This is a genomic window from Streptomyces melanosporofaciens (assembly GCF_900105695.1).
In the GTDB taxonomy this organism is placed as follows: Bacteria; Actinomycetota; Actinomycetes; order Streptomycetales; family Streptomycetaceae; genus Streptomyces; species Streptomyces antimycoticus.
In genome coordinates this window covers 172,104-1,094,849 of the sequence record NZ_FNST01000002.1, presented here as the reverse complement: position 1 = coordinate 1,094,849, position 922,746 = coordinate 172,104, and the positions used below count along the sequence as shown (strand labels likewise).

The window sequence follows — 922,746 nt, the reverse complement described above, 5'->3', positions numbered from 1 at the left end:
GGGCATGGGCTGGACGGTCCTCTACATCGCTTTCGGCGTCGTCGCGCTGTGGCTGCTGGGGGAGGTCCTCCTGCAGTACAAGGCGCGGCTGCGCTGGCGGCTGCTGGCCTTCGTCGGCTTTCTGGGCGTGGTCGTCGGCGTGCTGATCCCCTCGGTTCCGGTGATCGGGGTGGGGGCGATCGCCTTCGCCATAGGCCAGACGTATGTGACGCTCTCCTTCCGGCGCGGCTTCGCCGCGGGCTGGGCGCTGAGCGGCGGGCTGCCCGGGCTGCTCGGCCGCGAGGAGCGCGCCCCCCGGCCGGACGACGCGGACAAGGAGCCGATCCTCGAGGTGTCCGACCTGGAGGCGGTCCCGGCGGCGCAGCCGGAGCCGCCCACATACCAGCCGCAGCCGCTGCCCGACGACACCGGTGAGTACGGCGTCTACGAGGAGCCGTCCGCCTTCACCCCGGCCGCTGGCGCGTACAGCGACGAGGCGGCCGGTGGCTACAGCGCGTACGAGACGTACGGCGGCTACGGCTCGCAGCAGGACCACAGCCAGGGGCAGGGCCAGAACTACGGCCAGGACGTCTACGCGGACCAGATGGCCCAGGGCGGGCAGTACGGCTACGGGAACGAGGCGTACGCGGCCTACGGCCAGGACCCGTACGGCGGCGCCCAGCCCCAGGCCCAGCCCTATGAGCAGCAGGCTTACGACCAGCAGGGTTACGGCCAGCAGCAGTACGCCGACCAGTACGCGGCCTACGGCCAGCAGGATCCGTACGGCGGCGGGGCCTACGGCGGCGACCACTGGGCGGCCGACGCCTCCTACCCCTCGCCGGACCCGGCGTACGACGTGACGCAGTCCGGCGGGCCCTGGGTGCCGCAGCAGCGCGAAGGCGACGCCGCGCCCGCGCCGGACCAGCAGGCGTATCCGTACCAGCAGCAGCAACAGGGCCAGGCCCAGGGGCAGGGCTACCCCCAGGGCTTCGACGAGCAGTACCGCTACTGAAATCGACAGCGCTTCTGCGTCGGCAGCGCTGCTGAGCACCGCTGCCGGATGAGCCCGCTCCCCGGGAGCGGGCTCGCGTGTTTCCTGGGAGCGGGCTCGCGTGTTTCCTGGGACCGCTCTACTGGGAGCCGCGCCAGTCCTCGCCCTCGACGATCAGCCCGGCCACCAGCGCGCCCGACATCCCGGCGTGGGCGAGCCCGCCGCCCGGATGGGCCCAGCCGCCCGCCAGATACAGGCCCGGGAGCCGGGTGACATTGGCGGGCCGCAGAAACGCGCCGTCCGCCCCGGCGAGCACCGGGCCCGGCACGGCACCGCCCCTGGCACCCGTCTCCGCCCCGGTGTCGGCGGGTGTGCGGACCTCATGCCACAGCATCCGGTCCCGCAGCCCCGGTATCGCGGCCTCGGCGGCCGTGATCAGCCGCTGGGCGTCCCGCTCCGCCGCCGCGCCGTCCGTCCAGTCCACCGGGCCGTGCGGGGCGACGACGGCGGTAAGGGTGACGGCCTCGTGCTCCTCGTCCGGGCGCACCGTGGGGTCGTCCGGGCGCAGCACGGTGACCGTGGGGTGGGGGCAGGGCTCGCGGAGCCCGCTTCCGTCACCGAAGACGGCGACCAACTCCGCCTCCCGGTCCGGGGCGTGGACCACGGTGCGGTGTGCGGTGTCCTCGGGTCGGGCGCCGCGCAGCGCCAGAAAGACGGTCAGCCGCCCCGGCGTGCCGCCGCCCGCGGCGGGCTCCGGCCGCACGTCCCCCTTCCGCCAGGGCGCCTGCCCGCCGAGCAGCGGGGGCAGCAGGGCGGGGTCGATGCCCGAGACCACCGCGTCGGCCTCCGCGACGGTGCCGTCGGCCAGCTCCACACCCGCCGCGCGGCCGTCCTTCTCCACGATGCCGGTGACCTCGGCGTCGAAGTGGAACTCGACCTTCCGCTGACGGCAGCGCTCATGGAGGGCATCGGCCAGCGCCCGCATGCCCCCGCGCACATACCAAGTGCCGAACGTCTGCTCGATGTAGGGCAGCACGGTGGCCGCGGCGGGGGCGGAGCGCGGGTCGAGGCCGTGCGCCGGCGCATGGCTCTCCAGGAGGGCCACGGCTCGCGGATCCTTCAGCTCACGGCGCGCCACCCCGGCGAGCGTGGGCGGGCCGTCGGCACCGCCCCGGCCGAACAGGCCACCGAGCCGCCCGCGCCGCACGGGGGCGGCCGGATAGGGATCGCGGCCCAGGACCCGCCAGTCGGCGCGCAGCGGCTCCTCCAGAAGCGGCCTGCGGGTGGCGTCCCACACCTCGCGCGCCCGGTTGACCAGATCGCTCCAGCGCTCGCCCGCGCCCGCGCCGAAGGCGCCGTCCAGCGCCTGGAGCACCCCGGCCCGTGAGGCATTGGGCAGCCGGACATCCGTGCCGTCGGCGAAGAGATGGCGGCTCGCCGGGTCGACCTGGATGAGCTCGACGCTCTGCTCCAGGGTCTGCTTGCCGGTCTTCACGAACAGATCCCGGTAGACGGCGGGCAGGTGCAGCAGCCCCGGGCCGGTGTCGAAGCGGAATCCGTCCCGCGCGAAGCGGCCGACCCCGCCGCCATGGGTCCGTCCGCGCTCGTACACCACCACCCGGTGGCCCGCCACGGCCAGCCGGGCGGCCGCCGCCATGGCGCCCATCCCGGAGCCGATCACCACAATCCGTGCCATGACCGCGACTTTATCCGCCCCCACCGACAGCCGGGCCACCGCGCCTGGGGACGAGTGCGCAGACCTGAGTACGCGTACTCAGCCGGGGAGATGAGTAGTCGCGCGGATGGGCCACCACCTGCTCGGACGAGAGAGTGGTGCATACGGAAGGGCCGCGCGCCGGACCGCCGGCACGGGGCGGCGGAACGGCGCGGCGGCCCGGACGAAAGGTGGGAGTCACCGGGAGTCTCCGGACCAGGAGCCTCCAACGGGGGAAGTACGGGGGAGTTACGGGGGGAGGCGCTGTTCCGGTCAGCTCGACGAAAGTCGATCTGCCGGAACAGCGCCTTCTACGTGTGCCCGGGGGGCCGATCCGCCCGCCACACCGGGCCATCCGCAGGCGCGGCCGGCTATCCGGAGGCCACGGTCCTGCCGACGCGGCCCTGCAGCAGCCGCGACAGCGCCGCGTGCACATCCTCCAGCGACCGCTCCGGCTGATAGGACTGCCAGTCCAGGGCGGCCACCAGCACCATCCCGAACAGCGCCGACGCCGTCAGCGGGATGTCGATCTCCCCGCTGAACTCGTGTGCGGCCACCCCGGCCCGCAGCTCGGCCTCGATCACCGCTATGGCCCGCTGCCGGACCATCATCAAGGTGGACTGCCAGGCGCGGTTGGTGCGCCACAGCTCGGCCACGTACAGCTGGGTCAGCGACGGATAGCGGGAGATGAAGTCCAGCCCGGCCCGGACCATGGCGTCCAGCGCGTCCACATGGCTGCCGCCGCGCTCGGCGTTCTCGTCGGCGGCGCTCTGGAGGGACGCGGTCAGCAGCTCGATGCCGTGCTGCAGCAGCTCCTCGAAGAGCACGGTCTTACTGGCGAAGTTGTAGTAGACCGTGCCCTTGGCCACCCCGGCCCGCTCGGCGATCTCGTCCACGGTGGTGGAGGAAAAGCCCTGTTCCGCGATGAGGGTCACCGCTGCCTCGAAGAGTTTCTGGCGTGTGGCCTGGCGGCGCGTGCTGCTGCTGTCCATGGCGCCGATTCTGCCCGTTGTTGATGTTATGCCGCTCACAGGCTCAGCTCCGGATGCAGCCGGTCCACCGACCACACCTGTCGGCGCCGCGCCGACCACGCGGTGAGCGCCAGGGCCGCCACGCCGAATCCCAGGAGCACCCCACAGGCCAGCCAGACCGGGCCGAGCCCACCGCCGGTGATGAGCCGGCGCAGCCCGTCCACCACGTACGTCATGGGCAGGAAGGGGTGGATGGCGTTGAAGAAGCGCGGACTGGTCTGCACCGGATAGGTGCCGCCCGCCGAGGTCAGCTGGAGCATCAGCAGGGCCAGCACCAGGATCCGGCCGGCCGGTCCGAAGCGGGCGTTCAGCCACTGCACGATCGCCGCGAAACAGGCCGTCACCAGCATCAGGAAGCCGAGGGTGCCCGCGGCCCGCGCCATCTGCAGGCCGATCGCCCAGTGCAACACCGCCATCAGGGCCAGTGTCTGGAACACACCGATCGCGGCGACCGGCAGCCAGCCCGCGAACGCGATCCGCCAGGAGGAGGCACCCACCGCGAGCGCGCGCTTGTTCAGCGGCTGGATCAGCATGTAGGCCACCATCGCGCCGACCCACAGGGAGAGCGGGATGAAGTACGGGGCGAAACCGGTGCCGTAGTTGGGCGCCTTGTGCAGCGCCTGGTTGACCAGCCGCACCGGGTCCGCCATCACCTCGGTCCGGGCGTCCCGGTCCTGCTTGCCGTAGTCGGGGATCTTGTCGGCGCCGTCGTGCAGTCCGCCGGAGAGCTTGCCCGAGCCGTCGACGAGCCGGAACATCCCGCCGCCCAGGGTGTCCGCGCCGCCGCGCGCCTTACCGACGCCGCTGTCGAGGTCGGAGGCGCCGGTCTTGGCGGTGCTCAGCCCGGTGTGCAGGGTTCCGGCGCCCTTGGCGACCTTCTGCGCCCCGGAGTTGAGGGCGTTGACCTTCCGTACGGCGGTGTCGAGGTCGGTGCCCAGGTGCGGGGCGTTCCGCGCGAGCCAGAGTGCCTGGTCGTGCAGATCGTCCAGATGACCGCCGAGGGCGTCGAGTTGGGTGGTGTGGTCCTGCACCAGCTTGTTGACGTCCTCGGCCACATCGGCGGCAATGTCGGCCGCCGCCACCGACTTCTTGAGCGCGGGACAGTCCGGGTCCGCGGGCACCGCCCCCTCGCACCGGGTCCGGTAGTCGGCGGCGAGGTCGTCGGACGCCTTACGGGCCTTGGTGGCCGCCGTGGCGGTCGTCTCGGGCAGGGTGTCGAGGCTGTCGGACGCCTTCCGGGAGGCGTCGGCGACCAGTTGGGAGACGTCCCCGATCTCCTTGCCGTGTTCCCTGAGGAACGGACGCACCTTGGCCGCCACGTCGTTGACCTTGTCGGACAGCGACTGGGTGCCGTCGGCGACGCCGCCCGCGCCGGCCTTGAGCGTCCCGGAGCCCTTGTAGAGCGTGCCGAGCCCGGACTTCAGATCGCGGCTGCCCTTCTTGGCCTTGGCCAGGCCCTCGGCGAGGTCGTCCGCGCCCTTCTTGGCCTTGCCGATGCCCTTACCGAGCTTGTCGGCGCTCTTGGCGGCCTTCTCCGTCTCGCCGTGGATATCGGCGAAGGAGATGAAGATGTTGTCGTAGAAGCCGCGGGACGCCTTGGTGGAGGCCGCGGCGCGCACTTCGGAGAAGACCGAGCGGGAGATCTGGCCGACGATGTAGTTGTTGGCGTCGTTGGTGCGCACTTTGAGGGCGCCGGTCTCCGGGGAATTGCCGGAGCTGGTGGCGATCTGCCGGCTGAAGTCCGAGGGCACGGTCAGCGACAGGTAGTACGTGCCGTTCGCGACGCCCTTACGGGCCTCGGCGGCGCTGGTGCGGTGCCAGTCGAAGGTCTTGCTGTCGAGCAGCTTGCCGCTGATGTCGTCGCCCGCCGTGAGGCGGTCGCCCTTCACGGTGGCGCCGGTGTCCGAGTTGACGAGGGCGACCGGGATCTTGTCCAGCTTGCCGTACGGGTCCCAGAAGGACCACAGGTACAGCGCGCCGTAGAGCAGCGGCAGCAGGAGCAGGGCGGCCAGCGCTGCCCGCGGCAGCTTCCCCCTCCCGAACCGCTTCAGCTCAAGCGCGGCGAGTTTCGGCGAGCGCATCCGCCGCCCCCTTCTCGTTCTCGTCGTGTCCGGCCTCGTGTCCGGCCTCGTGGGCGGTGGGAGTGGCGGAGGCGTCCGCGTCGGCCTTCTGGCCCTTCTGGCTCTTTTCGGCCGGTCTCTTCCGCGCGGTCCGGACCACGACCGCGTCGGCCGGGGCCTGGCTGCACACCGCGAGGACCGTGGTGCCGCCCTCCGCGATCTCCCGCAGCAGCGCCCAGGCGCACTCGCGTTCGGCGTCCGAGAGCTTCATGTCGGCGTCGTCGACGGCCAGCAGCCGCGGCCGGGCGATGAGCGCGAGCGCGATCGACAGCCGCAGCGCCTCCAGCCGTTCCAGGTCCCGTACGGCCGTACGCGGCCCCTTGGGCAGCGTGTCGAGGTCCAGCCCGGCGGCCGAGAGGGCCGCCTCGACCCCGGCCCGGGACGCGGCGGCCCGCTCACGGCGCGGGCGCAGCAGCCCGCGCGGGGAGTCGGTGAACCGGCGCCGCAGCAGGGACCGCTCCCGCAGATGCTCGGCGACCGTGAGCACCGGATCGAGCTCGGTGACGCCCGGTACGTGCGCGAGTGCGCCGATCCGGCGTATGCGCGCCATCTGTTGGGGAATCCGGAAGCCCCCGACCGCGCCGTGTCCCTCGGTGGGGCGCATCCGGCCGGTGAGCGTCAGCAGCAGGGAGGTGCGGCCCGAGCCGGACGGGCCCTCGATCGCGATCAGCGCACCGGAGTCGGCGGCGATGTCGGCACCGCGGAACGCCCAGCCGTGCGACCCCCTGACGCCGAGCCCCTCGGCCGTCACCGCCGCCCCGGTCTCCGCTTCTGGGGTTCCCCCCACGCACATCACTTCCTTGATTTTTGAACTGACTGGTCAGTGCAAAAACAGTATGGAGTATGGCGGGCGCAGGCGGGGCGTCGGGGTCGTTCGCGCTGGTCAGGGCCGATTGTCAGTGGTGTGCCCCACGATGGCCCCATACGGCGGTCGCTTTACCACACGACCGGCCGCCACGCGACGACAGGAGGTTCGTCATGGCCAGTACCGCCGCAGCGCGCCGGCACCGTGCCGCCGCCCCTGCCCCCTCGTTGACCGGTCCCGCTACCGATGTCCACCCCGTGCTGCGCCGCGCGTCCGCCCCGCCCGCCGCCGCCGGTCTGCTCACCCAGGCCCATCAGGGTCTGGAGGAGGCCGCCGCGCTCGAGACCGCCAACGAGCGCTTTGCGACCGCACATCTGGCCGCCCTGCGCACGGCCGCCGCCGTGCTCGCCGTGCGCGGCCGCCCCGAGTCCACCGCGCGCCGCCGCGCCCGGATCCGCAGCGCCTGGGAGGTCCTGCCGGAGGTCGCTCCCGAACTGGCCGAGTGGAGCGCGCTGTTCGCCTCCGGCGCCGAGCGCCGGGCCCGCGCCGAGGCGGGGATACAGGGCGCCGCGAGCCGGCGGGACGCGGACGATCTGCTGCGTGCCACCGCGATGTTCCTGCGGCTGGTGGAGCGCATGCTGATGCTGCAGCCCACCCTGCCCCACCAGGCCCCACCGGGCGACGAGCCGGGCCTGCCGGGAGCGTGAGAGTCGGGAGCGTGAGAGGTGGCCCGGTGACCGGCCCGGCGCGGGCCGGTGTCCGCTGGGGCGCCGTGCGGCATCGGCCTGGGCGCAGGCCGCTCTCCGCTCGGGCCCCGGCCGCTGTCCGCCGGGCACCGCTCGGGCGCCGGCCGCTGTCCGTCCGGTATCCACCGGGGGCCGGTGGGGGCGGCCGCCTCGGCGCACCCCGCCCCACGGAGGCAATAGGCTGGGACCGCCGACGTCAGTAAGCCGTCGTCACCGCCTCGGGGCGGTGGCGGCACCGCGCCGAGGAGCCACCCGCCGTGTCAGACCCGCAGCGCCCCCGTGCGTCCCTCCGTACCGCCGTGGTCTGGGAGGTCCTGAAAGACGCCCTGGAACGGCGGGCCAAGGCCACGGGCCGGGAGGCCGCCGAGGGCGGGGCCGTGCACGGTGCGCTGGACGTCCTGGACACCGGCGGCGGCAGCGGCAATTTCGCCGTCCCCGTGGCCGGCCTCGGCCACCGCGTCACCGTGGTCGACCCGAGCCCGAACGCCCTGTTCGCGCTGGAGCGGCGGGCCGCCGAGGCCGGGGTGGCCGACCGGGTGCGCGGAGTCCAGGGGGATGCCCACGGGCTCTTCGACGTGGTCGAGCGGGGCGGTTACGACGTGGTGCTCTGCCATGGCGTGCTGGAGTACGTGGACGACCCCGCCGAGGGCCTGCGGAACGCGGCGGCGGCCCTGCGCCCGGCCGGGACCCTCAGCGTGCTCGCGGCGGGCCTGGGCGGTGCCGTGCTGGCCCGTGCTCTGGCCGGTCACTTCACCGAGGCCCGGCAAGCGCTTACTGACCCCGAGGGCCGCTGGGGCTCCGGAGACCCGATGCCGCGCCGCTTCACCGCCGACCAGCTCTCCGAGCTGGTGGAGGCGGCCGGTCTGGAGATCGCCGCGGTGCACGGGGTGCGGGTTTTCGCCGATCTGGTCCCCGGAGTGCTCGTGGACACCGAGCCCGGGGCGCTGGACGCCCTGTTGCAGCTGGAGGAGGCCGCCGCCGGGCTGCCCGCCTTCCGCTCCGTCGCCACTCAGCTGCACGTTCTCGCCGAGCGCGACTGAGCGGCTCCTCCTGCCCCACCGGACGACGGGCGGCGCAGGTGGAGTCGGCCACAGGAGACCCGATTGGACGCCAGGCCCCGTATGATCGGGGTACACCGTCCGGCATGGCCAATCGGCGGGAGGGGAATGGACGTCTCAGCGTCAACTTTCGCCACGCCCGTCGGGGTGGGCGAATTGGCGTTGAGGGGCGGGTTTCACGGGGGCGATTCCCTGCCTATCCTGAAAGGGTCGCACCCGGTCGCCCCCCGCGACCGACGAGTAGGAGGACTCCGTGCCGCTCTCGGAGCACGAGCAGCGCATGCTCGAGCAAATGGAGCGAGCGTTGTACGCCGAAGATCCCAAGTTCGCGACAGCGCTTGAGGGAAGCGGCCTGCGCACGTACACCCGGCGACGGGTCTACCAGGCGGTCGCGGGTTTTCTGGTGGGCATCGCACTCCTCATGGTCGGAGTGATCGTTCCCCAGATCTGGATCAGCGTGGTGGGCTTCCTGATCATGCTGGGATGTGCGGTGCTCGCGGTGACCGGCTGGCGCAAGGCTCCCAAACCCGGTGAGGCGCAGGGCGGCGGCGGGGCGGCTCCCCGCCGTCAGGGCCGTCAGCGCCGTTCGATGATGGCGCGTATCGAGGAGCGGTGGCAGCGTCGCCGCGATGAGCAGGGCCACTGAGAATAATTCTTGGATGAGCGGTTGAGGGGCGGTCGCCGACTGGCGACCGCCCCTCAACCGTGCGATAGCCCTTCCGGGCCGTAGCCCTTAAGCCGTGTCCCAGCCCAGCAACCGTGTCCTGGGCCCGCAACCGTGTCCTGGGCCTGCAACCCGCTCCCAGCCCCGCAATAGGGTCCCGGACCCTGGCGCCTGGCCCCGGCCGCCCCGCAGGGCCCTGGAGCGAGCCTGGGCGGCCCTGAGCCCCGTGGCGTGCCCGAGCGGCCTGAGCCCCCCGCACACGCCGCAGGGGCTCAGCCGCAAGGGCTCAGGGCCGCCCGGAGGTCGGGCCGCCTGGAGGTCAGCTCCCCTGGCCGCGCGGGGGCCGGAGCTGGGAGGCCCAGCGGGCCCAGCGGGGGGCTCCCCACCGCTGGACCAGCGCGGACCAGCGCTGTCCCCACGCCCACACCAGCTGAGCCGCGGACCGCGGGGCCAGCAGCGCCCGCAGCCGCTCCCGCCGCCCCACCTTGGCCTGGAACCCGGCCAGCACCTGCCGGACGTCGTCCGCGACGCCCGCGAACGGGCGCGGCCGCGGTGCGTACAGCACCTGCTCGACCGCCTCGGCCACCCGCTGTGCCGCCCGGGCCGAATCGTCGTCGAGGTCGGCGATCCGCACCATGCGGGCCACCGCTCTGCGCGAGGTCAGCGAGTCGTCCGGCAGCACGCCGAAGTCCCAGGCCGAATCGGTGAGTTCACGCCATGCGGCGAGGACCCGGTCGGCGGCGTCCTGCTCGGTGCGCCCGCCCGAGCCGTCCAGTCTGCGGGTCCGTATCCGCCGCCGCCACAGCATGGGCAGCAGCGGCACCACGGCCAGCAGCACCGCCAGCGAACTCCAGCTGGTGACCTTGGTCGCCGACCAGCCCCCGCCCGAGGCGCCGTTGTCCGGCTGCTGGGCCGCGGCACCTCCACAGGTGCCCAGCTTCTTCATCTCCAGGGAGCAGCTGTCGGAGGCGGTCGGGGCGGCCGTCGGCTCGGAGGTCGTGCTGGGCTCGGTCGTCGGCTCGTCGGACGGGCTGCCCGAGGGCGTCTGCTCCATCGTGTAGTCGGGCTGGGTGCCACGGCTCGGGGTGGGCTCGAAACGGGTCCAGCCCACGCCCTCGAAGTACAGCTCGGGCCAGGCGTGCGCGTCCTTCAGGCCCACCGACACCGAGCCGTCCGCCTGGGCGGTGCCGGGGGTGAACCCGACCGCCACCCGCGCCGGAATGCCCAGCGTCCGGGCCATCGCCGCCATCGAGAAGGAGAAGTGGACGCAGAAGCCCTCCTTCTGCTTCAGGAACCGGACGATGGCGGCCGAGCCGCTGCCGGACTGCACCTCGGTGTCGTAACGGAAGCCTCCGTTCACCGCGAACCAGTCCTGGAGCTTGACCGCCTTCTCGTACGCGTTGGACGCGCCGGCGGTCACCTCCCGCGCCGTACTGGCCACCACGGACGGCAGCGAGTCCGGCACCTCGGTGTACTCCTTGCGCAGCCGCGAGGGCGGTGCGGGCGCGGCCGCCAGCTGCTCGGCCGTCGGCTCCACCAGCAGGCTGGTGACCCGGTAGCGCGCGCCCCGGGTGGTCTGGCCGCGGTCGCCGACCAGCGTGCGGCCCTCCGGCTCATAGCGCCAGCGCCCGTCGATCTCGACCCTGGACGCGGGGTAGGGGAGGGGCAGCCAGTTCTGTGCGTACCAGTCGGCGGCCGAGATCGAGGTGTCGATCGAGGAGACCCGGACCGAGGGGCCGAGCCCGGCGGGCGACGGAAGCTGCCCGGGCACATCGGTGACATGCCGCTCGGACGACTTCCACGAGGTGCCGTCGAACCGGTCCAGCGCCACGATCCGCAGATACAGATCCTGCGTGGTCTGCGAGGAGGTGCGGTAGCGCAGCACCTCCTTGTTCTCCGGCTGGTTCAGGCTGTCCTGCAGCGACACCAGCGGATTGACCGCCGAGATCGTGCCGCCGCCGCTGCCCGACCCGCCGCCGCTGCCCTGCCGGTCCAGCAGTCCGCCGTCCAGGGACGGCAGCGCCGCGGGCACCACCAGCGCGATGCCGAGCGCCAGCACACCGATCCTGCGGCCGGTGCGGACCGGGGCGAGCGCCGGGGCGCCTCCGGCCCCGGCCAGGCCCGAGGGCGGCATACCCCCCGGACGCGGGGCGCCGCCGCTGAACACCCGGCCCCACTGGGAGAGCCGGTCCCGGCCCTCGGCCAGGAGCAGCAGCAGATAGCCGGCCGCCGCCAGCAGGAACCACAGCCAGTCGCTCCCGGCGTCGGACAGGCCGGCCGCGACCGAGTACAGCGCGAGCAGCGGCAGCCCGGCGGGGGCCGCGCTGCGGTAGGTCACCGCGAGCGCGTCGACCACCAGGCCGATCACCAGCACCCCGGCCACCAGCATCAGCCGGATGCCATCGGTGAGCGGCGCGGGGATCGCGTACTGCCCCACGTCGTCGGCGCCGTCGCGCAGCAGCACCGCGAACTCGTGAAAGGCCTGCGGGCTCGGCAGCACCCCGCCCAGCGCCTGCTCGTGCGCGAAGACCAGGGTGAGCAGCAGCAGCGTCACCACGGCCTGCGTGGCCACCGTCAGCGGGCGGGCCAGCGGCACCCGGCGGGCCGCCACGCCCGTCCCGCTCTGGACCGCCAGCAACAGGGTGGCCTGCAACAGCCAGCTCGCCGGGTCCACCAGCGGCAGCAGCGCACAGGCCGCCGCCACCGTGGCCAGCGCAGCGCATATCGCGAGCCGAACGCTCCCACTCATGCCCAGCTCCCTGTCATGCCGCCGATCGTGGGACCTCCGGCGTCCGCCCGGGTGGCGCCCTGGGTGTCGGCCTGCCGCCACAGCTGTGCCAGCGAGGCCCCCGGGCCGACCGGCAGCGCCGTCCACCCCGCCTCGCGGAGCTGCCGCAGCCGCTCCTCCAGCTCCCGTGTGCCCCCGAACTCCGCCCCGCGCGACCAGGCCGCGCCGTCCAGCACGAACGCCACCGCGGCCGTGGTGCGGTGCCGCATCCGGGCGGCCGTCGCCGCCTGCTCCTCATCCAGATCGCCCAGGAAGGCCACCAGCAGCCCCTCACCGCCGCCCCGCAGCACCTCGAAGGCGGGCGAGAGCCCTCCGCCGTCGGAGTGGTCCACCACGGCGAGGGTGTCCAGCATCAGCCCGGCCGTCTCCGCCGAGTCATGGGTGGAGCCGGTGAAGCCGCCTCCGCCGTCCGGGCCCGGCACCGAGCTTCCGGAGTCGGTCAGCAGCCGGACCGCATAGCCCCGCTCCAGCAGATGGACCGCGGCCGAGGCCGCCCCGGAGACCGCCCATTCGAAGGCCGAGTCGGGCCCGGAGCCGTAGTGCGCCGTACGCCGGGTGTCCAGCAGCACCGTGCAGTGGGCCCGCTGCGGCTGCTCCTCCCGGCGGACCATGAGCTCCCCGTAGCGCGCGGTGGATCGCCAGTGCACCCGGCGCAGATCGTCACCTATGCGATAGCCGCGCGGGATGACATCGTCCTCACCGGCCAGAGCCAGCGAGCGGTGCCGCCCGTCCCCGTACCCCGCGGCCTCGCCGCTCAGGCGCACCGGGGGCAGCGGCTCGACCCGGGGCACCACCGTGAGCGTGTCGTAGGCGCTGAAGGCGCGGGTCAGCTCGCACATCCCGAACGGATCGCTCAGCCGCAGCTGCAGCGGGCCCAGCGGATAGCGGCCGCGCAGATCCGAGCGGACCCGGTAGGACACCTCGCGGCGGCCGCCCGGCTCCACCCGGTCCAGCACGAACCGGGGGCGCGGCCCCAGCACATAGGGCACCCGGTCCTGGAGCATCAGCAGCCCGGTGGGCAGCCGCGAGACATTGTCCATCCGCAGATGCACCCGGGCCTCGGAGCCCGCCGGCACCCGCGCGGGCGCGAGCCGTCTGCTGCCCGCCACCCGGTACCGGGTGCGGTAGACCACGGCCACGCAGACCAGCGGCAGCGCGGCCAGCAGCAGCCCGACCCGCAGCAGATCCGCCTGGCCCAGGACATAGCTGCACACCGCGGCGGCCACCCCGGCGGCCAGGAAGGAACGGCCGCGGGTGGTCAGCCCGGCGAGGGCGGCCCGCAGCCCGCCCGAGTCCTCGCCGGTGCCGGGGCCCTCGGGGCCCATGTCCGTCCCCCCTGCGGCCATCACAGCCTCCGCGCGCCCGGCTGCTGCCGGCCGAAGTCGGCCGGGGGCATGGGCGGCATCGGGGGCATTCCGCCACCCGCGCCGCGCGAGCCGGAGGTGGGCACCGGGGTGCGCTGCACGATGTCCGTGACGACCTGCTCCGCGGTGCGCCGGTTCAGCTGGGCCTGCGCGGTGGGCAGCAGCCGGTGCGCCAGCACCGCCACGGCGAGGGACTGCACATCGTCCGGCAGCGCGAACTCCCGCCCGGCCAGCGCGGCCGATGCCTTGGCGGCCCGCAGTAGATGCAGCGTGGCCCGGGGCGAGGCGCCCAGCCGCAGATCGGGGTGGCTGCGGGTGGCGGCCACCAGGTCCACCGCGTAACGCCGGACGGCCTCGGCGACATGCACCGAGCGCACCGCCTCGACCAGCTTGACGATCTCATGGGCGTGCGCGACGGGCTGCAGGTCGTCCAGCGGGGAGACGCCGCCGTGCACGTCCAGCATCTGCAGCTCGGCCTGCGGGCTGGGGTATCCGATGGAGACACGGGCCATGAAGCGGTCGCGCTGCGCCTCGGGCAGCGGATAGGTGCCCTCCATCTCGACCGGGTTCTGCGTGGCCACCACCATGAAGGGGTTGGGCAGCTCGTAGCTCTCCCCGTCGATGGTGACCTGGCGCTCCTCCATCGACTCCAGCAGCGCGGACTGGGTCTTGGGCGAGGCGCGGTTGATCTCGTCGCCGATCACGATCTGGGCGAAGATGGCGCCCGGCTTGAACTCGAACTCCTTGCGCTGCTGGTCGAAGATGCTCACGCCGGTGATGTCGGACGGCAGCAGGTCCGGGGTGAACTGGATCCGCCGCACGGAGCAGTCGATGGACCGCGCGAGCGCCTTGGCCAGCATGGTCTTGCCCACGCCCGGGACGTCCTCGATCAGCAGATGCCCCTCGGCGAGCAGCACGGTCAGCGAAAGCCGTACGACCTCGGGCTTGCCCTCGATCACACCCTCCACCGACCGGCGGATCCGCTCCGCTGTGGTGGTCAGATCGCTGAGGCTCGCTCGCTCGTCATAGGTCGTCACCCGGCCCTCCTCGGCCCGTTCTCAGGGCCGTTGCCCTCGGAACGGACCGGCCCACCGCAAACGCTGACATCGGTCCCCCGCGTGGTTGCGGGGGACGATGTCACCTATGCATTCTTGCGGTCTCCGCGGCCTCGCGTCACTCGGCTGTGGATAACCCGGGGTTATTTGTCACGCTTGTACGAATTCGGGTACTGAATCCCTTCAGCAACCTCAGCATCCCTCAGGTACGCGGCGTGACCTCCCGCAGCAGACCCGTCGTCACATCGAAGACGAAGCCGCGGACGTCGTCGGTGTGCACCAGGAACGGCGAGGTGCGCACCCGCTGCATCGACTGGCGGACGTCGGCGTCGAGGTCCTTGAACGCCTCGACCGCCCACGACGGACGCTGGCCCACCTCCTCCTCCAGCTCATGCCGGAAGTCCTCGGTGAGGTTCAGCAGCCCGCAGCCGGTGTGGTGGATGAGCACGACGCTGCGGGTCCCGAGCGCGCGCTGGCTGATGGTCAGGGACCGGATGATGTCGTCGGTGACCACACCGCCGGCGTTGCGGATGGTGTGGCAGTCGCCCAGCTCGAGGCCGAGCGCCTCATGCAGGTCCAGTCGGGCGTCCATGCACGCGACGACGGCGACGCGCTGCACGGGCCGCGCGTCCATTCCGGGGTCGGTGAACTTCTCGGCGTACTTGCGGTTGGCCTCCACAAGGCGGTCGGTGACCGTGTCTCCCCTACGGGCGTCGCGGTCGGTGGACGGATTCGGCTGCGGCGCTGATATCGACATGATGACGACGCTACCTCTCACCAGGGATTTTTGTCTTCTCTTTAGGTAGGGCAAACGAGGGCAACGGGGTGGGCCGAGCGGGTGATGTGAGGCAACCCACAGCCCCCTGTACCCCTCGGTGTGGTGCTTGGGGGAGGTGATGCCACCCCCGGGGCGGGACGCGCTGGCCGGTTGGTTGACCGAAGGGACGAGTGGACTAAAGTGGCGCGAAGTGGGAGGCGTGACGCTCCCCTCGGATCCCGGAATTTCGCGTGAGCGCGGTGCGTACGTACCCCTCGGCCTCCTCCCGCTCCGGTCGCCTGACGTCACTTCCCCGGCGCCAGTAGGCCACTTCCCCTTCAGAGCGGGCGGGGACCCGGAGGTGCGTACCATCCTCGCCCGATCCTCAGAAGGGCGCACCAGCAGCGCAATGAGCAGCAACGCTCTCCATGTTCCCGTCATGCTCCAGCGCTGCCTGGACATGCTGGCCCCCGCTCTCGCCCAGCCCGGCGCGGTCGTGGTCGACTGCACCCTGGGCCTCGGCGGCCACAGCGAGGCGCTGTTGCGCGACTTCCCCCAGGCCCGGCTCATCGCGCTGGACCGCGACCCGTCCGCGCTGCGACTCGCCGGTGAGCGGCTCGCCCCGTACGGCGACCGGGCCACGCTGGTCCACGCGGTCTACGACGAGCTGCCCGAGGTCCTCGACCGGCTCGGCGTCCCGCGCGTCCAGGGGATCCTCTTCGACCTCGGCGTGTCCTCCATGCAGCTGGACGAGGCCGAGCGCGGTTTCGCCTACGCCCAGGACGCCCCGCTGGACATGCGGATGGACCAGACCACCGGCGTCAGCGCGGCGGAGGTGCTCAACACCTATCCGCCGGGCGAGCTGGTGCGCATCCTGCGGGCGTACGGCGAGGAGAAGTTCGCCAAGAAGATCGTGGACGCGGTGGTGCGCGAGCGCGCCAAGGAGCCGTTCACCAACAGCGCCCGGCTCGTCGAGCTGATCCGCGCGGCGCTGCCGCAGGCCGCCAAGCGCACCGGCGGCAATCCGGCCAAGCGCACCTTCCAGGCGCTGCGGATCGAGGTCAACGGCGAGCTCGCGGTCCTGGAGCAGGCCATTCCGGCGGCCGTGGGGACGCTCGCGGTCGGCGGGCGGATCGCCGTGCTCTCGTATCACTCGCTGGAAGACCGCCTGGTCAAGCAGGTGTTCGCGGCCGGTGCCCGCAATACGGCGCCCCCCGGGCTGCCGGTCGTCCCCGAGCAGTACCAGCCCCGGCTGAAGCTGCTCACCCGCGGCGCGGAGCTGCCCACCGAGGAGGAGATCGCCGAGAACCGGCGGGCCGCCCCGGCCCGGTTCCGGGGGGCGGAGCGCATCCGGGAAGAGGTCGGTCCATGAGCGTGCGGGGGACGGGGCCGAAAGGCCGGCCGGTGCCGGGGGCCACCACGGCCAGGCGCACGCCCTTCGTGCTGCTCGTCGTGGTCCTGCTCGGCTCCGGCCTGATCGCCCTGCTGCTGTTGAACTCCTCCCTCAACCAGGGGTCGTTCGAGCTCAGCAGGCTCGAGAAGCAGACCGAGGAGCTCACCGACGAGCGCCAGGCGCTCCAGCAGGACGTCGACCAGCTCTCCGCCCCCGCCGAACTGGAGCGGCGCGCCCGGGAGCTGGGGATGGTGCCCGGTGGCAGCCCCGCCTTCCTCAACCCGGACGGCTCGGTCAGCGGAGTGCCCGCCCCCGCCTCGGGGCAGCCCTCGGTGCTCGGCGCCCCCGGCCCGGTGCTGCCGTCCGCGCTCGACCCCACGCCGTCCGAGGCGTCGCCCACCCCGTCCGCCCTCGCGCCGCCGACCGCCACCCCGTCCGGGGCGGGCACGGGCACGGCCTCCGTGACCCCGTGGGGGCTGCCCACCGCCCTCTCCGCGACCTCCTCCGCCTCCGCGCAGTCCACCCCGGCCCCTCAGTAGGTGACACGGTGACGCGATCCCCAGCCCGCGCCCAGCCCGGCCCGCCCGCGCGGAGCACCGCCCGCGCGCGGTGGGCGGCCGCCGAGCCGAGGGCGGCCGTCGCGTGAGCGCGCCCCAGGATCCCCGCCGCCGCGGCGTGCCCGGCCCGCCCGGTCCGCGCGGCGACCGCCGCCCGCGCCAGGACGCGGCGCGGCGCCCCGGCGAGCGCCAGGGAGGATCGTCCGGCCGTCCGGCCCAGCGCCCGCGCCCGGGCGCTGCCCAGCCGCTGCGGCTGGGCAGCCCGCGCCCCCGGCTGCGGCTGATCAGCCTCGGCCTCACCCTCGTCATGCTGGTCTTCGTCGTACGGCTGCTGCAGGTGCAGGCCGTCGACGCCGACGCCTACGCGGCCAAGGCCAACGTCAACCGCTACATCCCGGTGAAGCTGTCCGCAGAGCGCGGCTCCATCACCGACCGCAACGGCGTCGACCTGGCGACCACGGTGGACGCGTACGACATCACCGCCGCCCCCGACCTGCTGACGCCCAAGACGGCCAAGACCCGTGACGCGCCGCGCCAGGCCGCGGCCCTCCTCGCGCCGATCCTCGGCAAGGAGGAGGCGGACCTGGAGAAGAAGCTCACCGACAACCCCAAGTCGCAGTACGTGGTGCTCGCCCGGCAGCAGTCCCCGCAGGTCTGGAACCAGATCAAGGACCTGAAGAGCGCCCTGGACGACGCGGCGACCAAGGGCAAGGGCACCAACGTCCTGGCCGGGGTCAACCGTGAGGCGCACAGCAAGCGGGTCTATCCGAACGGGGACCTCGCCGCCGGGATACTGGGATTCGTGGGCGCCGACGGCCGCGGCGCCGCCGGGCTCGAGCAGCAGCTCGACAAGAAGCTCGCGGGCAAGGACGGCAAGCGCGTCTACGCCCAGTCCGGTGGCCACCAAGTGCCCACCGGGGACCTCAAGGAGCAGCCCGCGGTCCCCGGCAGCGACTACGAGCTGACCATCGACCGGGACATCCAGTGGGCCGCCCAGAGCGCCATCGCCGACCAGGTCCGCAAGTCCGGGGCCGACCGCGGCTATGTCATCGTCCAGGACACCCGCACCGGACAGCTCCTGGCGATGGCCAACGCGCCCGGCTTCGACCCCGGCGACATCACCACGACGGACGCCGACGACCTGGGCAACGCCGCGGTCTCCGACGCCTACGAGCCCGGCAGCGTCAGCAAGCTCATGTCCATGGCCGCCGTCCTCCAGGAGGGCGTGGCCCGCTGGGACACCCATGTGGTGGTCCCCAACCGGCTGCCGCGCGCCGACCGGGCCTTCGCCGACGACATCGACCACCCCACCTGGTACCTCACGCTCAACGGCGTGCTCGCCAAGTCCAGCAACATCGGCACGATCCTCGCCACCGAGCAGCTGGGGAAGACCAAGAAGCAGAAGAACCAGATCCTCTACTCCTACCTGCGGAAGTTCGGGATCGGCCGGCCCAGCGGGCTCGGCTTCCCCGGCGAGACCCCGGGCATCCTGGCCCGGCCGCAGGACTGGAGCGCCTCGCAGCAGTACACCATCCCCTTCGGCCAGGGACTGTCGCTCAACGCCGTCCAGGCGGCCTCCGTGTACTCCACCATCGCCAACGGCGGCGAGCGCATCGCGCCCACCCTCGTCCGCGGCACCAAGGGGCCCGGCGGCGACTACACGGCCGCGCCCGCCCCGAGAAGACCCGTGTCGTCAGTAAGGAGACCGCGAAGACGCTCGCCGAGATGCTCGAGTCGGTCGTCGACGACCAGCAGGGCACCGGCGCAAAGGCGAAGATCCCCGGCTATCTTGTCGCGGGCAAGACCGGCACCTCCAACCGGGTGGACCCCAAGACCGGCCGCTACCGCGGCTACACCGCGTCCTTCGCCGGCTTCGCCCCGGCCGACAAACCGCGGCTGACCGTCTACTGTGCCGTTCAGAACCCGACGAAGGGCAGCTACTTCGGCGGTCAGGTCTGCGGGCCGGTCTACAAGAAGGTCATGGAGTTCGGCCTCAAGGCCCTGCAGGTCCCGCCGTCCGGGAAGCAGCCCAAACGGCTCCCCGTGAGCTACAACCCGGGCCAGTGAGCGAGCCCAGCAGTGACGACGATCACGCCGGACCCCGGGAACCACGGTCCGGTACGGCCCCGCTTCGCCGCCTCATTTCGCGGGGGAGCGGGTGTCCCGGGTACGCTCACCGCCGTGCCCCACGCTGATCAGTCCCAAACCCCTCAGAAGGACGTTTCTGTGGAATACCCGGGAGCGCCCCGCCCTCTCCAGGTCCGCCCGATCCCGCTGGCGGAGCTGGCGGATCAGCTGGGCATCGATGCCCCCGAAGCCTCGGAGGGGGCCGCGGTCACCGGGATCACCCATGACTCGCGAGCCGTACGCCCCGGCGATGTGTACGCCGCGCTGGCCGGCGCCCGTCTCCACGGCGCGGACTTCGCCGCCCAGGCCGCCGACCTCGGCGCGGTCGCGGTGCTGACCGACCCGGCCGGCGCCGAGCGCGCCGCCGCCGCCGGGCTGCCGGTCCTGGCGGTGGACAACCCGCGCGGCCGGATGGGCGCGCTGGCCGCCACGATCTACGGCGAGCCGGGTGCGGAGCTGCTGCAGATCGGCATCACCGGCACCTCCGGCAAGACCACGACCGCGTATCTCATCGAGGGCGGCCTCAAGGCCGCCGCGAAGCACGACGGCGGCCTTACGGGTCTCATCGGCACCGTGGAGACGCGGATCGGCGACGAGCGCATCAAGTCCGAGCGCACCACCCCCGAGGCCACCGATCTGCAGGCCCTGTTCGCGGTGATGCGGGAGCGCGACGTCCACTCGGTCGTCATGGAGGTCTCCAGCCACGCCCTGGTCCTCGGCCGCGTCGACGGCTGCGTCTTCGACGTCGCGGTCTTCAACAACCTCAGCCCGGAGCACATGGAGTTCCACTCCGGCATGGAGGACTACTTCCAGGCCAAGGCCCAGCTGTTCACCAAGGCCCGCAGCCGCGCCGGAGTGATCAACTACGACGACGAGTACGGCCGGCGGCTGATCGAGCAGTCCGAGGTACCCGTCACCACCTTCTCCGCCGAGGGCCACCCCGACGCCCACTGGCGCGCCGCGGATGTCGAGGTCGGCCCGCTCGGCTCGACCTTCACCGCCGTCGGCCCGAACGGTGAGTCCGTACGGGCCGCCGCGCCCCTCCCGGGCCCCTTCAACGTGGCCAACGCGCTCGCCGCCGTCGTCGCCCTCGCGGTCGCCGGGATCGACCCGCAGACGGCCGCCGACGGCATCGCCGCCGTCCCCGGCGTACCGGGCCGGCTGGAGCGGGTCGACGTGGGCCAGCCCTACCTCGCGGTCGTCGACTACGCCCACAAGACCGACGCCGTGGAGTCGGTGCTGCGTGCCCTCCGCAAGGTGACCGACGGCAAGCTGCACGCCGTCCTCGGCTGCGGCGGGGACCGCGACCGGCTCAAGCGCGGCCCCATGGGCGCCGCGGTGGCCCGGTACTCCGACACGGCCGTCCTCACCTCCGACAACCCGCGCTCCGAGGACCCGCTCGCGATCCTCGCCGCCATGCTCGCGGGCGCCGCCGAGGTGCCCGCTCACGAGCGCGGTGATGTGCTGGTCGAGGAGGACCGGGCCAACGCCATCGCGGCCGCCGTCGCCCGCGCCGAGCCGGGTGACACCGTCATCGTGGCCGGCAAGGGCCATGAACTGGGCCAGGACATCGCCGGCGTGATCCGTGCCTTCGACGACCGCCAGGTACTCCGCGAAGCCATCGAGCTCAGTGAGCGAGCCCACAGGCGCGATGCCACGCGCCCCGAGGCGAACTCACAACACCGGGACAATCACCAAGACGACCAGGGATGACAGACCGCCATGCGCGCACCAGCCCCTCAAGGCAGCTCTCCCGCACGGCCGGAGGTGATCAGTGATCGCACTGTCCCTCACCGAGATCGCCGGCCTAGTCGGTGGACAGCCGCACGACATACCGGACCCGGACCTGAAGGTCACGGGCCCTGTGGTGATCGACTCCCGTGAGGTGCGGCCCGGCAGCCTCTTCGCCGCGCTTCCCGGGGAGCGCGTGGACGGCCACGACTTCGCCCGAAAAGCGATCGAGGCCGGCGCCACGGCGGTCCTGGCCGCGCGCCCCGTCGGCACCGCGGACGCCCCCGTACCGGCGATCGTCGTGCCCGATGTCATCGCCGCCATGGGAGCGCTCGCGCGTGCCGTCGTGGAGCGCCTGGACACCACCGTGGTCGCGCTCACCGGCTCCGCGGGCAAGACCAGCACCAAGGACCTCATCGCCCAGCTCCTCCAGCGCCGCGGCCCCACCGTATGGACGCCGGGCTCGCTCAACAACGAGATCGGCCTGCCGCTCACCGCGATGAGCGCCGACGAGGCCACCCTGCACCTGGTGCTGGAGATGGGTGCCCGCGGCAAGGGCCACATCCGGTATCTGGCCACCCTCACCCCGCCCCGTATCGGACTCGTGCTCAACGTCGGCACCGCCCATATCGGAGAGTTCGGCGGCCGGGAGCAGATCGCCGAGGCCAAGGGCGAGCTCGTGGAGGCCCTGCCCCCCGCCGAGGAGGGCGGGGTGGCGCTGCTCAACGCCGACGACCCCCTGGTGCGCGCCATGGCATCGCGCACCAAGGCCCGTACCGTTCTGTTCGGCGAGGCCGAGAACGCCGATGTGCGTGCCGGGAATGTCCGGCTCGCCGACGGCGGCCGCCCCGCCTTCACGCTTCACACCCCTACCGGGTGCAGCGAAGTGACCATGCGCCTGTACGGTGAGCACCACGTGTCGAACGCGCTCGCCGCGGCCGCCGTCGCCCATGAGTTGGGCATGTCCGTCGACGAGATCGCCGTGGCGCTCTCCGAGGCGGGGCAGCTCTCCCGCTGGCGGATGGAGGTCACCGAGCGCTCGGACGGCGTGACGGTCGTCAACGACGCCTACAACGCGAACCCCGAGTCCATGCGAGCAGCGCTGCGCGCGCTGGTCGCCATGGGCGCTGCCACACCGGGGCGTCGTACGTGGGCGGTGCTCGGCCCGATGGCCGAGCTGGGCGAGGAGTCACTGGCCGAGCACGACGCGGTCGGGCGGCTGGCCGTCCGGCTCAACGTCAGCAAGCTCGTGGCGGTCGGCGGCCAGGAGGCCGCCTGGCTGGACATGGGCGCCAAGAACGAGGGTTCGTGGGGTGAGGAGTCGGTGCACGTGTCCGACGTGCGGGCAGCGGTCGATCTGCTGCGCAGCGAGCTGCGACCGGGGGACGTCGTGTTGGTGAAGGCATCCAGGTCGGTCGGCCTGGAGCGGCTTGCGCAGGCATTGCTCGACGGTGAGGGTGAGGTCTCCGGCCGATGGGCATGAGGCAGATCCTCTTCTCGGGAGCCATCGGGCTCTTTCTGACCCTGATCGGCACACCGCTGCTGATCAAGCTGCTGGCCCGCAAGGGCTATGGCCAGTACATCCGGGACGATGGTCCGCGGACGCACGGCAGCAAGAAGGGCACGCCCACGATGGGCGGTATCTCCTTCATCCTGGCCACACTGATCGCCTACGCCCTGACGAAGGTGATCACGGGCAGCCAGCCGACCTTCTCGGGCGTGCTGGTGCTCTTCCTGTTCGCCGGCATGGGCCTGGTCGGCTTCCTCGACGACTACATCAAGATCGTCAAGCAGCGCAGCCTGGGCCTGCGGGCCAAGGCCAAGATGGCCGGTCAGCTGATCGTCGGTATCGCCTTCGCGATCCTCGCGCTGAACTTCGCCGACGCGCGCCAGCAGACCCCCGCCTCCGACCGGCTCTCCTTCGTCCAGGACTTCGGCTGGTCCTTCGGCCCGGTGATCTTCGCGATCTGGGCGCTGTTCATGATCCTCGCGATGTCGAACGGCGTGAACCTCACCGACGGTCTCGACGGTCTGGCCACCGGCGCCTCCGTGATGGTCTTCGGCGCCTACACCTTCATCGGCGTCTGGCAGTACCAGGAGTCCTGCGCCAACGCGGAGACGCTCACCAACCCGGCGTCCTGTTTCGAGGTCCGCGATCCGCTCGATCTGGCCGTCGTCGCCTCCGCCCTCATGGGCGCGTGCTTCGGCTTCCTGTGGTGGAACACCTCACCCGCCAAGATCTTCATGGGCGACACCGGTTCGCTCGCGCTCGGCGGCGCGCTCGCGGGCCTCGCCATCTGCTCCCGTACGGAGCTGCTGCTGGCCCTCCTCGGCGGCCTGTTCGTTCTGATCACCATGTCCGTGGTCATCCAGGTCGGCTCCTTCCGGACGACCGGGCGACGGGTCTTCCGGATGGCGCCACTCCAGCACCACTTCGAACTCAAGGGGTGGAGCGAAGTCCTTGTGGTGGTCCGGTTCTGGATCATCCAGGGCATGTGCGTGATCGTCGGCCTCGGCCTCTTCTACGCGGGGTGGCGAGCCTCGTGACATCCGACGCCGGCGCCCTCGACGTGTCCGACCTCGCCGGACGGCAGGTCACCGTCGCCGGACTCGGCGTCTCCGGGGTCCCCGCGGCGCGTGCGCTGCGGGGCCTCGGGGCCTCGGTGACCGTGGTCAACGGCAGCGACGGCGAAGCGCAGCGCGCCCAGGCGGCCGAACTGGAGCCGCTGGGCATCACGGTCCGCCTCGGCGACGGGGAGACGCTCCCCGAGTCCACCGAGCTGATCGTGACCACCCCCGGGTGGAAGCCCACCAGCCCGCTCTTCCTGGCCGCCGCCGAGGCGAACGTGCCCATCTGGGGCGATGTGGAGCTGGCGTGGCGGCTGCGCGGGGAGGACGCCCCGCCGTGGCTCGCGGTGACCGGCACCAACGGCAAGACGACCACCGTAAGGATGCTGGCCGCCATCCTGGAGGCGGCCGGGCTGCGCACCGCCGCGGTCGGCAACATCGGGGTCTCGCTCCTGGACATCGTGCTGGGCGACGAGCCGTACGACGTGCTCGCCGTCGAGCTCTCCAGCTACCAGCTGCACTGGGCGCCCTCGCTGCGCGCCCACTCGGGGGCGGTGCTCAACCTCGCCCCGGACCACCTCGACTGGCACGGCTCCATGGCGGCGTACGCGGCCGACAAGGGCCGGATCTACGAGGGCAACCAGGTGGCCTGCGTCTACAACGTGGCCGACCCCGCCACCGAGGACCTGGTGCGCGCGGCCGATGTCGAGGAGGGCTGCCGGGCGATCGGCTTCACCCTCAACACCCCCGGCCCCTCCCAGCTCGGCGTCGTGGAGAACATCCTCGTCGACCGGGCCTTCGTGGCGGACCGGCAGAAGCAGGCGCAGGAGCTCGCCGAGGTCTCCGATGTGAACCCGCCGGCCCCGCACAACATCGCCAACGCCCTCGCGGCGGCGGCCCTGGCCCGCTCCTTCGGCGTCCCGCCGAAGGCCGTACGGGACGGCCTGCGCGCCTTCCGGCCGGATCCGCACCGGGTGGAGCATGTGGCCGACGTCGACGGTGTGGCCTATATCGACGACTCCAAGGCGACCAACACCCATGCCGCGGAGGCGTCGTTGGGCGCCTACGAGCACATCGTGTGGATCGCGGGCGGCCTCGCCAAGGGGGCCACCTTCGACGAGCTCGTCCTTACGGCGGCCAAGCGGCTGCGCGGCGTCGTGCTGATCGGCGCCGACCGCGCCCTGATCCGCGAAGCGCTCGCGCGACACGCAGCAGATGTCCCGGTCGTGGACCTCGACCGGACCGACACTGGGGCGATGGCGGCGGCTGTGCGCGAAGCGGCGCGGCTCGCCCGGCCGGGCGATACCGTCCTGATGGCCCCGGCCTGTGCCTCGATGGACATGTTCATCAACTACAACAAGCGGGGCGACGCCTTCGCCGCGGCGGTTCAGGACCTGGCCTCCGGCCGGGTGCCGGACGATCAGTAGCCCGCCGGTCCCCCGGCGAGGACCGCCCGCGCGGGGAAACCGGAGGGGATAAGACCATGACGCCTGACCAGCCCGCCGCCCCGCGCTCCCGGCCGGCCCGCCCCGGCACCGGCCGCCCCGCGCCGCGCTCGGGCGGCGCCCCCCGGCTACGGGAGGCCGTACGGGCGAAGGGCAGGGCGCCGTCTCCGGCCCGCCCGCGCGCCACAGCGGGCGCCTCCCGCCCTCCGCGCCGCCCGTCGAGGGGAAACGCCTTGGACGCGCTGCGCGGGCTGCAGCAGCGCCTCCGGAGGGCCTGGGACCGGCCGCTGACCGCGTACTACCTGCTGCTCGGCGGCTCGCTGCTGATCCTGGTGCTCGGTCTGGTGATGGTCTACTCCGCCTCCCAGATCAAGGCGCTGCAGTCCGGGCTCTCACCGTCGTACTTCTTCCGCAAACAGCTTTTCGCCGCGGTGCTCGGCGGCGCGCTGATGCTGCTCGCCGTGCGGATGCCCATCAAACTGCACCGCGCCTTCGCCTATCCGCTGCTCGCGGTCTCGGTCTTCCTGATGTGTCTGGTGCAGGTCCCGGGCATGGGCATCGCGGTCAACGGCAATCAGAACTGGATCTCCTTCGGCGGCCCGTTCCTGCTCCAGCCCAGTGAGTTCGGCAAGCTGGCGCTCGTCCTGTGGGGCGCCGATCTTCTCGCCCGCAAACAGGACAAGCGGCTGCTGGCCCAGTGGAAGCACCTGCTGGTCCCGCTGGTGCCCGCGACCGGGATGCTGCTCGGCCTGATCATGCTGGGCGGGGACATGGGCACCGCGATCATTCTCACGGCGATCCTTTTCGGCCTGCTTTGGCTGGCCGGCGCCCCCACCCGGCTCTTCGTGGGCGTCCTCGCCTTCGCCGGGGCCATCGGCATGCTGCTGATCAAGACCAGCGCCAACCGGATGTCCCGGCTCGCCTGTATCGGCGCCACCGAGCCCGGTGCCCACGATCAGTGCTGGCAGGCCGTCCACGGGATCTACGCGCTCGCCAACGGCGGCTGGTTCGGATCCGGACTCGGGGCGAGTATGGAGAAATGGGGCGAACTACCCGAACCGCATACCGACTTCATCTTCGCCATTACCGGGGAGGAACTCGGCCTGGCGGGGACGCTGTCGGTTCTCGTTCTCTTCGCGGCTCTAGGCTATGCGGGTATCCGCGTGGCCGGACGCACGGAGGACCCCTTCGTGAGGTACGCCGCGGGAGGCGTGACCACCTGGATCACGGCTCAGGCCGTGGTCAATATCGGTGCGGTGCTCGGTCTGCTGCCGATCGCCGGTGTTCCGCTCCCGCTGTTCTCCTACGGAGGGTCCGCCCTGCTGCCGACCATGTTCGCCGTCGGCCTGCTGATCGCCTTCGCACGGGCTGAGCCCGGTGCGCGAGCGGCGCTGGCCATGCGGCAGCCTGCTTTGCGGAAGAAGCTGGCTCGGGTGAGACGGAAGACGATGCGACGGCCCGTCAAGAGGCGGCCGTCCGGAGAGCGGTGAATTTCGGTGCATGTCGTACTCGCCGGTGGGGGGACCGCCGGCCACATCGAGCCAGCGCTCGCCCTCGCGGACGCCCTGCGCAGGCAGGACCCGACCGTGGGGATCACGGCGCTCGGAACGGAGCGTGGGCTCGAGACCCGGCTCGTACCGGAGCGTGGTTATGAACTCGGGCTCATCCCGGCCGTACCGCTGCCGCGTAAGCCCACCCCTGAGCTGATCACCGTCCCCGGGCGGCTGCGCGGCACCATCAAGGCCGCCGAGCAGATCCTGGAGCGCACCAAGGCCGACTGCGTCGTCGGCTTCGGCGGCTATGTGGCCCTGCCCGGCTATCTGGCGGCCAAGCGGCTCGGAGTGCCGATCGTCGTCCACGAGGCCAACGCCCGCCCCGGGCTCGCCAACAAGATCGGCTCGCGCTACGCCAAGTACGTGGCGGTCTCCACCCCCGACAGCAAGCTCCGCAACGCCCGCTATGTGGGCATCCCGCTGCGCCGCTCCATCGCCACCCTCGACCGGGCGGCGGTCCGCCCCGAGGCCCGCGCGGCCTTCGGGCTCGACCAGAATCTGCCGACGCTACTGGTCTCCGGCGGTTCGCAGGGCGCGCGCCGGCTCAACGAGGTGGTCCAGGCGGTGGCGCCGTTCCTGCAGCGCGCCGGGATCCAGGTGCTGCACGCGGTCGGTCCGAAAAACGAATTGCCGCATGTGGACAACATGCCCGGAATGCCGCCGTACATCCCGGTATCGTACCTGGACCGGATGGACCTCGCGTATGCCGCGGCCGACATGATGCTCTGCCGCGCGGGCGCGATGACCGTCGCCGAACTGTCCGCCGTCGGGCTCCCGGCCGCCTACGTCCCCCTGCCGATCGGCAACGGCGAACAGCGGCTCAACGCCCAGCCGCTGGTCAAGGAGGGCGGCGGACTGCTGGTCGACGACGCCGAGCTGAGCCCCGAGTGGGTGCAGGGCAATGTGCTCCCGGTGCTCGGCGACCCGCACCGGCTGTACGAGATGTCCCGGCGGGCCGCCGAGTTCGGCCGCAGGGACGCCGACGAGCTGCTGGTCGGCATGGTGTACGAGGCGATCAGCGCACGCCGCCAGGCGTGAGAAGGCAGGGAGCGTGGCCGGACCGTCGACCGCCGAGCGCGGCGCACGAGGGACGACTCCGTCCGGCCCGCCCCCACGCTTCCTCCGGGCGCGCCGCAGGTTCCGGCTGCCCGGCCGCCGCCCCCTGGTGGTGATGGCGGTGGCGGTGACCCTGCTCGGCGCCGGAGCGGTCTGGCTGCTGTACGGCTCGAGCTGGCTGCGGGCCGAGCGGGTGCGGGTCGCCGGCGCCGGCGTCCTCACCGCCGAGGAGGTGCGCTCCGCCGCCGACGTTCCGCTGAACACCCCGATGGTCGCGGTGGACACGGCCGCGATCGAACACCGGTTGCGCGAGCGGCTGCCGCGGATTGCAAAAGTGGACGTATCCCGGTCATGGCCGCACACCATCAGTCTGGTAGTGACGGAACGCAGGCCCGAAGCCATTGTCGAAGAGGGCGGGAAGTTCCATGAAGTGGACGCCGCGGGAGTCCGGTTCTCCACCGTGAGCAAGCGTCCGAAGGGGGTTCCGGTGCTGGAAATGGAGCCGGACCGGTCGCCGAGTTCGCGCCATTTCGGCCCCGCCGGACTGCGCCGCGAGGCGGTCCGGGTGGTCACCCAACTCCCCGAGAAGGTCCGCCAGGACACCCGTTCCCTCCGGGTCCGCTCGTACGATTCGATCACCCTGGAGCTGACCGGAGGCCGTACCATCACCTGGGGGAGCGGAGAGCGAGGCGAGGTGAAGGCGAAGACGCTCACCGCACTGATGAAAGCGCAGCCGGATGCGGACCACTTCGACGTCAGTGCGCCGAGCGCCCCCGCGGTGTCTCGCAGTTGACCTGATAGCGGCAGGCCAGCACCCTGGTTGGCTAGCCCACTGGGTGATCACATAGGGTGAAAAGAAAAGCGGGAGGTTCGGCGTGTTCATTGAACGCGCGCCACTTGTCGACTTAGTGTCCTGTTCCGAAGAGTCCGGGAAACAGAGGCACTGGTAACCCTAAACTTCAGCGTTAGGGTTGGGGTCGGCAATCGGAACCGTCCCATTCGGCATCAGTCGGCGCACCGCGGCAACGGCGGGGTGGCGACACGTAACTCGAGGCGAGAGGCCTTCGACGTGGCAGCACCGCAGAACTACCTCGCAGTCATCAAGGTCGTCGGCATCGGCGGCGGTGGCGTGAATGCCATCAACCGGATGATCGAGGTCGGGCTCAAGGGCGTCGAGTTCATCGCGATCAACACCGATGCGCAGGCCCTGCTGATGAGTGACGCGGACGTCAAACTCGACGTCGGCCGTGAGCTCACCCGGGGCCTTGGAGCCGGCGCCAACCCGGATGTCGGCCGTAAGGCCGCCGAGGACCACCGTGAGGAGATCGAGGAGGTCCTCAAGGGGGCCGACATGGTCTTCGTGACCGCGGGCGAGGGCGGTGGCACGGGCACCGGCGGTGCGCCGGTGGTCGCCAATATCGCGCGTTCGCTGGGCGCCCTGACGATCGGTGTGGTCACCCGCCCGTTCACCTTCGAGGGCCGCCGCCGCGCCAATCAGGCCGAGGACGGCATCGCGGGTCTGCGGGACGAGGTCGATACCCTCATCGTGATCCCGAACGACCGGCTGCTGTCCATTTCGGACCGCCAGGTGAGCGTGCTCGACGCGTTCAAGTCGGCCGACCAGGTGCTGCTGTCGGGTGTTCAGGGCATCACCGATCTGATCACCACCCCGGGTCTGATCAACCTCGACTTCGCGGACGTCAAGTCCGTGATGTCCGAGGCCGGATCGGCGCTCATGGGCATCGGCTCGGCCCGCGGTGACGACCGCGCGGTGGCCGCGGCCGAGATGGCGATCTCCTCGCCGCTGCTGGAGGCGTCCATCGACGGCGCCCGGGGCGTGCTGCTCTCCATCTCCGGCGGTTCCGACCTCGGTCTGTTCGAGATCAACGAGGCCGCCCAGCTGGTGAGCGAGGCCGCCCACCCCGAGGCCAACATCATCTTCGGCGCGGTGATCGACGACGCGCTCGGCGACGAGGTCCGGGTCACCGTGATCGCGGCCGGCTTCGACGGCGGTCAGCCGCCCGCCAAGAACCGCGACAAGGTGCTGGGTTCCTACAGCGGCAGCCGCGAGGAGGGATCGGGCAGCTCCTCGAGCCGCCCGTCCGGCCAGGACAACAGCCGCCCGTCCTTCGGCGGGCTCGGCAGCGTCACCCCGCGCGAGGAGGAGTCCGCCCCGGCGGACCCGGCTCCGGTCGCCGAGGTGCCGCCGCCCCCGGTGCCCAGCCCGCACCCCCAGGTCCCGCCGGCCCGTCCGTACCCGGAGAGCCAGGCCGAGGAGCTGGACGTCCCGGACTTCCTGAAGTGAGCCGTCCGGCATGGCTCGACGGCGACTTTGAAGTGAATCAGACGTGATAGCGCAACAGCACGACGCGAGCGGCGCGCACTTCGCCTTCACCGATCGGTGGGGCGGGGTGAGCGCCGCTCCGTATGACGAGCTCAATCTCGGCGGGGCGGTCGGCGACGACCCCCAGGCCGTACGGACCAACCGCGAACTGGCCGCCAAGGCGGTGGGCCTGGACCCGGCGGCCGTCGTATGGATGAACCAGGTGCACGGCCGGGACGTCGCGGTGGTCGACGGACCGTGGTCGGACGATGAGATTCCGGCGGTGGACGCGGTGGTGACGCGGCGTCCGGGGCTCGCCCTGGCCGTCCTCACCGCCGACTGCACCCCGGTACTGCTGGCCGATCCGGTGGCCGGGGTCGTCGGCGCCGCCCACGCGGGCCGGCCGGGACTGGTCGCCGGAGTGGTCCCGGCGGTGGTCAGGGCGATGACCGAACAGGGCGCCGAGACCGCCCGGATCGTCGCCCGCACCGGCCCCGCGGTCTGCGGCCGCTGCTACGAGGTTCCCGCGGAGATGCGCGCCGATGTCGCGCAGACGGTGCCGGAGGCGTGGGCAGAGACCAGGTGGGGTACCCCGGCGGTGGATGTGGCGGCCGGTGTGCGGGCCCAACTGGCCCGTGCCGGTGTGCGGTTGGACGAGAAGGATGGACAATCTCACATCTGCACCCTGGAGTCGGCGGACCACTTCTCGTACCGGCGCGAGCACACCACGGGGCGGCTCGCGAGCTACGTCTGGTTGGGCGGCTGAGCTGTGACGGATCGCAAGACGGAACTGGCCGCGAATCTGGCCCGGGTGACGGAACGTATCTCTGCCGCCTGTGCCGAGGCCGGTCGCAAGCGCGAAGAGGTGACCCTGATCGTGGTCACCAAGACCTATCCGGCGAGCGATGTCCGTTTGCTCGCGGAACTCGGCGTACGGCATGTCGCCGAGAACCGCGATCAGGAAGCCGCCCCCAAAGCCGCGGAATGCGCGGATCTGCCGTTGATCTGGCACTTTGTCGGGCAATTGCAGACCAATAAGGTGCGTTCCGTATCCAGTTATGCCGATGTGGTGCAATCTGTCGATCGTAAGCGATTGGTCGACGCGCTCTCCCGTGCGGCTGTGGGGGCCGCGCGGGAGATGGGCGTCCTGATTCAGGTCGCGCTCGACGCGGACTCCGATGAACGGGGAGCGCGCGGGGGCGTGGGACCGGGCGGAGTGGAACTGCTCGCGGAGTCCGTCGCCGAGGCCGAAGGACTCCGACTCGACGGACTGATGACCGTCGCCCCGCTGACGGGCCCCTACGAGGGGCGGCCGCGGGCGGCGTTCGACCGGCTGATGGAAATCTCATCCCGCCTGCGCGTGGCTCATCCTGCTGCGAACATGGTCTCGGCGGGGATGAGCTCGGACCTCGAGGAAGCCGTGGCGGCGGGAGCGACACATGTGCGCGTCGGCACTGCGGTACTCGGAGTCCGACCCAGCCTCCGGTAACGTCGCGAAGAAGTCGGACCACAGCAGAAAATATGGTCATTCCCGTCAAAAGACGGGCTGGCCACGTGGATCCATGGCATCCGGTGGCGGAGCCGATCCACCACAGAGCGGAGGACGCAGAGAATGGCCGGCGCGATGCGCAAGATGGCGGTCTACCTCGGCCTCGTGGAGGACGATGGGTACGACGGCCGGGGATTCGACCCCGACGACGACTTCGAGCCCGAGCCGGAGCCCGAACGGGAGCGGGACCGTCGGCGGCATCAGGTAGTGGAGACCGAACCGCGGCCGGAAAGGGGCGAATCTGTGCGAGTCGTCCACCCTCCCGCACAACGTGAACCGGCTCCTCTTGCGGTGGAAACCGGGCGACCCGCGCGAATTGCCCCCGTGGCGTCCATCACACCTGAACGTCAGAACTTGGAGAAGAACGCGCCAGTGATCATGCCCAAGGTTGTGTCCGAGCGGGAGCCGTACCGCATCACCACACTGCACCCCCGGACCTACAACGAGGCCCGTACTATCGGGGAACACTTCCGTGAGGGCACTCCCGTGATCATGAATCTGACGGAGATGGACGACACGGATGCGAAGCGACTTGTCGACTTTGCCGCCGGTCTGGTGTTCGGTCTCCATGGGAGCATTGAGCGGGTGACGCAGAAGGTGTTCCTGTTGTCTCCTGCTAACGTCGATGTCACGGCGGAGGACAAGGCCCGTATCGCAGAGGGCGGGTTCTTCAACCAGAGCTGAGACGCAAAAACGGCAAACCGGCAACACCGAGTCATCCGAGGCCGAAAGGCCGAGTACGAACCAGGGGAGAGGGACGCGCGGGATGGGCATCGCACTACAGGTGATCTACATCGCGCTCTACTGCTACCTGATCGTGCTGATCTTCAGGCTCGTGATGGACTATGTCTTCCAGTTCGCGCGCTCGTGGCAACCCGGTAGGGCGATGGTGGTCATCCTCGAGGCCACCTACACTGTCACCGATCCGCCACTCAAGCTGCTGCGGCGGTTCATTCCGCCGCTGCGTCTCGGGGGTGTGGCGCTCGACCTGTCCTTCTTCGTGCTGATGATCATCGTCTGGATCCTGATCACCGTCGTGAGCAATTTTGCGAGCAGGGTGTGAACGATACGGTCTTGCCGATTGCCGACGACTACGTTGAGGTGAAGTAGAGATGCCGTTGACCCCCGAGGACGTGCGGAACAAGCAGTTCACGACCGTCCGCCTCCGAGAAGGCTATGACGAGGACGAGGTCGATGCCTTCCTCGACGAGGTCGAAGCCGAACTGACCCGGCTGCTACGGGAGAACGAGGACCTGCGTGCCAAGCTGGCCGCGGCGACCCGTGCCGCCGCCCAGAGTCAGCAACAAGGTATGCGCAAGCCTCCCGAACAGCAGGAGAGGCCCGGCGCACCTGTGCCCGCCGCCATATCCGGACCGCAGCCGGTGCCGCCCGGCCAGCAGCAGATGGGTGGTCCGCCCCAACTCCCGGGCGGAGCCCCGCAGCTGCCGGCGGGTCCGATGGGCCAGAACGGCCCCGGACCGATGCAGCAGGGCGGACCCGGTCCGATGCAGCAGGGCGGGCCTGGCCCGATGCAGCAGGGCGGACCCGGCCCCATGGGCCAGAACGGTCCGATGGGCCAGAACGGTCCGATGGGGCAGAACGGCCCCATGGGTCCCGGCGGTCCCATGGGTGGCCCGATGGGCGGTCCCGGTGGTCCTGGCGGCCCCGGTGGCCCGCAGCTGCCCCAGCCGGGCCAGGGCCCGGGCGGCGACAGCGCCGCGCGCGTGCTCTCGCTCGCGCAGCAGACCGCCGACCAGGCGATCGCGGAGGCCCGTTCCGAGGCCAACAAGATCGTCGGCGAGGCCCGTAGCCGCGCCGAGGGCCTGGAGCGGGATGCCCGCGCCAAGGCCGACGCGCTGGAGCGGGACGCGCAGGAGAAGCACCGTGTCGCGATGGGCTCCTTGGAGTCCGCTCGTGCCACGCTCGAGCGCAAGGTCGAGGACCTGCGCGGCTTCGAGCGCGAGTACCGCACGCGGCTGAAGTCGTACCTGGAGAGCCAGCTGCGCCAGCTGGAGAACCAGGCCGACGACTCGCTCGCCCCGCCGCGTACCCCGGCGACCGCCTCGCTGCCGCCGTCCCCGTCGATGAGCGGCTCCATGGCCTCGGCCGGCGCCGGCTCGATGGGCGGCCACACCATGGGTGGCAACCAGACCATGGGCGGCCACAACCAGAACGGCGGAGCGCCGTCCTACGGTGGGCAGCAGCAGATGTCTCCCGCGATGACCCAGCCGATGGCACCGGTGCGGCCGCAGAGTCCGCAGCCGATGCAGCAGGCGCCCAGCCCGATGCGGGGCTTCCTCATCGACGAGGACGACAACTGACGCGGGCCGTCTAGCGCGGAGCGTTCGGCAATCACAAGGGCCGGGCCCCAGGAGCAGACTCCTGGGGCCCGGCCCTTTGCTGTGCGGATGAGGTGCTGGGGGGCTTTCCCCTACCCGCCCCTTCCCGAACCAGGGGCTTCGCCCCTGACCCCGGACGCCCTTCGGGCGTGTCCTCAATCGCCGGACGGGCTGATCTTCAGCCCGTCCGGCGATTGAGGACCGGGGTCCGGGGCGGAGCCCCGGTTACGGGAAGGGGCGGGTAGGGGAACACAACCCCCGCCCGAGCCTTACGCCTTGCGGAGGCGGAAGGTCAGGCCCAGGGGGGCGTCCTCGAAGGGGGTGCCGTACGCGGCGTCGGCCTCGCCCGTGGCGAAGTCGGTCGCGAGGACCTCATCCGCGATCAGCCCCGCGTGATCCGTGAGCGCCTGCCGCAGTTCCTCGTCCGCCGTCTCCCACCGCAGCGCGATCCGGTCGGCCACGTCCAGCCCGCTGTTCTTACGGGCCTCCTGGATCAGCCGGATCGCGTCACGCGCGAGACCCGCGCGGCGCAGCTCCGGGGTGATCTCCAGGTCGAGGGCGACCGTGGCGCCCGCGTCGGAGGCGACCGACCAGCCCTCGCGCGGGGTCTCGGTGATGATGACCTCGTCGGGGGAGAGGGCCACCGTCTCGCCGTCCACCACGACCGACGCGTTCCCCTCGCGCAGCGCGACCGACAGCGCGGCCGCCTCCGCCTCCGCGATCGCCTTGGCGACCGGCTGGGTGCCCTTGCCGAATCGCTTGCCCAGGGCCCGGAAGTTGGCCTTCGCGGTCGTGTCGACCAGCGAGCCGCCGACCTCGCTCAGCGACGCGAGCGAGGAGACGTTCAGCTCCTCCTCGATCTGGGCGCGCAGTTCGGCGCCGAGGGTTTCGAAGCCGGCCGCGGCGACCAGCGCGCGCGAGAGCGGCTGGCGCGTCTTCACACCGGACTCCGCGCGGGTCGCGCGCCCCAGCTCCACCAGGCGCCGCACCAGCGCCATCTGGGCCGAGAGGGCCGGGTCGATCATCGACCGGTCCGGCTCCGGCCAGGTGGTCAGGTGCACGGAGGCGGGGGCCTCCGGGACCACCGGGACGACCAGGTCCTGCCAGACCCGCTCGGTGATGAAGGGCACCAGGGGCGCCATCAGCCGGGTGACCGTCTCGATGACATCGTGCAGGGTGCGCAGCGCGGCGGCGTCGCCCTGCCAGAAGCGGCGGCGGGAGCGGCGCACGTACCAGTTGGACAGATCGTCGACGAAGGCCGACAGCAGCTTTCCGGCGCGCTGGGTGTCGTACGCCTCCAGGGACTCGGTGACCTGCTCGGTGAGCGTGCCCAGTTCGCCCAGCAGCCAGCGGTCCAGCAGCGGCCGCTCGGCCGGGGCCGGGTCGGCCGCGGACGGCGCCCAGCCCGAGGTGCGGGCGTACAGCGCCTGGAAGGCGACCGTGTTCCAGTAGGTGAGCAGCGTCTTGCGCACGACCTCCTGGATGGTGCCGTGGCCCACCCGCCGGGCCGCCCACGGCGAGCCGCCCGCGGCCATGAACCAGCGCACCGCGTCCGCGCCGTGCTGATCCATCAGCGGGATCGGCTGAAGGATGTTGCCCAGGTGCTTGGACATCTTGCGGCCGTCCTCGGCCAGGATGTGACCGAGGCAGACCACGTTCTCGTACGAGGACTTGTCGAAGACGAGCGTGCCGACCGCCATCAGCGTGTAGAACCAGCCGCGGGTCTGGTCGATGGCCTCGGAGATGAACTGCGCGGGGTAGCGGCTCTCGAAGAGCTCCTTGTTCCGGTACGGGTAGCCGTACTGCGCGAACGGCATCGAGCCCGAGTCGTACCAGGCGTCGATGACCTCGGGCACCCGCTCGGCCGTCAGCGAGCAGCCGTCGGCGGTGCAGGTGAAGGTGATGTCGTCGATGTACGGCCGGTGCGGGTCCAGACCGCTCTGGTCGGTGCCGGTCAGCTCGGAGAGCTCGGCGAGGGAGCCGACGCAGGTGAGATGGGACTCGGCGCAGCGCCAGATGGGCAGCGGGGTGCCCCAGTAGCGGTTGCGCGACAGCGCCCAGTCGATGTTGTTATTGAGCCAGTCGCCATAGCGACCGGTCTTGACCGACTCGGGATACCAGTTGGTCTTCTCGTTCTCCCGCAGCAGCGCGTCCTTGATCGCGGTGGTGCGGATGTACCAGGACGGCTGGGCGTAGTAGAGCAGCGCGGTGTGGCAGCGCCAGCAGTGCGGGTAGCTGTGCTCGTACGGCACATGCCGGAACAGCAGCCCGCGCTCCTTGAGGTCCGCCGTGAGCGCCTCGTCGGCCTTCTTGAAGAACTGGCCGCCGATCAGGTCCAGACCCTCTTCGAAGGTGCCGTCGGGCCGGACCGGGTTGACCACCGGCAGACCGTAGGCACGGCAGGTCAGCAGGTCGTCCTCGCCGAAGGCGGGGGACTGGTGGACCAGACCGGTGCCGTCCTCGGTCGTCACATACTCGGCGTTGACGACGTAGTGCGCGTCGGGGATCTCCACCAGCTCGAAGGGGCGCCGATAGGTCCAGCGCTCCATCTCGGCCCCGGTGAAGGACTCCCCGATGACGGCCCAGCCCTCGCCCAGCGCCTGCCCGACCAGCGGCTCGGCGACGACCAGCTTCTCCTCGCCGTCGGTGGCGACCACATAGCGCACCTCCGGATGCGCGGCCACGGCGGTGTTGGAGACCAGGGTCCACGGCGTGGTCGTCCACACCAGCAGCGCCGCCTCGCCCGCCAGCGGGCCCGAGGTCAGCGGGAAGCGGACGAAGACCGAGGGGTCGACGACCGTCTCATAGCCCTGGGCCAGCTCGTGGTCGGAGAGCCCGGTGCCGCAGCGCGGGCACCAGGGGGCGACCCGGTGGTCCTGGACCAGCAGCCCCTTGTTGAAGATCTCCTTCAGGGACCACCACACCGATTCGATATAGCCGGGGTTCATGGTCCAGTACGCGCCGTCGAGGTCGGTCCAGAAGCCCATCCGCGTGGTGAGCTCGGCGAAGGCGTCGGTGTGCCGGGTGACGGACTCCCGGCACTTGGCGTTGAACTCGGCGATGCCGTACGCCTCGATGTCCTTCTTGCCGTTGAAGCCCAGCTCCTTCTCGACCGCCAGCTCGACCGGCAGGCCGTGGCAGTCCCAGCCCGCCTTACGGTCGACGTGGTAGCCGCGCATGGTGCGGAAGCGCGGGAAGACGTCCTTGAAGACGCGGGCCTCGATGTGGTGGGCGCCCGGCATGCCGTTCGCGGTCGGGGGGCCCTCGTAGAAGACCCACTCGGGCCGTCCCTCGGACTGCTCGAGGCTACGGGAGAAGATCTTGTTCTCCCGCCAGAAGTCGAGCACGGCGTGCTCGAGGGCGGGCAGGTCGACCTGGGCGGGCACCTGGCGGTACTGCGGCGTCATCGGGGCTCTTCTTCCTCCGGCGGACACGTGCTCTTCCGTTTCCGTCGGAGGGACGAGAGCCGTGCGCTCCCGCGGTACCACCCTCCTTGACCGGTAGCTGGTCGGCTCCCGGCCCCCTCATTGGGATCGCGATGCCGGTTCTACTGACCCAGTGCGGGCGTTCTTCCGGCGGCTCCGGGGTGATCCTTCACATCGCGCTCGCCCCCGGGCTCACACCGTCCCCGGGTCGCTCTGGGCCGCCTACGACGCTACTCGTCCCCATCCACGCCTCTCGCTGCGCCCCAGTGTACGGGGCCGGGGGGACCGGGGCCGACCGAATACCGCACTGCGCCGAGTGGGGGACGGCCGGCTCCGGGGATTGACCCGAATGGCGATACGCCGGGTGTCGTGGCCGCGGTCGTCACGCTGGGTCACCGGTGGGTGCCGGATTCCGGACGGATTACCGGACGCGGAGTGGGGCACAAAGGTGGGGACCGGGTTGTCGTACGGGCAAGCCGGGCGAATCGGGCGGCGTGCCCCGTTGCCGCCCGCCCGGAGTCGATTTATCGTTCCGGAACGATTCGCGCGCAAGATCACAATATGTGAAGGGGCCGCGGCCATGGTGGCGAGAAAGACCGCCGTGCAGAAGAGCACGGCGAAGGCGACGAAGGCCGCGCCCGGCAAGAAGAGCGCCTCGGGCAAGAAGGCCGTCAACAACAAGACCGCGGCCCCCGCCGGAGCCGCCGCGCAAGGCGCCGCCAAGGCGGCCAAGAAGAGCGCCCCGGGGAAGAACTCGGAGACGCCCACCAGGAAGCACGCATCCGCCAAGACGGTCGCGCCCACCGAGGAGGGCGTGGCCGGGGAGACCGTGGCCGGGGCCACGGCCGGTAAGACCACGGCCAGGAAGGCCGCGCCCGCCGACAAGGCGGTGCCCGCGAAGAAGACGGGAGCCAGGAAAGTGGTTGCGAAGAAGACTCCGGGTGGTGCGCCGACCGACAAGAAGGCCACGACGACGGCACCCCCCTTGCCCAAGGCCCGTGCGGCGGGCGCGCCGGTCGACCCCAGCGAGCTCGCGGTCCGCCCGGGCGAGGACCCCTGGTCCGCCGAGGAGGTGGACGAGGCGCGCGCCGGGCTGCTGACCGAGGCCGGCCGGCTGCGCACCGAGATCCTCGCCTCCGAGCAGGCGATCACCGGGCTGATGCGCGACTCCGGCGACGGTGCCGGTGACGACCAGGCCGACACCGGCACCAAGAACATCACCCGCGAGCACGAGATGGCCCTGGCCGGAAACGCCCGCGAGATGCTGCTGCAGACCGAGCGGGCCCTGGATCGGCTGGATACCGGCACCTACGGGCTGTGCGAGAACTGCGGCAATGCGATCGGCAAGGCCCGGATGCAGGCGTTCCCCAGGGCCACGCTGTGCGTCGAGTGCAAGCAGCGCCAGGAGCGGCGCTGACGCCCGTACGCATGTGCCGTACCCTCGTCCCTCACAGGGGGAGACTGGCCCGGACGAGTTGAGGGACTCACGTGACAGAGGCGGAGCAGGCCATCGGTACGCCGGATGCGGGGAAGGCAGAGGAGGGTGCCGGGACCAGCGCTGCCGGAGCCGATGAGGCCGCGGCGGGCAGGGGGAAGCGGCGCGTCGGCGTGCTCCTTACGGTCGCGGCGCTGGCCTATGTGATCGATCTGGTCAGCAAGCTGGCCGTGGTCGCGAAGCTGGAGCACCACGCTCCGGTCGAGGTGATCGGCACCTGGCTGCAGTTCGAGGTGATCCGCAACCGGGGGGCGGCCTTCGGCTTCGGCGAGGCCATGACCATCGTGTTCACGGTGATCGCGGTCGGCGTCATCGTGGTGATCGCGCGGCTGGCCCGCAAGCTCCACAGTCTGCCCTGGGCCATCGCGCTCGGTCTGCTGCTCGGCGGGGCGTTCGGCAATCTCACCGACCGGATCTTCCGGGCGCCCGGGGACTTCCAGGGGGCGGTCGTGGACTTCATCGCCCCCTCCCACTTCGCGGTCTTCAACCTCGCCGACTCGGCCATCGTCTGCGGCGGCTTCCTGATCGTGATCCTCTCCTTCCGCGGGCTGGACCCGGACGGCACGGTCCACAAGGACTGACCGGCTCCCGGCGGTCGGTATCCGACGGGCGTACGAACCGGTGCTTGCGGTCCGGCATACTCGTCGGGTGAGTACGATTCCCGAGATCCGCACCCTGCCCGTACCGGACGGTCTGGAGGGCGAGCGCGTCGACGCCGCTATCGCCCGCATGTTCGGCTTCTCCCGGACCAAGGCGGCCGAGCTGGCCGCCGCCGGAAAGGTGCAGCTCGACGGCAGCGTCGCCGGGAAGTCCGACCGGGTCTCCGGGGGTGCCTGGCTCGAGGTCGAGATGCCGCAGGCCGCGCCGCCGGTGCGGGTCGTCGCCGAGCCCGTCGAGGGCATGGAGATCGTGCACGACGACGAGGACATCGTGGTCGTCTCCAAGCCGGTCGGCGTCGCCGCCCACCCCAGCCCCGGCTGGACCGGCCCCACCGTGATCGGCGGGCTCGCGGCCGCCGGCTTCCGCGTCTCCACCTCGGGCGCCGCCGAGCGCCAGGGGATCGTGCACCGGCTGGACGTCGGCACCTCCGGGCTCATGGTCGTCGCCAAGTCCGAGCTCGCGTACTCCGTCCTCAAGCAGGCCTTCCGCGAGCGCACCGTGGACAAGCGCTACCACGCGCTGGTCCAGGGCCATCCGGACCCGCTGAGCGGCACCATCGACGCCCCGATCGGGCGCCATCCGCAGCACGACTACAAGTGGGCGGTGACGGCGGACGGCAAGCCGAGCGTCACCCACTACGACCTCATCGAGGCGTTCCGGGCCGCGAGCCTGCTGGACATCAAGCTGGAGACCGGCCGCACCCACCAGATCCGGGTGCATATGGCGGCCCACCGCCACCCCTGCGTCGGCGACCTCACCTACGGCGCGGACCCGACGCTCGCCAAGCGGCTGAAGCTGACCCGGCAGTGGCTGCACGCCATGCGGCTCGGCTTCGAGCACCCCGCGCACGGCCAGTGGGTCGAGTTCGAGAGCGCCTACCCGGACGATCTGCGCGGGGCGCTGGACATCGTGAGGGCCGAGAGCGCGTGATCGAGGTCATGACCGACGGGGACCTGTCCGGCTGCTTCGCGGTCCGCCGGGAGGTCTTCGTGGTGGAGCAGCGGATCCCCGAGGAGGAGGAGATGGACGCGTACGACGCGCACGCCGTCCACCTCCTGGCCACCGACGGTCAGGGCCGCCCGGTGGGCACCGTGCGCTTTCTGCACGGCGCCGCCGCGGACAAGAAGTACGGCCACGCCGGTGTCGACGGCGCCACCACCGCCGTGCTCGGCCGCCTCGCGGTGGCCAAGGCGGCGCGGGGCACGGGGCTGGGGGCCGACCTGGTCCGGGCTGTCGAGGCGGAGGCCCACCGGCGCGGTCTGGCCGAGGTCTATCTGGAGGCCCAGACCCATGCGCTCGGCTTCTACCAGCGGCTGGGCTACGAGGCGTTCGGCCCCGAGTTCGACGAGGGCAGCGGCATCCCGCACCGCGCGATGCGACGGCCGTTGTAGCGGCTTGCCGACGCCCCGCCGCCCTCACCGGGTGCGCGGGGTGTCCTTACGGAGCCCGTCCTCGAAGCGGGCGAGTCGGTCGTGACCGCTGTGGCGGTCGTGGAACTCATGGCCCCGCTCGCGTTCCGGCCGGGCCGGCGGGGGCTGGGCCGCCGGGGCGGTGGCGATGCGCGGCAGAGCGTGGGGATGGGCGTCCCGCAGCCACGTGATGATCTTCTCGCGGACCTCGCAGCGCACGGTCCAGGCGTCGTCCGGGTCCCGCGCCGTGATGAGCGCCCGCACCACGATGGTGCTCGGGGTGGTGTCCGTCACCACCAGGTTCCAGTCCCGGCCGTCCCAGGCCGGGGACTTCTGCACGATCTCGCGCAGCCGCTCCCGCATCTCCTCGATCGGCGCCGTGTGGTCGAGGTGGAAGAGGACGGTGGCCACCTTCTGGGTGCCGCCCCGCGACCAGTTCTCGAACGGCTTGTTGGTGAAGTACGACACCGGCATGGTGATCCGGCGCTCGTCCCAGGTCCGTACGGACAGGAAGGTCAGCGTGATCTCCTCGACCGTGCCCCACTCGCCGTCGACGACCACCGTGTCGCCGATCCGCACCATGTCGCCGAAGGCGATCTGCAGCCCCGCGAAGAGGTTCCCCAGCGTGGACTGGGCGGCGACACCGGCGACCACACCGAGGATCCCGGCGGAGGCCAGCATGGAGGTGCCGACCGTGCGCATCGCCGGGAAGGTCAGCAGCATGGCGGAGACCGCCACCACGCCGACGATCGCGGCCACCACCCGCTGGATCAGCGTCACCTGGGTGCGCACCCGGCGCACCCGCGCGGCGTCGTGCGCGCTGGAGGCGTAGCGGAAGTAGGAGGACTCCACGACGGCCGACGAGACCCGTACCACGAGCCACGCCGTCGCCGCGATCAGCACCAGCGCGAGCAGCCTGCCGATCGCCGACTCATGCTCCTGGACAACCCTCGCCCGCGTCTTGTCGTACGAACCGCTCAGCAGCGCCGTGCACACGGTCACCTGCAGCGGAAGCCGGCAGCGCCGCAGATGGCCCCACAAGGGGGTCTCGGGGTGCCGGGCATCGACCCTCCGCAGCAGCCAGTCGACGGCCCAGCCGATGAACAGCGTGATGGCCAGTGAGCCGCCGATGACGACGAGCGGACGCAGCACGTCCTCCATGGACACCTACCTCATCCTTCCCTCAGGGAGACTCCGGGTGTCCTGTCCCGCCTTCCCCGGATCCGGTGTCCTCAGACCGGGACTGGCACGATGGGAGGGGGCGATCCACGGAAAGGAAAGTGACAGCGGTGGCCGATACCTCGACGATTGTTCTGTTCCACTCCGCGTACGGGCTGCGGCCCGCCGTACAGGAGGTGGCCGATCGACTGCGCGCGGCCGGGCATGAGGTGGTCGTGCCGGACCTGTACGAGGGGCAGACCGCCGAAACCGTCGAGGACGGCATGGTGATCAAGGAGCGGATCGGCCGCGACGAGCTACTGAAACGGGCCATCACCGCCGCCGCGCCGTACTCGGACCGCGGGCTGGTCTACGCCGGTTTCTCGCTCGGCGGCGCCCTGGCGCAGAACCTTGCGCTGGCCGACGACAAGGCGCGCGGACTGCTTCTGCTGCACGGCACTTCGGACATCGCCGACGACACCACGGTCGATGAGCTGCCGGTGCAGCTCCATGTGGCCGACCCCGACCCGTTCGAGCCACACGACTGGCTCAATGCCTGGTATCTGCGGATGCGGCGGGCCGGCGCCGATGTGGAGGTCTTCCGCTACGCCGGGGCCGGCCACATCTTCACCGACCCCGAGCTCCCGGACTACGACAAGGAGGCCGCCGAGGCCACCTGGCGGGTGGCGCTCGGCTTCCTGGCCGACCTCTGAGCCCGTGCACCGTCCGAGCCCGTGAACCGTCGGTGAACCGGTGCGTCAGCGCACGGGTGCGTCGGCGCGCTCGACCCGCTGGCTGCCCGCCTGGGTGCGGTACGACCGCGCCCATGCGGTCGTGGCGTTGCGATCGGTCTTGTCGGAGATGGTGTAGTAGTCCATCTGGGCCCGCTGGGGTGTGACATCGAGCACGCCGTAGCCGTGCGAGTCCATGTCCACCCACTTCACATGGCGGTTGGCGGCCCGGATCGCGGCGGCCGCGGCCAAGGACACCGTCTGCGGTGCCACATGGAGCAGATCGTCGAGGTTGTCCGAGGTCACCGAGGTGACCACGAACTCGGTCGCGGCCGACCGGGAGAGCGGATAGGTGGCGGCCTTCACCGGTACGTCGTTGGCCCACGCCATATGGATGTCACCGGTGAGGAAGACCGTGTTGCCGATCGCGTGGTCGGTGAGGTGGGCGAGCAGCTCGCGCCGGTCGTCCGTATAGCCGTCCCATTGGTCGGTGTTGATGGCCAGGCCGCCCTTGGGCAGCCCCAGCAGCTCGGCGAGGGGGCCCAGCAGCTCGGCGGGGAGGGCCCCGAAGGCGACCGGTGAGATCATCACCGAGTTGCCCACCAGCCGCCAGGTGGTGTCCGAGGCGGTCAGGCCCGACTTCAGCCAGTCGAGCTGGGCGCGGCCGGTCAGGGTGCGCTCCGGGTCGTCCACGTCGCCGCTGCCGGTGGCCGCCTGCTGGGAGCGGAACGAGCGCAGATCGAGCAGATGGAGATCGGCGAGGGTGCCGTAGCGCAGCCGCCGGTAGGAGGTGCCCTGAGTGGAGGGGCGCACCGGCATCCACTCGAAGTACGCCTGCTCGGCGGCGGCCACCCGCTGGGCCCACGCCCCCTCGGTGCCGGGGGTGTGGTTCTCCGCCCCGCCGGACCAGGCGTCGTTGGCGAACTCGTGGTCGTCCCATATCGCGATCACGGGGAGCGCGGCGTGCAGTGCCTGGGCGTCGGGGTCGGTCTTGTAGTTCCCGTGCCGGACGCGGTAGTCGGCGAGCGTGACGATCTCATGGGTGGGGGCGTGCGGGCGGACGACGTCCTTCGCCTCCGGGTATTCGCCGCTCTTGTACTCGTAGATGTAGTCGCCGAGATGGAGCACCGCGTCCAGGTCGGTACGGGCGGCCAGATGGCGGTACGGGGAGAACCAGCCCGCCTCCCAGTTGGCGCAGGAGACCACGCCGAAGCGGACCCCGTCGGCCGCGGCGTCGTGCGCGGGGGTGGTGCGGGTGCGCCCGACGGGGGAGCGGACGCCGCCGTCCACACCGAAGCGGTAGAAGTAGTCGGTGGCGGGGCGCAGCCCACGCACATCGGCCTTGACGGTGTGGTCGGTGCCGGCGGCGGCCTTGACGGTGCCGCGGGCGACGACCGAGCGGAAGTCCCGGTCCTCGGCGACCTCCCAGGTCACCTCGATGGCCGGGCCGAGCCCCGAACCGGGAACGGCGTCGGGGGCGGGCGTGATACGGGTCCACAGCAGGATCCCGTCGGGCAGCGGGTCACCCGAGGCGATGCCGTGCAGAAAGGCGGGCCCGGAGCCGGCGTGGGCGGCGGGTCCGGGGACGAGGGGCAGCAGGGCGGCGGCAGCCGCCGCGGCCGTGACGGCGCTGCGGCGCGAGATGTGGAGGTCGGTCACGGCCGAGGACATTACTGACAAGTAGTGTGCGGGGACAGGGGCTTGGGGGATGTTCGCCCACCCGTCGCCGCCAGGTCACCGGCGCGCTCGTCGCCCGGTCACCGCCACCGCCGCCGGGCCACAACGCCGTCGGCGGGCGCGCCCCAGGGGCACGCCCGCCGACTCGGCCGGGAGGGGCCGGACGCTACTTCTCGAGGTTCTGCTCGACGAGCGGGGTGAACTGGTCCGGGGTCATCGGCGGGTTCTCGCCCACCTGCAGCTTCTTCCCATTCATCTTGAAGGCCGGGGTGGCGTCGACGTCCTTGGTGTCGTTGAACGACTTGGACATGGCCAGCGCCCACCGGTCGTAGGTGCCGTTCTTCACGGCCTTCTCGAAGGCCGTGTTGCCCTTCAGCTCCTTGACCTGCTGGGCGACGTCGATCAGCTTCTGGTCGTTCGCGAAGGCGTCATCGGTCTCCTGCGGGTGGTTCTTCGGCGCGTACAGCGCCTCCTTGTAGTCCAGGAACGCCTGCGGGCTGACGTTGAGGGCCGCGCCGAGCGCGCTCAGCGCGTTCTTCGAGCCGGCGCCGGGCATCTGCTTGTTGTCGTCGAGGAAGGTGCCCATGGTGAACTGCGCCTTGTAGGTGCCGTCCTTGATGTCCTTGAGCACGGTCGGGCCGGTGAACTTCTCGAACTGGGCGCAGACCGGGCAGCGCATGTCCTCGTAGACGTGCAGGGTGTTCTTGGCCTTCTTGTCGCCGATGACGACCGTCGTGCCCTGGGAGCCGGTGGTGTTGGCGGGCTTCGCGAACGACTTCTTCTCGGCCGCCGCCCGCCACTTCTGGTTGGCGTCGTCCGACGAGTCCATGTTGGTGACGGCGTAGCCGATGCCGCCGGCTATCGCGAGGACCGCGACGACCGCGCCGCCGACGAACAGCTGGCGCCGCGTCCGGTCCCTCTTGGCCTGGCGCTCACGCTCGGCGCGCAGCCGCTCGCGCGCGGCCTGCTTGTTCTGCTGGTTGTTGCGGTTGCTCATGATGGATCGATCTCCGTGGGTGTGCGTCGTCAGTGATGCGTACGGGGGTGTGGATCGCTGTGCTCAGGCAGTGGCCGAGCAGGGCGGTCCGCGACGCACCACGGAGTGCACGAGGAGAGGGAGCGCCGGCGCCGGGCGCACCGGCCGTACGGATCGCGGGGCCGGGCGACGACGGGGCCGCAGGGTCGCGGCGTGGGCCGCGACGGCCAGCAGCAGCGGCCGGAAGGCGAAGGCGGCCAGGGAGGCCAGCAGACGGCTCAGGGCGGCCTCGCCGCGCCGCAGCCAGGCCGAGGCGAGCAGACCCACCGCGACGTGCGCGGCGAGCAGCAGCCAGGGGGTGGCGGAGCTCACCGCGGCCGCCAGTGGGGTGCCGACGCCGTGCTGCGAGACCCCGGGCAGCGGACTGCCGAGATCGCTGCCGCACAGCACGGTGACCCCCATGGAGCGCAGGGATCCCGCCACGGGGCCGCCGGACTGGCCGTAACACGCCTGCTGGCCGGTGGTGAAGATCGTGTCGGCGGCCAGCTCCAGCGGGATCAGCAGGGCCGCTATGGACCAAAAGCCCCGCTCCCGCCTCGCGAGGGCATAGGCGACGGCGAAGACGGCCACCGAGAGCGCGGCGACGGTGCCCAGCGGCAGCGGGGCCGCCGACAGCAGGACATGCGAAGCCGAGGACAGCATGACGCACAGCGCGGTGAAGAGCGCCGCGCGCACTGCCCTCAGCTGCGGTCCGGTGCCGTCCATGACTTCGAATTCTGCCATGAACGGCTGTAGGGACCATGTGAAGAATCGGCCCCGGCGGCCGGCTAACCGCCCTTGAGCTGCTTGTTCACCGCTTCCGTGAACTCTGCCGCGGTCAGCGGGGTGGAGCCGCTGCTTCCGGTCAGCTGGGAGCCGTCGAGCTTGACGGCCGGGGTGCTGTTCACCCCGGAGGCGTCGAAGTCGGCGATCATCTTCTTCGCCCAGGGGTCGTAGGTGCCCTCGCGCAGAGCCTCCCGGAAGGAGGCGTTCGTCTTGAGCGCGTACACCTCCTGGGAGACGGTCAGCAGCTGGTTGTCGTCGGCGTAGGAGTCCTTGCTCTCCTCGGGGTGGTTCTTCGGCGACATCAGGGCGGCCTTGTAGTCGAGGAAGGCGTCGGTGCTCACGTCCAGCGCCGCCCCGAGGGCGCTCAGGGCGTTCGCGGAGCCGTTGCCGCCCATGCTCTTGTCGAGGATGGCGGCGAAGTGGAACGAAACCTTGTACTTGCCGGCTTTGATGTCCTTGGCGATGGTCGGCCCGACCGCCTGGTCGAAGGAGGCGCACGGCGGGCAGCGCAGGTCCTCGTAGACGTCGAGGGTGTGCCCGGCATCGGCCTCGCCGATCACCACGGTGGTGCCGCCGGGACCGGAGCTGTGGGCGGGCGTGACGAGGTTTCCCGGGCCCTGTGAGCCACCGGAGCCGTCCGGGCCCGGCGCTCCCGGCGGGCCCTGGACGACATCGTCCGACGAGCCGCCCCGGGAGCCCTTGCCGTCATCCGTGATCAGGAGAACGCCCGCGACCACCGCGGCGGCCACCGTCACCGCCACCACGGCCGTGAGCCCGGCCTTGCGCTGCGGGTCCGCCGGGGCGGGAGCGCCACCCCATCCCCCGCCGCCCGGGCCGGGCGGCGGGGGAGCGGGCGGGAAGCCCGGGGGCTGGGGTGGAGGCGGCGGATGACCCGGCTGCGGGTGCTCCGGCTGCTGGTACGGATTCTGCTGCGGGTTTTGCTCGCCCCCCGGCGGCTGCTGTCCAGGCCACATGACCGGTAACCATAAGGGGGCGAGCAGACGGCGGCCATGGCCGGGGGACGATCAGGGGCCGGGGTGGCGATCAGAGCCCGGCGTGACGATCAGAGCCCGGGGATGCGGCCGTTGCGGAAGAGGTCCACGAAGATCTGGTGGTCGGCCCGGGCGCGGGCACCGTACGAGTGCGCGAAGTCCACCAGGAGGCCGGCGAAGCCGTCCTCGTCGGCGGCGATCACCGCGTCGATGGCGCGCTCGGTGGAGAACGGCACCAGCGAGTGGCCGCTCTGGTCGTCGGCGGCCGCGTGCATGGTGGCCGTGGCCCGTCCCAGGTCGGCCACGACCGCCGCGATCTCGGCCGGGTCGTCGATGTCGGACCAGTCGAGGTCCACCGCGTACGGCGACACCTCGGCGACCAGCTGCCCCGACCCGTCCAGCTCGGTCCAGCCCAGCCACGGGTCGGCGTGGGCCTGCAGCGCGCGCTGGGAGATCACCGTGCGGTGGCCCTCGTGGTGGAAGTACGCCCGCACCTGCTCGTCGGTGATGTGCCGGGAGACCGCCGGGGTCTGCCCCTGCTTCATGTAGATCACCACATCGTTCTCCAGGGCGTCGCTGTTGCCCTCCAGAAGGATGTTGTACGAGGGGAGCCCGGCGCTGCCGATGCCGATGCCCCGGCGGCCCACGACGTCCTTGACGCGGTAGGAGTCCGGGCGCGAGAGACTGGACTCGGGGAGGGTCTCCAGATAGCCGTCGAAGGCGGCCAGGACCTTGTAGCGGGTGGCCGCGTCCAGCTCGATGGACCCGCCGCCGGCCGTGAAGCGGCGCTCGAAGTCGCGGATCTCGGTCATCGAGTCCAGCAGCCCGAAGCGGGTCAGCGAGCGGGCGTCACGCAGCGCGTCCAGCAGCGGACCCTCGGCGGTCTCCAGGGTGAAGGGCGGCACCTCGTCGTTCTTGGCGCCGGTGGCCAGGGCGTGGATGCGCTCGCGGTAGGCGCCCGCGTAGGTCCGCACCAGCTCGGTGATCTTCTCGTCGCTGAGCGCCTTGGTGTAGCCGATGAGCGCCACGGAGGCGGCGAAGCGCTTCAGGTCCCAGGTGAAGGGGCCGACGTACGCCTCGTCGAAGTCGTTCACATTGAAGATCAGCCGGCCGTTGGCGTCCATGTAGGTGCCGAAGTTCTCGGCGTGGAGGTCACCGTGGATCCACACCCGGCTGGTGCGGTCGTCCACGTACGGCCCGCCGGCGCGCTCCCGCTCCACATCGGAATAGAACAGGCAGGCGGTGCCGCGGTAGAACGCGAACGCCGAGGCGGCCATCTTCCGGAACTTGACGCGGAAGGCGGCCGGGTCGGCGGCGAGCAGCTCGCCGAAGGCGGTGTCGAATACGGCGAGGATGTGCTCGCCGCGCTGTTCCGCCTGGGTCTGCTGGTTCGACATCGCGGAACGCCTCCTGGGGCATGAGGGATGTGATCGGTGTGGCAGATACGACAGGGTATGTTCCGTCGCGCCGGGTGCGCGGGAAGACCGGATGACCCGTCGGGATCAACGCCTGAGGCTACTCGCGAGTGCCCGGCTCGTGTCAGTGCGGAGGGGTAACCTTCGGAGCTGTCTCGCCCTGCCGTCATCGATTGTTCGCCGGAGGTCTTCCACCGTGACCAAGCCGCCCTTCACGCACCTGCATGTCCATACCCAGTACTCGCTGCTGGACGGTGCGGCGCGGCTCAAGGACATGTTCAACGCGTGCAACGAGATGGGCATGACCCACATCGCCATGACCGACCATGGCAACCTCCACGGTGCGTACGACTTCTACCAGCAGGCGACGGGCGCCGGGATCACGCCGATCATCGGGATCGAGGCGTATGTGGCGCCCGAGTCGCGGCGCTACAAGCGGCGTGTCCAGTGGGGCCAGCCGCATCAGAAGCGCGATGACGTCTCCGGTTCCGGTGGTTACACCCACAAGACCATCTGGGCGTCGAACAAGACCGGTCTGCACAACCTCTTCCGGCTCTCCTCCGACGCCTATATGGAGGGCTATTTCGTCAAGTGGCCGCGGATGGACAAGGAGACCATCGCCCAGTGGTCCGAGGGCCTGATCGCCTCCACCGGCTGCCCCTCGGGCGAGCTGCAGACCCGGCTGCGGCTCGGCCAGTTCGACGAGGCCCTCAAGGCCGCCTCCGAGTACCAGGACATCTTCGGCAAGGACCGGTATTTCCTGGAGCTGATGGACCACGGCATCGAGATCGAGCGCCGGGTCCGGGACGGGCTGCTGGAGATCGGCAAGAAGCTGGACATCCCGCCGCTGGTCACCAATGACTCGCACTACACGTACTCCCGCGAGGCGACGGCCCATGACGCGCTGCTGTGCGTCCAGACCGGCAAGAACCTCTCCGACCCGGACCGCTTCCGCTTCGACGGCACCGGCTATTACCTGAAGTCCACGGAGGAGATGTACGCCATCGACTCCTCCGACGCCTGGCAGCAGGGGTGCGCCAACACCCTGCTGGTCGCCGAGCAGATCGACGCCACCGGCTGGTTCGAGAAGCGCGACCTGATGCCGCGGTTCGACGTCCCCGAGGGGTACACCGAGGTCACCTGGTTCCAGGAGGAGGTCAAGAAGGGGATGGCCCGCCGCTTCCCCGGCGGCGTCCCCGAGGACCGTCAGAAGCTCGCCGAGTACGAGATGGACGTCATCATCCAGATGGGGTTCCCGGGCTACTTCCTCGTGGTCGCCGACTTCATCATGTGGGCCAAGAACAACGGCATCGCGGTCGGCCCCGGCCGAGGCTCCGCGGCCGGTTCGATCGTCTCGTACGCCATGGGCATCACCGACCTCGACCCGGTCGAGCACGGGCTGATCTTCGAGCGGTTCCTCAACCCCGAGCGGGTGTCCATGCCCGATGTCGACATCGACTTCGACGAGCGTCGGCGCGGTGAGGTCATCCGGTACGTCACCGAGAAATACGGCCACGACAAGGTCGCCCAGATCGGCACCTACGGCACCATCAAGGCCAAGAACGCCATCAAGGACTCGGCCCGGGTGCTCGGCTATCCGTACGCGATGGGCGACCGCATCACCAAGGCCATGCCCGCCGACGTCCTCGGCAAGGGCATCCCGCTCTCCGGCATCACCGATGAGAAGCACCCCCGCTACAGCGAGGCGGGCGAGGTGCGCGGGATGTATGAGAACGAGCCGGATGTGAAGAAGGTCATCGACACCGCGCGCGGTATCGAGGGCCTGGTGCGCCAGATGGGTGTGCACGCCGCCGGCGTGATCATGTCGAGCGAGACGGTGACCGACCATGTCCCGGTCTTCTCGCCGAAGAACGACGGCCAGGTCGTGACCCAGTGGGACTACCCCACCTGTGAGTCGCTCGGCCTGCTGAAGATGGACTTCCTGGGCCTGCGCAACCTCACCATCATGGACGACGCCGTCAAGATGGTGCGCGCCAACAAGGGCATCGACCTGAAGCTGCTCGATCTGTCCCTGGACGACCCCAAGACCTTCGAACTGCTCTGCCGCGGTGACACCCTCGGCGTCTTCCAGTTCGACGGCGGCCCCATGCGCTCCCTGCTGCGCATGATGAAGCCCGACAACTTCGAGGACATTTCCGCCGTCTCGGCTCTCTACCGGCCGGGCCCGATGGGCATGAACTCGCATATCAACTACGCGCTGCGGAAGAACGGGCAGCAGGAGATCACCCCGATCCACCCCGAGCTGGAGGAGCCGCTCAAGGAGGTCCTGGGCATCACCTACGGCCTCATCGTGTACCAGGAGCAGGTGCAGAAGGCCGCCCAGGTGCTCGCCGGCTATTCGCTCGGCCAGGCCGACCTGCTCCGCCGTGCGATGGGCAAGAAGAAGCAGGAGGTCCTGGACAAGGAGTTCGTGCCCTTCCAGAAGGGCGCCCGGGACAAGGGGTATTCCGACGAGGCCATCCAGGCGGTGTGGGACGTCCTGGTCCCGTTCGCCGGATACGCGTTCAACAAGGCGCACTCCTCCGCGTACGGCCTGGTCACCTACTGGACCGCGTACCTCAAGGCCAACTACCCCGCCGAGTACATGGCGGCGCTGCTCACCTCGGTGCGGGACGACAAGGACAAGTCGGCGGTCTATCTGAACGAGTGCCGTCGCATGGGCATCAAGGTGCTGCCGCCGAACGTCAATGAGTCCGAGGCCAACTTCACCGCTCAGGGTGATGATGTGATCCTCTTCGGTCTCACGGCGGTCCGGAACGTCGGTCAGAACGTGGTGGAAGCGATCATCCGCGGCCGTAAGGCCAAGGGGAAGTACGCCTCGTTCCCGGACTACCTGGACAAGGTCGAGGCGGTGGTGTGCAACAAGCGCACCACGGAATCGCTGATCAAGGCGGGCGCCTTCGACGAGATGGGCCACACCCGTAAGGGGCTCACGGCGCACTACGAGGCGCTGATCGACAATGTGGTCGCGGTCAAGCGCAAGGAGGCCGAGGGGCAGTTCGACCTCTTCGGCGGCATGGCCGGTGACGGCGGGGACGGCGAGGGGCCGGGCTTCGGCCTCGACGTCGAGTTCTCGGACGTCGAATGGGAGAAGACCTATCTGCTGGCCCAGGAGCGGGAGATGCTGGGCCTGTATGTCTCCGACCATCCGCTGTTCGGCATCGAGCATGTGCTGAACGAGAAGGCGGATGCCGCGATCTCCGCGCTCACCGGAGGTGAGCACGCGGACGGCGCGATCGTCACCATCGGCGGCATCATCTCCGGTCTGCAGCGCAAGATGACCAAACAGGGCAACGCCTGGGCCATCGCCACCGTGGAGGACCTGGCCGGCTCCATCGAGTGCATGTTCTTCCCGGCCACCTATCAGCTGGTCTCCACCCAGCTCGTCGAGGACGCGGTCGTCTTCGTCAAGGGCCGCCTCGACAAGCGCGAGGACGTGCCCCGGCTGGTCGCCATGGAGCTGATGGTCCCCGATCTGTCCGAGGCATCGGCCAACGCGCCCGTGACGATCACCATTCCCACGGTCAAGGTCACCCCGCCGCTGGTCGAGAAGCTGGGCGAGGTGCTCACCCACCACCGCGGCGCCACCGAGGTGCGGATCAAGCTCCAGGGGGCGCGGAAGACCACCGTGCTGCGGCTCGACCGGCACCGCGTCACCGCCGACCCGGCGCTCTTCGGCGACCTCAAGGTGCTGTTGGGGGCGTCCTGCCTGGCCGGCTGACCGCCCGGCGTCCTTGACGTCGGCGAGAGCGCCCCAGGGGCGCGCCCGCATCGGGCGCGCCCCTGGGGCCCACGGTCACGCGGCCTGCCACCGCGGTGGCCCAGCGCCGGTGCGCGGTGCGTCAGTTGTGGCCGAAGCTCTTCTGCCGGCCCTTACGAGCCGTCGAGGGGCTGCCCTCCGGCCGCATCGCCTGCGACTGCCCCTCCATCGACGGCTGCTGCTCGGCGCTGCGGTCGGCCGTGCCGCGCTCCTGACGCTGTTCCTGCTGCTGCTTGCGATCGCGGTTCTTGTTCTTGCCCATGGTGGTGTTCCTCCGGTTGGGATCAGCCCCCTGGCGAAGGGCCCTGCCGGGAGAAGCCCTTCGGGAAGAAACAGTGACATGCCGCGGTGACCCGTGCATTTCGGGCAATTACGGTGAGTGAGAAGGAGGGTATTGGCGGGTAAGCCGTATCCGCCACGCCGGTGATCCAGTTCGGACTGATAACCCCCGCACGGTCGGGCAGACTCGAAGGAAAGCCGAAAACCACATCCGGGGCACGGCTGTGCGCGGGGGGCGACCGAGGACTGGACCGTCAGGAAAGAGGGTGGAACGTGGACCGCTGCGTCGTCCTGGTGGACGCCGGATATCTGCTGGGCGCCGCCGCGAGCCTGCTGGCCGGGGAGCCCGCCCGATCGCGTATCTCCGTCGACCACGCGACCCTCATCCAGGGCTTGCGGGAGCGGGCCGAGGCCGAGACCGAGTGCCCGCTGCTGCGCATCTACTGGTTCGACGGCGCCCCCGACCGTGTGCCCCAGCCCGAGCACCGGCGGCTGCGCGTGATGCCCCGGGTGACCGTACGGCTGGGCGCGCTCACCCGCAGTGACGGCCGCTGGGCCCAGAAGGGCGTGGACGCCGCCATGCACGCCGAGCTCACCGAGCTCGCCCGCAACCGGGCCTGCGCCGACATCGTCCTCGTCACCGGCGACGGGGACCTGCTGCCCGGGCTGATGTCGGCCAAGGAGCACGGCGTCGCCGTCCACCTCTGGGCGGTCCAGGCCGCCGACGGCGACTACAACCAGTCCGAGGACCTCGTCGCCGAGGCCGATGAGCGGCGCGTCCTCGACCGCGCCTGGATCACCAGGGCGGTGCACGCCAAGGAGCTTCCCGGGCCCTGTGCGCCCGTCTCCGAGCCGCGCCCGGAGATCGCGGCCATTCTCTCCGCCCCGCTGCCGGAGACGGCCGCCGCTGCCGCCGCGGCCGCGACCGGGTCGCCCGGCACGGCGGAGGCGCCCGGTGGCCGTAACGGCGCCGCCCGGCCCGGCGCCGACGTGACCGACCCGGCCGCCGCCCCCGGCCGTCCCGCGGCCCCGGCCCCCGAAGCGGGCGCGGACGGCGCGGCGGCGGGCGCCGGCAAGGGGGTGCCCACCCCCAAGGACCTCGCCGACCTGGGTCGCGGCCCGGCCGCTTCCGGCGGCCAGACGGAGCGGCAGCAGGCCGCCGGCGCCACCCTGCGCTGGTCCTCCGACAAGGGCTGGATCGACCGGGGCCCCGGCGCCGTGGGGGAGCCGCCGGAGACCGCCAACCTCCCCATGCTGGCCCAGCTCACCAGCGCCGAGCAGCGCTGGGCCGACCGCGAGGAGGACATCACGGCCGTCAGCGGCGACCCGTTCGAGGTCGGCCAGGTCTTCGCCCGCCGCTGGACCGACCGGCTCGGGGATCCGGGGCCGTTGCGCCAGATCTCCACGGAGTACCCCCGCATCCCGCACCGCATCGACGGTGAACTGCTGCGCTACGCGGCCCGCTTCGGGCTGCTGGCCCACAAGGACGACCAGATCGACGAGCACGACCGCTATGCGATCCGGGCGGGCTTCTGGCGCGAAATCGACCTCCGCTCGGCCGCGGAGCACGCCCAGACGGGCGGCTAGGGGATATCCGGCGGATCTTGACGCCGGCGGCGGGCTGCGCACCTGGTCACGGGACGGGAGCAGCCCGCCGGACACGCCCTGGCCCCGTGGTCAAGGGGGCTCGGCGGGCGTGGTGACGGTGAGCCGGCTGTCGGTCGACGGCGGGGACGTTCCGATGGCCGCGCCGGGCCCTCGGCAAGCCGTACCTGAAAGCCGATTGCCACCCGGTTGCGGTCGATTGAGGCAACACACCACCCCCATCGCGGGCTGCACCGACACGGTGGACGTCACCGTCACCTCCCTCGGCGGAACCAGCGTCCCCATGGGGAGCGGCTGGGCGTACACCTTCTACGACGCCCCCAACGCCGACTCCGTCACCCCGGCGGCGCAGCTTTCCGGCCAGAACGTCACGATCGGCGGCACCTGTCTGCTCGACGCCACCGCGGTGGTCCTCGGCGACGGGCTCACCCAGACCCCGCCACCTTGTGAACCTCTCCCGACCCAAATCCTCGCCGTCGTGCCCGTGGTGCTCCCCGGGGCGTACTCCGTCCTCGTCACGACCCCCGGTGGCACCGACACGACCGCGTCGCCGAGCCTGCTCGTCCTGTGATCCTCCGATCCGTCCCCGAGGGCCCCGAGGACGGGAGCGGGTGTTTGGGCGCGTACCCTCATAGCTCGTGAGGACGGGCGCGAAACAGGCGACGAGCGGCGATGTGGTGTGCACCGTGCGCGGCCTGGTCAAGACCTATCCCGCGGCGCGCGGCCGCCGCGGCGCCCCCGCCACGCCCGCCGTCCGGGCCAGCGACGGCATCGACCTCGGTGTGGTGCGCGGCGAGGTCTTCGGGCTGCTCGGGCCCAACGGCGCCGGCAAATCCACCCTCGTTCGGCAGCTCACCGGCCTGCTGCGGCCCGACGAGGGCAGCGTGCGGGTGCTCGGCCACGATCTCGTACGCCACCCCGAGCGCGCCGCCCGGCTGCTGTGCTACCTCGGCCAGGACTCGACCGCGCTGGACGAGCTGACCGTCGCCCTCGCCGCCGAGACCACCGCGCGGCTGCGCGGGCTGGAGGCCCGCGCGGCCCGTGCCGAGCGGGACGCGGTGATCGAGGAACTGGGCCTCGGGGAGATCGCCGGGCGGCCGCTGAAGAAGCTCTCCGGTGGCCAGCGGCGGCTGGCCTGCGTCGCCGCCGCGCTGGTGGGGGAGCGGCCGCTGCTCGTGCTGGACGAGCCCACCAGCGGAATGGACCCCGTCGCCCGGCGCGCCGTATGGGCGGCCGTGGACCGACGGCGGGCCGAGCGGGGCGTGACTGTGGTGCTGGTCACCCACAATGTGATCGAGGCGGAAACGGTTCTGGACCGGGTCGCCGTGCTGGACCGCGGCAAGGTCATCGCCTGCGACACGCCCGCCGGGCTGAAGGCGCTGGTCGCCGACGAGGTGCGGCTGGAGCTGGTGTGGCGCACCGAGCCGCCGCTGGACGTGCCCGAGGTCGCCGCCCTGCGGAAGGCCGCCGAGGCGGCCCGGGCCGCCGACGGCGTCTCCGGGCGGCGCTGGACGCTCCGGCTCCCGCCGGACGAGGCGCGCGCCGCCATCGCCACCGTGACCGGTGGCCCCGCCTTCGCGGCGCTGGACGATTTCACCCTTGCCACGCCGAGCCTGGAGGATGTGTACATCGCCCTGGGTGGCCGTGCGGAAGGCGCGGAGGGGCTGGTGAAGGCGTGACCGCCGGGGCGAGCCGGTGAACACGTCGGTGACCGTGACCGTAAGAGCCGTAGAGGCGAAGAGGAGCCGCACAACGTGAGTGTCATGCCCGCCGTGTCCGGTGTGTCCGGGACCACTGGTGTGCCTGGTGTGCCCGGTGCTTCCGCTGGGCTGCCCAGTGCGCCCGGTGTCTCGCCCGGTGCCTCCGGTACGTCGGGGGCGTCCGGTGAGGCCGGGGACATCCCCGCGCCGCTGGCGGCGGGGGCGCGGCTCTTCCCCGCGCTCGCCGCGGTCTACCGCGCCCAGCTCTCCCGGGCCCGGGTGGCCCGGATACCGCTGCTCTTCGTGGCGACCTTCCAGTCCATCGGGATCATGATCCTGATGCGCGGGGTGGTGGACGGCGGGAGCGAGGCGCGGTCGGTGGTGGCCGGGTCGAGCGTGCTGGTCGTCGCCTTCGTGGCGCTCAACCTGCTCGCCCAGTACTTCGGCCAGCTGCGGGCCAGCGGCGGGCTCGACCACTACGCGACCCTGCCGGTGCCACCCTCGGCCGTGGTGCTCGGGGCGGCCGCCGCCTACGCCTCCTTCACCGTGCCCGGAACCATCGTCACCGCGGTCATGGGCAGTGTGCTCTTCCAGCTGCCCATGACGCATCTGTGGATCCTCCTCGCCGTGATCCCCCTCTCCGGCGCCGCCCTCGCCGGACTCGGCGCCGTACTGGGACTGCTCGCCCCGCGTCAGGAACTCGCCACTCTGTGCGGGCAGTTGGGGATGTCCGCGGCGCTGCTGCTGGGGGTGCTGCCCGCGGACCGGATGCCGCAGGTGGTGTCGTACGCGCGCGATCTGCTGCCGTCGACGTACGGTGTGGAGGCCCTGGCCCGGACCTTCGACGGGCAGCCCGACTGGTGGGTGGTCTGCGCCGACCTCGGGGTGTGCGCCGGGGTGGCCGTGGTGTCCCTCGCCGCCGCGACCTGGGCCTATCGGCGGGCGGCCGTGCGGTGACGCGCCGCAGCGAACGTCCCGCCGACCGAAGTACGCCGTCCGCCTGGCACGATGACGGGGTGACCGCACCGTTGACGCCACATGATCCGCCTCCGCCGCACGAGGATCCCGCCGAGGGCCGCCCCCCGGCCCACGGGCAGCCTGCCGGGGACTCCTCCGTGCCGAATCCCTCCGGCTACCCGCAGCACCCCGAGCCCCCTTCCGGGCATCCGGAGGACGCGGGGCACTCGGAGTACTCCGAGCCGGGGCCCGAGTTGCGCGCCGAACTGGTGCAGGCGTCGGTGGTCGCCATCACGGTGGCGGTCTCCGGGGTGCTTCTGGGCCTGCTGTGGCTGTGGTTGGCGCCGAAGGTTCCCCTGGTCTCGGACGGCACCGCCGTCTATCTGAAGAACTCGGAAGGGGAGGACGCGATCGGCGCGGACGGTGTGTTCACGCTGCTCGGGCTCGCCTTCGGGGCCGTCTCGGCCCTCATCGTCTTTCTGCTCTTCCGCCACGGCGGTATCGCGCTGGTCATCGGCCTGGCGATCGGCGGGGTGCTCGCCTCGGTGATCGCCTGGCGGCTGGGGCTCTGGCTGGGGCCCACCTCGGACGTCGTGGCGCACGCCAAGGAGGCCGGTAAGGGCGTCACCTTCGACGGCCCGCTCAAGTTGGGCGCGAAGGGGGCGCTGCTGGCGTGGTCGGTGGCGGCGATGGTGATCCACCTGGCGCTGACGGGGCTGTTCGGCCCCCGCGACCCGGAGCCGGCCCTGCCGCCGGTGGCGAGCCCGGAAGCGCGCTAGGGCGTTCGGCCCGCCTCGAAGCGGCTAGGGGTGTCCGGCGGTTCGTGACGCCTGTGGAGGGCTGTTCCCCTCCCCGCCCTTGCCCCTGGACGCCCTTGGGCGGGTCCTCAAGCGCCGGACGGGCTGAATATCAGCCCGTCCGGCGCTTGAGGACCGGGGGTCCGGGGCGGTGCCCCCGGCGGCATGAGCCGGGCGCCAGGGGCCCCGCAAGAGCACTGTGAGCGCTATACGCGGGCGATCGGCGCCAGTACCGCGTCCGTCAGCGACGCCAGGTCCCCCGGCGACAGCTCGACCTCCAGCCCCCGGCGGCCGGCCGAGACACAGATCGTCTCGTAGCCGGTGGCCGACTCGTCCAGGGCCGTGGGAAGGCGCTTGCGCTGACCGAGCGGGGAGATCCCGCCCCGCACATAGCCCGTGGTGCGCTCGGCCGCCGCGGGATCGGCCATCGTGGCGCGCTTGCCGCCCACCGCAGAGGCGAGCGCCTTGAGGTCGAGCGTGGCCGAGACGGGCACGATGGCGACCGTAAGGCGGTCATCGACGCTCGCGACAAGGGTCTTGAAGACCCGGCCCGGTTCGACGCCGAGCGCCTGGGCGGCCTCCTCGCCGTAGGAGGGGGCCGCCGGGTCGTGCTCGTAGGAGTGCAGGGTGAAATCCGTGCCCGCCGCGGTGAGGGCGGTCGTGGCGGGGGTGCCCGCCGAGGTCTTCTTGGTCTTCTTGGGCATATTCGTCCGCGTCAGTTGGGGCTGGTGGGACCGCGGGTCAGATCGACGGCCGGGAGCGACGGGAGCTTACCGATCACGGCGCTCTCGGCGCGAAGGAGTTTCAGCTCGTCGGCCAGCCGGCTCGCGGTGTCCGGCGCCTGCAGCAGCCGCTGCTTCGCGGGCGTGTCGAGCACGGCCGCGGCAGCCACCAGGTAGGAGAGCACGGACGGTTCGCCCGGCAGGTCCTGCTCGTTCGCCAGGGTCCGCTCACGGGCGCCCGCGAGCCGCTTCTGGTACATGCGGAAGGCCCGTACCACCCCCGAGGCCAGCGCCCCGGCCCCCTCTCCCTGCTCCTCCTCCAGCTCCTTGACCTCGGCCGTCAGATAGGGGCCGGAGGAGTCCACGGAGACCAGTTCGAAGCGGGTGGTACCGGTGGCCAGCACCTCGAAGGTGCCGTCCTCCTGCTCCCGGATGGTGGCCGCGTCCGCCACGCACCCCACGGCGTAGAAGGACTTGGCGGGATCCGGTCCGAACCCGGCCGTGGGGCCGGGGTCCGGCCGCGTGACGGAGTCCGGGAGGCCGACCGCGCTCGGGGCGACCTCATGGCCGTCCCGGATCGCGATCACCCCGAACCGGCGCGGCGCGTCCTCGGGAAGCGCCGACAAATCGCGCATCAGGGAGCGGTACCGCTGCTCGAAGACGTTCAGGGGCATGACGAGCCCCGGGAACAGCACCGTGTTCAGCGGGAAGAGCGGAAGGCGCGCGGAGGTCACGGGGCGTAAGCCTAATGGCCCCGCGCGTTTCCTTTCACTGGCCCGCGGCAGCCGGTCACTGGCGCCGCAGCAGCCGGGACGCGCCGGCGGCTACCGCGGTGGCCAACACCCAGCCCAGAAGGATCATCACGATGGACGCCCATTGGACGGCGCCGTCCGGTCTCCAGTAGCCGTCCATGCCCAGATCGATGACCGGGATCAGCAGATCGAGCGTGTACAGCGAGGCGTTCCAGTTCGGGGATTCATCCGGCTTCAGCGCCTCCGGCCGGTTGTGGGCGAAGAACACCGAGCCGACCGCCCACAGCACCGCCATCCACACCGCGGCCCGGCCCGGGCGGTAGCCGTAGGCCACCGTCCAGTCCTGGAGATAGCCCCACACCTTCCCGGCGACGGGCAGCGTCTCCCGGCGGCGGCGCTGCTTGGCGAGCTGCACCTCGCGCGCGTCGGCGTCCTCGCCGCTGGCTCGCATGGTGTTGGCCAGCATCTCGTACGGCTCGGGCGCGTACTCGGGGGTCGCCGCGGCCACCCACTCCAGCCGCCGGGCCAGCGGGAAGTGGCCGCGCGGAATCAGGCACTCATAGCTGAACCCGGCCATGGTCAGCCCGCCCGGCCCCGGCCAGCTCACCGACTTGTCGACAAGATTGACCACCCGGGCGCCGGAGAGGATCACCCGTCCGCGCTGCGGCCGCTCCCCGAGGAAGCGCAGCTCGGGCGTCTGGACCCGGCGCAGCGACAGCTCCTGGTCGTTCTCCATGATGAAGCGGGCCTGGTCGAAGTCGATGGCGTCGCCGATCCGCCCGTCGTCCAGCCGGATTCCGCCCTCGCATTCGAAGCGCTGGATCCGGGTGCCCCGGGTGGGGGTGGAGGCGGTGCCGTACGGCGGGGTGGAGCCGCTGGAGTACGTGCTCACCCCGCCCGCGGTGAGATAGAGGCTGCGCTCCACGGTGAGCTGCGGCGCGTTGAGCGCGCGGCGGCCGTAAGGGTTGCGCAGCCGGCTGCCGCGCAGGCTGAGCGACACCCCGATCTGCGCCCCGCGCAGGCTCAGCTCGCCATAGGACTCGATCATGTCGGCCTGGAAGTCCTGGGCGACGGTGAGCCCGTCGGCGCTGATCGACATGCCCCGGCGGTCGCGGCGCACGATGAGCTGGTTGAGCAGTAAATCCGTGCCGATATGGGCGTCGGTGAGCCGGATCCCGTGTTCGACCACACACCGCGGCAGATGCAGATCGCCCTCGGTGCGCAGCCGGGCCGCCTCCAGCCGGGGAAGGGCGCACCCCACCAGGCGCAGAGTGGTGAACTGCGCCTCGGGAAGCAGCACCTCCCGCTCGAAGCGGCAGTTCTTCAGCTCCACATAGGGCTCGATGTTTCCGCCGGCCAGGTCGAGCGTGCCGGTGATGTGCACCCCGTTGAGCTTGAGCGCGGCGACCCGGCCCGGCTGCGCGGGCGGTCCGTCCAGCAGCAGGAGGGCCACGACACGCGCGCGGACACTGCGCTCCGGACCCCAGGCGTACGGGCCGGAGGGGTCGTTCCGCTGGGGGTGCGAGGTGCGCAGATCATGGGTACTGCCATTGCGGAACGCCTGCCACATGCCCCATTCGGCGGTGGTCAGATCGAGGCCCGGGGGTGGGTCGCCATCGTGCGGCTCGGTCACAGCCGTGTCCCCTCCTGATTCTCCGTGTCCCCGTACGGAGCACATTCCCGCTGAGTAACCGGTTGAACGCCAACGGTCAGGGTCAACTTAGGGCGTCCGTATCACTGACTGATACGGGGGGAGGGGCGTCGTGGCGGGTCTGAGACAATTGATCGCGTGATCTCCCGTATCGATCTGCGCGGTGCCGCCTTCCCGGAAGGCGGGATCGACCGCGACCTGCTGCCCCGTGCCGAGCTCGACGTCGAGGCCGCCCTGGAGAAGGTGCGGCCCATCTGCGAGGACGTGCGCCATCGTGGTACCGCTGCACTGATCGACTACGCCCATCGGTTCGACGGCGTCGCCATAGAGCGGGTGCGGGTCCCCGCGGAGGCGCTGGAGCGCGCCCTCGCGGAGCTGGACCCGGCCGTGCGCGCCGCCCTGGAGGAGTCCATCCGGCGGGCCCGGCTGGTCCACCGCGACCAGCGGCGCACCGACCACACCACCCAGGTGGTGCCGGGCGGCACGGTGACCGAGCGCTGGGTGCCGGTCGAGCGCGTCGGGCTGTACGTACCGGGCGGGCGCTCGGTCTACCCCTCCTCCGTGGTGATGAACGTGGTGCCCGCGCAGGAGGCCGGGGTCGGCTCGATGGCCGTCGCCTCCCCGCCGCAGGCGGAGTTCGGCGGGCTGCCGCACCCCACGATCCTCGCGGCGTGCGCGCTGCTGGGCGTGGACGAGGTCTACGCGGCGGGCGGCGCCCAGGCCGTCGCCATGTTCGCCTACGGCACCGAGGACTGCCGCCCGGTCGCGATGGTGACCGGGCCGGGCAATATCTTCGTGGCCGCTGCCAAGCGGCTGCTCAAGGGCCGGATCGGCATCGACGCCGAGGCCGGGCCGACCGAGATCGCCATCCTCGCCGACGCCACCGCCGACCCGGTGCATGTCGCCGCGGACCTGATCAGCCAGGCCGAGCACGACCCGCTGGCCGCCTCCGTGCTGGTCACCGACTCCGAGGAGCTGGCCGCCGCGGTCGAGAAGGAGCTGGACGTCCAGCTGGAGGCCACCAAGCACGTCGAGGACCGGATCCGTCCGGCGCTGTCCGGGCGGCAGTCCGGCATCGTGCTGGTCGACGGTCTGGAGCAGGGCCTGGCCGTCGTGGACGCGTACGCGGCCGAGCACCTGGAGATCCAGACCGAGGACGCGGCGGCCGTCGCGGCACGGGTGCGCAACGCCGGAGCGATCTTCGTCGGGGCGTACGCGCCGGTGTCGCTCGGCGACTACGCGGCGGGCTCCAACCATGTGCTGCCCACCGGCGGCTGCGCCTGCCACTCCTCGGGGCTGTCCGTGCAGTCGTTCCTGCGCGGCATCCATGTGGTGGACTACAGCCGACAGGCGCTGGCCGAGATCGCCGGCCATGTGGTGACGCTGGCCGAGGCGGAGGATCTGCCCGCCCACGGCGCCGCGGTGAAGGCAAGGTTCGACTGGAAGGTGCCACCGAGCAAGTGACCGGCATTGACGATCTCCCGATCCGGGACGAGCTCCGTGGCAAATCCCCGTACGGCGCCCCGCAGCTCGAGGTGCCCGTACGGCTGAACACCAACGAGAACCCCTATCCGCTGCCCGAGCCGCTGGTCGCCCGCATCGCCGAGCGGGTCACCGAGGCGGCCCGTAACCTCAACCGCTACCCGGACCGGGACGCGGTCGAGCTCCGTACCGAGCTGGCCCGCTATCTCAGCCGTACGGCCGGTCTCGAGGTCGGCGTCGCGCAGGTCTGGGCGGCCAACGGGTCCAATGAGGTGCTGCAGCAGCTGCTGCAGACCTTCGGCGGGCCGGGGCGCACCGCGATCGGCTTCGAGCCCTCGTATTCAATGCACGCGCTGATCTCGCGCGGCACCGGCACCGGCTGGATTTCCGGTCCGCGGAACGCCGATTTCACCATCGATGTCGATGCCGCCCGTAAGGCCATCGCCGAGCACCGCCCCGATGTCGTCTTCATCACCTCGCCGAACAATCCGACGGGCACCGCCGTCGCGGCCGAGACGGTGCTGGCGCTCTACGAGGCGGCGCAGGCCGCCAGGGCGGAGGCCGCCGGGGCGCTGGTCGTCGTGGACGAGGCGTACGGGGAGTTCAGCCACCGCCCCTCGCTGCTGCCGCTGATCGAGGGGCGGCCGCGGCTGGTGCTCTCGCGCACCATGTCCAAGGCGTTCGGCGCGGCCGGGCTGCGGCTCGGCTATCTCGCCGCCGATCCGGCGGTCGTCGACGCCGTCCAGCTCGTCCGCCTGCCGTACCACCTGTCCGCCGTCACCCAGGCCACCGCGCTGGCCGCCCTGGAGCACACCGATACGCTGCTGGGGTACGTCGAGGCGCTGAAGGCCGAGCGCGACCGGCTGGTGCGCGAGCTGCGCACCCTCGGCTGCGAGGTGACCGACTCCGACGCCAACTTCGTCCAGTTCGGCCGCTTCGAGGACGCCCACACGGCGTGGCAGGGCCTGCTGGACCGGGGCGTCCTGGTCCGTGACAACGGCGTACCGGGCCGGCTGCGGGTCACCGCGGGCACACCGGCCGAGAACGACGCGTTCCTGGACGCGGTACGCGAGCTGATGAAGGAGAAGAACGCATGACCCGCGTGGGACGTGTGGAGCGCACGACCAAGGAGACCTCGGTCGTCGTCGAGATCGATCTCGACGGTAAGGGCGATGTGGCAGTATCAACAGGTGTCGGCTTCTACGACCACATGCTCGACCAGCTCGGCCGCCACGGCCTCTTCGACCTCACGGTCAAGACCGAGGGCGACCTGCACATCGACACCCACCACACCATCGAGGACACCGCCCTCGCGCTCGGCGCCGCCTTCAAGCAGGCGCTCGGCGACAAGGTGGGCATCTACCGGTTCGGCAACTGCACGGTGCCGCTGGACGAGTCGCTGGCCCAGGTGACGGTCGACCTCTCCGGCCGCCCGTACCTGGTGCACACCGAGCCGGAGAACATCGCGCCGATGATCGGCACCTATGACACCACGATGACCCGGCACATCCTGGAGTCCTTCGTGGCCCAGGCGCAGATCGCCCTGCATGTCCACGTCCCCTACGGGCGCAACGCGCACCACATCGTGGAGTGCCAGTTCAAGGCCCTGGCGCGGGCCCTGCGCTACGCCAGCGAGCGCGACCCCCGCGCCGCCGGGATCCTCCCCTCGACGAAGGGGGCCCTGTGAGCGTCGCGCGCGCGGCCGCCGGGGCGCAGATGACCCGCGACCCGCGCTTTCGCCGCGCGGGCGGAGAAGCGAACGAGGTAGCGGTGAGCGTCGCGCGCGCGGCCGCCGGGGCGCAGATGGCCCGCGACCCGCGCTTTCGCCGCGCGGGCGGAGAAGCGAACGAGGTAGCGTCTTGAACGGCTTGTCGACCGTGTTCATCCTCGTCGGGCTGTTTCTGCTCGGCGGGGTCATCTCCTTCGTCAAGCAGGGCATCTCCAAGAGCATCGTCACGCTGCTCGGGATCGGTGCCACGATGGCGCTGCTCGCCGGGATCCTGCGGCTTGAGGTATGGAATTGAGCGACCTGACGAACAGCACGACCGCGAAGAACGTCGTCGTCTTCGACTACGGATTCGGCAACGTACGCTCCGCCGAGCGGGCCCTCGCCCATGTCGGCGCGCGGGTGGAGATCACCCGCGACTACGACAAGGCCATGGCCGCCGACGGCCTCCTCGTCCCCGGTGTCGGCGCCTTCGCCGCCTGCATGAAGGGGCTGCGCGAGGCGCGCGGCGACTGGATCGTGGGGCGCCGGCTGTCCGGCGGCCGCCCGGTCATGGGCATCTGTGTCGGCATGCAGATCCTCTTCGGGCGCGGTATCGAGCACGGTGTCGAGGCCGAGGGCCTGGACGAATGGCCCGGCACGGTCGAGCCGCTGCGCGCCCCCGTCGTCCCCCACATGGGCTGGAACACGGTCAAGGCGCCCGAGGGCTCACAGCTCTTCGCGGGCCTGGACGAGGACGAGCGGTACTACTTCGTCCACTCCTACGCGGTCCGCACCTGGGAGCTCGAGGTCACCAACCCCCATATGCCCTCCCCCAAGGTCGGCTGGGCCACCCATGGCGAGCCGTTCGTCGCCGCCGTGGAGAACGGCCCGCTGTGGGCCACCCAGTTCCACCCCGAGAAGTCGGGTGACGCCGGAGCGCGGCTGCTCCGCAACTGGCTCGACACGCTCTGACCGGCCCGCGCCGGCCCCGGTCCGCATCCACTCGCACCGCCCGCACCGCCCTCACGCTCTCACCGAAGGTTGTCCGCAATGCGCTCGAACCGCCTCGAACTCCTCCCCGCCGTCGATGTCCGCGACGGCCAGGCCGTCCGCCTCGTCCATGGCGAGTCCGGCTCCGAGACGTCGTACGGCGACCCGATGGAGGCCGCCCTGGCCTGGCAGCGGGCGGGCGCCGAATGGCTGCACCTGGTGGACCTCGACGCCGCCTTCGGCACCGGGGACAACCGCGAGCAGATCGCCGAGGTGGCCCGCGCCATGAACCTCAGGGTCGAGCTGTCCGGCGGCATCCGTGATGACGCCTCGCTGTCCGCCGCCCTGGCCACCGGCTGCGCCCGGGTGAACCTCGGCACGGCCGCCCTGGAGTCCCCGGAGTGGGTCGCCAAGGTCATCGCCGAGCATGGCGACCTCATCGCGGTGGGCCTCGATGTGCGCGGCACCACGCTGCGCGGCCGCGGCTGGACCCGGGACGGCGGCGATCTGTACGAGACGCTGGCCCGCCTCGACTCCGAGGGCTGCGCCCGCTACGTCGTCACCGACATCGCCAAGGACGGCACCCTCCAGGGCCCCAACCTGGAACTGCTGCGCAATGTCTGCGCCGCGACCGAAAAGCCCGTCGTCGCCTCCGGCGGCGTTTCCTCGCTTGACGACCTGCGTGCCCTTGCGACTCTGGTACCGGAAGGTGTCGAGGGCGCCATCGTGGGCAAGGCACTCTACGCCAAGGCGTTCACCTTGGAAGAGGCGTTGGAGGCGGTATCCGTATGACCTCACCCGAGTCCGCGCGGCGGGTCCAGACCGAAAGCCCCTGGGAGGAGACCATCGGGTTCGCCCGGGCTGTCGAGGTCGGTGACCTGGTGCTCGTCGCCGGGACGATGCCGCTGGCGGAGCGCGGCGTACTGGAGGGCGAGGGTGATCCGTACGAGCAGACGCTCGCCGCCTTCCGCCATGCGCTGGACGCGCTGAAGAAGTTCGACCTGGGCGTCGAATCGGTGGTCCGCACCCGTATGTATCTCACCCACGCCCGTGACGTGGACGAAGTGGGCCGCGCCCATAAGGAGCTCTTCGACGCCGTGCGCCCGGCCGCGACGCTGGTCGTGGTGTCCGGTTTCGTCGACTCGCGCGTCCTGGTGGAAGTCGAACTGGAAGCATTCCGAGGAGCACGACAGTCATGACCCTGGCGGTCCGAGTCATCCCCTGCCTGGACGTGGACAACGGCCGGGTCGTCAAGGGCGTCAACTTCCAGAATCTGCGCGACGCGGGCGACCCGGTCGAGATGGCCAAGGTCTACGGCGAGGAGGGCGCGGACGAGCTGACCTTCCTCGACATCACCGCCTCCTCCGGCGACCGCGAGACCACCTATGACGTGGTCCGCCGCACCGCTGAGCAGGTCTTCATCCCGCTGACGGTCGGCGGGGGCGTCCGCACCCCGGAGGACGTCGACAAGCTGCTGCGCGCCGGGGCGGACAAGGTCGGCGTCAACACCGCCGCCATCGCCCGCCCCGAGCTCATCCGCGAGATCTCCCAGCGCTTCGGCAGCCAGGTGCTCGTCCTCTCGGTCGACGCCCGGCGCTGTCCCGAAGGGACGGTGACCTCCTCCGGCTACGAGGTCACCACGCATGGCGGCCGCCGCGGCACCGGCATCGACGCCGTCGAATGGGCCCACCGCGCGGCCGAGCTGGGCGCCGGGGAGATCCTGCTGAACTCCATGGACGCGGACGGCACCAAGGACGGCTATGACACGGCCATGATCGAGGCCGTCCGCAAGCATGTGACCATCCCGGTCATCGCCAGCGGCGGCGCCGGGAAGCTCGCCGACTTCCCGCCGGCGGTCGCCGCGGGCGCGGACGCGGTGCTGGCGGCGTCCGTCTTCCACTTCGGCGATCTGCGGATCGGCCAGGTCAAGGGCGCGCTGCGGGACGCGGGGCACCCGGTCCGCTGAGGGATCCACGCCCGCGGCGGGGGCCACCGTACGGTGACCCCCGCCGCGTCGGCTTTCAGGACGTCACGGGCGTCACTTCGTGGTGCCGTCGCCCTGCGGCCGCTCGCGGTAGTGGTCGACGATCCCGTGTTCCAGCAGGGCGTACTCCGACAGGACGTCGCCCTTCTTGCCCGCCGCGAAGTCCTTCGTCCGGTATTCGCGCTCACCGAGGTAGGCGAGGCTGTCCCGGTCGAAGATCCACACGTTCGCGACCCACGTCCGCTTGTCGACGCGGGCGATGCCGAACCCGTGGCGGCCCGCCGCGTCCACCGCGTCCTCCTGCCGCGTCACCCCGGGGATCTTCGCGACGGCCTTGTACAGCGCGGCGGCGTTCTCCGGCGGCATCACATCGCCCAGCAACCGACCGATCTGCTCGAAGACGGCCTGCGCCTTCTCCTGGCCGTCCTCCGCCTCGGTCATCCGGTACAGCTCCTCGAGCAGGACGTCCGGGTCGGTCGGCAGGGACGCCAGCCACTGGTACGTGGGGCGGTCGATGCCCGCCGGAGACCCTCCCAGTTCGTACATAGGGGAGTAGCCCTCGTCATCGTGAATCTCGCCGGTCTTGTTGATCCGCTTCACCTGCTGCGACTTCCAGACCTCGCGCCTGCTCCGCGGGTCCAGCTCGGAGGCGCCGTTCTCCTTCATCTCGGCCCCGGCCCCGACGCTCTTGACGTAGGCGAACTGATCCTGGCGCACCGGCCGGACGTCCGACTTCGCCGCGGTCCCCGCGATCCGGTCGAGCAGGACGGTGGCGGTCTCGCGGGGCTGGGCGGCGCTGTCGCCGGACCCTCCGCCCCCGGTGAAGGTGACGGCCAGCGCCCCGGCCAGCGCCAGGGCCGCGGCGGGCATCACCAGCGCGGGGCGCAGCAGCCGCGGCCTGGCCTTCCGGGCGGGGGCGGGGGTGCGGTTCTGGTCGTCATCGATGTGCTGCATCAAACGGTCCTTGTGGTGGAGGTAGGGCTCGGAAGGAACGTCCCGCTCGGCCGGGGCGGGAAGCAGCCGGGCCAGTTCCTCGCGCTCCGCTTCCTCGTGCTCGGCCCGGTCGGGCCCGGAGCCAGCGGCGTTCATCGGGGTTCCTCCTGAAACTCCTGATAGGGCAGGGCCGCGAACGCGGCCTCACGCTGTACCTCTCCGCGACGGCGTGGCGGTTCCGTCTTTTCTTCCGCGAGCCGCTGATCGGCGAGCTTGCGCAGCCGGGCGCGGGCCCGGGACAGCCGCGAACGCACGGTGCCCACCGGGATCCCCAGCGCCTGGGCGGCCTGCGCGTAATCCAGCCCGGACCACACGCACAGCGCCAGCACCTCCTGCTCGCCGCGCCGCAGCCGGCCGTACACCGTGCGCACGGCGGCGAGCCGGCGGGCGTCGTCGATCCGCCCGGCGGTCTCGTCGGCGAAGTCCGCCACCGGGGCGGGCGCGGGGCGACGGGCCAGGAAGGCCAGGCGCCGGCCGATACCGCGGTTGGCGTTGCGGGCCTTGTTCGTCGCCACGCCCAGCAGCCACGGTTTCAGCGTGCCGTCGCCCGGCTCCAGTTGCGCTCGGGTACGCCAGGCGTCGAGGAACGTGTCCCCCATCACCTCTTCGGCCACCGACCAGTCGCCGGTCAGCCGGTAGGCATGGTTGTAGACCGCACGCGCGTACGCTGCGTAGAGCTCTGCGAACGCCTCGCGGTCACCCGCTCGTACCCGCGCTCGCAGGTCATCGCTCATGTTGTTTACACCTCACACCCGTGCCTCTCCGCACGGCGGAGGTAGTTCCCGTGACCTGCGCCACACCCCCTACGGAGCGGGCGGCTCGCCGGTCTCCGATGCCGTCGCGATCACCTCGTCCAGGACATCGCGGGATACCGCCCGGCGTACGCTCGGCCGTCATCAGCCCCTGTTTCTCGTCATAGCGCAGCGAGCGCTCGCTCACGCCGGTGCGCCGAGCCAGTTGGCCGATCCGCATGCTCACCTCGTCTGCCGGGCCGGGACGTCAGTCCAGGGGCGTCGCCGAGGCCGCCACGCCCAACGCGGTGGGGCAGACCTACCCCGACATCGCCGCGATCCACGGCGCGGCGCAGGCGGCCGGATGGCGGCGGGTGACCGATGCGGTGCACGCGGCGGGCGGCCGGATGATCCTCCAACTGCAGCACGGCGGCCGGGTCGGCCACCCGGACAGCTTCGCCGGAGTGGAGGTGCACGCTCGCCAACGGCTACCTCCTCCACCAGTTCCTGGCCCGGAACACCAACCGCCGCACCGACGCCTACGGCGGCTCGATGGCGGGGCGCGTCCGGTTCGTGGCCGAGGTGGTCCACGCCGTCGCCGACGCGATCGGCCCCGAGCGGGTGGGCCTGCGGATCTCCCCCGGATCCACCGTCAACGGCATCGAGGAGGGCGACACCGAGACCCCCTACCCCGCCCTCATCAAGGAACTGGCGGACACCGGCCTCACCTACCTCCACCTCGTCCGCGCCGAAGCGGACCACCCCCTCTTCCGGGAACTGCGCACCGCCTGGCCCGCCACGCTGATCGCCAACCCGTCACTGCCCGGCGACGGCGCCCCCGCCGACGGCGGCATGCGCCAGGCCGAGCGGCTGCTGACCGCCGGAGCCGACCTGATCGCCCTCGGCCGCACCTTCCTGGCCGATCCCGACCTGGTGACCCGCCTGCGAACCGGCGGCCCGCTCAACCCCCTCCGGGACGCCTGTCTGATGTACGTGGGCGGCGAGACCGGCTACACGGACTACCCCACGCCGACGGCGGCCTGAGCTCGGCCGAACCCGGCTCAGCCGACCCGGACGGTCGGCTCGTGACGGACGGGAAAGTTGACCGAATTGGCGATGAAGCACGCCTGATGGGCGTCATGGTGCGCCGAACGCGCCCGCTCCACCATCGCCGCGTCCGCGACGGTGACCACCGGATTGAGCACCACCTCGGTAAAGCGCCCACTGTGCCCGGCCGCCTCCTCCATGACCCCGGTGGCCACGTCCTCGTACGCCGTGATCCTCACCCCGTCCCGGGCGCATACGGACAGGTACGTCAGCATGTGGCACTGCGAGAGCGAGACCAGCAGGAACTCCTCCGGATTCCAGCACCCCGGATCCCCCAGAAACGCCGGATCGGCGCTGCCCCGCAGGGTCGGCTTGCCGTCCCCGAGAATGTCGTGCGACCGCTCGTAGCCCCGGTAACCAGTCGTCCCCGAACCGGTATTGCCGGTCCACCGGACGGTGGCGCGGTAGGAGTGCTGTCGACCCATCGGCTGTGTGCTCCCTGTCGTGTCTACGGGCGGCGGATCTTTTTCTTGCGTCTCCCGAAGACCTTCTTGTATCCGGCGAGTTGCTCGGCGACGGCTTTGGTCTTGGGATGCTCTTCGCCGAGTGTTCTGCGAAATCCCTCGAGGCTGTTCTGCAGAAGCACGCGCGCTTCTTTGCGCCGCCCGAGATGGCTCAGTACGGAGGCCAGATTGGCAGCGGTGGTGAGTGTGTTCGGGTGCTCCGGGCCCAGGGTCGCGCGGTGTTTGTCGAGCGTGCTCTGGAGCAGCGCGCGAGCTTGGACGTGCTGGTTGACGCGCATCAGGACCGTTGCAAGGTTATGAGCGACAGTAAGAGTGTCGGGATGCGTGTCGCCGAGCATGGCGCGGCTTCGGTTGAGCGTGTCATCGAGAATTGAGCGAGCGCGTGCATGGTGACCGAGGTAGGTCAGACTGGATGCGAGGTCCCGGTAGGAGTCCAGAGTGTGGGGGTGATCCTCGCCCAGGACCTTGCGTCGCCGGGTGAGGACGTCCTCTCTGAGCGTCTGCGCTTTGTGGTGGTGACCCAGATCCTTCAACGAAGCGGCCAGGCCGCTGGCCGCGTTGAGGGTATTGGGGTGGTTGTCGCCGAGGGTTTTGCGACTGCGGTCGACGGTGCCCTCGAGCAGCGCACGCGCCTGCACGAACTCGCCGAGATCCATCAGAGTGACGGCGAGGTTGGTGGCGCTGATCAGCGTGTCGGGGTGGTTTTCTCCCAAGACTCTGCGTTGACGCTTGAGCACGTCGTCCTTGAGTGCTCGTGAGGCGTGGTGATCGCCGAGCGTATCGAGGGTGACGGCGAGGTTGTTGCCTGAGGTGAGTGTGTCGCGATGATCTTCGCCCAGAGTGCTTCGACGTCGCCGCAGGACGTCTTCCTCGATCACTTGGGCCTCGTGGTACTGACCCAGGTTGGTGAATGCGGTGGCGAGTGCTGTGTTGGCGGCGAGCGTTGTCTCGTGGTCGTCACCCAGCGCGTTGCGGCTGAGTTCCACCACGTTCTCGATCACCGCGAGTGCCTGACGGTACCGACCCAGGATGTTCAGACTGTCGGTGAGAAGAGTTTCGGCGGTCAGCAAATGCGGGTGATCCGGGGGAAATTCGGCTGACCACCGCTGGTGCAGTGCGCGCGCAGCATCGTGTGCCGCGGAGGTCGTCCCTCGCATCAGCAGATACTGCGTGGCATCGAGCGACAGCTCACGCATGTTGTCATCTTGCGTCCAGGTCTCGCTCAGCGTCATCACATGCGGCAAAAGGCCGGCCCACTCCTGCCAGGTGGCTGGGTCTCTCCCCTCGTCATCGGGCCTCACGCTGATCACTAGGTCCTTGGCGTGTTCATGTGCGCCTTCATGGGCGGCGCCGGTCGCGTTCGCATCCGTACGGTCCCTGAGGACCGCGGCGGTGAGGCGGTGGATCGTCAGCCCGTCGTGTTGGGGCCGCACCAGCCCAAGCCTGGCCATCGCGGCAATGGAGTCGGCGACCGCTACCGGGTCTCCGACCAGGCCGTTCAACGACGGCGGCAGTTCGACCCCCGCTTTGGTGAGCCATGTGTCAAGAGGGATGGGCTCGGGGGCGAGAAAGGCACAGATCCGGAGGAGCTCCGATGCCACGGGATCGGTGCGGGCGAGGTGGGCCGAGGAGAGCCGTACCGCCGCGCCGAGTGTCTTGTGCCGGTAGGTGATCGGGGCACTGCGGTCGAGGAGGCGGCTGGTGGCAGTGAGGTCCTTGAGGTAGGTATCCACGGAGAAGCCGGAGGTGGCGATGAGGCCACCGGCCTGGGCGAGGGCGAGTGGGAGATCCCCAAGAGCCTCGGCGAGCCGATCGGCCTCGGTCTGCGGGAGCTTGGGCACATACGCGGCCAGCAGGGACCGGGACTCGGCGCGCGCGAAGAGGCCGATGTCCATGGGAGTGGCGGCACTGTGCCAGCCCGGGTCGCGCGAGGTGATCAGCACATGACCGCCGCCCTCGGGGAGGAGGCTCCTGAAGGTGTCGGGGTCCTCCGCGTTGTCGAAGACCAGCAGCCATCGACCGCTTGTGCGCAGATACTGGCGGGCGCTCTGGGCGGCGTCCGCGACCGGCATGGTGGCGGGCACCGTCTTGAGTGCATGAGCCAGGTCCGCGAGCTGGCTGTCGAGCGTGACGGTCTGCTCGGCATCCAGCCACCACACCGTGTCGTACTGCGAGGCGAAGCGATGGCAGTACTCGGCCGCGGTCTGTGTCTTGCCCACGCCGCCCATGCCGTGCAACGCCTGGACGGGGGACCGGGACTGAAAGGTCGTACGGATGCGGTCGAGTACCTTGTCCCGGCCGGTGAACAGGGGAAGCCGTGGCGGGACGTTCGATGCCTTGGGCGTGGACGCGGGTAACCGGGGGCCGCTTCGTCCCGGTCTCCGAGCGTGGCCGCCGAACCGGGGAAGCCGGGCTTACCCTGCGGCCCGGCGGGCTGACCGACGGCGCTCAGCAGCTCCGTGAGCGCCTCCTGCTCACTCTTCCCGTACAAGATGCCGGCCTTGATCGGGCGGAGCAGATCGGGGATCTCGCTCTTCGCCAGCTCGGCCACATGCAAGGGGATGAAACCGCCCGTCCCCCGCTCACGGTCGTCGAACGCGGCGGTCCACTCGTCCCGGGTGTACCGGGGGCGCTCGAAGTACGACCGTGACAGCAACGCGAGGAAACGGTCGGCGCGGGCCAGTGCGTCACTCATGCGCAGCGTGGTGTTGTCCCCCGCCTGCCAGTGCCAGTGATCGAACTCCACGCTGAAGCCGTGCTGCTGGAGGTGCCAGGCGACCCATTCGGCCCAGGCCCGCTCCACTCCGGCGTAGCTGATGAAGAAATCGACCTTCTCCGGAGCGCCCGACACCGTCTCCATGTACCCCCCTGCACCAGGCCAACGGTCCTCCAGTATGCCTATCGGCGAGGAATTACACTCTCGTCGGATGACAAGCGAAGCGGAACCGACAGGGATACTCGGCAGCCGGCCGACGCTCAGCCAGGACCAGGTCAAGCACCTGGAGTTCATCCAGGCCGTCATCACCCGGCTCGGCAACAATGCCTTCCTGGTCAAGGGCTGGTGCCTGACGCTGGCCGCCGGGCTGCTGGCATTCGCCGCCGAAGGATCGCGCTTGTCGGTGGCCGCGACGGCCTTCGTTCCCCTGGCGGCGTTCTGGTTTCTCGACGGCTACTTCCTGTGGCAGGAGCGGCTGTTCCGCAAGCTCTACGATCAGGCGCGGAAGCCAGGTGCCGAGGTGGAGCTCTTCTCCATGAATCCGCACCCCTACGCGGGGCAGGTGCGGTGGTGGCAGGCCACCTTCTCAGTCACTCTCTCGCTCTTCTACGGCGGGATCGGGGTCGCGCACCTCGCCGTGCTGCTCGCCGTCGTTCTCGGCTGAACTCCGCAGAACAACGCGCAGGCGCTCGGCCAGTTGGTCCAGGCGTTCGGGTGCCGAACTCTGCGGCGGCGGCCAGATGCGGCCCATGCGATCGTTCTCGTTGCGTGGAACGATGTGCACGTGTACGTGCATGACGCTCTGCGTCGCCACGGAGCCGACCGAGGTGATGATGTTCATCCCTTCGGGCTCGAACGCGGTCCGCACCGCGTGCATGACCTGCCGTACGGCACGCGTGAGCGCGAAACTCGTCGGCTCGTCCAGCTCCCAGGCATCCCGCACATGCTGCCGTGGGACGACCAGGACATGGCCTGCAACGGCCGGGGTGAGCGGGAGGAAGGCGACCGTTTCCCGATCGGAATGGACGATGCGCGCGGGCTCGACCCCTTCCACGATGTGGCAGAAAACGCAGTCGTCCATGGGCTCTCCCACGCGCTCAGGCGTCGAACTCGTATTCGAGGATGTACTTCCGATCCCGAGAACGTCGGACCCTCCGATCTTCTCTGGAGCCACCCTAGGTGTCCGGTTTCCGTGGGGAGGGTGCGATGGCGCACAGGACGGATCTTCCAGGTGCCGAATCCGAGCGGGAGCCGACCCTCTCCGTCCGTAGGCCGCACGGCAGCGTCTGCGCTGGCAGGGTGTGCCGCACCCAGGAGGAGCGCGTCCTGGTACAGGGCCGCTGACCTGCCCAGACTCGGTGGGGCAGGGCAGAACGGGATCAGGAGCGAAAGGGATATCGCCATGAACGCCATCACCGAGACGGGCAAGGTCGTGCTCATCACCGGGGCCAGCAGTGGGATCGGTGAGGCGACCGCGCGTCGGCTCGCCGCCGAGGGGCACCGGGTGTATCTGGGGGCGCGGCGGACCGAGCGGCTGGGGGAGCTGGCCGGGCAGATCACCGCCGAGGGCGGCAGCGCGGCGTACCAGCGGCTGGATGTCACCGTGGCCGGGGACATGCGGGCCTTTGTGGCGGCCGCCCGGGAGCGGTTCGGGCGGGTGGATGTGATGGTCAACAACGCCGGGGTGATGCCCCTGTCGCCGATCGAGGCGCTGAAGGTCGACGAATGGGACCGGATGCTCGATGTGAATGTGCGCGGTGTGCTGTACGGCATCGCCGCGGCGCTGCCGGTGATGAAGGAGCAGGGCGGTGGGCATGTCGTGAACATCGCCTCGGTCGGCGCGTACGAGGTGTCGCCCACGGCCGCGGTGTACTGCGCCACCAAGTTCGCCGTACGCGCCATCTCGGAGGGGCTGCGCCAGGAATCGGCCGGTGACATCCGGGTCAGCCTGGTCTCCCCGGGCGTGACCGAGTCCGAACTCGCCGACTCCATCTCCGATCCGGCGGCCCGTGAGGCCATGAAGACCTACCGCTCGGTGGCCCTCCCCGCCTCCGCGATCGCCGATGCCATCGCGTACGCCATCAGCCAGCCGGCCGAGATCGACGTCAACGAGATCGTGGTGCGCCCGGTCGCGAGCGCCCAGTAGGGGCCCGCGCGGGGGCGCGGACTGCCGTGGGAGGTGGGCGTCGTGGTGGTCGGATGACGGCCGCGGCAGCGGTCCGGTCCCGGGGACTGTCGACTTGACGCCGCTGCCGGGGGCCGCTTTGATCACAACAGCCGCACGGGTGTACCGCCCCCGTGCCGCCCAAGAGGTACGCCCAGCCGGTAGGGGGTCCGGTTCCGGTCCCGAGCCCGGACTCAGTCGCCAGGACGGCGGATGCCATCCGAGGCGGGGCCGATACCCGCGAGTGTTGGAGCTTTCATGCCGGCCAGCCATGCCGCCCGCCTTCGTCGCCGCTGGGTCCTCGCGTCGGTGGCGACGGCCGCGTCCGCCGCGGCCGCCGTCGTGGCCGTGTCCATGTCCTCGGGGGCCAACGCGTCCGAGGTGGCGCTGCCGCCCGCCCACGGCGGCTTCGACTACCAGATCGGCGGGGAGTACACCCCGCCGAAGGGCGTCGACATCGTCAGCCGCGACCGCGCGGACTCCCCGGCGGCCGGGCTGTACAACATCTGCTACGTCAACGCCTTCCAGGTCCAGCCGGGCGAGCGCGACCAGTGGCCCGACGACCTGCTGCTACGGGACAGCGACGGCGATCTCGTCATCGACACCCACTGGAAGGAACCGCTGCTCGACATCAGCACCGCCAAGAAGCGCGAGCGCGTGGCGGAGAAGGTCAACGGCTGGATCGACGGCTGCGCCGAGGACGGCTTCGACGCCGTCGAGCCCGACAACTACGACAGCTACGAGCGCTCCCAGAAGCTGCTGACCACCACTCACGCCAAGGAGTTCATGGCCCTGCTGTCGGAGCACGCGCACGCCCAGGGGCTGGCCATCGCGCAGAAGAACACCGCGGAGCTCCTCGCCGACCGTAAGGCGGCCGGGCTGGACTTCGCGGTGGTCGAGGAGTGCGGCCAGTACGACGAGTGCGGTGAGTTCGCCAAGGCCTACGACGACCATGTGGTGGTCGTCGAGTACGGCGAGGAGGGCTTCGCCGAGGCGTGCGAGGGCTGGGGCGACCGGCTCAGCATCGTCCTGCGGGACGAGGACGTCTCGACCGACGACGGTGAGGATTACGTCCGCGAGACCTGTTAGGGATCCCGGCGCGTCCCCGCATGCCCGCATGGCGGCGGGGATGCGCCACGGGCTCAGATGCCCAGCTTGGCCTCACGCGCCGCGGCCATGGCCTCCTTGTCGCCCTCCAGCTCGACCCGGGCGGCCTCCTGGCGGCCGCTGAGGAAGAGCGCCAGCTCGCCCGGTTCGCCGGTGACCGTGACGACCGGGACGCCGCGGTGGGCCACCGCCGTACGGCCGTCCGGACGCCGCAGCACCAGGCCGACGGGGGAGCGGCGGCCGAAGATCCGGGCGCCGCGCTCGATACGGGACCACAGCGTGTCGGCGAAGACCGGGTCCAGCTCGCGCGGTGTCCACTCGGGGCGGGCGCGGCGCACATCCTCGGCGTGGACGTAGAACTCGAAGCTGTTGGCCGCCTCGTCCACCTGCTTCAGCGCGAACGGCGACATCCGCGGCGGACCGGTGCGGAAGAGCTGGAGCAGTTCTTCGTACGGCTTCGCCGCGAACTCCTCCTGGACCCGGGCCAGCCGCGCGGCCAGCGGCTTGACCAGCACCCCGGCGGCCGCGTCGGGGCGGCGCTCGCGGACCACCAGATGGGCCGCCAGATCGCGGGTGTTCCAGCCCTCGCACAGCGTCGGGGCCCCGGGGCCCGCGCCGTCCAAGAGGTCGGCGAGGAGCAGGCGTTCGCGCTTCGCGTGAGTGGACATGCGTCCACCCTACGACCGGGGCCCGCCCGCTGCCATGAGAAGCGCCGCCGCGCGCCCCGCCCGGGGCCTATCCCGGCAGGGGCTTGCTCAGCTTCTTGCCGTCGCGTGCGGCGCTCAGCGTGAGCGCGCAGGAGACCTGGTCCTCGCCCTGGATGGAGTAGGTGCCCAGCGCGGGATACAGCGCGTAGTAGTAATACATCCGGCCGTCGTTGGGGATGGTCTTGAGCCGCTTCTTGGCGTCCGTACCGCACAGCGACAGCGCCTTGGTCTGAATCGCCTTCTCGGAGGAGAAGTCGCCGCTCAGCTTCTCGTTGGCGATCACCTCGCCGTCGTGCGGGCCGTGGCAGGAGCGCTTCTCGACCTTGGTGACGCTGCTGTCCATCGCCGGGTGGTCGAAGCACTGGCCGGGGTCGAGCACCACATACGGCACCTTGTCACCGGGCTCGCCGGACTCCGACGCGTCCGGGGCCGCCGAATCCGAGGCGTCCGGATCCGCGTCGGGGGCATCGCTTCCGCCGCCCAGCGGCGCTCCCTGGCCGGGGTCCTCCGAGCCCGGCGGGGCGGCGGACGCCCCGCCGCCCGAGGGCGAGGAGAGGGGGCGGTCCGAGGCGGAGGCGGACGGGCCGGCGTCGGCCGAGGTCTTCTTGTCCCCGTCGTCCTTCGTCCCGATGACGATCGCGCCGACGACCACCGCCACGGCCACCACCGCCGCGATGACGATCGCCGCGACCTTGGAACCGCCGGGGCCGGTCGGCGGGGGAGGCGGCAGGAGCGCGCCCGGGGGTATGGCCCCCGGCGGCAGCGCGCCCGGGGGCGGCCCGCCGGGCAGCAGGGCCGGTGGGGCGGGCGGGCCGAAGCCGCCGCTCGGCTGCCCGGGCGGCCCCGGCTGGGCGTACGGACCGGGCTGGGCCTGCGGCCCGGGCCCGCCCGGCTGCGCGGGCTGGTCCGCCGCGGGCGGCGGCCCGAAGCCCTGCTGCGGAGCCTGCGGCTGCTGCGGAGCCTGCGGAGGCTGCGGGGGCTGAGACGGTGGTTGCTGCTGCGGCTGCGGCGGTGGACCGAACCCCCCGCCGTTTCCAGGCCGGTTGGGGTCATTCGACGGCGGCGGAAACGTCATGCCCGAAGCATGCCCCATTCCACCGACAACCCGACCATCGGGCCCGGGACACCGGCCCGGCTCAGATCATTCGCAAAGACCCCCCTCCGGGCGTGCAGAATGGTCGCATGACCGGCTCCGACCGCCCCTCCGCCCTCGACCCGGCCCTCGCCGCCCGCCTCAAGCGCGGCGCCGACGGGCTGCTGCCCGCCATCGCCCAGCAGTACGACACCGGTGAGGTGCTGATGCTCGGCTGGATGGACGACGAGGCGCTGCACCGCACCCTGACCACCGGCCGCTGCACCTACTGGAGCCGCAGCCGCCAGGAGTACTGGGTCAAGGGCGACACCTCCGGCCATGTCCAGCGGGTCAAGTCCGTCGCCCTCGACTGCGACGCCGACACCATCCTCGTCAAGGTCGACCAGGTCGGCGCCGCCTGCCACACCGGCGACCGCACCTGCTTCGACGCCGACGACCTCCCGCTCGGTCCGTAGACCGGCCGGCAGACCGGCCGCCGGACCGGCCGCCGGACCGGCCGCCGGACCGGCCGGCACCGCACCCGCCCCATCACCGCACCCGCCCGCCGGGCTCCCCAGCCCTTGACCCAGGACGTTGTCATGATGGATCTCGAGACCTTCCGCAAGCTGGCGGCCGATCGCCGCGTCATCCCCGTCAGCCGCAAGCTGCTCGCGGACGGCGACACCCCCGTGGGCCTCTACCGCAAGCTGGCCGCCGAGCGCCCCGGCACCTTCCTCCTCGAATCCGCCGAGAACGGCCGCTCCTGGTCCCGCTACTCCTTCATCGGCGTCCGCAGCTCCGCCACCCTCACCGAACGCGACGGCCGCACCCACTGGCTGGGCACCCCGCCGGTCGGCGTCCCCACCGAGGGCGACCCCCTGCAGGCGCTGCGCGCCACCGTCGAGACCCTGCACACCCCCGCGACCTCGGGGGTCTGATCCAGCTGCCGCCGTTCACCGGCGGCATGGTCGGCTACCTCGGCTACGACATCGTCCGCCGCCTGGAGAAGGTCGGCGAGCACGGGCGGGACGATCTGCGCCTGCCCGAGCTGACCATGCTGCTCACCTCGGACCTGGCGGTGCTGGACCACTGGGACGGCACCGTGCTGCTGATCGCCAACGCGATCAACCACAACGACCTCGACACGGGCGTGGACGAGGCGTACGCGGACGCCGTGGCCCGGCTCGACGCGATGGCCGCCGACCTGGTGCGCCCCGTGCCGACCGACCCCACCGCGCTGCCCGAGTCCGAGCTGCCCGAGTACACCGCGCTGTGGGGCGGCGAGGACTTCATGGCGGCCGTGGACGACATCAAGGAGCGCATCCGCGCGGGCGAGGCGTTCCAGGTCGTCCCCTCGCAGCGGTTCGAGACGCCGTGCTCGGCCAGCGCCCTGGACGTCTACCGGGTGCTGCGCGCCACCAACCCGAGCCCCTATATGTACCTCTTCCGGTTCGAGGGCTTCGATGTGGTGGGCTCCAGCCCGGAGGCCCTGGTCAAGGTCGAGGACGGCCGGGCGATGCTGCACCCCATCGCCGGCACCCGTCACCGGGGGGCCACCCCGCAGGAGGACGCGGCCCTCGCCGAGGAGCTGCTGGCCGACCCCAAGGAGCGGGCCGAGCATCTGATGCTCGTCGACCTCGGGCGCAATGACCTCGGGCGGGTCTGCGAGCCCGGCAGCGTGGAGGTCGTCGACTTCATGTCGGTCGAGCGCTACAGCCATGTCATGCACATCGTCTCGACGGTCACCGGCAGCCTCGCCGAGGGCCGTACGGCCTTCGACGTGCTCACCGCCTGCTTCCCCGCGGGCACCCTTTCCGGCGCCCCCAAGCCGCGGGCGCTGCAGATCATCGAGGAGCTGGAGCCGAGCCGCCGCGGGCTCTACGGCGGCTGTGTCGGCTATCTCGACTTCGCGGGCGACTCCGACACCGCGATCGCCATCCGCACCGCGCTGCTGCGCGAGGGCACGGCCTACGTCCAGGCGGGCGCGGGGATCGTCGCCGACTCCGAGCCGGCCGCCGAGGACGCGGAGTGCCGCAACAAGGCGGCGGCGGTGCTGCGGGCGGTGCATGCGGCGGGCCGGCTGGGGCGGTAGTTCCCGGTAGTTCCCATATCCCCCACCCGAGGACGGTCCCGTACCCGGGTGGGGGATAGTGGTAGGCGTGACTGCAGCAGCCGTACCCCAGCCAAGGGCCGAGAACGAGCCCTCCGCCCCCGCCGCGCGCGGCCGCCGAAGCAGCCTTGCCATCGCCCTGCTCGCCGGTGCGCTCGGTGCCGCCCTCGTCCTGCTGGCCACCAGCCGCAAGTGGGCCGAGGGCACCGCCTCCGTCGCCCAGGGCTCTCTCCCGCAGAGTGCCAACGGCGATGACATCACCGGGCTGCCCGGTGCGCTGGCGATCGTCGGCCTCGCCGCGCTGGTCGCGATCTTCGCCGTGCGCCGCCTCGGCCGTGGCGCCGTCTCGGCGCTGCTCGCCCTCAGCGGCGCGGGCATCGTGGTCAGCTCGGCCCTCGGCGCGACCGACAAGGCGGCGCTGGAGGAGAAGGCGTCCAAGGTGAGCGGTCTGACCCACAGCCCCATCCACGACGTGGCGTACACCCCCTGGCCGTGGGTCGCCGCGGCCGGCGGCGTGCTGCTGCTGCTCGCGGGCGTGCTCGCCCTGGGCTACGGCCGCCACTGGCCGGCCATGTCCGGTCGGTACGAGCGCGCGGGCACCGCGGGCACCGCGGGCCGGGCGCGCACCCGGCGCGGCGGCTCCGCCCCCGACCCGGACCGCCCCGAGGAGCTGTGGAAGGCCCTGGACCGGGGCGAGGACCCGACCCAGGCCCCGGCCCGGCAGGACGCCGAGCGGGGCGCCTAGGGTCTGATCCGGACGACCGGCCCTAGCAGCTTCTTCGCGCCCCCGTCCGGTCTCGGACCGCAATGTCCACCCCCGCTCAAGGGCATTTCGCGCGTCGGGGACAATGGCCTGGGAGCGTTCGCCCCCGAGCGCCCGGACCAGGCGCAGTACAGCTACGAGGAGAATTCATGGCGGGTCACAACCACGGACACACCCCGGCCGCCTGGACCGGTGTCACCATCGCCTTCATCGGCTTCTGCGTCGCCGGCGCGTTCACCGTGGCGGCCAACCCGCTCGGCTTCTGGGTCGGCATGGTGATCATCGTCCTCGGCGGTGTCGTCGGCGCGGCGATGCGCGCGGCCGGGCTGGGCCTGCCCAAGGCGCAGCACTCGCTCCCGCAGCCGCAGCCCACGGCGCAGGCGCAGGCACAGACCCAGCAGTGAGCCCGGGCGCGGCCCGGGGCCGCGCCCGCCTCCACCGCGCTCGGCACTGAGCCGTACGGAGGCCGGCGCACCGGCCCTGAGCTGCGCCTTCGTTGATCCCGGGGGAGACTTGGCGGTGTGAGTGAACCACCGCCGGCCGCCCCGGCCCCCGTGGCGCGGCGTCTCGTGGGACCTTTCGGGGTTCTCGCGGGCGTTCTCGCCGCCTTCGGCTACGTCGGCGCCGTCGACCCCCGGGACCCCGGTCACTACCCCGTCTGCCCGCTGCTGCGGTTCACCGGGCTGTACTGCCCCGGCTGCGGCGGGCTGCGCGGCGCCCACGCCCTGGCCCACGGCGATCTGGAGGCCGCGCTGCGTGACAACGCCCTCGCCGTCGGCTGTTACGCGCTCTTCGCCGTCTGCTGGGCGGTGTGGTGTGTGCGCGGACGCTTCCCGGCGGCGCGGCCGTGGCAGGCGGGGGCGCTCGGCGCGGTGGCCCTGGTTTTCACCATCATCCGGAATTTCCCGTTCGGGGGACTACTGACGCCGTGACCGCTGTTGTCCATGTGCATGTGGGGGCCGTCCGCGTCAACCGGATGCGAGACCTCGGTCTCCTGGCGGCTACCATCGCAGTGCCAGGTGAGGCGGCATGCCGCCACACCCGGCGGATTCAAAGCCAGCTTCATCCCCGTCACGGAAGGGGGCCCGCTCGATGAGTGTGCTCGACGAGATCATCGACGGAGTCCGTGCCGACCTCACGGAGCGGCAGGCGCGCGTCACCCTCGACGAGCTCAAGGAGCGGGCGGCCAAGGCCCGGCCGGCGAAGGACGGTGTCGCGGCGCTCAAGGGTGACAGCGTCAAGGTGATCTGCGAGGTCAAGCGGTCCAGCCCGTCCAAGGGCGCGCTCGCCGCGATCGCCGACCCCGCGGGGCTCGCCGCCGACTACGAGGCGGGCGGCGCGTCCGTCATCAGCGTGCTGACCGAGCAGCGGCGCTTCGGCGGTTCGCTCGCCGACCTGGAAGCCGTAAGGGCCAAGGTCGACATTCCGGTGCTCCGTAAGGACTTCATCGTCACCTCCTACCAGCTGTGGGAGGCCCGGGCGTACGGCGCCGACGTCATCCTGCTGATCGTCTCCGCGCTGGAGCAGGAGGCGCTGGTCTCGCTCATCGAGCGGGCCGTGTCGATCGGGCTGACGCCGCTGGTCGAGGTGCACGACGAGGACGAGGTCGTCCGGGCGGTCGACGCCGGGGCCCGGGTCATCGGCGTCAACGCGCGCGACCTCAAGACCCTCCAGGTGGACCGCTCGACCTTCGCACGCGTCGCCCCGGAGATCCCGGACCACATCGTCAAGATCGCGGAGTCGGGGGTGCGCGGTCCGCACGACCTGATCGCCTACGCGAACGACGGCGCGGACGCGGTGCTGGTCGGCGAGTCCCTGGTGACCGGGCGCGACCCCAAGGCCGCGGTGGCCGATCTGGTGGCGGCGGGCGCCCACCCGGCGCTGCGCCACGGCCGGGACTGACGGGACGGGACCGGCGGACCATGGAGACGTACGCGCGCCTGGCCCGGGGCTGTCGGCCCCGGGGCTGCCGCGCGCCCGCGAGGCGGGTGCGGGGGCGGCGCGTGCGCTACCACATCGGATGTGAGCCGGGGCAGATCAACGGGCGGCGATGGCGTCGGACGGCAACGCGCTGAGAGTGCGCTGCAGGCCGTAGCCGTGGGCCGTATCCGGGGCGTTCCGCCCGGCGGGCCCTGGCTCTTCCACCCATCACATCCGTCGCGGGGCGCTGCCCCGATCGAGGAGTACCACCCATGTCCTCTGATTTCTTCATCCCCGACCCGGAGGGTCGAGTGCCCAGCGCCGAGGGCTATTTCGGCGCCTTCGGCGGCAAGTTCATCCCCGAGGCGCTCGTCGCCGCCGTCGACGAGGTCGCGGCCGAGTACGAGAAGGCCAAGACGGACCCCGCCTTCGCGGCCGAGCTCGAGGATCTGCTGGTCAACTACACCGGCCGGCCCAGTGCGCTGACCGAGGTGCAGCGGTTCGCCGAGCACGCCGGGGGCGCCCGGGTCTTCCTCAAGCGGGAGGACCTCAACCACACCGGCTCCCACAAGATCAACAATGTGCTGGGGCAGGCCCTGCTCACCAAGCGCATGGGCAAGTCCCGCGTCATCGCCGAGACCGGTGCCGGTCAGCACGGCGTGGCCACCGCCACCGCGTGTGCGCTGTTCGGGCTCGAATGCACGATCTACATGGGCGAGATCGACACCCAGCGGCAGGCGCTCAATGTGGCGCGGATGCGGATGCTGGGCGCCGAGGTCATCTCCGTGACCTCCGGCAGCCGCACCCTGAAGGACGCCATCAACGAGGCGTTCCGGGACTGGGTCGCCAATGTGGACCGCACCCACTACCTCTTCGGCACGGTGGCCGGCCCGCATCCCTTCCCGGCGCTGGTGCGCGACTTCCACCGGGTGATCGGCGTGGAGGCGCGACGGCAGATCCTGGAGCGGACCGGACGGCTGCCGGACGCGGTCGCGGCCTGCGTGGGCGGCGGATCCAACGCGATCGGGCTCTTCCACGCCTTCCTGCCGGACGAGAGCGTGCGCATCGTCGGCTTCGAGCCCGCCGGACACGGTGTGGAGACCGGGGAGCACGCGGCCACGCTGAGCCAGGGCGAGCCCGGGATCCTGCACGGCTCCCGGTCGTTCGTGCTCCAGGACGAGGACGGCCAGATCACCGAGCCGTACTCGATCTCGGCCGGTCTCGACTACCCCGGCGTCGGGCCGGAGCACGCGTATCTGAAGGACATCGGCCGCGCCGAGTACCGGGCGGTCACCGACGACGGGGCGATGCGGGCGCTGCGGCTGCTCTCGGAGACCGAGGGCATCATCCCGGCGATCGAGAGCGCCCACGCGCTGGCGGGCGCCCTGGACCTCGGCCGTGAGCTGGGGAGCGACGGCCTGGTGCTGGTCAACCTCTCCGGGCGCGGCGACAAGGACATGGACACGGCGGCTCGGTACTTCGGGCTCTACGACCAGCAGAGCGACCAGGGAGCGAAGTGATGGCCGGGAATCTGGAGCTGCTGGGATCCGTCCTGACGGCCGCCAAGGACGAGGGGCGCGCCGCGCTCGTCGGCTATCTGCCCGCCGGTTTCCCCTCCGTCGACGGCGGGGTGGACGCGATGACCGCCATGATCGAGGGCGGCTGCGACATTGTCGAGGTCGGGCTGCCGCACAGCGATCCGGTCCTCGACGGGCCCGTGATCCAGACCGCCGACGACATCGCGCTGCGCGGCGGGGTCAAGATCCGCGATGTGATCCGCACGGTGGGGGAGGTGCACGCCCGGACAGGCGCCCCGATCCTGTGCATGACGTACTGGAACCCGGTGGACCGGTACGGGGTCGAGCGGTTCGCCGCCGATCTCGCCGAGGTGGGCGGCGCGGGCTGCATCCTGCCCGATCTGCCGGTCCAGGAGTCGGAGATCTGGCGCAAGGCCGCCGAGCAGCACGGTCTGGCGACCGTGTTCGTGGTCGCGCCCAGCAGCCGTGATGAGCGGCTGGCGAAGATCACGGCGGCGGGCAGCGGTTTCGTCTACGCGGCGTCCCTGATGGGCGTCACCGGAACGAGGGAATCGGTGGGCCAGGAGGCGCGCGAGCTGGTGGAGCGCACCCGCGGCACCACCACGCTCCCGGTCTGCGTGGGGCTCGGCGTCTCCAACGCCACCCAGGCCACCGAGGTCGCGGCGTTCGCCGACGGGGTCATCGTCGGCTCGGCCTTCGTCAAGCGGCTGCTGGACGCCGAGGGCGACACCGAGGCCGGTTTGGCGGGGCTGCGCGAGCTCGCGGGTGAGCTGGCGGAAGGCGTGCGCGCCGCCCGCTAGCGACTCGCCCGTTGGAGGGTCGCTCGTTAGAGGGAAGAACGGGGCGGAGGAGCTCAGCGGTGCTCCTCCGCCTCGTTGGCGAGGGCGTGAGTCAGAGAAACCGTGAGGGAAAGCGCGGCGCCCGAGAGCGCCTGAGGGAACAGCGCGAGCGGGAGCGGTCGCGCGCGAAGCGGAAGCGGACGCTGGGCGTCCTGGGGGCGGTGGTGGCCGTCCTCGCCGGGGCCGTGGGGGTCGGCATGGTCGCCTCCAGGACCGAAGACGACTCGGGCAAGTCGGGCAGCTCCGTGGTGCCACCGCGCGGAGCGGTCGGCAAGGGGCGCCTGGTGATCCCCTCGGGGACGGTGGGCAAGGCGGGGAAGGCCGGGCAGGCGGACAAGGCCGGGAAGCCGGCCCCGGTGACCCTGACGGTGTACGAGGACTTCCGCTGTCCCGGGTGCAAGCAGTTCGAGGACGTCTTCCGCAAGACCGTCCATGAGCTGCAGGACCAGGGCCGGATGAAGGTCGAGTACCACCTGGTGACGATCATCGACGGAAACCTCGGCGGCACCGGTTCGGTCCGCGCCGCGAACGCGGCGGCCTGCGCCCAGGACCAGGACGCCGGGAAGTTCCGGGCGTACCACGATGTGCTCTACCGCCATCAGCCCGCGGAGACCCGGGACAGCTACGCGAAGAACGCCCGGCTGATCAAGCTCGCGGACCAGGTCCCCGGGCTGGTCACCCCCGCCTTCCGGAAGTGTGTCGAGGAGGGCCGGCACGACGCCTGGGTGCGCAAGTCCAACGATGTCTTCGCCCACTCCGGCTATGCCTCCACGCCGACGGTGCTGCTGGGCGGGAAGTCCGTGTACGGCGACCCCGACAAGCCGCTGAGCCCCAACAAGCTCAAGCGCATGGTCCTCGCGGCGGCCCGGGACTGATCCTTGTTACGCAGCCGTTGCCGGGTGGGTTGCCGCATCTCCCGCCCGGCACGGTAGCGTCGGTCCTGTCATGGACCTCCTCGCTTACATCCCCAGCCCGTCGTCCGGCGTGATCTATCTCGGTCCGGTCCCGCTGCGCGGCTATGCCTTCTGCATCATCATCGGCGTCTTCGTCGCGGTCTGGCTCGGCGGGCGGCGCTGGGTCGCCCGGGGCGGCCGCGTCGGCACCGTTGCCGACATCGCCGTCTGGGCGGTGCCCTTCGGCCTGGTCGGAGGCCGCCTCTACCACGTCATCACCGATTACGAGCTGTACTTCACCGACGGCCGTGACTGGGTGGACGCGTTCAAGATCTGGCAGGGCGGCCTGGGGATCTGGGGGCCATCGCGCTGGGCGCGCTGGGCGCCTGGATCGGCTGCCGCCGCCGGGGCATCCCGCTCCCGGCCTACGCGGACGCCATCGCGCCCGGCATCGCCTTCGCCCAGGCGATCGGCCGCTGGGGCAACTGGTTCAACCAGGAGCTGTACGGCAAGGAGACCACCCTGCCGTGGGCGCTGAAGATCGACGGCGACGCCGACGCGGGCCGGGTGGCCGGCACCTACCACCCGACCTTCCTGTACGAGTCGCTGTGGTGCATCGGCGTGGCCCTCCTGGTGATCTGGGCGGACCGCCGCTTCAAGCTGGGGCATGGCCGTGCGTTTGCCCTCTACGTCGCGTCGTACACCGTGGGCCGCTTCTGGATCGAGTACCTCCGGGTGGACGACGCCCACCATGTGCTCGGGCTGCGGCTCAACAACTGGACGTCCGTCGTGGTCTTCCTGGCCGCGGTGGCCTATCTGGTGATCTCCGCGAAGAAGTCCCCCGGCCGCGAGGAGGTCGTCGAGCCCGCCGCGGTCGAGGACGGCGCGGACGCGAGCGGCGCCGGACCGGCCCCGGCCACCACCACCGAGGCGGGCGACGGCGCTCCGGCCGGGAGCGGTGGCGCGGACGAAGCCGGTGCGGTGGCCGCCGAGGCGGAGTCCTCCAAGAAACTCTGACGCGCGCCGCGTCGCGTCCCACAGGCCGCCGGACCCCTCGGGGTACGGCGGCCTCTTTACGTTTCCGCAGGTCAGCGAGGTAAGTTCGGCCTTCCTTGCTGGCGGAGCGGGGTAACTCGTGCGTACCTTCGAACCGTTGGGGTGAGGCCGCATCGCCACACCCTTCTCGAAGGGAGCACATCTTCATATGTCCGTCACCGATACCGCCGAGCCCCCGCACATCGCCCACCGCGACAACCACACCCACCGTGATGTGACCGGCGGCTGGCTGCGCCCCGCCGTCTTCGGAGCCATGGACGGACTGGTCTCCAACCTCGCGCTGATGACCGGTGTGGCCGGTGGCGCCGTGGACCGGCAGACCATCGTGATCACCGGTCTGGCGGGCCTCGCGGCCGGTGCCTTCTCCATGGCCGCCGGTGAGTACACCTCCGTCGCCTCCCAGCGCGAGCTGGTCCAGGCCGAGCTGGAGGTGGAGCGGCGCGAGCTGCGCAAGCACCCCGTGGACGAGCTGGAGGAGCTGGCGGCACTCTATGTGTCGCGCGGTGTGGAGCCGGCGCTGGCCCGTGAGGTGGCCGAGCAGCTCTCCCGCGACCCCGAGCAGGCGCTGGAGATACACGCCCGCGAGGAGCTGGGCGTGGACCCGGACGATCTGCCCTCACCGCTGGTCGCGGCGGTGTCCTCGTTCGGCTCCTTCGCGCTGGGCGCGCTGCTGCCGGTGCTGCCGTATCTGCTGGGCGCCACGGCGCTGTGGCCGGCCGTGGTGCTGGCGCTGATCGGGCTGTTCGGCTGCGGTGCGGCGGTGGCGCGGGTGACCGCCCGTTCCTGGTGGTACAGCGGGCTGCGGCAGCTGGCGCTGGGCGGTGCGGCGGCGGGTGTGACCTATGCCCTGGGCACTTTGTTCGGAACGGCCGTAGGATGACAGGCATACGGTGAGCCGCATAACTACGCCGTTACTCCTCGGTTTCGATCCTTTTGCGGGCGGGCATAAGCCGAAAGCGCTTGGGCAGAGTCGCCCGGTCCGCGCTATGGCGACGTCGGTCGCCCCATCCACTAATGCCCGTATTGCCTGATATCACCCCACCCCTGGGGTGTCCGCATGATGGAACGGAATTTCCGCTTCCCGAGATTCGACCCATCATGTAACCTGCACGAAATTCTCGCGGAGGGCCAACGTCGTCCCTCGGCACACGCAAAATGCCATGACGACGACGGGAGAGCCGATGCGTTCCGCATCCCACCCCGCCCGCCAGGGGATGTACGACCCGCGCAATGAGCACGACGCCTGTGGCGTCGGCTTCGTGGCGACCCTCACCGGCGAGGCCAGCCATGAGCTCGTGGAACAGGCTCTCACCGTGCTGAGGAACCTCGAGCACCGCGGCGCCACTGGTTCCGAGCCCGATTCGGGCGATGGCGCGGGCATCCTCGTCCAGGTTCCGGACGCCTTCCTGCGGGCCAGTGTGACCGGCTTCGAGCTGCCCGAGGCCGGTGCCTACGCGGTGGGTACTGCGTTCCTCCCGGAGGGCGAGACCGAGAGCGCCGCCGCCGCGGAGCACATCGAGCGGCTCGCCGCCGAGGAGGGCCTGACCGTCCTCGGCTGGCGCGAGGTGCCCGTCGCCCCCGAGCTGCTGGGCAACGGGGCCCGTGCCACCATGCCCTCCTTCCGCCAGCTCTTCGTCGCCGACGGCACCAGCACCGGCGTGGTCCTGGACCGCACGGCGTTCGTGCTGCGCAAGCGCGCCGAGCGCGAGGCGGGGGTCTACTTCCCCTCGCTGTCCGCCCGCACCCTGGTCTACAAGGGCATGCTGACCACCGGCCAGCTGGAGCCGTTCTTCCCGGACCTCTCCGACCGCCGCTTCGCCACCGCCGTCGCGCTGGTCCACTCCCGGTTCTCCACCAACACCTTCCCGAGCTGGCCGCTGGCCCACCCGTACCGCTTCGTCGCCCACAACGGTGAGATCAACACCGTCCAGGGCAACCGCAACTGGATGCGCGCCCGGGAGTCCCAGCTGGTCAGCGACCTGTTCGGGGAGAAGGGGCTGGAGCGGATCTTCCCCCTCTGCACCCCCGACGCCTCCGACTCGGCGACCTTCGACGAGGTCCTGGAGCTGCTCCACCTCGGCGGCCGCTCGCTGCCGCACTCGGTGCTGATGATGGTCCCCGAGGCGTGGGAGAACCACCCCTCCATGGACCCGGCCCGGCGCGCCTTCTACCAGTACCACTCCACGATGATGGAGCCCTGGGACGGTCCGGCCTGTGTCACCTTCACCGACGGCACCCAGGTCGGCGCCGTGCTGGACCGCAACGGTCTGCGGCCCGGGCGCTACTGGGTCACCGACGAGGGCCTGGTCGTGCTCTCCTCCGAGGTCGGCGTCCTGGACATCGACCCGGCCAGGGTGGTCCGCAAGGGCCGGCTGCAGCCGGGCCGGATGTTCCTGGTCGACACCGCCGAGCACCGCATCATCGAGGACGACGAGATCAAGGCCGAGCTGGCCGCCGAGCAGCCGTACGGCGAGTGGCTCGAGGCCGGTCTGATCGACCTGGCCGACCTTCCCGAGCGTGAGCACATCGTGCACACCCACGCCTCGGTCGCCCGCCGCCAGCAGACCTTCGGCTACACCGAGGAGGAGCTGCGCGTCCTGCTCGCGCCGATGGCCAAGGCCGGCGCCGAGCCGATCGGCTCGATGGGCACCGACTCGCCGATCGCCGCCCTCTCCGAGCGGCCGCGGCTGCTGTTCGACTACTTCACCCAGCTCTTCGCGCAGGTCACCAACCCGCCGCTGGACGCGATCCGCGAGGAGCTGGTCACCTCGCTGATCTCCTCGCTGGGCCCGCAGGGCAATCTGCTGGAGCCGACCGCGGCCTCCTGCCGCAGCGTCACCCTGCCCTTCCCGGTGATCGACAACGATGAGCTGGCCAAGCTCATCCACATCAACGCCGACGGGGACATGCCGGGCCTCAAGGCGGCGAACCTCTCGGGCCTGTACCGGGTCGGTGGCGGCGGTCAGGCGCTCGCCGCCCGGCTGGACGAGATCTGCGCCGAGGCCGACCGCGCCATCGAGGACGGCGCCCGGCTGATCGTGCTCTCCGACCGCCATTCGGACGCCGAGCACGCCCCGATCCCCTCCCTGCTGCTCACCTCCGCGGTCCACCACCACCTCATCGGCACCAAGCAGCGCACCCAGGTGGGGCTGCTGGTCGAGGCGGGTGACGTCCGCGAGGTGCACCATGTCGCCCTGCTGATCGGCTACGGCGCCGCGGCCGTCAACCCGTATCTGGCCATGGAGTCGGTCGAGGACCTGGTCCGGGCCGGGACGTTCCTGCCCGGTGTCGAGGCCGAGACCGCGATCAAGAACCTCATCAAGGCGCTCGGCAAGGGCGTCCTGAAGGTCATGTCCAAGATGGGCATCTCGACCGTGGCCTCCTACCGGGGGGCGCAGGTCTTCGAGGCCGTCGGCCTGGACGAGTCCTTCGTGGACACCTACTTCCACGGCACCGCCACCAAGATCGGTGGCGCCGGCCTGGACGTCGTCGCCAAGGAGGTCGCCGCCCGCCACGCCAAGGCGTACCCCGCCTCCGGAGTCCCCTCCGCCCACCGCACGCTGGAGATCGGCGGCGAGTACCAGTGGCGCCGCGAGGGCGAGCCGCACCTCTTCGACCCCGAGACGATCTTCCGGCTGCAGCACTCCACCCGGTCGCGCCGCTACGACATCTTCAAGAAGTACACCGAGCGGGTGAACGAGCAGTCCGAGCGGCTGATGACGCTGCGCGGTCTGTTCTCCTTCAAGGGCGAGCGCCCCTCGATCCCGATCGACGAGGTCGAGTCGGTCAGCGAGATCGTCAAGCGGTTCTCCACCGGCGCCATGTCGTACGGCTCCATCTCCCAGGAGGCGCACGAGACCCTCGCCATCGCCATGAACCAGCTGGGCGGCAAGTCCAACACCGGTGAGGGTGGCGAGGACTCCGACCGGCTGCACGACCCCGCCCGGCGCTCGTCGATCAAGCAGGTGGCCTCCGGCCGCTTCGGCGTGACCAGCGAATACCTGGTCAACTCCGATGACATCCAGATCAAGATGGCGCAGGGCGCCAAGCCCGGCGAGGGCGGCCAGCTGCCCGGCCACAAGGTCTACCCCTGGGTCGCCAAGACCCGGCACTCCACCCCGGGCGTCGGCCTGATCTCCCCGCCGCCGCACCACGACATCTACTCGATCGAGGATCTCGCCCAGCTGATCCACGACCTGAAGAACGCCAACCCGCAGGCCCGGATCCACGTCAAGCTGGTCTCCGAGGTCGGCGTCGGCACGGTGGCCGCGGGCGTCTCCAAGGCCCACGCCGATGTGGTGCTGATCTCCGGCCACGACGGCGGCACCGGCGCCTCGCCGCTCACCTCGCTCAAGCACGCGGGCGGCCCCTGGGAGCTCGGCCTCGCCGAGACCCAGCAGACGCTGCTGCTCAACGGGTTGCGCGACCGCATCGTGGTGCAGACCGACGGCCAGCTGAAGACCGGCCGTGACGTGGTCATCGCCGCGCTGCTCGGTGCCGAGGAGTTCGGCTTCGCCACCGCGCCGCTGGTGGTCTCCGGCTGCGTCATGATGCGCGTCTGCCACCTGGACACCTGCCCGGTCGGCATCGCCACCCAGAACCCGGTGCTGCGCGAGCGCTACAGCGGCAAGGCCGAGTTCGTGGTGAACTTCTTCGAGTTCATCGCCGAGGAGGTCCGCGAGCTCCTCGCCGAGCTGGGCTTCCGCACCCTGGACGAGGCCATCGGCCACGCCGAGCTGCTGGACACCGCCCGCGCCGTCCAGCACTGGAAGGCGCAGGGCCTGGACCTCGCCCCGCTGCTGTACGTGCCCGAGCTGCCCGAGGGCGCCGTCCGTCACCAGGCGATCGCGCAGGACCACGGCCTGGCCAAGGCGCTCGACAACCAGCTGATCAAGCTGGCCGCCGACGCGCTGAACGCCGAGAGCGCCGAAGCCGCCCAGCCGGTCCGCGCCCAGGTCGCGATCCGCAACATCAACCGGACCGTCGGCACCATGCTCGGCCATGAGGTGACCCGGACGTTCGGTGGCGCGGGCCTGCCCGACGACACCATCGACATCACCTTCACCGGCTCGGCCGGCCAGTCCTTCGGCGCGTTCGTGCCCAGGGGCGTCACCCTGCGGCTCGAAGGCGATGCCAACGACTACGTGGGCAAGGGCCTCTCCGGCGGCCGGATCGTCGTCCGCCCGGACCGGGGCGCGGACCACCTCGCCGAGTACTCCACCATCGCGGGCAACACCCTCGCGTACGGCGCGACCGGCGGTGAGATGTTCCTGCGCGGCCGGGTCGGCGAGCGGTTCTGCGTCCGTAACTCCGGCGCCACCGTCGTCTCCGAGGGCGTGGGCGACCACGGCTGTGAGTACATGACCGGCGGCCACGCGCTCGTCCTCGGGCCCACCGGCCGTAACTTCGCGGCCGGTATGTCCGGCGGCATCGCGTATGTGATCGACCTCGACCCGGACAACGTCAACGTCGATCTGCGGGGCGCCCTCGGCGCGCTGGACGACACCGACAAGCAGTGGCTGCACGACGCGGTGCGCCGCCACCACGAGGAGACCGGCTCCACCGTCGCGAGTGCGCTGCTCGACGACTGGGAGACCGCCCTCACCCGCTTCAGCAAGATCATCCCCGCTACGTACCAGGCCGTGCTCGCCGCCAAGGACGCCGCCGAGCGTGCCGGACTCTCCGAGTCCGAGACCACCGAGAAGATGATGGAGGCGGCGATCAATGGCTGACCCCAAGGGCTTCCTGACCACTGGCCGCGAGGTCGCCAAGACCCGTCCGGTGGACGAGCGCGTCAAGGACTGGAACGAGGTCTACGTCCCCGGTTCGCTGCTGCCGATCATCAGCAAGCAGGCCGGACGGTGCATGGACTGCGGCATCCCGTTCTGTCACAACGGCTGTCCGCTGGGAAACCTCATCCCCGAGTGGAACGACTACGCCTACCGGCAGGACTGGCGCGAGGCCAGCGAGCGGCTGCACGCGACCAACAACTTCCCGGAGTTCACCGGGCGGCTGTGCCCGGCCCCGTGCGAGTCGGCCTGTGTGCTCGGCATCAACCAGCCCGCGGTGACCATCAAGAACGTCGAGGTCACCATCATCGACAAGGCGTGGGACGCGGGCGATGTCACCCCGCAGCCGCCCGAGCGGCTCAGCGGCAAGACCGTCGCCGTCATCGGCTCGGGCCCCGCGGGTCTGGCCGCCGCCCAGCAGCTCACCCGGGCCGGCCACACGGTCGCCGTCTATGAGCGGGCCGACCGCATCGGCGGGCTGCTGCGCTACGGCATCCCCGAGTTCAAGATGGAGAAGCGGCACATCAACCGCCGTATCGAGCAGATGCGCGCGGAGGGCACCAAGTTCCGCACCGAGACCGAGATCGGCCGCGACATCGACGCCGCCAAGCTGCGCAAGCGGTACGACGCCGTGGTCATCGCGGCCGGTGCCACCACCTCGCGCGACCTGCCGGCCCCCGGCCGGGAGCTGAACGGCATCCACTTCGCGATGGAGTACCTGCCGCTCGCCAACAAGGTGCAGGAGGGCGACCTCACCACCGCCCCCATCACCGCCGAGGGCAAGCACGTCGTGGTCATCGGCGGCGGCGACACCGGCGCGGACTGCGTCGGCACCGCCCACCGCCAGGGCGCCGCCTCCGTCACCCAGCTGGAGATCATGCCCAAGCCCGGCGACGACCGGAACGCCAACCAGCCCTGGCCGACCTTCCCGATGCTCTACAAGGTCACCTCGGCGCACGAGGAGGGCGGTGAGCGGATCTACTCCGTCTCCACCACCCACTTCGAGGGCGACGAGGACGGCAACGTCCAGTGGCTGCACCTGATCGAGGTGGAGTTCAAGGACGGCAAGCTGGAGCAGAAGCCGGGCACCGAGCGGAAGATCCCGGCCCAGCTGGTCACCCTCGCCATGGGCTTCACCGGCACCGACCAGAAGAACGGCCTGGTCGAGCAGTTCGGCCTGGAGCTGGACGAGCGCGGCAACATCGCCCGCGACGCCGACTTCGCCACCAATGTGCCGGGCGTCTTCGTGGCCGGTGACGCGGGCCGCGGCCAGTCGCTGATCGTCTGGGCCATCGCCGAGGGCCGCTCCGCGGCGCGCGGGGTGGACCGCTATCTGGCCGGGGCCAGCGAACTGCCCGCCCCGATCCGCCCCACCGACCGGGCCCTCATGGTCTGACCCGGGCTCCGGTCTTCCCGGATCTCCGCCCGTACAACGGCGTACGGACCGGCCGCGCGGCGCCTTCCCCCTACCCGACCAGGGGGCAGGCGCCGCGTGGCGTTTGCGGTCGACCTTCGCTCAGTGGTCGACCTTCGCTCACGGGTCGACGTGGGCTCAGGAGTTGACATTGCCTCGGGCGCGCTCCACCATCATTCCACTAACTGATTAGTGAAAGGGTGGTGGACGGATGGTCGAGTACCGCATCGACCGGCGCAGCGGCATCGCCACCTATCTGCAGATCGTCCAGCAGACCAAACAGGCGCTCCGCCTCGGACTGCTGCAGCCCGGGGACCGGCTGCCCACGGCCAAGGAGGTCGTCGCGGCCACCGCCATCAACCCCAACACCGTCCTGAAGGCATACCGCGAGCTGGAGCGCGAGGGCCTGGTCGAACCCCGGCCGGGCCTGGGCACCTTCGTCCGCCGGTCGCTGGCCCGGCCCGGCGCCGCCGCGGACTCGCCGCTGCGCGCGGAACTCGCCGACTGGACCGACCGGGCCCGCGCCGCCGGGCTCGACCGCGAGGACGTGACGGCGCTGGTCGCCTCGGTCCTCGAAGAGCGCTTTGGCGAGACCGCCACCCTCAGCGAGCGTGGCCACGAGGAAGACGGTGAGAACCGGTGACCGACGAGATCGACGCGGCCGGCGCGCTGCAGGCGTCCGGGCTGGGCAAGACGTACCGGCGCGGCTGGGCCCTGAGAGACGTCGCCTTCCACCTGCCCGCCGGGCGGATCTGCGCACTGGTGGGCCCCAACGGCTCCGGCAAGAGCACCCTGCTGTCCCTCGCCGCCGGACTGCTGACCCCGACCACCGGCACGCTGCGGGTCTTCGGCCAGGAGCCCTCCGCGCCCGCCGCCCGCGAGCGCGTCGCCTTCGTCGCCCAGGACAAGCCGCTCTACCCGCGCTTCTCCGTCGCCGACACCCTGCGCCTGGGCCGGGAGCTCAACCCCCGCTGGGACCAGAAGGCCGCCGAACGGGTGGTGGAGGAGGCCGAGGTGCCGCTGTCCGCCCGCGTCGGCTCGCTCTCCGGCGGCCAGCGCACCTGTGTGGCCCTCGCCCTCGCCCTCGGCAAGCGCGCCGATCTGCTCCTGCTGGACGAGCCGATGTCCGATCAGGACCCGCTGCGCCGCCACCGGATGATGGGCGTGCTGATGGCCGAGGCCGCCGAGCGCGGCACCGGTGTGGTCATCTCCACCCATGTGCTCGCCGAACTCGACGGAGTCTGCGACTACCTGCTGCTGATGGGCGGCGGCCGGATCCGCCTGGCGGGCGAGGCGGACGAGATCCAGGCCGCCCACCGCCTCGTCACCGGCCCGAGCGAGACCGGCGGCGGAACACCGGCCGCGCTCGCCCGCCACATCGTGGTCGAGACCCGCACGACGGGCCGTCAGCTCACCGCGCTGATACGGCCCAAGGACACCCCGAGCGGGGACGGCTGGATCATCACCGAACCCTCCCTCGAAGAGGTCCTGCTCGGCTATCTGCGCGCTCCCGACGCCCCGCCGCTGCTCGCGGACGGCACGCGGACACCCGATACGGAGGTGGGGACGTGAGCTCGATCGGCATACGGCTCGGCGCCTCCGGCGCCCGGCCCCGCGCCCGAGGGCTGGTGTGGCTGGTGGCGCGGCAGCACCGGGCCGCCCTCTGGGCGGGCCTCGCCGCCGTCGCGGCGATCGCCGCGTACATCGTCTGGCAGCGCGCCGGGATGGTCGGCTATCTACGGGCGCACGACATCCAGGACTGCGCGGACTGGAAGCGGTTCTGCCACGGCAGGCGCACCCATCTGGAGCGGGGATCCGACCCCACGATCGACGCGCTCCGCCACCTCACCGACACCTACCGCACGCCGCTGCTCCATACCGGACGGCTGCTCATCGCGCTGCCCGCGCTGATCGGCGTCTTCATCGGCGCGCCCCTGTTCGCCCGGGAACTGGAGATGGGCACCCACCAGTTGGTGTGGACCCAGTCCGTCGGCCGCACCCGCTGGCTCATCGCCAAGCTCGCCCTGCCCCTGCTCGCCGTCACGGCCGGCACCGCGGTCCTCGCGGCCCTCTACACCTGGTGGTGGCGGGCGGCCCGGACCCAGTTCCAGGACATCGCCTGGGGCACCGACGTGCCGTTCGACGCGACCGGCCCGGCGGCCGTCGCCCTCGCCCCGCTGGCCTTCTTCCTCGGCGCGGCGGCCGGGCTGCTGCTGCGGCGCACCGTCCCCGCCATGGCCGTCACCTTGGGGGCCACCGCCGGTGTCCAGTACGGGCTCGCCGCCCTGCGCCCCCATCTGATGACCCCGCGGACGATCGTCTCCGACGCCAGTGGCGACTTCGCGCACACCCCCATAGAGGTCTTCTTCACCTCCTGGCGCGGTATCGGCGACGGCTATCTGGCCCGCTCCGGGGCGAAGATCCCCTCGGACCGCTGCTCGTCCGCCATCGGCCAGGACGGCTGGAACCGCTGCCTCGCGCGGTTCGGCGCCACCGAGAGGCAGTACGAGGAGCTGCACCCGGCCGGCCACTACTGGCCGATGCAGTGGATGCAGGCCGGGATCTGCCTGGCCGCGGCCGTCGCGCTCGCCGCGTTCTGCGTGTGGTGGATCCGGCGGCGGCCCGCGGTGAAGGAGGCGGCATGAAGACCGGAACCGCCCAGCGCCCGGGCCCGCCGCGCACCGGCTCCCCGCCGAGGCCGCGGCACACCGGCTCCCCGCTGAGCCCGCGCGGTCCGCTCTGGCCGGCCTGGCGCCGCCAGCGGACCGTCCTGGCGACGAGCGGCGTGCTGATCCTCGCCCTCGCCGGATATCTCGTGTACCAGCGCACCGGCATGGCCGCCCTGATCCACGACCGGGACGTCGCCGACTGCCGGCTGTGGCGCGACTGCAACGGGGCGCCCCTGGAGTCCTCGGACAGGCTGTCCGAGGCGTTCGTCCGGCTGGAGACCTACCGTGTGGCGCTGCTCGACACCGCACGGCTGATGCTCGCGATCCCGGCCGTCATCGGGGCCTTCGTCGGCGCACCGCTGATCGCGCGCGAATTCGAGAGCGGCACCGCCGCGCTCGTCTGGACCCAGTCGGTCGGCAGGGTGCGCTGGCTCATCGCCACGCTCGCCCTCCCCGTCGTCGCCACCCTGGCCGCCACCACCCTGCTGGCCGGGCTGTTCACCTGGTGGTGGTGGCCGGTGCGCGGCACCTTCCCGGACGTCCACTGGGGCGACACCCTGCCCTTCGACGTGATGGGTCCGGCCTTCGTGGCGCTGTCCCTGCTGTCCCTCTTGCTCGGCACGGCCTTCGGCCTGGTGCTCCGGCGGACGCTGCCCGCCATGGCCTGCACCCTCGCCGTCACCGCCGGCGTCGTGTACGGCCTCCAGCAGCTGCGCCCGCATCTGCTGCCCCGGCTCACCGTGACGGCGGGCGTCCATGTCCACGCGGAGGCGCCGTTCGGAGGGTGGTACGTCGGCTCGGGATATCTCGACGGGACCGGTGCCAGGGTCGACGGGTCGGTCTGCAAGGGGCTCGGCGGGTGGCCGGCCATCTTCCGCTGCCTCGACCGCCGCCACCTGGCCGAGGAGTACGAGGACTACCACCCCATCGGCCACTTCTGGCCCATGCAGTGGATGCAGGCCGGGATCTGCCTGGCCGTGGCCGTCGCGCTCGCCGCGTTCTGCGTGTGGTGGATCGGGCGCAGAGGGGCCTGACCGGCGCCCCCTTCCACGGCTCCGCACCTTCCACGGCTCCGCACCTTCCACGGCTCCGCACAGTCCGCGACACATCACCCTTCCGCGGCTCCTCACCCTGCCGCTCCGATCGGAGTCCCCTTTCCCATGGCCATCTCGCCCGCCCTCGACACCGCCCGGGGCGCCCCACGCGTCCACCCGGCGCCCCGGGTGCGCCGCCGTCCCGGCCCGGCCGTCGTCGCGCTCGCCCCGGCCGGGCTGGCGCTGGCGCTCGGGCTGTGGGGGATCCGCCGGGAGAACAGCATGTGGCGGGACGAGTCGACGACGTACCAGATCGCGCACCGTAGCGTCGGCGAGATCGGCCATCTCCTCGGCAACGCGGACGTGGCGCACGGCCTCTACTACCTGCTGATGCACGCCGTCTTCGCCCTCTGGGACGGCGGACTGCTCGCCCTGCGGCTCCCCTCCGTGCTGGCCATGGCCGCCACCGCGGCCGGGGTCGGGCTGCTCGGCCACCGGCTCGCCGGACCCCGCGCCGGACTCGTCGCCGGGCTGGTCTTCCCACTGGCCCCGGCGGTGCAGCGGTACGCACAGGAAGGGCGATCGTACGCCCTGGTCAGCGCGGCCGTCGTGGCGGCCACGCATCTGCTGCTGAGCGCCGTGGCCAGGCCCCGCAAGCGCACCTGGGCCGGATACGCCGCCGTCGCCTCGCTGGCCTGTCTGCTGCACGAGTTCGCGATCCTGGCCGTCGCCGCGCACGGCGTCGCGCTGTACCGGGCCCGGGTGGGGGCGCGGTCCGGCTGGGCGTGGGGGCAGGCGGCGTCCGCGGTGGCCGTGGTGCTGGCACCGCTGGTGATCGTCAGTCAGCAACAGGCGGCGCTGGTCGGCTGGATCTCCGCGCCGGGCCCGCCCGAGCTGCTCGGCTTCGGCGCGCTCGCCCTGACCGGCCTCGGCTGCGCCCGGGGACCACTGCCCGCCCGGGGCCCCGTCCCGCTGCGCGACCTCGCCCTGGCGCTGCTGATCCTGCCACCGGCCGCGCTGATGGCGGTGTCGTATCTCCATCCGCTCTACGTCGACCGCTATGTGCTCTATGCCTACGTCGGTCTCGCGCTGCTGATCGGCGCCCGGCTGGACGCGCTGTCGCGCACTGTCGCCGTCCCCCGGGCGCTGGCCGGGGGACTGGCGGTGGCCGCCGTGGCGGCCCTGCTGCCGTACTCGCTCCCACTGCGGACCCCGCAGAGCCGGCTCGACGACACCCTCGCGGCCGCGCGCGCCGTACGGGAGCTGGGACGGCCCGGCGACGGGGTGCTCTTCCTGCCCGCGCGGCGCCGGGAGCCGATCATGTCCGGCCCGGAGGACTTCCGGGGCCTGCGGGAGCTGGCGCTGGCCCGGCACGCGATCCCCTCGGGCACGCTGCACGGCATCGAGCTGCCCGCGCCGGGGATCCGGGCCCGGATGCTGACGGCCGGGCGGATCGTCACCGTGAACGACCCGCCCGGCCGGCCGCTGGACGACACCCCTCAGGAACGGGTGAAACGGGAGGTGCTCGCGGAGCACTTCCACCGATGCGCCGTCAGAGACGTCACCGGGATGCGGATCGTGCTCTACGGGCGCGCGGGGCGATGCTGAGCGCTCGGGGCTCGTAGGGCGGGTGAGCGCTCGCGCCGCGCGGGACGTGCTTTACGTCTCGCGGGGTGTGCTCACGCCCCGCGGGGCGTGCTCACGCCTCGTTCTCGACCAGCCGGGCCGGGAAGCCGCCCGTGGCGATCGGGCCCCAGCGCTCGGGGGTGACCCGGATCAGCGACTTGCCCTGCTTGCGCATGGCCTCGCGGTACTCGTCCCAGTCCGGGTGCTCGCCCGCGATATTGCGGTAGTACTCGACCAGCGGCTCGACGGACTCCGGGGTGTCGACCACCTCGGCGGTGCCGTCGATCTGCACCCAGGGGCCGTTCCATTCGTCGGACAGCACGACGAGGCTCACGGCCGCTTCGCGCTTGACGTTGCGCACCTTGGCGCGCTCGGGGTAGGTGGACATGACGATACGGCCGGAGTCGTCGACTCCGCAGGTCAGCGGGGACGCCTGAGGGGAGCCGTCCGCCCGGCGGGTCATCAGCAGCGCACGGTGGCGCGGGCGTACGAACTCCAGCAGTTCGTCGAGGCCGACACGGGTGTTGGTGGCGATGGAGGGGCTCATGCAGGCGAGCGTACGACGTCGAGCGCACTCCAAGCCCGCACGGCCACGGACCGGACCGGCGCCGCGTCGGATGTGGCGTGAGGTGCCGCGTCACATGTCCCGTCACCTGTCGCGTCAAGCGTCCCATCAAGCGTCCCGTCAGGTGTCGCACTCCAGCACCGTGCGGCACAGCCCGCAGCGGGCCCGCACCCGGCCGCGCACCGGGACCCGGATGCGCTGACGGCAGGTCGGGCAGGGGAAGGAGACGCTCAGCGGGGGGCCGCTGTCGAAGGCGTAGTCGCCTCCGGTGGGGGAGGGGTCGCCGGACTGGGCCGACCGGCGGTCCTTGGCGTAGCGGCGGCGGCCGGTCCAGCCGGCGGCGGCGAGCGGCGGCCGGGCCTGGTCGTGGCGCGCCAGCTCCAGCCCCTTCGCGTATGCCTCGTAGCCTTGCGGAGAGGTGAACCAGGGGGAGGGGTCCTCATCGAAGAGCAGCGCCCGCTTGGCCAGTACGTAGCCGAACTCCTCCGGCGTCAGATAGCCCAGTTTCTGGCTGGAAAGCGAGTCCTGGCGGTAGGCGTCGAGCAGCAACCAGCCCGTGCCGAGATAGGCGGCGGTGGTGTCGGTGAGGATTTCGTTGTCGCGTGTGCCGGGGAACGACAGGTCGAGGCGGTGCAGATACACATGAGTGACCTCATGGGCGAGGGCCGCGCCGATGTCCCGACGGTGGGTCTTGAAGCGGGAGTTGAGCTCGATGAAGTACTCCGGGCCCGCGGCGAGCTCCACGTTCCCCGCATGCCGCATCTCCCGGAAGCTCACGATCATCCGGGCGTCGGGCAGCCGCAGATGCTGCACCATCACCCCGGCCACCCGCTGAACGCCCAGGTAGAGGTCGTCCTGGTCGGAGAAGGCCACATCGCCGGGGAGCACGCTGAGCCCGAAGGTGTCCACCGTGTCGCGGGACAGCCGGTGGTAGAGCGCGGTGATCGAGGCCCGGACGGTGTCCAGGTGGGGATAGCCGTGCTCGATGTCGCTGCCCGGTGCCGCCACGCCGTCACCCCGTGCCCGTCGCCAGCCGTGCGCCCTGTCTCATCTCAACCTTACGGTCGTTCGGCGGGGCGGCGGGTAGGCCGCGCTGGCTGAAAACCGACCCTTGTCACCCCGTTCACCCGCTCCACATAATCACAGGGCGTTTTACCGGCTCATCCACGGGCTTTCGGAGAGGTTTCCGGATTTTTTGCTTGGCATGAGCCTGACATGCGCACCGAACCCCCCACGAAAGGACAGTCCGTTGCGGAAGACCCTGAAGCACCTCAAGAGAGCCTCGGCCGCCGGCGCGGTCGCCCTCGCCGCCTTCAGCCTCACCCCCGGCAGTGCCACCGCCGCGCCCACCGGTCCCGAGCCGAGCCCCTCCGTCGTCGGCGGCACCCGCGCCGCCCAGGGCGAATTCCCCTTCATGGTCCGGCTGTCCATGGGCTGTGGCGGCGCTCTCTACACCCAGGACATCGTGCTCACCGCCGCCCACTGTGTGGACGGCAGCGGCGCCAACACCTCCATCACCGCCACCGGGGGCGTCGTCGACCTCCAGAGCTCGAGCGCCATCAAGGTCAAGTCCACCGAGGTGCTCCAGGCCCCCGGCTACAACGGCACCGGCAAGGACTGGGCGCTCATCAAGCTCGCCAAGCCGATCAACCAGCCCACCTTGAAGATCGCCGACACCACGGCGTACAACAAGGGCGACTTCACCGTCGCCGGCTGGGGCGCGGCCGTCGAGGGCGGCGGCCAGCAGCGCTACCTGCTCAAGGCCACCGTGCCGTTCGTCGACGACGCCACCTGCAACTCCGCGTACGACGAGCTCGTGCCCGGCGAGGAGATCTGCGCCGGCCGGATGGCCCAGGGCGGTGTGGACACCTGCCAGGGCGACTCCGGTGGCCCGATGTTCCGCAAGGACGACAGCGGCCAGTGGATCCAGGTCGGCATCGTCAGCTGGGGCGAGGGCTGCGCGCGGCCCGGCAAGCCCGGCGTCTACACCGAGGTGAGCACCTTCGCCAAGGACATCAAGGCGGCCGCGAGCGAGCTCGGCGGCTGACGCCTCCTCAGCCTCGCCTCCGCCAAGAGCTGACCGGGGTCCGGCCATCGGGCCGGCCCCGGTCGGCTCTGTGGTTCTGCCGGTTCTCTGAGCCGTGTCTGTGCCCTCAGCTCTGTCCGCTCTGCCCGTAGCAGATGCAGAACGGGTGCCCGGCCGGATCGTTGAAGACCCGGAACCCCGACCGCTCCCCGCCGCTGTCGTGCAGGAACGTCGCCCCGAGCTCGATCAGCTCCTGCTGTGCCCGCTCCGCGTCCTCGATCGTGTCCACGTCGAAGTCCAGATGGATCTGCTGCGGATAGGCCGGGTCCGGCCAGCGCGGCGGCTGATGGTCCGGCGCGAGCTGGAAGGCCAGCCGTCGGCCGTCCTCGGCGGTCAGGTTCGCCCACTCGGGATCGCTGTCGTCCACCCGCCAGCCCAGGATCCGTCCGTAGAAGGCGGCGAGCGCGGCGGGGTCGGGACAGTCGATGACGGTGCACTGAAGCGTCGCGATCATGCTGCGGACCCTAGCCCGGAACGGCCCTGCCCGGAACTGCTCGGACCGGAGCGGCTCCGCCCGGTACAAGCCGCGGGAAAGTCGGCCCGGAAGTGGAACCTCCCCCCGCCCAGGCGACTCCTCCACGGTGGAGACACCGCCTCGGGAGCGGCCCTCCACCATGACCGCCCCGCCCCCTTCCGGCCCCTCGAGGGCCGGTTCCCAAACCCCCCACAGGGGTCGGGGCGGTCCGGGGGCCGGGGCCGCGACCGGCCCGGGCACAGGGCGCCGCGGGGGCTCGGGCCGCCTCCCGGCGGCGGCAGGCGCAGGCCGAAGCGGCTCGGAGCGCAGGCCGTAGCGCCCGGGAGCGTAGGCCGCGACCGCCCCGGAGAGGAACCGAGCCCCGAGAAAAAGTAGTCTCGGGAGGCATGACGCACAGCATGAGCGACCACACCGCCGGGCAGCCGGCGACGCCGGGAGACCCCGAGGGGATCGACCCGTCCGTCCTCGACGAGCTGACCAGGTTGCGTGACAGCATCGACAACATCGACGCGGCCGTGGTCCATATGCTCGCCGAGCGCTTCAAATGCACCCAGCAGGTCGGCCACCTCAAGGCCGCCCACCGGCTCCCCCCGGCCGACCCGGCTCGTGAGGCGCGCCAGATCACCCGGCTGCGGCAGCTCGCCGAGAGCGCCAAGCTCGACCCCGGCTTCGCCGAGAAGCTGCTCAACTTCATCATTGCCGAGGTCATCCGGCACCACGAGACCATCGCCCGCTCCTGACCCCGGGCCCGAGGGCGCACTCCGGTGGTGCGCCCGTACGGCCGTTCGCCCCGGGCAACCACTTCCCACCCGTGTGCGGCCCGCCGCACGTAGGGCAGCATGTCCCCATGTCCGTACTGACGCGCGAGGAAGCGCAGATCCGAGCCCGCCTGATCGAGGTCCACCGCTACACCATCGACCTCGACCTCACTCGCGGGGAGGAGCTCTTCGGCTCCACCACGACCATCCGCTTCAGCGCGCGCCAGGCGGGCGCGGACACCTTCGCCGAGCTCGCGCCGGCCGCGGTCCACCGTGCCGTACTCGACGGCCGCGAGCTCGACCTCACCGGCGACACCGCCGAGGCGCTCGCGGACGGCCGGCTTCCGCTCACCGGCCTCACCGAGGGCGAGCACGAGCTGCGCGTCGAGACGGACATGCGCTACTCCCACACCGGCGAGGGCATGCACCGCTTCACCGACCCCGCCGACGGCGAGACGTACCTCTACACGATGTGCTGCATGGCGGACGCGAACGACGTCTTCGCCGCCTTCGACCAGCCCGACCTCAAGGCCGTCTTCGACGTGCGCGTCACCGCCCCGCCCCAGTGGACCGTGCTCGGCAACGGCATCGCCACCCGCGTCGGTGCCCCCGAGGAGGGTCGCTGGCAGCTCGCGCCCACCCCGCCCATCAGCACCTATCTGATGGCCCTGGCCGCCGGCCCGTACCACTCGGTGCGCACCGAGCACGCCGGGCTGCCCTTCGGGCTGCACGTCCGACGCTCCCTCGCGCCCTACCTCGAGGCCGACGCCGACGAGCTCTTCGACATCACCCGGCGCTGCTTCGACCGCTACCACGAGATCTTCGAGGAGCCGTACCCCTTCGACTCCTACGACCAGGCGTTCGTCCCCGAATTCAACAGCGGCGCCATGGAGAACCCGGGCCTGGTCACCTTCCGCGACGAATTCGTCTTCCGCTCCGCCGTCACCGACGCCGAGCGTCAGACCCGCGCCATGGTCATCGCCCATGAGATGGCCCATATGTGGTTCGGCGACCTCGTCACCATGAAGTGGTGGGACGACATCTGGCTGAACGAGTCCTTCGCGGAGTACATGGGCTACCAGATCCTCACCGAGACCACCCGCTACACCGACACCTGGGCCGACTTCGGCGTCCGCCGCAAGAACTGGGGCTACGACGCCGACCAGCGCCCCTCCACCCACCCGGTCGCCCCCGCGCCCGAGCTGGTCCCCGACACCGCCGCCGCCCGGCTCAACTTCGACGGCATCTCCTACGCCAAGGGCGCCTCCGCGCTGCGCCAGCTCGTCACCTGGCTCGGCGAGAAAACGTTCCTCGACGGCATCAACGACCACTTCACCCGGCACCGCTTCGGCAACGCCACCCTCGCCGACTTCATCGACTCCCTCGCCCGCTCCTCCGGCCGCGACGTCCACGCCTGGGCCGACCGCTGGCTGCGCACCACCGGTGTCGACACCCTCGCCCCCGTCGTCACCGCCAACGGCGACCGGTGGAGCGCCGAGGTCCGCCACCAGGGCGGCGGCCCGGACGGCGACGCCCCCACCAGGCGCCCGCACCGCATCGCCATCGGCCTGTACGACCACGCGCCCGCCGCCCCGCACCAGCTGGTCCTGCGCGAACGCGTCGAGGCCGAGCTCGACGGCGCCGAGCCCGGCCTCAGCCTCTCCTTCACCGGGCCCCGCCCCGATCTGCTGCTGCTCAACGACGGCGACCTCACCTACACCAAGATCCGGCTCGACCCCGGCTCCTGGAAGGCCGTCCACCGCGCCCTGTCCGGCCTCCCCGACGCCGTCAGCCGCGCCGTGGTCTGGAACGCCGCCCGCGACATGGTGCGCGACGGCGACCTCCCGCCCGCCGACTTCCTCGAGGCCGCCCGCGCCCATCTGCCGCACGAGACCGACATAGCGATCGTCCAGGGCGTCCTCGCCTTCGCCCGCACCCAGATCGCCGACCGTTACCTCCCCGCCGACGGGCGCCCCGCCGCCCTGGCCGCCATCCGCGCCACCTGCCGCGATCTGCTGCGCCGCACCGAGGACGGCACCGGCGCCGGGCTGCGGCTCGCCGCCGTGCGCACGTTCATCGGCAGCGCCACCGACCCAGCCGAGCTCACCGACTGGCTCGACGGCGACAGCGTCCCCGGCGGCCCCGCCCTCGACCCCGAGCTGCGCTGGCAGACCCTCGGCCGGCTCGCCGTCCTCGGCGCCGTCGGCCCCGCCCACATCGACGCCGAACTCGCCCGCGACTCCAGCGCCACCGGCCAGGAGGGCGCCGCCCGCTGCCGGGCCGCCCTGCCCGACGCCGCCGCCAAGGAGGCCGCGTGGCAGACCCTCTTCGGCCCTGAAAGGGATGAGGGAACCGAACTCTCCAACTACCTGGTCACCGCGACCCTCGCCGGCTTCTGGCAGCCCGAGCACCACGACGTCCTGGCCGACTACGTGCCGCGCTACTTCCCGGCCGCCGTCACCCTGGGCACCCGCCGCGGCCCCGCCATCGCCGACACCGTCGCCCGCTTCGGCTTCCCGAGCACCGTGGACGCCGAAACCCTGCGACAGGGCGAGGAATGCCTCGCCAACCCCGACGCCCTCCCCGCCCTGCGCCGCCGCCTCGCCGACCAACTCGACGATCTGCGCCGCGCCCTGCGTGTACGAGAGAAGCAGAGCGAATAACCGCCCCCGCCCCGCGCCCGGAGGGACACCACCGTTCCGGCTCCCGTTCGCCATCGCCGCCTGAACGGGAGCCGGACGGCGCGCTGTTCGCCCAGAGCGCGCCCCGGCCGTTCCCCCCCCGATCGAGGCCACCCCCTTCGGCCTCATGCACGCCGTTCGGCCGAACAGCTTTCCGGTCCCCTTGAGGTGCTCCTCGACTACGCCTTGTAGCTCGCCCGTGCGTCCGGTCTCGGCGTCCTCGACGAGCGTGCCTTGCGGGTACGGCAACTCGCCGTGAACGAGCACCGCTACCGGACCGAGCTGTCGGCGGTGTTGCGGAGGCTCCCGGGCGTGCTGGCCGGCATGACCAACCACGCGCACGCCACCCAGTCACCCGACGCCTGGACCCGCGTCGCCGACACCTGCGCGGTGGTCTACTGGCTTGCGGCCCGGCACCGCTGGCCCTCGACACGGCGGCTGACCTGATCCGAGCCGGCCTCACGCTTCCGGCCACCCGCGTCGGGCCCTGCAGAGGAACATCAGCCGATCACAGCTCGCGCTGGGCGACCGGGACGGCGCCCTCGCATCGCTCGAAGCGGCCTGGAGCGTCGCGCCAAAGATGGCCGGAGTCCTCCCGACGAGCCAAGAACTGATGCGCGTGCTCACCTCGGACACACCAGCCCTCGCGGCGTGATCAAGACCCCTTCAAACCCTCCTGGCCAGGCCGTGTTTCAGGTAGCGGGTGAGTCTTGGGCGGATAGCTCTTCGGCCAGTTCCATACAGCGCAGGCGGGCTGGGGAGAAGTCATAGGGCATCTTGCCGATGGCTTCGAACACGCTCATGGAGTCAGCCTCCCGCCTGCCAGAGCTGAGGTCGGCCTCGTCCTCGCCGTCATCGGCGGTAGCAGGGTGCAAAGTGTCCCAGGCGTCGAAGAGGGCATCGTCGTCCTTGCCCAGGCCGGACTCCTCGATGACGGCCTGCAGGGCGCATTCGAAGGCGTGCCGCTCGACGGCCACTTGAGCCACCCGTGGATCATCGACGGCGACGCTGTCATCGAGTGCCTCCTCGGCGTCATCGATGCGGTCGGAATCCGCCCGCAAAGTGGGATGCGTGGCCAGGACGACGAAGCGGGTGGCCTGGACGGCCGCGCCGAGCGGGCCGAAGATCCGCTCAGTGACCAGCAGACTGTCCAGGTCCGCCTGACGCAGGGAGCCCTCGGGCAGGCTCTTGAGGCGTTCGGTGACGAAGTCGGAGAGCAGGCCCATCCGGCTGCCTTCGGTGCGCATCCGCTGCACGGCGGTCCGTTGCCGCCGCGCTTCCGCCTCCTGCTCGGCGAGGGTTTCCTCCAACCGCTCCAGGATGCCCGCGATACCGTCTCCGCTGTCCGCACCGGAGGAAGCCATGCCGGCGGTAAAGGCGTCACGGATGTCCTCCAGGGCGATCCCGGCGTCGGCCATCTTGCGAATCCACAGCAGGCGGATCATGTCCTCGTACCCGTAGCGGCGGCGGTCATCGCCGCCCCGCTCAGGCTCGGGGAGCAGGCCGATCGCGTGGTAATGGCGAATCGCCCGTGGCGTGCTGCCGGCGAAGGCCGCCGCGTCACCGATCTTGACCTGGCGGGGTGGCATGAAGGACGAATGCATGAGCAGGGACCTTTCCTCAGGGGACCGGGACGTAAGTCCACCGGACCACATGCCGCTACGGAAGGTGCAACCCCATACGTCACGTACCTGTTCGCGACACCGGGAGACAGCGGCCTCGGGGAACATCGGTACGGCGGCTGTCGGTGAGAACGATCAGGGTCCAGTTGTCGGCGCCGGGAGGGCGGTGGCGGGCTCCGTTCGGCGGTGCGGAGTAGGTCGGCGACCTTGCCAGGCACTCGGCCGTACGGATGGTGAACGCTTACGACCGCCGGTTCCGGGCTCCTCGATGACCCTCACGCGGCGGGTTCTTCCGTTGGCAGGTGTTGCGGGCCGGCACCCCGCTCCGGCTGATGGCGCAGAACCCGGCGGCCGGGCCGATCCCTCTGGCTGCCGCGCACGCGGTGACCGGGCTGCACACGCTGCTCGGAGGCCGGCAGCCCAGGAGTGCGCTTGCGCCGACGTAGCAACAGAGCTCCCGATCGGCCACGCTGATGAATGAGATCACCATCGAGACGACCAGGAGCCCTGCCGGCATCCCAGCGAATCCGCCGTTTTCTTGTGTCGCGGCGGCAGCGGTATGGCGTTCGGGTAGAACATCAGGAATCGACCCCGTACGACGTCCGAATTCCGGCCGCGGAAACCGACTACTCAGCCTCGATCCACCGTGTGGATTCTGATCACAGGCGTCGGGCGGGTCCGGGTCGGGCGGGTCCGGGTGTTCCTTCGGGCGGTGGGCCCTGGCTGAGCCGATCGTGAAAGCACGGGAGCCGCTGAACCACAGCCCCTCCGTTCGGACACGGGGCAGACTGACGGGCATGGACCGAGAAACTCTTGAGCGGACGTTGACCGTCGACGGGGAGAGGTTCGACGTCGCCGAGCGTCCCGACGAGCCCGGGACCTACGACTTCACCTGGCTGACCGGGCCGAACCCCGGATACGGCTTCACCACCCGTGTCCATGGAGCCGACTCCCTCAGCACACAGCAACTGGAGGACTCCGCGCGGGAGTTCCTCGGCCAGGTGGACCCCGGCACCGGGCATATCGAGTAACCGGGCGGGCGAATCAATCCGTGTGACCGGGCCGTACCACGTACGGGTGCACTTCCCGCCGACCCCGGACCGGACCGCGGGCGGCGAAGTAGTTTGGGCAACCCTGACCGCCGCCCGACCGCTTCCACCTGCCCGACTCCCAGACACCCCCTAGGGGCACACCCATGCCCGTGCCCGCATCCGGAACCGCCCACCTCCTCGCCGGGGGCCATGGCGGACCGGGCGTGCTCCGCCCGATGGTCGACACCGTCCTCGACGCCCTCGCCCACGGGGCCGCCGACCGCGGCGGGCCACTCCCGGCCGGGGGACCGGCCGCGGTGGACCGGCGGATACGCGGTGCGGCCCGGCCCCTCATCCCCGACGAGGGGGAGGGGCCCCACCACGCGCTGCGCACCCTCGTCCGCGCCCTCACCCATGGCGCGGCCGACCCCGCGGACCCGCGCTGCACCGCCCATCTGCACTGCCCGCCGCTCGCCGTGGCCACCGCCGCGGACCTCGCGGTGTCCGCGCTCAACCCCTCCCTCGACTCCTGGGACCAGGCCCCCGCCGCCTGCGCACTGGAGGCGCTGACCTGCCGCGCCCTGGCCGAGCTCGTCCACCCCGACGGCCCCGCCCCCGACGCGCTCGTCACCACCGGCGGCACCGAGTCCAACCAGCTCGCGCTGCTCCTCGCCCGCGAAGCCGCGGGCGGCATCGGCAGCCCCCTGCGGATCATCTGCGGCGGCAACGCCCACCACAGCATCCACCGCGCCGCCTGGTTCCTCGGGCTTCCCGCGCCCCACCCCCTCCCCACCCCCACCGGCGTCCTCGACCCGGCCGCCCTCCACACCGCCCTGGACCGGCTGCCCGATGCCGACGCCCCCACCCTCGTCGTCGCCACCGCCGGCACCACCGACACCGGGGCCATCGACCCGCTCCCCGAGATCGCCGACGTCTGCGACCACCACGCCGCCACCCTCCACATCGACGCCGCCTACGGCGCACCCCTCCTCTTCAGCGACACCCTCCACAAACGGCTCCACGGGCTCGACCGCGCCCCCACCGTCGCCCTCGACCTGCACAAACTCGGCTGGCAGCCGGTCGCCGCGGGCCTCCTCGCCGTCCCCGACAGCGCCGCCCTCGCCCCCCTGGCCCACCACGCCGAGTACCTCAACGCCGACGACGACACCGAAGCGGGGCTGCCCGACCTGCTCGGCCGCTCCTTCCGCACCACCCGCCGTCCCGACATCTTCAAGATCGCCGTCACCCTGCGGGCGCTCGGCCGACGCGGCCTCGGCGACCTCGTCGACCACGTCTGCACGGCCGCCCAGCAGCTCGCCGACCTCATCGAGGCCCGCCCCGGCCTCGAGCTCTACGCCCGCCCCATCATCAGCACCGTCCTCTTCCGCCCCACCGGGGCACCGCCCGCCGCCGTCGCCGCGCTGCGCCGCCGCCTCCTCCACCACGGCACGGCCGTCCTCGGCCGCGCCGCCACCCCCGAGGGGCTGTGGCTCAAGGCCACCGTTCTCAACCCGCACACCCAGCCCGACGATCTGCGCGGGCTGCTCGAACTCGTGGAAGGCCACACCACCCCATGAGCACCGAACAACCCCCCACCCCCGCCGCCGATCCCGCCACCGCCGCCGACCGGCCCCTGGACCTGGCCGGTATCGGCATCGGCCCGTTCAACCTCTCCCTCGCCGCCCTCGCCCACGGCGTCCCCGCCCTGCGCACCGCCTTCTACGAACAGCGGCCCGCCTTCCACTGGCACCCCGGCCTGCTCATCGACGGCGCCACCATCCAAGTCCCCTTCCTCGCCGACCTGGTCACCCTCGCCGACCCCGGCAGCCCCTGGACCTTCCTCCAGTACCTCAAGGCCCATGAGCGGCTCTTCCCCTTCTACGTCGCCGAGCGCTTCCACATCGAGCGCGCCGAATACGACGCCTACTGCCGCTGGGTCAGCGAACAGCTCCCCGGACTCCACTTCGACCACCGCGTCGACGCCGTCCGCTGGGACCACGAATACGAGCTGTTCGAAATCGACTTCACCCGGCTCGGCGGCCCGGGCGACGACGCCCACGCGCCCCGCCCCACCGGGGCCGACGAGGACGGCAGGGCCCTCGGCCGCGCCTACGCCCGCAACATCGTCCTCGGCGTCGGCACCGAACCGTACGTCCCCGAACCCCTGCGCCCCCTCGCCGACGCCCCCAACGTCCCCGTCCTCCACTCCTGCGACTACCTCGAACACCGCGAGCGGCTCCTGGCCACCGGCCACGTCACCGTCGTCGGCTCCGGCCAATCCGGCGCCGAGGTCTTCCTCGACCTGCTGCGCAACCGGCCGCTGGGCGCAGAAGGGCTCCACTGGATGGCCCGCACCCCCGCCTTCGCGCCGATGGAATACAGCAAACTCGGCCTGGAGCAGTTCAGCCCCGACTACACCCGCTACTTCCACACCCTCCCCGAGCCCGTCCGCGACCAGCTACTGCCCCGCCAGTGGCAGCTCTACAAGGGCATCGCCCACGAGACCCTCGACGCCATCCACCACGAGCTCTACCGCCGCGCCCTCCACGCCGACAGCTGGCCCGGCGTCGTCCTCACCCCCGGCGTCACCGTCCGCACCGCCGGCCGTATCGCCGCCGCCCGCCTCGAACTCCACCTGGAACACACCGAGCAGGGCACCCGCGCCCGCCACACCACCGAGGCCGTCGTCCTCGCCACCGGCTACCGCGAGCGCCGCGTCGACACCCTGCTCGCCGCCCTCGACCCCTACGTCCGCCGGGACGCCTCCGAGCGCCCCCGCGTCGACGCCGACCATCGCCTCGTCCTCGACCCCCTGATCAAGGGCTCGGTGTACGTCCAGAACGCCGAGCGCCACACCCATGGCGTCGGCACCCCCGACCTCGGCCTCGCCGCCTGGCGCTCCGCCGTCATCCTCAACTCGCTGCTCGCGGAACCCGCCTATCGGCTGCCGTCCCGCACCGCGTTCACCGCCTTCGGCCTCCAGCCGTCGGGGCGGTGCGGCACCGTCATCGGCGGCCCGCACCTCCCCGACCAGCGCACCCCCCTCGCCCCTACGCGCACCTGACCACGCAGGGGCCCGCATCCCGTGCCCCGAAACCTGTGCCCGGCCCGGAACTCCGGACCGGACTAGAACACCGGAACGCCGTCCCGGGTCAGCTTCCAGTCCACCGACGCGAACCGCGACACCTCGATCGACTTCTCCGCCTGCACCCAGGCGATGATCGTGTTCCGGATCTCCTCCGAATTGGCCCACACCTGCTTCGCGGAGGCCACATGCGGGAAGTTGCCGCCCCCGCTCGCCCGGTAGTTGTTGACCGCCAGCACGAACTGCGCCTTCTCGTCGATCGGCTTGCCGTCGAAGCCGAGCCCCGCGATCCGCGAGCCCGGCGCCTTCGCGATGTCGATCTCGTACGTCAGGCCGCCGACCGCGTCGTAGTTGTAGTCGGGCGTGTTGTCGGCGTTCGTCAGCTTCGCCGGATCCACATCGCCGCCCGCCGGAGTCTGTACGTAGTACCGCGCCGAGAACTCCAGATACTCCTTGAGCTGGGCGCCCGTCAGCACCCGCGCCTCCAGGGTGTTCTCGAACGGATACAACCCCGCCACCTGCCGGATCGTGACCTCCCCGGCCGGAATCGCCGCCGTACGGGAGAAGCAGGACGCCTGCGAGAGCACCGGCAGCGCCGCGTACTCCGTCCCCGCCAGCGCCGCCTTCACCGTCTCCGACTGCACATGGTTGATGAAGTCGAGGATCGGCACATCCTTGTACGGCGCCTCGGTAGCCGTCATCGCCGCCGAGCAGGTGCCGATGGTCTGGTTCACATAGCCGACGACCTTCTTGTGCTCATCACCGAGCAGCCCCACGATCCGCGGGTCCTCCTCGGCCGTATGGGAATTCAGCACCTTCGCCGACACCGACGCCACCTGCCAGCGGCCCCGCTCCCACTCCAGCTCGAAGTCGAAGAGGGTGAGCCGCTGACCCCACTTGAGCGGCTCCGACAACACGACCTCGCGCCCGGTCTCCTTGTTGACCACCCGTGACTCCGGGATCTCCACATGCGCGTGGCCCACCAGAATCGCGTCGATCCCCGCGACCTTCTCGGCCACCAGCGCCGCCGCGTTCTCCACATACGGCACCTGGTCGCCGTAACTGGAGGTGCCGCTGGTCCCCGAATGCGCCGAGACGATCACCACGTCCGCGCCCATCGAGCGCAGCCGCGGCACCCACTTCGCGGCCTGCTCCTCCAGACCCGGGAAGGTCATCTTCCCCTGCACATTGACCTTGTCCCAGATCGCGATGCCCGGATTGGTCAGCCCCAGCACCGCCACCTTCACATCCCGCCCGCACGGGGTGCGCAGCCGCGTCATCCAGTACGGCGCGAAGGCGGGCCGCAGCGTCTTCGCGTCCAGCGCGTTCGCCCCCAGCAGCGGAAACTCACACTGCTCCTCGAACTTCCGCAGCACCGGGATGCCGTAGTTGAACTCATGGTTGCCCAGCGCCGCCGCGTCATAGCCGATCGCGTTCATCGCCTGCGCCATGGGATGCACCGGGCCGCCTTCCCCGGTGATCGGGTCGACCCTGGCGTAGTAGTACGACAGCTGGGTGCCCTGGATGGTGTCGCCCGCGTCGATCAGCAGCGTATTGCGGCGCCCCTTCTCCTTACGGACCTGATCGACCAGCGTGGAGATCTTCGCCAGGCCCACATCGTTGTGCGCCGTGTCGTCGAACTCGGCATCGGTGAAGTAGTCCCAGTTGAAGACGTTGCCGTGCAGATCGGTGGTGCCCATCACGGTGAAGGCGTACCGCCGCCGGGGGCGCCCGTGACCCCGTGCCTCGGCCGGGACGGCGGCCGCGGCCGAGGCGAGGGCGGCCCCCGCACTGGTCGCCGCGGTGCGGCCCAGGAACTTCCGACGGTTGAGCGGCATGGCTGATCTCCTCTGAGATACCTGCGAAATGAGCACAACGCGCGTAGATTCTGGCCCAGCCGCACCACCCCGCACCACCCCCGGCAGATTGCGATCAGGTTGCCCCCGGCGCCCCTTGAGAGGTGGTCAGGCCGGAAATCCACGGCCGGGTCGTCCCACCCCGCCGCGGGCCCGGGCGTCGTACGCTCCGGACACCACCCCTCGTGCACCCGACCAGGAGCCGCCATGGACCAGCCGGCCCACCCCACCCAGCCGCCGCAGCCCGCCGCCCCCGTACCCGCCGCCCCCGTGCCCTACGGCACCCCCGACACCCCGCATGTCGCCGTCCGCGGCGAGGCGACGCTGGAGGTCGACCCCGAGATCGCCCGGCTCACCATCGCCGTCAGCGCCCGCGGCGCCGACCGGCGCACCGCGCTCGACGACCTCACCCGGCGCAACAACCAGGTCCTCGCGCTGGTGAAGCCCTACGGCGAAGCCGTCGAGAAGCTGGAGACCGGAGCCTTCTCGGTCACCCCCGAGATCAACCCCAAGAGCCGCCATGAGCGCGTACGGGCCTACCACGGCCGGGTGCACCTCACCGCGACCCTCACCGACTTCACCGCCCTCGGCGAGCTCACCACCCGCCTCGCCGACCTCGAGCTCACCCGCGTCGACGGCCCCTGGTGGGGGCTGCGCCCCGACTCACCCGCCCACGGCCGGGCCCGGCAGCAGGCGGTGCGGGAGGCCGTGCAGCGGGCCCGCGAATACGCCGGAGCGCTCGGCTCCCGGCTGGTCGCGCTCACCGAGCTCGCCGACCTCGAGGCGGAGCAGGGCCCCTTCCAGCCCGTGGCCGCCGCCACGCGCGGCCGGTCCGCCTTCGGCGGCCCCGCCGACCGGGACGCCGTCGCCGCGCTCGACCTCGAACCGCAGCGCCAGACGGTGTATGCGCATGTCAACGCGCGCTTCACGATCACCCCTCCCGAGCTCTGAGGGCCCCTCTTCCGAGTCGTGAAACCATCCTCCGGAACGCTCATCGGAGCACCCCGCTGCACGTTTCATTAGTTGTCAATAGCCCGCCATCCAAAGGCCATGGAGGAGTGTGAAGTTCTCGGCTCTTTACTCGCCGGTAAGTCATAGGCTCGGCACCATGCGCCGAGCAAAAATCGTCTGTACTTTGGGACCCGCCACCGACTCGTACGAGCAGATCAAGGCACTCATCGAAGCCGGAATGGATGTGGCCCGCTTCAACCTCAGCCACGGCACCTATGCCGAGCACGAGGAGCGTTATCGGCGAGTGCGCAAAGCCTCGCTGGAAACCGGCCGCAGCGTCGGCATCCTCGCCGACCTTCAAGGTCCGAAGATTCGGCTCGGCCGCTTCCGTGAAGGACCCGTACTCCTTGAACGCGGAGACGAGTTCACGATCACCGTCGAGCCCATCGAGGGCGACCGGTTCCGCTGTGGCACCACCTACGAGGGGCTGGCCGGCGACGTCAGCAAGGGTGAGCGCATCCTCGTCGACGACGGCCGGGTCACCCTCGAGGTCGTCGACATCGACGGACCCCGGGTGCACACCATCTGCATCGAGGGCGGCATGATCTCCGACCACAAGGGGCTCAACCTCCCCGGCGTGGCCGTCTCCGTCCCCGCGCTGTCCAAGAAGGACATCGAGGACCTGCGCTGGGCACTGCGCACCGGCGCCGACGTCATCGCCCTCTCCTTCGTCCGCAACGGCAACGACGTCGTGGACGTCCACCGGGTGATGGACGAGGAGGACCGCCGGCTCCCCGTCATCGCCAAGATCGAGAAGCCGCAGGCGGTCGAGAACCTCGAGAGCATCGTCGACGCCTTCGACGGCATCATGGTCGCCCGCGGCGACCTCGGCGTGGAGATGCCGCTGGAGCAGGTGCCGATGGTCCAGAAGCGCGCGATCAAGCTGGCCAAGCGGAACGCCAAGCCGGTGATCGTCGCGACCCAGATGCTCGACTCGATGATCGAGAACTCCCGCCCCACCCGCGCGGAGGCATCCGACGTCGCCAACGCGATCATCGACGGCACCGACGCGGTGATGCTCTCCGGCGAGACCAGCGTCGGCAAATACCCGATCGTCACGGTCAAGACGATGGGACGCATCGTCGAGGCCGCCGAGGAGGACATCCTCGCCAAGGGCCTCCCCCCGCTCACCGAGCGCAACAAGCCCCGCACCCAGGGCGGCGCTGTGGCCCGCGCGGCGGCCGAGATGGGCGACTTCCTCGGCGCGAAGTTCCTCGTCGCCTTCACCCAGTCCGGCGACACCGTCCGCCGCCTCTCCCGCTACCGCTCCCCGATCCCCCTCCTGGCCTTCACCCCCGAACCGGGCACCCGCTCCCAGCTCAATCTGACCTGGGGCGTCGAAACCTTCCTCGGCCCGATGGTCAACTCCACGGACGAGATGGTGGCCCAGGTCGACGAGGAACTGCTGCGCCTCGGCCGCTGCCGCAAGGGCGACCTCGTCATCATCACCGCCGGCTCCCCGCCCGGCGTCTCCGGCTCCACCAACCTCGTGCGCGTCCACCACATCGGCGCGGACGACCTGAGGTAGCCGACCCTCGCTCCCCGGGGCCGAAGTGCTGGGCTCAGTACTTCGGCCCGACGTGCCTGTCCATGAGGGCGACGGAGGCACGGCGGGCGACGGAGATGTTGAACGGATCGCTCCCGCGCGCGAGTGTGGTCCACTCGACGCCGACCTTGGTGAGGGTGTCGGAGCAGAGCTTGCGGATGTCGTCGGACTTGTTGGTGAAGAGGTACCGAGGGTATTCGTAGCGCTTCGGCTTCCCGGCGACGATGCGCGTGGTCCAGTTGGTGACGCGGCAGCCGTCGGAGTGGAATAACCCGCGGATGAATTCCCATGGGTGTGCGTCCACGATCGACTGTTGCCAGGGCTCCAGGGCTATGACGCGGTCATGCTTCTTTCCCGGCCCATGTTGCGGGAACATGCACGTCCAGTGCTTCGTGTACGACTTCACTTCGGCGCATCCGTTCTTCTGCCGCCGCTGCACGCTGGGCTTGGGCATCACCTTGCGCATGGCGGTCTCCGCCTCGTCGATCAGACCGGGCCAGGCGTCGGCGCAGAAGATGGACAGATGGTGCTGTTTGGGCTTGGAGACGATATGGCCGTCGCCGAGATAGAGGCCCAGAAGGTACGCATACGACCGGTGGTCGAATGCCCGGTCAGTGCATTGGGGGCAGTCTGTGGGCTGCACGAAGAGCTCGCCCCGCTGCTTTCGGTCCTGATACCGCCACCAGCCAACGGTGCCCCGTGGGATTCCGAGAAGCTCGGCCACGTCACGATTGGCGACGCCCTGTCGCATCAGCATCACAGCGTCGTGTCGAATCGACGGACTGTAATCGTTCATGTGTCGAGCGTCGCACCTGTGGGGATGAGGATGCGGCGAATTCGGGCTCTACCACGCGAATGTGAGCGTCCGCTTGAGTACCGGGTGCGGGATTCGAACCCGCAAGCCCTCTCGGGCAGAGGTGTTTGAGACCTCCGTGTATACCATTCCACCAACCCGGCGAGGAGTTGCAGCGCGCACAGCTTACCGTGTGCGAGTCGATCTCGTCTCGCAGGTAGGCTCGAGGTGCAGTACCTGCCAGGAACGAGGAGCCCCGTGAGCGCCACCGAGCCCGTCGACGAGCAGTCGCACGTCCCACCGCTGACAACCCGCGTCGTCATCGCCGAGGACGAGGCGCTCATCCGCCTCGACCTGAAGGAGATGCTCGAGGAGGAGGGGTACTCCGTCGTCGGCGAGGCGGGCGATGGTGAGACGGCTGTCGCGCTTGCCCAGGAGCACCGCCCCGACCTCGTCATCCTCGATGTGAAGATGCCGGTTCTCGACGGCATCTCCGCCGCCGAGCGGATCGCGGCCGACCGTATCGCCCCCGTCCTGATGCTGACCGCCTTCTCCCAGCGTGAGCTGGTCGAGCGGGCCCGGGACGCCGGGGCGATGGCGTATCTCGTGAAGCCGTTCAGCAAGAGCGATGTGGTCCCGGCCATCGAGATGGCCGTCTCCCGCTTCACCGAGCTGAAGACCCTGGAGCAGGAGGTCGCCGACCTCTCCCAGCGGCTGGAGACCCGCAAGCTGGTCGACCGGGCCAAGAGCATTCTGCAGACGCAGTACGGGCTGACCGAGCCCGCCGCCTTCCGCTGGATCCAGAAGACCTCGATGGACCGCCGGCTGTCGATGCAGCAGGTGGCCGAGGCCGTTATCGAGGACGCGGCGGAGAAGAAGGCCAAGGAGCAGTAGGGGATGAGCGTAAGGGGCCCGTATCGCCGCGTCGGCGTACGGGCCCCTTACCGTTTCAGCCAGCCGTCAGTCCTCGCCGAGGTACGCCTTCCGCACCGACTCGTCGTGCAGCAGCGCATCCCCCGTCCCCGACAGCACGATCTTGCCGATCTCCATCACATGGCCCTGATCGGCCAGCGACAGGGCCGCCTGGGCGTTCTGTTCGACCAGCAGGATCGTCGTGCCCTGGGACTTGAGCTCGGCGATGGTGTGCATGATCTTCTGCATCATGATCGGCGAGAGGCCCATCGAGGGCTCGTCGAGCATCAGCAGCTTGGGGCGGGACATCAGCGCCCGCCCCATCGCGAGCATCTGCTGCTCACCGCCGGAGAGGGTGCCGGCCGCCTGGGCGCGGCGTTCGCCGAGGATGGGGAAGAGCTCGTACGCGTGGCGGATGTCGGCGGCTATGCCGTCCGCGTCCTTCCGGAGAAACGCTCCGAGCTGGAGGTTCTCGGCGATCGACAGCCGCGGGAAGATATGGCGGCCCTCGGGCGAGTGGGCCAGCCCCAGGGCGACGATCTTGTGCGCGGGGACGCCCTTCAGCGGCTGGCCGTCGAAGCGGATCTCCCCGCCGAGGGGTTCGAGCAGGCCGGACAGGGTGCGCAGCGTGGTGGTCTTGCCCGCGCCGTTGGTACCGATGAGGGTGACGACCTGGCCGGCCTCGACGCTGAACGAGATGCCCTTGACGGCCTCGATCTTGCCGTAGGCGACCCGCAGGTCCTCGACCTCGAGCAGTGCGGTCACTGTCCGTCCTCCGTACGTGCTGTGGTGCCCCGCTGGGTCTCGTCCTGCGGGGCGCCGGTCGTGGCGCCGGTGGTGGCTCCGGCCTCCGCGGCCTCGACCTCGGCGGCCTCCTCCGCGCCGGGTGCGCCTTCGAAGGGGGTGCCGAGGTAGGCGGCGATGACGCGCTCATCGCTCTGGACGACCTCGGAGGTGCCCTCGACGAGCTTCTGGCCCTGGACGAGCACGGCGACCCGGTCGCAGAGGTTGAAGATGAAGCGCATGTCGTGCTCGATGACGAGTACGGCGGTGCCCAGGTCGCGGATGGCGAAGACCAGTTCCTCGGTGGCGCGGGTCTCCTGGGGGTTCATTCCGGCGGTGGGCTCGTCGAGGAGCAGCAGTCCGGGGTCGCTGGCGAGGGCGCGTGCGATCTCCAGCTTGCGCTGTTCGCCGTAGGGGAGGTTGCGGGAGAGGTGGTCGGCCTTGTCGGCGAGGCCGGTGAACTCCAGGAGTTCCATGGCGCGGGCCTTGGAGGCGGCCTCGGCGCGTTTGAAGCCGGGGCCGCGCAGGAGGGCCGACCACAGGCCCTCCTTGGTGCGGGTGTGGCGGCCGACGAGGACGTTTTCGAGGACCGTCATGTTGGCGAAGAGCCGGATGTTCTGGAAGGTGCGGGCGATGCCGGCCTGGGTGACGAGGTGGGGCTTGGGCGGCAGGACGGTGCCCTGGTAGGCGACGCTGCCCTGGGTGGGGACGTAGAGGCCGGTGAGGCAGTTGAAGAAGGTGGTCTTGCCCGCGCCGTTGGGGCCGATGAGGCCGACGATCTCGCCGGGGTGGACGTTGAGGTCGACGGACTGTACGGCCGTGAGTCCGCCGAAGCGCATGGTGACGCCGGTGGCGGTGAGCACGGGGGAGGTCGTGGTGGTGGTCATCTGTGTCATGCCTCCGCCTTGGTGACGCCGACGGCACCGTCCTTGAGTCCGGTCGCGCCGGGGACGTCGAGCTGGCCGGTCTCGTGGTATTCGAGCTGCTGCCGCCGGTTGGGGACGATCCCTTCGGGGCGGAAGCGCATCAGCAGGATGAGCGCGATACCGAAGGCGAGGAGCTGGTAGTCCTGGAGGAATTCCAGCTTCTTGGGGATCAGGTAGAGCAGGGTGGCGCCGAGCAGGGGGCCGCCGATGGTGCCCATGCCGCCGAGGATGACGGCGGCGACCAGGAAGGTGGAGTTGGGCGGGACGGGGCCGGCGAAGACGTACTGCTCGGGCACGACGGTGGACTGGAAGTGGGCCCAGACGGCGCCGGCGACTCCGGCGAGGGTGGCGCCGAGCGCGAAGGCGACGAGCTTGACCCGGAATCCGTTGATGCCCATGGCGGTGGCGGCGGTCTCGTCCTCGCGGATGGCGACCCAGGCGCGGCCGATGCGGGAGTTGCCCGCGCGGCTGAAGATCAGCACGACGACGATGGTGACCAGCAGCATCAGCAGGTAGTAGTTGCCGTTGGAGTCGAGGCTGAGGCCGGCGATGTTGTGGTCGTCGTTGAAGTTGAACCCGAAGATCTCCAACGGCGGGATGTTGGGGATGCCGTCGGGGCCGTTGGTGACGGAGGGGCCTGAGGTGCCGTCGAGGTTCAGCATGGCGAGACGGAAGATCTCTCCGAAGCCGAGGGTGACGATGGCGAGGTAGTCGCCGCGCAGCCGCAGGGTGGGGGCGCCGATGACCACGCCGAAGATCAGGGAGACCACACCGCCGGTGATCACGGCGGCCCAGAAGGGGAACCTGACGTCGATGGTCGAGGCGGTGGATCCGGAGACCAGGGCGGCGGTGTAGGCGCCGACGCCGAGGAAGGCGACGTATCCGAGGTCGAGGAGGCCGGCGAGGCCGACGACGATGTTCAGGCCGAGGGCGACGGTCGCGAAGATCGCGATGTTGACGCCGAGTTCGGTGAAGCTGGACTTGTCCTGGAAGAAGGGGAAGACGATCGCGGTGATCAGCGCCGCGACCAGGGTGGTGGAGCGGTAGGCGCTGGTGAGCTCGCTGATCCGGCTGACGAGCCCGGCCTTGACCAGGGCGACGGCGGCGAACGCGACGGCGATGAGGTAGCCGATGAACGGCTCGGGGTGGTCGGCGTCGGTCTGGATGCCGTAGTTGACCACGTAGAGGCCGAGGGCGAAGACGCCCGCGATGATCAGGATGTCGGCCCAGGAGGGCAGCTCCTTGGGGCGGCACAGGGGGCGGGTGTCGTCCGGGAGCAGGAAGGTGGTGGCCACGGGGGCGGCGGTCACCACCGCGGCGATCCAGCCGCCGGGTTCGAGGTTGACCAGGCCGTCCAGGTCCACGGCGATGGAGATGACGGTGAACCAGGTGACGGCGAAGGTGCCGAGGGCCAGCATCCGCAGCGCTTGGGTGGAGCCGCTGGGGGTGAGCCAGCGCAGGCCCTTCAGGTCGAGGGCGGCCAGCGCGAAGACGGCGGTGGCGATGCCGAGGACGAGGGTGAGGAGCTGGAGTCCGCCCGGGTAGCCGTAGACGGTCAGGTCGCCGGGGAATTCGGCGGTCCAGGTCCAGGCGAGGAAGGTGGAGACGACGGCGGCGGCGCCGCCGGCCGCGGTGAGGGCGCGGAGCAGGGTGGTGCGCGGCGCGGTGGCGCCGGCCTCGGCCTCGTTCACGGGGGTGGGCTGGGTCTTGTCGGTGGTCATCGGTTCACTCCCTCACGCCCGGTCCGCGACGCGTTCGCCGAGCAGGCCCTGTGGCCTGACCAGCAGGACGACGATGAGCAGGGTGAAGGCCCATACGTCCTTCCAGGCGCCGCCGCCGAGTTGGTCCATCCCGGGGATGTCCTGGATGTACTTGATGGCCAGGGCCTCGACGATGCCGAGGACGACGCCGCCGAGCATGGCGCCGTAGATGTTGCCGATGCCGCCGAGCACGGCGGCGGTGAACGCCTTGAGGCCGGCGATGAAGCCCATCTCGAAGTTGATCTGGCCGTACTTGAGCCCGTGGGAGAGGGCGGCGACGGCGGCGAACGCACCGCCGATGGCGAAGGCCATCACGATGATGCGGTCGGTGTTGATGCCCATGAGCTTGGCGGTGTCGGGGTCCTGTGCGGTGGCCTGCATGGCGCGGCCGGCGCGGCTCTTGGAGACGAACAGCCCGAGGGCGAGCATGCACACCGGGGCGGCTATGAGGAGGAAGGCGTCGCCGCGCTGGATGTGGAGATCGCTGAAGATCTCGAACGAGGAGCCTTCGAACTGCGGGAAGCTGCGGGGCTTCTTGGCGTCGGGGTAGAAGGCCCAGACGGCCTGCTGCAGCGCGATGGACAGACCGATCGCGGTGATCAGGGGGGCGAGCCGGGGTCCGCCGCGCAGGGGCCGGTAGGCGAAGCGTTCCGCCGCGGTGGCGATGGCGACCGAGGCGATGACGCCGCCGATCAGCATGAGGGGCAGGGCGAGGGAGAGCGCGGTGCCGCTGGGCAGCCAGATGTAGATGGTGAGGGCCCCGAAGCCCCCGATCATGAAGATCTCGCCGTGGGCGAAGTTGATGAGCTGGACGATGCCGTAGACCATGGTGTACCCGATGGCGATCAAGCCGTAGAGGGCGCCAAGGGTCAGGCCGTTGACCAGCGTTTGCGGCAGTTCGTGCACCGCAGGGCCTCCGATGAGCGTGTCGGATATGACGCCGCGCGAGGGCGATGGTGTACGCCCTCGCGCGGATTCGTTTCGTGGGTGTGCGGATCGCCGCCGGGGTCAGTCCTTGAAGGTCTCGCTCTTCACGGACTTCCAGGCGCCCTTGGTGACCTTGTAGACGGTGAGCTGCTTGTTGGTGGTGTCGCCGTACTGGTCGAAGGAGACCTTGCCGGTGACGCCGTCGAAGGAGACCTTGCCGAGCGCCTCGGTGATCTTGGCGCGGGCGTCGTCCGGGAGCTTGCCGTCGTTGTCCTCGACGACGGCCTTGACGGCCTGGATGATGGCCCAGCCGGCGTCGTAGGAGTAGCCGCCGTAGGCCGCGTACGGGTCCTTGTAGTGCTGGTCCCCGTAGTTCTTCACGAAGGTCTTGGCGGAGTCGAGCTGCTCGACCGGGTAGCCGACGGAGGTGGCGAGGTCGCCGTCGTTGCTGGTGCCCGACGCCTTGATGAAGGCGGGGTCGTAGATGCCGTCGCCGCCCATGATCGGGACCTGCGCGCCGGCCTGCTTGACCTGGTCGGACAGCAGTCCGCCCTCGGGGTACTGGCCGCCGAAGTAGACGGAGTCGGCGCCGGTGGACTTGACCTTGCTGGAGATGCCGGAGAAGTCGGTCTCCTTGACGGTCAGGTGGTCCCGGCCGACGACCTTGCCGCCGAGGCGCTTGAACTCCTCGGCGAAGATGGTGGCGAGGCCGTTGCCGTACGCCTGCTTGTCGTCGATGACGAAGACCTTCCGCTTCTTCGCGTCCTTGTAGTAGTACTGCGCGGCGAAGCGGCCCTGGATGATGTCGGTGGTCGCGGTGCGGAAGTAGGTCTTGAACGGGCGCGATTTCTTGCCCGAGGCCCAGTCGTCACCCTGGCTGAGGGCCGGGTTGGTGTTGGCGGGGGAGACCTGGGCGAGGTCGGCCCGGTCGAAGACGCCCTGCATGGACTGGGCGACGCCCGAGTTGAGCGGCCCGACCGCGCCGAGGATGTCCTCGTCGTCGACCATCGAGGTCGCGTTCGCCTTGCCGGAGGAGGGCACGGCCTGGTCGTCGAAGGACTTGACCTTGAAGGTGACCCCGTCGACCTCGTTGTTCTTGTTGGCCACCTTGGCCGCGAGGTCGACGGAGTTCTTGATGCCCTGGCCGAGGGCGGACAGCGAGCCCGTGAGCGGGGCGTCGACACCGATGACCACGGTCGTCTTGCTGTCCTTGCCGCCACTGTCGTCTTTGTCGTCGCGCGACCCGCAGGCGCTGAGCGTGAGGGCGCCCGCGGTGATCGCGGTCGTGATGATGAGCAAGGAACGGTGTCGCACGAGGAATCCTTTCGCTGGCCCGGCACCCCGGGTTCATGGGGTGCCGTGTCCTCGCCGGATGAACCTGGAATGGCCGTGCGGGTGCGGCGTACACCCCACGGGGCCGTGACTGGCTGTGACTCTAAGCGCGGGGCGCGACCGGTGGCAGAGGTCCAGACGATGATGTGACTGTCTTGTTATGACGCGCGTCACCCCGGGATGTCCGTGTAGCGGAACGTAAGGGACGAATGGGGCGAATCTGATCCAACCATTAGGTCCGGATCCTGAGAAGCTGCAGTTCCGCTAAGGAGTGCGGGGGACTGGTGAACGATGCGCGAACGGCCGTGTGCGGACGAGCGGGGAAAGATCGAGTTCAGGGGCGTCGCGGGTGGCGAAAATGCGATCTTATATTGCGTTAGTGTTACGGAGTGTTACGACTGTCGACGTCGGTCCGGTGCGGTGGCGGGGTGCCGGACGGGCGCGGCTCAGATCGGCGGGCGCCAGTTCCCGGAGCTGTGGGTGGCGCCGTCCGCGGCCGCGCAGCGGCGCTCGGCCAGGCGTTTGATCAGCGCTTTGGCGGCCGGGGTGCCATGCCGCCGCCGCTCGGCGCGCGCGGCGTGGACGATGTCGTCGTAGATCTCGTACTGCTGGTTGGAGAGCCCCTTCTGCTCCCAGTCGAGCCCGGCCCAGCGGCTGCCCGCAAGGTCCTGTTCGGCCCAGTAGGAGATGAGATCGGTGCACAGCCGTACGGGCGAAGGCGCCTGTGGCGCGGGGCTGTTGGGGCCGGGGCCGGATGCGGACGGGGAGCTGTCGCCCGAGCCGCGAGAGCCGTCGGAGCCGCCGGAACCGGATCCGCCGCATCCGGTCAGTGTCACGGCGAGTGCGAGAGCGCAGCCACAGGCGGTGGCGGGCCAGGGACCCGTCCGGGTCGTTGCCCCCATGGGGAGTCACGCTAGACCCGGCCTCCCGGGGGGACAACGGCGATGACGCAGGCTGTTACCGCTGGGGCCGGACCGGCTGTTACCGCGAGGGCCGGACTGGCCGGGGTTGGACGCCCCGGGGCACTGGATGCTGCCCGGGGCCGGAAGTGGGGCACCGGATGGCGCCCGAGGGCGTCCGGCCCCCCGGGCGTCACGCTTCGCCGCGCTCCTTGGCCTCGGTGACCTCGGCGACCGTCTTGGCCTGGCCGGCCTCGTCGACCTCGCGCAGCAGGCAGGTGAGGCGTGCGGTGCACACCCGCCGGCCCTGCTCATCGCTGATGACGATCTCGTAGGTGGCGGTGGAGCGGCCCCGGTGGACGGGGGTGGCGACACCGGTGACCAGGCCGGAGCGCACTCCGCGGTGGTGGGTGCAGTTGAGGTCGACGCCGACCGCGATCCGCCCGCTGCCGCCGTGGAGCATCGAGCCGACCGAGCCGAGAGTTTCGGCCAGCACGGCGGAGGCCCCGCCGTGCAGCAGTCCGTACGGCTGGGTGTTGCCCTCGACGGGCATGGTGGCCACGACGCGGTCCGCGGAGGCTTCCAGGATCTGCACGCCCATGCGGGTGCCCAGGTGCCCGGCGGAGAACAGCGCGGGAAGGTCCACGCCGAGCGCCGCGTACTCGTCGATGACCTCCTGCGGGAACTTCACGCTGGTCTGCTCGCCCATCGGACCGGCTCCGTTCGTTTGCTTGTGGTGGCCACCTTCTTACCAGGTGACTGAGCAAACGCTTAGGCCGGGGGTGTCTGTTCCAGGCGGACCACCACGGACTTGCTCGCCGGGGTGTTGCTGGTGTCGGCGGTGGCGTCCAGCGGGACCAGGACGTTGGTCTCCGGGTAGTACGAGGCGGCGCAGCCGCGCGCGGTCGGGTAGTGGATCACGCGGAAGCCGGTGGCGCGCCGCTCGGTGCCGTCCGTCCACTCGCTGACCAGGTCGGCGTAGCTCCCGTCGGCAAACCCGAGCTCCTGGGCGTCCTCGGGGTGCACCAGCACCACCCGGCGGCCGTTCTTGATGCCGCGGTAGCGGTCGTCCAGGCCGTAGATGGTGGTGTTGTACTGGTCGTGGGAGCGGAGGGTCTGCAGCAGCAGCCGGCCCTCGGGCGCCGTGGGGTACTCGACGGGGGCCGCGGTGAAGTTGGCCTTACCGGTGGTGGTGGGGAAGCTGCGGCTGTCGCGCGGGGCGTGCGGCAGGGCGAAACCGGAGGGGTCGCTCACCCGGGCGTTGAAGTCCTCGAAGCCGGGGATGACGGCGGCGATGCGGTCGCGGATCCGCGCGTAGTCCTTCTCGAACTCCTCCCAGGGGGTGCGGCTTTCGGGGCCGAGCACCCGGCGGGCCAGCCGGCAGACGATGGCCGGTTCGGAGAGCAGATGGGAGCTCGCGGGCTCCAGGCGCCCACGGGAGGCGTGCACCATGCCCATGGAGTCCTCGACGGTGACGAACTGCGGGCCGCCGCCCTGCAGATCGGCCTCGGTACGGCCGAGGGTGGGCAGGATCAGCGCCCGCGCCCCGGTGACCACATGGGAGCGGTTGAGCTTGGTGGAGACATGGACGGTCAGCCGCGCGGCGCGCATCGCGCCCTCGGTGACCTCGGTGTCGGGGGAGGCCGCCACGAAGTTGCCGCCCATGGCGAAGAAGACCTTCGCCTGGCCGTCGCGCAGGGCGCGGATGGCCCGCACGACGTCGAAGCCGTGCTCACGGGGTGGGGCGAAGCCGAACTCGCGCTCCAGGGCGTCGAGGAAGGCCGGGGCGGGGCGCTCGAAGATGCCCATGGTGCGGTCGCCCTGCACATTGCTGTGGCCGCGCACCGGGCAGACCCCGGCGCCGGGGCGGCCGACATTGCCGCGCAGCAGCAGGAAGTTGACGACCTCCCGGATGGTGGGCACCGAGTGCTTGTGCTGGGTCAGGCCCATCGCCCAGCACACGATGGTGCGCTGGGAGTCGAGGACCATGCGCAGCGCGCGGTCGACGTCGGCGCGGTCGAGGCCGGTGGCGCGCAGCGTCTCGTCCCAGTCGGCGTCCCGGGCGGCCTTGGCGAACTCCTCGAAGCCATGGGTGTGCTCGCCGATGAACTCCTCGTCGATGGCTCCCTCCCCCGCGCCGGAGGCGCTGTCGGACGCTTCCAGGATGAGCTTGTTGAGGAGACGGAAGAGGGCCTGGTCGCCGCCGAGCCGGATCTGCAGGAAGAGGTCGGTGAGCGCGGTGCCGCCGCCGGCGATGCCGCGTGCGTTCTGCGGGTTCTTGAACCGCTCCAGCCCGGCCTCGGGCAGCGGGTTGATGGAGATGATCTTCGCGCCGCCGGCCTTCGCCTTCTCCAGGGCGGAGAGCATGCGCGGGTGGTTGGTGCCGGGGTTCTGCCCGGCCACGATGATCAGGTCGGCCTGGTAGAGGTCCTCGAGCAGCACGCTGCCCTTACCGACGCCGAGAGTCTCGGTGAGTGCCGAGCCGGAGGACTCATGGCACATGTTGGAGCAGTCGGGCAGGTTGTTGGTGCCGAATTCGCGGGCGAAGAGCTGGTAGAGGAAGGCCGCCTCGTTGCTGGTGCGGCCCGAGGTGTAGAAGACCGCCTCGTCGGGGGAGTCGAGCGCGGTCAGCTCGTCGCCGATGATGTCGAAGGCCCGGTCCCAGGAGACCGGCTCGTACCGCTCGGCGCCCTCGTCCAGATACATGGGCTGGGTGAGCCGGCCCTGCTGGCCGAGCCAGTAGCCGCTGCGGGTGGCGAGGTCGGCCACCGGGTGGGCGGCGAAGAAGTCGGGGGTGACCCGGCGAAGGGTGGCCTCCTCGGCGACGGCCTTCGCCCCGTTCTCACAGAACTCGGCCGCATGGCGCTTGTCCGGCTCGGGCCAGGCGCAGCCGGGGCAGTCGAAGCCGTTCTTCTGGTTGACGCGCAGGAGGGTGAGCGCGGTGCGGCGCACCCCCATCTGCTGCTGGGCGATGCGCAGCGAATGCCCCACGGCCGGGAGCCCGGCGGCGGCATGTTGCGGGGGTGTGACCTCGGGCGCGTCCTGGATCGGATCGCCTGCGGGCGGCTTGGCTGCCATCGTCGCTCCCCTTGGGCTCGAACGTTGCGGGACCTGTGCGTGGACCTGTGCCTCAAATCCTGTCACGGGCCTACGACAGCCGAGGCGGCGGCCCGGTCCGGCGGTGCGGGGGCACGATCTGTGTGCCGTCTGCTCCGATCTTGTACGCGGCCCGGTCCGATCTCGCGCCCGGTCCGATCTCGCGCCCGGTCCGATCTCGCGCCCGGTCCGATCTCGCGCCCGGTCCGATCTCGCGCCCGGTCCGATCTCGCGCCCGGTCCGGTCCGGTGGCCGGGGGCGGGCCGGTCCGGTGGCCGGGGCGGGAGGCATTGTCGGTGGGCCGTGGCAGGATCGGGGGCGTGGCAGAGAAAGCATCGAAGAAGACCGCAGCGCCCGCGCCCGACCGCACGGGGGAGGACCGTCCCCGCCTGCTCCTGCTGGACGGGCATTCCCTGGCATACCGGGCGTTCTTCGCGCTGCCGGCGGAGAACTTCAGCACGACCACCGGCCAGACCACCAACGCGATCTACGGCTTCACCTCGATGCTGGCGAACACGCTCCGTGATGAGCAGCCCACGCACCTCGCCGTGGCGTTCGACGTCTCGCGCAAGACCTGGCGCTCCGAGCAGTTCACGGAGTACAAGGCGAACCGCTCCAAGTCCCCCGACGAGTTCAAGGGCCAGGTCGAGCTGATCGGCGAGCTGCTCGACGCCATGAACATCACGCGCTTCGCGGTGGACGGCTTCGAGGCCGACGACGTGATCGCCACCCTCGCCACCCAGGCCGAGGAGCAGGGCTTCGACGTGCTGATCGTCACCGGCGACCGGGATTCGTTCCAGCTGGTCACCGACCATGTCACGGTGCTCTACCCCACCAAGGGCGTCTCCGAGCTGACCCGGTTCACCCCCGGGAAGGTGCATGAGAAGTACGGCCTCACCCCGGCCCAGTACCCCGACTTCGCGGCCCTGCGCGGCGACCCGTCGGACAACCTCCCCGGCATCCCGGGCGTCGGCGAGAAGACCGCGGCGAAGTGGATCAATCAGTTCGGCTCGTTCAAGGAGCTGGTGGAGCGGGTCGACGAGGTCAAGGGGAAGGTCGGCGAGAAGCTCCGCGACCACCTGGAGTCCGTCAAGCTCAACCGCCAGCTGACCGAGCTGGTGCGGGATGTGGAGCTGACCGCAGGACCCGAGGGGCTGGGGCGCGCTCCGTACGACCGGGAGGCGCTCTCGGTGATCCTGGACGCGCTGGAGTTCCGCCACCAGAACTTCCGCGACCGGATCATGGCCGTCGACCCGGGCGCGGCGGCGGACGAGCCCGCGGCCGCGGAGCCGGGAATCGCGGTCGACGGCGTGGTGCTGGGCGCGGGCGAGCTCGCCCCCTGGCTGGAGAGCCACCGTGACGCCCCGCTGGGCCTGGCCACGGTCGACACCTGGGCGCTGGGCAGCGGCAGCGTCAGTGAGATCGCGCTGGCCACCGGCTCCGGCCCCGCCGCGTTCTTCGACCCCTCGCAGCTGGACGAGGCCGATGAGCGGGCGTTCGCCGAGTGGATCGCGGACCCCGACCGCCCCAAGGTGCTGCACAACGCCAAGGGGATCATGCGGGTCTTCGCCGAGCACGGCTGGTCCGTCGCGGGCGTCACCATGGACACCGCGCTGGCGGCCTATCTGGTCAAGCCCGGCCGCCGCTCCTTCGAGCTGGACGCCCTGTCGGTGGAGTACCTGGGCCGTGAGCTGTCCCCGGCGGTGGCCGCGGACAGCGGACAGCTGGCCTTCGGCGCCGATGACGAGGCCGAGCGGGACGCCCTGATGATCAAGGCGCGGACGATCCTGGACCTGGGCGAGGCGTTCGCCGGCCGGCTGAAGGACGTGGGCGCCGCCGGGCTGCTGCACGACATGGAGCTGCCCGTCTCCGAGCTGCTGGCCCGGATGGAGCGGTCGGGCATCGCCGCCGACCGCGGCTGGCTGGAGCGCATGGAGCAGCAGTTCGCGGCCGCCGTGCAGCACGCCGTGCAGGAGGCGCACGCCGCGGTGGGCCATGAGTTCAACCTCGGCTCGCCCAAGCAGCTCCAGGAGGTGCTCTTCGGCGAGCTGGGCCTGCCCAAGACCAAGAAGACCAAGACCGGATACACCACGGACGCCGACGCGCTGGCGTGGCTGGCCGCGCAGACCGACCACGAGCTCCCGGTGATCATGCTGCGCCACCGGGAGCAGGCGCGGCTGCGCTCCACTGTCGAGGGCCTGATCAAGACCATCGCCCCCGGCGGCCGCATCCACACCACCTTCAACCAGACCGTGGCGGCCACCGGCCGGCTCTCCTCCACCGACCCCAATCTGCAGAACATCCCGGTGCGCACGGACGAGGGCCGGGCGATCCGGCGCGGCTTCGTCGTCGGTGACGGCTTCGAATCGCTGATGACCGCCGACTACAGCCAGATCGAGCTGCGCGTGATGGCCCATCTCTCCGAGGACGAGGGCCTGATCGAGGCGTTCACCTCCGGTGAGGACCTCCACACCACGGTCGCCTCCCAGGTCTTCTCCGTCGACAAGTCGGCGGTCGACCCGGAGATGCGCCGCAAGATCAAGGCCATGTCCTACGGGCTGGCGTATGGCCTTTCGGCGTTCGGCCTCTCCCAGCAGCTGGGCATCACCCCCGATGAGGCCCGCAAGCTGATGGAGAACTTCTTCGAGCGGTTCGGCGGGGTGCGCGACTATCTGCAGCGGGTCGTCGAGGAGGCGCGCGCCACCGGCTATACGGAGACCATGCTCGGCCGCCGCCGCTATCTCCCGGACCTCACCAGCGACAACCGCCAGCGCCGTGAGATGGCCGAGCGGATGGCGCTCAACGCCCCGATCCAGGGCACCGCCGCCGATATCGTGAAGATCGCGATGCTCAAGGTGGACGCGGCGTTGACGGGGGAGAAACTCTCGTCGCGGATGCTGTTGCAGGTCCACGACGAAATCGTGCTGGAGATCGCGTCCGGTGAGCGGGAGCGGGTCGAGGAGCTGGTCCGCCGGGAGATGACGGGCGCCTTCAGCCTGAGCGCTCCGCTGGACGTATCGGTAGGATCCGGGTCGGACTGGGAATCGGCGGCTCACTGAGGGTTCCACTGATGCGGTGTTTGCACCGGTAGCTGCGGGCCATAAGTTGTCGTAGTGTCACCAGAGTTGACGCGCCGGGGGAGCGCACTGTGTTCGACGGGAGGGACACACGGATGGCACCGCTAATCGGCCGACGACTGCGCAAGGGGGCCGCCACGACGGCGGTGGCGGCGGCCGCGATGGCCGCCCTCACCGCCTCCCAGGCACCCGGGTTCGCCGACTCCGACCAGGGCGACCGGCACCGGGAGCAGCGGGCGGGGGAGGCACCGGCGCCCGACGACACCCCCATTGACGGTGGTTCGTCGTACCACACCGATCTGCCACCGCTGGTCACCCCGGACAAGCCGGGCTCCTCGATCGATCTGCCCGGGCTCCCCGGGAGGGGCAACACCAAGCCCGAGGCGGGCATACCGGCGAGCGTGCTGGACGCCTACAAGAAGGCGGAAGCGGCCCTGAGGGAGTCCAACCCCGGCTGCAACCTGCCCTGGCAGCTGCTCGCCGCGATCGGCAAGGTCGAGTCCGGCCAAGCCCGCGGCGGCAATGTGGAGGCCGACGGCACCACCGTCTCGCCCATCCTCGGCCCGGTCCTCAACGGCGACGGCTTCGCCCTGATCAAGGACACCGACGGCGGTGCCTACGACGGTGACAGTACGCATGACCGCGCGGTCGGCCCCATGCAGTTCATCCCGTCCACCTGGGCCAACTGGGGGCGGGACGGCAATGGTGACGGCGAGAAGGACCCCAACAACGTCTATGACGCCGCCCTCGCCGCGGGCAACTACCTCTGCGCGGACGGCCGCGATCTGTCCGTCAAGGCCGATCTGGACCGCGCGATCCTCGGCTACAACCACTCGCAGGAGTATCTGAACACCGTCCTGTCGTGGTTCGAGTACTACAAGCGCGGCACCCACGAGGTCCCCGACGGCACCGGCGTGCTGCCCTCCGGGGACGGCTCCGGCGGCTCGGGCTCGGGCGACAAGGGCAAGGACTCGGGCAAGGGCGGCGGAAACGGCAAGGACAACGGGAAGGGCCCGGAGAACGCCCACACCCTCCCCAAGCCCGACGACGAGCCCGACACCTCCACCCCGACCCCTCCGGCCGGCGAGCACGGCGGGACCCCCGGCACCGGGACCCCGACCCCCAAGCCCCCGACCACTCCGCCGTCCACCCCGAGCGGCACCAGCAAGCTCACCACGGTCGGCGCGAAGGAGCTGTCCGCCATCGCGGGCACCGGGTTCGCCCAGTCGCCGCGCGTCAAGGCCGTGGACGCCGCGGGCAAGCCGGTGGCCGGTGCGCGGGTGAGGTACGAGATCCTCGGCGAGACCGACGCGCGCTTCCTCGGCCTCGTCAAGTCCGCCACCATGCTGACCGGCATCGACGGCACCGCCACCGCGCCGAAGCTGCTCGCGGGCGAGAAGACCGGCACCTTCACCGTGCGCGCCACCGCCGTGGGGCGGGAGGCCGCCCCGGTCGAGTTCGCCGCGACCGTCAAGGCCCGTCCCGTACCGCAGGCCGATGCGCTGGCCCGCCTCGGCGACAAGGAGCTCACTGCCCGGACCGGCGCCTCCTTCGCCGACGCGCTCACCGTCGCGGCCACCAGCAAGGGCAAGGCCACGGCGGATGTGCCGGTGACCGCCACCATGATCACCTCGGCGAAGGACCCCGAGCCGGGCGACGAGGGGCCCTACTTCCTGGACGACAAGGGCAAGCCGGTGCGCACCCTGACCGCCCTGAAGACCAACGCCCAAGGGCAGCTCACCCTGCCGAAGATCCTCACCGATGACCACGCGGGCACCTTCCTGCTCCGCCTCACCGCCGAAGGCGGCGCCGTCCTGGACATCGAGCTGACGGTCACCCAGGCCGAGGCCCCCGCCTCGTAAGCCGCCCGGCAGCCGAACACCGCCGCGGATCACGCGGTTCCTCGCGCCGCCCCTGAGCCCCCACCGGGCCAGGGGCGGCGCGAACGCTTTCGCGCCTTCGTGTTCTCATCTGCGGCCCCCGTTGCTACGGTGCCCCATCCCTGACGAACCGTCAGGCAGCGCCTCGTACCGGACCACGAGGAGGCCCGTATGCGCGCCCTCGCCGCCGCCGCGATCGGACTCGCCGCCGCCCTCGCCATCGTCCTCACGATGACGGCCATCGGCGCCCCCAGCGGTGAGACCTCCCCGGAACCCCTGCTCACCACCGTCCCCAAGCACCCCTGAGGGAGGGACATCCGCCATGCGCCGCAGAGCAAGCCTGGTGCTGCTGGCCTTCGCCGTCTTCTTCGCCGCCCTCGCGCCGCTGCTGCGCTGGTACGCCTATCCCCGGCTGGCCAAGATCCCGCCCAGCGAGTACCAGACGGCGGTCCTGGAGGCCAGTCCGGCCACCCTGCTCGACTACGGCACCATGCAGCCCCGCAAGGTCTCCAAGGTCAGCATCGTGCAGACCCTGCGCGGCAATGTGCCCGCCGCCGAGAAGGCCGGGAAGGCGGCCGGGCGCGATGTCGTCGTCTGGGACGCCCTGTCCTATGTGGCCGGGCCCGACGGCAAGATGGTCTCCAAGATCCCCGAACGCTATGTCTTCGACGCCCACTCCCAGGACCCGGTGCACGCGGGCGGGGAACATGTCGACGGGGACGCGGTGCGCCGCGACGGCATCGAGTTCAAATGGCCGTTCCTCACCGAGAAGCGCGACTACCGTTACTTCGACGCCCAGACCCGCACCTCCGCCCCCATCCACTACAAGGGCACCCAGACCTTCCGCGGCCTGAAGGTCTACTACTTCGAACAGACCATCCCCTGGACCAAGGTGGTGCTGCCCAAGACCATGCCGGTCGAGGGCGTCACCCCCGAGACCGTCCGCAAGGCCGGCACCTCCCGCTGGTACAGCACCAAGCGGATGTTCTGGGTCGAGCCCACCACCGGCGCCCCGGTCAACGGGCAGGAGATCCACAAGGAGGAGCTGCGCGGCGGCACACTGCTGGGCGACCGCGACCGCGTGACCGTCTTCTCCGGCCATGTGAAGATGCGCGAGGACTACATCCGGCACACGGTCGACATGGTGAAGTCCCAGCGTCAGCTGGTCCTGCTGCTCACGGCCTATCTGCCGCGGGGCTTTCTGATCCTCGGCCTGGCCCTGCTCGCGCTCGCCCTGTTGTTGGAGGCCCGCGGGCGCGCGGCGCGCCCGCCCTCGGCCCCGGCGGCGCCGACCCCGATGTCAGTGGCGGGCCATAGCGTATGACCATGCCAGTGAACAGCTGCGTCCCCGGGCCCGAACTCGTCGGCCACATCGTCGAATTGGCGCGCCTGGAATGGACGCCGGGCGCCACGGCGGCCGCCGCCGAGCGCTTCGGCTGGGTGCCCGACCGCTCCCACACGTCCTCCCACGCCACCAATACCGGGCACCATGTCCGCCCGGAGTGGTTCGGCGGGCCCGATGACGCGGACACCGAATGCCTGATCCCGTTCTGCTACTACTACGAGCCGGACGACTTCGACGCGGAGTTGCAGGCCGACGGGCTCAGCGGCAATGTCGACTGGCTCGCCGAGTACCACTCCGAGGACCCCGCATGGGTCTTCCACCGCGACGCCGACCGCTCCGTCTTCGACGACCGGTGGCGCGCCGCCGTGGACGCCTTCGGCGAGCGGCTGGGCGAGCCGGAGACCGTCGTGCGGGACGAGAAGGGCGACCACCCGTGGAACTACGCCGCGTGGCGCTGCGGCGGCAATGCGGTGGTGGTCGGCCAGTGCGTCGACAACGGCTCGTATATGACCTTCGAGCAGGCGCTCATATGGGTCGGGCCGCATCCCGTGGACGAACCGTTCCCGACGGGGGAGCAGTTCGCCCTGAGGCTGGAGTGCTGAGCGGCGCGGCCGTCCCGTCAATCGCCGTGTCAATCGCCGCGTCAACCCGCGTCCCCGCGATTCGCTCGTGGTGGCCAAGCCGGTAGTGATCAGGGCGGGAGCGTGGCTAGCATGCCGCCCATGCCTGGCATCACGATTGAGTTCACCGAGCAGGAGCTGGCCGAGCTGCGTGCCGAGGCGAGGGAGAAGGGCGTCGCGATCAAGCGCCTGGCGCACGACATACTGACCGAGGACGTGGTCCGGCGGCGTCAGAAGCAGCGTTTCGTCGAGGGCGCCGTGAAGTTCGCCCTGGAGTACAAGCCCGAGTTCGAGCGGGAGTTCCCGCACGGCATGCGGTGATCTTGTATGTCGACGCCGGTTGGGTACTGAACGTCCAGGTCGAGGTCTCCCCGGTGAACACCCCGGTCCGGGACTGGGGCGCGCTGCACTGCATGACCGAACGCCACCGCTATGAGCGGTTCTCGGGCGAGCCCTATTACGAGGAGGCCGCCGCCCGCGCCGCGACCTTTCTGCACACCTCACTGATCCTCGAGCCGTTCTCCGACTACAACGCCACGATCGGCGCGGCTTGCGCGCGGATGTACATGGAGGAGTCGGGAGAGCCGATCACGCCGCCGCCGGGCGGCATGGTCAAACTCGTCCGCGAGATACGGGAGATCAGCGGATTCCGGCTCGGCGAGACCGCGCGTCGGCTGCGCGACTGGGCCGACTGATGTCCGACGCGGCCTGCTGATGCCCGATGCGGCCCGCTGATGCCCGACGCGGCCCGCTGAGCGGCCCCGTCGGCCGTGGGCTGAGCGGGCGGGCGGTTGGCGGGCTCAGCGGCCGCGGGGTTCAGTGACGGGCGCTGGGCGGGCTCAGCGGCGGCGGGGCTTATCGGCCGGGCGGCTCAGCGGCGGGTGTTGGTCCGCCGGGTCGGCTCGGCCGTCGACGGATCCTCCGGCCACGGATGCTTGGGGTACCGGCCGCGCAACTCGGCCCGCACCGAGCGGTAGCCGTCCTTCCAGAACGACGCCAGATCGGCGGTGACCGCGGCCGGACGCCCCGCCGGGGACAGCAGATGCACCAGCAGCGGCACCCGCCCGCCCGCGATCCGGGGCGCCTCCTGCCAGCCGAACAGCTCCTGCAGCTTCACCGCCAGCACGGGCCGGTCGGCGCCGTAGTCCACCCGCACCCGCGAGCCGCTCGGCACCTCGATCCGCTCCGGCGCCAGCTCCTCGAACCGCGCGGCCTCGCCCGTGGCCCACGGCATCAGCCGGGCCAGCGCGGCTCCCGCGTCCACCCGCCCCAGATCGGCCCGCCCGCGAGCCCGCGCCAGCTCCACCCCGAGCCAGTCGTCCGCGCGGTCCAGCAGCGCCGCGTCGCAGACATCCGGCCAGGCCCCGCCCAGCTCCCGGTGGAGAAAGGCCATCCGCTGCCGGACCGCCGTGGCCTGCGGCGACCAGCGCAGCAGCCCCGTCCCCTCGCGGCGCAGCCCCTCCAGCAGCGCCTGCCGCACCAACTCCGGATCGGGCTTGGCCAGCGGCCGGGACACCAGCTCGATCGCGCCGAGCCGGGCCACCCGGCGCGCCACGACGTCCCCGTCGGCCCAGCGGACCTCCGCACCCTCCGAGGCCAGGGCCGCGGCCGCCGCCCGGGCGGTCTCCTCGTCGGTCACGGCCGCGAGCCGCACCCGCGCCGACGCGGCGGTCACCGGCCGGTCCGCGACGGCCACCGCGAGCCACGGCGACCCGCCCAGCCGCGAGCCCTCGCCCAGTTCCGCGCCCGTCCCGGCGGCCATGAGGTACGCCCGCTCGCCGCGCCGCCGGGCCACCCGCTCCGGGAACGCCAGCGCGGCCAGCAGTCCGGCCACGGCGTCATCGCCGCGCGCCGCCCGCTGTGTGCCACGTGCGCCGTCGGGCCGCGCGTCGCCCGTGCCGGTGAGGGCCTGTTCGAGTCGCCGGGCCTCCTGGCGCCAGCGGGCGGCGTAGGGGTCCCCGCCGTGGCGGGCGGTGCGCCAGGCGGCGGCGAGGTCGTCGCCGTATTCCCTCGGGGGCTCCTCGCTCAGCAGGGCCACCACCTCGGCGGCCCGGCGTGCGCCGACCTCCTTCGCGCCGTCGATGAGCGCCCGCGCGAGGCGGGGGTGGAGGCCGAGGCGGGCCATCCGGGTGCCGCGCTCGGTGGCCCGTCCGGCGGCGTCCACGGCGCCGATCGCGGTCAGCGTCTCGCGGGCGGCCGTCATCGCCCCGGTGGGCGGCGGATCGAGCAGGGCCAGCCCCGAGGCGTCCGGATCGCCCCAGCACGCCGTCTGCAGCGCGAAGGCCGTAAGGTCCGCGCCGGCGATCTCCGGGGACGGGAAACGCGGCAGCCGGGCGTCCTCCGCCTCCGGCCAGCAGCGGTAGACCGCCCCGGGCGCCTCGCGCCCCGCACGGCCCGCGCGCTGCCGCGCGGCCGCCCGTGACGCCCTTACGGTCGTCAGCGCGCTCAGCCCGCGTGCGTGGTCCATCCGGGGCTCACGCGCCAGCCCGCAGTCCACGACGATCCGCACGCCCGGCACGGTCAGGCTCGATTCGGCGACCGAGGTGGCCAGCACCACCCGCCGCCGTCCGCCGTCCGCACCGGCCAGCACCGCCTCCTGTACGGCGGCCGGCGCCCGCCCGTGCACCTGCAGGACCTCCGCCTCGGCGAGCCCGCCCAGCTTCCCGGCCACCCGGGTGATCTCGCCCACGCCCGGCAGGAAGCACAGCACATCGCCCTCCCGTTCGCGCAGCGCCCGCCGCACCACGGCCGCGACATGGTCCAGTAGGGCGGGGTCCACCCGCATCCCGTGCGGCGGCCGTACGGGGCGCTCGGGCGGCGCCCACACCACTTCCACCGGATGGGACACACCCGGTGCCGAGACGACCGGCGCGGGTCCCTCAGGGCCGCCCCCGCCGTCCGTCGCCCCTTCCCCGCCGTCCGTCCCGCCGTCGCCGAGCAGCCGCGCCCAGCCCTCCGCGTCCGTGGTCGCCGAGGCGGCGATCAGCCGGAGGCCGGGGCGCAGGGCGGCCCGGACGTCCAGCAGGAAGGCGGCGGCCGTGTCCGCGTCCAGATGGCGCTCATGGCATTCGTCGAGCACGACCACATCGACGCCGGCCAGTTCTTGGTCGCGTTGCAGCCGTTGCAGCAGCACGCCGGTGGTGACCACCTCGACCACGGTCCCGCGGCCGGCCTGCCGCTCCCCGCGCACGGTGAAGCCGACCTTCCCGCCCGGCTGCTCGCCCAGCAGCCACGCCATCCGCCGCGCGGCGGCCCGTGCCGCGATCCGCCGCGGCTCGGCGACCAGCACCCGCCGCACCGGTCCGCCGCCCACCAGCCCGGCGAGCACCAGTGGCACCAGCGTCGTCTTACCGGTCCCCGGGGGCGCGCACAGCACGGCGACCCCGCGGTCGTCGAGCGCGCGCAGCAGCGCGGGCACGGCCTCGCGTACGGGAAGGCGGTCGAGGGCCTCGGCGCGCGGGTCCCCAGGAGTGGTCAACGCCTCTGCCCCGATCCCGCTCAGTCCCGCTCGCATACGAAGATCGCCGTGCCCGGGATGAGGTTCCCCCGCAGGGGGGACCAGCCGCCCCACTCCTGGTGGTTCCACGCGGGCCACTCCGGCTCGATCAGGTCGACCAGCCGGAAGCCCCCGGCCACCACGTCCCGCACCCGGTCGCCCAGCGTCCGGTGGTGCTCCACGTAGACGGCCCGGCCCGACTCGTCCTGCTCCACATAGGGCGTGCGGTCGAAGTAGGAGCCGGCGACCGACAGCCCCTCGGGCCCCGGTTCGTCGGGGAACGCCCAGCGGATCGGATGCGTCACCGAGAAGACCCACCGCCCGCCCGGCCGCAGCACCCGGCGCACCTCGCGCATCACCCGCACCGGCTCGGCCACGAACGGCACCGCCCCGTACGCCGAGCACGCCAGGTCGAACGAGCCGTCCCGGAAGGGCAGGGCCGTGGCATCGGCCTGCACCAGCGCGACCCCGGCCCGCTCGCCCGCCCCGTCGCCGCCCCCGGCGGCGGCCTCCGTGTCGATCCGCCGCGCGTGCCGCAGCTGCCGGTGGGAGAGGTCCAGCGCCACCGGCCGCGCCCCCTGGGCGGCCAGCCAGCGGGCGCACTGTGCGGCGCCCGCGCCCACCTCCAGCACATCGCGCCCCTTGAGCGCCGCCACCGGGCCCAGCAGCCCGGCCTCCGCCTCGTCCAGCCCCTCCGGGCCCCATAGGAACCGGTCGTCGCCCAGGAAGGCGCCGTGCTCCTCCTGGTACTCGTCCGCGTTGCGGTCCCACCATCCCCGGCTGGCCCGGCTGCTCTCCGCCTCGTCGGCGATCCGGCGGGTGGCCGTCGGCTCGGCCGCCTCCGCAGGGGTGCTGGGCTCGTGTTCTTGGAGCATCGCGCGTGTCGTCGTACTCTCTGTATCGACCTGTGGCTGCGGGGCACGGTGAAGACCGCGTCGCAGTACGGACCATGCAATTTGCCGGGTTCGGGGAGTTAATCCCCACGTGTGCTCTTCGTGCATTGACCATGCCCGGCTGCCCCCGTATGCTACAAGTTGCGCTGCGGGCCTGTGCGCCTCGGACCGAGCAGGCCGCACTCGCATCTGTTGTATGTCCCCTCGGTTGTCGAGGTACATGGGCTTTTCGATCATTCGAAATCGGAAAGATTCGGTGCCTCCTAGGCTGTCCGGCTTCGGCAGTGCGATAAGGGCCCCCGGCGTAGCAGTACCTACGACTTCATGTCCGTACCGGAGCCCTTTTCCACATGACGAGCAGCACCGAGGCAACCCGCACCACCCCGCAGGTGGCGGTAAACGACATCGGTTCCGAGGAAGCCTTCCTCGCCGCGATCGACGAGACGATCAAGTACTTCAACGACGGCGACATCGTCGACGGCGTCATCGTGAAGGTCGACCGGGACGAGGTCCTGCTCGACATTGGTTACAAGACCGAAGGCGTCATCCCCTCCCGCGAACTGTCGATCAAGCACGACGTCGACCCCAATGAGGTCGTCGCCGTCGGCGATGAGATCGAGGCCCTGGTCCTCCAGAAGGAGGACAAGGAAGGCCGACTGATCCTCTCGAAGAAGCGTGCGCAGTACGAGCGCGCTTGGGGCACGATCGAGAAGATCAAGGAAGAGGACGGGATCGTCACCGGTACCGTCATCGAGGTCGTCAAGGGTGGTCTCATCCTCGACATCGGCCTCCGTGGCTTCCTTCCCGCCTCCCTGGTGGAGATGCGCCGCGTTCGCGACCTCCAGCCCTACGTGGGCAAGGAGCTCGAGGCGAAGATCATCGAGCTCGACAAGAACCGCAACAACGTGGTCCTGTCCCGCCGCGCCTGGCTGGAGCAGACCCAGAGCGAGGTCCGCCAGACCTTCCTCACCACCCTCCAGAAGGGTCAGGTGCGCTCCGGAGTCGTTTCCTCCATCGTCAACTTCGGTGCGTTCGTGGACCTCGGCGGCGTCGACGGTCTCGTCCACGTCTCGGAGCTGTCCTGGAAGCACATCGACCACCCCTCCGAGGTTGTCGAGGTCGGCCAGGAGGTCACGGTCGAGGTCCTGGACGTCGACATGGACCGCGAGCGCGTCTCCCTGTCGCTCAAGGCGACCCAGGAAGACCCGTGGCAGCAGTTCGCCCGGACCCACCAGATTGGCCAGGTCGTCCCGGGTAAGGTCACCAAGCTCGTTCCGTTCGGTGCGTTCGTCCGCGTGGACGAGGGCATCGAGGGTCTGGTCCACATCTCCGAGCTGGCCGAGCGCCACGTGGAGATCCCGGAGCAGGTCGTCCAGGTCAACGACGAGATCTTCGTCAAGGTCATCGACATCGACCTCGAGCGCCGCCGCATCAGCCTCTCGCTGAAGCAGGCCAACGAGGCGTTCGGTGCCGACCCGTCCGTGGTCGAGTTCGACCCGACCCTGTACGGCATGGCCGCGTCCTACGACGACCAGGGCAACTACATCTACCCCGAGGGCTTCGACCCCGAGACCAACGACTGGCTCGAGGGCTTCGAGACCCAGCGGGAGGCGTGGGAGACCCAGTACGCCGAGGCGCAGCAGCGGTTCGAGCAGCACCAGGCGCAGGTCATCAAGTCCCGCGAGGCCGACGAGCAGGCCGCTGCCGAGGCGGGCAGCGGTGCCGCTCCGGCGCCCGGCGGGCAGGCGTCCGGTGGCGGCGGTTCGTACTCCTCGGAGTCGGCCGACAACTCCGGCGCCCTGGCCTCGGACGAGGCGCTGGCCGCGCTTCGCGAGAAGCTGGCCGGCGGCCAGAGCTGATCACCGGCCGCTAGTCGGCACCAGCTGAATGGGTAAGGCCCGCTCCCCCTGGGGAGCGGGCCTTACGCATGCCCGGGTCGCCGCACACTGACCGAAACGGAGTCCACGGTCACGCTCCGGGCGGCGTCGATCCTGATGCCCTCCCGGCCGCCGCGGACCGTGATCCCCCTGACGGTCCAGTACGAGGCGCCGTTCAGCCGCAGCCCATAGCCGCCGCTCGCGGTGAGGACCGCCTTCGGCGAGCCGGTGAGGGTGATCCGCGAGCCGGCGGTGCCGGAGGCGGTGATCTCGAAGCTGCCGCGATACCGGCCGTCGGCGAGCCGGATCGTATCGCCCGGCCGGGCCCCGGCGAGGGCCTCCCTGAGCCCGTCCGCGTCGCTCACGGAGATGGGCACGGCGGTGGCGGCGGGAGCCTCCCGCGCGGTCGTGCCGGCCGCGATCAGCCCACCGGCGGCGACCAGCCCGGCGGCGGAGGCGGTGACAATGGTGCGTAGCCGGGTGGGAGTGCGGCCGGGGGAGTGCATAGGAGGCTGCCTTCCTGTGCCGTGGCCAGAGGTGAACACGCTGGGTTCTGGTCAGTGAACGCCGGATGACATGATGAACCGCTGACGGCTGGCGAAGATAGGCGTGCCGCATATGCGCGTCAATCCCGCGACATGCGCCGACGTCGAGTTCGGGCCGCTTCCGTTAGCCCAAGTGGGTTCCTTCGCACCGCGGTTCACGGCCGTCGGGCCAGCGCGGATACCGCCCGGGGAATTCCCCCGCCCTTGTTCGGTGTTCTTCGGAACGGACACAAGGAGGAGCGGTCACAGTGCAAGATCCGCAGGAGTTGTACGCATGGGAACCGAGCGGGCTGGCGGAGGTCGACGCGATAGCCTCGCGGGACTCGGCCGGGCTGGTGCTGCTGTACCACTTCGACGGCTATATCGACGCCGGCGAGACGGGGGACCAGATCGTCGAGCGGCTGCTCGACGGCCTGCCACGCAAGGTCGTCGCGCGCTTCGACCATGACCGGCTGGTCGACTACCGCGCCCGGCGCCCCCTGCTCACCTTCCAGCGCGACCGCTGGACCGCGTACGAGACCCCGAAGCTCGAGCTGTATCTGGTGCGCGACGCGACCGCGGCCCCGTTCCTGCTGCTCGCCGGGCCGGAGCCGGACGTGGAGTGGGAGCGGTTCGCGGCCGCCGTGCGGCAGATGGTCGAGCGCCTGAACGTACGGCTCGCGGTGAACTTCCACGGCATCCCGATGGGCGTTCCGCACACCCGGCCGGTCGGCATCACCCCGCATGGAAACCGCACCGACCTGACACCGGGTCATCGCGGCTTCTTCGACGAGGCCCAAGTGCCCGGCAGCGCCGAATCCCTGATCGAGTACCGGCTCGCCGAGGCGGGCCGCGATGTGCTCGGCGTCGCCGCGCATGTGCCGCACTATCTGGCCCGGTCGGCCTATCCGGACGCGGCCCTCACCGCGCTGGAGGCCATCACCGCGGCCACCGGCCTGGTCCTGCCGGGGCCCACGCACGCCCTGCGCAACGACGCCCTCAAGACGCAGGAGGAGATCGAGCGGCAGATCTCGGAGGGGGACGAGGAGCTGGTCGCGCTCGTACGGGGCCTTGAGCACCAGTACGACGCGGTGGCCGGGGCCGAGAGCCGCGGCAATCTGGTCGCGGAGCCGGCCGAGCTGCCCTCGGCGGACGAACTGGCCGCGGAGTTCGAGCGGTTCCTGGCCGAGCGGGAGGGCGAGGGTGGAGCCTGAGCGAGGACCCCGCCGGTGCGCCGTATAGCGTGGGCCCCATGCTGAAGCTGGGGCTCACGGGCGGAATCGGCGCGGGCAAGAGCGAGGTCTCACGGATCCTGACCTCACTGGGAGCGGTGCTGATCGACTCGGATCGGATCGCTCGCGAGGTGGTTGAGCCGGGAACGCCGGGACTGACCGCCGTCGTCACCGAATTCGGCCCCGAGGTGCTGACCGCCGACGGCCATCTCGACCGGCCCAGGCTCGGCGCGATCGTCTTCAACGATCCGGAGCGGCTGAGCGCGCTGAACGCGATCATCCATCCGCTGGTCCGGGACCGCTCCGCGGAGCTTCAGGCGGCGGCCGCCCCCGACGCCGTCGTGGTGCACGACGTCCCGCTCCTGGCCGAGAACAAGCTGGCCCCGCTCTACGACCTGGTCATGGTCGTGGACGCCACGCCCGAGACCCAGCTCGACCGGCTGGTACGGCTGCGCGGCATGGCCGAGGACGAGGCGCGGGCCCGGATGGCGGCGCAGGCCACCCGCGCCGACCGGCTGGCGATCGCCGATGTCGTGATCGACAACAATGGCCCGATCGAGGCGCTGGAGCCGCAGGTCACCAAGGTCTGGGCGGATCTGGTGGCGCGGGCGGCCCGCGCGGAGGGTTGAGCGGGGGCGTGGCGCGGAGCGTGCGGGGCTGAGCCGGGGCGCGGCGCGGAGCGTGCGCGCACCCGTGGCGGGGAATGCGGCGTGCGGGGTGATTGTTGTGCTGCTCGTAGCGAACGATCATCCGTGACGGTTCATCCCATCCCCTCACCCGATCCACCGCCTCATCACCGAGCACGTACCCGGGGAAGGAAACGGCTGTGCCCGAGCCCACGCCCGAGACCCATGTCATCGACTACCGCGCCGCGGAGCAACTGCTCGCCGCCCGAGATCCACGGGGCGCCGTAAAGCTGCTCGACTCCGTCATCAGTGCCCACCCCGAGAACACGGCGGCCCGGCTGCTGCGGGCGCGCGCGTTCTTCCTCGCGGCGCAGCTGCGCTCGGCGGAGCTGGAGTTCCAGCTCGTCATCGAGCGCGAGCCGGACAACGCGTTCGCCCACTTCGCGCTGGCCCGCACCCTGGAGCGGGCCAACCGCTCGGCCGAGGCCACTCGCCACTTCCGGCTGGCCGCGGCGCTCGATCCGCGCCCGGATTTCGTCGAAGCGGCCCGGTTCGGCGAGCGGGGGGACTGAAGGACCGGACAGGCGGGGCGTGGGCCGGGCCGCGGCGATTGCCGGGCCCGGACTCCGCCCCCTCCGCCGGTTTCGGCCCGCGGCAGGCCCGGGCGAACTGTCGCCCGCGTACCCGGCGGCCCATGCCGGGCCGCTGTGGGCGGCCCGCCCCCGGCCCGCGCCAGGCGGTCCGCCCCAGGTCATCGCCAAGCGGCCCCCGGTCAGCGCCAGAGGGCGAACCCGCCGAGGACCACCGCGCCCAGCAGCACCACCCCGCCGAGCCCCAGCGCCACGCCGCGCTGCCGGACGAGGTCGTACGGGTCGGCCTCCCGGCCCGGGCGCGGCTCCCGCCGCTCGTACGGCTCTCCGGTTCCGGAGAGCATCAGCCCGAGCGCACAGAGCGCGATGCCGATCGCCAGCACCCCCATGACGGCCCCCTGTCGCGGCAGGTACCCAGCAGGTACTCGCCAGTATCTCCCGGAATGCGGGGCTCCCGGCCGTCGATATCCCGTCACCCCCCCGGAGCGCCGTGCATGCCTTACGGCGGCCATGCCTTACGGCGGCCATGCCGTGCACGCCTTACGGGGCCCGGCGCCTCCCGCGGCCGCGCCTGCGCTCGCCGAGCGGTGCGTACGGCGGCACATCCGGGCCGGGCTGATAGTGCGGCCCCTGCCGGATGTGCCGGATCACCAGGACCAGATCGACCAGAGTGACGACGGCGAGCGCCCCACACGCGGCCGCCCATCCCGGCCGGCCCACGACCGCGAAGGCCACCGCGCCGCCGAGCGTCCAGAGCAGCCCCCACGTGGCCAGCCCCAGCCGCATCCGCAGCGGGCTGCGCGCATGTACCGGTTCGTCACCCGTTCGGATCAGCCGCGTCGGCATGGGCATCTTCTCTCCCGTTTTCGGCAGCTTTCTTCCGCTTTCACCCGCTTTGCTCCCCTCGAATCTACCGCCGGGGGCGCCCCCCGATACCTGAGACCATGTCGTGAGCATCCACAGGGGACGGCATGGGACCAGGACGATGAGGAGCTGCCAGTGATCCGCCAGTCATGGGACGAATCGGCCGCCAAGCGGGCCCGTATCCGCGGCTGCCTGCTGGGCGGGGCGATCGGGGACGCCCTCGGCAATCCGATCGAGTTCCTCTCCCTGCGGTCGATCCGCGAGACCTATGGCGGCACGGGCATCACCACCCTCGTCCCGGACGGCAGCGGAGTCGTGGGCCGGGTCACCGATGACACCCAGATGACGCTCTTCACGGCGGAGGGCCTGATACGGGCCCACGCCAGATCCTCGTCCAAGGGCATCGAAGGGTCCGAGACCGCCGTCGTCCGCCATGCCTATCTGCGCTGGCTGGACACCCAGAACCACCCCGGGCCGCCGCCCGCCGAGGGCACCGGCGACCTGGTCCGCTCCGGCTGGCTGCGCACCCAGCCCTGGCTGTACGCCCGCCGCGCCCCCGGCAACGCCTGCCTCTCCGGCCTCACCGCGCAGCATGTCCCCGCCCCGCGGGCGCCCCTGGACGGCACCCCCGGCCCGGTGAACCCCGGCTCCAAGGGCTGCGGCACCGTGATGCGCTCGGCGCCGTTCGGCCTCACCGGGCTCGACCCCCGCGACTGCTTCGAACTCGCCGCCCGCTGCGCCACGATCACCCATGGCCATCCGACGGGCTCCTACGCGGCCGGCGCCCTGGCCGCCATGATCGCGTGCCTGCTGGACGGCGAGTCCCTCGAAGGCGCGACCCTGCGCGCCCTGGAACTCCTCGCCCGCTACCCCCGCCACGAGGAGACCACCGCCGCCCTCCGTAAGGCGGTCGACCTGGCGGCCGAGGGCGATCCGACCGCCGAGAAGGCCGAATCCCTCGGCGGCGGCTGGGTCGCCGAGGAGGCGCTGGCCATCGCGGTCTACAGCGCCCTGGCCCGTACCCCCGCCCAGCAGATCCTCTACGGCCCCGGCGGCAAGATCAGCTACGATCCGGCGCCCCCGCGCACCCCCGTCCAGGCGGCCCTTCTGCTCTCCGTCAACCACTCGGGGGACAGCGACTCGACCGGCTCGATCTGCGGCAACCTCCTCGGCGCCCACCACGGCGACCTCCGCCTTCCCCCGTCCTGGCTGGCCCTGACCGAGGGCCGCGGCACGATCGCCGAACTCGCCGACGACTTCGCCTCCGAGTTCCACCGTTCCGTGGAGCTGTACGAGCCCTACGACGACGTGGTCTTCCCGCGCGACCGCTACCCGCTCAGCTGACCGCGCCCGGGAGCCGGGGTGCGAGGCCCCCGGACCCCGCTCAGCCGGCCGTGGAGCCGTCCTTACGGTCGCGCCGGATCCAGCGCCGGATCCGGCGCTGGATCTTGTGGAGGAAGAGAAAGCGCTCGCGCTTCTCGCGGGTGCTGCGGTCGAGCTCTTCCATGAGGCGCTTGGAGCGCTGCTCCATGTCGAGTTCGTCGAGGATGCGGTCGATCTCCGCGAGCAGGGCACCGTGGAGCTGCCACTGGCGAGGGTGCTCCTGGACGCGGCGCAGCAGGAGATCGGCGCCGCGGTCGCGGCTGGCGTGGGCCTTCACGAGCTCGCTGGAGAGGCGGGATTCGGCCTCTTCGGCATTGGCGCTGACCTGCGTGGTGACCAGGACGGCGAAGCTCTCGACGGCGGCGGCGAGATGGACGAAGAGGTCCTTGAGGGCCTCCGCCACCTCCGGGGGGAAGAGCGGCTCCTCCGTCCGCGCCTTGGCGAGGTCGGTCAGGGTCCGGGTCATCACGCGCAGGATGACGGTGCAGATCTCCAGCGTGTCCAGACCGGTGCGGAGCACCACCCGGTAGAGGAGGCCCTCCTTGACGCGGGGGTTGAGCCGCACGCTGTCCTCCGCCTGGCGGAGTGCGGCGTCGACCTGGGTGATGTCGTGGTCGAGCCGCCGGGCCTCGTAGAGACGGGCGGCGGCGCGGTCGACGGCCATCTGGCTGCCCAGTTCCTGACCGATGTGCAGCATGAGCTGGCGCATCCGGCGGGCCAGGTCCTCGATCGACTTGCCGGCCGTCTCGACCCACACCGGAGGGGCGAGGAAGAAGTTGAAGGCCATCCCGACACCGGCCCCGATGAGGGTCTCCAGCACCCGGTCCCAGGCGTAGGTGGTCACCTGCGTCACGCCGAGGACCAGCATGGCGCTGATCGCCACCTCCTGGACCCAGTCGCCCACCCGCGTGAGATAGCCGGCGGTCTGGGCGGCGAGGATGATCAGGCACAGACTCCACCAGGTCAGCCCGACCAGCACGCTGAAGGCGACGGCGATCAGGACGCCCACGATCACGGCCTCGACCCTGCGCAGGCTCCGGGTGAGGGTCGCGTAGAGGGTGACCTGGACGACGAGGAGGGCGGTCAGCGGGGCGGTGAGCGGGGCGGGCTCCTTGCTGAGCTCGAGGGCGACGACGTACGCGATGGTCGCGGCCGCCGTGGAACGCACTGTCTGGACGACGACCGGATCGTGGCGCCGTTTGACGAGCTCTGCCACCGGGTCGGGAACATCAGGCACGTACATGCCCCTTCCACGCGGAGGGGGCCGCCATGTCATCGGCCGCCGCGTACGGGTTAACGTGTCGCGCGTGATCAGGCCATTCAACGGAACGCAGGGGACGCAGGACGGCGCGGCGCTTCCCGGAAGCACCGGTCCCGCCGCCACCGTCGAGGCTCATCCGCGCCAGGTCGGGCGGGTACGGACGGAGTACGCACCCGATCCGGACGGGGACCCGGACCCCGGGGAGATCGTCTGGACATGGGTGCCGTACGAGGAGAACGACGGCCGCGGCAAGGACCGGCCGGTGCTGGTGGTCGCGCGGGAGCGGGGCGGGACACTGCTCGCCGTGCAGCTGTCGAGCAAGCGGCATGACGCCGACCGCGAGTGGGTGCCGATCGGCTCCGGGCCCTGGGACCGGGCCGGGCGGGACTCCTGGGTCGATCTGGACCGGGTGCTGCGGGTGCACCCGGACGGGATGCGGCGCGAGGCGTGCGCACTCGACCGGCCGCGCTTCGACCTGGTCGTGATGCGGCTGCGGCAGCGGTACGGCTGGAGCTGAGAAAGCCTCACACCGGGGACGCGTCTCGGGATCGAGGGGCGTGCCTCTCGGGGGGCTCGACCGTCGAGGAGACGTCTCAGGCGTCGGCCAGCGCCAGCAGCTTGGTGACCGTGTTCCAGTTGCGGGCGGTGGCCGGCACGCCGAGCCGGGCGTTGGTGACCTTCGCCGCCAGCTTGGAGCGGCCGATCCCGTCCGGGCAGCGCAGGAAGATCTCGCGGCCGATGAGGCGGAATTCGTCCGGGGCGTAGGCGGCCGGATCCAGCGCGTCCAGCGCGGCCGTGTCCGTGGGCATGTCCGTCAGGAAGACCACATGCAGGGTCTTGGGCTCGGCCGCGGCCTCCGGATAGGGGTTGGCCTCGATCGCCGCGGCCAGCTCATCGCGCGTACGGACCATGACGGGCACGGGAAAGCCGAGGTCGGCGGCGAAGCCGTCCTCGAGGGTGCGGGCCGTTCGCTCGGGCGGGGTGCCGGGGTCGGCGAAGACGATATTGCCGGTCTGGAGATGCACGGTGACGCCCCTGAAGCCCAGCTCGGCCATCAGCTCACGCTGCCGGGCCATGGGGAACTTCCTGTTCCCGCCCACATTGATGCCACGCAGCAGCGCTATCTGAAATGCCATGGCCGGAGAGTACCGCTCCCCGGGCCGCGGAGCCGGGCCCCCGCGGCCCGGGCCGGGGAGCCCACGGCATGATGGGGGGCGTGCGGCTCGAAGCGATCACCTGGGAACGGCTGACCGACGCGACCGCCGACCGCATCGCCGGGCTGACGGCGGCGGACGGCGGCCCCTGGCTGAGAGTGGCCGTCGACGGGGCTCCGGCGGCGCCCACCGCCGAGCTGGCGCGGGATCTGTCGGAGGCGCTGCGGATCCGGGGGCGTCCGGTGCTGGTGGTCGGGTCGGCGGGGTTCTGGCGGCCCGCCTCGCTGCGCTACGAGTACGGGAAGCGGGACCCCGATGCGTACTACGACCGCTGGCTGGACACCGGTGCCCTGTGGCGCGAGGTCTTCGATCCGCTGGACCCGGGGGCGGGCGGCACCGGGCGGGTGCTGCCCGACCTGTGGGATCCGGTGACCGACCGGGCCACGCGCAGCCCGTACGCCGAACTTCCGCGGGGCGGGGTGCTGCTGCTGCACGGCGCGCTGCTGCTGGGGCACTGGTTCCCGTTCGATCTGTCGGTGCATCTTCGGCTGTCCCCGGCCGCCCTCGCCCGCCGCACGCAGGAGGACGACCACTGGACCCTGCCGGCCTTCGCGCGCTACGAGGACGAGGTGGGGCCCGGCGAGGCGGCGGATGTGGTGGTGCGGATGGACGACCCCCGGCATCCGGCCTGGCACCGCCCCGAGCCGTAACCGGGTACGTCTCGGGGCGGTGCGCAGGACATCATGTCCGGAGTGGTGCGCGGAAGGTCACTTCTTGTCCGGCGGACATTCCTTCCAGGCGAAGTGATAGGTGGTGCTCACATCGCCGTCGGTCGAGTCCATCGCGATGAAGCTGGTCGTTTCCTTGGTGTCGGACGTTCCGGCGTTGGCCCGCAACTCGGTGTTGATGTTGAAGTTGCGGAGTTCACCGCAGGGCGACCACACCACGGTCGCGATATCGGCCGTGTCGGTGACCTGCCAGTTGTCGTCGTAGGAACCGGCGAACTCATGCGTGTTGGACGAGGTCTGCGACTGCCCCTGGAAGTAGTACGAGGCTTTCTGCGTGGCGGACGCGCCCTTTTCCAGATGGGCGAAGCCACGGTAGTCGACACTGGCGATGGCGTAGGAGAAGCCCTGTGGTACATGCGTGACCAGACTGAGCTGACAGTTCTTCCTGAAGTCCGTCGGCTTGGCTCCCTTGCCCACCTGGGCGAGATACTCGCTGTAGGTCACGGTGAAGGCGGTGTTGTCGGGGGAGACGGCGATCGCCGCGGTGCCCGCCGGGCAGCCCGATCCATTCACGGTGGCGACCGTGATCACGATCTTGTCGGGTGGCACGGTGTCGAACGGGGGTTGCGCATATGCCTGGGAAGTGAGCGTCGAGGCGAATAACGCCGCGACCACGCCGCCTGCGTACAGAACACCGGGCATGATTCTCCATTCGATGGTGGATTTACCGTGCTACTGGACGGCGGAGGGGCATTCCTTCCAGGCGAGGTGGTAAATGGTGCTGACGCCGCCGTCGGTCGAGTCCATGGCCATGAAGCTGGTGCTGCCCGAGGAGGAGGTGCCGGCGCTGACCCGCAGCTCGGTGTTGACGTTGAAGTTGCGGTCCTGGCCGCAGGGGGCCCACACCAGGGCGCTGTAGTCGGTGCTGTCGGTGGTCTGCCAGTTGTCGTTGTACGGACCGCTGAAATCATGGGTCCGTGACGCGGTGTCCGCCGAGCCCTGGAAGTAGTAGCTCGCCTTCTCGGTGCCCTTGGCGCCCTTTTCGAGGTAGCCATAACCCCGGTAGTCGACCTGGGCGATGGCGTACGTGAATCCCTGTGGCACATGCACGCCCAGGCTGAGCTGGCAGTTCTTACGGATGTCGGTCGGATCCGCGTCGGGGCCCACCTGGGCGAGGTAGTCGCTGTAGGTCACGGTGAAGGCCGAGTTGTCGGCGGCGGTGGCCACGGCGGTGGTGCCCTTGGGGCAGCCCGAGCCGTTCACCGTCTTGACGCTTATCTGGATCTTTTCCGGCGGCGCGTCAGGAGCCGAGGAAACACCTTGGGTGGAAAGGGCCGAGGCGAATAGCGCCGCGGCCGCGCCGCCCGCGAGCAGAACACCGGACATGGCTCTCCAATTCGATCACTTGTGGGGACGTAGTTGAGCGGTGAATTTCCGAGGAGCGGGAAGAACAGGGCGTGCGGGTAGGGCAGGGGGAACCGCAGGAGCGGGTGGAGCGGAAGATCGATGGCACGAGGAAGAGCGCAAGAGCTGAAGAGCTGAAGAGCAGAAGAGCAGAAGAGCGGGGAAGAGCGTTATCGCGCGGTACGGTTCGTACGGCCGAACGCAATGAGAGCCCCATGTCCGGCAGGTGACGGAATGCCAGGGCGATGGGCGCTCCTAAGATAGGGGTGATAGGCAAGCGCCACAAGACAGCCGAGGAATTCCGGAACAAGATATTTCCGTCCCGGCCGGGAAGAACGATTCAGAAGAGCGGTTGCGGAAGAACGCCTTCCAGTGCGAGCAGGGAGCGCTTGGTCTCCAGCCCGCCGCCGAAGCCGCCGATGCCCCCGCCGCTCTCGACCACTCGGTGGCAGGGCACCACGACCGGCAGCGGATTGCTCCCCATGGCCACGCCGACGGCGCGGGCCGCGCCCGGCTCGCCCACCCGGTCGGCGAGGTCCTGATAGCCGACGACCGTGCCGTAGGGAACATGGGCGGCCAGCTCGCGCAGCACCCGGCGGTTGAAGCCGGTGGTCAGGGACCAGTCCAGGGAGAGGGTGAAGGCCTTGGTGTCCTCGGCGAAATAGCTCTCCACCTGCCGGATCGCCTCGGCGAGATGCTCGGCGCAGCGAGGCGCCGCCGGGGCGGCCGCGGTGCCGGAGGCCGGGGAGGGCACGGGCGTGGGCTCGGTGCCCAGGCGGCGGGTGAGCCTGGCGACGGCCTCGGCCGCCGTCTTCTCCGCCGCGTGGAAGACCACCTGGACCAGCCCCTCGTCCGTGGCCGCGAGCAGCAGCGGGCCGATGGGCGTGGCCGGGACCGCCCAGGCCCAGGCGCGCGCGTCCCGCCGCTCGGGCCCCTCGTGCGGGTCCCGCTGTGTCTGCCGCTCCGCGATCGTCACGCCCTCAGCGTAGAACCCACCACCGACAGCGCCCCGCCGGTCGGCCGGCGGGGCGCCTCGTTCAGGAGCCGTGGGTCACGAGGCGTCGTCGAGGGCGTCCCGGACCACATCGGGCTTGTTGGTGATGATGCCGTTCACACCCATGCCCGCGACCGAGACCGCCGACGGGCCGTCGTTCACGGTCCAGGTGTAGACCTCCAGCGGCTTGCCGTGCGCCCCGTCCACCGACCGCACCGCGGCCACATAGCCGGCGTCGATGGTGGTGTAGCTGGGGTTGATCTGGTCGGAGAACTCGGCGTACTCCGGCAGGTCGGCGACGGCCGGGGTGCCGAGGAAGCCGGTCTTGACGTCCGGCCGCAGCTCGTGGACCGTCCGCACGGAGTCGGCGCTGAAGCTCTGGATGATCAGCCGGCGCTTGTGCCGATGGTCCAGCCAGCCCTCTCTGCGCAGCTCCCGCAGCGTCTGGCGTTCGATCCCGGGATAGCGCTCAGGAGCCTTGAGCTCCATCAGGAGCTTTTGGTGATTGTCCGAAACCCGGTCCATGTACTCCTCCAGGGTCGGCACCGTCTCGCCTTGGAACTCGGTGCCGAACCAGCTTCCGGCGTCCAGCTTCTCGATCTCGTCGAGGGTGAAGTCGGAGATGTTCCAGGGCGCCCGGTCCGGGAACACCTGCTCGACGTCGGTGGTCCGGCTCAGCGTGGTGTCGTGCATCACGATCAGCTCGCCGTCCCTGGTGCGCTGGACGTCGTTCTCGACCCAGTCGATGCCCAGGTCGTCGGCGGCGTCGACGGCGGCCAGGGTGTTCTCGGGGGCGTAGGCGGAGGCACCGCGATGGGCCACGGTGACCGTGTGGTGGTGCGTCTGGCCGACGGGCTGGGCGGTCGCCGTGGCCGTGGGGAGGAAGAGCGCTGACATCCCGATGAGCGCGCCGGTTAACGCGGCGGCCGGGCGGATCTGCATACGGACTCCTCGCGTCGTCTGACTCTTGTCCGACTCATGGACGGGCAGAGGGTCCCAGATGCGCGGTAGCTGAGGATAGGTATCGGATGGACGGAAAATTCGTGCCACGGGCGACATCATGCGCATGATCGTCTGAATCCGGCCGGAGGGCCGGGGGCGGGCCGCACACGGGAACGCCCCGCCGTTGTCAGTGGCGAGTCGTACGGTTGGTCTCATGCGGCCCGTAACTCAGCTCGAACGCAAGGTGGCGCCCTTCGAGGTCGTCAGCTCCTATCAGCCCAGCGGTGACCAGCCCACCGCCATCGCCGACCTCGATCGGCGCGTCCGCGCTGGTGAGAAGGATGTCGTGCTGCTCGGCGCGACCGGCACCGGTAAGTCGGCGACCACCGCCTGGATGATCGAGAAGCTCCAGCGGCCCACGCTGGTCATGGCTCCGAACAAGACGCTGGCCGCCCAGCTCGCCAATGAGTTCCGCGAGCTGCTGCCGAACAACGCGGTCGAGTACTTCGTCTCGTACTACGACTACTACCAGCCCGAGGCGTACGTCCCGCAGTCGGACACCTATATCGAGAAGGACTCCTCGATCAACGAGGAGGTGGAGCGGCTGCGCCACTCGGCTACGAATTCGCTGCTCACCCGGCGTGACGTGGTCGTGGTGGCATCCGTCTCCTGCATCTACGGCCTCGGTACGCCGCAGGAGTACGTGGACCGCATGGTGCCGCTGAAGGTCGGCGAGGAGATCGACCGCGATCAGCTGCTGCGTCGCTTTGTCGACATTCAGTACGCCCGCAATGACATGGCGTTCACCCGGGGCACCTTCCGGGTCCGTGGCGACACCATCGAGATCTTCCCGGTCTACGAGGAGCTCGCGGTCCGCATCGAGATGTTCGGCGACGAGATCGAGGCGCTCTCCACGCTCCACCCGCTCACCGGTGAGGTGATCAGCGAGGACCGGGAGCTGTATGTCTTCCCGGCCAGCCACTATGTGGCCGGGCCCGAGCGCATGGAGAAGGCCATCGCCGGGATCGAGGCCGAGCTCACGGAGACCCTGACCCGGCTGGAGAAGCAGGGCAAGCTGCTGGAGGCCCAGCGGCTGCGGATGCGCACCACCTACGACATCGAGATGATGCGCCAGATCGGCACCTGCTCGGGCATCGAGAACTACTCGCTGCACATCGACGGCCGTGAGACCGGCTCCCCGCCGCACACCCTGCTGGACTACTTCCCGGAGGACTTCCTCCTGGTCATCGACGAGTCGCATGTCACGGTGCCGCAGATCGGCGCGATGTACGAGGGCGACGCCTCCCGTAAGCGGACCCTGATCGAGCACGGCTTCCGGCTGCCCTCCGCGCTCGACAACCGCCCGCTGAAGTGGGAGGAGTTCCTGAAGCGCGTCGGCCAGACGGTCTATCTCTCCGCGACCCCGGGCCCGTTCGAGCTCTCCCGGGGCGATGGCTTCGTGGAGCAGATCATCCGCCCGACCGGCCTGATCGACCCCGAGGTCGTCGTCAAGCCGACCGAGGGCCAGATCGACGATCTCATCCATGAGATCCGCACCCGCACCGAAAAGGACGAGCGCGTCCTGGTCACCACCCTCACCAAGAAGATGGCCGAGGACCTGACCGACTACATGCTCGAGCTCGGCATCCAGGTGCGCTATCTGCACAGCGATGTGGACACCCTGCGCCGGGTCGAGCTGCTGCGCGAGCTGCGCGCCGGTGAGTTCGACGTGCTGGTCGGCATCAACCTGCTGCGGGAGGGTCTCGACCTTCCGGAGGTCTCCCTGGTCGCCATCCTCGACGCCGACAAGGAGGGCTTCCTGCGCTCGGGCACCTCGCTGATCCAGACCATCGGCCGTGCCGCTCGTAACGTGTCGGGCCAGGTGCATATGTACGCCGACAAGGTCACCCCGGCGATGGAGAAGGCCATCGACGAGACCAACCGCCGCCGCGAGAAGCAGATCGCATACAACAAGGCGAACAAGATCGATCCGCAGCCGCTGCGCAAGAAGATCAACGACATCGTGGCCCAGATCGCCCGCGAGGACGTCGACACCGAGCAGCTGCTCGGCACCGGCTACCGCAAGCTGAAGGACGGCAAGGACGCGAAGACCCCCGTGCCGGCGGCCGGCGGTAAGGCGGCCAAGGGCGGCAAGGCCGCCAAGGGCAAGGCCAAGGAAGAGGTGCTGACCGACCGGCCCGCGGCCGAGCTCGCCGAGCAGATCGAGGAGATGACCGACCGCATGCGGGCCGCGGCGGCGGAGCTCCAGTTCGAGGTGGCGGCGCGACTGCGCGACGAGGTGTCGGAGTTGAAGAAGGAGCTGCGGCAGATGAGGGAGGCGGGAGTCTCCTGACGGCCGGGCGCCCCGGGGTCTCGCCGGGGCGCCCGCACCTTCGCTGTGTTGCAAGACCGACACAAAAGCCCGCTCGTCCGGCCGGAGCCCTGGCGGCAGTGCATAGGGTTTCGGAGGGCCGTGCATACGGCGCGGCCACGGCCGCACACCCGCGGCGGCCACGGGGAATCGAGAGACGAGAGTAGGGACAGCGCGTGACGGTCAACATGTCCAAGGGACAGGCCATCAGCCTGCAGAAGGCCGACGGGGGCGCCCTGACCGCGGTGCGGATGGGGCTGGGCTGGCAGGCGGCGCCCCGCCGCGGACTGTTCGGCTCCCGTACGAGGGAGATCGACCTCGATGCGTCGGCCGTCCTCTTCGCCGACAAGCAGCCGACCGATGTCGTCTTCTTCCGCCACCTGGTCAGCGACGACGGTTCGGTCCGCCACACCGGTGACAATCTCGTGGGCGGTGCCGGGCAGGGCGGCGACGACGAGGCGATCCTGGTCGATCTGCAGCGGGTGCCCGTCCACATCGACCAGATCGTCTTCACGGTGAACTCCTTCACCGGCCAGACCTTCGCCGAGGTACAGAATGCGTTCTGCCGGCTGGTGGACGAGACCAACGGGCAGGAGCTCGCCCGCTACACCCTCACCGGCGGCGGGCAGTACACCGCCCAGATCATGGCCACGGTCCAGCGCGCGGGCGGCGCCTGGCAGATGAAGGCGGTCGGCGAGCCGGCCAACGGCCGCACCTTCCAGGACCTGATGCCGCACATCGTGCCGCATCTGTAAAACGGCTGTCACCGCCGCTCGGACGAGTGGCGGACACGTCGATCAGCGGATCCGCCCGGAGGCGAACCGCCCGGATGAGCGCGTCGGCCCGGTGGAGCACAGCTCGCCGGGCCGACGCGCTCACCCGCACCCATACGGCATCAGCGGAATACAACGAGGGGACGCAGCCATGACGGCCGAGCTGGTCCGAGGGCAGAACCACCCCCTGCCCCAGACCCGTTTGGAGATCCGGATCTCTGCGGGCAATCCGATCGTGGCCGGGGCGACCCTCGGCGATGAGCGGGGCACGGTGCACGGCGCCGAATGGGTCGCGCACCCCGCCTCGCCCCAGCTGGCCGGGATAGAGGTGCCCAAACAGGCGGCGGCCGACCACCGGCTCGCTGTCGACCTCGACGCGATGCCCGACCACATCCACCGGGTCACCGTGCTGCTCGCGCTGCCGGTCGGCGTCGGCGGCCCGGCCCGGTTCGGCGTCATGGCCGCGCCGTTCGTCGCCGTCACCGGCCTCGACGGCACCGAGATCGCCGGCTACACCATCACCGATCTGGACTCGGAGTCCGCGGTGACCGCCCTGGAGCTCTACCGCAGGCAGGGCGCCTGGAAGGTGCGCGCCGTCGGCCAGGGGTACGCGGGCGGGCTGGCCGCCATGCTCCACGACCAGGGACTGGCCGAGGCCACCGACCTCGCGGCCCGGATCAACGAGGCGGTGGCGCGGGGCATGGCACGCTCCGTCGCCCAGCCCCCGCCACGCTCCGAGGGCGACGGCCGGGTGCGCACGTCCGCCGCGGGCGGCGGCGCCGACCCGGCTCCGGTAGGCGCCGACCCGGCCCCCGCCCAGCCGCAGACCCCGCCGCAGCAGCCGCAGGGCGCGCCCGCCACCGGAGGGCCGGTCAACTACGAGCACCCGGCCCGCCGTACGGCCGCGCCGCCCACCCCCGCGCCGCCCGCCGCACCCGGACAGCCCGCCCGGCCGGTCGCGGGAGACGCCTCCGGCTGGACCATGGACGAGCGCCTCTACAACCAGGTCTGGGGGATGTTCGAGGACCTGGCCCGGACGACCGCGGCCTACCGCAGCGCCGTGGACTTCGCCGAGTCCCGGATGGAGCAGGAGCTGGACCGGGTGCTCTCCGACCCGCGCACCCGGGTGGGCCCGGCCGCCGACTCCGCCCGCGCCGACGCGCGCGCCAAGCACGCCGACCTCGTCGAGCAGGCCCGCGCCGCCCTCGACCGCGATCTGGCGCAGCTCACCGCCGAGGCCGAGGTGGTGGAGCCCGCGCTGCCGCCCGCCTACGCCCGCTGGGACAGCCCGGTGTGGCAGGCGTACCAGGTGCCGATGGAGATCCCGATGGCCCTGCGCGTGGGCGATCTGCACCTCCCGGAGCGCACCGACCTGCGCATCCCCATGCTGGTGCGGCTGCCGCTGGAGCGGGGGCTGTGGATCGACGCGGGGCGTTCGGGCGGGTTCGACGAGGGGCCGGCCGACTCCGGTGAGCTGCGCAGGCTGGCCGCGGACGCGGCGGTCGCCATCGCCGCGCGGCTGCTGGCCGTCTATCCGGCGGGGGAGATCGCGGTGCAGGTGATCGACCCGGCGGGTTCGGCCGCGGGCTCGTTCGCCCCGCTGGTGGGGTCGGGCGCGCTGGCCGAGCCGCCGGCGGCCGGAGCCCAGGGGGTCTCCTCGGTGCTGGCCGCCCTGACCCGGCGGGTGGACCTGGTGCAGATGGCGGTCCGCAGCGGTGCCACGGACGCGCTGCCGCCCGATCTGGACACCGCCGAGCAGCTGCTGATCGTCCATGACTTCCCGCACGGTTTCGACGACCGGGCTGTCACCCAGCTGCGCTATCTGGCGGACGAGGGGCCCGCCGTGGGCGTGCATCTGATGATGGTCGCTGACCGTGAGGACGCGCGGGCCTACGGCCCGGTGCTGGACCCGCTGTGGCGGTCGCTGCTGCGGCTCACCCCGGTCGCCGACGACCACCTCGCCGACCCCTGGGTGGGCCATGCGTGGACGTACGAGCCGTCGATGGTGCCGCGGAGCAGCCGGGTGCTGGATCAGGTGCTGGGGGAGGCAGGGCGGGCCGCGAAGGCTCTGAAGGCTGCTAGGGCCCGCCCGTCATATGGCAACTGACCTGCACTTTTATCCATCTCTTTACTCTTCCATGGGAATTCCTGTACCCTCGTGTACGCGGAGGGGAGTACTCCTGTAGCGGTGTTCCCGTCACCACGGATTCGTCCGGCCCCAGGAGGCCGGACGGAATCCCGGGGCGCCGGTCCGTGGCGCGGTCCACGGGCGGAAGAGACCTCCGGCAGCGACGACGCTGAGATTGCCGTACGAATGCCGGAGGAACTGTGGACGTTTCCGTGACCATGTGGGGGCTGACCATCGTCGGTCTCTGCGCCCTCATCGCCGCCGACTTCTTCATAGGCGGCCGCAAACCGCATGAGGTCTCCATCAAGGAGGCCGGGATCTGGACCGCCGTCTGGGTCGCGCTCGCCGCGCTCTTCGGGCTCGGGCTGCTGGTCTTCGCGGGCGGCCAGCCCTCCGGCGAGTTCTTCGCGGGCTTCATCACCGAGAAGTCGCTGAGTGTCGACAACCTCTTCGTCTTCGTCCTGATCATGGCGAAGTTCGCCGTGCCGACGATCTACCAGCAGCGTGTGCTCATGGTGGGCGTGCTCATCGCCCTCGTGCTGCGTGCGGTCTTCATCGCCGCCGGCGCCGCGATCGTCTCGACCTTCTCCTGGGTCTTCTTCATCTTCGGCGCCTTCCTCATCTGGACGGCGTGGAAGCTCGTCCAGGAGGCGCGGGCCGGTGAGGAGGAAGAGGAGTTCGAGGAGAACCGGCTGCTCAAGGCGGTCGAGAAGCGGTTCCCGTCCACCGACCAGTACCACGGCACCAAGCTGTTCATCATGGAGAACGGCAAGCGGCTGATGACCCCGATGCTGATCGTCATGCTGGCGATCGGCACCACGGACGTCCTCTTCGCGCTGGACTCGATACCCGCGATCTTCGGCCTCACCCAGGACCCGTACATCGTCTTCACCGCCAACGCCTTCGCGCTGATGGGCCTGCGCCAGCTGTACTTCCTCATCGGTGGCCTGCTCAAGAAGCTGGTCCACCTCTCGTACGGACTGTCGATCATCCTCGGCTTCATCGGCGTCAAGCTGGTGCTGCACGCGCTGCACGAGGCCGGGGTGCATGTCCCGGAGATCAGCATCCCCGTCTCGCTCGGCGTCATCTGCGCGGTGCTCGCCGTCACGACGGTCACCAGTCTCTACGCCTCGAGGAAACAGGCCCTGGCGGAGGCGGGGAGCGGGGAGGACCGGGCCCGGGACAAGGACAGCGTCGACGTCTGACGGTGTCTTCCGCGGCGTCACCGCCCTGACACGCCCGACAGCGTCAGAAGGCGCGCGGCGACTGTCCGCGTCCCGGATCCGGGAGACGGCTCACACAGCCGCCTCCCCGGCCTCCAGAGGCCGTACGGCCGATCGTCCACCATCCGGACGGTCGGCCGTCGGCCGTGTCTCCGGCAGCAGGACGAAGCAGCCCAGACTCAGCAGTGCGGCGGCGGCCAGGTACGCGGCGACGCCCCAGGGCGGGCCGTCCCCGTGGGACATCGCCGTCGCGACGATCGGCGTGAGCGCCCCGCCCAGGACGCCCGCCAGGTTGTAGCCGAGCGCCGCTCCCGTGCAGCGCACCCGCGCCTCGAACAGCTCGGGCAGATAGGCCGAGGTCACGGCGAACATGGTGATGAAGGCGAGCAGCGCGCCCAGGAAGCCGAGGAACATCAGCGGCGGCTCACCGGTGCACAACAGCGCGACCAGCGGAAACATCCACACCACGGTGGCCACGCAGCCCACCAGGCACAGCGGCCGCCGCCCGAAGCGGTCGCCGAGATGGGCCGCCAGCGGTGTCAGGGCGCCCATGACCGCCACGGCCGCCATGATGCAGCCCAGCAGGGTGGTGCGGGCGACGCCGAGCCGCTCCGTGCCGTACGCCAGGGACCAGGTGGTGACCGCGTAGAAGACGGCATAGCCCACCGCGAGCCCGCCCGCGGTCAGCAGGACCAGCCGCCAGTGGCCGCGCACCACCTCGGCCAGCGGCGCGGTGGCCCGTTCGCCGTGCTCGGCCAGCTCCTGGAACCGCGGGGACTCGGTGAGCTGGGCCCGCAGCAGCAGCCCGGCGCCCGCCAGCAGCCCCGCGCCCCAGAACGGCACCCGCCACCCCCAGGACCGGAACTCGGCATCGCTCAGCGTGGCCGACAGGGCCAGCATCGTGCCGTTGGCCAGCAGAAAGCCGATGGCCGGGCCGACTTGCGGAAAGCCCGACCACAGCCCGCGCCGCTCCGCGGGCGCGTGCTCGGCGGTCAGCAGCACCGCACCGCCCCATTCACCGCCGAGCCCCAGCCCCTGCGCAAACCGCAGCACGAGCAGCAGGACGGGGGCGGCGATGCCGATCGAGTCGTAGGTCGGGACGAAGCCCACGGCCACGGTCGCGACGCCGGTGAGCAGCAGGGAGGCGATGAGCACCGGCCGGCGCCCGTGGCGGTCGCCGATGGGCCCGAAGAGCATCGAGCCCAGGGGCCGGGAGACGAAGCCGACGGCGAAGGTGCCGAAGGCCGCGAGGGTGCCGGCCAGCGGCGAGAAGGTGGGGAAGAACAGCGGGCCGAGGACCAGCGCGGCGGCCGTGCCGTAGACGAAGAAGTCGTAGAACTCGATCGCGGTGCCGGCCAGGGACGCGGCGGCGAGGCGGGCCATGGACGGGGAGCGGTCATGGTGCATGACGCGACAACCGCCATGGCCCGCCGGGGGTCACGGGGCGTACGGAGGTGCGCGGCGCTCTGGGGCGGTGTGCGCGCCGCTACGAGCCGCGCGTACCGCCGGCGCCGCTACCAGCCGCGCTCGCGCCACTCCCCGAGGTGCGGGCGCTCGGCGCCGAGCGTGGTGTCGTCGCCGTGGCCGGGGTAGACCCAGGTCTCGTCCGAAAGCTGATCGAAGAGCTTGGTCTCGACGTCGTTGATCAGACTCTCGAACGCCTTGGAGTCCTTCCATGTGTTGCCCACGCCGCCCGGGAAGAGGCAGTCGCCGGTGAACACATGCGCATGGCCGTGCGGGTCGTTGTACACCAGGGCGATGCTGCCGGGCGTGTGGCCGACCAGATGGCGCGCGGTCAGCTCGACCCGGCCGACCCGCACCGTGTCGCCGTCCGCGACCGGCACATCGGTCGGCACCGGGATGCCCTCGGCGTCGTACTGGCCCGCGTAGGTGCGGGCGCCGGTGGCGTCCACCACCTCGCGCAGCGCGCTCCAGTGGTCCTGGTGGCGGTGGGTGGTGACGACGGAGGCGATGCCGCTCTCGCCGATCAGGGAGAGCAGGGTGTGCGGCTCGGCGGCGGCGTCGATCAGGAGCTGCTCGTCGGTGGCCCGGCAGCGCAGCAGGTACGCGTTGTTGTTCATGGGGCCGACCGCGACCTTCGAGATCATCAGATCGGGCAGTTCGTGCACGTCCGCCGGTCCACCGACCGTCACTACTCCGCTGTAGGTCATGGCCTCAGCCTAGTGCGGGGAGGACGGGCAAGGGGCCGTTCGGGCAGGAGAGGCCGGTGCCGTCCGTACGGCCGGTGAGCCAGCCCAGCAGGGCGGCGGGGGAGCCGGTGACGGTGACCGGGGACTCCCCGGGGGCGGCGGGGCGGCCGGTGTGCCGGACGTCCCCTTCACCGGGCCCGGTGGCCAGCCGCAGCGGGGGAATATCCGGGCGCCCGGCGAACCTTGTACGGATGAGCACGGAGAGCTGGCTCTCGACGAAGGGGGCGGGCAGATCCGCCACGGCGTAGCCGATACCGAGATCGACATGATGCAGCTCGACCTCGGCGAGGCGGCGCAGTGGCAGCCCGGCCGCCGACTCCCGGACCCCGCCGCGCAGGGCCACCTCGTACGGCAGGCGCTCCGGGGGCAGTGCGGTGACCGCCGCGTCGAAGCGGGTCGCGCTGGCACGCAGGTCGTCCAGGTGGACGGCGAGCGGCCGGGCGGCGTCGCGCAGGATCTCGGCGTCGCGCGTCTGCGCGTCGGCGTACATCGGGGTCTCCTGGCCGGTCCGGGCCCAGGTGAGCAGGTTCACCAGGGCGTCCGCGTTGCGGGCCAGGTGGGCCAGGACATGGCCGCGGGTCCAGCCGGGGAGCTCCGAGGGGCTCACGAGGGACGCGTCGTCGAGAGCGGCGACGGCGGTCAGCAGCCGGTCCGTCGCCTCCTGTACGGCGAGGGCGTCCCTGACGTAGTCGGTCATGACCCGACCGTAGTCCGCACCACACGATCGGGTGAAGTCGGCTCCCGTCGCCCGCAAATCGAATGTGCGTGCTATAGGCTCGGTGTGCTGCATCCTTAAGACATCGTCGTCGTGCCCCCATACCCTGGGTTGGGGGTTTCGCTCCGCTCCGCCTCTGCTCCGTCCGGCAGGGCCGCCCCGGCGAGCGGGCTCGGCGCACCCCGTCTCTCTCAAGAAAGGTGCCGACCGGCGTGGCCGACCGTCTCATCGTTCGTGGCGCTCGCGAGCACAACCTCAAGAACGTCTCACTCGACCTTCCTCGCGACTCGCTCATCGTCTTCACCGGGCTGTCCGGGTCGGGCAAGTCGTCCCTCGCGTTCGACACGATCTTCGCCGAGGGGCAGCGCCGCTACGTCGAGTCGCTCTCCTCCTACGCCCGCCAGTTCCTGGGGCAGATGGACAAGCCCGATGTGGACTTCATCGAGGGTCTGTCCCCCGCGGTGTCGATCGACCAGAAGTCGACCTCGCGGAATCCGCGCTCGACGGTCGGCACCATCACCGAGGTCTATGACTACCTCCGGCTGCTGTTCGCCCGCATCGGCAAGCCGCACTGCCCCGAGTGCGGCCGTCCGATCGCCCGCCAGTCTCCGCAGGCGATCGTGGACCGGGTGCTGGAGCTTCCCGAGGGCAGCCGCTTCCAGGTGCTCTCCCCGCTGGTGCGCGAGCGCAAGGGGGAGTTCGTCGACCTCTTCTCCGATCTCCAGACCAAGGGCTACAGCCGCGCCCGGGTGGACGGCGCCACGATCCAGCTGTCCGACCCGCCGAAGCTGAAGAAGCAGGAGAAGCACACCATCGAGGTGGTCATCGACCGCCTCACCGTCAAGGACAGCGCCAAGCGCCGGCTGACCGACTCGGTGGAGACCGCGCTCGGCCTCTCCGGCGGCATGGTGATCCTCGACTTCGTCGACCTCGACGAGGACGACCCGCAGCGGGAGCGGATGTTCTCCGAGCATCTGTACTGCCCGTACGACGACCTGTCCTTCGAGGAGCTGGAGCCGCGCACCTTCTCCTTCAACTCGCCCTTCGGCGCCTGCCCGGACTGCACCGGCATCGGCACCCGGATGGAGGTCGACCCCGAGCTGATCATCCCGGACGAGGAGAAGTCGCTCGACGAGGGCGCCATCCACCCCTGGTCCCACGGCCACACCAAGGACTACTTCGGGCGGCTGGTCGGCGCGCTCGCCGATGCGCTCGGCTTCCGTACGGACATCCCCTGGGCCGGGCTGCCGCAGCGTGCCAAGAAGGCGCTGCTCAACGGCCACCGGACCCAGATCGAGGTCCGCTACCGCAATCGCTACGGCCGCCAGCGGGCGTACACCACGGCCTTCGAGGGCGCGGTGCCCTATGTGAAGCGGCGCCACTCGGAGGCGGAGAGCGACGCCAGCCGGGAGCGGTTCGAGGGCTATATGCGCGAGGTGCCCTGCCCCACCTGTGAGGGCACCCGCCTCAAGCCGATCGTTCTCGCGGTCACCGTGCAGGACAAGTCCATCGCGGATGTCTCGGCGATGTCGATCAGCGAATGCGCCGAGTTCCTGCGCGCCATGGAGCTGAGCCCGCGCGAGAAGACCATCGCCGAGCGCGTCCTCAAGGAGGTCAACGAGCGGCTGAGGTTCCTGGTCGACGTCGGCCTGGACTATCTCTCGCTCAACCGCGCCGCGGGCACCCTCTCCGGCGGCGAGGCCCAGCGCATCCGGCTGGCCACCCAGATCGGCTCCGGTCTGGTCGGTGTGCTCTACGTGCTGGACGAGCCGTCCATCGGCCTGCACCAGCGCGACAACCACCGGCTGATCGAGACGCTGGTGCGGCTGCGCGACCTCGGCAACACCCTGATCGTCGTGGAGCACGACGAGGACACCATCAAGACCTCGGACTGGGTGGTGGACATCGGCCCGGGCGCGGGCGAGCACGGCGGCAAGGTGGTGCACAGCGGACCGCTGAGCGAGCTGCTGGTCAACGAGGACTCGGTGACCGGCCACTATCTGTCCGGTAAGAGGGCCATCCCGCTGCCGTCGGCGCGCCGGGCCGTGGACCCCAAGCGGCATCTGACGGTCCACGGCGCCCGGGAGAACAACCTCCAGGACATCGACGTGTCCTTCCCGCTGGGGGTGCTCACCGCCGTCACCGGTGTCTCCGGATCGGGTAAGTCCACGCTGGTCAACGACATCCTCTACACCCATCTGGCCCGCGAGCTGAACGGCGCGCGGGCGGTTCCGGGGCGGCACACCCGGGTCGCCGGCGACGATCTCGTCGACAAGGTGGTCCATGTCGACCAGTCGCCCATCGGCCGCACCCCGCGGTCCAACCCGGCGACGTACACCGGCGTCTTCGACCATGTGCGCAAGCTGTTCGCGGAGACGATGGAGGCCAAGGTCCGCGGGTACCAGCCCGGGCGGTTCTCCTTCAACGTCAAGGGCGGCCGCTGCGAGAACTGCTCCGGTGACGGCACCATCAAGATCGAGATGAACTTCCTGCCGGATGTGTATGTGCCGTGCGAGGTCTGCCACGGCGCGCGCTACAACCGGGAAACCCTGGAGGTGCACTACAAGGGCAAGTCCATCGCCGAGGTGCTGGACATGCCCATCGAGGAGGCCCTGGACTTCTTCGAGGCGGTGCCCACCATCGCCCGCCATCTGCGCACGCTCAACGAGGTCGGGCTGGGCTATGTCCGGCTCGGGCAGCCCGCGCCGACCCTGTCCGGCGGTGAGGCCCAGCGCGTCAAGCTGGCGAGCGAGCTGCAGAAGCGCTCCACCGGCCGCACGGTGTACGTCCTGGACGAGCCGACCACCGGTCTGCACTTCGAGGACATCAGCAAGCTGATCAGCGTGCTCTCCGGTCTGGTCGACAAGGGCAACACCGTGATCGTCATCGAGCACAACCTCGATGTGATCAAGACGGCCGACTGGGTCGTGGACATGGGCCCCGAGGGCGGCAGCGGCGGCGGTCTGGTGATCGCCGAGGGCACCCCGGAGGAAGTGGCCTCGGTCCCGGCCAGCCACACCGGGAAGTTCCTGCGCGACATGCTGGGCGACTGGGTGAGCGACGCGACGGTGCCCGCCGCGCGCAATGGCGGCACGGCCGCCAAGAAGGCGCCCGTCAAGAAGGCCGCCGCCAAGAGCACGGCGGCCAAGAAGACCGCGGCGAAGAAGACCGTGGCCAAGAAGGCGGCGGCCAAGACCACGGCCGCCTCCAAGCGGACGGCCGCGAAGTAGCCCCGGCCCCGCGCCCGCGCTTGCCATACGCCACGCCGCGCCCGGATCGACCGGGCGCGGCGTGGCGTACGCATGCCCCGGAGGGGGTCAGGCCAGCTCGGAGGCGTAGGGCGGCTCCGCGCCCGCGCGGGAGCAGGTGATCGCGGCGGCGCGGGCGGCGAACCCCAGCACATCCCGCCAGGCCGCCTCGTCCAGCTTGGCCAGCGCGGGAGCCGACAGCGCCTGGTGGCCCGCCAGCCGGTGCAGCAGCGCGGCGTTCACGGTGTCGCCCGCCCCGATGGTGTCCACGATGTCCACCCGCTCGCCCGGCACCGAGAGCACCGAGCCGTCCTGGCGCCGTACGCTCAGCCCCTGGCCGCCATGGGTGAGCACCACGGCCGCCGGGCCCGCCGCCAGCCACTCGCCCACGGCCGTCTCGACATCCTCCGCGTCCTCCGAGTCGGCCAGCCACCGCGCGTCCTCTATGGACAGCTTCAGCAGGCCGACATGGGGCAGCCAGCCCTGGAAGCGGGCCCGGTAGGCGTCGGCGTCGGGGATCAGACCGGTGCGGATATTGGGGTCCAGCGTGGTGAAGACACCGCGCGCGGCCTCGCGCCGCAGCAGCTCCTCATACGCGCTCGCGCCCGGCTCCAGCACCAGCGAGCAGGTGCCCAGCGACAGCGCGCTCACCCCCTCGGGAAGGGACGGCGGCAGGGTGAAGAGCCGATCCGCGGTGCCCTGCACATAGAAGCCGTATCCGGCCGAGCCATCGGCCCCGATGGAGGCGACGGCGAGGGTCGTGGGCTCCTGGCCGCGCTGCACCAGCGCGGTGTCCACGCCGTCCTTCCGCAACCCCTCCAGCAGCGCCTCCCCGAAGCCGTCCGTGGAGACCCGCGAGCAGAACGCGGTGGGCGAGCCGAGCCGCCCCAGTGCCAGCGCGGTGTTGTAGGGGCCGCCGCCGCGCGCCGGACGCAGCGCGGGCAGCCGATCGCCCGCCGCGGCGCTCGACGTGCGCTCGGGCACGAGGTCGATCAGGGCTTCTCCGGCGACGACGATCACGAGACGGGGTCCTTTCCGGCGAGTCCGGGGGTTCCGGGGAGCGGGCGGTCGAGCGGTCGGTCGGGGGCTTCGGCCACACAGCCGCAGGAGGTGCGGTGGACGAAGGCGCAGGGCAGCCGGACGGTGCGCGGCGGCCGCCCCGGGTTCTCCAGCCGGTCGAGCAGCAGCCGGACGGCGGTGGCGCCGACCTCCCGGCTGGGCTGGGAGATCGCGGTGAGCCCGGGGGAGAAGACATCCGCCCAGGAGAAGTCGTCGAAGCAGACCAGCGCGAGATCGTCCGGCACGCTCCGGCCCGCCGTCCGCAGGGCGCGCAGCGCACCGATGGTCATCGCGTTGTTCGCGGTGACGATCGCGGTGGGCGGCTCGGGGGAGGTCAGCAGCCGGTGCACGGCGTCCTCCGCGCCCCGTGCCTCGGAGTGGCCCTCGGCCAGCAACCCGGGGCGGAACGGCAGCCCGTGCCGCTCCAGCCCGGCCCGGTAGCCCGCGATCCGCTCGGTGGTGGTGCTCAGCCCCGGCAGCCCCGCGACCAGTCCGATACGGGTGTGGCCGAGGCCGGCGAGGTGCTGGACCAGCTGTTCGACGGGGCGGGTGTTCTCGGCGCACACCTGATCATGGGCGTCGCCCGCCAGCCGGTCGAGGAAGACGGCGGGGACCTTACGGCGGGCCAGATACTCCAGCAGTCCGGCGGGCTCGGCCGACGGGGCGACGATCACGCCGTCCACCCGCCGCTCATGGAGCAGCCGGACGGCCTTGCGCTCATGCTCGGGATCGTCATGCGGATCGGCGATCAGCAGCCCGTACCCGTGCTCCAGGGCGCTGGACTCGACGCCCTGGAGGATCTCGGTGAAGTACGGATTGCTGATCGCCGAGACGGCCAGACCGATCGAGCGGGTGCGCGCGGTCACCAGGGAGCGCGCCAGCGTATTGGGGATGTACCCGAGGTCGTCGATGGCGTCCAGCACGGCCTTACGGGTGTCCGGACGGACCGGCCGGGTCTCGTTGAGCACATGCGAGACGGTGGCCACGGACACCCCGGCACGCCGGGCGACGTCGACCATGGTTGCCATCCGCTGCGGTCCTCCGCGTCGAGGGTCGTCGGGTTGTCGGGGCACCGGATTCCTGGGGCCACCGGATTCATCGGGGCCACCGGCCCCTGGGGGCACGTAACGTATCGCATCCGCAGTCCGACGTAAACGTTTGCGCAAGCGCTTACGTCCTTCCCGGGAGGCGGCGGCGAGCGGAGGGATCTGTGCCGGTATGGTCGGAGGGCCTTCACACCTCCAGGAGCCGTATATGTCCAGCCAGCCCGCCTCCCGCCGAACCGTGCTGTGCTGCGCCGCGCTGGCCGGAGCCGCCGGGTTCGGGGCGGCGGCCTGCTCCCCGGACGGTTCGGGCCAGAAGGCGTCCTCGACGCCCACCGCCCCCGTCGAGCTCGGCTCGGCCGGTGCCGTCCCGGTCGGCGGCGCCAAGATCTACCGCGAGCAGCGGGTGGTGGTCGCCCAGCCCGCCAAGGGCGAGTTCACGGCGTTCAGCGCGGTGTGCACCCACGCCGGATGCGTTGTCGACAGCGTCGAGGACGGCAAGATCAACTGCCCCTGCCACGGCAGCCAGTTCGACGCCCGGACCGGCAAGGTCCTCCAGGGGCCCGCGGAGAAGCCGCTGCCGTCGGTCCCGGTCACCGCCAAGAGCGGACGGCTCGTGGCGGGCCCCGACGCCTGAGCGGAGCGGGACGCCTGGACGGGTCCCGACGCCAGAGCGAAGCCGGACGCCCGGGCGGGCCCCGACGCCTGAACGGGCGCCCGGCGCGCGCCCGAGCGGCCGCGGAATCCCCAAATCCACTGGACCTCGGCCGACCACCTCCCAAGGGCCCGGATGTGTCACTCCCCGCAAGTAGGGTGGTGACCATGGCCGACCCGAGCAGCTACCGCCCCAAGCCGGGACAGATCCCCGAGTCGCCGGGGGTCTACAAGTTCCGTGATGAGCACGGCCGGGTGATCTACGTAGGAAAGGCGAAGAGCCTGCGCCCGCGGCTCTCGTCGTACTTCCAGGACCTGGCGAACCTCCACCCGCGCACCCGGACCATGGTCACCACGGCCGCCGCCGTGGAGTGGACCGTGGTCTCCACCGAGGTCGAGGCCCTGCAGCTCGAGTACTCCTGGATCAAGGAGTTCGACCCCCGGTTCAACGTCAAATACCGCGACGACAAGAGCTACCCCTCCCTCGCCGTGACCCTGAACGAGGAGTTCCCCCGGGTCCAGGTGATGCGCGGCGCCAAGAAGAAGGGCGTGCGTTACTTCGGCCCTTACGGCCACGCCTGGGCCATCCGCGAGACCGTCGACCTGATGCTGCGCGTGTTCCCCGTCCGGACCTGCTCCGCCGGGGTGTTCAAGCGCTCCGCCCAGATCGGCCGCCCCTGTCTGCTCGGCTATATCGGCAAATGCTCGGCCCCCTGTGTCGGCCGTGTCACCGCCGAGGAGCACCGCGAACTCGCCGAGGAGTTCTGCGACTTCATGGCCGGCCGCACCGGCACCTATCTGCGCCGCCTGGAGCAGCGGATGCACGAGGCCGCCGAGGACATGGAGTACGAGAAGGCGGCCCGGCTCCGCGACGACATAGGGGCGCTCAAGCGCGCCATGGAGAAGAACGCGGTGGTTCTCGCCGACGCCACCGACGCCGATCTGATAGCGGTCGCCGAGGACGAGCTGGAGGCCGCCGTCCAGATCTTCCATGTGCGCGGCGGCCGGGTGCGCGGGCAGCGCGGCTGGGTGACCGACAAGGTCGAGGCCGTCGACACCGCCGGGCTGGTCGAGCACGCCCTGCAGCAGCTCTACGGGGAGGAGCGCGGCGACGCCGTCCCCAAGGAGGTCCTGGTGCCCGCCGTGCCGGACCCGGCCGAGCCGGTCACCCAGTGGCTCACCGAGCGCCGGGGCTCCCTGGTCGATCTGCGCATCCCGCAGCGCGGCGACAAGAAGGACCTGATGCAGACCGTCCAGCGCAACGCCCAGCAGGCGCTCGCGCTGCACAAGACCAAGCGCGCCTCCGACCTCACCACGCGCTCCCGGGCGCTGGAGGAGATCGCCGAGGCCCTGGGGCTGGACACCGCCCCGCTGCGGGTCGAGTGCTTCGACATCTCCCATCTGCAGGGAGATGACGTGGTGGCCTCCATGGTCGTTTTCGAGGACGGGCTCCCCCGTAAGAGTGAGTACCGCCGCTTCCAGATCAAGAGCTTCGCCGGGCAGGACGATGTCCGCTCCATGCATGAGGTCGTCAGCCGCCGCTTCCGGCGCTATCTGCTGGAGAAGCAGAAGACGGGGGAGTGGGAGGAGCAGGGCACCGGGGCCGGTGGGGGTCCGGAGGCCACCGTGACTCCGGGAGTCGCCGGGGCCCAGGAGCCCGCCGGGGCCACCGAGGACACAGGGACCACCGGCATCACCGCACCCGCCGGGCACGGGCTCGGCGGTCCCGCCGGGCAGGCCCTCGACAGCCCCTCCGACAGCCCCTCCGAGGGGCCCTCCGGCCCGATCGACGAGGAGGGCAGGCCGAAGCGGTTCGCCTACCCGCCCCAGCTCGTCGTGGTCGACGGTGGAAAGCCCCAGGTGGCCGCCGCTCAGCGGGCCCTGGACGAGCTCGGCGTCGACGATGTCGCCGTCTGCGGCCTCGCCAAGCGGCTCGAGGAGGTGTGGCTGCCGGACGAGGAGGACCCGGTGGTGCTGCCCCGCAGCAGCGAGGGGCTCTACCTCCTCCAGCGGGTCCGCGACGAGGCCCACCGCTTCGCCATCACCTACCAGCGCAGCAAGCGCGCCAAGTCGATGAAGGCCGGGCCGCTGGACACCGTTCCGGGTCTCGGTGACAGCCGTAAGCAGGCCCTGCTGAAGCACTTCGGCTCGGTCAAGCGGCTGCGCGCCGCCACGGTCGAGCAGATCTGCGAGGTGCCGGGCGTCGGCCGTAAGACGGCCGAGACGGTCGCCGCGGCGCTCGCCGGGTCCGCCCCGGCCGCGCCCGCCGTGAACACCGCCACAGGAGAGATCATTGAGGACGAGGCAGCCGGTGCGGCGTCCTCGTCGAACGGGGGGACCAGACCATGACCGAGCACGAGAACCATGGAGACGGAGCGCAGGTGAATACGGGCACGTCGGGCGAGCCCGCCGAGGCGGCGGCCATCCCCGAGCTGGTGATCATCTCTGGAATGTCGGGCGCGGGCCGCAGCACCGCCGCCAAATGTCTGGAGGACCTCGGCTGGTTCGTCGTGGACAACCTGCCGCCCGCGCTGATCCCCACCATGGTCGACCTGGGCGCCCGCTCCCAGGGCAATGTGGCCCGGATCGCCGTGGTGGTGGACGTCCGCGGCCGCCGCTTCTTCGACAACCTCCGCGAGTCCCTCGCCGACCTCGCCGCCAAGAGCGTCAAGCGGCGCGTGCTGTTCCTGGAGGCGTCCGACGAGGCCCTGGTGCGCCGCTTCGAGTCCGTGCGCCGCCCGCACCCGCTCCAGGGCGACGGCCGGATCGTGGACGGCATCGCCGCCGAGCGCGATCTGCTGCGCGAGCTGCGCGGCGACGCCGACCTGGTGATCGACACCTCCAGCCTCAACGTGCATGAGCTGCGTGCCAAGATGGACGCCCAGTTCGCGGGCGAGGAGGAGCCCGAGCTGCGGGCCACCGTGATGTCGTTCGGCTACAAGTACGGGTTGCCGGTCGACGCCGATCTGGTGGTGGACTGCCGCTTCCTGCCCAATCCGCACTGGGTCCCCGAGCTGCGCCCCTTCACCGGGCTCAACGAGGAGGTCTCCAGCTATGTCTTCAACCAGCCCGGCGCCAAGGAGTTCCTCGACCGCTACGCGGAGCTGCTCCAGCTCATCGCCGCGGGCTACCGCCGCGAGGGCAAGCGCTATGTGACCATCGCCATCGGCTGCACCGGCGGCAAGCACCGCAGTGTGGCGATGTCCGAGCGGCTCGCCCCGCGGCTGGCCGCCGAGGGAGTGGAGACCGTCATCGTCCACCGGGACATGGGGCGCGAGTGACCATTCGTACCAAGCGGCTGCGACGGCTGGTCGGAACACGGACCAGCCGGAGCGCGCAGCCCAAGGTCGTCGCACTCGGCGGCGGCATGGGCCTGTCCGCGTCGCTCGCCGCACTGCGCCGGATCACCGGCGACCTCACCGCCGTCGTCACCGTGGCCGACGACGGAGGCTCCAGCGGACGGCTCCGCGACGAGCTGGGCGTGCTGCCGCCAGGCGATCTGCGCAAGGCCCTGGCCGCGCTGTGCGGCGACGACGACTGGGGCCAGACCTGGGCGCGGGTCATCCAGCACCGCTTCATCAGCGAGGGCGAGCTGCACGGCCACGCGGTCGGCAATGTGCTGATCGTCGCCCTGTGGGAGCAGCTGGGCGACCATGTGAAGGCGCTCGACCTGGTCGGCAAGCTGCTGGGCGCCCATGGCCGGGTGCTGCCCATGTCGGCCGTCCCCCTGGAGCTCCAGGCGTATGTCCGGGGCCATGACCCGGCGCGCCCGGACGAGGTCTCCACCGTCGCCGGGCAGGCCACCGTGGCGCTGACCCGCGGCGAGGTGCAGTCGGTCCATCTGGTGCCGCACGATCCGCCGGCCGTCCCCGAGGCGGTCGAGGCGGTCATGGACGCCGACTGGGTGGTGCTGGGGCCCGGCTCCTGGTTCTCCTCCGTGATCCCGCATCTGCTGGTCCCCGATCTGCTCCAGGCCCTCACCGAGACCAAGGCCCGGCGGGTGCTCTCACTGAACCTCGCCCCTCAGCCGGGAGAAACCGATGGCTTCTCCCCGCAGCGTCATTTGGAGGTTTTGGCCCGACACGCCCCTAAACTCGCCTTCGACGTGGTGCTGGCCGATGAGGCCGCCGTCCCCGACCAGAGCAGTCTGTGCGACGCGGCCAAGCGGCTGGGCGGCACGGTCGAGCTGGCGCCGGTGGCCGCGACCGACGGTGCCCCGAAGCACGACCCGGAGCTTCTGGCGGCCGCGTACGACCGTATTTTTCGGATGCATGGAAGGATCGGCCCATGGCGATGACGGCAGCGGTGAAGGACGAAATCTCCCGGCTCCCCGTCACCCGGACCTGCTGCCGGAAAGCGGAGGTCTCGGCGATCCTGCGGTTCGCGGGCGGGCTGCACCTGGTGAGCGGGCGCATCGTGATCGAGGCGGAGCTGGACACCGGGATCGCGGCCCGCAGGGTGCGCAAGGACATCCTGGAGATCTTCGGCCACTCCTCGGACCTGGTGGTGATGGCCCCCGGCGGGCTGCGCCGCGGCAGCAGGTACGTGGTGCGGGTGGTGGCGGGCGGTGACCAGCTGGCACGGCAGACCGGCCTGGTCGACGGCCGCGGCCGGCCGATCCGCGGACTGCCGCCGCAGGTCGTCTCCGGCGCCACCTGCGACGCCGAGGCCGCCTGGCGCGGGGCCTTCCTCGCCCATGGCTCGCTCACCGAGCCCGGCCGCTCGTCCTCCTTGGAGGTGACCTGCCCCGGCCCGGAGGCCGCGCTCGCGCTGGTCGGCGCCGCCCGCCGGCTGCAGATCGCCGCCAAGGCGCGCGAGGTGCGCGGGGTGGACCGGGTGGTCGTCCGGGACGGTGACGCCATCGGCGCGCTGTTGACGCGGCTGGGGGCACATGAGTCGGTCCTCGCCTGGGAGGAGCGGCGGATGCGGCGCGAGGTGCGGGCGACCGCCAACCGCCTCGCCAACTTCGACGACGCCAATCTGCGCCGCTCTGCCCGCGCCGCCGTCGCCGCCGGGGCCCGGGTGCAGCGCGCCCTGGAGATCCTGGCCGACGAGGTGCCCGAGCACCTCGCCGCGGCCGGCCGGCTGCGCATGGAGCACAAGCAGGCGTCCCTGGAGGAGCTGGGCGCCCTCGCCGACCCGCCGCTGACCAAGGACGCCGTCGCGGGCCGTATCCGCCGGCTGCTGGCCATGGCCGACAAGCGCGCCCAGGACCTGGGCATCCCCGGCACCGAGTCCAGCCTCACCGAGGAGATGGCCGAGGGCATGGTCGGCTGACCGCCCCGAGAGCGACCTCCGCGAGAGCGGCTGCCCCCAAGAGCGACCGCCCGCAGAACGAGCGCCCCAAGAGCGGCCTCCCCCTGAGCGGCACCGAAGCCGCACCCCGCGCCCCCGGATCACAACGAGCGATCCGGGGGCGTCTGCGTCCCCAGGGTGGTGTTCGCACCGGTTCCGCGCGCCGCTGTTGACATGACCATGTGTCCTGACAAGTCTGGTGCGCCTGCGCACCCGCGGGTCTTCACACGACAGCCAGGGGGGCTGATGAAGCTCAGACGCACGGTGAGATCGAGCGGCGCGGTGGTGGCACTGGCCGCGTTGCTCCTGGGGGGACTGGCCGCGACACCCGCGGCCCCCGCACAACGGCCGGCGAACCCCGCCGGCGACGGGCTGTCCGTATGGACCGCCCAGGTCACCAAGGGTCAGATTCCGCTGCTGCTGCGCGCCGGAGCGGACGGCACCGAACTGGGGCGGCAGGTGCCCGAGAAGGGCACCGGCCCGGTCGAGCTCTACCTCACCGGGAAGCAGGCCGCCGCACTGCGCGGCAAGGGCGTGCGGCTCACCGAGAAGAAGATCTCCGCCTGGACCGGCAACCGCCTGAAGGCCGCGGGCGACGGCGTCTTCCGCCCCTACAGCGGCGAGGGCGGGCTCCAGCAGGAGATCGTCGAGACCGGCCGGGCCCACCCCGGCCTCACCAAGGTCGTCAGCATCGGCAAGACCGGCCGCGGCAAGGACATCCTCGCCCTCAAGCTGAGCAAGGGCGCCGGGAAGACCCGCGACGGCAGCAAGCCGTCGGTGCTGTACATGTCCAATCAGCACGCCCGTGAGTGGATCACGCCGGAGATGACCCGCCGGCTGATGCACTACTACCTCGACAACTACGGCAAGGACGACCGCGTCACCCGGATCGTGGACCGTACCGAACTGTGGTTCGTCCTGTCCGCCAACCCGGACGGCTACGACTACACGCATCAGAGCCCGGACAACCGCCAGTGGCGCAAGAACCTGCGCGACAACAACGGCGACGGCAAGATCACCGCGGGCGACGGCGTCGACCTCAACCGCAACTTCGCCTACAAGTGGGGCTACGACAACGAGGGTTCGTCCGCCGATCCGGCCGACGAGACCTACCGCGGCCCCGCCCCGGGCTCCGAGCCGGAGACCAAGGCGCTGGACGCCTTCGAGAAGCGCGTCGGCTTCACCTACGGCATCAACTACCACTCGGCCGCCGAACTGCTGCTCTACGGCGTCGGCTGGCAGGTCGCCACCCCGACCCCCGACGACGTCCTCTACAAGTCCCTGGCCGGCACCCCGGAGCACTCCGCGATCCCCGGCTACCACCCGCAGGTCTCCTCCGAGCTGTACACCACCAACGGCGAGGCCGACGGCCATGCGGCGAACGTCAACGGGATGATGATGTTCACCCCGGAGATGTCGACATGTCAGACCGCCTCCGGCGTCGACCCGAACGACGCCTGGCAGCCGCGTGACTGCGCGTCCGTCTTCACCTTCCCCGACGACGAGAAACTGATCGCGCAGGAGTTCACCAAGAACATCCCCTTCGCGCTCTCCGTCGCCGAGACCGCCGAACACCCCGACCGGCCGGCCTCGTCCGTCGGCCTGACCGCGCCCGACTTCACCCCGGACACCTTCACCACGTCCTACGCCCGCGGCGGCGACCAGGCCGTCGCCGTCACCGTCCGCAAGAGTGTTCGCGACAAGAAGCTCAACTACCGCGTGGACGGCGGCCGCACCCGCACCGCCTCGCTGAAGGCGTGGAAGGGCGGCGAGACCTACGGCGGCGAGGACAACGTCCTCTTCGACCAGTACCGCGCCGCCGTCAAGGGCGCGGACCCCGGGCAGCAGGTCAAGGTCTGGTTCACCGGCCGTACGAAGAGCGGCAAGCGGACCGTCGGCGAGCCGTTCACCTACACCGTGGCCAAGCGGCCCCGCGCCGACACGCTGGTGATCGCCGAGGAGGGCGGCAGCTCCCCGGCCCGGCACACCGCCGCGTACACCGGGGCGCTGGCCGACAACGGCCGTAAGGCCGCCGTCTGGGACGTGGCCGCCCAGGGGGCGCCGTCCGCGCTCGGAGTGCTGAGCCACTTCAAGACCGTGCTCTGGTACACCGGCGCCGAACGGCCCGGCGGTCCGACCCTGCTCGCGGTGCGCGACTTCCTCAACGAGGGCGGCAAGCTGATCACCACCGGTGAACGGGCGGGCGGCAGCTCCGAGGTGGGACCGGCGGACACCGACGACTTCAGCCAGTACTACCTGGGCGCCGACAGCCGGCTCACCCTGAAGTCGCCCACCGCCTTCCAGGGCGCCGGCGCGCTCGCGGGCACCGGCGCGAACCTCGGCGACGCCCCCGGCAACCCCCTGGACGCCGCGGGCGCCTACACGGTCACCTCCGATGTGCTGCCGCCGAAGGACTTCCCCCAGTTCCACAGCGCGGGCGCGGGGGAGTACCCGGGCACGCGCACCCCGTACCAGCCCTATGAGGGTGACTGGATGGCGGCCGCGGGCCACCGTGACAACTCCTGGATGCGGCTGTCCCGTACGGTCGACCTGACCGGTGTGGCCGCCGCCGACAAACCGGCCCTGGGCTTCCAACTCAGCTATGACACCGAGCCCGGCTACGACCATGTGGTCATCGAGGCGCACACCGCGGGCCAGGACGACTGGACCACCCTCCCCGACGCGAACGGCGGTTCCTCCACCGAGGTGCCCACCGAGTGCGAGGCGGGCTTCCTGCTCAATCTGCACCCGTTCCTGAAGCACTACCTGACCCCCGGCGACGACGGCTGCAGCGCGCAGGGCAGCACCGGAGCCTGGAACAGCCTGACCGGCTCCTCCGAGGGGTGGCGGCCGGTCTCCGTGGACCTGAGCGGCTACGCGGGCAAGAAGGTCGAGCTGGCCCTCTCGTACGTCACCGACCCGGGCACCGGCGGCCGGGGCGCCTTCGTGGACGGCACCGAGTTCACCGTCGGCGGCACCGCCAAGGACTCCGAGGGCTTCGAGACCGCGCTCGGCCCCTGGACGGTCTCGGGGGCGCCGGAGGGCAGCCCGGCGAACTCGGGGGACTGGTCCCGCTCCCGGGAGCTCTTCCACACCGTCGCGGGCGTCACCACCCGGGACACCGTGCTGCTGGGCTTCGGCCTGGAGCATGTCCCGGACGCCGCCCAGAGGGCCCGGCTGGTGGCCGACGCGCTACGTGCGCTGCGTCGTTGACAGCGCGTGACAAATCGTGACTGAATCGGCGGTCCGTACCACTTTCCGGTGGTCATGGGCCGCCGATGCCAATGTCACGTACGTCCCGTGATAGCGGTAGGGTCGGAGGCGGTCGGGGACATCCCATATACGTTCGCCGGCGTCCAGACCGGCACACCAACGAGGAGATCGGTTCGTGACGATCCGCGTAGGCATCAACGGCTTTGGCCGCATCGGTCGCAACTACTTCCGCGCGCTCCTTGAGCAGGGCGCGGACATCGAGATCGTCGGTGTCAACGACCTGACCGATAACGCCACCCTGGTGCACCTGCTGAAGTACGACACCATCCTCGGCCGGCTGAAGCACGAGGTCAGCCACACTGAGGACACCATCACGGTGGGCAACCAGACCTTCAAGACGATGGCCGAGCGCGACCCGGCGGCCCTTCCGTGGGGCGAGCTCGGCGCCGACATCGTGGTGGAGTCCACCGGCATCTTCACCAAGCGCGAGGACGCCGCCAAGCACCTCGCAGCCGGCGCCAAGAAGGTCCTGATCTCCGCGCCCGCCAAGGACGAGGACATCACGATCGTGATGGGCGTCAACAACGACAAGTACGACCCGGCGAACCAGCACGTCATCTCCAACGCCTCCTGCACCACCAACTGTGTGGCGCCGATGGCCAAGGTCCTCGACGAGAACTTCGGCATCGTCAAGGGCATGATGACGACGGTCCACGCGTACACCAACGACCAGCGCATCCTGGACTTCCCGCACAAGGACCTGCGTCGCGCCCGCGCGGCGGCGGAGAACATCATTCCGACCTCCACCGGTGCCGCCAAGGCCACCGCGCTGGTCCTGCCGCAGCTCAAGGGCAAGCTGGACGGCATCGCGATGCGCGTCCCGGTCCCGACCGGCTCGGTCACCGACCTCGTCCTGGAGCTCGACCGCGAGGTCACCAAGGACGAGATCAACACCGCCTTCCAGAAGGCCGCCGAGGGTCAGCTCAAGGGCATCCTGGAGTACACCGAGGACCCGATCGTCTCCTCGGACATCGTCAACTGGCCCGCGTCCTGCACCTTCGACTCCTCCCTGACCATGGTCCAGGGCAAGCAGGTCAAGGTCGTCGGCTGGTACGACAACGAGTGGGGCTACTCCAACCGCCTCGTCGACCTGACCGTCTTCGTCGGCGAGCGGCTCTGACCGCCGTCCCGATGAGCTAGGAATGGGGCCCGCTACGACGGCGTCGTAGCGGGCCCCGATCCATGATCAAGGAGTCATCCCTGTGAAGACGATTGACGATCTTCAGGTCGCCGGGCAGCGGGTCTTCGTCCGCGTCGATCTGAATGTCCCGCTCGACGGCGAGACGATCACCGACGACGGCCGGATCCGCGCCGCCGTCCCGACGATCAACAAGCTCCTGGACCGGGGCGCCAAGGTGATCGTCGCCTCGCACCTGGGCCGCCCCAAGGGCGCCCCGGACCCCCAGTACTCGCTCGCCCCGGTCGCCCGGCGGCTCGGCGAACTCCTCGGCAAGCAGGTCGCCTTCGCGACCGACACCGTGGACGAGAGCGCTCAGGCGACCGTGGCGGCGCTCGGCGACGGCGAGGTCGCGCTGCTGGAGAACCTGCGCTTCAACGCCGGTGAGACCAGTAAGGACGACGCCGAGCGCGGCGCCTTCGCCGACCGGCTCGCCGCCCTCGCCGACCTCTATGTGGGCGACGGCTTCGGCGCGGTCCACCGTAAGCACGCCTCCGTGTACGACCTCCCGGCCCGGCTGCCGCACGCCGCGGGCGAGCTGATCGCCGCCGAGCTCTCGGTGCTGAAGAAGCTCACCGAGGACGTCAAGCGGCCCTATGCGGTCGTCCTCGGCGGTGCCAAGGTCTCCGACAAGCTCGGCGTCATCGACCACCTGCTGGAGAAGGCCGACCGCATCCTGATCGGCGGCGGCATGGCCTACACCTTCCTCAAGGCCCAGGGCCATGAGGTCGGCGGCTCGCTGCTGCAGGAGGACCAGGTCCCGGCGGTCCAGGACTATCTGCGCCGGGCCAAGGAGCGCGGTGTGGAGTTCGTGCTCCCCGTCGATGTCACGGCCGCGTCCCAATTCCCGGACCTGAAGACCAAGGCCCCCGCGAACCCGCAGGTCATCGCCGCGGACGCGATTCCGGCCGATCTTCAGGGGCTGGACATCGGCCCGGAGACCCGCAAGCTGTACGCCTCGAAGCTGGCCGACGCGGCCACCGTCTTCTGGAACGGCCCGATGGGCGTCTTCGAGCACCCCGACTTCGCCGAGGGCACCCGGGCCGTGGCCCAGGCGCTCCTGGACAGCCCGGCCTTCACCATGGTCGGCGGCGGCGACTCCGCCGCGGCCGTGCGCATCCTGGGCTTCGACGAGAACGCTTTCGGCCACATCTCGACCGGCGGTGGAGCAAGCCTCGAATACCTCGAGGGCAAGACGCTCCCCGGCCTCGCCGCACTGGAGGACTGAACACTGTGAGTGACCGTACGCCGCTGATGGCGGGCAACTGGAAGATGAACCTCAACCACCTCGAGGCCATCGCCCACGTCCAGAAGCTCGCCTTCGCACTCGCCGACAAGGACTACGAGGCCGTGGAGGTCGCGGTGCTGCCGCCCTTCACCGATCTGCGGTCGGTGCAGACCCTGGTCGATGGCGACAAGTTGAAGATCAAGTACGGCGCCCAGGACATCTCCGCGCAGGACTCCGGTGCCTACACCGGCGAGATCTCCGGCCCGATGCTGTCCAAGCTCAAGTGCGCCTTCGCCGTCGTCGGGCACTCGGAGCGGCGCCAGTACCACGGCGAGTCCGACGAGCTGTGCAACGCCAAGGTCAAGGCGGCCTTCCGTCATGACCTCACGCCGATCCTGTGCGTCGGCGAGGGCCTCGAGGTCCGCAAGGCGGGCAACCAGGTCGCCCACACCCTCGCGCAGGTGGACGGCGGTCTCAAGGACATCCCCGCCGAGCAGGCCGAGACCATCGTGATCGCCTATGAGCCGGTCTGGGCGATCGGCACCGGTGAGGTCGCGACCCCCGAGGACGCCCAGGAGGTCTGCGGGGCCATCCGCGGCCGGCTGGCCGAGCTCTACGGCCAGGAGGTCGCCGACAAGGTCCGGATCCAGTACGGCGGCTCGGTGAAGTCCGGGAACGTCGCCGCGATCATGGCCCAGCCGGATGTGGACGGTGCCCTGATCGGCGGTGCGGCGCTGGACGCGGACGAATTCGTCAAGATCGTTCGTTTCCGCGACCAGTGAGTAGGCCCTAGCGCGCGCGTCGTCGTACCCTGTCGGGGGTCGAGGCGGTGGGAATCGCACCGTCCGGCCCCCGACGTCCGTACAAGCCCGAGAAGGTTGGTCCAGCTGTGATCATGGGGTTTTCGATCGCCCTCATCATCTTCAGCCTGCTGCTGATGATGTTGGTGCTCATGCACAAGGGGAAGGGCGGCGGCCTGTCCGACATGTTCGGTGGCGGCATGCAGTCCTCGGTGGGCGGCTCCTCGGTCGCCGAGCGCAACCTGGACCGCATCACCGTGGTGGTCGGGCTGTTGTGGTTCGTCTGCATCGTCGTGCTCGGGCTGCTGATGAAGCTCGACTGAGGCTCCGGCGGGGCCCGCTCAGGGCCCGGCCGACGCCCGATAACTGACGTACCGTCGTCAGCGGGGCCCATATGCGGCCTATGATGGCATGGCGTCCTCGGGGACGGGTGTAACTCCTCTCACTGGACGCGCGTTGGGCCTTACGTAGACTGGGGCGCCGGGCGGCGAAGCTGCCAATCGAGGCTTCGCGGCACCATCACGCAGGGAGTTACGACCGTGGCAAGTGGCAACGCGATCCGTGGAAGCCGGGTCGGAGCGGGGCCGATGGGAGAGGCCGAGCGAGGCGAATCGGCACCGCGCCTGCGCATCTCCTTCTGGTGCTCGAACGGACATGAGACCGTGCCGAGCTTCGCCAGCGATGCGCAGATCCCTGACACGTGGGACTGCCCCCGCTGCGGCTTCCCGGCCGGCAAGGACCGGGACAACCCGCCGGACCCGCCGCGCACCGAGCCGTACAAGACGCATCTGGCGTACGTACGGGAGCGGCGCAGCGACGCCGACGGCGAGGCGATCCTCGCCGAGGCACTCGCCAAGCTCCGGGGCGAGATCTAGACACAGCACGCGGTACGACGGCCCGGCCGGGCACCTCCTGTGAGGGGTGCGCGGCCGGGCCGTTGTCAGTGGTGCGGGCTACGGTCATGGGGTGCTCAATCGCCGGGGGGAGCCGTCGGAGCCGTCCCGCCGGGCGGGGCGGATGCGAAGGGGGATGCCATGGCCGCGGTGGACGCCGGTGAGCTGGGCGCCGGAAAGCCGGCGGTGCCCGCCTGGCGCGGGGGGTTCGGGCGACTGTGGGCGGCCGCGGTCGTCTCCCGGTTCGGGGACGCCCTGCGGGGTGCGGCGCTGCCGCTGCTGGCCGTCTCGCTGACCGATTCGCCGGTGCTGGTCTCGCTCGTGACCGCCTGCGGCTTTCTGCCCTGGCTGCTGTTCGGGCTGATCGGCGGGGCGATCGCGGACCGGGTGGAACAGCGGCGGGCGATGTGGGCGGTGGACGGCGCCCGGGCCGTCCTGATGGCGGGGTTCGCCGTCGCGGTCTGGCTGGACCAGGCCACCATCGGGTTGCTGCTCGCCCTCGCCTTCGCCCTGACCACGCTGCAGACCCTGTTCGACAACGCCGCCACGGCGCTGCTGCCCTCGGTGGTCGGGCAGGAGGCGCTGAGCAGGGCCAACGCCCGGCTGATGACCGGGCAGGAGGTCATGGGCCGGTTCGTGGGCGCCCCGCTGGTGCCGGTGCTGCTGGGTCTCGGCGCCGCGATGCCGTTCGCGGCGGACGCGGTCACCTATCTCGCCGCCGCCGTGCTGGTCGCCTCGCTGGGGGTGACGCCCCCTCAGCGGGCCCCGCGCCTGCCGGGCGGATCGCTGCGGCGCGATATCGCCGAGGGCCTTTCCGTCCTGTGGCGGGACCGGACGCTGCGGGCGCTGTGCGCCTCCACCACACTGTGCAATATCGGCATCGGCGCGCTCATCGCCACCCTGGTGCTGCACATCACCGGCTGGCTGGGCGCGGGGAACACCGGCTATGCGGCCGTCATCACCGTGTACGGGATCGGGAGTGTGATCGGGGGGCTGGTGGCCGCCCGGCTCACCGAGAAGCTGGGGCGTGCCCGGGCCCTGGTGGTGTGCGGCACCGCGCAGATCGGCGCCCTGGTCGTCCTCGGGGCGATACGGAGCCTGCCGGTCGCGGTCGCCGCCATGGGCCTCTTCGGCTTCGCGGGGATCGTCTGGAACGTGACCGAGGTGACGATGATGCAGCAGAGCAGCCCCGACGGGGCGCTGGGGCGGGTGAGTTCAGCCTTCCGCACCCTGTCGATCGCGGGCGCCCCGCTCGGCGCGCTGCTGGGCGGGGTGATGGCCGAGGCGTGGGGGCTCAACACCCCCGCGCTGGGGGCCGCGGCGCTCTTCGTCTGCGGGGTGGCGGCCCTCGTTCCGGGAATGCGGCCCGTCATCAATTAGGTTGGTGGCCACGGGGGCCAGGCACCGACGAGAAGTGGGCTGATGTCCGAGATGACCATGGAAGGCCGCACCAGGCTGGACCAGCTGCCGGAGTGGCATGCGCTGGCCGCACACCGCAAGGATCTGGGCGATGCGCATCTGCGCGACCTGTTCGAGGGCGACCCGGAGCGCGGGCGCCGCCTCACCCTTCAGGTCGGCGATCTCCACGTCGACTACTCCAAGCACCTGGTGACCGACGAGACTCTGCGGCTGCTGCGCGAGCTGGCGCGGGCCACCAAGGTGGCCGAGCTGCGGGACGCCATGTTCCGCGGCCAGCGGATCAATACCACCGAGGATCGCGCGGTACTGCATATCGCGCTGCGCGCACCGCGCTCCGCGGAGATCAAGCTGGGCGGCGAGGACGTCGTCGGCGAAGTGCACGCCGTGCTCGCCAAGATGGCCGTCTTCGCCGACCGCGTCAGGTCCGGCGACTGGACCGGCCACACCGGCAAGCGGATCAAGAACGTCGTCAACGTCGGCATCGGCGGCTCCGATCTGGGCCCGAAGATGGCGTACGAGGCGCTGCGCGCCTATTCCGACCGCTCGATGACATTCCGGTTCGTCTCCAACGTGGACGGCGCGGATATGCATGAGGCGGTGCGCGACCTGGACCCGGCCGAGACGCTGTTCATCGTCGCCTCCAAGACCTTCACCACCATCGAGACCATCACCAATGCCCTCTCCGCCCGCGACTGGCTGCTGACCGGGCTGCGGGCCGGTGAGGAGGCCGTCGCCAAGCACTTCGTGGCGGTGTCGACCAATGCCGAGAAGGTCGCCGAGTTCGGCATCGACACCGACAACATGTTCGGCTTCTGGGACTGGGTCGGCGGGCGCTATTCCTATGACTCGGCCATCGGCCTTTCCCTGATGGTCGCCATCGGCCCGGACTGCTTCCGCGAGATGCTGGCCGGCTTCCATCTGGTCGACGAGCACTTCGCCACCGCCCCGCCGGAGGAGAACGTCCCCCTGCTGATGGGCCTATTGGGCATCTGGTACGACAATTTCCATGACGCCCAGGCGCATGCCGTCCTGCCGTACAGCCACTATCTGTCGAAGTTCACCGATTATCTGCAGCAGCTGGACATGGAGTCCAACGGCAAGTCCGTGGACCGGGACGGCAACCGCGTCGGCTGGCAGACCGGCCCCATCGTCTGGGGCACCCCCGGCACCAATGGCCAGCACGCCTACTACCAGCTGCTCCACCAGGGCACCAAGCTGGTCCCGGCCGATCTGATCGGCTTCGCCCGGCCGATGAAGGGCATGCCGCCCGGGCTGGAGTCCCACCACGACCTGCTGATGGCCAACCTCTTCGCCCAGGGCCAGGCGCTGGCCTTCGGCAAGACCTCCGAGGAGGTCGCCGCCGAGGGAGTGGCCGAGGAGCTGGTGCCGCACAAGACCTTCGCGGGCAACCGCCCCACCACCACCATCCTCGCCTCCGAGCTGACCCCGTCGGTGCTGGGCCAGCTGGTCGCCCTCTATGAGCACAAGGTCTTCGTCCAGGGCGCCGTCTGGAACATCGACTCCTTCGACCAGTGGGGAGTGGAGCTGGGCAAGGTGCTCGCCAAGCGCGTCGAGCCCGCCCTGACCGAGGGCGCCGAGGTGCCGGGTCTGGACACCTCCACCGAGCATCTGGTCGCCACCTACCGCTCGCTGCGCGGCCGCTGAGGCCCCGAGGCACGGAAGAGCACGGACAGCAGGGAAAACGCGACGATCCCCCGGGCACCAGAGGCGCGCGGGGGATCGTGTGCGATACGAGCAGGGATTACGGTGACGCCGGGGGATACAGCTCGCGCGGCAGCCCCGCCGCCGCGGCCCGGTCCAGCAGCCACAGCGTACGGCCGCGGCCGTACGCACCCGCCGCCGGAGCCTGCAGCTCCCCGGCACCCGACAGGGCTATCGTGACCGCCCTCGCCTTGTCCTCACCGGCCGCCAGCAGCCACACCTCCCGTGCCGCGCGAATCGCGGGCAGGGTCAGCGAGGTCCGTACGGGCGGCGGTTTGGGCGCGCCACGCACCCCGACCACCATCCGCTCGGTCTCCCGGACGGCGGGCAGCTCGGGGAAGAGCGAGGCCACATGGGTGTCCGGGCCGACGCCCAGCAGCAGCACGTCGAACGACGGCACCGCGCCGTGGTTCTCCGGCCGCGCGGCCCGGGCCAGCTCGGCGGCGTACGCCTCGGCAGCCGCATCCACGTCGCCGCCGTTCGCCCCGTCGGACGCGGGCATCGGGTGCACCCGCGCCGGGTCCAGGTCCACCGTGTCCAGCAGCGCCTCGCGGGCCTGGGTGACATTGCGGTCGGAGTGGCCCTCCGGCAGGAATCGCTCATCGCCCCACCACAGGTCCAGCCGCGACCAGTCGATCGCGTCGCGCGCCGGGGAGGCGGCGAGCGCGGCCAGCAGGCCGTTGCCGTTGCGCCCGCCGGTCAGGACGACCGAGGCGGAGCCACGGGCGGCCTGGGCGTCCACGATCTTCGTGATCAGCCGGGCCGCCGCGGCCTGGGCCATCAGCTCCTTGTCGCGGTGGACGACCACCTGGGGTGCCGTCACTTGTCCGCCTTCCCGTCCGCCTTCCGCTCCTGGGCCTTCGCCGGGGGGTGAGGCTTGGGAGCCGGCGGCTGTGCCGGTGCCTGCGGCGGGTTCTTCGGCGAGCCGGGGGCGTGCTCCGGCGGCCCCTCCGGGTCCCGGGTCGGCAGCGGCGGCCGGTCCGGCCCCGGCGCCACCTGAGTCGCCGGGGCGGTCTTGGCGTCCCGCTCCAGCGTGCCCACGCCGCCCTTGCCCAGCTTGTTCACGCCGAACTTCACCGACGACGCGTAGATCTCGTCGGGGTCCAGCCGGCGCAGCTCCTCGGCGATCAGCTCCGAGACCTCACGCCGCTGCAGCGCCACATGCCGGTCGGGCTGGCCCGGCATCGCCAGCTCGGCCAGCGAGCCGTTCGCCCGGTCCAGGCAGATCACGCCGTCGGCCGTCTCCAGCCGCACCGCGGTGAGCCCGGGGCCCTCCGAGACCTGCCGGTTCACCGGCACCCCCAGCCGCTCGGCGAGCCACAGCGCGAGCAGCTCGCTGCTCGGGTTGTACGCCTCGCCCTCGACGATCGCGGAGGTGATCGGGGAGTGCCGCTGGTCCAGCGCGGCGGCCAGGACGCTGCGCCACGGGGTGATCCGGGTCCAGGCCAGATCGGTGTCGCCCGGAGTGTAGGTCGCGGCCCGCAGCCCGAGGGCCGCGACCGGGTCCTCGGTGGCCTGGGCGTCGGTGATCCGGCGCTGGGCCAGCTGTCCGAGCAGGTCCTCGCTGGGGTGCTCCGGGGCGTCCTCCGGCCACCACACCACCACCGGGGCGTCCGGCAGCAGCAGGGGCAGGACCACCGAGTAGGCGTGGTTGGCGAGTTCGCCGTGCAGCCGCAGCAGCACCGTCTCGCCGGTACCGGTCTCGCCGCCGACCCGCACCTCGGCGTCCATCCGGGCCATCTTGCGGTCGCGCGGCGACCGGCCCGGACGCTTGATGACGACCAGGATGCGCGAGGGGTGTTCCTTGGACGCCTCGCTCGCCGCCCGCAGCGCGTCGTAGTGATTGCCCTCGTCGGTGACGATGACGAGGGTCAGCACCATGCCCACGGCCGGCGTGCCGGTGGACCGGCGCGCCTGGATCAGAGCGGAGTTGATCCGGCTGGACGTGGTGTCCGTGAGATCGATGTTCATGGCCGCCGCCAGCTCCGTCCGTCTCGTGCGAGCATCTCGTCCGCGGCTTTCGGCCCCCAGGTCCCGGACGTGTACTGCTCGGGCTTGCCGTGCTTCTCCCAGTACTCCTCGATCGGGTCGAGGATCCGCCAGGACTGCTCGACCTCCTCATGGCGGGGGAAGAGGTTCGCCTCGCCCAGCAGGACATCGAGCAGCAGCCGCTCGTACGCCTCGGGGCTGGACTCGGTGAAGGACTCGCCGTACTGGAAGTCCATCGTCACGTCCCGGATCTCCATGGAGGTGCCGGGCACCTTGGAGCCGAACCGGATGGTGACGCCCTCGTCCGGCTGCACCCGGATGACCAGGGCGTTCTGCCCGAGCTCCTGGGTGTCGGTGGCGTCGAAGGGGGAGTGCGGGGCGCGCTGGAAGACCACCGCGATCTCGGTGACCCGCCGCCCCAGCCGCTTGCCGGCGCGCAAGTAGAAGGGGACACCCGCCCAGCGGCGGTTGTCGATCTCCAGCTTGATCGCGGCGTAGGTGTCGGTCTTCGAGTGGGGGTCGATGCCCTCCTCCTCGAGATAGCCGTGCACCTCCTGGCCGCCCTGCCAGCCGGGGGCGTACTGCCCGCGGACCGTGTGCTTGCCCAGCTCCTTGGGCAGCTTGACCGCCCGCAGCGCCTTGAGCTTCTCGGTGACCAGGGAGGAGGCCTCGAAGGAGGCGGGCTCCTCCATGGCGGTCAGCGCGAGGAGCTGCAGCAGGTGGTTCTGGATGACGTCACGGGCCGCGCCGATGCCGTCGTAGTAGCCCGCGCGCCCGCCGATGCCGATGTCCTCGGCCATGGTGATCTGCACATGGTCGACGTACGACCGGTTCCAGATCGGCTCGAACATCGTGTTGGCGAAGCGCAGCGCCATGATGTTCTGGACCGTTTCCTTGCCCAGGTAGTGGTCGATCCGGAAGACATCACCGGGCCGGAAGACCTCGTGGACGACCTGGTTGAGCTCCTGGGCGCTCTTCAGGTCGTGGCCGAAGGGCTTCTCGATGACCGCGCGCCGCCAGGAGTCGCCCTGGCCCTGCGACAGCCCGTGCTTCTTGAGCTGCTGGACGACGGTGGGGAAGAACTTCGGCGGGACCGACAGATAGAAGGCGAAGTTTCCGCCCGTGCCGCGCGCCTTGTCGAGCTCCTCTATGGTCGCCCGCAGGGTCGTGAACGCCTCGTCGTCGGAGAACGCGCCGGGTACGAAGCGGAACCCCTCGGCCAGCTGCTGCCAGACCTCCTCGCGGAACGGGGTCCGCGCGTACTCCTTGACCGCGTCGTGCACGACCTGGGAGAAGTCCTCGTCCTCCCAGTCGCGGCGGGCGAAGCCGACCAGCGAGAAGCCCGGCGGCAGCAGCCCGCGGTTGGCCAGGTCGTAGATGGCGGGCATCAGCTTCTTACGGGACAGATCGCCCGTGACGCCGAAGATCACGAGGCCGGACGGCCCCGCGATGCGCGGGAGCCGTCGGTCTCGTGGGTCACGCAGCGGATTGCTGCTGGTCACGGTTTCACGCCTCCGAGGGTGCGAGGCGCTTGAGCTCCGCCTCGGTGGACTTCAGCAGGTCGTTCCAGGAGGACTCGAACTTCTCGACGCCCTCGTCCTCCAGGACCTGGACGACGTCGTCGTAGGAGATCCCGATGCCGGCCAGCGCGTCGATGTCGGCCTTGGCCTGCTCGTAGGTGCCGCGCACGGTGTCGCCGCTGATCTCGCCGTGGTCGGCGACCGCCTCCAAGGTGGCCTCCGGCATGGTGTTGACGGTGCCGGGGGCGACCAGGTCCACGACGTACATGGTGTCCTTGTACGCCGGGTCCTTGACGCCGGTCGAGGCCCACAGCGGACGCTGCTTGTTGGCGTTCGCCCGGTCCAGGGCGGCCCAGCGGTCGGAGCTGAAGACCTCCTCGTACGCCTGGTACGCGAGGCGGGCGTTGGCGACGGCGGCCTTGCCGCGCAGCGCCTTGGCCTCATCGGTGCCGAGCTTGTCGATGCGCTTGTCGATCTCGGTGTCCACGCGGGAGACGAAGAAGGACGCCACCGAGTGGATCTTCTGCAGGTCCAGGCCCGCGGCCTTGGCCTTCTCCAGACCGGCCAGGAAGGCGTCCATGACCGCGCGGTACCGCTCCAGGGAGAAGATCAGCGTGACATTGACGCTGATGCCCAGGCCGATCACCTCGGTGATCGCGGGCAGCCCCGCCTCGGTCGCCGGGATCTTGATGAAGGTGTTGGGCCGGTCCACCAGCCAGGCCAGCTGCTTGGCCTCGGCGATGGTGGCGGCCGTGTTGTGGGCCAGGCGCGGGTCGACCTCGATGGAGACCCGGCCGTCCTGGCCGCCCGTCGCGTCGTAGACCGGCCGGAGGATGTCGGCCGCGTCGCGGACGTCCGCCGTGGTGATCATGCGGACGGCTTCCTCGACGGTGAGCTTGCGGACCGCGAGGTCGGCCACCTGCTGCTGGTAGCCCTCACCGCCGGAGATCGCCTTCTGGAAGATCGACGGGTTGGTGGTGACGCCTACGACATGCTGCTGGTCGATCAGCTCGGCCAGGTTGCCGGAGGTGATCCTCTTGCGGGAGAGGTCGTCGAGCCAGATCGCGACGCCTTCGTCGGCCAGCCGCTTGAGTGCGTCTGTCATGGGGTGTGTTCTCCTACTCGTCGCTACTAAGTCGTCTGCGGGGTGTCAGCGCCCTGCGGCGTCGAGGGATTCGCGGGCGGCGGTGACCACGGCCTCGGCGGTGAGGCCGAACTCCCGGAAGAGCACCTTGTAATCGGCGGAGGCGCCGAAGTGCTCCAGCGAGACGATGCGGCCGGCATCGCCGACGTAGCGGTGCCAGGTCAGGCCGATACCCGCCTCGACGGCCACGCGGGCCGTGACGGACGGCGGCAGCACTGTCTCCCGGTACCCCCTGTCCTGCTCCTCGAACCACTCGACCGAGGGCATTGACACGACGCGGGTCGGAATCCCGGCGGCCTGGAGCTGCTCACGCGCCTCCACGGCGAGCTGCACCTCCGAGCCGGTGCCGATGAGGATGACCTGCGGCTCGCCGCCCTCGGCCTCGAAGAGGACGTAACCGCCCTTGGCGGCGTCCTCACTGGGCTCGTAGGTCGGCACGTTCTGCCGGGTCAGCGCGAGGCCGTGCGGAGCCGGGTTTTCGCTGTGGCGGCGGGTGATCTCGCGCCAGGCGATGGCCGTCTCGTTGGCGTCGGCCGGGCGGACCACGTTCAGGCCCGGGATGGCGCGCAGCACCGAGAGGTGCTCCACCGGCTGGTGGGTCGGGCCGTCCTCGCCGAGCCCGATGGAGTCGTGCGTCCACACGTAGGTGACCGGCAGCTTCATCAGCGCGGCGAGCCGGACGGCCGGGCGCATGTAGTCGGAGAAGACCAGGAAGGTGCCGCCGTAGACACGGGTGTTGCCGTGCAGCGCGATGCCGTTCATGGTCGAGCCCATGGCGTGCTCGCGGATGCCGAAGTGCACGGTGCGGCCGTACGGGTCGGCCTCCGGCAGCGGGTTGCCCTTCGGGAGGAAGGACGAGGACGCGTCGATCGTGGTGTTGTTCGAGCCCGCGAGGTCGGCGGAGCCGCCCCACAGCTCGGGCAGCACCCCGCCGAGCGCCTTGAGCACCTGGCCGGACGCCTTACGGGTGGCGACGTCCTTGCCCGGCTCGAAGACCGGCAGCACGGACTCCCAGCCCTCGGGCAGCTCGCCCGCGGTGATCCGGTCGAACAGGGCGGCCCGCTCGGGGTTGGCGTTCCGCCACTCCTGGACCTTCTTGTCCCAGGCGGCGTGCGCCTCGCGGCCGCGGTCGACCAGGGCGCGGGTGTGGTTGATGACGTCCGTGGCGACCGCGAAGTGCTGCTCGGGGTCGAAGCCCAGGACGCGCTTGGTGGCGGCGACCTCGTCGGCGCCCAGCGCCGAGCCGTGCGACGCCTCGGTGTTCTGCGCGTTCGGGGCGGGCCAGGCGATGATCGTGCGGGCCGCGATGATCGAGGGGCGCTCGGTCTCGGCCTGCGCCGCCTTGAGCGCCGCGTACAGCGCGTGGATGTCGAAGTCGCCGCTCTCGGCCTGCTCGATGCGCTGGACGTGCCAGCCGTACGCCTCGTAGCGCTTCAGCACGTCCTCGGAGAGCGCGGTCGCGGTGTCGCCCTCGATCGAGATGTGGTTGTCGTCGTAGAGGGCGACGATGTTGCCCAGCTTCTGGTGACCGGCCAGCGAGGACGCCTCGGCGGAGATGCCCTCCTCCAGGTCGCCGTCGGAGACGATCGCCCAGATGGTGTGGTCGAACGGAGAGGCGCCCTCGGGCGCCTCCGGGTCGAACAGGCCACGCTCGTAGCGGGCGGCCATCGCCATGCCCACCGCGTTGGCGATGCCCTGGCCCAGGGGGCCGGTGGTGGTCTCGACACCGGTGGTGTGGCCGTGCTCCGGGTGGCCCGGGGTCTTGCTGCCCCAGGTGCGGAACGACCGCAGATCATCGAGCTCCAGCCCGAAGCCCGCCAGGTACAGCTGGACGTAGAGGGTCAGGCTGGTGTGCCCCGGAGACAGCACGAAGCGGTCGCGGCCCGTCCAGTTCGCGTCGGAGGGGTCGTGCCGCATCAGCTTCTGGAAGAGCAGGTACGCGGCGGGTGCGAGGCTCATGGCCGTGCCAGGGTGGCCGTTACCGACCTTCTGTACGGAGTCCATGGCCAGGACCCGGGCCGTGTCGACGGCCTGCCGGTCCAGATCGGTCCACTCGAGGTCTGTGGTAGTCGGCTTGGTGCTCACCCTGAGTCAGGGCTCCTCTCCACAATGTCGAAATCCGGTGACCGTATGTGCACCGGCGATGTCGAGCCTACCCCTGGAACAACGGTCATCTTTTCGAGTTCCACTCAACGGGATAAGGAACGAATTCCGAGGTGGCCGCATTCCCTCCGGGGTCCGTCGGGATGGCGTCCCGGGCCCTACGGAAGGGGCCGTTCCGAGCCGTGCCCGGCCCGTCGCCCGCCGGGCGTGGCCGCCTTGCGGGCGCCTTGCGGTGCCCCTTCAACACGAGGGACCCCGGCGGCGGGCGGCGTATCCGCTACGTCTAGAGTGGCGTGGTACGCGCAAGTCTTTACCGGCTCTTCATGTCCGGTGCTTGCTGGTTCTTGCTTCCACCAGGGGTGTGCGTGACGGCCGTCGAATCCCGTCCTGCGGGGGTGCTCGAGACGAGCGAAACGAGCTCCGGTCACCGGCCGTTCGGGGCCCGTGTCATGGCGTTCGTGGCGCTGACCAAGCCGCGCGTCATCGAACTGCTGCTGATGACGACCGTGCCGGTCATGTTCCTGGCCGCCCAGGGCGTCCCGGATCTGTGGCTGGTGGTCGCGACCTGTGTCGGCGGCTATCTGTCGGCCGGTGGCGCGGCCGCCTTCAACATGTATTACGACCGGGACATCGACGCGCTGATGGAGCGCACCGCGCAGCGCCCGCTCGTGACCGGCATGGTCTCGCCGCGCGAATGCCTCGTCTTCGCCTTCGCGCTCGCCGCGGGGTCGACGGCCTGGTTCTGGGCGCTGGTCAACCCGCTGTCCGCGATGCTGTCGCTCGGTGCGCTGGTCTTCTACGTCGTCGTCTACACGATGTGGCTCAAGCGGCGCACCTCGCAGAACATCGTGTGGGGCGGCATCGCCGGCTGTATGCCCGTCTTCATCGGCTGGTCCTCGGTGACCAACGAGGTCTCCTGGGCCGCCGTCATCCTCTTCCTCGTGATGTTCTTCTGGACGCCGCCGCACTACTGGCCGCTGTCGATGAAGGTCAAGGACGACTACGAGCGGGTGGGCGTGCCGATGCTGCCCGTCGTCGCGGGCAACAAGGTGGTCGCCAAGCAGATCGTCCTCTACAGCTGGGCCATGGTCGGCGTCTCCCTGCTGCTGTGGCCGCTGGGCTACACCGGCTGGTTCTACCCGGTGGTCGCGACGGTGCTCGGCGGGTTCTGGCTCATGGAGGCGCATGCGCTCCAGGGGCGGGCCAAGGCCGAGATCACGGGCGCGAAGCTCAAGGAGATGCGGCTGTTCCACTGGTCGATCACCTATGTGTCGCTGCTGTTCGTCGCCGTGGCCGTGGACCCTTTCCTGCGGTGATTACCGGCGGGTAGCATCGGCTGTATGGCAGACACCACCCAGCCGGAACCGACGGAGAGCGGCGAGTCGGCCGCCCAGCCCTCCGCGCCGACCGCAGCGTCCGAGCCGTCCACGCCGCCCAAGCCTTCCGAGGGCGGCGAGCCGGCCGCGCAGGCCTCCGCGCCGGAAGCGGCGTCCGAGCCGCCCAAGCCTTCGAAGCCCTCCAAGCCGCCCAAGCCCTCGAAGGACGAGAAGCGGGCCGAGCGGCTCGCCCGCCAGATCACGGCCTTCGCCACCGGCCACGGCGGCAGCGCCGAGGGGCAGATCGCCCACATCGGGCGCGGCTCCGTCCGGATCGCCCTCGTCGGCGCGGATGGCGAATGGGGCGTTCTCGTCGCCCCCTCCCAGGAGAGCGCGCGGCGCGCGGCCGAGATCGCCGGGCTGACCCTCCAGGACGCCTTCGACGGCGAGCTCGCCGCGAAGGTCCGCACCGGTCCGTACGAGTGGGCGCGCATGGCGGGCATCCAGCTCGGCGGACCCGGCAACCCTCCGGCACCCGCCTCGTAGAACGCCTGAGAACGGGTCCGGCGACACCTCGCGCCCCTTCCGTCCGTTAAGCCCGTCGATGCCGGAGGGCGAGAGGCGGCGGCGATGCACGAGGCGACGGACTCCCCGAACACCCTGGGCCCGCCGACCGGCCCGGTCCCCCGGGACGGGCCGGGCCCGGTGGCGGGACCGATCACGCTGCCCCCGCTGGTCGACCAGCACAGCCACGGCACGGTCGACGGCGAGCTCGGCGTCGGCTCGTTCGAAACCCATCTGGCGGCCGCCGCCGGGTCGGGCGCGGCCCCGGCAGGCACCACCTTCTTCGACAGCTGGACCGGTCTGGCCGTGCGCCGCTGGTGCCCCCCGCTGCTGGGCATGGAGCCCCACTGCGCACCCGTCAGCTATCTCGCCCGCCGCCGTGAGCTGGGCGCCTACCGCGCCGCGCGGCTGCTGCTGCGCGGCGCCGGTATCGGCACCTTCCTGCTGGAGTCCGGCGCCCGGGACGACCTCAGCACCGCCGAGGAACTGGCCGCGACGGCCGACGGCGCGGTCCATGAGGTGGTCCGCCTGGAGCCGCTGGCCGAGCAGGTCGCCGACACCTCCGGCACGGTCGACGCCTTCATCGGCAACACCGCCGAGGCGCTGTACGCGGCGGCCCAGCACGCGACCGCCTTCGCCATGGGGATCGCCTTCTGCGACGAGCTGCCGCCCGATCCGCGCGAGGTCCGGCGCGCCGCCGCCCGCTGGCTCGCGCTCACCGTACGCCCGGCGCGGGACCGCGCTCCCGACCCCGCGCTCGCCCAGCATCTGCTGTGGAGCGCCGTCGCGACCGGCCTACCGGTGCAGCTGCACTGCGCCGATCCGCAGTCGCTCGTCGGCTTCCTGCGCGCCACGGCGGGCTTCGGCACCGATCTGGTGTTGCTGCCCGACCGGCCGCACCACCGGCGGGCGGCCCAGCTCGCCGCGGCCTTCCCGCATGTCTACGCGGACGCCGGGCCGCGGCCCGGGGAGACCCTGGGCGAGGCGCCGTTCGGCAAGCTGCTCTTCTCGACGGGCGCACGGGGGCTGCCCGAGCTGTATGTGACCGCGGCCCGGCTCTTTGGCCAGGCCATGGCCCGGCTGGCGGACGAGTGGGTCGGCGAGGAGATCTGCACCCGGGCCGAGGCCCAGCGGATCGCCGGGCTGGTCGCGGCCGGGACCGCGCGCCGCGTCTACCGGCTGGACGCGGCCGGCTCGGGCTGAACGGTCTCGTGGTCGCCGGTGGGGGCGGGGACGGCCGCCGGAAGCGCGGCGCGCTCGCGCTGGGCGAGCAGCACCCGCAGCACCGCGATCCACACCAGGCAGGAGCCGAGCATATGGATGCCGACGACGACCTCGGGCAGATGGGTGAAGTACTGCACGTACCCGACCACGCCCTGCAGGAGCAGGATGACGAGGAGCTCCAGGACCGTACGGCGCTGGGCGGCCGGGGCCTTCACGGCCCGCAGCGTGAACCACAGGGCGACGGTGAGGCCCAGCACGATGTAGACGAAGTCCACGTGGAGCTGGGTGATCTCCTGCCAGTTCAGCGGGATGCGGTGCACCTTACGGGCGTCACCGGCGTGCGGACCGGCGCCGGTGACCACGGTGCCGATCACGATGAGCGCGCCGGTGGCGGCGATCAGCAACCGGGTGAGCTGGCGCACCGGCACGGCCACGAGATCGCGCGGCTCGGCGTCGCCCTCGCGCGCCCGCCACCAGGTCGCCACGGCGACCGTGAGCAGTGTGGAGGAGAGCAGGAAGTGCGAGCTGACGATGTACGGGTTGAGCCCGGTGAGCACCGTGATGCCGCCGACCACGGCGTTGCCCATGACGATCCAGAACTGGGCCCAGCCGAGCCGGGTCAGCGAGGTGCGCACGGGCGTACGCGCGCGGGCGGCGATGATCAGGAGTCCGATGACGGCGCACAGGACGTACGTCAGCATGCGGTTGCCGAACTCGATGGCGCCGTGGATGCCCATGTCGGAGGTCGGCGTCAGGCTGCCGGAGGTGCACTTGGGCCAGGTGTCACAGCCCAGCCCGGACTGGGTGAGCCGGACCGCGCCACCGGTCACGACGATGACCACGGCCATCACCACGGTGGCCAGCGCGGCCCGCTCCACGAAGCGCGCGGAGGGCTGCCAGCGTCGGGCGATCAGCTCGAACGGATTCAGCGAATTCGGCACGGGAACATCGTAGGCCGCCGCTTGTGCAGCTTTTCACGAGGGGTAGTGCTTCGGTAAAGCCGCAGCTCGCAGAGGTGTTCGGACTGCTCCCAGCGGGAGCTGCTCCCGGCGAAAGCTACTCCCAGCGGAAGAAGCGCGCCGCCGCGCCCAGCCCCAGCACCGCCCAGACCGCCAGGATCCCCAGATCCCGCCACGGCATCCCGCCCCCGTCCTGGAGGACGTCCCGCAGCCCGCCCGAGAGCGCCGAGATCGGCAGCAGCTCCAGCGCGCCGCGCACCGCGCCCGGGAACTTGTCCAGCGACACGATCACCCCGCCGGCCACGAGCAGCAGCAGGAAGACCAGGTTGGCGGCGGCCAGGGTCGCCTCGGCCTTGAGGGTGCCCGCCATCAGCAGCCCGAGGCCGGAGAACGCCGCGGTGCCGAGGATCAGCAGCAGTGCCACCGAGAGCGGGTCACCGTGCGGTGACCAGCCCAGCGCCAGCGCGATCGCGGTCAGCAGCACGATCTGCAGGACCTCGGTGACCAGCACCGCGAGGGTCTTGGCGGTCATCAGCCCCCACCGCGGCAGCGGTGAGACGGCGAGCCGCTTGAGCACACCGTAGCGCCGCTCGAAGCCGGTGGCGATGGCCTGTCCGGTGAAGGCCGTGGACAGCACGGCAAGCGCCAGCACACCGGGCGTCAGGAAGTCCACCGTGCTGCCGTCGGCGCCCGTGTCGACGATGTCGACGGTGCTGAAGAGCACCAGCAGCAGGGACGGGATGACGACGGTCAGCAGCAGCTGCTCGCCGTTGCGCAGCAGCATCCGGGTCTCCAGCGCGGCCTGCGCCCGGATCATCCTCATCAGCGGGGCCGCCCCCGGCTTGGGGAGAAAAGTGCCCGTGGCGGTCACGCTCGCAGCTCCTTACCGGTGAGCTCCAGGAAGACGTCCTCGAGGGTGTGCCGCTCGACCGAGATCCGGTCCGGCAGCACACCGTTCTGCGCGCACCAGGAGGTGACGGTGGCCAGCATCTGGGGGTTGACCTTGCCGGTGACGCGGTACGAGCCGGGGGTCAGCTCGGCGGCCGTGGAGTCGGCGGGCAGCGCCTTGAGGAGCGAGGCCAGGTCGAGTGCGGGGCGGCCGCCGAAGCGCAGGGTGTTCTCGGCGCCGCCCCGGCACAGCTCCTCGGGGCTGCCCCGGGCGATCACCTTGCCGCCGTCGATGATCGCCACATCGTCGGCGAGCTGCTCGGCCTCGTCCATGTAGTGGGTGGTCAGCATGACGGTGACCCCGTCGTCCCGCAGATCGCGGATGAGGTCCCAGGTGGCGCGGCGGGCCTGTGGGTCGAGTCCGGCGGTCGGCTCGTCGAGGAAGACCAGCTCGGGGCGGCCGACGACGGCCATGGCGAGCGCGAGCCGCTGCTGCTGGCCGCCGGAGAGCCGCCGGTAGGTGGTCCGGCCGCAGGAGGCGAGGCCGAGCCGGTCGATCAGCAGGTCGACGTCGACCGGATGCGCGTGCAGGGAGGCGGTATGGCGGAGCATCTCTTCTGCGCGCGCGCCGGAATAAACGCCCCCGGATTGCAGCATCACCCCGACCCGGGGGCGCAGTGCGGGGGCGTCCGCGACCGGGTCGAGCCCGAATATCCGGACCGTGCCGGCGTCGGGACGGCGGTATCCCTCGCAGGTCTCGACGGTGGTGGTCTTACCGGCTCCGTTGGGGCCGAGAACGGCGGTCACGGCGCCCCGGTCCACGGACAGGTCGAGCCCGTCGACCGCGGTCTTCGGGCCGTACCGCTTGACCAGGCCGACGATGTCGACCGCGGGCTCTTCACGCATGTCCGGCAGTCTACGAATCGCCGGGGCCTCCGTGGGCGGCAGGGCCGGAAGCCGCGGTGCCCGCCGCCCGGCCGCGAAGGCGTCGCCGCAGGTGAAACCGGGGCGCGGACCCTCTCGGACTTAGGTACACCTAAGTGACGTACCCCACCGGACCTGCGGATCTCCCCGCTTGTGCCGCGCCGGGGAATTACGCAACAATGGCGTTGTGAAATACGCGAGCGAGGCTCCGAACGAACGCGCGGCCGAACTGGCCGCGCGGTCCGGCGCGCCCGCATCCGCGCCGGAAGAGCAGCACGGCACCCGCAACCGGGTCGCGCGCTCCATCCTCGACCATGGCCCCTCCACCGCGGCGGAGCTCGCCCTGCGGCTGGAGCTGACCCAGGCGGCCGTCCGTCGCCACCTGGACACCCTCGTCGCCGACGGCGTCGTCGAGCCCCGAGAGAAGAGGGTGTACGGGGCGCGGGGGCGCGGCCGCCCGGCCAAGGTCTTCGCGCTCACCGACTGCGGCCGCGACGCCTTCGACCAGGCTTACGACAAGCTCGCCGTCGACGCCCTGCACTGGATCGAGCAGAGCGCCGGAGGCGGCGAGGCGGGCCGCGCCGCGGTCGCCGCGTTCGCCCGCGCCAGGCTCGCCGCCCAGGCGGAGGGATACCGCGGCACCGTCGAGGCCGCCGCCCCCGGCCGCCGCACCGAAGCCCTCGCCGACGCGCTCTCCGCGGACGGGTACGCTGCTACGGCGCGCAGCGCGCCGGTCGGCGAACAGCTCTGCCAGCACCACTGCCCGGTCGCCCACGCAGCCGAGCGATATCCGCAGCTGTGTGAGGCGGAGACCGAGGTCTTCTCCCAGCTGCTCGGAACTCATGTGCAGCGTCTGGCCACCATCGCCCATGGCGACGGAGTGTGCACGACGTTCATTCCGAAGACCGGCAAGGTCGAGAAGACCGACACCAGCACCACCAAGACCACCACCGCATCTGCCAGCACGGCCGGGAGGAACCCCGAATGACTCTCCCCACGGAGACCGCTCACCCCGAGCTTGAAGGCCTGGGCAACTACGAGTACGGCTGGGCCGACTCCGACGTGGCCGGCGCCTCGGCCAAGCGCGGCCTCTCCGAGGAGGTCGTACGCGACATCTCGGGGAAGAAGTCCGAGCCGGAGTGGATGCTCAAGCTCCGCCTCAAGGGCCTGAAGCTCTTCGGCAAGAAGCCCATGCCCACCTGGGGCTCGGACCTGTCGGGCATCGACTTCGACAACATCAAGTACTTCGTCCGCTCCACCGAGCAGCAGGCCGCCTCGTGGGACGACCTGCCCGAGGACATCAAGAACACGTACGACAAGCTGGGCATCCCGGAGGCCGAGAAGCAGCGCCTCGTCGCGGGTGTCGCGGCCCAGTACGAGTCCGAGGTCGTCTACCACCAGATCCGTGAGGACCTGGAGGAGCAGGGCGTCATCTTCCTGGACACCGACACGGCGCTCAAGGAGCACCCCGAGCTGTTCCAGGAGTACTTCGGCACCGTGATCCCGGCGGGCGACAACAAGTTCGCCTCGCTGAACACGGCGGTCTGGTCCGGCGGCTCGTTCATCTACGTGCCGAAGGGCGTGCACGTGGAGATCCCGCTGCAGGCGTACTTCCGGATCAACACCGAGAACATGGGCCAGTTCGAGCGGACGCTGATCATCGTCGACGAGGACGCCTACGTCCACTACGTCGAGGGCTGCACCGCGCCGATCTACAAGTCGGACTCGCTGCACTCCGCGGTCGTCGAGATCATCGTCAAGAAGGGCGCCCGCTGCCGCTACACGACCATCCAGAACTGGTCGAACAACGTCTACAACCTGGTCACCAAGCGCGCCGTGGCCTACGAGGGCGCGACCATGGAGTGGGTCGACGGCAACATCGGCTCCAAGGTGACCATGAAGTACCCCGCCGTCTACCTGATGGGTGAGCACGCCAAGGGCGAGACCCTGTCCATCGCCTTCGCGGGCGAGGGCCAGCACCAGGACGCGGGCGCCAAGATGGTCCACATGGCCCCCCGCACCTCGTCGAACATCGTCTCCAAGTCGGTGGCGCGCGGCGGCGGCCGCACCTCCTACCGCGGTCTGATCGAGATCGGCGAGGGCGCCGAGGGCTCCAAGTCCAATGTGCTCTGTGACGCCCTGCTCGTCGACACGATCTCCCGCTCGGACACCTACCCGTATGTGGACGTCCGCGAGGACGACGTGTCCATGGGCCATGAGGCGACCGTCTCCAAGGTCAGCGACGACCAGCTCTTCTACCTGATGAGCCGCGGTCTGTCCGAGGACGAGGCCATGGCGATGATCGTGCGCGGCTTCGTCGAGCCGATCGCGCGCGAGCTGCCCATGGAGTACGCGCTGGAGCTCAACCGGCTGATCGAGCTGCAGATGGAGGGCGCGGTCGGCTGACGCCACCCCCTTCCGGCCCCGGCGGGGGCACCGTCCTCCGCCCGGGCATCCCGTTCAGGCCCATCAGGCAGAAAGAGAGCAGTACGACAGCCATGGCTGAAACCATCCCGGCCGGATCCACCACGGACGGCGTCATCCAGGTGGGCCAGCCCACCGATGCCCGGGTGAGCGCGCCCGCGTCGTACGACGTGGCCGACTTCCCGGTGCCCCATGGCCGCGAGGAGGACTGGCGGTTCACCCCCCTGGAGCGGCTGCGCGGTCTCCATGACGGCACGGCTGTCGCCGACGGCGGCGTCAAGGTCGAGGTGACCGCCCCCGAGGGCGTCACGGTCGAGACCGTGGGCCGTGACGACGCACGCCTGGGGAAGGCCGGCAAGCCGGTGGACCGGGTGGCGGCCCAGGCGTACAGCTCCTTCGAGAAGGCGTCGGTCGTCTCGGTGCCCAAGGAGACGGTGCTCACCGAGCCGGTGCGGATCGCCGTGCACGGCGAGGGCGGCACCGCCTTCGGCCACCAGGTGGTCGAGGTCGGCGCCTTCGCCGAGGCGGTCGTGGTCATCGACCACACCGGTGACGCCACCCTCGCCGCCAATGTGGAGTACCTGATCGGCGACGGCGCCAAGCTCACCGTGGTCTCGATCCAGGACTGGGACGACACCGCGGTTCACGCCGGTCAGCACACCGCGCTGGTCGGCCGGGACGCCACCTTCAAGTCCGTGGTCGTCACCTTCGGCGGCGATCTGGTGCGGCTCCACCCGCGCGTCGTCTACGGCGCCCCGGGCGGTGAGGCCGAGCTGTACGGCGTGTACTTCACCGACAACGGCCAGCACCAGGAGCACCGGCTCTTCATCGACCACGACACCCCGCACTGCCGGAGCAACGTGGCCTACAAGGGCGCGCTGCAGGGCGCCGAGGCGCACGCGGTGTGGATCGGCGATGTGCTGATCCGGGCCGCCGCGGAGGGCACCGACACCTACGAGCTCAACCGGAACCTGGTCCTCACCGACGGCGCCCGGGTCGACTCGGTGCCGAACCTGGAGATCGAGACCGGTGAGATCGTCGGCGCCGGTCACGCGAGCGCGACCGGCCGCTTCGAGGACGAGCAGCTCTTCTACCTGATGGCGCGCGGCATCCCGGCCGACGAGGCCCGCCGTCTGGTCGTCCGCGGCTTCTTCGCCGAGCTCGTCCAGCAGATCGGGATCCCCGACCTGGAGGAGCGGCTCATCGCCAAGATCGAGGCCGAGCTGGAGGCGTCCGTAGGATGACCAACACCTTCGTACGCGCCTGTGCGCTGGACGAACTCGAGGACGACACCCCCAAGCGGGTCGAGCTCGAGGGCGTGCCCGTGGCACTGGTGCGCACCGAGGGCGAAGTGTTCGCGGTCAACGACATCTGCTCGCATGCGAACGTCTCGCTGTCCGAGGGCGAGGTGGAGGACTGCCAGATCGAGTGCTGGCTGCACGGCTCCAGCTTCGACCTGCGCACCGGCAAGCCGTCCGGCCTCCCCGCGACGCGCCCGGTCCCCGTATACCCCGTAAAGATCGAAGGGGACGATGTGCTCGTCTCCGTCACCCAGGAGTCCTGAGGCACCCATGGCCACGCTTGAGATCCACGACCTGCACGTTTCCGTCGACGCCGAGGGCGGCCCCCGCGAGATCCTGCGCGGTGTCGACCTGACCGTGAAGCAGGGCGAGACGCACGCCATCATGGGCCCCAACGGCTCCGGCAAGTCCACCCTCGCCTACTCGCTCGCCGGGCACCCGAAGTACACGATCACCGGCGGCACCGTGACGCTGGACGGCGAGGACGTGCTCGCGATGTCCGTCGACGAGCGCGCCCGCGCCGGTGTCTTCCTCGCCATGCAGTACCCGGTCGAGGTGCCCGGCGTCTCCGTCTCCAACTTCCTGCGCACCTCCGCGACCGCGATCCGCGGCGAGGCGCCCAAGCTGCGCACCTGGGTGAAGGAGGTCAAGGAGGCCATGGAGCGCCTCAACATCGACCCGTCCTTCGCCGAGCGGAATGTGAACGAGGGCTTCTCCGGCGGTGAGAAGAAGCGCCACGAGATCCTCCAGCTGGAGCTGCTGAAGCCGGCCATCGCGATCCTCGACGAGACCGACTCCGGCCTCGACGTCGACGCACTGCGGGTGGTCTCCGAGGGCGTCAACCGGGTCCGTGAGGCGGGCCAGGTCGGCACCCTGCTGATCACCCACTACACCCGCATCCTGCGGTACATCAAGCCCGATCACGTCCACGTCTTCGCGGCGGGCCGGATCGCCGAGTCCGGCGGCCCGGAGCTCGCCGACAAGCTGGAAGAAGAGGGCTACGAGGCGTACGTGAAGGGAGGCGCATCCGAGTGACACAGCTGCCGGGCCTCCTCGACACCGAGGCGATCCGCAAGGACTTCCCGATCCTGGACCGTGTCGTCCACGACGGCAAGAAGCTCGTCTACCTGGACAACGCGGCGACGTCGCAGAAGCCGCGCCAGGTGCTGGACGTGCTCAACGACTACTACGAGCGCTCCAACGCCAATGTGCACCGCGGCGTCCATATGCTCGCCGAGGAGGCCACGGAGCTGTACGAGGGCGCCCGCGACAAGGTCGCCGCCTTCATCAACGCTCCCAGCCGCGACGAGGTGATCTTCACCAAGAACGCCTCGGAGTCGCTGAACCTGGTCGCCAACATGCTCGGCTGGGCCGACGAGCCCTACCGGGTGGACCAGGAAACCGAGATCGTCATCACCGAGATGGAGCACCACTCCAACATCGTTCCGTGGCAGCTGCTCTCGCAGCGCACCGGCGCGAAGCTGAAGTGGTTCGGCCTCACCGAGGACGGCCGGCTCGACCTGTCGGAGATAGAGCAGGTCATCACCGAGAAGACCAAGGTCGTCTCGTTCGTGCTGGTCTCCAACATCCTCGGCACGGTCAACCCGGTCGAGGCGATCGTCCGCCGCGCCCAGGACGTCGGCGCCCTCGTGGTGATCGACGCCTCCCAGGCCGCCCCGCACATGCTGCTGGACGTGCAGGCGCTCCAGGCCGACTTCGTGGCCTTCACCGGCCACAAGATGTGCGGCCCGACCGGTATCGGTGTGCTGTGGGGCCGCCAGGAGCTGCTGGAGGACCTGCCTCCGTTCCTCGGCGGCGGCGAGATGATCGAGACCGTCTCGATGCATTCGTCCACCTACGCCCCGGCGCCGCACAAGTTCGAGGCCGGTACGCCCCCGATCGCCCAGGCCGTCGGCCTCGGCGCGGCCGTGGACTACCTCACCTCGATCGGCATGGACAACATCACCCGCCATGAGCACGCCCTCACGCACTATGCGGTCGGCAGGCTCCTGGAGGTGCCGGACCTGCGCATCATCGGCCCCACCACGGCCGAGGAGCGCGGCGCCACGATCTCCTTCACGCTCGGCGACATCCACCCCCACGACGTGGGCCAGGTGCTCGACGAGCAGGGAATCGCGGTCCGGGTCGGCCACCACTGCGCCCGCCCCGTATGCCTGCGCTATGGAATTCCGGCGACCACCCGAGCGTCGTTCTATCTGTACTCCACTCCGGCCGAGGTCGACGCCTTGGTGGAGGGCCTGGAGCACGTACGGAACTTCTTCGGGTAGGGGCGTGCCGCGTGAAGCTGGATTCGATGTACCAGGACGTGATCCTGGACCACTACAAGAACCCCCATGGAAGGGGCCTGAGGGACGGCGACGCAGAGGTACACCATGTCAATCCCACCTGCGGTGACGAGATCACGCTCCGGGTGCGGCTTGACGGCGAGACCATCGAGGACGTGAGCTACGAGGGCCAGGGCTGTTCCATCAGCCAGGCCAGCGCCTCCGTGCTCAATGAGCTGCTGGTGGGCAAGGAGCTGGCCGAGGCCCGCAGGATCCAGGAGACCTTCCTGCACCTGATGCAGTCCAAGGGCAAGGCCGAGCCGGACGACGCCATGGAGGAGGTGCTGGAGGACGCGATCGCGTTCGCCGGTGTCTCCAAGTACCCGGCCCGTGTGAAATGCGCCCTGCTGAGCTGGATGGCATGGAAGGACGCCACGGCACAGGCACTGGGTGAGACCGCCGGAGGGAAGACCGCATGAGTGACAACGTGACCACCACCAAGCCCGCCAGCGAGGAAGAGGTCCGCGAGGCCCTGTACGACGTCGTGGACCCCGAGCTGGGCATCGACGTGGTCAACCTCGGGCTGATCTACGGCATTCACATCGACGACGCGAACATCGCGACGATCGACATGACGCTGACCTCGGCGGCGTGTCCGCTGACCGACGTCATCGAGGACCAGGCCAAGTCCGCGACCGACGGTATCGTCAACGAGCTCCGGATCAACTGGGTCTGGATGCCGCCGTGGGGCCCGGACAAGATCACCGACGATGGACGTGAGCAGCTGCGCGCCCTCGGCTTCAACGTCTGACCTCTCGCCTCCTGGGCTTGTGTGAGCGGCCCCCGTGCTTCGGCGCGGGGGCCGTTTCGTATGGCGTGGATCGTTGCGTACGCCCGTACGCATCGTTGTGTACACTTGTACGCATGGGATATGTGACGCTCTCCGGGGCCATCCTGGCCGAGATCCTGGCGACCACCTCCATGAAGTACAGCGAAGGCTTCAGCAGGCTCTGGCCCTCGCTGGCCACCGGCGCGGGCTATCTGCTGTCCTTCGTGCTGCTCGCGCACACGCTCAAGACCATCTCCGTCAGCACCGCCTACGCCATATGGGCCGGGGCCGGGACCGCCGTCATCGCCGCGATCGGCATGCTCTTCCTGGGGAGGCGATGACCGCCGCCAAGGTGCTCGGCGTGCTGCTGGTCATCGCCGGAGTGGTGGTGCTCAATCTGAACGGCGCCCACTGATGGGCCGCCGCTACGACCCCGAGCGGCGGCAGCGGATCATCGACGCCGCGGCCGCCGTGGTCCGCGAGAGCGGCATCGGGGGGCTCGGCCACCGGGCCGTGGCCGCCGCGGCCGATGTGCCGCTGGGCTCGACGACCTACCATTTCGCGACCCTCGACGACCTGCTGATCGCGGCGCTCCGCCAGATCAACGCGGAGTGGCTGGCGGAGGTGGAGAGCTGGGTGGAGGGCGTCGATCCGGCCGCACCGCCGGCGGACGAGCTGGCCCGGTGGCTGGAGGATCAGCTCACGGGCGACCGGGCGCGGATGGAGCTGGAGTACGAGCTGTACTTCGCCGCGTTGCGCCATGAGAGGCTGCGTCCGCTCGCCGCCGAGTGCCTGGACGAGATGGCCCGGATGCTGACGCGACTGGTGCCCGACGCGACCACGGCGCGCGCCGTGGTGGCTCTGATCGACGGGCTGACCCTGCAGGTGCTGCTGGCGGACCGCCCGTACGACCGGGAGGGCACGAGCGCGGCGCTGGCGCGGATCATGGGCGTGGACGGCGACAACGGGCCGCCCGCCGGTTGAGTCCGCGGACGACCGGCCGCCCGGGCTCGCCCGCTGAGACCGGTTCGCCTCCCGGCCCCGCCTCCGGTTAGCGTTCTGACCATGACCGATGCATCCACCACCGCCCCCACCGGCGCCGTCGCCGCCGGTCTCGCCACCCTCACCGAGGACGGCACCGTTCTGGACACCTGGTTCCCGGCCCCCGAGCTGGCCGCCGAGCCCGGCCCGGCCGGGACCGAGCGGCTCGACGCCGAGCGGACCGCGCAGCTGCTGGGCGAGACCGCCCTCAAGGCGGTCGGGCCGGATCCCCGGCGCGGCGTCGAGGTCGTCGCCGTCCGCACGGTCATCGCCTCGCTGGACGAGAAGCCGCTGGACGCGCACGACGTCTATCTGCGGCTGCATCTGCTCAGCCACCGGCTGGTCAAGCCGCACGGCCTGAGCCTGGACGGCCAGTTCGGCCTGCTCGCCAACGTCGCCTGGACCTCGCTCGGCCCCGTCGCCGCCGACCGGGTGGAGCGGGCCCGACTTGCCGCCCGCGCCGAGGGGCTGTACCTCTCGGTGACCAGTGTCGACAAGTTCCCCCGGATGACCGACTACGTCGTCCCCGCCGGCGTCCGCATCGGCGACGCCGACCGGGTCCGCCTCGGCGCCCACCTCGCCCCCGGGACCACGGTCATGCACGAGGGCTTCGTCAACTTCAACGCCGGCACGCTGGGCACCTCCATGGTCGAGGGCCGGATCAGCGCGGGCGTCGTGGTCGGCGACGGCTCCGACATCGGCGGCGGCGCCTCGATCATGGGCACCCTCTCCGGCGGCGGCAAGCAGACGATCACCATCGGCGAGCGCTGCCTGCTCGGCGCCGAGGCGGGCCTGGGCATTCCGCTCGGCGACGACTGCATCGTCGAGGCGGGGCTGTATGTGACGGCGGGCACCCGCGTCACCCTTCCGGACGGCAAGATCGCCAAGGCCCTGGAGCTCTCCGGCGCCGACAACCTCCTCTTCCGCCGCAACTCCATCACCGGCGCGGTCGAGGCGCTGCCCCGCACCGGTTCCTGGGGTGGGCTGAACGAGGCGCTGCACAGCCACAACTGAGTTGGCCGGGGTTCGCCCCCCTGTGTTTCGTTGTCGAGTGCGGGCCGGTGGGTGGTGTTGTGCCCACCCGTTCCGCCAGGGGGCACCTCCAGCGGTAGCTGGGGGAGGAACGATTACCCACAACAGCGGCGCCACCTGCCGGTAGTACCCGGGGGTGCGGGAGGCAAGAGCCCCCCGCGCCCCCGGAAGGGTTTTCTCAGGGGCGCACCCGCACCACCTGCGGGTCGTGGTCGCTGGACTGGTCCGCGAACTCGGCGTTGATGTGCACGATGTCGTAGTCGGCACGGCGCAGCGCGCGGCTGGTCAGGATGTGGTCCAGCACCTGCGAATTGCCGTTGTAGACATAGCCGTAGCGCTCGTCCCTCGGCAGCCGGGTCACCAGGTCGGTGAGCACACCGCCGTTGGTGAGGTCGGCCAGCGCGGGCGAGAACTGGTAGTCGTTGAGGTCGCCCGCGACCACCACCGCCGCCTTCGGGTCGGCGTTCAGCAGCGCCTTGACGAAGGTGTTGACCGCCGTGGCCTGTCCGGTGCGCTGGGTCTCCGAGGAGCGGGCCGGGGGCTGGAAGCGGCTGTCCAGACCCTGGTCGCCGCCCTTGGAGTTGAAGTGGTTCGCGACCACGAACACCGGGCGGCCGCGGAAGGAGAACTGCCCGACCAGCGGCTTGCGGCTGGCCTTCCAGACGCCGTTCGCCGGGTCGATACGGCCGGGGGAGGCCGACAGCGTGGCCTTGCCGCCCTTCTTCTCGACCGTCACCGGGGTGGTGGAGTCGCCGCCGGGGATGTCGGTGAAGGAGACCCGCTCCGGGTTGTAGAGGAACGCCACGCGGATGTTGCCGCCCGGCTCGCCGCCGTCCTGGTCGTCAACCGGGTCGATCTGGCGCCACTCGTACGAGGGGCCGCCCGCCGCCTTGATCGCGTCGGTGAGCTTGGTCAGCGTGGCGTCGGCCCCCACCACCGAGTCGTTCGTGGCGCCGTTGTCGTCCTGGACCTCCTCCAGCGCGACGATGTCCGGCGAGGCGAGGTGCTCCACCAGCCCGGTGGCCAGCCGGTCGAACTTCGACTGGGCGGTCTTGGGGGAGAGGTTCTCCACGTTGTAGGTGGCGATGGAGAGTTCGTCCGCCTTCTGCTCGCGGGTGCTTTCCCGCTTCGGGCCGTGGTCGGCCGGCTCGCCCATCGTGGTGGCCGCGAGCGTGTAGCCGCCGAAGTTGTCGTAGTCCAGCGGCCCGGCCGTGGTGCCGGTCAGCGCGTCGCCGACATCCGCGACGGGGAAGGGGTGCTCGGCGTAAGGGAGGAGGGAGACCACCTTCACCCGGCCCGCGTTGGGGTCGCGGTACGAGCCGTAGAGGGCGCCGCCGCGCGCGGTCCGCCGGTGGCGGGGCTCGGCGGTGACCCACAGCTCCTTGTAGGTGTTGGTCGCGCCGACCACGGGGGCGTTCTCGACCGAGACCCGCATGCCTTCAAGCGACTCGTAGCGGTCCAGGGCGTACGAGCGCGGCCGCAGCGTCAGCCCCTCGATGGAGTCGCCGCCCGCGTCCGGGGTGTAGCGGTCGGGGATGGTGGAGGGGTTGAGCCGGTACGCGGCGGGCAGCGCATTGCCGGAGGACCGGACCGTCCAGGTGGCCTTGGAGATCTCGGTGAGCGACTGCAGACCGGCGTCCTTGCCGCCCGGGTAGTACTCGGACACCGTCCCGGAGACCAGCACCGAGTGGCCCACGGCGACCGAGGGCGTGGTCGATCCGGTGAAGACGAAGATCGCCTCGCTGGTGGCCGCGTCCCGGTCGGGCTCGGCGTCCTGGATCCAGAAGCCGCGCGACGAGCCGAAGGCACGTATCGCCGTGACCGTGCCGGGGACCTGGGTCACCTGCTGTCCGGCGAGCGGGGATATCCGGGTGCTGCCCTGGATGTCATGGATGCGGATCTCGGCGGCGGAGGCCGACGAGGGCACGACGAGCAGCCCGGCCGCGAGGGCGGAGGCGGCGACGGCGGTGACGGCGACGGGTCCGCGCGGTGCGCGAAGGGACATGGTGGTGGCCTCCGGAAAGGAGTGAACGGCGAGGAAATCGCCTCTACGCGCGTCAATCTCTTTCCTGGGCGCGGAAGTTGTCAAGACAGGACGGGTGGCGTGCGGATGGCGGGAGCGGGGCGGGAGCATGAACGAGGGGGCGCCGCCCGCCCCCTCGCCCCGGCCGGTTCCCGCAGCCCGCCGGCCGAATTCACCGCCTGCCGCGGTGCGGGATCGGGGGCGGGATCGGGCGCGGGACCACATCGGGACGAAAGTGCCGTCCCGTTCCGTCTACGCTGGGGTCCGGGCCGTGCCGTGGCGCCCGTGCCCGTACACCCGCATACCCGTACCCCCATGGCTCCACAGCGGGGTCCTGAGACCCATAGCCTCATAGCTCCACAGCCCCCACAGCCCCATAGCCCCACAGCCCCGCGACTTCCGCGCCCCGAGGAGTGACGTCCGCCCATGCCAGAAGAGCGCCCCACCATGCCGCCCGTGCGGCTTCGCACCGACGCGGAACTCGCGCGGGACGCACTCGCCGCGCCGCTCCTCGCCCGCGCGGTCCGGCTCGCCCGCTGGGCCGAGCCGGGGAAGCCGGTGGCGTCGGGCGGGGTGCTGCCGGAGAGCGAGCTGCGGGCGGCGATCGAGCTGCTGGGGCTGTCGGGGGACGAGGACGGGCCCGAGCACACGGCGCAGGCGTGGCAGCTCGCCGTCGACACCGGGCTGGTCGAGATCGACGAGTCCGAGGAGGCGTCGGCCGCCGCGGCGGCCGCGGGCTCTGATGGCGACGGCGACGGTAAGGGTGACGGCGACGGCGCGGACGGCGCGGCGCCGCTCGGGGACGAGTTCTCCGCCCTCGCGATCAGCGGCGAGGAGCTGCGCCTGATCACCGAGGGCGGCCCCCGCGACATCCTGGACATCTGGCTCGACGGCTTCGAGACGGTGCTGGCCGACGCCGCCGCCCCCGACCTGGGCGACATCGCCGCCCAGATCAGCGAGGGCGGTGAGCTCGACCTCGACGCGATCGACTGGAACCCGGAGGAGGAGGCCGAGTTCCTCGACGGGGTGCTGGGCAACCTCTATCTGCTGACCGCCCTGGACGAGGAGGCCGCCGCGGCCTCCGTACCGCTGCCCGCGCTGGCCGCCTCCATGATCGTCCCCGAGGACATGGACGAGCCCACCGACGACATCCTCGAAGAGGTCTCCGAGGCGATGGTGCGGCTGGACGACCAGTTCCGGCTGCTCGCCCCGACCGGTCTCATCGACTACCAGCCGGTGGACGAGGCGCTGATCCAGGAGGTCGACGGCGAGGGCCGGATCCAGGAGCCCGAGACCGCCGAGGAGCTGGAGGACGAGGACGTCTCCCGCTACGGCATGGTGCGACTCACCCCGCTCGGCATCTACGCCGTACGGGCCCGGATGATCGAGGCGGGCATCGACGCCCCGGCCGTCGGCGACCTGGCCGACAAGGGCGCCGACATCCTGCTCGACGCGCTCCCCGGCCATCCCGAGCCCGCCGCGCAGGCCGAGGCCGAGCAGTGGCTGGCCCGCCATACGCCCGAGGAGGCCGCCCGCGAGCTGCTCGCCGCCGCCCGCGGCGACGACGAGGGCGCACCGCTGCGCCGCCTCACCTGCCAGCAGACGCTCTCGCTGGTCGGTACCGAGGCCGAGCCCGCCCTGCGCGAGGTGCTCGACGACCGCCACCTGGGCGGGCTGGCCCGGGTCTGGCTGGCCGAGCACGGGGTGGCGGGCGTCCCGGAGCCGTCGGAGGCGATGGTCTTCTGGCTGACCGTGGACACCCTCGCGGCCCAGCTCGCCACCGAGGGCGACTCGGCGGAGCTGCGGGACCTGGTGCGCGGCCTGGTCGACCAGTCCGGGAGCTTCTTCGACTCGGCGTGGCGGGTGGACCACCCGGCGACCGCGGAAGTCCTGGAGGCGATGGGCCGGCTGCACCCGGACAAGCAGGCCGCCAAGGAGGCCCGCAAGGCGGCCTTCAAGGCCCGCTCAAGGGCATAGCCACGCGGGGGCTTCACCGTGGCCGCAGGCGCCGGATCTTGCCGCCTGCGGCGGGCTGTTCCCCTCCCCGCCCCTTCCCGAAACCGGGGCTCCGCCCCAGACCCCGAGGTCCCGGGGCGAAGCCCTGGTGAGGGGCGCGGTCGGGCAGGCTGTGCCCGTGCCCGCGCCTTCTCGTGGCACCGATGTGCGGCTCCGTCGCGTGGTGGCGCTCTGTGCCGGACCCCGGACCCCGAACCCCGGGGTTCGGGGGTGGAGCCCTGGTGACGGGTGCGGTCGGGGGCGGCTGGCGTCTCTGCGCTTTCCCGCGGCATCGCTATGCGGTTCCGCCGCGGCCCCCGGGGTCCAGGGGCGGAGCCCCCTGGTATCGGGAAGGGGCGGGGAGGGGAAAGATCCGCCGGGTACCCCCTGGCGTGGGCGTGGGCGCAGGGGGGGCTGGCCCCGTCCCGGGGCCGGGCGGCGCTTGTGTGTCGCGGCCCGGTGCGGGCCTCCGCCCGCTGGGCGGGCGTGCCGCCGGGCGGCACGCCCCCTCCGCCGCGCCGGAGGCCACGCGCGCGGCGCCGGGCCCGCGAGGGGCCCGCCCCCGCCGCGCGGCCGGAAGGTTGCGCGCTGACCAGAGCCGTATCGGCCTACGCTCCGTATAGGGGGTCGGCGGTCATTCGTCCCTTGATGTCGCGCTCCGTTCAACTGATGTTCGGCCTGGGGCGGGAACGTATGGCCGCAGTCGGAGGCCACCATCCTGCGTTCAGGAGAAGACATGTCGCTCAGCCGAAGAGACTTCGCGAAGCGTTCCGCGTACACCGGGGCCGGGGTTGCCCTGGTCGGAAGCGCGGGGGTGCTCGCCACCGCCCCCGGCGCGCTCGCCGCTGAGGCGACCGACGCGGGCGCCGCGGGCGTTGCGGGCCACCATGGGCACGGCGGCGCGTCGCTCGGCTACGGTCCGCTCGTCGAGGATCCCAAGGGCATCCTGGCGCTGCCCAAGGGGTTCCGCTACAAGATCATCACTCGCACCGGTGAGACAAAGCTGGAGTCCGGCGAGTCCACCCCGTCCAACCACGACGGCACCGCCACCTTCGAGGGTTCGCGCGGTGCGACGCTGCTGGTCAACAATCACGAGCTGGCCGGTCCCCGCAGCGACTGGCCGCACCCGGTCCCGCTGATCGAGGGGCTGGTCTACGACCCGGCGGCCTCCGGCGGCTGCACCGTCGTCGAGGTCTCCAAGCACGGAGACCATGTCACCGAGTGGGTCGGCATCGCGGGCACCGCCACCAACTGCGCCGGTGGACGCACCCCCTGGGGCACCTGGCTGACCTGCGAGGAGACCGAGGACAAGGCCGGCCAGAACGGCATGACCAAGGACCACGGCTACGTCTTCGAGGTCGACCCGCACGACCGGAAGGCCAACCGCGACCCGAAGCCGATCAAGGCCCTGGGCCGGTACGCCCACGAGGCCGTCGTCGTGGACCCGGGGCGCGGCCACCTCTACCTCACCGAGGACGCCTCCGGCCCGAATGGCCTCCTCTACCGCTGGGTGCCGCCGCACGGCTTCGAGCACGGCCGCGGCAAGCTCGACCGGCTCAAGGACGACGCGGGCGTGCTCCAGGCCCCCAAGTGCTACGACTCGGGCGGCAACTTCGTGGACGACCTGTCCCGCGCCACCAAGACCGGCACGGTCTACGGCGTGGACTGGGAGACGGTGCCGGACCGCGACGCGAAGACCGTGTCGGTGCGCAAGCAGTTCAAGGACGGTGAGATCACCCGGGCGCGCAAGCTCGAGGGCATGTGGTGGGCCGATGGCGGCGCGTACATCGTCTCCTCGTTCGCCCGTGAGGAGAGCCCGGTCCAGCACGACGGCCAGGTCTGGTTCTACGACCCCAAGCGCCGCACCCTCACCCTCAAGGTGCTGCTCGGCGTCAACCCCGACCCGTCGAAGGACGGCGCCTTCGACGGGCCGGACAACATCACCGTCTCGCCGTACGGCGGTCTGGTCATCGCCGAGGACGGCGAGGGCATCCAGCACCTCTTCGGCGCCACCGAGGACGGCCGGACGTACCCGATCGCGCGCAACGACCTGAACATCGGCACCGCGGAGGAGCCGGAGTTCAGCGAGTTCACCGGCGTGGTCTTCTCGCCCGACGGATCGACGCTCTACGCCAACATCCAGGTGCCGGGCATCATGCTCGCGATCACCGGCCCCTGGCGCCGCCAGCGCTGACGCAGGTCGATCGGGCCGAAGTGACGATGGGCCGAAGTGACGAGAGGGCCGGGGGGAATCCTCCCGGCCGGGGGATGCGTTGACGTGGGGGTGACCTCACGCCTGCGCACCACCCCCTTCTCCATCCTGGACCGCTCCCGCACCCGCCAGGGCCGGGAGCGGTCGCAGGCGCTGCGCGACACCGTACGGTTCGCCCAGCAGGCCGAGGCCCTGGGCTATCACCGCTTCTGGGTCTCCGAGCACCACAGCGTGCCCGGCGTCGCCGGTTCGGCGCCCACGGTGCTGGCGTCCGCCGTCGCGGCGGCGACGGTCCGCATCCGGGTGGGCACGGGCGGGGTGATGCTGCCGAACCACCGCCCGCTGGTCGTCGCGGAGCAGTTCGGGGTGCTCGAATCCCTCTTCCCGGGCCGGATCGACATGGGCCTGGGCCGCTCCGTCGGCTTCACCGACGGTATCCGCCGCGCCCTGGGCACCGAGAAGGACGCCGCGCAGGACTTCGGCGCCCAACTGGACGAGCTGCTCGGCTGGTTCACCGGCGAGCAAGGCGCCTACCCCCAGGTGCACGCCCACCCGGCGGAGGGGCTGCGGCCGCCCGTCTTCGTCCTGGCCACCGGCGCGGGCGCGGATGTGGCGGCGCGGGCCGGGCTGTCCCTGGTGATCGGCGATCTGCGGGGCCGGGACGAGATGCTGCGCGCGATCGACCGCTACCGCGCGGGCTTCCGCCCCTCGGCGTGGTCCTCCGCCCCGTATGTCGTCGTCTCGGGCAATGTCGCGGTCGCCGGCACGGCGGAGGAGGCCCGCAGGCTGCTGCTCCCCGAGGCATGGGCGATGGCCTACTCCCGCACCCACGGCGTCTTCCCGCCGCTGGCCCCGGCTGCGGAGATCGAGGCCCGGGAGATGACCGAGAAGGAGCGCGGCTTCTACGAGCGGGGCCTGCGCGGCCAGTTGTACGGCACGGAGGACGAGGTCGCCGCCGCGCTCGACGAGCTGATCGAGCGCAGCGACGCCGACGAGGTGCTGGTCACCACGAGCACCTACGACCGCGAGGCCCTGCTGGATTCGTACCGGCGCCTGGCCCGCGTGGCCGGGCTGTCGGGCGACCTCGACCCCGTCTCTGTCCCCGGCTCCGGTCCCGGCCGGGTGTCAGAGGGCCTTCCCGGCGGGCTTGGCCATGCCGCGCACGGTGCGTGAGTCCACGTACTCACCCATCGCGGTCATCTCCCACTCGCCCGAGAACTGCTTGATCAGCTTCGCCATCATCACACCCGTGCGCGGCTCGGCGTGGGTGAGGTCGAAGCGGACCAGCTCCTCGCCGGACTGGGCGTCGAGCAGGCGGCAGTACGCCTTGGCCACATCGGTGAACTTCTGGCCGGAGAAGGAGTTGACCGTGAAGACCAGGCCGGTGACCTCGGGCGGGAGGCCGCCGAGGTGGACGGTGATGGACTCGTCGTCGCCTCCGCCCTCACCGGTGAGGTTGTCGCCGGAGTGCTGAATGGCGCCGTTGAGGATGGCCAGCTTGCCGAAGAAGCAGGCGTCGATCTTCTTGCGGTCGACACCGAAGGCGATCACGGACGCGTCCAGGTCGATGTCCTTGCCGCGGAAGGCGGGCTCCCAGCCCAGGCCCATCTTCACTGAGCTGAGCAACGGACGGCCGCCCTTGACCAGCGACACCGTCTGGTTCTTCTGCAGGCTGACGCGGCCCTTGTCCAGGTTGATCTTCCCGCTGGCCGGGGCCGGTGCGGCGGCGGGCGGCGCGGCAGGGGCGGCGGCCGGCGGGGCGGCCGGCATAGGCGGCGGGGGCTGGAAACCGGCGGGCGGGCCGCTCGGCGGGGCCGGCGCCTGGGCGGCGGGGGCGGCGGGCTCCTCGACCGACACCCCGAAGTCGGTGGCGATGCCCGCCAGGCCGTTGGCATACCCCTGCCCGACCGCGCGCACCTTCCACGCCCCATTGCGCCGGTAGACCTCCACGATCACCAGCGCGGTCTCGCTGCCCAGCTGCGGCGGGGTGAAGGAGGCGATCACCGCGCCGTCGTCGGCGCCGCGCACGGTGGCGGTCGGCTCGGTGCCCGCGAACGTCGCCCCGGGCGCGTCCAGACTCGCGGTCACCACGATCTTCTCGATGTCGGCGGGGACGGCGGCGGTGTCCACGGTGATGGTGTCGCCCGCGCCCGCCGCACCGGCGCGATGGGTCACCCCGGGTCCTGCGGGCTGGTTGTAGAAGACGAAGTCGTCGTCGGAGCGCACCTTGCCGTTGGCGGTGAGCAGCAGGCCCGATACGTCGAGCCGCACCGGAGCGGTGACGTCAACCGCCACGCGCGCGACGGAGAGGGGGAGGTTCGAGCCGGGTGTCATAGCGGTCATGCCCGGGGTAACGAACGTCCCCGCTTTACGGTTCCTTGACCTGCGTCTGACTTCCGTCAAGACTCGCCCCGCGGGGCTCGGCCTGAGGTCGCCCGTGAGCTGCCTCGACGTGGCCGGGCCGTACCCCCCGACGTGCTCGGGCCCCGGTCGCCCTGTCCCAGTCGCCCCGGTCCGGCTGTCGGTGGCCCCCGCCATCATGGTCCGCATGAGGACCGAGCCCGACGCGCTGCACACCCTGGCCCGCACCCACCTGCCCGCCGACCTCGCCGCCCGCTGGACCGGGCTGCTGCGCCCGGCCGCCCACCTCCGCCCGGCCGGGGCGGCCGATCCGGTCGTCGGCCGGCTCGGTGGGCTGCCCCGGCTGCCCGAGGGCACGGACTGGCCGGTGTGGGAGGGGCACGGGCCGTTGGGTTTCGTCGCGGAACTGGACTGCGCCGCACTGCCTGGCGGGGAGCTGGACATACCGCTGCCCGCCGACGGCCGCCTGGCCTTCTTCTACTACGGCGACGAGGACGACGACGCGCTGGTCGACACCGCCGACCCGGACACCTGGGCCGGTGCCCGCGTGCTCCACCTCCCGCCCGCGTCCGCCGACGCGCCCGTACGGCCCGCACCGGCCGGTCTCACCCCCTACCCGGAGCTGCCGCTGACCGTCCGTATGGCCCCGAGCGCCCCCGACTTCGATCTGCCCGCGCTGACCGCCGCGTGCGGCGAGGACGCGTTTCCGGACGCGTTCGAGAGGGCGATATGGGACCACCAGAGCGGCGTGGCCCATCAGATCGGCGGCCATGCCCAGGCCGTTCAGGGCGCGGTGGAGGTCGTGGTGGCCCATGGCGCGCTGGGCGGACGGGATGTGTCGTGGGAGGACCCACGGCTGGACGAGGAGGCGGGGCGCTGGGTGCTCCTCGCGCAGTTCGACTCCGACGAGGACGCGGACATGATGTGGGGCGACTGCGGCGCGCTGTACTGGCTGATCCGCCCCGACGACCTCGCCGCGGGCCGCTTCGAGAAGGCCATGTGCACCTGGCAGTGCTGCTGACGGCCTTTGCCGCCCCGGCAAAACCCGTTGGGGATCCGTCGGGTGCCGATCGATTCTGCGGACTGATCCCGTCAGGGCGGCCGACCCCTCAGGGAGGCCGACCGGTCAGAAAGGCACCCACCCATGCATGTCTTCGTCACCGGCGCGAGCGGCTACATCGGCGGCACCGTCGCCGTCCGCCTGCTCCGGGCAGGCCACCACGTCAGTGGGCTGACCCGCGATCAGGCCAAGGCCGGGCAGCTCGCCCGGCTGGGCATCGAGCCGGTGGTGGGTTCGCTCGACGACGCGGACCTCCTCGCGGCGCGGGCCCGCCGCGCCGACGCCGTGGTCAACGCGGCCGACAGCGACCACCGCGCGGCCGTGGAGACGCTCATCGCCGCCCTGGCCGGATCGGGCAAGGCGCTGATCCACACCAGCGGCTCCAGCACGGTCGGCATCGGCACGGAGGGCGAGGCGTCGGAGGCGGTTCACGACGAGGGCCTCCTGGACCCGGGATCGGCCTGGGAGCCCGACCACCCCGTCCGGGCGGCCCGGGTCGCCAACGACCGCCTGGTGCTCGGCGCGGCCGAGCGGGAGGTGCGGTCGGCGGTGCTGTGCGACAGCCTGATCTACGGACAGGGGCGGGGCCCGGGCCGGGACAGCGTCCTGATCGCCGCACTGGTGCGGCAGGCCCGCGCCGGTGGAGTGGTCCGCCAGGTCGGCCCCGGCCGCAACATCTGGTCCACCGTCCATGTCGACGACGTCGCCGACCTCTACCTCCTCGCGCTGGAGAAGACACCCCCGGGCGCCTTCTACTTCGTGGAGAACGGAGAGGAGTCGTTCGGCGCGATCGCCGAGGCCGTCGCCCGCTCCCTCGGCCTGCCCGGCCCCCGCCCCTGGGACCCCGACGCGCCGGACAACGTCTGGGACCCTCAGTTCGCCCGGCACGCCCTGGGCTCCAACAGCCGCGTACGGGCGCGCCGCGCCCGCGACCTACTCGGCTGGGACCCGCGACACCGCTCGATCACGGACTGGATCCTCCGCGAGCTGCGCTGACCGATCCGGGCTGCGGCGCACGGTGGCGGCCGTCACGCCGATCACGCACACCGCCATGCCCGCGAGGGCGGTCCATCCGGGGGCGTCCCCGAACATCGCGTAGGCCCACACCAGCGTGGTCGGGGGCGTGAGGTAGATCAGCGCGCTGGTGCCGGTGACGCCGTTGCGGCGCAGGCTCAACCAGTAGAAGCCGTAGCCGCCGACCGTGGAGAGCAGCACCGTCCAGACCACCGCGGCCCAGAAGCCCCCGCCCGCCGGGGGCGCGGCATGGCCCCCGGCGAGGGCGACCCCGGTGAACAGCACGGCACTGATGAGGCAGTGAAGCGGTATGGCGTCCACGGGGGCGAGCGGCGCCCGCGCCCTGCGTTCGAGGAAGCTCGCGGCCAGCAGCGCCGCCATGGCGGCGAAGGGCAGCCCGTACGCCCAGGCCGGCGCGGCGGCCGGACCCGCCGACAGATCGCCCTGGACGACGAGCGCGACCCCGCCGAGCCCGATGGCCAGCCCAGCCCACTGGCGCGGGCTGACCGTCTCCCCGAGCAGCCGCCCGGCCAGCGCGCCCGCCGCGAGCGGCTGCAACGCGGCGATCAGCGCGGCGGTGCCGGACGGCACGCCGAGCCCGACCGCCCAGACGATCCCGCCGAGATAGCCGCCCTGCGAGAGCGCGCCGATCGCCGCCTGCTCGGCCAGGGCGCGTGGGCGCAGTCGGCGGCGCCTGAACAGCGCCCAGGCGCCCCCCAAGATCGCCGCCGCGGCGAGGAAGCGCCACATCAGCAGGGTGTCGGCGGGGGCCTCCCGGGTGCCGAGCTCGGCTCCGATGAAGCCGGAACTCCACATCACGACGAGGCCGATGGAGGTGACGGCGGCGCTGACGGGCATGGGATGTCCTCGCTCTGGTTGGGGTCCGGGGTCTGAGGTCTGGATCTGGGGTCTGCTCCGGGTATACCGATCTGTTTAGTCCCTCATCCACTAGACTAAACAGATCGGTATACACGTCAACCCCGACCCGGAGGTGATCACGGCATGGAAGCGCCCACGGGAGTGCTCACCCCCGCCGCGCGCCGCATCCTCGACACCGCGGCCGAGCTGTTCTACGGGCAGGGGATCAACGCGGTCGGTGTGGATCTGATCGCCAAGCGCTCCGGCGTCACCAAGAAGACGCTGTACGACCGCTTCGGCTCCAAGGAGGCCCTGGTCGCCGCGTATCTGCGGGAGCGCGATGAGCGGTGGCGGGCATGGCTCACCGCCGAGGTCGAGAAGTCGCCCCCGGCGGACCGCGCCCTGGCCACGTTCGACGCGCTCGCGCTGTGGGTGGCCCGTGAGAACCCCCGCGGCTGCGGTTTCGTGAACGCGGCGGCCGAACTGCCGGACGCCGGGCACCCGGCCCGGCAGGTGATCGCCGACCAGAAGCGATGGCTGCGCGGATATCTGCGGCAGCTCTGCGAGGAGGCGGGCGTGACGGCCCCCGACGAGCTGGCGGACGAACTGCTGCTGCTCCACGAGGGCGCCACGGTGCTGAACGGACTGTCGGTGGTCGCGGACGCGGTCGGCATCGCGCGGCGGCTGGCCCTGCGGGCGCTGGAGCGGGCCAGGTAATGGCACAGTCGAATTACACAGCCCAGCCTGTCCAGTTCAAACTGGACAGGCTGGACTGAAGAAATTACCGTGACGGGCATGGCAGAGACCCCTGGCGGCATGTCCGCGTCCGCCGTGCGCGCCGCGCATGAGATCCGTGTGGTGATTGGCCGACTGCGGCGGCGGTTCAGGGAGACGTACGACAACGAGGGGCTCACCCCCTCGCAGACGTCCGTGCTCAGCAGGCTCAGCAAGGAGGGCCCCGCCTCGACCAGCGCCCTGGCGGCGGCCGAGCGGGTACGGCCGCAGTCGATGGCGGCCACGCTCGCCGTGCTGGAGGAGCGCGGGCTGATCCAGCGGCGCCCCGATCCCCATGACGGGCGGCGGCAACTGGTCTCGACGAGCGACACCGGCAGCGCGTACCTGGACGACAAGCGGCGGGCGGGCGAGGAATGGCTCGCCCAGGCCCTGGAGAGCGGCTATACGGAAGCGGAACGGAAGACCATCCTCGAGGCGCTGGCCCTGCTGGACCAGCTCAGCCGCGCATGATCGAGCGGCTCACCCGACGCAAGACCGAAACCGCCGCGCGGGGCGCCTTCGACCGTAAGCTCCTCGCGCCGATGATGCTGGGTTCGATCCTGAACCCGGTCAACTCCTCCATCATCTCCGTGTCGTTGGTGCCGATCGGCGCCGCGTTCGGGGCGCCGCCGTCGCAGACGGCCTGGCTGGTCTCGGCGCTCTATCTGGCCACCGCGATAGGCCAGCCGGTCGTGGGCCGGCTGATCGATCTCTTCGGGCCGCGCCGTCTCTTCCTCGCCGGGGCCACGCTGACCGGGATCGCCGGGCTGATCGGTCTGCTGGCCCCGAACATGGGGGCGCTGATCGTCTCGCGGGTGGTGCTCGGGTTCGGCACCTGCGCGGGCTATCCGGCGGCGATGTCCCTGATCCGCAGCGAGGCCCGGCGGACCGGCCAGGACAGCCCCGCCGGAATCCTCGCCACGCTCGCGGTCGCGAGCCAGACCGTCGCGGTCATCGGACCACCCCTGGGCGGAGTACTGATCGGGCTGGGCGGCTGGCGCAGCACGTTCGCCGTCAACATCCCCCTCGCGGTGGCCGGTCTGCTCCTCGGCGCCCGGCGGCTGCCCAAGGCGCCCCGGGAGGCGCGCGCGGCGAAGGAGATCCGGCTGGACCTGCCGGGGATGGCGCTGTTCGCCGCGATGCTCGTCTCGCTGCTGCTCTTCCTGATGGAGCCCCGGGCCGACCGCTGGTATCTGCCCGTGCTGATGGTGGTGGCGGCGGCCGGGTTCGCGGTGCGGGAACTGCGGGGGGCGGAGCCGTTCATCGATCTGCGGGTGTTCGGCGGCAACGCACCCCTGCTGCTCACCTATGCCCGCGCCCTCCTCGTCTCCGTCGTCTCGTACGTCTTCCTGTACGGCTACACCCAGTGGCTCCAGGACGGCCGGGGACTGACGGCCTCGCAGGCAGGCCTCGCCCAACTGCCGATGTTCCTCACCGGGATCGCGGTGTCCACCCTCACCGGCCGCCGCACCGCCGTGCGCGGCAAGCTGCTCGTGGGCGCCGTGGGGCAGATCGCCGGCTGCTCGCTGCTGCTTCTGCTCCAGCCGCACAGCGCGGTGGGGCTGCTGATCACCGTCGCGCTCGTCTTCGGCGTACCGCAGGGGCTGATCAACCTCGCGCTGCAGAACGCGGTGTACCACCAGGCCGATCCGGAGCGCATGGGCTCCTCGGCGGGGCTGCTCCGTACCTTCCTCTACCTCGGCGCGATGGTCGCCTCCAGCGCCAACGGCGCCTTCTTCGGCGCCCGCGCCGACACCGGCGGGCTGCACGGCCTGGCCTGGTTCATGCTCGCCGTCACCGGCCTGTTCCTGGCGCTGACGGCCGTGGACCGCTCGCTCGGCCGTATCGGAGCCGACGCTTCTTCCTCCGGCGCTTCCTCCTCCGCTCGACAACCGCAGCAGCGAAAGGCTTGATGAACGTGAACAACACCGCTCTGCTCGTGATGGACGTCCAAGAGGGCATCGTGGCCCGGGTCCAGGACCCCGACTACGTGCCGCGCGTGAGCCGGGCGATCGACGCCGCCCGTAGTGCCGGAATCCCTGTCGTGTACGTCGTCATCGGCTTCCGGTCCGGCCGTCCCGAGGCGTCGGCCCGCAACAAGGTGTTCACCACCCTGCCGCCTGGTCTCTACACCGAGGACGACCCCAAGATCGTCATCCACGACGGTGTCACGCCCCGGCCGGGCGAGGTCGTGGTCACCAAACGGCGGGTCAGCGCGTTCGCCGGCAGCGACCTGGATGTGGTGCTGCGGTCCGGCGACATCACCCACCTCGTCCTGACCGGCGTCGCGACCGGCGGCGTCGTCCTGTCCACGCTGCGGCAGGCCGCCGACCTCGACTTCCGGCTCACGGTGCTGTCCGACGCCTGCTACGACCCGGACCCGGAGATCCACCGGCTGCTCATCGAGAAGGTGTTCCCGTCGCAGGCCGAGGTGACGACGGTGGGGGAGTGGGCGGAGGCGACGGGCTGAGCTGAGCGAAGGGACTGAGCGGCGCCGTCTCGCGCCGGTGGCTCAGGGGGTCGGTTCGCCTTCGGTCAGCATGGCGAGGAGGGTATGGGGTGCGTTCTCGCCGGACATGAGGTCGTGGAGGCGGTCGGCTTCGGTGGCCTCCCCGGCGCTGCGGGGGAACATCGCCTGCTCGTATGCGGTGAGCGCGGCCTCGATGTCGTCGGGGTGCGCGGCGAGGGCCGTGCCGAGTTCGGCGCCGTCCTGCATGGCCAGGTTGGCGCCTTCGCCGTTGGGGGCCGCGAGGTGGGCGGCGTCGCCGACCAGGGTCACCCCCGGCACCCGGTCCCAGCGGTGCCCGACCGGCAATGTGTGGTGGGGGCGCAGGACCGGCGCGGTGTCGCTGTCGGTGATCAGCGCGGTGAGTTCCGGTGCCCAGCCGTCCAACTCCCGCGCTATCCGTGCGGTGGCCACGGTGGGGTCGGTGAAGTCGATGGCGGCGAACCAGTCCAGCGGCATGGGCAGCACCAGGTAGGTGTGAAGGGTCTCGCCGCTCTCCCGGTGAGCCCCGATCCACTTGCCGTTCCCGCTCGGTTCGATCGCGAACATCGACCCGCCGCCGACCGCCTTCGCGGCGGCCGGATGCCGGGTGTCGGCGCCGAACAGGTAGGTCTCGACGAACGACCGGCCGACGTATGCGGGTGTGGCGTCGGAGAGCAGCGGCCGGACCCGCGACCACGCGCCGTCCGCGCCGACCAGCAGGCTGGTGGCGACGGTGCTGCCGTCGGCGAAGGTCACCTCATGGCGGCCCTCGCCGAGGGCGCGGGTGCCGCTGACCTTGTGGCCCCACCGGACGGTCCCGGCCGGGAGGGAGTCGAGCAGGATCTGCCGGAGTTCGCCGCGCTGTACCTCGGGGCGTCCGCCCGTGCCGTCGTCGGCCTTGTCGAGCAGGACGGTCCCGTCCCGGTCGAGGACCCGCATGGCCTGGCGGCCCTCCAGGACGATGCCGCGGAACTCGTCCATCAGACCGGCCGCCCGCAGGGCCAGTTGACCGTTGTAGTCGTGGATGTCGAGCATCCCGCCCTGGGCGCGAGCCATCGGTGAGGGCTCCGCCTCGTAGACGGTGGCCGGGATGCCGTGGACATGCAGGACGCGGGCCAGGGTGAGGCCGCCGAGTCCGGCGCCGATGATCGTGACGGGAGTGCGCATCGTGGCTCCTTCGGGATCGAGGCCGCCTCCGCCCGGTGCGGGTGTCCCTGGGCAGACCTCTCTGGTACGCCGTTCCAGGCTGGTATGGCGTTCCAATATTGGAACAACGCTCCAGGCATGTCAAAATCGCGGCATGGCAACGCGGACGCGCCGGTCACAGCGGCGCACAGAGGCGCTCTCCCGGGAGCGCATCGTCGAGGCCGCCGTCGAGCTGCTCGACGCGGCCGGTGAGGGCGGGCTGACGTTCCGGGCGCTGACCGAGCGCCTCGCCACCGGGCCCGGGGCGATCTATTGGCATGTGGCGAACAAGAGCGAGCTGCTCGACGCCGTGACCGACGCGGTCGTGGCCGCCGCTCTGGCCATCGAGCCCGCGGAGTCCGCCGAGCCCGCGGAGTCCGCCGAGCCCGCGGACTCGCCGCGGGAGAAGATCCGCGCTGTCGCGCTCGGCCTGTTCGACGCGATCGACGAACACCCGTGGCTCGCCGCACAGCTCACCGCACAGCTCTCCCGCAGCCCCTGGGGGTCGGTGACGCCGCGGATCTTCGAAAGCATCGGCCGGCAGGTCCGTGCGCTGGGCGGGACCGAGAGCAGCCAGTTCACGGCGGCCTCCGCTTTGGTGCACTACATCCTCGGCGCGGCCGGCCAGAACGCCGCGAACGGCCGCGGTCTGGGGCCCGACGTGGACCGCGGCGAGTTCCTCGACGCAGCGTCGAGGGCATGGCAGGAGCTCGATCCCGACGACTATCCGTTCACCCGGGCCGTCGCGGAGCAGATGCGCGAGCACGACGACCGCGAGCAGTTCCTCGCCGGGGTCGATCTTGTCCTTACCGGCATCACCGCACTCCACCTGTCCGGCGGACAGGCGGGCACCTCACCCGTCAGCTGAGCCGGGTGAGGTGACGTTGAGTTAGGGTCCGGGGCCGCCGGGCGGTGTCAGCGGGGCCAGATGGGCGGGTTGGTGCAGAACGCGCCGCCGAGGTTCTCATGGTCGGGGTTGCCCGGCTCCAGCTCGCCCTGTTCGGCGATCAGCTTCGCGGCGTACGGCTCGGAGTCGTCCTGGGGCTCGTATCCCAGGGCGCGGGCCGAGGAGAGGTCCCACCACAGGCGGGTGTTGGCCGAGCTGCCGTAGACCGCGGTGTAGCCCACGTTCTCCGCCGTAAGGGCGGCGTGGAGCAGCCGGGCGCCGTCCGCCGGGCTCATCCAGATCGACAGCATGCGGACCGTCGTCGGCTCGGGGAAGCAGGAGCCGATGCGGATGGCGACCGTCTCGATGTCGTACTTGTCCCAGTAGAACGAGGCCAGGTCCTCGCCGAACGACTTCGACACCCCGTAGAAGGTGTCGGGGCGGCGCGGGGTGTCGAGCGGGATGAGCGGGTCGTCCCCGACCGGACGCGGGGTGAAGCCCACGGCGTGGTTGCTGGAGGCGAAGACGACGCGGCGGACGCCCGCCTCGCGAGCCGCCTCGTACAGGTTGTACGTGCCCTCGATATTGGCCCGCAGGATCTTCTCGAATGGGGCTTCCAGGGAGATGCCCGCGAGATGGATGATCGCGTCGACGCCCCGCGCGGCCTCGCGCAGGGCGTCCCGGTCGGACAGATCCGCGGTGATCGCGTCCGGCTCGCCCTCGATGGGGAGCTGGTCGAGGAGCCGTAGCTGGTATCCGTACGGCGGCAGCAGCTCGCGCATCAATGTGCCCATGCCGCCTGCGGCGCCGGTGAGGAGGACGGTGCGGGGAGCGGGCATGGGCGGATCTCCTCCATGGGGGGAATCACATATGGGGTTTTTATATGTGGTTTTTATTCATGTATGCGATTCAGATTCATGGCCACCGTAAGGATCGCCGCAGGAGCCGTCAAGGGTGGCGCGGTGCCGTGGAATTCATCGCCGGGTGAGGGGTGTCACCCCGTTGGCGCCCTTGACCGGTGACCGATGGCTGCCTTACGGTGAGCGTGTTCACGAATGTAGATGACGATCAGAAACGTGCACACTGCGTCGGTGGGTGACGGCGGGTCGGTGTACACGACAGGGAGAAGCCCGTGACCTCAGCTTCACTCGCCGAGCGCCTTGACGGACTGCTGTTCTTCCCCGTGACCGCCTACGGTCCCGATGGTGCCCTGGACCTGGAGATCTACCGCGCGCATGTCCGCGCCGGGATCGAAGCGGGGGCGGGCGCCGTCTTCGCGTGCTGCGGCACGGGCGAGTTCCACGCCCTGACGCCCGAGGAGTTCCACGACTGCGTCGTGGCCGCCGTGGAGGAGTCCGCCGGGCGGGTCCCGGTGGTCGCGGGCGCCGGGTACGGGACCGCGCTGGCGATCCAGTACGCCAAGCTGGCCGAGCGGGCCGGTGCGGATGGGCTGCTCGCCATGCCGCCGTATCTGGTCGTGGCCGATCAGGAGGGGCTGATCCGCCACTACAGCGCCCTCGCCGGCGCGACCGACCTCGACATCATCGTCTATCAGCGGGACAACGCCGTCCTGGCCCCGGAGTCCGTGGCCCGGCTCGCCAAGGTACCCGGCGTCATCGGCCTCAAGGACGGCCTCGGCGACCTCGACCTGATGCAGCGCATCGTCAGCGCGGTGCGGGCGGGCGCCCCCGACGAGGACTTCCGCTACTTCAACGGGCTGCCGACGGCCGAGCTGACCGGCCTCGCCTACCGCGGCATCGGCGTGACGCTCTACTCCTCCGCCGTCTTCTGCTTCGTTCCCGAGCTCGCCCTCGCCTTCCACAAGGCGCTCATGACGGGCGACGACGAGACCGTCAACAAGCTGCTCGACGGCTTCTACCGGCCGCTGGTCGAGCTCCGCAACCAGGGCCGCGGCTATGCGGTGTCGCTGGTCAAGGCAGGCGTCCGGTTGCGCGGGCTGGACGTGGGCGAGGTGCGCCCGCCGCTGAGCGAGCCCAGCCCCGCCCACGTCAAGGAACTGGCCGATCTGATCGAGCGGGGCATGGCGCTGGTCGGGGACGGGGAGGCGCGGTGAGGGCCTCCGCCTTCGTCTACCCCTGGGACGTCGTCGGAGACCCGGACGCCGCGCGCCGCATCGCCGATCTCGGCGTCCAGCAGGTGACGCTGGCCTCCGCCTACCACTCCACCCGGGCCCTGACCCCGCGTCACCCCGACCACCGCATCGTCACCGCCCGCCACGCGGCCGTGCTCTACCCGCCGGACGCCGAGCGCTGGCAGGGGCGCGAGCTGCGCCCGTACGAGCAGTCGTGGGTGCCGGGCGACGACCCGTACGGCGAGGCGGCAGCCGCCCTGGCCGACGCCGGTCTCGAGGTCCACGCCTGGGTGGTGCTCGCGCACAACACCCGGCTGGGCGAGGAGCATCCGCGGATCTGCGTGCGCAACGCCTATGGCGACCGCTACCCGTGGGCGCCGTGCATCGCCCGCCCCGAGGTGCGCGCCTATCTGGTGGACCTGGCCGCCGAGGCGGCCGTACGGCCGGGCACCCGCGGCACCGAGCTGGAGTCCTGCGGCTGGTACGGGCTGGCCCATCTGCATGCCCACGACAAGATCGGTGGGGTGCCGCTGGGCGGCGCCGGCCAGTATCTGATGTCGCTGTGCTTCTGCGAGAGCTGCGGCGCGGGCTATGCGGAACTCGGGGCCGACGCCGAGGAGCTGCGCCAGGCGGTCGTGCGCGCCCTGCGGCCGGTGTGGGCGGGCGAGACGACCGCGGACGGCGGTGACCGCGCGGGGGAGTGGGCCGAGGTCGAGAAGCTGCTCGGCGCCGACCACGCCGCCGTCTTCGCGACCTGGCGCAACCGGATCGCCGGCAGTCTGCGGGGTGAGGCCGTGGCCGCCGTAAGGAGCGCGGCGGAAGCGGACTTCCGGGTTCTGCTGCACGCCGACCCGGCCCCGCACCGGCTCGGCGCCAACGTCGGCGTGGACCCGGCCGATGTGCTGGCCCAGGCCGACGGAGTCGTGCTGCCTTGCACAGGCGGCGAGGCAGCGCGCTCCGCGGTCCTGCCGCCGTTCGTCCCGCACCGGACCGAACGGACCGTGCTCGCCGCCAACTTCACGGTGGTGGCGGGGATGGGCGGCAGCCCGGCGACGTTGGCCGAGGACGCGGCCCACGCGGTGGAGCTGGGCGCCGACGAACTCCGTCTGTATCACGCGGGTCTGGCCTCGGACCAGGACCTCGCGGCCGTCCGCACGGCGCTTGCCGAGCTGAGCTGAGCCAGGGCTGAGCCCGGGCCCGAGCTGCCCTGAACCGAGCATTGAACTGGGCTGAGCCCTGAGGCCCGGCCCGGGGCCCGCCCATGTGGCGGGTTTCCGGGACGGGTCGGCGGATTATCGGAAGCGCGACACCCGGTGGCATCGCCACGATCGAGGGGTGTCGACGCAACGGACCACCTCACACCGCAGAGCCATCGCGCTGATGTCCCTGGGCCACGCCTGCGTGGACATCTACCAGGGAGCGGTGGCCGCGCTGGTGCCGTTCTTCGTCTCCGAGCGGGCCTACAGCTACGCCGCCGCCTCCGGTGTCGTGCTGGCGGCCTCGCTGCTGTCGTCCGTGGTGCAGCCGTTGTTCGGGGCGCTCACCGACCGGTGGGCCATGCCGTGGCTGCTGCCGGTGAGCACGCTGGTGGGCGGGGCGGGCGTGGCGCTGAGCGGGATCACCGGCTCCTATGCGCTGACCCTGGTGGTGGTCGCCGTCTCCGGGATCGGCGTCGCCGCGTACCACCCCGAGGCCGCCCGGGTGGCCCGGCTCGCCAGCCGGGGCAGCCATACCGCGATGAGCTGGTTCTCCCTCGGCGGCAACATCGGCTTCGCCGCCGCGCCGCTCGCGGTCGCCGCCGTCATCGCCACCGGCGGTCTGCGCGCCTCCCCGCTGCTGGCCGTCCCCGCCGTCGCCGGTGCCGCCCTGTGCGCGGCCACGCTACGGGCGCTCAGGGCCCCCGGCGCGGCGACCGGGGCCGCGCGGGCCGGCCGTGGGGGAGAGGGCAGGGACGACTGGTCCTCCTTCCTCCGGTTGTCCGGGGCCATCATGTGCCGCTCGATCGTCTTCGTCGGACTGAGCGCGTTCATCTCGCTGTATGTGCGCGAGCGCGTCGGCGGAGGCGAACTGGCAGGGACGGCCGCCCTGTTCGTGCTCTACCTCGGCGGCGCGGCGGGCACGGTGGCCGGAGGCGGACTCGCCGCCCGTTACGGCCGTATCCCGGTCGTCCAGTGGTCGTACGCCCTGACCGTGCTCGCCGTCGCGGGCGTCGTCCTCGTCTCCGGCCCGGCGCTCTACCTCTGTGTGGCGCTCGCCTCGGCCGGGCTGTACGTGCCCTTCTCCCTGCACATCACGCTCGGCCAGGACTATCTGCCCCGCCGCGTGGGCACCGCGAGCGGCGTCACCCTGGGGCTCACCGTCAGCGTCGGCGGCCTCGCGAGCCCTCTCATCGGCGCCCTCGCCGACGCCACGACCCTGCGCACCGCCCTCGCCCCCCTGATCGCCCTCCCCGCCCTCGGCTGGCTCCTCCTGCGCACCCTGCGCGAGCCCGCCCTCCCCGAAGCCCTCACCGCCCACCCCCACCCGGCGGAAGCCGAGGCGCCCGAGCGGGCGTAGGGGCGGCAGACGGCGGTTCTTGGGCCTCGGCGCCGTCGGTCTCGGGCGCCGCCGCCCACCCCACGTCCCGCAGCACCCGTTCCACCGTCTGATCCAGCGCGCTCGTCGCCGGGATCACCGTCTCGGCCCCGCCCGGCAGCAGGTCCAGCGGCCGGTACCAGCCGCGCATCTCCGGCTCGCCGTACTGGTCCGCCTGCGGCTTCGTGGCGTGCCGCCGCAGCGTCTCGGCGAACGGGACGTCGAGGTAGTAGCCGTGGGTGCGGCCCAGGTGGTCGCGGCGCAGGGCGTCCAGCATCGGGCCGTAGTGCGCGGCGCAGAGGATGCCCTCGACGACGACGTGGAAGCCGTGGTCGAGGGCATAGCGGGCCACGGTGCCGATGAGGCCGATGTTCGCCGCGTCCGGGGTGTCCCGCTCCCGCAGTACGACCCGGCGCAGATTGTCCTGGCCCACCAGCGCGAGGCCGCGTCCGTAACGGGCGCGCAGCTCGGCGGCGACGGAGGACTTGCCGGACGCGGAGTTGCCGCGCAGCACGATCAGCCGCGTCGTCGCGGAACCCACCCTCATCCGGGCCACGCTAGCGGCATCGGCGGCGAGTCGCGGGGCGTGTGCGGGCGATTGCCCGCCGTGTGCGAATTTTTGCCGCAACCGTTGACGAACCCCTGGGGCCGCCCTAACTTCATCGCGTCGTACTTCATACGTCATATATGAGACGCGCTATGTGAGATCTGAGAGCAGCCATGGACATCGCCCCGAGCCCGATCCCCTCCCGCACCCAGTACGTGCAGGAGGCGGTCAAGCACGCGATCCTCACGGGGCGGCTGCGCCCCGGGCAGGCGCTGGTGGAGGCCGAGTTGGCCGCGCAGTTCGGGGTCTCCAAGACGCCCGTGAGGGAGGCGCTCAAGACTCTCGCGGGGCGGGGGCTCGTGGTGATGAGCGAGTACAAGGGGGCCACCGTCAGGACCGTGGACACCGCGATGGCGCACGCCGTCTACGATGTGCGGCTGCTCCTGGAGCCCGAGGCGCTGCGCCGGACCGTCGCCGCGCGGGCCGGGCTGGAGACCGCCGGGGCCGCGCTGGAGCGGTCGGACGCGGCCGACGATCCGGCCGGGCGGTCGCTGGCCAACCGCGACTTCCACCGGGCGCTCTATCTGCCCTGCGGCAACCCCCTGCTGACCCGGATGCTCGACGAACTCCGGGACCAGGCCGCGCTGGTGTCCGCCGTCGCCTGGCAGGCGGTGCCCTCCTGGGAGCAGGAGGCGCTCGAGCACCGGGAGATCCTGGCCCGCGCGCTCGACGGCGACGCCGACGGGGCGGCCCGCGCCCTGCACGACCACATCGCCTCCTTCGTCCGGCGCGCCTTCCCCGGCCGGGATTCTCCGGACGGGGAGTCCCCGGACCGGGATTCTCCGAACGGGGAGTCCCCCGGCGGGGAGTCCCCGGACCGGGGGTAGCGCCCGGCGGCCCCAGTCGCCGACCCCAGCACCATCCGAACAGCCCGCCCGATGCCGAACATCGAGAGAAAGGGTTCGTATGGACTACTCACCGCTGAGGACGGCGCTCGCGGATGTCGTGGCGATCCCGGTGACTCCGTACGACGCCGACGGCGCCGTGGACCGCGCCGCCTACCGCGCCCTGCTGCGCCGGCTCCTCGACGGCGGGGTCAAGGCCGTCACCCCGAACGGCAACACCGGGGAGTTCTACGCCCTCACCCTCGAAGAGCGGCGGATGGTCACCGAGTTGACCGTCGAGGAGGCCGCCGGGCGGGCCGCCGTCCTCGTCGGCGTCGGCCATGACGCGGCCACCGCCGTCGAGGCCGCCCGCCACGCCCGCTCGGCCGGGGCCGAGATGGTGATGGTCCATCAGCCGGTGCATCCCTACGTCGCCCAGGACGGCTGGATCGACTACCACCGCACCATCGCCGAGGCCGTCCCCGAGCTGGGCGTGGTGCCGTATCTGCGCAATCCGCTGATCGAGGGCGCGGCCATTGCCCGGCTCGGCGAGGAGTGCCCCCAGGTCATCGGGGTCAAGTACGCGGTCCACGACGCCACCCGCTTCGCCGCCGTGGCGCGCGATGCCGGGCTGGACCGGTTCGTCTGGGTGGCCGGGCTCGCCGAGCTGTACGCGCCCGCCTACTGGGCGGTCGGCGCCACCGGCTTCACCTCGGGCCTGGTCAATGTGGCCCCCAACGTCTCGCTCAACATGTTGGGAGCGCTGCGCGCGGGGGACTATCCGGGCGCGATGAAGGTGTGGGAACAGATCCGGCGGTTCGAGGACCTCAGAGCCGAGCGGCAGTCCGCCAACAACGTCACGGTCGTCAAGGAAGCGCTGGCCGCGATGGGTCTGTGCCGCCGCGATGTGCGCGCCCCGAGCAAGCCGCTGCCCGAGCCGAGACGCGCGGAAGTCGCCGCGATCGTCGAGGGGTGGTCGATATGAGCACCCTGCGAAGGGCCGGTACGAGCGCTTCGCCGAGACCGCGCAAGCGCCCCGAGGAGCTGCGCAGCCACCAGTGGTACGGCGCCGAGGGCCTGCGCTCCTTCAGCCACCGGGCCCGCACCCGCCAGCTCGGCTATCTCCCCGAGGAGCACCTGGGCAAGCCGGTCATCGCGATCCTCAACACCTGGAGCGATATCAACCCCTGCCATGTGCACCTGCGCGACCGTGCCCAGGCGGTCAAGCGCGGGGTCTGGCAGGCGGGCGGCTTCCCCCTGGAGTTCCCGGTCTCCACGCTCTCCGAGACGTTCCAGAAGCCCACCCCGATGCTCTACCGCAACCTCCTCGCCATGGAGACCGAGGAGCTCTGCCGCTCCTATCCGGTCGACGGCGCCGTGCTGCTGGGCGGCTGCGACAAGTCCACCCCGGCGCTGCTGATGGGCGCGGCCAGCGCGGACCTTCCGGCCGTCTTCGTCCCGGCCGGGCCGATGCTGCCGGGGCACTGGCGCAATGAGGTGCTGGGCTCGGGCACCGACATGTGGAAGTACTGGGACGACAAGCGGGCCGGGCTGATCGGCGACTGCGAGCTGTCCGAGCTGGAGCAGGGGCTGGCCCGTTCGCCCGGCCACTGCATGACGATGGGCACCGCCTCCACGCTGACGGCCGCCGCCGAGGCGCTGGGCGTGACCGTGCCCGGCGCCTCGTCCATCCCGGCCGTGGACTCCGGGCACGACCGGATGGCCGCCGCCTCCGGATTACGCGTGGTCGAGCTGGTCCGGCAGGACCTCAGGCTCTCGGAGATCCTCACCCGGGAGGCATACGAGGACGCGGTCGCGACCGTGCTCGCCCTCGGCGGCTCCACCAACGCGGTGATCCATCTGATCGCCATGGCGGGCCGGTCCGGGGTGCGGCTCACCCTCGACGACTTCGACCGCATCGCCCGTACCGTCCCCGTACTGGCCGATCTGCGGCCCGGCGGCCGGTATCTGATGGAGGACTTCCACTTCGCCGGCGGGCTCCCGGGCTTCCTCTCCCGGCTGACGGACGTTCTGCACCTGGACCGCCCCACCGTCGCCCACCCCACGCTGCGCGAACAGCTCGACGGCGCCATGGTGCACAACCCCGAGGTGATCCGGCCCCGCGACAACCCGCTGGCCGAGGAGGGCGGGGTGGCGGTGCTGCGCGGCAATCTGTGCCCCGACGGCGCGGTCATCAAGCACATCGCGGCCGAGCCCCGGCTGCTCCAGCACACCGGCCCCGCCGTGGTCTTCGACGACTACAGGACGATGCAGGCCACCATCAACGACCCCGCCCTCGGCATCACCGAGGACAGTGTGCTGGTGCTGCGCAACGCCGGTCCGCTCGGCGGCCCCGGAATGCCCGAGTACGGGATGCTGCCGATCCCCGGCCATCTGCTCGAGCAGGGGGTGCGGGACATGGTGCGGATCTCCGACGCCCGGATGAGCGGCACCAGTTACGGGGCCTGTGTGCTGCACATCGCGCCCGAGTCGTATGTCGGCGGCCCGCTCGCGCTCGTCCGCGACGGCGATCAGATCACTCTCGACGTGGCGGCGCGGGTGCTGCGGCTGGAGGTGGACGACGCCGAGCTGGCGCGGCGCAGGGCGGGGTGGATTGCCCCGCCGCCCCGCTTCGAGCGCGGCTACGGCGCGCTCTACCAGGAGCAGATGACCCAGGCCGACACCGGCTGCGACTTCCGCTTCCTGGCCCGCCCCGGGGCGGTGCCCGAACCCTACGCGGGCTGACGCCTCTCTTCGGCGCCACATTTTTTTGTACGAGATACCGAACGACATTCGGTAAGCGCTTCACGGAAGCGCTTCACCGGCCCGTACCCCGTTGACTCCGAGAACGGAGAAGCAGTCATGGCCGACGCCGTGGCGAAACCGCCCCGGGTCACCCGGCGCCGTACCGGAGGACCGGCCCGCCGCCTCCCGTATCTGCTGATCGCCCCCGCCGGGCTGCTGATGCTGGGCTTCATCGCCTATCCGATGCTCAGCGTCCTCTACTACAGCCTGCGGAACTACAACGTCACCAAGCCCTGGCGGAACGGCTACGCGGGCTTCGACAACTTCACCCGGATCCTCACCGACGACCCGCAGTTCTGGGACACGCTCGTCTTCAGCGGCAAATGGGTCGTCACCGAGGTGCTGCTGCAGCTCCTGCTCGGCCTCGCGCTCGCCCTGCTGGTCCACCAGACCTTCCTCGGCCGAGGCCTCGCCCGCGCCCTGGTCTTCTCGCCCTGGGCCGTGTCCGGGGTGCTGACCACCACCATCTGGATGCTGCTCTACAACCCCTCGACCGGCATCAGCCGCTATCTCGCGGACGCCGGGATCGGCGGCTACGGCACCTCGGTGCTCTCCGACACCGGCACCGTCTTCTGGGCCGCCGTCGTCGCCGAACTCTGGCGCGGCGTCCCGTTCTTCGCGATCCTCATCCTCGCCGACCTCCAGTCCATCCCCCAGGACCTCTACGAGGCGGCCTCGGTCGACGGCGCGGGCCGGGCGCGGCGGTTCTTCCACATCACCCTGCCGCATCTGAAGGACGCGATCATCCTCTCCACGCTGCTGCGCGGCGTATGGGAGTTCAACAACGTCGATCTGCTCTACACCCTCACCGGCGGCGGACCGGCCGGGCAGACCACCACCCTTCCGCTGTACGTCGCCAACACCGGGATCAACGGCCATGACTTCGGCTACGCCTCCGCGCTGACCACCGTCGCCTTCGTGATCCTCCTCTTCTGCTCGATCCTCTATCTGCGCCTGAGCAAGTTCGGAGGCGAGACCAAGTGACCGCCGCACTCGCCGAACAGGGCACCCGGCCCGCGCCCGCGGCCACCCCGCCGCCCGCCGCCCGCGGGAGGCGCCGGCGCGGGCTCGACCGGGGCGTACCGCGCTGGCAGATCTATCTGCCGCTGTGCCTGTATCTGCTGTTCACCCTCGTTCCCTTCTACTGGATGCTGCTGTTCGCGCTGCGCCCCGCGGGCTCGACCGCGCTGGTGCCCTGGCCGATCACCGGTGAGCACTTCCAGAAGGTGTGGAACGAGCGCAGCTTCGGGATCTTCTTCCAGAACAGCATGATCGTCGGCGTCGCCTCGCTGGTGATGACGACGGCGGTCGCGCTGGCCGGCGGCTACGCCCTCGCGCGCTTCGACTTCCGGATCAAAAAGGGCTTCATGCTGGCGCTGCTGGCCTCGCAGTTCATCCCGGGCGCGCTGATGCTGGTGCCGCTCTTCGAGATCTTCAAGAACCTGCAGATGATCAACTCGCTGGGGAGCGTGGTCATCGCGGAGACGGTCTTCCAGCTCCCCCTGTCGATCATCCTCATCAGCGGCTTCATCAAGAACGTGCCGGTGTCGCTCGAGGAACAGGCATGGGTCGACGGCTGCGGCCGCTTCCGGGCCTTCTGCGCGGTGGTGCTGCCGCTGCTGCGCCCCGGGCTGATCGCGGTCGGCTCCTTCGCCTTCGTCCACAGCTGGAACCACTTCCTGTTCGCGCTGATGTTCCTCAGCTCCCAGGACAAACAGACCATCCCGGTCGGCCTCAACACCCTCATCGGCGCGGACAGCGTCGACCTGGGCGCGCTCGCGGCGGGCGGGGTGATCGCCGCGGTGCCCGTCGTCATCGTCTTCGCCTTCATCCAGAAATGGCTGATCACCGGCTTCAGCGCGGGGGCGGTCAAGGGCTGACCGAAACGGTCGGCGGCACAACGTATGCGGCGGCACAACGTACGCGGACAAGGAGGTCCGAGCATGGGCATGGCGCACCCCCGGGGACGAGCGGAAGCCCCGGCCGAGGAACCGATACCCGTCGTCCTCGCGGGCGCCCGAGGGCATGGGCGCCGGCATCTGGACAACATCCGCCGACTGGCCGCCGAGGGGACGGTCCGGCTCGCCGGGGTGTGCGAACTTCGGCCGCTGACCCGTAAGGAGCTGGGGGACGGGCTCGGCGAGCCCGAGCAGTCCGCCGACCTGGCCGGACTCGTGGCCCGGACCGGCGCCCGGATCGCCGTCATCTGCACCCCGATCCACACCCACGCCGACCTCGCCCTCGCCGCCGCCGAACGCGGTGCGCACCTTCTGCTGGAGAAGCCGCCCACACCCTCGTACGCCGAATTCGCCCGACTGAGCGAAGGACTGCGGGCCTACGGAACCGCCTGCCAGATCGGCTTCCAGTCGCACGGCTCCCACGCCCTGCCCGCCATCCGGAACCTCATCGCCGAGGGCCGCATAGGGGCGGTCCGCGGCATCGGCGCGGCCGGGGCGTGGGCCCGCGACGAGGACTACTACGCCCGTGCCCCCTGGGCCGGACACCGCACCCTCGACGGCCGCGACGTCGTCGACGGCGTCCTCACCAACCCCCTCGCCCACGCCGTCGCCACCGCCCTGCACCTCGGCGGCGCCGACCGGGCCGAGGACGTGGCCGGTATCGAGCTGGAGCTGTACCGGGCCAACGCCATCGAGTCCGACGACACCTCCTGCGTACGGATCCGCACCAGCCGCGGCACCACCGTCGCGGCCGCCGTCACCCTGTGCGCGGAGGAGCCCGGTGAGCCGTATGTCGTCGTCCACGGCGACCGGGGCCGGATCACCTTCTGGTACAAGCTGGACCGGGTCCGCGTCGAACGCGACGGAGCGCCGCCCGAGACCACCGACCACGCGCGCACCAATCTGCTGGACAACCTCGTCGCCCATCTGCGCGACGGCACCGAACTGCTCGCCCCACCGGACCGCACCGGCGCGTTCATGCGCGTCGTCGAGGCGGTCCGCACCGCCCCCGCACCGGTCCCGCTGCCCGCCGACGCCTGGCGCACCGAGCCCGGTGCGGGCGTCACCGCGCGAGCCGCCAAGCGGCGCGTGGTGACCGGCATCGACCGACTGGTCACCGCCGGCGCCGAGCGCCTCGCCCTGTACTCGGAACTGCGCGCCCCCTGGGCCGCACGCCCCGCGGAGGTCCCGCACCCATGACACCCCTGACCCCCTCGAACCCGCTGACCCCCTCCCTCAGTCGCCGTCCCCCCTGCACCGTGCTGCGCCATGAGCACCGGGTCGTCGGGTCGTACGCGCACCGCCCCCAACTGCCCGGCACGGTCGCCCCGCGCCCGTATCTGCACCCCGTGCGCACCCTCGGCGGCGTCACCGTCACCGGGCTGCGGCCCGCCGAGGATCCGGCCCACCTGGGGGTGTCCATGGCCATCCCGGAGGTGGCGGGACACGACTTCCGGGGCGGCCGGGGGAGCCTGGACCGCCAGGGGAGCCAGCGCCATCTGAGCTGGCTGCTGCGCGACCCCGACGGCTTCGTGGAGGAGCTGTCATGGGCGGCCGGGGGGCGGCAACTGCTGCTGGAGCGGCGCACGGTGGCCGTACGGTCCCTGGGAACGGCGTGCTGGGCGCTGGACTTCACCTCCGCCCTCACCAATGTGACGGGCCAGGAGCTCGCCCTCGGCGGGGCGGGCCACGGAGGCGGCTTCTTTTGGCGCGTCCCGCGGCGCCCCGAGCCCGCGCAGGTCTTCAACGCCGAGGGCGAGGGCGCGGCGGCGGTGCACGGACGGCCCGCGGACTGGCTGGCACTGGCCACCGACGAGTGGACGCTGGTCTTCGCCGGCGCGACCGGCGACACCCGGGCCGACCCGTGGTGGGTGGGCACCGGGGAACACCCGGGCATCGGCTCGGCCCTCGCCTCGGACCGCCCGCTGCCCATCGCCCCCGCCGACACGGTCACCCGACGCATCGTCACCGCGATAACCGACGGCCGCCTGACCCCCGAAACCGCGGCCCGCCGAGCGGCCCAACTCTCCGACAGAGGAGCGGCCGTATGAGCAGGGTTGTGGGCAATCGTCCTGCGGGGCGAAACGGGTGGGCACAACCGGCCCGCACACGGCCACGGCCCCCGGCCACGATGGCGCGACCTCAAGACCAGCAACCGCGAGGGAACCCACGAGGAGACGGACCCACACCATGACCCCACGCACCCGCAGAGCACCCCACACCGCGACTGCCCTGGCGGCCTTGCTCGCCCTGACCGCCACCGCCTGCGGCGACGACGGCTCGACCACCGGCGAGGAGGGCTCCGGCAAGGGCACCATCACCTTCTGGGACAACAACGGCGGCCCCCGCACCAAGGTCTGGAAGCGGATCATCGCCAAGTTCGAGGACAAGTACCCCGACATCACGGTCAAGTACGTCCCGATCCCGATCACCAATGTGCAGTCGAAGTACGACACCGCCATCCAGAGCGGCGGCGACAGCCTGCCCGACGTCGGCGGCGTGGGCACCGCGTATCTGGCCAATCTGGTCGCCCAGGGCGCCCTCGACCCCGTGACCGACCGCATCGACGACAGCGCCCTCAAGGGCAAGCTGATCAAGAACATGGTCGAGAGCGTCCGCGCGGCCGGCGGGGAGGACCAGGAGCTGTACTCCGTCCCGACCTCCGCCAACCAGGGCACCCTCTGGTACCGCACCGACCTCTTCGAGGCGGCGAAGCTGCCGGCGCCGGACAGCTGGGAGAGGTTCTACCAGGCCGCCGACGAGCTGACCGACAAGGGCGGGAACAAGTTCGGCTTCACCCTGCGCGGCGGCGCGGGCTCGATCGCCCAGGCGCTGGACATGATGTACGCCCAGTCCGGCATCGCGTCCTTCTGGGACGGCGACAAGACCACCCTCAACGACCCCAGGAACGTCGCGGCGCTCGAGAAGTACATCGCCCTCTTCAAGAAGGTCACGCCCGCCGCGGACCTCAACAACGACTTCGCCAAGATGGTCGCCCAGTTCGACCAGGGCGACATCGGGATGCTGCAGCACAACCTCGGCAGCTATGTCGACCACGTACGGCTGCTCGGGAAGGAGAAGATCGCGGGCATACCGCTGCCGCCCTCCCGGGCCGGGGCGCCGCGCACCATCGTCTCCAACCCGGTCGACGGCCTCGGGCTGTTCAAGGCGAGCAAGCACAAGGCGGCGGCCTGGAAGTTCATCGCGTTCGCGGCCTCCCCGGAGATGAACAGCCTTTGGAACGAGGACGTCGGCGCGATCCCCGCCAACGTCGGCGCCGCGGACGACGACTGGATCGCCGAGGCCCCGCCGACCAAGGCCGCGCTGGAGTCGCTCAACGATCCGCGGACCAAGGTCGTCCAGCTGCCGTACTACCTCCCGGACTGGAACAACATCAGCAAGGCCGACAACGAGCCCGGCTTCCAGAAGGTGCTGCTCGGCAAGATGACCGCCAAGGCGTTCTGCGACAAGGTCGCGGACGAGCTCAACGCGGCACAGGCGGACTGGAAGAAGCACCAGGGCTAGCCGCGCTCGATCACCACGTCGCTCCACGGGCCCTCGGGCCCGTGGGCCTCTATGAACCCCATGTATACCTGAGGTGTATAGTGCTCGCAGTTTATGCCGCCAACGGTACCTATTTGTATGCCTGTTGGCGGCATTGCGACCACTACTGGCAACAAAAGGACTTCGGGGATATCAATGGGGCGAAAAGGTCGAATATCCGGGCTGCTCGTGAGTGCCGTCTGTCTGACGCTGGGCCTCACCGCCTGCGGCGCGTCCTACGACACCACCTCACCGCGCAGCGCGCGGGAGCACGCGCTGAAGGACGCCGGGCACGCGACACCGGCCGCCTCGAAGCCGGACGTGCTGAAGAAGGGCGACGGGACGAACGGCTCGGTCGACTGCTCCCGCGCCAAATGCGTCGCCCTCACCTTCGACGCGGGCCCCAGCGAGAACACGCCCCGGCTGCTGAGGATCCTCAAGCGCGAGAAGGTCCACGCGACCTTCTTCATGCTCGGCAAGAAGCACATCGACAAACACCCCGACCTGGTGCGCCGTATCGCGGACGAGGGGCATGAGCTGGCCAACCACACCTGGTCGCACAAGATCCTGACCAAGACCGACGACGACGGGGTCCGCTCGGAGATCAACCGGGTCCAGAGCGCCGTCAAGAAGCTCACCGGCCGTACGCCGCTGCTGATGCGGCCGCCGCAGGGGCGTACCGACGAGCGGGTCTCCAAGATCTGCCGGGAGCTGGGCGTGGCGCAGGTGCTGTGGAGCGTGACGGCGAAGGACTACCAGACGAACGACTCCGCGCTGATCGAGAAGCGGGTGCTGGAGCAGACGGACCGCGACGGGGTCATCCTGCTGCACGACATCTACAAGGGCACGGTGCCGGCGGTGCCGGGGATCCTGGCGAAGCTGAAGAAGGACGGCTATACGGTGGTGACGGTCTCCCAGCTGATGGCCCCGGCCGCCCCGGAACCGGGCAAGGTCTACCGCCCATGAGGCAACAGACCAACAGGACCTTCCGCTTCCGAACATCCTCGGCCACAAAACGATCAAGTCTTGTCGCAAGCTATCGCGAGGCGATCGAAATTTCGTAATCTAAGAATCCTCGGGTGTCCGGCAACCTAATCTGGACCGGCGGCAACTACGACATGGGACGGGCCGGTCCGGATCCTCCGGCCCGTTCTCTCGACGCGGAACAGGAGTTGCCATGAGGCTGAGGCGCAAGCGGGGCCGCCACCGCCGCCGTAAGGACCGCACGCTGCCGCTCGGCAGCGCCGTGATCGTGGCGTCGGCCGTGGCCGGGGTGTATCTGACGGCTTCGCCCGAGGGCGCGAGCGCCGTGCCCACCACGGTGTACGTGGCCACCAACGGCAGCGACGGCGACAGCGGCACTCTCAAGTCCCCCTTCCGAAGCCTCGAAAAGGCGATATCGGCCGCCAAGGCGGGCACCACCATCGAGGTCCGCGGCGGCACGTACTACCCCGCCAGGACGCTGCGCAGCTCCGTCAGCGGCACCCCTCGCGAGCGCGTCCGACTCCGGCCCTACCGGGGGGAGAAGGTCCGGCTCGACGGCTCCCGACTGGGTGAGGGCTCCTCCCTGGTCTCCCTCAGCGCCGACTACTGGACGGTCTCCGGGATCGAGCTGCGCAACGCCCCGGGCGGCGGCCTGGTCTGCACCTCCTGTGCGAAAAACGTCTTCCAGAACCTCAGCACCCACGGCAACGGCGACACCGGACTCACCCTCCGCGGCGATGACACCAACGGCAACGTCATCCGGAACCTGGACTCCTACGGCAACCACGACGACGCCACCGGCGGCCAGAGAGCCGACGGCATGGCCCTCACCCACGGCTCCGGCCGCGGCAACGTGGTCACCGGATCCCGGCTGTTCCGCAACAGCGACGACGGCCTCGACCTGTGGATGTGGGCGAGCCCCGTCACCATCGAGCACTCCTGGGCCTTCGGAAACGGCCGGAACCGCTGGCACATCCCCTACTTCAAGGGCGACGGCAGCGGCTTCCAGCTCGGCGCCGAGCGCCCCGGTGCCCCCTCGCCCGCCCATGTCGTACGGACCTCCGCCGCCTGGGCCAACACCAAGAGCGGCTTCGAGGCGGGCGGCAACACCGGAGCCCTCCGACTCCAGCGCACCACCGCCTTCGACAACTGGGGCAAGGGCTACTCCTTCGCCGGCTCCCGCGCCCTCCTGACCCGCAACCTCGCGGTCTCCAACGGCCGCGGCAGCGCCGACACCGGACGCCTCGCCGTCTCCCGGGACAACAGCTGGACGCCGGGCGGCCCGGCCACCCCGCCGCTGGTCACCACCGACCCCACCACGGCCCTCGGCCCCCGGCGGCAGGACGGCTCCCTTCCGGTCACCAGCTTCCTCGTCGTCATGGACCGCACCGAGGTCGGCTCGACGATGAACTGAATCCTTGGGAGATCCGGGGCTCCCCCGGGAGCCGTCCCGTCCCGTCAGCTATGGCCCATGATGGGGCGCGGGCGGTAGGGGGCCTCCAGGCGGGCCACCTCCGCCTCGTCGAGCCTCAGCCCGACCGCCGCGACCGCGTCCTCCAGATGGCCGATCTTCGTGGCCCCGACGATCGGCGCGGTGACCGCGGGCCTGTCGAGCAGCCACGCCAGCGCCACCCGCGCGGGGGACACCTCGCGCTTCTCGGCGATCTCGCGGGTGGCGTCCACTATGGAGAACTCCGCGTCCGCGTACCACTTCTCCACCAGCGGATCGTTGCCCGCCCGGACGGTGGTCCCGGTGCGGTTCCGGTCGCGGGTGCCCGCCAGCAGCCCGCGGGCCAGCGGGCTCCAGGGGATGACGCCGACGCCCTGGTCCAGGCAGAGCGGGTTCATCTCCCGCTCCTCCTCCCGGTAGAGCAGGTTGTAGTGGTTCTGCATGGACACGAACCGGGTCCAGCCGTGCGCCTCGGCCGTGTGCTGGGCCTTGGCGAACTGCCAGGCGTACATGGAGGAGGCGCCGAGGTACCGGGCCTTTCCGGCCCGCACCACATCGTGGAGCGCCTCCATCGTCTCCTCGATGGGTGTTCCGGGGTCGAAGCGATGGATCTGGTAGAGATCCACATGGTCGGTGCCCAGCCGCCGCAGCGAGGCGTCGATGCCCGCCAGGATGTGCTTACGGGACAGCCCGCGGTCGTTGGGGCCCTCTCCCATCGGGGAGTAGACCTTCGTGGCGAGGACGTAGTCGTCGCGGCTGGGGAAGAGCTCCCGCAGCAGCTCGCCGGTGATCTCCTCGCTCCGGCCCATCGCGTACATGTCGGCGGTGTCGAAGAAGGTCACCCCCTCCTCGACCGCGCGCCGCACGATCGGCCGTGCGTCGTCGATGTCCAGCTGCCAGGGCCGGTGTTCGGGGCTGCCGTAGCTCATCATGCCCAGGCAGATCCGCGACACCTTGATGCCCGACGCGCCCAGCCGTGCGTACTCCATGCGCCTGCTCCTCCCGCCCATCCGCCCATTCGGCCGACCCGTCACAGCAGACCACCCCGGCCACCGGATGTCAGCCCGGCGTGACGAAACCGCTCTCGTACGCGGCGATCACCGCCTGGGTGCGGTCCCGCACCCCCAACTTGGTGAGCACCGCCCCCACATGCGTCTTGACCGTGGCCGGTCCCACCGCCATCCGGGTCGCGATCTCGGAGTTGGACAGCCCGTCGGTCATCAGCCGCAGCACCACGGCCTCCCGCTCGGAGAGCCGCTCACTCAGCGCCCGCGCGCTCGCCTCACGGTCCGGGCCCCGGGCGGCGGCGTGCTCGGCGGCCAGCGCCCGCACCGCGGCCGGGAACAGCAGCGAATCGCTGCGTGCCACCAGCCGCACCGCCTGCACCAGATCCTCCGCACGGGCCCGCTTGAGCAGAAAGCCGCTGGCCCCGGCGCGCAGCGCGTCGTACACATAGCTGTCGTTCTCGAACGTCGTCACCACGATGACGCGCGGCGGGTCCGCCATGGTGCTCAGGATCCGCTCGGTGGCGCGGATGCCGTCGACATCGGGCATCCGAACGTCCATCAGCACCACGTCCGGGCGCAGTTCACGGACCACCGATACGGCCTCGGCGCCGCTTCCGGCCTCGCCGACGACCTGAAGGTCCGGTTCGCTGGAGAGGATCGCGCGCAGCGCGGTGCGCACCATCCGCTCGTCGTCGACGAGCACGATGCGCAGTGGGGACGGCGGGGCGTTCACCGGGGACGGCGGGGTGCTCATCGGGACGCCTCCAGCGGGAGCCGGACCGTCAGCCGCCATACGCCGTCCACGGTGTCCCACGCACAGGTGCCGCGCAGCAGGGTGGCCCGCTCGGCGATGCCGCGCAGCCCACGGCCGCCGCCGGTGGGCCGTGCCCGGGCGGCTCCGTTCACCGGGTTCTCCATCGTGATCTCCACCTTCTTCGGGTCCTCGGCGATCCGGAGCCGCACCGGCACCCGGCCCGCGTGGCGCAGCGCGTTGCTGAGCCCCTCCTGGACGATGCGGTACGCCTCGCGGGAGACGACGGGCGGCAGCCGGTCCAACGAGCCCGGGGCCGTCAGCTCGACGGCGACGCCCGCGGCCCGGGTGCGGGCCAGCAGCCCGTCCAGATCCATGAGGGTGGGGGAGGGGGCGGGGGCCGGACGGTCCTCCCCTTCGCGTAACAGGCCGAGCACGCTGTCGAGTTCGCCGACCGCGTCCCGGGTGGTCTCCTCGATGGCCGCCAGCGCCTCCCGGGCGAAGTCCGGATCGGTGTCGAGGACCTTACGGGCCGCGCTCGCCTGGAGGGTCACCGCGCTCAGCGCATGGCCGACCGAGTCGTGCAGCTCGCGGGCGAGCCGGTTGCGGGCGGCCAGCCGGGTGGCCCGCTGCTCGGCGGCGGCGAGCCGCTCGGCGGGGGCCGGGCCGAGCAGCTCGGGCGCACAGCGGGCCAGCAGCGCCCCGGCGGCCGCGGCGATCCCCATGATCACGCCCAGCAGCAGCACCCCGGCCAAGGGCGCCAGCGCGTGGGGGGCCGAGGCGAAGGCGTGCGGCCAGCCCTCGTCGGCGTACGAACCGTCGGTGAACGGCAGGGCGACCAGCAGTGCCGAGGCGGGCAGCAGGGACAGGGTGAGCCCGCTGACCAGCCCGCCGATGGCCAGATGCAGCCCGTACCAGAGCAAGGTGCGGGCGCGCGCGTCCCACGACCCGGCGGGCCCGGTCGCGAGCTCGGCGGACTCCGGAAGCCCGCACAGCGAGCGCGCGGCGGTGGCCTCCAGGGGCCGTACGAGCGGGAGCAGCGCGGTCGGCACGGCCAGCGGCAGGGCGGTGGCGAAGGTGCCAAGCTGCCACAGCAGGGAGGTGAAGGGCACGGCGTCCTGGAGGAGCATCGAGAAGACGACGCCGGTCAGCAGGTAATACGGCATCAACAGGGCGCCGCCGAGCACCAGATGGACCCAGCGCAGCTGGGCCCGGCGGCCGGCCACCGCACGGACCGCCCGCCGCCACCACGCCCCGGTCACGAAGCTCGGTACGCTGCCGCGCCCCCGGCGGAGCCGCGCTCGCGCAAGAAGCGCCCGCCGGCCGTGAGGACGAGCAATCCGACGGTCATCTGCACAGCGTAGGTCAGATTCATCAGCGCGGTCGGCTCCTTGGCGGCGTTCTGGGCGGTCAGCCCGGTCAGCCCGGTCAGCCCGGTCAGCAGGAGCCGGCCGCCCCCGCAGGCGAGCGCCGCGGAGTCGGCGCAGGCCGGACTCAGCGGCAGGGCGAGTCGCACCGGACGCCCGGCGGAGTCACCGGGGGAGCGGGCGGGTGCGGAACGCGTCCGGTGGCCGGAAAGGGTGTGGGTCACGGGGACCAGCCTCGCGGCGCGGCGGGCGCCGCGCCTCACCCTGCCCGACGATCCGCCTCCGCCGCGCGGCGGAGGGACCGTCCTCCCATGGGTCAAAGACGGCGCGTCGCGAGGGTGAGCCGGTCCCGGGCGTCGAACAGGGCGTCCTTGATCATCTGTTCATGGGTGGGGGTGAGCCGGGCCACCGGCACCGAGCAGCTGATGGCGTCGCGCGAGGGGGTGCGGTACGGGATGGCGATGCCGAAGCAGCGCAGGCCCAGGGTGTTCTCCTCGCGGTCCACCGCGTACCCCTGCTCCCGGATCAGGTGCAGCTCCTCGATCAGCTTCTCGCGGTCGGTGATGGTGTGCTCGGTGAGCTGGCCCAGCGTCTCCGGCAGCAGCTTGCGCACCTGCTCGTCGGAGTACGTGGCCAGCAGCGCCTTGCCCAGTGAGGTGGAGTGGGCGGGCAGCCGGCGGCCGACGCGGGTGAAGGGGCGCAGATAGTGCTGCGACTGCCGGGTGGCGAGATAGACGACGTTGGTGCCGTCGAGGCGGGCGAGGTGGATGGTCTCGGTGGTGTCGTCCGAGAGCCGGTCCAGGGTGGGGCGGGCGGCGGCCACGACCTCGTCGCCGTCGATGTAGGAGGTGCCGACGAGCAGGGCGCGCACCCCGATGCCGTAGCGGGTGCCGGTGGCGTCCGTCTCCACCCAGCCGAGCTCCACCAGGGTGCGCAGCAGCATGTAGAGGCTCGACTTGGGATAGCCCACGGCCTCCTGGACCGCGGCGAGGCTGTGCATTCCGGGCCGCCCGGCGAAGAACTCCAGCAGTTCGACCGTGCGGACAGCCGATTTGACCTGGGCCCCGCCCGTCTCGGCAGCTGACATCGCCTTGACCCCTCTGTTCGACCAGCCATAGAGTCCCGAGGGGAAATTCATCACCCGGGACAGCGTTCAGCATATCGAACACCGTCGATGTGTGGGACGCAAGCAGCGGTAACACCACAGCAGGAGGAATCCGCGGTGTCAGCACCAGTGTGGAGCGTCGACCCCCGAACCGGAAAGCAGCGGGAGCAGGTAGCGGTCGAAGCCACGGCGGAAGAGGTCGACCGCGTGGTGCGCGCGGCCCACGCCGCCCGCGGCTCCCTGGCCGACCGTACGGTGCGCGCCGCCCTGCTGCGCACCGCCGCCGATCTCCTCGACGAGGCCCGTGACCAGCTGGTCGAGGCCGCCGACGCGGAGACCGCGCTCGGCCCCGCCCGGCTCACCGGCGAACTCGCGCGCACCACCTACCAGCTGCGGGCCTTCGCGACCATCGTGGACGAGGGCGCCTTCCTCGACGTCCGCATCGACCACGCCGACGCCACCCAGACCCCGCCCTGGCCGGATCTGCGCCGCTACAAGCTGCCGCTCGGTGTCGTCGCCGTCTACGCCGCCAGCAACTTCCCGCTCGCCTTCTCCGTGCCCGGCGGCGACACCGCGAGCGCCCTCGCCGCGGGCTGCCCGGTCGTCGTCAAGGCCCACCCCGACCACCCCGCCACCTCCGAGGTGGCCGCCTCCGCGCTGCGCCGGGCCGCCGAGCGGGTCGGCGTGCCCGCCGAGGTGATCGCGGTGGTGCACGGCTTCGACGCGGGTATCGAGCTGGTCAAGCATCCGCTGATCGCCGCCGCCGGCTTCACCGGATCGGTCCGCGGCGGCCGCGCCCTGCACGACGCGGCGGCCTCCCGGCCGGTGCCGATCCCCTTCCACGGCGAGCTGGGCAGCCTCAACCCGGTCGTGGTCACCGAGGCCGCGGCCGCCGAGCGCGGCGACCAGATCGGCGCGGGGCTCGCGGGCTCCATGACGCTGGGCGTGGGCCAGTTCTGCACCAAGCCCGGCTTTGTGCTGGCCCCGGCAGGACCGGCGGGCGACGGCCTGGTGAAGTCCCTCACCGAGGCGGTCAGCAACACCGACGCGGGCGTCCTGCTCGACCACCGGATGCGGGACAACTTCGTCGCCGGGGTCAAGGAGCGCGCCGAACTGGCGGACGTGGAGGCCCCGGTCACCCCCGGCTCCGGCGGTGAGCACACGGTCAGCGCGGGCTTCCTGACCGTCCCGGCGCGGCGGCTCGCCGAGGACGGCCCGCACGATGTGCTGCTGGAGGAGTGCTTCGGCCCGGTGACCGTCGTGGCGCGCTACGAGAACGACGAGGAGATCAGCGCGGTGCTCGGCCGGCTCCCGGGCAACCTCACCGCCACCGTCCAGATCTCCGCCGCCGAGGGCGAGGGCACCGAGGGCCGGGCCGGTGCGCTGATCGCCGAGCTCACCCCGCTGGCCGGACGGGTCCTGGTCAACGGCTGGCCGACCGGTGTCGCCGTCGCCCCGGCCCAGCACCACGGCGGCCCCTACCCGGCCACCACCTCCACCTCCACCTCGGTCGGCGGCACCGCCATCGAGCGCTGGCTGCGGCCGGTCGCCTACCAGGACACCCCGGCCGCCCTGCTGCCGCCGGAGCTGCGGGACGAGAACCCGCTGGAGCTGCCCCGGCGGATCAACGGCGTCCGGGAGCAGCGCGGCTGACCCCCCCAAGGCCCTCCGGGAGCAGCACCGCTGAAGCCCGGACCGACCCGGCGCGGCCGCCGGACCCGCGGATCTGACCCGCGGTTCCGGCGGCCGTGTCGGCATGCCCGCGGCCACCTGCGGCCCCGAGGGTCTTTTTCGGCCGATCCGCCGGTGCTTTCACCCGGGCGCCGCGCCAGGCATGGGAATCGCCGCAGGTCAGCGGGGATCCATTAGGTTCCCTTGAAGGCATCCGACAGGGAAACGCGATGGACGCCGGGGTGAGCCGGTTCCATAGTGGATGGACATGGAGAGCCTGGCAGGCGCCGAATTCGCGCCACACACGACGTATCTCACCACCGCGTCCAGCGGTCTGATCCCCGCACGTTCCGTGGCCGCCGTGAAGGCGGTCCTGGACGGCTCGGCCGCCGGACGGCCCATCGTCGACGTGGCCTTCGAGGCGGTCGAGGAGAGCCGGGCCGTCTACGCCCGGCTCGTCGGCGTACCGGCGCGGCGGGTCGCGGCCGGCAGCTCGGTCGCCGTCTACGCGGGGATGATCGCCACCTCGCTGCCGCCCGGAGCCGAAGTCATCGTCGCCGACGGCGACTTCAGCTCCCTGGTCAACCCCTTCGCCGTCCGCGGCGACCTCAAGCTGCGCATCGTGCCGCTGGAGGAGATCGCGGAGGCGGTACGGCCCGGTACGGCGCTGGTGGCCGTGAGCGCCGTCCAGTCCGCGGACGGGCGGATCGCCGATCTCGACGCCATCGCGGAGGCGGCCCGGACCCACGGGGCCCGCACCCTGGTGGACACCAGCCAGGCGGCCGGCTGGTTCCCGGTCAACGCCGACGAGGCCGACTACACCGTCTGCGTGGCCTACAAGTGGCTGATGTGCCCGCGCGGGGCCGCCTTCCTGACCGTCCCCGAGGACCTCGGCGAGCTCACCCCCGTCTTCGCGGGCTGGGTCGCGGGCGAGAAGCCCTGGGACAACTGCTACGGACCGGTGGCGGAACTCGCCCACTCCGCCCGCCGCTTCGACGAGAGCCCGAGCGTGTACTCCTACGTGGCGGCGCGGCACTCCCTCGCGCTGATCGAGGAGCTGGGCACCGAGGCCATCGCCGCCCACGACCGCGCGCTCGCCGACCGCTTCCGGGCCGGGGTCATCGGGCTCGGCCACCAGCCCGTCGCCGCCCCCGGCTCGGCCATCGTCTCCGTACCGGGGCTGGGGGACGCCGCGTCCCGGCTGGCGGAGGCGGATGTGCATGTCTCGGCGCGGGCCGGCTACCTCCGCGCCTCCTTCCACCTGTACAACACGGCGGCCGATGTGGACCGGCTGCTGGAGGAGCTGTCCCGCTGATACCGGGGCCGGACCGGGGCCGGCACGGGGCCGGACCGGAGCCATGAAAAATCTGAGGGAAGCCGGGGCACCCCGGCTTCCCTCAGATCACGGACGTCAGCTCAGCGCACGGCGGTGATCACCGTACGGGCGTGAAGTCCCTGGCCCCGATGAAATCCGGCCGGGGGACCGGTGCCGCGAACGGCTCCACCGCAGTGTTCTCCACGCTGTTGAACACGATGAAGACGTTGCTGCGCGAGTAGGGCGTGATGTTGTCGCCCGAGCCGTGCATGCAGTTGCAGTCGAACCACGTCGCCGAACCGGCCTTGCCGGTGAACAGCTTGATGCCGTGCTTGTCGGCGAAACCGGTGAGCGCCTCGTCGGACGGGGTGCCCGCGTCCTGCATCTGCAGCGACTTCTTGTAGTTGTCCTTCGGTGTCTCGCCCGAGCAGCCGAGGAACGTACGGTGCGACCCCGGCATGATCATGAGGCCGCCGTTGGTGTCGTAGTTCTCGGTCAGCGCGATCGAGACCGACACGGTCCGCATGTTCGGCAGTCCGTCCTCGGCGTGCCAGGTCTCGAAGTCCGAGTGCCAGTAGAAGCCCGAGGCGCCGAAACCCGGTTTGACGTTGATCCGGCTCTGGTGGACGTAGACGTCCGAGCCGAGGATCTGACGTGCGCGGCCCACCACACGCGGGTCGCGCACCAGGTTCGCGAAGACCTCGCTGATCCGGTGCACCTCGAACACCGACCGTACGTCCTGCGACTTCGGCTCGATGATCGAGCGTTCGTCGGCGCGCACGTCCGGGTCGGCGACCAGCCGGTCCAGCTCGGCGCGGTAGACCGCGACCTCGTCCGGAGTGATCAGCTCGTCAATTGCCAGGAAGCCGTCGCGATCGAAATCGCTCAGCTCGGACGGTTGCAGCGGCCCGGGGGCGCCGGGCTCGGACCACACCACGGGGTCCACGCGCGGCGTAGCGACCTCCATGGCCCCACGGGTCGGGTACAGGTCAGTGACCGCGGTCATCGGATCATGCCTCCTCGGTCTCGGTGATCAGCGGGTATACGCCGTTCTCATCATGGTCCTCCCGTCCCGTGATCGGCGGGTTGAATACACAGACGCACCGGAAGTCCGTTTTGGGGCGCATCGTGTGCTTCTCATGCCCGTTCAGCAGGTACATGGTGCCGGGCGTGATCCAGTGCTTCTCACCGGTCTCGTCGTTGGTGAGCTCGGCCTCACCCTCGACGCACAGCACCGCCTCGATGTGGTTGGCGTACCACATCGACGTCTCGGTGCCCGCGTAGAGGATGGTCTCGTGGAGCGAGAAGCCGACGCCCTCCCGGGCGAGCACGATGCGCTTGCTCTCCCAGGTGCCGGACTTGGACTTGATGTGCCTCTCGGTGTCCTCGATGTCCTTGAAGGATCGGACGATCACGGTGAGTTCTTGCCTTTCTCTTCTCTGCGGTACGGGAGGGTCATGCGGTCTCGCGGACCGCGCGGGCAAGGGTCCGCAGCCCCTCGTCCAGGTCTTCGGGGGAGATGGTCAGCGCGGGCAGCAGCTTGACGACCTCGCTCTCGGGGCCGGAGGTCTCGACCAGCAGGCCGAGTTCGAAGGCGCGCTTGCAGACCGCCGAGGCGCGCGGCTTGTCCTCGAACTCGATGCCCCAGACCAGGCCACGGCCGCGGAAGTGGGTGCCGGACTGCTCCTCGCAGATGGCGCGCAGGGCCTGCTCGACCTGCTCGCCGCGGGCGAGGGTCTGCTTCTCCATCTGGCCGTCCGCCCAGTAGGTGTCCAGGGTGGCGGCGGCGGTGACGAACGCGGGGTTGTTGCCGCGGAAGGTGCCGTTGTGCTCGCCGGGCTCCCAGACGTCCAGCTCGGGCTTGAAGAGCGCGAGCGACATCGGCATGCCGTAGCCGCTGATGGACTTCGAGACGGTCACGATGTCCGGGGTGATGCCCGACTCCTCGAAGGAGAAGAAGGCGCCGGTGCGGCCGCAGCCCATCTGGATGTCGTCGACGATCAGCAGCATGTCCTGGCGCTCGCACAGCTCGGCCAGGGCGCGCAGCCACTCGGGCCGGGCCACGTTGATACCGCCCTCGCCCTGCACGGTCTCGACGATCACGGCGGCGGGCTTGTTGAGTCCGGAACCCTGGTCCTCCAGCAGCCGCTCGAACCACAGGAAGTCCTCGACCGTGCCGTCGAAGTAGTTGTCGAACGGCATCGGGGTGCCGTGGACCAGCGGGATGCCGGCGCCGGCGCGCTTGAAGGCGTTGCCGGTCACGGCCAGCGAGCCCAGCGACATGCCGTGGAAGGCGTTGGTGAAGGAGACGATGGACTCGCGGCCCTTGACCTTACGGGCCAGCTTCAGCGCGGCCTCGACGGCGTTGGTGCCGGTCGGGCCCGGGAACATGACCTTGTAGGGCAGATCGCGCGGGCGCAGGATGTTGTTCTGGAACGACTCGAGGAACGCGCGCTTGGCCGTGGTGGACATGTCCAGGCCGTGAGTGACGCCGTCACGCTCGATGTAGTCGATCAGCGCCCGTTTCAGTACCGGGTTGTTGTGGCCGTAGTTGAGCGACCCGGCTCCGGCGAAGAAGTCGAGGTAGGTGTGGCCGTCCTCGTCGAACATGTGGCTGCCCTGCGCACGGTCGAAGACGGCGGGCCAGCCACGGCAGTAGCTGCGCACCTCCGACTCCAGGGCCTCGAAGACGCTCAGGGCGGGCGGGGTGATGGTCACAGCGTTCTCCTGGGAGAGGGGTGTGAGGGGGGTGAGGGGGAGGATCGGGGTGATCAGGGTGTGATCAGGGTCGGGGTGTGATCAGGGGAGATCAGGTCCGGTCCGCGCGCGGTCCGAGCGGGCCGAGCGGACCGATGCGGTAGAGGACCTCGGGCTCGTGCCCACCGTCGGGGAAGAGACCGCCGTGGAAGAGCACCTCACGCTCGAGCGGCGCTTCATGCCGTTCGGCGAACGAGGTGAACAGCCGGTTCGAGGCGGTGTTGTCAGGGGTGATCGTCGTCTCGATGCCGCGGACGCCCGCCGTGGCGACCCGGGCGACCAGCCCGTCCAGCAGGGTGGCGGCCAGTTTGCGGCCACGCCAGGCGTGGTCGACGGCGACCTGCCAGACGACGAGGGTCTCGGGGCGCTCGGGACGGACGTAGCCGGTGATGAAGCCGACCGGTCCGCCGTCGGCGTCGCGCGCCACTACGGATGTGGCGGCGAAGTCGCGGCACCACAGGAGGTAGCTGTAGGAGGAGTTGAGGTCCAGGGTTTTGGAGTCGCGGGCGATTCGCCAGATCGCGGCTCCATCCTCGACGCGCGGTGTGTCGAGGGTGAGGCCCTCCGGCAAATCCAATTCGCTACGGACTAGGTCTGCTTGTGCGGCGGTCATGCAAATTCAATTTACCCAGCAGAATCAGAAAATGCATCGCGGTGGGGGGTTACGTGGAGGGGGGTCGATGTGTTATCACGCGGGAGCGCGCGTGCGCGCGGCCGTTGGCCGAAACGCGGTAATTTGTAGGGGAGTTACTCGGGCGAAGCGGATCGCGTGTGGGGTCCGTCACATATATGTAACCGGCCGATGACCGTCTTGAATTACGGGACCAGGAACCCGTGGAAAATTTTTTGTTTAGGAATCGCAATGGCGGGCAGACGAATGTGGAAGCAGTAGCGGAAAAACGCGAAGAATTTCTGGCCACGCTGCCATGAATTCAATCCCCCACGGTGAACCGAGGGAAGTCGCCCCGCACCGCGAAGGCCCCGGAGGCGCCGTTCCCCGAGGCCGAGTACGCGTCCCGGCCGGCGTCCCGGTCCCCCTCGGCGTGGTTGTACTGCCCCGCGAAGACATGCCGGCCCGCGGGCACGGTGGCGCCCTTCCGGAGCGTCCAGCGGTAGACCAGCACACCGTCCTCGACGCGGGTGGCGGTGGTCACATCGCCGGTCGGCAGCGAGCTCCAGGACCCGGTGGACAGCACATCCCCGGTGTCCGCGACCCGTAGCTCCACCGTCAGCGAGGTCAGCGGCCTACCGATGGTGAGCGTGATGTCACTCTGCGCCCAGTACGGATTGGAATGGGCGTTGATGGCGCCCTTGGACCGAACAGTCGGCTCGGCGAGATGGTTTGGACCGGCCGCGGTGGGATAGGCGCTCGGCGTGTGCCGCTCAGCATCGCTCTGCGATCCGGCGCCCGGCTCCTCGCCGGGTCGCCTCTCCACGCCCGCGCCCGCCGGAGGCGCGGCAGGCTCGCTCGAGGTGCGCACCGTCTGCGGCCGCTCGGCACCGTCCGTGGCCACCACCGCGATCCCCGTCGCCGCGACCGCCGCGGCCAGCCCGGCGACCGGGCCCACCAGCCGCGGCGCCCAGGTCCGGCGCGGGCTCGTCCGTGCGCCCCGGCTCCGGCCGTCGGCCGCCATGCCCGCCGTGACCCGGGCCAGCATCCGGATCCGGTCCGGCTCATGGGAGGCGGCGGCCGTACGCAGCTCGGCGACGACATCGCGGCCCTCGGAGCGCTCGCGATGCTCGATCATCAACTGCCCCCTCCTGCATGCCCGGCGTGGCCCATGTGACCCGAGTGGCGAGCGGGCCCAGTGTGGCCCGTCTGGCCCGTGTTCCCAGAGCGGAGCGTTCGTACCGTCTGCTCGGCCTCCGTCGCCCCGGGCAGCTCGCCCTCGCCGTCCGGAGGGCCGAGCAGCCGCTCCAGCTCGGCGATTCCGCGGGAGGTCTGGCTCTTGACCGTGCCCACCGAAATGCCGAGCGTACGGGCCGTCTCCCGCTCGGAGAGGTCGAAGGCGTGCCGCAGCACGACGCATGCGCGCTTGCGGAACGGCAGCCGGACCAGCGCGGCCTGTACATCCACCACGGCGGAGACGTCCGGATCGTCCACATGGTCGGAGCGCTGCGAGGAGAAGAGCGCCACCCGCCGCCGCTCGCGCACCAGACTGCGGATCCGGGAGCGGGCCAGATTGGCGACGACGCCCCGGGCGTACGCGGCCGGGTGGTCGGCGGCCCGCACCCGGTCCCACTGGTGCCAGACCGCCACCAGCGCGTCGGCCGCCAGGTCGTCCGCCCCGTCGGAGCTGCCGAGCAACAGATGGGCGAGGCGGGCCAGTTCGGCGTGGTGCCGCTCGAAGAAGTCCCGGAATTCGGCCTGTGGGTCGGCGGTGTGCGGGTCGGCCTGGGCCTGTGGGCCGGTCTGTGCGTTGGCCTGGGCCTGTGGGCCGGTCTGTGCGGCGGTGTGCGGGCGGGGCCGGGCGTCGTCGGCCGATAAGCCGTCGGGGTCCTCCGGTGTGCCGGGCGCTCGCGCGCTGCCCGCGGCGGCCGCGTCATCGGCGGGAGCGTTCACGAGGACCTCCTCACTGCCGCTCCTCCGGTGGGTTGCGTGAGCGTAGCAGCGCTGCGCATGTTGTTCGAGTGGCGCCGTTCCAGCTCCTGGGAATTGGCCGGTCAACGCCCTGCCCCGGTCTCGTACAGTGCGTTGCATGAGGGATAGCGCGGTGCTCCACATCAAGGGCCGGGTCCTGGTCGGACCGGACGCCGGCGACGCTGCCGGGGACGTCCGGGACGAGCTGTGGGTGGTCGACGGCAGGATCACGTTCGAGCGGCCGGCCGGGGCCAGGGACATCCGGCTGGTCGAGGGCTGGGTGCTGCCCGGCCTCGTCGACGCCCACTGCCATGTCGGACTCGACGCCCATGGGGCGGTGGACGATTCGACGAGCGAGAAACAGGCGCTGACCGACCGCGACGCCGGGGCGCTGCTGCTGCGGGACGCCGGATCGCCGGCCGACACCCGTTGGATCGACGACCGCGAGGATCTGCCCCGCATCATCCGGGCCGGCCGCCATATCGCCCGCACCAAGCGGTACATCCGCAACTACGCGCATGAGATCGAGCCGGAGGACCTGGTCGCCTATGTGGCCGCGGAGGCGCGGCGCGGCGATGGCTGGGTGAAGCTGGTCGGCGACTGGATCGACCGGGAGACCGGCGACCTGGGCGCCTGCTGGCCGAGTGGCGCGGTCGAGGCGGCCATCGCCGAGGCGCACCGGCTGGGCGCGCGGGTCACGGCGCACTGTTTCGCCGAGGAGAGCCTCGCGCCGCTGGTCGAGGCGGGGATCGACTGCATCGAGCACGCCACCGGGCTCACCGAGGAGACCATCCCGCTGTTCGCCGAGCGGGGCGTGGCGATCGTCCCGACCCTGGTCAACATCGCCACTTTCCCCCGGCTGGCGCTGGGTGGCGAGGTGAGGTTCCCGCGCTGGGCCGAGCATATGCGGCGGCTGCACGCGCGCCGGTACGAGACGGTGCGGGCGGCCTACGACGCGGGCATCCCGATCTACACCGGCACCGACGCGGGCGGTGGCCTGGCCCATGGGCTGGTCGGGCAGGAGGTGGCCGAGCTGGTGAAGGCGGGCATCCCGGCGCGGGACGCGCTCTCGGCGGCGACCTGGGGCGCGCGGTCCTGGCTCGGACGGCCGGGACTCACCGAGGGGGCCTCCGCCGATCTCGTCGTCTATGACGCGGATCCGCGCGCCGATGTGCGGGTGCTGACGACGCCGCGGCGGGTGGTGCTGCGAGGCCGCGTGGTCGGCTGACGGGGCGCGGGGACGGGCTGACCGGGCACGGGGCGCGCGCTGATTGGTCGCGGGCGCGGGCTGGCTGGGTGCGTGAACGGGTGGGGCAGGGGGGCCTGAGGGGGCTCCTGAAGGGAACGCGGCTCGAACGCGGCGGCGAACCACACCCTTTGGGATGAACGGACATCATGTGTCTGCCTGTTTACCCTCAGTGCGCAAATATGGCGTGGTCGAGGCCGTCGGCGCCCGTGGAGTCCCCCGCGGCAGGCGCCGGCGGCTCCATGTCTCCTGTGGGGGTCAAACTCACGTGTCCTGTTCCAGTAACACCTACTTCGGCATGCCCACCCGCCGCCTGTCGGCCGCCACTGCCGCTGCCGCGGTCTCCGTCCTGGGCCTGCTGCCCGCGGCGACCGCGCAGGCCGACACCGGTGCGACCACCGGTAAGGCGGGTGCGGTCGTGCTCCGCACCGATCTCGATGTCTCCCTGCTCAACAAGACCGTCACGGCTCCGCTCTCGGTGGTGCTGAACGAGGTGCACGCACCCGCGACGGCCAGCAAGACGGCGCTCACCGCGACTCTGGACGGCGTGGACGGGGGCCGGCCGTTCAGTGTGCTGCGGGCCGATGTGGCCACCGCCCGGGCCGCCGCGGACAAGCAGCGCGCCGAGGGGTACTCCAACCTCGTCAACGCCAAGGTCCACGTCCCGGGTCTGGCCGGGGTGCCGCTGATCTCGGTCGAGCAGGTGACCTCGAAGGCGGTGTGTGCCGCCGGGAAGCGGCCGACCGCCCAGTCCAACCTGCTCGGCAGCGTCAGCGTGCTCGGCAGGAAGGTCACTCTGAGCACGAGCGGCACCACCACGGTCGATGTGCCGACGCTCGGCCAGGTCCGGCTCGATCTGTCGCGGACGGCCACCACCTCGCGCACGGCGGCGGCCACGGCCCTCAACCTGAAGGTCTCCGTGAACCCGCTCAAGCTGAACGTGTCCGAGGTCGAGGGTCAGGTCACCCTCGCCCGGGCGACCTGCGAGGCGCCCGTCGCCGCGGCGGTCCAGCCCAGCCCGAGCGTGGGCCCGCAGACCACGCCCGAGCCGAAGCCGGAGCACCTGGCCGAGACCGGTGGCAGCTCGGCCACGCCGTATCTGGTGGGCGGCGGCGCCCTGCTGCTCGCCGTGGGCGGCGGGGCCGTCGTCCTGGCCCGCCGCCGGCGCGCCGGCGCCGGCGGCGACGCCGGCTGACGTCTGAGGGCTGACGTCTGACGCTTGACGTCTGACGTCTGACGCTTGACCTGGCCTGGCCCGTTGGGTCCGGTGCCCGTGCCGTGCCCAACGGTTCGGGTGCCGGGCCTGGGGCGGGCGCCCGGGGTGCGGCATGGGGCCGGGCCGCGGGTGCCGGGCCACGGCGTGCCGTCGGGTCCGGCCGCGGGTGCCGGGCAGGGTTACGACATCGGCCCCCGGGCTCGGGCGTTGGGCCGGGGCCCGGCATCGGGCGCGGGCGCTGGGCCCGCGCCCGGACTCGGGCTCGGGCTCGGGCTCGGGCAAGCGTGCGTGACCGCGCACCGCTCCAGGCGGTGCGCGGTCTGGCGCGTGATCAGGCAGTGCGGTGCGCGGTGTGGCAGCGCGCTCAGACGGCCGATTCGGCGATGGCCTTCGTCAGGGCGATGACGAAGCGGTCCGTCGTGGCGCGGTCGCGGACGGCGATCCGGAGCCAGTCCGGGCCGAGGCCCGGGAACGTGTCACCGCGGCGGACGGCGAAGCCCAGCTCGCGCAGCCGGGTACGGATCGCCACCGCGCCCGGCAACTGGATCAGCAGAAAGGGTCCGGCCGCCGGGCCGCACACCCGCACCTCCGCCAACCCGGCCAGCCGATCGGACAGATGGGCCCGGTCGGCGGCCGTACGGTCGGCGGCACGCGCGGCCTCGGCGAGGGCGGACGGGGCGCAGCACGCCTCGGCCGCCGTCAGGGCCGGGCTGGACACCGGCCACAGCGGCTGGACCCGCTCCAGCGCCGTGACGGTGTCCGGCTCCGCCAGCACATAGCCGATCCGCAGCCCCGCCAGACCCCAGGTCTTGGTGAGGCTGCGCAGCACCACGAGCCCGGGCACATCGGTGCGGTCCGCCAGCGACTCGCGCTCGCCCGGGACGGCGTCCATGAACGCCTCGTCCACCACCAGCGTCCGTCCCGGCCGGGCGAGACCGGCCAGGGCATCGGCCGGGTGCAGCACGGATGTGGGGTTGGTGGGGTTGCCGATCACCACCAGATCGGCGTCCTCCGGCACCGCGTCCGGGGCCAGCCGGAAGCCGTTCCGCTCCTCGAGGATCACGCGCTCCACGGTGTGCCCCGCGTCCCGCAGCGCCGCCTCCGGTTCGGTGAACTGCGGATGCACCACCACCGGCCGCTGAGCCGAGATGGCACGGGCGAGCAGGACGAACGCCTCCGCGGCGCCCGCCGTCAGCAGCACCCGGCCGGCCGGAAGCCCATGGCGCGCGGCGACGGCCTTCCGCGCCGTCCGCCCGTCCGGATAGGCGGCCAGCCCGTCGAGGGAGTCGGCGATTCGGGCCATGAGCCAGTCCGGTGGCGTACCGGCCCGGACGTTGACCGCGAGGTCCGTCAGGCCGGCATCGGCACCCCGCACCTCCGCGTCCCCGTGATGCCGCAGATCGAACCCGGCGGAGACGCCAACGGCGGCCGGGGCGGCGGACCCGCTCGTGGGCGGGCCCGCCGATGGATCAGTGGACATCGGCGTGAGTATCAGGATGCGCCAACGCATGGGCCTCATCGCCGAACCCGGCGCGCCCGGCCGTGTCGGCCACCTCCTCATAGCGCTCCATGACGAGGTCCGCCAACTCCTTTGCCGGGCCGATGACATCGGCGGAGACCACCTCGACCTCGGGGTAGGCGAGCGCCCAGCCCTCCGCCTGCTGCCGCACCCGCTCCAGGGTGTCACCGGCGAACAGGAAGTACGGCAGCACCACGACCCGACTGGCCCCCAGCTTGGCGCAGCGGTCCAGGCCCGAGGCCACATCCGGTGCGGCGAGCGAGGAGAAGGCCACCTCGACGCCCGCGAAGCCACGGCCCTCCCACAGCAGCCGGGCGGCGCGGTGCACCTCGGCGTTGGCCTCGGGGAGCGGCGAACCGTCGCCCACCAGCAGCACGGTGGTCTCCGCGCGGTCCGACGGCAGCCGGGGCCGGTTGCCCAGCGCCTCGTCGAGCCGCCGCTCCAGCACGCTGAGCAGCGTGCGGTGCGGCCCGAGCGGCCGGGCGGAGGCGAACGAGGCGTCGGCATGCCGCTCCGCCTCCTGGGCCAGCGCGGCCGCGATGCCGTCTCTCGGGGGAGCCGCCGGGACCAGCGTCAGCGGGACGACCGCGAAGCGGCTCACCCCATCGCCGACGAGCCGGGTGACCGCGTCGGACAGCGGGTGGCTGCCCGGTCCGGTGAGGCCACCCGCCACGGGCAGATCCGGGTGGCGTGCGGCCAACTCCCTTATGAATGCGTGAAAGGCGGTGGCATGCCCTTCGTCTCGCGTGCCGATGCCTGCGAGGAGCAGGGCGGGCGGGGTCGTCACGAGGTCTCCTTGGTGCAGGTGGTGCGGGTGTCACGGTCAGCAGGGGGCGGCGGGCTGTTCCGCCCCGAGACGTTACTGACCTGCGTCGGGACGGTCGACGGCAGGTCTTCGCTGCCCGGCCTGCCCGGATTTGGCCGCGGCCGGGCGGCGAGCGACGGCGCAGGTGGCCATTCCGGGGCGACCGTGCGGCGCGGACTTCCGCTTGGCGACCAGCAGTTCGCCGCCAGGTCCGGCGGCCAGCAGCGCGGCCGCCTCGGCGACCCCGGCCGTGCCCACGGCCGCGAGCGGCACCGCGGACGGGTTCGGCACCTCCACCGCGGCCAGCGCCGCCGCCGGGTATCCGCACAGCGGCACCCCCAGCCGCTCGGCCGCCGTCAGCAGTCCCGTCTCCCCGGCCTTGGCCTCCACGGTCGCCAACTCGGCCACGCCGCTCGACGAAAGGCCCGCCTCCGCCAGGACCGTCTCGACCAGCCCGATCACCTCGCCGACGGACACACCCCGGCTGGCCCCGACCCCGACGACGAGCGGTGCCCCGGGCAGGGGACACGCCGTGCCCCGGCCGATGACCTCCACGTCAGCTCACCGCCTCGGCTCAACCGGCAGGGGACACACATCTGTCGGCGAACCGGGCCGCCGCGCCTGGGACCGAGGCCCAGTGCACATGCAGATAGGAGGCATGCACATTTCCCTGTGCGAACCCTTCGGTACGACGCTCCGGGTGGACGAGCCCCCAGGCGGGCTCCGCCCCCGCTCCGGGCACGATGGTCGTGCGGTGGAACTCATGGCCGCGCACCCGCGTCCCCGCAGCGGCGAGTGCGGTGTCGGAGATGGCCACGGCCTCACGGTAGCCCAGCGTCAGACGTTCCGACATCCGTGCCTCGGCGGCCAGCACCCCGCACATCGGCTCCCCGTCCAGCGAGCGCGCCAGATACAGCAGTCCGGCACATTCGGCGGCGATGGGCGCGCCGGACGCGGCGAGCTCGGCAACGGCTGCCCGCAGCGGCTTGTTCGCGGACAGCTCGGGGGCGTACACCTCCGGGAACCCGCCGCCGATCACCAGACCGCCGGTGCCTTCCGGGAGGCGCTCGTCCCGCAGCGGATCGAAGGGAACGACCCGCGCCCCGGCCGCCGTGAGCAGCTCGGTGTGCTCCGCGTACGAGAAGGTGAACGCGGCCCCGCCCGCCACGGCGACCACCGGCCGCGCCGCGCGGTCTCCCCGGCCCCCGGCACCGGGGGCGGCCTCCACCGCCCGACGTATCTCCTCCTCCGGATCCCAGACCGGCTCGGACAGGGGCGGTGCGCCGCGCGCCAGCGCCAGCAGCCCCTCGAGATCGCAGCCCTCCCGCACCCGCGCTGCCAGCGCGGCCGCCGAATCCACCGCCTCCGCTTGGCGCTCGGCCACCGGCACCAGACCCAGATGGCGGCTCGGTGCCCGCACCTCCCGCATCCGGCGCAGCGCGCCGAACACCGGCACTCCGCACCCCTCCAGCGCCTCGCGCAGCATCGCCTCGTGACGGTCCGAACCGACCTTGTTGAGGATCACCCCCGCGACCCGCACCTCGGGGTCCCAGGAGGCGAAGCCATGCACCAGCGCGGCCACCGACCGCGATTGCGACGACGCGTCCACCACCAGCACCACCGGTGCCCGCAGCAGCTTGGCCACATGCGCCGTCGAGGCCAGCTCGCCCTGTCCGGCCGCCCCGTCGAAGAGGCCCATCACCCCTTCGACCAGGGCCAGATCGCAGCCCGCCGCCCCGTGCAGGAACAGCGGGGCGATCCGCTGCGGACCGCACAGATAGGCGTCCAGATTCCGGCCCGGGCGCGCGCCCCCGGCCCGGGACCGCCCGGCCGAGGAGGCGGCCGAGGAGATCGCGAGCGCGTGATAGCCAGGGTCGATGTAGTCCGGGCCGACCTTGTGCGGGGACACGTCCAGACCGCGCTCCGCGAAGGCGGCCATGAGCCCCGCGGTGACCGTCGTCTTCCCGCTGCCCGAGGCGGGCGCCGCGATCACCAGACGCGGGACACTCACCACTCGATGCCTCGCTGGCCCTTCTGACCGGTGTCCATCGGATGCTTGACCTTGGACATGTCGGTGACCAGGTCGGCGAAGTCCACCAACTGCGCCGGTGCGTTACGCCCCGTGATGACGACGTGCTGCGTCCCGGGCCGGTCCCGCAGCACCGACACCACCTCGTCGGGGTCCACCCAGCCCCAGTGCATCGGATACGCGAATTCGTCCAGCACATAGAGCCGGTATGTCTCCGCCGCGAGATCGCGCTTGACCTGCTCCCAGCCCTCGCGTGCGGCCTCCTCGCTGGAAGCCATGTCGCGCTGGACCCACGACCAGCCCTCGCCCATCTTGTGCCATGCGACGGTCCCCCCTTCGCCCGAGTCGCCGAGGACGCGCAGCGCACGCTCCTCACCGACCCGCCATTTCGCGGACTTTACAAATTGGAATACACCGACCGGCCAGTTTTGGTTCCATGCCCGCAGCGCCAGCCCGAACGCCGCGGTCGACTTGCCCTTGCCCTGACCTGTGTGGACGAAGACCAGCGGGCGGTTGCGGCGCTGGCGGGTGGTCAGCCCGTCGTCCGGGACGACGGTCGGTTGTCCTTGCGGCATCAGGCGGCCCTCCGAGGGTTCGATACGGTTCGTACATCGCGCACCAGCGCGGTCACGCTGTCCGCGCGCAGTTCGTCGAGTGTCACCGGCGTGGCCCGCAGTTCGCGGGCGAGCGCGCCCGCCAGCCCCAGCCGCACCGGCCCCGACTCGCAGTCCACCACCACCGAGGCGACCCCGTCGCCCGCGAGCATCCGCGCCGCGCGCCCGGCCCGCTCGACCGACGTGGGCCCGCCGGACCGCTTCGCCTCCGTGGCCCGTCCGTCGGTCACCACGACCAGCAGCGGACGGCGCGAGGGATCCCGCAGCCGCTCCACCCGCAGCACCTCTCGCGCCTTCAACAGCCCGGCCGCCAGCGGCGTACGGCCGCCCGTCGGCAGCCGCTCCAGCCGCACGGCCGCCGCGTCCACCGACGAGGTGGGCGGCAGCGCCAGCTCGGCGTCCGCGCCCCGGAAGGTGATCAGCCCGACCTTGTCCCGTCGCTGGTAGGCGTCCAGCAGCAGCGACAGCACCGCGCCCTTGATCGCGCTCATCCGTGTCCGCGCGGCCATCGAGCCCGACGCGTCCACCACGAACAGCACGAGATTGCCCTCCCGGCCCTCGCGCACCGCCTCGCGCAGATCGTCCCGGCGCACCAGGAGTCCGGGACCGCGCCGCCCGCGCGCCCGCTGGTGCGGGGCGGCGGCCCGGACCGTCGCCGTCAGATGCAGCGCGGAGAGCGTCCCCCGCGGGCGGCGCGCCCCGGTGGTGCGGCCGTGCTCGCTGCGGGCGCGCGACCGGCGTCCGGCCGCGCCCTCGCCCAGACCGGGGACGTCGAGCCGCCGGGTCCGGAACGGGTCGGCGGCGCCCACGGCCGCCCGCTCACCCCCGGCTCCACCAGGAGCTTCGTCCGCCCCGCCGTCGCCATCGGCCCGGGCCGAGTCGGTCTCGCGGTCGGCCGTCTCGTGCTCACCCGTGCGCTGGTCGGGGACGGACGGCTCGGGTGCGGTGGGCGGCGCCTGCTCCCCCGCTCCGTCGCCCGAGTCCTCCTGGGGCCCGCCTCCGGGGTTGTCGGGGCCGCCCGGGCCGTCCGGCCCGTCGTCGGGGCTGTCGGGGCCCTCCGGGCCCTGGTCCGGATCCGGCTCCGGCTCGTCCTCCTCGAACTGCCGCAGGATCTCGTCGAGTTTGTCCTCGTCGAGCCCCGGCGCGTCGAACGGAGCCCGCCGCCGGCGGTGGGGGAGCGACAGCAGCGCCGCCCCCCGGACGTCCTCGGTCCGCACGTCGGTGCGCCCGGCCCAGGCGGCCAGCGCGGTCGCCGTACGGGCGGTCACGATGTCCGCGCGCATCCCGTCCACCTCGAACCCGGCACACACCGCCGCGATCTGCCGCAGCGCGCGATCGCCCAGCCCCACCCGCGGCAGCAGGGCGCGCGCCGCCGCGATGCGCTCCCGCAGCGCTTCCTCGTCCGCCGCCCAGCGCGCCGCGAACCCCTCGGGATCCTCGTCGTACGCCAGCCGCCGCCGCACCACCTCGACCCGCTCATCGGTGTCCCGGGACGCCGCGACCTCCACTGTGAGACCGAAGCGGTCCAGCAGCTGCGGCCGCAGCTCGCCCTCTTCCGGGTTCATGGTGCCGACGAGGAGGAACCGCGCCGCATGCCGTACGGACACCCCCTCGCGCTCCACGTAGGAGGCGCCCATGGCGGCCGCGTCGAGCAGCAGGTCGATCAGATGGTCGTGGAGCAGGTTGACCTCGTCGACGTAGAGCACCCCGCGGTGGGCGTCCGCGAGCAGTCCGGGCTCGAACGCCTTCACGCCGTCCGACAGCGCCCGCTCGATGTCGAGGGCGCCGACCAGGCGGTCCTCGGAGGCGCCCACGGGCAGTTCGACCATCCGAGCGGGGCGCGCCTCGCCGGTGTCCGGCTCATGGGGTCCGTCCGGGCAGGACGGGTCGGGCGCGGCCGGATCGCAGGAGAACCGGCACCCGGCCACCACGTCGACCGGCGGCAGCAGCGCCGCGATCGCTCTTACGGCGGTGCTCTTGGCCGTGCCCTTCTCCCCGCGCACCAGCACGCCGCCCACGGCGGGTGAGACGGCGTTGAGGAGCAGGGCGAGCCGCAGACCGTCCATGCCGACGATCGCGCTGAAGGGGTAGGTGGTGGTCACGCGGCGGTACCTCCTGGTGTGCGTGGGCGTCGCGGTCCGGTGTCGGTGCGGGGGCCGGGGTTGTTCACGACGTCCCCCCTGGCGCCCCCGGAGGGACGAACGGCAGCCCCTCCGGGACGCCCTTCTCGATGAGCCGCAGCAGTGCGTCGGTGTCGGCGTGCTCCTCGATCAGGTCGCCGAGGCGGTCGAGTTGCTCCTCGCGCAGCTCGCCGAAGCGGGTGTCCGGCGCCGGTACGAACGCCCGGCCCGCCGCGGCGGCCACCCGGCGCAGAAACGCCCGCCGGAAGCCGTCGCTCTCCAGCGAGCCGTGCCAGTGGGTGCCCCACACCGAGCCCACCCGGCAGCCGTCGAGGAAGCGCTCCTCGGCCCCGTCGAGCAGTTCGGCGACCCCGTGGTGGATCTCGTATCCCTCCACCCGCTCACCGAGCGCCTCGCCCACCGGCCGGGCCAGGGTCTTCTCCGCCGCGAACCGCACCCGCACCGGCAGCAGCCCGAGCCCGGCGACCGTCCCGGCCTTGGACTCGATCTCGTCCTCGATGCGCTCCCCGAGCGCCTGGAAGCCGCCGCAGACGCCCAGCACCGGACGGCCCTCGGCGGCCCGCCGGGCGATCGCGTCGGCGAGCCCGCGCTCACGCAGCCACTCCAGCGCCCTTACGGTGCCCCGGGTGCCCGGCAGCACCACCAGATCGGCGTCGGCCAGCTCCTCGGGCCGGTCCACGAACCGCACGACCACGCCCGGTTCGGCCGCCAGCGCGTCCACGTCCGTGAAGTTGGACATCAGCGGCACGGCGGCCACCGCGATCCGCAGGACGTCCGCGCCGTAAGGGGGCGCCACGACGCTCTCCCGCACCGTGCCGCGCAGCGACACCCGCAGACCGTCCTCCTCGTCGATCCCCAGCCCGTGGGCGAACGGGAGCACACCGACGGTCGGGCGCCCGGTGAGCTCGCGCAGCATGTCCAGACCGGGCTCCAGCAGGCTCACATCGCCGCGGAACTTGTTCACCAGATAGGCGGCCACATGCCGTTGGTCCGCCGCAGACAGCAGCGCGGTGGTGCCGAAGAAGGACGCGAAGACGCCACCGCGGTCGATGTCGCCGACCACCACGACCGGAAGCCCGGCGGCGCGCGCCAGCCCCATGTTGACGATGTCGGTGCGGCGCAGATTGATCTCGGCCGGACTGCCCGCGCCCTCGCAGATCACCGCGTCATGGGTGCGCCGCAGCTCCTCCAGGCACTCCGTGACGGTCCCCAGCAGCGCCTCCCGGCCCGAGACCCGCGTCCGCCCGGAGGAGTCCGCGTCCGACGGCGGGTTCGCCGCGGGCCCCGACCGCCCGAAGTACCCGCGCGCGCTCAGCTCGCCCACCGGCTTGCCCAGCAGCACCACTTGGCTGCTGCGGTCGCTGCCCGGCTTCAGCAGGACCGGGTTCATCAGCGCGCTCGGCTCGACGCGCGCCGCGGCGGCCTGCATGGCCTGGGCCCGCCCGATCTCCGCTCCCTCCCGGGTGACGAAGGAGTTGAGCGACATGTTCTGCGCCTTGAAGGGGGCCACGCTGACGCCCTTACGGGCGAGCCACCGGCAGATCCCGGCCGTCACCACGCTCTTGCCCGCGTCGGAGGTCGTGCCCGCGACGAGCAGGCCCCCGCCCCGCGCCCCGGAACCGTCCATGCCGCCCTCACCGCGTATCCCGCTCATCCACCGCCCCTTCCAGCGGCCCGGGGCCGCCCCGTCAACGCCCTCAGGACCGGCCGGGCCGCCACGGACACCCCGAGCGCCAGGACGCCGACGCGCCGCGACAGCCGTATCGCCCGCTCGATGTCGGCCGGCTCCACCGGCCGCCCGCCGGAGTTGAGCACCGGCCGGTGCTCGACCCGGCCGCCGTACGTGAGGGTGCCGCCCAGCCGTACCCCGAGCGCGCCCGCGAACGACGCTTCCACGGGGCCCGCGTTGGGGCTCGGATGGCGTCGGCCGTCGCGCCGCCAGGCGCGCCGCGCACCGCGCGGATCGGGGCCGGAGAGGGTCGCCAGGGCCGCCGTAAGGCGCGCACCGGGCCAGCCGGCCACATCGTCCAGACAGGCCGCCGCCCAGCCGAACCGGCGGTAGCGCGGCGACTTGTGGCCCACCATGGCGTCCAGGGTGTTGACGGCGCGGAAGCCGATGAGCCCCGGCACGCCGCCCACGGCGCCCCACACCAGCGCGCCCACGACGGCGTCGGAGGTGTTCTCGGCGACCGATTCGACGACCGCGCGGGCGATCTGCGGCCCGTCCAGCGCCTGCGGATCGCGGCCGCACAGATGGGGCAGCCGCTCCCGGGCGACCTCCACGTCCCCTGCGGCCAGGGCCCCGCCGACGGCCCGTGCCTCACGGCCCAGCGTCGTCCCGCCCAGCACCGCCCAGGTGGCGGCGGCGGTCAGTGCGGCCTGCGCGCCGCCGCGCCCGCCGAGGGCCCGTACGGCGCGGGTCAGCAGTGCGGCACCGGCGGCCGCGCCGCCCGCGCACAACGCGGTGTGCAGGGCCCCGTATCCGCGGTGGTCACGCCACAGCCGGCGCTCGGCGGCCGCGGCGGCGCGCCCGAACGCGGCGACCGGATGGCCGCGGCGCGGATCGCCCGTGGCGAGATCACCGAGGAAACCGAGGGCCGCACCACACGCGAACGAGGCGTGATCGGCACGCATCCGTCAGGCCGCCGTCACGCCTCGGCGCGACGACACGTAACCAAAGGGGCCAGGGGGGCCGAAGGGGCCGGAAGAGCCAGTGGGGACAGAGGAGGCTGACGGCGTGGCGGTGCCGGGCATGGCGGTATGTCCTCACTCAGGGTCCGCGCCCTGGTTCGACTGACCGGCGGTGAAAGTCTCCTGGCTCCCGGATCCGCGCCCCTCCCGGTCTTCCAGCCCCGCGTACGAAGCGAACCGTACGGTCGAGCCGTGACCCCATACAGGCGATGGGAGAGTGCTCCCCGGTGACAGTGGCGGGACCGCGCCGGATTCTCACCGGCTTCCTCTCCTGCCGCCGTTTGGCTCGGGAAGTCCACCATGGGCCGCGAATGGCCGTCAACTCGCATATGACCCATGTCGCCCGAGTGTGCCGAGCCCCACAGACGGCGGCCGCACACGAGGCGGCCGCCGGACGGTCGGCGCTGGTCAGCGCCACCATCCGGCGGCCGGTGGGTCGATGAGGACGCGAGCCTCAGGCGACGATCAGATAGATGCCGTACGCCACGGCCGCGGCGCACAGCGCGAAGCAGGTGTACGCGCCGGCGCGCGCGAGCGCCGAGGCGCCGGCCGCGCCACCGGGTACGGCGGCCGCGCCACCGGACACCGCGGCCGCGCCGCCCTGCTCCGGCGCCGCCTTACGGGACGTCCCGAGGATGCCCAGGGTGAAGACGCCCACCATGCCGACCGTCACCACGAGGCTGACGCCGAAGACCTGGCCGAGTGCCGCCCAGTCGATGCTCATGTTCCGTGGCTCCTTAGCGGGTGCTGCTGCTCGCGGCGGCGGGGGTGGGGGTCTGCTCGGGTGTGTGCTCGGCGATGCCGCTCTCGGGGGCGGTCTCGACCGCCCTCTCGGGGGCGGAGGGCTTCGCACCCGCGGGCGGCGGGGCCACGGACCGCAGGGCGGCCGTGACGGCGCCCACCGGCTCGTGTGCGCCGACCTCGTTGACGTTGGTGTGGTCCACGGGCTTGCGGCGCGACAGCGCCCAGATCGCCCCGCAGGCCAGGACGGCGAGCACGGCCACCGCCGTGATCCCCCCGTTCCCCTGGTCGGCCAGCAGCGCGGCGGCGCCCGCCACCAGGCCCGCGGCCGGGAGGGTCAGCACCCAGGCGACCACCATGCGGCCGGCGGTCGACCAGCGCACCACCGCGCCCTTACGGCCGACCCCCGCACCCATGACGGCGCCGGAGCAGACCTGGGTGGTGGACAGCGCGAAGCCGATGTGGGAGGAGGCGAGGATGACGGTCGCGGCGCCGGTCTGGGCGGCGAAGCCCTGCGGCGGCTGGATGTCGGTGATGCCCTTGCCCATGGTGCGGATGATGCGCCAGCCGCCCAGGTAGGTGCCGAGCGCGATGGCCAGGCCCGCCGAGACGATGACCCACAGCGGCGGGTCGGAGTCGGGCGCCACCACGCCCCCGGTGACCAGCGCCAGGGTGATCACGCCCATCGTCTTCTGGGCGTCGTTGGTGCCGTGGGCCAGGGAGACCAGGGCGGCCGAGGCGATCTGCCCCGCGCGGTAGCCCTTCGCGGTGTCCTCCGAGGAGCGGCCGCGGCCGAGCCGGTAGGTGAGCCGGGTGGCGGCCACCGTGGCGATGCCGGCCACGACCGGCGCGGCGACGGCGGGGATCAGGACCTTCATGACGATCGCGTCGCCGTTGACCCCGTCCAGCCCGACGGAGACCACGGTGGCGCCGATCAGGCCGCCGAACAGGGCGTGCGAGGAGCTGGAGGGGAGTCCGGCGAGCCAGGTCACCAGATTCCACAGGATCGCCCCGACCAGTCCCGCGAAGATCACTTCTGGTCGGATACCGGAGTCCTCGTCGATGATCCCGCCGGAGATGGTCTTGGCCACCTCCACGGACAGGAACGCGCCGACGAGATTGAGGACGGCCGACATCGCCACCGCCACCCTGGGACCGAGTGCTCCCGTGGAGATGGTGGTGGCCATGGCGTTAGCCGTGTCGTGGAAGCCGTTCGTGAAGTCGAACACCAAGGCCGTGACGATCACGATCCCGATGAGAAGCGTGATGTGTTCCATACACCCGGTCAATCAGTTCGAAGGTCGTTAGTGGCACGGTGAACGTAAGGAAACAGGGTGAACGGGAGGTGAACTGAGTAGGGCGTCAGGGTGACGTGGTTGCGGGAGTGTCAAAGCCTGGTGAATTCAAGCCTACTTCCCTATGTCGTACGGGGGTTGAGCCTCGGTCGAAGGCCGCCGGAGGAGACCTCGGAACCGGCCCCGCGGCCGCCCGCCGTTCACCCTCGTTCACCGCACCGGGGCGGCTGCCCACGAGGCGCGGTCGTAGACGTGCGCGGCGCCCGTTCCGGGCCCGCCATCGCCCGGCCGCCGGACGCCTGGAAGGATCGGGCCCCGGAGGTGAGGGCAGGTGACCCAGTCGCGATCCACGCGGCAGCCGCAGCCGCGGCTGACCCACCCCCTGCGCCAGGCATGGACGCAGGTGGTGAGAACGGCCCGCAGAACCACCGCCGACGGCCTGGTCGTCGGCACCTCGGGCAATGTCTCGGCCCGGGTCGGTGACACCGTCCTGGTGACCCCGAGCGGCGTCCCCTACGACCGGCTCGGCCCGCGGGACGCCGTCGCCGTCGACCTCGACGGACAACAGGTCCTCGGCACGCTCGAGCCCACCAGCGAGCTGCCCATGCACCTGGCCGTCTACCGGGAGACCGACGCCGAGGCCGTGGTCCATACCCACGCCGTCCACGCCACGGCCGTCTCCACGCTCGTCGACGAGCTCCCCGCGATCCACTACATGACCGCCGCCCTCGGCGGACCGGTCCGCGTCGCGGCCTATGCCCTCTACGGAACGGACGAACTGGCCGACGCCATGATCGAGGCGCTGCGCGACCGCAGCGGCTGTCTGCTGCGCAACCACGGCACCGTCGTCCACGGCGCCACCCTGGACCAGGCGTTTGACCGCACCGCCCAGCTCGAATGGATGTGCCGGGTCTGGCTCACCGCGGTCTCCGTCCCCGGCCGCACCCCCACCCTGATCCCGCCGGACGAGCTGCGGCGCGCCGCGGACAAGCTCAGCGGCTACGGCCAGCCGAGCTGAACCGCCGGGCACGCGCCCGAACCCGCACCGCACGCGCCCGGGCCCGGCCGGGCGGTCACCCGGCCGGGCACGCCCGCTGGCCGGGGGCCGCCTCCCCGCCCACACTGGGAGAGATGCGCCTGCGGACAACGGCGGCCGCGGCCGCCACCACCCTGCTCGGTGCCGGCGTGGCCGCGGTGGCGGCCGGACGGTACGCCACCGACGCTGCGCTGAAACCGGCCCCCGACCGTCCGCTGCCGAACGAGCCCCCGCTCACCGTGCACGCGACCGCGGCCGGCCAGATCACCCTGACCCGCTCGCTCGCCTCGCTGCGCCCCGGCGTCTACGGCCTCACCGGCCGCGCCTGCCACGCCGTCGTCGGCCCCGTCATCGAGGACGCCCCGCACCCCGCCGACTGCGTGGTGCGCCGCCTGGAGCGGGTCACCCACGGAGACCTCACCCCCGGCACCCGGGTACGGCTGACCCCCCAGGTGTACATCGGCAATCCGCGGGACGCGCTCGGCATCGAGCACGCAGAGATCGACGTGCCCGGCGAACTCGGCCCGCTGCCCGCCTGGTTCGTCCCCGGCGAACGCTCCACATGGGTGATCACCACCCATGGCCTCGGCACCACCCGTGAGCACCCCATGGTCGTCATGCCCTTCCTGCGGCAGCTACGGGTGCCGGTGCTCGACCTCGCCTACCGCGGGGACCCCGGCGCCCCCCGGCCCAAGGACGGCATATCCCACCTGGGCGACACCGAATGGCGCGACCTGGACGCGGCCCTCCGCTACGCGGTGGGGTACGGGGCGACCGGGATCGTGCTCCACGGCTGGTCCATCGGCGCCTCGATGGCCCTCCACGCCGCCGCGAACTCCGCGCTGCGCCACCGCGTCCTCGGCCTCGTCCTGGACTCCCCGGTGCTCGACTGGCAGGCCACCCTGCGCGCCCTCGCCGCGGCCCGCGGCATCCCCGCGCCGCTGCTCCCACTCGCCCTGCGGGCCGCCGAGGGGCGCACCGGGCTCCACGACAGCGTGCTTCCGGAAGTGGCCGATCCCGAGCGGTTGTCCGTGCCCACGCTCGTCGCCCACGGCCCCGACGACACCCTCGCCCCCTGGCACGTCTCGCGCGAATTCGCCGACCGCAGACGCGACCTGGTCGCCCTTCACACGGTGCGGCGGGCCCCCCACGCGGCCATGTGGAACGCGGACCCCAAGGCGTACGAGGAGGCTCTGCGCCGCTTTCTGGTACCGCTCCTGTAGCGCCCGTAAGGGGATCGCGGAAGCGCGTGCGAGACGGCGCGGGAAGCGTTCGCGGGGCGGTGGCGCAAGCGTCCGTAAGATGGCGCGAACCGTTCGCGGCGACCGCCGGACGGGTGCCGATTGGGCTTTCGGGCCGTCAACGGCGAGACTGCTTCCGTGACGTCCCGTACTCCGCGCGACTCCCGGCTCCGACTCGTCCGCAACCGGCCGATGGCCACCGCCCGCCGGCCCGCGGTGAACCGCGGCTCAAGACCGGCGCCCCGCCCGCCGGAGGGCACTCCGCCCCCGGCGGAGCTGGCCCGGCGGGCCAGGGCGGGGCTCACCGGGGCCGTGGCGATCGCCCACTGGGCCGCGGCCGAGCACGGCGCCCCCGGCGCGCTCTCCGACGAGGCCGCCGCCCGCGCCGCCGCCGCGCTCGGGCTGAGCGAATCGGAGGTGCGGAGCGACTGGGACCGCGCCCGCCTCATCGGCCTCATCGAGCACCACGCGGGCACCACCCGCCCCGGCTGGCGGCTGCAGGCGTGGGACCGGGACGACAGCGCCGTGCTGCGGGGCTGGGTCGCGCTCCTCGACGCATGGTCCCTGGCCTGCCCCGCCCCGGCGGAGGCCGAGCCGACGGCGGTCGCGGAGGTCGTCGAGGCCGTACCGCAGCTGCTCTCGCTGCTGCAGCTCTCGGCCGGCCCCATGCAGATCTCCGCCCTGCTGGACATGCTCCGGCAGCGGGTCGCCGAGCTGCGCACCGAGCGGTGCGAGGTCCCCCAGGACGCCGCGGAGATCCAGGACGCCACGGAGCCTCAGGAGACCGCGCGGGGCGCCGGGAGCGCGGGGAGCCCCGACGACGCCGAGGACACCGCGACGCTTGAGGGGCTGCTCGACTGGGTCCTGGACGCACTCTCGTCCGTCGGGGCGCTCACGGTGCGGGAGGAGCTCCCAGAGGGGCCGGACGGGCCGGAGAGCGCCGGGAGCGCGGCCGACGAGGCCAAGGGCGACAGCCGGGAGGCCGAGCTGTCCGCGCTCGGCAGCTGGGCGGTGTGGGTCAAGCTGGAGCAGATCTGCGTCGCCGCCCAGAGCCCGGCCGGGAACATCGAGCAGCCCGCCCCCGACATGCTGCGCGGCTGTGCGGGCCTGACCCCGGGCCCCGCCCGCGCCGAGTACCGGGCCTGGCTGGCCGCCCGCCCCGTCGGCAGCGCGGTCACCGAGCTGATCGAGGCGGCGCGCGGCGACGACGCGCTGCTGCGCGGGCTCGCCTTCGAGGCGCTGCGCGTGGTCGGGGCGCCCGCCGAGCCCGCCGTACGGGCCGTCGTCGAGGAATCGTGCCTGCGGCCGTACGCGCTTCTGTGGCTCGCCGAGCACGAGGGCGCCGACCCGGACGAGGCACTGGACGCGCTCACCCGCGAGGAGGCCACCTGGCTGTGGGTGGACACCGCCGCGGCCATCTCCGACCACGGCGAGAGCCCGCTGCTCGTCCGCCACCTGGAGTCCGCCGTGCAGGGCACCGTGCCCGCGCTGCTGGAGGAGGTACGGGCCGTGGGGCACCCCCGCACCGTGCAGGTCCTGGTGGCGCTGGCCGCCGCCCACCCCGATCCGGCCCTGGCCAAGGCGGTGCGCCGGGCGGCGTTCCAGGTGCACACGGGCGGGGCTTGACAGGTTCACACGGGCCGGGCCCGAGGGGGAGCGGCCGCGGGGGAGGGAGAGCGGCCGCCGCGGGAGACCATGGGGAAGGCCGTAAGGTCGCGGCGAGGGCCGTAAGGCCGGGGGAAAACGACTTGCCCGCACCGCTAAACTAGCCGCATGGCAATTCTCCTCGTGCATTAGACGGCGTCGGCCGCTCTCGTCCGTCCCGTCCGCCGTCCACCCTGCCCAGGAGTAATTCCCGTGATCACCGCCTCCGGCGTCGAGCTGCGTGCCGGCGCTCGCGTCCTCATCGAGTCCGCTTCCTTCCGCATCGCCAAGGGCGACCGCATCGGCCTGGTCGGCCGCAACGGCGCGGGCAAGACCACGCTCACCAAGTGTCTGGCCGGTGAGGGCATCCCGACCGCCGGCACCATCACCCGCTCCGGTCAGGTCGGCTACCTCCCGCAGGACCCGCGCACCGGCGATCTCGACGTCCTCGCCCGCGACCGCATCCTCTCGGCCCGCGACCTGGACTCCGTGCTCCGCAAGATGCGCGAGAACGAGGACCGGATGGCCAACGGCAAGGGCGCCACCCGCGAGCGGGCGATGAAGAAGTACGAGCGCCTGGAGACCGAGTTCCTCACCAAGGGCGGATACGCCGCCGAGGCGGAGGCCGCGACCTTCGCCGCCAGCCTCGGCCTGCCCGACCGGGTGCTCGGCCAGCCGCTCCATACGCTCTCCGGCGGTCAGCGGCGCCGGGTCGAGCTGGCCCGGATCCTCTTCTCGGACTCCGACATCATGCTGCTGGACGAGCCCACCAACCACCTCGACGCCGACTCGATCACCTGGCTGCGGGACTACCTCAAGACCTACAGCGGCGGCTTCATCGTGATCTCCCACGATGTGGACCTCGTCGAGACGGTCGTCAACAAGGTCTTCTACCTGGACGCCAACCGCTCGGTGATCGACATCTACAACATGGGCTGGAAGCTCTACCAGGCCCAGCGCGAGGCGGACGAGAAGCGCCGCAAGCGCGAGCGCGCCAACGCCGAGAAGAAGGCCGCGGCGCTCAACTCGCAGGCCGACAAGATGCGCGCCAAGGCGACCAAGACCGTGGCCGCGCAGAACATGGCCCGCCGCGCCGAGCGGCTGCTGGCCGGACTGGACGAGGTCCGGCAGAGTGACAAGGTCGCCAAGCTCCGCTTCCCCGACCCGGCCCCGTGCGGCAAGACCCCGCTGACCGCGGAGGGGCTGTCGAAGTCGTACGGCTCGCTGGAGATCTTCACCGATGTGGACCTGGCCGTCGACAAGGGGTCCCGGGTCGTCATCCTGGGGCTGAACGGCGCCGGTAAGACGACCCTGCTGCGGCTGCTGGCCGGGGTCGAGAAGCCCGACACCGGCGAGGTCACCCCCGGCCACGGGCTGAAGCTGGGCTATTACGCGCAGGAGCACGAGACGCTCGACCCGGACCGCACCGTCCTGGAGAACATGCGCTCCGCCGCCCCGGATCTCGACCTGGTCGACATCCGTAAGACGCTCGGCTCGTTCCTGTTCTCCGGCGACGACGTGGACAAGCCGGCCGGAGTGCTCTCCGGCGGTGAGAAGACCCGGCTCGCGCTGGCCACCCTGGTGGTCTCCTCGGCCAATGTGCTGCTCCTGGACGAGCCCACCAACAACCTCGACCCGGCCAGTCGCGAGGAGATCCTCGGCGCGCTGCGCACCTTCGCCGGTGCGGTGGTGCTGGTGACCCACGACGAGGGCGCCGTCGACGCGCTGCAGCCGGAGCGGATCATTCTGCTTCCGGACGGTGTCGAGGATCTGTGGGGCGAGGCCTACGCGGATCTCGTCGCGCTTGCCTGACGAGGGCCGATGGCGGCGCCGGGGCGGCGCTCCGGCCGCCGCCCCAAGAGTCCGGTTCCTCCGCTCCGACGCCCTTCTCATAGATCATTCGGCCTAGGCGTGATCCATCATCTGAGTGAGAGCGGCTGGTATCGCGGCGCGTCGCGGGCCACCGGCGCACGCGACGTGCCGTGCGCCGGTCCGGACCTCTGCGACGTTGCTCACGTATGCCCTGACCTGCCTCTTCGTCGATGAACACGAAAGAGTGTCAGGTTGAACAGCGCCGGAATCCTTGATTCCGAAGGCCGTCGCGTCGCGATCTCCCGCAATCCTTCATCCACAGACCTTGCCGAATGGGTGGCCAGGAAGCTCTGTAGGGGTGATCATGAGAGTCCAGAGCGCACTTCCCATGAGGAGGCACGGGTGGCCGAGACTCTGAAGAAGGGCAGCCGGGTGACCGGCGCCGCGCGCGAAAAGCTCGCGGCAGACCTGAAGAAGAAGTACGACTCCGGGGCGAGCATCCGGGCGCTGGCCGAGGAGACCGGCCGTTCCTATGGATTCGTTCACCGGATGCTCAGTGAATCCGGAGTTTCCCTACGGGGACGCGGCGGCGCGACGCGAGGCAAGAAGGCCGCCACGGCCTGATCGCACGCGCTGTGCTCCGTCATCATCAGCAGGTATGGACAGGGGTGCCACCCGGCTGATCGTCGGTTCGGCCGGGTGGTTACTGTGCAGTCACTTGTACTGACCGCACTCGACCGGAGGCCTCTGTGACCCTGCTCGACAAGGACGGCGTTCAGCTCACCGTCGATGACACGGTCGCCACGGTGACCCTGACCAACCCGGCGAAGCGCAACGCCCAGTCGCCCGCCTTGTGGCGGGCGCTGGCCGAGGCGGGGAAGCTGGTGCCGGGCACCGTGCGCATCGTGGTGCTGCGCGCCGAGGGCAAGTCCTTCTCGGCGGGCCTGGACCGTCAGGCGTTCACGCCCGAGGGATTCGACGGCGAGCCGTCGTTCCTCGAGCTGGGGCGCGGCTCCGACAGCGACCTGGACGCCGCCATTGCTGGGTACCAGGAGGCGTTCACCTGGTGGCGGCGGAACGACATCGTGTCGATCGCCGCCGTCCAGGGGCATGCCATCGGGGCCGGTTTCCAGCTCGCGCTCGCCTGTGATCTTCGGGTCTGCGCGGAGGACGCACAGTTCGCCATGCGCGAGACCAGCCTCGGACTGGTGCCGGACCTCACCGGCACCCATCCGCTGGTCGGGCTCGTGGGATACGCCCGGGCGCTGGAGATCTGCGCGACCGGGCGCTTCGTCCATGCCGACGAGGCCATGCGGACCGGGCTCGCCAATCTCATGGTGCCCGCCGCCGAGCTCGACGGCGCGGTCCAGGACCTGGCGGCGGCCCTTCTCGCCGCGCCCCGCGACGCCGTGATCGAGACCAAGGCGCTGCTGCGGGGGGCCGTGGACCGGACCTACGAGGACCAGCGCGTGGCCGAGCGCGCCGCCCAGGCCCGCCGGCTGCGCGACCTGGCGGGGCTGACGGACTAGACGGCGCCGTTACGGCCAACGTTGCGCTGGTGTGGACCGCCGGCGCGGCTTCCCGGTGGGGCCGCTCGCGCCGTCACGGCACCCACGCCGCCACGACGTTCGCGCCGTCACGGCACCCGCGGCGGCTCCATCGTCGGCACCGCCTCCAGCACCAGCACCGCGAGGTCGTCGTCGATCGGCTCGGGGCTGAAGTCATACGTGGCGCGCCGCACCCGCTCCGCGACCGCCTTGGCACCGAGCCCGACGCAGCCCCGCAGGATGTCCGAGAGGCCGTCGTCGTCATCGAGCTGACGGACGCCGTTGCGCCGCTCGGTGACCCCGTCGGTGACGCACAGCAGCGTCTCGCCGGGCGCCAGGTCCAGCGTGTCGGCGTGGAAGTCCGGGTTCTCGTCGATGCCGAGCAGCATCTGTGGGCTGGCGGCGGGCGCCACCGCACCGTCGGTGGTCAGCCGCAGCGGCAGCGGATGGCCGGCGCTCGCCAGGGTGCAGCGGGCGCTGCCTCCTTCCGGGTCGGGCTCCAGCTCCCCGTAGAGCAGGCTCAGGAAGCGCGGCCGGGACTGCTCGCCGTCGATCTCCGCCGCCTCCGCGTCCTCCTCCACCAGCGCCTGGTTCAGCCGGTTGAGCACCGACTCGACACCATGGCCCTCGCGGGCCAGCAGCCGGACCAGATGGCGGGCCAGTCCTGTGACCGACATCGCCTCCGGATCGCTGCCCTGGACGTCGCCCAGCAGGAAGCACCAGCGGCGGTCGCCCATGGGGAACAGATCGTAGAAGTCGCCGCCGACGGTCTGTCCCTCGCCGTGCGGCTCGTAGACGATCGCCGAATCCACCCCCGGGATGTGGGCGAGCGACATGGGCAGCTGCCGACGCTGCAGCGCCCGGCTGATCGTCGCCTGCCGGGTGTACTGCCGGGCCGTGGCCACCGCCTGGGCCACCCGCCGCGCCACGTCCTCCGAGAGCCGTACCACGCCCTCCGCCATCCGCGGCACGGCCGCCCGGCCGATGAGCAGGGCGCCATGGCTGCGGCCGTGTGCGATCAGCGGGAAGCACACCGCCGATCCGCCCTGGCTGTCCGCGATCCCGGGCCAGGGCCAGGAGGTGCCCGCCGAGCCGAGCCCGGTGGGCGGCGGATGCCGCTCCAGCGACAGGCGGAGCGCGCCGATACGGTGCTCATCGCTGTGCCAGACGCGGGCGAGCTGCAGTCCGCCGCTCGGGGTGGTCAGCCAGACCGCGCACCAGTCGGCCAGCCGGGGCACCAGAAGCTGTCCGGCGAGGGCGGCGACCATGTTCTCGTCGAGCTGGCCGGTGAGCAGTTCGCTGGCCTCGGCGAGGAAGGACGGCCCGCCGCGGTCGACCCAATCGGCGGTCGGATCGCGCTGCTCGCGCGGCGTCACCGGGGCGAGGGTCTCGGCGAACCGCAGCTCCCGCCCGAGCGCGCTGGTGGGGACGGCGTTGGACTCGGGCACCGCCCGCTCGGCGTCCAGCCGGCACCAGACCACCTTACGGGTGCGCTGATAGGTCACGCCCCAGGATTCGGCGAGCGCCCCGATCAGCTGGAGCCCGCGGCCGCGGCCCCGGCGCTGGGTCTCGGGCCCTCCGTACACGGTGCTGGCGGGGTGGAGGTCCGCCACCTCCACGACGATCCCCGGCCGCCTGGGCGCATCGGCCGGGAGGGACGGCTCGTCGGGCTGCCCCATGGTGTCGCCCTCGTCGGCGGTGGCGTCACCGGGCTGGAGCCGGCAGACCACCTCGACCCGGGTGCCCGCGTGCAGGACCGCATTGGTGACCAGCTCGCTCACCAGCAGCACCGCGTCGTCGATCGACCGCGCGTCGAGGGCGACCGGCGCGAACGCCTCCGCGGCGCTCCGTCCCGTCAGTGCCGTACGGACGAAGGTGCGCGCTGCGCCGGGTGCGCGCACGCTTCCGGGCAGCGTTGTCCGTGAGACGGACTCACGCGCGAGAGGAAACAAAGCTCCCACGTGCGGCTCCAGGGCGATATGGGCGGTTTAGGCTATCTAGGTGCCATATTATGACAGACAGGGGGAATTGAATGATCTTTAAGGGACGACGCCATGGCACTCGACCCGATCACGACCGACACTTCCCCGGCACTGCCCGCGGAACGTGCGGATCCCGCTGGGCCGCTAGGCTCGGCGTGCGGTGCGGAGACCGCGTCCGAACTGCGCTCCCTGCTCGCGGCGATGAACGCACTGTGCGACGGTGACTTCACCGTCCGTGCCGACCCATCGGCCGAGGGTCTGGTCGGCGAGATGGCCGGGGTCTTCAACCAGCTCGTGCTGCGCAATGCGCATCTGGCCGGGGAACTGCAGCGGGTGCGCCGAGAGGTGGTGCGGCAGGGCAGGCTGGACGAGCGGATCACCGCGAGCCCCGGTCAGGGGGCCTGGACGACCAGCGTGGACGCGGCCAATCACCTGCTGGACGCCCTGGTCGGTCCGGTGTCCAACGCCACGCGGGTGCTCGACGCGATCGCGTCGGGCGATCTGACCCAGCGGGTGGATCTGCACGACGGCAACCGCCAGCTCCGCGGCGATCTGCGACGGCTGGGGCGCGGGGTGAACCGTACGGTGGACCAGCTGTCGCTGTTCACCGGCGAGCTGACCCGGATCGCCCGCGAGGTCGGCACCGAGGGCCGGCTGGGCGGCCGCGCCAAGGTGCAGGGGCTCTCCGGCGACTGGCGCATCGTGACGGAGGCCGTCAACACCATGGCCTCCCGGCTGACCGCGCAGGTCCGCGACATCGCCGAGGTGACCACGGCGGTCGCCCGGGGCGATCTCACCCGCCAGGTGACCGTCGAGGCCACCGGTGAGCTGCTGGAGCTCAAGCTCACCGTGAACACCATGGTCGACCAGCTCGGGGCGTTCGCCGACGAGGTGACGCGGGTGGCGCGCGAGGTGGGCACCGAGGGTGAGCTGGGTGGCCGGGCCCAGGTCAGGGGCGTCTCCGGGGTCTGGAAGGACCTTACGGACAGCGTCAACTTCATGGCGTCCAACCTGACCTCGCAGGTCCGCAATATCGCCCAGGTCACCACGGCGGTCGCCAACGGCGATCTCTCGCAGAAGATCACCGTGGACGCCAGGGGCGAGATCCTGCAGCTCAAGTCGACGATCAACACCATGGTCGACCAGCTCTCGGCGTTCGCCGACGAGGTGACGCGGGTGGCCCGTGAGGTGGGCACCGAGGGTGAGCTGGGCGGCCGGGCCCAGGTCAGGGGCGTCTCCGGGGTCTGGAAGGACCTTACGGAGAACGTCAACTTCATGGCCGACAACCTGACCTCGCAGGTCCGCAACATCGCTCAGGTCGCCACCGCCGTGGCGGAGGGCGATCTGAGCAAGACGATCACGGTGGAGGCGAAGGGCGAGATCCTGGAGCTGAAGTCGACGATCAACACCATGGTGGACCGGCTGTCGTCCTTCGCCGACGAGGTGACGCGGGTGGCCCGTGAGGTGGGCACCGAGGGCAACCTCGGCGGCCAGGCCCAGGTCCGCGACGTGTCCGGGGTCTGGAAGGACCTTACGGAGAACGTCAACTCCATGGCCCTGAACCTGACCTCCCAGGTCCGCAACATCGCCCAGGTCACCACGGCGGTCGCCAACGGCGATCTGTCGAAGCAGATCACGGTCGATGCCCGGGGCGAGATCCTGGAGCTCAAGGAGACCGTGAACACCATGGTCCAGCAGCTGCGCTCGTTCGCCAACGAGGTCACCCGGGTGGCCCGCGATGTCGGCACCGAGGGCCAGCTGGGCGGCCGGGCCGGAGTGCCGGGCGTCTCCGGGGTCTGGAAGGACCTTACGGACAACGTCAACTTCATGGCGTCCAACCTGACCTCGCAGGTCCGCAACATCGCCCAGGTCGCCACCGCCGTGGCCGAGGGTGATCTGAGCAAGAAGATCGACGTGGACGCGCGCGGCGAGATCCTCGAGCTGAAGACCACCATCAACACCATGGTCGACACGCTCTCCTCGTTCTCCGACGAGGTGACCCGGGTGGCCCGCGAGGTCGGCAGCGAGGGCCGGCTGGGCGGCCAGGCCCGGGTCGAGGGCGTCTACGGCACCTGGAAGCGGCTGACCACCGGCGTCAATGAGCTCGCCCTCAACCTGACCACCCAGGTGCGCGCGATCGCCGAGGTCGCCTCCGCCGTCGCCCAGGGCGACATGTCCGGGTCCATCTCGGTCGAGGCACAGGGCGAGGTCGCCGAGCTGAAGAACAACGTCAACCTGATGGTCGCCAACCTCCGCGAGACCACTCGCGCCAAGGACTGGCTGGAGTCCAACCTGGCCCGTATCGCCTCCCTGATGCAGGGCCACCGCGATCTGGTCGAGGTCGCCGATCTGATCCTGAGCGAGCTGACCCCGCTGGTCAACGCGCAGTTCGGGGCGTTCTTCCTCAGCGCGGCCGGGGCCAAGCCCGGTGAGGGGCTCGAGTTCATCGCCGGATACGGCACCGATCAGGACGCGGTCGGGGGCGACGGCCAGACCCCGCGGACCGGCCCCCCGGGCCGCGGGCTGGTCGCCCAGGCGGCGGTCGGGAAGAAGCGGATCCTCATCAACGACGTCCCGCCCGACTACCTCGCCATCAACTCCGGGCTGGGCTCCGCGCTCCCGGCCAGCGTGGTCATCCTGCCGATCCTCTACGAGGACCAGGTGCTCGGAGTGATCGAACTGGCCTCGTTCAGCCGGTTCAGCGAGGTCCACCTGGCCTTCGTCGACCAGTTCGTGAACACCATCGGCGTCTCGATCAACACCATCATCGCCAACGCCCGCACCGAGTCGCTGCTGTCCGAGTCCCAGCGGCTCACCACCGAGCTGCGCCAGCGCTCGAACGAGCTGCAGCGCTCCAACGCGGAGATGGAGGAGAAGGCCGCGCTGCTGGCGACCGCCTCCCAGTACAAGTCCGAGTTCCTCGCCAATATGTCGCATGAGCTGCGCACCCCGCTGAACTCGCTGCTCATCCTGGCCCGGCTGCTCGCCGACAACCCCGAAGGGCGGCTGTCCCCCCAGGAGGTGCAGTTCGCCGCCACCATCCACCGCTCCGGCTCCGATCTGCTCCAACTGATCAACGATGTCCTGGATCTATCGAAGATCGAGGCGGGCCGGATGGACGTCCGTCCGAAGAAGCTGCCGCTGGTCAAGATCCTGGACTATGTGAACGCCACGTTCCGGCCGCTGGCCGTCGACCGCGGGCTGTCGTTCGAGATCGCGGTGGGCGAGGACGTACCGCGCGAGATGTTCTCCGATGAGCAGCGGCTCCAGCAGATTCTGCGCAATCTGCTCTCCAACGCCCTGAAGTTCACCTCCTCGGGCGGGGTGACGCTGCGCGTCGAGCGCACCCCGGGAGCGGAGTTCGAGGAGGAGGCGCTGCGGTCCGCGGACGCCGTGATCGCCTTCGCCGTCACCGACACCGGTATCGGCATCCCGCCGGAGAAGCTGCCGGTGATCTTCGAGGCGTTCCAGCAGTCCGACGGCACGACCAGCCGCAAGTACGGCGGCACCGGCCTCGGCCTGTCCATCAGCCGGGAGATCGCCGGAATGCTCGGCGGCCGGATCGTGGCCAAGAGCGAACTGGGCGTCGGCTCCTGCTTCACCCTCTACGTGCCCGTGCACTACAGCGGCATCGCCCCGGTGCCCGACCCCTCGGACCCCAGGGCCACCGGCTCCACCGTCCCGGCGGTGGTCCCCGCCCCGGACGAGACGCTGCCGGACACCACCGATCACGCCCCGAGCGGGGTCTTCGGCGAGGCGGAGAGCCTGGTCGCCGCCCGGGCCCTGAGCGGCGGGGACGAGACCGGGGCCGGAGACGAGATCAGGGATCACGACGACGGCTGGCCGGGGGCCACCCAGCTCAAGGAGTGGCAGCGCGGACGCCCCGGCCGGGTGCTGGACGGCCGCCGCATCCTGATCGTCGACGACGACATACGGAACGTCTTCGCGCTCACCCATGTGCTGGGCCGGGTCGGCATGACGGTGAAGTACGCGGAGAACGGCCGCGAGGGGCTGGAGGTCCTCCATCGCAACCCCGATGTCTCGCTGGTCCTGATGGACGTGATGATGCCCGAGATGGACGGGTACGAGACGATCCGGGCCATCCGGAGCACACCCCGGCTCGCCGATGTGCCGATCCTCGCCCTGACCGCGAAGGTCATGCCCGGCGACCGGGAGAAGGCCATCGACAGCGGTGCGAACGGCTATGTCCCCAAGCCCGTGGACGTCGACCGGCTGATGTCGGCGATCATCGAGCTGCTCGATCCGGTGGGGGAGGCGGGGGGCGAGGGCGGCGACGCTGCCCCGTCCGGTGGTGACCCTGCCCCGTCCGGTGGTGACCCTGCCGTGGGTGGCGATGACGCCGTCACATCTGGTGGTGACGCCTTTGACGATGCGTCGCTCGGTGTGCCGGGCGGTGTCGACGACGCCCCTGGGAAGGACGGCGAGGGCGTCGGCCGGGACGGGAGTGCGCCCGACGAGACCGGTCCGCCGAGGCCGAGGCAGGGGGAGCGATGACGAGCGCATGCGAGAAGGCCGCAATCCTCATCGTCGACGACATGGAAGAGAACCTGATCGCGCTGGAGGCCGTCCTCGGCCCGCTCGATCAGGAGCTCGTCCGCGCCCGCTCCGGCGAGGAGGCGCTGAAGGCGATGCTGCGGCAGGACTTCGCCGTCGTTCTGCTCGATGTGCTGATGCCGGGCATGGACGGCTTCGAGACCGCCGCCAACATCAAGCGGCTCGACCAGACCAAGGACGTCCCGATCATCCTGCTGACCGGGACCGACGCCGACTCCGACTACGCCTACCGGGGCTATGCGATCGGCGCCGCCGACTTCCTCACCAAACCCTTCGACCCCTGGCTGCTGCGGACGAAGGTCAATGTGTTCCTGGAGATGCACCGCAAGAACTGCCGGCTCGAGGCGCGGACCGAACAGCTGGCCGACCGGGTCGCGGAGCTGGAGCGCACGGTCGAGGGGCTGCGGAAGTACAGCGCCGAGAGTTGATCGGCCCGGGTCGGCCGGCGGTGGCGGTCGCCGGCCCGGGTTGTGGTCAGTCCACGGCGGTGACCAGGACGGCCACCGTGGGCGGCTGGTCCCCCGGGGCCGGGACCGGGGCGGTCTGGGCCACCGCCGTTCGCACCGCCCGTGCCACGTCCACGGCACGGTGATCCGCCCCCACGGCCAGCTCGATCCGGATGTGGGCACCCTCGATCCGCACGGGCCGGGGCGATCCCAGCACCGGTGCGAGCCGGGCGACACCGGGGACGGAGGCGGCGGTGCGGGCGGCAGTCGCGGCGGGGTCCGGGCCGGGGCGTTCCACCGGCGTCGGCCGTGGTGGTGGTTGGGGTTGGTGGGGGCGCGGGGCCGCGGGCGCTGGGGCCGGGAGTTCGTCCAGCACGTCCGTCACCCGTACGTCCACCGCCTCCACCAGGAGGCCCAGCCGGTCCGTCGCCGCGTCGAGGAGTACGTCGCGCAGTCGGTCCGCCGTCACCGGAAGCGGTTCCTCCAACGTCGCCCCGCACTCCGCCGCGATGCGCAGCGTTCCCGGCGGCAGCGCGCTCGGCGGGGGCGGCACCACGGGCGTCACGGTGGTTTGGGGGTCGGCGGGCGCGATCCGAAGCGCTCCCAGGCGCGCGTCGGGGATCTCGTCGGCGGCCCGCCGGAGCACCTCGCCCGCCGCGTGTTCGGTGATCCAGGAGCCGTCCTCCCGCCCGCCCAGGGGCAGCAGCCGTCCGAGCAGAAGCTGCTCCCTTACGGTCTGCACGAGCCGGTCTGTGACCACCGTGTCACCCCTTGGCGCCGGACGGGACCGAGCCCTACTGGTCTCGGCCTGCCGTGTGCTCACAGCCTGCCGTATCGGTCGCGCGAGTGCCGCATCTCCGAGGCGGTTCGGGGAAGGCCCCTTTAAGCTGGGCAGTAGACCGAGCGGAAACCGCTTCGGCCGCTCTTCGCCTCGGAAGGGACGATCGGTGATGTCCGAGACCGCACCACGGAACCGACCCGAGAACCCCGCCACAGAGCCCGCCGCGGGCACCCCCAGGACGCTGGGCGCCAGGGGCGGTATCGCCCCGGCCGCCACCGACCGGCCCCGGCGCGGCGGAGGCGACCCCGGCTCGCGGGGGCGCACCACCATCGCCGATGGCGTCGTCGAGAAGATCGCGGGTATGGCGGCCCGCGATGTGGTCGGCGTCCATGCGATGGGCGGTGGTCTCGCGCGCACCTTCGGAGTCGTACGCGACCGGGTGCCCGGCAACCGGTCGGTCGCCCGTGGGGTGAAGGCGGAGGTGGGAGAGGTACAGACGGCCCTCGACCTGGAAATCGTGGTGGACTACGGCGTCTCCATCGCCGATGTCGCACGGGCCGTGCGGGAGAACGTGATCGCGGCGGTCGAGCGGATGACCGGCCTCGAAGTGGTCGAGGTCAATATCGCGGTCAGCGATGTGAAGTTGCCGGACGAGGAAGAGGAATCACCGGAGCCGCGGCTCCAGTAGGCCGGCAGTGGTTCCGGTTGGCTCCAGCAGGGGAGCACACGATGAGCATGGCCGTGGTCGGGATGATCGCGGGGATGGCGCTGGCGTTCGCCGGTTACTTCGGTGGTTTCGGGGCCTTTCTGCTGGTGGCGGCGTTGGGCGCCGTCGGGTTTGTCGTCGGCCGGTTCCTGGACGGTGATCTGGAACCGGGCGACTTCTTCCGTTCCCGTGGCCGTGACGACGGACGGCCACGGTGAACACTGTGACGACGACACGTGTGATGACGACGGCAGGGGCCGCGGCGACGACAGGGGCCACGACGGCAGTTGGGGCCATGACGACAGTAAGGACGCGCCGTGGTCGAGCCGGGTGAGCGGGGTGCGACGCGGATCGCGGACCGGGTCGTCGCGAAGATCGCCTCGCAGGCGGCGCGGGAGGCGCTGCGGGTGGATGTGGCTGGTGTCGCGGATGCGGGTGCCGCCGTGGCGGATGTGGCGGACGTGGCGGATGTGGCGGGCGTCGTGGATACCGCGGATGCGGATGCTGCGGATGCGGATGCTGCGAATGCTGCGGATGTCGGCCTTACCGGTCTCGCCGCAGCGCGGCCGCACGCGGTCGCCGTGGTGCGCGGGGACGTCGCGCGCGTCCGGGTCGCCGTCGAGCTGGGCTATCCCTCGGACATCGGCGCGCACTGCGGTGCGGTGCGTCGTCATGTGATCGAACGGGTAGGCGAGTTGACGGGCATGGAGGTGCCCGAGGTCGTGGTGACCGTCGAACGGCTGCATGTGCCGCAGTGGGAGCACCCGGAGCGGAGGGTGCGTCGGGGGAGGGACAGGGTGCGATGAACGCGGACCAGAAGATGCGTCAGTCCACCTCGGCGTCGGCGTACGGCGGGAGGGCGCGGACGGGTGCCGGGGACGGGGATCCGCCGCCCGGGCGTATCAGGCGCTTCTGGTCCGTGCGGCGGGTACCGGCCGGGATCGTCGCCCTGGTCATCGCCGCCATCAGTGGGCTGCTGCTGTACGACGTGGCGGCCGTGCGCTCGGGTCGCCCCGCCATGCGATGGCGGGAATGGCTCGCCGATGAACTCGCCTCGCGGCCGCTGGACGACGCGTGGGTCATGGGCGGGGCGGCGCTGTTGGCCGCGCTGGGGGTGTGGATGGTGGTCCTCGCGTTGGCGCCGGGGCTGCGTGGGCTGCTCCCGATGCGTCCGCCGGGGGCGGGGGCTGAGGCAGGGGCTGAGGCGGAGTCGGGGAAGGGTGTGGAGGCGGGCGCCGGGGCCGGGGCGGGGGCCGGGGTCGCCGTACGGGCGGGGATCGACCGGACCTCGGCGGGTCTGGTGCTGCGGGACCGGGCGATGGAGGTACCCGGCGTGCGGTCCGCCCGCGTGGGTGTCGGCCGTCGGCGGGTCAGGGCCCGTGCGCTGGCCCACTTCCGTGACCTCGACGAGGTACGGGCGGATCTGGACGCCGCCCTCCACGAGGGCATCCGGCAACTGGGCCTGGCCCGGCGGCCCGCCCTGTCCGTCCGTGTCCGGCGCTCGGCGAAGTCGAAGGGGTGAGCGCGCCATGCTGAGTGTCGTCAACCGGGTGCTGCTGGGGGTCGTCGGTCTGGCGCTGGCCGGGGTGGGCGCGGTGGCCCTGGCCGGGTGGCCGCCGTTCGACGGGCGGGGTGATGTGCTGCTGAGCCGGGCGGATCGGACGCGGTGGCGGGACGCCGGGTGGTGGTGGCCGGCCGTCGTCGCGGCGCTGGCGGTGCTGTTCGTGCTCGCGCTGTGCTGGTTCCTGGCCCAGCTGCGGCGGCGCCGGCTGCAGGAGGTACTGGTGGAGACGGGCGACGGCGAGGGCGCCCTGCTGCGGGGACGGGCCCTGGAGGCGGCGCTCCTGGCGGACGCGGAGTCCCTGGACGGCGTGGAGCGGGCCCACGTCCTGCTACGAGGCCGACGGACCACGCCGGAGGCGCGGATGGGTCTGGTGCTGGAGCCGCGCGCGGAACCGACGCTGACACTGGACGCGCTGCGGGCGGAGGCCCTGGAGCGCGCACGGAGCTCGGCGGGCCTGGAACAACTCCCGGCGGAGGTGCGCCTCCGGGTGGCCCGGCACGGGGCGGAGCGGGCGCGGTAGGTCTGCGTGCGGGTGCGGGTTCCGCTGTGTGCGGGTGCGGGTGCGGGTGCGGTGGTGGTTGCTGGGGTGCGCGGTGGTCCGGGGGTGGGTGGCGGGTGCGGGGCCTCCGGGGCGGCGCCCTGGACCGTATATTTACGGCGCCGTTGGCCGGGGGCGTTGTGTTGGTCGGGGATTGGCGCCACACATACACGTAAGCGTCCAGGACACCACCCCTGCGACCCCGCCCCCTCCCGTCTCGTCGGCGGCTACCCGTCGGTGGCGTGAATGCAGCCCCTCCGGCGTTTGAGGAGCGGGGTCCGGGGCGGAGCCCCGGTGGGGTGGGGGCTTTCCGCCGGAGGCGTCCGCGGTCCGCACTCGGTGTGCGGCCGGGCCCAGGTCTGGGCGGAGCCCCACCCAAGCCCCCTCAGAGGTTGTGCAGGGCCCCTCCATCCACCGGCAGCATCAGCCCGGTGAGGTACGACGCCGCCGGCGACAGCACAAACGCGGCGGCCTTGCCGAATTCCTCGGGCGTCCCATACCGCCGCAGCGGAATCGCCGCCGCGTTCCGCTCCCGCGAGGCCTCGGCGTCGCCGGAGAGGGCGTCGAGTTCGCGGACGCGGTCGGTGTCGATGCGGGCCGGGAGGAGGCCCACGACGCGGATGCCGCGGGGGCCGACCTCGAGGGAGAGGGACTTGGCGAAACCGGCGAGGCCGGGCCGCAGGCCGTTGGAGACGGTGAGGCCGGGGATCGGCTCGCGGACGGAGCCGGAGAGGACGAAGCCGATCACGCCGCCGGAGGGAAGCTGCTCGGCGGCCGTACGGGCGAAGCGGACGGCGCCGAGGAAGACGGAGTCGAAGGCGGCCTGCCACTGGGCGTCCGTGATGTCGGCCGTCAGCCCGGCCGGCGGGCCGCCGACGCTGATGAGGACGCCGTCGAAGCCGCCGAAGCGCTCGCGGGCGGTGGCGACGAGCCGGGCCGCGGTCTCGGGGTCGGCGTTGTCGGCGGCGACGCCGACGGCGTTCGGGCCGAGGTCGGCGGCGACGGCGGCCGCCGTTTCGGCGTCGCGGCCGGTGATGACGGCCTTCGCACCGTCGGCGATCAGCTCACGGGCGGCGGCGAGGCCCAGCCCGCGGGTGGCTCCGGTGACGATGTACACCCGGTCTTTGAGTCCAAGATCCATGGAGTCAGTCTGCCCTGGGCCGCTCCGCGAGGGTGAGGGCGGTCCCCACGAGGCCGATATGGCTGAACGCCTGGGGGAAGTTGCCGAGCTGCCGGCCGGTCGCCGGGTCGTACTCCTCGGCGAGCAGCCCGACGTCGTTGCGCAGCGCGAGGAGGCGTTCGAAGAGCGCGCGGGCGTCCTTGTGGCGACCGGCCAGGTGGAGGGCGTCGGCGAGCCAGAAGGAGCAGGCGAGGAAGGCGCCCTCGGAGCCGGGGAGGCCGTCCACCCGGTCGACGGCGGTGTAGCGGCGGATCAGGCCGTCCTCGCTGAGTTCGCGGCGCACGGCGTCGATGGTGCCGATGACGCGGGGGTCGGTGGCGGGGAGGAAGCCGACGCGGGGGATGAGCAGGGTCGCGGCGTCCAGCTCGGCGGAGCCGTAGGACTGGGTGAAGGTGGACCGCTCGGGGTCGTAGCCCTTTTCGCAGACCTCGCGGTGGACGGCGTCGCGCATGGCCCGCCAGCGGTTCACATCGCCGCTCAGCTCGGGGGCGGCCTCCATGGCGCGGACGGCGCGGTCGGCGGCCACCCAGGCCATGACCTTGGAGTGGACGAAGTGGCGGCGGGGCCCGCGGACCTCCCACAGCCCCTCGTCGGGGTCGCGCCAGGCGGACTCCAGGAAGTCCATGAGCGCGGTCTGGATCTTCCAGGCGTGTGGTTCGGCGGGCAGCCCGGCGGAGCGGGCGAGGTGGAGGGTGTCGAGCACCTCGCCGTAGACGTCGAGCTGGCGCTGGTCGACCGCGCCGTTGCCGACCCGGACGGGGGTGGAGCGCTCGTACCCCTCCAGCCAGGGCAGCTCATGCTCATGGAGTCGGCGCTCGCCCCGAGGCCGTACATGATCTGCAGCTCGGCCGGGTCGCCGGCGATCGCGCGCAGCAGCCAGTCGCGCCAGGCGGCGGCCTCCTCGTGGTAGCCGGCGCGGAGCAGGGCGTTCAGGGTGAGGGTGGAGTCGCGCAGCCAGCAGTAGCGGTAGTCCCAGTTGCGGACCCCGCCGAGCTGTTCGGGCAGTGAGGTGGTGGGGGCCGCGACGATGCCGCCGCTCGGGGCGTAGGTGAGCGCCTTGAGGGTGATCAGGGAGCGGATGACGGCGTCCCGGTGCGGGCCCTCGTAGCGGCAGCGGGCGGCCCACTCGCGCCAGTCCGCCAGGCTGGAGTGGAGGGAGTCGTACGGGTCGACGAGCCGGGGGCGGGGCTCATGCGAGGGGTGCCAGGTGAGCACGAACGCCACCTGGTCCCCGGCCGAGACGGTGAACTCGGAGCGGGTGCTGAAGTCCTTGCCGTAGGTGTGGACCTCGGGCTCCGAGCGCAGCCATACGGAGTCCGGCCCGGCGATCGCGATCCGGTGGCCGTCGGTGCGGCGCATCCAGGGGACGATCCGACCGTAGTCGAAGCGCAGCCGGAGGACGCCGAGCATCTCGACGCTGCCGGAGACGCCCTCGACGATGCGGACGACATCGGGGGCGCGATCGCGCTGCGGCATGAAGTCGATGACCTTGACGGTGCCGGTCTCCGTCTCCCAGACCGACTCCAGGACGAGGGAGTCGTCGAGGTAGCCGCGGCGGGTGCAGGCGCCCGCGCCCTTGGGGGCGAGCCGCCAGTGGCCGTTGTCGGGGCCGCCGAGGAGCGCGGCGAAACAGGCCGGTGAGTCGAAGCGGGGCAGGCACAGCCAGTCGATGGAGCCATGGCGGCTGATCAGGGCCGCCGTCTGGTGGTCGCCGATGAGCGCGTAGTCGTCGATGTGCTGGGCCATGTCCGGGCGCCTTCCCCCGGAAGCCGGATCCTAGGCCCGGACGTCCGCCGTGGCCGCGGTGGAAACCTTCTCCGGGGTGGCCGCCGCCTTCGCGGCCTCGGCGGCGCGGTCCCGGCGCTCGCGGCGGGCCAGGACCACCCAGCCGATGGGCACACCGGCGGAGAACAGCCACCACTGGACGGCGTACGCCATATGCGGGCCGATGTCGCTGTGGTTGGGCTCGGGGACCGGCTGGGGCTGCTTATCGCCCTTGGGGGAGGACGAGGTGAGCTCGATGTAGCCGCCGAGGACGGGCCGGGACAGCACCTTCGCCTGCTGCTCGCTGTTGATCAGCGAGACCTGGCGGGGCGGCAGCCCCTGCTTGTCCTTGATGCCGCTGTTGCCGGTGGTCTCGTCGGCCTTGAGCCGGCCGGTGACGGTGACCTTGCCGGAGGGGGCGGCGGGGACCTTGGGGAACGCGGTGAGGTCGGCACCGGCCGGGATCCAGCCCCGGTTGACCAGGACCGCGCGATCGTCCGGGAGCAGCAGCGGGGTGAGGACGAAATAGCCGATGGACTGCTCGTCGGAGCCGGTGCGCTGGCGGACGACGACCTCATGGGCGGTGTCATAGGTGCCGGTGGCGGTCACCGTGCGCCAGGTGTCGTCGCGGGCCACCGTACGGCCGGGGGAGGTGAGCTTGCCGACGGCCACGGCCGGGGCGTCGAGGCTGTCCCCGATCAGCTGGTTCTGCGCGACCCGGTGCTCATGGCGGTGCAGCTGCCAGAAGCCCAGCCTGATCATCGTCGGGATCAGCGCCAGGGCGACAAGTGTGAGGATCACCCACTGCCGGGTCAACAGGAAGCGGTACACGTCCTTGACCCTACTCGGCGTGGATTGTCCCTGGGCCGCTGGGGGCGGCCCAGGCACAATCCACGCAGGTGGCCGGGTTCACACATGGTCGACGATGCCCACCTTCCCTTCCGCCCGCGCGCAGTGGGCACAGCAGTAGAACTGGCCGTCCGCCTCCACGCCCTGCCCGATGATCTGGGCGCGGCAGTGTTCGCAGATGGGCGCCATGCGGTGGATGGCGCACTGGAAACAGTCGAAGACGTGCACATTGCCCTGCGCGTGCACCTCGAATGTCATCCGGTAATCGTTTCCGCATACCTCACAACGTGCCATGCGCCTCAGCGTGCGGGCCCGCGCGGTGGCGGGCGAGCGGTGGGCGGGCGCGTCGCGCCGACTTCACCTGTTTGTCGGCGGCGCGGGGGTGACGTCCTGCAGGAGCTGCATGAAGGCCGCCTCGTCGATGACGGGTGTGCCGAAGGAGCGGGCCTTGGCGGTCTTGGACGTGGGCGAGTCGGGGTCATTGGTGACCAGCACGCTGGTGAGCCGGGAGACGCTGGTGGCCACGTGCAGCCCGGCCTCGATCGCCCGGTCCTCCAGCAGCTCGCGGTCGACGGAGGTGTCCCCGGAGAACGCCACCCGCATGCCCTGGACGAGCTGCCCGCCCGGCTCGTACCGCCCGGGGTTGGGGTAGGGGCAGGCGGGGCGCTTACGGCTGGGGCGCCAGGTCTGCCGGTACGACCGCTGGCGGCCGATCGCCGGGCCGTCGGACCACTCGGTGAGCGGCTGGCAGGCCAGCAGCGGCAGGCGCAGCCCGGTCTCGGCGGCCCGGTGGAGACTGGGCCGGAAGGTCTCGGCGAGCACCCGCGCGTCGTCCAGGGCGTGGTGGGCGCGCCGCTGGACCACTCCGTAGTGCGCGGCGAGGGTCTCCAGCTTGTGGTTGGGCAGCGGCAGGCCCAGCTCCTTGGAGAGGGCGATGGTGCACAGCCGCTGCCGCACCGGCGCGGCGCTCTTGGAGCGGGCGTACTCCCGGGCGAGCATCGACCAGTCGAAGGCGGCGTTGTGCGCGACCAGGACGCGGTCGGCCAGGCGCTCGGCGAGCTCCCCGGCGATCTCGGGGAAGCGCGGGGCGCCCTGGAGCACCTCCTCGGTGAGGCCGTGGATCCACACCGGGCCCGGGTCGCGCTGCGGATTGACCAGGGTGTACCAGTGGTCCTGCACCGTGCCCCGGGCGTCGAGCTGATAGACCGCCGCGGAGACGATCCGGTCGTCGCGGGCGAGGCCGGTGGTCTCCACGTCGACGACCGCGTAACCCTGCGGATAGGTGGCCGGCCAGGAGGACGGCGGTGCGGGGTGCGGTGCGGCTGTCGTCGGGTCTTCGAGCATGGTCAATGAGGATACGGGCCGCCGCCGACAACCTTGACCGGTGGGCCGGTCGGGGCGGGCCGAGCCCCGGGGTTGACGGGGCGTCGGGGCCCGGCGGTGGGTCAGAGGTCGGAGAGGGCCAGTTGCAGATCGATGTTGCTGGTGAGGAGGCGGCCGGCGCGCTTGTCCTCCCGGCGGTCGGGCACCGTCACCTTGACCCCGGGCGAATCCCCGGTGAGAACGGTCACCTTGGCGCCGTCGAAGCGCGGGGCCCGCTGCTCGATGACGGACTTCAGCCGGTCGGCGGCGCGCTCGGCGGTCCGTTTGCCGTCGGTGAGGGCGCAGATGACCCCGGATGTCTCCTTCGCGGACTTCGCGAGCTGTCCGGTGGCCGACAGGCGCACCGCGCTCTTGGCGTTCTTCCCGCCGAAGTCGACGCGGTAGACATCGCCCAGGCAGTGATCCAGGGCCTGGTAATCCGGGTCGTCCGCCAGGGACTTGCCCTTGGCCGGACGCACCGAGGACAGGTCCTTGCCGGCGAAGCCGAAGGAGAGCTCGTCCTGGCCGACCCGGAGGGTGATGCCCTCCTTCTTCCAGATGGTCTCGCCGTGCCAGGTGCTCCGGGCGAATCCGCCCGCCTTGAGCTTGGCGGTGATGCGGTCCGCGTCGAAGGAGCCGTCCCAGTGCCCGGCGTAGCCATTGGTCACATCGGTGTCGATCATGGCCGGATCGAGCCCGTAGGCATGGGCGTTGAAGCGGTAGCCGCTCAGCAGCGGGTTGCCCGGCCGGCCGATGGTGCGGAACCTCTCGGAGCCCCCCTTCTCCAGCGAGCGCACCCGGTCGGCGTCGAGATAGGAGACCTGGGCCCCCGTCGCGCCCGCGACCGAGACATGCCCGACCGCGGCCATCAGGGGTGAGGGGGAGTCATCGCCGCCCGACCCGGAGGAACACCCCGTGGTGAGCGCCGACAGCAAGCAGGCGAGGGCTATGCCGCCGGTCCGGAACCGTTCTCTGGCTCTGCGCACAGGCGGGGAGCTTAATCGGCCATGCGCTCCTGGGCGACCCCTATTGTTGACACCCCATCTACCATACTTGTTGGTAACTACCCCTAGCGGCGGCCTTACGGGCGGTTCTATGTTGCGGACATGCCGCACCTGCCCAATGCCGTGCTGTGGTCGATACCGGCCTTTGTCCTGCTCACCGTCGTGGAGATGGTGAGCTACCGCTTCCACCCCGACGACGACGCCGAGGGCTACGCGGCGAAGGACGCCGCGACCAGCGTCACCATGGGGCTCGGGAGCCTCGTCTTCGACCTGGTGTGGAAGATCCCGATTGTGGCGATCTATGCCGCCGTCTACGAACTCACCCCGCTGCGCGTCCCGGTGCTGTGGTGGACACTGCCGCTGATGCTGCTCGCCCAGGACTTCTTCTACTACTGGTCGCACCGCGGGCACCATGTCATCCGCATCCTGTGGGCGTGCCATGTGGTGCACCACTCCAGCGAGAAGTTCAACCTCACCACCGCCCTGCGGCAGCCCTGGACCACCTGGACCGTGTGGCCGTTCTATGTGCCGATGATCGCGCTCGGGGTGCACCCCGCGGCGGTGGCGTTCTGCTCGTCGGTGAACCTCGTCTACCAGTTCTGGATCCACACCGAGCGGATCGGCACCCTGCCGCGCCCCATCGAGTTCGTCTTCAACACCCCCTCGCACCACCGCGTCCACCACGCCTCCCAAGGCGGCTATCTGGACCGCAACTTCGGGGGCATCCTCATCGTCTGGGACCGGCTCTTCGGATCCTTCGTCCCCGAGATCGAGCGGCCCGTCTACGGCCTGACGAAGAACATCGGCACCTACAACCCGCTGCGGGTGGCCACCCACGAGTACGCGGCCATCGCCCGCGACATCGCGGCGGCGCGGGGCTGGCGCGAGCGGGCGGGCCGGGTCTTCATGGGGCCGGGCTGGCAGCCCGGGCCGGCGCCGGAGGCCGGGTCGGCTACGGAGGCCGGGCCGCGGGAGCCGGTCGGCGAGAGCGCGCGGTGACGGCCGCCGCCGGGCGCGCGACGAGGGCCTTGCCCGCCCTCTACGCGCTGCTGACCGCCGTTCACCTGGGCGCGCTGCTCGCGGACGCCACCACCGTCGCCCACCTCACCAAGCCCGCCCTGATGCCCGTTCTCGCCGCCTGGGCGCTGGTGCGCGGCGGGCCGTGGCCGCTCCCCGCCGCGCTGGTGTGCGGCTGTGGCGGCGATGTGCTGCTGCAGATCGGCGGCGAGACCGCGTTCCTGGCCGGAATGGGGTGTTTCGCGGCCGGGCACCTCTGCTATCTGGCGCTGTTCACCGCCACCGGGCGGGGCGCCCTGTTCACCTGCGCCGGGTGGCCCCGTACGGCGCCCTGGGTGGCCGCCGGGTACGGGGCCGCGTGGCTGGGCACGGTGGCGCTGCTGTGGTCCGGCCTCGAAGCGGATCTGCGGCTTCCCGTCGCGGGCTACAGCCTGCTGCTGACGGTCATGGCGCTGGCCGCGCTCGGGGCGGGCCCGTGGACCGGGCTCGGCGGGGCGCTGTTCATGCTCTCCGACACCCTGATCGCGGCCGGGCTCGCCGACTGGCCACGGCCGCCGGTGCCCCAGTTCTGGATCATGGCCACCTATATCGCCGCCCAGTGGCTGCTGATGGCGGGAGCGACGCGCGAGGCGGCCCCGCGCCCCGGGCCGGAACCGGCGCTCGTCAGACCGTGACCGGCAGCCGCCTCAGCCGGACCACCCGCAGCGGGTCCGAGGGGCGGTCATGGCTCAGCTCCCAGCCCTGGGCCCGCGCCGCCTCCAGGACATAGCCCGCGCCCACCCCGCGGTACGCGCGCACGCAGACGTCGTGCGGACCCGGCGGCGGGGCCTTCTTCGCCTTCTGGGCGGCCAGTTCCTTGCTGGTCCAGGTGGCGATGCGCTCGTCGACCCGGGCCCGGTAGAAGGCCGCGTCGCCCTCGTGCCGCAGCTCCGGGAGCGTTACGCACCAGGCGGGCCACACCGCCACGCTGTCCCCGAACTTGTCGATCAGGCCGAGGAACCCCTTCTCGAACCCGGGGATGACCGTAAGGATCTCGGCCACGAGCCCGAAGGCGATGAAGCCGAGGAAGATCACCGCGATCAGCGCCCACCACAACGGCAGCAGCAGCACGGTCAGCACGAACCGGATCAGCAGCCAGAAGGCCGGCCGCGGGGGCAGCGGTCCCCAGGAGGCGTCGTGGTGCACGGAAACGGGGTCCTCTCGCCGCTACATGGGGGAACGCGTACGGGCCGCCGAGGGCTGTTCCGCCCCGGCGGCCCGTGCATTGTGTCAGCCGGTCACTTCTCGACGGCGTCCAGGGCGTCCGCGAGCCCGGCGCCGTAGAAGCCGTTGTAGCGCTTGCCGCCCTCGCACACCGCGTCGACCGTGCCGTCGCCGTCGATGTCGTACGGCGTCGGGCAGGCGAGGTCATCGGCCTCGGCCTTCAGCAGCGCCTTCACCATCCAGGGGGAGGCGTGCGGATGGGTGCTCTTGACGAGCGCCGCGACACCGGCGACATGCGGCGAGGCCATCGAGGTGCCCGCCATGTAGCCGTACTGCCCGCCCGGCAGCGTGTTGTAGATCAGGCCGCTGGTCGCCGGGGGCTCCGGCTTCTGGTAGACGGTGCTGTCGCCGCCGGGGGCCGCGATGTCGATGATCCCGAGGCCGTAGTTGGAGAACGAGGACTTGAGCGTCTTGGCGCCGGTCGAGGCGACCGTGACGACGCCCGGAAGCTGGGTCGGGATGTCCAGGCAGACGCTCGGGTCCACCTCCCGCTCACCGGGGGTGGTGTCGTTGGGGCTGGAGGGGTCGGTGATGGTGTCCGAGGTCAGGTCGTAGTTCTCGTTGCCCGCCGCGGCCACATTGACCACGCCCTTGCGCTCCGCGTACGACGAGGCCCGGCGCACCGCCTCGACCAGGGCCTTCTGGTCCGGGTCGGTGGTGCAGTTGAAGTACCACGGGTCGGTGTAATAGCTGTTGTTGGTGACGTCCACGCCGTGCTCGGCGGCCCAGATGAAGCCGCAGACGACCGCCTCGGTGTAGAAGAACCCGGCCGTCGTGGACACCTTGATACCGGAGACCTTGACGCCCGGGGCCACGCCGGTGACGCCGATGCCGTTCTTCGCGGCGGCGATCTCCCCCGCGACATGGGTGCCGTGCGGGGACTCCTCCGCGGTCGGCCGCCAGGCGCCGTCGGTGGTGTCCGGCTTGCCCGTCACACAGTTGACGGACGCCTTACGGTCGAAGTTCGGCGCCAGGTCCGGGTGGGTGTCGTCCACACCGGTGTCGATGACCCCGACGGTGACATTCCGGCTGCCCAGGCTCTTCTCATGCGCCTTGTCCGCCTTGATCGCCGGCAGATCCCACTGCAGCGGCTCCAGCGGGTCCTGCCCGGCCTTGGCCTTCGCCGCCACCGCCTGCCGCTCCTTCTCGCTCAGCAGCTTCGGCGTGTCGATGTCGTCGGTGGACTGGGCGGGCAGCGGGGCGGTGCGGGTGTTACCGGCGGAGGAGACGCCGCGGACCTTACGGACGCTCTTGGCGAAGTCCGCGTTGGCGGAGTGGACGACGATGACGCCGATCCGGTCGTACGACACGACGACCGTGCCACCGGCCTGGGCGATGGCCTTGCGGATCCGGGACGGGTCCTGCCCCGGCTTGGTGTTGACGACATAGCTCAGGGACGGCCCGTCGGCCGCGGTGGCCGCGGAGGCGTGGCCGTCCCGTCCGAGAGCGGTGGCGGTGGTGGGCAGGAAGGCCAGCGCGGTGGTGAGCGCCATGGCGGCGGGTATCGCGGCGGTGCGCAGCGGCAGGGAGGTGCGGCGCGGCGTCATGGGTACTCCGGTTCTCTCGAATGGGTGAGGAGGCTCTGTGCGGACGGACCGGGCTGGATGGACAGCGTTCCGGACCGGGGGCGCGGACGCGCGCTCAGCGCGCCACTAGGGGGACGCTGAGCCCCCGGGCGCGGGCGGCGGCCCGGTGGGCCGCGTCAACGGCCGCGGTACGGCCGGGGTCATCCGCACAAGCGAATGTGCGTCCCCTCGGGGCGCGGATCCCGAGCGCCGCCTCGATGCCCCGGGGCGCCGCGAGACCGGGGCAGAGGCGGCGGGGAGTGGCGATGGGGTGGTGCGAAGCCGACGGACCGTCAACGGTCCGCCGTCCGGGTCTTGGAGGAGCCGATCTCAGATGAGCCATGGGGTCTCCACTTCATCCGTACGGGCCGCCCGAACGCCGTCAGCGTCTGGGCGGGTACATGACGAAGGAAGCTATCGCTGATCAAGGTCGGACATCAATGCATTCCGGAAGAAAACCCGCCACAGTACCCGGAGCCGATCCTTCTCTCGAAGTCGTATCCGTCTCTCAACCAACCTGCCCCTGTCGTAGCGGGTCGGCGTCGCCCTACCATGCGTGATCTGGATCACCTCCGCCGCCGTATTCATCCCCGTCGGACCCACTCACCAGGAGAGACCGTGGATACCGCACCGGCCAATGATCGTCCCGACGATCAGCGGCAACGAGACCGTTCTTCCTATGCCGAGGTGCAAGCGAGCGCGGAGTTCGGCGAACTGCGCGGTGCCCACCGCTCGTTCGCCTTCCCGCTCACCATCGCCTTCGTCAGCTGGTACCTGCTCTATGTGCTGCTGTCCAACTACGCGGGCGACTTCATGGGCACCAAGGTCGTCGGCCATGTCAACGTGGCCCTGGTGTTCGGGCTCGCCCAGTTCCTGACGACCTTCCTCATCGCCTGGTGGTACTCCCGCCACGCCGCCGCCAAGCTCGACCCCCGTGCCGAGGCGATCAAGTCCCGTATGGAGGAGCGTTCATGAGCCCCCATCTGCTCGCGGCCGAGAGCGCCTCGGACAACCGGCCGCTGATCATCACGCTCTTCGCGGTCTTCGTCCTGGCGACCCTCGGCATCACCATCTGGGCGGGCCGGCAGACCAAGGACGCCAACGACTTCTACGCCGGCGGCCGCCAGTTCTCCGGCTTCCAGAACGGCCTCGCCATCTCCGGCGACTACATGTCCGCCGCGTCCTTCCTCGGCATCGCCGGGGCCATCGCGCTCTCCGGCTACGACGGCTTCCTGTACTCGATCGGGTTCCTCGTCGCCTGGCTGGTCGCCCTGCTGCTGGTCGCCGAGCCGCTGCGCAACTCCGGGCGCTACACGATGGGCGACGTCCTCGCCTACCGGATGCGCCAGCGCCCGGTGCGCACCGCCGCGGGCGTCTCCACCATCGTCGTCTCGATCTTCTATCTGCTGGCCCAGATGGCGGGCGCCGGTGTGCTGGTCTCCCTGCTGCTGGGCATCACCAGCGAGGCCGGGAAGATCCTCATCGTCGTCCTCGTGGGCGTCGTGATGATGCTCTATGTCACCATCGGCGGCATGAAGGGCACCACCTGGGTGCAGATGGTCAAGGCCGTGCTGCTGATCGCGGGCACCCTGCTGATCACCTTCCTGGTGCTGCTGAAGTTCAACTTCAACATCTCCGACCTGCTGGGCGAGGCGGCCAAGAACAGCGGCATCGGAGAGTCGTTCCTGGAGCCAGGGCTGAAGTACGGGCTCAACGCCACCACCAAGCTCGACTTCATCTCCCTCGGCATCGCCCTGGTCCTGGGCACCGCGGGACTGCCGCACATCCTGATCCGCTTCTACACCGTGCCCACCGCCCAGGCCGCCCGTAAGTCGGTCAACTGGGCCATCGGCATCATCGGCGTCTTCTACCTGATGACCATCGCGCTGGGCTTCGGCGCCGCCGCCCTGCTCGACCACGACGCCATCATCGCCTCCAACAAATCCGGCAACACCGCGGCCCCGCTGCTCGCCGAGGAGATCGGCGGCGGAGCGGACTCCACGGGCGGCGCCATCCTGCTCGCGGTGATCTCCGCGGTGGCGTTCGCGACGATCCTCGCCGTGGTCGCCGGGCTCACCCTCGCCTCCTCGTCCTCCTTCGCCCACGACCTGTACGCCAATGTCATCCGTAAGGGCAAGGCGACGCAGAAGGAGGAGATCTCGGCGGCGCGCTGGGCCACCGTCGGCATCGGCACCGTCGCCGTCGTCCTCGGGGTGTTCGCACGAGATCTCAACGTCGCCGGACTCGTGGCGCTCGCCTTCGCGGTCGCCGCCTCCGCCAACCTCCCGACCATCCTCTACAGCCTGTTCTGGAAGCGCTTCACCACCCAGGGCGCGCTGTGGTCCATCTATGGCGGACTGATCTCCTCGGTCTTCCTGGTGCTCTTCTCGCCCGTCGTCTCGGGCAAGGAGACCTCGATGTTCCCGGACGTGGACTTCCACTGGTTCCCGCTGGAGAACCCCGGACTGATCTCCATCCCGCTGGGCTTCCTGCTCGGCTGGCTGGGGACCCTCGTCTCCAAGGAGCAGCCGGACAAGGACAAGTACGCCGAGTTGGAGGTCCGCTCGCTCACCGGCCACGGCGCCCACTGACCTGCCCCGACCACCCGCGCGGCCCCTCCCTGTCACACCCGTCGCGTACGCTGCGGGACAATTGACCACAGTGCATGCGACATCAACCGTGGAGGGGCCGCCACCATGCTGATCGACACCTATGGTCGCGTAGCCACCGACCTTCGGGTCTCCCTGACCGACCGGTGCAATCTGCGCTGCACCTATTGCATGCCGGAAGAGGGCCTGCAGTGGCTCGCCAAACCCGATCTGCTCACCGACGACGAGATAGTCCGGCTGATCGGGATCGCCGTCACCGACCTCGGGGTCACCGAGGTCCGCTTCACCGGCGGTGAGCCACTGCTGCGCCCCGGTCTGGTGGGCATCGTCGAGCGCTGCGCGGCCCTCACCCCGCGTCCCCAGATGTCGCTCACCACCAACGGCATCGGGCTGGAGCGCACCGCCCAGGCCCTGCGCGACGCGGGCCTGGACCGGGTCAATGTCTCGCTCGACACCCTGCGCCCGGAGGTCTTCCAGGCGCTGACCCGGCGCAAGCGCCACGACGATGTGCTGCACGGCCTCGACGCGGCGCGCACCGCCGGGCTGACTCCGGTGAAGGTCAACACCGTGCTGATGCCCGGGCTCAACGACGACGAGGCGCCCGATCTGCTCGCCTGGGCCCTGGAGAACGACTATGAGCTCCGCTTCATCGAGCAGATGCCGCTCGACGCCCAGCACGGCTGGAAGCGCGACGGCATGATCACCGCCGGGGACATCCTGACGAGCCTGCGCACCCGCTTCACCCTCACCGCCGAAGGCGAGGACGAGCGCGGCTCCGCGCCCGCCGAGCGCTGGCTGGTCGACGGCGGCCCGGCCCGGGTCGGTGTCATCGCCTCGGTCACCCGCCCCTTCTGCCGCGCCTGCGACCGCACCCGGCTGACCGCCGACGGACAGGTGCGCACCTGTCTGTTCGCGCGGGAGGAGTCCGATCTGCGCGGAGCGCTGCGCTCCGGGGCCCCGGACGAGGAGATCGCCCGGCTGTGGCGGCTGGCGATGTGGGGCAAGAAGGCCGGATCCGGGCTCGACGACCCGTCGTTCCTGCAGCCCGACCGCCCGATGTCGGCGATCGGCGGCTGACGGTGCGCGGGGGTCGGGGGTCGCGGGGGCGAGGGGCCGTGATCAGTCTTCGGTGGCCGACCACTCCGCCAGCGTCACCACGTCCTTGAGGAAGCCCCGCATCCCGAGGAACTCCGACAGATACTCGCGGTGTTCCTCGCAGGCCAGCCAGGTCTTGCGCCGCTCCGGGGTGTGCAGCTTGGGATTGTTCCAGGCCAGCACCCATACGGCGGGGGCGCGGCAGCCCTTGGCGGAGCAGATCACGGTGTCGGTCTCGGCGGAGGTCTCGCGGGTGTTCACACCGCAGACTCTACGGAAGGCCCGGCGGACATGGCGACGCCGGGCAGCCACGGGGGGAGCCGCCCGGCGTCGGTCCGTCGCTCCGACGGGGGATGCGGAGCGCGTACGCAGTATGTCACGAGGGATAGGGCCCGGTGCACCGGTACTGCACTATTGATCTGAGGTTTTCTTGAGCTTACGGAAACGCGGCAGGTCAGCCACGCTCGCCGCGTCCAGGCTCGCTGATATGTCCGACGTCCTCCGGGGCGGATTCCGCCCGGTGGGAATCGGTCGGCTCCTCACCGCGCCCGGCGATCAGCATCGGACGGGGCGGGGTCGGGATGAAGGTGGTGGGCAGCGAAGTGGTGTTCTCCCGGCCCGCGTTGGCGATCACCACCGCGACGTAGGGCAGCACCACGCCCAGCACCAGGGCGACGATGGCCACATGGCGCTCCACGTTCCACAACACCGCCGCCAGCACGACCGCGAGGGTCCGCACCGACATCGAGATCACATAGCGGCGCTGCCGGCCGCGAACGTCATCGGCCAGCCCCTGCCGGGCCCCGGTGATCCGGAAGACCTCCGCATCGCCATGCTTCCGCATCACGTTCCACCACCTGATCGCCGAGCAGGCTTCCCCCGCTCCGGTACGTACTCAACGTTACGCCGCGTCTGCTGTCGGTTCGAGACCGGGGCGCCCTGACGAGTGTCGTCGTGGATGCGCCCGAAGGCGTATCGGCCCTTCGGCGTGCGCCGTACCCGAAGTGGCCGAACACTGGAGGGGATGTGCATCTCCCGTGCATCCCTTCGCCGCGTGTCAGGGAGGCGACATGAACTGGCTATGGGCGATCGTCGTGGGTTTGATCCTGGGTGTGATCGCCAGGGCGATTCTGCCCGGCAAACAGGCCATTCCGCTCTGGCTGACCTGCGTCTACGGCATCCTCGGCGGCATGCTGGGGAACGCGGTGGCCGGCTGGATCGGAGTGAGGACCACCGGGGGCTTCGACTGGATCCGGCATCTGCTGCAGCTGGGGTTCGCGGTGGCGATCGTGGCCCTGGGCACCCCGCTGTGGCACTCCATCCGTGGCGGCGGGCACAGACGTGGTGTGACGCGGACCTGAGCGGACCATGAGCGGTGGCTCCCCCCCCCCGGGGGTGCCGATGTGACGGCGGCGGCCGGCGCGCGTGGTGGACGCGCACCGGCCGCCGCTTTCGTCCAGCGTCCAGTGGTGAGGCGGGCGGGTTACGACACCCCGCCCACCGGGGCACGCGAGTTACACCCCGCCCACCTGGGCGATCTTCCGCCCGGCCTTGAGGTAGACCGTGCCGGAGCCCGCCGTCACCCCGGCCGACTCCAGGGTCTCCGCGACCACCTCGGCCAGCGGGCGCACCGCCTGGGCCTCGGGCAGCACCACCGACTCCTGGCCGCCCTCGGTCTCGATCACCAGCCGCAGACCGTTCTGCTTGGCGACCCGGCGGGCGGCCGAGGCGCTGGGCTGGAACTCCAGCACCTTGCTCAGCACGGTCGCGATGGACTCGGCGCCGTGCTCCCCGGCGTCGACCACCGGCAGCGTCTCGACGTCGGTGAAGCTCTTCTTGGAGAACTGGGCGACGAAGCCCGCACGGGCCGCCATCGCCTTCTCGACGCCGTACAGCGCCGCCACGACCTCACCCGCCAGGACCTTCTTCAGATCCATCGGGTGCAGCGACCGCTCCTCCACCCGGGTGGTCGCGGCGGCGATCTCCGCGTCCGTCCACTCGGTCCATGCCTCCAGGTACGGCTTCATCAGCCGGTCCGGAATCGACATGATCTTGCCGAAGACATCGTCGGCGGTCGCGGACAGCGCGACGTAGTTGCCCTTGGACTTGGACATCTTGGCGCCGGTGCCGTCCGTGCCCTCGATCAGCGGCATCGTGACCACCAGCTGCGGCCGCTGCCCGCGCAGCTCCATCAGCTTGCGGCCCATCTGCAGATTGAGGAGCTGATCCGCGCCGCCCAGCTCCACATCGCACTCCAGCGCCACCGAGTCGAGGGCCTGCGCGATCGGGTAGAGCAGCTCGGACATGGTGAGCCCCGAGCCGGCGGCCAGCCGGTTGCGGAAGTCCTCGCGCTGCAGCAGCTGGGAGACCGGCACCTGGGAGAGCAGCCCCAGCAGCTCGGGGAAGGTGTACGGCGCCAGCCACTCGCTGTTCTGCCGGAAGCCGACCTTCTCGAAGTCGAAGAAGGGCCGGACCTGATCCTGGTAGCCCGCGAGGTTCCGGGCGATGTCCTCGTCGGTCAGCGGCGGGCGCTCGGCGGTGCGGCCCGACGGGTCGCCGATCTTGGCCGTGAAGTCGCCGATCAGCAGGGTGACGTCATGCCCCATGCGCTGGAAGCGGCTGAGGATGATCATCGGCACCACATGGCCGAGATGCACATCGGCGGCCGTCGGGTCGATGCCCAGCTTGATGGCCAGGCCCTGGCCCGCGCCGCGGCGCTCCTCGATCCGTTTGGCCAGCTCCGCCACGCCGGGCAGGATCTCGACCGTACGGGACGCGATCAGCTCGGCCTGCTCCGTCGGCGACAGGTCCGTCAGATCGATAGAGCGCCGCGAGCCCGTCTCCTCGAGCAGCTGCTCGACGGTCTTGTCGGAGGAGAGGTCCTGGGAGAGGAGCTCGGTGGCGCGGGCGACGGATTCGCCGAGGCGTGTCATGGCGTTCCTGGGGATAGACGAAACGGATACGGATCAGATCGGGCGTGGACCAGTCTATTCGGCTCGTTCACACCCCCTTGCTGACCGAGCTCATATTGAAGTCCGGGATCCGCAGCGCGGGCACCGCGGCGCGGTTGAAGTAGTCGCTCCACTCCCGCGCCAGCGTCCGCTCGGTGCGGCCCGCCTCGGTGGCGCGGGCGAGCAGATCCACCGGTGATTCATTGAACCGGAAATTGTTCACCTCGCCGACCACCTCACCGTTCTCCACGAGATAGACGCCGTCCCTGGTCAGGCCGGTGAGCAGCAGCGTCGCCGGGTCGACCTCGCGGATGTACCACAGGCAGGTCAGCAGCAGCCCCCGCTCGGTCGAGGCGACCATCTCCGCCAGCGAGCGGGTGCCGCCCGCGTCCGCGATCAGGTTGTCGATGGGGGGAGCGAGGGGCAGCCCGGTGAGACTGGCCGTGTGCCGGGTGGTGATCAGCTGCTGGAGTACGCCGTCGCGGATCCAGTCGGTGGCGGACAGCGGAAGACCGTTGTCGAAGACCGAGGCGTCGTCCCCGGACGAGTGCGTGATCACGAACGGCGCGGCCTCGAGCCCCGGCTCGGCCGGGTCGCTGCGCAGCGTGAGGGGCAGCTCGGACAGCTTCTCGCCGACCCGGGTGCCACCGCCCGGCTTGCTGAAGACCGTACGGCCCTCCGCCGCGTCCCGCGCCGAGGAGGACCACAGCTGGTCGATCAGCAGATCGGCCACGGCGCTCGGGGGCAGCAGCGTCTCATAGCGGCCGGCCGGCAGCTCGATCTTCCGCTCGGCCCAGCCGAGCCGCCGGGCGAGCTCGGCGTCGATCGCGGCCGGGTCCACATCGGTGAAGTCGCGGGTGGCCCGCCCGGCCCAGGCCGAACGCGGTGCGGCCTTGCCGTTACCAGCGGACTTGGCGTTGACCTCGAGCGTGCCGGTCGGCTGGTCATGGCGCAGCCGCAGCCCGGTGGAGGTGCCCAGATAGCTGGAGACCAGCTCATGGTGGGCGAAGCCGTACAGCTCCCGGCCGCCCGCGCGGGCCCGGGCGAAGGACTCGCCGAGAGCGGGGGCGAAGTCGGCGAACACCTCGGAGGAGGTCACGGCGGGGGAGTCGGTGAACCCGGGGGAGACCGCCGCACCCGCGTCCCGCTCCACCAGCGGCTGGGCGTCCTCGGCCGGCTCCGCCTCCCGCGCGGCCGCCTCGGCGGCCCGGACCAGCGGCTCCAGCTCGTCGGCGGTGACCGCGGACCGGGACACCACACCCGAGGCGGTGCCCTGCCCGCCGTTCACGGTGGCCACGACGGTCAGGGTGCGGCCGCGGGTGACGCCGTTGGTCGTCAGGGCGTTGCCCGCCCAGCGCAGATTGGCCGTCGAGCTCTCGTTCGCGATCACCACACAGCCGTCCGCACGGGACAGCTCCAGGGCGCGCTCGACGATTTCATGCGGCTTGCTGCTCATCCTTTTCCCCTGTTCGCCCCGCCGCGGCAGCGGCTGATGTCACTGTCGTCCGCGCGGCGCAGAGGCGCGGGAATCGTCGTCAGCTGCGGCCCGGCGGCCGCGCGTACGTCACTCACGCGCGTCCCGCCTCCTGGGTGGTGTTGAGGATGTTGACGCCGCGGAACAGCGCCGACGGGCAGCCGTGCGAGACGGCCGCGATCTGCCCGGGCTGGGCCTTGCCGCAGTTGAAGGCGCCGCCCAGGACATACGTCTGCGGGCCGCCGACGGCCGCCATCGAACCCCAGAAGTCGGTGGTGGTGGCCTGGTAGGCGAAGTCGCGCACCTGCCCGGCGAGAGCGCCGTTCCTGATGCGGAACGCCCTTTGCGCCGTGAACTGGAAGTTGTACCGCTGCATATCGATCGACCAGGAGCGGTCGCCGACCAGATACAGACCGTTCTCGACGTCCCCGATCAGCGCCTCCGTCGAGGGGCCGCCGGGGGCGGGCTGGAGCGATACGTTCGCCATCCGCTGCACCGGCACATGGCCCGGCGAGTCGGCGAACGCGCAGCCGTTCGACCGCTCGAAGCCGGTCAGTCGGGCGATCCGGCGGTCCAGTTGGTACCCGACGAGCGTGCCGTCCTTCACCAGATCCCAGGACTGCGCTGCCACCCCCTCGTCGTCGTACCCGATGGTGGCCAGCCCGTGCTCGGCCGTCCGGTCCCCGGTCACGTTCATGACCTGGGAGCCGTACTTCAGCGACCCGAGCTGATCGAAGGTGGCGAAGGAGGTGCCCGCGTACGCCGCCTCGTAGCCGAGCGCGCGGTCCAGCTCGGTGGCGTGGCCGATCGACTCGTGGATGGTCAGCCACAGATTGGACGGGTCCACCACCAGGTCGTACGACCCGGCCTCGACGGATGGCGCACGCATCTTCTCGGCCAGCAGTTCCGGGATCTTTGCCAACTCCGCGTCCCAGTCCCAGCCGCCCGCCCCGGGCCCACCGGTCAGATACTCCCAACCGCGCCCGACCGGCGGGGCCAGCGTGCGCATCGAGTCGAACTCCCCGCTCGCCGGGTCCACCGCGACGGCGGTCAGCTGCGGATGGAGCCGGATGCGCTGCTGGGTGGTCGTGGTGCCGGCGGTGTCCGCGTAGAACTTGTTCTCGTGGACGGTGAGGAGCGACGCGTCCGCGTGCGCGACCCCCTCGGCCCGCAGCAGCCGCTCGCTCCACTCGGCGAGCAGCCCGGTCTTCTCGGCGTCCGGCACCTCGAACGGGTTGACCTCATACGAGGAAACCCAGGTCTTGTCGGCATGCACCGGCTCCGGCGCGAGCTCCACCCGCTCATCGGACCCGGCGGACTCGATCACCTTGGCCGACAGCTTCGCCATCGCCACCGCCTGCGAGGCGACGCGGGCGGCGGCGTCCATGCTCAGGTCCACCCCCGAAGCGAACCCCCACGACCCGCCGTGCACCACCCGCACCGCGTACCCCAGGTCGGTGGTGTCCGAGGCCCCGGACGGCTTGGCATCCCGCAACCGCCAGGCGGCATAGCGCACCCGCTCGAACCGGAAGTCGGCATGCTCGGCCCCGAGCGCGCGGGCCCGCGCGAGCGCCGCGTCGGCGAGCGCCCGCAGGGGCAGCGAGAGGAAGGATGGATCGATCTCGTGCGCCACGGGCGACTCCCCTTCGTCGGTTCTGTCGATGGTGTTGTCCGTCGGCAGTGAACCATGTTGGTGCGGTGTGGGGCGCGGTAATTGCCGCTGGACCACCGGGCCTCGGGGTCGCCGTCCTCGGCCTGCGGCCGCGCCGCTCGCCGGTCAGGTCCGGCAGCAGCGCACACGGACCGGCAAACAACGGCCGCCCCGGTTGCCCAGGGCGGCCAGAACCGGGGGTTACGCGCCGAACGCTTCAGCCGTGAGACGGTCGATGAACGCGTCCCACTGGCCTATGGAGAAGGCGAGTTGTGATCCGTGGCGGTTCTTGGAGTCCCGTACGTGGACGGTGTCGGTGGTGGCGGCCACCTCGACGCACATGCCGCCCTCACCGCTGCTGTAGCTGCTCTTGAACCACGACAGTTCGATGTCGTTGTTGTTCACGTTTCTCCCCGCAGTTTCTCGATGAAGTCCAGCGACTCCCGTGGAGTGAGAGCCTGGGCCCTGATGATCCCGTAGCGCTGTTCGAGCGTGCGGACCGCTTTGCGATCCGTCAGCAATCTGCTGATGTCCTGGGCCTCTACGTAGGCCATCATCTGGCGCCCTTTGGGCTCCAGCAAGGCAAAGGGGCCGCCCGCTCCGGCGTGCTCTTCCAGTCCCGTCGGCATGACTTGAAGATCTACATTTCGCATCCGGCCGATGTGCAGCAGATGTTCCAACTGTGCGCGCATCACCGGTGTTCCGCCGCACGGTCGGCGCAACACCGCCTCCTCGGTCACGAAGCTCATGATGGGCGGCGGTTGCCGAGTGATGAGTTCCTGCCGGGCCAAACGGGCGGTGACCCGCTGCTCGATGGTCTCCTCACCCAGCATCGGGCGTTGCATCGTGAAGACAGCGCGGGCGTAATCGCCGGTCTGGAGCAACCCGTTGATCACCTGGTTCTCGTACGCGTGGAACTCGACCGCCTGCGCCTCCAGCCGTGCCGCGCCCCGGAAGAACGCCGGGAGCTGAACGTTGGCGACTTCCTCCCTGGCGGCCCGCAGCACCCCGAATGCCTCCAGCGCCTCGTCCGCCGCGTCCAGAAAATCCGGCTGTGGCACCCGACGTCCCTGTTCGACCGAGGAGACCTGCTCCTCGCTGTACCCGATCACCTCACCCAACTGCGCCTGTGTGAGCCGCGCTCGTTCGCGGAAGAGCTTCACCTGCCTGCCGATGCACTTGACGATGTCACCCGCCATGACCCACCCACCTCCTTGCGCGAGAACGCGCCCCTTCCCCTCGGCGTCACGGCGGTCCTCCCGTACGGGCACCGAGCGTGCCCGTACTGCGACCTTGCGTACCCGCCGCCGGTCTGGTCAGGCTAGGCGCGCTTCGCCACGCTCGGTGACGTGAATGGCAAAAATCCCCCTAGCGGTAGGTTCGAGATGTTCTTCACCTCTTCCCGGCGCGGTGCCCGGCTCGCCCGGCGCATCGTCGTCCGCAGATTGGAGGAGTGGGGCATCCCCCGCGACAGTGATGCCTCGCAGAGCCTCGCGCTGATCGCGGGGGAACTCGCGGCGAACGCCGTGAGTCATGGACACGTGCCCGGTCGGCACTTTCATCTGCGGCTCAGCGTTCAGCCGCCGCCCGGTCCCGATGGCCGTCGGGCCTCCGCCTCGGCCCGTATCGAGGTGTCCGACGCCCGCGACGAGCGGCGCCCCGTGGTCCGTGAGCACGGTGACGACGACGCGGAGGGAGGGCGCGGGCTGCTGCTCGTGGCCGCGCTGGCCTCGAAGTGGGGGGTGGCCGAGCGGGGCGTCGGTAAGACGGTGTGGTGCGAATACGCTCTCGCGTCCGAGGAGTGCCGGTCGTGGCAGGTCACGGGAGACACCGGAGCCGGCGATGCGCGATGATGGAGGCACAGACGAGCAGGTTCGCCGTGGTGAAGGAGCGTCGGCCGTGGAGTACGGACGTCTACGGGACATCGCGGAGCGGCTCGCCGAGCACGCCCCGGACCCGTTCCGGGGCTATGAGATCAGTGGTGACGAGATCGTCATGATGATGTCGCGCTCGCGTCCGCACGAGTTCATCCGCTCTGCGTATCCGCCAGCAGCTTGACCGGCAAATCCCGTCTTTTCTGGTCGCTCACACGGGCGGTGAGGTGGAAGATGCCTCTCTTGGGAAACTTCGGCGCCCTGACCTGATCGTCGTTCCAGACGCGGTGTTTGCAGAGAACACGATGGCGCCGTTCCATCCTCGAGATGTCGCTTTGGTCGCCGAAATCGTCTCGCCGTCGAATCACTCCACCGACCATGTCGAGAAGATGCACGACTACCCGGCGATGGGCATCCCTCTCTATCTTCTCGTCGATCCACGGAAGGGCACGATCGCGGCCCTGTCCGATCCGGGTCCCGGGCTTGGTGGTGAGGGCCCCCGTTACCGCACCCGCAGCGATTACGCCTTTGGCGACGAGGTGACCATCGGTGGCTGGACCCTCGCCACCACGGACCTGCGGACCTATCCCGAGGACCGCTGATCGCCTGTCGGCGGCCAGCGGCCGCTCGCCAACTCGGCGAGCAGTCGGGTCTTGTCGGCGTGCACTGACTCGTCCGCGAACTCCACCCGCGCATACCCCAGATCCGTACCATCGGAGGCCCTGGCCAGCCTGCCATCCCGCAACTGCCAGGCGGCAATGCGCACGCGCTTAAACCGGAAGTCGGCATGCGCGGCCCCGAGCGCGCGGGCGCGGGCGAGCGCCGCTCGGCGAGCGCCCGCAGGGGCAGCGTGAGGAAGGACGCCCAGACGCCCCGGGGCTTGAGACTTTCGGGTGCGGCGTGCGCCGGGGGCTATTTTCTCAGCCTGGCGACCTGGCTCGTCAGTAGCGGTCGGCGCTCGGAGAGTGTGATCAATCTCCGGAAACCCACAGGTATCCACGCCTTTTGATCACCGCGTGAATGAGGTCTGTTAGACCGGCTCCAGCCGGTTTCACGCTGGGCACTGAATTCGAGATCTCCTCAATCTCACCGAGAAGCTGGCGCATCTGAACAATGTTGAACATGGTGTCCCCGTACTCGAAAACGCAGTGCAATTGTCCACCTTCAGTTGCGAAGGGGAGAAGGCTGGTCAGCCAAATGCCTGGTTCGGGTCCTGCGTACGAGCGATCATGTACCTGATTCTCGACATAAACGTCTAGCCCCATGTGAACCTCTTGTCTCTTGGCTTCCTGGCGTGTGCAAATAGGGTAATAGTTGCGCGATTCAGTTCAATTAACCTGCAACACCCTAACTCACCGGCTTAGGTATCGGGTGCATCGTTATCACGCCGCCGTATTTATCTTGAACCACTCGATACCATGTAGTCGGAAGTCCTCCCGAATCCTGTGAGAGATTTCCAATAACGCGCCCTGCGTCAACGTCGCGCTCGTAAAATCCCCTGGCGTTCGGGCCGTGTGCTTCTGCTGTGCTGGATGCCTCGACCAGCTCATCAAGGTCAATATCGTTGTTGAACAGACTTTTCGTTTTTGTTACGTTCTCCCCGCCGGGCATGTGCTTACCGCGAATGTACTCTTCCGACTCATCGTCAAGCCCTGGAGAACACGCGTTAAGGCCTAGGGGGTCTAGCCAACCGAAGGGATTAGCTACGTACGCCACTGGATTAGGAGACGGATCCAACCCCAGCGGGTCCGGTGAGGCGTAGCGCGCCGTTTCCGGGTCGTAGTGGCGGAAGTAGTTGTAGTGGAGGCCGGTTTCCGGGTCGGCGTACTGGCCGGGGAAGCGTAAGGGGCAGTCGGCCGATCCGGGTGGGGCGGGGAGGGGGGTGCCCCAGAGGGTGGTGCGGTGTTGCCAGGCGAGGGTGCCGTCGGGGGTGACCAGTTCGGTGGGGGTGCCGACGAGGTCGGTGATGATGGCGTGGAAGCGGGCGTCGTATTCCGATTGGGGGGTTGTGTCGGTCAGGCGGCGGAGGGTCGGTGATGCTTCCTCCACCGGCTCACGTGGCGTGCGGTGCTCGGTTTGAGTCAGCGGGCGGTGGGTGTCTGGGGCGTAGTCCCAGGTCAGGGTCGTGCCCTCGGCCGTCGTCCGTTCCGCCAGCCTCGTGCCGTCCCAGGCGAAGTCCACCGCTTCGGCGACGGTGCCGTCCTCTGCCAGCCGCTGCTTGGCGGTGCGGCGGCCCAGCGGGTCGTACAGGTAGTGCCAGCGTTCGCCGTCCGGTGTCGTCGCGTCGGTGAGGCGGTCTTCGGGGCTCCAGGTGTAGGTCCAGGTGCGGGTCTGGCCGTTCAGGAGTTTGCGAGTGCGGCGGACGAGGCGGCCCTGGGCGTCGTGTTCGTAGGTCGTGCGGCCCGCTCGGTGGATCACTGTGCCGGTGAACTCCCGGTTCCCGGGGGATGCGTGGTCAGGGGCCGTGGCCTGCGTCAGGTTGCCCGCCGCGTCGTAGGCGTAGGTCTCCGTCCAGCCGTGGGCGTGGACCGCCGTTACGCGGCCGACCGGGTCGAGGTCGAAGCGGCGGGTCCCGGACGTCAACTCGCGGATCTCGGTGAGGTGGTCGTCCGGGCGGTAGGCGTACGCCCGGTGCTGGATCAGGGCGTTGGCCGGGCCGGTGACGGTCTGGCCCGTCATGCGGTCCAGCGCGTCCCACGCCTGGGTCAGGCTTACGTCGTCCCCGAAGGTGCGGGACGTTTCCCGCCCCGCCGCGTCGTAGGCGAAGCGCAGGGAGTTGTCTGCCGTGGTGAGGGACATCGGGCGGCCGACCGCGTCGTACGTCCACGCCGACCGCAGGCCGCTCGGGGCGATCCGCTCGGTGCGGTTGCCCACCGCGTCGTATCCGTACGCCGTCGTGCGACGACCGCCCACCGTCTCGGTCAGGACGCGCCCTCGGGCGTCATACGTGCGGCTCAGCTCCGTGTCCGGGTTCGCCGCCCGCGTCAGGCGGCCCGCCGCGTCGTACGCGAACGTCGTCTCCGCGCCGTCCGCCGTGCGCGTCGAGACCGTGCGGCCCAGCACGTCGCGCGTGTACGCCAGGGCTTCACCCGCACCGTTCTCCCGGGATATCAGGCGGCCCGCCGCGTCGTGCTCGTACGACAGCGTGCGGCCGTTGAAGTCCGTTTCGGAGATGACCTGGCCCGACCCGTCATACGTGTACGTCCACGTCCGGCCCTGCGGGTTCGTCACCGCCGTCAGGCGCAGCTCGGTGTCGTAGGCGAAGGCGTACTCCGCCCCGTCCGGGTCCGTCCGCGTCGCCGGGAGGTCGAAGTGGGTGTGGGTGTGGCGGGTGGTGTTGCCCGCCGGGTCGGTGTGTTCGGTGAGGTTGCCCTCGGCGTCCCAGGTCCAGGTCTCGCGGCTGCCGTCCGGCCGGGTGCGCCAGGCGGGCTTGCCCTCGATCGTCCAGCCCTGGCGGGTGACATGGCCCAGGGGATCGGTGACCCGGGTGATGCGGCCATGGGTGCCCCGGCGGACGGTGGTCGTGTTGCCCAAGGCATCGGTGACCTCGACCGGGAGGCCCGCCGCGTCGCACACGACCCGGGTGGTGTGGCCCAGCGGGTCGACGACCGAGGTCAGGTTCCCCGACTCGTCATACGCGTAGTGCGTCTCCGCGCCCATGGGGTCCGTCGTCCGGACGCGGTTGCCCCGCTCGTCGTACGCGTGGCGCCACACCGCGCCATCCGGTTCGCACACCTCCAGCGGCCAGCCGTCCCCGTCGTACGTGGCCGTGGCCGCCGTGCCGTCCGGGCGGTCGACGCGTATCAGGTTGCCGGAGTCGTCGTACGCGTAGCGCGTGGTGTGGCCCAGCGGGTCGGTCACCGACAGCGGCAGGCGGCGCGTCTCCGGATCCCACTCGGTGTGGGTGGTGCGGCCCAACGCGTCGGTGCGGGACACCGCCCGGTACGCCTCGTCGAAGACGTACGTGATGCGGTGGCCGAGCGAGTCGGTGTAGACGGTGGTGCGGGACGCCTCGTCGTAGTGGAAGCGGCCGGTCATCATGTCGTCCGAGCCGATGGTGCGCAGCACCCGGCCCCGGTGGTCGTAGACGTACCCGAAGCTGGTGCCGTTGCGGTCGGTCCATGAGGTGACGCGGTGCTGGTCGTCGTAGGTGAACCGCATCGGCTCGTCGGCGGAGTTGAAGACCTCGGTCAGGTCGCCCGCGCCGTTGTAGCCGAAGGAGACCAGCGTGGTGCCCTCCTCGGCGTCGCCGACGCCCAGGAGCCGCAGCCCGGTGATGCGCGCGAGCTCCGGATCGGTGTCGATCGCGATGCGATACCCGCCGGAGTGCGCCACCTCGCGCGGGGTGCCGTCCTCGTCGTAGGTGAACGTGATGGACCGGCCATTGCGGTCCTCGATCACCTCGAGAGGGAGCTCATTGCCGTTGCCGCCCAGCGGGGTGAAGTGCAGCGTGCGGCCCCGCTCGGGAATCTCGATCCGCATCGTGCCGCCCGCCGCGCCGTCCCAGCGCAGCGGCCAGCGCGGGCCCCGCGCCGGAAACGTGTCCTCCCCGGGCGTCGGCACCCCGTAGCGCAGCACCATGCCGTCGGCCGTGACGAACACGATCCCGTCCGCGTCCAGCTCCAGCCGCTGGTCGAGCGTGGCCGCCCAGGTGCGGCCGAACCAGCCGCCGCAGGTGTGCCCGGAGACGAAGGTGCGCTCCAGCACCAGGGGGAGCGCCCCGGGGAGGGACACGTCCGTGACCGGCATGACCATCTCGCCGGTGGCGACGTCGACCGGGTCGTCCTCGCAGTCCCTGTCGCGCGTATGCCGGTCGTGCGTCCCCTCGCTGTCCGCCCGGCCGGACGCCTCGCCGTCCCGGCCCAGGGCCCTCTTGCGGAGCGCCAGCCGCTGCGCGGCGGTCTGGCCCGTCCGGAGCTCCTTGCGCAGCGCGCTCGCGCCGCCCGTGGCCAGGGCCAGCAGCAGCGACGGGGTGATCTCGCCCGCCGCGCGCAGCGGGTCCTTGGACCACAGGTCCCAGTTCGTGACCGCCTTGGCGAACTCCTTGGGGTGCTGGGCGGCGTACGCCGCGCCGTCCGCCATGCCGGCCAGCTGCATCGCCAGGCCCTCGCCGTCGCCCTTGGCGATCGAGGCGGGGATCTCGCCCAGGCCCAGGATGCCGTGGTGGACCTTCCACAGCCCGTCCTTGAAGCTGTCCCCGACCTTCTGCCAATTGCTCGGCTTGTCGGGGGCCTTCTCCGCCGCCTTGTCGATCTTCTTCTTCGACGCGTCGACGACCAGCTGCAACTCCTCGATCAGCTTGTCCAGCCGACCGACGCACGACTCCATCGCGGCGATGCCCGGATCGGTCTCCGAAGGCCGGTCCGGCAACTGCTCGTCGCCGCGCTTCACCGCGTCGTTGTACGTCTCGACCTTCGTGTTGTGCGCCTTGGACGCCGCCCGTGCCGCGTCCGCGTCCTCGATGATCGGCTCACAGCGCTTCTGCACCGACCGCAGCTTGGTCGCGTACGCCGCCAGCGCGCTCGCCGCTTGGGTGAACTGGTCGTGGCCCGAGGTCAGTTCCTTCGGCAGCCGGTCGACCGACTTACGGAACTCGCTCGCGCCCTTGCCCGACCAGTCCGCCAGCTCCAGCGGCCTGAGCTTGTCCTTGCCGTCCTGGAAGGCGCCCGCGTAGGCGCGCAGCTCCAGCACCAGGTCGTCGATGTCGTCCGGATCGCCGGGGATCAGGTCCTTGGGCTTGGCGTCCACCGGTATCCGAATCTGCGGGGTCCGCCCCGCGTCCGGATCGCCCATCAGGACTCGTCCTCGTACTCACTCAGCAGCTTGCGCGAGAACTTCGACAACCCCGTCTCCTCCGGGCGCTTCTCCATCTCGGGCGCGCCCACGTGCTCCCAGGACCACTTGCTCGCCGCGCCCCCCGAGGGGAGCTTGGCCATGTTCTCGTCCGAGGGCCAGAAGTCCTTCACCCGCAGCAGATCCGCCAGCATGTATCCGGCCACCGCCTCGTACAGCCGCTCCACGACCGCATCCGCGTGATCGGCCAGTTCCCCCATGCCGAAGCCCCACTCCTTGAGGAATCCCTTGCCGGATTCCAGGAGTTCGGGCGCGCCGCAGTGCTGGAGGTAGCCCGTCAGCTTCTCCTGGCCGTTCTTCACGGCGCGGGCCCCGACGACCGACTCCTCCAGCGGGGCGATCAGGCCCTTTACGGAGGCGATCTCGATCTTGTAGCCGTCGGCGCCTTCGTTTCCGCCGTATTTGCCGTGTTCGCCGCCCTCGCTGGGGGCGCGGTTCGCATTCCGCGCGTCAGGATCCGCCACCGTCGGCCCCCTCGCCCTCGCCGTGGCCTTCCGCTTCCTGGTCCTCCGCGTCGCGCAGCGTCCGTGCGTCCAGCAGGAAGGGGCGCTCACCCAGCGGATCCACCAACGCACGTACGCCCTCGGGCAGCAGGTCCACCAGGTCCTCGGCCGTCGTGGACGCCCAGCCGCATGCCCCCGCGAAGAGCGCGAGCCCTTCGAGTGAGGTGAAGACCGGCACGAGCGGGCCGCCGTCGGTGGTCTCCGAGACCAGGAAGCCCGGGTCCTCCGGGCGCTGGAAGTACAGCCGCGCCGTTCGCAGCGCGGCCCACTTCTCGTGCTCCGTCATCCGCGCGGCGGTCTCCTGGCGGACGAGGTCTGCCAGCGTCATTTTGCCGCCCTGACCAGGCGGCTTTCCGTCCCCTCCCCCAAACATGAGGGTCATCTTCGCACGGGTGACCGACACCTTCCGTAATCGACGCGCCGCTCCTCGCGGTCGCCGGCCCGATGCGTTCCAGGGCGTCGACGGCGTCCGCTGTGCGCTAGCCCTCCGTTTCCGCGCCCGCGGGGTCGTCCGCGCCCGCGTGTTCGGCGGTGGCACGTACGAGGTTCTGCTCCAGGTGCTCCAGGGTGTGCAGGGCCGCGGCGCTTTCGTCGTCCGAGAGGCCCGCCGTCGAGATCTCCTCGAGCCGGCTCCAGACCCGCTCCACCTCGCGGCGCAGCGCGTGGCTGGCCGCGGTGGGCTCGATGAGCGAGGCGCGCTTGTCGGTGGGGGAGGGGCGACGGCGGACGAAGCCGGCCTGTTCCAGGCGCCGGACGGTACGGGTCATGGTGGCGGCGTCGGAGTCCATCAGCCGCACCAGGTCGGCCTGGCGCTGGGGGCCGAGTTCCCACAGGTGCATCATCACCAGCTCCTGGCCCGGGTGCAGGCCGATGCGGCGCAGCAGCTGTCCCGCGAACATGCGGTGCAGGCGGGCCAGGCGAAAGATCGCATGGCTGACCGGCCCGCCTCTGGCGGCGCCCGGCAGCGGGACGGTGGCCTCCTGCCCCATCCCCACGGCGCTGTTCCCGGCCTCCGGCACGGACTGCGTCATCGCGTGCTCGCCCTTCCTGCTTTGGTCACCTTGATGCTCGGACAGGTACCAGCTTAGCGCTGCGATATGCGCTCCGGTTGTGCCGTACGCACCGCCTGCTGCCTGTCCGAATCGCTCGACAGTGACATGGATCACGGTCGACCGGGAATGCGGCACCGCGATTTACTTGTTCGGACAGTTAATGGTGTGATGGGCGCCAGGGCCCCATCCGCATCCGCAACGCCTACCTGACCGAACAGCCGAACCGCGAAAGAAGGAGAGAGAGCATGACCACCCACACCGACAAGCGGACCATTCTGGTCCTGGGCGCGACCGGCAACCAGGGCGGCTCCGTCGCCCGCGAGCTGCTGCGCCGGGGCCACCCGGTGCGCGGGCTGACCCGCGACCCGCGCTCGGCGAAGGCACAGGATCTGGCCGCGGCGGGCGCCGAGGTCGTCGCGGGCGACCTCGACGACCCGCGGTCGCTGGACGCCGCGTTCCGCGGTGTGTACGGGGTCTACAGCGTGCAGACCTTCATGGGGCCCGGCGGGATCGAGGCCGAGGAGCGGCAGGGCCGCGCGGTCGCCGAAGCCGCGGCACGGGCCGAGGTGGCACACCTCGTCTACGGCTCGGTCGGCGGCGCCGAGCGCGACCCCGGAGTCCCGCACTTCGACAGCAAGGCCCGCATCGAGAAGCACATCACCGGCCTCGGACTGCCCGCGACCATGCTGCGCCCGACCTACTTCATCAACAATTTCGCCTTCATGGGCCCCGCCCGCGACGCGGACGGGCTCGTGCTCGGCCTGGCCCTGAAGCCCGGGACGGCGCTGCAGATGATCGCCCCCGAGGACATCGGCCTGTTCGCCGCCGACGCCTTCGACGACCCTGAGGAGTACATCGGCAGTCGGCTCGAGCTGGCCTCCGAGGAGCTCACGGGTCCGCAGATGGCGGAGGTGTTCGAGAAGGTCTCGGGCATCCCCACCCGCTTCCAGGAGCAGGATCTCGATCGGCTGCGGCGGGCCAGCTCCGAAATGGGCGCCATGTTCGCCTGGTTCAACGACCACGGCTACCGGGCGGACATCCCCGCCCTGCGCGCTCGGCACCCCGAGCTGACCACCCTGGAGACCTGGGCCCGCCGGTCATGGACCGCCCCCGCCGCCCAGTAGCCCAGGGCTCCGGCCATCCCGGCGGACCCGGGGCGGCCGGTCCGGGTCCGGCGCGCCGTGAGGGCCCGCGGTCACCGGGTTTCTGTAGGAAGTCGACAGGGAGGGACACACGCCCCTGTGGGTGCCCGATTCCTCCTCAGGGGCCTCGGACCGATAGTTTGCGGGGGTAGGAGTCGGCGCGCGCTGTGCATCGTCCCGGCACGTCACATCGACGGACGCCGAAGGACATCGACGGACGTCGAAGGACAACGACGGACAACGACGGACGCCGACGGACGCCGACAGACATCGACAGCCGTCGACAAAGATCGACAAGAGAAGGTGGTCCCTTGAGCCGCTCGGTTCTCGTCACCGGAGGCAACCGCGGCATCGGCCTCGCCATCGCCCGTGCCTTCGCCGATGCTGGCGACAAGGTCGCCATCACCTACCGGTCCGGCGAGCCGCCGGCCGACCTGCTCGCGGTCAAGTGCGACATCACCGAGCCGGAGCTGGTCGAGCAGGCGTACAAGGAGATCGAGGAGAAGCACGGCGCGGTCGAGGTCCTGGTGGCCAACGCCGGGGTCACCCGCGACCAGCTGCTGATGCGGATGTCCGAGGAGGACTTCGCCACCGTCCTCGAGACCAACCTCACCGGCACGTTCCGCGTGGTCAAGCGGGCCAACCGGGGGATGCTGCGGGCCCGTAAGGGGCGCGTGGTGCTGATCTCGTCGGTCGTCGGGCTGATGGGTTCGGCCGGTCAGGCGAACTATGCCGCGTCCAAGGCGGGCCTGGTGGGCTTCGCCCGCTCCCTCGCCCGTGAGCTGGGCTCGCGCAACATCACCGTCAATGTGGTCGCGCCCGGTTTCGTCGACACGGACATGACGCGCGCGCTCAGCGACGACCAGCGCGAGAACATCGTGAAGCAGGTACCGCTCGCGCGTTACGCGCAGCCCGAGGAGATCGCCGCCTCGGTCCGCTTCCTGGCCTCCGACGAGGCCGCGTACATCACTGGAGCCGTCATCCCCGTCGACGGCGGATTGGGCATGGGTCACTGAACGTCATGAGTGGAATTCTCGCCGGTAAGCGCATCCTGGTCACGGGCGTCATCACCGAGGCGTCCATCGCCTTCCACGCCGCCAAGCTGGCCCAGGAGGAGGGCGCCGAGGTCATCCTCACCGGCTTCGGCCGGGTCTCCCTCGTCGAGCGGATCGCCAAGCGGCTGCCCAAGCCCGCCCCGGTCATCGAGCTGGACGTGCAGAACCAGGAGCAGCTGGACGGCCTGGCCGACAAGGTGCGCGAGCACCTGGGCGAGGGTGTCGACCTCGACGGCGTGGTGCACTCCATCGCCTTCGGGCCGCAGGGCGCGTTCAACTTCCTCGAGGGCAGCTGGGAGGACGTCGGCACCGCCGTGCACGTCTCGGCCTACTCCCTCAAGGCGCTCACCATGGCGTGCCTGCCGGTGATGCCGCGCGGCGGCTCGATCGTCGGCCTGACCTTCGACGCCCAGTTCGCCTGGCCGAAGTACGACTGGATGGGCGTGGCCAAGGCCGCGCTGGAGTCCACCAGCCGCTACCTCGCCCGCGACCTCGGCGAGAAGAACGTGCGCTGCAACCTGGTCTCCGCCGGGCCGATCAAGTCCATGGCCGCGAAGTCCATCCCCGGCTTCGAGGAGCTCGCGGACGTGTGGAACCACCGGGCCCCGATCGGCTGGGACCTGACCGACCCGGAGCCGGCCGGCCGCGGCGTCGTCGCCCTGCTGTCCGACTGGTTCCCGCGCACCACGGGCGAGATCGTGCATGTCGACGGCGGTGTGCACATGATGGGTGCCTGAGCCCACGGCGTTTCCGCGCGACGGCCGCCGTCCCGCCCCCGCGAACCGGGGGCCGGGGCGGCGGCCGTTCCGTATGCGCGTTCACCCGTTCGGGGGAACAGGACGCGCGTCCGGGTGGTGGGCACCCGCACTGTGGAGTCATACGACGAACCGACTCACCGGAGCGCCAGCGCCAGCGGCACGGCCGAGGAGGTCCCGCATGCGTACGACCCGCCGTGTCGCGGCCGCGCTGCTGCTCCTCGCCACGGTGGGTCTGGTCATCGCCGCCTCCAGCTCCGCCGCCCAGGAACGGCCCAAGAGGCGCGAGGCCGCCTGCAGTACCTCGGTGCGCGGCTCGCACGCCACGGCGAGCTGCTTCAACCCCAACCCCAACGCGGACCGGGTGCAGCTGCATGTCGAATGCGCCCGCTGGTGGGACCCGGACATGGACGCCCGCCCGGTGGAGGTCGGCCCGGCCCAGCACGTGGACCTCGCCGAGCGCTGCTGGAAGGAGATACGGAAGGCGTGGGTGAGCCACCACCGCTGAGCGCCGGGCCCCCGCTCCCGAAGGCTGCCGCCTGCCTTGGCGGGCGCCTTGGTCGGCCGCCGGTCGCTCGGCGTCCGCCGGTCGCTCAGCGCGCGCGGAAACGGCAGCCGAACGGGTGGGTGCTGGCCTCGGCCGCCGCTTGTTCCCCGTCCCCCTCCCGGATCGCCTCCACCAGCCGTCCGTGGTCCACATACGTGTCCGGGCCCATCCCGCTGCCCACGTCCGCGCGCAGGAAATCCCGTACGACCGCGCCCAGATCCGCGTACAGCTCCGCCAGCACATCGTTGTGCGAGGCGGCGACGACCGCCATGTGCAAGGTGGCGTCCGCCTCGACAAACGCGTCCGGGTCACCCGCCTCCCAGGCCCGCTCGCGCCGGTCCAGCTGCGCGTCCAGCTGCTTGAGGTCCTGTTCGGTGCGGCGCTCCGCGGCGAGCTGGGCCGCCTTGGTCTCCAGGGCGCTGCGCAGCTCGGCCACATGACGGGGGTCGGCGGCGGCGAAGCGGCGGTGCATCACCCCGGCCAGTTCGCTGGTCGCCAGCACATAGGTGCCCGAGCCCTGGCGGATGTCCAGCAGCCCGTTGTGCGCGAGGGCGCGTACGGCCTCCCGCACGGTGTTGCGCGCGACCCCCAGCTGCTCGACCAGCTCGGGCTCGGTGGGGATCCGCGAGCCCACCGGCCATTCGCCCGAGGTGATCTGGGCGCGCAGCTGGGCGATCACCTGGTCGGCGAGGGCGGAGCGCCGGGGCGAGGTCAGCGGCATGACTCTCCTGTGCATGGGGCGGCTGTGGCCCGAGGTGAACGAACGCGTCGAACGGGCCCTTCCATGATGCCGTCAGGCCGTTACCGGGCGGTCGCTCGCCACTGGACGGGCATTCATCCCATCATTCTATGATGGTCGGCATGCACACGCCCCCGTCTGACGATCTCGCGACGCTCGACACCGCCGACTCCGCGCCCCGCCCGGCGGAACCGGGAGGCCCGCGCCGCGCCGCCTCGCCTTGGCGAGGCCGCGTCATGGCGGCAGGGCTCATCCTCGCCGCGCTCAATCTCCGCCCCGCCGTCACCAGTCTCGGCCCGCTGCTCGAAGAGGTCCGCGCCGACCTGGGGATGAGCGGCACCGTCGCCGGTGTGCTCACCTCCGTGCCCGCGGCGTGTTTCGCGCTCTTCGGGTTCACCGCACCCCGGCTGGCCCGGCGCTGGGGGCCGGTGGCCATCGTCTGCGCCGGGCTCGCCGCCATCGCCGCCGGTCTGCTGCTGCGCCCCCTGGCCGGCGGGACCGTGGCCTTCCTGGCGGCCAGCGCGCTCGCCCTGGCCGGGATCGCGGTGAGCAACGTCCTGATGCCGGTGATCGTCAAGCGCTGGTTCCCGGACCGGGTCGGCTCGATGACCGGGCTGTACTCGATGGGCCTGTCACTGGGCACCGCCGCCTCCGCGGCGGTCACCGTGCCGATGACCGACGCGCTGGGCGGCTCCTGGCGGACCGGGCTCGGGGCGTGGGCGCTGCTCGCCGCGGTGGCGCTGGTGGCGTGGCTGTTCCTCGCCCGCGACCGTACGAGCGGTGCGAGGGCGGACGGCGCCGAGGCGACTCGTACGGAGGCGACCGGTACCGGGACGGCCGGTACCGGGACGGCCGGTATCGACGCGGGCCGTACGGACGCGGACGCACCGGCCACGCACGAGAGCGTCGCCGAGGCCGACGCCCCGGCCGACGGGCCCGCGATCCGCATCACCCGCAGCCCCCTCGCCTGGGCCATGGCCGTCTTCTTCGGCTTCCAGGCCACCGCCGCGTACATCTCCATGGGCTGGATGCCGCAGATCTTCCGGGACGCGGGAGTCTCCGCCTCCACCTCCGGATTGCTGCTGGCCGTGATGATGGCGATGGGCGTGCCGCTCGCCTTCGTCCTGCCGCGGATCGCCGCCCGGCTGCGGCACCAGGGCGTCCTGGTCGTCATCCTCGGCGTCTTCGGCCTCACCGGTTACGCCGGGCTGTGGCTGGCCCCGGCCGGCGGCGCCTGGGCCTGGGCCCTGCTGCTCGGCATCGCCAACTGCGCCTTCCCGCTCGCCCTCACCATGATCGGCATGCGGACGAGGACCCACGCGGGCGTGGTCCGGCTGTCGGCCTTCGCGCAGTCCGTCGGCTATCTGCTGTCCATCCCGGGCCCGCTGCTGGTCGGCGTGCTCTACCAGCACAGCGGCGGCTGGGGACAGCCCATCGCGCTGATGGCCGGGTTCATGGTGCCGCAGATCATCGCGGGCGTGCTGGCCGGACGCGACCGCACCCTCGAGGACGAGCGCTGATCGGGGTCGCGTACGCGCGCTGATCCGTGTCCGCGCGGGCTGATCCGTGTCGCGAGTGCGGGCTGATCCGTGTCGCGTGCGAGGGCTGCTCGGGGTCGCGTACGGGGGATGGGAGACTGGTGCCATGCCAGTGCTCGATGAGAACCCCCCGGACGGCCAGAAGAAGCTCCTCATCATCCTCGGCGTGATGCTCGGCATCACCGTGGTCGTCGGCGTGATCGCCACCCTCGCCTCGCCCTGACCCGGGGCGGGGGACCGGATGGTGGGGCTGGCCCCACCATCCCCTAGGGGGCTGGGCTCAGGGGTAAGTGGGTGGCTCACCGGATGGGAGCCGCCCCGCCCGCTCCGTACCGTCGAACCATCGACACGTTCGGCGACCCGGAGGCGATCCCATGTCCGCCCGCACCCGTACCCGGCCCGCACATCCGGTGGACAGTGGCATGGACGTCCGGCTGCCGTGGTGGGCCGTCGTGCTCCCGACCGTGGCCTTCGCGGCGCTGCTGCTTCTGCTCACCGGGCCCACCGACGCCCATGCCGAGAGCGGCGTCTCCGGACCGGTCTCGCAGGTCGTGGAGTTGCTGCACCGGACGTTCGGGGACGCGACACCGTGACCACCGTAGGCGGTGGTGATCAGCCGTGTCCGCCATATCGCGGGTGTGCTCACGTTTGACGAGGTCGTTCCAACACCCTGCGCCTCGTGCACCGATTCATGCGAAGCTGGGACGCATGAGCGTCGATGTGCCCCGCAGGATTGTCCTCCTTCGACACGCCAAGGCCGATTGGCCCCAGGTGGCCGACCATGAGCGTCCGCTCGCGGACCGCGGCCGCAATGACGCCCCGCTCGCCGGGCGCCGGATCGCGGAGGCCGGTCTCACCCCCGAACTCACCCTCTGCTCCACCGCGCTGCGCACCCGTGAGACCTGGAAGCTGGTGGTCCACGAGTTGCCGCACCGCCCCAAGACCGTCTACGAGGAGCGGTTGTACGACGCCCCGGTCGGTCAGCTCATCGAGGTGATCAATGAGACCGCGGACGATGTCACCGATCTGCTGGTCGTCGGCCACAACCCCGGGATGCACGGCCTCGCCGACGCATTGGCGGGCGAGGCCGACGAGGGCGCCAGGGAGTGGATGGAGCGTGGTGCCTTCCCCACCTCCGCGTTCGCCGTCGTGACCTTCAACGGCTCGTGGAAGTCGGTCGAGATCGGCTGCGGGCGCCTCGCCAGCTTCTGGGCGCCCCACGAGTGATTGCCGATTCCCGGGATTCCTGGGATTCCCCGGTGATCTCCCGGGTGTGATCGCAGCGCACCGGCCCCCGCCCCGCCGTCGTACGGGGAGTGGGGGCCGGTGCGCGTTCCGGGCCGGGATCCGTCAGCCCTGGGTCCGTCAGTCCACGTGCGCGTCCGCCGCCTCGACCTCTTCGCGGGTCACGCCCAGCAGATACAGCACCGTGTCGAGGAACGGCACGTTCACGGCGGTGTGCGCGGCCTCCCGGACCACCGGCTTGGCGTTGAAGGCGACGCCCAGCCCGGCCGCGTTCAGCATGTCCAGGTCGTTGGCCCCGTCGCCGATCGCGACGGTCTGCACCAGCGGCACCCCGGCCTCGGCCGCGAAGCGCCGCAGCAGCCGGGCCTTGCCCGCCCGGTCCACCACCTCGCCGACCACCCGGCCGGTCAGCTTGCCGTCCACGACCTCCAGGGTGTTGGCGGAGGCGAAGTCCAGCCCCAGCCGCTCCTTGAGATCGTCGGTGACCTGCGTAAAGCCACCGGAGACCACGCCCACCTGATAGCCGAGACGCTTCAGGGTGCGGATCAGCGTACGGGCGCCGGGCGTGAGCCGGACCTCGGCGCGCACCTTCTCCACCACGGACTCGTCGATCCCCGCCAGCAGCGCGACCCGCGCGTGCAGCGACTGCTCGAAGTCCAGCTCACCGCGCATCGCCCGCGCCGTGACCTCGGCGACCTCGGCCTCACAGCCCGCATGGGCGGCGAAGAGCTCGATCACCTCGTCCTGGATCAGGGTGGAGTCCACGTCCATGACCACCAGGCGCTGCGCCCGGCGCTGCAGCCCCGACGACACCACGGCCACATCGACGCCGATGTCGGCGGCCTCGATGGCCAGCGCGGTGCGCAGCGGCTCCGTCTCGGCGCCGGACACCTCGAACTCCACGGCCGTCACCGGATACTTCGCCAGCCGGAAGATCCGGTCGATGTTGCCCCCGGTGCCGGTGATCCGGGAGGCGATGGCGGCGGTCGACTCGGCGGTCAGCGGATTCCCCAGCACGGTCACATGCGACCGGCCGGTGCCACGCGGCCGGTTGTCGCCCCGGCCGGAAATGATCTCGGCCTGGAGCCGCATCGACTCCGCCCAGCTGTGCACGGTGGCCCGCAGATCGCCCTCGGCGCCGTCGGCTTTCGGGGCCGTGACCAGGACGCACAGCACGATGCGGCCCCGGGTGACGACCTGCTCTATGTCCACTATGTGCACGCCGTAGGCGGCGAGGGTGTCGCAGAGCCCGGCGGTGATACCGGGGCGGTCCTTGCCGAAGATCTTGACAAGGAGGGTGGGGGCATCGTCGTCGTCCGGGACGGCGGTGACAGGGGGGATCCGCGATGTGCTCATGGTCTTCCCACCGTATCCGGCCCTTCCCGCGGCGCGCGCGGCAGCCCGCACCGTGGACGGCCGCCTGAGGCGGAACGTTTATGTCCCGGTCGCCGCGGCGTCACCCCTCGCATGATCGGCGGCTTCATGCGCCACGTCCGCCGTCGCGCCCTTCGCCCTCCTCGCCGCGCTCCGCGCCTCCCTCGCGCCCTTCGCCCCCGCCTCCGCGCTCCGCGCCTCCCTCGCGCCCTTCGCCCTAGCCATGACCCCCGCCTCCGTCCTCCTCGTCGTCCCGCCGCCCGACGACCGCCCCGTCGTCCCGCCGCGCGAGCGCCGCGGCCCGGCGGCCCGCCGCGCCCGTGGCCCATGCCGCGAGGGCCCCGGCCGCCCCCGCCGCGGCGCCCCACCCCGCGCCCAGCGCACACGCCGGCGGAGCGTTTCCGTACAGCTCGATCCCCGCCCCGAAGGCGTCGAAGCCGAGCACGGACAGGCTCGCCCCCGCCGAGACCCGGGTCAGCCACACCAGCAGCGGCAGCGCGAGCGCGGTCACCACGCCCAGCCGCAGCGCACACCACCCCGCGAAGGCGAACGGCCGGGCGCTCCCCATGGGCGTACGGGCCGCGGTGAGCACCCCGGCGGCGAGCATCAGCAGCACACTCGCGACCACCAGAAGCCAGACCCGGCCGTCGAACTCGGCCAGCCGCCCCACCGTGAGCGGCTCCCCGCCCGGCCCGGCGAGCAGATCGTCCACGGGATCGGGCAGCACCTGCCGCAGCGCACCGCTCGCCCTGCCGTACCAGGGCACGAACAGCCCCAGCGGTACGCCGATCCACACCCCGTTGGGGGCGCCGAGCAGCGCCGACCCGAGCACCAGCCCCGGATGGTCGTCCCCGACCGCCGCGTAGATCCCGGCCACCAGACCCGCGCCGACCGCCAGCACCAGCACCCCGCACAGCGCGGACACCGCCGGCCGGACCGTGCGGTGCAGCGCCTGCCCGCCGGGCGGCAGCGGGGTACGGCGCGAGGCAAGCAGCGCGAGCAGCAGGACGGCGACGACCCACACCGCGCCGCCCAGCAGCGAGCGGCCGGCCGCCACGGTGAAGCCGACGGACGCCTTGGCGTCGACGAGCTCGGCCAGCCGGTCCGGCAGCAGCCCGGCGCCGATGTCCGCGATATCGCCGAGCTGCTCGGGGAGCCGGCTGAGCAAATCGTGCTCGGTGCGCTGTCTGCCGAGGCCGGGCAGGGCGAGCGTGGCGCCGTCGATCGTGACCGTATCGTTGCCCACCCAGGTCAGCCCGGCGAGCAGCAGCAGGAAGAGCAGGGCCACGGGGCCCGCGCGCACGGCGAGTTCGGCCCGGCCGATCACCGCCCCCGCGGCCCGCAGCGACCGTACGAACAGCCACCCCAGCAGCAGCGCACCGACCAGGCTCACCCCGAGTGGCGCGATATCGATGGCGGCGCGGGCCTGGGCGCCCTTCAGCCCGAAGACGCCCACATCCCCGGACGGGGTGACGGAACCGCCGACCGCCAGCACCGTCGCCGCGGCGGTCATCGGCCCGAGCGCCCCCGCACGGTCGGCGCCGATCAGATGCAGGCCGAGCGCGGCGATCCCCACCATGGCCAGAAACGCCCAGCTCACCGTCGCGATCGCGGCGAGCAGCGCGGACCCCCAGGGCACTCGTCCGCCACCGCTCGCGCTCATATCGCCGACTCCCGATCGTCGCGAGTTGCCCGGATTCACCATGATCCGCACTATCCATCAGTGCTTACCACTTTCCGAGGGCCTTTCGGATGACTCAATGACGCCCGAGTTGCGGTCTTGTCAAAGCCCGACTTCCGGTGAAGGGACTGAGCCTGAAATAGTTCCTCAGGATGTTCGCCATCCCTAGACTCCCTCTGTCAGGGGGGTAACTCGGGGACAACTAGTGGGGCATGGAGTGCCGGAACTCGTACTGGAATTGAACGGACAGACCTGGACACTTGATCCGTCCAGGTCGTACAGCCTGGGGCGTGACCCACAGGGCGACATGGTGCTGGACGACGCCAGGGTCTCCTGGCGGCATGCCACGGTGCGCTGGGGTGGGCGCAGTTGGGTCATCGAGGATCAGGGCTCCACCAACGGCACCTATGTGCAGGGCCGGAGAATCCAACAGGTGGAAATCGGCCCTGGTTCGGCCGTCCATCTCGGCAATGCCACCGATGGCCCTCGGCTCAGCGTCTCCGGCGGCGGGGCCTCGATGGGCGCCGCGGGCGCGTACGGCCAGCAGGCGGCGATGGGCATGCCCCAGCAGGCCCAGCAGCCCCCCGCCCAGCAGCAGCCGCAGCAGCCGCAGCCCGGTCCCGGCTGGCCGCAGCAGGGTGCGCCACAGGGCGGGCCGCAGCAGGGTGCGCCGCAGCCTCAAGGCTGGCCGCAGCCCCAGGCCCCGCACCAGCAGCAGCCGTTCATCCCGCAGCAGCAGGCGCCCCATCAGCAGCCGCAGCACCAGCAGGCACCCCAGCCTCCGCAGCAGCAGCCCCAGGCCCCGCAGAACAACCTCGCGCAGAACGTTCCCGGCACCGGCCCCTCCGGCCCGGTCGGCGGCGCGCCCGCCCAGGGCGACCGCAGCCCGACCACCTTCCATCAGCTGGCCGCCGGCCGGGTGATGCGCATCGGTCGTGCGCTGGAGAACGAGCTGGTCGTCTCCGATCTGCAGGTCTCGCGCCACCACGCCGAGTTCCGGGCGCTGCCCGACGGCCGCTTCGAGATACGTGACCTCGGCAGCCACAACGGCACCTATGTCAACGGTCAGCCGGTCCGGCAGCAGATCATCGGCCCCACCGACACCGTCGGCGTCGGTCACTCCACCTTCCGGCTGGTCGGCGACCGCCTCGAGGAGTTCGTCGACACCGGTGAGGTCTCCTTCTCGGCCCGCCATCTGACGGTGACGGTCGACGGCGGCAAGCAGATCCTCAAGGACGTCTCCTTCGGCGTCCCGGAGAAGTCCCTGGTCGCGGTCATCGGCCCGTCCGGCTCCGGTAAGTCCACGCTGCTGAAGGCGCTCACCGGCTACCGCCCGGCCAACCAGGGCGATGTCCTCTACGACAACCGGAACCTCTACAAGCAGTTCGCCGAGCTGCGCCAGCGCATCGGTCTGGTGCCCCAGGACGACATCCTGCACAAGGAGCTGACCGTCCAGAAGGCCCTGCGCTACGCCGCCAAGCTCCGCTTCCCCGGTGACACCGCCGAGGCCGAGCGCGAGGCCCGGATCGACGAGGTGCTGCGCGAGCTCAAGCTGGACATCCACCGGGAGAAGAAGGTCACCGCCCTCTCCGGCGGTCAGCGCAAGCGGGTCTCCGTTGCGCTGGAGCTGCTCACCAAGCCGTCGCTGATCTTCCTGGACGAGCCGACCTCCGGTCTCGACCCGGGCATGGACCGCGATGTCATGCAGCTGCTGCGCGGTCTCGCCGACGACGGCCGCACCGTGCTGGTGGTCACCCACTCGGTCGCCGAGCTGGCGCTGTGCGACAAGCTCCTGGTGATGGCGCCGGGCGGCTCGGTGGCCTACTTCGGCCCGCCGGACGAGGCGCTCAACTTCTTCGGCTACGACAGCTGGGCGGATGTCTTCTCGTCGTTCGAGAACTACCGCGACTACGACTGGGCGGGCCGCTGGCGCGGTTCGCAGCACTACCAGATGTACGCGGCGGACCTCGACTCCGTCGCCCCCCAGTCCGTCCATGTCCAGGCGCCGCCGACCCGGATGCAGAAGCCACAGAGCTGGGGCTCGCAGCTGTGGACGCTGATCCGCCGCTATCTGTCGGTGATCGGCTCCGACAAGGGCTTCATGGGACTGATGGTGATCCTGCCCGCCGTGCTGGGCTCGGTGAGCGTTGTCATCCCGGCGAAGTTCGGCCTTCAGCTGGCCCCGAAGGGCAGTTTCAACCAGGCCGCCGGGACGGTTCTGCTGATTCTCGTGGTCGGTATGTGCTTCACCGGCGCGGCCAATTCCGTACGAGAATTGATCAAGGAACGGGTCATCTACGAACGGGAACGGGCAGTCGGCCTGTCCCGCTCCGCGTATCTGATGTCCAAGGTGATCGTGCTGGGTGTGATCACCGCCTGCCAGGGCGTCATCATCTCGGCCATCGGGCTCTCGACGCGCAAGCTGCCCGCGGAGGGCCTGCTGATGCCGCCGGCCGCCGAGCTCTGCCTGGCCGTCATCGCGATCGGCTTCACCTCGATGATGGTCGGCCTGGTCATCTCGTCCCTGGTGAAGACCGCCGAGAAGACCATGCCGCTGCTGGTCATGTTCGCGATCGTCCAGGTCGTCTTCACCGGCGTGCTGTTCAAGATCTACGGATCGTTCGGTGTGGAGCAGTTCGCCTGGCTGATGCCGTCCCGCTGGGCGGTCGGCGCGGCCGGTGCCACGCTGGACCTGGGCCCGGGCGTCGGCCACATGATGGCGCCGTGGGACAGCAAGAAGCCCCTGGACACCGACCCGCTGTGGGAGCACACCACGACCCAGTGGGGCATCGACATCATCGTGCTGATCGCCCTCGGCATCGCCTGCGGCTTCGTGGTCGCGCGGCTGCTGCGCCGCCATGAGCCGGAGGTCATGCGCAAGTAGCCGTAGGCCCCCGGTGGTCATGCGCAAGTAGCCGTAGGCCCCCGGTGGTCGGGCGCAAGCAGCCGCGGCCCCCGGTGGTCAGGCGCAAGCAGCCGCCGTCACTGTCACGCACAAGGGCGACGGCACCCCTCGCACACAGGGGGTGCCGTCGCCCTTCGGCGTCGCAACGCCGGGTTCTGGACGGGCCGTTCAGGCTCAGTACGGGCCGTTCACGTTGTCCATCGAGCCGTACCGGTCGGCCGCGTAGTTGCAGGCCGCGGTGATGTTCGCGACCGGGTCGTAGGCGTCCCAGGCGGTGCCCTCGACGTGGTACGCCTTGAACGTCGGGGCTATCACCTGGAGCAGGCCCTTGGAGGGCACGCCGTTCTGGGCGTTGATGTCCCAGTTGTTGATGGCGCGCGGGTCGCCGCCGGACTCCCGGATGATGTTGCGGTGAATGCCCTCGTAGGTACCGGGGATGCCCTTCTTCTTCATGATGTCGAGGGACTCCCGGATCCAGCCGTCGAGGTTGTCCGGGTAGGTCTTCTTCTCGGCGGCGACCGTCTCGATGCGCGCGGCGGAGCGGCTCGCGGCCTGCTTGACGGCGCGCTCCTTGGCGGCCTTGGCCTCGGCGGCCTTCTTCGCGGCGGCCTCTTCCGCCGCCTTCTTCTTCGCGGCCTCCGCCGCGGCCTTCTTCGCGGCGGCCTCTTGCTCGGCCTGCTTGTCGGCGAGCGCGGACTGCTTCACCAGGGCCTCGTGGTGGGCCTGGGCGTCGGCCTTCTGGGACGTGAGGGCGACGGGCTTGTTCGGCAGGTCCTGGGCCGTCGTCTTGGCGTCCGCGTCGCCACCGGGGACGACTGCGAAGGCTATGGCGGCCGCACCGGCGGCAGCGATTCCGGCGGCGGAGTACTTGTGCGTCTTGTTGAGACGGGCGTAGCCGGGGATGTTGGGCAGGGGCATGGCGGAGTAGACCTCTTCCAATCGCTTGAGTCGCAGGCCAAATCGGCGCGCAGAGCGCCGTTCCTGGATCTACGGCGCCGTGCGACTGGGGGAAATTCTTAGCTGCCGCAAAAAGCTGTCGCAAAGGCGTGACATACGATGCTGCTTAGTGGATAAGTAGGCCGCTCATGCCCACGCGAACGGCCGTCATCCCCGCTCAGTCGCCTATGAAACGTCCACTAAGCACGTTCGTAAGTGATTTAGGTCGTGTGTCCGGGCTCACATCGCGGAGCTTCTCATATTGCGCGCTGTGCCCACGCAAATGCTCAGGGTGTTTGTTTTTTCCACCCCTGCAACAGCCCCTTTGGGGGTCCTGTGTGCGCCGTTCGACCTAGGGCTCAGGTCTTATCAGGTGGCCGCCGACCGGCCGATATACCCGCCGGATGGCGGGTAGGTACGGTAATGGCCATGACGAAAGGACGGGGCGGTGGACCCGGGGCCGGGCTGAGTCGGGTGAGCGGTGCGCTGCTCGCCATGAGCCGACATCTGGAAGTCCGTGATGTCCTAAAGACCATCGTTGTGTCCGCCCGTGAGCTGCTCGATGCGGAGTATGCCGCTCTGGGGGTCTCCGATGATCACGGAGGTTTCGCCCAGTTCGTAGTAGATGGGGTGAGCGACGAGCAGTGGAAGGCCATCGGGCCGCTGCCTCGACAGCACGGCATTCTCGCTGCCATGCTCAAGGACGCCACCCCACAGCGGCTCGCCGATGTGCGGCGCGATGTCCGTTTTGAGGGATGGCCATCGGCTCATCCGGAAATGTCGGATTTCTTGGGTCTTCCCATTGCCGATGGCGACGAAGTTCTCGGCGCGGTATTCCTCGCCAACAAACGATGCCCCAAGCCCGAGGGCGGCTGCGGTTTCACCGCCGAGGACGAGGAGCTGCTGTCCATCCTGGCCCAGCACGCCGCCATCGCCCTGACCAACGCCCGCCTCTACGAGCGCAGCCGCGAGCTCACCATCGCCGGGGAGCGGGCCAGGCTCGCCCATGAGCTGCACGACGCGGTCTCCCAGAAGCTCTTCTCGCTGCGGCTGACCGCCCAGGCGGCCACGGCCCTGGTGGACCGCGACCCCGACCGCGCCAAGGACGAGCTCCAGCAGATCGCCCTCCTCGCCGCCGAGGCCACCGACGAGCTGCGCTCCGCCGTCGTGGAACTGCGCCCCGCCGCCCTCGACGAGGACGGCCTCGTGGCGACCCTGAGGACGCAGGTGCAGGTGCTCGACCGGGCCCACTCCGCCCAGGTCACCTTCGCCTGTCACGGCGTGCGGGCGCTGCCCGCCGCCCAGGAGGGGGCGGTGCTGCGGGTGGCCCAGGAGGCCCTGCACAACGCGCTGCGCCACGCCGACGCGCGGCAGGTCGACGTCACCCTCACCCGGCACGGCCAGGGCGCCCGGCTCCGCGTCGCCGACGACGGGACGGGATTCGACCCCTCGGCCGTGCGGCGCGCCGGGCGCCACCTCGGGCTGGTGTCGATGCGGGACCGGGCCGGCGGTGTCGGTGGCCGTCTGACCGTGGAGTCGGCGCCCGGCAAGGGCACCGTGATCGAGATGGAGGTGCCCGGTGGCTGACCCCGGACGGATTCGGGTGCTGCTCGTCGACGACCACCAGGTGGTCCGGCGCGGCCTGCGGACCTTTCTCCAGGTCCAGGACGACATCGAGGTGGTCGGCGAGGCATCGGACGGCGAGGAGGGCGTCGCCCGCGCCGAGGAGCTGCGCCCCGACGTCGTCCTCATGGACGTGAAGATGCCCGGCCTCGACGGCATCGAGGCGCTGCGCACCCTGCGCGACCTCGACAACCCCGCCCGGGTGCTGATCGTGACCAGCTTCACCGAGAAGCGCACCGTGGTCCCCGCCCTGCGCGCGGGCGCCGCGGGCTATGTCTACAAGGACGTGGACCCCGAGGCGCTCGCCCGCGCCATCCGGTCCGTCCACTCCGGGCATGTGCTGCTCCAGCCCGAGGTGGCCCTCGCGCTGCTCTCCCAGGACGAGGGCGGCGGCCAGGGGCGCGGCGGCTCACTCACCGAGCGGGAGCGCGAGGTGCTCGCGCTGATCGCGGACGGCCGGTCCAACCGGGAGATCGCCCGAGCGCTGGTACTGTCCGAAAAGACTGTGAAGACCCATGTGTCCAACATTCTTATGAAATTGGACCTCGCCGACCGCACCCAGGCCGCGCTCTGGGCCGTACGGCACGGGATTGGGGCATGAACAGCGTTTCTCCGTGAAATCACACCAACGGGTGGCTGTCACTCGAACAGCGCAACTCGCCATCAGCCGGGCCGTTTTTCACGGCGTACCGCGGCGGACCGCCGCGGTGACGCGCTGATGAATGAAGGGTCTTGCCAAGTGAAGAACATCAAGAGGTTCGCTGCCATCACCATCACGGCCGGCGGACTCGCCGTCGCCGGTGCCGGTGTCGCCACCGCCCAGGGCCCCTGGGCCGACGGTGGGGCCACGATGTCCCCGGGTGTCGTCTCCGGCAACAACATTCAGGCGCCCATCCACGTGCCCGTGAACTTCTGCGGCAACACCGTCTCGGTCATCGGGTCCATGAACCCGGCGCTCGGCACCCCCTGCGGCGGCTGACCGCCACCCTCGCGCATACACGACGCACCACCGACCGGCCCCGAAGGCACCCGCCTCCGGGGCCGGCCCCATGACATCCCGGCAAAGCCAGAGACCGCCGGGGAAGCGCAGAGGCCCTCCGGGCAGCGTCAGAAACCTCCCTGGGAACGCGAGAGCCCTCCCCGGGGAAGCTCAGAGACCTTCCTGGGGAAGTCGGAGCCCTCCCCGGGGAAGCTCAGAGGCCGCCCCGCTCCCGCTCCTCCACATACGCGTTGTACGCCGCCACCTGCGCCCGCCGCGAGGTGCGCTCCACCGGCCGCAGCGCCTCGGCCCGCGCTGTGATCTCCGACGCACTCACCGCGCCGCCGTGCTCCCGGCCGTCCCCGCCCGCCCTATAGGCGATGTCCACCAGCGCACCCACCCGCTGCGCCAGCTCCAGCACCCGGATGGCCCGCGGCGGATAGCCCGGGGCCAGCACCTCGCGCCCCCGCTCGGCCCGCGCCCGATACGCCTCCAGGGCCGCCTCTGCCACCGGGCCCGATCCGGCCACGTTCAGCCGCGAGAGCACCTCCGTGGCCTCCCGCAGCGCCTCGGCCAGCTCCCGCTCGGCCTCGCTCAGCGTCGGCACATCGGCCGGCGGCGCCTCCCGCACGCTCTGACACCGCCACACCACCTCGATGTGCTGATCGCCCTCGGGCCCGGCCGCCGACACCTCCGGCACCAGGCCGAGCGCCGCGCCCGTCGCGATCACCGCCTCACCCGCGTCGAGCGCATGGGCGTTGAACTCCGGCGGACCGCTCAGCCCCAGGGGATGCCCCGCTATGGGCAGCGCCACCCGCAGCCCCTTGGCCCCGAGCGCCCGCAGCCGCCCCAGCGCCAGCGTGAGCCCTACCGGCCCGGACTCCCCCGGAAGCCCGGCCACCCGGTGCGACGCGTCCTCATCCGCGATGCGATGCGCCGCCTCGTCCGGGGAGACAAGTCCGGCGATAAGGGCATTTCCCCAAGCTGCGAGGCGCCCTGAACGTGGTTCATCGAGCATGGCACCAGCCTAAGGACTGGCACCGACAACGTGTGGCGTAGGTTTTCCTCAGGGGGCTGCGCCCACAGGCGCACGCACGACTCGAGACTGCAATGGGAGACAACGCGCTCATGAGCGAGGTTCTGGAGCTGCTGGACGTATCGGTGGTCCGCGATGGGCGGGCTCTGGTGGACGAGGTCTCCTGGTCGATCAAAGAAGGCGAGCGCTGGGTCATCCTCGGCCCCAACGGTGCCGGTAAGACCACCCTCCTCAACCTCGCCTCGAGCTACCTCTACCCGAGCGCCGGAAACGCCCGGATCCTCGGCGAGCAACTCGGCCGCGTCGACGTCTTCGAACTGCGCCCGCGCATCGGCATGGCGGGCATCGCCATGGCCGAGAAGCTGCCGCGCAGCCAGACCGTCCTGCAGACCGTCCTCACCGCCGCGTACGGCATGACCGCCCACTGGCAGGAGGACTACGACACGGTCGACGAGACCCGCGCCCGCGCCTTCCTCGACCGCCTCGGCATGAACGACTACCTCGACCGGAAGTTCGGCACCCTCTCCGAGGGCGAGCGCAAGCGCACGCTCATCGCCCGCGCCATGATGACCGACCCCGAGTTGCTGCTCCTCGACGAGCCCGCGGCCGGACTCGACCTCGGCGGCCGTGAGGACCTCGTCCGCCGCCTCGGACGGCTCGCCCGCGACCCGCTCGCCCCGTCGATGATCATGGTGACACATCATGTCGAGGAAATCCCCCCGGCTTCACCCATGTTCTGATGATCCGCCAGGGCAAGGTGCTCACCGCCGGCCCGGTCGAGACCGAACTGACCTCCCGTAACCTCTCCCGCTGCTTCGGACTCCCGCTGGTCGTCGAGCGCTACGGCGAGCGCTGGACCGCCCAGGGCCTGCCGCTGGCCTGATGTCCGCCCCCTGCGCCCGCCGTGCCACCGGCAGGTGATCCGCGCACTGTCCCCGGGGACCGGCGACAACTACCATGACCATGTGGATCCATGGGTGTGGTGGCTGATCGCCGCCGTAGGACTGGGTATCCCGCTCGTACTGACCGCGATGCCCGAATTCGGGATGGTCGCCGTCGGTGCCGTAGCCGGTGCCATCACCGACGCGCTCGGCGGCGGCATCGTGCTCCAGGTCGTCGTCTTCTGCGCCGTCTCGGTCGCGCTGGTCGCGGTCGTACGCCCGATGGCGGTCCGCAGCCGCCGTCAGCAACCCGAGCTGCGCAGCGGCATCGAGGCGCTGAAGGGACGTCAGGCCGTCGTCCTGGCACGCGTCGACGACAGCGGCGGCGGCCGCATCAAACTCGCGGGCGAAGTGTGGTCCGCGCGCTCGCTCGACCCCGGCCAGGCGTACGAACCCGGGCAGCAGGTCGACGTGGTGGAGATCGACGGTGCGACGGCCGTCGTCATGTAGACGCCGTACCGGGAGTGTCCTACCAAGAGTTGAGGGCGCCCCGGTTGAGCTGCGGAGTCGACCATGGATCTGACAGACTCCACCCTCGGGAACCGCCAGACCTGATCATCCCGACCATCCGAATCACCGCATGAAGGGCACGGGGAGCCGCTGTGGAACCGATCATCATCGTCCTGATCATCCTCGTGGTGCTGGTGTTCATCGCACTGATCAAGACGATCCAGGTCATCCCACAGGCCAGTGCCGCCATCGTGGAGCGCTTCGGGCGCTACACCCGCACCCTCAACGCGGGCCTCAACATCGTCGTCCCGTTCATCGACTCGATCCGCAACCGCGTCGACCTCCGTGAACAGGTCGTGCCCTTCCCCCCGCAGCCGGTGATCACCCAGGACAACCTGGTCGTGAACATCGACACCGTCATCTACTACCAGGTGACCGACGCCCGCGCCGCCACCTACGAAGTCGCCAGCTACATCCAGGCGATCGAGCAGCTCACCGTCACCACCCTGCGGAACATCATCGGTGGCATGGACCTCGAGCGCACCCTGACCTCCCGCGAGGAGATCAACGCCGCGCTGCGCGGCGTCCTCGACGAGGCCACCGGCAAGTGGGGCATCCGCGTCAACCGCGTCGAGCTCAAGGCCATCGAGCCGCCCACCTCCATCCAGGACTCGATGGAGAAGCAGATGCGCGCCGACCGTGACAAGCGCGCCGCGATCCTCCAGGCCGAAGGTGTCCGGCAGTCCGAGATCCTGCGCGCCGAGGGTGAGAAGCAGTCCGCGATCCTGCGGGCCGAGGGTGAGTCCAAGGCCGCCGCGCTGCGCGCCGAGGGCGAGGCCCAGGCGATCCGTACGGTCTTCGAGTCCATCCACGCCGGAGACCCGGACCAGAAGCTGCTCTCGTACCAGTACCTCCAGATGCTGCCGAAGATCGCCGAGGGTGACGCCAACAAGCTCTGGATCGTGCCCAGCGAGATCGGCGACGCCCTCAAGGGCCTCGGCGGGGCCATGGGCAACTTCGGCCCGCTGACCGGCGGCGGAAACGGCGGCGGCACCCCCGCCGCCACCGGTAAGGAGCCCGCCCCGCGCCGCGAACAGCCCACGATCGACTGACGGACAGCGGCGGACGGGCCCTCCGGCGCCTGGGACGGCCCGCCGGTGCTCCCTGCCGGGCCCCTGCGGGACGAACCCGGGGTCAGGCAGGAAGCGCCAGCCACTCCGGCAGAGCGTCCCGCTCCGCCGCCCCCAGGGCCAGCAGCAGCGCATCCGAGGGCGTCGGCTCGAACGGCGCCTTGAGCAGCCGCATCCCCGCCTGCTCCGGAGTCCGGTCCGCCTTACGGTGATTGTCCTCCGCACAGGAGGCCACCGTATTCAGCCAGGTGTCCCCGCCCCCGCGCGACCGCGGCACCACATGGTCCACGGTCGTCGCCCGGCGGCCGCAGTACCCGCACCGGTGCTGGTCCCGGACCAGCACCCCGCGCCGCGACCACGGGGCACGTCTTCGGAACGGCACCCGCACATAGCGGCACAGCCGGATCACCCGTGGCAGTGGCAGATCGATGTCCGCGGCCCGCACCCGCAGCCCCGGGTGGGCGTGTTCGACGACGGCCTTGTCCTGGAGGACCAGCACCACGGCGCGCCGCAGCGTCACCGTCGCCAGCGGCTCGAAGCTCGCGTTCAGAACCAGCGTCTCGCGCATCCCGACCACCCCCGCATCCCGGTGTCCCGGCCCCGCGCCCGAAATGGGCGGGACCGGGATCAACTCTGGCCGGGAGCCTGGCCGAGAACAACGCAATTTCGCCGCGTCAGCCCGCGGCCGGCACCTCGTACTCCGCGATCAACTGGGCACGCCCCAGCGTGTGGAACCGCAGATTGAAGCCGACCACCGCGGGCGAGGCGTCCGCGTCCGGGCCCAGCTTCTCCGCGTCCACCGCGTACACGGTGAACACATAGCGGTGCGGACCGTCCCCGGGCGGCGGCGCGGCCCCGCCGAAATCACGGGTCCCGTAGTCGTTGCGCGCCTGCACGGCACCCTCGGGCAGGCCCGTGAAGCCGCCGCTGCCCGCACCCACCGGAAGCTCGGTGACCGTGGCCGGGATGTCGAACAACACCCAGTGCCAGAAACCACTGCCGGTCGGGGCGTCCGGGTCGAAGCAGGTGACGGCGAAGCTCTTCGTACCCTTCGGGAATCCCTCCCAGCGCAGCTGCGGAGAGGTGTTCCCCGCCGCCTGCACCTGGGCGGACTTGAGCGTGCCGCCCGGTTGCACATCGTCGCTCACCACCGTGAACGACGGCACCGGCGGATGGAAGTCATGGGGGAGCGGCGGCCGGTTCTGCTCGGACACGTCGAGAACCTCCTGAGGTTGCGGTGGATCATCTCCGCGGCCAGCCTAACGAGACCGCCAGACGGCGGGCTGGCACCATGGCGCCCATGACCGGCCCCACCCTCGCCCTCCACCTGCGCCTCGACGGCGTGACGGACAAGGACGGCTTCCTCGACCGCTGCGCCCGGGACCTGCGCTTTCCCGACTGGTACGGGCGCAACTGGGACGCTCTGGCCGACTGCCTCACGGATCTGTCCTGGTGGGCCGAGGGCCGCGAGCCCAGCGGCTGTCTGCTGGACATCCAGGGCTGGCTCGCCTTCCGCGACGCGGACCCCGACGCCGCCGCTATCGCGGCGGACATCCTGGCCGACGCGGAGGCGTACTGGGCGACGCAGGGACGGCCCCTGGTGGTGCGCTACGACGACGGCCCCTGACGCACGACGCGCCACACGCCGACATACGACGCGGGGCGTGCGCCGACATGCCGTCGGTGCACGCCCCGCGCGGAAGTCCGGCCCGGGGGAGGGGGAACCTCAGCTTGGCGTTTAACCTCGCAGATCACCCGACCTGCTGATCTGCAGTTCTTCCCGGGACAGCGGAGGCGGCCGTTCTCCACGCTTCGAGATGTCGAGTCACGAAGCACGAGAGAACGGCCGCTGTTATGAGTCTCCCGGTCCACGCGCCCGCGGGCGAGGCGTTCGACGTGTTGTCCCGCTTTCGGGTCGAGTTCTACGAGTGCCTTTACGCCCGCGCGGATGCGCTCTTCGAGCTCACGGACGCGGTGCTGTGTGCGGACGGGCCGGTGAAGACGCTGGTCGAACTGTCGCTGGCGGTCGAGCACCGGCGCGGACACGGGGCGATGTACGCGGCGTTGGACCGGGGCTGGCTGGAGCCGGCGCGGTTGCGGCGTGCGCTGGTGGGCCTGCCGCTGCCGAGGGCGGCCGACGGGCGGATCGTGCTGGCTGTGGACGTGAGCAACTGGCTCCGCCCGGACGCCCCGACCAGCGAGGACCGGCTGTTCTGCCACGTCTACGGACGCGGTGCCCGCAGCAGGGACCAGTTCGTACCGGGCTGGCCGTACTCCTTCGTCGCCGCTCTGGAGACCGGCCGGACCTCCTGGGTCGCGTTGCTGGACGCCGTGCGCCTCGGGCCGGCCAACGACGCGACCATCGTCACCGCCGGCCAACTACGCGATGTCATCGAGAGGTTGGTCCAGGCCCAGCAGTGGCAGGCGGGTGATCCGGAGATCTGGATCGTCATGGACTCCGGCTACGACGTCGCCTACCTCTCCCACACCCTGGCGGACCTGCCCGTCGTCCTGGTCGGACGCCTGCGCTCGGACCGCGTCATGCTCCGTGACCCCGGCCCCGCCCGCTCCGGGCCGAAGGGCGGACGGCCGCGTCGGCACGGCGGTGTCCTGACCTTCGCCAAACCCGACAGCTGGCACGAACCCGAGGTCACCACGGTCACGGACACCACCCGCTACGGCAAGGCCGAGGCGATGGCCTGGGACCGGATGCACCCGCGGCTCACCCACCGCGGCCCCTGGCTGAACCACACGAAAGAGGAACTGCCCATCCTGCACGGCACGTTGATCCGCCTGAAAGTCGAGCGCCTGCCGGGCGACCGTGACCCGAAACCGGTTTGGCTGTGGTGCTCGGCCACCGCCGCCGCACCGGCGGACGTGGAGCACTGGTGGCAGTCCTTCCTGCGCAGATTCGACCTCGAGCACACCTTCCGGCTCATGAAACAGACCCTCGGCTGGACCGCCCCGAAGGTCCGCCACGCGGACACCGCCGACCTGTGGACCTGGCTCATCATCGCCGCCCACACCCAGCTCCGCCTCGCCCGGCCCCTCGCCGAGGACCTCCGCCGCCCCTGGGAACGACCGGCCGAGCCCCGTCGGCTCACCCCCGCCCGGGTGCGGCGGGGGTTTCGCAACGTCCACGCGACCACGGCCCGTCCAGCGACCGCACCGAAACCGTCCCGACCAGGTCCCGGGCGGCCTGCAGGCTCGAAGAACAAACAGCGGGCCAGGCACCACGACGTCGGCAAGACAGTCAAACGCGCCGAGTCGATCAAGGAACACCAAGCCCGCCCACGTTAAACGCCAAGCTCAGAACCAGTTGCGCTTGCCGCCGACCTGGGCGAGCCACTGGTTCAGATACGCGGCCCAGTCGGTGTCCTGGAAGGTCGCCAGGTTCATCGTGAACGACCGGTAGGTGTCACTGCCCTCGGTGAACAGCCCCGGCTTCTTGTCCATCTCCAGCACCACGTCCATCTCGCGGTCGTCCGCGACGAAGGACAACTCCACCTGATTCAGCCCCCGGTACTGCTCCGGGGCGTAGAACTCGATCTCCTGGTAGAAGGGCAGCCGCTGCCGGGTCCCACGGATGTGCCCCTGCTCCAGGTCGGCGCCCTTGAACCGGAAGCCGAGCGAGCCGAAGGCGTCCAGGATCGCCTGCTGGGCGGGGAGCGGATGCACATTGACCGGGTCCAGATCGCCCGAGTCCACCGCGCGCGCGATCGCCAGCTCCGTGGTCACCCCCACGTTCATACCGGTCAGGTGCCGGCCCAGGAACATGGTGATCGGGGTCTCCCACGGGATCTCCAGGCCGAACTGCACCGCGTGCACCGCACCCGGCTGCACCTCGAACGCGCCGCCCAGCTGCTGCCGGGTGAACTCCACGTTCTGCTTGTACTCCTGGTCGTCCCGCTCCACCTCGACCCGCGCCTGCAGGCCGACCGAGAGCGCCTCGATCTGCTGCGCGACCGAGCCGCCCTGGATCCGGACCTCGCCCTGCACAATGCCGCCCGGGACGACATTCTCCTCGGTCAGTACCGTCTCCACCGAAGCGCCACCGGCACCCAGACTCGCGAGCAGCTTCTTGAAGCCCATGTTCTCCCTCTCAAGGACGCGACTGCGTCTTGACTTGATCGCACTCGATCACTGTTGACACCTAGGAACGCGAAACAGCCGTGAGCGGTTCCGCAGCTCATACCCTTCCAGCGGACCGGTGCCGCCTCCAACCACCGGTTCATATCTGTTCCACTACGCTCGGGCCGCGTGACAGCAGGACCTGACCGCGAGCCCCTCGACCGTTCCTTCTTCGACCGACCCGTTCTGGAGGTCGCGCCCGACCTCCTGGGCCGCCTCCTGGTGCGCCGCACCCCGGACGGACCGATCGAATTGCGCCTGACCGAGGTCGAGGCGTACGCGGGCCCGGCCGACCCCGGCTCGCATGCCTACCGTGGCCGCACCGAGCGCAACGCCGTGATGTTCGGCCCCCCGGGTCATGCGTATGTCTACTTCACCTACGGCATGTGGCACTGCCTCAACCTGGTCTGCGGACCGGAGGACCATCCCAGCGGGGTGCTGCTGCGCGCGGGCGAGGTACGGCACGGCCATGAGTGGGCCCATCAGCGCAGGCCGAAGGCGCGCAACGACCATGAGCTGGCCAAGGGCCCGGCCCGGCTGGCCACGGCCCTGGGCGTGGACCGCCGGCTGGACGGCAGCGATGTCTGCGCGGGCGCCGATGCCCCGCTGTCCATACTCACCGGCCACCCCGCCCGGCCCGAGCAGATCCTCAGCGGCCCGCGCACCGGTGTGGGCGGCGAGGGCGCAACTCACCCCTGGCGCTTCTGGATCGACGGGGAGCCCTCGGTCAGCCCCTACCGGGCGCACACCCCGCGTCGCCGGAATTCGACGCGCCGTCAGGTCGGAACTTGACTCTGCCGGACGGGACGCCTAACGTAGCCCGAGCCGCTTGAGACGGGCAGCGCTGTCGGCACGATCGCAAGATCGAGTCACCGCGGCCCCGGAGCGGCCAACCACTCACGACAACTCCCCAACAGGGTCCTATTTCGCTGCGCGAATTTCGGGACCCGGGGCTCCGATTAGGAGCTGAGCGGGAAATTGGCTAAAGTAGTGGACACGCCGGAAGGCGAGAAAGACCCCGCTCCAGCAGGGGGCCGGAAACGGAATTCGGACCGGAAGCGGAACGGAAAACGGATCTGGTAAGGTTGGAAACACCGAAGGGAAGCGCCCGGAGAAACCGGTGAAACGGTTTCGAAGGAAGCGTCCGTTCCTTGAGAACTCAACAGCGTGCCAAAAGTCAACGCCAGATATGTTGATACCCCGTCCATCTCGGACGAGGTTCCTTTGGAAAAATACACAGCGAGGACGCTGTGAGCGGACTGGATTATTCCTCTGGTCTGCTCCGCTCTCGTGATGTGTTGCCGGGATATCCCGGAAGCATTCACGGAGAGTTTGATCCTGGCTCAGGACGAACGCTGGCGGCGTGCTTAACACATGCAAGTCGAACGATGAACCGGTTTCGGTCGGGGATTAGTGGCGAACGGGTGAGTAACACGTGGGCAATCTGCCCTGCACTCTGGGACAAGCCCTGGAAACGGGGTCTAATACCGGATATGACACGCTCCCGCATGGGATGTGTGTGGAAAGCTCCGGCGGTGCAGGATGAGCCCGCGGCCTATCAGCTTGTTGGTGGGGTGATGGCCTACCAAGGCGACGACGGGTAGCCGGCCTGAGAGGGCGACCGGCCACACTGGGACTGAGACACGGCCCAGACTCCTACGGGAGGCAGCAGTGGGGAATATTGCACAATGGGCGAAAGCCTGATGCAGCGACGCCGCGTGAGGGATGACGGCCTTCGGGTTGTAAACCTCTTTCAGCAGGGAAGAAGCGAGAGTGACGGTACCTGCAGAAGAAGCGCCGGCTAACTACGTGCCAGCAGCCGCGGTAATACGTAGGGCGCAAGCGTTGTCCGGAATTATTGGGCGTAAAGAGCTCGTAGGCGGCTTGTCGCGTCGGATGTGAAAGCCCGGGGCTTAACTCCGGGTCTGCATTCGATACGGGCAGGCTAGAGTTCGGTAGGGGAGATCGGAATTCCTGGTGTAGCGGTGAAATGCGCAGATATCAGGAGGAACACCGGTGGCGAAGGCGGATCTCTGGGCCGATACTGACGCTGAGGAGCGAAAGCGTGGGGAGCGAACAGGATTAGATACCCTGGTAGTCCACGCCGTAAACGTTGGGAACTAGGTGTGGGCGACATTCCACGTCGTCCGCGCCGCAGCTAACGCATTAAGTTCCCCGCCTGGGGAGTACGGCCGCAAGGCTAAAACTCAAAGGAATTGACGGGGGCCCGCACAAGCGGCGGAGCATGTGGCTTAATTCGACGCAACGCGAAGAACCTTACCAAGGCTTGACATACACCGGAAACCTCTGGAGACAGGGGCCCCCTTGTGGTCGGTGTACAGGTGGTGCATGGCTGTCGTCAGCTCGTGTCGTGAGATGTTGGGTTAAGTCCCGCAACGAGCGCAACCCTTGTTCTGTGTTGCCAGCATGCCTTTCGGGGTGATGGGGACTCACAGGAGACTGCCGGGGTCAACTCGGAGGAAGGTGGGGACGACGTCAAGTCATCATGCCCCTTATGTCTTGGGCTGCACACGTGCTACAATGGCCGGTACAATGAGCTGCGAAGCCGTGAGGTGGAGCGAATCTCAAAAAGCCGGTCTCAGTTCGGATTGGGGTCTGCAACTCGACCCCATGAAGTCGGAGTCGCTAGTAATCGCAGATCAGCATTGCTGCGGTGAATACGTTCCCGGGCCTTGTACACACCGCCCGTCACGTCACGAAAGTCGGTAACACCCGAAGCCGGTGGCCCAACCCTTGTGGGGGGAGCCGTCGAAGGTGGGACTGGCGATTGGGACGAAGTCGTAACAAGGTAGCCGTACCGGAAGGTGCGGCTGGATCACCTCCTTTCTAAGGAGCGCATAGCCGACTGCGAGCGCATGTCTCGCACGGTTTGCTCATGGGTGGAACGTTGACTATTCGGCACAGTCCTTCGTGTGATGACTGCTAGTACTGCCCTTCGGGGCGTGGAACGCGGCTCGGAGCGGGGGGACGGTGTCGGGCACGCTGTTGGGTGTCTGAGGGAATGAACCCTCGACAGGCCGGAGTCCATGCAGTTTGTGGATGACTGGTCGTTGCTTGAGAACTGCACAGTGGACGCGAGCATCTGTGGCCAAGTTTTTAAGGGCGCACGGTGGATGCCTTGGCACCAGGAACCGATGAAGGACGTGGGAGGCCGCGATAGGCCCCGGGGAGCTGTCAACCGAGCTTTGATCCGGGGGTGTCCGAATGGGGAAACCCGGCAGTCGTCATGGGCTGTCACCCATACCTGAACACATAGGGTATGTGGAGGGAACGCGGGGAAGTGAAACATCTCAGTACCCGCAGGAAGAGAAAACAACCGTGATTCCGGGAGTAGTGGCGAGCGAAACTGGATGAGGCTAAACCGTATGTGTGTGATACCCGGCAGGGGTTGCGCATACGGGGTTGTGGGAGTGGACTTCAGTCGTCTGCCGGCGGCTGGGTGAGTCAGAAACCATTGCGATAGGCGAAGGACATGCGAAAGGTCCGGCGTAGAGGGTAAGACCCCCGTAGCTGAAATCGTTGTGGCTTGCTTGTTCATTTCCCAAGTAGCACGGGGCCCGAGAAATCCCGTGTGAATCTGGCGGGACCACCCGCTAAGCCTAAATATTCCCTGGTGACCGATAGCGGATAGTACCGTGAGGGAATGGTGAAAAGTACCGCGGGAGCGGAGTGAAATAGTACCTGAAACCGTGTGCCTACAAGCCGTGGGAGCGTCGCCGTGTTCTTCGGAGCACGGTCGTGACTGCGTGCCTTTTGAAGAATGAGCCTGCGAGTTTGCGGTGTGTTGCGAGGTTAACCCGTGTGGGGAAGCCGTAGCGAAAGCGAGTCCGAATAGGGCGGTTTAGTAGCGCGCTCAAGACCCGAAGCGGAGTGATCTAGCCATGGGCAGGTTGAAGCGGAGGTAAGACTTCGTGGAGGACCGAACCCACCAGGGTTGAAAACCTGGGGGATGACCTGTGGTTAGGGGTGAAAGGCCAATCAAACTCCGTGATAGCTGGTTCTCCCCGAAATGCATTTAGGTGCAGCGTCGTGTGTTTCTTGCCGGAGGTAGAGCACTGGATAGGCGATGGGCCCTACCGGGTTACTGACCTTAGCCAAACTCCGAATGCCGGTAAGTGAGAGCGCGGCAGTGAGACTGTGGGGGATAAGCTCCATGGTCGAGAGGGAAACAGCCCAGAGCATCGACTAAGGCCCCTAAGCGTACGCTAAGTGGGAAAGGATGTGGAGTCGCAGAGACAACCAGGAGGTTGGCTTAGAAGCAGCCATCCTTGAAAGAGTGCGTAATAGCTCACTGGTCAAGTGATTCCGCGCCGACAATGTAGCGGGGCTCAAGCGTACCGCCGAAGTCGTGTCATTGCAGCATGTGGTCCAACGATCGCTGTGATGGGTAGGGGAGCGTCGTGTGCCGGGTGAAGCAGCCGTGTAAGCGAGTTGTGGATGGTTCACGAGTGAGAATGCAGGCATGAGTAGCGATACACACGTGGGAAACGTGTGCGCCGATTGACTAAGGGTTCCTGGGTCAAGCTGATCTGCCCAGGGTAAGTCGGGACCTAAGGCGAGGCCGACAGGCGTAGTCGATGGACAACCGGTTGATATTCCGGTACCCGCTTTGAAGCGCCAACGTCGAACCAGGCGATGCTAAGTCCGTGAAGCCGCCCTGGAGCCTTCGGGTGAAGGGGAGTGGTGGAGCCGACGGTCCAGACCTGTAGTAGGTGAGTGATGGGGTGACGCAGGAAGGTAGTCCAGCCCGGGCGGTGGTTGTCCCGGGGTAAGGGTGTAGCCCGAGGAGTAGGTAAATCCGTTCCTCATTTAAGGGTGAGACCTGATGCCGAGCCGATTGTGGTGAAGTGGATGATCCTATGCTGTCGAGAAAAGCCTCTAGCGAGTTTCATGGCGGCCCGTACCCTAAACCGACTCAGGTGGTCAGGTAGAGAATACCGAGGCGTTCGGGTGAACTATGGTTAAGGAACTCGGCAAAATGCCCCCGTAACTTCGGGAGAAGGGGGCCATTGCTGGTGATCCGATTTTCTTGGTGAGCTGGTGGTGGCCGCAGAGACCAGCGAGAAGCGACTGTTTACTAAAAACACAGGTCCGTGCGAAGCCGTAAGGCGATGTATACGGACTGACGCCTGCCCGGTGCTGGAACGTTAAGGGGACCGGTTAGTCACATTTCGGTGTGGCGAAGCTGAGAACTTAAGCGCCAGTAAACGGCGGTGGTAACTATAACCATCCTAAGGTAGCGAAATTCCTTGTCGGGTAAGTTCCGACCTGCACGAATGGCGTAACGACTTCTCGACTGTCTCAACCATAGGCCCGGTGAAATTGCACTACGAGTAAAGATGCTCGTTTCGCGCAGCAGGACGGAAAGACCCCGGGACCTTTACTATAGCTTGATATTGGTGTTCGGTTCGGCTTGTGTAGGATAGGTGGGAGACTGTGAAGCATTGACGCCAGTCAGTGTGGAGTCATTGTTGAAATACCACTCTGGTCGTGCTGGATGTCTAACCTGGGTCCGTGATCCGGATCAGGGACAGTGTCTGGTGGGTAGTTTAACTGGGGCGGTTGCCTCCTAAAGGGTAACGGAGGCGCCCAAAGGTTCCCTCAGCCTGGTTGGCAATCAGGTGTTGAGTGTAAGTGCACAAGGGAGCTTGACTGTGAGACCGACGGGTCGAGCAGGGACGAAAGTCGGGACTAGTGATCCGGCGGTGGCTTGTGGAAGCGCCGTCGCTCAACGGATAAAAGGTACCCCGGGGATAACAGGCTGATCTTCCCCAAGAGTCCATATCGACGGGATGGTTTGGCACCTCGATGTCGGCTCGTCGCATCCTGGGGCTGGAGTCGGTCCCAAGGGTTGGGCTGTTCGCCCATTAAAGCGGTACGCGAGCTGGGTTTAGAACGTCGTGAGACAGTTCGGTCCCTATCCGCTGTGCGCGTAGGAGTCTTGAGAAGGGCTGTCCCTAGTACGAGAGGACCGGGACGGACGAACCTCTGGTGTGCCAGTTGTTCTGCCAAGGGCATGGCTGGTTGGCTACGTTCGGGAGGGATAACCGCTGAAAGCATCTAAGCGGGAAGCCTGCTTCGAGATGAGGACTCCCACCCACTTGATGGGTTAAGGCTCCCAGTAGACGACTGGGTTGATAGGCCAGATATGGAAGCCGGGTAACTGGTGGAGTTGACTGGTACTAATAGGCCGAGGGCTTGTCCTCAGATGCTCGCGTCCACTGTGTGGTTCCCGGGTTGCGAACAGTCGCACCGGTGAATCAGTTCCACTTGACTTAATTGAAAAGTGTGCTTGTTCGCTAGAACCCGATAGGGTTTCGGTGGTCATTGCGTTAGGGAAACGCCCGGTTACATTCCGAACCCGGAAGCTAAGCCTTTCAGCGCCGATGGTACTGCAGGGGGGACCCTGTGGGAGAGTAGGACGCCGCCGAACAATCTTTCAAGGACCCTTGGTCCCAGCGTGCATGCTGGGACCAAGGGTCCTTTTTGTTTTTGCTGGGCCCGCATCGGTGTGACTGGTGCGGGAGAATGGCTGCAGTACATGAAGACAGGAGTCACGCCGATGTCCACCAACTCTCCCGACGACCGGTCGGGCCGCGAGCCGCGGCGCCGGGATGCCGGCGACCGGCGGGACGTTCGCGGCTCGGGACCGCGCCGCGATGGCGATCGTGGTGGTTTCCGGCGTGATGACCGCCGTGACGAGCGGCGTGATGACCGTCCGCGCGGGCCGCGCCGCGATGATGACCGTGGTGGGTTCCGCCGCGATGACCGGCGCGATGACCGCCGGGACGATCGCAGGGATGACCGCCGAGGCGACCGACGCGACGATCGCCGGGATGATCGCAGGGACGACCGGCCGCGTGGGCCGCGTCGGGACGATGACCGCGGAGGCCGCCCCGGTGGCTATGCGCGCCGCGACGACCGGGGCGCGGGCGGCCGTCCCACCGGCCGTTACGAACGTCGGGACGACCGGCGTGATGACCGTCGGGACGAGCGGCCGGGCGGCCCGCGCCGTGACGACGACCGCGGCGGGTTCCGCCGTGACGACCGTGGTGGGTTCCGTCAGGGTCAGGGCGGTTTCCGCCGGGACCGTGACGATCGACCGGGCTTCCGCCGGGACGACGACCGCGGTGGTTTCCGGCGCGATGACCGCCGTGACGACCGTCGCGACGACCGGCCGGGCGGCCCGCGCCGTGACGACGACCGCGGCGGGTTCCGCCGTGATGACCGCCGGGATGAGCGGCCGGGCGGCCCGCGTCGGGATGACGACCGTGGTGGGTTCCGCCGCGATGACCGTGACCGTGGTGGCCGGGGCGGCGGCTACGAGCGCCGGGACGACCGGCCTTCGTACCGGCGTGACGACGACCGCGGCGGGTTCCGCCGTGACGACCGGCGGGACGAGCGGCCTTCGTACCGCCGTGACGACGACCGCGGCGGGTTCCGTGGTGGAGACCGTCGTACGGACGATCGTGGTGGGTTCCGTCGCGACGACCGCCGGGATGACCGTCGCGACGAGCGGCCGAGCGGGCCGCGCCGCGACGACCGGCGTGACGATCGTCGGGACGACCGGCGTGATGAACGGCCCCGTGGGCCGCGGCGCGACGACCGGGACGGTGGCTTCCGGGGTGGTCGGGACGACCGCGGGCCGCGTCGTCCGTACGGTCAGGGCGGGGGCCGTGACGACCGTCGCTCCGGCGGCGGTGGTTTCAAGCGCCGTGACGACCGCGGCGGGGGCTACGGACGTCGTGACGACCGCACGGGCGGCTACGGGCGCCGCGATGAGCGCGGCAGGGACCGTGACCGCGAGCCGATCAAGCGTCTGCCGATTCCCGATGACGTCACCGGCGAGGAGATCGACAAGAGCGTGCGGCAGGAGCTGATGAGCCTGCCGAAGACCCTCGCCGAGGACGTCGCCAGGAACCTCGTCATGGTCGCCAAGTTGCTGGACGACGAGCCCGAGCAGGCGTACCAGTACGCGCGCGTCGCTCTGCGGCTCGCCTCCCGGGTGGCCGCCGTGCGCGAGGCCGCGGGCTTCGCCTCGTACGCCGTCGGGAAGTACTCCGAGGCGCTCGCGGAGTTCCGCGCCGCGCGCCGGATGACCGGCAACTCCGACCTGTGGCCGGTGATGGCCGACTGCGAGCGCGGCATGGGCCGTCCCGAGCGGGCGCTGGCCATGGCCGGTGAGCCGGAGGTGCAGAAGCTGGACCGGGCCGGTCAGGTCGAGATGCGGATGGTGGCCGCCGGTGCCCGGCGGGATATGGGCCAGGCGGACGCCGCCGTGGTCACCCTGCAGAGCCCGGAGTTGGCCTCGCATTCCATCCAGCCGTGGACCGCCCGGCTGCGTTATGCGTACGCCGACGCGCTGCTGGCGGTGGGCCGCGAGGACGAGGCCCGCGAGTGGTTCGCCAAGGCGCTCGAGGCGGATCAGGGCGGGACCACGGACGCCTCGGACCGGCTCGCCGAGCTGGACGGGGTCGAGTTCGTGGACGCCCTCGACCCCGAGCAGGAGGCGGACGACGCCCTCAAGCCGGTCGAGGAGTCCACGGTCGAGGAGTCCAAGGCCGACGAGCCCAAGGTCGAAGAGGCCGAGGTCGAAGAGGCCGAGGTCGAGATCGAAGAGGTCGAGGCTGACGAGGAGCCCGAGACCGTCGAGCCCGAGACCGTCGAGCCCGAGGCCGTCGAGTCCGAGATCGCCGAGCCCGAGGACGCCGAGGACGCCGAGCCCGAGCTCGTCGAGGACGAGGTCCGGGACGACGACGCCGAAGACGCGGCCGAGGACGCCGCGCCGACGGCGGAGGCGAGGTCCGAGGACCGGGCCGGGCTGCCCGAGAAGGACGGCGACGAGAGCTGAAGTCATGAGTGGGGCGGGATCCCGGTGCCCGGGGTTCCGCCCCACTCGTATGTCCGCGGCCGAAGGGCAAGGGCTCAGCCCAGCGTCAGGCTCCGTAGCACCAGTCCCGTCGCCGGCTTCGGCCCGAAGGACGTCGACTTGTGCGGCATCGCGACGCCCTGCCGCGCCAGCTCGTGCACGATGTCCTCGCCCACCGCATGCATCAGCACCGCCGTACCGCCCAGCCGCTCCGCCTGTTCGACGGCCGCCGCCGAGTCGTGGATGTAGCCGATGTGCTCGGGCGTGTCCGGGACGTTCCACAGATGGTCCAGCAGGGCGTGGTGGAGCACCGTCGCGTCCAGCGTCCGCCATGCCTCGGGTCGTCCCTCGGGGACCGTACGGGCCAGCAGTTTTGGATCCGGCCGGTCCAGGAGGTGGAACCGGCCGCCCCCGGCCAGCAGGAAGGCGTTCGGCGCGTCTGGCTCGGCGCGGGCCGCCTCGGCCGCCTCGGTGAGTGCCTCCAGGGCGCGCGGGAGCGGGCCGTCGACCGTCCGTACCCGGAAGGCATGCCCCGCCGCGGTAAGAGCGTCGTCCGGTGACAGTTGGCGGAGCAGCCGGTGGATGGCCCGGACGCGGAGGGGATAGCGGGCGGTGTCGACGAGCAGGACGAGCCCGAAGTCCCAGGGGCCGGGCTCGTGGCGCTCCTCGCGCAGCCGCAGATAGGTGGCCCAGCGGTGGTGGCCGTCGGCGATGAGGGCCTGGTGGTGGCGGAGGTCCGCGGAGACCGCCACGAGGTCGGCGGGGTCCGTGACCCGCCACAGATGGTGGTCGACGCCGTCCTCGGTGGTCGTGGAGAGCAACGGCTCGCGCTGGATGGCGCTTTCGATGACCCGCGCGGCGCCGCCAGTGCCCGCCCCGCCGGTGCCGGCCCCGCCGGTGTCCGGCTCGCCGGTCCCCGCCCCGCCGGCTCCATTCCCCGAAGTCCCCGAAGCCTCCGAAGCCCCGGAAGTCCCGTTCCCGTTGCCGCGGTAGGCGAGGAGCAGCGGCTCCAGATGGGCGGCGGTGGCGCGCATCAGATCGGCTCGGTCCTCGACGACATGCGGCATGACCTCCTCGTGGGGGAGGACGATGCCCTCCTCACGGGGGCTCAGCCGCAGTGCGCCGATCAGCCCGCGCTGGAGGGTGGGGCCGTCGCGCTGTTCGTAGACGTAGAGCGCGGGTTCGGGGTCCGGCGCGAGCACGCCCTCCGCCTGCCAGCGGCGCAGCGTCTCGGCGGCCTGACGGTGGCGGGCCTCCGGGGAGTCGGCCTGCGGCAGGATCAGCCGGACGATGTTGTAGGGGTCCGCCGTCTCCAGCTCGCGCAGGCCCTCGGGCCGTACGACCACGTCGTAGGGGGGTGAGGTGACGGCGGCGAGACTGCCGACCCGCTCCGCGACATAGCGCAGCCCCCGAAAAGGGGTGAGCTGCAGACCTTGTCCGCCAGGCCCTGGAATGCTCATCAGTGAATGTTATGCCCCGCGCGGCGATACGCGATGATCGGGGGAGAAGCGCACAGATCAGCGAGGAGTTGCCCCCATGAACCAGCCCGTCCGCACCCGACCCGAGTCCAGCCGGCAGTCGCTGAACGAGGCGTACGACACGGCCCTGCTGGACCTCGACGGGGTGGTGTACGCGGGCGGCGAGGCCATTGACCATGCCGTGGAGTCGCTGGTCACCGCGCGGGACGCCGGGATGCGGCTGGCGTATGTGACCAATAACGCGCTGCGGACGCCGGAGGCGGTGGCCGAGCATCTGACGCGGCTCGGGATGCCCGCCGCCCCCGACGATGTGATCACCTCCGCGCAGGCGGTCTCCCGGCTGATCTCCGAGCAGCTCCCCAAGGGGGCGCGGGTGCTGGTGATCGGCGGGGAGGGGCTGCGGGTGGCGCTGCGCGAGCGCGGGCTGACGCCGGTGGACTCGGCGGACGACGACCCGGCGGCGGTGGTGCAGGGGTACGGGGGGCCGGACATGCCGTGGGCGCGGCTGGCGGAGGCGGGGTACGCGGTGGCGCGCGGGGTGCCGTGGTTCGCCTCCAACCTGGATCTGACGATTCCCAGCGGGCGGGGCATCGCCCCGGGCAACGGCGCGGCGGTGGAGGTCGTGCGCATCGTCACGGGCAAGACTCCGCAGGCGGCGGGGAAGCCGCTGCCGCCGATGCACCGGGAGACGGTGCTGCGGACCGGCGCCCAGCGGCCGCTGGTGGTCGGGGACCGGCTGGACACCGATATCGAGGGCGCGTACGCGGGCGGGGTGGACTCGCTGCTGGTGCTGACCGGGGTGACCACGCCCGCGCAGTTGCTGGCCGCCGAGCCCGGGCACCGGCCGGCGTATGTGGACCGCGACCTGCGGGGGCTGCTCGCCCCGCAGCCGGAGGTGGCGCACGACGAGGCGTCCGGCGGTTTCCGGTGCGGGGGTTGGACCGCGCGGGTGGCCCAGCGCGCGCTGGTCCTGGAGAGCGAGGGCAAGGAGCCGCTGGACGGTCTGCGGGCGCTGTGCGCGGCGGCCTGGTCCGAGGCGGGGGACGGTGTGAGCGAGGCGGATGCGGGGAAGGCGCTCGCGCGGCTGGGGTTGTGAGCCGGGCTCGCGCTCCAGGAAACCCGCGCGCATGCGACCAGCGGGACTTAGGGTAACCTAACTTAACCTGAGTCCTGATCGGCCGTGCTGTGAGGTGGAGTTCCGCGTGACCGTGGTCAGTCCGGCGAAAGCCGGGACCGAGACAGCGAGCGCGCCGCCCCGGCGGCGCACCGCGCGCCGTGCGACCGGCCTGATCGCCTCCCTGGGCGTGCTGCTGGCGATCGCCGCGGCGTCCATCGCGATCGGTGCCAAGCCGATTCCGCTGGAGCAGGTGTGGCACGGGCTCTTCCACTACACCGGCAGCGACACCGATGTGGTGATCCGGGACGTACGGCTGCCGCGCACCATCCTCGGGCTGCTCGTCGGCGTGGGCCTCGGCCTCGCGGGCGCGGTCATCCAGGCCCTCACCCGCAACCCGCTCGCCGACCCCGGGCTGCTGGGGCTGAACGCGGGCGCGTCCGCCGCCGTGGTCTCGGCCATCAGCTTTCTCGGCGTCACCTCCCTGACCGGCTATGTGTGGTTCGCCTTCCTCGGCACCGCGGTCGTCTCCGTGCTGGTGTACGCCCTCGGCGGCAGCCGGAGCGCCACCCCGGTGCGGCTCGCGCTCGCCGGTACGGCGGTCTACGCGGCGCTCTACGGCTACATCAACGCCGTTCAGCTGCTGGACAGCGCGGCGCTCGACAAGATGCGCTTCTGGACGGTCGGTTCGCTCGCCTCCGCCAATATGACCGTGGTCCGGCAGGTGACCCCGTTCCTCCTGATCGGCGCGGTGCTCGCGCTCGCGCTCGGCCGTTCGCTCAACGCCGTGGCACTCGGCGACGACACGGCCCGCGCGCTCGGCACCAACCTCAACCGCACCCGGGCGCTCTCGATGGCCGCCGTCACCCTGCTGTGCGGGGCCGCGACCGCCGCCTGCGGGCCGATCGCGTTCGTCGGGCTGATCGTGCCGCATCTGGTCCGCGCGATCACCGGGCCCGACATGCGCTGGATCCTGCCGTACGCCGCCGTGCTCTCGCCCGTTCTCCTGCTGGGCTCCGATGTGCTGGGGCGGCTGGTCACCCGGCCCGCCGAACTGCAGGTCGGCATCGTCACCACGTTCATCGGCGGGCCCCTGTTCATCTACCTCGTACGCCGCCGAAGGATGGCCCAACTGTGAAGGCGAGCAAGCGCATCAGCAAGCGCGGGACGCGCGCGGTCACGCTGCGCACCGCCGGTCTCTCGCTGCGCCTGGACGTCCGCGGCGCGGTCGTGGGGCTGCTGCTGCTCGTCGTGGCGCTGGCGATGAGCGTGGTCCTGATCGGCACCGGCGACTTCCCCCTCGCCCCCGCCGATGTCGTGCGCACCCTGGCCGGAAACGGCACCGTGGCCCAGGAATTCATCGTCAACGAACTGCGGCTGCCGCGGATCCTGGTGGGGCTGCTGGTCGGCGCGGCCCTCGGGATGGCCGGAGCGATCTTCCAGTCCATCTCCCGCAACCCGCTGGGCAGTCCGGATGTGATCGGCCTCGGCCAGGGGGCGGCGGCCGGGGCGCTCACCGTGATCGTCCTCCTCCAGGGCGATCCGACCGAGGTCGCCATCGGCGCGCTCGGCGGCGGCCTGCTGACCGGGCTCGCGGTCTACACGCTGGCCTGGCGGCGGGGCGTGCACGGATACCGGCTGGTGCTGGTGGGCATCGGCACGTCCGCGATGCTCACCGCCGTCAACGGCTATCTGCTCACCAGGGCCGACCTCCCGGACGCGACCCGCGCGGTGGTGTGGATCGCCGGCTCGCTCAACGGACGGGACTGGGCCCAGGTGTGGCCGCTGGCGTGTGTCTGCGCGGTGCTCCTGCCCGTGGCCCTCGGGCAGGCGCGGAACCTGCGGATGCTGGAGATGGGCGATGACAGCGCGTATGCCCTCGGGGTGCGGGTCGAGCGAACCCGGCTGGTGCTCATGTTCGCGGCCGTCGTGCTCACCGCCGCCGCCACGGCCGCCGCCGGGCCCGTGGCCTTCGTGGCGCTCGTCGCCCCGCAACTCGCCCGCAGGCTCACCCGCTCGTCCGGGCCCAACCTGCTCCCCGCTGCCTGGATGGGCGCCGCCCTGCTGGTCACCGCCGACTGGGCGGCCCAGCGGGCCTTCGGCGCCGACCAGCTTCCGGTCGGGGTGCTGACGGGGATGCTGGGCGGGGCGTATCTGCTGTGGCTGCTGGTGACCGAGCGCAGGGCGGGGCGGATATGAGGGCGCTTTGGATGGACAGGGCGATGCTGGGGCCCGGTATGACGCCGGAGCGGATATGACGACTGTGGGCACGACCCGGACGGAAGGCGACATGGACAAGGACACCCGGCAGACCGTGGCCGACGGCGGCAGCGGGAGGGGCAGCGAGCGCGGTAGCGGGAGCGACACCGCTCAGGGGCGGCAGCGGCTCATGGCGGAGGGGCTGACCCTCGCCTACGACCGGCGCACCGTCGCCGAGGAGCTGTCCGTGACCATCCCCGACCACTCCTTCACGGTGATCGTCGGGCCGAACGCCTGCGGCAAGTCGACCCTGCTGCGCGCCCTGTCCCGGATGCTCAAGCCGGTGGCCGGATCGGTGCTGCTGGACGGGCAGGCGATCGGCGCGATGCCCGCCAAGAAGGTCGCCCGCACCCTCGGGCTGCTGCCCCAGTCCTCGATCGCCCCGGACGGGATCACGGTCGCCGATCTGGTCGCCCGCGGCCGCTATCCGCACCAGGGACTGCTGCGGCAGTGGTCGGAGACGGACGAGCGGATCGTCGACGAATCGATGGCGGCGACCGGGGTGGCGGAGCTCGCGGATCGCTATGTCGACGAATTGTCCGGCGGTCAGCGTCAGCGGGTATGGATCGCGATGGCCATCGCCCAGCAGACCCCGCTGCTGCTCCTCGACGAGCCCACGACCTATCTGGACATCCAGCACCAGATCGATGTGCTGGACCTGTGCGCCCAGCTCCACGAGGAGCAGGGCCGCACCCTCGTCGCCGTTCTGCACGACCTGAACCACGCAGCCCGCTACGCCACCCATCTGATCGCGATGCGGGGCGGCGAGGTCGTCGCCGAGGGGGCGCCGGGGGACGTGGTCACGGCGGAACTGGTGGAGCGGGTCTTCGGGCTGCCGTGCCAGGTGATCGACGACCCGGAGACGGGGACGCCGCTGGTCATCCCGGCCGCTCGCCGGTCCCGTACGGCACGGGCCGAGGCGCCTTCGCCGCTGGCGGGCGCGGTCAGCGAGCCCTGAGGGGCGTGAGCCTCGCGGCGGGGGCGCGGTGGGGTGCGATGTCGCGGACTAGAGCAGCTTCCGCAGCCGCAGCAGGTCGCGCAGCCCGGCCTCGAGCTTGATCCGTCCGCTCCCCCACGCCCGTGCGAAGTGGAGCTCACCGTCGACCAGGGCCACCAGGTCGTCGCCGGTCATCGCCAGCCGGATCTGCGCACGCTCGGCGGGCGGGCCCGACTCGGTCGTCACATCCTCGATCCGGCTGTCCACGAGACGCCCGGCGAAGGTGGTGTCCAGGTCGGTGATCCAGCAGCTGACGGAGCGATCGAGCGCGGCAGCGCTGCGCAGGTCCCCGTTCGCGCTCGCGAGGTTCTCCGCCAGTGTGTCGAGTGCACTGCGGCACTGTTCCAAGGTCGCCATCGCGGATGACGTTACCCCAGGTCTCGTACGTCGGAGAACGAGGGATTCGCGGTAGCGTCGGGGCCATGAGCGAGCCGATGTCGGCCGGATGGCCCGGCCCACAGCCCGATACGGCGGCCGAGCGGGCCCAGGAAGCCACGGTCGAGCCGTTCCCGGGGGCTGGTGTGGAGCCGGATGTGTCGCCCGGTGCGGAGGCGGGACCGTCCACGGTTCCCGGTGGGGCCGCGGGGGTTGGCCCCGGGCCCGGGACGGGGTGGGAAGAGGCGCCGGAGCCGGTGTCGGAGGGCGTCTCGGGGCCCGTGCCGGAGGACGTATCCGAGCCGGTGCCCGAGCCCGTGCCGGAGCCGCCCGGCCTAGCTGAACCGGCCCCGCTCGGCGTGGACCGAACGCCCACCGGCGTCCCCGAGGTGGATGCCCGGCTCGACCGGCTGGCCGACGCCGACCACCTCGAGACGAGCGGGCATCTGGAGGTGTACGAGGATGTCCACGGGGGGCTTCGCGACACGCTGACAGCACTCGACCGGCGGCCCGGACCCCCTGCGCCCGGCCCGCGGCCCCCGTCCGCTGCGTAGACGACTCCGTCGGCTGGGCAAGCGGCCCCGTCCGTTACGCAGACGACGTCGTCCGCTACGCAAAAGACCTCGTCGGCTACGCAAGACCTCGTCCGCTACGCAAAGACCCCATCCGCTACATGAACGACCTCAGGAGCTGAACCACCCGTGGCAGTGACCCGCCCACGACGCGTACGACTCGACGCGGAGCTGGTGCGCCGCAAGCTGGCGCGTTCGCGTGAGCATGCGAGCCAGCTGATCGCCGCGGGCCGGGTCACCGTCGGCGGGGCTGTGGCGACCAAACCGGCCACGCAGGTGGAGACCAGCGCGGCCGTCGTCGTGATCGAGGACGACAGCGATCCGGATTACGTCTCGCGCGGTGGCCACAAGCTCGCGGGCGCGCTGTACGCGTTCAGCGAGGAGTACCGGGAGGGTGCGGGCGCGGGGCGGGACTCCGGGGTCCGCCCGGCCCCGGGCGTGGGAGCTGGTGCAGGGTTGAAGGTCGCCGGGCGGCGGGCGCTGGACGCGGGTGCGTCGACCGGCGGCTTCACGGACGTCCTGCTGCGCGCGGGCGTCGCGCAGGTGCTCGCCGTCGACGTCGGCTACGGCCAGCTCGCCTGGTCGCTGCAGAGCGATGAACGCGTCAGTGTTTACGACCGTACAAACGTACGCGAGCTGACACTTGAGGGGATTGGTGGGGAACCGGTGGACCTGGTGGTCGGTGACCTCTCCTTCATCCCGCTCGGGCTGGTACTGCCCGCCCTCGTGCGGTGCGCGGCGCCCGACGCCGATCTGGTGCTGATGGTCAAACCACAGTTCGAGGTCGGCAAGGAGCGGCTGGGCAGCGGGGGAGTGGTCCGCAGCGCCGAACTGCGCGCCGAGGCGGTGCGCACGGTGGCCGGGCGGGCGGCGGAACTCGGACTGGGCGTGCTGGGCGTGACCGCCAGCCCGCTCCCGGGGCCGTCGGGCAATGTCGAGTACTTTTTGTGGATGCGCGCCGGGGCGCCGGCACTGGACCCGGCGGATGTTGACCGTGCAGTGGCGGAGGGGCCCAGTTGACCACTTCAGAAGCAGCGCAGGAGAAGGAAGCAGCGCCCGTGTCCGAGACGGCTGTGCCCGGTGCGGGTGCGGTCGGTGCGGGTGCGGTCGGGGCGGGTGTGGGTGCGGTCGGCGCGGGCGTGGCCGGGGCGGCTATGCCCGTAACGGAGCATGTGCCGTCGATGCCGGCGGCCGAGCCGACAGCGGACCGCACTGTCTTCCTGCTTGCGCACACCGGCCGCCCGGCGGCCATCCGCAGCGCCGAACTGGTCGTTCAGGGGCTGCTGCGCAGCGGTATCGGGGTACGGGTGCTCGCCGCCGAGGCCGCGGACCTGCCGCTGCCACCCGCTGTCGAGCGCGTCGACGCGGGCCGTGACGTGCTGAACGGCTGTGAGCTGCTGATCGTGCTCGGCGGGGACGGGACGCTGCTGCGCGGAGCGGAGTTCGCCCGGGTCTCGGGTGTGCCGATGCTCGGCGTGAACCTCGGGCGGGTGGGCTTCCTGGCCGAGGCCGAGCGGGACGACCTCGACAAGGTCGTGGACCGGGTGGTGACCCGGCAGTACGAGGTCGAGGAGCGGATGACGATCGATGTGCTCGTCCGCAACGACGGGCACATCGTGCACACGGACTGGGCGCTGAACGAGGCGTCGGTCGAGAAGGCGGCGCGTGAGCGGCTGCTCGAGGTCGTCACGGAGGTCGACAACCGGCCGGTCTCGCGCTTCGGCGGCGACGGCGTGGTCTGCGCGACCCCGACCGGCTCGACGGCCTACGCGTTCTCGGCGGGCGGGCCGGTGGTGTGGCCCGAGGTGGAGGCGCTGCTGATGGTGCCGATCAGTGCTCATGCGCTGTTCGCCAAGCCGCTGGTGACGTCGCCGAAGTCGGTGCTCGCGGTGGAGGTGCAGCCGCAGACTCCGCATGGGGTGCTGTGGTGCGACGGCCGCCGCACGGTGGAGCTGCCGGCGGGGGCGCGGGTGGAGGTGCGACGGGGCGCGGTACCGGTGCGGCTGGCCCGGCTCCACCATGCGTCGTTCACTGACCGCTTGGTCGCCAAGTTCGCGCTGCCGGTGGCGGGGTGGCGGGGGGCGCCGCACTAGTTTGGTGGCTGCGGGGGTGCGGTGGTCGTTGCTGGGGCGCGCCCGCTGTTTGTGGTGGGTGGCGGGTGCGGGGCCTCCGGGGCGGCGCCCTGGACCGTATATTTACGGCGCCATTGACCGGGGGCGTTGAGTGGCCCGGGGATTGGCGCCACAAATACACGTAAGCGTCCAGGACACCACCCCTGCGACCCCGCCCCCTCCCATCTCGTCGGCGTCCGCGCCCCGGTTGCGTGAATTCAGCCCCTCCGGCGTTTGAGGAGCGGGGTCCGGGGCGGAGCCCCCCCACGCGGCGGAGCCGCATATTGGGCGGGGTGGGGCCTTTCCGCCGGAGGCGCCCACGGTCCGCACCGGGCATGTGTGCGGGTCGACCCCACAAGTGGCGCCCCTTCGTCGCATCGCACCGGCCAAACCTCGTATGGTCGTGCACGTGCTGGAGGAGATGCGGATACGTGCGCTGGGCGTCATCGACGACGCGGTCGTCGAGCTGTCGCCCGGCTTCACCGCGGTGACCGGTGAGACCGGCGCGGGCAAGACCATGGTCGTCACCAGCCTCGGGCTGCTGCTGGGCGGCCGGGCCGATGCCGCCTTGGTGCGGATCGGGGCCAAGGCGGCGGTCGTCGAGGGGCGCATTACGGTCGACGCCCGTTCGGCGGCGGCCGTAAGGGCCGAGGAGGCGGGGGCCGAGCTCGAGGACGGCGTGCTGCTGATCAGCCGTACGCTCTCCGCCGAGGGGCGGTCGCGCGCGCATGTGGGCGGCCGGTCGGTACCCGTGGGGCTGCTGGGCGAGCTGGCCGACGATCTGGTGGCCGTGCACGGCCAGACCGATCAGCAGGGCCTGCTGCGGCCCGCCCGGCAGCGGCAGGCGCTGGACCGGTACGCGGGGGCCGCGGTGGCCGGGCCCCTGGAGAAGTACGCGGGGGCCTATCGCCGGCTGCGCGCCGTCTCGGCCGAGTGGGAGGAATTGACCACGCGGGCCCGGGAGCGGGCGCAGGAGGCGGATCTGCTGCGGTTCGGGCTCGAAGAGGTCGCGGACGCCGAGCCACGGCCCGGAGAGGACGCCGAGCTGGCGGCCGAGGCCGAACGGCTGGGGCACGCCGAGGCCCTGGCGTCCGCCGCCGCCCTCGCGCACGCCGCCCTCGCCGGGAACCCGGAGGACCCGGAGGGTGTGGACGCGGCCACCCTGGTCGCGGGCGCCCATCGCGCCGTGGAGGCCGTGCGTTCCCATGACTCGGCGCTGGCCGGGCTCGCCGACCGGATCGGTGAGATCGGCATCCTGGTGTCCGATGTGGCCGGGGACCTCGCGGGGTACGCCGACAACCTCGACGCCGACCCGATCCGTCTGGGGGCCGTCGAGGAGCGCCGCGCCGCGCTGGCGCAGCTCACCCGTAAGTACGGCGAGACCATCGCGGACGTGCTGGCCTGGGCGGAGCAGGGCGCCGCCCGGCTGGCCGAACTCGACGGCGACGACGACCGCATCGGCGAGCTGGCCGCCGAGCGCGACGCGCTCCGCGCCGAGCTGGGCGAGCTGGCGCAGACGCTCACCGACGCCCGTACGGAGGCGGCGGGGCGCTTCGCGGAGGCGGTCACGGCCGAGCTGGCCTCGCTGGCGATGCCGCATGCCCGGGTCACGTTCGCGATCAGCCAGACCGAGACGGAGGCGGACGGCATCGAGGTGGGCGGCCGCACGGTCGTTTTCGGGCCGCATGGCGCCGATGAGGTCGAGCTGCTGCTCGCCCCGCATCCGGGCGCCCCGCCCCGGCCGATCGCCAAGGGCGCCTCGGGAGGTGAGCTGTCCCGGGTGATGCTCGCGGTGGAGGTCGTGTTCGCGGGCTCCGACCCCGTACCGACGTATCTCTTCGACGAGGTGGACGCGGGCGTCGGCGGTAAGGCGGCGGTCGAGGTGGGCCGCCGGCTGGCCCGGCTCGCGCGCTCCGCGCAGGTCGTGGTGGTCACCCATCTGCCGCAGGTCGCGGCGTTCGCCGACCGGCATCTGGTGGTCGAGAAGACCAACGACGGGTCGGTGACACGCAGCGGGGTGAAGGCCATGGAGGGCGAGGACCGCGTACGGGAGCTGTCGCGGATGCTCGCGGGCCAGGAGGACTCCGAACTCGCGCGGGCGCATGCGGAAGAGCTCCTGGAGGCGGCACGCGCGGGACGCTGACCTTCACCCGAAAGGGTGGTACCGCGGACGTACGGGCGAGCTCGGGGTAGACGTCGCCGGGGAGCGTTGCGACGAGGGTTCGGCGAGTGCTGGCATCCTTGGGCGGTCCCTCCTTTTCGCCCCGACACCGTCTCAGGAGCTCCGCCCGCGTGAGCAGTACCGCGAGTAGCACCCCGGTCCCGCCGCACGGGCAGCCGTCGCTGCACGCCGTTCAGGTGCTGGGCGGGGGGAGTTCGGGCAGCGGGGTGCATGTGCGGTCGCTGTCGGCCGGGCTGGTGGCGCGCGGGCTGCGGGTGACCGTCTGCGGGCCCTGGAGCGCCGAGCGGGGCTACGGCTTCGCCCAGACGGGAGCGCGGTTCACCGGGCTCGACGCCCTGACGGGCGCCGGAAGCATGGCGTCGCTGCGCAGGGCCACCCACGGGGCGGCCCTGGTGCACGCCCACGGGCTGCGTTCGGGGCTGCTGGCCGCGGTGGCGCTGCGTGGCCGGAATGTGCCGCTGATCGTCACCTGGCACACCCGTGTGGACGCCGAGGGGGCGCGGGCCCGTCTCGTCGGGCTGATGGAGCGCAGGGTGGCGCGGGCCGCCGCGATCGTGCTCGGGGCCTCCTCGGATCTGGTGGAGCGGGCCCGGGTCCGCGGCGCCCGCGACGCGCGGCTGGCCCCGGTCGCGGTGCCCGCCCCGCGCCGGGCGCCGGAGCCGGGCGATGGCCGCCGTCAGAAGGCGCGGGCCGAGCTGGGCGTGGTGGAGCGGCCGTTGCTGGTCACGGCGGGTCGGCTGGAGGCGGTGGCCGGACACGGCCCGCTGCTGGACGCGGCGCGGCGCTGGCGCGGGCTGGATCCGCAGCCGCTGCTGGTGGTGGCGGGGGAGGGGCCGGACCGTGCGGTGCTGCAGCGCCGGATCGACCTGGAGGGGCTGCCGGTGCGGCTTCTCGGCCGGCGTGAGGATGTGCCGGGGCTGCTCTCCGCGGCCGATGTAGCGGTGCTTTCCAGCCGCTGGGAGGCGCGCTCGCTGCTGGCCCAGGAGGCGCTGCACGCGGGGGTGCCGCTGGTGGCGACGGCGGTGGGCGGGGTGCCGGAGCTGGTCGGGGACGCGGCTGAACTCGTCCCCTACGGCGATCCGGAGGCCCTGGCCGAGGCGGTGACCGGGCTGCTCGCCGATCCGGCGCGCCGGGTGGAGCTCGCCGCGGCGGGGCGGGCGCGGACGGCAGGCTGGCCGACCGAGGACGACACCGTCGCCCATGTCCTCAGCGTCTACGATGAGTTGGTGCAGACCTTTCTGCGTGAAGGGGTTGACGGGCCCGGTCGTTGATCGGCAGGGTGCTGGGCAGAGGAACGCGAGAGCGCTCTCAATTCGCTTCTCCCGTTACCCCCCACGCCATTTTCCCGGCAACCCCCACTACGCCGAGGAGCACCATCATCATGATCAGTCGCAGGAAGCTGCTGGGTGGCATAGCCGCCTCCGCCGCTGCCGCGGGAACGGGCCTGGCCTTCGCCGGCGGCCGCGCCAGCGGTGCGCCGAGCGCGAAGGCCGCCGCCTCCCTGCCCCTGACCGTCGTCAACAAGACGGGGCAGTACGACAACGCATCGGTCTGGCTCTACATCGTCGGCAACGAGGGCGACCGGCAGGTCCACGTCACCCCCGACGGCACCATCGCCCCCGTCGCCATGTCCGACAACGGCTCGGACGGCTTCACCGACTACGCGATCCCGCTGGCCGGAAGCGGTGACACCAAGCTGAACCTGCCGCAGATGTCGGGCCGGATCTACGTCGCGCTCGGCTCGAAGCTCAAGCTGAAGGTGGTCGAGGACGGGGCGGGCAAGGCCGCGCTGCAGTACCCGGCCGGCTGGGTGTCCGGCGACCCGAACTTCGACATCATGCACGACTGCGCGGAGTTCACGTACAACGACTCCGGGATGTTCTGCAACACCACCATGGTGGACATGTTCAGCGTCCCGCTGTCGATCCACCTCACCGGCGCCCAGGACCAGACGACCGGCACCCTCAAGGACGGCGCCCGCGCCAAGGTCTTCTCCGACCTCGCCGGCGTCGACGCCTACAAGAAGCTGATCGTCGGCGACAATCTGCGGGTGATCGCTCCGGGCCATGGCATGGGCGCGGGGCTGTTCGCGGAGGACTACTTCGCGTCCTACATCGACCAGGTCTGGGACGCCTACGGATCGAAGGACCTCAAGGTCACCACCAACGCGGGCACCTTCACCGGCCGGGTGAGCGGCGGGAAGTTCGCCTTCACCGGCCCGGCGTCGGTCTCCTTCGACAAGCCCTCCACCAAGGACGTGCTGTTCTGCGACGGCGCCCTGGCCGCGCCCAACGACGGGACGACGGGCCCGGTCGCGGCGATCCTCGGCGCGGGCTTCAACCGCACCACGCTGCACAACACCGATGCCCAGCCGACCACCGACCCGGCCGCCTTCTACGGCGAGGAGGTCACCAACCACTACGCCAAGGCCATGCACGCGGCGACCGTGGACGGCAAGGCGTACGGCTTCGCCTTCGATGACGTGGCCGAGTTCGCGTCCTACATCCAGGACACCGCCCCCAAGGGGATCACGCTCACGCTGACTCCGTTCTAGGGGGTGTCCGGCGGGGTGTGACGCCTGCGGCGTGCTGTTCCCCTCCCCGCCCCTTCCCACAACTGGGGCTCCGCCCCAGACCCCGGGGCCCAGGGGCGAAGCCCCTGACGTGCGGCGGAGCCGCATATCGATGCCGCGGGGAGGGGAACAGCCCGCCGGGCCGGGCGGGGTCGGCCGCGGTTCGGCACACAGCGGCCGGGCGGGGAGGTGTCCGCGGCGCACGGCGGGGCGGCGCGGCGGACGGTGAGGGAGCCACTCCCCGCCCGGCTACACGCCCGGCTTCCCGCCCGGCGGCACGGGGGGACGCCGGGCGGGAAGCCCGGGCACGGCGGGGCGGCCCGCACCCGTGTCAGGGTGGGCGCCGCACCCGTGGGGTGGGCGTACCCGTGGGGTGGGCGTACCCGTGGGGTGGGCGTACCCGTGGGGTGGGCCGTACCCGTGTCAGGCGGCCGACACCCGTGTCAGGGTGGGCCGTACCCGTGTCAGGCGGCCGACACCCGTGTCAGGCGGGGCGTACCCGTGTCAGGGCGGGCCGTACCCGTGTCAGGCGGCCGACACCCGCGTCAGGCGGCCGACACCCGTGTCAGGCGGGGCGTACCCGTGTCAGGGTGGGCCGTACCCGCGTCAGGCGGGGCGTACCCGCGCCATGCGGGTGGGCCGCCACTGCGTCATCGCACATGGCGGCGGGCCTGGAGGGCCACCCCCAGGGCGAGAACCGTCTGCGGGTCCTCCAGATCGCTGCCCAGCAGTCGGGAGATCCGGGCCAGCCGGTCGTACAGCGTCTGGCGGTTGAGGTGCAGCGCGCGGGCCGTCTCCGCCTTACGGCCCGCATGGTGCAGATATGTCTCCAATGTCGGCACCAGCGGCGGGCGGGCGGTGCGGTCATGAGCGAGCAGCGGCCCGATCACCCGGTCGACAAAGGCAGCCAGATCGCCATGCTCCCGCAGTCGCCACAGCAACAGGTCGACATCCAGGCTCCGTACGTCGTACCAGTCCCGGTCGGTCAGCCCGCGCGCCGCGTTCGCCGCCTCCGCCGCATGCCGCAGCTCGGTGCCGGCCGCGTCCCAGCCGACCGCGAGCCCGGCGATCACCACCGGCGGCCGGGCGCCGGCCCGGTCCGGCCAGGCCCGCTCCACCCCGGCCCGCAGCGCCGCCGCGATCCGCTCGGCGACCGCGCCGCGCTCGGTCGCGCCGCGCAGCCCCGCCAGCAGCGGAACCCGGCCCTCCGGAAGCCGTACGCCGAGCAGCACCGGCACCCCGACCGCCGCCAGTTCCTCCTGAAGGGCGTGGGCCAGCGCCGCCCAGCTCTCCCCGCCCCCGGCCAGCGGGCGCGGATCCTCCTCCAGCCGCATCACCACCGGCAGCAGCGGCCCGTCCGCGCCCGGCCGGAAGCCCAGCACCCGGGCCTGGGCGGGGGCGTCCGACGCCTCGATGCGGCCCTCCGCGAGATCGGTGAGGAAGTCCCCGCGCCCGCGCGCCGCCAGCTCCTCCTCCTGACGCGTCCGCAGCAGCACCACCGCCAGCAGATCCGCCGTCCGCTCGGCGGCGATCCTGTGCACCGGCCCCAGCGGCCCCGCCACCGGAAGGACGGTCAGCCGCGCCCGTACGGAGCCGGGTCCTGGCCCACCGCCCGGGATGTCCGCCATCACGCTGCCCGCCGGCGGTTCGGGCCGCTCGGCCGCGGGCCGCGCCCGCAGCCCCTCCCACACCTGCAGCGGATCGGCCGCGCCCGCCGGGGGCGTACCGCCGGGCCCCGCCGCGTACAGCAGTTGCCCGTCGGGGGTCTCCAGGAAGACCGGATTGGCCGCGAAAGCGGCGAAGTGACACAGGATCTCCGGCACCCCGCCGCCGCGCAGCAGCACCTCGGTGGCCTGCCGGTGCACCACATCGGCCTGCCGCAGCAGGGCGTAGTGCGCATTGACGATCTCGGTGTGGATCTCCTCGGTGACCGTCACGAACGGCACCTCGCGATGGAGTTGCACCAGCGGCAGCCCGCACGAGCGCGCCGTGTCCACGACCGGCCCCGGCAGCGTGCGGAACCGGGCTCCCAGCTCCACCACCAGCGCCGCGATGCCCCGCTCGGCGAGCCGGCGGACGAAGGCGCGCTGCTCGGCGGGGCGCGAGCCGACCCCGAGGCCGGTGGTCAGCAGCAGTTCGCCGCCCTTGAGCAGCGCCGCGATATGGGGCACCTCGCCCGCGTGCACCCAGCGCACCGGGCGCTCCAGCAGCTCTTCCCCGGCCACCACCTCGGGGAGCCCGCGGCGCAGGGCGGGAAGGCCGAGGGCCCGCGCCACGGTGATCGTCCCATGTGGCTCCCGAGGCATCCGCGGCTCGTGCGGTTCGCCGGGCACCCGCGACTCCTGCGGTTCCCGCGACTCCTGCGGCTCGTGCGGTTCCCGCGGTTCCATGGTCAGGACGCTCCCCGGGCGGGGCCCTCTTCGCCGGTCAGCGCGCTAGCCTCCGTACGCGCCGGACGCCGTCAGCCGCAGCGCGGTGTCGATCAGCGGCACATGGCTGAACGCCTGCGGGAAGTTGCCCACCTGGCGCTGGTTCTTCGCATCCCACTCCTCGGCCAGCAGCCCGAGGTCGTTGCGGAGCCCGAGCAGCTTCTCGAAGAGCTTCCTGGCCTCGTCCACCCGGCCGATCATCGCCAGGTCGTCGGCGAGCCAGAACGAGCAGGCCAGGAAGGCCCCTTCGTCGCCCTCGAGACCGTCCACCCCGGCGTCCTCGCCCGCCGTGGGGTAGCGCATGACGAAGCCGTCCTCGGTGGACAGCTCCCGCTGGATCGCCTCGATGGTGCCGATGACCCGCTTGTCGTCCGGCGGCAGAAAGCCCATCTGCGGGATGAGCAGCAGCGAGGCGTCCAGCTCCTTGGAGCCGTAGGACTGGGTGAAGGTGTTGCGCTCGGCGTCGTAGCCCCGCTCGCAGACGTCCCGGTGGATCTCGTCGCGCAGCTCCCGCCAGCGCTCCAACGGCCCGTCCACATCGCCGGATTCGATGAGCTTGACGGTGCGGTCGACCGCGACCCAGGCCATCACCTTGGAGTGCACGAAGTGGCGGCGCGGCCCGCGCACCTCCCAGATGCCCTCGTCCGGCTCGTCCCAGTGCTCCTCGAGGTAGCGGATCAGCTTCAGCTGCAGCACGCTCGCGTAGTCGTTGCGCGCCAGGCCCGTCATATGGGCCAGGTGCAGCGCCTCGGTGACCTCGCCGTAGACGTCGAGCTGGAGCTGGCCCGCCGCGCCGTTGCCGACCCGGACCGGCTGGGAGCTCTCATAGCCGGGCAGCCAGGTCAGCTCGGCCTCGGCCAACTCCCGCTCGCCCGCGATGCCGTACATGATCTGCAGGTTCTCCGGGTCGCCCGCGACCGCGCGCAGCAGCCATTCGCGCCAGGCGCGTGCCTCCTCGCGGTAGCCGGTGCGCAGCAGCGAGGAGAGGGTGATCGCGGCGTCCCGCAGCCAGGTGAAGCGGTAGTCCCAGTTCCGGACGCCGCCGATCTCCTCGGGGAGCGAGGTGGTGGGCGCCGCGACGATGCCGCCGGTGGGGGCGTAGGTCAGCGCCTTGAGCGTGATCAGCGAGCGGACCACCGCGTCCCGGTAGGGGCCGTGGTACGTGCAGTGCTCGACCCACTCGCGCCAGAACGCCTCGGTGGCCTCCAGGGCGACCTCCGGCTCGGGCAGCGCGGGCGGCTCGTTGTGCGAGGGCTGCCAGCTGATGGTGAAGGCGATCCGGTCGCCGGGGCCCACCGTGAAGTCGGAGTAGGTGGTGAGGTCCTTGCCGTAGGTGTCGGCCTCGGTGTCCAGCCAGACGGAGTCCGGGCCGGCGACGGCTACGGTGCGGGTGTCCACCCGGTGCACCCACGGCACGACCCAGCCGTAGGAGAACCGCATCCGCAGCGCGGAGCGCATCGGCACCCGGCCGCTGACCCCCTCGACGATCCGCACCAGTTGCGGGGCGCCGTCACGGGGCGGCATGAAGTCGATCACACGGACCGTGCCGCGCGGAGTGTCCCACTCCGATTCCAGCACCAGCGAGTCGCCGCGGTAGCGGCGGCGGTCGGCGGCGGGCGGCCGGCTCCCCGAGGGGAAGGCGGGCCCGAGGCGCCAGAAACCGTGTTCCTCAGTGCCCAGCAGACCGGCGAAGACGGCATGGGAGTCGAACCGCGGCAGGCACAGCCAGTCGACCGTGCCGTCCCTGCAGACGAGGGCGGCGGTCTGCATATCACCAATCAGTGCGTAATCCTCGATACGCCCGGCCACGTGCATTCCCCATTCGAACGGCCGTACCACCCCGGAGGGCGCTTCTTACGGTCTCGGAAATTCTGACGAGCTCTTGTTCCGGGGGCGTGCTGGTGGTGCCGTGCCGGGTGGCTCGCATGCGTGCGTCCGATGAGGATACGACGGACAACGGTGATCCGCTTGAGCCCGTCCACATCGTGGCTCGCATCTCGCGGCCGATCGGGTGGCCAGGTCACGCATGGTGTTCGGGCGGTTGCGCAGACCGAACGCGGGAACCAGGTCATCACCGGCCGCCCCGAGGCGCTGATACCCTGGTAGCCCGTGGAGCGGCGGGCACAAAACCCCCGAACCATCAGCGACGGCACCCCCCGAATCCGGAGCGGCTGCCGTACGCACCCTCACCACGCGACCACGGGAGCCCCCTCTTGGCCATTGCCGCTAAGCCCATGACGACCAAGCACCTCTTCGTCACCGGGGGTGTCGCCTCCTCACTCGGCAAGGGTCTTACCGCCTCCAGTCTGGGGGCCCTGCTGAAGGCGCGCGGTCTGCGCGTCACCATGCAGAAGCTCGATCCGTATCTGAACGTCGACCCGGGCACGATGAACCCCTTCCAGCACGGTGAGGTGTTCGTCACCAACGACGGCGCCGAGACCGATCTGGACATCGGCCACTACGAGCGCTTCCTCGACGTCGACCTCGACGGCTCGGCCAATGTGACCACCGGACAGGTGTATTCCACCGTAATCGCCAAGGAGCGGCGCGGTGAGTACCTCGGTGACACCGTGCAGGTCATCCCGCACATCACCAACGAGATCAAGCACCGGATCCGGCGCATGGCCACCGATGACGTGGACGTCGTCATCACCGAGGTCGGCGGCACCGTCGGCGACATCGAGTCGCTGCCCTTCCTGGAGGCCGTCCGCCAGGTCCGGCACGAGGTCGGCCGGGACAACGTCTTCGTGGTGCACATCTCGCTGCTGCCCTACATCGGCCCGTCCGGTGAGCTGAAGACCAAGCCCACCCAGCACTCGGTGGCCGCGCTGCGCAACATCGGTATCCAGCCGGATGCGATCGTGCTGCGAGCCGACCGCGAGGTTCCGACCTCCATCAAGCGCAAGGTCTCGCTGATGTGTGACGTGGACGACGCGGCCGTGGTCGCCGCCATCGACGCCAAGTCGATCTACGACATCCCCAAGGTGCTGCACTCCGAGGGCCTGGACGCCTATGTCGTCCGCAAGCTGGACCTGCCCTTCCGCGACGTGGACTGGACCCAGTGGGACGATCTGCTGCGGCGGGTCCACCAGCCCGACCACGAGGTCACCGTGGCGCTGGTCGGCAAGTACATCGACCTGCCCGACGCCTACCTCTCGGTCACCGAGGCGCTGCGCGCCGGCGGCTTCGCCAACAACGCCCGCGTCAAGATCAAGTGGGTCACCTCCGACGACTGCAAGACGGCCGCCGGCGCCCGGGACCAGCTCGACGGCGTGGACGCGGTCTGCATCCCCGGCGGCTTCGGCGACCGCGGAGTGATCGGCAAGGTCGGCGCGATCACCTACGCCCGGGAGAACAAGCTCCCGCTGCTGGGCCTCTGTCTCGGACTGCAGTGCATCGTCATCGAGGCCGCGCGCAACCTCGCCGGCATCGAGGGCGCCAACTCCACCGAGTTCGAGCCCGCCACCACCGACCCGGTGATCTCCACCATGGCCGAGCAGCTCGACATCGTCGCGGGCGAGGGCGACATGGGCGGCACCATGCGGCTGGGCATGTACCCGGCCAAGCTGGCCGAGGGCTCGATCGTCCGCGAGGTCTACGACAACCAGCCGTACGTCGAGGAGCGCCACCGCCACCGCTACGAGGTCAACAACTCCTACCGCGGTGAGCTGGAGAAGAAGGCCGGGATCGTCTTCTCCGGCACCTCTCCGGACAACAAGCTGGTCGAGTACGTGGAGTACCCGCGCGAGCTCCACCCCTATCTGGTCGGCACCCAGGCGCACCCCGAGCTGCGCTCCCGCCCGACCCGTCCGCACCCGCTCTTCGCGGGCCTGGTGAAGGCGGCGGTCGAGCGACAGACCGCTGGTCAGACGCGTACCGCCGGGGCCTGACCGATACGGTTGACGGGGGCGGGCGGCCGGCGCGGCCCGCCCCCGTCAACCGCACGCGGAAAGGACGCTGAGGCAAGCATGCGTATCCAGGACACCCCCGAGGAATGGTCGGTCACCGCCACCGCCACGCCGTTCACCGGCAACAAGACGAGCGTGCGCACCGACGAGGTGGAGATGCCCGACGGCAGCCGGGTCAACCGCGACTACCAGGTCCACCCCGGCTCCGTCGCCGTCCTCGCCCTGGACGAGGACGGCCGCGTGATCGTGCTGCGGCAGTACCGGCACCCGGTCCGTCAGCGGCTGTGGGAGATCCCGGCCGGTCTCCTGGACATCCCGGGTGAGAACCCGCTGCACGCCGCCCAGCGGGAGCTGTACGAGGAGGCGCACGTCAAGGCCGAGGACTGGCGCGTCCTGATCGACGTCTACACCTCGCCCGGCGGCTCCGACGAGGCCGTACGGATCTTCCTGGCCCGGGAGATCTCCGCGGCCGAGGGCGAGCGGTTCGAGGTCGCCGATGAGGAGGCCGACATGGAGCTGGCCCGGGTGTCCCTGGAGGAGCTGGTGCGCGGCGCGCTCGCGGGCGAGCTGCACAACACCTGCCTCGCGATGGGTGCCCTGGCGCTGCAGGCCGCGCTCTCCGGGGACGGCATCGACGCCCTCCGCCCGGCCGACGCCTCCTGGCCGGCCCGCCCCTTCGCGGCGTAGACCCACTGAGCAGGCGCGCGGGCCATTGAACGGCGCAGACCCACTGATGTGACGCATACGCCCCCACCCGGTCCCGGCGAAGATCCGATGGAGTGATTTTCGGTACGTGCCGTGGGCCTGGAGTGCCGGGTACCTGACGCGGAGTGAACTACGCTCATAGTGGCCCCGGCCGCAGTGGCGCGGCGGGCTCGTAAGCGCAGGTGGACGGGAGTGGGCCCGTGGCGGAGCAGGCGGTCGACACCGAGGGGGAGCCGGCGGCCCCAAGGAAGCGGCAACCGCCGTCCGCCACGCCCGCTTCGTCCGTTTCCGGCCGTCCGCCGGAGGCCCGTTCCGATCGTTCGCCGGAGGACCGTTCCCACCGTTCGCCGGAGGACCCGGCGCCCTCGTCCGACACCCCGCCGCGGCAGCGCTCCGCGGCCGGGCGCGCGGACGCGCAGGACGGCGGGGTGTGGAGCGGGGCGACCCGGGCCGTGCTGTTCGCGGCGGCGGCGACCGTGGGGCGGGGGTTCGCCGGGCGGCGGCGGGAGCTGCTCTCGCTGCGGGCCGATATCGAGCGCGCGGGCCTGGACACCCTCGCAGGACGTAAGGCCGCCCGCAGCCGGGTGCTGCTGATCGCGGGCCGCCCCGGCTGGGGCCGTACGGCGCTGGCCGAGGAGCTCGCCCGGCGGCTCGCCGACGACTATCCCGACGGAGTGCTCAGCGCCCGGCTGACGACCTCCGCCGGCGACCCTGTCCCCACCGAGCGCACCGCTCGTGAGCTGCTCGGACGGCTCGGCGTGACCGCTCCGCCGGGCGCGGACGAGGACGACCTGAGCGAGGCGCTGCGCACGGCGCTGGACGGCAGGCGGGTGCTGTTGCTGCTCGACGACGTGGCCGGGGCCGAGCAGGTGGACGCGCTGCTGCCCGACGAGCCCGACTGCCTGGTGGTCGCCGTCTCGCGCGGCCCGCTGACCGGGGTGCCGGATGTGCGGCCGTGCACGGTGGGTGGGCTGGATGTGAGCGCGGCGGTCGGACTGCTGGCGCAGTACACCGGCCCCACCCGGATCACCTGCGATCCGGTGGCCGCGCAGTCCCTCGTCGAGGAGTGCGCGGGCCAGCCCGCCGCGCTCGTCCTGGTCGGCGGCTGGCTCGCCGCCCGCCCCCAGGCGTCGGTCGCCGACGCGCTGGCCCGGCTGCGCGAACTGCCGCCGGACGACGGTGATCTCGACCATGGCGCCCGCCCGCTGATCCGCGCCTTCCGGCTGGCCTATGCCGCGCTGCCGTCCGCCGCCGCCCGGATGCTGCGGCTGCTGGTGCTGGCGCCCGGTGGATCGACCGACGCCCAGACCGCCTCCGCGCTGGCCGGATGCTCGGTGGCGGACGGCGAGGCGGCGCTGGAGGGCTTCGCCGCGTACGGGATGCTGCGTCCGCGCGGGCCGGGCGACTACCAGGTGCCCGGCTGTCTCGATCCGCTGCTGCGGGAGCGGCTGGCGGGCGAGGAGCGCCCGGCGGAGGTGGAGCTGGCGCGGGCGCGGATGCTGGAGCGGGCCGTACGGCAGCTGCACGCGTGCCGGCTGGCCGCCGAGCCCGCCGGTTCGCCGGGCCGCAAGAAGCTGGCCGGGATGCCGAAGCCGCTGCGCTTTTCGTCGTCGGCCCAGGCGGCGGAGTGGCTCGAGGCCCGGCTGCCCACACTGGTCGAGGCCGCCCGGCTGGCCGTGGAGACCGGTGAACTCGACACCCTGGCACGGCGGTTGGTGGCCGCGCTCACCCACGCCCTCACCGCCCACCGGGGTGCCGAGGGCGCCGCGGTGGAGCTGTACGGGCTGCATGAGCTGGTACTGGACGTGGCCCGGCGCCGCGACCTGCCGGTGGAGCGGGCGGCCGCGCTGCTGAACCTCGGCGATCTGGACGGCGGGGCGGGCCGGGTGGACCAGGCCCTCGCGCGGTACAAGAGCGCCCTGGAGGCCGCCCGCGCGTCAGGCGATCCGTATACGACCGGGCGGGCGCTGGAGTCGATCGGCGGCATGTACCAGGAGCTGGAGGACTGGCACCGGGCGGCCGACTGGTACGGACGCGCCCTGGAGCTGCGGCTGAGTCGCCGCGATCTGTCCGCGGCCGCCCGGATGTACGCACGGCTCGGCACCGTTCATGGCTACGCCGGGCAGTGGGGCGAGGCGCTGCGCGACTGGCGCGCCGCCGCGGCCGCCTGCCGCCGGGCGGGGGACCGGCCGGGGTACGCACGGGCGCTCAGTGGCGCCGCGGGCGCCCAGGAGCGCACCGGGCGGCCGAGGGATGCGCTGCGCACCTGGGCGGAGGCCGCCGCGGCCGCCCGGACCTGCGGTGACACGGGGCTGCACGCCGATCTGGCGCACCACGCGGCGGACGCGATGGACCGGCTCGGCGGGGACCCGGCGGTGGCGCGGTCGCTGCGGCGCACCGCCCGTAAGAGCGCCACGGAGGGGGCGGGGGACACGGGTCCGACACCTCGGAGTGGCGAAGGAGACCCCGCCGACCTACGAAATCAGTAGTGGTCTTCCAAAAGATTGATGCATTGCAAGGCTAGACAGCGCGACGTCCTTCATTAGACTGGCCGTACCGCGATTGTTGCGGTCGTCTCCGGCATGCGGACGCGTTCCGGTTTGCCTGTCTATGGTCGATGGTGTATCGACCGTGGCCGGCTATGGCGATATGTTCCTTTCCTCCCATTCAAGGACCGTGATCGACGTGAAGGTCGGTATCCCCCGCGAGGTCAAGAACAACGAGTTCCGTGTGGCCATCACCCCGGCCGGTGTGCACGAGCTGGTCCGAGGCGGCCATGAGGTCGTCGTGGAGCAGAGTGCGGGCCTCGGCTCCTCCATCACGGACGAGGAGTACACCGCCGCCGGTGCGCGCATCCTCGACACCGCCGACGAGGTCTGGGCCACCGCCGACCTGCTGCTGAAGGTCAAGGAGCCCGTCGCGGAGGAATACCACCGGATGCGCAAGGGCCAGACGCTCTTCACCTATCTGCATCTGGCCGCCTCCCGGGCCTGCACGGACGCGCTGCTGGAGTCCGGCACCACCGCCATCGCCTACGAGACCGTCGAGACCGCGAACCGCGCCCTGCCGCTGCTCGCGCCGATGTCCGAGGTCGCGGGCCGGATCGCGCCGCAGGTCGGTGCGTACCACCTGATGCGCTCGGCCGGCGGCCGTGGTGTGCTGCCCGCCGGGGTGCCGGGTGTGGCCGCCGCGCGGGCCGTGGTCATCGGCGGTGGCGTCTCCGGGTGGAACGCCGCCCAGATCGCCATCGGCATGGGCTTCCACGTCACCCTGCTCGACAAGGACATCAACAAGCTGCGCGAGGCCGACCGGATCTTCGGCACCCGGGTGCAGACCATCGCCTCCAACGCCTTCGAGCTGGAGAAGGCCGTCCTCGAGGCCGACCTGGTCATCGGCGCGGTGCTGATCCCGGGCGCCAAGGCGCCCAAGCTGGTCACCAACGAGCTGGTGTCCCGGATGAAGCCGGGAAGTGTCCTTGTCGACATCGCGATCGACCAGGGCGGCTGCTTCGAGGACTCCCGCCCCACCACCCACGCCGAGCCGACCTTCGCGGTCCACGACTCGGTCTTCTACTGCGTCGCGAACATGCCCGGCGCGGTGCCGAACACCTCCACCCACGCGCTCACCAACGCGACGCTCCCGTACATCGTGGAGCTGGCCAACCGCGGCTGGCAGGACGCGCTGCGCCGGGACGCCGCGCTGGCCAAGGGGCTCAACGCCCATGAGGGACAGGTCGTCTACGGCCCGGTCGCCGAGGCGCACGACCTGCCCACGGTCGAACTGAGCTCGCTGATCGGCTGAATGACGCTCGGAGTTCACCGGCCCGGCCGCCGGAGCGGGTGAACTCCGGTTGCCGGACGGTCAACCCGAACCGTCAACCACATGTCAACCATGGGCATCCGGCCGGGTCTTGTCGAAGGATGAGGCCCGGCCGAAGGTGTGTCCGCTGTGCCCCGTATCGCGTGCGGCCCATGGCTCGGCCAACTCGCCCTAAATGCAACTATTCAGACGCTTTATGCGGCGGTGAAATCTCCGCGGCGCCGTTCACACGCCCTTGACATCGGGGTGTTCGATTGCCGACACATCATGCCGTGTCCGGTGGATTGTGTTGCTGAGGACCGCCGACACGCCATAGAGTCGCCAACCGTCGGCATGGTGTCACGCTGACCTATAGAGAAATTTCCTGGTCACCAAGGAGGTAGGACGACTTGTGAATGAGTCGACATTTTCTCCCGGGGGTGGTCAACCAGGACCGGCTGCGCGGGGCCAGGGCCCCTCGGGGCTCGAGGCTGTCGGCTCCGTCGCTGTCCGTACCTTCGCAACCCACCAGAGCCCGACGACAGCCCACCAGAGCCACAGCATGGACGGCCATCACGTGAACGCCATGGCCGGCGACCAGGGGGGCACGGATCCCGCCCGCTTCGCCGACTACGACGACCTCCCCGACGGGCACTTCTACGACCCGGACGCGGAGTACGAGCCAGACCCCGAATACGCGGCCACGCTCGCGCCCGACGCTGCCCGCCAGCGCCGCGAGCGGATCGGCCCCACCGGGCGCCCGCTGCCGTACTTCCCGATCCCGGGGCCGCTGACCGATCACGGTCCAGCGAAGATCATCGCGATGTGCAACCAGAAGGGCGGGGTCGGTAAGACCACCTCCACCATCAACCTGGGCGCGGCCCTGGCCGAATACGGCCGCCGGGTGCTGCTCGTCGACTTCGACCCGCAGGGTGCCCTGTCGGTCGGCCTCGGGGTCAACCCGATGGAGCTCGACCTCACGGTCTACAACCTGCTCATGGAGCGGGGCATGTCGGCCGACGAGGTGCTGCTGAAGACGGCCGTGCCCAACATGGACCTGCTCCCCAGCAATATCGACTTGTCGGCCGCCGAGGTGCAGCTGGTGAGCGAGGTCGCCCGGGAGTCGACCCTGCAGCGCGCCCTCAAGCCGCTGATGGCCGACTACGACTACATCGTCATCGACTGCCAGCCCTCGCTCGGTCTGCTCACCGTCAACGCGCTCACCGCGGCGCACAAGGTGATCGTGCCGCTGGAGTGCGAGTTCTTCGCGCTGCGCGGTGTGGCGTTGCTCACGGAGACGATCGAGAAGGTCCAGGAGCGGCTCAACCCCGACCTGGAGCTGGACGGCATCCTCGCCACGATGTACGACTCGCGCACCGTGCACAGCCGTGAGGTTCTCGCCCGTGTGGTCGAGGCGTTCGACGATCACGTCTACCACACGGTCATCGGCCGCACGGTCCGCTTCCCCGAGACCACGGTCGCGGGTGAGCCGATCACCACGTACGCGTCCAACTCCGTCGGTGCCGCCGCCTATCGCCAGCTCGCCAGGGAGGTGCTCGCCCGGTGTCACGCCGAGTGAGTCTGCCGGGAGCCGACGAACTGTTCCGCACCACGGGAGGGATGGGGCTCCAGTCCTCCGCTCCCGCCTCCGGGCGCCGCCAGGCGAACGGCGAGGGCCCCCGGGTGCCCCCGCCCGCCACCGACCCCGACGCCGAGGCTCGGGAAGGGCTGGAGCAGCGCCCGGACGGTGAGCAGTCCGGCTCGGGCGAACACACGGGACGCGAGACGGCGGCTTCCCAGGACGCGGTGGGCGAGCGGCGCCCCGGGGCCGGGGACCGGCCCAAGGGCCGCCAGACGCAGGGCGGTTCGGTTGCGGCCGAGCAGAGCGGCCAGGCCCGCCGCCGCGCCCGGGCGGCGAACCGTCGGCCCAGCGGGCGCGAGCGCCACGACGAGAAGATCACGGTCTATGTCTCCGCCGAGGAGCTGATGGACCTCGAGCACGCGCGGCTGGTGCTCCGCGGCGAGCACGGGCTCGCCGTCGACCGCGGCCGGATCGTCCGCGAGGCGGTCGCGGTCGTCCTCGCCGACCTCGAGTCGCGCGGCGACGCGAGCATCCTGGTGCGCCGCCTCCGCGGCCGTTGACCGGGCCGGGCGATAGCCTGCCCGGTCGTACGGGCTGCCCCGCCCGGCCCTGAGCACCCTGGACCGCGATGCCGACGAACGACGACTCCGCCCCGCCGCCCCGCCCTCCTCGCCGCACCCTCGGCCGAGGCCCCGGCGCGGCGCTCCCCGACACGGGCCCGGACCGTCCCTCGGAGCGTCCCACCGCGCCCCCGCCGCCACAGACGGCCTCTCAGCGCCCCGCGCCGCCGCCGCCTGAGCCGACCTCGCCCCAGGCGCCCGGAGAGCCGCAGAACGGCGCTCACGCGGCCCGTGAGGCTACTGCTGAGCCGGAGGCCGAGCCCGAGGCAGGCGCGGCGGCGCCGGGCACCGCTGAGCCGGAAGCCGAGCCCGAGGCGGACGAGGCGGCCCCGGAGGGCCGCGCCGCGCCGGACGCAGGGCCCGGGGCACACGAGACGGCACCGGAGCGAAGCGCCGCGCCGGACGCGGGACCCGAGCCGCCCCCGGCGGTCACCGAGCCCACTGGCCCGGTCCCAGCGGCCACTGAGCCCGCCGTCCCGGAAGAGCAGGCCGTGCCGCGGGGCGAGCCGGAGCCGGTGCATGCGCGGGCCGATCTCGACGTGGCGCCCTCCGCGGGCGGGCACGGTGGCGACGCGGCCGTGGCCGGGGCCGGGAGCGACGCGGGTGACGGGACGGAGCCGAGCGGCGGGAGTGACACCGGCGGCGGGACCGGCCCGGGTCAGGCGCGAGGCGGCGAGGCGCAGGCCGAGGACGGCGGCCATCGGTTCACCGTGCGGCTGGCCAACTTCGAGGGGCCCTTCGACCTCCTCCTCCAGCTGATCTCCAAGCACAAGCTGGACGTCACCGAAGTCGCCCTCTCCAAGGTCACCGACGAGTTCATGGCCTATATCCGGGCCATGGGGCCGGACTGGGACCTGGACCAGACCACCGAGTTCCTCGTCGTCGCGGCGACCCTGCTGGACCTTAAGGCGGCCCGGCTGCTGCCCGCCGCCGAGGTCGAGGACGAGGCGGACCTGGCACTGCTGGAGGCGCGCGACCTGCTCTTCGCGCGGCTGCTCCAGTACCGCGCGTACAAGCAGATCGCGGACATCTTCAACGACCGGCTGATCGCCGAGGCCGCCCGTTACCCCCGTACGGTCGGCCTGGAGCCGCACCACGCCGAGCTGCTCCCCGACGTCGTCATCAGCATCGGCCCCGAGGGCTTCGCCAAGCTGGCCGTCAAGGCGATGCAGGCCAAGCCCAAGCCGCAGGTCTACATCGACCACATCCACGCCCCGCTGGTCAGCGTCCGGGAGCAGGCCGAGGTGGTGGTCGCGCGGCTGCGGGAGCTGGGGGAGGCCACCTTCAGCACGCTCACCGAGGACGCTCCCGACGTCCTTACGGTCGTCGCGCGCTTCCTGGTGCTCCTGGAGCTCTACCGCGAGCGCGCGGTCCTGCTCGACCAGCCGGAGGCGCTCGGGTCGCTCATGGTCCGCTGGACGGGCGAGGCGGGGCGGGAGCCGCTGGTCACCGACGAGTTCGACCAGGAGGCCCAGGCCACACCCCAGGCGGAGTCCCAGGACAAGCCCCGTAAGGAGACGGCCACGCCGGAGCCGGAGCCGGAGAAGGAGAAAGAGGAGGTACCGAGTTGAGCGAGCAGCGGACACCCGCCGGGCTCTCCGAGGTCGCCGAGCTGGACCTCAAGCCCGCCCTGGAGGCCGTCCTCATGGTCGTCGACGAGCCCGCCACCGAGGAACACCTCGCCAAGGTGCTGGCGCGGCCGCGCCGCGCCGTCGCGGACGCGCTGCGCGAGCTGGCCGACGAGTACGCGACGCAGGGCCGGGGCTTCGAGCTGCGGCTGGTCGCGGGCGGCTGGCGCTACTACACGCGCCCGGCCTACGCCGCCGCCGTCGAGGGGTTCGTCCTGGACGGCCAGCAGGCCCGGCTCACCCAGGCCGCTTTGGAAACCCTCGCGGTGGTCGCGTACCGTCAGCCGGTCAGCCGTTCCCGTGTCTCGGCCGTCCGCGGTGTCAACTGCGACGGCGTGATGCGGACCCTCCTGCAGCGGGGACTGGTCGAGGAGGCGGGCACGGAACCCGAAACAGGTGCGATCCTGTACAGGACGACGAACTACTTCCTGGAGCGGATGGGCCTGCGAGGGCTGGACGAGCTTCCGGAGCTCGCACCGTTCCTCCCCGAGGCGGACGCGGTCGAGGGCGAGTCCCAGGAGGGCGTGCCGTCGTTCGATCCGGACGCCATCGACAGCGATGACGCGCACGACGACGTAGAACACCGAGCCCGTAGCGGCCACTCTCAGACGGAAACTTGATGCGAAGCAGCGGCAGGAACAGCAGGGGCAGCGGCAGCGGTAGCGGCGGCAACAACTACCGGGGCGCGGGGAACCGGCGCGACGAGCAGCAGCAGCGCGCCGGCCGCCCCCGCCCCGAGGAGCGCCGCTACGACGTGGGCGGCGGCTCCCAGGCGGGCCCCGGCCCCAAGGCGGGTCCCGGCCCCAAGGCGGGTCCCAAGGGAGGCTCCCAGGGCGGCCCCAAGGGCGGCGCGGCCAAGAGCGGTGCCCCCAAGGGCGTCGGCGGCCGCGGCCGCAAGCCGAACGCCCCGGCCCGTCCGCGCGAGTACGAGGCGCAGATGGAGGAGCGCAACCGCGCCCGCCACGACAAGCCGCGGGTCGCGCTGCCCAAGACCTTCGGCGAGGTGGAGGGCGAGCGGCTGCAGAAGGTCCTCGCCCGCGCCGGGATGGGCTCGCGCCGCGCCTGTGAGGAGCTGATCGACCAGGCCCGGGTCGAGGTCAACGGCAAGATCGTGACCGAGCAGGGGCTGCGCGTCGACCCCGAGAAGGACGAGATCAAGGTCGACGGGCTGACCGTGGCCACCCAGTCCTACCTTTTCTTCGCGCTGAACAAGCCCGCCGGTGTCGTCTCCACCATGGAGGACCCCGACGGCCGCCAGTGCCTGGGCGACTATGTGACCAACCGCGAGACCCGGCTCTTCCACGTCGGCCGGCTCGACACCGAGACCGAGGGCATCATCCTGCTCACCAACCACGGCGAGCTGGCCCACCGCCTCACCCACCCCCGCTACGGCGTGAAGAAGACCTATCTCGCCGCCATCCAGGGCCCGCTCCCGCGCGACCTCGGCAAGCGGCTCAAGAGCGGCATCGAGCTGGAGGACGGCTACGCCCGCGCCGACCACTTCCGTGTGGTGCAGAACACCGGCAAGAACTATCTGGTCGAGGTGAGCCTGCACGAGGGCCGCAAGCACATCGTGCGGCGGATGCTCGCCGAGGCCGGCTTCCCGGTCGACAAGCTGGTGCGGACGGCCTTCGGCCCGATCGCGCTCGGCGACCAGAAGTCCGGCTGGCTGCGCCGGATGACCAACACCGAGGTCGGCATGCTGATGCGCGAGGTCGACCTCTGAGGGCTGCGGGCCCCTTCGCGGCCCGGGACCGCTGACGGCCCCGGCCGTCGGCGGCCCGCCGCGTCTCGCCCAGCGGTCGCCCCGGGAGCCTGTCGGACCCGCTCGTTAGGCTGATCGGGAATGCGGCCGACGACGCGGCCGCACCCGACGCACGACAGGCACAGCGCGCACAGGGAGCGAGACGTGGCGGTACGAGCGGTCCGCGGGGCGGTCCAGCTGGAGCGGGACGAGCCGGAGCACATGCAGGAGCAGGTCTCCGCGCTGCTGACGGCCATCCTGGGGCGCAATGCCCTCGACCCCGACGATCTGATCAGCGTGTGGTTCACGGCCACCCCCGATCTGCACAGCGACTTCCCCGCGGCCGCCGCCCGCAAGCTGGGCATCACCGATGTGCCGCTGATCTGCGCCCAGGAGCTGGACATCGAGGGGGCCATGCCCCGCGTCGTCCGCATCCTGGCGCATATCGAGACCTCCCTGCCCAAGTCCGAGATCGCCCATGTCTACCTCGGCGCCGCCGCCGCCCTCCGCAAGGACATCGCCCAATGAGAACCGCGCTCGTCATCGGCACCGGCCTGATCGGCACCTCCGCCGCGCTGGCCCTGGCCGGCCGCGGCGTCCAGGTGCACCTCGCCGACCATGACGCGGACCAGGCCCGCACCGCCGAGGCGCTCGGCGCCGGGACGCAGGGCGAGCCCGAGGGGCCCGTGGACCTGGCGATCGTCGCCGTGCCCCCGGCGTACGTGGCCGGGACGGTGGCCGATGTGCTGCGCCGCGGCATGGCCCGCGGCGTGCTGGACGTCGCGAGCGTCAAGGGCGGCCCGCGCCGCGAGCTGGAGGCCCTCGGCTGCGATCTGACCCGCTACATCGGCACGCATCCGATGGCGGGCCGGGAGCGCTCCGGGCCGCTGGCCGCCACCGCCGACCTCTTCGAGGGACGGCCGTGGGTGCTCACGCCCACCGGCGGCACCGACACCGAGGTGCTCAACCTCGCGCTCGAGCTCGTCGCGCTGTGCCGGGCCGTGCCCGTGGTGATGGAGGACGAGGCCCACGACCGGGCGGTGGCGCTCGTCTCGCACACCCCGCACCTGCTCTCCAGCATGGTCGCCGCACGGCTGCAGGACGCCGATGAGACGGCGGTGCGGCTGTGCGGGCAGGGCATCCGCGACGTGACCCGGATCGCGGCCTCCGACCCCGCCATGTGGATCGACATCCTCTCCGCCAACCCCGGCCCGGTCGCCGATGTGCTCGCCGCCGTCGCCTCCGACCTCGACGAGACGGTGCGGGCGCTGCGCGCGCTCCAGTCCGCCGACGAGGCCAAGCGCGGCGACGGCACGGCCGGTATCGAGGACGTGCTGCGCCGGGGCAACGCCGGGCGCGAGCGGGTGCCGGGCAAGCACGGCGCCGCCTCGGCCGTCTATGAGACCGTGACGGTGCTCATCGGCGACCAGCCGGGCGAGCTGGCCCGGATCTTCGCCGACGCGGGCCGGGCGGGCGTCAACATCGAGGACGTCCGGATCGAGCACGCCACCGGCCAGCAGTCCGGTCTGATCCAGCTGATGGTCGAGCCCTCGGCGGCCCCGGGGCTCACCAAGGCCCTGCGGGAGCGGGGATGGTCCATCCGGCAGTAGCGGCGGAGCCGGCCGCCGGGCGCCCCGGGAGGACCGGGGCCGTCCACAGGGGTGCGAAGCCGCCCGTGGGAAGCCAGTAACCTTGTCCGAGGCTCACATGGCCCGTTCAACTCAGCCCCGTGCACACGAAAGGTGTCTGTCACCGTGGAAACCGCCGCCCGGACCGCCCCGGCAGCAGTGATTGTCGCGATCGACGGCCCCGCAGGCACGGGTAAGTCCAGTACTTCGAAGGCCGTCGCCGCCAAGCTGGGCCTGGGCTACCTGGACACCGGCGCCCAGTACCGGGCGATCACCTGGTGGATGGTGACCAACGGCATCGACGTGGATGACGCCGTCGCCGTGGCCGACGCCGCCGCCAAGCCCCACATCGTCTCCGGTATCGATCCGGCCGCCCCGACGATCAGCGTCGACGGCACCGATGTCTCCGGGCCGATCCGCACCCAGGAGGTCACCTCGCGGGTCAGCGCGGTCAGCGCGGTGCCCGAGGTGCGGACCGTGATCACCGAGCTGCAGCGGACCATCGCCGCCGAGGCGCCGCGCGGCATCGTGGTCGAGGGCCGCGACATCGGCACCACGGTCCTCCCGGACGCCGACATCAAGATCTTCCTGACCGCCTCCCCGGAGGTCCGGGCGGCCCGCCGCAGCGGTGAGCTGAAGGGCAAGGAGGCCGCCGACCTGGCCGCCACCCAGGCAGCCCTGGCCAAGCGGGACGCCCTGGACTCCGGCCGTAAGACCTCGCCGCTCGCCAAGGCGGACGACGCGGTCGAGGTGGACACCTCCGAGCTCACCCTCGACCAGGTCATCGAGTGCGTCGTCACTCTCGTCGAGGAGAAGCGGACGGTCGCATGAGCGCCACCGACGCGACGCTTCCCAGCGCGGCCGGGGCCGTCGTGGCGCGGCGGATCGGCATCGGCCTGATGTACGGGCTGTGGCGGCCCCGGGTGCTGGGCTCATGGCGGATCCCGTCCGCCGGGCCCGTCATCCTCGCGGGGAACCACTCGCACAACATCGACGGCCCGATGCTGATCGGCACCTCGCCGCGGCCGGTGCACTTCCTGGTCAAGAAGGAGGCGTTCGTCGGCCCGCTGGACCCGTTCCTGCGCGGTATCGGGCAGCTCAAGGTGGACCGTTCGAGCGCCGACCGCGGCGCGATCGGCCAGGCCCTCGGGGTCCTGGAGCGCGGCGGGGTCCTCGGGATCTTCCCGGAGGGCAGCCGCGGCGAGGGCGACTTCGCGTCGCTGCGCTCGGGGCTCGCGTACTTCGCCGTGCGCTCCGGTGCGCCGATCGTGCCGGTGGCGGTGCTCGGCACCGCCACCCCGCGCGGCGGCGACGGGCGGGCCAGGGCGCTGCCCCGGCTGCGCAGCAGGGTCGACGTGGTGTTCGGCGACCCCTTCGAGGCGGGAGACGGAAGCGGCAGGCGGACGCGGGCGGCCCTGGACCAGGCCACCGAGCGCATCCAGAAGCGGCTGGGCGCACATCTGGGCACCGCCCGGCGGCTGACCGGCCGCCCAGACCAGACATGAGATCCGCGAGCCCTCAGGGGCGGCCGCGGTATTGAGGGACGACGAGGAAATCTTCATGAACGACCAGATCCACAGCGGCGGCGACGAGCACGGGGAGCTTGGCGACGCCGAGTACGCGGAGTTCATGGAGCTCGCCGTGCAAGAGGGCTTCGACCTGGAGGAGGTCGAGGGCGACCTCGCCGCGGCGGGGCATGGCCCGCTGCCGGTGCTGGCCGTCGTCGGCCGCCCCAATGTCGGCAAGTCCACCCTGGTGAACCGGATCCTCGGCCGCCGTGAGGCGGTCGTGGAGGACCGCCCCGGGGTCACCCGCGACCGGGTGACCTACGAGGCCGAATGGTCCGGCCGCCGCTTCAAGGTGGTCGACACCGGCGGCTGGGAGCAGGACGTGCTCGGTCTCGACGCGTCCGTGGCGGCCCAGGCCGAGTTCGCGATCGAGGCCGCCGACGCGGTGGTCTTCGTCGTGGACGCGACGGTGGGCGCCACCGACACCGACGAGGCCGTGGTCAAGCTGCTGCGCCGGGCCGGAAAGCCCGTGGTGCTGTGCGCCAACAAGGTCGACGGGCCCAGTGGCGAGGCGGACGCCGCGATGCTGTGGTCGCTCGGCCTCGGCGAGCCGTACCCGGTCTCCGCGCTGCACGGCCGTGGCACCGGCGACATGCTCGACGCGGTCCTGGAGGCGCTGCCCGAGGCCCCGGCCCAGACCTTCGGGGCGACGCTCGGCGGGCCGCGTCGCATCGCCCTGGTCGGCCGCCCGAACGTGGGCAAGTCCTCGCTGCTCAACAAGGTCGCGAACGAGGAGCGGGTGGTCGTCAACGAGTTGGCGGGCACCACCCGCGACCCGGTCGACGAGATCATCGAACTCGGCGGCATCACCTGGAAGTTCGTCGACACCGCCGGTATCCGCCGCCGGGTCCACCTCCAGGAGGGCGCCGACTACTACGCCTCGCTGCGCACCGCGGCCGCCGTGGAGAAGGCGGAGGTCGCGGTGGTGCTGATCGACGCCAGTGAGTCCATCAGCGTCCAGGACCAGCGGATCATCACGATGGCCGTCGAGGCCGGGCGCGCGCTCGTCATCGCGTACAACAAGTGGGACACCCTCGACGAGGAGCGCCGCTACTACCTCGAGCGCGAGATCGAGACGGAGCTGGGGCAGATCCAGTGGGCGCCGCGGGTCAATGTCTCGGCGCGCACCGGCCGCCATATGGAGAAGCTGGTCCCGGCGATCGAGACGGCGCTGGCCGGCTGGGAGACCCGGGTCCCCACCGGGCGGCTCAACTCCTTCCTCGGCGAGATCGTCGCCTCCCATCCGCATCCGATCCGCGGCGGCAAGCAGCCGCGGATCCTGTTCGGGACGCAGGCCGGCACCCGGCCGCCGCGGTTCGTGCTCTTCGCCTCGGGCTTCCTGGAGGCGGGCTACCGCCGCTTCATCGAGCGGCGGCTGCGCGAGGAGTTCGGCTTCGAGGGGACGCCCCTGCAGATCTCGGTGCGGGTGCGCGAAAAGCGCGGCCGCAAGAGGTAACGGCGGCGGCGCGCGGTTGACGCCATCCCGGCCCCGGACGCACCGTCCGGCGGCGGGGCGGCGGCGCTCGGCGCGCTCAGCGGCGGGTCGGTCCCGGCCCGCCGGGCGCGCATGACGGCACCACGTCAGCAGGTGTCCACGTCAGCGGGTGTCCACATCACCAGGTGTCCGCGTCAGTAGTGTCCACGTCAGTAGGTATGGCCCCGCTCCTCGTCCCGGCCGGGCGGCAGGGCGGGGAGATAGCCGCGGTAGTAAAGCTCGTCGGTGTGCCAGGCCCCGCTGTGGCTGTCCGGGCGGCCGTGGCCGCCGCTGACGAGGCCCCGGGGCTGGCCGATGGCGGCGAACGCCACGAACTCCATGTTCTCCTCGTCCGAGCGGTCGCCGGGCAGCGCCCGGAACAGCCTGCGGTACTCCGCGTACAACGCGTCGTAGATCGGCGTGGCGGAGTGGCGCCAGGGATCGTGCGCTGCCTCCAGGGCGGGGCGCATGGCCGGAATGCAGCCGTATGACGGGGATCGGTAGGAGAGGTCGTATGCGTGCACGTATGTGCCAACGACCCGGCCGCCCGTCGGATGCGGCATCGGTGGCGAATGGGCTGCCCACCAAGGGTCGCCGAGGTCCGGTGGGAGGTCCGGGACGGCGGAGGTCATGTGCCCGCGAGCGGCATCGAGGCACCGACCAGCGCCCCGCGCGCCGCGGCCCGGTCCAGCGCCGCGCGCAGCTGGTCCTCGCGAGGCTGGGTGCCGATCGTGCCCGCGGCCGCGGCGTAGATCAGCACCTTCCGGGTGCGGCCGACGGCGCTCCGCCAGCCCTCGCTGAGCGGCATCGGGCTGTGCGCCTGCCACCAGGCCACCGGGCGGCCGCCGCCCGGCGCCGGCATCAGCACCGCGTGCAGCCGCCCCGTGGCCAGCAGCACCGACCAGCCGGGGTTGGGCGCGGGCGGCCGGCTCAGGTCGACCACCGGGGCGAACCCCTGTTCGCTGAGGAGCTGGAGGAACTCGTCGCCGTGCCCGGGTGAACCGGGGCGGATGATCGGCGCGGTCGGCTCCACCACCAGTGCCGGGCACGCCTCCTGACCCACCAGCACCACTCCGCTGGTCACCCCGAGCACCGCCTGCTGGGGCACCGGTGCGTGGCCGGACGGTGCGTGACCGGACGGCGCTGAGGTGTGGGAGGCGGTGGCGGGAGACGCGGGCGACGGAGCCGGGGCGGGGTAGGCGGGCGGGGCGGCCGGGGCGGGGAAGCGCGGCGCCGCGGCATGCGCGGCGGCCGCGACGGGCGGCGCGTACGACGGCGCGGTGTCCTCACCCGTGATGGACCGCACCGCACCGCGCAACTGGTCCTCGGAGACCGGGACGACCTGGGAGGGGACGCAGGTGGCGTGCGCGAAGGCCAGCACCGCCGTCTCCTGCCCCACGAAGAGCACGGTGCTGGTCCGCTCCTGCTCGGTGTTGCCGGGGGTGCGGCAGGACGTGCAGTCGTAAGCGCCCGGGGCGTTGTCCCCGGCGAGCAGCCGGTCGGCTTCTTCGTCGCCGATCTCGGCGCGTACGTCATTGCTGACGTCGAGCATGCGCGGCACGGGTGGCTCCTCGGTCTCGGTGGGTGCGCGGGGTGGGTCCCCGGCTCATACGTAGACAACGGGCCATGCGGGGCGGGGGTCACGCGGCCCGGCCGCCCCGGGGTCTGATGCGCCGTCGGGCCGGAAAGTTCCCCCGACTTCACACCGATTGCGCATCTGTTGGGGCACAAGAAGGTGATGAAACCCAACCCTGCGCCACCTTTATCGGTCTTACACCGTGGTAGGCGGACGACACACCCGTCCGCGGGGAAGCCATGGGATACGGGGCCGGATGCACATCTCTTTCCTTATTCACAACGCGTACGGGATCGGCGGGACGATCCGGACCACGTACAACCTCGCCCGTTCCCTGGGAGAGCAGCACGATGTGGAGATCGTGTCGGTGTTCCGCCACCGTGACCAGCCGATCTTCGACCCCGGTCCGCGGGTGCGGCTCAGCCATCTCGTGGACATCCGGAAGAACAGCCCCTCCTACGACGGCGCCGACCCGGACCACGGCCGCCCGGCGGAGGTCTTTCCCGCGTCCGAGGGCCGCTACAAGCAGTACAGCGCCCTCACCGACCGCCGTATCGGGGACCATCTCCGCGGCCTCGAGGCCGATATCGTTGTCGGAACCCGCCCCGGGCTCAATGTCCACATCGCCCGCGAGGCCCGCCGCGGTCCGGTACGGGTCGGCCAGGAGCATCTGACGCTCGGCACCCACTCCAAGGGGCTGAAGCGGGCCCTGCGCGCCGTCTATCCCCGGCTGGACGCGGTGACCACCGTGACCGAGGCCGACGCGCGGACCTACCGCGACCAGATGCGGCTGCCCGGCGTCCGGGTCGAGGCGGTCCCCAACAGCGTGCCCGAGCCCGGTCTCGAGCCCGCCGACGGCACCGGAAAGTGGGTCGTCGCGGCCGGTCGGCTGGCCCCGGTGAAACGCTACGACCTGCTGATACACGCCTTCGCGAAGGTCAGCGCGGCCCGCCCCGACTGGCGGCTGCGGATCTACGGCGGCGGCGCCCAGCACGCCAAGCTGCGCGCCCTCATCGACCAACTCGGCCTCTACAACCACGTCTTCCTGATGGGCCCGGCCAATCCGCTCGACCCCGAGTGGGCCAAGGGCTCCATAGCCGCCGTCACCTCCAGCCTGGAGTCGTTCGGCATGACCATCGTGGAGGCGATGCGCTGCGGCCTTCCCGTGGTGTCCACCGACTGCCCGCACGGGCCCGCGGAGATCATCGACAACGGGGTGGACGGCCGTCTCGTGCCCACCGGCGACACCGACGCCATCGCCGCCGCGCTGCTCGACCTCATCAACGACGACGAGCTGCGCCAGCAGATGGGTCAGGCGGCGCTGAAGGACTCGGCCCGCTTCGACCCCTCCCGGGTGGCCGGGCGCTACGAGACGCTGTTCTCCGGTCTGATCGGCCGCAGCGGGCTGCGGGGCTCCCTGCACCGCGCCCGCGGCTCCCTGCTCAGTGGCGCGTTCGCCACCAAGGACTCCCTGCGGAAGGTGCGTGTCGCATGAGTGCAACGGCACAGGCAGCGCAGCACGTCGAGGAGGACAGGATGAGTGAGGTCCCCGAGGCCGCCCCTGTCCGCGCCGACTGCGTGGCGGACTCCGCCGGAGGGCTCACCTTCCACATCGCCGACGGGACCCGGCCCGGCCCGGGCGGCCACGACGACTGGAGCGGTGCGCTGGTGCTGGTCCGCCGGGGCGCGGCGGACACTCCCGACGGGGAGGTGCGGCTGCCGCTGGGCCCCACCGCGGACGGCCGGCTGCAGGCCGCCCTGCCCAGCAATGTCGCCTTGCCCGAGGGCCGCTGGGACGTCCATGTGGCCTACCGGGACACCGAGCCGCAGCGGCTCGCCCCGGGCCTGAACGATTTGCGCTCGCTCGTCGACCGCCGGCCGGGGCCGAGCACCTCCCCGCTGTCCGTCCGCATCCCCTACACCACCAAGCACGGCAATCTCTCGCTGCGCAGCTGGCGGCGGGCGCCCCACGCCGAGGCCGGGGAGATACGGCTGGAGGACGACACGATGGCCGTCCGGGGGCGGCTCTACCGCGTCGCGTACCCGTCCGAGTGGCTGGCCGAGGCGGTCGTCGAGGCCCGCTGCCGCCGGGGCGCCGCCCCGGTGTGGACGGCGCCGCTGGTGGTGGACGGCCCGGACTTCTCCTTCACGCTCTCCTACGCCGAGCTCGCGCGGAGCTGGGACGGCGGCGCGCACGTCTGGGACCTGTGGCTGCGCCCGGCGGACGAGTCCATGGCCCCGGCCCGGCTCGCCCGGATCCTGGACGATGTCGCGGACAAGAAGGAGATCTTCACCTACCCGCCGCGCACGGTGACCGGTCGGCACGGGGAGGCGCAGGCCCAGCCGTACTACACCCGGGACAACGATCTGGCGGTGCGGATCGAGGCGCCCGCCTGATCCCAGCAGAGCAGCCAGGCGGGCAGGGGAAGCTTTGCGGACCGGGACTGTCCGCAAGCGGTGGCAGACTCGGCCGCATGCTGGAGACCTCGGCCCGACTGCTCCGCCTGCTCTCCCTGCTGCAGGCCCACCGCGAATGGTCCGGCGCGGATCTCGCCGACCGGCTCGGGGTCACCCCGCGCACCGTGCGCCGCGATGTGGACCGGCTGCGCGAGCTCGGCTATCCCGTGCACTCCACGCCGGGCACCGGCGGCGGCTATCAGCTGGGCGCGGGCGCCCAGTTGCCGCCGCTGCTGCTCGACGACGAGGAGGCGGTGGCGGTCGCGGTGCGGCTGCGCCAGGCCGCGGGCGGCGGGGTCGAGGGCATCGAGGAGACCTCGGTACGGGCCCTGGCCAAGCTGGAGCAGGTGTTGCCGGACCGGCTGCGCCGCCGGGTGGGCGCGCTGAGCGCCTTCACCGTGCCGCTGTCCGGCTGGAGCCCCGGGCCCGGGGTGGACCCTGGGGTGCTGACCGAGCTGGCCGCCGCCTGCCGGGACTGCCATCAGCTCCGCTTCGAGTACCGCGACCACGGCGGTGCCCTCACCCGCCGTAGTGCCGAACCGCATCGGCTGGTCGCCGCGCAGCGCCGCTGGTACCTGGTGGCCTGGGACGTCGACCGCGCCGACTGGCGTACGTACCGGGTCGACCGGATCACCCCGACCCCGCCGCACGGCCCCCGGTTCACCCCGCGCCGCCCGCCCGCCGAGGACATCGCCGCCTATGTGGCCCGGGGCATCACCACCTCGGTCTACTCCCAGCGGGCCACCGTGCTGCTGCGGGTGCCCGCCGAGCGGGCGGCCGAGCGGTTCTCGCCCTTGGTGGGGGTGCTGGAGGCCGTCGACGAGCACAGCTGTCTGCTGCGCACCGGCGCTTCCAGCCCCGATCTGCTGGTGCTCCATATCGCGCTGAGCGGCTTCGACTTCGAGGTGCGCGAGCCGGTGGAGCTGAACGACTACATCCGGGAGATCAGGGACCGCCTGGATCGGGCCCTGGGCTGATCGAGCCCCGCGCCTTGAGCTGCTGGTCCTTCTCCTGCTCCAGGCTCGCCACCTCCGGATGGTGCAGATCGAAGGCCGGGGACTCGGAGCGGATCCGGGGCAGCGTGGTGAAGTTGTGCCGGGGCGGGGGACAGGAGGTCACCCACTCCAGGGAGCGGCCGAACCCCCAGGGGTCGTCGACCTCCACCTTCGCCCCGTACTTGGCCGTCCGCCAGACGTTGTAGAGGAACGGCAGGGTCGACAGGCCCAGCAGGAAGGAGCCGATGGTGGAGACGGTGTTGAGCGCGGTGAAGCCGTCCGCCGCCAGATAGTCGGCGTAGCGGCGCGGCATCCCCTCCACCCCCAGCCAGTGCTGCACCAGGAAGGTCGTGTGGAAGCCGGTGAACAGGGTCCAGAAGTGGATCCGGGCCAGCCGCTCGTCCAGCAGCTTGCCCGTGAACTTGGGCCACCAGAAGTAGAACCCCGCGAACATCGCGAAGACGACCGTCCCGAAGACCACGTAGTGGAAGTGGCCCACGACGAAGTAGGTGTCGGTGACATGGAAGTCCATGGGCGGTGAGGCCAGGATGACGCCGGTGAGCCCCCCGAAGAGAAAGCTCACCAGGAAGCCGACCGCCCACAGCATCGGCGCCTCCAGGGACACCGAGCCGCCCAGCATGGTGCCGATCCAGTTGAAGAACTTCACCCCGGTCGGCACCGCGATCAGAAACGACATCAGGGAGAAGAAGGGCAGCAGCACCGATCCGGTGGCGAACATATGATGGGCCCAGACGACCATCGACAGTCCGGTGATGGCCATGGTCGCGCCGATCAGCGTCACATAGCCGAAGATCGGCTTACGCGAGAAGACCGGGATGATCTCGGTGATGATGCCGAAGAACGGCAGCGCGATGATGTAGACCTCGGGATGGCCGAAGAACCAGAAGAGGTGCTGCCACAGCAGCGGCCCGCCGTACTGGGCGTCGAAGACCACCGCCCCGAACCGCCGGTCCGTCTCCAGCGCCAGCAGCGCCGCCGCCAGCACCGGGAACGCCATCAGGATCATGATCGAGGTGAAGAGGGTGTTCCAGGTGAAGATCGGCATCCGGAACATCGTCATGCCCGGCGCGCGCATCGCCATGATGGTGGTCAGGAAGTTCACCGCGCCCAGAATCGTCCCGAAGCCCGACAGCGCCAGCCCCATGATCCACAGATCGGCGCCGACACCGGGGGAGCGGATCGCGCTGTTCAGCGGGGCATAGGCGGTCCAGCCGAAGGCCGCGGCGCCCTGCGGCACCACCAGACCGGTCAGCACCATCAGCCCGCCGAACAGATACAGCCAGTAGGACAGCATGTTGAGGCGTGGGAAGGCCACATCGGGCGCGCCGATCTGCAGCGGCATGATCTCGTTGGCGAACCCCGCGAAGGCCGGGGTCGCGAAGAGCAGCAGCATGATCGTGCCATGCAGGGTGAACGCCTGGTTGAACTGCTCCTGCGAGACGACCTGGAGGCCCGGACGGGCCAGCTCGGCGCGCATCACCAGCGCCAGCACGCCGCCGACCAGGAAGAAGCCGAACGACGAGATCAGATACAGATGCCCGATCTTCTTGTGGTCGGTGGTGGTGAGCCAGTCCACGAGCACGCTGCCCTGCCGCGTCACCCCTGCCGGACCGGCGGCCCGCGCGGTGTCTGTCGCCATCGGGGCTCCTCTGCGTCCTGGGCGGGTATCGCCATGATCGCGCGGCCGCTGCCGCGAGCCGTGGAGCTGCCCGGAGCGTCACTCCCTCGGGGACAGCAGCGGCCCGAGTGGCCCAAGGTCCAGATTGAGATCCGAGGGCGCGATGCCGTAGCGCTCGCAGAGCGTGCCCATCCGGTCCTCCAGCAGCATCAGCGTGACCCCGATCCGCTCTTCCTGGTCCTCGGTCAGATCGCCCTCGTCCACCCGGCGCAGCGCCTGCCGCTCCATGAGCTGGCGCAGCAGCTCAACGACGGTCAGGACCAGCTTCATCAGGTCGCGTTCGACGGTGTCCTGGTCCAGCTCCACCTTGCGGCTCACGGTTCCTCCCAGGGGGACGGGACATTGGCGTTGACCGAGCTGATGAGGGCGCGCAGATCGATGCGGACCAGATCGACGTCGGCGATCCGCAGGGTCAGATCACCGGTGATCACCACGCCGCCGGCGAGCAGCCGGTCCAGCACGTCCACCAGGGCGATCTGCTGATGGGCCAACGGGCCCTCCGGGGCCATCGTCATCCCTCGGCCCCCGCGCTCCCGGCCCTGTCCGGGGCAGCGGCCGCGGCGTTCTCGTCCGGGGCGGTGAAGGAGTACGGCGCCCAGGGGCCGGTCAGCTCCACCCGCAGCGCGGCCGTGCGCCCGGCCAGCTCACCGACCCGCTCGGCGAAGGCGGCGCTGTCCTCGCGCCGCACCAGATACGCGGCGTTCAGCACATTGCGGTCGGAGACCCCCGACAGCCGGGGGTCCTGCGGCGGATGCAGCCGGGCCCGCTCGGCCAGCCCGCTGAGGGTGTCGTGCACCAGCCGCGCGCCCTCCTCCGTATCGCCCCAGCGCTGCTCGGCCGCCTGCCGCTGTGCCTTGCGGCGACGCAGATAGTCGCGGCCGGACATGCCGCCCGGGGTGTTCGGGATTCCGGCGGGCGGCCCGTCGGGCGCGGGCGGTTCCTGGAGCGCGGGTGGCTCCGGAGGCGCGGGCGTCGCGGCGTACGCCTTGACGCCCCATTCGACCCGGCCCTCCAGCCGGTCCAGCGCCGAGGCGAACCGCTCCCGGCCGGTGGCGAGCAACCGCCGCAGCCCCTCCTCGCCCTGGCAGACGGTGGCCAGCCGGACCGGTATGACACAGGATTCGGCGCCGACGGTGTCGACCACCCGCTGATGGGTCCGGGCCACCTTCTCCAGCCAGGCCATGTCCTCCAGCCGCTCCCGCAGCGGGCCCTCGTCGAAGTCCTCGGCCGGTACGGCGCCCGCCAGCACGGCGAGCCCCTGATGGCGCACGGCCACCACCGGTTCGCCCGCGACACCGGGCACGTCCTCCAGGGCGGTGAGGGCGTCCAGGGCGGCCTCCGGCGCGGCGGTGTCGCGCACGACCGCGTAGGCGTACCGCAGTCCTTCGGTCATTCGGCGCTCTCCCGGTTCTCCCCGCTGGTCACCTCGGTCTTCTCCTGGCCGTTCACCCCGGTCCGGGCGCGTGACGAGAGCGAGGGGTCGTGCTCCCACCAGTCGATGCCCATCTCCTTCGCCTTGTCGACCGAGGCCACGATCAGCCGCAGCTTGATCGTGAGAAGTTCGATGTCGAGCAGGTTGATGCGGATATCGCCCGCGATCACCACACCCTTGTCGAGCACCCGCTCCAGGATGTCGGCGAGGTTGGCCCCGCCCTCACCACGGCTTGCCAGCCCGTACGACCCCGAGGAGCCGAACGACGACGCCGGTGAGCCATACGCACCGGCCGTCGGGGCCACACCGCCCCGGGTGGTCACAGAGTCCCGTTCGCCCACTGGCGTGCCTCCTCCAACCGGTCGAGCAGCGCGTCCTCCTGCCGCTCGAACTCCTTCTCGTCGATCACGCCCTGGTCGAGCTGGGCCTCCAGCTCGGCCAGGGCGCGCTGGATGTTGGCCGGGTCGTAGTACTCCCGCTCCGCGGCGGCGACGACCTGCCTCAGCACCCAGCCGATCATCAGCATCAGGACTCGACGAAGCTGTACGGCGGTAGCGGACCGTTGATCCGCAGCTTCAGCCAGGGGTGGGTCTGCTCCACGTCGGCCGCCGCCGTCAGCAGCGGATCGGCGCCGTCCTTGGCGAGCAGCAGGGACAGGCTGAGGAACCAGCCGCCGCTCTCCGGGCCGGGGCGCACGTCCTCGGCGGCCGGGGCCAACGCCTCCTCCACCAGCTTGGCGTCCCGCACCTCACGGGCCCGCACGGCGCTCGCCATCAGCTCGCCGAAGCGCACCCGTTCCTCGTAGGTGCCGCCGCCGGCCGCCCGGTTGGCCTCCGCCATCACCCGCAGCTCCGGCTCCTCGGCGAGCACCTGGTGGAGCACCGCGTCCTCGTCGTGTACGACCTTGACGTTGTACTCGACCCGGTCGGACAGCCGGCTCAGCTGGTCCTGGTAGCGGTCGGCGTGCTCGGCCAGCACGCTGCGGACGTCGTCGTCGCTGGAGGAGACGCTGCCGAAGCGCATCGGCAGCACCGGGCGGGAGTCGCTCACCTCGGCCAGCACATGCTGATGGGCCAGCAGGTCACGGCGCCGGGGCTTGAGCTCCGGCGGGCAGTCGCTGACGATCGCGGCCAGCTCGCCCTGGTTCAGCGCCCGGACCGGCAGCGGGGGTCGCCGATGCCCAGCAGCCGATCGCCCAGGTCCCGGACCTCACCGCGCGCGATGCCGTAGACATACGTGGTCATGCGGACTCCTCGGACTTCCTCGGCGCCGCCTTACGGGCCGGACGCCGGCGGCGAGGCTCCTCCTCCTCGTCCTCCTCCGACGGCCGGATCGCGTCGGCCACGGACTGGGCGGCCTTGGAGACGGTGTCGCCGGCGCCGGACAGGGCGCCCTTGGTCTTGCTCCGCGCCCCGTTCTCGGTGATGCCCTCGACGACCTCGGGCAGGCCGGGGGACTTGTTCGGGCCCGACTCCAGGTCGAGCCGGTTGCATGCCTCGGCGAATCGCAGATAGGTGTCGACGCTCGCCACCACGATCCGGATGTCGATCTTGAGTATTTCGATGCCGACCAGGGAGACGCGGATGAACGCGTCGATCACCAGGCCTCGGTCGAGGATGAGCTCCAGGACGTCGTACAGGCCGCTGCTGCCGCCCCCACCCCTGGATTGCTGTGCCGGGACAACGGTGGTCATGTCGGGTGTTTCCTCTCGTGTTCGGTGGGCGTCCGGATCGCCGCCGCCGTCAGCGACGGTCGCTCCGGCCGCGCTCGTAGCGGGTGAGGCGGCGGTATCCGGTGAGCAGGCCGTCCGGGTCGAGGGTCACCTCGTACAGGGCCATCAGGCTCATCGTCTCCGGCACCCGCGCCAGCTCCACCACCTCGGCCTCCAGCAGCCACCCCTCGTCGGTCCGCTCCAGACGGGGGAGGGACTCGGGTACAGGCCCGTCAGCTCGACGAGCTGTTCACGGGCGGCACGCAGGAGTGCCAGCGGGCTCGGACCGCCGGCCGCCGTCTTCTCGGGGGTTTCATCTGATCTGTCAGTCATGTTGGCTCCGGTGGCGGCGGGTACCGCGTCCCGGTGGGCGTAAACCTCGACGTTCGGCCCCGAGGTCCCGGCGATTTGTGGTGGAATTGTGCGCTCCGGAGGGGTCCGGGCAGCGCTTTTCCGGCCGCTGTGCGAATTGCTCGAAAGATCTCGGCGGTCTCCCGCCGTCCATACCGGAGCCGGTCGTTTGACGCGGGATATCGACGAAAACTCGCAATCATCTTCGAGGGGTCAACACAAGCCCCGGAAGAGTGATGAAGTCGCCCACAAACCCGGGCGTGTTTTCTGTGACACAAGTGTGACGAATGGCGGCCGTGAGAGGCATGAGGCAGTGGCAGTCCTTCGCCACTCTGGGTTTGCCCCGCGTGGGGAGCGACCTACGGTGGCGTCATGGGACCTGTACCGAACCATCCGGCCGAACCCGACGACGACCTCGACAGCTATGTGGGCCTCGATGCCCGGACCGCCGAGGAGAGGGCCCGCGCACGCGGCTGGAGCACCGTACGGACGCTTCCGCCGGGCGCGATCATCACGATGGAATACCTGCGCGGGCGGATCGACTTCGAGGTGGACGACGGCACCGTGAAGCGGTGCTGGCGCGGCTGACCGGCCCGGATCCGCGCCGCTGGCCGGTGCGCCCGGCGCGGACACGACCACGGCCCCGGACGCTCTCGCCGGAGCGTCCGGGGCCGTGGTGTGGCCGGTCGGCGCGGGGGAGGGGGTGCGTACCGCCCCGCGGCGTGGTGGGTGGCTCAGCCTCCGGTGGCGGTCCGGCCGCGGGAGGCGCCGGACGGGCCGAAGGGCGTCGTGGCGCGTGACACCCGGTCGGCGTGCGGCGGCCGGCGGCTGCCGACCGGGGTGACCGGAGTGCGCTCGGAGCGCACCGTGTGCTGGCGGACCGGGTGGTGGGGCCGCGTGTCGGGGCCACGGCCGGTGGCGACGCCGGGCCGGACCACGGCCACCGGCTCGCGGGCGGGCAGCTCGTCGTCGCGGGCGGCGCGCGGGGTGGCCAGCGGGGTCCCGGCGACCGGGCGGCCGGACGGCACCGGCGCGGGCGCCCAGCCCTCGCGCATCCGGCGCCACAGGGTCAGCAGCAGCACCTCGGCGCGGGCCATGGCGGGCTCCAGCCACGGCAGCGCCAGCAGCACCAGCACTCCGGCGGCCCAGCCCAGCACCACATCGCTCAGCCAGTGGGTGCCGAGGTAGACGGTGGTCATGCCGACCCCGAAGGCGAAGCCCGCGGCGATCAGCGAGGCGACCCGGCGCGCGACGGGGGTGGTCGCCAGATAGGCCAGAATCCCCCAGGTGACCACGGCGTTCGCGGTGTGACCCGAAGGAAATATATCGCCGGTGCCCCACATCTCATTGGAGCCGACGGTGGTCGCGTAGTGCGGACCGAGCCGGCCGAAGCCGATCTTCACCGCGCCCACGGTGGCGTTCAGCAGCAGCAGGGAGGTGCCCAGCGCCAGCAGCGGGCGCAGGGTCCGCTGCCGGTAGCAGCACCATCCCAGCCAGGCGGCGACGGCCACCGCGGTGGGTCCCCGCTGGCCCATGACCACGAAGTAGTCCAGGAAGGTGTGGAACTCGGGCCACTGCTTGTAGGGCCTGAAGAGCATGATCTGCCAGTCGAGCTTCACCAGCCATGAGGTGGTGAGCACGCCGATCACGGTCGCCGCGTAGACCGCCAGCGTGGTCCCGAGCAGCCAGAAGCGTGTTCGGGTCATGCGCGGTCGCGCGAGATCGGGCCTTCGCTCCTCTGACGCGGGGAGCTTGTCTTCGGTACGCACCTAATCGACGTTACATTGCGTGACAGGCGGGTTCAGTCGATCAGGTCGCTTTGTGATGACGATGTGATGTGGAGTGCGTCTCGTCCACGGCTTTTGGCCGCGCCCTTTCCAAGGAATGCGTGGGCCCCGGGAACTTTTCTGCTCCCGGCCTTCCAATGGGCGTGTCTCAGGGACTTTATGGATTTCTTACAGGGCGTGTTTATCGCTTATTAGCCACGGCGTTCCCGGAAGTTTCCCCAGGCGTCGCCGGGCGGCCGGGGATGATCGTCCGCAGCGCCCGGCCCGGCCGGAAGGGGTGGCCGGATCATGGCGGTCCGGAGCCATGCAGCCAGAAGGCCCCGTACACCGCCGAGGCGAGCCCGGCCGATCCCAGGACCAGCGCGGTGCGCACCGGGCGCAGCCGGGCCAGGGCGACGGCGATCGGCAGCAGCAGCGGGAAGGCCGGTATCAGCAGCCGGGGTTTCGAGCCGAAGTACCCCTTCGCGGCCAGCGCCAGGACGAGTACCGCCCCGCCGTAGGCCAGCAGCGGCAGGGGCTGGCGCTGCCGCACGCAGCGGATCGCGAGCCAGATCAGCGCCCCGACGCCGAGCAGCAGCCCGAGCCCGCCCACGAAGGGCGGCTCGATGAGCAGCCCCCCGATGAAGCCCGCGAAGGCCAGGCCGCCGTCGAAACCGTTCCCCCAGCCGTTCTGGACGTCGAAGTAGCCGGTGACGCTGCCGGTCCGGGCGGCGACCCACACCACGTACCCCAGCCAGCCGAGCGGCGCGAGCGCGACGCCCGCGAGCAGGCCCCGATCAGTGCGCCACGCCTGGCGCCGGCGCCCTTCTGGCAGGAGCTCCACCGCGGCCGCCACCCAGAGCGCCGCGACCACCGCCGCCCCACCGGCCGGGTCAGCCCCGCCAGCGCCGCGAACAGCCCCGCCCACAGCCACCGCCGGGTGAGCGCCGCATAGACCCCCCAGGCGGCCAGCGCCGTGAAGAGCGACTCCGAGTACGCCATCGACTGGACGATCCCGACCGGCAGCACCCCCCACAGCACGGCCAGCGTGAGGCCCACTCGCCGTCCGTACAGCAGATCGCCGATCGCGAAGATCCCCCAGGCGGCGAACAGGGACGTGACCCAACTCACCAGCAGTCCGGCGTCGGCCGCGTCCAGCGGGGCTATGGCCGATATCACTCGCTCCAGCGCGGGGAGCAGGGGGAAGAACGCCAGGTTGGAGTGGACCGCGCCGTCGGACAGATGGACCGTGTAGCCGTACCCCTCCTCGGCGATGCGGGTGTACCACAGCGAATCCCAGCGCGCCGAGAGGAGCTGGTGCGGGCTCTTGTCCGCGAAGGCCCCCAGATCGCGAGAACCACGAGCCCGAGCAGGCGCGTCCCGGCGTAGGCGAGCAATGCTGGAGCGGCCCGGCGCAGCGCGGCCCGAGCGGCGCGGCCCGGTCGGCCGTCGTCGCCGAGCGGCGCGGTGCCGGCCTGGGCGAGATCAGTCACGGCGACGATTATCAGGGATGTCCAGGACCGCCCGCGGGGGGCTGTGGACAACCCTCGGCGGAAGGGCCGCGGGGGCTGTGGACAACGGAGGGCGAACGCGAGACGGCCGCCGGGGGGTCACAGGAGGGACGGCAGAGAGACGGGGGACAAAAGGGGAAGTCCGGAACGTACGCCTCCGTAACCCTCCGCGGTGTGCTCCCAACATGACCTGCGGCACACGGCCCGCGTGGGGACTCGCGTACCCTGACCTCTCACTCGCGCCTTCGCCACCGGGGTCACCCGGACGTCCCTACGACGTGACGTACCGCCCCTCCGACGGCGGACCGCGAGCGCAAGACCCAGGGAGGTGCGTACATGTCCGGGACGACCACGGCCCGCACTCGGCGGACGGCGGGCGTTCCCCGGCAATGGCGCGGCACCGAGGCGGGCGGCGGGGCGAACCGCTGGGTCGTGCTCCTCGTGCTCTGCGTCAGCCTGCTGCTCGTCGCCGTGGACGCGACCGTGCTGCATGTCGCGGTCCCCGCCGTGACCGAGGACCTGCGCCCCGGCGCGATGGAACTGCTGTGGATCGTGGACATCTACCCACTGGTCTGCGCCTCGCTGCTGATCCTCTTCGGCACCCTCGGCGACCGTGTCGGCAGACGGCGCGTCCTGCTGCTCGGCTATGGGCTCTTCGGCGCCGCCTCCGCGCTCGCCGCCTTCGCACCCTCCCCCCAGATCCTCATCGTGGCCCGCGCCCTGCTGGGCGTCGGCGGCGCGATGATCATGCCCGCGACGCTGTCGATCCTGCGCCAGGTCTTCCCGGACCGCCGGGAGCGGGCGCTGGCCATCGGCGTCTGGAGCGCGGTCGCCGCCGTCGGCGCGGCGGTCGGCCCGCTGCTCGGCGGCTTCCTGGTGGAGAACTTCTGGTGGGGTTCGGTCTTCCTGGTCAACCTGCCCCTGATGATCGTGGCGCTGCCCGTCGGCCGCTGGCTGCTGCCGGAGTCCACCGGCGACCGGAACGGGCCCTGGGACGTGCTGGGCGCGGTCATGGCCGCGTGCGGGCTGTTCTGCGTCGTCTTCGGCGTCAAGCGGATGGGCAGCGGCGCGGATCCGCTGGAGGACGCCGTGACCACCGTCCCGCTGCTGTTCGGGGTGGTCCTGCTGGTGCTCTTCGTGCGCCGTCAGCGCCGCCGTACGCATCCGCTGGTCGACCTCAAGCTGTTCGCCCGGCCCGCCTTCTCGATCTCCGTCGGCTGTATCGTGCTCGCCCTCCTGGCGCTCGTCGGCCTGGAGCTCATAGCCGCCCAGTACCTCCAGCTCGTGCTCGGGCTCACCCCGCTCGAGACGGGTCTGCGGCTGCTGCCGCTCACCTTCGCCGCCATGGCCGCCGGGCTCGTGGGGTCCCGGATGCTCCAGTGGCTGGGCCCGCGGGTCATGGTCGCGATCGGCTTCGCGCTCACCGCGCTCGCTGTTCTCTCGCTGACCGCCATGGGCCAGTCCGACCGGCCCGCCGTGCTCGTCGGCGGCTTCATCGTCCTGGGCTTCGGCCTGGAGACCACCCTCTTCAGCGCGTACGAGTCGATGCTCAACGAGGCGTCGGCGGGTTCCGCGGGCGGCGCGGCCGCCATCGGCGAGACCTCGTACCAGCTCGGCGCCGGTATCGGCATAGCCCTCCTCGGCAGCGTGATGAACGCCGCCTACAAACCCGGCGTCTCCTCGGTGCCCGGCGTCCCCGCCTCGGCCAGCTCCGACGCGAGCCAGTCGCTGGGCGCCGCGTACAAGGTCTCCGACCGGCTCGGCGGCCACGCCGGAGAGGCCCTGCGCTCGGCCGCCCGCGGCGCCTTCGTCCACGGTCTGCATGTCACGCTCGCGGTCAGCGCCGGTCTGCTGCTGATCGGCGCGCTCGCCGCGCTGCGGCTGCCCAAGGCCATGGAGTGCGCCGCCGACGACGAGGAGCCCGCCCAGGGCCCCGACCAGCGGGCCCAGGGCGGTACGGACACCCCGGCCCGGCGCGACCGCGCCACCGTCGCCGCCGAGTCCTGACCGATCCCGCCCGAGTCCCGCGCGACTCTCCAGCCCGGCCCTGCCCTCGTCCCGCTGCGGCCTGCCCGAGTCCGGCCCCGGGCCTGCCCGCGTGCTGCCCGTGTCCTGGTGGCGCGGTGTGTGCGGGTCTGGACGTCAGGGGTTACCCGGCCGTAGCGTCGGATCGACCGGGCTGATCACCTCGGCCGCCGGGCGAAGGACGCGCCCCGGCGACCGGTATCCGCCCGGCGACCCGGACCCGCATCCACCGGAGGCCGCCACCCATGTCCGCTGGCACCCTGCCGTCGTTCGATCCGCGTGACCCGCTGGGGCTCGACGATCTCCTCGACCCCGAGGACCTCGCGGTCCGCGACACCATGCGGCAGTGGGCCGCCGACCGTGTGCTGCCGCATGTCGCCGACTGGTTCGAGCGCGGCGAGGTGCCCGGCATCCGGGAGCTGGCCCGCGAGCTCGGCTCCCTGGGCGCGCTCGGGATGTCCCTCACCGGCTACGGCTGCGCGGGCGCGAGCCCGATCCAGTACGGCCTGGCCTGTCTGGAGCTGGAGGCCGCCGACTCCGGGATCCGCTCCCTGATGTCGGTGCAGGGCTCCCTGTCCATGTACGCCATCCATCGCTTCGGCTCCGAGGAGCAGAAGCAGCAGTGGCTGCCCCGGATGGCCTCCGGTGAGGTCATCGGGTGCTTCGGGCTGACCGAGCCCGACCATGGCTCCGACCCGGCGGGCATGCGCACCTACGCCAAGCGGGACGGCTCGGACTGGGTGCTCACCGGCCGCAAGATGTGGATCACCAATGGCTCGGTGGCCGGGGTCGCGGTGGTCTGGGCCCGCACCGACGAGGGCATCCGCGGCTTCGTCGTCCCCACCGACGCGCCCGGCTTCTCGGCCCCCGACATCAAGCACAAGTGGTCGCTGCGCGCCTCGGTCACCAGCGAGCTGGTCCTGGACGAGGTGCGGCTGCCGGCCGACGCGGTCCTGCCCGAGGTCACCGGGTTGCGGGGGCCGCTGAGCTGTCTGGGCCACGCCCGCTACGGCATCATCTGGGGCTCGATGGGGGCCGCCCGCTCCGCCTTCGAGGCGGCGCTGGACTACGCGCGCGACCGCGAGCAGTTCGGCCGGCCGATCGGGGGCTTCCAGCTCACCCAGGCCAAGCTGGCCGATATGGCGCTGGAACTCCACAAGGGGATCCTGCTCGCCCACCATCTGGGGCGGCGCATGGCGGCGGGACGGCTCCGCCCCGAGCAGGTCAGCTTCGGCAAGCTGAACAATGTGCGCGAGGCGATCGAGATCTGCCGCACGTCCCGGACGATTCTGGGCGCCAACGGGATCTCGCTGGAGTATCCGGTGATGCGGCACGCCACGAATCTGGAGTCCGTGCTCACCTATGAGGGCACCGTCGAAATGCATCAACTGGTGCTGGGCAAGGCGCTCACCGGAATCGACGCCTTCCGGTGAGCGGCCCCGGGCGCCAGGCCCTGTGCGGGCCTAGCTCTGGTTGAAAAAGCCCGTGGCGTGGCCGGCCGGGCCGCTGACGATCTGGTAGTCCGCGGGGGTGAGGAGGAAGACGCGGTTGGCCACCCGGTCGATCGAGCCCCGCAGCCCGAAGATCAGCCCGGCCATGAAGTCCACCACGCGCTTGGCGTCGGCCGACTCCATCGTCGTGAGGTTGACGATGACCGGAACGCCCTCCCGGAACATCTCGCCGATGCCGCGGGCATCCCGGAACCCGTCCGGGGTGACCGTGGCGATCCGGGTGCCGTGGTCCTGCGCGGTCTCGTCGGCCGCCCGCGCCCGCGGGTCGGTCATCCAGGAGTCGCCGGGCTCGGACCCCTCGGCGTAGTCGTCGTCGTAGTAGCGCTCGTCATCGCTGTCGTCGACGAGGCCAAGCCAGGCACTTGCCTTGCGTACCGATCCCATAGACGCCTCCTCTCCCTGATGGTGTGTACCGTCCGCCCCTCTATGGTCGTCCATGATGCGGATGGTCTGCCACGTGGATTGCGGCCGCACAGGGGATTCGTGACGTTACTGGTGCACAACGGCTGGCGCCATATCAGAGTTCCACCTGCTTATGGGGGCTGACGGAGCGATGGGTAGACTCCGCCGCGGCCGGACGGGTGACGTCGGGGACGTACGGGTGAACGGGGTTCGTGGTGTTTGGCATTATCCGGCCTTGCCGGCATCGGCTGTCGGAAAACCTGCGCACCGAGTGGATGGCGCATTTGTGCGGGTTGTGCCTCGCGTTGCGGGGTGACCACGGACAGTTCGCCCGCGTCGCCACCAATTACGACGGCCTGGTGATATCGGTGCTGGTGGAGGCCCAGGCCGGACGGTCGGACGGCTGGCGGCGCACCGCCGGGCCCTGCCCGCTGCGCGGGATGCGGACGGCGTCGGTCGCCCAGGGCGAGGGGGCGCGGCTGGCGGCCACCGTCTCACTGGTGCTGGCCTCGGCGAAGGTACGGGACCATGTCGCGGACGGCGACGGGGCGTTGGCCCGGCGGCCGGTCGCCGCGGCCGCCCGCCGGGTGGCCGGGCGGTGGGACCGGGCGGGGGAGCGCAGCGGCGCCGCGCTCGGCTTCGACACCGCCCTGCTGCTCGACGCGGTCGGCCGGCAGACGGAGCTGGAGTCCCACGCGGGCCCAGGCACTCCGCTGCTGACCATCACCGAGCCCACCGAGACCGCGACCGCCGCGGCCTTCGGGCACACCGCCGTGCTGGCCGGGCGGCCCGGCAACCGGGCCCCGCTGGAGGAGGCGGGCCGGCTCTTCGGGCGGCTCGCGCATCTGCTGGACGCGGTGGAGGACCTGGCCGAGGACGCCGAGACCGGTGCCTGGAACCCGATCGCGGCCACCGGGGCCGACCTCGCCGAGGTCCGCAGGCTGTGCGACGACGCGGTGCACGGGGTGCGGCTGGCGCTCAAGGACACCGCATTTGCGAGCAAGGGCTCCGGCCGGCTCGCCCATGTGCTGCTGGCCCATGAGCTGGAGCGGGCGGTCGACCGCGCCTTCGGCACCACCGGCTGTGCGCACCCCGGCCATGGCTCCGGCACCTCGGAGTCCTCCTACGGGCCGCCGCAGTCGCCGTGGATCACCCCGGGCGGCCCCGGCGGCGCCCCGCCGGAGCCGCCGGGCCGCCGCCGGGGGCTGCTCGCGGGCTGCCTGGTGTGGACCGGGCTCTGCTGCACCTGCCAGGTGTGCTGCCGGGATCCGTACCACGACCCGTGGAGCGGGCAGCCGCGTGAGGGCCTGTGCCATAAGTGCGGTGACTGCTGCGACTGTTGTGACTGCTGCAGCAACTGCGGGGACTGCTGTAGCTGCGACTGCTGTGATGGTTGTGACTGCGGCTGCGACTGTTAGCCGTGAGGGGGTGCCCGACGGATCGGGTCGCCTGCGGCGGGCTGCTCCCCTCCCCGCCCCTTCCCTCAACTGGGGCTCCGCCCCAGACCCCGCTCCTCAATCGCCGGAGGGGCTGGAAGGCGGGGCTCCGCCCCGGGCTCTGTTTCTCGATCGCCGGAGGGGCTGGATGGCGGGGGTCCGCCCCGGGCTCTGTTTCTCGATCGCCGGAGGGGCTGGATGGCGGGACTTCGCCCCAGACCCCGGGTCCAGGGGCTTCGCCCCTGCCACGCGGCGGAGCCGCATATCGATGCTGCGGGAAGGGGCGGGGAGGGGAAAAGGGCGATATGCGGCTCCGCGACACCCCCGTAGCCCAAAGACGGGTTGAGGGGGAGGGGTGGAGTACTGACGTGTGTGGGAAGGCCGAAGGCGCGTGACGACGCGGAAGTGCTGCGGCCACGCCGGGGGAGGGAATCCGGCGGGCGCGGGCGAAGCCTCGAAGCGCTGAGGGACGGAAATCCCCTATGGCAGCGGAGGCGGGCGGTCAGCCCGAACAGGACGACGACCACACTCGACCGAAGTCGATGTGGTCGCGCGTGACCAGTCGCTGCCTTGAGTCCATGGGCCAAGTGGAGCAGCCATCCGCTTCCGCGTCAACCGCGGTGAGACGCTCTGCTCACAGTTCGGACAGCCTTGACAGCGCACCGTGGGGACGCCTTAACCTCGGCCCCATGTCGAGCTGAGGGGCTCGTCTGCCGAGCTGAGGGGCTCGGCCGTGTGTGAAGGCCATGCGTGTGTTCACTTCTGAACTCACGGAGCCTCCACATGTCCGCGAACCCGGACCAGCCTTCCCGATCACCCGCCACGATCGTCATCGTCGGCGCGGGCCCGCGTGCCACCGGTCTGATCGAGCGCCTCGCCGCCAATGCCCCCGAACTCCACGGCGACGGCGCCCCGTTGGAGCTGCACCTGGTCGATCCGCATCCGCCCGGCGGCGGCCGCATCTGGCGCCCGGACCAGTCCCCGCTGCTGTGGATGAACTCCATGGCCGAGGACGTCACCATGTTCACCGACGAGTCGGTGGAGCGCGAAGGACCGATACGCCCCGGCCCCTCCCTCGCCGAATGGGCCGCCCAGATCCGCGAGGGAGCGCCGCCCGGCGCCCGCGCCCTGCCGTCCGAACTCGCCGCCGAGGCCGTCGCCCTGACCGGGCAAAGCTTCGCCACCCGACGCCTCCAGAGCGCCTATCTGCGCTGGGTGTACGAGCGCTCGGTGGCCGGTCTGCCGCCCGGGACCACCGTCCATGAGCACCGGGACCGGGCCGTACGCGTCACCGGGCCGCGCGACGGACGTCAGCAGGTGTGGCTGGAGGGGCGGACCGCCCCGCTCACCGCCGACGCCGTGGTCCTCGCCCTCGGTCACCTCGACGCCGAACCCGACGCCGAGCAGCGGGCGCTCACCGCCTTCGCCGCCGAGCACGGACTCGTCCACCTGCCACCGGAGTTCACCGCCGACAGCGAGCTGAGCGTGCTGCGCCCCGGTGAGCCGGTGCTCGTGCGCGGCCTCGGCCTCGCCTTCGTCGATCTGATGGTGCTGCTCACCGAGGGGCGCGGCGGACGCTACGAACGCGGCCCGGACGGGGAGTTGGCGTACCTGCCCTCGGGCCGCGAGCCCGTGCTGTACGCCGGTTCGCGGCGCGGCGTTCCCTATCACGCCAAGATCGGCTACTCGCTGAGCGGTGGGCGGCCCCCGGTGCCGCGCTTCTTCGGCCCCGCCGAGGTCGACGCGTTGCGCTCGCTTCCCGGGCGTCCGGACTTCCGGCGCGACATCTGGCCGCTGATCGCCAAGGAGCTGGGATTCGCCCACTACCACCGGCTGTTCACCGCCCATCCGGAGCGGACGGCCGGGGAGTGGCCCGCGTTCGAGGAGAAGTACGCCGCCTGCCCGCCCGGCAGCCCCGAACTGGACGCCCTGGTCGCCGCGGCCGTCCCCGACCCGGCCGACCGGCTCGATCTCGACGCCCTCGACCACCCCCTGGCCGGGCTGCGGTTCCCCGACCACGAGGCGCTGCAGCAGGGGCTGCGCGCCCATATCGAGGCCGACCTCGCCCGTCGGCACAACCCCGCGCACAGCCCTGACCTGGCCGTCTTCCTCGCCCTGCTCTCCGTCTACGGCCAGCTGATCCGGCTCGGCGACATCGGCGGCTGGTGGCACGGCTTCTTCAGCTACCTCGCCTCCGGCCCGCCCGGCCCACGGCTCGAGCAGTTGCTCGCGCTCTCCCGCGCCGGAGTGGTCCGCTTCCTCGGCGCCGAGACGACCGTGACCGCCGATCCGCTGCGCGGGGTGTTCCGGGCGAGCTCCGCCAGTGTGCCGGGCCATGCCGTCGAGGCCCGTGCGCTGGTCGAGGCCCGGCTGCCGGAGCCGACCGTGGACCGCTCCCGCGACACCCTGCTGCGCTCCCTGCACCGCGACGGCGCCGCCGCCACCCCGGCCGGACTGCTCGCCGTCAGCCCCGCCGACGGCCGCATCCTGGACCGGGCCGGAAGTCCGCATCCGCGCCGCTTCGCGCTCGGGCCGCACACCGACGCCCGCGCGTCGGGCGCCTTCGCCCGGCCCCGTACCAATGCCCCCGCGTTCCGGCAGAACGACGCCACCGCGCGGGCCCTGCTGCTGTGTCTGCGCGACCTGTCCTGTCGCGCCTCGCTCACCGCCTGAGCATCCCCCCGGGAAACCCGTCGCTCCCTTCGAAGGACCCTCCATGTCGCTGACGTCCGATCCACCCCTCGACAAAGCCGCCGAAAGCGGCGCAGAACGCGAGGACTACTCCGCCCTCAAGGTCGTCCCGGTACGCAACCCCTGGCGCTGGGCCGCCGTTGCCGTCACCGCCGTCCTGGTGGCCCAGTTCGCCCACGGCCTGATCACCAACCCCGGCTGGGAGTGGGACGTCTTCGCCGACTTCTTCACCACCCGGACCATCCTCAAGGCGGTCTGGATCACCATCCAGCTCACCTTCTACGGCACCGCGCTCGGCTTCGCCCTCGGAATCGTCCTCGCCTTCATGCGGCTGTCCCGGAGCCCCTTCCTGAAGTCGGTCGCCTTCACCTACATCTGGGCGTTCCGCTCCATCCCGCTCATCGTCCAGCTCCTCTTCTGGTTCAACCTCACCTACCTCTACAAGCGGCTCGACTTCGGCATCCCCTTCGGCCCCGGCTTCTTCTCCTTCGACACCGCGGGGCTGGTCGGCGCGATGAGCGCGGCGGTGCTCGGCCTCGCCCTCCACCAGGCGGCCTACGCGGCGGAGATCGTGCGCGGCGGAGTCCTCGCCGTCGACGGCGGACAGCTCGAGGCGGCGGCCGCGCTCGGCATCCCCCGGCTGCGGCAACTGCGCAAGATCGTGCTCCCGCAGGCGATGCGGTCGATCCTGCCGAACGCCGCCAACGAGGTCATCTCGCTCTTCAAGGGCACCTCGATCGTCTCCGTCATGGCGATCGGCGAACTCTTCTACCAGGTGCAGGTCGTCTACGGACGCAACGGCCGGGTCGTGCCGCTGCTGATGGTCGCGACCGTCTGGTACATCATCCTGACCACCGTGCTCTCGATCGCGCAGTACTACGTCGAGCGCCGCTTCTCACGGGGAGCCACCCGATGACCGCCATGGTCGACATCCGTTCCGTCCACAAGAGCTTCGGGTCGTTGGAGGTGCTGCGCGGCATCGACCTGGAGGTGCGCTCCGGGGAGGTGGCCGTCGTCCTCGGGCCGTCGGGCTCCGGCAAGTCCACCCTGCTGCGCGCCATCAACCACCTGGAGAAGGTGGACAGCGGCTGGATCAGCGTCGGTGGCTCGCTGGTCGGCTACCGCCGTCAGGGCGACCGCCTCTATGAGCTGCGCGAACGCGAGATCCTCAAGCAGCGCACCCGGATCGGCTTCGTCTTCCAGAACTTCAACCTCTTCCCGCATCTGACGGTGCTGGAGAACATCGTCGAGGCGCCGGTCTCGGCCCTGCGCCGTCCCAGGAAAGAGGCGGTCCACAGCGCCGAGACGCTGCTCGCCCGGGTCGGTCTGGCCGACAAGGCGGCCGCGTACCCCCGGCAGCTCTCCGGCGGACAGCAGCAGCGGGTGGCGATCGCCCGCGCCCTCGCCCTGGAGCCCGAGCTGCTGCTCTTCGACGAGCCGACCTCCGCCCTCGACCCCGAACTGGTCGGTGAGGTCCTCGACGTCATCAAGGACCTGGCCCACCAGGGCACCACGATGATCGTCGTCACCCATGAGATCGGCTTCGCGCGGGAGGTCGCCGACACCGTCGTCTTCATGGACGGCGGCCGGATCGTCGAGCAGGGCCCACCGGACGAGGTGCTGGACGCCCCGCGCCAGGAACGCACCAAGGCGTTTCTCTCCAAGGTCCTCTGAGGCCACCGATGTTCACGAGATCACCGAGGTCCTCGAGACGGCCGATGTCCACCAGGCCACCGATGTTCACCCACGCAAGGAGCACCCCCGTGAAGACCCGCCGCACCCTCGTCACCGCCGTCGCCGCCCTCACCGCCGCCGCCCTGCTCGGCGGCTGCGGCGACGGCGATGTCCGGGAGACGGTGGGCTCCAAGGGCACGAAGGGCGCCAGCACCATCAATATCGGCCCCGACCAGCACCGTGTCAGAGGGAAGAAGGTCGCCTCGATCGCGGCGAAGGTGCCGGCCGCCATCCGCGCGCGCGGCACCCTGCGCATCGGCGGCAGCGCCGACGCCTCCCCGCCGCTCGGCTTCTACGCGACCGACGACAAGACCCGGATCGGCTCCGAGATCGACCTCGCCACGCTGGTCGCCGACACCCTCGGGCTCAAGGTCGACTTTCAGGCGGTCTCCTGGGAGAACCTCTTCGTCGGCCTCGACAGCTCCAAGTTCGACGGCGTCTTCTCCAATGTGACGGTCACCGAGGAGCGCAAGCAGAAGTACGACTTCGCCACCTACCGGCTGGACGACCTCGCCTTCGAGGCCAAGAAGGGCACCTCCTGGCGGGTCAAGGGCCCCAAGGATGTCGCGGGCAGGACCGTTTCGGTCGCCTCCGGCACCAACCAGGAGAAGATCCTGGTCGACTGGAGCAAGCAGAACCAGAAGGCGGGCCGTAAGCCCGTGGACATCAAGTACTTCCAGAAGGACACCGACTACTACCTCGCCCTTCAATCGGGCCGTATCGACGCCTACTTCGGCCCCCACCCCACCTCCGCCTACCACGTCGCCTCGGCCGGCCAGACCCAGGTCATCGGCCGCTTCTCGGGCGGTGGCGAGCAGGTGCAGGGCAAGATCGCGGCCACCACCAGGAAGGGCAGCGGGCTGGTCGACGCCTACGCCGCGGCCCTGGACCACGTGATCGAGGACGGCTCGTACGCCAAGGTCCTCAAGCGCTGGGGGCTCGCCGGCGAGGCGGTGAAGAAGTCCGAGATCAACCCGCCCGGTCTGCCCACGCCGTGACCGTGCCCCCCACCCCCGCCCCAGGAAGGCCCTGACCATGGCCGTACCGACCGGCACCCTGCACCTGGCCGCCGCCATCGACGGCGACGGGCGGTACCAGGCGCCGTACTACGTGGAGCTCGCCCGCCTCGCCGAGGAGGGCATGCTCGACTTCATCACCCTGGACGACACCTTCGGCCCGCCGGGGCCGGGCCGGGGCAGGCTCGACGCGCTCGCCGTCCTCGCGCGTGTCGCGCCCGCCACCGGGCGGATCGGACTGGTGCCGACCGTCACCACCACCCACACCGAGCCGTTCCATGTCTCCTCCGCCGTGGCCACCTTGGACTGGGTCAGCCGCGGCCGGGCGGGCTGGCGGGTCGAGGTGTCGGCGACGGAGGCGGAGGCCCGGCTGGTGGGCCGCCGCCCCGCCGCGCCCGCCGGGGAGCTGTGGGCCGAGGCGGGGGAGGTCGCCGATGTGGTGGCCCGGCTGTGGGACAGCTGGGAGGACGACGCCGAGATCCGTGACACCGCCACCGGCCGCTTCATCGACCGCGACAAGCTGCACTACGTGGACTTCGAGGGCGCGCACTTCTCGGTGCGCGGCCCGGCCATCGTGCCCCGGCCGCCGCAGGGCCACCCGGTGGTGGCCGTCGCCGCCACCGACCCGGTGACCTGGCAGACCGCGGCCCGACACGCCGATGTGGTGTACGTCCGCGCCACCTCCCCGGAGGAGGCGGGACGCATCCGCGACGAGCTCAAGCGCCGCGCGGTGGCGCACGGCCGGGAGGCCGGGTCGCTCACCGTGCTCGCCTCCGTCGCCGTGGACCTGGCCGATGGGGAAGGCGCGCCCGGGACCGCCCCGGCCGTGAACGCGCCGATCGCGCCGGCCGACACGCCGGGCGGACCTCCGCTGTACCGCGGGGGACCGGCCGGGCTCGCCGAACTGATCACCGGCTGGCACACCGCCGACGCGGTGGACGGCTTCCACATCACCGCCGTCGACCCACGCCATGACCTGGAACGTTTCGTCAACGGCACCGTGGCGCTGCTCCAGCACCGAGGGCTGTTCCGCACCTTCTATCCCGGTGCGACACTCCGCGACCACCTGGGGCTTTCCCGTCCGGCCGGCCGCTACGCACTGGAGCGGGAGGCCGCCCGATGAGCAGGCAGCACCGGCAGATCCATCTCGCGGCCCACTTCCCGGGCGTCAACAACACCACCGTCTGGACGGATCCCCGGTCCCGAAGCCAGATCGACTTCTCCTCCTTCGCACACCTGGCGCGCACCGCCGAGCGCGGGCTGTTCGACTTCTTCTTCCTCGCCGAGGGGCTGCGGCTGCGCGAGCACAACGGCCGGATCCACGACCTCGACGTGGTCGGCAGGCCCGAGTCGATCACCGTGCTGAACGCGCTCGCCGCCGTCACCGAACGGCTGGGGCTGGCCGCCACCGTCAACGCCACGTTCAACGAACCGTACGAACTGGCCCGCCGGCTGGCCTCCCTGGACCATCTCAGCGGGGGCCGCGCCGCCTGGAACGTGGTCACCTCCTCCGACGCCTTCACCGGCGAGAACTTCCGGCGCGGCGGCTTCCTGGACCGGGCCGACCGCTACACCCGGGCCGCCGAGTTCGTCGCCATCGCCCGTGAGCTGTGGGACTCCTGGACGCCGGACGGCACGCCCCGCCCGTTCGCCCACACCGGCCGGCACTTCACCATCGACGGCGAGTTCGGCGTGCCACGCTCACCGCAGGGCCATCCGGTGGTGATCCAGGCCGGGGACTCCGACGAGGGCCGGGAGTTCGCCGCCTCCGCCGCCGACATCATCTTCACCCGGCACGGCTCGCTGGAGGCCGGGCGCGCCTTCTACGCCGACGTCAAGCGGCGGCTCGCGCCGTACGGGCGCGCCCCGGAGGAGCTGAAGATCATGCCCGGGGTGACCCTGGTCCTCGGCGACACCGCGGCCGACGCCCAGGAGAAGGCCGCCGAGATCCGGCTCCAGCAGGTCTCGCCGCAGACCGCGCTGCTCACCCTGGAACAGATCTGGGGTGTGGACCTGTCCGGCTACGACCCGGACGGGCCACTTCCGGACATCGACCCCGACCCCGACTCGCAGTTGACCCAGGGCCGGGTGCGGCATGGCGATCCGCTGGCCGTCGCCGCTAAGTGGCGGGCGCTGTCGGAGGAGAAAGGGCTGTCCATCCGGCAGACCGTCATCGAGGCGAACGGGCGTCAGTCGTTCATCGGCACCCCGGAGGCGGTCGCCGCGCAGATGGCGGAATTCGTCGCCGCCGACGCCGCCGACGGCTTCATCCTCGTACCCCATCTGACCCCCGGCGGGCTCGATGACTTCGTGGACCGGGTGGTGCCGCTGCTCCAGGAGCGGGGGGTGTTCCGCACCGCGTACACCGGTACGACACTCCGTGACCACCTGGGACTTCCCTATCCGGGGGAGCGGGGCTGAGCGGCTTCGCACCGGCCCGGCCGCGGGGAGGTGACCGGCCGGCGCCATAGCGGAACCCGATCGCCCGCGCGTCCGTCTCAGGGGTTACCCAGGGGATGGGAGCACAAGCCCCGGCGGCCTGAACCCGCCGGGGCTATGTGGCGTGTGCCCGACGGCTGTTCCGAATTGTCCTCTTGCGCGGTCTGCCCGCGGCCACGAATACTTCCGGAAGCGCTTGTCAGGGGCACGCCGAATCGGTCATATCGGTGTGCTCATTGACTGCGCCTCACGGGCCTGCCCACCCAGGCGGACCCCCGATTCCCCCGGAGGAAGAGTTGAGGATCAAGCGCAACGCCCCCCACGGCAAGCAGGCGAGACGCATCGCCCTGATCGCCGCGACCTCCGCCCTGGTGGCCGGAGCGGCACTCGCCGCCCCCGCCGCCTACGCCGGAAGCGACGGCGCCCGCACCTTCAGTGCGGCGGAGGCCAAGTCGGCGAGCAACGCCGTCCTCGAGGCCGATGTCGCGGGCACCGCCTGGTATGTCGACAAGGCGACCAACAAGCTCACGGTCACCGCCGACAGCACGGTGTCCCAGAGCGAGATAGCCAAGATCAAGAACACCGCCGGCGCGAGCGCCGACGCGATCGAGATCAAGCGGACCCCCGGCAAGATTCAGAAGCTGATCTCGGGCGGAGACGCGATCTACGCGAGTAGCTGGCGCTGCTCCCTCGGCTTCAACGTGCGCAACAGCAGTGGGGCCAACTACTTCGTCACCGCCGGTCACTGCACCGACGGTGCGGGCACCTGGTGGTCGAACTCCGGCCACACCACCACCATCGGCCCGACGTCCGGCTCCAGCTTCCCGACCAACGACTACGGTCTGGTCCGGTACAGCGGCTCGGTCACCCCCCAGGGCACCGTCGGCAGCCAGGACATCACCTCGGCCGCCAACCCGACCGTGGGCCAGACGGTCACCCGGCGCGGCTCCACCACCGGCATCCACAGCGGCCGGGTCACCGCGCTGAACGCCACGGTCAACTACGGCAATGGCGACATCGTCTACGGCATGATCCAGACCACGGTCTGCGCCGAGCCGGGCGACAGCGGCGGCCCGCTCTACGCCGGCTCCACCGCCCTCGGCCTCACCTCCGGCGGCAGCGGCAACTGCACCTCCGGCGGCACCACGTTCTTCCAGCCGGTCGTCGAGGCGCTGAACGCGTACGGTGTGAGCGTCTACTGATCGGCGCCGTCCCTTCGCTGATCATCTCCGCGTCAGGCTGAACGAGAGCCCCCGTCCGGGCCACCGGGCGGGGGCTCTCCGCGCCTTCGGGCAGGGCCCCTGGGTGGGCCTTTCCATGCCACCGGAAGGGGCTGTTCCGCGGCCCTCCCCACTGTCCGACGGGCGGACTATCGTGGACATGTATCCCATGAGGGGCATTGTTCGCGATACGGACGGCAGGTGGCCGTGATGGTCGATGCGCTCGTGACATTGATAGTGGTACTCGCTTGCCTCGGCGCCCTTGGCGTGCTGGCCGCGGCCCGGGTGGTCAAGCAGTACGAGCGGGGTGTGGTCTTCCGGCTCGGGAGGCTGCGCTCGGATATCCGGGGGCCCGGGTTCACCATGATCACTCCGATGGTCGACCGGCTCCAGAAGGTCAACATGCAGATCGTGACGATGCCCGTGCCCGCCCAGGAGGGCATCACCCGGGACAACGTGACCGTGCGGGTCGACGCCGTCGTCTACTTCAAGGTCGTGGACCCGGCCGAGGCGCTCATCGCGGTCGAGGACTACCGCTTCGCCGTCTCCCAGATGGCCCAGACCTCGCTGCGGTCGATCATCGGAAAGAGCGATCTGGACGATCTGCTCTCCAACCGGGAGAAGCTCAACCAGGGCCTCGAGCTCATGATCGACAGCCCGGCCGTCGGCTGGGGCGTCCATATCGACCGGGTGGAGATCAAGGACGTCTCGCTGCCGGAGACCATGAAGCGGTCGATGGCCCGCCAGGCGGAGGCGGACCGGGAGCGCCGTGCCCGGGTCATCAACGCGGACGCGGAGCTGCAGGCGTCGCGGAAGCTGGCCGAGGCCGCCGCCCAGATGGCCGACACCCCCTCGGCCCTCCAGCTGCGGCTGCTGCAGACGGTGATGGCGGTCGCCGCCGAGAAGAACTCCACGCTGGTGCTGCCCATCCCGGTCGAGCTGCTGCGCTTCCTGGAGCGGGGCGCACAGGAGATCCCGGCCGCGGCCCGGGCGGAGGGCGAGACGGAGGGCGGCGCTCCGGCCGCCGCCCCGGAGCGGGAGGCCGCGCCCGCGCGGCCGGCCCAGCCCGCCCGGCAGGCGATGCCCACGCTCACCGAGCGCGAGCCGGAGCCGCATGCCGTGGACCGGTGAAGTGAAGCCCGCCGCTCCCGCCGGAGGTGATCTGATCCGCCAAGAGGATCCGCCAAGAGGGCTCTCGCCGGAGGGACTTCGGCAGGGGATCCACGCGGGGTTGATTCGTCCGGTTTGACGTCCTGTCCGGATACCTGATTCGGTGCCCGTACACCCAGAAGGTGTGCGGGCACCGCCATGTCCGGACATGAGGCCGCGGGGTAAATTTCACGCCCATGACGTGAACGCACCCTTGTGCGCGGCCGGTGGTGGTGGGAATACTCGGCGGCGCAATTTGGCATGGACGCGCCCCTGAGTGGGGAGAAGCGCCATGTCACTACGCCCTCCGGGCCCTGGCACCCCACTGCCGTCGGGCCCAACCCCCCACTGGAAGGCAGAGACTTGAAGCACCGCCGCATACCCAAGCGTCGTGTCGCCATAGCCGGAGCCGGCATCGCGGCCCTGGTCGCCACGGGCATCACCCTGCAGAGTGCCAACGCCGCCCCCGGTGAGACCCAGCCCGACACCCTCTCGGTCGGCGCCGCCGGAAAGCTCGCCCACACCCTCACCTCCTCGCTCAAGAGCGACACGGCGGGTGCGTACTACGACGCCAAGACCAAGAAGCTCGTCGTCAACGTGGTCAACAAGGGCATCGTGGACAAGGTCCGGGACGCCGGAGCCGAGGTCAAGGTCGTCAAGCACACCCTGGCCGAGCTGAGCAAGGCGCGTCAGACGCTCAAGGAGAAGGCCACCATCCCCGGCACCTCCTGGTCGGTGGACCCCAGAAGCAACAAGGTCGTCGTCACCGCGGACAGCTCCGTCAAGGGCGCCCGGATGGCCACTCTCGACAAGGTCGCCGACGCGCTGGGCGACAAGGTCGAGGTGAAGCGCTCGGCCGGTAAGTTCTCCACCTTCATCGCCGGTGGCGACGCCATCTGGGGCGACGGCGGGCGCTGCTCGCTGGGCTTCAACGTGGTCAAGGGCGGCCAGCCGTACTTCCTGACCGCCGGTCACTGCACCGAGGCCATCAGCAGCTGGTCGGACTCGCAGGGCGGCGAGGAGATCGGCACCAACGAGGGCAGCGACTTCCCCGGTAACGACTACGGGCTGGTGAAGTACACCAAGGACACCGACCACCCGAGCGCGGTCGACCTCTACAACGGCAGCACCCAGGCCATCTCCAAGGCCGGTGACGCCACGGTCGGCCAGAAGGTGACGCGCAGCGGTTCCACCACCCAGGTGCACGACGGCGAGGTCACCGGCCTCAACGCGACCGTCAACTACCAGGAGGGGACGGTCGAGGGGCTGATCCAGACCACCGTCTGCGCCGAGCCCGGCGACAGCGGCGGCGCGCTCTTCGCGGGCGACACGGCCCTGGGTCTGACCTCCGGCGGCAGCGGTGACTGCTCCTCGGGTGGCGAGACCTTCTTCCAGCCGGTGCCGGAGGCGCTGCAGGCGTTCGGCGCCGAGATCGGCTGACCTGGGACGCGTTTCGCTCCCGCGGTCCGCTCCATGTGAACAAGAGCAGGCCCCCGGACACCCGTGGACGGTGTCCGGGGGCTTTCCCTTTGCCACGCTCAGCCTTGTCGTACTCATCGCTGTGCTCGGCGGTCGTTCAGCCGGTCAGAGCCCGAGGTCGGACGGTCAGAACTCGAAGACCATCGTCGGGGCCGCGCTCTTGAAGCAGTTGTTCGCGAAGGTGTGCTCGTACGACACCCGGCGGCCGTCCCAGATCCCCTCGGCGGTGACCGTGATGGGGTGCCACTCCTTGGTGCACACCCGGCCGGGCTCCGCGCCGGTGCGCAGCTGGCCGAACGTGCCGCCCACGGAGCGGAGTTCGGCGCATGCCTTGGCGGGAGCCGGGTGGGTGCCGGTGGCGGTGGGACGACAGCTCAGTGTCACCGCTCGCTGGACCTCGGCCGTGGCCCCGTCGGCCCCCCAGCCGACGGTGAGGACCAGCGCGGAGGGCGGGTACAGGCTCTGCGGCTTGGCGGGCTGGGCGCTGGCCGTGCCGCTCGTGCCGATCCCCAGCACGGCGCTTACGGCCAGAGCGGCTCCGAGCCCGATCACCCCAGTAGTCTTCCGCATTTCGAACACTCCCTTGCTCGTCGTTGCAGATACCGGACGGAGTCTTACGCGGTGCGCGTCAGGAACGCACGTCGATCGAGCACTTCCGGTCGCTACAAGTAGTCGTTCGGTGGCTTATTGTCGCGTGCGGGAGATGGCCGGGCGCGGAACGCCGCGTGGCGACCGGGTGCGCGACAGCGCGCGGATTGCGCCCCTCAGGGGACCTGGTGCCGTTTCGCGCCCCCGGTGGAGGGCGTGCTCAGCGAGGTGCCCGAGGTGCTCAAATCGATTCAAGGGCGCTCAGGTGAGCGATCCCGGGTGATGTCCATGATGCCTCTGGGGCGAGGGCTGCCGCATGCCCCGCTGGAGCGAGAACCCGCCAGGGCAAGCTGACCGGTGTCGGCCGCTAGTCCAGCTCTCCGCTCAGGGCCCCGGACTGCCGGCCCCAGCCATAGCCGCGCCCCACGCGCAACCGCAGCACCAGCCGCCGCTCGGCCACCATCGAGGTGCGGAACTCCTCCCAGTCCGGATGGTCGCCCTGGATCGCGCGGTAGACCTCCACCAGCTCATCGGCGGTGGCGTCATGGGGGTCGGCGACGACCGGCGTCAGCTCGGCGTCGCCCTCGGTGACCAGATAGGAGGAGTGGTCCCCGCTGGTGACATAGAAGCTCGCACGCGGATCGCGGCGCAGATTGCGGGTCTTGGCGCGGTCATCGGTGACCGAGATCCGGATGAGGCGCGTCGCGGGGTCATAGGTGAAGGCGACATTGGAAAGCTGTGGCCGTCCATCGCGCTTGAGGGTGACGAGCGCGCCGGTGCGCTGCTCCCGCAGCAGATCGAGCAGGGATCCCTCCGTCATGGTGATCAGCATACGCGCGGGCCGGTGACCGGCCCATGGATGCGACCGACCGGCTTCCGCGCGTCGCGTTCACAGGGCGACACGCGGGATTAAAGGGCGTTTTAGGCGCTTATGGTGGAGAGGGAAGACGCGATCGAACCGACTCGCACGCTTGTTCGAGAATGGGGTTATGGTGGGGCGTGGGACAAGCAGGGTCGGTCAGGGGGTGTGAGCGGCGGGAGGTGCGGATGCCAGGCTTCACGCATCTGCACACCGCGTCCGGGTTCTCCATGCGGTACGGGGCCGCGCACCCGGAGCGGCTGGCGCAGCGTGCCGCCGAGCGCGGGATGGACGCGATCGCGCTGACCGACCGCGACAGCCTCGCCGGAGCGGTGCGGTTCGCCCGGGCGTGTGAGCGCGCGGGGGTGCGGCCGCTCTTCGGGGTGGACCTCGCCGTACGGAGGGAGGACCCGGAGCCGGGGCGCACCGTTCGGCGCCGTACGCCGGTGCGCGGCGGTGCGTTCATCGACGAGTCCACGCCCCGGGCGGTCTTCCTCGCCCGGGACGGCGCGGCCGGCTGGGCCGCGCTGTGCGGGCTGGTCTCCGCCGCCCACGCGGGGCTCACCCACTCCGGATCCGCCCGGACGAACGGCGACGGGCCGCCGCTGCTGCACTGGCGCGACCTGGTGAGCGACCCCGGCGCGCTCGCCCCGCTGACCGTGCTGCTCGGCCCGGACTCCGACGTCGGCCGGGCCCTGGCCGCCGGGCGCCCCGACCGGGCCGCGCGGCTGATCGCCCCCTGGCGTGAACTCTTCGGCGACGCGCTGCGGCTGGAAGCCGTATGGCACGGCCGCACCGGCACCGGCCCGGGCTCGCTGCGGCTCGCCGCCCGTACCGTCGGCTTCGCCGCCGACCAGGGCATCCCGGCCGTGCTGAGCAACGCCGCCCGCTACGCCGATCCGGCGGAGGGGCCGGTCGCCGATGTCCTGGACGCGGCCCGCCGGCTCGTCCCCATCGACCCGCGCACCCCCGGGGCGCTCGACAGCGGCGAGCGCTGGCTCAAGGGGCCCCGGGACATGGCGAAGGCGGCCGAGCGGATCGTGGAGGCGGCCGGGATGCGGCGGGATGCCGCGCACCGCCTGCTGGAGGAGACCCGGCGCACCGCCGCCGCGTGTCTGGTCGACCCCGAGGACCACATCGGCCTGGGCAGCGTCCACTTCCCCGAGCCCCGGCTGGTCGGGGCCGGGCGGCGGAGCGCCGAGCGGGTGCTGCGGTCGCGCTGCGCCGCCGCCATGGTGCTGCGGGGGTACGACCGGGACCGGGTGCGCTGGGAGCGGCTCGAGGACGAGCTGCGCACCATCGAACGGCTCGGCTTCGCCTCGTACTTCCTCACCGTCGCGCAGGTCGTCGACGACACCCGGGAGCTCGGCATCCGGGTGGCCGCCCGTGGCTCGGGCGCCGGATCGTTCGTCAACCATCTGCTGGGCATCGCCCACGCCGACCCGGTGGCCAACGGCCTGCTGATGGAGCGCTTCCTGTCGGAGCGGCGCGCCGCGCTGCCCGATATCGACATCGATGTGGAGTCCGCGCGCCGGCTCGACGTCTATCGCGCGATCTTCGAGCGGTTCGGGGCGGAGCGGGTCGCGACCGTCTCGATGCCGGAGACCTACCGGGTGCGCCATGCCGTACGGGACGTGGGCGCGGCGCTCGGCATGGACCCGGCCGAGGTGGACCGGCTCGCCAAGTCCTTCCCGCACATCCGCGCCCGTGATGCCCGCGCGGCGCTCGCGGAACTGCCCGAGCTACGGGCGGTCGCTGCCGAGCAGGAACGTTTCGGCAAGCTCTGGGGCCTGGTCGAGGCGCTCGACGGGCTGCCCCGTGGCATCGCCATGCACCCCTGCGGCGTGCTGCTCTCGGACGCCGGGCTGCTGGCCCGTACGCCCATCGTGCCGACCAGCGGCGAGGGCTTTCCCATGTCGCAGTTCGACAAGGACGACGTGGAGGAGCTCGGACTGCTCAAGCTCGATGTCCTCGGGGTGCGGATGCAGTCCGCGATGGCGCACGCGGTCGCGGAGATCCGGCGGACCACCGGGCGGGTCGTGGACATCGACGACCCCGGGCAGGTCCGGCCCGGCGATCCGGCCACTTACGACCTGATCCGCTCCACCGAGACGCTCGGTTGCTTCCAGATCGAATCGCCCGGTCAGCGCGATCTCCTCGGTCGGCTGCAGCCCACCTCCTTCCACGATCTCGTGGTCGACATATCGCTCTTCCGGCCGGGCCCGGTCGCCGCCGACATGGTCCGGCCCTTCATCGACGCCCGGCACGGCCGCAAGCCCGCGCGCTATCCGCATCCGGACCTGGAGGACGCGCTGCGCGAGACCCACGGGGTCGTGGTCTTCCATGAGCAGATCATCAAGATCGTGTCGATCATGACCGGATGTGAACGGGACCTCGCCGACGAGGCGCGGCGCGCGCTGTCCAACCCCGAGCGACAGGGGCGGGTGCGGGCCTGGTTCCACGCGGAGGCGGAGAAGCGGGGTTACGCGCCGGAGGTGCGGCTACGCACCTGGGAGATCGTCGAGGCGTTTGGCTCGTACGGCTTCTGCAAGGCGCATGCCGTCGCCTTCGCGGTTCCGACGTATCAGTCCGCCTGGCTCAAGGCGCACCATCCGGCCGCCTTCTACGCCGGGCTGCTCACCCATGACCCCGGGATGTACCCGAAGCGGCTGCTGCTGGCGGACGCCCGGCGGCGCGGGGTGCCGATCCTGCCGCTGGATGTGAACCGGTCGGGCGCCGCCTATCGAATCGAACTGACGTCTGGTGATTCTCGTGACATCAGTAACAAGGAGGACAGGCGCGGCAAGGGGAACGGAGACCACATCGGTGTCCGGCTGGCACTGAGCGACGTCCACGGCATCAGCGAGGCCGAGACCGAGCGGATCGCGGCCGGACAGCCCTACTCCTCGCTCCAGGACCTATGGCTGCGCGCCCACCCCGGGCGGCCGGTCGCCGAACGGCTGGCCCAGGTCGGCGCGTTGGACGCGTTCGGCACCAGCCGCCGCGATCTGCTGCTGCAGATCGCCGAACTGCACCGGCAGCAGCGGGGCGCCGCCCGGCGCGACGCCGAGGGCCAGCTTCCGCTGGCCGAAACCGGCCCCGCCGCCCCCGCCGGGCTCCCCGGCCTCGACGCGGACGAACGCCTCGGCGCCGAACTCGGCATCCTCGGCATGGACGTCTCCCGCCATCTGATGGGTGACCACCGGGACTTCCTGGAGGAGCTGGGCGCGATTCCCGCGAAGCGGCTGCGCGACGCGCCGCACGGGGAGGTCGTGCTCGTCGCCGGCGCCAAGGCCGCCACCCAGACCCCGCCGATCCGCTCGGGGCGCCGGGTCATCTTCACCACGCTCGACGACGGTACGGGGCTGGTCGACTGCGCCTTCTTCGACGACAGCCACGCGGCGTGCGCGCACACCGTCTTCCACTCCTGGCTGCTGCTCGTACGCGGCGTGGTCCAGCGGCGCGGCCCGCGCAGCCTCAGCGTCGTCGGCTCGGCCGTGTGGAACCTCGCCGAACTGGCCCAGCTCAGAAAGGAGGGCGGCCTCGAAGCGGTCGCCGCCGAACTGGCGGGGGCGGCCCCGGAGACGGCCGAAGCGGGCTCCGACTCCGGCCGCGACTCCGACTCCGGTCGCCGTATCGAGATGCCCACCGGTTACGCCATGCACCCCTGGGCCGACCTCCAGCCCGCGGGCGACCAGGCTGCCACCGGCCGCAAGCTGTGGCATGCGAGCCCGGGGAGCGCGGGATGAACGCCGCACAGCCGCCTGCGCAGGCGGCACCCGCGCGCGGGGCCCCTTCGGCTGTCTCCGCCGAGCGCCTGGTGTACGCCGTTCCGTGCCCGGTTGCGGCGGCGTCGGCCGAACCGCCCGCACCCGAGGCGCGGGGCGATGCCCGCCCGCTCGCGCCGGGCGAGTCGTCGGCCGCGGCGGGGGAGGGCACCCCCGGTGGCCCGGGCGCGGTCTCCTCGGCCGCTCCCGCCGAGGCCCCGGCCGATGCCGCCGCGTCCGGGGGACCCGCCGGAATGCTTCCGCCCGCGCCCGGTGGTCGGGCCGACGCGCGTGGGGGTGCGGCCGTGGCGGCCGTGGCGGCTGCGGCTCGGGTGCGGGGGGAGGACGGCCGTGAGGGTTCGTCCTCCGGGCCCCCGGCCGGAGACCCGGGCGGCGCGGATTCGGCTGGGGCGAGCGGGGATTCGGCAGGGGCGAGCGCGGATTCGGCAGGGGCGAGCGCTGGGGCGAGCGGGGGTTCGGCTGAAGCCGGTGGGGGCGGCGGGGGCCGGACCCCGGACGAGGCGGGCCAAGAGGGCGAGGTGCCGCATGTGCTGTACGTGCGATTCCATCCCACGCCCGGGGAGGACGTCTACCAGGGCCTGCTCACCCTGCTCGGCGAGCTGACGCCCGTCGTCGAGGCGCTGCCGCCCGATGCCGCGTTGGCGGATGTGCGGGGTGCGCTGCGGTACTTCGGGCGGGACGCGGCGGGGCTGGCCGAGATCGTACGGGTCCGGGCGCTGGCCCGGTACGGCGTGGACTGCACCGTCGGCGTCGCCGCCAACCCCCTGCTCGCCCGCATGGCCGCCCACGAGGCCCAGGAGTCCGGCGCCCCCGCATCCAGGGGCGGCCGGTCCGGAGGCAGGTCCGGCGGTGGGTCCGGCCAAACGGCCGGGTCCGTCCGTACCGTTCCCGGCGATCCGGACGCCGTCGCCGCGTTCCTGGCGCGCAAGCCGCCCATCGCCCTGCCCGGGGTGGGGCCCGCGACCGCGCGCACCCTGAGCGCGTACGGGCTGGACAGCGCCGCGCGGATCGCCGCCGCGCCGCTGTCCACCCTGCAGCGGATCCTCGGCGCGACGACCGCGCGCCGCGTCCACGCGTGGGCGCGCGGCATCGACCCGGCGCCGGTCACCCCGAACGCCCCCGCCCGTGCGATGGGCGCGGAACACCGCTTCCGCCACGACGAGTTGGACCCCGTCCGCAGGCGCCGCGCGCTGCTCACCCTCGCCGACGGGCTCGGTGTCCGGCTGCGGACGAGTGGGCAGGTCGCGGCGGCGATCAGCGTCACCGTGCGCTACGCCGACCGCTCCACGACCACCCGCTCCCGCACCCTGACCGAGCCGACCGCGCACACCCCGGCGCTGACCGCGGCCGCGTACGCGCTGCATGACGCGCTCGGGCTGCAGCGGGCCCGGGTGCGGTCCGTGGCGCTGCGCGTCGAGGGGCTGATGGACGCCGAACTCGCCTCTCATCAGCTCACGTTCGACCCCGCGGACGAGAAGTCACGCCGGCTGGAGGCCGCCGCCGACCGGGCCCGGGCCCGCTTCGGCATCTCCGCGGTCCGGCCCGCCGGATTCCTCGACGTCGCGTAACCCGCGTAACTCACCGGTTTGTCGGGCGTCGCATGCCCCGCCGGAATCCTCGACGTCGCGTAACCTCACCAGCACCACGGATGTCGAGTAACCCCACCAGTTTCCTGGTTGTCACGTAACCCGCCGGATTCCTGGACGTCACGTGAAAAGGGTGTAAACGTTCCTTCACCGGCATATGGCTGGATGCCTTTGCTACTCGCGCGTAATTTCGATTGAGCGCACCACTTCTTGTGATCCGGATCGCAGGGCGCAGCGCAAGCGCACCGTCAGCGCACCCTCAGCGCGACTCTCTCCCCCACCAGCGAGGAGTTCATGTGATGCTGCCCCGGAGGCGTATCCGGCGATTCCGGAAGACCACGAAAACCGCGAAGTCCACGAGGACCAAGCCCCGTACGTTACTGCCCGCCCTGGCCCTCGCGGTCGCGGCGACCGCGGCGACCCCCACCGCCGCGCTCGCCACGGACACCGCGTCGCAGGGGGTGAGCAGCGGCTGGAACGACTACTCCTGCAAGCCCTCGGCCCAACATCCCCGCCCCGTCGTCCTGGTGCACGGCACTCTCGGCAACTCCGTCGACAACTGGCTCGGCTTCGCGCCCTACCTGGTCAAACGGGGTTACTGCGTCTTCTCCCTCGACTACGGCCAACTGCCCGCCGTGCCGTTCTTCCACGGTCTCGGGGCGGTCGACCAGTCGGCGAAGCAGCTCTCCACCCATGTGGACCGGGTGCTCGCCGCCACCGGCGCCGCCAAGGTCGACATGGTCGGGCATTCGCAGGGCGGGATGATGCCCCGCTACTACCTCAAGTTCCTCGGTGGCGCGCCGAAGGTGAACGCCCTGGTCGGCATCGCCCCCACCAATCACGGCACCACCCTGTCCGGGCTGACGAAGCTGCTGGACTACTTCCCCGGGGTCGGCGATCTCATCGCCAAGGGCGCCCCAGGGCTGATGGACCAGGTGGTCGGCTCGGACTTCCTGCGGCGCCTCAACGAGGGCGGCGACACCGTCCCCGGAGTGCGCTACACCGTCATCGCGACCAAGTACGACGAGGTCGCCACCCCCTACCGGGCGCAGTTCCTCTCCGGTCCGAACGTCAAGAACGTGGTGATCCAGGATCTGTGCGCGACCGATATCTCCGAGCATCTGGCCATCGGCCTGACCGACGGTCTGGCCTTTCATGAGGCCGTCAATGCCCTCGATCCGGATCACGCCACCCCGACCACCTGTGCGTCGGACGACTGACGCTTGACAAGGGGGGCCGACCCCGCCGCCCCTGAGCCGGGCGGCGGGGCCGCCCTTCGCCGGGCGGCAGGACGGGGTTCAGCGCGACGGGGTTCAGCGCGGCGGACGGCTCCCGAGACCGCTCCGGCCCTTCTGGGGCGAGGGTGCGATCACCCTGGAGGAGACGCTGGAGGCGCTCCATTCCCGCAGCTGGGTGACCCGCGCCGCCGACCGCGGCCCCGACGGGCTGACGGGCGACCAGTACCTGGAGACGGTGCGGGTGCTGAGCCGCATGGCCGCGAACCTCGAACGCGCCGAAGGGTGTCCTTCCGGGGCGCCGGTCGGCCCGGTGGTCGTCCGATTGCTCTCGTCCGAATTACTCGGCGACGAGCTCGACCTCGAGGTTGCCCCTGGTCGCCTTGGAGTACGGGCACACCTGGTGCGCCTGCTCGACCAGCTTGCGGCCGGTCTCGTTCTCCAGGTCGCTCGGCAGCTCGACGCGCAGCGTCACCTTGAGGCCGAAGCCGCCGTCCGCCTCGTCCTTGCCGATGCCGACCTCGGCGGTGACGGAGATGTCCTTGGTGTCGACCTTGGTCTGGCGGCCGACGAGGCCCAGCGCGGACGCGAAGCAGGCGGCGTAGCCCGCGGCGAAGAGCTGCTCGGGGTTGGTGCCCTGGCCGTTGCCGCCGAGGGCGGGCGGCATGGCGAGCGGCAGATCGAGCTGTCCGTCGGAGCTCACGGCCCGGCCGTCGCGTCCGTTGGCAGTGGCCACCGCGGTGTAGATCGCGTCCATGAAGACCATCCCTCTCGTGTTCAGGCAAGTCGGTGAGGCGGGGGCTCGGGGTGGCCCCGCCTTCGAGCAGAAGTACAGCACACAATTAAGTTGTGCACAACTAAAGGGTACGCTGTACACATGTCACACCAGTCCGACCGCACCACCGACCCCACGACCGGGAGCACCGACCCCGAGCCGCCGTCCGCCGATGAACTGCTCCGGCTCGACCGGCAGCTCTGCTTCTCCCTGCATGCCGCCTCGCGCGCCTTCGACGGCCTCTACCGCCGGGTGCTGAGCGACACGGGGCTGACCTATCCGCAGTACCTGGCCATGCTGGTGCTCTGGGAGTACGGGGAGATGCCGGTCAAGCGGCTGGGGGAGTTCCTGCGGCTTGACTCGGGTACCCTCTCGCCGCTGCTCAAGCGGATGCAGACGGCCGGACTCGTCCAGCGCGAGCGCAGCGCACACGACGAGCGCTCGGTCACGGTCCGGCTGACAGCGGAGGGGACGGCGCTGAAGGAGCGTGCGCAGGGCGTACCCCTGAAGGCGATCGAGGCCAGCGGCCTCGGCCTGGAGGAGGCGGTGGACCTGCAGGCCCGGGTGCGGCGGCTGACGGCGGCCCTCGACGCGGCGCTGGCCGACGAGGAAGCGTAGGCGGAGGAGAACGAGGCGGGGGAGAGGCGGGGGAAAGGGGAAGAGCCGGTCCCGGGGGTGCCGTCAACCTCCCCGGAACCGGCTCGCTTCGATCGGCCGCGGTGACGGCCTCAGCGGTGGCCTACGCCTCAGCGGTGGCCTACGGCCTCAGCCGCGGCCTACGGCCTCAGCCGCGGCCGCGGCCTACGGCCTTGCGGCGGTTGGCGGCGGCGAACAGCACGGCCGCGCCGACGGCCAGGACCGCGGCGCCGCCGATGGCCATGGGGGCGGTGGATCCGTCGCCCCCGGTCTCGGCGAGACGCTGCCCGTCGGCGGCGCTCCCGTCCTGCGGTTCGTCGTGCGCGGCCATGACCTTGGCGCTCTTGGCCTCGGGCTGGTTCGCCTCCGTGCCCTTCTCGTCCGCCGCCTTCGGCTGATGGCCGGCCTCGGCGCCGTCGTCACCGCCGTGGCCGTGGTGATCGACGGTCGACTTCTCGGCGCCCTTCGCTATCTGCGCGTCATTGGGCGCGGCGGCGGTGGGTGCGGAACTCGCGCTCGTCCCGGCTCCCTTGGCCGCCGCGGCTCCGCCTCCGCCGAAGGTCACGTCCGAGCAGGTGTAGAACGCCTCCGGGCTGTCCGAGCGCTGCCAGACGCTGTAGATCAGATGGCGGCCCGACTTGTTGGGGACGTTCCCCGTAAAGACGTAACTCCCGTCCTTCAGCGTGGGATCGGTGACCTTGGCGAACGGCTCCGCCTCCAGGTCCGCCCAGGTCAGCGGCTTCGTCGGGTCGTAGCCGTCCTTGGTGACGTACAGCTCGAAGCTGCCCCGGTGGGGTGCGGTGGCCCGGTAGGTGAAGGTGTGCTCACCGGCCGTCATGGCGGTGGCGGGCCAGTCGGCGCGCGGCAGGTCCAGGCCCTTGTACTTGTCGCGGCCGGCGCTGCACAGCTTTCCGTCCGGGATGATCTCCTTGTGGCGCCCGGCGGCGTCCGGGATGTTGACCTCGTTCCAGTCGTAGAGCGCCTGGGTGCCGCCCGCCTGGACGGCCGCCTTGCAGGCCGCCGAGTCCGGGCTCTCCGGCCCCTCCGCGAAACACGCCGACACCCGGCTGACCGGGTCCTGCATCGAACCGTGCGCGGTGGCCGGGTCCGCGTTCAGCGCCGTGAGGGCGAGCGGCACCACGCCGAGCACTGCGAGCCGGGCGGTTCTGCGGTGAGCGGTCGCACGAGCGGTCATCGTCGGGGACTCCTTCGGTGGGGGACGCGCTGGGAGGTCACGCGGTTGGGGGGTGACGCGCAGCACGCTAGCCCCGCCCAGCGGCTCTCCCGCCGGTCTTATGGCGCCGTTAAGGAGCAGCTCAGGCAGAGCTGAGACTGGGCCGGTTCCGGGGGTACCCGAGGTGATCGCTCGCCGATGATTGCGGGGGGTCGGTGGCGTGGAAGGGTGACACGTATGACCGCAACGAACTCTCCCCGTGGCGCCGCCCGCGCCTCGGCCCGTGAGCTGATCGAGGCCATCGTCGACCCCGGTAGCTGGCACGGCTGGGACGAACCGGTGGAGATCACCACGGACGACCCCGACTACCGGGCCGACCTGGAGCGGGCACGTGAGCGCACCGGGCTGGACGAGTCGGTCATCACCGGTGAGGGCCGTATCGAGGGGCGCAGGGTGGCGCTGGTCGCCTGCGAGTTCCGCTTCCTGGCCGGCTCGATAGGGGTCGCCGCGGGGGAGCGGCTGGTACGGGCCGTGGAGCGGGCCACGGCGGAGCGGCTGCCCCTGCTCGCGGCCCCGGCCTCGGGCGGCACCCGGATGCAGGAGGGCACGGTCGCGTTTCTGCAGATGGTGAAGGTGGCCGCGGCGATCACGGACCACAAGGCGGCGGGCCTGCCGTATCTCGTCCACCTCCGTCACCCCACGACCGGCGGCGTCCTCGCCTCCTGGGGCTCCCTCGGCCATGTCACCGCCGCCGAGCCGGGTGCCCTCATCGGCTTCATGGGTCCGCGGGTGCATGAGGCCCTGTACGGGGAGGAGTTTCCGCCCGGTGTGCAGAACGCCGAGAACCTGATGAACCACGGCCTGATCGACGCGGTCCTCCCGCTGAGTCGCCTGTCGGTCGTGGCGGCCCGGGTGCTGCGGGTTCTCTGCGCGGGCGGGCCCGCCCCGGCCTCAGACCCTGAGACGGAACGGGTCAACGCGGCGTCCGACAGCACGGGGCCGGAGGCCGCTGTGCCGTCGGCGGAGATGTCGATACGGGCTTCGCGGCGGGCCGAGCGGCCCGGGGTGCGGGATCTGTTGCGGGTCGCCGCCGAAGACGTGAGTCCGCTCAGCGGTACGGGGGCCGGGGAGCACGATCCCGGGTTGTTGCTCGCGCTCGCCCGGGTCGGCGGGACGCCCTGCGTCGTCCTCGGTCACAACCGGCGCAGCGCCCGCGAAGGCGATACGGCCGAGGGGCCGGGGGAGGGGCAGGCGCTGGGCCCGGCGGGCTTGCGGACCGCGCGGCGCGGGATGCACATCGCCGCCGAGCTCGGGCTGCCACTGCTCACCGTCATCGACACCGCGGGCGCCGCGCTCAGCCGTGAGGCCGAGGAGGGCGGGCTCGCGGCGGAGATAGCGCGCTGCCTCGCCGACATGGTGACCCTGCCCGCGCCCACCCTCTGCCTGCTGCTCGGCCAGGGCGCCGGCGGCGCCGCGCTCGCGCTGCTGCCCGCCGACCGGGTCGTGGCCGCGCGCCACGCCTGGCTGTCACCGCTGCCGCCGGAGGGCGCGTCCGCGATCCTCCACCGCACGACGGAGCGGGCGTACGAGGTCGCCGCCCGCCAGGGCGTACGCTCCGCCGACCTTCTCGCCCAGGGCATCGTCGACCGCGTCGTGGAAGAGGATGCCTCCGATTCGGAGGACGGCTCCCGTGCCGGGGACGCCTCCCGCGCCCCCGACGCCTTTCTCGGCCGCCTCGGCCATCTCCTCGGCGCCGAACTCGCCGCCCTCCGCGCGCAGGACCCGGACGAGCGGCTCGCCGCGCGCCGCGTCCGTCATCGGCGCATCGGGCTACCCCGTTGACGCCGCCCGTTGACGGTTGTTGACGGCTAATCAGGGCCAAACGGGCGGACCGGCACGCCGAATTAGCGGTCTTAGGCATGCCTAACCTAATCTCGGGCCGTGAACGAGAATGATCTCGACGCGGCGTCACGGCCGTCCTCTTCCCCTGCCCTCGGGGGCTCCTCGGCCGCCCCGGTCCCGGCCCCTTCGGCCGCCCGGGCGGCCCCCTCGCCGCCGCCCCGGCTCCACCTCCTGGCCCTCAACCCCACCGACTCCGTCACCGAGGGCTTCCTCCCCGCGGCGGCCCGGCTCGGTCTGGCGGTCACCCTGCTCACCGACCAGCCCGAGGCCCATGAACGCGCCTACGGCAACGGACGGCAGGACCACGCGTTCCCCGCGCTCGACATCGTCCCCTGCGACGTACGGGACTTCGCCGAGGTCATCAGCCGTATCGCCGCCGACGGCCGCCCCGGCGCCGTCTTCACCAACAGCGACCACCTCCAGGCCCAGGCCGCCCTCGCCGCCGAGTACTTCGGCCTCCCGGGCAAGGACTGGCGCGCCGCGCTGCGCACCAAGAACAAGGCCGAGCTGCGCCGCGCCCTCGCCGCCGCGGGCCCGGACGCCGCCGACCCCGTCTGGTCCACCGAACTCGCCACCGGACAGGAACCCGCCACCCTCGCCGGACTCGACGCGCCCTACCCCTGCGTGGTCAAACCGCGCGAGGGCGTGGCCAGCGAGGACGTCGTCCTCGTCGCCGACGCCGACGAACTCGTCCGGCGCTGCGCCGAGATACGGGCCCGGCGGCCCGGAGCGGCCCTGGTCGTCGAGGAGTTCCTGGAGGGCGAGCTGCGCACCCTCGAAACCCTCGGCGACGGCCGCACCCTCCACGTCCTCGGCGGCTTCCGCACCGAGCTCTCGCCGACCCCGCACTTCGTCGAGGAACGGCTGCGCCTGCTGCCCGCCCCGCCCCCGCAGCCGCACACCGATCAGGTGCTGGCGCAGTTGCGCGCGCTGGGCGTCGGCTTCGGCGTGTGCCACACCGAGTACGTCGTCCAGGGTGACCGGGCCCGCCTCATCGAGGTCAACTACCGTGCCATAGGCGACCAGTGCGACCTCGTCCTCGCCGAACTCCTCGGCATCCCCCTTTTCGAGCACATCCTCCGTACGCACCTGGGCGAGCCGCTGCCGAACGACCTCGGCGCGCGCACCGACGGCAGGGTTCGCATGGAGTACGTCCTGGCCGACCGCGCCGGGCGGCTCGCCTCCGCCCCTCCGGCGAGCGTGACCGAGCGCGACGGCGTACGACTGGACTACCGGCCGCTGCGCGGGGTCGGCGAGGAACACCCGCTCCACCGCACCAATCGGGACTTCCTCGGCGTGCTCCGGGCCACCGGCACCGACCAGGGGCGGATCGACGCGGCGGTGGCGCAGTTCCTCGCGGCCCACCGATGGGAGATCGTGTGACAGAGGAAGAGGAGCTTCTCGGACGGGTGCTCGACACGCTCCTCCGAGAGGACGCCTACAAGCTGCGCAGCCGCGCCACCCCGGAACGGCGCGCCGACGGCGACTGGCTGCGCATCGCGCTCGAGGGGGGCGAAAGCGTGCTGCTGCCGGTGGAACCCGAGGGCTTCCAGTGCGATATCCGTGCCCGTCGCCGCCCCCTGCGGCTGTGCGCTCCCGCGACCGCCGAATGGAGCCCGGCCGATCGGGCCGATGCCGAACCGGCCGACGCCGAGCCGCCGTCCGCGTGCGGCCCGGCCGGCGAGTCCGGGGACTGTGCCCCGGCCGAACGGCCGCTCACCGGCCTCGCCCCCGTCCTCGCGCGCCTCCGGGCCGCCGTGCCGGACGAGGACCGGCCGCTGTACGACGTCTTCGTGACCGAGTGCCGACAGGCCCTCGATGCCATGCGGCTGCACACCCGCATCCGCCCCGCCGTCGTCGCCGAGCTGGCCGCGCGCCACGGCGAGGGGCGGTGGACGGGGATGCGCGGGGCGGTCGCGTACGACACGCTCGCCGCCTTCCGGGACCACCCGGTCTACCCGACCAGCCGGGGCCGGGCCGTCTTCACCGAGGACCAATTGCGCGCCCACGCCCCCGAGTTCCACCCCACCTTTCCGCTGCGCTGGCTCGTCCTTCCGCGCGAGGCGGTGGGGGGTGACCCGGCGCGGCTGCCCGCCTGGTGGCCGACGCCCACCCAACTCGGCCTCGGAAGCGGGCGGCGGCCCTCCGACGCGCGGCGGCTGGCCTTCCCCGTGCATCCGCTCACCGTCGGCCGCCCGCTGGAGGCCGCGCTCCGCGCGGCCGGGCTCGACGGCGAGGCCCGGCTCGCGGACCGCCCTCTGCTGGACGTACGGCCCACCCTCTCCATGCGGACCGTGGCCGTCGCCGACGACCCCCTCGTCCACCTCAAACTGCCGCTCACCACCTCCACCCTGGGGATGCGCAACCGGCGCTCGGTCAAACCCGGCACGCTGATCGACGGCGAGGTGGCGCAGCGCCTGGTGGAGGCGGTGATCGCGCGCGAGCCGCGCTTTGGCGCGACCGTGCTGCTCGCCGACGAGACCACCCACCTCCACGCCGGACACGAACTGCTGGCCGCGCTCGTACGCCGCTGCCCGCCCGGTCTGGAGAACGCCACGATCGTGCCGCTGGCCGGGCTGCTCGCCCCCGCCCCGGACGGCACGCTCGTCATCGACGGGCTCGCCGGGCGCCACTACAGCGGGGATGTCCTCGCCCTGCTCGACGACTACCTCACCCTCCTGTTCGACTTCCACACCACCCTCTTCGCGTACGGCATCGCGCTGGAGTCCCATCAGCAGAACATCTCGCTGGTCTTCGAGGGCGGGGGTGACAACGGTGGTGCCGTGCCCCGGCTGCGGCTGCTCATCAAGGACCACGACGGCCCCCGCGTGCACGCGATACGGCTCGCCGCCATGGTCGGCGGAGGGCCGGCCGCCGACCTGTGCGGATTCGACGACCGCAGAATCCTGACGTCCGGCGACGGGCCGGTGGCCGATGTGTTCACCACCATCACCGTCCATCTGTGCGCCGCCGCCCCCGTCTTCGAACTCGCCCGCCTCGGCCGGGCCCCGCTCGACACCCTGCTGCGGCGGCTGCGCGACCGGCTCACCGACGCCGTCGACCGGCTCGCCGTCACCCGGCCCGGTGCCGCCGCCGCGCTGTTGCGGCGGCGGGTGCTGGAGGCGGATCGGCTGCCGGTCAAGGCGATGGTCACCGCCGGCACCTTGTTCACCAAGGAGCGCTCCGGCGCCGCGGACATCAACAAGCACTACGTCACCGGGCCCAACTATCTGCTGCGGGGAAGCGGCAGATGACCGCCGCGCCCCTCCTGCCGTTACCGCCAGGCCCCTCCTGCCCCTCTCTTCTCCGCACCCGCTGGAGCCGCCCCATGCCCATGACCTCCTCGCCCGCCGCGACAGTGGCCTCCGCCGACCACGCCACCGCCCACACCCTGCTCAACTGTCTGCTCCGCGAGGTGTCGGGGCCGGAGCACCAGACCGTCGTGGCCGATGGCCGGCTGCGGCTGAGGCTGCCGCGCTGTGGGGTGCTGTTGCGCGTCGGGCTGCGGCGCACCTCCCTCATCGGGGCGCACCGCTTCACCGGGCCGGTCAGCGAGCAGCGCGAGGGCGGTTGGACCGAGGTGTCCTGGCGCGAGCTGGCCGAGCGCATCCGCCGGGAGCTGGAGCTGCGCACGGGCGTGCACAACGACGAGTTCCTGGACCAGGTCGCCTCCAGCCACGCGGGCATGACGGCGGCTTTGGCGGCTCTGGAGGGCCGGGAAGCTCTGGAGGACCGGGACGCACCGCCCGTGAGCGGCGGCGCCCCGGACCCTTACCTCGCCTCCGAACAGTCCCTGCTCTTCGGCCACCGCTTCCACCCCACCCCCAAGGCCCGCACCGGCAGCGCCGACTCCTGGGCGCGGTTCGCCCCCGAGGCCGGGGCCCGCTTCCCGCTGCACCACCTCGCGGTACGTCAGGAGTACGTACGCGAGGAGTACGTCGGCCAGGAATCCGTGAGTCCCGGAGCCCTCGGCGCGCTCGACCGGCAGGGCGCCGTCCCCGAGGGCTACCGGCTGCTGCCCGCGCACCCCTGGCAGTACGCGATGCTGCGCGAGCACCGTCTGCTGCGGGCGGCCATCGCCCGGGGCGACGTGCTGGACCTCGGGCCCGGCGGCGCGGAGTTCGCGCCCACCGCGTCCGTCCGCACGCTCTACGACGGCCGGGACTTCCTCAAGTTCAGCCTCAATGTGCGGATCACCAATTGCCTGCGCAAGAACGCCGACTACGAGCTGTCCGGCGCCGTCGCCCTGACCCGGCTGCTGGAGCCGGTCGCCGCCGATCTCGCCGCCCGCTTCCCCGGCTGCGAGCTGCTGCGTGAACCCGCCTACCGGACGCTGGACCTCGGCGGCGACCAGCAGCTCATCGAGGGCTTCGGGGTGATCGTCCGCGAGGGGCTGGCCGCCCGGCTGCGGCCGGGGCTGACCGCGCTGCTCGCGGCGGCCGTCGCCGATGAGTACCCGACCAGCGGCGCCCAGATCTCCCGGCTCCTCCCCGATGTCGGCCCCGACCGGCTCTCCGCGTGGTGGCAGGCGTATCTCCACCTTCTCGTACCGCCCGTACTGGCCGCCTACTTCGACCACGGCGTGGTCCTGGAACCCCACCTCCAGAACGTCCTCATCGGCGTCGACCCCGCCGACGGCACCCCCCGCCAGGTGCTCTTCCGCGATCTGGAGGGCACCAAGCTGGTGCCCGAGCGGCACACCGCCGCGCTCGCCGCGCTGCCCGAGGCGGTGGCCCGCCCGCTGACGTACGAGCGCGAGCACGGCTGGGACCGGGTGGTGTACTGCCTGCTGGTCAACCACATCGCCGAGATGGTGGCCGCCCTCGCCGACCGCTGTCCGCGTCTGGAGCCCGCGCTGTGGTCGGCGGTCCGCCGGGTGCTGTGCGAGCGCTCGGCGGCCCATGACCACCCGCCGGCGCTGCGCGCCCTCGTGGCGGGCGTGCCGCTGCCCGCCAAGGCCAACCTGCTGACCCGCTGGGCTCGTCGGGCCGACCGCCACGCGGGCTATGTCCGTATCGCCAGCCCGCTCGCCTCCGCCCTGCTGTCCGAGGCGGCGCATGTGTCGGAAGCGGCCCATGTGTCCGAAGAGGCCCACCTCATCCACCAGCCCGGGAGCAGCCGTTGATCACCCCTGCCGTCCGTACCCTCGCCACGGAGCTGACCGGCGACGACCTTCCCGCCTACGTCTACGACCTGACCGCGCTCCGCGCGCACGTGCGGGCCGTACGGGACGCGCTGCCGCCGGGCCTCGAGCTGTACTACGCCGCGAAGGCCAACCCGGCGCCCGCCATCCTCCGGGCCCTCGCGCCCCACGTCACCGGGTACGAGGTCGCCTCCGGCGGTGAGGCGGAGCATGTCCGCGCGGCCGTGCCCGGCGTGCCGCTGGCCTTCGGCGGGCCGGGCAAGACCGAGGGGGAGCTGCGGCGGGCGCTGGCGCTGGGCGTGGAGCGGTTCCATGTGGAGAGCGAGCAGGAGCTGCGGCTGCTGGCCTGGGTGGCGCAGGACGCGGGGGTCCCGGACGTGGACGTCCTCCTGCGCGTCAATCTCCCGGTGGCCGGTGACGAGCTGGGCGGCGCGGCGCTCGCCATGGGCGGCCGCCCGAGCCCCTTCGGCCTCGACCCCGAGGCCGTGGAGCGCTGCCTTCCGCTGCTCTCGGCGGACTCCGGCAGTCCCCTGCGCCTGCGCGGCATCCATGCCCATCTCGCCAGCGGCCTCGACGCCCCCGCGCAGGTCGCCGTGGCCGCCGCGATCGCCGACTGGGCGGCGAAGCTGTCCGAACGCCACGGCCTGGGCCTCATCGAGGTGAACGTCGGCGGTGGGATGGGCGTGGACTACGCCCATCCCGACCGCCGCTTCGACTGGGTCGCCTACGGCCAGGGCATGGCCGATCTCGCCCTCCGCCACCCCGGCCTGACCCTGCGGATCGAGCCCGGCCGGGCGCTGACCGTCTACTGCGGCTGGTACGTCACCGAGGTGCTGGACATCAAGCACAGCGGTGGCGAGGCGTTCGCGGTGGTGCGCGGCGGCACCCACCACCTCCGCACCCCCGCCACCAAAAAGCACGACCAGCCGTTCCAGGTGCTCCCCATGGACACCGGGGACACCTGGACCCGGCCCTGGGCGCGCCCGGCCGTACGGGCGGAGCCGGTCACGCTGGTCGGCCAGCTCTGCACCCCCAAGGACGTGCTGGCCCGCCGGATCCCGGTCCCGGAGCTACGGGTGGGGGACCGGGTCGCCTTCGCGATGGCGGGTGCGTACGCGTGGAACATCTCGCATCACGACTTCCTGATGCACCCCCGGCCGGGCTTCCACTACCTGGAGGAATGAGGGTGGAAAACGGTCACTCGGCGGGCCGGGGCTCGCCCCGGTAGGTGCCGAAGGACCACTTGTTGCCCTCCGGGTCGGCGATGGCGAACTCACGGCTGCCGTACGGCTGGTCCTCGATCGGCCGGAGCACCCGCACTCCGGCCGCCGTGAGCCGTTCGTACAGCGCGTCGACGTGGTCGGTGACGACGTACCCCCCGAAGGTGCCCGGCTCCAGGCACCAGCTCTTGGTGGCCGGGTCGTACGAGCCGAGCATGATGCCGCCGCCCTCGGGCCAGTCGAGCTGGGCATGGGCGACGCGGTCCTCGTCCTGGTAGACGGCCGTGCGCACAAAGCCGACCGTGTCGACCAGGAAGTCGATCAGGGCGACGGAGTCATGGGCCTGGAGCGTGGGCCAGACGGCCGGATCACGCGACTGTTTCCGCTGCTCTTGCTGCTGGTTCGGTGCGGTGTTCATGGGCTCTACTCTTCGCCGTAGAGCTGCCCACCGGCTTGGATATTCCGGCACTCTTCGGCCAACCAGGCGGTCGGGCTCACCCCGGTGTACTGACGGAAGTCGCGCACCAGGTGGGAGTGGTCGAAGTAGCCGCACTCGGCGGCGACCCGGGCCAGGTCCGGCGCCCGGCCCACCGCCACGGACCGCACCACCGTGTTTCTGGCGTGCTGGAAGCGCATCAGCCGCGCCGCCTGCTTGGGGCTCAGCCCCGTCTCGGCCCGGAACACACTGGTCAGCCGGCGTGGGCTGAGCGCCACATGGTCCGCCAGACCCGTCAGCGTCCCGGCCCCGCGATGCCGGGCCAGCCACGTCCACGCCTCGGCGACCTCGTTGCGCACCGGCGCCCCGTCCTCGCCCGCCGCCGCGCGCTCCCGCAGATACGTGCCCAGCGTGGCGAACCGGTCCTCCCACGTTCGCTGCTCGCAGAGCCGCTCCCGCACCTCGGCGGCCCGCTTGCCCAGCACCTCCGACCCGGAGGTGACCAGCTCGGAGGTGAGTGCCCCGGCCGGAAGTCCCAGCAGCGTGCGCGCCGCCAGCGGATGCACCGCGAGCTGCACCCCGGCCTCGCTTCCGGCCTGGGCGATATACGCGGGCTGCTGGTGCAGACCGCCGACGACGATCTCCGTCCGCGAGGCACCGGGCCCCCGCGCCTGCTCGGGCGTGACGCCGCCGACGACGGGGCCCTCCAGCGAGAAGATCAGCGTCAGGTAGGGGGAGGGCAGCCCCCGGTGCAGCGTCGGCGGTATCCCCTCGGAGCGGTAGCCGACGGCGGTCACCACCATCCCGCCGAGCCCCTGCCCGAGCCCGGCCCCGGCCCGCACGAACTCGTGGCTGCTCATGCGGCCAGTATCACCCTGCGGGTGGGCTCGCCCGCAGGGGTCGGCCATGTTGCGAGATCGCCCCGGCCGCCTGCGGAGCAGGCGGCCGGGTCAGCCTGCCAGCTGCTGCAGCCATTCGCGCAGCAGAGCCGTCTCCGTGTCTCGCAGAGGTAGCCCGGCGCCCGCAGCCGGGGTACCGGTGGTGAGCGCGGTTCCCAGTGCGGCATCGAGGGCGAGTGCGCGCGAGGCCAGGTCCGACCCGGATGAGGCGGGCGAGTCCGTGGTGATCGAGGCGATGACGGTGTCCCGCAGCCGTGCCGAAGTCGTCAGGTCCCGCTCCGAGGACTCTTCGCCGATCAGCGCGAGCGTGGCACCCGTTGTCGCCGCGTGGATGACGCGGGTCGCCTGCTCCACCGGAACCCGAAGGCGCCCGGCGTCGGCCGCCCGGCCCAGCAGTCCGACCAGCAGGGCGTGCGCCTCGTCCGCGGCCGGGGGCCGCTGCCCGGGCCGCACAGTGCCGTACATGAGCATGTAGAACGCGGGGTGCTGCACCCCGAAGTCGACGTGCAGGTCCCAGCCGCGGTAGAGGTCCGCCACCGGGTCGTCGGGGGTCAGTGCCAGTGCCTCCCGTTTCTCGGCCAGGTACATCTCGAACCCGTAGGCGGCCAGCTCGGCCAGGAGCCCGTCCTTGTCGTCGAACATCCGGTACAGCGCGGGGGCCGTGATGCCCGCGGCCGCGGCGACAGCGCGTGTGGAGACCGCCTCGCTGCCACCCTCCTCCAGAAGCCCGGCGGCCACCTGCAGCACCTGGCGCCGCGCGGCGCGTCGTCCCTCGTTCATGGAACAACGATATCGCATTTTGCGTAGCGTCGCTCTATCAATGCTACGGTCTAAAGCGGAACGACGATCCAAGCGCACCGACCGCCGCGGCGGGCAGCTCATCGTCCGCCGGCACCACCACCGAACACGCCGCCATCGCGGCAGAAGAGGAACACCCATGTCCGATATCTCGATCGTCATCGCGTCGCATTCCGGCTACGGCCACACCGCGCAGATCGCCACGGCCGTGGCCGACGGCGCGCGCTCCATCGCCGGGACGCACGTCCACAGCGTGGACGTCGCCTCCCTCGGCGACGCCGACTGGGAACTGATGGACGCCGCGGACGCCATCATCTTCGGCACCCCCACCTACATGGGCACCGCGTCGGGGGCGTTCCACGCCTTCGCCGAGGCCAGCAGCAAGCGGTGGATGACCCGCGCCTGGAGCGACAAGCTCGCGGCGGGATTCACCAACTCCGGCTCCATGAGCGGCGACAAGCTGCACACCCTGCAGTACCTCTCGCTCCTGGCGGCCCAGCACGGAATGCTCTGGGTCAGCCTGAACCTCCTGCCGGGCTGGAACACCACCACGTCCAGCTCCCAGGACGACAACCGCCTCGGCTTCTACCTCGGCGCCGGCGCACAGAGCTTCAACGACACCCCCGCGGTCCACGACGCGGACCTGAACACTGCTCGCCACCTCGGCCAGCGCGTCGCCGAGCACACCCGCATCCACCGCGCCGGACTGATCGCCGCAACGCACTGACGCAACGGTCCGTGGAAGCACCCTTCGTTCATAAACCACCCTTTAGTTCTCTTCGAAGGAGTACGTCATGCAGCACCGGACGCTGGGAAGCCAGGGCCTTGAGGTCTCGGCGATCGGCTACGGCGCGATGGGCCTGACGATGGCCTACGGACCCACCGACGAGGAGGCCGGCGTCGCCGCCCTCCGCCGCGCGCACGACCTGGGCGTCACCTTCTTCGACACCGCCGAGATGTACGGCTGGGGCACCGGATCCAACGAGATCCTGGTCGGCAAGGCGGTCAGGGACTTCCGCGACGAGGTGGTCCTGGCCACCAAGTTCGGTGTCGACATGTCCGTGCCTCCCGAGCAGATCGGCGGCGCAGTCAACAGCCGGCCCGACAACATCCGCAAGGTCGCCGACAACAGCCTGCACTACCTCGGCGTGGATCACATCGACGTCTTCTACCAGCACCGCGTCGACCCCGAGGTGCCCATAGAGGAGGTCGCGGGCACCGTCAAGGAGCTGATCGAAGCGGGCAAGGTGAAGTACTTCGGCCTCAGCGAGGCCGGACCCGAGACGATCCGCAAGGCGCACGCCGTGCAGCCGGTCTCCGTCCTGCAGACCGAGTACTCCCTGTTCGAACGGGACGTCGAGCGGCTCTTCCCCACCCTGGACGAACTCGGTATCGGCTTCGTCGCCTATTCCCCCTCGGCCGCGGGTTCATCACCGGCACCGCCAAACCCGCCGGCCAGTACGTAGCCACCGACATGCGCAACGTCGACCCGCGCTGGCAGCCGGGCAACTTCGAGAAGAACGTCGAAGCCGTCGACCGGCTCGCCGAGCTCGCGGCGGCCCAGGGCGCCACCGTCTCCCAGCTGGCTCTGGCCTGGCTCCTGACCCGGGGCGAGCACATCGTGCCGATCCCCGGCACCCGCAGCCCAAAGCGCATCGAGGAAAACGCCGGCGCCGCCGACCTCGCCCTCACCGACGCCGACCTCAAGGCCATCGACGAGATCCTGCCTCTGGGCGGCTTCGGCGCCCGCTACACCGAGGGGCACGTGCCCACATGGATCTGATGATCCACCCCGGGACAGATGCCACTCAGGTCGGCTCCGGTGAGATCAGCGCAGGGTGGCGGGGGCGGGGCGGACGGCTTCGTGTGAGCGTGTTCGGATGCGTACGGGCTGAGGTGGTGGCCCTTGCGAACGACTACCCTGAGAGCGCACCGCACCCGAAGGAGGCTCCCGGTCATGACCGCGACCCACGATCGTCCGCAGATGCTGCCGGAGGAGTTCGAGGAGTACGCGCGGCTGGCGGCCCGCGTGGCGGAGGGAGTGCGGTGGGAGTTCATCAACGGGAAGATCGGGGTCACGCCGGTGCCGGATGGCGATCATGGGCGGATCATCCAGTGGCTGGCGCGGATCTGCATTCAGGCCCATCCCGACCTGTGGCTGCATGACCAGGGCCTCAAGGTCGAGACCTACCGTAACGGCCACGCCCGCCCCGACGGGACCCTCGCCCACAGTGACGCGTTCGTCGGTCAGGGAGAGTGGGCCGACGCCGATCCCGTCCTGATGGTCGTGGAGGTCACCTCGTACGACTCCGACACCGACCGCAGGGACCGGGTGGAGAAGCCACGCGCCTACGCCGAGACGGGCATCCCGGTGTATCTGCTGGTCGACCGGGAGGCCGGTGAGGTCACGGTCTTCAGTGAGCCCGACGGGGTCCGGTACGAGAGCACCAAGACAGTGCCGTTCGGCAAGCCGCTCACACTGCCCGCGCCGGTCGGCGTCACGCTCGACACCGAGCCGCTCCAGGGCTGGGTGCGCTGAGGTCCCTGCCTCCGGCAGGCGCGCGGCGGCCTGGAATCATCCGGTGGCATGTACACCGTTACCCTCTGGGAGTTCGCCGCGCTCGCGGCGGCATCCATACTCGTCGGCTTCTCGAAGACCGCCGTCAGCGGCGCCAATACCGTCAGCCTCGCGATCTTCGCGGCGGTGCTTCCGGCCCGGGAGTCGACCGGTGTGCTGCTCCCCCTGCTGATCGTCGGCGATCTGCTCGCCGTGCGCACCTACCGACGGCACGCGCACTGGGGGACCCTGCTGCGGCTGTTCCCGGCGGTCGCGGCCGGGGTGGTGGTGGGCACGGTGTTCCTGCTCTGGGCCGGGGACGCGGAGGTGCGCACGTCCATCGGGGCGATCCTGCTGCTGATGGCCGGGGTCACGGTCTGGCGGCGGCGTACGGCGGCCCGGGCCGAGGTCCCCGCGACGACGCCCGACGCGGACGGGGCGGGGGCCCGGCTCAAGGCCGGTTCGTACGGTGTGCTCGGCGGCTTCACCACGATGGTGGCCAACGCGGGCGGCCCCGTGATGTCGCTCTACCTGCTCTCCGCCGGCTTCCGGAAGCTGGGTTTCCTGGGCACCTCGGCCTGGTTCTTCCTGATCGTGAACGTGGCCAAGGTGCCCTTCAGCGTCGGCCTCGGCCTGATCGACGGCCGCTCCCTGCTTCTGGACGCGCTGCTGGCGCTCTTCGTTCTGCCCGGTGCGTACATCGGTAAGGCGTGCGTGGACCGGATCAATCAGCGGCTCTTCGAGCGACTGGTGATCGCGGCGACGGTGCTGGGCGGCCTCCAACTGCTGCTGCGCTGAGGACCACATCGGCGAAGTTCGCCGCCAGTCGCCGTGCCGTACGCACGGACTCCGGCTCGACCCGCTCGGCCTCGGCCCGGAGTGCGCCCAGGTCCAGGCCCGCGTCGGCCAGGGCGGCTTCGTCCCAGCCGTCGAGGCGGTCTGCCCCCACCTCCGGATGAAACTGCACGCCCCAGGCCCGCTCGCCCACCCGGAACGCCTGCACCGGACAGGCCTCGCTCGATGCGAGCCAGACGGCGCCGGGGGGAAGCGCGGTGATCTGGTCACGGTGGTTCTGAATGGCCCGGAACTCACGCGGTACCCCGGCGAACAGCGCGTCGGCGTCGGCCTCGGGCCGCAACCGGACAGCACAGGAGCCCCGTTCGGGCCGACCATGATCGCCGAGCACTGTCCCACCCGCCGCGACGGCGAGCACCTGGGCCCCCAGGCAGATCCCCAGCAACGGGACCCCCTCGGCGATGGCACGCCGGGCGAGTTCCCGTTCGGCCGGTAGCCAGGGCGCGTACGCGTCGGCAGTCGGCAGGAAGCCACCACCGAGCAGGACCACCGCGTCGAAACCCTCCGGGGACGCGGGGGCCGACGCGCCGCCGGTTTCGACCACCGTCAGCCCCATCTCCTCCCACCACGGCCGCAACCGCCCCGGCCCACTGGGTTCCGCGTTGCGGATGACGAGGAGGCGGCTCACATCCTTGCCTTCTTCTTCAGGCTCGCTATGAAGGCGCTCCACGAGCCGTTGGGGAATATGAGGACAGGCCCGTCGGGGTCCTTGGAGTCACGTACGGGAACGATGCCGGGGAAGTTGTCGGCGACCTCGACGCATACGCCGCCGTCATTGTTGCTGTAGCTGCTCTTGCGCCACGAAGCGGTTCTCAGATCTGGGGCGGTTCCCATGAGGTCCAGTCCTTCATCACGGCTTGGATCATCGCCTCGGAGTCCCGTGGCGAGAGGGCCATGGCCCTGAGCAGATCGTAGTTCTTGCGGAGCTTGGCGACTGCGCCCGAGTCCTCGATGAATCCGCCGCGATGGGAGCCTTCCTCGTAGGCGAGCGTCGGTTCATTGGACAGTGTGTAGAGAACCAGAGTCCTGCCCGCATCCGGGTGCTGACCTGCGCCGAAAGGCAGGACCTGGATGGTCACGTGCGGTTGTGTTCCGCGCTCGATCAGGGACATCAACTGGTCGCGCATCACCTCAGGTTCTCCGGCGGCGCGGCGCAACGCGGCCTCGTCCACGATGAACCAGCAGTCAGGCGGTTGGACTTGGCTCAGCCGAGCTTGTCGGGCAAGCCTGGCCTTCGTCATCGCGTCGATCTCTGCCTCAGGGGCGTATCGGTTCCCAATGCGCAGAGACGCCCTCGCGTGTTCGGGAGTCTGGAGCAGACCTGGAATCGTGGCGCAGGCGTACTCCTCAATGGCCACCGCGTGCTTCTCAACCTCCATGACACCCCGGTACTTGCTCTTGAACGGCTCATTCTTCGCCAGCGCATAGATCCGCGCGAACATCCCGTCCGTCCCGAAGCACGCGTCCAGCTTCGACGGAAGGTCGTCGTACGGCAGGGACTCCGCCGCCTCGATCCGCGCCAGGTGCGATTTGCTGTAGTTCAGTACCTCGGACAGCCGCCGCAGCGACATGTCCGCCTTCTCCCGGTGGCGGCGGATCTCCGCGCCGAAGAGGTCGCGTGCGGAGCGGTCGGGAAAGAGTTCGCGTGGCTGGAACGGCATTGTGGATCCCCTCTTGTCCCGCGATCTTGGCTGGGACGTGTCGCCTCTTTCCAGCCTACGCGCCGGAGCGCAACGGTATGTGCACTCAACGTAATTGACCGACCGGAAAGACAGGTCAACGTGTTCTCACACACCGAATCCGCCGCTCCACGGATGACGATGCGCGTCTACCGCGTCTCGCCGGACGGCGCGGTCGTGACGCAGGAGCTCGGCAGGGTGGTCGTCGTGGTCAAGGACAAGCTCGAACCCTTGCGGTCCAGCCAGTTCCCGCCGTGCAGCTGCCCGCGCCACCGAGTGAGTGCGGACCTGTAATGCGGCTGCATTATGCATGCAGTGCTGCTAAAATGCAGCGCATGACTGCTCTGACCATCCGCGACGTACCGGACGACGCCCTTGCCACGCTGAAGGCTCGTGCCGCGCAGGCTGGCAAGTCACTCCAGGCGTATGCGCTGGACGTACTCGTCGGTGAAGCCTCCAGGCCCACGCTCGCCGAGGTCGCGGCACGTGCCGAGGCTGAGGCCAGTGCAAGCCTGAGCACATCGGACGTGCTGACCGCGATCCGCGACGCAAGGGCGGGCCGTTGATCGTCATCGATTGCTCCGCGCTCGTCTTCTTCTTGACGGACGAGGGCCCCATAGGGCATGGCGTACGTCAACGTGTCGCGAAGGAGGATCGGCTCGACGCACCCCACCTGCTCGACTACGAGATCATGTCGGCGTTGCTCGGCCTGGGGCGCGGGCGACGTGGTGGCGATCCCAAGCTGAGCGATAAGCAGCTACGAAAGGCCGTGGCGACGTATCGCGACTTGGTGATCGACCGGCATGAAACGCTGATCCTCTGGGAGCGGGTCAAGGGCTTGTCGAGCAACCTGTCCACCTATGACGCCCAGTACGTCGCGCTTGCTGAAAGCCTGGGCGTGCCGTTGATCACCAGTGATGCCAAGATCGGCAAGGCCGGGGCGGCGCGCTGTGAGATCGAGACGTTCGACGGGTGTTCCTGACCGTGGGGTCATCGCAACCCCGGGGCCGGTCCACACCGGTTCGAATCCGGTTGCGGCCTCAGGAATCCCTCCGCTGTGGAGTCACCGCCGAGAATGTCACCCCGGTGAGCTCCTCGGAGACGGTCCACAGGCGCTGCTGGGCGGTCTGGTCGTGGGAGTCGGGGCTGGAGGTGACCAGCTTCGGGTAGCCGCGGATCTCCCCCCGGTTGCCGGGGCCGTAGTACTGGCCGCCGGTGACGGCTGGATCGGTGGCGGCGCGCAGGGTGGGCAGGGCGCCCATCTCGGCCTTCTGGGTGAGCAGCGGCGCGAGCCAGGTGACGGGCACGCGAAGCGCGGCGGGCGTGTTGCGGGCGAGCTCGGTGTTGGACACGCCGGGATGGGCGGCCACCGCGACCGTGGTGCCGTGCGGTGCGAGCCGGCGCTGCAGTTCGTACGTGAACATCAGGTTGGCGAGTTTGGCCTGGCCGTAGGCGGCGACGCGGCTGTACGAGCGCTCCCACTGCAGGTCGTCGAAGTGGATGGCGGCCCGGATGCGGTGACCGGTGCTGCTGACCGTCACGACGCGGGAGCCGGGGACGGGCAGGAGCCGGTCCAGCAGCAGGCCGGTCAGGGCGAAGTGGCCGAGGTGGTTGGTGCCGAACTGCAGCTCGAAGCCGTCGGCGGTGGTCTGCCGTGGGGTGTACATCACGCCCGCGTTGTTGATCAGAAGGTCGATGCGCGGGTGGGTCGCGCGCAGGTCGGCCGCCGCGGACCGGATCGAGTCCAAGGAGGCCAGATCGAGGGACTGGACCGTGACGTCGCCGGTGATGCGGGCGGCTGCCTGCTTGCCCTTCTTCGCGTCGCGGACCGCCAGGACCACCGCCGCCCCGCGCTCCGCGAGCATCCGGGCGGTCTCGAAGCCCAGCCCGGTGTTGGCGCCGGTCACGATCGCCACCCGGCCGTGCTGATCAGGAATGTGCTGCTCTGTCCAGTTGCCGCTCATGACGCACTCCTAAAGAACCATCGGTCTGTTACGAGGAGCAACGTAAGAGACCGCCGGTCTTCTGTCAAGGGACCGGTGGTCTTTAAGCTAGGCTGAGGGCGTGACATTTCAGCGAGCGCGAAGCGAGGAGCAGCGGGAGATCCGCCGCCGGGCGATCCTGGACACGGCGGCGGCGATGCTCGACGAGATGCCCGTGGCCGAGGTGAGCCTCAACGAGCTCAGCCGGCGGGTGGGCCTGGCCAAGTCGAACGTCCTGCGGTATTTCGAGTCACGCGAGGCGGTGCTGCTCGAACTGCTGGACGTTTTTCTGGAGAGCTGGCTCGCCGAGCTGGCGGACGAGCTGGCCGCGGGCATCGAGGCGCATGCGGCGCCGGAAGTGCGGGCGGGCCAGTTGGCCGAGATCCTCAGTCGGTCGCTGGCGGGCCGGGTGGTGCTGTGCGACCTCTTCGGCGCGCAGGGCGGCGTCCTTGAGCACAACGTCTCGGTCGAGGTGGTCAAGCGGCACAAGCGGTCCTCCCTCGCGCGGCTCGCGGCCATGACCGAGCTCGTGCGCCGCCACGTGCCCGAACTCGGCGACAGCGCGCAGCTGTTCTGCCTGATGAGCCTGGTCTCGGCGGGTGCCCTGTCGGCGTACGTCCCGCCGCCGCCCAGCGTCCTTGCCGCCTACGCGGACGAGCCTGCCCTCGGCGTGCTCCACCTGGAGCTGCGTGACGCTCTGCGGATCTCCTTCACCTCGGCACTCCTGGGCGTGCTGCCGCGCGCCTGAACCCTCCTGTCTCGGCCCGCTGTTCACCGCGGCATGTGCTGTGTCGCGAATATCAAGATCAACTCGGTGGGCCCGGGGCACAACGCCACCGATCTGAACAGCAACCTCGGAACACAGCATCCATCGCAGGGGGCGAAGGTCGTCGTGCGCGCCGCCACGCTCCCGGCGGACCGTCCCAGTGGCGGCTTCTTCGACATGAACGGTCCCGTGGGCCGGTGACTGCCGTCCCCGACGGCCGGCGGATGGCCCAAATCGCCCTGGATCAGGTGGAGATGCCGAGGTGGCGGCGGTGGTTGCGCCCCATCGACACCGGCCGCGCTCTCCTAGTATTTTCACCTGAAAGTGCCACAGAGACAGGGGCCTGCCGTTCCTGTTGGCATTCACTTGTTGTGTGCCCTACCGGGGCGCGCTCATCTGAGTGACGATTGGAGGCAGGGGATGGCGGGTTCCGCATCGGACACGATCGCGGTCGTCGGCGCCGGGGTAATGGGACGCAACATCACCGCACTCGCGCTGGGCCGTGGGGTCGATGTCGTGCTGGTCGATGTCTCGGGTGATGTGCTGGAGAGCGCCCGAGCGGAAATCGCCCAGTTGTTGCGGCACGGGCAGTTCATGGGTGCCTTCCCCGCCTCCCAGGCCACCGGGACACTGACCACGACGCTTTCCAGCGGCGATGTCGCGGACGCCGATGTGGTGATCGAGGCGATCACCGAGGACGCCGCGCTCAAGGCGCGGGTCATGGCGGAGCTCTCCGGCACGGTCCCCGCCGGGGTCCCGCTGATCACCAACACCTCGGGAATTCCCATCGCCGAACTGGCGAAGTCGGTGCAGCGGCCCGCGGAACTGGCCGGCGTGCACTTCATGAATCCCTCCTATCTCATCGAGATGGTGGAAGTGGTGCGCGGCCCGCAGACCGGCGAGGACGCCATGGCCGCGATCCTGTCCCTGCTGGAGCGGCTGGGGCGGGAGACGGTCGTCGTGCGGGACGCGCCGGGCTTCGTCACCAGCAGGCTGCTGCACCCCATGATCAATGAAGCGGCGCGCATCGTGGCCGAGGGCACCGCGAGCGTCGAGGACGTGGACCAGCTCATGCACGGCTGCCTCGGTCATCCGACCGGTCCGCTGCGCACCGCCGATCTGATCGGACTCGACAATCTCGCGGACGCTCTTCGGCTCCTTGCCGAGCGGACCGGAAACTCCACCTTCGAACCCTGTGAACTTCTGATGGAGAAGGTGCGCCGCGGTGATCTGGGGCGTAAGACAGGGCGCGGGTTCTACAACTATGGAGAGGTGCTTTCGTGAGTATGGACCAGGCAGTCACCGCCGAGGCGACCGAGCAGGCGATCACGGCGTTCGTCTCGGAGCGGGTGAAGGCGGAGGTCCCCGCCGACCAGGACCTCTTCGGGTCCGGGCTGGTGTCGTCGATGTTCGCGATGGAGCTCGTCGTCCATCTGGAACAGGCATTCTCCGTACAGATCCTGGGGGACGACCTCAAGCGGGACAACTTCCGCACCATCGCGGCCATGACCGCTCTGGTGGTGCGGTTGCGCGGCGGCGAGAAGCCCGCCGATGACTGAGCCGCTCGCCGGCGCCCGCGATCTCGTCGACGACCTGGTCGGCGACCGGGCCGCCGAGTGGGACCGGACCGGTCTGATCCCCGAGGAGGTCCTGCGCACGCTGTCCGCTCGCGGCCTGCTGTGCGCCGGGGTGCCGGAGGCGTCCGGCGGACTCGGCGCGAGCAGCGCGGCGAACGGCGAGTTCACCGCGTTCGTCGGCAGCCGGTGCAGCTCCCTGCGGAGCGTGATGACCTCGCAGGGCATGGCCGCGTGGACCATTCAGCGCCTGGGCAGCGCACCACAGCACGCCGCTTACCTGCCGAAACTGGCCGGGGGTCAGCTCGCCGCCGTCGCGTTCAGCGAGCCGGAGGCGGGCAGCGATCTGTCGGCGATGACCACGACCATCGAGCGGGACGACGACACCGTCGTCGTCCGCGGCCAGAAGGTGTGGACGACCGCGGCCCACTACGCCGACATGATCGTGGTCGTCGGCCGCTATGGCTCGGGTGCGGCCGCCGTCGTGGTGCCGAGCTCGGCTCCGGGCGTCACCGTGACCAGGGTGGCGCAGCCGTCCGGCTGCCGGGCCGCGGGCCATGCGAACGTGACGCTGGATGAGGTGCGGCTGCCCGCCACCGCCGTGCTCGGCGGTGGACAGCCCCTGATGCTGCTGGTGACCACCGCGCTGGCGTACGGGCGGATCTCGGTCGCCTGGGGCTGTGTCGGCATCCTCCGGGCCTGCCTCGACGCGGCCCGCGGCCATGCCCGCACCCGGACGCAGTTCGGAAAGCGGCTCGCGGACCACCAGCTCGTCGCCCGCCACCTGGCGAATCTGCTGACCTCCGAGCAGATCGCCGCCCGGGTGTGCGAACACGCCAGCAGGTGCTGGGACGAGGGCTCTCCCGAGATGGTCGTCGCCACCGTCCTCGCCAAGCAGGTGAGCGCCGTCCAGGCCGCGCAGGGCGCCGCCACGGCGGTGCAGGTGCTGGGTTCGGCGGCGGCACACGAGGGCCATGTGGTCGAGCGCGCGTACCGCGACGCGAAGCTCATGGAACTCATCGAGGGCAGTACGGAGATCTGTCAGCTGATCCTCGCCGACCACGCCGTGTCGATGCCCGCGACATGAGTCGGCGTCCCGAGACAAGGAAGAGCCGTGGCTGAACAGACCTCGATCGTCAAGTGTCTGGTGTGGGACCTCGACAACACCCTGTGGCAGGGCACGTTGCTGGAGGACGGGACGGTGACGCTCCCCGGCCCGGTCAGAGAACTCATCGCCGAGCTGGACAGCCGCGGCATCCTGCAGTCGGTGGCCAGCAAGAACGACCACGACCTGGCATGGAAGCAGCTCGAGGCGCTGGGCGTCGCCGAGTACTTCGTGCTGCCGCGCATCGGCTGGGGTCCGAAGTCCGATTCGGTGCGGGAGATCGCCACCGAGCTCAACTTCGCCCTCGGCACGATCGCCTTCATCGACGACCAGCCGACGGAGCGGGCGGAGGTCCAGTTCCATCTGCCCGAAGTCCGCTGCTATGACGCCGAGCAACTGTCCGAGCTTTCCTCGCTGCCGGAGTTCAACCCGGCGACGGTGACCGTGGACGCGCGCCGCCGTCGGCAGATGTACCAGGCCGGATTCGAGCGGAAGGCGGCCGAGGCACAGTTCCAGGGGCCGAGCGAGGACTTCCTGCGCTCGCTGGAACTGGTGATGCGCATCGGACGCGCCACCGAGGAGGAGCTCTCCCGGGTGGAGGAGCTGACGCTGCGCACCAGCCAGATGAACGCCACCGGTGTGCACTACTCCATCACCGATCTGCGGGCGCTGCTGGCCGATCCACGCCATGAGGTGCTGGTGACCACGCTCACCGACCGGTTCGGGCCGCATGGCGCGGTCGGTCTCCAACTGCTGGAGAAGCACGAAGGCGTCTGGCACCTGAAGCTGCTGGCCACGTCGTGTCGTGTGGTGTCGTTCGGCGCCGGTTCGGCGATCCTGCGCTGGCTCGGCGATCAGGCCGCCCGGGCGGGGGTCCATCTGGCCGCCGACTTCCGGCAGACCGAGCGCAACCGGATGATGGAGATCGCCTACCGCTTCGCCGGTTTCACCGACGAGCCGTGCGACTGCCGGGCCCAACTGCCCGCGCCCGCACAGGAGGAGGTCCAGCGGCTGCATCTGTCCCCGGCGCCGTCCGACCCGCCGCCCACGATGGAGCTGCACGCCGTCAGCCTCCAGGGCGTCTGAGCCCTCACCGGCCGGGAGGCCGCCTCCCGGCCGGTTCCGATGTGAGAAGACCAGAGAAGATGGATGACCCATGGCGAACCAGGTAGGTCTCCCGGCCGCGCTCTCGGAGTACATCCGGGATGTCTCCCTGCGGGAGGACGAGGTCCTGCGGGAGCTGCGCGAGACGACGGCGCAGCTTCCCGCGGGCACCGCGATGCAGGTCATGGCCGAGGAGGGCCAGCTCCTGACGCTGCTGGCCGGACTCACCCCGGCGAAGAGGATGCTGGAGATCGGCACGTTCACCGGGTACAGCACCCTGTGCCTGGCCCGTGCGCTCGCGCCCGGCGGACAGCTCGTCACCTGTGACATCACCGACCGCTGGGCGAGCATCGGCGCCGACTACTGGGCCAGGGCGGGCGTGGAGGGGCGGATCGACCTGCGGGTCGGTGACGCGGCCGACACCCTCGAGGCGATCCTCGCGGAGGAGGGCCCCGGCACCTTCGACTTCGTGTTCATCGACGCCGACAAGCAGGGCTACCCGCACTACTACGAGATGGCGCTGACGCTCCTCGGCGACCGCGGCCTGATCGTGGTCGACAACACGCTGTTCTTCGGCAAGGTCGTGGACCCCGAGGCGCAGGACGTCGACACCGCCGGGATCCGCGCGTTCAACAAGCTGGTCCACGACGATCCACGGGTCGAGATGTCGCTGGTCCCCATGGCGGACGGCATCACGCTGATCCGCAAGAAGTCGCCCGCGGGTGAGTGAGCGGAGCGACGGCCGAGGCGGGCCGGAGCCGACGCTCCGGCCCGCCTCGGCCGTCCGCGGAGGCTTCCCCGCTCAGGTGACCACCCGCGGTATGTACGCCGCGTGGGACCCGTCGGAGAAGCGGCGCAGTTCGACGCCGTACACCTCGGCGGGGCGGAGCTGCTGGCCGAGGAACGAGATGACCCGGTTGAATTCGGGCGGGAATTGACTGGCCACAATGACCATACGGAGCCTGCCCAGGGCCAGATTCCCCTCGATCGTGCGCAGGAACGAGCCCTGGTCGATCGGATAGCCCATCTCCGCCAGCAAACCGTCCGCGGTGGTGTCCTGCAATTGCGCGGTGTACTCGAGTGAGCGCTGCAGTATGTGGAGCGGCCAGTGCCGGGCCCCGCTGCCCGCGTAGTCGAGAATTTTGGACAGCGCGCTGTGCGCGTTCCAGGTGTCGTGCGGTTCCACCACTTCGGCGAGAATCGGGACACCCGAGGAATCGGCGAACAGATGGGTGGCGCTGAAGGAGTAGCCGTCCGTGTCCGGCATGATGTCCGAGGAGTTCCGGCGGATCAGCAGGAGCGGCGAGCCGGTCTCGCGGGCCTGCGTGGCCGTGGACATCAGGTCCGGATAGCGGACGAGAATCTCATGAAGTGGCGGCTCGGGCTGGGCCGCCGAGGGTGTGAGCTGCGAGAGCCCGCTGTCGTTCTGCAACACGATGCGTCGGTTCCATGTCTCGGCACCCGATCCCGGAGGCGACTCGCGCGGGCGGGCATGTCTGCCGGAGGTGAGCTGCGCCGGGTCCACCGGCAGCAGCGCCGGACGCTCCATCCAGCTGTCGACCGGGACCAGGCAGGAATTCAGGATGAACGCCAGGGTCTTGTAGGTGCCGGCCAGGGCCAGCAGTTCGAGGATCTGCTCCTCGCTGTAGCGCTCGGCGAGCTGCTTCCACGTGCTGTCCGAGATCGCCGACTTGGTGTGGAGCTCGTCGACCGCCGTGAGCAGGGCGGCCTCGAACGGCGTCCAGCCGGTGGCGTCCTCCGAGGCGGCTCGGGCGATCTCCGTCTCGGTCAGCCCGACGAAGAGCCCCGCGGCATGGTGATGCGCCCAGACGTACGAGGCCTGCGAACGCCACGCCGTCCGCAGGATGACGAGCTCGCGCTCGCGCGGCGGGAGGATATCGCCCGCCACATGAGACATCAGCGGCTGCATCGCGGGCAGCAGCGTCGGATGGTTGGCGATGGTCCGGTGGACGTTCGGCGGCGGCCGGTCCGCGAGGATCCCGTTCAAGGACCGGCTGACCTCCTGGAGGTAGACCTGGCCGGCCGGTGTGACGGCGAAGTCGTCCGCGTCCTGCGGATCGATCCTGGGCCGCATTTCCTCACCCTCGCGCTTGTGTTGTCACGTCGGCGTCCCGACGGACGCGCTGTCGGCTGTCGGGCAGCGGGCAGCTTGACGTTCGGCAGCTCTTTTCGGCCGACCCCGCCCAACGATAGGCGATCGCCCGGACTTTCAAACACCGGAGGTCTAGGTGAATTCCCAGCAACCCTCGCGGGCCTGAGGTGACGGCAATGACACGGAATGCATCCATGGCGGGGGAAAGAGGCGACGAATAGCCCCAAAGGGAGAGTCACGCCACTCCGTTGGCGGCTCAGGGATTTCTGCCGACCATAGATGTACTATTTCGCACATTGTTGATCACGACTTGAACGGCAGTCCGGTGTCGCCGGATTCTGGGGGACTCGGCGTGTGCCAGCACTTGCCTCTCCTGCCGAGCCCGTGAGGACGACGAGTGGGGAGCGGCACCATGAGCCGACCTGAGTCCATATCCGCTGGCCGAATCCAGCAGCAGGACACCGCCATCGCGGTGGTGGGGGTCTCCTGCCGACTGCCGTCCGCGCAGGATCCCGCGCGGTTCTGGCAGTTGCTGACCGGCGGGATGAGCGCCGTGTCACAGGTACCACCGGGCCGCTGGGGCGACGACGAGGCGGCGGACTCCGGCGAGATCGGATGGGGCGCCTTCCTGGACGAAGTCGACCGTTTCGACCCCGAGTTCTTCGGGATCTCGCCGCGTGAGGCGCGGGCGATGGATCCACAGCAGCGGCTCGCGCTGGAGCTGGGCTGGGAGGTCCTGGAGGACGCGGGCGTCCTGCCGGCCGAGGTTCGGGGCGAGGACACCGGCGTGTTCATCGGTGTGACCGCGGACGACTACGGCGTACTGGACCGGCGCAGGGGACCCGCGGCCATCGCCCATCACACCCTGACCGGACTGAACCGCAGCGTGATCGCGAACCGGGTGTCCTACTTCCTGGGCCTGCGGGGACCGAGCCTGGTGGTGGACACGGGGCAGTCGTCGTCGCTGGTCGCGGTCCACCTGGCCTGCGAGAGCCTGCGGCGCGGGGAGTCGGCCACGGCACTGGCCGGCGGGGTGCACCTCAACCTGGTGCGCGACAGCGCGCTGGCGGCGGCCCGGCTCGGCGCGCTGTCCCCGGACGGCCGCTGCTTCACCTTCGACGAGCGTGCCAACGGATATGTCCGTGGCGAGGGCGCGGGGATGGTGCTGCTCAAGCCACTGGCGAGCGCGCTGGCCGACGGGGACGAGATCACGTGCGTCATCGAGGGCAGCGCGGTGGGCAACGACGGGCCCGGCGCGGCCCTGACCGCCCCCGACCCCGAGGGGCAGGGGGCGGTGCTGGCGGCGGCGTGCCGGCGTGCGGGGGTCGACCCGGCGGAGGTCCAGTATGTGGAGCTGCACGGCACCGGCACCCGGGTGGGCGATCCGGTGGAGGCCGAGGCGCTCGGCGCGGTGTACGGAGCGGACCGCGCCGCGGACAATCCGCTGCTGGTCGGCTCGGCGAAGACGAACGTGGGGCACCTGGAGGGCGCCGCGGGCATCGTGGGCCTGCTGAAGGTCGTGCTGTCGCTGCGGAACGGCGAGCTGCCGGCGAGCCTCAACTTCGAGCAGCCCAATCCGCGGATCCGCTTCGACGAGTGGCACCTGGACGTGGTGTCGGAGACCCGCCCGTGGCCCTACCGCGACGGCCGCGCCCTGGCCGGAGTGTCGTCGTTCGGCATGGGCGGCACCAACTGCCATCTGGTGGTGTCCGCCACCGAGCCGACCTCCGAGGACCCGTCCGCTGACCCTGGCGTGGGCACGGTGGGTGGCACCGTGCCGTGGCCGCTGTCCGGCCGGACCCGGGACACGCTGCGCGCCCAGGCCGCCCGCCTCGCCTCCCATCTGACGGAGCACGAGCGGCTCGATCCGGTGGACGTGGGCTTTTCGCTGGCCACCACCCGCACCGCGTTCGACCACCGCGCCGTCGTCCTCGCGCCGGACCGGCCGGAGGCCCTGGGCGCGCTGGCGGCGCTGGCCGACGGCGAGTCCGCGCCGGGCGTGGTGCGGGGAGTGGCCGACATCGAGGGCCGGACGGTGTTCGTCTTCCCCGGCCAGGGTTCGCAATGGGCGGGCATGGGCGTCCGGTTGATGGCGCAGTCCCCGGTCTTCGCCGAGCGGCTGGCCGCATGCGCCGCCGCGCTCGCGCCCCATGTGGACTGGTCGCTGGCCGACGTGCTGCGACAGGCCGAGGGCGCCCCGTCGCTGGAACGGGTCGATGTGGTCCAGCCCGCCTCCTGGGCGGTGATGGTCTCCCTCGCGGCGGTATGGCGGGCACACGGGGTCGTCCCGGACGCGGTGCTGGGCCATTCCCAGGGGGAGATCGCGGCGGCCTGCGTGGCCGGTGCGCTCTCGCTGGAGGACGCGGCCCGCGTGGTGGCCCTGCGCAGCCAGGCCATCGCCCGCCGCCTCTCGGGAGCGGGCGGCATGCTGTCGGTGGCGCTGCCGCGCGCCGAGGCCGAGGCGCGGCTGGGCCGCTGGGACGGCCGGGTGTCGATCGCGGCGGTCAACGGCCCCGGCTCGGTGGTGGTCTCCGGTGAACTGGAGGCGCTGGACGAGCTGTTCGAGGAACTCGCGGGCGCGGATGTGCGGGTGCGGCGGATCGCGGTGGACTACGCCTCGCACTCGGCGCAGGTGGAGCGGGTGCGCGAGGAGCTGTCGGCCGCGCTGGAGGGCATCGCCCCGCGCCGGGCCGAGGTGCCGTTCTTCTCCACGGTGACCGGCGAATGGCTGGACACCACCGGTATGGACGCCGGGTACTGGTACCGCAATCTGCGGCAGACCGTCGCCTTCGAACCGGCCGTCCGGGCGCTGCTCGGCCAGGGCCACCGGGCCTTCGTCGAGGTCAGCTCCCACCCGGTGCTGACCCCCGCGGTGCAGGACGCCATCGACGCGGCCGACGTCCGGGCGCTCGCCGTCGGCACACTGCGGCGCGAACTGGGCGGAATGGGCCGGTTCCTGAGCTGTCTGGCCGAGGTGTACGTCCGCGGGGTGCCGGTCGACTGGGCGCGGCCGTTCGCCGGGACCGACGCCCGGCGGGTGGCCCTGCCGACGTACGGATTCCAGCGGGAGCGGTACTGGCTCCCGGAGCCCGCCGGGGTGCCGGACGCCGTTGCGGCCGTCACAGGACACGCCACCGACCCGGAACCGGAATCGGAGCCGGAGCGTGTGGCATCCGGCACCTCGTGGACCCGCCCCGACCTGGCGCGGCTGGTGCGCACGGAGACCGCCGTGGTGCTGGGATTCGCCTCCGCGGAGCGGGTGAACCCGGCGCGGTCCTTCAAGGAGCTGGGCTTCGACTCGGCGATGACGGTGGAGCTGGCGACCCGGCTGAGGGCCGCGACCGGGCTGCGGGTGCCCAACACCGTGCTGTTCGACCACCCCACGCCCGACGCCTGCGCGGACCATCTGGCCACGGAGCTCACCGCCCCGCCGACCGGCGACACGACCCCGGCACCCCGCGCCGTCCCCGCGGACGACCCGGTGGTGATCGTGGGCATGGCCTGCCGCTACCCGGGCGGGGTGGACTCGCCCGAGGGGCTGTGGGACCTGGTGTCGGGCGAAGTGGACGCCGTCTCCGACCTGCCCGCCAACCGGGGATGGGCGCCGGAGCCGACGGCGACCGGCAGGGCCGGCGGATTCCTCTACGACGCGGACCGTTTCGACGCGACGCTGTTCGGGATCTCGCCGCGTGAGGCCGAAGCCATGGACCCCCAGCAGCGGCTGGCGCTGGAGATGAGCTGGGAGGCGGTCGAACGGGCCGAGATCGCCCCGTCCTCCCTGCACGGCAGCCGGACCGGGGTGTTCATGGGCGCGATGGCCCAGGACTACGGTCCGCGCCTCAAGGACAGCTCCGGCGCCGCGGAGGGATATCTGCTCACCGGCACCTCGCCGAGCGTGCTGTCCGGCCGGATCGCCTACGCCCTGGGGCTGCGCGGGCCCGCGCTGACCGTGGACACGGCCTGCTCGTCGTCGCTGGTGGCGCTGCACCTGGCGGCCCAGGCGCTGCGCAATGGCGAGTGCTCCCTGGCGCTGGCCGGCGGTGTCACCGTCATGTCGGAGCCCGGTATCTTCGTGGAGTTCGCCCGGCAGGGCGGTCTGTCGCCCGACGGCCGCTGCAAGGCGTACGCGGAGGCCGCGGACGGCACCGGCTGGTCCGAGGGCGTGGGCGTCCTGGTGCTGGAACGGCTCTCCGACGCGACCCGGGCCGGCCACCGGGTGCTGGCCGTCCTGCGCGGCTCCGCGGTCAACTCCGACGGTGCGTCGAACGGCCTGACCGCGCCCAACGGAATCTCGCAGCGGCAGGTGATCGGCCAGGCGCTGGCCGGTGCCGGACTGGTTCCGTCGGACGTGGACGCGGTGGAGGGGCACGGCACCGGCACCCGGCTGGGCGACCCGATCGAGGCCCAGGCGCTGCTCGCCGCCTACGGGCAGGACCGGGACCCGGACCGCCCGCTGCTGCTGGGGTCGCTCAAGTCCAACATCGGGCATACGCAGGCCGCCGCCGGTGTCGCGGGCGTCATCAAGATGGTCCTGGCGATGCGGCACGGCGTACTGCCGCGCACCTTGCATGTGGACGCGCCGTCGTCGCAGGTGGACTGGGAGGCGGGGGCGGTGGAGCTGCTCACCGGCCCCACCGTGTGGCCACCGGCCGAGCGGCCGCGCCGCGCGGGCGTGTCGTCGTTCGGGATCAGCGGCACCAACGCGCACGTGATCATCGAGCAGCCACCGCGGGACCGTACCGATGAGACCGCCGAGCGGCCTTCGGGCGCGCCGCGGTCGCGGACCGGGCCGGGCGTGGTGCCGTGGCCGGTGTCGGCTCGTAGCGAGGCGGCGCTGGAGGCGCAACTGGACCGGCTGGCCGCGTTCGTGGCCGACACCGGCGCGGCGGCGGCCGACATCGGCTACTCGCTCGCGACGACCCGCTCCGAGCTGGAGCGTCGAGCGGTCCTCCTGGTCGCGACGGACCGTACGGGAGACGGCGACGCGCGCCCCGTGCCCGTGAAGGTGGCCGAGGGCGTGGCGGGGGACCCCGGCCCGCTGGCGCTGCTCTTCGCCGGCCAGGGCGCCCAGCGGCTGGGCATGGGGCGCGAACTGCACGGCCGGTTCCCGGTGTTCGCGGCCGCGTGGGACGAGGTCTGCGCGCTGCTGGACGGCGAGCTGGAACGGCCGCTGCGGGAGGCGGTGTTCGGCGACGACGCGGAGCTGCTGAACCGCACCGAATACGCCCAGCCCGCGCTGTTCGCCCTCGAAGTGGCCCTCTACCGGCTGGTGGAGTCGTGGGGGACGGCGCCGGATCTGCTGATCGGGCATTCGGTCGGCGAGATCGCGGCGGCCCATGTGGCCGGGGTGCTGTCCCTGCCCGACGCGTGCACCCTCGTCGCCGCCCGCGGACGGCTGATGCAGGCGCTGCCCGAAGGCGGCGCCATGGTCGCGCTGCGGGCCACCGAGGCCGAGGTGGCGGCGCTGCTCACCGGCTCCGAGGACCGCGTCGGACTCGCCGCGGTCAACGGCCCCGAGGCGGTGGTGGTGTCCGGGGAGGCCGACGCGGCCTGGGCCATCGCGGACCGGTTCGCGGCCGACGGCCGCAAGGCCACCCGGCTGCGGGTCAGCCACGCGTTCCACTCCCCGCTGATGACGCCGATGCTGGACGGCTTCCGGGCGGTCGTCGAGGGCCTGGCCTTCGGCGAGCCGCGCATCCCGATCGTCTCGACCGTCACCGGTGAGCGGATCGCCGCGGAGCGGATCCGTACCCCCGACTACTGGGTGCGGCACGTCAGGACGACGGTGCGGTTCGCCGACGCGGTCGGCGCCGCGGCGCGGTCCGGTGCGCACACCTTCCTCGAACTGGGCCCGGACGCCACGCTGTCGGTGCTGGCGCAGGACGCCCTGCCCGATGTGGCGCGCGTGGAGGCCGTGCCGCTGCTGGGCAAGGACCGCGACGAGGAGTCCACCGCGCTGGCGGCGGCCGCCCGGCTGTATGTGCGGGGCGTACAGGTGCGGTGGGCCGAGCTGTTCACCGGGACCGGAGCCCGCCGGGTCGCGCTGCCCACCTACGCCTTCCAGCGGGAGCGGTACTGGGCCGCGCCCGTCGGCAACACCTCTACGGGCGCGGTCCAGTCCGGGCTCGGCGGTGTGGAACACCCGCTGCTCGGCGCGGTCGCGGAGCTGCCCGAGACCGGTGGTCTGCTGTGCACCGGGCTGCTGTCGGTGGCGGCGCAGCCATGGCTGGCCGACCATGTGGTGGCCGGTCACAGGACCTTCCCCGGCGCCGGATTCATCGAGCTGGCGGTGCGAGCGGGCGACGAGGTCGGCTGTGGTCTCGTCGAGGAACTCACCCTGGACGCCCCGCTGGTGCTGCCCGGGCAGGACGACGACGGCGTACGGATCCAGGTCGCGCTCGGCGGCCCCGGCGACGGCGGCCGACGCACCCTGGCCATCTACGCACGGCCCGCCGCCACGCCGGACGCGCCCTGGACGCGGCACGCCACCGGCACGCTCGCGCCGGGCACGCTCGATGCCGATGCCGATGCCGATGCCGATGCCGATGCCGATGCCGGACTGACCTGGCCGCCCGCGGACGCCGTACCCGTCGACCTCGATGACTTCTACGAGCGGCGGTGCGAGGCCGGGCTCGCCCACGGGCCGGCGTTCCGGGCCGTCCGGGCGGTCTGGCAGGCCGGGGACGAGGTGCTGGCCGAGGTCGTCCTCCCCGAGCACATCGCCGAGGAGGCCGATGCCTTCCGCCTCCATCCGGCGCTGCTGGACGCGGCGCTGCACCTCGCGTCGTCGACCGGGCCGGACGGCCTGGACGCCGGGGCGCGGGCCTCGGCTCGGTCCGAGGTGTCGACCTGGTCCGGGGTGTCCCTGCACGCCGTGGGCGCGTCGGTGCTACGGGTGCGGCTGCGCGCGACGGGCGAGGACACGGTCACGCTGAGCGCGCTGGACACCGAGGGCCATCCGGTGGTGTCGGCGCGCACGCTGACGCTGCGTACGCCGAACGCCCACAGCTCGGTTGCCGTGGCGGCACGGCCACTGCTGCGCCTGGACTGGCTGCCCGCACCGGTGCCGGAGGCCGGTGGGCACGACCCGGTGAGCGCCGGGGAGGCGGTGCTGGTCCCGGTCACGGCACCGGCCGGTGTGCCGGTGCCGGAGGCGGTCCGTGCGGTCGGCGCGTCCGTGCTCGACACGCTGCGGCACCACCTGAACGAGGCAGAAGACACGGACGAGACCGGCGGGAGTCGGCCCGCTCGCGTGGTGTTCGTGACCCGTGGCGCGGTGGCCACCGCCGCCGGCACCGCCCCTGACGTGGTGGCGGCCGCGGTGTGGGGGCTGGTGCGGTCGGCCCGGCAGGAGAGCCCCGACCGGTTCGTCCTGCTCGACCTCGACCCCGCCGACACGGGGGATCCGGTGGCGGCCGCTGCCGGAACCCTCCGTGCGGCGCTCGACTGCGACGAGCCCGAACTGGCGGTGCGCGCGGGTGAGTTGCTGATACCTCGGCTGGCTTCCGTGGACGCCCCGGACCCGTCCGCGCCGGGCACCGTATGGGGCGGAGACGGCACCGTGCTGGTCACCGGCGGTCTTGGCGGTCTCGGTGCGCTGGTGGCCCGGCACCTGGTCACCGCGCACGGGGTGCGCCACCTGGTGCTGGCCGGTCGTCGCGGTGCCGACACCGAGGGCGCCGACGCGCTGGTGGCCGAGCTGACCGGGCAGGGCGCGCGGGTGACAGCCGCCGCCTGCGATGTCTCCGACCGCGCGGCCGTGGCCGCCCTGCTGGCGGCGATCCCGGCCGAGCATCCGCTGACCGGTGTGGTGCACGCCGCCGGTGTGCTCGACGACGGGTTGGTCGGGGCGCTGACCCCCGATCGGCTGGACACGGTGTTCCGTCCGAAGCTGGACGGCGCCTGGCATCTGCACGAGCTGACCCGTGACCACGGTCTGACCGCGTTCGTGATGTTCTCCTCGGTGTTCGGTGTCCTCGGCAACGCGGGGCAGGCCGGTTACACCGCGGCGAACGCGTTCCTGGACGCGCTGGCGCAGCGGCGGACCGCGGCGGGGCTCGCCGGCCTGTCCATCGGCTGGGGGCTCTGGCCGCAGAGCGGCGGTATGTCCGCCGGGCTGAGCGCCGCTCAGCTCCGCAGGATCGCCGCGGCCGGGCTGCCGACGCTCACCGTCGACCAGGGACTGGCCTGCTTCGACACCGCGGGTGCGGTGGGCGAGGCGTCCGTCCTCGCCACCCGCGTCGACCGGGCCGCCCTGCGGGCGCGTGGCACCGTGCCCGCCGTCCTCCGCGGCCTGGTGCCCACCGGCGCCGTCCGTCGGGCCGCCGCCACCCGTGGCGGCTCCGGTCTGCTGACCGGGCTGACGGCCGACCGGGCCCGGGACACCCTGCTCCAGCTCGTGCGGGAGCAGGTGGGTTCGGTGCTCGGCCTCGCGGGGCCGGCGGCGGCCGGGGGCGGGCGGACGTTCAAGGACATGGGCTTCGACTCCCTGACCGCCGGGCAGTTGCGCAACAGCCTGCGCAAGCGGACGGGTCTGAGCCTGCCCTCGACCCTGATCTATGACCATCCGACGCCGGAGGCGCTGGCCGGCCATCTGTGGACCGAGCTGGGCGGGGAGGCCGACGAGCGGCGGGGGAGCGCCGTACCGGCCGCGATCACGGCGGGTGGTCCGGGAGCCGGGGCGGCCGGTGCGGAGCCGATCGCGATCATCGGAATGAGCTGCCGTTTCCCCGGTGGGGTGCGCTCGCCCGAGCATCTGTGGGAGTTGCTGACCGAGGGCACGGACGCCATCTCCCCGCTGCCCGCCGACCGCGGCTGGGACGCGGGCGCGTACCACCCCGACCCGGAGCGGACGGGCACGACCTACTCGGCGGCGGGTGGCTTTGTCGACGGCGCGGGCGAGTTCGACGCGGCGTTCTTCGGCATCTCCCCGCGTGAGGCGGTCTCGATGGACCCGCAGCAGCGGATGCTGCTGGAGCTCACCTGGGAGGCGTTCGAACGCGCCGGGATCGACCCCGTGTCCCTGCGGTCCAGCCTGACCGGCACGTTCGTCTCGGCGACCGCCCAGAGTTACGGCACGGGGGTGTCGGCGGACTCCGACGGCTACCAGCTCACCGGCACACTCCCCAGCGTGCTCTCGGGCCGTCTGGCCTATCTGTTCGACCTCCACGGGCCGACCGTGACGGTGGACACCGCCTGCTCGGCGTCCCTGGTCGCGCTGCACATGGCGTGCCAGTCGCTGCGCTCGGGGGAGAGCACCCTGGCCCTCGCGGGCGGTGCCACCGTGCTGACCGGCCCGGACCTGCTGGTCTCGCTGAGCAGGCATCGGGTCATGGCGCCCGATGGACGGAGCAAGGCGTTCGCCGAGTCGGCGGACGGCATGGGCATCGCCGAAGGCGCCGGTCTCCTGGTGCTGGAGCGGCTCTCGGACGCGGTCCGCAACGGCCACCAGGTGCTGGCGGTCGTGCGCGGGTCGGCGGTGAACTCCGACGGCGCCTCCAACGGGCTGACCGCGCCGAGCGGGCCCGCGCAGCAGCGAGTCATCCGGCAGGCCCTCGCCAACAGCGGTCTCGCGGCGTCCGACGTCGACGTGGTCGAGGCACACGGCACCGGCACCGCACTGGGCGATCCGATCGAAGCGCATGCGCTGCTGGCCACCTACGGCCAGGACCGGGGCGACAACCCGCCGCTGCTGGTCGGCTCGGTCAAGTCCAACATCGGGCACACCCAGGTGGCCGCCGGTGTCGCGGGGGTCATCAAGATGGTGATGGCCATGCGGCACGGCGTCCTGCCGAAGACACTGCACGCCGCCGAGCCGTCCTCCCGTATCGCCTGGGACTCGGGCGCGGTCGAGCTGTTGACCGAGGCGGCGCCGTGGCCCGACCTCGGCCGTCCGCGGCGGGCCGCGGTCTCCGCGTTCGGCATGAGCGGGACCAACGCCCACGCCGTACTGGAGCAGGCCCCGGCGCCCAGCGCCCCGGCCCCGGATCCGGTGACTGCCCCGGTCCCGGATCCGGTGTGGGACGGGCCGGTGGCATGGCCGCTGGCGGGCAGGTCGGCCGGAGCGCTGCGCGCCCAGGCCGCGAAACTGCTCGCCCACCTGGACGCCCACCCGGGGGCGCACCCGCTGGACATCGGGCATTCCCTGGCCACGACCCGTGCCGCGTTCGAGCATCGGGCGGTGCTGGTCGGCGAGGACCCCGTGGCGCTGCGCGGAAGCCTGGCGGCCCTGGCCGAGGGCACCTCGGATCCCGCGGCGGTGCGCGGCACGGCGGCCGAGCGCGGCCCGGTGGTCTTCGTCTTCCCCGGACAGGACGCGGCGTGGGCCGGGATGGCGGCCGAACTGCTCGATGTCTCGCCCGTCTTCGCCGCGCGCGTCGCCGAATGCGAGGCGGCCCTGGCCCCGTACCTCGACTGGTCGCCCACCGATGTGCTCCGCGGTGAGCCCGGCGCGCCGCCGATCGAGAAGCGCCCCGATGTGCTGCAGCCCGTGCTGTGGACGGTCATGGTCTCGCTCGCCGCGCTGTGGCGTTCGTTGGGCGTCGAGCCCGCCGCCGTCGTCGGCCATTCCCAGGGAGAGGTGGCCGCCGCCTGTGTCAGCGGCGGCCTGTCGCTGGACGACGGCGCCCGCGTGGTGGCGCTGCGCAGCCGGCTCATCCAAGAGCGCCTGTCCGGACGCGGCGCGATGATGTCGGCGATGGCATCGCCGGAGCGGATCCGGGAGTTGCTGGACGAGGTGTCCGGCGCGGTGTCCATCGCGGCGGTCAACGGACCGAAGACGGTGACGCTCTCCGGCGATCCGGCCGCTCTCGACCAGGTCGAGCGCGGTCTGTCCGCCGCCAGGATCATGCGCTGGCGGCTGGCCGGGGTGGACTTCGCCGCCCACTCGGCGCATATCGACGAGATCGAGGCCGAGTTGCTGGAACTGCTGGCTCCGGTGCGGCCCCGGCCGTCGGAGGTGCCGTTCTACTCCACGGTGACCGGAGGCCGTCTCGACACCGAGGAGCTGGACGCCCGGTACTGGTGCCGGAACCTGCGGCAGACCGTGTCCTACGCCGAGACGATGACCGGTCTCCTGCGCGAGGGCTACGGGGTCATGATCGAGGTCGGCCCGCATCCGGTGCTCGCGGTCGGCACCAGCGAGCTCATCGAGCACGCGGGCAGCCCGGCGGTCACCCTGGGCACCCTGCGCCGGGACGACGGCGGATGGGACCGGGTCCTGCGCTCGCTCGGCGAGGCGTACGCCCATGGCGTGCCCGTCGACTGGACCAGGGCGCTGCCCGGCGGCCGCACGGTCGACCTGCCCACCTACGCCTTCCAGCACGAGTCGTACTGGATCGCCCCGCCCGCCCCGTCCACCTCGCCGACCGGCACCACCACAGGGGCCGACGAGCCGCTGTGGACCGCCGTGGACCAGGGGGACAGCGCCGCCGTCGCCGCGCTGATCGGCCTCGAATCCGAGAGCAAGGGCGCACTCGACTCGGTGCTTCCCGCGCTGTCGGCGTGGCGCCGGCGGCAGGACGAGCACACGCTGGCCGACGGGCGGCGCTACCGGACGGTGTGGATGCCCCTGCGTGTCCCCGCCGGTCCCGTACTGACCGGAACCTGGCTGGTCCTCACCACCGGCTCCATCGACGACACGGATGTGGTGGCCGCGCTGACCGCACACGGCGCCCAGGCGCGCCGTGTGGTCCTCGACGGGAGCCCTGCCGGCCCGGAGGCGATGGCCGCACAGCTCGCCGACGTCGGCCTCGACCGGGTGGCCGGAGTGGTGTCGCTGCTCGCGGCGGCCGAGGACACGGACAGCGGCGAGCCCGCACTGCCCGCCGGTCCGGTACTCAGCGTGTCGCTGGTCCAGGCGCTGATGACGGCCGGGGCCGAGGTGCCGCTGTGGACGGTGACCCGCGGCGCGGTCTCCACCGGCCCGGCCGACCCGGTCCGCGACCCGCGGCAGGCGATGGTCCTCGGACTCGCCAGGACCGCGGCCCAGGAGGCACCGTCGCTGCGCGGCGGTCCCGCCGACCTCCCGGAGCGCCTCGACCCCGAGGCGGCCGGACGGTTCGCCGCGCTGCTCTTCGCGGACCCGGGGGAGGACCAGGCGGCGGTGCGCCCCTCGGGCGTCCTCGTCCGGCGACTGGTGCGGGCCCCGGCACGAGCCGACTCGCCCGCCACCTGGGCGCCCCGCGGTACCACCCTGGTCACCGGCGGCACCGGGGCCCTGGGCAGCCGGGTCGCCCGATGGCTGGCCCACCAGGGCGCGGAACACCTGGTGCTGATGAACCGGCGTGGCCTTGAGGCACCGGGAGCGGCCGAACTGGTGGCGGAGCTGACCGCCCAGGGGACGACCGCCGAGGTGGTGGCGTGTGAGCTGACCGACAGGGAGGCCGTGGCCGGGGTACTCGATCGGCTCTCGGCGGACGGCCATCCGGTGCGCGCCGTGGTGCACACGGCCGGGACGAGCCCGCTGGGCCCGCTCTCCACGGTCGGCCCCGACCACTTCGCCCAGGCGCTGCACGCGAAGGTGGCGGGCGCCGCGCACCTCGACCAACTGCTCGACGACACCGGCCTGGACGCCTTCGTGCTGTTCTCCTCGATCTCCGGCGTCTGGGGCATCGGCCACCACGCGGCACAGGCGGCGGCCAACGCGTACCTGGAAGCGCTGGCCTCCCAGCGCCGCGCCCGGGGCGCCCGCGCCACGGCGATCGCCTACAGCCCCTGGGAGGAGGCGCGCGAGCGGATGAGCGAGCACGACCGCGAGCAACTCCTGCGCAGCGGAATGTCCTTCCTCGACGGCGAACTGGCCCTGGCCGCACTCGCCCAGGCGCTGCATGAACAGGAGACCGCGCTCACGGTCGCCGACATCGACTGGGACCGCTATCTCCCCGTCATCACCGAGGCCGCTCCCCGCCCGTTCTTCAGCGAGCTGCCGGAGGCGGCCAAGCGCACCGAACCCGAACCCACGGGCGGACACGGCGACTTCACGGCACGGCTGCGGAGCCTGCCGTCCGAGGAAGCGCGGCGGCTCCTCCTCGACCTGGTGCGAAGCGAGGCCGCGGTGGCCCTCGGCCACTCATCCGGCGAGGCGATCGAGGAACACTCCGCCTTCCGCGACCACGGCATGGACTCGCTCGCCGCCATCGACCTGCGCAACCGGCTCGCCGCCGCGGTGGGCACGACACTGCCCAGCACCGTGGTTCTCACCCATCCCACCCCGGCCGACCTGGCCGGCCATCTCCTCGACCACCTCGCGAAGCCGCAGGTCGAGGACCACGGCCCCGTCGCGCACCCGACGACCGACCTGGTCGCCCGCCTCCACCGCGACGCCGTGCGAACGGGCCGCAGGAACGAGGCCGACACCCTGCTGCTCGACCTCGCCGCCCTGCGGCCCAAGAGCACCGGGCCCGTGCTGTCCCGCCTGAACCGGCTCACCACCGGCACGTCAGACACCCGGCTGATCTGTGTGGCCCCCATCGTGCCCCTGACCGGACCCGACACCTACTTCGCCCTGGCCGGGGCGCTCCCCGACACCTGGGACGTCTCCTGTCTGACGCCCCCCGGCTTCGGCGCCGACGAGCCACTGCCCGCCACCCGCGAAGCCCTCGTCGAAGGGCTGGCCCACGCCGTGGCCGCGAGCACCACCGACCCCCCGATTCTCCTGGGCACCTCGTCCGGCGGCATCCTCGCCCATGAGACCGCCCGCCATCTCGCGGACCACGGGGTGCCCGTACGGGCCGTCGTCCTCCTGGACACCTACATCCTGGAATCCCCCGCCGCCCGCGCCCTCCAACCCCATCTGTGGCACGGCCTGTACGAGCGCGAGCACCACACCGACGGCTTCACCGCCACCGACCTGTCCGCCTACGCCTGGACGGAACAGCTCATCCACACCTGGACCCCCGCACCCACGCCCTTCCCGACCCTGCTCCTGCGCGCCTCGGACCCGCTCCCCGCAGCACACGGGGCGGACCCGGTGCCGCACGACTGGCAGACCGACCTTCCCCACATCACCACCACCCGCACCACTCCGGGCAACCACTTCACCCTCGTCAACCAGCACGCCCCCGACGCCGCCGACCACATCACCGACTGGCTCACCGAGCGGGGGTGAGAGGACTTCTCCAGGCGGGAACGGGGGATGGCCCCGTCCCCGCCTGTGGTGCGTACGCACCAGGACAGGTGCGTGGCTGGTCCGGCAGCACCAGGCGAAGACGGCGGCGGGAGACGATGCCCGGCGGGGCGCCGGAAGGAAGGGTGGGAATACGCGTGAATCCCGCGCATTCCCCCTGCCTGACGGTGTCTGGAGTGATCTACAGGTGGCGACATTTCTTTACCGGATCGGACGGTGGGCCTTCCGGCGGCGCCGGCTCGTGGGCGGTCTGTGGCTGGGCGCCCTGGTGCTGGCCCTGGCCGCCGCCGCCATGGCACCGGCCGGGGAGGAAGAGGACCTCTCCATGCCCGGCACCGAATCGCAGAAGGCGTTCGACCTGCTGGACGAGCGCTTCCCCGAGAGCAACTCCCAGGGCGCCGAGGCCCGTTTGGTGTTCCAGGCCCCGGACGGGCAGCGGGTGACGGCCAGGGAGAACAAGGCGGCCGTCCAGGACACGCTCGGCTCGCTGGACGGGGGCGATCAGGTCGCGTCGACCACCGATCCCTATGAGAGCGGCGCGGTCAGCGAGGACGGCACCATCGCCTACTCCACGATCACCTACACCGAGGGGGCCGTCGACCTGACCGAGTCGACGAAGAGCGCCCTCGAGGACGCCGCGAACCAGGCCCGGGACGCGGGGCTGACCGTCGAGATCGGCGGCTCGGCCCTGGATGTGGAAGAGGAGCCGGGCGGTACGACGGAGCTCATCGGCGTGGCGGTGGCGGCCGTGGTGCTGGTCCTGGCCCTCGGGTCGCTGGTCGCGGCCGGACTGTCGCTGCTGACCGCCCTGTTGGGCGTGGCCATCGCCTTCGGGCTGGTCTCCGCGCTGGCCGTGCCGCTGGGCCTGACGTCCACCGTCGCCATCCTGGCGCTGATGCTGGGGCTGGCGGTCGGCATCGACTACGCCCTCTTCATCACCTCCCGCTTCCGTGACGAGTGCGCCCAGGGCAGCGAGCCGGAGGAGGCCGCCGGACGGGCGGTGGGCACGGCCGGATCCGCCGTCGTCTTCGCCGGCGCCACCGTCTTCATCGCCCTGGTCGGGCTGGGGGTCGTCGGAATCCCCGAACTCACCAAGATGGGCATGGGCGGCGCGGGCGCCGTGGCCCTCGCCGTACTCGTCGCACTGACCCTGGTCCCCGCGCTGTTCGGCCTCTTCGGCCGCCGGGTCCTGCCCCGTGGCGTCCGCAAGGCCGCGGGAGCGCCCCGAAGGGATGCGGGGAACTACGCGACCGGCCACGGCGAAACCGCAGGCGACCGGCACCCCATCGCGGCAAAGCCGGCGAAGGGCATGGGCAGCCGCTGGGCGCGGTTCGTGCTGCGCCGGCCGGTGGCCGTGCTGATGGTCGCCGGACTCGGCCTCGGCGCCGTCGCCGTGCCGGCGCTGAGCCTCGAACTCGGGCTGCCCGGAGACGAGTCCAAGTCGGTGGAGACCACCCAGCGCCGCGCCTACGACCTGCTGTCCGAAGGCTTCGGCCCCGGCTTCAACGGCCCGTTGACCGTGGTCGTGGACGCCTCGAAGTCCGCGGACACCCGGGCCGCCACAAACCAGGTCGTCAAGACCCTACGGGGAGTGGACGGGGTCGCCTCGGTCGGTGATCCGGCGCTCAGCCGGACCAAGGACACGGCCGTCCTCACCGCCGTCCCCAAGACCGCGCCGAACAGCGGTGAGACCAAGGACCTGGTGCACGCGATCCGGGGCGCGGTCTCCGGCGTCGAGGCGGACACGGGCGCCGGGATCCTGGTGACCGGCACCACCGCGATGAACATCGACATCTCCGAAGCCATGTCCGACGCCCTCATTCCCTATCTCACCGTGGTCATCGGCCTGGCGGTGCTCCTGCTGCTGGTGGTCTTCCGCTCGGTCCTGGTCCCGGTCAAGGCCGCGCTCGGCTTCCTGCTGTCGGTGGGTGCCGCCTTCGGTGTCCTCGTCGCCGTCTTCCAGTGGGGCTGGGCGGCGGATCTGCTCGGCATCGAGCAGACCGGACCGGTCATGTCGCTGATGCCGATCCTCATCATCGGCATCGTCTTCGGCCTCGCCATGGACTACGAGGTCTTCCTCCTCACCCGGATGCGGGAGGCCCATGTCCATGGCGCGTCCCCCGGCGAGGCGATCGTGAGCGGCTTCCGGCACAGCGGACGGGTGGTGGCCGCGGCGGCGATCATCATGATCAGCGTGTTCGCCGGATTCGTCGGGATGAGCAGCCCGACCATCCAGACGATGGGCGTCGGCCTGGCCGCCGCCGTCCTCTTCGACGCCTTCGTGGTCCGGATGGCGATCGTGCCCGCGGTCCTGGCCCTGCTCGGCCACCGGGCCTGGTGGCTGCCCCGTATCCTCGACCGTGTGCTGCCGAATGTGGATATCGAGGGTGAGGCACTGACCAGGCATGTCCCGGCCTCCGCGACCGTGCCGGACGCGGCGGTCGCGCCGCTCCCCGCCGGCCGGCACCGGGGCTGAGCCGGTCATGACGCACACAGGTGGCGGTGGCCCGCGATCACGCGGCACGTGGTGGCGGGAGGCAGCGATCACCGCGACGGCGTTCGCGCTCTGTCTGCTCGGCGGCGCGCTGAAGGAAGACGGCAGCACGCTGTCACTGCCGCCCGCCGCCGCCTACCTCATCGCCGTGGCGTCCTGTGCCGTGCTGCCGGTGCGGCACCGGGCGCCCCTGGCCGCCATGGCGGTGACCACCGCGAGCGGCGTGCTGGTGCCGTTCTCGGACCTCCTGCTGAGCCCGCTCATCGTGGCCCCCGCCGTGATCACCGCCTACTCGCTCACCGCGCGCACCGAACGGCACGCGGTGAGCGCGGTGTCGCTCACCTCCGTGGCGCTGCTGATCGCCTCCACCCCCTTGTTCGGGGCCCTCTCGTGGAAGGACGCGAGCAGGGTGGGGGCGGTGGCGGCGTTCCCGCTGGTGGCCGCCGTACTCGGGCATGCGGTGCACAACCGGCGGGCCTATCTGGCGGCCGTGGAGGAGCGGGCCCAGCGGGCCGAGAAGAGCCGGGAGAGCGAGGCGCGCCGGAGAGTGGCCGAGGAACGGGTGCGCATCGCCCGGGAACTGCACGACCTCGTGGCCCATCAGATCACCCTGGCCAACGCGCAGGCCTCGGTTGCCGCCCACCTCTTCGACGCCCGCCCGGAGCAGACCCGTAAGAGCCTGACGGAGCTTGTCGAGACCACCGGCCACGCACTCGACGAACTGCGCGCCACGGTCGGTCTGTTGCGCCAGTCCGGGGACGCGCCCACGCCCGGCGATCCGGCGCCCGGGCTGTCCCGGCTGCCCACGCTCCTCGAGTCCTTCCGCCGCGCGGGTCTGGAGGTGTCGGTGCACCACGAGGGCACGGCCAGGCCGCTGTCGCCGGGAGTGGACCTCACCGCCTACCGCATCGTCCAGGAGGCCCTGACCAACGTGACCAAGCACGCCGGTACCGGTAGCGCCCGGGTGGGCCTCGCCTGGAACCGCGATCGCGTGACCATCACCGTCGCCGACGACGGAAGGGGCGGTCGTACGGGAGCGAATGCGACCACGGGACGGAGTGTGCCCACGATGCCGGAGCGTCCGCCCGGTTACGGTCTGATCGGGATGCGGGAACGCGCCACCGCGGTCGGGGGGCACCTCTCCGCGGGCAGGCGCCCGGAGGGCGGCTTCCTGGTCTCCACCGAGCTGCCCCTCCCGCCCACCAAGGACACGGCGCGGACGACGGACGGAGCGACCACCATCGAGGGACGGATGGCCGACGAGGCGACAGGCGACGTACCTACAGGCAGCGGAGAGGCCGGGGATGCGCCGTGACGCTCCGCGTGCTGCTCGCCGACGATCAGGCCCTGCTGCGCGGGGCCTTCCGGCTGCTTCTCGACTCCGCCGAGGACATCACCGTGGTCGGCGAGGCCGCCGACGGCAGGGAGGCGGTGCGACTCACCCGGCAACTGCGCCCGGACGTGGTGCTCATGGACATCCGCATGCCCGAGGTGGACGGTCTCGCCGCCACATCGGAGATCTGCGCGGACCCGGAACTGCGCGCCTGCCGCATCCTGATCCTCACCACGTACGAGACCGACGAGTATGTGGCGCAGGCGCTGCGCGCGGGGGCCGGTGGCTTCATCGGCAAGGGCATCGGGGCCGCGGACCTGCTGGACGCCGTGCGGACGATCGCCGACGGCGACACGCTGCTGTCGCCCGCCGCGACCCGCTCCTTGGTCGCCCGCTTCCTGGCCACACCGGCCGGCGCCCCGCCCCGCCACGCCGAACAGCTCGCCGTGCTCACCCCGCGCGAACGCGAGATGGTGGCTCTGGTCGCGACCGGTCTGTCCAACCAGGAGATCGCCGAGCAGATGTTCCTCAGCCCCTTCACCGTCCGCGCGCATGTGCAGCGCGCCATGACGAAGCTGGAGGCCCGCGACCGGGCGCAACTCGTCGTCATCGCCTACCGGACGGGCCTGGCCCACGCCGCCCCGACGGCGGGGCCGACCCCCTGTCGTAGTCCGGGCTCACGGCACCGGGGCGAACGCGGGCAGCGTAAGGGCCGAGTGGGCCGGTCGGGCCGGCGCGGAGGGCAGGGTGACGAGGCCACGCAGCCGGGTGTTGCGCTGCTCCAGCGCCTGCGCGGTGGTGGGGAAGAGTGTGGCCCCACCGGTGTCGACCAGTGCCTGATTCATGGCGACGAACTCGCGAACGCCGTGCTCGTAGGCGGCGAAGGCCGTGGTGTGATCCCGGTGCGAGGCCACGGCGTTGGCCAGCATGTAGGCACCGACCAGCGCGAGGCTCGAGCCCTGTCCGGTCAGGAACGAGGGTGCGTACGCGGCGTCGCCGACGAGCGCGACGCGGCCGCTGGACCAGTGGGGCATGCGGATCTGACCGGCCGTGTCGAAGAACAGGTCATCCGCGTCGCGCAGGGCCTTGACCATGCGAGGGACCTCCCATCCCGCGTCCGCGAAGACCGTGGCCACCAGGTCCCGCTGGGCGTCGGGGTTCCGGAGGGCGTTCAGCGGCGGCTCCGGTTGGTGAAAGTTCAAGAAGGCGTGCACCTCGTCGCTGTCCCCGACGGCGTAGAGGGCCGCCGCCTTCCCCGGGGTGTTCCACATCATGACCTCGCGGGAGAGCCCGAAGGTGTTCGGCATGGTGAAGATGGCGAAGCAGTAGCCGAGGTAGCGGTGGAACTGTTCCTCGGGGCCGAACAGGGTCTCCCGGGTCTGTGAATGCATCCCGTCGGCGCCGACCACCAGGTCGAACGTGCGCCGTTGCCCACCGCGGAACGTCACGTCGAACCCCTGTCCGTGCTGGTCGAGGGTGTCGATGGAGTCGCCGAACAGGAATTCCACGTCGTCACGGACCAGCGCGTACAGGCTCGCCGCCAGATCCCCACGCCGCACTTCGAGGTCCTGTCCCTCGACACCGCCGGCGACGGCGCTCGGATTGAGCGAGGCCACTTCGCTGCCGTCGGCGTCAAGGAACGTGCAGCGGCGCGAGTCGATATGCGCGTCCCGCAGTCGCGGCAGTATCCCCATCCGCCGGACCACCTCGATCGCGGTCCCGCGGATGTCGATCGGGTAACCGCCGTCGCGCAACGCGCCCGCCTTCTCCACCACGGTGACCGCGCATCCGGACCGGTGCAGCCAGTACGCCAGCGCGGGCCCGGCGATACTGGCCCCGGAGATCAGGACGGTGCGCTTGGCGGTACTACGCACGTGCTTCGACAGACCGGTAGATGTCATGCCTGGACTCCATTCTGCGTGCTGCGGATCTTCGTGCTGCGGATCTTCGTGATGCGGACAATGAGCAGTGACAACGCGGCGACGAGACCGGCGGTGACGAACCCCGTGACGAAGGCCGATTCGGTCGGCAGGCCCGTCTTCGCGTCGGCCCCGGAGTCGAGGATCGCGCCGCCGACCTGAGAGCCCAGGGCGACGCCGATCACGCGGGTCACCACGAGCAGGCTGGTGGCGATGCCGGTGTCCCCGGTGTCGACGGCGGCGGCGGCGCGGGTGAGCAACGCCGTGCCGGCCACGCCCGCGGCGATCGCGGTCAGCGCCTTCGCCAGGACGAGCTGCCAGGCCGCGGTGTGCAGCGACGCCAGAGTGACCGTCGTGGCCGCCGTGACGACGGCACCCCCGACGAGCACGGCACGCAGACCCAACCGCCGCGCCACGACCCCGCCGACCGAATCGCTGACCGCCCCGGCGATGGCGCCCGGCAGCAGGAACAGTCCGATGTCGGTGGTGCTGAGCCCAAAGCCGTACCCGTCGGCCGATATCGCGAACAGCTGCGGCAGCAGAAAGGCCACCATCCCGAAGCTGGTGGTGACGACCAAGGTGAGCACGCACGAATGCCACATCGCGGGCTTGGCCAGCATGCGCAGATCGACCATCGGCGAGGCCGCCCGGCGCTCGACGACGACCCATGCGGTCGCGAGGGCGGCCACGAGGAGGATGAGGGCAACGACCGCGAGCGGCGGCAGACCGTCGCCCGTCACCCGTACGAGCCCGATCATGAACGCGAGCAACGCGCCGCTCAGCAGAGTCACGCCCGGCCAGTCGATCCTGTCGTCCGATGCGACCGGCGGATCATGCGGCATCAGCCGCATCAGGACCAACGTCGTCGCGATGATCACGATCGTCGGCAGCGCGAACATCCAATGCCAGGACAGCTCTTCCGAGAGCGGCCCGGCGATCAGCGTTCCCACCATGCCGCCGCCCGTGAACAGCGCCATCACCACCCCGATCGCCACCTGTGACTCGCGTGCGGGGAGGTTTTTGCGCACCAGGATGAAGGAGAGGGGCAGCGCGCCCACCATGACGCCCTGCAAGATCTGACCGAGCAACAACACCGGCAGGTCCGGCGCGACGCTCGCCAACAGACCACCGGCCGAGACCACGGCCATCAGCCAGACCAGCACCCGCTTTCCGCCGTAGCGGTCGCCGAGTTTGCCCGCGACGGGTGTGATGACCGCGCCGGTGATGAGCAGGGTGTTGCCGATCAATGCCCCTTCGGAAGGGCTGACCCCCAGCTCACGTTGGAGCTGCGGGAGCGCGGGCTCCACCACCGACTGCAGAGTGCCGAGGGCGAGCGCCAAGATGCCGAGGGCACCGATCGACAGCCTCCCGATGCGGACCGGGGAAGCTACAGCTAGGGACATGGACGTCCTTCCAGACACCGTCAGGCAGGGGGAATGCGCGAGATTCGCGCGTCTCCAACCCTTCCTTCCGGCGCTCCGCCGGGCATCGTCCCCGGCCGCCGACTTCCCCTGGTGCACCCGGACCAGCCGCTGAGGTGTCCTGGTGCCTACGCACCACAGACCGACCGAGCCGTTCACCGATTAAAGAAGCTGCGGTGGAGGACGGACCTTGGCACGCTGAGCGGATGGACCGTCAACGCAGATCCCAGCTCGCGCACGCCGACCACCCGATCGCCGCCCCGCTCGCCGACGAATCGGTGGCCCGACTGCTCGACCGGGCGGTGGCGGACGAGGCCGACCGCGCCCTCGACCTCGGCTGCGGAGGCGGCGCCTGGCTGCGGCGGCTCCTGGTCCGCTATCCGTGGATGCGCGCCGAGGGGGTGGACATCCACAGCGCGGCCCTGGAGCAGGCACGCGAGGGCGCGGAGGAAGCCGGCGTCGCGGACCGGCTGGTCCTCCACGAGATGGACGCCTCGGTCTTCGCCTCGGCGCACCGCTTCGACGTGGTGCTGAGCGTCGGCGCCGCGCACGCCTTCGGCGGGCTGCTGCCCACCCTCGCGGCGGCGCGTGAACTCCTCTCCCCGGGCGGCCACCTCCTCGTGGGCGACGGCTTCTGGGAGCGCGAACCCGACGCCGCCGCCCTCTCGGCCCTGGGCGCCACCTGGGACGACTACGCCGATCTCGCCACCACCGTGGACCGCGTCACCAACGACGGCTGGACACCCGTCTACGGCCACGTCAGCACGGTGGGGGAGTGGGACGACTACGAGTGGTCCTGGACCGGCTCACTGTCCCGCTGGGCTCTGGACCACCGCGACGAACCCGACGCATTGGACACGTACAAGGCCGCCGCCGAACACCGCACGGGCTGGCTGCACGGCTACCGCGGCACCCTCGGATTCGTCACCCTCGTTCTGCGGCGGAGCCCCTGAGCCCCACGGTGACGTTGGCCTGGGCGGCCTCATGGGCGGTGAGTGGCTCCTGCTCGATCTCGGCGGACTCCTGGTACCCCTCCGCAAGTGCGTTCGCTCGCCCGCTTCCAGCGGCTGTGCTCCATCACTGATCCTGCACCACATATGTCGTGTACGACATGGACGATGCGGGGCGCCTGTCCGCAGGCGGTGCGTTGTCAGTGGGGGGTGCGACCATCGCGACATGTGCGTTGATACCTCGACCACCGCCTACTGGGACGCCGCCGCCGCGGACTTCGACAACGAGCCGGATCATGGGCTGCGCGATCCGGCCGTGCGGGAGGCGTGGGCCGCGCGGCTGCGGGGGTGGCTGCCCGAGCGGGCCGGGGATGTGCTGGACCTGGGCTGTGGCACGGGGAGTCTCGCGCTGCTCGCGGCCGAGCGGGGGCACCGGGTGACGGGGGTCGATCGCTCGCCCCGGATGGTGGAGCTGGCGCGGGCGAAGCTGGCCGGGACGGGGGCCACTGTGCTGGTCGGGGACGCGGCGGAGCCGCCCGTGGGGGAGGGGAGCTTCGATGTCGTCCTGGTCCGGCATCTGCTGTGGATGCTGCCGGACCGGCAGGCGGTCCTGCGCCGGTGGGTCCGGCTGCTGCGGCCGGGTGGGCGGCTGGTGCTGATCGAGGGGCGGTGGGGCGAGTCCGACCCCGTCGGGCTGCCGGCCGCCGAGCTGTCCGCGCTGGTCGGGCCGGTGACGGAGCGGCTGTCGGTCGAGCAGCTCGCGCCGGACGCGGCGCTGTGGGGGCGGGTCGTGCGCGACGAGCGGTATGCCCTGGTGGCCGACCTCGCACCGGCCCGGCGCCATACCGAGATCGTGGACGTCCATCTGATCCTGCGCCGGGGGGATGAGGTTCTGCTCGCCCGCCGTGCCAACACCGGCTATGCGGATGGGCTGCTGCACGCCCCGTCCGGGCATGTCGAGGACGGCGAGGACGTCCGCACCGCGATGCTCCGCGAGACGGCCGAGGAGATCGGCCTCACCCTGGGCCCGGACGAGGTGCGGGTCGTCCTCGTGCTGCAGCACAAGGCGCCCACGGGGGCGGCCCGTACGGGGTGGTTCTTCGAGGCGGAGCTGGGGGAGGGCGGGCGGCAGCCCGTCAATCGGGAGCCGGAGAAGTGCTCCGAGCTCGGCTGGTTCGCGCTGGACGCGCTGCCGGACGACATGGTGGCGTACTGCCGGGCCGGCCTCGAGGCGTACCGCGCGGGCCACCGCTTCGCCCTCCACTGGCATGGGCCGGACGATCCGATCGGGTATGCCCCGGAGGGCCCCGACCGGCTGACCCCGCTCTGACGGTCGGAGGTTATGGGACACTGTCCCGTTTCGTTAGACTCGGCGGCGAAGGGAAGGGTGCGGTGAACGACAACGATCGAGACGCGGGGCGCGCGGCCCGGCCCAAGCGGGCGGACGCGCGGCGCAATGAGAAGGCCCTGCTGGACGCGGCCGCCGCGGTCTTCGTCACCTCGGGCGTCGAAGCGCCGATACGCGATATCGCGGCCAAGGCCGGGGTCGGCACGGCCACGATCTACCGCCACTTCCCGACGCGGGCGGATCTCATCGTCGCGGTCTACCGGCACCAGGTCGAGGCACTCGCCGAGGCCGGCCCGGCCCTGCGGGCGACCAGCGAGACTCCGCACGCCGCCCTGGGGCGCTGGATCGATCTCTTTGTCGACTTCCTGGTCACCAAGCACGGGCTCGCGGCCGTGCTGCAGTCCGACGACCCCTGCTTCGACCCCCTGCACTCCTACTTCCTCGACCGGCTCCTGCCCGTCTGCACCCAGCTCCTCGACGCCGCGGCCGCCGCGGGCGAGATCCGCACCGGCCAGGACGCCCACGAGCTCATGCGCGGCGTCGGCAGCCTCTGCGCGGGCGCCGGCACCGACCCCCGCTACGACACACGTCACCTGGTCGAGCTGCTCATCGCGGGACTGCGCCAGCCGCACTGACCATCGGCCGACCGCACTGACCGTCCATCGGCCGGGTGGCGCCCGCCCTGGCACACAATGGGGGCCGCACACCACCCCACCCACGCCCCAGGAGCCCCACGTGGCCTTGCAGATCACCGTCGACCAGGACGCGGCGACCGCCCCCTTCGAGCAGATCCGCGCGCAGATCGCCGACCTGGCCCGCTCCGGCGAGCTTCCCGTGGGCTACAAACTGCCCACCGTGCGCGGCTTCGCCGAGGAGCTGGGGCTGGCGGCGAACACCGTCGCCAAGGCGTACCGCGCCCTGGAGGCGGACGGTGTGATCGAGACCCGCGGCCGCCACGGCACCTTCGTCGCGGCGGCGGGCGACGCGGCCCGGCGCCAGGCCGCCGAGGCCGCCCAGACCTATGTCCAGCGGGCACGCCGCCTAGGTCTGGACCGTGCGGCCGCCCTCGCCGCCGTCGAGGACGCCCTGCGGGCCGGGTACGGAGACTCCGCCTGAACCTCCACCGCTCACAGCGCCGGTGACGCCGCCTGCCATGCTGTCCCCATGACCAGCCGCAAAGCCCTCGTCCGACGTCCCAGCCCCCGCCTCGCCGACGGGCTCGTCACCCATATCGACCGCACGCCGGTCGACGCCGCGCTGGCGCTGCGGCAATGGGAGGTCTATGTCGTGGCGCTGCGCGCGCACGGCTGGGAGACGGTGGAGCTGCCGCCGCTGGACGACTGCCCGGACGGGGTGTTCGTCGAGGACACCATGGTCGTCCACCGGAACGTCGCGGTGATCGCCCGCCCCGGAGCCGAGTCCCGCAGGCCCGAGACCGTGACGGCGGAGGAGGCCGTGACCGGGCTCGGCTGCTCGCTGAACCGGATCCACGAGCCGGGCACGCTGGAGGGCGGCGACGTCCTGAAGATCGGCGACACCGTCTACGTGGGACGCGGCGGACGCACCGACGGCGACGGCATCCGCCAGCTTCGCGCCGCGCTGGAGCCACTGGGCGCGCGGGTGGTGGCCGTACCGGTCAGCAAGGTGCTCCACCTCAAGTCGGCGGTCACCGCGCTGCCGGACGGCACCGTCATCGGCTATCCGCCGCTGGTCGACGACCCGGACGCGTTTGACCGCTTCCTCCCCGTCCCCGAGGAGTCCGGCGCCCATGTCGTGCTGCTCGGCGGCGGCAAGCTGCTGATGGCTCGGAGCGCGCCGCGCAGCGCCGAGCTGTTCGCCGATCTCGGCTATGAGCCGGTGCCGGTGGACATCAGCGAGTTCGAGAAGATGGAGGGCTGTGTGACCTGCCTGTCGGTCCGGCTCCGGGAGCTGTACGCCTGAGCGCCGGGCCCCCGGGTCCCGGGCCCCGGGGGCATCGCGCAGGCCCCCGGGTCCCGGTTCACAGATACAGCCCCGCGTTCGCGTCCCCCGGCTGCGAGGGCACGGCGGGCGGCCGGGTGCCGCGCCGCAGCGCGTACAGCTCCGCGAGCGTCGCCCCGTCCCGTCCGATGACGCCCTCCCGGTCGTCGACCTCCCCGCCGAGCCAGCTCACCGCCTCCGTCCGCGTCAGCTTGCCGACCTCGATCCGGGCCAGACACCGGCCGGGGCGGACCACCGCCGGATGCAGCCGCTCCAGATCCTCGTTGGTGGTCACCCCGACCAGCACATTGCGCCCCTGGCCGAGCAGACCGTCCGTCAGGTTCAGCAGCCGGGACAGCGCCTGCCCCGCGGTGTGCTTGGCCTCACCGCGGATCAGCTCGTCGCAGTCCTCCAGGAGCAGCAGCCGCCAGCGCCCCTTGGCCGTGCCGTCGTCCTCGCCGATCGCGATGTCCATCAGATAGCCGACGTCGGTGAAGAGCCGCTCCGGGTCCAGGACGCAGTCCACCTGGCACCACTCCCGCCAGGACCGGGCCAGGGTGCGCAGCGCCGAGGTCTTGCCGGTGCCGGGCGGGCCGTGCAGCAGCAGGAGGCGACCGGCGATGTCGTCCGGGGTGACCTTCATCAGCCCGTCCATGGCCTCCGCGACCGGCGCCGTGTAGTTGCCGCGGATCTCCTCCCAGGTCCCGGCCGAGATCTGCCGCGAGGTGCGATGCGGCCCTCGGCGCGGCGAGACGTACCAAAAGCCCATCGACACGTTCTCCGGCTGGGGTTCCGGCTCGTCCTCCGCGCCGTCGACGGCCTGGTGGAGCACCTTCTCGGCCAGGGCGTCGTCGACGGCGGTCACGGTCACATCGGCCCCCCGGTTCCACCGGGAGATCAGCAGCGTCCAGCCGTCGCCCTCGGCGAGCGTCGCGCTGCGGTCGTCGTCGCAGGCCGCGCGCAGCACGGTCGCGGACGGCGGCAGCAGCGTCGCGCCCGACCGCACCCGGTCGACGGAGTGACTGCGGGCGTACGGTTGCTCGCCGGTCGCGAAGCGCCCCAGGAAGAGCGCGTCGACGACATCGGACGGCGAATCGCTGTCGTCGACGTTGAGCCGGATGGGAAGGGACTCTTCGGCGGGTGTCGTAGGCAGGGTCTGCCTCCTGAGAACGGGGGGCCGGTGCGTCGGTCAGCGCACCCGGCCCCATGATCCAGGACCGGGGGCGAGGGCGCACCAAGGTTTGTGGCCGTTTACCGAGCTGTTCCACGGAACCCCACTGGAATGGGGGCGTTCACGGATACTCTTACCCGTTGTGGGGCGTCGGGGAAGGGAACGGGGCGGGTTGGCCAGGTTATGGCAAAAGAGGCGTCGGCGGACCGGCGCACTGCTCGGTGTCGGCATGGCCACCATGGCACTGGTGGCGACCACCTGCTCCGGCGGGCCCGGCGCGGGCGAGGGGCGGCCCGGATCGGAGTCGGCGCGCGGGAAGGCCGGCGCCGGGGGCCTGGGCTGGGGATTCACCCATACCCAGTACAGCGCCGACCAGGGCACGGAGAGCGGCCGCAAGACCGCGGGCGCGCTGCTGTCGCGCCACCCGATGCCGCAGAACCAGCACATCATGGGCTGGGGCGCGGGCAACCCCGAGCCGTCCCCGGGCCGCTACGACTTCGCCGACCTCGACCGCCGCATCGCCCTGATGCGCAAGACCGGCACCGCGCCCGTGCTCACCCTGTGCTGTGCGCCCGACTGGATGAAGGGCGGCGAGCCGGGACGTACGGACTGGTCGCAGGAGTCCCTGGAGACCGCGCCCACCCCCGAGCACTACAAGGACTTCGCCGCGCTCGCGGGAAAGATCGCCCGGCGCTATCCGCAGGTGCGCCACTTCATCGTGTGGAACGAGTTCAAGGGCTTCTACGACGACGGCAAGAAGCGCTGGAACTACGAGGGCTACACCCGGCTCTACAACCTGGTCTACCGCGAGCTGAAGAAGCAGAACCCCGACAACCAGGTCGGCGGCCCGTATGTGGTCGCCGACAGCGACGCCCCGGGCGAGGCCGACGGCTCCGCGGCGGTCAGCGGCCCCTGGGGCACCCTCGACCAGCGGTCCGCCGCCGCGATCACCTACTGGGACAAGCACAAGGCGGGCGCGGACTTCGTCGTCGTGGACGGCTCCAGCTACACCCGCGAGGGCGACCGGCTCATCCCGGACGCCTTCGGGGCCACCCGGAAGTTCCGGGACGTCACCCGCTGGCTGCGCCGGACCACCGGGCTGCCGGTGTGGTGGGCCGAGTGGTATGTCGAACCGGCCGACGGGCGCGACGACCGCGCGGGCTGGAGCGAGGGCCGCCGCACCGCCGTCCAGGCCACCGCGATGATCCGGCTGGCGCAGGGCGGCACCGCCACGGCCTTCTACTGGAACCCGGAGACCACGGGCAAGCGGTGCCCCGGCTGTCTGTGGCGCCCCACCGAACTGGACGACGGCGGCCGTGAGCTGCCCATGATGACGCTGCTCGGCCGGTTCGCCCGGGAGTTCCCGCCCGGCACCGCCTTCCGCTCCGTGGACATCGCCGCCGACGACCGGCCAGGCGTCCAGGTGCTCGCCGACGATGACGCGGTGCTGGTCGTCAACACCCTCGACCGGCCGATCAAGGCGAAGGTCGACGGCCGGTCGTTCGGGATGGGCGGATACGAGGTGCGCTGGCTCAAGCGGTGAGCCGGACCGGACGAGGGCGTGGCCACGGTGGCCATGCCCTCGTCACGCCATAGTGCTCGCTACGCCATCGTCACGAAGCGCTGCACCAGCGCGGCCACCACCACGACCAGCAGCGGCAGCGCGAACCAGAACGAGCCCTGCAGCCAGTGCAGCCGCCGTACGCTCGGCCGCACCGCCACCCGCACCACCTCGCGCGCCGCCAGCAGCAGCATCAGCGCCACCGCCGCCAGCGCCCCCACCACCGACCAGGGCGTCCAGGTGACCAGCGGACCGGCCGGCCCCGGCGCGGCCTCCGCGACCGGCCCGCTCGGCTGCCGCTTCAGCTCGTACAGCGCCGCGTCGTCGTTGCCGAACACCCGGCGCAGCTCCGCGCGCTGGTCCAGGGAGCGCCGCAGCCGCTCCTGCCAGTGCTCGTCATAGCCGGAGTCGAGGGTGAGATACACGGACTGGCCGCGGCCCACCATCAGATAGGAGTGCGGCCCGGCCTCGCGCAGCGCCGTGACCAGGCTGCCGACCAGCACCGGATCGCGCGGGGCCAGGGTGGGCTCGTAGTGGACCCGCTCCATGTCGCGGGCGCCCCAGGGCATCGCGGGGGTGACGTTGTTGATGGGGTCGTCGCTCATCCACAGCACCCGTACGGTCGGCTGGTCATGGGCGTAGACGTACTCCATCGCCGCCACCTCGCCCGGCCGCACCCTCTCGAACGTCTCATTGCCCCAGCGCGCCACCAGAAACCCGGACATCAGGGTCAGCCCGGCCAGCAGCGCGGCCACCGGGCCCAGTCGCGCGTGGTCCGCGCCCGCCCGGGGGAAGACCGCCAGCGCGCCGAGCACACAGGCGCCCGGCAGCGCGAACATGAAGACGCGCAGCGCCATCTCACCGCCGTAGCTCTGCATGCCGAAGCCCAGGAACGGCACGAAGGTCAGCACCAGCAGCGACCGCTCGGTGAACCCGGCGGCGCGCCGCCGCAGCACCCCCCAGCAGGCCAGCGCCAGCACCCCGCCCGCCAGCGCCACCCGGACGTAGAGCACCAGCTGGTGCACGCTGCTGCCGCCCTCGATCCGGCCCGAGACGGACGAGGACACATTGCCGCCCACCCCGCCGACCCCGCCGAACAGCTCGTCCCAGTGGCCCGACCAGTACGGCTCCGCCAGGAACCCCACCCATACGGCCACCATCACCCCGCACAGCAGCGGCAGCCCGTACAGATTCGACCGGCGCAGCAGCACCAGCGCGCTCACCACGCCGAGCATCACGAACGGGGTGAGCTGATGGGCCGCCACGGACGCCGCGAAGAGCGCGATCAGCAGGCCCAGCAGCGCCGTGCGCTGGGCGGGCGTGGCCGCCGTCACCTCCGCCTCACCCGGCCGCCGCTTACCGGGCAGCACTCGGGGCTCGCGGAACCACACCAGAAGGACGGCGACGAAGACGAGGTAGAGGAGGTAGGTGAACCCCTGCGGCGAGAAGTAGTCCTGGCCCACCCAGCCGCTGAGCGCGAACAGCCACACCGCGGTCCACTTCGCCCGCCAGCTCGCCCGCAGGGCGCGCAACAGCACCATCAGCGGGGCGAGACAGAGCAACTGGAGGAGCGTGGGCCACCAGCGCAGCACCTCGGAGAGGTCATGCACCCCGGCGGCCTGGGCCAGGAACGCCGCCCCCGCGAAGAAACCGGGCCAGCTCCAGCGCGCGTCGAGATCGGGCACGGCGTGACCGGTCCGGCCGATGTAGTCCAGGAACCCCAGATGCTGCCATGCGGTCGGGAACCGCGGCTGCGCCTCCAGCACGGCGGGCACGGCGTGCAGCGAGGCGACGGTCGCCAGGAGCACGACGGTCAGCAGGGCGCGACGGGGTCGCGCGAGCCGGAGCGCACCGGCGAAGGCGGCGATGAGCAGTGCGGCACCGAGGAGGGTGGCCCGGGGGAGGACCGAGACGAGCCCGAGTCCGCCCAAACGGTCGAGATCGGCGTCCCCCATGCGCAGCAGCGGCACCCAGTAGAGGGCAAGCCCGACGGCCGCGACCCCCCACAGGGCGACCGCGCCCTTCCGGCCGGTCCGCCGCCCGGTGGGCCCCGCCGAGCCTGTCGCGGGCGCGGTGGCCGCGAGGCCCTGCCCTGCCGATGGGGCGGCGGTATCGGCGGTACCGGTGGCGTCGGCGGCGGGCGGTGGGGCCGGGTCCGCCTCCGGCCCGGTCGCGGTCGGCTCCAAGGGCACGCCCCCCGAGTGGATCCCACCCGCCCCGCTCCGTGCCTGCGACACGTTGGCCGCGCCCCGGTCGGGCGGCCCGCCGTGCGGCGAGGCGGCGACCGGCCACCGCCGCGCGACCTCGGGGTGCTCGGCCGGGTCGCGTTCCGCACCGGGTTGCCCACGCTTCGGATCAGCCGCCCCCAGGGGCCCGGACTTCAGCACCGGCCACCGGCCCTTGGAAGCGCCCGCACCAGCGGCCGTACCGGCGGCGGTCGTTCCGGTGGTCCGTGCCGGGGGTGGCGTCTCCGGGGCCGACGCCTCGTAGCGCTTGTCCCAGCGGCGTTTCTGGGCGTCGTCGTCTCGCGGCGGATCCGTGGCGGGGAAGTGCATGCGGACGCCGAGCGCCAGCGTGTCGGTGTCGAGGGCGGCGCGCAGCGCCCAGCGGGTGCCGTAGTGGCCCGCGTACTCGCGGCGGCGGTCGCCGTAGACCGCGAGGTCCGCGAGATCGCCGTCGGGTGCGGTGCTGTGCGGCGGCGGGGGCAGCGGCGGCGAGGACGCGGAGGCGGACGGCGGCTCCGAGGCGGCAGCCCCGTCGTGCCCCTTGAGCACCCGGCGCAGCCGCACCGCCGCGATCGCCGCGATGACCGACAGGCTGGAGATCTCCGCGACCCCCGCCCCCGTCAGCCCCATCCGTGGCAGCAGCAGCAACGTCAGCCCCAGCACCAGCCCGCACAACAGCCCCTGCAACACCGCCAGCCCTGACGTGCGGCTCTGCGCCCGCAGCACCGCGAAGTACACCTCGATGACCACCCGCAGCGCCGCGCCCACCGCGAACCAGCGCAGCAGCGGTGCGGCCGCCTCCGCGTAGCCGTCGCCGAAGACCCCGAGGATCTGGGGGGCGAAGACGAAGAGGAAGAGACAGACCGGGATCATGATGCGGGCCATCCGCCGCAGCGCCGCCCGGCAGTTCTCGGCGAGCCGGGCCGGATCGTGCGAGCCCTCGACGGTCAGCGACGAGCCCATGTTGATGGCCAGCAGATTCGTGGTGCCGCCGATGGTGGTCGTGATGTAGAAGTACGCGTTGTCGGCCGCGCTGACCTGCGAGGCGACGATCACCGGCACGGCGTAGACCACCACGAGCGAGAACAGCGACCCGGTGTAGTCCCCGGCGAGGAAGCGGCCCATCTCCCGAAAGCCCGCGGGCCGCGCCCTCCCCTCCGTCGCCGCGATGTGCCGGGGTACGAGGCGGCGGAACACCAGGTAGCCCAACGGCAGTACGGACACCGCGATCGAGGCGACCCAGGACACGAACACCCCGGCGGTCGGGATCGCCGCGGCGAACGCGATGAGCAGCACCAGCTTGGCCGCCGAGAACGCCGTATTGCCCACCGGCACCCAGAACGCGCTGCGCAGCCCGGTCAACACCCCGTCCTGGAGGGTCAGCAGCGACCAGCCCACGACCGCGACGAGGAAGCCGAGGCCGTGGAGCGGACCGTGCAGAAAGCGGTACGACGGCCCCCAGGTGTTGAGCGTGAGCAGGAAGACCACCGCGGCCAGCGCCACGACCACCGAACTGGCCGCGTAGGTGCTGAACACCAGCCGGCCCGTCGTCCGCCCGGCGACCGGGATGAAACGGGCCAGCGCGCCCGTCAGGGTGACCGCGGTGAGGCCCGCCAGGAGCTTCATCGCGGCGATGGCCGCCGAGCCCTGGCCGACCGCGTCCTCCGCGTAGTAGCGGGCGGCGGCCAGCCAGAAGCCGAGGCCGAGGACCGCGGAGATGCCCGTGTTGAGCATCAGCGCGTAGGCGTTGCGGAACAGCAAGCCGCGCTCGCCGCTCCGGCCGTCGGACGGCCGCTCGGCGGCGGCCGTCCGCTCCTCTGCCCGGGTGGTCGTGTCGGACAACGGGCTCACGTCACCTTCCGTAGGACCTGTCGTGAGAGCTGACGGGATCTGCGGACCATGGCGTATCCCTTGGTGAGGGCCCGGTCCTTGGCGAAGCCGCGGCCGATCGCCCGCCCGGACACCAGCCGCTCGAACTCCTCGATCCGGGTGGTGCGCCGCACCGTGACCCGGCGCAATGCGTACGGTCCCTGGCCGCGCGCCGCCAGGGCGTTGCCCACCGCGAGGGACACCCCGAACCCGGCCGAGCGCACCACCCGGCGCACCCGGCGGCTGGAGTAGCCGTAGGGATAGGCGAACGACACGGGCGGACGGCCGAGTTCGGCGGTGAGCAGATCCCGGCAGTGGGCCACCTCGAACCACAGCCGGGCGTCGGAGAGCTGGTCCAGCTCGGGGTGGGTGTGGCTGTGCGCGCCGATCTCCACCCCCGCGCCGGCCAGCTCGCGCACCTGGCCCCAGTCGAGCATCAGGTCCAGGGCGCCGGCCGCCTGATGCGGGCCGCGCAGCCAGCCCGTGGCCGCGAAGAGCGTGGCCTCGAAGCCGTGGTGGGCGAGGACGGGGAGGGCGTGGCGGTGCACGCCCTCGTAGCCGTCGTCGAAGGTGACCGCCACGGGCCTGGGCGGCAGCGCGGGGCCGCCGCGCCAGGCGTCGGCCAGCCGTGCGCAGCTGACCGGGGTGAAGCCGCGCTCGCCGAGCAGAGCCATCTGCTCGGCGAACGCGCCCGGTGTGACGGACAGCCCACGGGTCGCCCGCGCGGGGGCGTTGGCCACGGCGTGATACATCAGGATCGGCACAAAGCCGCGGCCGCGGTTTGCGGTCGGCACCGGGCCGGGGTGGTCGGTCTGCACCGGGCCTGGGTTCGCGCTCGGCACCGGGTTCGCGCTCGGCACTGGGCTCGGGCTCGGGCTCGGGCCGGAGTTGCCGGTCGGCGCCGGGCCCTCGTGCGCGCCGCTCATGCCGCCCCCTCCCGTCTCGCCCCGCGGCCCGGTCCCGCTTCGCGGTCCCGTCCGGCCCCACCGTCCTGCCCCGCCCCGCGGCCCCGTCGCGCCTCCTGCCCCGCCCCGCGGCCCTGTCCCGCCGCGCGGCCCTCGTCCGGGTGTCCGCCCGGCGGGGGCGGTCGTTCCGGGAGGGTGGCGATGCTGAGGCGGGGGCCGCCGCGGCGGGCGCGGGCGGTGCCCACCGCATAGCCGCCCGCCGCCGCCGCGACGCCCGCCACGATCGCGCCCGCCCGCCCGGCGCCGCCCGCCCGGCCGAGCAGCGCGTCCCGCAGCCCGCGGGCGATCCCCGCGGGCAGCACCCGGGTGGTGTAGCGGCGCTCGGCCGAAAGGCCCGCCTGGGCGCCCACGCTGCGTGTCACCAGGGCCTTGGAGAGGCCCTCGGCGTACGCCCGCGACCGGAAGTAGGCGAAGCGCTCCCGGGCGGCGGGCACCTTGTGGTGGATCACCGCACGGTCGTCGATCAGCAGCAGCGCGTCCGGCCGGGCGCGGGCCAACCGGATGCACAGCTCGGTCTCCTCACAGCCCAGCGGCCGCTTGTCGCCGTCCCGGCCGATACCGCTCGCGAAGCCCCCGGCGGCGTCGAACGCCTCCCTGCGGAACGAGGCGTTCCCACCCAGGACATTGCGCACCCGCACCCGCCCCGGCGGCAGCCCACGGTAGGTGCAGCCCACCACCCAGTCGAACTCCTCGGGGAACCAGACCGGACGGCGGCGCGACGCCCACACCGGGACGGTGCGCCCGCCGACCGCCATGACCCGTGGATCGGTGTACGCGGCGGCGAAGTGGTGCAGCCAGTCCCGTTCGGCGACCGCGTCGTCGTCGAGGAAGGCGATCACCTCGCCGTGCGAGGCCGCGATCCCGGTGTTGCGGCCGGCGGACAGGCCGCGGGGGCCCGCGTTGGCGAGCACCCGCACCCCCTGACCCGTGTCCGCCGCCGTTTCGCGATCCGCGCCCGCCCCGCCGTCCCCGTAGTGGGCCGTCAGCCGCCGCAGCAGGCCGGCGTTGTGGTCCACCACCAGGAGCGTCTCGTGGGCGGGCAGCGACTGGGCCCGCACCGAGTCCACCGCGGCGAGGATGTCGCCCCAGCGGTCCTCGGTGTAGACGCAGATCACCACGGAGATCCGCACCAGCGGCCCCGGAGCCGGGCGAACCGTCAAGACGCCTCCCCCCGGACCGCCGCGGGTGCCACCGCGGGGCGGCGCGGCCGCCGGGCGCCGCGCTCGCGCAGGATCACCTTCAGCACCCGCAGCCCGTCGCGGACGGCCCGCAGATTGCTGGCGCCGTGGATGCGCTCGTACTCATGGCTGGGGATCTCCTGGACCCGCAGCCCGGCCTTGACCACCCGGATGTTCATCAGCGTCTCCACCTCGAACCCGGCGCAGTCCAGCGCGATCTCGTCGAGGCAGTGGCGCCAGAAGGCGTTGTAGCCGTAGCAGAGATCGGTGTAGCGGGCGCCGAACTTGCGGTTGACGATCGAGGTGAGCGCGCGATTGCCGAGCCTGCGGATCGTCGTCATGTCGTCCGTGCCGCCGCCGTTGGCGAAGCGCGAACCCTTCGCGAAGTCGGCGCCCGAGACCAGCGCCGACACATAGCTGACGATCTCCGATCCATCGGCGGATCCATCGGCGTCGATCATTACCACGATGTCGCCGGTGCAGGCGGCGAATCCGGCGCTGAGCGCGTCCCCCTTGCCCTTGCCGGACTGCGACACGACCTTCACCTCGGGCCACAGTTCCCGGGCCACCCGGACCGTGTCGTCGGTGGAATTGCCGTCGACCAGGACCACTTCATGGATCCAGTCGGGCAGGGTTTTGAAAACGTACGGAAGATTCTCGGCCTCGTTCATCGCCGGAATCACGATGCTCACCGGTGGCGCAATCGCGAGATGAGAGGACACCGGGCGGTACGGATGTGTACCGGCCGCCGGATCGATTTCCGGCGCGTCCGGGCGCACAAAGGAGCTCATGAGTCTGTTTTCCCTCTCGTCCGGTGGACCGTCCGCCCCACGGACAGTCCTTTGGTGTATCCGGTTCGAAAGGGGGGTTCTCACCCGCGCATGACGGCATGAACTGCCGGCCAAGGCAAGGCGAGCTGGCTGGTGTTACTGGCCTCGCGGTCCGCGTGCACGGCGCATCCCAAAAGGATCAGGACGGCCGGACGCGGCACCCCCCTACCGCGTTTCCCGCCCCGGGAACCATCGCGACGCTATGAAAGCCCCTCCCCTGGAGCCGCCTGTGATGATGGTCCCGAACACGGGTGGAAGTACGACGGTATTGACGTCGCAATCTCTATGGCAAGCCGGTTGCGGCTACACCCCCCTTGGTAATTTTGTTCGTCAGTCCTGTGGGTTCCTATTCCGAAGGCTGCCCATGCTTTTGAGCACCCGGTCGGCCGGTCCGAAGAGCTCCGGCCGGGAAACCACGGTATTGCGCAGTGCGCGCACCGGGGTGCGCCGTGCCCGGTGACCGAGCGCCACCGGATGGTGACGTGTCACCCACCCTTCGGACACGCTGAGATCGCGTGTTTTCAGGGAATCCTTGTATTCCTTCTCGCCGCGCCCGAGATCGAGATAGTCCACACCCTGCGCGGCGGCCCCTTCCGCCATGCGCAGATGCAGCACAAGGCCGGGCGAGTATTTGGCATAGGCCGGGTCGTAGGCCGGGAACCAGCAGGCGAGCACCCGCTCCGAGCACAGTCCGAAATGCGCGGCGACCGGCCGGTCGCCCGCGTACACCACCGACAGCAGCCCCCGGCAGGAGGCGCCGCGGGTGTGGAAGAGCTGCTCCACCAGCCGGATGATCCACGGCCGGGCGAACCGGTCGCTGCGCCCGGTCCTGCGGTACTGCGCGGACTTCCAGCCGATCAGGGTGCGCAGCACGGCGGGATCGCGTTCGTCGTGCACATAGCGCACCTCGCCCACGTCCCGGCCCAGCTTGCGCTCCTTGGCCAGCGTGGTGCGGGTGAACCTCGGCGACCGGTCGCGCAGCCGGGCCAGATACGCCTCATAGCCCCGCTCCACATCGATCACGGGGGAGGGGAAGGAGCCACGGGCCCCCACCTCGAACGGCTTCTGCCCCTCCACCAGATGATCGAACTCCCAGACGGCCAGGGAACATGCGCGCAGCAGCTCCCGGGCGTCCCACTGGAACCCGGGCCGGTGCACCAGGCCCTGGGCGTCCGAGAGGCCGAGCCCGATCGCCCGCCCCACCCCGAGCCGGGTCCGCTGAAAAGGGAAGAAGGCCACCGGCTCCCCCTCCTCGCGGACCACCGCGATCCGCACCCCGCGTCTGCAGTGGCCGACGGCCAGCGTGAACTCCGGTGACAGAAAGGGGTTCGCCAGCTCCGGCGCGCCCAGCAGACGCGCCTGTGACTGCATGGCCGTCCACACCGTCCGGTCGGCCGCGGTCAGCTCTCCCGGGCGGTACACACCGATCTCCACGTATCTATTCCTGACTCTGGGTCATACGTCGTCGCCGCGTGAGGCGGGTGACCAGCGCCGGCACCAGGATCAGCAGGCTCAGGCACCCGACCGCCGCCACCCCGCCGCGCGCCGACCACAGCCGCAGCGCGAGCATCGCCTGCGCCACCAGCAGATCCAGCGCGAGCGCGCCCGCCACCGCCAGCACCGGGCGGATCAGCGCGTCCAGTCCGCGCAGCGCGCTGCCGATGGCCAGCGCGGGCGCGGCGAGCAGGAAGAACAGCGTGAACGGCGCCCGCAGCGGCGAGTGGACGTCGGCCAGCGCGAGTGCCGCGCCGATGGCCGCGATGCCGACCGCGGCGCCCGCGATCACCGGCAGCGAATCGCCACCCGCCGGTCTCTTGTCAGTGATGGTATGCATTGGCGTCTTTGCCCCCCGAAGCGCCGGATGCCGGGCTTCAATGTCGCGCAGTCGACGGATGCCGTCAAGGCGGAGAAAGTGTACGAACGGTCCATTGGTGGGTGCAGGGGTTGAGTGCCCATCAGGGCTGGTCGCGCCCTGTGCGCCGGTCGTGCGCCGGGGGAGTTGGGGCGGGCGTGGCGACTCATCCGTATTCCGTCCGACCTAGGGACGTATCGGCCGCGTATCGAAAGATTTTTGCCAACTACCCGCATAGATCGGCCTTTTACGCGGGATGACATATCCATGTCACACCGCTGAAAACGATCCCTGGCGGCGTGGCTGACGGTTTCGAACGCGATTGCCCTTTTGTCGGGCCATCGCGCCTCATATCGGCACAGCAGTGATCCTGCTAGGGAGATCGAATGAAACTGTCCAGACTCACGGCGACGATGGGTGCGTTCGTCGTCGGTGCCGTCCTCGCCCTCACCGGGGCCGGCGCAGCCCATGCCACCGAGAACAGCGCGGGCCCCGCCTATGTGGCGCTGGGCGACTCCTACTCATCCGGCCTCGGCTCGGGCAGCTACGACAGCGCCAGCGGGAGCTGTAAGCGCAGCAGCAAGGCGTACCCCGCGCTCTGGGCCGCCGCGCACGCCCCCTCGAGCTTCAACTTCACCGCCTGCTCCGGCGCCAAGACCGGCGATGTGCTCAACAACCAGCTCGGTCCGCTGGGCTCCGGCACCGGTCTCGTCTCCATCTCCATCGGCGGCAATGACGCGGGCTTCGCCGACATCATGACCACCTGCGTGCTGCAGTCCGAGTCCACCTGCGTCAACGCGGTCAACAGCGCCAAGACGTTCGTCCAGAACACCCTGCCCGGCAAGCTGGACCAGGTCTACAACGCCATCAGCGCCAAGGCCCCCTCCGCACATGTCGTCGTCCTCGGCTACCCGCGGTTCTACAAGCTGGGCGGCTCCTGCATCGTGGGGCTCAGCGAGACCGAGCGCGCCGCGATCAACAGCGGTGCCGATCTGCTCAACTCCGTCACCGCCAAGCGCGCCGCCGACCACGGCTTCAGCTTCGGCGACGTCACCACGACCTTCACCGGACATGAGATCTGCTCCGGCAACGCCTGGCTGAACAGCGTCACCTTCCCCATCGACGAGTCCTACCACCCCACCCCCGCCGGCCAGTCCGGTGGCTACCTCCCGGTCTTCAGCTCCGCCGCCTGACCGTCACCCGCCACCACACGCACAGGAGGAGGCCCCGGCCGTCGGGGCCTCCTCGCAGTCCGTGGTCACCGGGCACACCGGGCAACCCGGGCCGGCGCCATCTCAGCCGAGCGTGGTGGCCGCCCCCCTCAGCACCAGTCCACACCCCAGCGCGAGTACGACCGCGGCGGTTCCGACGGGCGAGGCGCGGCGCACCGCCCCCAGCAGCCGGTCGATCCGGCCCCCCGACCCCTTGCGGGCCGCCAGCCGCTCCGTGGCCCGCACGCCCAGGCGCACCGCGGCGAATCCGGCCAGCGTGAGCGTCAGCGCCAGCCCCAGCCCGTACGCCACCACCAGCACGAAGCCGAACCACGCCTGGCCCAGCGCGGCCGCGCCGACGAGCACGATGACGGCGGAGGGGCTGGGCACCATGCCCCCGGCGAAGCCGAGCAGCAGTGTGCCGCGCAGCGTGGGCCGCACCTCATGGGTGTGGGTGTGCCCGTCGCCGTGGTCGTGGGTGTGCGCGTGACCGTGCGCATGGCTGTGGTCGTGGCCGTGCGTGTGGTCATGACCGTGGTCGTGATCGTGGCCGTGGTGATGGGCGCGCGCCTGCCGGTGGCGGCGCAGCGCCTTACGGAGCAGCCCCGCCCCGGCCACCGCCACCAGTACGCCGCTCGCGATGCCCAGCCATGAGATCACCGACGGGGCGGCCGCCGAACCCGCCGTGACCAGCAGCCCCAGCGCGAACACCCCCAAGGTGTGCGTGACCGTCACCGACGCGCCCAACGCCAGCACATCGCGCAGCGCGCCGCGCCCGCCCGCCGCGGCGGCCGCCGCCATCATCGTCTTGCCGTGGCCGGGGGCCAGGGCGTGCATCGCACCCAGCAGTACGGCGGTGGCGAAGGCCGTAAGGGCGAAGCCGAGGGTGATGTCATGGCGCGCCACCATAGAGGTGAGCGCCTGCGTCCAGCGGTCCACACCGCGCGGCAGCACCGACGAGCCGATCGCGTCCTCCCGGCCGGACTCCACCGTGGCGGCGAGCGCGGGGCCGCCCGCTGTGACGCGCAGCGCGGCCGACCGCTGATCGGGCGGCGAGGAGAGCTGCCCCGCCGGATAGCGGGTCAGCCGCCGGGAGGCCGAGGTCCTGGGGACCTCGGCGTCGGTGAGTGTCATACGGTCGCCCTGCGCCGTCACCTCCCGCCAGCCGGGGCCCGTACCGATGTCCCGTGGGCGATACGCGACCGTCGCCCGTTCGCCGTGCCTCAGCGCGGCCGTCAGCCGGCACTCCACGCGCAGCGTCGGCAGCCCGGCCTGGCCGGGGCGCTGACGCGCCTGGGCGCGCCCGTCGCGTACGGGCACCCGGCGCCCGTCGACGGTCAGCCGCGCCCCCTCCGCCGCGCTCGCGCACCGCCGCGCCGCCCACGCGTCCAACTCCCGCCCGGACAGCGTGTCGTCCCCGTCGCGGTCGATCTCCGGCTTCGCCTGGGCGGAGGGGATCTCGGCGAGGTCCTCGACATGGTCGACCCGTAGCGTCCCGGGGGTGACCACCAGCCCGTCGTAACGGTTGACGGTGAAGTTGCCGAGCGGGTGCGCCTCGGCGCTGCCGGTGGGGAGCACCACCAGCGCGACGGCCGCCATCAGCACACCGGCGGCCGTCAGCCGCCGACGGGTGCGCCGCCCGGTGTTCTGGGTTTCGCCGGCGGGGCCTTGGGGGTGAGGCTCGGGCTGGGGAGCCTGGAGCGGGTCCCCGGTTTGGGAGGGCGCTGTCAGCCGCCGACGGGTGCGCCGCCCGGTGTTCTGGGTTTCGCCGGAGGGGCCTTGGGGGTGAGGCTCGGGCTGGGGAGCCTGGAGCGGGTCCCGGGTTTGGGAGGGCGCTGTCAGCCGCCGACGGGTGCGCCGCCCGGGGTTCTGGGTTTCGCCGGAGGGGTTGTGATGGCGCAGCTCCGGCCGGGGGGCCGGGGGCTTGTTCCCGGTTCGGGAAGGGGCGGGGTGGGGAAGACTCATCGAGCACCCCCCAGCGCCTTCAGCGCCGCCTTCGCCGCCCGCGCGCCGGTCGGGGAGAAGCCCGGGTTGAGGTCGAGTGCGGCCTTCAGGTGGCGGCGCGCCGAGGTGCCGTCGCCGAGGGACTTCTCGATGACGCCGCGGTGGTAGAGGAACGCCGCGTTGCGGTAGCCGGGCCCGACGGCGCGCTCGGCGTACTCCAGGGCCTTCTCGTCCTCGCCGTTGCGGTGCAGGGCCCAGGCCAGCGCGTCGGCGGTGTGCACGGTCCGCCGCCGGTCCCACTCGGCGCGGGCCGCCTTCAGCGCCTCCTTCACCTCGCCGTGGTCGGCCGCGACCAGCGCGCTGTCCAGGTCGGTGGCCACACCGTTGGCCCGGGCGAGCGTGATCCAGGTGTCGACCACCGCGTACTGCCCGCGCGCCTTGGAGCGGTCGCCCCGTGCCTCGTACGCCTCGCCCAGCGCCGCGAGCTCGGCGGGCAGCGGATAGCGCCGTACGACCGCCTCCAGATCGCGGATCCCCGCCTTCTGGCGCCCGTCCGCCACCGAGGTACGGCCGCGGCCCTCCAGCGCCGGGAGATAGCCGGGGACGGCGCGCAGCGCGGTGGCGTAGGCGCGCCGCGCGGTGTCGTACTCGCCCTGGTTCCACGCCAGTTGGCCGAGCGCCGTCGAGACGTAGGCGATATCGCTGGGCGAGGTGGCGGAGTCCTGCGCGCGGAGCAGCACCCGGCGCGCCCCGGCCGGGTCGCCGCGCAGTTCGAGGACGTAGCCGAGGCGGGTGAAGACGGGGATGCCGGGGCGCAGCGAGTCGGCCTTCTTGGCGGCCGTGTACGCGTCCTGGTAGCGGCCCAGCTCGACGAGGGCGTCCACCCGGACGGCCAGCGCCCCCTGGCTGTAGGAGTTCACCTTCAGGGCCCGGTCGGCGTCGCGGAGCGCACCCCGGAAGTCATGGCGGGCGGCGGCGAGCGAGGCACGCCCGGCGAGCGCCACGTCGTTGTCGCGCGGCTGGAGGGACAGGGACCGGGCGAACGCCTTCTCCGCCTGCGGATAGCGGGTGGGGTCGCCGCTGGTCCTGGCCTGTTCGACATAGGCCGCGCCGAGACCGGCCCAGCTCTCCGCGTCCTTTGGCTCGCCACGCAGATGGGTCTGCAGGGCGCCGATCTGCCGGGCGAGGCCGTCGCCGCTGAGCTGCTCGTACCGCGCGGCGTCCGGGCGCACCCCACGGGCGGCGTCCTGGCCGCCGCCGGACCCGCCCGGCCCGTCCGAGGCGCCGATCACGACCGAGGTGGCGGTCAGCCCGGCCGCGAGCGCGAACACCACGGCCGCGGTCCGCGCCGTATGGGGGAGGAATGGCCGAAGAGCCATGGTGACAGCTGCCTTTCGCATGAGCATGAGCATGAGCATGAGCACGAACGCGTGGCGGGACGGGCGAACGGAAGGGGACGGGCTAACGGAAGGGGCGGGGCGTGGGCGCGGCCGCCGCGCGGGTGTCGGCGGGGCCGCGCCCGGTGATACGGGCCCGAGGGCGCCCGTGGTTCAGTGCGCGCCCGTGGTTCAGTGCCGGCGCATGCGGGGAGCCCGCCGGCGCGACCGCATCCAGAGGAATCCGAGGCCCAGCAGCAGCACGGCCCCGCCACCGGCCGCCGCGGACCCGGCCAGCACCATGTTGTCGTCGGAGGAGGAGCCGATGCCCGAACCGCCGTTCAACAGCGACTGCCCGGCGCTCTTCTGGACGGCTTTGGCGTCCGAACCGGAGCTGGGCAGCGCCAGATACGGGAAGGAGCCGCCGAACTTCTGGTCGTTCGCGTCCACCGCGTCGCCCAGGTCGTTCTTCTTGCCGAGCAGTTCGCCCTCCATGGCCTGCAGCGCGATGTCCAGGACGTCGTCGGAGAGCCTGCGGCCGTTGGGGAAGCCCGCGTTGTCACCGTCCAGGACACCCAGCCGCTTGGGGCTGCCCGTGGGCGGGATGGAGGTGTTGAGCCGGAGCTCCTCGGCGGGGCGGACGTTCGGCGGCTGGTTGAGCTTGGGCACACCGGTCAGGAACGCCTGCACCAGGTCGTCGCGCGGGGTGTCCGGCGCCTTGATCTTGTAGATCTGCTCGATCAGCTTGGGGAGTTCGGGCTCCTGGACGAACTTCAGGAACTGCCCGTCGTCCCACGGCGCCGAGGCGTTGAACTTGTCCTTGTCCTTGCGCGGGATGACCACCTCGTTGACCAGCGGGCTGCCGAGCCGGGAGACCTGCGTCCAGTCGCCGTCGGAGGTCTGGCGGTGGGTGGTGGCCCATACGCCGATCACCGGCTGGTCCTTGGACTCGGTCAGCGCCGATGTCGGCACCTGAAGGGACATCGACTGGACGTTGTAGCCCTTGAGGGTGTCATTGCCGACCTCGGACATGTCCCCGCCGTACAGCAGGTCGAAGACGCGCAGATCGAGGAAGAACGGGTCGTCGGACTGACCGGCGAAGGCCGTCGAGCCCCCGCTGTAGCCGATCTTCCGCACCGCCTGGTCGCGGAGCTTCTGGTAGTCGGGCATGGACGCCTTGCCGACGTTCGACGGGGCGACCGGCAGATCGCTGCCGAGCTTGGCGCGGGCGACGGCCTTCTGATGCTTCAGCTTGATGACTTCGAGGTCGTATGTCTGGGTGAAGTTGAGGGTCGCGTCCTCGAGCGAGTTCACCGGGCCGGTGTTGTAGAGGAACGTGTCGCCGTTCTTGAGGTGGTCCTTGAAGGTCCACCGGAACAGCAGATCGCCCTGGCCGTCGCCGTTGTTGTCGACGTGCAGGTCGTAGCGGGCGTCATGGGCGAACTTGTAGAAGTTGGGGCCGCCCGCCGGGTCCTGGAACGGCAGCACATTGACGACCATGGTGGTCGTGTCCGGCTTGTCCGGGCTGACGAACGCGTAGACGTCCGTGGCGTCGTACTGCGGCTGACCGGAGATCAGCGGTGCCTCGCGGTGGCTCGAGGCCTGCGCCGTCCCGGGCTGCAGTACGGCCACACCGGCGGCCGTGAGCCCGCCGGCGGCCAGTGCGCAGCTGACCAGCGCGGCCAAGCTCTTGGTGATTGCGGTCATCCTGTAGGTCCTTCGCACGCTTGTCGGAGCAGTCCTTCAAGCGGCTATTCGGGCCTGGCGAACGAATGGATTGGTCGGCTCGGGAATTTGTTTGCGCGTGATAGGTATCGTCAACACCCTTGACGCGGTGGTGAATCCGGAACCTGGGATGCGTGGGTGACGGCTCGGGGAGGTAGGGTTACTCTGCCCGGGGCGGGTGCCCTCGTACGGGTGGGGAGTGTCATGGAGCAGATAACGGTACGGAGCAGGCCACGAGTGCCTGCGATCAATTGCGGAAGCGGTGCGTCCAGCGCGCGGCTCGAGCGCCATCTCGCGGTGATGGGCGGCCCTGCCGTCCCCCAGCGGGAGGCGGAGGGCGCGACGGTGCTGATGCAGGAGCTGATCGCGCGCGATCACACGCGTGCGAAGAACAGCCGGGGTGCGCGAGTGTCGCTGTTCGCGCCGCTGCGCCGGCTGCGCCGCACGTTGTTCGGCAACCACGGCTGACCCGGCCGGCCCGTAGGCGTCTTCGTTCGTCATCCCGGGCAGGCACGGGGTCAACCGGTTCGCTCCAGCCGGTGAGTCCGTGCTGTGATCCACCCCACGCCGCTGTCGCTGTGGGATGCCGACGAGAAGCCGCCCGGCCGGCCGTGCGGTCGTTGTGAGGCCGTGGACAGTGGGAGGCGCGCTCGGAGACGGGCGCGCCTTCCGTATGTAGCGGAGCCCCCAGAGCAGGGTGTGCTCAGAGCAGACGGGCTCAGAGCAGACGGGCTCAGAGCAGGCGGGCTCAGAGGAGGGCGAACTGCCCCTCCGGGCCCTCCTCATGGTGATCCAGTACGGACGCCGGGCGCCGGGCCGTTCCGGGCACCGGCAGCACCCCCGCCTCCCGCAGCTCCGCCGCATCGATCAGCGCGCCGTCCGCCAGCCGGTGGGCGAGGGCCCGCAGCTCCGGGCGCAGCTCGGCGAGCAGCGCCAGCACGGTGATCAGCTCCAGCAGCTCCGAGGTCCACGCGGGCGGCCAGCCCGCCGGGCCGATCGCCTCCAGCGTGCCCGGCTCCCGCGCGGCGGTGCGCTGCTCGAACCATGTCTCCAGGACCCGCACCCCGCCCGCCTGGAACTCCCATGCCGTCCGTGGCACCGGCGAGATACGGCCCTCGCCCAGCAGCAGGGCCTCCTCGTCCGGGTCGTAGCCCAGGGAGTCCGGCAGTCCGCTCGACGGAAGCGCGGCGCGAACGTAGGGGCGCTGGCCACCCGGCATGCGCGGGCGTTCACCACTGTGCGCCCCGCGCGTATGGAGCCACAGCGCACGGCGGCCCAGCTCCACGCCCGACTCCCACACCTCGGGGTCGGCGGTCAGGGGTACGGCGCACGGGGCGCCGCGCGCCGTGGCGGCGGTCCACGCCAGGAAGTCCTCGGCGGCCACCGGGCGGCCGAGCCGTGTGGCGAGGTGGTCCAGCAGCCCCGGTGCGAGATTGGGCTCCTGCCCGCCGGGGCGGCGGTAGAGCGGACGGATACGGCCGGGGCGGCCCGCGGGGGAGTGGCCGTCCGGCAGCAGCGCGGAGAAGCCGAGCACCGGGTCCGGGTCGGGTCCGGCGGCCTCGATGACATGGATCTGCCGGTCGTCCGCCACCCGCCACAGCTCGGGGCGGGCGGCGTCGATCAGGCGGTGATCCGGTATCAGCCAGAGCTGGTCGAAAGGGCCGTGCGCGATCCGCACCGGCTCGGGGCACGGGCCGTCCTCGCGTGCCAGGCGGGCGGTGGAGGTGGGCTGGCCGGGTAGCTGGGGTACGGAGCTGTGCAGCGTACGGGCGCGGGTCGGCCGGAACAGCTCGGCCCGCCCGGCCTCGTCTCCGGCTCCCGTCAGCCGTTCCCAGCGGGCCTGGAGCGAGGCGGGGTCCGGCGCCATGACCCACGTGCGGCCGAGCCGTAGTGGCCCGGCGGCCCACGGCATCAGGTCGCCCAGTGGTGGCGCGTCACGTTCTCCCACGGTCGGCATGCTATCGATCCTGCCGAGTGGGGGTGTCCGGCGGGTTTTTCCCCTCCCCGCCCCTTCCCACAACCGGGGCCCGGCCCCGGACCCCGCCGGGGCTCCGCCCCTGGACCCCGCTCCTCAATCGCCGGAGGGGCTGGAGTGCGTTGCCCGGGGCTCCGCCCTGGACCCTGCTCCTCAATCGCCGGAGGGGCTGAAATGCGTTGCCCGGGGCTCCGCCCCTGGACCCCGCTCCTCAATCGCCGGAGGGGCTGGAGAGACCCCTAGTCCGCCTCGACCGTGACCGAGAAGGAGAAGCGGTCGCCCCGGTAGTGGATGCGGGCCACATCTACCACGCGGCCGCTCTCGTCGTAGGTCACGCCCGTGTAGTGCAGGATCGGGCTGAGCAGGGGGACCTGTAGCAGGCGGGAGGTCTCGGGGTCGGCGAGGCGGGCCTCCACCGTGTCCGTGATCCGGCTGATCCGCACCCCCACCGCGTCCCGCAGCACCTTCGTCATCGGCCACCGGGTGAGGTCCACGAGGTCGATGCGGTCGGCCAGCTCGGGGCGGACCAGGTTCTCCGCCCAGTTGGTGGGCTCGCCGCTGTGGCCGTCGCGGCGCAGCCGGCGGTAGGCGGTCGCCTCGTCCAGGCCGGGGAAGTACTCCGCGAGCTCCGCCGGTACCGGCGCCGGGCCGTGCTCCAGCACCGTCGTGCGCTCACCCGACTGCTGGGCCACGATCGCGTCCACCGATCCCAGCAGCCGCACCGGCGCGCCGCGCCGCGCGCTCGGCTCGATGAAGGTGCCGCGGCGGCGGTGGCGGCTGATGAGCCCCTCCGTCTCCAGCTCCTTGAGCGCCTGCCGCATGGTGAGCACGCTGACCCCGTAGTGCTCGGCGAGCCGGTCCTCGGTCGGCAGCCGGAGCGGATCGTGCGGGGCCCGCCCGAGTATCGAGGCCCGCAGCGACTGCGAGACCTGGTACCAGAGCGGCAACTTGCGGTTGAGGGCGAGGGAGTCGGGGGCGAAGGTGGTCACGCGGTCTCCGGTCACGAGTCACGGCAGCGGCCGCACGGTGGCGGTCGACGGTGGCCTGCGACGCCGTTGGACACGCCGTTGAACGCGCCGTTCAACGGCGTCAGTGGCGGCGGTCAACCGCGGCGGCGGCATCGCGCCGTTCAACGGCGTCAGTGGCGGCGGTCAGGGGCGGAAATGGCGTTCCAGACCCTGCCATACGTCGTCATAGCGCCCCTGGAGATGGTCCGCCTCCAGCGCCTGCCGGGTGGCCGTGACCGGCCAGCGGGTCTCGAACATGAAGGCCAGCCCGTCGTCCAGCCGGTGCGGCGCCAGCTCGGCCGCGCTCGCCCGTTCGAAGGTCTCATGGTCCGGGCCGTGCGCGGACATCATGTTGTGCAGCGAGCCACCGCCCGGTACGAAGCCCCCCGCGCCGCCGGTCTTCGCGTCGTACGCGCCCTCGATCAGGCCCATGTACTCGCTCATCACATTGCGGTGGAAGTACGGCGGCCGGAAGGTGTCCTCCCCGACCAGCCAGCGCGGGGCGAAGACCACGAAGTCCACGCCCGCGAGCCCGGGGGTGTCGGAGGGCGAGGTGAGCACCGTGAAGATGGACGGGTCCGGGTGGTCGTAGCTGATGGTGCCGAGCACATTGAACCGGCGCAGGTCGTACACGTACGGCACATGGTTGCCGTGCCAGGCGACCACATCCAGCGGCGAGTGGTCGTAGGTGGCGGCCCACAGGTTGCCGCAGAACTTGTTGACCACCTCCACCGGGCGAGCCCCCTCCACGTCTTCGTACGCCGCGACCGGGGCGAGGAAGTCGCGGGGGTTCGCCAGCCCGTTGGCGCCGATCGGGCCGAGGTCGGGCAGGGTGAAGGGGCGGCCGTAGTTCTCGCACACATAGCCGCGCACGGACGGCTCCAGCGGCTCCACCCGGAACCGCACCCCGCGCGGGATCAGCGCCACATGCCCCGGCTCGGCGCGCAGCAGGCCGAACTCGGTGCGCAGCAGCAGCCCGCCCCGCTCGGGGACGATCAGCAGCTCACCGTCCGCGTCGCTGAACACCCGGTCGGTCATGGGCGCGTTGGCGGCGTAGAGGTGGATGGCCATCCCGGCGCGCTGGGTGGCGTCGCCGTTGCCGCCCAGCGTCCACAGCCCGCCGAGGAAGTCGGTGCCGGACGGCGGCTCCGGCAGCGGGTCCCAGCGCAGCCGGTTGGGGTCGGGCACGGCCTCGGTGAAGGGCGCGCCGCGCAGCGCGCCGCCCGCGATCCGGGTGAACGGCGGATGCGCGGCGGACGGCCGGATGCGGTACAGCCAGGAGCGCCGGTTGGTGGCGCGCGGCTCGGTGAAGGCGGTGCCGCTCAGCTGCTCCGCGTAGAGCCCGAGGGGCGCGCGCTGGGGCGAGTTGCGGCCGATGGGCAGTGCCCCGGGCACGGCCTCGCTGCTGTGCTCATTGCCGAAGCCGGAGGCGTACGCCAGCCCTTCGGCCGTCTTCCGCGCCTGCTCGATCCCCTGCTCCATGCCCGTGCCATCGCCCATCGCGCGCTCCCACCGCTCCGCCGCACCGCTGGATTCCTCTGTCAGACGATAGGAATCGAAGCCCGGGTGAGTCAATGATCGGGCAGGATGGGGGCGTGCCCATACCGCCCCTCCGCCGTCAGCCGGTCCAGCGCCGCAGCGCCGAGCGCCTCGGCCGGATCCTCGACGCCTGCGCCGAGCTGCTCGACGAGATCAGCTACGAAGAGCTGAGCACCCGGGCCGTCGCCGAGCGCGCCAATGTCCCCATCGGCTCGGTCTACCGCTTCTTCTCCAACAAGCGGGCGATGGCCGAGGCCCTGGCCCACCGCAATCTGGACGAGTACGCGGCGCGGATCACCCGGCGGCTGGCCGCCTCGGAGTCCGGACCGGACAACGGGCCGGGCTCCGGGCCGAACGGGGGCGGCGGCTGGCGGGAGGCGATGGACGTCGTCGTCGACGAGTATCTGGCGATGAAGCGCGGGGCGCCCGGGTTCGCGCTCATCGAGTTCGGGAATCCGGTCCCCGCCACCGCACAGCCGCAGCAGCCCAACCATCTGGTCGCCGACCGGCTGCGGATGCTGCTCGCCGACCGGCTCGCCGGCGGCGCCCCCGCGGGGGTCGGTGACACCGCCGGGGACGAGGCGGCCGAGGAGCGGCTGCGGGTGGCCTTCCTGATCGCGGTCGAGACGGCGGACGCGCTGCTGCGGCTGGCGTTCCGGGTGGATCCGGAGGGCGATCCGGCGATCGTGGCGGAGACGAAGGAGCTGCTCCGCGCCTATCTGGCCCGGGTTCTGGACTGATCCGGGGACCCCGGCACCTCCCGTCCCTCCTCGGTACTTCCCGTCGACATCTCCCCGACATGCCTACCAGTCGGTATGGTGGCCGGGTCCGGCGCGTCATCGCGGCCTCGCCGCCGTCCCTGGGAGAGACCGATGAGCAGCACTGCCCTGCGTATCTGCCCGCTCTGCGAGGCCACTTGCGGGCTGACCCTCACTATCGACGAGGGGAGGGTGACCGGGGCGCGCGGCGATCGCGAGGACATCTTCAGCCGCGGCTTCATCTGCCCCAAGGGCGCCGCGATCGGCGAGCTCGACGCCGACCCCGACCGACTGCGGCGCCCCCTGGTGCGCCGCGCCGGGCGCCTCGAGGAGGCCAGTTGGGACGAGGCGTTCGCCGCCGTGCGGGAGGGGCTGGCCCCGCTGCTGGCCGAGGACGGACCGCAGTCCGTGGGGGTCGTGCTCGGCAACCCCAACGTCCACACCGTGGCCGGAGGGCTCTATCCGCAGCTGCTGCTCGGCGCGCTGCGCACCCGGAACGTCTTCAGCGCCAGCACCCTCGACCAGATGCCCAAGCATGTCTCCAGCGGACTGCTGTACGGCGACGCCAACGCCATTCCGGTGCCCGATCTGGACCGTACGGACCATCTGCTGATGCTCGGCGCCAACCCGCTGGACTCGAACGGCAGTCTGTGCACCGCCCCCGACTTCCCCGGGCGGCTGCGGGCGCTGCGGCGGCGCGGCGGGCGGCTGGTGGTGGTCGACCCCCGGCGCACCCGGACCGCCAAGCTGGCCGACCGCCATGTGGCGATCCGGCCCGGCACCGATGCCCTGCTGCTCTTCGCCATGGTGCAGGTGCTGTTCGCCGAGGACCTGGTGGCACCGGGCCCGCTCGCCGAGCACCTCAGCGGAGTGGCGGAGGTGCGGCGGCTGGCCGCGGACTTCCCGCCGGAGGCGGTGGCCGAGGCGTGTGATGTGCCCGCCGAGGAGATCCGCACCCTCGTCCGTGAGCTGGCCGCCGCGTCCAAGGGCGTGGTGTACGGGCGGGTCGGCTCCACCACCGTCGAGTTCGGCACCCTCACGAGCTGGCTGGTCGATGTGGTCAACGTGCTCATCGGCCAGCTCGACCGGCCCGGCGGCATGATGTTCCCGCTCGCCGCCACGGGCCGGCGGGAGCGCCCGGCGCGGGCCGGGCGGGGGTTCGCGCTCGGCCGCTGGCACAGCCGGGTCAGCGGATACCCCGAGGCCAAGGGCGAACTGCCGACCGTCGCGCTCGCCGAGGAGATCGAGACCCCGGGCGAGGGGCGGATCCGGGCGGTGCTGGCGCTCGCGGCCAACCCCGTGCTCTCCGCACCGGACGGCGACCGCCTCGACCGGGCGCTGGCCGGGCTCGACTTCATGGTCAGCGTCGATCCGTACCTCAACGAGACCTCGCGCCACGCCCATGTGGTGCTGCCCCCGCCGCCGCCCAGCCGCAGCCCCCACTTCGACTACGCCTTCAACAGCCTGTCCGTGCGCAACCAGGTCCGCTACACCCGCCCGGCGATCCCGCTGGAGGCGGACCGGCTGAGCGAGAGTGCCATCCTGGCGCGGCTGGTGCTGTGCGTGAGCGGGCACGGCGGCGACGATCCCGCAGTGGTGGACGCGATGGCGATCGAGGGGACGCTCGGCAAGGAGGTCGCCGACCCGGCGTCCCCGGTGTACGGACGCGAGCCCGCCGAGCTGGCCGCGCGGCTGACCGGGGTGGACGGCCCCGAGCGGCGGCTGGACATGATGCTGCGGCTGGGCCCGTACGGCGAGGGGTTCGGCGCCGACCCCGACGGGCTGAGCCTGGAGAAGCTGCTCGCCCATCCGCACGGCATCGACCTCGGCCCGCTGCACCCGCGCGTCCCCGGGCTGCTCAGGACCCGCAGCGGCACGGTGGAGCTGTGCCCGGAGCCGCTGGCCGCCGACGTGGGGCGGCTGCGCCGGTCGCTGGCCGACCGGCCCTCGGGGCTGCTGCTGGTCGGCCGCCGCCATCTGCGCTCCAACAACAGCTGGATGCACAACGTCCCGGCCCTGATGGGCGGCACCAACCGCTGCACGCTCCAGGTGCACCCCGAGGACGCCACCCGGCTGGGCCTGGCCGACGGCGGCCTGGCCCGGGTCAAGGGCGACGGTGGGGAGCTGGAGGTGCCGGTCGAGGTGACGGACGCGGTACGGGCCGGAGTGGTGAGCCTGCCGCACGGCTGGGGCCACGCCCGGGCCGGTGTCCGGCTGTCCGTGGCCGGGGCCAGCCCCGGGGTCAATGTCAACCAGCTCTTCGACGGCTCACGGCTGGATCCGCTCTCGGGCACGGCGGTGCTCAATGCCCACCCCGTGCACGTTTCGCCCTCGCTATAGCACTGACCTGGGGTTTTGCGCTTATTGCTCACGCGTCAAGACCTTGTTAACGGAAAGTTGCCGCACCTAACGTCACCTCGACCGCCAAAACTGGGGGAGTTCAAAGGCGAACGTGAGGTAGCCAAACCATGCTGACCATCCTCGGCTTCGTCATGATCGCGACATTCCTTGTCCTGATCATGATGAAGAAGATGTCCCCGATGGGCGCCCTGGTGCTCATCCCCGCGCTGTTCTGTGTGCTTGTCGGGAAGGGGGCGCACCTCGGGGACTACGTCCTCAAGGGGGTCGGCGAGCTGGCCCCCACGGCCGCCATGCTGATGTTCGCCATCATCTACTTCGGGGTGATGATCGACGTCGGCCTCTTCGACCCGATCGTCCGGGTCATCCTGCGGTTCTGCAAGGCGGACCCGATGCGGGTGGTGGTCGGCACCGCGATCCTCGCGGCGATCGTCTCGCTCGACGGCGACGGCTCCACCACCTTCATGATCACCGTGTCGGCGATGGTGCCGCTCTACCGGCGGCTGAAGATGAGCCTGGTGGTGATGACCGGTGTCGCGGCCATGGCCAACGGCGTGATGAACACGCTGCCCTGGGGCGGCCCCACCGCCCGCGCCGCCGCCGCGCTCAAAGTCGACGCCAGCGACATTTTCGTGCCGATGATCCCGGCCCTCGCCGCCGGTCTGCTCTTCGTGATCGCCCTCTCTTACGGCCTCGGTCTGCGGGAGCGCAAGCGGCTCGGCGTGCTGACGCTGGACGAGGTCACCGTGGGCGACCCCGAGCAGGTGCTGGTCGGCGCGGGCTCCGGCGGCAAGGAAGCCAAGGGCGGCAAGGCCGCCATGACCGGCGGCGCGGGCTCCGGCACCGACGCGGCGGCCCCGTCCCCGAACGGCTCCGGCACCTCGGACGCCTCCGACTCCTCGGACGACGAGTTCAAGGGCCTCGACCCGAACCGCGCCACCCTGCGCCCCAAGCTCTACTGGTTCAACGCGGCCCTCACCATCGCTCTCCTCGCCCTGATGGTGACCGAGACCATGCCGATCCCGGTCCTCTTCCTGCTCGCCGCGGCCGTCGCGCTCACCGTCAACTTCCCGCAGATGAAAGACCAGAAGGCCCGCGTCGCCGCACACGCCGAGAACGTCGTCAACGTCTCCGGAATGGTCTTCGCCGCCGCCGTCTTCACCGGCGTCCTCACCGGCACCGGCATGGTCGAGCACATGGCCCGCTGGCTGGTCGACGGCGTCCCCGAGGGCATGGGCCCGCAGATGGGCATCGTCACCGGAGTGCTGTCCATCCCGCTCACCTACTTCATGTCCAACGACGGCTTCTACTTCGGCATCGTGCCGATCCTCGCCGAGGCCGGAGCCGCCCACGGGGTCTCCGCGCTGGAGATCGCCCGCGCCTCGCTCGTCGGACAGGCCCTGCACATGTCGAGCCCGCTGGTCCCCGCGGTCTACGTGCTCGTCGGCATGGCCAAGGTCGAATTCGGCGACCACACCCGGTTCACCGTGAAATGGGCGGTGCTCACCTCCCTGGTGGTGCTCGGCGCCGGTCTCCTCTTCGGCATCATCTGACCCGTGAAGAGTTCAGAGCCCGGTAGGGGCTGGTTGCTGCGCCTGGTCATCGCCTTCTCGTTCACCCAGGGGGCGGTGAGCATGGCGCGGCCCGCCGTCTCCTACCGGGCCCTCGCGCTCGGCGCCGACGCCCGGGCGGTCGGTGTGATCGCCGGTATCTACGCCCTGCTGCCGCTGTTCGCCGCCGTACCGCTGGGGCGGCGCACCGACCACGGCCGGTGCGCCCCGCTGCTGCCCATCGGGGTCGCCCTCATCGCCACCGGCTGCACGTTCAGCGGCACGGCCGGATCGCTGCCCGCGATGGCCGCGTGGAGCGGGGTGATGGGGCTCGGCCATCTGTCGTTCGTCATCGGCGCCCAGTCCATCGTGGCCCGCCAGAGCGCCCCCGACGAACAGGACCGCAACTTCGGCCACTTCACCATTGGCGCCTCGCTCGGCCAGCTCATCGGGCCCATCGCGGCCGGTCTGGTGGTCTCCGAACACGACGGGGCGATGGCCCGCACCAGCGCCGTCGCGCTCTTCGTCTCCGCCGCCCTCGCCGCGTTCTCCTGCACCTCGCTGTGGCGCATCGAGCGCCGCCCGGCCGGGACGGCGGCGACGCCCGCCAAGGAGGCCCCCGCCCGGAAGGTGTCCGTACGGTCCATCCTGACCACCCGCGGGGTCGCCTCCGGAATGTTCATCAGCCTCGCCGTGCTCTCCGCCACCGACATCCTCACCGCCTATCTGCCGGTCGTCGGCGAACAGCGCGGTATCTCGCCCGCGGTCGTCGGGGTGCTGCTCAGCCTGCGCGCCGCCGCCACCGTGGCCTGCCGGCTCGCCATGACCCCGATGATCCGGCTGATGGGCCGCACCGTGCTGATGGCCGTGAGCTGCCTGGGAGCCGCGCTGCTGTGCGCGGGCATCGCCCTGCCGGTGCCCGCCTGGGCGCTCGGGGTGCTGCTGGCCGGGCTCGGCTTCTGCCTCGGCGTCGGACAGCCGCTGTCGATGACGACCGTCGTCCAGGCCGCCCCCGAGGGGGCGCGCAGCACGGCCCTCGCGCTGCGGCTGACCGGCAACCGGCTCGGCCAGGTCGCCGCGCCCGCCTCCGCCGGTGTGCTCGCGGGGGTCGCGGGCACGGCCGCCCCGTTCGTCATGCTGGGCGGGCTGCTCCTGATATCGGCGGGCATAGCCGTCCGGCCGCTGCGCGGGCGCCCGGCCACCGATCCCGGCGAGGCCCGGCCCGCGCCCGGGGAGCGACGTACGGAAGGCACTTCCGCCTCGCGGAGCGCGGGGCACCCACCCCGATGAGACGGCGGTGGGATGACGGTGAGCCGCGTCAGGGCCGCTCGCCGTCGACCATGCCCAGCCACGGCTCACAGGCCTTCCCGAACGGCTCGGCGCGCCCGCCGACCGCGTCCATCAGCCACTGCGCCGCCGCCTCGGCCTCCGCTATGACATCCGCCGGATAGCCGTACCGCACCTGGTGCTCGGCGAACTCGTCCTCGTCGTCCAGCAGGGTCCTGCCGTCCCGCTTGCGGATCACATCGAGGTCCAGGTCCACCATCGTGACTTCGTGGGAGGAGACCCACTTCGGAGGCGAGGCGATATCGCAGTAGATCTCGGTGTCCCGGGGCGGGGCGTTGAACGTCGCGGTCCACCACGCCTCGCGCGGGAAGAGGATCACATGCGCGCAGGCGATCGGCACCATCGGGCCGTATCCCTTGCGCATGAACGTCCCGCCGGGCAGCCCCAGCCAGACGCCGTGGTCGTCCTCGCCCAGCCTGCGCATCCGCAGGTTCCAGTGCAAAGTGCCGTCGTACTTGGTGTAGTTCACGGATACGAGATCGGCCATGAGCCGATCCTAAGCGGTGCCGCAGGGGCGTGACGCCTACCATCGGTGCAATGGAGACCCCCGTATCACCGTCGAAGACCTCCGGAGAGGGGCCGCGGGACAGGCCGGTGCCGGATGCGGGGAGCGAGGACTTCCTCGTCCACCGTGAACTGCTCTTCTCCATCGTCTACAACATGCTCGGCACGGTCACCGACACCGAGGACGTGGTCCAGGAGACCTGGCTGTCCTGGGCCGCGGTCCAGAACAAGGAGATCGCCCACCCCCGGGCCTATCTGGTGCGGATCGCCGTCAACCACGCGCTCACCCAGATGCGCCGCGCCCGCCGGAGCCGGGAGAGCTATATCGGCCCCTGGCTGCCCGAGCCCGTGCTGACCGAACCGGACACCCCCGACACCGCGATCCGCACCGAATCGGTGTCCCTGGCGATGCTGGTGGTCCTGGAGACCCTGACCCCCTTGCAGCGCGCGGTGTTCGTGCTGCGCGAGGCGTTCGCCTACGACCATGCGGAGATCGCCGCGATCCTGGGCCGCAGCTCCGCCGCCGTCCGTCAGCTCGCCCACCGCGCCAAGGAGCGCGTCGAGGCCCGGCGGCCGCGCTATGACCTCGACCGCGGGACCCAGCGGATCGTCACCGAGCGGTTCCTCGACGCGGCGCTCGGCGGCGACCTCGACGCCCTGATGGACGTCCTGGCCCCGGAGGTGGTCATGTGGAGCGACGGCGGGGGCAAGCGCCGTGCCGCCCTCCGCGCGGTCGAGGGCCGGGAGAAGGTGGCCCGCCTGGTGGCCGCCGTCAGCGCTCAACTGCCCACCTTCGCCCTGCGGCCGGTGCAGCTCAACGGGGGCCCGGGGGTGGTCCTGTTCGTCGGCGGGACGCTCTACGCGGCCGCCGCGCTCGACCCCGCGCCGGGCGGCGACCGGGTGCGCGGCATCTACGGTCTGGTCAACCCGGACAAGCTGGCCAAACTCGCCGAGGCCGTCCGGCCCGGCTGAAAGACTGGCCCCATGACAGAGCTGAACGGGGAACCGGCGGGAATCCGCGAGCTGACGGCGCTGGCCATGACCAACTACGGCCACTTCACCACCATGCGCGTGGAGGACGGCCGGGTGCGGGGGCTGTCCCTCCATCTGGACCGGCTGGTACGGGACTGCGGGGTGCTGTTCGGCACCGCACCGGACCGGGACCGGATCCGCGAACTGGCCCGCCGCGCCGTCGCGGACGCCACGGGGCCGCTCACCGTCCGGGTGACCGTGTACGACCCCGACCTCGGGCTGGAGCGGCCCGGGGCCGAGGCCCGGCCGGGGATCCTGGTCACCACCCGGCCGGCCGCCGCCCCCTCGCTGCCGCCGCTGAGCGTGCGCACCGCACCGCACCACCGGGACCTGCCGGAGGTCAAACACGTCGGGCTGTTCGGGCTGTTGCGGCTGCGCCGCCTCGCCCAGCTCGACGGCTATGACGATGTGCTGCTGACGGACGAGCGGGGTGCGGTGTCCGAGGGCGCGACCTGGAACGTGGGATTCTTCGACGGCCACCGTCTGCTGTGGCCGGAGGCCGGGTGCCTGCCCGGCGTCACCCAGGAACTGCTCCGCCGCGGCCATGCCGGACCGCAGCACACCGAGCCGATCGACCGTGACCGGTTCGGCGGGCTGGAGGCGGCCTTCGCCCTCAACGCGGGGGTGGGGGTGCGGGCGATCCGGTCGATCGACGGGGTGGAGTTCGACCCGGAGCATCCTGTCCTGGGGACCCTGCGCAAGGAGTACGCCGCGACGGAAGCGGAACCGCTGTAGGCAGGACGGGGACCGTGCCGCCTGCGGCGGGCCGTTCCCCTCCCCGCCCCTTCCCGAAACCGGGGCTCCGCCCCAGACCCCGGAGTTGGCCCAGACGCCGAGGCGGGGAGGGGCAGCAGCCCGCCGCAGGCCGCCCGCATGCGGCGGGTCCGCCGCCCGGATGTGCCGGGCGGCGGACCCGTGAGCCGCGATACGCGCGGCCGGTCAGCCCGTGAGGGCCCGGTCGCCGTCGCGCCGCGGCGCCGCCGCCGCGGGCTCCTCCCGCAGGCCGTACCGGCTGTGCAGCCGGCGCAGTGGAGCCGGGGCCCACCAGGTGGCGCGCCCGCCCAGCCGCATCGCGGCGGGCAGCACGGCCCCGCGGATGAGCGTCGCGTCCATCAGGACGGCCAGCGGCAGCCCGATCCCGTACGCCTTCACCAGCGAGATGCCGGAGACGGTGAACGCCAGGAAGACCACCGAGATCGCCACCGCCGCCGCCGTCACGATGCGCCCGGTGCGCTCCAGCCCCCGGGCCACGGCGGCCGTCGGCGAACCGGTCAGCTCGTACTCCTCCCGCATCCGGGACAGCAGGAAGACCTGATAGTCCATCGCGAGCCCGAAGGCGAGGCCGAAGAGCATCACCGGGATCGTCGCCGCGATATTGCCGGTCGGGGTGAAGTCGCCGAACAGCCCCGCGAGATGGCCGTCCTGGAAGACCCACACCAGCGCGCCGAAGGTGGCCGTCAGGCTCAGCGCGCTGAGCACCAGTGCCAGGAACGGCAGCATGACGCTGCCGGTCACCAGGAACAGCAGCACCAGCATGGTCAGCAGCACCGTGCCCAGCGCGTACGGAAGCCACTTCTCCAGCGCCGCGGCCGCGTCGTGGTTGGTGGCCGCGGCCCCGCCCACCAGCGCCTCGAACGGCGCCTTCTGCGACCGGATCTCGCCGACCAGCCGGTCCGCGTCGTCCGCGCTGGCCGTCTCCGGCACCACGGAGAAGTAGACGGCGTCGCCCGAGGCGAAGCGCGCATAGCGCTGATCGGGCGGGGCGGCCTGCCGGCCCTCGGCGTAGGCGCCGGTGGCGGTGCGGACCGCGGCCACGTGCGGCAACTGGGAGAGCCGCTTCGCATACGCGCCGACGGCCGCCCGGTCGGTGCCCCCCTCGGGCGCCACGACCTGCAGCGCGTTCTGCTCGCTGCTGTCGAACTCGGTGCGGACGGTGTCGGCGACCTGACGGGCCGACGAGGACGAGGGCATCACCCGCTCGTCCGGCATGCCGAGGTTGATGCCGAGGAACGGCGCGCCGAGCAGCAGCAGGAACGCGGTCACGATGGTCACGATCGGCACCGGGCGCCGCATCACGGTGGTGGCCAGCCGGTGCCAGAAGCCGCTCTCCACGCTCCGGCCGACGGCGCCGGTGCCCGTCCCGCCGGTGGCCGCGGTCCGCCGCCGGCGGAACACCCGCCCCTTCTCGATCCGGTCGCCGAGCAGGGCGAGCAGGGCCGGCAGCACGATGAGCGAGGCCGCGCCGGACAGCAGCGCGGTGAGCGCCCCCGCATAGCCCATGGACCGGACGGCCTGTAGCGGGAACCAGGCCATGGCCAGGGACGAGACGGCGACGGTCAGCGCCGAGAAGGTCACCGTGCGCCCCGCGGAGGTCAGCATCGCCCGGATGGCGTCCGGCGGGGCGAGCCCCGACCGCAGCTCCTCGCGGTAGCGGCTGACCATCAGCAGGCTGTAGTCGATGGCCAGGCCCAGGCCCAGCAGGGTCACCACGCTCGCCGCGAGCGAGCCGACCGTCGTGACACTCGCCAGGATCCACGTCAGCCCCATCGTCAGCATCATCGCCACCAGGGCGACGGCCAGCGGCAGCGCCGCGGCCACCACGCTGCCGAAGATGAACACCAGCGCGACCAGGGTGATCGGGATGGCGACCGTCTCGCCGGTGGTGGCGTCCTTCTGACCCTGCTCCAGCAGCTCCCGCTGGAATTTCGTATAGCCGCCGAACGTCACCTCCAGCCCGTCCCGCGAGCCCTGGTAACGGTCCGCCAGCTCGGCGACGCGCTTTTGCGACGCGGTGTCGTCCCCGGTGACCGTGCCCATGATCAGGGCCTTGTGGCCGCTCTTGCCGCGTAGCTGCGGGGCCTTCCCGGTGGTCCAGTAGGAGCTGACGTTCGCCACTCCGGGTTCCCCGCTCAGCTTGCGGGTGAGCTCGGTGCCCGCCGCCGTCACCGACGGATCGTCGACCCGCCCCTTCGAGGTCACCAGCAGCGTGAGATTGGGCAGCCCCTGCCCGAACCTGTCGTCCAGCGCGGTGATCGCCCGCGAGGACTCCGACGCCGGATCGTCGAAACCGCCCGCCGTCAGCTTGTCGAACAACGTCGTACTCGCCGCACCGCCGATCACGGCGAGCAGCAGGCCGACGACCAACACCGCCAGGCGTTTGCGCACGACGAAACCGGCCAGTCTGTCCAGCATTCCCTCTTCCTTCCTCAAGCGCACGGCGTCTGGAATCCCGTCCAGCACGGCGTCCGGATTGACGTTTCGGCATCCCAGACGCCGAGCCCCGCCCGGATGTGACATCGGCGGGCCGCGTTGTTCACCGAACGGCTGTCAGAACGCCGGAGTCGTCGGGGATCTCGGCCGGACCCCGGTTCCAGGCCCACGGCGAGCGGCCCTCCTCGCGGACCTTCCGGTACAGCAGCACGCAGTAGGTCGCGTCGATGGTCCAGACGGTCAGGAAGAGGAAGATGAAAAGGTGGTGGCCCGGGTACATCACCAGCACCGTCCACCCCGCGAAGAACGATCCGATGCCCTTGGCGAGTGCCACGTACATCGACTGCCCGAGCGAGGATCCGCGGCGGCTCAGCATGAAGATGAAGGACAGGCTCAGGAACACGTTCAGCCCGGTGCCGGTGTAGATGCCGGTGGCGTCCTTGAGCTCATAGGTCGTCATGATGTGGAAGACCGCGGACCACGCGATGACGCCGAAGACCATCCACCGGAAGGTCCGCCGGCTCATCGACGGGTAGTCCTTCCACCCGTAGCGCAGTGTCTGCCGGAGGATGAAGCAGTCGACCAGGAACCAGCTCAGATTGATCGGGCGCTGCACATCGGCCTGGTCCAGGATCAGGGAGAGGGTGAACTCCCAGGCGAGGTTGACCTCGACCACGAAGACGGGAATCCCCACCCGCTTGTCCAGTTTGGCGCGGTAGATGGCGAGCCCGTAGGCCACCAGCCAGCCGGACGCGCACGGACCCATCAGGATCCAGAACAGCCAACTCGGCCGGTCCGCCTCCGGCAGGGTCACCGGAGCGATGTCCGGGAGATCGAAGAGAGCGGGCGGGAACCACACGGCTAATTACCCCTCGTTCACGGTGGATACGGTTGTCTCGTTGCGTTGCGTGGCGTGGCGTTGCTTGGTGCGGCGTTGCTTGGTGCGGTGTGGCTTTGTGTGGTGTGGCTTTGTGCGGTGTGGCTTTGTGTGGCGTGGCTTTGTGTGGCGTTGCTGTGTGTGCCGCGGGTCAGGTCCACTGCCCGGTGCCATAGGTGTCGCTGGAGCCCAGTAGCTGTTCGCGCAGCTCGCCCCGGCGCACCTTCCAGGTGGCGGTGCGCGGCATCTCGTCCCAGGGGACGAGCCGTGGCTTGTCCAGCTCGGGCAGGCCCCGGCAGGCCCGGTCCCACTCCTGGGGGTCGAGGGTGTCGTCGCGCATGCACAGCACCGGGATCGGGAGCTGCCCGGGGACCCCCAGCACGATCACCTCGGAGGCCCGGTCCAGCCGGTCGAGCAGGGTGGACTCCAGCTCGATGCAGCTCATCCCGGGGATCATGTCGACCTCGCGGTCGATCAGCCGGATGCGGCCGTAACCCGCGTACTCGCCCAGGTCGCCGGTGTTCCACCAGCGGCCCCGGTCCTTGGCGCGGTGCCGGTCGTCCTCGCCCAGGTAGGTCAGACACCGCGACTTGGTCCTGACCATCAGCAGCCCCGCTTTTCCCCGGGGCCGTTTGCGGCCGGTCTCCGGGTCCACGACCTTGACCCGGACCAGGGGCGGGAACCCGACGTTGGTGGCGTCATGCGCCCGGGGCCTGTCCGGGCGGACCATGGAGCGGGTGGCCACCCCGGCGGCGATGCCCGCGATCTCCGACTGCCCCACGCCCCAGGCCCACAGCGGGAGCCGGGCCCGGGAGGCGCCGAGGAACTTGCGGACCGTCCTCGGGTGCACCGCGTCGAAGGTGCTGATGAAGCGCCGTACGCCCGCGAACAGTTCGGGCCGGGTGTCGGCCAGCTCCTCCCAGTACTGGAAGACGTTCGGACATGCCTCCAGCGAGGTGGGAGGGTGCGCGGCCAGCATGCGGGCCACACTGTCCAGCGCCGGATCGGAGAGGATCACCATCTTCCGCGGCCCGCGGAACAGCGTCCCGTTGGTCCAGGACAGATTGCGGTTGTGGGCGAAGGAGATCCCGCTGGCCACCACGTCCACCGGACGGGAGGTCATGAGCGGCAGCCGGTAGGACTCGATGCGGAACGGCACGGCCGCCAGGGTGGTGGCGGGCGAGTGCACCACCAGCTTCGGCACGCCCGTGGTGCCCGAGGTGTGGGTGACCAGCATGGGTTCATGGAGGCCGCGGAACCGCACCGGCGGCCGGGAGCCGTCGCGCACATCGTCGATCCGCAGCGTTCCGCGGGGCAGCCCCGGGCGGTCGGCGCCGACGGCCACCAGGGTCATCCCGGGATCGTCCGGCGCGATACCGGCGGCGGTCATCCGCTCCAGCACCGTCGTGCCCATCACCAGCACCTTCGGGGAGATCCTGGTGAGCAGGGTGCGGATATGCGCGGTCGACCTGATGGGCGCGATCATCACCGGCAGCGCTCCGAGCCGGGCGGCGGCCGCGGCGAGCAGGATGAAGTCGTAGTGGTTCTCCTTGACGATGGCGAGCCGGTCGCCGTGGCGCAGCCCCGCCCCGTGGAGCCAGCCCGCGGCGTCCTCCACCGTCGCCACCAGGGCGGGCACATCGAAGCGGGTGCCGGCATCCGGGGCGATGTCGAAGGGCCGGTCCAGATGCATGACCGTCGGCTTGCCCCGCTCGGCGGCCCAGTGGAACAACCGGCCGACGTTGACGGGCCGTTGCGAACGCGCCGCCATGCCTCATCTCCTCGTCTAGGGGGTGCGAAAAACGACTGGGACAGCACGAACGGCTAGGTCAAAAGGAACAGCGCGGGCGCCAGCAGCCCCAGAAAGCCCAGGTCGTAGCCGTACAGCCCGAGCTTGCGGGCGGTCAGCCAACGCCCCCGCACCGGGCCCTCGCGCAACTGGGCCGTATGGAGGACGGTGGCGGGCAGCAGGGTCAGCAGGGTCCACCACGGCCACGGCGTGGCCAGGCCCAGGACGCAGATCAGCGTGGCCGACACCAGGACGAAGACGACCATGGCGGTCTTGTAGACCCGCGGCCCGGTCGAGGCGGCCAGCGTTCTGCGGCCCACCGAGCGGTCTCCGTCGGCGTCGTTGACGTTGGAGTAGCTGCTCACCATGACCAGCCAGAGCCCCAGCAGCAGCCCCACCAGCACCGCGGGGGAGGACCAGTGCCGCTCCACCGCCAGATAGGGGGCCAGCAGCCCGGCGGTGGTGGCCAGGCACAGCAGCGTCTCCGCACCGCCCCGGTGGTAGCTCAGCCGCAGCCCGGCCGAGTACTGCACGCTGAAGAAGAACCCGACCCCGTAGAGGACGTACGCCACCGCCGGAGCCCGCCAGTCCAGCGCCCAGAACGCGCCGATCCCCGCGAGCACCGCGACCGAGGCCGCGCAGGCGATGAACCGCACCGTCTCGCGCTCGGTGACCGCCCCGCTGAGCAGCGGTTTGCCGCGGATGTCGCGCTTGGTGTCACCGGCCTTGTAGTTGCGGGCGTCGCTGCCGTTGCGGAAGCCGACCAGGTCGTCGGTGGCGCAGGTGCAGGTGACGATGCCCATGGAGCCGAGGAGGAACAGCAGCATGGCGGCGGTGGTCCCCGGGCGGTCGCGCGCCTGCGGGCTCAGGGTCAGCCACGCCATGCCCCACCCGAAGTAGTTCTGGTACACGAAGATCTTCGACAGCCGGAACAGACCGCGCGCCACGTCCCCGCCGCCGCGGGTGCGCGCCGTCCTGCGGCTGCCGCTGGTCAGTGAGGTCATGGCCGGCCTCCCGGAGCCGGGGTCCGCTCCCGCGCCAGGCCCACATAGTTCTCGGCGAACCTCCGTGCGGCGGCGGGGGAGTTCACCACGGACTGGAGCCGGGCGTCCTGCAGCCGCCCGTCGAACACCCGTCCCTCCGGGGGCCGGTGCAGCAGCCCCGACATCCAGTCGGAGAACTCCTGCGCCTGCCAGACCCCGGGCAGACAGGCGGCCGAATAGCCGTCCAGCGCGGTGCGGTCGCCGCTCGCGTAGAACTCCCCGAAGGCCGTGGCGAGCACCTTGATGTCCGCCACGGCGAGGTTGAGTCCCTTGGCCGCGGTCGGCGGCACGATATGCGCGGCGTCACCGGCCAGGAACAGCCGCCCGTAACTCATCGGCTCGGTGACGAAGCCACGGAGCGCCACACAGCTCTTCTCCAGGATGGGCCCCTCGGCCAGTTCGGGGGCACCGTCGATGTCCAGCCGGGTGTGCAGCTCCTTCCAGATCCGCTCATCGGGCCAGTTCTCCACCCGCTCACCGGCCTCCACCTGCAGATAGAGCCGGCTCACCGAAGGCGAGCGCATGCTGTGCAGCGCGAAGCCCCGGCTGTGCACGGCGTAGATCAGCTCCTCGGCGGCGGGCGGGGCCTCGGCCAGCACGCCGAGCCAGGCGTAGGGATAGGTGCGCTCGTAGGTGGAGAACGTTCCGGGCGGCACGGACCGGCGGGAGACCCCGTGGAATCCGTCGCAGCCCGCGACGAAGTCGCAGCCGATCTCCACCGGTTCGCCCGCCACCGTGCACCTCACGGTCGGCGTGTCCGTGTCCAGACCCAGGGGTTCGGCATCGGGGACGTCGAACCACAGCCGCGCCCCGGCCGCCGTCCTGGCCCGGATCAGGTCCTTCACCAGCTCCTGCTGGCCGTACATATGGACGGTCCGGCCGGTCAGCTCGGTGAAGGGCATCCGGTGGGCGCGTGAGCCGAACCGGAAGACGAAGCCCTCGTGGACCAGCCCCTCGCGCTCCAGCCGGTCGGCCAGACCGGCCTCGCGCAGGAAGTCCACGGTGCCGCCCTCCAGCAACCCGGCCCGCACCCGCTTCTCCACGTACTCCCGGCTCCGCCGCTCCAGCACGATCGAGTCCACGCCGGACCGCTGGAGCAAATGGGAGAGCAGCAGTCCGCCGGGCCCCGCGCCGACGATCGCGACCTGCGTGTTCAGGCGTTTCACGGATGTCCCCCTCACAGCACGCTGACGGTGGGGGACTCGGCGGCGCCCTGCGGGCCGGCCTCCTCGGCCAGACGCATGGCCTCCTCGATGAGGGTCTCCACGATCTTGCTTTCGGGGACGGTCTTGATGACCTTCCCCTTGACGAAGATCTGGCCCTTGCCATTGCCCGAGGCGACACCGAGATCGGCCTCCCGGGCCTCGCCGGGGCCGTTGACCACACACCCCATCACCGCGACCCGCAGCGGCACTTCCATGCCCTCGAGCCCCGCGGTGACCTGGTCGGCCAGCTTGTACACATCCACCTGGGCCCGGCCGCAGGAGGGACAGGAGACGATCTCCAGCTTGCGCGGCCGCAGATTGAGCGACTGCAGGATCTGCGTGCCGACCTTCACCTCCTCCATCGGAGGCGCCGACAGCGACACCCGGATGGTGTCGCCGATGCCCTGCCGCAGCAGCGCGCCGAAGGCCACCGCGGACTTGATGGTGCCCTGGAACGCGGGGCCCGCCTCGGTCACCCCCAGGTGCAGCGGATAGTCGCAGGACTCGGCGAGCAGCTCATAGGCGCGCACCATGACCACCGGATCGTTGTGCTTCACCGAGATCTTCAGGTCGTGGAAGTCGTGCTCGGCGAAGAGCTCCGCCTCCCACAGCGCCGATTCCACCAGCGCCTCGGGCGTGGCCTTGCCGTGCTTGGCCATCAGCCGCGCGTCCAGCGAGCCGGCGTTCACCCCGATGCGGATCGGGGTGCCGTGGTCCTTCGCCGCCCGGGCGATCTCCCTGACCTTGTCGTCGAACTTCTTGATGTTCCCCGGATTCACCCGCACCGCCGCACATCCCGCCTCGATGGCGGCGAACACGTACTTGGGCTGGAAGTGGATGTCGGCGATCACCGGGATCTTGGACTTGCGGGCGATCTGCGGCAGGGCGTCGGCGTCGTCCTGGCTGGGGCAGGCCACCCGGACGATGTCACAGCCCGTCGCGGTCAGCTCGGCGATCTGCTGCAGGGTGGCGTTGACATCGGCGGTGACGGTGGTCGTCATGGACTGTACGGAGACGGGGAAGTCGCTGCCGACCCCCACCGCGCCCACGCCGAGCTGACGGGTGACGCGGCGTTTGCCGAGCACCGGTGGCGGCGCGGCGGGCAGGCCGAGATCGACGGTCATCGGGAATCCTCCTTGAGCGCCCGGACACCCGGCGCACGGTCGGCCGCGATCCGCGACCGGATGGAACGGGCCAGGTCTTCGGGGCAAAGGCCGCAGTCGGCGAGGATCTCGGCGCGTTTGCCGTGGTCCAGGAAGCGCTGCGGAATCCCGAAACCGGACACCGGGGCCGGGACACCGGCGTCGCGCAACTCCTGGGCGAGCAGCGAGCCGTAGCCCCCGACGCGCAGGTTGTCCTCGACGGTGACGACGAGCCGGTACTGCTCCGCCAGCTTGATCAGGGACGGGCTGACCGGTTTGATCCAGCCGGGGTCCACCACCGTGACGCCCAGGCCCTCCTCGGTGAGCCGGAGTGCCGTCTCGCGGGCCGTCGCGGCCATGGCGCCCACGGACACCAGCAGGACGTCGTCGCCCGGGGAGCGGTGCAGCACATCGATGCCGTCGTGCTGGTCGACGGCGGGGATGTCGGGCCCCACCGGCCCCTTGGGGAACCGGATGGCGCTGGGGCCGTCGGTGACCGCCACCGCCTCGCGCAGCGCGCCGCGCAACGTGGTCCCGTCGCGGGGCGCCGCGACCCTGAGGCCGGGCACGATCCCGAGCACCGACAGATCCCACATGCCGTTGTGGGAGGCCCCGTCGTCGCCGGTGACCCCGGCCCGGTCGAGGACGAACACCACGGGACAGGAGTGCATCGCCACGTCCATCAGGAGCTGGTCGAAGCCGCGGCCCAGGAACGTGGAGTACACGGCCACCACCGGCACCATCCCGGCCATGGCGAGCCCGGCGGCCGAGGTGACCGCGTGCTGTTCGGCGATGCCGACGTCGAAGACCCGGTCGGGGAACTCCTCGGCGTACGCGGCGAGCCCCGTGGGCCGCAGCATCGCCGCCGTCACCGCCACCACCTCGGGACGCTCACGGCCGATCTCGACCAGCTCCGCGCCGAAGACAGAAGTCCAGGACGGGCCGGGGGAGCCCAGCGGTTCGCCGGTCTCCGGGTCGCCGGCGGCGACCGCGTGGTGGTGGTCGTGCTCGTCGGCCTCCGCGCGCCGGTAGCCGTGTCCTTTACGGGTCAGGCAGTGCACCACGACCGGCCCGCCGAACCCCGCGGCCTGCCGCAGGGCGGCCTCCACCGCCGCGATGTCGTGTCCGTCGACCGGCCCGAGGTACTTCAGGCCCAGGTCGGCGAAGAGTCCCTGCGGGGCGAGCATGTCCTTCAGCCCCGTCTTGACCGCGTGCAGCGCCTCGTAGAGCTTGGGGGTCTGCCGCAGCCGGTGCTTGGACCACTCCAGGAACCGCTCGTAGTCGGGGGAGGTGCGCAGGCCCGCCAGATAGGTGGCGAGACCGCCCGTGGTCGGTGCGTAGGAACGGCCGTTGTCATTCACCACGATGACGACGGGACGGTCCGGGGCGCCGGAGATGTTGTTCAGCGCCTCCCAGGCCATGCCGCCGGTCAGCGCCCCGTCCCCGATGACGGCCACCACCGCGCGGTCGCTCTCGCCGCGCAGCCGGAACCCCTTGGCCAGGCCGTCCGCGTAGGACAGGACGGTGGAGGCGTGGCTGTTCTCGATGGTGTCGTGCTCGGACTCCGCCCGGCAGGGGTAGCCGGACAGGCCGCCCTTCTGCCGGAGCCGGTCGAAACCCTCCCGGCGCCCGGTGAGCAGCTTGTGTACGTACGCCTGGTGCCCGGTGTCCCACAGGATGCGGTCCCGCGGGGAGTCGAAGACGCGGTGCAGGGCGATGGTGAGTTCGACGGTGCCCAGGTTGGGCCCCAGGTGCCCGCCGGTCCGCAGCACCTTGTCGATGAGGAAATGCCTGATCTCACCGGCCAGGACGGTCAGTTGGCCGGCGTCCAGGTGCTTGATGTCGGCGGGACCGTGGATGGTCTCCAGCAGTGTCATCCGGGCTCCTTCCCTCCACGTCGGTGCCGCCACCGGGTGCGGTCGCTGTCGCTGCGCATCGGCCGTCCTCACGCGTTCCGGTAGGCGACCTCGTGGGCCATGGCGGCGAGTTCCTCCCGCCACTCCGGCTCCAGCGGGGCGGCGGCGATGGCGCGGCAGGCCCGCTCCACGAGCCCGTCGATGTGCTTCTCGACGTCGTCGCGCACACCCGTCTCGATCAGCAGCTCCCGCAGGTGGTCGGCGCCCCGCAGCTGAGCGGGGACCAGCTCCCGGATGTGTGCGTTGCGCTGGATGGCCAGGGCCATCAGCAGCGTCATCTTGTGCTGCTCGAAGTCCAGACCGCTCGGCTTGCCGGTGACCTCGGAGTCCCCGAAGGCGTCCAGGAGGTCGTCGCGGAGCTGGAACGCCTCCCCGAGCGCGGCCCCGTACTCCTCGAAGGCCGGCGCCGCGTCGGCGCGGCCGGCCACCGCGGCGCCCAGGACCAGCGGGCGGTGGATGGTGTACCGGCCGGACTTGGCGATGGCGATCCACCGCGAGGTCTCCGGGTCGGGCTCGAACTGGACGGACGCCGCCACGTCCATGTACTGGCCGATGATCAGCTCCGAGCGCAGCAGATGCCATTCGGCGGCGACCGCGGGCTCCACCTGCGCCATGATCTCGTCGGAGTAGACCAGGGCCAGATCGCCCGCGAGGATCGCGACGTTCTCCCCGTAGCGGCCCGCCGCGCCCCGCCAGCCGCGCTCGCGGTGCAGCGCGGCCTGGCTGGTGTGCACGGTCGGCGCGCCACGGCGCACCGGGGACTCGTCCATCACATCGTCATGGATCAGCGCGCAGGCGTGGAGCAGTTCCAGCGCGGCGGCGACGGGGATGACGCGGTGGTCCTGCGGATCGCCGCCGGCGGCCAGATAGCCGCTCAGGCAGAACGCCGGGCGCATGCGCTTGCCGCCCGCGTCGACCAGGTCGGCGATCCCGTCGATGGGGACGCTGGAACGCGGGTCCAGCGCGTGCCACCGGTCGTATTCCGCGGACAGGAAGGTGCGCAGCCGCTCCTCGACCCGGGGCAGCAGGCTCATCAGCGCCTGGCGGGCGGTGGTGGCCGGGGCCGGGGCGGGGCGGGGGGTCGCCATCACATGGGCAGTCACATCGTCCTCCTAGGGGTTCCGGCCGGTGCGTCCGGTGGGACCTTCGACCAGGCGTCGTCGAGCCGTTCCCGGTCGTCGGACCGGATGCCGTCGGTGAGCTGCAGGGGCATGGAGAAGACCACGTCCTCGACGGCCGTGGACTCGATCTCGACCTCGTCATGGCCGAACTCGGCCAGCCGGTCGAGGAGTTGATGGACGAGGGCGTCCGGGACGCTGGCGCCGGAGCTGACGCCGACGGTGGTCACGCCGTCCAGCCAGCCGCCGTCCAGCCGGGAGACGTCCGGGACCAGCTGGGCGGGGGTGCCGGCCTCGCGGGCGACATCGACCATCCGCTGGGAGTTGCTGGAGTTCTCCGAGCCGACGACCAGCACCAGATCGGCCTGCCGGGCAAGGGACTTGATGCCGTTCTGCCGGTTCTGGCTGGCGTAGCAGATGGTGTCGGTCCCGGGGCCGACGATGTCGTCGAACCGCTCGGTGAGGGCGCGGACGATGTCGGCCGTCTCGTCCACCGACAAGGTGGTCTGGGTCAGATAGGCCACCGGGGTGTCCCGGGGCAGGTCCAGCCGTTCGACGTCCTCGACGGTTTCGACGACCAGGGTCTCGCGCGGTGCTTCCCCCCGCGTGCCTTCCGTTTCCTCGTGTTCCTGGTGCCCCACCAGCAGCAGGACCCGGCCGTCCCGGACCACCCGGCGCGCCTGCTGGTGAACCTTGGCCACCAGTGGGCAGGTGGCGTCGATGACCTGCAGGTTCCTATCGGCCGCACCGGCGCGGACCGCGGGCGGGACACCGTGTGCGGAAAAGAGGCACACCGCCCCTTCGGGAACATCGAATTCCGATTCCACAAAGCGTGCGCCCTTGCGCTCCAGGAGGCTGACGACGTAGTGGTTGTGGACGATCTGTTTTCGAACATAAATAGGCGGGCCGTATACTTCGAGCGCCCGCTCCACCATGGCAATGGCGCGGCGGACACCCGCGCAGAAACCGCGGGGTTCGGCGAGGATGACGCGTTTGCGGGGCCCGCTCGTATCGGAGTGCGAGGACTTCGTGCTTAAGTGCATGACGTTTTGCTCCAACGCCTACATGCGGCTCGGATGTGAATGGACGCGTCGCTGTGTGGCCATGCCGCAGCGGCCGGGCATGGCTTTGTCCTGGCGTTGACGGATGGCTGTCGAAGGGCCGGCGGCCTATAGGTCAGCACATGCTCACACGGGCATGAAGGCCCATCTGAACTGGGAAGATGCCGAAAAAGCCACTGCCAGGAGGCGCGGCGCTACGGACGTTCTCCGGAAGCCGGTGCGCGGAGACGATTCGATCGAAGAGACATTCACTTACCCCCGTAAGTGTCATTTGACAGCTGCGCCATCCGAAGCAGTTCCCCCGTCGGATATGCGCAGGCCGAAAACACTATAGAAGGCGCGACCGAGTGCAAGACTTACGCATGTGACCTTCGTCACGTTCCGAAATGCGGGCGGAACTGTCGCTTACGGTTGCGGGCGATTGCTAGGCTCCCTGCCGCGCTGATTCGACGTGTCGTCGGCTTGCGCAACGGGGGCTCTGAGCCGGAAATTCCGGTAGTAACCGCTGGTAAACCCTTCCGGGTGGACAGAGAAATCCACTCGAAGGCGTGACGGACGTATATCCAGCTTCTCCATCCTCGCTGGCCGCGGTTTGCGGCCGGGAGCGGGTTCGTCTGTTTCCTCGGTCCCGTCGACCCGTCCGGCCCGCCGGTTCGGGGGTCCCCACAGGTGTCCCGCGCCGTCGCGGCGCTTCAGCGGAAGTCGCGGCGCTTGCGCGGGATGTGTCCGGCTCGACCAGTGGAGGCTTCCTTACATGACCGCTCCCGGCCCGACCGCGGAGAAGGTGACCGCTCAGCAGCCGCCGTGGCCCGACCCGGACCGGCTCGAGGAGGTCCGGCGCGCCCTGGGCGGCCGCCCCCCGCTGATTCCCCCGAGGAGGCCGGGGAGCTGATCCGGCGGATGGCCGGGGTGCAGCGCGGGGAGGCGGTGGTCCTCCAGGGCGGCGACTGCGCCGAACTGTTCGCCGATGCCGCGCCCCCCGTGGTGCGGCGCAAGCTGGGGCAACTGCGCGAGCTGTCCGCGGAGATCCGGACCGGGCTGGGCCTTCCGGTGGTGACCATGGGGCGTATCGCGGGCCAGTACGCCAAGCCCAGATCGCTGCCGTACGAACCGCTCCCCGACGGGACCTCCCTGCCCGTCTACCGGGGGGACGCGGTCAACGGCGCCGCCGCCGACCCCCGCACCCGGATTCCCGACCCGGACCGGCTGCTCACCGCCTACGACCGCGCGGCCGCCGTCCTGTCCACGATGCGGGCCGAACAGACGTCGCACGACGCGGCCGAACGGATCTTCGCCTCCCATGAACTGCTGCTGCTCGCCTACGAGTTACCCCTGCTCCGCGCCGCCGACGGCGGTGGCCACGCCTCCTCCGTCCACTTCGGCTGGATCGGCGAGCGGACCAGGGACCCGAGGGCGCGCACATCCGGCTGGCCGCCTCGATCCGCAACCCGGTCGGCGTCAAGGTCGGACCGTCCGCGACCCCCGCGGACCTGGTGGAGCTGTCGCGTCTGCTCAATCCCGAGCGCCTGCCCGGCCGGCTGACCTTCATCGTGCGCATGGGCGCGGACCGGATCGAGTGGCTGCTGCCGCCGCTGGTCGAGGCGGTCGCGGAGACCGGGATCCCGGTGGTCTGGCTGACCGACCCCATGCATGGCAACACGATCCGCTCCGGCAGTGGTCACAAGACCCGATCCCTGCGGGCGATCCTCGACGAGGTCGCCGCGTTCCACCGGATCCTGCGGGACCGCCGTCAGTGGCCCGGCGGGCTGCACCTGGAGTTGACACCGGAACCGGTCACCGAATGCGTCGCCCATCCCGCGGACGCCGGGACCGCCGCCTTCCCCCGGTACCGGTCTCCCTGTGACCCCCGGCTGAACCCCGAGCAGGCCGCCGAAACGGTCCACGCGTTCACCGCCTTGCTCCGCGCGGCGTGAACCGTGCCCGTCATCCCTAAGTTCCGATAGGTTCGAGGTTTCGATGCGCACGCTGCTGGTAGACAACTACGACTCGTTCACCTACAACCTGTTCCACTACCTGGCCGAGGTCAACGGCCGGGAGCCCGAGGTGATCCGGCACGACGACCCCGGCTGGAAGCCCGAGATGCTGCGGGACTTCGACAACGTCGTCATCTCTCCCGGGCCCGGCAGCCCTGAGCGCCCGGCCGACTTCGGCGTCTGCCGCGACATCATCCTCGACGGCGCCCTGCCGCTGCTCGGCGTCTGCCTGGGCCACCAGGGGGTGGGCCTGCTCAGCGGCGCCCGGGTGGTCCGGGCCCCGGAGCCCCGGCACGGCCGGCTGTCCCGGGTGGCGCACGACGGCTCCGGCCTCTTCACCGGGCTGCCCAGCCCCTTCGACGTCGTCCGCTACCACTCGCTGACCGTCACCGACCTGCCCGAGGAGCTGCGGGCCACCGCATGGACCGAGGACGGTGTGCTGATGGGGATCGCCCACCGGGAACGGCCCCTGTGGGGCGTCCAGTTCCACCCCGAGTCCATCTGCACCGAGCACGGTCGGCTGCTGCTGGGCAACTTCGCCGACCTCACCCGCTCCTGGCAGACCGGGCACGGGGTGCGACCGGCGCGGCGGCGCGCCCCGCGCGCCCCGCGCGGCGCCGTCGCGCCCACCGCCGCGCCGCGTGCCACGCCGCGGTCCCTGCGGGTCCTGGTGGAGACCCTGCCCACCCGCTGGTCGGACGAGGTCGTCTTCGACCGGCTCTTCCGCGCCGACCGGCACGCCTTCTGGCTGGACAGCAGCGCCGTCGGGGGCGAGCGCGGACGGTTCTCGATGATGGGGGACGCCTCGGGGCCGCTGGCCCGGGTCGCCACCGCCGACACCTGGGCGGGCACGGTCACCGTCACCGCGGACGGCTCCCACGAGGTCCTGCACGAGGAGTTCCTGTCCTGGCTGGAGCGCGACCTGCGCGCCGCCCGGGTCGAACTGCCCGCGCTGCCCTTCGACTACGCCCTCGGCTGGACCGGATACCTCGGGTACGAGCTCAAGGCCGAGTGCGGCGGTGAGCGGACCCACCGCTGCCCGGAGCCCGACGCCGCGATGATCTTCGCGGACCGCGCCGTGGTCTTCGACCACGAGACCTCGGCCACCTATCTCCTCGCCCTCGCGGAGGAGGGCGCTGAGCGAGGCGGCGAGGAACCGGCCCGGGCATGGCTGCGCGAGACCGCCGCCCGGCTGGCGGAGCTGGCAGGCCAGGAGCCCCGCCGCACCCCGCTCACCGACGGCCCGGGCCGGCTGCGGCTGCGCCACGGCCGCGAGCGCTATCTGGAGATGATCGCCACCTGCCAGGAGCTGATCACGGCCGGGGAGACCTATGAGGTGTGCCTGACGAACATGGCCGAGGCCGAAGGACCGGTGGACCCGTGGGCCGCCTACCAGTACCTGCGCCGGCTCAGCCCCGCCCCGTTCGCCGCCCTGCTCCGCTTCGGCCCGCTGTCCGTGCTGAGCACCTCGCCCGAGCGCTTTCTGCGGGTCTTCGGGGACGGCACCGTCGAGTCTCAGCCGATCAAGGGCACCCGGCCGCGCGGAGGCTCCCCGGCCGAGGACGAGCTGCTCCGCGTCGACCTGGCGACCAGCGAGAAGGACCGCTCCGAGAACCTGATGATCGTCGACCTGGTGCGCAATGACCTCGGCCGCACCGCCGAGGTGGGGTCGGTGCGGGTGCCCAAGATCTTCGACGTGGAGACGTATGCGACGGTGCATCAGCTCGTCAGTACCGTGCGTGCCACCCTGCGGCCGTCCAGCTCCGCGGTCGAGAGCGTGCGCGCCGCCTTCCCCGGCGGATCGATGACCGGCGCGCCCAAGATCCGCACCATGCAGATCATCGACGAGCTGGAGGCGGGCCCGCGCGGTGTGTACTCGGGCGCCATCGGCTATTTCTCGCTGTCCGGGGCCTGCGATCTGAGCATCGTGATCCGCACCCTGGTGGTGACCCCGGACCGGATCCGGTACGGAGTGGGCGGCGCGATCGTGGCGCTGTCCGACCCGGACGAGGAGTTCGAGGAGACGGCCGTGAAGGCGACCCCGCTGCTGCGGCTGCTGGGCGCGGAGTTCCCCGGCCGGGTGGGCACGGAGACGGCGGCCGCCCGCTGAGCGGGCAGCGGCGTCGAGCGGGCACGGCCGTCCGGGATGGCCCCGCGGGGACCCCCGGGGACCTCTAAGCGCTTGCTCACTCTCCGTGTAGGGTGTCCGCCATGGACGCGGAGCCGAAGAACAGCGGGGGCGGGATCGAGCCCTGGGGCGACATCACCCCCGACGCCGCCCGGCGGCTGGTGAGCGCCGCCGTGCACGCCTTCGCGGAGCGCGGCTACCACGCCACCACCACCCGGGACATCGCGAGCCGCGCCGGAATGAGCCCGGCCGCCCTCTACATCCACTACAAGACCAAGGAAGAGCTGCTCTACCAGATCAGCAAGGTCGGCCATGAGCGGGCCCTGGAGATCGTGGAGCGGGAGCGGGACAGCGCGGGCACACCCGCCGAGCGGCTGGCCCGCGCCGTGCGCGCCTTCGTCCGCTGGCACGCCGAGCACCATATGACCGCGCGGGTGGTGCAGTACGAGCTCGGCGCGCTCGCCGAGGAGCACCACGCCGAGGTCATCGCCGTCCGCAAGGCCACGGACGGGGCGGTGCGCTCGATCATCGAGGACGGGGTGAAGGCGGGCGCCTTCGACGTCCCGGATGTGCGCGGCGCCACGGTCGCGGTGCTGTCCCTGTGCATCGACGTCGCCCGCTGGTTCAACGCCCGCGGGCGCAGCACCCCCGACGAGGTCGGCGACCTCTACGCGGGGCTGGTGCTGCGCATGGTGGGCGCCGACGGCGGTCAGGACCGGCGGCCGTGAGGACGACGGCCGGTCAGGACCTGCCGTAGGAGCGACGGCCGTCGTCAGGCGTAGTAGCGGACGACGCACTCCGCCACGCACACCGGCTTGGTCCCGCCCTCCCGCTCGAGGGTGACCGCCAGCGTCATCTGCAGCCCGTCCTTGACCTCGGACACCTCCACGATCCGGCCGGTGGCGCGCAGCCGGGAGCCGACCGGGACGGGGGAGGGGAAGCGGACCTTGTTCACGCCGTAGTTGATGCCCATCCGCACGCCCTCGACCCGCAGCAGCTGCGGGGTGAACGACGGCAGCAGGGACAGCGTCAGATAGCCGTGCGCGATCGTGGTGCCGAACGGACCGGCGGCGGCCTTGTCCGGGTCCACATGGATCCACTGGTGGTCGCCGGTCGCGTCGGCGAACAGATCGATGCGTTTCTGGTCGATCTCCAGCCAGTCACTGGGGCCGAGTTCCTCGCCGACCGCGGATCGCAGGTCATCGGGCGAGGTGAAGATCCTGGGCTCTGCCATGCGTGCCTCCCGGGCAACCACTCACTAAGCGACTGCTCAGCATGGTTGGCCGACCCGGGCCCTGTCAACGCGCGCCGCGCCCCCGCACGCGGGCTCCGCGCCGACGCGGCCACCGGCGGACCTCAGCGTTCGCCGGTCCTCGTCACGGGGTTGCCGCGCGCTCGCCGGCCACCCGGTGCGGGGACTCCGGCGAGCGCGCTCCCGGCCAGGGGCGGCCGGGTGCCGTACGGTGGCGCCTCATACGGTGGCGTAGCGGCCCAGCCGGACCGTGCCCCGGGACGCCGCCAGCGCCTCGGTGGTCAGCAGCGGCAGCGGCACCACGATGCCGCAGTCCGCGCAGACCGGCCCGGCCGATGGATAGCGGTCCAGGTCCTCGCGCCAGACCAGGCCCCGTTGCGCACACACGGGGCAGGCCGACCCCGGTCCCGACTCCATCGCGGCGATCAGCCGTCGCAGCACGTCCGCGAGGCGGTCGCCGGGATGGGTCGATGGGCTCTCGCAGGGAATGATGTCGCATCCGCCCCAGGTGCGCAGATGCCAGTCGTCGACGGTGCTCGGCTGCCGGATGCCGAGAAGCTTTTCCTGCCTGCGCCGGGCGGCGAAGTCCGCCTCGTACGCGAGCCACAGCGTGCGGGCCTCCTCGAGCTCTTCCAGTGCGGTGAGCAGTCGTAGGGGGTCCGGCCTGCGGTCCTCCGGGGGGATCCCGGAGCGGGTGCACAGATGGTGCCAGGTCGCCCGGTGCCCGTACGGCGCGAACCGTTCAAGGCATTTGCGCAGCGATGTGCGCCGAGCAGTGATGTGTCTGCGTGGATTGCGAACTTCTCGTGCCAGTGCTCTGAAACCGGCCACTTCATACCACCTCCGCGAGTGCGGACCCGACTCGTTGTCGAATGGACGTAACGCAGTGCGATCCGGATCCATCGAATTCCCCGGACTTTCGCCGGCAGTCCTCATTGGGCCTCTCCCGCAACGAAGTTGACGTCCGCTCATCTTCCGGGCTGGTAATACCGCCGGTAACCTCCGTCGCGACGGCAATCGGGAGGAGCGCACATGCGACGACGAACCCCCAGGCCCACCAGAACCCGGAAGTTCACCAGTACCGTGCTCGCCGCGGCCGCCGCGCTGGGCCTCGGCGTCGCCCTCGCGGCGCCGGTGCCACAGCCGGCCCGGGCCGAGCCCGCCGCGGCGGCCGCCACCGACTACTGCCGGGGCCAGTGCTCCGACATCCTCCCGCCGGGCGCCACCGGCAACGCCACCCTCGCCGACATCCTCGCCAACCGGGTGCTGGGCACCCACCCCGAGCACAGCGCCGACCAACTCGGCCCGTACGGCGACCTGGCGAGCGACTACCCCACTCTCACCGACGACAAGCTGACGAATTTCTTCAACGACTCCTCCTTCGGAGTCCCCGCCGATCAGGTGGCCTCCGTGACCAAGCCGCGCGGCGACGTCACGATCACCCGAGACACGAAGACCGGCGTCCCGCACATCCAGGGCACCACCCGCGAGGGCACCGAATACGGCGCCGGATACGCCGCCGCCCAGGACCGGCTGTGGCTGATGGACCTCTTCCGCCACGTGGGCCGCGGCGAGCTGACCTCCTTCGCCGGCGGCGCCCCCGCCAACCAGGGCCTGGAACAGGACTTCTTCCGCCAGGCGCCGTACACCGAGGCCGACTACCAGGCGCAGGTCGACTACATCCTCGCCCACGGCGGCGAGCGCGGCCGCCAGGCGCTGGCCGACGCCCAGGCGTACGTCGACGGCATCAACGCCTACGCCAAGAAGGCCAAGGACGGCCGCTACTTCCCCGGTGAATACGTGCTCACCGGCCATATCGACGCGATCACCAACGCCGGTGAGATCCAGCCGTTCAAGCTCACCGACCTGATCGCCCTCGCCTCCGTGGTCGGCGCGCTCTTCGGCAACGGCGGGGGCGGCGAGGTGGAGGGCGCGCTCTCGCTGCTCGCCGCCCAGCAGAAGTACGGCCTGGCCGAGGGCGCGAAGGTGTGGGAGTCCTTCCGCGAGCGCAACGACCCCGAGGCGGCGCTGACCGTACGCGACGGCAGCTTCCCGTACGCCGGCAAGCCCGCCGCGCCCAAGGGCACCGCGCTGCCCGACGCCGGCTCGGTCACCCCCGAACAGCTCGTCTACGACCGCGAGGGCGGCGCCACCACCACGTCCGGCGCCACGGCCCGCACCAAGGTCAAGGCCCCGAAGGCATCACTGGAGCCACTGCGCGGCATCTACGACGACGGAGTGCTGCCCCGCGATCTGTTCAGCCGCAAGAAGGGCATGTCCAACGCGCTCGTGGTCTCCGGCAAGTACACCGCGAGCGGCCACCCGGTGGCCGTCTTCGGCCCGCAGACCGGCTACTTCGCCCCGCAGCTCCTGATGCTCCAGGAGCTCCAGGGCCCGGGGATCAGCGCCCGCGGCGCCTCTTTCGCGGGGGTCGGGATGTACATCCAGCTCGGCCGGGGCCAGGACTACGCCTGGAGCGCCACCACCTCCGGCCAGGACATCACCGACACCTACGCGGTCGAGCTGTGCTCCCCGGACGGCTCCACGCCGTCCAAGGACTCCACGTACTACCGCTACCACGGCGACTGCGTGGCGATGGACAAGCTGGAGCGGCGCAACGCCTGGAAGCCGACCCTCGCCGACTCCACCGCCGCGGGCTCGTACCGGATGCAGGTCTACCGCACCAAGTACGGGCTGGTGACCCATCGCGCGACCGTCGACGGCAAACCGGTGGCCTACACCATGCTGCGCTCCACCTACCGCCACGAGGCCGACTCCATCATCGGCTTCCAAATGCTCAACGACCCGGGCCATGTGACCGACGCCAAGTCCTTCCAGAGCGCGGCGCAGAACATCAACTACACCTTCAACTGGTTCTACGCCGACTCCCGGCAGACCGGCTACTACAACAGCGGGCTCAACCCGGTGCGCGCCGCGGACGTCGACGCCTCGCTGCCGGTGAAGGGTGAAACCGCCTACGAATGGCGGGACTTCGACCCCAAGGACAACACCGCCGCCGCCACACCCCCCGCCGAACACCCCCAGTCCATCGACCAGGACTACTACATCAGCTGGAACAACAAGCTGGCCAAGGACTACAGCGCGGCCGGCTTCGGCAACGGCTCGGTGCACCGCGGCAACCTCCTCGACGACCGGGTGCGCGCCCTGGTCCGCAAGGGCGGCGTCACCCGCTCCGCGCTCACCCGTGCCATGGCCGAGGCCGCCGTCACCGATCTGCGCGGCGAGGACGTGCTGCCGGAGCTGCTGAAGGTGCTGCGCTCGGCGCCCATCGACGACCCCCAGCTCGCCACCGCCGCACAGCAGCTCGAGTCCTGGCAGTCGGCGGGCTCACAGCGCCATGAGACCAGCGCCGGCTCGCACACCTACGGACACGCCGACGCGGTACGGATCATGGACGCCTGGTGGCCGCTGCTGGTCGAGGCCGAGTTCAAATCCGGACTGGGCGACGGCCTCTACGACGCCCTGCGCGCCAATCTCACCGTCGACGAGGCGCCCTCGGCCGGACACGGCCCCACCGGCTCGCACGCCGGATCCTCGTTCCAGTACGGCTGGTGGTCCTATGTCGACAAGGATCTGCGCTCGGTCCTCGGGGAGGACGTCAAGGGGCCGCTGGCTCGGCCGTACTGCGGCGGAGGACAGCTCAGCGCCTGCCGTGACGCCCTGCTGACCAGCCTGAAGACGGCCGTGGGCAAGACCGCGGCCCAGGTCTACCCGGGGGACGACAACTGCTCGGCGGGCGACCAGTGGTGCGCCGACGCCATCATCCACCGGGCGGTCGGCGGACTGACCCACGACAAGATCAGCTGGCAGAACCGGCCCACCTTCCAGCAGGTCGTGGAGTTCCCGGCCCACCGCTGAGGCCACCGGGGCGGGACCTCGCACCCGGCGAGGCCCCGCCCCCGGCCCGCTACCCTTCGCCGATGCGGCCCGCGCGCAGCACCAGCCGGGCCAGCTCCTCATGGCAGATGTCGCTGTGTGCCCCGGCCGGCGGCACACCGTGCCGTACGACCTCCGAGACATCGACGCTCACACAGCCCTCCGCCGGGAACGGGCCCTCCAGCGCCTTGGCCAGGTCCAGGCGCGGGCACCCCTCCACCGCCTGGACGCCGTCGTACCCGATCGCCCCCCAGCGGGTGTCGTCCGGCAGCGGCGAGGCATCGTCCCCCAAGACCCGTGACGCCACCGGGTACAGCAGCCCGAGCGCGGTGTCATGGCGCGAATGGCAGGACACCACGGGCCCGCGGACCCGGTGGACCGCGGAGTGCAGGGCGCCGCGGCGGTCGGCGGCGTGCGGCAGCCGCTCGGCGAACGCGTAGTGCGAGAACGCCCCCTGGAGCAGGGTCACCGACGTCACCGCGGCCCCCTCGGGCAGCCCGGTCAGCGCGTACGACACCAGCCGGCCGCCGAAGCTGTGGCCCACCAGATGGAGCCGCGGGGCGGGCCGGAGGGCCGCGAGGGCGCCCAGCACCGGTCCCAGGCCCTCGCGCCCGACCGCGCCGGCCCGTCGCCTCATCACGTAGTACGTCGCCTGGCGGAGCAGCTCCTGCGCCCCGTCCCAGAGCCCGCCGAGCCCGCTGTCGGGAAAGGCGCGGTCCTCGGCGTCGGACTTGCCGCGCGCCTCGGTCAGCGCGGCGGCGAACCGCTCACAGACCTCCGCCACGTCCTCCCCGAACATCGCCGGTACGCCGTCTTCGTCTGTGTCCCCGGCCGCGCCGTACTCCCCCGGACCCGGACCAGCCCGCGCACCAGCACCCCGAACTCGTCCAGCGCCGCGAGCCGTTCGGACCGCTCGGCCAGCAACTCGGCCAGCCGCGCCACGATCTGCCGCCGCCCCGGGAAGACCGCGTCCAGCGCCCGGTGGGTGTCCGCGTCGAGCCCCGGGCGCCGGGTGTCCGCGTCGAGCCCCGGGCGCCGGGTGTCCGCGTCGAGCCCCGGGGGCGCACCGGGCGCCGGCTCCGGGGGTGAGCCCGCGAGCGATTCGTCCGCGAACCGCATCGACGGCCACACCACCCCCGCATAGCCGAGCCGCGCCGGGCCCGCCTCGCCGAGCAGCTCCGGAAAGGGCGCGAAGAAGCGGTCGTAGAGCCGTGTGGCCATCGTCCGGGTGTTGTTCCAGCCGTGCGCGAATATCACCAGATCCGTGAGGTCCCGCTGGGCGGCCTGTTCCAGCAGCCGGTCCCGCTGCCGGAAGTCGACGTCCCCGTAGGCGTCGAATCTCAGCTCCCAGTACGGCCGTACGCTCATCCCCGTCATCGCTGCTCCCCCTTGGATGGCCCGATGTGCGTGCATCGTCCCAACTGCCCCGTCCGCTGACCATACGACACGCATACGGTCACCGTCGGACAATCGGCCAGCCGTTCGACTTACCCGGAATGACGCGGACGGAACCTGGAATGCCGGGCTCCGCCGCCATCCGGAGATAGGGAATTCCCGAATATCCATCGGGAGAATATCCCCGCTGTTCTCGGGATCAGTTCACCCGGAAGGCGCTGCACTATGCTGCGAACGGAAACGTCATGGGGGTGCCGAATACTCTTCGAGCGGAAGGCCTAAATGCCCTTAAAGGATCGATGGCAGTACCCGACGGCACTGCTGGACACCACGATGGACCAGCTCAGGACGTTGCTCGCGGTTCATGAGGCGGGCACCGCGCTGGGCGCCGCCCGGCTGCTGGGGCGGGAGCAGTCCAGTGTGCAGAAACAACTGGACACGCTGAACCGGAACTTCGGCGCACTGTGCGGAGAGCCGCTGGTGGTCAAACGGGGACGCAGTCAGAATGTGCTCTTCACCGCGACCGGGGAGTCGCTCGCCGGACTCGCGCGCGGCACCCTGGAGGACTGGCTGGAGGGGCTGCGCGACAGCCGCCGCCGTCTCGGCAGCCGGCTCTGTGTCGGCTCCACCCGTTACACCCTCGGCTTTCTGCTGAATGCCGTGGAGTTGGTCACCGGGGAATTCGACCGCCGGGGTGTCGAGCTCAAGGTCGAGCATGTGCGCACCCGGGATCTGCTGGAGCGGCTCGACGCCAAACAGCTCGACCTCGTCTGTGGCAGCGTCCTCACCACGGCGGGCCACGACGGCCGGCTCGACGGCTTCGAGGTGATGGAGTGGCGGCGCAGCGGGCTGTCCCTGGTCACCAACCTGGATGCCGAGGAGCTGCCCGGGCCCTCGGTCCCGGTGAGCGAGCTGCCCCGGCTGCCGCTCGCGGTCTCGGCCGACGGCCTCATACCCGGCTTTCTGCGCGGCTGGTTCGGCGCCCGCTACCGCCAGGAGCTGCATATCGCGGCCGAGATCGACACCGTGCAGTACGGGCTGGAGCTGCTCTCCTCGGGGGTGCTGCGCGGCTGTGTGCTGGTCACCGAGGGCATCGGCGACGCGGTGGCCGACGGGCGGATCCGCGCCGGTGCCGGACTGCGCACCCTGGAGCTGACCGACGGGGTGGGACCGGAGCTGGAAGTGCTGATCGGGGTGTTCGTACGGGCCGGGGAGCGCACCGCGCAGGACCCCGGCCATCCGCTCAATGTGCTGTGGGACGCGCTCGCCGGGGAGAACGCCCGCTGGCGCGGGGTGATGCGCAAGAAGCGCCCCGGCCGGTAACCCGCCGGCCGTGCGCCGGGAGGCCGGTGTGCCTCTTCCGTTTACACATACCGACTGGTTAGTCTGCGCTGCGGGCAGGAGCCGATCCGAGTCGATCCGAGGAGCTGCGAATCGTGGGTACCGTGCGTGGGGCGCGTGTTGTGGTCACCGGGGCGGGGGGTGGCATCGGCGCCGCGCTCGCCCGGCGCTTCGCCGCCGAGGGCGCCCAGGTCGTGGTGAACGACCTCGACGCCGCCAAGGCCGCCGCCGTCGCCGAGGCGATCGGCGCGACCGCCGTCCCCGGCGACGCCTCCGGCATCGTGCCCGCGGCCCGTGAAGCGCTCGGTGGCACCATCGACATCTTCTGCGCCAATGCGGGCGTCGGCCACGACGGCGGCCCCGAGGCCGACGAGGAGCTGTGGCAGCAGTCCTGGGACGTCAATGTGATGGCCCATGTGCGGGCCGCCCGGGAACTGCTGCCCGAGTGGCTGGAGCGCGGCAGCGGCCGCTTCGTCGCCACCGTCTCCGCCGCCGGAATACTCACCATGATCGGCTCGGCGCCCTACGCCGTCTCCAAGCACGCCGCGCTCGCCTTCGCCGAATGGCTTTCCGCCACCTACCGCCACCGCGGCATCGGCGTCCACGCCGTCTGCCCGCAGGGGGTGCGCACCGACATGCTGACCGCCACCGGGACCGCCGGGGACCTGGTGCTGGCGCCCACCGCGATCGAGCCCGAGCAGGTCGCCGACGCCGTCCTCGCGGGCATCGAGGAGGAGCGCTTCCTGATCCTTCCGCACCCCGAGGTGGCCCGTCACTACGCGGCCCGCGCCGGCGACACCGACCGCTGGCTGGGCGGCATCAACAAGCTGCAGCGCAAGCTCGAGCAGCTCGAGGCGGCATCCGGGACCTCGGGCTGACCCCGCGGGTCCGCCGCTCCCGTACTCTCCGCACCACCACCCTCACCCCCGTCCAGACAGGGCCGCACCCATGACCACGTACCAGGACCAGCCATGGCTCGCCCAGCTCACCGAGGCACAGCGCCGGAAGATCACCCCGCGGCCGAGTCCGCTGCACGCCTTCCGGGACGCCGTGCGCACCGCCCCCGGCCATCCGGCGCTCGCCTACTTCGACGGACGGCTGACCTACCGCGAGGTCGATGAGCTCTCCGACGGCATAGCCGGCCATCTCGCCGAGCGCGGCTTCGGGCCCGGCGACCGGATGGCGATCATGCTCCAGAACACCCCGCACTTCGTGATCGCGCTGCTGGCGGCGTGGAAGGCGGGCGGTACGGTCGTCCCGGTCAACCCCATGTACAAGGGCGCCGAGCTCGCACACATCCTCGGCGACGCCGAGGTGAGTGCCCTGGTCTGCTCCCGCCACGCCTGGGAGGACTACATCCGCGAGACGGCCGCCGCGTCCCCGGTGCGCATCGCGTTCACCGCCGACGCCCGTGAGCTGCAGACCCGCGACGACGAGCGGGTGCTGCGCGAGGAGCCCCTCCCGGTCCCCGCGGACACCGAGGACCTCCTCGCCGTCGCCCGCGCCGGAGCCCGCCCGCCGTCCGTCCCCGCGCCCAGCGCCGAGGACATCGCGCTGATCAGTTACACCTCCGGGACCAGCGGCACCCCCAAGGGGGCCACCAACACCCACGGCAACATCTCCTACAACGCCGACCGGCAGCACCTCCTCCACGAGCTGCCCGAAGGCTCGACGCTCTTCGCGCTGGCCCCGCTGTTCCACATCACCGGCATGGTCTGCGAGCTGTGCGCGTGCATATCCGGAGCGGGCACCCTGGCCCTGGCCTACCGCTTCGAGACCGGCGTCGTCCTCGACGCCTTCGCCGAGCACCGCCCCGTCTACACCGTGGGCCCCTCCACCGCCTTCATGGCGCTGATGGCCCACCCCCAGGCCACCCGCGACCACTTCTCGTCCTTCCGGATCATCTCCTCCGGCGGCGCCCCGCTGCCGCCCGCACTGGTCGAGCGGTTCCAGACGGCCCTCGGCCCGTATCTGCACAACGGCTACGGGCTCACCGAGTGCACCGCGCCCTGCGCCAGCGTCCCGCCCGGTGTCCGCGCGCCCGTCGACCCGGTCTCCGGCACCCTCGCCGTCGGCGTCCCCGGCGCCGACACGGTCGTGCGCATCGTGGACGACGCCGGGCAGGACGTGCCGTTCGGCGAGCAGGGCGAGATCGTCGTCCGCGGCCCGATGGTGGTGCCCGGCTACTGGCGACGCCCGGAGGCCACCGAGGCCGCCCTCCCGGGTGGGGAGCTGCGCACCGGCGACATCGGCTTCATGGACGAGGGCGGCTGGCTGTACGTGGTCGACCGCAAGAAGGACATGATCAACGCCTCGGGGTTCAAGGTGTGGCCGCGCGAGGTCGAGGACGTGCTCTACACTCACCCCGCCGTGCGGGAGGCGGCCGTCGTCGGCAAACCCGACGCGTACCGCGGCGAGACGGTCAAGGCGTATGTGAGCCTCCGACCGGAGGCCGAGGCCACACCGGACGAGCTGTCCGCGTACTGTGCGGAGCGGCTCGCCGCGTACAAGTACCCGCGCGAGGTGGAGATCCTGCCCGAGCTGCCCAAGACGACCAGTGGCAAGATCCTCCGGCGGGAACTGCGAGGATGAAAGAGAAAGTCAGAAGGGCAGAAGAGAACGGGTGGCGACCATGGCCAAAACGACGGACGGTGACGGACAGCCGGTGCCACAGCGGCTGCTGGCGGCTGCCACCCGGCTGTTCGCGGAGCGCGGATACGACCGGACGTCCGTACAGGAGATCGTCGAGGCGGCGGGCGTCACCAAGGGCGCGCTCTACCACTACTTCGGCTCCAAGGACGATCTGCTCCATGAGATCTACGGCCGGGTGCTCCGGCTCCAGCAGGAGCGCCTGGACGCCTTCGCGGACGCCGACGCACCGGTGGAGACGCGGCTGCGGGAGGCGGCGGCCGATGTCGTGGTGACCACCATCGAGAACCTCGACGACGCCACCATCTTCTTCCGGTCGATGCACCAACTCAGTCCGGAGAAGCACAAGCAGGTGCGCGCCGAGCGCCGCCGCTACCACGAGCGGTTCCGCGCGCTGATCGAGGAGGGGCAGCGGACCGGAGTGTTCAGCTCCCGGACCCCGGCCGATCTGGTGGTGGACTACCACTTCGGCTCCGTGCACCACCTGGGCACCTGGTACCGGCCCGGCGGCCCGCTGGGCCCCCAGGAGGTCGCCGACCACCTGGCCGACCTACTGCTGCGCGCGCTGCGGCCGTAACCAGCCCGTCCAGGGGGCACCTCCCAGCGGTAGCTGGGGGAGCGCGAGGACCGGGGCCCGGGGCAGAGCCCCGCCACGCGGCGGAGCCGCATATCGGATGCCGCGGGAAGGGGCGGGGTGGGGAACAAGCCCCGCCCCGCCCCTTCCCGCACCGCTTCAGCTACACGTACCGCTTCAACTCACGCCGCGCCAGCGACCGTTGATGCACCTCGTCCGGCCCGTCGGCCAGTTGCAGCGTCCGCGCCGCCGCCCACAGCTCGGCCAGCGGGAAGTCCTGGCTCACCCCGCCCGCGCCATGCAACTGCACCGCCCGGTCCAGGATCTGAACCACCGTACGCGGCGTCGCGATCTTGATGGCCTGGATCTCGGTGTGCGCCTCGCGGTTGCCCACCGTGTCCATCAGCCAGGCCGTCTTCAGCACCAGCAGCCGAAGCTGCTCGACCGCCACCCGCGCGTCCGCGATCCACTCATGGACCTGGCCCTGCTGAGCGAGCGCCTTGCCGAAGGCCGTACGGTCCACCGCCCGCCGGCACATCAGCTCGATACCGCGCTCGGCCATGCCGATCAGCCGCATGCAGTGGTGGATCCGGCCGGGGCCGAGCCGGGCCTGGGCGATGGCGAAACCGCCGCCCTCCTCGCCGATGAGGTTGCTCACCGGCACCCGCGCCCGGTCGAAGACCACCTCGGCGTGGCCGCCGTGGTAGTGGTCCTCGTAGCCGTACACCCGCATCGCCCGCCGCACCTCGACGCCCGGGGTGTCGCGCGGCACCAGCACCATCGACTGCTGACGGCGCACATCGGCGCCCTCCGGGTCGGTCTTGCCCATCACGATGAAGATCTTGCAGTCCGGGTTCATCGCCCCGGAGATGTACCACTTGCGCCCGGTGATGACGTAGTCGTCGCCGTCGCGCTCGATCCGGGTCTCGATATTGGTCGCGTCGGACGAGGCGACCTCCGGCTCGGTCATCGCGAAGGCCGACCGGATCTCCCCGGCGAGCAGCGGCTCCAGCCACTGCTTGCGCTGCCGCTCGTCGCCGAACTGGGCGAGCACCTCCATGTTGCCGGTGTCGGGGGCGGCGCAGTTCAGGGCCGTGGGGGCCAGTTGGGGGCTGCGGCCGGTGATCTCCGCGAGCGGGGCGTACTGCAGATTGGTGAGCCCCGCGCCGTACTCCTCGTCGGGCAGGAAGAGGTTCCACAGCCCCTGCCGGCGGGCCTCGGCCTTGAGCTCCCCGACGACCGCCGGGGTCAGCCACGGGGAGTCCAGGGCCGCGCGCTGCTCCTCCGCGACCGCCTCCGCCGGATGGACATGCTCGTCCATGAAGGCGAGCAGCTTGGCGCGCAGCTCTTCGGTCCGGGCGTCGAATGCGAAGTCCATGACGAGATCAGCTCTCCTCGAGGGTGGTGAGGCCGTGGTCGATGAAGGCGGGGACGATGTCGCCGATGCGGTCGAAGCCCGCGCCGACGGTCTGGCCGAGGGTGTAGCGGTAGTGGATGCCCTCGAGGATCACCGCGAGCTTGAAGTAGGCGAAGGCGGTGTACCAGGACACGCCGCTCACATCGCGCCCCGACCCCTCGGCATAGCGCTGGATCAGCTCGTCCGTGGCGGGGTGGCCGGGGGCGCCCTGCGTGGAGGAGATGGGGGAGTCGGCGAGATTCGGATGACCGCTGTACATCACGATCAGCCCGAGGTCGGTCAGCGGATCGCCGAGCGTGGACATCTCCCAGTCGAGGATCGCCGTGATCCGGTCGTCGGCGTTCACCAGGACGTTGTCCAGGCGGTAGTCGCCATGGACGACCGTGGGCGTGGGGGAGGCCGGCAGCGCCTTGGCGAGCCGGCTGTGCAGCTCGTCGATCCCGGACAGCTCACGGCTGCGCGAGGCCGCCAGCTGCTTGCCCCAGCGGCGAAGCTGCCGCTCCAGGAACCCCTCCGGGCGCCCGAAGTCGCCGAGCCCGACCTCGGCCGGGTCCACGGAGTGCAGCGCCACGAGGGTGTCGACGAGGGAGAGCACGACCTCCCGGGTGCGCTCCGGGCCGATGCCGGCGAGCTGCTCGGCGGTGCGGTACGGCGTGCCCTCGACGAACTCCATGACGTAGAAGGGCGATCCGACCACCGTCTCGTCCTCGCACAGCAGCACCGGCTCCGGCACCGGCACGGCCGTCGGGTGCAGGGCGCTGATCACCCGGTGTTCCCGGGCCATGTCATGGGCGGTGGCGAGCACATGGCCCAGCGGCGGCCGGCGGACGACCCAGCGGGAGGTGCCGTCGGTGACGGTGTAGGTGAGATTCGAACGGCCGCCTTCGATCAGCTCGGCGCTCAGCGGCCCGCGCACCAGTCCCGCGCGTTCGCGGTCGAGGTGGGCGCGGAGCCGATCGAGGTCGAGCCCTGGGGGATTGCCTGCGTTCATCGAACCTCTTCCTGGGTTTCCTCGGTACTTCGCGGTCCTACGCACAGCCGCTCGGTCGGGGGAGCGGGCGAACCGTTCCGCAACATGATGCCGACCAGTCGGTATGTAGTCCAGTGCGGGTCCGTTGCCGGGCACGCCGGGACCGCGGCCCGGAGGACTCGGAACTACCGCCCCCGCCCCCGCCCGGCCCGCTCCTCGGCCCGTTCCTCGGCCCGTTCCTGGGCCTCGACCACCGCCTCCCCGTACTCCACCGACCAGGCACCGAGCGCCTCGACCGGCCCCAGCAGGGTCTCCCCGAGCGGGGTCAGCGCGTACTCGACCCGGGGCGGCGCCTCGGCGTACCGGCGCCGCTCCACCAGCCCGTCGTCCTCCAGGCGGCGCAGAGTGTCGTTGAGCACCTTCGGGCTGATGCCGCCGATCGCCTCGCGCAGTTCGCCGGGGCGGCGCGGCCCCTCCCGCAGCCCGAAGATCACGACGGCGGTCCAGGTGCGGGCCAGCAGATCGAAGCCCAGCCGCGCCCGGCAGTCGGCGATGAATCCCTCCGGTGCGAGGGGCCGCGATGTCGTCGCCGGTTCACTCACTGATGACCTCCTGACCTGCTGACCGCCGTCCTAGCGCATCCGTCGCACACCGCGCGGTGTGCGACGGACTTCCTAGTGTCCTTCCCCATCGGCAGGTGGGAACGAGGAGGAGACCGCGATGCGGATCGGAGTGCTGGGCACGGGCACGATGGCGGACGCGCTGGGGACCCAGTGGGCGCGGGCGGGGCACGAGCTGTTCATCGGCGGCCGCTCGCGGCCGAAGGCGGCGGCGCTGGCCGCCCGGATCGGCCACGGCGCGCGGGCGGGGAGTCTGCGCGAGGCCGCCGGCTTCGGTGCGGTGACGCTGCTGGCGGTGGCGTACGACGGCGTCGAGGCGGCCCTGGAGGCGGCGGGCGCGGCCGAGGGCACGCTGAGCGGCCGGGCGCTGATCGACTGCACCAACGCGGTCGTCCCCGGGCGTTTCACCCTCGCCACCGACGGCGGGCCGGGCATGGCCGAGCGGATCGCCGCGGGGGCCGTCGGGGCGCGGGTCGTGAAGGCGTTCTGCCACTGCTCGGACGCGGTGTGGCGGATGACCCCGCCGGTCTTCGCCGACGGGCCGCTGGCGGTCCCGCTGTGCGGGGACGACGAGAAGGCGCTGGAGGCCGTACGCACGCTGGTCCGCGACATGGGCTGTGTACCGCTGGACGCCGGGGGCCTGGAGCGGGCCCGCCTGCTGGAGTCCACCGTCGCGTTTCTGCTCGGCTTCTGGTTCGGCGGGGTGGAGCCACGGGCCGCGCTGCCGCCGCTGGCGGCGCAGAGCCCGGCGTAGCGCCTGGGCAGCGGCGGGGGTGGTGTGGATTTGCGCCGGCGGTGGGTGAGCAGGAGCGTCGAAGGGGAGGAGCGGGACAAGGCGAACGTGAGAGCCGCGAGGAGCCCCGCGAGGCCGCGAGGAGCTGCGAGAACCGCCAGAATGTGAGAGCCGCGAGGAGCGCCACCATGAAGGCCATCACCTACCGCCGCTACGGCGGCCCCGAGATCCTGGAGTACGGGGAGCGACCGGAGCCGAAGGTCGGCCCCGACTCCGTCCTGGTCAGGGTCAGGGCCGCCAGCGTGAACCCCGTCGACTGGAAGGCGCAGGCCGGATATCTCGAGCCGTTCCTGGACGCGGTCTTCCCGGTGATCCCCGGCTGGGACGTCTCCGGGGTCGTGGAGCGGCCCGGCCCCGCGGTGACGGAGTTCCGGCCCGGCGACGAGGTGATCGGATACGTACGGGAGGACTTCCTCTCCCGGGGCACCTGCGCCGAGTATGTGGCCGCTCCCGTCCGCACCCTCGCCCGCAAACCGCGGAACCTCTCCTTCACCCAGGCCGCGGGCATCCCGCTGGCGGGGCTGACGGCCTACCAGTCGCTGGTGCGGGCACTGAGGGTCGGCGAGGGCGGCACCGTCCTGGTCCATGCGGCGGCGGGCGGGGTCGGCTCGATGGCGGTCCAGCTGGCCCGGCACATGGGTGCCCGCGTGATCGGCACCGCGGGTGAGCGCAACCATGAGTATCTGCGCGCGCTCGGCGCGGAGCCGACCACATACGGAGAGGGCCTCGCCGAACGGGTCCGCGCCCTCGCCCCGAACGGGGTGGACGCCGTGCTCGACCTGGTCGGCGGCGACGCGCTCACCGTCTCCGCCGAACTCCTCGCCCCCGAAGGCCGCCTGGCCTCCATCGCCGACCCCGCGGTCCTCGGCCTCGGCGGCCACTACGTCTTCGTCCGCCCCGACCCCGACGACCTCCAGGACCTCACCGACCTCGCCGAGCGCGGCGCCCTCGGCGTCGAGGTCGCGGCGGTCTTCCCCCTCCAGAAGACGGCGGACGCCCAGCGGCTCAGCATGGAGGGCCACGCCAGGGGCAAGATCGCCATCGCGGTGGACTGAGCGACAGGGATCACCCTCGCGGTGGCCCTGAGAAACCGGCGCGAACACCCCGTGGAATGCCAGGGGACGCCTCCGCCTCCGGGCGGAGGCGGGCTCGCGGGCGCCCGGGCAGAGTCGGCCCCATGCGAATCCCTATAGGTCTCACCACCACGGCGGCCCTCGCCCTCTCGCTGATCGTCGGCGTGGGGACGGCCGCCTCCGCCGCCGGTCCGGCCGACCCCGTGCGCTTCGAACTGCCCGCACCGACGGGGCGCCAGTCGGTCGGGGTGACCGAACTCCATCTCGTCGACCGGGCCCGGGCCGACCCCTGGGTGGCCGGCAGCAAGAGGGAGCTGATGGTCAGCGTCTGGTATCCGGCGCGGTCGGTGAACGGGTACCCCCGCCAGCCCCATATGCCGCCCGGCACCGCCCGTGCCGTGGACGAGGCGGGCTCGTTCGGCCTGGCGGCTCCCGGGGAGGTGGACTGGGCCGCCACGCGGACCGACGCCGCCACCGCCGCCCCGGCGGACGACCACACGCGCCGGCCGGTCGTGCTGTACTCGCCGGGCCTTGGCAGCACCCGCGCGCTGGGAACGTCCACGGCCGAGGAACTCGCCAGCCGCGGCTATGTGGTGGTCACCATGGACCACACGCACGAGACGTCCCCGGTCGAGTTCCCCGGCGGCCGGGTCGAGCTTCAAAAGGACCCCTTGACCGATCCGGGGAAGCGCAAGCAGGCCATCGAGACCCGGGTGGGCGACACCCGCTTCGTACTCGACCAGTTGGCCGTTCTGCGGGACGGCGGAAATCCCGATGCCGCGGGGCGTCGGCTGCCCCGCGGCCTGGGCACGGCGCTGGATCTGACCCGGGTCGGCATGTACGGCCACTCGGCCGGCGGAATCACCGCGGCCGAGGCCCTGCGCGTCGATGGCCGTATCGACGCGGGCATCGATATGGACGGCACGCTCAAATACAGCGGCACCGAATTCGTCCCGGCCGCGGTGGAAGGGCTGAACCGGCCCTTCATGCTCCTGGGCAAGGCCAGTCAGACCCACCTGAACGAGCCGTCCTGGCAGTCGCTCTGGGACCACTCGACCGGCTGGAAGCGCGATCTGAGCCTGGAACGGGGCGGCCACTTCAGCTACACCGACGCCCAGACGATCGTGCCCGCGCTCGACGAACGCCTGGACATCCCGCCGCGGCAGCGCGAGCAGGTCATCGGGACCGTGGATCCCGGGCGCAGCACCGCCGCCCAGCGCGCCTACCTCACCGCCTTCTTCGACCAGCACCTGCGGGGCCGGCCGCGCGACCTGCTGGACGGGCCGTCCGCCTCCCACCCCGACGTGCGCTTCGTCCAGTAGGCGCGACGGCCATGGGCGGGCGGGCGCCCGCGGCGGGGTCGGTCGCCGGGGGAGCGCGGCACCGGGCGCGCTCTCAGCGCAGCATCGCCGCTCCCAGGACGGCCAGGGCGAGGGTGCAGGCCACCGCGGCCACGGCCGCCCGCGGGGACAGGGCGGGCGGACGTGGCATGCGCATGGCCCGGATGCGGCGGTGGGCCAGTGCCAGGAAGGCGAGCCAGGCCACCACCACCAGGGCCAGGACCACCAGCGAGGCCGGGTCGATACCGCCGTGCAGGGTCTGCCGGCCCGCGAGCGAGGCGGCCACCGCGCACGCCAGCGTCGTACGCCGCCAGGCCAGCCGCGTCCGCTCCGGCTGGAGCCCGGGGTCCCGGTCCCGCGTTCGTGGTCCGTGCGTCCCTTTCCCCTCCGGCATCGCCTCACACCTCCCGGGTCACCCGCCCCACCCGAAGGCGGCCACGATCACCATCAGCAGCGCGACCACTCCGACCGCGAGCCCCAGCACCACCGGGAAGCGGGACATCGGCAGGTCCTCGCCCCGCCGCATGGCCCGCTCGCACCGCACCCAGTGGCTGATGGCCCGCAGCGCGCACAGCGCGCCGCCCGCCAGCAGGACGAGCGCCAGCGCGAGCCGCAGCGGCCGGGCCGTCTCCGGGAGGAACTGGTCGACCGCGAATCCGCCGCCCACCAGCGCCATCGCGGTGCGCAGCCAGGCGAGGAAGGTCCGTTCGTTGGCGAGGGAGAAGCGGTAGTCGGGGGTGCCGCCCTCCTCCCGCAGCCGCTCGGGCGCGAACCACAGCCGTACGTCCGACGCCGCCGAGGCGAGACCGCCGCCACGCGGCTCGGCCGGCTGCGCGGGCTCCGAAGGCTGCGCGGGCTCCGAAGGCCCGGGCCCGGAGGATTCGGTCACGCTTCGACCCTCTCACGGCGCCACTCCATCAGCCGCCGGTACGCCTCCCGCCCGTCCGGCACCCACTCCCACTCGGGCAGCCGCCGGGTCAGCTCCTCCTCGGTGAGAAAGGCGTGCCAGGCGACCTCCTCGGCCTGCGGGGTGACCGGCAGCTTGCAGCGCACCTCGTAGACCCGGCTCCACCAGGTGTGCTCGGGCGTCTCGTAGAGAAACGAGAACAGCGGTACGGGCGCGGGCAGCCCCCGCACCCCCAGCTCCTCCTCCGCCTCGCGCAGCGCCGCCTCGTCATAGCCCTCGCCCGCGCCGACCACTCCGCCCACGAACATGTCGTAGAGCGAGGGGAAGACCAGCTTCCCGGCGGTGCGGCGATGGACGAAGACGCGGCCCTGGGCGTCCCGGGCCAGGATGAAGACGCAGCGGTGCCGGAGCCGGTGGGCCATGGCGTCACCGCGTCGGGCCTGGCCGACCACGCGGTCCCGCTCGTCCACGATGTCGAGTAGTTCGTTGGCGGAAAGCGGTTCCTGATCAGACATACCGCCATACAAGCAGATCGCGGGCGCGGTCAGCGCCGGTGGCCACCGCCGTATCCGCCGCCGTAGTCGCCCCCGTACCCGTCGCCATAGCCGCTTCCACCGCCATAGCCGCCGCCGTAGCCGTCCCCGTACCCGTCGCCGTAGCCGCTTCCGCCGCCGTAGCCGCCGCCCTCGTCGCGCTGCCGCTCCTGCTGCTGCTCGGCCCAGCGGTCGAACGCCTCCACCGCGTCCTGCCAGTCGTCGTACTGTCCCGGCCCCCGGGAGGACCAGCCCGGCCAGGACGGCGTGGAGCGGCCCTTGCCGGCGGACGGGGTCCGGGGCTTGTCCGGCGTGGGGTCGGCCGCCGGGGCCTGGGCCACGGGCCGGGCGGCGGGCGGCTGCGCCTTGGGCTTCTCGGCGCGCGCACCGCGCAGCGGGGTGTCGCCCACCGCCGCCTCGGCGTACGGGACGGTATGGCTCTCCGGCTCGTCCGGGACGGCCGTCGAGGTGTCGCCTCCGGAGGCGGCCGTCGCCTCACGGGCGTCCTTGCCCATGAGCATGAAGAGGGCGGTGGCGGCGCCGGTGGCCGACAGCAGAATCGCCCCGGCGGCCGCCTTGCGGCGGTTGTCCACCGGGCGGCGGCGGGCGTGCCGGGGCCCGATCACCTCGCCGCGGAGCACCTGCGCCTCGTCCACGGGCGGCCCGGGTTGGAGGGGCTGCGGGCCGGGGGTGACGAGCGTCGGGTTCACCACGCGACGTTCCACCTCGGGCGTCGGCCCTAAATGCTCAAAGGAGCGGTCAGCCATGGTCGTTGATGATGCACGGTTGGCCTAACCGTGTCCAATCTCGGTGAACGATTGTGACCTTTTGTTCTATGTCGAGGTTTCGCGGGGGAAGTCGGCGGGCCGGAAGCGACCGGAAACCGCTCCCACACCCCGGGTTGACGCCGTACTGGGCGGTAGGCAGGATCGCGGTCATGACGCCGCCTGCGGGCGTCGGCGGGCTCACGAGAACGGACACCACACCATGGCGTACGACGCGGACGTGATCGTGGTCGGCGCGGGGCTCGCGGGCCTCGCCGCCACCGCCGAACTGGCCGACGCCGGTCGTAAGGTGATCCTGCTCGACCAGGAGCCCGAGCAGTCGCTCGGCGGCCAGGCCCACTGGTCCTTCGGCGGTCTCTTCCTCGTCGACTCACCCGAGCAGCGCCGCCTGCGCATCCGCGACAGCCATGAACTCGCCTGGCAGGACTGGCTGGGCACGGCCGGGTTCGACCGCGAGGAGGACCACTGGCCGCGCCGCTGGGCCGAGGCGTACGTGGACTTCGCGGCCGGCGAGAAGCGGTCCTGGCTGCACGCCCAGGGGCTGCGGCTGTTCCCGCTCGTCGGCTGGGCCGAGCGCGGCGGCTACGACGCCACCGGCCACGGCAACTCCGTGCCCCGCTTCCACATCACCTGGGGCACCGGCCCCGGTGTCGTGGCCCCCTTCGAGCGGCGGGTGCGGGCGGCGGCCGCCCGTGGCCTGGTCGAGCTGCGCTTCCGGCACCGGGTGACGGGGCTGGCCCGCAGCGCGGGCACGGTCGACACCGTCACCGGCGACGTCCTGGAGCCCAGCGACGCCGAGCGCGGCACTCCCAGCGGCCGCGAGGTGGCCGGCGCCTTCGAACTGCGCGCCCAAGCCGTGATCATCACCTCCGGCGGGATCGGCGGCAACCACGACCTGGTCCGCGCCAACTGGCCCGAGCGGCTGGGCTCCCCGCCCGAGCGGATGATCTCCGGGGTCCCGGCCCATGTGGACGGCCATATGCTCGGCATCACCGAGGCGACCGGCGGCCGCATCATCAACCGCGACCGGATGTGGCACTACACCGAGGGCATCGAGAACTGGAACCCCATCTGGCCCCGGCACGGTATCCGCATCCTGCCCGGCCCGTCCTCCCTGTGGTTCGACGCGCGCGGCAAGCGGTTGCCGGTGCCGCTGTTCCCCGGCTTCGACACCCTCGGCACGCTCGAGCACATCATGCGGACCGGCTACGACTACACCTGGTTCGTGCTCACCCGGAAGATCATCGAGAAGGAGTTCGCGCTCTCCGGCTCCGAGCAGAACCCCGACCTCACCGGCAAGAGCGTCCGCGAGGTGATCGGCCGCGGCCGGGCCGGGGCCCCGGGCCCGGTCCAGGCGTTCATGGACCACGGCGCGGACTTCATCGTGGAGCGGTCGCTGACGACGCTGGTCCGGCGGATGAACGAGCTCACCAAGGAGCCGCTCATCGACGAGGAGGCGCTGCGCCGGGAGATCGTCGCCCGCGACCGCGAGATCGCCAACCCCTACACCAAGGACCTCCAGGTCACCGCCCTGCGCGGCACCCGCAAATATGTGGCCGACCGGCTGATCCGCACCGCAGCGCCGCACCGCATCCTCGACCCCAAGGCCGGTCCGCTGATCGCCGTGCGCCTGAACATCCTGACCCGTAAGACGCTCGGCGGCCTCGAGACGGACCTCTCCTCCCGCGTCTTGACCGAGGGCGGCGAACCGCTGCCCGGTGTCTACGCCGCCGGGGAGGCGGCGGGCTTCGGCGGCGGGGGAGTGCACGGCTACCGCTCCCTGGAGGGCACCTTCCTGGGCGGCTGCCTCTTCTCGGGCCGTACGGCGGGCCGCGCGGCGGCCAAGGCGGTGGGGTAGACGGTGGGATAGACCCGGGGCGTGGCTCCCGGGCTTCCGGGCTCCCGGGCCCCGGAGTCTTACCGAAGTCTGACGAATCCCCGGCGGATATGGCGCACCACCCCCGCCCGGTGCTCTTATCGACCCATGGACCCCAACACCGGTGCCGGATCCGACGGCCACGGCGCCCCCGTCGGCCGGCGCCTCGTCCTCGGCATGCTCGGCCTCGGGGCCGGCGCGATGGCCGCGGCCCCCTGGCTGCAGGGCCGCCTGGAGGCCGCCTTGGGCGCGGTGGCCGACAAGGACCCGACGGGGGTGACCGGACTCCTCCCCAACGGCGGGGGATTCCGCTACTACTCCGTCACCTCCTCCGTGCCCCACAAGGACGCCGACAGCTACCGCCTCACCGTCGACGGACTCGTCGACAAGCCCGCCGGGTACCGCCTCGCCGACCTGCGCGCGCTCCCGCAGACCCGCCTCGTCCGCGATGTCCAGTGCGTCACCGGCTGGCGGGTGCCAGAGACCCCCTTCGAGGGGGTGCGGCTGTCGACGCTGCTCGACGCCGCCGGGGTGCGTTCGCAGGCCAAGGCCGTCCGCTTCACCTGCTTCGACGGCGCGTACAGCGAGAGCCTGACCCTCGATCAGGCGCGGCGGGCTGACGTCCTGGTCGCGCTGAAGCTGCGGGACAAGCCGCTGGGACACTCCCACGGCGGGCCGGTGCGGCTGTATGTGGCGCCCATGTACTTCTACAAGTCGGCGAAATGGCTCTCCGGTATCACCGTCACCGATGAGGTGCGGCCCGGCTATTGGGAGGACCGGGGCTATGACGTCGACGCCTGGGTCGGCAGATCGAACGGACGCGACGATGACCCCACCGCCTGAGCAGACGACGCCACCTTCCGAGCGGACGATGACCGCGACGTCGCGAGCCGGGGACCGGGGCCGGGACGGGTCGCGGGTGCGCCGGTTCAGCCCCGCCGAGCGCTGGATCCACCGCACCACGGCCCTCCTGCTGGGCGTGTGTGTGCTCAGTGCGGGCTGTCTCTATCTGCCCGAGCTCGCCGAACTCGTTGGCCGGCGCGCCCTCGTGGTCACCGTCCATGAGTGGAGCGGCATCCTGACGCCCCTTCCGGCCCTGCTCGGGCTCGCCTCCCGTGCCTTCCGCGCCGACCTCACCCGGCTCAACCGCTTCGGCCCGCACGACCGCCGCTGGCTGCGCGCGGCGCTGCGCCGCGACCACCGGCGACAGGAGCGCCCGGCGGGGAAGTTCAACGCCGGGCAGAAGCTGTACGCGGGGTATATCGCGGGCGCGGTGATGGTGATGGCGGGCACCGGGCTGCTGATGTGGTTCACCGATCTGGCCCCGCTGGTGTGGCGCACCAGCGCCACCTTCGTCCACGACTGGCTGGCGCTGGCCATCGGCATCGTCCTGCTCGGCCACATCGGCAAGGCGTTCGCCGATCCGGAGGCCCGGCGCGGGATGCGCACGGGCCGGGTCGAGCGGGCGTGGGCGGCCCGTGAGCATCCGCTGTGGCGTACGGACGAGGACACCGCGGACGGCCACCGGGACGCGGGGCACGACACCGGAGACCACGAACACCGCATCCGCTGAACCAGTGGCCACGGACGCCGCGTACCGCTGGACCAATAGCCACGCGCCGCATCCGCTGAACCAGTGGCCACGCGCACCACGTCCGCCGAACCCATGACACCCGGTGTCATGATGCGTCGCATGCGCGAGAAAGGTCCAAAAAAGACCGTTATGCGGCTCGGGGTGCATATCGCCCTCTGCGCCGTGGCGATGCTGCCGCTGAGCGGCTGCCGCATGTTCGACGCCCCGCTGCGGCGGGGCGGGCTCTGGGTGAACCCGGACAGCCCGGCCGCCCGGCAGGCCCGTGAGCGGCAGGACGAGGGGAAGAACCGCGACGCCGCGCTCATCCGGCAGATCGCTCAGCAGCCCATCGCGGAGTGGCTAGGCCCCGCGCCGCCCCGTGAACGGGTCCGCTTCATCACCGAATCCGCGGCGCGGACCGGGTCCACCCCGGTCCTGGTCGCCTATCACATCCCGTACCGGGACTGCGGGCGGTACTCGGCGGGCGGGGCGCGGAGCGCCCATGCGTACCGGCGTTGGATCGAGCAGATCACCCTGGGCATCGGCGACCGCAAGGCGATCGTCGTCCTGGAACCCGACGCGGTGGCCCAGCTCGTCGACGGCTGCGTACCGGCCAGGCTGCGCACCGCCCGGCTGGCGATGCTGCGCGACGCGGTCGCCATGTTCGCCGCCCTGCCCCACGTCCAGGTGTACGTGGACGCGGGGAACCCGGGCTGGATCAAGAATCCCCACCGGCTGGTGCGGCCGCTGCGCGAGGGCGGTATCGAGCAGGCGGACGGCTTCGCGCTGAACGTCTCCAACTTCCAGCCGACCCGGCGCACCGTGGCGTACGGCCACCGGCTCTCCGCCGCCCTCGACGGCGCCCACTTCGTCATCGACACCAGCCGGAACGGCAACGGTCCGCTGCGGCTCCGCGGCGCGGCCCGGCACGGTGTCCGGGCCCGGGATTCCTGGTGCAATCCGCCGGGGCGGGCGCTGGGCGAGCGGCCCAGCACCACCACCGGGGACCGCCTCGTGGACGCCTATCTGTGGATCAAGCGGCCGGGAGAGTCCGACGGAACCTGCAACGGCGGCCCTCCGGCGGGCCGCTGGTGGACCGCGTACGCGCTCGACCTGGCCCGTAACGCGCCCCGCCGGCACTAAGCGCTTCGCTGGAAGTGGCCTGACCGGCCGTCAATCGGCTGCGGCGCCGTCGTGGCCGGTCGCGCCCACGCTGCGGAGCCGCATATCGACACAGCCCCGCGCCCCTTCGGGGCGCTTGTCCTTCGGGACCGCACAGGGGCTGGCCGCGTCGCGCGCCGTCGGCACCGTTCCGCGCGCCGGGCGCTTCCGGCCGCGGCGCACCAGCCCCACCGACCAGATCGCCACCGGCGCCAGACACAGCGCGAGGGCGAGCGCCGCCCAGGTCCGCATCACCGCATGGGTGTGGCCCAGGAAGAACGAGGCGACCAGAGAGGAGCCGAACACCGCGGCCCACAGCAGATGGATACGGAACGTGGAGAGCCGGTCCGGGCTGGACGAGTCGCCCTTGGGCGTGACCACGAACCGGCTGGTGCGGCGCAGCGCCGCGTCGCACAGCGACTTGGCGTAGATCGGGGCCGACAGCGCCGAGAGGAGCATCCCGGCCAGCCCGCCGGAGCCCTCCGGCTCATGCGGGGAGACGTTGTGCCGCCGGTTCCAGATGTACAGCCCGATCTGCAGCATCGCCGCGTCGCTGTAGAGCATCATCCACATCTCGGCGGGGATGTGGATCCCGGCCGCGCCCAGCACCAGGAACAGCGCGCACGACAGCGCGGAGAGGATCCAGTTGAGCGCGGTCATGGGGTAGTACGCGATCATCAGCGAGTAGTTGAGCAGCTTGCCCGGCGACAGGGTGAACGGGCCCTTCCAGAACTGCTTGAGCACCGTCTCGTAGGTGCCGCGGCTCCACCGCATCTGCTGGGTGAAGAAGTCCGTCCAGGTGCTCGGCCCCTCGCCGACCGCGAGCACATCGGGGGTGTAGACCGAGCGCCACTTCTTGCGCGTGGCGGGGTTGCGGTGGCGGTGCAGCTCGAAGCCGGTGGCCATGTCCTCGGTGATCGAGTCGTACAGCCCGCCGATCGAGCGCAGCGCGCTGATCCGCACGGCGTTGTTGGTGCCCACGAACATCGGGCCGCCATAGGCGTTTCCGGCCCGCTGGATCAGTGCGTGGAAAAGGAACTGCTGACTTTCGGCGGCCTTGGTGACCGGAGTGTCGTAATTCCCGTAGACCTGCGGACCGACCACAAAGGCGATATCCGGATCCCGGAAGTAACCCAGCATGCGCTCCAGGAAGTTGGGCAGCGGCACATGGTCGGTATCCACACACGCCATGAATTCATACGCGTCACCATGTGCGTCCAGCCAGGCGTTGTAATTCCCGTGCTTGGTCCTCGCCCGGAAAGCGCCCTTCGGCTGATTCCACTTCTCGATGCCCTTGCGGGAGAAATGCCGTACGCCCAGCCGTGCGCACAGCGCCTTGACCTCCTCGTCGTCCCCCTCGTCCAGCAGCCATACGTCCAGCGGCCCGGTGTGCCGGATCCGCACGGCCCCCTCCAGCGTGGCCCGGACCATCGCGATCGGCTCCTTGCCGGGCACAAAGCTGGTCAGGAACGCCACCCGGGTCCCCGGCTCGGCCACCACCGGCACCGGATCCCGCGCCACCAGCGTGGCATGGGCGTTGGAGACGACCGTGAACAGGCGAAAGCCCTCGATCAGCGCGATCGAGACCAGCATCGCGAGGTCCGCCGCCCGCTGCCACCACGGCGCGTAGGCGCGCTCCAGCCAGTGATCGGGGTGCAGCAGCCACAGCAGCAGCAGCGCCGAGCACACCGGCGCCGCGCACAGCAGCAGCGCGGCCCGGATCCGGTGCGGCTCCTGCGCCAGCAGACTCCGGCAGCGCACCCGGTAGGGGCGGTCCGTGGGAGCGTTGGTCAGCGGGCCCGCCAGCTCGCTGTACCGCTTGTACTCGTACTCCGAGGCGGAACGGCGGTGCGGGACGCGGGAATCCGACGCGGTACGCGCGGGCGGCGGCCCGGCGGACACGGCGTGTGCGGTGGCTTTCCGGGGGAATCTCTGACGGGGGTCGGTGCAGACATCTGGGCACTCCCGCGGGGCTGGCTCGAACCGAATGGCGCGCCGCGATGACCCATACGGGCCATATTCATCAGGTCATCGCGCGAGATGAGAAGGTAACAATCCCATGGGGGCTGGCCGTGCACATCGAATATTCGGCGCGCCCTTGTTGAGGGCCCGTAGGACAGCCACTCCGACGGCCCAGCGGTGCGCGTCTTACGTGATTTACATCCCGCCGTCTGGCAGGGTCGGCACCGATCGAAGCCCATCGGAATACGGAGGATGGGGCGCAGTCGCCCGATGAGAGTCCTGCACATCATCTCCCGCCTCGGGCCGGAGGAGCCGAACAGCAACTGAGGCTGCTGCTGCGCCATTTGCCGGTGCGCTGTGACGTCATCGCCCTCTCGGGCCCCGGCGCCACCGCGCACGGCATTCGCGCGGACGGCATCCCGGTCACCCATGTGCCCCTGGGCGCCGGGCGCGAGCGGCAGCTCACCACGGTGCCCAGGCTGGTGCGGATCATCCGCTCCGGCGGCTACGACCTGGTGCACACCCATCTGTACCGGGCGTGTGTGCTCGGCCGGATCGCCGCCCGGCTGGCCGGGGTGCGGGCGGTCATCGCCACCGAACACAGCCTGGGCGAGCGGCGGATCGACGGCCGACCGCTCACGGCCGCCCTCCGCGCCCGCTATCTCGCCGCCGAGCGGCTGGGCTCGGCCACCGTCGCCGTCTCGGCCGCCGTCGCCGACCGGCTGCGCGACTGGGGTGTGCCCAACCCCCGGATCCATCTGGTGCCGAATGGGATCGACGCCCGCCACTTCCGCTTCGAACCGGCCGCCCGGGCGGCCGCCCGCGCCCGTCTCGGCCTCCCCGACCGGGCCTTCGTGGTCGGCGGGGTCGGCCGTCTGGTGGCGGACAAGCGGTTCGACGCGGCGGTGCGGGCCGTCGCCGAGGTGCCGGACACCCGGCTGCTGCTGGTCGGCGAGGGCCCCGAGCGCCCCGCCCTGGAGGACCTGGCCGCCCGGCTCGGCGTGGCCGACCGGGTGCGGCTGCTGGGCGAGCGCGACGGCGCGGTGGCCCCGCCGGACGACCGGCCCGCCGGGCTGCCCGGGCTGCTGGCCGCCATGGACGTGCTGGTCTCGCCGTCCACCGAGGAGGCGTTCGGCCTCGCGGCGCTGGAGGGGCTGGCGGCGGGGCTGCCGGTGCTGCACACCGTCTGCCCCGCCCTCGAGGAGCTCCCCGCCGGGACCGTCCCCGGCGCCCGCCGTATCGCCCCCGGCCCGGCCGCCCTCGCCGACGCCCTGCGCCGGCAGGCCGCCGCGGGCCCGCTGCGCTTCCCGGTCCCGGACGCCATCGACCGCTACGACATCGCCCGCGGCGCCCGCCGCCTGATGGACCTCTACGACCGCGCCACCACCTGCGGGCCGGACGGCTGTCTGCGGGTGTCCCCCATCAGCCGCCGGATGCCGCGGCGCGGCGCGCCCGCGGGCTGAGAGGGCTCGCGCGCCGTCAAGCGCGCCCCGCGGCCTCCGCGCGGTCGTCATCGGGCCCCGGGGCCAGGTCGCGGAGCAGCTCCAGCACATGCCGCAGGCCGGGGCGGTTGCCGGTGCCCGCACGGTTGACGGCGAAGACGGTCCGGGAGACGGGATGGACCAGCGGATGCAGGCTGACGGGCGCGGTGGTGTCCGGCAGCGCCATACGGGGCACCAGGGCGGCACCGGCTCCCGCCGCGACCAGGGCCGTCAGCACCGCGCCCGCCGAGGAGGCGGTGCGGGTGCCGGGCGTGGAGGGGACCGTACTGCGCGCGAGTTGGTTCTTCCAGAACTTCGACGAGGGCATCCTGCGCAGCGGTGTGCTCGACGGCGAGATCGTCTTCCCGGCCGGGGGCGTCGAGGAGCCCTTCGTGGACGCCGACGACATCGCCGAGGTCGCGGTCGCGGCGCTGACCGGGGACGGACACGCGGGCCGGAGCTACGAGATCACCGGGCCGAGGCTGCTGACCTTCGCCGAGGCGGCCGCAGAGATCGCCCGGGCGACGGGCCGCGCGGTGCGCTATGTGCCGGTCCCCGCCGAGGAGTACGGGGCCGCGCTGGTGCGCGACCACGGGCTGCCGGACGAGCTGGGGGCGTTTCTGACCGACCTGTTCGCCACCTTGCTGGACGGGCGCAACGGGACGCCGGTCGACCGGGGTCGGCGGGGACCAGACGGACAAGGTGGTGCGGCGCGGGCCCGACCAGGGGCCGGGACCGCGTCGATGTCCTGGGCCAGGCGGTAGGCGAGCGTCTCGTAGTTCACCCGCCAGCCGCGGAAGTGCGGCCACGCCTCCCGCGCGGCGCGCTCCATCGGATAGCCGTAGGTGCGCATCCGTTCCACCCCGCGCGGGAAGTCCTCGTAGCCGAGCCGGATCGGATCCTCCCGCTCCCAGCCGCGGAAGAGGTCGCCGATGTCGTCCGCCAGCTCGACCTGGGCGTAGCGGGCGAGGATCTGCGGACCCCGGGGCGGGGCGCCGGCCCGTCTCGCGGCGCTGGTAGGCGTTGTAGAGGGTGGGCAGATAGCCGATCGGCAGGCCGACCACGACGGGGCCGGTGGCCGCCGCACAGAAGTCGATGGCGGTCAGGCCGGCCCGGCGGCTGCTGGCGAAGCCGAGGGTGATCAGGCCGTGAACATCTCGGGATGGGTGCCGACGAATTCCCGCACCCCGGTCGCGGGGCTCCCGGTGATCGTCTCGATGTCGTCGGTCCGGCGGTCGTAGCGGTTCTCCGCGTGCAGCCGGGCCATGGTCGCCAGATGCTGAAAGACGTGGTCGGGCAGGCCCAGGGCCCGCAGATCGTGGTTGACCCAGGCTTCGTAGGAGACGTCCACATAGCTGACCGGCCGGCCGAGCGCGTCGGCGAACTCCGCGGCCATGGTGGTCATGCCGACGGAGGCCGGGCCGGTCAGATGGTAGGTCTTGCCGATATGCGAGGTGGGGTCCACCAGGATCTCCGTCACCACCGCGGCGACGTCCCCGGCCGCGACCGGGGAGGTGCGCCCGGTGCCGAACGGCAGCCGGATCGTGCCCTCCTGCGCGATGGAGGAGTAGACGAAGACCGAGAAGAGCGGATTCTCCATGAAGACGGTGGGCCTGAGATGGGTGACGGGCAGCCCGGACCAGTCGAGGGCCTGTTCGCCCAGCCATTGCAGCCGGTGCTGATCGGACTCCGTGGTGCTGGTGAAGTCCATCTGGGAGACCGTCATCTGCGACATGTTGACCAGCACTTCCAGCCGCGCGTATTCACGCGCGACCGCCGCCGTCGTCACGGTGGCCTCCAGGTACCCCGACGACACGCTCATGCCGAAGTACATCCGTCCGCAGCCGTCCAGCGCGCGGACCACGTCCGGGCGCGGGTCAGATCGCCCGCCACCACCTCCGCGCCCGTCGCCCGCAGCGCGTCGGCCCGCTCGTCCTCCCGGTGGACCATGGCCCGCACCGGCAGATCGCGCCGGCGCAGCTCCTCCACCACGGTGCGGCCGATGCCTCCGACGCTCCCCGCGGCGCCGGTCACCAGGATCGGTGCCGGGGCCATGGCTAGGAGACCAGCTTGTCGAGGGTGATGGGCAGTTCGCGGACCCGGACACCGGTGGCGTGGTGCACGGCGTTGCCGATGGCCGCGGCGGTGCCCACGATGCCCACCTCGCCGAGGCCCTTGGCCCCCATGGGGTTGGTGTACGGATCGGGCTCGTCCAGCCAGTGGGCCTCGACCGCGTGGACATCGGCGTGCGAGGCGATGTGGTACTGGGCGAAGTCGTGGTTGACCACATGGCCGAACCGCGGGTCGAGCACACTGTGTTCGTACAGCGCCATCGACATCCCCTGGGTCATCCCGCCGATGAGCTGGGAGCGGGCCGTCTTGGGGTTGATGACCCGGCCCACGTCGAACATCCCCAGCAGCCGCGTCACCCGCAGCTCACCGGTGTCCTCGTCGACCCGCACCTCGGCGAACTGGGCGCCGAAGCTGTGCATCGCATAGCGCTCGGCGTCCGGGTTGCCGCCGGCCATCTCCGCGGTGACCTCCAGCCCCTCCGGCGGCGCGATACCGCCGTGTTCGGACCGCAGCCGGGCCCGCAACCGGTCCGCCGCCTCCCAGATCGCGGTGCCCCAGCTGTTGATGCCGGCCGAGAACCCGGCGACCGACGCGGCCGGCAGCGCCGTGTCCCCGATCCGCATCTCCACCTGCCCGACCGGGACGCTCAGCGCGTCCGCGGCGATCTGGGTGAGCGCCGTCCAAGTGCCGGTGCCCATGTCGGCGGCGGCGATCCGCACCGTGTAGCGGCCGTCCGGGCCCATCCGGATGGTGGCCGCGTTTCCGGGGAAGCGGGGGGAGGGATACGTCGAGACGGCCACGCCGGTGCCCACCAGCCAGCGCCCCTCGCGGCGCGCCCGGGGGGTCGGGTCGCGGTGCTCCCATCCGGCCCGGCGGGCGCCCTCGCGCAGACAGGCGGTCAGATGACGGCTGGAGAACGGCAGCCCGGACTCCGGATGCACCTCCGGCTCATTGCGGACCCGGAACTCCACCGGGTCAAGACCGCAGGCGATCGCCATCTCGTCCATGGCCGACTCCAGCGCGTACATCCCCTGCGCCTCGCCCGGCGCCCGCATGATCGTCGGCACCGGGACATCCAGCGGGGCCAGCCGGTGGGTGGTGCGCCGGTGCGGTGCCGCGTACATCATCCGGGAGCAGACGCCCACCTGCTCCGCGTACCCCTTGGCCTTGGCGGTCTGCTCGATCACATCGTGGGCCAGCGCGGTGAGCCTGCCGTCCCGTCCGGCGCCCAGCCGGATCCGCTGGATCGACGCCGGACGGTAGCCGACCAGGGCGAACATCTGCTGCCGGGTGAGGGTGAACTTGACCGGCCGCCGCACGATCCGGGCGGCCATCGCGGCGAGGACGGCATACGCGTGGGGGTAGACCTTCGAGCCGAACGCGCCCCCGACATGCGGCGAGACCACCCGCACCCGCCCCGGCTCCAGCCCCAGCACCCCGGAGATCAGGGCCTGGCTCATGGAGACGCCCTGGGTGGAACAGCGCACCAGCAGCTCGCCGTTGAGCCAGGTGACCACGGCGGTGTGCGGCTCCATCGGGTTGTTGTGGTACATCGGCGTGGAGTACGTGGTGTCCACCATGGTCGGCGACGCCGCCAGCGCCGTATCGACGTCCCCCAGCACACTGTCGGCCGGCGAGCCGTCCTGCAGCTCTCCACCGCCGGTGCCGAAGGTGGCGGCGTGCACCGGGGAGTACAGGTCGTCGCGGTCGGCGCGCAGCACCACATCGGGGGGACGGCTCTCGTAGTCGACGCGGACGAGCCCCGCCGCGCGGCGCGCGGTCTCCAGGGACTCGGCGACGATCGCCCCGATGAACTGGCCGCGCCAGGCGACCTCGTCGGACTGCAGGACCGCGAGCTCCGGATCGTCGGGCCGGGTCAGCGTGGGGGCGTTGAGATGGCTGAGCACGGCCAGCACCCCCGGCTCCGCCTCCGCGAGCGAGCTGTCCACCCCGGTGACCCGCCCGGAGGCGATCGTGGACTGCAGCGGATACAGGTAGACGGGCTGGTCGAGGGGCCATTCATAGGCGTAGGTGGCGGTGCCGGTGACCTTCTGCGCGCCGTCGATGCGGTCCATCGGGACGCCGATGGCGTGGGGGCGGGCTGTGACGTGGCTCATCGCGCCTCCTCCAGCAGCTCCAGCAGGGTGGCGACCATCGTGTTGCGGGCGAGCGGGACCTTGAAGGCGTTGCCCGGCAGCGGCCGCGCCGCGGACAGCTCGGCCGCGGCCGCGTCCACGAAGCTCTCCCGGGTCGCGGGCGCGCCGCGCAGCACCGCCTCGGCCGTGATGGCCCGCCAGGGCTTGTGCGCCACCCCGCCCAGCGCGATGCGCGCGTCCCGTACCGCCCCGTCGGTGACCTCCAGCGAGGCGGCGACCGAGACCAGTGCGAAGGCGTACGAGGCGCGGTCGCGCACCTTTCGGTAGCGCGAGCGCAGCGCGGCGTGCGGGGGCGGCAGCTCCACCCCGGTGATCAGCTCACCGCGCTCCAGGACGGTGTCGCGCTCGGGGTTGGCCTCCGGCAGCCGGTGCAGGTCGGTCAGCGGGATCCGCCGCTCGGACGCCGGGCCCGCCACCGTCACGACCGCGTCCAGCGCGGCCAGCGCGACGGCCATGTCCGAGGGGTGGGTGGCCACACAGGTGGGGGAGGCGCCCAGGATCGCCATATCGCGCTGATAGCCCTCCATGGCCGAGCAGCCCGCGCCCGGTATGCGCTTGTTGCAGGCGGTGGTGACGTTCTGGAAGTACGGGCAGCGGGTGCGCTGCAGCAGATTCCCGCCGGTGGTGGCGAGGTTGCGCAGCTGGCCCGAGGCGCCCGAGAGCAGCGCCTGGGAGAGCACCGGATAGCGCCGCCGGACCCGGGAGTCGGCGGCCAGATCGCTGTTGGGCACGGCCGCGCCGATCCGCAGCCCGCCGTCGGGCAGCTCCTCGATCCGGTCGGAGGTGAGCCGCCGGACGTCGATCAGCAGCTCCGGGGTCGCCACCTCCAGCCGCATCAGATCGACCAGATTGGTCCCGCCGGCCAGATAGGCCGCCTCGGGCTCCTCGACCAGGGTGGTGACGGCGGCCGACACCTCATCGGCGCGCTCATAGCGAAAGGGCCTCATCGGTGTGCCACCTCCGCGATCGCCGGGACGATGTTCGCGTACGCGGCGCAGCGGCACAGGTTGCCGCTCATCCGCTCGGCGATCTCCTCGTCGTCGAGCACCACATCGGTGGCGCCCAGATCCTTGCTCGCGGCACTCGGCCAGCCCTCCCCGGCCTCCTGCAGCATGCCGGCCGCCGAGACGATCTGACCGGGTGTGCAGTAGCCGCACTGGAAGGCGTCATGGGCGATGAAGGACTGCTGGAGCGGATGCAGCTCACCGTTGGTGAGCCCCGCCGCCGTAACGATGTCCGCGCCCTGGTGGGCGACGGCCAGCGCGAGGCAGCCGAGGATCCGGCGGCCGTCGAGCAGCAGGGTGCAGGCCCCGCACTGTCCGTGGTCGCAGCCCTTCTTGGGGCTGGTGTTCCCCAGCTGCTCGCGCAGGGCGTCCAGCAGCGTCGTACGGGTGTCGACGGTGAGGCGGTGCTCGGTCCCGTCCACCCGGAGCTCGATCTCCAGGTCCATGGTCCCTACCCTTGATCGTCGTCCGTCGGAACGTCACGCGGCACCCCCATTCTCGGACATATAGGCACGGATCGCCCGTTCGGCGGTATGGCCACACCGATGGCGGGCCGCGGCTCGCGCCCGGCCGACGCCGGTGGACGGGGCCGCGGCCCCCGGGTCAGGGTCTTCTTCAGGTGCGCTGGATCACGGCTTCCAGATGGGGCAGATAGTGGTCCATACGATCCCGCTTGGTGAGCAGATACGGGAGGTTCTCCTTGTGCGGAGTCATCAGCAGCGGCACCTGCTCGCTGACCCTGACGCCATGCCGCAGCAGCGCGTCCCGCTTCTGGGGGTTGTTGGACAGCAGCCGCACGGAGCGCACCTCGAGGTCGTGCAGGACATCCGCCGCCACCTTGTAGTCCCGGGCGTCCGCCGGCAGGCCGAGGGCGAGATTGGCCTCGACGGTGTCGAGCCCCTCCGCCTGGAGCTTCATCGCCTGGAGCTTGGCGAGCAGCCCGATCCCGCGTCCTTCATGACCCCTCAGATAGACGAGAACGCCCCGGCCTTCGGCCACGATCGCCTTCAGCGCCGCGGAGAGCTGGTCGCCGCACTCGCAGTGACGGGAGCCGAACGCGTCTCCGGTGAGGCACTCCGAATGCAGGCGGGTAAGCGCTTCCTCACCGGTGACATCGCCGTATACCAGCGCCATTTGTTCATCACCGCGAACGAGGTCCCGATAGCCGATCGCGAGAAAGTCGCCATGCTTCGTGGACAGCCGGACATTCACCACTCGTTCGACACCCGAGGGGCGGGCGTCGACATCGAACACGCCATCACTTTCTGTCATGTCCCGATCTTATCTGGAAAACCACCGCCCTTGTACAGGAGAATGACAAAGCCGGGGGAACAAGCTGTCCGGCCGACACAGGAAAGGTCCATGAGATATGAGCGGTTCGGGAACGCGCCCGCAGGTCGGCACGGTGTTGCCGACACAGACGACGGAGGAAGTGCGGGCCGACCGGGCCGAAGTCGCCGTGCTTCCCGTGGGCAGCTTCGAACAACACGGCGCATTTCTTCCACTGGCGACCGACACGGTCATCGCCGGCACGATCGCAGGCGAGATCGCGGCCGCCTATCCGGTGCTCCATCTGCCCCCGGTGACGATCTCCTGCTCCCATGAACATGCGGCCTGGCCAGGCACGATCTCCCTGTCCGCGGCCACCCTCTACGCCGTGGTCCGCGATATCGCGGACTCGCTGAGGCGCTCGGGTATACGCGGTCTGATTCTGGTGAACGGACACGGCGGGAATTACGTACTGCGCAACATCGTGCAGGAATCCGCCGGGGGTGACTTCGGTATGGCGCTATTCCCCGGATCGGCGGACTGGGATGCCGCCAGAACGCGCGCCGGAGTACGCACCCCGTCCAACAGCGATATGCATGCGGGGGAACTGGAGACATCCATACTCCTGCATGCCCATCCAGAACTCGTCCGGCCCGGTCATGAAACCTCCGACTGGATATCCGACGATCGGAAACATCTGCTCACCCTCGGTATGTCCGCCTATACGGAGTCCGGCGTCATCGGCCGGCCGTCCAGGGCGTCCGCGAATAAGGGAAAGGAAGTGCTGGCCGGGCTTGTCGATTCCTTCGCCGAGTATCTTTCCCTGGTCGGTGCCGAGAAGGAGGCGTGATGACCTTGTCGGAAACGGAAGAGGCCTGGGAGCGGCTGTGCTCCGTCCGGAGCGAGGCGGATGCCGAGGACGCCGGTCTGGTCCGGGGCCCGGACGGCAGGCGGCGGTGGAGTGAGCCCGCCTCGCCGGAGGCCCGGCTCCTGGTCGACCGCTATCTCCCGCTGTGCCTGGCCGGACCGCGGCTGACGATCGCTCAGCTCGGTCAGAGTCTGGACGGATTCATCGCCACCCGCACCGGCGACGCCGACTATGTCACCGGCGAGGAGGACCGCCGCCATCTCCACCGGCTGCGCGCCCTGGCCGACGCGGTGGTCGTCGGGGCCGGCACCGCCGTCGCGGACGACCCCCAGCTCACCGTCCGCGCCTGCGCGGGCACCCACCCGGTACGGGTCGTCCTCGATCCCCGCGGACGGGTGCCGCTCGACCGACGCGTGTTCACCGATGGCTCAGCTCCGACCCTGTGGGTGGTGGGCGCCACCGGCGAGCGCCGGCCGGCGCCGCCGGACGGGGTGGAGCTGCTGACGCTCACGGAGCCCGACGCCTTTGCCCCCCACCAGCTGGTGCGGGCGCTCGCGCGGCGCGGACTGGGCCGGGTGCTCATCGAGGGCGGCGGCGTCACCGTGTCCCGCTTTCTGCATGCGGGGGCGCTGCACCGGCTCTATGTCACCGTGGCCCCGGTGCTGCTCGGCGACGGCATCCCCGGGCTGCGCTTCGACGGGACGCCGGTCATGCGGGACGCGCTGCGCCCGCCCGTCCGCCGCTCGACCCTCGGCGAGGACACCCTCTTCGAACTCGACCTGTCGGCCCCGCAGCCGGGCGCCCCACTGGACGGCCAGCACCGCGACACCGGGGAGGCTCGCGGCGAAGGTGAGCACCCCGTAGACCACGGCCACGGTCAGCCCCTGATTCGCGCCCAGGCCCGCGGCGCCGAAGGCCCAGGCGGTGACGCCCTCGCGGGGGCCCCAGCCGCCGACGTTCAGCGGCAGCGCCATGGCGATCAGGGCGAGCACCATCAGGGGCAGCAGCTCGGTCAGCGGAGCGTCTGACCCCGCGGCCCGGGCGGCGAGGACGAACGTCGTCAGATGCCCGGCCAGCACCACGACCGAGGAGACCACCACCCCCGGCCAGCTTCCCCGGGCCAGCAGCCCGCGGCGCGCCTCGGCCAGCGCGCCGCGGACCGCGCCCCGCCGCCGCAAGGTCACCGGCGCCGCGCGGCGGCGCCGGACGGCCACGGTCACGAGCAGTGCGACGCACCCCGCGAGCACTGCGGCCCAGGCCGTCCGGCCGCCGAGGCCGCCGGCCGGCCGGCCCAACTGCTCCAGGGCCAGGGAGGGGTGGGCCAGCAGAATCGCCACCCCCACCGCGATCAGCACCACCTGGCCCGCGACCCGCTCCAGCACCACCGCGCGTACGCCCCGGCCGACATCCCCCGCGTCCCGCCCGTGCCGCACCGCCCGATGCACATCGCCGAGGACCCCACCGGGCAGCGCGGCGTTGAGGAACAGCGCGCGGTAGTAGTCGGCGACGGCCGGGCCCAGCGGCAGCCGGATCCGCAGCCCCCGCGCCACCAGACACCAGCGCCATGCGCTGAAGACCGTGGTGAGCAGGCCGAGGCCGAGCGCCGCCAGCAGGGTCAGGCCGTCGATGGTGTGCAGGCCGTCCACAAAGGCCCCGGTGCCCAGCCGCCACAGCACCACCCCGAGGATGGCGACGCCCGCGGCCGCCCCGAGCCGGGCCCGCAGCGCGGCGGTCACGCGGCCGCCCCCATCGTGCGGGACGCGGGCAGCGCCAGCAGATCGCGGTGGTGCACCACCACCCGCAGCGCGCCCGTCGCGGCGATCGCCAGCCGGCGGCGCAGATACGCCTCGGCGCGCCCGGCCAGCTCCGGCCGGTGCTCCACGGCCGCGCCCACCCAGCCCCGCAGCCACTCGGCCGTCAGCGCGGCCTGCTCGGCGCCGAGCGTCCAGGGGCTGGCATGGGTGCGTACCGTCGCGCCGTACCGGGCGAACGTCTCGGAGGCCACCGCCATCGCGTCCGGGCCCACCAGCAAGCCGCGCCGCTGATGGGCGTTGAACGCCTCGGCGATCTCCGCGTCCAGCGGATCGGCCGGGGTGATCTCGACCCGCCCCACCACGGACAGCGCCAGCAGCGCCGGGCACTGGGCCGCGGCGCAGGCCGCGGCGATCCCGTCCACCTCCTCGGCGGTGAGCACGTCCAGCAGCGCGGACGCCGTCACCAGCGAGGCGCCGTCCAGCGTGCTCGCGGTCAGCCGGGCGAGGTCGCCCCGCGCCGTGGCGATGGTGATGCGGCTGCCGTCGGCGGCCGCCCGGGGCATCCGCAGGGCCGCCCGGTCCAGCAGATCGGGGTCGCGGTCATGCAGGATCCACAGCTGCGGGCCGCTCAGCCGGGGCGCCAGCCAGCGCCCCATGGAGCCGGTGCCGCAGCCCAGATCGTGGATCACCAGCGGCGGGCCGGACAGCCGGGGGCGGAGCTCCTCGATGAGTTCGGGGGAGCGGGCCGCCGCGTCGGCGCTCTCCCGCAGCTCCAGCCAGTCGGGGGTGTAACGCGGTACGTCGGTCGTCTTCACGCGGCCCTCCGCGGTTCGTCTCGGAGCTCTTCCAGCGCACCGGCCAGGTTCCGGGTGGTGTTCTCCCACCCGGCCAGCGCGGTGCGCCGCTCGTGCGCGGCGGCGGTCAGCCGGCGGCGGATATCGGGGTCGCCCAGCCAGCGGCGCAGCGCCGCGGTGAGCGCCCCGGGGTCGTCCGGGTCGATGAGCATGCCCGGCACCCTGCCGTCGGGGGCCTGCCCGATGGCCTCGGGCACCCCGCCGACGGCCGTGGCCAGCACCGGGATCCCCCGGGCGAGCGCCTCGGTCACCGCCATGCCGTAGGTCTCGGCGTACGAGGCGAGCACCATCGCGTCGGCACCCGCGTAACCGGCGTCCAGCTCGGCGCCGGTCCTCGCGCCGAGCAGCCGCACCCGGTCGCCCACGCCCAGCTTCTCGATCAGTTCCCGGAGCCGGGCGGTGTACTCCGGGTCCTGGTCCAGGGCCCCCGCACAGTCGCAGGTCCAGGGCAGATCGGGGATCTCCGCGAGCGCCTCCACCAGCCGCAGCTGCCCCTTGCGCGGGGTCACCGAGGCCACGCACAGCAGCCGTGAGCCCGCGCCGCCCGAGGCGGCGAGCGGGGCGATATCGGCGCCGGGCGCCGCCACATGGACCCGGTCGGGCACCAGCCCGTGCAGATCCACCAGCCGCCCGGCCGCCCAGGCGCTGGTGGCCACCACCGCCCGCGCCGAGCGCAGCGTCCGGCCCTCCAGCGCCGTCAGCTCCGCGGCCCGGCCGGGGGCGAGCCCCGTCTCGTCACCCAGTGGCAGATGCACCAGCACCGCCAGCCGCAGCCGCTGGGCCTGCGGGACGACGATGGCGGGGAGCGCACAGGCGACCAGCCCGTCGAGCAGGACGGCCGTGCCGTCCGCCAGCCCGGCCAGGATCCGGGTCAGCTCGGCGCGGGCGGCGGGGCCCGGCCGGGGCCAGTCACCCTCGACGGCGTGCTCCTCGACCCGCCAGCCGGCGCCGGGCAGATCCCGGCAGATCCGCCGGTCGTAGACGTTGCCGCCGCTCGGCGCGGCCGGGTCGGCCACGGCGCCGGGCATCACGATGTGCACCGTGGGCGGTGCGGCCGGGCTCATAGGCCGCGCTCGTAACTCGCCCAGGCGACATGCGACTCATGCAGGGTGACCACGATCCCGGACAGCCCGCGGGCGCCCTCGCCCAGCGCCCCGGAGGCCACCCGTTCGGCGAGGCGGTCGGCGATCACCTTGGCGAGGAACTCGGTGGAGGTGTTGATCCCCTCGAAATCGCGTTCGTCGTCGAGATTGCGATAGCTGAGCGCGCCGCACACCTCCCCGAGCTCACGGGTGGCCAGGCCGATGTCGACGACGATGTTGTCGTCGTCCAACTCGGCACGGCGGAAAGTGGCGTCCACGAGGAACGTCGCCCCGTGCAACCGCTGTGCGGGTCCGAAGACGTCCCCGCGGAAACTGTGAGCGATCATGATGTGATCGCGGACGGTGATGCTGAACAACGGATGACCCTCCAGATACGGCGCGTCGGGCCCTCAGCCGGGGCACGCCCTCTAGTACGGCCGTCACGTTCCCCGTGTTCAGACGGATGACACGACAGATTCCGCGTCGTAGCGAACCCGGTGGCACAGTCCCGGAATCTCCCCGGAGGCGAGCCCCGGCAGCACCTGGGGCAGCTCCTCGAAACCGCATTCGCCGGTGACGAGGGCGTCGAAGGCCGGATCGGCGAGCAGTTCGAGCGCCAGCGCCATCCGGTCGCCGTAATCGCGGCGGGTGCCCCGGGCCGGGGAGACCGTCCCCACCTGGCTGGCCCGCACCGTCAGCCGGCGGGAGTGGAAGGCTTCCCCAGCGGCAGGCTGATCCGCCGGTCCCCGTACCAGCTCAGCTCCAGCACGGTGCCCTCCGGGGCGAGGAGTTCCAGCGAGCGCGCGAGCCCCTGTTCGGTGGCGCTGGCGTGCACGACCAGATCGAGGTCGCCCGCAGCCTCCCCGGGGAGCGCGAAGTCCACCCCGAGCGCCCGCGCGATCTCCGCGCGCGCCGGCTCGGCGTCCACCAGTTGCACCCGTACGGCGGGGAACCGCGCCAGCACCGCCGCCACGGAGGCACCCACCATCCCGGCCCCCACCACGGCGATCCGATCGCCCAGCAGGGGCGCGGCGTCCCATGCCGCGTTCACCGCGGTCTCCACCGTGCCCGCCAGCACGGCGCGCGGGGCGGGCACGCCCTCCGGCACCGGGGTCACCGCGCTCGCCGGGACCACATAGCGGGTCTGATGCGGATACAGACAGAAGACGGTGCGCCCCAGCAGGGACGCCGGCCCCTCCTCGACCAGACCCACGTTGAGATAGCCGTACTTGACCGGCCCGGGGAACTCACCGTCCTGGAACGGCGCGCGCATCGCGGTGTGCTGACTCACCGGTACGCCACCGCGGAAGACCAGCGTCTCCGTACCGCGGCTCACCCCCGAGCACAGCGTGCGCACCACCACGTCCTCGGGCCCGGGGACGGGCAGGGCCACCTCCCGTATCTCGCCACGGCCGGGGGAGCGGAGCCAGAAGGCGCGGGCGGTGCGCGTCATACGACGTTCTCCAAAGGGGCTGAACAATCGGGCGGTGGCTCACGTACCGGTGACCATGAAGCCGCGAACACGGTACGCGGCACCCATCCACTCCGCCACACAGCCCGGAGGGTGCACGGTGGCCCTGAACAATCCCTACAACACGACGCTGGTGCGGAACGAGACGGCCGCGGGCGCGGCCGCACAACTCCTGCTGCTCGTGCTGCTCGGCACGGCGATCGACCTGGGACCCGTGGGCTGGCTGACCGGCCTGGCCTTCGCGGTCGCCACCTGGGCGGTGCTCACCCGCGCCCTGTCGCGGTCCTGGCTCGTCTCCTTCGGCGCGGCCAACCGCGTCACCCTCGCGCGGGCCACGCTCGTGGGCGGGGTGACCGCGCTGGTCGCGGACTCCTTCGAGAGCCCGCCGCCGGTCACCGTGCTGGTGGCCCTCACCGCGGTCGCGCTGCTGTTGGACGCGGTCGACGGCCAGGTGGCCCGCCGCACCGGCACCTCGTCCTCGCTGGGCGCGCGGTTCGACATGGAGGTCGACGCCGTCCTCATCCTGGTGCTCAGCGTCTATGTGGCCACCTCGCTCGGCCCCTGGGTGCTGCTGATCGGCACCATGCGCTACGCCTTCGTCGCCGCGGCCCGGGTGCTGCCCTGGCTGAACGGACAGCTCCCCCCGAGCACGGCCCGCAAGACGGTGGCCGCACTCCAGGGTGTGCTGCTGCTGATCGTCGGCGCCGACGTCCTGCCCTATGCGCTGGCGTTCGGCGCCGCCCTGCTCGCCCTGACCCTGCTCAGCTGGTCCTTCGCCCGCGACATCAGGTGGCTGTGGCGCACCCGGGACAGCCGGGCCGAGGTGACCGCGGGGGCCCGGTGAGGGCGGCGTCGCCGACCGGCCCGCCGCTCTACCAGGGGAGAGTGCCCTCGCTCTACCAGGGGAGAGTGCCCTCGATGTCGAAGTACCCACCCGTCGGGCCGTCGGGCCCCACCTGGGCCATCCGGACGATGATCTCGGCGCCCTCCTCGACCGTCTGGTGGCCGGTGTGCGCGTTGAGGTCCGTCGCGGTGTAGCCGGGCTCGACGGCGTTGATCCGCATCTGCGGGAACGCCTTCGCGTACTGCACGGTGAGCATGTTCACCGTGACCTTCGACGCCGGATAGCTGACCCCCGGATAGGCGTGCGTCGGGGTGTCGGGGGTGGAGACCCGGTCCAGCGAGGCCAGCCCGCTGCTGACATTGACCACGACCGGGGCGGCGGACCGCCGCAGCAGCGGCAGGAAGGCGTGGGTGACCCGCACCACGCCGAAGACGTTCGTCTCGAACACCTTCCGCATCATGTCGGCGGTGACCTCCGCGGCGCCGATCACCCCGCCGTCCGGCGTCCGCTCCTCGACACCGGCGTTGTTGATCAGCACATCCAGTCCGCCGTCGGCCTCGATGGTCTTGGCGGCGGCGGCCACGGACGCGTCATCGGTGACATCGAGGACGACCAGCCGCGCCCCCAGCCGCTCGGCGGCCCGGCGGCCGCGCTCGGCGTCCCGGCTGCCGATGTAGACGGTGTGTCCCGCGGCGATCAGACGGCGGGCGGTCTCGAAGCCGAGACCCTTGTTGGCTCCGGTGATAAGTGTTGTCGTCATGTCTCCAGGCTGCGTCCGGGGCGGGCGGGCAGCCAGGTGCCCCGTCTTCCTGGGACCGCGAGTACCAGGAAGGGCCCCCGGGCGGCGGTGCACACTGGTGGTCATGGCGACCACGGAGTTCGGGCAGGCGGTACGGCGTTGGCGGGACCGGGTCCCGCCGGAGGCCGCCGGGCTGCCGTCCGGCGGCCAGCGGCGCGCGGCCGGGCTGCGCCGCGAGGAGCTGGCGATGCTGGCCGGGATCTCCGTCGACTACGTCACCCGCCTCGAACAGGGCCGGGCCTCCCATCCCTCGACCCAGATCGTCGAGGCCCTGGCCAGGGCGCTGCGGCTGTCGGGGACCGAGCGCGGCCATCTCTTCCGGCTGGCCGGGCTCGCGCCACCGGGCCCGGAGACGGTGCCGGCCTACATCACCCCGAGCGTCCAGCGGCTGCTGGACCGGCTGACCGGCACACCGGTCGCCGTGAGCGACGCGTCCTGGACGCTGCTCATGGCCAATCCGCCGTATGTGGCCCTGAGGGGCGATCCGTCCCGGTGGCGCGGCAACGAGCGCAACGGAGTCTGGCGCCACTTCGTCTGCGAGGACAGCGGATCCCGGCAGACGCATGAGGACCGCACCGAGTTCCAGGCCGCGCTGGTCGCCGATCTCCGCACGGCCGCCGCCCGCTACCCGGCCGACCAGCGGCTGCGGCGGCTGGTCGCGGAACTGCGCGCCAACAGCGAGCGGTTCGCCGAGCTGTGGGACTCCGGCACCGTCGGCCACCACGAGGCGTCGCGCAAGACCATCGACCATCCGCGGGTGGGCTCGCTGACGCTGGACTGCGATGTGCTCACGGTGGCGGGCAGCGATCTGCGCATCGTGGTCTACACCGCCGAGCCCGGCACCGAGGATGCCGAACGCCTCGCCCTGCTCACCGTGCTCGGCACCCAGACGCTCACCGGCTAGCCCGTCCCTCGTACGGCGGTGCGAGCGGGGCCGGATCTGGGAACCAGGCCCATATGTTTTTCATATTTGCGTAATTGGATCGCTGCGTTCCGTAAGATTTTAAGCTCATCCGATGCACGAACCGGCGTCCGTGAGCGCTATCTGAAACAGAGAGCGCAACACCGCGCACTCGCGGGGCGTGTGGGGGCCACCCCTCGTACAACGAACAGAAGGACAACGACGTCCGTGAATCTTCAAACCGTGGTGAACGTCGTCACCGCCGTACTCGTCGCGCGGGTATTCGGCAGTGACGCCATCGCCCTCCTGCGCCGCGCGGCCGCGATGGGAGTCCGCGTCGGCGTATCGGAACTGCATCGCAGCGACCGGGAGGGAGGGGAGCGGTGACCAACGAATTCCTGCGCTCGCGCGAGACCACCTCGATGACACCCGGACTCCCCGCGGACTTCCGCGCCTTCCACCAGCTCCACCGGAAGGCGTACATCGACCGGGCCGTGGTCTACCTCGGCAACCACGCGGACGCCGAGGAGGCCGTCGACGCCGCCTTCGAACAACTCCTGCGCTGCTGGCCCAAGGTGCTGACCATGGAGAACCCGGCCGCCTACGCCTGGAAGGTCATGAAGAACCGGGCCGTCGACCTCGCCCGCGCCCGCAACCGCGGCCCCGCCCTCCTGGACAACGCGACCTTCGAGACCGCGCTGCTCAGGGACGCGGTCGACCCCATCGCCGTACTCGAGGAGAGCCTGAACCTCTACCAGGCCATCAAGAGACTCCCCGAGCGCCAGCAGGACGTGGTCATCCTGCTCCACTGCCGCGGCTACAGCGTCGCCGAGACCGCCACCCACCTCGGCATCACCGAGGCCGGCGTCCGCTCCACCGCCCGCTACGCCCGCCGCCGTCTGCAACAACTCCTGGCCAAGGAGGACCGATGACCTCAGCCATTGACCGCATCCTCGCGCGGGCCCTGCTCAACCCCACCCCTCCCGTCGACTTCGAGGCCGCCGAGGCCCGGCTCGCCATCCGCCACGCCGACCCGGGAGGCGCCCCACCCCAGGAGCGCCCTCCACGGCACGCCCAGCGGACACCCGCGGCCGCGGGGGCCGCGGCGCCGGGCGTGGACGAACGGATGGCGCAGGACCTGCACACCCTGTGCGAGGCGATCATCGCCCGCCCCGATGCCCTGACCCAGCTACGGGACTTCCTCACCCGCCGCATCCTCGAACCGCCCGGCTCCCGGGTCCTCGGATGCGTCCTGCAACTGGCCGGACATGAGGACCACGCCCAGTTCTGGTGGCAGTTCGCCGCCGGCGCCGGTGACCCCGCCGCCGCGTACTGCCTCTACCTCCACCACATGGCCCTGGGCGAGGACGGCCAGGCGCACGCCTGGCTGGAGTGGTGGCACGAGCAGGCGGGCCACGACATCCCGCCGGTCACCGACACCGTGGAGGACTGGGCCGCCACCGACCATGAGATGGCCGCCGCCCTCCGCATCCTGCACGGCCTGAAACGGGAACAGGAGGTGCCGCCCGCCACCACGGCCGTCATCCACTACGTCGCCCGGGCCGTCGACTTCACCGACGACCCCGACATCGATCTCCCCCTGCCCGAACCGGGGTTCGCCGACCGCATCGAAGACCTCACCGCCACCGAGACCACCACGGCCGGCACGCCCTCGCCCGACCGGGCCGTACTGCCCGAGCGGCCGCGCAGCGGTTCCCCCGCGTAGCGCCTCACCCGCGTATCACCAGGTGAAGGCGAGTGGCTTACCCGGTCGGCCGGGGGCCGGCACCGGGCCGGTGTGCCGGACACATCCCTTGCCGGGAGCGCCGACCTCCGCCGTCGGCCAGTTGGCCTCTTGCGGTCGACGACGGAGAAGTAGCCGTCGTCGTCGGTGTAGCCGAGGTCCCCGGTGTGCCACCGCAGGTCCCGCACGATCGCCAGGGTCGCGGCCGGATTCCGGTGGTAGCCCGGGAACATGATGTGCGGCAGCCGCGGCCGGGCCGCAGCCCGGTGAAGGAGTCGACCATGGTGTGGTCCTCAGCTTTCTGGGGGGAGGGCCTGATGGGGCGGGGGCCGGTGGACGAGCCAGTCGCGGTGCCGGGCGAAGTGGTCGGGACGGCGGGTGCGCAGCTCCGCGCGGGCGGTGGCCAGCGGCGGCCCGGTGGGGGCCAGCGTCATCCGTGCCGAGACCTCCCAGCGTCTGCCGTGGTGGGCGTCGATCCGCGCCAGGACCGTGAGCGGCCGCTCGACGGGCACCGGGCGCAGATACTCGACCGCCAGGGACTTGGTGACCAGCCGCGGCTCGGTGCGCAGGGCGGCCATGGCGAGCACGTCGTCGAAGACCGCGGCGATCCAGCCGCCGTGCGCCACATCCGGGCCGCCGTGCCAGGAGTGTGCGCAGACGACGTCGAACCGCAGGTCGCGGTCGCGCGCGCCGGCGGCCTCCACGCCCAGTCGGCAGACGTCGTCCGGGGCGCAGCCGCCGCACAGCAGCCGGCCCGACGCGGACGGCTCGATCGCGAACGCGTCGGCATCGTGGGCGTCAGCCATGGGCCGTTCCCCCGGCGTGGGTGACGCGTCCCGCCTCCCGGCGCATGGCCTCGACCACCGCGCCGGACGCCTCGATCGTGCCGCGCCGAAGCGCCTCGTCGCGGCAGGCGGCCGAGCGGTCGAACGGCACCCGTACGGCGCCGCCGCCCTCGGCGGGACGGGTCGCCCGGACCGCGTCGGCGAAGGCGGCCACCCGTCGGCGGTAGTCCTCCGGGTCGGTCAGTACACCGGGGTCCACCAGCACGACGAGGAAGCCGCGGTCCCGGACCCCCGGTGGGTCGGGGGCCGCCCCGGCCATCATGCCCAGTAGCTGGACGACGATCGCCGGCCCGGAGCCCTTGTGCCCGCCCCACACCCCGAACGCGCCCTCCGGCGCGGCGGCCGGGTCGAGCGTCGGGGCGCCGGTGGCGTCGTACGCCCGGCCCGGCGCGAGCTCCGCGCCGAGCCGGGCCTTGAGCAGCACCTCGCCGTACATGACCGACGCGGTGCCGATGCCCCGGATGACCGGCGCCGGGGTGGACGGGAAGCCGAAGGCGATCGGATTGGTGCCGAACCGGCCCTCGGTGCCGCCGTGCGGTGCCACCACCGCGGGCCCGCTGCCCGCGATCATCCCGGCGAGCCCGGCGTCCGCCGCCTTCTCGAGGTAGTACGAGAACATGCCGGTGTACCAGGTGTCGCGGGCGCCGACGGCCGCGATGCCGTGCGCACGGGCCTTGTCCACGGCCAGGTCCAGCGCGCGCATGCCGACGAGATAGCCGGCCTGGTCGCCGCCGTCGAGGGTCGCGGACACCGCGGTCTCGGCGACGACCCGGATCGGGCCCGGGGGCTCGGGGGCGGCGCGGATGCGCTCCACCACGGACAGCGCGCGGGCGAGCCCGCCGAAGGACAGGCCGCGCAGTTCGCAGTCGAGCAGGTGGTCGGCGATGATTCCGGCCTCGGCCGCGGTGTGCCCGGCCCAGGTCAACGCCGCGGAGACGAGCGCGTGGGCGTCGGAGGGCGTCAGTGTGGTCATGGGTGGGTGCTGTCGGGTCATCAAGGGACCTTCCGTCAGCGGTGAGATCGGGAGGTTCGCCGCTCAGGCGGCCGCGAGGTGGCGGTAGCCGCTCCGGAAGAACAACAGCGGGGACGCCTCGGCGCGGGCGTCGAGATCGTCGACGTGGCCGATGACGATGTGGTGGTCACCGGCGTCGTGGACGGCCTGGATCGTGCAGCCGATCCACGCCACCACGCCCTCGATGACCGGATCCCCGTGCGGCCCCGGCCGCCAGGCCACGCTCGCGAACTTGTCCCCGCCGGACGTCGACAGCGCGCGGCAGATCTCCTCCTGGCCGGCGGCGAGGACGTTCACACAGAAGGTGCCGCGGTCGGCGATGGCCGGGAACGTCGATGAGCTCTTGCCCGGCAGGAACGCCACCAGCGGCGGGTCGAGCGAGACGGAGGTGAACGACGAGACGGCCATACCCACCGGATTGCCGTGCGCGTCACGGGAGGTGATCGCGGTGATGCCGCTGGCGAAGTGGCCCAGAACGGACCGGAACCGGGTGGGATCCGGGCCCTGTCGCGCGGAGCGAGGGAAGTGATGTGTAAGCATGCTGAGATGATATAAGCATACGTCCATATTGCAAGAGAGCTGATGCACTGGGTCGGGGGCCGTGCCATTACGCTGCAGACGTGACAGACCCGCTGCCGTACATCAGCCCCCTGAACGACGACCGGACCCCGCCGCGGGCGGCCACGGGCATGGACGAGGCGTCCTCGCTGATCGACGCGGCCTTCCGGCTCGAGCGAGCGGTCACCCGGATCGGAAACAGCCGGCTGCGGCCGTGGAACATGACGCTGTCCAGCTATACGGCGCTGCGGATCATCGCCGACCAGCCCCAGCTCACCCTCGCCCAGCTGGCCCGGCGCTGCTACGCCCGCCCGCAGACCATGACCCGCATCGTCACCCAGCTGGAGAACCGCGGCTTCGTGGCCCGCGGCTCGCATCCGGAGAGCGAACGGGCACTGTCGCTGAAGGTCACCGACGCGGGCCAGGCCGCGCTGACGGAGATGGGTGCCGAGGTACTCAAGATCAGCGACACTCTGAACGCCACGCTCGGCCCGGACGACATCGCGGCGGCCGACCAGCATCTGCGCCGGGCCGCGCTCGTCGTCGAGAACGAACTGCGGGAGATGAAGCGGCCGGAGAGCGATGGATGAGCCGGGCGGCTTCGGCTCCCGGACATGACGACGGAAGCCGGCGGCCGGAGAAGGTCTCCGGCCGCCGGCTCCCGCTTCTCTGGGCGCGTGACCCCGTCAGTGCTGGGCCACGAGATCCTTGAGCGCGATGTTGAGTTCGAGGACGTTCACCCGCGGCTCGCCGATGAAGCCGATGACGCGGCCCTCGGTCTTGTCCTCGACCAGCTTCTCCACCTGGGCGACGGACAGCCCGTTCCGCTCGGCGACCCGGTGGACCTGGATCTCGGCGTACCGCGGGGAGATGTCCGGGTCCAGGCCGGAGCCGGAGGACGTCACCGCGTCGGCGGGGACCTGGGACGGCCTGACGGTGTAGCCGGGCACCGAGTTGTTCTTGACGACCGCGGCCTTGGCGTCCTTGACCTGCTGGAGGAGGTCCTTGCTGTCGGCGGAGAGGTTGGTGGCCCCGGACAGCAGCAGCGTGTACTGGGTGTTGACGCTGTTGGCGCCGAGGCCGTTCGCCGGGCGTCCCTGGAACCACTTCGGATCGGGATCCGGGGTCTGCTGACCCTTCTTCAATGGCAGGTTGTACGGCTGCCCGATCAGCGAGGAGCCGACGACCTTGCCGTTCGCCGTGATCTCGGAGCCGTTCGCCTTGTCGTGGAACAGCCCCTGGGCGATGCCGGTGACCACCAGCGGATAGATGACGCCCGTGACCAGGGTCAGTACGAGAAGGGCCCGCAGGCCGGCCCCGAACAGCCGGGCGGTGTTCATGACGGAATGGTTCATGGCGGTCAGCCGATCCCGGGAATGAGGGAGATGAGCAGGTCGATGATCTTGATGCCGACGAAGGGCGCTATCAGGCCGCCGAGGCCGTAGATCCCGAGGTTGCGCCGCAGCATCTTGTCCGCGCTCATCGGCCGGTAGCGCACACCCCGCAGGGCCAGCGGCACCAGCGCGATGATGATCAGCGCGTTGAAGATCACCGCGGACAGGATCGCCGAGTCCGGTGAGGAAAGCTGCATGACGTTCAGCTTGTCCAGCCCCGGGTAGACCGCCGCGAACAGCGCCGGGATGATCGCGAAGTACTTCGCGACATCGTTGGCGATGGAGAAGGTGGTCAGCGCGCCACGGGTGATCAGCAACTGCTTGCCGATCTCCACGATCTCGATGAGCTTGGTCGGGTTGGAGTCGAGGTCGACCATGTTGCCGGCCTCCTTGGCGGCCGACGTACCGGTGTTCATCGCCACCCCGACGTCCGCCTGGGCCAGCGCCGGGGCGTCGTTGGTGCCGTCGCCGGTCATCGCCACCAGCTTGCCGCCCGCCTGCTCCCGCTTGATCAGGGCCATCTTGTCCTCGGGAGTGGCCTCGGCGAGGAAGTCGTCGACGCCCGCCTCCTCGGCGATCGCCTTGGCCGTCAGCGGGTTGTCACCCGTGATCATGACGGTCTTGATGCCCATGCGGCGCAGCTCGTCGAACCGCTCCCGCATGCCCTCCTTGACGACGTCCTTGAGGTGGATGACGCCCAGCACCCGCGCCCCGTCCGCGTCCTGGACCGCCACCAGCAGCGGGGTGCCGCCGGCCTCGGAGATCCGGTGGGCGATCCGGTCCGCGTCCCCGGCGACCGTGCCGCCCCGCTCCCGGACCCAGGCGATGACCGAACCGGCCGCGCCCTTACGGATCTTCCGCTCGCCGACGTCCACACCCGACATCCGGGTCTGCGCGGTGAACTCGATCCACTCGGCGCCCACCAGTTCGCCCTGATGGCGCTCGCGCAGCCCGTACGTCTCCTTCGCCAGGACGACGATGGACCGCCCCTCGGGGGTCTCGTCGGCCAGCGAGGAGAGCTGGGCGGCGTCGGCGACCTCGGCCTCGGTGGTGCCGCGCACCGGCGCGAACTTGGCTGCCTGCCGGTTGCCCAGGGTGATCGTGCCGGTCTTGTCCAGCAGCAGTGTGGAGACGTCACCGGCGGCCTCGACCGCCCGGCCCGACATCGCCAGCACGTTCCGCTGCACCAGCCGGTCCATGCCCGCGATGCCGATCGCCGACAGCAGCGCGCCGATCGTCGTGGGGATCAGACAGACCAGCAGCGCCACCAGCACCACCATCGTCAGCCGCGTGCCCGCGTAATCGGCGAACGGCGGCAGCGTGACGCAGGCGAGCAGGAACACGATCGTCAGCGAGGCGAGCAGGATGTTCAGCGCGATCTCGTTCGGCGTCTTCTGCCGGGCGGCGCCCTCCACCAGGTTGATCATCCGGTCGATGAAGGTCTCGCCCGGCTTGGTGGTGATCCTGATGACGATGCGGTCGGACAGCACCTTGGTGCCGCCGGTCACGGCCGAACGGTCGCCGCCCGATTCGCGGATGACCGGCGCCGATTCGCCGGTGATCGCCGACTCGTCGACCGAGGCGACGCCCTCGACCACATCGCCGTCGCCGGGGATGACATCGCCGGCCTCGCAGACCACCAGGTCACCGATCTTCAGCCCGGTGCCGGGGATCCGCTCCTCGGCCGTGCCGTCCGAGGCCAGCCGCCGGGCCACCGTATCGGTCTTGGCCTTGCGCAGGGTGTCGGCCTGCGCCTTGCCACGGCCCTCGGCGACCGCCTCCGCCAGATTGGCGAAGATCACGGTCAGCCACAGCCAGGCGCTGATCGCCCAGCCGAACCAGTCGCCCGGATCCTGACAAGAGAACACCGTGGTCAGCACGGACCCGACCAGCACGACGAACATCACGGGCGACTTCACCATCACCCGCGGGTCCAGCTTGCGGAAGGCGTCCGGCAGCGACTTGAGCAGCTGCCCGGGATCGAAGAGGCCCGCGCCGACACGGTCCTCGGCCGAGCTGTGCCCGGTGGGAACGCCGCCTCGCGGCGCCCTGGTCGGAGTGGCAGTGGACATGGAGTCCTCGTGGTTTTCTGTGCGGGTGCTCATCACGCCAGCCCCTCGGCCAGCGGCCCCAGCGCCAGCGCCGGGAAGTACGTCAGACCGGTGATGATCAGGATCGCGCCCACCAGCAATCCCGTGAACAGCGGCTTCTCGGTGCGCAGCGTGCCCGCGGTGGCCGGCACCGGCTTCTGCTCGGCGAGCGAACCCGCCAGCGCCAGGACGAAGACCATGGGCACGAAGCGGCCGAGCAGCATCGCGAGACCGGTCGTGGTGTTGAACCAGTCGGTGTTCGCGTTCAGGCCCGCGAAGGCGGAACCGTTGTTGTTCGAGGCGGAGGTGAACGCGTACAGCACCTCGGAGAAGCCGTGCGCACCGGAGTTGAGCATCGAGTTCGGCGGCGTCCGCAGGGCCATGGAGGCGGCGGTGAAGATCAGTACCAGCGACGGGGTGACCAGGATGTAGCAGGCCGCCAGCTTCATCTCGCGGGCACCGATCTTCTTGCCCAGATACTCGGGCGTGCGGCCCACCATCAGCCCGGCGATGAACACCGCGATGATCGCCATGATCAGCATGCCGTAGAGGCCGGAGCCCACACCACCGGGCGCGATCTCGCCCAGCATCATGCCGAGCATGGTGATGCCGCCGCCCAGGCCCGTGAAGGAGGAGTGGAAGGAGTCCACCGCTCCGGTCGAGGTGAGCGTGGTCGACACCCCGAAGAGCGCCGAGCCGCCGACACCGAAGCGGGCCTCCTTGCCCTCCATCGCGCCACCGGCGGCGTGCAGGGCCGGGCCGTGGTGGGCGAACTCGGTCCACATCATCAGGGCCACGAAGCCGACCCAGATGGTGACCATGGTCGCCAGGATCGCGTAGCCCTGCTTGACCGAGCCGACCATGATGCCGAAGGTGCGGGTCAGCGCCAGCGGGATGACCAGGATCAGGAAGATCTCGAAGAGGTTGGTGAACGGGGTCGGGTTCTCGAACGGGTGGGCGCTGTTGGCGTTGAAGTAACCGCCGCCGTTGGTGCCCAGCTCCTTGATGGCCTCCTGCGAGGCCACCGCCCCGCCGTTCCACTGCTGCGAGCCGCCCATGAACTGGCCCACCTCGTGGATGCCCGAGAAGTTCTGCAGGGCACCGCAGGCGACCAGCACCACGGCGGCGATCGCCGCGGCCGGCACCAGGACGCGGACCGTGCCGCGCACCAGATCGGCCCAGAAGTTGCCGAGTTCACCGGTGCGCGAGCGCGCGAAACCGCGCACCAGCGCCACCGCGACGGCGATGCCGACCGCGCCCGACACGAAGTTCTGCACGGCCAGCCCGGCGGTCTGCACGACGTGGCCCATGGCCTGCTCGCCGTAGTACGACTGCCAGTTGGTGTTCGTCACGAAGGACGCGGCCGTGTTGAACGCCTGCGCGGGCTCGATCGAGGAGAACCCGAGGGAACCGGGCAGGCTGCCCTGCAGCCGCTGCAGCAGATACAGGAAGAGCACACCGGCCACCGAGAAGGCCAGCACCCCGCGCAGATACGAGGCCCAGCGCATCTCGGTGTCGGGGTTGGCACCGATGCCCTTGTAGATCCACTTCTCCACGCGCCAGTGCTTCTCGGACGAGAAGACCTTGGCCATGTAGCTGCCGAGGGGAACATAGGCGAGCGCCAGCGCCCCTAGGAGGGCGAGCAGTTGGAGCACGCCCGCGAGTACGGGACCCATGCCTCCCGCCGCGGTAGCAGCTGATGTCACCGTCAGAACCTCTCCGGGAAGATCAGGGCGAGGACGAGATAGCCCAGCAGGGCGACGGCGACGACGAGGCCGACGACGTTTTCGGCGGTCACAGCTTCGTCACCCCCTTGGCGACAAAGGCCACCAGCGCGAACACCGCGAGCATGGTGACGACGAAGGCCACATCGGCCATCGCGAACTCCTGGAAAGAGGTCGGGGGAATCCGCAAGCGGCGGATCGGACGGGTTGTCGATAGAAGAAAACCCCGCCCATGGCCGGATCCAAGCGTCGTTGACGGGTCCCATACGCCGATCCGCACCCCCTTGACGCGACCCATACGGGCGCTGGGGCGAGGGGTGCGGATGTGTGCCGGTCGACGGGGCGCCGACGCCTGAACATGGGGTATGCCGGTGTTGGTCACGCCACAGTTCTGGAAAGGGCCACGCCACAGCCCTGGAAAGCAGAAAACCCCACGTGAAGTGGGGTATCAGCTGGTGTCCGAGGGGGGACTTGAACCCCCACGCCCGATAAAGGGCACTAGCACCTCAAGCTAGCGCGTCTGCCATTCCGCCACCCGGACCAGGTGTCTGCCGGTCGGCCCGCGGCCGTTCCGACGTGGAAAACCATAGCAAACATCGGGACGTGCTCGATCACGGCCGGTCGGGCCTGTGCGGCAGCGCTGTGTGACGGGGGCGTGACGGCGGCATTGCAGCCTTGGGCTGGGCGGGCGAGCGGAGGAGGATGGGCGGGTGACCCCTGCCGCGGGGGTCCGCACCTGGGCGTCCCGCGGCAGCGCAACGACGAGGAGGCATCGTGAGTGAGTCGCTTTCGGGCGCGACGACGACCGGAACGGTCAGCGGCGAGGACGAGGTGGTCGACCTCTGCCGTGACCTGATCCGGATCGACACCAGTAACTATGGCGACCACTCCGGCCCCGGTGAGCGCGCGGCCGCCGAGTACGTCGCCGAGAAGCTCGCCGAGGTGGGGCTCGAGCCGAAGATCTTCGAGTCGCACAAGGGCCGGGCGTCGACCGTGGCACGGATCGAGGGGGAGGATCCGTCCCGTCCGGCGCTGCTCATCCACGGCCACACCGACGTCGTACCGGCCAACGCCGAGGACTGGACCCACCACCCCTTCTCCGGCGAGATCGTGGACGACTGCGTCTGGGGCCGGGGCGCGGTGGACATGAAGGACATGGACGCGATGACGCTGGCGGTCGTCCGCGACCGGCTGCGCAGCGGCCGCAAGCCCCCGCGCGACATCGTGCTGGCCTTCCTCGCCGATGAGGAGGCGGGCGGGGTCTACGGGGCCAAGCACCTGGTCAACAACCACCCCGACCTCTTCGAGGGCGTGACGGAGGCGATCGGCGAGGTCGGCGGCTTCTCCTTCACCGTCAACGAGGATCTGCGGCTCTATCTGATCGAGACCGCGCAGAAGGGCATGCACTGGATGCGGCTCACCGTGGACGGCACCGCGGGGCACGGCTCGATGACCAACAACGACAACGCCATCACGGAGCTGACCGAGGCGGTCGGGCGGCTCGGGCGGCACAAGTTCCCGGTGCGGGTCACCAAGACCGTACGGTCCTTCCTGGACGAGCTGTCCGATGCGCTCGGCACCCCGCTCGACCCGGAGAACATGGACGAGACGCTGGCCAAGCTGGGCGGCATCGCGAAGATCATCGGTGCCACGCTCCAGAACACCGCCGCCCCGACCATGCTCAGCGCGGGCTACAAGGTCAACGTCATTCCGGGGCAGGCCACGGCGCATGTGGACGGGCGCTTCCTGCCGGGGTTCGAGGAGGAGTTCCTGGCCGACCTCGACCGCATCCTCGGCCCGCGGGTCAGGCGGGAGGACGTGCACGCGGACAAGGCGCTGGAGACCACCTTCGACGGGGCGCTGGTCGAGGCCATGCAGTCGGCGCTGAAGGCCGAGGACCCGATCGCCCGCGCCGTGCCGTACTGCCTCTCGGGCGGTACGGACGCGAAGTCCTTCGACGACCTCGGCATCCGCTGCTTCGGATTCGCGCCGCTGCGGCTGCCCCCCGAGCTGGACTTCGCCGGGATGTTCCACGGGGTCGACGAGCGGGTGCCGGTGGACGGGCTGAAGTTCGGCGTGCGGGTGCTGGACCGGTTCCTGGACGCCTGCTGAGGGCTGCACGAACGGCCTAATCGATCACACATACCGAAGGAACCAAAAAGGGTGAATGGTGTCGTAGCTTGATAGCTTGATTGCTCCCTCCTCGTTACATGGTGTGTGCGGCCCGTAACCGGGCCGCGGTGCCGACAAGGGGTGGTGCTGTACCCCGCCTTCGGCAACTACCGCATCGATCACGTGACATCGGGTCACGGTCCACCGGGGTGTGAGCCCCGGGCGGTTTCGGAGTGTGCGTGCTCCGGGACGCCCGGGGATGGGGGTGCGGGCGAGATCGCCCGCGCGCACTCCGGCCGGGACGGAAGGCTAGGGGAGCAGACAGTTATGCGACAGGTTGCGAAAAAGGGCCTGATCACCGTAGCCGCGGCGAGCGGCGTTCTCGCCGTGACCGGCGGCTACGCCCAGGCGGCGGGTCCGGGGGCCGATGGTGGCGCCGCGTACTCGCCGGGTGTCGTCTCGGGCAACAACATCCAGGTCCCGGTGCATGTGCCGGTGAATCTGTGCGGAAACACGGTGAGCGTCATCGGCGTCTTCAACGGTGCCGGTGGGGGGCGGTGCGGCGGCGGCTCGGACGACTCGTCCGGCGGTGGCGGTACCCAGGCCGGCGGTCCGCAGGCGCAGGGGAGCGCCAGTGACTCGTCGGGGATCGGTTCCGGCAACAACATCCAGGCCCCGATCGGCGTTCCGGTCAATGTGTGCGGGAACAACATCAGCGCGGTCGGGTTCGGCAACACCAGCGACGGCGGGGACTGCACCGAGACGGTCCCGGCGGTGCCGGAGAACCCGGGGGAGCCTGGGGAGCCGGGTGAGCCGGGTGAGCCTGGCAACCCCGGGAACCCTGGGAACCCGGGCAACCCAGGTGAGCCTGGCAACCCAGGTGAGCCTGGCAACCCTGGTAATCCTGGCAACCCGGGTGAGCCCGGAAACCCCGGCAACCCCGGCAACCCTGGCAACCCCGGAAACCCGGGTGAGCCCGGTAACCCTGGGAACCCCGGCAATCCGGGCAACCCCGGTAACCCCGGGGGTCGAACCCCGGCGGTGGCTCGGACGACCCCGCTGAGCAGGCGGGAAACCACGGCCTCGACCCGTCCGCGAACCTCGGCGGCAAGGAGCAGCTCGCGCACACCGGTGCCGGCCCCGTCGAGCTGGCGATTCCGGCCGCCGCGGGCCTGCTGCTGGCGGGCACGGTGCTCTACCGTCGGGCCCGCGCCGCGCAGCGCTGATCACACCTCGCGCTGCCAGGTAGGTGCGAGACAGGTGAGACAGGTGAGGCAGGCGCCGACCGTGCCGTGTGGTGGTCGTCACGCATCACCCGTCGTGCACCGCAGACCGCGCACCGCACCTCGCACGCCACGCATCACACACCGGATCTCCTACGCCGGGTGACCGTGGCGTCACTCTCGGCGGGCCCCGCGCCAAGCGGGGCCCGCTCCGCCTTGTCCCGGCCCGCTACCAGGTGGCCCGAAGCTGGCGGATGATCCGGCGCCGCAATCGCACTCTGCGGCTGCCGTCGGGGTTGAGTCTGAGGCGATCCAACTCCCAGTGTCCGTACTCAGCATGGTCGGTGAGCAGGCGGGTAGTGGCCTTGCGGGAAACCCCGCGCGGCACATACACATCACAGAATTCGTATTCCGGCATCGCATCTATTGTGCGGGAACTGCCCTGCTACGGATAGCGTCTGCACTATGTCTGATGCTGCGCAGCCATCCGCTGCCGAGGTACGCGCCGCTGCCGAAGCGGTGAAAGCCGCACTGGATCGTCACCTCGACGCTGTCGAACGCCGGTCGGGGGAAGGCGATCCGGCCGTCTACGCCGCGTTCAACGAACTGGCCGCGGCAGCCGAGGTCTACGACGAGCTGCTCTATGACGCCTACGACGAGGTGACGCCCTTCGAGATCCCTGGTGACGACCGCCTCCCCGCCTATGCCGGGCCGGAGGAGCCGAGCGCGCTGAGCGTGCTGATCCGCAGGGACTACGTCGTCGTCGAACCGCAGCGGCTGCTCTCGCAGGCGCAGCGGATCGCTGACCTGGATCCGGACATCGACACAGGGAACGACCGGGAGGGCGGCGGCGCGGCCGCCGGGGAGAGTGTGCACACCGCCTTGGGCGTGGTCTTCGGCGAGTTCGAGGCCGATGAGATCGCCTCTCGCCACAAGGAGTTCGGCCTGGAGGAGGGCGACTCCACGTTGTGGGTGGTGGCGGCTGAGGAGCCCCCGGAACCGGGGGAGTGGCTTTCGGCCCCCTTCGACCAGGCGGATCCGCATATGGTCGTGTGCCGCTTCGACATGAGCTCGGTCTTCGACGAGGAGCTCGAGGACGAAGAGCTCGAGGACGAGGACGAGCTGGAGGTGCTGGAGCCGGGCAGCTGAGCACCGCCGCTCCGGACTGATCGCCCGGCCCCGGATCGCCCCGCCTCACGGTGGGGTGATCCGGGGCCATGGTGTTCCCGGGCGCCTTCGCGAGCCGGGGCCGGGCCGCCGGTCAGGCCGTGGAACCGGCCGGGACCTGGGCCTGGAGCAGGGCGCGCAGCCGTGTGGTGCGCTCCTTGAAGGGGATCTCCGCCACCGCCCGGGGCAGCGCCCCTTCTGCGCCGTGGACCACCGACAGATGGCGCTCGCCGCGGCTGAAGGCCGTGTAGATCCAGGCGCGGGTCAGCCCCGCCGTGGCGTCGCCCGGCAGCACCACCACGGCCGCGGGCCAGCGCGCTCCGGCCGCCTGGTGCGCGGTGAGGGCCCAGCCATGCCGCACCAGCTCACCGACCTCCGTACGTGGCACCACCACGGGGCTGCCCGCGCAGTCCAGCCGCAGCCCCTCGGCGTCCGCCGAGACCACCGTGCCCGGCACCGTACGGCCCGGGGCCGGGGTGTACGCCACGCGGTCGCCCGGGTCGAAGCCGCCGAACTGTCCGGGGCCGGGGTTGAGCCGGGTCTTCAGCGCGGCGTTGAGCGCGCGGGTGCCGGCCGCGCCACCATGGCCGGGGGTGATCACCTGGGTCTGCTCCGCCGGGATGCCGATCGCACGGGGCACCGAGTCGGCCACGAGCTGCACCGTGCGGTGCACCGCCTCGCCCGCGTCCCGCACGGGCACGATCACGACCTCCTTGCCGGGCGCCTCCACCTGGTTGAGCTCGCCGATCCCGATGCCCGAGACCAGCTCGCCGATCGGGCCCGGGTCGGGGGTGCGGGAGACGACCTGCGGGCAGCGGCGGGCCGCCACCAGATCCGCGAAGACCCGGCCGGGGCCGGCCGACCCCAGCACCCCGGGGTCCCCGCTCAGCACCAGACGGGCGCCGTCCGGCAGCGACTCGACGAGCATCGCGGCCCTTTCCACATCGAGCTGCGGGGCGTCCAGCACGGCGAGCAGATCGAGCGCGAGCGCGCCCTCCTCGTCGCGTCCGGGGCCCTCGGCGTCGGCCAGCAGCCCGGCGACGGTGACGGCCGCGGAAGCGGCCTCCGGGTCGGCGCCCGGGGCCTCGCCCAGCGAGGCGGCCAGCCGCCGCCTGCCGTCCTCGCTGTGCGCCGCCGCATAGGCCCGCAGGCCCAGGGCGCGGGCGGCGGCGACCAGTGCCGCCGGTTCGGCGCGTGCCGCCTCGCCACCGCTGTGGGCGACCAGGCCGTGGGCCGCGACCGTACGGACGAGCTCCGCGGCGGAGGCGGTCGGCGCGGCGGCGGCAGAGCTCTCCCACTCGGGCGCGCCGGGGCCGCCCGTGGGCGCCTCGCCGTCTTGCGGTGGGACGAAGGTGCTCGCCATCCGGGCGAGGGCGTCGGCCAGGCTCTCCTCCGCCAGGGCATAGCGGTCCAGCCCCAGCAGCACCCGCACCGGCTGCTCGGCGTCCTCGTCGTCGGCCGCCTGGGGACGGGCCCCCGGCGGGGCGTCGAGCGCGTCCTGGAAGACCAGCACCGCACCTTCCGCGATCGCGGTGCGCAGCGCCTCGTCCGGGTCCGGCACGGACACCTTGGCGAGCGCGTCGCGCAGCGTGGACGACTCCAGCGCGGTGTGTCCTTCGAGGGCGGCGCGCTCCAGCAGCCAGCCGGTGAGCGCCAGCGCACGACGCTCGTCGCCGGGCTCGCAGGCCGGGCCGAGGAGGGCGCGGGCGAAGCCGTCCGCCTGGTCGGGGCGCACACCGGGCACGGCCAGCAGCTGCCAGGGGTCCTCGCGCAGCGCCTCGGCGGCGCGCTCCCCGAGCGTTTCGGCGACCGGCCCGGCCAGGCTCTCGGGGGCCCCGCCCGCCGCGAGCACCTGCCGGACGTCCCCGCTGCCGGGGATCTCGCCCCCTGGCCCGGGCGCCGGACGGGCCGACGGCGGGCGCCCGGGAGCGGGCGCGGCGGCGGGGGCCGCCGCACGGGGCCGCTCGTGCACGGGCGCGGCGGGGGCAGCGGGGGCGGTGGGCGCCGCCGGACGGCGGGCGGGGGCGTCGTTGAAGAACGACGCCGCCGACCGCTCACCGCTCTCCACGGCCCGTACGGCGGCGGCCAACGCCTCGGCCGCCGCCGACCGCCGCCCCTTGCCGCCCGCCCCGTCCCCGGGGGCGGCCGCGGCCTGCTCACGGTCGCCGCTCCCGCCGTGGGTGCCCGCTCCCGTGGCGTGACCGTCGGCCCCGCCTGCCGGTGGCTGTTCGCCGTCGGGGTCTCGCGGGCCGTGAGAGCCCGTTCCGGCGGTGGGCGCCTCGGCGTCGTCGGCCCCGCCCTGTCCGGTGGCCGCCGCCCCCGAGTCGTTCTGGCCCGCCCCCGCAGGAGCGCCCGCGCCGCCGGGCCCGCCCCGTCCGGCGGCTGCGGAAGCACCGGCGCCCGCGCCCGGGCCGCGTGAGCGCTCGCCTCGGCTGGGCCCGGCGCCTGCGTGCCTCCGGAGTCCTGGTCCGCCTCCGGGCCGCCGGATGTGCCGTGCCCGGCGGACGCGGCCTGATCACGGTCGGCGCTCCCGCCGTGGGTGCTGCCCGTTCCGGCGACGAAAGCCTGGGAAGCGTCGGCCCCGCCTCGTGCGGTGGCCGCCGCCCCCGCGTCGTTCCGGTCCGCCCCCGAGGGGGCGCCCGCGCCGCCGGGCTCGCTGTGGTCGTCCGGGGTGTGGTCCGGGTCCGGCCCGGCGGTGGCGGGGCCTCCGGGACCGCCCGGGGCCGGGGTCCCGGTGCCGTCCGGCTCCGCCGGCTCGGCGGGATGGGGCTCGGCCTCCTCGGGCGCGGATGCGGCTTCGCCGGCGAGGCGGTCGGTACTCACAGCGTGCTCCAGTCCTGATCGGGATAGCGGTGCACGGGCGCCGACACATCGTCGAGCGCCTGGCAGATCTCGTCCGGAAGACTAAGGCTCTCCGCCGACAACGCCGCTCTCAGCTGCTGGGCGTTGCGCGCGCCGACGATCGGCGCGGTGACTCCCGGGCGGTCGCGGACCCAGGCGAGCGCCACATTGAGCGCGGTGGTCGCCAGGCCGTCGGCCGCTATGGCGACCGCCTCGACGATCCGGCTCGCCTCCTCGTCCAGATACGGGGCGACGAAGGCCGCGAGCTCGGAGGCGCCGCGCGAGTCGGCGGGCGTCGTATGGCGGTACTTGCCGGTGAGCACACCGCGGCCGAGCGGCGAGGACGGCAGCAGCCCGACGCCGAGGTCGAGGGCGGCGGGCAGCACCTCGCGCTCCACACCGCGCTGGAGCAGTGAATACTCCATCTGCGTGCTGGCCAGCCGGGTGTGCGCACCGGAGGAGGCCAGCTGCCAGGTGGCGGCCTTCGCGAGCTGCCAGCCGCTGAAGTTGGACACCCCCACATAGCGGGCCCGGCCGCTGCTCACCGCGATGTCGAGAGCCTGCAGGGTCTCCTCGAGCGGGGTGAACGGGTCGAAGGCGTGCACCTGCCACAGGTCGACATAGTCCGTGCCCAGCCGCTCCAGGGAGGCGTCCAGCGCGCCCAGCAGATGGCCGCGCGAGCCGTCGAAGCGGCGGTCGGGATCGGGCACGCTGCCGGCCTTGGTGGCGATCTGCAGATCGCGCCGCGGCAGCAGCCCTTCCAGCAGCTGCCCCAGGAGGTATTCGGCGCCGCCGTCCGCGTAGACATCCGCGGTGTCGACCAGTGTCCCGCCCGCCTCCCAGAACGCCTTGAGCTGATCCGCGGCGTCGTGTTCGTCTGTGTCCCGCCCCCAAGTGAGCGTGCCGAGGCCGAGCCGGGAGACGCGCAGGCCCGTGCGGCCGAGGTGCCTTAGCTCCATGAACATCGAGATTACTGTCCGGATAGCGCCCCGTGGCAGCCTGTGGATAACCCACCCCTGACGTATCCCGGCCATGCGCGCTAGAGTCCCCGGAACAGCGACGTTACTGATCAGTAAGGGGTGCGGTATGAGGCTCGGGATCAACCTCGGCTACTGGGGCGCCGGAATGGACGCGGACAACCTCGAGGTCGCCCGCGAGGCCGACCGGCTCGGCTATGCCGTCTGCTGGGCCGCCGAAGCCTATGGTTCGGACGCGGCCACGGTCCTCGCATGGGTCGCCGCGCAGACCGAGCGCATCGACGTCGGCTCCGCCATCTTCCAGATTCCGGCCCGTACCCCCGCCATGACGGCCATGACCGCCGCCACCCTCGACACCCTCTCCGGTGGCCGCTTCCGCCTCGGGCTCGGCGTCTCGGGGCCGCAGGTGTCCGAGGGCTGGTACGGGACGCGGTTCGACAAGCCGCTCGCCCGCACCCGCGAGTACGTGGAGATCATCCGCAAGGCGATGTCACGCGAGCGGCTGACGCACCAGGGCCAGAACTGGACGCTGCCGCTGCCCGACGGCCCCGGCAAGCCCCTCAAGCTGACCGTGCACCCGGTGCGGGAGTACATCCCGCTGTACATCGCGGCCATCGGCCCGAAGAACCTGGAGCAGACCGGCGAGATCGCCGACGGCGCCCTGGTCCTCTTCTACGCCCCCGAGCACGCCGAGGCGACCACCCTCAGCTCGCTGCGCGCGGGCCGGGAGAAGGCGGGCAAGGATCTCGAGGGCTTCGACGTGGTGCCCACCGTCCCCATGGCCCTCGGCGACGACGTCCGCTCCCTCGCCGACCAGTTCCGCCCGTACACGGCGCTCTACGTGGGCGGTATGGGCAGCGCCAAGCAGAACTTCTACAACAAGCTCGCGCAGCGCATGGGGTACGAGAAGGAGGCCGCCGAGATCCAGGAGAAGTACCTCTCCGGGGACAAGGAGGGCGCCGCCGCGGCCGTCCCCCACGAGCTGATCGACTCCACCTCGCTGCTCGGCCCCGTCGAGCGCATCGCGGACCGCATGCAGGCGTACGCGGAGGCCGGGGTCACCACCCTGTCGCTCACCCCCGCGGGCTTCACGCTGGAGGAGCGCCTCGCCGGGCTGCGGGCGGGCGTGGAGGCCCTGGATCGGGCCGGAGTCGCGTAACGGCGGCCACGGGCGCGAAGGGGGCCGCCATCGGGCGCTGAGAGGGCGACGAGCGCCAGCGGCGGCCCTGCTCGCGGTAGGGCGGTGAGAAGTCGCGATGGCGCTCGCAGTGCCGTGGCAGGCCGCACGGCGGCCGTCGAAGGCCCTTGGGGAGTTCGGCTCGGCCGGGGAGTCGGCTCCGCCGGGGAGTCGGCTCTGCGCCGCGCGCCGGAAGAATTCTGCGGCCGTGGTGGGGGCTCGGGGGTCTTCCCCGCCACGGCCGTCATCCAGCACAACGCCTCCGCCGCCCAGGAGTTACGGGGGGCGCGGTGCCCACACCGTCCTCCGTTCGGCCGAGCCGTGAGGCTGAGCTGTTGCCGCCGCGCCCACCGGGCCGTTGACTTTTTCTGCGCGGCCCCTGCGTGGATGTCGGCACGGAAGCGCATGGCTGCGCACGACAAGCGCACGGAGGTGGCGGCGATGCTCTCGGCGAAAAGCGTGTTCCAGGAGATCCTCGACAACGACGAGTCGTTCCGGCTCTTCTGCTCCGTCGCGGCCAGCGGGGAGGCCCAGGGAGGCTGGGAGAACGGCCGGATCGCCGCCCTCGTGCCCGAGAGCCTGCGCGACCTCGCCCCCAAGATCGCCCGCCATGGCGCCGACGAGGACAAACACGGCCGGATCTTCAACGCCCTGCTGAGCAAGCGCGATCTGGAGCCCATGGAGGTGCCGCGCGAGGCCGACTACACGATGCTCCTGGAGGCGCGCGGCATCGGCCTCGCCCATGACAAGCTGCGCCGCGACGAGCCGCTCACCGAGCACGACATCGTGATCTACCTCGCGCACAGCCGGGTCACCGAACAGCGTGCTTCCGAGCAGATGGTGATGTTGCGCAGGTGCTTCGGCGACCACCCCGACCTCGGCCGCGCGGTGCGCATGATCGCCGAGGACGAGGACAACCACCTCGCCTACTGCCACGAGGAGCTGCTGCGCCTGGCCGCCGCCGGATACGGCCGGACCATCCAGCGGGCCCTGCGGGAGAGCGCGCTCGTCGAGATGGAGGTCTACCGGGACGTCAGCCTGGCCGTGATGGCCCACATGGGGAGCGTCCTCGGCTGGCCCAAGCCGAAGTCCGCGCTGTTCGCGGCCGGGATCCGCGCCCTGAATGTGTATGAGCGGCTGGGCGGCTGGCGGCGCATGGTGTCCCTGCGGATGCCCGAGCGGCGCAACGCGCTCGGCGGGCCCGCGCAGAGCGCTTCCGGGGCATCCGAGGCGCCCGAGTTCGTCTGAGCCCGACCACGGGCCCGCGGGCGCGCCCAGGGACAGGCGCCGCCGGGACGGTCAGCGCCGCCGGACCGCAGCCACCGGCTCAGAGCCAGCCGCGGCGCTTGAACCAGCGGTACAGCACGGCGATCACACCCACCATGAGCGCGACCACCCCCGGGTATCCCCAGGGCTGCTTCAGCTCGGGCATATGCTCGAAATTCATGCCGTAGATCCCGGCGATCATCGTCGGCACCGCCGCCATCGCCGCCCACGCCGAGATCTTCCGCATGTCGTCGTTCTGCCGCACACCCATCTGCGCGAGATGGGCGGAGAGGATGTCCGACAGCAGCCGGTCCAGCCCCTCCACATGCTCGTTCACCCGGGTCAGATGGTCGCTGACATCGCGGAAGAACGGCCGGGAGCCCTCGTGCACGAACGGCACCCCGGCGCGGGTGAGCCGCTCCATCGGCTCCCCCAACGGCCCGGCCGACCGGCGGAATTCCATCACCTCGCGCTTGAAGGCGTAGATCCGCCCGGCGGTGTTCTGCCCGGCGCCCGCGTTCGGGGCGAACACCTCCGTCTCCAGCCCCTCCAGGTCCCCGTGCAGCGCGTCGGCCACGTCCAGGTAGTGGTCCACGACCGCGTCGGAGACCGCGTACATCACCGCCGTCGGACCGTGCTGGAGAACCTCGGGCATCTTCTCCAGCCGGTCCCGCACCGCACCGAGCGGATTCGCTTCGCCGTGCCTTACGGTCACCACGAAGGAGTCACCGACGAAGACCATCAGCTCACCCGCTGCGACGGTGCCGGCCTTGTCGTCGTACTGGATCGGCTTGAGCACCAGGAACAGCGAATCGTCATAGACCTCCAGCTTCGGCCTCTGGTGGGCGCACAGGGCGTCCTCCACGGCCAGCGGATGAAGTCCGAACTCGCTGGTGACCAGCTCGAACTCCTTCTCGGTCGGCTCATGCAGGCCGATCCACAAGAAGGCGTCCCCTCTCGCGCGCGCCTCGTCGAGGGCGTCGGAGAAGTCGGCGGGTCCCTCGGTGCGGCACCCGTCCCGGTAGATGGCACAATCCACGATCACGCAGCGCATTCTGCCTCGCGTGATGGCGGTACGCACAGGGGGCCCTGGTGCGGGATCGGTGCGCATGCCCGCTGAGCGGCGCCGGAGGGGTCGTAGGGTGGCAGCCATGCCCATGCTGATCCTCGTACGGCACGGCCGGTCCACCGCCAACACCGCGGGCGTCCTCGCGGGCTGGACTCCCGGTGTCGCCCTCGACGAGCGCGGTGCGGCCCAGGCCGCGGCGCTGCCCGGCAGGCTGGCCGGACTGCCCCTGGCCGCCGCCGTCACCAGCCCCCTGCAGCGCTGCCGGGAGACGCTGGCCCCGCTGCTCGCCGCCCGCCCCGATCTGCCGCTGCACCCCGAGGACCGGATCGGGGAGTGCCACTACGGCGACTGGTCGGGCCGTAAGCTCGCCGAGCTCGCCGATGAACCACTGATGAACATCGTCCAGCAGCATCCGTCCGCCGCCGCCTTCCCCGGTGGCGAGTCCATGCGCGCCATGCACACGCGCGCGGTGGAGGCGGTGCGCGACTGGAACGCCCGGATCGAGCGGGAGCACGGCGCCGACGCGGTCTATCTGATGTGCTCCCACGGGGACGTCATCAAGGCGATCGTCGCGGACGCCCTCGGACTGCATCTCGATCTCTTTCAGCGGATCTCGGTCGAGCCCTGCTCGGTCACCGCGATCCGGTACACCCCGACCCGGCCCTTCGTCGTCCGGCTCGGCGACACCGGCGACTTCGCGGGGCTGGCCCCGCGCGAGGAGACCACCGGCGACCGGGGCGGGGACGCGGCGGTGGGCGGCGACGCGGGAGCACCGTGATCTCCGTGCGCAGTAGGGTGGTGCCGCGGTGCGAGGGCGCCGTGACAGCCCTGACCGGGCGGTCGTGGCACCCAGCGGTCAGCAGTCAGTCAGCCGAGCAGTCGAACCAAAATGGAGCAGGACGTTGTCCCGTCAGGTGTTCCTCTATGACCCGCCGGACCGTTTCGTCGCCGGTACGGTCGGGCTGCCTGGTCGCCGTACCTTTTTCCTGCAGGCGTCCGCCAGTGGCCGGACCACCAGTGTCGCCCTGGAGAAGACGCAGGTCGCCGCGTTGGCCGAGCGGATAGACGAGCTGCTGGACGAGGTGGTGCGGCGCACCGGCGGAAACGCCCCGGTCCCCGCCGTCGCACCGACCGAACTCACCGACACCGCACCGCTGGAAGCCCCCGTGGAGGAGGAGTTCCGGGTCGGCACCATGGCACTCGCCTGGGACGGCGAGGAACAGCGGATGATCGTCGAGGCACAGGCGCTGGTCGAGCTGGAGGCCGAGTCCGAGGAGGACCTGGCCGAGGCCGAGGAGCGGCTGCTCCAGGACGATGTGAACGGCCCGCCCATGCTGCGCGTGCGGCTCACCGGGACCCAGGCGCGGGCGTTCGCCAAGCGCGCCCTGGAGGTCGTCAACGCCGGCCGGCCGCCCTGCCCGCTGTGCAGTCTGCCGCTCGACCCGGAGGGACACGTATGTCCGCGCCAGAACGGATACCGCCGCGGAGCCTGACGCCGCCCACCCGTCTCCCACCACCACCCTCAACGGAGGCTTCGCGCCAGTTGCCCCCGTCCGAGCTGCTGGCTCTCGGTGAGCTGACGGTGCGCGGACAGGTCCGGGAGGCGTCCAACGCGGTGTTGTACTGCACGGTCGAGTACGACGGCCACAGCGCCCCCTGCGTCTACAAGCCGGTGGCCGGGGAGCGGCCGCTGTGGGACTTCCCGGACGGCACGCTCGCCCAGCGCGAGGTTGCGGCGTACGAGATCTCCGAGGCCACCGGCTGGGGCCTGGTGCCGCCCACCGTGCTGCGCGACGGGCCGTACGGGCAGGGGATGTGCCAGCTCTGGATAGAGGTCGAGGTGGCCCCCGACGGGGCGGACGGCGACGGGTCGACGGACGGCGACGGCGAGGGATCCGGGGAGATCGGGGGAGCGGAGCTGCTCGCGCTCGTCGAGGGCGACGAACCGGGCCCCGGCTGGAAGGCGATCGGCTACGCCGAGGTGGGCGAGGGCCGCACGGCGCTGCTGGTCCACGCCGACGACGTACGGCTGCGCCGGCTGGCCGTCCTCGACGCGGTGATCAACAACGGCGACCGCAAGGGCGGCCATCTGCTGCCCGCGGCCGGTGGTCGGCTCTATGCGATTGATCACGGAGTGACCTTCAACGCCGACGACAAGCTGCGCACGCTGCTGTGGGGCTGGGCCGGGGAGCCGCTGCCGGACGATGTGCTGGAGGTGCTGCGCCGGTTGGCGGACCAGCTAGCCGACGGCGGCGCGCTCTGCGCCCGGCTGGCGGAGCTGATCACCGGGGCCGAGATCGAGGCCCTGAGGGCCCGTGTGGCCACGCTGTTGCGGACCGGGAAGCACCCCGAACCCAGCGGCCAGTGGCCCGCCATCCCCTGGCCGCCGGTCTGAGACGGCCCGTCCGAGGGCCACCGGTCCGAGGCGGCCGGGTCCGGTGGCCGCCGGTCCGGGGGCGGCCGGGTCCGCTCCTCGTCCCCCGGCCGCCGGTCCGAGCGGACTGGCCCGCCTCCGCCCCCGGGCGGCGCTCCGCCGCGTCCCCGCCCGGCAGCCGTGGAACGCAGCTCAGGGGGCCCATGCAGCTCACGGGCGCATCCACAAGACCGCCGTTCCGGCCAACACCGCTGGTCCGGTTCGTATACGGACGCTGCATCCGGTTACGCTCATTGCATGTATGCCTGGCCCGCTTCTGAGGTTCCCGCCCTGCCCGGCAGTGGCCGGGACCTGAGCATTCACGACACCGCGACCGGGGGACGGATCACTCTGACCCCCGGTCCCGTCGCGCGCATCTACGTCTGCGGGATCACCCCGTACGACGCGACCCACATGGGTCATGCCGCGACCTACAACGCGTTCGACCTCGTTCAGCGCGTATGGCTCGACACCAAGCGCCAGGTTCACTACGTCCAGAACGTCACGGACGTCGACGATCCCCTGCTGGAGCGGGCCCAGCGGAACGGCGACGACTGGACGGCCCTCGCCGAGCGCGAGACCGCCCTCTTCCGCGAGGACATGACGGCCCTGCGGATGCTGCCCCCGCGCCACTACATCGGCGCCGTCGAGTCGATACCGGGCATCGTGCCGCTCGTGGAGCGGCTGCGCGACCTGGGCGCCGCCTATGAACTCGAAGGCGACATCTACTTCTCCGTGGAGTCCGACCCCTCCTTCGGGTCCGTCAGCCGGCTCGACGCCGAGGCCATGCGGCTGCTGTCCGCCGAGCGCGGCGGCGACCCGGAGCGCCCCGGCAAGAAGAACCCCCTCGACCCGATGCTGTGGATGGCCGCCCGTGACGGCGAGCCGAGTTGGGACGGCGGATCGCTCGGCGCCGGCCGCCCCGGCTGGCACATCGAGTGTGTGGCCATCGCCCTGGACCACCTCGGCATGGGCTTCGATGTGCAGGGCGGCGGATCCGATCTCGCCTTCCCGCACCATGAGATGGGCGCCTCGCACGCCCAGGTGCTCACCGGTGAGCGGCCGTTCGCCACAACGTATGTGCACGCCGGGATGGTGGCCCTGGACGGCGAGAAGATGTCCAAGTCCAAGGGCAATCTGGTCTTCGTCTCGGCGCTGCGCCGCGACGGTGTGGACCCGGCGGCCATACGGCTCGCGCTGCTGGCCCACCACTATCGCGCGGACTGGGAGTGGACGGACGGGGTGCTGCGGGAGGCCGAGGAGCGCCTCGGGCGCTGGCGTGCGGCCGTCTCGCGGCCGGACGGGCCCTCGGCCGCCGCGCTGGTGGAGGAGATCCGCGAGGCGCTCGCGAACGACCTGGACTCCCCGGCCGCCCTGGCCGCCGTCGACCGCTGGGCGGCCACGCAGACGGCCACCGGCGGTACGGACGAGGGGGCGCCCGGGCTGGTCTCGCGCGCCGTGGACGCGCTGCTGGGCGTGGCCCTCTGACGCGGCGTCGTATCGCCGCACCGCGACGGTGAACGCATGAGCCCGCGCCGGGGTCCTCCCGGCGCGGGCTCATCGCCGCGTCCCGTGTGCCGCGCCACGGGCTGACGTGGGGGCGTGTGACGCCGTGCGCCATGCGGGCCCGCGCACCGTGTGGAGCGTGGCGTACGTACGCGCGCGGCGGCGCGGCGGTGGCTACCGGCCGGAGCCGGACCCCTCGTCCCCGTCGCCGCCCCGGTCCGTGCCGCCCTCGTCGCGGCGGGAGGCGTCCTGGCCCTCGCCACCCTGGGCACCCTGGGCGTCGTCCGGACCCTTGGCGTCGTCCTCGGCGCCGCCGGTGTCCTCGGCGTCGTTGGCCACCTCGTCCTTGGGGGACGGCTTACGCGGCCGCCCATGGCCGGTGGAGGGATCCCGCAGATAGGGGGCGCCGGGGCCGCCCGTGCCGCCCTCCGCGAGACCGCCGCTCTCGGTCGCGTGGCCGCCCGGGCCGGGCTGGCCGTCGCGCCGCCGCAGATAGCGCTCGAATTCGCGGGCGATGGCCTCACCCGACGCCTCCGGCAGCTCGGCGGTGTCCCGCGCCTCCTCCAGCGACTGGACGTACTCGGCGACCTCGCTGTCCTCGGCGGCCAGCTGGTCCACGCCCAGCTGCCAGGCCCGTGAGTCCTCGGTCAGCTCGCCGAGGGGGATGCGCACCGAGATCAGGTCCTCGAGGCGGTTGAGCAGCGCCAGGGTGGCCTTCGGGTTCGGCGGCTGCGAGACGTAGTGCGGCACGGCCGCCCACAGGCTCACCGCCGGGACGCCGGCGTGGGCGCAGGCCTCCTGGAGGACTCCGACGATCCCGGTCGGGCCCTCGTAGCGGGTCTCCTCCAGATCGAGGCTGCGGGCCAGGTCCGCGTCGGAGGTGACCCCGCTGACCGGCACCGGCCGGGTGTGCGGGGTGTCGCCGAGCAGTGCGCCGAGGATGACGACCATCTCCACGCCCAACTCATGGGCGTAGCCGAGGATCTCGTTGCAGAACGACCGCCAGCGCATGCTCGGCTCGATACCGCGCACCAGCACCAGGTCCCGGGACTTCTCCCCGGTGTCCGCCCGGACCACCGAGAGCCGGGTCGTCGGCCAAGTGATCTTGCGCACGCCGCCCTCCAGGGCAACGGTGGGCCGGTTCACCTGGAAGTCGTAGTAGTCCTCGGCGTCGAGCGAGGCGAAGACCTCGCCCTTCCACTCCCGGTCCAGGTGCCCGACCGCGGTCGAGGCGGCGTCTCCGGCGTCGTTCCAGCCCTCGAAGGCACAGATCATGACCGGGTCGATCAGCTCGGGAACCCCCTCAAGCTCGATCACCCAGCGCCTCCTTCCGACCGGGGCGGACGGATCGGTGCCGCCACCGGCTGCAGTTCCCATTGCATGTCACCCAAGCCTACGGCTTTCCGGTGCTCCGGCCGCAGCCCCTGTCCAGGACCACTAAGAGATTCATCCGATCTGTCCTTGGAAAGTTCCGGCGTACCTCTGGACGAAACCCTTCGCGCAGCGCTATACATCGGATCATCGCGAAAGGTCCGATGTTCTCTCTCGCGCATCGTTTCAGGGAGCCCCCATTGAGTCTGCGTCCATCCGTCACCGAGCTCGAGGTCCATGACATCCGATTTCCCACCTCGGAGCAGCTTGACGGCTCGGACGCCATGAACCCGGACCCCGACTACTCCGCCGCCTATGTCGTGCTGCGCACGGACGCGGGGGAGGGGGCGGCGTCCGAGGGACACGGCTTCGTCTTCACCATCGGCCGCGGCAACGATGTCACCGCGGCCGCCATCCGCTCTCTCCGCCCCCATGTGGTGGGCCGCCCCGCGCCGCTGACGGCGGCCGACCTGGCCGCCCTGCACCGTGAGCTGACCCATGACTCGCAGCTGCGCTGGCTCGGGCCGGAGAAGGGCGTGATGCATATGGCGGCGGGCGCGGTGGTCAACGCCGCCTGGGACCTCGCCGCCCGGCAGGCAGGCAAGCCGCTGTGGCAGTTCCTCGCCGGGATGTCGCCCGAGGAACTGGTCGACTTGGTCGACTTCCGCTACCTCACCGACGCGCTCACCCGTGACGAGGCGCTCGCCATCCTGCGCGCCGCCGAGCCCGGCCGCGCCGAGCGCGCCGCGCTGCTGCGCGAGCGGGGCTACCCCGCCTACACCACCTCGCCCGGCTGGCTCGGCTACTCCGACGAGAAAATGATCAAGCTGGCGCAGGAGGCCGTCGCCGACGGCTTCGGCCAGATCAAGCTCAAGGTCGGCGCCGATCTCGACGAGGACCTCAGGCGGATGCGGATCGCGCGCGAGGCGGTCGGCCCCGATGTGCGCATCGCCGTGGACGCCAATCAGCGCTGGGACGTGGCGGAGGCGGTGCGCTGGATGAGCGCCCTGGCGCCGTACGACCCGCACTGGATCGAGGAGCCCACCAGCCCGGACGACGTCCTCGCCCACGCCGCCATCCGCGCCGGACAGCCGGTCAAGGTCGCCACCGGTGAGCATGTCGCCAACCGCGTGGTCTTCAAGCAGCTGCTCCAGGCCGAGGCGGTCGACTTCGTCCAGATCGACGCGGCGCGGGTCGCCGGGGTGAACGAGAACCTCACGATCCTGCTGCTCGCCGCCAAGTACGGACTGCCGGTGTGCCCGCACGCGGGCGGCGTCGGGCTGTGCGAACTCGTCCAGCATCTGGCCATGTTCGACTTCGTGGCCGTATCGGGCAGCTGGGACGACCGGGTCATCGAGTATGTCGACCACCTCCACGAGCACTTCGCCGATCCCGTGGTCATCGAGTCGGGCCGCTACCGCGCCCCGACCGCGCCGGGCTTCTCCGCCCGTATGTACCCCGAGTCGATCGCCGCCTACCGCTATCCGGACGGGCCCGAATGGCGGGCCCGCCTCGCGGGGCCCGAACCGGCACCGCCCGCATCCGCACCGCACGCACCCGCACAGCCCGTACGGCAGGAGGACCACCAGTGACCACCGGCGACTTCGAAGGGCTGGCCGCGCTCGTCACCGGCGGCGCCTCCGGTATCGGCGCCGCCATCGCCGCCACGCTGCGCGACCGGGGAGCGCGGGTCGCCGTGCTCGACCGCGACCCGTCGGGCGCCCCGGACGGCACGCTGGCGCTCAAGGCCGACGTCACCTCCGACGAGGCGATCAGGAGCGCGGTGGACGCGGCGGTGAGCGAGTTCGGCGCCCTGCACACCCTCGTCGGCAACGCGGGCATCGGCGCCATCGGCAGCGTCGAGGACAACTCCGACGAGGAGTGGCACCGGCTGCTGGACATCAATGTGCTGGGCCTGGTCCGCACCGCGCGGGCCGCGCTGCCCCATCTGCGCGCCGCCGCGGCCGACCGGCCCGGCGCCGTCTCCATCACCCACACCTGCTCGATCGCCGCCACCGCCGGACTGCCGCAGCGCGCCGCCTACAGCGCCAGCAAGGGCGCGGTGCTCTCGCTGACCCTCGCCATGGCCGCGGACCACATCCGCGAGGGGGTCCGCGTCAACTGCGTCAACCCCGGCACCGCGGACACCCCGTGGGTCGGCCGGCTGCTCGACCAGGCCCCCGATCCGGCGGCCGAGCGCGCCGCCCTGGAGGCCCGTCAGCCCACCGGACGGCTGGTCTCCGCCGACGAGGTGGCCGCCGCCGTCGCGTATCTCGCCAGCCCCGCCGCCGCGGCCGTCACCGGCACCGCGCTGGCCGTCGACGGAGGAATGCAGGGACTGCGGCTGCGGCCCGCCTCCTCCTGAGACACCGTCTCCACCCCGGACAACGCCGCCACTGTGGACAACGGCCTCGCCCGACGCTACGCCCGAGACCAGCACCACCCGCACCACTCGACCCAGAACGACGAGAACGACCAAGGACGGGACTCGATGACGAGACTCCGCACCACCGGCACCGCCGCCTGCGCCGTGCTGCTGGCCGTCGCAGCGCTCACCGGCTGCAACCGCGAGAGCAATGGCGCCGGCGGCGGCAAGGTCGGCATCGACATGCCGCGGACGGACACCGACTTCTGGAACTCCTACCAGCAGTACCTGGAGAAGGGCGTCGACAAGGGCACCGTCTCCGCGCTGCCGCTGTCCAACTCGCAGAACGACATCTCCAAGCTGGTCGCCAACGTCCAGGCCTTCACCGACCAGGGCGCCAAGGCGATCGTCATGGCCCCCCAGGACACCGGCGCCATCTCCTCCACCCTGGAACAGCTGGAGGAGAAGAAGATCCCCGTGGTGAGCGTGGACACCCGGCCCGACTCCGGCAAGATCTACATGGTGGTCCGGGCCGACAACCGGGCGTACGGCACCAAGGCGTGCGAATACCTCGGCGAGAAGCTGGGCGGCAAGGGCCGGGTCGCCGAGCTCCAGGGCGACCTCAGCTCCATCAACGGCCGGGACCGCTCACAGGCGTTCGCCTCCTGCATGAAGAAGAAGTACCCCGGCATCAAGGTGCATGAGCTGCCCACCGACTGGAAGGGCGATGTGGCCTCCGCCAAGCTGCAGAGCCTGCTGGCCCAGCACAAGGACATCAACGGCATCTACATGCAGGCGGGCGGCGCCTTCCTGCAGCCCACGCTCGCGCTGCTGGAGCAGAAGCGGCTGCTGAAGCCGGCCGGTTCGGACAAGCACATCACGATCATCTCCAACGACGGGATACCCGAGGAGCTGGACGCGATCCGCTCCGGGAAGATCGACGCCACGCTCTCCCAGCCCGCCGACCTCTACGCCCAGTGGGCCCTGAACTACGCGAAGGCCGCTCTGGACGGCAAGACGTTCAAACCCGGCCCCACCGATCACGGCTCCACCATCGTCAAGATCGAGAACGGTCTGGAGGACCAGCTCCCGGCGCCGCTGGTCACCAAGGAGAACGTCGACGACAAGAAGCTGTGGGCCAACCAGCTCGAGAAGAAGTGACCATGGGCACGGTCGAGCAGCCCGCCGTGGTGCGGGCCCAGGGCATCGTCAAACGGTTCGGTCCCACCGTCGCCCTGGACCAGGCCCGGCTGGCCGTACGGCCCGGGGAGGCCCATGCGCTCGTCGGGCGCAACGGGGCGGGCAAGTCCACGCTGGTGTCCGTCCTGACCGGGATGGAGCGCCCGGACGAGGGCGAGGTCACCTTCGGGGGCGAGCCCGCCCCCGGCTACGGCGACACGGCCGCCTGGCAGCGCCGGGTGGCCTGTGTCTACCAGAAGTCGATGGTGGTCCCGGACCTGACGGTCGCCGAGAACCTCTACCTCAACCGCTTCCCGGGGGCGCGCCACATCCGCTGGCGCGCCCTGCGCGAGGACGCCCGCGCGCTGCTGGCCGAGTACGGCGTGGAAGTGGATCCGCAGACGCGGGCGAAGGATCTCAGCGTCGAACAGCGGCAGTTCGTGGAGATCGCCCGCGCCCTCTCCTTCGGCGCCCGGCTGATCATCCTCGACGAGCCCACCGCCCAGCTCGACGCGGGCGGTATCGACCGGCTCTTCGCCAAGCTGCTGGAGCTGCGGCGGCAGGGGGTGGCCTTCCTGTTCATCTCGCACCATCTGCAGGAGGTCTACGAACTCTGCGACACCGTCACCGTCTTCCGTGACGCCCGGCATGTGCTCACCGCCCCGGTCGCCGACCTCCCCAAGGAGGAGCTGGTGGCGGCGATGACCGGGGACGACGGCGCGGCGCCCGGGGGCGACTCCCGGGCGGCCGTCCGCGCCCCCGTCGCCCGTAAGGAGGCCGACCCGGGCGGGGAGCCGGTGCTGCGCACCGAAGGGCTCGCCCTGGAGGGCGAGTTCGACCCGCTGGACCTGGTGGTGCGCCCCGGCGAGGTGCTCGGCCTGGCCGGGGCCACCGCCAGCGGCAACACGGCGGTCGGCGAAACCCTGGTGGGCCTGCGCAAACCGGCCGGCGGGCAGCTTTCGGTGCGCGGCCGCCCGGTGCGCCCCGGCAGTGTGCCGCACGCCATCGACGCGGGCATCGGATACGTCCCGGAGGACCGGCACGACCAGGGCCTGGTCCTGGGCCGCAGCGTCGCCGAGAACGCCACCTTGACCGTCACCGACCAACTCGGGCCCTACGGCACGGTGCTGCCCTCCCGGACCCGCGCCTTCGCCCAGCGGATGATCACCTCCCTGGACATCAAGACCTCGGGCCCCTCGCAGCCCGTTTCGGGTTTGTCCGGCGGAAATCAGCAGAAGGTCGTCATCGCGCGGGCACTGGCCCGTGAGCCCAGCGTCCTGGTCGCGATCCGCCCGACCGCCGGGGTGGACGTGAAGTCCAAGGACGCCCTGCTCGGCGTCGTACGGGACGTCGCCGCGGCCGGGAGCGGCGCGGTCATCGTCTCCGACGAACTGGACGATCTGCGGGTCTGCGACCGGATCCTGGCCTTCTTCCACGGGCGGGTGGTCGCGGAGTTCGGCAGCGGCTGGAGCGACCGCCAGCTCGTCGCCGCCATGGAGGGCATGACCGAGCCGGGCACCAACGGCACGGCGGGGGACACAGAAGACCGCACAGAAGGAAGGCAGTCATGACCGATACGGCACGCCAGCAAACCGCCGAGGCGGTGGCTGACGGCCCGGCGGGGCGGGGCCGGCCGCGGATCGACATCGCGCGCTGGCGCGATCTGTCACTGGTCCCCGTGATCTTCGTCCTCGGGGTCATCGGCTTCATCGTCTCGCCCGCCTTCCTCACCGAGGACAACCTGATCGGCGTCGTCCAGCAGTCCACCGAGCTGGGGCTGCTGGTGCTGGGCGAGGCGCTGATCCTGATCAGCGGGCGGATGGACCTCTCCCTGGAGTCGACCATCGCCGTGGCGCCGGTGATCGCCCTATGGCTTGTCCTGCCCGATCACGGGGCGCGGTTCGAGGGCCTGGGGCTGCTGCCGGTGTGGACCGCCATACCGCTGTGCCTGGCGGTCGGGGCGCTGATCGGCGCGGCCAACGGCTTCCTGATGCTCAAACTGCGCGTCAACGGCTTCATCGCGACCCTGGGCATGCTCACCATGCTGCGCGGACTGCAGGTCGGCGTCGCCGAGGGCCAGTCGATCGTCAACGTTCCCGAGTCCTTCCGTTACCTCGGCAAGGCCGACTGGCTGGGCGTACCCGCCGCCGTGTGGATCTGCCTGGGGCTGTACGCCCTCGGCGGCCTGGCGCTCGGCTATCTGCGGCACGGGCGCGCGCTGTACGCGATCGGCGGCAACCCCGAGGCCGCGCGGGCGGCGGGCATCCGGGTGGACCGGATCACCTGGATCGTGCTGAGCGTCGGCGGCCTTCTCGCCGCCTTCGCGGGCATCCTCTACACCGGCCACTACGGCTCGGTCGCCGCGACCCAGGGCAACGGCTGGATCTTCCAGGTCTTCGCCGCGGCGGTCATCGGCGGAATCAGCCTCAAGGGCGGCCGCGGCACGCTCTTCGGCGCGCTCACGGGCGTGCTGACGCTGCAACTGGTCGTCAATGTGATGACCCTGGGCGGGGTGCCGCCCCTGTGGAACCAGTTCATCAACGGCTCGATCATCATCGTCGCGCTGATCATCTCCCGCTACGCCAGCGGCGAGAAGCAGGACTGAGAGCCGGTCGGGAGGAAGTCATGGTGGGCGACGGAGGACGGGCCCCGAGCGGTCCGCGCGAACTGGGGCGCTCGGGGGTGCGCGTACCACCCCTGGGCCTGGGCTGCGCGCCGCTGGGCAATCTCTACGAGGCCGTGCCGGAGGAGCGCGCGCGGGACACCGTAAGGGCGGCGTTCGAGACCGGCCTCACCTATATGGACACCGCGCCGCACTACGGCGTGGGTCTCTCCGAGGAGCGGCTGGGGCGGGTGCTGGCCGGTCGCGAGCGCGCCTCGTACACCCTCTCCACCAAGGTGGGGCGGCGGCTGCGGCCGCGCGCCCCCGGGGAGCCCGTCCAGGCGGACGGGTTCGCCGACACCCCCGACCGGGTCCGGGAGTGGGACTTCACCCGGGACGGCATCCGCGCCACCCTCGAGTCCTCCCTGGAGCGGCTCGGGGTCGACGCCCTGGACATCGTCTACGTTCACGATCCGGAAGACCACATCCGTGAGGTCTATGAGACGGGCTTCGCGGCGCTGGCCGAGCTGAAGCAGGAGAAGCTCGTCCGCGCCATCGGCTTCGGCATGAACCACAGCGACCTCCTCGCCCGGTTCGTCGCCGACTTCGATGTGGACGTGGTGCTGTGCGCCGGGCGCTGGACGCTGCTGGACCGCACCGCCCACGACGATCTGCTGCCGGTGTGCGAGCGGCGCGGCACCTCCGTGGTGGTCGGCGGGGTCTACAACTCCGGGCTGCTCGCCGACCCCGCCCCCGGGGCCCGCTACGACTACCGGCAGGCGCCGCCCGAGCTCCTGGCGCGGGCCCAGCGGCTGGCCGAGGTGTGCGCCGAGTACCAGGTGCCGCTGCGGGCCGCCGCGCTGCGCTTTCCCTTCGGCCATCCCGCGGTGGCCGCGGCCGTGGTCGGCTGCGCCACCCCGGCCGAAGTCCGGGACAACGCCGAGCTGTTCACCCACGACATCCCCGATGAGCTGTGGCAGGCTCTGGTGGCGCGCGGGCTGCTCGACGAGGACATCCCGCTGCCGGTCCCGACCCCGAGGAGTGACCTTGCCTCGCCGTATCGACGCCCACCACCATCTGTGGGACCTGACCCGCCGTGAGCAGCCCTGGATGGACGGCCCGTGGGCCGAGCCCATCCGCCGCACCTTCACCCCGGACGACCTCGCCCCGCATCTGGACGCCCATGGGATCGGCGCCACCGTCGTCGTCCAGTCCAGCTCCTCCGTCGAGGAGACCCGGGAACTCCTGGCCCTGGCCGGCGGGTCGGACCGGATCGCGGGCGTCGTCGGCTGGGCCGACCTCACCGATCCCGGGGTGGGCGAGGTGCTCGCGGAGCTGGCCGCCGGACCCGGCGGCGACCGGCTGGTGGGCCTGCGCCACCAGGTGCAGGACGAGCCGGATCCGCGCTGGCTGGACCGTGAGGACGCCCGCCGGGGGCTCGCCGCCGTGGCCGACGCGGGGCTGGTCTACGACCTGCTGGTCACCCCGCGCGAGCTTCCCGCGGCCATCGACGCCGTCCGCGAGCTGCCGCAGGTGCGCTTCGTTCTCGACCACGCGGCCAAGCCGCCCGTGGCGAGCGGTGAGCGCGACCTCTGGGCCCGGCAGCTCACCTCGCTCGCGGCTGTGCCCAACGTCGACTGCAAGCTGTCCGGACTGGTCACCGAGGCCGACTGGGACGGCTGGAAGCCGGAGCAGGTGCTGCCGTACGCGCAGCACGTCCTGGACGCCTTCGGGCCCGGCCGGGTGCTCTTCGGCTCCGACTGGCCGGTGTGCGTCCTGGCCGCGACCTACGACGAGGTGGTGTCCCTCGCGGAGCGGGCCACCCTGCCGCTCGGCGAGGACGAGCGCGCCGCCGTCTTCGGCGGCAACGCGGCCCGCGCCTACGGCCTCCGGCCGTAAGGCGCGCGCCGCCCGCCGGGGCTCACAGCGTGGAGCGCAGCCACTGCTCCACGCTCGCGATGTGCACCGTCGCCCAGGACCGCGCCGCCTCCGCGTCGCGGTCCCGCAGCGCGGAGAGGATCGCCCGGTGCTCATGGAGGGTGCGGCTGACCGCGTCCTCCTGGGTCAGCCCGCGCCACACCCGGGCCCGGGTGGTGGGCCCGGAGAGCCCGTCGAGCAGTGAGCACAGCACCGAGTTGCCCGAGCACTGGACGATGCCGCGGTGGAATTCCAGGTCGCAGGCGACCAGTTCCTCCACCGAGGGCTCCTGCCCGAGCGCGTCCAGCTGCGCCTGGAGCCGGTCCAGCTCGGCCTCGCTGATCCGGGTGGAGGCCAGCGCCGTGGCCGCGGGCTCCAGGATCCGCCGTACGGCCAGGAACTCCAGTACGGTGTCATCGCGGTGGAAGTCCACGACGAAGCTCAGCGCCTCCAGCAGCAACTGGGGGTCGAGGCTGGTCACATAGGTGCCGTCGCCCTGGCGTACGTCGAGGATCCGGATCAGCGACAGGGCCCGTACGGCCTCGCGCAGCGAGTTGCGGGACAGCCCGAGATCGGCGGCCAGCTCACTCTCCTTGGGGAGCCGGTCACCGGGCCGCAGCGCGCCCGAGACGATCATGCCCTTGATTTTCTCGATCGCCTCGTCGGTGACCGCCATGGTGGACCTCCCCGGAGCCAAACATCCGATGTATCAGGGGTCCATTATGACTTATGGCGCGCGCGAAACCGGCGGCGTCTGCCGGGGACGCCGCCGGTCTGCTGTGACCTGCTGCCGGGAGGGCCCGAAGACGGGCTCAGAGCCGGTTCATCGGAGGGCTCAGAAGGTGAACGGCCCCGGGTTCTGAGGCGAGGTGGCGGTGCAGTTCACCGTGATCAGGCCGAAGATGACCAGCTTGAGCGACTTGGCCTCCAGGACGTCGCCCGCGGCCACCGTGCCCTTGAGCGGGCCGGTGGTCACATCGGAGCCGGTCGGGATCGCCGGGTTGGCGTTGCCGGTGAAGGTGGCGGTCCCGGAGCCGTTCTTCGACAGCGTCAGCGTCGAGCTCACCGAGCCCGCCGGAACGTCGATCGGAGCCTTGATCGCTCCCGAGGACAGGGTGATGGTCGCGGCCGTCCCGCTCTGCGTGGCCGTGAGGGTGGCCAGGCCCGACCCGTAGGTCCCGCAGTCGGCGGTCAGGGTCGCGGTCGTGGGGTCGACCGCGGACGCGGTCGGCGCCAGCGCCAGCGCGCCGGCGGCCAGTGCTGCTGTTCCCATTGCCGTGCTGATCCCGAGCTTGAAGCGTCTCATGGGACTGCCTTCCGGAGTGGGGGAGTGCGCTGATGTGTGGGGGTTCCCGCCCGTCATCCACGGGCGATGTCATTGATGCGCGCACCGCCGAAGAAGGCAAGAGCGATTCAGCAGATTTTTAACGCGCGAGTAAGTCCGCGGCCCCCGCAGAGGATCACCGCCAACTTCCTTAAAGGCGGCGGAACTTGGGGAAGCCTCAGGTCAGCTCCGCGGCCTGCTGCGCGCCGCCCCGGCGCAGCACCGGGGCGATCCGGCCGGGGCCCGAACCGAGTCCGGGCGGCCGGGTGAGAAGACGTTTCCTCTCACCCGGCCGCCCGGACCTGGGAAGGCGGCCCCGCGGGGGTCAGGGTCGCTTGGCCAGCAGATCCTCGACCCGGCTCCGGATGTCCTCGGAGTCCAGGCCGCGGATGGTCAGGGTGGTGCGGCGGCGCAGTACGTCGTCCGCCGTGCGCGCCCACTCGTAGTCCCGGGCGTAGACGACCTGCGCCCAGATCTCCGGGGCGTCCGGGTGGATCCGCTCGGCGAGCGCCGCGTCGCCGCTGGCCAGGCGGGCGATGTCGAAGGAGAGCGAGCCGTAGTGGGTCGCCAGGTGGCGGGCGGTGTCGGCGGCCATGCGCGGGCCGGGGGTGCCGCCGTCCACCAGCAGCCGGTGCTCGACGGCGTGCGGATTGGCCAGGCCCGGCAGCGGCATGTGCTTGGGCAGCAGCTTGACCGGCTCCATGTCGTCGGCGAGCGGGCGGCCCGGGAGCTGGGCCAGCTTGTGCATCACGGTGCGGCCGATGTGGCGGAAGGTGGTCCACTTGCCGCCGGCTATGGAGAGCATCCCGCCCCTGCCCTCGGTGACCACGGTCTCGCGCTTGGCCTTGGCGGTGTCGCCGGGGCCGCCGGGCAGCACCCTGAGCCCCGCGAAGGAGTAGGTGATCAGGTCGCGGGAGAGCTGCTGGTCGCGGATGGAGAAGGCCGCCTCGTCCAGGATCTGGGTGATGTCCGCCTCGTTGACCGCGACATCGGCCGGGTCGCCCTCGAACTCCTCGTCCGTGGTGCCCAGCAGCAGCATGTCCTCCCAGGGGAGGGCGAAGGTGATGCGGTACTTGTCGATCGGGGTCGCCAGCGCGGCCCGCCAGGGGGAGGTGCGCTTGAGGACCAGATGCGCGCCCTTGGACAGCCGGATCGACGGCTCCGCGTTCGGGTCCTCCATCCGGCGCAGATGGTCCACCCACGGGCCGGTGGCGTTGAGCACCAGACGGGCGTTGACCCCGAATTCGGTGCCGTCGGTGCGGTCCTTGAGCTCGGCGCCGGTGACCCGGCCGTCGCTCTTGCGCAGGTCCACGACCTCGGCGTGGTTGAGGACGGTGGCGCCCGCCTCCACGGCCGCCCGGACCGTCATCAGGGCCATGCGGCTGTCGTTCATCTGGCCGTCGCCGTAGACCGCGACCGCCTTGAGGTTCTCGGTGCGCAATTCCGGGACGTCGCGCGCGGCCCGCTCGGCGCCGATCACATGGCCGACGCCGTCGCGGAACGCGGAGAGCGCCGAGTAGGCGAAGACACCCGCGCCCAGCTTGGTCGCGCCGTGCGGGCCGCCCTTGTAGACCGGCAGGTAGAAGGTGAGCGGGTTGGCCAGGTGCGGGGCGACGGTACGGGAGACCGCGCGCCGCTCGAAGTGGTTCTCGGCGACCAGCTTGACCGCGCCGGTCTGGAGATAGCGCAGGCCGCCGTGGAGCAGCTTGGAGGAGGCGGAGGAGGTGGCGCCGGCGAAGTCACCGGCGTCCACCATCGCCACCCGCAGCCCGGACTGCGCGGCATGCCAGGCAGTGGTGATGCCCAGAATGCCGCCGCCGATCACCAGGAGGTCGTACGTCGCCTTGGAAAGCTGTTCCCGGGTTTCGGCTCGGCTCGGGTTCGAACCGGCAGCCGGGTGCGTTCCGAGGGACGGAACGCTCTGCAGGGTGGTCATTGATTACTCCTCGTCTTCGATCCAGCCCATGGTCCGCTGCACGGCCTTGAGCCAGTTCTTGTACTCGCGGTCGCGGACGTCCGCGTCCATTCGGGGGGTCCATTCGGCCGCCCGGCGCCAGTTGGCACGCAGGGCGTCGGTGTCCGGCCAGAAGCCGACGGCCAGACCGGCGGCGTAGGCCGCGCCGAGGCAGGTGGTCTCGGCGACCATCGGGCGCACCACGGGTGCGTCCAGGGCGTCGGAGAGGGTCTGCATCAAAAGGTTGTTGGAGGTCATGCCGCCGTCGACCTTGAGCGCGGTGAGCTCGACCCCGGAGTCCTTGGTCATCGCGTCGACGATCTCGCGGGTCTGCCACGCGGTGGCCTCGAGTACGGCGCGCGCGATGTGCGCCTTGGTGACATAGCGGGTCAGGCCCGCGATCACGCCACGCGCGTCGTCCCGCCAGTACGGGGCGAACAGGCCCGAGAAGGCGGGCACGAAGTACGCGCCGCCGTTGTCCTCGACGGAGCTGGCGAGGGTCTCGATCTCGGCGGCGCTGTTGATCAGGCCCATCTGGTCCCGCATCCACTGCACCAGCGAACCGGTGACCGCGATCGAGCCCTCCAGGGCGTAGACCGGCTTCTCGTCGCCGATCCGGTAGCCGACGGTGGTCAGCAGCCCGTTGTAGGAGTTGACCGGCTTCTCGCCGGTGTTCATCAGCAGGAAGGTGCCGGTGCCGTAGGTCGACTTGGCCTCGCCCTCGGCGTAGCAGGTCTGGCCGAACAGGGCCGCCTGCTGGTCGCCGAGCGCCGAGGCGACCGGCACGCCCGCCAGGATGCCCTCGGCCGTGTGGCCGTAGACCTCGGCGGAGGAGCGTATCTGCGGCAGCACGGCGGCCGGGATGTCCATCGACGTGAGGATCTTCTCGTCCCAGTCGAGGGTGTGGAGGTTCATCAGGAGGGTGCGGGAGGCGTTGGTGACGTCGGTGACGTGCACACCGCCGTTGACGCCGCCGGTCAGGTTCCAGATGACCCAGGAGTCCATGGTGCCGAAGAGGATGTCGCCCGCCTCGGCCCGCTCGCGCAGCCCCTCGACGTTGTCGAGCAGCCAGCGGATCTTGGGGCCGGCGAAGTAGGAGGCCAGCGGGAGGCCGGTCTCGCGGCGGAAGCGGTCCTGGCCGACGTTGCGGCCGAGCTCGCGACAGAGGGCGTCGGTGCGGGTGTCCTGCCAGACGATGGCGTTGTGCACCGGCTCACCGGTCTTGCGGTCCCACAGCAGGGTGGTCTCGCGCTGGTTGGTGATGCCGATCGCCTTGACGTCGATGGCGGTGATGCCGGCCTTGCTGATGGCGCCGGCGACGACCTCCTTGACGTTCTCCCAGATCTCGGTGGCGTTGTGCTCCACCCAGCCGGGCTTGGGGAAGATCTGCTCGTGTTCCTTCTGGTCCACCGAGACGATGCGGCCGTCGCGGTCGAAGACGATGCAGCGGCTGGAGGTGGTGCCCTGGTCGATGGCCGCGATGAACGGGCCCTGGCCGTGGGACGAGGCGCTCGTGGTGTGGGTGTCGGTCATGATCTGCTGCTCTCCTGCGGGTGGTGGGGTGGGCTAGGCGAAGGCGATCTCGTAGATCCCGCCGGCGATGGCGCCGCCGATGAGCGGGCCGACGACCGGGATCCAGGCATAGCCCCAGTCCGAGCCGCCCTTGTTGGGCAGCGGCAGGAGGGCGTGGGCGATACGGGGGCCGAGGTCACGCGCCGGGTTGATGGCGTAACCGGTCGGGCCGCCGAGCGAGAGGCCGATGCCGACCACCACGAAGGCGGTGATCATGACGCCGATGACGCCCAGGCCCTTGCCGTCGCCGTTGAGCCCCTGGGTGAGGATGGCGAGCACCAGCACGGCCGTGGCGATGATCTCGGTGGCCAGGTTCTGGGCGACGTTCCGGATCTCGGGGCCGGTGGAGAAGACGCCCAGCACCGGGCCGGCGTCGGTGGCCTGCTGCTTGTCCGCCGCAACCGTGTCCTGGGCGCCCGGGCCGCCGACGATCTGGCGGTCGGTGAGATGGGCGTGGAAGTGGCCGAGGTAGGCGAGCCACACCAGCGCCGCGCCGATCACCGCGCCGAGCATCTGGCCGAGGAAGTAGACCGGCACATCGCTCCACTCGATGCCGCCCTTGATGGCGAGGCCGAGCGTCACCGCCGGGTTGAGATGGGCCCCCGAGAGAGGCGCCGAGATATACGCGCCGGTGAGTACGGCGAAGCCCCACCCGAGGGTGATGGCGACCCACCCCGCCTCGAACGCCTTGGATCGCTTCAAGATCACGCCGGCGACGACACCGCAGCCGAGCAGAATGAGTACGGCGGTACCGATGGTCTCGCCGATGAAGATGTCGGAGCTGGACACCCGCGACTCCTTTGTCCTTCGTCCAGGGGAAGGCGAACCCCCGGGTTCTCACCGGTGGTCCGCGCCCTCGTGGGAGGGCGTTGGTCGGCCCGCGGCGAGTCCACCATAGCGAATATTGTCGTCAGGTGTTCGACAATGCCGACCGATGAACGGCAGTTTTCTTCACAGCGAAGACCCCGTCAAGGGCCGTGTGAAGGAAAAATCGCGCGTATGTGAAACCGTGATGAAGCAGGTCATGCCGGGATATGGGGGCAGATCCGCGCGGGTTGCCACGATTCAGAAACGGAGCGCACCCAGGTCCCGGGAGACGGCGCGGGCGCAGTCCCGTACGGCGGCCACGAGCTCCGAGCGCAGCTCCCCGTCGTCGCACACCCGCTCGACCGCGCCCGTGATCCCCACCGCGCCCACCGGCAGCCGGCGCCGGTCGTGGATGGGCGCCGCGACCGACGCCACGCCCTCCCAGGTCTCCTCCACATCGGAGGCCCAGCCGCGCGCCCGGATCAGGTTCAGCACGCCCTCGAACTCCCGCTCCCCGGTCACCGTGCGGGGCGTGAACGCCTTACGGTCGGCCTCGGTCACCTCGCTGTGGGCGACCGGGTCGTACGCGGACAGGACCTTGCCCAGGGCCGAGGAGTGCAGCGGGTGCATCGCGCCGACCTCCAGCACCTGGCGGCTGTCGTCCGGCCGGAAGACATGGTGGACGATCAGCACGCCCTGCTGGTGCACCACGCCCAGGTACACGCTCTCGCCGCTGGAACGGGCCAGGTCGTCCGTCCAGACCAGGGCGCGGGCGCGCAGCTCGTGCACGTCCAGATAGCTGTTGCCCAGGCGCAGCAGCTCCGCGCCGAGCTGATAGCGGCCGGATGCCTCGTCCTGCTCGACGAAGCCCTCCTGCTGCAGCGTGCGCAGTATGCCGTGCGCGGTGCCCTTGGCCAGCCCCAGAGTGGAGGCGATGTCGGACAGTCCCAGACGTCGCTCACCACCGGCGAGCAGGCGTAGCATCGCGGCGGCGCGCTCCAACGACTGGATGTTCCGGGCCATCGCCAACCTCCTGACTGCGGTTCGACAATGCTGAACACTATCGGTCCATGTCGACCCCGCGGTACCGCGAGGCCATCTGTCGACGATCAAGGGCCCGCCGAGGGCCGGCCGCCCGCTCCCATCCCGGCTGATGGAACGACCATCGTGAAATGACCACTGGCAGCTACCCTGGCGTGGTGCGCCGTCCCCGGGGAGGGCGCAAAGCCGACAGCCGTCGCACTCCAGGGAGCACATCCATGGCCTCGCATACGCCATCGCCCACATCCGCCGCCCGAGCCGAAGCGCTCCGCGAAGCACTGGCCACCCGCGTGGTGGTCGCCGACGGCGCGATGGGGACGATGCTCCAGGCGCAGGACCCCAGTCTCGACGACTTCCAGCAGCTCGAGGGCTGCAACGAGATCCTCAACATCACCCGCCCGGACATCGTCCGGGCGGTCCACGCGGAGTACTACGCCGCCGGGGTGGACTGCGTCGAGACCAACACCTTCGGCGCCAACCACGCGGCGCTCGGTGAGTACGACATCCCCGAACGCGTCCACGAGCTCTCCGAGGCCGGCGCCCGGATCGCCCGCGAGGTCGCCGACGAGTTCGCCGCCGACGGACGCCAGCGCTGGGTGCTGGGCTCCATGGGCCCCGGCACCAAGCTGCCCACCCTCGGCCACGCGCCCTACGTCACCCTCCGCGACGCCTACCAGGCCAATGCCGAAGGCATGATCGCCGGTGGTGCGGACGCCCTCCTGGTGGAGACCACCCAGGACCTGCTGCAGACCAAGGCCGCGATCCTCGGCGCCCGCCGCGCCCTGGACGCCACCGGCGCCAACCTCCCCGTGATCTGCTCGGTCACCGTCGAGACCACCGGCACCATGCTGCTCGGCTCCGAGATCGGCGCGGCGCTCACCGCCCTCGAGCCGCTCGGCATCGACATGATCGGCCTCAACTGCGCCACCGGCCCCGCCGAGATGAGCGAGCATCTGCGCCATCTCGCCCGCCACTCCCGCATCCCGCTGTCCTGTATGCCCAACGCCGGCCTTCCGGTGCTGGGCAAGGACGGCGCCCACTACCCGCTCACCCCGGGCGAGCTGGCCGACGCCCAGGAGACCTTCGTCCGCGAGTACGGGCTCTCCCTGGTCGGCGGCTGCTGCGGCACCACGCCCGAGCATCTGCGCCAGGTCGTCGAGCGGGTCCGCGATCTGACCCCCACCGAGCGCTCCCCGCGCCCCGAGCCCGGCGCCGCCTCGCTCTACCAGACGGTGCCGTTCCGCCAGGACACCTCGTATCTGGCGATCGGCGAGCGCACCAACGCCAACGGCTCCAAGAAGTTCCGCGAGGCCATGCTCGAGGCCCGCTGGGACGACTGTGTGGAGATCGCCCGGGAGCAGATCCGCGAGGGCGCCCATCTGCTCGACCTGTGCGTGGACTACGTCGGCCGGGACGGCGTCGCGGACATGGAGGAGCTGGCCGGGCGGTTCGCCACCGCCTCCACCCTCCCCATCGTCCTGGACTCCACCGAGGTCGACGTCATCCGGGCCGGGCTGGAGAAGCTCGGCGGACGCGCGGTCATCAACTCCGTCAACTACGAGGACGGGGACGGCCCCGAGTCGCGGTTCGCCAAGGTCACCCGGCTCGCCCAGGAGCACGGCGCGGCCCTGATCGCGCTGACCATCGACGAGGAGGGCCAGGCCCGCACGCCGGAGCACAAGGTGGCGATCGCCGAGCGGCTGATCGCCGACCTGACCGGCAACTGGGGCATCCACGAGTCGGACATCCTCATCGACACCCTGACCTTCACCATCTGCACCGGTCAGGAGGAGTCCCGTAAGGACGGCATCGCCACCATCGAGGCGATCCGCGAGCTCAAGCGGCGCCACCCGGACGTCCAGACCACACTGGGCCTGTCGAACATCTCCTTCGGCCTCAACCCGGCCGCCCGCATCGTGCTCAACTCCGTCTTCCTCGACGAATGCGTCAAGGCGGGCCTGGACTCGGCGATCGTGCACGCCTCCAAGATCCTGCCGATCGCGCGGTTCGAGGAGGAGCAGGTCAAGACCGCCCTGGACCTGATCTACGACCGCCGCGCCGAGGGCTATGACCCGCTGCAGAAGCTGATGGGGCTCTTCGAGGGCGCCACCGCCAAGTCCCTCAAGGCGGGCAAGGCCGAGGAACTGGCCGCGCTGCCCCTGGACGAGCGCCTCAAGCGGCGCATCATCGACGGTGAGCGCAACGGCCTGGAGGCCGACCTCGACGAGGCGCTCCAGGAGCGCCCCGCCCTCGAGATCGTCAACGAGACGCTGCTGGACGGCATGAAGGTGGTCGGCGAGCTCTTCGGCTCCGGCCAGATGCAGCTTCCGTTCGTGCTCCAGTCCGCCGAGGTCATGAAGACCGCGGTGGCGCATCTGGAGCCGCACATGGAGAAGTCCGACGACGAGGGCAAGGGCACCATCGTGCTCGCCACCGTCCGCGGCGACGTCCATGACATCGGTAAGAACCTCGTGGACATCATCCTGTCCAACAACGGCTACAACGTGGTCAACCTGGGCATCAAGCAGCCGGTCTCGGCGATCCTGGAGGCCGCCGAGGAGCACCGCGCCGATGTGATCGGCATGTCCGGGCTGCTGGTGAAGTCCACGGTGATCATGAAGGAGAACCTGGAGGAGCTCAACCAGCGCAAGCTGGCCGCCCGGTTCCCCGTCATCCTCGGCGGCGCCGCCCTCACCCGCGCCTACGTCGAGCAGGATCTGCACGAGATCTACGAGGGCGAGGTGCGCTACGCCCGCGACGCCTTCGAGGGCCTGCGCCTCATGGACGCCCTGATCGCCGTCAAGCGCGGGGTGCCCGGCGCGGCGCTCCCCGAGCTCCGGCAGCGCCGCGTCCCCCAGCGCGCCGCCCAGGTGCGGGAGCCGGAGCCGGACGAGGGCCCGGCGCGCTCGGACGTGGCCACCGACAACCCCCTGCCCACCCCGCCCTTCTGGGGCACCCGCGTCGTCAAGGGCATCCAGCAGGCCGATTACGCCTCCTGGCTGGACGAGGGCGCGCTGTTCAAGGGCCAGTGGGGGCTCAAGCAGGCCCGCACCGGCGACGGGCCCGGCTACGAGGAGCTGGTGGAGAGCGAGGGGCGGCCCCGGCTGCGCGGCTGGCTGGACCGGCTGCACACCGGGAACCTGCTGGAGGCGGCCGTCGTCTACGGCTACTTCCCGTGCGTCTCCAAGGGCGACGACCTGGTCCTGCTGAACGAGGACGGCAGCGAGCGGACCCGCTTCACCTTCCCGCGCCAGCGCCGCGGCCGCAGGCTGTGTCTGGCCGACTTCTTCCGGCCCGAGGAGTCCGGTGAGACCGATGTCGTCGGGCTGCAGGTGGTGACCGTCGGCTCGAAGATCGGCGAGGCCACCGCCGAGCTGTTCGCCGCCGACTCCTACCGCGACTATCTGGAGCTGCACGGCCTGTCCGTCCAGCTCGCGGAGGCGCTGGCCGAGTACTGGCACGCCCGGGTCCGTGGCGAGCTGGGCTTCGCCGGTGAGGACCCGAGCGAGATGGAGGAGATGTTCGCGCTGAAGTACCGCGGCGCTCGCTTCTCGCTGGGTTACGGCGCCTGCCCCGACCTGGAGGACCGTGCGAAGATCGCCGATCTGCTGCGGCCCGAGCGGATCGGCGTGAAGCTCTCGGAGGAGTTCCAGCTCCACCCCGAGCAGTCCACGGACGCCATCGTGATCCACCACCCGGAGGCCAAGTACTTCAACGCGCGGTAGTCCCGCGGCGGCGGTTCGTGACCGCCTTACGGTGCTCACGAGGCGCGTCGGCGCGACGCGACGTAGACTGGTCGATCCGGTAGAGGCCGGTCGCCTTCCCGTCAGTGGAAGGGGGCCGGCCTTCGTGCCCCTTATCCGGAGGTGTTTGGATGACCAGCAGCATCCCCGCCGTCGATACCCGTACGGCCGAAGGCTCGGCACTGCAAGCCGTTCTGCTCGACATGGACGGCACCCTGGTCGACACCGAGGGCATCTGGTGGGATGCGGAGGTCGCCATCTTCGCCGAGCTCGGTCATGCCCTCGCCGAGGAGTACCGCCACGTCGTCGTCGGCGGCCCGATGTCGCGCAGCGCCCAGTTCCTGATCGAGGCCACCGGCGCCGAGATCGCCCTCGCCGAGCTCACCGGCCTGCTCAACAGCCGCTTCACCGAGCTGATCGACGGCAGTGTGCCGATGCTGCCCGGCGCCCGCCGGCTGCTCACCGAGCTGGCCGCGCAGTCCATCCCCACCGCCCTGGTCTCCGCCTCCCACCGGCGGGTGATGGACCGGGTCCTGCGCTCGCTCGGCCCGGAGCACTTCACCCTGACGGTTGCGGGCGACGAGGTCGAGCGGACCAAGCCGCATCCGGACCCGTATCTGTTCGCCGCGGCCGGACTGGCCGCCGAGCCGGGGCGGTGCGTGGTCATCGAGGACACCGACACGGGCGTACGGGCCGCGGAGGCGGCCGGGTGCCGGGTGGTCGCGGTGCCGTCCGTGGTGCCGATCGAGCCCGCCGCGGGGCGTACGGTCGTCGGTTCGCTCGAAGAAGTCGATCTTTCATTTCTGCGTACTCTGGTCACTGCAATGCACTGAACGCGCACCGAGCGTATTTCTGTAAATTGCAAACTGAATAGCGCGGGCGCACTTTTCACGTTCCGTTGGCGACAATGGAACGTGATGTTTATCACTGTCCAGGCGGTGAACGGGTGGGACGGTTGTCTGTCGCGCGTCCTGTCTGGTGCGATTTGGGTGAACCCACATGTCCGGATTGGTGGCATGCCGTATGAATCGTGGCAGCGTCCGGATATCGGTCAATGGCCGCTCGTTATCGGGGCGTGATATCGCCTCAACTTCGTTGTGTCTGAGCATGGTCGGCGCCGCGGACTAATCTCGTCGCGAGTAGTTGATCGATGGCAGGGAGACTCCCGACAATGACGCGCAAGTCGCTGGTGCTGCCGGCTGTGGCCGGCCTCCTGATCTCCACGCTCGCCGCGTGCGGTGGTACCGACGGCTCGGGCTCGGACGGTAAGGCGATCGTCCTGGGCAGCACGGACCGCATCGAGGCGTCGAAGGAGGCGCCCGCTCCGCTGGACCCGGCCCTGGCCTACGACTTCGCCTCCTGGAGCGTGCTGCACAACGCCTTCCAGACGCTGATGAGACTGCCCCGGTCGGGAACCGAGCCGATACCCGACGCCGCCGAGAAGTGCGGCTTCCAGGACCGGCAGAGCGAGCAGTACCGCTGCACGCTGCGCAGCGGTCTGAAGTTCTCCAACGGTCACGACCTGACCTCCGAGGACGTCAAGTTCTCCCTCGAGCGCGTGCTGCGCATCGACGACCCCAACGGCACCAAGTCGCTGCTGTCCAACGTGGACAAGATCGAAACCCCCAGCGACCGCGAGATCGTCATCCATCTCTCGCAGCCGGACGCGACCTTCCCGTCCAAGCTCACCACCCCGGCCGCCGTGATCCTGGACAGCGAGGTCTACAAGCCCGACGCGCTGCGCAACGGGTTCGAGATGACGGGCTCGGGCCCGTACACCGCGAAGACCGAGGTGCGCGACAACCGGCTGGTCAAGGTCGTCTTCACCAAGAACAGCAACTACAAGGGCGATGTCGAGCTGAAGGCCGACAAGGCGGAGATGCGTTTCTACGACTCCGCCGCGACCATGGAGAAGGCGCTGGTCAAGGGCGACCTCGACGTGGTCCACCGCGGCTTCTCGCCCGATCAGATCGACAAGCTCAACAAGGGCGACATCAAGGGCGTCCGGCTCTTCGAGTCCTCCGGGCAGGGCATCCGCTATCTGGTCTTCAACACCTCGGACCCGGCGGTCAAGAACAAGGCGGTCCGGCAGGCCATCGCCCATCTCGTGGACCGTCAGGCGCTGGTGCGCGATGTGTACAAGCGGACCGCCGAGCCGCTCTACTCGATGATCCCCACCAGCATCTCCTCGCATATCAACTCGTTCCACAACGAGTACGGCGACCCGGACCCCGCGGCCGCCAAGAGCGTGCTGCGCGACGCCGGTATCAGCACCCCGGTGAAGCTGACGCTGACCTACACCACCGACCACTACGGTCCGGAGACGGCCGGGGAGTTCAAGGAGCTGAAGAAGCAGCTCAACGCCAGCGGGCTCTTCTCCGTCACGATCAAGGGCTACCCGTGGCGGGACTTCCGCCCCGCGCTCATCAAGCGCCAGTTCTCCGCCTCCGGGATGGGCTGGCTGCCCGACTTCCCGGACCCCGACAGCTACACCGCGCCGTTCCTCACCACGGACAACTTCCTCAACTCGCCCTACCGCAACAGCACCATCCAGGACGAGCTGATCCCCAAGACCCGGCAGGAGGCCCAGCGCAGCCTCGCCGACAAGGACTTCCAGTCGATCCAGAACGCCGTCGCCGGCGACGTGCCCTATCTCCCGCTGTGGCAGGGCAACACCTATGTGGCCGCCCGCGAGAACGTCATCGGCGCGGAGTACGCCTTCGACTCCTCGACCATGCTGCAGCTGTGGGAGCTCGGCAAGGGCGACTGAGAACGACCCACGGGGGTCAGGCACGAAACGACGAATGTGTGAGGAAGACCGTTGAGGAAACGTGATCAGTGGCTGGCAGCTCCCCTCGGCGCGGGACTGGCCGCCGCCCTGCTCACCGGATGCGGCAGTGAGAACGGGGACGCGGCGGGCGGCGGCGAGCACGTGGTCATGGGGATGTCGGACGAGGTGCTCGCCACCGACCCGGCATCCGGCTACGACCCGGGCTCCTGGCTGCTGTTCAACAACGTCTTCCAGTCCCTGCTGAGCTTCCCGAAGGGCAGCACCACACCGCAGCCTGAGGCGGCGGAGAAGTGCTCCTTCAAGGACAACGCCAGCCGGGTCTACTCCTGCACGCTGCAGAACGACCTGAAGTTCTCCAACGGTCACGACCTGACCTCCGAGGACGTCAAGTTCTCCTTCGAGCGCACCAAGCGGATCAATGACGCCAACGGTCCGGCGCTGATGCTCAGCTCCATCGGGAGCATCGACACCCCGGACAAGCGGACCGTCGTCTTCCATCTGAAGGGCTCCGACGCGACCTTCCCGCAGAAGATCGCCTCCGGCGCCGGGTCCATCGTCGACCACCGGGAATACCCCGCCGACAAGCTGCGCACGGACCACAAGGCGGTCGGCTCCGGCGTCTACAAGCTGGACTCCTTCACCAAGGACGAGGCCGACTTCTCCGTCAACGACGGCTACCAGGGCCCCGCCCGGCCGAAGAACTCCGGACTGAATCTGAAGTTCTTCCACGGCGGGCAGGCGCGGCTGAAGTCCGCCGTGCAGAAGGGCGATGTGGACCTCGCCTACCGCGGCCTGGCCATGCGCGACCTCGCCGACCTCCAGGCGCAGAGCCTCGGCGGCGGCAAGAGCCTGAACGTGGTCGAGGGCACGGGCGCCGAGGTCCAGCACCTGGTCTTCAACATGAAGGACCCGGTGGCGGGCAAGCTCGGCGTGCGCAAGGCCATGGCGTACCTCATCGACCGCTCCACCCTGGTGCGGGACGTCTACAAGCGCACCGCCGAACCGCTGTACTCGGTGGTCCCGGCCGGGATCACCGGCCACAACACCGCCTTCTACGATAAGTACGGCGACCGCCCGCAGCCCGAGAAGGCCAAGCAGGCGCTGCGGGACGAGGGCATCTCCGGCAAGGTCAAGCTGACGCTGTGGGGCACCCCGATCCGCTACGGCCCCGGCACCGTCCCGGGCCTGCGCCAGATCGCCCGGCAGCTCAACGCCAGCGGGCTGTTCGACGTCGATGTGAAGAGCGCGGACGTCGCGGCCTACGAGAAGGGTGTCGCCGGCGGGAAGTACGGCGTCTATGTGAAGGGCTGGGTGCCCGACTACCCGGACCCGGACAACTTCGTCGCCCCGTTCTTCGGCGCCGGCAACGTCCTGGCCAACCACTACACCTCGCCGCGGCTGTCCGCGCAGCTCATCCCGGCCACCGCCGAGCAGCCCAGCCGCGAGGCCACGGTCGGCGACTTCCAGCGGATCCAGGACATCGTCGCCGACGAGGTGCCGATGCTCCCACTGTGGCAGGGCAAGCAGTACGCGGTGGCCCAGGACGACATCTCCGGGCTGCAGTGGACCCTCGACTCCTCGACGGTCTTCCGCTTCTGGGAGATCGGCAAGTCGTCCGACAGCTGACGGGGACGGCGTCTTTACGGCGGTACGGCGGGAGGCCCGGGGCGCGCGCCCCGGGCCTCCCGCCGTACCGCCACCGTCCCGGGGGCCGCTACTGCGCGCCGGGGCGGACCAGGCCGCTCTCGTAGGCGTAGACGGCGGCCTGGACCCGGTCGCGCAGCCCCAGCTTGGTCAGCACATGGCCCACATGTGTCTTGACCGTGGTCTCGCTGACGAACAGATCCGCGGCGATCTCCGCGTTGGACAGCCCCCGTGCCACCAGCTTCAGCACCTCGACCTCGCGCTCGGTGAGGGTGTGCAAGGTGTCCGGCACCGGCTCCTCGCCCGACGGCAGATGCCCGGCGTACTTGTCGAGCAGCCTGCGGGTGATGCTGGGCGCCAGCATCGCCTCGCCCGCCGCCACCACGCGGATGGCCTGCACCAGCTCGGTGGCGGGCGCGTCCTTCAGCAGAAAGCCGCTGGCCCCGGCGCGCAGCGCCTCCACCACGTACTCGTCCAGGTCGAAGGTGGTCAGCACCAGCACCTTGGCCGGGCCGTCCCGCCCCGGGCCGGTGATCTGGCGGGTCGCCTCCACGCCGTCCATCCGCGGCATCCGGATGTCCATCAGGACCACATCGGGCTGCAGCGCCCGCACCTGGTCGAGGGCCTGCAGACCGTCCCCTGCCTCGCCGACGACCGCCAGATCCTGCTCCGCCTCGAGGATCATCCGGAAGCCGGTGCGCAGCAGCGGTTGGTCATCGACCAGTAGGACGCGGATCGCCACGGGAACTCCTTCGCTAGACCGCGTCCATTCTGCCCGCCCGTCACCCACCACCACCCTCAGGGGGCGCTACGCGGCACCGCCTTCTTGCCCGTCACCCACCACCACCCTCAGGGGGCGCTACGCGGACCCTCGATTCTGGGGCGGCACGACCGCCATTGGATACGGCGGCGGCGTGCCCCCGAACTCCGGACAGTGCGCCTGGTGGTCGCACCAGCCGCACAGCCTGGTCTGGCGGGGGACGAACGCACCGGTCTCCGTGGCCAGCCGGATCGCCTCCCACAGGGCCAGCACCTTGCGCTCCACCGCCAGCAGATCCCGCTCGTCCGGGTCGTACGTCAGCACATCGCCGCTGCCCAGATAGACCAGCTGCAGCCGCCGCGGGATGACCCCGCGCAGCCGCCACAGCACCAGCGCGTAGAACTTCATCTGGAACAGGGCCTCGCCCGCGTACTGCGGCGCGGGGGCCTTGCCCGTCTTGTAGTCCACGATCCGCACATCACCCGTGGGAGCGATGTCGATCCGGTCGATGATGCCGCGCAGCCGCAGCCCGGACTCGAGCTCCGTCTCCACGAACAGCTCCCGCTCCGCGGGCTCCAGACGGGTCGGATCCTCCAGCGAGAACCACTGGTCCACCAGCGTCTGAGCCCCCGTCAGCCACTCGGCCAGCCGGTCCGGCGCCGGAGCGCCGTCCTCCTCCTGGAACAGCTCCGCCAGCTCCGGCTTGGCCGCCAGCAGCCGATCCCACTCGCCCGGCACCATCGCCCGGGCCCGCGGCGAGGTGCGCTCGGCGGCCGGGGCGTCGAAGAGCCGCTCCAGCACCGCGTGGACCACCGTGCCGCGGGTGGCCGCCGCGCTGGGCTTCTCCGGCAATTTGTCGATCACTCGGAAGCGGTACAGCAGCGGGCACCGCATGAAATCGGCCGCCCGTGACGGTGACAACGAGGCGGCGGGGCGGGACTTCGGCGGCCCGTCCGACGGTTCGGCCTTCCCGGTGGTGGTTCCCGTGGTGGTTCCCATGGCGAAGACCCTACGACCCGCCACTGACAGCCGGACGCATACCATCGACGTCCGAGCCCCTCGCACTGCATGATCGTGGGGACCGTATCAAAAGAGGGGTGCGACCGAGCATCCGACGAGGGGACACCGTGGACAACAGCGGGCAGCGGCAGTCCGACAACGGGGAATCGGACCGCACGACCGAGCCCGAGGGCGGCAAACAGCCGCGCCCACGCGAGGCGGGCGGCGGCATTCTCATGGGCCGCCCGTTCGGCGTGCCGGTGTATGTCTCGCCCAGCTGGTTCCTGGTCGCCGCCCTCATCACCTGGGTCTTCGGCGGTCAGCTCGACCGGGTGCTGCCCGAGCTCGGCGCCGCCCGCTATCTGGTCTCGCTCTTCTTCGCGGTGGCCTTCTACGCCTCGGTGCTGGTGCATGAGCTCGCCCACACCGTGGCCGCGCTCCGCTTCAAGCTGCCGGTGCGCCGGATCCAGCTGCAGTTCTTCGGCGGTGTCTCGGAGATCGAGAAGGAGACCGAGACCCCCGGCCGGGAGTTCGTGCTCGCCTTCGTCGGCCCGCTGCTCTCCCTGGTCCTCTCGGGCGTGTTCTACCTGGGCATGATGGTCGTGGAGCCCGGCACGGTGCCCGGGGTGCTGCTCGCCGGGCTGATGATCTCCAACCTGATCGTGGCCGCGTTCAACCTGCTGCCCGGGCTGCCGCTGGACGGCGGGCGGATGCTGCGCGCCGTGGTCTGGAAGATCAGCGGCAGGCCCATGACCGGCACCGTCGCCGCCGCCTGGAGCGGCCGCGCGCTCGCCGTCGCGGTGCTCGTCGGACTGCCGCTGCTCACCCAGGCGGGCGGGCTCGGCGAGGAGCCCGAGAGCTTCGGCAGCGTCGACTCGCTCACCGACGCGCTGCTGGCCGCCATACTCGCCGCGATCATCTGGACCGGCGCGGGCAACAGCCTGCGGATGGCCCGGCTGCGGGAGCGGCTGCCGGACCTGCGCGCTCGTACGCTCACCCGGCGCGCCGTCCCCGTGGCGGCCGACACCCCGCTCTCCGAGGCACTGCGCCGGGCGAACGAGGCCGGGGCCCGCGCCCTGGTCGTGGTGGACGGCCATGGCACCCCGACCGCCGTGGTGCGCGAGGCCGCCATCGTGGGCATCCCCGAGCACCGCCGCCCCTGGGTCGCGGTCAGCGGTCTCGCCCAGGATCTCAAGGACGGTATGCGGGTCTCCGCGGAGCTCACCGGCGAGGAGCTGCTGGACACCCTGCGGGCCACCCCAGCCACCGAGTACCTGGTGGTGGAGGAGAGCGGCGAGATCTACGGGGTGCTCTCCACGGCGGATGTCGAGCGCGCCTTCGTGGCGGCCATGGCCAGGACGCCCGCGGGCCCCTCCTGAGGCCCCGGTGTGGTCCGGGCAGGGTGAAGTGCCCGGTAGGCTGTTCACATGTCCGAACCGACCGGTGCCGCCCGCCGTCGCGGGCCCTTCCAGGTCGGGGACCAGGTCCAGCTCACCGACCCCAAGGGACGCCACTACACCTTCACGCTCGAGGCCGGGAAGAACTTCCACACCCACAAGGGATCCTTCCCCCATGACGAGCTGATCGGTGCCCCTGAGGGAACCGTCGTGCGTACCACGGGAAACGTCGCGTATCTCGCGCTGCGCCCCCTGCTCCCCGACTATGTCCTGTCCATGCCACGCGGTGCCGCCGTGGTCTACCCCAAGGACGCGGGGCAGATCCTGGCGATGGCCGATATCTTCCCCGGCGCACGTGTCGTCGAGGCGGGCGTCGGCTCCGGCTCGCTCTCCATGTTTCTGCTGCGGGCCATCGGCGACCAGGGCATGCTGCACTCCTACGAGCGCCGGGCCGACTTCGCCGAGATCGCCGCCCAGAACGTCGAGCGCTACTTCGGCGCCCCGCACCCCGCCTGGCGGCTCACCGTCGGCGACCTCCAGGACAACCTCAGCGACACCGAGGTCGACCGCGTGATCCTGGACATGCTCGCCCCCTGGGAGTGCCTGGAGCCGGTGTCCAAGGCGCTCGTCCCCGGCGGCATCCTGTGCGCGTACGTCGCCACCACCACCCAGCTCGCCCGCACCGTGGAGTGCATCCGCGAGCACGGCACCTTCAACGAGCCGTCGGCCTGGGAAACCATGGTCCGCACCTGGCACGTCGAGGGCCTGGCCGTACGGCCCGACCACCGCATGATCGGCCACACCGGCTTCCTGCTCACCGCCCGTCGGCTCGCGGACGGTGTGGAGCCCCCGATGCGCCGCCGCAGGCCCGCCAAGGGTGCCTACGGCGAGGACTACGTGGGCTGGGGCACCGCGAAGGACACCGGCGCCGCGGACTCCTCAGGAGGCGGCCGGAGCGCTTCCGGCGGCCAGGACACCCCGTCCGGCGACGCCTGAGAGCCGCCTGACGGACACCGGTGCCACAACGGCACGGCGCGGCCACCGAATTCCCCGTGTGCGGGCGGTGGCCGCGCCCCTGTGAGATGTGGCACGATGCGGGGCATCTCCCGCCTCAGCCCTTACATGGAGTCATCCCGCGTGCAGCCTCTGGGCCCGGATCTCGCGCACACCCATCCCCGTCCGGTGCACTGGGTCGCGACCGCGGCCGCCGTGGCCGCCGTCATCGCCGGGGGGTCGTTCTTCCAGCCCTCCGACGCGAAGGCCACCACGTCCACCGCCGCCTCCGCCCCGCGTGCCGGGGGGCTTCCCGCGGCCAAGGCCCCCGATCCCCGCGCCGCGGACTATCCGATGGACTGCGGACGGGCCGAGCCCGACGTCATCGACCGGGCCTCGGCGGACCTGGACGGCGACGGGCGGCCGGAGACCGCGGTCGTGGTGCGCTGCCGGACGGCGTTCGGCACCCCGCCCAGTGGCGTGTATGTGCTTTCCCAGCCGGCCCGCGCGGGTGCCGCGCCCCGCGTGGTGGCCACCTTCGTGGACCCGAAGGAAGGGATGAGCATCAGCGATTTCGCGGTGCGCGGGAAGACGGTTTCGGCCACCTTGCTCGGATACTCGTCGGCCAAGGTGCCGCGGTGCTGTCCGGATCAGCAGCGCAAGGTCAACTGGCAGTGGCGGGACGGCAGGTTCGTTCTGAAGGCGCTGCCGGCTCCGGGGAGTGTGTGAGCGGTCGCTCGCGGAATGTCACCCCGCGTCGGGGCCGTAGACCTCGACCCGGTCCGTGACGCGGCGTACATGGATGCAGTCGCCGGGGCACTCCTTGGCCGAATCCTTGACCTCGGTGAGCAGGGTCAGGGGCACCGGAGTGGTGGCACCCTTCTCCTGTAGCAGCTCATCGTCGGCGCTCTTGACGTAGGCTAGACCGTCGATGTCGAGTTCGAAGACCTCGGGAGCGTACTGGGCGCAGATCCCGTCGCCGGTGCACAGGTCCTGGTCAATCCACACTTCAAGATCGCCGAGCTCCTCGTTCCGCACGGTGTGCCCCCTGCTGTTCCTTCGATACGCCATTCAACAGTGTCTAAATATCGCCAGCCCTGACGGGTGTTGACCGTGTCGACGATACAACCGGTCGCTTTCCGATGTTGTTGGGTGGGTATTCGGCTGGTGTGAGGGAGTGCGCAAGGGTGAAGATCGGACACACGCCGACCGGGTTTGTGATCTAGGGGTTTCAACCCGCACCGGCCCAGGTAGGGTCAGGAAGCGTCCAGCTCCCCTTGGAGGAGGTGAGGACCGTGGCAGCCCACGACGACGACATCAACCGCGGCATCCGGCCGGGGCGGGGGTCTGACGACCCTGCCGGCCAGGTTGCCTATCTCGAGCAGGAAATCGCCGTCCTGCGCCGCAAGCTCGCCGACTCTCCGCGTCATACGAGGATTCTCGAAGAGCGGATCGTCGAGCTGCAGACCAATCTGGCGGGAGTCTCCGCACAGAACGAGCGGCTCGCAAACACACTCCGTGAGGCCCGCGACCAGATCGTGGCCCTCAAGGAGGAGGTCGACCGGCTTGCCCAGCCGCCGGCCGGTTTCGGAGCCTTTCTGCAGGCGAACGAGGACGGTACGGCCGACATCTTTACCGGGGGCCGTAAACTCCGGGTGAATGTCAGCCCAAGCGTCGAGCTCGACGACCTCAGGCGCGGCCAGGAGGTCATGCTCAACGAGGCGCTCAATGTGGTCGAGGCCATGGAGTTCGAGCGCGCCGGGGACATCGTCACCCTCAAGGAAGTCCTTGAGGACGGCGAGCGCGCCCTGGTGATCGGGCACACCGACGAGGAGCGGGTGGTGCGGCTGGCAGAGCCGCTGCTGCACACCACCATCCGCCCCGGTGACGCCCTGCTGCTCGAGTCCCGGTCCGGCTATGTCTACGAGGTCGTTCCGAAGAGCGAGGTCGAGGAGCTCGTCCTCGAAGAGGTTCCGGACATCGACTACAACAAGATCGGCGGTCTGGGAAACCAGATCGAGCTGATCCGCGACGCGGTCGAGCTCCCCTACCTCTACCCCGACCTCTTCAAGGAGCACGAACTGCGGCCGCCCAAGGGTGTGCTGCTGTACGGCCCGCCCGGCTGCGGCAAGACGCTGATCGCCAAGGCCGTGGCCAACTCCCTTGCCAAGAAGGTCGCCGAGGTGACCGGCAAGCCCGCGGGGAAGAGCTTCTTCCTCAACATCAAGGGTCCCGAGCTGCTCAACAAGTACGTCGGTGAGACGGAGCGGCACATCCGGCTGGTCTTCCAGCGGGCTCGGGAGAAGGCCAGCGAGGGCACGCCCGTCATCGTCTTCTTCGACGAGATGGACTCCCTCTTCCGCACCCGTGGCTCCGGGGTCAGCTCGGACGTGGAGAACACCATCGTCCCCCAGCTGCTCTCCGAGATCGACGGCGTGGAGGGCCTGGAGAACGTGATCGTGATCGGTGCCTCCAACCGCGAGGACATGATCGACCCCGCGATCCTGCGCCCCGGCCGTCTCGATGTGAAGATCAAGATCGAGCGTCCGGACGCCGAGGCCGCCAAGGACATCTTCTCGAAGTACCTCACGGAGTCCCTGCCGATCCACACGGACGACCTCACCGAGCACGGCCAGTCGCCCAAGGCCGCGATCGGCGGGATGATCCAGTCGGTGGTCGAGCAGATGTACACCGAGTCCGAGGAGAACCGCTTCCTGGAGGTCACCTACGCCAATGGCGACAAGGAAGTCCTCTACTTCAAGGACTTCAACTCCGGCGCCATGATCCAGAACATTGTGGACCGCGCCAAGAAGATGGCGATCAAGGACTTCCTGGACCACAACCAGAAGGGCCTTCGCGTCTCCCATCTGCTCGCCGCCTGCGTGGACGAGTTCAAGGAGAACGAGGACCTGCCGAACACCACGAACCCGGACGACTGGGCCCGGATCTCCGGCAAGAAGGGCGAGCGGATCGTCTACATCCGCACCCTGGTCACCGGAAAGCAGGGCGCGGACACGGGACGCTCCATCGACACGGTGGCGAACACCGGTCAGTACCTGTAACACCGCAGTCCGGCTGCGGATGTCCTGGACGGGGCATCCGCAGCCGGATGCGCTTTTCGGACCGCATTCTTCGTATGAGTCCTACGAGCCCGACCGGAGCAATGACTGAAATGATCTCCGCAGCACCGCTTGGCCGTTCTAGGCTCTTCGGTACCGCACGATCGCGGCACGGGGGATCGGGGGCCGCATATGGACCGGGAGCGCAGCGGTACTTGAGCGCCGACCTCAGCCGGGGGCGGCGCCGGGCAAGGAGGGCCGCATGACCGTACGGCGCGTAATGGGAATCGAGACGGAGTACGGGATCTCCGTCCCGGGGCACCCGAACGCCAATGCCATGCTCACCTCATCCCAGGTCGTCAATGCCTACGCGGCGGCGATGCACCGGGCGCGCCGCGCCCGCTGGGACTTCGAGGAGGAGAACCCGCTGCGGGACGCCCGCGGCTTCGACCTCGCGCGCGAGACCGCCGACGCCAGCCAGCTCACGGACGAGGACATCGGCCTGGCCAATGTGATCCTCACCAACGGCGCGCGGCTCTATGTGGACCACGCCCACCCCGAGTACTCGGCCCCCGAGGTCACCAATCCCCGGGACGCGGTGCTCTGGGACAAGGCGGGCGAGCGCATCATGGCCGAGGCCGCGCTCCGCGCCGCCGAGCTGCCCGGCGGACAGCCGATCCACCTCTACAAGAACAACACCGACAACAAGGGCGCCTCCTACGGCACGCATGAGAACTACCTGATGAAGCGGGAGACCGCCTTCTCGGACATCGTGCGCCACCTGACGCCCTTCTTCGTCTCCCGCCAGGTCGTCACCGGCGCCGGCCGCGTCGGCATCGGCCAGGACGGCCATGAGCACGGCTTCCAGATCAGCCAGCGGGCCGACTACTTCGAGGTCGAGGTCGGTCTGGAGACCACGCTCAAGCGCCCGATCATCAACACCCGCGACGAGCCGCACGCCGACGCCGAGAAGTACCGCCGGCTCCACGTGATCATCGGGGACGCCAACCTCTCCGAGCTCTCGACCTACCTCAAGCTGGGCACCACCGCCCTGGTGCTGTCGATGATCGAGGACGGCTTCATCGCCGTGGACCTCGCGGTGGACCAGCCGGTGCGCACCCTGCACCAGGTCTCGCACGACCCGACGCTGCGCCGCCTGATCACGCTGCGCAGCGGCCGCACACTGACCGCGGTGCAGCTCCAGATGGAGTATTTCGAGCTCGCCCGCAAATACGTCGAGGACCGCTACGGCGCGGACGCCGACGAGCAGACCCGGGACGTCCTGACCCGCTGGGAGGACGTGCTGAACCGGCTGGAGCGCGATCCCATGAGCCTGTCCGGCGAGCTGGACTGGATCGCCAAGCGGGAGCTGCTGGAGGGCTACCGCCGGCGCGACACCCTGGAGTGGGACGCCGCCCGGCTTCATCTGGTGGACCTGCAGTACGCCGACGTACGCCCCGACAAGGGCCTGTACAACCGGCTGGCGGCCCGCGGCAAGATGAAGCGGCTGCTGGACGACCAGGAGGTCGCCCGCGCCCAGAACAAGCCCCCGGAGGACACCCGCGCCTACTTCCGCGGCCGCTGCCTGGAGCAGTACGCGGACGACGTCGCCGCGGCCTCCTGGGATTCGGTGATCTTCGATCTGCCGGGTCGTGACTCTCTGCAACGGGTCCCCACGCTGGAGCCGCTGCGCGGCACGCGCAACCACGTCAAGGAGCTGCTGGACCGCTGCCGCACGGCCGAGGACCTGGTCCGGGTGCTGTCCGGCGGCTGAAATGCCCTAGAGCCGGGAATCATCGAGGTGGCCTCCGTACGTTGTAGCCAGTGGGAGGCCGATGTCGGACCCGGCTTGTAGGGTCTGATCTTGAGACCGATCGAATCAGCGGGCGAACCGAGCGGGGTGAGGGATATGGCGACCAAGGACACCGGCGGCGGTCAGCAGAAGGCGTCGCGCTCGACCGAAGAGGTCGAGGAGCAGGCGCAGGACGCACAGGCCGCGGAGGACCTGAAGGAGCGGCAGGAGAAGCTCTCCGACGACGTCGACTCCGTCCTGGACGAGATCGACGACGTGCTCGAGGAGAACGCGGAGGACTTCGTGAGGTCGTTCGTCCAGAAGGGCGGGCAGTAAAAGCGCGTCTTCTCCGTCCTGCGTCCCCGCGAAGGGGGCGCAGGACGGATGACTTCCATGGCCAGGGGTATGGTCCGTGCAGTATTTCAAGATCTGGTGGAAGGAAACGTGTGGAAGCCAACACTCGTAGCACAGGGCGTCTGCCGGCTGCCTTCCTGACGCCCGGCTCCTCGTCGTTCATGGACTTCCTGGGCGAGCACTCGCCCGAGCTGCTTCCGGGGAACCGTCCGCTGCCCCCGGTGCAGGGCGCCATCGAGGCCCCCCATGGCACCACCATCGTGGCGGTGAGCTTCCCCGGCGGCGTGGTGCTCGCCGGTGACCGCCGCGCCACCATGGGCAATGTCATCGCGCAGCGTGACATCGAGAAGGTCTTCCCCGCCGACGAGTATTCGGCCGTCGGGATCGCGGGGACCGCCGGTATCGCCGTGGAGATGGTCAAGCTCTTCCAACTCGAGCTGGAGCACTTCGAGAAGGTCGAGGGCACCGTCCTCTCGCTCGAGGGCAAGGCGAACAGGCTGTCGACCATGATCCGCGGCAACCTGGGCATGGCGATGCAGGGCCTCGCCGTGGTCCCGCTCTTCGCGGGGTGGGACGTCGACCGGGAGAAGGGCCGCATCTTCTCCTACGACGTGACCGGAGGGCGTTCGGAGGAGCGTGGCTTCGCCGCCACCGGCTCGGGCTCGATGTTCGCCCGGGGCGCGCTCAAGAAGCTCTATCGCCAGGACCTGACCGAGGAGCAGGCCGCCACCGCCGTGCTCCAGGCACTCTATGACGCCGCCGACGACGATTCGGCGACCGGCGGGCCGGATCTCGCCCGCCGCATTTACCCGATCATCACCTCGATCACCGAGGACGGTTTCAAGAGGTTCAGCGAGGACGAGGTGTCCGAGCTCGCCCGTGCCATCCATGAACGGCGCCTCGAAGAGCCGGACGGCCCCCGCGCCGCCCTTCTCTGAGAGGACGGTCCAGCCGGAATGCATTCGCCATTGACAGAAGGGACGGACAGCCGGTGACGACGCCGTTCTATGTTTCTCCTCAGCAGGCCATGGCCGACCGCGCCGAATACGCCCGTAAGGGCATCGCACGGGGCCGCAGCGTGGTCGTGCTGCAGTACGCCGACGGCATCGTCTTCGTTGCGGAGAACCCGTCCCGCGCGCTGCACAAGGTCAGCGAGATCTATGACCGGATCGCCTTCGCGGCGGTCGGTAAGTACAACGAATTCGAGAATCTGCGCATCGGCGGTGTCCGTTACGCCGATCTGCGTGGCTATACCTATGACCGTGAGGATGTCACGGCCCGCGGGCTGGCGAATGTCTACGCCCAGACCCTGGGCACGATCTTCTCCAGCGCCGCCGAGAAGCCGTACGAGGTCGAGCTGATCGTCGCCGAGGTCGGGGAGGGCCCCGAGGACGACCAGATCTACCGCCTCCCGCACGACGGCTCCATCGTGGACGAGCACGGCTCGGTCGCCGTCGGTGGCAACGCCGACCAGATCAGCAGCTATCTCGACCAGCGCCACCGGGACGGCATGACCCTCGCCGAGGCCCTCAAGCTGGCCGTCGACTCGCTCTCCCGTGACAACAACGGCGGGGAGCGCAGCCTCACCGCCGAGCAGCTCGAGGTCGCGGTCCTGGACCGCAACCGCCCCCAGAAGCGCAAGTTCAAGCGCGTTCTGGGCGGTCAGCTCTCCCGGCTCCTGGAGTCGGGAGAGAGCGCCGCGGGCTCGGAGGAGTCGTCCGACGCCGAAGGGACCGAGGAGTCCACCTCGGAGTCCACCTCGGAGTCCGAGGACTGACCCGGCCGCTGCCGTTCGTTTCTCCGTCGCCGCCGCCCCGGGCCCACCCGGGGCGGCGGCGACGTCGTGTACGGGCCCAGGGGGCGGGTCGAGGAGTCCGCACGGGCCCACACGGCCCCGGGCCTCGCGCAACGAGCGGAAGTGGTGGCCCCGAGGCCGGTCAGGACCGTGGGGGAGGGGCCGTGGAGCCCCGGGGGATCAGTTCGACGGGCAGCACGGTGTCCCGGGGCGTCTCGCCGTCCATGAGCGTCATCAGGGCCCGCATACCGGCCGCGCCCACCGCCTCAGCCGGGAGCCGCACCGTGGTCAGCTCCGGTTCCACCGCCGTGGCCAGCGACAGGTCGTCGAAGCCGGTCACCGAGATGTCGTCCGGGATCCGCAGGCCCAGCCGCCGGGCCGCCTTGCAGGCACCCGCGGCCAGGATGTCGTCGTCGCAGACGAGCGCGGTCGGCCGGGGCCCGGGGCGGGCCAGGACGCGTTCGGCGGCCCGGCGGCCCTCCTCGACGGTCAGCCCCGCCGGTTCGATGCCCAACGCGGTGCCCGGGACCTCGTCCATCGCCTCCGCCAGGGCCCGGGCGCGGACCTGGAAGGTCCAGGAGTCCACCGCCGCCGCGAGATGGGCGACCCGGCGGTGCCCGAGCGCCAGCAGATGCCCCGCCGCCTGCCGCGCCCCGTCCGCGATGTCGAGGTTGACGGTGGCCGCCGCGGCCGCGTCGTCCGGATCGCTGTCGAGCATCACCAGCGGCAGCCCGCCGCCGCGCACCGCGGCCAACGCGTCGGCCGCCATGGAGGAGGCGATCACCCCGTCGAGCGAGGCGCGCGCCGAGTCGAACGGGTCCCGGGCCGGGCCCACGCCCTCGGGGGACGGATAGAGCACCACCCCGAAGCCGTGGTCGGCGGCGACCCGCTCGGCGCCGGTGTAGACGCGGGCGAAGAACTCGGTCGTCAGGGCGGGCACCACCAGGAGGACGGTCCTGGTGCGGCCCAGGCGGAGGCTGCGGGCCGCGAGGTTGGGGCGGTAGCCGAGATCCCGCGCGGCGGCCCGCACGGCCGCCACGGTGCGCTCGGAGACCCGTCCGGGCCACTTCTCGCCGAGCACCAGGGACACCGTCGCCTGGGACACGCCCGCCAGCCGCGCCACATCCCGGCTCGTCGCCCGTCCCGCGACCGGCCGCCCCGTGGCCGCCGCGCCACCCGGACCGGCGCCCGCCGCGTCCCCTGAGCGAGCGGCCCTCCCGCCCCCGCCCGGGCCCTCGCGCCGCGCGGACTCACCCGTCCGGCCGGTTCCCCGGGAACGTTTCCCGGCGGCCCCCTCCGCCGCGTGGGCGCGGTCCGCGCTCGCCACCATCGCCTCCGCTCCCTCCGCCGCCACGCGTCCCGCCGCGCGGCTGCTCATTTCGGCCCGCGAGTGGACCCGCGGTGGCGGCCATGGTACGTATGACGCTGGCAGTTATACGTACAACGTCACACACGACCCGCGCCGCACCCGCGACGCATTCGCGACAACCCACAGGAATCCGCAGGACCTGGAACAGGACCTGAAGCAGGACCTGGCAAGGAAGGGGCAGGTACATGGCGGCTGGCTACGGGGAACTGCTGCGCACCCCGCACGCGGCACGGCTGCTCATCGGCACGCTGCTGGGACGGCTTCCGAACGCCACCGCCGCCCTGGCCGTGCTGCTCTTCGCCCGCGCCGAGGGCGGCAGCTACGCCCTCGCCGGGGGGCTGTCGGCCGTCTACGGCGTGGCCAACGCGGTGGGCCAGCCGCTGCTGGGCCGGGCCGTGGACCGCTTCGGCCAGACCTGGGTGATGCTCCCCGCCGCCGTGACCTCCGCGCTCGGGACGGTCCTGTTCGCCGTCGTCGGGCTCGATCCACTGCCCGTGGCGTACGCCGCCATGCTGATCGCCGGTCTGTTCACGCCGCCGCTGGAGGGCGGGCTGCGGGCGCTGTGGCCCTCGGTGCTGCGGCGCGAGGACCAGGTGCACGCGGCATACGCGCTGGACGCCGTGGCCCAGGAGGTGATGTTCGCCGTCGGCCCGCTGCTGGTCACCCTGAGCGTGGCCGTGTGGTCCGAGGCGGCCGCGCTGCTGGTCATCAACGCCATCGGGGTCGCGGGCGCGCTCTGGGTCGTGGTCTCGCGGCCGTCGCGGCAGTGGCGCTCGGCGCCGCGCGAGGCGCACTGGCTGGGCGCGCTGCGCTCGCCCGGGCTGCTGGTGCTGCTCGGGTCGTTCTTCTTCATCGGGCTCGCCCTCGGCGCGATCGCGGTGGCCGCGGTGGCCTACGCCGACGAGCACGGTGGCGGCGTGGTCTCCAGCGCGCTGCTCTCCGCCCTCGGCGTGGGCGCGCTGGTCGGCGGCATCGTCTACGGCGGCCGCACCTGGCCCGGCGCGCCCGAACGGCGGCTGCGGCTGCTGGTGGCCGCGCTGGCGCTCGGCTATCTGCCGCTCATGCTGGTGCCGGGCGTCGTCATGATGACCGTCCTCGCCGGGGTGGCGGGAGTGTTCCTGGCCCCCGCGCTGGCCTGCGCGTTCGTCGTCGTGGACCGCCACGCGCCCACCGGCACGGTCACCGAGGCGTTCTCCTGGCTGGTGACCACGTTCGTGGTGGGCAACGCGGTCGGCACCGCCGTGGCGGGGCCCGCGGTCCAGCTCGGCGGAGTGGCCCCCGGATTCGCGGTGCCCGCGGCCGGTGGAGTGGCCGCGCTGGCGGTGCTGCTGGCGGCCCAGCGGTTCCTCCTGGACCGGCCACGTCCCGTCGTCCGGCCGACCGTTCACCCAACACCGGATGAACCCTGTGCGGAAAATGATCGCAACCGTGCCGTCGAACCCGGTTTCAGAGCACGCCATCAGGCGTAATGTTCAGGCATGGACCGCCGCATTTTCGGGCTGGAGAACGAGTACGGCGTCACGTGCACATTCAGGGGACAGCGCCGGTTGTCTCCTGACGAAGTGGCGCGCTACCTCTTCCGCCGTGTCGTCTCCTGGGGCCGCAGCAGCAATGTCTTCCTGCGCAACGGTGCCCGCCTCTATCTCGACGTGGGCTCGCACCCGGAATACGCAACCCCCGAGTGTGACAACGTGACCGAGCTGGTCACCCACGACAAGGCAGGCGAGCGCATTCTCGAGGGTCTGCTCGTGGACGCGGAGCGTCGCCTGCACGAGGAGGGAATCGCGGGCGACGTCTATCTCTTCAAGAACAACACCGACTCCGCGGGCAACTCCTACGGCTGCCACGAGAACTATCTGGTGGCACGGCACGGCGAGTTCTCCCGCCTCGCCGACATTCTCATCCCGTTCCTGGTGACGCGGCAGCTGCTGTGCGGTGCGGGCAAGGTGCTCCAGACCCCGCGTGGCGCCGTCTACTGCGTCAGCCAGCGCGCCGAGCACATCTGGGAGGGCGTCAGCTCCGCGACGACCCGCTCCCGGCCGATCATCAACACCCGCGACGAACCCCACGCCGACGCCGAGCGCTACCGCCGGCTGCATGTCATCGTGGGCGACTCCAACATGTCCGAGACCACCATGCTGCTCAAGGTCGGCGCCACCGATCTGGTGCTCCGCATGATCGAGGCGGGCACCGTGATGCGTGACCTGACCCTGGAGAACCCCATCCGGGCGATCCGCGAGGTCAGCCACGACATCACCGGGCAGCGCAAGGTGCGGCTCGCCAGCGGGCGCGAGGCGTCCGCCCTGGAAGTGCAGCAGGAGTACTACGAGAAGGCCGTGGACTTCTGCGAGCGCCGCGGCATCCGCACCGGCATGGTCGAGCGCGTCCTCGAGCTGTGGGGCCGCACCCTGGACGCGATCCGCACCGAGGAGCTCGACCGGATCGGCACCGAGATCGACTGGGTGATGAAGTACAAGCTCATCGAGCGGTACCGGGCCAAGAACAACATCACCATGTCCCATCCGCGGATCGCCCAGATAGACCTCGCCTACCACGACATCCACCGCCGCCGCGGCCTCTACTACCTGCTGGAGAAGCGCGGTCAGGCGGCCCGGGTCTGCAACGACTTGAAGATCTTCGAGGGCAAGTCGGTGCCACCGCAGACCACCCGCGCCCGGCTGCGCGGCGACTTCATCCGCCGGGCCCAGGAGCAGCGCCGCGACTTCACCGTCGACTGGGTACATCTGAAGCTCAATGACCAGGCACAGCGCACCGTGCTGTGCAAGGACCCGTTCCGTTCGGTCGACGACCGGGTGGAGAAACTCATCGCCGGTATGTGACCGGCGTACGGCTTACCTTGCTCTCGGGCCCCGTGCGTTCTCCGGACGGGGCCCGAGTCACGTCGTAGAGTGGCGCGCATTGGCCATCGCAAGATCTACCTAACGAGGACTCCGTGCGCCGACGCTCCGTACTCCTTGCCGTGCCCGCGGGCCTGCTGACACTCGCGGGCTGTGGTGACGACGAATCAGGGTCCGAGAAGACCAAGCCGTCACAGGAGCCGACGGATCAGAGTCCCTCACCGGCCCCCACCGGCAAGATCGTCTCCGGACCGGTGCCGCCGATTACCGCGGGTAAGAAGTTCGGTGAGAAGCCGAAGGTCGCCAAGGGCACGGGTAAGCCGCCGCACGATCTCGCGGTCAAGACGATCAGCCAAGGGGACGGCAGGAAGACGGTCAAGGGGGATTGGGTCCAGATCAACTACCTGGCGCAGATCTGGGACACCGGTAAGGCCATCGACAACACCTTCGACAAGAAGAAGACCGCCGCCTTCCCGATCGGCAAGGGCCAGGTCCTCCCGGGCTGGGACCAGGGACTGCTGGGCCGCAACCTCGGCAGCCGGCTGGAGCTGGCCGTCCCGCCCGCGTACGCCTACGGCAAGCAGGGCCAGCCGCAGGCCGGTATCAAGGGGACCGACACGCTGGTCTTCGTGATCGACCTCGTGGATGCCTTCAACGCCAAGAGCTCGGCCAAGGGCAGCAAGGTGGACCAGACCGACGCCGACCTGCCCAAGGTGTCCGCCAACACCGACGGCAAGGCGCCCACCATCACCCTCCCCAAGAAGGCCGCGCCGAAGAAGCTGGTCTCCGAATACGTCATCGAGGGCGACGGCCAGGAGGTCAAGAAGACCGACGCGCTGCTCGTCCAGTACAAGGGCGTGCTGTGGGACGGCGGCAAGGAGTTCGACTCCACCTACAAGCGCGGTGAGCTCGCCCAGTTCTCGCTGCAGCAGGTCGTCAAGGGCTGGTCGCAGGGGCTCACCGGCAAGAAGGTCGGCAGCCGGGTGCTGGTCGTCGTGCCCCCGGACCTGGGCTACGGCAAGGCGGCCCAGAAGGGCATTCCCGCCAACTCCACGCTGGTGTTCTCCGTGGACATCCTGGCCGTTCTGTAGCCTGTGCGGGTTGCCCACAACGTCACAAGGAGCAATTTCGTGAGCATCGAGAAGCCCGAGGTCGACTTCCCGGGCGGCGAGCCGCCGGCCGAGCTGGAGATCAAGGACATCTGGGAGGGCGACGGGCCCACGGCCAAGGCCGGCGACAACATCGCCGTGCACTATGTGGGCGTCTCCTTCAGCACGGGTGAGGAGTTCGACGCGAGCTACAACCGCGGCACCCCGCTGCGGATCCAGCTCGGGGTCGGTCAGGTCATCACCGGCTGGGACCAGGGCCTCCAGGGGATGAAGGTCGGCGGCCGCCGGCAGCTCATCGTCCCGCCGCACCTCGGTTACGGGGACCGGGGCGCCGGCGGTGGCCGGATCAAGCCGGGCGAGACGCTGATCTTCGTCTGCGATCTGGTCTCCGTCTGAGACGGCGGTCCGTCGTCGCCGAGGGCTCCTGCCAATGGGCAGGGGCCCTCGGCTTTTGCCGCGCGTGCCGGTAGCGGTACGGTCACGTGCGTAAGGTCACGAAGAAAGGGCGTCGATGGCGATTGCCAAGGCCGAGCGGCTGATGAATCTGGCCCTGTGCCTGCTGGGAACGCGGCGTCCGCTGACCAAACGGGAGTTGCGGGGCTCCATAGAGGCGTACCTCCAGACCGACGCGGCGAACGATGATGCGTTCAACCGCATGTTCGAGCGCGACAAGGACGATCTGCGTGAACTCGGCCTGATCATCGAGACGGTGGAGGGCCTCGACGGCGAGATCGGCTATCTCGCCCGCCGGGACAGCAACCGCCTCCCGCCGATCACCCTCGACGCCGAGGAGGCCGCCGCCCTGGGCCTGGCGGCCAAGGTCTGGCAGCAGGCCCGGCTCGCGGGTGCCGCCAGCGGCGCACTGCAGAAGCTGCGCGCCGCCGGGATGCCGGTCGCCGAGGATCCGTACGACACACCGGGGCACAGCGCGCTGGAGCCGCGCATCCCGGTCCACGAGGCCGCCTTCGAGCCGCTGATGCTCGCCTGCCGCGACCGCCGCCCCGTGCTCTTCGACTACCGCAAGTCGAACGCCGCCCGCCCCGAGAAGCGGCAGGTCGAGCCCTGGACCCTGGAGTCCTGGCGCGGCCACTGGTATCTCGCCGGATGGGACCGTGAGCGCGCCGCCGAGCGGGTCTTCCGGCTCTCCCGGATCACCGGCCGGGTCCGGCTGCGGTCCGACGCGTTCACCGCCGAGGTGCCCGACCACGTCACCGTCCGGGAGACCGTGGAGACCTGGGCGGGCGAGACCGCCACCGGCACCGCCCGGATCAGGCTGCGCTCGGGCCACGGCTACCCGCTGCGGGCGAAGGCGCTGTCCACCCGGGCGGCCGACGACGGCTGGGACGAGCTGGAGATTCCGTACGGGCACGGCCTGGACGCCTGGCTCGTGGAGTTCGGCCCGGACGTGGTCGTACTGGGGCCCGATGAACTGCGGGCGGATGTCGTGGACCGGCTGCGCGCGGTCGCCAAGGGCTGAGGGGACGGATCACTTCATCATGGCCGGAAACGCCATTGACCAGACCCGGCGGATGCTCTCCCTGGTCACCTATCTGCGCGAGCGCCCCGGCGCCCGCGTCGCCGATGTCGCCCGGGCCTTCGGCATCAGCGAGGACGAGCTGATCGCCGACCTCGATGTGCTGCCGCTGTGCGGCACCAGCTTCCGCGGCGGCGATCTGCTGGACATCGACACCGACGGGGAGCGGATCTGGTGGCATAACCCGAATGCCTCCGGCACCAGCACAGCCGAGCCGCTGCGGCTGGCGGCCGACGAGGCCACCGCGCTGCTGGTCGCAGCCCGCGCCGTCGCCACCCTCCCCGGGCTGCGCGAGGGCGACCGGGAGGCGCTGCTGCGGGCCACCGCCAAGCTGGAGGCCGCGGCGGGCGAGGTGGCGGGCGCCAGCTCCCGGCTCTCGGTGATCTTCGAGTCGGAGGGCGGCGTCTTCGCCGACGTCGACCGTGCCATCTCCGAGCGCCGCAGGCTGTGGCTGCGCTACTACTCACCGGCGCGTGACGAGATCACCGAGCGCGAGGTCGACCCGATCCGGCTCTTCGCCGTCGGCCGCACCTATATGGAGGCGTGGTGCCGCCTCTCCGAGGCGCGGCGGACCTTCCGGCTCGACCGGGTCGTCGAGATCAAGCTGCTCGACGAGGCGTCCGATCCGCCGCCCATCGAGCTGCGCGATCTGTCGGAGCTCTCCTCCGCGCTGGTGCAGACCGGTGCCGAGGACCCCGAGGTGGTCGTCGAGGTCGGCCCCGGCGGGCGCTGGGTCGCCGAGTACTACCCGCACGACAGCGCGGATGAGCTGCCCGACGGCGGCCTCCGGATCACCCTGCGCGCGCCCGACCCCGGCTCGCTGCGGCGCTTGGCGCTGCGGCTGGGCAGGGACGGCCGGATCGTCTCGCCGCAGGGTCTGGCGGACAGTGCCCGGGACGCGGCGCGGCAGGCGCTCGCGGCGTACGGTGAGTGAAGGGACGCACACAGTGACCGCACGGGGGAGTGCCGCTTCGGTTGTCTTCAAGGCGGCCTGTCCGGAGTGCCGGGGCCGCTTCGAGCTGGCCGCGAGCGCGCTGCGGCTGGCGATCGGGGCCAGCGACCGCACCACCTTCTACTCCTTCACCTGCCCCGACTGCGGAACCATGGTGCGCAAACCGGCGGGGGAGCGGATCGTGGAGCTGCTCACCGGTGGCGGGGTGCGTACGCTGCGGCTGCACTCCACCGTCTAGGCTCTGCCGCATGCTCTGGCCGATGCTCGCCCTCGCCCTCGCCTTCTGCGGAATCGCCGTACTCGCCGTGCTCTCGGTGCGGGTCTACGCGGAGGTCCGCAGGCTGGCCCGGCAGGTGTCGGACAGCTCGCAGCGGATCACCCGGGCCGCCGAGGACCTGGAGCGGGCCTCGGCTCCGCTGGGGTCGACGGTGGACGCTCTGCGTCGCGAGTAGGAGCCGCTCTGCGTCGCGAGTGGGAGCCGCTCTGTGTCGCGAGTGGGAGCCGCTCTGTGTCGGGAGCAGCCGGGAGTGAGAGCCCGCTGCGTGCCAGGAGTGGGGGTCGCGGCTGATGGGCGCTCTGCTGTGCCACAGCCAAGCGGGGTACGCTGAGATTTCGCGGCCCTGGTAGCGAGGCGGAGGGCCGCAACCCGGAGTCCGCACGGGGATTGCTTCCGGTTTACCCCTGCGCGCTACGATCGCTGACAGCACGGCTGCCGGACACCTGTCCGACCGGTCGGGCAGCCCCACCCCCAGCCGCCTCGGTGAGAAGGAAGACGCTTATGCTGTTCGGAAAGATCGGCGTTCCCGAGATTCTCCTCATCCTTGTCGTCGTGCTGCTGCTGTTCGGTGCCAAGAAGCTGCCGGACATGGCCCGCTCGCTGGGCAAGTCGGCCCGGATCCTCAAGAGCGAGGCGAAGGCCATGAAGTCGGATGGTCAGCAGCAGCAGACCGCGCCGACCGACCCGCCCCAGCCCGGCCAGGACGAGTCCCACCGTACGATCCAGGCCGCGCCCGGTGACGTGACCAGCTCGCGCCCGGTGTCGGAGCCGAGCGACACCACCAAGCGCTGACCCAGGGCCACTTGAAGGCGGCAGTGGAAGGCCGCCACCGGACGCACGAGATGAGGACGTGGGTTGCTCAAGTCTGCCCGCAAGAAGGAGAAGGACCCTGAGGGGCGGATGCCCCTGGCCGAGCACCTGCGTGAGCTGCGCAACCGGTTGCTCAAGTCGGTCCTGGCGATCTGCGTGGTCACGATCGTCGCGATGTTCTTCTACATGGACATCGCCAAATTCCTGATGCAGCCGGTGCTGGACGCCGTCGGCTGTGACGGGGTCTCGCTGTCCGATCTCTCGGGCAAGGGGAGCAAGGGGCACGACTGCGCCTACTTCACCGTGAACGGTCTGCTGTCGCCGTTCACGATCATGCTGAAGGTCTCCTTCACGACCGGGCTGGTGGTCGCCACCCCGATCTGGCTCTACCAGCTCTGGGCCTTCCTCGCACCCGGGCTGCACCGCAACGAGAAGAAGTACGGCCTGTTCTTCGTCGGGCTCGGCGTACCGCTCTTCGTCGCCGGCGCGTACTTCGCGTACCTGATCCTTCCGACCAGCGCCAAGGTCCTCATCGGCTTCACCCCGGAGGGGGCCAACAACCTCCTCCCGCTGGACGACTTCCTCGATCTGCTCGCCCGGATGATCGTCGTCTTCGGGCTCGCCTTCGAGCTTCCCCTGCTGCTGATCCTGCTGAACTTCACCGGCGTCCTCACCGGACGCCGGATGCTCGGCTGGTGGCGCGCCATGATCATGGGCATCACGGTCTTCGGCGCCATCGCCACCCCCAGCACCGACCCGATCGGCATGTTCGCCCTGGCCGGGCCGGTCGTCGTGCTCTACTTCGGCGCCGTCGGCGTCTCCCTGGCCAACGACCGGCGCAGGGCGCGCCGCCGGGCCGCCGATCCGGACTTCGGCCTGAGCGACGACGAGGCGTCCGCGCTGGATCTGACCCCCGAGGCCGTCGCCGCGCCCAGTGCCAGGCCGGAGCTCACCGACGGGGACGACTCCGGCACCCCCCGGCGCAACGGCTATGACGACGTCACCTAGCCGTCCGTAACCGCTCCCGGCACGGGCGGGGCAGCCGTCCACGGCCCCGCCCGGCCCGGCGGGCCGAACAAAGCCCCGATAAAGATCGCGTGCGCTGTCGGAGGTGGCCGGTAGGCTCGTAGATACGATGACCGACGAGCTATCTCCCGCCGAGCGCTATGCGGCGTCCCGCGCCCGGGCCGCCGAGCAGGCCACCGCGCTGGCCCCCTTCCGCGAGATGTACGACTTCGAGCTGGATCCCTTCCAGATCGAGGCGTGCAAGGCCCTGGAGTCCGGCAAGGGCGTGCTGGTCGCCGCCCCCACCGGCTCGGGCAAGACCATCGTGGGCGAGTTCGCCGTCCACCTGGCGCTGACCCAGGGCCGCAAGTGCTTCTACACCACGCCCATCAAGGCGCTGTCCAACCAGAAGTACACCGACCTGGTGAAGCGCTACGGCGCCGACAAGGTCGGCCTTCTCACCGGGGACAACAGCGTCAATTCCGATGCCCCGGTGGTCGTGATGACCACCGAGGTGCTGCGGAACATGCTCTATGCCGGCTCCCAGTCGCTGCTCGGCCTCGGCCATGTGGTGATGGACGAGGTCCACTATCTCTCCGACCGGTTCCGCGGCGCCGTCTGGGAGGAGGTCATCATCCACCTCCCCGAGTCGGTGACGCTGGTGTCACTCTCCGCGACGGTTTCCAATGCCGAGGAGTTCGGCGACTGGCTCGACACCGTCCGCGGTGACACCGAGGTCATCGTCTCCGAGCACCGCCCCGTGCCGCTGTGGCAGCACGTGCTGGCCGGGCGCCGGATGTACGACCTGTTCGAGGAGAAGAGCGGCCGGGACGGCGACCAGAGCGGGCGCCGCGAGGTCAACCCCGATCTCGTCCGGCTGGCCCGGATGGAGAGCAGCCGCCCCACCTTCGGCCGCGACAAGCGCCGCGGCCGCAACATGCGCGAGGCCGACCGGGAGCGCGAGCGCCGTCAGCGCAGCCGGATCTGGACCCCCGGCCGGGCCGAGGTGATCGACCGGCTCGACTCCGAGGGGCTGCTGCCCGCCATCACCTTCATCTTCAGCCGGGCCGGCTGCCAGGCCGCCGTCCAGCAGTGTCTCCACGCGGGGCTGCGGCTCAACGACGAGGCGGCGCGCGCCCGGGTGCGGGCCCTCGTCGAGGAGCGCACCGCCGGGATCCCCGACGAAGACCTCCATGTGCTGGGGTACTTCGAATGGCTGGAGGGCCTGGAGCGGGGCATCGCGGCCCACCACGCCGGAATGCTCCCCACCTTCAAGGAAGTCGTCGAGGAGCTCTTCGTCCGCGGCCTGGTCAAGGCCGTCTTCGCCACCGAGACCCTCGCGCTCGGCATCAACATGCCCGCCCGTTCGGTGGTGTTGGAGAAGCTCGTCAAGTGGAACGGCGAGCAGCACGCGGACATCACCCCCGGTGAGTACACCCAGTTGACCGGCCGGGCCGGGCGGCGCGGTATCGATGTCGAGGGCCATGCGGTGGTGCTGTGGCAGCGCACCATGGACCCCGCGGCGCTCGCCGGGCTGGCCGGCACCCGGACGTATCCGCTGCGCTCCTCCTTCAAGCCGTCGTACAACATGGCGGTCAACCTCGTCTCCCAGTTCGGGCGGCATCGCTCGCGCGAGCTGCTGGAGACCTCCTTCGCGCAGTTCCAGGCCGACAAGGCGGTCGTCGGCATCTCCCGTCAGGTGCAGCGCAACGAGGAGGGGTTGGAGGGCTACCGCGCCTCCATGACCTGCCATCTCGGCGACTTCGACGAGTACGCGCGGCTGCGCCGTGAGCTCAAGGACCGCGAGACCGAGCTGGCCAAGCAGGGCGCGGCCCAGCGGCGCGCGGCCGCCGCGGTCGCCCTGGAGAAGCTCCGCCCGGGCGATGTCATCCATGTGCCCACCGGCAAGTTCGCCGGGCTCGCGCTGGTGCTGGACCCCGGGCTGCCCGCCGGGCGGGTGGGCGGCCACCGCGGCATGGAGTACCACGACGGGCCGCGGCCCCTGGTGCTCACCGCCGAGCGGCAGGTCAAGCGGCTGGCCTCGATCGACTTCCCCGTCCCGGTCGAGCCGCTGGACCGGATGCGGATCCCCAAGTCGTTCAATCCGCGCAGCCCCCAGTCCCGCCGCGATCTGGCATCCGCGCTGCGCAGCAAGGCCGGTCACCACGATGTGGGACGCCGCCGCAAGGAGCGCTCGGCCGCCGCCGACGACACCGAGATCGCCCGGCTGCGCGCGGCCATCCGCGCCCACCCCTGCCACGGCTGCAGCGACCGCGAGGACCACGCCCGCTGGGGCGAGCGCTACCAGCGGCTGCTGCGCGACACCCGGCAGCTGGAGCGGCGCATCGAGGGCCGTACGAACACCATCGCCCGCACCTTCGACCGGATCTGCTCCCTGCTGAGCGAGCTCGGCTATCTGCACGGCGACGAGGTCACGGACGTGGGGAAGCGGCTGGCGCGGCTGTACGGCGAGCTGGACCTGCTGGCCAGCGAATGCCTGCGCGAGGGCGTCTGGGAGGGGCTGCCCCCCGCCGAGCTCGCGGCCTGCGCCTCCGCGCTCGTCTACGAGGCGCGGACGGCCGATGACGCGCTGCCGCCCAAACTGCCCCCGGGCCGGGCCAAGGACGCGCTCGGCGAGATGGTCCGCATATGGGGGCGGCTGGACGCCCTCGAGGAGGAACACAAGATCAACCAGGCGGAGGGCGTCGGTCAGCGCGAGCCGGACCTGGGCTTCGCCTGGGCCGCCTACCGCTGGGCGTCCGGCCATGGGCTCGACGAGGTGCTGCGGGAAATCGACATGCCCGCCGGTGACTTCGTGCGCTGGACCAAGCAACTGATCGATGTGCTCGGCCAGATCGCCGCGGCGGCCCCGGATGGCTCGGTGGCGCGCAGCGCCCGCCGCGCGGTCGACGGGCTGCTGCGCGGGGTCGTGGCGTACTCCTCGGTCGGCTGAGCCGGTCGCCGGCTGAGCCGGTCACTCACTTCGGCGGGCTCAGGCCGGATCGTAGGTGAAGGGGAGGGTGTTGCTGTTGCCCGCGGGGGTGTGGAGCTGGACATTGACCGTTCCGGCCGCGTGGGCCGGCGTCGTCGCCACGACCAGGGCGTCCGAGAGCACGCTGAAGGAGGCCGGGGTTCCGCCGAAGGTCACGGAGTCGGTGTACGTGAGGTTGGAGCCGTTGATCGTGACGGAGTCGCCGCCCAACTCCGAGCCCTGGTTGGGGATGAGCGACGTGATGACCGGAGCGCCGAGGTAGGTGTAGTACGGGCTCCCGGGGCCCAACGTGCTGGTGCCGCCCGGTGTGGTCACGGTGACCACGACCGTGCCGGTTCCGGGGGGAGCGGTCGCCGTCAGCTGATTGTCGGAGATCACGGTGAGGCCGGTGGCGAGGTTGGGGCCGAAGTGGACAGCGCTGGCCAGGGCCAGGTTGCTGCCGATGATGGTGACGGTGTTACCGCCGGTGTCCGAACCGAACTGTGGGCTCACACTGATGACGACCGGGGCGGCGACGTAGACATACGGCAGCGGATTGCTGGTGCCCCCCGCCGTGGTGACGGTCACATTCACCACGGACGGTGGCCCCGCCGGTGCCGTGGCGGTGATCTGGGTGGGCGTATTGGTGAGGATGGTGGCGGGGGTGGCGCCGAAGAGCACCTGGATGGCACCCGAGAGTCCGGTGCCGGTGATGGTGATGGTGTTGCCGCCTGAGGTGGGTCCTGAGGTGGGGTTGAGGGTGGTGATGGTGGGTGCGGGGGTGGTGGTGTAGGTGTAGGGGAGGGGGTTGCTGGTGCCGTTTGGGGTGGTGACGGTGACGTTGGTGGTGCCGGTGCCTGCGGGGGCGGTGGCGGTGATTTGGGTGGGGGTGTTGGTGAGGATGGTGGCGGGGGTTGCGCCGAAGAGGACTTGGGTGGCGCCGGTGAGGTTGGTGCCGGTGATGGTGATGGTGTTGCCGCCTGAGGTGGGTCCTGAGGTGGGGTTGAGGGTGGTGATGGTGGGTGCGGGGGTGGTGGTGTAGGTGTAGGGGAGGGGGTTGCTGGTGCCGTTTGGGGTGGTGACGGTGACGTTGGTGGTGCCGGTGCCTGCGGGGGCGGTGGCGGTGATTTGGGTGGGGGTGTTGGTGAGGATGGTGGCGGGGGTTGCGCCGAAGAGGACTTGGGTGGCGCCGGTGAGGTTGGTGCCGGTGATGGTGATGGTGTTGCCGCCTGAGGTGGGTCCTGAGGTGGGGTTGAGGGTGGTGATGGTGGGTGCGGGGGTGGTGGTGTAGGTGTAGGGGAGGGGGTTGCTGGTGCCGTTTGGGGTGGTGACGGTGACGTTGGTGGTGCCGGTGCCTGCGGGGGCGGTGGCGGTGATTTGGGTGGGGGTGTTGGTGAGGATGGTGGCGGGGGTTGCGCCGAAGAGGACTTGGGTGGCGCCGGTGAGGTCGGTGCCGGTGATGGTGACCGTATTGCCGCCGGAGCTCGGGCCCGAGGCCGGACTGAGCGAGGTGAGCACCGGAGCCGCGACCGTCGTATAGGTGAAGAACACGTTCTGGGTGCTGGTCCCGGTCGGTGCCGTGACGGTCACCTTCACCGTGCCGCTTCCCGCCGGCGTTCTGGCAGTGATCTGCGTACTGCTCACGACGACCACATTGGTGGCCAGGTTGGAGCCGAACCTGACCACGGTGGCGCCGGTGAAACCGGAACCGTTGATCGTGACGGGGGTGCCCCCCGATGGATTGCCCTGAGAGGGAGTCACGCTGGTCACTACGGGAGCCATGTTGCTCGTTCTCCTTCTTGTGCCATGAGGACGACCGCGCCCTGGCCGGCGGCTGTCGGCCAGGGCGCGGGGGATCGGCGCTCAGCGTGTGCCATGCGGCGTTGACCCGAGCGGGGACCGTGCGGGGTGTCGTTCCCACCCGGCCACGGTCGGTGGATCAGGTGACCGTGAAGGCGGCGGGGCCGGATGTGCCACCACATGTGGTGACCGTGAAGGCTCCGGCGCCCGCGGCCGCCGCGGCGGGCACCGCGGTGACGATGGAGGTTTCGTCGATGGGCGTGTAGGGCAGGCCCGCGAAGGCGGTGGCCGCCGAGTCGGTGAAGGTCACGTCGGTGATGCCGACGAGGCAGGCGGCGTCGGAGATGGTGGTCTCGGTTCCCGCCGGGCCCGTGGCAGGGGTCAGTGTGGCGGCGGTCAGATCCGGCGCGTTGTAGTAGTCGATCAGGGCGGTGCCCGCGGTGCCCGTGCCGCCGGGCGTGGTGACCGTGACCTGCTGGGTGTCGAAGCAGCCGGCCGGGGTGTGGGCCGGGGCGGTGACGGTGACCTGGGTGTTGCTGCCGCCGGCGGCGAACGCGACTGGGGTGAGGGCGCCCACGTTGACGGTGCCGCCGGAGGCGAAGCCGCTGCCGAAGACCGTGACCGCACCACCGGCGGCGGGCAGGCATGTGTCGCTCAGCCCCGTGGTCGTCGGCCTCACGATGACGAAGAACGGCACCGAGTTCGTCCTGGTCCCGTTCGACAGGTTGGTGCTGACCGAGACCTGACCCGAGCACGGCGCGCTGGCGGGAACCACGAAGGTGACCAGGGTGTTGGTGACCGATGCGGGGCTGACGACGGCGCCGCCGAAGTTCACCGAGACGGTGGTGCCCAGTGCCGTGCCGTTGATGCTGACGGTAGTGCCGACCGTGCCCTGGCTGGGGGTGAGGGAGGTGATGGGCATGAGCTTTCTCCTCTTTGATCGTCTTGCTGTGGTGTGTGGGTGTGCCGGGAGCGGGAGGGATGGGCAACGCGACCGTTGACCGCACCGGGTTCCGCTGTGCAGAGGGGTGGGAGGGAGATGGACCCCACGGGCCCGGGATGCCACGGCCTTCGGCGGAGACGGCATGACCGGTGATGGCGAAATTGAGAGTGACTCGTACCTGGGTGCGGGCCGCAGTAGGGCGAGCCGTGCAGAGAACTGGTCGGCGCCGAGATCTACTGCGGTGCCGGAACTCTCGCTCGATGTGAGTGAACCAAAAGAGCGATAAGTGCGGAAGGTGCGAAAAAGGCGTGAGCGGAGCTCATGTGACCATATGTCAAGGCTTCGCCGTCATCTCCAGTGAGCCGGAGTGCGCTCTCCGCCGCCGGATCGACGCCGGTACTCTGCCGTGCCGCTGAGGCCGGAACACACAAGGGCCCCGGCCGGATGCTCCCGGCCGGGGCCTGATGGTCCTGCGCGTCGCGTCCGCTACGCCGCGGCCTCCTCGGGCCCCGACTTCTCCTGCTCCGCCTCGACCTGCTGGTTCCACTCGCGCTTCGAGGCCTGCCAGCCGTCCTCGTCATGGCCGCGCCGCCAGTAACCGGAGATGGACAGCCACTCGCGCGGGATCTGGTGCTCGAGGCGCAGATGGCGGCGGATCTCCTTCACGAAGCCCGCCTCGCCGTGGACGAAGGCGTGCACCTGCCCGGGCGGGAACCCCAGCCCCCGGACGGCCGCCACCAGCGCCTCGCCGACCGGTGCGGCGCCCCGGTGCAGCCAGCTCACCCGGGCCCCTCGGGCACGGTGAGCTTCAGTTCCTCCGCCTCGTCCGCCACCTCGATGAACGCGTGCACCGGCACCGCGGCCGCGCCGCCCGCCCGGCTGTCGGTGAGCCGCTCCAGCGCGGCGGCGATCGCGGGCAGCGCGCTCTCGTCCCCCGCGAGCAGATGCCAGTCGGCCTGGGCGCCCGGGCGTAGGCGCCGCCTGGGCCCATGAAGTGGATCTCCTCGCCCGGCTGGACCCGCGAGGCCCACGGCCCGGCCAGCCCCTCGTCGCCATGGGTCACGAAGTCCACCGTCAGCTCGCGGGCCGCCGGATCCCAGGCCCGGACCGTGTACGTCCGCGTGACCGGCCACTGCTCGCGCGGGAACTCGGCGCGGATCCGCTCCAGGTCGAACGGCTCGGGATAGGTGGCGCTCCCGGTCGGGAAGAGCAGCTTGATGTAGTGATCGGTCCACTCGCCCGCGTGGAAGCCGGCGAGGCCGTCGCCGCCCAGGACGACCCGCACCATGTGCGGGGTCAGCCGGTCGGTGCGCACCACCTGTGCGCGATGCGGCGTGCGCGTCTTACGGGCCGGACGGTCCGCCATGGCACCTCCCTGATCAACTAGAGTTAGGTATACCTAACCTAACAGCTCAGCCCTCGAGAGTGGACAGCAATCTGCGCAAAGATCCGCCCAATCCCCACCGTTCCGCCAGCGCGTCCACGGCGCCGGGGTCGCGCGGTGACCGCGGCAGCGCCGGGTCGAAGGCCGGCAGCGCCACATCCGAGGCCACCCGCACCACCTTCGGGGCGACCTCGACATACGGCCGCGCCTCGGCCAGCCGCTTGCGCTGGGTGGGGGTCAGCTTGGCGGCGGGGTCGTCGATGGCGGCCATGATCCCGGCCAGGTCGCCGTAAGCGGCCAGCAGCTTGGCGGCGGTCTTCTCGCCGACGCCGGGCACCCCCGGCAGCCCGTCGCTGGGGTCGCCGCGCAGCAGCGCCAGATCCACGTACCCCCGGCCGTCGACCCCGTACTTCTCGCGTACGTAGGACTCGTCGATCAGCTGCAGGGTGCCCACGCCCTTGACGGGGTAGAGCACCCGCACCCCGCGCTCGTCGTCCACCAGCTGGAACAGATCGCGGTCGCCGGTGACGATGTCGACCGGGCCGCTCGCCCGGCCCGTGAGCGTGCCGATCACATCGTCGGCCTCGTAGTCCGCGGCGCCCACCCGCGCGATGCCGATCGCGTCGAGCACCTCGTCGATCACCGGGACCTGCGGGGAGAGGGTGTCCGGCACCTCCTCCTGGTCCACCCCGGCGCCCTCCGGGGCCTCCTCGGCGACCCGGTGGGCCTTGTAGGTGGGGATCAGCGCGACCCGCCAGGCCGGGCGCCAGTCGAAGTCCATGCAGGCCACCAGGTCGTCCGGGCGGTGGTCCTGGACGAGCCGGGCGATGAAGTCGAGGAGCCCGCGCACGGCGTTCACCGGCGTGCCGTCGGGGGCCCGGACCGAATCCGGCACTCCGAAATAGGCTCGGAAGTAGAGGGAGGCGGTGTCGAGGAGCATCAGGCGTCGCGTCACACCCCCGATCATGCACTACCCGACGGACACAACTCCTGGGATAATGTGATGTGGATCACCGTTTGGTTTACGCCAAACCGATCAGGGCAGGCGCGCCCCCGGAGCGAACCCGTTCAGTACTTCAACTATTGCGGCGGTCCGCGGTCCGATGCCGTGCCGCTCCACGACCCGCCGGCGGGGGTGGCGGGTCGTTTTTTGGTGCGATCTGAGAGGTACATGTGGCCACATTGCGAGCCGAACGCCTGTACAAGGTGTTCGGCAGACGACCCGATGAGGCGGTGGCGCGGCTCGAGAGCGGCGCGGACCGTGAAGAGCTCCGCGCGAGCGGGACGACAGCAGCGGTCATCGATGCCTCCTTCACCGTCGAGGAGGGTCAGATCTTCGTCGTCATGGGTCTGTCCGGATCCGGTAAGTCCACGCTGCTGCGCATGCTGAACGGGCTGCTGGAGCCGACCGCGGGACGCGTGCTCTTCGACGACGACGATCTGACCGTGCTCAGCCCCAAGGACCTGCGCGAGGTGCGGTCCCGCAAGATCAGCATGGTCTTCCAGCACTTCGCCCTCTTCCCGCACCGCAGCGTGCTGGAGAACGCCGCCTACGGCCTCGAGGTGCAGGGTGTGCCGCGCGAGGAGCGCGTCCGGCGCGCCACCGAGGCGCTGGAGATGGTGGGCCTGGCCGGCTGGGAGAAGTCCTGGCCCGATGAGCTCTCCGGTGGTATGCAGCAGCGCGTCGGGCTGGCCCGCGCCCTGGCCACCGACGCCGACATGCTGCTGATGGACGAGTCCTTCAGCGCGCTCGACCCGCTGATCCGGCGCGATATGCAGGACCAGCTGCTCCAGCTGCAGAAGCGGCTCAAGAAGACCATCGTCTTCATCACCCACGACCTGAACGAGGCCATGCGGCTCGGCGACCGTATCGCCGTGATGCGCGACGGCCAGATCGTCCAGATCGGCACCGCCGAGGACATCCTGGTCACCCCGGCCAACGACTACGTCGCCTCCTTCACCCAGGACGTCGACCGCAGCCGGGTGCTCACCGCCGGCGCGATCATGGCCGAACCGAGCGAGGCGCTGGGCAGCAAGACCGACGACGGGACCACGCTCCGTACCGAGCAGGACGTGCTGGCGGCCGCCCCGCCACCGTCCCCGAGTCCACGCCGATCATCGAGCTGTTCCGGCCCTGTTCGCGCAGCGGGGTCGCGGTCGCCGTCACCGACGACGACGGTGCGCTCGTCGGCGTCGTCACCCGCGCCCGGCTGCTCGCCGTCCTCGGCGAGCCGGACGCCGGACCCGACGGCGCACAGCCGCCGGCCGGTGACACCCCGGACGCGCCCGAGGCCGCCAAGAAGGTGATCACCGGTGCCTAGGCTTCAGCTCGGCGACTGGATCAACTCCGGCGTCAACTGGCTCCGAGACAATCTGAGCTGGCTCTTCGACTTCATCTCCAGCGTCGTGCAGGGCATGTACGACGGGCTGAACACCGTGCTCAGCGGCCCCGAGCCGCTGCTGTTCGCGGGCATCCTGGCGCTGCTCGCCTGGTGGCTGCGCGGACTGCTGCCCGCCGTGCTCGCCTTCCTGGGATTCGCCCTCATCGACTCGATCGAGTTGTGGGGCGAGGCGATGAACACCCTCGCACTGGTGCTGGTCGCCGGTGTGATCACCATCGTGTTCGCGGTGCCGCTGGGCATCTGGGCCTCGCGCAACCGCGCGGTGAGCGCCGTGATCCGTCCGGTGCTGGACTTCATGCAGACGATGCCCGCCTTCGTCTACCTGATCCCCGGCATCTTCTTCTTCGGCCTCGGGGTGGTCCCCGGCGTCGTCGCCACCGTCATCTTCTCGATGCCCCCGGGCGTCCGCATGACGGAACTGGGCATCCGGCAGGTGGATGCGGAGCTGGTCGAGGCGGCCGACGCCTTCGGCACCCATCCGCGCCGTACCCTCCTGCGCGTCCAGCTCCCGCTGGCCCTGCCCACCATCATGGCGGGCGTCAACCAGGTGATCATGCTGGCGCTGTCCATGGTCGTCATCGCCGGCATGGTCGGCGCCGAGGGCCTGGGCTCCACCGTCTTCCAGGCGATCAGCTCCGTCGACGTCGCCATGGGCTTCGAGGGCGGTATCGCGGTGGTCATCCTGGCCATGTACCTGGACCGGATGACCAGCGCGCTCAATCAGCGTGTCTCCCCGCTGGCCCGCCGTGCGCTGGCCAAGGAGAAGGCCAAGGCGCTCAGCGGCCTCAAGGTGCTGCACTGGCGTCCGGCGACCTCCGTCGCCATGGTCGGCGTCGTCGTCCTGGCACTCGTCGCCGGCGGCATGAGCATGTTCGGCAGCGACGAAAAGGGACCCGAGGTCTCCGCCAACGTCGGCAAGGGCCAGTCGGTCAACATCGGCTACATCAACTGGGACGAGGGCGTCGCCTCCACCTTCCTGTGGAAGGAGCTCCTGGAGCAGCGCGGCTTCAAGCCCAAGGTCCAGTCGTACGACGTCGGCGCGCTGTACACCGGTATGGCCGCGGGCAACATCGACTTCGAGACGGACTCCTGGCTGCCCACCACGCACGCCTCGTACTGGGCGAAGTACAAGAGCAAGCTGGAGAACCTCGGCTCCTGGTACGGCCCCACCTCCCTGGAGGTCGCGGTGCCCTCGTATGTCAAGGGCGTCAAGACCCTGGAGGACCTCGAGAAGAAGTCCAGCACCTTCAAGAAGAAGATCGTCGGCATCGAGCCCGGTGCCGGTGAGATGAAGCTGATGCAGGACAAGGTCATGCCGGGCTACGGCCTGAACAAGAACTTCTCCCTGGTCAAGGGCTCCACCGCGGCCATGCTCTCCCAGCTGGACCGCTCCTACGCCAAGAAGGAGCCGATCGCGGTCACCCTGTGGTCCCCGCACTGGGCGTACAGCAAGTACGACCTCGTCAAGCTGAAGGACCCCAAGGGCGCCTTCGGCAAGGGCGACCGCATCGACTCCCTCGCGCGCAAGGGCTTCTCCAAGGACAATCCGCAGGTCGCCAAGTGGATCAAGGACTTCAAGCTGGACGAGAAGCAGCTCACCAGCCTGGAGGCGGCGATCCAGGACGCCGGTAAGGGCAAGGAGCAGGAGGGCGTGCGCGCCTGGCTCAAGAAGAACCCGAGCCTGGTCAACAAGCTGGCCCCGGTGCCCGGCGGCGAGCAGAAGGGCAAGGACGCCGGAGCCGCGCCGATGATCGGCTACTTCCCGTGGGACGAGGACATCGCCACCACCTACCTGTGGAAGAACGTCCTCGAGCGGCGTGGCTACAAGCCGGAGATCAAGCAGTACGACGTCGGCTCGATGTTCACCGGTATGAGCACCGGACAGGTAGATGTCGAGTTCGACGGCTGGCTACCGGTCGCCCAGAAGCAGTATTGGGACAGATACAAGAAGAACCTGGTCGACGTCGGGTCGTGGTACGACAAGACCTCCCTGGAGATCGCGGTGCCGTCCTACGTCAAGGACGTGAAGTCGCTCGCCGACCTCAAGGGGAAGTCCGGCACCTTCGGCGGCAAGATCGTCGGTATCGAGCCCGGGACCGGCGAGATGAAGCTCCTGAAGGGCCAGGTGCTCAAGCAGTACGGCCTGGACAAGGAGTACAAGGTCAGTGACGGCTCCTCGCCGGCGATGCTGGCCGAGCTGGAGCGCTCGTACGCCAAGAAGGAGCCGGTCGCGGTCGTCCTGTGGACCCCGCACTGGGCCTACAGCAAGTACAAGCTGACCAAGCTCGCCGACCCGAAGCAGGCGTTCGGGGCCAGCAACCAGCTCCACACGCTCGCCAACAAGTCCTTCCCGAAGAAGTTCCCCGAGTTCAACGGGTGGCTGAAGAAGTGGCACATGACCGAGAAGGAACTCGCGAGCCTGGAGGCGTCGATCCAGGACGCCGGTAAGGGCAACGAGGAGAAGGGCGTCCAGAAGTGGATGGACGCCCACCCCGGCATCGTCGACAAGATGGCGCCGGTGGCTTCCTGACCTGCCACCAGGTGGTCTGCTGACCCACGGCGGACCCCACGCACACACCGCGGCCCGGAGCACCCGCTCCGGGCCGCGGTGTTGTGGTCCGCGGTCCTCCGGGCGGAGAAAACCGGATGACGGCGAAGGAACCGGCCCCCTACTGTCGTATCCGTGAACGCACCTCCCGGTGCGAAGACGACGGTTACTTCGGTCGATTTGGGTTCGATTCCTGAAACACCCCGCCGACGCGGGGTGGGAAACGTACCGTCGTCGACTTTGATCTCGGGAGGCGCGCGCACGGCATCGGAGCGCCTGGTGCGCGGGCCGCGGTTACTTCCATTCCCAGAGCAGTCCGCCGCCCACTTTCGACCTCAGGCGCTGCCGACACTCCGGTGCGCCGCCTCCCTCCTATGCCCACTCGGGGGAGAGGCATGACCGCATGACGAAGTTCAACCGCGCCATCCGGCGCACCACGGCCACGACGACCACCACGGCCACGACGACCACCTACGAGGGCGGCGCCGCCGTCACCCGCGACAGCAGGTCCGAACTGGTGCTCCTGGCCGTGGTGAACATGGTCGGCGAGCAGACCTTCTACGAGTCCTCCGGCGACCGCGACGACCGCTTCCGCACCCTCGTCCGCACCGTCGCCGTCGAGGACGCCGACTGGACCGCGCGCTTCATCACCTGGTTGCGCGGCGAGGCCCAGATGCGCACCGCGTCGCTGGTCGCCGCCGCCGAGGCCGTCGCGGCACGTCTCGCGGCCGGGCTGCACGGCGGCAACCGCCGCATCGTCGACGCCGCGTGTCTGCGCGCCGACGAGCCCGGTGAGTTCCTCGCCTACTGGACCGCCCACCACGGCCGCGCGCTGCCCAAGCCGGTCAAGCGCGGCCTCGCCGACGCCGCCCGCCGCCTCTACACCGAGCGCTCGCTGCTCAAGCACGACACCGAAAGCCACGGCTTCCGCTTCGCCGACGTCCTGGAGCTGGTGCACGCCGCCCCGGATCCCGAAAAGCCGTGGCAGAGCGAGCTGTTCCGGCACGCCATCGACCGCCGCCACCACCGGGACGCCGCGCCCCCGGTCTCGCTGCGCACCCTGCGCGCCCGCGCCCGGCTGACCGTCCTGCCGCAGTGGGAGCGGCGCGCCGTGCTGGAGCGGCCGGACGCCGCCGAAGCGCTCCGCACCGCCGGGATGACCTGGGAGGCGCTCGCGGGCTGGCTGCAGGGGCCGATGGACGCGGTGGCCTGGCAGGCCGTGCTGCCCTCGATGGGCTACATGGCGCTGCTGCGCAATCTGCGCAACCTCGACGAGGCCGGGCTGCCGGACGTGGTCGCCGAACGGATCGCGGCACGGCTGGCCGACCCGGCGGAGGTGGCCCGCTCCCGCCAGTTCCCGTACCGCTTCCTGTCCGCGTACCGGGCCGCGCCGTCGCTGCGCTGGGGCCACGCCCTGGACCGGGCGCTGACCGCGGCCACGGCGGCCGTCCCGGCGCTGCCGGGCCGCACCCTGGTGCTCGTGGACACCTCCGGCTCCATGCAGGCGCCGGTCTCGGGCCGCTCCCAGGTGCGCCATGTGGACATCGGCGCGCTCTTCGGGGTCGCGCTCGCACACCGCGGCTGCCAGGTGGACCTGGTCGGCTTCGCCTCCGGGCACTTCGGCCACCGGCTGACCCCGGGTGGTTCGGTACTCCGCGACATCGAGGGATTCTGCGCGCGGATCGGCGAGGTCGGGCATGGCACGGAGACGGGGGCGGCGCTGCGGGCGGCCTACCGCGGCCACGACCGGGTGGTGATCGTCTCGGATCTGCAGGCGTTCGCCGATGCGCGCGGCGGCCGGTCCATGCCGGTCTCGGAGGCCGTTCCGGCGCGGGTGCCGGTGTTCGGCGTCAACACCACCGGCTACGCCGCCACGTCCATCGACACCGGCCGGCCGAACCGGTACGAGATCGGCGGCTTCAGCGACAAGCTGTTCACGATGGTCGGGCTGCTGTCGGAGGGCGACCGCGGCGGCCGGGTCGCCTGGCCGTGGGAGCAACTGGGGGAGGCGGCGTAGGTGGAGGCGTCACGAGTGGCATCCCCACTCACGGCTCATGCGGGGGCCTTACGGCTCGTGTCCGGCATGGCCGAACCGCGAGGCCGGTCGCGCCGTACGGTGGAGCGATGAGCTCTCGCACCCCCGTACGAAGCGTGGTGTCCCTCGTCCCCTCGCTCACCGAGGCCGTCGCCGCCACCGCGCCGGAGCTGCTGGCCGGAGTGACCGACTGGTGCACCCATCCGCCCGGCCTCGCGGCGGAGCGCATCGGCGGCACCAAGAACCCCGACACCGCCCGGATCGCCGCCCTCGCACCGGATCTCGTGGTCGCGAACGAGGAGGAGAACCGCCCCTCCGACCTCGCCGCGCTGCGCGCCGCCGGTCTCCAGGTCCTGGTGACCGAAGTACGCACCCTGGACCAGGCGTTCACCGAGCTGGAGCGGGTCCTGGTGCGCGGCTGCGGACTGGCCCGGCCCGGCTGGCTGGACGCGGCCGAGGCCGCCTGGGCGGACGTAACGGCCAGTGGCCCGGCACGGCAGGCCGTCGTACCGGTGTGGCGGCGTCCGTGGATGGTGCTGGGCCGGGACACCTTCGCCGGTGATGTCCTGGCCCGGCTGGGCGTACGGCACCTCTACAGCGCGCATCCCGAGCGCTATCCCCGCATCCCGATCGAGGAGTTGACGGCGCGGAACGCGGATCTGGTGGTGCTGCCCGACGAGCCGTACCGCTTCACGGCGGACGACGGCCCCGAGGCGTTTCCCGGCATCCCGGCGGCCCTGGTCAGCGGCCGTCACCTCACCTGGTACGGCCCCTCGCTGGCGGAGGCGCCCGCCGCCCTTACGGCCGCGTTGGCGGCGGCGCGCTGACGGCGGACTCACGTCCGAGCGTGTACGGCCGAGGGCCACGGCCAGGGCCTCCTCGCGCTGGTCGCGCAGAGTAATTTTCCCTACGGGAGTTGATCTCGACCCCCGCGAGTCCGGACCACCCCACGACGGAGGACCCTTGCTGAACGTCATCGCCGTTCCCACGACGCCCGAGGCGGCCCGAGCGGTCCGCGACCGCGCAGACGCGCTGATCGCCGCCCCGCTCCCGGACGACGCCGAGGTACGCGGCGACTGGGTCCGCGCGCCCGGCGCCCGGGGCGGCGCGGTGATCTATGTGCACGGCGGCGGGTTCGCCCACACCATGCCCGAGGCCGAGCGGGTGATGGCCTATCGGCTGTCGAAGGCCACCGGACGCCCCGCCCTGCGGGTGGACTACCGATTGGCGCCCGAACACCCCTATCCCGGGGCGCTCGAGGACGTTCTGGCCGCCTGGCGAAGCGTGCTGGACGAGGGTGTCCCCGCCGCCGAGGTCGTATTCGCCGGTGAGTCGGCCGGGGCCACGCTGGTGCTGTCCGCCCTGCTGGAGATCGGGCGGACCGGCGGTCCGCGGCCCGGTGCCGCGGTCGTGGTCTCACCCGTCACCGACTTCGCCCTTACCGGTGCGTCGCTCGCCGCCAACGACGGTAAGGACGTCATGAGCCGGGCCGCGCTCGACTCCATACGCGCCCAGTACCTGGCCGGCGCGCCCGCCGACCAGGCCCCGCAGTCGCCGCTGTACGGGGATCCGCGCGGGCTGCCGCCGCTGCTGATCGCCGTCGGCGCGGACGAGGTGCTCCTGGACGACGCCCGCCGCTTCGCCGAGGCGGCCGACGCCGCCGGGGTGAGCGTGCGCCTGGAGGAGTACGCGGACATGCCGCACGCCTTCCACCTGTCCGAGCAGGGCGAGGTGCTGCTGGACCGGATCGGGCGGTGGCTCGCCGACCCGGTCCGCGTCTTCACCGTCAGCGAGCCGGACGCGGGGCCCTACGCGCTCACCGGAGGCCCCGACGGCGCCCTGTGGTTCACCCTGGTCCACCAGGGCGCGATCGGCCGCAGGGACGCGGACGGCAGGATCACCGTCCACCCCGTGGGCGCCAAGCCGACGGTGATCGCCCAAGGGCCCGACGGCGCTCTGTGGTTCACCGAGTACGGCACCCACCGCATCGGCCGGATCACTGTCGACGGCACGGCCTCCTCCTACGGACCGCCGACCGCCGACGGCGGCCCGTTCGGGATCGCCGCGGGCCCGGACGGGGCCATGTGGTTCACGCTGTCGGGCACCGACCGCATCGGGCGGATCACCATGGACGGCGACATCACCGAGTACCCCGCGCCCGGAGCCTTCCCGTCCGCCCTGGCGGCGGGTCCCGACGGCGCGATGTGGTGCACCCTCAACCAGGGCAACGCCATCGGCCGGATCACCATGGACGGCCTGACGACCGTCCACCCCCTGCCGACCGAGACCGCCGCGCCGGTGGGCATCGCCCAAGGGCCGGACGGCGCCCTGTGGTTCACCGAGATCGGCGCGGGGCAGATCGGCCGCATCGCGGTGGACGGCACCGTCACCGAGTACCCGCTCCCCGACCGCGAGGCGCGGCCGCACGCCATCACCCCTGGCCCCGACGGGGCGCTGTGGTTCACCGAATGGGGCCGCGGCGGGGTCGGACGCATCACCACCGACGGCCGGATCACGGCGTACGACCTGCCCCGAGCCGACTGCGAACCGCACGGCATCGCCCCGTACGACGGCGCGCTGTGGTGCGCCCTGGAAACGGGCTCCCTGGCCAGGCTCGACGTCCCCCGGTGACGGTCTCGGCCCCCGGCTCCGATCCCCGAGACCGCGCGCCGGAACCAGGCGGGGGGTGGGCCGGGGACCGGAGCCCCCGCCCCACCCGCTTCAGCACCCTCAGCCCTCCACAGAGCAGCAGGAGTCGCGCCGCAACAGCCGCCCCACCTCCAGCCACTCATCCGCCGACCGCCCGTGCGGTGCCGCCGCGGGACCGGCCCCCGGGAAGGACTCGACCAGCTCGCGCTGCTCGTACGGCACCCCGCCCCGCAGCACCGACACCGTCCGTACCAGCGTGTCGAAGTCCGTGAAGGGATCGCCGTCCACGACCGTCAGATCCGCCAGCTTCCCGACCTCCAGGGTCCCCAGATCGCGATCGGCACCGAAGGCCCGCGCCGGCAGGATGGTCGCCGTCCGCAGCGCCTCCTGCGGCGACAGCCCGTACCGGTGCAGGGCGCGCAGGGCCAGATGCAGATGGAGGCCCACCGGCACCAGCGGCTGGTCCGTCCCCAGGGCCACCACCCCGCCCTCGGCCAGAATCCGCCGGTAGACCCCGATCTCGGTGCCCAGCGTGGTCAGTTGATCCGACGTCGGGGGTGTCCCGGCGAGCTGCCGTACGAGCGCGGTGTCCCACGGCGGCATCAGACGGGTGACCCGCTCGTCCTCCGCCAGCGAGGGGTCCGCGCCCACCAGGGGCGAGGCCGTGAACGGCGTGGCGATGAGCCGGAAGTCGGAGGTCGCGGTGTAGATCTCCGTGACGTCCTGCTGGGAGTGCCCGGACGCCGTCGTGGCGTGGCCGTACTCCAGCCGCTGGGTGGCCTGCAGATGCGTCGTCAGGTCCTGTCCGAGCTGTATGCCCGGTGAGCACAGATGGCTGCCGGTGCGCACACCGAGCCGCTCATGCGCGAACCGGGCCGCCTCCTCCATGATCCATCCGGGCGCGCGTACATACGTCTTGACGAAGTCCCAGTCGAGCGCGGCACCGCGCTCCAAAGAGCGCCGCAGACCGTCCCGGGTGCGATGCGCCCGGCCCATGCTGTACGCGACGCGCGGCCCGTCCAGCAACTCGCCGGTGGCCAGCAGCCGCGGCCCGGCCAGGGCGCCCGCCGCGACGGCCTCCCTGAGGCGCGCCTGCTCATAGGCGAAGCCGCCGAGGGAGACCGCGGTGGTGATGCCGTAGGCGAGCTGCAGGGCGGTCTGGCGGCCGCCATAGGTGTACTGCCAGGGGTGGGTGTGAGCGTCCCACAGCCCTGGGATGACGGTGCGTTCGGAGGCGTCGACGCGCCGCTTCGCGGGCCGCCCGGCCCGGTGGGCCTCCACGGCCGCGATGCGTCCGCCGCGCACCACGATGTCCACGTCCTCGCGGACCGTGCCGCCCTTACGGCCGTCATGACCGGCGCCACCGCCCTCGCCTCCGGTGCCGTCCCACAACCGTCCGGCGTGGACGACGGTGTCCGCGGGGCGCGGCCGCCGGTGGTCCAGTGGGACGCGCACCGTCCGGGCGGTGCCGCGCTCGACGTCCAGCAGCCGCAGTCGGCCCGCCGACAGATACAGGACGTGGCGGGAGTCGCCGGACCAGGAGGGATGGTCGGCGGCCTCGTCGGTCAGCCGGCGCGGCGCGCCGTCGGGGGTGCCGTCCGCCCTCACCGGCAGCAGCCACAGGGCGGACTCGACGATGAGCGCCATATGGCGGCCATCGGGGGACCAGACCGGTCCGGAGTCATAGCGGTCGGAGAGGGAGGTGTGCGGTGCGACGGCATGCTGCCTGGCCGTACCGGTGCCGGTGTCGATCACCCGGATCAGGTTGTAGCCCTCGCGGAACCGCTGGTTCAGTCGGTTGCGATCGCACAGGGCGACATAGCGCCCGTCGGGCGACCAGCTCGGCCGGCCGGGCAGTCCGCCGGCGCCCATCGGCGCGGCGAGCACCCGTTCCGTACCGGCGTCGAGATCGCGCAGAACCAGGTTTCCCGACATATCGACACAGGCGAGCCGCTTGCCGTCGGGGGAGAGCGCCGGATGCACCCTGCCGCCGGAGGCCAGCACGGTCTCCTCGCCCGAGGCGAGGTCCCGGCGGCGCGCGGCCAGCAGCCCATCGCGGTCGTCGGCGTACACCAGGGCGCGCCCGTCGGGCGTCCAGGTGGGGGCCAGCAGATACCGGGTGGGGGCCGCCCGTACGACCCGGCGCGGGGCGCGGCCGCCGGAGACATCGGCGACCCAGAGGGAGTTGAGGGCGGCGAAGGCCACCTTACGGCCGTCAGGAGAGAGCGCGGGCAGATGCAGCCCGCGCACCGGCCGCACCCCGCCACCGTCGAAGTCGTACCGCTTGACGCGATACCGGGGCCGGTTCACCGGGAGGGTGGCGGAGAAGGGGATCTCCTCGTACGCGATGTCCTTACGGTCGGATTCCTCACCGGCTCCGGCCGTGCCGGACCGTACCGCCGGGGACACCCGGAACACCCGGAACCGTCCGTCGACGGTGAGCAGCAGCTCGTCCCGCGACACCCAACGGGGCGGCACGGGCTGCACATCCCCCGTGATCGCCACCGGCTCGCCGGCCACGACCAGCGTGCAGGAGGCGGCGGGAGCGGCCGTGGTCCGCAGATAGGCGAGATGGCCCTCAGCCGACACGGACGGCGTCATCACCTGGGCGCCGGCGGTGGGATCGGTGTGCTCGGCCGTGACCGACCCGGTGCCGTCGGCCCGTACGGAGGCGACCGTACGGGCGTTCAGCGTCGTCCCGGCGAGTGCGCCGCGCACGAACAGCACCCGCTCGCCGTCCGCGGACCAGGTGGGGTCGAAGTCCTCCCAGGCGCCGTCCTGGAGCGGCCCGTCCTGGCCGTCCACGCCCGTGAGCCGGGCGAGCTCACCGCTGGCCACCTCCAGCACCCAGATCCGGTACGGGCTGCCCGCCACGGGGTCGCCGCCGCGCTCGGAGGCGAAGGCGATCCGGGTGCCGTCGGGCGACCAGGCCGGACCGCGGTCGTCCCACGGGCCATCCGTTCGCTGCCGCAAACCGGAACCGTCGGGGTGCAGCGTCCAGATATGGAATCCGCCGCCCCGGTAGGCGCAGACGGCCAGCAGCTTTCCATCGGGGGAGTAGACCGGCCGGGTGGGCTCCAGATCGGCCGGTGTGAGCGATATGGCCTCGCCACCCTTACGGGCGACCGACCACAGGACGTTCTGAACCTCGGCGATCATGCGGTCGCCGGACGGAGAGAGGGTCGCGGCGCCGTTGGTGGCGGCGGTGAAGGAGAGCGAGCCCGGCCGGGCCGGTGCGGCGGCGGCCGTCTCGAAGGGCAGGGTGGCCGCGGTGGCGGCGGCGGTGCCCGCGGCGGCTGCCTGCAGAAAGCGCCGCCGCGACAGGGCGGCGGCAGCGGCGGAGGCGGGGGAGAGCGAAGCGTCGTGCGTGTCCAACGGTCCTCCTGGAGCAAGGGAGTTGCATGGGTCAGGAGTCGATACGCGGTACCAAGCCCTTGATCGTTACACCCCCCACGCCCCGGAGGACAAGAGCGCGTCGATGCCCTTGGCTTGCGGGCCCGGCAAAGGGAGAGTGGGCTTCCGCCCGCACCCCCGCGCGCCAGACGGATTCACACCCGACCCACCAGACCGACTCGCACAGTCCGACTCGCACAGACCGACCAGCACCAAATCGATGAGCACCAGATCGATGAGCACCAGGAGATGAGACGGCATGCCAGAAGGCGGTATCACCCACCGCACCGACCATCTGCCCAGGCCCGACGGTGTGCGGGTCGCGACCTACACCTGGCTGCCGGAGAACGGCGCCCCGCGCGCGATCGTCCAGATCGCGCATGGCGCCGCCGAACACGCCCGGCGCTACGACCGGTTCGCACGCTTCCTCGCCGCGCAGGGCTATGCGGCGGTCGCCTCGGACCATCGCGGCCACGGAGTCACCGCCGAGTCGACGGGCGGCTTCGGCGTCGTGGGCGAGGAGGGCGACAGCTGGCGGGCGATCGTCTCGGACCTGCGTGCCGTCGGCGACCGCGTCCGGGCCGCGCACCCCCGTGTGCCGCTGGTCCTGCTCGGCCACAGCATGGGTTCGATGCTGGCCCGCGACTGCGCCCAGGAGTACGGCGAGGAACTGGCCGGGCTGATCCTCTCCGGGACCTTCCGCTCCCTCCCGGGGACCGAGACCGAGGCGGCGCTGGAGGGCATCGCCCAGGAGATCGCGGAACGGGGCCGGACCGCCCCGTCCACCTTCACCCCGACCCTCTTCGCCTCGTTCAACGACCCGTACGAGTCCCTTCAGGACCGAACGGGCTTCGAGTGGCTCTCGCGCGACCCCGCGGAGGTGGCCGCGTACGCGGCGGACGAGCGGTGCGGCTTCGCGTTCAGCGCCGGGCTGTCCCTGGACTGGGTCCATGGCGTCCGTAAGATCAACGACCCGCGCCACCAGGCCCGTATCCCGGCCGCGCTGCCGGTGCATCTGGCGGTCGGCACCGAGGACCCGTGCAACCAGGGGATGACGCTCGTCTACGAACTCCTGGAGGACTTCCGCTACGGCGGCACGCGGGAGCTGAGCTGGAAGGGATACCAGGGGGCCCGGCACGAGATCCTCAACGAGACCAACCGGGACGAGGTCCAGCAGGACCTGCTGACCTGGCTGGAAAAGCACCTCTGAACCGCGGGCCGCCCGGCCCCGGCGGAGCCACCGCCTCAGCGCAGGAAGCCGGAAATCCGCTCGCGCAACGACGCCGGGTCCAGCCCCTGACCCGCGAGATGCTCGTCGATCGCGCCGTAGCGGCACAGCTCGCGCCGGGGGATGCCCCAGGCCGAGCCACCCGATGCGGACGGTCGGCGAGCGCGTCGTTGACGGCGGCGGTCGACGTGCCCGCGAGATACGGCTCGACCAGCACGACATCGCCTGCCGCCCCCGCACCAGCGTGCAGCGTCCGCGCATCAAAGGGCCGCACCGTAGTGGCGTACAACACGGTCGCATCCAGCCCCTTCACGGCCGTGAGCACGCTGTCGAGCATCGGCCCGACCGCGATCACCACGCCGCCGCGCCCCTCCCGTACGGTCAGGAAGCGGCCGGGGACGATGTCCCGCGGGGCGGAGTTGAATGCGCCGACAGCCGTACGTACACCAAGTCGTCACCGGCCGCGGCCGCGTCCCGCAGCAGGGTCTCGGCCTCGTCCGGATGGCCGGGCACATGGACGGTCCAGCCGTCGAGCGTGTCCACCAGCACCCCGCTCACGCCCTGATGCCCGAAGTCCAGCTTGACCTGCTCAAAGGGCCGCTCGACCAGAAAGCTGGCGAAGGTGTGCAGAATCGGCCGTATCCCGGTCAGGGTCAGTCCACCGCCGACGCCCACCAGCAGCTGCTAGCGGATGCCGACATTGATCACCCGGTCGGGATGCGCCCGGGCCGCGACGGCATGCGGCCGCCCCGGGTGCGGTTCGGTGTGCGCCTCGTACAGCGCCTGGTGATCACGCCCGTCCACGGTCGCCGTGAACCATCCCGCGGCCTCGAAGCGCGCGGCGATGCCCCCGGGCCGGCCATGGGTGGCGGAGGCTTTGTCGACAACGACCGTGTGCAGCCGCTCCAGCCCCACGGCCCCCCGCATAGGCGATCGCCTCGTGATTGCTGCAGCCGGTGCGAACGTCGGTGAGGCATAGTCCGACCATGGGGGGCTTAAACCATACTTCAGGTCAAACCCCCACCCTCCCCACCAACGCCGCAGCCCACAGCCCCCGCCCGGTTACGCTGGGCAACCACCCCATCCCGCTGAGCGAACACCCAGCTGATCCCGCCGGACTCCCCGATCTTCACCCAGGGGTGGCAGCAGCCACCCCCTGAGGTGCGGTATTGTTCTTCATGCGCGGTCGGCGAGGGGAAAGCCCAAGCCGAACGAGCACCGGGACGTGGCGCAGCTTGGTAGCGCACTTGACTGGGGGTCAAGGGGTCGCAGGTTCAAATCCTGTCGTCCCGACGGTGCAGAGGGTCTTCGCAGGTCAACACCTGTGAGGGCCCTCTTTTCGCGCTCCCGATTCCGGCGTCGAGGTCGAGCACGCCGCTCACCGACACCTTGACTCGGAGGGTTTCTCTCCATGCCGCTTCTGGACCTGGACAAGATCACCGCAGGGCTCCCCAAGACCTGGCAGGGCTTCCTGCGCGACTGGGACCGCTCGCTGCGGGCGGGCAACTACCCGGAGACCACCCGCTACAACTACCTCCTCGCCGCCGCACAGCTCGCCCGCTACCTGAACGAGAACGCGACGTCCGACCTCGAGGCGGAGGACGCGGCCGAGGATCCGGCTGAGGTCACCCGCGCGCACATCGAGGCGTTCCAGGGCTGGATGATCGAGACGCGGTCGGCGTCGACCGCGCTGAACAAGCACAAGGGACTTCAGCAGTTCTTCAAGTGGCTGATGCTGGACGAGGAGGAGATCGACCGCTCGCCGATGGAACGCGTCCGCCAGCCCAAGACCGTGAAGAAGCTGATCCCGGTCATCCGGGACGACGACACCAAGAAGGTGCTGGCCACCTGTAAGGGCAAGGCGTTCCTCCAGTTGCGGGATGAGGCCATCATCCGCCTTTACTACAACACCGGCGCCCGCCTGTCCGAGGTCGGCAACCTCACCCTGGAGGACATCGACCTGGTCACCGACTCGGTGCACTACCACGGCAAGGGCAGCCGCGACCGCCGCGTGCGGTTCGGCCCGAAGACGGCCCGGGCGGTGAGCCGGTATCTGCGGGCCCGCGCCAAGCACAAGGGCGCCGAGCTGCCGGACCTGTGGCTGGCCGAGCGCGGCGGGAAGCGGCTGGCACCGAACGGCATCAAGATCATGATCAAGCGGCGTGGCCTGTCCGCCGGGGTGAAGGGCGTACATGCCCACCGGTGGCGGCACAACTTCGCCCACGAGTGGAAACGGGCAGGCGGGGACTCGGGCGACCTGATGCTGCTGATGGGCTGGATCTCCGAGGACATGCCCCGCCACTACGGCGCCAGCGCGGCCGCCGAGCGCGCCCAGGAGACCCACCAGCGGATGGGAATCGGCGAGAATGTCTGACCAGGACACGCTGCCTGCGACGCAGCGAGGCGCCCCACCGGACCGCCGCTCAACTTTTCGCCTGGTGACGGCCATCATGGCGGCCGTCGTCGGTCTGACATTCCTGTTCGGCTTCGGCAATGTATGGAGCCTGGCCTTGCGCCTGGGCGTCCCGCCGTGGGTGGCACCGTTGGTCGCACCGGCGGTCGACCTCTCCGTCCTCGGCCTGCTCCTGGGCATCCGGCACCTTGCCCTCCACGGCGCGGGCGCGGAGGAACTGCGTCCGGCGCGTCGGCTGTTGCTGTTCTCGAGTCTGATGACCCTGGCGCTGAATGTGGCCGATCCGCTGATCGCCGGCCATCTGGGCAAGGCCGCGTTCGACGCGGTCGGCCCATTGCTGCTGATCGGCTGGGCCGACGTCGGCCCCGGGCCTTCTCCAAGCCATCGGTGCCTTCAGGCAAACCACTGTGGACAGCCACACGACCACCGAAGAGTCAGGCCCGACTCACAACGCGTCGTTGCCCCACCAGCCGGGCGTTTCGGAGGATCAGCCCGATGACCTCCTGGAACGTGCGCGGCGGGAAGACGCCCGCCACTGGAAGGAACATCAGCGGCCGATCTCCGCGGAGACTCTCCGTAAGCGACTTCATGTTGGCGCCGCCCGGTCCCGGATGCTCGTGGCCATGGTGCGCTCGGGAGATTCTCACCAGCCGGGCCGGGAATCGCATGGCGATGATACGGCTGTCAGTGGCCTCGACGGGTGAGTCCCGGCATCGGTCGGGCTCATCGTTGCAGGAAGGCGGACAGGAGGAGTTCGGACTCTGGGGAGAGCGAACGCCGCGGCCAGCGCATCGGAATCGGCAGGCTGATTCTCGTCGATGACCAGCAGCACCTCCTGCCCAGGAGGATGAGTGATGTCTGAGCAGAGGGAAGGTAGGCCGGTGTGGGAAGGGCGAGCGACTATCGGTGTTGCTGACTGGCTTGCTGCGCAGTTGGAGCGGGTCCTGAGCCGAGCGAGCAGCAACGCGGCGTACTGGCGGGCCTCTTCAACAGGGAGCGACCGTCGCGCCCTCTGGCAGAGGGAGCCCGCCCACAGAGAACGAGGACCCTTCCCCGGGATACTCGGGAAGGGTCCTCGCTAGGTGTCTGGGGCCGTAGTCCCGCGGAAGGAGAGCGCCTCTCAGTTGGCCTTTACATACGCCTCACGGACGGTCGCCGAAACACGGCCACGGTCGCTGACCTCGTAGCCGTTCTCCTTGGCCCAGGCCCGGATTTCGGCGGTGTCCTGACCTCCCGCCGGGGTTGTAGACCGGCGTTTCCGCCTGGCGGCAGAGCCCTGTGTGACGCTCCCACGTACGCGACGAGCGCCCTTGGCGTTCAGGTAGGGACTCAACGCCTCCAAGAGCTGGTCGTAGTTCTGGGGTGACAGGTCAAGTTCGACCCCAGCCCCATCGATCAGGACGGTGTGGGTGCTGATCTCTTCTGATTCCTCACCAGTGAGATCATCTACGTACGTGGTGACAACTTTCTGGGCCATGCTCAGGATGATAAACCAACGAGACCATGGTGTGAATGAAATGCTGATGGACCAGAACCAGGGACTCCACCCGTACATGCTGCTAAGTGGCCCAGATGCCCCATTCGCCGACAACACCGCTGACGAACGCCTCGTCAGGGCGGGCGACTTAGGTGGGCTTATCCAAATACAGTCACCCGTGTATCCGTCAGAGTAGACGGTAGGCGGCTCTCTCTTCTTCCCAGCCTTGGTGGTGGAGAAGTGAAGGAGGGTGAGTCACTGCTAGGCAATTCCTAGGTACGGACCAGCAGTGAGGTAGGGATGATCATTCGGGCTCGCTCGTGCAATTCACGAGCTTTGTGATTCTTGAGATGCGGTCGAATTCGCTCGTACATGCTCTTCATTTTTTGGTCGGCTCGTCCTGACTGAACCAAAGGGTAATCATCTAGCGATAGATGCCACGTAGCGCAGGCAGCCTCCAGGTGGCCCATTTCGAGCTGTCTTTCTGCGAGAAGCGCGCGGTGCCGTACGCGGGCGCGTCGATATACATCGTATCGCAACTGATCCGACTGCATCATCGCAGAGACTGAGCCCGAGACATCGCCAAGTTCATAGCGAACTTGACTGACGTGGTAATTGAGGGAAGAGGGATCGTAGGACCCGAACGGTTTTGACCGGGACTCCGCTTTGTCCATGGAGATTTCGGCATCTCGAAGGTACATGAGTGCGCTGCTACGGTCTCCAACTTGCGCGCTCGCGTGCGCCTGCTGTCCCGCCAGGAAGGCCCTCATCCTGGGGCCGGCCTGTGGTGACGCGGCAGCAGCGGCGTCGGCAAGACGTACAGCTTCCGGGCCGTGGCCCAGATCAACGGCCTGAACGCTCATTCCGCGCAGGGTTGTGCAATACGTCAGGTGATCCTCTGATGCTCCTGCCAGTTCCAGAGCTTTCAAATAGTACTGCTGCGCCAATCCGTGAAGACCTTCGTCTACAGCCATGTACCCCGTCAGGTAGCAGAGGTCAGAGGCGGCAGACATCATGGCTTTACGCACTGGTTCCGGGGCATCGGCGTGCAAATACGGGGCTACTGTGTTCACCAGAAAGGCTGCCGCCATGGGTCTTGCATGACGCCCGCCAAACTGGTCGTCAAGCTCCGATATCCGTTCAGTCATAGCAATGACCGTGTGGACATCCTGCATTCCTATGCGTCGCACCTGCCCTGTCTGTGCGGACTCCATGCGACCGACCACGTCTGGCCAGTTGGGTACCGTCAGCGCGACAGAGAAGAGGCTCGCGCCAAGGATGCTGCGGCGCGAGGGGTCCATGTCTTGTCTCCCCAAGTCGATCAACGCCTCCACGGTACCCGGGCGTGCGTTCGTCTCGTCCGCGGGCGGGGGGAAACCTGCCTCAGCATGCGTGATCGGTCGGCCCAGCTTTCGGGCGAATACCTCCAAGATCAGCGGCCGGACAGGCTCCTTCGGCATGTGTCCCCGAAGCCACTGATGGACGGAGGGTTCCCGGTACCTCTGGGGCGTTCCGCGTTCGGTGCCCACGCGGTTGATCTCCTGGGCGAGCTGCCGCAGCGTCCACCCGGTCTCTATGTACAGCCGCTGCAGGCCCGCATTGGGCTCCCGCTGGCTCACTCTGCGCTCAACTCCTCAGCAAATGCGGGCGCTTAAAGCTCTTAAAAGTTGCCACTCACGCCACGGTACCGCGATGCGTAGTGGAGCGGTTGCCTAGAGCGAGAAGGACCCCCGCCACCTGTGACTGGCCCGGGGGCATGGCCCACGCTGTAGAGGAGCGCCACCTGTGAACAAGGCCATCGCTCGTATGGCGACAACAGGAAGGCTGCGACAAGCGGCGGCAGTGAAGTTCGGTGGGGCGATTGCTGTGCCTGAGGGATCACCGATGGGCGAGTCACCGGACAGGTCTGAGGGAGGCGTGTCCCGATCTGCGGACACCTGCCGCACTCCGTTGACCTCTCGCTTCGCAGGGTTGCCGTACAGCCTCGTCGGCAACGCCGCCCAAATGAGTCGATGGTCTCCCACGGGCGGTGAGCTGAGGTGACGGCAGCCACAACAGCGCCCGCACGCCCGGGATCACTTGCCGGTCTTCGCACGCATGACGTCATGAAGGTGTGCTTCGAAATCAGCCCGCGCGACCTCGGAGAGAACATCCCCGATCAGGACGCGCAACGCGTCAGCCAAATGCGTCATCTGGCCAAGGCGTGCCTCGTGTACTGGAAGCTGTCTGCGTTGACCGGTGACGTGATGCTGCTCGTGTCCGAACTGGTCACCAACGGCGTTAAACACAGCTGTGGCACCGAGATCACCATGACGCTCTGCACTGCCGATGGCGGATTGCGACTTGAGGTTAGCGACGAGACCAGCCAGCGGCCTCAGATCCAACATCCGGACAACGACGCCGAGAGCGGTCGTGGACTCCAGCTCGTACAGTGGATCACCCAGCAGCACGGCGGTTCTTGGGGGGTCAGCCCCGACGGCACCAGTACCTGGTGCTCGATCCCCCTCCCCTCGCCTGGAGGCGATGGTGGCTAAAGGAATGATCGCTGCACACGCCATCGGGAAAGGCGGACCGCGAGAGGCCACCCAGTGGGTACCTCCGCTGGACGCGGAAACGCTGGAGCACATCCTGGTCAAGATGCGGGACTGGGATCCGCTCGACTGCGACGCGATCTTCGAGGACCTGGCCCATGCCTTCGACGGCCAGCCGCCTGAGGACAGCGAGGCCGATCAACTCGCCCATCGCCTGAGCGACAGCCTCGGACAGCTCGTCAACATCGCTCTGGCCGGGCGTGCGGACCAGCGGGATTACGAGACGACAGTGCTCGTCGAGAGGGCCCACACCGTGCGCTCCAAAGAGAAGCCAATCGGCTCCTGGACGGCCATCGGCTACTTGCGGCGGCTGGCGTGGGTCACCAACGAACTGCTCGAGCGCCTTTGCCGGACCGGGCATATCGATGGCATTCCATGACCGCGTCAACTGGACCACCCCGCGTCTGGTGGGGAGGGCCGGCCGCCGCCCCTGCTCCAACTGCCAGGAAGGGAGGGGCGGCGGCCAATCCAGGCGTGACACGGACCCACTACTCCCTCTTCGGCACCTTCTTCCCGTTCCCTCGCGGAGTCACAAGGCCGCCGAAGAGGGGCTCTACTCGCAAAGCACATTCCGAAAGGATTGAACATGAGTTGGGGCCAGCACCTTTCCGCCGTCGGCGGGATGCTGCACGACTACTCCAGTGCTGTCCTTCGGCGTCCACGACCGCGTCAGCACTTCGCGGGCACGATGCGCGTGCCGTACATCGCTTCCTGGACGGGAGAAAATGCGCCCCCGGCCGCGATCACGACGCGACATGGCCGCGATGGTATGGGGATCGGTTACGCGGACGAATACGGAATCGCGGACCGTCGGCGGGGCGCGCTGTGGATCCGGGTGCCGGCCAAGCCTGGGGCTGGCGCACCACTGCTCGACCGTGTGCACGCCCTGCGCCAGCGGCAGGCGATGAATTTCATGCTGTGTCAGTACTGCGGCCGGCCCACCGATGACCGACCCGATGGGCGGCATCTGTTCTTGCTGCCCGCGGGGGCTGGCAGACCGGTCACAGATGGGGAGAGGACCACCACGCCGCCTGTGTGCGATGGCTGTGCCGTCGAGACATGGGGCTGTCCCTCGGCGCGGAGGGAGTGCGTGGCGGTGTGGGTGGAGGAGGTCACGGCCTGGGGTGTGGCTGGCGATGTGTACGCACCCACGACCCTCCGGCCGGTGCCCGGCGAGCACGGCGAGCGGTTCACGCTCGTGGCGTACGGCGACCCGCGGCTTCGTTGGACACTCGCCTGCCGCGAAGTCGTCGCGCTCCACGGCTGCACGGCCGTGGACCTTGAAGACCTGAGGGAACGCACCGCCGCCTGAGCCATCCATCCCCATGCCATCGCCACCCATACGTATCGAGACGGGAAGGGTCATTGTGGCAAGCCAACCGCGCCCATCGCCGGGCCGTTTGAGGCTGTCTGCCCGCGAGCGCGAAGCCCTCCAGCTCACAGCGAGCGGTATGACGCCGGCAGAAGCGGCCGTGGAGATGGGGGTGTGTACCTCCAGGGTGAACGACTGCCTGCGGTACGCCTCGGCGAAGCTCCACTCGCCCGAGCGGCCGGGTGCCGTGCATCGGGCCTACCTGCTGGGGGTAATCTCCCCACCCGAGCACACAAACGATGGTGTGAACCTCGTGCTCAGTACGGGGCAGCACGAAGTGCTCCGCGGCTTGGCGGGCGGCCAGGATCTGGGATGGATCGCTGCGAACAGCGGGGCGCACGCGGACGTCGTGCGTAGGGACATGCGTGCACTGATGGCGCTGGTAGACGCCAGAACCACGATGCATCTTATTCGCCGTGGCTGGGAGCTCGGCCTGCTCGGACCGACACGGAATGAAGTATCCAATCCCTCGACTGTCAGTGTGAACTCCGGACGGGACTAGTCCGGTCGGCTACTCATAGGTAGTTCACCCTCGGCTCTCAGAGACTCTCTTCAGCCTTTCATCCATCACGATCGCAGCCGGAGCTTCTTCGGCGACCGACATTAAGTACGAGCCTCCGTATTTTAGGGATTCAGACATGACTGCCAAGTTGGAAGACCTCCCTCGTGTGCCACGAAGGAAGATACTTACGGGGAAGGATCGCGAAAGCTTCCGTGTGAGCGTCAGTGTCGTCTATGTAAACAACCCCAACGTGAGCATTCGGGATATAAGTGAGACCACAGGACGCTCATTCGGGTTTATTCGCAAGATGCTCATTGAGTCGGATGTAAAGCTGCGCTCACGCGGCGGATCACACGCGTTGCGAAAAGACGCTGAAGATTGAGAACGTCGGCAAGCCGAGAGTGATGCGGTCTTGAGGTCGAGGGTACTCCGCGTACTCGAATTGCTGGCATGTTGAGGGGAGATGGTGACGATTACTGCTCCGAGTGTGGTGCAGAGCCGAGTCGGTGTGCTCAACAAGGCTTGTGCGATTCTCGCTGTGCTGGAAGAGAAGCCGGCGTGTCTGGACACGGTGATCTCAGAAACCGGCCTGAAGCGTCTCACGGTGCATCGACTCGTTTTCGCAATGCAGGAGCTGGGCCTGGTCGAAGCCGACCCGCGGGGGCAGTTCATTGCCGGTCCGAGGCTGATCCGCTTGGCAAGGGCGGCGCACCAGGCGATCGCTGACCTTGAACTGCGGCAGGAACTCAGCGCACTGCGGGCCACAACCGGCGTACGGTCCGTCCGTCTTGAACAGCGTCGCGGCGATCAGCGGATCTGCATCGCCGAGGACCAGCGACTCAAGTCGGCGGCCAGTGACGGCAATCGGCCCAGGGCGGTGGCGATGGGGGAAGACCCCGTCTCACGGGTCTTCCTCGCGCGGCGGGGGCTCAGCCAGGGCCACGCAGCGTGGACCGACTCTGTTGCGTGCTCTGGGACACGGTGTCGCGGCTGGGTGCAGGGTGTTGCCGACGGGTGCCTGGTTCTGGCGGTGGCAGTGGGAGACGGCGATGGGGACCTGTCCGCTGTCCTGTCGCTGTCCAGCCCCTTGCAGCGGACACGCCGCCAAGCCTCATACGGCCGCGAGGTGGTCACGGCCGCGATGGAGGCTGCCGCCCGCATCTCCGGGCGCCTCCGCACCAAGGAGGCGACCGGTCTGGTCAAGGGGCTGGAGGACCGCGTTCGGGGAGTCGGACCACAGTCCGTCGAATAGACCCCGCTCGGGGCACCGGTCGACACCGGTCCCGGCGCCCCGAGCGGTATCGCACTCCCGGCGCGGAATAGGTGGAGCACGACGTATCGCGCTGGGTTCATGGAAGAGATCAGGCACTCACAGAAGGAGAAGAAGTGACAGCTCTCGCCGCCGAACCGCTGGTGGTGCAGCAGACGAATCTGATGCGGCACCTGGCCCAGGTGCTCAAACAGCATGAGATCGGTGGGTCCTTCCGGCTCATGTTCGTACCGTCGGGGCTGGAGATCTCCGATGACGAGGTCCTGGTCCAGGACGTGAATGCGCAGGAGCGCGTGGTCGAGATCCGCCCTCGCAAGCTGACCGATCTCAGTCTCGGAGAGGTTCTCCACGCAACGCAGGTCATCGATCCGTCGGATGAATCGCTTATCGCCCATGCGGACAACTCGTCTGGCTGGGACTGCAAGTCGTACACGAGGCCAGATGGCAGCACAGGACATCTGTACGCGACCTAGGAGTATTGGCGCGATGGGTGGTCTTACACACCAGGAAGTGGCCTTCAGCTTTCTCGGGCGCCTTGGTCCGGCAGTTTGGCCGAGGCTCACGGCAAGCCAGCCGGTACACGTCCAGCAGGTATTTGATGCTACATGGATCGAGAGCGTCTTCCTGCCATTAGCGGAACAGAAGGCAGCAGGTCAGACGGTTGCGCTCGTTGACGGGCTGGACTTCCACCGAAGGTCCCATAAGGATGCGGTTGCGCGTGCTTATCAAGAGCGGCAACGCACACGCGTCTACGAGAGCTTGGACCTTCGCAGCGACGGATGGTTCAGCGCAGTCACTCTGCAACTGACTGCGATGATTCGCAGTCCAGTCGTCTGCAGCGCCTACGAGTCACACGCGGGCGACCGCAACCTCGGCCCGCACGATGACGAATGGCTCGGCTTGATCACCCAAGTGCGCGGTGCGAAACGCTGGCTCGTCTGGCCGGATACAACCGGTGCACCCGAGGAGATAGTCACCAGGGCTGGAGATGTGCTGATCCTGCCGCAGGGGATGAAGCATGAGGTGAACACCCCAGGATCCCCCGGATATTCGGTGCATCTGGTCTTCGCCATTACGGACGAACCGATGTGACACCCCCAAGGCAAGGTGACCGTTAACACTCTGCGGGCACCGGCAGGTTGGCCGCCCTGGCCGAGCCCTGGCTGGCCGGGGCGGCCAACAGAGGCCCTTCCTAGTAAATGATCTGAGCGTCAGCAGCCTGCTCACCTTGCCAAATTTCTATCTCGCTCCCGTAGGGAAACCAAGGAATGGACTGCGGGGCGGTTTTCCACAGCAAGTCACTATGAAAGGTGTGGGATGAAGATCCCATATGTCGTTCTCGCGGCCGCCGCAGTCGGCGTTGCGCGGCTTGTGCAGTCCGAGAGGCAGAACCGGCAGCGGCTCGCCCTGCACGCCGAGGAACTGCACCAGGTGTGGATCTCCGAGGTGGCTTCCGATCCCGAGCTGCGGGCGATGTGGACAGCGCCCGGCGAGCCGCCTGCCGAGGAGTACGCGAGGCTTCTGCACTGCAACCGGCTGATCAGCTTCTTGTCGGTCAAGTACCGGGCCGGCCTGCTCGACGCCGCGTCCTTGAGGATCCAGTCGCGGTGGGTGATGGAACGCGAGGTCGGCCGGACGTACTGGACTACGTTCGGGGCCTTCCGGGAGGAGGAGGCGCTGGATCGGACCGATCGCACCTTCAACGCGATCACGGCCGACGAGCACGCCGCCCTCGTGGACGCGGACGCAGCCGCCACCTGACGGGACTCCCGGCGCTGCCGCGCTGAGAGCAGTGCGCAGCGCTCCCAGGACTGGGGCTTCCTCCCGGTCGTGAGGGCCATCCCCGTGTATGGGAAGGTCCCGGCCGTGCCTCTCGGAGGAGGCGGCGCGTGAGCGCCCCGGCCGCGGCTCGTGGGGAAGCCGCGGCCGGCCCTCCATCCCCGTACCCGGTTCCACCAACCGCCTGAAAGGGACTCCATGCACGCCAGCAGCACCATCGACGTAGCTGTCTGGAACATCGAGGCAGACGGCGGCCGCCAGGGTGAACGCCGTGACCTCGCCCTGGACATCCTGGCCGAGCACGAGCCGGACGTCTGGCTCCAGCAGGAGGCGAAGCACAGCCGGGAAGGCGGCCAACGACTCAAGAACAGCGCGGCGAAGCGGCTCGGGCTCCGCGGCTTCCTGGCAGAGCCCAACCCATACGTTGATGCCGACATCGCCACCGCCGTGTACCTGCGCCCCGAGCTCTTCCACGTCCGCGAGGAGCCGCCGCGGGCAAAGCCATGGTGGCTGCACCCCTGCCACGTACAGGCGCAACTGGGCGACTGCCCCGTGCCACTGAACATCGTCTCCGCCCACCTGTGCTTTTTCGACGCCAACCAGCGGCTCACCGAAGCCGGGTGGCTGACCACTCTCGCCGAACCCGGCATGGTCACCCTCATCGGCATGGACAGCAACAGCTACCCGAGGGTTCCTAAACCGACCGCCCTGCCGAACTGGGACACGGTCACCGACCGCGCGCACATGGTCCACCGCACCTACGTAGACGCCGACGGCCACCGCCGCAGCGACACCCGACCTGACGCCGCCCTCATAGACGCCGGATACGTCGACCTTGCCCGGCACGCGGCCGACCATCTCGGGGTGGACAGCAAGATAGCGCTCGCCCCTACGGCGGGGTTCGACAAACCGCACCAGGGCAGTCCGCAGCGCATTGACCGCGGTTACGCGGCTGGCGGTGCGGCTGATGCTCTCGACCACGTCGAGGTCATCGACACCGACGACACCCGCTTCCGCCTCCGACCATGCCCTGGTCCTCTACCGCTTCAACCGCGCTCGCCTGGAACGCGTACTCACCCAAGCTGCACCATGCACACGGTGATGAGACGGCCCGTCGGCATCACCAAAGCGGGCCAATACCCCATGCGGCAGCCGTTACGACGGCGATACGTGGCGCTGGTTGTGAGAGCAGCTTCACGCGGGGGCAGCGGTGCCGTGGGCGTCGATGATCGCAGGGAGGGCGCGCACACGGTCGTGCAGCTCGTCGGCACCCGTTACGCGCGTCGGGCTGAGGGCGGCGTCGAGCTGCGTGAGGCGGCTCCTGGAAGTGGAGCGAAGCCGTGCTGCGGGTACGCGAGCCAGGACGTCCAGAGCGCGTTGCGCGGCATCGGTCGGTTGGGTGGGGGCTTCGGCTTGGGCCAGGAGCAGGGCGGCGGCGGCCCAGCCGGGGGTGGCCGTGATGCAGGCGTTCATGGAGGTCTCGGCGGTGGCGACCGCCTTTTCGGTCCGTCCCAGGGCGCGATCGGCGTCGGCTTCGTGCAGTTGGTGCTCTGCGATGTCGTAGCCGAACCTTCCTGGCGCCCAGCCCGCCGCGTCGGCCTCCAGCTCACGCATGGCGGCCGCCAGCGCCGCGTCCGCTTCTCGTTGACGGTTCAGAGCTGCAAGGGACGGGAGTTGTGCCCAGGCATGGAGCTGGGCGCGCGGGAGCCCGGCAGGGGCGGAGGCCAAGCCGCGGTCGGCATGGGCCAGAGCCTGGATGTGCTGGCCTGCCGCACGGGCAACCATCGCTTGCGCGCCCCAGGCCCAGCCCGCGAGACGCGCGTCTCCGCTGCGGTCGCCGTAGGTCGTGGCCGTAGCCAGATGAACTCGTGCTCCGGCGTGGTCGCCGAGGTGGTGGGCGAGGTTGCCCAGGAGGGCGGACAGCCAGCCGACGCACCGCCGCAGCTCATTCTCGATTCGATCCGGCGTCGGCGTGGTGCTGGTGAGGGCTTGCATCAGCAGGCCCCGGGCGGCGTGCACTTCGGTGAAGAGCAGGTGGGGCGGATGCTTGCTGTAGCCGAGTGCGTAGTGCTCAATAGCCGCCTCGGACAGGTCCACGACTGCGGTACTGCCTGCCGGCTCGGCGAGCAGCGCGAGGTGCAGAGATTCCCGGACGGCCGGCAGACCGGCGGAGGTCGTCATGGTCACCATGCTTTCCCGTGCGGGAAGGACGCACGCTTGGGGCCCGGGAGCACTGTATCGAGCACCCTGAGCCCACTGGGGTTGTTCGTAGTCAGGGGCACGGCCGAGTCCGAGCTGCTCCGGACGGGCCTGGTAGACCGTGCACAGGACCTCGACGTACTCCAAGCTGGGCCGCTCATAGGATCGGTGTTCCCACCGGCAGAGCATCGACTCCGACATGCCCGGTGGCATCAGGCCGCGGGCCCGGTACAGGGCGCCGACCCGCTCGATGGTGCGGGACCGAGGCCAGCCGAGGGCAAGGCGCCACGCCTCCAGCGAGTGGACTTCGGGCAGCTCGGCGCGGATCACGTCGGCCGTCCGCTCGACCCCGCTGCCACTGTGCAGGCACCGTTCCCTGATCTCGGCGGCGGCCTTCTGGATAGCGGCGCGACGCGATCGACTGACCGTAGTCATTTACGCACCCCCCGCGATGGAGCCGGCTGCGCGTCACGGTATCCGAGCTCCCCCGCCGAGGGGAGTGTGGCCTGTCGCGACGGGCCGACATTGCGAGTTGTCCGCAATGCGCGCAAGCAGATCTGGCAATGACGTGCTGTCCATCCGCCAGGACGATGAGTGAATACCGTGACCAGTCGGTACGGCGTCCCCGATCTCAAGATCCGCGTACCCGGCCACAGCGGCACTCGACTCGACGGCGCCCCCGAGGCAGCCATCCGTGGTCGACCGGGCAATGCCTCGGGTTCCCTGTATCGCCGATCCCCAAAGGGGGAGTTCCGTGAACAGCCCTAGCGATTCGTCGTTTCCCCTCGGCACGTTGACCATCGGCAAGACCTTCGACTTTGAGGCTGGGCATCGGCTTCCCAGCCTCCCGCCCGAGCACAAGTGCTCACACCAGCACGGACACAGCTACCAGGTCGAGGTCATACTCACCGCCCCCACGCTGGAGGCGCCGGGCTTCGTCACCGACTTCGGGGCGCTCGCCCCGTTCAAGAAGTTCCTGGACACCGAGCTGGACCACCAGAACCTCCATGAAGTGCTGCCCTTCGAGCCGACCTCGGAGCACGTGGCCCAGTTCCTTGCAGGCTGGATCATCCAGAACCTTGAGCCGGACATCCCCGGCCGACTGGTCGCGGTCCGTGTCTGCGAGACGGAGCGCAGTTGGGCCCGCTTCGACGTGGAGCAGCGGTGATGTCGAAGGGCACGGCTCCAGCGTTCACCGGGAGCGCTGACGAGCTCTGGCTGATCATCGCGGAGTGCTTCGGCGTCGAACAGCCGACGTTCCAGGGGGAGGGCCCCAGCTGCGGATGTCCCGCCCTGTTTATCCGTCTGTCCCGGTGCAACTTGACGTGCCGCCGGTGCGACACGAAGTACACCTGGGACTGGTCCCAATTCGATCCCCACGAAGAGTCGACGAAGCAGCCCGTGGCCCATCTCCTCGAATGGGCTCTCTCGTCGCCTGTCGAGTTGGTCGTCATCACTGGCGGCGAGCCGCTGATCCAGCAGCGGGCGCTGATCTCCCTGGTGCAGGGCCTGCTAGCTGCCGGTAAGCGGGTGGAGTTCGAAACGAACGGCACCCTGGTGCCGGACCCGGCGCTGCTGATGGACGGGGTGCAGTTCAACGTCTCGCCCAAGATCGCCAGCTTCGGCGTCTCCAAGGAGCAGCGGCTTGTGCCTGCTGCGCTGGAAGCCTTCGCCGCGTGCGGGCGGGCCGCATTCAAGTTCGTCGCCCGCACGGTGCCGGACCTGGACGAGGTCGCCGAGCTCGTGGACGCGTATGGCTTGGCGCCGGTGTGGGTGATGCCGGAGGGCACCACCGCGGACGCGCTCATCGCGACCACACGGGTGCTCGCGGACGCCGTCGTGGCTCGCCACTGGCACTTCTCGACACGCCTGCACGTCCTGGCGTTCGCCGACGCCCGCGGACGCTGACAGCTCCTTGCTCATGTTCTGTTGCCCCATCCCCTGGAAGAGGCGAAGCCCATGACGAATGCCATATATGGTGCGTCCGGCCTGAGTCCGGCCGCACCACCGCAGCCCGCCGCGGAACTCTCACGCCCGGAGGTCGATGCCGAGCGAGTCGCTGTGCTGGTCGGCCAGCTCCTGACCGCGCTCGGCGAGAACCCCGACCGCGAGGGTTTGGCCGAGACGCCGACTCGGGTCGCAGCCTGGTGGACCTCGTTTTTGTCACCGGACGCCGCGACGCCCACGTGCTTCACCGAAGTCCACCTGAGCGGTCAGTTGGTCGTGGTCGGCGGCGTGAGCGTGTGGTCGCTCTGTGAGCACCACATGCTGCCAATGAACCTGCGGGTCGTGGCTGGCTATGTGCCTGATGGCGAGGCGGTCGGGCTGTCGAAGTTCGGGCGGATTGCGCAACGGTATGCCGGGCGGCTCCAAGTACAGGAGCGCTTCACTCGGCAGGTTGCCGAGGAAATCACGGCCGCGATCGGTGGCAAGGACGTGGCGGTAGCCGTCCGCGGCACCCACCTGTGCATGAGCATGCGCGGGGTGCGGATGGAAGAAGCCCGCACCACCACCTTGCAGGCCGACGGCCGGTTCCAAACCGACCCGGTACTCTCCGCGCAGTTCCTCACCCTCGCCACCGGGCAGTGGGGAGCCGTGGAGTGACCAAACACATCGACTTCTCCGTCATCGCGCCGCCCGCCTACCTGGACGATTTCGTCGCCCAGGAGCCGGCCCGCGTACATCACGTGGCCGCCCAGCGAGTCCTGTCCCATGACGGCTACCGGGCGTTCTTCGTCGCCGAAGCCGAACGGGGCGCTGAGATCATCATCGACAACGGGGTCTTCGACCTCGGCCATGCCCTGCCGGCCGCGGACCTCGTCGCAGCCGGACTCGCGGTCAGCGCCCGCGAAATCATCCTCCCTGATGTCATGCACGAGGGCGCCGCGACGATCAAGGCAAGCGAGCAGGCCGCCCGCGACATCCTCGACCTCACCGACAGCTTCCGCTTGTGCGTCGTCCTACATGCCGCGGACGACGAGGAATGGCTGCGCACCTACGACCACTTCGCTTCCAGCGACTATGTCGGCGCCATTGCCCTGCCCGCTTCCCGGCGTCCTGACCCCGAGAGGCAGCTATGTCGCACCAGGTGGATGGCCACCCACTACCTTGAGGATCGCGACATGGTCGAGGAGCGGATGGTCTACCGGCTTCTCGGACTGGGCCGCACCGGGCACCTGGAGCTGGTCGAGCAGCGTGAGCACGAGTGGATCGCCTCCGTAGACGGCGCGGCGCCGGTCATCCTCGGTGCGATGGGCATCGCCATGCTGCCCGGCGGCCCGTACGAGAAACCCAGCACGCCTCACATCGAGAACGTTGGTCCAATCCCCGAGGACCGCTTCGATCTGATCCGGCAGAACATCGCCGTCGTCCGCGAGGCCGCCGGCAGCCACGTGAAGATCGCTGAGGCCCTCCGATGAGGCTGACGCCGAACTCCCTGCTCGAGCCCGTGCACGGGCTGCTGCGCGCGGCCACGGTTCCCGTCGATGGGCACACTATGTGCCCCGACCGCCTGTTGCGCTACCTGGAGATCAAGGCCCACCACCTCATCCAGGACCAGGACTGGGACAGCATCCGCGTCGTCGGCGGCTACGACCGTACGGCAGTGGTCTCCCGGCACGAGAAGACCGGCAAGCTGTTCAACATCGAGCGGCCCACCGCCACGGTCCACGGCCGCGACCTGATCATCAAGGCGTTCCCCGGCGCCGACTACGTCCAGCACTACGCGCTGATCATCGCCACCTACCTGGCCATGACCGGCCGCCCGGCCGACGCCGTCACCTACCAGCCGCCCGGGGAGGAGGAGTGCCGCGCGGCCGTCGAAGCACTCGACCTCGAGCTGGACGGCGATCTTGTGATCGTCGGCTGGGGCCTTCAGCACCTCGCGCCCACGGACGGCGTGTGGACGCGCGGGCCCGGCTACGCCTGGCAGCGTGCCGATGTCGCCAGCCGCCGGGTGGTCTTCCTCGGGTTCCTTCACAGCATCTGGGGGGACGTCGCCGGCCGGGTCGTCGCCCGCTTGGCCGAACTCGGCGCCCGCGATGTCGTCTACGTCGGCAAGGTCGGGGTGCTGGCCCCCGCCATCGAGCCGAACAGGTGGCTGGCTACCGGCAACGAGAGCCTCGTCGGCGGCGCGCTGGTCACCTGGGACGACTTCTTCGGTAATTTCGCCGCCGCCCAGGCCGACGTGCAGACCGGGCTGCACGTCACCTCCGCGTCGATCCTCCTGGAGAACCGCGACTGGCTGGCCAAGCACGCCGAGTACGCCTTCGTCGACCCGGAGATCGGCCCCATGGGGGCGGCGGCGTGCCGGGCGGGGATCAGATTCGGTTACCTCCACGTCATTTCCAACAATCTGGCCCGGCACTACCCCGCCGACCTGTCGAATGAGCGCCACGGCGATGTCCTGTGGCGGCGCGCCCAGCTGATCGACCGGATTCGCGGCATCATCGCGGATCGCCTTGCCAACACCTCGGTCCCATCCCCCAGAGGAACCCGGCCATGAAGGTTGCAGCACACCCTGCTCCCACGCCGGGGCGGGAGATCACGGTCACCGGCATCGACGGCGCAGGCAAGTCCACCCTCGCCGCGCGTCTGCACCAGGCCATGAACAACGCCGGGCACCGGACGATCCTCGTCGGCAAGCACAGCACCGAAGTCCCCATGGACGCAGCACTGTCCGCCTACGTCGATCGCCTCAACGCACTGGTCTACCGGCGCGACGCCCGCGTTGCCCAGGCATGCGGCGACCACTACTGGCTGCTGGCTCTGGCCGCCTGGTACACCCTCCAGGAGCAGCTCGTGATTCGGCCCGCGCTTGCCGCAGGCACTCACGTGATCCTCGATAACGCGCACCACAAGATCCTCGCCCGGTACGCGATCAACCCTGAAGTCTCCACCCATCTGGCCGAAGAGGTTTTCGCCCACCTCACCGAGCCCGACCTGGTGATCTTCCTGCGGATCGGCGCCCGCGAAGCCCTTGCCCGCAAGGGCTCGTTCACCTCCCTGGAGACCGGCCACTCCGGCAGCGGCGACGAGCACTTCATCCGCTACCAGGACACCGTCCTGGACCAGCTGCGCGAGCAGGAGCAGCGCGGTGGCTGGCTTTCGATGGACGTCGCCGACATGGACCGCGACCAGGTCTTCAAGACCGCCACCGGAGCGCTGGCCAACCGCCTGCAGCTCACCGTCTGACCCGCCCCCACACCTACAAGGAACGCTTCATGTCACAAGCCCGCCCCACGAGCGACATGTACGTATGCCACGGCGTCACCTGGGCCACCGGAGACCCCCGTCTTCTGCTCGCCCCGCTGCCCGGTGGGCCGTTGGCCTACGTCGAGATCATGAACCAGCGCCTCGGCTACCAGGTGAGCGGTACCGGGCGGTGGTGCACTGGCCGGTACCGGTTCGTCGACACCCACCGCGTCGAAGCCGTCGCCTGCCCCGACCGGGCCGCGGCCGAGCAGAGCGGGCAGTGCGCCCGCTGCGCCGGCCAGGACGACTTCCGCTTCGCCCACCAGTTCCACCAGGGAGGCCACGCCCCCGTAGCCCTCACCGCGTACATGGCGCAACCGCACTGGCTGTACCTGGCGACGTTCGCCGACGGCACCACCAAGGTCGGCACCGCGGCCGAGTCGCGCAAGCGGTCCCGCCTTGACGAGCAGGGCGCCCTGGTGGCCACCTACCTCACCAAGAGCCCCGACGGCCGCGCCGTTCGCTTCCTGGAGGACGCGCTCACCCGACGCCTCGGCCTGCCCCAGACCGTCCGAGCTGCGGCCAAGCTCCGGGCCCTGGCCGAGCTGCGCGACCTCGCCCCGGTCCTCTCCTCGCATGAGAAAGAGCTCGCCCGCGCGGCCGAGGCCCTGGCCGACATGAACATCCCCGCGGTCTGGGAGGCATGGACGCCGCCCAGTGAGGGCGACCTGCTGCGCACAGCCGGGACCGAACGAGCGCTCTACCCACACGACCCGCGCGAGGGAGAACACGGCCTCGTCCCCCTGGCCTGCGCCGGTTCCCAGGTTCTGGCCGTCCTCGACAGCAACGACGATCTGCCCTACCTGCTCGACCTCGGCACCCTCAAAGGCCGCCGCATCACCCTCGGCCCGTTTAGCTCTCCGAGCGCCGCCGTGCAGTCCGCGCTCTTCTGACCCTTCCTCCAACGTTCCGTGAAGCGAGGCACTCCACGATGGCACCCCAGGACGCCGTCCTCGGCTGGGACGAACACACCACCGCCGAGGCATATGCCGCCTTCACCCGCGAGTTCCCCATGTACGGCGCCACCAGCCGTGACCTGGCCCACCGTGCGAGCCTGGCCGACGCCCACCTCGTGGTCGACCTGTGCGGCGGCACCGGCGTGACCGCCCGCGCGATCCTCGAACTGATCCCTGACCGGGCCCGGGTCGTCTCCCTGGACAGCGCCGCCGCGATGCAACGTGTCGGCCGCCGCACCCTTCACGACCCCCGCCTGTCCTGGATCACCGCCCCAGCAGAACAGCTGGCCGATCACGTCCCGACCGGCGGCGTCGACACCGTTGTGTGCAACTCGGCGATATGGAAGACCAACACCGCCGCAGTATTCACCACGGTCGCCCAGGTCCTGCGCCCAGGCGGGCGGTTCATCTTCAACATCGGCGGCGGCTTCGCCGGCGTCCGCCACACCGACGAGCAGACCGCACGCACCGGGCCGTCACTGAATACCCTCATCCGTCAGATCGCCGCCCGCGATCACGGATACACCCCGTCCCCCGCCGCCGACGCGCCCCCCAAGCTGCCGCTGAGGAAGGTCACCGAGCAACTGGCCGCCACCGGGCTGAACGTCCTCGGCACCGAGGTCACCGCCCAGCACAGCACCATGGCGGAGAAGAAGGCATGGCTGTCCATCCCCGTGTTCGCCCGGCCCGACGGGGGCTTCACCCATGCCCAGCGCATGAAGATCCTGGACGCGGCCTACGCCCTGACCACCCCCGATACCCCGACCGTGACGAGCTGGCTCGTCGTCGTCGCCCAGCGGCCGGGCGACACGCCGTGACCACCCCGGCCACGTCCTCTTCCACAGAGGACTTCTGCGACCACGCTAGCGTCGGGGTGCTCATCCCCTCCCTGGACGGTCTCCTGGTGTTCGAGCGGAGGAGGCCGCCAGTCGGGATCGCGCCGGTCGCCGGCCACCTCGACCAGCACGGCGGCCCCGAGGCGGCGGCTCACACGGAGGTCACCGAGGAAGTCGGCCTTACCGTCACCCGCCTGCACCTGCTGCTGGAGCAGTGGCGGCCGAACCAGTGCGGTCGCACACCCACCGGGCCCGTCGGCCACCACTGGTGGATCTTCGAAGCCCAGGTATACGGATCCCTCTGCCCCTCCGCCAGAGAGGTACGCACCCCCCGATGGATACACCCCGACCAGCTCCAGCAGTACGCGCTGCGCACCGCCGCTTACGCCGAACGGCGCCTGAGCAGGGAGGAGTTCGAGCAGGAGCCCGGCTTGGAGCCGGTGTGGGTCCGCTTCCTGCACGACCTCCAGCTACTCAACGTGCCCGCACGCACTCTCGACCGGATCGACACCGTCCTTTGAGGGGCAGCCGGAAGCGCCTCTCAGCAGGTGTCGGCTGCGTGGTTCGCCGCCAGGCGCCGTACGTATCCGCGGATACGGTCGCGGTCCTCAGGGAAGACGCTCTCCCACTCCTCGTCGAGGCCGATCCACGCCGCCGGCTGGCCCTTCTCCCCGCCGAGCGACGCCTCGTGATCGACGATCGCGGCGTAGGACAGCCCCAGCGTCGGGGACCAGTCAGCCCGATAGGAACGGACCGCCACGGCTGCGGGCTCGGGCAGCAGGTCCACATGCAGGCCGGTCTCCTCCAGCAGTTCACGCGCTGCCGCTTCCCTCGGTGTCTCGCCCGGCTCGACCTTGCCCCCGGGCGGAACCCATCCGCGGACACGGTGCTTGACCAGCAGGACGTATCCAAAGCCGGGGTCGGTGGCCCAGACCTCGGCCGCAAGGGGCTTCATCGGATGCCGCCGGGCCTCATCCAGCCAGGCTCGGGCGCCATCGAACTCCAGCGCAGCGAGGCGGGCGTCGGAGACCGCCTCCTCCAAGATCATTTGCCCAAGTTCACCATGACTCACTCGCCACACCCTAGGCGGTCGCCGCGCACACGCGGCGCAGACGGCCCGCGGGCCATGCGGTCCTGTTCCACCAGTGCCCCGGGCCACACGGTGGCCGACCGAGTCGAAGCGGTCAGCGGCGAGAGCCCCTCCTTAGCGGCTGCTTCAGAAAGGAACTCCGGCCATGAGCGGTGACAACAGAACGGAGCGAGGCGCTTGGGTGGTCCTTGGCGGAATCCACCTCCTCAACCAGACCGCACCGCGGCGGCCGGACGAGCCGATCGTGCTCATCCGGGTGGCCCCTCAAGAGGTCTGCCTGCCTAGCATCACGGTGGCCATCCGGTGGAAGGCGCTCGGGGTCTGCCCGGTCGACGCCCTGAGCTCGGACGGTATGCGGCTCGGCGCGGCGCTGATCGACGGCAGCATCCTCTTCCCCGACGCCATCGCCGGCGCCGCACTGCGCCGACTCGTCGGAGCAGACGCCGCACCGCGGCTCGTGCCGCTGTGCTACCTGGCCGAACACCCCGGCGGTGGCTACCACGCATACGCGCAGATCCGCTTCTACCCCGATGACGCCTGCTTTGTGCGCACCACCCGTGAGCCGGTCGGCCACGGCCCGGTTACGGCCTTGCGCTGGCTGGGCCCGGTGCTGTCCGCGCACGCTGAGTCGAGCATGGCGCTCAACAACCACCTGCGGTACTTCCGTACCCACTTCGCCGGAACGGAGCTGGAGTACAAGTACACCCTCGATCCGGCGCCGGACATCTGGGCCGCGTCTCTGGAGCTGCTGAAGGTCCTGCGTGACGGCGAGCCGGAGGGCTGTCGGCCGGAGTACAGGGAGGAGTTCCAGATTCACCACACCGAGAATCACCTGTTCGACGTCGTCGGGCCCGAGCAGGAGATCGGCTACGCCTCGTTCATCCCGACGGTCTCCGCCGGGTACGTGCTCAAGCGGAAATGGTTCGTAAAGGACACCTTTGCCCGTCGTGAGGAGCTGGCCTCCGGCGTCGACGTTGCCCCCGACGGCTTCGAGGAATATCTGTGTACGGAGCTGGGTCTCCAGGTTCGTGCCATGCCGCCCTTTCAGCGTGTCCGCTACGACGTCCAGTGCGAGTCGATGCGTACCGGCCACGTTTACGGCATCTTCTTCGACCGCTGTTCCCTGCTGGCGGCGCCCGAGATGGTGCTGTCCCAGTGCGAGCTGGAGTACCGGCGCTCACGTAGCGTCCTGGACCACGACCAGGACGAGGTGCTGGGCGAGATGGAGCGCATCGACAGCTGGCTTCGGAGCTACCTCGCCGCCCACGGTTGGGCGAAGCAGCACACCTTCTACTCCAAGCGCAGCTTCCTGCGCGACGCCGTCACTGCCAGGCCGGAGCTCCAAAGCCTCGTCACGGCCTGTCACGGGAGACTGCCCCCGCAGTAGTTGAAGGACAGACGCGGGCGGTAGTGTGCCGCCAGAGCGAGGGGGCGATCTTGGGAAGAGCATCCAGAGGGAAGGCCGCGGCGCAGCGGATCGGCCAGACGAAGGATCACACGGTGTCGCAGATGTATCTGCGGCGCTTCGGTGAGCACACCGGGCCTCGGCAGTACAAGCTCACCGCGCGGCGAATAGACAATGTCGATCAGCCGTTCACTGCGGCGCCGAACAAGGTGCTCGCCGAGCGTGGCTACTATTGGGGCACCACGTTCGACGGGATTCCCCACCACGGCGTGGAGGACCTATTCACAGAGCTGGAAGGTGCCACGGCAAGCGTGCTGCGGACGGTGCTGGATGCTCCCGAGGGGGCTCTGCCCGCACGCTGGCCCCTCTCCGGCTCCGAGCGATTGATGCTCTCGTGGTGGCTCGCGGCGCAGATTCTGCGTACCACTCGCCAGCGCAAGCGTCTAGCCTTCGCTGCCCAGGCGGCCGAGCGCTTGGACGCACCAGCGGAGATTGCGGCGATCGCCGCCAACAACCCCCATCTGTCCTTCATAATCGAGCGCCTAGCTGCTCTCGCCTTCACCCTGTACGCGCGGCCGTGGGGCCTGGGGTTCAGCGATATGTGCCTGCTTACCAGCGACGTGCCCGTGGCGCTGTTCAACCACCACGACGCGGAGGATCAGCTGACCGCAGCCGCACTGTGCGACATCCTCGTGCCGCTGGATCCACACAGGCTCCTCTTCATGCCCAGCCCCAGGATGCAGGCGGACGACCCGTACAAGCGGGCGGACCACCGGATGAAAATTCCAGGAGCTGTAGGCATGGCCTTGGTGCAGGTCGCCTACGACGTAGCTGATGCTCTCGTCATACACCACCCTCGCCACGATCCATGGGTCCACTGGGCGCCGTCCGGGCCCCGCCAGCCGGCCCCCTGGAACGGCAAGAACCACGACGCTCCGAAGTACGTCCTGGAGTACGGCACCCTCGCGCCGCACCTGACGGTAGAACGGCACTGGCTCACCGAGCATCCTCCCGCATCTGCCAAGGAAGCCGAGGAAGCGCCCGGGATAGGAGGTGACGCAACTGGGTAGACCCCGCGTTGTCACCAGCCCTGGCGTTCCGCGGGTCACCTGAGCGGCACGAGCTCTACATGGGACCGTCCCGAGGCTGCCTCCGCAGGGATCCACCGGGACTGCCGCGACTATGCGCCATCGCTGTTGGACCGACACCGCACGTGCGGTGCACTGCCTCGGCAGCCCAGAGCGGCAGAGTCGGGCAAGGAGTGCATGTCTTCGCGGTGCAGTCCCATAGCTTCACTACATGTCTAAACGCACCTAGGGCCCCTAGATGAATACCACAGCCATCAGCCGGGCATTGGATGCTTGTGAACTAAAACGGGCAACAACCCGTCAGCCTGGCCTGCTATCGCAAGGGCGCAGCCAACCAGCATCGAAAGATCAAGGTCTTCCCCGGCGTTCGTCCCGTTAGTTGGCACCTCATCAGATCGGTCAAATCACCTGAATTGTCGCTCGGACTTTGAAGTTAGGTCCCGAGGCGGCTCGTGTGCACCTTGCAGTTGGAACGAAAACGCGCGATAGAACGTGGATCTGTTCGTCTGCCGTGGCGAGATCTGTTCCTGAGGTGGTGTGGCTATGCGGATAGAAGGACCCTGGAGGTCGCGCGGGCATCGGGTCATTTGGGCGATTCTCGGGGCTTCGGCAGTGTTGAGCGTGGCGGCATGCAGTTCAGATGGACGAGCTGACCGTGGGGGCTCCGCCACGCATGCGGGTGGTGCGAGCTCAAGGGCGGCGGCTTCGCCGTCTTCCCTGTCTGCGGCAGGTGCAGCGCGTTGGCGAGCGATAGCTGCGTATGTTGGCATGTGGCGCGATATGGCAGAGGCGGGGGAGACATCGGATTGGCGGTCTCCGAGGCTGTCGCGGTATGCCACTGGTGATGCCCTGTCGACGATCTCGCGAGGCATGTATGCGGATCACCTCAACGGATTCGTTTACAAGGGAAGGCCGAAGAACCACCCGAAGGTGACTTCGATGGATCCGCCTGCGGATCCGAATACGGTGATGATTTCCGATTGTGGAGACTCCACGCGCTGGCTGAAGTATCGGGCCGATAACGGCAGGCCCGCAGACGATAAGCCCGGCGGGCGCCGGTCGATTACTGCTGAGGTCAAGCAGCAGTCCGACCGCAAGTGGAAGGTCACGCGCTTCGCCGTCAAGGAAATCGGATCATGTTAATGCGAGGGTCGGCCGTAGTGAGCCTGTCGCTTGCGATAGTGATGGCAGGGGCGATTCCCGCTCTGTCGGATGATTCGTGGGGTTCTGTCGACTGCACGCAGAACCCGCACCCAGGATGTGACTTGAGCGCGGGGAGGGGTCCACAGAAGGAGAGCCCGGGCCACGCAGGAGGTGGGGCGTCACCTGGACGGGGAGGCGGCGATGGTGGCGGTGGTCGTAACCGGGAGGAGCCGGAGAGCTCCAATCCTGACTTCAACCGGTCTGACTGTTCTTATCGACGCAGTGACTACAAACCTCCCTCGGACGCCCAATCGGTCTCCCACCACGGACCCCTTGATAGCAATATCCCTACGGCTCAGCCAGCGCTGTTCCACGCCCAGCCCCAGCCCCGATAGTCGAGCCCATTGCCGAACCAAAGCCTGGCGAAGACGGGGCCTGGTACGTGTACAAGTGCGATGCGGGCGGTACACGGGATGCGCTCTACCGGCCTCCGGTGTGGATTCCCGACGGACCACAAGGTGATGGCGACCCCCGATTTCTCCGGCCGCGTTGGCAGAGCAGGCCCGCAGCCAACTCCGGCTGCCCTCACCGAAGATCAAGGCGAGCCCGGCGGACGAGCAGCTGGTGACCCTGCCGACGTGGCTGTGGCTGGAGCGCGGTGCATGGCGGAGGGCGTCGGCGACGGCGTCGGTGCCGGGGGTGTCGGTGACTGCGGTGGCGCGGCCGACATCGGTGGACTGGTCGATGGGCGATGGCGGTTCGAAAGTCTGCCATGGCCCTGGTACGCCCTACCGCCCGAGCCAGGCGTCCCGACGGAGTTCCAATCCGAGGAAGTCGTCGCCGGATTGCGGTTACACCTACCACTCGTCGTCGGCCGGGCAGCCAGGTGATGCCTATCCGGTGTCGGCGACAGTGCACTGGTCAGTGGCCTGGTCCGGAGCCGGCCAGTCGGGCACCTTCCCCGGTTTGACGACGACTTCGACCGCCTCGTTCCGCGTTGCGGAAAGCCAGGCAGTCAACACCGACAACGAATGAGCCCGCCCCCCTGTGACGGGGGAGGCGATAACACCCACATCCATTTGCGATCGCCGGGCTGCGTGGCCCGGTGCTGGATAGCCCATGCCAGGAGGCGGTTGTGATGAATACGCGCACGTATCTTCCTCCCCAAACTCCATTCCCAGACGGCGGCGACTCCGGACGGCGGCGCCCCGGAGCGGACGAGGAGCCGTCTCGGCTGGTCGGTGGTCGGTGGCGACGCCGGGTGTCGTATCTGCCGCTAGGAGCGCTCTTGGTGCTCGGCTGTTCGACGGGCGGCGTGGTGGTGGCCTTGAACCTGGGGCACCGGCAGGCGGTGCTGGCGTTGGCGCACCCGGTCACGGTGGGGCAGACGCTGATGGAGCGGGACCTGCGGGAAGTGAGCTTGGCCCGCGGCAGTGGGCTGGCAGCGCTCTCCGCCGGGTCGACCGACCGGATCGTCGGGCGTCCGGCGGCCTACACCATGCCCAAGGGGACGTTGCTGACGGAGTCGGTGCTGGGCGAGCCGCAGACCCCACCGCGGGGGAAGGCTGTGGTTGCCGTGGGGTTGAAGGAGGGGCGATTTCCTGCGGGGTTGGAGCGCGGGAGTCGGGTTGCCGTGGTGAAGGTGCCCGAGCCCGAGGGAAGCACTGCGGAGCCTCAGCTTCCGGACCCCTCGTCCCCCGTGTGGTACGCCACGGTGGTCGCGGTATGGGGCAAGGAGCGTGGGGAGACGGCGGTGGTGTCCTTGCAACTGGGCGAGGACGAGGCGCGCGAGGTGGCGGCTTTCCCCACGGACAGCATCAGCGTGCTGCTGGTGCGCAAGGAAGTGCTGTGACCCTGGTGGCCCTGTGCAGTCTGAAGGGTTCACCGGGCGTGACGACCACGTGCGTGGCGCTGGGGGCCCGATGGCCGGCCGGGGAGCGGCCAGTGGTGGTGGAGTGCGATCCGGCAGGAGGCGATCTGCTGGCCCGATTCCGGCTTGAGCTGTCGCCGGGACTGGTGAGTCTGGCCGTCGCGGCCCGCCGCTCTGCGCACCCGGGCCTGGTGTGGCAGCACACCCAGTGGCTCCCCGGTGGGCTCTCGGTGGTGGCCGGGCCCGCGGGCGCCGCACAGGCGCGAGCGGCGCTGGGTGAGATCAGCGATGCCCGGGCGTCGGTACTGCGGCAGTCGGCCGACAGGTCGGACACCGTGGTGATCGCCGACTGCGGACGACTTGATCCCGGCTCTCCGGCCATGGCCGTGGTGCGAGCTGCCGATGTGATGCTGCTTCTGGCTCGTGCGCAGGACGATGCTCTGTCTCATGTCGCGGTGAGACTCGAGGAGGCCGCGCACTGGTCGCGGCGCCCGTGTCTGGTGCTCGTCGGCGACGGCTGCTCGACGGGGGAGGTCTCCAGGGCGCTGGGGATCGAGGTCCTGGCGCGTATTCCGGAGGATCCGAAAGGCGCTGCGGCCTGCGGGGGGCTTCCCGGTCGGCGGACGACGCCGACCCGTTCTGCTCTGGGGCAGGCGATCGTCGACATCGCCGCATTGGTGTCGGCCCACGCCCGTTCCGAACCCACCGCCTGGGGCGGACGCCGTCTTCCCCGGTTCGCTGCGGTGGCACGGTTCAGCCCGCCCACGCGGCGGGTGAGGGCACCAGTGCCCTCACCGAAGGAGGTGCGCCCCGATGATGCGGCCGGGCGATGAGCAGCCTGCCTGGCCTCCGCCGGCAGGGTCAGACCAGCAGGACCGGGGGAGGGAATGGCACCGGGAGCCAGGAGTGAGACTTCCTGGGCCAGCCGATCTGGTAGGTGCCGGAGTGCCTGTGGATTCTCCTGTGGAAAAACTGCGGCGCAAGCTGCGACGGGAGCTTTCCGCGCGTCTGTCCGAGCGCATCCGAGCTGACGAGGAAGCGGGCCGTCGGGAGGTTCCGGCGAGCGAGCGTCGCAGGCAGGCGGATGCGATCCTGGCCGCGGCCGCCGAGGAGCACACGCGCATCCAACTGAGCCGCGGTGGCAGCGTCGTACCGCCGGAGACCGAACAGCAGATCCTGACGCAAGTACTGGATGAGGTCTTCGGCCTGGCCGGGCTGGAGCCGCTGCTGCGCAACCCGGAGATCGAGAACATCAACGTCACCGGGGACCGGGTCTTCGTCCGCTACGCTGACGGCCGGCGCGAGCAGCTGCCTGCCGTGACGGGGTCGGACACCGAGCTGATTGAACTCATTCGCGATCTGGCCGCACGCTCCGGAGTGGAGGAACGGCGCTTCGACCGGGGGACGCCGGGGGTCAGTTTCCATTTGCCCGGCGGGGAGCGAGCCTTTGCCGTGATGGCGGTCACCGCTCGCCCGTCCCTGTCGATCCGACGACATCGCTTTGAGAAGGTCACGCTCGCCGAGCTGCGTGAGCTGGGGACGGTCGACCAGGCCTTGGCGTCGTTCCTCCGTGCCATGGTCCACGCGCGGAAGAACGTGCTGATCACCGGCGGCACGGTGATGGGCAAGACCACCATGCTGCGCGCCCTGGCCAGCGAGATCCCCCCGTGGGAAAGGCTGATCACGATCGAAGACACCTTTGAACTCGGCCTGGACGCCGACAGCCAGCGGCATCCCGATGTGGTGGCGATGCAGGCACGCGAGGCCAATGTCGAGGGCCAAGGAGCCGTCACCCAGGCCGAACTGGTGCGATGGGCACTGCGGATGTCCCCGGACCGCGTCATCGTCGGAGAGGTCCGCGGACCTGAGGTCATCCCGATGTGCAACGCCATGAGCCAGGGAAACGACGGCTCCATGGGCACTCTCCACGCTTCCACCAGCCGCGGGGCCTTCACCAAACTGGCCGCCTACGCCGTCCAGGGCCCGGAGAAGCTCCCACTGGAAGCCACGAACCTCCTCCTCGCCTCCGCCCTGCACTTCGTGGTCCACCTGGATACAGGGCGAGGCGGAGGCCGGGTGGTGGCCTCGGTGAGGGAAGTGGTCGACGCCGACGACAAGCAGGTGGTATCCAACGAAGTCTTCCGCCCCGGCCCGGACGGCCGAGCGGTGCCCGGGGCCCCGCTGCGTGCCGAGACGGAAGAAGACCTTGCCGCCGCCGGATTCGACGCAGGGCTGCTCAAGCGCCCGGAATGGGTGTGGCGGTCATGAACGGCTACGCAGCCCTGCTCGGCCTGTGCGGACTTGGGGCGGCCACCGGCCTGATCGTGCTGGTCAGTGCCTGGCGCGGCAGTCTCCCGACCGATGCCCGAACGTGGCGCCGACGCCCGCGCCGCTCGGTGCGTCAGCCAGCGCGGACGCGGTGGTGGATGGCCGCGGCCGGTGCGGCCGGGGTGCTGGTGGGAGGCGTCACCGGCTGGGTAATCGGGGCGCTGCTGGCAGCGATGGCCACCTGGAGCGTGCCGCGCATCCTGGAGGCGACCAGGGCCGATCAGCAGCAGACCGCCCGGATCGAGGGCATAGCCGGGTGGACCGAGATGCTCCGCGATACCCTCGCCGCCGCGGCCGGTCTGGAGCAGACCATCATGGCCACCGCACACACCACGCCCAGGGCTATCCGCCCCCACGTGCTGGGCCTGTCGGCCCGGCTGGCTGGCGGAGAACGCCTGACTGCGGGACTGCGGCGGTTGCAGGCCGACCTGGACGACCCGACCGCCGATCTGGTGATCGCCGCCCTCATGTTGGCCTCAGAGCACCAAGCGCGTCAGCTCACGCCCCTGCTGGGCGAGCTGGCCGCCACCGCCCGCACCCAGGTCCAGATGCGCCAGCGGGTCGACGCCAGCCGCACCCGGATGCGCACCACCGTCCGCGTGGTAGTGGCCACCACGTTGGTCTTCGCCGGGGGGCTGACCCTGCTCAACCCGGAATTCCTGAGCCCGTACGACTCCGCCACCGGACAGCTGATCCTGCTGCTAATCGGGGCGATCTTCACAGTCGGGTTCGCCTGGCTGCGCCGGATGGCCCGGATCGAAGAGCCTGAACGATTCCTCACGCCAGAACCACAGGGCGACGCCGCCGAGTACCAGGGGGTGAGCCGGTGATTGTGCTCATCGCGCTGTCCGCCGGTGTGGGTGTGGGGTTGTGGGCGCTTGGGGTGTGGCTCATTCCGCCCCGCCCGCCCCTGGACGCGCTCATCACCCACCTGCGCGCCGAACCCGCCTCGCCGCCGATCGTCGCCCGTACGGGTACCGGAGGGTGGGCACAGCACCTGGGGCGGCCCTTCGTCGGGGGAATGCGGCATCTGGGATTGCCCCATAGCTCGCTCAACAAGGATCTGGCGATCACCGAGCGCTCGGTCGAGATCCACCTGGCCGAAAAGGCCGCGCTGGCCCTGACCGGCCTGCTGCTCCCCGCGGCGGTCGAGCTCCTCCTGACCCTCGGCGGTCGTTCCCTCCCGTGGACCATGCCCCTGGCCGGAGCGCTGGCGTTGGCGGTGGGTGGCTTTCTCCTACCGGACATCATGGTGCGCTCCGAAGCAGTCAAGCGCAGGGCGGCCTTCCGTCACGCGCTTGGCGCCTTCCTGGACCTCGTCCACCTCCTGCTCGCCGGAGGCGCCGGAGTCGAGGGGGCGCTCGCGGACGCGGCCAAGGTCGGGCACGGCTGGGCCTTCCAACAACTGGGCCGTGCACTGGATATCGCCCGGCTCACCCGCACCTCCCCCTGGCAGCCCCTGGGACAGCTCGGCGATGAGCTGGAGATCAATGAGTTGTCCGAGCTCGCCGCCGCACTCTCCCTGGCCGGCACCGAAGGCGCCAAAGTCCGCGCCTCCCTGGCGGCCAAGGCCACTGCGCTGCGCCACCAAGGAGGCAGCGAGGCCGAGGCTGAGGCCAACGCGGCGACCGAACGGATGACCTTGCCAGCGGCGCTCATGGCGGTCGGCTTCATCGTCTTCGTGTTCTACCCCGCCCTGACCCACGTCACCACCTCGCTGTAAACCCCACGCTGAGAAGGAGGCACTGTGCCCGCACTGCCGAACTCGATCACGACGCGCGCCGCCGCCCTGCTACGCAGGCTGGCCAACGATGACCGTGGATACACCTCTGAGGCCGTGATCTGGATCGCGATCCTCTCCACGCTCGCCGTGTCCGTCGGCGCGCTGATCGGCCCGGACATCATCGACGCGGCCCGCAACATACACATAGGGCGGAAGTAGGCCACCCGCATGGCAACCATCGCCGACCTCCACCGGCCCCATTCCGATGACCTCGCACCAAGCCGCCGCCTCCCAGGCAGACGGCGGCTGTTGGAGCGGGATCGGGGTGACCGCGGGGCGGTCACCACCGAGATCGTGCTCGTCTTGCCGCTGCTGTTCACCCTGGTCCTGCTGATCGCGCAGATCACCGTGTGGGCACACGCCACCCACATGGCGCAGGCCACCGCCTCACACGCCCTGTCCGCCACTCGGGTGGAAGACGGCACCGCCCAGTCCGGCAGATCCGACGCCCAGCAGGTCCTGGACCAACTCGGCCACGGGCCATTGCGCGGCGCGCACATCAGCGTGACCCGTGACGTGGAGAGCGCCTCGGTGCGCGTGGAGGGAACCGCCACCAGTGTCGTGCCGTTCCTGCATCTGCCGGTCCACGCAGAAGCGGCCGGCCCGGTGGAGAAGTTCCACCTTGCCGACCAGGCCGCGCCATGAGCCACCCCACTGCACGTGCCTCCTCGTCAAACCACGGAGCGGGCTGATGCGTGCTCTCCGTGGTGACCAGGGATCAGCGACAGCCGAGCTCGTCCTGCTCATCCCGGTCCTGCTCCTGGCGCTGTGGTTCCTCGTCTACTGCTCGCGACTGCCCGACGCACGATTGCGCCTTGAGGACGCCGCGCATCAAGCCACCCGCGCCGCAAGCCAGGCGCGCAGTCCGTCCACCGCCGCCCGGCAGGCCCGCTCCACAGCCACCGCAGCACTGGACCGGGCGGGGATCGCCTGCCAGTCCCTCACCGTGGACGCCCGCGGCAGCCTGCAACCCGGCTCGACGGTGACCGTCACCGTCTCCTGCACGGTCGGCCTGCACGATCTCGCGCTGCTCCAACTCCCCGGCACCACGGTGCTCCAAGCCCGTTTCGCCGCGCCGGTTGATGTCTACCGCGGCAGAGCTCCCGGCGCCGCCACGGCGACCTCCGTCGACTCTCCGCAGGAGGGCCCGTGAGTGAAGAGGGCGGTTCCATCTCTCTTGGACGTGGCCTGACCGATGACCATGGGCAGATCACTGTGTTCGTCGTCGTCATCACGGCGCTGGTCGTGCTGTTCGCCGGCCTGGCCGTCGACGGCGGCCTGGCCCTCGCCACGAAGATCCGCACCCTCGGCGAGGCACAGGAAGCCGCCCGCGCCGGCGCCCAGGCAATCGATCTGGATGCCTACCGGGCTGACGGCACGGTACGCCTCCAACGTGATCAGGCCCGTGCTTTGGCCTACCGCTACCTCGCCACCACCGGCGACACGGGCACAGTGACGGCCACGGAGCGGACAGTGACAGTCGCCGTCACCGTGCAACAGCCCACGCAACTGCTCCAAGCCGCGGGCCTCGATACGCTGACCGTGACCGGGTCCGGCACCGCCCGCCCCCGCCACGGTGTCAGCGCACCCGAACGGTAAGAGGCGCGGATATGGCCCAACGGGTTCACCACCGGCAACTGCGCCAGTTCTATCGAGCGGCCCGTGCACTGCTGGCCGCCCTCTTTCTCCTGACCTTGGCGGTCGGCATCCCTTGGGGACTGGTGCGCTTCGTCGGCTGGCCGCTGCCAGGCCACCTGACGACCTGGACCGAGATCCAGGATCTCCTACTCGCCCCGTTGAGCACCTCCTTCCTGCTCAACACCCTGGCCTGCCTGCTGTGGCCCACATGGGCGGTCTTCGTCCTCGACGTCGTCCGCACCACCCTCGACATGGTGCGCACAACCGCGTGGCCCGAGATCCGTCCGGCAGGTCTGGTGCATGCCCTGGCCACCGCGCTCGTAGGAACCGTCGTCCTGGCCCTCGCCACGAGCCGATCCGCCCCTCAGAGCGTTCCTACCCAGTCCACCACCGTGGTCGACCGCACCGCGACCCCCACCAGCTCACCAGTCCTCGCACAACCGGTGTCGAGTCAGGCAGAGAAGACATCGCAGGCAGCGCCGGGGAGGGTCGTGGTACGCCCGCCGCGCGATGGCGTCTACGACAGCCTGTGGCGCATCGCGGAACGGGAACTGGGCGATGGGCACCTGTGGCCCAAGATCTATGCCCGCAACGAAGGCCGCCCCCAGCCAGACGGCCGAGCCCTGACCACCCCAGGGCTCATCCGACCCGGCTGGATCCTCCATCTCCCCAACACACCCCGCCCCCCTCTCCCCGATCACGACCACCACTCCACCCCCGGCGCCCCAAAACCTCCCCCATCCTCCCCTCCCCACCCCACCCCCAGCCGCCAAGCACCCAGCCTGCCCCGTCCCATCCGCAGCTTCCCGCACACGCCCCCGACAACCCCACGCACCATAACGATCCTGGTCTGGGCGTCTCCCTGCCCAGCGGAGCGTTCGTCGGCCTCGGGCTGGCCACCTCGATCACTGCTGCCTGGCTGTTAGTACGGCGGCGGCGCCGCGTGCGCTACCGCCCCGGTAGCGGCCGACGCGAGGACCTCACCATCGCCCCCGTAGTCCGCGCCCTCCGCATCGCCAACGACCAGACCCACTTTCCCAACGCCCCCAACCCGTCCGACCCGCGTTCTAACCCGGCTCGCGTCACAGCACCAATACAACGGCCGGCCCGGGCCGCGCTGCCGAAAGAGGGGCGGATCATCGGCACCAAGGATGGCCAGGCCCTCGCCCTGGATCTGGCGCGCACCCGCGGCCTGGGGCTGGTTGGCCCCGGAGCGCTCGACGCCGTCCGGGCCCTGGTCGTCACCCTCCTCGCCGAGCAACACGGCCCTCAACCAGCTCCGGACATCCTCATCCCCGTCCACGATCTCCACCTGTTGGTCGGCGAAGACCACACCCCAGCGCCGCAACTCGGGCGACTGCATATCGTCGACCACCTAGACATGGCCCTGGACAGGATGGAATCCGAACTCCTCACCCGTGCCCACACAGACGCCGACACTGCGACACCGCGCACGGAAGAACTCGTGCTGGTCGCCACGCCCGCCCCACATCTGCACAGACGTCTGCAGGCTGTCTTGGACAACGGCTCAACCCTTGGCCTAGCCGGGGTGCTCATCGGCCAGTGGCGCCCCGGAGCAACTGTCCGCATACGCACAGACGGCACCGTTGCGGCCACCAGCACCTCTCTGACCAACTCCCTCGAAGGCACTTGGCTGTTCACCGTCCCACCTCCGGACAGCCAAGCCCTGCTGAACCTGCTCGGCGAAGCCGACCCGCCACGCCACGAACTCCCTGCCGTAGCCGAACCGCCCACCCGCGACTCATGCCGAGAGGGAGCAAGTAGCACCTCGCGGGCGAAACACACCCCCTCAAGCCCGGAGCCCACGGACCGCACCACGGCGCTGTCGCCAAGCAACTCGCCCAGCACCGACAGCGCCGAGCTCCTCGATACCGAGCCACCGCCAACGTCAGCTCCTGAGCCCAACAGTCAGGCACCCTCGCCCCCCAACACGCATACCCGACAGCCACCGGCCGCCCCGCACGCAGAACCAGAGGGCACTACAAGCACTGGAGATCCTGACCGCGGCGAGCGGCTACCACAGGACTCGCGAAACATTGCTGAGGCGACACCACAGCGCCCTCACCAGGCTCGCAGCAGCACACCAGCTGACACCCCACTGAGGCTCAACCTCCTCGGCAATCTCCAAGTGGTCCATCATCACGACGACAACCACCAAGACATCACCAGCGCCCTCGCACCCCGCCAGCGCGAAGTCCTGGCCTTCCTCGCTCTGCACCCCAACGGAGCGCGCCGCGAGACACTCACCGCAGCCCTGTGGCCGGAGGCACCCGCAGACCGTCCATACAACGCCCTCCACGCCACACTGAGCCAACTACGCCGGGCGCTGCGCACCGCGACCCACAAAGAGGCACTGGCCGAGGCGATCGCCCGCCAGGACGGCCCCTACACCCTCGATCCTGAGCGCGTCAGCGTCGACCTCTGGGAGGCGTACGAATCCCTCGATGCCGCTCGTCCTGGTCACAGCTACGAGCACCGCCTCGCCGCCGCGCAGCGCCTAGGCGAGCTCTACCGAGGCGACCTGGCCGAAGACGTCACCGCTGAATGGATCGAGGCGCCTCGTGAAGCCCTGCGCCGCGACGTGCTCGACGCCTTCAGCGCCCTCGCCCACACACTCGACGACACCGACCCGCAGCAGGCCCTCATCCTGCTCGAGCGTGCTCGCACGCTCGACCGCTACAACGAGGCCCTCTACACAGGCATCGCCCGCCTCCAGGCCCGCCTCGGCCAGCGTGACGCTGTCGCACGGACGCTTGCTCTGCTCACCAAGACCCTCGGTGAACTGGACGAAGATCCCAGTCAAGAGACAGTGTCCCTGTGCGAGTTCCTCCGGCGTTCTGATTCTGCCGATAGCTCTCGGGCAGGGCTGGCTGAGGTCCACCGTTTCGAAGACCAGCAGCCAGAAGCGCGCAAGGTCGTAGATTCATCGAGGCGACCGTTGGACCCACAGCCCAGGGCAGGCTCGCATCACAGATCAGGTGGAGTCAGCAGCCGGTAACTCTGCGGCACTGGCCTTGGAGCACGACCGGTTTGGGCGGCGTCCCTGGCCATGCACATCGACATGGACTGGACGCAGATGAGGCCTGGGAACGGTGCGGGCCAGCCGCTGAAATCCACCGAGCCGGGCCGGAACTGGCTCCCGCCACAAGACGCATGTGGCGGAGGTCGGCCAGGCAGAGCAACTGCCCCTACCGCACCCCATCCGCGCTCCGACTACCCCACAACGAGCTGAAAGCCCGCATCGGCCCGCCACCTGGCGCCCAGGTCGAGCGGCCCGACGCCTGGGCTGCGGGGACCCGCGCGGCACCCTGACGCGAGCACCACACCGCAAGGGTCAGTGGAGCACGTGAGGCTGAATGTGTCCGCGTATTCCTGCGCGGATCGGTGGTCGATGGAATTATCCGGCCTATGGGGGACGACGGTCTCACGGTGAACATCGTGTCCGGCGAGGTGCACGGATCCGTGGTGCAGGCGGGGTCGATCACCGGCGGCATCCACTTCCACGGCGCGCGCACCCGGCCGGTGACGGTCGTGAACAGGCTGGCGCAGCGACCGCCCTGGCTTGCTGCCTTCGGGGACACCGCGGGCGTGCTGATCGACGCCGAGCACGTTCTGACGTGCGGGGGTGGTGCCCGAAGGTGAGGTGCTGATCACCTTCCCGTACGCCGATCAGCCTGATGTGGTGGCCAGACCCGCGCACCGGCTGCCGGAAGCGACGGTGTTGCGGCTGGCGGAGCCGGTTGAGTGTGTACCGGCGCCGCTGGCCGCGCCTGATGCGGTGCTCGACCACACGCTGCGGGTGGAGGCGACGGTGCCGGGGACACCGGTGTTCGACCTCGATGCAGACGCGGTGGTGGGTGTGGTGGCCCCTGGGGCGGGCCTGCCGATGCTGCCCATCGCCGCGCTGCTCGAGCACTGGCCCTGGCTGCGTGAGCGGATGGGATGGCGGCTGGACCTGGACCCGAGCCTGAGGACGCACTGGCTGCCGCGGGCACGCGGGTCGGAGGTCGAATCCGACTCGGGCGCCTGGTACTTCACCGGCCGCGTCGCCGCCCGGCGGGCGGTGTGCGACTGGCTCACCGGGGCGGAGCCGTTGCTGCTGGTGACCGGTGGCCCGGGCACGGGCAAGTCCGCGGTTTTGGCTCACCTGCTGGTCGCGGCCGATCCGGTGTGGGAGGCCCGGATGCGGCCGTCTCAGGCAGGGCCCCGTCCTCCCGTGGGAGCGTTCGACGCCGCGCTGCATGTCAAGGGCAGAACACGCAGTGAGGTGGTCGAAAGGCTCGCGATGCTGGCTGGTGTGACCGCGGCCGACCAGGAGGAGCTCGTGGTCGCGCTGCGGGAGCGCCGACAGGCCACTGGGCGTGCGTTCGTGGTGCTGGCCGACGCCGTCGAGGAGGCCGCCGGACTGGAGGAAGCCCACCGGATCGCGCGCCTGTTGTGGGAGCTCGCGTGCACCGGCAGCACACGCGTGGTGGCCGGTGTGCGGAGCGCGCCGCCGGGCACGGCCCGTGCTCGCGTGCTCGCCGCTTTCGGACGCTCGGTGCGGACCGTCGACCTCGACGCCGAGCCCTACCGGCATCCCGATGATGTCACCGCATATGTTCTGCGCCGCCTCGAAGGCGAGGACGCCGACGGCCGCTACCGCGGCCTGCCCCGGGAGCGGCTCCGTGCGCTCGCCGCCGCGATCGCCACCAAGGCGCGCGGAAACTTCCTGATCGCCCAGGTCACCAGCCGCTGGCTGCTGCTGCCCACTACCCCGCCGGTCACCGACCCCGCGCTGGACGGGGTGCTGCCGGAGACCATCGGCGAGGCGATGGAGAAGTACCTCGACGCGTTCGGCCAGGAGAAGCCGTTCGTCCAACGGCTCCTGACCGCGCTCGCGTACGCGCGCGGCGACGGCCTGCCGCGCGACGACACCTGGCTCGCGGTCGCGGACGCGCTGCACCCCGGGCACGCCCCGACTACTGCCGAGCTCACCCGGGTGTTCCACAGCGCCGCCAACTACCTGGTCGAACGCGCCACCGGCCCCGACGGCGAACCCGCCTACCGGCTCTACCACGAGGCACTGGACGAGCACCTGCGCTCCCGGTGCGACGAGCGCCACCCGGACCGCGCCATCGCCGACGCCCTCTACGACCGGGTCCCTGTCGCCGGGGGCTGGCGCCGATGGGAACAGGCGGCTCCCTACACTCGCGCCCACCTCGCCGAGCACGCCGCTGTCGCGGGAGAGCTGGACCGGCTGCTCACCGATGCCGGCTTCCTCCTCCACGCCGATCCCAGCCCGCTGCTCGCCTTGCTCTCAGCGGCACGCACCGAACCGGGCCGGCTGGCGGCGGTCTGCTACCGCGCGTCCAGCAGTCGGCACCGCCACGCCGATCATCAGACCCGCTGCCGCATCCTCGCGCTCGACGCGGCCCGCTTCGGCGCCCACGACCTGCACGATTGGTTCAACGCCCTCACGACCGGATGGCCGGTACGGTTCGCCACGGGGACGCAGATCCACCCCGCGAACATCGCTACCCTCGATGGCCACAAGGGCGCCCTCAACGAGGTCGTGGCGGGCACTGTGGACGGCCGCGCCATTGCGGTGAGCGGGAGCTACCACGGCACGATCCGGGTGTGGGACCTGGCCGAACAGCGCCCGATCGGCCCGACGATCCGGGCCGTCCCGCGCGGGAAGTACCGCAGGGGAGTCACCGCGCTCGCACTCGGCACGCTGGACGGGCGCCCCATTGTGCTCACCGGTGGCGACGACTGCCTGCTGCGTATGTGGGACCTGTGGGAGCAGCGGCAGATCGACGAGCCGCTCACCGGACACATAACCAAGGTCCGCTCGGTGGCCGTGACCGACCTCGACGGCAGGCCGATCGCCGTGTCCGTGGGTGATGACACCGTGCGGATCTGGGATCTGCGGACCCAGCGCCAGGACGGTGAGTCCCTGCCCGCTCAGACGGCCTCCGCGGTCACGGTGACCAAGCTCGACGGCCGCGGGGCGATTGTGGTCGGCACGATGCTGGAGAAGACCGTCGATGTCTGGGACCTGCGGGAACGTCGGCGTATCCGGACGATCTCCACACCGGAGTCGGTCAACTCGCTGGCAGTGACGATGCTGGACGGCGCGCCGACAGCTCTAACCGGGACTGGAGGCGATGACGGCACGGTACGAGGCTGGAACCTGGACACGGGCGCCGAATTCGGTCCCCCACTTGTCGGACACAGCTGGTGCATCTCTGGCATCTCCGTCATCGAACGCGACGGCCGCCCGATCATGGTGACCAGCGCGGGCAACGACCACGATGGCCCCAGCCGTACCGACAACACCATCCGCGTATGGGATCTGCGGCACTGGCGTCCGACCGGCGACACCCTGACCGGGCACACCAGCGAGACGATGGGCATCGCGACCGCCACGGTCGAAGGCAATCCGGTCGCGGTGAGCGTCGGCGGCTGGGACGGCACGGTGCGGCTGTGGGACCTCGCCGAATCCACGCATCGCCGCATCGGCGACCCGCTCACCGGGCACAGCAGGTCCGTGACCGAGGTCGCCGTCCTGGAACGGGCCGGGCAGCGAATCGCGGTCACCGGCGCCCTGGACGACACCGTCTACGCATGGGACCTGCGCACCGAACGGCCGATTCCCCAGTCCTTCCCGTTCGGAACGTACATATCCGCACTCGCGCTCGCCGAGGTGCGGGGGCAGCCGCTCACGGTGGTCTGCGGAATCGGTGCGTTGACAGCCTGGTCCCCCGGCAGCGGACATAGCACAGCACTGGCGCTCCCGTTCGAGTACGCGTACGGGTACGGGACGGCCGCTGCCGTCGCCCACCGCGGCGACCGGCCGATGGTGGTGGTCGCGACCCGCGATCACCAGCTCTGCTTTTGGGACCTGGCCACGGGGAAGTCGGCGGGCGCACCGATGCGGCTGGAGGCATCGATGAAGCAGCTTGCCCTGTTCAGGCTGCAAGGACGCCTTCACGCGGCAGTGACCAGCCAGGAGCCATTCGATGAGACGGCCACGGTATGGATCGTCGACCTGGCCGGACGCCGGGTAGTCGCCAAGCGCGAATCCGCGACCACGGCCGTAGTCGCGGCCTGCGATGTCGAGGACCGTCCCGTTGTGATCACAACAGGTCAGACGACGCTGCACGTCTGGGATCCGGTGGACCGAGCTGTCGTGAGCACCCTGGCCACAGGCGCTCTCACCACCAACAGTGTCGTCACCGGGATGTACGACGGCCGACGGATGCTCATCGCCGCCGGCGACGACCAACGGCTGCGCACCTGGGAACTCACGACCGGCCGGTTGGTCGACGAACTGCATCTGCCCGGCACGTGCCGGAACATCGCCCTCGGCGAGCAGGGCACGCTGGTGGCGGCAGTAGAGGACGACGTCATGGCGTTCGACACCGGAATCTGCGCCACCCCCGTCGAATTCGACTGAGAGAGCAGCGAGGCCAGCGTCGAAGACGTTCACGGGGCCAGGCTGAGGTAGACAGCTCCTTGATTATTGGCCCTTGAGCCCTGCTTGCCGGGCACGGTTCACAAGGTCCGCGTGCTGTTTGGGCCACTCTGCCAGTGGTGTGAGAGCTGTCAGGAGCTCGTCGGCAGCTGACGTCAGTTGGTAGCGGGCACGGTAGGGGAATGTGGGCTCGCGGTGGCGCTCGATGAGTTCCTCTCGCTCCAGGCGCCTTAGGGTCCGGTTCAATACGCTTTCTTGAAGGTAGAGGTGCCGAGTTTCCGACCAGCCATCTTCATGGGTCTTTTCTCGGATTGTGCCCAGTAATCCGGTGTACTGTTTGGGGCCTTCTGCCAGTGCGACCAGGACGTCGGGTATCCATTCTCCGTTGATCATGTGGAGAGCGTGACGCAGGTTCAAGATGAAGACGTGGTCTCTGGGTGCCTCGTCGGCGCCTGAGGTGTCCTCTGCGCTATGCGTTGCTGGGAGTCGGTGATGCTCGCTGCGGGGCATTTGTGCCTTCCACGCTAATGGTTGCTGTCGGGGTGTCCTGGACGACTGCCTCTCCATGCCCACCAGGTGGAAGGCGAGGAGGAGAAACCTGGGACTGGTCAGAAGCGGTTCATCAGGACAGGGCGGGACAGCCCAGTACGGACCCGGAGGGGCGGTGTGGGAAGGGCTGGGGACAACGACGAACCAGCCCTTGCCCAGTGCACGACTGCCCGGTGCGCTCCAATGGTCGGCTGTGGAACGTCGGACGAGAAAGTACAGGTGCGGCTCCCTGCCCTCCAGGTCTGCGATAACGGCGCCAGGTGTACATCGGATCTGGGGACGGAGGATGCCAAGGACCTGGTATCCAATTTCCGCCGAGGTGCGAATCGCGTCCCACCAGAGGCCTGTCGCGATGGCCTCGCGTTTTCCTCTTGGTGGAATCCATGCGGGCAGCCACTGGCGGAGGCCGTTCATCGTTCTGCACGGGCGAGTTGGCGGAGCACGTCGGTGAGGTCGGCGTGAAGCTGCTGGGCCGACTCGGGCGACAGTACAAGTGAGCGGGAAGTGGAGGGGGCGGTCTGCAAGTAGCGGGCGAGCGGAATGCACACCTCACCGTCGGCCAGCTGGTGCACCTCTTCGACTGCCGGATTGCGCCCGCCGTGGGACGTCGGGGCTTGCGAGCCTGCGATGCAGATCTGATTGCCTCCGCTGCGCTTGGCATCGCGCAATGCCACGTCACACTCCAGCAGCAGCTCGGACAGGTCGCCGGGGATCAAGTCCGTGCAGGCGGCCACGCCCATCGAAACGGTCCATCCGGCGATGGTCACGGCCGAATCACAGCTGGCCATAGTGTGTACGGACAGGCTGCTGATGTGGACCTGGATGTTCTGGGCGACCGCCAGGGCGCCCTCCAGGTTGGTGTCGGGCAGCAGGATGAGGAACTCGTCCCCGGTGTGTCCCCCGTAGCGGCCGACGATGCCTCGTTCGCCACTGTGATGCCGTAGCGCCGTTGCCGCGGCGCGGAGCACGGCGTCTCCTGCGGGGTGGCCGTACAGGTCATTGATGTCCTTGAAACGGTCGAGATCGACCAGGATCAGGGCCAGGGGCCAGGGCCTGTGGCGGGCCTGGAGTAGTGCTTGAGAGGCGTCGTGGTCCCATCTGCGTCGGTCGAGGACGCCGGTGAGCGCGTCGGTCAAAGGGGTCTGGCACGCCGGGCAGCAGGCACCCCTTCCGAATGAAGGTTCCTCCTGCTGCGTTTCACCTCTGGGTAAGCCGTCGGCCGGCGGAGGGGGTTGTGGCAGCGGGCGGGGGGTGGCAGTCATCGGTTTCTCCCGGCGCTGGAGCGCTGGGACTCACGGACGGCCGCTCACGCTGGCTTTCAGCGAGCCCGCCCTGGGCGGGTCGGCCGTCTGGCATTGCGCGCTGGCTGGTCCCCCGTGCTCAGGCAGAGCGCAAGTGGCTGACTCGGTCATCGACTGGTGACCGATTGCCCCACTGTGGGTCCTCGGTGCTCCTGCGCATGACGTAGATCAATTGCAGGTTGACTGGCCGGATGGTTCATTCAACCAGTGGTTGATGAGTGGCGGTGCGTGAGTCTAGACTCAGGTCCGCCAGGGCTGTCAACCGGTGGTTGAGAACTGGGAGTTCGTGACAGCTCCGGCCAAACGCGGTGGAGGTGAGGGCCCATGTCCGATGCCGAGCCGAGTGCGACTCTGGCCGAACGACTGAACCGCCTGTTCCACAGCATCCGTCCGGATGGCCCGAACGGGCGCGCATACACCAATGGTGAGGTGGCCGAAGCCGTCAAGCAGGCGAACCCCCGCATCCGGGTCGGAGGCGCGTACCTCTCGGCGCTGAGGACCGGGGCGAAGAAGAAGCCTTCCGTCGAACTGCTCACGGCCCTGGCGCGTTTCTTCGGGGTCCCGACGGCTTACCTGCTCGAGGAAGCCACCGCTGCACAAACCGACGCCGAGATCGAACTCGCCAAGGTCGCCCACAACCTGGGAGTGCGGCAACTCGCCCTTCGGGCCTTGGAGCTGACCCCCGAGGGCCTTGCGGCGGTGACGAAGATCGTCGAGCACGTGCTGGAGACTGACAGGACACCACCAAAGCCACCTGAAACGAAGGACTGAGCATGTGAACCGGGCGGGGCCGGGGGCGTGGATGCTCGTCATGGTCTGGAACACGACCAACCAACAGCGGCACGGTGATCCGATGGACCTGAAGGCAATGCGCCGTAGTTGCAAGGCGCTCGTTCGGGATCTCGACCTCCCTGTCCCCGCCGAGCCTGACCAAGTGGTGGCCGCCTTGTGCGGGCGCATGAGGCAACGGCTCAACCGAGCCGTACATCACCGCCTCGTCTCTTTTCCACCGGACACAGTTAGCGGCTTATGGGTGGCCACGGACAGCGCGCACTACATACTTTGCGAGAAAGACACCAGCCCTTGGCACCAACTTCTCATCACCTGCCATGAGTTCTGGCACATAGAGGCGGATCACGAGGCCACGCTGGCGGCCGGCGAAACCTCCACCCGGTTGGTGTTCCCTTCGTTGGACCCCGACACAGTGGCCCGCATCGTTGCCTCCCGGACTCATTGCAGTAGCGAGGCAGAGCAGGAAGCGGACTTCTTCGCCTCGCTGCTAATGGCCAAGGTGAGCCGCTGGATGCCGAACGAGATCTGGACTATGCCCGAATCGCCCGCAACCGCAGCGGTGGTCCGTCGGCTAGAAACTTCCTTGGGACAAGCCCCAGATGAGGGAGAAGAATGAGCAATCCGAACGCCGTTTTATGGACCTGCTCGTTAGTCGGCTGGCTCGGGCTGTGCTTCAAGCTCCGCGATCTGAAGCAGGCACCGCATAACCCATTGCGAAGGGCCGTATGCATCATGCTTGCCCTCGCATCCATGTCCATGTTCTCGGCGGCCCCTGCCTCGATCGCCTTCATCAACAAGATCACAGGCACACCTAATCTGGCCGCCCTTTTCGTATATGCGATCATCGTCGCATTCAGCGCCTCGGCACGTGTCACACTCGCCTACTGGCTTCACCCTTTGGACCGCGCACGAAGCGCCGCACGCCGGTGGACCGCGACGTACACGATCTTTATCATGGCACTGATCGCCCTCTTCGCCGCAGGAGAGGCCCCCATCGAGCGCCGCGTGGACTTCGACACCTACTACTCCAGCACTCCCTTCATCCGCGAATTCATTCTCCTATACCTCATCGCCCTGGCCATCGCTGACATTGCCTTGATGGGGCTCTGCTGGAAGTGGGCCGCGCTGGCCGGCCGACCCTGGCTACGCCGGGGCCTGAAAATAAACGCCGTTGGTGCAAGTTGTGGCCTCAGCTTCAGCCTTGCCAAACTCGTCGCGGTGATCGCCCGATGGTACGGCACGGACTGGGACGGGCTGAGCACCCATGTGGCTCCCCTGTTTGCGGCACCAGCAACCGTATGCATGGCTATCGGCCTCGTACTGCCTTCACGAGGCCAGCACCTGACGCACATGCGCACCCGAGTCAGCCGGCGCGGCGCCTATCGAGAGCTGTATCCGCTGTGGAGCGCCCTGCGCCAGGCCACCCCAGCCATCGTGCCAACAGGCCGCATCCCGCGCGGCGATTTCGAGCTGCGCCTCGTCCGGCGCTTGGCAGAGATCAACGATGGCCGTCTCGCCCTGCGCTCCTCCGTTGACCCACAGGTCAAAGACCTCGCCTTGCGCCTCGGCAGAGAAGCTGGCCTTTCCGGCTCCGAGCTCCGCGCGGTTGTAGAAGCGGCTCGCATTAAGGCCGCCGTCGACGACAAGGCGCAGCACATCAAGTTTCCACCGGACACGACGACGGACGACCCACAAGGCGGGGCCGATGGGATCGGTGAACTGGCCTGGCTAGTAGAGGTCTCGCGCGCCTTTGCGAACTCTCCAGTCGTCCGCGAGGTACTTATCCAACTCCGAAAGGCGAGAGAGGAAGGTTCGCTCACCCCGACCCGGAAGGAATAACGAGTCTGCTGCTATGGACGGAGACACCAGCCTCATGCGCACACCCGCACACGCTGTCGTCCTCGGCGGAGGGCTGGCCGGGACACTGGCCGCCGCGGCGCTGTCCAGCCACATGGGCAAGGTCACCATCGTCGAGCGCTATCACCTGCCCGACGGCCCAGGAACCCGCAGAGGAGTCCCGCAGGCCCGTCATGCCCACCTGATGTGGTCAGGGGGCGCCCGCGCCATCGAATCACTCCTACCCGGCACCATCCGACGATGGACCGCGGCCGGCGCCCGAGAGATCGGAGTGCCCAGCGGGCTGGTCTCCCTGACCGCTCAAGGGTGGCTGCGACGCGGGCCGCGGATGCAATTCATCATCATCTGCAGCCGCGACCTCCTCGACTGGGTGGTACGCAAAGAGGTACTCGCCAACAACCGGATCACCATGGCTCCTCCCGGCCAGGCCATAGCGCTCCTCGGCAACCCCGCTCGCGTCACCGGCGTACGAGTACGCGACGAGGCGAGCGGTCGGGAGACGGAGCTCCAGGCCGACTTCGTCGTCGACGCCACCGGCCGCACCTCACAGGCCAGCTCGTGGCTGGCCAATCTCGGACTCACCGCACCAGCCGAAGAGACCGTCGACTCCGGCCTCACCTACGCAACCAGAATCTTCCAAGCCCCGAAAGGGACGCCGCCCGACTTCCCCCTCATCAACGTCCAGGCCGACCACCTAGCGGCGCGCCCCGGACAATCCGCCACCCTCATCCCCATCGAAAACCGCCGGTGGCTGGTCACTCTCTCCGGCACCCGGGGCGGTGAGCCTCCCACCGACGCATCCCGCTTCGTCGACTTCGCACGCGGCGTGCGCCACCCCATCGTCGGCGACCTGATCGCCCGTGCACGCCCTGACAGCCCCGTTTACAGCTCCCATAGCACCGCAAACCGACGACGGTACTTCGAACGACTGCCCCACTGGCCGGACGGATTCATTGTCCTCGGCGATGCCGTCGCCACTTACAACCCGATCTATGGCCACGGCATGTCCGTCGCCGCCCGCAGCGCAGCTGCACTCCACCATGGACTGGCACAGCACAGCATGCGTCCCGGAGCCGCCCGCCGCATCCAGCGAACCATCGCAGGCACTACCGAAGGCGCGTGGACGACAGCAACCAGCCAGGATGTGCTCTATCCCCAAGCCATCGGCGCACCCCCCACCATGGCGGCGCGCCTCCTGCAGCGCTATGTGGACCGGCTCGTCAGGACTGCGAGCGACCGTCCCGCGGCCGCGGCAGCCTTCTACGGCGCCTTCGCCCTCTCCAAACCGATGTCACAGCTGCTGTCCCCGAAAGCAGCCCTGGCCACCCTCCTCGGCCCTACCCGGCCCGCGCTTTCTACCCCTCCCCTGAGCGACGAATTACTATTCTTCGCGAGTCCCTGTTCCGCGAGATAATAGCGTCATCGGCCGTCGGCGATAGATATAGCATATCGATGGCGAGGCCACTTGCTCAGCGGCTTCCAGGCAGTTGGTGAGCCTCTGCCCGCCTTGCTATGCATTACATGCCAATCTGGCTTCCAATCTCTCTGCCAACTGGGCTTCCAATTCCCCTTCCTGCTAGATCGGAAGACCCTTTGACCGGTCTTGTCGCAGGTCGGGGCGTTGCAGCCCCTACCTGTGCCGCCCGCAACTCGATACCCAGGGGCGCCTGGGAAGACAGGGCGGGGAGTGATTGAGGAGTGACGTAAGGGTAGTCACTTCATTGAATTGCGTGACTGAATCTATTGCTTGCCTTAGTGGCGTGTATCTTGGATGTCTTTTGCTCAAGGGTTCGCTTTAATCGATTGACTCAATCCGTTCCGGAATTGCAATGATCGGTCGCGGCGGCTCGATAATGGCGAATTTTGTAAAGAATTCGAAAAAGGCGACTCCGGCTCTTGCGTTGAGCGTAAATCGCGGGAGAATTGAATTACCGAGACGCAGTACACCATGTACGTGTCGCGAACGATCGGGGACGATCGTGTTCAATCAACCATCAGGTAAGGGAAACCCGGGCGATCGGCGGCGCGGAGAAGTCACGGCGGAGGACATGAAACGCGTGACTCCAGCCGATTTCGCGGAGCTGCAAAAGGCCTCACGCGGATACTGCCGGACCGTCGACTCTACGCGTTCACGGAAGCGTATGGACGGAAGTGCGACGGCGGCGCGTAGCGGTTATGCGCTGTACGGGACGGATGACGTGAGCGACGACGTCACGCAGGATGCCGTTTTGATCTTCGCGAAGAGGCTGGGCGAGATCATCGCGACGTGTGAAGTTTCGGCCGTTTGGATCGACTCCCGCGAACCGTGTGCGTGGCAGTACATCCGGCGAGACGGCGAAACGATCATCGTCACCTGTAAAACGCTCCAATACTGGGCAGTGCGCGACGCTGCGGCGCGGAACGGGTACCGGTTGGACGTCAAGCCCGATGAAATGGACGTCATGCCGGGACAACAGATCACACGCGGGATCCCGCACGCGGACAAGCTGAGCACACTCGCGGTGACTCCCTACCTGTCGGGCAACAGCGAAACGATCTTTCGCTCGGCTTGGGGTGACGGAAGTGAGTACCCGACCCTACGCCGGATGCTGCGCTACGCGAGCACAGCGGATGATCTCGGGCGTGCCGGAGTCATAGGCAAGACAGCGCAAGAAATGTATGGTGGCCCGCTCAATTCGTCGTCCAAAGTTCAGCGTGCGCGGGATACTGGCGCCAAGGAATGGCGCGCGCTTTCCGCGTCTCTCGATACTGCGCGGGATGAGCTGATTTATCGCAGCACACGACCGCAGAAGGACGACTAGGAGCGGTTGGCACGCTCCCGGGCCCCGAACCGCAGAGTTCGGGGCCCGCGTGCATGCGAGATCGGTATTTGGAGGGTTCTGCTATCCGTATGTGGGTCAGAGCGCATCTCGGCAGTAGCCGAGTGGGTCACGCTCGCGTTGGTGAGCGAGTTAGGTGCTGCGTCAGATAAGTGCGTCGACCCCGTGAGCGGTTTTAGGAAAAGCTTGACGGATTCTCCATGATCGGTATTCGGGGGATTCGGCGGCCCGTATTTGAGTGAGAGAGTATTGACGCTCAAACGGCGCGGTGCGTGGTCTTCACCTACGAGGTGCGTGCGGAATCATCTCTGCCGCAACCAAGGGTACTTAAGAAGATCTTCGAAGAATCCCCACAAGATCGGTATTTGAGGGTTTTCGAGGTCCGTATTTAAGTGAGACGCTAATTTGGCGATGCGACGAGAGATCGCGGATCCTTCTTCGCTGTCGCTGTGGGCATGAAAGGTTTTGCGAAACTGTCTCGCGTGATCGGTAATCGGGCCGTTTTAGATGACGCATTTATGTGAGAGCACTTCATGCCTCACCGGATCGCGCCCGTCCGGCTCGCCACGGTGCGGGATTTCCGACAAGACGCGGCCGCCCGCGATCACAAGGCTCTCAGGGATGCCGCTCTGGAGCCGCTTGCCTGATCGATTGGAGAGGGATCATGGCACCTTCCATGTGGAATGCGATAAACCCAAACAGCTCCACAGTGCGCCAGCTGATCACGGCCGCACGCAACCGTGAGCTATACGACGTCGACTGGGACTCGGACGAGGGTTCCTGGGGCGTGATCAACAGCCGTGGTGTGTTTATTCAGCACACCCACAGCCGTGAGGCGGCCCGCGTAGCGGCCCGTCACCGTGATGCACGGGAGGGGCTGTGACGTCCGCGTTGCCAGCAGTGGTCACTGGCCTTGCCGTGACGGCCTTCGTCGGAATCCGGTCTCTGATCACCCGATGGAAGCGCCGAAGTGACGACACGTCCGACTGAGCCCCACTTCAGCGCGCGTCCCGTACGTGCGCTGACTGGGGTGCTCATGCCGGAGCACCCATGACCCACTGGAGAGGACCATGGAAACTGCGAGCGCGATCGAGTTAGTGAATGACGTGATCTACAAGTCGGGCTGGACGTTCACCGCCTGCGATCACACAAAGCGGTTCGAGAGCACGATCGTTGTCCGCGTGGATTACCCGGCCCGCAACAGTAACCGGGATCAGGCGGCGGCCGGGTATCCGCAGGAGATCACCACTTACGCGGAGTTCCCGCTGGTGGTCAAGGACCGCACCGACGAAGACCTGTACGCCGCGCTCCTTGAGATCGTCATGTCCATCGAGGAGCACGAGGCCAGGGAGTTCCTGCGGGTGCGGCCGACCGGCTGGGCGCCGTTCCATCCGCATCGGGCGACGGGTATGCGCCGCTGGGCGGCCCGCAACGGCAATACCGACCTGCTGGCCGATCTTCAGTTCGGGATCGCGTGATGTCCGACCGAGCCTTGCACCTGATCACCTGGTGCGCTCTGGCGGTATCAGCCGTATGTCAGATCATCTTCTGGACGCGCAGGTGAGCGCGCCTGCCGCGTGGCATGGGTGCGGCACCCCTAGCCGAACGGGGTGCCGCCGCCCGTCCGTTGCAGGCACATGATCAAGGAGAGGGATCGTGCAGCTCATCAACGATGCCACCGCCTCCGTGGTCGAGCCGGGTTCCATGATTCACATGGTGTCGGGCCCCACCGCTGGCCAGGTGTGGCGCTTTGAGAGGGTCATCGACCACGCGACCGACGGGCACCGCGTGCACGTTACGCGGCCTCACCCAAAGCTCGGACGGATCCACCGGGAGTACCACCCCCGCCTGTTCGGCTGCTCGGTGGCGATTGACGTCCACTGGTACGCCGATAAGCAGCGTCTCCTGCGGGGTCTGTACGTCGTGGCCTCCCAGACTGTGCTGTTGACGCTGGGCGGAATCATCGCCTGGCTGGTGGCGGAGTACGGCAACGCCGAGTGGGCCGGACTCCTGGCCATGCTCGGCGTACACGCTGACCGCTGACTGCTGGACCACAGGGACGCGCGTCCATGCCGGGACGCGCGCCCCCGTGGTCTTGCAACCCGCGAGACTCCCGCCATGCCGGGCGGGACCGTGATCAGCATGGAGAGGACTGATCATGGACACCCTGACCACGCCTGCCGTGGAATCCCTGTACGACGAACTGTTCCTGAACGGCGGGTTCACGATCATGACGCGCCCGGACGGGAGCGCCTACATACCCACCGACGGGTACGCGGTGAGCCTCACCTCGACGCAGCACACCATCCCCGCCACCGCGCCGTTCGACGCATTCGCGGACCTGGTCCGCAGCGTCACGGCACGATACGGGGCTGCGGACGGTCTGGGCGGGTGGCTGTCCGACGGAGTGATCTATGTCGACCCGGTCGAGATCCTCCCCGATCAGCGGGACGCGATCTTAGCCGGAAAGGGGCGAGAGCAACTGGCGATCTTCGACCTGGCCGCAGGCACAGAGATATCGCTGTAACTGCCGGGGCGCAGAAAGGCGCACCCCGCTGGTGGCGTGCACATGGCGTACCTGGGGGAACCACCCGGATGCGGCCAGGCTCGAGATGTCGTTCGTCGACGCCACCTCGGAGAAGCTGCCGTTCGACACGGCCACGAGCCAATTCGTCCACTGCCCGGACAACCTGGACCGGGGTCGTACCCCGAGGGGTGCGTGACTCATGAGCTATACCGCCAGGCTGCTCAAAGCTCAGATGGCGGGGCCGTGATTGTGTGCTCGCTCGCCCCGTACGAGGGCCGGTCGGTGCAGTACCGCCCCCGCCACCGGAACGACGCGCAGCCTTGGGTGCTCGGGGGCTTCCGCTACAGCGGGCGGGAATGCCATGCGGTCAACGGCAAATGATCAGACCTGGTGCCTCAGGCACCTCTCGCCCGTGAAGCCAGCACGTCGACGATTCCGGTCAAGCCAAGGAGACCGGCGGCTCTGACCGACCGTCGCCCCACAGATGAGGGCCGCCAAGCGTCGCCTGCGGGGATGCCGCCCCGTGGCGCCCGCGTACCGGACGCGGCGCCGGGCGCCTTGGTGGCCCTCACGGTCCCGCATCGTTGGAGAGGACAGGACCTGTGAAGAAGTTTGCCACGCACTCATGGGCCACGCGAGAGGCGCTGGCCCGACGCGAACCGTTCGGCACCTACGGCGCCTTTCACGCCGTGGAGGGGTATCACCTCCAGTTCGGCAACCGGCTTCCGCCCCACTGGCTCGAGCAGTACATCGAGGACGGTGCCGACATCACTTACACCGTCCTCAGCTACCGGACCCCGATCGCGTGGGTTCTGCGCTGTGGGGCGGTTGTCATCCCGGACGTGAAGTACTCGCGGACTACCTCGGGGCACCAGGAACTGCTGCATGCCCTGAGCGAGACTGCGGAGGGCCCGCTGGCCATCGCGGCGCAGGAGGAGCGGCAGAAGGCTCGAGAGCGGGCCACGCGGCTTCGTCAGGCCCCTGCCGCCAGCGCCCCGTGCGATCAGGCCGTGGCCATCGCCGCCGAGGAACCGGCGTGGTGCGTCGTGCGTGAAGGTGCCGGTGCGCTGGAGGGGCCTCCGGACATTGTGGCGCGCATTGACGACGTGCTGTCGCGCCGCGTGCCGGTCAACTCCGGCGAGGCCGCGATCTACAGCGCCGAGTATCTGGAGCGCAAGCACGGCACCCGCGACTGGCAGGAAGTGGCGTGATCATGAGCTACACCATCGAGATCACCCGCAGCGTCGTGAGCTACCGCACCTCGACGGGCGTCACCCCGACCGGCGGGCGGTACGGCGGTGAGTGGATGGAGGGAGAGACCAGAGTCATCGAGCCGTCGTTCACGGTGTGCGAGGCGTACGACGCGTGCGACGCCGAATGGTGGGAGGGCGACGTGGTCGCCTGGGCCATCGACAGAATCGACCGGACTGGCGTGACTGACCCATCCACCTACCCGATCGGTGACGCCGTACCCGAGCACGCTTGGCTCCACGGCCGGTACGAGGACCCGTACGAAGGCGACAGCAAGGTCACCGAGACATCTGTACGGCTCACCGGCGACTGGTGCCCGCAGCAGCGGGCGAAGGCGTTCCACAAGGTGAGCCGCCTGTGACCACGGCACTCAGACATCGGAGAGCCACGCGCCTGCCGACTCGTTCCCGGAAGGGAGAGGTGATGACCGCAAGTAGCAGGGACTTCGCGACCGAAGCCAACCTGAACGCGTTGTTCTGGCCAGCAGACCCGGAGGACCCGACCAGTCTCCCGTCGATCCAAGTCGGTGGGGTTCAGGTCTTCGTCTACGTGGACCCTTGCAGCGCTTCACTACGGGTGTCTGTGCACCTCGATGAAACTGCCCCCGAGCTGCTGACCGAGAAGGAGACGGTCGCCATGCAGATCAAGGTCGGGGACGACGACGTCTTTGTCGCGCACTGAGCCACCCAGTACTCCCGCACCCCTTCAACTCCCCTCCCAGAGGTGGTGCGGGGCCATGACAGGGCCGCTGCCATGCCGGGTGGCGCTCCTGGCGATCACGAGAGAGGAGAGGACGAGACTGTGATCATCGAGGAGATACGGGAGCCGGAAGAGCTGACCAAGATCCGTGTCGAGCTGACGGTGACCGAAGAGGTGACCTACGACTTCCCGATCACTCTTGAAGTCCCGCCCGAGGTCGCCGATGACATTGAGGCCCTGACGAGCCATCTGGCCGAGCACGAAGATCTGTGGCTGGACTACCTGCCGATCGACGGACGCAACGGTTACTTGACCGTGAACGAACGCGACGTTGATGACGTCAAGGTCCTTCCGCTGAACACGGCAGCGTGATCGCCGTGGACCGCAATGGCAACGCTGACCCCCGACCGCGCTGACGCGCCGTTGTACGAACTGCCTCAAGAGCAGTGGTCGGAGGAGCCTCGGGGCTTCACCGCGTAGGACCCGAGCACTACGACGGAGAGCGGTCTTACACCTACGTGGTGAGCGACCACACCACCGAAGGCGCCTGCGCTGACGTGGCACATGCACGAAAGCGAAACCCTGGATGCACATGTGGTCGCGGCTGACTCACCCCCGGGCTCCCGTCTGCATCGACCTGGTCTGCCACCTCACCAGCGCAGCGTCAGCCGCTCCGACCAGATCCCTGGAGATGAACCTCCTTCCTGTGATGACACGACTAGAAAGGGAGTACCGCCATGAAGCACACCGGACCGGTTCCGAAGCCCCCTTCGTTACCCCGGACAATGTCCTCAAGTCGACCTCCCCGGAACGGGGACTGTCTCACCTCCTCACCGTGCTCGAATTGCTGGGCGAGTGTGACTACTTCGCAAGCGAGGACGGCTGGGCACGCTTCGACGCTGACCTGGCCCCGCTCCTTGTCGGGGACGTCGTCTCCGATCTTCTCGCCTACCTACACGAGTCCGGAGGGCTCCCTGCGATGCACCGCGCCGTCGAGGAAGCGGTCGAGCAGCTCGCCACCGATCTTGAACTCGAAGCGGACAACGGTGCAGGGCCGACGCTCCAGGAACTGGCCCTGAGCACCACCGGCACGCATTGAGTCAGATCGTCGGCACCTTGTCACCAGTCTGGAAGATCAGCGGTGCCGGCCGAGCCTGACGGAACGGGACGGGCACGTCGACGCTGCTCCAGCCAGGCGCGCGAACGAACGCGCCGTACGTCCCACACCCGCGCGGCCGTAGGCCCAGACACAGAGCCTGGAGTCCCCGCGCATCGGCCATCCCGCTGGAGCCAGTCCACCGCCGTGTCCATGCGTCATCCCGCGGACCGCTGCCTGAGCCTCCGGTAGCGGTCCGTTGCTGTGCACCCTTCGCTGCATACCAATCATTATTCGAGGTCTTTCGCCATGAGCATCGCCAGTCGTGCCGCCTCCGCCTACGAGCAGTTGCGGCGGCATTCGACCCATCCACTGATATCTGACAGCAAAGCAGCTGACATCGCGCGGGCCGCCGTGCGCCTGGCGGCGTTGCTGGGCATCGATCCGGCGCACGTGCAGCCGAACCGCAGTTGGAACTCCCTTGTGCTGCCTCTTGCTCCGCTCACTCTTCGTGCGAGCGACCCGGAGGACGAACGGCAGGTCTACACGTTCTCCTACCGCGATCCGATCTACGACGACGAGCCGTTTTTCCTGCTCGGCCCATGTCCAGTTTGCGGCGCCATGGTGCCGCTCGCCGAAGTTCGTAGTTTGGCGGACCTTGGGGCTTTCCTGGACCAAGGGCCCGCACCCCTGCTAAACAACGGGATGCTGCCCAACAGTTACCCAGATGAGTTCGACCGGGACCCCGCCCATTCCTCGACTTGCCCGTTCCGAGAAGGAGAGAGCTGATTGGCCATCAGGCCGCAGGTCGCCTACTCGAGATCGGTAATCGGGCACTTTTGGGCACCGTATTTGAGTGAGCGGCAAGTAAGTGGCTGTTCTCGGTTCGCTGGCCGCCACTAAGGAACTCTGAACCCAATTCGTACACCTGGAGGGAGGCACGTCGTGATCCCCGTCAAGGCATCCAGCGAGACGCGTGAGAGATACGTTGAAAACATCATTTCCGTATGGCGGGCCGCTACTCCGGAGCAGATGCAGCGTGGTCGAATGTGGTATCACGCCGCGAACGAACTGGCCTCGCTGATCACGGACGGCGATGCACGTTCCGGCGCTGGTGTGATCGCCGCACTGTCCGCGAACAAAACCTGGTCGCAGAACTGCCGCTTAGCCCGTCGGGCGTACGAGACCGGTGTGCTTTCTGGCCACGTCAAAGACGCCTTGGCCAAGGCTGCCAAGATCATGGCTGGTGCGGACCCCGCAGATGTGCTGCCCATGGAGCGCAAGACGGGAATGTTCTTCCGATGCATCGCCGACCCTTCTGATCACGATGCTGTCGTAATCGACCGGCATGCCCACGATATCGCAGTGGGGGAGACGTATGGCAATCGTGACCGCGGTCTGGGCAGCTCCAGCCGTTACGCCCTGCTGGCGAACTGCTACAGCGAAGCTGCGCTCCGGCTCGGCGAACTGCCCAGCACCGTCCAGTCCGTCACCTGGGTCGTCCATACCGAACGCATCGCAGGTACCGCTACGCGTGGTACTCGGAGGCCGTAGGGCTAAAACCCTTCCCGTGCCCGCTTGGGCCCGTAGCTCAGAGGCAGAGCATGCGTCTTAAAAACGCGAAATGTCGCCGGTTCGAATCCGGTCGGGTCCACGCCCCCAGGATCCGCAGAGAGATCGGTAATTGAGAGTTCTCTCCTTCTGTATTTCCGTAGTCCAGTCGAGAGGACTATCCGCAGTTGCCCCAGTAATTACTCCCCCCAGCAGGCGAGGAGTGATCACAGTCAGGAGGGCATTCATCCCGGGCGACCAACTGCGGCGCTATTGCAAAGCACAGAGCCGCTACTTCGCATTTCCGGCACTGGAGGTTGCTCATTGAGCACACGTGGTTTCCTCGGCTTCGTAGTCGATGGACAGGAGAAGATCGCCTACAACCAGCACGACAGCGCTCCTGCTGGCCTCGGAATTACCGTAATGGCATGGGCGGAACTCGCTGATCTCGAGGCAGCCCGAAGGGCGGCCCACGACTTGCGTGTTGTCACGGACGAGGACACACCAACCGCACAGGAGATCCAGCGGCTGAAGCCGTACACCGACGACCTTGAGCACATCGGCCGAGAGGGGCCGACGTGGGACGAACTGTTGTGGAAGACGCAAGGTAATCCACTGGCCATCCTCACCTGTGGCTACATCGCGGATGCTTCCGCTTTCGCCACGTGCTTCGCCGAGTGGGGCTACCTGGTGAACTTCGATTCCGGCGAACTGGAAGTCTATCGGGGCCAGCAAGAAGCCCCGCATCATGACGGCCGGTTCGCCCACCGTGCCCGAGCCCAAGAAGCCTGCTGGCCTGTTCGGCTGGTAGCGACCTTCCCGCTCGACCGGGCCGACTACGGCGGACTTCAGGCACTGAGCGACTGACATGCGCTTCTCTCCGCTCAGAACTCTGCGGTCGAGGACCGGCACCGGGGCCGTGAGTCAGCCGCCCGATTGTCGCCTACTCGAGTCCCAGACCAGCGGCTGGCCTTTCCCCCCGCCCCCGGGCCCGGCCGCTCCCCGGGCCGCGCTTCGCCCATGGCCAGCGAAGCGCGGCCCACACACTCGGGTTGCGTAGCTCAGTTGGTAGAGCGCCGGTCTTATAAGCCGATGCGGTCGCGGGTTCGAGTCCCGCCGCAACCACTCCTAACCGTGCGAACCAGATTGGAGTACCAAGTGTGCGCCGACTTCGCTAATGGGAACGCAGCAGCCTCTCTCAACGGTTGGTCTCCGGCCACGGACCTTGAACCGGCCGTCACCCGCGCCTGTGACTCATTTCCCTGCACACCCGCCTTCCCGCGTTTCTCGGTGGTGTGAGGAGCGTGATCCGCCGCGTGGTCCAATTCTCCGGTGGGATCGGCAGCTGGGCGGCCACCCAGCGCGTCCTCGCAAAACACGGCACGCAGGACCTGGTCCTGCTGTTCGCTGACACCCTCGTCGAAGACCCGGACTTGTATCGCTTTGTGCGCGATGCCGAAAGTCAGATCGGGGTGCCAGCCACGCGTGTCGCCGATGGACACACCCCCTTTGAAGTCTTCTGGCAGAAGCGGTTCCTCGGCAACAGCCGCTTGGCGCCGTGCTCAGAAATCTTGAAGCAGCGTCCATGCCGACGTTGGCTGGAGGAGAACGCCGATCCAGCTGAAACTGTGCTGTACGTCGGTATCGACTGGTCGGAGCAGCGTCGCACGCCCGCGATCGAACGTGGCTGGACGCCATGGACAGTCACCTTCCCGATGTGCGATCCGCCCTATCTGACGAAAGAAGAGATGCTCGACCAGGCCCGTGCGGCCGGCCTTGAGCCACCTCTGCTGTACGCCCTCGGCTTCGGACACAACAACTGCGGCTCCCTGTGCGTCCGCGGTGGCCACCGCCACTGGACTCGGGTGCTGGAGGTCTTTCCGGATCGGTATGCGGAGGCTGAACGCCAGGAGCGGGAGCTGCGCGATGAGCTGGGCGACGTGGCGATCCTGCGCGATCGTTCCGGGGGCGGGTCCCGCCCCTTGACGCTGACCGAATTCCGCGAGCGCCAGGAAGCAATGCAGGGAGTTCGGCGGCGTGAGACGTCCGGGTCTTCGCAGAGCAGCGCGGCAGCTTTGGAATCGGGACGCGTCGCCCCACAACGATCCGCCCGTAGCTCCCCCGTGCGCTGACCGAGAGCTCGGCCGCCTAGGTGATCGCACGTTCTGGCGGCGGTAGCGCTCTGTCGATGCCGCCGGGCGCTCCGCGGCCTCAGCGACATCCGGTCCGCTTCGCTCTGCTGAGCGCCTGCGTCTGTAGCACCACACGCACCGCGACATCTTCTTCAGCGGCTCACCGGTTGGGAGCCGCCTTTTCATGCCCAGAAACGGAGGAAAACGTGCGGTCCAGTCTTGCCGAGTTCAAGCGCCGTGCCCAGAACTGCACGGCATTCCAGTGCGTCAACCATAAGCACCCCCACCTGTCCGGCCCACGGACCATCAGGTCCATCGGCCCGAGAACCATTCCCTACGCCATCGAGGGTTTCCCGAACACCGGACGCACCGAGTGGCCCAAGGCGGGCCTCTATCGCATCGAGGGCAACAAGATCACGTGGCTTCACGACGGCGATGGGAGTGACTGCTTCACCTATATCTTCCCCTTCGACAGCGACGCCGAGCCCCGGCATCTGGCGCCGGAGCAGGCCAACGCACTGCTGGCTGGAGCGATCGCCGTAGGCGAGCACCAGCCGAACGGAGTCACGGTGTGGCACCACGACGGCTGGCGGTACCCAGTGACCTGGGGTGGTACTCCTCCGGCCACCCTCCCGGGCGAACTCATCGACGCGCACGTCCTGGCCACCGGGTCGGGCACCTACCACGTGGACCTTTCCGTCGGCGGGACGGCGTGGTACCGGACCCTCGAACCGGCCGTTCCCCGCCTACTGCTGACCGACGTGACCCACTCCGAACGCGACGGTGCCCGCTTCACCCGGGAGGGCTGGACCTTGTACGTCGCCTACGCCTCCGGACTATGCGTACGCCTGACACCCACCGGCCTTGATGGACAACTCGTGGACTTGGCCCTGCTGGTGACTACGCAGGGACTCGGATGGGACGACTCGGGCGTCGCCCTGGACATGGCCGAGCGGGTCCTCAAGACCGCCGGACTGCACTGATGACAGCCGACGGAGTTCCGGAAGTAAACGTGGCCACGGATGTCACCTACTTCGAATGCCCGGGCGCGCTGGACTTGCTGCCTTTCATGGGGCTGCACGTAGTCGCACTTCTCGACGGTCAGCTGGTATGGGGCGGCCAACTCATCGCCATCAGCGACAAGGCTCATATCCGCAAATACACCGGCGAGATCGCCGAATTCCCACTCAGGGAGACCGTCTTCAAATGCGTTCGGGAGACGCGATGAGCAAGAAGCGAAAGGGCCAGAAGAGCGAGCCCTGGGTGCATCCCGACATCCTCCCGGCAGAAATCGTCAAAGTCACCGATCCCTCAGGCAAGGTCCGGGTCGGCTACCACGTCCACGACATCGAACACCGAGACGGCCGTATCGCGGCTGTCTGGCTCGCCAGCCCCCGCCGCAGCGCGGCGGAACGGTACGTCGCCAGCGACCGCTGCCGCGTCGAGCCGCTGTCTGAGGAAGAGATGGGGCAGTTGCTGGAAGAGCGCCGAAGCGCAGCCCAGCACCACAGGCCCACCCCGATCGACCCGATCGAGGGGACGGACCGCTGACGGCCTCCTCCACCCCGAACAACCCCCGACGCCGTACGACGACTTGCCTCAAGCCACGTAATCCGCGCCGCGGACCGCTGCGTGCCATGTCACGCCCACGAGCTGGGCCGCAACGGCTGCTCAGACGACGCCCGGGGCCTGGAACGACTACCAGAGCAACCAGGAGCAGGGAATGAACATCACCAAAGAGATCACCGACCGTGTCGAGACCTACGAAAAGGCTCGCGGCGCCATGCTGACGGCCGAACACACAGTTAGGGACGGATACCACCAGGGCCAAGTCGCTCGGCTGTACGCCCGTCTGGCGGCCGACGCCGCCGAACTCGTGCAGGAGCTGACCAGGGAGCAGCGCGAGTATTTCACGATCGTCGCGGATTGGGAGACGGCTACCGGCTCCGACGGCGAGACCATGTCGCCCGACCTGATGCCCGTCGTGATCACCGTGCAGGCAGAAGACCAGGAAGCCGCCTACCTGGCGGCGGCGCAGAAGCTGTACACCTATTTCGGCCCAGCCATCGAAGCCCTGGGGCGTACGGACATCGTGGCCGAGGAGTTCTTCGGCCACCAGGGCTGGACGGCACTGTTGCGCGTCGGGGCCATCTTCCGGGGTCTCCCGCCGTTGGCCGACACCGAGCTGCGCCATGTCATCTGAGAAGAGACACACCGCGCACAGCAATGCTGATGACGGAGGCGAGTACTTCCAGTTCCTGGCCTTCCGGTGGGACGTCGCCAAGGCCCAGCAGATCGCACGAACCCTTCCTGTCCGCCGCCTGGACCCCCAGCCGTGGTACCGGTTGCTCAGCGCCGTACGGCTGGACGAAGACCACATCGCGCACGCTGACCTAGAACGCCCCCTGATCCTGGTCAGGATCCGTGAGGTCGGCGGAACCGCACTGATCATCGACGGATGGCACCGACTGGCCCGTGCTCGGCGCGACGGAGTGGCGGATCTGTCGGCCATCCTGCTCGATGAGGACCAGGAGTTCGAGGTCCGGATCTTCGGTGGCGAGAAGTCCCTGTAGGCCCCATCACCACCCAACTGGCAGGGTCCTGCGTCCGGTGCCCGTCGTCATTGTCCTTGCCCCGAGAGGAGGAAAAATGATCGAACGGCACGAGATCGAGAACGACCTGCTCGGTGAGATCGCCGAGCACTTCACCGCCTGCGGCGACGAACCGAGCACGTACGCGGGCCTGGTGATCGAGTATGCCCCGGCAGCAGCAGGGATTGGTCATCCTCCGGGCCTACGACCGCACATCCGGCGCCCCGTTCTTCGTGACCGCCCGCGTGCAGGTGCTCCTGGGGTCAACGACGCCCCCGGCCGCCAGCCGAGGAACGGGACTCTTTTGGCAGCTCCCGTGGCGGCGGGCCGGGCCCGCAGGAGACTGGGCCCAGTGAGGCCAGCGTCCGGGGGTGGGTGACGGCTCCATTTACCTGATCACCCAGTCGCCTGGCCGACATCCAAGGCTCCGGCGGCGGCTTTGTCTGCATTCCCCGCCGCCGGTCCCGCCCCGCCCACGCCGCGGGGCGGGCTCGGGCCCTCTCCTGATCTCCCTCTTGCAGGAGAGGGCCCCTCCGTACTCGCAGCGGCTGCCATCCGATGCACCACCTGTTGGAGAAAAGGAGCATGCATGTCCACTGACGTCAACGAAGCGTTCGCTGCCGAACGTGCTGGCCAGTTGGAGGACGCGCGTAACTGGGAACGCGCTCTCCAAGACCGCCTCGCCGCCGGGACGGTGGAGCGGCTGCCCGACGGCCGCTACCGAGTCCTCACCGGCTGGGACGCCGGAGAGATCCTCAGCGCCCGCGGCGTCCCGCAGCACGGCCTCGACCTCACCCGTGGCACAGCAGCCTTGTACACATCCGCTCCGGCATGGCACTCCCTGAGCAACGTCGTCCCCGGAGGCATCAGCGACATCGACAAGGTCCTGGAACTGGGTGGCATCGACTACGGCGTCGAAACGGTTCCGGCCACCTATCTCTGGAACGGCGAGTCCCATGTGGACCATGAACTGTTCCACACGGTGCGCACCGACACCGGCGGCTCCCTGGGCGTCGTCGGCAACGGCTACGAGGTCATCCAAAACCGGAGTGCCTTCGAGTTCCTTCAGGAACTGGTGGCCGACTCCGGCGTCGTCTGGGAGACGGCCGGAGCCCTGCGGGGAGGCAAGAAGGTCTTCGTTTCCATGCGCCTGCCCCAGCACGTGACCGTCGATGCCGAGGGCATCAACGACCAGATCGAGGCGTTCATCGTGGCGATCAACAGCCACGACGGACGATCCCCCTACCAGGTCGTGGTCACCCCCTGGCGCCCGACCTGTGGGAACACGGAGCGCTTCGCCGTCAGGGACGCGATCACTCGCTGGAAGATCCGGCACACCCGCAATGCCACCGACCGCGTCAAAGAGGCGCGCCGCACCCTCGGCCTGTCGGTGAATTACTACGCCCATTGGGCAGCCGAGGAGACGGCACTGGCCCGCACGGAGATCGCGATCGACGAGTTCAATCAGATGATCGACAGCCTGTGGCCGCCGCAGGAAGCCACGGGTCCGCGCTCGGCACGCAACCGCGAGGCCCGACGCGACCGGCTCCACGGCCTGTTCGAGGGCGAAACGCAGCGCACTGGCCACACCGCCTACGCCGCCGAGCGCGCTGTGACCGAGTACCTGGACCACTACGCGGACATCCGTCCCAGCGCCGCCTCCGGTCTCAAGGGCAACAAGGCTGCCGCACGCGGCCTGCGTCTGCTGGAAGGCACCGACGACGAACTGAAATCCCAGGCGCACCGCCGCCTGATGCTGCTGCGCCAGCACTGACACCCTGCTTCACCGAAGGAAAGGATCATGACCAACACCGACCTGTACCTCCGCCGAGTGGAAGGGATCATCGCCCACCACGGCCACGCGGTGCAGTACGTGGGAGGCGACCCGGACACCGGAGCCCCTCCTTTCGCCTACACCGTCGGCCTTCACACCCGACCGGACCGCGACTACGAGCTCGCGGTCTCCGGACTGCGCGCTGAGACATCACAGGCCCTGCTCAACACCCTCAGCGCTGCATTCGCTGACCGCGATCTCGCCCCTGCTGACGGACTGGAGATCAGCGGAATCCTCCAGGGAGGCCTCGCCATCCGGCTGCGCCCCGTCAGCCGTCCGGAAGACCTCGGCATCATCTACGCCATCTACAGGACCACCCCGCCGGTCTGGCAAGCGCTCTGGCCCGACCAGCGCGGCCACTTTCCCGACGATGACCGATGCCGCCTGCCCCTACAGGCCCAGGCCCTGCTGTGAACGCAGGCCAGGGCATCCCGAGTGAGAAAGGCACATCCCATGCACATCAGCCGAGACGGAGAGCGGTGCCACATCGAGATCTTCCGGCGCTGGCGCGGCCCGGTGATCGCCGACGGTGGCGATGACCAGGAACCAATGCCGGAGAAGGCGCAGGAACTGCTGAAGGCGCACGGTTTCGTCGAGCACCAACAACCCCCGCTATTCCGTTGGTACGAACTGCCGCCTGGCCTGAACGCTAGAGATGAGAACGTTCACGCCACTGGCGCCTTCGAAGCGCTCACGGAGGCTGGCTACTGCGTCGCGTTCGACCCCGAACTGTACGACGCCGCCAGCGACGGCCGTACAAACCCCCAGCCCCCGGATCCTGCGCCTGATGACTGAACTCCTTTACACGCGTGCGCGCTGGCGCCGTCCTCAGAGGGCGGCGCCACCGTCCTTCCCGGTCCGTGCGCCCAGCGGATCCATCACAACCAGCCTCCTCGATGGAACCGGCCATGACTACCACCCCGCCCGTCCCACTACGGTGCGTCGGCCGCCCGCTCAGCGGAGGCCTGGTCGTGCCGTGGATCACCCTCGAACACAATGGCCAGGTCGTCTTCGGCGCCATCGACCACCGCAAGCGATACCTGGCCCTCACCCGTCGGATGTGCCAGATCTGCGGCCAGCGGCTCGCTGACCGCATCTACCTGCTCGTCCGGCCGATGGACGTAGACGCCGGGTACATCGCTGAACCGGCTGTTCACCCCGAATGCCTGGGATACGCCAAGCAGCACTGCCCCATGCTCAATGGCCAGGCATCCCACTACCGGCGCTCGTCGCTGCTCGCGACACATCCCGCCGGACGTCCATGCTCCGACCCGGACTGCCCGTGTCCAGACACCGAATCCAGCGACCACGACGCCCGCTCCGGACAACCTGCCGATGACTGGGATGCATGGATGATCACCCCTGCCAACTACCGGCTCAAGGCCGGCCCCCAAGGCGACCTCCTTGGCTTGGACCTCGACATCAGCGTCTTGAAGATCAGGCCCATCCGGAGAAGCCGCCACGTCGACCTTGATAAAGAGCTCTGCCTGATGCGACAGCTCCTCGGTCTTCCACCGAGGGGCGATCAGGGTGAGGACGTCGAGCCATAGCCCACCGCACTGTTGCCCGACGCCGCTGAAGCTCGCCACGTTGTCCGAGCCGACGCCCGTGCTGGGGAAGCCTGACACCTCTGGCGCGGAGGCGGCCATGGCGACCCTGCGCGAAGTCGCCCAGGCGGCTAACCTCCTCCTTCAGCAGCTGCTACGTCGAGGCCAGCAAAATGCCGGGCCACGGCAGCTGACCCGCGGGAACGAATACCCTCAGGCGTTCCAGATGCGGGAGACTGCCAGAAAGCCTGGAGGTTGGATCTGTGGAGATCGACTTGAGCGCGGCACGGGAGACCGTGAGGCAACTGGCCGAACGGCTCGAGGCGCTCGATGGACGGACGGTGGACCCGGCGCCGACCCGTGAGGGATCGCGCCAGCGCACCGAAGTGAGCCGCACCCTGCAGCACCTTGCCCACCTCGGCGACAAGGCTTCTGTAGAGATCATGGAGGTCTTCTACGACTTCCGGGGTTGGGACCGTCCTGGCGGGAAGTGAGCAGCCGGATGAACCACGACACCGAGATCCTGCTGCGTAACGTGGCCGGCCGCCTGGAACGGGCTGTCACCGAGCGGGACTGCCCCGCGATGGTCGCGTTGCAAGGAGACCGGACCCTCGTGCTCTCCGACTACGACTACCTGCGCGATGACTCGACCGCCGCGGCGTTCGAACACCGTGCTGCCGAGAAGGCACGGCAGATTCATGCCGTCCGTTTCGTCTTCGCGGTCCCACAGGTGTGGCTCTTCGAGCAGGACTTTGTGTACGGTCGCGCGGTCGCCAACCTGCCGCTGCGGGAGGGCGAGCAGGAGCTCATCGCATGGATGAGCTTCGACGCGGGCGACGGGGTGGACTACGGCTATCTTCCCTATGCTCGCCGTCCGGGCGGCGAGCCGGTCTTCGATGACCATACGGTGATCACTGTCCCGGTCCAGCCGTACGACGAATTCCCGGGCCGCCACCTACTGCGTGCCCTGACACAAGACCCCGGTGGCCCGACCAGTACGTGATGCGCGTGACCAGTACGCTGCCCGGCCCGGCTGCGCCTGACCGCCTCAAAGCGCATCTGATGTCGGTACCCCTCCCTATATCGGTTGCGGACGTCATACCGAGGCTTTGAGATGATCTTCACGAGGTTGGTGCACCATGCCGCGCACCAGCGATATTGCCCATGTCGCTTCGCCGCGTCCTGCGGCGGGGCGTCGGGCCCGGAGCAAGGGGTGACGGCGGAAGCAGATCGCTCCAAGAGTCGCTGCTGCCGGTCGCGACTGAGGCCGACGAGGAAGGCGGCAACGGCGGTAGGTGCGGCCAGGCCCGCCCGAGTTCGGCGAGCGTGAGACGCCGTGAAGTGAGCTGCCTACCATCCAGGGGTTGCCAGCGGGCGGTGGCCGGGTGGGCGTCACGGTCGTTGGACACGAAGTCGGCGCTGGATGTGGCCACCGGTACCAGGGTGGGATCGTCCAACGTGCTGAGGGCCGTGGTGAGGGCGTGGCGGACACGGGTTTCGCGGCGCGTGGTGGGCATCCAGAGCAGGATCGGTGTCGTGATGCCAGTGGTGGTGGCGAGTTTGGCGTAGCCAGGCAGTTTCGCCGCGACGCGGTCGGGGCGTTCAGTGCCGAAGTCGAACTCCAGGAACCACTCGAAGGCGGAGTGATGCTCGTGCCACCGACCGTAGCCGTCGGGGCGCACGATGTCGCCGAAGTGCCGCTTGCAGCGGGCCTCGGACCACCAAGCGGTCAGCTGTCCGGAAGCATCCATGTTGCGGGAGTGGGCGATGAGGGCCGTGAAGAAGGCATTGGTGCCGACGGTGTGGGCCAATCGCAGGGAGTGGGCGATGCCGATGGCTCGTTCGTGCCTGTAGTCCAGGTCGCGGGGGTCGAGGCCGTCTTCGCGTGCGACGACGGCGGCGCCGGCGACATCGAGGACGTAGTGCATGGGCGCGGTGCCCGAGGCGATGAAGGGCTGGAAGCGGTCCAGCAGACGCCACTTGTACAGCTGGAGGAGCCGCAGGTTGGCTGCGCGGGAGGACGGATAGGCGATCTCGGTGATCTGGTGTGTGGTGAGGACTTTGTGCTCGTAGAGCATGCGGGCCAGCCAACGGTCCCGGTCAGTGAGGCGTGCGGCGAGACGGGCGATGTATTCGCCAGTTGTCGCGACACGCTGGCTGAGGCGCTTGGGCCGGTGGGCGCGCAGAGAGCGCTGAGAAGTGGGATTGGTGATCATGAGATACACCTCCGGACAACGGGGTGAGCCGCACAAGCGTGTACGACAGGGCATGACGAGAGGTCGGCAGTGGTTGCGCGGCTTGACGTGGCGGCGAGCTGTCCTCGTCCTGTGCGAGCTTCGGGTGGTGGAGAAGCTGTTGTGACGACAACCGCGTAGCTTTGCTCGGCCAGGCTGGGTATCGTCGGGACAGCCGCTCGGTGATGACGGCCAAGGCGGGGCTTTGGCGCAGCGGTGCCTTAGGGCGTGCAGATCTATAACCCGTGGCTTCCCGTTCGGCGGATCGTTGATCTGGTATGGGTGGGCTGGAAGTGCAACGGGCCGTGTTGGCAGCGAAGTTCGAGGCGATCCTGCCGCATCTGGACGAGCGGCAGCGGCGTCTGCTGATAGGGGCGGAGGCCCGGTCGCTCGGTCACGGCGGGATCAGGGCGGTCGCTCGTGCCGCTGGCGTCCGGGAGGCGACTGTGTCGTCGGGAGTGCGGGAACTCGACTCCGGGGAGCCTCCGCTGGAGCGGGCCCGCAGGGCCGGTGGTGGCCGCAAGCGGACCGCTGCTCTGGATCCTCTCCTTCGGCCCGCGCTGCTCGCCCTGGTCGAGCCCGACGTCCGCGGGGATCCCATGTCGCCGCTGCGCTGGACCACCAGATCCACCCGCAAGCTCGCGGCGGAGTTGACCCGGCAGGGCCACCGGATCTCCGCGGACACGGTGGGCGACCTCCTGCGTGAGGAGGGCTTCAGCCTGCAGAGCAACGCCAAGACGTTGGAGGGCAAGCAGCATCCCGACCGGGATGTCCAGTTCTGCTACCTCAACGAGCAGGCCCGGAGCCACCGGGACAGCGGGGCTCCGGTGATCAGTGTGGACACGAAGAAGAAGGACTGGTCGGCCTCTTCAAGAACAACGGCCGTGAATGGGAGCCGAAGGGCGAGCCGGTGCGGGTCGGCACCCACGACTTCCCCGACCGCGAGCTGGGCAAGGCTGTGCCCTACGGCATCTACGACGTCGCCGCGAACACCGGCTGGGTCAACGTGGGCACCGACCACGACACCGCCGCGTTCGCCGTCGAATCGATCCGACGCTGGTGGAACGGCGCCGGACGGACTACCTACCCGACGGCCGACCGGCTGCTGATCACCGCCGACGCGGGCGGCTCCAACGGCTATCGCACCCGCACCTGGAAGACTGAGGTCGCCCAGTTCGCCAGCGAGTCCGGCCTGGCGATCACGGTCTGCCACCTGCCTCCCGGAACATCGAAGTGGAACCGGATCGAGCACAGGCTGTTCTCCCACATCACCATGAACTGGCGCGGCAGGCCCCTGACCAGCCACGAAGTCATCGTCCAGAGTATCGCCGCCACCACCACCAAGCCGGGCCTGAGGGTGCATGCCGAACTCGACACCAGCCAGTACCCCACCGGAATCCAGGTCAGCGACGAGGACATCGACACCCTGCCGATCACACGGCACCGATTCCACGGCGACTGGAACTACACCCTCCACCCCCAACCGCCGGAAGAGGCAGCACCGACAAACAACGCGGCGGGTCAGGCATCGGCGAACACACCACACCAGCTCACGCCACGTTCCCTGCAGGACCCGGAGCTGACCGGCATGACCCAACAGCAACTCAGCGCCCTCATCGACACACTGACTCCCGCGCTGGAGCTTCAACGTGAGCACGTGCTTCGCACACGCCGCGGTCACGAACGCCTGGTCGCCCCCGGAACAGGCGCCAAAGCCAAACTCACGCCAGCCGAGCGAATCCTGGTCACCGTGCTCCACCTGCGCAAGTTCGCCACCATGGACCTCCTTGGCCATCTCTTTGGCGTCACCGCCCCGACCATCAGCCGCGCGAACCAGGAAGTCCGCCCCCTCTTGGAAACGCACGGCCAGCACATCAGCGCCTCCACCGCTCGCTTCCGCACACCATCCGACGTCGCGACATTCCTTAACCACAGCAAGATCAAGAAAGCATGTTGATGATCTGCACGCCCTTAGTAGGACTCCGTTAGGTGCGTCTTGATCTAGGTGTTGTGGTCCTGGTGGGGAGGGGCTGGTGGCAGGTGGTGCAGGTGCCGGTCCAGCACCTCAGGATGTCCTGGAGGGCGTCGAGGATCTGGTAGAGGGTGAGTGCGGTCCAGGTGCTTTTGGGGCCAGACGTTGTTCGGTGAGAAACGCGTGGGCCGCGGTCACGAGGGTGACGTGGTGGTGCCAGCCTGGCCAGGAACGGCCTTCGAAGTGGTCCAGGCCCAGGCCGTGCTTGAGTTCGCGATAGTCGTGCTCGATGCGCCAGCGGACCTTGGCCAGACGGACGAGGTCGGCGATCGGAGTGTCGGGCGGCAGGTTGGACAGCCAGTAGTCGGTGGGAGCCTCGGCCTCTTCGGGCCATTCGACCAGCAGCCAGCAGTCGGGCAGGATACCGTCCCACCAGCCCTGTTCGGCCGAGGCGGCGGCCCGGATGGGACGTTCGACGGCGTTGCCGGCCGGGCGGACGCGCACGGCGGCGAAGCGGGAACGTAACTCGCCGCGTGAGCCCTGCCGCCAGGTGAGGGAGGTGAACGCCTCCTGCCCGAGGCCGGTGGCAAGGGCTGCCACTGAGGGTGCGGGGTGGCGGTAGCGGGGCTGGGGCCAGCAGCCGACGGGGCCCTTGCGGTCCGGGGCTGTCGGTTGGGCGTCGAATGGGTGGGCGGTCACGTCCGCGCGGACGGCCAGCATGTAGTCGATTCCCCGCTCTGCCAGGCCGGCCCGAAGGTGGGCGTTGGTGCCGTAGGCGGCGTCGGCCACCACGACCGGCGGCCTCATGCCCCAGCCGGCCAGCGTGTCGAGCATGTCCAGAGCCAGCCGCCACTTCTCGCGGTGCCCGGCCTCGGGCGGGATGCGGGTGACGGTCCTGCGGTCAGTGTCCGCCGCCCACTCCTTGGGCAGGAACAGCCGCCACTGCAGTGGACAGGAGGCCGTGTCACTGGCGGCGTGGACGCTGACCGACCTGGCAGTTGGCGCGTTTGCCCAGGGCTCCGCAGTACTGCGGAGCCACGGCGACCGACATTCTTCCGTCCTTGGGCAGCGACACGTCGTCGATCACCCAGGCGGTCGGGTTGACCAGTGGCAGCATGCGTTCGCAGATCCTCCGCTGCACCGGCGCCGGGTCCCAGGTGGACTGGTTCACGAACTGCTGCAGGTTCTGTTCGTTGCCGTCCGGCAGCCGCGAGGCCATGGCCTGGATCGACTTGCGGCGGCCGTCCAACATCAGTCCCCGCAGGTAGCAGTCGCCTTTGGCCCGCTGGTCCTTGCGCGGCACCGACGCGAACACATCAGCCACGTATAACGCCAACTTCGCCCGAACACGGTTCACTTCATGTGCGTCCATCCACCCAACATGCCCAGGAACAGGCCGAACCGGAAGACCTAACGGAGTCCTATTAGACAGAACCGGCGGAGGCGGAAGCTGCTGGTCGGGTCGCACCGGCGTAGTCGTCGCCCTGGTAGCGGTAGGGTGCGATCTTGATTTTTTCGCCGAAGTTCGGGGCGTTGATCATTTGGCCGCTGCCGATGTAGAGACCGACGTGGTGAATGCGCCCATGAGGGTTGCCATAGAAAACGAGGTCGCCGGGCATCAGCGACTGCCCCTTGGCGACCTGGAGGCCGGTTCGGAACTGTTCTTCGGCTGTGCGTGGCAGGGAGATGCCTGCAGCGGCGTAGGCGGCCTTGGTCAGCCCCGAGCAGTCGAACCCCGCATCACCACCTGCTGGTCCGTTGCCTCCCCATACGTATGGGAGTCCAAGCTGGCCTTGGGCGTAGTTGATTACTTCACGGGCGGAGGGGCTTGCCTTCGCGGTGCTGCCGAGGCTTGAGGTGCTTCGGTAGTCCTGGGCCTGAGCGAGGACTTTCGAGACGTACCACTCGGCGGGGTTGTAGGCGAGGATCGCCTGGTGAAGGTTGCGTCCGTCTCGGGCTCCGGAGTCGCACAGGTAGGCGACTGCCGTGTAGATCGCGTCGCGTGGGTTGTATGGCGAGGGAGCGCGCGACCCCGCCTGCGGTATCGGGTGCTTGGCCGTGACCGCGTCGAAGGTTGGCCGAAGGAACTGCATCGGACCCTCGGCCCCCTTGTGATTGGAGCCACTGTGTACCCCAGGCAGAGTGGATCGACCGTGGTCGGTCTCGACCTTGCCGATAGCGGCCGGCACTGACCAGTCCAGGCCGGGACAGGTCGTCGCTGCTTGCTGGTAGAGCGCGAGGTAGCCGGGCGGTATGTCAGTGAGAGCGGCGCGATTGGGCTGGCTGCCGCCAGTACCGCCGAAGATCGACAGAGCGCTGCTCGCTCCAGCGGCGGCCAGAGTAATGGCCAGCAGTATCGCTCCCAAAATCGCTGCGACGACTTTGACCATGCCTCACCTCTGTGGCGCGTTGAATGAGGAAGCCGGAGCCTTCAGTTCGGTATCCGCAGGGAGCCAACGGACCGCATTGGGAACGGCGCGCTCATCCGGAACTGTCAGGCTGCCGAGGCTCGTGATGAAGTCCTCGACTGGGGAGCTTTCCCCGTTGGATCTACGAGTTGAAGCGGATCGAGCGGGGGTGAAGCGTCGACCGACGATCTGTGGGACTTCGAGGACTGGCGGATCCGTGTTGCCTCGGAATCTGAGCAGGGTCGGCGGGGCGCGGTGAGCCGTGGTCAGGCCGTGCTGGCGCGTCCGTACGAATGGGCGGTGCAGCGCGAGGACGTGCGGTGAACCTTGTGCTGATGTGGTCGGTCCTCGGCCACACTGGCGAACCCCCTCCTGCGGCGGCTCGGGCGAAGAAAGCGCCCCCCAGTGAGGCGCGCTGGCTGACTCCGCGAGCGTTTCACCGCTGGATGGATGTGGACTTGCACGGGCACAGAGCCGACAGACTGAGGGCGCCTGGCCAGCACCGATCGGTGGACAGCTGACACTCAGGTTCTTCGGACTTTGCGCGCCGCTACATCTCGTCGAACACAGCCGTCAACTCCAGCTGCCGGTGTTGACTGTGCTTCTAGAAGGTCTGCTTCTTTCCCAGTCGTGGATCCCAACCACCGCCTCACCTCGTCGCAGTGGCGGTGTGGTCTGATGTTGCGCGCCGTGACCGGATGGTCTCAAGCAGCGTGTGGCGCTACGGTCGATCCACCTGCTGACGGAGCATTGGTATCGGCGCCGTCCTGGCGCCGCGGGCATGAGCATTGGGGGTGGTGGCTGTGGCGTTGTCCAGTGCGGGGAGGGCCTGGGCCTGGGTGGTAACCGTGGCAGCGGGGGTCGCCTCTGTGGGGTTGACGCTTCTGGTGATCTTTGCGGACCTGAACACCGCAGGCCAGGTTGCGAGCGTGATCGGCACGGTAGCGGGTCTCATAGCACTCGTCGTCTCGGTGATCGCTTTGTTCCGTGACACGGGTACCGGGCCGTCCAGCGATAGCCGACGGGTGCGGGCCGGGCGCGGTGCGATCGCGGTCGGCGGCGACATCACAGGGTCCGCGCTGGGCAAGAACTCCAAAGTCTCTGGCCCTCCTACGCCGCGCAGCCGCATTACGGCCCGGCGGAGCACAGATGACGTGCAGGCTCGGCAGGACGGGATCGCCGCTGGCGGCGACATCACCGACAGCGCCCTGGGCGAAGGCAGCGAGCGGTGACCCCTCCCGGGTGGAAGCCGGACCGCGGGCGACGGGTGACATCCCAGAGTGGAGCCGCCGCTGGAGGCAACATCACGGGGTCCGCGCTGGGGGAGAACAGTCAGGTCACCAACGTCGAGCGGCAATACGTCCTGGCCGGGAAGCCGGAGGTGGAATGGCCTGTGCTGGTGGGATCGGTGCCTACACTCGCCTCGGCGTTCCAGCCCCGTGCCGGGCTTCGTGATGAGATCGACGCCGCCCGCGGACACAGCCGCTCTGCGGCGCTGGGCAGCGGCCCATCCGAGGAGATGGCCCAGGCCCCCGCATCCCAGACATCGGCGCATGTGCTCGCTGGCGGAGGCGGCGTCGGTAAGTCACAACTGGCCGCCTCCTACGCCCGCAATGCGCTCGGGGACGGTACGGAGCTGGTGGTGTGGGCGTCAGCGGCGGATATCCAGCAGGTCGTCATCGTTTACGCGCAAGCCGCCCTACGGGTCCAAGCCCCGGGCGCTGACGGGCGAGACCTCGAACGCGATGCGCGGCTATTCCTGCAATGGCTGGCGGGTACGTCGCGCCGGTGGCTCGTGGTACTGGACAACATTACCGACCCTGAAGCCATCGCTCCTTGGTGGCCCGATGGCCGGCCTGGCACCGGCTGGGTGCTGGGCACCACCCGCCTGAAAGACCCCCGCCTGACCGGCGGCGGCAGGGTCCCGATCGACGTCGATGTCTACACCCATACAGAAGCCACCACCTACCTGGACACCCGCCTCGCCCACGACCGAAAGACCCACCTCGTCGACAACCACGCCGATGCCCTCGTCGAAGCACTCGGGTACCTCCCCCTGGCTCTCGGGCACGCCGCCGCATTCATGATCCGCGAGGACGCCTCATGCGGCGCCTACCTGGAGCAGTTCAGCCACCGAGCCGCCCGCATGGAGGAAGTCCTGCCACGCTGGGCCGACACCGAACGCTACGGTCGGCAGATCACCACGACCCTGCTGCTGGCCATGGACGCAGCCGTCCATGACAAGCACGGGTCGTTGGCCTGGGCTGCGATCGGGATGGCGGCACTTCTCGACCCCGCCGGGCACCCTTGCACCTTGTGGGACTCCACCGCCGCCACCGACTACCTCACGCTCTACCGACCCGCTCCCCGGCCCAAGCGGTCTTTCGGCCGGCGCGGCGGTGAAGCCCCCAAGGATGCAGTGACCGCTGGCGAAGCACGGGCAGTACTGCGGCTGCTGCACCGCTATGGATTGCTCTCCTACGACACCACGACCGAACCATGTGCAGTGCGCATGCACGCTCTCACCGCCCGAGCTGTTCGGGAGAGCATCCCAGACCATGCCCTCCCCGTTGTTGCCACCGCGGCCGCCAGTGCGCTGCTTCATTCTTGGCCTAACCCAGACAAGACTGGGCGGGACCTCGCAAGCACTCTGCGTGCCAACACAGCTGCGCTCTCAACGTACGTCGGAGACCGAATCTGGGAGTGGAAGGTCTACTCCGTGCTGTATCACGCCGGCAGAAGCCTCCGAGAGGCAGGCTTCCATATCCTGGCCATCGCCTACTGGAAGGACCTCGTCGCCGACAGCGAGCGCCTCATGGGAAGAGACCACTTTGCCACCCTCAGCGCGCGCGGGGACCTCGCCGCCTGCTATGCACTAGTCGGATATACCAACGAGGCGATTACGCTCCTGGAGCGCCTGGTTGCCGATGAAGAGCGTCTCTTCGGGGCGGAGCCCGCCAATACCCTCATCAGCCGTGGAAACCTTGCTACTGCGTACTGGAGGGCTGGGCGCGCTGATGAGGCGGTCAGGATGGGAGAGCAGGTCGTTGCGGACAGCGAGCGGCTTCTTGGGCCCGAAGCCCCCGAAACGCTATCTGCTCGCGTCAACCTGGCTGCCTTCTACCGAGAGGCTGAGCGTGCCGATGAAGCGATCGTCCTCACCCAACGCGTCCTTGACGACAATAAGCGACTTCTCGGTCCCGAGGCCCCTGGCACGCTGTCTGCTCGCGCTAGCCTCGCCGTCTGCTACCGATATGGCGGACGCGCTGATGAGGCGGTCAGGATGGGGAAACAGGTCGTTGCGGACAGCGAGCGGCTTCTTGGGCCCGAAGCCCCCGAAACGCTATATGCCCGTGCCAACCTCGCTGCCTCCTATGGCGCGGCCGGGCGCACGGATGAGGCGATTAGGATCGGAGAGCAGGTCGTTGCCGACAGCGAGCGCCTCTTGGGAACAGACCATCATGACACCGTCGCAGCCCGCATCGATCTCGCCTCCTCCTACGGAGAGGCCGGGCGAGTCAGGGAGGCGATCGCCCTTCTCGAGCGCATTGTCGCCACCTGCCGGCACCTCCTGGGCTCCGACGCCCCCAAGACAGTTGCATTGAACCGAGAGCTGGAGCGCTGGAGGCGCTTCGAGAACTCCCGTCAGAGGCCGAGTTCGACGTAGTCGATGTCGATGAACGTGACCAACAGGCCTTCGAGGTGGATCTGGGTTGATTGAGTAAATCCTTCCTGCAAGGGCTTCGGCGGCAATATCGCGCAGTTGCTGTTCGGCGGCGTCGGCTGGGACTCGAACAGACGGGTTGCGAACTGTGGTGGTAGCCCCGGGTTGAAACGCAGCCGTGCGTCGTCGGTCGCCCCGGCTCCCATAGGGACCGCGTGTCATGTCAGATCGTGCGGCGGGGATCGGCCTGGGACGGGGCGCCGCGGTCCTTATGGGGCGCCATGGCGCTGGGATGCGACCGTGTGTTGCGAGAAGCGGCGGTTCGAATCTGCTTGGCTCGTCCCCGTATAGGCGGTGGGAGCTTTTCCGTGACTGCCGTGAAGGCGGGGGCTTCGGCTCCGTGGAGCACAGGGCGGACCGCTGCGTGGAAGACGTCGAGATTGGACAGGTCGTGTGCGGTCAGCCGCGGCTCGGTGTGGCGGGCCAGGTGTCGGGCGTCCTCTGGGCTGGCGTTGAAGATGATCTTTGTGCGGGCGTTGGTGCTGATGCCCTCCTCCAGCTCTTTGGGGAGCTGGCGCAGGTACTGGTGGGCGAGCGTCATCGACAGTCGGTAGGCGCGGGCCTCGGCCAGCATGTCGCCCAGCGGGTAGGGCAGGTGGAGGAAGTTGTGCGCCTCGTCGATATAGAGAGAGGCGTCGTGTCGCTGGGCCTGGGGAAGACGCGCGCGGACCGTGGCGGCCTGCCAGGTGCGGGCGACCACGATAGAGCCGACCAGGTGCGCGGTCTCCGTGCCGAGCGCGTCCTGGGCGATGCGTACGAGGCAGATCCCGCCGTTGAGCATGTCGTTCATATCGACGGTGGAGGGGCCGCCGGCGAGGGCTTGGCGGACGAACGGGCGAAGGAGGAAGCCCCGGAGCTTGTTCATCAGCGGGGCGGTGACCTGGGCACGGGCTGGGTCGGACAGATTTTGGTACCAGGTCCAGAAGCCTTTCAAGATCTCGTCATCGAGTTGGTCGGTGGCCCGTTGCCGGAAGGCGGGGTTCGACAGCAGTTTGGGCAGGTCGGTCAGTGTGGGGGCGCCGGGCTGGGCGCGCAGGGTCAGGAGTGAGGCACGCAGGATGTCGTCGGTGCGTGGGCCCCAGGAGGCGGCGTAGACGCGGGAGAAGACGGATACCAGGTTGTCGACGGTGCGCGGTCCGTCCGCTCCTTCCAGTGGGTTGAGTACGGGTGGGCGGGTCTTGCTGTCGGCATCGAAGAGCACCACTTTCTCCCCGAGCTCGACTGGCAGCCGCTGGAGCAGGTCGCTGACCAGATCGCCCTTCGGATCGATGACGACCACACCGCGGCCAGCTTCGGCGTCGGCGAGGATCATCCGCGCAATCAGCTCGCTCTTGCCCGAGCCGGTGGCGCCCAGGACGTGCAGGTGGTGCCGTGCATCGGGGACACGCAGCCCGACGGGACGTTGGTGGCCGCTGTCGGTCAGCCCGATCGGCCGCACTGCCACTCCCGTGGTCGCGACGCCGGGCGGAGGCGGCACGGCCCTTGCCCCGGCGCGTTGCAGACCGGCGACCGTCTCGTCCCACGGCAGGTGCGCCAGCGCGGCGAGTTCCGGGATCGACAGCAAGTCGCCATTGTTCAGGCGCCGTTCGGCCAGGTGAGGTAGCGCGCGGCGGGCATGCAGCCGGGTACGGCGGTAGTAGTTGTGCTCGGTGAAGGCGGCGAATGCGGAGGCGATGGCGTGGCTTCGGCCGCGTGCCCGGTCCCGTATTTTCGCCTGGCCGTCGGCCGGCGCATGGTCCGGAGCCGTGGCGGTGACCGCGTAGCGGATGCGGGTTTCATACGGGGTGCCGCGTTGCTTGACCACGATCACGCGGTCCTCGGCGGCCGTCTCCAGAGCAGTCTGCGGGTCGATGGCCGTGGCGCCTTGCCGGGCGCGTAGGCGGGGGTGATGACCGGGGGTGAGCAGGTCCAGCAGGCGGCTGATCAGCCGGGGTGACCGTCCGGCGCGCGTGTGCCGGGCCGCTCGGCGTGCCTTCTTCACCCTGTGGCCGGTCACCGGCCGGGCGAGCACCTGCACCACCGCCCGCTCTTGCGGCCCCAGCCCGACCGGTGCGCCGAGCAGAGGGCGCACAGGGTCGAGGGGGAAGTCGGTGCGGATCGGCAGGGCCTCGCTGCGGGCCAGGCGCAGCTCGCCGGCGGCCATGAAGAGTTGCTGTCCCGGCGGCGGTGCGGTGGGCAGAGGGGCTGTGGCGGGGGTGGTGTGGGTGTGGGCGCCGGGCCAGGCGGACTCGATGGCCCGCTCGATCATGCCCGGCGGGATCTGGCTGGGCACCCATACCTGTAGGCGCACGGTTTCGCGGTCGAAGAGGTACTCGAAGGCCAGGTGCGGCTGCCCGGTCAGCCACCGGCGCCAGGCCGGCCGCAACAGACCTACCAGGTTCGCCCACAGTGCGGCAGCCCCCGCGGCGTCCACTGCCGGCGGTGGCAGGATCTGAACGACACGCGCGTCTGCGGCGAGACGTCGACGGCAGCGACGGCGCCACCACCAACGCCCCCAGACCAGCGTCGTAGCAGTGGCGACCACGGCAGGACCGACGATCCATCCCCAGGCGAGCATCCACCTGTGGATGTGGACCAGTACGGCGTGCATCGCGCCGGAAGGGTCGCGCAGATAATCCCCGATCGGGGACTCCGGCACATCTGAGTCGGAAGAGGAGGCAAGGAACAACGGCGGAGGAAGAACGAGATCAGCGGGGCGACCCATGGCACGGAACCTTCTACGAGGAAAGAGGCAGGGGGACGGAGGGCTGTTGCCAGGCGGCGCGGCCTTGGCGCTCGGGAGCACGCAGTTCCTGAGCGTTGCCCCGCGTCTCCGGCCGGTTGCCGGTGATCAGCCGTAGACCAGGGCGTGCCCTCGACCCGTGATGGGTCCGGCGTTCGGTGTCGACCTCGGCCTGCCACGTGCGGAACGTGCGGCCATTGAGCCTCTTGAGGAAGTGCGGGATGCGGTTGGCGGGGATCCCGACCAGGCGCGGGCCCAGCACCGCGAGGAGATCGTTCCCCTCTTGCGAGTGCCAGCCCGCTGCGGCAATGGACTCCTCATCCGGGAAGACGTCCGCCACCCGGTCCCACTCGGGGTTCAGCGCGGCGTCCTGGGCGCCACCGAAGCTGAAGACCCACAGGAAGTTGTCCGGGGCGCCCGGCTCCACCAGGGCGCGAAACCTGGCCACTTCTTTGGTGTAGGCGTAGAAGTTGACCGATGGCCGGGCGCGCATCACCCGAAGCCAGCTGCGTGTGTAGGCATCGTTGAAGAAGTCGCCAGAGTCGTGGATGCGCACCCAGACGCCGCGGAACTTCTCGGCTCCGAGTTCCGTGATCATCGCCTGTTCCCAACCGGGCAGATCGTCCAGGACGAACTGGAGGTTCGCCTGGTGCTTGGCCCGGACGGTGGGCCAGGTGTAGGTGCCGTGGCGGGCATAGCAGACGTGGCGGCAGATCCCCGCAGAGGGGCAGGTGTTGTATGTACGGCCGTCTGGAAGGCGACCTGCCCAGGCCGGCAGCGTCCAGTTCCATGCTCCGATCGCGCGCATTTCCCGGTTCTGGGTCAGCAACGGCGACGGGCGCGGCGGGGAGACTGAAGGCGGTGGTGATTTCACAGAAGGCATGAGAGCGCCCTTCGTACGAGGGAGCAGATGAGGTATGGCTGGTCCGCAGAACTGCGTCTTCGAGGCTTCACGGCGGCATCCGCCGCGGGCTGACCGCTCGGCGGGATGGTCAGGCTGTACCGAGATCGATCTGAGCGCCGGTGTCGGACCGGTAGTCGTCGACGGGGTCGGTGGAGTCGAGGGTGAGGTACGTGTCCTCGGTCTCCGCGATGGTGTTGGTTTCGGCGTAGGTGGCGAGTTCGGCCGGATCGGTGGTCACCAGGCGGTGCTCGCTGGGTGAGGCGATCGCCTCGAATGCCACGCGTTGTGTTCCCGCGGAGAGCAGACCCTGGCCGCGGTCAGCTGACAGCAGGAACTGGCGCTCGCCGTCAGAGAGGTTGAAAGCGGCCGTGACCTCGTCGATGGCCTGTGGCGACTGCCGCAGCAGGATTTGCGTGGCGGCATTGGCCACGATGGCCTTGCCGAGTTCGGAGCCAAGGACATCGGCGGTGTCCTGGGTGGCGACCGTGAGCCCTGCCCAGCGTTTGCGGAAGGACTTCGCCATGCGGAACAGGAATTCCGCTCCGGCGGGCTCCTGCATCAGCAGCCAGGCTTCGTCGACGACGACCAGCCCGGGGCGGCGCAGGGCCGGGTTGGACACCCGCCGCCAGACCGCGTCCAGGGTCAGCAGTGTGCCGATCGGTTTGAGTTCGTCGGCCAGGTCGCGCAGGGAGAAGGCCACGAGGTGGCCTTCGGGCCTGATGGTGGTCGGGCCGTCGAATAGACCGGAGAATGCGCCGCGCACGTACGGGTCCAGCCGAGCGGCCAGATCCTGCGCTGTGCGGTTCTTCGACTGTTCCAGTACGGCTGCCAGATCGGCGAGTAATGGAGCGGGGCGGGTCCAGGTCCGCGGGTCGGTCGTGATCCCGGCGCGCTGGTAGGTGGCGGTAATCGCCCGGTCCAGCACGGCGCGTTCCGTCGGCGTGAGTGTGCTGCCCAGCAGGACGCCGATGACCGTGTGCAGGAACAGAGCCCGGCGGATAACGGCATCTCTGGGTGCCGTGCGCCGTCCGTCCGATCGGGTGTGCAGGGGCAGGTCGAAGGGGTTGAGGCGGACCTGCTCGGCGCCGAGGTGGACGTACGTGCCGCCGACCGCCTCGGTGAGGCGCGCGTACTCGTCTTCGGGGTCGATGACGTGGATCTCGATGCCGCGATAAAGCGACCGTAGAAGTTCGAGTTTGGCCAGGTAGGACTTGCCTGCGCCGGAGCGGCCGAGAATGACGGAGTTGTGGTTGTCCAGGGCGAAACGGTCCCAGTGCACCAGCCCCTGCGAGCCAATGTTGTACCCGTACAGCACCCCGGTGGGGGCGTCGGCGGAGGTGGGGTCGCTCGGGGCAGATCGGGGCTGGTGAAGGGGAAGGCCGCCGAGAGCGCCGCGGTGTCGAAGGTACGGCGCATCCGTATCAGGTCCAGGCCCATGGGCAAGCAGGTGACCCAGCCTTGCAAGCTGCGGTAGCTGGTCGGTTTGGCGTCCAGCAGCAGGCTCGCCGCGAGAGAGCGGACGGCGGCGACCTCGTCCGCCAGTTGCTCGGAGCTGGTTGCGTGCACGGTCAGGTAGAGCCCGAGGCGGTAGAGCTTGCCTTCGCCGCGGGCGACCCGGGAGGACAGCTCGTAGGCGTCCTCGGTGGCGGCTTCCACGTGCGGGTCGAGCAGTCGGCCTTTCTGTTCGGTGTAGCGGCGGCCGGATTCGAGCTTGGCGAGCTGCCGCTTGAGGCGGGTCGCGGCGGTGACCGGGTCGATCGGCTCGATATGCACGCTGACGTCCACCCGGCCCGGGTAGGTCAGCAAGGGCTGCAGCCATCCGGGATAGACCTCGCGGGGGAATCCGGTGACGGCAAAGGAAGCCACCTGTTCCCCACCGACCTCCAAGTGCCGTGGGCCGACGGCCAGCGCATCAGGGGTGAACGCCCCGGTCCCCTTCGGCGTAGTGGATTTGTCCTGTCGTGACGCGCGTGAGCAGCCGGCACGCTTGCGGATCATCGTGCTCCCGTCCCTCCCGGGCTGTCGTCGTCGGTGTGGACGGTCCCGGAGACGGACGTGCCCGGACGTTCGAAGGCGCTCAGACAGGCGTCGTCTTCAGGGACCGGGGCGGTGGTGATCACGTCGTCCGCTCCGGCGAGGTGGGAGGAGACCGGGACGAGGCTGTCGGGATTGCAGGCGGCGGCCAGCACCGCGGTGGCCTGCCCGGCATCCAGCGGGGTGACGACGATCCCGGCAGGACTCAGCAGGTCGACAGCCTCGTTGAGTCGCCGCACCAGGCGGGCTTCCGCCGCCCGGCGCGCCGCCTCCACCGAGGGCTGCGCGGAGTCCTGAGATCGCCTGCGGCGAGTGAATGCCGCCAATGGTGAGGCGCCGCCGAGCCCGTCGACCGCACGCTGTGCTCCCAGCGATTCGCGCAGAATGAGCAGCACTTGGCGATGCAGCAGATCACTCTGGGCGCCCAGCTGGCCCAGATAGTCGGCGTGTTCACGGGCGGCCTCCTCCAGCGCCGGGTGCGGCAGCCTGGGCGCCTGCTCGCGGAGCTCACTGATCTGCCCCGTCAGGTCCAGACGCTCGGTGCGCACCAGCACCTGGACCGGAGCGGTGAGGGAATGCAGGTATCGGCCGAAGGCGGCAGTCAGGGACTCCTGCTCAGCCGGGGTGCGCAAGGAAAAGTTGACAGTGGAGCACACCGCCACTGCCGCGACCCCGTCCGGGCCGAGATCGACCACGCCGGTCTCGGTGACGCCTTCGGCGGGAAGCTCCAGCTCGACCGGAGCAATGTCCCTCTTGGCGCTGAGGTCTTGCGAGTTACGGGTGACCCGGCTGGCCAGCCAGGCAGGGGCCGGGAGGATGCCTTCGGGAGCGGCGACCCGATAGCGGGGGCTCATGCGCTGGCGGAGGGCAGCAAGGGCCAGCCGGTCCAGTGAGATGCCGTCCCGCCGCCCGAGGGCCAGCAGGACGGTGGCCACCGCGATGGGGATGGCAAGGACCGCGAACACCGCCAGCGGCACCACGTCGCGGGTGGCTGCCCAGGTGCCGTAGAGCACGATGCCGGCCACCGTGAGGATGAGCAGCTGGCGGGCGGTCAGGCTGCCCAGGACGGTGTCCTCACGGTCGACGTCGGCGGGGATGCGTACCGGCTGGGTCATTGCCGTTCACCTCCGGAGTTCGGGCGTCGTCCTCGACTGGGTGGCGAAGGGCCGTTGGGGGGTGGGGAGCTGAAGCGCGGTGGAGGTGGAGCGCTGGTGCGTTTCCGCGGGTGCGGAGTGGCGGGATCGGATACCGGTGGGCGGAAGGCCACTGGCGCTGGTTGATCGCGGGTCCGTCGGGGCTGTGCGGGGGACGGATCGGTGGGCGGCTGGAACCGAGGTCGGCCCGGGGGCGTGGTGGGGCGGCCTGCTTGGGCGGATGCGGGTGTGCCGGATCCGGGTGCACGGAAGGAGGGCGAACCGGGTGGTGTCGTGGGCCGGGGCGTGGGGGTCGGGCGCCTGCCGGCCGAGCCGTCGTCGGATGGGCCGGTGGGGGCGCGGAAAGTAGGCATCCCCGGCGGGCCGATCTGCGGACCGAACCGGGGGGTTGCTCCAGGTACGGGTTCGCGGAACAGGGCCGGTCCGGGCGGGCGGCGCCGGATCACCGGCGGGCTGGCCGCCCGCGTGCTGCGGCGGGTCCGAGCGGGGATGGGTGTGCTGTTCCTGCCGGTGCGGGACCGCGATGCCGCACCGGCGGCGCTGACTGAGTTCATGCCGCGCAGTGCTCCGAAGGTTCGGGCGGCGATGTAGGTGCGCACCAGGCTCCCGGTGAAGGAACGCCGGTGGCTGCCGCGGAGAGAGCCGAGAATCCAGAAGGGGATCTTGAAGAGGATGTACATCAGGGCCAGGGAGACGATGAGGTCGACCAGGCCTGACTTGTTGGGGCCGAGCAGGGTGAAGCCGTCGGAATCCAGGAAGACGCGCAGGGCGGTGACCAGAGTCAGGGACTGGGCGAGCTGGACGGCCAGCAGGCCGAAGAAGCAGCGCCACCACCAGCGGGCGATGCCGTCGGTCTGCGGCAGGGCGTGGCACATCAGGGCCAGCGGTGCCCCGGCGATCATGATCATGGTCAGAGCGACGCGTACGGCATAGGTGACCAGGAGTGCGACCAGCATCCCGGCGATGAACACCTGCATGAAGATGATGAAGATGCCGCCGTTGATGGAGCTGAGGATCAGGTTGCGCAGCGTCTTCGCGGCGCTGTCCTCGTCCACGCCCTCACCGAGTACGGCTCGGGACAGGGCGTTGGCGATGGCGATGGCCTTGTTGGCGACGAACAGGGACAGGGCCGCGGCCAGGAAGCCCAGGACGATACGCGGGGCGATCTCCTTGATGGAGTAGTGGGTCTGGACGGACTGGTAGGCCATCACCACGATCCCGGCGATCATGATGAGCATGCCGTAGCAGGCCAGCATGATGTGCCAGGAGTTCGACCACAGCTCGCCGATGCGCGGTAGTTGGTCCAGGGTCGGGGTGGACAGCAGGGTTTTGCCGAGGAGGTCCAGCAGCGGGTTGAGCGCCTTGGTGACCAGGCCCTTGAAGAAGACGGTGATGGCGGCGTTGATCCCGTCGACGATCCAGCCGACGACACCGCCAGGGTCGCCCCCGTCACCGTCGCTGCTGTCCGGTTCTTCGGTCGGCAAGGGAGCGGAGCTGGCCCCGCTGCTACTGGGCTGCGGAATGCAGTCCGACGGCGACGACCCGCCCGACGGAGAAGCACACGGATCCCCCTCGGTCGTCGAAGGCGCTGCGGTGGGAACGTGAGGAATCCCCGGTGAAGAGCCCCAGGACGACGCACTCGGCGCCGGACTGCGGGGCGCGGCTGAGGCGGTGCCGGAAGGGTCAGGGGAAGGCCCGCCGGGTGCGGCCTGCGCACCCGACGCCAACAGCCAGCCGAACAGCACCGCGAGGGCCACCACCACGAAGCCCGAACCCAGGGCCCGCATCCGGACCACTGCCCGGCGAGAGCGCGCTCCGGAGGCCGTGTGGAGCGCGCCGTACCGGCGGGCCACGGGCGGAGGGGGTAGTGGGGCGGTGGGCATCAGGCACCCACGATCCCTTTGAAGATCTCCACCACCAGCGGCGCCAGAGTGGCCAGCCCGTACCCGTAGCCGGCGCTCTTGAACGAGGACTTGGCCTTCTCGACTTCACCCGGGTCACCTGCGGCCAGGATGTACCGCACGCCCCCGACGGTGAGGAACAGGGTTGCCAAACCTGCCAGGATGCCCATGATCCAGTTGCGGAGGTTGTCCAGGACGGTGTTGATCGACTTGGCCAGCGCCTGGACCTGTACCGGCTCGGCCTGTGCCGCCGACGTCAGCAGGATCGACACCGCGACAACAAGGCAGACGATCAGCAGGAACCGCCCCGCCCACGCAGCCAGGCGTTGCGCGGAGCGTTGCTGGCCACCCTGATGGGCGCGGGTGGTGCGATCGCGTCGGCAGCGGCGGGACAGCGATGATGTCAGGCGCATCGAGGCACCTCCGGAGACGGCATGGACGATGCGGCGGGTGAACTCCCCCCGCACCCGAGAAGGCCGGTCCTGGGCCGCGGATTGGACAGCGGCTCCCGAGCTTTCTGCGTGGTGCTCGGCACGGCATCATCTGGCGAATTACTAACGGAGCGTGACGAGCCTGAGCGGAGTTGTCGGGCGGGACGGTCGGGGTCGGCGAGCACGCTGGCGGCCACCGGGTCGTTCGAGTCGGTGTCCCGGGTTTGATCGCGTATGAAGGCGATCAGTCGGCGTTCGGCACGTTGGCGGGCCTTGTATGCGGCGTCGGTCGTGGTCCGATTCGCGACCGCCCAGCCGGTAATGGAGGACTCCTCCAGTCGGGTTGCGCCGATCAGGTCGGCCTCGGTCCGAGTCAGGACCGACTGGCGGACTGCCTGGGCGAGGATGAGGTCCGGGTGTCCCCACGGGGGCCTGGGCGGAGAGGAATGGAAGCCGTGGGCCACTGGTGTGGGGGCGTCCAGGGCTTCGGCCAGGGCAGCGTGCCCGGCACGATAGGCCGCCCATCGCAGCCGCACGAGCACTCGCGGCCGGTTCAGATCGATATCCGCCAGGGCGGACAGAAAGCCGGAGAGGATCTCCGCGTGCACGTCGAACGCGTCGCCGGGATACCGGGCTGCCAGCCACCGCGAGGCGCTTGCCAGGGCGGGCAGCGCCATCCCGGTGCACGCCAGAGTCCAGGTGGCGCCTTCATCCCGGGAGCGCTGCACCAGGTGGGTCCACACGGCGTCGCGGGTGTGGCGGGGGCAGCGGCGCTGCAACATGCGGCGCCGCAACTCATTCAACGGGACCAGGCGGTTGGGCAGACCGGAAAATTTCCGGCCGTCCACCGACAAGGGATCTGGCCCGGTCATCAGCCAGGTAAAGCACTGCCGAGCGGTGTCCAGGGGCAACTGCTGGGTTTGACGGCGATGCGAGCGACGGGCGTGGCGCCTGCCAGTCATGAAACGCCCTCCTTCACACAAGGAGCGAAAACGACGCATCCATGAATTCAGGCAGTCGACAAGAAGTAGCCAAGAGGGCAACAAGGTGCTCACCTTGTGTGCCGTCGACATTGCTAAAGAATTCCTAATTATGGCCTGAAGGTGATCACGTGGAGGCAGCTGGGCACGGCTTCTGATGCCCGCCCTTAGTCGCCCCTTAAGCTGCTTTGACCTGCTGTTTTATGTGCTTGGCAGATGTCCCCTAGTAGTGCGGTAGGCCCGTGAGACCGAGCGTTCCGGGTCCTGCATTCGATGCGGACGGGGGGGGCTCGGAGGCGGAAAGTTTCTCGAAGAAAGCGCGGAGCGCTGCCGAGGTATTGCCTGGGGACCAGTGAAGAACCGGTTTTTCTATCTGTCGGCATCCTGGCGAAGAACCCCAAGAGAGCGTTCGGATCAGGCGCGACCTTAAGGGGCGGGAGGGAGTTCGGCCCGACGGTGTCCAAAACCGGACCGGATCCCGGTCTTCTCTGGTGTCCATGCAGCGCTACGGATCCCAGGAGTACGGGTATGACACGCAACCGACGAGCTACCAGGCCACTCCAAGGCGGAGAGAGGCGACACCAGGACGACCCCTCTGGCCGACGGAACAGCGGGGGCGCCCAGGCCAGTTCGCCCTGGGCCGCACTAAGGGGGCACGGGGCGCGCCCCGGATCGGTCTGGCCGGTCGCATTGGAGCAGAGCCCGGATGCAGACGTCCTCCCCGGGTGGCTTCTGGGGGCCATCGTCAAGATCATCGCCCTCTACAGCGAAGCCGGGCAGCAGGTGCTGCTCCTCGCCCCACCCACCCGCCACGGTGAATCCACAGATGACCCAGAACGTTCTTCAGGCCCGCCTGAGTCAGGACCCGGTCTGCTGACCGGACTGACCGACGCGGCCCAGACCGCGGCCCGACTCGGCCGTACCCTCCACGTGCGCACCGCTCTACCCGCCAAGAGCCGGCTGTCCGATCCCGGACTCACCCACCAGTCGGGGTTCGGACTGCCCCCGCAGCCGCCCGCCCCGACACCGACTCACACCGACTTTCCTACGGACCCGGGCTCGACCGCAGTCGGTCCGGATCGCTACGACGTTGTGATCACGTTCGTCGACCCACGAGACCCCAACTGGGTCCCCGACACACCCTGGCGCAATCTCCTGATGCCGAACGGGTCCGTGGCGTTCATCACCCACAGTGACCACCAGCAGCGGCGCCTGATCGACCCCAGCAGTCTGCTGACGCACACCGCGCACCGCGCGGGGCTCACCGCCCTCGATCACGTGGTCCTGCTGGAGACCCCTGTCCGTCGCAGCGGCCTGACCGCACCGCCGCCTCGCGCGTCGACAGCCCTGTTCCCGCAACGTCAGGCCGATTCTTCGGAGGCGCGCCACATGCGCATCCACTCTGACCTGTATCTGTTCGCGCATCCGCGGGCCGAGGTAGCTGCTGAAGCCGGGGAGGCGGGCTGATGGCTGACCAATTCCCGCCGCTGTGCTGGGTAGGCCCGCCGCTGTCAGTGTGGGCCACCGGACAGCACGATGCGTCCCTCCAGCTCGCGCGTGGCCCCTACGTGCGTGCCACGGTCCAGGACACCGCCCGCATGCCCCCGGCCATCGCCGGCTACGCCATCGCCACATATACTCGCCCCGGCGACACTGTGCTCGACCCGGAGTGCGGAACCGGCACGGTCCTGGTCGAGGCCCTACGCGCCGGACGACATGCCTTAGGGATCACCCGCCACCACCGGTGGCGGGCCATCGCCCGTGCCAACATCACCGCCACCAAACGTGATGGCGCTGTGCCGGATGGAATGGTCCTCGAGAGCCCATCCGACGCCACCGCCACGCGCCGTGCCGGGCTGGCCAGCCACAGCGACCTGCTCCTGACCACCTGGCGTCCCCCTCTGCGCTCGTGCGTGCACTCGGCGGATGAGTTCGGCACCGGCACGGCTGCCAAGGAGGCCGCGGCCACTGACCGTCTCCATGCGCTGCTGGCCTCCTGCCAGGCGCTGATCCGACCCGGCGGCCATGTGATCGTTGTGGTCCCGCGATACCGCAGCGGCGATGTTCTGCTTGACCTGCCGGGTCATGTAGTGCGTGCTGGCTGGGCGGGCGGACTGCTGCCGGTGGAGCGGTGCGTCGCGCTGCTGGGTGAGCTGCGCGGCTCCCACCTCGTAGCGCGCGCCTCGGTGGCCCAGCGCCGCAGCGTCGCTCGCCACGGGCGGGCTCACGGGAAGCCGATCATGCTGACCGCGCACCAGGATGTGCTGATCTTCCAGACCCCGCGGCGGACCGCCGCCGGAGCGTTCTCCGTTCCACCGCCTGGGCCTAGGGACTGTCTTCAGTTGTGATCAATGGGTTTCAGGAGGCTGCTGATCCAGATGGTCGCTGCGCGGAGATGGAGTCCGGCGAGGTAGCTCTCGGGCTTCTTGTCGTAGCGGGTCGCGATGCCGCGCCAGTCCTTCATCCTGTTGATGGCCCGCTCGACCGTGTTGCGGTCACGGTAGAGATTTGCGTCGTGGGTGACGGGCCTGCCGCCACGGCTGCCTTTCTTCCTGCGGTTGGCAGCTTGGTCCTTCTTCTCCGGGATGACCGTCTGGATGCGGCGTTTACGCAGGTGGGCGCGGTTGGCGCGGGAGGAGTAGGCCTTGTCACCGGCCACGGCGGCCGGCCGGGTACGGGGACGGCCGACGGGCAGGCGGACCCGTACCTTGTTCAGGACGGCGATGAACTGGGGGCTGTCGGCGGCCTGCCCGGCGGTCAGAAGGAGCGCCATCGGCCGGCAGTGCCGGTCGGCGGCCAGGTGGATCTTGCTGGTCAGCCCGCCGCGGGACCGGCCGAGCAGAGCGGCCTTCAGCCGGGCCCGCCGTCTGCGGCGGATGCGTCGGCGTTCAGCGCGGGCCGGGTCGCTTTCACCGTCCTGTCCGCCTTGTTCCTCGGACGTTCCCCCTTTTGCGAGGCCGCCTCCTCCAGCGCCGCCAGGGTCTGTTCGCTGACCCGCATGCCGGCCGCATCATGATGGGCCCGTGTGGTGGTGGAATCTACGCTGACCAGGGACATGTCGATCTCGTCCCTGCGGGCGGCCTCGGCGATCGCCTCTTCCAGCAGGGCCTCAAAGATGCCCGCGTCGCGCCATCGCATGAAGCGGTTGTAGACGGTCTGCCAGGCGCCGAACTGCTCGGGCATCTCCCGCCACTGGCTGCCAGTGCGGAACCGCCAGATCACTCCCTCGAACTGCTCGCGCAGCCGCTCGGGGTACGGGCCGAACCTGCCTACCGGCAGAAACGGCCCGATGAACTCCCACTCGCTGTCGGTGAGTTGCGCACGCGTCACAACACAGCCCTACCGGACTGGCACCCGGCCCGTGGCTTGATCACAACTGAAGACAGCCCCTAGCACGCTTCGCCGTCGTGAGCGGGTGGCCGTCTCACAGAGGAGAGCCGCCGCATGATCCTCCGTACTACACGGACGGTTCGTCACCGCTAACACCGGAGACGCGGTCGAGGCGCTGGCCTTGGGCTGCTCGCGTCAGTGAAAACAGATGATCCGGGCATCCCGTGTCCAAGAACGCGTTGAACCTCGGTCTTTTGATGTGAGGGAGGACACCGACCCCGGAGTGCAGATGAGGCTGTTGAACCTGGACAAGATCACGTTGGGTGTGTCGGGGACCTGGGCAGGATTTCTGCGGGATTGGGACCGGACGCTGAGGGCGGGGAACTATCCCGAAACCACCCGCTACAACTACCTTTTGGCCGTGGCCCAGTTGGCGCGATACCTGGATGGTATGGGGATGGAAGGCGCAGAGGGAGCGCAAGATCCAACGAGGGTCAAGAAGCCGCACATCGAGGCATTCCAATCGTGGATGATCAGCAGCCGGTCAGCCTCGACCGCGCTGAACAAGCACAAGGCGCTGCAGCAGTTCTTCAAGTGGTTGACGGTCGACGAGGCAGAGATCGACCGCTCGCCGATGGAACATGTCAAGCAGCCTAGGACCGCCCAGAAGCTCATCCCGATCATGCAGGACGACGACACATCCAAGATCCTGGCCACCTGTAGAGGTAAATCCTTCATACAGGTCCGTGACGAGGCAATCATCCGGTTGCTGTGCAATACCGGTGCGCGCTTGTCCGAGGTCGGCTTCCTCAAGGTGGAGGACATCGATCTGAACACTGACTCGGTCCATTACCACGGGAAGGGCAGCAAGGACCGTCGCGTACGCTTCGGCCACCGAACCGCTCGAGCCCTCAGCCGCTACCTACGGGCTCGTGCCCAGCACAACGGCGCGATGCTGCCGGACCTATGGCTTGCCGACCGTGGCGGTCGGCCACTGGCCCCAAACGGCATCAAGATCATGATCAGGCGACGCGGGCTGGCCGCTGGACTGACCGGTATCCATGCCCACCGCTGGCGGCACACCTTCGCTCACGCGTGGAAGCGGGCCAGGGGTGACAGCGGTGACCTGATGCTGCTGATGGGGTGGACTTCCGATGACATGCCTCGCCATTACGGTGCCAGCGCGGCAGCGGAACGTGCCCAGGAAACCCAAGTCAGGATGGGAATCGGGGACCATGTCTGAACCTTCTCAAAGCCGAGTACCTAAGCCGGGTCTGACCGCACAGCAACGGAGGTACCGGGCGAGGACGGCTGCTCACGCGTCCTGGGCGAACACCAGCGACCGAACGGCTCGCACGGCGGCGGGTACAGCGGCGTTCCTCGAGCGGTTCGAACGCCAGGTGGACCCAGAGCACGCTCTCCCAGCCGAGGTCCGCCGACAGATGGCGGTGCATGCCCGAACGGCTTACATGTTGCGACTCGCGCGCCGCTCCGCTGAGGCGCGGCGTCGAAGGCGCAGCGAGGGATGATCGCGGGATGACGGGCCGCAGGCAGGACGTACGGTGGCCGGGACGCGATCGGATAGAAGTCGGATGTGCGTGTCCCGGCCGCCTGGTGGTGGCGCCAGGGCGCCGCGTGTGGGCCTCGAATAATCGTCGCTCCTGGTCAAGCGGCATATCTGTACTCGTTGATTACGCCGCCGAGGATGCGGGTGTGCAGGGCTTTGCGGCTGGCCGGTTCCAGTACTGGAGGTGGTTGTCCGTGAGCTTGGGGAGGCAGTTGGTAGTTGGCATCGGGCCCGGTGGGGGCGGTGCGCTGGCCTGGAACACGGCGTCGAAGGCGTCGGTGTACTTGCTGTCGCGGTCCCGGATGAGGAAGCGCAGCGAGTCCGTGCGTATGTCCAGGTCGGTGGCGAGGTTGCGGGCTTGCTGGGTGGCCCAGGCCGCGGTCGGGTGTGCGGTGACGTCGGCGATGTGCAGGCGCCGGGTGCGGTGCTCGAGAAAGATCAGAGCGTAGAGACGTTGCGGGCTGATGGTGTCGATGTGGAGGAAGTCGCAGGCGATCAGGCTGGTGGCCTGCGTGGAGAGGAACTCGCGCCAGGTTGGGCCGGCGCGGCGGGGCGCGGGGTCGATTCCTGCGGTGTGGAGAATCTGCCAGGCGGTGGAGGCGGCGATCGGGTGTCCGGGCCGGGCCAGTTCACCTTGAATCCGGCGGTGGCCCCATCGGCGGTTCTCGTGGGCGAGGCGCGGTGGGAGGTTCTTGACGGCGGCCTGTGTGGGCGGCCGTCCGGGACCGCGGCGTCGTCGGGAGTAGTCCCGTCGGCGGGCGACGAGGTTGCGGTGCCAGGCCGACAGCGTGCTGGGCGCGATGGGGAAATCCTTGGCCCAGCGGCGGCGGGGGATTGGTGAGGACAGGGAGGCGAACCACAGGCGGTTCCGCGGGTTCGTACCGTGCTCGTCCTTGTAGTTGGCGTCGTAGCACGGCGTTTTCATGGCGCAGGACCAGAAAGTTCGGCTTCCTTCGAGGTGTCCCGCCGCAGAAACATCGTCGGGACGGAGAGAAGGCGTCGAGTCACCTGGTACAGGAGCGACACGATTCCCATCATGTCGCAGCCCTCTGCACGCCGGGTGGGGCGTTTCACCAGCAGCGATGAATAACCGAGCCCCACAGGCACGGTCGCTGTCGGTGAAGCTCGGCTTGCCGACCTGACGCTGCAGGACCAGCAGTTGGTGCCGGAGGACGAGGATCTCGGTGTCCTTTTCTCTGTCGCTCATCGGCAGGAGGCGTAGGAGCGCCAGGGCGTTGGTCGTGGCGAGGTAGGGCAGGCGCAGCGGCACGACAGATCATGATGCCGCCCCGGCCCTTAGCGGGTGAAGGCACTTGGGCGAATGTCGAGGAGAACCGAAGATCCGTGATCAGGCTACCGACCTGCGTGGATGATTTATCGGCACCCGCAGGTCCGTGAGACGGCCGCCGCGGAGCGCAGGACCCGGGATCCGGTCCGGGACGGGGCAGCTGCCATCTGCTCCTCGCGCTCACTGGGAGCGGCGCGGCCGCTCGGCGGATCAGGATGGAAGGAAGTCTACACGAGGTACTAGCGTAACGAGACTAAGGTCTATACAGTCTCGCTATAGAAGTTACCGGGAGCTGATTGCGGACCGGTATGTAACTGCGCCGCACGTCATGTGCGAAGCGCTTTTCCTGGGTTGCCAGGGAGGTGGTCTGAATATGGTTGGAAGGAAAGATGTCGCCGCTGTCGGGTATGCGGAGACCCCGGCGGTCCTCCGCTCCGGACGGTCCTCCTACGACCTCGCCGCTCGAACAGACGCCTTGGCCGAGGCCCTCGGCCCGTAGGGGGTGCGACAACTGGTTGCCCCGGGCCGCGACAGCGGCGATCCCGAACACCTGGAACGCCGAGGCATTAGCGCGGCTGGGGTGAACGCGGCGTTTGCGAGCACCGGTGCGACAGCAATTTTGGCGAGAGAGCACCGAGGCGATCCATGCACGGGGCGGGCCCGCTTCTCCGGTGGGTAGGGCTCTGCGCCGAGCCGCCATCGGCTCGCCAGGCGAACTCACGCCGCTGACGCGATGGTTATCGTCCGTGTGCGTTGCATTTAATGTTCGATCAGTCCCGGAGTGCACCCACCTCCGTGCCATTCGCGGCTGAGGCTTCCCCAGGGCTGCCCCGACACCTATCAACGGGAGCTCCTTGTGCTCTTCGCATCCGACCCCACTACCGCCCTCCGGGCCGGACGGCGGCTGTCGCTCGCCCTCCAGCTGGCACGGACGGCGCGACGTACCCCCACCGCCCCGGTCCTGCGCTACGAGGGGCGGGAACTGAACTACGCATCCCTCGACGCCCGGGTCAACCAACTGGCGCGAGCGTACGCGGAGCGCGGTGTTCGATACGGCGACCGGGTCGCGGTACTCATGAACAATCGGCTCGAGGTGGTGGAGGCCTGGTTCGCGGCACTGCGGCTGGGAGCCGTCGCCGTCCCGGTCAACTTCCGCCTGGTAGCAGCCGAGGTGGCCCATGTGATCAGCGACTGCTCGCCCTCCCTCCTAGTGGTCGAGGAGCGCCTGGCCGAGACCGCGCTCGAGGGCCGCCGGATCGCCGGCTCCGACTGCCCGGTGCTCCACCTGGGCCCCGGCGACGCCGCTCCGGCAGGCACCGAGGACTACACCGCGGCGCTGGCGGCCACCTCCGACGCGTGCGTAGTGGTCGATGTCCCGGAGAGTGATCCAGCCTTCCTGATGTACAGCTCGGGCACCACCGGCCGCTCCAAGGGCGCCGTGCTCACCCACCTCAACCTGATGGCCAACGCTGCCAACTCGGCTGAGAGCCAGCCCATTCTTCCCACCGACCGCGGTCTGCTGAACGTCCCAATGTTCCACATCGCCGGGGTCGACACCCTGGTCAACCACCTGCTCGCGGGTGCCTGCACGGTGCTCGGTGGCACCGGTGGCTTCGACTCCGTCAAGGTGGTCGACCTGCTGGAGCGGGAGCGGATCACCAGCTGCTACCTCGTCCCCAGCCAGTGGAAGGCGATCTGCGAGGTCCCGGGCATCCGCGACCGCAAGCTGGCGCTGCGCAGCCTTGGCTGGGGTTCCTCCGTGGCGCCGCCGTCCGTGCTGGAGGCGATGAACGAGACCTTCCCCGGAGTGCCGATCAGGAGCGTCTTCGGCCAGACCGAGATGTCCGCGGTGACCTGCGTCCTGGGCGGCGACGACGCCGTGCGCAAGCTCGGCTCGGTCGGCAAACCGGTCCGCCATGTAGATGCGCGGATCGTCGACGAAGCCATGCAGGACGTGCCGGTCGGCGAGGTCGGTGAGATCGTCTACCGCGGCGCCAACCTCATGCAGGGCTACTGGAACAACCCCGGGGCCACCGCCGAGGCCTTCGCGGGCGGCTGGTTCCACTCCGGGGACCTGTGTCGGATGGACGACGAGGGCTACATCTACGTGGTCGACCGCAAGAAGAACATGATCGTCTCGGGTGGCGAGAACATCTACTCGGCTGAGGTCGAGGCCGCCATCGACAGCCACCCCAAGGTCGCCGAGGTGGCCGTAGTGGGCATCCCGCACCCCAGGTGGGTGGAGACCCCCCGCGCATACGTGGTGCCCAGCGACCCGGCCGACCCGCCGACCGAGGACGAGATCATCGACCACTGCCGCGCGCGGCTCGCCTCCTACAAGAAGCCGACCTCGGTCGTCGTTCTCGACGTCCTACCGCGGAACGCCGCCGGCAAGGTCCTCAAGATCCGCCTGCGTGAGTCCGCCAGGGGTTGACGGGCCATCACCCCGTGTCGCCAGTACCACACCGTCATGGAAGAAGGACTTCACCGATGGGACGCACCGCCGACGGCGCCTGGGCCGAGACCTGGACCCCGCCCACCTACACGGTCGACCAGCATGGCAAGGTCGTGGGCGCGGTCAACGACCGCACGCCCAACAACTGGGGCCGATGGGGCGAGCTCGACGAGCGCGGCACGGTCAACTTCATCACTCCGCAGATGGTGGCGGATGCCGCAGCCCTGGTTCGGACCGGCCGCGCCATCAGCTGCGCCATCCCCCTGGATTCCCAGGGCCCGGTGCACCCCTCGCGCCCTGGCCTGATGCACTTCTACGGGTACACCGGCGCAGACCACGTCGCCGGCAGTGTCTTGGGGCGCCGCACCCGGACCCAGGCCACGGACGACTACCTGCTGATGCCGCTCCAGGGCTCCACCCAGTGGGACGGCCTGGCCCACATCGGCTCCGGCGACATGCTCTACAACGGCTTCTGGATCGGCAACGTGCAAGCCTACGACGGTGCCCGCCGCTGTTCCGTCCACCAGCTCAAGGACCGCCTCGTCGGCCGTGGCGTCCTGCTCGACCTGCCGGGCCACCAGGGCGTCGACCGATTGCGGCCTGGCCACGGCATCACCCCCGAGCAGCTGGATGCCTGCGCCCAGGCGCAGGGCGTGGAGATCCGTACCGGCGACATCCTGCTCGTCCGCACCGGCCATGTGCCGTGGTTCTACGCGCTGAAAGACAAGAGCAAGTTCTGGGCCGCGGGCGCGCCCGGGGTGGCGATGAGCACCGTGGAGTGGTTCCACGCGCGGGAGATCGCCGCGCTCGCCATGGACAACGTCGCCGTCGAGGTCGAGCCTTTCGAGGACGCGTCCGGCACCTCCTACCCCGTGCACAACCGGCTGATCCGCGACCTCGGGCTGACCCTGGGCGAGATCTGGTGGTTGGAGGAGCTGGCCGAGGCCTGCGCCGAGGAAGACCGCTGGGAGTTCCTGCTCTCCGCGGCCCCGCTCAATGTCACCAACGCTTCCGGCTCCCCGCTGAACCCCCTCGCCGTTCTCTGAGCGACTAGCCCCCAACCCCGTGCCAGATGCCGCCCGGCACACCGCGACCCCCGGCGGTCACACCGCGAACAACGACCCACCCTTGATGCACTGGACGGTGATGAGATGTCAGTCGACCTTCACAAGCTCCGCGAGCGGATGCGGGCCTTCATCAACGAGGAAGTGATCCCGGCCGAGAAGGTGCTCGGCATCGCCAGCCCCGACGCCACCGCCACCCTCAAGGCCCTTCAGGCACGGGCCAAGGAGCTCGGCCTGTGGGCGCTCGGCCACCCGGCCCACCTCCGCGGCGGCGGCCTGCCACTGTACGACTTCGCCCTGATAAACGAGATCATCGGGCGCTCGGAATACGGCCAGGCCGCGGTCGGCACGAACAGCATGCAGGACTCGATCATGCTCGACCTGTACGCCTCACCGGCGCAGCGCGAACGCTGGCTGAAGCCGATGGTCAACGGTGATATCCGGCCCAGCGTCGGACTGACCGAGCCCGAGGTGGCCGGCTCCGACCCCACCCGGATCCGCACCACCGCGGTGCTGGACGGCGACCAGTGGGTGATCAACGGCCACAAGTGGTTCACCTCCAACGCCAACGTGGCGGCCTTCACCACCGTCTTCGCCCGTACCGAGGGCGAGGAGGCCACGCCGCACCGCGCCATCTCCGCGATCATCGTGCCGGCCGGCACTCCCGGCCTGGAGATCAGCCGCGTGGTGAAGACCATGGGCTCCACTCAGGGCAACCACTGCGAGCTCCAACTGCGCGACGTTCGCGTACCCGCCGACCACCTGCTCGGCGAGCGCGGCGCCGGCTTCACCATCGCCCAGCGCCGCCTCGGCCCCGGCCGCATCTTCCACTGCATGCGCTGGCTCGGCCAGGCGCAGCGCGCCTTCGAGCTCATGGTGGAGCGGGCCAACAGCCGCTACGCCCACGGCTCGCTGCTCGCTGAGAAGGGCGAGATCCGCCGTTACATCGCCGAATCCGCGGCCGAAATCCAGGCCTCCCGGCTGATGACCCTGGATGCCGCCCGCCGCTACGACCAGGACGGCCGGGCCCTGGTGGAGATCAGCATGGTCAAGTTCTGGGGCGCCCGGGTCCTGCACAATGTGATCGACCGTGCCATCCAGGTGCACGGCGCACTCGGTGTCACTGAGGACACCCCTCTGGAGTCCATGTACCGCCACGCCCGCTACGCCCGAATCTACGACGGCCCGGACGAGGTCCACCGCATGGTCGTCGCCCGCAAGCTACTCGCTGACCTCGACGCGGCCCCGTGGGCGGGGCTCCCGGCATGAGTGAGCATGACGAGGCCGACCAGACCGCGGCACGCCTCCAGGCCCGGCTGGCCGAGGTCTGGAACGTTCCCGTAGCCGTTCAGGGCCTGCGCCGCCTCTCCGGCGGCGCCAGCCGGCACACCTGGTCCCTGGAAGCCGGCCCAGTCGGCGGGACGCCGCAGCCGCTGATCCTGCGCTGCGACCCGCCGGCGCGGCCCCGGCCCGAGCTGATGGCTCTGGAACGCGCGGCGCTGACAGCCGCGGCCTCCGTCCGGGTACCGGTGCCCCGGGTCGTCGACCACGGCGACGGCCAGAGCGGCGGCGAGGCCGCCCTCGGCCAGGCGTACCTGCTCATGGAGCGGGTCGACGGTGAGACCATCCCGCGCCGGCTGCTCCGCGACGAGCGGTTCGCCGCCGTACGCCCGAAGCTGGCCAGGGAGTTCGGCCGGATCCTCGCCCGGATCCACTCGATCCCGAGGGAGGCCGTCCCCGGCCTGCCCGACGGGGACCCGTTGGAACAGCTGACCGCCATGTACCGGGCCCTCGACGAGCCGCGCCCGGCCATTGAGCTCGGCCTGCGCCGGCTGGCCGAGAACCGCCCGCCCGCCCGCCCGGCGGCCGTGGTGCACGGCGACTTCCGCAACGGCAACCTCATGGTCAACCAGGACGGCGTACGGGCCGTCCTGGACTGGGAACTCGTCCACCTCAGCGACCCGATCGAGGACCTCGGCTGGCTGTGCGTCAAGGCCTGGCGCTTCGGCAGCGCGGACCCGGTGGGCGGCTTCGGCCCCCGCGACGAGTTGCTCGAGGGCTACGCCGAGGTTGCCGGGATCCGCCCGAGTGACGACGAACTGCACTGGTGGGAGGTGTTCGGCACGGTCCGCTGGGCGGTGATCTGCCGCAAGCAGGCCGAGCGCTACCTCTCCGGGGCAGACCGGTCGGTCGAGTTCGCCGTGCTGGGGCGGCGGGTGTGCGAGCAGGAGCACGACATCCTGTTGTCCCTGGGAGCGACCGGGCCCGGCGCCGTACCCGACGTCCTGGCCGGATGGGAGGAGACCGAGCCGGCCGCGCCGCACGACCGGCCGGGCGCCGGCGCGCTGCTCCAGGCTGTCCACGGCTTCCTCACCGAGGAGGTGGCGGCGGGCTCCGATGCCCGGCTGCGCTTCCTGGCCAGGGTGGCGGCTAATGCCGTGGCGATAGCCCGCCGCGAGGCCCTGCTGGGACCCGGCCATGACCAAGTCCATCAGGCCCGGCTGGCCGTCCTGGGCTGCGCGGACGACCGCGAGCTGGCAGAGGCGATCCGGGACGGCTCGTTGGACGGGCGCTGGGAAGAGGCCGTGGACACGGTGCGGCGCTCCATCATCGACAAGCTGGCCGTCGCCAACCCCGACTACGCGGTCCAGCCAGCGGGATGACCGGCAAGGGAACCAGTCCAGCCCATGAGCTGTGATGGAAAGAGTTGTGGCCGTCCCGATGGTCTGAGGAGTCGAGAATGGCATCAGAACCGGAGAATGTGCTCAAGCCGAGCGTGTGGCTGAGGCCGCTCCCGGGTGGTGGCCGGTCCGCAGCGAGCACAGTTCCTCGCGGCGCAGAGCCGCGTCGTAGGCCAGGGCGAGCTTCACGCGGTTGCGTACCGACTCATTCTTGGCGACCTCCAGGACGCGTAGCCACCGCTGTTCTCCGGGAATCCACGGCAGCTTCGCCAGCCGGGGCACCAGGCCGCGTTGCTGACCACCGTTCCGTCGGCCGGGAGCGTAGCGCCCCCGGCCGACCGGGTTGAATTCCCGCAGCCCCTCTTCCATGAGAAAGTCGTAGAACAGGCGGACCGGCACCAGCCGCCGCTGGATCGTCGCGTTCGCCAGCCCCGCGCCTGAGTCGATCGAGATCACATTCGCACCCCGGCGATGCGGTTGCGAGCTCAACTCCCGTACGTAGACGGCGGTATGGGAACCGTTCGCGGTAACCGGGTCGACATCCTCTCGCTCGCACATCAGCAGGTACTCGGCCAGTCCCCGGCCGTGCACTGGTCACTTCTCCGTGAGCACCGTCGTGCCGCTCAAGTCATCTCCCAAGTCCTTGGTTCCACCGGGGAGACATGACCACTCCGGCAGATTCCACATAACTTTTAAGATGCTCAAACGCCAGATGTTCGGCCGCGCCAGCCTCGATCTTCTACCTGTCGACTGAACTACGTGTGGCGTTTTCGCAGGGGAGTCGCTGCCTATCTGCGGGATTTGCAGGGGGCCGGGAAGCCGTCGGCGACAGCACCCCCGTACGGGATGGACTTGCTGCGCTGGTTCCGGTTCTTGTGGGCCGCCGGTGATCCGTGGGAGCGGGCGACGCGCCTTGAGCCACGGGACTTCTCCCGGTGGTTGCTGGTCGCTGGGCAGCCGAAGCGTTCGCACTGGCGCTCTCGGGATGTCGCGTTGTGGAGTGCCGGCGGGAAGCCGTACGCGGCGTCGGTTCGCGCGCACAGCGAGACGGTGCTGCGGGGCTTCTACGACTTCCACCTCGATGCGGGCACGGGGCCGATCCTCTCGATGTCACCCGTCGCGTCGGCGATCGCCTGGGCGTGCTGGGGCAGCCGCTCCCAGGTGCCGTCGGCAGACCACCGGCTGTGGCGTTTGTGAATGTCTGCCACGGGCCGAAGCGAGCGGGCAGCTGACGCCACTGACAGCCGGTACTCAGCCGGTGAATGATTCCGTTGATCACCTGTCGGTGGTCCTGCCAGCGGCCGCAGCGGTTGTTGCTCTTGGGCAGCAGAGGCTCCAGCACTGCGCACTCGTCATCGGTGAGATCCCCCCTGCTGAGCACGCCACTGCCTCCTCTTTCAGGCGACGTTCGCGTCCACGAACTGGTCGGCGACGCTGCGGGGCTCTCGGCCCAGCAGCTCGGCGAGCAACGGATCGACGCCCGCGAAGCGGCATTGTCGGGCGGCCTGGAAGGTGGTGAGCGTCATCCGCGCCATCGCCTCCGGAGTACCGGCGGCGACCTGGTCCGCGATCCATGCCTCGTCGTCCAGCGTCACGCGCGTGACCTCACGGCCGCTGACCTTCGATGCCATCACGGCGACGTCGTCGAACGTCACCGCCTGGCGGGCGGTGAGCGTGACCGGACCGTCGAAGGCCTGCTCACCGGCCAGGATGACCGCTGCCGCTTCGGCGGCATCGGCGCGGTCGGTCCAGGACACCGGCCCGTCGGCCGGGGCGGCGATGGTGCCGGTCTGCTGCCAGGGACCGAGGAGCCAGGCGAGGCTGTGGGCGTAGAAGCCGTTGCGCAGCGCGGTCCAGGCGACGCCCGAGTCGGCCAGGAGCTGCTCGGTGGCGGCGTGGTCACGCGCCGGGTGGAAGGGGCTGTCGGCGCCGGCGCCCTGGTGGCTGGTGTAGAGGATGCGCCGGGCTCCAGCTGCCACGGCCGTCTCGATGCCGACGCGGTGCAAGGCGACAGCATCGGTGTGCGGGTCGTTGGAGGAGACGAGCAGGACCTGCTCGGCACCCTCGAAGGAGTGCTGCAGCGAGGCTGGGTCGTCGTAGGAACCCTGGCGTACCCGCACGCCGAGGTCGGCGAAATGCTGAGCTTTGGCGACATCGCGGACGCTGACGCCGATTCTCTCGGCGGGCACGCGCTTGAGGAGGTGTTCGACGGTGGCGCCGTTCAGGGCACCGGTCGCTCCGGTGACGACGATCATGCGGGTCTTCCTTTCCTTCCTGCGGTGCGCCGGGCGCAGGCGGGGTGGTGTCAGTGGCTGCGCAGGAGCGGCAGGAGGATGTCGTCGACGAGATGCTCGATGAACGCCTCGTCGCACGGCTCGCCCGCGATCACGATGCGGTGGACGATCACCGCCGGGGCGACCTCGGCGAACAGTTCGGCAGCCCGGGCAGTCAGCTGCTCTCCGTGCTGGATGGCCTTGCGGAGGGGCTCGTCGGTCATCGCGGCCTCGTCCCGACGCAGAATGCGGCGCATCTCCTCCGCCAGGCGCGCGTCGCTGCGCATACCGGCGAACAGTGCCCCCAGCAGGCCGATCTCCTGCTCGGCGATCTGCCGGCCCAGCCAGGTGACCAGCCCGAGGAGGTCTCCTCGCAGGTCACCTGCGGCAGGCACGGGAGGTGTGTCGCTCGAGCGATGCTCGACCGCGGCCGCGACCAGTGCGGCCTTATCGCGGTAGCGCCGGTAGATCGTCGTCTTCGCTGCCCCTGAACGGCTTGCCACCGCCTCCATGGACAGCTGCTCGTAGCCCACCTCGATCAGCAGTGCCAGCGTGGCATCAAGAATGGCCAGGTCACGACTGGTATCACGCGGGCGCCCCATGACGGAGGGTCCAACCGTACCGCCACTTCCCGAGCCACTCGATGCACTGGCCACGCCTACCCCTACTTTCGATACGCTACCGTTGCGTATCGAAAGTAGCCCAGAAGACAGACCTGTGGCAACTCGTCGAGGAGACAGGGCCTAGTTCAGGGAATTCGCAAACGCGCGCACGGCGTCGATGAAGACGACCGGGTAGACCGCGTCCAGCGGGCGGGTGCGCCATTCCGCCATCGACTCCAGGGCCTTGTCGGCCCGGTAGCCGTTGCGCATGTTCCCGCCCGAGCGCGCGCCCCGCCCGCCAACCTGGCCCGGCCTCGTCGGCCAGGTGCTCGTCCATCTCGGCCTCAGGGCAGCCCGCATCAGCCGCTGGGCCGGCTCGGGCAGCAGCCCGCCCTCGCCCATCAGCCGCAGTCCGTCACCGCGGACCTTCTCGGCCGCGAGCGCGGCCAGCTCCTCCAGCGACTCACGGGACAAACCGTTCTGCGACACCCGAATCGACTTCATGAGGAGTTCAATGCGGTAGCGAAAGGGCTGCAGCAGGGGCAACGGACCGTGCGCCGGGTAGCGCTTGAGAAGGAGTCCGCCATCGAGCAGCAGGTGACCCTCGCCCGCCGAGACCCGGGTGGTGGGGAGAGCAGAGGTTCGTGCGGTGGAGTTCTCGATCGGGAACCACACCCCCAGGGCGGAGATCTGCACGGGGCCCGGCGGACGGAGGCAGTGGGTGTGAGCTGCGGGCGGAGACCAGGCGTGCATCACGGGAGATCACCCGGAACCCGGTCCCGCATTCCGTGCTGGTGGCCGAGACGACCACGCGGGTCGGAATCGCGACGTCCATCGCGTTCGCTCGCCCTCTCCGCGCAGGCCCATGGTGACCGCAGCGGCCGCCCACCGGGGAAGTACCGGAAGAACGTGCACTTGGACAGTCCGCCGCACCGGCGATCTCGTCTACGGTGATGGCGTCGAAGCTCTTCTCAACGAAGAGCTCCAGCGCCACATGCATAGTTTTCCGGCGCGCAGGGCCTTCCGCGCGCGTATCCGCGCGCCGTCCCCCTGTGCTACTGACACCCGTCGGATGTAGCCGCATGGCTTGGGCCGGTGCGGACCACGTCGGCCACACCGGCATGCACCTCAGCTCGAGGCGTGGCCGTTGGCTTCGAGCGACACCGGCTCCCACGTCTTCCAGGTTTCGAGGCGCTGCTGGTAGATGCCGGGCACGACCTGCGTCGGCATCAGTCCGAACAGGACACGCAGTGGTGGCTCCTCCGCGTCGACCACCTTCAGGAGGGCAGGCCCGGCCGCAATGGGGTCACCGGTGAACTCGGCCGGCGTGTTCCTCTGCTGCTCGGCGAATGCCGCGCGCAGGGCGTCGTACTGCGGCTGCGGCTCGGCGCGCACGGCCGAGTTGCCCGCCCAGTCGGTGCTGAACCCGCCGGGCTCGATGAGCGTGACAGAGACGCCGAACGGGGCGACCTCCTGGGCCAGGGACTCCGAGAGCCCCTCCAGCGCCCACTTGGAGGCGTGGTACCCGCCGAGGGTGGGGAAGGCCGCGATCCCGCCGACCGTCGAGATCTGCACGATGTGGCCCGAGCCTTGCTCGCGCAGGATCGGCACGACGGCCTGCGTCACGTGGAAGACGCCGAATAGGTTGACCTCGAGCTGGTCCCGCAACTGCTGCTCGGTGATCTCCTCGATGGCGCCGAACAGGCCGTAGCCGGCATTGTTCACGACGACGTCCAGCCTGCCCAGCCGCTCATGCGCGGTGGTCACCGCGGTGCCGACGCCCGCGCGGTCGGTCACGTCCAGGGACAGCGGAATGATGGCGTCCCCGTAGGCGTCCACGAGGTCCTTCAGAGCCTCGGTATTTCGGGCGGTCGCGGCCACCCGATCGCCGCGCCCAAGCGCGGCGGTGGCGAACTCGCGGCCGAAGCCCCGTCCGGCACCGGTGATGAACCAGGTCTTGCTCATGCTCCACTCCTTACTCTGATTGTGTGCGATGGACGACGACACTGGCAGCCAGCGTCGTCACCCGAAGATGGGCACCAACCTCGACATGCAGCAGGCGGGCGTTTTCCGGGGCCGCCGTTATGGTCGTCCAGCGACGCTCGGCGGAACTCATCTCGCCCGAGGAGCGCTGCCTCGATCTCGTATCAGGACTTCTCGTCCGGGAGCCGTTCCGGCATCGGATGCGTGGCCCCGGTACGCCGAGCGGCTCAAGCGCCTCGGGGTCCGGGCCGAGCATCGCCACGTACGTGCTGCCCCGAGCGGCCGCCTGCCACGCGCGTGCTGTCGACCGACGGTAGTCCGCTCTCGGGAGGCTCTGCGCGGCAGGTGAGAGGGAGGGGCCACGCGGACTGCCGCGGTCGCAGTCTGACCACGACCACAGTCCGCTGAGTCCAGCCCGGCCTCCGAGGGCACGTGAGAACTGGTGTAATGCGCCGGTTGTGAAGGTTCAGGCACCTCCACACTGGGCATCCGCGCTGACGAGATCAACCCCGGCGCCGCACGGCTCCGAGGAGGAAGCCGTGGAGATCGCGGACACCGCCGTTACAGTCTTGCGGGGCGCCGCATTCGAGGAGGAATCGCCCGGGTGCTGCGTGGCGTTGGTTGCGAACCGATAGGTCGGCCGAAGGACGCCCAGTTAGCTCTGCTAACGGACCCGGCGCACCGGGAGTTCTGTCAGAAGATTGATGTAGTTGGACCAGCCGCGGCGCGGTTCGCCCGCGAGCTCGAGCCGCACTCCGCGGGACCGGAGCTCCTCCCAGAGGATCGTCAGCTCCAGTTTTGCCAAGTGGGCGCCGATGCAGCGGTGCACGCCGGTGCCGAAGGCCAACGTGTCCGTCTCGGGACGCCCCGGATCGAAGCGGTCCGGGTCGGAGAAGACCGCCGGATCCCGGTTCGCGGCGGTGTAGTAGAGGACCATGACGTCGTCCTTGCGGATCTGTTCCCCGGCGAAGGTCAGGTCCCGGGTGGCGGTCCGCGCCATCTGATACACCGGGCTGATGAGCCGGATGTACTCGTCGACGACGCGGCCCGTCCGGCCCTCCTCCACGGCCTTGTCGGTGATGGCCGCGATCTCCGGGTCCTCCAGATACATCCGCATCGACTGACCGATCGTCGTATGCGTGGTCTCGAAGCCCGCGGCGATCATGACGAACATCCACTGGAGGTACTCAGCCTGGTTGATCTCGCCGCGTTCGACGCACCGGCTCAACTCGGTGAACATGTCGTCCCCCGGGTGGGCCAGCTTGACCTTCTGCATCTTTGCGGCGTACTCCGTGATCTCCTCGAGCAACGGGATGATGCGGTCGGACGTCCCCTCACCCTCCTCGAGCCCCTCGAAATGCTGGGCGGAGTCGAAGAAGTCCGTCAGCAACCGGACGAGGTATGCACGGTCCTCGTGGGGGGCGCCGAGCACCGTGGCGATGACGTACGCAGGGATCGTGCGGGCGAACTGCTCGACGTAGTCGAATTCGGGCCTGCCCTCTACCGCGTCGATCGCCTGGGTGACGACTTCCCGGACCCACGGCTCGAAGTTCGCAACGATCCGTGGGGCGAATCCCTTCGCCGCCGCGCGGCGCAGGTAGCTGTGCCGCGGGGGGTCGGTGAGCATGAGCATGTCCGTCGCCGGGTGATCGGGCGAGTGGTTCGTGTAGGGGAAGGCGGGGCCTCCGGTGGAGGTGAACGTGGTCGTGTCCTTCTCGACCGCGATGATGTCGGCCATCCGGGTCACCGCCCAGTACCCGCCGTTCTTGTTCGCGATCGTTGTGGGGACCCAGTGCAGGCCCGGACGCCGCTGGATCTCGGCCAGGGCTGCACGGGGAACCGCCTCAGCGTAGGTTGCTGGGTCACTGAGATTCGGGATGGGGATGTTTCCTGTCTCCTGGTGGGTCAACGACACGGGTGCTCCTTTTGCAGGATGTGTGTGGCGGTCCTCGCCCGCCGAGTCTGTAGTATTGGACTACCGTCATACAAACTCTGTCAACGGTCCAGCGCTGACCGTTCCGGCCTCATCAGCTCTGTGCCGCCGTCCGCACGCGGCACAGAGCTGGCTCGCCGCCGACGTCGCGAACTGCCCGAACGCGACGCACGCCGAGAGGTCCCCGCTGATGCGAGGGCCGCCTCCGAGGGCGATCGGCAGTCTCGGGCCTGAGGCTGGCGAGCCCATATCCGGCAAGGCCGCTGGCGGCAACCGCAACGAGTGACGAGCTGCTGCGGATGCTGCCCGGATCGGTCTTCCGACCTGAACAGAATGACCATCAGCTGGCCGAGTGCCCCGGCGCACGTCGAGGAGTACATCGAGCCCTTCCGCGAGAGACTCCCATCGCTTCCGCCGGCGCCTGTAGCGGCCAGTCCCGATGTAGCTCTGGGGATCCACACCCCAGTGGCGTGGTGCGGTGGCCCGAGGGACTCGATGAGGCGGCTCGTTCATGAGGGTGCCTGCCTCCCGTGTGCGCCGCCAACGGCACCGTGCCTGCTGTCTCGCGAGTCGTCTCCCTCGCGGCGGCCGGCTGCAGTCCCCCATTCAGAACCGTCTCTTCGTGGCGAGGAGCGTGACCGGAGGTTGACGCCTCAGGAGCCTGCGCTGCCCACGAACGGCTTGTCGTCGGGGCCGGTCGCGAGCGGCCAGGAGTGCCCTGGACTCGGCGCCGGGTGGTGCGCAAGCGTCCGCAGCGCGGTGGAGCGGGATACCGGAACCGCCAGGAAGGCCAGCAGTCGGCGTCAGCCCGGTTCGCTAACTCCCCAATGACCGCGCCGAGTTGGGAGGCCAGACGGACGGCACGGCGCCGATAGCCTTACAGCAGGCCGGGCACCGGCTCACGGAACGTCTGGCGCCCACACCCCGGCACCGGGCACACCATCCGCCGCACCCCCGGACACAAGCACCCGCCGACCGTCCACGGGCACGTCCGCTACCGTCCGCCGGTGGAAGCCATACACCCGCCCCGTCAGCCTCCCACACGCCGGACACGACACCGCCCCGTCCTGGGCCCGAGCTGTCACTCGGATGACCTCGCCCTCGTCCGGCACACCCTCGACGACACGCCGACAGCCCGAAAACACCGGGCCTACAAGCGCGTTGACATCTCTGCCGTGTAGACGCGCTTCAACGCTGCTTGCTCGTTCGGAAAGTGTCCGCGGGCCTTGACCGCTCGCCGACCGGGCGTTGACCGACTCGATCGCATTCGTCGTGCAGACGATGCGGCGGACCTCGGTGTCGAACCGCAGGAACGGGGTGAACTCCTCCCACTCGCTCTCCCACGGCTTCACGATCGCCGGATACTTCCTGTCCCAGGGGTCGGTGAACTCGGCGAACCGGTCCAGCGCGGTCCCTTCGGTGGCGGCGGTGTAGAGGGACTCGAGGAGCTTGGCGATCTTGTCCCAGTCCTGCCGGGCGGCATAGCGGAAGGAGTTCCGCAGCAGGCGCATTTGTGTGGTTGCCATCTGCGGCTTGGTACTACGCGATGGCGTCCTTCCGAATCTCCTGCGGATGCGGAGTCCGACATCTCCTGCGGATGCGGAGTCCGACGCCACTACTTGGACTCCCTTCCTGGACCTTGATGGTCCACAGGGGTGTCGACTCCGCAGGATCAGCTTCGGGAGTGGTTGCCACCGTTTCGAGCTATTGCATACCGGCGACTGGGCAGGCGCTCACGTCCGCCGGGGTGTCATGGGCATGGCCGTCTGGAGCGTCGACGATGGGGAGTTCCTGAATGTCGATCATGAGGTTTCGCGCGTGCTCCATCGCGAATGCCCGGCTGTGCGGGTTGGTGGCGATAACCCTGGTGCCCGCCAGCAGGCCGTCAAAGGCCCGCGAGGCCACCTCCGCGGGTTCCTGCGCGTAGGGCATGATCGCCGCTGCTGTCTTCGGATCCGAGTGGACCCGGGCCCGGACCTTCTCGGTGAGGGTCCAGCCGGGGGCGAGCATTGAGACGCCGATCCCCGAGGGGCCGAGGTCGCGGTGTGCAGTCATCGTCAGTCCGAGGACGGCGTACTTGCTTGCCGTGTAGATGCTGATCGGCTCGACGTGCGGCGGGACTCCCAGCGAGTGTTCGGATCCCGTGTTCAGCAGGTAGGCGGGGTGGCCCGCCGCGGCGGCCTTGTGCAGGGCCGGGGCGAAGGCGTGGATTACGTGGAAGGCGCCCTCCACGTTGACTCGCAGGACGCGGTGAGCGGCTTCTGGCTCCACCTCCTGTAGGCGGCCGAGTGCTGCCGTGCCTGCGTTGTTGCACACGACGTTGACGCCACCGAAGTGTTCAACCGTCTCCGTTACGGCCCGCTGGACGTCGGCCGCATCGCACACGTCTGCGATCGTCGACTCGACGATGGCGCCCTCCCGGCGCAGAGCGGCGACCGTTTCCCCGGCGTCGGTGACGTCCACGATCATCACTCGGGCACCGCGCCGCACTGCCTCGCGGACCAGTGCAAGGCCGACTCCCGTGGCACCGCCGGTTACCACGACCACCGCATCGTTGAGATTCGTCATGCCTTCCTCTCCGTCGGGGCGGATCGCCCGTGATCCCCATCTCTTCGTGCCCTCCGTCGGGCAGGTTTGTATGACGGTATCCAGTACACGGTAATCTCGTCAATCAAAAAATTGAGCTCCCTATCCGTCTCACACGACAACTTGCTTTGGGACCCGACCTTGACGGCAAGCGATCGAGCCCTGCCCGACAGGCCGCGGCCGGGAGGGACGCGGCGTTCGGCGCGCTGAGCGGTCAATCCCTGCCTCCACGCAGCCCCGATTGGGCCGAGCAGCCCATCGGAAAACCATTAAGCGCTATGGCCCGGGGCGTCACAGCCCCGCAGTAGGCAAGACACGAGGCCGGGGAAGCCGGGCGAAGCTCGCCGCGATCAGCGCGGCGGGGTCCACCCGGGCGAAGAGATCACGCAGGGTCCGCTCACCCAGGGGCCGGAAGTGACCGGCGAACGGATGGAACGGGCAGCCCAGGCGCGTCAGCACCGTCTGGTCGCCGCGGCGTGCCTATTCGGCGATCGCCGTCAGGGAGTTGTGGCCTGCGATGGCCATCGCGCACACGCCCACTGTCAGCAGCGTCGCCAATTGGAAGCGCACGCCACGAGTGGTGCGCGGATCGGGCACTTTCTCCAAGGCGCCCAGCAGGCCCGGTGGCGCCATTACCTGCTCAGGGCAAGTGAGCGCGGGTACCAAAATCCGAAACGACGGGCGTAGGCGATGATGAGGCAAAGGGCACAGAAAACCTTGCGGATCTTGAAACATTGAGAACTCCGCAAGCGCCAGCGATCGCCTCCCACTGTGCGCCAGCCGGGCACTCACATGTCCAAAACGGGCAAAGGTGACTATTCCCGGAGTCCTGCCGCTGCCCCTACCCTATATGATGTGTCGGTCATACAAGAACCAAGGGGGTCGGGGTGACAGACGACAATCGTGGACTCCTGGTCGAGCGTCCGGAGCGGTTGTTGCGGGACCGGGTCACCGATGTGGTCCGCGAAGCCATCATGCGCGGCGACTTGAAGCCAGGTCGCAGGCTCACCGAGCGGGAGCTCGGCGAGCTGACAGGGGTGAGCAGGACGTCGCTTCGCGAAGCGCTCCGGAGTCTACAGGCGGAGGGGCTCGTCGAACGGTCCGGGGCTCGGGGGTTGCAGGTCGCAGTGCTGACCGCAGCGGTAGTGAGCGAACTGTACGACGTCCGGGCGCCACTCGAGGCGGCTGCGGTGGAGCTCTTCATAGGGCACGCCTCGGACGCCCAGGTAGTGGCCCTCCGCGCCGCCACGGCGCCATCCAGTTCCGGCGAGTTCGATGATCAGCTCGCGGCCACTCGTAGGTTCTACGCCCTACTCCTCGACGGTGCGGGGAACTCGATTCTTCAGCAGATGTTCGGGTCGATCGAGGCGCGGATCCACGCGCTGCGTCGGGTCTCCCTGCGGATCAGCGGCCGGGCCGAGGCCAGTCGTCGGGAGCTGCTGGAGATCGTCGACCTCATCGAGCAGCGCAACGGACCGGCTGCCGCCGCGGCGGCCCGCGCGCACGTCGCGGCGGCGAAGGCGGCAGCGCTGGCTGCGCTCGAAGGACACGGTGCCGCCTGACGCCTCGATCCGCTGGTCGCCGTGACTACGCGACGGCGCCACCGACGCTGTACGCACGCATAAGCACCATCCGGTTGCGAGGATCCGACCGGGCTACGGTCGTCCCACTCGGCCGACCCGCTTGAATTGATGGCGTTGCCAGCCGGGGTACGGCGAGGTCCGCAGGCTCTCGCTCGCCGCCACATATGATCAGTTTCATCACCCGTACGCCGATAACCATGGGTGACTTGCCAACCGACCGGTAAGCCGGTCTTCCCGAACGCCAACGTCGTGGATACCGGGTCTCCTGTAAGCCACTCGTGGGGAGATTACGGGGAGTCGACACTCCACCGATGGACACTAACGCATGGGAACCGTTGGAGCCTCTCAGGGAGACGACGGCGCTCACCGAGCGGCACCGCGCCCCTGCGAGGTGCGGCCCCGCGTTCGACGACTCGCAAGACGCGACGCCGACTGGACGGTGTCGAGTCGGAGGTACGGGCACGCGTCCTACCTGGCGCCCGTCAGGCAGGGGAGGAGGTAGCGGTGGAACGACTAACTCACATGTGCTAGAGATCTTGGAGCTCACCCGGTCGGTGGCGGGCGCTGTATGCGGCGGACTGTTCGCCAGGCTTGGACACGAGGTCACCGTGTGTGAGCCTGCGGCTGGGCACCCCCTCTGGGCCAGCGAGTTCGCCTTCACCGCGACACCGGAGGGCAAGCGCAGCGTCGTGTGCGACCCGACACTCGACACTCGACCCCTCCAGATGGGAAGCCCTGCTCTCGTCGGCTGACGTGCTACTCCTCGACCTGCCACCGAGCGAGACAGACGAACTCGGGCTCAGTCCCGGGCGCCTTGCGGAGCGGTTTCCGCAGCTTGTCACCGTATCGCGTACGGCGTTCGGCCTGGAGTCGTGCCTCTTCGGTGCCTCGCTTGCCCTGCGGAACCGCGCGAGGGCCGGAGCCGGCGACCACATCGAGGTCGCCCTGAGAGACGTCGCCGCGTACATGGACTAGAAGAGCGACGTCACCTATGAGCTCACCGGCGAGGTCCACCCACCGCACCGGCGCGTCCCGCGGGACGTGGCGGATCATCGAGGCAAAGGACGTTGGGTCGGCGTCATCTTCGTGCCGGACCAGTGGCCCGCTGTCGTCGGGCTGGTCGGCGCCGCCCCGTCTCGCCGACCCGGATTTCCTTGATCCGCGAATTCGGCTCCAGCGGGAAGAGGAGCTGTGGCCGGTGATCGAGGACGCAAACGGCCGACGAGAGGCCCACGAGGTCTACACCTCGGCACAGCGGCTCGGACTCCCGTTCGGGTACGTGGCGACGGCGGCCGGTCTGGTCGGCTCCGCTCAGCTCGCGATGCGGATTTCGTGGTGTCCCTCCCGACCAGCGCCGGCGGGACACACCGGTGGTGTCCTTCCCCCTCCCCCGGCGGGAGGGCGGCCGAGGGCAAGCGGGCACCCGCGCTCGGCGAGGACGCGATCGTCCCTCGTACTGCGGTCGCTTTGCTGACGTCGGCGGTAGACGTGGGCGCCAGCCGACGGGATGCCGCGCCTCTGCCAGACATGTTCGTGCTTGACTTCGGCACGAGCACTGTGGGTACGGCCACGGGTAGACTGCTCTCGGACTACGGCGCAACGATCATCAAGATCGAATCGAGTGCTCGCCCGGACCTGTTCCGGGAGTGGGTGATGCCGGGTTCGCATGTCGCGGGCACGACGATGTCGCCCATGTTCAGGTCGAATGATGTCGGCAAGACCGGCCTGTGCATGGACCCCAAGAGTGAGGGCGGTCGCCGGATCATCCACGACCTGATCCGGCGGGCCGACCTGCTCGTGGAGGACTTCGGGCAGGTGTCACTGCCCGGATGGTGATTGACCCCGACACCCGAGAACTGAACCTGATCTGATCTATCTGTCCCTGCCGAGTCAGGGCAGCGCCGGACCGGAATCCCACTACGGCTCCTACGGCTCTACGCTGGACCTGCTCTCGGCCTTGCCAGTGCCACGGGGTACTGCGGCGGGGCGCTGATCTGGTCGTCCGGGCAAGTCAACTAATCCCGACTAGATCGTGGCGATGGCGGGAGCCGCGCTGGTGGCGCGCGGTCGCGACGGGCCGGGCGGGCGCGCGGCCGGACATCTCGCAGCGGGAGTTGGCGGCGTGGACACTCGTCGGCCAACTCGCCGCATACGTCTGGGAGGGCCTGCCTATACTGCCGATCGGCAACCGTCGGCCGGGCGCGCCCACGCACGACGTCTACCCGAGCGTGGACAAGGCATGGCTCGCGGTCGCCTGCACCACCGACGGGCACTCGCCAGCCTAGTCCCCGGGCTGGCAGTTGATGAGGACGAGCAAGGGAGGTGGACAACCAGGACCACGTCGACGTGCAGATCATTAAATGGACCTCGACCTGCACCCGCGGCCAAGCTGCACGCCGCTGGTGGGCCCGCGGTCCCCGTCTGTATTGCGGCGGACCGGGCCGCCCGGTCCCGCTACCGCGAGCGCCGCGTTGCATTGCGCAGCATGGACGGGGAGTGGATCAAGGGATTCCCCCTGATCTTGCGCGGCTTCGCGCTTACCGATCCTGGTCCGGCCCCCACCCTGGGATCGAATGTCCCCGACCCGGAGTCCAACGGTTCGCGACCCCGTTCGCCAAGGTCTTTCCGGTCGACGACCGGCACGCGTGAGCCCGGTCGTCCAGCGCAGTGATGATGGCTCGTCGGAACTGCTGATTGCTTCCGGACTTCGACTCGTTGACGTGGCATAGGGCATTCCGGTGAGTCGATCGGTCCGTTACGGGCGAGGCTGGAAGCGGTAACACTGCACCTGAAAAGAGCGTCAGCACCGATTGCTCTACGCGGCGGAGGCCCGGCAGCTCGGTCACGGCGGGAGCCCCGCCGTGGCGCGGGCAGCCAGGGTCTCGAAGGGCTGTGTCAGCCGGGGACTAGCCGACCATGAGGAGGGCGCCGAACCGGACGGCCGGGTACGCCGCCCCGGCGGGGGACGCCCAGCCGCGGCCGAGAACGACCCGGGGCTGCGCGACCGCGCTGCTGGCCCTGGTCGAGTACAGAGGACGGCCCGAGGAGGTCGCTGACCCGTGCGGCCGACCCACAACCGCCTGACTGACAGGCTACCCCGCCTGTCACCTCGCTACGAGCCCCACGCAGCTACCTGGCCTTCCACGGCCTCACCGACGCCCTCTGCTGCTACAAGCGCCTCCTCAAACTGACCATGTAGGACACCAAGTAATTCATCGATATAGTCCCTTAAGGAGCCGCAAGTGGCTGGACTGAGCGGAAACAGGATGAGACCCCGCGACGGGGTGAGCCAGCCGGGCGCCGCGGTAGAACTGGCGGGCAGCACGGGACGTGCTTACCCGAATTCGGATGACCCTCGGTGACGATCCGGCCGAGGTGAACAGAGTAATCACCGATGATCGGGGGCTGAAGTCTGTGTCTTCAGTCAGCGACCTGGCCGCCACTGACTTCGGTACGTCGGGCCTCGCACTCGCCACACTGGTCGTCCGTGTGACGTCCGGCCGAACACCATAGGGACGATGTCCTCGCCATGCCCGCGACCATGTCGACCTAATGGTCACGCTAGGGTACACAGGGAAGAATTGATCGGAGGCGCTACGTGACCCCAGAACATCTCGGGCTCCGCATCGAACGGACGGAACGTCTGCTCCGCGACAGGGTGACCGACGTGGTCCGCGAGGCGATCCTGCAGGGTGACCTCGAGCCGGGGCGTAGGCTCACGGAGCGCGAACTCGGTGAGCTCACCGGAGTGAGTCGCACATCCCTGCGCGAGGCGTTGCGCAGCCTGCAGGCGGAAGGGCTCGTCGAGCGCTCCGAGACGCGCGGTCTGAAGGTCGCCGTGCTGTCGGAGTCCGTCGTGTCCGAGCTCTACGACGTGCGTGCGGCGCTTGAACCCGCGGCCGTCGAGCTGTTCGTCCGCAATGCCTCAGACGACCAGGTGCGGCAACTCGTGGACACTTTGAAAACGCTGCCTGACGACACGGACGGTCTGGACCTCAGTCGGCGCTTCTACCGGGTCCTCCTCTCCGGGGCCGCGAACTCAACCATGCGGCAGATGATTGAGTCGATCGAGACGCGCATCCATTCACTCCGCAGGCTTTCGCTAAGCATTGCAGGTCGAGCTGAGGCCAGCGCGAACGAATTGCGCGAGGTCGCCCGCCTGATTCATGAACGGGACGCGAGCGCCGCCGCGGCGAGCGCGCGCCAGCACGTGCTCGCCGCGAAGGCAGCTGCGCTGCAGACCGTCCGCGGCACCCAACCGACGTGACGCGTACCTGATTCACAGAGCGACAACGAGAGTGTTACTCACCCCTGACGCCGAAAACGCACGAGCTGCGGCACACCGCGCAGAGATTACGGGTGAGCATTCCGGTTACCCACGCTGGCCGCTTTCGCGGCCAGCGACGTCCCAGCGGCTGCCTTCATCATCCACCGCCAACGCCCTATGACGCTGAACCCAGGAATGAAGTCGACCAAGATCTTCGTGTTCCGAGAGGCCCCGTGCCCATGTAGTGTGCCACCACCACGTTCACCCGCACCATCTCGGTAGCCGAGGGCGTTTGTGCTCCCGGCCATCTGGGCGAGCTGACTGTGCGTCTTGCACGTGACATGCCCGTTACGACCTGCCGCACTTCCAGATAGGTCGTTTCGGGTCGTTTACATGGAGCCACCGATGAGTGTCAGTACGTCGGGTCCGTTCGCTGTCCCGTGGCGCTCGATCAACTGGGCGCCACCCTGAAGCACAACATGACCCCCGGATGTAATGACCCATTACGGTGGCGACTGGTGGGTCGAGGAGGAGCAGGTCGCTCTGACACCGCCGAAAAGCTGCGTGCGCTGGAAGCCGTCGGCATTGACACCCTCGTCACCCCGACCGTCGTCGGGCTCGGCCGCCAAATCCCGCGGCTCCAGCAGGTCAACGAGCAGGTCGACATCAACATCATCGTTGCGACCGGGCTATACACCTTCGATCAGATCCCGCACTACTGCCACTGCCGCGGGCCCCGCGTGCTATTCGACGGTCCGGAGCTGATGACGAAGCTGTCCGTCAGGGACATCATTGAGGGCATCGGAGACACCGGCGTGCGCGCCGCGTTTCTCAAGGGCATGGTCGAACAGCGGGGTCCGACCGAGGACTAGCAGCGGGTCCAGGCCACGCCTGCCCAGACTGTCGAGCCGATCACCATGCACACCAATTCCTTTGTCGCACGCGATGACAATGATCGAAAATCGTGCTTCTCCCTCCTGGTCGTTGGCAATGCCTGCCGAGCTGCGACCGGCTGGGCCCACGACGGGGTTTCCTCTGCCAGCGATCCGCGTCAGTCCGCTTCGCACCGATGGCACAACTCTGCCCGCTCGATCAGGCGATGTTGAACGTACGACGAGAACATGCCGGGTCTCGGGCTCGACGGTCTTGAGGACCTCCCGGGCGACAGCAACCGTGCAGACCTCGGTGGGGTGGTCGGCGAGGCCGACGTGAATGCCGCCGCGACGGGTCGGCCTGGGATCGTGACGCCCATGACGATGAAGAACGCGGGTTCCATGCTGTGGGCGCTGGGGCGCACCAGCCCGGCGACCGGTCGGCGGAGCACCCAGCCGAGGCCGGCGAGCGGATCCCCCACTGTCCAGAGCTCTCGGTAGGGGACGGTTACGACGTCCGCTTAGTTTTCTGGCAGCTCGCGTCATCAGCAAAGGCGTATACGAACGTCCCGCACCCCTGCGGGCGACAGTCCCACCTCCCCGCGCCCGACCGGAGCGAGGAGGCGGACATCGCCCAGAGCTGGATGGACTTGGTCTCCAGAAATTCTTCCAGGCCGTGGCGTCCAAACTCGCGACCGTTGCCGGACCGTTTGTAGCCGCCGAACGGGGCCAGCACGTTGAACTGGCCCCCGTTCAACATCACCTGCCCGGTGCGCAGCATTCGTGCGACTTCGAGCGCATGGTCGGGCTCGCCGAATACAGCGCCGGAGAGACCGTAGACGGTGTTGTTCGCGATCTCCACGGCCTCTTCCTCGGAGCCGGTAAGGGATCACCGACGCCACTGGGCCGAAGATCTCCTCCTGCGCGATCACGCTGCCGGGATCGACGTCGACGAAGATCGTCGGCTGCACGTGGGCGCCCTCCTCGAACCCGGGCGCCCGCGACGGGCCGCCGAGGGCGAGCCTTGCGCCGTGTGCGACGCCCAGCTCGATGTATACGGTGACCCGCTGCCGCTGGGTTTCGGACGACATCGGTCCGATGACAGCCGACTCGTCCGTCGGGTGCCCCACCGGGTGGGAGGCCGCCGCAGCCACGAGAGCCTCCACCATCCGGTCCTGGTACGCGGCGGTCACAAGCATCCGCGTCCACGCCGAACATGTCTGACCGCCGTTGCGCCATGCGGCGGCCAAGCCGACCTGCGCGGCCTCCTCGATGCCGGCGGAATCGAGCACGACGGACGCGGACTTGCCGCCCAGCTCAAGCGCAACCCGCTTCACCGTGTCCGACGCGACCACCGCGACCCGCTTGCCCGCCCGGATCGAGCCGGTAAAGGACACCATGTCGACGCCCGGGTGTTGAGCGATCGCCTCACCGACGTGCAGGCCGGTACCGTGCACGATGTTGAGCACCCCGCTGGGGAGTCCGGCCTCGGCAGAGACCTCGGCCAAAATTTCGGCGGTCAGTGCCGCGATCTCGCTCGGCTTGAGCACGATGGTGTTGCGATCACGTCGACCCGCGCGTCGAGATCCTCATCCTCGTTCCCGGCCCTGGCGCTCAATGCGCAGGTCACTGAGGTCCGTCCGGTGCGGTCACGCGACCCTTGTTGATCGAGTCGACTCCGCACGGCTGAGCGTGCGGCAGTACACGGCTCCGGCCGTTCATGCCTACTCCGCAACGCTGGCCAGCGCTGTCAGGATGTCATCCGCAGTGGTGATCGGGCGCAGGTTGTGAAGCGTCAGATACGGGTGCGCGAGCGCGTGAGGTACCACCCCGCTGATCTGCTCGGGGTCGACCCCGATCTCGCGCAGGGACGTGGGGAGGCCAATGTCTCGCAATAGGTCGTAGAGGATCACGTCGAGAGTCTCCCCCGGCCGACCCATCGCCGCGGCCACAGCGGCGAGACGCGGATCGTCGTGCTCACGCAGCCATCGCGCCTGGGCGAGCATCATGACGCAAGCGGTCTCGCTGTGCCCGATATGGGCCCACGGGGCGAGCACGTGGACCATGAAGTGACTGAAGCCGTGCGGGACGGACATCTGGCAGACCCCACCGAGCCAGGAGGCCCGCTGAAGCATTGGCAGCGCGATATCCGCCTTCCCCTGAGCCAGCAGCGGGATCGCGGTGTGGAAGTGGGTGATCGCCTGCAGCGCGAGAACCGTGCACAGCTCGTTGGGCGCCGTCGAGCACACTGTATTGATCGAGTGATCCAGGCCCCGGATCGCTGTGACGAGTGCGAGCCGGAGAGGTGTATGCCGGACGACATCGGGGTCGTAGACAATCGCGCGGCCCACTCCGTTCGGTATGCGGAGGGTGATCTTCTTGCCGGTCACGTCGTCCACCGGGGTCCCGGCCGGTGTCCACTCCGATAGCGAGAACGTCGTGGGTATGGTGATCTGCCGCAGGTCCGGGCGCTGGTTCAGGTCCGGCTGCTGGCCCACCTGCAGGGCACGCAGATCTTCCCGGGTGCGCACGCCCTCGGTCACTCCGAGCTGCACGAACTTACCGAAGTCCATGACCGAACCGCCGCCGATGCACACCAGCACGTCTGCACCCGCCTGCCGCACTTCGGAGATCGCAGCGATCACGTTGCTGACGGGGGCGTGCTCGCCGACGCGGTCGCTCAGCCCGACCAGCTTCATTCCGAGCGACTTGGCGATCCGGTCCACTACGTCGGTGGTCCGGTTAAGTGTGCGGGAGCTGAACACGAACGGCCGCTGGTAGCCAAACTTCTCACACAGGGCGGCCACGTCTCGGGGGGCGTCCGCGCCGAAGAGGACCTCCTCGGCCCCGGCCGGGAAGTAGAAGCGCTGGGCGGCACCTTCGCCCTGAACCGGGAAGTAGTTGCGCTGGACCCGGGCCCTCTCGTCTTCGGAAACCGTCATCATTACTCCTTCTCACCGCTCACGTCATGAGACTTGACATCTTTGAGGCACCATCACGGCGCGCGCCTGTCGTTGGCCTTCGTGGATGCGAGCAGGACGCCGCCTGAAGGCCCAGTTACTGTCGTCAATTTTTGTATGACGGCACTTCGTACCTCGCATGCTGGTCGTCTCCCGATAAGGGATCAAATGACACGAGCGCACTCCATCTCAGAAATTTTTCGTCGATCTACCCTTCGGACGCCGCCTGCGGCCAGGCGGAAGCGCGGGACGGTCTCCGGGGTCGCGGGATCGAAGAGGACCTTGACCCCGCGCCCGATCTTGATGTCCTCCCTGACCGCTTCGACCTCATGGAACAAGCACATTCTGGGGGCGGGCCAGGACGGGCAGTGCGGCAGGACTCGCGGCCGGGATTCCAGCCGAGGGTTCAGTACGGCCAGACCTTCCGGGTTGAAGATGCTGTCCGGACAGCTGGGTGACCGCTTCCTGTCGCCGGGCCAAGGTCATGGCCAGCAGTGGGCCTCATTCCGCCTCCCGCCCCTTGAGCCGCGCGTCAAAAGCGCTCGGACACCGAGTTCGGAACTTCGTCTGACCGTAACATGTATTACAAATCATAGCCAGGCCTTGGCCGCCAGGCGACTCAGCGGTATGTCGACGCGGCGAACCGACGATCACTTCCTGGACGGAGGGATCGGCGGGTATCGACCCAGAAGTCGGCGTCGACCAGGCCGACCTCCAGGCTCCCGGCCGCCGCGGCGTAGTACTCGACACACTCGGGGACGAATTGAGAGGTGGGGCCGCTGGCTGCCGCGTAGTTCTCCGTGCTTGCCGTCGCGGACCAGAACCCCAGCATCATCCAGGGTGAACTCTCAGCCACCCTGGCGGGCGAACGCCCACACATGACCCCGGCCATGGACGGGTCGGCGACCGGAGGACTGGCCACGCGGCGTTCGGACGAGCGGGACGGCCGCGCTCGCTGGATCTACCTCACCTGCTCCGGCGTCGACCTACTGCGTGAACCGGAACGCATGCACGAGCGGCATGTCGCGGAAAGCCTCGGCAAGGCCGACCGCGATCACTTGATGTAGGGCCTGCGGGCACTGCTCGTTCGCCACTACACTCCCGGTCCTGCCCAGGGCGGAGAAGTGGGGCATCGCTGCGGCGTCGGCGGGCAACTCCTCCATCCGCTCATACTCCAGTCACGTCGGCCGCAGACCGGACGCGACCAGCGCCTACAGTGCGCCGGGGCGGTCTGGCATACAGGTCCGGCCGTCAGGATGGCCCTCGCCCCACGGGCCAGCGCTTCCTTCCCGCTGCCGGGCCAGAGCCTGATGCCGCCTGGCCCAGCAGGTCCGCTCTTGTTTGCGGAAGTTTCTACCTGACCCGTTGACAATGACGCTTGGTCGACCGCACTCTGTATTCCGTCATACAAACTTCCCCGAGTCAGAGGTGTGATATGGCCGACCTCGATCTTCGGGTGAAGGGGGACAAGCTCGTGCGTGACAAGGTCGTGGACATCCTGCGCCCTTCGGCGCCTTCAGATCGAAGGGCTGCCGGGGAGTCGCCCAGCAGGGGGCTACGGGTGACAATCCCGACCGCGGAGGAAATCGACCACATCTATGAGATCCGTGCCGAACTGGAGCCGCTCGCGGTGCGCCTGTCCGTCGAGCGGGCATCGCGGAACGAGGGGCGATACCAACCAGGACGTCGCCCGCTTCCACCGGATCCTGCTCTGCGGATGCCGCAACCCGATGCTGGAGGAGCTGATCGGTGGCCTTTACGGCCGGAGTCACGCCCTGCGCTACATCTCGGCCGCCACTCCGGGACGGGTCGCCGTACTCAGGCAGGAGTCCGCCGACCCCATCGACGCGATCAGGCGTAGATCCGCCGCCGACGCGGCCGAGGTGGCTCGTCGGCACGTCACTGCGGCGAGGGCGTCCGCGAAGGTCGCCATGAGCGTGCTCATACCGGAAGCCGACCGAGGCGCCGATGGCCCGCTCCGGCGGGCGACTCGCGGCCCAGGAAACTCAGCAAGCCGCAGAAGTCATGAGAACTGACAGCACGCAAGGAAGTGCACTAGTGACTACGGACACCACCGCTCCGTTGATACCGGACCTCACGGACCCCGCGACTTTCGCGCCCGGTGTGCCCCACCAAGCCCTCGACGCGATTCGGCAGATGCCGGATCTGTACTGGCAGCCGGCGAAGGCCGGCACGCTCAACGGAGGGTTCTGGTGCGTCACCAGGCATGCCGACATTGTCGAGGTGGAACGGGATCCCGAGCTCTTCAGCTCGCAATGGGGTCCGTTCTTCCCCACGCTCCCCGTGTCGCAGCACGAGTTCAGCCACAACATCATGTACAACGACCCGCCGGTCCACAGCCGACTGCGCCGGGCTGCCGCCCGTTCGTTCGGACCGCGGGTCATCGCGAACTTCGACACCTGGGTCCGCGAGATCGTCGTGGAGGTGTTGGAGGACATCACCGCCCGCGGCGAGGTCAACTGGGTGGACGACGTGGCGGCCATCATCCCGTCCCGCGTCATCGCACGGGTGATCGGAGTGCCGCACCAGGACCGGCAGCGCATCGTGGACTGGACCCTCGCGATCTTCGACGCCGCGGAGCAGCCCAACGGCGGAGAATCCATGCTGGCGCTGTTTCCGGAGGTTCACTCGTACTTGGAACAGTTGCGAACGGACAAGCTGCGAGACCCCCAGGACGACTTCGCCACCGTCCTGGCCCAGTGCGCCGAGCGCGGAGAGATCAGCGACGCGGAGTACCTGCACTACCTCACCTTGCTCCTCATCGCCGGATTCGAGACGACTCACACGGTCATCGCCCAGTCGATGCGGCTGATCCTGGACGATCCGCAGATCGCCGACGCCGCTGAGCGGGCCGTCGCCGCCGACAACCTGGACGGGCTGGTCGACGAGTTCCTGCGGTTCGTCACGCCGGCAATGAACATGGCCCGCACGGTGACCCGGGACGTCGACTTCCACGGCACCCAGATGCGGAAGGGCGACCTGGTGCAGATGTTCTTCACTGCCGCCAACCGGGATCCCGCCGTCTTCGCCGACCCGCACCGCTTCGACCCGTTCCGGGCCGCGAACGAGCACATGACCTTCGGTAACGGTCCTCACCACTGCATCGGCAAGAATCTCGCCAAGCTCGAACTCCGCATCCTCTTCGAGGAGATGCACCGCCGCGGTGTCGCGGTCGCGCTGAACGGCGAGCCCAGGCGCGGCTGGAGCACCTTCATCAACAAGCTCCTGTCCCTGCCCATCACCGTCACCACGTCCCGCCGACACGAGGACCGATGATGAGCACTCTGACGGATGCCGTCGTCGTCGTGACCGGAGGCGCCACCGGCCTTGGGCTGGCCCTGGCCCGCGAAGCCGCGGCCCGCGGCGCCCGGGTGGTGATCGCCGATGTCTCCCTCCGCGCCCCGGCTGGGTCCGAACCGAACGTGTCATGGCACTCGTCGCCGCGATCCGCACGCGGCCGCCACCATCGAGCCGTTCGCACAGGAGCCCGCCGAGGTGGCCAGGGTGGCGTTCGACGGCCTGCTGAAGGATACGGCGGTCATCGCCACCGACCCGCACAGCCACGCCTTCGCCTTGGATCGCGCAATCTCATGGCCGGGCATCCAGGCGCTCCCTCTCCTGGACAGGCCGGACGGCCATGCCCATGACGGCACTGGCGACGCCGCAAGTGCCCCTTCCAGCAGGGTCGATCAGGCGCCTTCTCTCCTCTGCTTTCGCCCCCTTCCCTCTCTTCCTCCTACCCGCGATCGTCGGCCGGGCAGCGGTAATCGCATCACGGCCCATCGCGTTCATCCGTCATTCCCCGAACGACCACGACCCAGGACTGAACCATGCCTGAACGAAGGCAAGTTGCGATCGTCGGTGTCGGCCAGACCGACTTCGGCGCGCTCTACGCCAACAAGGACGCGCACCGTGATGCCTACGCACTCGGCGCGCAGGCTCTGCGTTTCGCGCTCGACGACGCCGGCCTGCGCAAGGACGAGGTAGACGGCCTCCTCACCGCCCGCATCGGCTACGAGCACGGCGCGCACGTGCTGGGCATCCCCAGCCCGCGCGTCATCAACGCACTCGAGGGATCCGGTCGGATGAGCGGCGTTGCTGTCCAGCACGCCGTCTCCCTGATCGAGACCGGTCAGGCCGACGTCGTGGCCTGCGTGTACGGCAACAACGGCCGCTCGGTGAAGATGACCTACGGCGGCGCCTACACCGCCAGCCCCACCACCCGCTACGACGCGATGTACGGCATGACCTCCCCCGGGGCCTACGTCGGCATGATGTACCGCCGTTACGCGCACGACTACGGTGTACCCGACGGTGCCCTCGCCCCGATCGCGATCAACAACCGCCGTAACGCCGCCCTCAACCCGGTGGCCGTGATGCGCGAGGAGATCACCGAGGAGCAGTACCTCGGTGCCCGCTACATCGCCGACCCGCTGCGCCTGTACGACTACTGCATCATCAACGACGGCGGCGTCGCGCTGATCCTCACCACCCTGGAGCGGGCCCGTGACCTGAGCAAGCGGCCGGTACGGGTGGCGGCCACCGCCGCGCGCGGCAGCGTCAGCAACTACTACACGAGCACGGACTTCTTCCACTCCGCCTCCCAGGACGTGGCCCGGCGCGTGTACACGGCCTCGGGCTACGGCCCGCAGGACATGGACTGCCTGCAGATCTACGACAACTTCACCCCCACCGTCCTGTTCAGCCTTGAGGGCTTCGACCACGCGCCGCGCGGCGAGGCCTGGAAGTGGGCGACCGGCGACCGCATCGCACGCGACGGCGAGATGCCGGTGAACACCGCCGGCGGCCACACCGGTGAGAGCTACATGCAGGGCTGGGGCCACCACGTCGAGGCCGTGCGCCAGATCCGCGGCGAGGCCGGCCCCCGCCAGGTGGCGGACTGCAACGTCGCCCAGTACATCTGTGCCTCACCCATCACCACTTCGCACGTCCTGGTCGGGGAGTGAGCAAGCCCATGGACAACCAGAAACTCATCGAGATGCTCCCGCCGGTCACGGACGCCAACCGCGCCTTCTGGGAGGGCACCCTCGCCGGTGAACTCCGGCTCCAGTACGGCGATTCCGGAAGGCCCCGCTACCCCGAGTCACCGGTCGACCCGGTGACCCTCGGCGAGGACTTCACATGGCGCGCGGCCAGCGGCAGGGCCACGTTGTGGTCCTGGATCGTCATGCATCAGAAGTACTTCCCCGCCTTCGCCGACGAGATCCCCTACCTGGTGGCCTTCGTCCAGCTGGAGGAGGGGCCGTACCTGATGACCACCCTCGTCGACCCGCCGGAGCACCTGGAGTGCGGCATGCCGCTGGAGGTCGTCTTCGAACGGGTCGGTGAGGACCGGGCCATCCCGAAGTTCAAGGTGGTGCCCGCATGAGCCCGACAACGGCCTCCCCGGGGGAAACGGAACAGAGCGTCCTCGTCGAGCACTTCGACAACGGCATCTCCCGCATCACCTTCAACCGCCCCCACAAGCGCAACGCCATGAACCGCGCGGCCCGCGTCGGCATCGTGCGCGCCCTCGATGAATGCCGGGGCAGGTCCAAGGTGATCATCCTGACCGGCAACGGCCCCGCCTTCTGCGCCGGCATCGACCTCAAGGAGGGCGAGGTCAGCACCGGGGACGCGGAACTCGACCGGCGCACCGAGTGGGCCGCCGTGCAGGAGGAGATACGCAACCACCCCGCCGTCGTCATCGCCGCCGTCAACGGCATCGCCCTCGGCGGGGGCTCCACCCTGATCAACGTCGCCGACCTGGCCGTCGTGGCCAACGAAGCGCAGATCGGCATGCCGGAGATTGGCTTCGGCCTCTATCCGACACTCGCCGGGCCCGCCGCCCAACTGCGGCTCCAGCCGAAACACGCGGCCTGGCTTGTGCTCACCGCCGAGCGCATCGACGGCACCACGGCGGCCGAGTGGGGGCTGGTCAACATCGCCGTCCCCCTGGAGGAACTCGCCGCCGCGGCAACCGCCCTCGCCGAACGCGTCGCCTCCTTCGACGCGACCGCGCTGGAATGGTCGAAGAAGGGCCTGTGGAAGATCCCCGGGGAGATCTCCGAGTGGACACAGGCCATCGCGTACGGGCACGAGATCGCCGGTGAGCTCCGCGCCCGCAGCACCGCTCTGGCCGAGGGCCTCGGCAGGTTCCGGTCCGGCGAGCGCAACCCAGGGCAGGGCTGATGTCCGGGCAGCGCGCTTTCCGGGTGGTCGAGGTCACCGAGTCGGTCGCGGGAGCCGCCTGCGGCCGCCTGTTCGCCGCCCTCGGCCACGACGTACTCCTGTGCGAACCGCCTACCGGCACACCGCTGCGGACCCGGGAGTTCACCTTCGCGGCCCTCGGCGCCGACAAGCGCAGCGCCATCCTGAGGCCCGAGCAACTGGCGGCGGACGAGACGAGTCCACTGGGCACCGCTGACGTCCTGATCACCGACTTCACACCGGCCGCGGCTGCCGCCGAAGGGCTGGACTTCGACCGGCTCAGACAGCACTTTCCTCACCTGGTCACGGTCTCGCTCACCGCCTTCGGGCTGACTGGGGAGTACAGCGAGAGCACCGGCGACAGCCTCCTGGCAGAGGCTTACGGCGGACTGGCCACCATGATCGGTGAACCGAACCGGCGCCCACTCAGCCTCGGCGGCGAACAGAGCGCCCACGCAGCCGCATTCGTGGGCCTGTACGGCGCCATGCTCGCCCTGCGAAATCGCGACCGTACGGGACGCGGCGACCTCGTCGAGGTCGCCCTGAGCGACGTTGCCGCCTATATGGACTGGAAGAGCGATGTCCTCCACGACCTCGGCGGTCGGGTCCCGAAGCGTGCGGGCTCCTCGCAGGGTGGCTGGCGTGTGGTGCGGGCCAAGGACGGCTGGGTCGGAGTCATCTTCTCCGCACACCAGTGGCCCGCCGTCGTCGAACTCTTCGGCGACCCGCGCCTGAGCGCGCCCGGCCTCGACGACGCCGAGCAGCGTGCCCGGCGCTCGCAGGAGTGGTGGGCCGTGATCGCGGAAGCAGCGGCAAGCCGTGAGGCCGTGGAGCTGTACACCGAGGCGCAGCGCCTCGGACTGCCCTTCGGCCATGCTGCCGATGCCGAGAGGCTGATGGCCGACGAACAGCTCCGCACCCGGGGCTTCGTCCTTCCGCCCGGTTCGCGCCGCAGGGACGCGCCCGTGGTCGGCCTCCCGTGGACCGTGCCTGGAGCGACCTCATCCACGGTCTCGGCACCCCGGCTGGGCGAGAACGGCGGCAGCCCCGCGACCGGGCCACGACCGGCGGCGGTCCGCACACCGCGCGCGAGCGCGGTCGGGCAACACAAGGACGCGGCACCTCTGGACGGTCTGGTCGCCCTCGACTTCGGCACCATCACCGCCGGGGCGGCCACCAGCCGACTACTCGCCGACTACGGCGCGACCGTGATCAAGATTGAGTCGCAGGGCCGCCCGGATCCGTTCCGGGCGTGGGTGATGCCGGGCAGCGCCGAGACGGCGGCCGGGGCGCAGGCGCCGGCTTCGCCGATGTTCGCCTCGAACAACGCCGGCAAGCGCCAACTGAGCCTGGATCTGAAGACCGAGCACGGCCGGGCCATCGCCCACCGGCTCATCCGCAGGGCGGATGTCCTGGTCGAGAACTTCCGGGTGGGCGTGACCGCCCGCATGGGAATCGACTACGCCACCGCGCACCGGCTCAACCCCGACCTGGTGTACCTGTCCCTGTCGAGTCAGGGCGTCTTTGGGCCCGAGGCCTTGTACGGCTCCTTCGGTTCGACCCTGGACCTGCTCTCCGGCCTGGCGGCCGTCACGGGCTACCCGGGCGAGCGGCCCATGTGGTCGGGCGGCGACGTCAACTACCCGGACCAAGTGGTGTCCTTCGTCGGTGCCGCGCTGGTCGCGGACGCCGTCACCACCGGTCGGCGTGGCATCCACCTGGATGTTTCACAGAGGGAGACCGTCGCATGGACCCTGGCCGATCAGTTCGGTGAGTACGTCTGGACGGGACGTATGCCCGTATCGGACGGCAACCGCCGCCCCGGCGCCACCCCCCACGACACCTACCCCGCGAGGGAGCCCGACAGTTGGCTGGCCATCGCCTGCACCAGCGCCGGACACCGGCGGGCGCTGGCCGAGGTGATCAGCGCACTCCCTGGCCACGAACCGGATGACTGGTGGCTGCGGCACCAGGACACCGTCGACGCGGCCATCTCGGAGTGGACGGCCCGACGGCCCAGGGACCGGGCCGTGGCACAACTGCGGCGCGCCGGTGTCCCCGCCGCGCCCGTGAACACCGCGGCGGACCGCGCACGCGACCCCCGCTACCGCGAGCGCCGCGCGGCACTGAGCGTCCCCGAGTGGCTAAAGGGATTCCCCATGATTTTGCACGGCCACACGCCGCCCGACCCCTCTCCCGCACCCGCCCTCGGTGAAAACGCCGAGCATCTGGATGACGACGCCCTCGACGAACTCCTCGGCGGAGTTCTCCGGATGCCGTCCCCCCGCTGATTCCCCACCCGCACCCCGCACCCCCGTGCACCCCTCAGGAGATCGCCATGCCCCGTGTCGTGTTCGTCCGTCCGGACGGGTCCAAGCAGGAGACCGACGCCGTCGATGGAACCACCGTCATGCAGGCCGCCACCGCCAACCTCGTGCCCGGGATCGTCGCCGAGTGCGGCGGCGAGCTGTCCTGCGCCACCTGCCACGTCTTCGTCGACGAGCAGTGGCTCGGGGCGCTGCCCGCACGGTCGGAGGACGAGGAGGACATGCTGGAGGTGACCTCCGAGGAACCCACCGACGCCAGCCGGCTGTGCTGCCAGATCACGCTGGACGCCTCGCTGGACGGCATCGTCGTGCACATCCCGAAGACCCAGAAGTAGGACCGGGCGGGAGCACACCATGCAGAATGAACGCACTGCGACCGACCGTATTGTCGTGGTCGGTGGCGGTCAATCCGGCGCGGACTTCGTCGCCGCCCTGCGCATGGCCGGCTACCAGGGGCTGGTGACCCTCGTCGGTGAGGAACCCGATTACCCCTATGCCCGCCCGCCGCTGTCCAAGGCGTATCTGTCCGGCAAGGTCTCGGTGGATGATCTGTACATCCGGCCGCCCGCCATGTACGAGCAGCAGGGCATCGACCTGCGCACCGGCATCCGGGTGGCCGCGATCGACCGTACCGCCCGCCATGTGGTCCTCGTGGACGGTGAGCGGCTGCCGTACGCGCACCTAGTGCTGGCCACCGGCGGCCGGGCCCGCAGACTGCCCGCCCCCGGGCTGGACGACGCGCCCAACGTCCATTACCTCAGGACCCTCGCCGACGTGACCGCCATGCGGCACCGTTTCGTGCCGGGTGCCCGGCTGGTCGTCGTCGGTGCCGGCTACATCGGCCTCGAAGTGGCCGCCACAGCCCGGCAACTCGGCTTGGACGTGACGGTCCTCGAGGCGCTGCCCCGTGTCCTGGCCCGGGTGACCGCACCGCAGGTCTCCGCGTTCTACCAGCGGGTGCACACCGAGGAGGGTGTGGACATCCGCGTCGACACAGCCGTGACCGGCTTCTCCTTCGCCCTCGACGGTTCGGTGTCCGCCGTGGAGCTCAAGAACGGCGAGCGGATCGACACCGACATCGTCCTCGTCGGCATCGGACTGGTCCCCAACACCGAACTCGCCGAGCAGGCCGGGCTCGCCGTCGACAGCGGCATTGTCGTTGACGAGTACTGCCGTACCGAGGACCGCGCCGTCCTCGCGATCGGTGACTGCACCAGCCACCCCTGCGGTGAGCACGGCGGACGCCGCCGACTGGAGTCCGTTCCCAACGCCTCCGAACAGGCACGGGTTGCGGCCGCGACCATCACCGGCAACCCCGAGCCGTATACCGCTATCCCATGGTTCTGGTCCGACCAGTACGACGTCAGGCTCCAGACCATCGGGTTGTCCACCGGCCACGACGACGTCGTCATCCGCGGCACCACCGAGACCGGGCGGTCCTTCGCGGCCTTCTACCTCAAGGACGGCCAGGTACGCGCCGCGGACGTGATCTGCAGCCCCCGGGACTTCACCGCTGCCCGCAAGCTAGTCGCGGCACGGGCCCGGGTCGGCCCCGAAGCACTCCGGGACCTGTCGGTCCCCCTCAAGCAACTGCTCTGAACCACTCAGATGGGAAACCGAGAAATGACGGACCACACGGCGGCCCCGGCGGCCTCCCCGCGCTCGGAGCGCTTTCCGGCCGGGATGGACCGCGACTACCTGATGCTCATCGACGGGGAGTGGGTCGCCGCCTCCGGTGGCGAGACCTTCTCCTGCCTTGACCCGTACGAGAACCGCTCCTGGGGCCGCGTACCCGCGGCCACCGTGGAGGACGTCGACCAGGCCGTGCGCGCCGCGCGGCGGGCCTTCGACGAGGACGGCTGGTCCCGTACCCCCGCGGCGGAGCGCGCCGGCCTGCTGCGCAGACTCGCCGGCCTCATCGAGGAGCACGCCGAGGAACTGGCCTTCACTCAGGTCCACGAGAACGGCAAGCTCATCAGTGAAATGCTGCCCGGAGCGCGGGCGATGGCGGCACACGCCCGTTACGTGGCGGGGCTGGCGGAGAACCACCATGGCGCCACCCTCCCCGCCCGGCCCGGCTTCACCGCGTACACCGTGCGCGAACCGGTCGGTGTCGTCGCGGCGATCACCCCGTGGAACTCCCCGTTGACGCTGCTGTCGTGGAAGCTCTTCCCCGCACTCGCGGCCGGATGCACGCTCGTCATCAAGCCGTCCGAGGTGGCGCCCACCTCCACGCTCCGCCTGGCCGAACTCTGTATGGAGGCCGGCTTCCCCAAGGGCGTCGTCAACGTCGTCACCGGCTTCGGACAGCCGACCGGCGCCGCGCTGGCGGGCCACCCGGACGTAGACAAGATCGCGTTCACCGGATCCACCGCGGCGGGCAAGGCCATGCTCAGTGCCGCCGCCCCCCGGATCGGGCGGGTCACCCTGGAATTGGGCGGGAAGTCCCCCAACATCGTCTTCGCCGACGCCGACCTCGACAACGCCGTGCACGGCGTCATGGGCGGCATCTTCGCGGCCACCGGACAGACCTGCATGGCCGGATCACGTGTTCTGGTCCAGGACAGCGTGTACGACGAGTTCGTCGAGGCACTGTCGGCTGCCGCGGACAAGCTGGTGCTCGGCGACCCCCTCGACCCCGCCACGGACGTGGGCCCGCTTGCCTGCCGCAACCAGTTCGACAAGGTCCTGCACTACATCGACATCGGGCAGTCCGAGGGGTCGCACCTGGCCGCGGGTGGCGTACGGGACTCCTCGACCGCGGAGTTGGAGCGCGGCCTGTTCGTCCGGCCCACCGTCTTCTCCGGTGTTGACAACTCCTCGCGGCTCGCCCAAGAGGAGATCTTCGGGCCAGTGGCCAGTGTGGTGCGGTTCACCGGCGAGGACGACGCAACCCGGCTCGCGAACGACGTCGACTTCGGTCTGGCCGCTGCCGTGTGGACCCGGGATGTCGGCCGTGCCCACCGCATGGTGAGGCGACTGCGCGCGGGCACGGTCTGGGTCAACGCCTACCGCGTCGTCCACCACGCCGTGCCCTTCGGCGGATTCAAGCAGAGCGGTATCGGCCGCGAACTCGGCCCGGACGCGCTCGACGACTACACCGAGACCAAGTCCGTCTGGATCGACGAGGGCAACCCGCAGATGTTCGGCCGCCACTGAGCCGTGGCGTCAGAGAAAGAGAGCCTGATCACCGTGCTCGAACACAAGGACATCTACATCGACGGCGCCTGGCGCCCCTCTGCCGGCGAGGAGGTGACCGAGGTGGTCAACCCGGCCACCGAGCAGGTCATCGCCACCGTGCCGGCCTCCACCGTGAAGGACGTCGACGCGGCCGTCGTCGCCGCCCGCGCGGCGTTGCGTACCTGGTCCCGCACCACAGCCGCCGAACGCAGGGCCTTCCTGGACCGGCTGCACCAGGGCCTGGTGCAGCGCGCCGACGAGATCGCCGCCCTCGTCACCGCGGAAATGGGTGCGCCGCGCCAGATTTCGACGCAGGTGCAGGCGGGACTGCCGATCGCGGTCACCGCGTCGTATGTGCGGCTGCTGGAGACGTACGAGTTCGAAGAGCGCATCGGGAACTCCCTCGTCGTCAAGGAGCCGATGGGCGTCGTCGCCGCCATCACCCCGTGGAACTACCCGCTGCACCAGATCGTCGCCAAGGTGGCTGCCGCACTGGCCGCCGGGTGCACCGTCGTGCTCAAGCCGTCGGAGGTGACCCCGCTCAACGCCTACCTCCTCGCTCAGATCATCGACACCATCGGGCTCCCCGCAGGCGTCTTCAACCTCGTGCCCGGTATCGGAGCCGTGGTGGGTGAGGCGCTGGTCGTCCATCCGGACGTCGACATGGTCTCCTTCACCGGTTCCACCCGCGCCGGAAAGCGGATCGGTGAGCTCGCTGCGGCCACCATCAAGAAGGTCGCGCTGGAACTCGGCGGCAAGTCCGCCAACATCATCCTCCCCGACGCGGACCTGGAGTCCGCGGTCCGTGACGGTGTGGCCAACGTCCTGAGGAACTCTGGGCAGACCTGCACGGCGTGGACCCGGATGCTCGTGTACCGGGATTCCTACGAGCGCGCGGTGGAACTGGCCCGCGACGCGGCCGAGAGCGCGGCAGTGGGTGACCCCACCGACGAGCGGACCCAGGTCGGCCCGGTCGCCTCGGCGGCTCAGCGGGACCGGGTGCGCGACTACATCGCGGACGGAATCAACCAGGGCGCCCGGTTGGTGGCCGGCGGCGTCGAGCCGCCGGCCGGTCTGCCCACCGGCTACTACGTCCGCCCCACCGTCTTCGCCGATGTCACCGAGAACATGACCATCGCCCAGGAGGAGATCTTCGGCCCGGTGATCGTCCTCATACCGTACGAGGACGAGGAGGAGGCCCTGCGGATCGCGAGCAACTCCCTGTACGGCTTGTCCGGAGCGGTGTTCTCGGCCAGCGAGGAACGCGCCGTCGCCTTCGCCCGGCGCCTGGACACCGGCATGGTCCACATCAATGGCGCACGGTTGAACCTGCTCGCGCCCTTCGGCGGGTACAAGCAGTCCGGCAACGGCCGTGAACTCGGCGTGTACGGGCTGGAGGAATTCCTTCAGCCGAAGTCGCTGCAGCTTCCGGCATCGGCGTCCTCGGGAAGGACGGGGCCATGACCGGCCCTGATTACCCCGTCGCGCGGAGTTTCCTCTCCGAGATCTGGGACTCGCTCGGAGGGGAGAAGGAAGCCCTGGACCGGGTGCGGTTCGACGGACACGGTGGGTTGCGGTCGCCCTTCGCGGTCACCGACCTGGCCGCGGCGTCGTTCGCCGCCGCCGGGCTGGCTGTGAGCGATCTCCTCGCCACGGTCCACGGTGGGGGGCCAGGGGTTCGGGTGGACCGGGTTCTCGCCAGCGGTTGGTTCGATCTGCCGGTCGGCCCTTCCCAGCCCCTCGACCCCTCGGCCCGGCAGCAGGTTCCGCACACCTGGATGTGTGAGTTCCAGACAGCGGATGACCGGTGGCTGCGTGTGCAGGCGACCTTTCCGACGCTGCGTGCCCGGATCGCGCGGGCTCTGGGAACCGAGGAGGGCCCGGGTGCGTTCGGGGCCGAGATCCGGAAGCATCCCGCGGAGGACATCGAGCGGTTGCTGGTGGACGCGGGCGCCGCTGTCGCGATCAGTCGCTCGGTCGAGGAATGGCAACGACACCCCCAGGGCCGGGCTGTGGCCACGGAGCCCATCGTGCACACCAGGACCGGTGACGCGGGGGGCGACACCTGGACGCCGACACCTGGACGTCCGCTGGCCGGTATCCGTGTGCTCGACCTGACCCGGGTCATTTCCGGGCCGATGGCGACCCGGTTCCTGGCGGCCTGCGGTGCCGAGGTGCTGCGCGTCGATCGTCCTGGCTCGGACGAGAGCAGCGGTGTCTTCGGACGGGGCAGCGACATCGTGCTGGGCAAGCGGTGGGCGTTCCTCGACCTGCGGAGTGAGGAGGGGCGGGAGCGGTTCCTCGGGCTGCTGTCCAAAGCCGACGTGCTCGTCCACGGATACCGTCCCGGTGGCCTGGACAGCCTCGTCGCCCCGGAGGTCCGGGCCGCAGTGCGGCCCGGCTTGGTGGAAGTGGCGCTCAACGCGTACGGCTGGACGGGCCCGTGGAAGGAGCGCAGGGGTTTCGACACTCTCGTCCAGTTCAGCAGTGGTCTCGCGGACGCGACGACGGCGTGGGCCCTCGCCGACCCGGAGCACCGGACACCGATCAACGCGCTCGGCCGACTGGTCGACGCCGACCGGCCCCGGCACCTCCCCGTCGAGGCACTCGACTTCGCGACCGGATACCAGATCGCCGCAGTCGCGATCCGGGGCCTGACGCGCAGAGTGACGACAGGCGAGGGTTCGGTCTCCTGTCTCTCGCTCGCCCGCACCGCGGGGATGTTGATCAGCGCAGGGCACGTTCCCGAGGAGCCGGAGATCCGCCTGCCCCTCGACGGACCGTACGAGGACCGCGTCTTCGTCAGTGGTGACGGCCACCCGGAGAGGAGGCTCCAGTTCCCCGTCGTGGTCGAAGAGAACCCACTCTTCTGGGAGCGGCCATTCGAAGCGGCAGGCTCGTCCGCACCGAGGTGGTCGACCTCGGGCTGACCTCGCCCCGACCGAAACGACGAGTCCTGCGCGAGCTGGGCATCGGGCTGGCGCCCTACTCCCTGCTGGGCCGCGGCTTCCTGACCGGCGTAGTCAAGCCCGCCGCCGAGTACCCGGCGGACGACATGCGCAGCTGGGACGAGCGCTGGCAGCGTGAGAACTACACGTACAACCTGCATGCCACCGAGCAGCTCAAGAAGCTCGCCGCCGCCAAGGGCATCACCCCGGCCCAGCATGCGCTGGCCTGGCTGCTCGCTCAGGGCGACGACGTGGTTCCGATCCCCGGTACCCGCAACGCCGCGCGTCTGGAGGAGAACACCGGTGCTGTCGACGTCGAACTCACCGACGCCGACCTTGAGCACATCACGAAGATCCTTCCTCAGGGTTCCGCGGGTAGCCGCTACCCGGCCGCCATGCTGGCCGCCATGTCGACCGACTGACGCTCAACGGACTCGTCGCCGGTCCGTACCCCCCTGTCGGATATGCGGCCGGCGACGTCGAGGCCGACTCGATCCTGGGCTTCCGACCCGGTGGGGGCCCAACACAATGCCGGGCTCGTGCGCCACGGCATCGGCCGCGAGTTCGGCCCGAAGGCCTGTCGGCGTACGCCGAGACCAAGAGCATCGCCCTGCCCACCCCCACCCGTGCCTGACCGCCCCAACCTCCAAGGAAGAAGTGCCATGCGAGCAGCCGTACTGCACCGGACCGGTGACAAAACCCTTGAGGTCAAGGAACTGGCCACCACCTCCTTCGGGCCCGGCCGGGTCCGTGTGAAGGTGCACAAGGCCGGCCTTTGCCGCTCCGACCTCTCCGCCATGAACGGTGTGTTCCCCCACCCCGCCCCGTTCGTGCCCGGACACGAGGGCGCCGGCGAGGTGGTCGAGTGCGGCGAGGGCGTCACCCACGTCAAGCCCGGCGACCGCGTCATCATCTGCTGGATGCCACCCTGCGACGAGTGCCCGGCCTGCAAGGCCGGCGACAGCCACCTGTGCCGAAGCGGGTATGCGAACCTGGCCAAGCCCGGCTTCCAGGACGGCGAGACCATCCTCCCCGGCATGTTCGGCGCCGGCACCTTCGCCGAGGAGACCGTCATCGCCGGCTACGCGGCGATCCCGGTGCCGAACGACGTGCCGTACGAGATCGCGGCCCTGATGGGCTGCGGTGTCACCACCGGGATCGGTGCCGCGCTGAACACTGCCAAGGTGCGGCCCGGCTCCTCCGTGGTCGTGATCGGCCTGGGCGGCGTCGGCATCAGTATCGTCCAGGGCGCCAAGGTCGCTGGCGCCGCCCGCATCGTCGCGGTGGACCCGACCGCGAACCGTCGCGAGCTGGCACTGAAGTTCGGCGCCACCGACGCCGTGGCCGCCGAGGATCTCGACCCCGTCAAGCAGCGCCTGACCAGTGGCTTCGGCTTTGACTACGCCTTCGAGGCGGTCGGTAGGCCCGTCACCTTCCGTGCGGCCTACGACGCGGCACGGCCCGGAGGCACGGTCTGTCTGGTCGGGGTGGGCGCGCGCACAGAAGCGCCCGAGCTGAGCATGCTGAAGATGGTCTCCTCAGAGAAGAAGATCCTTCCCTCCTTCTACGGCGGCGGCGATGTGCGCCGGACCTTCGGCACGATTATCGACCTGTGGCGCGCGGGCCGTATCGACCTCGATTCGATGATCACCCACCATGTGCCGCTGGCCGACGTCAACGAGGCGGTCCGGCAGATGGAGACCGGCGAGGCGCTGCGCACGGTCATCGACATCGCCTGACCGGCAACTCGGCGGCAGGGCCCCACAGTGTGTGGGGCCCTGCCGCCGAGTTGCCGCACCGGTGGCTTCCGGTGTGCGGCGCAGACCCCAACGCTTCGAGATGATCTCCGCGGCGATGGAGACAGCCGTCTCCTCGGGAGTGACCGCGCCGGGGTCGAGCCCGATCGGGGAGTGGAGCCGGGCGAGCTCCGCCTCGCTGAGGCCGGTGGCGCGCAGCCCGTCGAGGCGCTGGGCGTGGGTGCGTTGGGAGCCCATGGCACCGACGTAGCCGATGGGGAGCCGGAGGGCCAGCTCCAGCAGCCGCAGGTCGAACTTGAAGTCGTGCGTGGGCACGCAGATCACGGTCCTGCCGTCGAGCGCGCCGCTGTCGCGGAGGCGGCGCAGATGTCGGTGCGGCCAGTCGAGACGACCTCCTGCGTGTCCGGAAAGCGCTCCTGGGTGGTGAACACCTCCCGGGCATCGCAGACGGTGACGTGATAGCCGAGGAGGCCGCCGATCCGGGCGACCGCGGGCGCGAAGTCGATCGCGCCGTAGACGAGCAGCCGTGGCGGCGAGGTGCGCACGGTGGTGAGGACGGTGATCCCGGTGGCAGCGGGGTCGCAGCGGCCCGCGAGGTCGTAGGTGCGTGTGCCGCTGGTGCCGAGGGTGAGCAGGGCGCGGCCGGCCCGGGTCACGGCCGCGTCCAGCTCCGCGGTGCCGATGTGCCCAAGGCGTCGTGGCCGCGGATGGCGATGGCGGCACCGAGCAGGTGCAGGGGGCCGGCGGTGACGGTGGCCAGGGCGAACGGCCGATGTTCGGCGCACCACGCCCGCAACTGGTCGGCGATGTCGATCACCGGGCTCTTTTCGTCGGCGCCGGGGGGCGTGGCACCGGGACGGCCTTGTGTCCGCGGTCCGCGCGTGTCACGCTGGCCGTGTTCATCCGTCGATGCCGCCGTGGCAGACGTATTTGGTCTCCATCCAGTCGCCGATGCCTTCGCGGCCCCCTTCCCGGCCCAGACCGGACTGCTTGACCCCGCCGAACGGTGCGACGGGGGAGGAGAACGCGCCTGTGTTCACGGCGACGATCCCCGTTTCAAGAGCCTCCGAGACCCGCCAGACACGTCGGGTGTCGCGGGTGAAGAAGTAAGCGGCCAGCCCGTACGGTGTCTTGTTGGCGTGCCGTACCGCCTCGTCCTCGTCGTTGAACCGGGTCACCGCCGCGACCGGCCCGAACGTCTCTTCGCAGCAGATCTCGGCGTTGGGCGGGCAGTCGGCCAGTACGGTCGGCTGGAAGAAGGTGCCGCCGAGCCGGTGGGGCTCTCCGCCGGTGACCACCTTGGCCCCGCGGTGTACGGCGTCGGCGATGTGCCGCTCGATCTTGCGGATGGCCGCCTGGTCGATCAGCGGGCCGACGTCGGTTCCCGGATCGAGGCCGTTGCCCACCGCCAGGGCCGCGGTGTGCTCGGCCAGCGCGGCGAGGAAGTCGTCGTAGACGGAGTCGGCGACCAGGAAGCGGTTGGCGGAGACACAGGTCTGGCCCGCGTTGCGGAACTTCGCCGCCATGGCAGCGGAGATCGCCACGTCGAGGTCGGCATCGTCGAAGACGATGAACGGGGCGTTGCCGCCCAACTCGAGCGAGACGCTCTTGATGGTGTCGGCGGCCTGCCGCATCAGCAAAGACCCCACCGTGGTGGAGCCTGTGAAGCTGAGCTTGCGCACCTCGGGCCGGGTGGTCAGCTCGAGGCCTACGGCCGGCGCGTCCTCTGCGTCCCCGACGACGACGTTGAACACCCCGGCCGGTATCCCGGCGCGTTCGGACAGCGCGCAGACCGCGAGGGCGCACAGCGGGGTCTGCTCGGCGGGTTTGAGCACGATCGGGCAGCCGGCCGCGAGGGCCGGCGCCGCCTTGCGGGTGATCATCGCGATGGGGAAGTTCCACGGCGTGATACAGGCGCCGACACCGACGGGCTCTCTGACCGCCGTCATCCGGGTGCCGGGCAGGCCGGCGGGGATCACGTCTCCGTACGCGCGGCGTCCTTCCTCGGCGAACCAGTCCAGGAAGGATGCCGCGTAGGTGACCTCCTGCGCCGCTTCCGGCAGTGGCTTGCCCTGCTCGCGGACGAGGAGCCGGGCCAGTTGATCGCGGTTGTCGATCAGCAGCGCTGCCCAGGTGCGCAGCAACTGGCCGCGCTCGTCACTGGAGAGCGCGCGCCAGCCCGGGGCCGCGGCGTTGGCCGCCTGGATCGCGCGCACCGTCTCCCGGGCGCCCATCCGGGGCACCTCGGCAAGGATCTGCCCGGTCGCCGGGTCGGTCACCGGGAAGGTACGGCCGTCGTCGGCGGCCGTCCACCGTCCGCCCACGTAGCCGAGTGCTGGCCCCAGGAGGCCGGCCCTGTCCGGCGCGCTCATCGCTGGGCTCCCCTCGGAAGGCTCGTCATGCCGTGCGGGGAACGAGCGGTGCCGCGCCGGCCGATGGCCCAGCCCAGGAGTGCCCCGAACAGGGCGGTACTGGCCGGGACGAGGGCCCGGCGCAGCAGCGGCAGCAGGATGGTGCGAGCCACGTCGAGGCCGGCGGCGCTGTCCTGGAGGGCTGCCATCTCCGGGGGCGCGGTGCGCGCGGTGTCGCGACCGCCGTCCTGGGCCACCAGCGTCTCCAGGCGCTGGGTGAACTCGTGCATGATGCTCGCGCTGACCTCCGCCAGGAGGCTCCGCCCGAACTGGGCGGCACGGCCGCTGATGGTCATGTCGGTGGAGACGTTCACCGTGGTCTTGCCGTCGCACGGCGCGAGGGTCGCGGTGACGGTCAGGTTCGCCGCTCCGCTGCCGCGTTCCTCCTGGCCCCGTGCCCGGATGACCGCGCGGTGTTCCACCTCGTCGAGCTCGATGAAGCGGGCGGTGCCCCGGTAGCGGGCGGTGACGGGGCCGATCCTGGCGGCCAGGCTGCCCCGGTACTCGCCCTCGACCACGTCGTCCAGGGTCGCTCCGGGCAGGCACTGTGCGATGCGCGGCAGGTCCTGGAGGAGTTTCCAGGCCTCGTCCAGCGGCAGGTCGACGTCGAAGGTGTTGTCGATGATCATGGCAGCTCCCTTGTGGTCTCGTGCAGCCAGTAGGCGGGGCTGGTCAGCGACAGGCTGCGCATCTCGGCGACGATCGGGCCGCCGGTTTCGGAGGCGGCTTTCAGCTGCTTCCAGTCGGGGTCGCTCTGGAAGGCCGCCCAGCGCTGCACGCGGGTCTCCTCGTCGGGAAAGCGCAGCAGGTACACGATGCGGCCCGCGTCCTCGCGGTCGGTCCAGAAGCCGACCGTGTCCAGGCGGTGCTTGTCGAAGAGGGAAAGGGTGCCCTCGGCGAAGCGCAGGTGCAGCGCGTCGGCTCGGCCCGGCGCGGCGACGTACTCGCGCAACTCGTAGATCATGTCTCGTCCTTCCTGTCGGCTGATTCGGCCCGGCGCGCGGCCTTGGTGACGGCGCGAACGAGCAGGGTGCCCGCGACATCCTTGCGGTAGGCGGCGGTGGCGTGCAGGTCGTCGCTGGGCCGCACGCTGTCCCGCACGGCGTCGGCGGCCTCGCGTACGCGGGCCGAGCCGAGCGGGGCGCCGGTGAGGATCTCCTCCGCCGCCGGGCACCGGTGGGGGATCTGGCCGACACCGCTGAGGCACACCCGGGCCTCGGCGATCCGCGGGCCGTCAACTGTGACCTGTACGGCCGCTCCGACCAGCGCGAAGTCACCGCGGCGTCGGCCCACTTCGAGGAAGGCCGCGCCAGTGCCCGGGGCCGCCCTGGGGAAGCGGATCTCCGTCAGCAGTTCGTCGGGGCGCAGGGCGGTGGTGAGGTGGGTGCGGAAGAACTCGGCGGCGGGTATCGTCCGCTCCCCGCTGGTGCTGGCGGCGACGAACACGGCGTCCAGCGCCATGGCGACCGACGGCAGTTCGGCGGCGGGATCGGCGTGCGCCAGGCTGCCGCCGACCGTGCCGCGGGTGCGCACGGGCGGGTGGGCTATCTGTGGAAGAGCCGCGGTCAGCAGCGGCGCGTGCGCCGCGACGGACGGTGAGCGTTCGGCTTCCGCATGGCGGACCGTCGCGCCGATGGACAGCTCGCTGCTGGTGCGCCGGAGCCGGGCCAGGCCGACGACGCGGCCGATGTCCACCACGTGCGCGGGGCGGGCCAGGCGGAAGTTCAGCAGCGGCAGCAGGCTCTGCCCGCCGGCGAGCACCTTGACATCGTCGGCCAGGTCGTGCAGGAGCGTGAGGGTCTCGGCGAGTGTCTGCGGGCGGTGCAGCTGGAAGTCGACGGGCTTCACGGACGACCTGCCAGGAGGGCTGCGGCCGAGCCGCCGAGGATGCGGCCCCGCTCGGCGGATTCCAGGTGCGCCGCCTCGACGACCGCACGCGGTGACGGATCGCCGATGGGGAACGGGTAGTCGGAGCCGAGCAGCACCCGGCCAGGTCCGGCCTTGGCCACCAGGTACTCCAGCGCTGTCGGGTCGAAGAGCACGCTGTCGAAGTAAAGCCGGGGGAAGGACTCGAGCGGATCGGCGGTGCCCTGTGGGTCGGTGAGGTGGTGGCGGACCAGGCGGCCCAGGACGTAGGGCAGTGCCGCACCGCCATGGGCGATGAGGATCCTGGCGCCGGGGAAGCGGGCGGGGATGCCGGCGTACAGCATCCGGGCCATGGCCACGGTGGTGTCCTCCAGCCGTGCCAGGCCGTTGACCAGCCCGAAGTCGTGGTAGCGCGGGCTTGCGGCGCCGAATCCCGGATGCAGGAAGACGATTGCCCGGCTCTCGTCGGCGGCTTCCCAGAACGGGGTGAACTCCGGGCTGTCGAGCTCCCGTTCCCCCGCGCGGGTGGCGATCATGACACCAGGCAGGCCCGCGGTCCGCTGGGCCTTCAGGGCCGCGGCGGCGCGCGGGGGTCCTGCAACGCAACGGTGCCCAGCGGGATCAGCCGGTCGTCGGCCTTGGTGTATTCCACGATGCCGCCGGTGAGCGCTTCGGCCCAGTCCGCGCCCTCATCGCCGGGCAGCTGGTAGCCGAATGCGTCCAGCCAACCGCCGACGACCTGCCGGTCGATGCGCTGGGCGTCCAGCCATGCCGTGCGCCGGGACGGGTCGGTGAGGCCGGGCGCGACCGGGCGGGTGGCAGGGCCGCCGTTGAAGGAGAGCACCTGGCCGCCTGCGTGCGTCGCCGTCGCGATGTGCGGGAAGCGGAGGCGTCCGGCGGCCAGGTCGGCGAGCAGGCCGGGCGGCACCACGTGGGCATGGATGTCGACGGTCTCTCCCGGGCCGGGTGTGACATTGCTCATCGGGTACCTCCGGGCTGTTTGAGCGTCGCCCACACGTCGCTGGGCTTGATCGGCAGGGAGTGGATCGAGGACGCGCCGCCGCCCGTCAGGGCGTCGTTGACGGCGCTCGCGACGGCCGCCGGCGCTCCCATGTAGCCGGCCTCGCCCGCGCCCTTCTGCCCGAGGGTGGTGTACGGCGAGGGTGTGCAGTGCTCGGTGTCCACGATGACGGGCACCTCGTGTGTGCTCGGGAGCAGGTAGTCCATGAACGACGGGGTCAGCGGCTGTCCCTCGGGGCTGTAGGCGAACTGCTCGTACAGCGCCACGCCGATGCCGTGCGCGGTGCCGCCGTAGACCATCCCGCGTACCACGTCGGGGTTGACGACGGTGCCGCAGTCGTGCGCCACGTAGTAGCGGTCCAGTTCCACTGTCCCGGTGTCCGGATCCACCATGGCGAGGACCAGGTGGGCCTCAAAGGAGTAGCAGGGGTAGAGCTGCACCGTTCCGTCCGGCCGGGTCAGCTCGCCGGAGCGCGGCGTGTGGGCCACATAGACGGCTTCGAGCCCCGGTTGCACGCCAGGCGGCATCAGGTGCTGCTTGCGGTGCGCGATGGCCGCGAGGTCGGACCAGGACATGCGCCGCGCCGGCTCGGAGGCCACCACGACGTCGCCGCTGTCGTAGGCGAGCTCCGCCTCGGTCACTGCCAGGTTGTGCGCGGCGATCCGCAGCAGCTTGGCCTTGAGCTCCGTCGCCGCCCCGCGGACCGCCTCGCCGAGGACGATCGTCATCCGGCTGCCCACCGGGCTCTGGGAGGGCATCCCGGACAGCGAGTCCGCCCTGAGCACCATGATCGTCGCCGGGTCGCGCCCGAGTTCCTCGCCGACGAGGGTGGCGACCAGGGTGTCGTGGCTCTGGCCCGCCGACGACAGGGCGATCACCGCCGTGACCTCGCCGTCGCCGTCCACTCTGAGGCGGCATGCCTCCGGGAATGTGCTCTTGTCGTTCGCGCGGTTCATGATGTTCTCGAACACGGCGTTGCCGCCGCCCGGCTCCAGGCAGGTGGCCACGCCGACGCCGGCCAGCAGCCCCTGCCGGCGCAGTTCGTCCCTGTGGCGCAGCAGCGCGGGCAGATCGGCGAGCACGACGGCCTTCTCGAGCACCGCCGGGTAGTCCCCGGAGTCGTACTCGGTGCCGCTGGGGATCCGGTACGGAAACTCCTGGGGCTGGATGAAGTTGCGTCGCCGGATCTCCAGCCGGTCCATGCCCAGGGCGCGCGCCGCCTCGTCCACCGCCGACTCGATGGCGTAGTTGGTCGGCGACTGCCCGAACCCGCGCACTGCGACCTGGCCGGTCTTGTTGGTGGTCACCGCGGTCGCGGTGTAGGCGGCGCACGGGATGCGGTAGGGTCCCACGATGGCGCCGATCGGCTTGGCCAACTGCAGCGGTGAGCGCCCCGGGTAGGCGCCCTCGTCATCGACGACGGCGATGCGGATGCCCGTGAACTCCCCCTCGTTGGTGACGGCGAGCTCGACGTCGAAGATGCGGTCCGGGCCGTGGAAGTCACCGCCGTGCATGTTCTCCGCACGGTCCTCGATGAACTTGACAGGGGCACGCAGAAGCCGGGCCAGGTAGCCGACGAGCACCCCGTGCTTGATGCCGCGTTTGACCCCGTAGCTGCCGCCGACATCGACGTCGAAATGCACCCTGATCTGGTTGGTGGGGATGCGCAGGGCGTGCGCGAGCTGCTCCGGGAACTGCGGCATCTGGATCGACGCCCACACATCCAGCAGGCTACGGTCGGCGTCCCAGCGGGCGACCACCCCGAAGGTCTCCAGCGGCACCGTCGAGTTCCGGTTCCACCGCGCCCGGGTGCGCACTGTGCGGTCCGCCGCGGCGAACGCCCCGTCGACGTCGCCCCACACGAACTCGCGGTGCGCCATGACGTTGGTGCCCTGGTCCGCGTGGACCAGTGGTGAGCCGGGGCGTGCCGCTTCCTCGGGGTCGAGCACGGCGGCCAGCGGCTCGTAGTCCACCGACACCAGGTCGGCACCGTCCTCCGCGACCGCGCGGGAGGTGGCGACGACCGCGGCGACCCATTCTCCGGCGTAGCGGACCACGTCGGTGGCCAGCGGGCGCCATTCGATGCCGGGAAGGTCGAGGTACTGGCGCAGCGGATCGGTGGCCTTGGCCAGTTCCGCGCCGGTCACGACGGCGACGACACCGTCCAGCTCCAAGGCCCGGGCGGTGTCGACAGCGGTGATACGGGCATACGGATAGGGGCTGGTCACCAGGCCCACGTGCAAAGTCCCGGGCGGGGTGATGTCGGCGACGTACCGGCCGCGCCCTTGGACGAACCTGACGTCCTCCCGGATACGGTCCGGCTTGGACACCCACTTGAACTGCCCGGTGCCGTGGTCAGTGGCCGATCCGGTCATCGGCGCCCACCTCCTCTTGCTCGTCCTCGAGTCGGTGACGCCGGGCCGCGCGCTCGATGGCCTCCCGGATCTGCACATAGCCGGTGCAGCGGCAGATGTTTCCGCTCAGAGCCTCATCGATGTCGGCGGGCGTCGGCTGGCGGTTGCGTTCCAGCAGGGCCTGTCCCGCCAGCACCATGCCGGGTGTGCAGTACCCGCACTGCAGGGCATGCGCCGCGCAGAACTCCTCCTGCACGACGCTGAGCGGGCCGTCGTGCGACCCCGCTCCCTCGATCGTCGTCACCGTGTGACCGTCGGCCTGCGCGGCGAGCACGATGCAGGAGCGGACCGGTTCACCCTCCAGTAGCACCGTGCAGGCGCCGCACACGCCGTGCTCGCAGCCCAGGTGCGTACCGGTCAGCTCCAGAACATCGCGGAGGAAGTCCGCGAGGCTCATGCGGCCCGAAACCGTTTCCCGGCATGTCTCGCCGTTGACCCGCATTTCTATCTCGTGGGTGCTTCCCATCACCGCTTGTCTCCTTGGCGTTCCGCGACGAAGTCCGCGAGGACGCGGGTGAACTCCCCCGGGTTCTCGATGGCGGACAGATGGCCTGCCTCGGGGATCACCTCGAACCGGGCGCCCTTGATCCGCGAGGCGACCAGTTCGGACAACTCCCGTGGTGTCTTCATGTCGCGTTCACCCCACAGCACCAGCGCCGGCACCCCGATGCCGCCGAGGACATCGCCGAGACGGGCACCGAAACAGGTCTCCGCGGAGGCCGCCAGCGCCTCCGGACCGATACCGGACATGGCCTCCCGGACCATCTCGGCCCCGACGGGCAGGGACGTGGCCGTGAACGTCTCGGCGACGTACCAGTCGGCCAGCGCGGCCATGCCGTCCTGACGGGCGCGACGGGTGAACGCGTCCGTCTTGGCCCGCGCCACGTCGGGGTCGAGTTCCGCAAAGCTGTCCGCGACGACCAGGCCGCGTGTCCGCTCCGGACGCAGGCCGGCGAAGGCCAGCGCCTGCACACCCCCCATGGACAGCCCGGCGATCACGGCCCGGTCCACGCGGGCATGGTCCAGGACACGGTCCAGGTCGGCGAGCCACTCGCCGAGGTCCAGCCTGGCGGCCCAGCTGGAGCGGCCGTGGCCCCGACTGTCCGGCGCGATCACCCGGTACTCGGCCGCGAGAGCGTCGATCTGATGACGCCACAGGCGGTGGTCCGTTCCGAGGCTGTGCAGCAGCACGAGCGCTTCCCCCGTGCGTGGCCCCGCATCGAGGTAGCCGATCGTAGGGTGGCCGACGGCAACCTGGCACCACTCCCGCCTGCCTGCGTCCTGGTTCATCATGTCCCTCCTGTCCGATTCGCCGAGTTTCATCGAGCGAGATCGGTGAGCGAGTGTCCCGTGGTGCGGGTCGCGGTCGCCATGAACGCCGCCGCGAGCGGTATCACCGCGGCCGGCAGCCATCGGTCGAGCCGGGGTGATGGGTTGATCTGGAACTGTTGTCGCGCGTGGTACGGCGCGTCGGCGACAGCGTCGGACATCTCGCTCTTCCTCTTCGGGTGCTGTTTACTCGCCGGAGAATTCCGGTGTGCGCTTGTCCGTGAACGCCTTGACGCCCTCGCGGAAGTCGGCCGTGCCGAACATCAGCTGGTAGCCGCGGCGTTCCATGCGCAGGCCTGTCTCCAGCGAACCGTCGAGGCCGTGGCGGACGACCTCCTTCACCTGGCGGACTGCCAGCGGAGCCTTGGACGCGACCAGCTCGGCGAGTTCGAGTGCACGCGGTAGCGCATCGCCCTGCACCACCTCGGACACCAGGCCCATCCGCAATGCCTGCTCGGCGGTGGCAGGCAGGCCGGTCATCAGCATGTAGGAGGCGTTCAGCCGGCCGACCGCCCGGGGCAGCCGTTGGGTGCCGCCCGCACCGGGGATGAGTCCGAGGTTGACCTCCGGTTGGCCGAATTTGGCGCGTTCGGAGGCGATGACGAAGTCGCACTGGAGCGCGAACTCGCAGCCTCCGCCCAGGGCGTATCCGTTCACGGCGGCGATCACAGGCTTCGGGAAGTCGGCGATGGCGCTGGTCGTGTAGGCCTTGATGGCTCCGACGACGTCGCGCTCGGCCTGCTCCTGGATGTCCGCGCCGGCCGCGAACACCCTCTCGTTACCGGTCAGGACGACGACCCGGACATCGTCGTCGGCGGCGAGCGCCGTGAAGTGCTCGTGCAGCAGCTGCCGCACTTCGGTGTTGAGTGCGTTGCGTACCTCCGGTCGGTTGAATCGCACGATCGCGACGTCGGGACTGTGCCGCTCAAGCAGGACGACGGACATGGCTGACCTTTCTCTCCGGTCTGGCGGGTTCACCGGTTACTCCGGCCTGGCGGGGTTCGCCGGATCAGGCCGGCTCGAACGCCGGGTACTCGATCTCCTCGGACAGGTGCTCCCAGCACACCCGCACCGGCATCCCGATCCGCACCTCGTCGGGGTCGCAGTTGAGCACGCTGGCGAGGATGCGCACACCCTCGGGCAGCTCGACAAGGGCCACCACGTACGGGACGCGGTCCTCGTGACCGGGCCAGGCGCGCTGCGTGACGGTGAAGGTGTAGACCGTTCCTTCGCCGCGCACCTCGCGCCATTCCAGGTGTCGGCGGCCGGTGGACACGCTGACCGAGCGGGGGAACCACTGGGCCTGGCCGGTGTCGGTGCAGTACTGGAGCAGAAGCCGGTGCTCCTTGGCTGCCTTCCAGAAAGGCTGGGTGTCGGTGTAGCGGTTGATCTTCGGCAGAGGCCGGGAGGGCTGCTGGCTCATGACTGCTCCAGGATCAGTACGTTAGAAACGCCCCAGTTGCGGCCGTACGGGACCATCCCGATGCCTGTGACCAGTGCGTTGCGCGGATCGTCGACCTGCCGTTCGCCCGCTTCGCCGAACATCTGGCGCACCGCTTCCACCGCGTTCAGGCCACCGCCGGCCAGGCCGGGCTGGCCGGCCGAGATCTGGCCGCCCGAGGTGTTGAGCGGAAGCGTTCCGCGATAAGACAGGTCGGTGTCCAGAACGAATTTCGAGCCGCCGCCACGCTCACAGAAGCCGAGATGTTCCAGGGTGAGCAGGATGGCGATCAGGAAATCGTCATAGGGGTGAATCATCCGGATGTCGCTTGGCGAAAGGCCGGCCTGCGCGAAAGCCTTCGGTCCGGCCACTGTGAATCCGGACTCGGTGATATCGGCCAGCATGTCGGGGCCGTTGAAATTGCTGATCTCGCCGTATCCGGCCGGGTGTACCATCTTCCGGCAGCCGAGCTCCCGCGCCTTCTCCGTCGACGTGACGAGCAGCGCGTTGGCGCCGTCGCAGACCATGACGCTGTCCAGCATCCGCAGTGGCTTGGAGACGTAACGAGAGGTGAGGTAGTCCTCCTCCGTCAGTGGTTTGCGCAGCTTCTCGCACGCGTTGGGGTTGAGCATCCCGTGCGACCGCTGGGTCACCGCGAGCTTGGCCAGCGCCTCGTCGAGCAGCTCGTACTGGTGCTGGTAGCGCTGTGTCAGCAGCCCGAAGGCACCCACCGGGCCGTTGAGGCCGACGGGGTACTGGAACTCGAAGCGCTGTGCCCCCTGCTCGGTGCCCGGCCAGGACGACTGGGCATCGCTGGAGAGGACCAGCACGGTTTCGCACAGGCCGTCCCGGATGGCTGCCGCGGCCCTGGCCACACCGCCGATGGTTGACGCCCCGCCCAGGCCGTTGACCTGGGTCCACGTGGGCGAAAGGCCCAGGTGTTCGCACAGGTACACCGCCCAGAACGGGTTGGATGTCTCACTCATGGTCTCTGCGACGCAGATCCCGTCTATCTCCGACTTGTCGATTCCCGTATGGTCGAGAATTCCCTCGAATGCCTCTGCGGCGAGATCGTAGGAAGACCGCCCGGAGCGGAGGACCACAGGGGTCTCCGCATACCCGACAATGGCGATGTCTTTTCTTCCAGGCATATTTCAGGCCACCTCTCTGGTAACCCAGGAAAAGCGCTTCGCGTGACGCGCGGCGCTGTCACATATTGGTCCGCGATGAGCTCACGGTAACTTCTGTAGCGAGACTATATAGAAGCTAGTCTCGTTACGCTAGCCTCTCCGGTAGACTTCCTTCCGTCCTGATCCGCCGAGCGGCCGTGCTGCTCCCGCGAACGTGAGGAACAGATGACAGCTGACGCTTCCCGGGCCGGACCCCGGGTCCTGCGCTCCGCGGCGGCCGTCTCGCACACCGTCGAGACAGTCGGCGACGCCTGGTCGTGGCTGGTCCTGCGGGAAATGATCTTCGACGGCGTAAGCCGCTTCGACGAGTTGCAGCGAAGGCTGGGCATCGCACGTTCGACGCTCACCGCACGCCTCGCCCGGCTCACCGAGGGCGGCCTCGTTGTCAAGGACGCCCGTCCTGGCTCCCCCCACCCGCGCTACGGCTTGACCGAGCAGGGCTGGGACTTCTTCGGCTGCCTCATGACTGCGATGCGCTGGGGCGACCAATGGGCCGCGGGCGACGGCGGACGGCCGCTCACACTCTGTCATACAGGCTGCGGTGCTCGGCTCGACGCCGAACTGGCGTGCGCGGCCTGCCGCGAGCCGTTGCGTGCCCGGGAGGTGCAGGCGTTCCTGGTGGACGGTGCCGACGAGCCGTCGCCCGCCGCTCCCCGCCTGCGCTCGCGGACGCCCGAACTGTCACTGCTGGAGCGTCGGCGGCCGTGTTCCATTGCGCGGACGCAGAAGGTCATCGGCGACCGCTGGAGCTCGCTCGTGCTCCGCGCGGCCTTCCTCGGCATCCGCAGATTCGACGACTTCCGGCGCGAGCTGGGGATCGCCGAGAGCATCCTGTCCGGCCGGCTCAGCCGACTCACCGACCTCGGCGTGCTGACCCGCCGCGGCTACCAGGACAACCCGCCCCGGGACGAGTACCTGCTCACAGAGAAGGGACTCGCCCTCTACCCGATCTACCTGTCCATGCTGGCCTGGGGCGACCGCTGGCTCGCCCATCCCGGCGACGGGAGCATCGTGCTGGAGCACAAGCTCTGCGGCTGCAGTGTGGAACCCGTCCTCGTCTGCACCGCCTGCCGGGGCGAACTCACCCCGCAGGCCGTCACCCCACACACCACACCACCCCCCTGACGGATGCCCCGACCCGGGCAGCCGCAACTCCCCGCCCCCGCAATTCCCCGCCCCTGGAAGGTAGGACACGACCATGCAGCGCGCGATCTTCACCGAGGAACAACAAGTCTTCCGTGACATGGTCCGTGACTTCTTCACCCGCGAGATCGCGCCGCAGCAGTCTGCGTGGGAGCACGCGGGCGCGCCACCGGCCGACTTCTTCAAGCGTGTCGCCGAGCTGGGGATCATGGGTATCCAGATCCCGGAGGTCTACGGTGGCGCAGGCGAGTCGACCTACAAGTTCAACGCGATCGTCACCGAAGAGGCGGTGCGCGCCGGGCTGCAGATCGGCTCCCTGCGCACCCATCTCGACATGGCGCTCAGCTACCTGCTGGCATACGCCGACGCTGAACAGAAGCAGCGCTGGCTGCCCCGCTTCGTCGCCGGCGACCTCATCGCCGCGATCGCCATGACCGAGCCCGGCACCGGCTCCGATCTGGCCGGGGTGCGCACCACCGGGACACGAGCCGACGGCGGCTACGTGATCAACGGCTCCAAGACGTTCATCACCGGCGCGGTCAACGCCACTCACATCCTCACCGTGGTACGAACCTCGCCTCTCGAAGCGGACGGCGACCGCCGCTCCGGCCTGAGCCTCATCGCCGTGGAGACCGACCGTCCGGGCTACTCCCGCGGCCGGCTTCTGGAGAAGATAGGCATGAAGGCGCAGGACACTTCCGAGATCTTCTTCGACGACGTCTGGGTCCCAGAGGAGAACCTCCTCGGCGAGGAGGGCCGCGCGTTCGCCTACCTCAGCCACAACCTCGCCCAGGAACGGCTGTCGATCGCGGTCAACGCACAGGCAGCAGCCCGCTTCGCGCTCGACACGACCCTCGCCTACGTGCGCGGCCGCACCGTGTTCGGGCAGCCGCTGGCCGCCCTTCAGAACACCAAGTTCGAACTGGCCGATTGCGCCACCGATGTGGAGGCAGGTCAGGCGTTCGTCGACCGAGCCCTCGATGACCACGACGCCGGCGTCCTCGACCCCGCCGACGCCGCCAAGCTGAAGCTGTTCTGCACCCAGATGCAAGGCCGCGTCGTGGACCGGTGCCTGCAACTGCATGGAGGCTACGGCTACATGCTCGAATACCCCATCGCCCGCCTGTACACCGACGCCCGGGTCACCCGGATCTACGGCGGCAGCAGCGAGGTCCTGAAGTCCGTGATCAGCAAGTCCCTGCTTCGCGCCGCCGAGGCCGGGGAACAATGACGCCGGGACCGCTGAACGGACTCCGGGTCCTCGAACTGGCAGCGATCGGACCCGTTCCGCACGCCGCGATGATCCTGGCCGACCTGGGTGCCGACGTGCTGCGCGTCGAGCGGTCCGACACCGCAGGCCACCCTGGCATCGGTGACGAACTGCTGCTGCGCGGACGGCGAACGCTGCGCACCGACCTGAAGTCGATCGATGGGCGGGAACTCGCCCTGCGGTTGGCCACCAGGGCCGACGTGCTGCTCGAAGGAATGCGTCCGGGCGTCGCGGAGCGGCTCGGCATCGGCCCGGGGCACTGCCACGCCCGCAACCCCGCCCTGGTCTACGGCCGCGCCACCGGCTGGGGCCAGGACGGACCGCTCGCCGAGCGTGCCGGACACGACATCAACTACATCGCGCTGACCGGTGCGCTGCATGCGATCGGTCCGGCCGATGGTGGACCGGTGCCGCCGCTGAATCTGCTGGGAGACTTCGGCGGCGGGTCGCTCTTCCTGGTCGTGGGAGTCCTGGCCGCCCTGTGGGAGCGCGACCGCTGCGGTGAGGGGCAGACCGTGGACGCCGCCCTGGTCGACGGCACGAGTGTGCTGATGCAGATGATCTGGAGCCTGCGGGCCGCCGGAAGGTGGCAGGACTCACGGGGAGCCAACCGGCTCGATGGCGGTGCCCCCTTCTACGGCACCTACGCTTGCGCCGACGGCCGCTGGATCGCCGTCGGCGCGCTGGAACCCCAGTTCTACGCACAACTCCTGGAGGGCCTCGGCCTGGCCGACGCATCTCTGCCCAAGCAGTCGGACCCCACCGGCTGGCCGGCTCTGCGGGCGCGGTTCGCCGAGGCCTTCGCCTCTCGACCGCGGAGTGAGTGGCTGACGGTCTTCGCCGACACCGATGCGTGCGTCAGCCCGGTGCTCTCCCTGGCTGAGGTCACCGACGATCCGCATATCGCCGCCCGCTCCACCGTGGTCGATCGCGACGGGATCCAGCAAGCGGCCCCTGCCCCGCGCTTCTCCAGGGCCGCCCGGAGCGCAGCGCCGCCTGCGCCACCTGTCGCTGTGGATCCCGACACGGCGCTTGCCTCATGGCAAGCCTGAGCCGCGTTGCCCGCACGCTCGGTCCGTCTGCTCGACCTTCGGGCAAGTCCAGGCACACGGGCAGGCCCAAGCGCCTGCTGAATTTTTGCCCGTGTGAACCTTCTGGAAAATTGACGGTTCCGCACGGCCGGTCGTCGTACGCAGGACCTCGAAAAAATAAGAGAATTTACCAGCCAAGCCGTGCCCATCAAGAAGGTCATGTGATCGCATTAGAGGATGGTGTGCCGCTTTGGTGGTAGTGAACAAAGCAACGCCCGCCTTTCAGGCCCCAACAGCAGATCGTGCAAAGCCGACAGTGGTCGAGTTCAACCACGAGGAATTCGAGACCATCCGGGTCCTGAAGTATCCGGCTCGTTTCGAGAAGTCACCCGCTGCGGCCGGGGCGCGGGCCCTGAGAATCGGAGAACACGCTGCGAGATACGGCATGACTTGGCACCTGTCCCCACGGCGGCGGGCAGGTGCCAAGGACGAGCGTGGGATCGAGAGGCCGTCGCCGTAAGGGTCCCGCAGCAGGCTCAGCCGAGGACGCGGCTGGCATCACGCTCGGGGTTCACCGTGAGCAGGGCGATCAGGCTCGTCACGACGGCGGCGATACCGAACACCTTGAACGCCGAGGCATAGCCCTCGGCAGGGGAGGACGCGGCATCCACGATGACACCCGTCAGATAGGGCGCGACCAAGCCACCCAAGGACATCAGCGCCAGGAAAACTCCCAGCGTGCCCGCCAGCTGCCGGGGTGGGCAGAGCTGCGAGATCGCCGCGTTGAACAGGGGCATGATGACGGTGCCGAAGCCATAGCCCACGGACACCACCCCGACTGTCAGCCCGGGCGCGCCGATGTAGGGCAGAGTCGTCATCGCCAGGCCACAGATCAGCAAGCCGGTGCCGGGCAGCACACCCCGCAGCAGCCGGGAACTGGCCCCCCGGCTGAGCAGCCGGTCGCTGATGAAGGTGGACACGAGCAGCGCGGCCATGCTGGCGATGCTCGGGAACCCGAACATGGTGCCCGCCTCCAGCCTGCTGTAGCCGAGCCCGACCTCGAAGTACGACGGCAGAAAGGTCAGCACCACCGACACCAGGGCGTACACGGAGATCACCGCCACGGCGGCCCCGAGGAAGGTCGGCGTAAAGAAGATCTTGGTCCAGGGGACCGCGGGCTGCGGCTCTTCCCCTTCCGCCGTGCTCGCCGTGTCCGCCTGACCTCGCTCGCCGTACGGGCCTTCCTTCCAGGTGGCGAGCCACAACGCGCACCACGCCACACCGGCTACGGCCAGCGTGACAAGGGCGGCACGCCATCCCCAGGTGGCGACGACCACAGCGAGCGCCGGCGCGATCGCGATCTTGGCGATGGACACTCCCGAGGCGATCCAGGCACCGGGCAGGCCACGCTTCTTCGGCGCATGCCAGGAGTAGACCGCGGTGTGGACCAGGGCACTGGAGGGGCCCTCGGCCAAGCCCAACGCGAGCCGGCTCACCAGCAGGACGGTGAAGCTCGCCACCAGGACCATCGGCACCATGGTCGCCGCCCACGCCAGCGACAGCAGGACCAGGATCCAGCGCAATGTCACCCACTTGTTGAGCAGGCCGGCGAAGAACCCGCTGACGGTGAAGGTAAGGAAGAAGCCGCTGCCCACCAGGCCGATCTGCGAGGAGGTCAGACCCAGCTCATGGGCCAGGGGCTGGGCGACGAGCCCCAGAACCGCCTTGTCGGCCGCGTTGATGACATAGAGGAGCACCAGGATCATGGTCAGGCTCCAGGCCTGGACCCGCGACTCCTTTGGGCCATCAACGACTGATGTTTGTGTAGGTTTCACCTTGTCTATCGACACGTCGTCTCCCTCGATGACGCAGGGATGCACTCATCGCTGCGTACGCCGCTGTCTGGGTATTGGGACGGAACTGCATGGACGGCATGGACCACGCAGTCATAGATGAGCGCGCCCAGGCTGCGCCGCGGGTCACACGCGGTAGGTGAGCGGCGCGTCGGCCGGCTCAGTGCGTCGCTGTCAACAGCCGCTTGAGCACCTTGCCGGCGCTGTTGCGGGGCAGTTGGTCGACGAAGTGCACGTGGCGGGGCTTCTTGTAGCTGGCGATCCGCTGCCGACAGTGGTCGATGACGTCCTGCTCGATGAGGTGGTATCCGGGTGCGACCTCGATGTAAGCGGCCACCGACTCGCCGTAGACCTCGTCCGGGACGCCGACCACGGCAACGCCTTGTACCCCGGGCAGTTCCGCGACGACCAGTTCCACCTCACGCGAGTAGATGTTGAACCCGCCGGAAAGGATCATGTCCTTCTTGCGGTCCACCAGATGAAGGAAGTTCTCGTCGTCGAACCGGCCCAGATCGCCGGTGGCGACCCAGCCGTCCCGGATGGTCCGAGCGGTGTCCTCGGGGCGCCGGAAGTACTCCCGCATGGTCAGCCAGCGGCCCGGCGGACCACTTCGCACCCACAGCTCACCCACCTCGCCGGCCGGCACCTCGTGGAACTCGTTGTTCAGTAGCCGGACCTCCATGCCCGGCTGCACCCGGCCGACGGCACTCGGGTGGTCGAACTGTCCGGCGGGCCCCATGCTGGCGACCAGGCCCACTTCGGTCATGGCATAGTACGAGTGGATCTCCAAGTGAGGCAGTAGCTCCTGGAGCTGGCGCTTCAGCCCCAGGGGAAACGCCTCGCCTGTGGCCACGAAGGCCCTCAAGGAAGCGAACCGGGCCGGATCGCGTTCGATCTCCGGCAGCATCATGCGGGCGACCGTGGGCACCGTCGCCATGAAGGTCACGCGCTCGGACTCGATGAGGTCTGCGGTTCCCGTCGGGTCGAACTTCGGCGGGACCACGAGGGTGCAGCCGTGGCAGATCATGTTCATGACCCGGGCAAGGCCGGTGCGCTGCGCCAGCGGTGTGGTGACGAGTTGGCGGTCCTCTGCTGCCAGGTTCCACATCCGCCCGTTGAGGAATCCGTTGAGAACGATGTAGTTGGCCTGGGTGAGGACCGCCCCCTTCGGTTTTCCCGTGGTCCCCGAGGTGTACGAGATCACGCAGTCGTCGAAGTCCTGCGGCACCTCGGGCTGGACCGGGTCACCGGACTCGATCAGTTCCGCCACCTCTGCCGGCTCGCGGATCACCGCCGCCGGAGTGCAGTCGTCCAGAATGTACTCCACCTCGTCCGGCGCCAGTCGGAGGTTCACCGGCACCGCGACGAGCCCGGCCTTCACCACGGCCAGGAACGCCTCGACGAAGGCGGAGCCGTTCGGCAACGCGATCGCCACTCGGTCCCCCACGCGCAGCCCGCGCCGCCGCATGGCCGCTGCCGCTCGCGTGGTGGAGTCCTCAAGCTGGGCGAACGTCATCCGCCGCTCGCCGATGAGTGCGGTATGTACAGGGCGCTGGACCGCCTGCGCGGCAAGAAAAGTAGGCAGTTTCATGGCTCGCTCCGATTCCGGGCAAGATGTGCCTGAGCTCGTCGGAATGCCTCAAGGAAACGCTTAACTGCATGCCGTTGCGGGGCCCGGGTATCCGCCGGACAGCAGCGAGGTCTATGATCACCAACACGCCAACAGTAGCTTCTGTAGCGAGACTGTAGCGCCCTTGGGCTGGGTACGCCAGACTATGGAAACGGGGGATCCGAGCCGATCGGGGGTCTTCCGATTCCTGTCTCGTCCACCGTATTGCGGCGTTGTATATCCGGCAGTAGCCTGCGGAATTCGCGCACTTCCGCCCGCTGAGTATCAATGGAGCCGCCGTGCTGAAGAAGCCGCCGCACAGGAGGTCGTTGGTCGTTGCATTAGCAAATCAGAAAAACGCCCTTGCTTACTGTGCCGCGCGATTCCCGCGTGCTGTCCTGGGACGGTCGGTCGGCGCCAGGTGCCCTCGAGAGCCATGCGTCGCAAGTTCGACGATCCGCTCTCAAGGCGCAGGGCGAAGGGGAACTCGCGTTCACGCCGCAGCCACAGGAGGCTAAGGGTTCGGACGCGGATGAGCGCCACCACGCGCTGACCACCTCTCCCTGGGGCGAGCAGCAGACCCGCGGCCGCCATCCGGAGCCACCCTGAGGCGGGCCGCCGCCCGGCCGTGAAGCTCATCACATGCATGGGCTGTGGCAGGCTCTGTACTACGAAATACGTTATCGATCGTTAATCGATGCCCGACGCGGACCATCCGGCATGAGAGCGGGACACAGGACGCAGATCAGCGAGACTCCGCTGCTCGGCTGCTGCCGTAGGCGATCCGAGACTCGCGCGGCGCCCAGGTCCCGCGCCCGAACCACCTGAGCCGGCCCGTCGAGTACGCGCAGCCGGTCGAGTCGATCATCACCAACCCGATGCTCAACGGCGAGACCATCCGGTCTCAAGGCTCCATCCCTTGACCCCGACGAATCCCTCAAGTACGTGATCAGGAGTGCATCTCATGCGTGACGCAGTCATCGTCGACGCCGTTCGCACGGCCGTCGGTAAGGGCAAGCCGGGCGGTGCCCTGTCCGGCAGGCACCCGGTGGACCTGTCCGGTCATGTCCTCAGGGCGCTGGCAGAGCGCACAGGCCTCGACCCGGCCACAGTGGACGACGTGATCTGGGGGTGTGTGTCCCAGGTCGGCGAGCAGTCGTGCGACATCGGTCGCTACGCGGTGCTGGCGGCGGGCTGGCCGGAGCACGTGCCGGGTCTGACCGTCGACCGGCAATGCGGTTCCTCCCAGCAGGCGGTGCACCAGGCCGCCGCCGGTGTCATCGCGGGACAGTACGACATCGCCGTCGCCGGCGGCGTCGAGTTGATGTCCCGGATACCCATGGGCGCCCCCCGCGTCGGCGGCCAATTCGGCGAGCCGTACGGCCCGCAGGTCGCCGAGCGCTACGACAACTACGTCTTCAACCAGGGCATCGGCGCCGAGATGATCGCCGAGGAGTTCGACCTGAGTCGCGAGGAGCTGGACCAGCAAGCCCTCGACTCGCACGAGCGTGCCGCACGTGCGATCGACGAGGGCCGCTTCAAGAACCAGATCACTCCAGTCACCGTCACCGACACCGAGGGCAACAACCGGGTCTTCGACACCGACGAGGGCGTCCGCCGCGGCGGCACTCTGGAGGCGCTGGCAGGCCTGAAGACCCCGTTCAAGGAGGACGGCGTCATCTCCGCGGGCAACGCCTCGCAGATCTCCGACGGTTCGGCCGCGCTGCTCATCACCACGAGCGAGATCGCCGCACGCAACGGCTGGGTGCCGATCGCCCGCTTCCACACCGGCGTCGTCACCGGTGTCGACCCGATTACCATGCTCAAGGGCCCGATCCCGGCCACCGAAAAGGTTCTTAGGCGATCCGGGCTGACCCTCGGCGACATCGGCGCCTTCGAGATCAACGAGGCTTTCGCCTCAGTCTCGCTGAGCTGGCAGCGCGCCATCGGTGCGGACTACTCCCTGATGAACCCCAACGGTGGTGCCATTGCTCTCGGCCACCCGCTGGGCGCATCCGGCGCCCGACTGATGACCACTTTGGTGCACCACATGAAGGACAGCGGCATCCGCTACGGCCTGCAGTCGATGTGCGAAGGCGGAGGCATGGCCAACGCCACCGTCCTCGAACGCCTCTGAGCCCGCTGGACCAACCGGTTCTCAGTAAATGCCCGGGCCAGACCGCCAACGACGTGCCGAGCAGAAAGATTAGGAACAAACCATGGAAGAGACGTTGCCTTCGTGGCGGTAGCTGCCGCGTTTTCCATCCGCGCGCACGCGAGGAGATCGGTCCACGAGGGGGCTCGATCGGAGAGCCGCACGCGATTCCTGCGGATGTCCGCCAGGCGGGCGCAGGCGGAGATCGCGGTACAGGTCCACGGCGGTGACTTCCGCCGGAGGCGATGCTGCAGATGCTCGGCTCTGACGGTGACGGCTCCGAGTCGGCTGGTGCGCCGGAGGAGTACGTGTCGTTCCCGAGCCGTGCACGACCGGCAACCGCGGCCAGGCCGGCTGTTCCGTAGCAATGCAGCTTTGCGGTCGAGCGTGGCCGCTACGGCATCACCGCAATTCGGTGGCGTCTGGACCCATCGCCGCCGCCATGACTGGCAGCCACCGGCGGAGCTGAAGATGATGAAGGGACACATCATGGGACCCTACCTGCCAGACGCAGTACGTCACCACGCCGCGGAACGCCCCGAGGCACCGGCCGTCTCGGAGGGCGAACTGACCCTGACCTACGCCGACTTGCACTCACGTAGTAACCGGATCGCTCAAGCGCTCCTGGCCGAGGGACTCAAGACGGGCTCTCACGTCGGCTATCTGGTGCGGCCCGGCCTGATGTCGGCGGAGCTGCTGGTTGCCTGCGCCAAATCGGGACTGGTCGCGACGCCCTTGAACTGGCGCCTGGGCGACCCAGAGTTGACCGATGTCGCGCTCGACGCGGAACTAGAGGCCGTCATCACGCAGGAGGAGTTCTTGCCCAGGGCCCGCGCCATCCGCGACGCGTACCGCGTGCTGCCCCTGATCAGCGGCGGAGAGCCCGTGGGTGGGGAGCGCACGTACGAATCCTGGCTGGGTGCGATGCCGGACCGTGACCCCGGGCTCGGCACCAAGGGCTGCGGTGACACCGTCTTCCTGCAGCTGTACACCTCGGGCACCACCGGACTGCCCAAGGGGGTACAGCTCACGCTCCGCAATCTTGACATGGGTGAGTATTTCCAGCGGGAGGTGGGCTGGAGCGAGCGGTGCGTCAGCCTGAACGCCATGCCGGGCTTCCACATCGCAGGAAAGGGCTGGCTGGTACAAGCGCTGGTCGCCGGCGCCCACACGATCATGATGCCCAACCTGACCCCGGAGGGGGCTGTCGACGTGATGGAGAAGGAGCGAGTCACCCATGCGCTCTTCGTCCCGGCCGTGCTGCACATGCTTACCACCGTGGAGGACGTCGGCGAGCGGGACTTCTCCGCGCTGCAATTGATCTCCTACGGCGGCTCACCGATCGCCCCGGCGGCGCTGCTGCGGTCCATGGAGATCTTCGGCTGCGACTTCTGCCAGAGGTACGGCCAAACGGAGACGGCAGCGTCTGTCACCCGTCTGCTCCCCGCCGACCACGACCCGGACGGGTCTCGGGCTCATCTACTTCATTCGGCGGGCAACGCCTGGCCTGACGTGGAAGTTGCCGTCGCCGACCCTGTCACTGGCCAATTCAAGCCTCCCGGCGCGGTGGGGGAGATCTACACACGCTCCCACCACCTCACTCCTGGCTATTGGAAGCGCCCGGACGAGAACAACCGCCTGTTCACCAAGGACGGCTGGCTGAAGACGGGTGACGCGGGTTACCTTGACGAGGAGGGCTACCTTTTCATCACGGACCGAATCAAGGACATGGTGATCACGGGAGGCGAGAACGTGTATCCGATCGAGGTGGAATCCGTACTCGCCGAACACCCGGCGGTCTCTGAAGTCGCGGTATTCGGAACCCCTGACGAGAAGTGGGGCGAGGTGGTCACGGCAGCCGTCGTTCTCAAGGCCGGCGCGAGTGACATCACGTCAGACGAACTGATCGACTTCACGCGCCAGAGGATCGCCTCGTACAAGAAGCCGCGCATCGTCCACTTCGTCGACGAGTTGCCGCGCAACCCCAGCGGCAAGATCCTCAAGCGGGTGCTGCGGGATTCCGTCGGCCGCGGCGCACGCCCGATTTCCCGGTGCTGAAAGGCAAGGCCCCGCGGCTGTCCGTTGGTTCAGCCAGGAGGCGTAGTCGGGGGTGTGGGCCCTTTGGACCATCACCGGTTCTGAAACGCCGTGTCAGCCGGTCGATGGATGCCTGGCGGCGGCGGGAGGAGCCTTTGTCGACGATCCAGAAAACGCGTTTGGCACTGGCGTAGGGTTCCTGGCTCATGAACCTGGGTGACCAGGTTCACGAACGGGTCCATGCCGGTGGGGGGTGGTTCCGTGCGGCCGAACGCGCTTGCGTCGGCGACGGCCGGCCCCCGCACCGCGGGGGCCGGCACGAACATTGCCCTCCGGCGGACGGCGGAACGGCGGCTCAGACGACGCTTCGGCCTCCGGCGAGCACGGCGAGCATCAGTGCGCGCAGCTCGGAGGCGAGTTCAGGTCGAGACATGAACCGCCGGGTCCGCGCGAGGTCATTGGCGATGGCAAAAGCAGCATGGACGCGGATACGAGCTGCCTTCTCCGTCCCGTCCGGCAGTACAGCTGCACCACGTCGGCCCAGCGCCGGGCGTAGGCACGCTGGAACCGGCGCGCTTCGGCCACGCGGCGGTCAGGGAGGTTGTGGCCCTCGGACAAGTACGCAGCGAGGAGATCGCGGCAGTCCAGCACCGTGCCGACATAGGAGTTCACCAGCGACTCAAGGGTTTGCCGGGCGGATTGGTCCGCGGCGTGTGCCCGTGCGGGGGTCTGCCGCGGCCTCTCACCGATCCGGTCTGCCGCTGTCTAAAGAAGCTCCACCTTGTTGGTGAAGTGGTTGTAGATGTTCGGGCCTGCGATGCCGGCCGCCGCGCCGATCTCCTCCAACGTCACTGTGTGGTAACCCCGGTCCCAGAACAGCCGCGCCGCCACCGCCAGCAGCTGTTCCCGGCGGGTGTCCAACACCGACAGCTCTCCGCCGGACGTTCTGGGCAGGGCATCCACCAGTGGCACTGCCAGCACACCAGCCGTCGCCAAGTCCATGACGACCCGTACCAGCAACTGCTCGAAGGCCGCTTGCGGCAGCCGTACTCGGTGATCGGAAACACTACCGATGACGCTGAGCGCTCCCCAGGAGAGCAGCTCGGCGTCCGACGTCGTCAGTTCGGGTCGGAGGCAGCGCAATTCGCCGATGAGCGGAGCCGCACGCGCCTCATCATCGCGGCGCTCACGGCGGCATCCCCTTGGCCGAGGTGCCGCCGTTCCCGACGCCATAGAACCCCGAATCGGGCATCGCGACCACGAACGCGGCCATTTCCTGGTTACAGGCCGCCCAGCCGCTCGCCCTGATCCGGTCCGCAGCCGGTCTCCGGGTCGCCAAGCTGTGACTCGACGATCTCGTCTGTGGGGTCACCCTTCGCTCACCCAGGGCAGATACTCCGGCAATCCCTCGCTCACCGCGGCCGGGAACTTGGGCGCCCGCTTCTCCAAGAACGACGCGACGCCTTCTGCCGCGTCCGGCTTCCGGGTGAGATCCGCCACCAGAAGAGTGTCCAGTTCGTACGAGGAGCCGGGAGAATTCAACGCCGACATGCGGTAGACCATCTGCCGGGCGATCGCGACAGCCACCGGCGCCGTGTGCTTGATGATCTCGGACGCCAGGTCGTACGCGGCGTCGAGGAGCGCATCCGGCTCGTGCAGGCTGCGCATCAGCCCGGCTTCCAAAGCCTCCTGCGCACCGAATACCCGGCCTGTGATCAGCCAGTCCAGTGCCGTGGGGAGTCCGACCAGACGCGGCAGGAACCAACTCGACCCGCCCTCCGGCACGATCCCCCGGCGGGTGAACGGGAAGCCGAGCCTGCAGTTGGTGGCAGCCAGTCGGAAGTCGGCGGCAAGCGGCACGGTCGCACCGGCGCCCACCGCAGCGCCATTGATCGCCGCGATGACCGGCTTGCTCATGGCGAAGATCCGAGACGACACCGCGCTTGCGGGCTCGAGATCGAGCGGGGGGAAATCATCGCCGCCGGGACCGCTGACGCCGAAGCCGCCGGACAGATCGGCTCCCACGCAGAAGTCGCGCCCGGCACCGGTGAGGACGACGACGCGTACGTCCTCTTCCGCGTCCGCCCGGCCGAAGGCGTCTCGCAGTTCCTGGGCCATGCGCCGGCTGTACCCGTTGCGGGTCTCAGGTCGATCGAGAGTGATGGTTGCAACGCTGTCGGCCACGGCATAGCTGATCTGTTGATATGAGCCCATCTCGCCTCAGCTCTTGAATCAGTGATAGCCCTCATCGTGTAACAGTCAAGCCCTTAACAGCAAGGCATATCTCCGTAAAAATTAATGCTCATTAGTTAAAGGCCTCACCTGCTGCACGCCTACTCCGTATTCACCTGACACTCCCTCAGGGTAACGTTTACGCGGTTTCTCGGCGCGGCGAGGCGCCGACGGCGGCAGGAGCGGTGACGGGCACGGTCTCCTGCCCCGGCGACCGGAATCAGGACAGGTGCGGAGGCGTCCGCCAGTACGACGGCGGCACAGTCGGCTTTTTCGCCCGTGCCCGTGAGCTCGCCGAGAAGTACGGCGACCGCTTCACGCCGCCGACGTCTTTGGTTGAAAGGGTGAAATCGAGGGCGAGGCGGACGGATCGCGAACAACTCCCTGGCCCGTCCGGAGCGGTGTTCTCGGTAAGCGAGGAACGCGCCGTCGCCTTCGCCCGCCGCCTTCCGGCGCAGCTCCGGGGGAAACGGCCGTGAACTGGGCGTCCACGGAGGAATTCCTCCAGTCGAAAGCATTGCAGCTCCCAGGATCGGTGCCCAACTGAAAGTACGGCGCCATGAACGAATCCGATCACCCCGCCGCGCGGGTTTCCTTTCCGAGATCTGGGACTCGCTGGGAGGGGAGAAGGAAGCGCTGACCGGGTGCGCTTTGAAGAACACGGTGCATTGCGGTCGCCGTTCGCGGTGACCGACCTGGCCACGGCGTCGTTCGCCGCAGTCGGGCTGGCCCTCAGCAACCCCCTCGCCACGGTCGGCACTGGGGGACCGCGGGTAAGAGTGGACCGGATTCTTGCCAGCAAATGGTTCGATCTGCCGTCGGCCCAGTTCCGTGACCTCCACGCGAAGACGCCCTCTCCGGCGTGTGCACCGCGACCTCCGTGTCCGAAGGTACCCGCGCGGTGCCGTAGAACCTCAGTTACTTTGCTGATTTCGTGCGCAGTCCCAGGAGGCATGAAACGACCCCGCCGATCGCCACGACGAACATGGCCGCGCAGGTGAGCCGGTAGCCCTTGAGGATCCGCTCCAGATCCACGGCGGTGAGTGTCGAGGTGTCTCCGGCGAAGAACGCCGCAGAAGCCGTCGCTGCGAGACCCGAGCCGACCAGCGTCAGGGCCATGGCAGTGGCTATGGCGATGCCTGTCGTACCGAACATGATCCGCATTCCGTTCACGCTCCCGATGTGGGATGCCGGTGCGGATTTGACGATGAGGGTCGAGTTGATCGGGAGGAAGACACCGTGGCTGAGCCCGAGGATCGAGAGGGCGACCGGGATGAGGGCCGACGCGTGCTCGATGCTGAAGGCCAGATAGAGGACCGCAACACCGGCGGCAGTCGCCACGCTGACGATGAGCGCCACGACTCGCTCGTCGAGCAGGCGCGTGCACCAGTCGGACACCAGCGATCCCACGGTGTAGGCGACTGCGACGGGAAGTGTCCCGACACTGGCGACGAGGGGCGAGTCTCCTTCGACGCCCTGGTAGTAGAGGCCCACGACAGTCGTCAACGCCAGTCGCGGCATCATGCTGAAGAAGCCCGCCGCCATGGACGTGGAGAACAACCGGTCCCGGAACAGCACAGGGTCGATGGCCGGGTTGGGGGAGCGACGCCTCATGACGACGAACAGGGGAAGCAAGGCGGTCGGCGCCACGATCCCCACCATGACTGCCGGGCTCCGCCATCCCAGGTCTCCGGCTACTGACACGGTGGCCAGGAACGCGCCGAGCCCGACGAAGATGACACTGTGCCCGAACAGGTCGAATCGGCCGGTGCTCCTCGGGCGGGCCGGGAGGTGGCGCAGACTGCGCCGCCCCCAGACCAGGCCCACGAGGCCGACGGGAACGTTGATCCAGAAAAGCCACCGCCAGCCGAGCGACGTCGCGACAATGCCGCCGAGCGAGGGACCCGCTATCTGTGCGACGGCGAAACCGGACATGTAGATGCCCATGGCCCTGGCCAGCTCAGCGGGCGGAAAGACCGTGGCGATGATCGCGGCGGCGTTGCACAGCAGGGCCGCCGCGCCGGTGGCCTGGAGTACTCGCAGTCCGATCAGGACCTGGATGTCGGGTGCGAGCCCCAGCAGAAGGCTGCTGATCGTGAAGGCCGCCAGCCCGGCTAGGAACATGGTCCTCCGGTCGATCCGGTCGGCGATCTGCCCAAGGGCAACCAGCAGAGACGTATTGGCGAGCAGGTAGGACAGCAGGATCCAACTCGACTCGGTCGAGGAGGCGTTGAAGTGATCCACGACCACGGGCAGTGCGATGTTCAATGTGGTGGTGTTGAGAGACAACATCACCGTCGCGATGAGTACCAGGACCAGCAGACCCCATGCCTTTCGCCGGTCTCCATCCGGGTTGGCGCCGTGCGAGGCGTTCGCTTCGGCTTGGGGTTCCGGAACCGTCTGGTCACGGTGCAGGTCGGATGGCATGGGATTGGTCAGGCTCCTCGGTTCGTGGTTCACGGTCGCGCCCTGGGCACCGGCCCGCGAACGGGACTGGTCCGCCATGCGAAACGGATCCGCCAGACAGCACTGATCTGGACGGCTCCCCGGTTATACCGAGCTCCGCGGCCACCCCCGCATTTGTGTGGTTGCCATCTGCGGCTTGGTACAACGCGATGGCGTCCTTCCGAATCTCCTGCGGATGCGGAGTCCGACGCCACTACTTGGACTCCCTTCCTGGACCTTGATGGTCCACAGGGGTGTCGACTCCGCAGGATCAGCTTCGGGAGTGGTTGCCACCGTTTCGAGCTATTGCATACCGGCGACTGGGCAGGCGCTCACGTCCGCCGGGGTGTCATGGGCATGGCCGTCTGGAGCGTCGACGATGGGGAGTTCCTGAATGTCGATCATGAGGTTTCGCGCGTGCTCCATCGCGAATGCCCGGCTGTGCGGGTTGGTGGCGATAACCCTGGTGCCCGCCAGCAGGCCGTCAAAGGCCCGCGAGGCCACCTCCGCGGGTTCCTGCGCGTAGGGCATGATCGCCGCTGCTGTCTTCGGATCCGAGTGGACCCGGGCCCGGACCTTCTCGGTGAGGGTCCAGCCGGGGGCGAGCATTGAGACGCCGATCCCCGAGGGGCCGAGGTCGCGGTGTGCAGTCATCGTCAGTCCGAGGACGGCGTACTTGCTTGCCGTGTAGATGCTGATCGGCTCGACGTGCGGCGGGACTCCCAGCGAGTGTTCGGATCCCGTGTTCAGCAGGTAGGCGGGGTGGCCCGCCGCGGCGGCCTTGTGCAGGGCCGGGGCGAAGGCGTGGATTACGTGGAAGGCGCCCTCCACGTTGACTCGCAGGACGCGGTGAGCGGCTTCTGGCTCCACCTCCTGTAGGCGGCCGAGTGCTGCCGTGCCTGCGTTGTTGCACACGACGTTGACGCCACCGAAGTGTTCAACCGTCTCCGTTACGCCCCGCTGGACGTCGGCCGCATCGCACACGTCTGCGATCGTCGACTCGACGATGGCGCCCTCCCGGCGCAGAGCGGCGACCGTTTCCCCGGCGTCGGTGACGTCCACGATCATCACTCGGGCACCGCGCCGCACTGCCTCGCGGACCAGTGCAAGGCCGACTCCCGTGGCACCGCCGGTTACCACGACCACCGCATCGTTGAGATTCGTCATGCCTTCCTCTCCGTCGGGGCGGATCGCCCGTGATCCCCATCTCTTCGTGCCCTCCGTCGGGCAGGTTTGTATGACGGTATCCAGTACACGGTAATCTCGTCAATCAAAAAATTGAGCTCCCTATCCGTCTCACACGACAACTTGCTTTTGGGTTGTTCGGGCCGTGGACGCGGCGGCACTGACGTCCTCGGCCGTCACCGCCTGCTGGTCGTCGGGGGCGGGCTCGGGGAGCAGGGCCCGATGGCGGACGCACGTCTTCTCCACGGCCTCCACGAGGTTGTGGAAGAGGCGCCAGCGGTCCGCACAGTGCTCAGCGTCCGTTGCTCCGGCGCGGGCGCCGTCGGCGTAGGCGATGGAGCGGTCGCGGCAGACTGGCTCAAGGTCGCCAACCGGCGTGTCCACCGCACCCTCGGGGCTGGTCCGGCTGACCGGTGGGAGGCGGACCGGGCCCAGCTGCGAGGCTGGGCGCCGAGCACTTCGAGCGAGGTCGGCGGGCCCCGTCACGCCCGCCGCGTAGCGCTCCTAGACGCCCTCGCTGACGCACGTGCCAGTCGAGGACGGCTTCAATCGTCCCTGCCGCCGTCCCTACAGCATATTGCCCAGGCGAAAGTCACCGTGAGTCAGCGCAGTCCACCTCTGGGGGCCGGTTGGCCTCGGGATCGCTGACGCCCACGACCATGGAGAACGCGGTGCGCGGGTCGAGCGCCCCGGTGGTCCACCTCTTGCGCCCATTGACGACGATCTCGTCTCCCTCGATCCGCAAACCGGTGCCGATGTTGCTCGCGTCGCTGCTCGCGACCTCGGGCTCGGTCATGGCGAAGGCGCTGCGGATGTCGTCTCGCATCAGCGGCACCAACCAACGTTCGCACTCGGCGTCGGTCGCGAAGAGGTCGAACAGCTCCATGGTGCCGACGTCCGGTGCGGAGCAGTTCATCCCCTCCGGGGCGAGCTGCGGGTACCAGCCAGACCGCTCAGCGATGGCCTTGTAATCGAGGACGGACAGGCCGTGAGCGGGCTCGGTCGAGTGCGGGAGGAACAGGTTCCAGAGCCCGCGCGCGGGCCTCAGCCTTGAGCTCCTCCATGACAGCCGGGCACGTCGTGAGGAGTGCCCGCGGCCGCGAGCTCGCGCCGCTGCTGTTTGTAATGCGCCTCCGCAGGGGCGACCCGGTCGTCGATAAAGCGCTTGCTCGGCTCGAAGTCCGTTCGGAATCCTCCCCGACCTGGACGACATACGCAGCCAATCCTCAGCCTCCATCATAGGCATGACAATCGTATGAGGTTTGTCTGGCTTGCGCGTCGACAGGCAGGAGCGGTAGGACGATCCTGCTCGGCGCGTCGGTGCTCGCCGCGGACGTGGCGGGCCCACCAACTTTCGAGCTCGGGTCTCGCCATGGCCGATACCGATATCCACACGGCGAGCGCCCCGTGAAGCATGCGCCGACTTCGCTACGCTCATCGACCACGCCGAGGCGGGGCCTACGCGCCTTACGATTGACCTGTCACCAAACGGGAGCGGATATTGGTTGCGCGATAAGAGAGTCAGGTAGGCACCCATGACGGAATCCGGTGCATCATTCAGTCAGTTCCTTCCCGGGCCGCTTGGCAGCCCTCACGACACGGCAGCTGTCGTGGTGACGGACGCCGAGGGCCGGGTGACCCATTGGAGCAGCGGGGCCCAGTCCCTTCTCGGGTATGCCCTCGAGGAGATCCTCGGCCGGCCCCTGGCCGATATTTTCACCGCCGACGGGGCAGCGCTCCGGCATCGCGACGGCCACTCGCTGGACGCACAGGTGCTCATGTCTCCGTTGCAGGGCAGCGAGCGGCAGGGCGGTTTCTTGTTCACGGCCGTGCCCGGGGCGAGCGTGGAGCAGCCCGGGCCTGACGAACTCATGCGGTGGATGTTCGACCAAAATCCCGTCGCTCTCTCAATTGTCGACTGCGAGGGCCGGGCCCTGCGGCAGAACCAAAAGGTGGCCTGGCTGATCGACTACCGCGAGCAGGAAATCCGCGGCCGGCTTATGGCCGAGTTCCTCGAAGACAGGAAGTTCGAGGAGCCCCAGCAGCGGGCGCTGCGGGTGGCAGCGACCGGGCAGCCGGAGTTCATAGAGAATTTCGTCAAGTTCTCGAGTGAGCCAACGGCGCATGCCTGGGCCGTCGACATCTTCCCGCTTAAGGACTCGACTGGCCGTGTGCGCGCGGTGGGCATGGCAGCACATGACTACTCTGAGCTGTACGGTTCCCGGGAGCGGCTGGCGCTGCTGAGTGAGGCGAGGACGCGCATCGGCACGAGCCTGGATGTGGCGGACACCGCCCGTGAGCTTGCCGAAGTCGCCATGCCCCGCTTCGCCGACATGGTCAGTGTCGACCTGCTGGGCGCCGTATTCGAGGGCGACCTGCCCGCCTCCGCCCTACCCGGTCCCGTGGTTCTGCGCCGGGCGGCGTTGGCGCCCTGCGACCGCACCGACGTGGGTGTGGCACTCCGGCATCCGGCGTCCTCCCCGCTCGCCCGGTGTCTGGCTACCGGGCAAGCGGAACTGCACCACATCAGCGACCCCGAGGTGGTCCGCTGGTTCGCCGACGACCCCGCCCAAGCGGCGCAGGCCCGTGTGTATGGGATCCACTCGCTGATCGCGGTGCCCATCCGCGCCCGCGGCACCACTCTGGGCGCGGCTTTGTTCCTCCGCGGTGGCCACACTCCTGAACCCTTCACGGCCAATGACCTCGTCATCACGGAGGACCTGGTCGCCCGGGCTTCGATCTGTCTGGACAACGCCCGCCGGTTCGCCCGCGAGCGTGGCATTGCGCTGGGACTGCAGCGCGCTCTGCTGCCGCAGAGCCCGAGCGTGCACCCTGCCGTGGAAACTGCTGCCCGCTACCTACCCGCAGGTGGTGAGGCTGAGGTCGGCGGCGACTGGTTCGATGTGATCGCGCTGCCCGGCGCCCGGGTCGGTCTGGTCGTTGGGGATGTCGTCGGCCACGGCATCCGCGCCTCCGCCACCATGGGGCGTCTGCGCACGGCGGTGCGCACCCTCGCCGACGTCGACCTGCCGCCCGACGAGCTCCTGACGCACCTCGACGACATCGTGACCCACACAGCGGACAGGGACAGTGATGCCCCCGGCGGGATTCCGAGCGACGTCGGTGCCGGTTGCCTGTATGCGATCTACGATCCGGTGTCCGGCAGCTGCTCGCTGGCCCGGGCCGGCCACCCGGCGCCGGTCCTGGTGCACCCGGACGGCACCACCCACATGGTCGACATTCCTGCCGGACCTCCGCTCGGCCTGGGCAGCCTGCCCTTCGAGGCCACGGAACTCACCCTGCCCGCAGGCAGCGTGTTGGCCCTGTTCACGGACGGACTCATCGAGACCCGTGACGCAGACGTCGGGGACCGGTTGGACACGTTGTGTCACGCTCTCTCCCAGCCTGCCCCCTCGCTCGATGCGTTGTGCGACTCTGTTCTGGGCGCCTTGCACACCGACTCCGGGGCCCGGACCGACGACATCGCGCTGCTCGTGGCCCGCACCCGGGTCCTTGACGAGCATCAGGTCGCCTGCTGGGACTTGCCCCGCGATCCCGCCGTCGTGGCCGAAACGCGCAAACAGGTGGGCGACCGACTCACCGCGTGGGGGCTGAAAGAGGCTGCGTTCACCACGGAATTGGTGGTGAGCGAGTTGGTCACCAACGCGATCCGGTACGCCACCGGGCCCATCCGCCTGCAGCTGATCAAGGAACAGAGTCTGATCTGCGAGGTCTGCGACGGCAGCAGCACCAGTCCTCACCTGCGCCGGGCCCGGCCGAACGACGAAGGCGGCCGCGGCCTGTTCCTGGTCGCCCAGCTCACCGAGCGCTGGGGCACCCGGTACACCTCGACTGGCAAGATCATCTGGGCCGAGCAGCCCATCGGAAAACCGTGACGCCCGACGGCCCGGGCGCCACAGGCCCACAGCAGGCAAGACACGAGACCACAAACCCCACACGGGCATGGCGTAGCGCTTCAGAACGGCTTCAGTGGTTGCGAGCTGGGATTTTCCTTATGGTCGGTTGGCTCGGTGGTACTCGTTGATGAGGCTGGCGACGGCTTGTCGGCGTTTGATCCGGACTGCGGGCAGGGGGATGACGTTCGGGTTGTCGCTGGGCGCGAGCTGGTCTCGGCCTTGGTGGGGCCGGTGGTTGTTGAAGTGGCGTGCGTAGCCGTGGAGGATCTTCTCGGCGTGACCACGGCCGAAGAGCAGGACTCGGTCGGTGCACTCTTCCCTCACCGAGCGGATGAAGCGTTCTGCGTATGGGTTGCAGTTGGGGCTGCGTGGAGGGACCTTGGCCACGGTGATGTCCTCGCTGGCGAACACGGCGTCGAAGGCGGCCGTGAATTCGCGTCCCGGTCGCGGATGAGGTGAGTGAAATCTCCGGTGCGATCGCCGAGTTGCCACAGGAACTGCCGGGCCTGCTGAGTGACCCATGCGGCGGTGGATGGGCGGTGACGCCGAGGATGTGGATGGTGCGGGTGCGCACCTCCATGGCGAACCGCGCGTACGGCAGCCCACTCACCGCGCGCCGGCTGGCGGGGCGGCGCGGGACCGAGACCGGCAGCACGCAGCACCCGACGGACGGTGGCGGGGCTAACTTTGTACCCGAGGCGGCGCAGTTCGCCGTGCACGCGTCGGAAGCCCCATCGGGAGTTCTCGGCGCCGAGCCGGATGATCAGGTCGCGGATCTCCTCGGGCAACGGAGGCCGCCCAGTAGACGGCGACTGCGTCCACTTCTGCTTCACCAGACGCTGGTGCCAGGTCAGCAGGGTGCGCGGTGAGACGATCCGGTGTTCGCGCAGGGCGCGGGGGAGCAGTCGGGACAGGGCAGCGAGCAGTGCACGGTCCGGCCATCTGGGCATGGGCGAGGTGACCTGCCGATGCAGAACCGCGAGCTGGTGCCGCAGGATCAGTATCTCCACATTCTTGGTCGCAGAGGATCGAGTCATCAGGGAAAGCCACGCGAAGATCCGCGTGTCGATCAGGTAGGTAAGCCGTTCCAGCATGAGGACTGATCATGCTGGAACCTGGTGGTCAGGTACGTTACCCCAGGCCAGGTCCGGTGAAGCCATTCTGGAACGCTACGGGCGGCGTCGTGCTGTGTGGACCAGCCGAAGAGGTGGATCAGGGGACGGCCGCGTGATCCCGGGACAGTGGAGTTTCTGCAGCGAGGGGGACCTGAAGGTTGCCCGGCGGCTTGTGCCGCCGCGCTATGGGAGAAGCCCCGCGCGCCGGGCGGCGACCACGGCTGCGAACCGCGTGTGGGCGTCGAGCTTCCGCATGGCGCTCCGCAGGTATGCCTTGACCGTCTCAGGTTTGAGAGACAGTCGCGTTGCGGCCTCGACGTTGCTGCATCCCAGGGCTACTTGAGCCAGTACGTCGATCTCGCGGGGCGACAGAGGTGAAGGGGTTCGCGGTGCGGTGCCCAGGCCGGCCAAGCGCTGGGAGACGTCGAGAAGTCGATCGCGCAGCGAGTCGTCCTGAACGGTCTGAGCGATGACACGGAGCTCCGCGTGCAGTTCACGGATCTCCTCGGTTTCGCTGTAGCTCGTGTTATGGCCCGAACCGGTCTCCGAGGCCAGCCGGAACCTCAGCCGTCGATCGACCTCGTCCCGCACGGCGAGTTCGGTCGCCAACTGTCGTGCGGCACCTGCTACGGCGTCGGCTGCGCGATCCCCGAGCGGCGTCGACGCGCGGGTCGCTCCGTACAGCACCCCGCGTACCGAACCGGACACCACGATGGGAACGGCCACGACGGAGCGGATCCGTTCCGCGAGGACGGGGGCGTCGTAGTCGTGGGTGATGGAGTCGTCCGATCCGTAGTCCGCCACGGCGGCGGGGCGGCGCTCCACGAGGACATGTCCGCCCAGGCCGGTGGCGGCGTAGACGGGGAGTCCGCGCAGCCCCGCCGTCTGAACCCCGATGTGCTGTGTCAGGTGAAGGACTTCACCCCGAACCGGCCCGCCGAAGGCGACGGGGAAGTCACAGCGCCGCTGAGCCCATCGCAGCGCCTGCCGAAACGCGTCACCGTCGTCGGGACGCATCGATATAGTCGACATGTCCGAAATGGGTTTCATCGCCCCTGCCCCTTTCCGGGGGTAGTCGGCCATCCTCGTGACCCGGAGCATAAGTCGCCGTAACGCCACCGCAAAGAGTCGGCCGACCGCGCCAGGAAGGGGCTGATCATGAGCAGCATCGGTCAATCCGTCGGTGAACAGGGGTTTGGCGTTCCGGCCGCTGCGTCGGAACGGGTCCGGGAACTGCTGGCCCGGTTCGGCTCTCCGGAGGCGTGTGCTGCGGAGTTGCTGTGCGACCGGCACCCTGCCGACGCCGTGGCTTTCACGGTCGTCGAGGCTGATCTGTCGGCCCGCGACTTCACCTTTGGTGAACTCCGGCGTGACTCGGCGCGATGCGCCGCCGCTCTGGCCGGAATCGGTGTCGACCCCGGTGACGCCGTGGCCGTTCTGATGGGTAAGTCGGCAGACCTGATCGTGGCGCTTCTGGGTATCTGGCGCCGCGGTGCGGTGCACGTACCGCTGTTCACCGCCTTCGCGCCGCCAGCCATCGCGCTGCGGCTGAAGGCCAGTGAGGCGAAGGCCGTTGTTGTTGATGCCGGCCAGCGGGACAAGCTCGCGCCCGGCGAGGACATGCCCGCCGATGCCCCGTGGCAGATTGTGGTCGCGGGCGGCGAACCGGCCGAAGGCGAGTTGTCGTTCGACCGCCTGCTCGGCGCGTATCGCGGGGACGAGCCGGAGGGCCGGGCGGTCGCCCTCGGCGGGGACGCGGCGCTGGTCCAGCTGTTCACCTCCGGGACCACCGGGACGCCGAAGGGCGTGCCCGTTCCGGTCAAGGCGCTGGCCTCGTTCCAGGCGTATCTGGAATTCGGCCTGGACGTCCGGCGCGACGACGTGTTCTGGAATGCCGCCGACCCGGGCTGGGCCTACGGGCTGTACTACGCGATTCTCGGTCCGCTGGCCGCGGGCCACCGGAGCCTGCTGCTGCACTCCGGCTTCTCGCCGGCGCTGACCTGGCAGGTCATGCGCGACTTCGGCGTCACGAACTTCGCCGCGGCCCCCACCGTCTACCGCAGCCTGCGCAATGACGTGGAGTCCGTGCCGGACGGGGTACGGCTGCGTACGGCCTCTTCCGCCGGTGAGCCGCTCACCCCCGAGGTGATCGACTGGGCCGAGCAGATGCTCGGCGTCCCCGTACGGGACCACTACGGTCAGACCGAGCACGGCATGGTCATCGTCAACGGCTGGGCCGACGCCGTACGATCCCCGGTCCGGCCGGGATCGATGGGCAGGCCCCTGCCCGGCTGGTCGGCCGAGATCCTGTACCACGAACGGGACGAGCCCGCCCCGACGGGGACGGCGGGTCGTGTCGCGATCAAGGTCGCCGGCAGCCCGCTGATGTGGTTCTCCGGATACACCGGCTCCCCCGGGAAGACCGCCGAACGCTTCACCGCCGACGGCCAGTGGTACCTCACCGGCGACGCCGGAACCCGGGACGAGGACGGCTACTTCTTCTTCTCCGCCCGCGACGACGACGTCATCATCATGGCCGGGTACCGCATCGGTCCCTTCGATGTCGAGAGCGTTCTGCTGCAACACGAGCTGGTGACCGATGTCGCGGTCGTCGGAGTACCTGACGCGCTGCGCGGAGAGGTCCTCGAAGCCTTCGTCGTCCTGCACCCCGGCGCGGTCGGCGACGACGCGCTCGTCACGGAACTGCAGCACCTGGTCAAGGCCCGGTTCGCGGCGCACGCCTACCCACGCACCATCCACTTCACGGACCGGCTGCCGAAGACTCCCAGTGGGAAGATCCAGCGCTTCGTCCTGCGCGAGCAGCGCCGGGCGGAGCTGGACGGCCACTGATACCTCCCGCCCCCGATCGAGATACCGGAGACCGATCCGATGCCCGTCTCACGTCTGCTGCCGACCGAAGAGGCGGCGGATCTCCTCGCCCTGACCCGCGAGATCGCCGAGCGCCACCTGGCACCGCGTGCCGCGGAGCACGAAGCGGCGGAACGCTTCCCTCGGGAGGCGTTCCGGACACTGGGCCGGTCCGGCCTCCTCGCCCTGCCCTACCCCGTCGAGTACGGCGGAGGCGGTCAGCCGTACGAGGTCTACCTCCAGGTCATCGAGGAGATCGCGGCCCGTTGGGCCAGCGTCGCCGTCGGGATGAGCGTGCACGCGCTGTCGTGCTTCCCGCTGGCCACGCACGGCACCGACGTTCAACGCGAGCGCATGCTGCCGCAGTTGCTGGCCGGCGACCTGCTCGGGGCCTACTGCCTGTCCGAAGCACACGCCGGCTCGGATCCGGCCGCCATGACCAGCCGAGCCCGGCGCGACGGTGACGCGTACGTGCTGCGCGGCGCCAAGGCATGGACGACACACGGCGGACACGCGGACTTCTACACAGTCATGGCGCGCACATCCGATGACCGGGCCCGAGGCGTCTCCTGCTTCCTGGTGCCGGCCGACACACCCGGTCTGGAGGCCGATCCACCGGAGCGCAAGATGGGCCTGACCGGATCGGCCACCGCGACCATGCGCCTCGACGGCGTCCGGGTGCCGGACGACCGACTGATCGGCCAGGAAGGCCAAGGCCTCGCCATCGCGCTCGAGGGCCTGGACGCCGGCCGGCTCGGTATCGCCGCGGTGGCCGTCGGGCTCGCCCAGGGCGCGCTGGACGACGCGCTCACCTACGCACAGCAGCGGGAGACCTTCGGCCGCAAGATCATCGACCACCAGGCGATCGCCTTCCTGCTCGCCGACATGGAGGCCGCGGTCACCTCCGCCCGAGCGACCGTGCTGGCCGCGGCGCGTCGCAAGGACGCCGGGCTGCCCTACAGCCGTCAGGCCAGCATCGCCAAACTCGTGGCCACCGACGCCGCGATGCGGATCACCACCGAGGCGGTCCAGATCTTCGGAGGAGCCGGCTACACCCGTGACTTCCCCGTGGAGCGCTACATGCGGGAAGCCAAGGTCATGCAGATCTTCGAAGGAACCAACCAGATCCAGCGCATGGTCATCAGCCGCGACCTCGCCCGCGGCAAACCCGGACCCGCCACCCACGTCCTGCCCGTCGCGCCCACGAAGGTCCACCCATGAGCCCCAACGCATCGGTCGCCCTGGTCACCGGCAGCGCCAGCGGCCTCGGCCGCGCCGTCGCCAAGGAGCTCCTCGCCGCAGGATCCCACGTGGTCATCGCCGTCCTCCCCACGTCCCCACGGGGTTCGGACGTCGCCGAACTGTCCTCTCCGGGCAAGGTGGTGTACGCCCCCTGTGACGTGACGGGCCCCGGTCCGTACAGGTCGCCGTGGACACCGCCGCCGAGCTCGGACCGCTACGTATCGCCGTGAACTGCGCCGGCGTGGCCACCCCGGCAAGTTGCTGTCACGCTGCGGGCCGTTGCCCCTGGAGGAGTTCGAGCGCGTCGTCCCGGTCAACCTCGTCGGAACGTTCAACGTCTTCCGGCTCGCCGCCGAGCGCATCACCGAGGCCGAGCCGGTGGCTGGGGAGCGAGGCGTGCTCATCGTCACGGCATCGATCGCGGCTTACGACGGACAGGTTGGCCAAGCCGCCTACGCCGCTTCGAAGGGCGGGGTGGTCGGGCTCGCGCTCCCGGTCGCACGGGAACTGGCACAGCATCGGATCAGCGTCGTCTCCATCGCGCCGGGGCTCTTCGACACTCCACTCATGGCCGGACTGCCGCTGGAGGCTCGGGAGTCCCTCGGCCGGCAGGTGCCGTGCACCCGGCACGGCTCGGCGACCCGACCGAGTTCGCGGCACTGGTCCACCACGTCGTGGTGAACCCGATGCTCAACGGCGAGGTCATCCGGCTCGACGGCGCCGTCCGCATGGCCCCGCGCTGACGAGCCGCCCCCTCGGCCGCCACCTGTCACTGTCACGATTCAGCTGCTCTACGGGGGCGGATGTACGGGCGTAGGGAGAGTCGAGGGCAAGGCTGAGGACGGCGGCTTTGCTGGCGGGCGGTGGGCGGATCTCGCACCGGGGGCCGTCGTCATGCTCGCCCCGGTCGGTGCCGACCGTCGCCTGCGCATGGAGGCTGTGGGCATCCACGTGATCAACGCCTGGAGGCGTGATCCCGAGGACGTCGGACACGACACCCTGGCCCATTCCCAGGACCGAGTCGACACTTTGCAGGCCCCACGTGGCCGCGACTGGACACCGGCACCTGGGCTACGCAGCGCCGGCCGACCCTCGTCTGGGCGCCTTCTACGAGCTGCGTCCGCAAGGAGTACGGGACGCCTGCGCTGAACAGGGCCTCATCGCGCCCATGGTGCGGGAGGCCGAGCCGACGCCGACGCCGCCGCGGCGGCCGTGCGGGCAGAGAGCGCCGAGGGTGTGACCGCGGTCTGTGCTTTCAACGACGAAGTGGCGTTCGCGCTGTTGGCCGGGATGTGTGCGGTTGGTGTGTCCGCTCCCGGCGACCTCGCTGTCATCGGCGTGGACGACATTCCGGTCGCCCGGTTCGCCGAACCCCCGCTGTCGATCAGTACGTGGGGATCGCCGCCGGGGGCTTGCGGAGGCGATTCTGCGACGCCGGGACTTCCCTGCCCAGCAGGGCAGGCAGCGCGGCAACTCGGCGGTCGTGGCGTTCGGTAGTCTGCCTGAGCCTCCGCGAACCGCCGTCGCATCGCTCACTCCCCGCTCAGGCGCGGGTCGACATGGATCTTGGGGCTGGCTCCCGCACCCGCGGGGCGATCACCGCCGAGTATCGACCCGACCTGGTCCAGGCTCACGGTCGCCCCCACCAGCGGCCGGGGATCCAGGAGCCCGTCCGCGTACGCGGTGACGGTCGCGTCGAGGGCGGGAGACGCCGAGAGCACGCCGACCGCTGTGACGTCCTTGAGTGCGAGCGTGCGGGTGTCGATCCGGCTCGGTTCACGTGCCAGACCGATGTAGACAACGCGGCCGCCCGGTTCCACCAACTTCAGTGCCAAACCAGGCAGTTGGGAAGCGTTGGAGGCGTCGACGACCGCGTCGAACGGAAGGTCCGGGAGGGTGTCCTCCCGCCAGAGCCGCTCGAACCCGAGGCTACCCGCGAAGTCCAGGGAACTCTGTGTCTCGCCCATGAGGTGCACGTCGGCGCCCATGGCCCGCGCGAACATCGCGACCAGCAGCCCGATGGTTCCCGGACCGAGGACCAGTACCCGTTTGTTCCGGTCCGGCGCCGCGGCGCGGGCCGCGCGCAGGGCGTTGCCGCCGGGTTCCACCAAGGCGCCGAGCACGGCGTCGACGGACGCAGGCAAGGCGTACAACGAGGAGGCCGGCACGGCGACTTGCTCGGCCAGTGCTCCCGGCCGGGGGCCGCGGACGCCGAGTTCCTCCCGCTGTTCGCACACGTGCTGCTGACCGCGTGCGCAGCGGCAGCACCTCCCGCAGCCCAGCATGGTGTCCCCCGTGACGCGCCGCCCCAGCCAGCCGACGTCGACACCCTGCCCGACGGAAGCGACGCGGCCGGACCATTCGTGGCCCAGGCGCAGCGGGTAGGCGGCCAACCCCTGGTGCAGGTAGGCCATGTCGCCCGTGAACAGCTCGACGTCGGTGCCGCACACGCCGACCCGTTCGACGTCGACCACAACCTCGCCGGGTGCCGCGGACGGCTCCGGCAGGTCCTGGACTTCGTACGTGCGAGGACCCGTGACGACAAATGCCCGCATGGCGCGCGCTCACCGGGGTCCGACGACGCGTTGGCGCTGTGCGCCGAGGCCCATGATGCCCAGCTCCGTCACGTCACCGGGCTTGAGCCACACCGGCGGGTCGAAGCCCATGCCGACGCCGGGCGGGGTGCCGGTGTTGATGAGGTCCCCGGGCTCCAGGACCATGAACTGGCTCAGATGATGCACGATGAAGTACGGGTCGAAGATCATCGCTTCGGTGTTGCCGTCCTGACGGCGTACCCCGTTGACGTCCAGCCACACGCCGAGGGCGAAGACGTCGTCGATCTCGTCGGCGGTCGCGAGCCAGGGTCCGGCGGGGTTGAAGGTCTCGGCGGACTTGCCCTTGGCCCACTGCCCACCGCGCTCCAATTGGAAGGCGCGTTCGCTGACGTCGTTGACGACGACGTACCCGGCGATGGCGTCGCGCGCCTCTTCCGTCGAGCCGAGGTAGCTGGTGCGCCGGCCGATGACGATGCCGAGCTCCACCTCCCAGTCGGGCTTGGTGGAGCCGTGCGGGATGCGCACATCGTCGTTGGGACCGACGAGGGAGTTGGGCGACTTGGTGAACAGGACCGGTTCGTCCGGCACCGCCATCCCGGATTCAGCCGCGTGGTCGCGGTAGTTGAGGCCGATGCACAGGATCTGGTGCGGGCGCGCGATGGGGGCGCCAATGCGCTCCCCGGTGAGGCGAGACACCTGACCCGCCGCTGCGCGCTCGGCCACGACGGGACGTATACGGTCGAGGCCGCCGGTCCCGGAGAACGTCTCGTCGAAGTCGGTGACGACGTCGGAGAGGTCTACGTATATGTCGTCGTCTACGCGGGCGACGGGCCGTTCGGCGCCGACGACACCGATGCGCATGAGGTCCACGGGCTCAATCTCCAGATCAGTTCAGGAGTAAAGCGGGCCAGCACGGTCGTCGGTGGGCTCGCCGGTCGGGGTCGTGCGGGCTGTCGTTCAGCGGAGCGGTTCTCCCAGCGGGCCGAGCAGCCCGCGGACTTCGTCGTACGCGCCGACCAGCGCGTTGAGCGACGTGCGATAGGTCAGTGCGCTGATGCTCACCGCTCCGGACGGGGCCGTGGCCGAGGTCGCGTACACGGGCAGCGCCAGACAGTTGACACCGGGTTCGTTCTCCTGGTCGTCCAGGGCGTAACCCCGCTCCCGCGTGGTCTCGAATTCCTGGTGCAGTGCGGCGGCCGTACAGCGTGTCCGCGGGGTGCGCCGCTCTAGAGTGTCGTCGCCGATCCAGGCCTCGACATCGGCGAGGGACCTCAACTCTTGGGCGAGCAGCAGCTTTCCGACCCCGGTGGTGTACGCGGGGTTGCGGCCCCCGACCGTGGAGGTCAGGCGGACGGCGCCGGTGGGCGGGTCGACCTTGGCGCGGTAGACGACTTCATGGCCGTCGAGCACCGCATAGTGCGCGGTCTCGTTGAACCGCTCGGCCAGCGCCTCCAAAACGGGCCGTACGCGGACATGCTCGGGGCGGGCCTCATGGTGAGCGAAGGCCATGCGCAGAAACTCATCCCCGAGCAGGTAGTGCCCCCGGGCGTCCTGGTCGGCGAGACCCGCTCGGCGCAGAGACTGCAGGGCGCGGTGCACGGTCGGCTTGGGGCTTGCGATCACCCGCGTCATCTCCTCCAGGCCCGCGCCGTCCGGGTGGCGCGCGAGTTCCTTGAGGACAGCGAGCACCCGATCGGCGCCCACAAGTCCCCTGCCTCCGCCATCAGTTGAACGAGGCGCCGGGGGCTCGCCGTTCTTGCTGCCGGGGCCTTTCGGTCCGTCGAACGTCTGCGTATTGTTCATGGTATTCCAGAGATTAGACCGCCGTACCGACTATTGGAAAGAGCACGTGTGAAGCTTCGCATCTCACAGTGGTACTCGGGTCAGGACCGCAACGCCTACATCCAGCGGCCCTGGATGCGCCGGGGCGTACCGGACGGCGCCTTCACCGGCCGCCCCCAGGGCCTCGCCGTCGAGATGGTCGGTGCCGACCGCCGCCCCGCAACCTTCCTGACCAAGGCGTCCTTCCACAACGCGATCGTGGCGCTGGCCGCCGTCGGCGGTTCGACGAACGCGGTCGTCCACCTCCTCGCCATCGCAGGCAAGGCCGCCTCGGCATCGATCTCATCCTTGTCGTCGATGCGGGCATGGAAGTCCTCGAGGAGTCGAAGACGACGGCCCGGCCTCGTACTGCCACTGACGGGCCCGGGCATACGGGCCACCGGCCGTTCGGCTCCACATCCCTGACGACCCACAGGAGAGGCATGATGACGACGACCCCTGCCAGGACCGCCCTCGTCACCGGCGGCGCCGGCGGACTCGGTGCCGCCACTGCCGAACGCCTGCGAGCCGACGGCATCAAGACAACCACCCTCGACCTCGCTGGTACCGCAGCCGACATCGGGGCGGACGTGACGGACGAGTCCGCGCTCCGTCAACTGGCTGTCGACATAGGTCCGGTGGACATCTTGGTCAACTCGGCCGGCATCGTCGGACCGAACGCCCCGCTCGTCGACACCATGCCCGAGCAGTGGCGCCGCGTCCTCGACGTCAACGTCATCGGGACCGTGAACACCATGCGCGCCTTCGTGCCCGGCATGCGCGAGCGCGGCTGGGGCCGCGTCGTCAACTTCGCCAGCATGGCGGGCAAGGACGGCAACCCCAACCTTTCCGCCTACTCCGCATCCAAGGCCGCAGTCATCGCCTTGACCAAGTGCGCCGGCAAGGAGCTGGCCACCAGCGGCGTCCTGGTGAACGTCATCACACCGGCCGTCATCGCCACACCAATGAACGATTCCACCGCCCCCGACGTGCTGGAACACATCACCGGACTCATTCCGATGAAACGCATCGGACGCCCGGAGGAGGTGGCGGAACTCGTCGCGTTCCTCACCTCTGACCGCGTCAGCTTCTCCACCGGCGCCGTCTATGACATTAGCGGTGGACGGGCGACCTATTGAAAAGTCGAAGTCCATGGTCAGGTAGCGGGGGCCTGGTCCTGGGCGGGCTCAGCATGGCCTGAGCCTCGATCCATGTGCCTTCTGCCGCGCCTTCGGGGTCGCTACGACCTGATCCGCCGGACAGGCCCTATCCCTTGATCGCGCCTTCGGAAAGCCCCGAGACGATGCGCCGCTGGACGAACGGGTAGGCGATGACGAGCGTCAGGCTCGTGAGCACGACGTGCGCGAAGATCAGATTCCATCGCACGATCGACGTGTCCGGCGACGCCGATGCGAACCGGTAGAGGGCCATCGGGAGTGTTGCCCTTTCGCTGCCCCGTCGACCTCCGCGGCGTCCCCAGGTCCGGCCGACATCGCCCGGATGAAACCGGTGGCGAGGAAGACGACCGTTCCCAGGCGTGTCCCGGTCGCACCGCGAGGTTGAGCACCGTGGTGGAGTCGCCGGGACCTCCGCGGGTCGTCGCCATGATGATGTCGAAGACGCTCAGCGCCCCGATAAGTGTCACGACGATCGTGAATGTGAAGGCTGGTGCCAGGAGACGAAGGCGGATTCGCCAGAACCGCTGCCAGGCGTTCGCCCCGTCAACCGTCGCGGATTCGATGACGGGCCGTGGGATCGCGTTGAGTCCGGCGATGTAGACCAACGTCGTCAACCCGCTCCACTTCCAGGCGTCGATGAAGGCCGTGGTGGCCAACGCGCTGAAGCCGTGCCCCCAGCCAGGCGGAGTCGAAGCCCGGTACGACCAGGCCGATGGCCCTGTTGAGCGGTCCCGCCGGGGCGACGATGGCGGACCAGATGTATCCCGCGGCGACCGGGGCAATGAGAACCGGCAGGAAGAACACGGCGCGGAAGACACCGTTGACACGGTCGGAACGCTGCAGCGCCAGGGCCAGGGTGAGGCTGAAGGCGTCCTGGACGATCACGCGATGACCGCGTACGTGAGTGTGGCCTCGATCGCGCCTGCCAGGATGCCCTGCTCGGCCATGCTCCGTAGGTTGTCGAGACCGTTCCAGCTGATGTCTTCGACATAGCCGGTCCATCGGGTGAACGCGAAGCGCACGTTCAGCAGGAACGGGAGCAGGAAGAACGCGCAGACCAGGAGAAAAGCCCGCCACGGCCGGAGGCACGTTCGCCATCGTCTGCCCCGATCGAAGAGGTCGCATCGACTCGTCACCACCCCGGCAGATCGGCGGCCTTGGCGCCCTGCGCGAAGGCGGTCCGCGCCTTCTTCCCCCAACCCTGCGGTGTCTCCTGGCCGCTGAGAATCCCGGCGGTGTAGGTGAGGAAGCGGTCGCTGAAGTCCACCAGGTCGGTGTTGAACGCCAGAGCAGAGTTCCCCTTGTACGCGGCGGTGATCTGCTGCTGGAGGCCCTGCACGCCGGACGGCTCTTCGAAGCCCGAAAAGAGCGGGGCCGTCTTGGATTCGTCGACATACTGCTGGTATCCCTCACCGGTGGCGTACTTGATGAAGGCAAGTGCCGTGCTCTGACGCCTCGCGTCCCCGGATTTGGGGACATACCAGGTGCCGGAGACATTCGGCGCCCAGGTTGCGACGGGACCGTCCGCAGACACTGCGGCGAAGCCGATGGTCGCGTCCGTCTTGTCGGTGTCGCCGCCGAACTCCTGGTTGAACGGGCTGAGATCGGAGCCGAGTGCGACCATCGCGCTCGACCCGTCGGCGACGGATCTCACGGACACCTCGAACGTGGCGGGCGGTGGTGGCGTCCTTGTTGAAGCAACCGTCCTTGCGCAGCCGATCGTACGCAGACGCTCCGCTCGACAGATCCACCATGTTCCGGGCCGGGTTGAGGGCCCAGAAGACGGAGGTGGCGTGGTATTCGAGGATGTCCGGGCGGTCTCCGCTGGCCCACTTCGTCTGGACCTGGTTCTCGAAGCCGTCCGCGGCGATCTCGATGATGTTCGTCTTGACGCCGTATTTCTCCCCGAACCGCTCGTAGACCTTTCTGATCGATTCGGGATCGGCGCTGTTGGTCCAGACGGTCAACTCCTCGGCCTTGACCGTAGCCTCCCCCGTCCCAGGAGGTCCGGGTCTCCGCCGACGCCGGGGTTCGAGCACGCGGTCATCGCCAGAACCCCGAGGATTCCCGCTGCTGCGCCTATGCGCGTTACGCCCTTCATCGGGCAACCTCCTCCCGTGCGGTTGCGGGGCCTGTCACCGTGCGTGAAGTTCGTGTCCGACGGGCGAGGGCGAGGACATCGGCGGTTCTTGCCCTCGCCGCCAGACGCATCCGCCGCGCCGATCCGGCAGCTCAGCCGACCCGCAGGCTTGTCGGCGTGATCGTCTCACCGGCCGTCACCTTGACCGTGGCCGGGCGGCCGCCGGGGACCGTGATGACAGCGATGCCGCGGTCGTTGGTGTAGGCGTCCCGACCGGGGGTGTCGATCCGCGCGTGAGTCACCGGCCGGGTGTCGACAGTGGTCTCGTGTGGGCCCATGCCGCCGACGCTCGCGGTCACCTTGATCTCGAAGCGGCCATGGCCGAGGCTCTTGGCCGTCGCATTCATCTGCGGCTTCTTCGGCAGCCGCTCAGGACAGGAGCCCTTCTGCGTCAGCCACGAGGGCGGTCCCGTTACGGTCTTGCCGTCGTAGGTGACGGTGGAGGAGCCCTTGTAGGTCGGCGTGCCGGTGGCGTTGCCGCCGGTGATCTCGAGGTCCTTGCGAAGCGATCCGGTGTGCTCACCCGTCATCACGAGGTTGGTGACCTCATGGACCTTCGTGATGCCGGGTTCCAGGACATCGATCTTCTTGGTCCCGTCGAGGAATGTCTTGCCGTCCTCGGAGTATTTCTCGTACGTCGCGGAGAAGTCGCCGTAGACCGCACCCTGCTTGCCGTTGTAGTGGATGTCGACCGTGCCGCCGCCCGGGCCGTCGAGGGTCACGTCCCCGACGTAACCGAACGGAGGGTGCCAGTCGGCCGGGGCAGGGGCCCAGTCGCCGACATCGGAGCTGACGACGGGTTCCGGCTTGGTCGGCTTGCGGCTGGACATCTTCGCGACGGTCAGATAGTCCGGGACCTCTCCTGAGAAGAGTCCGGCCCCCTCCTTGACCGCGTTGAGAGCGAACTTCGTCCCGTCAGGGCTCCACGCGGTCCAACCCGAGCCGGTGGTGTGCGCGTGTACGTCCGGGGCGACGATCGGCTGGCCGGAAACCGAACCGCTGTGGTCGCCCTCCCCGGGCATCAGCCACACGACGCCACCGCAGGCCAGGTTGTTGGGTGTGTTGATCAGCATGCCGGCCTCGGCTCCGACCATCGGCGCGTCGATGAAGCCGCGGTGCGGCATCAGACCGCCGAGCGAGTCCCACATGTTGTGGGTCCGGTTGCTCCACACCACAGCGCTCTTGCCGTCGGGCGCCCCGGCGAAGTCCTCGTCCCAGTCCGGGTGGTTGGTCAGCCGCTTGCGGACGCCGGTCTTGAGGTTCACCTCCCAGACCTCGGGGTTCTCCGAGTGAGTGCCTCCTGAGTGCACGTACGTCACATGGCTTCCGCCATGGGTGAAGGTCTTCAGCTCGTAGAGCCCGGTGCTCTCCGACCAGGCGTCGATGTTCCGGTCCGTCGCCGAAGTGGGGCCGGGCGGGTTGATGACCTTGGGATCCTCGGCGACGTACTTGTCTTCCTTGCGTACGAGTTTGGCGACCACCATCTGCTCCAGGCCGTCGGTGCGGACGTCCGAGTAGCCGATGTGCTTTCCGTCCTGCGCCAGCGTCGGGTAGGCCCCCTGGCGGACGACGGACTGTGGTCTGTTCGCCGCCCCGCCCGGTGGGATCACGCCGAGCGGGGGATTCGCCGTGGAGAGGTCGTACGGCAGGTATGTGGACGTGCGGCAGTTCACGATGCTGGGCGCGCATTCGAGCACGCCGCTGAAGCCGAGGAAGACCCGCTTGCCGTCCGCGAACGGGAAGACGTAGGGGTAGGGGAGCGTCCGGGATTCCGCCCCGATCGAGCAGGTGAGGCAGCGGAGGCCCTTCCCCCTCAGGCCGGCGATCCACACGTCGCTTCTCGACTTGCCGTCCACCGTGTGTGTCCCGGGGAACAGCAGATGCTTGCCGTCGGGGGTGAAGGACGGAGTGCCCGCACGGATCTCCGGGGGCACCGGGATGCGCTCGAAGCCGATCGGCTCGAACGGAACGTCGCCCGCCCTGCTCGCGGGTGCGGCCGCGCGCTCAGCCCCCGCTTCGTCGCTGCTGGCCCCGGCATCCGTCGCCCCCAAGGTCAGGAGCAGGGACGCGGTGGCGCCCAGGGCGGGCAGGATCCGCCAGTGCACGCTCGCGCTCACTGACGGATGTTTCGACCGCGACGCCGTCCCGGCGGCGCGACGGCGCGAACGGGAATGGGACATCTTTCCTCCGTGCGTGTGGATGTGAATGTGGAGGTGTGGGGTGCTGCGGAGAAGTGCCGGGTTCTTTACTTCGCGTCAAGCTAGGGTGGAGCTTTACTTCGCGTCAAGAAGTCGTCCTATACTTTCTTCTCATGTCCGTCCGCACCGCGCTCGGCCCGAGTGGCCGCCGCTTCGACGAAGACCAACTGCTTGACGCCGCCCGTGGCGTGTTCCACGCGGCCGGCTACAGCGCTGCCCAGATCGCCGACATCGCTCAACGGGCAGGGACGACCAAGCCCACGCTCTATGCCCGCCTCGGCAGCAAGGAGCAGATCTACCGTCGCGTCATCGAACGCGAGGCGGACGTCCTCCATGCCTGGATCGCCGACGCCTACGAGCACGGGGCCGAACTGTCGCTCACGCAACTCGCACGGATGGGAATGGAGCCGCTCTTCCGCCTGGCCGCAGAACGCGCTGAGGGCTTCGACCTGCTCTTCCGTGGGGACAGGACCGGCGACCACCCCACAAGTCTTCGGCGGCAGGTCCTGGGCGCGGTGACAGAACGGCTCGCCGGCCTCATCGAGCGCCGCCGGCAGCCCTACGGCCCGGTGCTCGGGCCGACCGCCGAAGCACTCGCCGCCGCCTGTGTCGGCGTCGCCATTCAGGTCTGTGAGCACGCCATCGACCGCGGCGACGATCTCGACGAGGCCGGGCACTTGGCCGCCCACTTCGTCGCCAACGCGTTCCGCAACCTCGACTTCGACGCACTCACCGAGTAACGCGACACTTCGGTACCAGACAGGCTCAGTACGGGGAGGACGTCTGGTTCGCTCAGGATCCGTCCGCCACGCGCACCTGGAGCCGCGCCAGGTTCTCCACGACCCGGACCCGGTCCGAGGTGTCCCCTTGGCGCTGGCTTGCCACGCGCAGCACGACCACATAGGTGCCCGCTTCCGTGAAGCGGTGCTCCACGTCGATCGTCAGGTTCGAGGTCGGCTCCTTGATCTGGGCCTTCTGCTCGAAGCGGCCCGTGCCGTCCATGTCCCAGGCCGCCTCGACCACCGAGCCCGCGTCGGGCGGGACCTCGATGTCGGCCGTGAAGCGCACGGTCTCGCCGGCCCTGGCCTCGACCGGTCCCTCGATGGAGACGAGCGGTTGGATTCCGCCCCGCTGCCCGGCTGTCGGCGCCAGTAGCGTCCTGTTCCAGGCGTCCAGCTCGTAGGAGGTGTCGGCCGGCGGCCTCACGCCGTCCTCCACCCATGCCACGAGGTCATCGAGCGCCTGCAGCGCGGCCCCGAGGAACCTGATGAACCGCAGGTTGGTCTCGGTGCCGAGCTCGGGTGAGGCCTCGCCGTGCATGGCGTTGTCGAGGATCCAGAGCCGTATGCGGTCGTCGCCGTCCCCGCATCGGGCGCGCACCGACTCGACGTAGTCGTGCGCGAAGACCGGCGGGCACAGGTGGTCCAGGGCGCTCTGGACGACGATCATCTTGCCCTCGAACCGGCCGGTCGGAAGGGTACAGAGCACGGCCCGGCGCTCGGCGTCGGCGGGCCGCTGCGGCCAGATCGGCCGGCCGTCGCTCGCCCAGCGCCGCATGGTCGGCCGAGCCGGGTCGACGATGTGCCGGTGGTAGTGGGACCAGGCCTGCTCGAAGGTGTTGTCCAGGGTGATCTCGTCGCCCACCTGCGGCGCCGGACGCTCGTGGAAGTCGACGAAACCGATACAGTCACCGGCGACGGCCGTGCACACGCGCAGAACGTCACGGCCGGGCTCGCCGACGTTGAACCGGCAGCCGATCAGGTCGCTGGTGAGCTCGACACCGCCTAGTCGCGCACCGACCACATGCTCGGGCGCAAGCAACTCACGGAGCCCCTCGATGAGCGGCTCCATCAGCGCGGGAGCTTCCGGATCCGACGCGCGGACCAGGCCTGTGACGGTGCCGGTCGCGCGGAACGGTTTCTTGCCCTCGCCCGCGTAGCCGGGGAGATTCCAGAAGTCCTCCGCGTACTCGGGGTCGATGAGCGGGGTCCAGTTCGCCCAGTCGGACGCCGCCGTGCTGAGCAGGTACTCGGCCCCCTTCGGATATCCGGCGAAGTAGAGGTCGGACAGGCAATCCCGCTGCTCGTCAGTGTCGAGGACCGCGAAGGGGTCTGCGCCCGCGTCGACGGCGGCGGTGATCTCGTCCTTCTTGTGCCGCAGGGCGATTGCCGCGCGGATCCAGACCGACCAGTAGTGCCAGGCGAGGTGCTGATTGACCATGACGATCGGGACCGCGCCGTCCCACAGACCGGGCACCTGCTCCATGCCCGATACCGACCGGGCACCGCCGCCGCTGCCGCCGATGAGGTAGGCGTGGTGCGGTCGCGCGCCCAGCAGCTCCGCCGCGGCCGTCTTGGCGTAACGCGCGGTCTGCGCGCTCGCGCGGTGCGAGAGGATGGTGAGGTCCTCCGGGAGCCCCGGACCGCCGACCCCGGGCCGCTCCGTGGTCAGGATCCAGCCCTGGTTCGAAGCCACGACGAAGGCGCCCAGCCGGAAGGCGCTGCGGAGCAGCTTCTCCAGGTACTCGGGAGGGTGCGCCTCGGATCCTCCGACACCGCCCGCGAGCTCCTGGACCATCCGGCCCTGGTAGGCGCCGCGCTCCGGCAGGTACATCACGAAGCGGGTCTCGGTGCCCTCGAAACCGCCGTGCAGGTAGCGGTGCGGGATCGGGCTCTCGCGCCACTCGTCGACATCGATGAACGCAGGGCCGAATGCGGGGTCGTCCTGGTGGGGCGCGTCCGCTACGGCGGTCAGGTCCTGGTCGGTCATTTCTCGGTGACTCGCAATCTCGGTCGTGAAGGCATCGGTCAAGAAGGCATCGGTCATGGGCGGAGTGGTGATGGGTGGATCGGTACAGGGACAGTGGGTGGGCTCATGCGGCGCAGGCCAGCGCCGCCGCGTTCAGGTCGCGGGAGCGCCGTACGACGCGGACGTCGTTCAGGTCGCACCCGTTGGTCAGGTAGACGAAGGACAGGCCGCTGTCCGGATCGGCCCAACTGATTTGTCCCGCAGCCCCGTTGTGCCCGAACGTCCGCGGTGTGGCGCCTCCACCGCCGACGCGTTGGAGGCTCGTCGGGTCGTCGCCCTGTAGCTCAAGCCCGCGGGTGCGGTTCGCGATGATGTCGAACGGTGCGGCGGTGAACGTGTTCCGTACGTTGGTCGTGACGTCGTGCCGGATCGCGGGGTCCCACACGCGCTTGGGGTCGTACAGCAGGTGCTGGTAGAACAGCGCGAGGCTCGACGCGTCGCTCACTCCTCCGGCTCCCGGGAAACCGAACGCGACCAGGTCGGGCCGCTGCCACGTGATCAGGGAGGTGTCCGGGCGCACACTCGCGTTCCCCGCGGCCGCCGTGATCGCCTCGGTGATCTCGAGCGGTAGCAAGTCGACACCAAGGAGGTCCTTCACTTCCTCCTCCGTGCTGGGCTCACCGGCGCCGACGATGCGCTGGAGATCACCCTGCCGGTCCTCGGGAACGCCGAGTTCGAGCCGGTCGAGGCCCAGGGGATCGAGTATCCGCTCCCGCAACGCCGTGCGGTGGTCGGTGCCGGTCACGCGCTCCACCAGCTCCGCCATCACGTAGTGCGCACTGAACCCGTGATAGCCGTAGGCGGTGCCCGGTTCGAAGGACGGCTTCCACTGCTCCATCTGCCGCACCCTGGCCGCACGGTCGAAGATCGAGTCGTGGTCGAGCTCCGCCTCCGGGAATCCCGCGGTGAACAGCAAGAGGTCTTCGAGTGTCACCCGTCCCTTGCCGTGCGCCCCGAACTCCGGCCACAGGTCCACGACCGGCGCGAGGGGATCCAGCTTGCCCTCGCCCATCAACTGCCACACGAGCGAACTGAACACCGGCTTGGTCGTCGACCAGATCGAGAACCGAGCGTCCGGTGGCGCGTCACCGAGCGTCTCGTGCACGAGCACCTCGCCGTGCCTGGCCAAAGCGTACTGGCACGCCGGCAACAGCCCCTCGTCCACGTCCCGTCGCGCCCGCGCCTTCAATTCGGCAACGCGCTGTACGGACAGTCCTGCCATGTCGGCTCCTCGTGCTTGGTGGTAGGTGACACCGGCTGGGGGTGCAGGCCTCGGTCCTTGACCGCTCCCCGGTGGTGTTTCGGTCACGGGGCAGTCCTCGGCCGACTCTCAGGGCGACTGCTGCTCGGCGCTCTCCGCGTCCCGCTCGTCCGCAGCGCAGGGCACCTCGAATCTCAAGTGCGACTTGAATTTCATAGTGTCGGCTGCCCGGGAGCCCGTCAACAGCCGGGAGAGAGTTGGTGGTTTCATCGATGCTCCGCCGATCACGTCGCCGCGAGGCGAACGGGCTCGCATGCGGAGTCGGATACGGTGCTGGCATGTCAGAGCTCCGTCGGCGCGGTCCGTACGCACGGACGCGCGAACGCCGCGCAACCATCGCCCAGGCCACGTTGGCGCAGGTGGTCGAGCACGGCCACCGCAGCGTGACCACGCTCGGGGTGGCGAAGCGAGCAGGCATCAGTGAAGCGGGTCTCCTCTACCACTTCCCCTCCAAGGAAGCTCTCCTCGTCGCAGCTCTGGCCTTGTTCGACGAGCAGGAGATGAGCCTGCTGGGGCCGGGCGAGTCCGTCGCGGCCGCCCCCGCGCTCGCCGTGGACGGCGTGCGCCGTACCAACATCGTCCACCTCTACGCGTCCCTGCTCGGCGAGGCCAGTAACCCCGAACACCCCGCGCACGGCTACTTCAAGGAACGCTGGCGCCTCTCGCGTGCACGGCTGGCCCAGGACATCTCGCTGCTCCAGGAGGCCGGAGAGGTCGGCCCCGCGGTCGATCCGGAACAGGCCGCAGCCTTGATCATCGCGGCCTGGGACGGATTGCAGAACCACTGGCTGGTCGATCCGTCGTTCGACATCGGTGCCCAGCTCGGAGCCCTCATCGATGCCGTCCTGCTGCGCTCTTCCAGCGAGCACCGGGGCGGCACGCGCAGGGTCACGCCGTAGGCGGCCGGGACTCGGCAGCCGCCGGTTCACCCACCGGCGGTTCAACTTCGGTAGCCGGTGCGCCCGGTAGTTCAGATTCCACCGCAACCCCCGGTGAGCCCGGCGTCTCAGATGCGGCATCCGCCGGCGGTTCGCCCTGGCGGCCATGCTCGCTGCCCACCCGCCCGCTCGCCACCTGAACTTCAGTGTGTGCTCGATATTGACGGCGTGCTGAACCCAGTCCTACCTTGACCCCGAACTTCAAGTGTCACTGGAAGTTCAGCGGTCCGAAACCGGTCTGGAACATCGACCGCCGTCGACATCCGATCCGACCCACCTCCGGAGAGCGCCGTGCGCAACTTGCCTACCGCCGTGCCGCCACTCATCGCCTCCCTGTCGGGCGCTGCTCGCTCCGCGCCCGCAGGGCACCTGTCCATGCAGGACCCGCCGTGCTGAAACTCCTCGGGCACCGCCTGCTGTGGTCACTGCCTGTCGTCTTCGTCGCCACAGCCCTGTCGTTCGTGCTCACCAGTGTGGTCCCCGGCGACGCCGCGCAGATGATGCTCGGTCCGCAAGCCACCTCGGACCAGATTGTCGCCCTCCGTCAGAGCCTCGGCCTGGACAAGCCGATGTTCGAGCAGTACGGAAGCTGGCTGGCGCATGCAGTGCATGGTGATCTCGGAACCTCGACCCTCTCCGGTGAGGGCATCACCTCCCAGCTCAATGAGCACCTTGAGGTCACGTTCTCGCTGCTGATCCTGGGCACGCTGGCGAGTGCCGTCCTCGGTCTGGCGCTGGGTATCACCTCGGCGGTGCGCGGCGGTGTCACCCGCAGCATCGTCGACGTCCTGTCACTGGGCGGCATGGCCATCCCCAACTTCTGGCTGGCGGTGGTTCTCACCTCATTCTTCTCGGTCACGCTCCGGCTCCTTCCGGTCGCCGGCTACGTCAGCTTCGCGGATTCGCCGGGGCAGTGGGCGCGGTCCCTGGTACTGCCGGTGACCTCCCTGGCGATCGGGGGTGCCACGATCATCGCCAAGCAGACCCGCGACTCTCTCGGACAGGTCCTGGGCCAGGACTTCATCAAGACGCTGCGGGCCAACGGCCTCGCGCACCGGTCGATTCTCTTCCGGCACGCGCTCCGCAACGCGGGCGTGCCGATCATGAGCGTCATCGGCGTCGTGTTCGTCGGGCTGATCGGCGGCACGATCTTCGTCGAGCAGGTCTTCGCGATGCCCGGCCTCGGCTCCATCGTCCAACAGGCGACGGCCTCCCGGGACGTGCCTGTGATCCAGGGAGCGGTCGTGTACTTCACCTTGCTCGTCGTCGCGGCGAACCTGCTCGTTGATCTCTGTTACGGCGCGATCGACCCCCGGGTGCGTGTCCGGTGACCGGCATCGAGCAGACGACGGTGGACCCCACGCCCGGCGACACCGGCCTGAGGGACGAACCGGCTGAGCAGCCGTCGGTGACCCAGCGGCAGCCGCGGCGCGGGTCGGCGCTCCGGGCGTTGGTGCGCAGGCCGCTGGCGGTCCTCTCGCTCCTGTGGCTGGTGGCGGTCGGCGTGATGAGCGTGGGTGCGGACGCGCTCGCTCCGTACAGGCCCACGAACACCGACCTGACCCACGTGCTGGCCGGGCCCAACGGGCAACACTGGCTGGGGACTGACCAGTTGGGCCGGGACATCCTCAGCCGCGTCCTGTTCGGTGGTCAGGGGGTGTTGCTGGGCATCGTGGAGGTAACGCTCGTCTTTGTCGTCACCGGCACCGTCATGGGCGTGCCGGCCGGCTACTTCGGCCGCTGGGTGGACTGGGCGGTGCTGCGCTGGATCGAGATCACGGTCGCGCTCCCGGCCATTCTGATCCTCCTGCTCGTCCTCGCCGTGTTCCCCGGAAACCAGCACCTCGCGATGGTCGCTCTCGGCGTGCTCGGTGGGTCGGGACTCGCCCGGGTCATCCGCGCGGAGACGCAACGTGTCCGTACGGAGCAGTACGTCGCGGCGGCCCGCGTTTCCGGCCTCCGTGACGGTCAAATCCTGCTCCGGCACGTCGTGCCGCGCCTCGCGACGACGATCCTCGTGCAGGCGTCCCTGATGGCCGCGGCCGCGGTCGGCGTGCAGGCGGGTCTGTCCTTCCTCGGGCTCGGCGTCCAGGAACCCGAGCCGTCCTGGGGCGGTCTGATCACCCAGGCAAGCCAGGTTCTCGACCGATCCAGCTGGATGCTGGTGCCGCCGGGCGGCGTCATCGGTCTGACCATGCTCTCCCTCGCGTTGCTCGGCGACGCCGTGCGTGACGTGATGGTGCAACGGTGGAGCGTCGCACCGGCACGGCACGGTGGCACGGGCAACGGTGAACCGCCCGTACGGGACGAAGGCGAGGGCGAGTCCACCGAATTCGGCGGTGCGACAGGTCAGGCGGCGCCGAGCCCCCTGCTGGCCGTGCGCGGGCTCACGGTCGCCTTCCGCACGGGCGGTGCGCGCACTGCGGTCGTCCAAGGTGTCGGCTTCCACGTCGACAGAAGCGAGATCCTCGGCATCGTCGGCGAGTCGGGCTGCGGCAAGTCGGTCACGGTCTCAGCCGTGCTCGGCCTGCTGCCCTCCAGCGCCGAAGTCCGAGCTCTTTCCTGCCGGTTCGACGGTGCCGAACTTCTGTCGCTGCCCGACCGCGACCGTCATGCGCTGCGCGGAACCCGCATCGGCTACGTGTCCCAGGAACCCATGACGGCGCTCGACCCCACGTGCCGCGTCGGCGATCTGCTCGCCGAGGCCGTACGCCGACACCACGGTCTGGACCGCCGTGCCGCGCGGGCGCGGGCCGTCGAACTCCTCGACCTGGTCAACATCCCGGATCCGGGCGCCGTTTCACGCCGCTACCCGCACCAGATCTCCGGAGGCATGGCCCAGCGGGTCGCCATCGCGCTCGCCCTGGCCGGTGACCCCGACCTGCTGGTTGCCGACGAACCGACGACCGCGCTCGACGCCCGCGTCCAGGCCGAGATCCTCGCATTGCTCCGGCGCCTCCAGGCGGAGCGCGGTCTCGCCATCGTCCTGATCACCCACGACTGGGGCGTCGCGGCGCAGTTGTGCGCGCGTGCGGTCGTCATGTACGCCGGGCAGGTCGTCGAGCAGGGGCCGGTCGGCACCCTGTACCACTCGCCCGCGCACCCGTACACGGCCGGCCTCCTCGCGGCCAACCCGCACCGCGCACTCGACCGCACATCGGCCGACAGCGGCACCACCAAGCACCTGACGAGGCTGCCCACGATCCCGGGCACCGTGCCGCCCCCGGCCGCCTGGCCCACCAGCTGCCACTTCCAGGACCGCTGCCCGCTCGCCGCGGCCGACTGCACGCGGCGCCCGATCCCCCTGGCCGCGGTCACGTCCGATCACTACAGCCGCTGCATCCACATCGACCGCGTGCGGGAACTCGACACGGAGGATGCCTCGTGAGCCGGACCGACACGGCGTCTGCTCAGCCCCTGCTGAGCGCACACGGAATCGTCCTCGACTATCCGCAGGGGTTTCGCCGCAAGCCCGCCCGCGTTCTCCACGGAGTCGACATCGACATCGCTGAGGGCGAAACCCTCGGCCTGGTCGGTGAATCGGGTTCGGGCAAGAGCTCGCTCGCGAACATCGTTCTCGGCTTCCGGCCCCCGACCGAAGGGCACATCCGGTTCCGGGGGCGCGACATCACCGGAGCCGGTCGGCGCGAGCGCCGGGCCCTCAGTGCGGAGATCCAGGCGGTCTTCCAGGATCCCTACAGCTCGCTCAACCCCACACGGCGGGTGGGGACGTCCATCGCCGAGCCGCTGCTGCTGCAGTCGTCCTCGCTGTCGCGGCGGGACGTCGCGGCGCGCGTGCGGGACATGCTCGTCCGGGTCGGTCTGCCCTCCGACGCCGCGGACCGCTATCCGGCGCACTTCTCGGGCGGACAACGGCAACGCATCGCCATCGCCCGCGCCCTGATCATCAATCCGTCGCTCGTCATCTGCGACGAGCCGGTCAGTGCGCTCGACCTCTCCGTGCAGGCCCAGATCCTCAATCTCCTCGCCGAACTGCAGGAGTCGATGGGCCTCAGTTACCTCTTCATCGCGCACGACCTCGCGGTGGTGCGCTTCCTGTCCCACCGCATGGCCGTGATGCACCACGGCCGCATCGTCGAGACCGGCCCGGCGGAGCGCGTCTACAGCGCGCCCACCGACCCGTACACTCGGCAGCTGCTCGCCGCGGTGCCCGACCCGGATCCCGATCGAGCACCCTCCCAGCGGCTCACCGTCGCACAGGACTCCCGATGACACCCTCGCCATACGCGAACCGGACCGCCGGCACCGACACCCGCTCCGGGCGTGTGGCATTCCATGGAGGAAGTTCCATGAACACAGGATTCTCCCGCACCACGATATTGCTGGCCGGTGTCCTGTGCGCCGTCCTGACCGCGACGGCCTGCGGCGGCACGGCCGACTCGCCCAACGGCAAGTCCGGAGGCACGCTCAACGTCGTCTCGCTCACCCCGCCCAGCACCTTCAACCCGGCGCGCGCGGGCATCACCGTAGGGGAGAACTGGTACACCCCGCTGGCGTACGACTCACTCATCCATCGCGGCCCGAATAGCAAGTATGAGCCCGGCCTGGCCACGTCGTGGAAGTACGTCGGCAAGGGCAACCGTGAGTTCCGACTCACCCTGCGCCCAGGTGTGAAGTTCGCGGATGGCACACCGGTCACGACGGCCGCGGTGGTCAATTCGCTGAAGTACACCTTCGCCGATCCGAACAGTCCGCAAGCACCGTCCCTCGGCAAGGTGTCCGTCGAGGCGACCGGCGACCGCACCGTCACCCTCAAGCTTGCCCGGGCCAACCCGGAAATGCCGTATCAGCTGTCGTCGACCACTCATCTCGGCTCGGTCATCAGCGCGAGGGGACTCGCCAACAAGAAGGCACTGGGACATCGGACGTTCGGCGCCGGCCCGTACGTTCTGGACGAGAAGGCGAGCGTCTCCGGTGACCACTACACCTACACGCCCAACCGGAACTACTACAACAAGTCCGCGATCCGCTACGACAAGATCGTGATCAAGGTCGTCAGTTCGACCAACGCAGCGCTCTCACTGCTGAAGACCGGCGCCGCCGACGTTGCGCAGGGCGACGTCAACACGATGCAGAGCGCCAAGAGCGCCAACCTCAAGGTGTACTCCGCCCTGGTCGCGGAGACCGGAATCCAACTGACCGGCCGTGCGAAGAATGCCGGGTCGAAGCCCTTGCGCAGCAAGCTCGTCCGGCAGGCGCTGAACTACGCCGTCGACCGGAAGGCCATCGCCGAGGGGCTGTTGCACGGCACTGGCAAGCCGGTCAACCAGATAGGGACACCGGGCACGCCCGACTATCTCGAGTCGGAGGCCCACCGCTACGCCTACGACCCCGACAAGGCGAAGTCCCTGCTCGCGAAGGCGGGTTACCCGAACGGCTTCAGCGTCACCATGCTCAGCTTCACCGCGAACCCACCCGCCAGCGACGTCGCACAAGCCGTGATCTCGGACTGGGCCAAGGTCGGTGTGAAGGTTCGCGTGGTCAATGCCAGCGACGGCGCCATGTACTCACGGGAGTATCTGAGCGGGGGGCATCCCATGGTGTCCTACGGATACGGCTACATTCCGTTCTTCCTTTACGCGAAGAACTTCTACGTTCCGACACCTGGCCTCCTCTACGGCGGGGACGACCCGGAGCTGGCGGCATTGGTCAGGCAGGGAGACGCGGCGACGGGCGCCGAGCAGCGCTCCCTCTACGACCAGGCCACGCGGCGGGCCATCGATCTGGCCTGGCTCGTGCCGGTGACGAGCTTCTCGGTCTTCTACTACACGTCACCCAAGGTGAAGGGCGTGAAGATCGACCTGAATCGTCCGCTCCTCGACCTCACCGAACTGTCCCCCGCCTGACAGCGGCAATTCCGACGGCAGCCGTACTCGGAGTCGATCCGGCGGTGCGCGACCTGGCTGGGTGACATCAGCCTGGCGCGACGGACGTCTCGGGCCGGTGGCCCGAGACCTCTGCCACGTGGCCGTACGCGTGTCCGGCCCACTCACGACTCCGTCGAGCCGGACGCGGCCAGCTGTCTCCGAACGAGAAATGGACATCATGCTCTCAGCACAGTTCGAAGCCGTCGGCGCGGTGTTCGTCGGCTCGCCCGAACGACGCGTGGGCGAGCCAGGCGATCCGGCGGTGTACTTCCGGACCGAGTTCGAAGCTTGCCCGGACCTCCTGGGCGCAACCCTCCGCATCACCGCCCTCGGAACCGTCGAGCCCTACCTGAACGGAGCCCGGGTCGGCGACGAGATCCTGGCTCCGGGCTGGACGTCCTACCGGCACCGCCTCCTCGTCCGCAGCCACGACCTCACCGCCACGGTGCGCACCGGCAAGAACACGTTCGGCGCGATCGTCGGCGACGGCTGGGCAGTCGGCCGCCTCGGCTTCGAGGAGATCACGCGTTCCCGGATCTACGCCGACCGGCCCGCTCTGCTGTCCCTGATCGAACTGCGCTACCCGGACCGGACGGAGTACGTCGCCTCTGGCGAGAGGTTCCGGTGCGGGCAGGGCTCCGTACGCGCCAACTCCCTCTACGACGGAGTCACCATCGACTCAACGCTCGAACCGGCGGGGTGGAACGAGCCCGGATTCGACGACCGCACCTGGCACGAGGCCGAACCGGTCGACTGGGACATGACCACCCTGGCCGAGGCCACCGCGGAGCCGATCCGACGCGTCGAGGAACTGCCGCCACGAAAGATCTGGAAATCCCCGGCCGGAACCACCGTCGTGGACTTCGGCCAGAACCTCCCCGGCTGGGTCCGGCTCCACCTGGACGGGCCCCGCGGAACCTCGGTCTCCGTCCGGCACGCCGAGGTGCTCGTCGACGGCGTGCCGGACTACACGACACTGCGCACCGCCGAGGCCACCGACCGATATGTGCTCGCCGGCAACGGACCCGAGGAGTTCGAGCCGCGTTTCACCTACCACGGCTTCCGCTACGCCGAGATCGACGGCCTCCCCGGCGACCTTCAGCCGGAAGACGTGCGGGCCGTCGTCGTCCACAGCGACATGACCCGTACGGGATGGTTAGAGACGTCGAACGACCTGCTGAACCGGCTGCACGAGAACGTCGTCTGGTCGATGCGCGGCAACTTCGTCGGCATCCCCACCGACTGTCCGCAGCGTGACGAGCGACTCGGCTGGACGGGAGACATCAACGCATTCGCCCCGACGGCGACCTACCTGTACGACGTGCGTGGGGTGCTGATGTCGTGGCTCGACGACCTCGCACTTGAGCAGAAGGACTTCGGGTTCGTCCCGTACGTCGTCCCCGATGTGCAGCCCGGCCACGACACACCGACGGCCCTGTGGAGCGACGTCGCGGTGCGGTTGCCCTGGCAGCTGTACTGGGATTACGGCGATGAGGAGATTCTGCGCCGCTGCTACGACTCGATGGCGACGTTCACACGCAGCGTGGTGCCCCTGCTCGATCCCACGGGCTTGTGGACTACCGGGTTTCAGTTCGGGGACTGGCTCGACCCCTCCACCCCTATGGACCGCCCCGGCCAGTCCAAGGCCGACCGGTATCTCGTCGCGACGGCCTTCTTCCACCAGACAGCATGTGAAATGGCGTGTGCTGCGGACGTGTTGGACCGTGCGGACGACGTCGCGTACTTCACGGAGGTCGCCGACCGGGTCCGCACGGGCTTCCGCGCCGAGTACGTGAGCTCCAGCGGCCGCGTCACCGGCGAATGCGCGACGGCATACGCCCTGGCCATCCGGTTCGGCCTGCTCGACGCGGGCCAACTGTCCCGCGCCGGCGCGCGCCTGGCCGACATCGTGCGGCGGGACGGCTACCGCATCTCGACCGGCTTCGCGGGCACGCCACATGTGGCGCACGCCCTGACGGTGACCGGACACACCGAAGACGCCTATCGCTTGCTGCTGCAGACGCGAGCGCCCTCCTTCCTCGATCCGGTCGTCCGCGGAGCCACCACCATCTGGGAGCGTTGGGACGCCATCCTTCCCGACGGCACAGTGAACCCGTCCGGAATGACATCCCTCAACCACTACGCGCTCGGCTCCGTCGCGAACTGGATGCACACCGTCATCGGCGGCGTACGGGCGACAAGCCCGGGCTACCGGACGATGCGGATCGCGCCACGGCCCGGCGGCGGCCTGACCCATGCCCGAACCGCGCACGACACCGTCCACGGGCGAGTGAGCGTCGAGTGGGAACACGAAGACGACACCATGACCGTCCGTGTCACGATCCCGGACGCCACCACCGCGGTGGTGGCGCTGCCCGAGCATCCGGACCGGGCGGAGCACGCCGTGGGTGCGGGCCGGCACGTATGGACGTACACGCTCACCACGGCACTTGACCTGCTCACCCTTGACAGCCCGGTCGAGCGCCTCGCCGCACACGAGGAGGTCCTCGCGTCGGTGTCCGGTATCCTCCGCGATCATCTGCCTCCCCACCTGGACGTGGAGCAACTGCTCCGCCGCTCCATGGCCCTGCCCCTGTCCGTTCTCCTGAACGAGCTCCCCGGAGTGACCGACCACATGCGCCGCGAACTGACGGTGACCATCGAGTGCAACAACACCTCTTCCGAAAGGCCTCTGCTTCCATGACGTATTCCGTCCAGCTCTACTCCGTTCGCAACGCTCTGGAAGACGACTTCGACGGGACGATCCGGCGACTTGCCGAGATCGGCTATCGCCAGGTCGAACCCTGCGCCTTCGAGACCCGCACTGAGGTATTCGCCGCGGCGTTCGCAGAGCACGACATCACGGCTCCGACGGGCCACACTCTCCTGATCCCCATCGGTGCTCCTGCCGACATCGCCGCCGACATCCCCGCTGAAACTCCCCCCGACCAGGACGAGATCTTCGCGGCCGCACGGCGTCTCGGCATAGGCACCGTGGTCCACCCTCTCGTCCCGCCCCAGCGCTGGCAGGACATCGAGGCGATTCGCGACACCGCGGCCCAACTGAACGCCGCGGCGAAGAAGGGCGCGGAGTACGGAGTCCGCGTCGGGTACCACAACCACGACTGGGAGATCTCCTCGAAGATCGAGGGTGTCACCGCCCTGGAGGTCCTGGCGGACCTGCTCGACCCCGAACTCGTCCTTGAGGTCGACACCTACTGGGCCGCCGTGGGCGGTGAGGACCCTGCCAGGCTACTGGAACGCCTTGGCGAGCGTGTGATCGCCATCCACATCAAGGACGGTCCGGCCACGAAGGACACATCCGCGCAACTCCCTGCCGGACAAGGCAAGATCGACGTGTGGGGCATCATTGAAGCGGCGACCCACCTCGATGTGGGCATCGTCGAGTTCGACGACTACGCCGGTGACATCTTCGAAGGAGTCACCGCCTCCTTGCGCTACCTCGAGGCCGGCCCCGGCGCCGCCCGCACGAAGGGTGGTGTCCGATGAGCCGCGGGCCGGTCGGTGTCGCTGTCATCGGTGCAGGCGTGATCAGCACGCAGTACCTGGACAATCTCACGGCGTTCCCGGACCTGAAGGTCCACGCCATCACCGATCTTCTTCCTGAAGTCGCGAAGGTCCGCGCGGGGAGTACAGGATCGCTGAGCACGGCACCCCCGAACGCGCCCTGAACCACCCGGACGTGGAGGTCATCGTCAACCTCACGACACCGGCAGCCCACGTCGAGATCGCGACCGCGGCGCTGCGGGCGGGCAAGCACGTGTGGAGCGAGAAGCCCTTCTCGCTGGACCGGGAGAGCGGGCTCCGGCTGCTGAAGGAGGCGGACGAGGCCAGCCTGCGCCTTGGGTGCGCCCCGGACACCTTCCTCGGGGCCGGATTGCAGACGGCCCGGCGTGTCATCGAACGCGGCGACATCGGGGTTCCGCTCACGGCCCACACCATTTTCCAGACACCTGGCCCGGAGTCCTGGCACCCCAACCCGTCCTTCCTGTTCCAGCGTGGCGCGGGGCCGCTGTTCGACATGGGCCCGTACTACCTCACCGCACTCGTGCAGACCTTCGGCAGCGTCCGCCGGGTCTCGGCGGTCGGCTCCACGGCCAAAGCCACCCGCACCGTCGGCTCGGGCTCGCGAATGGGCGAGGAGTTCGCGGTCGAGGTGCCCACGCACGTGAGCGCCTTGATCGAATTCGCGTCCGGTGGCTCCGCGAACAGCATCTTCAGCTTTGACACCCCGCACATCCGAGCGGGGCTTGTCGAGATCACCGGCACCGAGGCGACGCTTTCGCTCCCCGATCCGAATTTCTTCGACGGCGAGCTGAAGATGTGGCCCGCAGGCGGAAGCGAGTGGACCACGGTCGAGACCACGGGTCCGGCGGACGGTCGGGGCCTCGGCGTGCTCGACATGGCGCGGTCCATCCGCAGCGGTGATCCGCACCGCGCCACCGGGCAGTTGGCCCACCACGTCCTGGACGCCATGGTCTCCGTCACCGAATCGATCGATACGGGCTCGTTCGTCGACGTTGCCAGCTCGGCATCGACCTCCAGCGCGCTCCCGGAGGATTGGTCACCGGGCGAGGCGACTCTGTAGCTCGCGGGCCATTCCGGCGCGGGCCGACGAACGTCGATGTCCGTCGACGGTCCTCAACTGTCCCTGATCCGAGCACTTCATGTTCCATCCATGGCCTTCGGTGGCCCGGGGCGCGTCGACTCGCCTCCCGGGCCGCCGAGTTGGAAGGACCACGTGATCCGCTCGTTCCGCAAGCAATGTCGCAAGCGCCCCAGCCCTGGTGCATCCGTGCGCCCTGGGGCGTGCCGGAGATCCTTCTGCCGGTCGGCTCACCAGCGATGGCTGCGTACCGTGTGGGTGCCTTCCAGGCGAGTGCGACGGCCGCCGCCTACCCCGATGTGTACGCAGCAGCCGGCGTCTCGGCGGGCGGCGGCTACGGGATGGACTTCCTCTCCTGCGCGGTCGTGCCTGATGCCACCGCCCCCCTCTACGCACCACAGGCCGTCGAGCAGATGGGACGGCGGGCGCACGTGATGCCCTTCTTCTCGATCGGCGGCACCGGCGACCCGCTCGGCGAACAGCCCGTGCTCGGTGGGTGTGCTCGGCATGCCTATCTGGAGTGGCTCGCCGTCAACAACCTCCTGAAGCCGAGGAAGGACGGCGACATGTTCAGGGAGGACCCAGCCTCGACCACGACCGGACAGGTCCCCGACGGCTACGCCTGGACCAGCAAGGTGGGCGGGGGCGGGACGGTTGTCAGATCGCTGAGCGGTGGGTTGTGGACGGCATGTTGCACTACTGGCCCGGTGGTACGACGGACCCCGAGTACGCGGGAACGTTCAACGATCCAAAGGGACCCAGCGCTTCGGAGGCCTCGTGGAGGTTCTTCGAACAGTTCACGCTCAGCGGCGGAAACACGCGTTGCCGCATATGATCCCGCAGCGCGCTGTGCCGGTAGCCGGCTGTGCAGAGAAGGCGCAGGCAGGCCAGCGCACTTCACAAAACTGCAGTTCAGAATTGCGCAACTGCCCACTGTCGGCTCATTCCCAGCACAGGGCCCGCTACCTAGCGTTGCGGTCGCCCAATTCCACTGTTCGGACCGCGAGCCGCATCACTGCTGACACGGGGTCGGGCAACGTCCTGCCTCAAACCGAGGAGAGGCCATGAGATCCACTCTTCTCCGCGCACTGACAGCACCCGTCGTCGCGGTACTCGCCCTCGTCTCGCTCCCGGCGACGTCCGGGGCCGCGACGGGGCCAACCGCCGGGTGCGAAGAGCTCGCCGACCTGGCCATTGCCGCCGACGCCCTGGGTCTCCCGGCGTCGGGAGGACGTGTCACCGGGACGAAGTCCGTACCCGCCTCCGGCGCAGGTGCCGAGGCCATCGGCGCGTACTGCCAGGTCGACGCGGAGCTGCTTCCCGTCGACCCCGAAGCCCCGAACATCGAGATGCGCGTCGCGCTCCCGGTCGAGTGGAACGGCAGGGCGATGATGTTCGGTTGGGGGAGGCTATGACGGCTTCATCACTCCGCTCATGTTCGACGTCCCCTTCGGAGGCGACGGCGACGGCACCCCGCTCGCCCGCGGCTTCACCGTCTTCAGTAGCGACTCGGCCAGGAAAGCTGCTGCTCGTCCATGGGGCAGCGGATCCGATCTGGCTCACCGGCCGCGATCTGGCCCGGTACTCGGTCCGGAGGGACGGCTGGCGCATCGACCCGGGCACGTTCACCGTCGAAGTGGGGGGCATCCTCCCGCGACATCCGGCTACGCACCGAACTGCACACCCCCGGCGACGGTCATGTGGAGGTGCTCACCGAACAGTCGTCGCTGGGGGAGTGGCTGGACCACCCGGTCGGCGGCAAGCTCCTGCGCGAGCGGCTCGACGCACACCCCGGCGCGGTCCGGCTGGACGACATCAGCCCGATGGCCCTGGCCGCCGCCGCCCAGATCCCGCTCGTCAGGGTCGACGGCCCCACCCTCGGGCTCGACCAGGAAGCCATCGGGGCCCTCGTCGCCGCCGCGGGAAGCGGGGGTGGTGGCGAGGCCGTCTGAGCACGCCGCACTTTCAACCGTAGCTTTTCCCCTTCTGCCCGTTGGAGGCACGCATGCCCGCGCTCCCGCGTCATGAATACGATCCCGAGATCGGCCGACGTATCAAGGAACTCAACAAGAAGCCGCAAGACGGCCGCTCCATCGCGGACTTCGAGGCGCTTGGAGCCCCGCTCGGCCCTCCCGAGGACTGGGACCTGGAGATCGAGGACCGAGCGATCCCCGGACCCGGCCCGGCGATCCCCGTGCGTATCTACCGCCCGGCCGGGGCGGCTTCGTCCCCGCGGCCCTGCTTGGTCTGGCTGCACGGCGGCGCCTGGGTCGGCGGCGACCTCGACATGCCCGAAGCCCACGAGACCGCGCGCGGTGTCGCCGGCCGCGCCGACGCCGTCGTCGTCTCTGTCGACTACCGCCTGTGCAGTGAGGACGTGCACTTCCCCGCCCAGCACGACGACGTCGTCGCCGCCTACCGCTGGGTGCGTGGCAACGCCGCGGACCTCGGCGTCGACCCGGCCCGGATCGCCCTGGGCGGGGCCAGCGCCGGAGGCAACCTCGCGGCGGGTGCCACCCTGCGGCTGCGGGACGGGGGTGAGACCCCCTGGCAGGCGCTGCTGCTGTACCCGCTCGTCCACGCACCCCTCCCGGCCCCCTCGGACGAACTCGCCGCTGCCCTGACGCAGGTGCCCGCCCCGCTGGTCTTCGGCAACGAGCAGTTTGATCCGCTGATCGCCCTCATGCTGGACGGCGCCCCGGTCGAGACCGCGTCCGCGTATGTGTTCCCGGGCCGCGCCGAGGACCTTGGCGGCTTCCCCCGACCTACATCGACAACGACGAGTTCGACAGCCTGCGCAGTAGCGGCGAACTGTTCGCCGAGCAGCTGCGTGCCGCCGGCGTCGAGGTCGAGCAGGTGCGCTCGGGAGGCGTGCTGCACGGCCACCTCAACATCGTCGGCCTCGACGCCGCACACGCCACCCTCGACCGGATGGCAGCCCGACTGCGCAAGCGTTGACTCCCGTCTCACGACGGAGTGACCCGATCAAAGTGAGCAGCTCCACCCCTCTGTCTCCGGTTCGGCGCGCCGCCCCTGACGCCGCCGCGCCGAACCGGGATCCGCAGCACCCAATGGAGGGCATAGTGCGATCGAACAGAAGCTTCACCCTGCTGCTCGCGGTGTGCACAGCAGCCCTGGTGCTCTCGCCCGTGGGCCCGGCCGCCGCGGACGATCCCAACGGGAGCGAGCCGCTGCCCGGCTACACGGACGGCACCCCGCCGCTGGCCCCGCTCATGGTCGACGGTGAACCCACCCGCGTCGAACAGGGAATCTACCGGCATGCGGCCTATTACGCGGAGGTGCCGCCCGACTGGAACGGAGATCTGGTCATCTGGGCCCACGGCTACCAGGGTGAGGAGAAGGTCCTCAGGGCGGAGGCGCCGGGCGGCGGGCTGCGGAAGCAGTTCGTCGAGGAGGGCTATGCCTGGGCCGCTTCGAGCTACCCCACCACCGGCACCGACGTGGGCCCCGCGGTCACGAGCTCCCGCGACCTCGCCGAGTACGCCGCCGCCCAACTGCTCGACCAACGCCCCGCGCGCACCTACATGTCCGGCGTTTCCATGGGCGGCCACGTGATCGCCCGTTCGCTCGAGGAGTACCCGCGCTACTACAGCGGCGCGCTAAACCTCTGCGGCCAGGTCGGCGACCGACGGCACGACGACTATTTCCTCGACGCGAACCTCGCGGCGCAGGCCCTGGCCGGGGTCGACGCCTACCCGGCCGGGGACGACTACGGCACGAAGGCACTGCCGCTGATCAAGGAGCGGCTCGGGCTCACCGGCCTGAAGCCGGGTGGCACCCCCACGACCGCCGCCGGACGGCAGTACCAGCAGACGTTGACCGAGCTCACCGGCGGACCGCGGCCTGGGGTGGACGTGGCACTCGGCTTCTACGCGGACACCGTGCTGCGACTCGCGCCGGCCGACGGCGGCAGCAGCCAGTCACAGAACCTCACCACGCGCTACAGGCCGACCACTCCGGTCGACATCAACCGGACGGTCGAGCGCGTGGCCCCGGACAGCTGGGGCGAGCGCAACAGCGTGGAGCTCAATGACATGCCCCGCGTCCTGGGCAAGCCGCGTGTGCCGGTGATGAGCATGCACAACATCGGCGAGCTGCTCGTACCGCTGTCCCTGCAGCGGACCTACACCAAAGAGGTGGCCGACAACGACCAGGCCGGCCTGCTCGTCAACCGTGGGATACGGTCCGCCTTGCACTGCGAATTCACCGACGCCGAACTGGGCGCGGCGTGGAAGGATCTCACCGCCTGGGTGAAGGACCGCGAGGCGCGAGGGGACAAGGCAGACCGCCCAGTCGGCGACGACATCCTCGACCGGAAGAACGTGGCGTCCCCGACGTTCGGCTGCCGCTTCACCGACCCCCAGCCGCCTGCGGGCTCCGCCGCCGAACTGCGCAAGCTCATCCCTGTCTGCCCCGAGGCCACCACACAGGAAGGAGACTGACAAGCGCCTTCGCCCCGTCCGCTGTCTCTCGCGGCCGCCGCCGAGGTCCTCGCCGGACTCATTGCCTCGCGGGCCGCCAAGGACATCTTCGACTGGAAGGCGGCCGCCGCTTGCGTCGGCGTTGACATCCACGTCTGCGGGCACGCCATCGGCCCGGCGGCGACCTCGACGACGCCCGGCGACTCGCCGCGGGCTCAGTCCCACACAGCCATACCCAGAGTCCCTGGGCCCGCCGATCTTAAGAATGACTGATCAGACCCGTGCCTTGAAAGGTAGGACTTTCACATGTCTGCTAGTCGTAGAACCGTCGGTTCGATCAGCCGTAGGTCCGTCCTTGCCGTGAGCGCGGCCGCCCCCGTCGCGGCGGCACTCGCCGAGCCCGCGGCCGGTGCCGCCGAAGGGCGCGCGGGCAGCGTCGGGCGCCGCAGCATCGAGCTCGCCGAGGGCTGGCGCTTCGCGCTGGTCAGCCCGGACGGCGGCGCCGAGGCGAGTGGCGTGTACGCGGGCGCCGAGCGGCCCGGGTACGACGACGGGGACTGGCGGATGGTCGCCGTCCCGCACGACTGGTCCATCGAGCAGACCCCGACCACCGCGCACAACACGACGAGCGGCACCGGGTTCCTGCCCGGTGGACTCGGCTGGTACCGCAAGACGTTCACCGTGCCGGCCGGATTCGCGGGCAAGCGCATCTCCGTCGAGTTCGACGGCGTCTACATGGACGCCCACGTCTACGTGAACGGCGAGCTCGTCACCCACCACCCCTACGGCTACACCGGTTTCGCCCACGACATCACCGACCTCCTCCACATCGACGGCGCGACCTCCAACGTCCTCGCCGTTCAGGTCCGCAACCAGGTGCCCAGCAGCCGCTGGTACTCCGGCAGCGGCATCTACCGCCGGGTCCGCCTCGTGGTCACCGAACCTGTGCATGTCGAGCGCTGGGGCACGTTCGTCACCACGCCCGACCTCGCGAAGACGCTGACGAACGGCTACGCGACCGTCGACATCCGCACGAGAGTCGCCAACGCCTCCGGCGCCGCGCGTGGCATCACGGTCCTCTCCACGGTCCGCGACGCAAAGGGCCGCCGTGTCGCTCGCGCCGAGTCGGCCCTCGAGGGAGTCGGCACGGACGGCAAGAGCGACCGCGTCCAACTCCGCATCGAGGACCCGGACCTGTGGTCCATCGAGACGCCGCATCACCAGTACACCCTGGTCACCGACCTGCGCGTCGACGGCCGCACCGTCGACACCTACCGCACCCGTTTCGGCGTCCGGCACGCCACCTTCGACCCCGACGAGGGCTTCTCGCTCAACGGCACCTACACGAAGATCAAGGGCGTCAACCTGCACCACGACCTCGGGGCGCTCGGCGCCGCCGTCCACCCGGACGCGGTGCGACGCCAGTTGACCGTCATGAAGTCCATGGGCGTCAACGCCCTGCGCACCTCCCACAACCCGCCCGCGCCCGAGGTCATCGAGGCGTGCGAGGATCTCGGGCTCATCATGCTCGTCGAGGCCTTTGACTGCTGGCGCACCGGCAAGAGCCGCTACGACTACGGCCGGTTCTTTGACGAGCACTCCGACGCCGACATCGCCGAGATGGTGCGCGCCGCCCGCAACTCGTCTGCCGTTCTCATGTGGTCCATCGGCAACGAGATCCCCGACTCCATTCATACCGAGGGCATCGCCATGGCGGAGCGCCTCATCGCCGACGTCAAGGCGCTCGACGGCACCCGCCCGGTCGTCATCGGCTCCGACAAGTACCGCTCGCTGCCAGAGGCGGGCTCGCCCGCCGACAAGATCGTCGCGATGCTCGACGGGCTCGGTCTCAACTACAACACCGCAGCCTCCGTCGACGCGCTGCACCAGCGCTACCCGCACCTGTTCCTCTTCGTGTCCGAGGCCTCGTCCGCGGGCTCGACGCGCGGCACGTACCAGGAGCCGCAGCACCTCAACACCGGCGCGAACCACACCCCGGGCAGGCGCGCCACCTCCTCCTACGACAACTACCTCGCCCCCTGGGCCATGAGCGGCGAGTACGACCTGAAGAAGGACCGCGACCGGCGCTTCCTCGCCGGGGAGTTCCTGTGGTCGGGCATCGACTACGTCGGCGAGCCGTGGCCGTACGACGTGTTCCCGGTGAAGGGGGCCTTCTTCGGCGCCGTCGACACCGCCGGGTTCCCGAAGGACATGTACCACCTGTTCCGCAGCCAGTGGACCGACGGGCCGATGGTGCACCTGCTGCCCATGGACTGGACGACGCACCAGGACGGCGACGAGGTGGAGGTGTGGGCGTACGCGAACGTCGCCGAGGTCGAGCTGTACCTCAACGGCCGTTCCATGGGGGTGCGCTCCTTCGACGAGAAGAAGACCGCCGACGGCCGGACGTACCTGGAGACTACGGAGGCGACCGGCGACGACAAGACCGTCACCTCCGGCCCCTACCCGGGCAGCTACACCAGCCCGAACGGCAGCGCGGGAAAGCTGCACCTGACGTGGAAGGTGCCGTTCGCGCCCGGTGAGCTGAAGGCCGTGGCCCGCAAGGGCGGGAAGACCCTGGCGACAGACGTGCGGCGCACCGCCGGGAAGCCGCATGCCGTCCGGCTCACCCCCGACCGCACGTCCCTTGCCGCCGACGGGCGTTCGCTGGTGTTCGTCACCGCCGAGGTCGTCGACGCGCGCGGCGTGGTCGTGCCCGACGCCGAGCACCACGTCGAATTCGCGGTGGAGGGCGGACAGTTGGCGGGCGTGGACAACGGCCGGCAGGAGAGCGCCGAGCGTTATCAGGCCAGTACGCGCACCGCGTTCCACGGCCTCGCCCTCGCGATCGTCCGGGCGGGCACGAAGCCCGGCACACTCACCGTCACCGCCCGCTCGCTGGGGCTGCGGGCGGGTAAGGCGACCGTGCGGGTGACCGGGCCCGCGGGCGCGCCCGTCGCGCCCGCCGAACCGTTCGCACCTGACCCCGGTCGGGGCGCCCCCAAGTACCCTCTCGCGGACGCCAGTTACTCGGGTGCGACCGACACCCTGCCTGCCGCGATGCTCGACGGCGACCCGGCCACCCAGTGGTCCAACGCCTTCCAGAAGTCCCCCACCGCCGTCCTGCCCGCCTTCAACGGCGCCCGTCCGCGGGACTGGGTGTCCGTGGAGTGGGACCCCAAAGAGGGGCCGCGCACGATCGGCCGGGTCGAGGCGTCCTTCACCGTCGACGCCAGGCACTCGCTGCCCGCGTCGGTCGGGGTGGCCGTGTGGGACGGCGAACGGTACGTGCCAGTGTCCGGCGTCGACATCGACTGGGCCGCTGCGTCCGGCGAGCCCACCGTCCTCACCTTCGATGCCATCTGCGGCAGCCGTCTCCGCCTGACGATGACATGCCGCAAGCCGGGTTCGGTCGAGGGGGCGTTCGGGATCAGCGCGCTCGACGTGGCCGCGTCGTGACGGGGGCGTAGGCCGGGCGGTCGATCCCGCGCGGCTGCCCGACGAGACGCTGCGCGGGTCGGCTCCCGTACGTGAGGTGCACGGCTGCGGCACGACAGCCGAAAAGAAGATGCACGCGAACCTTACGTGGACCAGCAAGGTGGCCCGGGGCCGGGACGGCTGTCAGATCGCCGAACGGTGGATCGTGGACGGCATGGCGCACTACTGGCCCGGTGGCACCACGGACCCGGAGTACGCGGGAACCTTCAACGACCCCAAGGGGCCGTGCGATTCGAAGGCGTCGTGCCGCTTCTTCAAGCAGTTCACCCTCCGCCGCGGCAACACCGCCTGCCACAAGTGACGCCATGGGGGCGCAGCGCGCTCGCGCAGCTCATGTCCCTTCCACACAAGTGCAGTTCACACATGCGCAACTGTGCACTGCTGACGCATTCCCAGCGCGGGACCTGCTCCCTAGCGTTACGCCCGTCGCAGTTCTGCCCGATTCTCCGAGGAGAAGCCATGAGAGCCGCCCTTGTGCGTGTACTGGCAGCCGCCGTCATCGTGGTGCCCACGTTGGTCTCGCTGCCCACGACGGCCGGAGCCGCGACCGGTCCACCCACCGGTTGCGAGAAGCTCGCCCAACTCACCATCCCCGCCCACGCCTTGGGCCTCCCGACGTCGGGAGGACGGGTCACCGCAGCGAAGACCGTCCCCGCCTCCGGAACGGGTCCCGGGGCCATCGGTGAGTACTGCCAGGTCGACGCGGAGATTCTCCCTGTCGACCCCAAGGCTCCGAACATCGAGATGAGCGTCGCGCTCCCGGTGGAGTGGAACGGCAGGGCGATGATGTTCGGCGGTGGAGGCTACGACGGCATCATACCCGCGCCCATCGCCGACGTCCCCTTCGGAGGCCCCGGCGAAGGCGCCCCGCTCGCCCGCGGCTTCGCGGTCTTCGGCAGCGACTCCGGCCACCAGGTCACCGCGGGCGACGCCAACTCGGGCGCCTTCGCGCTCAACGACGAGGCACTGCGCAACTTCGCCGCGGACGCGCTCAAGAAGACACGTGACGCCGCGATGTTCATCATCAACGAGCGCTACGGCGAGCAGCCCAGCCACTCCTACTTCGCTGGCGTGTCCAGCGGCGGCCGTGAGGCCCTGGCCGTGGCGCAGCGTTGGCCGCGGGACTTCGACGGTGTGATCTCCAACGCTCCGGCCTGGAACGCCGCCACACTCGACCTGTTCTTCGGTCACATGACCGAGATCCTGCGGCGTCCTGGCGCCTTCCCGAACTCCGAGAAGCAGAAGCTGGTCTACGACAGTGTCATGAAGGCGTGTGACGGCGACGACGGGGTACGCGACGGCGTCATCTCCGACGAGGCGGGCTGCCACTTCGACCCGAAGGTACTGCGCTGTGAGGACGGCGAGGACCGCGGTCCCAGCTGTCTGTCCGACGCGCAGATCGAAGCGGTACGGGAGCTCTCCTCACCCATCAAGTGGGGCTACAAGCTGGGCAGCGGTGAGCGCGGCTATCCCGGTATGGCCTTCCTGTCCGGAGCTGACATGGGCACGTCCGGGCTCGGCATCGGCAGCAGGGTTCCGGATCGCCCCCTGGACTCCACGGCGGCCTTCGCCGCCAGCTTCTGGGACCAGTGGGCGAAGTACTTCGTCACCCGCGACCCCGACTTCGACGGACTGACCTTCGACCCGAAGAAGCCCGGGAAGTGGAAGAAGCGGATCAGCGAGCTGACCGCACTGCAGGACATCAACAACCCCGACCTCAGCGAGTTCGCCAAGGCGGGCGGGAAGCTGATACTCGTGCACGGCCTGGCCGATCCGGCCGTCAGTCCCCGCTCGACCGCCGAGTACTACGAGCGGGTCCGCACGACGATGGGTCCGCGGGGCGCCGCCAAGTTCCTGCGGATGTACACCATCCCCGGCATGGGCCACGGAGGCCCCGCCGCGTTCACGGGTGGCTGGGACTCGGTGACCGCACTTCAGCGGTGGGCCGAGAAGGGGATCGCGCCGCACGAGCCGGTCGTCACTGACCTCGGTCCGTCCGCCGATGGGCGTACCAGGCCGCTGTGCCAGTACCCGGAGTGGCCCCGGTACAACGGCCGCGGCGACGTGGACCGGGCCGAGAACTTCACCTGCGTGCGCTCGTGAGCGCCTCTCCCGGCGGTCTCACGCCTCCGGCGCGGCGGTGGTGGACAGCACGTTGCCCATCTCGCGCATCGTCTGCCTGAGTTGCTTCACCATGGCGGCGACCGAAGGGCGTCGCAGGGTGTCCTCGCGGGCGACGAGCCAATAGGCCATCTCGACCGTGGCCTCGTCCGGCAGCAGCCTGACGAGGCCACGGTGGGGTTTGATCATGAAGGTGGGCAGCAGCCCGATGCCACCGCCGGCGCAGGTGGCCTCGATGTGGGCGAAGACGTTGGTGGAGGTCACCGCGTCGCGCATCTCGGGGAGATAGCGGCGTCCCACGTCGAGGTCGTCGACCTGGAGCATGGACGAGATGAAGTAGATCAGGCGGTGCCGGGCCAGGTCGTCGAATCCGGTCGGCGTGCCATGGCGCTCCAGATAGTCCGGGGTGGCGTACAGGCCGAGTACGTAGCCGCCGAGCCGTAGCGCGCGGGCGCGTATCACCCGTGGCTCCCCGACGACGATCTCGATGTCCAGGCCGGAGCGGTGCTGCGCGGCCCGCCGGGTCGCGGAGACGATCTCGACGCTGATTCCCGGGTGCTCTTGGTGCAGACGGGCCGCGGCGGGGGCGGCGACGAACGTGGTGAAGCCGTCGGGAGCCGACAGGCGGACGACGTCCTCGATCTCTGCCCCGACCTCGGAACCGGACTCCAACTTCTGGAGCACACCGTCGACTTGCTCCGCCGCGGCCAGCGCTCGCCGGCCGAGGTCGGTGAGCTCCCAGCCGGAAGCCGCACGGACGAGGAGCTTGCCGCCGACCGCACGCTCCAGTGCGGCGATCCGCCGCGAGACGGTGACTTGGTTGACCCGCAAGGACTCGGCGGCCCGGCTGAACCGGCCACTGCGCGCGACCTCCAGGAGGACGAGGAGGTCGTCGGCGCTCGCACGCGAGGGAAGCATATGCACATTTTTGCAGGGCCGCACTGCGAATCAAGCCTTGTGCAGCGCATTGACCTCACTTTCCTGCAGATCCAAACTCTGTCGCGCACCCCCTCCCCCTGGCCCGGTGAATCCCGGCCTGCTTCGTACTGCACCCCCGCACCGCTCATGGACAGGAACTTCCATGCCTCACACCCCCGCTCTCGAAGGCGCGCGCGGGTCGGCACTGCGACGCATCGTGTACGCGTCCATGGCCGGCACGGTCGTCGAGTGGTACGAGTTCTTCCTCTACGCCACGTCGGCGACGCTGGTCTTCGGCAAGGTGTTCTTCCCGCCGGGCGAGAGTGAGTTGGAGGGAATCCTCGCGGCGTTCGTGACGTATGCCGTCGGCTTCGCCGCCCGCCCGCTGGGCGGCCTCGTATTCGGCCACTTCGGCGACCGCTACGGCCGCAAGACGCTCCTCCAGGTCAGCCTCGTCATGGTAGGCATCGCGACGTTCGGTATGGGCTGCATCCCGAGCTTCGGCGCGATCGGCTACGCGGCGCCGGTGCTCCTCGTCGTCCTGCGTTTCGTCCAGGGCTTCGCGGTGGGCGGCGAGTGGGGAGGGGCGGTGCTCCTGGTCGCCGAGCACAGCCCCGACGAGCGCCGCGGCTTCTGGTCGAGCTGGCCGCAGGCCGCCGTCCCCGTCGGGAACATCCTCGCCACCGCAGTCCTGCTGCTCCTCACCTCGACCCTGTCCGACGACACCTTCCTCGCCTGGGGCTGGCGCTTCGCCTTCTGGCTCTCCGCGGTCATCGTCCTCATCGGTTACTACGTCCGCACACACGTCACGGACGCGCCGGTGTTCCAGGCCGCGCAGGCAGAGGCGGCCGAACGCTCGGCCGAGCAGTACGGCGTGTTCGAGGCGGTGCGCAGGTATCCCCGCGAGGTGCTCACCGCGATGGGGCTCAGGTTCGCAGAGAACCTTATGTACTACTTGGTGGTCACCTTCTCGATCACGTATCTGAAGGTCGTCGTGGAGACCGGCACCACCCGCATCCTGCGTCTGCTGCTCCTGGCCCATGCCGTGCACTTCGTGGCCATCCCGCTGGCCGGTGCCCTCACGGACCGGATAGGCCGACGCCCCGTCTACGCGGCCGGTGCTGTCCTCGGCAGCGGCTGGGGCTTCATCGCTTTCCCCATGATGGACACCGCGCACGACGGGGTCATCCTCGCCGCGATCGTGATCGGCCTGCTCGTGCACGCGTTGATGTACGCCGGGCAGCCCGCGCTGATGGCGGAGATGTTCCCCACCCGGATCCGCTACTCCGGTATCTCGCTCGGCTACCAGGTCACGTCGATCGCCGCCGGCTCGCTCGCGCCGATCACCGCCGTCGCGCTCCTGGAGCACTACGACAGCTCGATCCCGATCGCCCTCTACCTCGCTGCGGCGTCGGTTGTCACGCTCGTCGCCGTCGCCTGTGCCAGGGAGACGCGCGGCATCTCCCTGGCGGCCCTCGACCGCCCTGCCAACGCCCCTCAGCTCAAGGAATCCCGCATATGAACTCCGCTACGTTCCAGCACACTTGGGACTCGGCCGTGCGCCGACACACCGACTCCCCGTTTCTCGTCTTCCGTGCGGAGTCGGGGGATGTGGCCGAATGGACCTACGGGGAGTTCGACGCGGTGGTGGCGCGCGCGGCCGGTGCCTTGCGGGCAGCCGGCGCCGGTCCCGGCTCGCCGGTGCACGTCGCGCTGCGCAACTGCCCGGCCTTCGTGGCGCTTTGGCTGGCGGCGTCCCGCCTAGGCGCCTGGCTGGTGCCGGTCGATCCGGCGTCCTCGGCACGTGACATCGCCGGGCAGGTGCGCCGGGTGCGGCCCGCGGTAGGTGTGTGCGCGTACGCCCGGGAGGCGGTCTACCGGGAGGGTGCGGGCGACCGGGTCCCGGTGGTTCTGGCACTGGGCGAGGACGCCGGTGACGCGGCTGCGGGCCCCTTGGCCGAGGCCACGCCGGTGACGACCGCCGAGCGGGTCACGGCGGACGATCGACTCGCGGTGATGTTCACCTCCGGCACGACCTCGGAGCCCAAGGGGGTCGTCCTGACCCAGGCCAACTACGCTCACGTCGCGGTCGTGATGGCCGAGGCGGCGCAGCTGCAAGCGCGCCACCGCTGGCATGTCACCCTGCCCCTGTTCCACGCCAACGCCCAGTACTACTGCTTCGCCCCGGCGATCGCCGTCGGTGCGAGCGTCGCGCTGAGCGCCGCCTTCAGTGCCTCCCGCTGGGTGGCGCACGCCCGCGAGCTGGGTGTCACTCACGCGAGCCTGTTCGCCGCGCCGATCCGGATGATCCTGGCCCGCACCGCGAGTGCAGAGCAGCCGCTCCAATTGGAGCATGTGTGGTTCGCACAGAGCCTGGGGATCGAGCACTACGAGCGGTTCGCGCGATTGGTCGGCACCCGCCCTCGGCAGCTGTACGGCATGACCGAGACGGTCGCGATCGTCAGCGCCGACGCGAGCGCGCGCCCCGTTCACAACGTGATCGGTACCCCGGTCGCCGACCGCCGTATCCGCGTGACAGACCCGGCGAGCGGGAGCGAGGCGAGCCCGGGCGTGCCGGGGGAACTCCACGTGTGCGGCGCACCTGGACGCGAACTCTTCGCCGGCTACCTCGACGACGAGAAGACCACCGCCAGGGTCTTCACCACCGGTCCGGAGGGCACCTGGTTCGCGACCGGCGACCTCGTCACCCGCGACGCCGACGGCGTGCTGCGGTTCACCGGCCGCGTCGACGACGTCATCAAGGTGTCGGGCGAGAACGTCAGCCTCACCGAGGTCGAGGCTGCCGTGGCCCAGGCCCCCGGTGTCCTGGAGGCGGCGGTTGTCGGCGTGCCCGACCCCGTGCGCGACAAGGTCCCCGTCGCCTACGTCGTCGCCCGCGACCCCGACGAGCCGCCCCACGCGGAAGACCTGGACGCCTGGGCCGTCCGCAACCTCGCCCCCGCGGCCAGGCCACGCGCCTGGCACGTCATCGACGAACTCCCGCGCACCAGCGTCGGCAAGGTTCGGCGTTTCCGCGTCGGCAGCTGACACCCATCCACGAGAACATCCGGAGAACGCCTGTGAGCGCACCATCCGCACCGTCGAATCCGCACCCCCGCGTCGCCCTGGTCACCGGGGCCGCGCAGGGCATCGGTGAGGCCATCGCCCAACGGCTCATCGCCGACGGTGACCGCGTCGTTCTGCTGGACATCGCGCCGACGGTCAAGGACACCGCAGCCCGCATCGGAGCCGCCGACGCGGTACGCGTGGACGTGACGGACATCCCCGAACTCCAGTCGTCCATACACGATGTCGCCACTCAGTTCGGCCGTCTCGACATCCTCGTCAACTGCGCGGGCACCTGCGGACGCGAATCCTTCGAGGACCTCAGTCCCGCCACCTGGCAGCGGGACATCGACACCAACCTCACCGCGATGGCGTTCGCCTGCCAGGCAGCGGTCTTCCCGCACATGAAGGAGCAGGGGAGTGGCCGCCTGATCAACATCGCGTCCGTATCCGGCAAGGTCGGCGGCATCGGCCCGGTCGATCCGGCCGGCAGGGGCGGCCGATCCGGCGCGGCCTACGCCTCCGCCAAGGCCGGAGCCATCAACCTGACCCGCTGGATCGCCCGACAGGTCGGCGCCTGGGGCATCACCGCCAACGCGGTGGCTCCCGGGCCGATCTCATCCCCCATGGCGGCAGGCGCCGAGTACGGCGTGTCCCAATCGCCCATACCCCGTATGGGAGAGCCCGCGGAAGTGGCGGCGGCCGTCGCCTACTTGGCGGGACCCGACTCCTCCTACACCACCGGCACGTGCCTCCATGTCGATGGCGGATACGTGCTCGCGTAGGAGCCGAGACCAGCAACTTCGTTTCCAGGCAAGGGATGTGGAGGTGAGGAATGGGGGCCGGAGGCCCCGTCGCGAGATTTCTCGGTCTGGGTCGCACAGGCCGGTATTTGTCTCCGCTTTCGATGTGCGCAGTGCCCGGGGCTACGGGTGCTGCGCTGGGAGGACCAATGAACCGCTCATCCTTGAAATACGCCTGGAGGAGCAAGAGTACAGGCATACCCCTGCGGTCTGGAGCCGCAGGCCGATCCACCCACCCGGTTTGGCTCCGTACCGTACTCGCCGGGTTCGCCGCCGCGAGTCTCCTGGTGCTCGCCGCCGTCCCCTCCGCCAGTGCCGCCACCGACGGCACCGGAGGTGGCGAAGGCCGCGTCGACCACCGGACGTACAGGACGTCGACTGGCGAGAACGACTACTTGGTGTATGTGCCAAAGGGCTGGAAGGAGAGCGACAGGCTACCGCTCTACGTCAACCTGCACGGCTGCGGGACCACAGCACAGGAGATGATCGACGCCAGCCTGGTCAACGCCGTCGCGGACCGTGAGCGATTCCTCGTCGCGTACCCCGATAACGATGGGCAGTGCTGGCGTGCGGTCTTCCATCACCCTCCGAGCACGACCCGAGGCGGCGGCGGTGACGCTGACATCATCGCCGGGATCACCCGGGAGACCATGTCCACCTATCACGCGGACTCCAACCGCGTCTACCTCATCGGCGGGTCGTCGGGCGGCTTCCAGGCCAGCGCCATGGGCGCGACCTATCCCGACCTGTACGCGGCCATCGGCGTTATCGCGGGCGGCGGATACGGCACGGACTTCCAGACCTGCCAGTCCCTGACCGACCAGAACGCTCCGGCGTACGCCCCTTCGGCAGTCGCGGAAATGGGGCGGAGGGCGCATGTGATGCCCTTCTTCACCATCGGCGGCACCAACGACGTCCTCGGAGAGCAGCCTGCACCAGGAGGCTGCACCCGGCGCGCCTACCTCGAGTGGCTGGCCACCGACAACCTTCTGAAACCGGGGCAGGACGGCGACACCTTCCGGGACGACCCGGCCTCGACCGTCACCGGACAGGAACCCGGCGGATACACCTGGACCAAGAAGGTGGCCCGGGACCCGAAGGGATGTCAGATCGCCGAGCGGTGGATCGTGGACGGCATGGGACACAACTGGCCGGGCGACGCCGGCGATCCGAAGGGTCCCAGCACCGCCGAAGCGTCGTGGAGCTTCTTCAAGCAGTTCACGCTCCGCGGGGGTAACAGCACCTGCCACGGCTAGCTCGTTGGGTGAACCCGCCGGTCCGACGCGCGCCTGTTGGGGAGCGTCGGACCGGCCCGAGGGGATCGGCGACGGCGGCGCGCACGGTCCGCGCGTCAGCCTCCTCGGGCTCCAGGCGTCACGACTCCCTGGCCCAGCGTCGGGGTTTTCGTCAGTACCTCACGGGGCTGCTGGCGCCGCGGGAACGGAACAAAAGGCTGACATGCCTGGCCGGGGCCGAGCCGGTAGCGGGGGCCCAGCACCCCGCAGTGCAGCGGCTGCGGTTCTTCCTCTCCGAATCTCCCTGGGAGCACGAGCGGATCAACGCCCGTCGTCCTGAGCGGTTACTGGATGATCCGCGCACCGCTCCGCATGCCGGTGGGGTGCTGGTCATCGACGACTCCGGCGACTGTAAGGACGCGACCGCGACCGCGAACGTGGGACGGCAGTGGCTGGGCCGATACGGCAAGACCGACAACGGGGTCGTCACCGTCACCACCGTGTAGGCGGACGAGCGGCTGTACTACACGCTGCACGCCGTGCCCTACACCCCCGCCCGCCACTTCCCCCACGGCCGCAGCGATCCGGGCTTCGCCACGACACTGCAGATCGCTGCCGCACTCGCCCGCCGGGCCACCCAGGCGGGAGGCACTTCCGCGCGGTAGCGGCCGACTGTGCCTACGGCGACCAGGACGGATTCCGCGCCGAACTGGCCGCAGCCGGACCGCCGTTCGTGATGGCCATCAAACGCCGCCGCGGGCACCTGGGCCTACGGCCCCGACGCCCACACCCCGGCCGACGCCGCCCGGGAACTGGCCTGGCACGGCCCCGACCGGCCCGGCGACTGGACGGCGGTGACCCGCACCTTCCGCGATGGGCACGCCACCACCTGGTGGCCCGCCGACGCCTCCCTGGGCTGGTGGGGCCCGGACGGCACCACCCGGCTGGCAGTGGCCACCACCGACCCGGACACCCTGCCGGAGAAATCCACCTGGTACCTGGCCACCAACCTGCCCCGCCCCGGCTCACCACGCGAGACCGACACCGCCCACCCGGCCGCAGACCTCGCCGAGATCGTGCGGATCCACGGCATCCGCAACTGGATCGAACAGAGCTACAAACAGGTCAAGGACGAACTGGGATGGGCCGACTTCCAAGTCCGTACCGACCGCACCATCCGCCGCCACCAGACCCTGGTCAACTGCGCGTTCTCCTTCTGCTGGGAAGCCGGACCGCCACCGACTCCCGCCAACCGCCCGGCCCGGCCAGAGAGGGTGGAAAGCCTGGTCCAGCACGCCCCCACCAGCAGAGTTACAGAACCTGATCAACGCAGTCAGTACCGGCCGACCACTCAGCCCCTACCTCCCACTCCCGCCTTAACAAACCACCGCTGGGCGGGGCTCACGCGCCCGGTCGGCCGCAGTGGGCGACGGGTCATCGGGGCCGGGGGTTGACGTCGAGGTTGTGGAAGGCGTTCTCGACGAAGCGGGCGGCGATATGGCGGGCAGCGCCCAGATCCCCACCCTGGTCGATGGTGTGCTCGCAGACCTGGAGGGCGACGCCGACGCATGCGGCGGCCAGAGCGTCGGAGGGAGCGCCGAGGTCCGCCCCGAAGGCCTTCTGGCGGCGTTTGATCAGAGTGGTGAGCTGCTCGGTCACGTTGTTGAGGACTTCCCGTCGCAGGTTCCCCGGCTGGTCGCCGGCCTTCTCGCCCCGGAAGAGCAGGTCGAAGCCCTCGGTACGCTCGGCCGCGAAGCGGAAAAGCGGATCCATACCGACCTGCGCCAGCTCCGAGAGCGGCAGACTGCTGCCGTGTGCGTAGGCGTCGGCGATCCATCCGCGAAAGATTTCTGCCTCGCGCCGGACGACGTGGAGGTAGATGTCCTCCTTGTTGCCGAGGCGAGCGTAGAGAGTCGGCTTGGTCGTCCCGGCTCGCCTTGCGATGTCCGCGATCTGCGCGGCAGCGTATCCCTCGGCGTGGAAGACGGCGCGTGCGGCGTCGAGGAGATGGCTTTCCTCGAAGCGGCGACCGCTGAGGCTGGTACTCGTCTGTTCGGACACCTGGCAAGTCTACGGAGGGACAACACTGCCCCGACCGGTGCAGACCGGCACTGCCTTCAGTACGTCGCCCTTCCTCCGCTGATGTCGTAGACAGCACCGGTGGAGAAACTGACGCGTTCGGAGGCGAGGAAGGCGACGAGTTCGGCAACCTCCTCTGGCCTACCGATGCGCTTCATCGGGATGAGTGCGGTGATGTGGTCCAGCACCTCACGGGAGGTGGAGTCGTTCATGGGGGTGGCGATGACCGCCGGAGTTACGACGTTCATGAGGACGCCGCTGGTGGCCAGCTCCTTGCCCGCGGACTTGGTCAGGGCGATCACAGCTGCTTTGGAGGCGGAGTAGACGGACAGGTTCGGATTGCCGTCCTTTCCGGCCATGCTGGCAAAGTTGACGACGCGGCCCCAGCCGCGCTCGCGCATGCCGGGCACGAAGGCACGCATGGTGTTGACGGTTCCGATGACGTTGACCTCGAGGACGCGGCGCCACTCCTCGGGGGTTGTGTCGAGGAGCGGAGTGTTCGGTCCGACGATGCCGGCCGAGTTCACCAAGATGTCTACCGGTCCTATGTCTTGGGCGAGTTGGCGCAGGGTCGGCTCGTCCGTCACGTCCGCCTCGATGTCGGCACCGGCGAGGTCGAGGGTAATTGCTTGGATGCCGTCGCCGCGCAGGCGTTCGGCGGTAGCGGCTCCCAGGCCGCCGGCGCCGCCGGTGACAAGGGCGGTCCTGGTAGATGTCGTCATCTTGCGTCTCCTGGGGTGGTCAGTGGGATTGGCGGCTGACGGCGGAGCCGCTGGACCCGATGAGGAAGTCGAGGTCGGCGCCGGTGTCGGCCTGCTGGACGTGGTCGACGTAGAGGCGCTCCCAACCGCGCCCGGGGTTGGCGAAGCCGTCGAGCGTGGCCTGGTTCGGGGTGCGGCGGGCGAGTTCCTCATCGGGTACGTCCACGTCGATACGGTGGGCCGCGACGTCGAGACCGACGGTGTCCCCGGTGCGGACCAGGGCGAGCGGTCGGCCCGCTGCCGCCTCCGGGGCGACGTGCAGGACCACCGTGCCGTAGGCGGTACCACTCAACCGGCCGTCGCAGACCCGCACCATGTCCCGTACGCCCTGCTCCAACAGCTTCTTCGGAAGCGGCATGTTGGAGACCTCGGGCATGCCGGGGAAGCCCTTCGGGCCGCAGCCGCGCAGCACGAGCACCGAGTCGGCGTCGACCTCCAGCTCCAGGTGATGTAGGCGTTGCGGTCCTGGCCCGCGTACCACTGTGAGCTACGCAGCTTCACCCGCGACCTTTCCAATAGTCGGTACAAAGGTCTAATCTTCGGAATGTCATGGACGATACGCAGACGTTCGACAGATCGAAACCCCCCCCGGCTGTGAAAGGATTGGACGGTTGACGGCCAACTCGACTGGCGCTGAGAGCAAGGGGCTTGTCGGCTCAGATCGAGTGCTCGCGGTCCTCAAGGAACTCGCGCGCCATGCGGACGGCGTGAGCCTGGAAGAGCTGACTCGGGTGATGGGCAGTCCCAAGCCGACGGTGCACCGCGCACTCCAGTCGCTGCGCCGAGCCGGACTGGCCGACCAGGACGTACGAGGGCGATACCTGCTCGGCGACGAGTTCCTGCGCATGGCCTTCGCGCACCACGAGGCCCGCCCGGAGCACGTCCGCCTACGCCCGGTCCTGGAAGCTCTGGCCGAACGGTTCAACGAGACCGTGCACTACGCGGTACTTGACGGGCGCGATGTCGTCTACCGTGCCAAGATTGACCCGCCCACCGGCGCCGTCCGTCTGACCTCCACGGTCGGCGGCCGCAACCCCGCCCACGCCACGGGGGTCGGAAAGCTGCTGCTCGCTGACGAGTTGAAGACCGTCGGCGACATCGAGGCTTGGATCGGCGACGACGCACTGGCGCAGCGCACTCCGCAAACCCATTGCACTGCCGCTGAACTGCATGAGGAGTTCGAGGCCGTCCGGGAGCGCGGCTACGCGGTGGATGATCAGGAGAACGAGCCGGGCGTCAACTGTCTGGCCCTGCCGGTGTACGCGACCTCGGCGAAGACGCCGTCCGGCGCGGTGAGCGTCAGCGCGCTGACCTACCGCACTCCGCTGAGCACCCTGGTCGACGCGTGCGACGAAATGCGGTCCTTGCTCGGTCCGTTGGGGGGACCGCTCCGATGACAGTAGCGATTCCCACTGCCGGGACCTACGGGGCCTTCCGTCTCGCCGAGGGCCCGTTGTGGGACACCGTCCGGCAGCGCCTGCTCTGGGTCGACATCCTCGCGGGGCAGGTCTTGGAAGGCTCCCTCGACCCGGTCGGCCGGATCACGGTCACGCGCCGCCATCGCTTCGACTCGATGGTTGGCGCGGTCACCGTCGCTGAAGACGGCACCCTGCTCGTGGCCGCCCAAGAGCATCTGATCGTCGTCGAGGCCGACGGCACCCGGCACGACGGCCCCCGCATCGCGCTCGCCGGAGAGCGCCGCCGCCTCAACGACGGCTCTATGGACCCGTCGGGACGCTTCCTCGTCGGCATCCTCAGCCTCGATGGTGACTCAAGGAGAGAGACTCTCGTGCGCCTGGAGCACAACGGCGGTATCACCATGCTCGACCCCCGACCTGACCCCGTCCAACGGCCTCGCCTGGTCCGCCGACGGGCGCACCCTGTACAGGGTCGACACGCTCCGACGCACCGTCTGCGTACGCGACTACACCCGCGACGGCGCGGGACGCTGCGTGCACCTGCGCCTGACCGACGGCTACCCCGACGGCATCGCGCTCGACGTGGAATATCATCTCTGGGTCGCTGGACTTGACCTGCACACGCTCGTCGTCACCACTGCCACCGCCGAGCAGACCGCCGAGCAGCGGACACAACGCCCCCGATTCGGGACGGCTGTTCACCATGGAGGTCGGCGTACCGGGTGTTCCGGTCCCCACATGGTCAGGCTGTCCCGCTCTCCTGCCTCGCTGAACCAACCTCCTCGCATTGGAGATTGAGCACGTGTACCTCATGCGTATTGGTGCCGCAGGCGCCGAGAAGCCCGTCGCCCGCTTGGACGACGACACGTACGTCGACCTTTCCGATGTCGTCACCGATTTCGACGAGGCGTTCTTCGGGGTGGACGGACTCGACCGCATCCGGCCGATCGTGGCTGACCGTGCCTCGGCGGGCCAGGTCTCCCGTTTCGCCGGGGAACGCGTCGGCGCGCCCATAGCCCGCCCGCACCAGATCCTGTGTATCGGCCTCAACTACCGTGATCATGCGGCGGAATCCGGGATGGCGGTGCCCGACGAGCCGATTCTGTTCACCAAGTCACCCAACACCCTCATCGGCCCCCACGACGACGTGCGCATCCCCCGCGGCTCCACCAAGCCCGACTGGGAAATCGAACTGGGCATCGTCATCGGCCGTCGTACCAGCTACCTGGATTCGGCGGAGGAGGCGCGCGACGCCATCGCCGGATATGTGGTTGTCAACGACGTCAGCGAACGCGCCTTCCAGCTGGAACGCGGCGGACAGTGGGCCAAGGGCAAGTCCGCCGAGACATTCAACCCCGCCGGCCCCTGGCTCGCCACCACCGACGAGATCGACGACGTCCTCGCCCTCGACATGTGGCTTGACGTCAACGGGATACGCCGCCAGAACGGCAACACCAAGACGATGATCTTCGACCCGTACTTCATCGTGCATCACCTGAGCCAGTTCATGGTCCTGGAGCCCGGCGACCTCATCAACACCGGCACCCCGCCCGGCGTCGGCATGGGCTTCACCCCGCCGGTGTGGCTCGCGCCCGGCGACGTGATGGAACTGGGCATCACCGGCCTTGGCGCACAGCGCCAGCGCGTCCTCGGGCCACGATGAGGAACGACATGCGCGCATTCGTTCTCACGGGCCCTGGAACGTACGAGGTGCGGGATGTCGCCGAGCCCGAGCCGGCTCCGGGTGAGGCCGTCATCGACGTGGAACGGGTCGGCGTGTGTGGCACCGACGTGGAGCTCTTCACCGGCGAGATGGCATACCTTCACCAAGGCCACTCCTCCTACCCCATGCGGCTCGGCCATGAATGGGCCGGGAGGGTGGCGTCCGTCGGCGAAGGCGTCGACGCCGTGTGGATCGGGCGGCGGGTCATGGGCGACACCATGCTCGGCTGCGGGACCTGCAGACGTTGCCAGCGCGGCCACCAGCACGTCTGCGACAGGCGGCAGGAGCTCGGCATCCGCGGGAACCGGCCCGGCGCCCTCGCCGAGCGACTCGCCGTCCCCGTCTCCTCGCTGCATGTCCTGCCCGACACCGTCGACGCCGCTCTGGGAGCGCTGGTGGAGCCCGGCGGAAACGCCCTACGGGCCGCGCAGGCAGCTGAACTGCGCCCCAGGGACAGGGCCTTGGTGCTCGGCCCCGGCACCATCGGCCTGCTCGTCGCCATGTTCGCCCGCGCTGCCGACGCCGAAGTCCACCTCATGGGCCAGACCGACAGCTCACTCGCCTTCGCTCACGGCCTGGGCTTCGCCCACGTGTGGCGGGAGGACCAGGTCCCGGACCTCCCCTTCGACGCGGTCGTCGACGCCACGAACGCGGCCCATCTGCCCGCGACGGCTCTCGACCTGGTCGAACCGGGCGGCCGTGTCGTCTACATCGGGCTGGCCGGCGAACCGAGCCGGATCGACACCCGCACCCTCGCCCTCAAGGACGTCACGGCGGTCGGCATCCTGTCCGCCTCCCCCGGCCTGGACGCCACCATCCGGGCCTACGCCGACGGATCCGTCGACCCAAGGCCTCTGATCGCCGCGACCGTCGGCCTCGCCCGGGCCGGTTCCGTCCTCGCCGGTGAACGCCCACCGGACGCGGGATCCGGCCCGAAGATCCACGTCGATCCCCGCCGACCCGGCGACTGACCTGGTCGAGGGCTGACATTCCCTGAGTGAATTCGCTGGTCTCACCGCTCTCGTCACCGGCGGGTGCGCCTGAGCCTCCGCGAACCGCCGTCGCATCGCTCACTCCCCGCTCAGGCGCGGGTCGACATGGATCTTGGGGCTGGCTCCCGCACCCGCGAGGCGATCACCGCCGAGTACTGACCCGACCTGGTCAAGGCTCGCGGTCGCCCCCATCAGCGGGCGGGGATCCAGGAGCCCGTCCGCGTACGCGGTGACGGTCGCGTCGAGGGCGGGAGACGCCGAGAGCACGCCGACCGCTGTGACGTCCTTGAGCGCGAGCGTTCGGGTGTCGATCCGGCTCGGTTCACGTGCCAGACCGATGTAGACAACGCGGCCGCCCGGCTCCACCAGTTCCAGTGCCAGGTCGGGCAGGTGGGAGGCATTGGAGGCGTCAACGACCGCGTCGAACAGTGCCTGTGGAAAGCTTGTCCCACTTCAATATAGGCAAGTGACCAGCGGGACTCCTCGAGGTCCCGAAGCCAGGTGAGGCGGTCACCAGTTGCGGGGGCGATCCGACTCGTTCTCGCGCACGGACCTCGCCACCGTGGAGCGGCGATGGGTGTCGACCGCGGGCGCCAGCAAGACGGCGGAGCCGACGAAAAGGAGTACCACCAGCATGGCCGAGCGGAGCCCGAAGTGGTCGCCGAGGAAGCCGAGGCCGGGTGGCCCGACGAGGAAGGCGACATAGCCGATCGTGGCCACCAGGCTGATACGGGCGGTCTGTTCAGGGCCGGAATCGCCCGCGGCGGACAGCGCGACGGGGAAGCCCAGTGATGCCCCGAGCCCCCAGAACAGCACCGCCGCCCCCGCCAACACGACGTTGTCCGAGAAAATCACGAGGAGCAGGCCCAACGCCCCCGAGACGGCGCTGGCCCGTACGACCGACGTCCGCCCGAAATGTTCGAGGAAGAACGAGCCCGTGAAGCGGCCGAGGGTCATGGCGGCGGCGAACCCGGCATAGACGAGAGATCCCAGCGCGGAGTCCAGATCGTGCCCGTCCACCATGAGCAGGGGGAGCCAGTCGTTGGCGGACCCTTCGGCCAAAGCCATGGCCAGCACGATCGCACCGATCAGGACGAGCTTGCGGTCCTTCCAGACCTTGGGCCGGGAACGGGTGGCGCCCTCCTCCGCCTGGGTCGGCGAGCCAAGACCTGTGCCCGAGGGGACGGAGCGGATGGCGTACCAGAAGATCACGATTGATATGAGTGTGACCACCGCCAGATGCCAGTGCACTGGCACGCCGATGGCCGTGACCGCCATACCCGCACCGGCACCGATTACCGTGCCCAGGCTGAAGCAGCCGTGCAGGGTGGGCATCGTCGTCACATCGGCGATCCGCTCCACATCGGCAGCATCGACATTGACGGCCACATCCCCCGACCCCATGCCCGCGCCGAATAGGCAGAGCCCCGCCGTGACCACCTGCACCGACGCGGCCAGACTGCCCGCGCTGATCGTGGCCATACCCACGATGACCAGCCCCGTGCCCCAGGCGATCACCGGCCGCGTACCGAACCGGGACACCAGGGGTCCCGTACACAGAATTCCGGTCATCGAGCCGAGCGACAGTCCGAAGAGCACCAGCCCCATCTGACCGGTGGACACCTCCAGCCGGTCCCGGATATCGGGCGTGCGGGTCACCCACGACGACATCGCGATGCCCGGCAGGAGGAAGAACAGGAATAACGCCTTACGGCGCCGACGCATGACCTGATCCATGAAGATAGGACTCCGCGGGAGCAGGAACGACCGGAGGTCGGGCATGTGCAGCACCCGTATGACTTGTACAAATGTACCTGCCTGGCCGGAGAGAGGAAGAAGCGCTTACACAATGGCGGAAAACACCCCCGTCGCACGGAGAGACCAGATCCTCAACGCCGCGCTGGAGGTGATCGCCGAACACGGCGCCATCAGCGTCACGTATCGGAAGATCGCCGCTGCGGCCGATGTCCTGCTGGGGTCGCTGACCTACTACTTCGACGGCATGCAGCACCTGCTCACCGAGGCATTCACCGCCTCGCCGAAGCCGTCTCGCAGCATTACCGCGACCTGCTGGAAGCTTCGCGGACGCCCCAGGAGGCCCGGGAAGCCGTGGTCGACATCGCCTGCGGCGAAGCCTGGACCAGCGATCATCCGCCGGCGTGATATCAGGACGTTCGAGCACGCGACACAGATCGGTCACACCGGCGTCGATGTTCCCGTGTCCGTCGTTGACGAGCCCGCCTATGAACAGAGCGAGCATGCTGCCGGGTGCGAGCCGGACCTCCGTGCACTCGAATGGCAGGTCGGCGATGCCGAGCGGAGGACCGACCGGCACCGTGACGGGGTGTGTGGTCCCGTCCGGGGCGGTGACCACTGGGGCAGGTGACCGGCGCTCGCCGTCGAGCAGACCTGGGAGGCCGGGTCATACACGGCGTACAGACATCTCGTGCCCAGCGCCGGGTCCTCCGCCGGGTCACCGTCATCGGGGGTGGATGCCGATCCGAGCCTGGGCGACCAGGTCGTCGAGCCGGGTCAGCAGTTCGCCCGGATCGAGATCCAGTGCCGCCAGGGCCCGAATCGTGGTTCTCAGGCGACCCATGGTCGCCGTCGCCTGCCAGCCCGTGCCCGGCCACGTCTCCGACGACCAGGCCGACCCTTGCCCCGGACAGCGGGATCACGTCGTACCAGTCACTGCCGACGCCTGCCTCACCGGCTGCGGGCACGTAGTGGTGGGCGATGCCCACGCTGGTCGGCTGGGGGAGCTGGCGAGGGAGGAGGGCGTGGTGCAGCGCCAGCGCCGTCGCGTGCTCACGCGCGACACGCCATGCGTTGGTGATGCACACCGCCGCACGGGAGACCAGTTCGCCCGCCAGGTCGCGGTCCCCCGGGGCGAACGGATCCCGTCAGCTCCTGGGCCAGCCAGAAGGCATGCATGGCTTCGTCATCGGTGACGGGCTGGTACTCGGCGCGACCGGTGTTGTGGAGGTAGGCCTGTTCGAGTCCGAACCCGGAGGATCCAGACCAGAGGAAATCGAGCACGGCTCGGTGATCTGCCCTTCGTGATCCTGCTGATGCACGCGAGGACCGCGCCCGTGAGTCGGCCGATGCGTGTCAGGACTGCGCGGCGGGCGTCGACGCCGATCACTCGTTGGAAGCCTTAGATCATGGATGGTAACGGTATGTGGAGTCCGGGCGACGTTGAGTGCCTGACGCCGGGCGTCGATCTCGCTCATGCAGAGGGCGCATTTCGGTCCGAATGGGACTTCGCTGCATTGGGGTCGCGCGTTTGGTCGAGTCGGATCGCGTGAGGCATGGAGGGTTCTCGAATCGACTAAGTCGAGATGACTCGATTGAGAAAACTAGTAGACAAGACGTGCTAGCGGCTGTTAAGTAAGCTCATGCCCTGCACGCGCAACTGACGAGGAAACCATGGTGTCAGTCGCATCGTCCCCGGCGAGCGTATCGTCGACCCTTCACCATACGGCCGAGATCCGCGACCTGTTCCTGAGCCGCGCCACCGACGATCTCTCGGGCCTCCGTCCAGTGGTCGCCCGCTCGTGGCGGCGCAGTCGTGCTGCGGGCGTCGACTCGCAGGCCGACCGCGGCTACATCGATGAGGGGCGTGTCGACGAGCGCACCATGCTCACCGCTGAGCCGCACCTGCTGAAGCTCGACGAGGTCGCCAGGGACATCGGTGGCTACGTGAGCCTGAGCTCACCGAATGGCGTGCTGGTCAAGCCGACCTTCCTGAGGGAGGATGCCGACTTCGCGCAGGGCTACTCGCTGTTGGAGGCGAGCTGTGGCAGCAACGCCGAAGGCGTTGCGCTGGAAGAGGGCCGTGCCGTCTGGCTGTCGCCCGAGGAGCACTTCCGAGAGGATATGCGCTGCAACTGGTGCTTCGCCTCGCTCATCCGCGACCCGTTCCACAACCGGGTGCGAGCAGTGGTCGGGCTGACGCTGCCCGCCGCCCGGGTGCAGAGGCTTGACCCGTCGTCCACGCTCCTGATGCTCGAAGGGGTCACGTCGCGGATCGAGCGTGAGATTGAGACGCGCATGTCGTCGCGGGAGCGCACGCTTCTGCGTGAGTACCTCACCATCTCGCGTCGGCGCGGGAAGGCCGCGGTCGTGGTGACCGATGGCAAGCACTCGTTCATGAACTCCGCCGCGACGGCGTCCCTGGAAGGCTCCGATCTTTCCGTCGTCACCAGCTATGCCAAGAGCGTGATGTCCTCGGGACGTGATACGAGCGTAGAAGTGATGCTTGCGGGCTTCGGGCCGGCGAGCCTCGAGGTCTCGCCGGTGGACCTGTCCGCATCGGGCTTCGGCGCCGTCGCTGTCGTCCGTCCACTTGCCCGCAGGAGCCGGACGCTCGACGCGCCGACGGTCTCGCGGCACGAAGTCCCGTCCTCTGCTGGTCAGCTGCTTGAGCGCCTCGATGGACAAAGCCTCTCGTTGCAGCATGCCGTCGACTCGGCCCGGACCGCGGTCGAGCAGCGTCGGTCCGTGGCGATCATCGGCGAGCCCGGTAGCGGAAAGACGCGGCTCGCCGAGGCGATCGCCAGCGTCCGCGGCGATGTGATCCGGATTGACGCGCGCGATAGCGATGCCGGTACCCGGATCGATGAGGCGCGCGAGCATGCCAACACGGAATTCGAGCCGGTCCTCTTCATCGCTCACGCCGACGAGCTCTCGCCCATGGACTCCCGCGACCTGGCCGCGCAACTGCGAGGCGGCGCGCGCCGCACCGTGATCTTCACCGCCGCGAGCGTCACGGATGCGACCCGCCCGATCGCCGACGCCAGCGGGGCGCTCGAGATCACGCTCGCCCCGCTGCGCAGACGGCGCGAGGACATCCCCCTGCTGGCCCACGCGATCGCGAGTGAGGTCGGCGATCGTCGGCTCTCGCGAAGGCTCGTCGCGACCCTCACCAACTCCGATTGGCCGGGCAACATCACCCAGCTGCGCCAGGTCGTCTCAGATGCGGTCGAGCGGTCTCGAGGCATCGAGGTCTCTGACGACGATCTGCCCGAGAGCTTCCACCGCATGCTGACCAAGGGGCGGCTGTCTCGTCTCGAAGACGCGGAGCTGACCGAGATCCGCAGCGCCCTGCGTGAAGCGAAGGGCAACCGACGACTTGCTGCCGAGATCCTCGAGATCGGGCGTTCCACTTTCTACCGACGCATGGACTACTTCCGCAGCCGAGGCTTCGACCTCTGACCACATGACGAACGGCCCGGACCCGCTGGGTCCGGGCCGTTCGTCATGTCCGAAAGAGGGCAGTCGAGTGTGTCGATCTGGGACGGATGGCCGCGCTCGCGCCGGGCTTTAGTTGAGTCAGCTCCCTGGAACCGGCCTCGGCCGCTCCGGCGACGACCAGACCCCGACGCGAACAGGACAGCACGATATGCACGGCGATGAGCCGGGGACCATCCTGGTGGCCCCTCACCACTTCCCGGATCTGAATCGCGAGCATGCGCTCGCCGACGAGCTCGACTACGAACTCGTCGTCGCGGCTGACGTGGACGCGTTCCGCGCGGGGCTGCCGGACGCCGAGATCGTGATGGTTACGCCCTACGCGCGGCTCACCGACGAAGAGTTCCCGATCATGAAGAAGTGCCGCGCGGTGATCCGCTACGGCATGGGCTACGACAACATCGACGTCGACGCAGCGACGAAGGCCGGTATCCCGGTCGCCATCGTCCCGGGTACCGCCTCGGAAGAGGTGGCTTCGCACGCCTTCGCGATGGGCCTCGCGCTCGCGCGTCGGCTTCCGACCGGCGATGCCGCCATCCGCGGCTTCGGCTGGGCCGGGGTCATCGGCTACGACACCCCCGTGCTCTCGCAGCTCGAGGTCGGCGTCGTCGGCCTAGGGCGCATCGGTCAGCATGTGGCACGGATGTACTCGGCGGTCGGTGCGCGAGTGCGCGGCTACGACCCTTTCATCGCCGACGGACCGGTCGAGCTCGGCGGCCTGGGGAGCGTGCTGGAGAACTCCGACATCGTCTCGCTGCACCTCCCGCTGAACGACGACACACGGCACCTGGTCGACGAAGACGTGCTGGCGCGGATGCGCAAGGGCGCCGTGGTCGTGAACGTGTCGCGCGGTGGACTGATCGACGAGGAGGCGCTCGCGACGGCGCTGAAGTCCGGACATATCGCCGGCGCCGGCATCGACACCTTCTCGCAGGAGCCGGTCGCCGCCGAGAACCCACTGCGATCCGCGCCCCACACGATCCTCACCCCACACATCGCCTGGCGTTCCAACCGCTCGACCGGAGCGCTACAGGACGGGGCGGTGGAGCGGGCTCGGCTCGCGCTCACCGGGCGGCCCCTGATCGACCTCGTGAACTGATAAGTGGAGAAGACTGACGTGGCGACGAACATCCAGGCAAACCGTGTCTCAAGCGGCGCTCCCGCGGAGGACCCGCACCTGCGTCGGGGGCCGCGCGGCTATCCGCTGCTGCCGGGCGGCTACGGCCGATCCACTTATTACACCGGCGCGCCGAGCCCCTACGCCGTTCGCGGCGAGGGCTACCGCGTCTGGGACGACCGCGGCCGTGAGCTGATCGACGCGAACAACAACTTCACCTCGCTCATCCACGGCAACGCCCACCCGGACATCACAGAGGCGGCGACCAAGGCCCTGTCGTCCGGGGCGAGCTGGGGCATCCCCAACCTCTACGAGTGGGAGCTGGCCGATCTGCTGCTCTCGCGACTGACCGAACTCGATCAGGTGCGGTTCACCAACTCCGGCACCGAGGCCGTCATGTCCGCCATCCGGATCGCCCGCGCCAGCACCGGTCGTGAGCGTGTGATCGTAACCAAGGGCGGCTACCACGGCACGTCGGACATCGCCCTCGTTCCCGGTGGCCCGACCTATACCCGTGGTGTGCCCCAGGGGGTGATCGACGACGTCACTCCCGTTCCGCTCAACGACGCGGAGTTCCTCCGCCGGTCGATCGAGGCAGCGCCCGACGCCTACGCGGCGATCATCCTCGACCTCCTGCCGAACCGCGCAGGGCTGCTGCGTATCTCCGATGAGTTCGTCACCACGGCGCGGGAACTCGCGACCCGCTACGGGATCGTCCTGATCATCGACGAGGTCATCAGCCTGCGGCTCGGCCCGCACGGTCTGAGCGGCGGGTACGGTGTCTCGCCCGACCTCCTGACGACGGGGAAGACGATCGGCGGCGGCTTCGCGGTCGGCGCGGTCGTCGGCCTCGGCTCGCTCATGTCCGAGGTGGACCCGACGCGGCCCGGGAGCCTGCCGCACGGCGGCACGTTCTCCGGCAATCCGGTCAGCATGGCGGCCGGTGCTGCGGCGCTGCGCCTCTACAGCGAGTCCGAGGTGAAGCGGCTGAACAGCCTCGGCGACGCCGCGCGCGAGTCGGTCATGGCCCGTGTGGCGGATGTCGGCTGGGAGGTGCGGGGGCGTGGCTCGCTGCTGCGGGCCGTTCCTGCGGGCTCCGAGAAGGTCGACGAAGGCACGCAGCACCGTCTGTGGTGGGAGTCGTACAACCGCGGCCTGCTCGGCTCACCGGCCAACTTGCTCTCGCTGTCGACCCCGATGGACCAAGCGGTCGTCGACGACATCGCGGATCGTCTTACGGACGCTGTGCTCGCCGTCGCTGCCGACGCACAGGACTGAGAGAGGGCAGCCACAATGCGAATCGTCTCCTACCTCCACGAGAGCCGCGTCCGAGGTGGCGTGCTCCTCGACGACACAGTGTTCGATCTTGAGCGCCTGCTGAGGGCGGCCCGCACGACGCCGGCCTCGTCCGTCCGGGATTTCCTGACCGTGTACGGCCCCGAGCTCAAGTCTTTCTCGACCAGCGTGGCGGCGCTGATCAAACAGAATCCGCGCACGCGAGTCGGCGCTCGCTCCGACGTGCACCTGACTACTCCCGTTCCTGACCCGGCGAAGGTGCTCTGCGTCGGACTCAACTACAAGGACCACGTCGCTGAAACCGGGCGCGCCCTGCCGGAGCACCCCGACGTGTTCGTGAAGTTCGCGTCGACGCTCGTCGGTCCCGAGGATGAGATCCAGGGTGCCGATGTCAGCGCGAACCTCGATTTCGAGGGCGAGGTGGCCGTAGTCATCGGCCGCACGGCGCGTCAGGTGCCGGAGGAAGAGGCCCTCGGCTACGTCGCCGGCCTCGCCCCACTGAACGACATCTCGGCCCGCGACCTCCAGTACCGCGGGACTCAGTGGACGGCCGGCAAGACCGTCGACCGTTCGACCCCGTGGGGCCCCGCGCTCGTCACCCTCGATGAGATCGGCGACCCGCAGACGCTCGAACTCGTCACCCGTGTCAACGGTGTGGAGTTGCAGCACTCAAACACCCGGCACCAGATCTTCTCGATCGCCCGGATCATCTCCTACCTCTCCAGTTTCCTCACGCTTGAGCCGGGCGATGTGATCGCGACCGGCACGCCGCAGGGGATCGGAGCGAAGCGCACTCCACCGATCTGGCTGAAGCCGGGCGACACCGTGGAGGTCGACGTGGAGCGCGTCGGCGTTCTCGGCAACCGGGTCGCTGAACACTGACGCCGTGACGACGCGCCCAGCCCACGTGGGCGACCACCACTCGCAAGCTCTCGACAGACATGGAAGAAAGATGACCGAGGCCCAGACGAATTCAGGCGGCCGCGACGCGCGATACCGCATCGCCGTCGACACCGGTGGCACGTTCACGGACGTAGTCGTCGGCTCCGACAGTGGTGACATGGCCGCCGGCAAGGCACTCACCACCTACGACCGCGTGTTCACCGGCTTCGAGGCCGCGGTCCGCCGCGCGGCCGAGTCCGTCGGCTGGAGCGGCGACGACGTGCTGCGCAACGCCGACGTGATCGTCTACGGCACCACGCACGCCACCAACGCCGTGCTCACCGGTAAGATCGCCAAGACCGCGCTGCTGGTCACCGAGGGCTTCGCCGACACCCTGCTGCTGCGAGAGGGCGGCCGCCGTGACGCCTTCGACTCGAAGGCCGCCTACCCCGGCCCGTACATCCCGCGCCGACTCACTTACGAGATCCGCGAGCGCATCAACTCCGAGGGCGACGTGCTCGTCCCCCTAGACGAGGAGCAGGTGCGCAGCGCACTCAAGACCCTCGTCGACGAGGGCGTCGAGGCGATCGCCGTGTCGTTCCTGTGGTCGATCATGAACGACGCTCACGAGGCCCGCCTCGCGGAGCTGATCGAGGAGATCCTCCCCGGCGTCCCCTACACGCTCTCGCACCAGGCGAACCCGACCATCCGCGAGTACCGGCGTTCGTCGGCCGCCTCCATCGACGCCTCGCTGAAGCCCCTCATGGCCGACCACCTCGGTAACTTGCGCTCCGACCTGGTGAAGTACGGGTTCACGGGCGACCTGCTGGTCGTCACTTCGGAAGGCGCCGTGCTCGACGTCGCCGACGTACTCGACCGACCCGTACTGCTACTCAACTCGGGTCCGTCGATGGCTCCGCTCGTCGGTGCGGCGGCGGCACCCGATCGGGAGACCGTCGTCGTCTGCGACATGGGCGGCACCACCTTCGACGTGTCGCTCGTCGAGAAGGGCGTCGTGCGCCACACCCGCGAGGCGTGGCTCGGCGAGCCCTTCGTCGGCCACCTGACCGGTCTGTCGTCGGTCGCGGTCTCGAGCATCGGAGCCGGCGGCGGCAGCATCGCCTGGATCGACGGCGGCGGGCTGCTTCGCGTCGGCCCGCAGAGTGCCCGCAGCACTCCCGGCCCCGCGGCGTACGGCCGCGGCGGTGAGGAGCCGACCGTCACCGACGCGTGCGTCGTGCTCGGCTACCTCGACGCCAGCGGTTTCGAGGGTGGATTCACCCTCGACCGCGACGCCGCTGTGCGTGCGATCGAGTCACGCATCGCCGGCCCGCTCGGCATGACCATCCAGCAGGCGGCGCAGGCGATCCTCGATGTCTCGGCCAGCCACATGGCGACGGCGATCCGACAGGCCTCGCTCGAGCAGGGCGTCGATCCGCGCGGCGCGCTCATCGTGGCCGGCGGCGGCGCCGGAGCGATGGTCGCCGCGGCGATCGGCGTGCTGCTGGAAGCCGACACGGTTCTCATCCCGGCGACCGCGGGGGTGCTCGCGGCCTACGGCGCCCATCGTGCACCCATCGCCACCGAGTTCCTCTCGCCACTGCACAACGACACTCACGCGTTCGATGCCGAGTCGGCGACGCGGGCCATCGAGGAGATCAAGGCGAAGGCGGCCGAGTTCGCGGCCCGCTTCGAAAGTGTAGGAGCCGAGGCCGAGGTCACCTACTTCGTCGACGCGCGCTACCCCGGCCAGGCATGGGATCTGCGCGTACACCTCGGCGAGGTGCCGAACACCCACGGCGACGCTGCCGATGTCATCGGGCGGGCGTTCCACGCGGAGCACGACCGCCGTAACGGCACCCACGACGCGCAGAGCCGCGTCGAGATCATCACCTGGGGCGTGCGCGTTGAGGTGCCTCGGCCGGAGCAGCTGAAGGACACGGTCGCCGCAGGCGGATCGCCCGAGTCGCACCGCACCGACCCGATCACCTTCGGAGGCGAGAGCTTCGACACCACCCGCTACCGCGGCGTGACGCTCGGCCCCGGCGACAAGATCGTCGGGCCGGCCGTCATCGACCAGCCCACGACAACCATCGTCGTGCCGCCGGAGTGGGACGCGACGCTCGACGACCGCTCCAACATCTATCTCACTCGTAAGGAGGCGTGACGTGTCACGTGAATTCGACCCGGTCAAACTCTCGGTGCTGGCGAACGCCTTCGACGGGATCGTCCGCGAGATGACCAGCGGGCTGCTCCGGTCCGCACGCTCCTCGGTGATCAACACGGCGCGCGACTTCTCTTGCGCCGTGCTGACTGCCGACAACCAGCTGCTCGCCGCGGCCGAGGGTGTGCCGGTGCACGTGTTCGGTGCCGGTCCGCTCGGTGAAGACATGATCACGCTGCACGATGACATCCGCCAGGGTGACGCGTTCCTGCACAACGACCCCTACATGGGCAACTCCCACGCGGCCGACCACTGCATCCTCGTGCCGATCTTCGTCGAGGGGCGGCACCTGTTCACCGCCGTTACCAAGGCCCATCAGGCCGACTGCGGCAACTCGCTCCCGACGACGTTCTACGCGACCGCGCGCGACGTCTACGAGGAAGGCGCGCTGATCTTCCCCTGTGTGCGGATCCAGCGCGACTACACCGATCTCGACGACATCATCCGCATGTGCCGCGCGCGCATCCGCGTGCCCGACCAGTGGTACGGCGACTACCTTGCCTCGGTCGGAGCCTCGCGCATCGCCGAGCGCCGCGTGCAGGAGCTCGCGGCGAAGTTCGGCGCCGACACCCTCGTCGAGTTCGTCGACGCCTGGTTCGACTACTCCGAGCGCCTGGCGACGAGCGCGGTCGAGACGCTGCCGGAGTGGTCTGTCACCGGCTCGACGTCACACGATCCCTTCCCCGGCACCGGTCCCGACGGGGTTCCGATTCAGGCCACGATCTCGGTGAAGCCGGCCGACGGCCGGGTCACGATCGACCTGCGTGACAACCCCGACAACCTGCCGAACGGACTCAACCTCACGCGCGCGACGGCGACCGGAGCCGCGCTGGCGGGCATCCTTTCGGGTCTTCCGGAGTCCCTGCCGAGCAACGCCGGCACCTTCCGGCGCTTCGAGGTGCTGCTGCGTGAGGGCTGCGCCGTCGGCGTGCCGAAGCATCCCTACTCGTGCTCGTCGGGCACGACCAACCTGGCGGACCGGGTCGTCAACATCGTTCAGGCCGCGTTCTCGCAGATCGGGGACGGGTATGGCACCGCCGAAGGAGCGACCGGTCAGGCCCCGGCGAAGTCCGTGGTCTCGGGCATCGATGAGCGCAACGGCAACGCCTATGTGAACCAGATCCTCGTCGGCGGCGTCGGCGGTCCGGCGACACCGTACGCCGACGGCTGGCCGACCTACCAGCGCCCCGTGTGCGGTGCCCTGCTCTACCACGACAGCGTCGAGGTCGACGAGCAGCGCTACCCGATCCTCATCCACGAGCGGGTGCTCGTCGCCGACTCGGGCGGCGCCGGTCGTCAGCGTGGTGGGCTCGCGACGCGTGTCACGATGGAGGCTCGCGACGATGACGTGACCATCACGTATGGGCTCGAGGGCAAGTTCAACCCGCCGAAGGGCGTTCGCGGTGGTGCCGGAGGCGCCGTTCCGGAGGCCTGGGTCGAAGGCGTCGACGGCAGCCGTAAGGAGATCCCGGTCGTCGGCCGGTACGACATGCTCCGTGGCGAGAAGGTCGTGTCGATCACGCCCGGCGGTGGTGGCTATGGCGACCCCCTCGAGCGTGAAGCGGCCGCAGTGCTCAACGACCTGCGTGAGAGCCGCATCACGCCGGAGTCTGCGTTCGATGTCTACGGCGTCGTGATCACGGACGATGTCGTCGACGACACCGCGACGGTGAAGCTTCGTCGCGAGCGGGTGTCGGCCCGCTAGAAGGACTCGGCGACATTCCCTGCGCGGGAGCATCGGAACCCAGAAAAGAAGTGAGAGAAATGGATCCCATTCGAGTCGGCATCATCGGCGTCGGAAACGTGCTCAACCAGTACCTCGACAAGATCGGGGTCCATCCCGACGTCGAGATCGTCGCACTTGCCGACGTCAACGCCGAAGCGGTCGCCAAGCGCGCGGCGGAGTACTCGGTGCCGAAGGCGCTCACTCCCGACGAGCTGCTCGCCGACCCCGCGGTGGAGCTGGTGCTCAATCTGACCCCGCCGAATTTGCATGCTCCGGTCACGCTTCAGGCGATCTCCGCCGGGAAGCACGTGCTGTCGGAGAAGCCGTTCGCTACCTCGCTCGAGGAGGCGCAGCAGATCCTCGACGCCGCCCGGGCCGCGGGCGTGAAGGTCGGGTCCGCGCCCACGACTTTCCTCGGGTCGGGCATGCAGACCAGCCGCAAGCTCATTGACGACGGCTGGATCGGCCGGCCCGTCGCCGTCTTCGGCTCGTTCGCGAACCGCGGCTACGAGCACTGGCACCCGAACATCGATCCCTTCTACAGCCCCGGTGCCGGCCCCATGCTCGACATCGGTCCGTACCTCGTCACCAACCTGGTGAACTTCCTCGGCCCGGCGAAGCGGGTCTCGGCCAGTGCTCCGAGGTCCTCGGAGACCCGTCCCCGTCCCACCGCGGACGGCGGCTACGACGGCGTCATCGACATCAAGACTCCGACCCATGTCACGGGCTCGATCGACTTCGAGTCCGGTGCGACCGCCACGGTTATCGTGAGCTGGGACGTGTGGAACCACAATCTTCCGCACCTCGAGATCTACGGCACGAGCGGATCGATTGCCGCGCCCAACCCGGATCACTTCTCCGGCGCGCCGATCCTTCGCCGTGGCGAGCCCCGCGACCTCGCTCTCGACATGACGCCTCCCGGTGGCGGCGACTGGCGTGAGACGGCCATCACACACCGTGACGACGCATACCGTGGGATCGGCTTGGCCGAGTTCGGGCACGCGATCCGGAACGGACTCGAGCCCCGCACCGGCGGCGCCTTTGCCTACCACGTGCTCGAAGTGCTTCTGGCTTTTGAGAAGTCGTCGGAGCTCGGTCGTCACATCGAGATCGAGAGCACCTGCGAACGCCCCCGTCCTCTTCCGTCGGTCGGGCCGCACGAGCCCTACCGATTCGACTGATCCGGATGTGATCGGGCACGTGAGTGCCCCCGAACGGGAGTTACGGACCATCGCCGACCTCGTCGCCATGCCGCACCTGGTGGCGGCGGGGACAGGCGGCCGAGAGGCCCCGTGGCGTCGTGTCAATGTGGCACAGTCGCGCCCCTTCACACGGTGAAACGCTGTCTCTCGAACGTCTTGGACGATCACGCCGACGTTTGATTCACAGACCTAGGAGAAGGTATGACTACCACCGCGGCCGTCGATACTGTAGTCGGCGCAACCAGCAAGAAAGTGCGTCGGCGCACTGTCGCGCAGGCGATCATCGAGTACCTCCAGGTTCAGTACAGCGAACTTGATGGCGAGCGCCGTCGCCTGATCCCGGGGATGTACGGAATCTTCGGTCACGGCAACTCGGTCGGGGTGGCCCAGGGCATCGACGAGTACGGCGTCGACTTCCCCCACTTCGCCGGCAAGAACGAGCAGTCGATGGTGCACGCGGCAATCGGTTACGCCAAGGCGACCAATCGTGCCGCGACCCTCGCCTGCACCGCGTCCGCCGGCCCGGGCTCTACCAACATGATCAGCGGCGCGGCCACCGCGACCACGAATCGCCTCCCGGTCCTGCTGCTCCCCGCCGACATCATCAACAACCGCAAGGGTGACCCGGTCCTCCAGCAGATCGAGCACCCGGTGGAGCGTGATGTGTCGGCCAACGATGCCTTTCGCCCGGTGAGCCGGTACTTCGACCGCATCACTACGCCCTCTCAGCTGCTGGTGACCCTGCCCGAGGCGATGCGGGTTCTGACCGACCCGGTCGACACCGGTGCGGTCGTCGTCTGTCTGCCGCAGGACATCCAGGGTGAGGCTTACGACTTCCCCGAGGAGTTCTTCAGCCCGCGCGTCTGGCCCATCCGCCGCCGACCGGCGGCGCAGGAGGAAATCCGCGACGCGATCGAGATCATCCGCCGTGCGCAGCGGCCGGTCTTCATCGCCGGCGGTGGCGTGCGCTACTCGGATGCGGCCGACGAGCTCGCGAGGCTCAGCGCTGACTTCGGGATCCCCGTCACGGAGACCTACGCCGGCAAGGGGATGGGCCCGATCTCAGACCTCAACCTCGGCGGGCTCGGGGTCGACGGCACGATCGGTGCCAACCGGATCGCCGGGCGCGCGGACTGCGTGATCAGCGTAGGTTCCCGCTTGCAGGACTTCATCACCGCGTCTCACTCGCTGTTCGAGAACCCCGATGTCCAGCTGGTGCACTTCAACGTCAGCTCTTTCGACGCGCACAAGATGGGCTCGTATCCCGTCGTCGGAGACGCGAAGCTGTCGCTCACCGCACTGCACGAGGGGCTGACCGCGGCCGCCTACCAGAGCGCCGAGGGATACCGTGACGAGATCGCGAGCGCGCGCCAAGCCACGGCCGACACGCTCGGTCACGACCTGGAAGACATCCCCGGCGAGAAGATGAGCCAGGCGCAGGTGATCGACGTGCTCAACAAGCACACCGGCGCCGACGACGCACTCGTGCTCGGCTCCGGTGGTGTGGTCGGCGGTGTCCACAAGGCCTGGGATACCTCGAACGGCACGAAGGTCCTCTCCGAGTACGCGAACTCCTGCATGGGTCACGAGTTGCCGGCCGGTCTCGGCTATCGGCTCGCCCGCCCGGAGGCGCCGGGCGATGTCTTCGTCTTGATCGGCGATGGCACGTACTACATGCAGCCGACCGAGCTCATCACCGCGGTTCAGGAACACAAGAAGATCACCGTCGTGATCATCGACAACAGTGGACATCAGTGCATCTGGCCGTTGCAGGTCGCCAAGGGCGGTCCGGGCCATGAGTTCGGCACTCAGCTGCGCGAGCGGAGCGCGGAGACCGGACGCCTCGACGGGGCCGTCGTGCCCGTCGACATCGCCGCGAACGCGGCCAGCATGGGTGCGGTCTCGTGGTCGACCACGACGATCGAGGAGTTCAGGGCGGCACTTGAGGATGCCCGCGGAGTCCAGGGCCGCCCGGCCGTCGTGGTGGCCCACGTGGAGCCCTGGCGTTACCTCACGGGCAGCGGTGCCTTCTGGGACGTCGGCGCCGCGATGACCTCGGAGCGACCCGAGACCCTGGAAGGCGGCAGGCAGCACCGTGAAGGCCGAGAGCGCCAGCGTTACTACGGCCCGACGATCGCTCCCGGCAGCGAGGTCTGACCGGAACCGCAGTGCGCAGTTCACCACGGCTCCCCGCGGCATCCCGTCGCGGGGCAGCCGTCTCTTCCGGCACAGCATCCGGAACGCCCCAAGAAATCAAGGAGGAGGACAGATGGGCACGTTCGCCGTCACCGACCCGTCCACCGGCGAGACCGTCGCCGAATACCCCGCGGCGACCCCGGAGGAGATCGAGGCCGCCCTCGCCACTACCCACAGGACATACCAGGGGTGGTCCCACCGAACCACGGTGCGCGAGCGTGCCGCTCACGCTCGGCGTCTCTCCGAACTCTTCATCGAGCGTCAAGACGAACTCGCGAAGATCATCAATCGCGAGATGGGCAAGCCGATTCCGCAGGGGATCGGCGAGATCCAGTTCGCGTCCAAGATCAGTGCCGCCTTCGCCGATAACGCGGAGCGGTGGCTCGCCGATGAGCAGCTCGAGGTCGCCGACGGACTGCGGACCTTCTTCCGCTACCAGGGCATCGGCGTGATCCTCGGGGTCATGCCGTGGAACTATCCGTACTACCAGGTCGTGCGATTCGCGGTGCCGAATCTGATCCTCGGCAACACGGTCATTCTGCGTCACGCCGCCCAGTGCCCGGAGTCGGCACTCGCGCTGGAGCGGTTGTTCCTCGACGCCGGCTTCCCCAATGGCGCGTACGTGAACGTGTTCTCGACCCACCAGCAGATCGCCGACATGATCGCCGACGACCGTGTGCAGGGCGTCTCGCTCACCGGCTCCGAGCGCGCCGGTGCGATCGTCGCCGAGCAAGCCGGCCGTGCGCTGAAGAAGTGCGTGCTCGAACTCGGCGGCTCCGACGTGTTCCTGGTGCTCGACACGGCCGACATCGATAGCGCGGTCGAGCATGCGGTAGCCGGCCGCATGGACAACACGGGGCAGAGCTGCATCGGCTCCAAGCGCATCGTCGTCATCGACCGCTACTACGACGAGTTCGCGGCGAAGTTCACCGCCGCGATCGGAGCCCAGTCGTACGAGAACGGCGATTACGGGCCGCTCTCGTCCGACTCCGCGACCAAGACGCTGACGGCCCAGGTGGGGAGGGCCGTCGAGCAGGGCGCAACGATCCTCGTCGGTGACAACCAGCCGCAGGGCAACGTCTACACGCCGAGCGTCATCAGCGACATCACCCCGAGCATGGACGTCTACAGCGAGGAGCTGTTCGGCCCAGTGGCGCAGCTCTACCGCGTCTCCAGCGACGAGGAAGCGATCGAGCTCGCCAACGCCACACCCTACGGCCTCGGCTCGGTCGTCGTCTGCGACGACCTGGAACGCGCCGAGCGCGTCGGCGACCAGCTCGACGTCGGCATGGTGTTCGTCAACGCCAACGGCCTCGGCGGTCCGGACGTGCCCTTCGGCGGCGTCAAGAAGTCGGGCTACGGCCGCGAGATGGGCAAGGTCGGCATGCTCGAGTTCGCCAACAAAAAGCTCTACCGCTTCGCGAAGTAGTCGGACTCGCTCTTTCCCGACGGGGAGCCCCGGAATCGAAACCTCGGGCCTCCCCGTCTCCTGCGCGCCGTCGCGTGGAGCAAGGCGAGAAGCGCTCAAAAGTGTCCTAGAACGGGACATGTAAACTGTTTCGGCGCTTGCCACCATGAACCTCGGATTCCCGCAGAAATCAACGACGAATGGAGTCGATGGTGGCTACACAGAGTAATTCCGAAGCCGCTCCGCCGCCCCTCGAAGCCGATGACGACGCGCCGGCGCAGGGCCTGAAAGGCCGACTCGGCGTCGGCTCGATCGTGTTCTCGGTCGTCGCCTTTGCCGCGCCGCTTCTCGTGGTAGTCGGGCTGATGCCCTCGGTGATCGGCTTTGCCGGGTACGCGATCGTGCCCGCATACGCGATGATCATGCTTATCGTACTGCTGTTCGCATTCGGCTACGCCACAATGACTCGCTACGTCAACCGGCCCGGTGCCTTCTACGCGTACATCACGGCTGGGCTCGGCCGGAGGGTCGGACTCGGTGGGGCGTTCGTCGCGCTGTTCGGCTACCTGCTGCTGGCCTTGCCGACTTGGATCGCTTTCGGCGTGTATGTGTGGCAGCTCATGACCGACACCTTCCACGGCCCAGACATCCCCTGGTATGTCTGGGCTCTCGTCGGCGCCGCTCTCACCGGCATCTTCTCCTACCGCCACATCGAGTTCTCTGCGAAGGTGCTCGGCGTCGCGCTCGGACTCGAGGTGCTGCTCGTGATCGCCTTCGACACGGTCGCCTTCGTCGACGGCGGACCGGGCGGCGTCCCCGTGCGGCCGCTCACAGCGGGCGCCGTCACCGATGGCGGCTTCGGCCTCGCTCTGCTCTTCGGCATGCTCTGCTTCATCGGCTTCGAATCGGCGGCGATCTACCGCGAGGAGGCCAAGGACCCCGAGAAGACGGTGCCTCGCGCGACCTATCTCTCGGTGATCCTCATCGGGGTCTTCTACGTCATCGCCGCGTGGGCGTTCCTCACGGCGCTCGGTCCGGACGGCGTCGCGGGCGCCGCGAAGGCCGACCCCGCAAGCCTCTTCGGCGAAACGGCGGCGCGCTACCTCGGCACCGTTCTCCCCGACGTCATCAAGGTGCTGGTGATCACCTCGACGTTCGCGTGTCTGCTTGCGCAGCACAACACGATCTCGCGCTACGGCTTCTCGCTCGGCAAGGACGGGGTCTTCCCCAGCCGGTTCGGCGCCGCGCACCCGCGCCACCATTCGCCGCACATCGCCTCGATGGTCGTCACGGTGCTCACCCTGGTGACGGTTTTCGCGCTGGCCGCGGTGACCGGTTTCGAGAACGACGGCACGAACGCGTTCACGATCTACATCCGGACGAACGGCCTTGGGGCGATGATCGTGATCTTCCTCATGTGCCTGGTGTCGATCGCGATCATCGCCTACTTCGCCAAGAACCGCGTCGACACCCCGGCACGCGTCTGGAAGACGATCGTCGCGCCGATCCTGGGGCTGATCGGCCTCCTGATCATCCTTGTGCTGAGCGTCGTGCACGTCGACACCCTGATCGGGGCGGGGGAGATGGCGTCGCTCCTGATGACCCTGCTCCTGCCGGTCGTGCTCATCGCCGGAATCGCCTATGCGAGCCATCTGGCCCGTGCCAAGCCCGACGTCTTCACCAGGATCGGGCGGCAGTGAGCGCCTCGATCCGCCATCAGACCATTCCGTCGCCGAGTAAGAGGAAGAGCTCATGACTTCACAGGGGACCCGCCTGGCCGGGAAGGTCGCCGTCATCAGCGGAGCATCGCGGGGGATGGGCCTTTCCCATACCCGTGCGTTCCTGGACCAGGGGGCGCGTGTGGTCGCCTTCGACCTGAACGAGGACGCGGGCCAGACGCTGGTCGAGGAGTACGGCGCGGATCGTGTCGTCTTCCTGCGCGGCGACGTGCGCACCGCCTCGAACTGGAGCCATGTCGTCCAGGTCGGTGTCGAGCGGTTCGGCTCGATCAACGTGCTCGTCAACAACGCCGGCGTATCGCCGCTACAGCGTCTCGAAAGCGTGACCGAGGCGGACTATCGACGGGTGATCGACATCAACCAGGTCGGGACGTTCCTCGGCATGCAGGCGGTGATCCCGGCCATGCGGGAATCCGGTGGCGGCTCGATCGTGAACATCGCGTCCAGTGCGGCGCTCGTCGGCTTCGCCGACATCTTCCCCTACGTCGCGTCGAAGTGGGCGGTGCGCGGCATGACCAAGGCCGCCGCGCTCGAACTCGTCGAGTACGGCATCCGAGTCAATGCCGTCTGCCCCGGCGACACCGATACGCCCATGATCCGCGAGAACGCCAAGACTCCCTCCGCCTCGATGCCACCGGCCGAGGACCTGCCGTTCGGGCGATGGGCGCGTCCCGGGGAGATCTCGGCTGCGGCTGTGTTCCTCGCCTCGGACGAGTCGTCGTACATGAGCGGCACCGAGGTGGTCGTCGACGGAGCCTTCACCGCCCAGTGAACCGACACGACACCGAATTGTCACGGGAGAGGAGCGCCATGGACCGGCTCGACGGGAAGGTCGCCATCGTGAGCGGCGCGGGCAGCGGCATGGGTGAGGAGCATGCTCGCGCCCTCGTGCACGCAGGGGCACGGGTCATCGGGTTCGACATCACCCCCGGTTCCGGACCGGCGCTGGCTGACGAGCTCGGGCCGGATCGCTTCCGCTGGCTGCTGGGAGATGTTACCTCGATCGCCGACTGGAAGCGGGTCGTCGCGGAGTGTGTGGCGGCGTTCGGGCACCCGACCGTGCTCGTCAACAACGCCGGGATCGCACGAGCCAACCGGGTCGAGACAGTGGAGGAGAGCGAGTACCGCCGTGTGATCGACGTGAACCAAGTGGGCCCGTTCCTCGGAATGCAAACGGTCGTGGGGCCGATGAAGGCGGCCGGTGGAGGGTCGATCGTAAACATCTGCTCGACGTCCGGCCTGGTCGGCTTCACCGACAACTTCGCTTATGTCGCGTCGAAGTGGGCGGTGCGCGGCATGACCAAGGCGGCGGCGCTCGAGTTGGTCGAGTACCGGATCCGGGTCAACGCGGTCTTCCCCGGCGAGACGGATACCCCTCTTCTCCGCGCGGATCCGACGGCCCTACCCCCGGAGTCGTCACGCTTCGGCCGCTGGGCGCGGCCGTCCGAGATCTCCGCCGCGGTCGTGTTCCTCGCCTCGGAAGAGGCCAGCTACATGAGCGGCGCGGAACTGGTCATCGACGGCACGTACACCGCGGCGTGATATCGGCTCGGCGGTGTTCTGATCTGGCACATTCCACTGGCTGAGCTGTGAAATAGCGTCACCCGTAGACCACTTGCCAAAGGATAAATCTGTTCTGTAATCGGAGGCCCGAGATGGTGCGAGATCAGGTTCGTTTCGGCCTCATCGGCACTGGCCGGATCGGCCAGGTGCACGCGGCGAGCATCGTCGCGGATCCCGATGCGACGCTCTCCTGGGTTGCCGACCCGTATCTAGCGGGTGCGGAGTCGGTCGCCGCCCGCTACGGGGGAACCGCGACCGGTTCTCCCGAGCGGCTGCTCGACTCCGCAGAGGTGGATGCCGTGTTGGTCGCATCGCCGACGCCGACGCACGTCACCCTCATCGAGGCCTGTATCGACGCCGGTCTCCCCGTGCTCTGCGAGAAGCCGATCGACCTGGACATCGTGCGGGTCGACGCGCTGCGCCCGAAGGTCGCGGCGAGTTCCGTGCCGGTCGCGCTCGGATTCAACCAGCGCTTCGACCCCGCCTTCGCCGAGACACGCACGCGCGTCGCCGTCGGCGAGATCGGCGAGCTCGAGCACTTGTCGATCACCAGCCGCGACCCCGGGCCGCCACCGGCCGACTACATCGCGACCTCCGGCGGGATCTTCCGCGATATGACCATCCACGACTTCGACATGGCTCGCTTCTTCCTCGGCGAGATCGTGGAGGTGAGTGCGACTGGCGCGCGGTTGTTCGATGAGGGCGCTCGTGAACACGGTGACTACGACACCGTCGCGATCGTGCTGCGTGCGGCCTCTGGCGCCATCGCCACGATCACGAACTCGAGGCACAGCGCGATCGGCTATGACCAGCGACTCGAGGCGCTCGGCGCCGAGGGGCTGCTGCTCGTGGCCAACGCGCCGTCCAGCCTGGTGAGCGTCTCCACATCTGCCGCAGTGGAGGCGAAGCGGCCCTATCTCGACTTCTTCCTCGAGCGCTACGCGGAGGCCTATGTGCGCGAGTTGGCCGAGTTCATCAAGCTCGCGCGCGGCGAGGAGTCGACGAGCCCGACATTCGAAGACGGACGCGCGGCATTGATCATCGCCGACGCCGCACAGCGCTCGGCGGAGGAAGGTAGGGTAATCCGCCTCACAGAGTGAAGACGCGACCCCGACCAGAGGTGGTCTGGTCGGGGTCGCGCAGACAGCAGGGCCGGAGATCGGGGGAACTCCGGCCCTTTCTGCGTGCTCTGCGGTCTATGCCTGCGTCGTGGTCGCGCCGGTGACAGCGGGGACGTCGACCCACTGGCCGGACTCGGCGCTGCGAAGCGATACATCGACCAGTTCGGAGGCCGACCAGCCGTCGGCCGCCGACGGCGCGAGCTGCACGCCTTCCGCGACCGAGCGCAGGAACAGTGCCGCCTCGATCGTCTTGAGGTCGTTGAAGCCGATGCCGGGCCCGGCGTTCGGCTGGAAGCGGCCGAACTCGCCGTAGGACGTGGGAGTCATGATCGTGCGATAGCCGCTGCCGTTGTCAGCCAGCTCGAGCTGGTTCATGCGGTCGAAGTTCCAACGCAGCGAACCCTTGGTGCCGTAGACCTCGATGATGTACTCCGCGTGCGGTCCGATCGCGACGCGGGTGGTCTCGAAGATGCCGATCGCACCCCCGTCGAAGCGAGCGAGCAGGGCCGCGTAGTCCTCGTTCTCGACCCTGCGGGATCCGCCCTTGGGGAGCGGACGCTGCGGGATGAAGCGCTCGGTGACCGCGTTCACCGAGATGATGGGGGCTATGAGGAACTGCGCCAGGTCGAAGCCGTGGCTCAGTACGTCGCCGAGCACCCCGGAGCCGGCCTGCGCCTGTTCGTACCGCCAGGTGAAGCCCTGGTTCGGGTCGGAGGCGTAGCTGGTGATCATGCGGATCTGCACGTTGGTGATGCGCCCGAGCTCGCCGGAGCGGATCAGGCGGCGTGCCTCGGCGACCGCCGGAGCGTGACGATAGTTGAAGCCGACCGCCGTGAAGAGTCCCGCCGCGGCCGCGCCCTGCGCGATCTCCCGAGACTCACGGGCGCTGCGGCCCATCGGCTTTTCGATCCAGAAGTGCTTGCCGGCGTCGATGGTCGCGAGCGCGATCTCGTGGTGCAGGAAATTCGGCGAGCAGATGGACACGACGTCCACGTCCGGATGCGCGAGAAGTTTGCGATAGTCGTTCGTCGTCTCGCGGAATCCGAGCGCTTCGGTTGCGTGGGCGCGTCCGTTCGGATCCGGGTCGGCGGCGATCACGAGTTCCGCGCGCTTCGGCAGCTCCGGGAAGAACTGCTGACTCTGAAGGTAGGAGCGCGCGTGGAGCCGCCCCATCACTCCGACGGAGATCAGTCCGACTCCGATGCGGTTCTGCTCTGGCAAGGTGACTCCTTCGTCTGACGCGGGTCTCGTGAATGCTCCGACGGGCGCTCCCGGGCGGGATTCCGGCGCGTCGTGCAAGCCAGCCTAGAAATGCCGGCCCGGGAAGCGGTGTGCCAATCTGGAACATCGGTGGCCCTCGCCGCGCTGCTGTACTGACTCGCATCGGTCCTGCTGAGTCACGAGGGAGTTCCGGCGATGATGAGCGAACGGGCGCACCACATCGACCCCGAGCAGACGCGCGTGCTGATCACGGGTGCCACCTCCGGCGTCGGCGAGGCCACGGCGAAGCTCTTCGCCGCGCGCGGGGCCGCAGCCGTCGCCCTGCTCGGTCGGCGTCCCGAGGAGCTGAGCCGGGTGGCCGACGAGATCGGCGACCACGCTCACACGTTCCGCGCCGATGTCTCGGACTCCGTGTCGGCAACCGATGCGGTGCGCGCGGCGGTCGAGGAGCTCGGAGGACTTGACGTGGTGGTCAACGCCGCGGGCATCGCGAGGGCTGCGTCTCTCGAGGAGCTGGACGACAGGTCGTGGCGCGAGGTGATCGACACGAACCTGTCAGGCACGTTCTACGTCTCCCGCGAGGCGGGGCTGCACATGCGGGCCGCCGGTCGGGGTGCGATCGTGAACGTCGCGTCCGACCTGGCCACCATGGGAGTCGCGGGACTGGCGCACTATAGCGCCGCGAAGGCGGGTGTCGTCGGGCTCAGCCGCGCTCTGGCGATCGAGCTCGCGCCGACCGTGCGCGTCAACGTCGTGAGCCCCGGTCCGGTCGACACCCCGATGCTGCGGGGCGGGCTCGACGCGAGCGCCCCCGAGGCGTCGCTGCGTGAGAAGGAGGCCACCGTGCCGCTCAAACGACTCGCGCATCCCGATGAGATCGCGCGGGCGATCTGGTTCCTGGCGATCGACGGGACCTTCGCGACCGGCACCAGCATGGCCCTCGACGGTGGCACCACCGCCGCCTGACCCACACCCTCATCCGAGACGTCCCGCCCCCGCGCGGATCATTCCGCATCAAGCCCCGCCCAAGGAGCACCACACACATGTCCGACCCGAACATCAGTGAACTCCGCAGTGCGCGGTGGTTCGGCCCGCACGATCTCACGGGATTCATCCACCGAACCGCGATCCAGGCGGAAGGCTTCTCGAAATTCGCCATCAAGGACCGACCGGTCGTCGGCATCGCGAACTCGTGGTCGGAGCTGGTGAACTGCAACATCCACTTCAAACTGCTGGCCGACGCCGTCAAGCGCGGCGTGCTGATGGCGGGCGGCCTGCCGCTCGAGTTCCCAACCATCTCGCTCGGCGAGAGCCTGATGAAGCCGTCGGCCATGCAGTTCCGCAACCTCATGGCCATGGATGTCGAGGAGTCGGTCCGGGCCTACCCGCTTGACGCGATCGTGCTGCTCGGCGGTTGCGACAAGACGGTTCCGGCTCAGCTCATGGGCGCGGCGAGCGCCGACGTCCCGACGATCATGCTCACCGGCGGGCCTCAGGAACCCGCCTACTTCCGCGGTCGTCAGCTCGGTGTCGGTACCGACACCTGGAAGTACGCCGACGAGCTCCGTGCGGGAACCATCACGCAGGAGGACTTCAACGATCTTGAGGCCAGTGCGAAGCCCACCGCCGGGCATTGCAGCGAGATGGGCACTGCCTCGACCATGACCTCCCTCGTGGAGGCGCTCGGCATGTGCCTGCCCGACACCGCCTCGATCCCCGCCGTGGACTCCCGCAGAGCCTCCGCTGCCGAGGCCACCGGTCGACGAGCGGTCGAGATGGCGCTCTCGCTGGGACCCAGGCCGAGCGAGGTGCTCACCGAGCAAGCGTTCGACAATGCGATCACTCTCCTCATGGCTGTCGGTGGCTCGACCAACGCGGTCGTGCACCTGCTGGCCCTGGCGCGGCGGGTCGGCTACGAGCTACAGCTCGACCGCTTCCATGAGATCTCGAAGCGCACCCCGCGGATCGCGAATGTACGCCCCTCGGGAGAGCACCTCATCAAGCAACTCTTCAACGCCGGCGGCATCTCGGCCGTACTGAAGGAGCTCGACCCCCTGCTGCACGGTGACGCAATCACCGTCACCGGCGAGACGCTGGCCGACGGCTACCGCAATGCGGCCGAGCCGGACGGCCAAGTCATCAGCAAGCTCGAACAGCCCTTCGACACCTCGGGCGGCATCGCGGTCGTGCGCGGGTCGCTCGCCCCCAATGGCGCGGTCATCAAGAGGAGCGCCGCGTCGCCCGAGCTGCTGAAGCACCGAGGGCTGGCGATTGTGTTCGAGGACATCTACGACCTCGGGCGTCGGATCGACGACCCCGCCCTCCCCATCACCGAGGACTCGGTGCTGGTGCTGCGCAATAGCGGGCCCGTGGGTGCGCCCGGCATGCCGGAGTGGGGGATGCTGCCGATCCCCGAGCGACTCCTCCGCCGCGGCATCCGCGACATCGTGCGCATTTCGGACGCGCGTATGAGCGGCACCGCGTTCGGCACCACCGTTCTCCACGTCTCACCCGAGGCCGCGATCGGCGGACCGCTTGCCGCCGTGCGAGACGGTGATCCCATCGTGCTCGACGTGGAGAACCAGCGTCTCGATCTCGACATCCCGGACGAGGAGATCGAACGGCGTCTGGCGGACGTCGAGCTGCCTGCCCCGAAGTACCGCCGCGGCTACGGCCGGCTCTTCATCGACCACGTCACACAAGCCGATGAAGGATGCGACTTCGACTTCCTGCGGAAGCTGCCGGATGAAGAGCCGCAGCGGCTCCCGTACGGCCTCACCAGCGGATGGCAGGGCGGCTGGTAGCCGCACCGAGTGAAATGGATGCGGCGCCGCGAAACGAGACGCCGCTCGAAGTGGAGAGAATACATGTATCGCCCGAAGGTGATCGTCATCGTGCCTCAGGGAGGACAGGTGCCGCCGCTCGCGGCGGTGGAACCCGAGGCGGAGGTCCTCGTCGTGCGCACGGCCGACGAGCTGCGGGCCGCGCAGGAGAACGCCGAGATCCTGTTCCTCAACGACTTCCGCAGCACGTTGCTGCGCGAGGTCGGGCCGGGGCGGCTGCGCTGGATCCACACCTCCAGCATTGGCATGGATCCGCTCCTGACCGAATCGATCGTGAACAGCGATGTGGTGGCCAGTAACTCGCGCGGGGTCTGCGAGCGTCCGATCGCGGAATGGGTACTCGGTGTGCTGTTGATGTTCACCAAGGACCTGCGTCGCACGATCGAGCTCCAGCGCCAGCACCGCTGGCAACACAGGGAGACCGAACCCATCCTGGGCCGGAAGGTGCTCGTCGTGGGACCCGGCCCGGTGGGACGGGAGACCGTGCTGCTCCTTCGCGCCGCGGGAATGGATGTCACCGTCGTGGGTCGTACCGCCCGACAGGACCCAGCGCTCGGTGCCATCGCGTCCATCGCGGATCTCGACGAGCTGCTCCCCGGAGCAGACGACGTCGTGTTGACCCTGCCGCTGACCGAGGACACCCGCGGCCTGTTCGACGCCTCCCGGTTGAAGAAGATGCGACGGGGCGCCCGGTTGGTCAACGTCGGACGGGGTGCCGTGTTGGTCGCGGACGACCTGCTCGCCGCCGTCGATGACGATCACCTCGATGCCGCGGCCCTCGATGTGTTCGAGCAGGAGCCTCTGCCGGCCAACAGTCCGCTCTGGAGCCGGGACAACATCCTCGTGTCGCCGCACGCGTCGGGGGACCTGGTGGGCTGGCGCAGTCGCGTCGTCGACAGTTTCGTCGAGAACCTGCGCCGCTGGAAGGTGGGCGAGCCACTGCGAGACGTCGTTGACCTGCGCAAGCTCGGAATCACCGCCCCGGCGTCGACCGCACCCTGAGTGCGCGACGCGTAATGCCGGCTCGTCCGACGGGCGAGCCGGCGTTACGCATGCCTCAGCGTGTCCCGCGGGGTGTCTCACCTTGGCACACAAGGGCGTGAAGACTCGCCACTAGCGTCGTGCCATTCCGGATCCGTCAACGATGGGGTTCATATGGCCGGCATTACGGAGACAGCGACGCAGGTCCCGGAGACCGAGGGGATTCGACTCCGGGGCAATATGGGAGTCGGAGAGCTCGCGATGAGCGTGCTTGCATTCGCCTCACCCCTGGCAACCGTGGCGGGCACTATGCCCGTGCTCATGATGTACAGCGGTAAGACCACGCCGGGCATCTACATCATCATGACGGTGATGCTGCTCATCTTCTCGGTGGGCTTCGTGAAGATGAGCCGCTCGATCGAGAACCCCGGTGGATTCTACTCCTTCGTCACCGCCGGTCTCGGCAAGCCGGCCGGTCTCGGCGGCGCGTTCCTGGCTTTCGTCGGCTATCTCTTTATCGGTTTCTTCGCGCCGCCGTTTTTCGCGGTCACGCTGCAGGGGTTCGTCACGAAGACCCTCCATGGACCCGAAATTTCGTGGTACTGGTACGCCCTCGCGATCATCGCCGTCACCACCTTGCTCGCGTACTGCCGCATCGACCTCTCGGCGAAGGTCCTCACGGTCGCGATGATTCTCGAAGTCGTGATCGTTCTCGTTTTCGACGTGGTGTCGTTCTCGACCAGCGGCGACCGCGTCGCTCACGGGATTGGGTTCTCGATGCCGTGGTTGGGGGACGCCGGGCTCGGGCTGGCGCTCCTCTTCGCGATCGGCAACTTCTTCGGCTTCGAGGCGACCGTGATCTTCCGTGACGAGGTCAAGAACCCGGATCGCACCATTCCGCGTGCGACGTATCTCGCCGTCGTCGGCATCGGTGTGTTCTACGTCGTCGCAGCGTGGGGGTACGTCGCGTTCCTCGGCGCGGACCGGGCGCAGAGGGCCGCACAGACGGACACCGTCGGCCTGTTCAACAACTCCGCGGGGCAGCTGGTCGGGACGGTCTTCGCCGACGTCATCTCGGTGCTCCTCATCACGTCGGTCCTCGCGTCGATGCTCTCGGTTCAGAACATCGCCGCCCGCTACAGCTTCTCGCTCGCGAAGGACGGGGTGCTGCCGAAGTTGCTCGGCCGTGTACACAAGCGCCATCGCTCACCCTATATCTCGGCGTTGACGGTCGGCATCGTCTGGGCCGTGGCCACGATCGTGTTCACCGTGCTCCGGGTCAGTCCCGACGACCTCTACGCGATCGCCAGCGGTAGCGGCACCTTCAACGTGCTGCTGCTCATGTTCGTCGTATGCCTCGCGGTGCTGGTCTACTTCCTCCGCCGGCGGCGGACGAATCCCGAAACGCTGTGGAACACGGTGGTCGCTCCGGCGATCAGCATGGTGTTCCTCGGCGCCGTGACGTATCTGGCCATCCGCAACTACCCCGAACTCATCGGGGGGTCGATGCTGCTGACGGTGATCTTCATGGCGTTCACGTTCGCGCTGTTCATCGGTGGCGTGCTCTACGCCTTCTACCTGCGAAAGAAGCGTCCCGAGATCTACGCGAAGCTCGGGCGCGAGAGGGTCTGATGGCGCCTGGTGTGCTGCGCCGGAAATCGGGCGGGCGGGGCTGTGCCGCCCCGCCTCGCTGAGCGGCAGGCATCGTCTTGGTGCGCGCGGGCGGGAAGTCGAAGACACGTGTGGGGCGGAGTTGAAGGTCGCCGCAGACACGGTGAGGAAGTGGTGCTCGCGGTTTGCTGCCCGGCGTATGGCCGGGCTCGCGGATGAGCCCCATCGCCGCTCCGTAGCGGCGAGGTCCGTGCACGAGAACGAGGCGGAACGCTTCCGCGACTCGTGACGGCCTCACCTGATGGTCACCTGCCTGTAGTGAAGTGGGGCAGGCTTGCCATACGCCGCTGAGAGAACGTGGCATTCGGTATCGAGCGCGGATGCCGGAAGTGGGGTGTTCTTCAGCGAGCCAACGAGGTGTTATGCATCCAGTCCGAGGTCAGGCGAGGTCACGCCCCCCGCGCCGCTGTGCGCCGTCGTCAACCGTAGGCCCCTGCGGTCGTCCCATCGATTCGGATGCTCTTCGCCTCGAACTATCGTTTCTCAAGGTGTGGCGGCGTGCCGTCGGCAGAAGGATTGACCGGCGGTGGACCTGAGCCATTTCGTCGCCATCGTGAGCAGCGCCGCGTCGGCGGGGATGGAGAGGTCCAGCCCGGTGGCGTTCTCGATCGTCTGCAGGCGGTTGCGCACCGTGTTGCGATGGCGGAACGTCTGCTGTGCGACTTCGGCGATGGAGCCGAGTTCGAGGTAGCTGTGCAATGTCTCGATCAAGCTGTCGTGCTCGCGCAGCTCCATCAGCGGTGCGAGCACCTCCCCGGCCATGAGACCGGTGAGCTCCTCGTTGCTGGACATGATCGCGCCGATCCAGTGTGCTCGGATCGGGCGGAGCCCCGGACCGGCGTCGCTGCGGATCGCCGCACGCGCGAGACGCACTCCGCGAGGGGCGTCGGCGAGTCCGTCGATGTCGGCGGTGCCGCACCTCCAGGCGCCGAGCGGCTCCAGCAGGGCATGCACCGCTTCGCGTGAGCGGCGTCCGAGGTTGACCACGCCGAGCAGTTCGTCACCGAGGTAGCCCAGGTGGAATGGCAGGCCGGCTCGTTGCAGGGCGTTGCGGCACTCGGTGAGGTCACGGTTCCGGGTGGGGACGCCTTCGGCTACGACGACGATCAACGGTGCGTCGGAAGGGATGCCGAGCTTCGCGGAAGCGTCGGCGACGATGGCTGCGTCCTGCTCACCTTCGAGCACCAGGCGCTCGAAGGCACGACTGCGCACCTCGCTGCGGTGGCTCGCGAGATCGCGTTCCGTGCGGTGGTAGGCCTCGACCACCTCGACGCTGTTCGTGTCGGTGGCCTCCCAGACGAGAAGCAGCCCATCGAGGAATCCCGGGTCGTCGGTGAGGTTCCTCTTGCGTCCCTCGGCGACGATCGCTTCCCACAGGTTGCGCAGATCGAGCTGGAACGAATGCATCAGAGCGGGGAGTGGGAATCCTTGCTCGGCTCGCTGACGCCCCACGTCAGCGGTGGCTCGTGCGACATCGTCGGGGATCGGGCCGCCAGCGAGCCGGGCGAGGGCGAGTTCCAGTGTCCTGCGCATGCCGGCGAGCTTCACACCGGGTTCGGCGGCCATTGCGGCGTAGGCGGGCTCCTCGCGGTCCAGCCGGGCCTGGGCCGTGGTCGCGAGCTCGTCGAGGCGTTCGTCGAGCAGCATGCGGGCGATGGAGCGGACGGCTTCGGTGTGCCCGTCGGTGCCGCTGTTCGGTTTGCGCATGGCGTCCTCCCGGGCGGCGTGGATCTTCGGTACACGGCACCGTCATGCACAGGGCCGCGTCGTCGCGACGCCGATACGCGACGGAAACACGGAGGAGAAAACTGTGCACGTGCACAGTCTAGAGGGGTGGGGAGGTGGCGTTGGATCCATTGTGGAGGTTTCTGCGCCGGTGTTTCACTGACGACACCCGCACAGAGGAAGTTGGTGCCGATATGACCGCATTCTCTCCGGCTGGCGCGGCCGCGCCGAGCCACGAATCCGCCGATCCGGCCACTGTCGGCCTGAAGAAGGACAGTGTCGGTGTCGGTGGCATCGTGTTCTTCATCATCGCCGCCGCCGCACCGCTGACCGTGGTGGTCGCCCTTTTCCCGGTCATCATGGGGGATGGCAATGGCGTCGGGATCGCGGGTGCGTTCATAGCGGTCGCGCTCGTGCTGCTGGTGTTCTCCGTCGGCTATGTCGCCATGAGCCGTCACGTGACGAATGCCGGGGCTTTCTATTCCTATATCACCTTGGGGCTGGGGCGGCCGATGGGCCTGGAGGCCGCAGCTCTGGCGATCTTCGGCTACAACGCGATCCAGTTGGGCCTGTACGGCGGGATCGGCTATTACTCCCGGGAACTCGTAGTCGAGTGGATCGGTATTGAAGCACCGTGGTGGGTCTATACCCTTCTGGCGCTCCTTGCGTGTTTTGCCCTTGGCGTCAACAGCATCCATTCCGGGGCGCGTGTGCTCGGGGTGCTGCTGACCTTGGAAACAGGGGTCATCGTGGTGCTCAACGCCGCGATCCTCTTCCACCCCAAGGTTCCTGTCGCCTCCCTCTCGTTCGAGCCGTTCGCGCCCTCGACCGTTTTCGCCGGGGGCGATCGGCGTCGCCTTGATGTTCGCCCACGCGTCGTTCATCGGATTCGAGGGCAGTGCCATCTACGGTGAGGAGGCCCGCAATCCGAGGCGCACCGTGCCTCGTGCGACGTATATCGCCGTCATCTTCATGGGCGTGTTCTATGCGATCACGGCATGGCTCATTGTCAATGCCCTCGGTGTCGGCAATGCCGTTGGCGTGGCGAAAAAGGAGTCCGGTGACCTGGTGTTCGCGGTCAGTGATTCCGTCATGGGGGGCGGTTATCTGACGGAGACGATCCGGGTCCTGATTATCACGAGCATGTTCGCCGCGATCGTCACCTTCCATAACAACGTCGCTCGTTACCTCTTTTCTCTCGGTCGGCAGGGCGCGCTTCCGGCTGCCCTCGGTCGCTGCCACCTGAGGAAGAATTCGCCCTATGTGGCATGTATGGTCCAGACGGTCATGGTCGGTATCGTCGTAGCGATCTTCGTCATCGCCGGATTCGACCCGTACCGCAGCCTCTTCACCTGGATGACAGGCATCGGGGCGATGGGCATCATCCTGTTGCAGTTCGTCGCCAGTGTTGCGATCTTCGTCTTCTTTCGCAGGAACAACTTCGACAAACGCGTCTGGAACACGGTGGTCGCCCCGCTCCTCGGCATCGCGGGCCTCCTGCCGTTCCTCTACTTCGCGCTGACAGGTGTCGACGTGCTCCTGGGTACCAGCGGATGGCTCGCTGTGCTTCTTGTCGGTCTGGTGTTCCTGTCGTTGCTGGGCGGAGCGGTATGGGGACTGGTCGCTCGGTGGTGCGCCCCACGGCTGTATGAACGCCTGCTGACCGGAGTCGGTGACCAATGATGAGCGCTCGTAACGGCGGTACCAGGGCGGGCGGCGGGCCGCCGTCGATGTGCACGGTGCACAAAAATCCCGGCGATCCTCGGACGTGTGCCCATTGGGTTCTGCGGCGTCGCGGCGTTGGATCGACGGCGGCGCCAGTGCGCACATGTGTCTTTCTGACCGTCATGTCCCGGCAGGACTTCGAGAGCGAGAGCGAGCAGCCTGAAGATGACTTCGACCACCACGTCAGACGCCGACTGGCAGAACGGTCCGGTCGTCGCCCCCAGACTTCCGGCACCGGTTCTGGGTGAGGTGCTGGAGCGCCATTTCGATTTGATCTGCACCGCCCAGGAACAGCTCGGGGGAGAGGTCGACCAGAACGTCAAGGTCGTCGACGAGTCCGGGAAGCCGCACTTCGTGCGGGTGACGCACACCGAACCGAATTCGGTCGACATCGCCTGGCAGAACTCGATGCTGCGGCACCTGGCGGCCACCGTCCCCGAGCTCCCGGTCCCACATCTCGTGCCCACTACGACGGGCGGGCCCCAGGCCACCCTGGAGTATGGCGGGCGGCCGTTCGTGGTGCGGGTGATGACCTGGCTCCCGGGGCGGGTGATGGCCGACATCGACGAGCACCCCACCCACCTCCTGCACGAGCTGGGCGCGATGGCCGGGCGGCTGAGCCTCGGACTGTCGGGCATGGACGAGCCGGCGGGACTGGCCACGCACGACTGGGACATGCGCCGTGCCCAGGAGGTCGTGGACAACTCACTGGCCTTTGTCCAGGACCAGGCCGATGTGGCACACGTGCGGCGGATCATGTCCTGGTACGGCCACATCAGCCCGCTTCTGAAGACTCTGCCGCACAGCGTGGTCCACCAGGACCTCAACGACGCCAACATCCTCGCCGATACCGATGAGGACGGAGTGCTGCACATCAGCGGCATCGTCGATGTCGGGGACTCCATGTTCAGCGTGCGTGCCGCTGAAGTGGCCATCGCCGCGGGTTATGCGATGGTGCGCAAGGATGACCCGCTCGTTGCCGCCGCGGAGGTGGTGGCCGGCTTCCACTCGGTGCTTCCGTTGACGGCTCAAGAGCTATCCGCGGTCTATCCATTGGCCGCCGCGCGCCTGTGTATGAACGCTGTGACGTGGAATCGGCGTATCGCCGAGTCGGGTTCCGAATATGGACGGACCCGCATGATGCACACCTGGCCCACGATCCGTCGCATCGCGCAGACGCCACCCGGCTTTGCGGAGGCGGCCTTTCGTGCAGCGTGCTCGTTGCCGCCGCTTCAGGGCACCGCCCGTGTCGACGAATTCGCGACGGAGATCAGCGCGCTGTTCCCGCACACGGTGCACATCGACGCGCGACCGGTGGGTGACCTCTACGACGACATCGACTGGAATGACCACGATGTCGTCCGGGCGGCCGTGCGCGACCGGATGGGTGGTCAAGCCGGGGTGCTCGGCCATCTCGAGTCCTCGCTGATGTGGTCGGCGCAGCGTGCCCCTGGCCGACGTGAGCCGGCCACTGTCCGGCTCGGCACCACGGTGCTGCTCGCTCCGGGTACGGAGGTCCGCACTCCGCTGCGGGGAGTCGTCGAGGTCGCCCCGGCGGACGATCTGCCTTTCGTGCTGCGCCACGCCGCCGAGGGCGCCGACGTTTTCACCTGCTGGTGGCACCTCGGCTCCAGCCACGAAGTGGGTGACGTCGTGGCGGCCGGTGAGGTCATCGGGGAGGTGTGCGCGGGCGACGTCGAGGCCGGAATCGGGTCGGGAGTGCAGGTGCAACTCATTCACTCCGCGGAGATCGCCGTCTGGCCGCCGCCGCGTCGTATCCGTCCCTCGGAGCGTGCGACGTGGCGACAGCTCTCGTCCGATCCCGCGCCCGCCCTTGGCCGCGAGCCCGGCGAGGAGCCGGAACTCACGGTCGACGACGTGGTCACGATCCGTGCACGCCGGATCGCCCGGTCGCAGCGCAATTACTACGCGCGGCCGATGAACCTCGTACGCGGCCGCGATGTGTGGTTCTACGACGAGGACGGTCTGGGCTATCTCGACTCGTTGAACAACGTGACACACGTCGGCCACGCCGAGCCGCGGATCACCGCGGCGGCGGCGCGGCAGATGCGCAAACTCAACACCAACAGCCGGTTCGTCTACCCGCAGATCGTCACCTATGCCGAGAAACTGGTCGCGACCCTGCCCGACCCGCTGGAGGTCGTCTTCCTGGTCTGCTCGGGCAGCGAGGCGAACGACCTGGCGTTGCGGATCGCCCGTCAGGTCACGGGGCGCCGACATGTGGTCAACATCGACGGCGCCTACCACGGCAACACCGGGGTCGTGACCGGCATCAGCCCCAATCGATACAAAGGCCCCGGCGGCCAGGGCGCCCCGCCGACCACGCACGAGGTCTGCATCCCCGATCGCTACCGCGGGGCCTACGGCTACGACGATCCCGAGGCCGGAGCGAAATACGCGCGCGACGCGGCCCGTGTGATCGAGCGCATCGACGCGGACGGCCGTCGACCGGCCGCGTTCATCGCCGAGTCGCTGATGGGAACGGCGGGCAACATCGTCTTCCCCGACGGCTACCTGGCCGGCGCCTTCGCCGCGGCCCGGCGAGCCGGCGCGCTGTGCATCTCCGATGAGGTGCAGGTGGGCGTCGGCCGCCTCGGACCCTGGTGGGGTTTCGAGCTACAGAGTGTCGTCCCCGACATCGTCACGATGGGCAAGCCGCTGGGCAACGGCCATCCCCTGGCAGCCGTGGTGACCACGCGCGCGATCGCCGACGCCTTCGACACCGGAATGAAGTACTTCAACACCTTCGGCGGCAACCCGGTGTCATGCGCGATCGGCGAGGCCGTGCTCGACATCGTTGAACGCGACGGTCTCCGTGCCCGCGCCCAGGACGTCGGCGGCTACTTCGCGACAAGCCTGCGCCGGCTCCAGCAGCGGCAACCGATCATCGGTGATGTCCGCGCCCAGGGGCTTTACCTCGGTGTGGAGCTCGTCCGCGACCGCGCTACGAAGGAACCGGCCACCCGCGAGGCATTCCGCGTGACGGAGCTGACGAAGGAGCGTGGGGTCGTGGTGTTCCCGAATGGTGTCCACGACAACGTCCTCAAGATCAAGCCCCCATGACCTTCCGCCGCGAGCACGTCGATCTTTACGTCGACGCGTTGGACGAGGTCCTGTCCCTGCCCGAGCTCTCCTTGTGAGGAACCCCTGATGATCAGCAACCTGCCGATGTTCATCGCCGGCGAAGCCGTCCCGTCCGCGTCCGGGGTGACCGAAGACGTCCTGAACCCGGCCACAGGCGAGCCGATCGCCCGCGTCCCGTTGGGCGGGAAGGAGGACGTCGACCGCGCGGTGGCCGCCGCGGACGCGGCGTTCTGGGACTGGGCCGAGACGCCGCCTGCCGACCGGGCCAGGGCTCTGCTGCGGCTCGCCGACCGGGTCGAGGAGCACGCCGAGGAGGTCGCGTCCCTGGAGTCGGCCAACGTGGGCAAGCCGCTGCACATCGCCCGGGAAGAGGTGGGCTTCGCGGTCGACAACTTCCGCTTCTTCGCGGGTGCCGCCCGTGTCCTCGAAGGCAAGGCCGCCGGCGAGTATTCCCGCACCCACACCAGCTTCATCCGCCGCGACCCGCTCGGGGTCGTGGGCAGCGTGGCGCCGTGGAACTTCCCTCTGGTCATGGCCGCGTGGAAGATCGGGCCGGCTCTGATGACCGGCAACACCCTGGTGCTCAAGCCCAGCGAACAGACGCCGCTGACCGCGCTGAAGCTCGCGGAGCTGGCCGCGGACCTGTTCCCCGAGGGTGTCCTCAATGTCGTGACCGGGCACGGCGACACCGTGGGCGAGGCCATCACCCAGCACCCCCGCGTGCGCATGACGTCCCTCACCGGGGACACCGCCACCGGCAAGCGCGTCGCCGTCGCCGCGAGCGGGAACCTCAAGCGCCTCCACCTCGAACTGGGCGGCAAGGCACCGGTCCTGGTGTTCGAGGACGCCGACATCGACCTCGCGATCCGCAAGATCTGCGAAGGCGGCTACGGCAACTCCGGTCAGGACTGTATGGCCGCATCAAGGGTGTACGTGGCCGCGTCGATCCACGACGACTTCGCCGCGGAGCTGGCGAAGGCGGTCGGATGCGTGACGATGGGCGACCCGCGACTGCCGACCACCGAGATGGGACCGGTGATTTCGCAGGCCCACCGGGACCGCGTGGCCGGTTTCGTCGATCGTGCCGTCGAGGCAGGGGACGGCGACCTCGTCGTCGGCGGGCCGGCTGACGGGCCCGGCTTCTGGTACAAGCCCTCGCTCCTTGTGGGCGCGCCGCAACGGGGCGAGATCGTGCAGAAGGAGGTGTTCGGACCGGTCGTGACGACCACGCCCGTCGCCGACGAGGACCAGGCGTTCGCCTGGGCGAACGACGTTGAGTACGGGCTCGCCGCCTCCGTGTTCACCTCCAGCGTGTCCCGCTCGATGCGGGCGGCCAGGCGACTGCAGTTCGGCACGGTCTGGATCAACGAACACCTGCCGATCGTCTCGGAGATGCCGCACGGCGGCTTCAAACAATCGGGACACGGCAACGACATGTCCATGTACGCGCTCGAGGAATACACCGAGATCAAGCATGTGATGGTCAACCTCGCCGAGGGCTGACAGTTCCACTCTCCGCATCCCCTTAAGGATTCCGATGACCCACCACGCTCCTGACGGTCGAACCCTCGTCGTCAACATGTTCCGCATGCGGCCCGGCATCTCACCCGGCCGCTTCGCGGAGTTCTCCGCCACGATCGACCAGCCGCTGTGCCTCGCCCATCCCGATGTGGTGCGGCGCTTCGACGCCTACCGCGTGGGCGGCGCGGCCGCTGCCGAGCTCGGCGCCGACATCGTCGAGGTGATGGAGGTCAGCGACTGGGAGACGTGGGTGCGCGTACGCGACAACGACCCGTCGCTGCGCCCGGTCATGTCCGGCTTCGACGAGCTCGTCGACCCCACGTCCGTCCGCTCGTCCTTCGTCGTCCCGATCCTGGGAGGTCAGTAGCCATGTCACCGCGGTACGACGCCATCGTCATCGGAGCCGGTCACAACGGCCTGATCTCCGCCAACTACCTCGCCCGTGCCGGGCGCCGGGTGCTTGTGGTCGAAGCCCGCGACGTCGTGGGTGGGGCGTGTACGACCGAGCAACTCATTCCGGGTTCGCACTGGTCGTCGTGCGCCTTCATCCAGGGTCTGCTCCGGCCTGAGATCATCCATGATCTCGAACTCGAGCGGCACGGGCTGGAGATGTACCAGACCGAGGCCATGGAGGTCGTCATCTTCGAGGACGGCAGCCACATGTTCATGTGGAAGGACATCGACCGCACTCTCAAGGAGCTGGAGAAGTTCTCGAAGGCCGACGCGAAGTCGTTCCTGGACTTCGGCCTGCGGGTCAAGCAGTTCGCCTCGATCATCACGCCCTTCCTCATGCGGCCGCCGACCAGCCGCTCCGAGGTTCTGCGGGCCTTCGAAGAGACCGGCTGCGAGGACCTGTTCGACGAATTCGTGCTGTCCTCCACCAAGGACCTGCTGGACCGCTACTTCGAGTCCGAGCACATCAAGGGCCTGTTCACCTTCTTCGGAATGATCTCGGTCTGGGGCGGCCCTTCGACGCCGGGCACCGGTTACGTTTACGGTCACCACTCCGTCGGCGAGTTCAACGGGCACCTCGGCCAGTGGGGTCTGGTCAAGGGCGGCATGGGTGGCATCACCCAGGCCATGGCGCGGGCCGCGGAGGCCCACGGCGCGGAGATCCGCCTGAACGCCCCGGTCGACGAGGTCCTCGTGTCCGGTGGCCGTGCCCGGGGCGTTCGCCTCGCGACGGGTGAGGAGATTCTGGCGCCGGTCGTGCTGTCGAACGCCGATCCGGCTCGCTCCATGCTCTCCCTCCTGCCGAAGGGGACGATCAAGCCGGGCCTCGAGAAGGCGATACGCGAGTACGACAACCGCGGCTCGATGGCCCGCATCCACCTGTTGATCGACGAGCTGCCGGCCTACGTCGGGTTCGAGCCGGGCAGGGGGCCGCAGCACGAAGCGCAGCAGATCATGGGCGCGTCGGTCGAGAACTTCGAGCGAGCCTGGGAGGCGCAGCGCCGCGGTGTGCTGCCGGAGGAATACGTCATCGAGGCCATGATCCAGTCCACGACCGATCCCGGGCTGGCGCCGGAAGGCCTGCATACCATGACCCTGGGAGTGCAACAGCTGCCGTTCGAGCTCACCGGTACCACCTGGGACGATGCGCGCGACAAGTTCGCCGATGCGGTGCTGGAGAACTTGTTCCGCTACGCGCCCAACCTGCGCGAGCACATCCTGGACCGCGTTGTGATCACACCGCTCGACCTTGAACGTGACTACGGGCTGACGGGCGGCAACATCTTCCACGGGGCCATGTTTCTCGAGCAGCTCTTCGGCAACCGCCCCGCACCGGAACTCGCCGACTACCGCACCCCGGTGAAGGGCTACTACCTCTGCGGATCCGGCACACATCCCGGTGGCGGCGTGATGGGCGCCAACGGCCACAACGCGGCGAAGGTCGTGCTCGACGACCTCGTCGGTCGCCCATCGAACACAGCGGCGCCCGGCCGTACCAGTTCGCACCGCGGACTGCCCGACCGCGTGATGAGCACGAAGCTGGGCCGGGAGTTCGCCTACCGGGCGGCCCGCCAGTCGGCCCTGCGCCGGGTGGTCCAGTTGTTCACCCGAAGCGGCAACTGATCCGCCGATGGCCGCGATACCGGCCCCGGGCCCTCGCGGGTCCGGGGCCCCGCCCCCACCGAAGCCGAAGGAGACCGGATCGACACCTCGCTCGGCATGAGGGTGTTGTACGCCTACAACGCGTCGAACTACCGCATCACGCCGTCCGGAGTGGCTTTCGTCAGCTTTCGGTGGCGCGACGAGTGCTGCGCAGAACGGTCGCGCGCCTCTCGCGCACCGGAGCACAACTGATCGTGGTGCTCGAACCGAGCTGTTCCGCGGCATCGAGCCGAGACGCTCGCGAACTCCTGGGAACCCCGGAGGCTTGGCAAGTCGCCGACTGCGTGCCTACCTTCGCCGAAACGCTCCATTATCAGCTCGACAACGGCTGGGCACCACCAGCCAGCACACGTGCGGCCACCCGCCAGACGCACTGCCACGAGTACGCCGTCTTCGGAGACGGAACACGGCGTCGGGTCCTCGCCCGGCTCGGGAGCTTGTCCGTGGACCAGGCCTAGACGTGCTGCGCACTCGCGGGGCACTTCAATGTCGAGCGAGGTCACCACGACGTTTCGATGGCGGTCGCCGAGCCGGCCCTGACACCCGCCCTGCGCCGGACGCCCACGGACACCCCGGTCGTCGCCGGGATCGTCGCCGACGGCTTCAGCTGCCAGACCCAGATCGCTCATCTACAGGACGGCGGCCCGCCTGCCCGGCATCTCGCCGAGGTCATCGACGCAGCGATGGGCTCCAACCTGATGCACCCCAGCGAAGAGGACACACCTTGACCAGCACCGACCAGCCCCAGGATGGCCTTGAGCCCGTCCGCACTCAGCTCTTCACCGCGGGTCGCTGGACCGAAGCGTCCGACGGCGACCGCGCCGACGTTGTGGACCCGGCGACGGGCAAGACCGTGCACCGTCGCCGACGCGACTCCGGCGGACGGCCAAGCCGTCGCCGCCGCCGTGGCCGCGCAAGCCGACTGGGCGCGGCGACATCCTCCGCCGGGCTTATGAAGCGATCCTTAGCGACATCGAGCGGCTTGCGACGATCATGACACTCGAGATGGGCAAGCCGCGCGACGAGGCACGCGGTGAGGTCCGGTATGCCGCCGAGTTCTTCCGGTGGTTCTCCGGGGAGGCGGTGCGGCTCGACGGCCACTTCGGACACACCCCCGACGGGGCGTCGCGCGCCATGGTGCTCGCTCAGCCCGTCGGTATGGTGCTGAAACCAGCGCCGCAGACGCTGCTGTCCAGCCTGGCACTCGCGGCAATTCTCGTCGAGGCAGGCCTGCCCGACGGCGTCCTCAACGTGGTCACCACGATGCGAGCAGGAGATCTCGTCGAGCCGATACTCAAAGGCGGAGACATCCGCAAGCTGTCGTTCACCGGCTCCACCGCGGTCGGTCGGCTGCTGCTGGAACAGGCCGGGTCCGCCGTGGTGAAGACCTCGATGGAGCTCGGCGGGAACGCACCGTTCACCGTCCTCGACGACGCCGACCTCGATCGCGCGGTCGAGGGGGCGTTGGCCGCCAAGACACGCAACATGGGGGAAGCCTGTACCGCGGCGAACCGCTTCTTCGTCCACGAGTCGGTGGCCAAGGACTTCGCGCGCAAGCTCGCGGAACGCATGGGGGCCCTCGTCGTCGGCCCTGGGCTCGAACCCGCGACCCAGGTGGGGCCACTGATCGACGCGCCGAGTCTGGCGAAGGTGAGTGCGCTCGTCGACGACGCCGTCGGTCGAGGAGCACGCTGCGTCGTCGGCGGTACCCCTGTGAACACACCGGGGTACTTCTTCAACCCCACCGTCCTGGTCGACGTGCGGCCCGACAGCGAGCTGTGCGGCACCGAATCTTCGGGCCGGTCGCGGCCGTCCAGACCTTCAGCGACGTCGATGAGGCCGTCCGCCGGGCCAATGACACGGAATGGGGGCTCGTCGGCTACGTCTTCGCCCAGGACGTGGACCGGGCGTTCGCCATTTCGGAGGCGCTCGAGGTCGGCATGGGGGGACTCAACGCGGGCGTGGTCTCGAACCCGGCGACGCCGTTCGGCCGGGATCAAGCAATCCGGACTCGGACGCGAGGGCGGCCGGCAGGGGATTGAGGAGTTCCTCGAGCAGAAGCTCATCGTCATGCCTCACCGACGCACGTACTCGACGCGCCCTATGTACTCCAAGTACCCGTTCCGCACGCCAATGAGTGGTCGCCGAAAGTTCGAAAGGGAGGAGCAACGATGAGGGTCGCACTGATCCAGATGAATGCGAGCGGGGACCGACGGTCGAATCTCGCCAATGCCGGACGGATGGTGCGGGAGGCTGCCGACCGAGGCGCCCGACTGGTCGCGCTGCCGGAGTTCTTCGGAGTGTACGGTCCACCGGACGTCATGCGACAAGCGCGGGAACCCCTCGACGGGCCCACCGTGAGCTGGGCCCGGGAGCTCGCCGCGGAACTCGGGATCGACCTCATCTCCGGTTCCTTCGTCGAGCGCCGTCCGGATGGTCAGGGGCTGTACAACACCTCGGTCCACGTCGATCCGCGTGGTGACCTCCGCGCCGTCTACCGCAAGATCCATCTGTTCGACGCGACCATTCCCGGTGCCGAGACGCGGGAGTCCGCGCTCTTCGACCACGGAGACCAGGCGGTGGTGACTACGGCGCAGGACGGCACCACGGTGGGATTGAGCGTCTGCTACGACATCCGTTTCCCTGAGCTCTACCGGGCCCTCGCCGGGCACGCCCGGATACTCGTCAAGGTGGCGGCGTTCCCCGAAAGCACGACCCGTGACCATTGGCCGACCCTGCTGCGCGCCCGCGCGATCGAGAACCAGGCGTTCATGCTGGGATGTTCACAAGTCGGCGCGCACGACTGGGGGAGGAGTTCCGGAGGGCGGTCGATGATCTGCGATCCGTGGGGCCTGGTCCTGGCACAGGCGAACGACACGGTTGGCCTTGTAGTGGCCGATCTGGACTTCGACCACCAGGACTGGGCCCGACAGGCACTTCCGAACCTCGCGAGTCGTCGTCCCTTCGCCGCCCCTGTCGACTGACCGACGGTCACCCACGGCGAGAGACAGTCCGAACACCGCATCGTCCCCGGTGATACCGCCGCATCGCAGTATCACCGGGGACGACGCCTGCCGTGCGTCGGCACATCCGTGGATGTACCGGGCCCGGTCATCCGGCGTCGAGCGGTGCGTGGGAGGCTGCCCGGGATGTGGCGGATGCCTGAGCGGGTTCCGAGGGGTGGTCCAGGGACGTTCGGAACGTTTCTCGGACCTGGGTAAGGGCGATCAAACCGACCGCGCAGCCGACGATGACGTAGATCGACACGCTGTAGATCGATCCGGTATTCGCGTACAGGGCCGCGGCGATGGCTCCTGCCGGGGCTCCGAACAGGACCGAGGACATCTGGTAACTCATGGAGGCACCGCTGTAGCGCACCTCGGTGGGGAAGAGTTCGGCGAGGTAGCTGGACTGCACCGCGAAACTGGCCGCGTGGCAGATGCTCCAGCCGAGCGCCACCGCGACGATGACACCGATCAGCGAACCGGTCGAAATGAGCCAGTAGAACGGCAACGCCAGGATGAGCCAGCCGAAACCACCGATGGCGTACACCGGTTTCCGCCCGATCTTGTCGGACAGCATGCTGAAGGCGATGTAGGTGGGGATGCTCAACAGCGAGCCCACCATGCCGGCCATCAACACCCAGGAAGCGGGCTTGCCGAGCGTGTCCGTGACGTAGGTGCCGAAGTACGAGTTCAACCCGTAGGAGCCGACGGCGAATGGTGCTTGCATCACGATGCTCAGCACCAGCACCTTCCAGTGGTTGCGCAACAGCGCTCCGAGGGGGAAGGAGCCGTGGCCTTTGCCGCGGGCCTTGGAGGCGATGAAGACCTGGGAATCCATGATCCTCAGTCGGACGTAGAGGCCGATGAAGATGAAGGCGCCACCGATGAGGAAGGCAACCCGCCAACCGCCACGCTCGAAGCCGTCACGCCCCACGACGAGCAGCGTCAGTTGCAGAACCGCATTGGAGAGGAAGAACCCGATCGGGTTGCCCAGTTGGGGGAACAAGCCGTAGAGGCCGCGTTTCCCCGGGGGCGCGTGCTCGACTGCCAGCAACGCCGCCCCGCCCCACTCCCCGCCGAGCCCGAAACCCTGGCACAGACGGAGGACGGTGAGGATGACGGGCGCCGCGAGGCCCAGGGAATCGTAGGTGGGCAGAACGGCGATGCCCAGCGTCGCGCCACCCATGAGCACGAGGGTTGCCGTCAGACTGGTCTTCCGGCCGAGCTTGTCACCGTAGTGACCGAAGACCGCAGCGCCCACGGGACGAGCCACGTAGGCCACGCCGAAAACGGCGAACGACTCGATCGTCGCGCTGGCGGAATCGCCCTGCGGGAAGAATATATGGGGAAAGACGATCGAGGAGCACAGCACGAAGAGGAAGAAGTCATACCATTCGATCACTGTGCCGACCATGCTTGCGAAAGCGATGCGTTTCAGCGGTGTGCCGTCTTGCGCTTGTGTTGCTGACATTCTTCTCTCCGGCCTTGAATTCGGGTGAGCGGGAACCGGCCGCACCGCGTGCGCTGCCGCCCATCGGACGTACTGCCGCCAGGGGAGCCCGCGGACTACGACGCTGCGGTGCTGGCGATCGTGAACGGATCCGCCGCGGCGGTGCGTTGCTGCCGGTCCGCGGCGCAGGCGACCGGGCGTGCGAGTTCGTAGGAGAACGGCTCGTGCTCCTCACGCACGGTCACCGTGGTGTAGCCCCGGAGTGAGAGTGCTTCGCGTTCGGCGTCGTCGACGCGCTCGGAGACCAGTACCGCGGTACCGCTGGCGTCGATGCGGGGCGCGCTGATCGCTTCCTGTATCTCCATGCCTCGGTCGACGACGTTGGACAGCACCTGGGTGACCGCGCTGATGATCCTCCTGCCGCCGGGTGCGCCCAGAGCGATGGTCTGCTCACCGTCGATGCGGCGAGCGATGAGCGGGCCCATGTTGGCCAGCGGGCGTTTGCCCGGGGCGATGGAGTTCGCGGCACCGGGAGAGGCGTTGAACCACGCCATCGCCGAGTCGAACAGCAGGCCGGTACTCGGTGGGACGATCTTGTTGCCGAAGGCGTTGGCCGCCGTGTGAGTGCAGGAAACCGTCATTCCGTCGGCGTCGATGACCGAGAAGTGGGTTGTGCCATGATCCAAGTTCAATGTGCCACCGGAGGATGTGACGGCATGGGGCGGCGTCTCGCCGCTCTGCGGCCAGGGATCGTGCACGGCGCGGCCGGCGAATTCCTCCCACGGCGGGACCCCGCCCGGAGCCGTCCAAGGGGTCATCTCCTCCGCACCGATGCGGTCCGCGAGGGCACCGGTGTAGGACCTGCTCAGCAAGGTCCGCAGGGGAACGCGTACGAAATCCGGATCGCCCAGCCAGTGGTACCGGTCGACGAACGCACGCCGGGCGGCCTCGGCGATCAGGCGCAAGCGGTCCGCACCGGCGTTCCCGAGGTCGAAATGTTCGAGCAGGGCGAGGATTTGCAGTTCGGTCCACGCACCGCACGGCGAGGCCGGTGCCAGCACCTCCCAGTCGCGGTAGCGCAACCGCAGCGGTGCCCCGATGACCGGACGGTACGAGGCGAGGTCCTGCTCGGTCAGGACACCACCCAGATCCGCGAAGGCGTCGCCGATGGCCTTGGCCACGGGGCCTTCGTACAGGCCGGCTCGTCCTTGCTCGGCGATGCGTTCCAGCGTCGAGCCGAGGTCCGGTTGCCGCAGCAGGGGACCGGTGCCCAGCGACGCCTGGCCATGGTGGGCGGGCACATGCGGCAGACCCTGTTCGGTGAGGAAGATACGCGCGGCGTCGGGATGGGCACGCAGCCCCGGGAGGGCGGCCAGGGTCTGGAGTGAGTGGTAACTGTCGACGACGAACCCGTGGTGGGCCACTTCGATGGCGGGTGCGAAGACCTGGGTGCGGGGCAGCCGTCCGAGCTCTTCGTGGGCCGCCAGCAGCCCCGCCATCGTGGCCGGCACACCACAGGCGAGAGGGCCTTCCACGTTGGCGTCGTCCTTGACCGCGGACACCGCGACCAGGCGGGTCCCCTCGGGCCGATCGGTGAGGGTGAACATGTCCGGCCTGGCCCCCTTGGGCGCCCGTGCCGGAAACTCGATGGACCAGTCCCGGCTGCGCACCGGGTCGTGGACGAGCATGAACCCGCTCCCGCCCAGCGTCGTCTCGGTGGGTTCGACGACACCGGCGACGAGGCCGCAGGCCACGGCCGCGTCCACGGCGTTTCCCCTGCTTCCAGCATCCTCAGCGCGGCATCAGTGGAGTGAGACCTGGCGGCTGCGATGACGGCGCCGTTGCCGCGTGCCGGGCGTCGATCCACCCATTGTGCACCGCGGCGCATATCAGGCATCTGCGATCTCCCCGGCCTGGCGTGTCCCGGCGGTCCCGGGTACGGCCGGTGGAACGCTTTGACGGGCAGGCGTCGTCACGAACGACTCCTTTCACGGCAAGGGGCAACTTGCCGGATATCAGTGCTACTGAGCTGGGGCGTTGCACTGCTCGGCTCATCTCGTCAAGGAAAGGAGCAGCGCGTTGATTTGGCCGCTACGGCGCGAATTGATAGCGACGAGTGAAGCAGTAGGCGGTTGTCGAGGGCAATGTGCAGGTGGTCCGCTACCGTGTCGCCAAATTGTGCATCCGTCACAGTGCGAGTGCACCGGATGGGCCCGGTGGAGCACGGCCGGCGTGGGTGTCACAGCAAGCATGTCCCCGGCTTCGCCGTGTCGCTGGTCTGGGCGACATCAACGGACACCACGGTCGGCAGTGACGTCAGCGATCCGACGCCCACCACCGGCTCGTACGTCCCCGCGCTCGGCGAGACCCGCGTGCTCACCGTGAGCTTCCCGCCCGACAGCGTCATGGTCGGCCCCGATTTGGACCCCGCCGCCGCCCAAGCGGAACAGCTGCACATCCTGCCCGGGCTGGCCGAACTGTTCGAAACGGACGACCCCGGCGTGCACCGCACCGATTCCGTCGACTACCGCGTCGTGCTGAACGGGCACTTCGTCCTCGATCTGAGCGACGGACGGACCGCGCAGCTCACGGCCGGAGACGTCGTCGTGCAGAACGGAACCCGGCACGCCTGGCGCAACCCTGGCATGGACCCCGCCACGACGCTGTTCGTCCTGGTCGGCGTCCCATGTACCGCACATGCCCGGGACGGGCAACACACCGACAACCGGCCGGAGGAGCAGTCATGACCGCCGCAACGATGCGCGCAGCGCGCATGCACGCCGTAGGCAAGGCGATGGAGATCGAGAACCTGCCCGTTCCCGAACCTGGACCGGGCGAGGTTCGCGTCTCGGTACGGGCCTGCAACGTCGTGCCCAACCTGGCCAACGTGTTGAGCAACTGGACCACCTGGTTCCCCCAGAACCCGCTGCCGACCCTGCCGGCCGTCTTCGGCCTGGACCCGGCGGGCATCGTCGACGCCGTAGGCCCGAACGTCGAGGGCGTCGACGTCGGCGAGCGCGTTTACGTCAATCCCGGCCGCGTCTGCACCACATGCCGGTCATGCCGTGACGGATACATGACCACCTGTGAAAGTTTCTGCTTCGCCGGCTACTTCGGGTTCACGCCGTCCTCACCCCAACTGCTCGACCGCTATCCCGGTGGCCTCGCCGAGTACATGATCGCTCCGCAGTACGCCCTGGTCAGGCTGCCCGACGATCTCGCATTCGAATCAGCCGCCCGGTTCGGCTACCTCGGCACCATGTACGCCGCCCTGCGCAAGCTGGCCCCGGAACCGGGCAGTCCCCTGCTGGTCAACGGCATCAACGGCACCCTTGGAATCGGCGCGGCTCTGCTCGCCCCGCACATGGGAGTGACCAAGATCTACGGCACCGGACGCGATCGCGCCCTGCTCGACCGCGTCCAGGCCCTCTGTCCGGGTCGCATTGAGACCCACTCCCTACACGACGGTCCCGTCGACGACTGGATCGCGGAGGAGACCGGCGGCCGAGGCGTTGACATGTACATTGACGCCCTCGGTCCCGGGGCGCCCCACAGTACCTTCCTCGGCGGAATGCGGTCTCTGGCCCGCGGAGGGCGCGCGGTCAACATCGGGGCGATCGCCGGCGAGGTGCCCATCGACGTCCACTCCATGATGGATCAGCAACAGTCCCTCATCGGCTCATGCTGGTTCACGCCCAGCGAGGGACAGGCCATGTCGGACCTGACTGCGGTCCACGCGCTCGACCTGTCTGTGTTTGAACACCGCCAGTACCCCCTCGACGCGGTCAACGAGGCGATCTCCCAAGTCGACAACAGCGGAGCGGGCGGCTTTACCAACTTCGTCGTCTGCCCAGCGAGCTAGCGCCCCAGTCACGATTCTCCATTTGCCCTGGTCAGGGGCCCTGTTTTGGGACCCATGCCGACCTCAGGTCTGGTGGCCATGACCTTCCGGTCCGGGGATGGGGAACATCCAGAAGTCGCCGTGCTTCTCCCACGATGAGGAGAACGAGGGTGGTCGGACGTTTCTCCGGCCCCCTTCCGATGGGCTGGGCCGCCACCGCGGCCAGGAACGCGTGGGCAAGCATGGCCAGGGTGATATGCCGATAGCAGCCCGGATACCGGCGGACCTCGTACTGATCCAGGCCGCACTCGTTCTTCACGGTCTGGTCGGGTAGGACCGCCGCATTGCTGCGGCGGTCCCCCTCAGAGTGTGGGGCCCATTGTCCGAGCACACCGCTCAAGCAAGCCCCGAGGGCTCGCAGGCGTCCGAGGGCGCTGGCTTGTGTCTGACGTCGCCCGGCCCAGTAGTCGGTGAGGGCTGACCTGGCGGTACGCCGACGGCGGCGTCGCCCCGGCTTCGCTAGCCATCGGGATCCGTGCCTTCGACGGCCGTGAGTACGTGCTGGAGTGCGGTTTCACCACCGACTATGCGCTGGTCTGGGCCGCCCTCGGTTAACGCCATGGCAACCTCGTTCGGCTCAGTCGGCACATCCGCCTCCCCACCATGACGAGATCCGCGCACTGGTCGGCTACTGTTGGTTCGGAAAGGCCCGACGGTGGGAAACTCACCGGGTGGCGATGTGGCATCTGAGGATGCGACCGCATGAGGGATTCGGACCGCGACACGCAGCAAGGGCGGGCAGGTCATCAGCAGCCGACCCTGCCGGGGGCGCACCTGCGAACGCTCCGCGCCATGAGCGACGGATTCCTGACCGTCGACGGTGACTGGAGGATCACCTTCGCCAACGACGCGGCCGAACGTCTCCTGGGTAAGGGCCGGTCCGTCGTCGGGACCGTCCTGTGGGAGGTCGCCGGGAGCCGGTTGTCTTCCTTGGAAACACAGTGCCGGCGGACCCGTGCCGAAGGCAGACCGACTGGTTTTCACCTGCGCTGGCCGGTCGGCCGGCGCCTGTACCACGTACGGCTCGCGCCCGCCCCCGGCGATGGGCTGGCGGTTTCCTTCGCCGATGTCACCGACGAGAGTCCGCCAGAGGGGCTGATGGCGGACGTACGTACGGACCGGATGAGCGAACTGACGTTGGCGCTCGCTGAAGCGGTGGCATCCGCGGACGTGGTCCGGGCCGTCGCGGAGCACGTCCTGCCGCCGTTCGGCGCCGCTGGTCTGATCGTGGAGTCCCTTGAGGAGGGTTATCTCCGCGTGGTCGGTTCCGTGGGATACACCCAAGATTTCCTGCGCCGCGTCGATGGACTGCCACTTGCGGCCAACAGCGCGGTCACCGATGCCCTCCGCACCCGTATCCCCCGGTTCATCGAGTCGCCCGCCGACTTCGTCAGTCTGTACCCCGAACTCGATGCCGTGGTGATGGCGTCACCGAAGCAGGCGTGGGTGTTCCTGCCCCTCATCGCCTCCGGGCGCGCGGCCGGGTGCTGTGTCGTGTCTTTTTCCCGTCCCCGGTCCTTCAGTGAGGACGAACGCACTCTGCTCACCGCCGTCAGCGGGCTGGTCGCCCAGGCGCTGGAGCGGGCCCGTTTGTACGATCTGGAGCATGCCCGTGCGCGGGCACTCCAGCGTGGCCTGCTTCCTACGGCTCTGCCCTCTGCTGCCGCGGTGTCCGCTGTTGCCCGCTACCTGCCCGCAGGCAGGGGTGACGCCGTCGGAGGGGACTGGTATGACCTCATCCAGCTCTCGGGAGACAGGGTGGCCCTGGTGGTCGGTGATGTCATGGGGCACGGCATCACCGAAGCCGCCACCATGGGGCGACTGCGCACGGCCGTGCGCACGCTCGCCGATCTGGACATGGAGTCGGACGAACTGCTCGGCCGCCTGAACGAGCTCATCCGCGATCTCGGCCCCGACGTCTTCGCGACCTGCCTGTACGCCGTGTTCGACCCGGTCACCAGGGTCTGCTCCTACACACTGGCCGGGCATCCTCCGCCGGTCGTTGTCCATCCCGACGGCACGGTCCACTGCCCCGTCGGGACTGTCGACCCGCCGCTGGGTGCCGCCGAGCCGCCCTTCACCCTTCACGACCTGCACTTGCCGGAACAGAGCCTGCTGGTGCTCTGCACCGACGGCCTTGTCGAGTCCGCGGCCCGGGACATCGATCAGGGGCTGGCGCAGCTCCAGCAGATCCTGGCCTCCGCCGTAGCCGGCGCCTCATATTTCTCCACCCCTCAGAACGACGACGACACCTGTCGTCTCGACCAGCTGTGCGACACAGTGGTCTCCACGCTCCTGCCGAACGGTGAGCAGACGAACGACGACGCCGCCCTGCTCATCGCCCACACCCGGGGAACGCCCGCCGACCATGTCGCCTCCTGCTCCCTGCCCGAGGATCCCCGCGCAGCGGGTCAGGCACGTGACTACGTCCGCGAGCAGCTCACCGCCTGGGGACTGGACGACCTGACGCTGACCACCGAGCTGCTGGTCAGCGAATTGATCAGCAACGTCGTCCGGCACGCCACGGGCCCGTTGCGTCTGCGCCTCCTGCTGAGTCGGTCACTCATCTGCGAGGTCTACGACGGGAGCCACACCACACCCCGCATCCGCCGCGCCGGGTACGCCGACGAAGGCGGCCGGGGCCTGCAACTGGTAGCCGCACTCTCACAGCGGTGGGGGACTCGCTACCTCCGCGACGGCAAGTGCATCTGGGTGGAGCAGGACCTTGTGGATGGCGAAAAATACGTCCAGCCTGGTGAGAAGTGTGTTTCTGCCTGGTGAGCTGCAGCGCGTGCGGTGGGGAGTTTGGGCCTGTGCTGGGTGTGACTTCGGGCGTATACTGTGCATATGCGACGCCCGGTCATGATGCCAGATCCCAGGCACCTCGGGACGCAGAGGCCGAAAAGGGCGGACTCCTTTACTCGGCTGATTGTGCGTCAGCGCGACCTGGGAGAACGGACCGGAGCACGCCGCTCAGGCTCGACCCGACTGGGGGTCAAGGGGTCGCAGGTTCAAATCCTGTCGTCCCGACCAGCGTTTTCGCAGGTCGGAGGCCGTTTCCGTGGGTAGCGGAAGCGGCCTTAACCGTTTCCGGGCTGGGAGCAATGGGGAGCCCTCCGGGAGCCCTCGTGCTCCCAACTCGCAGACGTGTCAACGGTGCCCGATTCGTCCGTCACCCGATCCGGTAGACCTACAGCGCCGTACCGCGCCCCTGCGCGCCGTCGTCAACCGTAGGCCCCTGGCGTCACCCTATTGATTTCGGATGCTCTGGGCATCGAGAGGCATAAGGCCCCTTGTCGGCTCCCGACCCCCCTTTCGGGGTGGGAGCACGGAGCCGCGCTCCCCATGCGACAGGGGAACGGAGGGCTGCTGGTGATCTCTCCGGGTCGGTTTCCGCAGGCGGTGGGCACGCGGGCATCCTGGTCGCCGTAGGCGGCCTGCGCCAAGGAGCGGTAAAGCCCCTTGGTGTTTGCCGGCAGATGGGGCACTCCCAGGGCGCGAGCGCCGTATCCGGCTCTGTGGCGCCGCAGCGAGACAGTCCGCAGAGGTGTCTCGCTGGAAGAAAAAGTGTGCCAAGCGGGCAAGAGCGATGGCATCGGTGAGTGAGCCTGGCGCGCTGATCGACGAGAACCCTATGCCGACGTTGCCTTTGCCGGAAACCTCATCCGTGTAGGTCACGCCACACGTTGATATTCGCGGAGGATTGTGGGTGCCGATAAAACATCCGGCCTGGTCATGCGGCACGTCCGTACTCGTGGAGGGTTCCGCCGAGTCGGTCTCGTCGGTCGATTTTCAGGTGGGCGAGTTGGGCTTGTTGGGTGATGGGTGCGGGTAGTGGGCGGCATGGAGCGGCTTGTTCCAGGGCCCTGTGCGGGCGGTGCTCGTTGTAGAAGGATTCGTACTCGCGCAGTGCGTGGAGGAGGTGGCTCTGGTTCCAGATCAAGGTCCGGTCCAGGAGTTCGGTGCGGCAGGTCTGTATCCAGCGCTCCATGACCGAGTTCATCCGTGGTATCCGAATACCGGTGGTGACGACCTTGAGACCGGCATCGGCCATGAGGACGTCGAAGGAGTTGTGAACTTCGAGTCCCGGTCGCGGATCAGGAACCGTGCCCTCGCACCCGCGTCCTCGAGATCCATCAGCAGGTTGCGTCCGAGCTGCACGATCCACTCCGCGGTGGGGTGTGCCGTGGCGCCGAGGATCCGGATGCGACGGGTGGTGTGCTCGATGACAGCGAAGACGTAGAGGCGCGCCCCCGTCAGAGTGCGGACTTCGAACAGATTGCAGGCGAGAAGAGCCTTGGCCTGGCTGCGGAGAAAGTCGGCCCAGGTGGTGCTCTGCCGTGCGGGTGCGGGCGGGACGCCATGCTCGCGGAGGATCTCCCAGACAGTGGAGGCGGCGACCCTGATCCCCAGTGCGGCGAGTTCGCCGTGGATCCGGCGATATCCCCACGAGGCATTTTCCCTGGCCAGGCGCAGGGTCAGGGCGCGGATCGATCGGATGGTGCGTGGGCGTC

At 70.3% G+C, this 922,746-nt stretch carries 775 protein-coding genes, 5 tRNA genes, 3 rRNA genes, 51 pseudogenes and 1 riboswitch (1 of these 835 cut by a window edge); of the genes and pseudogenes, 516 read left to right on the top strand and 318 right to left on the bottom strand.

The features are described 5' to 3' along the window. Nucleotides 1-4: 4 nt before the first annotated feature. On the top strand, nt 5-991 hold the full coding sequence (locus BLV72_RS07500; RefSeq protein ID WP_093461127.1) for a hypothetical protein: 987 nt from the start codon (nt 5-7) through the stop codon (nt 989-991). Nucleotides 992-1,109: 118 nt separating this feature from the next. Here the strand turns inward: BLV72_RS07500 and BLV72_RS07495 are convergent, their stop codons facing one another. From BLV72_RS07495 to BLV72_RS07480, 4 genes are all read right to left on the bottom strand, one after another. Then, nucleotides 1,110-2,666 carry a phytoene desaturase family protein gene (locus BLV72_RS07495; RefSeq protein ID WP_093461126.1) on the bottom strand — a complete coding sequence of 519 codons (1,557 nt, stop codon included), beginning with the start codon at nt 2,664-2,666 and terminating at the stop codon, nt 1,110-1,112. 389 nt (nt 2,667-3,055) lie between these two features. Further along, complete coding sequence (locus BLV72_RS07490; protein WP_093461124.1) at nt 3,056-3,676, bottom strand: TetR/AcrR family transcriptional regulator; 621 nt, start codon at nt 3,674-3,676, stop codon at nt 3,056-3,058. A 35-nt stretch (nt 3,677-3,711) separates the two neighbouring features. Next, nucleotides 3,712-5,796 carry a YhgE/Pip family protein gene (locus BLV72_RS07485; RefSeq protein ID WP_093461123.1) on the bottom strand — a complete coding sequence of 695 codons (2,085 nt, stop codon included), beginning with the start codon at nt 5,794-5,796 and terminating at the stop codon, nt 3,712-3,714. Beyond that, nucleotides 5,768-6,628: an ATP-binding cassette domain-containing protein gene (locus BLV72_RS07480; protein ID WP_093461120.1), complete on the bottom strand. Its 861-nt coding sequence runs from the start codon at nt 6,626-6,628 to the stop codon at nt 5,768-5,770. The genes BLV72_RS07485 and BLV72_RS07480 overlap by 29 nt, the downstream gene beginning before the upstream one ends. Nucleotides 6,629-6,813: 185 nt before the next feature. On the opposite strand from BLV72_RS07480, the gene BLV72_RS07475 reads away from it, so the two are divergent. The 3 genes from BLV72_RS07475 to BLV72_RS07465 all read left to right on the top strand — a co-directional run bounded on the left by BLV72_RS07475 (nt 6,814) and on the right by BLV72_RS07465 (nt 9,090). Next, on the top strand, nt 6,814-7,347 hold the full coding sequence (locus BLV72_RS07475; RefSeq protein ID WP_093461118.1) for an SAV_6107 family HEPN domain-containing protein: 534 nt from the start codon (nt 6,814-6,816) through the stop codon (nt 7,345-7,347). 296 nt (nt 7,348-7,643) lie between these two features. After that, nucleotides 7,644-8,426: a methyltransferase gene (locus BLV72_RS07470; RefSeq protein WP_093461116.1), complete on the top strand. Its 783-nt coding sequence runs from the start codon at nt 7,644-7,646 to the stop codon at nt 8,424-8,426. Between the two features lie 271 nt (nt 8,427-8,697). After that, nucleotides 8,698-9,090 (top strand): DUF3040 domain-containing protein, encoded by a 393-nt coding sequence (locus BLV72_RS07465; protein WP_078640935.1) that lies wholly within the window; start codon nt 8,698-8,700, stop codon nt 9,088-9,090. Between the two features lie 337 nt (nt 9,091-9,427). Here BLV72_RS07465 and BLV72_RS07460 read toward each other — a convergent pair whose 3' ends face one another. The 4 genes from BLV72_RS07460 to BLV72_RS07445 form a co-directional block, all read right to left on the bottom strand. Beyond that, entirely contained in the window at nt 9,428-11,857 is a 2,430-nt protein-coding gene (locus BLV72_RS07460; protein ID WP_093461113.1) for a transglutaminase TgpA family protein, read from the bottom strand. Then, nucleotides 11,854-13,242, bottom strand: a complete 1,389-nt coding sequence (locus BLV72_RS07455) for a DUF58 domain-containing protein (RefSeq protein WP_208905577.1) — start codon at nt 13,240-13,242, stop codon at nt 11,854-11,856. Before BLV72_RS07455 ends, BLV72_RS07460 begins: the two co-directional genes overlap by 4 nt. Continuing rightward, on the bottom strand, nt 13,242-14,297 hold the full coding sequence (locus BLV72_RS07450) for an AAA family ATPase (protein WP_059143451.1): 1,056 nt from the start codon (nt 14,295-14,297) through the stop codon (nt 13,242-13,244). Before BLV72_RS07450 ends, BLV72_RS07455 begins: the two co-directional genes overlap by 1 nt. Nucleotides 14,298-14,517: 220 nt before the next feature. Continuing rightward, entirely contained in the window at nt 14,518-15,072 is a 555-nt protein-coding gene (locus BLV72_RS07445; protein WP_093461109.1) for a beta-class carbonic anhydrase, read from the bottom strand. 409 nt (nt 15,073-15,481) lie between these two features. Here BLV72_RS07445 and rsmH point away from each other — a divergent pair, with 409 nt between their 5' ends. The 16 genes and pseudogenes from rsmH to BLV72_RS07365 all read left to right on the top strand — a co-directional run bounded on the left by rsmH (nt 15,482) and on the right by BLV72_RS07365 (nt 33,695). Next, entirely contained in the window at nt 15,482-16,444 is a 963-nt protein-coding gene (gene rsmH / locus BLV72_RS07440) for a 16S rRNA (cytosine(1402)-N(4))-methyltransferase RsmH (protein ID WP_093461107.1), read from the top strand. After that, nucleotides 16,441-17,004 (top strand): cell division protein FtsL, encoded by a 564-nt coding sequence (gene ftsL, locus BLV72_RS07435; RefSeq protein WP_208905575.1) that lies wholly within the window; start codon nt 16,441-16,443, stop codon nt 17,002-17,004. The genes rsmH and ftsL overlap by 4 nt, the downstream gene beginning before the upstream one ends. Before the next feature lie 103 nt (nt 17,005-17,107). Beyond that, a pseudogene (locus BLV72_RS07430) lies at nt 17,108-19,089 on the top strand (peptidoglycan D,D-transpeptidase FtsI family protein). A gap of 12 nt (nt 19,090-19,101) precedes the next feature. After that, the gene (locus BLV72_RS07425; RefSeq protein WP_093461103.1) at nt 19,102-20,862 is read left to right on the top strand and encodes a UDP-N-acetylmuramoyl-L-alanyl-D-glutamate--2,6-diaminopimelate ligase; all 1,761 of its coding nucleotides are present in this window, start codon (nt 19,102-19,104) and stop codon (nt 20,860-20,862) included. A gap of 61 nt (nt 20,863-20,923) precedes the next feature. Beyond that, a complete protein-coding gene (locus BLV72_RS07420) occupies nt 20,924-22,363 on the top strand; it encodes a UDP-N-acetylmuramoyl-tripeptide--D-alanyl-D-alanine ligase (protein ID WP_093461101.1) in 1,440 nt (479 codons plus the stop codon). Next, nucleotides 22,360-23,427 carry a phospho-N-acetylmuramoyl-pentapeptide-transferase gene (gene mraY, locus BLV72_RS07415; protein WP_093470225.1) on the top strand — a complete coding sequence of 356 codons (1,068 nt, stop codon included), beginning with the start codon at nt 22,360-22,362 and terminating at the stop codon, nt 23,425-23,427. The genes BLV72_RS07420 and mraY overlap by 4 nt, the downstream gene beginning before the upstream one ends. After that, on the top strand, nt 23,424-24,875 hold the full coding sequence (gene murD, locus BLV72_RS07410) for a UDP-N-acetylmuramoyl-L-alanine--D-glutamate ligase (protein WP_208905571.1): 1,452 nt from the start codon (nt 23,424-23,426) through the stop codon (nt 24,873-24,875). Before mraY ends, murD begins: the two co-directional genes overlap by 4 nt. A gap of 56 nt (nt 24,876-24,931) precedes the next feature. Next, on the top strand, nt 24,932-26,383 hold the full coding sequence (gene ftsW / locus BLV72_RS07405) for a putative lipid II flippase FtsW (protein WP_107417380.1): 1,452 nt from the start codon (nt 24,932-24,934) through the stop codon (nt 26,381-26,383). Nucleotides 26,384-26,389: 6 nt separating this feature from the next. Then, entirely contained in the window at nt 26,390-27,484 is a 1,095-nt protein-coding gene (murG, locus tag BLV72_RS07400; protein ID WP_093461098.1) for an undecaprenyldiphospho-muramoylpentapeptide beta-N-acetylglucosaminyltransferase, read from the top strand. A 13-nt stretch (nt 27,485-27,497) separates the two neighbouring features. Further along, nucleotides 27,498-28,295: a cell division protein FtsQ/DivIB gene (locus tag BLV72_RS07395; RefSeq protein ID WP_093461096.1), complete on the top strand. Its 798-nt coding sequence runs from the start codon at nt 27,498-27,500 to the stop codon at nt 28,293-28,295. A 276-nt stretch (nt 28,296-28,571) separates the two neighbouring features. Beyond that, nucleotides 28,572-29,807, top strand: coding sequence for a cell division protein FtsZ (ftsZ, locus tag BLV72_RS07390; RefSeq protein WP_093461095.1), 1,236 nt, complete (start codon nt 28,572-28,574; stop codon nt 29,805-29,807). 43 nt (nt 29,808-29,850) lie between these two features. Then, entirely contained in the window at nt 29,851-30,591 is a 741-nt protein-coding gene (pgeF, locus tag BLV72_RS07385; protein WP_093461093.1) for a peptidoglycan editing factor PgeF, read from the top strand. Between the two features lie 3 nt (nt 30,592-30,594). Then, nucleotides 30,595-31,314 (top strand): YggS family pyridoxal phosphate-dependent enzyme, encoded by a 720-nt coding sequence (locus BLV72_RS07380; protein ID WP_093461092.1) that lies wholly within the window; start codon nt 30,595-30,597, stop codon nt 31,312-31,314. Nucleotides 31,315-31,437: 123 nt separating this feature from the next. Next, entirely contained in the window at nt 31,438-32,058 is a 621-nt protein-coding gene (locus tag BLV72_RS07375; RefSeq protein WP_014060002.1) for a cell division protein SepF, read from the top strand. Nucleotides 32,059-32,140: 82 nt separating this feature from the next. Continuing rightward, a complete protein-coding gene (locus BLV72_RS07370; protein WP_014060001.1) occupies nt 32,141-32,437 on the top strand; it encodes a YggT family protein in 297 nt (98 codons plus the stop codon). Between the two features lie 49 nt (nt 32,438-32,486). Next, nucleotides 32,487-33,695: a DivIVA domain-containing protein gene (locus BLV72_RS07365; protein ID WP_093461090.1), complete on the top strand. Its 1,209-nt coding sequence runs from the start codon at nt 32,487-32,489 to the stop codon at nt 33,693-33,695. Nucleotides 33,696-33,982: 287 nt separating this feature from the next. Here BLV72_RS07365 and ileS read toward each other — a convergent pair whose 3' ends face one another. Continuing rightward, the gene (gene ileS, locus BLV72_RS07360) at nt 33,983-37,120 is read right to left on the bottom strand and encodes an isoleucine--tRNA ligase (RefSeq protein WP_093461089.1); all 3,138 of its coding nucleotides are present in this window, start codon (nt 37,118-37,120) and stop codon (nt 33,983-33,985) included. A gap of 598 nt (nt 37,121-37,718) precedes the next feature. Here ileS and BLV72_RS07355 point away from each other — a divergent pair. The 4 genes from BLV72_RS07355 to BLV72_RS07340 all read left to right on the top strand — a co-directional run bounded on the left by BLV72_RS07355 (nt 37,719) and on the right by BLV72_RS07340 (nt 40,684). Next, complete coding sequence (locus BLV72_RS07355) at nt 37,719-38,555, top strand: TraR/DksA family transcriptional regulator (RefSeq protein ID WP_093461087.1); 837 nt, start codon at nt 37,719-37,721, stop codon at nt 38,553-38,555. A 71-nt stretch (nt 38,556-38,626) separates the two neighbouring features. Next, a complete protein-coding gene (gene lspA, locus BLV72_RS07350; RefSeq protein WP_093461086.1) occupies nt 38,627-39,214 on the top strand; it encodes a signal peptidase II in 588 nt (195 codons plus the stop codon). Between the two features lie 67 nt (nt 39,215-39,281). Beyond that, the gene (locus tag BLV72_RS07345) at nt 39,282-40,223 is read left to right on the top strand and encodes an RluA family pseudouridine synthase (protein WP_059143467.1); all 942 of its coding nucleotides are present in this window, start codon (nt 39,282-39,284) and stop codon (nt 40,221-40,223) included. Nucleotides 40,224-40,231: 8 nt separating this feature from the next. Further along, nucleotides 40,232-40,684: a GNAT family N-acetyltransferase gene (locus tag BLV72_RS07340; protein WP_093470223.1), complete on the top strand. Its 453-nt coding sequence runs from the start codon at nt 40,232-40,234 to the stop codon at nt 40,682-40,684. A gap of 24 nt (nt 40,685-40,708) precedes the next feature. Here the strand turns inward: BLV72_RS07340 and BLV72_RS07335 are convergent, their stop codons facing one another. Then, nucleotides 40,709-41,863: a mechanosensitive ion channel family protein gene (locus BLV72_RS07335; RefSeq protein WP_093461083.1), complete on the bottom strand. Its 1,155-nt coding sequence runs from the start codon at nt 41,861-41,863 to the stop codon at nt 40,709-40,711. 119 nt (nt 41,864-41,982) lie between these two features. Between BLV72_RS07335 and BLV72_RS07330 the strand changes: the two genes are divergently transcribed. Continuing rightward, nucleotides 41,983-42,573 (top strand): dienelactone hydrolase family protein, encoded by a 591-nt coding sequence (locus BLV72_RS07330; protein WP_093461081.1) that lies wholly within the window; start codon nt 41,983-41,985, stop codon nt 42,571-42,573. A gap of 45 nt (nt 42,574-42,618) precedes the next feature. On the opposite strand, the gene BLV72_RS07325 is transcribed toward BLV72_RS07330, so the two are convergent. The 5 genes from BLV72_RS07325 to BLV72_RS07305 all read right to left on the bottom strand — a co-directional run bounded on the left by BLV72_RS07325 (nt 42,619) and on the right by BLV72_RS07305 (nt 48,458). Further along, the gene (locus BLV72_RS07325; RefSeq protein WP_208905569.1) at nt 42,619-44,262 is read right to left on the bottom strand and encodes an alkaline phosphatase D family protein; all 1,644 of its coding nucleotides are present in this window, start codon (nt 44,260-44,262) and stop codon (nt 42,619-42,621) included. Between the two features lie 172 nt (nt 44,263-44,434). Next, entirely contained in the window at nt 44,435-45,265 is an 831-nt protein-coding gene (locus tag BLV72_RS07320) for a thioredoxin domain-containing protein (RefSeq protein WP_093461077.1), read from the bottom strand. Nucleotides 45,266-45,328: 63 nt separating this feature from the next. Then, the gene (locus BLV72_RS07315; RefSeq protein ID WP_167746565.1) at nt 45,329-46,009 is read right to left on the bottom strand and encodes a hypothetical protein; all 681 of its coding nucleotides are present in this window, start codon (nt 46,007-46,009) and stop codon (nt 45,329-45,331) included. Nucleotides 46,010-46,071: 62 nt separating this feature from the next. Then, nucleotides 46,072-47,043 carry a thioredoxin domain-containing protein gene (locus tag BLV72_RS51020; RefSeq protein ID WP_143059764.1) on the bottom strand — a complete coding sequence of 324 codons (972 nt, stop codon included), beginning with the start codon at nt 47,041-47,043 and terminating at the stop codon, nt 46,072-46,074. 89 nt (nt 47,044-47,132) lie between these two features. After that, on the bottom strand, nt 47,133-48,458 hold the full coding sequence (locus tag BLV72_RS07305; RefSeq protein ID WP_093461073.1) for a DUF2252 domain-containing protein: 1,326 nt from the start codon (nt 48,456-48,458) through the stop codon (nt 47,133-47,135). A gap of 214 nt (nt 48,459-48,672) precedes the next feature. Here BLV72_RS07305 and dnaE point away from each other — a divergent pair, with 214 nt between their 5' ends. Further along, nucleotides 48,673-52,218, top strand: coding sequence for a DNA polymerase III subunit alpha (gene dnaE, locus BLV72_RS07300; RefSeq protein ID WP_093461071.1), 3,546 nt, complete (start codon nt 48,673-48,675; stop codon nt 52,216-52,218). Between the two features lie 121 nt (nt 52,219-52,339). Here dnaE and BLV72_RS07295 read toward each other — a convergent pair whose 3' ends face one another. Then, nucleotides 52,340-52,519 (bottom strand): hypothetical protein, encoded by a 180-nt coding sequence (locus BLV72_RS07295; protein ID WP_093461070.1) that lies wholly within the window; start codon nt 52,517-52,519, stop codon nt 52,340-52,342. Between the two features lie 290 nt (nt 52,520-52,809). On the opposite strand from BLV72_RS07295, the gene BLV72_RS07290 reads away from it, so the two are divergent. The 5 genes from BLV72_RS07290 to BLV72_RS07270 all read left to right on the top strand — a co-directional run bounded on the left by BLV72_RS07290 (nt 52,810) and on the right by BLV72_RS07270 (nt 57,577). Further along, a complete protein-coding gene (locus BLV72_RS07290) occupies nt 52,810-54,123 on the top strand; it encodes an NYN domain-containing protein (RefSeq protein ID WP_093461068.1) in 1,314 nt (437 codons plus the stop codon). Nucleotides 54,124-54,340: 217 nt separating this feature from the next. Then, nucleotides 54,341-54,712 (top strand): IPT/TIG domain-containing protein, encoded by a 372-nt coding sequence (locus BLV72_RS07285; RefSeq protein ID WP_093461067.1) that lies wholly within the window; start codon nt 54,341-54,343, stop codon nt 54,710-54,712. A 67-nt stretch (nt 54,713-54,779) separates the two neighbouring features. Next, nucleotides 54,780-55,820 (top strand): ABC transporter ATP-binding protein, encoded by a 1,041-nt coding sequence (locus BLV72_RS07280; RefSeq protein ID WP_093461065.1) that lies wholly within the window; start codon nt 54,780-54,782, stop codon nt 55,818-55,820. Between the two features lie 75 nt (nt 55,821-55,895). Beyond that, nucleotides 55,896-56,798, top strand: a complete 903-nt coding sequence (locus tag BLV72_RS07275; protein ID WP_425288358.1) for an ABC transporter permease — start codon at nt 55,896-55,898, stop codon at nt 56,796-56,798. Nucleotides 56,799-56,857: 59 nt separating this feature from the next. Beyond that, the gene (locus tag BLV72_RS07270) at nt 56,858-57,577 is read left to right on the top strand and encodes a magnesium transporter (protein ID WP_208905567.1); all 720 of its coding nucleotides are present in this window, start codon (nt 56,858-56,860) and stop codon (nt 57,575-57,577) included. Between the two features lie 224 nt (nt 57,578-57,801). Here the strand turns inward: BLV72_RS07270 and ybaK are convergent, their stop codons facing one another. From ybaK to BLV72_RS07255, 3 genes are read right to left on the bottom strand one after another with little or no spacing between them, the layout of a single operon-like run. Continuing rightward, the gene (ybaK, locus tag BLV72_RS07265) at nt 57,802-58,299 is read right to left on the bottom strand and encodes a Cys-tRNA(Pro) deacylase (protein WP_093461064.1); all 498 of its coding nucleotides are present in this window, start codon (nt 58,297-58,299) and stop codon (nt 57,802-57,804) included. Between the two features lie 11 nt (nt 58,300-58,310). After that, complete coding sequence (locus BLV72_RS07260) at nt 58,311-59,051, bottom strand: LON peptidase substrate-binding domain-containing protein (RefSeq protein ID WP_093461062.1); 741 nt, start codon at nt 59,049-59,051, stop codon at nt 58,311-58,313. A gap of 55 nt (nt 59,052-59,106) precedes the next feature. Further along, the gene (locus tag BLV72_RS07255; RefSeq protein WP_093461061.1) at nt 59,107-60,702 is read right to left on the bottom strand and encodes an oxidoreductase; all 1,596 of its coding nucleotides are present in this window, start codon (nt 60,700-60,702) and stop codon (nt 59,107-59,109) included. Nucleotides 60,703-60,858: 156 nt separating this feature from the next. Here BLV72_RS07255 and hisD point away from each other — a divergent pair, with 156 nt between their 5' ends. The 9 genes from hisD to hisF all read left to right on the top strand — a co-directional run bounded on the left by hisD (nt 60,859) and on the right by hisF (nt 66,866). Then, nucleotides 60,859-62,184, top strand: a complete 1,326-nt coding sequence (gene hisD / locus BLV72_RS07250; RefSeq protein WP_093461059.1) for a histidinol dehydrogenase — start codon at nt 60,859-60,861, stop codon at nt 62,182-62,184. Further along, nucleotides 62,181-63,299: a histidinol-phosphate transaminase gene (locus tag BLV72_RS07245; protein WP_093461058.1), complete on the top strand. Its 1,119-nt coding sequence runs from the start codon at nt 62,181-62,183 to the stop codon at nt 63,297-63,299. The genes hisD and BLV72_RS07245 overlap by 4 nt, the downstream gene beginning before the upstream one ends. After that, complete coding sequence (hisB, locus tag BLV72_RS07240) at nt 63,296-63,889, top strand: imidazoleglycerol-phosphate dehydratase HisB (protein WP_059142224.1); 594 nt, start codon at nt 63,296-63,298, stop codon at nt 63,887-63,889. Before BLV72_RS07245 ends, hisB begins: the two co-directional genes overlap by 4 nt. Next, the gene (locus BLV72_RS07235) at nt 63,886-64,065 is read left to right on the top strand and encodes a hypothetical protein (RefSeq protein ID WP_093461056.1); all 180 of its coding nucleotides are present in this window, start codon (nt 63,886-63,888) and stop codon (nt 64,063-64,065) included. The genes hisB and BLV72_RS07235 overlap by 4 nt, the downstream gene beginning before the upstream one ends. Nucleotides 64,066-64,070: 5 nt before the next feature. Next, on the top strand, nt 64,071-64,226 hold the full coding sequence (locus tag BLV72_RS47825) for a hypothetical protein (protein ID WP_162600318.1): 156 nt from the start codon (nt 64,071-64,073) through the stop codon (nt 64,224-64,226). After that, nucleotides 64,223-64,882, top strand: coding sequence for an imidazole glycerol phosphate synthase subunit HisH (hisH, locus tag BLV72_RS07230; protein ID WP_425288357.1), 660 nt, complete (start codon nt 64,223-64,225; stop codon nt 64,880-64,882). The genes BLV72_RS47825 and hisH overlap by 4 nt, the downstream gene beginning before the upstream one ends. A 78-nt stretch (nt 64,883-64,960) precedes the next feature. Beyond that, nucleotides 64,961-65,692, top strand: a complete 732-nt coding sequence (gene priA / locus BLV72_RS07225) for a bifunctional 1-(5-phosphoribosyl)-5-((5-phosphoribosylamino)methylideneamino)imidazole-4-carboxamide isomerase/phosphoribosylanthranilate isomerase PriA (protein ID WP_059145017.1) — start codon at nt 64,961-64,963, stop codon at nt 65,690-65,692. Next, on the top strand, nt 65,689-66,099 hold the full coding sequence (locus BLV72_RS07220; RefSeq protein WP_093461053.1) for a RidA family protein: 411 nt from the start codon (nt 65,689-65,691) through the stop codon (nt 66,097-66,099). The genes priA and BLV72_RS07220 overlap by 4 nt, the downstream gene beginning before the upstream one ends. After that, complete coding sequence (hisF, locus tag BLV72_RS07215; RefSeq protein ID WP_059145015.1) at nt 66,096-66,866, top strand: imidazole glycerol phosphate synthase subunit HisF; 771 nt, start codon at nt 66,096-66,098, stop codon at nt 66,864-66,866. The genes BLV72_RS07220 and hisF overlap by 4 nt, the downstream gene beginning before the upstream one ends. Nucleotides 66,867-66,938: 72 nt before the next feature. Here the strand turns inward: hisF and BLV72_RS07210 are convergent, their stop codons facing one another. From BLV72_RS07210 to BLV72_RS07200, 3 genes and pseudogenes are all read right to left on the bottom strand, one after another. Beyond that, complete coding sequence (locus BLV72_RS07210) at nt 66,939-67,973, bottom strand: CU044_5270 family protein (protein WP_093461051.1); 1,035 nt, start codon at nt 67,971-67,973, stop codon at nt 66,939-66,941. After that, nucleotides 67,970-68,611: an RNA polymerase sigma factor gene (locus BLV72_RS07205; RefSeq protein ID WP_093461049.1), complete on the bottom strand. Its 642-nt coding sequence runs from the start codon at nt 68,609-68,611 to the stop codon at nt 67,970-67,972. The genes BLV72_RS07210 and BLV72_RS07205 overlap by 4 nt, the downstream gene beginning before the upstream one ends. A gap of 136 nt (nt 68,612-68,747) precedes the next feature. Continuing rightward, nucleotides 68,748-68,849: pseudogene (locus BLV72_RS07200) on the bottom strand (MerR family DNA-binding transcriptional regulator); the annotation flags it as partial. Between the two features lie 40 nt (nt 68,850-68,889). Between BLV72_RS07200 and BLV72_RS07195 the strand changes: the two are divergent. After that, a pseudogene (locus BLV72_RS07195) lies at nt 68,890-69,652 on the top strand (oxidoreductase); the annotation flags it as partial. Between the two features lie 17 nt (nt 69,653-69,669). On the opposite strand, the gene BLV72_RS07190 reads toward BLV72_RS07195, so the two are convergent. From BLV72_RS07190 to BLV72_RS51940, 3 genes and pseudogenes are all read right to left on the bottom strand, one after another. Continuing rightward, nucleotides 69,670-70,140, bottom strand: a complete 471-nt coding sequence (locus BLV72_RS07190) for an OsmC family protein (RefSeq protein ID WP_093461047.1) — start codon at nt 70,138-70,140, stop codon at nt 69,670-69,672. A gap of 23 nt (nt 70,141-70,163) precedes the next feature. Beyond that, nucleotides 70,164-72,494: pseudogene (gene fxsT / locus BLV72_RS07185) on the bottom strand (FxSxx-COOH system tetratricopeptide repeat protein); the annotation flags it as partial. 149 nt (nt 72,495-72,643) lie between these two features. Further along, nucleotides 72,644-73,039: pseudogene (locus BLV72_RS51940) on the bottom strand (toll/interleukin-1 receptor domain-containing protein); the annotation flags it as partial. A 67-nt stretch (nt 73,040-73,106) separates the two neighbouring features. Between BLV72_RS51940 and BLV72_RS07175 the strand changes: the two are divergent. Further along, nucleotides 73,107-73,559, top strand: coding sequence for a hypothetical protein (locus tag BLV72_RS07175; protein ID WP_093461041.1), 453 nt, complete (start codon nt 73,107-73,109; stop codon nt 73,557-73,559). Here the strand turns inward: BLV72_RS07175 and BLV72_RS07170 are convergent. After that, on the bottom strand, nt 73,482-73,988 hold the full coding sequence (locus tag BLV72_RS07170; RefSeq protein ID WP_280143054.1) for an HIT family protein: 507 nt from the start codon (nt 73,986-73,988) through the stop codon (nt 73,482-73,484). The genes BLV72_RS07175 and BLV72_RS07170 overlap by 78 nt on opposite strands. Before the next feature lie 309 nt (nt 73,989-74,297). Here BLV72_RS07170 and BLV72_RS07165 point away from each other — a divergent pair, with 309 nt between their 5' ends. Both BLV72_RS07165 and BLV72_RS07160 read left to right on the top strand, forming a co-directional pair. Next, nucleotides 74,298-75,041 carry an SDR family oxidoreductase gene (locus BLV72_RS07165; RefSeq protein WP_093461038.1) on the top strand — a complete coding sequence of 248 codons (744 nt, stop codon included), beginning with the start codon at nt 74,298-74,300 and terminating at the stop codon, nt 75,039-75,041. A 276-nt stretch (nt 75,042-75,317) separates the two neighbouring features. Next, a complete protein-coding gene (locus BLV72_RS07160) occupies nt 75,318-76,148 on the top strand; it encodes an endo alpha-1,4 polygalactosaminidase (RefSeq protein WP_093461036.1) in 831 nt (276 codons plus the stop codon). Nucleotides 76,149-76,201: 53 nt separating this feature from the next. Here BLV72_RS07160 and BLV72_RS07155 read toward each other — a convergent pair whose 3' ends face one another. Further along, the gene (locus BLV72_RS07155; RefSeq protein ID WP_093461035.1) at nt 76,202-76,834 is read right to left on the bottom strand and encodes a TIGR03085 family metal-binding protein; all 633 of its coding nucleotides are present in this window, start codon (nt 76,832-76,834) and stop codon (nt 76,202-76,204) included. Nucleotides 76,835-76,901: 67 nt separating this feature from the next. Continuing rightward, the gene (locus BLV72_RS47820) at nt 76,902-77,948 is read right to left on the bottom strand and encodes a hypothetical protein (RefSeq protein WP_167746325.1); all 1,047 of its coding nucleotides are present in this window, start codon (nt 77,946-77,948) and stop codon (nt 76,902-76,904) included. A 107-nt stretch (nt 77,949-78,055) separates the two neighbouring features. Here BLV72_RS47820 and hisI point away from each other — a divergent pair, with 107 nt between their 5' ends. From hisI to BLV72_RS07055, 19 genes and pseudogenes are all read left to right on the top strand, one after another. Then, a complete protein-coding gene (hisI, locus tag BLV72_RS07140; protein ID WP_093461030.1) occupies nt 78,056-78,421 on the top strand; it encodes a phosphoribosyl-AMP cyclohydrolase in 366 nt (121 codons plus the stop codon). Between the two features lie 126 nt (nt 78,422-78,547). After that, nucleotides 78,548-80,037, top strand: a pseudogene (locus tag BLV72_RS07135) (anthranilate synthase component I). Between the two features lie 67 nt (nt 80,038-80,104). Then, complete coding sequence (locus BLV72_RS07130) at nt 80,105-80,800, top strand: TIGR02234 family membrane protein (protein ID WP_093461029.1); 696 nt, start codon at nt 80,105-80,107, stop codon at nt 80,798-80,800. Between the two features lie 167 nt (nt 80,801-80,967). Then, complete coding sequence (locus tag BLV72_RS07125) at nt 80,968-81,222, top strand: HGxxPAAW family protein (protein ID WP_086708545.1); 255 nt, start codon at nt 80,968-80,970, stop codon at nt 81,220-81,222. Nucleotides 81,223-81,339: 117 nt separating this feature from the next. Continuing rightward, nucleotides 81,340-81,750, top strand: coding sequence for a DUF2752 domain-containing protein (locus tag BLV72_RS07120; RefSeq protein ID WP_208905565.1), 411 nt, complete (start codon nt 81,340-81,342; stop codon nt 81,748-81,750). A 160-nt stretch (nt 81,751-81,910) separates the two neighbouring features. Further along, nucleotides 81,911-82,720: an indole-3-glycerol phosphate synthase TrpC gene (trpC, locus tag BLV72_RS07115; RefSeq protein WP_059144997.1), complete on the top strand. Its 810-nt coding sequence runs from the start codon at nt 81,911-81,913 to the stop codon at nt 82,718-82,720. A 20-nt stretch (nt 82,721-82,740) separates the two neighbouring features. Continuing rightward, nucleotides 82,741-82,893 carry a tryptophan biosynthesis modulator TrpM gene (gene trpM, locus BLV72_RS51935; protein ID WP_372458418.1) on the top strand — a complete coding sequence of 51 codons (153 nt, stop codon included), beginning with the start codon at nt 82,741-82,743 and terminating at the stop codon, nt 82,891-82,893. 117 nt (nt 82,894-83,010) lie between these two features. Then, on the top strand, nt 83,011-84,258 hold the full coding sequence (gene trpB / locus BLV72_RS07110; RefSeq protein WP_093461027.1) for a tryptophan synthase subunit beta: 1,248 nt from the start codon (nt 83,011-83,013) through the stop codon (nt 84,256-84,258). Further along, a complete protein-coding gene (gene trpA / locus BLV72_RS07105) occupies nt 84,258-85,076 on the top strand; it encodes a tryptophan synthase subunit alpha (RefSeq protein WP_093461025.1) in 819 nt (272 codons plus the stop codon). Before trpB ends, trpA begins: the two co-directional genes overlap by 1 nt. Nucleotides 85,077-85,162: 86 nt before the next feature. Then, on the top strand, nt 85,163-85,990 hold the full coding sequence (locus tag BLV72_RS07100) for a DsbA family protein (RefSeq protein ID WP_093470219.1): 828 nt from the start codon (nt 85,163-85,165) through the stop codon (nt 85,988-85,990). 70 nt (nt 85,991-86,060) lie between these two features. Continuing rightward, nucleotides 86,061-87,025, top strand: a pseudogene (lgt, locus tag BLV72_RS07095) (prolipoprotein diacylglyceryl transferase). 187 nt (nt 87,026-87,212) lie between these two features. Next, the gene (locus BLV72_RS07090; protein ID WP_093461023.1) at nt 87,213-87,944 is read left to right on the top strand and encodes a VIT1/CCC1 transporter family protein; all 732 of its coding nucleotides are present in this window, start codon (nt 87,213-87,215) and stop codon (nt 87,942-87,944) included. Between the two features lie 301 nt (nt 87,945-88,245). Continuing rightward, nucleotides 88,246-92,796 carry a glutamate synthase large subunit gene (gene gltB / locus BLV72_RS07085; RefSeq protein WP_093461021.1) on the top strand — a complete coding sequence of 1,517 codons (4,551 nt, stop codon included), beginning with the start codon at nt 88,246-88,248 and terminating at the stop codon, nt 92,794-92,796. Then, a complete protein-coding gene (locus BLV72_RS07080) occupies nt 92,789-94,249 on the top strand; it encodes a glutamate synthase subunit beta (protein ID WP_093461019.1) in 1,461 nt (486 codons plus the stop codon). The genes gltB and BLV72_RS07080 overlap by 8 nt, the downstream gene beginning before the upstream one ends. A gap of 229 nt (nt 94,250-94,478) precedes the next feature. Further along, entirely contained in the window at nt 94,479-94,910 is a 432-nt protein-coding gene (locus BLV72_RS07075; protein ID WP_093461017.1) for a GntR family transcriptional regulator, read from the top strand. Then, the gene (locus BLV72_RS07070; RefSeq protein ID WP_093461015.1) at nt 94,907-95,839 is read left to right on the top strand and encodes an ABC transporter ATP-binding protein; all 933 of its coding nucleotides are present in this window, start codon (nt 94,907-94,909) and stop codon (nt 95,837-95,839) included. The genes BLV72_RS07075 and BLV72_RS07070 overlap by 4 nt, the downstream gene beginning before the upstream one ends. Next, nucleotides 95,836-96,912: a translation initiation factor IF-2 gene (locus tag BLV72_RS07065; RefSeq protein ID WP_093461013.1), complete on the top strand. Its 1,077-nt coding sequence runs from the start codon at nt 95,836-95,838 to the stop codon at nt 96,910-96,912. Before BLV72_RS07070 ends, BLV72_RS07065 begins: the two co-directional genes overlap by 4 nt. Next, nucleotides 96,909-97,970: a transporter gene (locus BLV72_RS07060; RefSeq protein ID WP_093461011.1), complete on the top strand. Its 1,062-nt coding sequence runs from the start codon at nt 96,909-96,911 to the stop codon at nt 97,968-97,970. Before BLV72_RS07065 ends, BLV72_RS07060 begins: the two co-directional genes overlap by 4 nt. Before the next feature lie 126 nt (nt 97,971-98,096). Continuing rightward, nucleotides 98,097-99,578 carry a glycosyltransferase family 39 protein gene (locus BLV72_RS07055; RefSeq protein ID WP_093461009.1) on the top strand — a complete coding sequence of 494 codons (1,482 nt, stop codon included), beginning with the start codon at nt 98,097-98,099 and terminating at the stop codon, nt 99,576-99,578. A 91-nt stretch (nt 99,579-99,669) separates the two neighbouring features. On the opposite strand, the gene BLV72_RS07050 is transcribed toward BLV72_RS07055, so the two are convergent. Then, a complete protein-coding gene (locus BLV72_RS07050; protein WP_086708541.1) occupies nt 99,670-100,143 on the bottom strand; it encodes a PPOX class F420-dependent oxidoreductase in 474 nt (157 codons plus the stop codon). A gap of 138 nt (nt 100,144-100,281) precedes the next feature. Continuing rightward, complete coding sequence (locus BLV72_RS07045; protein ID WP_093461007.1) at nt 100,282-101,169, bottom strand: hypothetical protein; 888 nt, start codon at nt 101,167-101,169, stop codon at nt 100,282-100,284. Nucleotides 101,170-101,410: 241 nt separating this feature from the next. Between BLV72_RS07045 and BLV72_RS07040 the strand changes: the two genes are divergently transcribed. Continuing rightward, nucleotides 101,411-102,208 (top strand): S1 family peptidase, encoded by a 798-nt coding sequence (locus BLV72_RS07040; protein ID WP_093461005.1) that lies wholly within the window; start codon nt 101,411-101,413, stop codon nt 102,206-102,208. Nucleotides 102,209-102,314: 106 nt separating this feature from the next. Here the strand turns inward: BLV72_RS07040 and BLV72_RS07035 are convergent, their stop codons facing one another. Next, a complete protein-coding gene (locus BLV72_RS07035; protein ID WP_014059937.1) occupies nt 102,315-102,701 on the bottom strand; it encodes a VOC family protein in 387 nt (128 codons plus the stop codon). A gap of 419 nt (nt 102,702-103,120) precedes the next feature. Between BLV72_RS07035 and BLV72_RS07030 the strand changes: the two genes are divergently transcribed. The 3 genes from BLV72_RS07030 to BLV72_RS49700 all read left to right on the top strand — a co-directional run bounded on the left by BLV72_RS07030 (nt 103,121) and on the right by BLV72_RS49700 (nt 106,608). Beyond that, nucleotides 103,121-103,462, top strand: coding sequence for a chorismate mutase (locus tag BLV72_RS07030; protein ID WP_093470218.1), 342 nt, complete (start codon nt 103,121-103,123; stop codon nt 103,460-103,462). A 107-nt stretch (nt 103,463-103,569) separates the two neighbouring features. After that, entirely contained in the window at nt 103,570-106,143 is a 2,574-nt protein-coding gene (pepN, locus tag BLV72_RS07025) for an aminopeptidase N (RefSeq protein ID WP_093461003.1), read from the top strand. Nucleotides 106,144-106,395: 252 nt separating this feature from the next. Beyond that, nucleotides 106,396-106,608, top strand: coding sequence for a hypothetical protein (locus BLV72_RS49700; RefSeq protein ID WP_244320687.1), 213 nt, complete (start codon nt 106,396-106,398; stop codon nt 106,606-106,608). A gap of 245 nt (nt 106,609-106,853) precedes the next feature. Here BLV72_RS49700 and BLV72_RS07015 read toward each other — a convergent pair whose 3' ends face one another. Then, nucleotides 106,854-107,765: a MerR family transcriptional regulator gene (locus BLV72_RS07015; RefSeq protein WP_093461001.1), complete on the bottom strand. Its 912-nt coding sequence runs from the start codon at nt 107,763-107,765 to the stop codon at nt 106,854-106,856. A gap of 314 nt (nt 107,766-108,079) precedes the next feature. Between BLV72_RS07015 and BLV72_RS51930 the strand changes: the two are divergent. The 4 genes and pseudogenes from BLV72_RS51930 to BLV72_RS07000 form a co-directional block, all read left to right on the top strand. Further along, nucleotides 108,080-108,229: pseudogene (locus BLV72_RS51930) on the top strand (DUF6245 family protein); the annotation flags it as partial. Nucleotides 108,230-108,580: 351 nt separating this feature from the next. Beyond that, a complete protein-coding gene (locus tag BLV72_RS07010) occupies nt 108,581-108,814 on the top strand; it encodes a hypothetical protein (protein ID WP_093460999.1) in 234 nt (77 codons plus the stop codon). Nucleotides 108,815-108,978: 164 nt separating this feature from the next. Then, nucleotides 108,979-110,391: a pyridoxal phosphate-dependent decarboxylase family protein gene (locus tag BLV72_RS07005; RefSeq protein ID WP_093460997.1), complete on the top strand. Its 1,413-nt coding sequence runs from the start codon at nt 108,979-108,981 to the stop codon at nt 110,389-110,391. Then, nucleotides 110,388-111,878, top strand: a complete 1,491-nt coding sequence (locus tag BLV72_RS07000; protein ID WP_107417377.1) for a lysine N(6)-hydroxylase/L-ornithine N(5)-oxygenase family protein — start codon at nt 110,388-110,390, stop codon at nt 111,876-111,878. Before BLV72_RS07005 ends, BLV72_RS07000 begins: the two co-directional genes overlap by 4 nt. 62 nt (nt 111,879-111,940) lie before the next feature. On the opposite strand, the gene BLV72_RS06995 is transcribed toward BLV72_RS07000, so the two are convergent. Next, a complete protein-coding gene (locus BLV72_RS06995) occupies nt 111,941-113,737 on the bottom strand; it encodes a bifunctional metallophosphatase/5'-nucleotidase (protein WP_093460995.1) in 1,797 nt (598 codons plus the stop codon). A gap of 225 nt (nt 113,738-113,962) precedes the next feature. On the opposite strand from BLV72_RS06995, the gene BLV72_RS06990 reads away from it, so the two are divergent. Both BLV72_RS06990 and pyk read left to right on the top strand, forming a co-directional pair. Continuing rightward, nucleotides 113,963-114,706 carry an SIMPL domain-containing protein gene (locus BLV72_RS06990; protein ID WP_093460993.1) on the top strand — a complete coding sequence of 248 codons (744 nt, stop codon included), beginning with the start codon at nt 113,963-113,965 and terminating at the stop codon, nt 114,704-114,706. A 157-nt stretch (nt 114,707-114,863) separates the two neighbouring features. Beyond that, nucleotides 114,864-116,294 carry a pyruvate kinase gene (gene pyk, locus BLV72_RS06985; protein ID WP_093460991.1) on the top strand — a complete coding sequence of 477 codons (1,431 nt, stop codon included), beginning with the start codon at nt 114,864-114,866 and terminating at the stop codon, nt 116,292-116,294. A 34-nt stretch (nt 116,295-116,328) separates the two neighbouring features. On the opposite strand, the gene BLV72_RS06980 is transcribed toward pyk, so the two are convergent. Both BLV72_RS06980 and BLV72_RS06975 read right to left on the bottom strand, forming a co-directional pair. Then, on the bottom strand, nt 116,329-117,108 hold the full coding sequence (locus tag BLV72_RS06980; RefSeq protein ID WP_093460989.1) for a hypothetical protein: 780 nt from the start codon (nt 117,106-117,108) through the stop codon (nt 116,329-116,331). Between the two features lie 78 nt (nt 117,109-117,186). Next, nucleotides 117,187-117,269 (bottom strand) — tRNA-Leu (locus BLV72_RS06975). A gap of 94 nt (nt 117,270-117,363) precedes the next feature. On the opposite strand from BLV72_RS06975, the gene BLV72_RS06970 reads away from it, so the two are divergent. Then, nucleotides 117,364-117,999 (top strand): ANTAR domain-containing response regulator, encoded by a 636-nt coding sequence (locus tag BLV72_RS06970; protein ID WP_093460987.1) that lies wholly within the window; start codon nt 117,364-117,366, stop codon nt 117,997-117,999. Between the two features lie 66 nt (nt 118,000-118,065). Here BLV72_RS06970 and BLV72_RS06965 read toward each other — a convergent pair whose 3' ends face one another. The 8 genes from BLV72_RS06965 to BLV72_RS06930 all read right to left on the bottom strand — a co-directional run bounded on the left by BLV72_RS06965 (nt 118,066) and on the right by BLV72_RS06930 (nt 127,722). After that, on the bottom strand, nt 118,066-118,782 hold the full coding sequence (locus tag BLV72_RS06965; protein WP_093460985.1) for an ABC transporter ATP-binding protein: 717 nt from the start codon (nt 118,780-118,782) through the stop codon (nt 118,066-118,068). After that, nucleotides 118,779-119,696: an ABC transporter ATP-binding protein gene (locus tag BLV72_RS06960; protein ID WP_093460983.1), complete on the bottom strand. Its 918-nt coding sequence runs from the start codon at nt 119,694-119,696 to the stop codon at nt 118,779-118,781. Before BLV72_RS06960 ends, BLV72_RS06965 begins: the two co-directional genes overlap by 4 nt. Further along, complete coding sequence (locus BLV72_RS06955; RefSeq protein ID WP_093460981.1) at nt 119,693-121,447, bottom strand: branched-chain amino acid ABC transporter permease; 1,755 nt, start codon at nt 121,445-121,447, stop codon at nt 119,693-119,695. The genes BLV72_RS06960 and BLV72_RS06955 overlap by 4 nt, the downstream gene beginning before the upstream one ends. Before the next feature lie 12 nt (nt 121,448-121,459). Further along, nucleotides 121,460-122,392, bottom strand: a complete 933-nt coding sequence (locus BLV72_RS06950; RefSeq protein WP_014059924.1) for a branched-chain amino acid ABC transporter permease — start codon at nt 122,390-122,392, stop codon at nt 121,460-121,462. A 102-nt stretch (nt 122,393-122,494) separates the two neighbouring features. Continuing rightward, nucleotides 122,495-123,727 (bottom strand): branched-chain amino acid ABC transporter substrate-binding protein, encoded by a 1,233-nt coding sequence (locus tag BLV72_RS06945; protein WP_093460979.1) that lies wholly within the window; start codon nt 123,725-123,727, stop codon nt 122,495-122,497. Between the two features lie 464 nt (nt 123,728-124,191). Beyond that, entirely contained in the window at nt 124,192-124,647 is a 456-nt protein-coding gene (locus tag BLV72_RS06940; protein WP_093460977.1) for a hypothetical protein, read from the bottom strand. 190 nt (nt 124,648-124,837) lie between these two features. After that, nucleotides 124,838-125,353, bottom strand: a complete 516-nt coding sequence (locus BLV72_RS06935; protein WP_093460975.1) for a hotdog fold thioesterase — start codon at nt 125,351-125,353, stop codon at nt 124,838-124,840. 62 nt (nt 125,354-125,415) lie between these two features. Further along, complete coding sequence (locus BLV72_RS06930) at nt 125,416-127,722, bottom strand: FdhF/YdeP family oxidoreductase (protein ID WP_093460973.1); 2,307 nt, start codon at nt 127,720-127,722, stop codon at nt 125,416-125,418. A 338-nt stretch (nt 127,723-128,060) separates the two neighbouring features. Between BLV72_RS06930 and polA the strand changes: the two genes are divergently transcribed. The 7 genes from polA to BLV72_RS06900 all read left to right on the top strand — a co-directional run bounded on the left by polA (nt 128,061) and on the right by BLV72_RS06900 (nt 135,357). Then, complete coding sequence (gene polA / locus BLV72_RS06925; RefSeq protein WP_093460971.1) at nt 128,061-130,799, top strand: DNA polymerase I; 2,739 nt, start codon at nt 128,061-128,063, stop codon at nt 130,797-130,799. A 113-nt stretch (nt 130,800-130,912) separates the two neighbouring features. Continuing rightward, on the top strand, nt 130,913-132,679 hold the full coding sequence (locus tag BLV72_RS06920; RefSeq protein WP_093460969.1) for a lytic transglycosylase domain-containing protein: 1,767 nt from the start codon (nt 130,913-130,915) through the stop codon (nt 132,677-132,679). A gap of 189 nt (nt 132,680-132,868) precedes the next feature. Next, nucleotides 132,869-133,003, top strand: coding sequence for an SPW_0924 family protein (locus BLV72_RS46515; protein ID WP_107417375.1), 135 nt, complete (start codon nt 132,869-132,871; stop codon nt 133,001-133,003). Nucleotides 133,004-133,019: 16 nt separating this feature from the next. After that, entirely contained in the window at nt 133,020-134,021 is a 1,002-nt protein-coding gene (gene pgfA / locus BLV72_RS06915) for a cell envelope lipid trafficking protein PgfA (RefSeq protein WP_093460967.1), read from the top strand. 2 nt (nt 134,022-134,023) lie between these two features. Further along, on the top strand, nt 134,024-134,644 hold the full coding sequence (locus BLV72_RS06910) for a hypothetical protein (protein WP_244320686.1): 621 nt from the start codon (nt 134,024-134,026) through the stop codon (nt 134,642-134,644). Nucleotides 134,645-134,764: 120 nt separating this feature from the next. After that, entirely contained in the window at nt 134,765-134,983 is a 219-nt protein-coding gene (locus BLV72_RS06905) for a hypothetical protein (protein WP_043240610.1), read from the top strand. Continuing rightward, nucleotides 134,980-135,357, top strand: coding sequence for a hypothetical protein (locus tag BLV72_RS06900; protein WP_078640848.1), 378 nt, complete (start codon nt 134,980-134,982; stop codon nt 135,355-135,357). The genes BLV72_RS06905 and BLV72_RS06900 overlap by 4 nt, the downstream gene beginning before the upstream one ends. A 176-nt stretch (nt 135,358-135,533) precedes the next feature. Here BLV72_RS06900 and hrpB read toward each other — a convergent pair whose 3' ends face one another. Both hrpB and BLV72_RS06890 read right to left on the bottom strand, forming a co-directional pair. Then, nucleotides 135,534-138,176 carry an ATP-dependent helicase HrpB gene (gene hrpB / locus BLV72_RS06895; protein ID WP_244320685.1) on the bottom strand — a complete coding sequence of 881 codons (2,643 nt, stop codon included), beginning with the start codon at nt 138,174-138,176 and terminating at the stop codon, nt 135,534-135,536. After that, the gene (locus BLV72_RS06890; protein WP_093460961.1) at nt 138,161-139,033 is read right to left on the bottom strand and encodes a class I SAM-dependent methyltransferase; all 873 of its coding nucleotides are present in this window, start codon (nt 139,031-139,033) and stop codon (nt 138,161-138,163) included. The genes hrpB and BLV72_RS06890 overlap by 16 nt, the downstream gene beginning before the upstream one ends. A 368-nt stretch (nt 139,034-139,401) precedes the next feature. On the opposite strand from BLV72_RS06890, the gene rpsA reads away from it, so the two are divergent. Then, nucleotides 139,402-140,910, top strand: coding sequence for a 30S ribosomal protein S1 (gene rpsA, locus BLV72_RS06880; RefSeq protein ID WP_093460957.1), 1,509 nt, complete (start codon nt 139,402-139,404; stop codon nt 140,908-140,910). Between the two features lie 62 nt (nt 140,911-140,972). On the opposite strand, the gene BLV72_RS06875 is transcribed toward rpsA, so the two are convergent. Beyond that, the gene (locus tag BLV72_RS06875; protein ID WP_093460955.1) at nt 140,973-141,434 is read right to left on the bottom strand and encodes a hypothetical protein; all 462 of its coding nucleotides are present in this window, start codon (nt 141,432-141,434) and stop codon (nt 140,973-140,975) included. A gap of 287 nt (nt 141,435-141,721) precedes the next feature. Between BLV72_RS06875 and BLV72_RS06870 the strand changes: the two genes are divergently transcribed. The 3 genes from BLV72_RS06870 (at nt 141,722) to BLV72_RS06860 (ending at nt 143,882) form a co-directional block, all read left to right on the top strand. After that, nucleotides 141,722-142,666, top strand: coding sequence for a PAC2 family protein (locus tag BLV72_RS06870; protein WP_093460953.1), 945 nt, complete (start codon nt 141,722-141,724; stop codon nt 142,664-142,666). A 38-nt stretch (nt 142,667-142,704) separates the two neighbouring features. Beyond that, nucleotides 142,705-143,313 (top strand): dephospho-CoA kinase, encoded by a 609-nt coding sequence (gene coaE / locus BLV72_RS06865; protein WP_093460952.1) that lies wholly within the window; start codon nt 142,705-142,707, stop codon nt 143,311-143,313. A gap of 197 nt (nt 143,314-143,510) precedes the next feature. Continuing rightward, nucleotides 143,511-143,882 (top strand): tetratricopeptide repeat protein, encoded by a 372-nt coding sequence (locus tag BLV72_RS06860; RefSeq protein ID WP_093460950.1) that lies wholly within the window; start codon nt 143,511-143,513, stop codon nt 143,880-143,882. 200 nt (nt 143,883-144,082) lie between these two features. Here the strand turns inward: BLV72_RS06860 and BLV72_RS06855 are convergent, their stop codons facing one another. Continuing rightward, entirely contained in the window at nt 144,083-144,289 is a 207-nt protein-coding gene (locus BLV72_RS06855; protein WP_093460948.1) for a hypothetical protein, read from the bottom strand. Nucleotides 144,290-144,440: 151 nt separating this feature from the next. Beyond that, nucleotides 144,441-144,746: a DUF6343 family protein gene (locus BLV72_RS06850; RefSeq protein WP_167746563.1), complete on the bottom strand. Its 306-nt coding sequence runs from the start codon at nt 144,744-144,746 to the stop codon at nt 144,441-144,443. A gap of 153 nt (nt 144,747-144,899) precedes the next feature. On the opposite strand from BLV72_RS06850, the gene BLV72_RS06845 reads away from it, so the two are divergent. After that, nucleotides 144,900-146,108 carry an ADP-ribosylglycohydrolase family protein gene (locus BLV72_RS06845; RefSeq protein WP_093460944.1) on the top strand — a complete coding sequence of 403 codons (1,209 nt, stop codon included), beginning with the start codon at nt 144,900-144,902 and terminating at the stop codon, nt 146,106-146,108. A 40-nt stretch (nt 146,109-146,148) separates the two neighbouring features. On the opposite strand, the gene BLV72_RS06840 is transcribed toward BLV72_RS06845, so the two are convergent. Continuing rightward, entirely contained in the window at nt 146,149-147,390 is a 1,242-nt protein-coding gene (locus BLV72_RS06840; protein ID WP_167746324.1) for an FUSC family protein, read from the bottom strand. A 64-nt stretch (nt 147,391-147,454) separates the two neighbouring features. Between BLV72_RS06840 and BLV72_RS06835 the strand changes: the two genes are divergently transcribed. Then, a complete protein-coding gene (locus tag BLV72_RS06835) occupies nt 147,455-147,925 on the top strand; it encodes a type II toxin-antitoxin system PemK/MazF family toxin (protein WP_244320684.1) in 471 nt (156 codons plus the stop codon). Nucleotides 147,926-148,001: 76 nt separating this feature from the next. On the opposite strand, the gene BLV72_RS06830 is transcribed toward BLV72_RS06835, so the two are convergent. After that, nucleotides 148,002-148,544, bottom strand: coding sequence for a DUF1697 domain-containing protein (locus BLV72_RS06830; protein WP_093460942.1), 543 nt, complete (start codon nt 148,542-148,544; stop codon nt 148,002-148,004). Between the two features lie 80 nt (nt 148,545-148,624). Here BLV72_RS06830 and BLV72_RS06825 point away from each other — a divergent pair, with 80 nt between their 5' ends. Next, on the top strand, nt 148,625-149,272 hold the full coding sequence (locus BLV72_RS06825; RefSeq protein WP_093470215.1) for a nucleoside/nucleotide kinase family protein: 648 nt from the start codon (nt 148,625-148,627) through the stop codon (nt 149,270-149,272). A gap of 57 nt (nt 149,273-149,329) precedes the next feature. Here BLV72_RS06825 and BLV72_RS06820 read toward each other — a convergent pair whose 3' ends face one another. The 4 genes from BLV72_RS06820 to BLV72_RS06805 all read right to left on the bottom strand — a co-directional run bounded on the left by BLV72_RS06820 (nt 149,330) and on the right by BLV72_RS06805 (nt 152,630). Then, complete coding sequence (locus BLV72_RS06820) at nt 149,330-149,992, bottom strand: DUF4360 domain-containing protein (protein WP_093460940.1); 663 nt, start codon at nt 149,990-149,992, stop codon at nt 149,330-149,332. Between the two features lie 30 nt (nt 149,993-150,022). After that, a complete protein-coding gene (locus tag BLV72_RS06815) occupies nt 150,023-150,676 on the bottom strand; it encodes a DUF4360 domain-containing protein (protein WP_093460938.1) in 654 nt (217 codons plus the stop codon). Nucleotides 150,677-151,034: 358 nt separating this feature from the next. Further along, nucleotides 151,035-151,670, bottom strand: coding sequence for a methylated-DNA--[protein]-cysteine S-methyltransferase (locus BLV72_RS06810; protein ID WP_093460936.1), 636 nt, complete (start codon nt 151,668-151,670; stop codon nt 151,035-151,037). A gap of 75 nt (nt 151,671-151,745) precedes the next feature. Further along, nucleotides 151,746-152,630 (bottom strand): glycerophosphodiester phosphodiesterase, encoded by an 885-nt coding sequence (locus BLV72_RS06805; protein WP_093460934.1) that lies wholly within the window; start codon nt 152,628-152,630, stop codon nt 151,746-151,748. Between the two features lie 214 nt (nt 152,631-152,844). On the opposite strand from BLV72_RS06805, the gene uvrB reads away from it, so the two are divergent. The 4 genes from uvrB to BLV72_RS06785 all read left to right on the top strand — a co-directional run bounded on the left by uvrB (nt 152,845) and on the right by BLV72_RS06785 (nt 159,107). Beyond that, the gene (gene uvrB / locus BLV72_RS06800; protein WP_093460933.1) at nt 152,845-154,983 is read left to right on the top strand and encodes an excinuclease ABC subunit UvrB; all 2,139 of its coding nucleotides are present in this window, start codon (nt 152,845-152,847) and stop codon (nt 154,981-154,983) included. A gap of 194 nt (nt 154,984-155,177) precedes the next feature. Then, nucleotides 155,178-155,756: a TerD family protein gene (locus BLV72_RS06795; RefSeq protein ID WP_014059893.1), complete on the top strand. Its 579-nt coding sequence runs from the start codon at nt 155,178-155,180 to the stop codon at nt 155,754-155,756. A 169-nt stretch (nt 155,757-155,925) separates the two neighbouring features. Next, nucleotides 155,926-157,881, top strand: a complete 1,956-nt coding sequence (locus tag BLV72_RS06790) for a TerD family protein (protein WP_093460931.1) — start codon at nt 155,926-155,928, stop codon at nt 157,879-157,881. 221 nt (nt 157,882-158,102) lie between these two features. Continuing rightward, nucleotides 158,103-159,107, top strand: a complete 1,005-nt coding sequence (locus tag BLV72_RS06785; protein WP_093460929.1) for a TerC family protein — start codon at nt 158,103-158,105, stop codon at nt 159,105-159,107. Between the two features lie 90 nt (nt 159,108-159,197). Here the strand turns inward: BLV72_RS06785 and BLV72_RS06780 are convergent, their stop codons facing one another. From BLV72_RS06780 to BLV72_RS06770, 3 genes are all read right to left on the bottom strand, one after another. Continuing rightward, a complete protein-coding gene (locus tag BLV72_RS06780; protein ID WP_093460928.1) occupies nt 159,198-160,508 on the bottom strand; it encodes an MFS transporter in 1,311 nt (436 codons plus the stop codon). Between the two features lie 131 nt (nt 160,509-160,639). Continuing rightward, the gene (locus tag BLV72_RS06775; protein ID WP_093460927.1) at nt 160,640-161,296 is read right to left on the bottom strand and encodes an MBL fold metallo-hydrolase; all 657 of its coding nucleotides are present in this window, start codon (nt 161,294-161,296) and stop codon (nt 160,640-160,642) included. 4 nt (nt 161,297-161,300) lie between these two features. Next, complete coding sequence (locus tag BLV72_RS06770; RefSeq protein ID WP_167746323.1) at nt 161,301-162,032, bottom strand: maleylpyruvate isomerase family mycothiol-dependent enzyme; 732 nt, start codon at nt 162,030-162,032, stop codon at nt 161,301-161,303. 230 nt (nt 162,033-162,262) lie between these two features. Here BLV72_RS06770 and uvrA point away from each other — a divergent pair, with 230 nt between their 5' ends. Then, complete coding sequence (uvrA, locus tag BLV72_RS06765; RefSeq protein ID WP_093460924.1) at nt 162,263-165,280, top strand: excinuclease ABC subunit UvrA; 3,018 nt, start codon at nt 162,263-162,265, stop codon at nt 165,278-165,280. An 87-nt stretch (nt 165,281-165,367) separates the two neighbouring features. On the opposite strand, the gene BLV72_RS06760 is transcribed toward uvrA, so the two are convergent. Together BLV72_RS06760 and BLV72_RS06755 are read right to left on the bottom strand one after the other, a co-directional pair. Beyond that, nucleotides 165,368-166,318: a carbohydrate kinase family protein gene (locus tag BLV72_RS06760; RefSeq protein WP_093460923.1), complete on the bottom strand. Its 951-nt coding sequence runs from the start codon at nt 166,316-166,318 to the stop codon at nt 165,368-165,370. Then, nucleotides 166,315-167,385 carry a LacI family DNA-binding transcriptional regulator gene (locus tag BLV72_RS06755; RefSeq protein WP_093460921.1) on the bottom strand — a complete coding sequence of 357 codons (1,071 nt, stop codon included), beginning with the start codon at nt 167,383-167,385 and terminating at the stop codon, nt 166,315-166,317. Before BLV72_RS06755 ends, BLV72_RS06760 begins: the two co-directional genes overlap by 4 nt. A gap of 226 nt (nt 167,386-167,611) precedes the next feature. Between BLV72_RS06755 and BLV72_RS06750 the strand changes: the two genes are divergently transcribed. The 13 genes from BLV72_RS06750 to pgi all read left to right on the top strand — a co-directional run bounded on the left by BLV72_RS06750 (nt 167,612) and on the right by pgi (nt 183,804). Then, complete coding sequence (locus tag BLV72_RS06750; RefSeq protein ID WP_093460920.1) at nt 167,612-168,037, top strand: Rieske (2Fe-2S) protein; 426 nt, start codon at nt 167,612-167,614, stop codon at nt 168,035-168,037. Between the two features lie 185 nt (nt 168,038-168,222). After that, complete coding sequence (gene uvrC / locus BLV72_RS06745; RefSeq protein WP_093470214.1) at nt 168,223-170,403, top strand: excinuclease ABC subunit UvrC; 2,181 nt, start codon at nt 168,223-168,225, stop codon at nt 170,401-170,403. Next, nucleotides 170,400-171,335 (top strand): RNase adapter RapZ, encoded by a 936-nt coding sequence (gene rapZ, locus BLV72_RS06740; RefSeq protein ID WP_059144931.1) that lies wholly within the window; start codon nt 170,400-170,402, stop codon nt 171,333-171,335. The genes uvrC and rapZ overlap by 4 nt, the downstream gene beginning before the upstream one ends. Beyond that, entirely contained in the window at nt 171,332-172,351 is a 1,020-nt protein-coding gene (locus BLV72_RS06735) for a gluconeogenesis factor YvcK family protein (protein ID WP_059144930.1), read from the top strand. The genes rapZ and BLV72_RS06735 overlap by 4 nt, the downstream gene beginning before the upstream one ends. Beyond that, nucleotides 172,342-173,331 carry a DNA-binding protein WhiA gene (gene whiA, locus BLV72_RS06730; protein WP_059144929.1) on the top strand — a complete coding sequence of 330 codons (990 nt, stop codon included), beginning with the start codon at nt 172,342-172,344 and terminating at the stop codon, nt 173,329-173,331. Before BLV72_RS06735 ends, whiA begins: the two co-directional genes overlap by 10 nt. A 264-nt stretch (nt 173,332-173,595) precedes the next feature. Next, on the top strand, nt 173,596-176,562 hold the full coding sequence (locus BLV72_RS06725) for a M14 family metallopeptidase (protein WP_093460918.1): 2,967 nt from the start codon (nt 173,596-173,598) through the stop codon (nt 176,560-176,562). A 175-nt stretch (nt 176,563-176,737) separates the two neighbouring features. Beyond that, entirely contained in the window at nt 176,738-177,742 is a 1,005-nt protein-coding gene (gene gap, locus BLV72_RS06720) for a type I glyceraldehyde-3-phosphate dehydrogenase (RefSeq protein ID WP_059144928.1), read from the top strand. An 82-nt stretch (nt 177,743-177,824) separates the two neighbouring features. Beyond that, nucleotides 177,825-179,027 (top strand): phosphoglycerate kinase, encoded by a 1,203-nt coding sequence (locus BLV72_RS06715; RefSeq protein ID WP_093460917.1) that lies wholly within the window; start codon nt 177,825-177,827, stop codon nt 179,025-179,027. A gap of 5 nt (nt 179,028-179,032) precedes the next feature. Next, nucleotides 179,033-179,809 carry a triose-phosphate isomerase gene (gene tpiA, locus BLV72_RS06710; protein ID WP_093460915.1) on the top strand — a complete coding sequence of 259 codons (777 nt, stop codon included), beginning with the start codon at nt 179,033-179,035 and terminating at the stop codon, nt 179,807-179,809. Between the two features lie 113 nt (nt 179,810-179,922). After that, complete coding sequence (gene secG, locus BLV72_RS06705) at nt 179,923-180,150, top strand: preprotein translocase subunit SecG (RefSeq protein WP_014059875.1); 228 nt, start codon at nt 179,923-179,925, stop codon at nt 180,148-180,150. Between the two features lie 216 nt (nt 180,151-180,366). Next, a complete protein-coding gene (locus BLV72_RS06700) occupies nt 180,367-180,702 on the top strand; it encodes an RNA polymerase-binding protein RbpA (RefSeq protein WP_009718803.1) in 336 nt (111 codons plus the stop codon). A 159-nt stretch (nt 180,703-180,861) separates the two neighbouring features. Beyond that, nucleotides 180,862-182,100 (top strand): MFS transporter, encoded by a 1,239-nt coding sequence (locus tag BLV72_RS06695; protein WP_093460914.1) that lies wholly within the window; start codon nt 180,862-180,864, stop codon nt 182,098-182,100. Between the two features lie 51 nt (nt 182,101-182,151). Next, a complete protein-coding gene (gene pgi / locus BLV72_RS06690) occupies nt 182,152-183,804 on the top strand; it encodes a glucose-6-phosphate isomerase (protein ID WP_093470213.1) in 1,653 nt (550 codons plus the stop codon). Between the two features lie 97 nt (nt 183,805-183,901). Here the strand turns inward: pgi and pgl are convergent, their stop codons facing one another. From pgl to tkt, 5 genes are read right to left on the bottom strand one after another with little or no spacing between them, the layout of a single operon-like run. Beyond that, nucleotides 183,902-184,684 carry a 6-phosphogluconolactonase gene (gene pgl / locus BLV72_RS06685; RefSeq protein WP_093460912.1) on the bottom strand — a complete coding sequence of 261 codons (783 nt, stop codon included), beginning with the start codon at nt 184,682-184,684 and terminating at the stop codon, nt 183,902-183,904. Beyond that, nucleotides 184,681-185,832 (bottom strand): glucose-6-phosphate dehydrogenase assembly protein OpcA, encoded by a 1,152-nt coding sequence (gene opcA, locus BLV72_RS06680; RefSeq protein ID WP_093460911.1) that lies wholly within the window; start codon nt 185,830-185,832, stop codon nt 184,681-184,683. Before opcA ends, pgl begins: the two co-directional genes overlap by 4 nt. Continuing rightward, entirely contained in the window at nt 185,829-187,352 is a 1,524-nt protein-coding gene (zwf, locus tag BLV72_RS06675; protein WP_093460909.1) for a glucose-6-phosphate dehydrogenase, read from the bottom strand. The genes opcA and zwf overlap by 4 nt, the downstream gene beginning before the upstream one ends. Nucleotides 187,353-187,356: 4 nt before the next feature. Further along, the gene (gene tal / locus BLV72_RS06670; RefSeq protein ID WP_093460908.1) at nt 187,357-188,475 is read right to left on the bottom strand and encodes a transaldolase; all 1,119 of its coding nucleotides are present in this window, start codon (nt 188,473-188,475) and stop codon (nt 187,357-187,359) included. 45 nt (nt 188,476-188,520) lie between these two features. Then, on the bottom strand, nt 188,521-190,599 hold the full coding sequence (gene tkt / locus BLV72_RS06665; protein WP_093460906.1) for a transketolase: 2,079 nt from the start codon (nt 190,597-190,599) through the stop codon (nt 188,521-188,523). A gap of 383 nt (nt 190,600-190,982) precedes the next feature. Between tkt and BLV72_RS06660 the strand changes: the two genes are divergently transcribed. The 3 genes and pseudogenes from BLV72_RS06660 (at nt 190,983) to BLV72_RS06650 (ending at nt 193,700) form a co-directional block, all read left to right on the top strand. Further along, complete coding sequence (locus BLV72_RS06660; protein WP_059144920.1) at nt 190,983-191,933, top strand: heme o synthase; 951 nt, start codon at nt 190,983-190,985, stop codon at nt 191,931-191,933. A 228-nt stretch (nt 191,934-192,161) separates the two neighbouring features. Further along, nucleotides 192,162-192,479: pseudogene (locus BLV72_RS06655) on the top strand (hypothetical protein); the annotation flags it as partial. 84 nt (nt 192,480-192,563) lie between these two features. Further along, entirely contained in the window at nt 192,564-193,700 is a 1,137-nt protein-coding gene (locus BLV72_RS06650) for an amidohydrolase (RefSeq protein WP_244320683.1), read from the top strand. On the opposite strand, the gene BLV72_RS06645 is transcribed toward BLV72_RS06650, so the two are convergent. The 3 genes from BLV72_RS06645 to BLV72_RS06635 all read right to left on the bottom strand — a co-directional run bounded on the left by BLV72_RS06645 (nt 193,670) and on the right by BLV72_RS06635 (nt 196,474). Then, nucleotides 193,670-194,662 (bottom strand): COX15/CtaA family protein, encoded by a 993-nt coding sequence (locus tag BLV72_RS06645; RefSeq protein ID WP_093460905.1) that lies wholly within the window; start codon nt 194,660-194,662, stop codon nt 193,670-193,672. The genes BLV72_RS06650 and BLV72_RS06645 overlap by 31 nt on opposite strands. 115 nt (nt 194,663-194,777) lie before the next feature. Next, nucleotides 194,778-195,551: an ABC transporter permease gene (locus BLV72_RS06640; RefSeq protein ID WP_059144917.1), complete on the bottom strand. Its 774-nt coding sequence runs from the start codon at nt 195,549-195,551 to the stop codon at nt 194,778-194,780. Next, the gene (locus BLV72_RS06635) at nt 195,548-196,474 is read right to left on the bottom strand and encodes an ABC transporter ATP-binding protein (RefSeq protein WP_093460904.1); all 927 of its coding nucleotides are present in this window, start codon (nt 196,472-196,474) and stop codon (nt 195,548-195,550) included. Before BLV72_RS06635 ends, BLV72_RS06640 begins: the two co-directional genes overlap by 4 nt. Nucleotides 196,475-196,679: 205 nt before the next feature. Here BLV72_RS06635 and BLV72_RS06630 point away from each other — a divergent pair, with 205 nt between their 5' ends. From BLV72_RS06630 to dapD, 11 genes and pseudogenes are all read left to right on the top strand, one after another. Next, complete coding sequence (locus BLV72_RS06630) at nt 196,680-197,480, top strand: helix-turn-helix transcriptional regulator (RefSeq protein ID WP_093460902.1); 801 nt, start codon at nt 196,680-196,682, stop codon at nt 197,478-197,480. Further along, complete coding sequence (gene sufB, locus BLV72_RS06625) at nt 197,477-198,898, top strand: Fe-S cluster assembly protein SufB (protein ID WP_078640802.1); 1,422 nt, start codon at nt 197,477-197,479, stop codon at nt 198,896-198,898. The genes BLV72_RS06630 and sufB overlap by 4 nt, the downstream gene beginning before the upstream one ends. Nucleotides 198,899-198,990: 92 nt before the next feature. Continuing rightward, the gene (gene sufD / locus BLV72_RS06620) at nt 198,991-200,160 is read left to right on the top strand and encodes a Fe-S cluster assembly protein SufD (RefSeq protein ID WP_093460901.1); all 1,170 of its coding nucleotides are present in this window, start codon (nt 198,991-198,993) and stop codon (nt 200,158-200,160) included. After that, on the top strand, nt 200,157-200,480 hold the full coding sequence (locus tag BLV72_RS06615; protein WP_078640800.1) for a bifunctional 3-phenylpropionate/cinnamic acid dioxygenase ferredoxin subunit: 324 nt from the start codon (nt 200,157-200,159) through the stop codon (nt 200,478-200,480). The genes sufD and BLV72_RS06615 overlap by 4 nt, the downstream gene beginning before the upstream one ends. 7 nt (nt 200,481-200,487) lie before the next feature. Next, complete coding sequence (gene sufC / locus BLV72_RS06610; RefSeq protein ID WP_059144911.1) at nt 200,488-201,252, top strand: Fe-S cluster assembly ATPase SufC; 765 nt, start codon at nt 200,488-200,490, stop codon at nt 201,250-201,252. Beyond that, a complete protein-coding gene (locus BLV72_RS06605) occupies nt 201,249-202,505 on the top strand; it encodes a cysteine desulfurase (RefSeq protein WP_059144910.1) in 1,257 nt (418 codons plus the stop codon). The genes sufC and BLV72_RS06605 overlap by 4 nt, the downstream gene beginning before the upstream one ends. A gap of 11 nt (nt 202,506-202,516) precedes the next feature. Beyond that, on the top strand, nt 202,517-202,981 hold the full coding sequence (sufU, locus tag BLV72_RS06600; protein WP_093460899.1) for a Fe-S cluster assembly sulfur transfer protein SufU: 465 nt from the start codon (nt 202,517-202,519) through the stop codon (nt 202,979-202,981). Further along, the gene (locus tag BLV72_RS06595) at nt 202,978-203,313 is read left to right on the top strand and encodes a metal-sulfur cluster assembly factor (protein WP_059144908.1); all 336 of its coding nucleotides are present in this window, start codon (nt 202,978-202,980) and stop codon (nt 203,311-203,313) included. The genes sufU and BLV72_RS06595 overlap by 4 nt, the downstream gene beginning before the upstream one ends. A 113-nt stretch (nt 203,314-203,426) precedes the next feature. After that, nucleotides 203,427-203,746: pseudogene (locus BLV72_RS06590) on the top strand (DMT family transporter). After that, nucleotides 203,746-204,315, top strand: coding sequence for a TetR/AcrR family transcriptional regulator (locus BLV72_RS06585; RefSeq protein WP_093460898.1), 570 nt, complete (start codon nt 203,746-203,748; stop codon nt 204,313-204,315). The pseudogene BLV72_RS06590 and the gene BLV72_RS06585 overlap by 1 nt, the downstream one beginning before the upstream one ends. Nucleotides 204,316-204,396: 81 nt before the next feature. Then, nucleotides 204,397-205,386, top strand: a complete 990-nt coding sequence (gene dapD / locus BLV72_RS06580) for a 2,3,4,5-tetrahydropyridine-2,6-dicarboxylate N-succinyltransferase (protein ID WP_093460897.1) — start codon at nt 204,397-204,399, stop codon at nt 205,384-205,386. 196 nt (nt 205,387-205,582) lie between these two features. On the opposite strand, the gene BLV72_RS06575 is transcribed toward dapD, so the two are convergent. Continuing rightward, complete coding sequence (locus BLV72_RS06575) at nt 205,583-207,409, bottom strand: endonuclease/exonuclease/phosphatase family protein (protein ID WP_093460895.1); 1,827 nt, start codon at nt 207,407-207,409, stop codon at nt 205,583-205,585. A 444-nt stretch (nt 207,410-207,853) separates the two neighbouring features. Here BLV72_RS06575 and BLV72_RS06570 point away from each other — a divergent pair, with 444 nt between their 5' ends. The 3 genes from BLV72_RS06570 (at nt 207,854) to BLV72_RS06560 (ending at nt 212,807) form a co-directional block, all read left to right on the top strand. After that, nucleotides 207,854-209,404 carry a hypothetical protein gene (locus BLV72_RS06570; RefSeq protein ID WP_093460894.1) on the top strand — a complete coding sequence of 517 codons (1,551 nt, stop codon included), beginning with the start codon at nt 207,854-207,856 and terminating at the stop codon, nt 209,402-209,404. 754 nt (nt 209,405-210,158) lie between these two features. Then, nucleotides 210,159-211,616: an alkaline phosphatase PhoX gene (locus BLV72_RS06565; RefSeq protein ID WP_093460892.1), complete on the top strand. Its 1,458-nt coding sequence runs from the start codon at nt 210,159-210,161 to the stop codon at nt 211,614-211,616. A 90-nt stretch (nt 211,617-211,706) separates the two neighbouring features. After that, the gene (locus BLV72_RS06560) at nt 211,707-212,807 is read left to right on the top strand and encodes an LLM class flavin-dependent oxidoreductase (RefSeq protein WP_244321376.1); all 1,101 of its coding nucleotides are present in this window, start codon (nt 211,707-211,709) and stop codon (nt 212,805-212,807) included. Here the strand turns inward: BLV72_RS06560 and BLV72_RS06555 are convergent. Continuing rightward, a complete protein-coding gene (locus BLV72_RS06555) occupies nt 212,760-213,968 on the bottom strand; it encodes a TerD family protein (protein ID WP_093470211.1) in 1,209 nt (402 codons plus the stop codon). The genes BLV72_RS06560 and BLV72_RS06555 overlap by 48 nt on opposite strands. A gap of 214 nt (nt 213,969-214,182) precedes the next feature. Between BLV72_RS06555 and BLV72_RS06550 the strand changes: the two genes are divergently transcribed. Then, nucleotides 214,183-215,016, top strand: a complete 834-nt coding sequence (locus tag BLV72_RS06550) for a YwqG family protein (protein ID WP_093470210.1) — start codon at nt 214,183-214,185, stop codon at nt 215,014-215,016. Nucleotides 215,017-215,139: 123 nt separating this feature from the next. Then, nucleotides 215,140-216,051, top strand: coding sequence for an NAD-dependent epimerase/dehydratase family protein (locus BLV72_RS06545; protein ID WP_093460891.1), 912 nt, complete (start codon nt 215,140-215,142; stop codon nt 216,049-216,051). Here the strand turns inward: BLV72_RS06545 and BLV72_RS06540 are convergent. Then, nucleotides 215,989-216,927 (bottom strand): DMT family transporter, encoded by a 939-nt coding sequence (locus BLV72_RS06540; protein ID WP_093460889.1) that lies wholly within the window; start codon nt 216,925-216,927, stop codon nt 215,989-215,991. The genes BLV72_RS06545 and BLV72_RS06540 overlap by 63 nt on opposite strands. A gap of 144 nt (nt 216,928-217,071) precedes the next feature. On the opposite strand from BLV72_RS06540, the gene BLV72_RS06535 reads away from it, so the two are divergent. The 4 genes from BLV72_RS06535 to BLV72_RS06520 all read left to right on the top strand — a co-directional run bounded on the left by BLV72_RS06535 (nt 217,072) and on the right by BLV72_RS06520 (nt 220,171). Continuing rightward, entirely contained in the window at nt 217,072-217,644 is a 573-nt protein-coding gene (locus tag BLV72_RS06535) for a TetR/AcrR family transcriptional regulator (RefSeq protein ID WP_093460888.1), read from the top strand. 78 nt (nt 217,645-217,722) lie between these two features. Further along, nucleotides 217,723-218,172, top strand: coding sequence for a MarR family winged helix-turn-helix transcriptional regulator (locus BLV72_RS06530; RefSeq protein WP_093470209.1), 450 nt, complete (start codon nt 217,723-217,725; stop codon nt 218,170-218,172). Further along, nucleotides 218,169-219,614, top strand: coding sequence for an MFS transporter (locus BLV72_RS06525; protein WP_093460886.1), 1,446 nt, complete (start codon nt 218,169-218,171; stop codon nt 219,612-219,614). Before BLV72_RS06530 ends, BLV72_RS06525 begins: the two co-directional genes overlap by 4 nt. Beyond that, nucleotides 219,614-220,171, top strand: a complete 558-nt coding sequence (locus BLV72_RS06520) for a cysteine hydrolase family protein (protein WP_425288356.1) — start codon at nt 219,614-219,616, stop codon at nt 220,169-220,171. The genes BLV72_RS06525 and BLV72_RS06520 overlap by 1 nt, the downstream gene beginning before the upstream one ends. Before the next feature lie 42 nt (nt 220,172-220,213). On the opposite strand, the gene BLV72_RS06515 is transcribed toward BLV72_RS06520, so the two are convergent. Beyond that, nucleotides 220,214-221,356 carry an FAD-dependent oxidoreductase gene (locus BLV72_RS06515; RefSeq protein ID WP_093460884.1) on the bottom strand — a complete coding sequence of 381 codons (1,143 nt, stop codon included), beginning with the start codon at nt 221,354-221,356 and terminating at the stop codon, nt 220,214-220,216. A 133-nt stretch (nt 221,357-221,489) separates the two neighbouring features. Here BLV72_RS06515 and BLV72_RS06510 point away from each other — a divergent pair, with 133 nt between their 5' ends. Beyond that, the gene (locus BLV72_RS06510; protein ID WP_093460883.1) at nt 221,490-222,242 is read left to right on the top strand and encodes a TetR/AcrR family transcriptional regulator; all 753 of its coding nucleotides are present in this window, start codon (nt 221,490-221,492) and stop codon (nt 222,240-222,242) included. 47 nt (nt 222,243-222,289) lie between these two features. On the opposite strand, the gene BLV72_RS06505 is transcribed toward BLV72_RS06510, so the two are convergent. Further along, entirely contained in the window at nt 222,290-223,099 is an 810-nt protein-coding gene (locus BLV72_RS06505) for an NAD-dependent epimerase/dehydratase family protein (protein WP_093460882.1), read from the bottom strand. 293 nt (nt 223,100-223,392) lie between these two features. Here BLV72_RS06505 and BLV72_RS06500 point away from each other — a divergent pair, with 293 nt between their 5' ends. The 3 genes from BLV72_RS06500 (at nt 223,393) to BLV72_RS06490 (ending at nt 226,908) form a co-directional block, all read left to right on the top strand. Then, entirely contained in the window at nt 223,393-224,334 is a 942-nt protein-coding gene (locus BLV72_RS06500; RefSeq protein WP_093460880.1) for a 5-dehydro-4-deoxyglucarate dehydratase, read from the top strand. Then, complete coding sequence (locus tag BLV72_RS06495) at nt 224,331-225,530, top strand: hypothetical protein (RefSeq protein WP_093460879.1); 1,200 nt, start codon at nt 224,331-224,333, stop codon at nt 225,528-225,530. Before BLV72_RS06500 ends, BLV72_RS06495 begins: the two co-directional genes overlap by 4 nt. Before the next feature lie 202 nt (nt 225,531-225,732). Continuing rightward, nucleotides 225,733-226,908 (top strand): MFS transporter, encoded by a 1,176-nt coding sequence (locus BLV72_RS06490; RefSeq protein ID WP_093460877.1) that lies wholly within the window; start codon nt 225,733-225,735, stop codon nt 226,906-226,908. Here the strand turns inward: BLV72_RS06490 and BLV72_RS06485 are convergent. Next, nucleotides 226,859-227,473 (bottom strand): kinase, encoded by a 615-nt coding sequence (locus BLV72_RS06485; protein ID WP_244320682.1) that lies wholly within the window; start codon nt 227,471-227,473, stop codon nt 226,859-226,861. The genes BLV72_RS06490 and BLV72_RS06485 overlap by 50 nt on opposite strands. 173 nt (nt 227,474-227,646) lie before the next feature. On the opposite strand from BLV72_RS06485, the gene BLV72_RS06480 reads away from it, so the two are divergent. The 10 genes from BLV72_RS06480 (at nt 227,647) to BLV72_RS06435 (ending at nt 239,061) form a co-directional block, all read left to right on the top strand. Beyond that, nucleotides 227,647-228,360, top strand: a complete 714-nt coding sequence (locus BLV72_RS06480; RefSeq protein WP_093460876.1) for a GntR family transcriptional regulator — start codon at nt 227,647-227,649, stop codon at nt 228,358-228,360. A 79-nt stretch (nt 228,361-228,439) separates the two neighbouring features. Beyond that, entirely contained in the window at nt 228,440-229,342 is a 903-nt protein-coding gene (locus BLV72_RS06475) for a dihydrodipicolinate synthase family protein (RefSeq protein WP_093460874.1), read from the top strand. After that, nucleotides 229,339-231,102: an L-arabinonate dehydratase gene (gene araD / locus BLV72_RS06470; protein ID WP_093460873.1), complete on the top strand. Its 1,764-nt coding sequence runs from the start codon at nt 229,339-229,341 to the stop codon at nt 231,100-231,102. Before BLV72_RS06475 ends, araD begins: the two co-directional genes overlap by 4 nt. Nucleotides 231,103-231,219: 117 nt before the next feature. Beyond that, a complete protein-coding gene (locus BLV72_RS06465; RefSeq protein WP_093460871.1) occupies nt 231,220-232,146 on the top strand; it encodes a carbohydrate ABC transporter permease in 927 nt (308 codons plus the stop codon). Beyond that, nucleotides 232,143-233,042 carry a carbohydrate ABC transporter permease gene (locus tag BLV72_RS06460; protein ID WP_093460870.1) on the top strand — a complete coding sequence of 300 codons (900 nt, stop codon included), beginning with the start codon at nt 232,143-232,145 and terminating at the stop codon, nt 233,040-233,042. Before BLV72_RS06465 ends, BLV72_RS06460 begins: the two co-directional genes overlap by 4 nt. Before the next feature lie 63 nt (nt 233,043-233,105). After that, nucleotides 233,106-234,320 carry a Gfo/Idh/MocA family protein gene (locus tag BLV72_RS06455; protein ID WP_093460868.1) on the top strand — a complete coding sequence of 405 codons (1,215 nt, stop codon included), beginning with the start codon at nt 233,106-233,108 and terminating at the stop codon, nt 234,318-234,320. Further along, nucleotides 234,317-235,171 carry a DUF6807 domain-containing protein gene (locus BLV72_RS06450; RefSeq protein WP_208905563.1) on the top strand — a complete coding sequence of 285 codons (855 nt, stop codon included), beginning with the start codon at nt 234,317-234,319 and terminating at the stop codon, nt 235,169-235,171. The genes BLV72_RS06455 and BLV72_RS06450 overlap by 4 nt, the downstream gene beginning before the upstream one ends. Nucleotides 235,172-235,310: 139 nt before the next feature. Next, nucleotides 235,311-236,645: an ABC transporter substrate-binding protein gene (locus BLV72_RS06445; protein WP_093460867.1), complete on the top strand. Its 1,335-nt coding sequence runs from the start codon at nt 235,311-235,313 to the stop codon at nt 236,643-236,645. Nucleotides 236,646-236,819: 174 nt separating this feature from the next. Beyond that, the gene (locus tag BLV72_RS06440; protein WP_093460865.1) at nt 236,820-237,629 is read left to right on the top strand and encodes a polysaccharide deacetylase family protein; all 810 of its coding nucleotides are present in this window, start codon (nt 236,820-236,822) and stop codon (nt 237,627-237,629) included. Between the two features lie 211 nt (nt 237,630-237,840). Next, the gene (locus BLV72_RS06435) at nt 237,841-239,061 is read left to right on the top strand and encodes a right-handed parallel beta-helix repeat-containing protein (protein WP_093460864.1); all 1,221 of its coding nucleotides are present in this window, start codon (nt 237,841-237,843) and stop codon (nt 239,059-239,061) included. A 44-nt stretch (nt 239,062-239,105) separates the two neighbouring features. On the opposite strand, the gene BLV72_RS06430 is transcribed toward BLV72_RS06435, so the two are convergent. From BLV72_RS06430 to BLV72_RS06410, 5 genes are all read right to left on the bottom strand, one after another. Beyond that, nucleotides 239,106-240,086 carry an aldo/keto reductase gene (locus BLV72_RS06430; protein ID WP_093460862.1) on the bottom strand — a complete coding sequence of 327 codons (981 nt, stop codon included), beginning with the start codon at nt 240,084-240,086 and terminating at the stop codon, nt 239,106-239,108. Between the two features lie 70 nt (nt 240,087-240,156). Further along, on the bottom strand, nt 240,157-240,858 hold the full coding sequence (locus BLV72_RS06425) for a response regulator transcription factor (protein ID WP_093460861.1): 702 nt from the start codon (nt 240,856-240,858) through the stop codon (nt 240,157-240,159). Continuing rightward, nucleotides 240,855-242,117: a sensor histidine kinase gene (locus tag BLV72_RS06420; protein WP_093460859.1), complete on the bottom strand. Its 1,263-nt coding sequence runs from the start codon at nt 242,115-242,117 to the stop codon at nt 240,855-240,857. Before BLV72_RS06420 ends, BLV72_RS06425 begins: the two co-directional genes overlap by 4 nt. Further along, the gene (locus BLV72_RS06415; RefSeq protein ID WP_093460858.1) at nt 242,114-242,446 is read right to left on the bottom strand and encodes a hypothetical protein; all 333 of its coding nucleotides are present in this window, start codon (nt 242,444-242,446) and stop codon (nt 242,114-242,116) included. Before BLV72_RS06415 ends, BLV72_RS06420 begins: the two co-directional genes overlap by 4 nt. A gap of 92 nt (nt 242,447-242,538) precedes the next feature. Beyond that, on the bottom strand, nt 242,539-243,309 hold the full coding sequence (locus BLV72_RS06410; RefSeq protein ID WP_078640761.1) for an IclR family transcriptional regulator: 771 nt from the start codon (nt 243,307-243,309) through the stop codon (nt 242,539-242,541). A gap of 135 nt (nt 243,310-243,444) precedes the next feature. Between BLV72_RS06410 and BLV72_RS06405 the strand changes: the two genes are divergently transcribed. Both BLV72_RS06405 and BLV72_RS06400 read left to right on the top strand, forming a co-directional pair. Continuing rightward, nucleotides 243,445-244,980 (top strand): aldehyde dehydrogenase (NADP(+)), encoded by a 1,536-nt coding sequence (locus BLV72_RS06405; RefSeq protein ID WP_244320681.1) that lies wholly within the window; start codon nt 243,445-243,447, stop codon nt 244,978-244,980. A gap of 286 nt (nt 244,981-245,266) precedes the next feature. Then, a complete protein-coding gene (locus BLV72_RS06400; RefSeq protein ID WP_093470206.1) occupies nt 245,267-246,313 on the top strand; it encodes an aminotransferase class V-fold PLP-dependent enzyme in 1,047 nt (348 codons plus the stop codon). Nucleotides 246,314-246,431: 118 nt separating this feature from the next. Here the strand turns inward: BLV72_RS06400 and thpD are convergent, their stop codons facing one another. The 6 genes from thpD to BLV72_RS06370 form a co-directional block, all read right to left on the bottom strand. Next, nucleotides 246,432-247,319 carry an ectoine hydroxylase gene (gene thpD, locus BLV72_RS06395; protein ID WP_093460855.1) on the bottom strand — a complete coding sequence of 296 codons (888 nt, stop codon included), beginning with the start codon at nt 247,317-247,319 and terminating at the stop codon, nt 246,432-246,434. A gap of 4 nt (nt 247,320-247,323) precedes the next feature. Next, nucleotides 247,324-247,728 (bottom strand): ectoine synthase, encoded by a 405-nt coding sequence (locus BLV72_RS06390; RefSeq protein ID WP_020872270.1) that lies wholly within the window; start codon nt 247,726-247,728, stop codon nt 247,324-247,326. Between the two features lie 40 nt (nt 247,729-247,768). Continuing rightward, nucleotides 247,769-249,031 carry a diaminobutyrate--2-oxoglutarate transaminase gene (ectB, locus tag BLV72_RS06385; RefSeq protein ID WP_093460853.1) on the bottom strand — a complete coding sequence of 421 codons (1,263 nt, stop codon included), beginning with the start codon at nt 249,029-249,031 and terminating at the stop codon, nt 247,769-247,771. A 91-nt stretch (nt 249,032-249,122) separates the two neighbouring features. Next, nucleotides 249,123-249,683, bottom strand: a complete 561-nt coding sequence (gene ectA, locus BLV72_RS06380; RefSeq protein ID WP_093460852.1) for a diaminobutyrate acetyltransferase — start codon at nt 249,681-249,683, stop codon at nt 249,123-249,125. 319 nt (nt 249,684-250,002) lie between these two features. Next, a complete protein-coding gene (locus BLV72_RS06375) occupies nt 250,003-250,818 on the bottom strand; it encodes a hypothetical protein (RefSeq protein ID WP_093460850.1) in 816 nt (271 codons plus the stop codon). Then, nucleotides 250,818-251,399 (bottom strand): SigE family RNA polymerase sigma factor, encoded by a 582-nt coding sequence (locus BLV72_RS06370; protein ID WP_244321375.1) that lies wholly within the window; start codon nt 251,397-251,399, stop codon nt 250,818-250,820. The genes BLV72_RS06375 and BLV72_RS06370 overlap by 1 nt, the downstream gene beginning before the upstream one ends. Before the next feature lie 370 nt (nt 251,400-251,769). On the opposite strand from BLV72_RS06370, the gene BLV72_RS06365 reads away from it, so the two are divergent. Together BLV72_RS06365 and BLV72_RS06360 are read left to right on the top strand one after the other, a co-directional pair. Continuing rightward, nucleotides 251,770-252,879 (top strand): amidohydrolase family protein, encoded by a 1,110-nt coding sequence (locus tag BLV72_RS06365; RefSeq protein WP_208905561.1) that lies wholly within the window; start codon nt 251,770-251,772, stop codon nt 252,877-252,879. 316 nt (nt 252,880-253,195) lie between these two features. Continuing rightward, nucleotides 253,196-254,092, top strand: a complete 897-nt coding sequence (locus tag BLV72_RS06360; RefSeq protein ID WP_425288506.1) for an SCO1860 family LAETG-anchored protein — start codon at nt 253,196-253,198, stop codon at nt 254,090-254,092. Nucleotides 254,093-254,477: 385 nt separating this feature from the next. On the opposite strand, the gene cobC is transcribed toward BLV72_RS06360, so the two are convergent. The 10 genes and pseudogenes from cobC to BLV72_RS06310 form a co-directional block, all read right to left on the bottom strand. Further along, nucleotides 254,478-255,593 carry an Rv2231c family histidinol phosphate aminotransferase CobC gene (gene cobC, locus BLV72_RS06355; RefSeq protein WP_093460845.1) on the bottom strand — a complete coding sequence of 372 codons (1,116 nt, stop codon included), beginning with the start codon at nt 255,591-255,593 and terminating at the stop codon, nt 254,478-254,480. Continuing rightward, nucleotides 255,583-256,419 (bottom strand): sirohydrochlorin chelatase, encoded by an 837-nt coding sequence (locus BLV72_RS06350; RefSeq protein ID WP_093460844.1) that lies wholly within the window; start codon nt 256,417-256,419, stop codon nt 255,583-255,585. The genes cobC and BLV72_RS06350 overlap by 11 nt, the downstream gene beginning before the upstream one ends. Before the next feature lie 144 nt (nt 256,420-256,563). Beyond that, nucleotides 256,564-256,944 (bottom strand): annotated as a pseudogene (locus BLV72_RS06345) (cobalamin biosynthesis protein); the annotation flags it as partial. 67 nt (nt 256,945-257,011) lie between these two features. Next, a complete protein-coding gene (locus tag BLV72_RS06340) occupies nt 257,012-258,451 on the bottom strand; it encodes a cobyrinic acid a,c-diamide synthase CobB (protein WP_093460841.1) in 1,440 nt (479 codons plus the stop codon). Continuing rightward, on the bottom strand, nt 258,445-259,041 hold the full coding sequence (cobO, locus tag BLV72_RS06335; RefSeq protein WP_014059794.1) for a cob(I)yrinic acid a,c-diamide adenosyltransferase: 597 nt from the start codon (nt 259,039-259,041) through the stop codon (nt 258,445-258,447). The genes BLV72_RS06340 and cobO overlap by 7 nt, the downstream gene beginning before the upstream one ends. Then, nucleotides 259,041-261,182 carry a putative cobaltochelatase gene (locus BLV72_RS06330; RefSeq protein ID WP_093460840.1) on the bottom strand — a complete coding sequence of 714 codons (2,142 nt, stop codon included), beginning with the start codon at nt 261,180-261,182 and terminating at the stop codon, nt 259,041-259,043. The genes cobO and BLV72_RS06330 overlap by 1 nt, the downstream gene beginning before the upstream one ends. 64 nt (nt 261,183-261,246) lie before the next feature. After that, complete coding sequence (locus BLV72_RS06325; RefSeq protein WP_244320680.1) at nt 261,247-262,875, bottom strand: cobyric acid synthase; 1,629 nt, start codon at nt 262,873-262,875, stop codon at nt 261,247-261,249. Continuing rightward, the gene (locus BLV72_RS06320) at nt 262,872-263,855 is read right to left on the bottom strand and encodes a cobalamin biosynthesis protein (protein WP_093460839.1); all 984 of its coding nucleotides are present in this window, start codon (nt 263,853-263,855) and stop codon (nt 262,872-262,874) included. The genes BLV72_RS06325 and BLV72_RS06320 overlap by 4 nt, the downstream gene beginning before the upstream one ends. A 154-nt stretch (nt 263,856-264,009) precedes the next feature. Beyond that, a riboswitch (cobalamin riboswitch) is annotated at nt 264,010-264,227 on the bottom strand. Nucleotides 264,228-264,366: 139 nt separating this feature from the next. Continuing rightward, on the bottom strand, nt 264,367-264,636 hold the full coding sequence (locus tag BLV72_RS06315) for a hypothetical protein (RefSeq protein ID WP_093460837.1): 270 nt from the start codon (nt 264,634-264,636) through the stop codon (nt 264,367-264,369). A gap of 13 nt (nt 264,637-264,649) precedes the next feature. Next, complete coding sequence (locus tag BLV72_RS06310) at nt 264,650-265,930, bottom strand: inorganic phosphate transporter (RefSeq protein ID WP_093460836.1); 1,281 nt, start codon at nt 265,928-265,930, stop codon at nt 264,650-264,652. A 349-nt stretch (nt 265,931-266,279) separates the two neighbouring features. Here BLV72_RS06310 and BLV72_RS06305 point away from each other — a divergent pair, with 349 nt between their 5' ends. From BLV72_RS06305 to BLV72_RS06280, 6 genes are all read left to right on the top strand, one after another. Beyond that, nucleotides 266,280-266,966: a class II aldolase/adducin family protein gene (locus BLV72_RS06305; protein WP_208905559.1), complete on the top strand. Its 687-nt coding sequence runs from the start codon at nt 266,280-266,282 to the stop codon at nt 266,964-266,966. 113 nt (nt 266,967-267,079) lie between these two features. Next, nucleotides 267,080-268,207, top strand: a complete 1,128-nt coding sequence (locus BLV72_RS06300; RefSeq protein ID WP_093460834.1) for an alpha/beta hydrolase — start codon at nt 267,080-267,082, stop codon at nt 268,205-268,207. Between the two features lie 156 nt (nt 268,208-268,363). Next, the gene (locus BLV72_RS06295) at nt 268,364-269,851 is read left to right on the top strand and encodes a hypothetical protein (protein ID WP_093460833.1); all 1,488 of its coding nucleotides are present in this window, start codon (nt 268,364-268,366) and stop codon (nt 269,849-269,851) included. Between the two features lie 231 nt (nt 269,852-270,082). Beyond that, nucleotides 270,083-271,681, top strand: coding sequence for an ABC-F family ATP-binding cassette domain-containing protein (locus BLV72_RS06290; RefSeq protein WP_093460831.1), 1,599 nt, complete (start codon nt 270,083-270,085; stop codon nt 271,679-271,681). A 402-nt stretch (nt 271,682-272,083) separates the two neighbouring features. After that, nucleotides 272,084-272,305, top strand: coding sequence for a helix-turn-helix domain-containing protein (locus BLV72_RS06285; RefSeq protein ID WP_014059784.1), 222 nt, complete (start codon nt 272,084-272,086; stop codon nt 272,303-272,305). A gap of 125 nt (nt 272,306-272,430) precedes the next feature. Further along, the gene (locus BLV72_RS06280) at nt 272,431-273,210 is read left to right on the top strand and encodes an enoyl-CoA hydratase/isomerase family protein (protein ID WP_093460830.1); all 780 of its coding nucleotides are present in this window, start codon (nt 272,431-272,433) and stop codon (nt 273,208-273,210) included. A 107-nt stretch (nt 273,211-273,317) separates the two neighbouring features. Here the strand turns inward: BLV72_RS06280 and BLV72_RS06275 are convergent, their stop codons facing one another. Beyond that, nucleotides 273,318-275,189 (bottom strand): SpoIIE family protein phosphatase, encoded by a 1,872-nt coding sequence (locus tag BLV72_RS06275; RefSeq protein ID WP_093460828.1) that lies wholly within the window; start codon nt 275,187-275,189, stop codon nt 273,318-273,320. Between the two features lie 93 nt (nt 275,190-275,282). On the opposite strand from BLV72_RS06275, the gene BLV72_RS06270 reads away from it, so the two are divergent. Both BLV72_RS06270 and BLV72_RS06265 read left to right on the top strand, forming a co-directional pair. Continuing rightward, nucleotides 275,283-279,725: a HAMP domain-containing protein gene (locus tag BLV72_RS06270; RefSeq protein ID WP_093460827.1), complete on the top strand. Its 4,443-nt coding sequence runs from the start codon at nt 275,283-275,285 to the stop codon at nt 279,723-279,725. Then, the gene (locus BLV72_RS06265; protein ID WP_093460825.1) at nt 279,722-280,213 is read left to right on the top strand and encodes a response regulator; all 492 of its coding nucleotides are present in this window, start codon (nt 279,722-279,724) and stop codon (nt 280,211-280,213) included. Before BLV72_RS06270 ends, BLV72_RS06265 begins: the two co-directional genes overlap by 4 nt. Nucleotides 280,214-280,259: 46 nt before the next feature. Here BLV72_RS06265 and BLV72_RS06260 read toward each other — a convergent pair whose 3' ends face one another. Beyond that, nucleotides 280,260-280,991, bottom strand: coding sequence for a hypothetical protein (locus BLV72_RS06260; protein WP_093460824.1), 732 nt, complete (start codon nt 280,989-280,991; stop codon nt 280,260-280,262). 190 nt (nt 280,992-281,181) lie between these two features. On the opposite strand from BLV72_RS06260, the gene BLV72_RS06255 reads away from it, so the two are divergent. The 5 genes from BLV72_RS06255 to amaP all read left to right on the top strand — a co-directional run bounded on the left by BLV72_RS06255 (nt 281,182) and on the right by amaP (nt 283,802). Next, on the top strand, nt 281,182-281,700 hold the full coding sequence (locus BLV72_RS06255; protein WP_093460822.1) for an Asp23/Gls24 family envelope stress response protein: 519 nt from the start codon (nt 281,182-281,184) through the stop codon (nt 281,698-281,700). A 41-nt stretch (nt 281,701-281,741) separates the two neighbouring features. Beyond that, complete coding sequence (locus BLV72_RS06250) at nt 281,742-281,936, top strand: hypothetical protein (RefSeq protein ID WP_093460820.1); 195 nt, start codon at nt 281,742-281,744, stop codon at nt 281,934-281,936. A gap of 189 nt (nt 281,937-282,125) precedes the next feature. After that, nucleotides 282,126-282,524, top strand: coding sequence for a hypothetical protein (locus tag BLV72_RS49695; RefSeq protein WP_425288505.1), 399 nt, complete (start codon nt 282,126-282,128; stop codon nt 282,522-282,524). Further along, entirely contained in the window at nt 282,521-283,240 is a 720-nt protein-coding gene (locus tag BLV72_RS06240) for a DUF6286 domain-containing protein (protein ID WP_093460817.1), read from the top strand. Before BLV72_RS49695 ends, BLV72_RS06240 begins: the two co-directional genes overlap by 4 nt. A 7-nt stretch (nt 283,241-283,247) precedes the next feature. Next, nucleotides 283,248-283,802: an alkaline shock response membrane anchor protein AmaP gene (gene amaP, locus BLV72_RS06235; RefSeq protein WP_093460816.1), complete on the top strand. Its 555-nt coding sequence runs from the start codon at nt 283,248-283,250 to the stop codon at nt 283,800-283,802. 403 nt (nt 283,803-284,205) lie between these two features. Here amaP and BLV72_RS06230 read toward each other — a convergent pair whose 3' ends face one another. From BLV72_RS06230 to BLV72_RS06205, 6 genes and pseudogenes are all read right to left on the bottom strand, one after another. Next, complete coding sequence (locus BLV72_RS06230) at nt 284,206-284,961, bottom strand: SDR family oxidoreductase (RefSeq protein ID WP_093460814.1); 756 nt, start codon at nt 284,959-284,961, stop codon at nt 284,206-284,208. Nucleotides 284,962-284,965: 4 nt separating this feature from the next. Further along, nucleotides 284,966-286,746, bottom strand: a pseudogene (locus BLV72_RS06225) (glycoside hydrolase family 15 protein). A 30-nt stretch (nt 286,747-286,776) separates the two neighbouring features. Continuing rightward, entirely contained in the window at nt 286,777-287,595 is an 819-nt protein-coding gene (locus BLV72_RS06220; protein ID WP_093460813.1) for an SURF1 family cytochrome oxidase biogenesis protein, read from the bottom strand. Between the two features lie 78 nt (nt 287,596-287,673). Continuing rightward, nucleotides 287,674-287,907: a hypothetical protein gene (locus BLV72_RS06215; protein WP_037949523.1), complete on the bottom strand. Its 234-nt coding sequence runs from the start codon at nt 287,905-287,907 to the stop codon at nt 287,674-287,676. Nucleotides 287,908-287,970: 63 nt separating this feature from the next. Beyond that, the gene (locus tag BLV72_RS06210; protein ID WP_093460811.1) at nt 287,971-288,957 is read right to left on the bottom strand and encodes a DEDDh family exonuclease; all 987 of its coding nucleotides are present in this window, start codon (nt 288,955-288,957) and stop codon (nt 287,971-287,973) included. A 101-nt stretch (nt 288,958-289,058) separates the two neighbouring features. Further along, entirely contained in the window at nt 289,059-289,961 is a 903-nt protein-coding gene (locus BLV72_RS06205; protein ID WP_143059762.1) for a hypothetical protein, read from the bottom strand. Nucleotides 289,962-290,081: 120 nt separating this feature from the next. On the opposite strand from BLV72_RS06205, the gene BLV72_RS06200 reads away from it, so the two are divergent. Together BLV72_RS06200 and BLV72_RS06195 are read left to right on the top strand one after the other, a co-directional pair. Then, nucleotides 290,082-290,978: a sterol desaturase family protein gene (locus BLV72_RS06200; protein ID WP_093460808.1), complete on the top strand. Its 897-nt coding sequence runs from the start codon at nt 290,082-290,084 to the stop codon at nt 290,976-290,978. After that, nucleotides 290,975-291,670 (top strand): lysoplasmalogenase, encoded by a 696-nt coding sequence (locus tag BLV72_RS06195; protein WP_093460807.1) that lies wholly within the window; start codon nt 290,975-290,977, stop codon nt 291,668-291,670. The genes BLV72_RS06200 and BLV72_RS06195 overlap by 4 nt, the downstream gene beginning before the upstream one ends. On the opposite strand, the gene BLV72_RS06190 is transcribed toward BLV72_RS06195, so the two are convergent. Together BLV72_RS06190 and BLV72_RS06185 are read right to left on the bottom strand one after the other, a co-directional pair. Continuing rightward, complete coding sequence (locus BLV72_RS06190; protein ID WP_093460805.1) at nt 291,660-292,181, bottom strand: hypothetical protein; 522 nt, start codon at nt 292,179-292,181, stop codon at nt 291,660-291,662. The genes BLV72_RS06195 and BLV72_RS06190 overlap by 11 nt on opposite strands. A 92-nt stretch (nt 292,182-292,273) precedes the next feature. Further along, complete coding sequence (locus tag BLV72_RS06185) at nt 292,274-293,806, bottom strand: S8 family peptidase (RefSeq protein WP_093460804.1); 1,533 nt, start codon at nt 293,804-293,806, stop codon at nt 292,274-292,276. Between the two features lie 636 nt (nt 293,807-294,442). Between BLV72_RS06185 and BLV72_RS06180 the strand changes: the two genes are divergently transcribed. From BLV72_RS06180 to moaA, 3 genes are all read left to right on the top strand, one after another. After that, complete coding sequence (locus tag BLV72_RS06180; protein ID WP_059147086.1) at nt 294,443-294,799, top strand: DUF485 domain-containing protein; 357 nt, start codon at nt 294,443-294,445, stop codon at nt 294,797-294,799. Then, nucleotides 294,796-296,415: a solute symporter family protein gene (locus tag BLV72_RS06175; RefSeq protein WP_093460802.1), complete on the top strand. Its 1,620-nt coding sequence runs from the start codon at nt 294,796-294,798 to the stop codon at nt 296,413-296,415. The genes BLV72_RS06180 and BLV72_RS06175 overlap by 4 nt, the downstream gene beginning before the upstream one ends. 105 nt (nt 296,416-296,520) lie before the next feature. Next, complete coding sequence (moaA, locus tag BLV72_RS06170) at nt 296,521-297,510, top strand: GTP 3',8-cyclase MoaA (protein ID WP_093460801.1); 990 nt, start codon at nt 296,521-296,523, stop codon at nt 297,508-297,510. A gap of 42 nt (nt 297,511-297,552) precedes the next feature. On the opposite strand, the gene BLV72_RS06165 is transcribed toward moaA, so the two are convergent. Both BLV72_RS06165 and BLV72_RS06160 read right to left on the bottom strand, forming a co-directional pair. Next, on the bottom strand, nt 297,553-297,789 hold the full coding sequence (locus tag BLV72_RS06165; RefSeq protein ID WP_093460799.1) for a hypothetical protein: 237 nt from the start codon (nt 297,787-297,789) through the stop codon (nt 297,553-297,555). Nucleotides 297,790-297,982: 193 nt separating this feature from the next. Beyond that, nucleotides 297,983-298,372, bottom strand: a complete 390-nt coding sequence (locus BLV72_RS06160) for a DUF3099 domain-containing protein (RefSeq protein WP_093460798.1) — start codon at nt 298,370-298,372, stop codon at nt 297,983-297,985. Between the two features lie 226 nt (nt 298,373-298,598). Between BLV72_RS06160 and BLV72_RS06155 the strand changes: the two genes are divergently transcribed. Then, nucleotides 298,599-298,889 carry a GlsB/YeaQ/YmgE family stress response membrane protein gene (locus tag BLV72_RS06155; protein ID WP_059147091.1) on the top strand — a complete coding sequence of 97 codons (291 nt, stop codon included), beginning with the start codon at nt 298,599-298,601 and terminating at the stop codon, nt 298,887-298,889. 153 nt (nt 298,890-299,042) lie between these two features. On the opposite strand, the gene tyrS is transcribed toward BLV72_RS06155, so the two are convergent. The 5 genes from tyrS to BLV72_RS06130 form a co-directional block, all read right to left on the bottom strand. Further along, entirely contained in the window at nt 299,043-300,461 is a 1,419-nt protein-coding gene (gene tyrS, locus BLV72_RS06150) for a tyrosine--tRNA ligase (RefSeq protein ID WP_093460796.1), read from the bottom strand. Nucleotides 300,462-300,528: 67 nt separating this feature from the next. Then, a complete protein-coding gene (locus tag BLV72_RS06145) occupies nt 300,529-301,935 on the bottom strand; it encodes a TldD/PmbA family protein (protein WP_093460795.1) in 1,407 nt (468 codons plus the stop codon). Nucleotides 301,936-302,047: 112 nt separating this feature from the next. Continuing rightward, the gene (locus BLV72_RS06140) at nt 302,048-303,586 is read right to left on the bottom strand and encodes a TldD/PmbA family protein (protein WP_093460793.1); all 1,539 of its coding nucleotides are present in this window, start codon (nt 303,584-303,586) and stop codon (nt 302,048-302,050) included. 219 nt (nt 303,587-303,805) lie between these two features. Further along, nucleotides 303,806-304,009 (bottom strand): DUF397 domain-containing protein, encoded by a 204-nt coding sequence (locus tag BLV72_RS06135; protein ID WP_107417369.1) that lies wholly within the window; start codon nt 304,007-304,009, stop codon nt 303,806-303,808. Further along, the gene (locus BLV72_RS06130) at nt 304,006-304,803 is read right to left on the bottom strand and encodes a helix-turn-helix domain-containing protein (RefSeq protein ID WP_093460792.1); all 798 of its coding nucleotides are present in this window, start codon (nt 304,801-304,803) and stop codon (nt 304,006-304,008) included. Before BLV72_RS06130 ends, BLV72_RS06135 begins: the two co-directional genes overlap by 4 nt. 186 nt (nt 304,804-304,989) lie before the next feature. On the opposite strand from BLV72_RS06130, the gene BLV72_RS06125 reads away from it, so the two are divergent. The 3 genes from BLV72_RS06125 to BLV72_RS06120 are packed head-to-tail and all read left to right on the top strand — an operon-like array spanning nt 304,990 to nt 306,080. Further along, nucleotides 304,990-305,457 (top strand): ATP-binding protein, encoded by a 468-nt coding sequence (locus tag BLV72_RS06125; RefSeq protein ID WP_093460790.1) that lies wholly within the window; start codon nt 304,990-304,992, stop codon nt 305,455-305,457. Nucleotides 305,458-305,503: 46 nt separating this feature from the next. Further along, complete coding sequence (locus tag BLV72_RS47815; protein WP_167746322.1) at nt 305,504-305,662, top strand: hypothetical protein; 159 nt, start codon at nt 305,504-305,506, stop codon at nt 305,660-305,662. Between the two features lie 43 nt (nt 305,663-305,705). Further along, nucleotides 305,706-306,080, top strand: a complete 375-nt coding sequence (locus BLV72_RS06120) for a Uma2 family endonuclease (RefSeq protein ID WP_167746321.1) — start codon at nt 305,706-305,708, stop codon at nt 306,078-306,080. Between the two features lie 89 nt (nt 306,081-306,169). On the opposite strand, the pseudogene BLV72_RS51925 reads toward BLV72_RS06120, so the two are convergent. The 5 genes and pseudogenes from BLV72_RS51925 to BLV72_RS06095 form a co-directional block, all read right to left on the bottom strand. Next, nucleotides 306,170-306,327, bottom strand: a pseudogene (locus tag BLV72_RS51925) (TldD/PmbA family protein); the annotation flags it as partial. Nucleotides 306,328-306,825: 498 nt separating this feature from the next. Continuing rightward, on the bottom strand, nt 306,826-311,271 hold the full coding sequence (locus BLV72_RS06110; protein WP_244320677.1) for a putative T7SS-secreted protein: 4,446 nt from the start codon (nt 311,269-311,271) through the stop codon (nt 306,826-306,828). Continuing rightward, on the bottom strand, nt 311,271-311,795 hold the full coding sequence (locus BLV72_RS06105) for a hypothetical protein (protein ID WP_093460789.1): 525 nt from the start codon (nt 311,793-311,795) through the stop codon (nt 311,271-311,273). The genes BLV72_RS06110 and BLV72_RS06105 overlap by 1 nt, the downstream gene beginning before the upstream one ends. After that, nucleotides 311,782-312,162: an SseB family protein gene (locus BLV72_RS06100; protein WP_093460787.1), complete on the bottom strand. Its 381-nt coding sequence runs from the start codon at nt 312,160-312,162 to the stop codon at nt 311,782-311,784. Before BLV72_RS06100 ends, BLV72_RS06105 begins: the two co-directional genes overlap by 14 nt. A 151-nt stretch (nt 312,163-312,313) precedes the next feature. After that, on the bottom strand, nt 312,314-312,865 hold the full coding sequence (locus tag BLV72_RS06095; RefSeq protein WP_244320676.1) for a MarR family winged helix-turn-helix transcriptional regulator: 552 nt from the start codon (nt 312,863-312,865) through the stop codon (nt 312,314-312,316). Nucleotides 312,866-313,131: 266 nt separating this feature from the next. Between BLV72_RS06095 and BLV72_RS06090 the strand changes: the two genes are divergently transcribed. The 4 genes from BLV72_RS06090 to BLV72_RS06075 all read left to right on the top strand — a co-directional run bounded on the left by BLV72_RS06090 (nt 313,132) and on the right by BLV72_RS06075 (nt 316,346). Continuing rightward, complete coding sequence (locus BLV72_RS06090) at nt 313,132-314,010, top strand: NmrA/HSCARG family protein (protein WP_093460786.1); 879 nt, start codon at nt 313,132-313,134, stop codon at nt 314,008-314,010. A 329-nt stretch (nt 314,011-314,339) separates the two neighbouring features. Further along, complete coding sequence (fabG, locus tag BLV72_RS06085) at nt 314,340-315,044, top strand: 3-oxoacyl-[acyl-carrier-protein] reductase (protein ID WP_093460784.1); 705 nt, start codon at nt 314,340-314,342, stop codon at nt 315,042-315,044. 5 nt (nt 315,045-315,049) lie between these two features. Continuing rightward, on the top strand, nt 315,050-315,820 hold the full coding sequence (fabI, locus tag BLV72_RS06080) for an enoyl-ACP reductase FabI (protein WP_093460783.1): 771 nt from the start codon (nt 315,050-315,052) through the stop codon (nt 315,818-315,820). Between the two features lie 199 nt (nt 315,821-316,019). After that, nucleotides 316,020-316,346, top strand: coding sequence for a hypothetical protein (locus tag BLV72_RS06075; RefSeq protein ID WP_059147103.1), 327 nt, complete (start codon nt 316,020-316,022; stop codon nt 316,344-316,346). A gap of 85 nt (nt 316,347-316,431) precedes the next feature. Here the strand turns inward: BLV72_RS06075 and BLV72_RS06070 are convergent, their stop codons facing one another. Further along, nucleotides 316,432-317,106: a FadR/GntR family transcriptional regulator gene (locus BLV72_RS06070; RefSeq protein WP_093460781.1), complete on the bottom strand. Its 675-nt coding sequence runs from the start codon at nt 317,104-317,106 to the stop codon at nt 316,432-316,434. Between the two features lie 140 nt (nt 317,107-317,246). On the opposite strand from BLV72_RS06070, the gene BLV72_RS06065 reads away from it, so the two are divergent. The 4 genes from BLV72_RS06065 (at nt 317,247) to BLV72_RS06055 (ending at nt 319,889) form a co-directional block, all read left to right on the top strand. Further along, nucleotides 317,247-318,644, top strand: a complete 1,398-nt coding sequence (locus BLV72_RS06065) for a CynX/NimT family MFS transporter (RefSeq protein WP_425288355.1) — start codon at nt 317,247-317,249, stop codon at nt 318,642-318,644. 124 nt (nt 318,645-318,768) lie between these two features. After that, nucleotides 318,769-318,885 carry an SGM_5486 family transporter-associated protein gene (locus BLV72_RS51015; RefSeq protein WP_014059746.1) on the top strand — a complete coding sequence of 39 codons (117 nt, stop codon included), beginning with the start codon at nt 318,769-318,771 and terminating at the stop codon, nt 318,883-318,885. Between the two features lie 151 nt (nt 318,886-319,036). Then, nucleotides 319,037-319,255 (top strand): hypothetical protein, encoded by a 219-nt coding sequence (locus BLV72_RS06060; protein WP_093460780.1) that lies wholly within the window; start codon nt 319,037-319,039, stop codon nt 319,253-319,255. Between the two features lie 115 nt (nt 319,256-319,370). Further along, nucleotides 319,371-319,889 carry a SixA phosphatase family protein gene (locus BLV72_RS06055; protein ID WP_093460778.1) on the top strand — a complete coding sequence of 173 codons (519 nt, stop codon included), beginning with the start codon at nt 319,371-319,373 and terminating at the stop codon, nt 319,887-319,889. 138 nt (nt 319,890-320,027) lie between these two features. Here BLV72_RS06055 and serB read toward each other — a convergent pair whose 3' ends face one another. Further along, nucleotides 320,028-321,263 (bottom strand): phosphoserine phosphatase SerB, encoded by a 1,236-nt coding sequence (serB, locus tag BLV72_RS06050; RefSeq protein ID WP_093460777.1) that lies wholly within the window; start codon nt 321,261-321,263, stop codon nt 320,028-320,030. Nucleotides 321,264-321,498: 235 nt separating this feature from the next. Next, nucleotides 321,499-322,944 (bottom strand): streptophobe family protein, encoded by a 1,446-nt coding sequence (locus tag BLV72_RS06045; protein ID WP_093460775.1) that lies wholly within the window; start codon nt 322,942-322,944, stop codon nt 321,499-321,501. A 223-nt stretch (nt 322,945-323,167) separates the two neighbouring features. Here BLV72_RS06045 and BLV72_RS06040 point away from each other — a divergent pair, with 223 nt between their 5' ends. Continuing rightward, the gene (locus BLV72_RS06040; protein ID WP_093460774.1) at nt 323,168-325,846 is read left to right on the top strand and encodes an FHA domain-containing protein; all 2,679 of its coding nucleotides are present in this window, start codon (nt 323,168-323,170) and stop codon (nt 325,844-325,846) included. A gap of 195 nt (nt 325,847-326,041) precedes the next feature. On the opposite strand, the gene BLV72_RS06035 is transcribed toward BLV72_RS06040, so the two are convergent. After that, nucleotides 326,042-326,785, bottom strand: a complete 744-nt coding sequence (locus BLV72_RS06035; RefSeq protein WP_093460772.1) for a transglycosylase SLT domain-containing protein — start codon at nt 326,783-326,785, stop codon at nt 326,042-326,044. A 441-nt stretch (nt 326,786-327,226) separates the two neighbouring features. Between BLV72_RS06035 and BLV72_RS06030 the strand changes: the two genes are divergently transcribed. From BLV72_RS06030 to BLV72_RS06020, 3 genes are all read left to right on the top strand, one after another. Further along, nucleotides 327,227-328,390 (top strand): GAF domain-containing sensor histidine kinase, encoded by a 1,164-nt coding sequence (locus tag BLV72_RS06030; protein WP_208905557.1) that lies wholly within the window; start codon nt 327,227-327,229, stop codon nt 328,388-328,390. Beyond that, the gene (locus BLV72_RS06025) at nt 328,383-329,027 is read left to right on the top strand and encodes a response regulator (RefSeq protein ID WP_093460770.1); all 645 of its coding nucleotides are present in this window, start codon (nt 328,383-328,385) and stop codon (nt 329,025-329,027) included. The genes BLV72_RS06030 and BLV72_RS06025 overlap by 8 nt, the downstream gene beginning before the upstream one ends. A 138-nt stretch (nt 329,028-329,165) precedes the next feature. After that, nucleotides 329,166-329,405 carry a chaplin gene (locus BLV72_RS06020; protein ID WP_014059737.1) on the top strand — a complete coding sequence of 80 codons (240 nt, stop codon included), beginning with the start codon at nt 329,166-329,168 and terminating at the stop codon, nt 329,403-329,405. A gap of 214 nt (nt 329,406-329,619) precedes the next feature. Here BLV72_RS06020 and BLV72_RS06015 read toward each other — a convergent pair whose 3' ends face one another. Further along, the gene (locus BLV72_RS06015) at nt 329,620-330,423 is read right to left on the bottom strand and encodes a hypothetical protein (RefSeq protein WP_093460769.1); all 804 of its coding nucleotides are present in this window, start codon (nt 330,421-330,423) and stop codon (nt 329,620-329,622) included. 110 nt (nt 330,424-330,533) lie between these two features. Between BLV72_RS06015 and BLV72_RS06010 the strand changes: the two are divergent. From BLV72_RS06010 to BLV72_RS06000, 3 genes and pseudogenes are all read left to right on the top strand, one after another. After that, nucleotides 330,534-331,324, top strand: a pseudogene (locus BLV72_RS06010) (ABC transporter ATP-binding protein). A gap of 34 nt (nt 331,325-331,358) precedes the next feature. Next, nucleotides 331,359-331,832, top strand: a complete 474-nt coding sequence (locus BLV72_RS06005; protein WP_216346158.1) for an NfeD family protein — start codon at nt 331,359-331,361, stop codon at nt 331,830-331,832. A gap of 152 nt (nt 331,833-331,984) precedes the next feature. Beyond that, nucleotides 331,985-332,944: an SPFH domain-containing protein gene (locus BLV72_RS06000; RefSeq protein ID WP_059147117.1), complete on the top strand. Its 960-nt coding sequence runs from the start codon at nt 331,985-331,987 to the stop codon at nt 332,942-332,944. 82 nt (nt 332,945-333,026) lie between these two features. Here BLV72_RS06000 and BLV72_RS05995 read toward each other — a convergent pair whose 3' ends face one another. Both BLV72_RS05995 and BLV72_RS05990 read right to left on the bottom strand, forming a co-directional pair. Beyond that, nucleotides 333,027-333,530 carry an HNH endonuclease gene (locus tag BLV72_RS05995; RefSeq protein ID WP_059147123.1) on the bottom strand — a complete coding sequence of 168 codons (504 nt, stop codon included), beginning with the start codon at nt 333,528-333,530 and terminating at the stop codon, nt 333,027-333,029. A gap of 106 nt (nt 333,531-333,636) precedes the next feature. Next, nucleotides 333,637-334,176, bottom strand: coding sequence for a YbhB/YbcL family Raf kinase inhibitor-like protein (locus tag BLV72_RS05990; protein WP_093460767.1), 540 nt, complete (start codon nt 334,174-334,176; stop codon nt 333,637-333,639). Between the two features lie 86 nt (nt 334,177-334,262). On the opposite strand from BLV72_RS05990, the gene BLV72_RS05985 reads away from it, so the two are divergent. Both BLV72_RS05985 and BLV72_RS05980 read left to right on the top strand, forming a co-directional pair. Next, nucleotides 334,263-334,589, top strand: coding sequence for a barstar family protein (locus BLV72_RS05985; protein ID WP_237298815.1), 327 nt, complete (start codon nt 334,263-334,265; stop codon nt 334,587-334,589). 227 nt (nt 334,590-334,816) lie between these two features. Further along, the gene (locus BLV72_RS05980) at nt 334,817-336,262 is read left to right on the top strand and encodes an NF041680 family putative transposase (RefSeq protein WP_093459809.1); all 1,446 of its coding nucleotides are present in this window, start codon (nt 334,817-334,819) and stop codon (nt 336,260-336,262) included. A gap of 9 nt (nt 336,263-336,271) precedes the next feature. Here BLV72_RS05980 and BLV72_RS05975 read toward each other — a convergent pair whose 3' ends face one another. Next, nucleotides 336,272-337,054, bottom strand: coding sequence for a sporulation protein (locus tag BLV72_RS05975; protein WP_014059729.1), 783 nt, complete (start codon nt 337,052-337,054; stop codon nt 336,272-336,274). Between the two features lie 168 nt (nt 337,055-337,222). Here BLV72_RS05975 and BLV72_RS05970 point away from each other — a divergent pair, with 168 nt between their 5' ends. From BLV72_RS05970 to BLV72_RS05940, 6 genes are all read left to right on the top strand, one after another. Then, entirely contained in the window at nt 337,223-337,885 is a 663-nt protein-coding gene (locus BLV72_RS05970) for a DNA-3-methyladenine glycosylase (protein ID WP_093460766.1), read from the top strand. A 528-nt stretch (nt 337,886-338,413) separates the two neighbouring features. Further along, nucleotides 338,414-339,940, top strand: a 16S ribosomal RNA gene (locus BLV72_RS05960). 260 nt (nt 339,941-340,200) lie between these two features. Next, nucleotides 340,201-343,320 (top strand): 23S ribosomal RNA (locus BLV72_RS05955). A 110-nt stretch (nt 343,321-343,430) separates the two neighbouring features. After that, nucleotides 343,431-343,547 (top strand): 5S ribosomal RNA (gene rrf, locus BLV72_RS05950). The 16S, 23S and 5S rRNA genes sit together here, the layout of an rRNA operon. Before the next feature lie 181 nt (nt 343,548-343,728). After that, nucleotides 343,729-344,994, top strand: a complete 1,266-nt coding sequence (locus tag BLV72_RS47810; protein ID WP_107417363.1) for a hypothetical protein — start codon at nt 343,729-343,731, stop codon at nt 344,992-344,994. Beyond that, complete coding sequence (locus tag BLV72_RS05940) at nt 344,979-345,965, top strand: tetratricopeptide repeat protein (RefSeq protein ID WP_244320675.1); 987 nt, start codon at nt 344,979-344,981, stop codon at nt 345,963-345,965. The genes BLV72_RS47810 and BLV72_RS05940 overlap by 16 nt, the downstream gene beginning before the upstream one ends. Before the next feature lie 74 nt (nt 345,966-346,039). Here BLV72_RS05940 and BLV72_RS05935 read toward each other — a convergent pair whose 3' ends face one another. After that, entirely contained in the window at nt 346,040-347,443 is a 1,404-nt protein-coding gene (locus tag BLV72_RS05935) for a DUF1015 family protein (protein WP_093460764.1), read from the bottom strand. 76 nt (nt 347,444-347,519) lie between these two features. Here BLV72_RS05935 and BLV72_RS05930 point away from each other — a divergent pair, with 76 nt between their 5' ends. The 4 genes from BLV72_RS05930 to BLV72_RS05915 all read left to right on the top strand — a co-directional run bounded on the left by BLV72_RS05930 (nt 347,520) and on the right by BLV72_RS05915 (nt 351,792). Then, nucleotides 347,520-348,557, top strand: coding sequence for an HAD-IIA family hydrolase (locus tag BLV72_RS05930; protein WP_093460762.1), 1,038 nt, complete (start codon nt 347,520-347,522; stop codon nt 348,555-348,557). A gap of 106 nt (nt 348,558-348,663) precedes the next feature. Next, nucleotides 348,664-349,713: a FecCD family ABC transporter permease gene (locus BLV72_RS05925; protein WP_093460761.1), complete on the top strand. Its 1,050-nt coding sequence runs from the start codon at nt 348,664-348,666 to the stop codon at nt 349,711-349,713. Then, nucleotides 349,710-350,774, top strand: a complete 1,065-nt coding sequence (locus BLV72_RS05920) for a FecCD family ABC transporter permease (protein ID WP_093460759.1) — start codon at nt 349,710-349,712, stop codon at nt 350,772-350,774. The genes BLV72_RS05925 and BLV72_RS05920 overlap by 4 nt, the downstream gene beginning before the upstream one ends. 190 nt (nt 350,775-350,964) lie before the next feature. Beyond that, the gene (locus tag BLV72_RS05915; RefSeq protein ID WP_093470196.1) at nt 350,965-351,792 is read left to right on the top strand and encodes an ABC transporter ATP-binding protein; all 828 of its coding nucleotides are present in this window, start codon (nt 350,965-350,967) and stop codon (nt 351,790-351,792) included. A 48-nt stretch (nt 351,793-351,840) separates the two neighbouring features. Here the strand turns inward: BLV72_RS05915 and BLV72_RS05910 are convergent, their stop codons facing one another. Beyond that, nucleotides 351,841-352,188, bottom strand: coding sequence for a sterol-binding protein (locus BLV72_RS05910; RefSeq protein ID WP_093460757.1), 348 nt, complete (start codon nt 352,186-352,188; stop codon nt 351,841-351,843). A 299-nt stretch (nt 352,189-352,487) separates the two neighbouring features. Between BLV72_RS05910 and BLV72_RS05905 the strand changes: the two genes are divergently transcribed. The 6 genes from BLV72_RS05905 (at nt 352,488) to BLV72_RS05880 (ending at nt 359,625) form a co-directional block, all read left to right on the top strand. Then, entirely contained in the window at nt 352,488-352,760 is a 273-nt protein-coding gene (locus BLV72_RS05905; RefSeq protein ID WP_093470195.1) for a hypothetical protein, read from the top strand. 153 nt (nt 352,761-352,913) lie between these two features. Beyond that, entirely contained in the window at nt 352,914-353,798 is an 885-nt protein-coding gene (locus BLV72_RS05900) for a TlyA family RNA methyltransferase (RefSeq protein ID WP_093460756.1), read from the top strand. Between the two features lie 161 nt (nt 353,799-353,959). Beyond that, a complete protein-coding gene (locus tag BLV72_RS05895; RefSeq protein WP_093460754.1) occupies nt 353,960-354,871 on the top strand; it encodes an NAD kinase in 912 nt (303 codons plus the stop codon). Nucleotides 354,872-355,286: 415 nt separating this feature from the next. After that, nucleotides 355,287-357,032, top strand: coding sequence for a DNA repair protein RecN (gene recN / locus BLV72_RS05890; RefSeq protein ID WP_208905555.1), 1,746 nt, complete (start codon nt 355,287-355,289; stop codon nt 357,030-357,032). A 149-nt stretch (nt 357,033-357,181) separates the two neighbouring features. After that, complete coding sequence (locus tag BLV72_RS05885; protein WP_093460753.1) at nt 357,182-358,342, top strand: glycosyltransferase family 4 protein; 1,161 nt, start codon at nt 357,182-357,184, stop codon at nt 358,340-358,342. 110 nt (nt 358,343-358,452) lie between these two features. Beyond that, nucleotides 358,453-359,625: a glycoside hydrolase family 64 protein gene (locus BLV72_RS05880; protein WP_093460751.1), complete on the top strand. Its 1,173-nt coding sequence runs from the start codon at nt 358,453-358,455 to the stop codon at nt 359,623-359,625. 668 nt (nt 359,626-360,293) lie between these two features. On the opposite strand, the gene BLV72_RS05875 is transcribed toward BLV72_RS05880, so the two are convergent. Both BLV72_RS05875 and BLV72_RS05870 read right to left on the bottom strand, forming a co-directional pair. Then, on the bottom strand, nt 360,294-361,949 hold the full coding sequence (locus BLV72_RS05875; protein WP_093470193.1) for a PucR family transcriptional regulator: 1,656 nt from the start codon (nt 361,947-361,949) through the stop codon (nt 360,294-360,296). A gap of 129 nt (nt 361,950-362,078) precedes the next feature. Then, on the bottom strand, nt 362,079-363,887 hold the full coding sequence (locus BLV72_RS05870) for a glycoside hydrolase family 15 protein (protein ID WP_093460750.1): 1,809 nt from the start codon (nt 363,885-363,887) through the stop codon (nt 362,079-362,081). 419 nt (nt 363,888-364,306) lie between these two features. Here BLV72_RS05870 and BLV72_RS05865 point away from each other — a divergent pair, with 419 nt between their 5' ends. The 14 genes from BLV72_RS05865 (at nt 364,307) to der (ending at nt 380,709) form a co-directional block, all read left to right on the top strand. Continuing rightward, entirely contained in the window at nt 364,307-365,962 is a 1,656-nt protein-coding gene (locus tag BLV72_RS05865; protein WP_093460748.1) for a CTP synthase, read from the top strand. Nucleotides 365,963-366,040: 78 nt separating this feature from the next. Beyond that, nucleotides 366,041-366,667, top strand: a complete 627-nt coding sequence (locus tag BLV72_RS05860) for an NUDIX domain-containing protein (protein WP_093460746.1) — start codon at nt 366,041-366,043, stop codon at nt 366,665-366,667. A gap of 218 nt (nt 366,668-366,885) precedes the next feature. After that, on the top strand, nt 366,886-369,174 hold the full coding sequence (locus BLV72_RS05855; RefSeq protein WP_093460744.1) for a tetratricopeptide repeat protein: 2,289 nt from the start codon (nt 366,886-366,888) through the stop codon (nt 369,172-369,174). Between the two features lie 196 nt (nt 369,175-369,370). Beyond that, nucleotides 369,371-370,486: an alanine dehydrogenase gene (gene ald, locus BLV72_RS05850; RefSeq protein WP_093470191.1), complete on the top strand. Its 1,116-nt coding sequence runs from the start codon at nt 369,371-369,373 to the stop codon at nt 370,484-370,486. A 559-nt stretch (nt 370,487-371,045) separates the two neighbouring features. Next, nucleotides 371,046-372,062, top strand: a complete 1,017-nt coding sequence (locus tag BLV72_RS05845) for a ParA family protein (protein WP_020872375.1) — start codon at nt 371,046-371,048, stop codon at nt 372,060-372,062. Next, nucleotides 372,047-372,625 (top strand): hypothetical protein, encoded by a 579-nt coding sequence (locus tag BLV72_RS05840; protein ID WP_093460743.1) that lies wholly within the window; start codon nt 372,047-372,049, stop codon nt 372,623-372,625. Before BLV72_RS05845 ends, BLV72_RS05840 begins: the two co-directional genes overlap by 16 nt. A 68-nt stretch (nt 372,626-372,693) precedes the next feature. Continuing rightward, complete coding sequence (locus tag BLV72_RS05835; protein WP_093460741.1) at nt 372,694-374,256, top strand: segregation and condensation protein A; 1,563 nt, start codon at nt 372,694-372,696, stop codon at nt 374,254-374,256. Further along, nucleotides 374,253-374,933 (top strand): SMC-Scp complex subunit ScpB, encoded by a 681-nt coding sequence (gene scpB / locus BLV72_RS05830; protein WP_059146883.1) that lies wholly within the window; start codon nt 374,253-374,255, stop codon nt 374,931-374,933. Before BLV72_RS05835 ends, scpB begins: the two co-directional genes overlap by 4 nt. After that, nucleotides 374,933-376,039, top strand: coding sequence for a pseudouridine synthase (locus tag BLV72_RS05825; protein ID WP_093460739.1), 1,107 nt, complete (start codon nt 374,933-374,935; stop codon nt 376,037-376,039). The genes scpB and BLV72_RS05825 overlap by 1 nt, the downstream gene beginning before the upstream one ends. Nucleotides 376,040-376,222: 183 nt before the next feature. Then, complete coding sequence (gene aroH / locus BLV72_RS05820; RefSeq protein ID WP_093460737.1) at nt 376,223-376,585, top strand: chorismate mutase; 363 nt, start codon at nt 376,223-376,225, stop codon at nt 376,583-376,585. Next, nucleotides 376,582-377,667, top strand: a complete 1,086-nt coding sequence (locus BLV72_RS05815; RefSeq protein ID WP_059146886.1) for a prephenate dehydrogenase — start codon at nt 376,582-376,584, stop codon at nt 377,665-377,667. Before aroH ends, BLV72_RS05815 begins: the two co-directional genes overlap by 4 nt. A 144-nt stretch (nt 377,668-377,811) precedes the next feature. Next, on the top strand, nt 377,812-378,516 hold the full coding sequence (cmk, locus tag BLV72_RS05810) for a (d)CMP kinase (protein ID WP_244320674.1): 705 nt from the start codon (nt 377,812-377,814) through the stop codon (nt 378,514-378,516). Then, the gene (locus BLV72_RS05805; protein WP_093460734.1) at nt 378,513-379,190 is read left to right on the top strand and encodes a lysophospholipid acyltransferase family protein; all 678 of its coding nucleotides are present in this window, start codon (nt 378,513-378,515) and stop codon (nt 379,188-379,190) included. Before cmk ends, BLV72_RS05805 begins: the two co-directional genes overlap by 4 nt. A 55-nt stretch (nt 379,191-379,245) precedes the next feature. Further along, nucleotides 379,246-380,709 carry a ribosome biogenesis GTPase Der gene (gene der, locus BLV72_RS05800; RefSeq protein ID WP_059146888.1) on the top strand — a complete coding sequence of 488 codons (1,464 nt, stop codon included), beginning with the start codon at nt 379,246-379,248 and terminating at the stop codon, nt 380,707-380,709. A 188-nt stretch (nt 380,710-380,897) separates the two neighbouring features. Here der and BLV72_RS05795 read toward each other — a convergent pair whose 3' ends face one another. Next, entirely contained in the window at nt 380,898-381,197 is a 300-nt protein-coding gene (locus BLV72_RS05795) for a hypothetical protein (protein WP_093460732.1), read from the bottom strand. A 158-nt stretch (nt 381,198-381,355) separates the two neighbouring features. Further along, the gene (locus BLV72_RS05790) at nt 381,356-382,279 is read right to left on the bottom strand and encodes a hypothetical protein (protein WP_208906000.1); all 924 of its coding nucleotides are present in this window, start codon (nt 382,277-382,279) and stop codon (nt 381,356-381,358) included. A gap of 280 nt (nt 382,280-382,559) precedes the next feature. Between BLV72_RS05790 and BLV72_RS05785 the strand changes: the two genes are divergently transcribed. The 3 genes from BLV72_RS05785 (at nt 382,560) to BLV72_RS05775 (ending at nt 385,737) form a co-directional block, all read left to right on the top strand. After that, a complete protein-coding gene (locus BLV72_RS05785) occupies nt 382,560-383,798 on the top strand; it encodes a glycosyltransferase family 4 protein (protein WP_093460728.1) in 1,239 nt (412 codons plus the stop codon). 41 nt (nt 383,799-383,839) lie between these two features. After that, the gene (locus BLV72_RS05780) at nt 383,840-384,700 is read left to right on the top strand and encodes a hypothetical protein (protein WP_093460727.1); all 861 of its coding nucleotides are present in this window, start codon (nt 383,840-383,842) and stop codon (nt 384,698-384,700) included. Nucleotides 384,701-384,777: 77 nt separating this feature from the next. After that, entirely contained in the window at nt 384,778-385,737 is a 960-nt protein-coding gene (locus BLV72_RS05775; RefSeq protein WP_093460725.1) for a helix-turn-helix transcriptional regulator, read from the top strand. On the opposite strand, the gene ctaD is transcribed toward BLV72_RS05775, so the two are convergent. The 9 genes and pseudogenes from ctaD to gvpO form a co-directional block, all read right to left on the bottom strand. Beyond that, nucleotides 385,706-387,415, bottom strand: coding sequence for an aa3-type cytochrome oxidase subunit I (gene ctaD / locus BLV72_RS05770; protein WP_093460723.1), 1,710 nt, complete (start codon nt 387,413-387,415; stop codon nt 385,706-385,708). The genes BLV72_RS05775 and ctaD overlap by 32 nt on opposite strands. Before the next feature lie 78 nt (nt 387,416-387,493). Then, a complete protein-coding gene (locus BLV72_RS05765; RefSeq protein ID WP_014059692.1) occupies nt 387,494-387,772 on the bottom strand; it encodes a gas vesicle protein K in 279 nt (92 codons plus the stop codon). Next, complete coding sequence (locus BLV72_RS05760) at nt 387,769-387,969, bottom strand: gas vesicle protein (protein WP_014059691.1); 201 nt, start codon at nt 387,967-387,969, stop codon at nt 387,769-387,771. Before BLV72_RS05760 ends, BLV72_RS05765 begins: the two co-directional genes overlap by 4 nt. Then, complete coding sequence (locus tag BLV72_RS05755; protein ID WP_093460721.1) at nt 387,966-388,847, bottom strand: GvpL/GvpF family gas vesicle protein; 882 nt, start codon at nt 388,845-388,847, stop codon at nt 387,966-387,968. Before BLV72_RS05755 ends, BLV72_RS05760 begins: the two co-directional genes overlap by 4 nt. Next, nucleotides 388,844-389,125, bottom strand: a complete 282-nt coding sequence (locus tag BLV72_RS05750; RefSeq protein ID WP_244321372.1) for a gas vesicle protein — start codon at nt 389,123-389,125, stop codon at nt 388,844-388,846. Before BLV72_RS05750 ends, BLV72_RS05755 begins: the two co-directional genes overlap by 4 nt. An 80-nt stretch (nt 389,126-389,205) precedes the next feature. Further along, nucleotides 389,206-389,412: a gas vesicle protein GvpG gene (locus tag BLV72_RS05745; protein WP_059146896.1), complete on the bottom strand. Its 207-nt coding sequence runs from the start codon at nt 389,410-389,412 to the stop codon at nt 389,206-389,208. Beyond that, nucleotides 389,412-390,130: pseudogene (locus BLV72_RS05740) on the bottom strand (GvpL/GvpF family gas vesicle protein). The gene BLV72_RS05745 and the pseudogene BLV72_RS05740 overlap by 1 nt, the downstream one beginning before the upstream one ends. Continuing rightward, nucleotides 390,127-390,579, bottom strand: coding sequence for a gas vesicle structural protein GvpA (locus BLV72_RS05735; RefSeq protein WP_093460719.1), 453 nt, complete (start codon nt 390,577-390,579; stop codon nt 390,127-390,129). Before BLV72_RS05735 ends, BLV72_RS05740 begins: the two are co-directional and overlap by 4 nt. A 49-nt stretch (nt 390,580-390,628) precedes the next feature. Next, the gene (gene gvpO / locus BLV72_RS51475; RefSeq protein WP_342030654.1) at nt 390,629-390,763 is read right to left on the bottom strand and encodes a gas vesicle protein GvpO; all 135 of its coding nucleotides are present in this window, start codon (nt 390,761-390,763) and stop codon (nt 390,629-390,631) included. A 557-nt stretch (nt 390,764-391,320) separates the two neighbouring features. Here gvpO and BLV72_RS05725 point away from each other — a divergent pair. Next, nucleotides 391,321-391,536, top strand: a complete 216-nt coding sequence (locus BLV72_RS05725) for an I78 family peptidase inhibitor (protein WP_093460717.1) — start codon at nt 391,321-391,323, stop codon at nt 391,534-391,536. Between the two features lie 146 nt (nt 391,537-391,682). Here BLV72_RS05725 and BLV72_RS05720 read toward each other — a convergent pair whose 3' ends face one another. Both BLV72_RS05720 and BLV72_RS05715 read right to left on the bottom strand, forming a co-directional pair. Next, nucleotides 391,683-392,717 (bottom strand): phosphatase PAP2 family protein, encoded by a 1,035-nt coding sequence (locus BLV72_RS05720; RefSeq protein WP_093460715.1) that lies wholly within the window; start codon nt 392,715-392,717, stop codon nt 391,683-391,685. A 304-nt stretch (nt 392,718-393,021) separates the two neighbouring features. After that, nucleotides 393,022-394,207, bottom strand: a pseudogene (locus BLV72_RS05715) (mannosyltransferase family protein). A 354-nt stretch (nt 394,208-394,561) separates the two neighbouring features. Here BLV72_RS05715 and BLV72_RS05710 point away from each other — a divergent pair. Beyond that, nucleotides 394,562-396,232 (top strand): MFS transporter, encoded by a 1,671-nt coding sequence (locus BLV72_RS05710; protein ID WP_093460713.1) that lies wholly within the window; start codon nt 394,562-394,564, stop codon nt 396,230-396,232. A gap of 263 nt (nt 396,233-396,495) precedes the next feature. After that, nucleotides 396,496-397,683 carry an acyl-CoA dehydrogenase family protein gene (locus BLV72_RS05705; protein ID WP_093460711.1) on the top strand — a complete coding sequence of 396 codons (1,188 nt, stop codon included), beginning with the start codon at nt 396,496-396,498 and terminating at the stop codon, nt 397,681-397,683. 30 nt (nt 397,684-397,713) lie between these two features. Here the strand turns inward: BLV72_RS05705 and BLV72_RS05700 are convergent, their stop codons facing one another. Then, nucleotides 397,714-398,145, bottom strand: coding sequence for a cell division protein SepF (locus BLV72_RS05700; protein WP_093460709.1), 432 nt, complete (start codon nt 398,143-398,145; stop codon nt 397,714-397,716). A 233-nt stretch (nt 398,146-398,378) separates the two neighbouring features. On the opposite strand from BLV72_RS05700, the gene BLV72_RS05695 reads away from it, so the two are divergent. The 10 genes from BLV72_RS05695 to BLV72_RS05650 all read left to right on the top strand — a co-directional run bounded on the left by BLV72_RS05695 (nt 398,379) and on the right by BLV72_RS05650 (nt 411,288). After that, the gene (locus tag BLV72_RS05695) at nt 398,379-399,581 is read left to right on the top strand and encodes a DUF5685 family protein (protein WP_093470189.1); all 1,203 of its coding nucleotides are present in this window, start codon (nt 398,379-398,381) and stop codon (nt 399,579-399,581) included. 801 nt (nt 399,582-400,382) lie between these two features. Continuing rightward, a complete protein-coding gene (locus BLV72_RS05690; protein ID WP_093460707.1) occupies nt 400,383-402,272 on the top strand; it encodes an FAD/NAD(P)-binding protein in 1,890 nt (629 codons plus the stop codon). Nucleotides 402,273-402,315: 43 nt separating this feature from the next. Next, complete coding sequence (locus BLV72_RS05685; RefSeq protein WP_093460705.1) at nt 402,316-403,206, top strand: amino acid ABC transporter permease; 891 nt, start codon at nt 402,316-402,318, stop codon at nt 403,204-403,206. Nucleotides 403,207-403,211: 5 nt separating this feature from the next. After that, complete coding sequence (locus tag BLV72_RS05680; protein ID WP_167746558.1) at nt 403,212-403,964, top strand: amino acid ABC transporter ATP-binding protein; 753 nt, start codon at nt 403,212-403,214, stop codon at nt 403,962-403,964. An 89-nt stretch (nt 403,965-404,053) separates the two neighbouring features. Then, entirely contained in the window at nt 404,054-405,022 is a 969-nt protein-coding gene (locus BLV72_RS05675; RefSeq protein WP_093460701.1) for an ABC transporter substrate-binding protein, read from the top strand. 37 nt (nt 405,023-405,059) lie between these two features. Beyond that, nucleotides 405,060-406,163: an LLM class flavin-dependent oxidoreductase gene (locus tag BLV72_RS05670; RefSeq protein ID WP_093460700.1), complete on the top strand. Its 1,104-nt coding sequence runs from the start codon at nt 405,060-405,062 to the stop codon at nt 406,161-406,163. After that, complete coding sequence (locus tag BLV72_RS05665; protein ID WP_093460698.1) at nt 406,160-407,461, top strand: NtaA/DmoA family FMN-dependent monooxygenase; 1,302 nt, start codon at nt 406,160-406,162, stop codon at nt 407,459-407,461. Before BLV72_RS05670 ends, BLV72_RS05665 begins: the two co-directional genes overlap by 4 nt. A 314-nt stretch (nt 407,462-407,775) precedes the next feature. Continuing rightward, nucleotides 407,776-408,681 carry a S1 family peptidase gene (locus BLV72_RS05660; protein WP_093460697.1) on the top strand — a complete coding sequence of 302 codons (906 nt, stop codon included), beginning with the start codon at nt 407,776-407,778 and terminating at the stop codon, nt 408,679-408,681. Nucleotides 408,682-408,909: 228 nt separating this feature from the next. Then, entirely contained in the window at nt 408,910-409,830 is a 921-nt protein-coding gene (locus BLV72_RS05655) for a slipin family protein (RefSeq protein ID WP_093470187.1), read from the top strand. Between the two features lie 381 nt (nt 409,831-410,211). After that, on the top strand, nt 410,212-411,288 hold the full coding sequence (locus tag BLV72_RS05650; RefSeq protein WP_093460695.1) for a S1 family peptidase: 1,077 nt from the start codon (nt 410,212-410,214) through the stop codon (nt 411,286-411,288). A 165-nt stretch (nt 411,289-411,453) separates the two neighbouring features. Here BLV72_RS05650 and BLV72_RS05645 read toward each other — a convergent pair whose 3' ends face one another. Next, entirely contained in the window at nt 411,454-411,897 is a 444-nt protein-coding gene (locus tag BLV72_RS05645; RefSeq protein WP_093460694.1) for a subtilase-type protease inhibitor, read from the bottom strand. A 385-nt stretch (nt 411,898-412,282) separates the two neighbouring features. Further along, nucleotides 412,283-412,735, bottom strand: coding sequence for a PPOX class F420-dependent oxidoreductase (locus BLV72_RS05640; RefSeq protein WP_244320673.1), 453 nt, complete (start codon nt 412,733-412,735; stop codon nt 412,283-412,285). Between the two features lie 227 nt (nt 412,736-412,962). On the opposite strand from BLV72_RS05640, the gene BLV72_RS05635 reads away from it, so the two are divergent. The 3 genes from BLV72_RS05635 to BLV72_RS05625 all read left to right on the top strand — a co-directional run bounded on the left by BLV72_RS05635 (nt 412,963) and on the right by BLV72_RS05625 (nt 419,368). Then, nucleotides 412,963-416,523 carry a DNA polymerase III subunit alpha gene (locus tag BLV72_RS05635; RefSeq protein WP_093460690.1) on the top strand — a complete coding sequence of 1,187 codons (3,561 nt, stop codon included), beginning with the start codon at nt 412,963-412,965 and terminating at the stop codon, nt 416,521-416,523. 566 nt (nt 416,524-417,089) lie between these two features. Further along, nucleotides 417,090-418,130 (top strand): DNA polymerase Y family protein, encoded by a 1,041-nt coding sequence (locus BLV72_RS05630; protein WP_244320672.1) that lies wholly within the window; start codon nt 417,090-417,092, stop codon nt 418,128-418,130. 317 nt (nt 418,131-418,447) lie between these two features. Then, a complete protein-coding gene (locus BLV72_RS05625) occupies nt 418,448-419,368 on the top strand; it encodes an esterase/lipase family protein (RefSeq protein ID WP_208905553.1) in 921 nt (306 codons plus the stop codon). A gap of 355 nt (nt 419,369-419,723) precedes the next feature. Here the strand turns inward: BLV72_RS05625 and BLV72_RS05620 are convergent, their stop codons facing one another. Continuing rightward, entirely contained in the window at nt 419,724-420,140 is a 417-nt protein-coding gene (locus BLV72_RS05620) for an organic hydroperoxide resistance protein (protein ID WP_093470183.1), read from the bottom strand. Nucleotides 420,141-420,260: 120 nt separating this feature from the next. Between BLV72_RS05620 and BLV72_RS05615 the strand changes: the two genes are divergently transcribed. Beyond that, nucleotides 420,261-420,776, top strand: a complete 516-nt coding sequence (locus tag BLV72_RS05615; RefSeq protein WP_093460687.1) for a MarR family winged helix-turn-helix transcriptional regulator — start codon at nt 420,261-420,263, stop codon at nt 420,774-420,776. Between the two features lie 166 nt (nt 420,777-420,942). On the opposite strand, the gene BLV72_RS05610 is transcribed toward BLV72_RS05615, so the two are convergent. Next, nucleotides 420,943-421,989, bottom strand: a complete 1,047-nt coding sequence (locus tag BLV72_RS05610; RefSeq protein ID WP_093460685.1) for a lytic polysaccharide monooxygenase auxiliary activity family 9 protein — start codon at nt 421,987-421,989, stop codon at nt 420,943-420,945. 216 nt (nt 421,990-422,205) lie between these two features. On the opposite strand from BLV72_RS05610, the gene BLV72_RS05605 reads away from it, so the two are divergent. The 5 genes from BLV72_RS05605 (at nt 422,206) to BLV72_RS05585 (ending at nt 430,197) form a co-directional block, all read left to right on the top strand. Continuing rightward, nucleotides 422,206-423,810, top strand: coding sequence for a carboxyl transferase domain-containing protein (locus BLV72_RS05605; protein ID WP_093460684.1), 1,605 nt, complete (start codon nt 422,206-422,208; stop codon nt 423,808-423,810). A gap of 231 nt (nt 423,811-424,041) precedes the next feature. Beyond that, nucleotides 424,042-425,253 carry an ATP-grasp domain-containing protein gene (locus tag BLV72_RS05600; RefSeq protein ID WP_093470182.1) on the top strand — a complete coding sequence of 404 codons (1,212 nt, stop codon included), beginning with the start codon at nt 424,042-424,044 and terminating at the stop codon, nt 425,251-425,253. Beyond that, entirely contained in the window at nt 425,238-427,124 is a 1,887-nt protein-coding gene (locus BLV72_RS05595) for an IucA/IucC family protein (RefSeq protein WP_093460682.1), read from the top strand. The genes BLV72_RS05600 and BLV72_RS05595 overlap by 16 nt, the downstream gene beginning before the upstream one ends. 74 nt (nt 427,125-427,198) lie before the next feature. Further along, a complete protein-coding gene (locus BLV72_RS05590) occupies nt 427,199-428,995 on the top strand; it encodes an IucA/IucC family protein (RefSeq protein ID WP_093460680.1) in 1,797 nt (598 codons plus the stop codon). Beyond that, the gene (locus tag BLV72_RS05585; protein WP_093460678.1) at nt 428,992-430,197 is read left to right on the top strand and encodes a type III PLP-dependent enzyme; all 1,206 of its coding nucleotides are present in this window, start codon (nt 428,992-428,994) and stop codon (nt 430,195-430,197) included. Before BLV72_RS05590 ends, BLV72_RS05585 begins: the two co-directional genes overlap by 4 nt. Nucleotides 430,198-430,210: 13 nt before the next feature. On the opposite strand, the gene BLV72_RS05580 is transcribed toward BLV72_RS05585, so the two are convergent. The 3 genes from BLV72_RS05580 to BLV72_RS05570 form a co-directional block, all read right to left on the bottom strand. After that, the gene (locus BLV72_RS05580; protein ID WP_093460676.1) at nt 430,211-430,651 is read right to left on the bottom strand and encodes a VOC family protein; all 441 of its coding nucleotides are present in this window, start codon (nt 430,649-430,651) and stop codon (nt 430,211-430,213) included. A gap of 5 nt (nt 430,652-430,656) precedes the next feature. After that, a complete protein-coding gene (locus BLV72_RS05575; RefSeq protein WP_093460674.1) occupies nt 430,657-431,529 on the bottom strand; it encodes an AraC family transcriptional regulator in 873 nt (290 codons plus the stop codon). Nucleotides 431,530-431,619: 90 nt separating this feature from the next. Then, nucleotides 431,620-432,348, bottom strand: coding sequence for a TetR/AcrR family transcriptional regulator (locus BLV72_RS05570; protein ID WP_093460672.1), 729 nt, complete (start codon nt 432,346-432,348; stop codon nt 431,620-431,622). Between the two features lie 157 nt (nt 432,349-432,505). On the opposite strand from BLV72_RS05570, the gene BLV72_RS05565 reads away from it, so the two are divergent. The 4 genes and pseudogenes from BLV72_RS05565 to BLV72_RS05550 all read left to right on the top strand — a co-directional run bounded on the left by BLV72_RS05565 (nt 432,506) and on the right by BLV72_RS05550 (nt 435,721). Continuing rightward, on the top strand, nt 432,506-433,093 hold the full coding sequence (locus BLV72_RS05565; protein WP_093460670.1) for a flavodoxin family protein: 588 nt from the start codon (nt 432,506-432,508) through the stop codon (nt 433,091-433,093). A 67-nt stretch (nt 433,094-433,160) separates the two neighbouring features. Next, a pseudogene (locus BLV72_RS05560) lies at nt 433,161-434,149 on the top strand (aldo/keto reductase). A gap of 174 nt (nt 434,150-434,323) precedes the next feature. Then, nucleotides 434,324-434,905 (top strand): Uma2 family endonuclease, encoded by a 582-nt coding sequence (locus BLV72_RS05555; RefSeq protein ID WP_020872433.1) that lies wholly within the window; start codon nt 434,324-434,326, stop codon nt 434,903-434,905. 48 nt (nt 434,906-434,953) lie between these two features. After that, nucleotides 434,954-435,721, top strand: a complete 768-nt coding sequence (locus BLV72_RS05550) for a sulfite exporter TauE/SafE family protein (protein ID WP_093460668.1) — start codon at nt 434,954-434,956, stop codon at nt 435,719-435,721. Here BLV72_RS05550 and BLV72_RS05545 read toward each other — a convergent pair. The 3 genes from BLV72_RS05545 to BLV72_RS05535 are packed head-to-tail and all read right to left on the bottom strand — an operon-like array spanning nt 435,648 to nt 437,439. Further along, complete coding sequence (locus tag BLV72_RS05545) at nt 435,648-436,406, bottom strand: type 1 glutamine amidotransferase (protein ID WP_244320671.1); 759 nt, start codon at nt 436,404-436,406, stop codon at nt 435,648-435,650. The genes BLV72_RS05550 and BLV72_RS05545 overlap by 74 nt on opposite strands. Next, a complete protein-coding gene (locus tag BLV72_RS05540; protein WP_093460665.1) occupies nt 436,403-436,612 on the bottom strand; it encodes a DUF397 domain-containing protein in 210 nt (69 codons plus the stop codon). Before BLV72_RS05540 ends, BLV72_RS05545 begins: the two co-directional genes overlap by 4 nt. Then, nucleotides 436,591-437,439, bottom strand: a complete 849-nt coding sequence (locus BLV72_RS05535) for a helix-turn-helix domain-containing protein (RefSeq protein WP_093460664.1) — start codon at nt 437,437-437,439, stop codon at nt 436,591-436,593. The genes BLV72_RS05540 and BLV72_RS05535 overlap by 22 nt, the downstream gene beginning before the upstream one ends. A 120-nt stretch (nt 437,440-437,559) precedes the next feature. On the opposite strand from BLV72_RS05535, the gene BLV72_RS47240 reads away from it, so the two are divergent. The 3 genes from BLV72_RS47240 to BLV72_RS05525 are packed head-to-tail and all read left to right on the top strand — an operon-like array spanning nt 437,560 to nt 438,439. Further along, a complete protein-coding gene (locus BLV72_RS47240; protein WP_143059761.1) occupies nt 437,560-437,751 on the top strand; it encodes a hypothetical protein in 192 nt (63 codons plus the stop codon). A gap of 41 nt (nt 437,752-437,792) precedes the next feature. After that, nucleotides 437,793-438,023, top strand: a complete 231-nt coding sequence (locus BLV72_RS05530) for a FitA-like ribbon-helix-helix domain-containing protein (RefSeq protein ID WP_093470180.1) — start codon at nt 437,793-437,795, stop codon at nt 438,021-438,023. Next, complete coding sequence (locus BLV72_RS05525; RefSeq protein ID WP_093460662.1) at nt 438,020-438,439, top strand: type II toxin-antitoxin system VapC family toxin; 420 nt, start codon at nt 438,020-438,022, stop codon at nt 438,437-438,439. Before BLV72_RS05530 ends, BLV72_RS05525 begins: the two co-directional genes overlap by 4 nt. 58 nt (nt 438,440-438,497) lie before the next feature. On the opposite strand, the gene BLV72_RS05520 is transcribed toward BLV72_RS05525, so the two are convergent. Beyond that, entirely contained in the window at nt 438,498-439,421 is a 924-nt protein-coding gene (locus tag BLV72_RS05520; RefSeq protein WP_093460661.1) for an SDR family NAD(P)-dependent oxidoreductase, read from the bottom strand. A gap of 100 nt (nt 439,422-439,521) precedes the next feature. Here BLV72_RS05520 and BLV72_RS05515 point away from each other — a divergent pair, with 100 nt between their 5' ends. The 7 genes from BLV72_RS05515 (at nt 439,522) to BLV72_RS05485 (ending at nt 444,718) form a co-directional block, all read left to right on the top strand. Further along, nucleotides 439,522-440,187: a TetR/AcrR family transcriptional regulator gene (locus BLV72_RS05515; protein ID WP_093460659.1), complete on the top strand. Its 666-nt coding sequence runs from the start codon at nt 439,522-439,524 to the stop codon at nt 440,185-440,187. A gap of 33 nt (nt 440,188-440,220) precedes the next feature. Next, a complete protein-coding gene (locus BLV72_RS05510; protein ID WP_093460658.1) occupies nt 440,221-440,406 on the top strand; it encodes a Rossmann-fold NAD(P)-binding domain-containing protein in 186 nt (61 codons plus the stop codon). A 219-nt stretch (nt 440,407-440,625) separates the two neighbouring features. Then, nucleotides 440,626-441,489, top strand: coding sequence for a 3-hydroxyacyl-CoA dehydrogenase family protein (locus tag BLV72_RS05505; RefSeq protein ID WP_093460656.1), 864 nt, complete (start codon nt 440,626-440,628; stop codon nt 441,487-441,489). Between the two features lie 2 nt (nt 441,490-441,491). After that, nucleotides 441,492-441,764: an acyl carrier protein gene (locus tag BLV72_RS05500; RefSeq protein WP_043236862.1), complete on the top strand. Its 273-nt coding sequence runs from the start codon at nt 441,492-441,494 to the stop codon at nt 441,762-441,764. After that, nucleotides 441,757-442,866: an acyl-CoA dehydrogenase family protein gene (locus tag BLV72_RS05495; RefSeq protein ID WP_093460655.1), complete on the top strand. Its 1,110-nt coding sequence runs from the start codon at nt 441,757-441,759 to the stop codon at nt 442,864-442,866. The genes BLV72_RS05500 and BLV72_RS05495 overlap by 8 nt, the downstream gene beginning before the upstream one ends. A gap of 27 nt (nt 442,867-442,893) precedes the next feature. Then, on the top strand, nt 442,894-443,970 hold the full coding sequence (locus BLV72_RS05490) for an HAD-IIIC family phosphatase (RefSeq protein ID WP_093460653.1): 1,077 nt from the start codon (nt 442,894-442,896) through the stop codon (nt 443,968-443,970). A gap of 70 nt (nt 443,971-444,040) precedes the next feature. Next, nucleotides 444,041-444,718: an O-methyltransferase gene (locus BLV72_RS05485; RefSeq protein WP_093460652.1), complete on the top strand. Its 678-nt coding sequence runs from the start codon at nt 444,041-444,043 to the stop codon at nt 444,716-444,718. Nucleotides 444,719-444,790: 72 nt separating this feature from the next. On the opposite strand, the gene BLV72_RS05480 is transcribed toward BLV72_RS05485, so the two are convergent. Next, nucleotides 444,791-446,083 (bottom strand): carboxymuconolactone decarboxylase family protein, encoded by a 1,293-nt coding sequence (locus tag BLV72_RS05480; RefSeq protein WP_093460650.1) that lies wholly within the window; start codon nt 446,081-446,083, stop codon nt 444,791-444,793. A gap of 430 nt (nt 446,084-446,513) precedes the next feature. Here BLV72_RS05480 and BLV72_RS05475 point away from each other — a divergent pair, with 430 nt between their 5' ends. From BLV72_RS05475 to BLV72_RS05460, 4 genes and pseudogenes are all read left to right on the top strand, one after another. Next, nucleotides 446,514-460,208, top strand: a complete 13,695-nt coding sequence (locus BLV72_RS05475; protein ID WP_093460649.1) for a type I polyketide synthase — start codon at nt 446,514-446,516, stop codon at nt 460,206-460,208. A 205-nt stretch (nt 460,209-460,413) separates the two neighbouring features. Further along, complete coding sequence (locus BLV72_RS05470; RefSeq protein WP_093460647.1) at nt 460,414-462,702, top strand: MMPL family transporter; 2,289 nt, start codon at nt 460,414-460,416, stop codon at nt 462,700-462,702. 7 nt (nt 462,703-462,709) lie between these two features. Further along, nucleotides 462,710-464,035: a sensor histidine kinase gene (locus tag BLV72_RS05465; protein WP_093470179.1), complete on the top strand. Its 1,326-nt coding sequence runs from the start codon at nt 462,710-462,712 to the stop codon at nt 464,033-464,035. Next, nucleotides 464,032-464,697 (top strand): annotated as a pseudogene (locus tag BLV72_RS05460) (response regulator transcription factor); the annotation flags it as partial. The gene BLV72_RS05465 and the pseudogene BLV72_RS05460, both read left to right, overlap by 4 nt. Nucleotides 464,698-464,730: 33 nt before the next feature. On the opposite strand, the gene BLV72_RS05455 reads toward BLV72_RS05460, so the two are convergent. Together BLV72_RS05455 and BLV72_RS05450 are read right to left on the bottom strand one after the other, a co-directional pair. Next, nucleotides 464,731-465,954 carry an FAD-dependent monooxygenase gene (locus BLV72_RS05455; protein WP_093460646.1) on the bottom strand — a complete coding sequence of 408 codons (1,224 nt, stop codon included), beginning with the start codon at nt 465,952-465,954 and terminating at the stop codon, nt 464,731-464,733. Next, nucleotides 465,951-467,375: an MFS transporter gene (locus BLV72_RS05450; protein WP_093460644.1), complete on the bottom strand. Its 1,425-nt coding sequence runs from the start codon at nt 467,373-467,375 to the stop codon at nt 465,951-465,953. The genes BLV72_RS05455 and BLV72_RS05450 overlap by 4 nt, the downstream gene beginning before the upstream one ends. A 224-nt stretch (nt 467,376-467,599) precedes the next feature. Between BLV72_RS05450 and BLV72_RS05445 the strand changes: the two genes are divergently transcribed. The 5 genes from BLV72_RS05445 to ddaH all read left to right on the top strand — a co-directional run bounded on the left by BLV72_RS05445 (nt 467,600) and on the right by ddaH (nt 471,632). Further along, nucleotides 467,600-468,346 carry an SAM-dependent methyltransferase gene (locus BLV72_RS05445; RefSeq protein WP_093460643.1) on the top strand — a complete coding sequence of 249 codons (747 nt, stop codon included), beginning with the start codon at nt 467,600-467,602 and terminating at the stop codon, nt 468,344-468,346. A gap of 223 nt (nt 468,347-468,569) precedes the next feature. Then, nucleotides 468,570-469,673, top strand: coding sequence for a methyltransferase domain-containing protein (locus tag BLV72_RS05440; protein ID WP_093460641.1), 1,104 nt, complete (start codon nt 468,570-468,572; stop codon nt 469,671-469,673). A gap of 62 nt (nt 469,674-469,735) precedes the next feature. Beyond that, nucleotides 469,736-470,326, top strand: coding sequence for a TetR/AcrR family transcriptional regulator (locus tag BLV72_RS05435; protein WP_093460640.1), 591 nt, complete (start codon nt 469,736-469,738; stop codon nt 470,324-470,326). 100 nt (nt 470,327-470,426) lie between these two features. Continuing rightward, nucleotides 470,427-470,807, top strand: coding sequence for a GntR family transcriptional regulator (locus BLV72_RS05430; protein WP_093460638.1), 381 nt, complete (start codon nt 470,427-470,429; stop codon nt 470,805-470,807). A gap of 48 nt (nt 470,808-470,855) precedes the next feature. After that, nucleotides 470,856-471,632: a dimethylargininase gene (gene ddaH, locus BLV72_RS05425; RefSeq protein ID WP_093460637.1), complete on the top strand. Its 777-nt coding sequence runs from the start codon at nt 470,856-470,858 to the stop codon at nt 471,630-471,632. A gap of 58 nt (nt 471,633-471,690) precedes the next feature. Here the strand turns inward: ddaH and BLV72_RS05420 are convergent, their stop codons facing one another. Then, complete coding sequence (locus tag BLV72_RS05420) at nt 471,691-472,803, bottom strand: DUF5925 domain-containing protein (protein ID WP_059146952.1); 1,113 nt, start codon at nt 472,801-472,803, stop codon at nt 471,691-471,693. 247 nt (nt 472,804-473,050) lie between these two features. On the opposite strand from BLV72_RS05420, the gene BLV72_RS05415 reads away from it, so the two are divergent. Further along, the gene (locus BLV72_RS05415; RefSeq protein WP_244320670.1) at nt 473,051-474,364 is read left to right on the top strand and encodes a glycoside hydrolase family protein; all 1,314 of its coding nucleotides are present in this window, start codon (nt 473,051-473,053) and stop codon (nt 474,362-474,364) included. Between the two features lie 59 nt (nt 474,365-474,423). On the opposite strand, the gene BLV72_RS05410 is transcribed toward BLV72_RS05415, so the two are convergent. From BLV72_RS05410 to BLV72_RS05385, 6 genes are all read right to left on the bottom strand, one after another. Next, nucleotides 474,424-478,449, bottom strand: a complete 4,026-nt coding sequence (locus BLV72_RS05410; protein WP_425288354.1) for a lipopolysaccharide biosynthesis protein — start codon at nt 478,447-478,449, stop codon at nt 474,424-474,426. A gap of 5 nt (nt 478,450-478,454) precedes the next feature. After that, nucleotides 478,455-479,228, bottom strand: coding sequence for a polysaccharide deacetylase family protein (locus tag BLV72_RS05405; protein ID WP_093470177.1), 774 nt, complete (start codon nt 479,226-479,228; stop codon nt 478,455-478,457). Nucleotides 479,229-479,398: 170 nt separating this feature from the next. Continuing rightward, the gene (locus tag BLV72_RS05400; protein ID WP_244320669.1) at nt 479,399-480,601 is read right to left on the bottom strand and encodes a glycosyltransferase family 2 protein; all 1,203 of its coding nucleotides are present in this window, start codon (nt 480,599-480,601) and stop codon (nt 479,399-479,401) included. Then, a complete protein-coding gene (locus tag BLV72_RS05395) occupies nt 480,598-481,410 on the bottom strand; it encodes a glycosyltransferase family 2 protein (protein ID WP_093460632.1) in 813 nt (270 codons plus the stop codon). Before BLV72_RS05395 ends, BLV72_RS05400 begins: the two co-directional genes overlap by 4 nt. 369 nt (nt 481,411-481,779) lie before the next feature. Next, on the bottom strand, nt 481,780-482,883 hold the full coding sequence (locus BLV72_RS05390; RefSeq protein ID WP_093460631.1) for a GNAT family N-acetyltransferase: 1,104 nt from the start codon (nt 482,881-482,883) through the stop codon (nt 481,780-481,782). Nucleotides 482,884-482,887: 4 nt separating this feature from the next. Beyond that, nucleotides 482,888-483,283 (bottom strand): hypothetical protein, encoded by a 396-nt coding sequence (locus tag BLV72_RS05385; RefSeq protein WP_093460629.1) that lies wholly within the window; start codon nt 483,281-483,283, stop codon nt 482,888-482,890. Nucleotides 483,284-483,687: 404 nt separating this feature from the next. Here BLV72_RS05385 and BLV72_RS05380 point away from each other — a divergent pair, with 404 nt between their 5' ends. Then, nucleotides 483,688-484,494, top strand: a complete 807-nt coding sequence (locus BLV72_RS05380; protein WP_093460628.1) for an SGNH/GDSL hydrolase family protein — start codon at nt 483,688-483,690, stop codon at nt 484,492-484,494. A gap of 102 nt (nt 484,495-484,596) precedes the next feature. Here BLV72_RS05380 and BLV72_RS05375 read toward each other — a convergent pair whose 3' ends face one another. The 3 genes from BLV72_RS05375 to BLV72_RS05365 form a co-directional block, all read right to left on the bottom strand. Continuing rightward, nucleotides 484,597-486,111, bottom strand: coding sequence for an urease accessory protein UreH domain-containing protein (locus tag BLV72_RS05375; RefSeq protein ID WP_093470173.1), 1,515 nt, complete (start codon nt 486,109-486,111; stop codon nt 484,597-484,599). A 362-nt stretch (nt 486,112-486,473) separates the two neighbouring features. Then, nucleotides 486,474-487,856 carry a tetratricopeptide repeat protein gene (locus BLV72_RS05370; protein ID WP_244320668.1) on the bottom strand — a complete coding sequence of 461 codons (1,383 nt, stop codon included), beginning with the start codon at nt 487,854-487,856 and terminating at the stop codon, nt 486,474-486,476. Nucleotides 487,857-488,024: 168 nt separating this feature from the next. Then, complete coding sequence (locus tag BLV72_RS05365; RefSeq protein WP_093460625.1) at nt 488,025-489,539, bottom strand: DUF4331 domain-containing protein; 1,515 nt, start codon at nt 489,537-489,539, stop codon at nt 488,025-488,027. Between the two features lie 222 nt (nt 489,540-489,761). Here BLV72_RS05365 and BLV72_RS05360 point away from each other — a divergent pair, with 222 nt between their 5' ends. Continuing rightward, on the top strand, nt 489,762-490,025 hold the full coding sequence (locus tag BLV72_RS05360) for a hypothetical protein (protein ID WP_093460623.1): 264 nt from the start codon (nt 489,762-489,764) through the stop codon (nt 490,023-490,025). A 280-nt stretch (nt 490,026-490,305) separates the two neighbouring features. On the opposite strand, the gene BLV72_RS05355 is transcribed toward BLV72_RS05360, so the two are convergent. The 3 genes from BLV72_RS05355 to hmgA form a co-directional block, all read right to left on the bottom strand. Next, nucleotides 490,306-491,514 carry a type ISP restriction/modification enzyme gene (locus BLV72_RS05355; RefSeq protein ID WP_093460622.1) on the bottom strand — a complete coding sequence of 403 codons (1,209 nt, stop codon included), beginning with the start codon at nt 491,512-491,514 and terminating at the stop codon, nt 490,306-490,308. Between the two features lie 257 nt (nt 491,515-491,771). Continuing rightward, nucleotides 491,772-492,521 carry a GntR family transcriptional regulator gene (locus BLV72_RS05350; RefSeq protein ID WP_093460620.1) on the bottom strand — a complete coding sequence of 250 codons (750 nt, stop codon included), beginning with the start codon at nt 492,519-492,521 and terminating at the stop codon, nt 491,772-491,774. Nucleotides 492,522-492,683: 162 nt separating this feature from the next. Further along, nucleotides 492,684-494,039 carry a homogentisate 1,2-dioxygenase gene (gene hmgA / locus BLV72_RS05345; protein ID WP_208905547.1) on the bottom strand — a complete coding sequence of 452 codons (1,356 nt, stop codon included), beginning with the start codon at nt 494,037-494,039 and terminating at the stop codon, nt 492,684-492,686. Nucleotides 494,040-494,113: 74 nt separating this feature from the next. Between hmgA and BLV72_RS05340 the strand changes: the two genes are divergently transcribed. From BLV72_RS05340 to BLV72_RS05325, 4 genes are all read left to right on the top strand, one after another. Next, a complete protein-coding gene (locus BLV72_RS05340; RefSeq protein WP_093460619.1) occupies nt 494,114-494,818 on the top strand; it encodes a TetR/AcrR family transcriptional regulator in 705 nt (234 codons plus the stop codon). A gap of 132 nt (nt 494,819-494,950) precedes the next feature. Continuing rightward, complete coding sequence (locus BLV72_RS05335) at nt 494,951-497,176, top strand: molybdopterin-dependent oxidoreductase (protein WP_093460617.1); 2,226 nt, start codon at nt 494,951-494,953, stop codon at nt 497,174-497,176. 128 nt (nt 497,177-497,304) lie between these two features. Beyond that, on the top strand, nt 497,305-498,747 hold the full coding sequence (locus tag BLV72_RS05330) for a CitMHS family transporter (RefSeq protein ID WP_093460616.1): 1,443 nt from the start codon (nt 497,305-497,307) through the stop codon (nt 498,745-498,747). A gap of 3 nt (nt 498,748-498,750) precedes the next feature. Then, nucleotides 498,751-500,034, top strand: a complete 1,284-nt coding sequence (locus tag BLV72_RS05325; protein ID WP_093460614.1) for an MFS transporter — start codon at nt 498,751-498,753, stop codon at nt 500,032-500,034. A gap of 28 nt (nt 500,035-500,062) precedes the next feature. Here BLV72_RS05325 and BLV72_RS05320 read toward each other — a convergent pair whose 3' ends face one another. Beyond that, the gene (locus BLV72_RS05320) at nt 500,063-500,578 is read right to left on the bottom strand and encodes a DUF402 domain-containing protein (protein WP_093460613.1); all 516 of its coding nucleotides are present in this window, start codon (nt 500,576-500,578) and stop codon (nt 500,063-500,065) included. 50 nt (nt 500,579-500,628) lie between these two features. Here BLV72_RS05320 and sigJ point away from each other — a divergent pair, with 50 nt between their 5' ends. Beyond that, nucleotides 500,629-501,567 (top strand): RNA polymerase sigma factor SigJ, encoded by a 939-nt coding sequence (gene sigJ / locus BLV72_RS05315; RefSeq protein WP_093460611.1) that lies wholly within the window; start codon nt 500,629-500,631, stop codon nt 501,565-501,567. Nucleotides 501,568-501,579: 12 nt separating this feature from the next. Further along, entirely contained in the window at nt 501,580-502,362 is a 783-nt protein-coding gene (locus BLV72_RS05310; protein ID WP_093460610.1) for an aminotransferase class IV family protein, read from the top strand. Nucleotides 502,363-502,566: 204 nt separating this feature from the next. Here the strand turns inward: BLV72_RS05310 and BLV72_RS05305 are convergent, their stop codons facing one another. The 9 genes from BLV72_RS05305 to ispH form a co-directional block, all read right to left on the bottom strand. After that, nucleotides 502,567-504,819 (bottom strand): MMPL family transporter, encoded by a 2,253-nt coding sequence (locus tag BLV72_RS05305; protein WP_093460608.1) that lies wholly within the window; start codon nt 504,817-504,819, stop codon nt 502,567-502,569. Nucleotides 504,820-504,940: 121 nt separating this feature from the next. After that, nucleotides 504,941-505,696 (bottom strand): transmembrane-type terpene cyclase, encoded by a 756-nt coding sequence (locus tag BLV72_RS05300; RefSeq protein WP_093460607.1) that lies wholly within the window; start codon nt 505,694-505,696, stop codon nt 504,941-504,943. Between the two features lie 169 nt (nt 505,697-505,865). Beyond that, nucleotides 505,866-507,485, bottom strand: coding sequence for a class I adenylate-forming enzyme family protein (locus BLV72_RS05295; RefSeq protein ID WP_093460605.1), 1,620 nt, complete (start codon nt 507,483-507,485; stop codon nt 505,866-505,868). Between the two features lie 53 nt (nt 507,486-507,538). Further along, nucleotides 507,539-508,507 carry a UbiA family prenyltransferase gene (locus tag BLV72_RS05290; protein WP_093460604.1) on the bottom strand — a complete coding sequence of 323 codons (969 nt, stop codon included), beginning with the start codon at nt 508,505-508,507 and terminating at the stop codon, nt 507,539-507,541. Then, nucleotides 508,504-509,712 (bottom strand): 4-hydroxybenzoate 3-monooxygenase, encoded by a 1,209-nt coding sequence (locus BLV72_RS05285; protein WP_244320667.1) that lies wholly within the window; start codon nt 509,710-509,712, stop codon nt 508,504-508,506. The genes BLV72_RS05290 and BLV72_RS05285 overlap by 4 nt, the downstream gene beginning before the upstream one ends. A gap of 11 nt (nt 509,713-509,723) precedes the next feature. Continuing rightward, the gene (gene ispG, locus BLV72_RS05280; protein WP_093460602.1) at nt 509,724-510,875 is read right to left on the bottom strand and encodes a flavodoxin-dependent (E)-4-hydroxy-3-methylbut-2-enyl-diphosphate synthase; all 1,152 of its coding nucleotides are present in this window, start codon (nt 510,873-510,875) and stop codon (nt 509,724-509,726) included. Next, nucleotides 510,872-512,770, bottom strand: a complete 1,899-nt coding sequence (gene dxs, locus BLV72_RS05275) for a 1-deoxy-D-xylulose-5-phosphate synthase (RefSeq protein WP_093460601.1) — start codon at nt 512,768-512,770, stop codon at nt 510,872-510,874. The genes ispG and dxs overlap by 4 nt, the downstream gene beginning before the upstream one ends. 68 nt (nt 512,771-512,838) lie before the next feature. Then, a complete protein-coding gene (locus tag BLV72_RS05270; RefSeq protein ID WP_244320666.1) occupies nt 512,839-513,912 on the bottom strand; it encodes a polyprenyl synthetase family protein in 1,074 nt (357 codons plus the stop codon). Further along, nucleotides 513,909-514,970 carry a 4-hydroxy-3-methylbut-2-enyl diphosphate reductase gene (ispH, locus tag BLV72_RS05265; protein WP_093460599.1) on the bottom strand — a complete coding sequence of 354 codons (1,062 nt, stop codon included), beginning with the start codon at nt 514,968-514,970 and terminating at the stop codon, nt 513,909-513,911. The genes BLV72_RS05270 and ispH overlap by 4 nt, the downstream gene beginning before the upstream one ends. Nucleotides 514,971-515,742: 772 nt before the next feature. On the opposite strand from ispH, the gene BLV72_RS49685 reads away from it, so the two are divergent. The 4 genes and pseudogenes from BLV72_RS49685 (at nt 515,743) to BLV72_RS05250 (ending at nt 519,838) form a co-directional block, all read left to right on the top strand. Then, the gene (locus BLV72_RS49685) at nt 515,743-515,880 is read left to right on the top strand and encodes a 3-deoxy-7-phosphoheptulonate synthase (RefSeq protein ID WP_244320665.1); all 138 of its coding nucleotides are present in this window, start codon (nt 515,743-515,745) and stop codon (nt 515,878-515,880) included. Between the two features lie 8 nt (nt 515,881-515,888). Continuing rightward, nucleotides 515,889-516,922 (top strand): annotated as a pseudogene (locus tag BLV72_RS51920) (3-deoxy-7-phosphoheptulonate synthase). 43 nt (nt 516,923-516,965) lie between these two features. Further along, a complete protein-coding gene (gene pabB / locus BLV72_RS05255) occupies nt 516,966-519,092 on the top strand; it encodes an aminodeoxychorismate synthase component I (RefSeq protein WP_093460598.1) in 2,127 nt (708 codons plus the stop codon). Nucleotides 519,093-519,193: 101 nt separating this feature from the next. Then, nucleotides 519,194-519,838: a TetR/AcrR family transcriptional regulator gene (locus tag BLV72_RS05250; protein ID WP_059146967.1), complete on the top strand. Its 645-nt coding sequence runs from the start codon at nt 519,194-519,196 to the stop codon at nt 519,836-519,838. A 44-nt stretch (nt 519,839-519,882) separates the two neighbouring features. Here BLV72_RS05250 and BLV72_RS05245 read toward each other — a convergent pair whose 3' ends face one another. Next, a complete protein-coding gene (locus BLV72_RS05245; RefSeq protein ID WP_093460596.1) occupies nt 519,883-520,344 on the bottom strand; it encodes a MaoC family dehydratase in 462 nt (153 codons plus the stop codon). 237 nt (nt 520,345-520,581) lie between these two features. Next, nucleotides 520,582-521,193: a hypothetical protein gene (locus BLV72_RS05240; RefSeq protein ID WP_086710055.1), complete on the bottom strand. Its 612-nt coding sequence runs from the start codon at nt 521,191-521,193 to the stop codon at nt 520,582-520,584. A gap of 201 nt (nt 521,194-521,394) precedes the next feature. On the opposite strand from BLV72_RS05240, the gene BLV72_RS05235 reads away from it, so the two are divergent. Next, nucleotides 521,395-524,241 (top strand): penicillin acylase family protein, encoded by a 2,847-nt coding sequence (locus BLV72_RS05235; RefSeq protein WP_093460595.1) that lies wholly within the window; start codon nt 521,395-521,397, stop codon nt 524,239-524,241. A 49-nt stretch (nt 524,242-524,290) separates the two neighbouring features. Here BLV72_RS05235 and BLV72_RS05230 read toward each other — a convergent pair. Continuing rightward, nucleotides 524,291-525,636: pseudogene (locus BLV72_RS05230) on the bottom strand (serine-threonine protein kinase). A gap of 300 nt (nt 525,637-525,936) precedes the next feature. Here BLV72_RS05230 and BLV72_RS05225 point away from each other — a divergent pair. From BLV72_RS05225 to BLV72_RS05210, 4 genes are all read left to right on the top strand, one after another. Beyond that, nucleotides 525,937-526,977: a LysR family transcriptional regulator gene (locus BLV72_RS05225; protein WP_244320664.1), complete on the top strand. Its 1,041-nt coding sequence runs from the start codon at nt 525,937-525,939 to the stop codon at nt 526,975-526,977. A gap of 113 nt (nt 526,978-527,090) precedes the next feature. Further along, complete coding sequence (locus BLV72_RS05220) at nt 527,091-527,873, top strand: SDR family NAD(P)-dependent oxidoreductase (RefSeq protein WP_093460592.1); 783 nt, start codon at nt 527,091-527,093, stop codon at nt 527,871-527,873. A 70-nt stretch (nt 527,874-527,943) separates the two neighbouring features. Then, nucleotides 527,944-529,587 (top strand): AMP-binding protein, encoded by a 1,644-nt coding sequence (locus tag BLV72_RS05215; protein ID WP_093460590.1) that lies wholly within the window; start codon nt 527,944-527,946, stop codon nt 529,585-529,587. A gap of 40 nt (nt 529,588-529,627) precedes the next feature. Then, on the top strand, nt 529,628-530,221 hold the full coding sequence (locus tag BLV72_RS05210) for a TetR/AcrR family transcriptional regulator (protein ID WP_244320663.1): 594 nt from the start codon (nt 529,628-529,630) through the stop codon (nt 530,219-530,221). A gap of 160 nt (nt 530,222-530,381) precedes the next feature. On the opposite strand, the gene BLV72_RS05205 is transcribed toward BLV72_RS05210, so the two are convergent. The 3 genes from BLV72_RS05205 to BLV72_RS05195 all read right to left on the bottom strand — a co-directional run bounded on the left by BLV72_RS05205 (nt 530,382) and on the right by BLV72_RS05195 (nt 533,207). Next, nucleotides 530,382-531,596 carry an acyl-CoA dehydrogenase family protein gene (locus BLV72_RS05205; RefSeq protein ID WP_093460587.1) on the bottom strand — a complete coding sequence of 405 codons (1,215 nt, stop codon included), beginning with the start codon at nt 531,594-531,596 and terminating at the stop codon, nt 530,382-530,384. 7 nt (nt 531,597-531,603) lie between these two features. Continuing rightward, nucleotides 531,604-532,626 (bottom strand): phosphotransferase family protein, encoded by a 1,023-nt coding sequence (locus BLV72_RS05200; protein WP_093460586.1) that lies wholly within the window; start codon nt 532,624-532,626, stop codon nt 531,604-531,606. A gap of 164 nt (nt 532,627-532,790) precedes the next feature. Beyond that, complete coding sequence (locus BLV72_RS05195) at nt 532,791-533,207, bottom strand: winged helix-turn-helix transcriptional regulator (RefSeq protein WP_093460584.1); 417 nt, start codon at nt 533,205-533,207, stop codon at nt 532,791-532,793. Nucleotides 533,208-533,325: 118 nt separating this feature from the next. Here BLV72_RS05195 and BLV72_RS05190 point away from each other — a divergent pair, with 118 nt between their 5' ends. From BLV72_RS05190 to BLV72_RS05180, 3 genes are all read left to right on the top strand, one after another. Continuing rightward, entirely contained in the window at nt 533,326-533,979 is a 654-nt protein-coding gene (locus BLV72_RS05190; RefSeq protein ID WP_093460583.1) for an NADPH-dependent F420 reductase, read from the top strand. Nucleotides 533,980-534,146: 167 nt separating this feature from the next. Continuing rightward, complete coding sequence (locus BLV72_RS05185) at nt 534,147-535,073, top strand: NADP-dependent oxidoreductase (RefSeq protein ID WP_093460581.1); 927 nt, start codon at nt 534,147-534,149, stop codon at nt 535,071-535,073. Nucleotides 535,074-535,195: 122 nt separating this feature from the next. Beyond that, nucleotides 535,196-536,413, top strand: coding sequence for an alpha/beta hydrolase family protein (locus BLV72_RS05180; protein ID WP_093460580.1), 1,218 nt, complete (start codon nt 535,196-535,198; stop codon nt 536,411-536,413). Between the two features lie 73 nt (nt 536,414-536,486). On the opposite strand, the gene BLV72_RS05175 is transcribed toward BLV72_RS05180, so the two are convergent. From BLV72_RS05175 to BLV72_RS05160, 4 genes are all read right to left on the bottom strand, one after another. After that, on the bottom strand, nt 536,487-536,825 hold the full coding sequence (locus BLV72_RS05175) for a DUF202 domain-containing protein (RefSeq protein ID WP_086708421.1): 339 nt from the start codon (nt 536,823-536,825) through the stop codon (nt 536,487-536,489). Nucleotides 536,826-536,843: 18 nt separating this feature from the next. Further along, the gene (locus BLV72_RS05170) at nt 536,844-537,209 is read right to left on the bottom strand and encodes a YidH family protein (RefSeq protein ID WP_093470166.1); all 366 of its coding nucleotides are present in this window, start codon (nt 537,207-537,209) and stop codon (nt 536,844-536,846) included. 107 nt (nt 537,210-537,316) lie between these two features. After that, nucleotides 537,317-537,853 carry an NUDIX domain-containing protein gene (locus BLV72_RS05165; RefSeq protein WP_093460578.1) on the bottom strand — a complete coding sequence of 179 codons (537 nt, stop codon included), beginning with the start codon at nt 537,851-537,853 and terminating at the stop codon, nt 537,317-537,319. A 29-nt stretch (nt 537,854-537,882) separates the two neighbouring features. Continuing rightward, nucleotides 537,883-538,638, bottom strand: a complete 756-nt coding sequence (locus BLV72_RS05160; RefSeq protein ID WP_143059760.1) for a hypothetical protein — start codon at nt 538,636-538,638, stop codon at nt 537,883-537,885. A gap of 220 nt (nt 538,639-538,858) precedes the next feature. Between BLV72_RS05160 and BLV72_RS05155 the strand changes: the two genes are divergently transcribed. The 4 genes from BLV72_RS05155 to BLV72_RS05140 all read left to right on the top strand — a co-directional run bounded on the left by BLV72_RS05155 (nt 538,859) and on the right by BLV72_RS05140 (nt 543,248). Then, entirely contained in the window at nt 538,859-540,514 is a 1,656-nt protein-coding gene (locus BLV72_RS05155; RefSeq protein WP_093460575.1) for an FAD-binding dehydrogenase, read from the top strand. A 126-nt stretch (nt 540,515-540,640) separates the two neighbouring features. After that, nucleotides 540,641-541,375, top strand: coding sequence for a molybdopterin-dependent oxidoreductase (locus BLV72_RS05150; protein ID WP_093460574.1), 735 nt, complete (start codon nt 540,641-540,643; stop codon nt 541,373-541,375). Next, nucleotides 541,359-542,105, top strand: a complete 747-nt coding sequence (locus BLV72_RS05145) for a cytochrome b/b6 domain-containing protein (RefSeq protein WP_425288353.1) — start codon at nt 541,359-541,361, stop codon at nt 542,103-542,105. Before BLV72_RS05150 ends, BLV72_RS05145 begins: the two co-directional genes overlap by 17 nt. Nucleotides 542,106-542,225: 120 nt before the next feature. Further along, a complete protein-coding gene (locus BLV72_RS05140) occupies nt 542,226-543,248 on the top strand; it encodes a glycoside hydrolase family 6 protein (protein WP_093470164.1) in 1,023 nt (340 codons plus the stop codon). Between the two features lie 30 nt (nt 543,249-543,278). Here the strand turns inward: BLV72_RS05140 and BLV72_RS05135 are convergent, their stop codons facing one another. After that, nucleotides 543,279-545,168: a glycosyltransferase family 2 protein gene (locus tag BLV72_RS05135; RefSeq protein ID WP_244320662.1), complete on the bottom strand. Its 1,890-nt coding sequence runs from the start codon at nt 545,166-545,168 to the stop codon at nt 543,279-543,281. Nucleotides 545,169-545,498: 330 nt separating this feature from the next. On the opposite strand from BLV72_RS05135, the pseudogene BLV72_RS05130 reads away from it, so the two are divergent. Then, a pseudogene (locus BLV72_RS05130) lies at nt 545,499-546,691 on the top strand (glycosyltransferase). A gap of 16 nt (nt 546,692-546,707) precedes the next feature. Here BLV72_RS05130 and BLV72_RS05125 read toward each other — a convergent pair. Then, nucleotides 546,708-546,947 (bottom strand): LysR substrate-binding domain-containing protein, encoded by a 240-nt coding sequence (locus BLV72_RS05125; protein ID WP_342030652.1) that lies wholly within the window; start codon nt 546,945-546,947, stop codon nt 546,708-546,710. Between the two features lie 25 nt (nt 546,948-546,972). Between BLV72_RS05125 and BLV72_RS49680 the strand changes: the two genes are divergently transcribed. Beyond that, entirely contained in the window at nt 546,973-547,473 is a 501-nt protein-coding gene (locus tag BLV72_RS49680) for a Rossmann-fold NAD(P)-binding domain-containing protein (protein ID WP_342030651.1), read from the top strand. Nucleotides 547,474-547,850: 377 nt separating this feature from the next. On the opposite strand, the gene BLV72_RS05115 is transcribed toward BLV72_RS49680, so the two are convergent. From BLV72_RS05115 to ribA, 6 genes are all read right to left on the bottom strand, one after another. After that, the gene (locus BLV72_RS05115; protein WP_244320660.1) at nt 547,851-548,531 is read right to left on the bottom strand and encodes an NmrA family NAD(P)-binding protein; all 681 of its coding nucleotides are present in this window, start codon (nt 548,529-548,531) and stop codon (nt 547,851-547,853) included. After that, on the bottom strand, nt 548,528-548,764 hold the full coding sequence (locus BLV72_RS49675) for an NAD(P)H-binding protein (protein WP_244320659.1): 237 nt from the start codon (nt 548,762-548,764) through the stop codon (nt 548,528-548,530). The genes BLV72_RS05115 and BLV72_RS49675 overlap by 4 nt, the downstream gene beginning before the upstream one ends. 2 nt (nt 548,765-548,766) lie before the next feature. Next, the gene (locus BLV72_RS05110) at nt 548,767-550,899 is read right to left on the bottom strand and encodes a xanthine dehydrogenase family protein molybdopterin-binding subunit (protein ID WP_093460569.1); all 2,133 of its coding nucleotides are present in this window, start codon (nt 550,897-550,899) and stop codon (nt 548,767-548,769) included. Continuing rightward, nucleotides 550,896-551,885 carry an FAD binding domain-containing protein gene (locus BLV72_RS05105; protein ID WP_093460567.1) on the bottom strand — a complete coding sequence of 330 codons (990 nt, stop codon included), beginning with the start codon at nt 551,883-551,885 and terminating at the stop codon, nt 550,896-550,898. The genes BLV72_RS05110 and BLV72_RS05105 overlap by 4 nt, the downstream gene beginning before the upstream one ends. Then, nucleotides 551,882-552,388 (bottom strand): 2Fe-2S iron-sulfur cluster-binding protein, encoded by a 507-nt coding sequence (locus BLV72_RS05100; RefSeq protein ID WP_093460566.1) that lies wholly within the window; start codon nt 552,386-552,388, stop codon nt 551,882-551,884. Before BLV72_RS05100 ends, BLV72_RS05105 begins: the two co-directional genes overlap by 4 nt. Nucleotides 552,389-552,557: 169 nt before the next feature. Next, nucleotides 552,558-553,214: a GTP cyclohydrolase II gene (ribA, locus tag BLV72_RS05095; RefSeq protein ID WP_093460564.1), complete on the bottom strand. Its 657-nt coding sequence runs from the start codon at nt 553,212-553,214 to the stop codon at nt 552,558-552,560. Between the two features lie 97 nt (nt 553,215-553,311). On the opposite strand from ribA, the gene BLV72_RS05090 reads away from it, so the two are divergent. Both BLV72_RS05090 and BLV72_RS49670 read left to right on the top strand, forming a co-directional pair. Next, nucleotides 553,312-554,061 (top strand): creatininase family protein, encoded by a 750-nt coding sequence (locus BLV72_RS05090; RefSeq protein ID WP_093460563.1) that lies wholly within the window; start codon nt 553,312-553,314, stop codon nt 554,059-554,061. Next, nucleotides 554,061-554,699: pseudogene (locus BLV72_RS49670) on the top strand (RibD family protein); the annotation flags it as partial. The gene BLV72_RS05090 and the pseudogene BLV72_RS49670, both read left to right, overlap by 1 nt. 276 nt (nt 554,700-554,975) lie before the next feature. Here the strand turns inward: BLV72_RS49670 and BLV72_RS49665 are convergent. The 5 genes and pseudogenes from BLV72_RS49665 to BLV72_RS05065 form a co-directional block, all read right to left on the bottom strand. Further along, nucleotides 554,976-555,725: pseudogene (locus tag BLV72_RS49665) on the bottom strand (lysylphosphatidylglycerol synthase transmembrane domain-containing protein); the annotation flags it as partial. A gap of 86 nt (nt 555,726-555,811) precedes the next feature. Next, complete coding sequence (locus BLV72_RS05080; RefSeq protein ID WP_425288352.1) at nt 555,812-556,717, bottom strand: class I SAM-dependent methyltransferase; 906 nt, start codon at nt 556,715-556,717, stop codon at nt 555,812-555,814. Next, nucleotides 556,645-557,751: a glycosyltransferase family 4 protein gene (locus BLV72_RS05075; protein WP_093460558.1), complete on the bottom strand. Its 1,107-nt coding sequence runs from the start codon at nt 557,749-557,751 to the stop codon at nt 556,645-556,647. Before BLV72_RS05075 ends, BLV72_RS05080 begins: the two co-directional genes overlap by 73 nt. Beyond that, nucleotides 557,748-558,146 (bottom strand): 6-pyruvoyl trahydropterin synthase family protein, encoded by a 399-nt coding sequence (locus BLV72_RS05070; protein WP_093460556.1) that lies wholly within the window; start codon nt 558,144-558,146, stop codon nt 557,748-557,750. Before BLV72_RS05070 ends, BLV72_RS05075 begins: the two co-directional genes overlap by 4 nt. 78 nt (nt 558,147-558,224) lie before the next feature. Next, nucleotides 558,225-559,222 (bottom strand): annotated as a pseudogene (locus tag BLV72_RS05065) (zinc-dependent alcohol dehydrogenase). A gap of 118 nt (nt 559,223-559,340) precedes the next feature. Between BLV72_RS05065 and BLV72_RS05060 the strand changes: the two are divergent. Beyond that, nucleotides 559,341-560,084, top strand: a complete 744-nt coding sequence (locus BLV72_RS05060) for a CDP-alcohol phosphatidyltransferase family protein (RefSeq protein WP_093460555.1) — start codon at nt 559,341-559,343, stop codon at nt 560,082-560,084. Nucleotides 560,085-560,136: 52 nt separating this feature from the next. On the opposite strand, the gene BLV72_RS05055 is transcribed toward BLV72_RS05060, so the two are convergent. Next, complete coding sequence (locus BLV72_RS05055) at nt 560,137-560,844, bottom strand: SDR family NAD(P)-dependent oxidoreductase (protein ID WP_093460553.1); 708 nt, start codon at nt 560,842-560,844, stop codon at nt 560,137-560,139. Between the two features lie 103 nt (nt 560,845-560,947). Between BLV72_RS05055 and BLV72_RS05050 the strand changes: the two genes are divergently transcribed. The 4 genes from BLV72_RS05050 (at nt 560,948) to BLV72_RS05040 (ending at nt 563,510) form a co-directional block, all read left to right on the top strand. Continuing rightward, nucleotides 560,948-561,787 (top strand): helix-turn-helix transcriptional regulator, encoded by an 840-nt coding sequence (locus BLV72_RS05050; RefSeq protein ID WP_093460552.1) that lies wholly within the window; start codon nt 560,948-560,950, stop codon nt 561,785-561,787. Between the two features lie 225 nt (nt 561,788-562,012). Continuing rightward, entirely contained in the window at nt 562,013-562,171 is a 159-nt protein-coding gene (locus BLV72_RS47800; protein WP_014059559.1) for a hypothetical protein, read from the top strand. Continuing rightward, the gene (locus BLV72_RS05045) at nt 562,168-562,716 is read left to right on the top strand and encodes a sigma-70 family RNA polymerase sigma factor (protein WP_093460550.1); all 549 of its coding nucleotides are present in this window, start codon (nt 562,168-562,170) and stop codon (nt 562,714-562,716) included. Before BLV72_RS47800 ends, BLV72_RS05045 begins: the two co-directional genes overlap by 4 nt. After that, entirely contained in the window at nt 562,713-563,510 is a 798-nt protein-coding gene (locus BLV72_RS05040) for a hypothetical protein (RefSeq protein WP_093460549.1), read from the top strand. Before BLV72_RS05045 ends, BLV72_RS05040 begins: the two co-directional genes overlap by 4 nt. Nucleotides 563,511-563,821: 311 nt before the next feature. Here BLV72_RS05040 and BLV72_RS05035 read toward each other — a convergent pair whose 3' ends face one another. The 3 genes from BLV72_RS05035 to BLV72_RS05025 form a co-directional block, all read right to left on the bottom strand. Next, nucleotides 563,822-564,334, bottom strand: coding sequence for a PaaI family thioesterase (locus BLV72_RS05035; RefSeq protein ID WP_093460547.1), 513 nt, complete (start codon nt 564,332-564,334; stop codon nt 563,822-563,824). Next, on the bottom strand, nt 564,327-565,346 hold the full coding sequence (locus BLV72_RS05030) for an Ldh family oxidoreductase (RefSeq protein WP_093460546.1): 1,020 nt from the start codon (nt 565,344-565,346) through the stop codon (nt 564,327-564,329). The genes BLV72_RS05035 and BLV72_RS05030 overlap by 8 nt, the downstream gene beginning before the upstream one ends. Before the next feature lie 63 nt (nt 565,347-565,409). After that, a complete protein-coding gene (locus BLV72_RS05025; RefSeq protein ID WP_093460544.1) occupies nt 565,410-565,925 on the bottom strand; it encodes a flavin reductase family protein in 516 nt (171 codons plus the stop codon). Between the two features lie 80 nt (nt 565,926-566,005). Here BLV72_RS05025 and BLV72_RS05020 point away from each other — a divergent pair, with 80 nt between their 5' ends. Next, nucleotides 566,006-566,533, top strand: a complete 528-nt coding sequence (locus BLV72_RS05020) for a MarR family winged helix-turn-helix transcriptional regulator (protein WP_228052872.1) — start codon at nt 566,006-566,008, stop codon at nt 566,531-566,533. A 96-nt stretch (nt 566,534-566,629) separates the two neighbouring features. Here the strand turns inward: BLV72_RS05020 and BLV72_RS05015 are convergent, their stop codons facing one another. The 5 genes from BLV72_RS05015 to BLV72_RS04995 form a co-directional block, all read right to left on the bottom strand. Then, the gene (locus BLV72_RS05015) at nt 566,630-567,298 is read right to left on the bottom strand and encodes a potassium-transporting ATPase subunit C (protein ID WP_093460543.1); all 669 of its coding nucleotides are present in this window, start codon (nt 567,296-567,298) and stop codon (nt 566,630-566,632) included. Nucleotides 567,299-567,303: 5 nt separating this feature from the next. After that, a complete protein-coding gene (gene kdpB / locus BLV72_RS05010) occupies nt 567,304-569,442 on the bottom strand; it encodes a potassium-transporting ATPase subunit KdpB (protein ID WP_208905544.1) in 2,139 nt (712 codons plus the stop codon). After that, complete coding sequence (gene kdpA / locus BLV72_RS05005) at nt 569,442-571,103, bottom strand: potassium-transporting ATPase subunit KdpA (protein WP_093460541.1); 1,662 nt, start codon at nt 571,101-571,103, stop codon at nt 569,442-569,444. The genes kdpB and kdpA overlap by 1 nt, the downstream gene beginning before the upstream one ends. Before the next feature lie 32 nt (nt 571,104-571,135). After that, a complete protein-coding gene (gene kdpF, locus BLV72_RS05000; RefSeq protein WP_009326374.1) occupies nt 571,136-571,225 on the bottom strand; it encodes a K(+)-transporting ATPase subunit F in 90 nt (29 codons plus the stop codon). Between the two features lie 379 nt (nt 571,226-571,604). Then, a tRNA-Leu gene (locus tag BLV72_RS04995) sits at nt 571,605-571,692 on the bottom strand. A gap of 233 nt (nt 571,693-571,925) precedes the next feature. Between BLV72_RS04995 and BLV72_RS04990 the strand changes: the two genes are divergently transcribed. Beyond that, nucleotides 571,926-573,263 (top strand): M20/M25/M40 family metallo-hydrolase, encoded by a 1,338-nt coding sequence (locus BLV72_RS04990; RefSeq protein WP_093460540.1) that lies wholly within the window; start codon nt 571,926-571,928, stop codon nt 573,261-573,263. A 327-nt stretch (nt 573,264-573,590) separates the two neighbouring features. Continuing rightward, the gene (locus tag BLV72_RS48705) at nt 573,591-574,652 is read left to right on the top strand and encodes a chaplin (protein WP_483153918.1); all 1,062 of its coding nucleotides are present in this window, start codon (nt 573,591-573,593) and stop codon (nt 574,650-574,652) included. A 63-nt stretch (nt 574,653-574,715) separates the two neighbouring features. On the opposite strand, the gene BLV72_RS04980 is transcribed toward BLV72_RS48705, so the two are convergent. After that, nucleotides 574,716-574,904: a DUF5703 family protein gene (locus BLV72_RS04980; RefSeq protein WP_014059547.1), complete on the bottom strand. Its 189-nt coding sequence runs from the start codon at nt 574,902-574,904 to the stop codon at nt 574,716-574,718. Nucleotides 574,905-574,951: 47 nt separating this feature from the next. Between BLV72_RS04980 and BLV72_RS04975 the strand changes: the two genes are divergently transcribed. Next, complete coding sequence (locus BLV72_RS04975) at nt 574,952-575,635, top strand: hypothetical protein (protein ID WP_093460538.1); 684 nt, start codon at nt 574,952-574,954, stop codon at nt 575,633-575,635. 112 nt (nt 575,636-575,747) lie between these two features. Here the strand turns inward: BLV72_RS04975 and BLV72_RS04970 are convergent, their stop codons facing one another. Next, a complete protein-coding gene (locus BLV72_RS04970; RefSeq protein ID WP_244320658.1) occupies nt 575,748-577,721 on the bottom strand; it encodes a helix-hairpin-helix domain-containing protein in 1,974 nt (657 codons plus the stop codon). Nucleotides 577,722-578,472: 751 nt separating this feature from the next. Further along, nucleotides 578,473-579,453 carry an aldo/keto reductase gene (locus BLV72_RS04960; protein WP_059148632.1) on the bottom strand — a complete coding sequence of 327 codons (981 nt, stop codon included), beginning with the start codon at nt 579,451-579,453 and terminating at the stop codon, nt 578,473-578,475. A 127-nt stretch (nt 579,454-579,580) separates the two neighbouring features. Between BLV72_RS04960 and BLV72_RS04955 the strand changes: the two genes are divergently transcribed. Further along, the gene (locus tag BLV72_RS04955; RefSeq protein ID WP_093460535.1) at nt 579,581-580,630 is read left to right on the top strand and encodes an LLM class F420-dependent oxidoreductase; all 1,050 of its coding nucleotides are present in this window, start codon (nt 579,581-579,583) and stop codon (nt 580,628-580,630) included. Nucleotides 580,631-581,089: 459 nt separating this feature from the next. Next, nucleotides 581,090-581,896 (top strand): hypothetical protein, encoded by an 807-nt coding sequence (locus BLV72_RS04950; protein WP_093470158.1) that lies wholly within the window; start codon nt 581,090-581,092, stop codon nt 581,894-581,896. 79 nt (nt 581,897-581,975) lie between these two features. On the opposite strand, the gene corA is transcribed toward BLV72_RS04950, so the two are convergent. Beyond that, a complete protein-coding gene (corA, locus tag BLV72_RS04945) occupies nt 581,976-582,968 on the bottom strand; it encodes a magnesium/cobalt transporter CorA (RefSeq protein ID WP_093460534.1) in 993 nt (330 codons plus the stop codon). A 97-nt stretch (nt 582,969-583,065) separates the two neighbouring features. Between corA and BLV72_RS04940 the strand changes: the two genes are divergently transcribed. From BLV72_RS04940 to mshC, 4 genes are all read left to right on the top strand, one after another. Beyond that, nucleotides 583,066-583,761: a histidine phosphatase family protein gene (locus BLV72_RS04940; RefSeq protein ID WP_093460532.1), complete on the top strand. Its 696-nt coding sequence runs from the start codon at nt 583,066-583,068 to the stop codon at nt 583,759-583,761. 124 nt (nt 583,762-583,885) lie between these two features. Then, complete coding sequence (locus tag BLV72_RS04935; RefSeq protein WP_078640529.1) at nt 583,886-584,476, top strand: DUF3090 domain-containing protein; 591 nt, start codon at nt 583,886-583,888, stop codon at nt 584,474-584,476. Further along, nucleotides 584,440-585,378 carry an SCO1664 family protein gene (locus tag BLV72_RS04930; protein WP_208905543.1) on the top strand — a complete coding sequence of 313 codons (939 nt, stop codon included), beginning with the start codon at nt 584,440-584,442 and terminating at the stop codon, nt 585,376-585,378. The genes BLV72_RS04935 and BLV72_RS04930 overlap by 37 nt, the downstream gene beginning before the upstream one ends. A 276-nt stretch (nt 585,379-585,654) precedes the next feature. Continuing rightward, nucleotides 585,655-586,884 carry a cysteine--1-D-myo-inosityl 2-amino-2-deoxy-alpha-D-glucopyranoside ligase gene (gene mshC / locus BLV72_RS04920; RefSeq protein ID WP_093460528.1) on the top strand — a complete coding sequence of 410 codons (1,230 nt, stop codon included), beginning with the start codon at nt 585,655-585,657 and terminating at the stop codon, nt 586,882-586,884. A gap of 192 nt (nt 586,885-587,076) precedes the next feature. On the opposite strand, the gene BLV72_RS04915 is transcribed toward mshC, so the two are convergent. Next, complete coding sequence (locus tag BLV72_RS04915) at nt 587,077-588,219, bottom strand: PAC2 family protein (RefSeq protein WP_079059860.1); 1,143 nt, start codon at nt 588,217-588,219, stop codon at nt 587,077-587,079. 218 nt (nt 588,220-588,437) lie between these two features. Between BLV72_RS04915 and BLV72_RS04910 the strand changes: the two genes are divergently transcribed. From BLV72_RS04910 to BLV72_RS04880, 7 genes are all read left to right on the top strand, one after another. Next, nucleotides 588,438-589,865: an enolase C-terminal domain-like protein gene (locus BLV72_RS04910; RefSeq protein ID WP_425288351.1), complete on the top strand. Its 1,428-nt coding sequence runs from the start codon at nt 588,438-588,440 to the stop codon at nt 589,863-589,865. Then, nucleotides 589,862-590,638, top strand: coding sequence for an SDR family NAD(P)-dependent oxidoreductase (locus BLV72_RS04905; protein WP_093460526.1), 777 nt, complete (start codon nt 589,862-589,864; stop codon nt 590,636-590,638). The genes BLV72_RS04910 and BLV72_RS04905 overlap by 4 nt, the downstream gene beginning before the upstream one ends. A 126-nt stretch (nt 590,639-590,764) precedes the next feature. Continuing rightward, the gene (locus BLV72_RS04900; RefSeq protein WP_093470154.1) at nt 590,765-591,799 is read left to right on the top strand and encodes a sugar ABC transporter substrate-binding protein; all 1,035 of its coding nucleotides are present in this window, start codon (nt 590,765-590,767) and stop codon (nt 591,797-591,799) included. Between the two features lie 2 nt (nt 591,800-591,801). Beyond that, on the top strand, nt 591,802-593,388 hold the full coding sequence (locus BLV72_RS04895) for a sugar ABC transporter ATP-binding protein (protein WP_093460525.1): 1,587 nt from the start codon (nt 591,802-591,804) through the stop codon (nt 593,386-593,388). Next, the gene (locus BLV72_RS04890; protein WP_059148622.1) at nt 593,385-594,422 is read left to right on the top strand and encodes an ABC transporter permease; all 1,038 of its coding nucleotides are present in this window, start codon (nt 593,385-593,387) and stop codon (nt 594,420-594,422) included. The genes BLV72_RS04895 and BLV72_RS04890 overlap by 4 nt, the downstream gene beginning before the upstream one ends. Before the next feature lie 20 nt (nt 594,423-594,442). After that, nucleotides 594,443-595,519, top strand: a complete 1,077-nt coding sequence (locus BLV72_RS04885; protein ID WP_093460523.1) for an aldo/keto reductase — start codon at nt 594,443-594,445, stop codon at nt 595,517-595,519. Beyond that, the gene (locus BLV72_RS04880; RefSeq protein ID WP_093460522.1) at nt 595,467-596,318 is read left to right on the top strand and encodes an amidohydrolase family protein; all 852 of its coding nucleotides are present in this window, start codon (nt 595,467-595,469) and stop codon (nt 596,316-596,318) included. The genes BLV72_RS04885 and BLV72_RS04880 overlap by 53 nt, the downstream gene beginning before the upstream one ends. A 22-nt stretch (nt 596,319-596,340) precedes the next feature. On the opposite strand, the gene BLV72_RS04875 is transcribed toward BLV72_RS04880, so the two are convergent. The 6 genes from BLV72_RS04875 to BLV72_RS04850 form a co-directional block, all read right to left on the bottom strand. After that, the gene (locus tag BLV72_RS04875) at nt 596,341-597,012 is read right to left on the bottom strand and encodes a FadR/GntR family transcriptional regulator (RefSeq protein ID WP_093460521.1); all 672 of its coding nucleotides are present in this window, start codon (nt 597,010-597,012) and stop codon (nt 596,341-596,343) included. 159 nt (nt 597,013-597,171) lie between these two features. Continuing rightward, complete coding sequence (locus tag BLV72_RS04870; protein ID WP_059148619.1) at nt 597,172-597,642, bottom strand: hypothetical protein; 471 nt, start codon at nt 597,640-597,642, stop codon at nt 597,172-597,174. Between the two features lie 343 nt (nt 597,643-597,985). Then, a complete protein-coding gene (locus tag BLV72_RS04865; protein ID WP_093460520.1) occupies nt 597,986-599,596 on the bottom strand; it encodes a glycerol-3-phosphate dehydrogenase/oxidase in 1,611 nt (536 codons plus the stop codon). A gap of 3 nt (nt 599,597-599,599) precedes the next feature. Beyond that, entirely contained in the window at nt 599,600-601,147 is a 1,548-nt protein-coding gene (glpK, locus tag BLV72_RS04860; protein WP_093460518.1) for a glycerol kinase GlpK, read from the bottom strand. A 33-nt stretch (nt 601,148-601,180) separates the two neighbouring features. Continuing rightward, on the bottom strand, nt 601,181-601,975 hold the full coding sequence (locus BLV72_RS04855; RefSeq protein WP_093460517.1) for an MIP/aquaporin family protein: 795 nt from the start codon (nt 601,973-601,975) through the stop codon (nt 601,181-601,183). Between the two features lie 276 nt (nt 601,976-602,251). Then, complete coding sequence (locus BLV72_RS04850) at nt 602,252-603,016, bottom strand: IclR family transcriptional regulator (protein WP_093460515.1); 765 nt, start codon at nt 603,014-603,016, stop codon at nt 602,252-602,254. 236 nt (nt 603,017-603,252) lie between these two features. Between BLV72_RS04850 and metH the strand changes: the two genes are divergently transcribed. The 4 genes from metH to BLV72_RS04830 all read left to right on the top strand — a co-directional run bounded on the left by metH (nt 603,253) and on the right by BLV72_RS04830 (nt 611,194). Further along, a complete protein-coding gene (gene metH / locus BLV72_RS04845) occupies nt 603,253-606,759 on the top strand; it encodes a methionine synthase (protein ID WP_093460514.1) in 3,507 nt (1,168 codons plus the stop codon). A gap of 149 nt (nt 606,760-606,908) precedes the next feature. Further along, nucleotides 606,909-607,610 carry an HAD family hydrolase gene (locus BLV72_RS04840; protein WP_093460512.1) on the top strand — a complete coding sequence of 234 codons (702 nt, stop codon included), beginning with the start codon at nt 606,909-606,911 and terminating at the stop codon, nt 607,608-607,610. A gap of 338 nt (nt 607,611-607,948) precedes the next feature. After that, nucleotides 607,949-609,547, top strand: coding sequence for an ABC transporter substrate-binding protein (locus BLV72_RS04835; RefSeq protein WP_093460511.1), 1,599 nt, complete (start codon nt 607,949-607,951; stop codon nt 609,545-609,547). 51 nt (nt 609,548-609,598) lie between these two features. Continuing rightward, nucleotides 609,599-611,194: an ABC transporter substrate-binding protein gene (locus BLV72_RS04830; RefSeq protein ID WP_093460509.1), complete on the top strand. Its 1,596-nt coding sequence runs from the start codon at nt 609,599-609,601 to the stop codon at nt 611,192-611,194. Nucleotides 611,195-611,282: 88 nt separating this feature from the next. On the opposite strand, the gene BLV72_RS04825 is transcribed toward BLV72_RS04830, so the two are convergent. Both BLV72_RS04825 and BLV72_RS04820 read right to left on the bottom strand, forming a co-directional pair. Further along, entirely contained in the window at nt 611,283-611,954 is a 672-nt protein-coding gene (locus BLV72_RS04825; RefSeq protein ID WP_009719179.1) for a response regulator, read from the bottom strand. A gap of 117 nt (nt 611,955-612,071) precedes the next feature. Beyond that, complete coding sequence (locus tag BLV72_RS04820; protein WP_093460508.1) at nt 612,072-613,016, bottom strand: RecB family exonuclease; 945 nt, start codon at nt 613,014-613,016, stop codon at nt 612,072-612,074. A gap of 83 nt (nt 613,017-613,099) precedes the next feature. Between BLV72_RS04820 and BLV72_RS04815 the strand changes: the two genes are divergently transcribed. From BLV72_RS04815 to BLV72_RS04805, 3 genes are all read left to right on the top strand, one after another. Further along, complete coding sequence (locus BLV72_RS04815; protein WP_059148611.1) at nt 613,100-614,350, top strand: site-2 protease family protein; 1,251 nt, start codon at nt 613,100-613,102, stop codon at nt 614,348-614,350. Nucleotides 614,351-614,398: 48 nt separating this feature from the next. Continuing rightward, nucleotides 614,399-615,364, top strand: coding sequence for a tRNA (adenine-N1)-methyltransferase (locus BLV72_RS04810; RefSeq protein WP_093460506.1), 966 nt, complete (start codon nt 614,399-614,401; stop codon nt 615,362-615,364). Nucleotides 615,365-615,460: 96 nt separating this feature from the next. Continuing rightward, nucleotides 615,461-616,090 (top strand): hypothetical protein, encoded by a 630-nt coding sequence (locus BLV72_RS04805; protein ID WP_208905542.1) that lies wholly within the window; start codon nt 615,461-615,463, stop codon nt 616,088-616,090. 18 nt (nt 616,091-616,108) lie between these two features. On the opposite strand, the gene BLV72_RS04800 is transcribed toward BLV72_RS04805, so the two are convergent. Next, the gene (locus BLV72_RS04800; protein ID WP_167746319.1) at nt 616,109-616,432 is read right to left on the bottom strand and encodes a ferredoxin; all 324 of its coding nucleotides are present in this window, start codon (nt 616,430-616,432) and stop codon (nt 616,109-616,111) included. A gap of 224 nt (nt 616,433-616,656) precedes the next feature. Here BLV72_RS04800 and arc point away from each other — a divergent pair, with 224 nt between their 5' ends. The 5 genes from arc to prcA all read left to right on the top strand — a co-directional run bounded on the left by arc (nt 616,657) and on the right by prcA (nt 622,343). Next, complete coding sequence (arc, locus tag BLV72_RS04795; RefSeq protein WP_093460502.1) at nt 616,657-618,423, top strand: proteasome ATPase; 1,767 nt, start codon at nt 616,657-616,659, stop codon at nt 618,421-618,423. 259 nt (nt 618,424-618,682) lie between these two features. Further along, on the top strand, nt 618,683-620,194 hold the full coding sequence (dop, locus tag BLV72_RS04790) for a depupylase/deamidase Dop (protein ID WP_079059857.1): 1,512 nt from the start codon (nt 618,683-618,685) through the stop codon (nt 620,192-620,194). A gap of 135 nt (nt 620,195-620,329) precedes the next feature. Continuing rightward, nucleotides 620,330-620,548: a ubiquitin-like protein Pup gene (locus BLV72_RS04785; protein WP_059148607.1), complete on the top strand. Its 219-nt coding sequence runs from the start codon at nt 620,330-620,332 to the stop codon at nt 620,546-620,548. Between the two features lie 110 nt (nt 620,549-620,658). After that, nucleotides 620,659-621,504: a proteasome subunit beta gene (prcB, locus tag BLV72_RS04780; protein WP_086705814.1), complete on the top strand. Its 846-nt coding sequence runs from the start codon at nt 620,659-620,661 to the stop codon at nt 621,502-621,504. A 53-nt stretch (nt 621,505-621,557) separates the two neighbouring features. Continuing rightward, a complete protein-coding gene (gene prcA, locus BLV72_RS04775) occupies nt 621,558-622,343 on the top strand; it encodes a proteasome subunit alpha (RefSeq protein WP_093460501.1) in 786 nt (261 codons plus the stop codon). Nucleotides 622,344-622,503: 160 nt separating this feature from the next. Here prcA and BLV72_RS04770 read toward each other — a convergent pair whose 3' ends face one another. Continuing rightward, the gene (locus BLV72_RS04770; RefSeq protein WP_093460499.1) at nt 622,504-623,484 is read right to left on the bottom strand and encodes a LacI family DNA-binding transcriptional regulator; all 981 of its coding nucleotides are present in this window, start codon (nt 623,482-623,484) and stop codon (nt 622,504-622,506) included. 431 nt (nt 623,485-623,915) lie between these two features. On the opposite strand from BLV72_RS04770, the gene BLV72_RS04765 reads away from it, so the two are divergent. From BLV72_RS04765 to BLV72_RS04715, 11 genes are all read left to right on the top strand, one after another. After that, on the top strand, nt 623,916-625,199 hold the full coding sequence (locus BLV72_RS04765; protein ID WP_093460498.1) for an MFS transporter: 1,284 nt from the start codon (nt 623,916-623,918) through the stop codon (nt 625,197-625,199). 9 nt (nt 625,200-625,208) lie between these two features. Further along, on the top strand, nt 625,209-626,570 hold the full coding sequence (gene pafA / locus BLV72_RS04760; RefSeq protein WP_014059506.1) for a Pup--protein ligase: 1,362 nt from the start codon (nt 625,209-625,211) through the stop codon (nt 626,568-626,570). Between the two features lie 113 nt (nt 626,571-626,683). Beyond that, nucleotides 626,684-627,679, top strand: coding sequence for an FKBP-type peptidyl-prolyl cis-trans isomerase (locus BLV72_RS04755; protein WP_093460496.1), 996 nt, complete (start codon nt 626,684-626,686; stop codon nt 627,677-627,679). Nucleotides 627,680-627,718: 39 nt separating this feature from the next. Next, nucleotides 627,719-628,093, top strand: a complete 375-nt coding sequence (locus tag BLV72_RS04750) for an FKBP-type peptidyl-prolyl cis-trans isomerase (protein WP_059148601.1) — start codon at nt 627,719-627,721, stop codon at nt 628,091-628,093. Between the two features lie 115 nt (nt 628,094-628,208). Beyond that, the gene (locus BLV72_RS04745; RefSeq protein ID WP_093460495.1) at nt 628,209-629,174 is read left to right on the top strand and encodes a helix-turn-helix transcriptional regulator; all 966 of its coding nucleotides are present in this window, start codon (nt 628,209-628,211) and stop codon (nt 629,172-629,174) included. Between the two features lie 19 nt (nt 629,175-629,193). After that, entirely contained in the window at nt 629,194-630,165 is a 972-nt protein-coding gene (locus tag BLV72_RS04740) for a helix-turn-helix transcriptional regulator (protein WP_059148599.1), read from the top strand. Between the two features lie 13 nt (nt 630,166-630,178). Beyond that, nucleotides 630,179-630,421: a hypothetical protein gene (locus BLV72_RS04735; RefSeq protein WP_093460493.1), complete on the top strand. Its 243-nt coding sequence runs from the start codon at nt 630,179-630,181 to the stop codon at nt 630,419-630,421. 10 nt (nt 630,422-630,431) lie between these two features. Next, a complete protein-coding gene (locus tag BLV72_RS04730; RefSeq protein ID WP_059148598.1) occupies nt 630,432-630,635 on the top strand; it encodes a hypothetical protein in 204 nt (67 codons plus the stop codon). Between the two features lie 329 nt (nt 630,636-630,964). Continuing rightward, nucleotides 630,965-631,252 (top strand): Sec-independent protein translocase subunit TatA, encoded by a 288-nt coding sequence (gene tatA, locus BLV72_RS04725; protein ID WP_059148647.1) that lies wholly within the window; start codon nt 630,965-630,967, stop codon nt 631,250-631,252. 63 nt (nt 631,253-631,315) lie between these two features. Beyond that, nucleotides 631,316-632,278 carry a twin-arginine translocase subunit TatC gene (tatC, locus tag BLV72_RS04720; RefSeq protein WP_093460492.1) on the top strand — a complete coding sequence of 321 codons (963 nt, stop codon included), beginning with the start codon at nt 631,316-631,318 and terminating at the stop codon, nt 632,276-632,278. A 127-nt stretch (nt 632,279-632,405) separates the two neighbouring features. Then, nucleotides 632,406-635,228, top strand: coding sequence for a DEAD/DEAH box helicase (locus tag BLV72_RS04715; protein WP_093460491.1), 2,823 nt, complete (start codon nt 632,406-632,408; stop codon nt 635,226-635,228). Nucleotides 635,229-635,267: 39 nt separating this feature from the next. On the opposite strand, the gene BLV72_RS51010 is transcribed toward BLV72_RS04715, so the two are convergent. From BLV72_RS51010 to BLV72_RS04695, 4 genes and pseudogenes are all read right to left on the bottom strand, one after another. Continuing rightward, nucleotides 635,268-637,028, bottom strand: coding sequence for an IPT/TIG domain-containing protein (locus BLV72_RS51010; protein WP_093460490.1), 1,761 nt, complete (start codon nt 637,026-637,028; stop codon nt 635,268-635,270). A gap of 157 nt (nt 637,029-637,185) precedes the next feature. Then, a complete protein-coding gene (locus BLV72_RS04705; protein ID WP_167746317.1) occupies nt 637,186-637,968 on the bottom strand; it encodes an IPT/TIG domain-containing protein in 783 nt (260 codons plus the stop codon). A 507-nt stretch (nt 637,969-638,475) separates the two neighbouring features. Then, nucleotides 638,476-639,355 (bottom strand): annotated as a pseudogene (locus tag BLV72_RS04700) (siderophore-interacting protein). 46 nt (nt 639,356-639,401) lie between these two features. Beyond that, nucleotides 639,402-640,313, bottom strand: a complete 912-nt coding sequence (locus tag BLV72_RS04695) for a 5'-3' exonuclease (RefSeq protein ID WP_093470152.1) — start codon at nt 640,311-640,313, stop codon at nt 639,402-639,404. Nucleotides 640,314-640,546: 233 nt separating this feature from the next. On the opposite strand from BLV72_RS04695, the pseudogene BLV72_RS04690 reads away from it, so the two are divergent. From BLV72_RS04690 to BLV72_RS49635, 6 genes and pseudogenes are all read left to right on the top strand, one after another. Then, nucleotides 640,547-641,694: pseudogene (locus tag BLV72_RS04690) on the top strand (quaternary amine ABC transporter ATP-binding protein). After that, entirely contained in the window at nt 641,687-644,305 is a 2,619-nt protein-coding gene (locus BLV72_RS04685) for an ABC transporter permease/substrate binding protein (RefSeq protein WP_093460488.1), read from the top strand. The pseudogene BLV72_RS04690 and the gene BLV72_RS04685 overlap by 8 nt, the downstream one beginning before the upstream one ends. A 421-nt stretch (nt 644,306-644,726) precedes the next feature. After that, nucleotides 644,727-646,340 (top strand): TROVE domain-containing protein, encoded by a 1,614-nt coding sequence (locus BLV72_RS04680; protein ID WP_093460487.1) that lies wholly within the window; start codon nt 644,727-644,729, stop codon nt 646,338-646,340. Between the two features lie 107 nt (nt 646,341-646,447). Further along, nucleotides 646,448-647,185 (top strand): helical backbone metal receptor, encoded by a 738-nt coding sequence (locus BLV72_RS04675; RefSeq protein WP_093460485.1) that lies wholly within the window; start codon nt 646,448-646,450, stop codon nt 647,183-647,185. Between the two features lie 283 nt (nt 647,186-647,468). Next, nucleotides 647,469-648,059: pseudogene (locus tag BLV72_RS49640) on the top strand (alpha/beta hydrolase); the annotation flags it as partial. 33 nt (nt 648,060-648,092) lie between these two features. Continuing rightward, nucleotides 648,093-648,989 carry a Vgb family protein gene (locus BLV72_RS49635; RefSeq protein WP_244321368.1) on the top strand — a complete coding sequence of 299 codons (897 nt, stop codon included), beginning with the start codon at nt 648,093-648,095 and terminating at the stop codon, nt 648,987-648,989. 99 nt (nt 648,990-649,088) lie between these two features. On the opposite strand, the gene BLV72_RS04665 is transcribed toward BLV72_RS49635, so the two are convergent. Further along, on the bottom strand, nt 649,089-652,382 hold the full coding sequence (locus BLV72_RS04665) for an amidohydrolase family protein (protein WP_093460483.1): 3,294 nt from the start codon (nt 652,380-652,382) through the stop codon (nt 649,089-649,091). A 277-nt stretch (nt 652,383-652,659) separates the two neighbouring features. Here BLV72_RS04665 and BLV72_RS04660 point away from each other — a divergent pair, with 277 nt between their 5' ends. Continuing rightward, complete coding sequence (locus tag BLV72_RS04660; RefSeq protein WP_093460481.1) at nt 652,660-653,610, top strand: alpha/beta fold hydrolase; 951 nt, start codon at nt 652,660-652,662, stop codon at nt 653,608-653,610. 35 nt (nt 653,611-653,645) lie between these two features. Here the strand turns inward: BLV72_RS04660 and BLV72_RS48700 are convergent. Then, nucleotides 653,646-654,366 (bottom strand): annotated as a pseudogene (locus BLV72_RS48700) (transketolase C-terminal domain-containing protein); the annotation flags it as partial. Beyond that, nucleotides 654,343-654,577: pseudogene (locus tag BLV72_RS49630) on the bottom strand (transketolase); the annotation flags it as partial. The pseudogenes BLV72_RS49630 and BLV72_RS48700, both read right to left, overlap by 24 nt. A 270-nt stretch (nt 654,578-654,847) precedes the next feature. Between BLV72_RS49630 and BLV72_RS04645 the strand changes: the two are divergent. From BLV72_RS04645 to BLV72_RS04635, 3 genes are all read left to right on the top strand, one after another. Further along, nucleotides 654,848-654,921: transfer RNA gene (locus BLV72_RS04645), tRNA-Pro, on the top strand. Between the two features lie 118 nt (nt 654,922-655,039). Beyond that, nucleotides 655,040-656,002: a tyrosine-type recombinase/integrase gene (locus BLV72_RS04640; protein WP_093460479.1), complete on the top strand. Its 963-nt coding sequence runs from the start codon at nt 655,040-655,042 to the stop codon at nt 656,000-656,002. A 64-nt stretch (nt 656,003-656,066) separates the two neighbouring features. Then, the gene (locus BLV72_RS04635; protein WP_208905540.1) at nt 656,067-656,540 is read left to right on the top strand and encodes a hypothetical protein; all 474 of its coding nucleotides are present in this window, start codon (nt 656,067-656,069) and stop codon (nt 656,538-656,540) included. Between the two features lie 621 nt (nt 656,541-657,161). On the opposite strand, the gene BLV72_RS04625 is transcribed toward BLV72_RS04635, so the two are convergent. Beyond that, nucleotides 657,162-657,518: a histone-like nucleoid-structuring protein Lsr2 gene (locus BLV72_RS04625; protein WP_093460478.1), complete on the bottom strand. Its 357-nt coding sequence runs from the start codon at nt 657,516-657,518 to the stop codon at nt 657,162-657,164. A gap of 272 nt (nt 657,519-657,790) precedes the next feature. Beyond that, nucleotides 657,791-659,137: an NsdA family TPR-like regulatory protein gene (locus BLV72_RS04620; protein WP_093460476.1), complete on the bottom strand. Its 1,347-nt coding sequence runs from the start codon at nt 659,135-659,137 to the stop codon at nt 657,791-657,793. 486 nt (nt 659,138-659,623) lie between these two features. On the opposite strand from BLV72_RS04620, the gene BLV72_RS04615 reads away from it, so the two are divergent. The 8 genes from BLV72_RS04615 to BLV72_RS04590 all read left to right on the top strand — a co-directional run bounded on the left by BLV72_RS04615 (nt 659,624) and on the right by BLV72_RS04590 (nt 665,014). Further along, nucleotides 659,624-660,052 carry an ATP-binding protein gene (locus BLV72_RS04615; RefSeq protein WP_093460475.1) on the top strand — a complete coding sequence of 143 codons (429 nt, stop codon included), beginning with the start codon at nt 659,624-659,626 and terminating at the stop codon, nt 660,050-660,052. 4 nt (nt 660,053-660,056) lie between these two features. Further along, the gene (locus BLV72_RS04610) at nt 660,057-660,488 is read left to right on the top strand and encodes a DUF6415 family natural product biosynthesis protein (protein WP_093460473.1); all 432 of its coding nucleotides are present in this window, start codon (nt 660,057-660,059) and stop codon (nt 660,486-660,488) included. 207 nt (nt 660,489-660,695) lie between these two features. After that, nucleotides 660,696-661,421: a hypothetical protein gene (locus BLV72_RS04605; RefSeq protein WP_093460472.1), complete on the top strand. Its 726-nt coding sequence runs from the start codon at nt 660,696-660,698 to the stop codon at nt 661,419-661,421. 698 nt (nt 661,422-662,119) lie between these two features. Continuing rightward, nucleotides 662,120-662,365: a helix-turn-helix domain-containing protein gene (locus BLV72_RS49625; protein WP_244320655.1), complete on the top strand. Its 246-nt coding sequence runs from the start codon at nt 662,120-662,122 to the stop codon at nt 662,363-662,365. A gap of 81 nt (nt 662,366-662,446) precedes the next feature. Beyond that, nucleotides 662,447-663,235, top strand: coding sequence for a helix-turn-helix domain-containing protein (locus tag BLV72_RS04600; protein ID WP_093460470.1), 789 nt, complete (start codon nt 662,447-662,449; stop codon nt 663,233-663,235). A 134-nt stretch (nt 663,236-663,369) separates the two neighbouring features. Beyond that, on the top strand, nt 663,370-663,726 hold the full coding sequence (locus BLV72_RS47220) for a hypothetical protein (protein WP_143059757.1): 357 nt from the start codon (nt 663,370-663,372) through the stop codon (nt 663,724-663,726). Beyond that, entirely contained in the window at nt 663,695-664,345 is a 651-nt protein-coding gene (locus BLV72_RS04595; RefSeq protein WP_167746314.1) for a JmjC domain-containing protein, read from the top strand. Before BLV72_RS47220 ends, BLV72_RS04595 begins: the two co-directional genes overlap by 32 nt. Nucleotides 664,346-664,570: 225 nt before the next feature. After that, nucleotides 664,571-665,014 carry a DUF6082 family protein gene (locus BLV72_RS04590; RefSeq protein ID WP_093460467.1) on the top strand — a complete coding sequence of 148 codons (444 nt, stop codon included), beginning with the start codon at nt 664,571-664,573 and terminating at the stop codon, nt 665,012-665,014. Nucleotides 665,015-666,226: 1,212 nt separating this feature from the next. Here the strand turns inward: BLV72_RS04590 and BLV72_RS04585 are convergent. Continuing rightward, the gene (locus BLV72_RS04585; protein ID WP_093460465.1) at nt 666,227-667,666 is read right to left on the bottom strand and encodes an NsdA family TPR-like regulatory protein; all 1,440 of its coding nucleotides are present in this window, start codon (nt 667,664-667,666) and stop codon (nt 666,227-666,229) included. Between the two features lie 319 nt (nt 667,667-667,985). Between BLV72_RS04585 and BLV72_RS04580 the strand changes: the two genes are divergently transcribed. From BLV72_RS04580 to BLV72_RS04540, 9 genes are read left to right on the top strand one after another with little or no spacing between them, the layout of a single operon-like run. Further along, complete coding sequence (locus BLV72_RS04580; protein WP_244320654.1) at nt 667,986-668,399, top strand: 6-pyruvoyl trahydropterin synthase family protein; 414 nt, start codon at nt 667,986-667,988, stop codon at nt 668,397-668,399. Continuing rightward, nucleotides 668,399-669,139 (top strand): 7-carboxy-7-deazaguanine synthase QueE, encoded by a 741-nt coding sequence (locus BLV72_RS04575; protein WP_093460464.1) that lies wholly within the window; start codon nt 668,399-668,401, stop codon nt 669,137-669,139. Before BLV72_RS04580 ends, BLV72_RS04575 begins: the two co-directional genes overlap by 1 nt. 51 nt (nt 669,140-669,190) lie before the next feature. Further along, nucleotides 669,191-669,835 (top strand): GTP cyclohydrolase I, encoded by a 645-nt coding sequence (gene folE, locus BLV72_RS04570; protein WP_093460462.1) that lies wholly within the window; start codon nt 669,191-669,193, stop codon nt 669,833-669,835. Beyond that, nucleotides 669,832-670,650: a hypothetical protein gene (locus tag BLV72_RS04565; protein WP_093460461.1), complete on the top strand. Its 819-nt coding sequence runs from the start codon at nt 669,832-669,834 to the stop codon at nt 670,648-670,650. The genes folE and BLV72_RS04565 overlap by 4 nt, the downstream gene beginning before the upstream one ends. Further along, on the top strand, nt 670,647-671,735 hold the full coding sequence (locus BLV72_RS04560; RefSeq protein ID WP_093460459.1) for a hypothetical protein: 1,089 nt from the start codon (nt 670,647-670,649) through the stop codon (nt 671,733-671,735). Before BLV72_RS04565 ends, BLV72_RS04560 begins: the two co-directional genes overlap by 4 nt. Continuing rightward, on the top strand, nt 671,732-672,424 hold the full coding sequence (locus tag BLV72_RS04555; RefSeq protein ID WP_093460458.1) for a dTMP kinase: 693 nt from the start codon (nt 671,732-671,734) through the stop codon (nt 672,422-672,424). The genes BLV72_RS04560 and BLV72_RS04555 overlap by 4 nt, the downstream gene beginning before the upstream one ends. A gap of 29 nt (nt 672,425-672,453) precedes the next feature. After that, nucleotides 672,454-673,377: a DUF2797 domain-containing protein gene (locus BLV72_RS04550; protein ID WP_093460456.1), complete on the top strand. Its 924-nt coding sequence runs from the start codon at nt 672,454-672,456 to the stop codon at nt 673,375-673,377. A gap of 38 nt (nt 673,378-673,415) precedes the next feature. Further along, the gene (locus BLV72_RS04545; protein ID WP_093460455.1) at nt 673,416-674,258 is read left to right on the top strand and encodes a class I SAM-dependent methyltransferase; all 843 of its coding nucleotides are present in this window, start codon (nt 673,416-673,418) and stop codon (nt 674,256-674,258) included. Further along, nucleotides 674,255-674,797, top strand: a complete 543-nt coding sequence (locus tag BLV72_RS04540; protein ID WP_093460453.1) for an NUDIX hydrolase — start codon at nt 674,255-674,257, stop codon at nt 674,795-674,797. Before BLV72_RS04545 ends, BLV72_RS04540 begins: the two co-directional genes overlap by 4 nt. Before the next feature lie 20 nt (nt 674,798-674,817). On the opposite strand, the gene BLV72_RS04535 is transcribed toward BLV72_RS04540, so the two are convergent. Further along, nucleotides 674,818-675,318 (bottom strand): NUDIX hydrolase, encoded by a 501-nt coding sequence (locus BLV72_RS04535; RefSeq protein WP_093470150.1) that lies wholly within the window; start codon nt 675,316-675,318, stop codon nt 674,818-674,820. A 193-nt stretch (nt 675,319-675,511) separates the two neighbouring features. On the opposite strand from BLV72_RS04535, the gene BLV72_RS04530 reads away from it, so the two are divergent. The 17 genes from BLV72_RS04530 (at nt 675,512) to BLV72_RS04445 (ending at nt 694,083) form a co-directional block, all read left to right on the top strand. After that, nucleotides 675,512-676,753 carry a hypothetical protein gene (locus BLV72_RS04530; protein ID WP_093460452.1) on the top strand — a complete coding sequence of 414 codons (1,242 nt, stop codon included), beginning with the start codon at nt 675,512-675,514 and terminating at the stop codon, nt 676,751-676,753. 113 nt (nt 676,754-676,866) lie between these two features. Beyond that, nucleotides 676,867-677,841 (top strand): DUF4238 domain-containing protein, encoded by a 975-nt coding sequence (locus tag BLV72_RS04525; protein ID WP_143059756.1) that lies wholly within the window; start codon nt 676,867-676,869, stop codon nt 677,839-677,841. Nucleotides 677,842-678,798: 957 nt separating this feature from the next. Next, nucleotides 678,799-679,002: a hypothetical protein gene (locus BLV72_RS48695; protein WP_208905537.1), complete on the top strand. Its 204-nt coding sequence runs from the start codon at nt 678,799-678,801 to the stop codon at nt 679,000-679,002. Nucleotides 679,003-679,551: 549 nt separating this feature from the next. Beyond that, nucleotides 679,552-680,037: a hypothetical protein gene (locus tag BLV72_RS04515; protein WP_244320652.1), complete on the top strand. Its 486-nt coding sequence runs from the start codon at nt 679,552-679,554 to the stop codon at nt 680,035-680,037. 253 nt (nt 680,038-680,290) lie between these two features. Continuing rightward, complete coding sequence (locus tag BLV72_RS04510) at nt 680,291-680,854, top strand: flagellar biosynthesis protein FlgA (RefSeq protein ID WP_143059755.1); 564 nt, start codon at nt 680,291-680,293, stop codon at nt 680,852-680,854. Beyond that, entirely contained in the window at nt 680,851-681,705 is an 855-nt protein-coding gene (locus BLV72_RS04505; protein ID WP_093460447.1) for a CpaE/TadZ family protein, read from the top strand. Before BLV72_RS04510 ends, BLV72_RS04505 begins: the two co-directional genes overlap by 4 nt. Nucleotides 681,706-681,835: 130 nt before the next feature. After that, complete coding sequence (locus BLV72_RS04500; RefSeq protein ID WP_244320651.1) at nt 681,836-683,140, top strand: TadA family conjugal transfer-associated ATPase; 1,305 nt, start codon at nt 681,836-681,838, stop codon at nt 683,138-683,140. After that, entirely contained in the window at nt 683,137-684,030 is an 894-nt protein-coding gene (locus BLV72_RS04495) for a type II secretion system F family protein (RefSeq protein ID WP_208905536.1), read from the top strand. The genes BLV72_RS04500 and BLV72_RS04495 overlap by 4 nt, the downstream gene beginning before the upstream one ends. Continuing rightward, a complete protein-coding gene (locus BLV72_RS04490) occupies nt 684,027-684,923 on the top strand; it encodes a type II secretion system F family protein (protein ID WP_093460443.1) in 897 nt (298 codons plus the stop codon). Before BLV72_RS04495 ends, BLV72_RS04490 begins: the two co-directional genes overlap by 4 nt. Nucleotides 684,924-684,947: 24 nt before the next feature. Continuing rightward, complete coding sequence (locus tag BLV72_RS04485) at nt 684,948-685,142, top strand: hypothetical protein (RefSeq protein WP_093460441.1); 195 nt, start codon at nt 684,948-684,950, stop codon at nt 685,140-685,142. Between the two features lie 9 nt (nt 685,143-685,151). Further along, nucleotides 685,152-685,628 carry a TadE/TadG family type IV pilus assembly protein gene (locus tag BLV72_RS04480; RefSeq protein WP_093460439.1) on the top strand — a complete coding sequence of 159 codons (477 nt, stop codon included), beginning with the start codon at nt 685,152-685,154 and terminating at the stop codon, nt 685,626-685,628. Nucleotides 685,629-685,674: 46 nt separating this feature from the next. Continuing rightward, nucleotides 685,675-686,136, top strand: coding sequence for a TadE/TadG family type IV pilus assembly protein (locus tag BLV72_RS04475; protein WP_093460438.1), 462 nt, complete (start codon nt 685,675-685,677; stop codon nt 686,134-686,136). Next, nucleotides 686,133-686,582 (top strand): TadE/TadG family type IV pilus assembly protein, encoded by a 450-nt coding sequence (locus tag BLV72_RS04470; RefSeq protein ID WP_244320650.1) that lies wholly within the window; start codon nt 686,133-686,135, stop codon nt 686,580-686,582. The genes BLV72_RS04475 and BLV72_RS04470 overlap by 4 nt, the downstream gene beginning before the upstream one ends. A gap of 11 nt (nt 686,583-686,593) precedes the next feature. After that, the gene (locus tag BLV72_RS47215; protein WP_143059754.1) at nt 686,594-687,547 is read left to right on the top strand and encodes a LysM peptidoglycan-binding domain-containing protein; all 954 of its coding nucleotides are present in this window, start codon (nt 686,594-686,596) and stop codon (nt 687,545-687,547) included. 17 nt (nt 687,548-687,564) lie between these two features. Continuing rightward, a complete protein-coding gene (locus BLV72_RS04455) occupies nt 687,565-689,640 on the top strand; it encodes an AfsR/SARP family transcriptional regulator (protein ID WP_143059753.1) in 2,076 nt (691 codons plus the stop codon). 410 nt (nt 689,641-690,050) lie between these two features. After that, on the top strand, nt 690,051-690,284 hold the full coding sequence (locus BLV72_RS04450) for a hypothetical protein (RefSeq protein WP_093460432.1): 234 nt from the start codon (nt 690,051-690,053) through the stop codon (nt 690,282-690,284). Continuing rightward, nucleotides 690,268-694,083 carry an nSTAND1 domain-containing NTPase gene (locus BLV72_RS04445; RefSeq protein WP_093460430.1) on the top strand — a complete coding sequence of 1,272 codons (3,816 nt, stop codon included), beginning with the start codon at nt 690,268-690,270 and terminating at the stop codon, nt 694,081-694,083. The genes BLV72_RS04450 and BLV72_RS04445 overlap by 17 nt, the downstream gene beginning before the upstream one ends. A gap of 63 nt (nt 694,084-694,146) precedes the next feature. Here the strand turns inward: BLV72_RS04445 and BLV72_RS47795 are convergent, their stop codons facing one another. Together BLV72_RS47795 and BLV72_RS04435 are read right to left on the bottom strand one after the other, a co-directional pair. Beyond that, on the bottom strand, nt 694,147-694,494 hold the full coding sequence (locus BLV72_RS47795) for a winged helix-turn-helix transcriptional regulator (protein WP_167746313.1): 348 nt from the start codon (nt 694,492-694,494) through the stop codon (nt 694,147-694,149). 566 nt (nt 694,495-695,060) lie between these two features. After that, nucleotides 695,061-695,786 (bottom strand): GGDEF domain-containing protein, encoded by a 726-nt coding sequence (locus BLV72_RS04435; RefSeq protein ID WP_167746312.1) that lies wholly within the window; start codon nt 695,784-695,786, stop codon nt 695,061-695,063. Nucleotides 695,787-696,275: 489 nt separating this feature from the next. Between BLV72_RS04435 and BLV72_RS04430 the strand changes: the two genes are divergently transcribed. The 31 genes from BLV72_RS04430 to BLV72_RS04280 all read left to right on the top strand — a co-directional run bounded on the left by BLV72_RS04430 (nt 696,276) and on the right by BLV72_RS04280 (nt 717,650). Further along, nucleotides 696,276-696,722 (top strand): helix-turn-helix domain-containing protein, encoded by a 447-nt coding sequence (locus tag BLV72_RS04430; RefSeq protein WP_093460426.1) that lies wholly within the window; start codon nt 696,276-696,278, stop codon nt 696,720-696,722. A 40-nt stretch (nt 696,723-696,762) separates the two neighbouring features. Further along, complete coding sequence (locus BLV72_RS04425; RefSeq protein ID WP_143059751.1) at nt 696,763-697,359, top strand: hypothetical protein; 597 nt, start codon at nt 696,763-696,765, stop codon at nt 697,357-697,359. Then, the gene (locus BLV72_RS04420) at nt 697,356-698,582 is read left to right on the top strand and encodes an MAB_1171c family putative transporter (RefSeq protein ID WP_093460423.1); all 1,227 of its coding nucleotides are present in this window, start codon (nt 697,356-697,358) and stop codon (nt 698,580-698,582) included. The genes BLV72_RS04425 and BLV72_RS04420 overlap by 4 nt, the downstream gene beginning before the upstream one ends. 13 nt (nt 698,583-698,595) lie before the next feature. Then, nucleotides 698,596-700,014, top strand: a complete 1,419-nt coding sequence (locus BLV72_RS04415) for an NAD(P)/FAD-dependent oxidoreductase (protein WP_244320649.1) — start codon at nt 698,596-698,598, stop codon at nt 700,012-700,014. A gap of 784 nt (nt 700,015-700,798) precedes the next feature. Next, on the top strand, nt 700,799-701,401 hold the full coding sequence (locus BLV72_RS04410) for a hypothetical protein (protein WP_208905535.1): 603 nt from the start codon (nt 700,799-700,801) through the stop codon (nt 701,399-701,401). 682 nt (nt 701,402-702,083) lie between these two features. Then, complete coding sequence (locus BLV72_RS47210) at nt 702,084-702,302, top strand: hypothetical protein (protein WP_143059750.1); 219 nt, start codon at nt 702,084-702,086, stop codon at nt 702,300-702,302. A gap of 187 nt (nt 702,303-702,489) precedes the next feature. Continuing rightward, nucleotides 702,490-702,897 (top strand): hypothetical protein, encoded by a 408-nt coding sequence (locus tag BLV72_RS04405; RefSeq protein WP_143059749.1) that lies wholly within the window; start codon nt 702,490-702,492, stop codon nt 702,895-702,897. A 178-nt stretch (nt 702,898-703,075) separates the two neighbouring features. Next, entirely contained in the window at nt 703,076-703,462 is a 387-nt protein-coding gene (locus BLV72_RS04400) for a hypothetical protein (protein WP_093460418.1), read from the top strand. A gap of 115 nt (nt 703,463-703,577) precedes the next feature. Then, entirely contained in the window at nt 703,578-703,946 is a 369-nt protein-coding gene (locus BLV72_RS04395) for a hypothetical protein (RefSeq protein ID WP_093460417.1), read from the top strand. 602 nt (nt 703,947-704,548) lie between these two features. Beyond that, nucleotides 704,549-705,157, top strand: coding sequence for a DUF8033 domain-containing protein (locus BLV72_RS04390; protein ID WP_093460415.1), 609 nt, complete (start codon nt 704,549-704,551; stop codon nt 705,155-705,157). A 2-nt stretch (nt 705,158-705,159) separates the two neighbouring features. Further along, complete coding sequence (locus tag BLV72_RS04385) at nt 705,160-705,558, top strand: hypothetical protein (protein WP_143059748.1); 399 nt, start codon at nt 705,160-705,162, stop codon at nt 705,556-705,558. Nucleotides 705,559-705,620: 62 nt separating this feature from the next. Then, the gene (locus BLV72_RS04380) at nt 705,621-705,878 is read left to right on the top strand and encodes a hypothetical protein (RefSeq protein ID WP_093460412.1); all 258 of its coding nucleotides are present in this window, start codon (nt 705,621-705,623) and stop codon (nt 705,876-705,878) included. 120 nt (nt 705,879-705,998) lie between these two features. Then, complete coding sequence (locus BLV72_RS04375; RefSeq protein ID WP_093460411.1) at nt 705,999-706,268, top strand: hypothetical protein; 270 nt, start codon at nt 705,999-706,001, stop codon at nt 706,266-706,268. Nucleotides 706,269-706,731: 463 nt separating this feature from the next. Further along, nucleotides 706,732-706,995, top strand: coding sequence for a hypothetical protein (locus tag BLV72_RS47205; RefSeq protein WP_143059747.1), 264 nt, complete (start codon nt 706,732-706,734; stop codon nt 706,993-706,995). 306 nt (nt 706,996-707,301) lie between these two features. Then, nucleotides 707,302-707,781, top strand: coding sequence for a hypothetical protein (locus BLV72_RS04365; protein WP_093460408.1), 480 nt, complete (start codon nt 707,302-707,304; stop codon nt 707,779-707,781). A 156-nt stretch (nt 707,782-707,937) separates the two neighbouring features. Further along, the gene (locus BLV72_RS49620; protein WP_244320648.1) at nt 707,938-708,546 is read left to right on the top strand and encodes a DUF7178 family protein; all 609 of its coding nucleotides are present in this window, start codon (nt 707,938-707,940) and stop codon (nt 708,544-708,546) included. A 26-nt stretch (nt 708,547-708,572) separates the two neighbouring features. Further along, nucleotides 708,573-708,646, top strand: a tRNA-Leu gene (locus BLV72_RS04355). 221 nt (nt 708,647-708,867) lie between these two features. Beyond that, entirely contained in the window at nt 708,868-709,410 is a 543-nt protein-coding gene (locus tag BLV72_RS04350) for a hypothetical protein (protein ID WP_093460406.1), read from the top strand. Nucleotides 709,411-709,593: 183 nt separating this feature from the next. Next, nucleotides 709,594-709,668: transfer RNA gene (locus BLV72_RS04345), tRNA-Ile, on the top strand. A gap of 179 nt (nt 709,669-709,847) precedes the next feature. Further along, a complete protein-coding gene (locus BLV72_RS04340; RefSeq protein ID WP_208905534.1) occupies nt 709,848-710,675 on the top strand; it encodes an adenine nucleotide alpha hydrolase family protein in 828 nt (275 codons plus the stop codon). Between the two features lie 206 nt (nt 710,676-710,881). Further along, nucleotides 710,882-711,658, top strand: a complete 777-nt coding sequence (locus tag BLV72_RS04335; protein WP_093460405.1) for a hypothetical protein — start codon at nt 710,882-710,884, stop codon at nt 711,656-711,658. Next, nucleotides 711,658-711,903 (top strand): hypothetical protein, encoded by a 246-nt coding sequence (locus tag BLV72_RS04330; protein WP_143059746.1) that lies wholly within the window; start codon nt 711,658-711,660, stop codon nt 711,901-711,903. Before BLV72_RS04335 ends, BLV72_RS04330 begins: the two co-directional genes overlap by 1 nt. Beyond that, nucleotides 711,900-712,226, top strand: a complete 327-nt coding sequence (locus BLV72_RS04325) for a hypothetical protein (RefSeq protein ID WP_093460402.1) — start codon at nt 711,900-711,902, stop codon at nt 712,224-712,226. Before BLV72_RS04330 ends, BLV72_RS04325 begins: the two co-directional genes overlap by 4 nt. A 172-nt stretch (nt 712,227-712,398) precedes the next feature. Then, on the top strand, nt 712,399-712,878 hold the full coding sequence (locus BLV72_RS04320; protein WP_093460401.1) for a hypothetical protein: 480 nt from the start codon (nt 712,399-712,401) through the stop codon (nt 712,876-712,878). Beyond that, nucleotides 712,868-713,248, top strand: a complete 381-nt coding sequence (locus BLV72_RS04315; protein WP_093460399.1) for a hypothetical protein — start codon at nt 712,868-712,870, stop codon at nt 713,246-713,248. Before BLV72_RS04320 ends, BLV72_RS04315 begins: the two co-directional genes overlap by 11 nt. A 607-nt stretch (nt 713,249-713,855) precedes the next feature. Next, the gene (locus BLV72_RS04305) at nt 713,856-715,040 is read left to right on the top strand and encodes a DUF932 domain-containing protein (RefSeq protein WP_093460396.1); all 1,185 of its coding nucleotides are present in this window, start codon (nt 713,856-713,858) and stop codon (nt 715,038-715,040) included. Between the two features lie 27 nt (nt 715,041-715,067). Beyond that, nucleotides 715,068-715,514 (top strand): DUF4262 domain-containing protein, encoded by a 447-nt coding sequence (locus BLV72_RS04300; RefSeq protein WP_093460395.1) that lies wholly within the window; start codon nt 715,068-715,070, stop codon nt 715,512-715,514. Between the two features lie 39 nt (nt 715,515-715,553). Beyond that, nucleotides 715,554-715,895, top strand: coding sequence for a hypothetical protein (locus BLV72_RS04295; RefSeq protein ID WP_093460393.1), 342 nt, complete (start codon nt 715,554-715,556; stop codon nt 715,893-715,895). A gap of 176 nt (nt 715,896-716,071) precedes the next feature. Then, entirely contained in the window at nt 716,072-716,650 is a 579-nt protein-coding gene (locus BLV72_RS04290) for a cell envelope biogenesis protein OmpA (RefSeq protein WP_244320647.1), read from the top strand. Between the two features lie 260 nt (nt 716,651-716,910). Further along, nucleotides 716,911-717,141, top strand: coding sequence for a hypothetical protein (locus tag BLV72_RS04285; protein ID WP_093460390.1), 231 nt, complete (start codon nt 716,911-716,913; stop codon nt 717,139-717,141). Nucleotides 717,142-717,149: 8 nt separating this feature from the next. Then, nucleotides 717,150-717,650 carry a hypothetical protein gene (locus tag BLV72_RS04280; RefSeq protein ID WP_093460389.1) on the top strand — a complete coding sequence of 167 codons (501 nt, stop codon included), beginning with the start codon at nt 717,150-717,152 and terminating at the stop codon, nt 717,648-717,650. A gap of 118 nt (nt 717,651-717,768) precedes the next feature. Here BLV72_RS04280 and BLV72_RS04275 read toward each other — a convergent pair whose 3' ends face one another. Continuing rightward, complete coding sequence (locus BLV72_RS04275) at nt 717,769-718,863, bottom strand: replication-relaxation family protein (RefSeq protein WP_093460388.1); 1,095 nt, start codon at nt 718,861-718,863, stop codon at nt 717,769-717,771. 296 nt (nt 718,864-719,159) lie between these two features. Here BLV72_RS04275 and BLV72_RS04270 point away from each other — a divergent pair. After that, nucleotides 719,160-720,838: pseudogene (locus BLV72_RS04270) on the top strand (ISAzo13 family transposase). Nucleotides 720,839-720,946: 108 nt separating this feature from the next. On the opposite strand, the pseudogene BLV72_RS04265 reads toward BLV72_RS04270, so the two are convergent. Both BLV72_RS04265 and BLV72_RS04260 read right to left on the bottom strand, forming a co-directional pair. Then, nucleotides 720,947-722,225 (bottom strand): annotated as a pseudogene (locus tag BLV72_RS04265) (IS701 family transposase). Nucleotides 722,226-722,277: 52 nt separating this feature from the next. Then, nucleotides 722,278-723,243 (bottom strand): C40 family peptidase, encoded by a 966-nt coding sequence (locus BLV72_RS04260; protein ID WP_093460386.1) that lies wholly within the window; start codon nt 723,241-723,243, stop codon nt 722,278-722,280. A gap of 893 nt (nt 723,244-724,136) precedes the next feature. Between BLV72_RS04260 and BLV72_RS04255 the strand changes: the two genes are divergently transcribed. Together BLV72_RS04255 and BLV72_RS04250 are read left to right on the top strand one after the other, a co-directional pair. Beyond that, nucleotides 724,137-724,493, top strand: coding sequence for a hypothetical protein (locus BLV72_RS04255; RefSeq protein WP_143059745.1), 357 nt, complete (start codon nt 724,137-724,139; stop codon nt 724,491-724,493). After that, the gene (locus BLV72_RS04250; protein WP_244320646.1) at nt 724,490-726,928 is read left to right on the top strand and encodes a tetratricopeptide repeat protein; all 2,439 of its coding nucleotides are present in this window, start codon (nt 724,490-724,492) and stop codon (nt 726,926-726,928) included. Before BLV72_RS04255 ends, BLV72_RS04250 begins: the two co-directional genes overlap by 4 nt. On the opposite strand, the gene BLV72_RS04245 is transcribed toward BLV72_RS04250, so the two are convergent. The 9 genes and pseudogenes from BLV72_RS04245 to BLV72_RS04210 form a co-directional block, all read right to left on the bottom strand. Further along, nucleotides 726,907-727,131: a hypothetical protein gene (locus BLV72_RS04245; protein WP_093460382.1), complete on the bottom strand. Its 225-nt coding sequence runs from the start codon at nt 727,129-727,131 to the stop codon at nt 726,907-726,909. The two genes, BLV72_RS04250 and BLV72_RS04245, sit on opposite strands and share 22 nt — an antisense overlap. A gap of 17 nt (nt 727,132-727,148) precedes the next feature. Continuing rightward, nucleotides 727,149-729,623 (bottom strand): DUF8128 domain-containing protein, encoded by a 2,475-nt coding sequence (locus tag BLV72_RS04240; RefSeq protein ID WP_244320645.1) that lies wholly within the window; start codon nt 729,621-729,623, stop codon nt 727,149-727,151. Nucleotides 729,624-729,702: 79 nt separating this feature from the next. After that, nucleotides 729,703-730,590, bottom strand: coding sequence for a GP88 family protein (locus tag BLV72_RS04235; RefSeq protein WP_167746311.1), 888 nt, complete (start codon nt 730,588-730,590; stop codon nt 729,703-729,705). A 109-nt stretch (nt 730,591-730,699) separates the two neighbouring features. After that, nucleotides 730,700-731,926: a VirB4 family type IV secretion system protein gene (locus tag BLV72_RS48690; protein ID WP_208905533.1), complete on the bottom strand. Its 1,227-nt coding sequence runs from the start codon at nt 731,924-731,926 to the stop codon at nt 730,700-730,702. A 173-nt stretch (nt 731,927-732,099) separates the two neighbouring features. Next, a pseudogene (locus BLV72_RS52465) lies at nt 732,100-732,609 on the bottom strand (conjugal transfer protein TraC); the annotation flags it as partial. Beyond that, nucleotides 732,606-733,760: a PrgI family protein gene (locus BLV72_RS04225; protein ID WP_093460379.1), complete on the bottom strand. Its 1,155-nt coding sequence runs from the start codon at nt 733,758-733,760 to the stop codon at nt 732,606-732,608. The gene BLV72_RS04225 and the pseudogene BLV72_RS52465, both read right to left, overlap by 4 nt. Then, on the bottom strand, nt 733,757-735,283 hold the full coding sequence (locus BLV72_RS04220; RefSeq protein WP_093460377.1) for a TrbL/VirB6 family protein: 1,527 nt from the start codon (nt 735,281-735,283) through the stop codon (nt 733,757-733,759). The genes BLV72_RS04225 and BLV72_RS04220 overlap by 4 nt, the downstream gene beginning before the upstream one ends. A 398-nt stretch (nt 735,284-735,681) precedes the next feature. Next, entirely contained in the window at nt 735,682-736,113 is a 432-nt protein-coding gene (locus BLV72_RS04215; protein WP_244320643.1) for a pilin, read from the bottom strand. Beyond that, entirely contained in the window at nt 736,104-737,093 is a 990-nt protein-coding gene (locus BLV72_RS04210) for a hypothetical protein (protein WP_093460376.1), read from the bottom strand. Before BLV72_RS04210 ends, BLV72_RS04215 begins: the two co-directional genes overlap by 10 nt. Nucleotides 737,094-737,801: 708 nt before the next feature. On the opposite strand from BLV72_RS04210, the gene BLV72_RS04205 reads away from it, so the two are divergent. Both BLV72_RS04205 and BLV72_RS04200 read left to right on the top strand, forming a co-directional pair. After that, on the top strand, nt 737,802-738,578 hold the full coding sequence (locus BLV72_RS04205; protein WP_093460374.1) for a hypothetical protein: 777 nt from the start codon (nt 737,802-737,804) through the stop codon (nt 738,576-738,578). Next, nucleotides 738,578-739,459 (top strand): DNA methyltransferase, encoded by an 882-nt coding sequence (locus tag BLV72_RS04200; RefSeq protein WP_093460372.1) that lies wholly within the window; start codon nt 738,578-738,580, stop codon nt 739,457-739,459. Before BLV72_RS04205 ends, BLV72_RS04200 begins: the two co-directional genes overlap by 1 nt. Here the strand turns inward: BLV72_RS04200 and BLV72_RS04195 are convergent. After that, nucleotides 739,450-740,441: pseudogene (locus tag BLV72_RS04195) on the bottom strand (IS5 family transposase). The gene BLV72_RS04200 and the pseudogene BLV72_RS04195 overlap by 10 nt on opposite strands. A 289-nt stretch (nt 740,442-740,730) precedes the next feature. Here BLV72_RS04195 and BLV72_RS04190 point away from each other — a divergent pair. After that, entirely contained in the window at nt 740,731-741,684 is a 954-nt protein-coding gene (locus BLV72_RS04190) for a tyrosine-type recombinase/integrase (protein WP_093470143.1), read from the top strand. A gap of 448 nt (nt 741,685-742,132) precedes the next feature. Here the strand turns inward: BLV72_RS04190 and BLV72_RS04180 are convergent, their stop codons facing one another. After that, nucleotides 742,133-742,933 (bottom strand): integrase, encoded by an 801-nt coding sequence (locus BLV72_RS04180; protein ID WP_342030716.1) that lies wholly within the window; start codon nt 742,931-742,933, stop codon nt 742,133-742,135. A 1,219-nt stretch (nt 742,934-744,152) separates the two neighbouring features. Here BLV72_RS04180 and BLV72_RS04175 point away from each other — a divergent pair. The 4 genes from BLV72_RS04175 (at nt 744,153) to BLV72_RS04160 (ending at nt 749,478) form a co-directional block, all read left to right on the top strand. After that, nucleotides 744,153-745,730: an AMP-binding protein gene (locus BLV72_RS04175; RefSeq protein WP_093460368.1), complete on the top strand. Its 1,578-nt coding sequence runs from the start codon at nt 744,153-744,155 to the stop codon at nt 745,728-745,730. A 56-nt stretch (nt 745,731-745,786) separates the two neighbouring features. Next, nucleotides 745,787-746,797 (top strand): cyclase family protein, encoded by a 1,011-nt coding sequence (locus tag BLV72_RS04170; RefSeq protein ID WP_093460366.1) that lies wholly within the window; start codon nt 745,787-745,789, stop codon nt 746,795-746,797. Between the two features lie 105 nt (nt 746,798-746,902). After that, the gene (locus tag BLV72_RS04165) at nt 746,903-748,084 is read left to right on the top strand and encodes an acyl-CoA dehydrogenase family protein (protein ID WP_093460365.1); all 1,182 of its coding nucleotides are present in this window, start codon (nt 746,903-746,905) and stop codon (nt 748,082-748,084) included. Next, nucleotides 748,081-749,478 (top strand): phosphotransferase family protein, encoded by a 1,398-nt coding sequence (locus BLV72_RS04160; RefSeq protein ID WP_093470141.1) that lies wholly within the window; start codon nt 748,081-748,083, stop codon nt 749,476-749,478. Before BLV72_RS04165 ends, BLV72_RS04160 begins: the two co-directional genes overlap by 4 nt. Nucleotides 749,479-749,580: 102 nt before the next feature. Here BLV72_RS04160 and BLV72_RS04155 read toward each other — a convergent pair whose 3' ends face one another. Further along, complete coding sequence (locus tag BLV72_RS04155; RefSeq protein ID WP_244320642.1) at nt 749,581-749,952, bottom strand: hypothetical protein; 372 nt, start codon at nt 749,950-749,952, stop codon at nt 749,581-749,583. A gap of 390 nt (nt 749,953-750,342) precedes the next feature. On the opposite strand from BLV72_RS04155, the gene BLV72_RS49610 reads away from it, so the two are divergent. Further along, on the top strand, nt 750,343-750,693 hold the full coding sequence (locus BLV72_RS49610; RefSeq protein ID WP_143059744.1) for a hypothetical protein: 351 nt from the start codon (nt 750,343-750,345) through the stop codon (nt 750,691-750,693). A gap of 55 nt (nt 750,694-750,748) precedes the next feature. On the opposite strand, the pseudogene BLV72_RS51915 reads toward BLV72_RS49610, so the two are convergent. The 10 genes and pseudogenes from BLV72_RS51915 to BLV72_RS04110 all read right to left on the bottom strand — a co-directional run. Beyond that, nucleotides 750,749-750,838 (bottom strand): annotated as a pseudogene (locus tag BLV72_RS51915) (IS5/IS1182 family transposase); the annotation flags it as partial. 55 nt (nt 750,839-750,893) lie between these two features. Next, entirely contained in the window at nt 750,894-751,751 is an 858-nt protein-coding gene (locus BLV72_RS04145) for an SDR family oxidoreductase (protein ID WP_093460362.1), read from the bottom strand. Between the two features lie 50 nt (nt 751,752-751,801). Beyond that, nucleotides 751,802-752,371 (bottom strand): TetR/AcrR family transcriptional regulator, encoded by a 570-nt coding sequence (locus tag BLV72_RS04140; protein WP_093460360.1) that lies wholly within the window; start codon nt 752,369-752,371, stop codon nt 751,802-751,804. A 168-nt stretch (nt 752,372-752,539) separates the two neighbouring features. Beyond that, nucleotides 752,540-752,875 (bottom strand): annotated as a pseudogene (locus BLV72_RS51910) (IS256 family transposase); the annotation flags it as partial. Nucleotides 752,876-753,499: 624 nt separating this feature from the next. After that, entirely contained in the window at nt 753,500-754,336 is an 837-nt protein-coding gene (locus BLV72_RS04130) for an SDR family oxidoreductase (protein ID WP_093460357.1), read from the bottom strand. A 682-nt stretch (nt 754,337-755,018) separates the two neighbouring features. Continuing rightward, on the bottom strand, nt 755,019-756,269 hold the full coding sequence (locus tag BLV72_RS04125; RefSeq protein ID WP_093460356.1) for a cytochrome P450: 1,251 nt from the start codon (nt 756,267-756,269) through the stop codon (nt 755,019-755,021). Nucleotides 756,270-757,186: 917 nt separating this feature from the next. Continuing rightward, the gene (locus BLV72_RS51905) at nt 757,187-757,345 is read right to left on the bottom strand and encodes a transposase family protein (protein ID WP_425288504.1); all 159 of its coding nucleotides are present in this window, start codon (nt 757,343-757,345) and stop codon (nt 757,187-757,189) included. 104 nt (nt 757,346-757,449) lie between these two features. After that, a pseudogene (locus tag BLV72_RS04120) lies at nt 757,450-757,807 on the bottom strand (transposase); the annotation flags it as partial. A 184-nt stretch (nt 757,808-757,991) separates the two neighbouring features. Continuing rightward, nucleotides 757,992-758,855 (bottom strand): SDR family NAD(P)-dependent oxidoreductase, encoded by an 864-nt coding sequence (locus tag BLV72_RS04115; RefSeq protein ID WP_093460354.1) that lies wholly within the window; start codon nt 758,853-758,855, stop codon nt 757,992-757,994. 498 nt (nt 758,856-759,353) lie between these two features. Continuing rightward, on the bottom strand, nt 759,354-759,608 hold the full coding sequence (locus BLV72_RS04110; protein ID WP_093460353.1) for a transposase family protein: 255 nt from the start codon (nt 759,606-759,608) through the stop codon (nt 759,354-759,356). Nucleotides 759,609-759,760: 152 nt separating this feature from the next. Here BLV72_RS04110 and BLV72_RS04105 point away from each other — a divergent pair, with 152 nt between their 5' ends. From BLV72_RS04105 to BLV72_RS04080, 6 genes are all read left to right on the top strand, one after another. Continuing rightward, nucleotides 759,761-760,435, top strand: coding sequence for a GntR family transcriptional regulator (locus BLV72_RS04105; protein WP_143059742.1), 675 nt, complete (start codon nt 759,761-759,763; stop codon nt 760,433-760,435). A gap of 633 nt (nt 760,436-761,068) precedes the next feature. After that, nucleotides 761,069-761,431, top strand: a complete 363-nt coding sequence (locus tag BLV72_RS51900) for a CoA transferase (protein WP_425288350.1) — start codon at nt 761,069-761,071, stop codon at nt 761,429-761,431. Nucleotides 761,432-761,983: 552 nt separating this feature from the next. Continuing rightward, the gene (locus BLV72_RS04090; RefSeq protein ID WP_093460347.1) at nt 761,984-762,292 is read left to right on the top strand and encodes a CoA transferase; all 309 of its coding nucleotides are present in this window, start codon (nt 761,984-761,986) and stop codon (nt 762,290-762,292) included. Nucleotides 762,293-762,330: 38 nt separating this feature from the next. Next, entirely contained in the window at nt 762,331-762,741 is a 411-nt protein-coding gene (locus BLV72_RS51895; protein ID WP_425288503.1) for a CoA transferase, read from the top strand. A 1,313-nt stretch (nt 762,742-764,054) separates the two neighbouring features. Then, nucleotides 764,055-764,723 (top strand): GntR family transcriptional regulator, encoded by a 669-nt coding sequence (locus BLV72_RS04085; RefSeq protein ID WP_093460345.1) that lies wholly within the window; start codon nt 764,055-764,057, stop codon nt 764,721-764,723. Between the two features lie 440 nt (nt 764,724-765,163). Continuing rightward, complete coding sequence (locus BLV72_RS04080) at nt 765,164-765,595, top strand: phosphotriesterase family protein (protein ID WP_208905530.1); 432 nt, start codon at nt 765,164-765,166, stop codon at nt 765,593-765,595. A 508-nt stretch (nt 765,596-766,103) separates the two neighbouring features. Here the strand turns inward: BLV72_RS04080 and BLV72_RS51005 are convergent. From BLV72_RS51005 to BLV72_RS04065, 3 genes and pseudogenes are all read right to left on the bottom strand, one after another. Further along, nucleotides 766,104-766,457: an aldehyde dehydrogenase family protein gene (locus BLV72_RS51005; protein WP_280143004.1), complete on the bottom strand. Its 354-nt coding sequence runs from the start codon at nt 766,455-766,457 to the stop codon at nt 766,104-766,106. A 76-nt stretch (nt 766,458-766,533) separates the two neighbouring features. After that, nucleotides 766,534-767,145, bottom strand: a pseudogene (locus BLV72_RS51000) (aldehyde dehydrogenase family protein); the annotation flags it as partial. Between the two features lie 174 nt (nt 767,146-767,319). Further along, complete coding sequence (locus tag BLV72_RS04065) at nt 767,320-768,537, bottom strand: iron-containing alcohol dehydrogenase (RefSeq protein ID WP_167746310.1); 1,218 nt, start codon at nt 768,535-768,537, stop codon at nt 767,320-767,322. A gap of 818 nt (nt 768,538-769,355) precedes the next feature. Between BLV72_RS04065 and BLV72_RS47190 the strand changes: the two genes are divergently transcribed. From BLV72_RS47190 to BLV72_RS03995, 14 genes and pseudogenes are all read left to right on the top strand, one after another. Next, nucleotides 769,356-769,622, top strand: a complete 267-nt coding sequence (locus BLV72_RS47190; RefSeq protein WP_143059741.1) for a helix-turn-helix domain-containing protein — start codon at nt 769,356-769,358, stop codon at nt 769,620-769,622. Nucleotides 769,623-770,153: 531 nt separating this feature from the next. After that, complete coding sequence (locus BLV72_RS51890; RefSeq protein ID WP_093460339.1) at nt 770,154-770,591, top strand: FCD domain-containing protein; 438 nt, start codon at nt 770,154-770,156, stop codon at nt 770,589-770,591. A gap of 22 nt (nt 770,592-770,613) precedes the next feature. Then, a complete protein-coding gene (locus BLV72_RS04050; protein WP_167746309.1) occupies nt 770,614-771,852 on the top strand; it encodes a cytochrome P450 in 1,239 nt (412 codons plus the stop codon). A 554-nt stretch (nt 771,853-772,406) separates the two neighbouring features. After that, entirely contained in the window at nt 772,407-773,543 is a 1,137-nt protein-coding gene (locus tag BLV72_RS04045) for a thiolase family protein (protein ID WP_093460336.1), read from the top strand. Nucleotides 773,544-773,551: 8 nt separating this feature from the next. Then, nucleotides 773,552-773,965 carry a Zn-ribbon domain-containing OB-fold protein gene (locus tag BLV72_RS04040; RefSeq protein WP_093460334.1) on the top strand — a complete coding sequence of 138 codons (414 nt, stop codon included), beginning with the start codon at nt 773,552-773,554 and terminating at the stop codon, nt 773,963-773,965. Beyond that, nucleotides 773,962-774,768 carry an enoyl-CoA hydratase/isomerase family protein gene (locus BLV72_RS04035; protein ID WP_093460332.1) on the top strand — a complete coding sequence of 269 codons (807 nt, stop codon included), beginning with the start codon at nt 773,962-773,964 and terminating at the stop codon, nt 774,766-774,768. The genes BLV72_RS04040 and BLV72_RS04035 overlap by 4 nt, the downstream gene beginning before the upstream one ends. Further along, nucleotides 774,768-777,077 carry a CaiB/BaiF CoA-transferase family protein gene (locus tag BLV72_RS04030; RefSeq protein ID WP_093460331.1) on the top strand — a complete coding sequence of 770 codons (2,310 nt, stop codon included), beginning with the start codon at nt 774,768-774,770 and terminating at the stop codon, nt 777,075-777,077. The genes BLV72_RS04035 and BLV72_RS04030 overlap by 1 nt, the downstream gene beginning before the upstream one ends. Before the next feature lie 47 nt (nt 777,078-777,124). Beyond that, nucleotides 777,125-777,448, top strand: a complete 324-nt coding sequence (locus tag BLV72_RS04025) for a 2Fe-2S iron-sulfur cluster-binding protein (protein WP_093460329.1) — start codon at nt 777,125-777,127, stop codon at nt 777,446-777,448. Nucleotides 777,449-777,467: 19 nt separating this feature from the next. Continuing rightward, nucleotides 777,468-778,712 (top strand): NAD(P)/FAD-dependent oxidoreductase, encoded by a 1,245-nt coding sequence (locus BLV72_RS04020; RefSeq protein ID WP_093460327.1) that lies wholly within the window; start codon nt 777,468-777,470, stop codon nt 778,710-778,712. Nucleotides 778,713-778,736: 24 nt separating this feature from the next. Then, nucleotides 778,737-780,272 carry an aldehyde dehydrogenase gene (locus BLV72_RS04015; protein WP_244320639.1) on the top strand — a complete coding sequence of 512 codons (1,536 nt, stop codon included), beginning with the start codon at nt 778,737-778,739 and terminating at the stop codon, nt 780,270-780,272. A 33-nt stretch (nt 780,273-780,305) separates the two neighbouring features. After that, nucleotides 780,306-781,757 (top strand): aldehyde dehydrogenase family protein, encoded by a 1,452-nt coding sequence (locus tag BLV72_RS04010; protein ID WP_093470135.1) that lies wholly within the window; start codon nt 780,306-780,308, stop codon nt 781,755-781,757. Next, nucleotides 781,754-783,223, top strand: a complete 1,470-nt coding sequence (locus BLV72_RS04005; protein WP_093460326.1) for a CoA transferase — start codon at nt 781,754-781,756, stop codon at nt 783,221-783,223. Before BLV72_RS04010 ends, BLV72_RS04005 begins: the two co-directional genes overlap by 4 nt. Before the next feature lie 23 nt (nt 783,224-783,246). Beyond that, nucleotides 783,247-783,663, top strand: a pseudogene (locus tag BLV72_RS04000) (aldo/keto reductase); the annotation flags it as partial. A gap of 240 nt (nt 783,664-783,903) precedes the next feature. Continuing rightward, complete coding sequence (locus BLV72_RS03995; RefSeq protein WP_093460322.1) at nt 783,904-784,980, top strand: zinc-binding dehydrogenase; 1,077 nt, start codon at nt 783,904-783,906, stop codon at nt 784,978-784,980. 162 nt (nt 784,981-785,142) lie between these two features. Here BLV72_RS03995 and BLV72_RS03990 read toward each other — a convergent pair. From BLV72_RS03990 to BLV72_RS03930, 15 genes and pseudogenes are all read right to left on the bottom strand, one after another. Beyond that, nucleotides 785,143-785,543 (bottom strand): annotated as a pseudogene (locus BLV72_RS03990) (XdhC family protein); the annotation flags it as partial. A 107-nt stretch (nt 785,544-785,650) separates the two neighbouring features. Continuing rightward, the gene (locus BLV72_RS48675; protein WP_208906121.1) at nt 785,651-785,815 is read right to left on the bottom strand and encodes a hypothetical protein; all 165 of its coding nucleotides are present in this window, start codon (nt 785,813-785,815) and stop codon (nt 785,651-785,653) included. Between the two features lie 82 nt (nt 785,816-785,897). Then, on the bottom strand, nt 785,898-787,370 hold the full coding sequence (locus tag BLV72_RS03985) for an NAD-dependent succinate-semialdehyde dehydrogenase (protein ID WP_093460321.1): 1,473 nt from the start codon (nt 787,368-787,370) through the stop codon (nt 785,898-785,900). After that, nucleotides 787,367-788,038 carry an SRPBCC family protein gene (locus BLV72_RS03980; protein ID WP_093460319.1) on the bottom strand — a complete coding sequence of 224 codons (672 nt, stop codon included), beginning with the start codon at nt 788,036-788,038 and terminating at the stop codon, nt 787,367-787,369. Before BLV72_RS03980 ends, BLV72_RS03985 begins: the two co-directional genes overlap by 4 nt. After that, nucleotides 788,035-788,373, bottom strand: coding sequence for an NIPSNAP family protein (locus BLV72_RS03975; protein ID WP_093460318.1), 339 nt, complete (start codon nt 788,371-788,373; stop codon nt 788,035-788,037). Before BLV72_RS03975 ends, BLV72_RS03980 begins: the two co-directional genes overlap by 4 nt. Then, entirely contained in the window at nt 788,370-789,257 is an 888-nt protein-coding gene (locus BLV72_RS03970; RefSeq protein WP_093460316.1) for an FAD binding domain-containing protein, read from the bottom strand. Before BLV72_RS03970 ends, BLV72_RS03975 begins: the two co-directional genes overlap by 4 nt. Next, the gene (locus BLV72_RS03965) at nt 789,254-789,847 is read right to left on the bottom strand and encodes an amidohydrolase family protein (protein ID WP_244321366.1); all 594 of its coding nucleotides are present in this window, start codon (nt 789,845-789,847) and stop codon (nt 789,254-789,256) included. Before BLV72_RS03965 ends, BLV72_RS03970 begins: the two co-directional genes overlap by 4 nt. Beyond that, nucleotides 789,844-790,257, bottom strand: a complete 414-nt coding sequence (locus BLV72_RS03960) for an amidohydrolase family protein (RefSeq protein ID WP_093460313.1) — start codon at nt 790,255-790,257, stop codon at nt 789,844-789,846. The genes BLV72_RS03965 and BLV72_RS03960 overlap by 4 nt, the downstream gene beginning before the upstream one ends. Continuing rightward, on the bottom strand, nt 790,254-792,671 hold the full coding sequence (locus tag BLV72_RS03955; protein WP_167746308.1) for a xanthine dehydrogenase family protein molybdopterin-binding subunit: 2,418 nt from the start codon (nt 792,669-792,671) through the stop codon (nt 790,254-790,256). The genes BLV72_RS03960 and BLV72_RS03955 overlap by 4 nt, the downstream gene beginning before the upstream one ends. Next, on the bottom strand, nt 792,652-793,176 hold the full coding sequence (locus BLV72_RS03950; RefSeq protein ID WP_093460310.1) for a (2Fe-2S)-binding protein: 525 nt from the start codon (nt 793,174-793,176) through the stop codon (nt 792,652-792,654). Before BLV72_RS03950 ends, BLV72_RS03955 begins: the two co-directional genes overlap by 20 nt. Next, nucleotides 793,176-794,000, bottom strand: coding sequence for an alpha/beta fold hydrolase (locus tag BLV72_RS03945; protein WP_167746307.1), 825 nt, complete (start codon nt 793,998-794,000; stop codon nt 793,176-793,178). Before BLV72_RS03945 ends, BLV72_RS03950 begins: the two co-directional genes overlap by 1 nt. A gap of 29 nt (nt 794,001-794,029) precedes the next feature. Beyond that, nucleotides 794,030-794,200, bottom strand: a complete 171-nt coding sequence (locus tag BLV72_RS47780) for a hypothetical protein (protein ID WP_167746306.1) — start codon at nt 794,198-794,200, stop codon at nt 794,030-794,032. A gap of 25 nt (nt 794,201-794,225) precedes the next feature. Then, nucleotides 794,226-794,984 carry an enoyl-CoA hydratase-related protein gene (locus BLV72_RS03940; protein ID WP_093460307.1) on the bottom strand — a complete coding sequence of 253 codons (759 nt, stop codon included), beginning with the start codon at nt 794,982-794,984 and terminating at the stop codon, nt 794,226-794,228. 64 nt (nt 794,985-795,048) lie between these two features. Beyond that, nucleotides 795,049-795,462, bottom strand: coding sequence for a Zn-ribbon domain-containing OB-fold protein (locus BLV72_RS50995; RefSeq protein ID WP_093460306.1), 414 nt, complete (start codon nt 795,460-795,462; stop codon nt 795,049-795,051). Next, nucleotides 795,459-796,631: a thiolase family protein gene (locus BLV72_RS03930; RefSeq protein WP_093460304.1), complete on the bottom strand. Its 1,173-nt coding sequence runs from the start codon at nt 796,629-796,631 to the stop codon at nt 795,459-795,461. Before BLV72_RS03930 ends, BLV72_RS50995 begins: the two co-directional genes overlap by 4 nt. 204 nt (nt 796,632-796,835) lie before the next feature. Here BLV72_RS03930 and BLV72_RS03925 point away from each other — a divergent pair, with 204 nt between their 5' ends. The 3 genes from BLV72_RS03925 to BLV72_RS03915 all read left to right on the top strand — a co-directional run bounded on the left by BLV72_RS03925 (nt 796,836) and on the right by BLV72_RS03915 (nt 800,135). Next, a complete protein-coding gene (locus BLV72_RS03925) occupies nt 796,836-797,795 on the top strand; it encodes a winged helix-turn-helix transcriptional regulator (RefSeq protein WP_093460303.1) in 960 nt (319 codons plus the stop codon). A gap of 73 nt (nt 797,796-797,868) precedes the next feature. Then, the gene (locus BLV72_RS03920) at nt 797,869-799,044 is read left to right on the top strand and encodes an acyl-CoA dehydrogenase family protein (protein WP_093460301.1); all 1,176 of its coding nucleotides are present in this window, start codon (nt 797,869-797,871) and stop codon (nt 799,042-799,044) included. After that, entirely contained in the window at nt 799,041-800,135 is a 1,095-nt protein-coding gene (locus BLV72_RS03915) for a CaiB/BaiF CoA transferase family protein (RefSeq protein WP_093460300.1), read from the top strand. The genes BLV72_RS03920 and BLV72_RS03915 overlap by 4 nt, the downstream gene beginning before the upstream one ends. A 515-nt stretch (nt 800,136-800,650) precedes the next feature. On the opposite strand, the gene BLV72_RS03910 is transcribed toward BLV72_RS03915, so the two are convergent. Both BLV72_RS03910 and BLV72_RS03905 read right to left on the bottom strand, forming a co-directional pair. Next, entirely contained in the window at nt 800,651-801,964 is a 1,314-nt protein-coding gene (locus tag BLV72_RS03910) for an MFS transporter (RefSeq protein WP_208905528.1), read from the bottom strand. Between the two features lie 163 nt (nt 801,965-802,127). Then, nucleotides 802,128-803,558 (bottom strand): class I adenylate-forming enzyme family protein, encoded by a 1,431-nt coding sequence (locus tag BLV72_RS03905; protein ID WP_093460297.1) that lies wholly within the window; start codon nt 803,556-803,558, stop codon nt 802,128-802,130. Nucleotides 803,559-804,540: 982 nt separating this feature from the next. Here BLV72_RS03905 and BLV72_RS03900 point away from each other — a divergent pair. Together BLV72_RS03900 and BLV72_RS03895 are read left to right on the top strand one after the other, a co-directional pair. Beyond that, nucleotides 804,541-805,713, top strand: a complete 1,173-nt coding sequence (locus tag BLV72_RS03900) for a thiolase family protein (protein ID WP_093460296.1) — start codon at nt 804,541-804,543, stop codon at nt 805,711-805,713. Nucleotides 805,714-806,118: 405 nt separating this feature from the next. Next, entirely contained in the window at nt 806,119-807,789 is a 1,671-nt protein-coding gene (locus BLV72_RS03895; protein WP_208905527.1) for an AMP-binding protein, read from the top strand. A gap of 372 nt (nt 807,790-808,161) precedes the next feature. Here BLV72_RS03895 and BLV72_RS51885 read toward each other — a convergent pair whose 3' ends face one another. The 3 genes from BLV72_RS51885 to BLV72_RS03880 form a co-directional block, all read right to left on the bottom strand. Continuing rightward, on the bottom strand, nt 808,162-808,419 hold the full coding sequence (locus BLV72_RS51885; RefSeq protein ID WP_483153938.1) for a hypothetical protein: 258 nt from the start codon (nt 808,417-808,419) through the stop codon (nt 808,162-808,164). A gap of 114 nt (nt 808,420-808,533) precedes the next feature. Then, a complete protein-coding gene (locus BLV72_RS49580; RefSeq protein WP_167746304.1) occupies nt 808,534-808,911 on the bottom strand; it encodes a helix-turn-helix domain-containing protein in 378 nt (125 codons plus the stop codon). 225 nt (nt 808,912-809,136) lie between these two features. Then, entirely contained in the window at nt 809,137-809,982 is an 846-nt protein-coding gene (locus tag BLV72_RS03880) for an enoyl-CoA hydratase-related protein (RefSeq protein ID WP_093460293.1), read from the bottom strand. Between the two features lie 203 nt (nt 809,983-810,185). On the opposite strand from BLV72_RS03880, the gene BLV72_RS03875 reads away from it, so the two are divergent. Then, nucleotides 810,186-810,479: a hypothetical protein gene (locus BLV72_RS03875; RefSeq protein ID WP_093460291.1), complete on the top strand. Its 294-nt coding sequence runs from the start codon at nt 810,186-810,188 to the stop codon at nt 810,477-810,479. Nucleotides 810,480-810,918: 439 nt separating this feature from the next. Here the strand turns inward: BLV72_RS03875 and BLV72_RS03870 are convergent, their stop codons facing one another. The 4 genes from BLV72_RS03870 to BLV72_RS48665 all read right to left on the bottom strand — a co-directional run bounded on the left by BLV72_RS03870 (nt 810,919) and on the right by BLV72_RS48665 (nt 814,546). Next, nucleotides 810,919-812,505, bottom strand: a complete 1,587-nt coding sequence (locus BLV72_RS03870; protein ID WP_093460290.1) for an MFS transporter — start codon at nt 812,503-812,505, stop codon at nt 810,919-810,921. 243 nt (nt 812,506-812,748) lie between these two features. Next, a complete protein-coding gene (locus BLV72_RS03865) occupies nt 812,749-813,612 on the bottom strand; it encodes an SDR family NAD(P)-dependent oxidoreductase (protein WP_093460288.1) in 864 nt (287 codons plus the stop codon). 129 nt (nt 813,613-813,741) lie between these two features. Then, complete coding sequence (locus BLV72_RS47770; protein ID WP_093460287.1) at nt 813,742-814,014, bottom strand: hypothetical protein; 273 nt, start codon at nt 814,012-814,014, stop codon at nt 813,742-813,744. Nucleotides 814,015-814,222: 208 nt separating this feature from the next. Then, nucleotides 814,223-814,546 (bottom strand): acyl-CoA dehydrogenase family protein, encoded by a 324-nt coding sequence (locus tag BLV72_RS48665; RefSeq protein WP_208905526.1) that lies wholly within the window; start codon nt 814,544-814,546, stop codon nt 814,223-814,225. Nucleotides 814,547-815,165: 619 nt separating this feature from the next. On the opposite strand from BLV72_RS48665, the gene BLV72_RS03850 reads away from it, so the two are divergent. Beyond that, on the top strand, nt 815,166-817,526 hold the full coding sequence (locus BLV72_RS03850) for an ATP-binding SpoIIE family protein phosphatase (protein ID WP_093460285.1): 2,361 nt from the start codon (nt 815,166-815,168) through the stop codon (nt 817,524-817,526). A 117-nt stretch (nt 817,527-817,643) separates the two neighbouring features. Here BLV72_RS03850 and BLV72_RS49575 read toward each other — a convergent pair whose 3' ends face one another. Then, complete coding sequence (locus BLV72_RS49575) at nt 817,644-817,958, bottom strand: transposase (protein WP_244320638.1); 315 nt, start codon at nt 817,956-817,958, stop codon at nt 817,644-817,646. Then, entirely contained in the window at nt 817,868-818,497 is a 630-nt protein-coding gene (locus BLV72_RS49570; RefSeq protein ID WP_244321364.1) for a helix-turn-helix domain-containing protein, read from the bottom strand. The genes BLV72_RS49575 and BLV72_RS49570 overlap by 91 nt, the downstream gene beginning before the upstream one ends. A gap of 18 nt (nt 818,498-818,515) precedes the next feature. On the opposite strand from BLV72_RS49570, the gene BLV72_RS50990 reads away from it, so the two are divergent. Continuing rightward, nucleotides 818,516-818,650 (top strand): hypothetical protein, encoded by a 135-nt coding sequence (locus tag BLV72_RS50990; RefSeq protein WP_280143071.1) that lies wholly within the window; start codon nt 818,516-818,518, stop codon nt 818,648-818,650. 195 nt (nt 818,651-818,845) lie between these two features. Here BLV72_RS50990 and BLV72_RS03840 read toward each other — a convergent pair whose 3' ends face one another. Next, on the bottom strand, nt 818,846-819,712 hold the full coding sequence (locus tag BLV72_RS03840; RefSeq protein WP_244320637.1) for a LuxR C-terminal-related transcriptional regulator: 867 nt from the start codon (nt 819,710-819,712) through the stop codon (nt 818,846-818,848). Nucleotides 819,713-819,820: 108 nt separating this feature from the next. Between BLV72_RS03840 and BLV72_RS03835 the strand changes: the two genes are divergently transcribed. The 5 genes and pseudogenes from BLV72_RS03835 to BLV72_RS51880 all read left to right on the top strand — a co-directional run. After that, nucleotides 819,821-821,512, top strand: coding sequence for an AMP-binding protein (locus BLV72_RS03835; protein WP_093460282.1), 1,692 nt, complete (start codon nt 819,821-819,823; stop codon nt 821,510-821,512). A 39-nt stretch (nt 821,513-821,551) separates the two neighbouring features. Beyond that, nucleotides 821,552-822,751 (top strand): acyl-CoA dehydrogenase family protein, encoded by a 1,200-nt coding sequence (locus BLV72_RS03830; protein ID WP_093460281.1) that lies wholly within the window; start codon nt 821,552-821,554, stop codon nt 822,749-822,751. After that, complete coding sequence (locus tag BLV72_RS51460; protein WP_167746303.1) at nt 822,748-823,002, top strand: SDR family NAD(P)-dependent oxidoreductase; 255 nt, start codon at nt 822,748-822,750, stop codon at nt 823,000-823,002. Before BLV72_RS03830 ends, BLV72_RS51460 begins: the two co-directional genes overlap by 4 nt. Nucleotides 823,003-823,051: 49 nt before the next feature. Beyond that, nucleotides 823,052-823,453, top strand: coding sequence for an SDR family NAD(P)-dependent oxidoreductase (locus BLV72_RS51455; protein WP_342030650.1), 402 nt, complete (start codon nt 823,052-823,054; stop codon nt 823,451-823,453). 528 nt (nt 823,454-823,981) lie between these two features. Next, nucleotides 823,982-824,269, top strand: a pseudogene (locus BLV72_RS51880) (substrate-binding domain-containing protein); the annotation flags it as partial. 35 nt (nt 824,270-824,304) lie between these two features. Here BLV72_RS51880 and BLV72_RS03815 read toward each other — a convergent pair. The 3 genes from BLV72_RS03815 to BLV72_RS03805 form a co-directional block, all read right to left on the bottom strand. After that, nucleotides 824,305-825,327 carry a zinc-dependent alcohol dehydrogenase gene (locus BLV72_RS03815; RefSeq protein ID WP_093460278.1) on the bottom strand — a complete coding sequence of 341 codons (1,023 nt, stop codon included), beginning with the start codon at nt 825,325-825,327 and terminating at the stop codon, nt 824,305-824,307. Nucleotides 825,328-825,336: 9 nt separating this feature from the next. Next, nucleotides 825,337-826,197 carry a fumarylacetoacetate hydrolase family protein gene (locus tag BLV72_RS03810; RefSeq protein ID WP_093460276.1) on the bottom strand — a complete coding sequence of 287 codons (861 nt, stop codon included), beginning with the start codon at nt 826,195-826,197 and terminating at the stop codon, nt 825,337-825,339. Nucleotides 826,198-826,284: 87 nt separating this feature from the next. Continuing rightward, nucleotides 826,285-827,130: an IclR family transcriptional regulator gene (locus tag BLV72_RS03805; RefSeq protein ID WP_093460275.1), complete on the bottom strand. Its 846-nt coding sequence runs from the start codon at nt 827,128-827,130 to the stop codon at nt 826,285-826,287. A gap of 162 nt (nt 827,131-827,292) precedes the next feature. Here BLV72_RS03805 and BLV72_RS51875 point away from each other — a divergent pair. Next, a pseudogene (locus BLV72_RS51875) lies at nt 827,293-827,433 on the top strand (dihydroxy-acid dehydratase domain-containing protein); the annotation flags it as partial. Nucleotides 827,434-827,591: 158 nt separating this feature from the next. Then, a complete protein-coding gene (locus BLV72_RS03795) occupies nt 827,592-828,287 on the top strand; it encodes an SDR family NAD(P)-dependent oxidoreductase (RefSeq protein WP_093460273.1) in 696 nt (231 codons plus the stop codon). Nucleotides 828,288-828,414: 127 nt separating this feature from the next. Here the strand turns inward: BLV72_RS03795 and BLV72_RS49565 are convergent, their stop codons facing one another. From BLV72_RS49565 to BLV72_RS03775, 6 genes and pseudogenes are all read right to left on the bottom strand, one after another. After that, complete coding sequence (locus BLV72_RS49565; protein WP_244320635.1) at nt 828,415-828,579, bottom strand: hypothetical protein; 165 nt, start codon at nt 828,577-828,579, stop codon at nt 828,415-828,417. Nucleotides 828,580-828,802: 223 nt separating this feature from the next. Further along, a pseudogene (locus tag BLV72_RS51870) lies at nt 828,803-828,931 on the bottom strand (ABC transporter permease subunit); the annotation flags it as partial. Further along, complete coding sequence (locus tag BLV72_RS47755) at nt 828,870-829,211, bottom strand: sugar ABC transporter permease (RefSeq protein ID WP_167746301.1); 342 nt, start codon at nt 829,209-829,211, stop codon at nt 828,870-828,872. The gene BLV72_RS47755 and the pseudogene BLV72_RS51870, both read right to left, overlap by 62 nt. Next, nucleotides 829,208-829,348 (bottom strand): hypothetical protein, encoded by a 141-nt coding sequence (locus BLV72_RS47750; protein ID WP_167746300.1) that lies wholly within the window; start codon nt 829,346-829,348, stop codon nt 829,208-829,210. Before BLV72_RS47750 ends, BLV72_RS47755 begins: the two co-directional genes overlap by 4 nt. Before the next feature lie 110 nt (nt 829,349-829,458). Continuing rightward, entirely contained in the window at nt 829,459-829,980 is a 522-nt protein-coding gene (locus BLV72_RS03785) for a hypothetical protein (RefSeq protein ID WP_143059740.1), read from the bottom strand. Nucleotides 829,981-830,558: 578 nt separating this feature from the next. Further along, nucleotides 830,559-832,583, bottom strand: coding sequence for a TolB-like translocation protein (locus BLV72_RS03775; RefSeq protein ID WP_167746299.1), 2,025 nt, complete (start codon nt 832,581-832,583; stop codon nt 830,559-830,561). A gap of 194 nt (nt 832,584-832,777) precedes the next feature. Between BLV72_RS03775 and BLV72_RS03770 the strand changes: the two genes are divergently transcribed. Next, nucleotides 832,778-833,404 (top strand): TetR/AcrR family transcriptional regulator, encoded by a 627-nt coding sequence (locus BLV72_RS03770; protein WP_093460266.1) that lies wholly within the window; start codon nt 832,778-832,780, stop codon nt 833,402-833,404. A 52-nt stretch (nt 833,405-833,456) separates the two neighbouring features. Here BLV72_RS03770 and BLV72_RS03765 read toward each other — a convergent pair whose 3' ends face one another. Beyond that, nucleotides 833,457-835,433, bottom strand: coding sequence for a PKD domain-containing protein (locus BLV72_RS03765; protein ID WP_167746298.1), 1,977 nt, complete (start codon nt 835,431-835,433; stop codon nt 833,457-833,459). Nucleotides 835,434-835,536: 103 nt separating this feature from the next. Beyond that, entirely contained in the window at nt 835,537-836,694 is a 1,158-nt protein-coding gene (locus BLV72_RS03760; RefSeq protein ID WP_093460263.1) for a serine hydrolase domain-containing protein, read from the bottom strand. A gap of 317 nt (nt 836,695-837,011) precedes the next feature. On the opposite strand from BLV72_RS03760, the gene BLV72_RS03755 reads away from it, so the two are divergent. From BLV72_RS03755 to BLV72_RS03685, 16 genes are all read left to right on the top strand, one after another. Continuing rightward, nucleotides 837,012-837,632, top strand: a complete 621-nt coding sequence (locus BLV72_RS03755; protein ID WP_167746297.1) for a TetR/AcrR family transcriptional regulator — start codon at nt 837,012-837,014, stop codon at nt 837,630-837,632. A 227-nt stretch (nt 837,633-837,859) separates the two neighbouring features. Further along, the gene (locus BLV72_RS03750; RefSeq protein ID WP_244320634.1) at nt 837,860-839,002 is read left to right on the top strand and encodes an ABC transporter permease; all 1,143 of its coding nucleotides are present in this window, start codon (nt 837,860-837,862) and stop codon (nt 839,000-839,002) included. Further along, nucleotides 838,999-841,059: a dipeptide/oligopeptide/nickel ABC transporter permease/ATP-binding protein gene (locus tag BLV72_RS03745; RefSeq protein WP_093460258.1), complete on the top strand. Its 2,061-nt coding sequence runs from the start codon at nt 838,999-839,001 to the stop codon at nt 841,057-841,059. Before BLV72_RS03750 ends, BLV72_RS03745 begins: the two co-directional genes overlap by 4 nt. Further along, nucleotides 841,056-841,904 carry an ATP-binding cassette domain-containing protein gene (locus tag BLV72_RS03740; protein WP_093460257.1) on the top strand — a complete coding sequence of 283 codons (849 nt, stop codon included), beginning with the start codon at nt 841,056-841,058 and terminating at the stop codon, nt 841,902-841,904. Before BLV72_RS03745 ends, BLV72_RS03740 begins: the two co-directional genes overlap by 4 nt. Before the next feature lie 77 nt (nt 841,905-841,981). Then, nucleotides 841,982-843,538, top strand: a complete 1,557-nt coding sequence (locus BLV72_RS03735) for an ABC transporter substrate-binding protein (RefSeq protein WP_167746296.1) — start codon at nt 841,982-841,984, stop codon at nt 843,536-843,538. A 199-nt stretch (nt 843,539-843,737) separates the two neighbouring features. Further along, entirely contained in the window at nt 843,738-846,263 is a 2,526-nt protein-coding gene (locus BLV72_RS03730; protein WP_093470131.1) for an alpha-L-rhamnosidase, read from the top strand. Next, nucleotides 846,260-847,069: a sugar phosphate isomerase/epimerase family protein gene (locus BLV72_RS03725; RefSeq protein WP_093460254.1), complete on the top strand. Its 810-nt coding sequence runs from the start codon at nt 846,260-846,262 to the stop codon at nt 847,067-847,069. Before BLV72_RS03730 ends, BLV72_RS03725 begins: the two co-directional genes overlap by 4 nt. Then, complete coding sequence (locus BLV72_RS49560) at nt 847,066-847,251, top strand: hypothetical protein (RefSeq protein ID WP_244320633.1); 186 nt, start codon at nt 847,066-847,068, stop codon at nt 847,249-847,251. Before BLV72_RS03725 ends, BLV72_RS49560 begins: the two co-directional genes overlap by 4 nt. Nucleotides 847,252-847,262: 11 nt before the next feature. Continuing rightward, nucleotides 847,263-848,168 (top strand): Gfo/Idh/MocA family protein, encoded by a 906-nt coding sequence (locus BLV72_RS03720; protein WP_244320632.1) that lies wholly within the window; start codon nt 847,263-847,265, stop codon nt 848,166-848,168. 1,082 nt (nt 848,169-849,250) lie between these two features. Further along, nucleotides 849,251-849,601: a hypothetical protein gene (locus tag BLV72_RS03715; RefSeq protein WP_093460252.1), complete on the top strand. Its 351-nt coding sequence runs from the start codon at nt 849,251-849,253 to the stop codon at nt 849,599-849,601. A gap of 291 nt (nt 849,602-849,892) precedes the next feature. After that, complete coding sequence (locus BLV72_RS03710) at nt 849,893-850,138, top strand: hypothetical protein (RefSeq protein ID WP_143059739.1); 246 nt, start codon at nt 849,893-849,895, stop codon at nt 850,136-850,138. A gap of 53 nt (nt 850,139-850,191) precedes the next feature. After that, the gene (locus tag BLV72_RS03705; protein WP_093460249.1) at nt 850,192-851,166 is read left to right on the top strand and encodes an alpha/beta hydrolase; all 975 of its coding nucleotides are present in this window, start codon (nt 850,192-850,194) and stop codon (nt 851,164-851,166) included. Nucleotides 851,167-851,269: 103 nt separating this feature from the next. After that, nucleotides 851,270-852,649 (top strand): alpha/beta hydrolase family protein, encoded by a 1,380-nt coding sequence (locus tag BLV72_RS03700; RefSeq protein ID WP_208905525.1) that lies wholly within the window; start codon nt 851,270-851,272, stop codon nt 852,647-852,649. A gap of 285 nt (nt 852,650-852,934) precedes the next feature. Further along, a complete protein-coding gene (locus BLV72_RS03695) occupies nt 852,935-856,087 on the top strand; it encodes a glycoside hydrolase family 2 TIM barrel-domain containing protein (protein ID WP_093460248.1) in 3,153 nt (1,050 codons plus the stop codon). Between the two features lie 109 nt (nt 856,088-856,196). Then, nucleotides 856,197-856,427, top strand: coding sequence for a hypothetical protein (locus tag BLV72_RS03690; RefSeq protein WP_093460246.1), 231 nt, complete (start codon nt 856,197-856,199; stop codon nt 856,425-856,427). A gap of 158 nt (nt 856,428-856,585) precedes the next feature. Further along, entirely contained in the window at nt 856,586-858,229 is a 1,644-nt protein-coding gene (locus tag BLV72_RS03685; RefSeq protein WP_093460245.1) for a tannase/feruloyl esterase family alpha/beta hydrolase, read from the top strand. Nucleotides 858,230-858,247: 18 nt separating this feature from the next. Here BLV72_RS03685 and BLV72_RS03680 read toward each other — a convergent pair whose 3' ends face one another. Further along, entirely contained in the window at nt 858,248-859,165 is a 918-nt protein-coding gene (locus tag BLV72_RS03680) for a LysR family transcriptional regulator (RefSeq protein WP_093460243.1), read from the bottom strand. Nucleotides 859,166-859,328: 163 nt separating this feature from the next. Here BLV72_RS03680 and BLV72_RS03675 point away from each other — a divergent pair, with 163 nt between their 5' ends. The 5 genes and pseudogenes from BLV72_RS03675 to BLV72_RS51865 all read left to right on the top strand — a co-directional run. Beyond that, complete coding sequence (locus tag BLV72_RS03675; RefSeq protein WP_093460242.1) at nt 859,329-860,687, top strand: MFS transporter; 1,359 nt, start codon at nt 859,329-859,331, stop codon at nt 860,685-860,687. Then, nucleotides 860,684-862,213: a class I adenylate-forming enzyme family protein gene (locus BLV72_RS03670; RefSeq protein WP_093460240.1), complete on the top strand. Its 1,530-nt coding sequence runs from the start codon at nt 860,684-860,686 to the stop codon at nt 862,211-862,213. Before BLV72_RS03675 ends, BLV72_RS03670 begins: the two co-directional genes overlap by 4 nt. A 32-nt stretch (nt 862,214-862,245) precedes the next feature. Next, a complete protein-coding gene (locus BLV72_RS47745) occupies nt 862,246-863,016 on the top strand; it encodes an SDR family NAD(P)-dependent oxidoreductase (RefSeq protein ID WP_167746295.1) in 771 nt (256 codons plus the stop codon). A gap of 305 nt (nt 863,017-863,321) precedes the next feature. After that, nucleotides 863,322-864,290: an extracellular catalytic domain type 1 short-chain-length polyhydroxyalkanoate depolymerase gene (locus tag BLV72_RS03660; protein ID WP_167746294.1), complete on the top strand. Its 969-nt coding sequence runs from the start codon at nt 863,322-863,324 to the stop codon at nt 864,288-864,290. A 125-nt stretch (nt 864,291-864,415) separates the two neighbouring features. Next, nucleotides 864,416-865,723, top strand: a pseudogene (locus BLV72_RS51865) (IS701 family transposase); the annotation flags it as partial. On the opposite strand, the gene BLV72_RS03650 reads toward BLV72_RS51865, so the two are convergent. The 3 genes and pseudogenes from BLV72_RS03650 to BLV72_RS03640 all read right to left on the bottom strand — a co-directional run. Further along, nucleotides 865,704-866,330: a TetR/AcrR family transcriptional regulator gene (locus BLV72_RS03650; protein WP_093460237.1), complete on the bottom strand. Its 627-nt coding sequence runs from the start codon at nt 866,328-866,330 to the stop codon at nt 865,704-865,706. The pseudogene BLV72_RS51865 and the gene BLV72_RS03650 sit on opposite strands and share 20 nt — an antisense overlap. Nucleotides 866,331-866,386: 56 nt before the next feature. Next, on the bottom strand, nt 866,387-867,070 hold the full coding sequence (locus BLV72_RS03645; protein WP_093460236.1) for an SDR family NAD(P)-dependent oxidoreductase: 684 nt from the start codon (nt 867,068-867,070) through the stop codon (nt 866,387-866,389). Nucleotides 867,071-867,089: 19 nt separating this feature from the next. After that, nucleotides 867,090-867,548: pseudogene (locus tag BLV72_RS03640) on the bottom strand (dihydroxy-acid dehydratase); the annotation flags it as partial. Between the two features lie 172 nt (nt 867,549-867,720). On the opposite strand from BLV72_RS03640, the gene BLV72_RS03635 reads away from it, so the two are divergent. The 5 genes and pseudogenes from BLV72_RS03635 to BLV72_RS03620 all read left to right on the top strand — a co-directional run bounded on the left by BLV72_RS03635 (nt 867,721) and on the right by BLV72_RS03620 (nt 871,221). After that, complete coding sequence (locus tag BLV72_RS03635) at nt 867,721-868,506, top strand: IclR family transcriptional regulator (protein WP_244320629.1); 786 nt, start codon at nt 867,721-867,723, stop codon at nt 868,504-868,506. Beyond that, nucleotides 868,503-868,922 (top strand): annotated as a pseudogene (locus tag BLV72_RS03630) (SMP-30/gluconolactonase/LRE family protein); the annotation flags it as partial. The gene BLV72_RS03635 and the pseudogene BLV72_RS03630, both read left to right, overlap by 4 nt. Continuing rightward, nucleotides 868,873-869,325 carry an SMP-30/gluconolactonase/LRE family protein gene (locus tag BLV72_RS51860; protein WP_425288501.1) on the top strand — a complete coding sequence of 151 codons (453 nt, stop codon included), beginning with the start codon at nt 868,873-868,875 and terminating at the stop codon, nt 869,323-869,325. The pseudogene BLV72_RS03630 and the gene BLV72_RS51860, both read left to right, overlap by 50 nt. 4 nt (nt 869,326-869,329) lie before the next feature. Next, nucleotides 869,330-870,190 (top strand): fumarylacetoacetate hydrolase family protein, encoded by an 861-nt coding sequence (locus BLV72_RS03625; protein WP_093460233.1) that lies wholly within the window; start codon nt 869,330-869,332, stop codon nt 870,188-870,190. Nucleotides 870,191-870,198: 8 nt separating this feature from the next. Then, nucleotides 870,199-871,221, top strand: coding sequence for a zinc-dependent alcohol dehydrogenase (locus BLV72_RS03620; RefSeq protein WP_208905523.1), 1,023 nt, complete (start codon nt 870,199-870,201; stop codon nt 871,219-871,221). A 99-nt stretch (nt 871,222-871,320) separates the two neighbouring features. Here the strand turns inward: BLV72_RS03620 and BLV72_RS03615 are convergent. Together BLV72_RS03615 and BLV72_RS03610 are read right to left on the bottom strand one after the other, a co-directional pair. Then, nucleotides 871,321-871,680, bottom strand: a pseudogene (locus tag BLV72_RS03615) (zinc-binding dehydrogenase); the annotation flags it as partial. Nucleotides 871,681-871,752: 72 nt separating this feature from the next. After that, complete coding sequence (locus tag BLV72_RS03610; protein ID WP_093470127.1) at nt 871,753-872,979, bottom strand: MFS transporter; 1,227 nt, start codon at nt 872,977-872,979, stop codon at nt 871,753-871,755. On the opposite strand from BLV72_RS03610, the pseudogene BLV72_RS51445 reads away from it, so the two are divergent. Continuing rightward, a pseudogene (locus BLV72_RS51445) lies at nt 872,978-873,205 on the top strand (hypothetical protein); the annotation flags it as partial. The gene BLV72_RS03610 and the pseudogene BLV72_RS51445 sit on opposite strands and share 2 nt — an antisense overlap. A 267-nt stretch (nt 873,206-873,472) precedes the next feature. On the opposite strand, the pseudogene BLV72_RS49540 reads toward BLV72_RS51445, so the two are convergent. Further along, nucleotides 873,473-873,841, bottom strand: a pseudogene (locus tag BLV72_RS49540) (SpoIIE family protein phosphatase); the annotation flags it as partial. Between the two features lie 830 nt (nt 873,842-874,671). On the opposite strand from BLV72_RS49540, the gene BLV72_RS03590 reads away from it, so the two are divergent. The 13 genes from BLV72_RS03590 (at nt 874,672) to iolG (ending at nt 892,948) form a co-directional block, all read left to right on the top strand. Then, complete coding sequence (locus BLV72_RS03590; protein WP_093460228.1) at nt 874,672-876,459, top strand: sigma-54-dependent Fis family transcriptional regulator; 1,788 nt, start codon at nt 874,672-874,674, stop codon at nt 876,457-876,459. A gap of 187 nt (nt 876,460-876,646) precedes the next feature. Continuing rightward, entirely contained in the window at nt 876,647-877,594 is a 948-nt protein-coding gene (locus BLV72_RS03585; RefSeq protein WP_093460227.1) for a C-terminal binding protein, read from the top strand. Nucleotides 877,595-877,612: 18 nt separating this feature from the next. Beyond that, nucleotides 877,613-878,890, top strand: coding sequence for an aspartate aminotransferase family protein (locus BLV72_RS03580; protein WP_208905521.1), 1,278 nt, complete (start codon nt 877,613-877,615; stop codon nt 878,888-878,890). Nucleotides 878,891-878,950: 60 nt separating this feature from the next. Continuing rightward, complete coding sequence (locus BLV72_RS03575) at nt 878,951-879,790, top strand: fumarylacetoacetate hydrolase family protein (protein ID WP_208905519.1); 840 nt, start codon at nt 878,951-878,953, stop codon at nt 879,788-879,790. Between the two features lie 70 nt (nt 879,791-879,860). Next, complete coding sequence (locus tag BLV72_RS03570; RefSeq protein WP_093460224.1) at nt 879,861-881,957, top strand: hydantoinase/oxoprolinase family protein; 2,097 nt, start codon at nt 879,861-879,863, stop codon at nt 881,955-881,957. 1 nt (nt 881,958) lies between these two features. Further along, nucleotides 881,959-883,719, top strand: coding sequence for a hydantoinase B/oxoprolinase family protein (locus BLV72_RS03565; protein WP_093460222.1), 1,761 nt, complete (start codon nt 881,959-881,961; stop codon nt 883,717-883,719). A 59-nt stretch (nt 883,720-883,778) separates the two neighbouring features. Then, on the top strand, nt 883,779-884,921 hold the full coding sequence (locus BLV72_RS03560; protein WP_093460221.1) for a Gfo/Idh/MocA family protein: 1,143 nt from the start codon (nt 883,779-883,781) through the stop codon (nt 884,919-884,921). A 222-nt stretch (nt 884,922-885,143) separates the two neighbouring features. Continuing rightward, entirely contained in the window at nt 885,144-887,099 is a 1,956-nt protein-coding gene (iolD, locus tag BLV72_RS03555) for a 3D-(3,5/4)-trihydroxycyclohexane-1,2-dione acylhydrolase (decyclizing) (RefSeq protein ID WP_093460220.1), read from the top strand. Between the two features lie 112 nt (nt 887,100-887,211). Further along, nucleotides 887,212-888,567 (top strand): NAD-dependent succinate-semialdehyde dehydrogenase, encoded by a 1,356-nt coding sequence (locus tag BLV72_RS03550; protein WP_093460219.1) that lies wholly within the window; start codon nt 887,212-887,214, stop codon nt 888,565-888,567. 179 nt (nt 888,568-888,746) lie between these two features. Continuing rightward, nucleotides 888,747-890,246, top strand: a complete 1,500-nt coding sequence (locus BLV72_RS03545) for an APC family permease (RefSeq protein WP_093460218.1) — start codon at nt 888,747-888,749, stop codon at nt 890,244-890,246. Between the two features lie 52 nt (nt 890,247-890,298). After that, on the top strand, nt 890,299-891,057 hold the full coding sequence (locus BLV72_RS03540; protein WP_093460217.1) for an SDR family NAD(P)-dependent oxidoreductase: 759 nt from the start codon (nt 890,299-890,301) through the stop codon (nt 891,055-891,057). A 38-nt stretch (nt 891,058-891,095) separates the two neighbouring features. After that, a complete protein-coding gene (locus BLV72_RS03535; RefSeq protein WP_093460216.1) occupies nt 891,096-891,827 on the top strand; it encodes an SDR family NAD(P)-dependent oxidoreductase in 732 nt (243 codons plus the stop codon). Between the two features lie 113 nt (nt 891,828-891,940). Further along, a complete protein-coding gene (iolG, locus tag BLV72_RS03530) occupies nt 891,941-892,948 on the top strand; it encodes an inositol 2-dehydrogenase (protein ID WP_093460215.1) in 1,008 nt (335 codons plus the stop codon). A gap of 96 nt (nt 892,949-893,044) precedes the next feature. On the opposite strand, the gene BLV72_RS03525 is transcribed toward iolG, so the two are convergent. Next, a complete protein-coding gene (locus tag BLV72_RS03525; protein ID WP_093460214.1) occupies nt 893,045-894,190 on the bottom strand; it encodes a Gfo/Idh/MocA family protein in 1,146 nt (381 codons plus the stop codon). A 195-nt stretch (nt 894,191-894,385) separates the two neighbouring features. On the opposite strand from BLV72_RS03525, the gene BLV72_RS03520 reads away from it, so the two are divergent. The 4 genes from BLV72_RS03520 (at nt 894,386) to BLV72_RS03505 (ending at nt 899,646) form a co-directional block, all read left to right on the top strand. After that, on the top strand, nt 894,386-895,156 hold the full coding sequence (locus tag BLV72_RS03520) for an SDR family NAD(P)-dependent oxidoreductase (protein WP_208905517.1): 771 nt from the start codon (nt 894,386-894,388) through the stop codon (nt 895,154-895,156). Between the two features lie 77 nt (nt 895,157-895,233). After that, the gene (locus BLV72_RS03515) at nt 895,234-896,994 is read left to right on the top strand and encodes an IlvD/Edd family dehydratase (protein ID WP_093460213.1); all 1,761 of its coding nucleotides are present in this window, start codon (nt 895,234-895,236) and stop codon (nt 896,992-896,994) included. 63 nt (nt 896,995-897,057) lie between these two features. After that, nucleotides 897,058-898,035, top strand: coding sequence for a D-2-hydroxyacid dehydrogenase (locus BLV72_RS03510; protein ID WP_093460212.1), 978 nt, complete (start codon nt 897,058-897,060; stop codon nt 898,033-898,035). A 240-nt stretch (nt 898,036-898,275) separates the two neighbouring features. Further along, nucleotides 898,276-899,646, top strand: a complete 1,371-nt coding sequence (locus tag BLV72_RS03505; RefSeq protein WP_093470121.1) for an APC family permease — start codon at nt 898,276-898,278, stop codon at nt 899,644-899,646. Nucleotides 899,647-900,168: 522 nt separating this feature from the next. Here the strand turns inward: BLV72_RS03505 and BLV72_RS03500 are convergent. Further along, nucleotides 900,169-901,392, bottom strand: coding sequence for a PucR family transcriptional regulator (locus tag BLV72_RS03500; RefSeq protein ID WP_093460211.1), 1,224 nt, complete (start codon nt 901,390-901,392; stop codon nt 900,169-900,171). Nucleotides 901,393-901,604: 212 nt separating this feature from the next. On the opposite strand from BLV72_RS03500, the gene BLV72_RS03495 reads away from it, so the two are divergent. The 9 genes and pseudogenes from BLV72_RS03495 to BLV72_RS03455 all read left to right on the top strand — a co-directional run bounded on the left by BLV72_RS03495 (nt 901,605) and on the right by BLV72_RS03455 (nt 912,860). Next, nucleotides 901,605-902,324 (top strand): APC family permease, encoded by a 720-nt coding sequence (locus BLV72_RS03495; protein ID WP_093460210.1) that lies wholly within the window; start codon nt 901,605-901,607, stop codon nt 902,322-902,324. Then, nucleotides 902,272-903,093, top strand: a complete 822-nt coding sequence (locus BLV72_RS03490) for an APC family permease (RefSeq protein ID WP_093460209.1) — start codon at nt 902,272-902,274, stop codon at nt 903,091-903,093. The genes BLV72_RS03495 and BLV72_RS03490 overlap by 53 nt, the downstream gene beginning before the upstream one ends. 207 nt (nt 903,094-903,300) lie before the next feature. Next, nucleotides 903,301-906,219: an aminotransferase class III-fold pyridoxal phosphate-dependent enzyme gene (locus BLV72_RS03485; protein ID WP_244320628.1), complete on the top strand. Its 2,919-nt coding sequence runs from the start codon at nt 903,301-903,303 to the stop codon at nt 906,217-906,219. Between the two features lie 87 nt (nt 906,220-906,306). Continuing rightward, the gene (locus tag BLV72_RS03480; RefSeq protein ID WP_208905515.1) at nt 906,307-907,743 is read left to right on the top strand and encodes a gamma-aminobutyraldehyde dehydrogenase; all 1,437 of its coding nucleotides are present in this window, start codon (nt 906,307-906,309) and stop codon (nt 907,741-907,743) included. 34 nt (nt 907,744-907,777) lie between these two features. After that, nucleotides 907,778-908,128 carry a hypothetical protein gene (locus BLV72_RS03475; protein ID WP_093460208.1) on the top strand — a complete coding sequence of 117 codons (351 nt, stop codon included), beginning with the start codon at nt 907,778-907,780 and terminating at the stop codon, nt 908,126-908,128. Between the two features lie 2 nt (nt 908,129-908,130). Further along, on the top strand, nt 908,131-909,837 hold the full coding sequence (locus BLV72_RS03470; RefSeq protein ID WP_093460207.1) for a phytoene desaturase family protein: 1,707 nt from the start codon (nt 908,131-908,133) through the stop codon (nt 909,835-909,837). Nucleotides 909,838-910,391: 554 nt separating this feature from the next. Further along, nucleotides 910,392-910,604 (top strand): hypothetical protein, encoded by a 213-nt coding sequence (locus tag BLV72_RS03465; RefSeq protein WP_093460206.1) that lies wholly within the window; start codon nt 910,392-910,394, stop codon nt 910,602-910,604. Further along, nucleotides 910,601-911,958, top strand: a pseudogene (locus BLV72_RS03460) (NAD-dependent succinate-semialdehyde dehydrogenase); the annotation flags it as partial. The gene BLV72_RS03465 and the pseudogene BLV72_RS03460, both read left to right, overlap by 4 nt. 89 nt (nt 911,959-912,047) lie before the next feature. After that, nucleotides 912,048-912,860: a carbon-nitrogen hydrolase family protein gene (locus tag BLV72_RS03455; protein ID WP_093460205.1), complete on the top strand. Its 813-nt coding sequence runs from the start codon at nt 912,048-912,050 to the stop codon at nt 912,858-912,860. A gap of 127 nt (nt 912,861-912,987) precedes the next feature. Here BLV72_RS03455 and BLV72_RS03450 read toward each other — a convergent pair whose 3' ends face one another. Beyond that, nucleotides 912,988-914,352 carry an MFS transporter gene (locus tag BLV72_RS03450; RefSeq protein ID WP_093460204.1) on the bottom strand — a complete coding sequence of 455 codons (1,365 nt, stop codon included), beginning with the start codon at nt 914,350-914,352 and terminating at the stop codon, nt 912,988-912,990. A 95-nt stretch (nt 914,353-914,447) separates the two neighbouring features. Next, nucleotides 914,448-916,097: a gamma-glutamyltransferase family protein gene (locus tag BLV72_RS03445; protein ID WP_093460203.1), complete on the bottom strand. Its 1,650-nt coding sequence runs from the start codon at nt 916,095-916,097 to the stop codon at nt 914,448-914,450. Nucleotides 916,098-916,538: 441 nt separating this feature from the next. Here BLV72_RS03445 and BLV72_RS49530 point away from each other — a divergent pair, with 441 nt between their 5' ends. Together BLV72_RS49530 and BLV72_RS03435 are read left to right on the top strand one after the other, a co-directional pair. Beyond that, nucleotides 916,539-917,078, top strand: coding sequence for a cupin domain-containing protein (locus BLV72_RS49530; protein WP_244320627.1), 540 nt, complete (start codon nt 916,539-916,541; stop codon nt 917,076-917,078). Continuing rightward, nucleotides 917,075-918,193 (top strand): alcohol dehydrogenase catalytic domain-containing protein, encoded by a 1,119-nt coding sequence (locus BLV72_RS03435; RefSeq protein WP_167746292.1) that lies wholly within the window; start codon nt 917,075-917,077, stop codon nt 918,191-918,193. Before BLV72_RS49530 ends, BLV72_RS03435 begins: the two co-directional genes overlap by 4 nt. Before the next feature lie 31 nt (nt 918,194-918,224). On the opposite strand, the pseudogene BLV72_RS49525 reads toward BLV72_RS03435, so the two are convergent. Further along, a pseudogene (locus BLV72_RS49525) lies at nt 918,225-918,497 on the bottom strand (hypothetical protein); the annotation flags it as partial. 527 nt (nt 918,498-919,024) lie between these two features. On the opposite strand from BLV72_RS49525, the gene BLV72_RS03425 reads away from it, so the two are divergent. Continuing rightward, the gene (locus tag BLV72_RS03425) at nt 919,025-921,013 is read left to right on the top strand and encodes a SpoIIE family protein phosphatase (RefSeq protein ID WP_244320626.1); all 1,989 of its coding nucleotides are present in this window, start codon (nt 919,025-919,027) and stop codon (nt 921,011-921,013) included. A 952-nt stretch (nt 921,014-921,965) separates the two neighbouring features. Here BLV72_RS03425 and BLV72_RS03420 read toward each other — a convergent pair. Further along, a pseudogene (locus tag BLV72_RS03420) lies at nt 921,966-922,746 on the bottom strand (integrase core domain-containing protein); it runs 310 nt beyond the window's last position.

Excerpts from the sequence above, each read along its gene's own strand:
- BLV72_RS05555 (WP_020872433.1), top strand. The coding sequence starts at position 434,324 with ATGACCGCGACCCACGATCGTCCGCAGATGCTGCCGGAGGAGTTCGAG.
- BLV72_RS05475 (WP_093460649.1), top strand. The coding sequence starts at position 446,514 with ATGAGCCGACCTGAGTCCATATCCGCTGGCCGAATCCAGCAGCAGGAC.
- BLV72_RS06320 (WP_093460839.1), bottom strand. The coding sequence starts at position 263,855 with ATGCGTGCCGATCACGCCTCGTTCGCGTGTGGTGCGGCCCTCGGTTTC.
- BLV72_RS06455 (WP_093460868.1), top strand. The coding sequence starts at position 233,106 with ATGGGCATGGCGCACCCCCGGGGACGAGCGGAAGCCCCGGCCGAGGAA.
- BLV72_RS03915 (WP_093460300.1), top strand. The coding sequence starts at position 799,041 with ATGACGCCGGGACCGCTGAACGGACTCCGGGTCCTCGAACTGGCAGCG.
- BLV72_RS05860 (WP_093460746.1), top strand. The coding sequence starts at position 366,041 with ATGCGTATCCAGGACACCCCCGAGGAATGGTCGGTCACCGCCACCGCC.
- BLV72_RS05190 (WP_093460583.1), top strand. The coding sequence starts at position 533,326 with ATGCGGATCGGAGTGCTGGGCACGGGCACGATGGCGGACGCGCTGGGG.
- BLV72_RS06375 (WP_093460850.1), bottom strand. The coding sequence starts at position 250,818 with ATGATCGAGCATCGCGAGCGCTCCGAGGGCCGCGATGTCGTCGCCGAG.
- cobC (WP_093460845.1), bottom strand. The coding sequence starts at position 255,593 with ATGTCCACTGATCCATCGGCGGGCCCGCCCACGAGCGGGTCCGCCGCC.
- BLV72_RS04640 (WP_093460479.1), top strand. The coding sequence starts at position 655,040 with ATGCCGCTTCTGGACCTGGACAAGATCACCGCAGGGCTCCCCAAGACC.
- BLV72_RS03645 (WP_093460236.1), bottom strand. The coding sequence starts at position 867,070 with ATGACGACATCTACCAGGACCGCCCTTGTCACCGGCGGCGCCGGCGGC.
- BLV72_RS06570 (WP_093460894.1), top strand. The coding sequence starts at position 207,854 with ATGCCAGAAGAGCGCCCCACCATGCCGCCCGTGCGGCTTCGCACCGAC.
- BLV72_RS06910 (WP_244320686.1), top strand. The coding sequence starts at position 134,024 with ATGCCAGTGAACAGCTGCGTCCCCGGGCCCGAACTCGTCGGCCACATC.
- glpK (WP_093460518.1), bottom strand. The coding sequence starts at position 601,147 with ATGACCGACACCCACACCACGAGCGCCTCGTCCCACGGCCAGGGCCCG.
- BLV72_RS06090 (WP_093460786.1), top strand. The coding sequence starts at position 313,132 with ATGACCACCCACACCGACAAGCGGACCATTCTGGTCCTGGGCGCGACC.
- BLV72_RS04140 (WP_093460360.1), bottom strand. The coding sequence starts at position 752,371 with ATGGGGCGCCCGCGTGATACCAGTCGTGACCTGGCCATTCTTGATGCC.
- BLV72_RS03505 (WP_093470121.1), top strand. The coding sequence starts at position 898,276 with ATGAGCGTGCTTGCATTCGCCTCACCCCTGGCAACCGTGGCGGGCACT.
- BLV72_RS04305 (WP_093460396.1), top strand. The coding sequence starts at position 713,856 with ATGTCCACTGACGTCAACGAAGCGTTCGCTGCCGAACGTGCTGGCCAG.
- BLV72_RS05455 (WP_093460646.1), bottom strand. The coding sequence starts at position 465,954 with ATGACATCTACCGGTCTGTCGAAGCACGTGCGTAGTACCGCCAAGCGC.
- BLV72_RS04610 (WP_093460473.1), top strand. The coding sequence starts at position 660,057 with ATGATCGCTGCACACGCCATCGGGAAAGGCGGACCGCGAGAGGCCACC.
- BLV72_RS06185 (WP_093460804.1), bottom strand. The coding sequence starts at position 293,806 with ATGACGCCGCGCCGCACCTCCCTGCCGCTGCGCACCGCCGCGATACCC.
- BLV72_RS06650 (WP_244320683.1), top strand. The coding sequence starts at position 192,564 with ATGCACGAGGCGACGGACTCCCCGAACACCCTGGGCCCGCCGACCGGC.
- BLV72_RS07075 (WP_093461017.1), top strand. The coding sequence starts at position 94,479 with ATGGTCGAGTACCGCATCGACCGGCGCAGCGGCATCGCCACCTATCTG.
- dxs (WP_093460601.1), bottom strand. The coding sequence starts at position 512,770 with ATGACACTGCTGGAGACCATCCACGGTCCCGCCGACATCAAGCACCTG.
- BLV72_RS03480 (WP_208905515.1), top strand. The coding sequence starts at position 906,307 with ATGATCAGCAACCTGCCGATGTTCATCGCCGGCGAAGCCGTCCCGTCC.
- BLV72_RS06615 (WP_078640800.1), top strand. The coding sequence starts at position 200,157 with ATGACCAACACCTTCGTACGCGCCTGTGCGCTGGACGAACTCGAGGAC.
- rpsA (WP_093460957.1), top strand. The coding sequence starts at position 139,402 with ATGACGAGCAGCACCGAGGCAACCCGCACCACCCCGCAGGTGGCGGTA.
- BLV72_RS05595 (WP_093460682.1), top strand. The coding sequence starts at position 425,238 with ATGGGAGATCGTGTGACAGAGGAAGAGGAGCTTCTCGGACGGGTGCTC.
- kdpA (WP_093460541.1), bottom strand. The coding sequence starts at position 571,103 with ATGGGTCCCGTACTCGCGGGCGTGCTCCAACTGCTCGCCCTCCTAGGG.
- BLV72_RS06055 (WP_093460778.1), top strand. The coding sequence starts at position 319,371 with ATGAGCGTCGATGTGCCCCGCAGGATTGTCCTCCTTCGACACGCCAAG.
- BLV72_RS04365 (WP_093460408.1), top strand. The coding sequence starts at position 707,302 with ATGAGCATCGCCAGTCGTGCCGCCTCCGCCTACGAGCAGTTGCGGCGG.
- BLV72_RS06490 (WP_093460877.1), top strand. The coding sequence starts at position 225,733 with ATGTCCCTGGGCCACGCCTGCGTGGACATCTACCAGGGAGCGGTGGCC.
- BLV72_RS05305 (WP_093460608.1), bottom strand. The coding sequence starts at position 504,819 with ATGCTGGACAGACTGGCCGGTTTCGTCGTGCGCAAACGCCTGGCGGTG.
- BLV72_RS03925 (WP_093460303.1), top strand. The coding sequence starts at position 796,836 with ATGACAGCTGACGCTTCCCGGGCCGGACCCCGGGTCCTGCGCTCCGCG.
- BLV72_RS03735 (WP_167746296.1), top strand. The coding sequence starts at position 841,982 with ATGAACACAGGATTCTCCCGCACCACGATATTGCTGGCCGGTGTCCTG.
- BLV72_RS05755 (WP_093460721.1), bottom strand. The coding sequence starts at position 388,847 with ATGACCGAAGGACTGCGGTACGCCTACGCGGTCGTGCGCGACACCGCC.
- BLV72_RS07315 (WP_167746565.1), bottom strand. The coding sequence starts at position 46,009 with ATGGACGGCACCGGACCGCAGCTGAGGGCAGTGCGCGCGGCGCTCTTC.
- BLV72_RS07210 (WP_093461051.1), bottom strand. The coding sequence starts at position 67,973 with ATGAACGCCGCTGGCTCCGGGCCCGACCGGGCCGAGCACGAGGAAGCG.
- BLV72_RS05565 (WP_093460670.1), top strand. The coding sequence starts at position 432,506 with ATGTCCGATATCTCGATCGTCATCGCGTCGCATTCCGGCTACGGCCAC.
- BLV72_RS04960 (WP_059148632.1), bottom strand. The coding sequence starts at position 579,453 with ATGGAGCTAAGGCACCTCGGCCGCACGGGCCTGCGCGTCTCCCGGCTC.
- BLV72_RS05485 (WP_093460652.1), top strand. The coding sequence starts at position 444,041 with ATGGCGAACCAGGTAGGTCTCCCGGCCGCGCTCTCGGAGTACATCCGG.
- BLV72_RS05825 (WP_093460739.1), top strand. The coding sequence starts at position 374,933 with ATGCGAAGCAGCGGCAGGAACAGCAGGGGCAGCGGCAGCGGTAGCGGC.
- BLV72_RS03840 (WP_244320637.1), bottom strand. The coding sequence starts at position 819,712 with ATGAAACCCATTTCGGACATGTCGACTATATCGATGCGTCCCGACGAC.
- iolG (WP_093460215.1), top strand. The coding sequence starts at position 891,941 with ATGGTGCGAGATCAGGTTCGTTTCGGCCTCATCGGCACTGGCCGGATC.
- BLV72_RS06360 (WP_425288506.1), top strand. The coding sequence starts at position 253,196 with ATGCCCACCCGCCGCCTGTCGGCCGCCACTGCCGCTGCCGCGGTCTCC.
- BLV72_RS03975 (WP_093460318.1), bottom strand. The coding sequence starts at position 788,373 with ATGATCTACGAGTTGCGCGAGTACGTCGCCGCGCCGGGCCGAGCCGAC.
- BLV72_RS04550 (WP_093460456.1), top strand. The coding sequence starts at position 672,454 with ATGTCACAAGCCCGCCCCACGAGCGACATGTACGTATGCCACGGCGTC.
- iolD (WP_093460220.1), top strand. The coding sequence starts at position 885,144 with ATGACTACCACCGCGGCCGTCGATACTGTAGTCGGCGCAACCAGCAAG.
- BLV72_RS04895 (WP_093460525.1), top strand. The coding sequence starts at position 591,802 with ATGGGCACGGTCGAGCAGCCCGCCGTGGTGCGGGCCCAGGGCATCGTC.
- BLV72_RS05165 (WP_093460578.1), bottom strand. The coding sequence starts at position 537,853 with ATGTCTGATCAGGAACCGCTTTCCGCCAACGAACTACTCGACATCGTG.
- BLV72_RS04820 (WP_093460508.1), bottom strand. The coding sequence starts at position 613,016 with ATGGTATGCGTCCGGCTGTCAGTGGCGGGTCGTAGGGTCTTCGCCATG.
- BLV72_RS04930 (WP_208905543.1), top strand. The coding sequence starts at position 584,440 with ATGTCCGCGCCAGAACGGATACCGCCGCGGAGCCTGACGCCGCCCACC.
- BLV72_RS05035 (WP_093460547.1), bottom strand. The coding sequence starts at position 564,334 with ATGGCTGACGCCCACGATGCCGACGCGTTCGCGATCGAGCCGTCCGCG.
- opcA (WP_093460911.1), bottom strand. The coding sequence starts at position 185,832 with ATGAACATCGATCTCACGGACACCACGTCCAGCCGGATCAACTCCGCT.
- BLV72_RS06565 (WP_093460892.1), top strand. The coding sequence starts at position 210,159 with ATGTCGCTCAGCCGAAGAGACTTCGCGAAGCGTTCCGCGTACACCGGG.
- BLV72_RS05785 (WP_093460728.1), top strand. The coding sequence starts at position 382,560 with ATGCACATCTCTTTCCTTATTCACAACGCGTACGGGATCGGCGGGACG.
- BLV72_RS04130 (WP_093460357.1), bottom strand. The coding sequence starts at position 754,336 with ATGAGCAAGACCTGGTTCATCACCGGTGCCGGACGGGGCTTCGGCCGC.
- BLV72_RS05235 (WP_093460595.1), top strand. The coding sequence starts at position 521,395 with ATGCGACGACGAACCCCCAGGCCCACCAGAACCCGGAAGTTCACCAGT.
- ileS (WP_093461089.1), bottom strand. The coding sequence starts at position 37,120 with ATGACGCCGCAGTACCGCCAGGTGCCCGCCCAGGTCGACCTGCCCGCC.
- BLV72_RS07480 (WP_093461120.1), bottom strand. The coding sequence starts at position 6,628 with ATGTGCGTGGGGGGAACCCCAGAAGCGGAGACCGGGGCGGCGGTGACG.
- pgfA (WP_093460967.1), top strand. The coding sequence starts at position 133,020 with ATGCGCCGCAGAGCAAGCCTGGTGCTGCTGGCCTTCGCCGTCTTCTTC.
- BLV72_RS04190 (WP_093470143.1), top strand. The coding sequence starts at position 740,731 with ATGAGGCTGTTGAACCTGGACAAGATCACGTTGGGTGTGTCGGGGACC.
- BLV72_RS05845 (WP_020872375.1), top strand. The coding sequence starts at position 371,046 with ATGGACGGCCATCACGTGAACGCCATGGCCGGCGACCAGGGGGGCACG.
- BLV72_RS06070 (WP_093460781.1), bottom strand. The coding sequence starts at position 317,106 with ATGCCGCTGACCTCGCCCCGGCGCTCCGCCCTCGCCGACCAGGTGATC.
- BLV72_RS03515 (WP_093460213.1), top strand. The coding sequence starts at position 895,234 with ATGTCCGACCCGAACATCAGTGAACTCCGCAGTGCGCGGTGGTTCGGC.
- BLV72_RS06830 (WP_093460942.1), bottom strand. The coding sequence starts at position 148,544 with ATGGCATTTCAGATAGCGCTGCTGCGTGGCATCAATGTGGGCGGGAAC.
- BLV72_RS05570 (WP_093460672.1), bottom strand. The coding sequence starts at position 432,348 with ATGAACGAGGGACGACGCGCCGCGCGGCGCCAGGTGCTGCAGGTGGCC.
- BLV72_RS05510 (WP_093460658.1), top strand. The coding sequence starts at position 440,221 with ATGTGCTGTGTCGCGAATATCAAGATCAACTCGGTGGGCCCGGGGCAC.
- BLV72_RS05915 (WP_093470196.1), top strand. The coding sequence starts at position 350,965 with ATGGCGGAGGGGCTGACCCTCGCCTACGACCGGCGCACCGTCGCCGAG.
- BLV72_RS04090 (WP_093460347.1), top strand. The coding sequence starts at position 761,984 with ATGTTCGTGCTTGACTTCGGCACGAGCACTGTGGGTACGGCCACGGGT.
- BLV72_RS05450 (WP_093460644.1), bottom strand. The coding sequence starts at position 467,375 with ATGTCCCTAGCTGTAGCTTCCCCGGTCCGCATCGGGAGGCTGTCGATC.
- BLV72_RS06635 (WP_093460904.1), bottom strand. The coding sequence starts at position 196,474 with ATGCGTGAAGAGCCCGCGGTCGACATCGTCGGCCTGGTCAAGCGGTAC.
- BLV72_RS03770 (WP_093460266.1), top strand. The coding sequence starts at position 832,778 with ATGTCCGTCCGCACCGCGCTCGGCCCGAGTGGCCGCCGCTTCGACGAA.
- BLV72_RS03835 (WP_093460282.1), top strand. The coding sequence starts at position 819,821 with ATGAGCAGCATCGGTCAATCCGTCGGTGAACAGGGGTTTGGCGTTCCG.
- BLV72_RS07030 (WP_093470218.1), top strand. The coding sequence starts at position 103,121 with ATGAGCGACCACACCGCCGGGCAGCCGGCGACGCCGGGAGACCCCGAG.
- BLV72_RS04840 (WP_093460512.1), top strand. The coding sequence starts at position 606,909 with ATGACCAGCAGCATCCCCGCCGTCGATACCCGTACGGCCGAAGGCTCG.
- BLV72_RS06145 (WP_093460795.1), bottom strand. The coding sequence starts at position 301,935 with ATGAGCAGCAAGCCGCATGAAATCGTCGAGCGCGCCCTGGAGCTGTCC.
- BLV72_RS04555 (WP_093460458.1), top strand. The coding sequence starts at position 671,732 with ATGAAGGTTGCAGCACACCCTGCTCCCACGCCGGGGCGGGAGATCACG.
- BLV72_RS03930 (WP_093460304.1), bottom strand. The coding sequence starts at position 796,631 with ATGCCTGGAAGAAAAGACATCGCCATTGTCGGGTATGCGGAGACCCCT.
- BLV72_RS04615 (WP_093460475.1), top strand. The coding sequence starts at position 659,624 with ATGAAGGTGTGCTTCGAAATCAGCCCGCGCGACCTCGGAGAGAACATC.
- BLV72_RS05245 (WP_093460596.1), bottom strand. The coding sequence starts at position 520,344 with ATGGCAGAGCCCAGGATCTTCACCTCGCCCGATGACCTGCGATCCGCG.
- BLV72_RS07005 (WP_093460997.1), top strand. The coding sequence starts at position 108,979 with ATGCCCGTGCCCGCATCCGGAACCGCCCACCTCCTCGCCGGGGGCCAT.
- ectA (WP_093460852.1), bottom strand. The coding sequence starts at position 249,683 with ATGACCGCCGCACAAGCAGACCTAGTCCGTAGCGAATTGGATTTGCCG.
- coaE (WP_093460952.1), top strand. The coding sequence starts at position 142,705 with ATGCTGAAGCTGGGGCTCACGGGCGGAATCGGCGCGGGCAAGAGCGAG.
- pafA (WP_014059506.1), top strand. The coding sequence starts at position 625,209 with ATGGACCGCCGCATTTTCGGGCTGGAGAACGAGTACGGCGTCACGTGC.
- BLV72_RS07055 (WP_093461009.1), top strand. The coding sequence starts at position 98,097 with ATGGCCATCTCGCCCGCCCTCGACACCGCCCGGGGCGCCCCACGCGTC.
- BLV72_RS06450 (WP_208905563.1), top strand. The coding sequence starts at position 234,317 with ATGACACCCCTGACCCCCTCGAACCCGCTGACCCCCTCCCTCAGTCGC.
- BLV72_RS03520 (WP_208905517.1), top strand. The coding sequence starts at position 894,386 with ATGATGAGCGAACGGGCGCACCACATCGACCCCGAGCAGACGCGCGTG.
- BLV72_RS04280 (WP_093460389.1), top strand. The coding sequence starts at position 717,150 with ATGAACCACGACACCGAGATCCTGCTGCGTAACGTGGCCGGCCGCCTG.
- BLV72_RS06955 (WP_093460981.1), bottom strand. The coding sequence starts at position 121,447 with ATGACCACCGACAAGACCCAGCCCACCCCCGTGAACGAGGCCGAGGCC.
- sufB (WP_078640802.1), top strand. The coding sequence starts at position 197,477 with ATGACTCTCCCCACGGAGACCGCTCACCCCGAGCTTGAAGGCCTGGGC.
- BLV72_RS06015 (WP_093460769.1), bottom strand. The coding sequence starts at position 330,423 with ATGCTCGATGAACCACGTTCAGGGCGCCTCGCAGCTTGGGGAAATGCC.
- sigJ (WP_093460611.1), top strand. The coding sequence starts at position 500,629 with ATGGAGACCCCCGTATCACCGTCGAAGACCTCCGGAGAGGGGCCGCGG.
- BLV72_RS06780 (WP_093460928.1), bottom strand. The coding sequence starts at position 160,508 with ATGGCCCGCCTCGCCGCCGCGTCCCTGGCCGGCACCGCGATCGAGTTC.
- BLV72_RS05910 (WP_093460757.1), bottom strand. The coding sequence starts at position 352,188 with ATGGCGACCTTGGAACAGTGCCGCAGTGCACTCGACACACTGGCGGAG.
- BLV72_RS49675 (WP_244320659.1), bottom strand. The coding sequence starts at position 548,764 with ATGGCCCCGGCACCGATCCTGGTGACCGGCGCCGCGGGGAGCGTCGGA.
- BLV72_RS06300 (WP_093460834.1), top strand. The coding sequence starts at position 267,080 with ATGCGCCTGCGGACAACGGCGGCCGCGGCCGCCACCACCCTGCTCGGT.
- BLV72_RS06995 (WP_093460995.1), bottom strand. The coding sequence starts at position 113,737 with ATGCCGCTCAACCGTCGGAAGTTCCTGGGCCGCACCGCGGCGACCAGT.
- BLV72_RS03755 (WP_167746297.1), top strand. The coding sequence starts at position 837,012 with ATGTCAGAGCTCCGTCGGCGCGGTCCGTACGCACGGACGCGCGAACGC.
- BLV72_RS05440 (WP_093460641.1), top strand. The coding sequence starts at position 468,570 with ATGTGCGTTGATACCTCGACCACCGCCTACTGGGACGCCGCCGCCGCG.
- BLV72_RS03960 (WP_093460313.1), bottom strand. The coding sequence starts at position 790,257 with ATGAGCAATGTCACACCCGGCCCGGGAGAGACCGTCGACATCCATGCC.
- BLV72_RS06310 (WP_093460836.1), bottom strand. The coding sequence starts at position 265,930 with ATGGAACACATCACGCTTCTCATCGGGATCGTGATCGTCACGGCCTTG.
- BLV72_RS04660 (WP_093460481.1), top strand. The coding sequence starts at position 652,660 with ATGCCAGAAGGCGGTATCACCCACCGCACCGACCATCTGCCCAGGCCC.
- BLV72_RS04425 (WP_143059751.1), top strand. The coding sequence starts at position 696,763 with ATGGTCTGGAACACGACCAACCAACAGCGGCACGGTGATCCGATGGAC.
- BLV72_RS04680 (WP_093460487.1), top strand. The coding sequence starts at position 644,727 with ATGACGAAGTTCAACCGCGCCATCCGGCGCACCACGGCCACGACGACC.
- BLV72_RS05090 (WP_093460563.1), top strand. The coding sequence starts at position 553,312 with ATGAGCGGTTCGGGAACGCGCCCGCAGGTCGGCACGGTGTTGCCGACA.
- BLV72_RS03610 (WP_093470127.1), bottom strand. The coding sequence starts at position 872,979 with ATGGATCAGGTCATGCGTCGGCGCCGTAAGGCGTTATTCCTGTTCTTC.
- BLV72_RS05710 (WP_093460713.1), top strand. The coding sequence starts at position 394,562 with ATGTCCGGGACGACCACGGCCCGCACTCGGCGGACGGCGGGCGTTCCC.
- BLV72_RS04420 (WP_093460423.1), top strand. The coding sequence starts at position 697,356 with ATGAGCAATCCGAACGCCGTTTTATGGACCTGCTCGTTAGTCGGCTGG.
- BLV72_RS07155 (WP_093461035.1), bottom strand. The coding sequence starts at position 76,834 with ATGTCCACTCACGCGAAGCGCGAACGCCTGCTCCTCGCCGACCTCTTG.
- BLV72_RS06200 (WP_093460808.1), top strand. The coding sequence starts at position 290,082 with ATGCCGCACCTGCCCAATGCCGTGCTGTGGTCGATACCGGCCTTTGTC.
- BLV72_RS03995 (WP_093460322.1), top strand. The coding sequence starts at position 783,904 with ATGCGAGCAGCCGTACTGCACCGGACCGGTGACAAAACCCTTGAGGTC.
- BLV72_RS04115 (WP_093460354.1), bottom strand. The coding sequence starts at position 758,855 with ATGACGAATCTCAACGATGCGGTGGTCGTGGTAACCGGCGGTGCCACG.
- BLV72_RS05075 (WP_093460558.1), bottom strand. The coding sequence starts at position 557,751 with ATGAGCCCGGCCGCACCGCCCACGGTGCACATCGTGATGCCCGGCGCC.
- BLV72_RS06110 (WP_244320677.1), bottom strand. The coding sequence starts at position 311,271 with ATGGGCGATCCGGACGCGGGGCGGACCCCGCAGATTCGGATACCGGTG.
- BLV72_RS48695 (WP_208905537.1), top strand. The coding sequence starts at position 678,799 with ATGGATCCGCCTGCGGATCCGAATACGGTGATGATTTCCGATTGTGGA.
- BLV72_RS05215 (WP_093460590.1), top strand. The coding sequence starts at position 527,944 with ATGACCACGTACCAGGACCAGCCATGGCTCGCCCAGCTCACCGAGGCA.
- uvrB (WP_093460933.1), top strand. The coding sequence starts at position 152,845 with ATGCGGCCCGTAACTCAGCTCGAACGCAAGGTGGCGCCCTTCGAGGTC.
- BLV72_RS07295 (WP_093461070.1), bottom strand. The coding sequence starts at position 52,519 with ATGGGCAAGAACAAGAACCGCGATCGCAAGCAGCAGCAGGAACAGCGT.
- BLV72_RS05205 (WP_093460587.1), bottom strand. The coding sequence starts at position 531,596 with ATGGACTTCGCATTCGACGCCCGGACCGAAGAGCTGCGCGCCAAGCTG.
- BLV72_RS05145 (WP_425288353.1), top strand. The coding sequence starts at position 541,359 with ATGACCCCACCGCCTGAGCAGACGACGCCACCTTCCGAGCGGACGATG.
- trpB (WP_093461027.1), top strand. The coding sequence starts at position 83,011 with ATGTCCTCTGATTTCTTCATCCCCGACCCGGAGGGTCGAGTGCCCAGC.
- BLV72_RS04890 (WP_059148622.1), top strand. The coding sequence starts at position 593,385 with ATGACCGATACGGCACGCCAGCAAACCGCCGAGGCGGTGGCTGACGGC.
- BLV72_RS05775 (WP_093460725.1), top strand. The coding sequence starts at position 384,778 with ATGCTGGAGACCTCGGCCCGACTGCTCCGCCTGCTCTCCCTGCTGCAG.
- BLV72_RS04235 (WP_167746311.1), bottom strand. The coding sequence starts at position 730,590 with ATGCCTTCTGTGAAATCACCACCGCCTTCAGTCTCCCCGCCGCGCCCG.
- BLV72_RS04600 (WP_093460470.1), top strand. The coding sequence starts at position 662,447 with ATGGTGACGATTACTGCTCCGAGTGTGGTGCAGAGCCGAGTCGGTGTG.
- BLV72_RS04020 (WP_093460327.1), top strand. The coding sequence starts at position 777,468 with ATGCAGAATGAACGCACTGCGACCGACCGTATTGTCGTGGTCGGTGGC.
- BLV72_RS03490 (WP_093460209.1), top strand. The coding sequence starts at position 902,272 with ATGTTCGCCCACGCGTCGTTCATCGGATTCGAGGGCAGTGCCATCTAC.
- BLV72_RS06075 (WP_059147103.1), top strand. The coding sequence starts at position 316,020 with ATGCGTACGACCCGCCGTGTCGCGGCCGCGCTGCTGCTCCTCGCCACG.
- BLV72_RS07080 (WP_093461019.1), top strand. The coding sequence starts at position 92,789 with ATGGCTGACCCCAAGGGCTTCCTGACCACTGGCCGCGAGGTCGCCAAG.
- BLV72_RS51010 (WP_093460490.1), bottom strand. The coding sequence starts at position 637,028 with ATGGCTCCCGTAGTGACCAGCGTGACTCCCTCTCAGGGCAATCCATCG.
- BLV72_RS04315 (WP_093460399.1), top strand. The coding sequence starts at position 712,868 with ATGTCATCTGAGAAGAGACACACCGCGCACAGCAATGCTGATGACGGA.
- BLV72_RS07445 (WP_093461109.1), bottom strand. The coding sequence starts at position 15,072 with ATGTCGATATCAGCGCCGCAGCCGAATCCGTCCACCGACCGCGACGCC.
- BLV72_RS04980 (WP_014059547.1), bottom strand. The coding sequence starts at position 574,904 with ATGCCGGAATACGAATTCTGTGATGTGTATGTGCCGCGCGGGGTTTCC.
- BLV72_RS06175 (WP_093460802.1), top strand. The coding sequence starts at position 294,796 with ATGAGCCCCCATCTGCTCGCGGCCGAGAGCGCCTCGGACAACCGGCCG.
- BLV72_RS04395 (WP_093460417.1), top strand. The coding sequence starts at position 703,578 with ATGGACACCCTGACCACGCCTGCCGTGGAATCCCTGTACGACGAACTG.
- BLV72_RS06890 (WP_093460961.1), bottom strand. The coding sequence starts at position 139,033 with ATGCTCCAAGAACACGAGCCCAGCACCCCTGCGGAGGCGGCCGAGCCG.
- moaA (WP_093460801.1), top strand. The coding sequence starts at position 296,521 with ATGCTGATCGACACCTATGGTCGCGTAGCCACCGACCTTCGGGTCTCC.
- BLV72_RS05225 (WP_244320664.1), top strand. The coding sequence starts at position 525,937 with ATGCCCTTAAAGGATCGATGGCAGTACCCGACGGCACTGCTGGACACC.
- BLV72_RS06250 (WP_093460820.1), top strand. The coding sequence starts at position 281,742 with ATGAGCATGGCCGTGGTCGGGATGATCGCGGGGATGGCGCTGGCGTTC.
- BLV72_RS06130 (WP_093460792.1), bottom strand. The coding sequence starts at position 304,803 with ATGGCGGGTGACATCGTCAAGTGCATCGGCAGGCAGGTGAAGCTCTTC.
- BLV72_RS04590 (WP_093460467.1), top strand. The coding sequence starts at position 664,571 with ATGAAGATCCCATATGTCGTTCTCGCGGCCGCCGCAGTCGGCGTTGCG.
- BLV72_RS05040 (WP_093460549.1), top strand. The coding sequence starts at position 562,713 with ATGACCTCAGCCATTGACCGCATCCTCGCGCGGGCCCTGCTCAACCCC.
- BLV72_RS07335 (WP_093461083.1), bottom strand. The coding sequence starts at position 41,863 with ATGGAGGACGTGCTGCGTCCGCTCGTCGTCATCGGCGGCTCACTGGCC.
- BLV72_RS05320 (WP_093460613.1), bottom strand. The coding sequence starts at position 500,578 with ATGGCCGATCTCGTATCCGTGAACTACACCAAGTACGACGGCACTTTG.
- BLV72_RS03815 (WP_093460278.1), bottom strand. The coding sequence starts at position 825,327 with ATGCGGGCATTTGTCGTCACGGGTCCTCGCACGTACGAAGTCCAGGAC.
- BLV72_RS05295 (WP_093460605.1), bottom strand. The coding sequence starts at position 507,485 with ATGGCGGCGCGTTCGCAACGGCCCGTCAACGTCGGCCGGTTGTTCCAC.
- BLV72_RS06940 (WP_093460977.1), bottom strand. The coding sequence starts at position 124,647 with ATGGGGGCAACGACCCGGACGGGTCCCTGGCCCGCCACCGCCTGTGGC.
- BLV72_RS07035 (WP_014059937.1), bottom strand. The coding sequence starts at position 102,701 with ATGATCGCGACGCTTCAGTGCACCGTCATCGACTGTCCCGACCCCGCC.
- BLV72_RS05180 (WP_093460580.1), top strand. The coding sequence starts at position 535,196 with ATGCGAATCCCTATAGGTCTCACCACCACGGCGGCCCTCGCCCTCTCG.
- BLV72_RS04030 (WP_093460331.1), top strand. The coding sequence starts at position 774,768 with ATGTCCGGGCAGCGCGCTTTCCGGGTGGTCGAGGTCACCGAGTCGGTC.
- BLV72_RS05330 (WP_093460616.1), top strand. The coding sequence starts at position 497,305 with ATGCTGACCATCCTCGGCTTCGTCATGATCGCGACATTCCTTGTCCTG.
- BLV72_RS07010 (WP_093460999.1), top strand. The coding sequence starts at position 108,581 with ATGGACCGAGAAACTCTTGAGCGGACGTTGACCGTCGACGGGGAGAGG.
- dop (WP_079059857.1), top strand. The coding sequence starts at position 618,683 with ATGACCGTACGGCGCGTAATGGGAATCGAGACGGAGTACGGGATCTCC.
- BLV72_RS04575 (WP_093460464.1), top strand. The coding sequence starts at position 668,399 with ATGTCGAAGGGCACGGCTCCAGCGTTCACCGGGAGCGCTGACGAGCTC.
- BLV72_RS06060 (WP_093460780.1), top strand. The coding sequence starts at position 319,037 with ATGTCCGCCCGCACCCGTACCCGGCCCGCACATCCGGTGGACAGTGGC.
- BLV72_RS05640 (WP_244320673.1), bottom strand. The coding sequence starts at position 412,735 with ATGACGGAGGGATCCCTGCTCGATCTGCTGCGGGAGCAGCGCACCGGC.
- BLV72_RS03455 (WP_093460205.1), top strand. The coding sequence starts at position 912,048 with ATGAGGGTCGCACTGATCCAGATGAATGCGAGCGGGGACCGACGGTCG.
- BLV72_RS04110 (WP_093460353.1), bottom strand. The coding sequence starts at position 759,608 with ATGTTTCAAGATCCGCAAGGTTTTCTGTGCCCTTTGCCTCATCATCGC.
- BLV72_RS47780 (WP_167746306.1), bottom strand. The coding sequence starts at position 794,200 with ATGTCCGACGCTGTCGCCGACGCGCCGTACCACGCGCGACAACAGTTC.
- sufD (WP_093460901.1), top strand. The coding sequence starts at position 198,991 with ATGGCTGAAACCATCCCGGCCGGATCCACCACGGACGGCGTCATCCAG.
- BLV72_RS03500 (WP_093460211.1), bottom strand. The coding sequence starts at position 901,392 with ATGCGCAAACCGAACAGCGGCACCGACGGGCACACCGAAGCCGTCCGC.
- BLV72_RS04950 (WP_093470158.1), top strand. The coding sequence starts at position 581,090 with ATGCTCTCGGCGAAAAGCGTGTTCCAGGAGATCCTCGACAACGACGAG.
- BLV72_RS06400 (WP_093470206.1), top strand. The coding sequence starts at position 245,267 with ATGGAGAGCCTGGCAGGCGCCGAATTCGCGCCACACACGACGTATCTC.
- BLV72_RS04715 (WP_093460491.1), top strand. The coding sequence starts at position 632,406 with ATGACCGACGAGCTATCTCCCGCCGAGCGCTATGCGGCGTCCCGCGCC.
- BLV72_RS03495 (WP_093460210.1), top strand. The coding sequence starts at position 901,605 with ATGACCGCATTCTCTCCGGCTGGCGCGGCCGCGCCGAGCCACGAATCC.
- BLV72_RS06530 (WP_093470209.1), top strand. The coding sequence starts at position 217,723 with ATGGCAGAGACCCCTGGCGGCATGTCCGCGTCCGCCGTGCGCGCCGCG.
- mshC (WP_093460528.1), top strand. The coding sequence starts at position 585,655 with ATGTATGCCTGGCCCGCTTCTGAGGTTCCCGCCCTGCCCGGCAGTGGC.
- BLV72_RS06575 (WP_093460895.1), bottom strand. The coding sequence starts at position 207,409 with ATGTCCCTTCGCGCACCGCGCGGACCCGTCGCCGTCACCGCCGTCGCC.
- BLV72_RS47795 (WP_167746313.1), bottom strand. The coding sequence starts at position 694,494 with ATGATCAACGGAGAATGGATACCCGACGTCCTGGTCGCACTGGCAGAA.
- BLV72_RS05700 (WP_093460709.1), bottom strand. The coding sequence starts at position 398,145 with ATGGGATCGGTACGCAAGGCAAGTGCCTGGCTTGGCCTCGTCGACGAC.
- BLV72_RS05100 (WP_093460566.1), bottom strand. The coding sequence starts at position 552,388 with ATGGACCTGGAGATCGAGCTCCGGGTGGACGGGACCGAGCACCGCCTC.
- pyk (WP_093460991.1), top strand. The coding sequence starts at position 114,864 with ATGCGCCGAGCAAAAATCGTCTGTACTTTGGGACCCGCCACCGACTCG.
- BLV72_RS07160 (WP_093461036.1), top strand. The coding sequence starts at position 75,318 with ATGCCGGCCAGCCATGCCGCCCGCCTTCGTCGCCGCTGGGTCCTCGCG.
- BLV72_RS07220 (WP_093461053.1), top strand. The coding sequence starts at position 65,689 with ATGACCTCACCCGAGTCCGCGCGGCGGGTCCAGACCGAAAGCCCCTGG.
- BLV72_RS06210 (WP_093460811.1), bottom strand. The coding sequence starts at position 288,957 with ATGCTCGAAGACCCGACGACAGCCGCACCGCACCCCGCACCGCCGTCC.
- BLV72_RS05705 (WP_093460711.1), top strand. The coding sequence starts at position 396,496 with ATGTCCGCTGGCACCCTGCCGTCGTTCGATCCGCGTGACCCGCTGGGG.
- hrpB (WP_244320685.1), bottom strand. The coding sequence starts at position 138,176 with ATGCGAGCGGGACTGAGCGGGATCGGGGCAGAGGCGTTGACCACTCCT.
- BLV72_RS03945 (WP_167746307.1), bottom strand. The coding sequence starts at position 794,000 with ATGAACCAGGACGCAGGCAGGCGGGAGTGGTGCCAGGTTGCCGTCGGC.
- BLV72_RS06265 (WP_093460825.1), top strand. The coding sequence starts at position 279,722 with ATGACGAGCGCATGCGAGAAGGCCGCAATCCTCATCGTCGACGACATG.
- dapD (WP_093460897.1), top strand. The coding sequence starts at position 204,397 with ATGACCGATGCATCCACCACCGCCCCCACCGGCGCCGTCGCCGCCGGT.
- BLV72_RS04850 (WP_093460515.1), bottom strand. The coding sequence starts at position 603,016 with ATGGCCCGGAACATCCAGTCGTTGGAGCGCGCCGCCGCGATGCTACGC.
- BLV72_RS03475 (WP_093460208.1), top strand. The coding sequence starts at position 907,778 with ATGACCCACCACGCTCCTGACGGTCGAACCCTCGTCGTCAACATGTTC.
- BLV72_RS04015 (WP_244320639.1), top strand. The coding sequence starts at position 778,737 with ATGACGGACCACACGGCGGCCCCGGCGGCCTCCCCGCGCTCGGAGCGC.
- BLV72_RS03760 (WP_093460263.1), bottom strand. The coding sequence starts at position 836,694 with ATGGCAGGACTGTCCGTACAGCGCGTTGCCGAATTGAAGGCGCGGGCG.
- BLV72_RS06030 (WP_208905557.1), top strand. The coding sequence starts at position 327,227 with ATGGCCATGACGAAAGGACGGGGCGGTGGACCCGGGGCCGGGCTGAGT.
- BLV72_RS04955 (WP_093460535.1), top strand. The coding sequence starts at position 579,581 with ATGAGGCTCGGGATCAACCTCGGCTACTGGGGCGCCGGAATGGACGCG.
- BLV72_RS05680 (WP_167746558.1), top strand. The coding sequence starts at position 403,212 with ATGGTCGACATCCGTTCCGTCCACAAGAGCTTCGGGTCGTTGGAGGTG.
- BLV72_RS03550 (WP_093460219.1), top strand. The coding sequence starts at position 887,212 with ATGGGCACGTTCGCCGTCACCGACCCGTCCACCGGCGAGACCGTCGCC.
- BLV72_RS06480 (WP_093460876.1), top strand. The coding sequence starts at position 227,647 with ATGGACATCGCCCCGAGCCCGATCCCCTCCCGCACCCAGTACGTGCAG.
- BLV72_RS05210 (WP_244320663.1), top strand. The coding sequence starts at position 529,628 with ATGGCCAAAACGACGGACGGTGACGGACAGCCGGTGCCACAGCGGCTG.
- BLV72_RS06435 (WP_093460864.1), top strand. The coding sequence starts at position 237,841 with ATGAGGCTGAGGCGCAAGCGGGGCCGCCACCGCCGCCGTAAGGACCGC.
- BLV72_RS04585 (WP_093460465.1), bottom strand. The coding sequence starts at position 667,666 with ATGACTACGGTCAGTCGATCGCGTCGCGCCGCTATCCAGAAGGCCGCC.
- BLV72_RS05655 (WP_093470187.1), top strand. The coding sequence starts at position 408,910 with ATGGTCGATGCGCTCGTGACATTGATAGTGGTACTCGCTTGCCTCGGC.
- BLV72_RS04705 (WP_167746317.1), bottom strand. The coding sequence starts at position 637,968 with ATGCCCATCACCTCCCTCACCCCCAGCCAGGGCACGGTCGGCACTACC.
- BLV72_RS05050 (WP_093460552.1), top strand. The coding sequence starts at position 560,948 with ATGGCGACCACGGAGTTCGGGCAGGCGGTACGGCGTTGGCGGGACCGG.
- BLV72_RS07355 (WP_093461087.1), top strand. The coding sequence starts at position 37,719 with ATGGTGGCGAGAAAGACCGCCGTGCAGAAGAGCACGGCGAAGGCGACG.
- BLV72_RS04260 (WP_093460386.1), bottom strand. The coding sequence starts at position 723,243 with ATGGTCAAAGTCGTCGCAGCGATTTTGGGAGCGATACTGCTGGCCATT.
- BLV72_RS05360 (WP_093460623.1), top strand. The coding sequence starts at position 489,762 with ATGGAGCAGATAACGGTACGGAGCAGGCCACGAGTGCCTGCGATCAAT.
- priA (WP_059145017.1), top strand. The coding sequence starts at position 64,961 with ATGCGCTCGAACCGCCTCGAACTCCTCCCCGCCGTCGATGTCCGCGAC.
- BLV72_RS04200 (WP_093460372.1), top strand. The coding sequence starts at position 738,578 with ATGGCTGACCAATTCCCGCCGCTGTGCTGGGTAGGCCCGCCGCTGTCA.
- BLV72_RS49610 (WP_143059744.1), top strand. The coding sequence starts at position 750,343 with ATGGACTTGCTGCGCTGGTTCCGGTTCTTGTGGGCCGCCGGTGATCCG.
- BLV72_RS04530 (WP_093460452.1), top strand. The coding sequence starts at position 675,512 with ATGAGCGGTGACAACAGAACGGAGCGAGGCGCTTGGGTGGTCCTTGGC.
- BLV72_RS03545 (WP_093460218.1), top strand. The coding sequence starts at position 888,747 with ATGGAGTCGATGGTGGCTACACAGAGTAATTCCGAAGCCGCTCCGCCG.
- BLV72_RS03695 (WP_093460248.1), top strand. The coding sequence starts at position 852,935 with ATGTCTGCTAGTCGTAGAACCGTCGGTTCGATCAGCCGTAGGTCCGTC.
- BLV72_RS04415 (WP_244320649.1), top strand. The coding sequence starts at position 698,596 with ATGGACGGAGACACCAGCCTCATGCGCACACCCGCACACGCTGTCGTC.
- BLV72_RS07370 (WP_014060001.1), top strand. The coding sequence starts at position 32,141 with ATGGGCATCGCACTACAGGTGATCTACATCGCGCTCTACTGCTACCTG.
- BLV72_RS07455 (WP_208905577.1), bottom strand. The coding sequence starts at position 13,242 with ATGGCCGCAGGGGGGACGGACATGGGCCCCGAGGGCCCCGGCACCGGC.
- BLV72_RS05760 (WP_014059691.1), bottom strand. The coding sequence starts at position 387,969 with ATGACGATGGCCCCGGAGGGCCCGTTGGCCCATCAGCAGATCGCCCTG.
- BLV72_RS04325 (WP_093460402.1), top strand. The coding sequence starts at position 711,900 with ATGAGCAAGAAGCGAAAGGGCCAGAAGAGCGAGCCCTGGGTGCATCCC.
- ispG (WP_093460602.1), bottom strand. The coding sequence starts at position 510,875 with ATGACCGTCGATCTCGGCCTGCCCGCCGCGCCGCCACCGGTGCTCGGC.
- BLV72_RS46515 (WP_107417375.1), top strand. The coding sequence starts at position 132,869 with ATGCGCGCCCTCGCCGCCGCCGCGATCGGACTCGCCGCCGCCCTCGCC.
- BLV72_RS04275 (WP_093460388.1), bottom strand. The coding sequence starts at position 718,863 with ATGATCACCAATCCCACTTCTCAGCGCTCTCTGCGCGCCCACCGGCCC.
- uvrC (WP_093470214.1), top strand. The coding sequence starts at position 168,223 with ATGGCCGACCCGAGCAGCTACCGCCCCAAGCCGGGACAGATCCCCGAG.
- BLV72_RS03805 (WP_093460275.1), bottom strand. The coding sequence starts at position 827,130 with ATGAACAATACGCAGACGTTCGACGGACCGAAAGGCCCCGGCAGCAAG.
- BLV72_RS04405 (WP_143059749.1), top strand. The coding sequence starts at position 702,490 with ATGGAAACTGCGAGCGCGATCGAGTTAGTGAATGACGTGATCTACAAG.
- BLV72_RS05175 (WP_086708421.1), bottom strand. The coding sequence starts at position 536,825 with ATGCCGGAGGGGAAAGGGACGCACGGACCACGAACGCGGGACCGGGAC.
- BLV72_RS05935 (WP_093460764.1), bottom strand. The coding sequence starts at position 347,443 with ATGAGCATTCCAGGGCCTGGCGGACAAGGTCTGCAGCTCACCCCTTTT.
- BLV72_RS05895 (WP_093460754.1), top strand. The coding sequence starts at position 353,960 with ATGCCGGCGGCCGAGCCGACAGCGGACCGCACTGTCTTCCTGCTTGCG.
- BLV72_RS06035 (WP_093460772.1), bottom strand. The coding sequence starts at position 326,785 with ATGCCCCTGCCCAACATCCCCGGCTACGCCCGTCTCAACAAGACGCAC.
- ybaK (WP_093461064.1), bottom strand. The coding sequence starts at position 58,299 with ATGCCCAAGAAGACCAAGAAGACCTCGGCGGGCACCCCCGCCACGACC.
- BLV72_RS06045 (WP_093460775.1), bottom strand. The coding sequence starts at position 322,944 with ATGAGCGCGAGCGGTGGCGGACGAGTGCCCTGGGGGTCCGCGCTGCTC.
- BLV72_RS04295 (WP_093460393.1), top strand. The coding sequence starts at position 715,554 with ATGCACATCAGCCGAGACGGAGAGCGGTGCCACATCGAGATCTTCCGG.
- thpD (WP_093460855.1), bottom strand. The coding sequence starts at position 247,319 with ATGACCGCGGTCACTGACCTGTACCCGACCCGTGGGGCCATGGAGGTC.
- BLV72_RS05790 (WP_208906000.1), bottom strand. The coding sequence starts at position 382,279 with ATGCTCGACGTCAGCAATGACGTACGCGCCGAGATCGGCGACGAAGAA.
- BLV72_RS05105 (WP_093460567.1), bottom strand. The coding sequence starts at position 551,885 with ATGAGGCCCTTTCGCTATGAGCGCGCCGATGAGGTGTCGGCCGCCGTC.
- BLV72_RS49625 (WP_244320655.1), top strand. The coding sequence starts at position 662,120 with ATGACTGCCAAGTTGGAAGACCTCCCTCGTGTGCCACGAAGGAAGATA.
- BLV72_RS03725 (WP_093460254.1), top strand. The coding sequence starts at position 846,260 with ATGACGTATTCCGTCCAGCTCTACTCCGTTCGCAACGCTCTGGAAGAC.
- BLV72_RS06255 (WP_093460822.1), top strand. The coding sequence starts at position 281,182 with ATGTCCGAGACCGCACCACGGAACCGACCCGAGAACCCCGCCACAGAG.
- BLV72_RS05980 (WP_093459809.1), top strand. The coding sequence starts at position 334,817 with ATGAGTCTCCCGGTCCACGCGCCCGCGGGCGAGGCGTTCGACGTGTTG.
- hmgA (WP_208905547.1), bottom strand. The coding sequence starts at position 494,039 with ATGGGCGATGGCACGGGCATGGAGCAGGGGATCGAGCAGGCGCGGAAG.
- BLV72_RS04430 (WP_093460426.1), top strand. The coding sequence starts at position 696,276 with ATGTCCGATGCCGAGCCGAGTGCGACTCTGGCCGAACGACTGAACCGC.
- BLV72_RS48665 (WP_208905526.1), bottom strand. The coding sequence starts at position 814,546 with ATGAACTGCTCCGCACCGGACGTCGGCACCATGGAGCTGTTCGACCTC.
- BLV72_RS06755 (WP_093460921.1), bottom strand. The coding sequence starts at position 167,385 with ATGGCAACCATGGTCGACGTCGCCCGGCGTGCCGGGGTGTCCGTGGCC.
- pepN (WP_093461003.1), top strand. The coding sequence starts at position 103,570 with ATGTCCGTACTGACGCGCGAGGAAGCGCAGATCCGAGCCCGCCTGATC.
- BLV72_RS04040 (WP_093460334.1), top strand. The coding sequence starts at position 773,552 with ATGGACAACCAGAAACTCATCGAGATGCTCCCGCCGGTCACGGACGCC.
- BLV72_RS49530 (WP_244320627.1), top strand. The coding sequence starts at position 916,539 with ATGGGCCCGGTGGAGCACGGCCGGCGTGGGTGTCACAGCAAGCATGTC.
- BLV72_RS06725 (WP_093460918.1), top strand. The coding sequence starts at position 173,596 with ATGAAGCTCAGACGCACGGTGAGATCGAGCGGCGCGGTGGTGGCACTG.
- trpM (WP_372458418.1), top strand. The coding sequence starts at position 82,741 with ATGGAGACGTACGCGCGCCTGGCCCGGGGCTGTCGGCCCCGGGGCTGC.
- BLV72_RS06930 (WP_093460973.1), bottom strand. The coding sequence starts at position 127,722 with ATGGCAGCCAAGCCGCCCGCAGGCGATCCGATCCAGGACGCGCCCGAG.
- BLV72_RS05615 (WP_093460687.1), top strand. The coding sequence starts at position 420,261 with ATGTCACACCAGTCCGACCGCACCACCGACCCCACGACCGGGAGCACC.
- rapZ (WP_059144931.1), top strand. The coding sequence starts at position 170,400 with ATGACCGAGCACGAGAACCATGGAGACGGAGCGCAGGTGAATACGGGC.
- BLV72_RS03535 (WP_093460216.1), top strand. The coding sequence starts at position 891,096 with ATGGACCGGCTCGACGGGAAGGTCGCCATCGTGAGCGGCGCGGGCAGC.
- BLV72_RS05745 (WP_059146896.1), bottom strand. The coding sequence starts at position 389,412 with ATGCTGATGATCGGCTGGGTGCTGAGGCAGGTCGTCGCCGCCGCGGAG.
- BLV72_RS04385 (WP_143059748.1), top strand. The coding sequence starts at position 705,160 with ATGAGCTACACCATCGAGATCACCCGCAGCGTCGTGAGCTACCGCACC.
- BLV72_RS05150 (WP_093460574.1), top strand. The coding sequence starts at position 540,641 with ATGGACCCCAACACCGGTGCCGGATCCGACGGCCACGGCGCCCCCGTC.
- BLV72_RS06935 (WP_093460975.1), bottom strand. The coding sequence starts at position 125,353 with ATGGGCGAGCAGACCAGCGTGAAGTTCCCGCAGGAGGTCATCGACGAG.
- BLV72_RS06775 (WP_093460927.1), bottom strand. The coding sequence starts at position 161,296 with ATGACCTACAGCGGAGTAGTGACGGTCGGTGGACCGGCGGACGTGCAC.
- secG (WP_014059875.1), top strand. The coding sequence starts at position 179,923 with ATGGGGTTTTCGATCGCCCTCATCATCTTCAGCCTGCTGCTGATGATG.
- BLV72_RS04450 (WP_093460432.1), top strand. The coding sequence starts at position 690,051 with ATGGGGGACGACGGTCTCACGGTGAACATCGTGTCCGGCGAGGTGCAC.
- BLV72_RS04835 (WP_093460511.1), top strand. The coding sequence starts at position 607,949 with ATGACGCGCAAGTCGCTGGTGCTGCCGGCTGTGGCCGGCCTCCTGATC.
- BLV72_RS47215 (WP_143059754.1), top strand. The coding sequence starts at position 686,594 with ATGGCCCAACGGGTTCACCACCGGCAACTGCGCCAGTTCTATCGAGCG.
- BLV72_RS03765 (WP_167746298.1), bottom strand. The coding sequence starts at position 835,433 with ATGACCGACCAGGACCTGACCGCCGTAGCGGACGCGCCCCACCAGGAC.
- BLV72_RS06875 (WP_093460955.1), bottom strand. The coding sequence starts at position 141,434 with ATGCACTCCCCCGGCCGCACTCCCACCCGGCTACGCACCATTGTCACC.
- BLV72_RS03940 (WP_093460307.1), bottom strand. The coding sequence starts at position 794,984 with ATGTCCGTCGTCCTGCTTGAGCGGCACAGTCCCGACGTCGCGATCGTG.
- BLV72_RS04320 (WP_093460401.1), top strand. The coding sequence starts at position 712,399 with ATGAACATCACCAAAGAGATCACCGACCGTGTCGAGACCTACGAAAAG.
- BLV72_RS06125 (WP_093460790.1), top strand. The coding sequence starts at position 304,990 with ATGTTCTTCACCTCTTCCCGGCGCGGTGCCCGGCTCGCCCGGCGCATC.
- BLV72_RS05495 (WP_093460655.1), top strand. The coding sequence starts at position 441,757 with ATGACTGAGCCGCTCGCCGGCGCCCGCGATCTCGTCGACGACCTGGTC.
- folE (WP_093460462.1), top strand. The coding sequence starts at position 669,191 with ATGACGAATGCCATATATGGTGCGTCCGGCCTGAGTCCGGCCGCACCA.
- BLV72_RS04885 (WP_093460523.1), top strand. The coding sequence starts at position 594,443 with ATGGTGGGCGACGGAGGACGGGCCCCGAGCGGTCCGCGCGAACTGGGG.
- BLV72_RS03485 (WP_244320628.1), top strand. The coding sequence starts at position 903,301 with ATGACTTCGACCACCACGTCAGACGCCGACTGGCAGAACGGTCCGGTC.
- BLV72_RS05805 (WP_093460734.1), top strand. The coding sequence starts at position 378,513 with ATGAGCGCCACCGACGCGACGCTTCCCAGCGCGGCCGGGGCCGTCGTG.
- BLV72_RS04785 (WP_059148607.1), top strand. The coding sequence starts at position 620,330 with ATGGCGACCAAGGACACCGGCGGCGGTCAGCAGAAGGCGTCGCGCTCG.
- der (WP_059146888.1), top strand. The coding sequence starts at position 379,246 with ATGAACGACCAGATCCACAGCGGCGGCGACGAGCACGGGGAGCTTGGC.
- BLV72_RS03730 (WP_093470131.1), top strand. The coding sequence starts at position 843,738 with ATGCTCTCAGCACAGTTCGAAGCCGTCGGCGCGGTGTTCGTCGGCTCG.
- trpA (WP_093461025.1), top strand. The coding sequence starts at position 84,258 with ATGGCCGGGAATCTGGAGCTGCTGGGATCCGTCCTGACGGCCGCCAAG.
- BLV72_RS04215 (WP_244320643.1), bottom strand. The coding sequence starts at position 736,113 with ATGCGCCTGACATCATCGCTGTCCCGCCGCTGCCGACGCGATCGCACC.
- BLV72_RS49570 (WP_244321364.1), bottom strand. The coding sequence starts at position 818,497 with ATGCCCAGATGGCCGGACCGTGCACTGCTCGCTGCCCTGTCCCGACTG.
- tyrS (WP_093460796.1), bottom strand. The coding sequence starts at position 300,461 with ATGACACGCCTCGGCGAATCCGTCGCCCGCGCCACCGAGCTCCTCTCC.
- BLV72_RS04380 (WP_093460412.1), top strand. The coding sequence starts at position 705,621 with ATGACCGCAAGTAGCAGGGACTTCGCGACCGAAGCCAACCTGAACGCG.
- BLV72_RS05870 (WP_093460750.1), bottom strand. The coding sequence starts at position 363,887 with ATGCACGTGGCCGGGCGTATCGAGGATTACGCACTGATTGGTGATATG.
- BLV72_RS04035 (WP_093460332.1), top strand. The coding sequence starts at position 773,962 with ATGAGCCCGACAACGGCCTCCCCGGGGGAAACGGAACAGAGCGTCCTC.
- BLV72_RS04900 (WP_093470154.1), top strand. The coding sequence starts at position 590,765 with ATGACGAGACTCCGCACCACCGGCACCGCCGCCTGCGCCGTGCTGCTG.
- BLV72_RS07485 (WP_093461123.1), bottom strand. The coding sequence starts at position 5,796 with ATGCGCTCGCCGAAACTCGCCGCGCTTGAGCTGAAGCGGTTCGGGAGG.
- BLV72_RS06485 (WP_244320682.1), bottom strand. The coding sequence starts at position 227,473 with ATGAGGGTGGGTTCCGCGACGACGCGGCTGATCGTGCTGCGCGGCAAC.
- BLV72_RS03985 (WP_093460321.1), bottom strand. The coding sequence starts at position 787,370 with ATGAGCGCGCCGGACAGGGCCGGCCTCCTGGGGCCAGCACTCGGCTAC.
- BLV72_RS07340 (WP_093470223.1), top strand. The coding sequence starts at position 40,232 with ATGACCGACGGGGACCTGTCCGGCTGCTTCGCGGTCCGCCGGGAGGTC.
- BLV72_RS06155 (WP_059147091.1), top strand. The coding sequence starts at position 298,599 with ATGAACTGGCTATGGGCGATCGTCGTGGGTTTGATCCTGGGTGTGATC.
- BLV72_RS47210 (WP_143059750.1), top strand. The coding sequence starts at position 702,084 with ATGGCACCTTCCATGTGGAATGCGATAAACCCAAACAGCTCCACAGTG.
- BLV72_RS07060 (WP_093461011.1), top strand. The coding sequence starts at position 96,909 with ATGAAGACCGGAACCGCCCAGCGCCCGGGCCCGCCGCGCACCGGCTCC.
- BLV72_RS07320 (WP_093461077.1), bottom strand. The coding sequence starts at position 45,265 with ATGAGCAACCGCAACAACCAGCAGAACAAGCAGGCCGCGCGCGAGCGG.
- BLV72_RS47820 (WP_167746325.1), bottom strand. The coding sequence starts at position 77,948 with ATGACGTTTCCGCCGCCGTCGAATGACCCCAACCGGCCTGGAAACGGC.
- BLV72_RS06515 (WP_093460884.1), bottom strand. The coding sequence starts at position 221,356 with ATGCGCACTCCCGTCACGATCATCGGCGCCGGACTCGGCGGCCTCACC.
- BLV72_RS07305 (WP_093461073.1), bottom strand. The coding sequence starts at position 48,458 with ATGTCGAACCAGCAGACCCAGGCGGAACAGCGCGGCGAGCACATCCTC.
- BLV72_RS51860 (WP_425288501.1), top strand. The coding sequence starts at position 868,873 with ATGGTGACTCAAGGAGAGAGACTCTCGTGCGCCTGGAGCACAACGGCG.
- BLV72_RS03560 (WP_093460221.1), top strand. The coding sequence starts at position 883,779 with ATGGATCCCATTCGAGTCGGCATCATCGGCGTCGGAAACGTGCTCAAC.
- BLV72_RS06425 (WP_093460861.1), bottom strand. The coding sequence starts at position 240,858 with ATGAGCACCCCGCCGTCCCCGGTGAACGCCCCGCCGTCCCCACTGCGC.
- BLV72_RS06065 (WP_425288355.1), top strand. The coding sequence starts at position 317,247 with ATGCACACGCCCCCGTCTGACGATCTCGCGACGCTCGACACCGCCGAC.
- BLV72_RS05670 (WP_093460700.1), top strand. The coding sequence starts at position 405,060 with ATGGCCGTACCGACCGGCACCCTGCACCTGGCCGCCGCCATCGACGGC.
- BLV72_RS06820 (WP_093460940.1), bottom strand. The coding sequence starts at position 149,992 with ATGCCCGGTGTTCTGTACGCAGGCGGCGTGGTCGCGGCGTTATTCGCC.
- BLV72_RS05445 (WP_093460643.1), top strand. The coding sequence starts at position 467,600 with ATGGACCGTCAACGCAGATCCCAGCTCGCGCACGCCGACCACCCGATC.
- BLV72_RS07205 (WP_093461049.1), bottom strand. The coding sequence starts at position 68,611 with ATGAGCGATGACCTGCGAGCGCGGGTACGAGCGGGTGACCGCGAGGCG.
- BLV72_RS06750 (WP_093460920.1), top strand. The coding sequence starts at position 167,612 with ATGTCCAGCCAGCCCGCCTCCCGCCGAACCGTGCTGTGCTGCGCCGCG.
- BLV72_RS04745 (WP_093460495.1), top strand. The coding sequence starts at position 628,209 with ATGGCGATTGCCAAGGCCGAGCGGCTGATGAATCTGGCCCTGTGCCTG.
- BLV72_RS06550 (WP_093470210.1), top strand. The coding sequence starts at position 214,183 with ATGAGGACCGAGCCCGACGCGCTGCACACCCTGGCCCGCACCCACCTG.
- pabB (WP_093460598.1), top strand. The coding sequence starts at position 516,966 with ATGCGCACGCTGCTGGTAGACAACTACGACTCGTTCACCTACAACCTG.
- BLV72_RS05405 (WP_093470177.1), bottom strand. The coding sequence starts at position 479,228 with ATGTATCACGCCGTGGCCAACGCCCCCGCGCGGGCGACCCGTGGGCTG.
- BLV72_RS03450 (WP_093460204.1), bottom strand. The coding sequence starts at position 914,352 with ATGTCAGCAACACAAGCGCAAGACGGCACACCGCTGAAACGCATCGCT.
- BLV72_RS06905 (WP_043240610.1), top strand. The coding sequence starts at position 134,765 with ATGCCTGGCATCACGATTGAGTTCACCGAGCAGGAGCTGGCCGAGCTG.
- BLV72_RS06540 (WP_093460889.1), bottom strand. The coding sequence starts at position 216,927 with ATGCCCGTCAGCGCCGCCGTCACCTCCATCGGCCTCGTCGTGATGTGG.
- BLV72_RS06525 (WP_093460886.1), top strand. The coding sequence starts at position 218,169 with ATGATCGAGCGGCTCACCCGACGCAAGACCGAAACCGCCGCGCGGGGC.
- BLV72_RS05380 (WP_093460628.1), top strand. The coding sequence starts at position 483,688 with ATGAAACTGTCCAGACTCACGGCGACGATGGGTGCGTTCGTCGTCGGT.
- BLV72_RS05540 (WP_093460665.1), bottom strand. The coding sequence starts at position 436,612 with ATGGGAACCGCCCCAGATCTGAGAACCGCTTCGTGGCGCAAGAGCAGC.
- BLV72_RS05505 (WP_093460656.1), top strand. The coding sequence starts at position 440,626 with ATGGCGGGTTCCGCATCGGACACGATCGCGGTCGTCGGCGCCGGGGTA.
- BLV72_RS05335 (WP_093460617.1), top strand. The coding sequence starts at position 494,951 with ATGAGCAGCACTGCCCTGCGTATCTGCCCGCTCTGCGAGGCCACTTGC.
- BLV72_RS06790 (WP_093460931.1), top strand. The coding sequence starts at position 155,926 with ATGACGGCCGAGCTGGTCCGAGGGCAGAACCACCCCCTGCCCCAGACC.
- pgi (WP_093470213.1), top strand. The coding sequence starts at position 182,152 with ATGACCATGGAAGGCCGCACCAGGCTGGACCAGCTGCCGGAGTGGCAT.
- BLV72_RS03620 (WP_208905523.1), top strand. The coding sequence starts at position 870,199 with ATGCGCGCATTCGTTCTCACGGGCCCTGGAACGTACGAGGTGCGGGAT.
- BLV72_RS05355 (WP_093460622.1), bottom strand. The coding sequence starts at position 491,514 with ATGCCGACCGTGGGAGAACGTGACGCGCCACCACTGGGCGACCTGATG.
- BLV72_RS04560 (WP_093460459.1), top strand. The coding sequence starts at position 670,647 with ATGAGGCTGACGCCGAACTCCCTGCTCGAGCCCGTGCACGGGCTGCTG.
- BLV72_RS07000 (WP_107417377.1), top strand. The coding sequence starts at position 110,388 with ATGAGCACCGAACAACCCCCCACCCCCGCCGCCGATCCCGCCACCGCC.
- BLV72_RS06920 (WP_093460969.1), top strand. The coding sequence starts at position 130,913 with ATGGCACCGCTAATCGGCCGACGACTGCGCAAGGGGGCCGCCACGACG.
- BLV72_RS04740 (WP_059148599.1), top strand. The coding sequence starts at position 629,194 with ATGGCCGGAAACGCCATTGACCAGACCCGGCGGATGCTCTCCCTGGTC.
- BLV72_RS06960 (WP_093460983.1), bottom strand. The coding sequence starts at position 119,696 with ATGACACAGATGACCACCACCACGACCTCCCCCGTGCTCACCGCCACC.
- BLV72_RS05690 (WP_093460707.1), top strand. The coding sequence starts at position 400,383 with ATGTCCGCGAACCCGGACCAGCCTTCCCGATCACCCGCCACGATCGTC.
- BLV72_RS04605 (WP_093460472.1), top strand. The coding sequence starts at position 660,696 with ATGAGTTGGGGCCAGCACCTTTCCGCCGTCGGCGGGATGCTGCACGAC.
- tal (WP_093460908.1), bottom strand. The coding sequence starts at position 188,475 with ATGACAGACGCACTCAAGCGGCTGGCCGACGAAGGCGTCGCGATCTGG.
- BLV72_RS05635 (WP_093460690.1), top strand. The coding sequence starts at position 412,963 with ATGCCAGGCTTCACGCATCTGCACACCGCGTCCGGGTTCTCCATGCGG.
- BLV72_RS07495 (WP_093461126.1), bottom strand. The coding sequence starts at position 2,666 with ATGGCACGGATTGTGGTGATCGGCTCCGGGATGGGCGCCATGGCGGCG.
- BLV72_RS03540 (WP_093460217.1), top strand. The coding sequence starts at position 890,299 with ATGACTTCACAGGGGACCCGCCTGGCCGGGAAGGTCGCCGTCATCAGC.
- cobO (WP_014059794.1), bottom strand. The coding sequence starts at position 259,041 with ATGCCGCAAGGACAACCGACCGTCGTCCCGGACGACGGGCTGACCACC.
- BLV72_RS48705 (WP_483153918.1), top strand. The coding sequence starts at position 573,591 with ATGCGACAGGTTGCGAAAAAGGGCCTGATCACCGTAGCCGCGGCGAGC.
- BLV72_RS05875 (WP_093470193.1), bottom strand. The coding sequence starts at position 361,949 with ATGCCTCGGGAGCCACATGGGACGATCACCGTGGCGCGGGCCCTCGGC.
- BLV72_RS03570 (WP_093460224.1), top strand. The coding sequence starts at position 879,861 with ATGACCGAGGCCCAGACGAATTCAGGCGGCCGCGACGCGCGATACCGC.
- BLV72_RS06815 (WP_093460938.1), bottom strand. The coding sequence starts at position 150,676 with ATGTCCGGTGTTCTGCTCGCGGGCGGCGCGGCCGCGGCGCTATTCGCC.
- BLV72_RS04225 (WP_093460379.1), bottom strand. The coding sequence starts at position 733,760 with ATGACCCAGCCGGTACGCATCCCCGCCGACGTCGACCGTGAGGACACC.
- BLV72_RS03675 (WP_093460242.1), top strand. The coding sequence starts at position 859,329 with ATGCCTCACACCCCCGCTCTCGAAGGCGCGCGCGGGTCGGCACTGCGA.
- BLV72_RS06160 (WP_093460798.1), bottom strand. The coding sequence starts at position 298,372 with ATGCGGAAGCATGGCGATGCGGAGGTCTTCCGGATCACCGGGGCCCGG.
- BLV72_RS03950 (WP_093460310.1), bottom strand. The coding sequence starts at position 793,176 with ATGGGAAGCACCCACGAGATAGAAATGCGGGTCAACGGCGAGACATGC.
- BLV72_RS05605 (WP_093460684.1), top strand. The coding sequence starts at position 422,206 with ATGACCGCAACGAACTCTCCCCGTGGCGCCGCCCGCGCCTCGGCCCGT.
- BLV72_RS04160 (WP_093470141.1), top strand. The coding sequence starts at position 748,081 with ATGAGTGAGCATGACGAGGCCGACCAGACCGCGGCACGCCTCCAGGCC.
- BLV72_RS06545 (WP_093460891.1), top strand. The coding sequence starts at position 215,140 with ATGCATGTCTTCGTCACCGGCGCGAGCGGCTACATCGGCGGCACCGTC.
- BLV72_RS05250 (WP_059146967.1), top strand. The coding sequence starts at position 519,194 with ATGGACGCGGAGCCGAAGAACAGCGGGGGCGGGATCGAGCCCTGGGGC.
- BLV72_RS07375 (WP_014060002.1), top strand. The coding sequence starts at position 31,438 with ATGGCCGGCGCGATGCGCAAGATGGCGGTCTACCTCGGCCTCGTGGAG.
- BLV72_RS03585 (WP_093460227.1), top strand. The coding sequence starts at position 876,647 with ATGCACGGCGATGAGCCGGGGACCATCCTGGTGGCCCCTCACCACTTC.
- BLV72_RS05030 (WP_093460546.1), bottom strand. The coding sequence starts at position 565,346 with ATGACCACACTGACGCCCTCCGACGCCCACGCGCTCGTCTCCGCGGCG.
- BLV72_RS06270 (WP_093460827.1), top strand. The coding sequence starts at position 275,283 with ATGGCACTCGACCCGATCACGACCGACACTTCCCCGGCACTGCCCGCG.
- corA (WP_093460534.1), bottom strand. The coding sequence starts at position 582,968 with ATGCGCTGCGTGATCGTGGATTGTGCCATCTACCGGGACGGGTGCCGC.
- BLV72_RS03850 (WP_093460285.1), top strand. The coding sequence starts at position 815,166 with ATGACGGAATCCGGTGCATCATTCAGTCAGTTCCTTCCCGGGCCGCTT.
- BLV72_RS07090 (WP_093461023.1), top strand. The coding sequence starts at position 87,213 with ATGTCCGTCACCGATACCGCCGAGCCCCCGCACATCGCCCACCGCGAC.
- BLV72_RS07460 (WP_093461113.1), bottom strand. The coding sequence starts at position 11,857 with ATGAGTGGGAGCGTTCGGCTCGCGATATGCGCTGCGCTGGCCACGGTG.
- BLV72_RS04675 (WP_093460485.1), top strand. The coding sequence starts at position 646,448 with ATGAGCTCTCGCACCCCCGTACGAAGCGTGGTGTCCCTCGTCCCCTCG.
- BLV72_RS03670 (WP_093460240.1), top strand. The coding sequence starts at position 860,684 with ATGAACTCCGCTACGTTCCAGCACACTTGGGACTCGGCCGTGCGCCGA.
- hisB (WP_059142224.1), top strand. The coding sequence starts at position 63,296 with ATGACCCGCGTGGGACGTGTGGAGCGCACGACCAAGGAGACCTCGGTC.
- BLV72_RS03880 (WP_093460293.1), bottom strand. The coding sequence starts at position 809,982 with ATGGGCTCATATCAACAGATCAGCTATGCCGTGGCCGACAGCGTTGCA.
- BLV72_RS03590 (WP_093460228.1), top strand. The coding sequence starts at position 874,672 with ATGGTGTCAGTCGCATCGTCCCCGGCGAGCGTATCGTCGACCCTTCAC.
- BLV72_RS06215 (WP_037949523.1), bottom strand. The coding sequence starts at position 287,907 with ATGGCACGTTGTGAGGTATGCGGAAACGATTACCGGATGACATTCGAG.
- BLV72_RS05835 (WP_093460741.1), top strand. The coding sequence starts at position 372,694 with ATGCCGACGAACGACGACTCCGCCCCGCCGCCCCGCCCTCCTCGCCGC.
- serB (WP_093460777.1), bottom strand. The coding sequence starts at position 321,263 with ATGAGCACATCGCGGATCCCCCCTGTCACCGCCGTCCCGGACGACGAC.
- rsmH (WP_093461107.1), top strand. The coding sequence starts at position 15,482 with ATGAGCAGCAACGCTCTCCATGTTCCCGTCATGCTCCAGCGCTGCCTG.
- BLV72_RS50990 (WP_280143071.1), top strand. The coding sequence starts at position 818,516 with ATGCAGAACCGCGAGCTGGTGCCGCAGGATCAGTATCTCCACATTCTT.
- BLV72_RS04805 (WP_208905542.1), top strand. The coding sequence starts at position 615,461 with ATGCGGGGCATCTCCCGCCTCAGCCCTTACATGGAGTCATCCCGCGTG.
- BLV72_RS05530 (WP_093470180.1), top strand. The coding sequence starts at position 437,793 with ATGACTGCTCTGACCATCCGCGACGTACCGGACGACGCCCTTGCCACG.
- BLV72_RS50995 (WP_093460306.1), bottom strand. The coding sequence starts at position 795,462 with ATGAGCCAGCAGCCCTCCCGGCCTCTGCCGAAGATCAACCGCTACACC.
- BLV72_RS03830 (WP_093460281.1), top strand. The coding sequence starts at position 821,552 with ATGCCCGTCTCACGTCTGCTGCCGACCGAAGAGGCGGCGGATCTCCTC.
- BLV72_RS05025 (WP_093460544.1), bottom strand. The coding sequence starts at position 565,925 with ATGCTTACACATCACTTCCCTCGCTCCGCGCGACAGGGCCCGGATCCC.
- BLV72_RS05625 (WP_208905553.1), top strand. The coding sequence starts at position 418,448 with ATGCTGCCCCGGAGGCGTATCCGGCGATTCCGGAAGACCACGAAAACC.
- BLV72_RS06840 (WP_167746324.1), bottom strand. The coding sequence starts at position 147,390 with ATGTACGTGCCTGATGTTCCCGACCCGGTGGCAGAGCTCGTCAAACGG.
- BLV72_RS06445 (WP_093460867.1), top strand. The coding sequence starts at position 235,311 with ATGACCCCACGCACCCGCAGAGCACCCCACACCGCGACTGCCCTGGCG.
- BLV72_RS04475 (WP_093460438.1), top strand. The coding sequence starts at position 685,675 with ATGCGTGCTCTCCGTGGTGACCAGGGATCAGCGACAGCCGAGCTCGTC.
- ftsL (WP_208905575.1), top strand. The coding sequence starts at position 16,441 with ATGAGCGTGCGGGGGACGGGGCCGAAAGGCCGGCCGGTGCCGGGGGCC.
- BLV72_RS04875 (WP_093460521.1), bottom strand. The coding sequence starts at position 597,012 with ATGGCGGTCACCGACGAGGCGATCGAGAAAATCAAGGGCATGATCGTC.
- BLV72_RS05375 (WP_093470173.1), bottom strand. The coding sequence starts at position 486,111 with ATGGCGGCCGTCGCGCTGGTGGTGCTCCCCACCGGCAGCGCCGAGGCG.
- BLV72_RS03920 (WP_093460301.1), top strand. The coding sequence starts at position 797,869 with ATGCAGCGCGCGATCTTCACCGAGGAACAACAAGTCTTCCGTGACATG.
- BLV72_RS49565 (WP_244320635.1), bottom strand. The coding sequence starts at position 828,579 with ATGGCCCTCTACCGGTTCGCATCGGCGTCGCCGGACACGTCGATCGTG.
- BLV72_RS03870 (WP_093460290.1), bottom strand. The coding sequence starts at position 812,505 with ATGGCGGACCAGTCCCGTTCGCGGGCCGGTGCCCAGGGCGCGACCGTG.
- BLV72_RS06850 (WP_167746563.1), bottom strand. The coding sequence starts at position 144,746 with ATGCCGACGCGGCTGATCCGAACGGGTGACGAACCGGTACATGCGCGC.
- BLV72_RS06230 (WP_093460814.1), bottom strand. The coding sequence starts at position 284,961 with ATGGATCTTGGACTCAAAGACCGGGTGTACATCGTCACCGGAGCCACC.
- kdpB (WP_208905544.1), bottom strand. The coding sequence starts at position 569,442 with ATGAGCACCCGCACAGAAAACCACGAGGACTCCATGTCCACTGCCACT.
- BLV72_RS05365 (WP_093460625.1), bottom strand. The coding sequence starts at position 489,539 with ATGACCGCAATCACCAAGAGCTTGGCCGCGCTGGTCAGCTGCGCACTG.
- BLV72_RS04765 (WP_093460498.1), top strand. The coding sequence starts at position 623,916 with ATGGCGGCTGGCTACGGGGAACTGCTGCGCACCCCGCACGCGGCACGG.
- BLV72_RS51460 (WP_167746303.1), top strand. The coding sequence starts at position 822,748 with ATGAGCCCCAACGCATCGGTCGCCCTGGTCACCGGCAGCGCCAGCGGC.
- BLV72_RS06510 (WP_093460883.1), top strand. The coding sequence starts at position 221,490 with ATGGCAACGCGGACGCGCCGGTCACAGCGGCGCACAGAGGCGCTCTCC.
- BLV72_RS05415 (WP_244320670.1), top strand. The coding sequence starts at position 473,051 with ATGGCCACCATGGCACTGGTGGCGACCACCTGCTCCGGCGGGCCCGGC.
- BLV72_RS06465 (WP_093460871.1), top strand. The coding sequence starts at position 231,220 with ATGGCCGACGCCGTGGCGAAACCGCCCCGGGTCACCCGGCGCCGTACC.
- BLV72_RS07190 (WP_093461047.1), bottom strand. The coding sequence starts at position 70,140 with ATGGGTCGACAGCACTCCTACCGCGCCACCGTCCGGTGGACCGGCAAT.
- BLV72_RS04625 (WP_093460478.1), bottom strand. The coding sequence starts at position 657,518 with ATGGCCCAGAAAGTTGTCACCACGTACGTAGATGATCTCACTGGTGAG.
- BLV72_RS03465 (WP_093460206.1), top strand. The coding sequence starts at position 910,392 with ATGGCGGTCGCCGAGCCGGCCCTGACACCCGCCCTGCGCCGGACGCCC.
- BLV72_RS05480 (WP_093460650.1), bottom strand. The coding sequence starts at position 446,083 with ATGCGGCCCAGGATCGATCCGCAGGACGCGGACGACTTCGCCGTCACA.
- BLV72_RS05880 (WP_093460751.1), top strand. The coding sequence starts at position 358,453 with ATGATCAGTCGCAGGAAGCTGCTGGGTGGCATAGCCGCCTCCGCCGCT.
- BLV72_RS04910 (WP_425288351.1), top strand. The coding sequence starts at position 588,438 with ATGTTCTCTCTCGCGCATCGTTTCAGGGAGCCCCCATTGAGTCTGCGT.
- araD (WP_093460873.1), top strand. The coding sequence starts at position 229,339 with ATGAGCACCCTGCGAAGGGCCGGTACGAGCGCTTCGCCGAGACCGCGC.
- metH (WP_093460514.1), top strand. The coding sequence starts at position 603,253 with ATGGCCTCGCATACGCCATCGCCCACATCCGCCGCCCGAGCCGAAGCG.
- BLV72_RS07500 (WP_093461127.1), top strand. The coding sequence starts at position 5 with ATGGGCTGGACGGTCCTCTACATCGCTTTCGGCGTCGTCGCGCTGTGG.
- BLV72_RS03470 (WP_093460207.1), top strand. The coding sequence starts at position 908,131 with ATGTCACCGCGGTACGACGCCATCGTCATCGGAGCCGGTCACAACGGC.
- BLV72_RS05310 (WP_093460610.1), top strand. The coding sequence starts at position 501,580 with ATGACAGAGCTGAACGGGGAACCGGCGGGAATCCGCGAGCTGACGGCG.
- BLV72_RS06095 (WP_244320676.1), bottom strand. The coding sequence starts at position 312,865 with ATGACGCAGTCCGTGCCGGAGGCCGGGAACAGCGCCGTGGGGATGGGG.
- BLV72_RS06980 (WP_093460989.1), bottom strand. The coding sequence starts at position 117,108 with ATGAACGATTACAGTCCGTCGATTCGACACGACGCTGTGATGCTGATG.
- BLV72_RS04545 (WP_093460455.1), top strand. The coding sequence starts at position 673,416 with ATGGCACCCCAGGACGCCGTCCTCGGCTGGGACGAACACACCACCGCC.
- BLV72_RS05645 (WP_093460694.1), bottom strand. The coding sequence starts at position 411,897 with ATGCGGAAGACTACTGGGGTGATCGGGCTCGGAGCCGCTCTGGCCGTA.
- BLV72_RS06430 (WP_093460862.1), bottom strand. The coding sequence starts at position 240,086 with ATGGAGTACGCACGGCTGGGCGCGTCGGGCATCAAGGTGTCGCGGATC.
- BLV72_RS05500 (WP_043236862.1), top strand. The coding sequence starts at position 441,492 with ATGGACCAGGCAGTCACCGCCGAGGCGACCGAGCAGGCGATCACGGCG.
- BLV72_RS05735 (WP_093460719.1), bottom strand. The coding sequence starts at position 390,579 with ATGACCACCGTTGTCCCGGCACAGCAATCCAGGGGTGGGGGCGGCAGC.
- BLV72_RS05995 (WP_059147123.1), bottom strand. The coding sequence starts at position 333,530 with ATGCGCGAGACGCTGGTTCTGAACGCGAGCTTCGAGCCGCTGGCGACG.
- BLV72_RS07165 (WP_093461038.1), top strand. The coding sequence starts at position 74,298 with ATGAACGCCATCACCGAGACGGGCAAGGTCGTGCTCATCACCGGGGCC.
- BLV72_RS04300 (WP_093460395.1), top strand. The coding sequence starts at position 715,068 with ATGACCAACACCGACCTGTACCTCCGCCGAGTGGAAGGGATCATCGCC.
- BLV72_RS06365 (WP_208905561.1), top strand. The coding sequence starts at position 251,770 with ATGAGGGATAGCGCGGTGCTCCACATCAAGGGCCGGGTCCTGGTCGGA.
- BLV72_RS04180 (WP_342030716.1), bottom strand. The coding sequence starts at position 742,933 with ATGAAAACGCCGTGCTACGACGCCAACTACAAGGACGAGCACGGTACG.
- BLV72_RS05685 (WP_093460705.1), top strand. The coding sequence starts at position 402,316 with ATGTCGCTGACGTCCGATCCACCCCTCGACAAAGCCGCCGAAAGCGGC.
- BLV72_RS05370 (WP_244320668.1), bottom strand. The coding sequence starts at position 487,856 with ATGCGAAAGGCAGCTGTCACCATGGCTCTTCGGCCATTCCTCCCCCAT.
- BLV72_RS04245 (WP_093460382.1), bottom strand. The coding sequence starts at position 727,131 with ATGGGAGCCGGGGCGACCGACGACGCACGGCTGCGTTTCAACCCGGGG.
- BLV72_RS04210 (WP_093460376.1), bottom strand. The coding sequence starts at position 737,093 with ATGACTGGCAGGCGCCACGCCCGTCGCTCGCATCGCCGTCAAACCCAG.
- BLV72_RS05725 (WP_093460717.1), top strand. The coding sequence starts at position 391,321 with ATGGGACCTGTACCGAACCATCCGGCCGAACCCGACGACGACCTCGAC.
- BLV72_RS06440 (WP_093460865.1), top strand. The coding sequence starts at position 236,820 with ATGGGGCGAAAAGGTCGAATATCCGGGCTGCTCGTGAGTGCCGTCTGT.
- BLV72_RS05665 (WP_093460698.1), top strand. The coding sequence starts at position 406,160 with ATGAGCAGGCAGCACCGGCAGATCCATCTCGCGGCCCACTTCCCGGGC.
- ddaH (WP_093460637.1), top strand. The coding sequence starts at position 470,856 with ATGACCAGCCGCAAAGCCCTCGTCCGACGTCCCAGCCCCCGCCTCGCC.
- BLV72_RS05780 (WP_093460727.1), top strand. The coding sequence starts at position 383,840 with ATGAGTGAGGTCCCCGAGGCCGCCCCTGTCCGCGCCGACTGCGTGGCG.
- BLV72_RS06770 (WP_167746323.1), bottom strand. The coding sequence starts at position 162,032 with ATGACCGACTACGTCAGGGACGCCCTCGCCGTACAGGAGGCGACGGAC.
- BLV72_RS05930 (WP_093460762.1), top strand. The coding sequence starts at position 347,520 with ATGAACCAGCCCGTCCGCACCCGACCCGAGTCCAGCCGGCAGTCGCTG.
- BLV72_RS04730 (WP_059148598.1), top strand. The coding sequence starts at position 630,432 with ATGCTCTGGCCGATGCTCGCCCTCGCCCTCGCCTTCTGCGGAATCGCC.
- trpC (WP_059144997.1), top strand. The coding sequence starts at position 81,911 with ATGAGTGTGCTCGACGAGATCATCGACGGAGTCCGTGCCGACCTCACG.
- BLV72_RS05395 (WP_093460632.1), bottom strand. The coding sequence starts at position 481,410 with ATGAGCTCCTTTGTGCGCCCGGACGCGCCGGAAATCGATCCGGCGGCC.
- BLV72_RS04695 (WP_093470152.1), bottom strand. The coding sequence starts at position 640,313 with ATGCTCCTCGACACCGCCTCCCTCTACTTCCGAGCCTATTTCGGAGTG.
- whiA (WP_059144929.1), top strand. The coding sequence starts at position 172,342 with ATGGCGATGACGGCAGCGGTGAAGGACGAAATCTCCCGGCTCCCCGTC.
- BLV72_RS05575 (WP_093460674.1), bottom strand. The coding sequence starts at position 431,529 with ATGAGCAGCCACGAGTTCGTGCGGGCCGGGGCCGGGCTCGGGCAGGGG.
- BLV72_RS04940 (WP_093460532.1), top strand. The coding sequence starts at position 583,066 with ATGCCCATGCTGATCCTCGTACGGCACGGCCGGTCCACCGCCAACACC.
- BLV72_RS05520 (WP_093460661.1), bottom strand. The coding sequence starts at position 439,421 with ATGAGCGGCAACTGGACAGAGCAGCACATTCCTGATCAGCACGGCCGG.
- BLV72_RS05465 (WP_093470179.1), top strand. The coding sequence starts at position 462,710 with ATGACGCACACAGGTGGCGGTGGCCCGCGATCACGCGGCACGTGGTGG.
- BLV72_RS04025 (WP_093460329.1), top strand. The coding sequence starts at position 777,125 with ATGCCCCGTGTCGTGTTCGTCCGTCCGGACGGGTCCAAGCAGGAGACC.
- BLV72_RS04480 (WP_093460439.1), top strand. The coding sequence starts at position 685,152 with ATGGCAACCATCGCCGACCTCCACCGGCCCCATTCCGATGACCTCGCA.
- ctaD (WP_093460723.1), bottom strand. The coding sequence starts at position 387,415 with ATGGCGACAGACACCGCGCGGGCCGCCGGTCCGGCAGGGGTGACGCGG.
- BLV72_RS07125 (WP_086708545.1), top strand. The coding sequence starts at position 80,968 with ATGGCGGGTCACAACCACGGACACACCCCGGCCGCCTGGACCGGTGTC.
- BLV72_RS04045 (WP_093460336.1), top strand. The coding sequence starts at position 772,407 with ATGCCTGAACGAAGGCAAGTTGCGATCGTCGGTGTCGGCCAGACCGAC.
- BLV72_RS05620 (WP_093470183.1), bottom strand. The coding sequence starts at position 420,140 with ATGGACGCGATCTACACCGCGGTGGCCACTGCCAACGGACGCGACGGC.
- BLV72_RS04330 (WP_143059746.1), top strand. The coding sequence starts at position 711,658 with ATGACAGCCGACGGAGTTCCGGAAGTAAACGTGGCCACGGATGTCACC.
- BLV72_RS07365 (WP_093461090.1), top strand. The coding sequence starts at position 32,487 with ATGCCGTTGACCCCCGAGGACGTGCGGAACAAGCAGTTCACGACCGTC.
- BLV72_RS04005 (WP_093460326.1), top strand. The coding sequence starts at position 781,754 with ATGACCGGCCCTGATTACCCCGTCGCGCGGAGTTTCCTCTCCGAGATC.
- recN (WP_208905555.1), top strand. The coding sequence starts at position 355,287 with ATGGTCGTGCACGTGCTGGAGGAGATGCGGATACGTGCGCTGGGCGTC.
- BLV72_RS03685 (WP_093460245.1), top strand. The coding sequence starts at position 856,586 with ATGAGAGCCGCCCTTGTGCGTGTACTGGCAGCCGCCGTCATCGTGGTG.
- BLV72_RS05385 (WP_093460629.1), bottom strand. The coding sequence starts at position 483,283 with ATGCATACCATCACTGACAAGAGACCGGCGGGTGGCGATTCGCTGCCG.
- BLV72_RS06315 (WP_093460837.1), bottom strand. The coding sequence starts at position 264,636 with ATGAGCATCGACTGGGCGGCACTCGGCCAGGTCTTCGGCGTCAGCCTC.
- BLV72_RS04065 (WP_167746310.1), bottom strand. The coding sequence starts at position 768,537 with ATGACGGTTTCCGAAGACGAGAGGGCCCGGGTCCAGCGCAACTACTTC.
- BLV72_RS49685 (WP_244320665.1), top strand. The coding sequence starts at position 515,743 with ATGACCGCTCCCGGCCCGACCGCGGAGAAGGTGACCGCTCAGCAGCCG.
- sufC (WP_059144911.1), top strand. The coding sequence starts at position 200,488 with ATGGCCACGCTTGAGATCCACGACCTGCACGTTTCCGTCGACGCCGAG.
- BLV72_RS03865 (WP_093460288.1), bottom strand. The coding sequence starts at position 813,612 with ATGACGAATCTCAACGATGCGGTGGTCGTGGTAACCGGCGGTGCCACG.
- BLV72_RS03435 (WP_167746292.1), top strand. The coding sequence starts at position 917,075 with ATGACCGCCGCAACGATGCGCGCAGCGCGCATGCACGCCGTAGGCAAG.
- BLV72_RS06555 (WP_093470211.1), bottom strand. The coding sequence starts at position 213,968 with ATGACACCCGGCTCGAACCTCCCCCTCTCCGTCGCGCGCGTGGCGGTT.
- ribA (WP_093460564.1), bottom strand. The coding sequence starts at position 553,214 with ATGACAGAAAGTGATGGCGTGTTCGATGTCGACGCCCGCCCCTCGGGT.
- BLV72_RS03980 (WP_093460319.1), bottom strand. The coding sequence starts at position 788,038 with ATGATCATCGACAACACCTTCGACGTCGACCTGCCGCTGGACGAGGCC.
- BLV72_RS06535 (WP_093460888.1), top strand. The coding sequence starts at position 217,072 with ATGGAAGCGCCCACGGGAGTGCTCACCCCCGCCGCGCGCCGCATCCTC.
- BLV72_RS05340 (WP_093460619.1), top strand. The coding sequence starts at position 494,114 with ATGATCGGGCAGGATGGGGGCGTGCCCATACCGCCCCTCCGCCGTCAG.
- BLV72_RS49560 (WP_244320633.1), top strand. The coding sequence starts at position 847,066 with ATGAGCCGCGGGCCGGTCGGTGTCGCTGTCATCGGTGCAGGCGTGATC.
- BLV72_RS51015 (WP_014059746.1), top strand. The coding sequence starts at position 318,769 with ATGCCAGTGCTCGATGAGAACCCCCCGGACGGCCAGAAGAAGCTCCTC.
- hisF (WP_059145015.1), top strand. The coding sequence starts at position 66,096 with ATGACCCTGGCGGTCCGAGTCATCCCCTGCCTGGACGTGGACAACGGC.
- amaP (WP_093460816.1), top strand. The coding sequence starts at position 283,248 with ATGCTGAGTGTCGTCAACCGGGTGCTGCTGGGGGTCGTCGGTCTGGCG.
- BLV72_RS04870 (WP_059148619.1), bottom strand. The coding sequence starts at position 597,642 with ATGAGACGCTTCAAGCTCGGGATCAGCACGGCAATGGGAACAGCAGCA.
- BLV72_RS03425 (WP_244320626.1), top strand. The coding sequence starts at position 919,025 with ATGAGCGACGGATTCCTGACCGTCGACGGTGACTGGAGGATCACCTTC.
- BLV72_RS03955 (WP_167746308.1), bottom strand. The coding sequence starts at position 792,671 with ATGACCGGATCGGCCACTGACCACGGCACCGGGCAGTTCAAGTGGGTG.
- gltB (WP_093461021.1), top strand. The coding sequence starts at position 88,246 with ATGCGTTCCGCATCCCACCCCGCCCGCCAGGGGATGTACGACCCGCGC.
- BLV72_RS05580 (WP_093460676.1), bottom strand. The coding sequence starts at position 430,651 with ATGAACACCGCACCGAACCAGCAGCAAGAGCAGCGGAAACAGTCGCGT.
- BLV72_RS05975 (WP_014059729.1), bottom strand. The coding sequence starts at position 337,054 with ATGGGCTTCAAGAAGCTGCTCGCGAGTCTGGGTGCCGGTGGCGCTTCG.
- BLV72_RS05795 (WP_093460732.1), bottom strand. The coding sequence starts at position 381,197 with ATGCGCCCCGCCCTGGAGGCAGCGCACGATCCCTGGCGCCACTCCGCC.
- BLV72_RS07475 (WP_093461118.1), top strand. The coding sequence starts at position 6,814 with ATGGCCAGTACCGCCGCAGCGCGCCGGCACCGTGCCGCCGCCCCTGCC.
- BLV72_RS05015 (WP_093460543.1), bottom strand. The coding sequence starts at position 567,298 with ATGAACCATTCCGTCATGAACACCGCCCGGCTGTTCGGGGCCGGCCTG.
- BLV72_RS06505 (WP_093460882.1), bottom strand. The coding sequence starts at position 223,099 with ATGCCCGCTCCCCGCACCGTCCTCCTCACCGGCGCCGCAGGCGGCATG.
- BLV72_RS04975 (WP_093460538.1), top strand. The coding sequence starts at position 574,952 with ATGTCTGATGCTGCGCAGCCATCCGCTGCCGAGGTACGCGCCGCTGCC.
- BLV72_RS06585 (WP_093460898.1), top strand. The coding sequence starts at position 203,746 with ATGGGCCGCCGCTACGACCCCGAGCGGCGGCAGCGGATCATCGACGCC.
- BLV72_RS05185 (WP_093460581.1), top strand. The coding sequence starts at position 534,147 with ATGAAGGCCATCACCTACCGCCGCTACGGCGGCCCCGAGATCCTGGAG.
- BLV72_RS05055 (WP_093460553.1), bottom strand. The coding sequence starts at position 560,844 with ATGACGACAACACTTATCACCGGAGCCAACAAGGGTCTCGGCTTCGAG.
- BLV72_RS05535 (WP_093460664.1), bottom strand. The coding sequence starts at position 437,439 with ATGCCGTTCCAGCCACGCGAACTCTTTCCCGACCGCTCCGCACGCGAC.
- BLV72_RS04595 (WP_167746314.1), top strand. The coding sequence starts at position 663,695 with ATGGCAGCACAGGACATCTGTACGCGACCTAGGAGTATTGGCGCGATG.
- BLV72_RS03795 (WP_093460273.1), top strand. The coding sequence starts at position 827,592 with ATGATGACGACGACCCCTGCCAGGACCGCCCTCGTCACCGGCGGCGCC.
- BLV72_RS05815 (WP_059146886.1), top strand. The coding sequence starts at position 376,582 with ATGAGAACCGCGCTCGTCATCGGCACCGGCCTGATCGGCACCTCCGCC.
- fabI (WP_093460783.1), top strand. The coding sequence starts at position 315,050 with ATGAGTGGAATTCTCGCCGGTAAGCGCATCCTGGTCACGGGCGTCATC.
- BLV72_RS03690 (WP_093460246.1), top strand. The coding sequence starts at position 856,197 with ATGCACGCGAACCTTACGTGGACCAGCAAGGTGGCCCGGGGCCGGGAC.
- BLV72_RS06325 (WP_244320680.1), bottom strand. The coding sequence starts at position 262,875 with ATGAGCGGGATACGCGGTGAGGGCGGCATGGACGGTTCCGGGGCGCGG.
- BLV72_RS05590 (WP_093460680.1), top strand. The coding sequence starts at position 427,199 with ATGCCCATGACCTCCTCGCCCGCCGCGACAGTGGCCTCCGCCGACCAC.
- mraY (WP_093470225.1), top strand. The coding sequence starts at position 22,360 with ATGAGGCAGATCCTCTTCTCGGGAGCCATCGGGCTCTTTCTGACCCTG.
- BLV72_RS06990 (WP_093460993.1), top strand. The coding sequence starts at position 113,963 with ATGGACCAGCCGGCCCACCCCACCCAGCCGCCGCAGCCCGCCGCCCCC.
- BLV72_RS51890 (WP_093460339.1), top strand. The coding sequence starts at position 770,154 with ATGAGATCCGTGCCGAACTGGAGCCGCTCGCGGTGCGCCTGTCCGTCG.
- BLV72_RS05550 (WP_093460668.1), top strand. The coding sequence starts at position 434,954 with ATGTACACCGTTACCCTCTGGGAGTTCGCCGCGCTCGCGGCGGCATCC.
- BLV72_RS04810 (WP_093460506.1), top strand. The coding sequence starts at position 614,399 with ATGTCCGAACCGACCGGTGCCGCCCGCCGTCGCGGGCCCTTCCAGGTC.
- ispH (WP_093460599.1), bottom strand. The coding sequence starts at position 514,970 with ATGCACTTAAGCACGAAGTCCTCGCACTCCGATACGAGCGGGCCCCGC.
- BLV72_RS06855 (WP_093460948.1), bottom strand. The coding sequence starts at position 144,289 with ATGGGGGTGCTGGCGATCGGCATCGCGCTCTGTGCGCTCGGGCTGATG.
- BLV72_RS03905 (WP_093460297.1), bottom strand. The coding sequence starts at position 803,558 with ATGAAACTGCCTACTTTTCTTGCCGCGCAGGCGGTCCAGCGCCCTGTA.
- BLV72_RS03510 (WP_093460212.1), top strand. The coding sequence starts at position 897,058 with ATGTATCGCCCGAAGGTGATCGTCATCGTGCCTCAGGGAGGACAGGTG.
- BLV72_RS03680 (WP_093460243.1), bottom strand. The coding sequence starts at position 859,165 with ATGCTTCCCTCGCGTGCGAGCGCCGACGACCTCCTCGTCCTCCTGGAG.
- BLV72_RS03705 (WP_093460249.1), top strand. The coding sequence starts at position 850,192 with ATGCCCGCGCTCCCGCGTCATGAATACGATCCCGAGATCGGCCGACGT.
- BLV72_RS05610 (WP_093460685.1), bottom strand. The coding sequence starts at position 421,989 with ATGACCGCTCGTGCGACCGCTCACCGCAGAACCGCCCGGCTCGCAGTG.
- BLV72_RS04145 (WP_093460362.1), bottom strand. The coding sequence starts at position 751,751 with ATGATCGTCGTCACCGGAGCGACCGGTGCCCTGAACGGCGCCACCGTC.
- BLV72_RS04495 (WP_208905536.1), top strand. The coding sequence starts at position 683,137 with ATGAACGGCTACGCAGCCCTGCTCGGCCTGTGCGGACTTGGGGCGGCC.
- BLV72_RS05985 (WP_237298815.1), top strand. The coding sequence starts at position 334,263 with ATGACCGGCCCCACCCTCGCCCTCCACCTGCGCCTCGACGGCGTGACG.
- BLV72_RS05155 (WP_093460575.1), top strand. The coding sequence starts at position 538,859 with ATGGCGTACGACGCGGACGTGATCGTGGTCGGCGCGGGGCTCGCGGGC.
- BLV72_RS06520 (WP_425288356.1), top strand. The coding sequence starts at position 219,614 with ATGAACGTGAACAACACCGCTCTGCTCGTGATGGACGTCCAAGAGGGC.
- BLV72_RS05200 (WP_093460586.1), bottom strand. The coding sequence starts at position 532,626 with ATGAACGCAGGCAATCCCCCAGGGCTCGACCTCGATCGGCTCCGCGCC.
- BLV72_RS07325 (WP_208905569.1), bottom strand. The coding sequence starts at position 44,262 with ATGTCCTCGGCCGTGACCGACCTCCACATCTCGCGCCGCAGCGCCGTC.
- BLV72_RS03900 (WP_093460296.1), top strand. The coding sequence starts at position 804,541 with ATGCGTGACGCAGTCATCGTCGACGCCGTTCGCACGGCCGTCGGTAAG.
- BLV72_RS04865 (WP_093460520.1), bottom strand. The coding sequence starts at position 599,596 with ATGACCACCCTGCAGAGCGTTCCGTCCCTCGGAACGCACCCGGCTGCC.
- BLV72_RS05115 (WP_244320660.1), bottom strand. The coding sequence starts at position 548,531 with ATGAGCGTGTCGTCGGGGTACCTGGAGGCCACCGTGACGACGGCGGCG.
- BLV72_RS04800 (WP_167746319.1), bottom strand. The coding sequence starts at position 616,432 with ATGGCGTATCGAAGGAACAGCAGGGGGCACACCGTGCGGAACGAGGAG.
- BLV72_RS05290 (WP_093460604.1), bottom strand. The coding sequence starts at position 508,507 with ATGACCTCACTGACCAGCGGCAGCCGCAGGACGGCGCGCACCCGCGGC.
- BLV72_RS06240 (WP_093460817.1), top strand. The coding sequence starts at position 282,521 with ATGAACGCGGACCAGAAGATGCGTCAGTCCACCTCGGCGTCGGCGTAC.
- BLV72_RS04165 (WP_093460365.1), top strand. The coding sequence starts at position 746,903 with ATGTCAGTCGACCTTCACAAGCTCCGCGAGCGGATGCGGGCCTTCATC.
- BLV72_RS05160 (WP_143059760.1), bottom strand. The coding sequence starts at position 538,638 with ATGGCTGACCGCTCCTTTGAGCATTTAGGGCCGACGCCCGAGGTGGAA.
- BLV72_RS05110 (WP_093460569.1), bottom strand. The coding sequence starts at position 550,899 with ATGAGCCACGTCACAGCCCGCCCCCACGCCATCGGCGTCCCGATGGAC.
- BLV72_RS06595 (WP_059144908.1), top strand. The coding sequence starts at position 202,978 with ATGAGTGACAACGTGACCACCACCAAGCCCGCCAGCGAGGAAGAGGTC.
- BLV72_RS05140 (WP_093470164.1), top strand. The coding sequence starts at position 542,226 with ATGCGCGAGAAAGGTCCAAAAAAGACCGTTATGCGGCTCGGGGTGCAT.
- BLV72_RS07490 (WP_093461124.1), bottom strand. The coding sequence starts at position 3,676 with ATGGACAGCAGCAGCACGCGCCGCCAGGCCACACGCCAGAAACTCTTC.
- BLV72_RS07175 (WP_093461041.1), top strand. The coding sequence starts at position 73,107 with ATGACAAGCGAAGCGGAACCGACAGGGATACTCGGCAGCCGGCCGACG.
- BLV72_RS47810 (WP_107417363.1), top strand. The coding sequence starts at position 343,729 with ATGCCGGCGACCGGCGGGACGTTCGCGGCTCGGGACCGCGCCGCGATG.
- BLV72_RS07015 (WP_093461001.1), bottom strand. The coding sequence starts at position 107,765 with ATGCATTCGTCCTTCATGCCACCCCGCCAGGTCAAGATCGGTGACGCG.
- BLV72_RS03715 (WP_093460252.1), top strand. The coding sequence starts at position 849,251 with ATGAGATCCACTCTTCTCCGCGCACTGACAGCACCCGTCGTCGCGGTA.
- ftsW (WP_107417380.1), top strand. The coding sequence starts at position 24,932 with ATGACGCCTGACCAGCCCGCCGCCCCGCGCTCCCGGCCGGCCCGCCCC.
- BLV72_RS51020 (WP_143059764.1), bottom strand. The coding sequence starts at position 47,043 with ATGTGGCCTGGACAGCAGCCGCCGGGGGGCGAGCAAAACCCGCAGCAG.
- BLV72_RS04170 (WP_093460366.1), top strand. The coding sequence starts at position 745,787 with ATGGGACGCACCGCCGACGGCGCCTGGGCCGAGACCTGGACCCCGCCC.
- BLV72_RS06475 (WP_093460874.1), top strand. The coding sequence starts at position 228,440 with ATGGACTACTCACCGCTGAGGACGGCGCTCGCGGATGTCGTGGCGATC.
- BLV72_RS06100 (WP_093460787.1), bottom strand. The coding sequence starts at position 312,162 with ATGACGCTGGCAGACCTCGTCCGCCAGGAGACCGCCGCGCGGATGACG.
- BLV72_RS05865 (WP_093460748.1), top strand. The coding sequence starts at position 364,307 with ATGACGACCAAGCACCTCTTCGTCACCGGGGGTGTCGCCTCCTCACTC.
- BLV72_RS06410 (WP_078640761.1), bottom strand. The coding sequence starts at position 243,309 with ATGTCAGCTGCCGAGACGGGCGGGGCCCAGGTCAAATCGGCTGTCCGC.
- BLV72_RS06695 (WP_093460914.1), top strand. The coding sequence starts at position 180,862 with ATGGCCGCGGTGGACGCCGGTGAGCTGGGCGCCGGAAAGCCGGCGGTG.
- BLV72_RS06805 (WP_093460934.1), bottom strand. The coding sequence starts at position 152,630 with ATGCAGATCCGCCCGGCCGCCGCGTTAACCGGCGCGCTCATCGGGATG.
- BLV72_RS07050 (WP_086708541.1), bottom strand. The coding sequence starts at position 100,143 with ATGAGCCCCTCCATCGCCACCAACACCCGTGTCGGCCTCGACGAACTG.
- hisI (WP_093461030.1), top strand. The coding sequence starts at position 78,056 with ATGACCGGCTCCGACCGCCCCTCCGCCCTCGACCCGGCCCTCGCCGCC.